Below are 922746 nucleotides of genomic sequence, written 5' to 3' on the forward strand. Positions count from 1 at the left end.
ATCTGACGCCTCCTGATATCACTCTACTGACCCCGCTAGTCGAAAGGCTCGCGGGGTTTTTCACGTCTACACCGCGGAAAGCTGACATCGGCCTATCCCGCCCAAGTCGAAGCGCCAGAACCCCAACCACCAGAAATCCCCAAAATCCCCAGCCCAGGAGCCGCCCATGAAGAAACTCGCCACCGCCATAGCCATCACCGCCGCACTCGCCGCCGCCGCAACCCATCAATACCTCCACGCCTCCACCGACCCTCAGCAATCCGACCTCCAATCCAAGCTACACGTCATGGAGAAAACCCTCTCCGAGACCCGGCAAGACCTCCTCGGCTACACCACTTTCACCCAATATCTGGAGGTCACCAAGAAAGCCATCTCAGGCCGGACGAAATTCCTTGCCGCCAGGATCGACCGAAACTACGTCCATGTCGAGCACATCAACAGGTCAGCCCTGGGCATCAAGTCGGACGCCACCATCATCCTGAACTACGCGGTGGAGTATTCCGTCGGCTACGACCTGAGCCCCGAGAGTTTCAGCGTTTCGGGAGACGCCACCGGCATCACCGTGACGCTGAAGAAGCCGGAACTCGTAGCGTCGCCGGCCATCGGGGCAATTTCCCATGAAATCCCCGGCAAGGGGCTGCTCATCGACGAGAAAGAGCTGGTGATCGCCCTGCAGCAGCAGCTGACTACCGCCGCCGAGAAGCAGGGACACGCCATCAGTATGGAAGAAGCAGTGATCGCCCTCTGCGAGCGGAAGCTCGGGGAATTCCTGCGCGACTTCCTGGCGAAGCAGCCGAACGTTCGCGCCGTCCCGATGATCACGTTCGCGTATCGCTGAGCCGCAGCACCAATCCACGTAGCACCCAGCACCGCAGCACCGAAACACCGCAACACTAACCAGTTTTCACCCGCCGAGCTCGTCCATTTCACAGTGGTCGGGCATTTTTTTCGTCCCCGAAAGGAGTTCCAAATGTCATTCACCATCACCGATCAGCTTCCAAATGATCATCGCACCGCACATCGCCGCAATAGCCACCAACCGCGTTCCCTGCCCACCCAGGAGGCGCCCCATGCTCGTCCTTCGTGATCCCGAGGCCACCCGCAGCATCGCCGCCCCGGAGATACGCCGACTCGTAGAGCAGCGCTTCCTCGATATCTGCGCCGAGGAGCCCTACGAGCCAGACTTGCACGGCTACATGATCGTCGTCGAAGCCGGCGACAGCGTTCAGGACCTGGAGGAGGAGAGCGGCTGTCCTGTTTCATGCTTCGAAGTCCTGGAGGAACTGGACACCTGCTACGAAATGGTCTTCGTCCCCGGCGACGGCGATTTCGGTGTCGTGATCTTCATCCCCAAGCTGGCCGGTATCGATCCCGACCTTCTCGCCGTGTGTGCCGAGTATGCAGTCCCGGCGCCCTGAAGCGTACCAAGCAGTCCAGCCAACCGACGTCACTTTCCATCATCACCAGCCACCCTGGCCTTCACGGTCTCGGTGGCTTTTTTCATTTCTGGAGCCCGTTATGCAGAACCACCCGATCCCCAAAGACGCCATCGTTATCGAGATGGTGGACCGCCTCGGTGAAGACGACCGCGAAGCCTTCGAGGAACGCGCCGCCATCATCGAGTACGACGGCCAGCTGCCGCGTGCCCACGCCGAATGCCTCGCGCTGCTGGAGGTACTGCGCCGCGATCAGTCGGCGGTGCGTCATGTAGTCGTCATGCAGGCTGAAATCGACGGCGGTACCGAATGGCTGCTGACCACAGACCTTGCCTTCGCCCGCGCACACCTGGCGGACATCGGGGGCAGGGAAGTCGCCGTTCTCGATCCAGCTGATGTCATCCACGAGCAGTACGGCGGCGTCGCAGTCCTGGGCACGCTCCGCTGAAGCTCGTTCCACGCTCGACTGATGCGCCAATCCGACCATCTTATATGGATGAAGAAATCCATCACTCACGATCCACCCACCACTTGAAGGAGTCACGCAATGAAGAAAGCAGTACAGAAAGCAGCGGCACCGGAAGCCAGTAGCACGGCGACCAAGGCATCCACCGGGAAGCCGAGCACTACCAAGGCCACCACCGAGCCACCCCTGCGCATCCTGAAGATCGCCCGCTGCCCGACGGTCTCCGGGAAATCCACCCTGACGTATCACGTTGGCTGCACCCCGGAATCGGCCATCAAGATTCGCCTGTATGGGAACACAGGGAACGGCTTCCTGAATCAGGACTGGATAGCCTGGACGGCGATTCAGGAGAAGCTTGAGCTGCACAGCCCTTTCACCTCGCAGGTGCTGCACGCGCTTTTCAGCGGGAAGTCACTGAACAGTCCCGGCTTTCTGATGGCGGTGCTCAGGGCCGAAGGCGTGGTGAAGTCTTCGACCGTGAAAGGGCGCTGCTATGAGCTGACGAAGGACTCGGGGTTCCTGGCCGAGATCGAGCGGCTGATGGCGTCCAGCGTCGATCTTGATGCGGATACGGAGGGCAGAGAGGAAGCCAAAACGGCGGCGAAGTCCAAGCCCAGGAAGCAGGCGGGTGAAGCCGAAGCCACGACTGAAGCACCCACCGACGTCGATACCGGCACCTGACCGTTCGTTCCGTTCGTTCGAGTTGTAGTCCGGCGGTGCCTTCCAAGGTGCGTCCGTAACTCGAAGAAACGTAAGGCTTTCTCCGAGGCGTCACGGAGGCACCGCGCAATACCGACCCTATACCGACCCGGCACCGAGTTTTCGTTGCGTACCACTGCTTGGCAGCCCTGGGTTTCACCAATTCGATCTTTCCACTTTCCAAACCAAAGGAGTCCCGATGTTTGAACTCGTTATTACTGTCCTGCTTGCCAGCCTGACCGGCTTTGGGGCCACCGCGGCGCGAATTCTCTGGGCCGCGGCCGTGATCATTCCGTCGTAGCCATCCCGTGGCCACTCATCCAGCATCTTTCTCTTCGATCTGACGATTCGCCGCTTCATCGCTACACCGTCTTGCCGCATCGCCGTTTCACCGCTTCATCGCATCACCGTTAGTCCGTCCCGCCCCGTCTCGATCGCTTCCCGATAGCCCCGGCAGTGGCAAGTATCCGCTTCACGCGGAGGGCGGCGTTCGTCCAGAGAAATGCCGTCGGGAACGGGCAGGGCGGGGCTGACGTTTTTCTACTCGACCTTTCCAACTTTCACAGGAGTACAGCATGACCACGACCATCGTCACTGCCGACCTCGTACCTGAAGCGCGCCGCCTGCGCATCGCCGCGACACTGTTCGGCGTGCGCTTTCCGCTGCAGCTGGAGCCGACCGTCTATCAGTTCGCCGAATTCCTTTCCGGCGACTATCGTGGCGGCTACTGGCATTTCTACACCTTGAGTAACGGCGGGTTCTACATGGCTCCTTCCCGGGAGAAGTTCTTCGCCGTCAGTGCCGAGAATGGCTACGAGGGCGAGCTCTCGGGTAATGCCTTGGGGGTCACGGCCTGCCTCTATGCCTACAGCCACCTGTCGTTCCGAGAGGATGACTTCGCCGAGTCATGCGCCGAGCACTATCACCGGCTGAGGGAGTTCGCCCTGAGGCATCCCGAGGCAGCGGGGATTCTGGCGGCGATCGACTGACCCGGGGGGCCGGGGCGCGGCGGCGGCCGGCGAGGGCGGGGCCCCGGGCGCGCGGGTCGCGCCCGACTGGGGGCCGCGCGGGTCCGAGGCGGGGCGATCGCGGGGCCGGGATGACCACCCCCATCCGGCGGCCCGGGCGCGTCCCCTGGGCCCGGGTTTTGGCCGCGGGGTCCGGCGGCGGCGGCGGTCGGGGGCGGTCGGCGGCGGGCTGCTCCCACGTGCTCGTCATACGGGAACGTCTGTCTGACCGACGCGCACGCTCCCCTCGGATTTCCCGATTTTTCCACTTGCTGCGAAATCTATGGGGCCGTTGCCCGTCCGTCTGTCGAGAAGGCTGCGAAGCGGGAAAAGTGGGCTTTTCAGGGTGGCGTCGGCCCCCGGTAGAGAGCGGATATGGGATGTGGCGGCTGCGACGGCGAACGCTTGGGTGTCGCGTTCATGGCCCGCTGCCGTTCCGGGCGGGGCGTCGCCGAGTCATGACCCACGCACTATTACAGGCTGCGGGAGTGTGCCCGGAGGCATCGGGAGGCGCGGCCAGTCTGACGCTTAGCCGAACGTCGCGTTCATGGCCCGGATTGGCGTTGGGAGGCGGAATCCCGAATCAATTTTACCATCTCGCCTTCAGATCGACGAGGTGCGGCGGGGATGATGTCAACCGTATGGCTACCGGCAAAATAGACAGCAAGTAGATAAAGATAAATGTTGCGCTGCGAAGCTCGGTGCCGTATAGTGTGTGCCGGCTTTCATTCAACGGCTCGGGTGGATTTCTACCAAAGCTTAAAGAATAGCCGGAACTACCGACCGCACAAACGCAGGGCCGTACGTTTTTCCAGCGATTGTCGTCTATCAGACTATTGGTTGGCCTACCGATTCCCACGAGGTAGATGCCGATAGTCGTTGCCAAGTGGAGCCGTACCCCGCAAAGGGAGTATGAGGGATAACAAAGCTATCAGCTTTGCGCCCGCTCTCACTGGTGCCATCACCTCCCCTGCGGGCGCAAATCCTTTATCGGAGAAGCGCCGTTGTATAACTCCACCACAACCACGCCTGCCACTTCGTCGCAGGAATCCCTCGCACCATCAACCTCACCAACCGAAGTCTACGGCGGTGAGCTAAGCGCCGCCGTGATCACCGTCGTCCGCGACCCGCAACACCCCCTCGGAAAACGCTTCGCGCGAAACCCGGACGGCACTGTCAGCAAGCAGCCATCCGTCAATATGTCCTTCGGTCTCGCGGTCATGCGCCGTGTCGAGACGCACGAGGACCTTGCTGAACTGCTGTCAAGCGTCGGCGACGACCCGCACGCTGCCATCATCAACGCCGTGTTCGACGGCATCGATGTCGGTGAAGAATTCCTGATACTGTCCGCGCGAGAACTCGAAGAGCACCTCGGCATTCCGATGGCCGACCGCGAAAAACAGAAAGGTGTTCACCAGATTACCTATAAGGGTAAGCAATACAAGGCAACCGGGCGCTTTAAGGAAAACGTCCGTCCATCCTGCTGGCAGCTTCTCGACCGCGACATCGACGTTCACACCCCTCCACAGTTCGCCAAACTGTCTTTTGAAGACTGGCTTCTGGCAGTCGGCAAGATACTGCCGGGCCTTGATAAGACTTCCTACGTCAAAACCGAATCGACTTCCGCGCGTGTAGTGTGCGATGGAGCGCCCGTCGGCGGTGGTAACGGCCACGTCTGGATAAAAATGGCCAACCGTGAGGATGTTGAGCGTATCCGCACAGCATTGATCATATGCGCGGCGCAAGCGGGCCTAGCCTGGAAAAAGCCAAAGTTCAGTAAGCGGGAGGAAGGTGTCGTCGTTGGCAACAGTCTGGCGACCCTCATCGACCCAAGCGTCTGGATGCCAGGTCGTCTCGTCTTCTGCGGCCAGCCATGCGTCGGGGAAGGACTAACGATCGTGCCAGTAACGGCAGTCGTTCACCAGGGGGAATGCGATCACTTGAAAACGGTATCGATCGTCTTGCCTGATGCCAAGGTGATTCGTGACATTACCCGGAAAGCCGGCGTCGAGAGTAAGCGGTAACTACGCGGCGTCAGGCCCTACGTGCCGAGGCGGTACAAAGGCGTGCGAAGTGGATCGGCAGCGAAGAGCTGCTTCCAGAGACGAGGCGTGAGTTCCCGGACGCGCTCTGCCGGATGCTGGCCGACGCGCTGTAGCACATCGACCAGATAGTCGTACGGGTCGATCTGGTGCAATCGACAGGTGGCGATCAGGCTGTGGATGATCCCCACCTGCCTGGCGCCCAGTTCGGTCCAACAGAACAGCCAATTGCGGCGCCCCATCGGGATCACGCGCAAGGCACGCTCAAGGTGGTTGGTATCGATCGGCACGTCCGGGTCGGTGAGGAAGACCTCCAGTCCGTATCGTCGGTCGCGCGCATAGGCAAGCGCCTTGGTCAGCGGATTGCTGGGGAGCAGTCCTTGGGCCGCGAAGCGTTCGCCGATCCAGGCGAAGAAGCGCTCGACGATCGGCTTGGCATGCGCCAGGCGATAGTCCCGCTTGCCGGCGCCAGAGAGCTTCTCTTCCCGGATGGATTCTTCCACTTGATAGAGCGCACCGATCAGTTCCAGCGCCTGGCCCGCCGCTTCCGGCTCGACGGTTTGTGCCTCGAAGAAGTTGCGGCGGGTATGCGTCCAGCACTGGGCATGGGTGATCCCGGTCCTGGTCGCATAGTGCGCATAGGCGTGGTAGCCATCCGACAACAAGACCGCCCGCTCGGCGGGCGTCAGTCCCAGCGCCGCCTCGACGTGTTTGATCTCCCGGCTCGGGAAGAACGGGAAACAGATTTCGTCCAGTTCGCCATAGACTGGCCAGAAGAAGGCTTTCTTCAGCTTGCCCGGTCCCGCCTGTCCGGCCTTGATCGGCGTCTCGTCCATGGCCTTGACGCGTGACTCGCGAATCGAGGCGAACTGGGCCTCGTAGATCGGTTCGAGCAGGGCGATGCCCTGTTGCGCGATCTGTGTCAGCCAGGGCCGACTGACCGTGATCCCGGCGTCGGCGAGGCGCTGGTGCTGGCGATACAGCGGCAGGTGGTAGGCAAACTTGTCGAGCAGCAAGCCGGCAACGAAGCTCACGTCGGCCCGGCTGCCGTCGATCACCCCGGCCGGTGCGGCAGCGCAGACGAGCGCTTCGCTGGCCTTGATCTTGACCACCGGCCGCCGATACTTGATCACCACGTAGCTTCCCGGCCGTTGCGCCAGGCGATAGCTTTCCTTGTGGCTGATCACCTCATAGTCTTCCGGACCCAAGCCGTCGGTTTCCGGAGCATGGAGCTCGATCACTTCGACCGGCACCCGCGTCTCGTCGAAGAAAGGAACCGCCTCGTCATCCCGGGTCCGGGTTGCCGGCTTGCGGGTGTGGGCGGCCACCGGCTGGCCTGGGGGCGCTGGTAGCGTCGGCTGGGTGAGCAACTCGCCGAAAGTCATCTGGCCATTCGGCCCGGTCTCGATGCGTCGTTCGCTCTTCTGCCCGAAGAGCTGGCGCTTGAACCAGTCGAGTTGCTGTTTGAGGGCGGTGACTTCCTGGCGCAGGGCGCCGATCAGTTCGACGATCTGTTGCGGGGTCAGTGCGGCCGCCTCGTCGAGGCTTGGGAAAGGGATCGCAAGCGCCGGATTCATGCCGCTATTATACCGCGAGAGTCGTCTTCAAGACGCTGTTTAACATACATTTTATGTACATTTCTTGCTGTTTTTCGGGTGCTGATAACGCTTCTTGAAGCGCTTGGGCTCGATGCCTTCCAGGAGTAGTTTCAGGCCGGTCCAGTCGATTTCCCGGGTGCTCACCTTCGACCAGTCGGAGACGAAGCGACCGGCTTCGAGGCGCTTGGCCCACAAGCAGAAACCCGTGCGATCCCAGTAGAGGACCTTCACCTGCGTGGCGCGGCGGTTGAAGAAGGCAAACAGCTGTCCGCTCAAGGGGTCCTGACCGAGCGCGTGGCGAGTCAGTGCGTACAGGCCGTCGAAGGAGTTGCGCAGGTCGACGGGGCGGCCATAAACATGTACCCGGATCTGGCCTTCGGGGAAGAACATCAGCCGCGCACCAGGTGTAGCTGCAGGCCGCCGCCGAGATCCAGGGTCAGCTCGATACGTCCCGACCGCCCGGTTTCGCTTTGCAGCGGGCCGACATCGACGAAGCCTGTCGACGCCGAGTTGACCAAGGCGTCGCATCGGCCCATCGGCGCGCCCAGTCGGCTGCGCCACCGGTAGAAGCTGGTATCGCTGATGCCTTCGCGATTGCAGAAGGCCTCCACCGCCAAACCGCTGCCAAAAAATCGCGACAGCACCTGCCGCCACTCGTCCGCGCTACGCCGTGCCCGCCGGCTCTCTTGATTCGTTGCCATCTTGACCTCCTCATCTTCTCGCGTGTCAATGAGGAAATTGTCGACGCCAGCGCCGCGCCTGGGAAGAACGCCGCAGAGTTACCGGTTACGTCGAGATGTCGGCCACGACGGACCGCGACGGCTTGAGGATCGCGACCAATGGTCTGACTCTGGCGACCGAGATCGAAACCAAGGACCATGGCATCTTAAGCGTCCGCGGCATGATCGAGCGGGGCTTTACCGGCAAACAGCGCTGCCAGACGCCGTTTCGGGAGTCCAGCAGCTACGCCGCTTTTTATAGCGTCAATGCCGCTGGCAGGCCCTTCGTCTATGACGTCGGCACCAATACCACCCACTGGCTCAATGACTTCGAGGCTGAGGATGCCAAGCTCATCAAAGCGGATGGCGTGTTCGGCAAGGTGCTCCAGGCGGTCAAGGAAGACGGCGCAGCTGCGCTTGAAGACGCTGCGATCGAGGCACTGGCAGCCATCAAGCAAGCCAGTCCTTCCGAGTACCAGCGCAAGCGGGCAGTGCTCAAGCAGGCAAACCGCCAGGTTTCGGTGACGGCGGTCGATAGTGCGGTTAAGTCGAAACTGATGGCAGCCGGCTCCGCGCAGACGCACCACGGATACGCCACCTGCGTGTTAGTTGACTTAACGGAAAACGAGTGGCCACCAGTTGGTTGGCAAAGGGATTTGTATGTGGTGAATCTCGAGAGCTCAATATGGGAACGCAAGCCCGTCGAGGCTTTGATTCACCTCGTCGCCGAAAGGCATGATGGCAAAGCCTTCTGCTCCCGCAGCTCTGAGTACCGCTCGGTTGCCTTGCATGCCATTTCACTTGCTACTGATGACTCGTTTTTTTCGGAGGGCCCTACAGGTCTCGCTTGCCCGGGCGGGTTTTACCAGATTTCTGGTAAGGAGATAAAAACCGAGCGGTTGACGCCGGACCACCGGCAGCGCGTGATGCTCTCGTTCGATCCCAAGGCGATGCCGACGCCCATGTTCGATAAGTTCCTGCACGAAACGTTCGAGTCCAAGAATGAGGGTGAGGAACAGCAGCAACTCGCACTCGTGCAGGAAATTGCCGGCGGCATCATGTTCGGCATCACACCCCGGTACCAAGTCGCTGTTCTGTTTTACGAGCCGTTCGGTCGCGCCGGCAAGGGGACCGCTGAAAGGCTGTTCAGAGCATTGGTGCCGAAAGAATTCGTAACGGCGATATCGCCTTTCAACTGGGATGACGATTATCACGTCGCGGCGCTATCTGGTAAGCGCCTGAATGTCGTCGGTGAACTATCCGACAGTAGACCGATTCCGGCGTCGGATTTCAAGACGGTTATTGGCGGCGATCTAATTACTGGACGTCATCCAACCGAGAGACCTGTCAGCTTCACGAACGATGCCACGCACCTGTTCATGTCGAATCATATGATAACCACCAAGGATCAGAGCGAGGCCTTCTTCGCACGTTGGAAGATAGTTGAGTTCCCGAACAGTCGCCTGCGTTCAGGGCTGCCGCTGGATGAGAATTTGGCTCAACGAATTATCGATAACGAACTCCCCGGGATCGCATATTGGGCGATGGAAGGCGCGGCCAGATTATTGCGGAACGGGAAATTCTCGGCATCCACCGCTCACGATCGTCTGATGGCCAAGTGGCGACGCAGTACGAATTCGCTGGAGGAGTTCATCCACGAATGCTGTGATATTTTGCGGGATAGTGCCTACAGACGGTCGAAGCTTTACGAAGATTACACTAAATGGTGTTCAGAGAATGGCCGAAAGCCGTTTTCTAAGAGCCGTGTCAAGGAGCTGCTGGAGCATAACATTGGGATGGGTATCCGCCTCACGGAACTGAATGGTTATGAGACCTTCCGTGGTATCAAGCCGAAGTTGACGCCTGAGACCGCTAAAAACTCTGGATCGTACGGTCCGCAGTTTTTTGCCAGTTCGGACGATTCTGCGCCGCCTTTGCCCGATGCAGCACCGTCGGATCAGGCTGACGACGACGGGAAGGAGACCTTCTAACGGGATCAGGGAAAAGTGGGTTTTTCGGCCGGGGGCTGACCTCGCGCCGGGAAGCGACTGTCCGTCCGGAGTCCTCTCGCGAGGGCCGAGGGCGGGCAGTCGAATTTCCCGATTTTCCCACTCTCGATTTTCGCGGTCGGGAAAAGTGGGTTTTTCCGTCACCGGGGGTCTCTCCACTGGGAATGTCTATCGTCCCAAGTGAAGTGGTTGCCGATCCCCAGTCCCTCTCGCGAAGGCCGAAGGCGGGGCATCCAATTTCCCGATTTTCCCACTCTCGGTTTTCGGGGTCGGGAAAAGTGGGTTTTTTGGTCGCCGGGGGGGTCTCCACCGGGAATGCCTATCGTCCCGAGTGAAGTGGTTGCCGATCCCAGAGTCCCCTCGCAGAGACTGAGGGTGAGGTGCCGAGTTTCCCACTTTTCCCACTCTTGTTTTTTCGGGATCGGGAAAAGTGGGTTTTTTCAACCGCGGACTCGCCTCCACCGGGAATGCCTATCCGTCGCCCAAGTCCTCTCCCAGGGGCCCGATGGGGGCGAGTCGAATTTCCCGATTTTCCCACTACCTCGATTTTCGGGAGTGGGAAAAGTGGGTTTTTGGCCGGGGCGCGGCCCTTTCGCCGGGGACGACTCCCGGACCCGGGTTCCCAAGTCCTCTCCCAAGGGGCCGACGGGGGCGCGTCGAATTTCCCGATTTTCCCACTTTCGCCGGATCGGGGCGCTGGACGGCCCTGCTTTTCCTGATCACCGCATCGCCATTTCCGTAGCACACCCCTTTCCATTCTCAATCTTGGAGGCTTCACCATGCCCGTCGTAAAACTCACCCCGAGCTTCATCGCTCACCAACTGCTCTGCCCGGAAGGAAAATCCCGCATCGAGATGTGCTGCGCTGAAACACCCGGCCTGTACATCGAAGTGCGCGCCACCAGCCAGGGGCAGGGCACCTATTACCTGCGCTATAAGGATGTCAATGGCAAGACCTGTCACCAGAAAGTAGGCCGCACGATCGACCTTTCGCTCACCGAGGCACGCAAGCAGGCGAAGTCACTCAGGGCAGAAATCGCTCTCGGTGCCGACCCTCGCGGGCAGGCCAAGGCGCAGAAGGAAGTCCTGACCTTCGCCGAGTTCTTCGAGGGGCATTACCTTCCCTACGTCACGCCGCGGAAACGCAGCTGGCTACGGGACGATGAGCTCTATCGCCTGCGCATCAAGGAAGTGTTCGGCAGCAAGCGCCTGAACCAGATCACCCGCCAGCAGCTGCAGACGTTCCATACCGCGCTGCTGGAAAAGGGACTGGCGCATGCCACCTGCGACCATCACCTGAAGCTCCTGAAGCACGCTTTCAACCTGGCCATCGACTGGGGGCTGACCGACAGTAACCCGGCGGTGCGCGTGCCAATGTTTAATCGCGATAATAAGGTCGAGCACTACCTGGACGGCGATCAGCTCGAACGATTGCTGTCCGTGCTGCGTGACGATCCGAATCGCGCGGTCTGCGGGATCGCCCTGTTTCTGCTATCGACGGGCTGCCGCTTGAACGAGGCACTCTCGGCGACGTGGGAGCAGGTGAATCTTCAGAATCGTGTCTGGCGAATCCCGGCCTTGAATTCGAAGTCCAAGCGTATCCGCTCGGTGCCTCTGAATGATACGGCGATCGGAATTCTGTCCCGGCTCGACACGGTGGGCGGGGACGGCTATCTGTTCATCAACACGCAGACGGGAAAGCCCTACACGACCATCATGAAGGTCTGGTCGCGGTTACGCAGCAAGGCCGGGTTACCGCAGCTGCGCATTCATGACCTGCGTCACCAGTTCGCCTCGTTTCTGGTGAATAGCGGCAGGACGCTGTACGAGGTGCAGAGCATCCTGGGCCACAGTGATGCGAAGGTGACGCAGCGGTACGCGCATCTGTCGTCGAGATCGTTACAGGACGCCGCGAATACGGCTTCGGTGATGATTCAGGGGGGCGGCGGCGTGGGCGGCGGCGTGACCGGAGGGTAGGCGGTGGCGGTGTGAACGGCGGGTAGGTGGAGGGGCCCCGGGCGCGAGTTGGTCCCGAGTGGGGGCCGCGCGGGTCCGGGGCGGGGTAATCGCGGCGCCGGGATCACCGCCCCGTTTCGGTGGCCCGGTCGCGTGTTCTGGGGCCGGGGTTTGGCGCGGGGGCGGGGGCGGTCGCGCAGCGAGGAGGGCTGTTGGCGGTTGCTGCGGGAGGTTTGACTCGCCCGAGGCTAAGAAGCAGCGTTCCGAACGTAACCGGTAACTCCGCGGCGTTCTTCCCAGGCGCGGCGCTGGCGTCGACAATTTCCTCATTGACACGCGAGAAGATGAGGAGGTCAAGATGGCAACGAATCAAGAGAGCCGGCGGGCACGGCGTAGCGCGGACGAGTGGCGGCAGGTGCTGTCGCGATTTTTCGGCAGCGGTTTGGCGGTGGAGGCCTTCTGCGATCGCGAAGGCATCAGCGATACCAGCTTCTACCGGTGGCGGAGCCGACTGGGCGCGCCGATGAGCTGGTCCGACACCTTGGTCAACTCGGCGTCGGCGTCGGCAAGCTTCGTTGATGTTGGTCCGCTGCAAAGCGAAACCGCGCGGCCGGGACGTCTCGAACTGACCCTGGACCTCGGCGGCGGTCTGCAACTTTACCTGGTGCGCGGCTGATGTTCTTCCCCGAAGGCCAGATCCGGGTACATGTTTATGGCCGCCCCGTCGACCTGCGCAACTCCTTCGACGGCCTGTACGCACTGACTCGCCACGCGCTGGGTCAGGACCCCTTGAGCGGACAGCTGTTCGCCTTCTTCAACCGCCGCGCCACGCAGGTGAAGGTCCTCTACTGGGATCGCACGGGTTTCTGCTTGTGGGCCAAGCGCCTCGAAGCCGGTCGTTTCGTCTCCGACTGGTCGAAAGTGAGCACGCGGGAAACCGACTGGACCGGCCTGAAGCTCCTCCTGGAAGGCATCGAGCCCAAGCGCTTCAAGAAGCGTTACCAGCACCCGCAAAATGGCAAGAAACGGACATAAAATGCATGTTAAACAGCGGCTTGAAGACGACTCCCGCGGTATAATAGCGGCATGAATCCGGCGCTTGCGACCCCTTTCCCAAGCCTCGACGAGGCGGCCGCACTGACCCCGCAACAGATCGTCGAACTGATCGGCGCCCTGCGCCAGGAAGTCACCGCCCTCAAACAGCAACTCGACTGGTTCAAGCGCCAGCTCTTCGGGCAGAAGAGCGAACGACGCATCGAGACGGGTCCGAATGGCCAGATGAGTTTCGGCGAGTGTCTTCCACCGCCGACGCTACCGGCACCCCCGGGCCAGCAGGTAGCCGCCCACACCCGCAAGCCAGCGACCCGCCGCCAGGACGACGAAGCCGTCCCGTTCTTCGACGAGTCACGCGTGCCGGTCGAAGTCATCGAACTCGCGGCTCCGGAAACCGACGGCCTTACTGCGGAAGAGTACGAGGTGATCAGCCACAAGGAAAGCTATCGCCTGGCGCAACGGCCGGGAAGCTACGTGGTGATCAAGTATCGGCGGCCGGTGGTCAAGATCAAGGCCAGTGAAGCGCTCGTTTGCGCCGCCGCACCGGCCGGGGTGATCGATGGCAGCCGGGCGGACGTGAGCTTCGTTGCCGGCTTGCTGCTCGACAAGTTTGCCTACCACCTGCCGCTGTATCGCCAGCACCAGCGCCTCGCCGATGCTGGCATCACGGTCAGTCGCCCCTGGCTGACGCAGATCGCGCAACAGGGCATCGCCCTGCTCGAACCGATCTACGAGGCCCAGTTCGCCTCGATTCGCGAGTCACGCGTCAAGGCCATGGACGAGACGCCGATCAAGGCCGGACAGGCGGGACCGGGCAAGCTGAAGAAAGCCTTCTTCTGGCCAGTCTATGGCGAACTGGACGAAATCTGTTTCCCGTTCTTCCCGAGCCGGGAGATCAAACACGTCGAGGCGGCGCTGGGACTGACGCCTGCCGAACGAGCGGTCCTCTTGTCCGACGGTTACCACGCCTATGCGCACTATGCGACCAGGACCGGGATCACCCATGCCCAGTGCTGGACGCATACCCGCCGCAACTTCTTCGAGGCACAAACCGTCGAGCCGGAAGCGGCGGGCCAGGCGCTGGAACTGATCGGTGCGCTCTATCAAGTGGAAGAATCCATCCGGGAAGAGAAGCTCTCTGGCGCCGGCAAGCGGGACTATCGCCTGGCGCATGCCAAGCCGATCGTCGAGCGCTTCTTCGCCTGGATCGGCGAACGCTTCGCGGCCCAGGGGCTGCTCCCCAGCAATCCGCTGACCAAGGCGCTCGCCTATGCGCGCGACCGACGATGTGGACTGGAGGTCTTCCTCACCGACCCGGACGTGCCGATCGATACCAACCACCTTGAGCGTGCCTTGCGCGTGATCCCGATGGGGCGCCGCAATTGGCTGTTCTGTTGGACCGAACTGGGCGCCAGGCAGGTCGGGATCATCCACAGCCTGATCGCCACCTGTCGATTGCACCAGATCGACCCGTACGACTATCTGGTCGATGTGCTACAGCGCGTCGGCCAGCATCCGGCAGAGCGCGTCCGGGAACTCACGCCTCGTCTCTGGAAGCAGCTCTTCGCTGCCGATCCACTTCGCACGCCTTTGTACCGCCTCGGCACGTAGGGCCTGACGCCGCGTAGTTACCGCTTACTTCCGAACGGCCGCCTTCCACGTCTTGTGCACCAATAAGATGACCTGTAGCCGACGGTCAAGATTGGCGGTCGTGACAGCGGCAATTCAACTTCGCTGTCGGCAACACGAAGACACCGTGTGGTATTCCGCCGTGCTATTCTTGACCGACCCTCGGAAACTTTGAAGTGGAAACCATCAGTGTGGCTGCGGGATGGACTTGCTCGGCAGTTGGCGATCAAGAGCCACTAACCAAGAGCCTGAATAGAAGAAGAGGATGACCCGGGCCTGCCCGTGCTGGCCACATGTGAGAGCCTGATCGGCGAAACCGCAGTCGATTTGACGCTTTGATGGCTGTTGCCGTCCGCAGAAATCTTCTCAACCACGGGGCGCTGACGTTGCTTGGGAGAAGCCACTAAAATGGGACAAGGTGCTGCAATTGTGGCCGAAATGAGTGGTTAGCCGTGAAACGAACGCTATATCACATCCTTGGTGTCGACTCCAAGGCGAGCTTCCAAGAAATCAGGCTGGCGTACCAAACGCGGCTTGACGAGCTTGCTACTACTCCAACAGTCGACCCGAATGCGGCAAACCTGGTCCGCGAAGCCTACCATACTCTGTCTAGCCCCTCCTCGCGTTCGATCTACGACGAGTCCCTCATAAATGCTGTGGTCCGCGTCACCAAACCAAGAGCTCCTGGCGACGTACGTTCCGGCGGGCTCGCTTGGCTCGTCTTATGCGTGCTTTTATCCGTCGTCGCGGGTATCGTCTGGACGTTGCGGCCATCTGCAAGGTCACCATCGCCTCCACCGGCGTTAGTCGGCGCACCTCCACCCCAAGTGAGTGAGGAGGCGATACGGCCGCCGGAACCGGAACCGTCTTCTAGCGCCAACACGCCCCATGTGGTGTTGGACGAAGCCGCAAAAGCGACGCGCTCAGCTGAGGACGTTTTTTCGAGGGTTTCGCCCAGCATTGCGCTCGTCGTCGCTACCGATAGGTCTAGCCGAACGCAATCACAAGGCAGTGGAGTGGTAATTGGCACTGGAACCGTTGTGACCAACTGCCATGTAGTGGCGCGTACAGGCAGCACCATCACCGCAAGAGTTGGCACTGACACATACGAAGCCACCGTAATGGTTGCCGATGAAGAGCTCGATCTGTGCTCGCTATCCGTCCTCGGGCTATCTGCACCGGCGGTTGAAATAGGGAGCGTGGGCTCGCTGCGGACTGGGCAACGCGTCTATGCGATCGGCGCGCCATACGGCTTAGACCTTACTATTAGCGAGGGTATCGTCTCCAGCCTTCGTGATGTCCCAGCTGGCACGGTGATCCAAACCACAGCCGCTATCTCCCCCGGTTCAAGTGGCGGCGGGTTATTCAATCTCTCGGGGCAATTGGTGGGTATTGTGACTTTCCAGAGCCGGTATGGACAGAATCTTAATTTTGCACATCCGGCAGATTGGATCGCGCAGATGCGGGCGCGGGCGTCCTCCTTGACAGCCGCTACTCCAAGCCCTCGTCCGTACCCCCCAGGCTCTAGCGCACCCCCAGCTCGGCCAGTGGACGACTCACCGGGTGCTCTAATAGTAGGTTCATGGTGGTGTATCGGTGGAATGTCATTCCCCAATGGCGAGTTTCACTTCAGGAGCGACGGCACCTTCACCTCGATCTTACCCCGTCGCGGAGATTCCGGAAGCTACTCGGTCATAGGTGGCAAGTTCGTTAACTTCGATATCCGCGGCCGACATTCTTCACTTGTCATCCAAAACCTGACTGCAACAGTATTGGTTCTCAAGAAAGCAGACTACTCTGACTGGCTAACCTGCAGCCGCAAGTGACCGTCCCCTGCCTGAAACTCGCACGGAATAGCAGAGTCAGCCAGCCAAACTCGCGTAATCGTTCACTTATCTATGCTGCAGCCGGGATCGCAGGAAGCTCGGGCGCCTACTGTCTTTCGCAGATGGCACGCCATAGCAATTTTATCGGCACATCAGATGACAGCCCTCCGATTGAGGACCATCTACTGGGAACAGAGTTGATAGACACGGTCTGGCCGCCGCCCATGTGTCCAGAATGGTAAGAGACGAAGAGTACTCGAACCTGCTGCTCCTTGCAGTTATACTCTTCTTGTATTCGTACGGACAAGTGAGGCTTACTATTCTCCGGAGATGGCGGCGCCCATCGATTTAGTAAATCTTGTGGCGTTTCAAAATCATTCATTCGCCATAGTTTTGCAGTATCGCCAATCTTGCTGATGGTGGCGAGATCAACATAGAAGAAGTAACAGTCTCTATCACAGGGGCTGAGCTTGTTGTAGTTGTCATTGGAAAGGACCTTGACCCATCCAGCGAGCGAGCTATAGCTAACTAATGACAATAGGACTGTAAAAATCACTTTTTTCATTCGCACTCCAAAATGTACTCGCCTCAGCTTCATCCCCACAGTTGATTAATTAACCACTACAGGCCTCCATGAACGCTCGCGGTCACGTTCTCGGTCACGTTCTCGGTCGCTTGCAGACCGGTTTCTTTCACACTAGAGATGCGCGCATTTTCTCGTTCTGTGTCTTTAATACGTGCTTTGATTCTTTACGAACAGACTCTAGGTTCTTTTGTAGCTCATCAATAGCATAGTCAATTTCAGAATCAGTAGCGAGTGTTACTGTAATAGTAATGCGTCCTTCGCTGTTCGCCCAGCATTCATTGAGAACAATATTTACTGTTGGGTCACCAGGGAAGTCACCTTTTTTCCATTCTTTAAGGGTTTAGGTCGTTTCGTGTGGAACGGGCAAGAATGGGGCGAAGGGCGAGGCGGGCAAATGAGTGAGCTTTCCAGCGATGAGGTAGGCCATGGCGATGAAGTTTTCGACGCGGCGATAGCCGCGTGCCCTTGCGCGCGCCTCCTGGAGCGCTCGATTCATCGCTTCGACACGGCCATTGTGTTTGCCGGGGTGAAAACCGTTGAGTACGCCAGGAAGGTGCTTGCTGATCGTCCGTCCGAGGCGCTTGAACGGTTCGAGTCGGCAGCGGCTGGCCCAACTGAGCCAGCGCTTGAGCAGGGGCTTGGCCTCGTCAGGTGTCGTGGCGGTGGCGTAGATGGAGCGCAGCGCCTGCTTGATCCGCCAGGCCCGTGCGGTCTTGAGGTTCGAGCGCTGCAACCAGTACATGGTGTCGGTTTGCTTGACGGTCCAGTCGGCGGGTTTCTTGTGCAGGCCCCAGCGGGTGCCTTTGAGTTCGGGCGCGGTCTTGACCTCGGCGCGTCGCACCTCGTCCAGCGCCGTGCTGCTCAGAGCGACCACGTGGAAGCGGTCGAAACAGACCTCGGCTGCTGGAAAGTGCTCGGCGGCGCCGGCCTGGAACGAGCCGCTCATGTCCATGCTGACATGGGTGATCGCGGTGGGCTGGCCACCATGCTCGGTAAGGTCGCTGGCGAACTTTCCGAGCGTGGCCTTGTCCCGGCCCGGTGTGGCAAACAGCAGACGCTGCGCGTCGAGGTCATAAAAAACAGAGATATACGTCTGGCCGCGTTTACTGGCGGTCTCATCGACGCCGATCGCGCGAACCCTAGCATGACTTTCCTGGGCGCGCGCCCGGCCCACATGATGATTGATCACGCGCCACAGTCTGCGACTGCGCACGCGCAGCAGTCGGCCAGCTGCCAAGACCGACATGGTCGGCGCCAGCATCAACGTCAAGGCCTCGAACAGCAGCGTGAAGCGGCTCCCTTCACGCGCCCAGGGAACAGGAATCTGCGTGACCTTGCCGCAACCGGCACAGGCCACTCGCGGCACCTCGGCATGCAGGTGGGCTTCGTACTGAAAGAAATCCATATGGCGCCAGGAACGCGCCAAGCGGTCATGCAGCGGCTGCGCCGCCGCACCGCAAGCCGGGCAAGCATGAATGGCTGCGCCAAATCGGACCTGGAAATCGATCCGTCCGGACTCTGGCTTGAAGATGACCTCAGCTACCTGCCAAGGAGCAACGAGACCCAGAGCCTGGGTGAACAGCGTTTCAATCATGAGGAACCGGTCGCGAGAGGAAAGACCGCCATTGTCCTCCATGCCGAGGGCGGCAGACTGCCTTCCTCGGCCCGGAGCAAGCGTAAGCAAGCGGGCAGCGATGTAAAGGGTTCGGCTGCGCCCGGACTGCGTCCGCCCTTGACATCACCGCTCCCTCAAAACGCGAAACCCATCGCCGGTTCCACACGAAACGACATAGAGCCTTCTTTAAAGGGGTTGTCTACGGCAAAGATCTCAGACATATAACCTCCAAATGTTCAATCTGCTTAGGGGGATACAGCATTGCACTGTATGTGTCGGCGTTCTATACAGTATTAAAAAAGTTCGTGTGAATCGGTGCGTCACAATGTAGGACAGTAGCATATTTGGCGAGAAATGTCAATGACCGCTTTGGGGGAACTTTTTCAGCACTCAACCAGAAAGCAGCCGTCGAGACCACCAAGTCGGTGGGCACCTCCGCGGCCGGGGCGCGAGTCAGCCCCGCCTGGGGGCCACCTGGGCCCGCCTCGGGCCAATCGCCACGCCGCGATCACCGCCCCCTCCCAGCACCGCGCGGACGTTCCAGAGGCCCGGGTTTCGATGCCGCCCAGGACATCCCCGAGGCAGAGTCCGGCGCTCACCCCGCGGGCCGGCTCGGTTCCCGGTCGGTAAAAAGTGAGGTGATTTCCTTGATTTGGTTCGAGTTTTCGCACCCAAAAAGCAACCGACCGAGCGCCAAGGTTCGGGATAGGCTCGGTCCGAAACGATCGGTCGAATGCGAAGGAAAAAGGCGTTACGAATCTTCAGCTTGGCCGCCATAGAAATCGGTGTGAGTTCGACTGTTAATCCGTAGGTCCCTGGTTCGAGCCCAGGTCGGGGAGCCACAGAAAATTTCTAGTAGTACAAGCGCTTAGCCCAGCCCTCGCGGTTGGGCTTTTTGCGTTTGGGGCCGGCGTCCGGGCCTATACCGAGCTGGGGGTGGGTCGGGGCGTGGCAGGGGGCTGCGGCGGGGGAGCTCGGGGGCGGTGCAGCGGTTCAGTATGGTCAATTGCGAACGGTGCTGGCAATCGCAATAGCCTCCACGAAGCGAGCGGTCCGTGAAGGCTATTGCCAGAACACGATTGCCGTCACGGTTGGTTCCTCGCTGCTCGTCCTCGTTATGCAAGGACGTATCTCAGTGGCAATGGTACCCGCCGTTCTTACGGTCGTGGTGGCACCGTTTTCCATCTAAGCCGCCAGAGTGAGCTTGCGCAACACCAGCAACCATAGCGAACAGAACGACGACGAAGATGGACAGTGTTTTCATGATGGGCCTCCTAATAGATGGCGAATATAGGTGTTGCCACGGCACCTCTGAGCATTTCTTTGCCGAGGTACAGTTCCCACAGCGTACCGGTCCACCCGAGTGCTTTCTTGACGCATTCCGCCAATCGCATGACCTGATACGCCACAATGCGGGCTCAGATTTCGGGGGGCAGCGCCATGGCATCAGAAACCTTTCTCGCGACCTTTGGGCTGGTTGGCCTGCGTTTGGTTGAGCTGCACGGTATCGACCCGCAGCGATTCATTGAGCAGGTGGGGATCGAGTCGTCCCTGGTCATGGACACCAGGACACGCCTTCCGACACGGCTCGCCGACATCGGATTCGAAAAGGCGATGTCGCTGATCGCCGATCCGGCCTTTGCCTTGCGCGCGGCCGAGTGCTGGCACCCCTCCAACCTTGGTGTGTTGGGCCATGCCTGGTTATCCAGCGATACGCTGCGCACCGGACTGAAGCGCCTAGCACGCTTTGCCCACATCCTTGGCACCAGAGGCAGATGTACGTGCGTCAATGATCCCAACGGCTTGCGCTTCGTCTTCGATCATGGCCGTGGCAATGCCGCGATTGGCCACGCGATCGCCGATTTCTGTCTGTCGATGATTCTGGATATGTGCCGCACCAACTTCGGCGCATCGCTGCAAGCGGAATCCGTCAGTTTGCGCCGCCCGGAACCGGCAAACCCGGAACCCTACCGGGGCTTCTTTGGGTGCAGCGTGCGTTTTTCTGCCGATGAAAATAGTTTCGTGCTGGCGCGCATTGCCGCGGATCGACCCCTTCCCACGTCCAACAGCGAACTTGCCATTACGTTCGATGCAATCCTCTCCGAACAGTTGGCAGTGCTTGACAAGGCGGACATCGTGACGCGCTGCAAGGCCTACCTCTTGCGACAACTGACTTCCGGCGAGCCTTCGGAGGAGGAACTGGCCGGCGCCATGGGCATGAGCTGCCGGACGTTGCAGCGCCGACTCGGTGATCAGGGGCTGAGGTACAAGGGCGTGCTCGACGAGATGCGCTATGACCTGGCGCAGCGCTACCTGAGCGATCCCGAGAAATCGGTGACGGAGATCACCTTTCTACTCGGCTTTTCGGAGCAGAGTGCCTTTTCTCGTGCTTTCAAGCGTTGGAGCGGGAAGGCGCCCACCCTCTATCGAGCAGAGAAAGCCGAACTGGCCTGAGGCTCGGATAAAGCACCTGTTCGCGGCATCCCTCCCGCTGACGCGAATGATCACGTGATTGGCGCAGTCGGTCAAGCTGCCCAGCCGGCCTAGCGGTAAGCTAGAAGCCTGAGCATTGCTAAGCGCTCACGATCTCGCCGCAGGAGGGCATGAGAAATATGAACAATATGAATACCTTTAGACTAGCGCTGGCCGGAATTATTGTCTTTGGCAGTACGCTTCCGATCTTCGCAAACGCAGAAAGCGTCGACGTTAAATATCGTGGTCTAGTCGACCTTGCGCCGTTTCAATGTGAATGGTTGTCACGGAGTTCGTTCATCAAGCGCTTGTGCTACGACGCCAAGGAACAATACGTCGTTGTCAACCTCACGGGAATCTACTATCACTACTGCGAAGTGCCAGGAAATATTGTCTCTGGATGGCGCCAAGTAGAGTCGATGGGCCGGTACTACAACTCACGAGTTAAGGGAAGATTTGATTGCCGAGTTTTTCGGGTCCCTACCTACAATCGGTGAGTAATCGATGTACGAAAGACATATGGGAAATTTCATCAATGTGCTTTGTAGCGCGGTTTACAAAAAATGGGGATTCTATGACAAGGCTGACTTGCGTGCTATTGGCCGCTGCTCTGCTAGGCGGCTGTGCACATCAATTGGACCTTATTTCAAGGGACAACAGTGGCAACGGAACTGGTACGGCTCAGGAGGTAGGAAAGCAGATTACCATTAACCTAAATGGCAAGACATATAGCGGCACATACATATACGATGGTGGGAAAGTCATCAACACGTCAAGCTCCGCGACAGCTACCGCTTATAGCGGCTCAAATACAGCTAGGGCCTACGGAACTGGCTACTCATCGACATACGTGCCAGGTTCCGGAAACGGAAGGGTGCTTGCCACGTCTGGAAACGACTCATTACGGTGTGACTTTAGTTATCAGGGGGGCACTGGAATTGGTTATTGTAGGGATAATTATGGGAAAGAATACGACCTGTTGATTCGATAGCGTTGTACAGGAGCAGGAAATGGAGAGGGGCGCGAATTAATAGCGTTTATCTGCCGCTCCGAAAGTGCCTGAATCGACCGCTGGCGGTTCGCGGCAGATAAACCTTGTTGGACTGAACCGCCGCGCTGACAGTGGCTATGGGGATTGTAAAGCTGGCCGGTCCGAATTCAATCGTTTGGCATGAACCCGCCAAGCCGACCGAGGCCCGTCGACGGGCAGGTGTGCCGGCAGAACACAGATGGGTCGGTGCTGGCCGGGTGCCGTTTGACGATAAATAGAATTGGGTTCCTTCACGCTCCAAAATGCCGCTTGGCCGATAACGTCTGCGCCGAAGGGGGCAGGGTGGTTGTTGCGTGCACGTAAGGCTTTCTATGCGCGCCGTATGCACCCTTGGCGCAAGCAATCACGTGGTTGGCGCCGTGGATCAAGCGCTCTCATTGGTCAAGAGCTAACCTTGACGCATGAAGGTTGCTACGGCTATTAACCAAAAGGGGATACGACGAATGAAACTCAATGGATGGCGTCGCATGTGGATCGTCGCTTCTGTCGCATTGTTTGGATCACTGCTTGTGCGCTCCGTTCTCTTGTTCCATGGCGGGCGTGACCTTATAGACGATGACGCAATAACGCTCTTCGGTATATATGTCATGTTGTCCGCATTGCTGTACATGGCTGGAGCCGCTGTCGCATGGATCATCAGGGGGTTCACCAACAAGGAAAAGCAGCCATGAGCAAGAAAGCAATCGCCGACCTACTCGACAGCATGGCTGAAGTTGTGCATGCCGAGATCGCTAAGCACGCGCTTATCACGAGGATCGACCTTGTCGAATCTCTCGGTCTGCGCCACAGTAGTTATCCGAAGCACGCCGCCACGAAAGGGGAAACGACTTGGCTATGTGCGCTGCTAACGACCAAGCTCGAAGAGGAAGGCAGGATCGAAGTCGTTAAGGATGGTGGACGCACTTTCTACCGTGCAGTGTGACTAAACTTCAAGAGGAACTAACCAAGAAGCATTGCCGCACAGAATTTTGGGGCAAGCACTCGAACAGAACCGATGAAGCTCTTTCCGTTACCGGCTTGTCTGGCACGGACTGACCAAAACTGTTCATCAGAATTATCCGATATGTTCCGTGTAACGCCGCAACGAAATAAATTCTCTATTCGCGTAGTTTAAAACTGAGGCTCCTATGAACTATATGCAACGCTCGACAAGAGCATTTCTGGCAGGTATCGCGGTTTTCACTAGCTCACAAGGGTTGGCTGTACCTGTCAATTACGACATCACGTTTACCCAGACGTGGCTGGCGCACGATCCGACGACCCCGGGTTACGAATGGTTAGGGCCACGCTTAATCTCTGGACAGTTGTCTATTGATGATTCCGTTCTCGGTCCATCTCACGCGAACGCCGTTTATGGCCCAAGCTCTCCCGAACTGAGCGCCATATATAGCTATACGGTCACACTGGACTCGAAAGTCTACTTCTTCGACCAGAGCTACACCGCGGCGATCGGTGCTCCTCCTATTGCATCCGTGATCCGAACGGATTCCGTGGGGGCTATTGCCGATCTGCAGGGTGCCTTCAGGTTGCCCGGGTCAATCTCGAGCATCATCCTCGGAAGGGTCGGTCGAGACGGGACGTATACCGACGTTCAACAAGTCGACCCCTTTAATGCGCCCCTAGTATCGAGTGGTACGTATACATCCTCTTTGGTATCGTCCGTTCCGGAGCCTGGATCCTACGCCCTCGTGCTTGCTGGCTTGGGCATGCTGGGGCTCGTGTCTCGCCGCCGTAAGGGTGCTTTGTCCTTTGCTCCCAAGCGTTGGACGACGAGCCCAAGAGCATAGGCACCACCAATCTTCGGACGAACAATCCGAAGGTTGGAAACCACCAATTCTCCACTCAACTCCAACGTTCTCCGATATACTCCAAATAACGTCTGAACCGCTGGAATGCCCTGTTAATCCGTAGGTCCCTGGTTCGAGCCCAGGTCGGGGAGCCACAGAAAATTCCTAGTAGTACAAGCGCTTAGCCCAGCCCTCGCGGTTGGGCTTTTTGCGTTTGGGGCCGGCGTCCGGGCCTATACCGAGCTGGGGGGTGGCTCTGGGCGTTGCGGGGTTTAGGTCGTTTCGTGTGGAACGGGCAAGAATGGGGCGAAGGGCGAGGCGGGCAAATGAGTGAGCTTTCCAGCGATGAGGTAGGCCATGGCGATGAAGTTTTCGACGCGGCGATAGCCGCGTGCCCTTGCGCGCGCCTCCTGGAGCGCTCGATTCATCGCTTCGACACGGCCATTGTGTTTGCCGGGGTGAAAACCGTTGAGTACGCCAGGAAGGTGCTTGCTGATCGTCCGTCCGAGGCGCTTGAACGGTTCGAGTCGGCAGCGGCTGGCCCAACTGAGCCAGCGCTTGAGCAGGGGCTTGGCCTCGTCAGGTGTCGTGGCGGTGGCGTAGATGGAGCGCAGCGCCTGCTTGATCCGCCAGGCCCGTGCGGTCTTGAGGTTCGAGCGCTGCAACCAGTACATGGTGTCGGTTTGCTTGACGGTCCAGTCGGCGGGTTTCTTGTGCAGGCCCCAGCGGGTGCCTTTGAGTTCGGGCGCGGTCTTGACCTCGGCGCGTCGCACCTCGTCCAGCGCCGTGCTGCTCAGAGCGACCACGTGGAAGCGGTCGAAACAGACCTCGGCTGCTGGAAAGTGCTCGGCGGCGCCGGCCTGGAACGAGCCGCTCATGTCCATGCTGACATGGGTGATCGCGGTGGGCTGGCCACCATGCTCGGTAAGGTCGCTGGCGAACTTTCCGAGCGTGGCCTTGTCTCGGCCCGGCGTGGCAAACAGCAGACGCTGCGCGTCGAGGTCATAAAAAACAGAGATATACGTCTGGCCGCGTTTACTGGCGGTCTCATCGACGCCGATCGCGCGAACCCTGGCATGACTTTCCTGGGCGCGCGCCCGGCCCACATGATGATTGATCACGCGCCACAGTCTGCGACTGCGCACGCGCAGCAGTCGGCCAGCTGCCAAGACCGACATGGTCGGCGCCAGCATCAACGTCAAGGCCTCGAACAGCAGCGTGAAGCGGCTCCCTTCACGCGCCCAGGGAACAGGAATCTGCGTGACCTTGCCGCAACCGGCACAGGCCACTCGCGGCACCTCGGCATGCAGGTGGGCTTCGTACTGAAAGAAATCCATATGGCGCCAGGAACGCGCCAAGCGGTCATGCAGCGGCTGCGCCGCCGCACCGCAAGCCGGGCAAGCATGAATGGCTGCGCCAAATCGGACCTGGAAATCGATCCGTCCGGACTCTGGCTTGAAGATGACCTCAGCTACCTGCCAAGGAGCAACGAGACCCAGAGCCTGGGTGAACAGCGTTTCAATCATGAGGAACCGGTCGCGAGAGGAAAGACCGCCATTGTCCTCCATGCCGAGGGCGGCAGACTGCCTTCCTCGGCCCGGAGCAAGCGTAAGCAAGCGGGCAGCGATGTAAAGGGTTCGGCTGCGCCCGGACTGCGTCCGCCCTTGACATCACCGCTCCCTCAAAACGCGAAACCCATCGCCGGTTCCACACGAAACGACATAGAGCCCCTTTTCCGCAGCTTTTACTTCAGCAAGTATCTTCTCTTCGGCAACTCGTCGTGCTTCCGAAAGTTTTTCCGCCTCAATCTTGGTTTGCCTTTCCTGTTCGATTCCTGGAAGGAAAATAGCATAATAGTAAAAGACGCTGGCTGCTGATGCTAATACAGCTAGAGCGAAGACGACCCTGATCACTTTGTCCACATCTACCCATCCTCGTCATCGGTTAGGATTTTGGTTCTAGCTGCATCAGGCGGCTTTGCGGTTAAATCGATTCGATGTTCATCAATAAAATTCACACAGGTGCGATACCAAAATAATGCCGTCTATTTTAACGCAGCCTTTTGCCTATTAGTGCCCTGAACCGCAGCTATGGGGGCGGACACAGGCCTTTAATAATCGCAACGCCATTGATCGGGCCGCGACCAATTAGGGGCGTCGTAACTGCAGTTAACTGTTAGGAACGCCCGGCACGAAGCAGAGAGCCTAACAAGGTTGGGTGCATATATGTTGTTCTTTCCACTGGAATGTGAATTGACTCAGAACACCGCTGCAGCGGAACTCCGGATGGCGTAGCCCAAGTGGTGAAGCCGCGCAGAAATTCCGCCCATTTATGATCCGGCTCGTCCTTACATGGAAGCACCAAGTAAAACCAAAAACTGTTTATTCCTACCAGCCGAACCATGAAGCGCTGCTCTAGAGTGCCGGTGTAGGCAAGCGTAGCGCATCTTAGGGCAGTCGGCCTAAGGATAATATCAGATTCGCCTACGCGGCTAACGCCTTTAGCTTTCGTGACTACCTGCAAGCGAAGCGCTAGCTTTGCGCAGTACCCGCCACTTAATACATATCGCACAAAGCGCTGGTGCGCGGCGACGTTTCTCTTGTTGCCTGTCGCCCTAGACGAATTGTAGGAAATTTTAAGTAGGGCTCTTAGAAGGTTCTCGTAGTTGTATTTGAAAGATACAGATTCGCCTGGCTCAACCAAGCGCTCAAAGTACGCGTCGTATAGTTCGCTGAGGTAACTGTCTAATAAGCTAAGCCTCTCGTTGTTGCAGATAGCGCAAACGTCTTTAATTACAGGGTCGCCAACGTAGAACTTATCCGTCTTTGGGTTGTAGGTGTGCAGCTTTTCGTACTTATTGATTAGCGCACTCGGCCATATGTGTTCCTTTGTTCCTGGCCGCCACTCTCCGCAATATGCACACGATGTCATCGACTCCTACCTAACCGCCCATCTAACGCGCCTAACTTTGCTATCGAGAGAAAGTCTTGAGTTATAACCTGGGCGCCTGCTCCCCACCTTTGCGCCGCATCCTTGCTGATTCCATACAGTGGAAAAACGCGTGTAAATCTGCACCTCACAGGCTAAGGCGATAGCATACACAGAGATCGCTTAGATGACCGCTTTGGGCAAATTTCTTCAGCGTCCCTTCCGGGCCGATTGTACCCGTTAAGCATCCGACCAGAAAGCGGCTGTGAGGAACCGAAAAGTCAGCAGCGCCCAGCGGCGCGAGGTCGGAATCCCCGGGCGCGCGGCGAGGAGATGTCTCCGGGCCGCTTGGGGGCCGTGTGGTGCCACTGCGAGGCAATCGCCCGGCCGTGAACCCCCACTTTCAGCACCGTGCGGCCATCCCAGAGGCCCAAGTTTTGGCGCCACCCGACCGTCCGAGGGCCAGAGTCCGGCGCTCACCCCGCCGGTCGGTTCTGTTCCCGGTCGGTAAAAAGTGAGGTGATTTCCTTGATTTGGTTCGAGTTTTCGCACCCAAAAAGCAACCGACCGAGCGCCAAGGTTCGGGATAGGCTCGGTCCGAAACGCTCGGTCGAATGCGAAGGAAAAAGACGTTACGAATCTTCAGCTTGGCCGCCATAGAAATCAGTGTGAGTTCGACTGTTAATCCGTAGGTCCCTGGTTCGAGCCCAGGTCGGGGAGCCAGAAAATTCCTAGTAGTACAAGCGCTTAGCCCAGCCCTCGCGGTTGGGCTTTTTGCGTTTGGGGCGGGTGGCCGGGCCTATACCGAGCTGGGGGTGGGTCGGTGAATGCGTGGTGCGTGAGGTGCGTGATACGCATCAGTCACCTGTCGAAAAATTTTACAGTTCACTGCGCTCACCCCCATGCAAATCGTTCGCCCCCCAAGCCAAGTGCTTATTATTCGTGAGCCGTATCCATATGGCACATTTCGTGCTTCCTGATTGGTCAGATGCGGGAAGAGAAGCGCGGGCGTATCGGCAACCCGATCCGGCGTCCACAGCCCCCTATTCCAGATGACCAGCGGGGCTGCCCACAGACCGTCAACCAAGGAAACTTTCTCGATGAACATCAGGAATACGAAAAAACTTGCTGCCGCGATTGCCGGCGTGGTAGCTCTTGCCACGGGCAGCGCGGCACACGCAGCTTTCCAGTACACACTTAACAGCATCGACGCTGACGGCCTGCCAGACTTCGTTCTGACGGTCCCAACTCTGATATCAACTGCTACAAACTTTCTGCCGTCTGACTTCGATTCGATCGTCCTGCCCGTGGGCGTAAGCGTTTTCTCTGTCGACGTCTTCAACCCTCTGGTCAGCCCACTCGTTACTTTCAACCTTTCAACGGGATCTGTCGGTTTTTTTTGGACAGGGGCGAATGGGTTTGTCGGCCCCGGGCAGTATTGCGCAGGATTCAACGACTGCAACGCTACTGACGCCATCATGACCATCACTGAGATGACGAGGGTCCCGGAGCCCGGGAGCCTGGCTCTGCTCGGCATCGGCCTGGCAGGTCTCGCCACTTGGCGCAAGCGGCGCTGAGGTCCTGCGCAACACGTGAGTATCCGGGGACAGACCACGGTTTCCCATCCGTAGCACCACCCAATAGCTACGCCATCTGACGTCTCCTGAAAACGGCGCTATTGACCCCGCACGCCGAAAGGCTCGCGGGGTTTTTCACGTCTACAGCGCCGAAACCTGACATCTGTTTATTCCGCCCAAGCCGACTCGCCAAAAATCCCAACGAGCAGCGCACCAATCCCCAATCCCAACCAAGGAGCCGCCCATGAAGAGACTCGCCACCGCCATAGCCATCACCGCCGCACTCGCCGCCGCCGCAACCCAGCAATACCTCCACGCCTCCACCGACCCTCAGCACTCCGCCCTCCATTCCCGGCTACACGCCGTCGAGCGCACCCTGTCGGCGACCCAGCAGGACATCCTCGGCTATACCACTTTCACCCAATACCTGGAGGTCACCAAGAAAGCCATCTCAGGCCGGACGAAATTCCTGGCAGCCAGAATCGACCGAAACTACGTCCATGTCGAGCACATCAACAGGTCAGCGCTGGGCATCAAGTCGGACGCTGTCGGCGCCGGGGTGAAACCGGCGTCCACAAGCCGACATAAATCTGGTGCGAGCAAGGCCGGAGCTGTGGTCTGGAACGTTGGTTAGAGAGCGCCAAGAGAGGGCCGCCCGGCCCGTGGGCAAAGGCGGTCGGTGCAGGGGCTGGCCGAGGACGGTTTCTGAATCAGGCGTCGTGCTGCTCGCGCATCCGGTAGGACGATCCTTCGATGACCAGTGTCTCGGCATGATGCAGCAGGCGGTCGAGCAAGGCGGCAGTGAGGGTGCTGTCGTTGTTGAAGATCTCCGGCCATTGTTTGTACGCTTTATTCGACGTGATGATTGTCGAACCGCGCTCATAGCGCTGACTGATCACCTGGAAGAGGCCATCGGCGCCAAACTTGTCAATCGGCAGATAGCCCAATTCGTCGACGCAGAGGATGGCGGGTTTGAGCAGCCTGGTCATCTCGCGTTTGACCCCGCCGGTGGCCTGGGCGGCGGCCAGCGCATTGACGATGTCGACGGCGGTGGTGAACAGCGTCGTCAGGCCCTGCAGGCAGGCCGCATGAGCGAGGGCTATGGCCAGATGAGTCTTGCCGACGCCGACCGCGCCGAGCAGAATCACGTTGCCATGCGGCGGCACGAAATCGAGGCGGAACAGATGCTGGATTTGCGGCCGATTGATCTTCTTCGGCCACGACCAGTCGAAGCCGTCCAGCGTCTTGATGCCGGGCAAGCGCGCGGCCTTAATGCGGCGGGCAATCAGCGCCTCATCGCGGCGAGCGACCTCGCCGGCCACCAGGTCTTCGAGAAAGCGGCCATGAGACCACGACTCACGGGCCGCCTGAGCCATCAAGCCCGGCGCGTGCTGAACGAAATACGGCAGCTGCAAACGACCCAGATGCTTCGCGAGAAGCGCCTCAGACATGGTCATGATCACCTCCTACCTCGTCTTGCGGATTGTTTCCCGTGCGGATGCCAGAATAAGCGGACAAGTCCGGTGGTGGCAGTTCAAGCTCCAGCAGATCCTGCCGGCGGATAAGGTGTAGCGGGCTCGGCTCGGGCAACTGGCGGCGACGTGCGTCAATCAGATGGGCGATGTATTCGCTGCTGAAGGCCTCAAAGGTCAGGGCATCGGTCATCGCCCGCACGACCGCGTCGTCACCGTGGATCTCGGCCAGTGCCACGATCTTGCGCACATGCGCTATCGCATTCCCCCGGCGATCGAGCAAGCCGGCGTGATATTTCTCTGCCAGTGGCGTCAAACCCAGGAAGCGCTTGAGTACCAACGCATCGCGGGCATGCCGACGTTGAGCGATCAAGGTCTTCGGGTGATCGGGGTCCTCGATGTCCTGATGGCGTTCGAAGGAACGCCCATGGCGGGCGACCAATTCGCCGTCGTGATAGACACAGACGCGATCCGGATAGACCTTCATCGTCACCGGTCGGCCCGCCAGGCGGGCGGGGACGGAATAGCGATTGCTCTCGAGCGTGACCCGGAACTGTCGGTTGGCACGAACGGTCAGGACGCGGCCGACATCGAACAGCCGGGGATTGACCGGCTGCAGATGAGCGCGTTCCTCGACCCAGAGGTCTTCCGGCCGGCGTTGTGTTTCGCGATGCAGGCGGACGTTGGCAACCGTCTCCAGCCACAGCCTGACGGCCGGATTGAGCGCGCTGAAGTTTGGCAGCTCCAGGCCGGCCAGGAAATTGGTTTTGACATAAGCGACGCCCCTTTCCGCGCGTCCCTTCTCATTCCCTTTTCTCGGCGCACAGGCGACGATTTCGAAGCCGTAATGGCGGGCGAAGTCGAGATAGCGGGGATTGAACTGCACCGGCTCGCCACGCACATGGCGCAAGACCGCACTGCGCAGATTATCGACCATGACCTTGCGCGGCACCCCCAGGGCAGCAAAGGCGTTGATGTGTGCCGCCAGGAAGTGCTCCATCGTTTGCGAGAGCGCAAACTCGACGTACAGCTTCCGGCTCCAGGCCAGCACCATGACGAAGAACGAAAGGCGGCGGCGGGTGTTGCCCACGGCGATGGTGCCGTATTCCCCCCAGTCGACCTGGGCGACTTCCCCGGGGGCGAAGGCCAGGGTCAGGAAGGCTTCGCGCCGGGGTGGGCGGATCTTGTGGACGTAGTCCTTGACGATGCTGATGCCGCCCTCGTAGCCAGCATCCCGCAGGCGTTGAAACACCTGCTGGGCGGTGAGCGGATGCGCATCGAGCCAGCCGACGATGCGCCCCTTGTAGGGATCGAGCTTGCTGGCCCGCGGCACGCGCGCCCGCGGGGCGTACGGGCGGTCGATCCAGTGGCGGACGGTCTTGACGTCCAGGTCCAGGCTAGCGGCAAGTTGGGGGGCCGTCAGATGACTGGCCACCCCCTCGCGAATGGCGCACCACGTGGCATAGTCGATCATGGCCGGCTCTCCAGAACAGCGCGCAGCCGCGCCAGACGCGTGCCGACCGGCACACACTCGGGCACGCTCAGGACCTGGTACAACGGTGCGTCGTAGGCGATCAGGTCGAGGGCGATCAAGTCCCGGCGGGCGCGGGCCAGGCGAACGGCGTCCATCTGCAGTCGTCGGCAGAGGCTGGCCTCGCTGTAGTAGGAAAGACCGCAGGCGTCGGCGACAGTGACCAGAAACAGGTACAGCGCCCAGGCGCAGACGTCAGCCTTCTCGATGTAGTGTTCCCGCACCAGCCGATGATCGAGCCAGCTGAAATGCGCGGGCACCTGCCGCTGACGTTGCGGATTCAATAGCCGCTTGGTCGGACTGTTCATGCGGGCCTCCTCGAATGTCCTGTCCCAGTTGTAGCAGCCGGGTCAGGGCCGAGGCGATGTCATCTTGTAACGTACTGCCCCAGATATGGGCGATTAAGCCAATCAGAACAGTAGGTTGGGCGTTCAAGAAATCTTGTAACGGTGGCGCCAGTTCGATCGTGGGAGCGTTACAAGATTTCTTCGCTGGGCGCACGGCCTCTGCTGGCAGGGGCGCCGAGGCGTCAGGCTCGAACATTAAGGTTTCTTGTATCGCGGACTCGGCAAGCGGCGCACGCTTGCCGCGGCTGTATCCAGGGTGCTCCTGTCGCCAGGCCTGGACCCGCGCCACGGCTTCCGGTCCGCGGTGATAGTCGAGGTTCTTGGCGAGCCATTTCGCCTGGCTGGCCCGCTTGCTCGCTGCCTTGCACGCCGCGGACCCGCAATAACGCTGATGCCGCGCGTTACGCCTGTCCGGCACAAACGCCTGACCGCAATTCACGCAGGGGTCCTGCTTCTCTCTGTCCATCTCGCGTCCCCTCCTGCCTCATCACAGGACGGGCTACTACACGATCTGGAAATAAAACCAAAGAAGACCCAAACAGCGAAGAAAAACCAGCTCTATATCAAGCGCTCGAAGAACATCCACCCCAAGAACATCCAGCTTCGCGCCGGCTGACGGCGACCAGTTTCAGCTTGGCCGCGACAGGACGCCACCATCATCCTGAACTACGCCGTGGAGTATTCCGTCGGCTACGACCTGAGCCCCGAGAGTTTCAGCGTTTCGGGGGACGCCACCGGCATCACCGTGACGTTGAAGAAACCTGAACTCGTCGCGTCGCCGGCCATCGGGGCTATCTCCCATGAAATCCCCGGCAAGGGGCTGCTGATCGATGAGAAGGAGCAAGTGATCGCCCTGCAGCAGCGATTGATCACCGCCGCCGAGAAGCAGGGCAACGCCATCAGTATGGAGGAAGCAGTGATCGCCCTCTGCGAGCGGAAGCTCGGGGAATTCCTGCGCGACTTCCTGGCGAAGCAGCCGAATGTCCGAGCAGTCCCGATGATCACGTTCGCGTATCGCTGAGCCGCAGCACCAATCCACGTAGCACCGCAGCACTCACCAGTTCTCACCCCGCCGAGCCCGCCATTTCACAGTGGTCGGGGATTTTTTTCGTCCACGAAAGGAGTCCCAAATGTCATTCATTATCACCGATCAGCTTCCAAATGATCATCGCACCGCACATCACCGCGCCACCCACCAACCGTGTTCCCTGCCCACCCAGGAGGCGACCCATGCTCGTCCTTCGTGATCCCGAGGCATCCCGCAGCATCGCCGCCCCGGACATACGCCGACTCGTAGAGCAGCGATTCCTCGATATCTGCGCCGAGGAGCCCTACGAGCCCGATCTGCACGGCGTGTCCTTTCGGCAAAGCTGCATGAAATCGCCGGGGCGGTCTGGTAGCGTGGTAGGCCCGTATTCACTGATCCAGAGGCCTCCCGATGCCGCCATCCCTAACCGTGTCCGACCCCCAGCTGGCCGATGCCGCGGCCGCCCTTGCCGAATGGCGGAACACCCGCCCGCGCAGTCCGCGTATCCCGGAAGACCTCTGGTCGCGAGCGACCGAACTCGCCGACCGGTACGGCATCGCCAAGGTCGCCGTTGCTCTGAAACTCGACTACACCAGCCTGAAGCGCCGGCTGGCCAGCACAGTCACAGCCAAGCGACCCGCCGCCGGCGTGCGCTCATCGGCGCCCTCGGCGGAGTTCGTCGAACTCGACTTTGGCCTGCCGCTTGCCCCGTCTCCCTGCATCCTGGTCCTCTCTGACCGGCACGGCCGGGCGCTGCGTATCGAACTGCCGCGTGCGGCCAGCAGCGAGATCGCCGAGGTCGCGTGCAGCCTGTGGCAGACAAGGCCGTGATCGCGCTGAGCCCGCGCCTGCGCGTCTGGGTCGCCGCCGAGCCGGCCGACTTTCGCTGCGGCATCGACGGCCTGGCTCGGCGCGTGCGCCAGGTCCTGGCCGAAGACCCGTTCAGCGGTGCCCTGTTCGTCTTTCGCAACCGCCGGCACACGGCGGTCAAACTCCTGGTCTATGACGGTCAAGGCTTCTGGCTGTGTCAGAAGCGCTTGTCGCAGGGCCGCTTCCGCTGCTGGCCCAGGGAGTCGCCGGGACAGGTGCTCGCCCCGCACGCCCTGGCGGTGCTGCTCTCGGGAGGCGATTACGCGGCGGCCGGGGGGATGCCGCCCTGGCGCGCGCTCGCCTGACGCTTGCGTTCCAGATGCAGAACCGGTATAACGGTCTGCGTGCCCACGATCCTTTCCTACCGTGGCCGCACGGTTACTACCGGCGACCTCGAAACCATCCGCGCGCTGCTCAAAGCGCATCCCGACGCCAGCCGCCGGGCGTTCTCACAACGCCTGTGCGAACACTGGGACTGGCGTCAGCCCAATGGTGCGCTGCGCGACATGGTCTGCCGCAGCCTGCTGCTCGTCCTGCACCGGGCCGAGCACATCTGCCTGCCAGAAGTCCGCCACCGCCCGCCGAACAACGCCATTGTCCGCCGCCGGCCGCCGCCGGTGACGGTGGACCGCTCGCCGCTGGAAGCGCGTCTCGACGCGTTGCGCCCCATCGAACTGATCACCGTTCGCCGCACGCCGCTGGAAGGACTCTTCGATCACCTGATCGCCGAGGCGCATTACCTCGGCCCGATGCAGGGCGTCGGCGAACAGCTCAAGTACCTGGCCTTCAGCCAAGGGCGGCCGCTCGCCTGTCTGGGCTTCACCTCGGCGCCGCGCCACCTCGCTCCGCGTGACCGCTTCATCGGCTGGTCGCCGGCCGTGCGCCGGGCGCATGTGCACGAGATCGCCTACCAGAGCCGCTTCCTCGTGGTGCCCTGGGTGCGGGTTCCGCATCTGGCCTCGCATCTCCTCGGCCGAGTCGCGCGGCGGATTGGCGCCGACTGGCAGACGCTCTATGGCCATCCGGTGCATTATCTGGAGAGCTTCGTCGATCCCGAGCGCTATGCGGGGACCTGTTACCGGGCCGCCAACTGGCAGGAACTGGGCCTGACCACCGGTCGCGGCAAGGACGACCTGAGCCATCGCCCGAACCGCTCCCGCAAGCAAGTCCTTGGTTACCCGCTGCACGCGGACTTCCGTCGCCGCCTCGGGGGGCTGGCATGAGCCGGCGCCGGCAGAAGCCGCCCCGGCGGATCCAGATCCCGATTCAGGAGCTCAACGCCATTGTCGAGCGCACCCGCGACGGCGCGTTGCCCGAGGCCGAGCAGGCCACCCTCAAGGCCGCGGTGGACACCCTCGCGCGGGTGACCGCCGAGCTTGAGTCGACGCAGACCACGCTGGCACGGGTGCAGCGGATTGTCTTCGGCTCGCCGAGCGAGCGCACGGCCGCGGTTCTCGGGGAAGAGAAGACGGGCGAGCGTCCGCCGGCTGCGGCCGGCGAAACGGACTCCGGTGGTGCGCCGACAGGCACGGCCGATCCGGACCCGCGGCGCGAGAAGAAGAAGCGCCCCGGGCACGGTCGCAACGGGGCCGAGGACTATCCCCGCGCGCCGCGCATCGCGGTTGCCCATGCGCGCTTGAAGCACGGCGATCCCTGCCCCGAGTCGGGTTGTGAGGGCCGCTTGTACGGGCAACGACGCGAGCCGGCGCTGCTGGTTCGCGTGACCGGGGTGGCGCCCCTGGCGGCGCAGGTCTATGAACTGGAACGGCTGCGTTGCGGACTCTGTGGCACGGTGTTCACTGCCGAGCCACCGGCAGGGGTCGGCGAGGCGAAATACGACGAGACCGCCGCGGCGATGATCGCGCTCCTGAAGTACGGCTGCGGTTTGCCGTTCCACCGTATCCAGCGGCTCGAGAAGGCGCTGGCCATCCCGTTGCCGGCGGCGACCCAGTGGGAGGTCGTGCAGCAAGCGGCGGCACGTCTGACGCCGGCCTTTGCGGAACTGGCCGAGCAGGCGGCCGAGGGGTCGGTGCTCTACAACGACGATACGACGATGCGCATCCTGAACTTTACCCAGGAGGCACGCACCGAGGCGCTGCCGCCGGGCGCCCGCGCGGATCGCACCGGGGTGTTCACTTCCGGGCTGGTCGCCGAGACGGCACATGGCCCGATCGCGTTGTTCAAGACCGGGCCCTGCCATGCCGGCGAACACCTCGCCGAGGTGCTCGACCGCCGTGAGGCGCCGGACCCGCCGATCCAGATGTCCGATGGTTTGTCTCGCAACAAGCCGGGCGATCATCCGACCCTGGCCGCTTCTTGTCTTCCGCATGCGCGACGCAAGTACGTCGACGTGGCCAATGCCTTTCCCGACGAAGTCGCCTTCGTCCTCAAGACGCTACGCGAGGTCTTCCGCACCGACCAGCAGGCGCGGCGGAAAGGTCTTTCGCCGCCGGATCGCCTGCTCCTGCACCAGCAGGAGAGCGCCCCGCGCATGAAGGCGCTCGAGGACTGGATGACCAGGCAGTTCGCGGAGCACCTCGTGGAGCCTCACTCGGGGCTCGGGCAGGCAATCTCGTACATGCAGAACCACTGGCAGAAGCTGACGCTCTTCCTGCGCGTGGCGGGCGCCCCGATTGACAACAATGTTTGTCATGCCGCGCGCGGCATGACAAACATTGTTGTCGATGGGGTAGATGCCGTTCTCCGCATACCGGGCGAAGGCCGACCAGCGCTTCAAACTGTAGTCGATGGCCTTGGCCAGGGCGCCACCGTTGGCCACCGATTGGCGCGTGTGCACCATCCACAGGTTCAGGATCTTGAGCAGCGGCTGACTGTGTGCCTGGCGCAGCAACGCTCGTACCTCCACCGTATTCCCCTTGGCCTGGGCCTCGATCGCATATAACTCACCGATTCGACGCAGCGCCTCCGCGGCGATGGGGCTGCCGTTGGCCTTATGAAGGTCGAAGAACTTGCGACGGGCATGCGCCATGCAGGCCAGTTCGAGCGCCTCGCCCCGAAACAGCCTCTTGTAACCGGCGAAGTCATCGACCATCAGGGCCCCTGTCCAGTCGCCCAGGAAATTCGCCGCGTGCACGCCGCCCCGGCCAGCCTGATAGTCGAAGATGACGATCGGCGGATCATTACCCAGCGAATTGCTGCGGTAGGCCCAGAGATAAGCGTGTTTTGTTTTCCCTTTCCCGGGGTCCAGTTGGCGAACCGGGGTCTCATCGGCATGCAGCATCAGGCCTTGGCGCAGCCAGTCGGCGAGGCGGTCGCCGAGCGGTTCGAGCGCGACGCCGATGCGACCTACCCAGTCGGCCAGCGTCGAACGAGCCAGCGACACCCCGGAACGAGCCGCCTGCTGTTCCAGACGATAGAGCGGCAGGTGGTCGGTGTACTTGCTGACCATGACCCAGGCCAGCAGGGCCGGTGTGGCCAGGCCGCCATCGATCACCGACGGTTCGGCCACTGCCGCTGTCACGGTTGCGCAGGGTCGGCAGGCGTATTTGGGGTAAATGTGGCGATCGACGAAGAACTCCGCGGGAACGATATTGAGCTTCTCGGTGACGTCTTCGCCGATCAGTACCAGCGCTTGGCCACATTCACCGCAGGTGCACACCTCAGGCTCGTGCCGGTGCTCGATACGTGGCAGGTGTGCGGGCAAGGGTTGACGGCCCGCGCGTTCGCGCTTGGGCTTCTCGGGTGGCGGCTGATGCGGCCCCATTTCGGTCGCTTCGCGCTCTTCGGCCAAGCGCGCTTCGCAGGCGGCCAGATCCGCAGCCAGGGTTTCATCGAAGAGATCGCGTTCAGCAACGCCGAAGGCTTCGCTCTTGACGCCGAATTTCATCCGCCGCAAATACGCCAGTTCGAGGGTGAGCTTCTCGATTTTGACGTCGCGCCAGTGAATCGCGGTGGCGCTGGTGCGTGCTTCTTCGAGCAAGCCACCGACCCGCTTCTCCATCCACGCCAGCAGTTCTGGCGAGGGGTCAAAAGCGGCAAGTTCGGTGGCGAAGTCCATGACGGATTATACCAAACGGATGGCTATGAACGTAGGCAAGTAACCGTTTTTGCATGACTTTTTTCGGAAACCTGCGGGCTGCTAGACCTGCCAATGCGCCGGTGCGGGAGCCTCGCGACGCTGCCAGTCGACACCGGCGATCAGCCACTGCCATTGTCCCGGCGTCAGGGCACATACCCGGTCGCCAGCCTGGGGCCAGGTGAAGCTTCCCCGATGCAGCCGCCGTTGCGATAGCCAGACGCCGGTGCCGTCCCAGACCAGTAGTTTGAGACGGCTGCGCTTGCGATTGGTAAACGCATAGGCGGTGCCATCACACGGGGAGCGCCCGAGGCTGGCCTGGATGCGGGCGGAAAGGCCATCGATGCCCAGACGCATGTCCACCGGTTCAATCGCCAGCCAGATACCTGCCGACGGCGGGGTGAGCGGCGTGGGTGCGATCATGAGCGTCCTCCGCAAAGCTCTGCCAGCCAAACGGCGGGAGGCAGACCCGCAAATTCAAGGCGCCAGCCGTTGGCGATGGTGAGCGACAGGCTCGGCAGCGAAGCCGCCACCTCCGGAACCCGTACCGCGGGAATCAGTGTCAGCGAAGCGCTTCCTTCCTGCGCGTTTGTCCCTCTTGCCAGGCGCAGGTGCCAGTAACTCAGCGAATGGTTCTTTAGCCCGTGCCGGTCACAGTACGCTCTCTGCGTCTCCCCGCTCGCGCGCCAGGCGCCCACATGCCGTTCCCAGTACCTTTCCCGCTCTGCATCTTTGTCCATTTTTGCCTCCCCTCGAAAACATTGAGGTTGAAGCAGATCGACGTCGAATTACAGATGGGCGGGCTGGACGCTTACGCTTCTTTGCCCGGTCAAGCCACTCGACAAGTCGGCCAACGCCGATGGCCAGCGCCGGCGCCTGACGCCGGTGAGTACCGATCTGTCGCCGCTACCGTCGTCGGGCCTGGCGCCCTTGCTCCGCCAGTTGCTCGCTGACTACGCCGCCACCGGCCTGCCGCCCGCGTACTTGCCACCCCTCGACCAGGACCCCGCATGAACCAGAAACTCCTTGCCCTGTATGGGCTGAAGTGGAATCCCTTCTCCCCGGATTTGCCTACGGAGGCGATCTACGTGCCGCCCCGGATCGAGAATTTCTGTTGGCGGATCGAGCAGGCCCAGATCCGCGAGGGGGGCTTTGCAATGATCCATGGCGACCCGGGTACCGGCAAGAGCGTTGCTTTGCGCCTCCTGGCGGAGCGTCTCGCGCGCTTGCCCGATATCACGGTGGGCGCGATCAATCACCCGCAGAGCAACCTCGCCGACTTCTATCGCGAAATGGGCGATATCTTTGCCGTGCCCTTGCGCCCGCATAACCGCTGGGGCGGCTTCAAGGCCTTGCGGGAAGTGTGGTTCGCGCATCTGGAGACGACGCGAAGACGCGCGGTACTGCTGGTCGATGAGGCGCAGGAGATGAGTCCGCCGGTGCTTTGCGAGCTTCGTCTTCTGGCCAGTGCGCGATTCGATTCGCAGCCGCTCTTGTGTGTGGTGCTGGCGGGCGATGCGCGCCTGATCGAGAAGCTGCGGCGCGAGGAACTGATCCCGCTGGGCTCGCGTATTCGCACCCGGCTCGCCACCGAACACGCCAGCAGGGAGGAGTTGCTCGCCTGCCTGAACCATCTGCTTGCCGGCGCCGGTAACGCCAGTCTGATGACCCCGATGCTGCAGCAGACGCTGTGCGATCATGCCGCCGGCAATTACCGCATTCTGACGACGCTCGCCGCCGAACTGCTCGCCGCCGCGGCGCAGCGTGATCTTCCCCAACTCGACGAGAAGCTCTATCTGCAGGTCTTCGCCCAACCCGAGAGGCCGGCGCCACGGCGTGCGGTGGCGGGTCGCTGATTTCGAGACGGACGACGTCCTTCGGCACTTCGAATCCCTCGATGGCGCGCCGATCGCTCAATTCGTGGGTGTTGATAAATCCCTCGAACTGTGGCCGGAAGGGGGTCACGGGGACCGTGGAATAAATGCGGCACGTTTCATCGCCGCGTTTATGCCGCGAAAGCCCCTTGACGCCCTGGAGGGCGCCAACGCTCACGGCAGTTGTCGGGGATAGGTTTTACATTCCCGACGGCTGCCTCACGGCGAGTGCGGGGCCTGGGGCAGAGCCCCAGGATCTGGTCGCCTGCGCCGCTCTTGCCCGACTCCCGTCCATGATCGGGCAGCACTTGATGCGTGGCGCCTATCCGCCGCAACCATCACCGTACGTGAACATCGGAACATCAAATCGGCTGACCGCACTCAGACAAGGGTACAAGGTGGTCTTCCTTCATCTTCATGCCAACCAGGCCCCGGGCACGATCGCGCTCACCCGGTACAATCCAGGTTGCCCTTTCAAGGTCGATCTCCTCCCAGCGCGCAGCGCAGTTCCCCGGGTCGGAGGAATGTGAGCAGCGATAGGCGGACTGCCAGTTTTACTGGCTTGGAAATTCGCGCTGCATCCAACCTGATGAAGAACTCCGGCAGTTCGCGAGAGTGCAGAGAGGGGCGGTGCTCAGCCTTGGCCGTTTTCAGCGCCTTCTCCAGGCCAGTGACCGGATTTACGTCCTCGCGCAATCCCTCGGCGATAGCGAAGGTGAAAACATCGGCGACGCGCTGTCGAATTCGTTTAAGGGTTTCCAGCGCTCCGCGTGCTTCGACTTTGCGAAGTACCATCAGCACTTCCGGCGGCTTGATGTCGTTGATTGGCCGGTTGCCGAGGGTCGGAAACACGTCGGCTTCGAGTGACCGGATAACCTTCCTTGCGAAGGCCGGTACGAGCGCAGTCTGTTGCTTGGCAAACCACCGGCGCGCCACGGCTTCAAATGTGTTGGCACCGGCCTTGCGCCGATCGCCCGGATCAATGCCATGTGCCAGCAGCTTACGTGCGTCGTCGCTGAGGGCTCGTGCTTCCTTGAGAGTGATATCGGGGTATCTTCCCAGCGACAGGAGCTTCTCTTTGCCTGCGTAGCAATACTTAAATCGCCACAGTTTGCCGCCGGCAGGCGTTACGAAAAGGAACAAACCGCGGCCGTCAAAGAGCTTTGTCGGACGCTCTGTCGATTTGGCGGATCGAACTGCAGCATCTGAAAGGGCCATCATACCCCACCGTCCGTGGAAGCTACCCCAAATAATACCCCGCAGATGGGCGGATAGCAACGGATTTTGGTAGCTAACCCTGGATGGTAAAACGCACCTTTGTCATTGAATAAATGGACGTTTCTGGACTTTGGCGGACTGCTCTGGAAGCGCTGGTAGTCCCCTCGACAGGAATCGAACCTGTATCCCACGCTTAGGAGGCGCGTGCACTATCCATTGTGCTACGAGGAGAGGGGCGGCTATTGTAGCCGCTGCCTTTGATTTCGCCAATTCGACTGCGGATGCGCGAGCCCCGGCGCTTCATGGTGCGCGACCCGTGTGCGCCGCCGCGGCCCGATTCGGACCTGCCCGGGCACGCATCGGAGTAAAATCGCGCGCTCTTGCCGTGCGCTTCCGATGGTCCCTGAGTTCTCGGCTCCGGCCAGCGCGCGTTTTTTTGCTGCGCAGCCCCCCCACAGGAAACCTATCCGCCCTCATGCCGTACCTGATCCTCTCCGACGCCTCGCTTGCCTTCGGCCACGTGCCGCTTCTCGATCACGCCGAATTCCAGCTCGACCCTGGCGAACGGGTTGCGCTGATCGGTCGCAACGGCACCGGCAAGTCCTCGCTGCTCTGCGCGCTGGCGGGCACCGGCGCGCTTGACGACGGGACGGTGTGGCGGCAGTCGGGTCTGCGTGTCGGTTACGTTCCGCAGGAACCACCGTTCGATGCAGCGTTGACGGTTTTCGAGGCGGTGGTTGCCGGCATGGGTGATCTGTCGGCGCTGCTCGCCGAGTACCACGCGGTATCGCACGCACTGGGCGAGGCCGATGCCGATCACGAAGATCTGCTTGAGCGCATGCAGGTCCTGCAGACGGAGCTCGAATCACGCGATGCCTGGTCGTTCGAGGCGCAGGCCGAGCGCGTCATCCAGCGCTTTTCGCTCGACGCCGACGCGCTGGTGGGAACACTTTCCGGCGGCCAGAAGAAGCGCCTGGCGCTGGCCCAGGCGCTCGCCGTTTCGCCTGAGCTGTTGCTGCTCGACGAGCCGACCAACCACCTGGACATCGGCGCCATCGAGTGGCTGGAGGAAATGCTCGTCTCGTCGGGCGTGACGCTGGCCTTCATCACTCACGATCGCCGCTTTCTCGAGCGCGTGGCGACGCGTATCGTCGAACTCGACCGTGGCCGTCTGCTTTCCTGTCCGGGCAGCTTCAGCGAGTACCAGTTGCGCAAGGAAGCAATGCTGCACGACGAGGCGGTGAATAATGCCCGCTCGGACAAATTCCTGGCCCAGGAGGAAGTCTGGATTCGCCAGGGCATCAAGGCGCGGCGCACGCGCAACGAGGGACGTGTCCTGCGACTGGAACAGCTGCGTCGTGACCGGGCGGCGAGACGCGAGCGTCAGGGCAAGGTCGAGTTGGCGCTCGATGCAGGGGTGAAGAGCGGCAAGCTGGTGGCGGCGCTCGAGCACGTCAGCAAGAGCTACGGCGACAAGGCGGTGGTGCGCGATTTCTCCTGTCGCCTGCAGCGTGGCGACAAGATCGGCGTCATCGGCCCGAACGGCGCCGGAAAGACGACGCTGTTGCGCATGATTCTCGGCGAGCTGGCACCCGACCAGGGCAAGGTGTACCTGGGGACGAAGGTGGAGGTGGCCTATTTCGACCAGTTCCGCAGTGCGCTCGACGACGAGGCAACCCTGATCGACGTGATCTCGCCGGGCTCGGACTTCGTCGAGATCGGCAACCAGAGGAAGCACGTGATCAGCTACCTCGGCGATTTCCTCTTTGCGCCACAGCGCGCGCGTTCGCTGGTCAGTTCGCTGTCCGGTGGCGAACGCAACCGCCTGCTGCTGGCGCGGCTTTTTGCGCGGCCGGCGAACGTTCTGGTGCTCGACGAGCCGACCAACGACCTCGACATCGAGACGCTGGAACTCCTCGAGGAGTTGCTGCAGGAGTACAGCGGCACGCTGTTTCTGGTCAGCCACGACCGGGCGTTCATCGACAACGTGGTGACCCAGACCATCGCCTCGGAAGGCGACGGTGTCTGGCGCGAGTACGCCGGTGGCTATCAGGACTGGGCCGACTATCAGGCGGCGTGGTTGCGTGACGAGGCGCTGGCGGCGAGCAGCGGCAAGCGCAGCGACGCGCGCGCGGCCGAGACCGTAGCCAACGCCAAGGCGGCTGCTCAAGAAAAACCGGGCGGCGGCAAGCTGTCGTGGAAGGAAGCGCGCGAGCTGAAGGAATTGCCGCAGCGGATCAGCGCGCTGGAAAACGAGCAGAAGGCAGTCGGCGAGCGTCTGGCCGACGCTGACCTCTACCGGGAGCAGCCCGACGAAGCGCAGCGGCTGGCCGCGCGGCTGAGCGAAATCGACGATCAGCTGCTGCACTTGCTCGAACGCTGGGAGGCGCTCGAAGGTTAGGGCTGGGCGGGTCGTCGAGAGGCTCAGCTCCGGCCCGCTTTCTTCAGCGCTTCGCGAATCTTCGGCAGTGCCGCCTGCGCCGCTTTTTCGCCTTCGAGGATGGCGTCGTGGCGCGCCTGAAACTCGGTCGAGCCGACGGCGCCGACTTGTGGACGAATTACCACGTCGGCCTCCCGGAGCTCGTAGCGGGCGAGGCTCTGGCCCATGATGGTGAAAGTCTGCATGAGAATGTCGAAGGTGCTGCGTACCGGCTGGTCACCGGGGCGCGCCGAAATGTCGACGGCGATGACCACGTCGGCGCCCATTTCGCGCGCCGCTCGCACCGGAATCAGGCTGCTCAGACCGCCATCGACGTATTCCCTGCCGTTGATGCGTACCGGCTGGAAGATTCCGGGGACGGTCGCCGAAGCACGTACCGCCATGCCCGTGTTGCCGGTGCGAAAGACGACGTTGTCGCCGTTGCGCAGGTCGGTGGCGACTGCCCCGAAAGGCTTGTTCAGGGCCTCCAGCGGACGCTGGCCGACGGCGTCATTGATGAACTGCTGCAAGGAATCTCCCTTCAGAACGCCGCGGTCGGGCAGTGACCAGTCGCTGATTTTCGTTTCGTCGAGGCGGTGTGCGAGCTTCTGCAGTTCGAAACCGCCATTGCCGGCAGCGTAGAGCGCGCCGACCACGGCGCCGGCGCTGGTGCCGACGACGATATCCGGCACAATACCCTGGCTTTCCAGGGCCTTGATCACGCCGACGTGGGCAAAGCCGCGCGCCGCACCGCCGCCAAGCGCCAGGGCCAGCTTGACCGGCTTGCCGATCTGCACAGCGGGCTTGCTCGCGCAGCCGCTGACGGCGAGCGTGGCAAGGGCAACAATAAGCAGCAGCTGACGCATGGTGTTCCTTTTTCGCGGGAGATCGGTTGTCGCCATCGATAGTGCCGGGTTTAGTCGCAGCGGGTGGGCGTTAGCGACGGCGCCATCCCGGTTCGCGCGCCGGGCTGCGCGAGTTCGAGCGGCAATGGTACGACTTCAGGGCCGATGCCGCCATCAGCGGCGCCTGAGAAAGACTTTCCTTGCTTCCTGCAGGCAATTGTTTACCATCGCGAATGGGCTCTGGATCCCGAGTCTCTTGAACCTGCAGTCTGAAAGTCGCGCCCCGGATCATTTCCTGACAGTCGGTCGATCACTCCCTGCTGGCCGCGTGTGTTGTGGTCAGGGCCTCTCGACTTCCTCGCGCTTTCAGATCAGACCATCAAGCCGCCACGCTTAGGCGTGGCGCCGCAATCACTGGAGAAACAAAATCATGGCCGTCGCGCCCGAAACCGCCATCATGGCGCTTTATTGTGACTTCGAGAACGTCGCCCTCGGTGTTCGCGATGCAAACTACGACAAGTTCGATATCAAGCCGGTCCTCGAACGCCTGTTGCTCAAGGGCAGTATCGTCGTCAAGAAAGCGTATTGCGACTGGGAGAGATACAAGGGATTCAAGGCCGCGATGCACGAGGCGAACTTCGAACTGATCGAGATTCCTCACCTGCGTCAATCGGGCAAGAATTCAGCCGATATTCGGCTGGTCGTCGATGCCCTCGACCTCTGTTATACCAAATCGCACGTCGACACCTTTGTGATAATCAGCGGCGACTCGGATTTTTCGCCGCTGGTTTCCAAGCTGCGCGAGAACGCCAAGTATGTAATTGGTGTTGGCGTCAAGCAGTCGACTTCGGATCTCCTGATCGCCAATTGCGACGAGTTCATTTTCTACGACGATCTGGTGCGCGAGATTCAGCGCTCGGCGCGGCGGGACTCGAAGGAAGCCCAGCCGGTGGTCCGGCGCTCGCCGGAGGAGGATGCGCAACGCAGGGCGGAACTCGAGGCGCGCCGCAGCAAGGCCGTCGAACTGGCCGTGGCGACCTTCGATGCCTTGATCGGCGAGCGTGGTGACAGCGGCAAGATCTGGGCGTCGATGCTCAAGGAGGCAATCAAGCGGCGCAAGCCCGATTTCAACGAGTCGTACTACGGTTTCCGGGTTTTTGGCAACCTGCTCGAAGAAGCGCAGAAGCGCGGGCTGCTGGTCATTGGTCGTGACGAAAAGTCGGGCACTTACGTCTATCGCAGCAACGGCGGTGACGCTGCCGCTGAAGCACCCGCCGAGATCGGCGTCGAGGGCTTGCCGCCGGCGTTGCCCGCAGTGCCCGCTGACGGTGCAACGATCGTCGATGAACAGGGCGAGCAGGCGGCTGGGCGGCGCAAGGGACAGGGCCGCCGAAAGGGTGGCGAGAAAGGCGTCAAGCGAGGCCGCGAGCAGAAGGCGGGCAAGGACGACGCGGCTGCCACGGATGACGGTGTGGAAAGTGCTGACCGTCAGGGTCGGGAAGACGCTGCTGCCAGCGCCGACTCCGTCGACGCGCCGGTGCTGCTCGCAGCGCCACAGGTGTCGGCGTCGGTGGAAGCCGCAGACGCGCGGCAATCGTCGCCAGCGCCCGAAACTTCTTTGTCGCCAGACGCCTCGGCGTCGCTACCACCGGTCGACGTGGCCAGCGCAGCCGGGAGTCCCCATGGGGACAGTGAGGGTCGCCAGCCGGCCGCAAAACCACGTGCTACGGGGCGCCGCCGGGCTGCTGCAAGAACGGTTGCCAGCGTTGCCGCGTCTGCTGAACCAGGTGCTCAACCTTCTCCCGAGCCGGCGTTGGAGTCGGAGTCGACTGTGGTCGTTGTGGAAACGGCCGCAGCCCCGGCCAACAGCGATCCGGCAGAGCTGGCGCCGGTCAAGAAGCCGGCGCCGCGGCCACGTCGGCCGCGCAAGCCCAAGGCTGCGCCGGAAACAGCGGGATGACCGGGCGGCGCGAGGCCGCCCGCCAGGCCGTGCGTGCCTTGACGATGCTGTGCAGGGGCGCGAACGGTCAACAATGCGCTCCCGACGAGCGCCTGAACGCAAAAAAGCCGCGACTCGGTCGCGGCTTTTTTTTTACCCTGCAGCAGATGAGACGCCGCTCAGCTCAGGCAGCTGCCTGCGTCGGAATCGTGCCGGCGGTGCGGACGATGCGGTTCTGGGTGTCCACGTAAATCAGTTTCGGCGCGTATTTGGCCAGCTCGACTTCGTTGTACACCGCGAAGCTGGCGATGATCAGGATATCGCCCGGCGCGGCACGGCGTGCGGCGGACCCATTCACCGAGATGACACCAGAGCCGCGCTCGGCACGCAGGCTGTAGGTCGTGAACCGCTCGCCGTTGTTGACGTTCCAGATGTCGATCTGTTCGTACTCACGGATATTCGCCGCATCCAGAAGGTCTTCGTCAATGGCGCAAGAACCTTCATAGTGGAGCTCGGCGTGTGTGGTGCTGACGCGGTGCAGCTTCGACTTCAGCATTGTCCTCTGCATGGAATCACCGGGTTTTGAGTTAAAGGGGGAAGGGCATTGTAGCGGCTAATCGCTGCCTGTCAACGGCCGTCTGGGGCATCGATTTCAAGATTGTCGATCAGTCGCGCAGGGCCCAGCCGGCTGGCTGCGAGGACCACCAGCGCTTGCTTCCCACCAGTATCGGGAAGCTGCAGGTCCGCCTGCCGACGCACGGCGACGTAGTCTGTTTTCCAGCCATGCCGGTCAAGTTCGCCGGAGGTTTCGCGTTCGAGCCGGGCGAAATCGGTTTCGCCGGCACGTATGGCCGCGCTGACGTGCTGCAGGAGGCGCTGCAAACGTGGCGCTTCGGCCCGCTCGGCGGCGGACAGGTAGCCGTTACGCGAGGAGAGCGCCAGACCGTCGGCGGCACGAACGGTCTCGCCACCGATGATCTCGATCGGCAAGGCCAGCTGGCGCGTCATGTTGCGCAGCACCATCAATTGCTGGTAGTCCTTTTTTCCGAACAGCGCCGCTTGCGGCTGAACGATGTTGAACAACTTAAGAACGACGGTCGCCACACCTCGGAAATGGCCGGGGCGGAACTCGCCGTCGAGCTGATTCTGGCTGGCTGGTGGCTCGACGTGGTATTGCTGTGGCTCGGGGTAGAGATCGCCCTCGGTGGGTGCAAAAAGGACGTCGACGCCGGCCGCGGCGAGCTGCTCGCAATCCTCCTTCAAGGTGCGCGGATAAAGGTCGAAGTCGTCACTGGGTCCGAACTGCAGGCGGTTGACGAAAATGCTGGCGACGACGGTGTCTCCGTGTGCGCGTGCCGCGGTCATCAACGCGATGTGGCCGGCGTGCAGGTTGCCCATGGTCGGAACAAAAACGACCCGGCCACGCTTCATCAGCGCCAGACGCAGCTCGGGGATCGGGGAGTGAATCTGCATATGCTCGGTGGACCTCGTGTGAAACTCGCCAGGAACGCCTCGCCTGGCGCGCGTTTTTCTGTCACTGCCGCGTGCGGCGACTGTTGCCAGCCGCCGCGCTGCCACGCGTACCGTCAGTAGCAGTGCTCGGGCCCCGGAAAGCTGCCGTTCTTGACCGCGGCAACGTAGGCGGCGATGGCCGCGGCGATGGACGTCTCGCCAGCCATGAAGTTCCTGACGAAGCGTGCCTTCTTGCCGGTCGAGATGTCGAGCATGTCGTGCAGGACCAGCACCTGCCCCGAGCATTCCCGGCTGGCACCGATGCCGATGGTCGGGATGGCAAGGCTGGAAGTGACTTCAGCCGCCAGCGCCTCGGGGATGGCTTCGAGAACGATCAGCGTTGCCCCGGCCTCCTGCTGGGCGAGCGCGTCGGCCAGCAGCCGGACGGCTCCGGAATTGTCTCTGCCCTGGACGCGATAGCCGCCGATCTGGTGTACCGACTGCGGGGTGAGCCCGACGTGGCCGCAGACCGGAATACCTCTGCTGCTCAGGAAGCGCGTCGTTTCGGCCATCTCGACGCCGCCTTCAATCTTGACCATCTGTGCGCCACTGGCAACCAGAGTGACGGCGTTGCGCAGCGCCCGCTGCGGGCTTTCCTGGAAGCTGCCGAAGGGCATGTCGGCGATGATCATCGGACGGTGGCTGCCGCGCACGACACAGGCCGTGTGGTAGGCGACGTCGGCCAGCGTCACCGCCAGCGTCGAATCACGGCCTTGCAGCACCATACCGAGCGAGTCGCCGATCAGCAGCACATCTACGTCGGCGGCGTCGCAGAGCTGCGCGAAGCTCGCGTCGTAACACGTGAGCATGGCGATTTTCTCGCCACTGGCACGCATTCTGGCGAGGTCGACGTGCGTGCGCCTGCGCGCCGCGACATGGGTGGACATGGGTTTACTCTCCCCGGTTGAAATACTCGCGGTGTCCACGCATCAACTCGATGCGCTTGACGAGTAGTTGAAAGTCGTCGTCTGAGTCGACGAAGTTGATGTTTTCCGAGTTCACGACCATCACCGGCGCCGCATCGTAATTGTGGAAAAAACGCATATAGCTTTCCGCGAGGACGGTCAGATACGAGTCACTGATCCGCCGCTCCATGTCCACACCGCGCTTGCGCACGCGGGCGATCAGCGTTTCCGGCTTGGCCTGCAGGTAGATCACCAGATCGGGTGGCGTCGCCGTGGGTGACAGATGTTCGTAGATCTTGCGGTACAGCCCGTAGTCGTCTTCATTGAGTGTCAGCAGTGCAAACAGCGGATCTTTCTCGAGCAGGTAGTCCGCAACCACTGGGCGCGTGAAGAAATCGGGTTGAGCCAGATCGCGCAGCTTGTCGAGGCGCTGGAACAGGAAGAAGAGCTGCGTTTGCAGGGCAAAGCGCTGCTGGTCCTGGTAAAAGCGGCTCAGGAAGGGGTTCAGCTCGGGTTGCTCGAGCAGCAGTTGTGCGTCGATATGCGCACCGAGGCGTCGCGCAAGACTGGTCTTGCCGGCGCCGATGGGGCCCTCGACCACGATGTGGCGGGCTGCGGTGAGGGTATTGCGTGCAGACATGAAAAGACGGCAAATGCTGCCGGGTCAGTGTTTCGGGAAAAGGGTATCGGGGTTCGCTTCGCCGTCCTGGGCCAGTCGCTCGAGGCCCAGAAGCACAGCCATGTTGGCGGTTTCCATTTGTTCGATGGCGTCCACTCCGCGCGCGAAGTCGCCGGTACGACGGGCCTCGACGGCTGCCAGGCCATGCCGGTGAACGTCCAGGTGCCGGGTTTCGATTGCCCGGTAACCGTCAAGTCGAGTGCAGTGGCGTTTTCCGTCGCCCGCATAATACCATTGGCCCAGACGGCAGCCAGTATGCGAGGCGAAGTCTTCGACGTGCCTTGTCCGGTCGGCGAGCTTGCGCACTTCGTCGGCAACGACGGCGAACCCGCGACCGGCTTCACCCGCGCGGGTGGCCTCGATGGCCGCGTTGAGCGCCAGGAATAGCCGCTGCCTTTCCTGACCACGCTTCTCCGTGGCCTCGGAAGCCTGCAGACACCCGGCGCGCGCGTTCTGCGCCGACGCCGTTTGCCCGCGCAGCGCTTCATTCTGCTTCTCGAGCTCGCCTCGGCGCGCGTCAAGGCTGCCGACTTTCTCCCGGCTTCCGAAAATCATCTCGTCCTCCCGTCAACCGTGGCCGATGGTCGTGGCTGCGTGGTGAAAAAAGCCAGGCAAGTCAAACGGCGTCTAGGATACACAGAGCGGCGGCGCCTTGGTCACGTTTACCCGTCCGCCGTACGGAAAAAAACACGAACGAAGGCCGCCTTTTCCCCAATCGCTGCACGCGGCCGCTTGCCTGCATCGGGCAAGCGGGAAACGGCCGTCTGGAGGCCATTCAGCATTCAGCGTCCCCTGACCACGAAAGGCTCGGCCAGTGCCGCGCGTACGGAATCATCGAGGTTCGTCGCCTGCTGGAAATTGGCGTCCCAGAGGTCGGCGTTGCTGAAGTCGGCAGAGTCCAGATTGGCACCTCTGAACAGCGCATGGCGCAAGGTTGCGCCGGCGAGGCGGGTGCCCTTGAGCGTGCTGTTGGTGAGATCGGCATTGTCCATGGCGGCGCCGGTCAGGTCGGCGCCGGAGAGGTCGGTGCCGACCAGTCGCGCATCCGAAAAGACACCACGCAAGGCGTTGCAGTTGCGGATCGAGCCGCCGCTGAGGTCGATCCCTTCCATCAGGACGTCCTTGAGATACGCCCCCGAGAAATCGGCACCCGGGGCCTTGGCGTTGATCAGGTTGGCGCCGAACAGATTGGCGCGCTGCAGATTGCCGTTGCTCAAGTTGGCGTCGTCGAAAGTGGCGTGAAAAAGGTCCGCCTCGCGAAAGTCGGCCGCCGCCAGGTTGGCAGCAGTGAAGTTGGCCCACTTGGCGTTGCTGCCGCGAAAATCGGTGTCGCGCAGATCGGCCTGGCGAAAGTCCGTGCTTTCCATTCGCGCGCCCGCCAGGCGTGCACCGCGCAGGTTCCTGCCGACCAGTTTCTGACGCGAAAAATCGCACTGCGAGAGATCGGTCGCCGCTTGCGGATCCGCGCAGTTGCCGGCGGGCAAGGCGTCCGCCAGGCCATCGGGGGCTGCACTGGCGAGAGCGAGCACGGCGAGCGCCGAGAATGCCGAGAGCAGCTTCATCGGCGACTCAGCACGGCTCCGCGCTGCAGCCCATGCTCTCGCCCAGGCGCACGGCGCCGGCCGGCGCCCAGGCCGGATTGAAGCAAAGCAGGTCTTTGGGGAAGAGCATGACCACCGTTGAGCCGAGCAGGAAGCGTCCCATTTCCTCTCCTTTGCCGAGCACGATCTGCTGCCCCGCGTAAGACCATTCGCGGATCTTCCCGCTGCGCGGTGGGTTGACCCGACCATGCCAGACGGTGGCCATGCTGCCGACAATGGTGGCGCCGACGAGGACCAGAACGAAGCTGCCGAAGTCGCTTTCGAAAACGCAGACCACGCGTTCGTTGCGCGCGAACAGGCCGGGTACGCCGCGGGCGGTCGCCGGATTGACCGAGAACAGTTCGCCGGGGACGTGGATCATTCGCGTCAGTCGCCCGCCGACCGGCATGTGGATGCGGTGATAGTCGCGTGGGCTGAGGTAGAGCGTCGCAAAAGCGCCATCGGTGAAGCCGGCTGCCAGTTTGGCATCGCCGCCGACCAGCGCCGTCGTCGAGTAGTGGTGGCCCTTGGCCTGAAAAATCTGCTCGCCTTCGATGCGCCCAAACTGGCTGATCGCGCCGTCGACCGGACAGAGAAAGTCGGCCTTGGCGAGCGGCCGCGCATCGGCACGCAGAGCACGCGTAAAGAAATCGTTGAAGCTCTTGTAGCTGCTGGGGTCGGCATCGGCGGCCTCGCTCAGGTCGACGCGGTAACGCTTGACAAACCAGCGGATGACCTGGGTGGTAAGCTCGCCCGCCTGCGCGCCGGCGAAGCTGCCGGCGAGGGTGGTGAGGGCCTGCTTGGGCAGGAGGTATTGGGCCAGTACGGCAAGACGGTCGGACACGGGTGCGCCAGCGAGATGAACAAGCCGCGATTATAGCCGCTGGGAATGGCGACAGCGGTGCCCAGTCGATCGGCACGACAGGCCGCCGGCGAGCATGCAGCACTTAGCGTAGCGAGGCGTTGATCTTCTCGAGCACGGCCGAGCCGGGGCACAGTTCGGTGGCGCTGAGTGTGTTCAGGGGCTGCTCAACGCTGTTCATCTGCTCGTGCAGATCGCAGGCGTCGTGGTCGACGTAGAGCAGCCCGGTGACCACTTCGCCGCGCGCGGCGTGCTCCTGCACGTAGGCCATCGCGCGTACCCGGTCACCCGGGTCGTACTCGGCATGCAGCTTGCGCAGGCGCAGGATCGAGCCGTCGTGCTGGCGGACATCGATGACCTCGCCTTCGCCGTACTCGGTGGTGATCTCGTCGCGCTGCGGGAAGAAATCGAGGCGGTTGACCGCTTCGTTGTGCTCACGCACGTAGTCGTAACTCTTGGTGCTGCCGGAGTGGTTGTTGAAGGCGACGCAGGGAGAGACGACGTCGATCACCGCCGCGCCGGGATGGGCGATCGCTGCCCGGATCAGCGGCACCAGTTGCGCCTTGTCGCCTGAGAAGCTGCGCCCGATGAAGGTTGCGCCCATCACCAGCGCCAGGCTGGCGAGGTCGATCGGCGTGTCGTTGTTGGCCTGGCCGCGCTTGGACTTCGAGCCCTTGTCGGCGGTCGCCGAGAACTGGCCCTTGGTCAGCCCGTAGACGCCGTTGTTCTCGACGATGTAGGTCATGTTGACGCCGCGGCGAAGGACGTGCGCGAACTGGCCCAGGCCGATCGACGCCGAGTCGCCGTCCCCGGAAACGCCGAGGTAGATCAGTTCGCGGTTGGCCAGGTTGGCGCCGGTGAGCACCGACGGCATGCGTCCGTGCACGGTGTTGAAGCCATGCGAATTGCCGAGAAAGTAGTCCGGTGTTTTCGATGAGCAGCCGATTCCCGAGAGCTTGGCGACGCGGTGCGGCTCGATATCGAGTTCCCAGCAGGCCTGGATGATCGCCGCCGAGATCGAGTCGTGGCCGCAACCGGCACAGAGGGTCGATATCTTGCCTTCGTAGTCGCGGCGCGTGTAACCGACGCGGTTCTTGGCCAGGGTGGGATGGTGAAGTCTGGGTTTGGCGAGGTAGGTCATGTCAGGCCACTCTGTCTTCTTTGAAGGAATGCACGTTCAGGCGTGCGACGCGGTCGGCGATTTCCTGCGTAATGAAGCGCGCGGTGATCGGTGTTCCGTCGTAATGAACGACCGTCACCAGGCTCGCCGGACGTACCCCGGCCTCGTTGATCAGCAGGGTGGTCAGCTGTCCGTCCAGGTTCTGCTCGAAAACGAAGACCTTGCTGTGCGCCGCGACGAAGTCGACGATCTCGTTCTGGAACGGGAAAGCGCGTATGCGCAGGGCATTGAGATAGATGCCGTGTTCAGCCAGCGCGTCGAGCGCTTCGTGCATCGCCGGACTGGTCGAGCCGTAGAAGAGGACGGCGAAGCGTGCCGGGTACCTGGCGGCGGTGAGCACCGGCAGCGGCACCAGCGACTTGGCGGTTTCGAACTTGCGCAGCAGGCGCTGCATGTTGTCGACGTAGTCCGGGCCCGCTTCGGAGTAGCCGGCGTAAGCGTTCTTGGTCGTTCCGCGCGTGAAATAGCCGCCTTTGGTCGGGTGCGTTCCCGGATACGTGCGGTAGGTGATGCCGTCGCCGTCGACGTCCAGGTAGCGGCCGAATTCGCTGCCGGCGTCGAGTGCCTCGCGGGTCATAACCTTGCCGCGGTCGTATTCGACGCTGTCGTCCCAGGCGAACGGGCGGCACAGCCGCTGGTTCATGCCGATGTCCAGGTCGCTCATGACGAAGACCGGTGTCTGCAGGCGCTCGGCGAGGTCGAGCGCCTGCGCCGACATCTCGAAGCACTCGTAGGGATCTTCCGGAAAAAGCAGCACGTGCCGGGTGTCGCCGTGCGAGGCGTAGGCACAGGCAAGGATGTCGGATTGCTGGGTGCGCGTCGGCATCCCGGTCGAGGGTCCGCCACGCTGCACATTGATCAGTACGGCCGGGATCTCGGCGAAGTAGGCAAGGCCGATGAACTCGGACATCAGCGAGATGCCCGGTCCTGAAGTCGCGGTAAAGGCACGTGCGCCGTTCCAGCCGGCGCCGACGACCATGCCGATCGACGCCAGTTCGTCCTCGGCCTGCACCACTGCGCAGCGCTGCTTTCCGGTCTGCGGGTCGGCGCGCAACTTCTGCGTGAAGCGAATGAAGGCTTCGGCGACCGACGATGACGGGGTGATCGGGTACCAGGCGCAGACCGTCGCGCCGCCATAGACACAGCCCAGCGCCGCGGCAGTGTTGCCATCGACGAAGATGTGGTCGCCGACCTTGTCGCGGCGTTCGACCTTGAGCCCGATTGGCTTGAGGTGTTCGCGCGCGTAGTCGCGGCCGACGTTGAGCGCCTGGATGTTGGAATCGAGCAGCTTCTCCTTGCCCTTGAACTGCTGCCCGAAAAGTTTCTCGATTTCGCCCGTCTCGATGTCCAGCAGGTGCGCCAGGGCGCCGACGTAGAGGATGTTCCTGAACAGCTGTCGCTGGCGCGGGTCGCTGTACGTGTTGTTGCACAGTTCGGTGAGCGGCATGCCGATGACGTGGATGTCGTCGCGCGACCGCGAGCGGGGCAGCGGCCGCGAACTGTCGTAGAACAGGTAGCCGCCCATCTCGATCTCGCGGACATCCTGGTCCCAGGTCTGCGGGTTCATGGCCACCATCATATCGACGCCACCGCGCCGGCCGAGGTAGCCGCGCTCGGTGACCCGTACTTCGAACCAGGTCGGCAGCCCCTGGATGTTCGACGGGAAAATGTTGCGCGGCGAAACCGGCACTCCCATGCGCAGGATGGCACGCGCGACAAGTTCGTTCGCCGACGCCGATCCCGAGCCATTGATGTTGGCAAACTTGATGACGAAATCATTGACCGCTTCGATCTTCTGCATTTTCGTTCCTCAGGCGGTTTGCTGGTCGGGAGCCGGCACTGGCTTTTGCCTTGCCCTTGGCTTTTTCTCGGGTGAAGGTGTGCCCGGGGGCTCGGGCAAAGGCGGGGGAGAGCCTGTATTGCGGCAACCGGGTCCGGCGTAGGTGCTTGCGAAGAGGAATTTCTGCATGTCCCAGGCGCCGGTCGGACAGCGTTCGGCACAGAGTCCGCAGTGCAGGCAGACATCCTCGTCCTTGACCATCACCCGCCCGGTCTTCAGCGCATCCGACACATAGAGATCCTGGCTGGCATCCAGTGCTGGCGCGCTCAGCCGCTGGCGCAGGTCTTCCTCGTCACCGTTGAGGGTGAAGGAGATGCTGTCCATGGGGCAGATGTCCATGCACGCGTCGCATTCGATGCACAGCTTGGGTGCAAAGACCGTCTGCACGTCGCAGTTCAGGCAGCGCTGCGCTTCCTGGAAAGCCAGCTGCGGATCGAAGCCCAGCTCGACTTCGATCTTGATGTTCTTCAACGCGGCGCTCAGGTCGCGCAGCGGCACGCGCAGGCGCCGATCGGCCGAGATGGCGTTGTCGTACATCCACTGATGGATGCCCATCTTCTGCGAGACCAGTGAAGTCTGCGGTGCGGGCCGCTCGGCAAGGTCCTCGCCGTTGAGCATGCGGTCGATGGAGACCGCCGCCTGGTGGCCGTGGGCAACCGCCCAGATGATGTTTTTCGGCCCGAAGGCAGCGTCACCGCCGAAGAAGACGTTGGGCACTGTCGATTGCATGGTCTCCTCATTGACCTTGGGTAGGCCCCACTTGTCGAATTCGATGCCGATGTCGCGCTCGATCCACGGGAAGGAATTGTCCTGGCCAACGGCGACCAGCACCTCGTCACAATCGAAATGAGCGTCGGGTTCGCCGGTCGGTACCAGGCTGCGGCGGCCCTTGTCGTCGAATTCCACACGCACCTTCTCGAAGGTGGCGCCGGTGAGCCGTCCGCCGATGTGCGTGAAGGCCTTGGGGACCAGGTTGTTGAGGATCGGGATGCCTTCGTGCATCGCGTCCTCCTTTTCCCACGGACTGGCCTTCATCTGCTCGAAGCCGGAGCGGACGATGACCTTGACGTCCTCGCCGCCAAGCCGGCGCGACGAGCGGCAGCAGTCCATCGCAGTGTTGCCGCCGCCGAGGACGATCACCCGCTTGCCGATCGAAGTGGTGTGCCCGAAAGCGACACTGGCCAGCCAGTCGATACCCAGGTGGATAGACTTCGCTGCTTCCTTGCGTCCGGGGATGTCGAGGTCGTGGCCACGGGGCGCGCCGGAACCGACGAAAATCGCGTCGTAGCCTTCTCCGAGCAGGTCCTTCAGCGAACTGACGTACTGGCCGCCGCGCAGCTCGACGCCGAGGTCGAGGACGTAACCGGTTTCCTCGTCGATGACTTCTTCAGGCAGGCGGAACTTCGGGATCTGCGTGCGCATCATGCCGCCGGCGAGAGCGTCGCCGTCGTAGATCACCACCTCGTAGCCGAGCGGCGCCAGGTCACGCGCCACCGTCAGTGACGCCGGCCCGGCGCCGACGCAGGCGATGCGCCGGCCGTTCTTCTGCGCCGCTGGCGGCGGCAGGAGGTGGCGGATATCCTCCTTGTAGTCGGCGGCGACGCGCTTCAGACGGCAGATCGCGACCGGCGCCTTGCGCTCGCCGTGGCCGTCCGGTGTTTCGTCCTCGACGCGGCCGCGGCGGCACGCGGGTTCGCAGGGGCGGTCACAGGTTCGCCCGAGGATTCCCGGAAAGACGTTCGATACCCAGTTGACCATGTAGGCCTCGCTGTAGCGACCGGCAGCGATCAGGCGAATGTATTCGGGAACAGGGGTGTGGGCCGGGCATGCCCACTGGCAATCGACGACTTTGTGGAAATAGTCGGGGACGCTGATATCGGTCGGTTTCAAGACGAGCGACTCCTTTCTTCGGCAGCAGTCCGGGGTCGCGGTTGCCGGCCCCAAAAAAGAACGTTCATACTAGCGCGCCGGTGGGGGCCTGAAAAGGGTTATTTTTCAGTGTGATGTCATCGGAAGCTCGTGCCGCGACGCGGCTGCCTTGCCCCCTTTGCCGGGTGATCACTGTAAGATGCCCGGAACGAGGTTACAGGAGTTCTGATCATGATCCGGATGATGGCTTTCGCGTTTTCTTCCTTGCTGCTCGCGTGTTCCGCCCACGCTGAAGTGTTCGACATCGACAACGCCGAGCTGGCGCGCCTCATGGCTGCAGGGGTGCCGGTGATCGACATCCGTACTGCTGGCGAATGGCAGCAAAGTGGCGTCGTCGCGGGCAGCAAATTGATTACCTACGTTGATGAGCAGGGCCGCGTAGATGCGCCGGCCTGGCTGGCAAAGGTGCAGGGCGTAGCCAAACCCGACCAGCCGGTGATAGTCATTTGCCGTAGCGGCAACCGCACGCGGGCAGCAAGCCAGCTTCTCTCGCAGCAGGCGGGCTACCAGCGGGTGTACAACGTCAAGGACGGGATGCGCGCCTGGGTGCAGGAAGGGCGGCCGGTGACCCCGTTGGCCAGTACCCTGGCCCAGTGCCCGGCCGGTTCTCGCTGCTGAGCGCGCGCAGCCTGGCGGCAGCGATCCCGATTGCGCGGCGATAGCGCGCGGCCAGAAGTTCGCGCTCGCCAGTGCGGCCCCCAGTGCCAGACCGGACCTGCCGCGTGAATGATGTCTGCGGGGGGAAACGATAGCCTGTGGTGACTTTGGCGTCGCCCGTCCGGCAGCCGCCGAGCCCGTGGCACTCGCGGAGCAGTGGCGGGCCGGCTGCGCAAGTCGTATCCATGCTGTTATAGTGGCGGCCGGTGTGGAGGGCGCCGCTGTCGGCGGGATGCCACGCCGCATTCAGCCAATTGCCAATTGAGAAGGGAGAAGATTCATGGCTCTAACGAGTTCTCGTAGCACGGCACGCCTGGTCGTCGCTTCCGCTGCAACTGCACTTCTGGCCGCTTGCTCGAATATGCAGATGGGGTCGCAAGACGCGAAGACCACGGCCACCGGGTCGGCCGGCGGGGCGAACGCCCAGAATGCCAACAGCCAGCTCGAAAGGTGCGATCGCTCGCTCGGCACGCTTGCCGTGGTCGAGGATACGCAGGCGCCGTGGTACGGCATCCTGACCGGCCAGTGGGGCCTGGGATCGACCACGCCGGTGCTCAAGCTGATGGTCCAGCAATCGAACTGTTTTGTCGTCGTCGAACGCGGCCGGGCGATGAACAACATGATGCAGGAGCGCGCTCTGGAAGACTCCGGGGAACTGCGCAAGGGCTCCAAGTTCCAGAAGGGGCAGATGGTTTCGGCCGACTATTCGATGAGTCCATCGATTACCTTCAGCAACAGCAATGCGGGCGGTGCGGGTGGCGCTCTTGGTGGCATGAGCGGCGCGCTCGGCGTGATCGGTGCGATTGCCGGCAGTGTGAACGTCAAGGAGGCGAGCACGCTGCTGACGCTGGTGGACAACCGCTCCGGTGTGCAGCTGGCGGCGGCGGAAGGCAGCGCGAGTAACATGGACTTCGGCGCCGTCGGCAGTCTTTTTGGCCGCGGCATGGGGGGGGCGGCCGGCGGTTACGCGAACACCGCGCAGGGCAAGGTGATCGTCGCCGCCTTTACGGACTCGTACAATAATCTGGTACGCGCGGTGCGCAGCTACAAGGCGCAAGAGGTCCAGGGTGGCCTTGGAACCGGCGGCAACCTGGGTGTTCAGGGGGCCGAAGCGGCACAGCCTCCCAAGAAGAAGAGCAAGAAGAACTACTGAGCACCGCGAGCAACGGAAAAGAGGCCGGCGTGTCCGGCCTCTGTCTTTTCCGAGAACGAAGGCCGCCTGCCGACGCCGCGTGCGCGGCGCGAAGGCTTCGCCCGCCGCCAGGATGCTGCTCCCTGGAGGGCACCCGGTCGCTTGGAATGCCCCCTTCAAGCTCGAAGCGGGATGGAGAATGGGCGATGGGAAGACTGCTGCTGGCACCGATGGAAGGCCTGGTCGACGACGTCCTGCGCGACGTGCTGACGCGCGTCGGTGGTTATGACCTGGCGGTCAGCGAGTTCGTCCGGGTCTCCGGCAATTTGCTGCCGCCGCGTGCCTTTCGGCGGCTTTGTCCCGAGCTTGACAACGGCAGCCGAACGCGTGCCGGAACGCCGTTGGTGGTGCAGCTTCTCGGCAGCGATCCCGGGTGCCTGGCCGAGAATGCGGCGCAGCTCGTCGAGCTTGCCCCGGCGGGGATCGATCTCAACTTCGGTTGTCCGGCACCAACGGTCAATCGCCACGGCGGCGGCGCGATGCTGCTTGCCGACCCCGAACAGCTCTTGCGCATTGTCGCGGCGGTGCGCCGCGTGGTGCCTCCGGAAATTCCATTCACCGCCAAGATGCGGCTCGGCGTGCGCGATACGGCGCGAACTCTCGACTGCGCGCGGGCGCTGGCAGCCGGCGGTATCGTCGCGCTGGTGGTGCATGCGCGCACCCGCGCCGACGGCTATCGACCGCCGGCGCATTGGGAATGGATCGAGCGCATCCGCGCGGTGGTGCCACAACCGGTGATCGCCAACGGCGAGGTATGGACGGTTGCCGATCACCTGCGCTGCTGCGCGGTGAGCGGCAGCGACGACGTGATGATCGGTCGCGGCGCAGTTGCCGATCCTTTTCTCGCGCGGCGTATTCGTGCGCAGGCGGCCGGCGAGGCGGTCGCCGCCGATCGCTCCGACGACTGGCGCCGCTTGCAGCCGCTGCTGGCGTCATACTGGCAGCAGGTCTGTGCCAAGGTCGTGGCCCGGCATGCGCCGGGACGGCTCAAGCTCTGGCTGGGCTCCTTGCGGCGCAACTTTGTCGAAGCCGAGGCTCTGTTCATGGCGGTCAGGGCACTGGCTGGCGTGGAAGAAATCAGCCGCGTGCTCGAGCTGCATGGTATCCCGGTGCAGCGGCCGCCGGGCTAGCCGCGCCAGAAGATGCAAGGCAACTCCCGCGTCCCGAGCAGCGCCCAGAGTGGCATCCACGAGCAGTTGGCGATGGTTCTCGCACGACACGCGAGCGCGCCTTTCCGCAAGCCCTATGCCGACTACAATCGCGTCGCCTTTGCCGCAAGTTTCGAGCGCTACCAGCGCCTCGCGCCGGGCGCCCCCCTGATCCTTGACGCCTGCTGCGGCGTCGGCGAGAGCAGCATTGCACTCGCCAGAGCGTTCCCGACGCACTACGTGATCGGCGTCGACCAGTCGGCCTTACGCCTGCAGCGCGGCCAGCAGAGCACGCAAACGCGGCGAGAGCAGGGAGGCGAACGGCGTGCCTGGCCAGCCAACCTCGATCTGGTTCGCGCCGATCTGGTCGACTACTGGCGCTTGCTGGCCGACGCTGGCCTGCGGCTCGATCGGCATTACCTGCTTTATCCCAACCCCTGGCCGAAGATCGGCCATCTGCGCCGCCGCTGGCATGGGCACCCGGTCTTTCCCGCGCTGCTTGCTCTCGGCGGCGTGCTCGAGTGCCGCAGTAACTGGCCGATCTATATCGCCGAGCACTGTCTGGCGGTGCAGCAGCTTACCGGCCGGGCGGCGGTTTGCCAGTCCTTCGTCCCGGAGCAGCCGATGACGCCCTTCGAGCGCAAGTATCTGGAGTCAGGGCATGGCCTGTTTCGTAGCGTCACCGATCTGACTTGAGAGCGGGCGCCGACCACCGTCTGCGGTCGCCGGCGCTGCGAGCGCGGGGCTGTTGTTCGGGAGCCCTACTTCACAGCAAGTCGTCTATCTTATATAATATATACCAATCAAGCGGGGCCGGCGGCAACGGATGTTTCTGCCGGCGGGGGCAGGAGCCTGCCCGCCGCGAGGTCGTTTGCCGCTGCGGCCTTGCAGTACAATTGCCGCTTTGCTGCCATCACTTTTGAGAAAGGACGTCGCCGTGCTGGAATCCTATCGTGCCCACGTCGCCGAGCGCGCTGCGCTTGGCATTCCACCCCTGCCGCTGACTGCGCAGCAGACCAAGGAGCTTGTCGAACTGCTGAAGAATCCGCCGCAGGGTGAAGAGGAGGCTCTGGTCGAGCTGCTGACCTACCGGGTTCCCGCGGGCGTCGATGATGCGGCCAAGGTCAAGGCCGAGTTCCTGGCCAAGGTCGCCAAGGGCGAGGAGAACTGCGCGCTGATCACGAAGGAAAAAGCGACCGAACTACTCGGCACCATGCTCGGCGGTTACAACGTCAAGCCTCTGACTGAGCTGCTTGGCGGCCCGACCGGCGCCATCGCCGCCGAAGCCCTCAAGAAGACGCTGCTGGTTTTCGACTTCTTCCACGACGTCAAGGAACTCGCCGACAAGGGCGACGCCAACGCCAAGTCGGTGCTGCAGAGCTGGGCCGACGGCGAGTGGTTCACCTCGCGTCCGGAAGTGCCCGCGTCGCAGAAACTGACCGTGTTCAAGGTCACCGGCGAAACCAACACCGACGACCTGTCGCCGGCACCCGACGCCTGGTCGCGTCCGGACATCCCGCTGCACGCGCTGGCGATGCTCAAGAACCCGCGTGCGGGAATCGAAGCCGATGTCGCCGGCGAGCGCGGCCCGATCAAGCAACTCGAAGCGCTGGCCGCGAAGGGCAACCTGATCGCCTACGTCGGCGACGTCGTCGGTACCGGTTCGTCGCGCAAGTCGGCGACCAACTCCGTGCTCTGGTTTACCGGCGAGGACATCCCCTTCGTTCCCAACAAGCGTTTCGGCGGTTTCTGCCTGGGTTCGAAGATCGCCCCGATCTTCTTCAACACCATGGAAGACGCCGGCGCACTGCCGATCGAACTCGACGTCGAGCAGATGGAAATGGGCGACGAGATCGAACTGCAGATCGATACCGCGACCACCAAGGTCACTGCGCTGAAGGACGGTGCCGTCATCGCCGAGTCGCAACTGAAAACGCCGGTGATCCTCGACGAAGTGCGTGCCGGCGGACGCATCCCGCTGATCATCGGCCGTGGCCTCACCACCCGGGCGCGCGAAGCGCTCGGCCTGCCGGTCTCGACGCTGTTCCGGGTGCCGCACAATCCTGCCGACCCGGGCAAGGGCTACACGCTGGCGCAGAAAATGGTCGGACGGGCCTGCGGCCTGCCGGAAGGCAAGGGCGTTTTGCCGGGTACCTATTGCGAACCACGCATGACCACCGTCGGCTCGCAGGACACCACCGGCCCGATGACCCGCGACGAGCTCAAGGATCTCGCCTGCCTCGGCTTCTCGGCCGACATGGTGATGCAGTCGTTCTGCCATACCGCCGCCTATCCGAAGCTGGTCGATGTGCGCACCCACCGCGAACTGCCGGCTTTCATCAGCACCCGTGGCGGCGTCTCGCTGCGTCCGGGCGACGGCATCATCCACTCCTGGCTGAACCGCCTGCTGCTGCCCGACACCGTCGGCACCGGCGGCGACTCGCATACCCGCTTCCCGATCGGCATCTCGTTCCCCGCCGGCTCCGGCCTGGTCGCCTTCGCCGCCGCCACCGGCGTGATGCCGCTGGACATGCCGGAATCGGTGCTGGTCCGCTTCAAGGGCAAGCTGCAGGACGGCGTGACCCTGCGTGACCTGGTCAACGCCATTCCCTACTACGCCATCAAGGCCGGCCTACTGACCGTCGAGAAGAAAGGCAAGAAGAACATCTTCTCGGGCCGCATCCTCGAAATCGAAGGCCTGCCGGATCTGAAGATCGAACAGGCGTTCGAGCTTTCCGACGCCGCTGCCGAGCGTTCCGCTGCCGCCTGCGCGATCCAGCTCGACAAGGCACCGATCATCGAGTACATGCGCTCGAATATCACGCTGATGAAGTGGATGATCGCCACCGGCTACGAAGACAAGCGCACGCTTGGCCGCCGCATCAAGGCCATGGAAGCGTGGATCGCCAAGCCCGAACTGCTCAAGGCCGACGCCGGCGCCGAGTACGCCGCGGTAATCGAGATCGACCTCGCCGACGTCAAGGAGCCGGTCGTCGCCTGCCCGAATGACCCGGACGACGCCAAGCTCCTCTCCGAAGTCGCCGGCGCCAAGATCGACGAGGTGTTCATCGGCTCGTGCATGACCAACATCGGCCACTTCCGTGCCGCCGGCAAGGTCCTCGAAGGCAAGACCGACATCCCGACCCGTCTGTGGGTTGCGCCGCCAACCAAGATGGACGCCGCGATCCTCAACGAGGAAGGCTACTACGCCATCCTCGGCAAGTCCGGCGCACGCATGGAAATGCCCGGCTGCTCGCTGTGCATGGGTAACCAGGCGCAGATCAAAAAGGGCAGCACGGCGATGTCCACCTCGACACGCAACTTCCCGAACCGCCTCGGCATCGACACCTTCGTCTATCTCGGCTCCGCCGAACTGGCCTCGATCTGCGCCCTGCTGGGCCGCATCCCGACCGTCGCCGAGTACATGGAGCAGGTGAAAGTGGTGAACGCCAAGGCCGCCGATGTCTATCGCTACATGAACTTTGACCAGATCAAGGAGTTCAGTGAAGTGGCGGATACCGTGACCGTCTGACGTTCGCAGTAAGCGACAGTGGAAAAAGCCCTCGCCGGCAAGCTGGCGGGGGCTTTTTTCGTGGCAGGTATGATTGCCGACGTGAGGAGATGCGTGGCAGTCGCTCTGAAGCCCAACGGGCGGGCTCGCCAATCCTCCGGGTAGTGTGGCTCGATCACCGCGAACAATTCCCCCCACGGCGGGACTGGATTTCGTCCGCTCCACACGTGTCCCCGCGTCGCCAAAACCGGGCCAGCATTCCGCAGCCACCGTGTCATTGCGAGGAGGCGCAGCCGACGCGGCAATCCAGAGGATTGGCTTTTCGCGTTGCCAATGCGGCGGAAAATGGTGAGAGGATGGAACTGGATTGCCGCGTCGGCTGCGCCTCCTCGCAATGACGGTGTGTGGGCGGTGGTTGCCCGGTTCTTTGCGACCGGGGCAGCGGCGCGAGAACCGGTGGAATTTCAGCAGCGACAAGGGTTTCTCGCGTGCACTTGTCGCCAGAAGAAATGGCCAACGAAGCGCGGGCAAGCTTGGCTGATTGCGTCGTGGAAAGCCTGGATGCCGCCGAGATAAGCCCACTCTGGTTACGTGAGGCGCGCCGCCGCTTCGATGACGTTCGTGCTGGTGACATAAATTCGCTTGCTGCCGACGAAGTGCTTTCCAGGGTGAGCAATGCCAGCGCTCGACGGGAGTCGAGTATCACCGGGACGCGCTGGCGGAGTTGCGTGAGGGCGCTGTCTATTACGAGAGCAGGAAGCGCGGACTCGGTGGACGCTTCATCGGCGCCGTCCAGTCTTCAGTCGCGCACATCGCTGTCACTCCGGCCGCGGGCCCCTTGCTCGCCCATTGTCGCTTATTTCTTGGCCGCAGATTCCTCGCTCAGGACTCCAAGCAACTGGCTTTGAAGTTCAAGCAAGGGACCCTGCACCGTATCCTAAACCAGCTCCAGATTGATGTCGAAGTAGCCGTGTGCCAGACGATTTCTCATGCCGCGCATGGCTCGCCACGGAACCTCCGGGTGTCGGTTTGCCCATTCCGGGTATTCCTTGGCAATCTGAGCGGCCGCCTCGCCAATAATCAGAATGTTCAGGACGACCGCTTGCTGGGTTTTCTTGTCTGCGAAGAAGGCGTCACGGCTCATGCCTTTAACGTAACTGCGGACCAGGCGAATCGCCTCGAGCATGTGCCCAACGTAGTCCAGCTGCCGCAGCTTGGTGTCCGTGGCATTCACAGTGGCCGTGCTTCCCGCAATACCTGTTGGCGAAACCGGGTTGGCAGATCGCCTGGCGTCAGTACGTCTACCCGGATGCCAAGGAGTTCTTCAAGGTCAATCTGGATACTCCCGAGATCGAGCAGGGTCGCCCCCGGTAGGGCATCAACCAGCAGGTCCAGGTCACTCTTTTCGCTATCCTCGCCACGCAGAACCGAGCCGAAAACGCGCGGTCTTGCGGCGCGGTGAGCGGCGACGATCTGCATGATTTGTTGCCGGTTCTGTCGGAGTAGCTCTGATGGGATCAATGCTCAGCCTCTTCAGGTGTTCGTGCGAAATCTACCATAAGCGGTTTGGCAACAGGCGTGAGCGCTATTTCACCACCGCCCCAACGCTCTGGGCGTGTGGCTAACCCAGCCCCTGGCACATCACTTGCTGTTGTCGGACGCGCCCCGATCGTCAGCCGGGACCGCATCGTCTTCAGCGTTGCGCTGCGGCGGCAGGAAAAAGTCCGCCGGCTTGCGGCGCAGGTGCGTGAACACCGATCGTGCCAGGAGTTTCCACTGCGGGTCGGAAACCTGGCGCGAGCGCAGCGCGATGTTGAGCGCGAGCGTGAAACTGACTGCCAGGTTGATGAAGCCAATGGCGGCGACCCCGATCAGCGCGGCGACGAAGAGGAGCAGGTGTTCGCCGAAATCCAGGCCGACAAAGGCGATGCCGACGAAGGCCGAGGAGAAGGCGACGTGGCGGATGTCGATCGGCAGGCCGAGGAGGAGGCCGAAGAGCGTGGTGCCACCGAGCAGGACGCCGAAGAGGAAGTTGCCGGCCAGGGCGCCGAGGTTTTCTCCGACGTAGGTGGCAAAACGGCGCCGGCGCGATTCGCCGACCAGGCGCTTCGGCCAGGCGAGTTGCAGGATGCGCTCGGGCACCCGGTTGTAGGCGGCGTAGTTGTCGTAGTAGCCGCTGATCAGGCCGGAGATGAACAGGCAGACGCCGGCAATCGCCGCGTAGAAGAGGGCCCCGCCATGGAGCGGGCTTTGCGCCTTCAGGAGATAGAGCGATTCCTCGCGACCGGCGAAGGGCGTGCCGCTGAGACCGAGAATGGTCCAGGCGAGCAACGCCGAGAGCGGGATGGCGATGAAGACGTTGCCGAGAATGGCGATGACCTGAGTGCGCAGGGCGCGTGCGATGAGGTCGGTCATCGCTTCGATGTTGCGCAGCCTGCCGCCGGCCTCCTCGATGCCGGCGGCGATGGCGTTGGCGGTCATCGCCGGTTGCTTGGTGGCGACGCTGCCGTGCAGGAGGTGGATCAGGCAGAAGCCCAGCCCGTAGTTGAGGCAGAAGAGGATGGCGCCGGTCAGCGGCGGCATGTGCGTCTCGCCGAGGGCCAGTTTCAGGCAGGCCATGAGCGCAATGACCGCACCGCCAATCGCCGCCGAGCGCGCCATCGACCAGTATTCCTGCGCCGTCTCGGTAATGTAGTGTTCGCCACGCTGGCTGGCGTTGTCGGTCACCCGCAGGGCAATCAGTTCGGTGTTCTGGCGCAGGTGCCGGGCGAGGTTGTCGCGGAGGCACTCGTCACAGATGATCTGCATGGCCAGGGTGACGATCGGCGGATAGGCGGCGACGCCGCTGCGGTCGCTCTGCAGGCCGGCGAGAATGTCGAGGAGTTGCTCGCTGCGGCGCAGCAGTTGCCGCAGGCGCCGCAAGTGGTAGGTGAGACGGATGCTGGTGCCGTCGCGGGCCGCCTTCCTGCGTACGCGTTCGATGACTTCCTGGCATTGGCTGAAGAGGACGCGCAACTGACGGTCGTCGGTGTCGCCGTCGACCGGCTTGCCCCAGTGCTCGGGGAAGGCATCGATGTAGGCCGTCATCTCGACGTTCTGGGCGACGAAAGGCGATTCGTAGGTTTCGAGCGACGGTTCCAGGCGCAGCAGTTCCGGCTCCATGCCGCCGGCGGCGATCCAGTACGAGAGGACGCGCAGCGAGCGCAGGATTTCGCCCACCGAGGCCGGCGTCGTTGTGCTGGCCGGAACTTCATCGAAGCGCAGGGCGGCGATCAGCTGCAGCCAGGCGTCCTCACCGACGCCGTTGACCCAGTAGCGGTCGCTCGCCTGGTGGAACATGCGGCGCAGGACCGTGCGCAGCAGCCCGCGGTCGAGCACTTCGGGCAGCAGCTTGTGGCCGATGCGGCGCAGCGCTTCGCTGACGAAGCCGGTGTTCGGCAGGATACCGGTGACCGTATAGAGCTCGCCATGACGGTGGGTTTGGGCGAGTTCAGTCAGCGTGTCGCGCAAACGCGCCCGCAGCTCCGGTTGCGCGTGCAGGATCCCGCTGAGGGTTTCCATGCGCCCCTTGGCGAAGGTGATGTCGTGCGCGTCGGCGGGTCGAATCTCGTCGATCAACTGGGTCAGCAGTTGCGTCGAATTGGCGTCCGGACTGCGCAAGTGGCTGAGGATCTCTTCCATTGCTTTGGCATTCAGGCAGGTGAAGTGCTGCGCAGAGTCGTGCCCGCTGACGACGTCGATTACAATGGCGGAATAGTAACAAACATTCATCTCGAGACTTCTCGCCGCCGGAGCCAGCCGATGATCATCGTTCTCTCGCCCGCCAAGACCTTCGACTACCAGACGCCATCGACGCTTGTCGCTTACTCTCAACCGCAGTTTCTCGAGCAGTCACAGGTGCTCATTGAGCGCCTGCGTGAGCTATCTCCATCGGCGCTTGCCAGTCTGATGAAGATCAGTGACAAGCTCGCTGCCATGAACGCGACCCGCTATGGCGAGTGGTCGCAGCCGTTTACTCTGGACAACGCCAGGCAGGCCATACTGGCCTTCAACGGCGACGTCTACGCGGGCGTCGACGCCGAGACGCTGTCCGCGGACGACCTGCAGTTTGCGCAGCAGCGCGTGCGCATTCTCTCCGGACTCTATGGCCTGCTGCGGCCGCTGGACCTGATCCAGGCCTATCGGCTGGAGATGGGTACGCGGCTGGCCAACCCGGCCGGCAAGGACCTCTACGCCTTCTGGGACGAGCGCATCACCGAAGCGCTCAACGTCGCCCTGGCCGACGCCAACGCGTCGGTGCTGGTCAACCTGGCGTCGGAGGAATACTTCAAGGCAATCAAGCCGAAAAAGCTGTCGCTGCCGGTGGTGCGGCCGGTGTTCGAGGATTGGGGCGGTGGCAAGTTTCGTGTCGTCAGCTTCTTCGCCAAGCGCGCGCGTGGTCTGATGGCGCGTTTCGCGATCATCAACCGGCTTCCCGGGCCGGCTGCGTTGAAGGATTTCACCGTCGGCGGCTATGCCTACGCCGAAGAGGCGTCCAGCGAGAGCGTCTGGGTTTTCCGGCGCGGCCAGTAGGCGCCGTCTCACAGGCATCGTCTCAGGGGGCTTCTCAGTACGTTACCCGGACGATGCGCCACGCACAGGCCCACTGAAAAAGGAGGCCCCATGTCCGACGACAAAGCTGTTTCGATCATCGTTTTCGACGTCAATGAGACGCTGCTCGACATCACCACGCTCGGACCCCTGTTTGATCGCGTCTTCGGCGACCGGGCCGTTCTCAGGGAGTGGTTTGCGCAACTGATCCTCTACTCGCAAACAATGACGCTCTCGGGCCTCTACACGCCGTTCGGCGAACTGGGCGTCGGCAGCCTGCGCATGGTGGCGTCGATCCACGGGGTAAGCGTCGCCGACGGCGACATCGACGAACTGAAGAAGCGGATGAGCGCAATGCCGGCGCATGCCGACGCCGTTCCGGCGCTCAGCCGCCTGCGCGAGGCGGGATTCCGGCTCGTCACGCTGACCAACTCGGCGAGCGCGTCTTCGCCGACGCCGCTTGAACGCGCCGGCATTGGCGGCTTCTTCGAACGCTCCTTCAGTATCGAGGCGGTGCGCAAATTCAAGCCAGCCCCCGAGACCTACCGTCTGGTGGCCGAGCAACTGGGCGTCGAGACCTCTGACCTGTGCCTGGTCGCCTGTCACCTGTGGGATACGATCGGCGCCCAGGCCGCCGGCTGCCGCGGCGCGCTCGTTACCCGTCCTCACAACGCGATTCTGCCCGCAGCAGAAGTTCCTCTCCCGGACCTGGTCGCCTCAGACCTCATCGACCTCGCCGATCAGATCGTCCGGCGCTGGCGGGCAGCCTGACGGTCTGACGGTCTGACGGTCTGACGCGCATGGCTGGCGCCCCCGCCGTTGCTTCTCCCTGCGTCGTGCCTGCCGGCTGCTGCGCAGTGCCCGCCGCCAGCAATGCGGCTGCCGGCGCGGCGCTGACAATCGCACACGGTGGCGCTGGGTGACGGCGCCCGGCGAGTCTGAGCAACTCGCGGTCGCGGGTAATCAGCAGGTCGGCCCGGCAGCGGAGCGCAAGGATCAGGAATTTCTGATCGTCAGCGTCGCGACAGCGCGGCAGCCGATACGCGTCGCCATCCTCATTCCCTGCCGGCTCGCAGAAGCTCACGAAGCCGCGGTAGCGCTCGATCAGCGCCTCCTGCGCCGCACCATCGAGCGAAAACTGCGCGTAGGCCGCAACACGTTCCAGTTCATCCAGGCACTGCCGGTCGCTGAAGCAGTGCAGCGAGCCGTTGTCGATGGCGGCGCGCAGCAGCAGCGCCTCGGGATCGGCGAAGTGCAGCAGGTCGATGATTACATTCGTGTCGAGGACCGCGCGCATGACGTCAGCCGAGTGCGCGGAATTGCCGCTCGCGGGTCCCCTCGGCGGCATCAGCGGCGCGCTCGGCGATCGCCAGACACGCCGTCAAACCGGGCGATTCGATGCCGAACAGGTTGACCAGCCCGGCGATGCCGTGTTGCGCCGGACCCTGGATGAGGAAGTCAGCCGCCGGTGCGCCGGGTCCGACGATCTTGGGCCGGATTCCGGCGTAGGCCGGCGTCAATGCCGCGTCCGGCAAGGCCGGCCAGTAGCGGCGGATCTCGGCGTAGAAGGCGTCGGCGCGCGCCGGGTCGACGCGGTAGTCGGGTTCGCCAATGGGCTGGCCAGGGGTCGGGTCCGGCAACCACTCGACGTCCGGGCCGAAGCGCGCCTGGCCACCGAGATCGAGCGTCAGGTGCACTCCCAGGCCGCCGGCTTGGGGGAGGGGGTAAACCAGTCGCGAGAACGGCGTGCGACCCGTCAGGGCGTAGTAACTGCCCTTGGCGTGGAAGTTGGCCGGGATCAGCGCCCTGGGGAAGCCGGCCAGCGCCGCGGCTACCTGCGGCGCCCACAGGCCGGCGGCGTTGATCACCCGCCTGGCCTTGAAGCGCAGGCCGTCAGCGCCGCCGCTTTCGAGCACGATGCCCGGCGTGTTCGCGTCCAGCGACCCGCGCTGCAAGGGGCTGTGCAGGGCCAGAGCCGCGCCGGCGGTCTCGGCGTCGCCGAGCAGGGCGAGCATGAGGCCGTGGCTGTCGACAATGCCGGTGGAAGGCGAGAGGAGGGCTGCCGTACAGGCCAGCCCGGGTTCGAGCGCGCGCGCCTCGGCGGCGCTCAGGCGCTGCAGATCGTCGACGCCGTTGGCTTCGCCCTGCTCCTGCAGAGCTGCCAGCCTGGTCTCCTGGGCCGCCGAAGTGGCGACGACCAGCTTGCCACAGCGTTGGTGGCTGATCGCGTGCGTGGCGCAGAACGCGTAGAGTTGCTGGCGGCCGGCCACGCAGAGTCGTGCCTTCAGCGAATCCGTCGGATAGTAGAGCCCGGCGTGGATGACCTCGCTGTTGCGGGCGCTGGTCTCGGTGCCGAAGGCGCCGTGCCGTTCGAGAATCACCGTTTCGAATCCGCGCCGCGCCAACTCGCGCGCGCAGGCCAGGCCGACGACGCCGGCACCGATGACCACCGCTTCGATGCTTTCCATTGCCCACTCTCCCGCTACTGAGCGGGCATTGTAAGCGCTGGCTGTCGCTGCTGCTCAGGCAGAGCGGCTGGCCAGCGAAGCGGTCGCCGGCTTTGCTGGCAAGCGTACCTGGACGCAGGTGCCTCCGCCGTCCGCTGCGCCGACGACGGCGATCGAACCGCGGTGACCGCCCACCGTTTCCCGCGCAATCGCCAAACCCAGGCCACTCCCGGTCGCCGGGGCATCGGGCAAGCGATGAAAACGCTCGAATACGCGTTCGCGCTCGTGCTCGGGAATACCGGGGCCGTTGTCGCTGACGTCAATTTCGACGACGTCACCGACGCGTTCGCAGCGCAGGGTGACCTGTCCGCCGGCGGGCGTGTATTTGAGTGCGTTGTCGACCAGATTGGCGATCAGTTCCCGGAGTAGCGTCGGATCGCCGGCCATCGTCGAAAGATCCCGCTGCATGCCGAAGTCGATCTTCTTCTCGTCGGCGATGCGTAGCCAGTCGTCCAGCATCTCGTCGATCAGCTTTGCCAGATCGACCGACGACGCATTCGCCATCAGATGCTGACCTCCCTCGGCTCGGGCCAGCGCCAGCAACTGATTGGCCAGGCGAGTGACGCGCTTTACCGACTGGCGCAGATTCTCCGCCACCGTCTGTTCAGTCTGCTGGCTGCGCAGCAATTCGACCTGGACTTGCAGACCGGCGAGGGGCGTGCGCAATTGATGCGCAGCATTCTGCAGGAATTCCCGTTGCGCAGTGTGCGCGTCCTGCAAGCGCGTCAGGAGGGCGTTCAGCGCACGCACCAGCGCGTGGATTTCGAGGGGCACCTGGTTCAGATCGACCGGGGCGAGATCCTCGCCGGAACGCTCGGCAAGCTCCGATTGCAGGTGATCCAGCGATGCCAGGCCGGAGGTGATTCCGTAGCGCACGACGGCGGCGATGGCGGCCAGCACCAGAAAAACGGCCAGACCAAAGCCGAGCAACAGATCGCGAATGGCGGCACGGCGCTTGCCCAGCGTTTCGGCGACAGTGACGTGGATGCCGTGTCCGTCGACCACCGGGTGAAAACGAACCCCGCGTATCGTCTGATCACGGAAGTGGGCGTCAAAGAACGAGAGTCTCGGCCCACTGGCGGTGGCGCCATCGCTCGCCGGGGTCGCCGGGGTCGCTGCCGACGAGCTGGCCGCCGAGTCGCTTCGGGAAGTCTCTGGCGGCGGCAGATCGGCGTCGCCGGCGATGATTCGGCCGAAGTCGTCGCGTACCCGGAAATAGATGTTGTCTACCGTGTCGGTGCGCAGGAGCGCGTCTGCCTCAGGCGACAGGGTGATGGTGATTTCGCCATTTTCCACCCGGGCACGGTTGGCGATTCCGTTTGCCAGGTTCGACAAACTCTGGTCGTAGGCACTGCTGACCACTTTCTCGGCCGCCCGATAGCCGAATACTCCACCCGTCAGCAGGGCGGCGGCGATCGGCAGGACCAGCGCTCGCAGCAGAATGCGCCGGAGACTGGTACCCGCCCGCCTTGTGGTCGCGCCGACCTCGCTGCCTGGTTCTCCCGAATGGCCTCCGCCTCCTGCCTTGCTGGCGCTAGCGGTTGGCATCGTGCCGCGTCTTGTTGGCCACGCCCGCGGTGATTTCCAGACGGTAGCCGAAGCCGCGCACGGTGCGGATGTTCAGGCCGGCTGCTTCCAGTCGGCGGCGCAGGCGGTGGACGTAGACTTCCAGGGCGTTGGCGCTGCCATCGCCTTGCAGCCGTTCCTTCGGCACCGTGTGCCCGTCAGCCGCGGCAAGAGTGCTGAGCAGATCCCATTCGCGGCTGGAAACGATCAGGGGCTGCTCGGCCAGCGAGGCGTGTCGCCCCTGTATGTCCATCGAGAGCGGGCCAAATTCGATTCGCCGGGCAACGCTGTTGGCGCCACGACGCGTGGTCGCGCGCATGCGTGCGGTCAGTTCGGCCAGTTCGAAGGGCTTCGACAGGTAGTCGTCCGCGCCGAGGTCCAGCCCGTAGATTCGATCGTCGAGGGCATCGCGTGCGGTGATCATGATCACCGGCAGCGATTGGCGGCGCTCCCGGATGCGGCGCACGATTTCGTAGCCACTCAGTCCGGGCAGGCCGACATCGACGAGAACGAAGTCGAACTTCCTCTCCTGCAACAAGCGATCCGCTGCCATGCCATTGGTTTCGACGACAACGCTGTCGCCTTGCCCGGCGAGGAATGTCGCAACGCCATCGGAGAGCTCCGGATCATCTTCTATCAACAGGACAAGCATCAAGGACCTCGATCGGCAGGCGGGCAAAGGACAGGGGTAAGGGGACGCGGCTCTCCCCAGGAAAAGGCCTGGGGCAGCGAGCGGGCCAGCGGCGCATCAGCGATTGTACCCGGCGAATGCAGTGCGCAGCAGGTGGCCTTGACGTGCACCAGCAGCGTCCCGCGCAAGTCGGCCGGGCGCCAGCGACCAGAACATCCGTACTTCCTGTAAGCGCTTGTTAAGCCTTCGTTCAGAGTCATGTAAGTGCCTGTTAATAAACAGAAAAAAGAATCGTTTGTAAGCCCGGCGTAAGTTCGCAAGCCTAGCTTCACCGCGGCAGTCAGCGTGAATGATTCGACAAACCCTTCCCTTCCGAGGAGGCAACATGAAAGACGACGACGTGGTTGCGCGTATCGCCGCCAACCCCAAGTACATGAAACTGGTGAGCATGCGCTCGACCTACAGCATCTTCATGACCATCCTGATCATGGCTATCTACTATGGATACATTCTGCTGATTGCCTTCGACAAGGAGTTCCTGGCCAGGAAACTGGCCGATGGCATGGTCACTTCGATCGGTATTCCGATGGGCGTCGGGGTCATCCTGCTGACCATCATCATCACCAATATCTACGTCCGTCGTGCCAACTCGGAGTTCGACGACCTGACGGCCGAAATCATCCATGAGGCCCATCAATGATGATTGCCAAAACCATACGCAACAGCCCGGTGATCCTGCTTGGCTTGCTCATCGCCGGCGTAGCCGTGGCTGCTGGCGGCGACCTTGGGACCACCGTAAAGCAGGAAACCAACTGGGTTGCGATCGCCATGTTTGGCGCCTTTGTGATCTTGACCCTGTTCATCACCAAGTGGGCAGCCAGCAAGACCAAGACGGCGGCCGACTTCTATACCGCCGGCGGCGGCATTACCGGCTTCCAGAACGGTCTCGCGATTGCCGGCGACTATATGTCGGCGGCGTCCTTCCTGGGAATTTCCGGTCTCGTATTTGCCAACGGTTTCGACGGCCTGATCTTCTCGATCGGCTGGCTGGTCGGCTGGCCGGTGATTACCTTCCTGATGGCCGAACGCCTGCGCAACCTCGGCAAGTTCACCTTCGCCGACGTTGCCGCCTATCGCTTCTCGCAGACGCCGATCCGCATCTTCTCGGCGTCCGGCTCGCTGGTCGTCGTCTGTTTCTACATGATCGCGCAGATGGTCGGTGCGGGCCAGCTGATCAAGGTGCTCTTTGGTCTCGAGTACCAGTACGCAGTGATCATCGTCGGCGCACTGATGATGTGCTATGTGCTGTTTGGCGGCATGACGGCAACCACCTGGGTGCAGATCATCAAGGCGATCATGTTGCTCTGTGGCGCAAGCTTCATGGCCCTGGCCGTGCTCTGGCAGTTCAATTTCAATCCCGAGGCGCTCTTTGCCAAGGCGGTTGAAATCCACTCCAAGCACGACGCCATCATGGGGCCCGGTGCGCTGATCAAGGATCCGATCTCGGCGATCTCGGTCGGCATGACGCTGATGTTCGGTACCGCCGGCCTGCCGCACATCCTGATGCGCTTCTTCACCGTTCCGAGCGCCAAGGAAGCACGCAAGTCAGTGGGTTGGGCGACCACCTGGATCGGCTACTTCTACATCCTCACCTTCATCATCGGCTTTGGCGCGGTCGTCCTTCTCACCCAGGATCCCGGCGCGTACTACGTCGATGGCGATCTCGCCAAGGGTTTGAAGGGCGGCGGCAACATGGCGGCCATCCACCTGGCCAATGCCGTCGGTGGCAACGTCTTCCTCGGTTTCATCTCAGCGGTCGCTTTTGCCACCATCCTGGCAGTGGTTGCCGGTCTCACGCTGTCCGGCGCGTCGGCGGTGTCGCACGATCTGTACGCGACGGTGTTCTGCAAGGGCAAGGCCGATTCGGCTGCCGAACTGCGCGTTTCAAAGATCACCACCATCTGCCTGGGCATCATCGCCGTGATTCTGGGTATCGCCTTCGAGAAGCAGAACGTCGCCTACATGGTGATGCTTGCTTTTGCCATCGCCTGCTCGGCCAACTTCCCGGTGCTCTTCATGTCGGTACTGTGGAAGGACTGCACGACCAAGGGGGCTGTGGCGGGTGGTTTTGTCGGTCTGATCTCGTCGGTTGGCCTGACCATCGTTTCGGCTTCGGTGTGGGAGGCCGTCATGGGCAATCCGAAAGGCTCGGCGCTGTTCCCGTACTCTTCGCCGGGGCTCTTCTCGATGTCGGCTGCTTTCCTGACCATCTACCTGGTCTCCAAGATGGACACCGGCAAGCAAGCACAGCTCGAACGCTCGCTTTACCCGGCGCAGAAGGTGCGCTCGGAAACCGGCGTTGGTGCCTCAGGTGCGTCTGGTCACTGAGCAGCGCTCAGTCACCCGTTGAACGGCAAGACGGCCCGCGCTTCGCGGGCCGTTTCCTTCCTGCGCCCGGCCGGCCGCATTGTCGGGGAGCCAAGTTGGCAAAGTCGCCGGCCGCCAGCGCGGAAACATTGTCCTGGTGAAGCGTGGTGCGCAGTCTTCAGTGTTGCAGCGTGCCGCCACGCATTCGCCGCTGATCGACATTTTGCCCGCTGGGCGCCGAATCGCTACACTGGCGGGGTGCTGCAGCCTGGCGACGAAAGTGGCACCAATGTCGGCCTGCTACGCCTTGCCAAGCCGACCGACGAGACGACGCGACCGCCACGACGCAATGACGAGAGAACGCCTGCCCATGCCCCCCCCCGCCAACGCCAGCCACCAGCAAGCCATTGCCGCGACGCGCCACTGGCTGGAACAGGCGGTGATCGGCCTCAACCTCTGTCCCTTTGCCAAGGGCGTGCACAGCAAGGGACAGGTGCGCTACGTGGTCAGCGATGCGACGGATGACGTGAGCCTGCTCGCCGATCTGGAACGTGAACTGCACGCGCTGCTGGCGGTGGCGCCGGAAGAGATCGACACGACGCTGCTCATCCACCCCTGGGTCCTCAACGACTTCGAGGACTTCGTCGCCTTTCTCGATCTGGTCAATGTCGTGCTGCGCACGCAGCAGCTCGAAGGCGTTCTGCAGGTGGCCAGCTTCCATCCGCAATACGCATTCGCCGATACCGACGCCGACGACATCACCAACTGCACCAACCGCGCACCGTTCCCGACGCTGCACCTGCTGCGCGAAGCCAGCCTCGACCGCGCCGTGGCCGCTTTTCCCGACGCCGCCCTGATCTACGAGCGGAACCTGCAGACGCTACGCGAACTCGGCAGCGCAGGCTGGCAGGCGCTGGGCGTCGGCGCGCCGCCGGGCGAAGGCAAGTAGGGCGCAGATGTCGGCGCCACGCATCGAATTGCGCGAGAGCGAAGTCGAGTTCATCGCCATCCGCGCGCAGGGCGCCGGTGGCCAGAACGTCAACAAGGTATCGAACGCCATTCACCTGCGCTTCGACATCGGCGCCTCGTCGCTGCCCGACGAAATCAAGGAGCGCCTGCGGCAGCTGCGCGACCAGCGGATCAGCGCCGACGGCGTGGTGATCATCAAGGCGCAGGCGCATCGCAGCCTGGACCGCAACCGCCTCGACGCGCTCACCCGCCTGCGCGAACTGATCGCCCGGGCGGCGTTCACGCCGAAGCCGCGGCGCCCGACCCGGCCGACGCGCGGCTCGCAGGTCAGGCGCGTCGACAGCAAAGTGAAGCGTGGCACGGTCAAGCTGCTGCGTGGGCGGGTCGACGAGCACTGATCGATGATCGACAGAAGCAGGGAAGACGAGGAAGCAGCGATGTTCATGGCGTGCCATTCAGCAGTGCGTGCCGGCGCATGACTCCGGCCGACGTTCTTGCCTTCTGGTTCAATGAGGCGACTCCGGCGCAATGGTGGTCGAAAGCCGCCGATTTCGACCGCCTGATCGAGACCCGCTTCGGCACGCTGCACGCCGCCGCCAGCCGTTGCGAGCTGCACGCCTGGCGCAGCGGCGCCGACGGACGATTGGCCGAGATCATCGTCCTCGACCAGTTCCCGCGCAACATCTTCCGCGACCGCCCGCAATCCTTCGCCACCGACGCGCTGGCGCTGGTTCTCGCCCAGGAAGCGGTCGCCGCCGGCGCCGACAGCACCCTCGACCCGGCCCGCCGCGCCTTCCTCTACATGCCCTACATGCACAGCGAGTCGCCGCTGATCCACGCGCAGGCGGTCAAGCTCTTCGCTGCGCCAGGGATGGAGAACAACCTCGCCTTCGAACTTCGCCACCAGGCGATTATCGACCGCTTCGGCCGCTACCCACATCGCAATGCAATCCTCGGGCGGCAGTCGACCCCGGACGAGGTCGAGTTCCTGCAGACGCCGGGGTCGGCGTTTTAGAGCCGGCCGTATCGAGTGCACTTTGTGGCCGACCGCCTTTCTCATGCGGATCGGCCAAGCCAGGGTATGGTAAGCCTATTTCAGCGCCTCGAGGCCGGCACCAAAATTGATATGGAACACGGCGCCATCCAGTACCAGCGCCGGTACCGACTGGACGCCGGCGGCTTCGGCTTCCTGGACCCGCGACTTCTTCTCGCCGAGGTGGACGACCTCGACGTTGTAGCGTGAGGGATCAAGCGCGTTGGCCAGGTTTTGTTCGGCGGCCACACACACCGGGCAACCGGCGTGATAAAAGGTGGCGGTGGTTTTCATGATCGTTTCCTCCTCGGTGGATGGGGGTTCGTGCCAGAAGCACACGATCATTGTAGGTACGGCGCCTGTACTCCAAAAGCAGGCACTTTTCGGTGCCCCGGTCACTTTCTGGTGTAAATCGTTGGCCATGAACGAAATAAATAATTCGTCTCGATCGACGCCCTCGGCCTACCGCCATCTTGAAGAGGTGGTGGGCTGCAAATGGTCGGTTTCCGTCCTGATTGCCATTGCCGACGGCATTGCACGCCCTGGCGAGCTGGAACGTCATGTGGCGGGAATTTCCAAGAAAATTCTGGCGGAGCGCTTGCGCAAGCTGACCCTGTATGGCTTGCTGGACAAGCATGTCTATGCCGAGGTGCCGCCGCGGACGATGTATTCGCTCACGGAGAATGGCCAGAAACTGATTGCGATCATCAGTCAGATCAAGAGGCTGGACAGTCAGATCGGCAAACCGCAGTAAGGCGCGTCCACCCGTCGAGTACGGCGAGCGAGGAGGGAAAGGTGGCTTATCAACAGAGCTTTGACGTAAGTAGCCGTGGCCGTGGCACGATCGAGATCACTGCCGAGGTGGCGCGCATCGTCCGCGCCTCGGGGGTGTCGATCGGCCTGGCCAACGTCTTCGTCCAGCACACCAGTTGCTCGGTGGTAGTGACCGAGAACGCCGATCCGTCGGTGCGCCGCGATCTGGAAACACTGGCTGCGCGCTGGGCGCCCGATGGCGACGCAGCCTATCATCACGACAGCGAGGGCGCCGACGACATGGCCGCACACGGACGCAACATTCTGGCCGGTTGCTCGCTGAGCATACCGATCGCCGGTGGCGCGATGCTGCTCGGCACCTGGCAGGGGATTTACCTCTGGGAACACCGCACGATCGCGCACCGCCGCCGGGTGGTGGTCACCGTCGTCGGCTGATGACTGTATTTGCTACACTCGGCTGCTCGATCGTTTCGCGACTGGAAGAGGAAGAACAATGAAAATCGGATTCATCGGTCTGGGCATCATGGGGCGCCCGATGGCGCTGAACCTGCTGCGCGCCGGGCACGAACTGACCGTCTGGGCGCGCCGCGCCGAGTCGATGCAGCCCTTGCTCGAAGCCGGGGCGAGCGGCGCCGACAGTCCTGTCGGCGTCGCCGGCGCGGTCGATCTGGCGATCTCGATCGTCGCCGACGCCCCCGACGTCGAGCAGGTGATGCTTGGCGAGAACGGCGTGGCCAGCGCCGGCCGGGCAGGGCTGGTGGCGGTCGACATGAGCACCATCCGGCCGGCAGCGGCGCGCGACATCGGCGTGCGGCTGCGCGAACAGGGCGTCGACTTCCTCGATGCGCCGGTTTCTGGTGGCGAAGTCGGCGCCATTGCCGGCAGCCTGTCGATCATGGTCGGCGGTAGCGTTGCCGCTTTCGAAACGGCGCGACCGGCTTTCGAGTGCATGGGCAGGAATATCGTCCATGTCGGCGATTCGGGTGCCGGCCAGGTGGCCAAGGCAGCCAACCAGATCGTCACCGGCGCCGGCGTGCTGACCGTTGCCGAGGCGCTCAATTTCGCAGCCCGCAGCGGTGTCGACCCGGCCAAGGTGCGCGAGGCGCTGCTCGGCGGCTTCGCCTATTCGAAGATTCTCGAGAACCATGGCCAGCGCATGCTCGACCGCAACTTCAAGCCGGGCTTCAAGTCGTGGATGCACCAGAAGGACATGAACATCGTCATGCAAAGCGCACACGAACTGGGCATGTGCCTGCCGGTGGCGGCGGTGACGGCGCAGATGTACAACGCGATGGTCGGGTCGGGACTGGGCGAGGAGGATTCGATCGCCATTCTCAAGCTGCTCGAGCGCCTGTCGGGTGGCGAAGACTGATGCACATCGGTTTCATCGGCCTTGGCGTGATGGGCCGGCCAATGGCGCTGAACCTGCTGCGTGGCGGCCATCGGCTGGCGCTCTGGGCGCGCCGACCGGAGACGCTGGCGCCGCTGCTGGCCGCCGGTGCCGTCGGCTGCGCGACGCCGGCCGCCGTCGGGCAACGCAGCGAAGTGGTGTTTACGATGCTCACTGCGGGTGCCGACGTCGAGCGCGTGACACTGGGGCTGGATGGCCTGGTCGAGGGGCCCGCCGCGGCGTCGCTGCTGGTCGACATGAGTACCATTGCGCCGGAGATGGCGCGCTCGCTTGCCCGGCGCCTGGACGCGCGCGGCATCGACATGCTCGACGCGCCGGTTTCCGGCGGTGGCCAGGCCGCCGTCGCTGCAAGCCTGGCGATCATGGTCGGTGGCAAGGCAGCGGTGTTCGAGCGCGCACGTCCGCTGCTGGCGCTGCTCGGCAAGACGATCGTCCATGTTGGCGACAACGGTGCCGGGCAGGTCGCCAAGGCGTGCAATCAGATGATCATGGTCGGGGCGATTCAGGCGGTCGCCGAGGCCTTGCACTTCAGTGCCACGGCCGGCGCCGATCCGGTCAAGGTGCGGCAGGCACTGGCGGGTGGCTCGGCCGCCAGCCGTGTACTTGAAATCATGGGGGGCCGGATGGTCGATCGGGATTTCACCGCCGGTGTCGAGGCGCGCCTGCATCACAAGGATTACGGCATCCTGATGACTGAGGCGCATCGTCTCGGTGTCCCCCTGCCGCTCGCTGCACAGGTGTGGCAGCAACTCAACGCACTGATGGCCATGGGCGGGGGTGCTTCCGATACCGCCTCGCTGCTGCGCGTTCTGGAAGCGACCCGGCGCGCTGCCCGATGAGAAACCACGCCGTCGTCCGGCAAGATGCCGCTGGCGCCGGGGGCGGAACGGAGCTGGGCGCGGCGACGCTAATCGATGGGGATGATCAGTTTGTCCCAGCCTGATCCCTCGTCGTCGCCGTCGGTTTTCTTGCGCTGCCCGAGTGCCGCCAGACGCGCTTCCATTTCGACGATCGACTGGTCAGAGAACTGGAGCCTGCGACGGTCGCTACCACAGCGGCGTTCAGGCGAACCGGATGGCCGCTGCACTTGCTTCTGGCGTCGGTCAGGTCCTCTTTGCGTGCGCATTGCTCACTCCTTGAAAGTCGCCACATCATTGCCGTAGGGCAAGGGTACTCGGAAGGCGGGTCGCCGGCAGTTCACCAAACCAGAAAGAAGTTTCTCCCCCTGCGCAACCGCGGTTGCCGCGCTTCGCCGCCTATTGCCACTACTGCTCATGCAGCCTATCCAGCAGCATTATCCAGAAAACGGCTGTTGACTGCCAATCCAGCAAGCTTATGGCCAAGCAGCCTAGCTTATTGGCATTATATCAGTCTGTTGCCGATGAGCCGCGAATGCCGGCAATCTATCGGCTGCGCGACGGGCGCCAATCAGCTCCCGGCGGCCGCCGCGGCGGGCGCCTGTGGCGTCCGGCAGTCGTCGTTTACCAGGCGCAATCCGGCCGGCAGCGACTCGCCGAAAGCGCAGCGTTCGTCAGCCTTGTCGAGTTCGACGACGGTCCTGAGCTGCTCGATCCAGTGGCTGCTGGCGCCGATCGCACTCAACCGCGCAACGACTTCCTCGCGCACCTCATCGGGCAGGTCGCGCGATCGATCGCCGGTCAGGCGGGCGAGCTGGGTGGCCGCAAAGGCCGCCGGTTCGATTTTTTTCCAGTCCACGGCGAGCAGGCCTTCGAGCCAGCGGCAGGCGTCGGCGGCGGCGACCACCTGGTGGGTGCTGCCGTAAAACGGCTGGCGCGCACCGATGCGGCCGAGAGCCCACCAGCCCAGTGGCTTTTCCGAGGCCCGGGAAAGCCTGTCGAGCAGCCAGTCGCCGATCTCGATCTTGCGCTCGACGGGCAGCCGTTCGAGCGAGGCGACCAGGCGCAGCATGTCGTCGTGGCTGCCGCTGATCGGCGCCGGCTGGCGGTTGCGCGCTTTGCCGGCCTCGCTTTGCAACGGCGGGAGGAGTTCCGCGAGCAGAACCTCCTGCGTGTCTGCCGGCAAGCCACCGGCAGCGCGTCGCCAGAGCGTCCACCACTCGGACCAGTTCTGGCTCTCATTCACGTATTGAATACCCTGCGGCAAGAGGGCACTCAGCTGCTCGATCCGCCAGTCGTCGATGGCGTCGCCAAAGCCCGGCCGTAGGCAGTAGCCGGCTAGGTTGAGCCACAGACGCTCGTGTTCGGGCGAGCGGCGCCGACGTCGGGCGCGTTGCAGCAGGGCGTCGAAGAGGGCGCGCAGCAGCGGCATTTCCCAGTCGTCGCGCTTGCCGAGCAGGTGTTCGAGATGGCCGCGCAGGCGGCGGACTTCCTTGCTGTCGACCGCCTGCGAGCGGCCGCCGAAGATGTTCTCGATCGATTTCACCGCGTCTGCGAAGCGCGGCGGCAGGACTTCCGACGACGCCGTCGTCGCTTCCCCGTCGCCACGCAACTGAAATTCGAGCAGCCAGCGGCGGGCCGGGTTGTCGATGCTGACGCAGTGCAGTTCCAGGCTGCCGACCTCTGTGATGCCGGTGATCAGCTCGACGCGTACTTCGCGCTGGCTGCTGCCGGCCTGCGGCTGGACAACGGTGGCGATTGGCGGCAGGCGGACGAAATCTTCATTGTCGAGGAACGCAATCTGGCCCGGCTGATAGCCCGTGTCGGCGACCGAAGAGGCGAGGTAGAAGCGCACCGGCTGGCCCAGACGCAGGCTGAAGGTCCGTTCCGGGAGGCGGATTTCGTGCCCTTCCTCGCTGCCGCGCGGCAGGATACAGATGCCCTGTCGCTGCCTGCTGCCATCTTCGAGGACGAGGAAGTAGCTGCGTGCCGAACCGCCACCGATGCGCTGTCCGTGTCCCTGGCGGACCAGGGCGTAGGCGACGGCGCCACGGGCGACAGCGACGTCGGGGTTTTCGTTGTGCAGCAGGCGCAGCGGCGCTCCGCGCCAGTCGGCGAGCGTGGCCTGCAGACGTTCGCTAAGCGCCCCTGCACGAAACACGCCGCCATTGAAGAGCACGCTATCGGGCACCGGCAGGCGCTGCTCACCTGGCAGCGGCTGTTCGTTGCCGTCTGGCTGCGCCGCTGGCGGTTCAAGCCGCTCGCCCTGTTCGCCAAGTGCCCGGCGCGCAGCCTCCCTGTGCCGGCGGAGAAAGGCGGCGACATGGCGGGTGATCCCCGCGTCGGCCGGGTAGGGCAGGCCGAATTCGACCAGCCCGGAACGCCGCTGGAGCACCGGCTGATCCGCGGCGACGCGTGGCATGAAGCCGTCGACGATCATGTTCAGCACTTCGTCGCGGTGCAATTCGATGCTGCGTGCGCCGCCGATCAGCCTGGCGCCACCGCCGAGCAGCGTCAGCAAGACCGATTCGGGTGCGCCAGCAGCCAGCAGTTGCTCCTTGGCCGCCCGGCAACGCGCGGTGAGCTGCGAAAAACGCGCTGCCGAGAGCTTCTTGCCGCCGCTCTCCGGCAGACGTGATTCGACCAGGTGCGCCAGCGCCAGATCCATGTTGTCGCCACCGAGCATCAGGTGGTCGCCGACACCTATGCGCGTCAGTTCCGGCACGCCGTCCTTGAACGTCACCTGGATCAGCGTCAGGTCGGTGGTGCCGCCGCCGATGTCGCAGACCATCAGCAGCCGCGTTCCAGCGAGTTCGGCGTCGAGCGTCTGCTGATGGCGGAAAAGCCAGTCGTAGAACGCTGCCTGCGGTTCCTCGAGCAGGCGCAGCCTGGGCAGTCCGGCCTGGCGCGCGGCTTCCAGCGTCAGCGCCCGCGCGCCTTCGTCGAATGACGCGGGAACCGTCAGGATGACCTGCTGCTGTTCCAGTGGCGCCTGCGCAAAGCGATGCCCCCAGGCGGCGCGGACATGTGCCAGATAGCTGGCGCTGGCGGCGACCGGCGAGACCCTGGCGACGCCTTCTTCGGCACCCCAGGGCAGGATGGCCGCCATGCGGTCGACCGAGGCATGCGACAGCCAGCTCTTGGCGCTGGTCACCAGACGACCGGGAACCTGCGCGCCGAGTTCAAGCGCGAAGCGTCCGGTGAGGGCAAGTTCAGCGCCGGCGCCGGCATTTTCTGTATCTTCGCCTTGGCCGCCAACGCTGCCGCTCTTCTCGGCGGCAGGCCACGGCAGTTGCAGGTCGCCCGGGCTGAGTTCACCGGCCGCCGGATGGAAGCGCACCGAAGGGAGCAGCGGCCGGGCGGCAACCTCGCCGGCGCCGACCAGTTGCTCGATCTCGAAGAGCTGGACCAGCTGCTCTCCGGGCGCGGCGTAGGCGACGACGGTATTGCTCGTGCCAAGGTCGATGCCGACGATGTATTGCTGCTTCACGGCATTCAGCCTGCTGCGTTCACTGCACTGCCGCCGGCGTCGCGCGCGTCGCGTGCGTCGCGCGCATCGAACTCGACTTTCCAGCGCTGCGGACCATCGTGCGGCAGCGCTTCGAGTTCGAGTGTGCCGGCCTCGGTGACCCGCGCGTGCAGTCTGACGCGCACCACTTCGCCGTTGGCGCGACCTTCGGCGGGCAAGGTGGTCTGGATTTCGGCGAGTTCCTGCAATTCATCGGGCTCCCAGTCGTCGAGCAGGGTGCCGACCTGGTCCTGGCGGCGAACCGACGAGCCAAAGAAGCGGAAGCGTACCGCTTCGCCGACGACCAGCCCGAACTCCTGCTCGGGAAGCGCGGCGTCGCTGCCTTCTTCCATGCCGAACGGCGCCAGGCACAGCGCCTGCACCGGCGGCAGCATGCCGGGCACGGCGGGCATCACCGATTCGATCGCCACATAGTACGAACGCGCCGTACCGCCACGGATGCGCACACCCTGGCCACGACGAACGTAGCCGTAATAGGCGCCGCCACGGGCGACCGCCAGGTCGAGGTCGGCCCCTTCCAGCGGGCGGGCCGGTGGCGCGCCCTCGGCGGCGAGCCAGGAGTTGATCGTCGCCAGCGTGCGCTCGGCGAGCAGTTCCGACTTGAAGACGCCGCCGTTGAACAGCACCGCCGTCGGATGAAGGAAAGTGGCGCCTTCCGGCAGGGCGCCGGTGAAGCCCTCAAGGTCGGCCGTCGCGGCGACCTGGCGCGCCAGGAAAGCGGCCAGGTGACGGGTGATCGCCGCGTCGTGTGCGTAGGGCAGGCCTAGCTGGGTCAGGCCGGCGCGACCGCGTACCTGCGGACGGTCACCGATTTCGGCGTCCGGGAAAAAGCCTTCGAGCAGGGTGGCGGTGAGTTCGGCGCGCGTCAGTTCGCTGCGCAGCGAGCCTCCGATCAACTTGGCGCCGCGGCTGGCGATGACCAACGGCACTTCGCCGAGCGACGCGTCGTTGAGCAGCGCTTCCTTGGCCGCGCGGCAGGCATGGGTCAGCGCGCGTAGTTGCCAGGCGTCGGTCTTGATCCCCTGCGCGCCGAGCTTGCTGGCCACGGCGAAGGCCAGCGCCAGGTCCATGTTGTCGCCACCGAGCAGGATGTGCTCGCCGACCGCGACCCGGTGCAGTTCGAGAACGCCGTCGCGTTCGAGAACCGCGATCAGCGAGAAGTCGCTGGTCCCGCCACCGACGTCGGCGACGAGAATGATCTCGCCCGGCTGTACCTGCTTGCGCCAGTTTCCGCCACTTTTCTGAATCCAGCTGTACAGCGCCGCCTGTGGCTCCTCGAGCAGGATCATGTGTTCGCAGCCTGCCGTCCTGGCCGCTTCGGCACTCAGCTCGCGTGCCGCCGGATCGAAGGAAGCGGGGATGGTGACGACGATTTCCTGGTCGACGAAGGGCGCCTCGGGATGGGCCTGATCCCAGGCCGCGCGCAAATGCGTGAGGTAGCGCAGGGAGGCTTCGAGCGGCGACAGGCGTGCCACTTCCGGCGGCGCGTCGTGCGGCAGGATATCCGCGCGGCGGTCGACGCCGGCGTGGCAGAGCCAGCTCTTGGCGCTCGACACCAGCCGGATCGGCGTTGCCGCACCGCGGCTGCGCGCCATTTCACCGACCGCGTAGTCCAGCTCGGCGGTCCACGGCAGACTCAGGTCGCCGGGTGCCAGTTCGCTGGCATGGGGCAGGTAGATGAACGACGGCAGCAGCCCGGGCGACTGGACCGAACCGGGCGCCGTCAATTGCGGGATCGGCAATATTTCCTGCACGACCTGCTCGCCGTCGCTGTTGGCGATGTCGACGTACGACAACGCACAATGGGTGGTACCGAGATCGATACCGATGGAGAACTTTGCTTCGCTCATAGTTCAACCTCCGCCGGAGCGACGATGTGCAGATCGTGGCTGCCGGCCAGTTTGGGCAGGCGTGTTTCGATGACCCGCCAGCCGCGGTGGGTGATGTGGCCGTTGAAGGGCGGCTCACCGACGACGTTGCCGGTGATACGAATCGCCGCGGCGTCGAAGCCTTCCGGCAGGGTGATCGCGCTGCCTTCGTCTTCGTCGCGTACCGGGTCGATGCTGAAGTTGTCGCTGAGCACCTTGCGGCAGCCTTCGTGGACCAGGCGCGCAGCCGCGCCGACGTCGGCATCGGGATAGGCGGCGACGTCCTCCTGAATGAAATCGATGAACCGGGCCTCGCGCTGCAAAAGACCGAGAAGCTGCAGCGCGCCGTCGGGGGGCGCTTCCTTGAGGAGCGGGGCCGCAGGCTTCGCCGCGGCGGCCGCGTCGTCGGCCGTCCTGCCGTGTCGCTCGGCGAGCCGCAGCGCCTGGACGCCGCCGGCAAACTCGCTATTGCCGATGATCTTGAAAAAGCTGGCGATGGCAATGCCGATTCGGCTGAAAAAGTGTGGATTGTCTGGCTTCATGGAGGGGTCCTGGTATTTGCCGCCGCGGCGGCTCGGTGACAGGCTTCAACACTCGGCTGCGCTAGCGCCAGAACTGGCGGCTGCTTCGCGCCGGGTGTTGGGGGAAATGGAAAGAGGGGCAAAGAACTGCGGGACATTTCGTCTGGCTTGCGCATGGTAGCCATGGCCGCAGGGATACGCAACGCCGGGCGGATGGTGGCTACGCGCGCTGCGCTGGCCATTGGCCTTCAGGCACGTTTGCTGCGCTGCAATATAAACGATTTTGGCGAATCCGGGTAGTGGGGTAGTGGGGTGGCTGGGGTAGGATGGCGGAGGTCGCGGCGCTAGCCGAGGGTCGCCGCGGCAGGTGCGCGATTCGTCTGGCTGATGTGGCGCACCAGGAACCAGTAGTCAGAGAATGGAAGTGGATTGCCGCATCGGCGACGCCTCCTCGCCATGACGGTGGCTGGGGAGCGGTTGCCCGGACTTGGCGACGCGGGGAGCGGCATGGACGGGGCGAACTCCAGCCACCCCACGGTTTCCGCGCTGCTGTCAGCGGTGGAGGAAAGTCTCATCAAGAACGCACCAGCACACTAGAACAGCGCGCTGTTGATCCACATGTGCGTGGCGATGCTGGCTGCGTAGCCGAGCGCGATGACCGGCGCCCATTTGAGGTGGCCGAAAAAGGTGTACTTGCCGCGTGCCTGCCCCATCAGAGCCACCCCCGCGGCCGAACCGATGGACAGCAGGGAGCCACCCACCCCCGCGGTGAGCGTGACCAGCAGCCATTGCCCCGTCGACATGTCCGGCAACATGGTCAGCACCGCGAACATCACCGGAATGTTGTCGACCACCGCTGACAGGAGGCCGATCGCGATATTGGCGTTGGTCGCACCCCAATCGACATACATCACCTTGGAGGCCATCGCCAGGTAGCCGATGAAGCCAAGGCCGCCCACGCAGAGCACCACGCCGTAGAAGAAGAGCAGGGTATCCCACTCGGCCCGGGCAATCTTGTTGAACACGTCGAATGCCGGCAGGCTGCCAAACTGTTCGTCGTTTCGCATTTCGGTGAGGAATTGAGCCCGGGTCATGCCGTGCTCGAGGTGCACGGTCTTCTTCAGGAAGTAGCCAAAGAACTGCAGATAGGCCAGGCCGGTGAGCATGCCGACGACCGGTGGCAAATGCAGGAAGGTGTGGTAGCTGACGGCGGTTACGATGGTCAGCAGGAAAAGCGCGATGATGCGCCTGGCGCCGCGTTTCATCACCACTGCCTGACCGCCACCGTGGGGTTGTGCGTTCGGGACGGTGACCGACATGATGGCCGCCGGCAGCAGCCAGTTAACCAGAGCGGGAATGAACAGGGCAAAGAAGGCGCCGAACCCGACCACGCCCTGCGGCGTCTCGATCTCTTTCTGCCAGACCATCAGGGTCGTGATGTCGCCAAACGGGCTGAAGGTGCCACCGGCGTTTGCCGCCACCACAATACTGATGCAGGCGACCAGGACGAACTTGGTATTCTCGCCGCCGACCGCCATCACCACCGCACACATCAGCAGCGCCGTGGTCAGGTTGTCGGCGACGGGGGAGATGAAGAATGCCAGCGCGCCGGTTATCCAGAAGAGTGTGCGCAGCCCGTAGCGCTTCTTGATCAGCCACGAGCGCAGGGCACCGAACACATTGCGCTCGCTCATGGCGTTGATGTAGGTCATGGCGACGAGCAGGAAGAGCATCAGCTCGGCGTATTCGAGCAGATTATGCCGTACCGCCACTTCGGCAACATGGTTTATGCCGTGGTCGGCATAAACGATGGCGATCAGCGCCCAGATAAGGCCGGCGGCAAGGATCACGGGTTTGGACTTGCGCAGATGCGTGAATTCTTCCGCCATCACCAGTGCGTAAGCCAAACCAAACAGGACCAGGGCGGTGAAACCGACCCAGTGGGAGGTCAGGTCGAGGCGCCCTCCCTCCGCTGCCGAGGCCCAGGCGGGAAGCGGCGACAGAAATAACAGCTGAGGGACGAGCAGGCGCTCTAGCCTTGTCATTACCGGTCTCCTTGATTCCCGGCAGCTTCCGATCAGTCTCCGATCGGGGACAGCATCGCGACTGTCGCCGTCGGCAGCTTTCGATTCTCAAGCACGCAGCATACGGGGTCCCTTGTACCATTAAAAGGGGTTGGCCCCGGGTCAGGGTCGCGCGTCGACGTCTCGGTTCCGGCCTCGCAGTCCCGGGAAAGGCTTTTTGCTCGCATTGCGCGCCTGCGCCGCCTGTAATTTTTGGCAGTCAATGGCATCATCTGTGCCGCATGCGCCTTCTACGAGGCTCGCCAACACCTTCGATCATCTCCTGAGTATCCGAGACCATGGAAAACGCACCGGCCTGGCTGGTCAATAGCTTCATCTACCTCAGCGCTGCGGTGATCGCCGTGCCGCTGAGCAAGGCGCTGGGCCTCGGCGCGATCATCGGCTATCTGGCGGCGGGGATGGCCATCGGGCCCTGGGGCCTGGCCCTGGTCACGAACGTCGAGGACATCCTCCATTTCGCCGAGTTCGGCGTCGTGCTGATGCTTTTCCTGGTCGGTCTGGAACTCGACCCCAAACGCTTGTGGAGCATGCGGCGGCCGATCTTCGCCTGGGGCGGCGCGCAGGTTCTTGGCTGCGCCGCGGTGCTCGCCGCGCTGGCCATGCTCAGTGGGGTGCCCTGGCGTATCGCACTGGTGGCCGCGCTGGGGCTGGCGCTCTCGAGCACGGCGATTGCCCTGCAGGTGATGGGCGAACGTAATCTGATGCCGACCTCCAGCGGTCGCTCGGTCTTTGCCATTCTGCTCTTCCAGGACGTCGCGGCGATCCCGATCCTGGCGCTGCTGCCATTGCTGGCCACCGGCGTCGTTGGCGATGTGGGCGAAATGCACGTCAACCACTGGCTGGAAGCGGCTCGGATCGTCGGCGTGATCGCCGCCATCGTGCTTGGCGGGCGCTTGCTGCTGCGCCCCCTGCTGCGCTGGATTGCGCGCTCGCGGACGCCCGAAATTTTTACCGCGGCGTCGCTGTTGCTGGTCGTCGGCATTGCCGGCCTGATGCACCAGGTGGGATTGTCGATGGCCCTGGGAGCCTTTCTGGCCGGCGTGCTGCTCGCCGAGAGCGAATACCGGCGGGCACTGGAAACCGACATCGAACCGTTCAAGGGCCTGCTCCTGGGACTGTTCTTCATCGCCGTCGGGATGAGCATCGACTTCGCCGTATTGATCGCCTCGCCACTGCAGATGGCCGCCATTGTCGTCTCTTTTTTGGCCCTCAAGGCCGGGGTCATCTACACCCTCGCCTGGCAGATGGGAGTGTCGTTCCAGGATCGGCCCGTGTTCACGCTGCTTCTCGCGCAAGGCGGAGAATTCGCTTTCGTCGTCTTCCAGGCGGCTGTCGGCGCGCGCGTTTTTACGCCCGCAACGGGCTCTCTGCTGATTGGCGCGGTGGCCGTATCGATGCTCGTCTCGCCGCTGCTGCTGGTGGCCGTCGACAAATGGCTTCTGCCGCGTTACGCCAGCCGACGGAAAGTTGCTCTTGAAGAGATCTCGGAAGCCCAGGACGCGCCGATCCTGATTGCGGGTTTTGGCCGTTACGGGCAGATCGTCACCCGCGTGATGCTCGCCGAGGGGATCGCCTGCACGATTCTCGACCACGACGCGGAGATGGTCGAGGCCGCGCGCAGCTTCGGCTACCGGGTCTTCTACGGCGACGCCGGGCGGCTCGACCTGCTGCGTACGGCAGGGGCAGCCCGCGCGCGGGTGCTGGTGCTGGCGGTCGACGACGTCTACCAGTCGCTGAAGATCGTCGACCTGGTGCGCGAGCATTTCCCGAACCTGGAAATCGTTGCCCGCGCACGTGACGTGACCCACTGGCACCGCTTGCGTGACCATCAGGTGACGCGTGTCCAGCGCGAGCTGTTCGAATCGAGCCTGTGCAGTGCGCGTGGCGTGCTCGAGTTGCTCGGCCTTACGGCGGCTGACGCCCTGCTGACGACGACACGTTTTCGTGCCCACAACCTGGAGCTGTTTGAACGCATGCATCCCCACCACGAGGACCGCGCCCGGATGATTGCCGTGGTCAAGGAGGGACGCCAGCAACTGGAGGAACAGATGGCGCAGGAGCGGCTGGAGCGGGGCGGACGCCAACACCAGCAGGAACCACCGACCGCGGACTGCTGACGCTCACGCTTGTCTTCTGCGCGCGCCGGGTGTGCCCTCGGCGATTCTACAAACTCGCGTGAACGTCCTGTGCAGCAACCGGCAGCTGATCGAGGCGTTCCTCGACGCAGACGCATTGATTCAGTGTCTGCAGCCACAGGGGAAGGCCGGGACTGATGCTCCTCCAGTAGAGCGGGATGAGTAGACCGAAGCCAGAGCGCTTGTTGCGTAGCCGGGCAATATTCAGCTCCTCCTGGCATTCAGGCGATGCGAAGTAGGCCGGACTGAGAATGGACACAACTCTCCGGCAACTCTCGATGGCGCGATCGATTTCGTCCTGGTACGACTTGCCTTTCTGAATCGCGAGGCGAAAGTCGAACACGGTTCTTGCGGGGTCGATTGCCGCGAGTTCGTTCTTGAACGCGTCAGCAGCGTTTGCGTTGTGGCTGCTGAAGCTCAGAAACACGTCGTAGTCTTGCGCACGCGGAGGCGGGACGCTGAGCGCGGCGCGTGGCGTCGCCGAGCCGTCGTCGCCCTGGCCGAGCTGGTCCATCAACGCCTTCAACAACGGGATGCGACCCGAATTGCGCTCGAAGATCATTAGCTCGGAGATGGGCAAGCCACGGCGCATCCATTGGATCGATGCGCCGAGGAGGGACTCCATCATTACCAGCGGAGACCAGCGTTGGTCGCCCGAGCTGAGAATGGGCATCGCGACGCGTTGATCCTCTCGATCCGACAGGAAAGGGAAGAGGCCGCGAAAGAGCGCTCCCACCGCTTCGGGCGGGCTGCCGAGGTCGCGGGGCTCGAAGACAGCGAGGCGACGCGCGCCGCGCCACGTGAAGCGATCGGCGAGTTCGTGGGAGAGCCAGAAGCCGGATGTGTGCCGCAGGTCAACGGCTTTGTCTCGCGCCAGCTCGGCCACCGACAGACCGCTTCGCTGCAAGGCGCCGATCAGGGATGTGGCTGTCGGGGTATAGTCGTTGGGGAAGGCGGAGGTCAGGAGAAGATCGACGGCCTCGTTGGGTCCCAGTTCGGTGAGGTCGCCCTGAACCAGTGATATCACCCGCTCGGTCTTTCCATCGAACACCGTTATCGAAGCTACTTTTTCCATTGCAGTCTCCTGGTTGGATCCTGGTCTCCGTCATATCTTTCGCTTGTCGAGCGCGATGCTCCGGTCACCGGGTGTTGCCGTCCCGGCGTCACACGGCCCTCTGCACGGCCCCGCCCCTACCCGCGCGCCGTCGTGACAACCGCTGGCAGGTGGTGCACGAACCAGTGCGCCGTTTCGCGCGCGACCCACTCGAAGGCGACGGCCGAATCGGGGGCGTCGGCGCTCGCCGGCAGCAGCTTCAACTCCTTGCGCCCGGTGAGTTCGCGTAGTGCGCGGCGGTTGCTGGTTTCGACGCGCTGTTCGCCGTCGCCGACGAGGACCAGCAGCGGCGAGGCCAGCGTGCGCAGGTAGAGCATGCCGGCAAGGTCGATCAGGCCACCGCGGCAGACGATGGCGTAAATGTCGCGATCACGGATGGCGGCCGCGCGCACGATCACCGGCGAGCAGTCGCCGGCGGCGCTGAGGCCAACCGGCAGGCTGGGCAGCTCGTCGAGGAGCATCCGCTGCCTGAGAACGGTGAGGCCGTCGACCAGGCGGCTGGCGAGGAGCGAAACGTTGTGATGATTGTCGGCGAAGCGATCTTCGCTGCGGGTCAACAGGTCGAAGCTCAGGGTGCCGACGCCGGCATGGCGGAGGATGACGGCGAGGGCGTCGTCGCGGGCTTCGGGATTCGGCCCGGCGTGGGCCAGGACGACCAGCGCCGAGGGCCGTGCGGGCAGGGTCAGGTCGGCGTGCAGGCGCACACCGCCGCTGTCGATGGCCATCGTCGTTGCCCCGGCAGTGGCGCTCGCTTCGCTCACCGGCGCACCAGCCTGACCGGCACGCGACGGGGACCGAAAGGCTTGCCGAAACGCGCAAAATAACCGGCGATCGGCGTCGTGCAATGCGGACAGCGACCGTTGCTCGGCAGATCGTAATGGCGGATGTTGTACCAGTCGCGCTCGATCAGCGCCGCCTGGCACTGCGGGCAGAAGGTGGTGCCGCCTTCGGTGTCATGCACGTTGCCCGTGTAAACATAGTTCAGGCCGGCGTCCATGGCGATGCGCCTGGCCTGGGTCAGCGTCGATGGCGGCGTCGGCGGCAGGTTGCTCATTTTCCAGTCGGGGTGGAAGGCCGAGAAGTGCAGCGGCACGTTCGCGCCCAGCTCGCGCGCCACCCAGTCGGCGAGTGCCTTGACCTCGGTTGGCGAGTCGTTGCGGCCGGGGATCAGCAGGGTGGTGATTTCCAGCCAGCAGTTTGTTTCATGGTGGATGTAGGCGAGGATGTCGAGTACCGGTTGCAGGTGGCCGCCGCAGAGCTTGAAGTAGAAGTCGTCGGTGAAGGCCTTGAGGTCGACGTTGGCCGCGTCCATGACCGCGAAAAAATTGCGTGCTGGCTCGGGATGGATGTAGGCAGCGGTGACGGCGACGGTCTTGATGCCATTTGCGCGGCAGGCGACGGCGGTATCGATCGCGTACTCGGCGAAAATCACCGGGTCGTTGTAGGTGAAAGCGACCGATTGCGCGCCGTAGGCGGCGGCCGCGGCGGCGATTCCCTCCGGGCTGGCGGCGTCGAGCAGGCGGTCCATATCCTTGGACTTGGAGATGTCCCAGTTCTGGCAGAACTTGCACGCCAGGTTGCAGCCGGCGGTGCCGAAGGAAAGAATCGACGAGCCGGGATAGAAGTGGTTGAGCGGCTTCTTCTCGATCGGGTCGATGCAGAAGCCCGACGAGCGACCGTAGGTGGTGAGCACCATTTCTCCGGAAACGTTCTGGCGGACGAAGCAGGCGCCGCGCTGGCCGTCATGCAGCTTGCAGTCGCGCGGGCAGAGGTCGCACTGGATACGCGCGTCGGCGATGGCGTGCCACCAGCGCGCCGGGTGTGCCGATTCGGGGGTTTTCAGCGAGTCGTTGAGGTCTCTTTCCATTTTCGTACTCCATAACGCGCCAGGGTGAGCTCCGGGTGCCAGAAATCGGCGGCCAGGCCGGCTTTCAGCTTGAGCTGGGCCAGGAATTGCCGGGGGTCGGCGAGCGCCTCCCAGACCTGCGGCAGGAAAGTGGCCCGTCGCCGCCCATAGCTCAGGATCAGGCCATCGACACCCGGCCGCAGGCGGGCCAGCGCGTCTTCTTCGCTGCTGACCGGGAAGGGTTCGGCTGGCGTCAGCAAGGAAACCTCGACGCGCGTGTGCGCCAACTCCCGCTCGCTCAGCGGCGGGAAGCGCGGGTCGCGAAAGGCGGCGGCGAAGGCGTTCTCGGCAACGTCTCTGGCCAGCGGCCGCTGTGCTTCGAGACTGCCGATACAGCCGCGCAAGGCACCGTCCTGGGTCAGCGTCACGAAGCTCGCCCCGGGCTCGGCGAGTTCCGGCGTCGCGGCCACCGGTCTTGCCGGCAATCCGAATTTTGCGGCAATGGCGTTGCGCGCGCTGACCAGCAGGGCGCTGCCGAGGGGGTCAGTGGGCATCGGTGTTCACCGGCGTGAAGGCAAAGGCGCCGTAGCCGACGACGCGCGACCTGTCGCCGGCGGTGTCGCCGGAATTGCGCAGGTCGAGGAGGCGCGCCTGCAGCCCGTGCCGGCGCGCCGCCAGCAGGAGGCCATTGACCGGCGTCGCGCCGCAGGCCTGTTGATGGTCGAGCTGTGCGTCGAGGGCGACGATGTGCCGGGCGGTTTCATTGTCCGTCTTGCGGGCGACTGCGTAGGGAAGGTAATGCGAGAGGTCGGAACTGATCACGAGCAGCGTCTCGTCGCCGCCCCAGAGGGTCTCGAGCACTTCGGCGACCTCTGCCGCGGAGGCACGACCGACGGCCAGCGGCACCAGCGTAAAACGTTCCAGTACCGTCTGCAGGAAGGGCAGCTGCACTTCCAGCGAGTGTTCCATGGCGTGCGCGGCGTCGCTGACGACGACCTGCGGCAGGTGTGCGACGCTGGCGATGGCCGCCATGTCCAGCGCAACGTCGCCCAGTGGCGTGGCGAAGGCAGTGGCCGAAGGCAGCGCCAGCCCGGCGACGGCGACGCGGTGCGTCGGACCGAGCAGCACGACGCGCCGGATGCTGGCGCGCAGCGCGTGCAGTGGTGCGTAGACGCTGGCCGCGATGGGCCCTGAATAGACGTAGCCGGCATGCGGCGCGATGATCGCTTTCGGTCGCCCATCCAGCCTCTCGCGCGTCTCCTGCGTCACTGGCGTATCGCCGAGCAGCCGGCGAAGATCGCGCGCCAGAACGCTGGCTGATCCGGGATAGAAGGTGCCGGCGACTGCGGCCGGACGAATGCCGGCGGTCGAGTGTGTCATCTGGTCAATCCTTGAAGAGTGGGGCTCAAGCAGGGCCGGCGGCACAGGCATCGACCTCGATAACGGAAAAATCACCCGCTGGCGTGAGTCTGTGCGCAGCGCTGCGTGTTCATTTCGGTATCCGCCTGCCTACTTTGGTTAAAATTACGCCATGCTACGTCACTACGCAATCGTCCCCGCCGCCGGCAGCGGCTCGCGCTTTGGCGGCGCAATGCCAAAGCAATACCAGACGCTCGCCGGCCGACCGCTGATCTATTACAGCCTGGCCGCTTTGTGTCGTTGCCCGCGCATCGACCGCGTCTGGGTCGTTCTCTCTCCGGACGACAGCTGGTGGCGGCAATACGACTGGACAAGTCTCGGCCACAAGCTGGAGACGGTTTTCTGTGGCGGGGCGAGCCGCTCGGCGAGCGTCGCCAATGGCCTGGCTGCCGCCGCGACCGCCGCCCACGACGACGACTGGGTGCTGGTCCACGACGCGGCACGCCCCTGCCTGTCGCAGGCCAACCTGCACGCCCTGTGCGACGAGCTGGCCGACGATCCGGTCGGCGGTATCCTGGCCGTGCCGCTGGCCGATACGCTCAAGCGCGCCGACGACGCGCAGCGCGTTGCGCGTACCGAGTCGCGCGACGGCCTGTGGCAGGCGCAGACACCACAGATGTTTCGCTACGGCCTGCTGCGCCGGGCGCTTGACGGATACCCGGATGGCACCGACGAAGCCTCGGCCGTCGAGGCCGCCGGCTTCAAGCCGCGACTGGTCGCGGGCGACAGCAGCAACTTCAAGGTCACTTTTCCGGCTGACCTGCGTCTGGCGGAGCTGATCGTGCAGGGCAGGACGAGGGTGGACGAATGATTCGCGTCGGACAGGGTTGCGACATTCACGCGCTGGTCCCCGGCCGCAAGATGATCCTTGGCGGCGTCGACATCGCCCATGGCAGCGGGCTCCTCGGTCATTCCGATGCCGACGCGCTGGTGCACGCGATCATCGACGCCCTGCTCGGCGCCGCCGCACTGGGCAACATCGGCCAGCACTTTCCCGATAGCGATCCTCGCTATCGCGGCGCCGACAGCCGCGTCCTGCTGCGCGCCACCGTTGCGCTGCTGGCGCAGGCGGGCTGGCAGGTCGGCAACGTGGACGCGACGATCATCGCCCAGCAGCCGAAGATGGCGCCGTACCTGCCACAGATGGTCGCCAACATCGCTGCCGACTTGCAGGTGGCGGTGGACTGCGTGAACGTCAAGGCGAAGACCGCAGAAAAGCTGGGTTTTGTCGGGCGAGGGGAAGGCGTTGCTACCGAGGCGGTGGTGCTGATCAGCCAGCCGAGCTGAATCGGGTGCCGCCCCGAGGTCGCCGCCGAGCGATCGGCGATCGTCGCGCGATCACTGCCGCGGGACGCGCGCCAGATTGACGGGGCGCTCTTTCTGCGCGCTGTTCAACCACATGACCCCGGCCATCCTGGCGCCATCGGCGGCGATCGTTGCGTTGAGGTTTCCCGTATCGACCAGTACGTCGCCGGGACTGCTGACAATCTGTAGCGCGATGTCGATTACCAGTTGCTCTCCCGGACGGGCGCTGGCTCTTCCTTCGCCGCGGTAGCTTACGGCGTCGAGTTCGCTGCCGAAGCGCTCGCGCCAGAAGCTGCGGTAGTCGGCCCAGTCGGCCCTCTGGCCGATGGGCACGGGACGGCTGTTGAGCTCGACCCGTTCGCCGCTCTGTCGCAGCAACAGGAAGAGCGTCTCGTCGGGGGATAGTGTGGCCGACCACGACCCGGTGACATCGGTGGCGGAAGGGCTGCCGGCAACACGCAGCGCGTACCAGCCGATGCCGAGCGCGAGTGGCACTGCCAGCACCGCCGCCACGACGAGCCATCGTCGGCTTGTGTGCCCGACGGCCTGGCTTGGAGTGGCTGAAGTGGGCGTGACAGCAGGCGGCGTGGCAACGCCAAGCGCGTGCAGGTCGTCGACCAGACGCTGGACGTCGTGGTGCCAGTCGTAGGCGCGCAGCGGGCGCCAGGTGAAATCGCCGATTCGGTTGAACGGCGCGGGCAGTTCGGCGGCTGGCGGCGGAGCAGCCACGTCGTCGCAAAGCAAAGGAATGAGGTGCGCACCGCCGGCCAGGGCGTCGGCCACTTCGCGGCGGATCGGGTCCGTGGGGTCGTCGATACGCAAGGCCCCGCGATCGTTGGTCGCGGCGAGCAGCTGCGGCGTGAGCAGCAGCAGGAGTATCGGCCGTGCCTTGAGCGTCTGCGCGATCTCCTCGCGCCAGCGGACGCCAGCGCGCAGATCATCCTTGTCGAGGAAAACCTGCTCGTCGCCAAAGACGGCGCCGAGATCACGCGCCAGGGCCGTCGCCTTGTCCTTGCCGTCGGACGAGCGGTAGCTGATGAACAATTGCGCCATTGGCCTGTGCTTGCTTCTTGCCGCTCAGCGCGGCCGGCGGGTCGGGCGCTTGCCGGCTCCGTGCCGATCACTCACGGCGCGTGACGGCGTGCCTTCTTGCCCTTGCCGCTTTTCTTGAGCTTGGCGACGGCGATGGTCGGGTCGGTTGACGCCGGGCCGGCGACGGTGAATCTCGGGAGCGCAATCCCACGGCCAGTGCTGGGAGCAATGTAGGCGTTGCTGACCCAGCCCTCGATTTCGGGGTCGGCGATGACCTCGACCAGGCTCCAGCGGTCACGTGCTTCGAGAAGGAGGAGCTCGCTGCCGCTCTTCAGCGCCGCCGCGACGCGTTCGAAACTGGCGTCGGGTCCTTTGCGGATGTTCAGGCTGCTGGCGGTGACCACGTAGCGCGGCGGTTCGTCCTGCTCGCGGCCGACTACCCGGCTACGTACCGCGGCCAGTGGAAACGCCGGACCCGGGTCGGTCTTGCGTCCGGGTGCGATGTCTTCGTGGCCGAGAATGTCCTGCAGACCATAGTGCTCGACGAGCAGGTCGGCGAGTTCGACGGCTCTTTCGATCTGCGCTTCCGTGTATGTGTGCCAGGGCGACACCGGGCCGCCGTTGCGATGCGCGGCGAGGGTGACCTCGTCGTCGGGATAGACTTTGGCAAACCACGCCTGGTATTGGCTGCCGACCTTCTTGAGCAGGCCGGCGTTGTCCATTTCGATGCCGATGGAGTGCGAGTTGAGTCCCACCAGACCGGCCCACTGGCTGACCCCGGCGTGCCAGGTGACGACGTTGAAGGGTGCCAGCTGCACGATCCGCCCGTCACGTCCGAGGACCACATGCGCCGACGCATTGCCCTGCGCCTTGCGCGTGCACAGCGACTCGACGGAGCTGTCCGTCGAGCGACCGGCGGTGTAATGGAAGATCAGATAGCTGGGCGCCATGATGCCGCCACAGTTGGGTGTGCTGCGATGGCTGACTAGATCGCCGACCAGTTGGTGGTTTTCGATTTTCAGAGTCATTGCTTGTCCTCGCGAGGGTTGAAACGGATCGAATACGGCGCATCAAGGATGCGCCACCGGAAACATTCCTGCGTGTCTGACTGCCTGCCCGTGAATCCTAGCACCCATCCATGGTCCGGGCATCGTGTTTGGTTGCCCGCGGCTGCATGCAAGCTTCCTGGCGTGAGCGCCAAGTGTGGCATCGATGTGCGGCGCAGATCTGCCCGCTGCGGGAAAACGCAGATCTTCGCGAGGGCGGCGCTCGGCCAGGTCACGCGCATTGTGACTGCAATCAAACGCCCCGGGCGGCGAAAGGGATGCCGGCTGCGATGTTATCTCCCGACGAGGAGCAGCGGCCCGCGAAAAAACCTCGTGCCGGGCGGTAGTCAGAGGCGCTAACTATGCTTTAGACTCGCCGCTGACGTGCCTTGCAAGGCAGAAAAAACGACGCTGCAAGCGTAATCGTTCGCAATCAAACCGCGTTATCGAGGGGTGTGGAGATGATTCAGAAGAAGCAGGATTCGGCCGGGGCGCGTTCGGCGCCGGTGGCGGTGCCGTTGGTAGGCAGGGACGACGAGCGCATGGGGCTCGGGGTCGAAGCGCTCAAGCGCGCTTTTCTCGACCGGCTGGTTTACTCGCAGGCGCGCTTTCCCGAGGTCGCCACCCGGCGTGACTGTTTCCAGGCGCTGGCCCTGGCCGTTCGCGACCGCCTGCTGCAACGCTGGGTACAAACGGCACGGACCTACCGGGACAAGGGCAGCCGTACGGTCTGCTACATGTCCGCCGAGTTCCTGATCGGTCCGCAACTGGGTAACAATCTGATCAATCTCGGCATTTTCGACAACGCTCGACAGGCGATGGCCGAACTCGGGCTCGATCTGGAGATGCTCCTCGATCAGGAGGAAGAGCCCGGGCTCGGTAACGGCGGCCTTGGGCGTCTCGCCGCGTGTTACCTCGATTCGCTGGCGACGCTGGAGATACCGGCGATTGGCTACGGCATCCGCTACGAGTTCGGCATTTTCACGCAGGCCATCCGCGACGGCTGGCAGGCCGAACTGACCGACAAGTGGCTGCGCTCGGGGAGCCCGTGGCTCATCCATCGTCCGAATGTCGCTTTCGATATCAAGATCGGCGGTCATACGGAACACCAGTACGAGGCCTCGGCGAGTCGTCGGCTACGTGTTCAGTGGGTGCCGGCCAAGGTCGTACGCGGCACGGCCTGGGACATGCCGGTGCTCGGATATGGCGTGAATACCCCGAACCGGCTCAGGCTGTGGAGCGCCGAGGCGCCGGAGGAATTCGATTTCGCGGCCTTCAACGCCGGCAATTACTACCAGGCAGTCGATGCAGAAGTGCTCTCCGAGACGCTGACCAAGGTCCTCTACCCGAACGACGAGATGGAAGCGGGCCAGACCCTGCGCCTCGAGCAGCAGTACTTCTTCGTCGCCTGCTCGTTGCGCGACATGATTCGTCTGCAACTGCAGCGTGAGGCGGATCTCAGTCGTTTCCACGAAAAGTTCGTCGTCCAGCTCAACGATACGCACCCGTCGATCGCGGTCGCCGAACTGATGCATCTGCTGGTTGACGACTACGAGATGCTCTGGGACGAGGCGTGGTCGATCACCCAACGGACCTTCGCGTACACCAATCACACGCTGCTCCCCGAGGCGCTCGAGAAGTGGCCGCTGCGGCTGTTCCAGAAAACGCTGCCGCGGCATTACGAGATCATCTGCGAAATCAACGAGCGTTTCCTCGACGAGGTTCGCATCCGCTTCCCGGGTGACGAAGCCGTCCTCCGGCGCATGTCGCTGATCGACGAGGACGGCGCGCGCTACATCCGCATGGCGCACCTGGCTGTGGTCGGAAGTTTCGCCGTCAATGGCGTTGCCGCCCTGCACAGCGAACTCATCAAGTCCGACATCCTCAAGGATTTCTACGAGCTGTGGCCGGAGAAGTTCAGGAACAAGACCAACGGCGTGACGCCGCGTCGCTTCGTCCTGCTCGCCAATCCGACCATGTCGCAATTGATCGATGAGACGATCGGCAAGGGCTGGGTGACCGACATGATGCGCTTGCGCGAACTCGAACCATACGCCGACGATCCGGCCTTCCGCGAGAAGTGGCGCGGGATCAAGCGCGGCAACAAGGAGCACCTGGTGCGCGAGATCAAGCGCGTTGCCCACGCCGATGCCGATCCGGCATCCATGTTCGACGTCCAGGTCAAGCGGATTCACGAGTACAAGCGCCAGCACCTCAACCTGCTGCATGTCATCTCGCTCTACAAGCGACTGAAAGACAACCCGAATCTGGTGGTCGCACCGCGCACGGTGATTTTCGGTGGCAAGGCTGCGCCAGGTTATCGTATGGCCAAGCTGATGATCCGCCTGGCGACCGCAGTGGCCGACATCGTCGGCCGCGATCCGGCCATGCACGGCCGTTTGCAGGTCGTCTTCTTCCCCAACTACAACGTCAAGAGCGGTCAGTCGATCTTCCCCGCCGCCGACCTCTCCGAGCAGATCTCTCTGGCCGGCAAGGAGGCCTCCGGCACCGGCAACATGAAGTTCCAGATGAATGGTGCGCTGACCATTGGCACGCTCGACGGCGCCAATGTCGAGATCCTCGAACAGGTGGGCGACGAGAATTTCTTCCTCTTCGGGATGAACACGCCGGAAGTCAAGGAACTCCGCCGCTGTGGCTACCGCCCACGCGACTATTACGAAGCCAACCCGCACCTGCGTGACGTGATCGACCTGATCGGCTCGGGCTTCTTCACGCGTGGCGACCGTGATGTCTTCCGGCCGCTGGTCGACCACCTGCTCAACCACGACGAGTACATGCTCTTGGCTGATTTTCAGTCGTACATCGATTGCCAGGAAAAGGTCTCCGAGGCCTACATCGATTACGAACGCTGGTCGCGGATGTCGATCCTCAACGTCGCGCGCTCCGGTTTCTTCTCGTCCGATCGGGCGATCAAGGAATATTGCACCGACATCTGGCGCGTCGAACCGGTGCGCATCGAACTCACCGATCTCTCGGAAGACGATCTGCAGTTCAAGCGTGCGGCGGCGGGAGCGCCCTAAAGACAACGGCAGGCAGGGCAGGGGAACGATGCTTTTCCCCTGCCCTGCCTGCCGCGTGCTAAGCCAGGTTCACAATGAAATGGCGGCCACCTCCAGGCCGCCATTTCATTGGTCAGCGCCTGGCAGCGCTGGCCCGCGCCCCTACCAGCGGCGGATCTTGATGATGTGCGCCATGGTGTTGTGCGGGCTGAGTTCGACGTAGGCGGTCGGTCCGCTCCAGCGGTAGGTGCGATCAGAGAGCAGGTCGTGCGCCTGGTACTGCTCGTCCCAGCCGATGGCGAAGCTGTCGAGCGGGATCTGGAGGGTCGCCACCTGCTGGTGGTAGGGGTCGAGGTTGACGGCGCAGACGATGATGTCCGACCGGTCGTCGGTCATCTTGGCGTAGGCGATGATGTTCGGGTTGTCAGTGGCCAGGAAGAGCACGTTGTTGTAGTTGTGCAGGGCCGGTGATTCACGCCGGATCTGGTTGATGCGGGTGATGATGTCGACGATGTTTCCAGGTGCCCGCCAATTGCGCACCCTGACTTCGTATTTCTCCGAGTCCAGGTACTCTTCCTTGCCCTGAATCGCCGCGTTCTCGCACAGCTCGTAACCACTGTAGATGCCATAGACCGACGACAGGGTTGCCGCCAGAACGGCGCGCATGATGAACGCCGGGCGACCGCCGTACTGCAGGATCGGCGGCAGGATGTCCGGGGTATTGGCGAAGAAGTTGCCGGTGAAGTACTCCTTCATCTCGCCGTTGGTCAGCTCGTTGACGTACTCGGTGATTTCGTCCTTCTCGTTGCGCCAGGTGAAGTAGGTGTAGGACTGGGCGTAGCCGGCTTTGGCCAGCAGACGCATCATTTTCGGTTTGGTAAACGCTTCGGCAAGGAAGATCACGCCGGGGTGCTGGCGGTGCACCTGGCCGATCACCCATTCCCAGAAGGCGACTGGCTTGGTATGCGGATTGTCCACCCGGAAGGTGGTCACGCCCTTGTCGATCCAGAACAGGAAGACCCTGAGCATCTCCTGCCACAGGCCGGCGCGGTCGCTGGTTCCGAAGTTCAGCGGGTAGACGTCCTGGTATTTCTTCGGCGGGTTTTCGGCGTATTTGATCGAGCCGTCGGGGCGGTGGAAGAACCACTCCGGATGGGCTGCGACGTAGGGATGGTCGGGCGAGCAGTTCATCACGTAATCGAGCGCGATCTCGATTTCCAGCTCGCGGCAGGTGGCGACGAAGCGATCCCAGTCGTCCCAGGTGCCGAGCTTCGGCTCGAGGCCGGTGTGGCCACCGTGCTCGTTGCCGATGGCCCAGGGGCTGCCAACGTCAGACGGCTCGGCGGTGAGGCTGTTGTTCTTGCCTTTGCGGAAACTGTGGCCGATGGGATGGATCGGCGGCAGATAGATGACGTCGAAACCCATGGCCTTGATCTCGGGCAGGCGGCGGATGCTGTCCTGCAGGGTGCCGTGCTTGTGCGGAGTCGTGCTCTGCGAGCGAGGAAAGAATTCGTACCAGGCGGCAAAACGGCTGATCGGCCGGTTGACCATCACTTTCAGCGTCGGCGCCAGTTCGTAGCCCTCGCTACGATCCGGGTACCGGGCCATCAGGCTGTGCAGCACACCGCCAATTCCCAGGTCGACTGCGCCCTGCTGCTCACCGGCGCCGACGGCACTTTCCATGGCCCCGATGATACTTTCGATGCGCGCGCGGTCCTCGCCCTTGGCCATCGCTGCCGATTTCCTGATGATCGCCATTCCCTCGAGCAGTTCGCTTTCAAGCTTGGCGCCCGGCACGTTCTTCTTGCTGATCTCTTCGACCCACGACCGATAGTGATTGGCGTAGGCTTCGATGGTGTACTCCCAGGGGCCGATCTCGGTGACCGTGAATTCGCCGTACCAGTCGTCATTGAGAGCCAGCGTCAGCGGGCTTTCCTGCCACGCTTTCTCACCCACCTTGCGGGCCTTGAGCACGGCCGAAAGCTTGTCGTGTCCCTCCTTGTAGATGTCGGCGCTGACGGCGACTTTTTCGCCGACGACGCGTTTGATCGGATAGCGGCCACAGTCGATCTGCGGCTTTACCGCTTCAATATTTACGCGGGGGTAGTCCTGGGGAATCATCGATAGCGCTCCTTAATGCTGACCCGGCGACGCCGGGAGAATACGGTGAGAGGTGATCTGAACGGCGACGGCCCCTGCGGGCCGTCATGCGCAATCCCCTTGGCCCTGAGGCGAGTCCTCGCCAGCAGCCGAAAGGGTGCTCGAATCGCTACTTCAGCAGGGAATCGTAGAGGGTCCTGGTCTGCTGCGCAATGCTCGACCAGCTGAACACTTCGCGCGCGCGTTTCTGACCGGCCGAGGCCATCGAGTCGGCAAGCGCCGGGTCGTCGAGGATCTTGTTGATCGCCGTCGCCAGATCGCGTGAGAAGGCATCCGGATTCACCGGCTCGAACGGCGCCACGTGCAATTGCTCCAGCGGGACCAGGTAACCCGTCTCGCCATCGACGACGACCTCCTTGATGCCACCGACAGCACTGGCCACGACGGCCGTGTGACAGGCCATCGCTTCCAGGTTGATGATCCCGAAAGGCTCGTAGATCGACGGGCAGCAGAAGACCGTGGCATGCGAATACATCTGGATGACCTCGGGCTTGCTGAGCATTTCCCGGACCCAGATCAGGTTCCTGAAACCTTCCTGGCGAACCGCTTTGACTGCCGCCTCCATTTCGGCAAGAATTTCCTTGGTGTCCGGCGCGCCGGCACAGAGGACGACCTGCACGTCGGGGTGGATGTACTTGACGGCATTGACCATGTGCACGATGCCCTTTTGGCGCGTGATCCGGCCAACGAAGAGCACGAAAGGCCTGCTCGGGTCGACGCCGTGCTTTTCCAGGGCGTCGGTATCCGTCGTCGGATGGTACTGCTCGACCTTGATGCCGTTGTAGATCACCGCGATCTTGTCGGGGTCGATGTCGAAGTGCTCGAGGATGTCGGCCTTGGTTCCCTGCGACACGGCGATCACCGAGTCGGCCATCTGCAGTGAGGTGCGTTCGACCCACGACGACATGTCGTAGCCGCAGCCGAGTTGCTCGCGCTTCCATGGCCGCAGGGGTTCGAGCGAGTGCACCGTGTGCACCAGGGGAATACCGTAGAGATTCTTGGTCAGGATGCCGCCGAGGTGCGCGTACCAGGTGTGGACATGCACCAGGTCGGCGTCCACCTGTTCGCTCAGCGTCTCGAGGTTGGTTTCGAAGGTGTCGAGCGCGCCGCTGAGCTTCTTGTCGACGTGTGAAAAGCTGCCCTTGCCGAAAGGGTAGCCCTTGACGCGCACGCCACCGCTGACCGTGTCCTGGTCACCGAAACAGCGCACTTCCACGTGCATCAGTCTGGCCAGTTCATCGGCCAGGTACTCGACGTGAACGCCGGCTCCGCCGTAAACATTGGGAGGATACTCTCGCGTCAATAGCAGTACTTTCATGGCGGCACTTTCTATGCTGAGGTTGTGGAGTCGAACGCGACAGCAACGCGTCGAAGACCCTGGCATTGTATCGGCAAAGGGCTCGGGCGGCCAAACCGGCGGTCATCGCTAGCCGCCTGGGACGGGTCGTGGCGGCGTATGCGCCGCCTGAAAGTCGCCGCTGTGGGGAGGAAAATGGGCGCCGGCGGTGTCCCTGGCCGGGCTTGCGCCCGGCGCGCTGTTCGCCTTTCCGCCACTTCCGCTGGGCGCGACGCAGGCGACGCCGGCGCCCAGGACGGGTAAAATGCAGCGCATGAATCTGCTTGCCATCGAGACTTCGACCGAGCTTGGCAGCATCGCCCTGTGGCGCGAGGGCGAGCTGCTGCGGCGTGCCTGCCCGATCGGCGTTGCCCATTCCGAGACGCTGCTGCCGCTGATTCGGGCGACGCTGGGCGACGCGGGGCTACGCTTTGCCGACTTGAACGCCATTGCCTTCGCGGCCGGTCCGGGCTCGTTTACCGGTTTGCGGGTTGCCTGCGGCGTCGCGCAGGGACTGGCGTTTGCCCATGACCTGCCGGTTATCCCGGTCGGCACGCTCGAGGCAATGGCGCTGAGTGGTGCCGGGCAACGGGTCATCGTCGCGCTCGACGCGCGCATGGGCGAGGTCTATTACGCTTTCTACGTCGGTGGCGTCGCCCTGGCGGCGGTCGCCGTCGGCGACCCTGCAGCGCTGCCGCTTCCCGAGTCCACCGGTTGGCTGGCGTGTGGCAATGGCCTCAAGGCGTATCCGGCCTTGCGTGAGCGCCTGTCGGCTTGCGTGTACGAGTGGCAGCCGGAATTGATGCCCGACGCGGGCTGCGTGGCACGCCTGGCCGCTGTACGGCTGGCGCATGGCGAGACGGTCGACGCTGCCGACGCGGCGCCGCTGTACGTGCGCAATAAAGTGGCGCAGACGGTTGCCGAACGGCTGGCCAACGGCGGCAAGGCGTGAACGCCGTGCTCTCGGCACAGGTCGAGATACTGCCGCTCGGTCATGGCGATGTCGACGAAATGCTGGCCGTCGAGAAGGGCGTTTATGCGTTTCCCTGGACGCGTGGCAACTTCGTCGATTCGATTGTTGCCGGCTACAGCGTCTGGGGCTGCCGCGTCGCTGGCGACCTCGTCGGCTATTTCGTGGTGATGCTGGCGCTCGATGAGGCGCACCTGCTCAACCTGAGCGTCAGTGAGAAGCGTCAGGGAATGGGTTTTGGTGCCCGCCTGCTGCGTCACGCGATGCAGTCGGCGCGGCGGGCCGGAGCAGTGGTGCTGTTGCTCGAAGTGCGTCCGTCGAACACGCGGGCGCTGGCGCTCTACGAGCATTTCGGTTTTCAGCAGATCGGCGTGCGCCGCGACTACTACGCGGCCGCGCTCGGGCGCGAGGACGCACTGGTGCTGCAACACGTACTGGAAGAGGTTTCGGCATGAGTGGTGGACATTCCCGCGGCACGGGCTTGACGCGCTGGCAGCTGCTGAACGAGATGGGCCTGCCTTCGCAGTGGCGCCTGCGTGAGCAGGCGGCGGTGCGGCGAGGAGGCATGGCAGCGTTCGCCGGGCCGCCAGCCGCGACGACGCCCGCGGCAAGCGAAAGAATGGCGGCCGTTCCTGTGGTAGACGCGGCGGCCGACGCTCCCTCGCCACCGGCAGTCAGCCGCAGGGCAGGGCAGCCGGCCGACGACCGGGAGCAGCAGATCGCGCGCCTGGACTGGGATGCGTTGCACCACAGTGTCGCCGGGTGTCGTGCCTGCGCGCTCTGCCAGGAGCGCCGGCAAGCCGTACTGGGTGTTGGCGACACCGCTGCCGACTGGTTGTTCATCGGCGAGGGACCGGGGGCCGAGGAGGATCTTCGTGGCGAGCCCTTTGTCGGACCAGCCGGCAAGCTTCTCGATGCCATGCTTGCGGCGATCGACCTGCAGCGCGGCGAGAACGTGTACATTGCCAACGCCGTGAAATGCCGCCCGCCAGGCAATCGTACGCCCGAGGCCGCCGAAATGGCGATCTGTGCGCCGTATCTGCGGCGCCAGATCTCACTCATCCAGCCCCGCCTGATCGTTCTGCTCGGCCGGGCCGCGGCGCATGCCGTTCTCGGCGACGTCGGTTCGCTTGCCAGTCTGCGCGGCCAGACCTTCGAGTATCGGGAAGCGGACGGCAGTGCAGCCGGGATTCCGGTCATCGTCAGCTACCATCCGGCCTATCTTCTGCGCACCCTGCAGGACAAGGCCAAGGCCTGGGAGGATCTGTGCCGGGCGCGAACGCTGCTGCACACCGCCACGACGTCGGCTGCGCTGCCGGCCTGATGCTCATGAACTGTCGCGACACCCCGCCGATGATCGATCTCTTGCCCGTTCGTCCCGTGCCCTTGCTGAGCGCCTTCCGGCGAGCACGCCGGAATCGTTCGACGGGCGGCGAGCATGTTCCCTGCAATCCCCGCCGCATTCGTCAGGCTGTCTATCCCATGAAGGAAATCATCATGCGCATCGGTTTTTTGTCCCTCGTCGTCGTGCTTGCCAGCCTGCTCTCGGGCTGCGGCTACAACACTTTCCAGACCGCTGACGAGGCGGTCAAGTCGGCGTGGTCGGAAGTGATCAATCAGTACCAGCGGCGAGCCGACCTGGTTCCCAATCTGGTCAGTACGGTGCAGGGATACGCCAGTCACGAGAGGGAGGTGCTCACCCAGGTGACGCAGGCGCGCGCGCAGGTTGGCGGCATCCAGGCAACGCCGGAACTGGTCAATGATCCGGCCGCCTTTGCCCGCTTCCAGCAGGCACAGGCTGGCTTGTCCAGCGCCCTGTCACGGCTGCTGGTGGTCGCCGAGAATTATCCGCAACTGAAAGCAGACGGCGCCTTTCGGGATCTGCAAGCGCAGCTCGAAGGAACTGAGAATCGGATTACGGTGGCCCGCAACCGCTACATCAAGGCGGTCGAAGCGTACAACGTTTCGGTGCGGACCTTTCCGAATAATCTGACGGCGATGATTCTTGGCTACGCGGTCAAGCCAAACTTCACGGTCGACAACGAGAAAGCGATCTCGACGGCACCGAAGGTGGACTTTTCCGCGCCGCCGGGGGCGGGCAAAGCTGCGCCGGCAGGCGCAAACTAGGGCGCTGCAAGCGATGTCCTGGCTGCCTATCCACCCGTTCGGCTGGCTGTTGAATCTGCTCGTCCTGTTCTTCGCCGCTTTTCCGGCTGGCGCCGAGCAGGCGATACCGGGGCTGGCGGCGCGGGTGAACGACCTGACCGGTACGCTGACCAGCGAGCAGAGGGAGGCGCTCGACGCCAAGCTGGCGACTCTCGAGCGCGAGACGGGGGCGCAGGTCGCGGTCCTGATCGTCGCCAGCGTTCAACCGGAAGGCGTCGAACAGTACGCGCTGCGTGTCGTCGAGGCGTGGAAGCTGGGTCGCCAGGGAATCGACGACGGCGCGCTGCTGCTGATCGCCAAGGATGACCGGCGCCTGCGTATCGAAGTGGGCTATGGGCTCGAGGGTGCCCTCAACGATGCCACCGCCAAACGGATCATCAGCGAGACGATCACGCCGCGCTTCAGGGAAGGCGACTTTTACGGCGGCGTCGACGCCGGCGTCGAGGCGATGCTCAAGGTGATCGCCGGCGAGCCGTTGCCGGCTCCCGCGGCGCAGAGCAGCGCAGCGGCCGACGTCGACGACCGTTTCGAGCAGCTCCTCTTTGCCGGCTTCATTCTGGTGTTTGTCGTTGGCGGTGTGCTGCGCGCCATTCTCGGGCGTTTTCTGGCCGCCGGCCTGGTCGCTCTTGCTGCCAGCGTAATCACTTCCTTCCTGTTCTCGTCTTTACTGGTCGCGGCAATCATCGGCGCCGTCGCTTTCGTCGTTTCGCTGGTAGTGGGTATTGCCGGTGGTCGGAGCGGACTTCCGGGCGGTGTTTCGTGGGGTGGTGGCAGTGGTGGTCGGGGTGGTCGCGGTGGTGGCTTCTCGGGTGGGGGTGGCGGTTTTGGTGGCGGCGGCGCTTCGGGAGGCTGGTAATGGAATTGACAAGACTGCTGCGGCACTTGGTTTTTCCCGACTGGTGGGTGCGGCGCGTGTTTTCGCGCCCACTGCTGCAGCGGCTGGAGAGCGCTATCGCCCGTTCGGAGGCCGCCCATCTGGGTGAGTTGCGGCTGGTCGTCGAAGGCAATCTGGCGCTGCCCGACCTGTGGCGCGGGCAAACGCCCCGGATGCGGGCGATCGATCTTTTTTCGCAGCTCAGGGTGTGGGATACCGAGCACGACAGCGGCGTTCTGATCTACCTGCAACTGATCGACCGACGGGTCGAAATCGTCGCCGACCGGGGCATCGACCGCCGCGTCGGTCGGCCCTTCTGGGATGCGGTCTGCCGTCGAATGGAAGACGCCTTTGCCGCCGGGGACTTCGAGAACGGCGTGCTGCTGGCGCTGCAGACGATCAGCGAAGCCCTGCGCGAGCACTTTCCCGCGTCGCCCGAAAACGCCAACGAACTGCCGAACGCGCCGCTGCTGCTCTAATTCTCGGCGTAGCGGACGCGTTGGCGAGGCTTGCTCGGCTGCGTCAGGTGACCGAGCGGCAGGACGTGCGTTTGTTTGATGGTCTGCAGGGCGATGCTGGTCTTGATGCGCGCGACACCGGGCAGACAGAGCAGGCTTTTCATCATCAGATCGGAGAACGAAGCCAGATCCGGAACGAGGATGCGCAGCATGTAGTCGGCATCACCACTGATCGAGTAGCAATCGACGACTTCAGGCATCGCCGCCACGGCGCTTTCGAAGGTTTCGCTGGCGTTGTCGCCATGGCTTTCCAGGATCACCTGGGCAAAGGCGGTGACGCCCAGGCCGAGCGCGGCGGGAGCCAGCAAGGCGACGTAGCCGGAGATGATGCCATCTTCTTCGAGTCGCTGGATACGGCGACTGATCTGCGACGCGGAGAGCTTGATCTGCTCGCCGAGGGTTGCATTGGTGGCGTTGCCTTTTCTCTGCAGGGCGTCGAGAAGTGCAAGATCGTAGCGATCGATGGTGATCTTTGACATTAACTGGCCAATTCGCGCATGAAATGTGCGTAGTATAGGGATTGTCGGAGAAATGTCCAACACCTCTTGCGCGCTATTGCGATCATCGTCATCTTATTGTAACGACATCGGAGGCGGCGCTGATGAACCTTACCGAATCCCTGCTCCTGGCCCTCAAGGCAAACGGCGCCCACCAGATCTTCGGCATCCCGGGCGATTTCGCGCTGCCCTTTTTCAAGATCATCGAGGAGTCGCAGATCCTGCCGCTGTACACGCTGTCGCACGAACCGGGCGTCGGTTTCGCCGCGGATGCAGCAGCGCGCATGCTCGGCGGGCTCGGTGTTGCTGCCGTGACCTACGGCGCCGGTGCGCTGAACATGGTCAACCCGGTGGCCGCCGCCTACGCCGAAAAATCGCCGCTGGTGGTCCTCTCCGGCGGGCCCGGAAAGAGCGAGTCGAAAGCCGGGCTGCTTTTGCACCATCAGGCCAAGACCCTCGACTCGCAGTTCCAGATTTTCCGCGAAATCACTTGTGACCAGGTACGACTCGATGACGCCGGGCGGGCGCCGAGCGACATCGCGCGCGTGCTCGCCACCTGCCGGCGCTACTCGCGGCCGGTCTATATCGAACTGCCGCGCGACATGGTCGCTGCGGCCTGTCGGCCGGTGCCGGCGATTCCCGCGGCCGGGGTTGACCCGGATGCGCTCGCTGCCTGTGTCGAGGAAATTCGTGCGCGCCTGCAGCGCGCGAGCAGGCCGGCGCTGATGGTGGGCGTCGAGGTGCGCCGCTTCGGACTGGAAGCGCGCGTCGCCGAACTGGCGCGCCGCCTCGATCTGCCGGTGGTCACCAGCTTCATGGGCCGCGGCCTTCTCGCAGATGCCGATGTGCCACTGCTCGGAACTTACATGGGGGTCGCCGGGCTACCCGAGGTGACCGAGTTGGTCGAGACCTCTGATGGCCTGTTCCTGCTCGGGGTGATCGTCTGCGACACCAACTTCGGTGTTTCGGCGAGCAAGATCGATCTGCGCAAGACGATCCAGGCGCTCGATGAGCAGGTCACCATCGGCTACCACATCTACCCGCAGATACCGCTCACAGCGCTTGTCGATCGCCTGCTGGAGAGCGTTCCTGTCAGCAACTCAAGCCGCTCGGCGATGTCGCCGCGCAGCTTTCCACGCCACATGCCTGCCGATCAGGCGTCACTTACACCCACCGACATCGCCGCCGCGGTCAATGATCTGATGGCCGTGCACGGCAAGTTGCCGATTGCCTCGGACATCGGCGACTGCCTGTTTACGGCCATGGACATCGAACACACGGCACTGGTCGCCCCGGGCTACTACGCGACCATGGGTTTTGGGGTGCCGGCAGGCTTGGGCCTGCAGGCGGCGACCGGGCAACGGCCGCTGATCCTGGTCGGCGACGGTGCTTTCCAGATGACTGGCTGGGAACTCGGCAACTGCCAGCGCTATGGCTGGGATCCGATTGTGCTGCTGTTCAACAACGCCAGTTGGGAAATGCTGCGCACTTTCCAGCCGGAATCCCGCTTCAACGACCTGGGGCACTGGGGATTCGCCGAAATGGCGGCTGGCCTCGGCGGCGACGGGAAACGGGTGGGCAGCCGCGGCGAACTGAAGGCGGCGCTCGACAAGGCGGTAGCGACGCGTGGTCGTTTTCAGCTGATCGAGCTGACCATTCCGCGCGGCGTGCTGTCGGCGACGCTGGCGCGTTTCGTTGAAGGGGTCAAGAAGCTCAACGCGGCGAGGTAGACCGACTTTTGATTGACGCTGCGGGCACTGATACCCAAGTTCGGTGCGCGACAGCGTTCGTCAGTGCCCGCTGTCGTCGAGGTGAATCACGTCGTCGTGCTGCCGCTGGTTCGCCTCGTGGCGGAACTTGACGAGCAGCATCGTGCCACTGAGGAAGAGACCGAAGAGGGTGATCACCAGGTAGATCGATAGGTCGGCACGGACCATCAGGAAGTAGAGGCCGGTCATCGCCAGGATCGACAGGTTCTCGTTGAAGTTCTGCACCGCGATCGAATGACCGGCACCCATCAGAATGTGGCCGCGATGCTGCAGCAGGGCATTCATCGGTACCACAAAAAAGCCGGAAAGTGCGCCAATGAGGACCAGCAACGGGACGGCGATCCAGGTGTGCTGGACGAAGTTCATCGCCAGAACGATGATTCCCATGGCGATACCGAGCGGAATGACTCGCACCGACCGGCGCAGGGTGATCATGCGCGCGGCGCCGACGGCACCGAGTGCGACGCCGATCGCCACGACCCCCTGCAGCATGCTCGACTTCGAGAGGTCGAATTGCAGAGAGGTTTCGGCCCACTTGATGACGATAAACTGCAGTGTCGCACCAGCGCCCCAGAACAGCGTGGTCACGGCCAGTGAGATCTGGCCGAGGCGATCTCGCCAGAGGAGCATCAGGCAATGGTTGAATTCGCGCACCAGGTACCAGGGGTTCTTGTGCAGAACGCGATGATCGACGCCGGTATCGGGGACGTAAAGGTTGAACAGCGCGGCGACCACGTAGAAAAGGGCGACAAAACAGATGGCCATTTCGCCAACCGTATCGACACCTGTGTCCAGTAGCGGAAAGTCGAAGCTCAGCAGCCCACTGGCGACATCCGGCCGGATGAGCAGGCCGCCGACGACGACGCCGAGAATGATGGCGCCGATGGTCAAGCCTTCGATCCAGCCGTTGGCGACGACCAACAGCCGGTGCGGCAGGTACTCGGTCAGGATGCCGTACTTGGCCGGCGAGTAGGCGGCAGCGCCGAGGCCCACGACGGCGTAGGCGAGCAAGGGATGCACCTGCCAGAACATCATCGCGCAGCCGACGATCTTGATGCCGTTGCTGATGAACATCACCCGCCCCTTCGGCATCGAGTCGGCAAAGGCGCCGACGAAAGCAGCGAGGACGACGTAAGAGACCGTGAAAAAGGTCTTCAGCAGCGGCTCGTATTCACTTGGGGCTTGCATGTCGCGCAACAGCGAGATGGCGACGATGAGCAGGATATTGTCGGCCAGCGCGGAAAAAAACTGCGCGGCCATGATGATGTAGAAACCGAAGGGCATTTAGCGTTCTGAAAGGGCTATTCTTGATATGCTGGGCTTATACCATGAAAGGCAGCAACTTGTTAGCGCAGCGGGTGGCGGTGCGTCGCACGGCGCTCCCATGCTCTGGCCGGGAGGCCGGTTTTGTGATTGAATAGAAAAAATAAGTCGTAACCGGGAGAGGACTTATGGCAGATCGTCGCCTGCAGGTGTTTCACGCTGTGGCCAAGCACCTTTCTTTCACCAGGGCGGGTGAGGCGCTGCACATGACCCAGCCGGCCGTCACCTTTCAGATCAAGCAGCTGGAAGAGCGCTTCAATACCCGCCTCTTCGATCGCGGTGGGGGGCGCATCTCGCTGACCGCGGCCGGCGAACTGGTGCTCGACTATGCCGATCGCATCCTCGCGTTGTCTGCCGAGCTCGATATCCGCGTCGCCGAAATGACCGGGCAGATGAGTGGCAGCCTGCTGGTCGGGGCGAGCACGACGATTGCCGAGTTCATGCTGCCGCCGATTCTTGGCGAATTCAATGTCCGTTATCCGCAGGTGCGGGTCCGCCTGACGGTTGGCAACTCGGACGTGATCAGCAACGCCATCGCCGCACATACGCTCGATATTGGCCTGATTGAATCGCCGGTGAGTCTGCCCAGTCTGCAATGCGAGGGCTGCGGCGATGACGAACTGCAAGTCGTGTGCACGCCCAGCCACCCGCTGGCCCGCTATCGCGAAGTCGAGGCGCGCAGCCTGCTGCCGCACGACTTCGTCGCCCGTGAGCCAGGTTCGAGCACGCGCGAAGTCACCGACGTCTATTTGCGCGCCTGCGGCGTCGAGCCCGAACAGCTCAAGACGATCATGGAGCTTTCGAGTCCGGAAGCGCTGAAGGGTGTGGTGGCGACCGGCCTCGGCTTTTCGATTGTCTCCCGGGCAAGTTTCGACAAGGAGCGGCAGTTGGGCACGCTGGTTGCCGTTCCCCTGCGTCCGGCGCTGACCCGGACCCTGTCGCTGGTCTATCCGAAGGAGCGCTTCCGCTCGCAGGTGGTCCTCAGTTTCGTCGAGTTCGCCAGGAACAAGCTCAAGGAGCTGTCTGCCTGATGCCGCGGCCGATCGGGGCGCGCATCGACCTCGCGGCGCTGCGTCACAACTACCTCGTGGCCAGGGAATACGCCCGGCGCCGGGACAGGGAGGCGAGGGCCTGGGCGGTGGTCAAGGCCAACGCCTATGGTCATGGTCTGCTGCGCGCTGCGGCGGCGCTCGGCGACGTTGCCGACGGTTTCGCCCTGCTCGATCTCGACGAGGCGATAGCCCTTCGCCAGGCGGGCATCCGGCAGCCGATTCTCCTCCTCGAAGGTTTCTTCGAGGCCGCCGACCTGGCGGCCTGCGCGGCACATGATCTGAGCATCGTCGTGCACAGCGTCGAGCAACTGCAAATGCTGCGGCGGGCGGCGCAGCCTGCTCCACGCAGGCTACTGCCCATTTATCTGAAGCTCAACAGCGGAATGAATCGCCTGGGGATCAGCGCTGCGCAGCTGCCGGCCGTCAGACGCGAAATCGAAGCCCTGCCGGCACTAGGTCCGCTCACCCTGATGACCCACTTCGCCGAAGCCGACGGCAGCGGCGGCGAGTCCTGCATCGCCTGGCAGCTGGAGCGTTTCAGGGCGATGACCGCGAACTGGCCCGCCGCCGCAACTTTCCCGCTCTCCCTGGCCAATTCGGCGGCGATCCTGCGTTATCCGCAGACCGCGCACGACTGGGTACGACCCGGGATCATGCTCTACGGCGGCAGTCCGTTTGCCGACCAGGATGCGGTGAGCTTTGGCCTCAAACCGGTGATGACGCTGCACAGCCGCCTCCTGACAATACAGGAGATCGGCGTCGGTGAACGCGTCGGTTACGGAGGCACCTTTGTCGCGCAGCGGCCGACCCGCGTCGGCATCGTCGCCTGTGGCTACGCCGACGGCTACCCGCGGCATGCGCCGGGCGGCACGCCAATCGTCGTCGGCGGGCAACGGACAAAGACACTGGGGCGGGTGTCGATGGACATGCTGGCCTGCGACCTCACCGAACTGCCCGACGCCGGGTTGAACAGTCCGGTCGTCCTGTGGGGCGATGGGCTGCCGGCCGACGAGGTGGCCAGTGCCGCCGGGACCATCAGCTACGAGCTGTTCTGCGCTCTCGCCCGGCGCGTGCCGGTGCTTGAAGTCTGATCGTGGCCAGGGCAGCGGGCTCTCGAAAGACGGTCTTTTCATGTACCGAATGTGGTGCCAGCGCCGCCAAGTGGCAAGGGCAGTGCCCCGGCTGTGGCGTCTGGAACACCCTCGTCGAGACGATTGCCGAAGCCGCCGCTAGCGGCCAGCAGAGCCGTTTTGCGGCGCTCGGCGGCACGGCAGGACTGCAGACGCTCTCCGCTATCGAGGCGCGCGAGGAAGATCGCTTGCCGACCGGGATCAGCGAATTTGATCGAGCTCTGGGGGGCGGGCTGGTTGCCGGTGGAGTGGTGCTGATCGGTGGAGACCCGGGAATCGGCAAGAGCACGCTGCTGCTGCAGGCGCTTTCCGGGCTGGCTCCGGCGCGCAATGTGCTCTACGTCAGCGGCGAGGAGTCGGGTCAGCAGATTGCCATGCGCGCCCGGCGACTGTCGCTGGAGACCGGCGAGCTCCGCCTGCTCGCCGAAATCAATCTGGAAAAAATCCTCGCCACCCTGCAGACGGCCAGGCCGCAGGTGGCGGTGATCGATTCGATCCAGACCCTGTGGTCGGAGCAGCTGAACTCGGCACCTGGCTCGGTTGCGCAGGTACGCGAATGCGCTGCGCAGCTTACCCGCCTGGCCAAGCAGACCGGAATCACGGTGATCCTGGTCGGTCACGTGACCAAGGAGGGGGCTCTGGCCGGGCCACGGGTCCTCGAACACATGGTCGACACGGTGCTCTATTTCGAGGGCGATACGCACTCCAGCTTCCGCCTGATTCGCGCCGTCAAGAACCGCTATGGCGCGGTCAACGAGATTGGTGTTTTCGCGATGACCGACCGCGGGCTGAAGGGGGTCAGCAATCCTTCGGCAATCTTTCTGTCGCCGCACGGCAACGATGTACCGGGTTCCTGCGTGCTGGTCACCCAGGAAGGCACCCGGCCGCTGCTGGTCGAGATCCAGGCGCTGGTCGATCAGGCGCACGGAAATCCGCGGCGGCTGACGGTCGGGCTCGACGCGCAGCGCCTGGCGATGCTGCTGGCCGTCCTGCACCGCCACGCGGGCATCGTCTGCTTCGATCAGGACGTTTTCGTGAATGCCGTCGGCGGGGTCAAGATCGGCGAGCCTGCGGGCGATATGGCGGTCTTGTTAGCGATCGTATCATCGCTTAAAAACAGGGCGTTACCGGAGAAACTTATTGTATTCGGTGAAGTTGGATTGGCCGGTGAAATACGCCCGGCGCCGCGCGGCCAGGAACGCCTGCGCGAAGCGGCCAAGCTCGGTTTCACGCGCGCCATGATTCCCGAAGCCAACGAGCCCAGGCAGCCCATAGCCGGCCTCGAAGTGATCGCCGTGCGGCGGGTCGAGGAGGCTGTGCAGCGTTTGCGCGAGTTGGAATGAGGGGCGAGCGAGCTTGGCCGGAGCATCGCCTCACGCTACCCGGTTGAACAAGGGCATGGGGTCAAGGCCATGGAGCGGAACGATTCTCCTTGCCTTTTTCCCCCTCTAGCTTGTACCTTGCAGCACGGGCCCGGACCCGCTGTCCGCCATGGCAGGGGAGTATGGTTTGGGCACGGGAAACGGGGCCTGCCCCGATTCCCGCTGCCGGGGCTGAAGTTACTCGGCTCGTTTTTGGAAGGGGAAGCGATCATGGGTCTGCGACTGAAATTCAACCTGGTGCTGTTGCTGGTCTTTGGCGCGGGCATGGCCGTGTCGGCCTACGTCTCGCACCGACTGCTGGACGAGAACGCCAAGCAGGAAACGCTGCGCAACGCCGGCCTGATGATGGAGTCGGCACTGTCGGTGCGCGGCTACACGGTGGCGCAGGTCAAACCTCTGCTCGAGGCGCAACTGGCGACGACTTTTCTGCCGCAGACGGTACCGGCGTATGCGGCCACCGAGATTTTCAACAAGCTGCACAGCAAGTACCCGGACTTCAGCTACAAGGAGGCGACGCTCAATCCCACCAACCCGCGCGACCGTGCGGTCGACTGGGAGAGCGACATCATCCAGAAATTCCGTGGCGATGAAAGTGCCACCGAGCTCATTGGCGAGCGCGAGACGCCCACCGGGCGCATGCTCTACATCGCGCGGCCGATCACCATCAAGGATCCGGCGTGTCTGGCCTGCCACAGCGTGCCCTCGGCTGCGCCGGCGTCGATGATCAAGATCTACGGCGGCAACAACGGTTTCGGCTGGAAGCACATGGAAACCGTCGGCGCGCAGGTCGTCTCGGTACCGATGTCGGTGCCGCTGGCCAACGCTCAACGCACCTTCACGACGTTCATGGTGTCACTCGGCGGCGTCTTCCTCGCCACTTTCGTGGTCCTCAACCTGATGCTCTCGCTGCTCATCATCCAGCCGATTTCGCGCATGTCGGCGGCGGCCAACAAGGTATCGACGGGGGACTTCGATGTTCCCGAGTTCCCGGCCCGCGGTGGCGACGAAATCGACGTGCTGGCCAACTCGTTCAACCGCATGCGCCGCAGTCTGCAAAAAGCGATCAAGCTGATCGAATCCTGAGCGTTCGCAGCCAGGCGATGGAGCAAGCAAGCAGATGGGCGCTGTCGATTCGGCGCCGCCGATTCATTTGTCGTCCCTGAATGTGGAGTAGCCAGGCCATGACCATCCCGGAACGCATCGGCAAGTATGAAATCCGTCGCGAGCTCGGCAAGGGCGCGATGGGCACGGTTTACGAGGGTTTCGACCCGGTCATCGAGCGCCCGGTGGCCATCAAGACGATTCTTGCCGAGTACCTCGCCAACGTCGAAGCGGATTCGGCGGTGACCCGCTTCAAGCGTGAGGCGCAGGCTGGCGGGAAACTGCAGCATCCAGGCATCGTCGGTGTTTACGAGTTCGGTGAGGACGAGACGATGGCTTTCATCGTCATGGAGTACGTGCAGGGGAAGGAGCTGCGCAAGCTGATGCGCGAGCGCGGGCGTTTCGAGTTGATCGACGTCTTCGAGGTGATGAAGCAGTTGCTCGCCGCGCTCGACTATTCGCACAAGAGCGGCGTCGTGCACCGCGACATCAAGCCCGCCAACCTGATGGTACTCAGCGGCATGAAGATCAAGATCATGGACTTCGGTGTGGCCCGGATCGAGAGTTCTTCGCTGACCCGGGTCGGCTCGGTGGTCGGGACGCCGACGCACATTTCCCCCGAGCAACTGCTTGGCCTTCCGGCCGATGGCCGCTGCGACCTCTGGGCGGCCGGCGTGATTCTCTACGAACTGCTCACCGGTCGCGGGCCGTTTGTCGCCGAAACGCCAGTCGCCGTGATCCATAATGTGATGCGGGTCGAACCGGCGCCACCCTCGTCGATCGTCCCGGAGCTGCCGGCGGCCTTCGACGCCGTGATCGCACGCGCCCTGGCGAAGAAGCCTGACGAGCGCTATCAGAACGCGCGCGACTTCGCGGCTGCCCTGGTGAGCGCCTTTCTGAAGAGCAAACCAGGGGCTGGAGAAGGGCAGGTGACCGAGCAATCCGCGCGCACCGTCGCTGCTGCGAGCCCGCCGCCGGCGCTGCAGATGACGCTGCCTCCGGAAACGCTGGCCGAGATCGAGTCGTCCCTGGTCAGGTCGATCGGTCCACTGGCCAAGCATCTGGTGCGCAAGAGTGCCTCGCATGCCAGGAGCGTCGAGGAGTTCAACGCCGAGCTGGCCGACAATGTTCCCGCGGGTAGCGAGCGCTCCGAATTTCTGAAGCGTATCGAGCGCCTGGAGAAAGCGCCGTCGGCGTCGATCCCGCCAGCGCCGGCGACGCGTCTCGAAAAAAGCGACCGTGCCGCCGACAGCGCCAAGGAAGCGGTGCAGACGGCCGCAGTGATCTTCGATGCCGTGACCCTCGCCGCCGCCGAGAAGCGCCTCGCGCAGTACGTCGGGCCGCTCGCCAGGGTGCTCATCAAGCGGGCGGCAAACGATTCCGGCGACCTCAGGGAGCTCTACCGAAAGCTCGCCGAGCATATCGACTCGGAGCCCGAGCGCAGCGAATTCCTCAAGGGGCTTGGCTAGCCCCACGGCGGGCAGACGCGCCCGGCTGTCCGGCCCACTCCACTGCCTTGCGCAATGTTTGACGCAGCATGGAACCCAAGAACTGCAGCGACGACGTGGTTTCAAGGGGCTGTCCGGCCTTGCTGCAAGTCTCGTCGGAAACGCCACGCCACAGCAACCCGCACGTCATTGCGAGGAGGCGTGGCCGACGTGGCAATCCAGAGGTTTTGTTTTTTACCTGGCTGATGTGGCGGACAAACAGACAGACAGACAATGGAACTGGATTGCCGCGTCGGCTACGCCTCCTCGCAATGACGGTGGCTGGGGAGGGGCGGCCCCGCATTTGGCGATGAAAGAAGCGCTATGGACCGGGCCAACTCCCGTCGTCACGCGGGTTTCACTCTGCTCTCGGGGTCGCCGAAAGCCTCATCACGATTGCCGCCACTAGCGCGTGATCGGCTTGTAGCGAATCCGTTTTGGCTTGGCCGCTTCCTCGCCGAGGCGGCGTACCTTGTCTGCCTCGTACTCGTGATAGTTGCCGCTGAAGAAGCTCCATTGCGACTCCCCTTCGCAGGCCAGAATGTGCGTGCAGATGCGGTCGAGGAACCAGCGGTCGTGCGAAATGACCAGCACGCTGCCTGCAAACTCCAGCAGCGCGTCTTCGAGGGCGCGCAGTGTTTCGACGTCGAGGTCGTTCGACGGCTCGTCGAGGAGCAGGACGTTACCGCCGGCGATCAGCGTCTTGGCCATGTGCAGGCGACCGCGCTCACCACCGGAAAGCTGGCCAACCCGTTTCTGCTGATCGGAACCCTTGAAATTGAAGCGGCCGATGTAGGCCCGCGCCGGCGTTTCGTACTTGCCCACGGTTAGGACGTCGGCACCGCCGGCGATCTCCTCGAAAACCGTTTTCTCGCCATCGAGGCAGTCGCGGCTCTGGTCGACGTAAGCCAGCTTGACCGTGTCGCCGATCTCGACTTCGCCGGAATCCGGTTTTTCGTTACCGATCAGCATCCGGAAGAGGGTCGACTTGCCGGCACCGTTGGGGCCGATGATGCCGACGATTGCGCCCGGAGGGACGCTGAAAGTGAGCTTGTCGATCAGCAGGCGGTCGCCAAAGGACTTGCTGACCTCCTTGAACTCGATCACCTTGTTGCCCAGCCGCTCGCCGACCGGGATGAAGATCTCCTGCGTTTCGTTGCGTTTCTGGTACTCGACACTGCTCAGCTCGTCAAAGCGTGACAGGCGCGCCTTGCTCTTCGCCTGCCGTGCTTTCGGGCTCTGGCGTACCCATTCCAGTTCCTGCTTCATCGTCCGGATGCGGCCGGCTTCCTGCTTGGCCTCGGTTTCCAGGCGCGCTTCCTTCTGCTCCAGCCAGCTCGAGTAATTGCCCTTCCAGGGAATTCCCTGGCCACGATCGAGTTCGAGAATCCACTCCGCGGCGTTATCGAGGAAGTAACGGTCGTGGGTGACGGCGACCACCGTACCCGGGAAGCGCACCAGGAATTGTTCCAGCCATTCGACCGACTCGGCGTCGAGGTGGTTGGTCGGTTCGTCGAGGAGCAGCATGGCGGGCTGCGAGAGGAGCAGCTTGCACAGCGCGACGCGGCGCTTTTCGCCACCGGAGAGCTGGCCGATCTGCGCCTCCCAGGGGGGCAGGCGCAGCGCATCAGCGGCCAGTTCGAGCTGGCTGGCGAGATCGGAGCCGGCAGTCGCCAGGATCGCTTCGAGGCGCGCCTGCTCCTCGGCGAGCTTGTCGAAGTCGGCGTCGGCTTCGGCGTAAGCCGCGTAGACCTCTTCCAGCATGGCCTGCGCCTGGAAAACCTCGCCCAGGCCGGACTCGACCTCCTGGCGGACGGTCGCCTCCGGGTCGAGTTCGGGCTCCTGCGCCAGATAGCCGATCTTGAGGTTGGGCATCGGCGTCGCTTCGCCGATGATGTCCTTGTCGAGACCGGCCATGATGCGCAGAACCGTCGACTTGCCCGAGCCGTTGAGCCCGAGCAGGCCGATCTTGGCGCCCGGGAAGAAGGAAAGGGAGATGTCTTTGATGATCTGGCGTTTGGGCGGGACGATCTTGCCCACGCGGTTCATCGTGAATACGTATTGAGCCATGGCCTTGCGTGTCGATCCAAAGGAGGAAAAGCGGTCGGCGGGCGGCCAACGCGTGGCGCCCGAAAAGCGCAAGTCTACCCGAGACTGGCGGCTCGTAGCCGGCGAGGTTTCACACGGCGGCGATTGAAAGGCAGCCCTTCAAAGCTGCCGCCGGTAACAGCCGGCGAAGCGAAGACGACGCTCTTGTCCGTCGCGCCTACTTTTCCACGAAAGCCCGTTCGATCACGTAGTCGCCCTGCGCGCCAATGTGCGGCGAAACCTCGAATCCCCGACTGTCGAGCAACTGGCAACAATCCTTGAGCATCGCCGGGCTACCGCAGAGCATGGCGCGATCGTGAGCGGGGTCCAAAGGCGGCAGGCCGATATCGGAAAACAGGCGGCCGCTGTTGACCAGCTCCGTGATACGGCCCTGATTGCGGAATGGCTCGCGGGTCACTGTCGGGTAGTAGATCAGCTGGTCACGCACCATGTCCGCGAAAAACTCGTGCTGCGGCAAATCCCTGCTGATGAAGTCGCTGTAGGCCAGGTCCCGCTGCCAGCGAACACCGTGGATGAGGACCACTTTCTCGAAGCGTTCGTAGGTCTCGGGGTCCTGGATCAGGCTGATGAACGGCGCCAGGCCGGTGCCGGTCGACAGCAGGTAGAGGTTCCTTCCCGGGCGCAGGTCGCGCAGCACCAGCGTGCCGGTCGGCTTGCGGCTGACGACGATCTCGTCGCCGACCGCCAGGTGCTGCAGCTTCGAGGTCAGCGGGCCGTTGGGCACCTTGATGCTCAGGAACTCGAGGTATTCGTCATGATTGGCGCTGGCGATGCTGTAGGCGCGGGTCAGCGGTCGCCGCTCTTCCTGCGCCAGGCCGATCATCACGAATTGACCGTTGATGAAGCGCAAGCCCGGGTCGCGCGTGGTGCGAAAACTGAACAAGGTGTCGTTCCAGTGATGGACCGAAAGGACTTGTTGGGCGGAAAAGGTGCTCATCGTTCTTGACCCCAGTGTGCGGTTGATGAAAGCCATGGTATTTGCGTATGTTATATTTGTAAAACAGATTTTCTCAATAAACTATATCTAACTTGTAGATATGCGATTCACTTTGCGGCAGATCGGGGTTTTTGTGGCCGTGGCTCGGCACGAGAGCGTTTCGCGCGCCGCCGAGGAGCTCTCGCTGTCGCAGTCAGCGACCAGTACGGCCCTCGGCGAACTCGAGCGCCAGTACGACACGCAGCTCTTCGACCGCTTCGGCAAGACCCTGCGCCTGAACGAGCTTGGCCAGGCCCTGCTGCCGCAAGCCGTCGAGCTGATCGAGCGTGCGGCGGCGATCGAGAGCGGGCTTGAAGGGCACGCCGGCTACGGAAAGCTGCAGATCGGAGCGACGCTGACCATCGGCAACTACCTGGCGACACTGATCGTCGCCGATTTCCTCACCCGTCATCCCGAGAGCAGCGTGCATCTGAAAGTGCACAACACGGCGACGATCGTCGACCAGGTGGCGCGCCATGAACTCGATCTCGGCCTGGTGGAAGGCAGTTGCCGGCACCCCGAGCTAATCGTCGAACCGTGGGTGGCCGACGAACTGGTCGTTTTCTGCGCTCCCGGTCATCCGCTGGCGAAACAAGCGTCGGCGACGCTGGCGGAACTCGCCGACGAGTCCTGGATCGTCCGCGAGCCCGGCTCGGGGACGCGTGAGACCCTTGATCAGGCGCTGCGCCATCAGCATTCGCCGCTCAAGGTTCGCCTCGAGCTCGAGCACACCGAAGCGATCAAGCGTGCCGTCGAATTCGGCCTCGGTATTGGCTGCATCTCGCGCCTGGCGCTGCGTGAGGCTTTCCGGCGCGGCAGCCTGGTGGCCATACAGACGCCCGAACTCGACCTGCAGCGGCATTTTCACTTCCTCTGGCACCGCCGCAAGTTCCAGACGGCAGGCATGCGCGAGTTCATCGGCCTGTGCCGGGCGATGACCGCTGGTGTCGAGCGGAGTGATCAGATCGAGTGGTCGTTCATTCCGTAGTCTCCTGCAGCCGTGTAAGCCACCTCGTTCCAGCTCTTGCGGCAACGCAAGCCGATCCACTCGTGGCGGGAAAACTAGGTGTAAAGTTTTCCGACACTCAGGCGCCTCCGCTGAAACGGCTGTTGGCGGTGGAAATGGCTGGGGCATCGTGCAGCCGCGCCGTCGAAACGCCGGCGTTTCGGCCAACCGGCGCTCGCAGAAGCGCCGTCCCCGCGTGTGCGGACATGCCGACCTTTCCCGGTGCTTTTCGTCCGTTGGCGTCGCCAAGCGCGAGACGTCCGGCCGGGCGTTTCCCGCCCTTGCACGCCGTGGTGCAGCGCTGCAGCGGCAGTGTTGCAAACCGAGGCGTCGGTCGCAAGCGAGTAAGGAGCTGTTGCGCAGCGGTTGCCGCAAGGCGACGCGATTGTAAAACCGGCGTGACGCTCTTGGACGACCAGGCCCGGTGCGCTCTAGCATCATCCTGCCTATGTTGCCTGAGGCCTTGGCAAGCGGGAACTTCCCGCGGACACCCTTGACGACGAGGCTATCCGTGGTGTCGGAAAATTTTACAGTTGCCTCAGATCGATCGTCCACGAAAACAGAACAATAATCATTAAATCCGAGCATTAAATAACTATGGCACGAATATTGCTCGCTGGTCTCGCCGAGGCCATGTGCCAGATTGGCCTTTGTCATTCTTGACCTCTATAAGGAGAGAACCCTCATGCGTGCTTTTCTGTCGTTTGCGCTTCTGCTTTCTGCTGCCGCGCCGGCCTTCGCCGAAGTTGTCGGGTTTAGGTCGTTTCGTGTGGAACGGGCAAGAATGGGGCGAAGGGCGAGGCGGGCAAATGAGTGAGCTTTCCAGCGATGAGGTAGGCCATGGCGATGAAGTTTTCGACGCGGCGATAGCCGCGTGCCCTTGCGCGCGCCTCCTGGAGCGCTCGATTCATCGCTTCGACACGGCCATTGTGTTTGCCGGGGTGAAAACCGTTGAGTACGCCAGGAAGGTGCTTGCTGATCGTCCGTCCGAGGCGCTTGAACGGTTCGAGTCGGCAGCGGCTGGCCCAACTGAGCCAGCGCTTGAGCAGGGGCTTGGCCTCGTCAGGTGTCGTGGCGGTGGCGTAGATGGAGCGCAGCGCCTGCTTGATCCGCCAGGCCCGTGCGGTCTTGAGGTTCGAGCGCTGCAACCAGTACATGGTGTCGGTTTGCTTGACGGTCCAGTCGGCGGGTTTCTTGTGCAGGCCCCAGCGGGTGCCTTTGAGTTCGGGCGCGGTCTTGACCTCGGCGCGTCGCACCTCGTCCAGCGCCGTGCTGCTCAGAGCGACCACGTGGAAGCGGTCGAAACAGACCTCGGCTGCTGGAAAGTGCTCGGCGGCGCCGGCCTGGAACGAGCCGCTCATGTCCATGCTGACATGGGTGATCGCGGTGGGCTGGCCACCATGCTCGGTAAGGTCGCTGGCGAACTTTCCGAGCGTGGCCTTGTCTCGGCCCGGCGTGGCAAACAGCAGACGCTGCGCGTCGAGGTCATAAAAAACAGAGATATACGTCTGGCCGCGTTTACTGGCGGTCTCATCGACGCCGATCGCGCGAACCCTGGCATGACTTTCCTGGGCGCGCGCCCGGCCCACATGATGATTGATCACGCGCCACAGTCTGCGACTGCGCACGCGCAGCAGTCGGCCAGCTGCCAAGACCGACATGGTCGGCGCCAGCATCAACGTCAAGGCCTCGAACAGCAGCGTGAAGCGGCTCCCTTCACGCGCCCAGGGAACAGGAATCTGCGTGACCTTGCCGCAACCGGCACAGGCCACTCGCGGCACCTCGGCATGCAGGTGGGCTTCGTACTGAAAGAAATCCATATGGCGCCAGGAACGCGCCAAGCGGTCATGCAGCGGCTGCGCCGCCGCACCGCAAGCCGGGCAAGCATGAATGGCTGCGCCAAATCGGACCTGGAAATCGATCCGTCCGGACTCTGGCTTGAAGATGACCTCAGCTACCTGCCAAGGAGCAACGAGACCCAGAGCCTGGGTGAACAGCGTTTCAATCATGAGGAACCGGTCGCGAGAGGAAAGACCGCCATTGTCCTCCATGCCGAGGGCGGCAGACTGCCTTCCTCGGCCCGGAGCAAGCGTAAGCAAGCGGGCAGCGATGTAAAGGGTTCGGCTGCGCCCGGACTGCGTCCGCCCTTGACATCACCGCTCCCTCAAAACGCGAAACCCATCGCCGGTTCCACACGAAACGACATAGAGCCAAGTTGTCCCGGAGCCGGAGTCTTTGTCCTTGCTTGCCGTCGCTGCTGTCGCCCTGTTGGTGGCCCGGCGTAGAAAAAAATAAGTTGCGGTATGGGGGCGCTGCCTTGGCAGCGCCCTCGTCGTATGTGGCGAGGATTTCCGGCGTGCATTGGGCTTCTGCTTCCCGACATTGGGAACACTCGCGAGATACGTGGTTTTTCTTGTTCTGCAACCGGCGCCAGCACGGCGCTGCTTTAGTCGAGATGCCCCAGCTCCGGTGGGGCCAGACCAACAGGGTCGCTGCGAGCGTCGGGGCAACAATGGGATTAATCAGCGCTTTTCCAGAAGGATGTGCGCGGTCCAGTAACAGATTTCGCGCCGAAACGAACGTTGCTGTAGAAGCCTCGTCTGGTCGTTGCGCCGAACTCCGGCGTGCTGAGGCGGGTTTTTCTCGTTGGGGGTGCGACCGAGGTGATGCACCGGCGCTTGCCAAGCCCCTTGGGCGCCCCCGCCCGTTAGCGCGGGGAATTCTCGCCGCCGGACGGCTCCGGGCGGTGACTTGCTCCTCACGGCGCGACATGCAGCCGGCGAGGCAGATTTAGGGGCTGTCAGTTTCAGGCAATTGCTTTAGAAAGCGATCCTTACCAAGAATGCAATCCTGTCAGGAGATATAGACATGTCACAGGCACCGGTAGTCTCCATCCATGTAAAGAATCCCGGCGATCAGCTTGCCCCAAGTTATTTTGACGTTACGTTTCAGGATGTCGTGTACGGTTCCGGACCCTACGATGCCTGGTGCGCTGATCGGGATTATTCCATTGGATCCGACGTCATCCTGCTGGCGACTGTCTATCGCCTCCACGAACCGTTTGTCGCTTCTGCATTTCCTGGCATCGAAACGCCACAAAATCTGCCCGGGGTCAATTGGCTGATTAACCAGAATTTCACAGCCGGCTCATCGCCTGCGTACACCTATGGCGAGGTACAGGCAGCGATATGGGAGTTATTGGGCGACAACCCGTTCACGCCTCCCAGCCCGTCGACAGACCCGAAGGATCCAGTCAAAGTTGCCGCACTGGTCGAGATGGGCTTGGCGCATAACACTGCGCAATACGCCTTCGTACCGGACATCACTGATAACGAATAAGGATAGATCGTGCGAAGCCACGATCTGATCCGTTTGTTGGACGAGCCCGGGCCGGAGCGCTGGGCGCGCGCTCTGCAAATATCTTTTTTGGAGTTACCCCGGAAGCATGAACTCCGGAGGACCGGGAGCGAGAAGTCCCGGTGCGCTGCTGCACCATCAGCGAAGATCGTGTGCATCCGGCCGTTTTAGCGTTCCCGCCACCGAATTCCGAGCGAGCGCGTCACGCAGCTTGGGGAAACTGAAGTCCCGAACGCGGCCGGACAGCGCTGTGAAGGCGGCTTACATGATCAGCTGGCGACCCCGACGGCCGGTGGAACAACGACGCCGCCGGGCGACGTCGATCGAATCCGGGTCCTGACGATCGCCATCACGGCGCCACAGCACGAGCAAAGCATCGCTGGCCGCTCCTTGCGCGGTGGCGTGAAGCGGCTGGGATCGAACTTCAGCAAGCGCTGAAGCAAGCCGATCAGGCGTTTGCAATTGGCGTGCAGGAAGCCGAAATTGCGCGCGCGGCGAAAGCCCCTGGGCAGCACGTGCTGGAGGATCAGCCAGAGGAAATCGACACCGGCGAGCGCGCGTTTTTCCACCTTGCCGGTCTTCGCGTTGCGATAGCGGAAGCTCACCCGGCCATTGTCGCAGGCGAGGAGATCCTGTTCACGGATGACGCCGCGGTAGAGATAGCGACCGAGGTAGATCAGAGCCTTCTCGCCGCTACCCACCGATTTGCAGTGCGCCACCCATTCCCGCGGATAGCACGCCGGCAGGCGAATGCCGGCCGCCTCGATCGCCGCCAGCATCTTTGCCCGGAAGACCTTGGCCATCGCCTTCTCGTTGAACAGGTAGGTGCCGTTCTTGCCGCGCCGCTTGCGTCGCCAGCGCTGCTTCGCCGCATCGATCGCCGCCGCGGGGACGACGAGATGGACATGCGGGTGGAAGTCGAGCCGACGCGAGTGCGTGTGCAGGACCGCGATCGCCCCCGGCGTCCCCTGCAACTGCCGGTCGTTCCGACTGAAGCGGTGCACCGTTTCCCAGGCACAGCGCATCAAGCAATCGAAGACGACCTCGGCGTGCGCCGCAGCGAGCCCGCGCAATTCGGCCGGCAGCGTGAAGGTCAGCAGAAAGTAGTCGGCCGGGACGAGGCGCAGCATCTGACGTTCCAGCCATTGCTGGCTCTCGTGGTGCTGGCAGTGGGGGCAAAGGCGATGGCCGCAGGAATGCGGAACGAGTTTTTGCTGATCGCAGCCTTCGCACTGGAGCTGCATCATCGGGCTGGCCGGGCTGCGGCAATCGCGCATCGCCGAGAGCGCCCGAAGCTGCTCGAAGCTCAGCCGGTGGCGAAATTGCGTCATGAAGTCCGCTTCGAATTGGGCGATGACAGAGCCGAGGCGGATCATCGCGGCGTCCCCTTGGCCAGCGAATAGCGGTCCATCAGCGCGTTGATGCGCTCGATCGCGTGATGCTTGGTCTGATCCGTCAGATGGGTGTAGCGAACCGTCGTGAGAATCGAGTGATGGCCGAGAATTCTCTGAACCTCGGTGAGCTCGACGCCCGCCTCGACGAGGTGCGTGGCATAGGCGTGACGCAAGCTGTGTGGCGAAATGTTTTTTTTAGACCGCAGGATTCGACCACCGCCTTCAGTGCTTTCTGGACGCCGCTGCGGTCGAGCGGCGTCCTGGCCGTGCGCACGCGCGCCAAGCCGCCGTGGCGATTGGGAAACAGCAGGACGGGATGACGGTGGCGCTGCCAGAAACGGCGCAGGAGTTGGTAGGTGGCCGTCGGCAGCGGCACCAGGCGATCCTTGTTGCCCTTAGCGTCGCGGATATGCACGCGCTCGCGCGCCGCATCGATGTCGGCGACCGTCAGCCGTAACCCTTCGCCCAGGCGCAGGCCGAGACTGTAGAGGGTAAAGAAGAAAACGCGGTAACTGAGCACCTGCGTGGCCAGGAAAATGCGCTCGGTCTCCTCGACCGTGACGATGTCCGGCAGGCGCTGTGAGCGCGGCGGCTTGATCAGGCCGGGCGCCACCCAGGGTTTCTTCAGCACGTGCTCGTAGTAGAACTTGAGCCCGTACAGATCGAGCTTGAGCGAACTCCAGGAGTGCGTCTCACGCAGGTCGGCGAAGTAGTCCAACAGGTCGGCCTCGCTCAGATCGTCGATCTGATGAGCGAAGTAGTCTCCCACCCGGCGGATAGCGCGCGAATACGCGTCGATCGTCTTCGGCTGCAAGCCCTTGAGCTTCAGGTGCTTCTGGTGCAGCTCGTAGTTCGTGTCAAAATTCGTCGTTGCGACAGCGGACATGTCTTTCATCTTGCGGTAACCTCGCATTCGTCATGAACATCCCTCGGATGAGGGGCGAGGTCACATCTTGACTTCAGCACGACGACAGCACCGCGCTTTCCTCCGCGTAGCGGCTTCGTCCAACAACCCCGACAACGACAATGTGACGCTATTGCTGTCGACGTTCTCCGATAACAACGGCAATGGCGTACAGGACATTGGCGAAACGTTCAGCCAACCGATCCTCGTTCAGGTCAAGTCCGCGGCGCTCGGCGATTACGTCTGGCTCGACAAGAACGCTGACGGAATACAGGATACCGACGAGGAGGGGATCGACGGTATCACCGTCAAGTTGTGGCGTGACCTCAACAACAACGATCACTTCGATAGTGACGAGGTTCTCCAGACAACCGTCACCGGTGACAACCCGCACACGACGGGAACCGTAGAGAAGGGCTACTACCAGTTTTCTGGTTTGATACCTGGCCTGGATTACCAGGTGCTGTTCGGAAATACCACGACCAGCGCGTCGTACTCGTTCAGTCCGCGATATGCCTCCGCAGGCACGCCTGAGACTGACAGCAATGCCAATCCTGCCAATGGCGAGAGCGGGATCATCCAGCTGCCTGCGGGCCTATTCAACCGGACGATAGACGCGGGCCTCTACGAGTCGGCCAGCCTGGGCGACACGGTGTTCGTGGACAACAACGGCAATGGCGTCTTTGACACGGGTGACGTGGCCAAGTCGGAGGTGGTCGTCAATCTCTATTACTGCGACACGACGCAGCCCGGCAACAAGGGGGCTGCGGTCCTGGACGGCAACAACCAGCCGCTCAGCGACACCACCGACGCGGGTGGCCAGTACCTGTTCGAAGGCCTGAAGCCAGGCCAGTACGTGGTGGAATTCGTGCTGCCCACGGGGTACAGCTTCACGACGCCCTCGCAGGTTGCCGCGGATGTGACGAACAACGACTCCGATGCCGGTACGGGCGGCCTGACCGGCTGCATCGAACTCAGCTCGGGCGAGAACGAACGCGACGTCGACGCGGGCCTCTACGAGTCGGCCAGCCTGGGCGACACGGTGTTCGTGGACAACAACGGCAATGGCGTCTTTGACACGGGTGACGTGGCCAAGTCGGAGGTGGTCGTCAATCTCTATTACTGCGACACGACGCAGCCCGGCAACAAGGGGGCTGCGGTCCTGGACGGCAACAACCAGCCGCTCAGCGACACCACCGACGCGGGTGGCCAGTACCTGTTCGAAGGCCTGAAGCCAGGCCAGTACGTGGTGGAATTCGTGCTGCCCACGGGGTACAGCTTCACGACGCCCTCGCAGGTTGCCGCGGATGTGACGAACAACGACTCCGATGCCGGTACGGGCGGCCTGACCGGCTGCATCGAACTCAGCTCGGGCGAGAACGAACGCGACGTCGACGCGGGCCTCTACGAGTCGGCCAGCCTGGGCGACACGGTGTTCGTGGACAACAACGGCAATGGCGTCTTTGACACGGGTGACGTGGCCAAGTCGGAGGTGGTCGTCAATCTCTATTACTGCGACACGACGCAGCCCGGCAACAAGGGGGCTGCGGTCCTGGACGGCAACAACCAGCCGCTCAGCGACACCACCGACGCGGGTGGCCAGTACCTGTTCGAAGGCCTGAAGCCAGGCCAGTACGTGGTGGAATTCGTGCTGCCCACGGGGTACAGCTTCACGACGCCCTCGCAGGTTGCCGCGGATGTGACGAACAACGACTCCGATGCCGGTACGGGCGGCCTGACCGGCTGCATCGAACTCAGCTCGGGCGAGAACGAACGCGACGTCGACGCGGGCCTCTACGAGTCGGCCAGCCTGGGCGACACGGTGTTCGTGGACAACAACGGCAATGGCGTCTTTGACACGGGTGACGTGGCCAAGTCGGAGGTGGTCGTCAATCTCTATTACTGCGACACGACGCAGCCCGGCAACAAGGGGGCTGCGGTCCTGGACGGCAACAACCAGCCGCTCAGCGACACCACCGACGCGGGTGGCCAGTACCTGTTCGAAGGCCTGAAGCCAGGCCAGTACGTGGTGGAATTCGTGCTGCCCACGGGGTACAGCTTCACGACGCCCTCGCAGGTTGCCGCGGATGTGACGAACAACGACTCCGATGCCGGTACGGGCGGCCTGACCGGCTGCATCGAACTCAGCTCGGGCGAGAACGAACGCGACGTCGACGCGGGCCTCTACGAGTCGGCCAGCCTGGGCGACACGGTGTTCGTGGACAACAACGGCAATGGCGTCTTTGACACGGGTGACGTGGCCAAGTCGGAGGTGGTCGTCAATCTCTATTACTGCGACACGACGCAGCCCGGCAACAAGGGGGCTGCGGTCCTGGACGGCAACAACCAGCCGCTCAGCGACACCACCGACGCGGGTGGCCAGTACCTGTTCGAAGGCCTGAAGCCAGGCCAGTACGTGGTGGAATTCGTGCTGCCCACGGGGTACAGCTTCACGACGCCCTCGCAGGTTGCCGCGGATGTGACGAACAACGACTCCGATGCCGGTACGGGCGGCCTGACCGGCTGCATCGAACTCAGCTCGGGCGAGAACGAACGCGACGTCGACGCGGGCCTCTACGAGTCGGCCAGCCTGGGCGACACGGTGTTCGTGGACAACAACGGCAATGGCGTCTTTGACACGGGTGACGTGGCCAAGTCGGAGGTGGTCGTCAATCTCTATTACTGCGACACGACGCAGCCCGGCAACAAGGGGGCTGCGGTCCTGGACGGCAACAACCAGCCGCTCAGCGACACCACCGACGCGGGTGGCCAGTACCTGTTCGAAGGCCTGAAGCCAGGCCAGTACGTGGTGGAATTCGTGCTGCCCACGGGGTACAGCTTCACGACGCCCTCGCAGGTTGCCGCGGATGTGACGAACAACGACTCCGATGCCGGTACGGGCGGCCTGACCGGCTGCATCGAACTCAGCTCGGGCGAGAACGAACGCGACGTCGACGCGGGCCTCTACGAGTCGGCCAGCCTGGGCGACACGGTGTTCGTGGACAACAACGGCAATGGCGTCTTTGACACGGGTGACGTGGCCAAGTCGGAGGTGGTCGTCAATCTCTATTACTGCGACACGACGCAGCCCGGCAACAAGGGGGCTGCGGTCCTGGACGGCAACAACCAGCCGCTCAGCGACACCACCGACGCGGGTGGCCAGTACCTGTTCGAAGGCCTGAAGCCAGGCCAGTACGTGGTGGAATTCGTGCTGCCCACGGGGTACAGCTTCACGACGCCCTCGCAGGTTGCCGCGGATGTGACGAACAACGACTCCGATGCCGGTACGGGCGGCCTGACCGGCTGCATCGAACTCAGCTCGGGCGAGAACGAACGCGACGTCGACGCGGGCCTAGTCGGCTTGCGGCCGGGTATCGACATCGAGAAAACCACCAACGGTGCGAGCAACAGCAACCCGGTTGCGCCGGACTACGACAACGAAGACTCGGCTAATGGCGCGGGCGTTCCGCTCCTGACCGCGGGCTCGGTGGTCAACTGGACCTACCAGGTGACCAACACCGGCAACACGACGTTCGCAAAAAGCGAGATCGCGATTGTCGATGACAACGGTACGCCGGCGAACACGGCCGACGACTTCTCGGTAGCCAACGGCAAGATCAACTACCTGTCGGGTGACGTCGGAAACGACAATTTCCTGTCGCCGGGTGAAGTGTGGCTGTATAAGGCCTCGGGCATCGTCCAGGATCTGACGGCACTCGGCGCCCCCCGGACCTTCGACTTCAGCGGCAACAGTGCGCTGGACGGCACGGATGGCAACATCCGCACGTTCAGCAGCGGAGCGGTGTCGGTCAAGGCCAGCGCCTTCGCCAGAGACAAGGCCAGCGGTGAATGGTCGACCGCGTGGCTGGGAAGCTACGGCGGTGGGCTGGGCGTCACCGACAGCAGCGAGGGAAGCGGTGGCAGCAACATGCACACCGTCGACAATGTCGGCCGGGACAACTACGTGCTCTTCGAGTTCAACCAGAGCGTAATCGTCGACTCGGCGTACCTGGGTTACGTGGTCAACGACAGCGACATCACGGTGTGGATCGGCACCAGCAGTAACGCCTTCAACAGCCACCTGACGCTCAGCGACGCGGTGCTCAACGGACTTGGCTTCACCGAAGTCAACTTGACCGATCTGACTTCGGCGCGGACGGCCGACATCAATGCCGGCAACCTCGCCGGCAACGTGCTGGTGCTTGCTGCCTGGACGGGCGACAGCACACCGGAGGATCGATTCAAGATCGAGAAGTTGACCTTCCAGCAGCCGACGGCCGGCGGGGTCTATGAAAACAAGGCGACGGTGACGGCTCCGGGTGCGGCAGGGGACTTCGATCTCAGCCACTACAAGAATCCGGTGCTCGCCAGCATCGGCGACTACGTCTGGGTGGATGGCAACAACAACGGGCAGCAGGACGACGGTGCGGCCAGCGGCCTGAACGGCGTCACGGTCAAGCTCTACACCGGTGCCGGCGCCTTCCTCGCCAGCACCACGACCGCCAACGATGGCAGCGGCAAGGCCGGCTACTACCTGTTCAATAACCTGGTTCCGGGCGACTACAAGCTCGAATTCATCAAACCGGCGGGCTACGCTTTCGCCAAGCAGGACATCGGCGCCGACGGCAGCGACAGCGACGCCAACCCGGTCAACGGCATGACCGTGGTTACCACGCTCAGCAGTGGCGAGAACGACCTCAGCTGGGATGCCGGCCTGGTGGTCCTGAGGCCCGGAATCGACATCGAGAAGACCACCAACGGTGCGAGCAACAGCAACCCGATTGCGCCGGACTACGACAACGAAGACTCGGCTAATGGCGCCGGCGTTCCGCTCCTGACCCCGGGCTCGGTGGTCAACTGGACCTACCAGGTGACCAACACCGGCAACACGACGTTCGCAAAGAGCGAGGTGGGGATTGTCGATGACAACGGCACGCCGGCGAACACGGCCGACGACTTCTCGGTGGCCAATGGCAAGATCACCTACCTGTCGGGTGACGTCGGAAACGACAATCTCCTGTCACCGGGTGAAGTGTGGCTGTATAAGGCCTCGGGCATCGTCCAGAATCTGACCGGTGCGCCGGGGGCGAGCACCACGCTCACCCTCAGCGGCAACAGCGCCCTGGACGGCACGGATGGCAACATCCGCGAGTTCAGCAGCGGCGCAGTGTCGGTCAAGGCCAGCGCCTTCGCCAGAGACAAGGCCAGCGGCGCGTGGTCAACCGCGTGGCTGGGCAGCTACGGCGGAGGGCTGGGCGTCACCGACAGCAGCGAGGGCAACGGCAGCAACAACGCGCACACCGTCGACAACATCGGGCGGGATAACTACGTACTCTTCGAGTTCAACCAGAGCGTGATCGTCGACAAGGCTGCCCTGGGCTACGTGGTTGGCGACAGCGACATCACGGTGTGGATCGGCAACAGCAGTAACGCCTTCAACAATCACCTCACGCTAAGCGACACAGTGCTCCAGGGACTCGGCTTTACGGAAGTCAACCTCACCGATTCGAGTTCGGCGCGGACGGCCGACATCAATGCCGGCAACGTCGCCGGCAACGTGCTGGTGATTGCCGCCTGGACCGGCGACAGCACGCCGGAGGATCAATTCAAGATCGAGAAGCTGATCGTCCAGCAGCCCACGTCGGGCGAGGTCTATGAGAACAAGGCCACCGTCTCGGCTACAGGTGCGCCGGGAGACTTCGACCTCAGCCACTACAAGAATCCGGTGCTCGCCAGCATCGGCGACTACGTCTGGGTGGACGCCAACAACAATGGTCAGCAGGACGACGGTTCGGCCAGCGGCCTGAACGGCGTCACGGTCAAGCTCTACACCGGTGCCGGCGTCTTCGTCGCCAGCACCACGACCGCCAACGATGGCAGCGGCAAGGCTGGCTACTACCTGTTCAATAACCTGGTTCCGGGCGACTACAAGCTCGAATTCATCAAACCGGCCGGCTACACTTTCGCCAAGCAGGACATCGGCGCCGACGGCAGCGACAGCGACGCCAACCCGGTCGACGGCATGACCGTGGTTACCACGCTCAGCAGCGGCGAGAACGACCTCAGCTGGGATGCCGGGCTGGTTGTCCTGAGGCCGGGTATCGACATCGAGAAGACCACCAATGGTGCGAGCAACAGCAACCCGTTCGCACCGAACTACGACAACGAAGACTCGGCCGATGGCGCCGGCGTTCCGCTCCTGACCCCGGGCACGGTGGTCAACTGGACCTACCAGGTGAGCAATACCGGCAACACGACGTTCGCAAAGAGCGAGATCGCGATTGTCGATGACAACGGCACGCCGGCGAACACGGCCGACGACTTCTCGGTAGCCAACGGCAAGATCACCTACCTGTCGGGTGACGTCGGAAACGACAATTTCCTGTCGCCGGGTGAAGTGTGGCTGTATAAGGCCTCGGGCATCGTCCAGGATCTGACGGCACTCGGCGCCCCCCGGACCTTCGACTTCAGCGGCAACAGTGCGCTGGACGGCACGGATGGCAACATCCGCACGTTCAGCAGCGGAGCGGTGTCGGTCAAGGCCAGCGCCTTCGCCAGAGACAAGGCCAGCGGTGAATGGTCGACCGCGTGGCTGGGAAGCTACGGCGGTGGGCTGGGCGTCACCGACAGCAGCGAGGGAAGCGGTGGCAGCAACATGCACACCGTCGACAATGTCGGCCGGGACAACTACGTGCTCTTCGAGTTCAACCAGAGCGTAATCGTCGACTCGGCGTACCTGGGTTACGTGGTCAACGACAGCGACATCACGGTGTGGATCGGCACCAGCAGTAACGCCTTCAACAGCCACCTGACGCTCAGCGACGCGGTGCTCAACGGACTTGGCTTCACCGAAGTCAACTTGACCGATCTGACTTCGGCGCGGACGGCCGACATCAATGCCGGCAACCTCGCCGGCAACGTGCTGGTGCTTGCTGCCTGGACGGGCGACAGCACACCGGAGGATCGATTCAAGATCGAGAAGTTGACCTTCCAGCAGCCCACGACGGGCGGGGTTTATGAGAACAAGGCCACCGTCTCGGCTCCAGGTGCGCCGGGAGACTTCGACCTCAGCCACTACAAGAATCAGGCACTGGCCAGCATCGGCGACCGGGTCTGGTGCGACACCAACGGTAACGGCTTGCAGGACACTGGTGAAGCGGGTGTGGCAGGAGTGACGGTGAAGCTGTTCAACAGTGCGGGTACATTTCTCCAAGACACCACCACCGATGGCCGCGGCAACTACAGCTTCACTAACCTGGTTCTCGGCAAGTACGAGTTGCAGTTCGTCAAACCCACGGCTTTTGGCGGCTTCACGGTGGCCAACGAGGGCGGCAACGACGCGCTGGATTCAGACGTCGGTAGCTCCGGCAAAACCGGGCTGATCACACTGGTCGCAGGCGAAAACAACGGCTGGGATGCCGGCCTGACGCCGCCGCGGGTAAACGTAACCTACGACTTCAGCGGCAACTCGGCCACTGACGGCAGCAATGGCAACGTGCGGAGCTACACTGTCGACGGCATCACGGTCAACGCCCGTGCAGTCAGCAGCAGCTCTTTCGACAGGGACGGCCAACCCACTAACTGGGAAACCGCCTGGCTAGGCGCCTACAGTGGTGGGCATGGCGTCACCGATCGCAGCGAAGGTGACGGGCGCAGCAGCAACACGCACACGGTCGACAACGTGGGCCGTATCAACTACGTGATCTACGAGTTCTCCGAGAAAGTGGTGGTAGATAAGGCCTTCCTGGGCTACGTCATCGGCGACAGCGACCTCACGGCGTGGATTGGTTCGTTGGATGGGCCGGTCAGTTTGTCCAATCCCCTTGCCGGGTTGACCAAAGAAGTCAACGACACCAGTTCGACGTCTGCGCGCTGGGCCGACATCAACAGCGCACAAGCGGAGGGTAATGTCTTGGTGGTGGCCGCCAGACTCCCGGATAGCACCACAGGCAGCGTCGGGGACAACACGTCCGACTACTTCAAGATCGAGAAGCTGGTCGTCAGCGCGGCGTCGAAGACGGTGACCCCGATTGCCATCGACCTCGACGGCAACGGTATCCAGACCACCTCGCTGGCTGATGCGCAGGGTCAGTTCGATCTGTTCGGAAACGGTAGCGTGGTCAAGTCCGGCTGGTTGTCGGCGGGTGATGCCTTCCTGGCCTTCGATGCCGACGGCAACGGCCGTATCGACGACATTTCCGAGCTGTTCGGCGGTAGCAAGCAGGGCGATGGCTTCGCACGGCTGGCGGCTTTTGACAGCAACGGCGATGGTCTGGTCGATGCCGCGGACGACGGCTACGTGAATCTGTCGGTGTGGCGGGACGCCAACGGCAACCACCAGACCGACCCTGGCGAGTTGATCAGTCTGGCCGACGCTGGCGTCGTCAGTGTTAACGTGGCGTATCACGAAGACGCTTTCTGGGACGTCAACGGCAACCTGCATCTCGAGCAGAGTTCGGCCACCATGGCCAACGGCGATGTGGTCGACATGACCGACCTCTACTTCAGCGTGGCGGCAAATGATGGCGCCGCTGTGGCGGAAGTGCCGGTCAGCGATCCGGGTTGGCTGTTCGCGTAGGCGGCCTAAGTTCCGCTGGCTCGCTACCAGGCGACGGGGCAAGCGTGACGATTATCGTCGCGCCCTCCGCGCTCGCTTGGAGGGGCGTGTGAGCGGGTCAAAGCCGGTCTGACACGAGGGGGCGCACTCAGGGCTTCCGCACTCGGATGGCATGTCATGAGCCGGGGAAAAATCGTTAACATTCATGGTGTTATGCCAACAGCTTGTAAACTGCGTTGGAATCGGGTCTACTCTCGTCTTTTGGGCGACCGAAATGACTTTGACCAACGGAGCGACGCTGATGAACTGCTTGAGCGAAATCGACGACCCGCGCAAGCCGAGCAATGGGACACTGCATGACTTTCTGGAGATGCTGGTGATTGCCGTTGCGGCGGCACTGTCGGATTGCGACACGGTCGAGGACATCGCGTACTGGGCTCGGGCGAAGGAGACGTGGTTGCGCAAGTTTCTCGCGCTCACGAACGGGGTCCCCTCGGAGGAGAACTTTCTTCGCGTCTTTCGGGTTCTCGACCCGAAGCAATTCGAGAGCGCCTTTCGACGCTGGGTGGGCGGCATTGTCGGCGCCTTGAGCGGCAGCATTGCCGTCGATGGCAAGACGGTGCGCGGGTCGGGCAGTGGCGGCGAGACTGCTATTCACATGGTCAGTGCCTTCGCCACGGACCTGGGCATCGTTCTTGGCCAGGAGAAGGTGAGCGGCAAGAGTAACGAGCTCACCGCCATCCCGGAATTGCTCGAAGCCCTTTACCTCAAGGGTTTCCTGGTCAGCATCGACGCCATGGTTGTCAGAAGAAGATCGCTTCGCAGATCACGGAACAGGGTGGCGACTACCTGCTGGCGGTCAAAGGGAATCAACCGACGCTGTTGGAGACCATCGAGACGGCGTTCATCGACCAGTGCCAAGTCGAAGGCATCGATCGTCACCACGAGGTTCAAAAGGGTCATGGTCGGCTGGTTGGACAGATCGCCTTGGCCCTGCCCGCCCAAGGGATCGTGAATCTCGCCGATTGGCCCCAGTGCAAGACCATCGGCCGTATCGACTCTCTGCGCAAGATCGGCGACAAAGAGTCTGACCTGGAACGGCGTTACTACATTAGCTCGCGTGCTTTGACTGCCAAACAACTGGCGGTAGCCGCCCGTGCGCACTGGGGCGTGGAAAACCGGCTTCACTGGATCCTCGACGTCAGCTTCGGCGAGGATGGCAGCACCATCCGCAAGGACAACGCGCCGCAGAACCTCTCGCTCCTGAAGAAGATCGTGCTCAACATGATCCGCCTTGATACGACCAACAAGACCAAAGGCAGCTTACGCCTGAAGCGTAAAGCCGCCGCTTGGGATGACGATCTCCGGATGAACATGCTGGGACTGTCAAAGCGATGACATCCGAGTGCGGAAGCCCTGGGGGCGCACTGAACGCCCCCTTTTTTCGCCTGCCCTTTTTGCGTGGCTATTTCCGACGGTCGCGGAACTGCCGTGACTGACCAACGCCGCAGGCGTTCTCCGGCGACGCAAGGAAACCGGCCACCGCGGCCAGGAATCCTCTTGCTATACTCGACAAAACTCGCGCGGAGGGCAGGATGAACCGGATCGCCATTATCGACGACAGCGATATCAATCTCGTGCTGTTGAAGGCGCTGGTTGCCAAGCTCGGCGACTGTGAGGCCGTTCTTTTCCAGGAGTCGCCCAAGGGCCTGGCATGGTGTTCGGAGAATCTGCCGGACCTGATCATCGTCGACTACATGATGCCGGACCTCGACGGTCTGGAGTTCATCACCCGCCTGCGCAAAATTCCTGATCGGCAGGAACTGCCGGTGCTGATGATTACCGCCAATGACGACAAGGACGTTCGCTATAGGGCGCTGGGCATCGGGGCGACCGATTTCCTGACCAAGCCGGTTGACCGTATGGAGTTCTCGGCGCGCGTGCGCAACCTGCTGGCCCTCAATACCAGCCGGCGGCACTTGGCCGACCGTGCTTCGTGGCTGGCCGAGGAGGTGGCCAAGGCGACGGCCGCGGTGCACGCGGGCGAACAGGAGCTGCTCTATCGGATGTCGAGAGCTGCCGAGTTTCGCGATCCTGAAACCGGCATGCACATCCAGCGCATGGCGCATTTCTCGCACCTGATCGCTGCCGAACTTGCGCTGCCCCTGGCTGACCAGAAGCTCATTCTGCAGGCAGCGCCCATGCACGACGTCGGCAAGATCGGCATCCCGGACGCGATTCTTCTGAAGCCCGGAAAACTGACCCCGGAAGAGTTTGCAATAATGAAGGGGCACGCCAAACTGGGTTTCGAGCTGCTTGATGGCAGTGAATCGACGGTCTTGCAGGCGGCTGCCTTGATCGCTGATTCGCACCACGAGAAGTTCGACGGTTCGGGGTACCCGCATGGCACGGCCGGGATGGCGATCCCGCTTTTTGGCCGGATCGTCGCTGTCGCCGATGTTTTCGATGCACTCATGTCTGACCGCCCGTACAAGCGGCAGTGGCCGCTCGAGAAGGCCTTGGCTTACCTGCAGAACGGGGCGGGCGAGCATTTCGATCCGCAATGTGTCGCGGCTTTCCTGGCGCGTCGAAATGACGCCGTCGAGATTCGCGCCCGCTTTCAGGACGAGGCCTTGTCGGAAGAGATTTGAGCGGGGATGCTCCTGCGCTCGTGGACCTCGACTGCACTGCCGGCAGCGCATCTTCCAGCGACATTCGCTGGCTTGCGCGGCTCGCATGGCTCGCTGCGCACAAATGGATCGGTGCCTGAAGAATGTAGAATTGGCGCCTGGTCGACGACCTGCTCACAGCCAGGAAAGCTTGGGTGGAGAAAGTGGATAAGCTGGACAGGGTGGACAGAGTGGCGGAAATTGAAGAGGCGATCGGTAATCACGCCCTGTGGATGTTGCGTCTGCGGGAGGCCATTGTTCAGGCCCATCCGCCCGTCGACGTGGACGAGGTGCGGGCGGAAGACCAGTGCGAATTTGGCAAGTGGCTGCACGGCTCACGGCTGTCGGTTGAAGACCGGGCGAGCAGCCTCTACCAGGACGTGCGGCGTTTGCACGCCGACTTCCATCGGCTGGCAGCGCAGGTCGTCGAACTGGCGGCATCCGGGAAAACCCGCGACGCCTACGATCTGCTCTATGGCGAGTACATCACCCTGTCTGGTCGCCTCGCCATCGCCATGCGCGCGTGGCAGGACAGGCTGAAAGGCACGCCGTGAGCAGTGCGGCGCCTACCACGGGTCCGCCGCTGGATCCATGGCCATGTAGTGCACCGCCAGATCGTCGAGGCTGCGCAGCCGACGACTCAACTCCCGGGCCAGATTGAGGACGACAAGCGTAAACGTCGGCAGATCGGATTCGTAGATCCGGAAGAGGTCGCCGTTGGACAGTGCCAGGGCCGAAACCGGTTCAAGCGCGCGCACCGTTGCCGAGCGGCGCTGCATGTCGATCAACTCCATCTCTCCGAAAACATCGCCAACTTTCAGGACGGCGAGGCGCTTCTCGAAGGGGCCATCGTCGGCTGCCGTTGCTTTCAGCACTTCGACGGAGCCACTGCAGATGACGAACAGCGAATCGCCGTCGTCCCCCTCACGAACGATGGCTTCGCCGGCAGCGAAACTCAGCTCGCTGAGCAAGGGAACGATCGCCGCCATCGCCTGATCGTCGACGCCGCCGAACAGCGCCTGTTCTTGCAGAAATCGGATGGTCGTCACGGCCTTGTCTCCTGCTGATCGTTTCAACGAAGAGGATTTGCATGGCGGAAGTCGCTTCTCACGGCCGGCATCGGCCAGGCTGTCGAGCGATGGTACCCGATTTGGCGCGGGTCTTCGATGGGCTGGCGGCGCTGCGGTAGAATGCGCGCGATGAAAGACGAATACTTCATGCGCGAGGCGATTTCCCTGGCGCGCGCTGCCGAATGCCTGGGCGAAGTTCCGGTCGGCGCACTGGTGGTGCGCGACGGCGTCATCGTCGGGCGTGGCTTCAATTCACCGATCGGCGAACACGACCCGACGGCGCACGCCGAAATTGCCGCGTTGCGCGATGCGGCCCGCAAGCTGCAGAACTATCGTCTGCCGGGTTGCGAGCTTTTCGTGACCCTCGAACCCTGCGCGATGTGTGCCGGGGCGGTACTGCAGGCGCGCATCGCCCGCCTGATCTACGGCGCGCGTGACCCAAAAACCGGGGTGCATGGCAGCGTCGTCGACCTCTTTGCCGTCGAACGGCTGAATCATCACACCGAGGTCATCAGTGGTGTCCTGGCTGCCGAATGCGGGCAGTTGCTCTCCGATTTCTTTGCCGCGCGGCGCGGCCGAGGGGGCCAGTGAAGTTGCGCATCGACGTCTCGATCAGGGAACAGGTGCTGCGCCTGTCGGACGCGACCGGCAGGCTGCTGCGCTGGTATCCGGTGTCAACGGCGGCGAACGGGGCGGGTGAAGTCAGCGGCAGCTACTGCACGCCACGCGGCAAGCACCTGGTGCGCGCGAAGATTGGCGGCGGCCTGGCGGAGAACACGATTCTCGTCGGCCGGCGTCCGAACGGCGAAGTCTATTGCCCTGAATTGGCCGAGCGTTGTCCGACGCGCGACTGGATCCTGACGCGCATCCTCTGGCTATCCGGCTGCGAACCCGGGCGCAACCGGCTCGGCCAGGTCGATACCATGCGCCGCTACGTTTACATTCACGGCAGCCCGGACACGACGCCGATGGGCCGTCCCGGCTCGCATGGCTGCATCCGCATGCGCAATGCCGACATTGTCGAGCTCTTCGACCTGGTGCCGCCCTACACTCCGGTCGAGATCAGCGAGGACTGAAAAGCCTCGTCTGGGGGCGCTGCGAGTCAACGCCCGAGCTGCCGCCCGGTGCTTCAAGATCGCGAAGCGCGCTGCAGATCGAGACTCAGCAACGACAAACCCCGCCGAAGCGGGGCCGTCGTGACGCGGATGCTGATGCTCCTTACGGCTTGCGGCGACGCGACGCGGCAAGACCCGCGAGAGCGAGGCCAAGCAGGCCGAGCATGGCTGGTTCGGGAACGGCCCCCGGGAGGACCTGGCCGCGAATTTCACCACCGGGAAAAGCTGCGGTATGAAGATTGATGTACCAGTTCCCCGCCAGCAGGGCCGAGACCTGCTGAGCGTTGATCGTCGTTGAACCGATGCTCGGGCTAAACAGGCCGCTGATGTTCCCGATATTCACCTGCACGCCCGCATTTGTCCCGGGCGCGGCCGGGCCGTGAAAGTGCATTGCGGTCAAGGGAAGTGTCAGGCCGGCAAACGTGATGTTCCAGGCGAGAGCACCGGAAACGTCATCGACACTCCCGGACGCGTAACCCGTCCCAGGGGTCGCGTTGGTCGGGACTTCCTGCGCCGAATTGATAGTGGCCGACCAGGGAATGATGGTCGCCTGAACGGCTGCAGAAACAAGTATTCCGGCCATGGCAATCACGCCGAGCATGGTCTTCTTCATCATTACGGTCCTTCTTTAGAGGTGAGCAGATTCTCACCCAATTACAAAGCAATTATCGGGCCAGAAAAAATAGTTTTCCAGATCAATCGGATATAACAGTCTCTTTTCTGAGGTGTAAAAATTCCCGACAGTTTTGGTCAGGTAAAAGTCTCGCAAACTTCGCCGCTGAGCAGCGCGCCAGCGTCGAAACTGCGTTCGCGCAGCGTCGTTACGCCGTTTCGGTGACGGGTGAGCAGCGTTGACGCCCGCGTCCCGTAGTGTTCGGAACGCACGAAGACGGCCGAAAGGATGCGCTCCCAGGCGAGCGGTACGCCGGTTTCCGGCAGGTGGGAATCGGCAACGATTTCCTGATCGGCGAGCAGATCGAAGAACGCGGCCTGCGCCGGTAACTCGGCCAGGGCGCTGGCAAATCTGGCTTTGGCCGCCGCCAGCTTGGGCCAGGGGGTGTCGAGGAGATGATTCGAGAGGCCGTAGATACCGGGGCTCAGGAAGCGTGGCGGGCTGTCGCCACGGTTCGCGTAGTAGGCGAGATGCTGGCCATCGGCGACAAAGAGGTTGAAACCGTTGTAGTCGGCGGCACGCGCCGAGACCTGCTCCAGGTACGTCGACGGACGGGCATCACCGGTGAGGAAGTCGGCGACCAGGGCGCCGCGCGAGCGCGCATTGATCGCCATCTGGCCACCCTCGCGGTAATTGGTGAGCGCGGCGAAACGCTGTTCCCGGCCGATTCCCAACCAACTGCCGCCAGCTTCGAGATCACGGCCAGCCAGTACCTGGGGGGCGTCCGCCCAGAACGCGGCCGCCGCCGAAGGGCGTGCAAAGAACTCGTCGCGGTTGGCCGCGACGACCAGGGGATAGTCGAGATGTGCCTGCCAGGCGATGAGGATCAGGCACATCGCTGGCCGACCGAGGGCGGGCCGACCGCTCGCCTAGCGCACAAGCGGCTGCAGGTCGATGTGCGCGCCACCCGGGGCGGCTATTTGCAGGTCGGCGGCGGCGACGAAATTCTCCAGGACGATCGCCAGCGCGTCGTAGCCGCCGGCCGGCGCCGGCGCCGCATTGGCGACCATTCCACACGCATGTTCAGGGTTGGCTGGCGAATAAATTGCCGTGCCGGCGGCAATCGGGGTGTTCGAATGGGCGCGGTAGAGGTGGCGCTTGACCTTGCCCAGATACTGGGTGCGGGCGATGATTTCCTGGCCCGGATAGCAGCCCTTGTGGAAACTGACTCCGCCCAGCTGCTCAAAGTTGGCCATTTGCGGAACGAACTCTTCCTTGGTTCCGTCGGTGATCAAGGGCACGCCGGCGGCTATCTCCAGCCATTGCCAGACCCGCGTGCCGACCGGTCGCGCCGCAAGGAGCAGGCCTTGCCAGAGCTTGCCAGCGGTCTCGCTGCTGACCACCAGTTCGAAACGCTGACTGTCCAGACGCACGACAAGGCCTTCGGCGGACGCGCTACAGGTCAGCGGCGCGACGGGTCCGGAAAGGCCGGCTGCCTGCAGCGCTTCTTCGGCGCGCGGGCCGGACAGGCCGATAAGCTGGAGATCGTCGGAGCGGTCACTGATGCTCACCTGGCTACGCAGCACGAACATCCGCAGGCGCTTGAGAATCGCTGGCAGCAAGTCTGCAGACAACCGCAGGTGATAACTGGATCCGCGGCGGAAGACGAGAAAACTGGCGAGCATGCGCCCTTTCGCCGAGCACCACGCCGAATGCTGGGCACTGCCGTCGGCCAGGTGCTTGACGTCGCTGGTCAGCTGCTGGTGCAGAAAGCTCGCCGCGTCGGCGCCGCTGACTTCAATCACCCCAAGATGGGCCAGTGGAGCGACGATCGTCGCTTCGGGTGCGGCCCGCAGCTCCTCGGCTGCCGCGCCGAAATCGGCGACCAGGTCCTGGTCTAGTCGTGCTCCTGAGGCACAAAGAAATTCCTGCCAGCTTGCGTTCATCGTTAAGCCATTCTCGTCAGTAGTTCGGGGCGGGCCTGAGTTTGCGGGTCCGGGAAGCGCTCATTGTCGTCTTCGGCGGAAAGCCTCGTGGAACTCTGACCGGGTTGGCGGCCGGTCAGTTCAGCCGCGCAGGTTTCGGCTATTATAGGGCCAGTCGAAGTTCATCCTCACCCCCAGCCACGCAGCGTCTCCGCTGCGCCGGATTGATGCGCAAACACCTTCTCAGGCTGTTCGTTCTCGCCGTTTCCGTTTTCGTTCTGCTGACTGCTGCGGCCGCCTGGGTGGTGCTGACGCCGGTCACCTTGACGAGCGAGCAGGTCGATTTTACGATCGTCCCCGGGAGCAGTATGCGCGTCGCGGCCAGGGAGGTCGCCGGGGCAGGCGCGGAGCTGAATCCGTGGGTTCTGATCCTCCTTGGCAAACTGATGCGCGTCGACACGGCGATCAAGGCGGGCAGTTACGAAGTCGCTGCCGGCATCACGCCCCTGGAGTTGCTCACCAAGCTGACACGTGGCGACGTTACGCAGGCCGAGCTGGCTTTCATCGAAGGATGGACTTTCCGACAGATGCGCGAACGTCTCGACGCACACCCGGACCTTCGCCACGATACCAAGGGCCTGCCGGAAGCGGAGGTCATGAGTCTGATCGGCGCGCCGCAAACAACTGCTGAAGGGCTCTTCTTTCCGGATACCTACTTTTTCGCCAAGCGCAGCAGCGATGTCGACCTGCTCGCCCGAGCTTACCGTTCGATGCAGCAGCACCTGGCACGCGCCTGGCAGGCGAGGGCGCCCGACTTGCCTTACCAGGAGCCTTACCAGGCCCTGATCATGGCGTCTATCGTCGAAAAGGAAACCGGACGCGACCATGATCGGCCGCTGGTTGCTGGTGTGTTCGTCAACCGCCTGCGCCAGGGAATGCTTCTGCAGACCGACCCGACGGTTATCTACGGCATCGGCGAGAACTTCGACGGCAACCTGCGCAAGCGTCATCTGCTCGCCGACACGCCGTACAACACCTATACCCGGCCGGGTCTGCCGCCAACGCCGATTGCCATGCCCGGGCTTGCTTCACTGCAGGCGGCTCTGCATCCGCCGTCCACCGAGGCGCTTTATTTTGTCGCACGTGGCGATGGCAGCAGCCAGTTTTCACCGACCCTCGACGAACACAATCGCGCCGTCAGGCGCTATCAGAAAGGCGGCAGACCGTGAGTCGAAGCGAGAGCCGGAAGCGCGGAAAGTTCATCACTTTCGAGGGTATCGACGGCGCCGGCAAGAGCAGTCATATTGCCGGCGCTGCCGCTCTGGTTCGCGGCCGCGGGCTCAACGTGCTGACGACCCGCGAACCGGGCGGCACCGCCCTCGGCGAAAAGCTGCGCGGACTGCTGCTGCACGAAGCGATGCACCTGGAAACCGAAGCCCTTCTGATGTTCGCCGCTCGCCGCGAACACCTCGCAGAGGTCATCGAACCGGCTCTGCAATGCGGTAACTGGGTCATCTGCGACCGCTTCAGCGACGCCACCTACGCGTATCAGAGCGGCGGACGCGGTCTCGACAAGGCCAAGCTTGTACAACTCGAGCAATGGGTGCACGGTCACCTGCAACCCGACCTGACGCTGCTCTTCGACCTGCCGTCGTCGGTCGCCAGCCAGCGCATCGCCGCGCAAGCGCGCGACCTTGACCGCTTCGAACAGGAGCGTGCCGAGTTTCACGAGCGTGTGCGCCTCGCCTACCTCGAGCGTGCGGCGGCAGCGCCCCAGAGAATTCGCCGTATCGACGCCAACCAGGCGCCGGACAGAATCAAGAAATTGATTCAAGAAGCGCTCATAGAATACTGTTTATGAACATAATAGAGATGCACAGCCAAGGCTGGAAGCAACTTCAGGAGAGACGCGCCCAGTTGCCGCATGCGCTGCTGATTGCGGGCCAGCGGGGGATCGGAAAATTCGAGTTGGCGCGCAACTTTGCCGCGGCGCTGCTCTGCGAAGCGCTCAGCGAGTCGGGAAACGCCTGCGGTCAGTGTCCAGCCTGCGGCTGGCTGGCGCAAGGCAATCACCCGGACCTGCGCCTCGTGCAGCCGGATGCGCTCGGCGAAGGCGAGGGGAGTGAAGCCGGTGCGGGCGAAGAGGTGGGCAGGAAGAAGGCCAGCCAGCAGATCACCATCGACCAGGTTCGCGCTCTCGACGAGTTTCTGCATGTGGGCACCCACCGTCATGGGGCGCGCGTGGTCTTGTTGAACCCCGCCGAAGCGATGAACCGGGCAACGGCCAACGCGATTCTTAAATCACTTGAAGAACCAATTGCAGGTACCTTGTTTATATTGATTTCAAGCGAGCCACACCGATTGCTGCCGACAATTCGCAGCCGCTGCCAGACGGTTCACATGCGACCGCCGCCAGCGGCAAATGCGGTCGCCTGGCTGCGTCATGCCGGCGTTGGCGATGGCGAACAGTGGCTGGCGCTCGCTGGCGGCTCGCCGCTGCTGGCGCTTGAACTCAGTGTCAAGGGTGAGCGCGCACTGCTCGATTCGCTGCTCGGCCAGATGTCACGTGGCAAAGGCCTCGATGCCGTGGCCGCGGCGGCGGCGGTCGATAAGGCGGTGAAGGCGGAAAAGCGCCCGGCGCCTTTGAAGCGTTCCCTCGAGTGGGCTCAGAAGTGGTTGTTCGACCTGACTCTGGGCAGTCAGGGCCTGCCGCCGCGCTATTTCGTCGCGCACGCGCCGCAGTTGCTGCGCCTGGCGCAAGACACGGATACTCGCAAGCTCTTGGCATTCAATGGAAAGGCGATACAATACAAGGCCCAGTGCGAGCAACCCGTGAATAGCCGCCTGTTTCTCGAAGAGTTTTTCCTGAACTACGCACGGCTTTTCTGAACCTCCCGAGGGGATATGGCAGAAGCAGACAGCCGCAAGCAAGCGGCACCCGGCTCACCACGCCCGAGCGTATTGTCGCTGAACATCAACTCGAAATCGGCGTTGTACGCGGCGTACATGCCACTCTTGCGCCGTGGCGGAATTTTCATTCCGACAACCCGTAACTACGCTATCGGTGACGAGGTTTTCATGCTCTTGTCGCTGATTGACGACCCGGCCAAGCTGCCGATTGCGGGCACCGTGGTCTGGATTACCCCGGTGGGTGCCCAGAACAACAAAGCGCAAGGCATCGGTGTGCACTTCAACAACGATGAAGGCGGGGTCGAAGCCAAGAGGCGCATCGAAGGCCTCCTCGGCGGGGTGATGCAGTCCGGCCGCCCGACGCACACGATCTGACCGGCGTGCTCTAAAAAACACCGATGCTGATCGACTCGCACTGCCATCTCGATTTCCCGGACCTGGCCAAAAACATGGCGCCAATCCTCGCGCTGATGAAGGCCAACGATGTGGCTTGCGCGGTCTGTATCGGCGTGACGCTGGAGGATCTGGACCGGGTGCTGGCGCTTGCCGAGGAATGGCCCACGATCCTGGCTTCCGTTGGCGTCCATCCCGAGGCGACCGGTGGACGCGAACCCTCGGTCAGCGAACTGGTCGAGCTGGCTCGTCACCCGCGAGTCATCGCCATCGGCGAGACCGGCCTCGATTACTACTGGCACAAGGACGCACCGGAGTGGCAACGCGAACGCTTTCGTACGCACATCCGTGCCGCGCGCGAAGCGCAGAAACCGCTGGTCATTCATACCCGCGAGGCAGCGGTCGACACGCTGCGGCTGATGAAGGAGGAGGGCGCTGCGGCAGCCGGTGGCGTGATGCACTGCTTCACCGAAACCTGGCAGGTCGCCGAGCAAGCGCTCGAACAGGGCTTCTACATTTCGATGTCCGGTATCGTTACCTTCAAGAAGGCCGAAATCGTGCGCGACGTCGCGCGGCGCGTTCCGCTCGAGCGACTGCTGGTCGAAACCGACTCTCCCTATCTTTCCCCGGTCCCCTATCGCGGCAGGACCAACCAGCCGGGCTACGTGAAGCATGTCGCCGAAGAGGTCGCGCGCCTGCGTGGCCTGACTTACCAGGAAGTTGTCGACGCCACGACGGACAACTTTTTCCGCCTTTTCCCCGAAGCCCGTTCGAAAGTCAGCCAATGAAGACACTCAAGACTCTTGCTTTGCTCCTTGCCCTGCTCATGCCAGGCCTTGCCATGGCCGGCGCCTATGAAGACATGGAGGAGGCGCTGATCTCCGGAGACACCTCCTGGGCCATCAAGCTGCTCGACAAGGGGATGGACGTCAACTCCGTTGATGCTGCCGGCAATACCTTGCTGATGCAGGCTGTACAGCGTGACAATGCCGATTTGCTGACGCAGCTGCTGAAGCGCCGTGCCCGCCTGAATACCCGCAATCGCAACGGCGAGACGGCGCTCAGCCTGGCAGCTTTCAAGGGAAATCTGCCGCTCGTGCAGCGTCTCGTCGAAGCCGGGGCAGACGTAAACCTGTACGGCTGGCCGCCACTGATCTACGGCGCTTTCAATGGCCACACGGCGGTCGTCGAGTACCTGCTCAAGAAGGGCGCCAACGTCAATTCAACAACCGAGAACGGTTCGACAGCGCTGCTCTTCGCCGCCCGCTTTGGGCACCTGCAGATCGTCGAGCTGCTGCTGCAGAACAAGGCCGACCCGAATATCGCCAACGAGAGCGGCGCGACGGCCGTTGATTGGGCATTGAAGAGCGCGAATACCGACATCGCCGACATACTGCGCAAGGCAGGCGGCCATGGCGGCAAGGCCGCGGCCGCGGCCGAGCCCTCAAAGTGAGAAAGGGGGCAGGGGACGAATGCCGATCTTGCCGGCCTGCAGGCAGCGGCCGATGACACGGTAGATGTCGGGGTCGAACGGCTGGCGGGTTGGTCCGTTCGCCAGCTCTTTCTGCAGCGCCTCTTCGCTATGCACAGTGGCGACCAGGCGCCACCGGTCCACCAAGTGAACGTCTTCACGCATCCCGAACTCGTCGCGCTCCAGTAGCACCAGCGGCCCCTTGTAAGGCCAGGGCCGGAGCTTGAATTTTGCCAGGGCGATCAGGACACGGGCGCCATGCAGGGCGAGCGTTTCCCTGCCAATGCAAACGCCACGGCAGCTCTTCTGTCGATAGGCGGCGCAGGGGCCCGCCTTTGCGCGATCATCGAGGCCGAGCAGCTTGTAGCACAGACGGTGCGCGTCGGCGAGCCTGCGCAGGCTGCGCAAGGCATCGCGCGGACTCGGGTAGAGTCCGAAAAGGTCGTCGGCGACGGCAAAATCAATGTCTTGAGCAAGGACGAGTTGCGGGGGAAAGTCGCCGCTTTCCTGAACCCGAAGTTGCCAGGAACAAAGCTCGCTGGGCGCTGCGCGAGAACTGCCGCCCGGCTGTCGCTCGCCTTCTTCGGGCCCGGCTCGGGCCGCTGAACGGGCCAGCTCGATCTCGTGCAAGCGCGCTCCCAGCTCGCCTGCTGCGTCGCGCCAGTCGACGCGCCTAAGATCGCGCAGCAAGGGGGTTTCGCGCTTGGCTGCGGTGAAGTGAGCCAGTACCTGCTGGCGAATATTGGCCGCCCGCCGGAGCAAGAGCAGGCGCTCGCCCTCCCCGTAAAACGCGTAGGCGCCGGCGGCCTCCGGCAGATCGTCGATCACTTCCGCATCGATCTGCGCTGGCAGCTCGGGGCGGCCAACGATATTCGCCACCGCGCTGCGAATCGTCTCGACCGGTACTTGCCCGTGCCAGCAGCGCCACAAATCCCACAGCAGGCGAGCATCGGCCAGTGCCCGGTGGCGGGAGCCCGCGACTGCCAGCCCATGGCGCGTAACCAGGGTGTCCAGATTGTGGCGATGGTGCTGTGGGAAGAGCTTGCGCGAGAGCTTCACCGTACACAAGGTTGGCGCCCGGAACTCGATCCCGAGTCGCTTGAACTCACCTCTCAGGAAGCCGTAATCGAAGCGGGCGTTGTGCGCGATGAGTAATTTTCCGCGCAGCTTGTCGAGCAAGGACGGCGCGACTTGCGCAAAGGTCGGCGCCGAGCAGAGCATCGAGTCGTCAATGCCGGTGAGGCCGGTGATGAAGGAAGAGACGGGGGCTTCCGGATTGACCAGCGCGCTCCACTCGCGGGCGCCATGGCTGTCCACTTCGACCAGGCCGATTTCGATAATCCGGTCGTTGGCGAAATTGGCACCGCTGGTTTCCAGGTCGACGAAAACGAGCGTTTCGGGAGCGAGCGCAGGATTCATTGGCGGCCAGCGGGGAGGGCTGCTGGAAAGGCGGCAAGGCTCGTCGACAGAGCAGCCGTTCTTCCGCCAACGCGCCAACGCCGGATCGCCTGCTGCTGGCGATCGTTGCTGATGGCCTGCCAGAGGATGATCAGCTGCGGCAGCTGCTAGCGCCCCGACGATCGCGCGATAGCCGCGATGGCATCGGCGAAGACCTCGGTCAATGCCACTGGCAGATCGTGGGCCATTCCTTCAATAACCTGCAGTTTCGCGCCCGCGATGTGTGCCGCCACGTCACGACCGCAGGCGACCGGAATCAGGGGGTCTTCGCTACCGTGCACGACCAGCGTTGGCGCGCTGATCGTGCGCAGCATGGCGCGACGATCACCGCTGGCCAGAAAAGCGGCCAGCTGACGCGCCACTCCGCGCGGATGAAAGCCACGCTCGTGCTCATCGACGATTACCTCGCGCAAGCGTTGCGGACAAGCGGGGAAATCAGGGCTGGCGACGGCCAGCTGGCGTTTGAGCGCGTCTTCGATCAGGCTTTCCTTGTCGCGCGTTTCAGGCAAGGGGGCAAGCAGTGCTTGTGAGGCCTCGTGAGTCGGCGGCGGCAGATCCGGATGGCTGCTGGTGGACATGATGCTGGTCAGCGACAAGGTACGTTGTGGATACTGGGCGGCAATGATCTGGGCAATCGCGCCACCCATCGACGCGCCGACAAGGTGCGCCTTTTCGATCGCCAGGGCATCGAGCAGGCCAACGCTGTCAGCGGCCATGTCAGCCAGCGTGTAAGGCGCGCTGAGCGCCGCACCGGTGCGCAGCGCCTGGCCGACGTTGGGCACGCCCGCCTGGTCGAACTTGGTGGACAGGCCGCAGTCGCGGTTGTCGAAACGAAGCACACGAAAACCACGCTCGACGAGCGCTGCGCAAAGCTCCCTGCTCCAGCGGCCCAATTGCGCGCCGAGTCCCATGATCAGAAGAATGACGGGCGCTGACGGCGCGCCGAAAGACTCGTATTCGATGTGAAGATTGTTGACGGCGATCTGTGGCATGGAAGAAGACACTTGAACGAAGGGGCGGCGACGGGATCCGCAGCCCAGGCAATCTACCACTCCAGGGCGAAGGCAGCAAATCCGCCTGACCAGTCAAGGCATGCTGAAACCCGTGCAGCCCACGCCTGGCGAGGGTGGCGGGGCTTGCCCAGGGCCATTCTTTTCACGGCCTTGCGACATTGTTCTCACTTGCCGGATACTTGCCAATCACCAGCGCTTGCCCTTCGTTTAGACTTCCTCCATGTCATATTTCTTAACGAGGAGAAAGCATTCAATGAAGCAAGTCATCCGTCAGTCAATGATGATCGCGTTCCTGGCCGGTTCACCGGCGCTGGTGTCCGCCGAAGCGCTGCAGCGCGTCAGCCCGAGTGACGCCGAACTCGACTGTACAGGGCTGGCCGCCCAGCAACAGGCGATGGCCGAATTTATCGCCGCTGGCGATCCCAATGCGCCAAGTATCGGCAAAGCGGCGGCGGGCGGGGTGGCAAACGCTGGCGGACAGGTCGCCGGTGCAGCGGTGGCGCAGGGTGCCGGGCTTTTTGGCGGACTTGGCGGCCTGGTCGGCAAGGTCGCCGGCGTCGTGGCCCAGCAGCAGGTGCAGGAAAGCATGGCACCGGACGCCGCGGCGCAGCAACGCGCGGCCGAAGCCAAGGAGAGAAAGGGCTTTCTTGGCAAATTGGCCATCGCCAAGGACTGCCGGCCAGATGAACCCGCGTACCCAGGAAAAGCGCTCTCTGCCGACGAATTCAGAAAGCTCGCCGAAGGACCGGCCGCCGGAGCCGTGCAACCGCTTACAGTGGCCGCAGTGGAAGCGGTGGCGTCTGAGCCGATTGTCGTCCTCGATCGCGGCGGGCTCCTGGAAGGAAAACTGAACACCGCCGGAAAACGCCTCTATATCAGTGAGTTTCGTGTTCTCTTCGAAGTTGGCGGAGAAGTCTCCGCCAGCACCCGTGCCGGCTACCTGCCAGGAACGAACTACGGCGCCACGCGTTCGCGAATCAAATATCAGGTCACCAACGTCGATGTTGCCGCCTTGCAGGTGCTGACGGACAAGGCCTGGGCCGATCTGAAAGAGCGGCTCGCCGCCGGGAGCGTCGAGCTCGAGGACGCGGCGGGGTTCACGGCCGCGAACGGCGCGGTGTATGCGGCGACCGAGGCGGCCAGCACGATCCAGGCGCCCGTGTATGTCGAGCAGGACCTGGGGCATACCACGCGCAAATACCTGGTGCTGACGCCGACCGGGATGAAGCTCCACGAACGCGGGTTCGCCGGTCTTGGCGCCGGTAATATGGGCAAGCGTATCGACTGGAGCAAGAGCGGCTTCGACGGCATCGCCATCGGCGTGGCGATCAATATCGCGGCGCTGGAGACTTCCGGGTCGGGCTCATCGATCCTGAATCCGGACGGCGCGAATACCGGCGCTGGCGAAGGAATGAGCGTTACCGCGCCGCCTGGAGCTATCGCCGCCAGTGGTCACGTCGATGGCGGTAGCCTGCGCATGCCAAAAGGCCTCGCCGTGGCAGGGAACTTTGCCCGGTTTCGGGAAGTCGGCGGTTTTGACTCGCAGAAAAACGCGGCTGTCGTGGCCCTGCAGGTCGTCGGAAATCTGGCCGGCGTCGCGGCCAACAAGTCGAAGGTCGTCGAAATGGAAGTTGACCTGGACGGACCGACGACCAGTCGTATGGCGCTCAGTGGTCTGGCAACCTATAACCAGGCCCTGGCCGATCAGTTCAAGGCCGGCCGACAGGCAAGCGGCGGGTAGGCGGATCCGATCGGTGGGCTTGCCCGGTGGCAGCATGCGCCTGGCGCCAGTGGTGACGGACAACCGGGCGGATCAGTCGCTACGAGCCAGCACAGCCCCTTCTCAACCGCCCTCGAGCTAAATACGCATAATTTATATTATGTAAAGTTTAGGAGATGGCCGCGTATCGGTGACGGCTAACAAGAAACGGGGCCGCAGCCCCGTTTCTATCTTGAAGCCTGCGGTCGCTCGGCTTATTTGTTGTCGAATTTTGCTTTGGCGTCGGCAAAGGTCTGGCGGACCGTCGACCAGATGTTTTCGCTGCCGTTTCTGAGCTCTTCCCAGGCATCATCTGCTGCCTCGTGCAGCGCGTTGATCCGGCCCTGAGCCAGTGTCTTCTGGTAGCGTAGCTCCTCAGCCTTGGCGTTGAATTTTTCCTTGAACCCGGCGTCAGCCTGTCGAGCCTTGGCTTCCATGGCGTCGAGATCTGCACTCCACTCATCGAGCTGCAGTTTAAGCTTGCCGATATAAGCATCTTTTGCCTCTTTCAGACTCATGTTCATCTCCTTTCGCAAGAGTTAACAAAACCCGGCTCCATGTTACCAGTGCGCTGGCCAGGTCGTCAGTCTGAAATAGCCAAGCAGGCGATGGCGACGCGGGTAGCGAGCACCTGATGCGCAGATAGTCGATGGCCGTACTTATTTCCTGCCACCCCGTTTCCTTGCCCAGATCCGCCTATACTGAAATTGCACCTGCGTTCGCCGGTGCTCACGAGGAGTACGATCATGGGCAAGATAAGGCAAGGCAACAAGGAAACAAAAAAGCAGGCGGCGTTGACGCCAAAGGAAAAGAAGGCCGTCAAACAAGCCGAAAAGCATGCGGCCGGCGTCGCACCGCTGATCCAGCGTTGACGAAGCTTTAGGCTACAAGTCGCACGCCGAAGTACGACCAGGCCGTCGGTGGCCCGGATGTTGGTTAAGCGACCCGCATCCGGAGCGCCGGCGGTTTTTTTGCCCTTCCTCACGATGAGGCGTCCGGTCGTGGCTCAAGCGACACACGACAAGGCAGAACGAGCGCCCATTGACCAGGCGTTCGGCAAGCTAACGAAATCGGCGTGCCGATTTCGTTCACCTGTCCCGCAAGAGTGCGTTCAGATCAATTCGGTGACCCACCACGCAAGCGGTCGAGCCGCAAACGCTGGCGCTCGTCGAAAAGGCGTCTGGCGGCAAAGCTGACGGCGACAACGGTACCGAATCCGGTGCCTCCGGCGATGAGAAACATGACCAGAATCTGGTACTTGACTGCCTCCACCGGAGGCGTTCCGGCGAGTATCTGACCGGTCATCATCCCGGGTAGGCTGACGATGCCGGCAGCCGACATGGCGTTGACGATCGGAATCAGACCTACCCGGATGGCCTCGCGGCGGCTGTCTGAAATTGCCTGCTGCCAACTTTGCCCGAGTGCGAGACGGCTCTCGATGATCTGGCGTTTCTGGGTGGCATCCTGGGTGAGACGGTCGAGTCCCAGCGAGATACCGTTCATGGTATTGCCGAGGATCATTCCCAGCAGTGGTATGGCGTACTGCGGGGCGTACCACGGGCTGGTGCCGATCACCAGTAGCAAGGCCATGACGGTCACCGTGAACGACGAAACGAACATCGACAGGGTGCCAACGCCAAATCCCCACCAGCCGATGAATCGTCGTTTCTGGCGGACCATGACCTCGCGTCCGGCCACCGCGATCATCACGCCGGCCATTAATGTCACCCAGACCAGATGGACGTTGTCGAAGAGAACCTTCAGGACCAGACCGATGAGAAACAGCTGGATGGTGCTGCGCGCCGCGGACGTCAGCAGTTGCCGCTCGACCCCAAGGCGCAGGCGCCGCGACAGCCCGGCGAGGGCGAGGATGAGCAGCGCGGCGATGGCCAGGTCTGCGGGAGAAAGCGTGATCACCTGCACCGCGGCACCCTCTTCTCCTCCGCCAGGCCACCGTCGCGCAGGATGAAACTGCGTTGAGCGACGCGTTCGATCTGCGCGGAATCGTGACTGACCCACAGCACTGCGGCGTGCCGTTGGCGTCGATAATCGGCCAGCAATTCCTCGACCCGTCGGGTACTCTCCTGGTCGAGATTTCCCGTCGGCTCATCCAGCAAGAGTACGGCCGGTTTGTGCATCAGCGTCCGCAACAGAGCGAGGCGCTGCCTTTCACCCGTTGAACAGCGGGACAATTGCCAGTCGATCGCTTCGTCGGGCAGGCCAAGCTGTTGCAGCCAGCCCGCGTCGATGTCCGTCTCGAAGTGGTCGCCGACGCGCTCCCCCCACCACTGGCTTTCCGCTGCCACCAGGGCCACCGAACGGCGCCACTCCGGGGCAGCCAGCATCGTGCATGGCTGGGCATCGAGATGGGCGTCGCCGGCGTGTGCATCGAGATCGGCGATGGCGCGCAGCAAGAGCGTCTTGCCGCTGCCGGAAGCTCCGTGGACACAAACGCACTCCCCGGCATCGACGCTGAGATCGATGGGACCGACATGGCGAGTGCGCAGTTGATGCAGGCGGAGAATAGGCACGCTAGGCCAAGCTCAGATCATTTCGCAAGCGAAAGGGGGCGCAGAGGACGAGTCAGAGCGTGACGCCCGCAAAAAAAAGCGGGGCGCTTTGCGCGCCCCTGCGTTGCCGCTGATTTCCACGTCCGTGAGGACTACAGAATCGGTGTGTGTTCCCCCACCGGATGGGCGCTTCCACTGGGTTCGTAAACCACGTGCGGACGACCGACCAACAAAGGATCGATGGGGCCGATGGCGTCAACGTCCTTACCGGTGTAGTTCAGCTTATGCAGGACGTAACGCATGGCATTCAGGCGTGCGCGCTTCTTGCAGTCGGACTTGATGACCGTCCACGGCGTTTCGGCGGTGTCGGTATGGAAGAACATCGCCTCCTTGGCCTTCGTGTAATCGTCCCACTTGTCGAGCGAAGCAAGGTCGATCGGCGAAAGCTTCCACTGCTTGAGCGGATGCACCTGGCGCTCCTTGAAGCGGCGGCGCTGTTCCTTGCGGCTGACCGAAAACCAGAACTTGATCAGGTGGATGCCGCTACGCACCAGCGTACGCTCGACCTCAGGGGTCTGGCGCATGAACTCCGCGTACTCCTCTTCGCTGCAGAAACCCATCACTCGCTCGACGCCGGCGCGGTTGTACCACGAGCGGTCACAGAACACGATCTCGCCGGCTGTCGGCAGGTGACGCACGTAGCGCTGGAAGTACCACTGCCCTCGCTCTTGTTCGTTGGGCTTCTCGAGGGCCATGACGCGTCCACCACGTGGGTTGAGGTGCTCGGTAAAGCGCTTTATCGCGCCGCCCTTGCCCGCTGCGTCGCGCCCCTCGAAAATGACGACCACGCGCTGCCCGGTTTCCTTCATCCAGTTCTGCAGTTTGAGCAACTCGACCTGCAGGCGGTATTTCTGTTTCTCGTACGCCCTGCGCGACATCAGGTTGCGGTAGGGATAGGAACTCGTTTCGCGCCAGCTCGACGCCAATTCATCGTCCGGGCTGCTGGGCGGCTTTGCGACCGGCTCGTTCCTCTCTGCCATCAGCGCCTTGCGCAGGGCTGCAGCGTCATCGGGAGAAGATCCGGTCATGATCGCTTCGAGCGTCTTCGCCAGCGACGCCGTGTCACCAACGGTGGCGTGCGCGATGATGTCGCGCAGGGCGACTTTCTTGTGCTCGATCGCCGAACTGGTCGCCTCGGCGATATCGAAGGCTTCCATGGCGCCGGGCGTACGTGCCGGTGCCACATCTCCGGCTGCCGCCCGGCGCGGCTGTGCCGCCCGCGTAGACGCTGAAGCAGCTCGTGCCCGCGGGGCTCGCGCTGCGGGCTTGGCGGCCGGAGATTCGGTATTTTCGGCGTCCGCTATTCCTCCCGCGCTGCTGCCATCGGTGCTCGCGGGGGGCGGCGGAGTTCTCTTGTCCATCTATCTCTCTCCCAGTGGATGTGTTCTGCTGCCAAAAAGGTCGCCAGGTCAACGCTCGACGACGATTGCCATAATAGCGCCGATATGTAAGTCGTTTCAATCGCTTGAGACCCACTAGCGGCTTGTTTTCCGCCCTTTTCAGTCTTTTTTCCGGTCAGCCCGGCAAATGGGTCGCCGGCCATCGTCACTCCGGCGGGCATACGACGCAGGGGGCGCGACCGAGTGGCCAGGCGAATTCTCGGTGGGCAGTTCGTTCAATTGCGCTGCTGCACGGGTGACCCACGGCGCCCTCTCCGACGATGATATAGTCGGCCTCGCGCGCTTGTCACAGGGTGATTCGGCGCAGCAGGAGGCAATATGCTCGCGTCAACAACAATAACAATTCGCGAACTGCGACCGGCACTTAGCCGCCTGCCTGTCGTCGCCATGGTCGCCGCTGCCCTGTTCGCGGTGCTTGCTTGTTCGCCGCCGGAGCCCGTGCGCATCGGCTTTCTGGCTGGCCTCTCCGGGCGCGTCGCCGACCTCGGTATTGGTGGGCGCAACGGGGCCATTCTCGCCGTCGAGATACGCAACCGGCAGGGCGGAATCAATGGTCGACCGATCGAACTGATCGCGGAGGACGACCAGCAGGACGTCGAGCTTGCGCGCCAGGCGGCTAGCCGCTTGCTGGCCAGCAAGGTCGAGGTGGTCATCGGCCCCATGACCAGCACCATGGCTCTGGCCATCCTGCCGCAGTTCAACGCTGCCGGCGTCCCCCTGCTCTCACCGACGGTGACGACGAACGCCCTGACCGGTGTGGACGATGAGTTCTTCAGAGTGGTCGCACCGACTGCGACGCACGTGTTCAAGTCGGCTGAGTATCACTTCCGGGAGAACGGACTACGACGGGTGGTTCTCGTCTGCGACCTGAGCAACCAGGCGTACAGCGAAAGCTGGGCCGGCGATTTCCGCACCGCCTTCGAGGGCATGGGTGGGCAAGTCATTGGCGAAATTGCCTTCGACTCAGGCCAATCGCTGGCCGCGCTGGCGACCAGCGTTCTCGCCGCGAAGCCAGATGGGGTGATCATCATCGCCAATTCGGTCGATACCGCCCTGCTGGTCCAGCACCTGCGCATGCGCGCTGCGGATCTGCGCATCGGTACGTCGGAATGGGCGGCCACCGAGCGCCTGCTCGAGCTCGGCGGGCGAGCCGTTGAAGGACTTGTCGTCGCTCAGTACGTCGACCGCGATAGCAGCGCCGCAGCGTACCTAACCTTTCGCCACGCGTATCGCGAACGTTTCGGCCATGAGCCGGGGTTCCCCGGACTGACGGCCTTCGACGCCACCAACGTCGCTCTCGACGCCCTTGCCGCCAGGCGCAGCGGTCAGACCCTCAAACAAGCGCTGCTGGCACAGGCCACGTTCGCTGGCGCTCAGTCGCCGATTCAGTTCGATGCCGGCGGCGACACGCAACGCGACAGCTTCTTATCGGTGATACGTAATGGCGAGTTCAAGTCCCTGCACTAGTTTCCGCGATCGCCCGCCCTCCGTGCGCGATTTCAGCGCTGCAGCGATGGCTGGCCCGGGCTAGGCTTCGCGACATGGCGCGCTCTCTTCGTTTCTGGCTGGCTCTGGGCCTGACCACGGTGGTGGCCATGGCGACCCTGATCGTCGTCACCGTCATGCTCGGGGTGCTCCTGCCGTTGCTCAACAACCAGGTGGAGAGCAGCCACCGGGCTATTGCAGTCACCTTGTCGCGTCAGGTTGATGACTTCCTGCAGGGCTCGGCAGGCGAGGTCGAACGTGTCGCGGCCGAGATCGAAGCGCTGCCCGCGGTCTTTCTCGGGCGCGCTCGCGTGGTCATCGACACCCAGGTCAACGCGCACGCGCCGCTGGAAGCGCTGTACATCCTGGATGCGAGTGCACGGGTAATCGATGTCGGTCTGCCGCTCGAACGGCGAAGTGGTCGCGACGATCTGCTGGGGCTGGATTTTTCGGCACGAACTTTCCTTCGCAGCGCGCGTTCGAGCGGCAGCTTGGCCTGGTCTGACAGCTACCTGTCGCAGCGCGGCAAGATCGTCGTGGCCATGACCGTGCCGCTGCGCAGCCAGGGTGCGCCCAGCGTCAGTGCCGGCGAGACCCTGGTTGGAGAACTGGATCTCCGGCAATTGTCGAAGCACATCGGCGAACTTGGCCGTGCGGCCGGCGTGCTGCCGATCATCTTCGACCGTGTCGGGCAAATCGTCGCGCACCCCGACGCCAGCCACGCTGCGCGTCAGGAAAACCTCGCCTACCTGCCGCTGGTCCAGGCCGCTCTCGGCGGAACTTTTGGGACGGATCGTTTTTCTCTCGACGGTGATGAGCACATCGGCACGGTGGTGCCGGTCGGCAGCTCGGGCTGGCTGACGCTGGTCGCGCAGCCGACCGACATCGCTTTCTCGGCCACGCATAGCATCCTGCTGGCCATCGCCGGGGGCCTGGCGCTGGCGCTCGCGCTGGCGGTGCTCGTTGCCTACGTCTATGGCCAGCAGCTGGTACGGCGGATCGCTGATTTCGGGCGCCATGTCCAGGCCATAGCCGACGGTGATTACGCCGCGCCGCTACCCTCCTCGCGGGCCGCGGAGCTGGCGAATCTGGCGCTGAGCATGCGGCGCATGGCCAACGCCATCGTCGAACGCGAAGCGGCGCTGGCCGCCTCCGAGGAGCACTATCACGCCCTGTTCAGCGGCGCACCGCTGGCCTATCAGTCGGTTGACGTCGCTGATCGCCGCGTCGTAGAGGTCAACGACGCCTGGCTGAGTCTGCTCGGTTACCGCCGTGACGAGGTCGTCGGCCGCGAGATCGGCGACTTCCTGGACGCCACTTCCCTGCCCACGCTGGTCGGGGCTTTCCCGACCTTCGTCAATGCAGGGCAGATCAACGACCTACTGCTAGACTTCCGGCGCAAGGACGACAAGACGATCAGGGTTCAGGTCAGTGGCCGCATCCATCACACACCGCGAGGCGGCGCGCGCACCCATTGCATTCTCATCGACATCAGCGAACGCCAGCGCCGCGACGAAGCCCGACGGCGGTCGGCAGCCCTGCTCAAGCACCAGGCCGAGCGGGCTTTGGCCATGCTTGAATTGCCCAAGGCCGCCGAGCAAATGGACGAAAGCGAATTCATCCAGCACGGACTGACTGTCGCCGAGGACCTGACCGGCAGCCGGATTTCCTTCCTCTGCTTCGTACATGCCGACCAGCAAGACATCGACTCGGTGACCTGGTCGCAGGGAACGCAGCGCGGCGCTTCTCGGGGGCTCGCCGATGTGCTGTGCAGCAGCCGTATCGCCGAGATCTGGATCGAGGCCCTGCGGCAGCGCTCGCCGCTGCTCTTCGACGCCGAGCAAACAGGCCTCATCGGGACTCGACCGCCGGCGCTTGCCGGGCTTGAACGGCTGATCAGCGTGCCGGTGGTCGAGGGCGGGCTGGGGCGCATGCTGCTCGGCGTCGGCAACAAGGCCGGACCGTATACCGAAAGCGAAATCGAAACCACCCGACTGATCGGCCAGGATATCTGGCGGATCGTCAATCAGCGTCGTGCCGAAGAGGCGCAGCGCCTGGCGGCGACGGTGTTCTCAGCCAGCACTTCGGCGATCTGCATCACCGATGCAGAAGAGCGCATCGTCTCTGCCAACCCGGCGCTGACGACGATCACTGGTTACGCGCTGGACGAAGTCGTCGGGCAGACGCCAAGGCTGTTTGCCGCTGCGCAGCAGAGCGACGGCTTCGCTCCCGAGAGGTGGGCCCAGATCGCAGTGCATGGCCTGTGGCAGGGAGAGGTCTGGCAGCGGCGCAAGAACGGGGAGGTCTTTCCAGCGTGGCTGACCGTTACCGCGGTCATCAGCCCTGCCGGTACAGTGACGCACTACACGGGGAGCTTCGACGACATCAGCGAACGAAAACAGTCCGAGGCGCACATCCACTTCCTCGCCCACCACGACGCGCTGACCCGGTTGCCAAACCGCCTGCTGCTTGAGGATCGCATTCGCCAGGCGCTCGCCAAGTCCAGGCGCGACGGCACGCGTACGGCAGTGCTTTTCCTCGACCTCGACCGCTTCAAGCTGATCAACGACACCCTTGGGCACGACACCGGTGACCAGCTCCTGGCGCGTGTCGCAGAGCGTCTCGGCAAGGTGCTGCGCGAGACTGAAACGGTGGCCCGGCTGGGCGGTGACGAGTTCATCATCGTCATTCCCGACGTGGCCGACGTCGAAGGCGTCGCGCGGGTCGCGCAAAAAGTGCTCGAGGTTGTCGCAGCGCCACAGCTGATCGGCAAGCGTCCGTTGCAAGTGACGCCGAGCATCGGCATCAGTATCTATCCCGAAGACGGCGAAGACGTGCCCAGCTTGCTGCGCAACGCCGATACGGCGATGTATCACGCCAAGGAACATGGTTGTAACAATTTCCAGTTTTTTACCGGCGACATGAACCGGGCGGTACTCGAGCGCGTGTCGATCGAGAACGACTTGCGCACAGCTATCGAGCAGCGTGAGTTCGAGCTCTTCTACCAACCACAGGTTGACAGTCGCAGCGGCGAGACCACCGGTATGGAGGCCCTGATTCGCTGGCGCCACCCGCGGCTCGGCCTCGTCGCACCGGATCGCTTCATCCCGATAGCCGAGGAAACGGGGCTCATTGTCCCGATCGGTGAGTGGGTCCTGCGCGAGGCCTGCCGGCAAGCGAAACGTTGGCACGACGCCGGCCATAACGCTCTGCGCATCAGCGTGAATCTCTCTGCCCGACAGCTGCAGCAGGGTGATCTCGGCAAGCAGCTGGCGGCCATACTTGCCGAATCGGGGCTGCAGCCGCGGACCCTCGAACTCGAGCTGACCGAGAGCTTGCTGATGGACGACCCGATGAGCGCCGTCAAGCTACTGCATTCGCTCGCAGCTCTTGGCGTGCGCATCGCCATCGACGACTTTGGTACCGGCTACTCGAGTCTGGCCTACCTCAAGCGCTTTCCGGTCTCCCGACTGAAGATCGACCGCTCGTTCGTTCGCGACCTGTCGACCGATGCCAACGACGCGGCCATCGTGCACGCCGTCGTGGCCATGGCCAAGAGCCTGAGGATGGAAGTCATCGCCGAAGGTGTCGAAACCGTCGAGCAGTTGCGCTTTCTTGCCGCGCACGGCTGCTTCGAGGCTCAGGGCTTCCTGTTCAGCCGACCGCGGCCGGCTGCGGAACTGACCAGCTTCCGCTTTGCGCTGCCGTCCGGCAGCTGACCAGGAGAAGAGAAATGATGCCACGCAATCTCGTCGTCTGCTGTGACGGAACCTGGTGCACCCCGAAGCAGGAAGCGGGCGCCCTGCCCGCGCCGACCAATGTCGTCAAGCTGCACAGGCTCTGCCTGAGCGACGACCAACAGAGGGTCTACTATCACCCCGGTGTCGGTGCCGACGGCAATCTCGTGGAACGTCTGCTCGGCGGCGCTATCGGCCTTGGCCTCAGTCGCAACATCCTCAGTGCCTATCGTTGGCTGTGCGACCACTACCGAAGTGGTGACCGGATTTTCCTCTTTGGTTTCAGTCGCGGGGCCTACACGGTGCGCAGCCTCGGCGGCTTCATCGCCCGCTGCGGGCTTGTCGATCTCAGTCGGCGCAGTAACCGGCAGGCCTGGACAGCGGTCGAAAAGGCCTACGAGCACGGCTACCGGAAAGGCCAGGAAGCAACACAATGGGGCGCCGATTTCCGCTTTCTTGCCGGCGCCCTGCCCGATGGCCAACCGCTTATCCACATGATCGGTGTCTGGGATACGGTCGGTTCGCTCGGTATACCCGACGATCTGGTCCTCTTTGACCAGATACTCGACGACCCGAGCAATTACCGCTTCCACGACACCCAACTCGGCCCTGCGGTTCGCCACGGTCGCCACGCCCTGGCCATGGACGAACAACGGGCGAGCTTTTCGCCAACCCTGTGGACCGACGCGCAGCGCTCGGTCGACGGCAGCGTCAAGCAACTCTGGTTCGTCGGCACGCACGAAGACGTGGGTGGTGGTTACCAGGATTGCGGCCTCTCCGACGGCACCTTGCAGTGGATGGTCGATGAAGCGAAGGCACTTGGTCTGCGCGTCAATCCGGCGCTGGCTTGCCAGTTGAGTCCCGATCCGCGCGGCGTCCTGCACGAGTCGCCAGGCGGCGTGTGGAAACATCTGCGCACGCTGCCGCGCGCAACGCCGCTGGTGGCCGCGAAAAGTGTCGGTCGTGATCTGGCCGAACAGGTCTGGGATCGGCATCAGGTACCGCCTCTGGCGCAGGCGCCGTACTGGCCGACGCGGGTCCTCGGTGTCGGCGAGTCGGCCAGCGCTGCGGTGTTCGCGCGCCAGCACTGGAACGCTACCGGCCTGTACCTTGAAGGCGGCGTGAATTACGCATTTGTCGCCAACGGCGAGTGGCTCGACAGCACGATTCCCTGCGGCCCGGGAGGGGTGGACGAAGGGCAGTTCAACATCGGCGAGCTTGCGCACCTGCTCGGCAATGCCATTGGCGAGGGTGAAGCGATCTACCAGCGATTGACGGGCAAGGAAGCGGCCGACTGGTGGGGATCGCGGCGCCGCGAGGACGCTCCATGGTTCGCGCTGATGGGCATGATCGCCAACCAGCCGAACATGGACGGCAGTGGCACGGCGATCGAGGGTGAGAGCTTCGTCATCGGCGAGCAATGCACGTTCAAGCCGCTGCGCCCGGGCTACCTGTATTGCTACGCCAACGATGCCTGGAAGTTCTATGGCAACAATCGTGGCCAGCTGAGCGTCACCGTCAGCCACAAGTAGCCGTCACCGGCTGCGCACGAACGTACGCCAACTGTCCGGTCCCACCCATTTCGTCCTGGCAGGTTCGCAAGCGCGAGGCCGAGCAGCACTTACGCGGCGTGTCCGGCCTATTCGAGCGGCGCCGCGAGCACCACCCGGAAACCGATATCGCCGTCGCGGTCATCGGGCGAAAACTCTTCGCGCTTGGCCGCCCGCAGGTCGCCCGGAAAATCGAGCCACGATCCGCCACGCAGCGTACGCGAGATATCACCACCGATCTGCGTGTTGCCAGGATGGTCGTATTCGTTCAGGCACCATTCCCAGACGTTACCGGCGAGATCGGCAACCGTCTCTCCTTCCGGCGCGCCCAGCGGATACATGCCCACGGCCATCGTCCGACCCGTGCCGCTCTCGTGACTGTTGGCACGCGCCGGGTTCCAGTCGCTGCCCCAGGGATATTTTCGCCTCATCGGCCCGCCCTGAGCGACCCACTGCCACTCCCACTCGGTCGGCAGGCGAATGACCTCCGGCCCGGCCAATGCCAAACGCTCGCTCAACCAGCGGCAGAAGGCGACGGCGTCGCTCCAGGCGATGTTGATGGCCGGATGGTTCTGGAAACCCCAGCGCGTCTCGCCCGGTTGTTTGCGTTGCACCAGCTTTCGCCACCAGCGACGATCGTGATAGCCATCGTCAGCGGCAAGGAAAGTGCCGTATTGCTGCCATGTGATCGGGTACCTGGAAACGCGCAGGGGCTTGACCACGAAGACCTCGCTGGCCTTGCCTTCGAGCTGCACTTCCCCAGCCGCGATGTCGATCCAGACAATATCCGGCAGGCCTTCGGCCGTCAGCCCGACGCCGCGGCGCGGGTCTCCCATCTGATTGAGGCGCAGGCCAATCTCTTCGCGGCGATGATGTTGAGTCTCGTCGCTCGCCAATTCGTCGAGCAGGCGCAGCGGTTCGGGCCGCAGAAAACGGTGCAGGGTCTTGTCCAGGTGCGCGGCCAGCGTACGCCAGGCGGCAATGCCGGGATCGCGGAAGTCAGCTTCGGCCAGCGCTGCGCGGTGGCTGAGATCGAGCAGGGCCAGCAACACCGGCTTCTGCCGCTCCCAGCTCCACAGCTGGGGATTGCTGCCGTGCTCGCCGGCAGGCGGCGAACCGGCCTCCTGCGCGACGAGCTGCCACCACTCCCTGGCCGCCATTTTCGCCTGCCGCCGTAGCGACAGGCTGTCGCGATAGCGGGCGCACCACTGCCGCAAGCGCGGCCAGTGTGTCAGCAGCGTTTCGTGGGCGAACTCGACGTGCTGGTCGTCGGGGTCGGAGAGAAAGCCCTGGCTGCGCAAGGCATCGACCAGTCGGCTGATCTGCCGATCAGCGCGCAAAGTTGCGATTTCGACCGTCCGCCGCGTCGGCACCTCGTCGATCACCGTCGCCAGTTCGGCAAAGAGTCGGGCACAAGCGAGCTCCAGCTGCGGTTCGCTGTCGATCAATCGTTCGATACTGGCAGCAGCCGTGTCGACGATGCTGGCCAGTCCACCCATACGTTCATAGGCTTCAAGAGTGAGACCCTGCCGGGCGTCGCGCTCCTCGAACATCCGTTCGAGGGTCAAGGCGATCAGCGGCAGCGCGCCTCTGCTGGCGCTGGCCGCCGAGAGGAGTGTCGAAACGAGTTCGGCCTGCACCGGAACACCACAGGCTTGCGCCGGGCCGGTGATGATCGCCTGCAGTTGCGTTTCGCCACTGACCGGTTCGAGGGCCACCAGTGACGCCCGAAAAAGGTCCTCACCCAGCCATTCCATCAGGCGAACGGTGAATTCGCTGCGCAGCGTCAACACCAGGTACAGGTCGTCGATCTCGAGCAGCGCGCCGAAGAGCTGGCGAAAGCGGAGCGCGCAAGCCACCGGCGTTAGCGTAAACAACTCCTCAAACTGGTCCAGTAGCAGGAGCAGCGGGCGCTTTCGTTGGCGCAGCAGAGCGACGCTGGCGACGGCGAGGCGCTCTTCCGACTGCCGCGAATCGCTCGCTTCGGTGAGCGCGCGCTGCACGCTGTCGACGGCCTGGTGAGCGATCGCCGAATCTGTTCCGGGAAGCTCGCGACCAAGCACGTCGGCAAGCTGGTGGAAGGGGCTGCCCTGCGGCTCGCAGCGAAGATAGCTGAGCTGGCCGAGCAGCCCGGCAAAGCGCGGCACGACGCCGGCGGCGACCAGCGAGGACTTGCCGGTGCCCGAGCGGCCGATGACGCTGATCAAGCGCGTTTCCGCCAAGCGCGCGACGACTCTTTCGCTATCCTCGTCGCGCCCGAAGAACAGGTGATGCGCTTCGGGTTTGAACGCGGCGAGGCCAGGATAGGGATTGGCGGCGCGATCACCCGGCGGATCGGTCTGGCACTTTCCGGGCACCGCCGTCTGCCTGGCAGCCTTGTTCGAGGGGGAAGGTGCGGCGGCGCTATGAGTCATTTCAGATCAAGCCTCAGGCAACATCCTGCAGACATCATAGGCCGAAAGCCGGGGACGCGGAAGCTCCTGGCCAGCCACTTGCTGCGGTGAGGACTTCGCGCGCGCCAAAGACCAGCCAACGACTGGCCTGGCCGTGGCAACGCGATCTGGCCTATAGTTGGGGCTCTCTTCCGGAGATCGCTCATGGACCCACTTCGCAAACATCGACCACACAAGCTGCACACCCTCCACCGCGCACCGAGTACCCCCTCGAACCGCCCGCCGCTGCTCTTTCTGCACGGTGGCTACGTTGACGCGCGCTCCTGGGATGTTTACTTCCTCCCCTTTTTCGCCAGCCATGGCTACGACTGCCACGCGCTCGAGTTTTCCGGCCATGGTGGCAGCGATGGGCGCGAGTATCTGGACGCCTTGAGTCTCGACGATTACCTGGCCGACGCCCAGCAGGTCATCGCCGCCTTCGACCAACAACCTATCGTCATCGGGCATTCGATGGGTTCATTTATTGCCGAACGCCTCCTTGAGCAATCGCTCGCCGCGGCGGCTGTCCTGCTTGCGCCCGTGCCGATCAACGGCACGCTCGAGTCGGCGACAAAGCTGTTGCTCAAATACCCCAAGTTTCTTTGCGAAGTGGTCAACGTGACTAGGGGGCGGGTCAGTGCAACCGCACTGCACATGATCAAGGAGGTCTACTTCTCGCCGACGACAAGGCCGGAAACGCTGCTGCGCTTCGCTCAGCTGGTTCAGCCCGAGTCGGCACGGGCGGTCTGCGACCTGGCCCTTCTCGGCTGCTGGAGATGGTCGCCCAAGCCGCCGCCTGCGCTGCCGGTGCTCGTCGTCGGCGGCGAACTCGACACGGTCTTTCCGCCGGAGCTGATCCGTCCGCTCGCCCGGCGCTGGAACGCCGAGCTGCAGATTGTCGCCGAAACCGGGCACGCACTGATTCTCGATGAGCACTGGCGCGATTGCGCGGCGCCGGTTCTCGCCTGGCTGAAAGGGCTCGAACACGGCGCGGCAGCAACCAGGGCAGGCGAAGCAAGCGCGCTGACCTGTGTCACCTGACGGCAGGTACCGTCTCGACGCGTCGGTGGGCCACTACCCGATGCTGGCCCGACGGTCACACCAATGTCTTCCGGCGAGCACTCGCTCAACGATAGGCGCGTATAATGAGGCATTCCCCAACCAGCAGAGAGAACTTACATGGGCCTAGATCGCGTGCCCTCGGGCAAAGCACTCCCGAATGATTTCAACGTCGTCATCGAAATCCCGATGCATGCCGATCCGGTGAAGTATGAAGTGGACAAGGAAAGCGGACAGGTCTTCGTCGACCGCTTCATGTCGACCGCCATGCACTACCCCTGCAACTATGGCTACATCCCGCACACCATCGCCGGCGACGACGACCCGGTCGACGTCCTGGTGGTGACCCAGTTTGCCCTGCCTCCGGGCGTGGTCGTGCGCTGCCGGCCGATCGGCCTGCTGGCCATGGAAGACGAGGCCGGGCAGGACGGCAAGCTACTGGCGGTTCCGGTCGACAGCCTGACGCAAATGTATCGCGACATCGAATCACCGCGCGACTTTCCGCAGGTCATCCTGGACCAGATCTCGCACTTTTTTGCGCACTACAAGGATCTGGAGCGCGGCAAGTTCGTCAAGGTCGCCGGCTGGCTGGGCGTTGATGAGGCCAAGAAGGAAATCATGGAAGGCGTGCAGCGCTTCAATGATGCCAAGGATAAACCGCACTACTGAGCCCTTTCTTTCCCAACCATGATCAAGGGGCGCGCAAGCGCCCCTTTCGCTGCTGCCTGCGCCCATGCCTCTCAAGATTGCCATTGCCCAGATCAACGCGACGGTCGGCGACTTTGCCGGCAACTCGGCGCGTATCCTCGATTTTGCCGAGCGCGCCAGGGAGCAAGGCGCCGACCTGCTGTTGACACCGGAGCTGGCGCTTTGCGGTTACCCGCCGGAGGACCTCTTGCTGCGCGAGGATTTCTCCACCGCTTGCGCAGCCGAGCTCGACGCCCTGGCCGCCAAGGTCAAGGGAATCGCGGTTCTGGTCGGCCATCCGGAACGGCGCGGCTACCGCTGCTACAACGCGGCGACGCTGATCAGCGACGGCGTGCGCGTGGCCACCTACTACAAGCAGCGCCTGCCGAGCTACGAGGTGTTCGACGAAGAACGCTATTTCGACTCCGGCGAAGGCCCGTGCGTGCTGACCGTCAAGGGCGTGCGCTGCGGTGTCAATATCTGCGCCGATGTCTGGGAAGCAGGTGCCGCTGATCTGGCCCGCCAGGCCGGCGCCGAGATTCTGCTCGTCCTCAACGCATCTCCCTATCACATCGGCAAGCGCGAGAGGCGTACCGAAGTCCTCCGCCAGCGTATCGCCAGTACCCGCCTGCCGGTGATCTACGCCAATCTGGCCGGCGGCCAGGACGAACTGGTCTTTGACGGCGGTTCATTCGTTCTCGACTCGCGGGGAACGCTCTGCTGCCAACTGCCGCAGTTCGAGGAAGCACTGGCCATCGTAGACATCGTCGATGGCGAGCCACAGCCAGGGAGCATTGTCCCGGCGCCGTGCATCGAAGCCGAGGTCTATCAGGCGCTGGTTCTCGGCGTGCGTGACTACCTTGGCAAGAACGGCTTCCCGGGTGCGATCATCGGCCTGTCGGGAGGAATCGATTCGGCGCTCACCCTGGCCATCGCCGTCGATGCGCTCGGCGCCGAGCGCGTGCGCGCGGTCATGATGGCCTCCCCGTACACGGCCGAGATCAGCCTTTCGGAGTCGCGTGAAATGGTCCGCCTGCTCGGCGTCCGCTACGATGAAATCGGCATCGCGCCGGCGATGGAAACCATGGCCGGGATGCTCGCAGATCAGTTTGCCGGCCTGCCCGCGGATACGACCGAAGAGAATCTGCAGGCCCGGATCCGCGGCATGATTCTGATGGCCATTTCCAACAAGACCGGTTCGCTGGTCCTCACCACCGGTAACAAGTCGGAAATGGCGGTCGGCTACTGCACCCTCTATGGCGACATGGCGGGCGGCTTTGCGGTCATCAAGGACATCGCCAAGACCTGGGTCTACCGCTTGTCTCGCTGGCGCAATACGCGTTCCTACGTGATTCCGGAACTGATTATCAGCCGCCCGCCATCCGCCGAGTTGAAGCCCGGCCAGACCGATCAGGACAGCCTGCCAGCGTACGAAGTGCTCGACGCAATCGTCGCCGCGTACATGGAAAAAGACATCAGCCCGCGCGAGATCATTGCCAGCGGCTACGCCGAAGCCGACGTGCGGCGGGTCGTACAGCTGTTGCGAATCAGCGAATACAAGCGCCGTCAGGCTCCCGTTGGAATTCGTGTCACGCAGCGTGGTTTCGGCAAGGATTGGCGCTATCCGATCACCAATCGTTACCGCGACCCGTACTGATCGTCGGCGCTGATCGTCGCAGCGATCAATTATCGATGCCATATTTCTGATAGGATTTCTTTACGATCTTCCCGGGAGAAAAGGCCATGAAAAAAATTGAAGCGATCATCAAACCATTCAAACTCGATGAAGTGCGCGAAGCCCTGTCGGAAATTGGCGTCACCGGCCTGACGGTGACCGAGGTCAAGGGTTTCGGGCGCCAGAAAGGGCATACCGAACTCTACCGCGGCGCCGAATACGTCGTCGATTTCCTGCCCAAGGTGAAGATCGAGATCGTGGTTACCGACGCCGTCGTCGAAGGGGCCATTGACGCCATCGTCAAGGCCGCGCGGACCGGCAAGATCGGTGACGGCAAGATTTTCGTCACGGCGGTCGAGCAGGTGGTGCGCATCCGCACTGGCGAACTCGACGAATCGGCGATCTGAGCGGCCAACCCGGCGCTCTCTGGGCGTGCTGAATGGCGGTGCGGAAAGTCAGCGCCGCCTGCCACCACCCGCTTTCAGGAGGACCCACAGGGCACCATCGCCGCCGTCGCAAGGCGGCGCATGACAGAATGCCAGCACATCCTGGCAACGGCTCAACCAGGCCTTGACCAGCTGGCGCAGGATCGCTTCGCGACCGGGTGATCCATTGCCGCGACCGTGCACGATGCGCAGGCAGCGCCGGCCCTCAGCCATCGATTCGCTGAGAAAAACCGCCACCTCCTCGTGCGCCTCATGGCGGTTCATGCCGTGTAGATCGACGTGATTCTGGATGCTCCAGCGGCCCCTGCGCAGGTCGCGCAGCAGCGTCCGTGGCAGTCCGCTGCGCAGGAAGGAGTCGGCACCGCCGAGGTCGAGCCAATCGTCTACGGCCAGCGGTGCGTGCAGCAATTCGCCGAGTACCGCCGCTTCGTCGCGTTCGCGCTGACGCGGGCGAGGACTGGGCTTCGGTGCTTCGAAGCTGACCCGGTCGGGCCGGGGCAGCGGTGTTGCGCCGTCAACCGCGGCCAGGAAAGCCTCCAGATCCTCGCTACTCGCTTGCTTGTGCTGAGTCATTGCCGAAGCTCGTTCCTGCGCCAGCGTCCAACACCTCCCGCAAGGGAGTCGCGTAGCCGACGCTGCGGAGCGTCAGCCAGCCAGGCCAAGGCTGTCGAGATAGCGCTCGGCGTCGAGCGCGGCCATGCACCCGCTGCCCGACGAAGTGCACGCCTGCCGGTAAATGTGATCCTGTACGTCGCCCGCAGCAAAGACGCCGGGGATCGACGTCGCCGTGGCATTGCCCTTCAGGCCCGACTGGGTGATCAGATAACCGCCTTCCATCGCCAGCTGGCCGACGAACAGCGCGGTGTTCGGTCGGTGGCCGATGGCGATGAAGACGCCCATCAGGGGAATGTCTTCGCTGCTGCCGGACAGCTGGTCGCGGATACGCATGCCGGTGACGCCCGATTGATCGCCGAGCACCTCGTCGAGCGTGCAGTTCCAGCGGATGCTGACCTTGCCGGCTTTCTCCTTGGCGAACAGCTTGTCCTGGAGGATTTTCTCGCTACGCAGTTTGTCGCGCCGGTGTACCAGCGTCACGTGACTGGCAATGTTCGCCAGGTAGAGTGCCTCCTCGACGGCGGTATTGCCGCCACCGATGACCGCCACCGGCTGATTGCGGTAAAAGAAGCCGTCGCAGGTGGCGCAAGCGGAAACGCCCCGGCCGGCGTATTCTTCTTCGGACGGCAGGCCCAGGTACTGGGCCGAAGCGCCGGTGGCGACGATCAGTGCATCGCAGGTATAGGTACCCGAGTCACCGATCACGGTCAGCGGTTTCTCGTTCAGCCTGGCGGTATGGATGTGATCGAAAACGATCTCGGTATCGAAGCGACGCGCGTGCTCCTCGAAGCGCTGCATCAGTTCCGGTCCTTGCACGCCCTGCGCGTCGGCTGGCCAGTTGTCGACGTCGGTCGTCGTCGTCAACTGCCCGCCCTGCGCCAGGCCGGTGATCAGTACCGGTTTGAGGTTGGCGCGCGCAGCGTAGACGGCTGCCGTATAGCCGGCGGGGCCGGAGCCGAGGATCAGCAGGCGGCAGTGGCGGGTCGCTTCGGTCATCTTGATGAACTCTGGTAGTGGTTGAGGCAAAAAATTATAACCGGCAAAAGCGCGCCTTCTGCCGCCAAGTTTGTCGCGCGTTTGCTTTCGAATCCTGCAAAGTGCCTTATAATCGCCGCGCAAGCCCTTGATAGAAATAACTTCACTTGACGAGAGAATGCCTCATGAACACCCAGGTCGAGCAGCCCAGGAGAGGACCAAGCCTGACTTTGCTGCACAGCATTCCCATATTTGCCGGTGTACCCGATGCGCAACTCGAACAGATCGCGAAAGTCGCTTTCCATCGCCGCGTTCCTCGCCTGACGACGATCGTCCGCGCCGGCGACAGCACCGACTCGCTCTACGTGCTGATCAGCGGCGGTGCCAAGGTGCTCAACAGCGACGAAGAAGGGCGCGAAGTGATTCTGACCCTCCTCGGTCCAGGCGAGTTCTTCGGCGAAATGGGGCTCATCGATGGCAGTCCGCGTTCGGCTGACGTGATGTCCACCGAGACCTGCGAATTGCTGGTGATCACCAAGAACGACTTCAAGCGTTGCCTGGCCGAGAACTTCGATCTCTGTCTGAATATCATGAAGAGCCTCGTCCAGCGCCTGCGCGAAGCCGACCGCAATATCGAGAGTCTGGCGCTGATGGACGTCTACGGGCGAGTCGCCAAGCTGCTTCTCGACTTCTCGGAAGAAGAGCGTGGCGAGCGCATCATCCGCCGTCGCCTGACCAAGCAGGACATCGCCAAGATGATCGGCGCCTCGCGCGAAATGGTCAGCCGGGTGATGAAGGATCTCGAGAATCAGGGATATTTCCGCGTCGAGGACGGCCGCATTGTCCTCCTGGAAAAGCGTGTGCCGGCCCCGAGCGCGGCGACTCCCCGCTCCTGAAACAGGCATTAGCAACCACTCACCAAGAACTTCAAGCGTACCGATGGCTTTACTGAACAAACTAACCGGCCGGTTCTCCTATACCTCGCGAGCGCCGAGTCCGTTGCCCGAGAAAATCGCCGTGCTCCTGGAGGAGTCACGCTGGTTGATCCTGATCGTTGTCGCCAGCTTTCTCGCGCTTTCCCTGTCGGGCTACAACCCGGACGACCCGGGTTGGTCGCACGCGGTCTACACGACGACGCTGCATAACCCGGCCGGCCGCGGGGGTGCCTGGCTGGCCGACCTGATGCTCTACGTCTTTGGACTTTCCGCCTGGTGGTGGATCGTTCTCCTCCTGGTCTTCGTCTGGTGGGGCTACCGGCGCCTGGACGGGCAGCGACCCGCCGATCGGCGACCGCTGTACATCGCCCTGGGCGGTTTTCTGGTCCTGATCGTCGCCAGCAGCGGCCTGGAAACGCTGCGTTTCTATAGCCTCAAGGCACCGCTTCCGATCGGTCCGGGCGGCATGATCGGTATCGAGCTGGCCGCGTTCAGCGTCCGCAACCTCGGTTACACGGGTGCGACGCTGGCTCTCTTCGCCTTGCTGGCGCTGGGCTGGAGCATCTTCACCGGGGTTTCCTGGCTGGCCGCCGCGGAGGGTATCGGTGCCCTCTTCGAACGCGCAGTGCTGGGCGTCCACCGCGTCTTCGAGCGCTGGCAGGACCGTCGCATCGGCCGCGAAGTCGCTCGCGAACGCGAAGCGGTCGTCGAGGTCGAGAAGAGGCGCGGCGAAACGCACGAGCCGATCCTCATCGAAAGGCGCGAACCGGTCATCGCGGCTGCCGCGCCCCTGCCTGCGAAAGTCGAAAAGCGAATCGACCGCGAACGCCAGGCGCCACTTTTCCCCGAGGCGGTCAGCGGTGGCCTGCTGCCGCCACTGCACCTGCTCGAACCGGCGCCGCTGCACGGCGAACGCGTCAGCCCCGAGACACTCGAGTACAACTCGCGTCTGATCGAGCGCAAACTGGCCGACTTCGGCGTCCAGGTAACGGTCACTGCGGCCTACCCGGGCCCGGTCGTGACGCGCTACGAATTCGAGCCGGCAATCGGCGTCAAGGGCGCACAGATTCTCAATCTGGCCAAGGACCTGGCGCGCTCGTTGTCGCTGGTCTCGGTGCGCGTCGTCGAAACGCTTCCCGGCAAGTCGTCGATGGCGCTTGAGCTGCCGAATCCGAAACGACAGATGGTGCGCCTGCTGGAAATCATCGCCAGCAAGGAATACCACGACATGCACTCGCCGCTGACGATGACCCTGGGCAAGGATATCGGTGGCCAGCCGGTGGTCGTCGATCTGGCCAAGATGCCGCATCTGCTCGTCGCCGGCACCACCGGATCGGGAAAGTCGGTGGGCATCAACGCGATGATCCTCTCGCTGCTCTACAAGTCCGAGCCGGACCAGGTGCGCCTGATCCTGGTCGACCCCAAGATGCTCGAACTGTCGATCTACGAAGGTATTCCCCACCTCCTCGCACCGGTGGTGGTGGACATGAAACAGGCGGCCAACGCGCTCAACTGGTGTGTCGCCGAGATGGACAAGCGCTACAAGCTGATGTCAGCGATCGGCGTGCGCAATCTGGCGGGTCTCAACCATCGCATCAAGGACGCCGAGAAGAGCGGCGAAAAGCTCGCCAACCCGGTCTCGCTGACCTCGGAGACGCCCGAGCCCCTGTCGATCCTGCCGCACATCGTCGTCGTCATCGACGAACTCGCCGACCTGATGATGGTTGCCGGCAAGACCGTCGAACAACTGATTGCCCGCCTGGCGCAGAAAGCGCGGGCCTCCGGAATCCATCTCATCCTGGCGACGCAAAGGCCGTCGGTCGACGTGATCACCGGTCTGATCAAGGCCAACATTCCGACGCGCATCTCGTTTCAGGTCTCGTCGAAGATCGACTCGCGCACGATTCTCGACCAGATGGGTGCCGAGGCGCTGCTCGGCCAGGGCGACATGCTCTACCTGGCGCCGGGAACCGGCTATCCAACGCGCGTCCATGGCGCCTTTGTTGCCGACGAGGAGGTGCATCGGGTGGTCGATCATCTCAAGAAATCGGGCACCCCCGACTACCTGGAAGGCGTGCTTACCGGCGCGGGCGGCGACGCTGACGGCGACGGCGGGGGCGAGAACGGCGGCCTCGATACCGATGGCGAGGCCGACCCGGTCTATGACCAGGCGGTCGAAGTGGTGCTCAAGAACCGGCGAGCCTCGATTTCGCTCGTCCAGCGTCACCTGCGCATCGGCTACAATCGCTCGGCGCGCCTGATCGAAGCCATGGAAAAAGCCGGCCTGGTCTCGGCGATGGACGCGCGTGGTGGTCGCGAAGTCCTGGCACGCAAGGAAGGCGAGTGATGCAGCAAACCCCGCTGCGGCGAAATCGCCTCCGGCAAGCCCTTTGCGCAGGCGCTTGCCTGCTTGTCGCCCCACTGGCGAACGCCGGCGCAATCGACAAGCTGCACCAGTTCCTTGATTCGACGCGCACCGTGCGCGCCGATTTTTCGCAGACCGTCGTTGCCCGCAACGGACGCCAGGGGCAGCTGTCGAGTGGCGTGATGATCATTTCCCGCCCGGGAAAATTCCGTTGGCAGATCGACAAGCCGTACGCCCAGCTGCTCGTCGGCGACGGCGAAAAGATATGGATCTACGACCCGGATCTGCGCCAGGTGACGGTCAGAAAGGCGGGCCCAGCGCTGGGCGGCACGCCGGCCGCCCTGCTCGCCGGCGACAGCCGCATCGAGAAGGACTTCAGCCTGCGCGAGACCGGCGAGCGTGACGGGCTGGAGTGGGTGGACGCCGTTCCCAGGACACCCGACAGCGGTTTCGAGAAGGTCAGCCTCGGCTTTGCCGGCGACGAACTGCGCGCCATGATCCTGCTCGACAGCCTCGGTCAGACCAGCTCGCTGGTCTTCGCACGTATCGAACGCAACCCGCAACTTGCCCCGTCGCTGTTTCGCTTCACCCCGCCGCCGAATACCGACGTGCTCGGCGAGTGAGACGCAGGTCGCCCGATGAGTGGGGCTCCTGTGGTGGTCGCCGTGCTGTCTGTTGAACGATGGAGAATCATTGGCACGCTTGACTTGATTTTCCCGCACCGTATAATGCGCACTTCCTTGAAGTCCAGCCGCACTGACTTTGACGAAGGCGCGTAGCTCAGATGGTTAGAGCACCACCTTGACATGGTGGGGGTCGTTGGTTCGATTCCAATCGCGCCTACCAGAATTCCGCAGGAATCAGGTAGATGCACCGTACGGAGAAGCCGCCCATGGGCGGCTTTTCTGTGCCTGTGGCTTCTCTTCTGCGCCCAGCGCTGCCAACCGTCATGACCCCTTGCAGGAGCCCGATTGTTCGGGCGACAACGAGCAGCCAGCGCCCCGCCATTGCCTTCAGCCGACCACCCCGAGACCACTCAGCAGCCCCCCCGCAACGGCGCTGGCGATCACCACCAGCCACGGCGGCAGTTTCCAGAACATCAGGGCGACCAGCGCGATCAACGCCAGGCCGAAGTCGGCTGGCTGGCGTATGGCGTTGGTCCACACCGGTTGATAGAGGGCAGCGAGCAGCAGGCCGACGACTGCGGCATTGACGCCGGACAGGGCCGCCTGCGTGTGAGCGCTGCGGCGCAGTTGCTCCCAGAATGGTAGCGCGCCAAAGACGAGCAGGAACGACGGGACGAAAACCGCGACCAGGCAGATCACGCCGCCAAGCACGCCGCTGGGCGCCTGGTTCATCGACGCGCCAAGAAAAGCGGCAAAGGTGAACAGCGGGCCGGGTACCGCCTGCGCAGCGCCGTAGCCGGCCAGGAAGGAGGCATTGCTCACCCAGCCTGTGGGCACCACCTCGGTTTGCAGCAGCGGCAGGACGACGTGGCCACCACCAAACACCAGCGATCCCGAGCGGTAAAAAGCGTCGATCGTCGCCAGTGTGCTGGCGGGCCATGCCTGTGCGGCGATCGGCAAGCCGAGCAAGAGAAGCACGAACAGCAGCAGCCACCCTCCTCCGGCCCGTCGGCTGGCGGTGATCGGCAATGGCTCGTGCGGCAGATCGGGCCCGGCCTTGAACAGCAGCAGGCCAAGGATCCCGGCGCCGACGATCACCCCCACCTGGCCCAGGGCGCTGGGCCAGGCAAGCACCATGCAGGTGGTGGCAACCATGATCGAAATGCGCGGCGTGTCGGCACAAAGGTTTCGCGCCATGCCCCAGACGGCCTGCGCGACGACCGCCACGGCGACCACCTTGAGGCTGTCGAGCACGCCCGCCGGCAGGACGTCGCCCCAGGTCGCGATTCCCAGCGCGAAAACGATCAGGGCAATCGCCGACGGTAGCGTGAAGCCGGTCCACGCCGCCAGCGCGCCAGCGTAGCCGCCGCGCGACAGGCCCAGCGCGATGCCGACCTGGCTGCTCGCCGGACCGGGCAGGAACTGACACAGCGCCACCAGATCGGCGTAGGCCCGGTCGCTGAGCCAGCGGCGGCGGTTGACGAACTCTTCGCGAAAATAGCCGAGGTGAGCGACGGGACCGCCGAACGAGGTCAGCCCAAGACGAAGGAAAATCAGAAAAATCGGCCACGCGTTGGTCTCTTGCGCGGCAGCGCAGTTCGTTTCCGGCGACTTCATGCTCGATCCACCCCATCATCCTGATTGCCCGCCAGCGATGATAAGCGAGGAAAGGCGCATTGTCCGGCGAAGCACCTTTGGCGATCGTCGAACAGCGCGGCTTGGGCCTGTGCGCGGCGAAAGCCTGAGCACCGTCTTGGGCGGCAGCCGCCGCTATGCCCCTGTCGCGCAATGCGCTACCATGGCCCGTCAACAGCGAGGGGTCGGTGTTCCGCGTCAATCAGAAAAAGAAGGAGTGAGAATCATGGACAAGCTCGCCGTACGGGGTACTACCGAGACCGAGGCGGCGCTGCGCGCGGCGCCGGAGGACGAGTACATGTCTCCTGCACAGGTGGCATTCTTTCGCCAGCGCCTGCGCGCAGAAGAAGAGGCACTGCTCTCGGCGGTGAAAGAGACCGCCGGCCACCTGCAGGAGAGCGAAGTCAGTGCCGACTGGAGCGATCGGGCGAGCACCGAAGAGGAGCATACGCTGGAGCTGCGCGTTCGTGATCGGGAAAGAAAGCTGCTGCAGAAAATCCGCGAAGCGCTGCGCCGCATCGACGACGGAAACTACGGCTGGTGCGAGGAAACCGGTGAGCCGATCGGAATTGCTCGCCTGCTGGCACGTCCGACGGCGAGCCTTTGCCTGGAAGCCCAGGAGCGCCGCGAGCAGAGCAAGCGCCGCTTCGGCGGCTGAACCTGAGCAGCCCGACGCCCGCCGGGCGAGCGCTATCCCGGCCCGGCCTGGAGGATGTCGCGGGTCAGCGCTTCGGCAACCCTGATGCCATCGACACCGGCGGAGAGAATACCGCCGGCGTATCCGGCGCCCTCGCCCGCCGGATACAGGCCCCTGACGTTCAGGCTCTGGAAATCGGTGCCGCGGGTAATTCGCAGCGGTGACGACGTGCGTGTCTCGACGCCGGTGAGGATGGCGTCGTCCATGGCGAAACCTCTAAGCTGCCGCGCGAAGGCCGGCAAGGCTTCGCGGATCGCAGCAATCGCGTAGTCGGGCAGCGCCGTGGAGAGATCCGTCAGTCGGACACCCGGTTGATACGAAGGCATGACGCTGCCGAGAAAGCGTGACGGCCGCCCGGCGAGGAAATCGCCGACCAGCTGTGCCGGCGCCTCGTAGCTGCCGCCGCCGAGTTCGAAGGCGCGGCTCTCGAGTTCGCGCTGCAAGGCGATGCCGGCCAGCGGCCCACCCGGGTAATCGAGCGGCGTAATTCCGACGACGATACCGGCGTTGGCGTTGCGTTCGTTGCGCGAATACTGGCTCATGCCGTTGGTCACCACCCGCTTTTCTTCCGAAGTGGCGGCGACCACCGTGCCACCCGGGCACATGCAGAAGCTATACACCGAGCGCCCGTTGCGGCAATGATGCACCAGCCTGTAGTCCGCCGCGCCGAGCGCCGGATTGCCGGCGTGAGCGCCAAAACGAGCCTTGTCGATCAGTGCCTGCGGGTGTTCGATGCGCAAGCCGATCGAAAACGGTTTGGCTTCCATGAACACCCCCGCCTGCTGCAGCATCTCGAAAGTGTCGCGAGCGCTGTGGCCGAGCGCCAGAATCAGCCGCTCGCCAGCGAGTTCTTCGCCCGAAGCCAGTGTCACCCCGCGCACGCGCCCGGCTTCGATGTGCACCCCGCTGACGCGCTGCTGGAAGCGTACCTCGCCGCCCAGGCGCTCGATTTCTCGGCGCATCTGCTCGACCATGCCGACCAGCCGGAAGGTGCCGATGTGCGGCTTGTTGACGTAGAGAATCTCCTCCGGCGCGCCCGCCTTGACGAATTCCTCGAGCACCTTGCGACCATGGTGCTGCGGGTCCTTGATCTGGCTGTAGAGCTTGCCGTCGGAAAAGGTACCGGCCCCGCCCTCGCCGAACTGCACGTTCGACTCGGGGTCAAGCACCTTCCTGCGCCACAGCCCCCAGGTATCCTGCGTGCGCTCGCGCACCGCCTTGCCGCGCTCGAGAACGATCGGCCTGAACCCCGACTGGGCCAGGATCAGTGCCGCAAAGATGCCCGCCGGACCGAAACCGACGATCAGCGGTCGGCTGCCCGGCGGCCCCGCTGGCGCACGTCCGACGAAGTGGTAGCGCATGTCCGGCGCCGCCTGCACCTGGTGGTCATCGGCGAAACGGGCCAGCAGCTGCGCCTCGTCGGGCAGGGTCAGGTCGACGCTGTAACTGAAAACCAGCGCACTTGCCTTGCGCGCGTCGCAGCTGCGCCGGAAAACGCTGATCTCGCCGATCTCCTGCACGGCAATGCCGAGGCGAGCGGCCACCGCGGCGGGCAGCGCTTCCGGCGGATGGTCGATGGGCAGGCGGATTTCGCTGACGCGCAACATGGTCTTTTCGGATTGTCCAGTGATCGGGGCGTTCAGGCCTGCTGTCCGTAGCTGGCGAACTTGGCAAGTACCGTCGCCATTTCGGCGGCGTCGAGGAGCACCGGGTCGCCGAGCTGGCAGGCGCGCCAGTACTGTTCGCAGAGCGCTTCGAGTTCGCCGCCAAGGGCCAGCGCCTGCTCGAGATCCTCGCCGAGAACCAGCATGCCGTGATTGCCGAGCAGGCAGGCGCGCCGATCGGCGATCGCCAGCAGCACGGCGTCGGAGAGTTCCTGCGTGCCGAAGGTCGCGTAGCCGGCGCAGCGCAGGCTGTCGCCGCCGAAGCGCGCGATCATGTAGTGAAACGCCGGAATGTCGCGGCGCAGACACGCCAGGCTGGTGGCAAAGGGCGAATGCGCGTGCAGAATGGCGCCGGCGTCCGGGCGATGGACGTAGAGATCACGGTGAAAGCGCCACTCGGACGACGGTTTGCGGCGCCCGGTCGGCGTTCCGTCGAGGCGCATGAAGACAATGTCGTCGACTTCGAGAGCGTCGTAGTCCATGCCCGTCGGGGTGATCAGGAAACCCGCCTGGCCCCCGCCGACGCGGACACTGAGGTTGCCTGCCGTACCGCGGTTCAGGCCGGCGGCGGTCATCCGCCGCGCGCTGGCGATCAGGCGCTGGCGAAGATCAGCCATGCCGTTCCTCCGGGTACAACGCCAGCAGTCCCTCACTGCTCGCCGGGCAGCAGCCGCGCTCGGTGATCAGGGCGCCGACCAGGCGCGCCGGCGTGATGTCGAAAGCCGGGTTGGCGACGCCTTCGCCGGCCGGCAGCTGCCGCAGCTGGCCGCAAACGCCGGACGAATCGCGGCCATGCACGATCCGCAACTCGTCGGCGGCGCGTTCCTCGATCGGAATCGCCGCCCCGCTCGGACAGGCAAAGTCGATCGTCGAGCGCGGTGCAGCGACGTAGAACGGCACCGCAGCGTCGTCAGCCGCCAGCGCCTTGAGGTAGGTGCCTATCTTGTTGGCAACGTCACCGTTGGCGGCAATGCGGTCGGCACCGACGATGACCGCGTCGATGCCGCCGCGGGCCAGCAGCAGCCCGGCCGCGTTATCGGCGATGAGCGTATGCGGCACGCCGTGCTGGGCCGCTTCCCAGGCGGTCAACAGCCCCTGATTGCGCGGTCGCGTTTCGGAAACCCAGAGATGGACGTCGATTCCCGCGTCGAAAGCCGCATAGACCGGCGCCAGCGCCGTCCCGTGATCGACGGTTGCCAGCCAGCCCGCGTTGCAGTGGGTCATGATCTCCAGGCGGCCGCGCTCGCCAGCACGCTGGCGCAGCAGTTGCAGCCCATGCTTGCCGATCTGGCGACATTGCTCGACGTCCTCGTCGGCAATCCGTGCCGCTTCCTGCCACGCGGCAGCGGCACGCGCCGCGGCTGGCAAGGGTGCCAGGCAGCGCTGCATGCGGGTCAGCGCCCAGCGCAGATTCACCGCCGTCGGCCGCGTTGCGGCCAGGGTAGCGACTGCGGCCAGGAGGGTCGCGTCGTCGTCGCCCTGCAGCATCGCCAGCGCCACTCCGTAGGCGGCGGTCACGCCGATCAGCGGTGCGCCGCGGACCTGCATGCTGCCGATCGCCTGCGCGGCCGCTTCCAGGCTGGACAGGCGCAGCCAGCGATACTCGTGCGGCAGCGCGGTCTGGTCGATGATCTCGACCGCCTGGGCGTTGGCCAGCGGCCGGATCGTTCGTGTGGGCGTGCCATCAACTCTCATGGTCGCCATTCTAGCAGTGCCCCGCAGGCTGCCGACGAACGATGTCAGGCGCTGCCGACGGCGATCAGCGCTCGCCGCAGACCCAGGCGCTACCCAGTTTTGTTATCCTCTGCGCGCCGATCCATCCGCCCTATTGCCAACGAGGAACCGTCATGACACCTGTAAGCTCAGCGCCCGCCCGCCACCATCACCTTGCCTTTCCCCTGCTCCTTGGCGCGCTGGCGGCGTGCAGCCTGACCAGCGCCGCGCACGCCGCGAGCAGCAGCGAGTTGCCCAAGCGCAAACCCGGCCTGTGGGAGCTCAACACGCGCATGGAAGGTATGCCGTCGATCGGCGCGATGCAGCAATGCATCGACCGCAACACCGACGACCTGATGCAACAGCAGGCGAGGAAGGAAAAACACCACTGCAGCGTCCTCGACGTCAGGACGCAGGGCAACCAGGCCAGCGTGCACTCGGTGTGCAAGGTCCAGGGCAGCACGGCGACGACCGACGCCGTATTCGTCGGCACTTTCGACGTCGCCTACAAGGGCGACCTTCACACTCGCTTCAGCCCGCCGCTGCACGGCATCAGCGAGTCGAGGGTGGCCATAGACGCGCGCTGGATCGGCCCCTGCCAGCCGGGCCAGAAACCCGGCGAGGTGACCATGCCGAGCATGGGCGGAATGAACCTCAACGAGATGATGAAGGATCCGCGCGTCCAGGAGATGCTGAAGCAGCAGAAGTAGGCCGGCGAAAGGTGGCGTGCAGCCGGCGCCCCGTCGTCGCCCGCAACACGCCCCTGCCTGCCGGCGAATGAGCGCATCGTCGATCAGCGGTTCTCCAGACGGTTGTAGTCGAGCAGCCCGGAGCCGATCGGCGAAAACTGCAGATGCGCCTCCTGAAGCTCGTCGCTGGCCTGCCAGAAACGCGGGTTGCTGCGCCGAACGACGTAGCGGTCGGCCAGCGCACGGTAGTCGTCCTCCGACGACAAGCTGCCGATGGCCGCCGCGAGGGCCTTGATTTCCGAGCGTTGCAGGCGGTAGATGGCGCTCGGATAGGCGCCGATGAACCCGGGCACCACGGTCATCGTGTTCTCGGCCGGCAGGAGTTCGTGCCCTTCGCGAAGCAGGCTGGAGACGCTGCGATGGCCGGTGTTGCGCAGCAGCGTGAAGTATCGCGGCGCGCGCGGCGGATCCTCCAGACGCACGAAGACCATCTCGGGAAACCACGACAGTGGCGCACCGCGCGGACTGGCGAGGGTGGCGAGATCCTTCTGCAAGGCGGCATCGCTCACTTGCGAGAGATCGTAGTGGTGGCTCAGCACCGGCGCCAGGCGGCGCTGGAGCAGCGTGTACAGCTCGTGCTGCGGATCCTTGCTGCGATAACGGATGCCGCTCTGGCCGTCGAAACTGGCCAGATCTCCGTACACGTGGTTCTTCACCTCCTGGCTCGCACCGCGATACCAGTAGTCGCTCACCGCTTTGCGCTCGGCGCGGGGCAGAAAGGTGAGGAAGTTGAATTCGCCTTCCATGCGCAGGAAGTCCATGTACAGCCGAGACAGCAGCTGGTGGCCGACGTTGCCATAGACGTCGTAACCGGCAACGAGCAGGTAGTGGATACGTTCGAGCAGGCCATAGCCGATCACCCACGCCGTCTTCGGAGGACCGCCGACCAGGCCCTTGACCACCGAGGCATTGTCGAAGTGGCGGAAGATGGTCAGCGCCGCGTTCGGGTTGTTGCCGTCGCCGTTCCAGATCCACTCCTGATTCGGGCCCTTGTTTGCCGCCGCGTAGCGATCGAGGAACTTCGACTTGGCCTGCAGATACTCGGCCTGCAGCTTGGCGTACCTGCGCCACGGAACGACGATCCCGGCGTCACTTCCCAGCGCCGCCGGCAAGGCGAGCAGGCTCGATTCGCGCGCCAGGAATTCTCCAGCCTGGTCCTGCAGATCGGCGTCGGCAAGGAAGAACACCCAGAAACGATCCTCGATCACGTTCAGCGCCACCTGGCCACGACAGACCGGGCCCTTGATGAAATTCATGATCGTGAATTGCGCCTCGTCGAGCATGAACTGATAGCGTGCCGATGTGGGCAGTGCCTGGAAGGTCACGAAGGGGTTGGAGGCCACCTTCAGCTCGTAGGAAGGCAGTTCCGTGAGCGTGTAGTCGGCTTCGATGAACAGCTGTCGCCAGCGCTGCATGCGCTTGGACCCCAGAGCGTAGGGCAGATGCGTCTTGTCGACGATGGTTTCCCGTTCGCGATCGAGCCGGTAGTAGACGCGCTCGACGCCGGGGTCGTCGTACGGCCGGCGACTGGCAATGAGGTCGATCGGCTGGCCCGGCGGCGTCCGCGACCTGACCATCCGGAAGTAGTGATGCGCCGCATCGTCGTCGAAGTACAGGTGGGCCAGGAAGAGATGTTCGTAGATGTAGCGGCTGGCCAGGCGTTGCTTGAGCGAGTCGCCATTCAGGAACGCCTCCCAGTCGGTGACCTGCGCATCGATTCGTTCCGGCAGCGGCGGCAGCCCCTCGAAAGGCGCGCCCAGTTCCAGCCAGCGGCGCAGGGTGGCCGTTTCGCCATCGTCCAGGCCCGGCAGGCCGAAGGGCATTCCCCAGAGGGGATTCTTGCGCTCGAAAGCCTCGTATTCGTCGATCCGCGGGCACTGCTGCTTCCGGTCGAGCGAGAAATCGAAGGCCTCGGGGAGGATGGCCGTGGCGGGCAGCGGATGGTCCTCTTTCAGCTTGAGCGCCCGATACATCACGCTCGCCGCCAGATTCGCTTCCGGCGTCTGCTCGCGCTCGTTGAGGACCGCCGAAAATCCCTTGCCGCGCCATTGCGAAGCGCTCTGCGCGTCGGTGAAAAGGCGCGTCAAGGGTGCTTCGTCCAGGCGAGCGCTGTCGTAGACCAGCGCCTTGCTGGTGCCGCGCGCGACCCCCTCCCAGGCCGTGAACTTCAACTGGCACGGCCCGTCGTAGCAGGCGTGGCAGACGACGCATCGTTTTTCGAGGATCGGCTGGACGTCGCTGCGATACGAGAATCCTGCCGGCGGCGCGGCGGGCACGTCGAAGCGCGCGGGGTCCGGCGCGCCATACTCGTCGTTGAGCGTGTGGCGGGTAATCGCGGCGCAGCCGCCAAGGACGACGATGAGCAGGAGCAGCGATTTCTTGTCGATGATCATGAGCAGTTTCCCGGGTTCTTGCGCCGCGCTGGCGACTGCGCGCCGGTGGCCTGCACCGGCAAAGCGTCAAGGATACCTACTCCAGGGCGCGCTGCGCCAGTCCCCGGCATGTCCACCGCGCGCTCCAGAGCAGCGGCATGGCCGCGCTGCAGCCGGCCTGACCGGGACCTGCCGCACGCCCCGCCGGCCCCTCGCCACCGTCCGTGCTCACCCGCTGCTGCCGTCTCGAACCAAAAAAATCGCCTTCTCGGCCATCGTTATTCGACGCCTGGAAACAGTACGGCCGCCGGGATGGGATTAAGCTGGGCAAGGCAGCAGTGATTACCGATCGCCAACGGTCACTGACCGTCTGTCGCTTGTCGACCCGTTGCAGTCATCAGCGCTACAAGGAAGCGGTCGTCCAGCGCAACTGATGAGACGGAGGCGAATAAGCGACTTGCCAAATTTTGCCAAGAAGCCTAGTCTGCGTCCATGAGCACAATGAATATTTCCTTGCCCGACAGCCTGAAGTCCTTCGTGGACGAGCAGGTGAGCGAACGTGGCTACGGCACCAGTAGTGAGTACGTGCGCGCATTGATCCGCAAGGATCAGGATCGTCAGCACTTGCGTGGTTTGTTGTTGGCCGGCGTAGCCACTGCGCCGACGTCGCCGGCTGATGCCGCCTACTTCGAAAGTCTGCGTGGCCGGGTACACAAAGCCGCCAAGTCGGTTTCTCGCGGGTGAAGGTCAAGCCCGTCGTTCCCCGTGAACGGGCAAACCAGGACGTCGACGACGCGATAACTTACTACCTCGAAGAGGCTTCCTCAGCGGTGGCGCTGGGCTTCATTGACGCACTGGAACGGAGCTATACCCACATCGCGCGCTATCCTGGCACGGGTTCGCCTCGCTATGGACATGAGTTGGACCTTCCCGGCCTACGCGCCTGGGCGCTGTCGTCCTACCCCTACCTCGTGTTCTACGTCGAGCAACCGAACCACATCGACGTCTGGCGCATACTGCATGGCCAGAGCGACATTCCCGCCTGGATGCAGGATCCAGACGTCTTCTCCTGACGTGATCGCCGGGCACTCCACGGGGCGGTTGTCACGGTCCGCTTATCGGAGCTCCGCTCCAGTGGCAGTTAATGGCCGTTATGGATAGATGTTCATAACGGCCATTATGCATAGTTCCCAGTTATGAACAGTTGGCCCACCGCAATGGCTGAATCGGCCTGTCCTTGCTCCTAATCTGAAGCGTTGACGAGCCTTGGGCTGGACATAAGTCCGGCGCAGGAGCAGCACGGTAACTCCTCTTCCGGATAGGAGATTACCATGCCCAAGATCCCCTCCTTGCATCTGACGCTGCGAGGCTGGTTGCTCAATGGTCCGCTGGCCGCGTATGTGCCGGCCTACCGCGAACGACTGGAGCGCGGCCGCTACGCATCCAGCACAAGCCAGCGATGTCTGAACGCCGTCTCACACTTCGCTCACTGGATGTCGCTGTGCCGATTGCCGGTGGCCAAGCTCGACGAGAGCCGCATCGATCAATTTCTCCAGGAGCACCTGCCACACTGTGGTTGCAGAGCGCCGGTGATGCGGCATCCGCGCGAGGCACATGCTGCCTTGATGCCCCTGCTGGCCATCCTTCGCCAGCGCGGCGTGATCGCTGACTTGCCGACGGCGTCGGGTCCGATCGCCGAAGAACTGAGTCACTACGACGCTTACATGCTCGATACCCGCGGGCTGGCGAGCGGCACCCGTTCCGTCCGACTGCGGATCATCGAGCGGCTACTGGTGCACAAATTCGCAGGCCGCCCTCTGGATCTGCGCAAGCTGCGGCCGGAGGACATCCGCCGCTTCGTCGGCGAGCAGTTGGAGCTGCGCAACACGATCAGCAACGCGGTGACCATCAACGCCGCCGTGCGTGACTATCTGCGCTGGCGCTCCACTTGCGGCGATCCGGTGCAAACGCTGCTGGGCGTCATCGCCTCGCCCGCCAACTGGGCTCATGCGTCGCTGCCGCAAGCGCTGCAGCCCGATGAGGTCGGCCGTGTCCTGAGCTCATTCAGCCAGACGCTGCGCTCGCCCAAGCGCGGCTATGCGGTCGTCCGCTTGGCGCTTGATCTGGGCCTTCGTTGTATCGAGATCAACCGGCTGCAGTTGGACGACATCGACTGGCCGCACGGCACGCTCACGCTGAGGCGGACGAAGTCTCGCCGCCAGGATGTCCTGCCGCTGCCGGTACTCACGGGCAAGGCGCTGGAGGCCTACCTGCGGCATGAGCGACCGGCTACCAGCAACCGATCCCTGTTCGTACGCTGCATAGCACCGCACGATGCGCCGGTGAGCGTTCATGCCATCCGGCGGGTGATCCGCGACGCCTTCAGCCGTGCCGGTATCCCGCATGGCCGGGCACACGCGCTGCGCCACACCTTGGCCTGTCGGCTGGTCAACAGCGGCGGCTCGATCAAGGAAGTCGCCGACGTGCTGCGCCACCGCTCGCTGAACACCTCTCTCATCTACGCGAAGACCGATCGCGTTGCCTTGGCTGAAGTGGCGTTGCCCTGGCCCGGGAGCGCAGCATGAGCGCGCGCATATCCCTTCCCGAGCGGATCGCGGAGTACCTGGCCGAGCGGCGTCGCCTCGGGTTCGAACTTCATTACATGGGTCAAGCGCTCGGCCGGTTCGCGCGCTATGCCGAGGCAGCCGGTCACCGCGGGCCGCTCACCGTCGAGTTAATGGCTTCCTGGGCGCGTCAGGCCAAGGGTGGCCAAGGTGATCGGGGTACGGCGACTCGCGCTTTACGTCTGCTCAGGCCGTTTACGCGCTGGCTGCAGCAGTTCGAGCCGGCCACCGAGGTGCCCGATGAGGCGACCTTCGGGCCGGTCCCGGGCCGGCTGACCCCACACATCTTCCGCGACGAGGAGGTCGAGGCGTTGCTCGAAGCGGCCGGGCAGGTCGGGCCGCCACTGCGTAGTGCCGTCATGCGGACGTTGTTCGGGCTGATCGCCTGTACAGGTCTGCGCATCTCCGAAGCCCTGGCACTGGTCAACGCGGATGTCGACCTCAAGGTCGGCTTGCTGACCGTCCGCTGCAGCAAGTTCGGCAAGTCGCGGCTGGTGCCGCTGCACCCCAGTGCAGTGGCCGCCCTGTGCGCTTACCGCGGTGAGCGGACGAAGTATGTGCCTGCCGATCCTGAAGGGCGGTTCTTCATCGCCACCCGCGGCCGCCGTCTCGGCCGGGCGCTCAGTGATCGGCAGGCACACCGCATCTTCGATCAGCTGCGCCGGAAACTGGGCTGGGTCTCCCGCGGCGGCCACGGTGCGGCGCGCATCCACGATCTGCGCCACAGCTTTGCGGTGCGCCGCCTGTTGCGCTGGCATGAGCAGGGCGAGAACGTGCACGAGCACATGCTGGCGTTGTCGACCTACATGGGCCACGCCAAGGTCTCCAACACGTACTGGTACCTCACGGGCACGCCCGAACTCCTGCAAGTGGTGAGCAGGCGCTTCGAGCACTTCGTCGATCCGTACGAAGCCGAGGAGGACGACGATGGTTAAGCCCGATTCAGTCCAGGCGCCCAGCTTCGCGGCCCTGGTACAGGCGTTCTTCGCCGAGCACTTGCAGCAGCAGCGGGCGATGAGCCCACGCACAGTTGCCGCGTATCGCGATGCCTTCTTGCTGTTTCTGAACTTCGCCCAGGTGCGGCTGCGCAAGCAGCCTACCGAGATCCGGCTCGAGGAGATCACGCCGGGGCTGATCTTGGCCTTCCTCGACCACCTCGAGTGCGAGCGCGGCAATGCGGTGAGGAGCCGCAATGCCCGGCTGGCGGCGCTGCGCGCGTTCCTGAAGTTCGCCGGTCGGCGCGACATGAGCGCCTTGCATGCCGTCGAGATGGCGCTAGCCGTGCCGATGAAGCGTTTCGAGCGGCCGATGTTGGGCTTCCTGACGCGCGAGGAGATGCTGGCGATCATCGGCAAGCCGGACGAGTCCTGGACAAGCCAGCGCGACCACCTACTCATCAGGATGCTCTACAACACCGGCGCCCGGGTCTCCGAGATCATCGGCGTGACGCTGGCCGACGTGGTGCTTGACGGTGCAGCGTGCGTGCAACTGCATGGCAAAGGGCGCAAGCAGCGCACGGTACCGCTGTGGCGATCGACGGTGAAGCAGATTCGGGCGTGGCTGCGACTAAACCCGCAGCTGCAACCAACATCGGCGCTGTTGCCCAACCGCGATGGCCACGCCATGACGCGTGGCAACGTCACCCAGCGCCTCACACTCGCCGTCAAGGCCGCGACTGTAGCGCAGCCGCAGCTTGCCAAGCGTCGGGTCTCCCCGCACCTCATCCGCCACACGACGGCAATGCACCTCTTGCAGTCCGGCGTAGACATCAGCGTCATCGCGCTGTGGCTGGGGCACGAGAGCCCGACGACAACTCACCTATACGTCGAAGCTGACCTCGCGATGAAGGAGCAGGCCCTGGGGAGACTGCAGGAACCAGACGCCGCGATCAGGCGCTACAAGGCACCCAACTCGTTGCTCGAGTTCCTGAAGACCCTGTAATTATGCGCAGGCCGCAGGTATCGTACACCGACCCTGTGCTCGTGCGATGCCGCGGCCCGCACCGCAACTGGTCATAACTGGGAACTATGCATAATGGCCGAGTGCTGCCTCATGACGAGTGGAACCTGGCCGTCTCTTCACGACCCATACCTGTCTGATGACGTCTGCAAATACTATGGCCGCTTAGCGATCTTCAAGCTGCCGCTCGCACAATTTGAGGAGGAGAAGCGAGCCCTCCAGATAGGCCAATCTCGCGTTTTGATCGAGCATCGTGAACGACTCGGCGCAGACAGCTTGCGGCGACGAGAACACTACAGCCGATACCGACGCACCAATAGCGTTTGGTCTTCCTCTGCTCTCGACGACTAAAGTTCATCCCTTACATGAGCTTTCTCATCTGCAGCGAAATGTCGGGGCTTTCATAGAGGGCTTGAATCATTTCCGGATACAACGCGGTGAATTTTTCATTGTGGATGAGATTGCCAAAAACGGGCTCTAGCTTAAGGAATGACAGCGTGTCGCCATGGGTCCCCTGCGCCGCTTGATGAAGTTCATCTTTCATTACATCGACAATATCGAGTCGTTCGCCATGCTGGTCGACGCCCTTGTCGCTATAGAAACACCACGCGGCGATGACCAGCGTGGCATAGCTGATACTGCCACCGCGCGCCAGGTTTTCGGTAATCGTCGGGATCAGGAACTTTGGCAGCTTGGCTGAACTTTCCAGACAAATTCGTGCCACGCTGTCCTTGATATTCGGGTTTCCAAAGCGCTCGATCAGACTGTCCTTATAGGCTTCCAGCTCGACCCCTTCAACCGGGTCCAGCACCGGGGTGGCCTCGACATCCATGAAGCGGCGTACGTAGGCTGCAAAAAGCGGATCCGCCATGCAGCCATCGATGGTCTTGTGTCCGTGGATCGAACCGAGCATCCCGAGGACCGAATGCCCGGCGTTGAGCAAGCGTATTTTCATTTTCTCGTACGGCGTGACGTCGGGAACAAACTGCGCCCCGACTTTTTCCCACGCCGGCCTGCCATTGGAAAAATTGTCTTCGATCACCCATTGGGTGAACGGTTCGCAGGTCACCGGCCATTGGTCCTTCAATCCCATTGCGCTACGGAGGTAGGCGATATCCTCCGGCGTTGTTACGGGCGTGATCCGGTCCACCATGGCATTCGGGAAGCACACCTCGCTCTCGATCCAGCCCGCGAGGTCGGCGTCCTGCTTGTGCGCGAATGCCAAAAGCATCTTGCGCGTCATGTCGCCGTTGTGCTGAATGTTGTCGCAGGACTGAATGGTGACGGCCGGGAGTCCCTGGGTGCGGCGTTTCTTGAGCGCGGCGGTGAGATAGCCGAACACCGTCTTCGGGCTGGACGGCTGTTCCAGATCGTGCCGCACATCGGGATTGCTGAAGTCGAAGTCGCCCGTGGCGGGGTTGAAGTTGTAGCCCCCTTCCGTGATGGTCAGCGAAACGATCTTGGTGTCCGGGCTGGCCATCCTGTCGATGACGGCGTCGGGATCGTCGCAGGCGAGCATGAAATCGATCAGTGAACCGATGACGCAGGTTTCGACTTTTCCCTGCGGATGCTTGACGATCAAGGTGTAGAGATAGTCCTGCTCTTTCAGGATGTCGCCGATCTTGCGGTCGGCGTCGCGCAGGCCGACGCCACAGATGCCCCAGTTGGAGGCCTCGGAGTCGTTCATCAGCGCATCGGTGTAAAACGCTTCGTGTGAGCGGTGGAATCCGCCGACCCCGATATGGACGATGCCGGCTTTGACTTTGCTCCGGTCATAGGATGGACGAGCGATTTCGTCGGCCAGGCGGTGAAGATTTTCCTGCTTGAGTTGAACGGGTTCCGTCATGACAAACTCCCTATGAGCCTTATCGGTATTTTCTCAGGCTATTTGTTGAGCGCTTTGGTTTGGCTCACAATGTCTTCAAATCTTCGGGTAGCAACGGAGTTGCCCCCTTCTGCGAGCAGACAAACGAGGCCACCTGGTTGGCAAACGCATTCACCCTGCTCAGCGACCAGCCCTTCAGCACGCCCATGCAGAGCGACGCCGTGAATGAATCCCCGGCTCCGACCGAGTCCACCGCAAGTCCCTCCACTCCCGGGGCGACATCCACTTCGTCACGCCGTACAAGCACGCTTCCGTCCGGACCGCGCGTGTAGGCCAGCAGCTCCAGGTCAAACCGTTCGCGCAGCTCACGGAGCTGCTCCATTACCGTGCCGCGCAGGCCGAAGTAGCCGGCCAGCACCGGCAGCTCCTCGTCGCTGAGCTTCAAAATCGAAGCGAGCTGTAGCGAGTCCTCAACTTGCTCCTGCGAAAAATAAGACTGGCGCAGATTCACGTCGAAAATCTTCAGCGCGGCCTCCGGCATCTGCCTCAAGAAGGCGTGGATGCTTGCGCGCGAAACCGGCGAGCGCTGCGAAAGCGATCCAAAACACACGGCATCGAGCGTCGCCGCCAGCGCCTTGAGGTCGCTGGTAAACGCAATATGATCCCATGCCACATTCTCGAAAATCTGATACGAAGGTTTGCCTTCGTCGTTCAGGGTCACCTGCACCGTTCCGGTAGGGAAGCTGTCGCTTTCCAGTACATAGCTGGCATCCACCCCCATTTCCCGCAGCTTGTCGCGAATGCCTAGTCCCAGCTCATCTGTCCCGACGCAGCTCACTGGATAGGCCGTCGCGCCGAGCTGGTAGCAATGGAACGCGAAATTGGCCGGGGCGCCGCCGAGACGCTTGTGCTGCGGAAACACATCCCAAAGCAACTCGCCGATTCCCGCCACTGTAAACCGCTTATTCATGCCTCTCTCCTTGAATCATGCGTCTTCCACGCATCCAGCTGCCCGCGTTGACATCGTCACTGTCGGCCGAGGCCAGGGAGACGGCTGCGCCGGTGTGGCGTCACCCCATCGCCGTCGCGGTGGCCACCCGTCCTTAAACTGCGGACCCTGCCGCCGCCGGCATCGCGGATCTCTGAAGCGCCTTCGAACGCTTCAAATCCCAATAGGCGAAGGCAAAGTAGATGACCGTGCACCATATGCTTACGTCGTAGAACCGCTCCAGATTGACATAGTAGACGTAGATGTCAGGGCTGTTGAACAGAACCCTCCAGGCGAGAACAAATGGAACTGCCAGGCCAATGATGATGTAGATCGCCTTGATCACTTTTGAAAGAATGGAGGTGTCTTTGACGGGCTCGTGACTCTCGGTTGCCGCTTGTTGCGCATGAAATTCGGCGACCCTCTCCTGGAACACCCGCTCCGCTTGCTCGCCCTCAGGATAGCTTTCAGACGCACCGTATTTCTTCGCCAACACGATATAGGTGGCAATCGAGACGAACCAGGTGGGCAGGAACAGGTAGTAGAACGGAATGATGTTGAGCGCGTCCAGACCGAAACCGAACACCAGCGAGAGCGCCCATGTGCCGATAGCCGGGACGCTGTACTGCAGGCCCTTGTAGCGAGCCCAGTAGCGGGTAAATCCGATTCTCGGGAAAATATGGTGTTCGGCGAAGACGATACCGCCCACCGGCACGAGAAGGAGGCCTGCATAGGTCAAAAGGGGAAGCATGCTTTGGTAAATGAACGGGAAGGCACTCGCGACCACGACAGCCAGTCCAACGAGCATCGTGACCTTCGTCCTGGGCACTTCGGGAAACACGGCCTGCGCGGCCAGACCGGCGCGGTAGAGGTTCGCATTGGCCGTTGTCCACCCGGCAACGACCACGATCACAAACCCCGATGCGCCCAGGGCATAAAAGGCCACTTCGCCCGGATCGACCACCATGATGCTGGATTTCGTCATCGCCGCGGTCGCCGCGCCCATGAGTCCGGCGGAAATCCAGGCGACGTAGTGTCCGAACATCATTCCCGTACTGGTCGCCAGACCATAACTTTTCTTCTTGGCATAGCGGAGCAGCGCCATGTCAATCAGACCGAAGTGTGAGAAGGTGTTCGCGGCCCAGGCGAAGCCGGCCACCTCCAGCATCCCGATGCCCGGCTTTCCCTCGGCGTTTAGTCCCGTCCAGACGGTTGCTCCGGCGATCTGCACGAAATCGGAAAAGCTGGTCAGGGTGGTGTAACCGGTAATGAATTCCGAGAGCGCGGGCAGCAGAACCATGCCGCCGACGGTGAACATCACCATCAGCCATGGTGCGCAGATGCTGGCGAATTCGGTGACCGCATTGAATCCGAAGACCGCCACCAAAACCACGATGACCGCAACCGCGACGGCCACGATGACGAACAGCACACTCGTCGGATACGGATGTACCTGTGGGGGAATATCGAACAATGCTCTGACAGCCGTTGCCGACACGGTGATCATGGCCGCCGATATGACGCCGAAGATCAAGATATTGGCCACGTTGTAGAGGCGCGACATCGAGTCACCGGCAATGCGGTTCAGATAGGTATAAAGACTCAAGCGCGTATCAACGGCGATCGGCGACGTGATCAGCGTAAAGCTCAGAACGGCCAGCGTGTTGCCGATCATCAGACCGATGAGAATGTCCCATATCCCCGCACCCAGTGCCACAAAGGTGGCGCCGATCACGAATTCCGTCGCGGCAACGTGTTCGGCGGCATACAAGCCGGCAAAGTGCCCCCACCCATGGAGTTTGTGCCGTGGAATCGGAAGCTGCTCGTCATCCATGTCTGCTATCGACTGCCCTGGATCGAAGGCGCTATTGGTCATTTTTCGCTCCCCTACGACTGTTGTCTTACGTCGTTCCAATTAACGGAAAACTTGTTTGCAGAAGCAATGGGCGGTCAAACGGGCGGTCAACTATCGCCCACCGTCCGCATCCGGACATGCCGAGTGAGCTTGGCGGGGGGGATCGCGGGGGGCTTCCATTGAGCGGAATGACCTCTATTTGAGGAAGCGGGCGCGCTCAATGACCTTCCCGGTCACCCACTGGGCGTTGCCAAGCGCTTCATCGATCGGGATCGCTCCCGACAGCGCCGCTGCGAAGCGGTTACCCACCGCGGTGCCGATGCTCTGGAACTCCGGGATCCCGACAAACTGCATTCCGGTATAGGGCACGGGTTCGACGGTCGGGTGGTTCGGATCGGCGGCCTGGATCGACGCCAGCGTTATCCTGGCAAAGGGCGCCGCGTCGAGATACGCCGGGTTCTCATAGAGCGACCTGCGGGTGCCCGGCGGCACGTTTGACCAGCCTTCCTTCGAGGCGACCAGTTCCAGGTAGTGCTTCGAAGTGGCCCAGGCCACGAACTTCTTCGCCGCCTCCTTGTTGTGGGAACCCTCGGGAATTGCCAGCGCCCAGGCCCAGAGCCAATTTGCGCTCTTGCCAAGCCCCTTGTCCGGGGCGAGCGCGAAGCCCACGCGTTTGGCCACAGCAGACTCCGCGTTGGTCACGAACGGGCCTGCCGCGGTCGCGTCAATCCAGATCGCGCACTTGCCTGCCCGGAACAGGGCCAGGTTTTCCTTGTAGCCATTGGCTGCGGCATGTGGCGGGCCGACTTCGTTCATCAGTTCGACGTAGTCGGTGATCGTCGCCTTCCAGGCTTCACCGTCGAACTGAGGTTTCCAGTTCATATCGAACCAGCGAGCCCCGTAGGAGTTGGCCATGGCAGTCAGGAACGCCATGTTGTCGCCCCAGCCCGGCTTGCCACGCAGACAGATGCCATAAACCTCATTGCCTTTGTCGGCCAGCTTGCGGGCAGCTTCCTTGATGAAATCCCAGGTGGGCTTTTCGGGCATCTCGAGCCCAGCTTTCTTGAACAGATCGGTGCGGTACATGGTGAACGCAGACTCGCCGTAAAACGGCACGGCGTACATCTTGCCCTTGAACGACAGGCCCTCGCGGATCGGCGGCAGGATATCATCGGCGTCGTAGTCCGCCGGCAAATCGTCGAGCGTCACCAGCCACCCTCGCTCAGCCCAGATGGGGGCCTCGTAGGTGCCAATTGTCAGCACGTCGAACTGCCCGCCTTTGGTGGCAATGTCAGTAGTGACGCGCTGGCGTAGCACGTTCTCTTCCAGTACCACCCAGTCGAGTTTGATCTCGGGATGAGCTTTCTCGAACGCCTCCGAGAGCCCCTGCATCCGGATCATGTCGCCGTTATTGACGGTGGCGATGGTGACCGTGGTTTCGGCGATCGCCAACGCTGAGCAGGCGAGTAAGGTCGCCGCCGTCAACGCGGCCGCAATTCGAATGGTCATTCCCGCCCCCCTCGCTGCTTAAGGTGTCTAAGGTGCTTTTGAGTCTGCTTGTTCCATTCTACGTCTGTAAGCAGCACTTGCAAATTGACTCAGGCTGACGATTGAAAGCTGATACACCGAACTGAGAGAGGACCGGCGGAAACTGCGCCTACACCGGGTGCGGTCGGTGCTGCTGCTTCCGACGCCTCGCACGCGTCGATCCTCGAGCTCCATGACCCACGGGCATTCGTTGTTACCGCTAGCCTGCCGTGCAGCCCTGCCGGACAACGCCGGCCACGTGGTACAGCTCGTCTACGAAGAGCCACCGGGCCAAGTGCGGTAGGGGCAAGCGACAGGTTCCTGATCAGTAACCCGTCGTTCGAGCCCGCATATTCTTCCGTGACGCTATGACTGTTGTTGGCCGGTACCCGCCGAATTCACCTTTGACAAAAGGCCTTCCATAAAGCGGCCATTGAACGAGCCGCTGCATCGAGCGGCGGCCATCTCGGCTCTGGCCAATCTGCAGTAACCGCCAACTGTCGAAAACGTCGCCATGTCACCCCACAACGGGCGCTCAGTCATCCCTCGCGCGCACGGCAGGCAGTCGGCTGGAACACGGGGTTCGGCGTCGCCCAAGCTTCAGATTCGGCTAGCCAATCGGCAGATGCGTGCAGGCGTGCCATCAGTAGGCTCTGGTGAATCCGCCGTCGTGCAAGATGTTTACCCCGGTCATGTGATCCGAGAGCGCTGAAAGTAATCCTTCAACCGCGGCGGCAACCTCTTTTGGCGACCCATACTTCTTCAAGGGAATGTTGTCTGTTTCATCGGCAAGACGCTGCTCGACACTCACTCCGGCGCTGGCGGCTCGCCGCTCGAGCGAGGCTGCGTAACCCGGCGTGAGCGTGCCGCCGAGGGAAAGCGTGTTCACGTGGACGCCTCGTTCACCCAGCGCGAAGGCCAGCGTCTTGGCCTCGGCCAGCCAGGCGCAGCGGATGACGTTACTGGAGGCGTAGTGGCCCAAGACCTGGACTGAGGACATACCCGAGATGATGACGATCTTGCATCGCTTGCCGTTCGCAGGGTCGGGCTGCATCGTCGCGATGGCCGCTTTGAGCAATGCCAGCGGCCCGATAAAGCTGTTCTGCAGAACCTCGCGCCATCTATCGCTACTTGGAAGGGGGTCGTTCGTGGGCGAATCTTGCGGTGGCATCAAGACCGCGCCATCCAGGACCAGGCTTCTCGCAGTGATCTCGGTCGAAAATGACTCGACGGAGTCGTCACGTGTCATGTCGACGCTGATCCAAGTGTAGACGCCGGCATCGGGAAAGAGGCGCCCCAACTCAGAGGCGAGCGCCTGTAGCTTGTCGGCGTTGCGAGCCGCAAGAACGAGCGAGTATCCAGCGCTCGCCAAGCGCTCGGCGACTGCTCGGCCGATGCCACCTGTCGCGCCAGTGAGAAGTATCTTTGCCGGTACGCTGTTCATTTAGAGCCCCTCGGACAAGGCTCAATCGAGCCAGGACGATGATCAACGGAATGCGGGTAGTGTGGAGCTTGCGACGCCATCGCCGCCGCTCAGCCGCCGTCGGGTGGGCGTGGGCGTCGCCAGACGGCCGTCAGCGTGGCAAGTTTGGCGCGCGGCGAGAGACGTTCGTCGGACAGCGCTTCGAGAAACTCCGAGAGCGCCTTCGACTTGACGATGGCGAAACCGATGAGCAGCGCCGACGGCACGGCGACCAGCGCAAACAGCGCCAGTCGCTCGGCGAAGGGAGCGTGCGTCGCGTCGAGCAGGTTCATTCCGAGGACGCCGGTGGTGATCGTGGCAATCAGGCCGGCGGTGGTCACCACGGTCAGGCGGACGACCGTATTGGACTGCCGGCGCAGGCTGTCGCTGTCGAGGTACTGGCTCATGTCCTGGATTTCCTCGCGCAATTCGCTATACAGGCGCTCGGTGCCCAGGTGCTCCCTGGTCAGCTTGAACATCGAGCGGGCCTGTGCCTGGTCGGAAATCTCGTAGAACCAGTAGCGATGGGTGAAGCGCAGGAAGACTTCGAGGATCTGCCGAATGGCACGCTTGAATTCCTTGACCGATTCGGGCTGGCCGATGCGGAGGTGATTGAGCGCCGTCACCAGGCGGTCGGAGAGCATCAGCAAGGCGGCCTTGTGAAAGTGCGGGATCAGGGCGAGGAGGAAGAACTGGTGCCGAAACTGCCCGAGCAGACCGTTCTCCAGGCCGCTGAAGTAGGCGTCGCGGGTGCTGCCAACCATGATGACCGCGTGCCCGCAGGAGAGCTGCCGGCTCCCTGGATGCTCGGCGTGCGGGTGCCAGTAGCGGTCGTAGCAATAGCGTGCTTCGAAATCGTCGAGCGGCAGCTCGGACGCGGGCGGTGCGCCAATCTTCCCTGGTCCGGTGACCAGCACCAGGCGCGCGAAGTCGTCACGGCTGAGCGCGCGCGGGTCGTCCATCGCCAGGTAGGCGAGAAGCGGCATGCGGTGATACTCGATCTGCCGGTAGCGGACCAGGCCTTCCTCGTCCGAGTGGTGCAGCACCAGTGGCCGGAGCAGGAACTCCCAGTGCGACGAGATGCACGGGGCGCGGAAGCGCGAGACGAAGGTGAGGTACTTGCTGCGTTCCTCGTAGTCCGAAGCAGCCAGCAGCCGGCCGTCCGGCGCGATCCATTCGCTGCGTTTCAGGCAGTGGCTACCGCTGCCATCGTCGTCCCAGGACGGTGGATAGGCCCGCCCGAAGCGGTACAGGGTGTCGTGCACCTGCCGCAGTTCGAGGTCGTCGGCGAAGATCTCGACGACCAGGATGAGGACCTCGATGTCGTAGAAGAAATAGAGGTCGAGGTGGGCGATGTCGAAATCGATCGGCTGCTCGCGGTCCTTGTAGTGCATGCGCACTTTGGCCACGTCATGGCGACGGAAAATGCGTATCGGCGATTCGCCGTGGCGCGAACTGCTCCCCATCTGACCCCCGCCTTCGCCGTAGAGGAAGCGCTGGACGTGAGGCAGGAAGGTCACGAACTCGCTGTAATGGCGTTCGTGAAACTGCTCGGGGTCGCCGCTGAATTCGTCGGCCAGTTCCCGCCACGGGTTGTCAGCGTCGATACGATCGAGCAACTGACTATGGTTCTGGAAAGGTCCGCCCTCGGCCAGCGGCATCAGTTGCAAGGGCCACATCAGGATCTGCCGGAAATGGCGGACCCGCTGGTCTGCGTCGTTTGTCGCCACGTCCATGGGCGTCTCCGGAAGAGCAATCGCCGGAAGCAGCCGGCCGGCCATGCTAGGTCCTTGCCGTCAGGACGTCAATGGCATCGCCGCCAGTGCCGTAGCGGTAGGCGATGATCAGCATCCGTACATCCGTTCCAGAGCGATCGATGGCCCCCGGGTTTTTCGACAGAATAGAGCGACAGCCGCCGTCGGGGCATTCAGGGCGCTCCGGCCGTCGGCCGGAACTTGGCGTAGAATTTCCTGTTTTCCGCGACCCCCCCCCCGGGATGAAGAACATCTTCGCCGAACTGCCGCCAGACTCATCGCCCGACGAACAGTTTCTCGAACTGCTTGCCCGACCGGGCCTCAGGATCGAACGCATCGTGTCGACCGGCCAGGCAAGCGCGCCGGGTTTCTGGTACGAACAGGCGCTCGGAGAGTGGATCGTGCTGCTTCAGGGGGAGGCCCTGTTGCGCTTCGAAGACCCGCCACAGGCCGAGCACCTCAAGGCGGGGGATTGCGTGAACATCGCGCCGCGGCGCCGGCATCGGGTTGACTGGACGCTACCCGGAAAGGCGACGATCTGGCTGGCGGTCCACTACGAATTGCCCGCCCTCCCCGTCTGATCGCGGGCAGGCCAGGCTGGACGCGTGCGCGCCAGACCTCCGGCGTCGCTTGTCGAGTCTTCGCGGCGAGGCGAATCAGCGCTTGCGCGAGCGAGCGCCGACCGGCGCAGTCCTCACCCCTGCCCGCACAGGCGAACGCGCGACGGTCTTGACGTCGGCGGACGCGGGTGCCCGCCGCGTCCCGGTTCCCGGCGGCTGAAAGCTCGGGACCAACTGGTGCCGGCCGTTGCCGATCAGGTCGGCGCGGCCCATCTGCTTCAGCGCCTCGCGCAGCAGGGGCCAGTTGTTGGCGTCGTGATAGCGTAGAAAAGCCTTGTGCAGGCGGCGCTGGCGCGCGTTGCGAACGGTTTCGACGCCGGCCGACGCGCGCCCGACCCTGGCCAGCGGGTTCTTCTCGCTGTGGTACATCGCCGTGGCCAGTGCCATCGGCGTCGGCAGAAAAGTCTGCACCTGGTCAAGACGAAACTTGTTCCGCTTCAGCCACAGCGCCAGGTTCAGCATGTCGTGGTCGGTGGTTCCCGGATGCGCGGCGATGAAGTAGGGGATCAGGTATTGCTCCTTGCCCGCCTCTTTCGAGAACTTCTCGAACATCACCCTGAACTGCTCGTAGGAACCCATGCCCGGCTTCATCATATGCGCCAGCGGCCCCTCTTCGGTGTGCTCGGGGGCGATCTTGAGGTAGCCGCCGACGTGATGGCTGACCAGTTCCTTGACGTATTGCGGATCGCGCACGGCGAGGTCGTAGCGCAGACCGGAACTGATCAGGACCTTCTTCACCCCGGGAATCGCCCGCGCCTTGCGGTAGAGATTTACCAGCGGCGTGTGATCGGTGTTCAGGTTCTCGCAGATACCCGGAAAGACGCACGACAGGCGACGACACGAGGACTCGATCTTCGGGTCCTTGCACGCCAGCCGGTACATGTTGGCGGTTGGCCCGCCGAGGTCGGAAATGATGCCCGTGAAGCCGGGCGTCCTGTCGCGGATCTCCTCGATCTCGTGCAGGATCGATTCCTCGGAACGGCTCTGGATGATGCGCCCCTCGTGCTCGGTGATCGAGCAGAAGGTGCAGCCCCCGAAGCAGCCGCGCATGATGTTGATCGAGAAGCGGATCATCTCGAAAGCCGGGATCTTGGCGTCGCCGTACGCGGGGTGCGGCCGGCGCTGGAACGGCGAGGCGAAGACGCCGTCCATTTCCGGCGTGGTCAACGGAATCGGTGGCGGATTGAGCCACACGTCGCGCTCGCCGTGCGCCTGGATCAACGCCCGGGCATTGCCCGGATTCGATTCGACGTGGAAAGTTCGCGAGGCGTGCGCATAAAGTACCGGATCGGCGACGACCTGCTCGTACGACGGCAGGCGGATGGCGGTTCGCGTGCGCTCGAGCCTGGGCATGCGCTGATGCCGCTGGAACTGCATCTTGATCACCTGCGTGCGCGGCTCGCCGACGCTGCCGGCCGAGTGCGCAGCGCTCGCCGGGCTTGCGGAGTTTTCCGATTTCGACGCACACACCGCCTCCTTGCCGGGCTCCGGAGTCATCGCGTAGGGGTCGGGATGGCGGATCAGCGTCCCCGGGGTGTCGACTTCGGAGGAATCGATCTCGGCCCAGTCGCTGCCCGGCAACCAGCCGCGTGGGGCCATGAATCCGGTCCCGCGCAGGTCGCGGATGTCGGCGATATTCTCACCGGCGGCCAGGCGATGCGCCAGCTCGACGATCGCCCGCTCGGCGCTGCCGAAGATGAGCAGATCGGCTTTCGAATCCGGCAGCACCGAGCGGCGTACCTTGTCCGACCAGTAATCGTAGTGAGCGATTCGGCGCAGGCTGGCTTCGATCGAGCCGATCACCACGTTGGCCCCCGGGAAGGCCTCGCGACAGCGCTGCGCATAGACGACCACCGCGTGATCGGGGCGGCGGTGCGGCTCGGCGTTGGCCGTGTAGGCGTCGTCGGAACGCGGCTTGCGGTCGGCGGTGTAGCGATTGACCATGGAATCCATGTTGCCGGCCGTCACGCCGAAGAACAGATTCGGCCTGCCGAGCGCCTGGAAAGCCCTCGCCGACAGCCAGTGCGGCTGGCTGATGATGCCGACGCGAAAGCCCTGCGCTTCGAGCAGGCGGCCAATCAGCGCCATGCCGAAACTCGGGTGGTCGATATACGCGTCGCCGGTGACCAGGATGATGTCGCAGGAGTCCCAGCCGAGCTCGTCCATCTCGGCCCGCGACATCGGCAGGAAGGGCGCGCTGCCGAAACGGCTGGCCCAGAATTTCCGGTACGCAAAGAGATTGCGGGGTGCGCTGCGCGACGCGTCGATGCTGACAGTGTTCATGGGCACGCGATTCTACAGCAAGCTTCCCGGGTCACCATCGAATTGCTGCACTGCAGCTTGCTATCCGGAGAATCTGCCGCTAGCTTGAACGGGAACGTTTATATCGTATACGATATTCGGAGGCTTCCTCATTGCCTATTCCGTCAGCGCTTGAACTGATTACCGCCGAGAAGATCCCGCGCCTGAGCGCGTCGGATCATGTGGTGCAGATGCTCAAGAAAGCGATCGTCGACGGTGTGCTGCCGGCCGGCGAGATGCTCCGCCAGGACGAAATCGCCAGCCACTTTCACGTCAGCAAGATCCCCGTCCGCGAAGCGTTGAAGCACCTCGAGGCCAAAGGCCTGGTGACCTTCCTGCCCAACCGGGGTGTCGTGGTCGCCTCGCTGTCGGCTGACGAGATCGGCGAATACATGGAAATCAGGGCCATGCTCGAAGCGCGCGCGGCGCGCCTGTCGGCGCCGCTGATCGACGAACGGGCCATCGCCAGCGCGCGCCAGCATCTTGAGGGTTTTGCGCTGGCCACCGACGCCGGCCGCTGGGGCGAATTGAACTGGCTGTTCCATTCGACGCTCTACGCTGCAGCCGAGCGACCGATCCTGCTGGCTGAAATCCGATCGCTGTACAACAAGGTCGAACGCTACGTGCGCGCGCTCTTGTCGATCACCACCGAACTGCCCAAGACCCTGCACGAACACGCCGAGATTCTCGACGCGTTTGTCCGCCGGGACCCGGACGCGGCGGCAGAACTCACGCGGGCACACGTGCTCGATGCGGGTGCGTCACTTGTCCATCACCTGAATTACCACCGTAGCAAAGGAGGAAACAAATGAGAAAGTCGATCCTGACGGCCAGCTTCAGTCTGCTGGCTCTCGCCGGCGGCAGCGCTTACGCCGACATTCTGGTGGCCATTGCCGGCCCGATGACCGGTCAGTACGCGTCGGCGGGTGACCAGATCCGCAAGGGGGCCGAAATGGCCATCGCCGACATCAACGCCAAGGGCGGCGTCCTCGGCCAGAAGCTGCAACTGGAAGTCGGCGACGACGCCTGCGACCCGAAGCAGGCTGTTTCAGTGGCCAACACGATGGTCAACAAGCAGATCGTCTTCATGCACGGGCACTGGTGTTCGAGTTCGACGATCCCGGCGTCCGACGTGTACAACGAGTCGCAGATTCCGATGGCCACGGTGTCGACCAACCCGCAGGTCACCGAGCGCGGCCTGAAGAACATCTTCCGCATCATGGGTCGGGATGACCAGCAGGGCCTGGTCGCCGGTACCTTCCTGGCCGAGCACTTCAAGGGCCAGAAGATCGCCGTGGTCGACGACAAGAGCGCCTACGGCAAGGGCCTCGCCGACGAAATCGCCAAGGCCATGGAAGCCAAGGGCGTCAAGCCAGCGCTGCGCGAATCGATCACTGCCGGTGAAAAAGACTATTCGGGCCTGGTCAGCAAGCTCAAGTCGGCCGGCGTTGGGGTGATGGCCTTCGGTGGCTACCACACCGAAGTGGCGCTGATCCTGCGCCAGGCACAGCAGGCGGGCCTGAAGCTGACGGTGATGGGTGGTGACACGATGACCAACTCCGAACTGGTGACCGCTGCCGGCCCGGCCGCCGACAACGTCTTCTTTACCTTTGCGCCGGATCCGCGCAAGAACCCTTCTGCCGCCGCCGTCGTCAAGAAATTCCGTGACGCCAAGGTCGAGCCCGAGGGCTACGTGATGTACGCCTATGCGGCCATGCAGTTGTTCGCCGACGCCGCCAACGCCGCCAAGAGCACCAAGTACAAGGATATGGAAAAGGCTCTGCGTTCAGGCAGCTTCGACACGGTGATCGGCAAACTGAGCTTCGACGCCAAGGGTGACAACAAACTGCCCGGCTTCATGGTCTATCAGTGGCAAGGTGGCAAGTACGACTACGTGAAGAAGTAAGCGAGGGACAGCAGGCAAGGCAGGCGCGTCGGGCGGCATTGCCGCCCGGCACCCTGCCCGCAGTGAGAACGACTGACGGCGTCCGCCCCGATACTGAACACGGCGGACATTTCGACAACGCGACGCGACACGGAGTGAGCGTGCCGGGTCGCATCGACCGGGAGGCAGGATGAGCGTGGCCACACCCCAAGCACTACGCCAGCGTCTGCGTGACTATCACCGCATCGATGAGGAAACGCTCGTTGAGGAACTGATCGCCAAGGCACGCTTCACCCATTCCGAACAGGAGGGCATCCGCCAACGGGCGACGCCGCTGGTCCAGACGGTTCGTGACCGGCGCCTGAAAACCGGCGGCATCGACGCCTTCCTGACCACCTACGACCTCTCCTCCCGCGAAGGCGTGGTGCTGATGTGCCTGGCCGAAGCGCTGCTGCGCATCCCCGACGCAGATACCGTCGATCGCCTGATTCGCGACAAGATCGGCAGCACCGAGTGGCAGAAACGACTCGGCGCCTCGCACAGCACTTTCGTCAATGCCGGTACCTGGGCGTTGATGCTCACCGGCCAGATCGTCAACCTCGACACCGCGCAGCGCAGCGTCAGCGGCATTCTCAAGCGCCTGGTATCGCGTACCGGCGAACCGGTGATCCGCCAGGCGGTGAGCACCGCGATGCGCATTCTCGGCAAGCAGTTCGTCATGGGGCGGAATATCCATGAAGCACTGGAGCGCGCGCGCGGCGCCGAAAAAGCCGGCTACCGGCACTCGTACGACATGCTCGGCGAGGCCGCACGTACCAGCGCCGACGCGCTGCGCTACTTCGATTCGTACAGCAAGGCGATCGCCGCCATCGGTGACGCGGCCAGCGGCCAGCCGCCGTTCATCGCGCCGTCGATCTCGATCAAGCTCTCGGCACTGCACCCGCGCTACGATGTCGCCAACGAGGAGCGCGTGCGCCGCGAGCTGTTGCCGGCCATCAAGGCGCTGGCGGTCAGGGCCAAGGCCAGGAATATCGGCCTGACCATCGACGCCGAGGAAGCCGAGCGCCTCGAACTGTCGATGGGCCTGATCGAAGCGCTGGCCACCGATCACGAGCTGGTCGGCTGGAACGGCCTCGGCCTGGCCATCCAGGCCTATCAGAAACGTGCCCTGCCCCTGCTCGACTGGCTCGCCGACCTTGCGCACCGCGGCCAGCGGCGCTTGCTGGTACGCCTGTGCAAGGGCGCCTACTGGGACGCCGAGATCAAGATCGCGCAGGAGCGTGGCCACGCCGACTACCCTGTCTTTACGCGCAAGGTAACCAGCGACGTCTCCTACCTGGCCTGTGCCAGGCGTCTGTTTGCCGACCCGCAGGCTTTCTACCCGGCGTTCGCGACGCACAACGCGCACACCCTGGCGGCGGTCGCCGAAATCGCGATCAGCTCCGGTGGCAGCGACGAATGGGAGTATCAGCGCCTGCACGGCATGGGCGAAGAACTTTACGACCAGATCGTCGGAGCCAAGAAGTGGAACCGTCCGTGTCGCGTCTACGCCCCGGTCGGCAGTCACGAAGACCTGCTTGCCTACCTCGTTCGTCGCCTGCTCGAGAATGGTGCCAACTCGTCGTTCGTCAACCGTATCGCCGACGCCGAGTTGCCCATCGATTCGCTGATCGCCGACCCGGTCGAAAGGCTGGCCGCGCTGGCGGTCAAACGCCAGCCACGCATCCCGCTGCCACGTGAACTCTTCGGTGCCGAACGCGCCAACAGTGAAGGACCGGACATGAACGACAAAGCCGCACTCCAGGACCTGCACCAGGCCATCCAGCAGAGTCGAACCGTCAACTACCTCGCTGCGCCGCTGATTGGCGGCAAACAGGGTTCAGGCGCCAGCAGTCGGCCGGTCTGTTCGCCGGCCAACCAGCGCGAAGTCGTCGGCCAGGTGATCGAGGCCAGCGTCGCCGACGTCAGCACCGCAATGGCCGTCGCGCAGGCGGCTTTCCCGGCCTGGGAAAGCACCCCTGCCGCGACACGCGCAGCCGCTCTCGACGCTGCCGCCGACCTGATGCAGGAGCGCCTGCCCGAACTGGTCGCGCTGATCGTCCGCGAAGGCGGCCGGATCCAGGTGGACGCCGTTTCCGAGGTCCGCGAGGCGATCGATTTCTGCCGCTACTACGCCGCGCAGGCGAAGGAAAAATTCGCCGCGCCGATCGAGCTTCCCGGCCCGACGGGCGAGCGCAACAGCCTGTCGCTGCACGGCCGCGGCGTTTTCGTGTGCATCAGCCCGTGGAACTTCCCGCTGGCCATTTTCGTTGGCCAGGTCGCCGCCGCGCTGGCCGCCGGCAACACGGTGCTCGCCAAGCCCGCCGAGCAGACGCCGCTGGTCGCCGCCCTGGCCGTGGGCATGCTGCACAGCGCCGGCATCCCGGCGAATGTACTCGCCTTCCTGCCCGGCGACGGCCGCGTCGGAGCGGCGATGGTCGCCGCTCGCGAGTGTGCCGGCGTCGCCTTCACCGGATCCACCGAGGTGGCGCGCATCATTGCCCGCACGCTGGCAGGAAAGGATGGTCCGCTGGTGCCGCTGATTGCCGAAACCGGCGGCCAGAACGCGCTGATCGCCGACTCGTCGGCACTGCCCGAACAGATCGTTCGCGACGTCGTCGCCTCGGCGTTCAATTCGGCCGGACAGCGCTGTTCGGCGTTGCGCGTGCTCTTCGTCCAGGCGGACATCGCCGAGCGCGTCAGCACCATGCTCGCCGGCGCCATGCAGGAACTGCGCATCGGCGACCCGGCCGACCTGCGCACCGACGTCGGCCCGGTGATCGACGAAGCCGCGCGCAAGGTGCTGGTCGCCCACGCCAGCTGGCTGGACAGCTTCGCCAAACCGCTCTACACCTGTGCGCTCGACGAGCGGGCGACCAGCCACGGCAGCTTCTTTGCCCCGTGCGCCTACGAAATCGACAGCCTGTCGCGCCTCGAACGCGAGATTTTCGGGCCAATCCTGCACATCGTCCGCTGGCGCGGCGAGGATCTCGACAAGGTCTGCGACGCCATCGCCAGCACCGGCTACGGCCTGACGCTGGGCATCCACAGCCGCATCGAGGACACCGTCCGGCGGATCACCGCCCGCCTGCACGTCGGCAACACCTACGTCAACCGCAACGTCATCGGGGCGGTCGTCGGCGTACAGCCCTTCGGCGGCGAGGGACTGTCCGGTACCGGACCAAAGGCCGGCGGCCCGCACTACCTTTACCGTTTTGCCAGCGAACGCACGCTGTCGGTCGATACCACCGCCGCCGGCGGCAACGCCAGTTTGATGGCGCTGGACGCGGGTGACGACTGATTCAAGACGCTGGCCAGAGCGGAGTGACACCCGGAGCGGCAGGAGCGCCCACACCTGACGACACGATAATAATCAGCGCATTTCGCGCCAGCAGCAAAGGAGGAAGGTGATGGCTCTTGCACTTCAGCAACTGATCAACGGCCTGACGCTTGGCGCCGTCTATGGCCTGATCGCCATCGGTTACACGATGGTCTACGGCATCATCGGGATGATCAACTTTGCGCACGGCGACATCTACATGGTCAGTGCCTTCATCGCCGTCACCGTGTTCACCCTGCTGGCTTCGTTCGCCATCAGCTCGGTGCCCCTGGCGCTGGTGCTGGTGCTGATCATCGCCGTCCTGTTCACCTCGGTCTATGGCTGGGCAGTCGAGCGCATCGCCTACCGGCCGCTGCGCGGGGCGACGCGGCTGGCGCCGCTGATCTCGGCGATCGGCATGTCGATCTTCCTGCAGAACATGGTGCAGCTGACGCAGGGGGCGCGCGTCAAGCCGATCCCGCCGGTACTCGTCGGCGGCATCGATCTGATGACCGTCGACGGCTTCACCGTCCGCCTGGCGTACACGCAGATTCTCATCGTCATCGTCACCGTTGCGCTGATGGCCGGCTTCACCTGGCTGATCACAAAGACATCGTTCGGGCGACAGCAACGATCCTGCGAGCAGGACCGGACAATGACTGCACTGCTCGGCATCAACGTCGACCGGACGATTTCGCTGACCTTCATGCTCGGCGCGGCGCTGGCCGCGGTTGCCGGGGTGATGGTCACCGTCTATTACGGAGTGGTCGACTTCTTCATCGGCTTCGTGGCCGGGATCAAGGCCTTTACGGCGGCCGTTCTCGGCGGCATCGGCTCCTTGCCCGGGGCCATGCTCGGCGGCCTGCTGATCGGCCTGATCGAAGCTTTCTGGGCGGCCTATCTGTCCGCCGAATACAAGGACGTGGCGACCTTCAGCATCCTGATTCTGGTACTCATGTTCCGCCCTTCCGGCCTACTCGGCCGCCCTGAAGTGGAGAAAGTCTGATGGCCGCTTTCGTCCTCGCTCCGCACGCTCTCTCGCCGGCAACGCGTCTCAAGGACGCCGCGGCAGTTGCCTTCATTGCCCTGCTGCTGGGCATTCCGATGATCGGCCTGACCACCGTCGATAGTGGCGGCGCGCTGCAGATTGCCACCCGCTGGCCGACCCTGTTCATCTTCGTCGGCGTCGCTTTCGCCGGCCGGCTGGTGCTGCGTTACGGCATCGACCAGTTCAAGGCGCACCAGCTGACGCGCGAGCGCTCGGCCGCGGCGACCGCCGCGGCGGCACTGGCCGAGAGCAGAGGACGCGCCGGCAGCCCGCTGCTCACCTGGGTCGCCTGGGCTGCGCTCGGCGTCGCGCTGACCCTGCCGATCTTCTTTGCCGACAACCGTTACGTCGTCGACACCGCGACCACGGTGCTGATCTACGTCATGCTCGGCTGGGGTCTGAACGTCGTCGTTGGGCTGGCCGGCCTGCTCGACCTCGGTTACGTTGCGTTCTACGCCGTCGGTGCCTACACCTATGCCATCCTGGGAACGGAATTCGGCTGGGGTTTCTGGCAGGCCCTCCCTGTAGCCGGCGGCATGGCGGCACTCTTCGGCGTCCTCCTCGGCTGGCCGACGCTGCGCCTGCGGGGCGACTATCTGGCCATCGTGACGCTCGGTTTCGGCGAGATCATCCGCGTCATCCTGGTGAACTGGACCGAGCTCTCCGGTGGCCCGAACGGGATTGCGTCGATTCCGCGGCCCTCGTTCTTCGGTCTGGAGCTCAAGCCGCCCGGCGACGATCCGACCTTTGCCTCGTTTTTCGGTATCGAGTATTCGCCCATCCATCGCCTGATCTTTCTCTATTACCTGATCCTGGCGCTGGCATTGCTCACCAACCTCTTCGTCTCGCGCATGCGCAAACTGCCGATCGGGCGCGCCTGGGAAGCCATCCGTGAAGACGAGATCGCGTGCAAGGCGATGGGCATCAACGCCCGCAACGTCAAGCTCTCGGCCTTTGCCATCGGGGCCATGCTCGGCGGTTTTGCGGGCGTCTTCTTCGCCGCCCGAATGGGCTTCATCTCGCCGGAATCCTTCACCTTCAGCGAGTCGGCGATCATCCTGGCGATCGTCGTTCTCGGCGGCATGGGCAGCCAGCTCGGTGTCGTTCTGGCGTCGCTGGTGCTGGTCCTGCTGCCCGAGCTGGGGCGCGACTTTGCCGAATACCGCATGCTGCTTTTCGGTGCGGCAATGGTTCTGATCATGGTCTGGAAGCCGGGCGGCATCCTCTCGCATCGTGAGCCGACGCTGCGCTACGCCGCCGACGGAGAAGGCAGATGAGCGCTGCCACCGCTCCCCTGCTCAGCGTCGAGCGCCTGACCATGCGCTTCGGCGGCCTGCTGGCCATCGACGACATGTCGCTCGATGTCGCCGCGCGTCAGATTACCGGCGTCATCGGACCGAATGGCGCCGGCAAGACGACCTTCTTCAACTGCCTGACCGGTTTCTACAAGCCAACCGAGGGCAGTGTCCGCCTGAACCACCCGAAGCGCGGTCTGATGCGCCTCGAAGCGCTGCCCAGCCACCAGGTGGCGCACAAGGCGCAGGTCGTGCGCACCTTTCAGAACATCCGCCTGTTTCCGAAGATGACCGTCCTCGAAAACCTGATGGTGGCCCAGCACAACGCCTTGCAGCGTGCGTCGGGTTTCTCGCTGGCCGGACTCTTCGGCCTTGCCGGCTACCGGCGCGCCGAAGCTGCGGCGATGGACAAGGCCATTGGCTGGCTGAAGCGCCTGGAATTGATCGACAAGGCCAATACTGCCGCCGGCGACCTGCCCTACGGCATGCAGCGGCGTATCGAAATCGCCCGCGCCCTGTGTGTCGACCCGCTGCTGTTGTGCCTCGACGAGCCGGCCGCCGGCCTCAATCCGCGCGAATCGGCCGAACTCAACGAACTGCTCAAGCACCTCGCCGGTGACGAAGGAATCGCCATCCTGCTCATCGAGCACGACATGAGCGTGGTGATGAATGTCTCGGACCACATCTGCGTGCTCAATTACGGGCGCAAGATCGCCGAAGGCACGCCGACGCACATCCAGCAGGATCCCAACGTCATCAAGGCCTACCTGGGCGAGGACGACGCCGACGAACAACTGCACGCGGAGGCTGCGCCATGATGCTGCAACTGTCGGGTGTCCATGCCCACTATGGAAGCATTCACGCCCTGCACGGCGTCGACGTTGCCGTGCAGGTCGGCGAGGTGGTGACCCTGATCGGCGCCAACGGCGCCGGCAAATCGACGCTGATGATGTCCATCTTCGGGCAGCCGCGCGCCTCGGCCGGACGCATCGTCTTCGACGGCGAAGACATCACCGCCCTGCCGACACACGAGATCGCGCGCCGCGGGATCGCACTGGTTCCCGAAGGGCGGCGCATCTTCCCGCGCATGACCGTTCTCGAGAACCTGCAGATGGGCGCCGTGCTCGGCGAAGAAATGAACTTTGCCGTGGACCTGAAGCGCATGTACACGCTCTTCCCGATTCTCGAAGAACGCTGCACGCAGAGTGCCGGGACGCTTTCCGGCGGCGAACAGCAGATGCTGGCCATCGCCCGCGCGCTGATGAGCCGGCCGCAGCTGCTGCTCCTCGACGAACCGTCGCTGGGCCTGGCGCCGCTGTACATCAAGAAGATCTTCCAGATCATTCGCGAGCTCAATCGCGAACACGGAATGACCATCCTGCTCGTCGAGCAGAACGCGCACCACGCCCTGCGCGTGGCGCATCGCGGCTACGTCCTGCAGCATGGCCAGATCATTCTCTCCGGTACAGGAAGCGAACTGCTGGCCAGTCCCGAAGTACGCGCCGCGTATCTCGAGGGCGCCCAGACGGAGACTGCGGCCTAGCCGGCACGGGACGCGGGGCGTGGAAGAACGCGGACAGGAGAGCGAAGCGCCGCCGCGCTGGCTGCCCTTCGTGGTCCTCGGTATCGGGCTGCTGGCGATTTCCTTCGGCGCCATTCTGGCGCGCCTGGCGCAGGGCCACGGCCTGCCGTCGCTGGCCATCGCCACGCTGCGCCTCGGACTGGCGGCGCTGATCATCACGCCGATTGCCCTTTTGCAATCGGGCCACGTGCTGCGCGCCCTGAGCCGGCGGCAGGGCCTGCTCACCTGCGGCGCCGGTTTCTTCCTGGCGCTGCACTTCGCCACCTGGATCACTTCGCTCGAATACACCTCGGTGGCCAGCAGCACGGCGCTGGTGACCACCAACCTGCTCTGGGTCGGCATTGCGTCGTTTCTGCTCTTCGGCGAGAAGCCGAGCGCGGTGATGGTCCTGGGCATCGTCATCTCGCTTTCCGGCAGCCTGCTCATCTTCTGGAGCGACAGCCAGAGCAGCGTTGCCGGCAGCGACCCGTTGCTCGGCAACTTCCTGGCCATCGTCGGCAGCTGGTGCTTTTCGGCCTACCTGCTGATCGGGCGACGCCTGCGCGCCAACCTGCCGCTACCCGCCTACGTCTGGCTGGCCTACGGCAGCGCCTCGCTGTTTCTGCTCGTCGCCTGCCAGTTGAGCGGCACGCCGCTCGGCGGCTACACCGGCGCCGCCTACCTGATCGCGCTGGGCATGGCGCTCGGCCCGCAGCTGCTCGGTCATACCGCGTACAACTGGTCGCTGAAACACGTCTCCGCGACCTTCATCGCCGTGGTCACGCTCGGCGAACCGGTCGGCAGCGCGGCGCTGGCCTGGATATTTTTCGCTGAGGCCTTCGCTCTCGTGCAGGGAATTGGCTTTGTGCTGCTGCTTTTCGGGATCTATCTGGCCGCGCGCGGCGAAGGACGCTGAGGCAGCTTGGGGCTGTGTAAGCCGGAACCGCCGAATATGCGGTGCACTACATATTCGGCGATATGCAGAGTCCAGGAATATGAGGAGTATTCTTTCCTAGGGCGGCAGCATTTGCCTTGAAATCAGGTGGTTGCAGCGGTTTCTTTTGCCGGTTTTCTCGGCATATTACTGTCGTCCTTGAACGGTTGGTTAGCCAAAGGAGGACAGTATGCTTACGACCTGTTTCACGCGCTCGGCAACGCGCGCGGGGTATTATGCGGGACCTGTCGGTCCCTATCTAGACCCTTTCACTGACTGGTTGGTGAAACGGGGTTATTGCAAAGACGCCATCCGGCATCTTCTCCTTGGGGCGGTCGGCTTCGCCAACTGGATGCAGGTGGCCGGTGGTGACCTGACTTCCTTGCACGAAGGTGTTTGGAATACCTTCTGCGATCATTTGGCCAAGCAGGGTCGGCTGCATGGCACGAAGGGACAGCATTCGATCTACTGGCGCGGCGCGAAACAGTTCACGGAGTTTCTTCGCGCCCAGCAAGGCATCGTCGCTACCAAGGCGGCGCTAGCTCCGCCGGAACTGGTGGCCGCATTCGAGCACTGGATGCAAATTCACCGTGGCGTCAAACCCTCGACGCTGATCACCTATCGCCAGCACGTCATGGACCTGCTCTCTTCGCTGGACCCGCAACCAGAGCAGTTCAATGCCACCAAGCTCCACGGCTTCATTCTGACTTACGCCAAGCGCAACGGCCGCGCTGTTGCACAAACCCGTGTAAAAGCCGCTCGCATGTTTCTTCGGTTTTTGATCGCCACTGAACGTTGTCAGCCGGGCCTCGACGCCGCCATTCCGACCATTGCCGAATGGCGCTTGGCGAGCTTGCCCCGCTATTTGCCGCCGGCCGACGTAGAGCGTGTTCTGGAGGCATGCAATGGCGCAAGGCCTATCGATATCCGCGACAAAGCCATCCTTCTGCTGTTGGCACGACTCGGCCTGCGCGCCAGCGACGTCGCCTCGTTGAAGTTCGACGATATCGATTGGTTGCACGGCACGTTTACCGTCATCGGCAAGAGTCGGCATGAGGCCAAACTGCCTTTGCCTCAGGACGTCGGTGACGCCATCTTGAACTATTTGCGGCAAGCGCGTCCCTCGGTAAACGACGTCTACGTTTTTATCACCGCTGTCGCTCCATGGGAGCCGATCACCCGAAACGTGGTCAAGCATGTCGCTACGCGTGCCATCCGGCGTGCCGGTGTCGAGGCGCTGTCGTTCGGTTCCCATATTTTCCGCCATTCGGCGGCAACCGGGTTGCTCCGCCAAGGCGCTTCGCTCCAGGTCATTGGCGAAGTATTGCGCCACCGCAGCATCGACACCACCGCCTTGTACGCCAAAGTCGACATCGGACTATTGCAGCAAGTCATCAGGCCGTGGCCGGGAGCGACATCATGCTAAAGGACGCGCTTGATACCTATTTGGCTGTTCGCCACGCGGCCGGTTTCGCTCTCGTCGATGACGAACACCGCCTCCGAGGCTTTGTCCGCTTCGCCAGTGCGCAAGGAGACACCGTCATAGTCGCCGCGACGGCCATCGCCTGGGCAGGGCAAGGGCGGTCGGAATCGCAACGCAGCAACCGTTTGAAGATGGTCATCCGCTTTGCGCGGTTTGCTCATGCTACCGATGGTCGCCACGAGATCCCGCCGCAGGGCGTGTATTGTGCGCGGCGGCAGCGGCCAACCCCCTATCTGTATACCGAGAACGAAATCCAGGCGCTGATGGCGCAAGCGCTGCACCTTGGTCCGCCAGGGACGCTACGGGCGCAGACCTACAGCACCTTGATTGGCCTGCTGGCCGCGACCGGGCTGCGTATTTCCGAAGCCATCAGCCTCCATTTCCAGGACATTTCCGCTGACGGCTTGGTGATCCGCAACACGAAGTTTAAAAAAAGTCGGCTGGTGCCGTTGCACTCGACGACCCAGGCGGCACTGGAGCGATATCTGGTCGAACGCCGCCGAGTTGCCACCAATGATGACCATATGTTCCTCTCGACACAGCTCGGTCCATTGAGTCTCGACGCAGTGTATCCGACATTCCACAAACTCCTGTCAGCCTGCGGTCTTCCCCGCCAAGCAGGGCAGCCGAGGCCCCGGCTGATCGATTTTCGTCACACCTTTGCGTCGAATGCGCTGATAGCTTGCCCGCATGCTCGCGACCACATTGGGAGCCACATGCTGGCACTGATGACCTACCTTGGTCACGCAGTCCCAAGCAGCACGTACTGGTATTTGGAAAGCTCGCCACGATTGATGGAGGATATCGTCGACGTATGCGAGCGCTTGTTCGAGGAGCAAACGCCATGACACCGATCGCCCCCCATATCACCGCCTTCTTGCGCGAACGCCTTCCCCTGCAACGTGGCGCGAGCGAGCACACCTGCGACAGCTATGCCTACGCCTTCCAGTTGCTGTTCGAGTTTGCCGGCAAGCGACTGCGGCTTACGCCATCGGCGCTAAGTCTTGAGCAGATCGACGCCAAATTGGTGATGGACTTCCTGCAACACCTTGAAACCGAGCGCCACAATGGCCCGCGCACGCGTAACGCCCGCTTGGTGGCGATCAAGTCCTTCATGCGCTTTATCGAGCATCGCGTGCCGGCGCTGCTGGAACAAAGCCGGCGCATTTTGGCGATCCCGGCGAAGCGCACCGATTCCCACTTGATCAGTTATTTGTCGATGGATGAGATGCAGACCGTTCTCAATGCGCCGGATCTCCAGCGCCACGACGGCATCCGCGACCGCGCTATGCTCCACCTATGCTTCTCCGCCGGGTTGCGCGTTTCGGAACTGGTCAACCTGCCGATAAATGCGATCGAGTGGCAACCATCGCCCAATGTGCGGATCATGGGCAAGGGCCGTCGGGAACGTTTGCTCCCACTCTGGAAGCAGACTTGCGTGGATTTGCGCGCGTGGTTGGCGGTGCGCGGTCCGGCGCCGGCGACGGAGTTGTTCGTTAATGCGCGCGGCCAGCCGCTAACTCGATCCGGCTTCGAGTACATTCTCAACAAATACGTTCAGACGGCCGCCGAACGATATCCCGTGCTTAAGCAACGGCACATCTCGCCGCACAGCCTGAGGCACAGCGCCGCGATGATGGTGTTGCAGGCAACGGGGGATATCCGCAAAGTCTCGCTCTGGCTCGGCCATGCAGACATCCAGACGACCGAAATTTACTTGCGGGCGGACCCAACAGAAAAGCTGGATGCAATGAGCGCCGTTGTGCCGCTCTCACTAAAAAAAGGACGGTTCCGGGCGCCAGACAAACTGATCGCCTCGCTGCGGGGCGCTTGAATATGCTGAGCGATGGGAGCCGACATGGCCGTCAGCACAAGGCTCCCACGCCTGCAATTCTGCATATTCCTGGACTCTGCATATCGCCGAATATGCGGTGCACTACATATTCGGCGGTTCCGGCTTACAACCCCAGCTTGCCCTGCGCCCGATGAGTCGGGCAAAAAAACACCGCCGACCGCGTGGCGCAGAGAATTCCGACCGCCAGCTCCCCGCCACCCGGCCGGTCGTTCATCGCTATCCGTTTTCTCGGGAGCCCGCCAGGAAAGCATCGAAATCGGCGACCGGCAGCGGCCGGCTGAACAGGTAGCCCTGGTAGGCATGGCAGCCCTGCGCCGCCAGGGCGTCACGCTGCGCGGCGGTTTCGACCCCCTCGGCGATCACCGACAGGCCAAGCGTGCTGGCCAGGGCGATGATCGTGCGCGCGATCACTTCGTCATTGGGATCGGTGAGCAGATCGCGCACAAAGGACTGGTCGATCTTCAATTGATCGAGCGGCAGGCGCTTGAGATACGACAGCGAAGAATAGCCGGTACCGAAATCGTCCAGAGAAAAGCCGACGCCGTGATCCTTGAGCGTACCCATCCGGTCGATCATTTCCTGCACGTTGTCGAGCAACATGCTCTCGGTCAGCTCGAGCTTCAGGCGTTGTGGATCCGCACCGCTGCTGGCCAGAACGGCGAGCACCTGGTCGACGAAGTTCGGCTGCCGGAACTGCCGCGCACTGACATTGACCGAAACGGTAAATCGCCTCCTTCCCGGCTCCGCCCAGACGGCCAGCTGCGCACAGGCGGTTTCCAGCACCCACAGCCCCAGCGGCAGGATCAGACCGGTTTCCTCGGCGAGAGGAATGAACTCGGCCGGCGAGACGAAGCCGCGCTTTGGATGCTGCCAGCGGACGAGCGCTTCGGCGCCGATGACCACACCGGCGGCGTCCACCTGCGGCTGGTAGAAAAGACGCAATTGACCCCTCTGCAAAGCTTCGCGCAGGTCCTTCTCGAGGCTGGCGCGAGCGGTCACCACCGCCTGCATGTGCGGGTCGAAGAAACGCAGGGTATTGCGGCCCATGGCCTTGGCTTCGTACATCGCCAGGTCCGCGCGCTTCATCAGTTCGTCGATGCCTTCGTGACTGCCCCCGAACAGGGTGATGCCGACGCTTGGCGTATTGTGATACTCGTGCCCGTCCAGATCGTAGGGGCGATTGAGTGCGGCGAGGATCTTCTCGCCGATGCTGCGACTCTGGCTAGCCGCTTCCTGCGGCTGCCGGGCGAGGTCCTCAAGCATGACCACGAACTCGTCGCCGCCGAGGCGGGCAACCGTATCGCGTTCGCGAACGCAGGCCAACAGCCGCTTGCCGACCTGTTTCAGCAGACGGTCGCCCATGTCGTGTCCGAGGGTATCGTTGAGCGTCTTGAAATTGTCGAGATCGATGAACAGCAAGGCACCCTGTCGGTCTCTGCGCGTACTCGCCACCAACGCCAGGCGCAGACGGTCGTGCAGCAGGCGGCGGTTGGGCAGGCCGGTCAGCGCGTCGTAAAAAGCCAGATGGCGAATTTCTTCCTGCGCCTGCTTGCGCATGGTGATGTCGGTCAGCGTCGACACGTAGTTGGTCACGTTTTCGTCGCCGTCCCGGACCGCGGAAATGGTCAGCCATTCGGGGTAGATCTCGCCATTCTTGCGCCGGTTCCAGATCTCGCCCTGCCAGGTTCCCGTGCGCTGGAGTGTCTCGCGCATCGCCGAATAGAACGTGGCGTCGTGGCGGCCCGAACTGAGCAGCTTCGGCGTCCGACCGACACAGTCGGCAGAGGAGTAGCCAGTGATCTCGGTGAACGCTTTGTTCACGCGCAGAATGACGCCCTTGGCGTCGGTAATGAACATTCCCTGCTGCGACTCGAAGGCCGTCGCAGCGATGCGTTCCCACTGCTCGGCCTGCTTCTTGTCGGTCACGTCGTGCGAGACGACAAGCACACGCATCACCTGACCGCTCTTGTCGTTGATCACTTTTCCCGTCGACGCCATGTGCCGGACGCTGCCGTCGTGTCGCACCAGGCGGTACTGCAGTTCCTGACCGACGCCGGTTTGCGCCGTCTGCCTGAACGCTTCGATCACCCGCTGGCGATCCTCCGCATGCACGTCAGCAAACGAATCGCTGCCCTGCAGGTCTCTGCTCCGGCCAAAGAACTGCCGATACGAAGGACTGTTGTAGAGCCGCCGTCCTTCGAGATCGAGGACGGCGATGTGTTCGCCGATGCTTTCAGAGATCAGTCGGAAGAACTCGCGTTGCTCGCGCAGGCTGGCTTCGAGTTTCTTGCGTTCGCTGATCTCCTGGGTCGTACCGACAGCGCGCAGCGGTCGGCCCGAGTCGTCGAACTCGACTTCGGCCCGCTGCGCGATCCAGCGCACCACGCCGCCGATGACGACGCGCAGTTCGACGGCCAGGGGCTTTCCCGCCAGCGCCATGTCGCTGGCTTGCTTGAGCGCCTGACGATCATCCCGATGCACCAGGGCCATGAAGCCGGCGATGCTGCCGGTGCTGCCTTCGGGAAGGGCAAAGATCCGGCAGGTCTCGGCCGACATGCGACTCTGTCCGCTGGCCAGGTCGACGACCCAGCTGCCGACACGAGCGACCGCCTGCGCGCGCTCGAGCTCGGCTGCGCTGGCCTGCACTTCGGCGGTGCGCTGCGCGAGAGCGCTGCCCAATCGGCGCACGTCATCGATGTGCTGCCGATGCGAGCGGGTCAGGAAAGTGATCAGCAGCAGCGCGACGACGACACAGACGATTTGCACGAGGCCGTAGAGCATGGCCGGCGTTGGCGGTTGCGGCGGCAGCAGGGCCGAAAGCTCAGCCGCCACGAAGCCGGTTATCGCGGCCACGGTCAGCGCGGCGAGCAGGAGTGCCGTGCGCCTGCCCAGCAGCCAGCCGCCCATGAGAATCAGCAGCGGGTAGGCGATGATCAGCAGCGCCCGCACGCCGCCGAAGAACGGTGACAGGCTGGTCACGGCCAACCACAGCCCCCAAACCAATACCGCCAGCGCCGTACGCACCCGGCCACCAGCGAGCAGGCGCAAGGCGCTCGTTGCCAGCAGCACGATGACGACCGGCCCGACCGCCCGCCACGGCTGTTCCGGGATGATCAGCAGCATGGTCAGCAGAACGCATGCCCCGGCAACGAGAATGGACCAGGCGGTGTACTTGAGGAAGCGTCGCGAAGGGAGCCAGCTCTGTGGCTGCTCGGCGCCTTGTTCGAGCAAGCGTGAGGAGGGCTCGCCAAGCACGGGTGGGCCTTGCCCTTCTCCGTCCATCGCCGATGCCGCCGGGCGATTGTCGGGGCCTTCCGGCGGTCGCTGCGTATCTACCAAGCTAGGCCCTCGTCGTTTCTGCGAGTTCCCTGAAGAAACGGTAGCAGCTGCGGCCGGCCTTCTTGGCGTGATACATCGCCGTGTCGGCGTTCTTCAACAACCGACTGACGTCTTCGCCGTGCTCCGGATAGACGGCGATTCCGATGCTCGTCGAGATGTCGATGCGGTGCGGACCGATGGCGAAGGGACGCTTGACGGCAGTCAGGACCTTGCGGGCGACGACTGCCGCATCGGCGGCCTTGTCGATCTGCGCCAGCAGAATCACGAATTCGTCGCCGCCGACGCGCGCGACGGTGTCCGAACTCCTCGGCGCACAGCCGCGCAAACGGAGCGCGACCTCCTTGAGCAAAAGGTCGCCGACATCATGCCCGAGGGTGTCGTTGACCGGCTTGAAGTCGTCCAGATCGAGGAACATCACTGCCAGCGTCCCCTGCTCCCTGCGCACCTGTGCCAGCGCCTGGAACAAGCGGTCGCTGAGCAGCATGCGATTGGGCAGGTCGGTCAGCTGGTCGTGGTGGGCGAGGTGCTGGACGCGCTCGTCGGTGGCCTTGCGTTCGGAGATATCCTGCATGATGGCGACAAAGTGTCGAATACTTCCGTCGCCGCCGGTGACCGGGGAAATGGTCAGCGCCGCGTCAAAAAGGCTGCCGTTCTTACGCCGGTTGACCAGCTCTCCGGTCCAAACCCGCCCGGCCAGAATGGTCTGCCACATGCCCTCGTAGAAGTGCCCGTCCTGCTTCCCGGAATTGAGCATTTCGCCGGGGTTGTGACCGACGACTTCGGAGGTCGCAAAGCCGGTGATTTGCGTGAACGCCGGATTGGCCCATTCGATCGCTGCCGACAGATCGGTGATCACGATGCCGCTGGCCACGGCGTTGAGTGCCGCATCGAGCAGGTGCAGGCGTGATTCGAGCTTCTGGCGGACCAGCGCATGCCGTATCGCTCGCCCCAGCGCATCGTGCTGGAACAACTGTCCCTTGGCCAAATAATCCTGCGCGCCTGCCTGCAAAGCCGCTTCGGCGAGTTGGTGGTCATCCTGACCGGTGAGAACGATGATCGGCACCGCCGGCGCGGCGGAACGCATACGTTCCACGGTGGTGATTCCGGCGGAATCCGGCAGCGACAAATCGAGCAGCACCACGTCGGGCTTGTTGAACGCAGCGGCCGCAATCCCGTCGGCGAGCGTTGACGCCCAGATCACCGGATCGTCTTCGCCAATGCGCTTCAGGCCGGCAAGACGAACATTGCTTTGAATCAGGCCCAGATCACCGGGGTCGTCCTCGATCACCAGGATCGAAATCCGCCTGCGGGTCGACTTCTTCATGCGCTACCCCCGTCTCTCCCTTGCCGACCACCGCCGGCCGACGCGAACACCAGGCCAGGCACGCCGCACGCCCGGGTGCCTGGCCTGCTCCCGCCGACGCGTTCGGCGCGGATTTCGGTGGCTCTTGTCGCGCCATCAAGGCGGTTCCCCCGGAACAATACCAGCACTTTCCCTCTGTCGCGCATCGCTGCCATCCGCGTCAGGCGCAAGATCAACCCAATGCCTTGATCGCAGCGTTTCGCGCGGGTTTGCTCACGGATCTCCTCGCTCATCGATTCTCGGGCAACCTTACCAGAGAGATCCAATACTCGCTCAGTTGACGGATCTCGACGATGAATTCATTGACATCCAGCGCCTTGGTGATATAGCCGGAAGCACCGAGGCGGTAGCTGTCGCGTACGTCACGATCGACTTCCGAGGTACTCAGGACGACGACCGGAATGTCACACAGGGCCGGATCGCCCTTGACCACGGCGAGAAACTCGCGGCCGTCCATGCGCGGCATGTTCAGATCGATCAGGATCAGGTCGGGACGCGCGGCCATGGCAAAGCGCCGACCTTCCCGCTGCAGATACTCCAGCGCCTCGCGACCATCGAGGACGTGCTGCAGTTCGACGTGAAGGCGGTTTTCGGTCAATGCCCACTTGACCAGGTGCGCGTCAGCCGGCTCATCGTCGGCGAGCAGAATAACAAAGGGCGACAGGCGTTTGCCGATCATCGTCGTTCCCGGCGAGCAGGCTGGCAGCTCGCGAAGCACGCAGCAGGCCCGAGCAGGCTCTTCGACCGCGGCGTGGCTGCCGCCGAGGCCGACCGGCAAAACGCCGCGCTCCAGCCGGGCGTGCCCGGATCGGCGGCGCAACGGACAGCCGCGGGCGCGTCCGTGGGCATCGTCAAACGCTTTCCCGTGGCAGCGGCAGTGACACACAGAAGCGGCTGCCCTGCCCCTCTCCGGGCGACTCGGCCCAGATGCTTCCACCATGATGCTCGGCTATCTTGCGACACAGCGCCAGGCCGACGCCGCTGCCCTCATAGCTGGCGCGGCTCTGCAAGCGCTGGAACACCTGAAAAAGACGGCCGATCTGCCCGCGGTTGATGCCCACCCCGTTGTCGCTAACCGTCAGGCGCCACTGCGCGCGCGCAACCCGGCTGGCCACCCGGATCTCCGGGCGTCGCCCGGCGACGCGGAATTTGGCCGCGTTGGCGATCAGGTTCTGCAGCAGGCGCAGGATTTCGTCGGGGCGCACCCAGGCGCGTGGCCATTGGCCACGGACGCTGATTTTAGCCTGCGCCTCGGCGATCGCCGGCTGCAGGAAGAGCAGTGCCTCGTCGACGATGGCCCGGGTTTCCAGCCAGGTGGGCGGCTCGCCGTGGCGACCGACCCGCGAATACTCGAGCAGCGCAACGAGCATTTGATCGAGACGGCGGGCACCTTCGATGGCGAACTTGAAGTGCTCGCGCTGCTCGTCGTCCAATTGCTCGGCAAGACTGATGCCGAGCAATTGCAGGTAACTGGCGACCATTCGCAAAGGCTGCCGGAGATCGTGCGAAATGGCGTAGCTGAACTGCTCCAGTTCGGCGTTCGAGCGTTTCAGCTCCTGCTCCGCCTGCTTGCGTTCGGTGATGTCCTGGGTCGTCCCCAGGCAGCGCAGCGGCGTGCCATCGGCGGCGCGGGTCAGATCCGCTTGCTGACGGACATGGCGCAGCGTCTCGCCGACAATGATCCGATGTTCGTGCTGGAAAACCGAGCCATCGGCGAGTGCCGCTCGCCAGACCTCCTCGACCGCCTGGCGGTCGTCGGCGCAGACGCGCTCCAGGTAACTGCGGTAACTGCCCCGCGTGCCTGCAGGCAGGCCAAAGATGCGGCAGGTTTCCGCCGACAGGCGCATTTCGTCGCTGGCCAGCTCGTAGGTCCAGCTGCCCACATGGGCGACCGACTGGGCGCGGATCAGCTTGTCCTCGCTCTCGCGGAGAACGACCAGCGTCTGGTCCAACTCGCGCACCTTCTGCTGCAGGTCGGCCTGCAGGCTTTCCTGCTCGCGCATCAGCCGATAGGTGCGGATGGCCGAGTGCACCGCGACGAAGACCCGCTCGGCGCTCAACTCCGACTTGAGCAGGTAGCCGTCGATCTGGTAGTCGCTGACCACCTGTCGCTGTGGCGCGTAGCCCGGTTGCCCGGTGATCAGGACGATCTGCACGGTACGCCGCGCCAGCTCGTCGCGAATATGACGCACCAGGTCGAGGCCCGCGCGGTCGGTTTCCATGACCACGTCGAGCAGGATCAGGGCGATGTCCGGATGGGCGGCAAGCTCGTGCTTCGCCTGTTCGGCCGAAAAAGCATCGATGAGCCGCAGCCCTCGCCCGTCGATGTGCAACTCGTGCAAGGCCAGGCGAAGAACGTGGTGCACGTCGGGCTCGTCGTCGACCAGCAGAACCTTCCAGGGGTCGTTGGCGAATTCCACGTCGACCGACGCCGCGGCGGACAAGCCGGCAAGCAAGTTGGCATCGTCGATCAACTCGGGCATAACGAGAACTCCTGTGCAAAATCCTTTCGGATGCCATGAACCGCCACCGCGACAAGCGCGCATCGAGCGCAGAACGGATCCCGGTTCGCCGAGCGCCATCGCTCACACCGCCTCGGCCGAGGCTGATAACAGACTATTACGACAGCAGCGCCGATTTCTTTAGACCTGTCAGGCAAAAGTCGGAAGTCAAGGCTCCCGGAGCCGAGGCGGGTGCTGAAAGCTCGCCGCAAGCGCGGCCTGCAGCGGCAGCACGAACTACCTCGGCGACTCCTGCATGCAGCGCTCGCCTGCTGCCGGCAAAAAGACACTCTGCTACAATCCCGCTCTTCTTCGACGCTGGCTGGCAGCGCTTGGCCAAGCCCGTGATCAGCGGTTTCCTTCTCCCCGACAGAGGCAATGATGCAACCCACAGCAAAACCCAACAACCCCAATTTCTCGTCGGGACCGTGCAGCAAACGACCCGGTCATGACCTCAACGCTCTGCAGCTCGACACCCTCGGTCGCTCGCACCGCTCGGCGCTCGGCAAGAAGGTGCTCGCGCTGGCCTGCTCGGAGACGGCGCGCATCCTCGGTCTGCCCGCGGGCTACCGTGTCGGCGTCGTCCCGGGATCGGATACCGGCGCCGTCGAGATGGCCATGTGGTCGCTGCTTGGCGCGCGTGGCGTCGACGTCCTGGCCTGGGAGTCCTTCGGTTCGGGTTGGGTCACCGATATCGTCAAGCAGCTGAAGCTTGCCGATGTGAATGCGCTCAAGGCCGACTATGGCGATATCGTCGACCTGGCGCAGGTCAACTTCGCCAACGACGTGGTGTTCACGTGGAACGGCACGACCTCGGGCGTCAAGGTACCGAATGGCGACTGGATTCCGGCGGACCGCGCCGGCTTGACGATCTGCGACGCAACCTCGGCCGTCTTCGCCATGGACCTGCCGTGGGACAAGCTCGACGTGGTGACCTTCTCGTGGCAGAAGGTCCTCGGCGGCGAAGGCGCCCACGGCATGCTGATCCTGAGCCCGCGCGCCGTCGCCCGCCTTGAGTCGTACACCCCGCCATGGCCAATGCCCAAGGTTTTCCGCCTGACCTCCGGCGGCAAGCTCAACGAAGGTATTTTTCGCGGCGAGACGATCAATACGCCATCGATGCTCTGTGTCGCCGACTACCTCGACGCCTTGCAGTGGATCGAGAGCATCGGTGGCGTCAAGGCGGCGATTGCGCGCAGCGAAGCCAACCTGGCGGTGATCGCCGATTTCGTCGCCGCCCATGACTGGATTTCCTTCCTCGCCAGTGATCCGGCGACGCGCTCCAACACCAGCGTCTGCCTGAGTCTTGAACTCGACGCCGAGCGCGTCAAGAAACTGGTCAAGCTACTCGACAGCGAAGGCGTTGCCTTCGACATCGGCTCGTACAAGGACGCGCCGGCAGGAATTCGCATCTGGTGCGGCACCACCGTCGACACCGCCGATGTGCAGGCGCTGATGCCGTGGCTGGCCTGGGCCTATGCGCAGGTGGCGGCGTGAGTCGCCGAGCACTGCAGCAGGCAAGGCGCTGGCTGGCAAGGCATTCAGCGTCATCACACAACCTCTCAATTTGAGCGACACTTTCATGTACAAGGTCAGAACCTACAACAAGATCGCGCTCAGCGGTCTCGATCGTTTCCCGCGTCAGGCGTACGAAGTCGGCAGCGACATCGCTCATCCCGACGCCTTCCTCCTGCGCAGCCAGAAGCTGCAGGGAATCGAGGTGCCACAGTCGCTGCTGGCAGTCGCCCGCGCCGGCGCCGGGGTCAACAACGTGCCGGTCGCCGAGTACGGCAAGCTGGGTATCGTCGTTTTCAACACCCCGGGGGCGAATGCCAACGCGGTCAAGGAACTGGTCATGGCCGGCATGCTGCTGAGCTCGCGGGCCATCGTCGACAGCATGAACTTCGTGCAATCGCTCGGCGACCTCAAGGATCCGGCGGAAATGTCGCCGCGCGTCGAAAAGGAAAAATCGCGCTTCGCCGGCAACGAGCTCAAGGGCAAGACGCTGGGCATCGTCGGCCTCGGGGCGATCGGCTCGATGGTCGCCGAAATGGCGCTGGCCATGGGCATGAAAGTGGTCGGCTTCGACCCGGTGTTGTCGATCGACGCCGCCTGGCGCCTGTCCAACGAAGTCAGCCGGATGGAGAACCTGCAGTCGCTGCTGGCGCGTTCCGACTACGTGTCGATGCACGTGCCGGCAGTCGAGGGCACCCGGCACATGATCAACAACGACACCCTGGCGGCGATCAAGTCCGGCGCCGTCCTGCTCAACTTCGCTCGCGACACGATCGTCGACTCGGCCGCCGTCCTGCAGAGTCTCGCTGCCGGCAGGCTGGGCAAGTATGTCTGCGACTTCCCCGAACCCTGTCTGCTCGCTCACCCGCAGATCATTGCCATGCCGCATATCGGTGCGAGCACTGAAGAATCCGAGGAAAACTGCGCGGTGATGGCCGCCGATCAGCTGGTCGACTACCTGGAGAACGGCAACATCGTGAACTCGGTCAACTTCCCGACGATCAGCATGGAGCGCAGCCCGGGCACCTCGCGTATCGTCTTCTCCAACGACAATGTTTCCGGCGTGCTTGGCCAGGTGCTCTCGGTGCTCGCCGAGAACAAGGTCAACGTGGTAGACATGATGAACAAGAGCCGCGCCGAACTCGCGTTCAACATCGTGGACGTCGAAACGCCACCAGGCGACGACGTGGCCCGCGCCATCGGCGCGGTCGAGCACGTGATTCGGGTGCGCGTGATCTGATCGCAAGACCCGCCGGCAGCGCGCCGGCGGGTACCCACGCTCACCTCCCGGCGCGCCCTCCCGGCGCTGACGATCGGGGACGGTTCAGCGCGTCCTCAGAGCCCCTTGGCCAGCCTCTTTTCCAGCGCATCAACGAGTTTTCGCAAAGCCGGTTCGGCGATCAGGCGCTTGGCCTTCTTCACGTCCAGCCAGCGCCGCTCGCGGTGACTCTCCTCCCACTCGTCTTCGGGAACGCTTTCACTGACCGCCATCGGGAAGACCGCGACAGTGCACACGCCACCCCACTTCTTGTAGTCGTAATCACCCATCGGCTCGTCGTCGAGCTGGCCACGAATGCCCGCCTCCTCCAGGGCCTCCTTGTCGGCCGAATCGCGTAGCGACAGCTCGGGTTCCTTGACCCCTTTCGGAATCACCCAGCGCGTGGCCTTGCGCGAGGCAATGAGCATGATCTGCAACTTGCCGTCGACCAGGCGATAAGGCAGAACCCCCGACTGCGTATAGAAATGATCCGGAACCGGTCCGCGTTCGTCGTCCTGGCTGCCGGCATTCGCCTTGCCCTTTTCGTCCTTTTCGTCCTTTTCGTCCTTTTCGTCCCTGGCGTCCCTGGCGTCCCTTTCGTCGGGCAGCTCGTCGGGGACCTCGCCGGGTCGGGTCACCGAGACCAGCGTCGCGCAGCCGCGCGCCAGCTTCGGCCAATCGGCGAACACCTCCAGATGCGCCAGCGCCGAGGTCGGCAGGACCTTGCCGTCGTCGGGGATTTCGAGTTCGCCGTCGGACAGGTAGGCAAGCAGATCCTCCAGGCCGGGATTGTGTCCGACCAGCATCACTCGCTCGGCGCCCTGCGGGCAATCAGCCAGCGCCGCGAGCAGGAACTCGGCCGGTGCGGCATAGATGCGCTCGTCCCAGCGCACCTTCTTCAGCGACAGTCCCATTGCCTCACAAGCCGCCTCGGTCGTCGCCCGGGCGCGCTCGGCTGGCGAGCTGAGGACGACATCCGGACGCAGCTTGCGGTGCCTGATCCAGGCGCCCATCTTGCGGCTACCGAGACGACCGCGGCTGACCAGTGGGCGATCAAAGTCGTCCTCGCCGGTGGTCCAGTCCGATTTTCCATGCCGCAACACCAGTAATGTCTTGCCCTTCATTCTCAAACTCCTTCTGCGCGCAGCGATTGGTGAACAAATGGGCTGCAAAGCCAACCCCGAAAAGCACCACGCGGTGGCGCCGGTGGAACAGCAATGATAACGGAAGGCGCCGCCGCTCCGCAGGGGCGAAGCGTGGCGGCGGCGTGTGGCTGGGCGTGGTCAGCTGCCGGCAGGCTCACGCGCTTCCGGCGCGCAGCGTTTCCAGCGGCGCGCTCTGCAGCAGTCGCGAGGCGGCAAACCAGCCGGCGCCGGTGACCAGGGCCGCGCCGCCGACAATGGCCGCCAACGGTAGCCAGAAATTGATCGCCACCTCGAACTGGAATGCCTCGCGGGCCAGAAACTGCCCGATGGCAATGGCTCCCAGCGAGGCAATCAGACCGGACAGCGCGCCAATCGCTGCAAACTCGGCCAGCAAGGCGCGCCTCAGCTGTTCCCGACGGGCACCCAGGGCACGCATCACCGCCAGTTCGTAGCGCCGCTCCTGTGCTGCCGAGGCCAGGGCGGCGTAGAGCACAACGACGCCGGCAGCGAGCGTGAACAGGAAAATGAACTGCACCGCCTGCGCCACCTGATCCATGATCGACTTCAGCTGGCGCAGGATGGCGGCGACGTCGATGACCGTCAGATTGGGAAACTCGGCCAGCAACTGGTTGACCAGATCCGCTTTCTCGGCGGGCAGGTGAAAACTGGTGATCCAGCTCGCCGGGTAGCCTTGCAGAACTGCCGGCGGCGTCAGCACGAAGAAATTGACGCGCATCGTGTCCCAGTCGACCTTGCGCAGGCCAACCACGCGCATGTTGACCGTCTCGCCAGCAATGTCGAAATCGATGCGGTCGCCTACGGACAGGCCCAGCGTTCGCGCCAGACCATCCTCCACCGAAGCCGCCGCCTCGTCCCTGCCCTCGAGATCGGCCGCCGAGAACCAGCGTCCGCCACTCAGGTGGTTGCCCGCGGGCAGGTCGGCACGCATCGACAGATTGAACTCGCGTTCGATCAGGCGTTGTGCGCGATCATCGCGGTAGTCGGCGGCGCTGACCGGGGCCCCGTTGATCGTCGTCAGACGCCCGCGAATCATCGGCGCCAGTTCTGGCAGCAATCCGCGTGCGGCCAGCGCCGCGCGCACCGGCGCCACCTGTTCGGGTTGGATATTGACCACGAAACGGTTCGGCGCATCGGGCGGAACGGCTCTCTGCCAGGCGTCGAGCAGATCGCCACGGGTAACGGTCAGCAGGATCAGGGCCATGAAACCGAGGGCCAGGGCGACGATCTGCACGACGCTGGCCGACGCCCGCCGTTCGAGGCTGGCCAGACCATAGCGCCAGCCGATGCCACCAGAGGTGCCAGTGCCGCCGCGCGCCGCCGCAGCCAGGCGGATCGCCAGGCGGGCAATCAGCGAAAACACCAGCAGCGCCGCGCTGAAGGCGGCGACGACGTAGGCGCCAAGCGCGATTTCGCCGGCAACCCAGAACATCAGACCCGTCAGAACCATAAAACCGATGAGATAGCCACCCAGCAAGGCTGCCTGCGGATTGCCCAGTTCGCCGCGCAGGACGCGCAGCGTCGGTACTTTCTTCAGTTGCAGCAAGGGCGGGACGGCAAAACCGAAGAGCAGCAACATGCCCACCGCCACGCCCTGCACCACCGGCAACAGGCCTGGTGGCGGCAACGGCGTGGCCAGCAACTGCGCCAGCCAGGCGTGCAGCGCGAAATGCGCCAGATAGCCGATAGCGCAACCGACGCCGGCAGCGAGCAGGCCGAGGACGGCGAACTGCCCCAGATAGAGACGCAGGAGAAGCCCCTGCGTGGCGCCCAGACAGCGCATCACGGCACAGGGATCGAGATGCCGCTGTACGTAGCGCCGGGCAGCGAGCGCCACCGCCACCGCTGCCAGAACGACCGTCAGCAGGGCCGATAGACCGAGGAATTTCTGCGCCCGGTCGAGGGCGATGCGAATCTCCGGGCGGCCGTTCTGCGGGTCCTCCAGGCGCTGACCACGCACCAGGCGCGCTTCGATCTCACGCTGATAGCGCTTGACGAGCGCCGCGTCGCCCGCCAGGAGCAGGCGATAGCCAACGCGGCTGCCGACCTGCAGCAAGCCGGTGGCCGGCAGATCGTCGAGGTTCATCAGCAAACGCGGCGCAACGCTGAAGAAGTTGATGCCCCGATCGGGTTCCAGGGTGAGCACCGCCGCAACCCGCAGTGACGATTGTCCGACGGCGATCTGATCGCCGACACGCGCTGCCAGCGTGGATGCCAGACGCTCGTCGACCCATAGAGTTCCCCTGGCCGGGATGCCGTCGGCGGGTGCGTCGGGAGCGTTCAGTGCCGGTGCAACGCGCAGCGAGCCGCGCAGGGGATAGCCGGCGCTGACCGCCTTGACCTCGGCCAACTGGGAACGCATGTCGGCTCCCCCGCCACGACTGACCATGCTCGGGAAGGTTTGCGTCTCGACCACCTGCAGGCCGCGCGCGCGTACCTCGTCGGCAAAAGCCGCCGGCCACGGATGATCTGCGACCAGCAGCAGGTCGGCGCCGAGCAACTGGTGCGACTGGCGTTCGAGCGCCTGGCGCACGCGATCGGTGAAGAAGCCGACGGCGGTCAGCGCCGCCACAGCGATGACCAGCGCCGCGGCCAGCAGGCGCAACTCGCCGCCACGCCCGTCGCGGCGCAGCATTCGCCAGGAAAACGACAACAGCGAGCGGAGGTTCATTTCGACACGGTACAAGATCCACCGCTCCAGGCACAAGGAAAAGCCATCCGCCTCTCGCTTGCTGCCTGGCGCACTGTCAATGGCCGAGGGCCTGTCGCCGCCGGCCATGGCAATCAGGACAGTCGGCGGTGTTAGACTGGCACTCTGCGACATCAACGGGGAGCGCTGTGAAGGCCCGGACACCTAGCCAGGCGTGCTGCTTACTGCTTCTGGGACTCGCCGCCGGCGTGCTGGCACACGCGGGTGAACGCGTCCTGCGCGTCGCCATCCTGACCAACTCCCCACCGATGTCGTACACCGACGCAAGCGGCAAGCCAGCGGGTTTCAACGTCGGCGTGGCGCGCGCCTTGTGCGAGGCCATGAAAGTCCGCTGTGAGTTGACCGTTGTCGAACTTGCCAACGTCGTCGATGCCGTGGCTGCCGGTGAGTTCGACTTTGCGGCGGTCAGCCTGCTCGCCACGCCGGCACGCCAGGCCAGGGTTCTCTTCTCGAAACCGTATTACCGCTCGAACAGCATCTGGTTTTCCCAGCCGGGCGTCAAGCCAGGCGCGACGAGCGCCCGTGTCGCGGCGGTCGCCGGCAGCGCGCAATATCGCTATGCCAGGGCGCAAGGCTGGAACGTCGTCGCCGTCGACCATCACTCTGCGCTCCCTGCCTTGCTCAGCGAAGGCAAGGTCAACGCGGTGCTGCTGCCGATGGCCACCTCCCTGAGCTTGCGCGCCAACCCCTTGATCCAGTCGCTTGGCCTGGAGACGACGGTCTTGCAAGCGCCTGAGTTGAGTGGTGACGTTGGCTTCAGCATCGATCCGCGAAATCCGCAATTGCGCGACCACATCAACGCCGCCTTCGATCAGATAAAACGCGATGGGCGCTTCGATCGCCTGAACACCGAGTACCTTCCCTTCCGCTTGCAGTAGTCGAGGAAACGACCGTTGACCGCTCTCCTGCGCACTCTTCGCGGCGCCCTCGCTGTGGACTGGCGAGCATTCCTCCGTGCGCAGTGGACGCAGCGCAGCTGGCCTGCAGGAAAGGCTCTTGGCTGGCTTGGCGCGTTCTTCGGCGTGGCCTTCCTGGCGCAGATTTTCTGGCTGGCGAGCGACCAGCGCCAGGTACTGGAGAGTTCCGAGCGCCTGCTGGAACGAACCGTCCCGAGCACGCTGGAACACTTTCGCGTGGCGCGGAACCTCGAACAACTGCGCCTCGAAGGCGAGCGCGTTTTTTCGCGCCGCACGCCCGTCGCGCGCCAACAGGCCCGGTTCATCGTCAGCCTGCTGAGCAGCCACCCGGCGATGCTCGCCGACAGCAGAGTCGCCGCGCTGGCCAGGGAGGTTGACGCTTTTCTCAGCCAGGCCGCGCGCCAGGGCATGAGCGAGCAGCGTTACGCCGAATGGCAAACACTGTCCAGTCGCTTGAGCCTGTTGGCCGACGATATCTCGACCGAAGGCGTCAATCTGGCCAGCGGCGACCTGCAGCTGATGACGACGACCATGCTGCGCAGTCAGGTCAAGCTGGCGCTGGTTCTGGCGTTGGTCGCCCTCTTTGTGGGCGGCTTCCTCTTCCTCATCCACCGGCATTTGATTCGCCCCTTGCAGGAAATGGACGATGCGCTGTGCGAACTGCGTTCCGGGCAGGCGTTGACGCCATTCTCGACGACCGCGATGGCCGAGATCCGGGCCGTCGAAGGGGCTATCGGCCAGTTGCGTGAGGCCATGCACGCGAACGACGAGGCGCGCCGGCAACTGCACTTCCTGGCTACCACTGACAGTTTGACGGGGATGTTCAACCGCCGCCATTTCATGGCCCTCGCCGAGGACGAGCTCAGACGCGCTCACCGCTATGGGCGGCCAATCTGCGTCGGCATGGCCGACCTGGACAATTTCAAGGGCATCAACGATGGCCACGGACACGCCGTCGGCGACAGGGTCTTGCAGTCGCTCGCCGAGTTGTTTGGCCACACCTTGCGGCAGTCCGACTGGGTTTGCCGCTACGGCGGCGAGGAGTTCGCCTTCCTGTTTACGGAAACCACGCTCGACGAGGCGCATCGCCTGGCCGAGCGACTGCGTCAACATGCGGCGGAAGCGTCGATCGACGTGGGTGACGGCAGCGGCGGGCTGCAGCTGACCCTCAGTCTCGGTCTGGCGGACGCCTCCACGGAGTCGCTCGAGGCGGCTCTCGGGCGTGCCGATACCGCTCTTTACGCGGCCAAGGAAGAAGGGCGCAACCGGGTCGTCATCGCAGCTTCCGCCACAACGGCGAGACCCCTGCCGGAGCAAGGCAAGGACCCGGATTCACCGGCCGACGAACGCGGGCGCAAATGATCCGCGTGCGGCACCCCGCGAACCTGTACTCGGGCCGTCCCACCCGCTCGCCAGGCGCCCGGGCCGTGGCGTCGGAAAAGCCGGCAAGCGCTCGTCGAGGCTGCGCCTGCTGCGCAGGCGCGCACGCCGGGAGCACGCTTCACTCGGCACGCAAGACCACCTCGACGAGGTGTTCGCGATGGTCGTCGACGAGCGGAATTTTCCGGTCGTTTCGTTCTTCGCCGTCAACCGTGACGCTCATCGACCCGTGCGCACCGTGCTCGTCAATGCCCTCCTGGGAGACGGCAATGTGATAAACGGTTTCCCTGTAGCGGTAGTGGATCTTGAATGACGGCCAGTTCGCGGGCAGGCACGGCGCGAGATTCAGCCGGTCCCCCTCCAGCCCGAGGCCGAGAAGGGATTCGACGATCAGCCGATACATCCAGCCGGCCGAGCCGGAGTACCAGCTCCATCCGCCGCGCCCGGTGTGCGGGGCGAGCGCATAGACGTCGGCAGCCATGACGTAGGGCTCGACCTTGTAGATGGCGACGGCTTGCGCCGAGGTGGCATGATTCACCGGGTTGATCATCGCCGTCAGTTCCCATGCCCGCCGAGCGTCGCCCAGGGCGGCAAATGCCATCGCTGCCCAGATCGCACCGTGCGTGTATTGCCCGCCGTTCTCGCGCACGCCCGGTACGTAGCCGCGAATGTAGCCAGGGTCGAGATTCGACTTGTCGAAGGGCGGATCGAGGAGCTGGATGAGCGCGTGCTCGCGGCGCACGAGGCGCTCGTCCACCGCCCGCATGGCCATCCGCGAGCGCAGCGCGTCGCCCGCCCCGGAGAGCACCGACCAGCTCTGCGAGATCGAATCCAGCTGGCATTCGGCGTTGCTTGCCGAGCCGAGCGGCGTGCCGTCGTCGAAGTAGCCGCGACGGTACCACTCGCCGTCCCAGCCATGGCGTTCGAGATTCTGGCGCAGCCGCGCGCCCTCCGCCGTGCAGCGCTCGGCGAAGGCCAGGTCGCCCTTCGCCCGCGCCAGGGCGCTGAACTGCCCGAGAACTTCACACAGGAAGAAGCCGAGCCAGACGCTCTCGCCCTTGCCGCCGATCCCCACCAGATTCATGCCGTCGTTCCAGTCGCCCGAGCCGATCAGCGGCAGGCCGTGCTCGCCGAAGCGCAGGCCGTGGCCGATGGCGCGCACGCAGTGCTCGTAGAGGCTGGCCGCCTCGGTAGAGCGCCCGGGCAGGTCGTAGTAGGAATCGTCGCCCGGGTTTACCGGGCGGCCTTCGAGGAAGTGCACCTGTTCATCGAGCACCCCGGTGTCCGCGCTGCTGCTCACGTAGCGGCACACCGCCAGCGGCAGCCACAGGTAGTCGTCCGAACAATGCGTGCGCACGCCGCGGCCCGACGGTGGATGCCACCAGTGCTGGACATCTCCCTCCTGGAACTGACGGCTGGCACAGAGCAGCAGGTGCTCGCGGACCAGCCCGGGCTCGACGTGGATGAGCGCCATCACATCCTGCAACTGGTCGCGGAAGCCGAAGGCGCCGCCGGATTGGTAGTAGCCGCTGCGCGCCCAGAGGCGGCAGGCCAGCGTCTGGTACATCAGCCAGCCGTTGGTCAGGACATTCACCGATGGGTCAGGTGTTTCCACCTGCACCGCGCCGAGCGTGTGCTTCCAGTACTGCCACACCGCTTCGAGTGCGCTGCGCGCGGCCGATGGGCCGCGGAAGCGCTGCACAAGCCTGCCGGCGTCATCGGCGTTGCGCCCGACGCCAAGCCGGAAGACGATTTCGCGCGCCTCCCCGTCGGCCAGTTCGAGGCCGACCTGGATCGCGCCGCAAGGATCCAGGCCGGCGCCCACCCTGCCGGACAGGTGCGAGCGTCGCATGCCGGACGGATTTCTCAGCGTGCCGTTGCGGCCGAGGAATTCCGTACGGTCGCCGCTCAGGTTGCGCCTTAGGTCATCGACGTCGAAGAAGGCAAGGCGATCGGCAAATTCCGCGCTGTAGGGATTTCTGGCGAACAGGGCGCCGCTGCGCGGATCGATCTCGGTAACGACATGCATGGCCGTTTTCGCGGGCACATCTCCCAACACCCACTCGACATAGCCGGTCGCGGAGAGCTTGCGCGGCCGGCCCGATTCGTTGCGCACTTTCAGCACCGAGAACTTGACGGCGGCATCGATGGCCACATAGACCCACAGTTCGGAGCGAATGCCGCCGGAGCAGTGTTCGAAGACGCTGTAGCCGAATCCGTGCCGGCTCACATAGGGCGCCGCTGCGCGCACGGGCAACGGCGTCGGCGACCAGAACTGGCCGCTCTCTTCATCGCGCAGGTAGAGAGCTTCGCCGCTGGCGTCGCACACCGGGTCGTTGTGCCACGGAGTGAGACGGAATTCGTGCGCGTTCTCGCTCCAGGTGTAGCCGACGCCGTTCTCCGAGACGACGCTCCCGAAGTTTGGATTGGCCAGGACGTTGACCCACGGCGCCGGCGTCACCTGGCCGGGCGCCAGGCTGATCACATATTCCCGCCCATCCGGGGTGAATCCTCCCAGCCCGTTGAACAGGATCAGATCGCCGCGCGGCGTCTCGCTGGCGCCGGGCGTGTCGGGCCGGTCCTCGCTGCGCTGGGCTCGCCTTGCCAGCAGCCGGGGCACGCGCGGCGCGGCGAGCCGCCGGTCCTCGCTGCGCTGGGCTCGCCTTGCCACCAGCCGGGGCACGCGCGGCGCGGCGAGGCGACGATAATCGAGCTGTTCGGCCAGCGTTCCCCGGCCGTCCGAGATGACCGCACGCGCCACCGACTGGAGCAGGACGCGATCTTCGCTGGCGATGTGCTCCGCAGACCTTACGAAGATGCCGCCCGGCCGGTCGATGACGCTCGCTTCGATGCCCGAGGCGATGAATCCCATGATCTGTTCCTGCAATCGCTGCCGATAGCCGGCGTGATCCTCGTTCCAGATTACCAGGTCCACCGCCAGTCCCTTCAGGCGCCAGTAGGCGTGTGCCTGTACCAGCTGGCGCACGAGATCGATATTGGCGGCATCGCCGATCTGCAGCAGCACGATCGGCAGATCGCCGGAGATGCCGTAACCCCACAGCCCCGACTGCCCGCGGCGATTCGTGCTCAGCAAGGCCGCGTCCGCGCGCAGCGAAGCGTTGGCGTAGATGACGGAACTGGCCAGGCGCGCGTAGAGCTGCGCATCGGCCTCGCTGGCGTTGAGCTGCCGCAGCACCACCTGGCTGTGCGTCCAGGTCAGATCGAAGACGCGGTCGGAGAGGTGCCGGTCCTGGTATTTCTCGATCAGGCTCAAGGCCATGTCGCGCGAGCTGCCGATGCCTGAAACCATGTCGATGGTCACCGTTTGCTCGGGATCGAGGACCAGCGAACAGCGGATGGCGACGATTGGATCGAGCACCGAACCAGCGCTGCCGGAAAGGGCCGCGGGGTCGCTCATCGCCAGGGGCGCAGCAGAACCTCTCCCCCGGCCGATAAAGCGCAGGCGATCGGTCTCGTAGGACATCTCGCCGATACCGGCCCCGTGCGCCGTCATCAGATGGAACATCCAGGGCGCCTGCTCGCCGAGCGAGCGGGGCCGGCGGGTGCACAGGATCGCGCAGCATTCGCGCAGGATCTCGGTCTGCACGAACAGATTGCTGAAGGCCGGATGCAGGACGTCCGCGGCCGGCGGCGCGATCACCACTTCCGCATAACTGGTCACGTCGATTGCCCGGCGTTGTCGCGAGCGGTTGGTGATGCGCACCCTGCGCAACTCGATGTCATCCTCCGGCGAGACGATGATCTCGGTGTGCGTTTCGAATTGGCCGTCGTCCGCGCCATCGCCGGCAGCCACGGAAGCAACGGAATCACGGCGGCGAAATTCGGCCCGCCCCTCGGAAAAGATCGCTTCGTAGTGCTCCGGCCGCTTGTCCGTCGGCTGATACGCGGTTGACCAGAAAGCAGCACTCTGCGCATCGCGAACGTAGCAGACGGTGCCCCAGTGATCGCAACTGGGATCTTCGCGCCAGCGCGTGACGGCGAGATCCTTCCAGCGGCTGTAGCCGCCGCCGGCATGGGTGACCATCACGTGATAGCGGCCGTTGGACAACAACTGCACCTCCGGGACCGCGGTGTCGGGGTTGCCGAACACCCGGATCGGCGTTTCCGCCGCCAGCGACGGCGAGCGCACCGCCGAGAGTTGGGCGGTGTGCGTAAACAGGGCCGTCGTCCGGGGAATGCGCTCCTGGAGCAGCAGCATGATCGCCTGGAACAGCGGCTCCGATTCGAATCGCCGCTGCATCGGACGCTCGAGCACCAGATACGCCAGCGCGAGCAGGCTCATGCCCTGGTGATGGGCCATGTGCGAGCGCACCACGACGTGCGCTTGCCCGCGTCGCTGCCGTGCAGGCGTGTAGTCGATGGCTTCGAAGAAGCCGAACTTGCCGATGAAGCCCTCGGCCGCCAGGCGCTGCAGATTGAGGCACGCCTGCTCGGGCGCCACCATCAGCGCCAGGGCCGAGGCGTAGGGCGCAATGACCAGGTCGTCGGCCAGTCCGCGCTTGAGTCCCAGGCCGGGTACGCCGAAGGCGCGGTACTGGTAGTTGAGATGCACGTCGACGGTGTTATAGCCCGATTCCGACATGCCCCAAGGCACGCCACGCAGCTGCCCATACTCGATCTGCCTGGCCACGGCCGCCTTGCAGGTCTGGTCGAGGAGCGTATTGTCGTAGGTCGGCATCACCAGTAGCGGCATCAGGTACTCGAACATCGAACCGCTCCAGGAGAGCAGAACCGGTTCTCCGTCGCCGCCGGTGAGCAGGCGCCCGAGGGCGAACCAGCTCTCCTGCGGCAGTTGCCCCTGCGCAATGGCCACGAAGTTGCACAACCTCGCTTCCGAGGCCAGCAGATCGTAGTAGCCCGCGTCGACGCGCCGCTCTGCGACGTTGTAGCCAATGCTCAAGAGATGGCGCAGCCTGTCGTACAGGAAGTCATACTCCATGCGTGCGAGTTGCAGGCATTGCAGTGCCAAACGCTCGATCGCGGCCATCCTGTCGCCGGCCCGGTCACTACCGGCCATGGCCAGTTCGCGCAGCGTCGGTATGGCAGCGCCAGCGGCGAGCCCCTCCTGCGCACCCGCAGCCGACGCCAGACCTTGCCGCGGAGCGAGGAAGCAAAGCTCGTCGAGCGCCTCGCGGCATTGACGCGCAAGCGCCTGCGCCCACCCCTCGTCGCGACCTTTTCCTTCCTGCCCGGGCGTCGTGACCTCCCCGCCATGCGGACTTTTCGCCACCTGGGTGGCCAGTTCGGCGGCGCTGGTCGCCAGACGCGCGAGGCATGCATGCGCCGCCGTGAGGCTCTCCGGAGGGGCAGCCGACGCGGATTCCAGTTCGTTCCGAAATGCCTTCGCCTGCTCGACGCCAGCTTCGCCCGCCGCGTCGAGAAAAATCCGCAGCGTGTCGCCCAGGCCTGCGAACAGCTGTGCCGGCAGTATCCTGTCGTCGGCAAGGGCGAGCAGACCGGCGCGCAGGGTGAGCAAGTGGCCGGCAAGGTTGCCGCTGTCCACCGTCGAGATATACAGGGGCAGCAGCGGCTGCAGCGTCTGCGTGTCGTACCAGTTGTAGAAGTGCCCGCGGTGTCGTTCCAGCGCGTCCATCGTGTTCAGGGTGTTCGCCGTGCGCTCGATGACCTGTCCGGCTACGATGTAGCCGAAGTCGTAGGCGGAAAGATTCGCCAGCAGCGCCAGCCCGATGTTGGTCGGCGACGTGCGATGCGCCACCGCGGCAACGCGATACTCCTGAACATTGTCCGGCGGCAGCCAATGGTCGTCCGCGCCGACGAAGTGGTCGAAGAACGCCCAGGTGCGGCGCGACAGCGCGCGCAGAAAGAGCGTCTGCTCGCCGCTCAGGGTCGCCTTGCGCGGCGCCAGCGGACGGCTGACCCACCAGGCAATGAGCGGCGACGCAAACCACAGGAGGAGGATCGGCCCGGCCACCGCCAGCACCGCCGGCCTCGCTGCCGCCAGGTGGATCGCCGTCACGGCAGCCATGGCCGGGGCCAACCACATCGTCCGAAAAGTGGCTGCGAGCGTACCGCGGTCGCGCTCGCCCGCCTCGCGATCCGCCTCCCCGGACGGATTCCATTCGAGCAATCGCGAGCGCGTCGCGAGCATCCGCCAGACCGTGCGGGCGATCGCCTGCAGACTGAAGTACGCCTCGTACGGCAGACAGGCGAGTTCGAACACCAGTTGCATGGAGTGCCGGTAGGCCGAGCGCGTGATGCTTGCCAGGTGCTGCCTCACGAGCGCCTCCTCGGGCTTGCGAAAGACGTCGAGGAGAGCGGCGCACAGGGGCGGAAGCAGCATGATGCCGATCGCCGCCAGGGTCCACAACCAGGCCGGCGCCAGCAGCGTCCATCCCGCCAGAAGGAGCAGCGTCAACGCCGCGGGGACGAGACTTCGCCGCAGGTTGTCGAAGAGCTTCCACTGCGACAGCAGCGAGAGGGGATTCCTCTGCCGCGTGTTGTCTTCCCCGACAGGCGCGCCTGGAACGCGCCGGCGTAGCCATCCCGCCAGTTGCCAGTCGCCACGGATCCAGCGGGTGCGCCGGCTCACATCAGCGCTGTAGCGGGTCGGGTAATCCTCGTAGAGGTGCACATCGCTCAACAGTCCCGCGCGGGCGTAGCACCCTTCGAGAAGATCGTGGCTAAGAACGCGATTTTCCGGGAAGCGCCCGCCAACTGCCTGCTCGAAGGCATCGACGTCGTAGATTCCCTTGCCGATGAACGATCCTTCTCCGAACACGTCCTGGTAGACATCCGAGACCGCGCGCGTATAGGGGTCGATGCCCGGCTCGCCCCCATACAGGCGCGCATAGCGCGAGCGGTTGGTCGCCGGGAGGCCGATCGCCACGCGCGGCTGCAGGATGCCGTAGCCCGCGCTGACGCGCCGTTTCGCGGCATCGTAGCCGGGGCGATTCAGCGGGTGCGCCATGGTGCCGACGAATTTGCGCGCCGCATCGCGCGGCAGTTGCGTATCGGTGTCCAGCGTTATCACGTATTTAACGGACGAGAGGACCGCGCTATCCCCGACGACGAGCGCAAAGCCGTCCCTGGCGCCACCGCGCAGCAGCGCATTCAGGTCGGCGAGCTTGCCGCGCTTGCGCTCGTAACCCATCCACAACCGGTCCTCGGCGTTCCAGCGCCGCGGGCGATGGAAGAGGAAGAAGAGGTCATCCCTGATGCGGCTCCCATCAGCGCCGTACTTCTCGTTCAGCTCGCCGATCCTCTTGCGCGCCAGTTCCAGCAGCGATGCGTCCTCGGGGAGCGATTCCTCGCCAGCGTCGCGGAAATCGGTCAACAGGCCGAAGTGCAGGCGTTCATCGCGATTCGCCAGAAACCTGACTTCCAGCGCCTCGATCAGCTCCTCCACTCCGGACGCGCTGGTAAGCATCGTCGGGACGACGACCAGGGTGCGTGCGTGGGCCGGGATGCCTTCGCTGAAATCCATTCTGGGCAGGGGGTGCGGCGCCACGAGCAGCGTTGCCAGCCAGTTCACCAGCGCTACGCCCAGTTGACTGGCAGCCAGCAGAGAGACGATGCCGATCGGCACCAGCAGCCAGTCAGGCGCCCCGGCGGCAAACGCCTGGGCCAGCAAGCCTGCCGCGACGATCGCCGTGATCAGAGCGATGCCGCCCAGGTACGCGAGCAATGGGAAGCGGCCTGCCGTCGCGCACAAGGCCTCGGCGCCGGTACGGCGGACCTGCGCTGCGCGCTCGAGTTGCGGCAAACCCTTGTCGATCAGGTAGTAGCCGACGTGCCCGGCACGATCGCCAGCGCCGCTGCCAGCATCGCTCGCCACTGCACCCATGCGCGCCAGGTCGACCGCCTTGCGGGCGACCTCGACCTCGGATAGGGCCCCCTGCTTCGCTATCCTCTCGATGGCATGGCGATAGCGATCGCGGGTGGCAAAATCCATCCGGCCATAGGTAGCGCCCGGATCCTCTCGCAGCGTGTTCTCGACGACACTCTGGCTCTCGACGAATGTGCGCCAGTCCGTCGCGCCGAGAACCCGCAGACTGCCGATGCTGTTGCTGATCGAGACCTGATCGGCGGCCTGCTGCTGGTTCTCCGCTTGCACGAGGTGCTCGATGGTCAGACCCGATTCCGACAGCCGCTGCTCGATCCAGGTCAAGGGCAGTGCCAGCGTGGGACCGCGTCCCTGCAAGCGCCGTGCGAGTTCCGCGACGAAGCCGCCGACCATCGGCGGATCCGAGCATGCCATGTCGGCGATCACGAGGATCAGGCTCTTTGGATCGCTGACTGCGGTCTCCGCCATCCGCTCCGCCCAGGTCGCGGCGAGGTTTCGCTCGGCCCAACCGGCTGCGATGCGCACGCCGACGCGACGCAGATTCTCGATGACTGCCAGCCGCAGCATGATCGGGATCGCCCACAACTCGCCCAGCTTCATCGGGCTGATGCCCTGGTAGGACGCCACGAAGCCGCTCAAACTGTCAATATCCACGCGACCATCGCCGTGCGCAATGGTCTCCAGCGCGATGTCGTACACCCGCGGACGACCGGCCGACGGCCCGTGCGCCAGGCGCGGGAGTTCGCGGCTGTAGCCCTCTGGCAGGTGCCGCTTGGCGGTGCGGATCTGCTCTTCGATGAGATAGAAATTATCGAGCAGCCATTCCCCGGCCGGCATCATCCGGCGGCTCTCCGTGGCCGCCGTCGTCAGCAGTTCGCACACGTCGACCAGGGTGCTTTCGTTCTCTGCCAGCCGAGCCAGGAGCCGGTCCGGTGCCTGCCCGGCAATCAGCCTGTGCGCGGCCGCGAGCGCCTCGCCGTGCAGCGCCATTTGATCGGCGCTGTACAACTCGGAGCGCAACGGGGGTTCTGCGTCGGGTAAGGCCCTTGGCCCCCCGTCACGGCGAAGCGGGGCTTTCAGGGACCGAATATAGCGGCTGCGCTTGCTGTCGACGTTCAATTGAAGGGATCCTTTTCTGAAAACGAAATCGCCAGGCAGGGCGGCACGGCGAGGAATGTGTGCCGCCTACTCCCCCAGCAGTTCCGCCACCGGCTCTAGTTGCTCCACATGCTGAGCCACCACTTTAAGGATGACCGTGATCGGGATGCTCAGCAGCATTCCCCAGATGCCCCACAGCCACGCCCAGAAAAGCAGCGAGACGAATACCGCTGCCGTGTTCATCCTAGCGATCCGGCCGGTCATCCAGGTAGTCACGAAGGTTCCGACGAAGGTGGCGACCGCCAGCGAAGCACCTGCGGGCAGCAGCGCCATCGACAGGGTATCGAACTGCATGAAGGCGGCCATGCCGATGGCGGCGGCGGTCACCGCAGGACCGAAGTAGGGAATGACATGCAGCAGGCCTGCGGCGACGGCCCAGGCGCCAGCGTTCTCGAGGCCGATCAGACGCAGTGCGAGCCAGGTAAGCAGCGCCACCAGCACGTTGGTTGCCAGGAGCATGGACATGTAGCGCTGGACCGATGCGTTGATGTCATCGAGGATGCGCACGGTGATCTTCCTGTTCGCAAGCGTCGGACCCGCGAGTCGCACCAGCTTCCTCTTGTAGGTGTCGCCGGACAGCAAGAGAAAGAAAGTCAGGAAGAGCACCATCGCCGCCTGGCCAATCAAACCCACGGCTCCGACCGAGTTGGCCAACAGGAAGTCGCCGAGTTTGAAGCCGGGAGTGTCGATGACGACGCGGGTTGCCGGCCGTCTGGGCGTTGAGTCAATACCTGCCGCCTGGCTGGTCGCCTTTTCGATCTCGCTGGCAGCGGTTTGCACCTTCTGCATGGTACTGGTCTCGCCCTTGTGAACACTGGCGAGACCGGCCGACACCTTGCTCACGCCCCCGGGTACCTGATCGAGGATGGTCTGAAACTGCCCACGCAGCGAGTAGGCGCCCAGGGTGAGCGCACATACGACCCCCGCCATCACCACGGTGCTACCCAGCGCGCGCGGTATTCTGATCTGTTCCAGCCAGACGACCAGAGGATTCAGCGTGTAGGCGAAAAGGAGTCCCAGCAGCAGGGTGATGACAAAGAGCTGTGCCCATTCCAGTGCGAAGACCACGCCTATGGTGGCGAGGACGGCCAGCGACACGGTTTGCGTGCCCGGCCTGATACGAACCGTGGGCGGCACGTCGAACGCCGCCGCGGTCTCGCCGACCGGGGGCTGGGCATCGCGACTCTCGGAGGGTCGCTGGGCAGGGACGCGCAAAGGCATCGCTATTTCGCCGGCTGCTGCGGGTGATTGGCGGCTGACCGCACGCTATTCACGCATCGGCTTGGCTGCGCGAGTTCTTTCGATCGCGGCAGGCGCTTCGCAGCCACCACCGGATTGCAGGCTCCGGCGGTGGCCGCGAATGGTCATCTTGCCATCGCTCACTTGACCCGCATGTCGTTCTTGACGGAGGTGACGCCACCGACGGTGCGTGTCACCGCAACCGCCTTGCTGATCGCCGCCTGCGAACTCACGAAACCGCTCAGTTGAACCGCGCCCTTGAAGGTCTCGACGTTGATCTCGGCGGATTTCAGGCTGGGCTCGTTGAATATGGCGGCCTTGACCTTGGTGGTGATGACGCTGTCGTCCACATACTCGCCGGTCCCCTCCTGCTTCGAGGTTGACGCGCAACCCACGGCAGAGACCAGCGTTACCGCCAGGAACAGTGCGGAAAGATACTTGCCAAGTTGTTTCATGATTGATTCTCCTGATTGAGGTTGAACTGAACTTCCAGATTCCGGCGCTCTATCGATACGCCGCGCATCGACACTGACCTTCGCTCGGACTTTCGGCCTAGCGAAGGCCGCGCGAAACCGCGTGGTACACCAGCAACAGCACGCTTGCGCCGACGACGGCCACCAGCAGGCTGTAAAGATTGAATCCGCTTACACCGGCCATCCCGAAGGTATTGAAGAGCCAGCCGCCGATGACTGCGCCGACAACACCGAGCACGATGTCCATGACGGCACCCTGCCCGGTGCCACTCACCATCTTGCTGGCGATGAACCCGGCGATGAGCCCAAGTACGATCCATGCGACTAAGGACATGATTGCCTCCTGTATCTGCAGCTTTCGGGCCTCGGCATTTGCAGGATCACGCGGCAGGGCCCAACCATCGCTGCCACATCGCCCCACCCGCTCGCGCGCTTATCAGCCGTGCGACCGCATGACGCCCGCCGTGAAGGCGTTTCCCCAACCGACACGCGAACCTGCTGCTGCGCGGCTCAACCACTGGGTCGAATGCTCAGAAGCAGCGTATTCAAAATGCACAAATTGGTCTGTACGGTGGCGCACATTAGTCAGTGCGGGAGGCCATCCCTGCGCGCGGCGGGGTGATGTCACGCCCGGCCGCCTTCCGCTGTACAGTCGACGGCAGCTGCCTCGTGCCGCCTTTTCGCTTCTCTGCGCGGCGCGTCGACGATAAGCGGGGCGAAGCCCGCAGGAGGCGTCGCAGCGCCCCTGAGCGGAGGCGGCGGCATGACACCGATGAAGCGTCTATAGCTGGTCATGATGTGGGTCCTTTACGAAAGCCCCCGCCTCGGCGATCCTGACGCAGTGCGCGGCGCCGAGCTGCGCATTGCTGCAATCGGATCAGGAGGCGTTCGGCAGTGGGTAATCCGACAATTGGTAGTCCTTGTTGCGCTTTTCGAAGCGTCTGATCTGCGCGTCGGCTTTTTCCTGGGTGATGCCGTAGATCTCCTGGATCTTGTCCGAGAGCTCGGCCCGCTTGCCGGCAATCACAGGTTGGTAGTCCCTGTTGCGTTTTTCGAAGCGTTTGATCTGCGTATCGGCCTTGTCCCTGGTGAAGCCGTAGACCTCCTGAATCCTGCCCGAGAGTTCGGCCCGCTTGCCGGCAATCACCGTCAGTTGCTCGTCGGTGAGCTTGCCCCACTGCGCTTTTACCTTGCCCTTGAACTGCTTCCAGTTCCCTGCGACGATATCCCAGTTCATTTCAAGCTCCTTGTGTTCGTAACCCCAACGGCGGAATTGCCAATCGGACATCCTTTGTTGCCGCCGGTTTTTCGCCACCAACGCTCCGCACATGGCGACAGACGGAGGAAGTGGAGGAGTCGATGCACCGACCACGTTCACCAGTGGACGGATTACCAGGAAACGCCAGATGTGACTGCAGCTTGGGCGCATGACCCGGCGCAGTCTGTACGCTAGCGTACGCAGAGCCGCACTCGCGCACCGTCGACGAGGGCCGTGATGGGCTGGCCGCGGCTATCGGGAACCCGGCTCGGCCCGCGCAGCAGAAGCTGCCTTCGCTCCCGGTTTCGGTTCGGGCGCCCTGGATTCGGAGTTTTGGCTTCCATGACCGGAACCCCTTGCCGTTGTCGCGGCCGCTACGCCTCGTCCAGCCATTTTCCCGCCTCGACTGCCTTAGCGTGATCGAAGTAACGGACCTGTGCCTTTGTAAACGGCTTGCAGAAGGTCGCCATGCCGTGCTGCCACCCCTTATCCCCCATCATCGCGAGCCGGTCGATGTCGGCGAAGTGGTGGATGGCGAACTTGCTGTCCGCCCACGCCGCACTGAGCTCCCAGCCGTGGACGTCGGTCATGTCAAACAACACGCGCAGCTTTCCGTGCTGCTGGACGAGTCGCTCGAACGCGGGCACAAACTCCGCGTAATCGTCCTGGATCAGCTTGCCGGTGACGCGAATGGTGAGCAGCTTGCCGTTGTCGTCTTCACTGAGTTGTATGGTCATTGGGAACTCCTTTCGTCAGGTTTCCGCGTTGCGTGCCACTGCTCTTCGATCTGATATCCACGGCACCAGCAAGTCCCGGAGCAGGCTTGACGGCAGCCCTGGACCTGCCGGCCATCCGGATCACCCAGCCCACTGTCAGGCCTTGGACAAGGATCGAGAACACGACCACGAAGTAGGTGAGGGTCAGTATCAGACTGCGCGAGTCGTTGGCCGGTAGAGACAGCGCCATGGCCACCGAGATGCCGCCACGCAAACCACCCCAGGTAAGGACCGCAATCGCTCCTTTCGCCTGCGCTGTCACGCCTCTGAGTGGTCCGATGATTGCCGCGACGCTCAGCCAGCGCGCCGAGAGCACTATCACTATGGAGAGGGCGCCGGCCACCAACCATCCGCGTTCGATCGGCAGCACGAGAAGTTCCAGGCCGATCAGGAGAAAGAGAACGACGTTGAGGATCTCGTCGACAAGCTCCCAGAAGGTGTCGACGTGTTCGCGCGTCTTCTCGGACATGGCGAATGCCCTGCCCCGGTTGCCCACAAACAGACCGGCGACCACAACTGCAATTGGCGCGGACAGATGCAGGGCGTCGGCCAGGGCGTAGAGCCCCATGGCCAGGGCGAGCGTGAGCAGGACCTCCACCTGGTAATTGTCGACCCGCTTGAGCATCTGGTAGGTCACGATTCCGGCCCCCATTGCCAACACCACAGCTCCGCCCACTTCCTTGAGCAGTAGCATGCCGACCGTGCCGATATCGAACGACAGGGGTGCGGCGGCGCCATGTGTGCCATCCAGGCCAGCCAGCTGCAGGAGAACCATAAAGATGACCACACCAAGCCCGTCGTTGAACAAGGACTCGCCCGCCATCTGGACCTCGAGTTGACGGGGTGCGCCAGCGGACTTCATCAGGCCCAGCACGGCGATGGGATCCGTCGGCGAGATCAGGGCACCGAACAACAGGGCATGCAGCAACGGAATTGGCAGATCCAGCCAGCCAAGGACCGCCCACGCCGCTCCGCCGACAATGAAGGTAGACGAGAGCGTCCCGACGATGGCGAGCAAAGAAATGGCTGGCCATTCGCGGCTGAGCTCATCGAGCTTCACATGTATCGAGCCGGCGAACAGCAGGAACGCCAGCATGCCGTGCAGCACCACCTGGTCGAAGTCGATGTGCGCGACCTGGGTGGCCGCCTGCTCCCGTAACCCGCTGGCGTAAGGACCGGCAAGGATCAACGCCAGCGACGCGACCAGAGCGACCAGCATGACACCGATTGTCGTCGGCAGCCTGATATAGCGGTAGTTGATGTAGCTCGATACGGCGGCGAGCGCGATCAGCGTGCTGACCATGGAAAAGAAGTTCATTCAGCTCTTTGGCAAGGGCAGGAGCAGAGCGATCAATGGAGCCAACAGCGTCGCCCACAGCACGGTGGCGATGCGCGTGCCTTTCACGGCGCGGTGGTCGAGCACCTCATGCTCCCCGAGAAGCTCGCTCACTTGGCCGCCGCCCTTCTCGTGCAACAGCATTTCGATCAGGCGCAGTGCCATGACTTCATCATTCTTGCCACTGCCAGTCACGGATCTCGGGCATGTCCTGGCCGTGCTTGTCGATGTACTGCTTGTGCTCGATCAGCTTGTCCTTGAGCCGCTGCTTGACGTAGAGACCCTTGTCCCCGGTCTGCGGCAGGCGGTCGATGGAGGCCATCACGAGGTGGTAGCGGTCCAGATCGTTGAGCACGGTCATGTCGAAAGGCGTCGTGATCGTGCCCTCTTCCTTGTAGCCGCGGACGTGGATGTTGTGGTGGTTGGTGCGGCGGTAGGTCAGCCGGTGGATCAGCGACGGGTAGGCATGGAAAGCGAAGATGACCGGTTTGTCGCTGGTGAAGATCTCGTCGAAATCCTTGTCGCCCAGACCGTGCGGGTGTTCGGTCGGCGGCTGCAGCTTCATCAGGTCGACGACGTTGACCACCCTGATCTTCAGGTCCGGCAGATGCTCGCGCATGATGGAGACAGCGGCGAGCGTCTCCAGCGTGGGCACGTCGCCGCAGCAGGCCATGACCACGTCGGGCGCGACTCCCTGATCGTTGCTGGCCCATTGCCAGATGCCGATGCCTTCGGCGCAGTGCTTGACCGCCGCGTCGATGCTCAGCCACTGTGGCGCCGGGTGCTTGCCCGCGACCACGACGTTGACGTAGTGGCGGCTCCTCAGGCAGTGGTCCATCACCGACAACAGGCAATTGGCATCCGGCGGCAGATAAACGCGCACGACATCCGCCTTCTTGTTGACGACGTGGTCTATGAACCCGGGATCCTGATGAGTGAAGCCGTTGTGATCCTGGCGCCAGACATGGGATGCCAGCAGGTAGTTCAACGAGGCAATTTTCCGCCGCCACGGTAGCTGCGCGGTGACCTTGAGCCACTTGGCGTGCTGGTTGAACATCGAATCGATGATGTGGATGAATGCTTCGTAGCAGTTGAAGAGCCCGTGACGCCCGGTGAGAAGGTAGCCTTCGAGCCAGCCCTCGCACTGGTGTTCGCTGAGCATCGAATCGAGCACACGGCCGCTGGCCGCGAGAAATTCGTCGTTCGGCACGGTTGCCGCGTCCCATTGACGATTGGTCACTTCAAACAAGGCCCCCAGGCCATTCGACAGCGTCTCGTCGGGGCCGAAGACGCGGAAATTGCGCTGCTCCTCGTTCAGCTTTGTCACGTCGCGCAGGAAAGGCCCGAGCACGCGCGTGTCGCCAACGCCGTGCACCCCTGGTGCGGGCACTTCAGCCGCGTAGTCGCGGAAATCCGGCATCCGCAGATCGCGCAGCAGCATGCCGCCATTGGCGTGAGGATTCGCACCCATGCGACGCGTGCCGCTGGGCGCGAGTTCCGCCAACTCAGCCACCAGACGGCCATCGGCATCGAACAGTTCCTCCGGCCGGTAGCTCTTGAGCCAGTCTTCCAACAGTTTGAGGTGTTCGGGATGGGTGGCCGGAGCGGCGAGCGGCACCTGGTGCGCACGGAACGTGCCTTCGATCTGCAGCCCGTCGACCACCTTCGGCCCGGTCCAGCCTTTGGGCGACACGAGGACGATCATCGGCCAGCGCGGGCGCGTGGAAAATCCACGGGTGCGTGCGTCCTGCTGGACCGTCGTGATCTGTTCCACCGCCGTGTCCAGCGCTGCCGCCATCGCCTCATGCATCAACGCCGGCTCGTGCCCCTCGACGAAGCAGGGCGTCCAGCCATAGCCGCGCAGCAGCTGTTCCAGTTCATCGCGGCTGATGCGCGCGAGCAGGGTCGGATTCGCAATCTTGTAGCCGTTGAGATGCAGGATCGGCAGCACCGCGCCGTCGGTGACCGGATCGAGAAACTTGTTGGAATGCCAGGCCGTGGCCAGGGGTCCGGTTTCCGCCTCGCCGTCGCCGACAACGCAGGCGACGATGAGATCGGGATTGTCGAACACCGCGCCGAACGCGTGGCTGAGGGAATAGCCCAGCTCGCCACCCTCGTGGATCGAGCCCGGGCACTCGGGCGACGCGTGGCTGGGAATGCCACCGGGAAACGAAAACTGCAGGAAGAGCTTCTGCAGCCCGGCCTCGTCCCGGGTGATGTCGGGATAGACCTCGCTGTACGTGCCTTCGAGATAGGTATTGGCCACGACCGCCGGACCACCGTGTCCGGGGCCGGAGACGTAGATCATGTCGAGGTCGCATTTCTTGATGACCCGGTTCAGATGCACGTAAATGAAATTCTGCCCGGGGGTCGTGCCCCAGTGCCCCAGCAGCATGTGCTTTACATCGGTGAGCGCCAGCGGCCGCTTGAGCAGCGGGTTGTCGAAAAGGTAGATCTGGCCGACCGACAGATAGTTGGCGGCGCGCCAGTAGGCATCCATCTGCTGCAATAATGTTTGTCATGCCGCGCGCGGCATGAACCTCATTATGCCGACTGCCGGATTATGCCGCGCAGGTGGGTTAAGGCGCGCTTGCAGCAAGGTTCGTTGGGTTGCTGACACGGCATAATCCGTGAGATCTCCTGAGGCTGGCAATGATGCCAGACAAGGAGAGATCACATGACGACAGATGGATTGGAAGGCGGCATGCCACTGGGGCTGCCTGCTTCCCACATTGAAGCTTTTCTGGAAGACCTTCGCGGCGCGGGCTACGCGGAACGGACGATTCGCAAGAAGCGATCGGTAGTGACAGCCTTCACCCGGTGGACAAAGCGCGAGCGCATCGCCCTGGATCGTCTTGGTGACAGCGACATGGCCGCATTCGTGAAACGCTCGTCGGAAACACCGGCGGAGCGCGTTCAGTTTGAAATGGCTGCTTTGCGGCCTCTGCTTGAGTACCTGCGTGCCAAGAGCGTGGTGGTTTTGCCCCTGACACCGATCGACGCATCACCGGCTGACGAACTCAATAAGCGGTACCTGGACTACTTGCGCCACGATCGCGGACTGGCGGAGAACTCGCTTCGCGTGTACGGCCCTCTGGTTCGTGATTTCCTTGCCAGCCAGATGGCCGGAGGTAGCGGTTTATCTCCCGGCTCGTTCGACGCGCTGACGATCCGGCGCTATCTCCTGGCGCGTAGCGTCGATCGCTCAGCCGAGTATTCTCGGCTGCTGGCGACGGCGCTGCGATCACTTTGCCACTTCCTCTTCCTTCGTGGCGATACGCTCGTTGACCTTGCCGTTTCGGTTCCGCCGGTGCGCACATGGCGCCAGTCTTCATTGCCCGCGTTGCTCTCCCCCGAAGAAGTCGAGCGTGTTCTCGACTCTACCGATCGTTCGACATCGCGTGGGTGCCGTGACTACGCGATCCTGCTCTTGCTCGCTCGACTGGGTTTGCGAGCGGGAGAGATCGCCTCGCTGGAACTCGGCGATCTCCTTTGGCGATCAGGGGAGATCGTCGTTCACGGCAAGGGCCGGATGGTAGAACATTTGCCGCTGCTGTCCGATGTTGGCGAGGCGCTGGCTGGCTACCTCCGCGAAGCCCGCGCCAGCGCATCGCGCCGCGTCTTTGTGCGCCTGCTGGCGCCACGTGTCGGGCTGGCGGGCCCGGCGGCGATCGACCATATCGTACGCCTGGCCTTCAGGCGTGCCGGGGTATGCCCGGCGAGCCGTGGCGCTGCGCACCTGTTCCGGCACAGCCTGGCCACCCGAATGATTCGCCACGGCGCGTCCATGGCGGAGATCGGCGAGGTCCTGCGGCATCGCTCGCCAAACAGTACCGCGATCTATGCGAAAGTGTCTTTCGAGGCGCTACGGGGTGTCGCCAGACCCTGGCCGGTAACGGGAGGTACGCGATGAGCGCCCTTCGCGAAGCCCTCATCCAGTATGTGGCCGTGCGCCGCGCCCTCGGTACGAAGTTTCGAGAACCGGCGGTGACACTCGACCATTTTGTCGATTTCCTCGAACGCGAGGCCGCTGAGTTCATCACCACCGAGCTTGCCCTGCGCTGGGCGATCGAACCGGAACAGGTTCAACGTGCCACCTGGGCACGGCGTCTTGGCCTGGCGAGAGGATTCGCTGGCTGGCTCAGCGCCGTCGATTCGCGAACCGAGGTTCCGCCACGGCGCATTCTCGACGCGCGTCGGCGTCGCACAGCGCCGCACATTTATACCGACCAGCAAATCGAACGGCTCATCGCCGAGGCCTCTCAATTGCCTTCGCCCACAGGATTGCGGGCACTGACTTATTCGACGCTCATTGGGCTTCTCGCCGCGACCGGCCTGCGGCCCGGTGAGGCGCTCGCACTCGACCGCTCTGACGTCGATCTCGCCAATGGGATCCTTTCGATCCGACAGACGAAGTTCGGAAAGTCCCGCTTTGTTCCAGTTGAGGACTCGACGCGCGGGGCCCTTGAGCATTATGCACAACGACGGGACGAGCTCTGTTCACACCGACGTAGCGAGGCATTTCTCGTGAGCGAGAAGGGTATTCGCCTAGCCGGTTTTGCGGCCCGTCGTACCTTTGCCAAGATATCTTGCGCGCTCGGCCTTCGCCCGCAGGCCGAGCGTCGGCGTATCGGTCGTGGGCCGCGGCTGCAGGATTTCAGGCACAGCTTTGCCACGGGAAGGCTGGTCGAATGGTATCGGGCGGGGCTGGACATCAAGCAAGAGTTGCCCAAGCTCGCCACCTACCTTGGTCACGTCGATGTCGGCCTTACCTATTGGTATATCGAGGCCGTCCCGGAACTTCTCCAACTGGCCAGCGACTACCCTTGCGTGCAGCTTCCCGGGGGCGAGCCATGAACGCTGCCGGCACGGCCAGCCTCCTGCAACGGTTCTTCACTGACCGCTTGCGCGAGCAGCAAGGGGTCAGCGCACACACGGTGGCGAGTTACCGCGACACCTTCCGCCTGCTGCTGCGTTTCGCCTCGCAGCAGCTCAAGCGGGGGCCTTGCGAATTGCGCATGGAAGACCTCGACGCTCCTTTCCTGGAGACGTTCCTTCGCCACCTCGAACGGGAGCGCGCCAACTCTGCACGCACGCGCAACGCCCGTTTGTCCGCACTGCATGCCTTCTTTCGCTTCGTCGCGATCAATGAACCTGCGCTTTCCCTCCAGTGCCAGCGCATTCTTGCGATCCCCGTGAAACGCTATGAGCGTGCTTCGGTGGCGTTTCTCACCGAGGAAGAGGTCGCGGCTCTCCTGGCCGCGCCTGACCCAGGCACATGGATCGGCGCACGGGACCGGGCGTTGCTGCTCATCGCCGTTCAGACCGGTTTGCGCAATAGCGAGCTCACGTCGCTTCGCCGCCGGGACGTTGAACTCGGCACCGGCGCGCACGTTCGTTGCCTCGGCAAAGGCCGGAAGATGCGCTGTACGCCGCTACGACCAGACGTCGCTGCGATCCTCAACGAATGGTTATCGCGTCAGCACGCAGAACCCGATGATCCGCTCTTCCCCAGTTTGCGCGGCGGCCGTTTGAGCGCCGACGCCTTGCAGCAACTCGTATCGCGGCATGCGGCTACCGCGCGTCAGGCCTGCCCCTCGCTGGCGACGAAGTCCGTGACACCGCACACGCTACGTCACTCGGCAGCCATGGACATGCTCCGGCGCGGCGTAGACACAAGCGTGATCGCCCTCTGGCTCGGCCACGAATCACCGGAGACCACCCAGATTTACTTGCATGCCGACATGCAGCTCAAGCAACGCGCTCTCGCATCTGCCACCGCCAGTGGCCTTGCGCCGGCGCGCTACCAACCCGCCGACCCCTTGCTCGCCTTCCTCGAGAGCCTGTGATTATGCCGACAACTTCGGCGACCGACATCCGCGCCCCGCCGCAAGGGCGTCAGTGAGCAACCCGCACGCGGCATAATCCGGCAGTCGGCATAATTCCGGAGAAAGAGTTCTTGTCGTCATGCTTCAATTCTCCCTTCTCTTCAGGCTGAGAAAATGGATCATCATTACTAATTCTGCATTTCCGGCGTCACAGTACGTCGCCTGTTTCACTGGGCAGGTGACGCCGTGTGCGCGATTCTGGCGATTTCCTTGGCGATTTCCTCCGGCGAAAGCACAAAATCGATGCAACCGCTGGCGATGGCGCTTCGCGGCATATCGGGCTGCGCGGCTGTGTCGAGCTTCTGTGCGATGGTAATGCCGCCCACTTCCTTGATCCCGCACAGCGCGGCCGCGCCGTCGCCGTCAAAGCCGGAGACGATGACCGCGATCAGTTTGCCGTCCCAGTGCTCGGTAAGGGATCGCAGAAAAACCGTGATCACGTCCGGCCATCCGCGCGGCTTGGAGATCGGTTTCAGTCGGAACTCTCCGTCGAGAACATGCAAGTCGCGCTGCATCGGGATGATGAATACGTGGTTGGGCTGGATATCCAATCTTTCCGTAATCAGCGCAACCGGCATTGCGGTGAAGCGCGGCAGAATCTCGTGCAGGCGGGTCGGCACGGTTCTCAGGTGATTGACGATGACGATGGCGACACCCATATCGGCCGGCAGATGCTGCAGTAAACGCGTATAAGCGTCGAGCCCGCCGGCCGAACCGCCCACACATACGACGGGGAAGTTTTTGGCGGAAATCTTGGCGTTCATTCGCTGGCGCAGTTCCGGCGTGAGCTTTTCGGCGTTCATGTCCTGGGTTCCGCGAGTTGATCCGAGACTGCGGACGCGAGCGGCAAGCCCGGCTATCCTGAGCGCCCCGGCGCTGCGGATGATCGCAGCATCATGCAATCCATCTTCCTGCCAGCAGCAGCGGTTCCTCTCTCATACAGCGCGAACCGGCGTTCGCTAGTCACCTTGTTTTCCATTGGTTGCCCGATGGCTTGAGGGTGGTCAGCCCGAGGCTTTCCCGATCCTGCATAGCAACGCGATACCAGAGAAACTCGTGCGCCGGATAGCCGATTTTCAGCAGGTCCTTGATGGTGGTCGGAGACTGTCCGCACCAGGAGCCCGGAGTGATAGGGCGTTGTTCACGCCGTAAGGCTCGTGCACACCTTTTGCAGCAGTGCCCGTACTTCCCTGGCGATGTCAGTCACTTCCCGTTTGTCGACCACCTTCAACACCGCCTCGGGATCCATGAATGCAACCGTTACGCTTGCATCGGCTTCCTCGCGCACCACCACATTGCACGGTAGCAGCAGGCCAATGTCGGGTTCGGCCTCGATCGCGCGGTGGGCCAGCGGCGGATTGCAGGCGCCGAGGATGCGATAGGGCCGTTGCTCGACGTTGAGCTTGGCTTTCAGCGTCGCCTTGATATCAATATCGCTGAGCACACCGAAGCCTTCGTTCTTCAGAGCCGCGGTGACTTTTACGACCGCCGCGTCGAACGGCATATCTAGATGGGTGCTGAATCCGTACATGATTCGATTCCTTTCAAGTCAGGTGTCGGCGCCGGGGTGAAACCGGCGTCCACAAGCCGACATAAATCTGGTGCGAGCAAGGCCGGAGCTGTGGTCTGGAACGTTGGTTAGAGAGCGCCAAGAGAGGGCCGCCCGGCCCGTGGGCAAAGGCGGTCGGTGCAGGGGCTGGCCGAGGACGGTTTCTGAATCAGGCGTCGTGCTGCTCGCGCATCCGGTAGGACGATCCTTCGATGACCAGTGTCTCGGCATGATGCAGCAGGCGGTCGAGCAAGGCGGCAGTGAGGGTGCTGTCGTTGTTGAAGATCTCCGGCCATTGTTTGTACGCTTTATTCGACGTGATGATTGTTGAACCGCGCTCATAGCGCTGACTGATCACCTGGAAGAGGCCATCGGCGCCAAACTTGTCAATCGGCAGATAGCCCAATTCGTCGACGCAGAGGATGGCGGGTTTGGGGTTTGAGGTGCAGTGGAACGGAAAACCGGGTTAGGTGTTTGTCATCGCCAGACTAGCCATGGCTACAGCCGTACGCTTCCCCCACTTTGGCCAAAAGGTATGTGTGGCCCCAGATCCGGGCAAGCGCGCTGCCTATTCGTCGTCTGAGGGGTTGCGCAAGGGTCGCAATTCGCCTGTGTTCACAGCAAGCAAACCTGATTGGTGAGCTACTGTCGCGGCCAAGCTGAAACTGGTCGCCGTCAGCCGGCGCGAAGCTGGATGTTCTTGGGGTGGATGTTCTTCGAGCGCTTGATATAGAGCTGGTTTTTCTTCGCTGTTTGGGTCTTCTTTGGTTTTATTTCCAGATCGTGTAGTAGCCCGTCCTGTGATGAGGCAGGAGGGGACGCGAGATGGACAGAGAGAAGCAGGACCCCTGCGTGAATTGCGGTCAGGCGTTTGTGCCGGACAGGCGTAACGCGCGGCATCAGCGTTATTGCGGGTCCGCGGCGTGCAAGGCAGCGAGCAAGCGGGCCAGCCAGGCGAAATGGCTCGCCAAGAACCTCGACTATCACCGCGGACCGGAAGCCGTGGCGCGGGTCCAGGCCTGGCGACAGGAGCACCCTGGATACAGCCGCGGCAAGCGTGCGCCGCTTGCCGAGTCCGCGATACAAGAAACCTTAATGTTCGAGCCTGACGCCTCGGCGCCCCTGCCAGCAGAGGCCGTGCGCCCAGCGAAGAAATCTTGTAACGCTCCCACGATCGAACTGGCGCCACCGTTACAAGATTTCTTGAACGCCCAACCTACTGTTCTGATTGGCTTAATCGCCCATATCTGGGGCAGTACGTTACAAGATGACATCGCCTCGGCCCTGACCCGGCTGCTACAACTGGGACAGGACATTCGAGGAGGCCCGCATGAACAGTCCGACCAAGCGGCTATTGAATCCGCAACGTCAGCGGCAGGTGCCCGCGCATTTCAGCTGGCTCGATCATCGGCTGGTGCGGGAACACTACATCGAGAAGGCTGACGTCTGCGCCTGGGCGCTGTACCTGTTTCTGGTCACTGTCGCCGACGCCTGCGGTCTTTCCTACTACAGCGAGGCCAGCCTCTGCCGACGACTGCAGATGGACGCCGTTCGCCTGGCCCGCGCCCGCCGGGACTTGATCGCCCTCGACCTGATCGCCTACGACGCACCGTTGTACCAGGTCCTGAGCGTGCCCGAGTGTGTGCCGGTCGGCACGCGTCTGGCGCGGCTGCGCGCTGTTCTGGAGAGCCGGCCATGATCGACTATGCCACGTGGTGCGCCATTCGCGAGGGGGTGGCCAGTCATCTGACGGCCCCCCAACTTGCCGCTAGCCTGGACCTGGACGTCAAGACCGTCCGCCACTGGATCGACCGCCCGTACGCCCCGCGGGCGCGCGTGCCGCGGGCCAGCAAGCTCGATCCCTACAAGGGGCGCATCGTCGGCTGGCTCGATGCGCATCCGCTCACCGCCCAGCAGGTGTTTCAACGCCTGCGGGATGCTGGCTACGAGGGCGGCATCAGCATCGTCAAGGACTACGTCCACAAGATCCGCCCACCCCGGCGCGAAGCCTTCCTGACCCTGGCCTTCGCCCCCGGGGAAGTCGCCCAGGTCGACTGGGGGGAATACGGCACCATCGCCGTGGGCAACACCCGCCGCCGCCTTTCGTTCTTCGTCATGGTGCTGGCCTGGAGCCGGAAGCTGTACGTCGAGTTTGCGCTCTCGCAAACGATGGAGCACTTCCTGGCGGCACACATCAACGCCTTTGCTGCCCTGGGGGTGCCGCGCAAGGTCATGGTCGATAATCTGCGCAGTGCGGTCTTGCGCCATGTGCGTGGCGAGCCGGTGCAGTTCAATCCCCGCTATCTCGACTTCGCCCGCCATTACGGCTTCGAAATCGTCGCCTGTGCGCCGAGAAAAGGGAATGAGAAGGGACGCGCGGAAAGGGGCGTCGCTTATGTCAAAACCAATTTCCTGGCCGGCCTGGAGCTGCCAAACTTCAGCGCGCTCAATCCGGCCGTCAGGCTGTGGCTGGAGACGGTTGCCAACGTCCGCCTGCATCGCGAAACACAACGCCGGCCGGAAGACCTCTGGGTCGAGGAACGCGCTCATCTGCAGCCGGTCAATCCCCGGCTGTTCGATGTCGGCCGCGTCCTGACCGTTCGTGCCAACCGACAGTTCCGGGTCACGCTCGAGAGCAATCGCTATTCCGTCCCCGCCCGCCTGGCGGGCCGACCGGTGACGATGAAGGTCTATCCGGATCGCGTCTGTGTCTATCACGACGGCGAATTGGTCGCCCGCCATGGGCGTTCCTTCGAACGCCATCAGGACATCGAGGACCCCGATCACCCGAAGACCTTGATCGCTCAACGTCGGCATGCCCGCGATGCGTTGGTACTCAAGCGCTTCCTGGGTTTGACGCCACTGGCAGAGAAATATCACGCCGGCTTGCTCGATCGCCGGGGGAATGCGATAGCGCATGTGCGCAAGATCGTGGCACTGGCCGAGATCCACGGTGACGACGCGGTCGTGCGGGCGATGACCGATGCCCTGACCTTTGAGGCCTTCAGCAGCGAATACATCGCCCATCTGATTGACGCACGTCGCCGCCAGTTGCCCGAGCCGAGCCCGCTACACCTTATCCGCCGGCAGGATCTGCTGGAGCTTGAACTGCCACCACCGGACTTGTCCGCTTATTCTGGCATCCGCACGGGAAACAATCCGCAAGACGAGGTAGGAGGTGATCATGACCATGTCTGAGGCGCTTCTCGCGAAGCATCTGGGTCGTTTGCAGCTGCCGTATTTCGTTCAGCACGCGCCGGGCTTGATGGCTCAGGCGGCCCGTGAGTCGTGGTCTCATGGCCGCTTTCTCGAAGACCTGGTGGCCGGCGAGGTCGCTCGCCGCGATGAGGCGCTGATTGCCCGCCGCATTAAGGCCGCGCGCTTGCCCGGCATCAAGACGCTGGACGGCTTCGACTGGTCGTGGCCGAAGAAGATCAATCGGCCGCAAATCCAGCATCTGTTCCGCCTCGATTTCGTGCCGCCGCATGGCAACGTGATTCTGCTCGGCGCGGTCGGCGTCGGCAAGACTCATCTGGCCATAGCCCTCGCTCATGCGGCCTGCCTGCAGGGCCTGACGACGCTGTTCACCACCGCCGTCGACATCGTCAATGCGCTGGCCGCCGCCCAGGCCACCGGCGGGGTCAAACGCGAGATGACCAGGCTGCTCAAACCCGCCATCCTCTGCGTCGACGAATTGGGCTATCTGCCGATTGACAAGTTTGGCGCCGATGGCCTCTTCCAGGTGATCAGTCAGCGCTATGAGCGCGGTTCGACAATCATCACGTCGAATAAAGCGTACAAACAATGGCCGGAGATCTTCAACAACGACAGCACCCTCACTGCCGCCTTGCTCGACCGCCTGCTGCATCATGCCGAGACACTGGTCATCGAAGGATCGTCCTACCGGATGCGCGAGCAGCACGACGCCTGATTCAGAAACCGTCCTCGGCCAGCCCCTGCACCGACCGCCTTTGCCCACGGGCCGGGCGGCCCTCTCTTGGCGCTCTCTAACCAACGTTCCAGACCACAGCTCCGGCCTTGCTCGCACCAGATTTATGTCGGCTTGTGGACGCCGGTTTCACCCCGGCGCCGACAAGCTACGCCCAGTTGTCCAGGATTAGCGGTGCAGCGATCCGCTCGTAATGGCGGTTATTGTTGGTGACTAACACCGCACCGGCTGACAACGAGTGTGCGGCGATCATCATATCCAGTTCGCCGATCGGTTGCCCCGTGCTGACGAGTTGGTGGCGGATTTCGGCGTACCAGTCAGCGGCATCGGCGTCCCACGGCAGGATGCGGACGATCTTGAAGAACTGGCGCACCGCCAGATGCAAACGATGATCGCCCGCCAATCGCTTCAGGCCATATTGCAATTCCGCCCGCGTCATCACCGAGATGCAAACCATCGACGGCATGAGGGCCGCCAGCTTGGTTTCTATCGCGCGCGATTTTCCCTTGATCAGGTAGCTTGCCGTGTCGGTGTCCAGCATATGCAGCATCGCTAGCGGCTCACCGTGTTGTTCGTAGAGAGATCGTCGTCGAAGATGCCTCGTTCTTGCGGCAACACATTCAGCGGGCGCTCGGCCATGAAATCTGCAGGAACGTCGACTTCATGCAGCAACTCGAAAAATTCGTTCCAGGTTTTGGCCCCCGGACGGTTGGACAGCACGACATCGCCGGTTGCATCGTCGCGCGTGACATAGACCTCGTCCCCTTCAAAGCGGAAGTCCGAGGGGAGACGCACCGCCTGACTGGCGCCGTTCTTGAACAGCTTGGCAATACGTGTCTCGATCATCATGGCTCTCCCTGGCGCGCCGCAAAGTATATGCGCAAGTATATACAATCTACCGAAGCAGGCCGACTTTTCCTCGTTTCTAGCCAATTGGGATGGTCAAATAGACGATGGCCAACTTACATTGCCTTTCACATTATTGGCTGCTTGATCTATAGTGGGCCAAGTTCCGTATACCCATCTTGGCCAGGCTCCATGAAAGTCGCCCGCATCTATCTCCGCGTCAGCACCGATGAACAGGACCTCACCCGTCAGGCCGAGATCGAGCACAGCACCCGGGCGGCCGATTACTACGTCGCCGGCGTCTACCGTGAGAAAGCATCCGGTGCCCGCGCTGACCGACCTGAACTGCTGCGGATGATCGCCGATCTGCAACCGGGCGAAGTGGTGGTCGCCGAGAAGATCGACCGCATCAGCCGACTCCCATTGGCCGAGGCCGAGCAACTGGTCGGCTCGATCCGGGCCAAAGGGGCGAGGCTGGCCGTACCGGGTTTGGTCGATCTCTCCGACTTGGCGGCTGACGCCGACGGCGTTGCCAAGATTGTGCTGGAGTCGGTGCAGGAACTTCTGCTCAAGCTGGCCCTGCAAATGGCTCGCGACGATTACGAGACACGCCGCGAGCGGCAGCGCCAAGGCGTGCAACTGGCCAAGGCATCCGGCAAATACACCGGTCGGAAGCCGGATGCCACCACACACCAGCGCATTGTTGCCCTGCGCCAGGCGGGCTATACGATCCAGAAAACCGCCAAGCTGGCCGGGTGTAGCGAAAGCCAGGTCAAACGAATTTGGGCCATGCACCAAGGCAAGCCGTAAGGGTGTAGCCGCCGTTCTACGGAAGCACGCATGCCGGTCAGCTTTCTGTCCAACGAACAACGCGAGAACTATGGTCACTATACAGGGACGCCGTCACCCCACGACCTCGCCCGCTACTTCCACCTCGACGATGCCGACCACGCGCTGATCGCGCAGAAGCGCGGCAAGCACAACCGGCTCGGTTTCGCCGTGCAGCTCGGTACGGTGCGTTATCTCGGCACGTTCCTTGAAGACCCACTGGCTGTGCCGGTGTCGGTGCTGCAGTCGCTGGCCAGGCAATTGCGCATCGAGGTGGGGAGCCGTGTGTTGGCCTACCGTGTGGGCGAGCAACGTTGGCAGCATAGGACGGAAATCCGCCGCTTCTATGGCTATGTCGAGATCACCGAGCGCCAGGTCGGCTTTCGCCTGACCCGCTGGCTATACGCGCTGTGCTGGACCGGCACCGATCGCCCAAGTGTCCTGTTCGAGCGAGCCGTCACTTGGCTGGTGACGCACAAGGTGCTGCTGCCCGGCTGCAGCACCCTCGAACGCTATATCGCCCGCCTGCGCAGTCGGGTCGAGGAGCGGCTGTGGCGCTCGCTTGGCCGGGGTATTAGCGGCGAACAGCAGGACAAGCTGGAAAATCTGCTGGTCGTCCCAGCCGGCAGCCGAACTTCGCCACTGGATCGCCTACGCACCGGACCGGTGATGGTCAGCAGTCGATCGCTGGTCTTGGCCCTGATGCGGCTGAGCTCGGTGCGCGAACTGGGCATCAGGCTGCCAGCCGCGGCCCGTATCCCGGCCACCCGTGTGGCGGCCTTGGCGCGGTATGCGGGCACTGCCAAGGTCGGTGCCATCCTGCGCTTGCCGCATCCGCGCCGCTTGGCGACGCTGGTCGCCTTCGCGCATTGCCTGGAAGCTAGCGCGCAGGACGACGTACTGGAAGTGCTGGAGACGATCCTGCGTGATGTATTCGGCGACGCCATCAAGGCCGACAGGAAAGCCCGCCTGCGCTCGCTGAGGGATCTGGATCAAGCGGCCGCGACCCTGGCCGGCGCCTGCCAGATGCTGCTGGATATCGGTTTGCCAGATGCCGAGCTGCGCACCAGATTGTTCGAGAAGATTCCACGCTCCACGCTCACGCGGGCACTTGAAGGCGTCAATGCCCTGATCCGACCCGCCGACAACGTGTACTACCGGGAGTTGGATGCCAAGTATCGAACGGTGCGTTGCTTTCTGCCGGCTCTGGTCGAGAACATTCGCTTCGGCGCGAACGCCGCCGGCGAGCCGGTCGTTGCTGCCTTCGATTGGCTGCGGGTCAACATGGGGCGAAAGAAGCCAGGCAACGATGCTCCGCTCGAAGTCGTCGGCAAATCCTGGCGACGGCATGTTCTGCGAGACGATGACAGCGTCGATTTCCATGCCTACATCTTTTGCGTGCTGGATGAATTGCACACGGCCTTGCGCCGACGTGACGTGTTTGTGGCGCCAAGCTGGCGTTATGCCGATCCGCGCACCGGCCTACTCGATGGCGCCGAGTGGGAAGCCACCCGGCCGATCATCTGCCGGACCTTGGGACTATCGGCCGATCCCGAGCCGACGCTGACCGCCTTGGCTACCGAGCTGGATCGCACCTATCGTGCGGTGGTCGACCGGTTGCCAGACAACCCGGCGGTGCGATTCGAAACGACTGGCGACAAACACGATCTGGTGCTCAGTCCCTTCGACAAGCTGGATGAGCCAGCCTCGTTGGTCGCGTTGCGCGAGAAGGTCGCCGGGTTGCTGCCTCGCGTCGACCTGCCCGAACTGATTCTGGAAATCGCCGCACGGACAGGATTCACCGATGCTTTCACCCACATCTCGGAGCGTACGGCCCGCGCCGCCGATCTCCCGATCAGCCTGTGCGCGGTACTGATGGCCGAAGCCTGCAATACCGGACCGGAGCCGTTGATTCGCGGCGACATCCCGGCACTCAAGCGCGAGCGCTTATCCTGGGTAGACCAGAATTATGTCCGCGACGACACGCTGACAGCGGCCAACGCGATGCTGGTCAATGCGCAATCGCGTCTGGTTCTGGCAACCCTTTGGGGTGGCGGCGAGGTCGCATCGGCCGACGGCATACGTTTCGTGGTGCCGGTGCGCACGGTGCATGCCGGCCCCAATCCCAAATATTTCGGGGTCGGTCGCGGCGTCACCTGGTACAACCTGATCTCTGACCAGTTCTCTGGCTTGAACGACATCACCGTGCCCGGCACCTTGCGCGACAGTCTGATCCTCCTGGCCGTGGTGCTCGAACAACAGACCGACCTTCAGCCAACGCAGATCATGACCGACACCGGCGCCTACAGCGACGTGGTGTTCGGTCTTTTCCGGCTGCTCGGCTATCGCTTCAGCCCGCGGTTGGCGGATGTCGGCGGCACACGCTTCTGGCGAATCGACCCGCAGGCTGACTACGGCCTGCTCAATACTGTTTCGGCCCACCATCTCAGCTTGCAGAAGATCGTACCGTATTGGGACGATATGTTGCGCCTGGCCGGTTCGCTCAAACTCGGTCGCGTGCCGGCCGCCGGAATCATGCGCACACTCCAGGTTGGCGACCGGCCAACAAGGCTGGCACTGGCGATCGCTGAATTTGGCCGAATCGACAAGACCATCCACACGCTGACCTACATCGATGATGAAGCCAAGCGGCGCGGTACGTTGACGCAGCTCAACCGAGGTGAGGGCCGACACAGCGTTGCCCGAGCCGTGTTCCATGGCAAACGCGGCGAGCTGCGCCAACGTTACCGCGCAGGACAGGAAGACCAGTTGGGCGCGCTCGGCTTGGTGCTGAACATGATCGTGTTGTGGAACACCATCTACATCGAGGAGGCCTTGAAGCAACTGCGCTCGGAGGGCTACCCGGTGGCAGACGAAGACGTGGTGCGCTTGTCTCCATTGCTACACGAGCACATCAACATGCTGGGGCGCTATTCGTTCTCGGTTCCGGAAGCTGTGACCAAAGGCGAATTGCGACCCTTGCGCAATCCCGCCGACGACGAATAGGCAGCGCGCTTGCCGGGATCTGGGACAGCAGATACCTTGGAGAAGAAGTCGGGAAAGCGTACGACTGTAGCCATGGCTAGTTTGACGATGACAAACACCTAACCCGGTTTTCCGTTCCACTGCACCTCAAACCCCGATTGAACCAAAGCCGGAGCCGGAGCCAGCGCCACCGGCGGGTGAAGCGCCGCGGAGTCGCTCCAGTAGGCTTCCAGCCCGCCGTAGAGCACCCTGATGGACCGCCGAGTCTTCTGGGAAATAATGCCGCCTACCGCCATCGCCAGTGAGCCGTCGCGATCCACGAGTATCAAGGGAACTACGCCGTTAAGGTAAGCAGCTTTGTCGATTACGTCCGCGATACTCGCGTTGATCGAGCCGGGCAGGCTGAAGTCCCCATACGCTGCCGGCGGGCGCAGATCCACGATCTCGAACGTTCCGGGGAGATCCATAAGCATGCGTTTGAGTTCTACGGGGGCAATGCGCTGCGGCAGTGTGACGGACCGTGCAGGAGGCTCGGCCCATGCCGTTGCCGTAACGATCGTTCCGCCTAGTAATAATCCGGCCGCGTACAGTGTGTGGCGAATGGGCATGGGCTTCATGGGCAAACTCCTGTCTCCGCATGAATAAATTCATGTGTCTGTTACCGGCTGCGGCTGATCGACTCTGAACTTATAAGTTCAACTGCTTGCACTGTCTGTTCGCTTCCGAACACAACGCTTTCCGGGCCTGTTGCTGAGCGCAGTTCAGTTCGGAGGGGGCTCATCTCAACTTGTGCCAGCCAGGGCAAGAACCTGTTGGGCGTGAAAGCGGACCCGTCGTGGCACGGCGATGTCGTGGTGCTCAACACCAGGGAGTTCATGCACGGCAAGTGGGTAGAGTCAGCTCACCGAGTGTGTCTTCGCTGACTCAGTAGCGGAACGGGTTGTCCGGGCGTCTGTCCTGGCTGTTGCGAACGCCATCGCCATCACGGTCACGGCCGCTGTCGCCGTGGCGAGGAGCGCCATCATGGCCACGATCGCGCTGGTAATTGTCACCCCGATGCTGACCACGATCCTGATACGGTGTGTCGTAAACCATACAACCGGAAACCAACATGCTGGCAGCGATCAGAAACACAACAAGCTTGTTCATACACCCTCCTGGATCATTTCTGTTAACCCGTCTGGCAAGGCGCCGGTATCGATCGGTACACGGCCGGAGCTTGATCTGCGTCAATGATGAGGCGGTTCGGCGCCAACATCTGTGCGCTGGCAGACGCACCCTGCCAGAAGCAACCAGCAGTGAAGTCACCGGGGCTCCCGCGTTCAAGTCGGCCGGCGGCGTAGCGGCGGGCGGTGCCTTGCTCGCCATCATCGTGGTCGTGTTGATGACGCCATCACGGACGCATCGCGGGTGGGCGGTCGGAGTCATCAGTACCGTCGTCGCGGGGATCGGCGGCGGGGCCATTGCGGTTCCGTACTTCCGGCTGCAGGAGTGGGTGATCGTGCGCTGGGTCGTTAACTTCATCGAGAAGAACCGGGATGCCGGAAGCGATGAGGTGGCCAAGGAAGCGAAGTAGATGTTATGAACGAGGCGCGAGCGTTCATCAAGCAGGTCTGGCCGGCGGCGCATTCGCCGGCAAGTTCGACTGATTGTGTCCAGTCCGTGGCAGCACGGACACGGCGAAACTGGTCGCCCATCACTGCAGTAGCGCCGAACTCGCAACGGGATGCCGTCATGGCCGCTGCCGTCACTGCTAGCAAGAGCATGCTATCAGCAGCATGAACTCAGGCGACAACTGGCTTGACATGTACCGGTGGGCAAGCTGCACGCTTGCGCTGCAGCTCTGTTCGCTGGCGAACAAACAGCCCGCAGGCATTGATCTATTCTCTGGCGCATGGATGCCCTGCCGATCACGCCCGCTGCAATCGCTCATCCCGCAGCCCGGGAACTTGCGCTGTCGGGCTCGTGGACGGCGCTCGGGGTCGCCGCCATCGAGCAAGAACTCAAGGCGCTGCCTGCCTCGGCCACGGTGAGCATCGACGCCGCCGGAATCGACGCGCTCGATACGGTGGGCGCCTGGCTGGTGGAAAAATACCTGCGGCGTGGCGAAGGAGCGGGCATCGAGCTGCGCGGTCTGCGTCCCGAGTTTACCCGCCTGCTCGACGCCGTGGCACAGCAGGTCGCCGACCAGAGCACCGCCCTCGCCCGCCCGGCCAGCGCGCCGCCGTCGATCCTTGAAGCCCTCGGCCGCAGTGCGGCGGGCTTTCTCGAAGAGGCGCTTGCGCTGCTTCATTTCGTCGGCGAATGCGGACTCGCCTTCGCCTCCTGCCTGGCCCATCCGGCACGCTTGCGCTGGCGCCCGATCCTGTTCAACATCCGCAGCGCCGGCGTCGACGCCCTGCCCATCGTCGGCCTGCTGTCCTTCCTGCTGGGCATCGTCGTCGCCTACCAGGGCGCCGACCAGCTGCGCCAATACGGCGCCAACATCTTCGTCGCCGATCTCGTCGGACTGTCTATGCTGCGCGAGTTCGCGCCGCTGATCACCGCCATCATCATCGCCGGACGCTCGGGTTCAGCCTACGCCGCGCAGATCGGTACGATGTCGGTGACCGAGGAAATCGACGCCATGCGTACGCTCGGCATCGCCCCGCTCGAACTGCTGGTGCTGCCGAAAATCATCGCGCTGCTGATCGTGCTGCCGCTGCTGACCCTGTTTGCCGACCTGCTCGGCGTCTTCGGCGGCATGGTCATGGCGCGCTCCCAGCTGGGCGTCGGCTTCGGCGAGTTTCTCGATCGCCTGGTCACGGCCGTCAGCGTCAGCGCCTACCTGACGGGCATCTGCAAGGCGCCGGTGTTCGCCGCCATCATCGCCACCATTGGCTGCTTCCAGGGTTTCCGCACCCATGGCGGCGCCGACAGCGTCGGTCGCCAGACCACGCGCAGCGTCGTTCAGTCGATTTTCCTGGTGATCGTTGCCGATGCCCTGTTTTCGGTCGCCTTCAGCGCGCTGGACCTCTGAGATGGGCACCACAGCCGACCCACTGGTGATTGAAATCAGCAAGCTGTCGACGCGCTTCGGCGAACAGGTAGTGCATCGCGACATTGACCTTGAAGTCCGGCGCGCCGAGATCTTCGCCGTGATCGGCGGCAGCGGCTCAGGAAAATCGACCCTGCTGCGCGAGATGATCCTGCTGCAGCGTCCCAACTCGGGTTCGATCCGCATCCTTGGCGTCAGCCTGGAGGCTATCGACGAGCGGCAGGCCCTCGCGCTGCGCCAGCGCTGGGGAGTGATGTTCCAGCAGGGCGGCCTGTTCGGCTCGCTGACGGTCAGCGAAAATGTCGGCCTGCCGCTGCGCGAATACACCCGGCTTGACGATGGCCTGATCGATCGGATCGTCGCCTGCAAGCTGGCGATGACCGGCCTGGCACCCGAGGTCGGCGCGCAGTACCCGTCCGAGCTCTCCGGCGGCATGATGAAGCGGGCGTCGCTGGCGCGCGCGCTGGCGCTCGACCCGCAACTGCTGTTTCTCGACGAGCCAACCGCCGGCCTCGACCCGCAGAGCGCCGCCGAGGTCGATCAGCTGGTGCGCCAAGTGCGCGACCTCTTTGGCCTGACCATTGTCATGATCACCCACGATCTTGACCTGCTGTGGCAGGTGGCCGACCGCGTTGCCGTCCTCGCCGACGGCGAAATAGCGGGAGTCGGTTCGATGCAGCAACTCGCGCAAATGGACAAGCCGGCGATCCGCGCCTTCTTCGACGGCCCACGCGGCAGGGCGGCGCAGGGAAAGCCGGCAGGTGCAGGCAGAGCAATGCCGCCGCACGTCGAAGCAAACCGTACCGGGAGACCATCATCGAAAGCAAAGTGAATTACACGCTCGTCGGCGCCTTCGTCCTGATACTTGGCGCCGCGCTGGTTGCCGGCGCCCTGTGGCTCGCCTCGGGCGGCGCCTTTCAGAAAAAGTACGATCTCTACCAGACGGTCGAGGAAGAGTCGGTGGCCGGTCTCAACCTCAATGCGCCGGTCAAATACAGCGGGGTCGATGTCGGCAAGGTCAGTGGAATCCAGCTCGATCCGGCCGACCCGCAACGGGTGATCCTGCTCTTTGCGATAGAGCGCGGCACGCTGATCAAGCAGGACACGGTGGCCGTGCTGAAAACACAGGGACTGACCGGAATCACCTATGTCGAACTTTCCGGCGGCACGCGCGAGGCACCGCCGCTGACGGTGACTGACGGCAACCCGTATCCGCTGATCCGCAGCGAGCCCTCGATCAGCGCACGTCTGGAAAACGTCCTGACGCGGGCACTGACCAAGCTCGACAGTACCTCTGACAGCATCAACGCCCTGCTCAGCGCGGACAATCAGGCGGCGTTCAAGAGCGCGCTGGCCGACATTGCCAGCATCGCGCACAGCATCGCCGCGCGCAAGGAAACGATTGACGCGGCAATCGCCAATGCCGGACGCACGCTCGAAAACAGCTCGCGCGCGTCGGCAAGACTCGGGCCGGCAATCGAAGGCATCGGACGCAGTGCCGAGTCGATCGAAAAGATGGGCAAGGAGGTCGCACGCACCAGTGCCAGCGCCGGCAAGACGGTCAATTCGATCGGCACCGACGTCCAGCGCTTCAGCGCGGAAACCTTGCCCGAACTCGAGCGCCTGCTCGGCGAACTCAGCGCCTTGTCGACCTCGCTGCGCCGCCTGACCGAGCAGACCGAACGCAATCCGGCCAGCCTGCTGTTCGGGCGCCGGCCGGTTGCGGAAGGTCCGGGCGAATCGTCGACCAGCGCAGAAAAAGGAACACCATGAGAAAACCATCCGCAGCACCTGTCCTCCGGCTGCTTGCCGCGGCGCTGGTGCTCACCCTGACCGGCGCCTGCAGCACGCTGCGGCCAACGGCAAGCGAGCAGCCAGCCTTCTATTCGCTCGACAACGCCGGCCTCGACGCGCCGGGTGCGACGGCGGAAATACCGAAAGCAGCGATGGCGGCAGCGACCCTGATCGTCAATCCGCCGCATGCGGCGTCGGGTTTCCAAAGCCAGCGCATCGTCTATGTCCGCGCGGCGCACCAGCTTGAGTACTATGCGCACAGCGAATGGATAGACCCGCCGGCGCAAATGATCGCACCACTGATCGTCGCCGCGCTTGAGTCGCGGGGACGCTTCCGCGCCGTCATCCTGACACCGAGCGTCGCCTCCGGCGACCTGCGACTCGACACCGAGATCATTCGCCTGCAGCATGAGTTGGGCAGCGAGCCGAGTCGCGTGCGACTGACGCTGCGCGCCTACCTGGTCGACAATGCGACGCGCCGGGTACTGAGCTGGCGTGAATTCGACGAGAGCGTCGCGGTCGCCAGCGAAGACCCCTACGGCGCCGTCGTCGCGGCCAATCGTGGGGTTTAGGTCGTTTCGTGTGGAACGGGCAAGAATGGGGCGAAGGGCGAGGCGGGCAAATGAGTGAGCTTTCCAGCGATGAGGTAGGCCATGGCGATGAAGTTTTCGACGCGGCGATAGCCGCGTGCCCTTGCGCGCGCCTCCTGGAGCGCTCGATTCATCGCTTCGACACGGCCATTGTGTTTGCCGGGGTGAAAACCGTTGAGTACGCCAGGAAGGTGCTTGCTGATCGTCCGTCCGAGGCGCTTGAACGGTTCGAGTCGGCAGCGGCTGGCCCAACTGAGCCAGCGCTTGAGCAGGGGCTTGGCCTCGTCAGGTGTCGTGGCGGTGGCGTAGATGGAGCGCAGCGCCTGCTTGATCCGCCAGGCCCGTGCGGTCTTGAGGTTCGAGCGCTGCAACCAGTACATGGTGTCGGTTTGCTTGACGGTCCAGTCGGCGGGTTTCTTGTGCAGGCCCCAGCGGGTGCCTTTGAGTTCGGGCGCGGTCTTGACCTCGGCGCGTCGCACCTCGTCCAGCGCCGTGCTGCTCAGAGCGACCACGTGGAAGCGGTCGAAACAGACCTCGGCTGCTGGAAAGTGCTCGGCGGCGCCGGCCTGGAACGAGCCGCTCATGTCCATGCTGACATGGGTGATCGCGGTGGGCTGGCCACCATGCTCGGTAAGGTCGCTGGCGAACTTTCCGAGCGTGGCCTTGTCCCGGCCCGGTGTGGCAAACAGCAGACGCTGCGCGTCGAGGTCATAAAAAACAGAGATATACGTCTGGCCGCGTTTACTGGCGGTCTCATCGACGCCGATCGCGCGAACCCTAGCATGACTTTCCTGGGCGCGCGCCCGGCCCACATGATGATTGATCACGCGCCACAGTCTGCGACTGCGCACGCGCAGCAGTCGGCCAGCTGCCAAGACCGACATGGTCGGCGCCAGCATCAACGTCAAGGCCTCGAACAGCAGCGTGAAGCGGCTCCCTTCACGCGCCCAGGGAACAGGAATCTGCGTGACCTTGCCGCAACCGGCACAGGCCACTCGCGGCACCTCGGCATGCAGGTGGGCTTCGTACTGAAAGAAATCCATATGGCGCCAGGAACGCGCCAAGCGGTCATGCAGCGGCTGCGCCGCCGCACCGCAAGCCGGGCAAGCATGAATGGCTGCGCCAAATCGGACCTGGAAATCGATCCGTCCGGACTCTGGCTTGAAGATGACCTCAGCTACCTGCCAAGGAGCAACGAGACCCAGAGCCTGGGTGAACAGCGTTTCAATCATGAGGAACCGGTCGCGAGAGGAAAGACCGCCATTGTCCTCCATGCCGAGGGCGGCAGACTGCCTTCCTCGGCCCGGAGCAAGCGTAAGCAAGCGGGCAGCGATGTAAAGGGTTCGGCTGCGCCCGGACTGCGTCCGCCCTTGACATCACCGCTCCCTCAAAACGCGAAACCCATCGCCGGTTCCACACGAAACGACATAGAGCCCAATCGTGCCGCGCAGACGGTGCTGGGAAAGCTGGCCGACTTTTGCGCCGACGCGGCCGGAAAATGGCAACCGACTGCTGATCAGCCGACGAGATAGGCTATCTGCCAATGACCCGCGAGCAGGCCAATCCGGTCATTGGCCGGTAAGGCGGCGCGCTATAACCTGCCCATCACCAACAGAACAAGCAGGATCAGCACCACCAGGCCAATACCACCGCTGGGACCGTAACCCCATCCCCGGCTGTGTGGCCAGGCGGGAATTACGCCGAGCAGGATCAAGATGACAACGATCAACAAAATCGTTCCTAATGACATTTAAGTTCTCCTCGTAGCAGTACGTCGTAGCGGTGCGGCATTCGCGGACATTCGTGCTGCACGCCCGTAATGATTTCCTCGGGGCGAGGTACCTCGTCAGCCGAATGTTGCCGTGCTTACGCCTTTATGGCGATGGTCTCCTGCTGGTGCTCGCGGCGACCATCGCCAGCAACGTGGCTGACCTCCACAACCGTCGCCATGTCCGTGATAGCGATCATACGCGGGCGAGGAAAAGCGTCTGTACGCCACCCCACACTGAACGAGGCTTCACCACCCCTGAGGCCGGCGGGTGCCGGCAATCGCCCTGCGTACGCTGGCGCACAGACCCGATACTGGGCGAGGCAGAGCATTGCATGCGGACGGATGTCGGCACTCAGATGTATGCCTTACTGTCGACAGAGGCAGCGGAATGCCGTGAAGGCGGTGTGCGGTTGCTCGTCACTACTTTTCACGCCGTCCTTGTGTCGGTTGTGATTTCCCCACCATTCACTCGCCCCAGGGAACATGATGAAAACCGAATTGATCGCCCAACAAGAGACCGTCGAAGGCATGAAGCACAAGCTGGTGAAGGAAATCAGGAGCGTGGTCGACGATGCCGACAACCTGCTGAAGAAAGCGACTACGTCAACCGCCGAGGGATGGGATGCGGCGCGCACGCAGATCGGAGCTAAACTGAGCGAGGCCAGATCCCGACTCGACGACGCGCGAATCGCGGTGACCGACAACGCCAAGTCCGTCGCGGGCTCCACTCACGAGTATGTGGAGGACAACCCCTGGAAGGTCGCCGGGCTCGCCTTGGCCGTCGGATTGCTCATCGGCGCCCTTGTCAGTCGCCGTTGATCCAGACGTGGTAATTGCGCCGCTGCCTCTAGCCAGGAGGCTGCAGCCTTCAACGCTGCCGACTTGGCCTGGATCACTTGCTGCCTGGGCTTTCCTCGATCAACTGGTCGCGAATCGACAACAGCTCTTTCCTTCGTGCCGCGTTGGTTTCTGGATAATCCATCTTTAGCGCCTTGAAGGTATCCAGAATAATTCCGGAAACGATCAGCCGGGCGTTCTTCTTGTCATCGGCGGGAACGACGTACCAGGGCTTCCGCACTCGGATGTCATCGCTTTGACAGTCCCAGCATGTTCATCCGGAGATCGTCATCCCAAGCGGCGGCTTTACGCTTCAGGCGTAAGCTGCCTTTGGTCTTGTGGGTCGTATCGAGGCGGATCATGTTGAGCACGATCTTCTTCAGGAGCGAGAGGTTTTGCGGCGCGTTGTCCTTGCGGATGGTGCTGCCATCCTCACCGAAGCTGACATCAAGGACCCAGTGAAGCCGGTTTTCCACGCCCCAGTGCGCACGCGCGGCTGCCGCCAGTTGTTCGGCGGTCAATACACGCGAACTGATGTAGTAACGCCGCTCCAGGTCCGACTCATGGTCGCCAACCTTGCGCAGAGAGTCGATACGGCCGATGGTCTTGCACTCGGGCCAATCAACGGGATGCACGATCTCTTGCGCAGGGAGGACCGAGGCGATCTGCCCAACCAGCCGACCATGACCTTTTTGGACCTCGCGTTGGCGATCGACGCCTTCGGCTTGGTACTGGTCGATGAACGCCGCCTCGATGGCCTCCAACAGTGTCGGTTGATTGCCTTTGACCGCCAGCAGATAGTCGCCACCCTGATCCGTGATCTGCGACGCGATCTTCTTCTGGCAGCCCATGGCGTCGATGCTGACCAGGAAGCCCTTGAGGTAAAGGGCTTCGAGCAATTCCGGGATGGCGGTGATCTCGTTACTCTTGCCGCTCACCTTCTCCTGGCCAAGAACGATGCCCAGGTCCGTGGCGAAGGCACTGACCATGTGAATAGCAGTCTCGCCGCCACTGCCCGACCCGCGCACCGTCTTGCCATCGACGGCAATGCTGCCGCTCAAGGCGCCAACAATGCCGCCCACCCAGCGCCGGAAAGCGCTTTCGAATTGCTTCGGGTCGAGGACCCGAAAGACGCGAAGGAAGGTCTCCTCGGAGGGAACGCCGTTCGTAAGCATGAGGAATTTGCGCAACCACGCTTCCTTCGCCCGGCCCCAGTACGCGATGTCCTCGACCGTGTCGCAATCCGACAGTGCCGCCGCAACGGCAATCACCAGCATCTCCAGAAAGTCATGCAGTGTCCCATTGCTCGGCTTGCGCGGGTCGTCGATTTCGCTCAAGCAGTTCATCAGCGTCGCTCCGTTGGTCAAAGTCATTTCGGTCGCCCAAAAGACGAGAGTAGACCCGATTCCAACGCAGTTTACAAGCTGTTGGCATAACACCATGAATGTTAACGATTTTTCCCCGGCTCATGACATGCCATCCGAGTGCGGAAGCCCTGAACGACGTACCAAGGCGCCTGTTCCGTGCTTGTCGCGCCAAGGCATGCCTCGTACGCCTGCATGTACCGATCCCAGTATTTTCTTTCTTCGATGTCGGCGACGCTGAATTTCCAGTTCTTGTCCGGATCATCGATGCGTTCGAGAAAGCGCTTGCGCTGCTCTTCCTTCGACAGGTGAAGAAAGAACTTGATGACCCGGGTGCCGTTTCGATAGAGATGGTTCTCCAGGTCTACGATCGAGCGATAGCGATCCCGCCAGGTCGCCTTCTCCTCGATGATTCCTTCCGGCAACCGTTGACCGAGCAGAATCTCCGGATGCACGCGAACGATCAACACTTCCTCGTAGTAGGAACGATTGAAGATGCCGATCCGCCCGCGTTCGGGCAGGGATCGCGTGGTGCGCCAGAGAAAGTCGTGATCCAGTTCGATCGCGCTCGGGTGCTTGAAGCTGAACACCTGGCATCCCTGCGGATTGACGCCGGACATCACGTGGCGGATGGCGCCATCCTTGCCGGCGGCGTCCATCGCCTGGAAAATCAGCAGCACCGCATAGCGGTTGGAGGCGTAGTGAACACGTTGCAGGGTGCTTAGCTCCTGCACGTGTTCCTCGAGTCGCTTGGCGTACTTCTTCTTCGACTTGTACACGGGCTCTACGAGCGTCGGCCATTTTTTGAGATTGACCGGTTTTCCTTCCGGTACGCGGAAATCACTGACATCGATTTCGGTATTCATTGTTTTCTCTGCTCCTTCAAGATCCGGCCTGAAGCTACTTCTCTGTCGACAAGGCTTCAAATCCGGAGGTCACATCGAACAATTCTTCGTCGATACTGCTTTGACGAAGGCGGTGGAAGCTGCCGTTGAACGTTTCCAGCAATTCGTCGATATTCTTGTCAGCACGCTGCATCGCCGCCAGTCGGCTGGCGTTTTCGCTGGCCAGGGATTCGGCGCAGGCCCGGAACAGCGAGACGAAGAGATATTCGCGGATCAGCGCGCGCAGGGTCGCCGTGTTGTCGCCCTGGTCTCCGAGTACCTCGGGCAGACTCCTGGTCGGCCACGGCAGTTCGGCCAGGTCGCGCCGCCAGATGTCGTCCAGCGGCAGCAGGCGCTGAGTGACGGGTTCGAATGCCGCACCGGCGATCGGGCGGTTGTAGAACAGGTGAAGTTCGCCTCCGTCATCCGCGTCGTGGTGCGCCTCGCTCTCGACCAGTATCTGCCCTGCCAGCGGGGTAATGCCGTCAATCGAAGTCGGCACGGTAAATCCGCCTGCTGGCGCTAGTCCGGCATCCAACAGGCGCCCGTACACACGCTCGCCGACCGCCCAGATCTGAGGCTTGCCGGGCAGCGCGGCCAGCGTTGTTACCGCGAAATCCGCCACCACGTCATTGAAGCGCCCCACCAGGCCCTGATCGGAACCGAAAACGACGGCCCCCACGGTGGCTGTATCGGCGTGGCCTTTGCGTGCGGGTACCGCCATGGCCCGAGCACGTTTGCGGAAGAGGATGCTCAGGCCCAGTTCCACGGTCCGGTGGTAGTCGCCGAGAGCATGCACCGATTGCTCGTACTGGCCGATGCTCGACGCGGCCATGGCCTTCATGGTGCGCACGACGGACTGGAGTTCTCCGGCGCTGTCGATCTTACGGCGCAGGCTCGCCGTGGTATCGCTCATTACTCCTCCGCGAGTGTCGATCCGGGTTGGGGCAAATCGGCCGGATGCCGCTGTTGATTGCGCTGCTTGCCAAGCGTTGTGTCGATCACCCTGGTCAATTTCTGCATGGGTTTTGTTCCTGTCGAGATGGTGATTGGTGCGGTACCGGTTTTGTCCCTATTCTCCATCTGCGGGCTTCGGTTCGCTTTCCGCTTGTGATTCTGGCGTGGGCTGGAAGGGAGCAAGCGCTTGGCGGGCGATGTCGATGATGGCCTTGCGATCTTCATCGCTTGGCTTGTCGGCCGTGTCGAAGCGGGTAGAGACCTCGGCCGGAATCTTCGCGGCCGCCTCTTGAACGGCGTGTTCGGCATCCTTCATTTTTTCCAACGGCACGGTGTCGAACAGTTTTTCAATCAGTGCCAGCAGGACGGCGATCTGGGCGGACACGGGCACAGGGGCGAATTCCGGCTGCTGGAGACAGGAGCGGATGCGCTTGCCGTGCCCGAGCGTTTTGCGCGTGTCGTCATCGAGGCGGGCGCCGAAGCGGGAAAAGGTTTCGAGCTCCTCGAACTGCGCATAGGCAAGCTTGAGGTCTCCCGCCACAGCGCGGTAAACGGCGCGTTGTGCCTTGCCACCGACGCGTGATACGGATTTCGCAACATCGACTGCGGGTAACACCCCCAGCTCGAACAGTGATGGCGAGAGATAGATCTGCCCGTCGGTAATCGAAATGAGATTGGTCGGAATATAGGCGGAAATATTCTGCGCTTCGGTCTCGATGATCGGCAGTGCCGTGAGCGAGCCGCCGCCGCGTTCCTGGGAGAGATGCGTCGCCCGTTCCAGCAGCCGTGAATGGATATAGAAAATGTCACCCGGAAAAGCCTCACGGCCGGGGGGGCGGCGCAGCAGTAGCGAAAGCTCGCGATAAGCACGGGCATGGTGGGTGAGGTCGTCATAGACGATCAGCACGTCGCGTCCCGCTTCCATGAAATGCTCGGCGATGCTGGTCGCGGCGTAGGGTGCGATGTAGGCGAGACCGGGGGGGTCGTTGCCCTCGGTCACGACCACGACGGTGTAGTCCATCGCGCCCTGTTCCCGCAGGTTGGCAACCAGCTTGGCCACGGCGGAAGCGCGCTGGCCGATGGCGCAATAGACACACAGGATGTCGCGGCCGCGCTGGTTGAGGATGGTGTCGAGCGCGATCGCGGTCTTGCCGGTGCGGCGGTCGCCGAGGATCAGCTCGCGTTGGCCTTGCCCGATCGGAATCAGCGCATCGACCACCTTGAGCCCAGTCTGCAGCGGTACGGTAACGGGCGCGCGATCCATGATGGCCGCCGCGGTGCGTTCGATCGGCAGGCGTGCGGTCTCCGCTATCGGGCCCTTGCCGTCGAGCGGCTGGCCGAGTGGATTGATGACGCGGCCGAGCAGTGTGTCACCCACCGCAACATCCATTATCCGGCCCGTGCGTTCGACCGGGTCGCCTGCTTGCAGCTTCGTGTAGTCGCCGAGCAGGACGACACCAATGTCGTCCTCATCGACGTTGAAGGCAATGCCGAAAATGCCGCGTGGAAACTTCAGCAATTCCTCGAAGCCGACGCCGGGCAGGCCGGAGACGTGAGCGACGCCGGTGGAAACGCTGGTGACGGCGCCGCTTTCGCGCGCGCTCAGCTGCGCTGCAAAGGCTTCCCGCGCCTTGCCAATATCGGCAAAGGTCCGGTCAAAAACGCTCTGCAATGTCACGGGGGCTGAATTCACTGCGGCCTCGCTGCGGACTTCGATTGTTCCGGCTCGGGTTTGGCTTTGACCTCAGGCTTGACTTCGGGCTGGTCCTTTTCTTGCAGCAGTTCGCCCACGCTCTGTTCCAGCGCGGTGAGGTAATCGGCGATGGTCCACGCTATTTTTTGCCCGCCTGCGTCGAGTTCGACGCCGCTGACCAGTTCCGGCGCGGTTTCGAAGCGGACGTCGATATCGACCGAGAACGTCTCATTGATCGCTTTTTGTATCTTCGCCTGCTGACCCTCGGGCAGGTCAAAAGCGCTGCGCAATAACGCCTGATCGGAAGCCGTCTTGAGCGCCTTGGCGAAAACTGCCTTTACCTCGTCGGACACCGCCCGCAGACGATCGACGAAAATGTCGCCCATGCGTTCCTCCAGGCTTGCGCCGGCAAGATCGGTAAGCGCTTTTCGCGCGATGGAAAACACTTCGTCCTGTGTTTTGCGACTGATGGTCTTGCTCAGGTTGCGCGCGTCGCTGATGAGGGTTTCCCGGTGCTTGGCGCTCAATGCATCGGCAGCCTTGCGCGCCTCATCGAACAGGCGCCGGCGTTCTTTCTTCGCCTCTTCGGTCGCCTTGGTCAACAGGGCGGCGCGCTGCTGGTCGAAGTCGTCGTTCTTGCGCAGGAACTCATCGCGCTCTTTTTCTGCCTCGGTTTCCTTCGCAGCGGCGTCGGCGAGTTTTGCGGCGATCCGCTTCTCGCGGGCATCAATGGCGTGAAGAATCGGCTGGTAAAGAAAGCGCTTCATCAACCACACCAGGATGAGGAAGTTGAGCGCTTGCGCGCCGACCGTGAACCAGTCGATCAGCATGGCTTACTTTCCCACGCTCTGGGCGATGACGTGATTCCAGAACGGGTTGGCAAAAATGAGGATCATCGAGACCACGAAGCAATAGATGGCCGTGGATTCGATCATCGCCAGACCGACAAACAGCGTTCGGGTGATGGTGGCGGAGGCGTCGGGCTGCTGCGCCAGCGAAGTGAGCGCGGTGGCAACCGCCTGCCCTTCGCCAAGCGAAGGTCCGATGACCCCGATCGCGATGGTGATGCCGGCGGTGATGATCGATGCCACTGCAATGATGGTCATGCTGTCCATGGATTTTCCTTTGCTCTGTTTGGTAATGCTTGTTTCAAGGCGCGGGTTCCGCACCCATTTGTGGCTTGCGAACGCGCATCGCGGCCGCGATGTAGACGGCAGCCAGAATGCTGAAGATGTAGGCCTGCACCATGCCGGTCAGCAGGCCGAGCAGGGTCATCAAGATCGGGAAAATGAACGGCGTGATGGTCAGCAGGATGGCAATGATCATCGAGCCGCTCATCATGTTGCCGAACAGGCGCACGGCCAGTGCCAGGGTGCGCGAGATTTCACTGATGATGTTGAACGGCAGCATGATCACCGTTGGCTCAATGTAGGACTTGAGGTAGCCGCCCATGCCCTGGGCCTCGATGCCGAACAGCGGTACCGCCACAAGCACGCACAGCGCCAGCGCAGCCGTGGTCGACAGCGAACCGGTCGGCGGCTCATAGCCGGGAATGACGGTGCACAGCGCAGCGCTGGCGAGAAACAGGAACAAGGTGCCGAGAAAGGGGAGAAACTTCCGCGCATCGGACAGGCCGACATCTTGAAGCTGTTTTTCGATGGTGGTGACGACGATTTCAAGCAGGTTCTGCCAGCGTGAGCGTTTCAGCCCGGTGGAAAGCTTGCGTGTGATCAACAGGGAACCAACGGTCAGCAGCAGCATCAGCCCCCAGGTGAACACGATCGTGCCATTGAGCTTGAAAAATCCGTGCTGCCAGAAAATGATTTCGTCGGGACTAAGGCGCATGGCTCATCTCCTGTGCACGCTTGCTTTCCCGTTCGACCTGTGGGCGAGTCAAGCGCACAGCGATGAAACGCACGACGACAAAGCCGAACAGACACGCCAGCAACCGCTGCCAATCCGTGTGGCCGACGGCATAAAACCCCCCCAGCACTATGCTCATACGCAATAGCAGGCTGCCGAAGAACAGCAGCGCCGGTCGTCGCGATGAAACGGCTCTTTGTACCGTCCACCACAGGCCGCCGAAGAAAACCGCGCCGAGTGCAAAACCTGCCACGCCCGCCAGCGCCAATGCGAGCAGGTCATTCATCGTCATCTTCCGCCTCCTCCCGCATCGCCTTGTCTTCCTTATCTACCCAGTGCCAGGCATTTAGGCAGCCGATCGCGAGCCCCGCCATCAACAAGGCCAGCGTCCAGGAATGCTGGCCCGGGTGGTTTTTATCCACCCACAGTCCCAGTGCTGCGCCGAGAAACGTCGGTACGGTCACCGACCAACCGACCAGGCCCATCATGCCCAGCCCGAACCAGACACCCGGCGAGGCGTTGCGCCGCGCCTTGAGCTTGCGCGCCGCCTTGGCGGCTACCTGATCGGCGAAGGCTGAACCGCTTTTCGATGCCTTGCCGGTGGGTTCGTCAATCATGTTGAAAGGCCGCGAAGCGGCGCAGAAATCCGCTTTCCAGTTTTGCCATGACCGTACGTACGCTCTGCTCCTGCTCGCCAATGGTCAGAAATTCCTTCTCGACGGCAGTGCGTAGTTCACCGAGATCCTTTCCGCCCACGGCCCGGCGTACCGAAACCAGCACCTGTGCGCCGGTCTTGACCAGCACCCCTTCGTCGACGGCGACAAAAATTTCATCACCGGCTTCGGTCTCATAGGTCAGGATTCCCGGCACCAGTACCGCCACACAATCGAGCCGCTGTGGCAGAAGCCCGAACGAACCCCCGCGCGTTTCCGCGACGATGCACGACACACCGGCCTTTTCGTCGAATACCTGGAACGGCAGCAGAATCTTAAGATTCATGGGCGACTGCCGCTGCTTCGGGGTTTGCATCAGGCTTCGCCCCGGCGGCGGGTTTGGCGTCGACTTTCTTGGCGGGTTGCTCGGGGGGAACCGTTTTCTTCGCTTCATCGATCTTGCCGATCATGTAAAACGCGCTCTCCGGCGTGTCCTTGAGTTCATCGCGCAGGATGCGTTCGCAACCATCCAGCGCGTCCTTCAGGCTGACAAGTTTCCCTTTCAGATTGGTGAACTGTTCGGTCGTAAAAAAAGGCTGGGTCAGAAAGCGCTCCAGGCGGCGGGCACGAGCGACCACCTGGCGATCCGCCGGCGAAAGCTGTTCGAGGCCGAGCATCGCAATGATGTCCTTGAGTTGCTCATACTGCGCCAGCGTGTGGCGGATTTGCTGTGCCAGGGCATAGTGGCGCTCGCCGACGATGCCCGGCGTCGCCATGCGCGAACTGGACTGCAGCGGATCAATGGCAGGGAACAGCCCTTCGCTGGCGCGCTTGCGCGAGAGCACGATGGAGGCGGAAAGATGGGCGAAGGTATGCACCGCCGCCGGATCGGTGAAATCGTCGGCAGGCACATATACGGCCTGGATCGAGGTGATGGCGCCGGTGTCGGTGTTGGCGATGCGCTCTTCCAGTCCGGCCAGTTCGGTGCCCATGGTCGGCTGATAACCGAGACGGGAGGGCATTTGCCCCATCAAACCGGATATTTCCATGCCGGCCTGGATAAAGCGAAAGATATTGTCGACCAGCAGTAGCACGTCGCGATGCTCATCGTCGCGGAAATATTCGGCCATGGTCAGCGCGGCATGGCCAACGCGAAAGCGGCTGCCCGGCGGTTCGTTCATCTGTCCAAAGACCATCACCATGTTCGGCAGCACGCCTGCCGCTTTCATCTCACGGTAGAGCTCTTCGCCTTCGCGGCAGCGCTCGCCGATGCCGCAAAAAATGCTGACACCGTCGTGATGCCCGATCATGTTATGGATCATTTCCGTCAGCAATACCGTCTTGCCCACGCCCGCGCCGCCAAACAGCCCGGCCTTGCCGCCGCGCTCAAGCGGCATCAGTACGTCGATGACCTTGATGCCCGTCTCGAAAATTTCCGATTTGGTGGAGCGGCGGGCCAGCGGCGGAGGCGGCTGGTGTACCGAGCGCCACTCGACATCGGACAAGGCCCCTTCGCGATCAATGGTGTTGCCGAATACATCGAACATGCGCGAGAGAATCGTCTTGCCGACTGGCGCCTGCAGCGGCCCGCCCGTGTCTTCCACGGCCATACCACGGGCCAGACCTTGTGTGGGTGTCAAGGCAATGCCGCGTACATGATGCGCATCACGCTGCGTCTGCACTTCGATCACGATCTGCTTGTCGTCTCCCGTGCGAAGCACGGAATGAATCGGCGGCAAACGTCCGTCGAAGCGTATATCCACGACGCTGCCACGCACTGATATGACGCTGCCGGCATTTGAAGGGACGTTGCTAACTTTCATTTCTCATCCGCAAGCAGGGAATGACATCGGAAGCGCCTTGGCCTCTTCGCAATAGCAAACCATGTCACTTCACGGACTCAGCACTCTGTGCGGCAGCGTACATACCGGTGAATATACCGCTTGCAGGTCGGCGGAAAGAAGGAATTGACCGGGTGCACTGGCATCGAAATCGAGATTAGCAAACAGCGCGCAGCGCCTCCATCCACAAGACCTCGGCCTTGTCGCGACGAACCGCGGCCTTTCTGGCAACCCATGGCAGGATCCTTGGGTAAGTCTGCCTCATTTCAGTCTCCTTGGTGCGCCGTCGTCAAGCGTGGTCAAACACCTCTTGCCTTCGGCATTGTTGTGAGGTCACGGGACAGCTGGCCACTTGCAGCTTCGGCTGGCAAGCGAACAAAGTCTGTTCGCCAGCGCACCTGGCGCGGGTTTCGGCATAAGCATCCCGGAAGCAGGCGCTCAACAAACGGCCTTGCCCAAGAAGAAGCCCCGGCTCGCGGCACTCTTTCATAAACACCACCGGTCGGCGTGTTTCGGCGCCTCTTTTCGAGAGAGACCGCCGAGCTTGCACTTCTGGCGGTTGCGTCACGGGCCGCTTTAGCGTTGGCGGTAGTCATGTCGGTAATCTGCCGCGCAAAGTTCTTGAACTGTTCGAAGCCTTGGAGCCACCCCGCGCTGAGGTTTGCGCCCTCCCGCGCGAGCAGCGCAGGCACTGGCAGAACGTTGCCACCATACACTTGCAAGGTAGCCGATCATGACCATGTCCCTTGCACAGCACATGTGGGCACCGACACCCGCGCAGGCGCCTATGTCGGCGAGCGCACAGAACTTGCCCCCGTTCGATACTAGACTCCCTGCATCGACACCGGCCATCGCCTGTTTGATGACTAGGAGTCGCAGGACGAACCGTAGCTGGCTCGACTATCCGACGTATCAACCATAAGTCAGGAGTTCACGATGAACAAAGATCAAGTCAAGGGCGCAGCGAAAGACCTGGGCGGCAAGCTTCAGGAAGAGGCCGGCAAACTGGTAGGCAGCACTGAGCAACAGGCAAAGGGACTGAAAAACCAGGCTGAAGGCAAAGTGCAGGAACATGTCGGCGACCTGAAAGAGAACCTCAAAGACGCCAGGGACTCGGTCAAGGACGCCTTGAAACCGTAGCCCCGATGGGCATACCTGCCCATCGCTTTGACGAAGCGGCCGCCAATGGCGGCTGTTTCGTTTCCTGTGCTCATAGGCGTGGCGCTATGCTCCCTTCCTCGCAGCGAGTGACATCAGCTTCAACGCATCGCGCATCGTCGGCGGGCACTTCCCCGGCGACGGGCAACGCGTCTTCCGCATCCCTGCTGAACTTCACCTCCTGGCAGCAGCGCCGGAGCAAGGGCACACGCCGGGTGTTTCGAGTACTTCCAGAACGGGTCTGGTGATCTCTTGCGGTCACCAGCCAGCATTCCGGAGCGCCTGAGCGACTTCCATGTCGTGACCTGCGAGCATGGTGGCAACCGCATCCCCACCGCCTACCTCGACCTCTTTCATGGCTGGCAGGCTCGCTTGTCCAGCCATCGCGGCTACGATCCCGGTGCCCTGGTCATGGCGCGCGATCTTGCCGCGGCCCTGCAGGCACCCCTGGTGGTATCGACGGTGAGCCGCATGCTGGTCGATCTGAATCGATCGCTGTCCAGTCCACGGGCGTGGTCGGATGCGACGCGGGCGCTATCGCCGACGAGCAGGCAGGGGATCGTGTCGCGCCATTACGCGCCCTACCGGCAGCGGCTGATGGAGATCGTGGCGGAAGCGGTAGCGGCCGGGCAGCGGGTGATCCACGTTTCCTCGCATAGCTTCACCCCGGTCCTCGACGGCCAGGTCCGCAACGCCGACGTCGGTTTGTTGTATGACCCGGCACGCCCAGGAGAGGTGGCGGTGGCGGCCCGCTGGAAGGCGGCGTTCGCCGAACAGTCGGCTGAACTGCGCGTGCGCCGGAATTATCCGTACCATGGGAAGGACGACGGACTGACCACTGCCATGCGCCGCTGCTTCGATCCCGGCCAGTATGTCGGGATCGAGATTGAACTTAACCAGGCCTTGGTGCTTGCGCAGCCGCGGTTGTGGCGGCACTTGCGGCGCACCGTGGTGACGACGCTCGAGTCGGCACTGCGCTGCCGCGCCGGCTGCGTGACCTGTTCTCCATGAAATCACTGACCACCAGGAGGCGCGAATGAAAATCCGCATTGGCTATGACATCGTCTATGCGTGCGCGCAGCCGACCCCGATGATCCTGATGCTCGACATCCACTACTCGCGGATGAACGAAGCCGTGGTGCCTGCCCACCTGATGACCGATCCCGGGGTACCAGTGGTTGCCTATCGCGACGGCTTCGGAAACTGGTGTAGCCGAATCGTCGCGCCGATCGGCGACATCGGTATCTTTGCCGACGGCGTCGTTCACGATGGGGGACAGGTGGACGACATCGCTACGGAGGCGCAACAGATCGCCCTCCAGGATCTGCCGGAGGAGACACTGGTCTTTCTGCTCGGCAGCCGCTATTGCGAAACCGATCGACTGTCCGACGAGGCATGGCGGCTGTTCGGGCACACGCCGCCCGGCTGGGCACGCGTGCAGGCGATCTGTGATTTTGTGCACCAGCACATCCAGTTCGGCTACCCGTTCGCACGCCCGACCAAGACGGCCTGGGAGACCTACAGCGAGCGCGCCGGCGTTTGCCGCGACTACGCTCATCTGGCGATCACCTTCTGCCGCTGCATGAACATACCGGCCCGCTACTGCACCGGCTATCTGGGCGACATTGGCATCACGCCGGTACCCGGTCCGATGGACTTCTCCGGCTGGTTCGACGTCTATCTCGGCGGCCGCTGGTACACCTTCGACGCGCGCAGCAACGTTCCTCGCATCGGCCGCGTCCTCATGGCCCGCGGCCGCGACGCCGCCGACGTCGCGATGGTCACGACCTTCGGACCGAGCGTCCTCAAGAGCTTTCTCGTGCGCACCGACGAAGTGTCCACGGCCTAGTGGAAGGACGGCGCAGCCATGTCTGGCATCGTATCGTTGACCTGCCCCGTCCGCCGGCAGGGACTGGTCGGTGCAGCACTGCATTCGCGACATTCAAGAGGGGGAAGCGGCAATGACGGGAGCACTGTGGTTCCTGCTGGTGGGCGGGCTGTTGCTCGTCATGGGTCTGACCCCGTCGTTCATCAAGCGTCTACCGGTCACCTCGGCGATCATCTATCTGTCGATTGGCCTGGTCGTCGGGCCGACGCTGCTCAACGCCTTTCACTTCAACCCGCTCCGAGAATCGGCACTGCTGGAAGTGCTGACCGAAGTGGCGGTGCTGATTTCGCTATTCGCCGCCGGCGTCAAGATGCCTGCCCCGATGCGGCTCGATCGCTGGCGCACACCGCTGCTTCTGGCATCGGCATCGATGGCCCTCACGGTGGCCATGGTTGCCGCCTTTGCCCACTTCGTGCTCGAGTTGTCCCTCGGCGCCTCGGTTCTTCTCGGCGCCATCGTGGCGCCAACGGATCCGGTCCTCGCCACCGACGTCCAGATCCGTCATCCCGGCGACCGCGACCGCCTGCGCTTCGATCTCACCTGCGAAGCCGGCATGAACGACGGCAGCGCCTTCCCGTTCGTGATGCTCGGCCTGGGTTTGCTCGGCTTGCACGACCTTGGCGAATTCGGCCTGCGCTGGGCGCTCGTGGATGTCTTGTGGGCGACCGTAGCCGGGATCGCGATCGGCGTTGTCCTCGGTTCCGCTCTCGGCCGGCTTGGCTGGACTCTGCGCAGCAGACGTTTCGACCACGAGCTCATGGACGATTTCCTGGGCCTGGGACTGATCGGCGTCGTTTACGGGGTCAGCGAACTGGTCAATGCTTGGGGCTTCCTTGCCGTGTTCTTCGCGGCCGTCTCGCTTCGACAGACCGAAGTCAGGCTGATCAACGCCCGGGCCGACAACCTGGAAAAAGGGCTTGCCGGGCACGACCCGGTCGCTACGTCAGGGGGCGGCGATCCGGTGGCGACGGTCAGCCAAGGGTCACTGGTCTTCAAGGAGCATCTTGAGCGGATCTCGGAACTGCTGCTGATCCTGCTCGTCGGGGGCTCGCTGTTCCTCGATTCGTGGAGTTGGCGCGCGGTGAGCCTCGCCCTCTTCCTGTTCCTCGTCGCACGCCCGCTCAGCGTGGGCATCGGGCTGCTGGGCTCGCGCACGCCAGCGCGCGTTCGCGGCATGGTGGGCTGGTTCGGGGTGCGTGGGATCGGCTCGCTCTACTATCTCGTGTACGCCATTGAACACGGCCTCCCGGAAGATGTGGCGCTGGAGCTCATCCACATGACCCTGATCGTCATCACGATGTCGATCCTCGTCCACGGCGTCAGCGTCAAGCCCCTGATGAACCGCTTTTGGCGAGCGGGCTGATGGACGCGATCGCTGCCGATATCGCCCCGGGCAGCGAAGAAGGAATGAAAAGTCTGGCGCAATGTACGGCAGCGAACAGTGTTTGTGGAATTTTTCGCCCAAGCTGCACTTTGGATTCGAAGTTCGTGCATGCCTGAATCACTGTTCTGGATTGGCCTATCCGTACCGCTGAATCCCTGTTTTCATTCCCCAAAGGAGTAACACATGCTACCTACCAGCCCGAACCTGACCGCCACCGCCGAGATCAACACCAATGCCTTCATGACTTTGTCGAAGCTGGCATTTTCCAACCTTGAACGTCTGGCTACCCTGAACCTGAATGCGACTCGCGCTGCATTGGAGGGCGGTACCGCCGCCGTCGGCTCCTTGAGCCAGAGCAAAGACGTGAAGAATCCGTCGAAGCTACTGGGCGGTGCGGCCGAGACAGCGAGCAACAACGCCACCGAATACCTCAAGGGCGTGCAGGCGATAGCCGCCGAAACGCAGAAAGAGGTGACCAACCTCGTCAGTTCCTACTTCTCTCCCCATGGCGAGGGTGGAAACCCCAGCGCGGGCTGGCTCAAGGGCTTCGAACAGTTCAAGGGCTTTGCGCAGCAGATTACCGACATGACTGCCGCCAACGCTAAGGTGGCCCGTGACGCAAGCGCCCGAATCGCAAGCTCGGCGGCCTCGCTTTCAAAGAAAGACGCCTAAGCACGCAGACCGTGGTGTTGATGAAGAACCCCGCCATGCCGGGGTTTTTTTTTGGCCAAAGCCGTTCGTGGGGCGCCTGCTTCCGGGATGCGTGTGCCGAAACCTCTCGGGTGCGCTGGCGCACAGACCTGGTTCGCTTGCCAGCCCATGCTGCAAGTAGCCAGGTATCCCGCGAACCGACAATACCGGTGTCGGCGCCGGGGTGAAACCGGCGTCCACAAGCCGACATAAATCTGGTGCGAGCAAGGCCGGAGCTGTGGTCTGGAACGTTGGTTAGAGAGCGCCAAGAGAGGGCCGCCCGGCCCGTGGGCAAAGGCGGTCGGTGCAGGGGCTGGCCGAGGACGGTTTCTGAATCAGGCGTCGTGCTGCTCGCGCATCCGGTAGGACGATCCTTCGATGACCAGTGTCTCGGCATGATGCAGCAGGCGGTCGAGCAAGGCGGCAGTGAGGGTGCTGTCGTTGTTGAAGATCTCCGGCCATTGTTTGTACGCTTTATTCGACGTGATGATTGTCGAACCGCGCTCATAGCGCTGACTGATCACCTGGAAGAGGCCATCGGCGCCAAACTTGTCAATCGGCAGATAGCCCAATTCGTCGACGCAGAGGATGGCGGGTTTGAGCAGCCTGGTCATCTCGCGTTTGACCCCGCCGGTGGCCTGGGCGGCGGCCAGCGCATTGACGATGTCGACGGCGGTGGTGAACAGCGTCGTCAGGCCCTGCAGGCAGGCCGCATGAGCGAGGGCTATGGCCAGATGAGTCTTGCCGACGCCGACCGCGCCGAGCAGAATCACGTTGCCATGCGGCGGCACGAAATCGAGGCGGAACAGATGCTGGATTTGCGGCCGATTGATCTTCTTCGGCCACGACCAGTCGAAGCCGTCCAGCGTCTTGATGCCGGGCAAGCGCGCGGCCTTAATGCGGCGGGCAATCAGCGCCTCATCGCGGCGAGCGACCTCGCCGGCCACCAGGCCTTCGAGAAAGCGGCCATGAGACCACGACTCACGGGCCGCCTGAGCCATCAAGCCCGGCGCGTGCTGAACGAAATACGGCAGCTGCAAACGACCCAGATGCTTCGCGAGAAGCGCCTCAGACATGGTCATGATCACCTCCTACCTCGTCTTGCGGATTGTTTCCCGTGCGGATGCCAGAATAAGCGGACAAGTCCGGTGGTGGCAGTTCAAGCTCCAGCAGATCCTGCCGGCGGATAAGGTGTAGCGGGCTCGGCTCGGGCAACTGGCGGCGACGTGCGTCAATCAGATGGGCGATGTATTCGCTGCTGAAGGCCTCAAAGGTCAGGGCATCGGTCATCGCCCGCACGACCGCGTCGTCACCGTGGATCTCGGCCAGTGCCACGATCTTGCGCACATGCGCTATCGCATTCCCCCGGCGATCGAGCAAGCCGGCGTGATATTTCTCTGCCAGTGGCGTCAAACCCAGGAAGCGCTTGAGTACCAACGCATCGCGGGCATGCCGACGTTGAGCGATCAAGGTCTTCGGGTGATCGGGGTCCTCGATGTCCTGATGGCGTTCGAAGGAACGCCCATGGCGGGCGACCAATTCGCCGTCGTGATAGACACAGACGCGATCCGGATAGACCTTCATCGTCACCGGTCGGCCCGCCAGGCGGGCGGGGACGGAATAGCGATTGCTCTCGAGCGTGACCCGGAACTGTCGGTTGGCACGAACGGTCAGGACGCGGCCGACATCGAACAGCCGGGGATTGACCGGCTGCAGATGAGCGCGTTCCTCGACCCAGAGGTCTTCCGGCCGGCGTTGTGTTTCGCGATGCAGGCGGACGTTGGCAACCGTCTCCAGCCACAGCCTGACGGCCGGATTGAGCGCGCTGAAGTTTGGCAGCTCCAGGCCGGCCAGGAAATTGGTTTTGACATAAGCGACGCCCCTTTCCGCGCGTCCCTTCTCATTCCCTTTTCTCGGCGCACAGGCGACGATTTCGAAGCCGTAATGGCGGGCGAAGTCGAGATAGCGGGGATTGAACTGCACCGGCTCGCCACGCACATGGCGCAAGACCGCACTGCGCAGATTAGGGTTTAGGTCGTTTCGTGTGGAACGGGCAAGAATGGGGCGAAGGGCGAGGCGGGCAAATGAGTGAGCTTTCCAGCGATGAGGTAGGCCATGGCGATGAAGTTTTCGACGCGGCGATAGCCGCGTGCCCTTGCGCGCGCCTCCTGGAGCGCTCGATTCATCGCTTCGACACGGCCATTGTGTTTGCCGGGGTGAAAACCGTTGAGTACGCCAGGAAGGTGCTTGCTGATCGTCCGTCCGAGGCGCTTGAACGGTTCGAGTCGGCAGCGGCTGGCCCAACTGAGCCAGCGCTTGAGCAGGGGCTTGGCCTCGTCAGGTGTCGTGGCGGTGGCGTAGATGGAGCGCAGCGCCTGCTTGATCCGCCAGGCCCGTGCGGTCTTGAGGTTCGAGCGCTGCAACCAGTACATGGTGTCGGTTTGCTTGACGGTCCAGTCGGCGGGTTTCTTGTGCAGGCCCCAGCGGGTGCCTTTGAGTTCGGGCGCGGTCTTGACCTCGGCGCGTCGCACCTCGTCCAGCGCCGTGCTGCTCAGAGCGACCACGTGGAAGCGGTCGAAACAGACCTCGGCTGCTGGAAAGTGCTCGGCGGCGCCGGCCTGGAACGAGCCGCTCATGTCCATGCTGACATGGGTGATCGCGGTGGGCTGGCCACCATGCTCGGTAAGGTCGCTGGCGAACTTTCCGAGCGTGGCCTTGTCTCGGCCCGGCGTGGCAAACAGCAGACGCTGCGCGTCGAGGTCATAAAAAACAGAGATATACGTCTGGCCGCGTTTACTGGCGGTCTCATCGACGCCGATCGCGCGAACCCTGGCATGACTTTCCTGGGCGCGCGCCCGGCCCACATGATGATTGATCACGCGCCACAGTCTGCGACTGCGCACGCGCAGCAGTCGGCCAGCTGCCAAGACCGACATGGTCGGCGCCAGCATCAACGTCAAGGCCTCGAACAGCAGCGTGAAGCGGCTCCCTTCACGCGCCCAGGGAACAGGAATCTGCGTGACCTTGCCGCAACCGGCACAGGCCACTCGCGGCACCTCGGCATGCAGGTGGGCTTCGTACTGAAAGAAATCCATATGGCGCCAGGAACGCGCCAAGCGGTCATGCAGCGGCTGCGCCGCCGCACCGCAAGCCGGGCAAGCATGAATGGCTGCGCCAAATCGGACCTGGAAATCGATCCGTCCGGACTCTGGCTTGAAGATGACCTCAGCTACCTGCCAAGGAGCAACGAGACCCAGAGCCTGGGTGAACAGCGTTTCAATCATGAGGAACCGGTCGCGAGAGGAAAGACCGCCATTGTCCTCCATGCCGAGGGCGGCAGACTGCCTTCCTCGGCCCGGAGCAAGCGTAAGCAAGCGGGCAGCGATGTAAAGGGTTCGGCTGCGCCCGGACTGCGTCCGCCCTTGACATCACCGCTCCCTCAAAACGCGAAACCCATCGCCGGTTCCACACGAAACGACATAGAGCCGCAGATTATCGACCATGACCTTGCGCGGCACCCCCAGGGCAGCAAAGGCGTTGATGTGTGCCGCCAGGAAGTGCTCCATCGTTTGCGAGAGCGCAAACTCGACGTACAGCTTCCGGCTCCAGGCCAGCACCATGACGAAGAACGAAAGGCGGCGGCGGGTGTTGCCCACGGCGATGGTGCCGTATTCCCCCCAGTCGACCTGGGCGACTTCCCCGGGGGCGAAGGCCAGGGTCAGGAAGGCTTCGCGCCGGGGTGGGCGGATCTTGTGGACGTAGTCCTTGACGATGCTGATGCCGCCCTCGTAGCCAGCATCCCGCAGGCGTTGAAACACCTGCTGGGCGGTGAGCGGATGCGCATCGAGCCAGCCGACGATGCGCCCCTTGTAGGGATCGAGCTTGCTGGCCCGCGGCACGCGCGCCCGCGGGGCGTACGGGCGGTCGATCCAGTGGCGGACGGTCTTGACGTCCAGGTCCAGGCTAGCGGCAAGTTGGGGGGCCGTCAGATGACTGGCCACCCCCTCGTGAATGGCGCACCACGTGGCATAGTCGATCATGGCCGGCTCTCCAGAACAGCGCGCAGCCGCGCCAGACGCGTGCCGACCGGCACACACTCGGGCACGCTCAGGACCTGGTACAACGGTGCGTCGTAGGCGATCAGGTCGAGGGCGATCAAGTCCCGGCGGGCGCGGGCCAGGCGAACGGCGTCCATCTGCAGTCGTCGGCAGAGGCTGGCCTCGCTGTAGTAGGAAAGACCGCAGGCGTCGGCGACAGTGACCAGAAACAGGTACAGCGCCCAGGCGCAGACGTCAGCCTTCTCGATGTAGTGTTCCCGCACCAGCCGATGATCGAGCCAGCTGAAATGCGCGGGCACCTGCCGCTGACGTTGCGGATTCAATAGCCGCTTGGTCGGACTGTTCATGCGGGCCTCCTCGAATGTCCTGTCCCAGTTGTAGCAGCCGGGTCAGGGCCGAGGCGATGTCATCTTGTAACGTACTGCCCCAGATATGGGCGATTAAGCCAATCAGAACAGTAGGTTGGGCGTTCAAGAAATCTTGTAACGGTGGCGCCAGTTCGATCGTGGGAGCGTTACAAGATTTCTTCGCTGGGCGCACGGCCTCTGCTGGCAGGGGCGCCGAGGCGTCAGGCTCGAACATTAAGGTTTCTTGTATCGCGGACTCGGCAAGCGGCGCACGCTTGCCGCGGCTGTATCCAGGGTGCTCCTGTCGCCAGGCCTGGACCCGCGCCACGGCTTCCGGTCCGCGGTGATAGTCGAGGTTCTTGGCGAGCCATTTCGCCTGGCTGGCCCGCTTGCTCGCTGCCTTGCACGCCGCGGACCCGCAATAACGCTGATGCCGCGCGTTACGCCTGTCCGGCACAAACGCCTGACCGCAATTCACGCAGGGGTCCTGCTTCTCTCTGTCCATCTCGCGTCCCCTCCTGCCTCATCACAGGACGGGCTACTACACGATCTGGAAATAAAACCAAAGAAGACCCAAACAGCGAAGAAAAACCAGCTCTATATCAAGCGCTCGAAGAACATCCACCCCAAGAACATCCAGCTTCGCGCCGGCTGACGGCGACCAGTTTCAGCTTGGCCGCGACAATACCGGCGAAAGCCAGGCGTCTGAACACGCTTGATGACGGCGCACCAAGGAGAGTGAAGTGACGGAAAACTACCCAAAGATCCTGCCATGGGTTGCCAGCAAGGCGGGGGTTCGTGGCGCCAAGGCGGAGATCTTGTGGATGGAGGCCCTGCGCGATGCCAGCGACAGGTGCTCCGTACGCGAATCCTCCGAATACTGGAAGGTGGCCGTTGATCACCTGCTCGCATCCTTGGCGTTTCATGCGCGCGCCGCTCCGACGCCGCACCTGGAGTACGACCCGACGACCCCGGCCAGCTGCCGAACGGTGGCGCGCGACACAGTTGCCGCGCGCGCTGATTGGCGTTGTTTCAGAAAACGGACAATAAAGCACGCTAAACCGTTTGCATAGGCCGTAGCGGCCTGAACTTGCCTTGGCTGATCTTGGCGCCGCTGTCGACGAAGTTCGAGACAGGCGGCAACGCCAAGACGCTGGCACTGATCACGCAGATATCGTTAGCGGCACTACACCTTCCTCAGTAATGGCAAGGTGATCGACCTGGATGCGCTCGTCGCCGGACGGGAGTTGGGGTAAGGGAAGTTGCTGGGCTGCGGGCTGGCGGGAGCGCCGCAGTTAGCCGGCGCCCTAACCCGACGATGCCACACGCTCGTTCAGGCAATGTTCCATCGGCTGAAGACCCAGGCAGGACGGGCGCGCGACGCCCTACACAAGCAGGCGGACGAGCCGGTGTTCGGAAACATCGACGCGGTGATGGGCTTTCGTCGCTTCTTTTTACGCGGGTTGAAGAGGGTCAGCGGCGAGTGGACGCTGGTTTTCATGGCGAGAAATTTCAAGCGCCTGGCCGTATTGGCCCACAGCCGGGAGGATAAGGGGGACCCTCGGAAAAGCCGGAGAATCAGGCAAAACCGGCTTTTTCCCACAGGGTGAAACACGCCAGCTTTGCCGACGTTCAGTCCGGCCGGCTGCTAGAGCTGCGACTTGAAGTACTTGAATGAATGAACGAAGGCGTCGCGAATCTTCTCCATTTCCGCAACCATGCCGTCCCAGGAGTCTTCGCCGGCAGCCTTCAGTTCTTCGAGCTTGCTGAGGGCCAGCTGGGACTGGTGGCGCAGCTTGCCCATTTCCTCCGCGTACTTCTCGCGCGCATCGGCCTTCGCTTCCTTCGCTTTGGCTTCCAGCTCGCTCATCTTCGTATTCGCTTCATCGAGTTGAAGTTTCATCTTCTCGATGTAGTCGTCTCTCTTTGACATGGCAATAATTCCTGTGATTGAAAAGCGTGAAAGGATTTGGCGTGAAGGCGGTCAGGCAAGCTGTGAATCGCCCCGATTCGTGCGTGCTGACGCACTTGAGCGCCATGGTCAGCTTAATCGGAAAGGAACAGGGACTCTGTGCGCTGGCGTACAGACCGGGGCGAGGCGTGGCGTCTGATCCTGACCCGGGTCGCCCCAGAAAACGGATCGCAAAGTAGGCCACGGCAGGTTTTTCGTTCCCGGCGGTGGGCGTGACTGGCCATCATTGGCATCCGTCACTTGATCCGCATGTCGTTCTCGACGGAGCTTACGCCGCCGACGGCGCGTGTTAGCTGTTTCACGATTTCTTCTCCAGATCGAGGTTGAACAGGGCTTCCCGTACGCCGCACAGGCTAGCGTGGTACACCAGCAGCAGCGTGCTTGCGCCGACGACGGCCAGGAGCAGGCTGTAGAGCTTTAATCCCCCACCGCTGGCCATCCCGAAGCTATTGAAGAGCCAGCCGCCAACGACTGCGCCGACAACACCGAGAACGATGTCCATGACGGCGCCCCGCCCGCTTCCGCCAACTATCCTGTTGGCGACGAGCGCGGCGATGAGTCCAAGTCCGGCCCATAGTAGTAACGACATGATTGCCTCCTGTATCTGCAGCTGTCGGGCTCACCATTTCCGGAGTCCAGCGACGCGGCCCAACAGTCGCTGAAGCATCACCACACCGGTTCGCACGCCTGTCAGCGGCATGCGCCCCTATCGGATCAGGCGAGCGGTCTACGGTCGCTAATCCTTGTTGCGCTCTTCAAAGCGCTTGATCTGCGCCTCGGCCTCGTCTTTGGTTGTGCCGTAGGTCTCCTGAATCCTGCCCGCGAGCTCGATGCGCTTGCCGGCAATCAATTCCAGCTGCTCTTCGGTAAGGCTGCGCCACTGCGCTTTTACCTTGCCCTTGTACTGCTTCCAGTTCCCTTCGACGATATTCCAGTTCACATCAAGCTCCTTGTGTCCGTGACCCGAACAGGCAAACGGCCGATCGGGCAACCTGCGTCGCCGCCGGTTTTTCGCCCCCGGGGCCCCGCACACCGCGACCAGCGGGAAGGGACACAGAGTGCCGAGCGCACGCAGCGGTGGACGGATTTCCTGGCAACGCCAGCCAAGACGGCAAGTCTGGACGCATGGCCCGGTGCAGTCCGTACGCTGGCGTACCTTGAGCCGAACTCGGCTATCGTCGACGACCGCCATGTTCCGCTTGTGGGGGGGCAGGAACCCGGCGTGGCCCGCCACGGGCCAGCGCGTCGCCTGTCAGGTGACTAGATCATGCGGCCTTGCGGCGACCGCGCTGGCACCATTATTCCTCGGCCCAACGGAAATCTACCGTTTTGAGCGCTGTCGCGTCGACGGCAACGGAGCGCTCGATCGCCTTGCCGGCGTAACTGGCGACCACCCGATATTCGCCTGCCGGCAGTTTCGCCAGGAACCACGGTCCGTCGGAGATGGCCTCCACAAGCGTCTTGCCCCTCGCGTCAGCGACGGTCACCCGCACATTGCTCAGATATGCCCCGGAGGTCATGGCGAATACCAGCTTCAGGTTGAATTCACTGACGCGTTCCCTGAGCCTCTGGAGCGACTCGTCGCCGACACCGCCCGACACATAGGACAAACCACCCGCCTGGTGGACAATGGGTCCGTCATCGGCTCCGACATCGGTCACGAATGACGCAAAGGTCATCGCAGCGATCAGCAGGCCGGGGACGAGAAAGTTGTTCTTCATGATGGAACTCCTATTGACGGGCCGAGGCCCTGATGTGCAGCCCAGGAGGAAGCCTGCGCAGCGTTGCCGCTGACAGTCGGCCTGGCCGAATCCGATTGAGTGCCATCCTATGGGGAAGAAACCCCTGTCGTCTGTTCGCTAGCACACGGAAAACCGAGGAAGCTCCAACGCAGGAAGATCGACTTTCACGCCGCGTGGCGGCGACCAGCTTCAGCTTGGCCGCGACAGCCCAAGGCCGGAGGCCGCGCGGGTACCGCCGTGGCGCTAAGCGTTCCGCGGGCGGGGGCGTTGCTGGTGATGAGCACCAAAGGCGCCTTGCGGGCACGATTGCTAGCCCGAGCGGGAAAGAGCGGGAGATGGCGGCAGCGTGGCGCGCACGACGCACTGCTGTGTACGCCAACGTACAGAGCGTGTGGACCGGGAAGAGTAGCTTGGAAAGCGGTGAACTCGAGTCGACCTGTCTGTGCGATTCGGTCACTTAACCCCTTCCGGAGGAAAGTACATGAACAGCATCATTTACCTCGTCGGTCTCGTCGTCATCGTCCTCTTCGTCCTGTCGTTTTTCGGGCTTCGATAGAGGGTCAAGGAGTTCGCCGGAGCTTGCACAATCCGAGCCCGTGGCGGGACGCGGACGCCAACCCAGGAAGCTGTGCATGGGGTGGGCTTGCTCGCAAGCCCACCGTTATCCTGCCTGGCGACGGCTGATGAAGACTGAAGCGATCAGCAGCGCCGGGCAAGCCGATCACGGCGCTGACATCGGGAAGCGCCGGCATCGTCGTCGACGCGAAGCATCGATGTCGGGGCATTGCTCATGGCCCGCGCCGTGAGGACTCGATGTCATTGCGTGTGCAAGCGGCGCTGGCAAACCTCGGCCGCCCGGCCCTCACGCCAACCCGGGAAAGGGACATCACGATACGTTTGGTGGCGCAACGACAGGTCGCGCGCGTTTGCGACATCCTACTCCTTGTCGCCCTTGGCAGCGTCCTGTATGGCCTCGCCGGCCTTCTCGACCTGCTGTCCAGCCTTCTCCACCACCTTGTTGATTTCCTCGCCGGCCTTCTCGACCTGCTGTCCAGCCTTCGCTACCACCTTGTCGATTTCCTTTCCTGCGTGCTCTGCCGGGCCTTCGCTTTCGTGCTTCTGGCAAGCGGACAGTGCCAAGAGCAGTGCGCTCACGAGCAAAGTCGCGCGGATTGATCCACCTGCTTTCATCTCTGATATCTCCTGGTAATTCTGCTCAATCGATTGGCCCGCATCGGGAGCGACCATGAGGGTCGCGTCGCCCGCGGGATCAGGGTAACGAGCGGGCGCGAGCTATCTGCCGGGGAGGCAAGCTACCTCGCGCAGCGCATCACTTCTTGCCGACGTCGTGGCCGATCACGCCTCCGACCGGGGCGCCGCCGACGGTTCCGACGCTGCTGCCGTCCGGAAGAGTTTCTACTCCAAGGGCGCCGGCGCCGGCGTCGATGCTGGTCGCCTTGTCCTGCGCAACCATGTCCGCGCAGGCACCAAGGCCGAACAGAACAGCCGCAGCGAGGGCGCTGAACTTGACTCTGCGAATCGTTTTCATGGGCTTTCCTCTTACTCAAACAAGGTTTTTTTGGCACGTTCTTTTCGGGTCCACCAGGGCTGCGACATGCGCAACAGGCAGTTCGTTCGGCCACAGGTACGCTGCTTGCAAGTGTCGCGCGCCGCCAGGGCGCAGTCGCTGCACTCTGGCCGGCCCCGATCACTGCAGGCTAAGCAGACGCGCTTTTGCGGTCTGTCTGCCAGCGAACATAGGCGCAATCGAGGCGGGTGCCGGCTTGTGCGACGCCGCCCAGGGTTCCGGGCGACCGGCCAGCCCACCCATCAGCCAGCGAACGCAGAACGTTCTCTGTACGCTGGCGCCCATGGCGGTTGCTCAGTGGCTACAGGCGATCAGGCGAGTTCGTTGATCGCGCTCTGGATGGCGTCGTCCACGAGTTGCCGGGCAGCGGGGCCGTCGCCGAGGATGGTCTCCCACTGAAGGCGCACATAGCTCGAACGGCTGCGGCTCTTGAGCACCAGGGTCTGCCGTCCGCGGGCCTCGCCGACTGCAAAGTCGGTGGCGTAGCCGAGCAGGTCGTGCACGCCATGGCTCCACATTCCGGCCTGGACGGCCGCGATGATCGCCGCCACGCGCCGATGAAACTCGAGAGCCACTTCGGTAGTGAATTGATCCTTGTCCATGCGGGTTCCAGTGACTGATTGAGCATTGAATACAGGCGGCTGTGGGACGCGTGAGGCCGAACCACCGCTTCTCGCCATGAGCCTGCACAGGCTGCGCCGAACGCCCGGGTGCGTCTGTGCGCTGCTGCACATAGCCAATACGCAGCGTGTATAGTCAGGACACCTCGAAGCTTCAATTCCAGTGCGTCGGCAAGCTCGTCCGATCGCTGCTGGTGACGGAATGAACCGCCATGCCCTTGCCTCCCCTGATCTCTGCCACGCATGACCCGCGCCAGAACCACCTGCTCGCCGCCTTGCCGGCGGACGAGTACACACGCCTGTTTCCCCGTCTGGAACTAGTCCCGATGCCGCTCGCCGAGGCGCTCTACGAGTCCGGCATCCAGATGCGCCATGTCTATTTTCCCACCACCTCGATCGTCTCCCTGCTCTACGTCATGGAGGATGGCTCATCGGCTGAAATCGCCGTCGTCGGCAACGAGGGGATCGTCGGCGTGTCGCTGTTCATGGGCGGCGAAAGCACGTCGAGCCGGGCCGTGGTGCAGAGCGCCGGCCACGCCTACCGCTTGCAGGGCCAACTGCTGAAGGATGAGTTCTATCGCGCCGGCCCCATGCAGCGCCTGTTGCTGCGCTACACGCAGGCGCTTCTGACGCAGATGGCGCAGACGGCGGTGTGCAACCGCCATCATTCGCTCGACGAGCAATTGTGCCGCTGGCTGCTGCTCTCCCTCGACCGCCTGCCCTCGAACGAACTGGTCATGACGCAGGAACTGATCGCCAACATGCTCGGCGTGCGCCGCGAAGGCGTTACCGAAGCCGCCGGCAATCTGCAGCGGGCGGGCATGATCGTGTATCAGCGCGGGCGCATCACCATACTCGACCGGGCGGCTCTGGAGGCGCGCTGCTGCGAGTGCTACGCGGTGGTCAGGAAGGAGTTCGAGCGCCTGCTCCCCGAGGTGACTGCACGCTAGTGTTCCTTACAACAGCACGTGGCCGCGCTGCTGTGTGCGCTACCGCCCGGACGGTCGTCGAGTTTCGCTGCACACTCTGCGCAATGAAGTTCTCATCCGGGCGAAACGGTTCGCTCCTGGTCCGCATCGGACACCGGGATAGCAGCACCTCTCCGGTTGCCGGTTTCTTCTTTGCATCGTGAGGAGCGACGTGCCAACACCGGTCCCTGCCGCCGCCAATCGACTCATCGAGGCCCTGCCGCACAAAGACCGGCGGCGTCTTCTGGCCGCTTGCGAGCCGGTCGAACTGACCTTTGCCGACGTTCTCGCCGAACCCGGTGAACGCATTCGCCACGTCTTCTTTCCCACGACGAGCTACATTTCGCTGATCACGCCGATCGACGGCTGCGCCAGCCTGGAGGTGGGTCTGGTCGGCGACGAAGGCATGCTCGGGATCTCGCTCATCCTCGGCGTGGAGATTTCGCCGCTCAGCGCGCTGGTACAGGGCGCAGGCCTTGCGCTGCGCATGAACGCCGCGCCGTTTCGTCGCGAACTCGCTTTCAGTCCGGCGCTGCAGGGAATACTCAAGCGCTACCTGCATGTGGTGATGGGCCAACTCGCGCAATCCGCCGCCTGCGCCCGCTTTCATGTCGTTGAAGCGCGTCTCGCCCGTTGCCTCCTGATGACGCAGGACCGGGCGCAGTCGAATGCCTTTCATGGCACACACGAATTTCTGGCCTCGATGCTGGGAGTGCGTCGGGTCGGTGTGACGAAGGCCGCGACCGCACTGCAAAAACGCAAACTGATCGGCTACAGCCGCGGGAATATCAGAATCCTCGACCGCGGCGGCCTGGAAGCCGCTTCCTGCGGCTGCTACGAGGCCGACAACGCCACCTACGCGCGAGGGATGGCTTAGCCGGCATCCTGACCCCGGGCTGCACGCGGGTCGCGCACGGAATCGCCCTGGCGAGGCAAGCGGCAACTCGCCGCGGGACTGCCGACTATGTGCCCCAGCAGACAGACAGCGAAAGAACTTGGCAGTACGGTAAACCATCCGAGTCAGCCGGCCGGCGATGTCCGCAGGATGGCTGTCCGGACCGCCCGCAATCGCGCCCGGGGAAGCCAAGTCATGAGTCGTACTCGAGCGGGCGCGAAGAACCGGTAACAGCACGTTCAGGAAAGAGGTAATACCATGGAAAAGACGCAAAGAATCACCTTCGGTGCAGTTGCCATAGCCATACTGTTCGCCCTCGGTGGTTGCTCGGGCATGTCGACGCAGGGCGAGAACACCGCCGTTGGCGCTGGCGTCGGTGCCGTTGGCGGTGCCGTCCTTACGGGCGGCAGTGTGCTCGGAACAGTCGGCGGCGCAGCCGTTGGCGGCGTCGTCGGCCACGAAGTCAGCAAATGACGATCGACCTGCCATACGCCGTCCCTGCCGGGCCGGCGCACATCACTGGCTCATTGTCGTCGGCCCGCCACGACCTTGCGCCGTGGGTCACACCCGTGACAGCAACTGCAGTGTTGCCACGCTGTATGGAACAAATAGCTCCCGCCTACCCCGAGGGTTTCGCGCCGCTGTCAGGCTTGCCGAAAGTCTCATCAGGAATGTAGAGTCGAGATGTGGCGCGGTAGCCGTAGGTCTGACTTGTCTGTTTCCGCCTCTTTCGTCTGGCGGTGCCCAAGTAGTCAGGCCATAGTCCCGTTTCCACATCCCGCTCATCGAACCGGACAGGCGGATTTCCCGCATCCGGCTCTCGGACAAGACATCACGCTTTCGCCCACGGAAGGTCATGGGTTCTTGCTGGCAGATTGATCAGCCCCAACTGCTCGTGGAGATGCCGATCGGAGTAGCGCCTTTTCCCATTGCCAGGAACCTTGTGTTTCTTGCACAACCACCGGCGGAGCCGTTGTGTGGCGTGGGTGTTGATCGCCCGATAGGCCGGGCTGACAGGACCCAGGCAGAAGTAATTCGCCCAGCCAGTCAGTTTCCGATTGAGGCGTCCCACGACAACCTCGGCATCCAGGAGGATTCGGCGACGGTCGGTTTCCTGAGTGATGCTTTCCACCATTCGTTTGATGCTCTTCGTCGAGGGCCGGGTGCCGATATAGGCTCTCCCATTCTCGTGGCTGTAGCACCGCCCGAAGGTGTATCCCAGGAAGTCAAACCGCGCTTGCGGTATTTGACACAAATGTGTCTTGTCGTCGTTCACCGTCAGCTTCAGTGTCTCCATCATGCCTCGCATCGCGTCCATGGCATCCTCTGCCCGGCCTTTGCAGCAGATGACGAAGTCGTCCGCATAATTGACGATTTGCGCCGACCAGCGACGCGCATACCCCAACGTCTTCCATCCGAGGATGAAGCGCCGCATGTACAGATTCGACAGCAGCGGTGAAATCGGGGCCCCTTGCGGGGTGCCGCGCCCGGTGTCCCGGTTGGACGTGCTCCGTTGCCGGTGACCGTGTCCATCGTCTTCTTCCACAGGTGCTTCCAGCCATTGCTTGATGAGGTGCAGAACGTGCCGATCGACAATCCGACGGACGACGCTCTTCATCAGCTCAAGGTGCGGAATGCTATCGAAATAGCCGGATAGATCCGCGTCTATCACTTGCCGGTGTCCCGTGTTCAATAGACGATGAACCGCTGTTACCGCATCCTGCGCCCCGCGCTCTGCCCGGTAGGCGTACTGCTCCGGCTGCAGATCGGCTTCAAAAATAGGTTCCAGCACGAGCATGGCCGCCGTTTGTACGACTCGGTCGGTGATCGTCGGTATCCCCAAGGGGCGCAGTTTGCCGTTCGGCTTGGGAATCCAGACCCGCTTGACCGCTTCCGGTCGGTAGTCCTTCTTCTTCAGCCGTTCCGCCAGTTCCCCAAGCCAGCGTTCTTCTCCATACGCTTCGATGTCTTCAAAACGCACTCCGTCCACCCCGGCTGCGCCCTTGTTGGCTTTGCAGCTTCGGTAGGCATGATCGAGTACGTCTGGTCGATGGACCTTGTCGTACAGGAGGTAGAACCGGTACCCGGGTTCTTCCTTCGCTTTGGCATGTAACGCCATCTGCAGTTTCTGAACGCTTATTGGAGTTTGCAGGTTGCCCAATCTCCTGTCCCTTTCCGCTTCTTGCGTTGGTCTTGAACTGAGGCCCCTTTCCTCCATCGGCATTACCCGACTTCAACGGTACTACGGGCCTCTCCGCCACCCCACCTCGCCCGACCTGTCCCTCACGGGCGTCCGGTTGGTCTTGCACTTGACCACGTGATGGGGCTTCCCGTGTTGCGTCTGCCTTCCTCTTCCACACATGCCGTCACCAATACCCCGGCGGAACCACAGACTGCGTTTCGCTCGCGTTCATCTGTGACAACGGCCTTCCCCGTAGCTACGCCGGGTCGGCTTCCGCATTCAGTGTTTTCGGGGCCTGCTCAGTGTTCACACTCATTACGGCCTGCGTGGTCGCCAAGTCCCTTACAGGACCCTCTACACCAGAGGCTTCAGCCGCTTCGTTACCTCCACGACTGCTCCAGTTGCTACCGGCCGGAGCGAAAGTTGCCGGGCGGGATTCGCACCCGCTGAAAGACAGCGCCTTAGCACGGCGCACGCAGCACTACAACTAGATGGTCCACCAGGAGAGCGCAGCAATGAACCTCGGAAAAACTGTCAGCACGGCCTTGCTCATCGGCGTCAGTGCCTTGCTGCTGACCTTGCCTGCCTGCCAGAAACAGGAAGGCCCGGCAGAGAAGGCTGGCAAGGAAATGGACAAAGCGGTCGAGAAGGTCGGCCAGCAGATCGAAAAAGCGGGTGAGAGCGTCCAGGACGCCGCCAAGGACGCCAAGAAATAGACGTCGCTACCAGGGCCGACCTCGCTGAGCTATCCGCATGACGGCATCGAGGTCTCCAGCGTGATCCGGAAACCGGAGAGTGGAAAGCTGCAAGCGCGATTCATCGCGCCAGGGCCAGCGGGCGCAACCCGTCAGCCAGCCCTCGCGAACGCTTGCTCAGCTCTGCGGACAGGTTCCGGTGACAGCAGCGCTCAGCGACAGGTCGCGCCGCTCGACAAACTTGAGCAGCAGCAACAATAACGTACCAACGGCCATCACTGCGGCCGCCAGGTGCAGACCAGCGGCGTAGCTGCCGAGGCTGCCGGCGAGCCAGCCGGTGACCGCCGGTGCGATGATCTGCGCGGCCCCGTAGGAAAGCGTCATCTTGCCCATCATCTTAGCCGGGCGCGTCGGATAGTAGCGCCCGGCCATGGTCAACACCAGGCTCACCATGCCGATGAAGGTGCCGCCAAAGAGCAAGGCCCCGGCCAGCGCCGCCGCCAGGCCGTCGCCCATCACCGGCAGGAGAATGCCGACGATCTGCAACACGGCGGCGAGGATCAGCGCGTTCAACTCGCCGGTCCGCCGGGCGATCAGGTCCCAGACGATGCACGCCGGCGCAGCCGCCGCACCGAGTGCCAGGAAGACCAGCGTGCCGCGTCCGGCCAGACCGGGCAGGTGGTCGATGATGGCGACGATGAAGGTCGCGCTGACCACGTAGCCGAAGCCGGCGCAGAAATAGGCAGCCATCAGCAGGCGCATGAAAGCCGCGCTCGGCGGATTGTCGAGCATCTGCTGCCCGCCCTTGGTAACCGTGCTGCGGTCGGGTGCCGGCAGCCAGCGCAGCGCCGGGATGAGCAGCAGACTGCCGATCAGCGTAAATACGAACCACTGTTCGCGCCAGTCCAGCCAATGACTCATCAGCGCCACCGCCGCCGCACAGCCGGCAATTCCCAGGCCGATCCCCGAAAAGTGAATACCGAGTTCGCTGCGATGATTGTGCCGAATCAGCCAGTTGAGGATCAGCCCCGTGCCGAGCAGCATGCCGGCGGCGCTGCTCAGGCCGGCGACGAAACGCGACAGCGCCCAGATGGTCACGTCGGTGGTCAGGCCCATGAGCGCGGTGCTGAGCACGGCGACGACCAGGCCGATCCGGTAGAGGCGATCCTTGAGCACCAGGTCGCTGATCAGTGAAGCCACCACGGCGCCGCTCAGGTAACCGGCGTAGTTGATCGCCGCCAGCCAGGCGGCCGCCCCGACGCCCAGTCCCGCCTGTTGCTGCATCAGCGGCAGCAGTGGCGTATAGGCGAAACGGGCGACGCCTAGGACCAGCATCAGGCTGCAGATACCGGCGCCCAGCACACGAAAACGTTCCAGGCGTTCTTTCTGCTCGTTCATGTCCAGACGTCCTTTTGAGTTGATGGCCAAACGATAACTGCTATAAACTATCTCCACAAATGAATAGTCTAGATTAGTCAATTCTGTAATGGAGATATGTCGATGGAGCTGATCGCACTGCGCACCTTCGCCGCCGTCGTCGATGAAGGCGGCGTTCTGGCCGCCTCACGCAAGCTGAACACCGTCCAGTCCAACGTCACCAGCCGCATCCGCCGGCTCGAGGAAGAACTGGGCGCGGCGCTCTTCTTCCGCAGCGGGCGTGGCGTGGCGCTGGCTCCCGCCGGCCGGGTGCTGCTCGATTACGCGCGCCGCATGCTGCACCTCGAACGCGAGAGCGGCGCCGCCGTTCGTCTGGTCGGCGACGGTGTCGGCGAACTGCGCATTGGCAGCATGGAGACCTTCGCCGCGCTGCATCTGCCGCTGGCCCTGAAGGCCGTCCGTGCCAGGCATCCCCGCCTCGAACTGCGCATCGAGACCGACACCAGCGCAACGCTGGTCAACAAGGTGCTGACCCACAAGCTCGATTGCGCCATCGTCGCCGGTCCGATCGAACACCCGGATCTGCGCTTCGATGAACTGGTCATCGAGGAACTGGTGCTCGTTCATGCTGCCGACACCGATCCGCGGTTGCAGCCGCTGATCCTCTTCCGCGAAGGCTGCGCCTATCGCACACGCGCCCTCGCCTGGCAGCGCGCCAGCGGCCACGCCGTCGCCGAGGCCATGGAGTTCGGAACGCTGGACGGGATTCTCGGTTGTGTTTCCGTCGGCCTGGGATGGACCCTGATGCCGCGGCGGGTCGTCGAGCAATCGGCGCACACCGCCGATCTGGTCGTGCAGACGCTGCCCGAAGAAATCAGCCAGGTGCCCACCGGCATGATCTACCTTGCCGAAGCGCCGCCGATGGCGGCGCTGCAGACGCTTGGCGAGGCTGTCGCCAGCGCGACCACATAGCGACCCCGGTGTGGTGCTGCATCCTTGATGGGGTCAGCTCACGAAAGGTGAATATACCGAACGCGACGCGCCTACTTTGCGACGTTTGCAATTGGCCAAGCTCGTCGAAAGCGTCTCTATTGCGCGCTGCGGCAGCGATTACTGCTCGCGATCTGCGCCGGAGCGTCACCTCTTGACGACCCACAAGAAACACTCGGCGGCACGTGGATCGGGCGACCGCTGCCCTTCCAGAGGCGGTCGCTCAAGCGGTCGGCTCATAGAACCGAATCAAATTGCGACCTGCCTCCTTGGCTTGATACATCGCCTTGTCCGCCCACTTGAGGATGTCATCCCGGCTGGCGTCACGCTTGCTGAACAACGCCACGCCGATGCTCGCGGTGCATTGATGCTCGACGGTATTTTCCGCTGTTCCCTTTTGCCGCACTTGAAGCACGAAAGGCTTGTCCAGCGCGGCGCGGATTTTTTCCGCAATCACGCCGGCTTGGGCAGTGGATTCTGCATTTTCCACACTCAGCTCACTGAGCATCACCACGAACTCATCGCCGCCGAAGCGGGCCACGGTGTCAATCTCGCGTACACAACGTTTCAGCCGATCCGCCGCCTCCATCAGCAGCAAATCGCCAACTTCATGCCCGCGCGTGTCATTGAGCGACTTGAAGTTATCCAGGTCGATGAACATCAGCGCGGAGTAACGACCACTACGCTGGCTTGCGGCCATCGTCTGACCCAGTCGGTCGTTTAACAGGCGGCGATTGGGCAGCCGCGTTAATGAGTCATACAGTGCCAGATTGAGAATTTCCGCCTGTACCTGTTTGTGTTCCGTAATATCGCGCGCTGCCGCGAATACCCCCTGCAGCCTCCTGTCCAGGTCGTAAAGGGTGGCCGCGTTGTAGGACACCACTGTTTCCTTCCCGCTCCTGTCGCGTGCGGTGAGCTCATAATTGGTGACCTTCTTTTTAAGCAGCACCAGCTTGATGCCCGCCTCGGCCCGCTTCGGATCAGTGAAATGGCTTTTGAACGGCGCCCCGATCAACTCGTCGCGGGTGCAACCGGTAAGCGCCTCCATCTGCTTGTTGACGTCGGTGATGACCCCTGACGGATCGGTGATCATCAGTGCGTCGATATTGGACTCGAACAGGGAGCGCGTGTAGAACTGATGGTCACGCAGACGTTGACCGAGCAGTTGTTGTTCGGCCTCGATCTCCTTTCGGGCGGTATTGTCAGTGCCGACCAGAAGGTAGCCGATGATCTCGTTTTGATCATCGCGAAGGGCTGTTACCGAAACGACCGCCGCGAAACGGCTGCCGTCCTTGCGGATGTAGGTCAGTTCATAGATGTCCTCGATGCCACGCGAGGCTTTGAACACCAGGGCCTCGAAGCCCGGCGTAATCGGCGTATCAAGTTCAAGGCTCAACGCTTCTGCGCGCGCGATGACTTCCTGCGGATCGGAAATGTCGGCTGGCGTGATGTTGTTCACCACGTCAGCGGCTGCGTAGCCCAGCATGCGTTCGGCGCCAACGTTGAAGATTTGAATGACGCCTTTCGCGTCCGTTGCAATAATCGAGAAATTGGCGCTGTTGAAAATTGCGTTCTGCAGGGCGCCGGCCTTGAGCAGTGCCTCCTGGTGCCACGGTTCCATGACGCCGCTCAGGCCATCTGAAACATCGGTTTTCGGCGTCACCTGATCCGCATGCGAGCTCATTGGAATACCTTCTTCCGATAGCGTTGGACGGCAAAGTTTTTCACCGCTCCGTCTTCCCTGGAACCTCGCAGTATTGGCTTCCTTGCGCTGGCGTTCTGTGCGCCAAGACACGTAGGTCGCCTTCGCACGCAGCTGAGATGGGTCGGACGAATGGCCGTTCAAAAGGGAATGAACGGTCAATTCCCCGTGGGTAACGGCCAAGACGCTGGATCAGCACTCACACCGACCCCGCTCTGGCGGGGCTGATTCTGCGCTCATCCCCCTGCATCTGCGTTGAGGCCGGAATCCATTGATGGAGCGTCGGCACCGACGGCCAAGGCTTTCGGCCACGTCGCGAGGGGGCACACCGGGCTACCAGCCATGCCCCCTCGTGGGCCCTCAAGCGTTTTTCAGAGGCGCTGAATGGAGACGACTCAACTGTGCAGTTCGTCCCGATCGCGGAAGTACGCCAGCGCTTCCGGGTTGGCCAGTGCCTCGACGTTCTTCACCGGCCGGCCATGGACGACGTGGCGCACGGCCAGTTCGACGATCTTGCCGCTCTTGGTGCGCGGAATGTCGGCGACCTGCAGCACCTTCGCCGGCACGTGCCGCGGCGTGGTGTTCTGGCGCACCTGCTGCTTGATGCGTTCGATCAGCGCGTCGTCGAGGCTGATTCCCTCGCGCAGCTTGACGAACAGCACGACGCGCACGTCGTGCTGCCACTCCTGGCCGATGACCAGCGACTCGACGACTTCCGGCAATTGCTCGACCTGGCGATAGATCTCGGCGGTGCCGATACGCACGCCGCCGGGGTTGAGGACGGCGTCGGAGCGGCCGTAGATGATCATCCCTTCGTGGGCCGTCAGTTCGACGAAGTCGCCGTGGCACCAGATGTTCGCGAAGCGGTCGAAGTACGCGCCGTGGTACTTGGCGCCGTCGGGGTCGTTCCAGAAACCGACCGGCATGGCCGGGAACGGCGCGGTGCAGACCAGCTCGCCGCGCTCGCCACGGCCGGCAGGAATCGGCTGGCCGTCGTCGTCGAAGACGTCGACCGCCATTCCCAGGCCGCGGCATTGCAGTTCGCCGCGGAAAACGGGGAGGATCGGGCAGCCGAGCGCGAAGCAGGAGAGGATGTCGGTGCCGCCGGAAATCGACGCCAGCAGCAGGTCGGTCCTGATATCGCCATAGACGTAGTCGAAGCTTTCCGGGGCCAGCGGGCTGCCGGTCGAGAACATCGCCCGCAACGCCTCCAGCCGGTGCGTCGCGCGCGGCTTCAGCCCGGTCTTGGCAAGCGCGTCGATGAACTTGGCGGAGGTGCCGAAGTGCGTCATCCGCTCGGCGTCGGCGTAGTCGAAGAGGATCGTTCCGGCCTTGCCCGAAGCACCGGCGATGAACGGCGAACCGTCGTAGAGGAGCAGCGTCGCCTGCGAGGCGAGGCCCGATACCAGCCAGTTCCACATCATCCAGCCGCAGGTGGTGAAGTAGAACAGGCGGTCGCCGGGCTTCACGTCGCCGTGCAGCTGGTGTTCCTTGAGATGTTGCACGAGCGCGCCGCCGTGGCAGTGCACGATGCACTTGGGAACGCCGGTGGTTCCCGAGGAAAACATGATGAACAGCGGGTGCTCGAAAGGCAGTGGCACGAAGTCGATCTCGCCGGCCTGGCAGGGTGCGATGAAGTCGGCGTAGCGCTGGCCGTGGCGGATCGCCGCCACGTCCGGGGCAGCGTCGAGGTAGGAAACGACGACGCAGCGCTCGACGGTCGGCATCTCTGCGGCGATCTGCGCGTTCCTGGCCATGCAGTCGACGCGTTTGCCGTTGTACCAGTAGCCGTCGACGCAGAGCAGCACCTTGGGCTCGATCTGGCCGAAGCGGTCGAGCACGCCCTGGACCCCGAAGTCGGGCGACGCCGACGACCAAATGGCGCCCAGCGAAGCCGTGGCCAGCATGGCGATCAGCGCCTCGGGCATGTTCGGCAGGTAGGCAGCGACGCGATCGCCGCGGCCGACGCCGACGGCTTGCAGCGCCTGCGCGCACCGCGATACCTGCGCGTACAGCTCGGCATTCGAGAGACGCCGCCTGACCTGGTCTTCGCCCCAGAAGACCAGCGCGTCGGAGTCATCCCGTCGGCGCAGCAGATTCCGTGCGTAGTTGAGGCGGGCTTGCGGGAACCAGCGCGCGCCGGGCATGCGATCGCCGTCTTCGAGAACCGTCTCGCCGCGCTCGCCGAGGGCTCCGCATTCGTCCCAGACAGAGGTCCAGAATGCTTCGGGATTGGCCACCGACCAGCGCCAGAGGCTGGGGTAGTCGCTGCAGGCAGCGTTCCAGCGCGCATTGACGGCGGCCATGAAAGCGCTGAGCCTGGCGCTGGCGATACGTTCGGCGCCTGGGCGCCAGAGAGCCTGCTGATCCATCACCCCTCCTCCTTGCTGCGACCGGAAAATGCGTTTACGACAGCTGCGCCCGCCACTCGTCCGGAATCGGCGCCGACTTGCCGCTGGCCACGTCCATCCAGACGATTTTTGCGTCGCCTGTGGCGTAGAGTGTTTCATTGCCTTGCAGGCGGATCTCGTAATGCGTCTGCACGCTGCTGCGCCCCGGATGACCACAGAACATGCGTATTTCGAGCATTCCGGGGTAGTTCAGCGGCACCAGGAAGGTGCACGCGGCGTTGATGATCACCGGTGCCGTCCCCCGCGGCAGCACCTTGAAGCCCAGCGTTTCGAGATACTCGACGCGGCACTGCTCCATGTAGCGGAAATAGACGGTGTTGTTGACGTGTCCGTAGGCGTCCATGTCGCCCCAGCGAATGGACATCAGGCTGGTCTGGACGAGCTTGCGTTGGCTTGTTGGCATTGCGTTTCCTGTGGTCGGTCGATACCCGGCGGCTGATGATCGGGCGCGCCGACGATGTGCCATCGCCGGCGCGTGCGCAAGGCGGTCAGCCAGCCGGCCGCCCGCCTTCCTCGCAGAAGCTGCTCAGAACATGTCTTCCGGCAGCGCCATCACGCCGACGGCACCGTCGGTGATGCTGCTCGCCAGGCCGCCGGCACGCGACAGGAGGTGGTCGGCGTAGAAACGCGCGGTGACCACCTTTGCCGCGTAGAAGGGATCGGCGTCGCCGCCGTCTATCCTGCGCTGGGCGATCAGGGCCGCGCGCGCCATTTGCCAACCACCGGCGACGATGCCGAGCAAGGTCAGGAACGGCACGGAACCGGCCGAGGCGGCGCGAACGTCATCACGATAGGTGGCGACGACCCAGTCGCCGGCTTCGGCCAGCGCGTCGATACCCGCCGTCAGGCGCTTGCGAATGGCGACAAGATGACTGCCTGCCTGGCCGGCCAGCTCGGCGTCAAGGGCACGCATGGTGGCAATCAGCGCCTGCAGCGTGGCCCCCCCCTCGCGCGCGATCTTGCGGCCGATCACGTCGTTGGCCTGAATGGCGGTGGTGCCTTCGTAGATCGTCGAGATCTGCGCGTCGCGCAGGTGCTGCGCGGCGCCGGTTTCCTCGACGTAACCCATGCCGCCATGGACCTGAATGCCCATCGAGGCCATAGTCACCCCGCTCTCGGTGCTCCAGCCCTTGACCACCCCGATCATCAGGTCGACGAAGGCCTGGTTGCGCTTGCGTTCGTCGGCGTCGGGATGGTGAACGGCGGCGTCGTGCGCCGCGGCGACGACGTAGGCCAGGGCCCGTGTCGCTTCGGCGTGCGCGCGCATGGTCATCAACATGCGGCGCACATCCGGATGGACGATGATCGGCACCTTCGGGCCGCCGCGTACGCCGACGTCGGTGCACTGGACACGGTCGCGGGCGTAGTCGCGCGCCCGTTGATACGACCGTTCGCAAGCGGCGACGCCTTCGAGGCCGACGCCGAAGCGCGCGGCGTTCATCATGATGAACATGTACTCGAGACCGCGATTCTCCTCGCCGACCAGGTAGCCGACGGCGCCACTATGGTCGCCGAAAGCCATGATCGCCGTCGGGCTGGCGTGAATGCCGAGCTTGTGTTCGATCGATACGCAATAGGCGTCGTTGCGTTCGCCGAGGCTGCCGTCGTCGTTGACCATGAACTTCGGCACGACGAAGAGCGAAATGCCCTTGACGCCTTCGGGCGCAGTCGGCGTTCGCGCCAGCACCAGATGGACGATGTTCTCGGCCATGTCGTGGTCGCCGTAGGTGATGAAGATCTTCTGCCCGAAGACCTTGTAGCTGCCGTCGGCCTGCGGCTCGGCGCGGGTGCGCACGGCGGCCAGGTCGGAGCCGGCGTTGGGCTCGGTGAGATTCATCGTCCCGGTCCACACGCCGCTGACCATCTTCTCCAGATAGTCCTTCTTCAGCTTCTCGGAGCCGGTGAGCACCAGCGCCTCGATGGCCCCGTTGGTGAGCAGCGGGCAAAGGGAAAACGAGTGATTGGCCGACTTCCACATCTCGGCGACCGCCGCCGCCACCAACTTGGGCAGGCCCTGGCCACCCCACTCCGGCTCGCAGGCCAGCGCCGTCCAGCCGCTGTCGGCGAAGAGCTTGTACGCCTGCTTGAAACCGGCCGGCATGGTCACCGCCTTGTTGTGCCACCTGGCGCCTTCGAGGTCACCCGGGATATTGAGCGGTGACAGCACTTCCTCGGCAAACCGGGCAGCCTCCTCGAGAACGGCGTCGACGAGATCAGGCGTTGCTTCTTCGCAGCCAGGCAGCTGCGCCACCTGTTCGAGCCCGGCGAGTTCCTTGAGCACGAACTGCATATCGCGGATGGGGGCCATGTATTCACTCATTTCATTCTCCTTTGACTTGCGAGGGCAACGATCATCAGCGTCATGACCGTCTTGGGGGGGGTACTATTCAAGCGGGCAGGGGCTTTCGCGCGCTGCCCTGAACTCCAACAAAAAGCCGTTTTCTTCGCCCACCGGCACGCAGCCGCTTCGCCGCACTTCGACTCACTCGCGCGTCCCCCACGGCGCCATGCTCGCCGACGCTGCGGCCTCCCTGGCCGTCCGCGACGGTGTGGCCCGGTTCCCGCCGTGCTCGCTGGCCGTCTGGCGCGACGGAGCGCGTCTTTGCCGGGCGGCACGCCGACGGCGGACGAACCACCCGCCGGCCAACAAGCCGAGTCCAGCCAGGGCAGCGTACAAGGTCCAAGCCTCGACGCCCGCTGCCGCTTCCGGTGGCCGCTGGCCAGGCGTCGCCGGCGCTGCGGCGGTCGGTGCAGACTTCGCCGCGGGACGCCTTGGCGGCGACGCGCCCGCTTCAGCTGCGAGGCGGGCCTCCACCCTCTTCAGCTCGGCAAGATCCGCCTCCAGCCAGACCAGCTTTTCGGTCAGCGCCTGTGGCGCGTGATCCCGGTCGCCGAGCATCTGCAGCGTCCTCCGTTGAAGTCGCAGCAGGTCGCGACCGAGCTCGCTGGTCGAAGCGCGTCCCGCCGGCACGGACAATTCCTCGCTCAGGCGCAAAGTCAGGCCTGCGTCAGCCGGCGCCTTCCGCCCCAGCGCCGGGCTCTGTTCCAGCGCTTCACGGCCATCGGCACCCGCAGCCAGCAGGATCAGTGCCGCCACCGCCGCGGCGTTCAGGCCGCGGCAGTCCCAGGGGCAGCGCTTTCTGCCGACGCTCAGCATGGCGCAGCCGTAGCGCGTGCGGTGCGATCGGGAAAGCGTGTCAGACGGCAATTCATTTTCGTCCGAGGAACTGCGCATCGTCGAAATCGGCGAGGAGTTCCGGTCTGAAAACGGCAAACAGCGTGGCCATCATTCCCGACAGCCAGGCCTCGGAAAAACCGAGCAGCAGAAAATACGGCAGATACTCGCCAGCCAGGTAATCAGCCTCGTAAGTCCCGCTGAGCACCAGCAGCGCGCACGCGCTCAGACCAACCGCGATCAGCGCCAACGCCGAGGCAAAGAAGCCCTTGCAGAAGATGTAGACAAACATATGGCGCGGCAGCAGGCGATCGACCAGACGATGCAGCCCATGACTCACCGCGACACCGACGCCGGCCATCAGGAGGGCGTTGACGGCAAAGGACTGCCAGCCGGAAAAACCGTTCAGCCCGACCCCGACCAGCACCAGGCAGAGACCGACGAAGGCCAGCGCCCAGCCGAAGCACAGGGTGAACACCGTTGCCCCGAGCAGGTGCAGCGAGAGACCGGGCTTGACCCCGGCCTGCAGGTGCCAGAGGACGATAAGGGCAACGATCGTCGCCAGGAAGGCGTTCAGGCGTGCGCTGTCGGCCAGCACCCGCCATGGCGCCCGCCGCAGGGCAACGAGCGCAACCCAGACGAAAAGGAGCCAGGAGAGCAGAATCCAGCTGCCGCCCAGCAGGCCGTCCGGCAGGTTCACGCTGCCCGCCGCCCGCCTTTGCTCAGCCGAGTTCGGCGAGCAACGCCGGAAGGACCTCGAAGAGGTCGCCGACCAGACCGTAATCGGCGACCTGGAAGATCGGCGCCTCGGCGTCCTTGTTGATGGCCACGATCACCTTGCTGTCCTTCATCCCGGCCAGATGCTGAATCGCACCCGAGATGCCGACGGCGATATAGAGCTGCGGCGCGACGATCTTGCCGGTCTGGCCGACCTGGTAGTCGTTGGGAACGAAGCCGGCATCGACCGCCGCGCGCGAGGCCCCCAGCGCGGCGCCCAGCCTGTCGGCCAGAGGCTCGAGCAGCCGATGGAAATTGTCGCCGTTGCCCATGCCACGGCCGCCCGAGACGATGATCTTGGCGGCGGTGAGTTCGGGCCGCTCGGACTTGGTCAACTCGCGATTGACCAACTTGCTCTGCCCGAGGTCAGCAGCGGCCGCCAGGTTTTCCACGGCGGCGCTGCCCCCCTCGCCCGCTGCTTCGAAGGCGGTCGCACGCACGGTGATCACCTTGATGGCGTCGCTCGACTGCACGGTGGCCAGGACGTTGCCGGCGTAGATCGGGCGGACGAAGGTATCCGGCGTCTCGACGGTGACGATCTCGGAGATTTGCGCCACGTCGAGCAACGCGGCAACGCGGGGCATGAAGTTCTTGCCGACCGTCGTTGCGGCAGCGACGATGTGACCATAGGCGGCCGCATTGGCGACCACCAGCGCGGCGAGATTCTCGGGCGACTGGTCTGCGTACTGCGCAGCGTCGGCAAGCAGGACCTTGCCCACACCGGCGATCTTTGCCGCCGCGTCCGCCGCCGGCGCGCAGGCGCTGCCGGCAACCAGCAGATGAACGTCAGCACCGATCTTGCTCGCCGCGGTCACCGCGTTGAGCGTCGCCGGCTTGATCGAGGAATTGTCGTGTTCAGCAATGACGAGTATGGCCATGATCAGATCACCTTCGCTTCAGTCTTGAGTTTCATCACCAGGTCAGCGGCGTCAGCCACCTTGATGCCCGCACTGCGCTTCGGCGGTTCGGCGACCTTGAGGGTTTTCAGACGCGGCGTGACGTCGACGCCCAGCGCTTCCGGATTGGTCGTTTCGAGCGGCTTGCGCTTGGCCTTCATGATGTTCGGCAGCGTCGCGTAGCGCGGCTCGTTCAGGCGCAGGTCGGCGGTCAACACTGCCGGCAGGGCAATCTCGATGGTTTCCAGACCGCCGTCGATCTCGCGGGTGACCGTCGCCTGCTCACCGGCAACGACGATCTTCGAGGCGAAAGTCGCCTGCGGCCAGTTCATCATGCCGGCCAGCATCTGTCCGGTCTGGTTGGCGTCGTCGTCGATCGCCTGCTTGCCGCAGAGAACGATCTGCGGCTGCTCCTTCTCGCACAGCGCCTTGAGCAGCTTGGCGACGGCGAGCGGCTGCAGCTCGACATCGGTCTGGATCAGGATGCCGCGATCGGCGCCAATGGCCATCGCCGTACGCAGGGTTTCCTGGCAGTTGGTCACGCCGGCCGAAACGGCGACCACTTCGCTGGCGATCCCGGCTTCCTTGAGACGCACGGCCTCTTCAATGGCAATCTCGTCGAAGGGGTTCATCGACATCTTGACGTTGGCCAGATCAACGTTGCTGCCGTCGGCCTTGACGCGCACTTTGACGTTGTAATCCACCACTCGTTTGACTGGAACGAGAATCTTCAAAACCTTCTCCTTTATCACTTCAAGGTAATCGACATCAAACGCAGCCGAAACAGCCCGCGGATGACAGCATCGACGGTTGACCGGACAACAAGCCATACTCTGTCGTATGGATGGCGTACGGTACCGTATGGCGAAACGGCTGTCAATACCGGCGACGACGACAGAGCAACGCTAGCCAGCAATATTGCCTCACTTGAGCCATTCATGAAAGCCCCGCTTCGCAGCATGGTCACAGTGGGTCGATCGGGCCGTCAGCGTTTGACATTGCCGAACGCTGACCGGACAATACGCCATACCCTGTCGTATGGATGATGTGCGCCAGCCTGTGCGGGGCCGCGGCCAGCGGCCCGGGTAGGGGAAGGTAACCAGTCGCGCTGGCGCGCCGCACGAGACCAGAGAAGGAAGCAGACAGCGATGAAAGCCGACAAGAGCAGCGCCCGCGTAACGCTCGACCGCAACGAATGGATCGAAGCGGCCATTGACGTTCTCGCCGAACAGGGCGTACAGGGTATGCGCATCGAAGTCCTGGCCAAGAACTTTGGGGTCACCAAAGGCAGTTTCTACTGGCACTTCAAGGACCGCCAGGATCTGGTCGACGGTGTCCTCCAAACCTGGCGCGACGGGCGCATCCGCGACATCGACAAGCAGACCGGAGCCAGCCCCGGCCGCGAACGCGAACAGCTGCTGCATCTGATCGACGTCTATGGCGCGACGCGCAACCGCAAGGGAATCTCGATCGAGCTGGCGGTTCGCGAATGGGCCCGACGCGACGCCCAGGCGGCCGCCATCGTCGAGGAAGTCGACAGCTGGCGGCTGCAATGCACCCGCCAGCTGTTTGTCCGCCGCGGCGTCTCCGACGAAGAGGCAAAGAGCCGCAGCCTGCTGCTCTACGCCTACGTCTTCGGGCAGAGCCTGATGGCCTGCGAGCGCTACGATCCGGCGGTCGGCGAGCTCAAGCGCTGGATCGCCGAACTGATCGTCAAGGAGTAAGCAGGCGCAGCACATAGATGGTGGTTTCCGTAGGTTCATAGCGCATCTCGTCTTGCCCCACGAGAATCCGGCGCACCTCGCGCGGCTCGAACTCATCAATCCGTTCGCCGATGCGTGGGTTGGCCAGCAAGGTGTCACCTTGAGCCATCCACCAACCGGTCGTCAAAGCCAGCCCCTTAAATGCGTCGGGATAGAGCTGCTCCACACCGCTGCCGTGGTCGCCCTGTCCGTAAGCGGTAACTACGCGGCGTCAGGCCCTACGTGCCGAGGCGGTACAAAGGCGTGCGAAGTGGATCGGCAGCGAAGAGCTGCTTCCAGAGACGAGGCGTGAGTTCCCGGACGCGCTCTGCCGGATGCTGGCCGACGCGCTGTAGCACATCGACCAGATAGTCGTACGGGTCGATCTGGTGCAATCGACAGGTGGCGATCAGGCTGTGGATGATCCCCACCTGCCTGGCGCCCAGTTCGGTCCAACAGAACAGCCAATTGCGGCGCCCCATCGGGATCACGCGCAAGGCACGCTCAAGGTGGTTGGTATCGATCGGCACGTCCGGGTCGGTGAGGAAGACCTCCAGTCCGTATCGTCGGTCGCGCGCATAGGCAAGCGCCTTGGTCAGCGGATTGCTGGGGAGCAGTCCTTGGGCCGCGAAGCGTTCGCCGATCCAGGCGAAGAAGCGCTCGACGATCGGCTTGGCATGCGCCAGGCGATAGTCCCGCTTGCCGGCGCCAGAGAGCTTCTCTTCCCGGATGGATTCTTCCACTTGATAGAGCGCACCGATCAGTTCCAGCGCCTGGCCCGCCGCTTCCGGCTCGACGGTTTGTGCCTCGAAGAAGTTGCGGCGGGTATGCGTCCAGCACTGGGCATGGGTGATCCCGGTCCTGGTCGCATAGTGCGCATAGGCGTGGTAGCCATCCGACAACAAGACCGCCCGCTCGGCGGGCGTCAGTCCCAGCGCCGCCTCGACGTGTTTGATCTCCCGGCTCGGGAAGAACGGGAAACAGATTTCGTCCAGTTCGCCATAGACTGGCCAGAAGAAGGCTTTCTTCAGCTTGCCCGGTCCCGCCTGTCCGGCCTTGATCGGCGTCTCGTCCATGGCCTTGACGCGTGACTCGCGAATCGAGGCGAACTGGGCCTCGTAGATCGGTTCGAGCAGGGCGATGCCCTGTTGCGCGATCTGTGTCAGCCAGGGCCGACTGACCGTGATCCCGGCGTCGGCGAGGCGCTGGTGCTGGCGATACAGCGGCAGGTGGTAGGCAAACTTGTCGAGCAGCAAGCCGGCAACGAAGCTCACGTCGGCCCGGCTGCCGTCGATCACCCCGGCCGGTGCGGCAGCGCAGACGAGCGCTTCGCTGGCCTTGATCTTGACCACCGGCCGCCGATACTTGATCACCACGTAGCTTCCCGGCCGTTGCGCCAGGCGATAGCTTTCCTTGTGGCTGATCACCTCATAGTCTTCCGGACCCAAGCCGTCGGTTTCCGGAGCATGGAGCTCGATCACTTCGACCGGCACCCGCGTCTCGTCGAAGAAAGGAACCGCCTCGTCATCCCGGGTCCGGGTTGCCGGCTTGCGGGTGTGGGCGGCCACCGGCTGGCCTGGGGGCGCTGGTAGCGTCGGCTGGGTGAGCAACTCGCCGAAAGTCATCTGGCCATTCGGCCCGGTCTCGATGCGTCGTTCGCTCTTCTGCCCGAAGAGCTGGCGCTTGAACCAGTCGAGTTGCTGTTTGAGGGCGGTGACTTCCTGGCGCAGGGCGCCGATCAGTTCGACGATCTGTTGCGGGGTCAGTGCGGCCGCCTCGTCGAGGCTTGGGAAAGGGATCGCAAGCGCCGGATTCATGCCGCTATTATACCGCGAGAGTCGTCTTCAAGACGCTGTTTAACATACATTTTATGTACATTTCTTGCTGTTTTTCGGGTGCTGATAACGCTTCTTGAAGCGCTTGGGCTCGATGCCTTCCAGGAGTAGTTTCAGGCCGGTCCAGTCGATTTCCCGGGTGCTCACCTTCGACCAGTCGGAGACGAAGCGACCGGCTTCGAGGCGCTTGGCCCACAAGCAGAAACCCGTGCGATCCCAGTAGAGGACCTTCACCTGCGTGGCGCGGCGGTTGAAGAAGGCAAACAGCTGTCCGCTCAAGGGGTCCTGACCGAGCGCGTGGCGAGTCAGTGCGTACAGGCCGTCGAAGGAGTTGCGCAGGTCGACGGGGCGGCCATAAACATGTACCCGGATCTGGCCTTCGGGGAAGAACATCAGCCGCGCACCAGGTGTAGCTGCAGGCCGCCGCCGAGATCCAGGGTCAGCTCGATACGTCCCGACCGCCCGGTTTCGCTTTGCAGCGGGCCGACATCGACGAAGCCTGTCGACGCCGAGTTGACCAAGGCGTCGCATCGGCCCATCGGCGCGCCCAGTCGGCTGCGCCACCGGTAGAAGCTGGTATCGCTGATGCCTTCGCGATTGCAGAAGGCCTCCACCGCCAAACCGCTGCCAAAAAATCGCGACAGCACCTGCCGCCACTCGTCCGCGCTACGCCGTGCCCGCCGGCTCTCTTGATTCGTTGCCATCTTGACCTCCTCATCTTCTCGCGTGTCAATGAGGAAATTGTCGACGCCAGCGCCGCGCCTGGGAAGAACGCCGCAGAGTTACCGGTTACGTCGAGATGTCGGCCACGACGGACCGCGACGGCTTGAGGATCGCGACCAATGGTCTGACTCTGGCGACCGAGATCGAAACCAAGGACCATGGCATCTTAAGCGTCCGCGGCATGATCGAGCGGGGCTTTACCGGCAAACAGCGCTGCCAGACGCCGTTTCGGGAGTCCAGCAGCTACGCCGCTTTTTATAGCGTCAATGCCGCTGGCAGGCCCTTCGTCTATGACGTCGGCACCAATACCACCCACTGGCTCAATGACTTCGAGGCTGAGGATGCCAAGCTCATCAAAGCGGATGGCGTGTTCGGCAAGGTGCTCCAGGCGGTCAAGGAAGACGGCGCAGCTGCGCTTGAAGACGCTGCGATCGAGGCACTGGCAGCCATCAAGCAAGCCAGTCCTTCCGAGTACCAGCGCAAGCGGGCAGTGCTCAAGCAGGCAAACCGCCAGGTTTCGGTGACGGCGGTCGATAGTGCGGTTAAGTCGAAACTGATGGCAGCCGGCTCCGCGCAGACGCACCACGGATACGCCACCTGCGTGTTAGTTGACTTAACGGAAAACGAGTGGCCACCAGTTGGTTGGCAAAGGGATTTGTATGTGGTGAATCTCGAGAGCTCAATATGGGAACGCAAGCCCGTCGAGGCTTTGATTCACCTCGTCGCCGAAAGGCATGATGGCAAAGCCTTCTGCTCCCGCAGCTCTGAGTACCGCTCGGTTGCCTTGCATGCCATTTCACTTGCTACTGATGACTCGTTTTTTTCGGAGGGCCCTACAGGTCTCGCTTGCCCGGGCGGGTTTTACCAGATTTCTGGTAAGGAGATAAAAACCGAGCGGTTGACGCCGGACCACCGGCAGCGCGTGATGCTCTCGTTCGATCCCAAGGCGATGCCGACGCCCATGTTCGATAAGTTCCTGCACGAAACGTTCGAGTCCAAGAATGAGGGTGAGGAACAGCAGCAACTCGCACTCGTGCAGGAAATTGCCGGCGGCATCATGTTCGGCATCACACCCCGGTACCAAGTCGCTGTTCTGTTTTACGAGCCGTTCGGTCGCGCCGGCAAGGGGACCGCTGAAAGGCTGTTCAGAGCATTGGTGCCGAAAGAATTCGTAACGGCGATATCGCCTTTCAACTGGGATGACGATTATCACGTCGCGGCGCTATCTGGTAAGCGCCTGAATGTCGTCGGTGAACTATCCGACAGTAGACCGATTCCGGCGTCGGATTTCAAGACGGTTATTGGCGGCGATCTAATTACTGGACGTCATCCAACCGAGAGACCTGTCAGCTTCACGAACGATGCCACGCACCTGTTCATGTCGAATCATATGATAACCACCAAGGATCAGAGCGAGGCCTTCTTCGCACGTTGGAAGATAGTTGAGTTCCCGAACAGTCGCCTGCGTTCAGGGCTGCCGCTGGATGAGAATTTGGCTCAACGAATTATCGATAACGAACTCCCCGGGATCGCATATTGGGCGATGGAAGGCGCGGCCAGATTATTGCGGAACGGGAAATTCTCGGCATCCACCGCTCACGATCGTCTGATGGCCAAGTGGCGACGCAGTACGAATTCGCTGGAGGAGTTCATCCACGAATGCTGTGATATTTTGCGGGATAGTGCCTACAGACGGTCGAAGCTTTACGAAGATTACACTAAATGGTGTTCAGAGAATGGCCGAAAGCCGTTTTCTAAGAGCCGTGTCAAGGAGCTGCTGGAGCATAACATTGGGATGGGTATCCGCCTCACGGAACTGAATGGTTATGAGACCTTCCGTGGTATCAAGCCGAAGTTGACGCCTGAGACCGCTAAAAACTCTGGATCGTACGGTCCGCAGTTTTTTGCCAGTTCGGACGATTCTGCGCCGCCTTTGCCCGATGCAGCACCGTCGGATCAGGCTGACGACGACGGGAAGGAGACCTTCTAACGGGATCAGGGAAAAGTGGGTTTTTCGGCCGGGGGCTGACCTCGCGCCGGGAAGCGACTGTCCGTCCGGAGTCCTCTCGCGAGGGCCGAGGGCGGGCAGTCGAATTTCCCGATTTTCCCACTCTCGATTTTCGCGGTCGGGAAAAGTGGGTTTTTCCGTCACCGGGGGTCTCTCCACTGGGAATGTCTATCGTCCCAAGTGAAGTGGTTGCCGATCCCCAGTCCCTCTCGCGAAGGCCGAAGGCGGGGCATCCAATTTCCCGATTTTCCCACTCTCGGTTTTCGGGGTCGGGAAAAGTGGGTTTTTTGGTCGCCGGGGGGGTCTCCACCGGGAATGCCTATCGTCCCGAGTGAAGTGGTTGCCGATCCCAGAGTCCCCTCGCAGAGACTGAGGGTGAGGTGCCGAGTTTCCCACTTTTCCCACTCTTGTTTTTTCGGGATCGGGAAAAGTGGGTTTTTTCAACCGCGGACTCGCCTCCACCGGGAATGCCTATCCGTCGCCCAAGTCCTCTCCCAGGGGCCCGATGGGGGCGAGTCGAATTTCCCGATTTTCCCACTACCTCGATTTTCGGGAGTGGGAAAAGTGGGTTTTTGGCCGGGGCGCGGCCCTTTCGCCGGGGACGACTCCCGGACCCGGGTTCCCAAGTCCTCTCCCAAGGGGCCGACGGGGGCGCGTCGAATTTCCCGATTTTCCCACTTTCGCCGGATCGGGGCGCTGGACGGCCCTGCTTTTCCTGATCACCGCATCGCCATTTCCGTAGCACACCCCTTTCCATTCTCAATCTTGGAGGCTTCACCATGCCCGTCGTAAAACTCACCCCGAGCTTCATCGCTCACCAACTGCTCTGCCCGGAAGGAAAATCCCGCATCGAGATGTGCTGCGCTGAAACACCCGGCCTGTACATCGAAGTGCGCGCCACCAGCCAGGGGCAGGGCACCTATTACCTGCGCTATAAGGATGTCAATGGCAAGACCTGTCACCAGAAAGTAGGCCGCACGATCGACCTTTCGCTCACCGAGGCACGCAAGCAGGCGAAGTCACTCAGGGCAGAAATCGCTCTCGGTGCCGACCCTCGCGGGCAGGCCAAGGCGCAGAAGGAAGTCCTGACCTTCGCCGAGTTCTTCGAGGGGCATTACCTTCCCTACGTCACGCCGCGGAAACGCAGCTGGCTACGGGACGATGAGCTCTATCGCCTGCGCATCAAGGAAGTGTTCGGCAGCAAGCGCCTGAACCAGATCACCCGCCAGCAGCTGCAGACGTTCCATACCGCGCTGCTGGAAAAGGGACTGGCGCATGCCACCTGCGACCATCACCTGAAGCTCCTGAAGCACGCTTTCAACCTGGCCATCGACTGGGGGCTGACCGACAGTAACCCGGCGGTGCGCGTGCCAATGTTTAATCGCGATAATAAGGTCGAGCACTACCTGGACGGCGATCAGCTCGAACGATTGCTGTCCGTGCTGCGTGACGATCCGAATCGCGCGGTCTGCGGGATCGCCCTGTTTCTGCTATCGACGGGCTGCCGCTTGAACGAGGCACTCTCGGCGACGTGGGAGCAGGTGAATCTTCAGAATCGTGTCTGGCGAATCCCGGCCTTGAATTCGAAGTCCAAGCGTATCCGCTCGGTGCCTCTGAATGATACGGCGATCGGAATTCTGTCCCGGCTCGACACGGTGGGCGGGGACGGCTATCTGTTCATCAACACGCAGACGGGAAAGCCCTACACGACCATCATGAAGGTCTGGTCGCGGTTACGCAGCAAGGCCGGGTTACCGCAGCTGCGCATTCATGACCTGCGTCACCAGTTCGCCTCGTTTCTGGTGAATAGCGGCAGGACGCTGTACGAGGTGCAGAGCATCCTGGGCCACAGTGATGCGAAGGTGACGCAGCGGTACGCGCATCTGTCGTCGAGATCGTTACAGGACGCCGCGAATACGGCTTCGGTGATGATTCAGGGGGGCGGCGGCGTGGGCGGCGGCGTGACCGGAGGGTAGGCGGTGGCGGTGTGAACGGCGGGTAGGTGGAGGGGCCCCGGGCGCGAGTTGGTCCCGAGTGGGGGCCGCGCGGGTCCGGGGCGGGGTAATCGCGGCGCCGGGATCACCGCCCCGTTTCGGTGGCCCGGTCGCGTGTTCTGGGGCCGGGGTTTGGCGCGGGGGCGGGGGCGGTCGCGCAGCGAGGAGGGCTGTTGGCGGTTGCTGCGGGAGGTTTGACTCGCCCGAGGCTAAGAAGCAGCGTTCCGAACGTAACCGGTAACTCCGCGGCGTTCTTCCCAGGCGCGGCGCTGGCGTCGACAATTTCCTCATTGACACGCGAGAAGATGAGGAGGTCAAGATGGCAACGAATCAAGAGAGCCGGCGGGCACGGCGTAGCGCGGACGAGTGGCGGCAGGTGCTGTCGCGATTTTTCGGCAGCGGTTTGGCGGTGGAGGCCTTCTGCGATCGCGAAGGCATCAGCGATACCAGCTTCTACCGGTGGCGGAGCCGACTGGGCGCGCCGATGAGCTGGTCCGACACCTTGGTCAACTCGGCGTCGGCGTCGGCAAGCTTCGTTGATGTTGGTCCGCTGCAAAGCGAAACCGCGCGGCCGGGACGTCTCGAACTGACCCTGGACCTCGGCGGCGGTCTGCAACTTTACCTGGTGCGCGGCTGATGTTCTTCCCCGAAGGCCAGATCCGGGTACATGTTTATGGCCGCCCCGTCGACCTGCGCAACTCCTTCGACGGCCTGTACGCACTGACTCGCCACGCGCTGGGTCAGGACCCCTTGAGCGGACAGCTGTTCGCCTTCTTCAACCGCCGCGCCACGCAGGTGAAGGTCCTCTACTGGGATCGCACGGGTTTCTGCTTGTGGGCCAAGCGCCTCGAAGCCGGTCGTTTCGTCTCCGACTGGTCGAAAGTGAGCACGCGGGAAACCGACTGGACCGGCCTGAAGCTCCTCCTGGAAGGCATCGAGCCCAAGCGCTTCAAGAAGCGTTACCAGCACCCGCAAAATGGCAAGAAACGGACATAAAATGCATGTTAAACAGCGGCTTGAAGACGACTCCCGCGGTATAATAGCGGCATGAATCCGGCGCTTGCGACCCCTTTCCCAAGCCTCGACGAGGCGGCCGCACTGACCCCGCAACAGATCGTCGAACTGATCGGCGCCCTGCGCCAGGAAGTCACCGCCCTCAAACAGCAACTCGACTGGTTCAAGCGCCAGCTCTTCGGGCAGAAGAGCGAACGACGCATCGAGACGGGTCCGAATGGCCAGATGAGTTTCGGCGAGTGTCTTCCACCGCCGACGCTACCGGCACCCCCGGGCCAGCAGGTAGCCGCCCACACCCGCAAGCCAGCGACCCGCCGCCAGGACGACGAAGCCGTCCCGTTCTTCGACGAGTCACGCGTGCCGGTCGAAGTCATCGAACTCGCGGCTCCGGAAACCGACGGCCTTACTGCGGAAGAGTACGAGGTGATCAGCCACAAGGAAAGCTATCGCCTGGCGCAACGGCCGGGAAGCTACGTGGTGATCAAGTATCGGCGGCCGGTGGTCAAGATCAAGGCCAGTGAAGCGCTCGTTTGCGCCGCCGCACCGGCCGGGGTGATCGATGGCAGCCGGGCGGACGTGAGCTTCGTTGCCGGCTTGCTGCTCGACAAGTTTGCCTACCACCTGCCGCTGTATCGCCAGCACCAGCGCCTCGCCGATGCTGGCATCACGGTCAGTCGCCCCTGGCTGACGCAGATCGCGCAACAGGGCATCGCCCTGCTCGAACCGATCTACGAGGCCCAGTTCGCCTCGATTCGCGAGTCACGCGTCAAGGCCATGGACGAGACGCCGATCAAGGCCGGACAGGCGGGACCGGGCAAGCTGAAGAAAGCCTTCTTCTGGCCAGTCTATGGCGAACTGGACGAAATCTGTTTCCCGTTCTTCCCGAGCCGGGAGATCAAACACGTCGAGGCGGCGCTGGGACTGACGCCTGCCGAACGAGCGGTCCTCTTGTCCGACGGTTACCACGCCTATGCGCACTATGCGACCAGGACCGGGATCACCCATGCCCAGTGCTGGACGCATACCCGCCGCAACTTCTTCGAGGCACAAACCGTCGAGCCGGAAGCGGCGGGCCAGGCGCTGGAACTGATCGGTGCGCTCTATCAAGTGGAAGAATCCATCCGGGAAGAGAAGCTCTCTGGCGCCGGCAAGCGGGACTATCGCCTGGCGCATGCCAAGCCGATCGTCGAGCGCTTCTTCGCCTGGATCGGCGAACGCTTCGCGGCCCAGGGGCTGCTCCCCAGCAATCCGCTGACCAAGGCGCTCGCCTATGCGCGCGACCGACGATGTGGACTGGAGGTCTTCCTCACCGACCCGGACGTGCCGATCGATACCAACCACCTTGAGCGTGCCTTGCGCGTGATCCCGATGGGGCGCCGCAATTGGCTGTTCTGTTGGACCGAACTGGGCGCCAGGCAGGTCGGGATCATCCACAGCCTGATCGCCACCTGTCGATTGCACCAGATCGACCCGTACGACTATCTGGTCGATGTGCTACAGCGCGTCGGCCAGCATCCGGCAGAGCGCGTCCGGGAACTCACGCCTCGTCTCTGGAAGCAGCTCTTCGCTGCCGATCCACTTCGCACGCCTTTGTACCGCCTCGGCACGTAGGGCCTGACGCCGCGTAGTTACCGCTTACCCCTGTCCGGGCAACCATTTCCCAGCCACCGTCATTGCGAGGAGGCGTAGCCGACGCGGCAATCCAGTGCCATCCCCTGACGTCCGCTGCGCCACACCAGCCCAGCGAAGCGAAAAACCAAACCTCTGGATTGCCCCGTCGGCTACGCCTCCTCGCCATGACGTGCAGGTTGTTGTGGCGCTGCATTTCCGACGAGGCGTGCAGCAGGCGGGCCGGCGAGTGAAACCCAGCCACCGCACGGGAATCACGCGGCTGTCAGGGGCGCAGAAAGTCTCATCAAGAAAGTAGAGTCGAGATGTGGCGCGGTAGCCGTAGGTCTGACTTGTCTGTTTCCGCCTCTTTCGTCTGGCGGTGCCCAAGTAGTCAGGCCATAGTCCCGTTTCCACATCCCGCTCATCGAACCGGACAGGCGGATTTCCCGCATCCGGCTCTCGGACAAGACATCACGCTTTCGCCCACGGAAGGTCATGGGTTCTTGCTGGCAGATTGATCAGCCCCAACTGCTCGTGGAGATGCCGATCGGAGTAGCGCCTTTTCCCATTGCCAGGAACCTTGTGTTTCTTGCACAACCACCGGCGGAGCCGTTGTGTGGCGTGGGTGTTGATCGCCCGATAGGCCGGGCTGACAGGACCCAGGCAGAAGTAATTCGCCCAGCCAGTCAGTTTCCGATTGAGGCGTCCCACGACAACCTCGGCATCCAGGAGGATTCGGCGACGGTCGGTTTCCTGAGTGATGCTTTCCACCATTCGTTTGATGCTCTTCGTCGAGGGCCGGGTGCCGATATAGGCTCTCCCATTCTCGTGGCTGTAGCACCGCCCGAAGGTGTATCCCAGGAAGTCAAACCGCGCTTGCGGTATTTGACACAAATGTGTCTTGTCGTCGTTCACCGTCAGCTTCAGTGTCTCCATCATGCCTCGCATCGCGTCCATGGCATCCTCTGCCCGGCCTTTGCAGCAGATGACGAAGTCGTCCGCATAATTGACGATTTGCGCCGACCAGCGACGCGCATACCCCAACGTCTTCCATCCGAGGATGAAGCGCCGCATGTACAGATTCGACAGCAGCGGTGAAATCGGGGCCCCTTGCGGGGTGCCGCGCCCGGTGTCCCGGTTGGACGTGCTCCGTTGCCGGTGACCGTGTCCATCGTCTTCTTCCACAGGTGCTTCCAGCCATTGCTTGATGAGGTGCAGAACGTGCCGATCGACAATCCGACGGACGACGCTCTTCATCAGCTCAAGGTGCGGAATGCTATCGAAATAGCCGGATAGATCCGCGTCTATCACTTGCCGGTGTCCCGTGTTCAATAGACGATGAACCGCTGTTACCGCATCCTGCGCCCCGCGCTCTGCCCGGTAGGCGTACTGCTCCGGCTGCAGATCGGCTTCAAAAATAGGTTCCAGCACGAGCATGGCCGCCGTTTGTACGACTCGGTCGGTGATCGTCGGTATCCCCAAGGGGCGCAGTTTGCCGTTCGGCTTGGGAATCCAGACCCGCTTGACCGCTTCCGGTCGGTAGTCCTTCTTCTTCAGCCGTTCCGCCAGTTCCCCAAGCCAGCGTTCTTCTCCATACGCTTCGATGTCTTCAAAACGCACTCCGTCCACCCCGGCTGCGCCCTTGTTGGCTTTGCAGCTTCGGTAGGCATGATCGAGTACGTCTGGTCGATGGACCTTGTCGTACAGGAGGTAGAACCGGTACCCGGGTTCTTCCTTCGCTTTGGCATGTAACGCCATCTGCAGTTTCTGAACGCTTATTGGAGTTTGCAGGTTGCCCAATCTCCTGTCCCTTTCCGCTTCTTGCGTTGGTCTTGAACTGAGGCCCCTTTCCTCCATCGGCATTACCCGACTTCAACGGTACTACGGGCCTCTCCGCCACCCCACCTCGCCCGACCTGTCCCTCACGGGCGTCCGGTTGGTCTTGCACTTGACCACGTGATGGGGCTTCCCGTGTTGCGTCTGCCTTCCTCTTCCACACATGCCGTCACCAATACCCCGGCGGAACCACAGACTGCGTTTCGCTCGCGTTCATCTGTGACAACGGCCTTCCCCGTAGCTACGCCGGGTCGGCTTCCGCATTCAGTGTTTTCGGGGCCTGCTCAGTGTTCACACTCATTACGGCCTGCGTGGTCGCCAAGTCCCTTACAGGACCCTCTACACCAGAGGCTTCAGCCGCTTCGTTACCTCCACGACTGCTCCAGTTGCTACCGGCCGGAGCGAAAGTTGCCGGGCGGGATTCGCACCCGCTGAAAGACAGCGCCTTAGCACGGCGCACGCAGCACTACACTGGCTGACCGGCGACTACCTGTGGCGCAGCGGTGCCCAGATCGATGGCGGCACGTTCAGGCCCCTACGGCCTATGCAAACGGATTAACGTGCTTTATTGTCCGTCTTCTGAAGCGACTCCGGCTTGACTCCGCCGCCCTGATCGACGAGGGATTACCCGATGAAACCGACCGCCCGCCAACAGTACATTCTCGCTCTCGACCAGGGGACAACCAGTTCCCGCGCCATCGTCTTCGCCCGCGATGGCGGCATCGTCGCCGCCGCGCAGCAGGAATTCACCCAGCACTACCCGCAAGCCGGCTGGGTCGAACACGACGCCAGGGAGATCTGGCAGACGCAGCTCGCCGTCGCCCAGGCGGTACTGCGCGACAACGCCATCGGCGCCAGCCAGATTGCCGCCATCGGCATCACCAACCAGCGCGAGACGACGCTGCTCTGGGATCGTCTCAGCGGCGAACCGCTGCAGCGGGCGATCGTCTGGCAGGATCGGCGCACGGCAGGAACCTGCGACGCCCTCCTGCGCGCCGGCCATGCCGAACTGTTTCGCCAGCGAACCGGACTGGTCATCGACGCCTACTTCTCGGGCACCAAGTTGAAATGGCTGCTCGACCACACCCCCGGCGCGCGTCAGCGCGCCGAACGCGGCGAGCTGGCTTTCGGCACCATCGACAGCTGGCTGGCCTGGCAACTGTCGGGCGGTCGAGTCCATGTCACCGACGCGTCGAACGCCTCGCGCACCCTCCTCTTCGATATCCGGCGACAGTGCTGGGACGAGCAACTGCTGGCCCTGCTCGACATTCCGCCCGCCGTGCTTCCCCAGGTCGTCGACAGTAGTGGCGTCATCACGCAGATCGACAGCGCACTGCTCGGTGCGCCGATTGCCCTCGCCGGCATCGCCGGCGACCAGCAGGCGGCGACCTTCGGCCAGGCGTGCCTGGCCCCCGGGATGGCCAAGAACACCTACGGAACCGGCTGTTTCCTGTTGCTGAACACCGGCCAGCAGGCGATGGACTCGGGCCAGCGCATGCTGGCGACGATCGGCTGGCGGCAACTCGGGCAGACCACCTACCTGCTCGAAGGCAGCATCTTCATGGCCGGCGCCACCGTGCAGTGGTTGCGCGATGGCCTCGGGCTGATTTCAAGCTCCGACGAAATCGAGGCCCTGGCCGCTTCGGTTCCGGATAGCAGCGGCGTCTACCTGGTCCCCGCCCATGCCGGCCTCGGCGCGCCGTACTGGGACCCTTACGCCCGCGCCGCCCTGCTCGGCATGACCCGCGGCAGCACGCGCGCACATGTCGCCCGCGCGGCGCTCGAGGCGATCGCCTTCCAGAGCGCCGACGTGCTGCAGGCCATGGAAACGGACGCCGGCAATCGCCTGCGCGAATTGCGCGTCGACGGCGGCGCTGCACGCAACAATCTCCTGCTCCAGTTCCAGGCCGACCTGCTCGGGGTACCGGTCGTCCGTCCGCAGATCACCGAGACCACGGCGCTGGGCGCCGCCTACCTGGCAGGGCTGGCGGTGGATTTCTGGCACGACGAAGACGAGCTGATTGCGCTCTGGCGTGCCGAACGCTGCTTTGAACCGGGCATGTCCGATGACCAGCGCGCGACGCTGCTCCATGGCTGGCGCCGGGCGGTCGGACGCTGTCGTCACTGGGTCGAGGCTGACTGAGAGCGCTGCAGCGCGGCAAGCTCTTCGCCGCCATCGGGGGCTGCACAGGGACTCGCCATTGGCGACGGCGTCGCCGCCCGCCAGCTGCTGTCCAGATCGTCGCAGGCCAGCGCCACGAGGTCGCCGTCGAGCACCCCTTTGGCGACGAAATCGCTCAGCAAGCGCGAAATCTCTTCGGCTGGTTGGGCGCCGCGGTAAGGACGCTCCTGCGCGAGCGCCTGAAAGACATCGGCGACGGCCACGATACGCGCCTCGATCGACAATTGGTCAGCGCCGCGGCGGAACGGATAACCCTGACCGTTGAGCGCCTCGTGATGAAAAGCCGCCCACTCGGCGACCTCTTCTAGGCCGGGAATGTGGCGCAGGATCTGGTAGGTTTCGAAGCTGTGCCGCTCCATCACCGAGAACTCCAGCGGCGTCAGCTGGGCGGGCTTTTCGACGATCTCGTCGGGAACGCAGAGCTTGCCGACGTCGTGCATCAGCCCGGCCACCTCGACCTCGGCCAGGGAATCGCCCGCCAGGCCGACGCGCTCGCCGAGATAGCGGGCAAGCTGCGCGACGCCCAGCGAATGCGCCGCCGTGAAGTGGCTCTTGGCGTCAACAATGCTCGAAATCAGGCGCGCCACGTGACCAAACTGGGGGAAGTCGATGGTCAGCCGCCAGTCGCTCAGCGGCACATCGAGCAGATAACGCTGCACATGACGCGGCACCAGCGCGATCCAGAACGCCTCCCGGCCAGCCGCTGCGAGAAACGCCTCGACCACCGCCGGCGACAGTTCCCGGCCGGCGAGCGCGGCAATTTCCTCGCTGATCCCCGCACGCCTGAAGAGCGGATTGTCCAGCCCGCGGCTGAGGACCATCGCGTCGACCCGATCGGCGAGCAGGATCAGATTGGCGTCCAGCGCGTCGGCCTCGTCGAGGTCACCGGGCAGATCGACCCAGCGCGTATGGTGGTAGCGGATGGCTGGCGCCAGCTGCGCCAGATGCGCAAACGGCTGCAACAGGCGATAGCCGGTTTCGCAGTGCGCATGCCGGTGGTCCCAGTCGGCTTCACGCAGCAGGCGCCGGTGTTCGGCGGTCGACGAGACGCCGATATCGTGCAGCAGGCAGGCACAGACCAGCCGGTCCAGGCGTCGTTCCGGAAGGCCGAGCAGCAGCGCCGTCTCGCGAGCGATCATCGCCACCCGTTTGCCGTGCTGGAAGTCGTTGACGCCGACCAGATCGAGGGCGTCGGAGAGCGCCAGAATCGCGCTTCTTAGGTCGATTCTCAGAGTCATCTCGTGTCGAGCTGCCTTCCTGACAAGACTTCCGGCGACGCCTCCTCGCAACGACGTGCAGGCTGCTGCGGCGCCGCGTTTCCAGCGAGACTTTCAGCAAACCGGACAGCCGCTTGAAACCACGTCGTCGCTGGAATTCTTCGGTTCCCTGCGAAGTGCAACACTACACCACCAGCGACCTCCTCCCCTTGCAGAATCGTCCGTGTCGTCCTGGCGAAATTCACCACGGCTGTTGCCTGCTTAACGAGCAGCGGCGACAAGCCGTGCCCGCGGCGCCCACACCGTGCGCTGGGGTCGTGCCTTGTCTGGATGATTGCTGCGGGCAGGCATGCCGCGGCCACGCACGGCAAAATGCGCCAAACGGCCCCTCCGCCTCTGATAAAGCACAGACCGTGCCAATAACAGACGCCTTGACAGTTGTCGCAGAAAATCAACCACATCGCTGCCAACGGCCGAGCCGGGCGAGCCACCTTGAGGGTGATACAAAACGAATGGACGCGGTCACTTGCGGCTATGCTGTCGAGGCAGTTTGTAGTTACAGCAAGGCCTTGCGCCATGCTCAGAGGCATGACGCGTACGGACGAAGTGTTACACCCTGCCTCTACAGACCCGCAGCGCCGAGCGCTGCCGACGCTTGCTGGCGGTGCAACCGTGAAGACAAGCGGGCGCGAATCCGCTTCGCCAACTCGCGTACGTCGCGCTCCCGCGTGGCTGGCGCTTTCTGCTAAGCTGCCGTCCGACACTTGTGGCGGTTCTTGAAGTGGCTGCCGCGCCGCCCTGTACCGCTCTGCTCTGATGATCGCCGATGTTCGACAACCTGCGAAAATATGCCGCCGCCTATGCCGTTGCGATCGGTGGGATTCTCCTGACCTGCTTGTCGTCTTGGAACGTGCGGCAGGAGCTGCAAAGCAGCCACCGAAAGGAGTTTCAGTGGGCGGCCAGTGATCGCATCGAGTCTGTGCGCGCCGTTGTCGACCAGGGCCTCGACGCCCTGCTGGAAATTCGCGGCCTGTTTTATGCGGCACAGGAGATCGATGAAAGCGAGTTCAGCGTGTTTGCCGACTCGATCCTGCAGCGTCGTCCGTACATCGAGAGCCTGCTCTGGGCTCCGCTGTTGACCGCGCCCCGACAAGCCTCCACAACAGCGATCTCTGGCAACGGGCCGGCAACAGCCGCCGCGGCGAGCGCCGCTCCGGCGACCACCGGAAGCGAGCGAGCGACTCGTATTCCCGTTGTACTCACCGCGTCACGCACGCTCTCCGCGCTCGCGACCGGCGTCGACCTGAACGCGACCGGCGAGCTCGCGGCCCTCTTCGAACGGGCCGCGGCGAGCGGCAAGATCGCCGTCAGCGGGCGCATGCAGCTGGCCCGCCCGGGCCACAAAGATCTCTCCGTGATCTACGCGGCACTGCCCGTGCAGGCGCCTGGAAATGCGCGTGGCGGCGGGCCGCCTTTGGGCTTCGTGCTTGGCGTCTATGACATCGAGGAACTGGTCCATTTCGCCATCAAGCTACTCGAACCGCGCGGCGTCGAGGTCCTGGTACGCGACGAAACAGCCGGTGACGACGCGCAGTTCCTCCACTTCTACGCCAGCCGCCTGGAACCCGGCTCCACCGCCACCGCCACCGGTTCGTTGCCGGAGCAGGACCAGAATCAACCACGGATGGTGGCCACGATTCGCGTCGGAGACCGCAGCTGGTCCGTCACCTGTGTGGCCACCCATACTTTTCGCAGCGCCGAAGCATTCACCGAGGCGCATTGGTCGGTGATGGTCAGCGGCCTCCTGTTCACGGCGCTGCTCAGTTTCTACCTCGTGCGCAGTCGCCGCGAGCTGGACAAACGAAGCCGGCTCGCAACAACCATTTTCGAGCGCGAAGAATTGCTTCGCCAGCTGGCGAAAACGGTCGATGTCGTCTTCTGGGCGACCAACGCCGAAGCAACGCGCCTGGAGTATATCGGCCCCGCTTTCCGGCAGATCGCCGGTGACGAGGCGGGACTGGACAGTTCGTCACCATCGCTACTGCTCGACGTTTTCGCTCCCGAAGAACGACGCGTACTGAGCGCAGCGATCGCCGACCTGCAGGCGAATGCCGGGCGTTTCGCGGTGATCCTGCCGGTATCGCGTGCGCACCGCGGCGAGCGCGCTTTGCGCTGGCTGCGCGTCTGCGGTTTCCCGGTTCGTGCGCCGGGTCGCCACTTGAGCCGCATTGTCGGTTTTTGCGAGGACATCACCGAGCACAAGCTGGCCGAAGACGCGCTGCGCGACTCGGAAGCGAAGTTGCGAACCTTGTTCAATCATTCGCCAGACCTGATCTTCACCGTCGATGACCAGGCCCGGATCCTGTTCGCCAACAAGCCGCTGCCGTACCCGCTTGGCACGGCCGACGAGAAGCGATCCGAGTTGGCTCTGCCAGCGCATGTGCGCGACGCCTATCGGCAGAGGTTGCGGCAGGTATTCGCCAGCGGCCAGATCGAACACTGCCAGTACACCGCTGGCCACGCCACCTGGTGGGAAATCCGGATGGTGCCGATAAGTTCGGCGAATGCCGCGAACACGGTGACGGCGGCGATGGTGGTGATCACCGATATCACCGAGAATCGTCAATTGCAGTGGCAGGCGATACGCAGCGCTCGTCTGGCCTCTCTGGGCGTGCTATCGGCCGGCATTGCCCACGAGATCAGCAACCCCAATCACGCGATCATGGCCAATGCCGCCTTGTTGGCGCGCATCTGGCAGGACACCTTGCCGATCCTCGCCGAGTATCAACACGAGCAAGGCGATTTTCTGCTTGCCGGCTTGAGCTTTGTCCAGGCGCGCGAAACCATTTCCCGGGGCACGGCTGATATCGCTGAGAACGCCAAGCGGATTCAGAAGATCATCGGCAATCTGAAACACCTGGGCAAACAGGATCGCGGAGATATGGACGAACTGGCCGACATCGCAAAAATACTGAATGCGGTGCTAACGCTGCTCGATGCCCGTATCGAAAAGCACACCGATTCTCTGACGCTGGATCTGCCCGCGACCTTGCCGCGCGTCAGGGGCAACGTCCAGCAGCTCGAACAGGTATTCATCAACGTGATCGTCAATGCCCTCGAGTCGCTGCCAAACCGCAGCCGCTCGGTCAGCGTTTCCGCCGCCCTGGACAGGACCGGCAAACGGATCGTCGTCCGCGTCGAGGATCAAGGCGCCGGCATGAGCGCGGACATCATGGCCCAACTCGGCGAGCCATTCTTTACCACCAAAGCCGAGAGTGGTGGTACCGGACTGGGCCTGTCAATCTCGTCGTCGATCGTCGAGAAGCACGGCGGCAGATTGCGCTTCGAGTCGAGCAACAGTTCCGGAACGACGGTGAGCATCGATTTGCCGGTCAGCAACGCTCATGAAAGCGACGACGGGAGATTCGTGAGTCGTGGACGCGATCTTCACGACAAGGAGGAGTGAATGAAAGTGAAATCCGCCGGCAGCTCGCCGGTTTTCCTCGTCGATGACGACCAGTCGGTCCTGCATGCGACGGCAGCGGTGCTGCACAGCGCCGGCGTCGCCAACGTCGAGATGCTCGACGATAGTCGGCAACTGCTGCCGGCGCTCGAGCGGCAGCCTGCCAGTACCGTCCTTCTTGATCTCTTCATGCCGCATGTCACCGGCAACGAGCTGCTGCCGGAAATCGTCCGCCTGCACCCACAGTTGCCGGTCATCGTCATGACCGCCGCTCAGGACGTCGAGACGGCGGTGCTGAGCATGAAAGAAGGAGCCTTCGACTATCTGGTCAAGCCGGTCGAGGAAAGCCGCCTGCTGGCGAGTGTCCGGCACGCGCTCGAGGTGCAGTCGCTGCGCCACCAGATGGGGGTCCTCAAACACTATCTGCTATCCGACTGCCTGCAGCACGGCGAGGCCTTTGCCGGCATCGTCACCAACAGCCGCAAGATGCGCGCGCTCTTTCAGTACATCGAGGCGGTGGCCGTTTCCGCAGAGCCCGTATTGATCTCCGGGGAGACCGGCGCCGGCAAGGAAATGTTCGCCCACGCATTGCACAGACTCGGCGCTCTGGCCGGAAAGTTCGTCCAGCTCAACGTCGCCGGCCTCGATGACACGCTATTTTCGGACACCCTCTTCGGCCACCGTAAAGGCGCCTTCACCGGTGCCGACGAGAACCGCGCCGGGCTCATCGCACAGGCCAGCGGCGGGACCCTGTTCCTGGACGAGATTGGCGATCTGTCGATGGCCTCGCAGGTCAAACTCCTGCGCCTGCTGCAGGAACACATGTACTTTCCCCTGGGGTCCGACGTCGCCCGCCCCAGCGACGCCCGCGTCGTCTGTGCAACCAACCACAACCTCGCCCAACTGATGCGCCAGAACCAGTTTCGCTCCGATCTCTTTTTCCGCCTCTCGGTGCACCAGGTCGAAGTGCCGCCGTTACGCCAGCACACGGAAGACATCCCTCTCCTCCTGCAGCACTTCCTCGACGAGGCAGCAACGGCGACCAACAAGCCCTTACCCGAGCCGTCGAACGAGCTGATCACGCTGCTCTCGAACTACCATTTTCCGGGCAACGTGCGTGAGCTGCGGGCGATGGTCTTCAACGCCATGGCCCTGCATCGAGGGGGGGCCGTCCTGGCCATGGACAGCTTCCGCCAGGCGATTCAGAAGCAGCAACAAGTGCATGCCGACTACCCGATCGCGGAGGCGTCCGACGGACTGCCGATCGTCGTCCCTGGACGCTTTCCGACCCTTGACGAGGTCGAGGAGGCAATGGTCCAGGAGGCCCTTCGCCGCGCCAAGGGCAACCAGGGAATCGCCGCGACCTTGCTTGGACTATCACGCCCGGCGCTCAACAGGCGCCTTGCGCGGCGTGCGCTGCAAACGAAACTCTGAGCCGACCAAGGCAGCACGGAACCGGGCGGGGTACGCGAAGCGCGACGGCGTGCTCGGCTCGGCCTCGCGGCCACCCCATCCTTGTGCCCCCACCCGCTCTGCCAGAACCGCTTGCGCGCAGCATCGTTTGCAGTTCGTTACTACGGCGGCCCACGGTGCCAAACGCGCCTGTGCCCCATGCAACGTTGTGCCATTGCAGTGCAAATATCTTCAAACCGCGCCCATAAGTCCTGCAACGGGTCTTTCCCGGCATTGAAATGCCAATGCGCTAGTCTGGTGTGCATTCTGTTGCACCCCATGATCTGTGCAGAGCCACCACTATCGTCCCTCTCAACCCGTGATTTTTCTCGTTTCCCCTGCGTTTCGACCCAGCGGGAAAATCTGGCACGGATAATGCTTACGCCATGGCGGTTGCTGTCACTGCATACGATGCTGACGACTACTGCTTTTGCCGATGTCGATCGCTGTTTGGACGACCGGCAATCGCGAACAAGCTTGGGGGGATGTTACATGGGTACCGGTGCCAGGCTCGATGGTTCTCTGCCGCCAGGCGCTGCCTGCCGGATAGGGCCCCGGGCTCATTGGCGCTATGCGAAGCGCTTGGGAATACCGCTGCAGCGGAGGTACGCGCGCCCTCCCCCTGCCGCAGCAGCGGTCATGATCGGACCGGTGATCGGTCTCTTGCCCTTATCAATCTCTTTATCGGAAAGCTCAATCATGTCGGATACAGCCATTGCAGCATCGTCTTTCACGCGCCGGATCATGCAACGCGTCTTTCCGAAGGTCCCGGATTTCTTTTCGCTGCTGGCCGAGCAGAGTGCTCATGCGAACATGGCCGCCGGCCTGCTGGTCGAGTACATGGGCAGCGACAGTAAGCAGGCGCCCCAGAAGATTGTCGAGGCCGAGCGCGAGGGCGACCGGCAAAAGGTTCGCAACCTGACGCTGCTGAACGAAGCCTTCTCGACGCCAATCGACCGCGAAGATCTGCACCGGGCAATCATTAATCTCGATGAAATCATCAACAGCTGCCGGTCAATCGTTACCGAAATGGACAGCAGTCTTCTGGCGTTGAAGCCGGACAAGGCCTGCCTCGAACTGGCGGTGTACCTCAAGACCGGTGTGGAAGCGATGGCGGCAGGTTATAGCCGCCTGGGAAGCAACCCGCAAGCAGGCCGTGCCGATGCCGAAAAAGCCGACAAGGCGGTAAAGAGCCTGACCCGGACGCTCCGGCACTCCCTGGCCGAATTGTTTCAGGACAGCGACTTCCAGAATATTTTTCGGCGCAAGGAGATCTATTCGCAGCTGAGCAGGGCAGGCGATCGTCTGAACATTTGCAACAGCACGCTGCTCGACATCGTCGTCAAGCTCTGCTGAACCGCTGCCGTTCAGTGGGTCCGCCTTGGCCTCCGAAGCCAGTTGCAAAGGTCTTCCCAGAGGCCTCCCGGCCGTGCCGTCTGGTGAATGCATCGACAAGAATCCTCTGGCGGGTGGCGTCGGCACGGTCAGGAGGTGTAGCATCGCGTGTCTTCGCACAGACCTCTCGACGGTCGCTCACGTCGTGGCAACAGTGGACTTATCAATTGAGTCAGAGGCCCCAACGGGTTGCGCACATTCTTTTTGTGGCACGATGCGTGCCTTGTCGATACCCTGTAAGGAATCAGCTGCGCGCCCTCGCACCGCCGACGGCATTGACAATCGCTTGTAGCGCAGCGGAACCTCCGAGAGCACGCGACGCAGCCCGGGTAGATGGCCGGGACTGCGTTTCTTGGCCCTGCTGCAGACCAATAGTCCGTTGCAGGGCCGTTTTCTGCCTGTATGACGGGAGGCCCTAGGGCATGGAACTGGCATTTAATCTCAAGAACGACAAACTCGTCGGTGATTTCTGGGGCGGTCTGGCGTCGATGCTCGTCGCCCTGCCGTCGGCGATCGCTTTTGGCGTCACCATCTACGCCGCCATCGGCCCCGAGTACGCCGGCCTGGGCGCATTGGCCGGCATTCTCGGAACGACCGCTCTTGGCCTCGTCGCACCGACGCTCGGTGGCACCAATCGCCTGATCACCGCGCCCTGTGCACCGGCGGCGGCGGTCTGCTCGGCCTTTGCCATCGAACTGGTGCAGAACGGGGTTCCGGCCACCTTCATCGTGCTCATGTTGACGGCTCTCGGCCTGGTCTGCGGGATCGTGCAACTACTGCTCGGCTTTCTCGGCGTCGGCGGCCTGATCAAGTACATCCCGTTTCCGGTCGTCAGCGGCTACCTCAGTGGCGTCGGCCTGATCATCATCGGCAGCCAGATCCCCAAGTTCATGGGGGTAATGGATGGCACGTCCTGGTGGCGGGTGTTGATCGCACCCGATCTCTGGCACTGGCAAACCGCGCTCATTGGTGCCGTAACCATGGCCGTGATGCTCGGCGCACCGCGCGTCACGCGCCTTGTGCCGGCGGCCATCCTCGGCTTGCTGGGCGGGCTGATCACCTACTTTGCGATCGCCTACGCGGTCGACGATTCCCTGCTGGTAATGGACGGCAACCCGCTGATCATCGGCCCGCTCGGGGGCACGGCATCGAGCATGCTGAACGCGATCACCGGTCGCTGGCACGAGATCGGCGAGCTCAAGCTCAGCCAGATCGGTGCGCTGCTGGGAACCGCTCTGACACTGGGCGTCTTGCTGTCGATCGATACCTTGAAGACCTGCGTCGTGCTCGACACCATGACCCGCAGCCGCCACGATTCGAACCGCGAGTTGATCGCGCAGGGTTCCGGCAACATTGCTTCCGCCTGCGTCGGCGGCATGCCGGGTGCCGGACAGATGGGGGCAACGCTGGTCAATCTCACCAGCGGTGGCCAAACGCGCATTTCCGGCGTCATCGAAGGGGTGCTGTCGCTGATCACCTTTCTCGCCCTGGGAAGCTTCATCGCCTGGATTCCGGTCGCATCCCTGGCGGCCATCCTGATCATCGTCGGCGTGCGCATGATCGACCACCACAGCCTGCACCTGCTGGATTCGCCATGGACGCGCTTTGACTTCTTCGTCGTCCTGACGGTGGTCGGCGTGGCCCTTGGCTACAGCCTGATCGTGGCGTCCGGCGTGGGCATCGTCCTGGCCATGCTGCTGTTCATCCGCGAGCAACTGAGCAGTACGGTGATCCGCAGCAAGGTCGACGGCGGCAGCCGCTTCTCGAAGCGCGTGCGCCTGCCCGAGGACATGGAATTGCTGGAAAAGGCGGGACAGCAGACGGCCATTCTGGAACTGCAAGGCAGCCTTTTCTTCGGCACCAAGGATCAGTTGTACCTGGCGCTCGAGCAGGAAGTCGGCACGCGCAAGTACCTTGTTCTGGATATGCGGCGGGTGCAGTCGGTCGACGTCACCGCCGTGCACCTGCTCGAGCAGATCAGGGACTCGCTGATCGAACGTGGTGCCTTCCTGATTTTCAGCAACCTGTCGCAGGCCCTGCCCAACGGTCGCAACATTGGCGAGCTCTTCGATCAAATGGCCCTGACGAGGCAGAGCGAGCATGTCAAGATCTTCCCGGAACTCGACGACGCGGTCGAGTGGATTGAAGACCAAATCCTGGGCCACGATCTGGAGCAGGAAGCCCAGATCGCGCCGCTGGAACTCGCCGATATCGAGCTTCTCAGGGATCACAAGGAGGAAACACTCATCGACCTCGAGGCCTGCTTCGAGCGGCGCTCGGTCGCCAACGGCGACAAGGTGTACTCGTTCAACGATCCCGGTAACGAGCTGTTCCTGATTCGCAAGGGCGCCGTGCGCATCACCCTGCCGACCGGCGACGGAACGCCGGGTCATCACGCATTGACCTATGGACGCGGTGATTTCTTCGGCGGCATGGCCTTCCTGTCGCAAATGACGCGTTTCAACGACGCCAGGGCGATTGAAGACACGGAGCTGTTCGTCCTGCAACGCGAGCAGTTCGACAGGATCAGAGAGGAACACAAGCGACTCGCCTGTCACCTGGTCGAAGCGGTTGCCAAGGTGCTGGCCCTGCGCCTGCGCTATTCCGACAAGGAACTGATGGCCATGCAGGATTAGGAGCCTCTGCCCGCGGGAAACCCTGCCTGACGGCGGTGTGGGTGCTCTAGGACCAGCCATCATCGATGGCTGTCGTCACATCACCACGGCGACCTGCGGGTTTTCGGTTTGTGGATCTCGGCGCCTGTGGGAGCCGAGGATCTGCGCCAGCAGACCTATTTCCTATGCAGGATCAGCGTAACGAGCAGGATGGATTCCTGTTGGCTGTGCAAGGCGTGCGGCGCCGCATCGTTCAGATAGATGAGGCTTCCCGGCCGCAGCGTCTGGGTTCTGCCGTGACAGCTGAACTCCACTTCGCCGCTCAGACATTGCACGGTCATCGCGCCAACGGCGCTGTGCTCCTGCATGGTGGTACCGGCGTTCAGGGCCAGGCGGAAGATTTCAATATGATCATCGCGCAGCAGCGTGGCCGAACCGTTGCTGGCCAGCGCGTCGGCGACGTCGTTGATGTTGACCAGATCGCCCGACCTGGCGTGTGATAGTGCCATGACAAAGCTCCTCGGAAGAAGCGACCGTCACCCGGCAAGCCCGGGGGCTTTCAGCATGTGAACCGCTCACAGCGGCGATACAGGAGCGTGAACACAGCCCCCGGTTTCATGGCGCCACCGCAGAGGTGCCCCCGTCGCACCTTGGGGTGAACCGATAACTCCGGCTTCTGCCCCGCGATAGTGCCCGCCCTCACCTCCCTACTCCGGGATTCTCGAAACAGTCACAACCTGCCTGCGCGGCAATCACTCTGCGCAGGTCTGCGAAGCGTTTCTCGGTTCGCGAGACAAAGAGCGGATCTTCCGGCAGCGGTGGCGACAAGGCGGCAATGGCCTGCCAATCCGCCTCGCCAAGGCTCACTTCGGCGACGGGAAAGACGGCCAGCTCCTCGGTCGCCATGTTCTGGCGAAGGCGTTCGGCGTATAGCCTGGCGCTGCTCGCAGCGCCTTGCCAGGATGTGCTTTCCTCGCGGGCAGCCGACTCAAGGTCGCGCATCAAGTCCGTGCCCTGCCTTGCCAGCACGCGGTGTTGCCGGTCGATTTCGCCAGCGACGTCGGCAGCGAGCATACCTCTGGCGAGCAGCCTGGCGACTATCCGATCTTCGAGCGGATGATGCCGAAGGTCTGGAAAGCAGGTCAGGTAAGCAAAGACGTCAACCAACAGAGTGATCTCGCCGAGCTTCGGATAATTCGTATCAACAGGAAGGCGATCGAGTAGTTCGACCAGTTTCCCCAGGTTGCGATGCTCGCCGAGCAGCTGCGCAATGATCTCGTTCACGCAATCCTCCGTTCCTTGTGGGACGGCGTTCTCCAGGAAGAGCCGCCTTCGCAAATTCTGCCGCAACGACTCCATGGACGCGGCTTCCTAGCACCCTCGCCCGAAGCAGTGGCTTCAGTTCAGGGCGTCTTCCTGCCGGTCGACCAGGTCGGCGAATTCGGGGTGGCGTTCGATGAAGCCGGCGACATACGAACAGCGGGGGTCAATCTTCCTGTGCCGTTGGCGCGCCTCGTTCAACGCGACTCTGACCAGTTCGGCGGCTATTCCGTGTCCGCGAAGTTCGTCGGGCACGAAAGTGCGATTCAGAATCACACGCGCCCCTTCGATGAGGTAGCTCAAATAGGCCGTACCGCTCTCGCCCACCTGCGATTCAAAGCGCTGGCGAGCAGCGTTGTGCGCGACCGAAGGCAGTGGCGCGCTGGTGGTCGATGTCGGCGTGTCGAACTCAGGGGAGGATACCGGCCGGCGACGGTTCCAATCGTCCTGCACCAGCGCCCGGATGTCGCGCGTCGAGTGCACCGACAGAACCTGCTCGGCCAGCTTTTCAGCCTGTTGCACGTCGGTCGAGCGAATGGTGTGCTTGATGTCCAGAAGCCGGCCGGGACTGACGCTGAAGCTTCGGAAGCCCAGGCCGATCAGGAGGTTCGTATAGCTGGGGTCACTCGCAATTTCGCCACACAGTGAGATCGGTGTTCCCTTGCTCCTGGCCACCGTCGCCAGGTTGGCGAGCACCTGGATGACCGCCGCATGCAGGGGGTCATAGGTAGACGCCAGCGCGCCACGTATCCGGTCAGCAGCCAGCAGAAACTGGACGAGGTCGTTGGTGCCCACACTGAGGAAGTCGACCTCGTCGGCCAGGTGCCCGACGAGAATCGCCGCGGACGGCGTTTCGATCATGGCGCCGATCGGGATGCGATGATTGAACGACTGGCCGGCAGCGACGAGTTCCTCCTTCGCAGAGTCAATCGCCGCTTTCGCCGCGCGCAAGTCGTCGATGCCGTCGATCATCGGCAGCAGAATGGCGACCGGGTGGGTTGCGCTCAGTCGAAGAATGGCCCGCAGTTGCGTCTGCAGGAGGGTGGGATGGGCGAGCAACAACCGAATGCCCCGAAAACCCATGGCCGGATTGTCTTCGCGGGGCAGCGGGAAATAGCTCAGCGGCTTGTCACTGCCGACATCGAGAACACGGATCACCGTTTGCGCCGGCTGGAGTTGATCTGCCGTGTTGCGGTAGAACTGGTACTGCTCGTCTTCCGAGGGGAAATGGTCCTGCACCAGGAAGACGAACTCCGTGCGATATAGCCCGACCCCATCAGCCTTGACGTTCGCTGCCGCCACCGCGTCGGCGGTCTGCCCGACGTTGGCACAGAGCCTGATTTCGATGCCATCGCGAGTGACCGTCGGCAGGCCGATCAAGCCCTTCAGGACGCCCTGGTGAACTTGCAGGTTGGCGTCCAGTTGATCGTACCTACGCAGGATTTCGGCCTGGGGATTGATGAAGGCGCGTCCCGCCAGAGCATCGACGATCACCAGGTCGCCCGCACGAATTTTCCCGGTCGCGTCCGGCACCTGTACGAGCGTGGGGATGCCGAGCGAGCGGGCAAGGATGGTGGCGTGCGCGGTGAGGCCACCTTTCTCCACAATCAAGCCACGCACGCCCTGACCTTCCAACTGCGCAACGACAGAGGCGAGAATTTCGCTGGTGACGATTACGCACCCCTCGTGAAGAACAGGAAGGTCGGGCTGGCCATCATCCGCCAGGTGATCGAGGAGGCGTCTGCCCACATCGTACAGATCGACGGCGCGCTCGCGGAAGTAGGGATCTTCGAGGCGGCCGAACAATTCCATCAACTGCCTGATCGCCTCTTCGACCGCCGCCTCGACATTCATCCTATCGTCGAGGCAAAGCGCACGCACCGCATCGCGTAGTTGCACGTCGCGCAGGAGGAGGATTTGCGCTTCGAAAATCTCCGCCTCGTCCTTCCCCAATGTCCGCCGGACACTCTCCTGAACCTCCAGCAGCTTTCTCTCGGTGGCAACAACTGCGGCATCGAAACGCTCGGCCTCCCCCTGCGCCTCCGCCTCGCTCACCTGCCGAAGCGGAACGGCCGTCTGCTTTCTGGCGCAATCGCAGAGCAGGGCACGCCCTCGGGCAAGGCCGGAAGACGCTACCTCGCCAACGATCATCAAGGCGGCGGGCGGCATGTTGTCAGTGCTGTTCATGAGCGTGATTCCCTCGTCAAGGCCAGGAACGGCGGTCATTCCATGGCCAGTGCGTCGGTGAAGTCGGCGAGCAGGTCTTGCGCATCCTCGATGCCGACAGAAACGCGCAACAACCCGTCGCTGATGCCGGCGCGCTGTCGCTCGGCGGCCGTCATCGTGCGGTGCGTACTGCGGCTGGGAACGCAAATCAGACTTTCCACGCCGCCGAGACTCAAGGCCGGCATGACCATACGCAACCGGCTCAGCAAGCGCTCCACCTGCCCGGCTTGACACAGTTCGAAGGAGACCATGCCGCCAAAGCCACGCATCTGGCGTGCGGCGATGGCGTGGTCGGGATGTTCGGGCAGGCCGGGATAATTGACCTTCGACACGGCCGGATGCGCGGCCAGAAAGCGCGCCAGGGTCGCGGCATTCTCATTGTGCCGTTGCACGCGCAGCGCCAGCGTCTTCAGACCACGTTCGAGTTGCGCACAGGCGTGCGCATCGAGCATGCCGCCGAAGTTGACGGCGCTGGCCGTGACACGGCTGACGATTTCAGTGGAGGCAACGACCACGCCCGCGTTCACGTCGCTGTGGCCGTTAAGGTATTTCGTAGCGCTGTGGATGACCGCATCGATGCCCAACGGAATCGGGTTCTGGTTGATCGGCGTGGCGAAAGTGTTGTCGATGACGGTCAAGATGCCGTGGCGTTTGCCGAGCGCAGCCAGCTCGGCCAGATCCACACAATGGCGTAGCGGATTCGACGGAGATTCGACGTAGATCAGCCGCGTCTCGGGTCGCAAGGCAGCGGCGAACTCCGCCACGTTCGCCCCCCAGGAAAGCTGCACGCCGAGCCGCGGCAGTTCGCTGCTGATCAGCCGCATGCTGCCGCCGTAGAGATCGTTCTGGAAAATCGCGTGCTCGCCAGGTTTGAGATGAGCAAGGAGGAAAGTGGAAATGGCCGCCATGCCCGACCCGAAGACCACCGCCGCCTCGCCCTTTTCGAGCGCCGCCAGCTTGCGGTTGATGACCTGCTGGTTGGGCGTGTTGAAGTACCGCGGGTAAATGTTCGCGTTGGCCGGATTCGGGAACGCGTAGGCCGTGGAAGTGAAGATGGGGCTGCACGCGCCACCGGTAGCCTCGTCCAGGTGCGTGCCGGCGTGAATACAGAGCGTCGACAGGCCGTGTGTATGTGGGTCGGTGATCATCGGTGTCAGTTGAGTCGCCTGTGCCTGTGGGTACCGCGTGATGAGGCCTTTGTTGCCAGGAGCAGCGCACGGTATACCGCGCCCAGGCAGCTTGCCCTTGAGTCCAGCTAACTCTATCATACCGTGATACAAATACGCCGAGAGGCCAGGCGCAAAAAATGTCCGAGCAGCGAATGTCCAAGGCCGATTTCGAAACGCTTGCCCACTTCCGCTACCAGCTGCGCCGCTACCTGCGCTTCAGCGAAGATCTGACGCAGCGCAACGGGATCACGCCCTTGCAGTACCTGCTGATGCTCCAGATCAAGGGCTTTCCCGGGCGGGAATCGGCAAACGTGGGCGAACTGGCTGAACGCTTGCAGGCCAAGCATCATGGGGTCGTGTCGCTGATTTCGCGGTGCGAGGTTGCCGGACTGGTACGGCGTAGCGTCAGCGGCAGCGACCGGCGGCAGGTGGACGTGCAACTGACAGAAAAAGGAAACGAATGCGTTGGGCAGCTGGCAGCCCTTCATCGCCGCGAGCTCCTGTCGTTGCAGGGAACATTCACCGTGCCCGACGTGACGACACTCGGCCGCGAATAGAAATGCCGGCCTGTGCTTGTCGCATTTGACTGATTGGAAAGGAGTTTCAGGATGCAGGCGACTGCCGAGTTCGCGCAAGTAGACTTTGATCTTTATCGGGCGATAGTGGATCAGGCCCCGGATGTGATCATTTTCGCCGACTGCCAGGGGGCAATCCGCGTCTGGAATCGCGGCGCAGAAGCGGTGTTCGGCCATTCCGCTGCCGAAGTCCTCGGCGAAAGCCTGGACGTGATCATTCCGGAGCGACTGCGAAAAGCACATTGGGACGGCTTTCACAAAGCGATCGACAGCGGCCAGACCAAGTACCGGAACCAGGTACTCACGACCCGCTCGGCGCACAAGGATGGAAGCAAGCTATATGTGGAGCTGAGCTTCGGACTGGTCAGCGACGACAAGGGCACGATCGTCGGTTCGCTGGCCATCGGCCGCGACTGCACTGCCCGCCATCTCAAGGCAGTCGCGCAGTCTTCGGCGAGCTGCGCGAAGCAAGCCGGATGACTACCAGCATTCCGGGCTTTGCCGCGCCAAGCGTCGGAACCGAGGTTCCTCTGGAAATGCTTTCCGCCTGCCACGGCAGGATTGAAACGCAATTCGCAAGCTTGCGACGCCTGGTTCCATACCTGCTCGCCCACGGCGTCGACGAAGAGGCGCGCACGGCTGCGACCAGGGTGATGCGCTACTTCGACACCGCCGCCAGGCACCATCATGCGGATGAGGAAGACGACCTCTTCCCGGCGTTGATCGAGTCGATGGCCGGATCGGACGCCATCTGCCTGCGCGAAATGATCGACGGCTTGAAGGCCGATCACCGCGTACTGGAAGCGTGTTGGCGACCCCTGCGCAGCCTCCTCGAAAGGATCGCGGCCGGCGAGCAGGTGTCACTCGTCGCTGACGATATCGAAGCGCTGGCAGTTCGCTATGCGGGCCACATCGAACGTGAGGAAAAGGAACTCCTGCCGATGGCGGCGCGCTTGTTGAGCGATGATGATCTCGCCCGCATCGGGCGCGCGATGCGCGCGCGCCGGGGAATCGACGAGGTTTAGGCGCCCGGCTCGGGCACGCGAGCGCAATTCACGGCTCGCCCGACCGCCAGACGTTCCCTTTCTCGTCCGCCGCGGATCAAGCGTCCCGCCCCTCGCCTGCTTCCTCATAGGTGCGCCCGTCACGGATGTGATAGATCCGCCGGAAGGTCGGGATGATCTTCTCGTCGTGGGTGACGACGATGATCGCCGTTGCGAAGCGCTGCGCCATCTCGTTGAGGATACGGACCACGGCCAATGCGCGTTCGCTGTCGAGGGGGGCTGTCGGCTCGTCAGCGAGAATGATCGGCGGCTGATTGACCAGGGCACGGGCGATCGCCACCCGCTGCTGCTCACCGCCGGAGAGCTGCGCCACCTGCGCCTGGGCACGATGCCCGACATCGAGTGCCGTCAACATCACCCGCGCCCGCTCGCGCGCATCGGCGTTCGCCACACCGGCCAGCATCGGCAGCAATGCCACGTTGTCAGTGACGTCGAGGAAGGGGATGAGATACGGCGCCTGGAAGACGAAACCGATACGATCACGACGCAATGCGCGCAGATCGGCCACCTGCCAGCCGTTGTCGTAAATGGCCTCGCCAGCAAGCGCCATTCGTCCGGCGCTGGGCTCGATCACCGCGCCCAGGCATTTGAGCAGCGTGCTCTTGCCCGAACCACTGGGGCCGATCAAGCCGACGACCTCGCCCGGCTGGACGATAATGTCCACGCCCTTCAAGGCGTCAACCGCCGCGTCGCCCTCGCCGTAGCGCTTGGTCAGGCCGCTGATTTCGATCGCCGCTGGCATCTATCCCCCGATCGCCGTCGCCGGATCGATGCGCAGCGCGGCGCGGATGGCGACGACGCTCGCCAGCGCGCAAATCGCCAGCACCAGCAGCGCACCCAGGACTGCATCCCCGGGCAGCAGCAGGACGTACTTGGGGAAGATCGGCGCCCACAGCGTGGCCGCCGTCTTGCCGACGAGGAAGCCGATGGCACCCAGACCAAGCGCCTGCTGCAGGATCATCGCGGCGATGGTCCGGTTGCGCGCGCCGATCAGCTTGAGCACGGCGATCTCGCGCACCTTGTTCAGGGTCATCGTGTAGATGATGAAGGCGACGATGGCCGCGCTGACGACGGCCAGGATGACCAGGAACATGAAGATCTGCTTCGCCGACGTGGCGATCAGCTTGGCGACGAGGATTTCGTCCATGTCGGCGCGCGTATAAGCCTCCAGATGCTTCCAGCGCCGGATTTCGCTGGCGACGAGCGCTTCATCGGCGTGCGGTGCGAGCCGCAGCATGACCGCATTCACCGTCCGGCTGCTGGCCTGGCTGGCCTGTACGGCCTCGAGCAGTCCCGGCACACCGGGGCGATTGAACGCCGGATTGGCGGCCGTGCGCGCACGTTCATTGACCAGCGCGTCGTTGTCCTTGAGGAACTGCACTTCCTGCGCGTCGCGCAGCGGCACGAAGACCATCGGGTCGCCGCCCGACGACACCATGCGGCGGGTCAAGCCGACCACCGTGTACTCGTGCCGTCGGATACGGATGCGCTGCCCGAGGCGGAAGCCGGTCTTGATATCGGCAATCGCCTCGTAGTGCGAGCGCGTGATCGGACGCCCGGCGACGAGGTAGCCGGGTTCGCCGGGGTGCCCGGGCTGGAAGCCGACGAGCATCACCCGTACATCCTTGCCCTGATCTTCGATCTGCATCGTCAGATAGGTGACGTTGCCGGCCTCGGCCACGCCCTTGACGCCGAGCAGCGCGCGATAGGCATCGTCGCGTACGTTCGAGGGTTCGGCGTAGGGGCCGAGCGTATCGCGTTGCACGACCCACAGGTCGGCTCCGCCGTTGCTCAGCAACACGCGGCCATCGTCGACCAGGCCGCGATAGATTCCCGCCATCGACAAGGTGACTCCGATCAGCAAGCCGAGCCCGATGCCGGTGAACAGGAACTTGCCCCAGCCATTGAGGATGTCGCGGCCGGCCAGATTGATCATCGCCCGCCACCGACGCTCGCTGCGCTGGCGACGATGGCGGCGACGACCTTGACCTTCGCGTCGGGCCGCAATGCCTGCTCGCTGTGCACGACCACTTCGTCACCGCTGGCCAGGCCATCCAGGATCTGGCTGCGACCATCCAGGGTGGTGATGCCGACGGCTAGCGGGTGGAAAGCGACGTGCCCGTCCCGAATCTGCCAGACGCCGTCCTGCCCATCGACGCGTTCTACCGCCGCTGCCGGCAGCCAACGCGCGTCGGCCAGTTCGGCAGTGGCAATCGTCACCTCGACCAGATCACCGATCGCGAGCGCGTCGGGGCGTGCCGTGAAGCCGACATTGACGATCCGCTCCTCGGTCACCGCGTCACTCTGCCAATCGACGCGCTGGACTTCGCCCCGGTAGACACGCCCGGCAGCCGAGCGCAGGACGATCTCGGCGCTCTGCCCGACGCGCACGCCACCCGCCTGCCCCTGGTCGATGCGCGCCTTGATCCACAAACTGCTTGGGTCGATGACTTGCAGCACCGCCTGTCCAGCAACGACCGTCGATCCCGCTTCGACCAGCCGGGCGCTGACCACGCCATCGACGGGACTCGCCAGGCGCGCCTGTGCACGCAGCTTGCCGACGCCGGCAACGTCGGCCAGGGCACGTTCGTGATCGCGCCGCGCCGCAGCCAGCTGGGAGGCACTGGCCTCGACCGCCGCCGTCGCGGCATTGGCTTCCTGCCGCTTGGCGTCGGTCGCCTCCTGGCTGACGAAACCGCGCGCGCGCAGTTCGGCGGAACGACGCGCACTGGCCACGGCCACCTGCGCGCGGCTCTGCGCTTCGGAGAGCTGGGCTTGCGCGGTGTGTACGACGCTGGCGGCACGTTGCGCGGCGAGTCGGCCGCTGGCGACACGATCGTCGAGGTCGACCGGATCGAGCTCTGCGAGCAACTGGCCAGCCTTGACCACATCGCCCTGGTCGACCAGCACGCGCGCCACCCGACTGGCCATCGTCGGGCCGAGCGTGTAACTGCGGCGCGCCTCGACCGTTCCGATACCAAAGGTGCTGGCGACCAGCGGCCCCTGCTCTACCCTGGCCAGCGTCACTTTGGTCGGCGCCAGCGGTCCCTGGCTGGTCGCCAGCCAGGCAAGCAGCAGAACGACCGCCACGGCGACCGCGCCGAGTACCCCCTTGCGCGGCACACCTACGTTCATCGTTCGTCCCGCCCGCGATAGCCGTCGACCAGCAAAGGGAACATTTGCCGCGCACGCGCCACCATTCCGGCCTCGCTGCCGGCAATGGCCGATTCGATCACCAGGCCCTGGATGGCGCCAATGAACAGCACCGGCGCCAGCCCCGGATCGAGATCAGCCGGAAGCTCGCCGGCGCTCCTGGCCCCGGCAAACAACGAGGCCAGGCGCTCTCGGTAACCGGAAATCATCGTCCGGACTTCGGCACGGACTGGCGAATCCCCCGGGTATTGCAGTTCATGGAAGAGTATGCGGGGAACGCCGGGGTTGGCCGCGATGAAGGCCACGTGTGCGAAGAATGCGGCCTCTATTTTTGCCAGCGGCGACCCTGGCTTCGCTATCGCCGTCGCCAGCACCGTACCAAGCGATTCACGTACCCAGGCAAAGACCGCCATCCAGATCGCTGCCTTGTCCGGAAAGTGGCGGAAAATCGCGCCCTGGGTGACGCCGATACGATCGGCGATGGCCTGCGTCGTGATCGCCTCCGGACCGCGCTCGCAGGCCAGCGCCAGTACCGCCGCGACGATCTCGCGCTGCCGTTCGTCGCTGTTCAGGCGCTGGCGGGGTGTCGTCTGGAGTGTGGTTGGAGTATTCATGGCGGGCGTGCACTTGAATTGTTGTTAGTAAGTGCTTACTATCGTAGTCGCGCCACGCCGGTTTGGCAAGCGCTTCACTCCCGAGGAGAACCCGACCGTGAAGTTTCCCGAATTCTTTGCATCTGCCCCGCAAATCACCGTGCGCGACCCGCTGGCCCGATTCCTCGGCGCCGCCGAGGAAGGTGTCATCGAGTACGGCTACGGCGACGCAGTCAAGCTCGCGGGGCATTCGTGCCCGACCGTCGCTGCCGCTTATCTGATGACCCGTGCCGCGCTGCGCGCGCTCTACGCGGATACGCTACCGGAGCGCGGCGGCATTCGGGTCGAACTGCGGGACAGCATGCTCGCAGGCGTCACCGGCGTCATCGCCAACGTCGTCAGCCTGTTCACCGGCGCCACCCAGGACACCGGCTTCAAGGGAATCGCCGGGCGCTTTGACCGGCGAGGACTGTTGTTCTTCGGCGTAGACATCCCCGGCCAGATCCGCTTCACGCGGGTCGACACCGGGGCCGCGGCCACTGTCGTTGCCCACCTGGAGCGTGTGCCGGGCGATCCGCGCATCGCTGCGCTAATGCCGTTTTGCGTCGCTGGGACCGCCACCGACGCCCAGGCAGCCTTGTTCCAGGCACTTTGGCAAGACCGGGTCCGGACGATTCTCATCGATCACGCCGACGACCCGAAAATCATCGCTGTTCAACACTGAGGAGAACCCCATGACTATCCAACGCAGCCTGCTCACCACCGCCCTCATCGCTGCCTTTGGCGTCGGCGTCCCCGCGTTTGCGGCCGACTCACACCAGCACGCCGCGGGCGAGCCAAGCCAGCTGATGCTCGATCACGGCAAGAAATGGGCAACCGACGAACCACTGCGCAAGAACATGAGCGAAATCCGGGCGGCGCTCGCCGCGAAAGCGGCGGCTATCCACAAAGGGACGCTGACGCCAGAGGACTACAAGGCACTCGGTGCCCTGGTTCAAGCGCACGTCGCCAACATCGTCACCGAGTGCAAGCTCGAGCCCGCTGCGGACGAAAACCTGCACCTGATCGTCGCCGAACTCAGCGCCGGCGCCGACGCCATGCAGGGCAAGGCGAAAGTTGCGCCAGCGGCCGGCGCGGTACAGACGGTCGGCGCCGTGAATCAGTACGGCCGCTACTTCAAGCACCCGGGCTGGAAGCCAATGGACTGAGTTGAGCCTTGGGTGGAAGGCAGAAGGCTGCGCTAGAAAGCTTGTATCGCCCAGTGCGGACGGGCGCAACGCCGCCTATTTACCCGAGCCACAAGGAGCCATGCGCTGTGCTTTGGCCAGTACGAAAAGGGTATTCTGTGCGTCGACTGGCGAAGTACCTGCGAAGCAGAAGCCAGGAACTGCCTACCTTTGGCCCCAGTTCCGTGCAATGAGGAGGAGCACATGACGGTGAACGCGATGCAGCAACAGGATTGGGACCCAAGATCGGAAGCGGTCCAGCGCGACCAGCGTGCCGCCTACGACGAGATGCGCGAGCGCTGCCCGGTCGCGTACAGCAACTTTCTCGGGTGGTCCTTGTTTCGGCACGAGGATATCCTGCGCGTGCTGAACGACCCCGCTACCTTCAGTAATGCCGTATCCAGGCATCTCTCCGTTCCGGACGGGATGGACCCCCCCGAACACACCGCGTTCCGTCGGATGATCATGCCGTATTTCCGGCCGGAACGAGTGGCGGCGTTCGAGCCGCAATGTCGCGAGATCGCCGCGACGCTCGTTCAAGCGCTGTTGGCGCGCGACGAGCTGGAGTTCATCGGCGATTTTGCCAATGAGTTCGCCGTCCGGAGTCAGTGTGCCTCGCTCGGTTGGCCGCCCGATCTATGCACACCGCTGCGCTTGTGGACAGAGAAGAACCGCCAGGCAACTTTGGCCGAGGACCGGGCGGCCATGGCGGACATCGCCCGCGAATTCGAGGGCTACGTCCACGAGTTGCTGCAGATTCGCCGCGCGGCCGGTGATCAAGCCAGCGACGACATCACCAGCTCGCTGCTACGGCAACAGGTACAGGGCCGACCCCTGCGCGACGAAGAAATCGTCAGCGTGCTGCGCAACTGGACTGTCGGTGAGATCGGCACGATTTCGGCTTCGCTGGGGATTCTGGTGCACCACCTTTCGGAACACCCGGATCTGCAGGAGCAGCTGCGCACGCAGCCCTCCTTACTGCCCGCCGCTATCGAGGAGATTCTGCGGATGCACGGACCGTTGGTGGCCAATCGGCGCATCACCACCCGTGCGGTTGAAATTGGTGGCCGGAAGATCGCTGCCGGCGAACGCATCTCGCTGATCTGGATCTCCGCCAACCGTGACGGTCGGGTTTTCGAGGATCCGGAGACCTATCGGCCGGACCGCGACCAGAGCGCAAACCTGCTGTATGGCGCAGGAATCCACGTCTGTCCTGGCGCTCCCCTGGCCCGGATGGAGATGCGCGTGGCTGTGGAAGAAATGCTCACGCACACGGCATGTATGGAGCCCGTCCCGGAGAGGCCGCCGACCACCGCGGTGTACCCCGGCAGTGGCTTCGCCGCCCTTCCCCTGCGGATCCGATAAACGCCGGCGGTCAATGGTTTGGCGTGCGCACGAACGGTGCGCTGCCACTTCCCATGCCCGTCCTTTTGGAAACACAAGTCACCTTCGGCTTTATGACTGGAAAGCGCAGCCCGGCAAACAACAGAGGCCTAAGCTGGTTTCCCTCCTCTACGCCTCGACCTTCCGGTCCGCGAAATCACCCTAGCACTATCGCGCGGATCAACGCTTGGAATCTTCGGGCGATCAATTGACGGTTTGCCGCCGGATTGCGTATGGCGCGCACCATCAGGCCTTCAAACATCGCCGCGATCACCTCGGCAATAGTTGAAATCGTTGCCGCGTCGTCCGCAAGGCCGTGTGCCTGCCGCAAGGCCTTGAGCGTTTCTTCGAGACCGGCGCTACGCCGTCCGTCCGCGGCACGCACGATCGCCGCGATTGCCGGGTTGCGCGACGCCTCGGCAACGATTTCCAGCTTGAGCCCCGCTGCCTGGGGATCAAGGTTGAGCAGCACCCCGCTTTCGGTCCGCAGTGCCAGTGCCTCCAGCATGTTCTCTGCCGCCTGCACCTCGGCGGTGAGCGTCAGCAAGCGTTCGACTTCGCGCGCGACGATGGCGGCGATGATCGCCTCCTTGTTCGCAAAGTAGTGGTAAATGTGGCCTGCACCCATGCCTGAGGCTTTCGATATTTTCGAAATGCTGGCTCGATGGAAGCCGTATTCGCGAACGCAGTTCTCGGCGGCATCAAGGATCTGGATGCGACGCGCTTCAGCACGCGAGCAATCCGCGGCCGTGTGAGTGGGCATTTCTTCGGTCATCGACGGTCTATGGAGTGGCTGAGAAGGGTTCGCAGTAAGCGTTCACTGCTCTGCGAAGGATAAACTAGATTGAACGTTCATTCTAGTTTATCCTTCGCCCCCTATCCGAACGCTCCTGCCCAGGAGTCTCCGACGCTACCAACGCCACCGAGGCACCACATGAATCTCGCATCACGGCTGCAATCCTGGAACCGGGGAGTCACTTCCCCGAACCAGGGAATCACACTCCCGAATCTGGGAACCACACTCCCGACCCGGGGGATCACCTACCCCATCCTGGTCGTCGCGCTCGCCAGCGCCCTGGCGCTCGTCGCCTGCGGTGACGGCGGCCCGCAGGGGCAGGCAGCCGGTGGAGCTCCCGCAGCGACTCCGGTCGGCGTGATCGTGGCCAGCACCGAGGCGGTCAGGCTGACGACCGAACTCCCCGGACGCACGGCGGCCTACATGGTCGCCGAGGTGCGACCGCAGGTGAACGGCATCGTGCAGCGGCGGATGTTCACCGAGGGCAGCGAGGTCACGGAAGGGCAAACGCTCTACCAGATCGACCCGGCAAGCTATCGCGCCACCCTGGAAAGCGCCAGGGCAGGTCTCAGCCGCGCCGAAGCAAACCGCTATGCTGTCCGGCTGAAAGCCCAGCGCTACGCCGAACTGGGGAAGAAAGGGATGATCAGCAAGCAGGCCGACGACGACACCACGGCGGCACTCAAGCAGGCCGAGGCGGACGTCGCCTCGGCACGCGCAGCACTCGAGAAGGCCCGCATCGACCTCGCCTATACCCGCGTGCCCTCCCCCATCGCCGGCCGCAGCGGACGCTCGAGCGTCACCGCCGGGGCCCTGGTGACTGCCAACCAGCCTGCCGCGCTGACGACCGTCCAGCAACTCGACCCGATCTATGTCGACCTTACCCAGTCGAGCGTCGAACTCTTGCGCCTCAAGCGCGATCTCGCCGATGGCACACTGCAGCACCTTGCAGACCAGGTGGTTCCGGTACGCCTGCTGCTCGAGGATGGTAGCGAATACGCGGCCAGCGGCCGGCTTGCCTTCTCCGGCATTTCGGTCGACACGGATACCGGCAGCGTGACCCTGCGCGCGGTCTTTCCGAATCCGCAGGGTGAACTGCTGCCGGGCATGTACGTCCGCGCGCGACTCGCACAGGGCGAGATCGAAAACGCCATCCTGGTGCCGCATGCCGCGGTGACTCACGATCGGCGTGGCAATGCCGTGGTGATGGTGGTGGGTGCCGAGGACAAGGTCGAAGCGCGCCCGGTGACCACGACCCGTTCGATCGGCGACAAGTGGCTGGTAAGCGCGGGACTGGCCGCGGGCGACCGGATCATCGTCGACGGATTACAGAAAATCAGGCCGGGCGCGCCGGTGACGGTGCTGGCGGCAGGCGGCGAGGCAACGGCACCTGCGGCGGCGCCCGCAGCGGCCGCGAAGTGAGGGCCTGAAGCGTGGTCAATTTCTTCATCGACCGGCCGATCTTCGCCTGGGTCATCGCCATCGTCATCATGCTCGCGGGCGCACTGTCCATCCTGCAATTGCCGGTTTCGCAGTATCCGTCGATAGCCCCACCCGCCGTGGTGATCAACACCAGCTATCCGGGCGCCTCGGCGAAGGCGGTTGAGGAATCCGTCACCCAGATCATCGAGCAGAAGCTGACCGGTCTCGACGGCCTGCTCTACATCAACTCGTCGAGCGACTCCTTCGGTCGCGCCGCGATCACCCTGACCTTCGATGCCGCCACCGATCCGGATATTGCCCAGGTGCAGGTGCAGAACAAGCTGCAACTTGCGCTGCCACTATTGCCGCAGGCGGTACAGCAACAGGGCGTGCAGGTCGCCAAGTCGGCGCGCAACTTCCTGATGGTGATCGGTTTCGTGTCGAAACAGGGCACGCTCGACAACGTCGACCTGGCGGACTTCATTGTCTCGTCGGTGCAGGATCCGCTGTCGCGCGTCACCGGTGTCGGCGAGGTGCAGATTTTCGGATCGCAGTACGCCATGCGGGTCTGGATCGATCCCGCCAGGTTGAACAACTACCGGCTGACGCCGGCCGACATCCAGACGGCGATCGAGGCGCAGAACACGCAGGTCTCGGCCGGCCAGCTCGGCGGAACGCCGTCGCTGCCCGGGCAGGGTTTCACTGCCTCGATCACCGCCCAGAGTCGCCTGCAGACCGTCGGGGAGTTCGAGAACATCCTGCTGCGCAGTTCCAGCCAGGGCGGCGAAGTACGACTCGGGGATGTGGCGCGGATCGAAATCGGCGCCCAGGACTACAGCACCGTCGCGCGCTATAACGGCCAGCCAGCGGCGGGTATCGGCGTCAAGTTGGCCGCCGGCGCCAATGCCCTGAAGACCGCCACCGCGGTGCGTGCCGCGCTCGCCGAGATGAAGCGCTATTTCCCGGCCGGCGTCGACGTGGTCATCCCTTACGACACCACGCCCTTCGTGAAGATCTCCATCGAGGAAGTGGTCAAGACCCTGCTCGAGGCCATCGTCCTGGTGTTCCTGGTGATGTTCCTGTTCCTGCAGAACTTTCGCGCCACCCTGATCCCAACCATCGCCGTGCCGGTGGTGCTGCTCGGCACCTTCGGGGTGATGGCGGCCTTCGGTTTTTCGATCAACACCCTGACCATGTTCGGCACCGTGCTGGCCATCGGCCTGCTGGTGGACGACGCCATCGTGGTCGTCGAGAACGTCGAGCGGGTAATGAGCGAGGAAGGCCTCTCGGCGCGCGATGCGACCCGCAAGTCGATGGGCCAGATCACCGGCGCGCTGGTCGGCATCGGTCTGGTGCTGTCGGCGGTATTCGTTCCGATGGCCTTCTTCGGCGGCTCGACCGGCGTCATCTACCGCCAGTTCTCGATCACCATCGTCGCCGCGATGGCCCTGTCGGTGCTCATCGCCCTGGTGTTCACCCCGGCGCTTTGCGTCACCATGCTGAAGCCGGTGGCCAAGGGCCAGAGTCACAGCGAGGGTGGCTGGTTCAGCGGCTTCTTCGGCTGGTTCAACGGCATGTTCGAACGTAACACCGGGCGTTACGAATCAGCGGTCGGACGCATCCTTCGGGGCAGCGGGCGCTACCTGGTCGTCTACGCGCTGATCGTGGTGGCGCTCGGCTTTCTCTTCGTGCGCATGCCGACTTCCTTCCTGCCGGAAGAGGATCAGGGCGTGATGTTCACCCAGGTCATGCTTCCTGCAGGCGCCACCCAGGAGCGCACCATCGAGGTCCTCAAGAAAGTCGAGCGCCATTTCCTCGACGACGAAAAGGACACGGCGGCTTCGATCTTCACCGTCGCCGGCTTCAGCTTCGGCGGCCGCGGCCAGAACATGGGCATCGGCTTCATCAACATGCGCGACTGGAGCGAGCGGCAGGGACCGGGCATGAGCGTCAAGGCGATCGCCGGACGCGCGATGGCCGCATTCTCGAAGATTCGCGAAGCGATGGTCTTCGCTTTCGTTCCACCGGCGGTGATCGAGTTGGGTACCTCGAACGGTTTCAGCGTCCAGCTACAGGACCGCAGCGGCCTCGGCCACGATGCCCTGGTGGCCGCACGCAACCAGTTCCTGGGCATGGCAAGAGAGGACAAGCGGCTGATCGGCGTACGCCCGAATGGCCAGGAGGACATGCCCGAGTACCAGCTCGAAATCGATCATGCCAAGGCCGGCGCCCTCGGGGTGAGCGTGGCGAACATCAACGACACGCTGTCCACGGCCTGGGGTGGCAGTTACGTTAACGACTTCATGGACCGTGGGCGAATCAAGAAGGTCTATCTTCAGGCCGAGGCCGCTGCCCGCATGACTCCCGATGACCTCCAGAAATGGTACGTGCGCAACGCAAGAGGCGAAATGGTGCCCTTCTCGGCCTTCACCACAGCCAAATGGGGCTTTGGCTCGCCGCTTCTCGAGCGCTTCAACGGTCAGCCGTCGATCGAACTGCTCGGCCAGGCAGCGCCCGCCCTCTCGTCGGGTGACGCGATGAATGCCGTTCAGGAGCTCATCGCCAAGCTGCCGCCCGGCATTGGCTATGAATGGTCGGGCACCTCCTACGAGGAGCGCCGCTCGGGGGCACAGGCGCCGGCGCTGTATGCCTTGTCGCTGCTGGTCGTGTTCCTCTGCCTGGCAGCGCTTTACGAGAGCTGGTCGGTACCGTTTGCGGTGATGCTGGTGGTGCCGCTGGGCGTGATCGGTGCGCTGCTGGCCGCAAGCGGTCGCGGCCTGTCCAACGACGTCTACTTCCAGGTCGGCCTGCTGGCGACCATCGGCCTGTCGTCGAAGAACGCGATTCTGATTGTCGAATTCGCCAAGGCCCAGGTCGACGCCGGTCACGATGTGGTCAGCGCCACGCTGAGCGCGGTACGCATGCGACTGCGCCCGATCCTGATGACCTCGCTGGCCTTCGGACTCGGCGTGCTGCCACTGGCCATCAGCACCGGCGCCGGCTCCGGCAGTCAGAACGCGATCGGCACCGGCGTACTCGGCGGAACGATCTCGGCCACCGCCCTCGGCCTCTTCTTCGTCCCGATGTTCTATGTGCTCATCAAACGACTGTTCAAGGACAAGACGGCAGCCCCGGAGGTCGTGGTCGCGGCGTCCACGGAGGTCAAGAAATAAGGGGTCGCTTCAGAAAACGGAGCGCAGAGCACGCCAAGCCTTTGGCTCTCTGTTGGCGAAAACGGCCAGCGCGCCAACATGGCTGCCGATGCAACGCAGCAGCGACTGGCGGTCGCTTGGCGACCTAAAGGCGACGCAGGACTTCCGCGAAGTGGACGGTCGTTCACCTGGCTGGAATTCATGAGCTCCACACGGCGTGCAACGCTACACGATCGACTTGTCACCATGGCCTTCACGGCCGGCACTTCCGAAGACAAAGCTGTTCATCGCCAGCACGCCGTGCGTGATTCCGCCTTCGATCACCGTCGCCGGTAACGACGCGGCAGCCGCGCCGGCTGCCACCAGCAGTGGCCAGAAATGTTCGGCGGTCGGGTGCGCGCGTTGGGCATGCGGGGCCAAGGCAAGGGTCTGGCGCAGCCGCGTGCTGTCGCCGCTGACGACGGCGTCGCGAACCCAGGCGGCGAACTCGGTTGCGTAGGCCTCGTTGTGGCTGTGATGACCGCGGAACTCGTAGAGGTTGTGCGTCAGGCTGCCCGAACCGACGATCAACACGCCGTCGTCGGCAAGCGGCGCGAGCGCCTGCCCGAAGGCCCAGGCAGATTCCGCGTCCAGCCGTGACGGCAGCGAGACCTGGAAGACCGGCACGTTGGCCTCGGGGTAGAGGTACAACATCGGCACCCAGGCGCCGTGGTCCAGCCCGCGGATCCCGTCCGGCCGCGGCGACCAGCCAGCTTCCTGCAGTACGTCGAGCGCGCGACGCGCCAGCTGCGGGTGGCCGTCCACCGGGTAGTCGATCTCGTACAGCGCCGGGTCGAAGCCACCGAAGTCGTGGATCGTCCTGGGCCGTTCGACCATCCCAACCTGCGGACGGGGCGTCATCCAGTGCGGCGACACAATCAGCACCGCGCGGGGCGTGGGCAGTTCGCGGCCCAGGGCCGCCAATCGCGGCCCGGCCAAGCCGGGCTCGATGGCGAAGCTGGGTGCGCCGTGCGAGACGAACACGCTGGGTAGGCGGTTCATGGCGTCGGTTCTGGTCGGGCCAATGTTCGGGCGGCTCTGTTCAGCGCGCGCCGCGCGCGGCCAGCACGGCATCGACCGACAGTCGACCCGCGCCGCTGATCAACAGCGATACCGATGCGGCCAGCAGTGCCAGGGCGAATTCGTAGCCGTTGTTGGCCATGAACAGTCCCTTGTCGATATGCACGCTGAAGATCGCCACCAGCATGGCGAACGCCAGTGCCGCTGCGGCAGGACGGACGAGCAGTCCGACGATCAGCGCCAGACCGCCGAAGAACTCGGCACCGCCCGCCAGCAAGGCCATCAGGTATCCCGGCGTCAGGCCGAGCGAGGCCATGAACTGGCCGGTGCCTTCGAGGCCGTAGCCGCCAAAGGCGCCGAACAGCTTTTGAGCGCCGTGGGTGGCGAAGATGATACCCACGGGAATGCGCAGGGCCAGCGCGCCCCAGCCGGCGTGGGTGCCGAGGACGCGTTGCAGGGGGGAAGTGGTGTTGGCTGTGGTCATGGTGTACTCCGGACATGGGTTGTGAATCGATGAGCGCATTGTAGAAGTTGCGCCTGGATGGATAAACATGCTTGAATGTGATTAACTGTTCCGTATATTGAGACAAATGGACCGATTCGAAGCCATGCGGGTTTTCGTTGCGGTAATCGACGCCGGCAGCTTTGTCGGCGCGGCCGACGCGCTGGCGATGTCCAAGGCGGCGGTGTCGCGCCATGTGGCGGATCTGGAGTCGCGACTGGGAGTGCGCTTGATGCACCGCACGACCCGCAAGTTGTCGCTGACCGCGGAGGGCGAGGTCTTCCACGCGCGTTGCGCGGAACTGCTCGCCGGCGTCGAAGAGGCAGAAGCCGAGATCACCTCGGTCAGCGGCGAGGCCACGGGAATTCTGCGCATCAACGTACCCTTCACCTTCGGCCGCTTGCACCTCGCGCCGCTGTGGGTCGAGTTCATGGCCCTGCACCCGAAAGTAACGCTGGACGTGACGCTGGCCGACCGCGTGGTGGACCTGGTCGAGGAAGGTTTCGACATGGCGGTGCGCATCGCGCGCCTGCCCAACTCGACGCTGATCAGCCGCCAGCTCACGTCGACGCGCCTGGTGTTGTGTGCGTCCCCCACCTACCTGCGCAATCACGGCACGCCGGCACATCCGTCCGAACTGGCGCAGCACGAGGTGTTGGCGTACAGCCTGTTCTCGATGGGCGACAACTGGGCGTTCACCGGGCCAGAAGGAATGGTCTCGGTAAAGGTGTCGCCGCGCCTGCGCACCAACAATGGCGACACCTGCCGGGTCGCGGCGCTGCGCCATCAGGGCGTCGTGCTGCAGCCGTCGTTCCTCATCGGCCAGGATCTGATCGCCGGAACCCTGGTCGAGCTGTTGCCGGCCTACCGTTCGCTCGAACTCGGCGTGTACGCGGTGTACCCCTCGCGCAAGTTCGTCGCACCCAAGGTCCGCCTGCTGATCGACTTTCTTGCCGACGCTTTCCGGATGCAGGCCTGGCCGGCATAGTGCCTGTGAGAATTCGCGTGTGTGGAACGGCCATGGCGCAGATCCAGGGGAGCTAACCGCCCGGATTTTTCTCGGTCGACTGGGTCCTGATCAGCAATGGTGAGCTTCGGCGCCAGTCGTGGGGTACCGGCCTGGCGGCGTCGCTGACCCTTGATGAAGCTGTTCGCCTGATCACGCAGGATTTCGGGGGCAACGTCGGCAGAGAAGGTCGGGAGCAGACGCTACGCAAGGGAGACGCGAGCGCCGACCTAGTGCTGCTGGTCGGTGGCGGTGCGATGAGCAGCCCCGAAAAAGCCCGATTTGCCGCCTGCGCCCTACCGGTTCTGGTGTCCGGTAAGCCTTCGAGCGTTGGCCAAGGACGTCGTCCACGCTTCCCGACCAACCCGACGCGCCGTCTCACTGCTTGCCGGCAACGCCTAATTCTTGATCGGCGGAGAGTTTCGCTTGGCGGAGGCCGGTCCAGGGTAGATTTCCACAGCTTGTCCACCGCTTCCGCACAGCGCTACCCACAGGTTCTGGGGACAGAAGCCAAGAGCCCTGATTTTGCGCAAAAAGCTGCAGCAGACGTCCGCTGCCTGGCTGAGTCAGCTTCAGCCCAAGTCGAGTCTGGCACTGAAGTGCCTCGGAGATGTGCATCCACGCCCTCCCGAAACACGCTACTCGATTGCCTTGATCCCGCGGCACTTCGGAAAAGCCGTGCATCCCCAGAACGCACCTCCCGCGTTCGGTCCCTGTTTCGCAATCCGCTTCAGCATCCTGCCGCCACACCGGGGACAGCTCGGCTCTGCTGCCGACGTGGCGGTCGCTGCGGATGCCTGCACGCTGGCCGGTACTCGTTCGGTCGACACTGTCATCTCAGGTCGGGCCGCTCGGACTCGTTCGATCATCGCTTTGAGCGCCGGCCCGTCGATGAGCTCGATGTTCTTCCCTGCCACGAACGAGCGTGCATCTGCACTGAAGGTGCCCGAAGTGACAACGAATCCTCCGGTCGCGCCCTGCGATGCCATCACACCGTGTGCTTTCGGCAACGCTGCAAACCCCCCGCAACCCTACACATGCCGCCGCAACGCGGTGGCGATCTAGCTCCTGGAGGATGCTCGGGCGAGCAAGAAGAGCGGCGAGACCCTGCCGCTGTGCGACTTCAGTCTGGCAGCGCTTCAGCCTCGTTGGCGGCTTCAGCCTCGGCGTGGGCCAGCGCCTCGGTGTAGTTCCAAGGCATCCACGCCGACGGATCGAGCGCAACGGTCGCCACATGGCGCTGCAGGGTGACGAGGTAGTCAAACGGCTCGATCTCGTGCAGTTCCGCGGTATGAATCAGGCTCATGAACAGATCGCCGACCCGCGCACCGTTCAAGGTCCGATAGAACAACGCGTTCTTCCGATGCAGGATCGCCTTCTTGAGGATTCTCTCGCAAACATTATGCCGACTGCCGGATTATGCCGCGTGCGGGTTGCTCACTGACGCCCTTGCGGCGGGGCGCGGATGTCGGTCGCCGAAGTTGTCGGCATAATCACAGGCTCTCGAGGAAGGCGAGCAAGGGGTCGGCGGGTTGGTAGCGCGCCGGCGCAAGGCCACTGGCGGTGGCAGATGCGAGAGCGCGTTGCTTGAGCTGCATGTCGGCATGCAAGTAAATCTGGGTGGTCTCCGGTGATTCGTGGCCGAGCCAGAGGGCGATCACGCTTGTGTCTACGCCGCGCCGGAGCATGTCCATGGCTGCCGAGTGACGTAGCGTGTGCGGTGTCACGGACTTCGTCGCCAGCGAGGGGCAGGCCTGACGCGCGGTAGCCGCATGCCGCGATACGAGTTGCTGCAAGGCGTCGGCGCTCAAACGGCCGCCGCGCAAACTGGGGAAGAGCGGATCATCGGGTTCTGCGTGCTGACGCGATAACCATTCGTTGAGGATCGCAGCGACGTCTGGTCGTAGCGGCGTACAGCGCATCTTCCGGCCTTTGCCGAGGCAACGAACGTGCGCGCCGGTGCCGAGTTCAACGTCCCGGCGGCGAAGCGACGTGAGCTCGCTATTGCGCAAACCGGTCTGAACGGCGATGAGCAGCAACGCCCGGTCCCGTGCGCCGATCCATGTGCCTGGGTCAGGCGCGGCCAGGAGAGCCGCGACCTCTTCCTCGGTGAGAAACGCCACCGAAGCACGCTCATAGCGTTTCACGGGGATCGCAAGAATGCGCTGGCACTGGAGGGAAAGCGCAGGTTCATTGATCGCGACGAAGCGAAAGAAGGCATGCAGTGCGGACAAACGGGCGTTGCGCGTGCGTGCAGAGTTGGCGCGCTCCCGTTCGAGGTGGCGAAGGAACGTCTCCAGGAAAGGAGCGTCGAGGTCTTCCATGCGCAATTCGCAAGGCCCCCGCTTGAGCTGCTGCGCGGCGAAACGCAGCAGCAGGCGGAAGGTGTCGCGGTAACTCGCCACCGTGTGTGCGCTGACCCCTTGCTGCTCGCGCAAGCGGTCAGTGAAGAACCGTTGCAGGAGGCTGGCCGTGCCGGCAGCGTTCATGGCTCGCCCCCGGGAAGCTGCACGCAAGGGTAGTCGCTGGCCAGTTGGAGAAGTTCCGGGACGGCCTCGATATACCAATAGGTAAGGCCGACATCGACGTGACCAAGGTAGGTGGCGAGCTTGGGCAACTCTTGCTTGATGTCCAGCCCCGCCCGATACCATTCGACCAGCCTTCCCGTGGCAAAGCTGTGCCTGAAATCCTGCAGCCGCGGCCCACGACCGATACGCCGACGCTCGGCCTGCGGGCGAAGGCCGAGCGCGCAAGATATCTTGGCAAAGGTACGACGGGCCGCAAAACCGGCTAGGCGAATACCCTTCTCGCTCACGAGAAATGCCTCGCTACGTCGGTGTGAACAGAGCTCGTCCCGTCGTTGTGCATAATGCTCAAGGGCCCCGCGCGTCGAGTCCTCAACTGGAACAAAGCGGGACTTTCCGAACTTCGTCTGTCGGATCGAAAGGATCCCATTGGCGAGATCGACGTCAGAGCGGTCGAGTGCGAGCGCCTCACCGGGCCGCAGGCCGGTCGCGGCGAGAAGCCCAATGAGCGTCGAATAAGTCAGTGCCCGCAATCCTGTGGGCGAAGGCAATTGAGAGGCCTCGGCGATGAGCCGTTCGATTTGCTGGTCGGTATAAATGTGCGGCGCTGTGCGACGCCGACGCGCGTCGAGAATGCGCCGTGGCGGAACCTCGGTTCGCGAATCGACGGCGCTGAGCCAGCCAGCGAATCCTCTCGCCAGGCCAAGACGCCGTGCCCAGGTGGCACGTTGAACCTGTTCCGGTTCGATCGCCCAGCGCAGGGCAAGCTCGGTGGTGATGAACTCAGCGGCCTCGCGTTCGAGGAAATCGACAAAATGGTCGAGTGTCACCGCCGGTTCTCGAAACTTCGTACCGAGGGCGCGGCGCACGGCCACATACTGGATGAGGGCTTCGCGAAGGGCGCTCATCGCGTACCTCCCGTTACCGGCCAGGGTCTGGCGACACCCCGTAGCGCCTCGAAAGACACTTTCGCATAGATCGCGGTACTGTTTGGCGAGCGATGCCGCAGGACCTCGCCGATCTCCGCCATGGACGCGCCGTGGCGAATCATTCGGGTGGCCAGGCTGTGCCGGAACAGGTGCGCAGCGCCACGGCTCGCCGGGCATACCCCGGCACGCCTGAAGGCCAGGCGTACGATATGGTCGATCGCCGCCGGGCCCGCCAGCCCGACACGTGGCGCCAGCAGGCGCACAAAGACGCGGCGCGATGCGCTGGCGCGGGCTTCGCGGAGGTAGCCAGCCAGCGCCTCGCCAACATCGGACAGCAGCGGCAAATGTTCTACCATCCGGCCCTTGCCGTGAACGACGATCTCCCCTGATCGCCAAAGGAGATCGCCGAGTTCCAGCGAGGCGATCTCTCCCGCTCGCAAACCCAGTCGAGCGAGCAAGAGCAGGATCGCGTAGTCACGGCACCCACGCGATGTCGAACGATCGGTAGAGTCGAGAACACGCTCGACTTCTTCGGGGGAGAGCAACGCGGGCAATGAAGACTGGCGCCATGTGCGCACCGGCGGAACCGAAACGGCAAGGTCAACGAGCGTATCGCCACGAAGGAAGAGGAAGTGGCAAAGTGATCGCAGCGCCGTCGCCAGCAGCCGAGAATACTCGGCTGAGCGATCGACGCTACGCGCCAGGAGATAGCGCCGGATCGTCAGCGCGTCGAACGAGCCGGGAGATAAACCGCTACCTCCGGCCATCTGGCTGGCAAGGAAATCACGAACCAGAGGGCCGTACACGCGAAGCGAGTTCTCCGCCAGTCCGCGATCGTGGCGCAAGTAGTCCAGGTACCGCTTATTGAGTTCGTCAGCCGGTGATGCGTCGATCGGTGTCAGGGGCAAAACCACCACGCTCTTGGCACGCAGGTACTCAAGCAGAGGCCGCAAAGCAGCCATTTCAAACTGAACGCGCTCCGCCGGTGTTTCCGACGAGCGTTTCACGAATGCGGCCATGTCGCTGTCACCAAGACGATCCAGGGCGATGCGCTCGCGCTTTGTCCACCGGGTGAAGGCTGTCACTACCGATCGCTTCTTGCGAATCGTCCGTTCCGCGTAGCCCGCGCCGCGAAGGTCTTCCAGAAAAGCTTCAATGTGGGAAGCAGGCAGCCCCAGTGGCATGCCGCCTTCCAATCCATCTGTCGTCATGTGATCTCTCCTTGTCTGGCATCATTGCCAGCCTCAGGAGATCTCACGGATTATGCCGTGTCAGCAACCCAACGAACCTTGCTGCAAGCGCGCCTTAACCCACCTGCGCGGCATAATCCGGCAGTCGGCATAATGTTTGTCATGCCGCGCGCGGCATGACAAACATTGTCCTGATTAGCAATGAACCTCAGCCATCCGAATCGTGCCCTCCGGTTGCGGACCACAGCGAGCTGCGGCGACAAGCAAGCGCTGATGCAGCGTTCTGAGATCGAATCGGCGGTTGAAGCGGTAGGTGAATGCGGCCAAGTACCGAGCGGCATACTTTCGGAAGTCGAATGCATGGTAGCTGCCACTCAAACTGGTCTTGAGGTTACCGAGGACGGTGTTGACCCACTGGAACTCGGGCAAGTCTTTCGGCTTTCGCCCCGCGACGACGGTGCGCTGATGCACACAGCCGGCCTCGGTGACCGCGCTGAAACAGGACAGCCCGTCGGAACAGACGGTGCTGCCCACGGCCAGGTTCGTTCTGGCCCACGCCGCAATCGCCTTGAGGGTGAAACCGGGCACCGGCGAGAGCTTAACGCGCAAGGGATGGCCCTCATCGCTGAGTGAGACGGCGGCCACGAACGGAACCTTGTTCTCGGAGCCGCGACCGGCCTTGCCGCCGCTACGCTCGCCGCCGAGGTAGGCATCATCGACCTGGACCTGACCTTCGAGAACGTAGCGTTCTTCGCGCGCGGCCATGGCGTGCATCAGCTTGTGGTCAATGAGCCACGCCGTTCGATAACTCACCCCCAGCTGGCGTTTAAGCGCGAGTGCCGACAACCCGGTCTTGGCCTGACTGATCAGGTAGATGGCAAGGAACCAGACCGTCAGCCCAAGCTTGGTGCCCTGAAAGATCGTGCCAGCAATCAGCGAGGTTTGATGGCGGCAGGCCTTGCACTGGAACATCTTGCGGTTCGCACCGCGAAGACCGCAATACGCCGACGTACCACAGCAAGGGCAGCGGAAGCCCTCGGGCCAGCGAGCAGACTCAAGCGCCGCTTCGCACTGGGGCTCGGACCCATATCGTCCAAAAAATTCAGGCATCGACAAGCCTGGCTGGAACTGAATTCGATTCATCGGCATGGTGAGCTCCTCGGGGCGGTAACTGTACGTGCGTACAGTATATGCCACCTCTGGGCTCTGGGAACACGTACGGCTGAGGTTCATTGCTAATCAGGAACATTGTTGTCAATCGGGGCGCCCGCCACGCGCAGGAAGAGCGTCAGCTTCTGCCAGTGGTTCTGCATGTACGAGATTGCCTGCCCGAGCCCCGAGTGAGGCTCCACGAGGTGCTCCGCGAACTGCCTGGTCATCCAGTCCTCGAGCGCCTTCATGCGCGGGGCGCTCTCCTGCTGGTGCAGGAGCAGGCGATCCGGCGGCGAAAGACCTTTCCGCCGCGCCTGCTGGTCGGTGCGGAAGACCTCGCGTAGCGTCTTGAGGACGAAGGCGACTTCGTCGGGAAAGGCATTGGCCACGTCGACGTACTTGCGTCGCGCATGCGGAAGACAAGAAGCGGCCTGGGTCGGATGATCGCCCGGCTTGTTGCGAGACAAGCCATCGGACATCTGGATCGGCGGGTCCGGCGCCTCACGGCGGTCGAGCACCTCGGCGAGGTGTTCGCCGGCATGGCAGGGCCCGGTCTTGAACAACGCGATCGGGCCGTGTGCCGTCTCGGCGACCAGCCCGGAAGTGAACACCCCGGTGCGATCCGCGCGGGCGCCCGGCGGCAGCGCCTCGGTGCGTGCCTCCTGGGTAAAGTTCAGGATGCGCATCGTCGTATCGTCGTTGTAGAGCACCGACCCCTCGGCCGCCTGCTCGGCCAGTTCCGCAAAGGCCGGCGTCAGACGTGCCGCCGCCTGCTGCACGACCTCCCACTGGGTCGCCGCCGGCAACGGGATGGCCAGCGCCTTCTCGAGCCGCTGGATACGGTGGAACGGCAAACCGCAGCCGTACTTCAGGAGCGCGATCATCGCCGCGGCGGTCTCGTCGTATTTCGCCTCGCCGACCCCTGCCGGTGGCTCGGCAGTGAACACCGTGCCACAGAGTCCGCAACGCAGCCGTTCCAGTTCATAGACCTGCGCCGCCAGGGGCGCCACCCCGGTCACGCGAACCAGCAGCGCCGGCTCGCGTCGTTGCCCGTACAAGCGGCCCTCACAACCCGACTCGGGGCAGGGATCGCCGTGCTTCAAGCGCGCATGGGCAACCGCGATGCGCGGCGCGCGGGGATAGTCCTCGGCCCCGTTGCGACCGTGCCCGGGGCGCTTCTTCTTCTCGCGCCGCGGGTCCGGATCGGCCGTGCCTGTCGGCGCACCACCGGAGTCCGTTTCGCCGGCCGCAGCCGGCGGACGCTCGCCCGTCTTCTCTTCCCCGAGAACCGCGGCCGTGCGCTCGCTCGGCGAGCCGAAGACAATCCGCTGCACCCGTGCCAGCGTGGTCTGCGTCGACTCAAGCTCGGCGGTCACCCGCGCGAGGGTGTCCACCGCGGCCTTGAGGGTGGCCTGCTCGGCCTCGGGCAACGCGCCGTCGCGGGTGCGCTCGACAATGGCGTTGAGCTCCTGAATCGGGATCTGGATCCGCCGGGGCGGTTTCTGCCGGCGCCGGCTCATGCCAGCCCCCCGAGGCGGCGACGGAAGTCCGCGTGCAGCGGGTAACCAAGGACTTGCTTGCGGGAGCGGTTCGGGCGATGGCTCAGGTCGTCCTTGCCGCGACCGGTGGTCAGGCCCAGTTCCTGCCAGTTGGCGGCCCGGTAACAGGTCCCCGCATAGCGCTCGGGATCGACGAAGCTCTCCAGATAATGCACCGGATGGCCATAGAGCGTCTGCCAGTCGGCGCCAATCCGCCGCGCGACTCGGCCGAGGAGATGCGAGGCCAGATGCGGAACCCGCACCCAGGGCACCACGAGGAAGCGGCTCTGGTAGGCGATCTCGTGCACATGCGCCCGGCGCACGGCCGGCGACCAGCCGATGAAGCGGTCACGCGGAGCGAGGTGGCGCGGCGCCGAGGTGAAGCCCAGACAGGCGAGCGGCCGCCCTTGGCTGAAGGCCAGGTACTTGAGCTGTTCGCCGACGCCCTGCATCGGGCCGAGGTAATGCGCCTCGGCGATCAGGTGATCGAAGAGTCCTTCCAGCGGCGTGCGGCGAACGGTGATCAGTTCGATGGGGCGCAACGCGTCGAGACGCGCTTCCAGCGGCGAGCGGTCCACCGTCACCGGCGGCGGCCGGCGGCGGGCGATGGCGTTATTCGGCGGGCGCTGGCGGACCGCTGGCAAGCAGATGTGCTCGGCCCGGTGCAGGACGAGCAGCAGGCTGCGGCAGACCATGTCGCGCAGTGCGCCATTGGGCTGACGCCAGTCCCAGTGTTCGCACAGGCGCTGCGAGAATGCCCGGCGGCTGGCGTCGGGATGCGCTTTGAGTAGCGCGCGGATGGTTTCGAGGTCGCCGGTAGTAACCGTGCGGCCACGGTAGGAAAGGATCGTGGGCACGCAGACCGTTATACCGGTTCTGCATCTGGAACGCAAGCGTCAGGCGAGCGCGCGCCAGGGCGGCATCCCCCCGGCCGCCGCGTAATCGCCTCCCGAGAGCAGCACCGCCAGGGCGTGCGGGGCGAGCACCTGCCCCGGCGACTCCCTGGGCCAGCAGCGGAAGCGGCCCTGCGACAAGCGCTTCTGACACAGCCAGAAGCCTTGACCGTCATAGACCAGGAGTTTGACCGCCGTGTGCCGGCGGTTGCGAAAGACGAACAGGGCGCCGCTGAACGGGTCTTCGGCCAGGACCTGGCGCACGCGCCGGGCCAGGCCGTCGATGCCGCAGCGAAAGTCGGCCGGCTCGGCGGCGACCCAGACGCGCAGGCGCGGGCTCAGCGCGATCACGGCCTTGTCTGCCACAGGCTGCGCGCGACCTCGGCGATCTCGCTGCTGGCCGCACGCGGCAGTTCGATACGCAGCGCCCGGCCGTGCCGGTCAGAGAGGACCAGGATGCAGGGAGACGGGGCAAGCGGCAGGCCAAAGTCGAGTTCGACGAACTCCGCCGAGGGCGCCGATGAGCGCACGCCGGCGGCGGGTCGCTTGGCGGTGACTGTGCTGGCCAGCCGGCGCTTCAGGCTGGTGTAGTCGAGTTTCAGAGCAACGGCGACCTTGGCGATGCCGTGCCGCTCGGCGAGTTCCATTGCTCGCGACCAGAGGTCTTCCGGGATACGCGGACTGCGCGGGCGGGTCTTCCGCCATTCGGCAAGGGCGGCCGCGGCATCGGCCAGCTGGGGGTCGGACACGGTTAGGGACGGCGCCATCGGGAGGCCTCTGGATCAGTGAATACGGGCCTACCACGCTACCAGACCGCCTCGGCGATTTCATGCAGCGTTGCCGAAAGGACACGATAGACGGCCAGCGCCAGTTCCAGCTTGCTCTGGCTGCCCAGCTGCAAGGCCTCGACCCGGCAACCGTTCTTGAGCACATGGAACAAGGTTTCGATCTCCCAGCGGCAGCGATACCAGTCGATCAACTCGACGGCCGCCTCAAGACCGGCGACTTTACGATTGGTCAGCAAGCGCCATTCGACCGGCTTGCAGCCGGCGGGCGCCCCGATTTCCGTGGCGATCAGGCAGGTCACGCTGACGTGGCGGCCGTCCGTGTCAGGAGCCGGGAGGTCGACCGCATGGCTTCGCAACTGCTGGCGCACGATCCGTTTCGGCTGCCCGTGCCGCGATGCCAGAGTGAATTCGATCTCGCCGAGCGGCGATTCGGCAAGAGTTGCCGCCCACAGTTTGCCGCCTTGCGGCAAACAGCGGTTGTGTTTGGCGCGAATCAGCCAGTCGGCCGGCGTCCCCAACGCCTGGGCGCGCTGCATCAGGCCGACGATGTCCGCTTCGCGGTCGGCCACATAGACCAATCGCGTTTGTGGCATCCCCGCCGCGGTTTCGGCGACCCGCTCGTAGCCTTCAATCCAGCGCGTGCTCTCGCTGATACCCGGCCGGCTTCCGTCGGCCGCTTTCGCTTCTCTCGCCCACATCCAGGCGTCGATCACCCCGAGCGGTTCGCGTTCCGGGGTCACCGCATAGGTCGGGTGCAGATACATGCCGCGCTGGGCTTCGTACGAGAGCGGCCCGAGTCCTTCGATCTCCTGACCGTTGAAGTCCAGTTCGGTGGTGTCCTGAAGGCACAACACCACCGGGTGTTGTGCCATGCGCCCTCCTGATTAGCAATGAACCTCAGCCATCCGAATCGTGCCCTCCGGTTGCGGACCACAGCGAGCTGCGGCGACAAGCAAGCGCTGATGCAGCGTTCTGAGATCGAATCGGCGGTTGAAGCGGTAGGTGAATGCGGCCAAGTACCGAGCGGCATACTTTCGGAAGTCGAATGCATGGTAGCTGCCACTCAAACTGGTCTTGAGGTTACCGAGGACGGTGTTGACCCACTGGAACTCGGGCAAGTCTTTCGGCTTTCGCCCCGCGACGACGGTGCGCTGATGCACACAGCCGGCCTCGGTGACCGCGCTGAAACAGGACAGCCCGTCGGAACAGACGGTGCTGCCCACGGCCAGGTTCGTTCTGGCCCACGCCGCAATCGCCTTGAGGGTGAAACCGGGCACCGGCGAGAGCTTAACGCGCAAGGGATGGCCCTCATCGCTGAGCGAGACGGCGGCCACGAACGGAACCTTGTTCTCGGAGCCGCGACCGGCCTTGCCGCCGCTACGCTCGCCGCCGAGGTAGGCATCATCGACCTGGACCTGACCTTCGAGAACGTAGCGTTCTTCGCGCGCGGCCATGGCGTGCATCAGCTTGTGGTCAATGAGCCACGCCGTTCGATAACTCACCCCCAGCTGGCGTTTAAGCGCGAGTGCCGACAACCCGGTCTTGGCCTGACTGATCAGGTAGATGGCAAGGAACCAGACCGTCAGCCCAAGCTTGGTGCCCTGAAAGATCGTGCCAGCAATCAGCGAGGTTTGATGGCGGCAGGCCTTGCACTGGAACATCTTGCGGTTCGCACCGCGAAGACCGCAATACGCCGACGTACCACAGCAAGGGCAGCGGAAGCCCTCGGGCCAGCGAGCAGACTCAAGCGCCGCTTCGCACTGGGGCTCGGACCCATATCGTCCAAAAAATTCAGGCATCGACAAGCCTGGCTGGAACTGAATTCGATTCATCGGCATGGTGAGCTCCTCGGGGCGGTAACTGTACGTGCGTACAGTATATGCCACCTCTGGGCTCTGGGAACACGTACGGCTGAGGTTCATTGCTAATCAGGTGCGTCCTTGAGTGCAATCCATGTGCGGTTGCAGGATCGATTGCCAGTTCAACCCGCGCTTGCCAGCGCGGGCCTGATCGAAGAAGCGGTACGCCGCCACCGTCTCCGCCCAATCGCCACAGGCGCCCGGTATGCTCGCCGTCGGCTGCTCTGCAAAGCGTGTCGCCAGTTTGATCAGCCTCAGCCTCACACGTCCGTCCCCCAGTTCAGCCCCGCCAAATTCGTCTCCCGCCCAGTTTGCCATCGCCCGATCCCTATGAAATTCCCCCGCAGGAATTGTCTCTATTGCGCGAATGATTCTGACATGTTGAAAGCGGCTGGAAAGTCGATACGGCGGCAGCGGACGGCGGCCCACATTGCTTTGACGCCGTTTTGCGTGACGCGGTAGAGGCGAGAGTTGGTGACCTTGGCGATCAAGCCATGGCCGCGCAGTTTAGCGATCAGGCGGCTGGTTCGATGCGTGCGCCGCTTGCCTTCGGCCGTGTTGTTGGGAGGGGCGGAGTAAAGCTTGGCCTGGAGATCGCGGTTGCGGAAGCCATTGATGGCGAACTCGCCGGCCAGCAGCGAGGTGAACAGAGCGACGTTCTCCGCGGTGACCGGGTTGAAAGCGGCGACATGCCGACCGGCCTTGCTCTGTGACCGGCACAGGCGATCGATAGCCTCGATCGCCTGACCTTGAAGGGGAGCATTGGCCAAGGCGTCGATCAGGCGCGAGTTGGCACCGTGAGCGACTTCGGCGTAGCGCCAGAAATTCGAGACCCCTTTGCGCATCGGCGACCACCGGCAGACGACCTGACCCTCGGCATTTTCGGACGAGGTGAGGATTTTGAACTCTGCCGGATTGTTGAGGGTGGTCTCGATTCTCAAGACGTTGAGATGATCGTAAAGTTTGACGGAGTTGCGTCGGATACGGAACTTGATCCGGCAACCTTCAGGCCGCTTCTTGCTGTCGATCACGACTTCGCCCGTGAAGAGGTGATGAGGTTTTTGGCCAAGAAAGCGCATGACGTCAGTGGCGCCGAAGCCGGTGATGGCGGCATGGACGAGGTGCTGGTGGATCCGTTCGAGATCGGCTCTGGACTTGAACAGGATATCGGTGGCCACTTCTGCCTGGTCGATGCCGAACCAGTAGCCGTCGAACTTCGCCGCGGCGATGGCCGGCAAGAGCGGATTGACGCGGGCCACCTGGCGAATCAGGAACGCCGGCCAGTCGGTGTGATTGAACTGCTCGGCGAGTGCCGCCGTGGCCTCGAAATCCGACACCCAGAGAATCTTGTTGTCGCTACGCTCGAAGGCCACACCCACTTGCGGCAGTTGCCGACACAGCCACTCGCGGCCATTGACGTAAATCTGAATGGCGTACGGCGCCCAGGTCTGGATACGCACGTGCATCCAGCCAAAAACCGGGTCGATCAGATACCAGTACAGGTGCAGGCAGCGGCGATTGCGCCGGACGACTTCCAGACGTTGTGTCTTGCGATTGCCGGCAACGGCGAACGAGACGCACGGTTCGAGAACCGAGAAGATGCAGACCAGGCCTTCGCTGATGCCGTCCTGCTCGGCGATGGCTCGGGCCATCGCTTCCTTCGATCGACCGCTGGCGTGCGTGTGCGCGGAGACGAGAAAGTGGTAGGGACGCCCCGCCTCTTCGGCGGTCGTCTTGGCGTGTTGGATGAGCGTTTCGGTTTCGCTTTCGAAGAACTTCCCGGCATCCTTGAGCAGCACGCCTCGCTTGGACAGGTAGCGGCCAAACGCACCATCCGGAAACATCGAGGTCAGGTAGCCCTTGAAGATGATCCGGTCGAACCCTTCGACCACACCCAGGATTGACTCTTCGTGCTTCTTGAGGAAAATGTCCATGTCGCCTCGCTTGCCGTGCGGTGGTCTACCTCCTACGTGGGGTTGAGGATATTGTCCTCGCAAATTAAATCCGGCGGTATCGGGGGCGACACCTCCTTTTGGTTGCGGCCAACGGCCGCGCTAAGAAAATGGGAAAGGGAAAGCAATGGGTATACCAGACAAAATCCGTCAACTATTTGCCCGGGGCATATCGGGCGGCCAAGTTATGCTGATTGAGTTGTGTATAACGAGATGCGCCAAGGCGTACTGTCCCCCGGATTCCCATTTAGGTAACCTTGACTCCGGAAATTAAAGCATCCTGGCGCGGAATTGTACGTTTCGGCCATCCAGTGGGCGTTCGCAACGTCGTCGCCCATCGCGATGTAAGGCTGGGGGTTCGGGTACCAATCGAAACTTTCCATACGCGTCACCAGGTAAACACCGCTGCCGGAAATGGAATCGCTTAGTTGCCCTTCTGGCGAGGGCTGCTCGAACATCCAAATACCTGTGGGGAATCCTTCATGGATCTGAGGTCGCACGAGCCAGAATGTCCCTCGCTTCTTACTATCGTTCGACATATAGGCTGATCCGTTGTTGGCACCGCCGTCCAGGAACTTGTAACTCCCCGCTCCCTGGGAAACCATTTGGCAGAGCCCGCTCTTTAGTTCCATTGTACTTGTCTCCCGGTTCTCACCTTAAGGATGGCCATTGCAAGCTGTGCCGCAGCCGCGCAGACAGGAGGTTAGGATGCCCCGGAGGTCTGCGTTGAAACTGTACGAAAGAGGGGCGCTGGTCAACGATTAGTAAAATCCAATATTCGATATGGCTGTTTTCGGCATTTTTGCCGCGAACTCCCCTATTGCCGTGCTACTTCATGCAGCGGGCGCAATTTGCCCTACCCCGACGGAGCCGTCGGTGGTGAGTGCGGTGGTCAAAGCGTCGGGGACGTACCCCGAGCAGGCGGGAATCAAAGAGAGGACCGGCAGTGAGCCCGTGATGACGCATCGATACCTACCTAACGGTCGCCAAAGGAAAGAGCGAGAGCGTTCTTCAGGAAGCGGTCGCCCGGGGTCGCCGGCCCGGACGGCTTCGGCGAACCCGGGCGAACGGCGGCAATGCGGAGGACAGCTGGCGCTGAAGGCGCATTCTCCCAATGACCGCAGCGCACAAAGAAGGCTCTGCGGTGCTCGGCGCCTACACCCAACAAGCAGAGTACCTCGACGAGCGCAGAAGCATGATGCACCACTGGGCTGATCATCTCGACGAGTGGAGGTCATGCTTATGCACCTTCTCTTGCCTCGATGGGGATGACGCCGAGCCATACTGGCGTCCGGGATCCATTTATCTGAAAAACGCTGCCGCCACCGGCAGGCGGCGCTGCCTCGGTGAAGGCGTTCACCACCACTTGATGAGTGACCAGAATCACCGGCTGGCCATCGACGGGCAAGCTGGCGAGAAACGCTCGCAAGGCGTCGAGAGTCGTTTGGCGATCGTCTGGCCGTCCAAAAAAGGAATTCAGCGCCGGCAAGGACTCTACCGGCCCAAAGTTCAGTAGGCGGGCCGTTTCCAGCGCGCGGCACCATTGGCTTGAAAAGACCCTCGCATTGGTCAGGCCAACCGCACGCAGGCGAGTGCCCAAGCGTCGTGCCTGAGCCCGGCCGCTGGCATCAAGATTGCGCTGGGTGGAACAATCGCCGATGACGAAATTCGGCGGATCGCCGAACCCCGGCGCGTGTGCATGCCGCAGCATAAGCACACGGCCCGGCTTGGCAAGTTCGCCGAGCGGCACAGCCGGGTCATCGGCCCGCGCCGGAAAGGACCATGAGATGGCCATAAGGGCAAGGATGATCAGTTTGCGCATTTTCCTCCTTCCTTCAGCCGACAAGTTCGATCGCGCGCAGGTCGAGCTTGAACGGACCCATTTGTCGATCGGCGACCAGCAGGCCCACCTGTTGTGCGCATGATGGCTCAAGCGATGGCAGGTAGTCGACGACGCGTCCTCGCCAGGTCGGGAAAAAATCGGCGGCGGCCGGTCCTATCATGGTCCAGTTGCCAACCGGTGGCTGCAAAGCCGCCTGATAAGTGATCCCGTCGAACTCGGCACCGGCCCGGATGCTGACTTGTAGCGTTCGCCGTCACCGCGCACGATGAGCAAATAGGCTGAGCGGCCCACGCTAACGTCCGCTATTGCCGGCGCGCGAACGGACGCACGGCGACGATCGGAGGGCAGACTTGACCATCCGGCATCTCGCTGCCGGCTCATGGCGGCGCCTGACCCGACACGTAAAGCAGGAACAAGGCGCGGATATCCACCCTCGCCTTCAATTTGGCCGCCAGCAGATAGAGGCCGCCCGCCTTGCGGTGCAAGAACAGGGCGTCCGCCGGCGGCGTATGCCAGGAATCCCTTTCGCTGCTCAATGCCAGACCGGCGTCACGGATTCGCGCTGGCAGATCCGAGTTGCCGAAATCGTAGGCACCGGCATAGCGCAAGGGTTCGCAGGCGTGCATGAAGACATCCAGGACGAGTTGCCGCTGCCGCTCCCCGATGTCGGCCCGGAAATACCCGATGGCGCTGGCGGCCACGCTCATTTCCTGCCGCTCTCCAACGATGGCACTTCCCATCAGCCGGCGATAGGCGTCAACGATGGCTGCCGGATAGCAGCGGGTGGCGCCAAAGTCGAGCAGAATCAATCGGCGGCTGGCACTGTCGTAGCGGTAGTTGGCAAAATTGGGGTCGCTCTGGATCAATCGGAACTCGAAGATCTCCCGGAAAAACAGCCTGAACAGCAGTCCTGCCACACGGTCGCGCTCTGCTTGCGGGGCATGCAGCAAGGATTCGACCGGCACGCCGCCCATAGCCGACATGACCAGGACCCTCTCCGTTGTCAGGTCGGCGTGCACCTCGGGCAGCATGAACTCGGGCGCGTCGGCAAGCAGTCCAGCGTAGCGGCTGAGCAAGGCCGCCTCGCCGAGATAATCCGCTTCGGCGTGCAGCTGACGTTTCGCCTCCAGTAGCAGTGGCCCGACCTCGAGGCCGCGCGGCAGCAGGCCCGAAACGCGCAGCAAGGTCGCGACATTGTCGATGTCGCTGTCGATACTCCGGCGGATGCCGGGGTACTGGACTTTGATGGCCACGCGCCGTCCGTCCTTCGTTTCCGCCAGGTGGACCTGCCCAATCGATGCCGCCGCCACCGGAGTGAAGGAGAATTGCCGGAAATGACGGTCCCAGCCCTTTCCCCAGTTGGCATCGAGTACACTCACCAGCTGGCTCATCGGCATGGCTTTGGCGTCCGCGCGCAAGCTGGCGAGGATATCGCCAAACTCGGGCGGCAAGAGTTCGCCTGCATCCATGGACAGCAATTGCCCAAACTTCATCGCTGCACCGCGCAAGCGGGCAAGCTGATCGGCAACGCGGTAGGCGTTCTCAGGCGTCAGCAGCAAGTCGCCAATTCGCGGATGCTTGCCTCGGGCTAACTGCCGCGTGCCTTCTGCCAGCATACTGCCGGCAACACCGCCGGCAAGAACACCCAGCCGGGCAATCCTGGACCAGCGTCCCCGGGGAACGGCCGAGGTGCTTGCGTCGCGTTTGCTTCGCTCATCATCGACCATGTGGCCTCGATTTCCATCTCATCCGACCGTAGCCCGGAACACTTGGCGAACGACCCTTCAGCACGAAGTCGGCGGGCGGGCCGTCGGGAGAATCCGGGGTTTCCGAATCCTCCAGCGGATAGGCATCCGCCACATAAGCGGGACCTTTCATCACCATGACGATGAATGCAGCAATCGCTACCGTGAGCACCGCCGTCCAGTGCAGGAGCACGATACCGAGCGCAAGGATGTCGACCATCTGGAGGCGAGTGGAGGCTTCCACTGCATCCCCTTCGCCGAGAACAATCCTCGCCGCAAGCGACGGCAGGGCCAGAAGCAGCGTTCCGAAAACGAGCACGCGGGGTAATAGACGGAGCACGTCGCGCTCCCGACCAGCCGGCGTTGGCACGAATCCCGGAAGTCTGTTGAAGGCGTTCATCGTGGCTCCTTTGCGCGATGGGTCTTGAACGATTACCAGCTGTCAGCGAAAGCTCCGGCGGTCAGGCAAAGGCAGGCCACGCTAGTCAGCCGGAAGCGCAACGGCAGGTACCAGGCCGGCAAACGGCTGGCGGCGATCAGAAATCTATCCTGCCAGTAGTGGGCCAGAAACCCGGTCACCAAAAGAATACTCGCCAGCATCGGCGAGAACAGAGATGCCGACCAGGCGATAAGCGCCGGGACGACACTCCAGACGAAGCACCACGTCCGCTGACTTGCGCTCAGATCCGTCAAAGCCATGGCGAATCCCCAATGCAGGGCGCCGACGAAAGTCAGGATCACCGCACCGTAGGCAAACAGCGCATCGCTCCAGAGCTTTGCGTGGTGCGGGTCGACGAGGCTGGCGGGGGCCAGGACGAGAAACGGCAGCAGTCCTCCGTAACCGAGCCAGGCAACGCTGCGCGGCATGGGATTGGGCAGTGAGTGGTCCATCGCGTCCTACCTGACCAACGGTCGAATGCTGGAAAAGCCGGCATCCATCGACCACACCTGGCCGGTCACCCGGGCCGCCTTGTCCGAGAGCAGCCAGACCATCAGTTCGGCCAGTTCGTCGGGAGAACCAATGCCCGGCAAGGGATACTGGCGAGCCGCCGCGTCGCGGCCCATCGCGGTGCCGAGAATGGCGGTGGAGGCAGGCGTGTCCATGATGCCGGGGGCGACGGCGTTGATCCGGATGCCATTGCTCGCGTAGGTCGCCGCGGCGCTGCGTACCAGCCCTTCGACACCGGCTTTCGCTGCCGCTACTGCTTCGTGATTGGGGGTGCCGATCCGTGCAGCCGCCGACGAGACCAGCACCGCCGATCCCGGGCACTTGGCGTCGCGCAAGGCGCCGACGAAAGCTGCCAGTGTATGGAAGGCGCTGACCAGATTGGCGTTGAGGCAGGCCGCAAAGTCGGCGTCGGACATGCGATGCAGTGCGCCCAGGCGAATATTGCCGACGCAGTGCGCGAATGCCGTGGGCAGCAACTGGTGCGCTTTGGCGACCTCGAAAATGTGGCGTGCTCCGGCAACGCTGGAGCAGTCAGCGACCACCTGAACGTGGCTGTCCCCGTAGCTGTGGGTCAAGCGCTCACCCTCCCGGCTGGTCACCAGTAGTCGCCAGCCTGCCTCTGCCAGCCTGGCCGCCACCGATTGACCCAGCCCGCCTGCTGCTCCAGTGACCAGGGCTACTTTTTCCATGACATATCTTCTCCAGTTTCACCGGCTTTTTGGGAAGGGACTCCCCTGAGCGCCATTGAGAGCATCAGATTGAACGATAGGGATACCGCTTGTGGTAGACAACCGTGAAAATAAAGGCCATATACCGGGGCCGTCCGCTGTACATTACGCCTTAAGTCCTTATCTGTCTAGGACACTTATAGGGAAATCCGTGAAACCATCTTCCGCACCCGGATCCGAAGTACAGGCTTTCTGGTCACCGGCTGCTCGCCACCTCAACCCGAAGAAGCTGCTGCTCAGCAAGTGGACGGCGGCTTCCCCGTATGGCAAGGAGAAGCACTTCCTGGTTACCGGGGTGATCCAGCCCGAGCACCCAGCCACCCGCATTGAAACCATCGTTATGGAAGCCGTGTATTCTCGGCGGGTGTTTTCGTTGTCCTGGCGTGATCTAACCGATGGCCAGCGGTGGCTGCAAGGCTGGCAATGACTTGTGCCGGGAAGAATCCACGCACCGGCGCGTCCGACCGATGATTGACAAAGGGACCATGAATCCGACCCCCCATCTTGCGCTGATCGGTGCCGGCATCGCCGGCCTGTCCTGCGCCACGGCACTGCAACGGGCTGGCCTCGAAGTCAGTCTGTTCGACAAGAGTCGCGGCCCCGGCGGACGCATGAGCGCCCGTCGAGGCGACGACTGGCAATGCGATCACGGTGCCCAGTATTTCACCGCTCGCCACCCCGCCTTCCGCGCCGAAGTGGCTCGCTGGCATCAAGCCGGCGTCGCGGGCGTTTGGGATCCCAGGCTGTGGACGTTTGCTGGCGATTCATCGCAAGGACGCGAGTCGACCGTCGAGCGCTTTGTCGGGATACCTGCGATGACGGCGCCTGCCCGCTATCTGGCCAGCGCACTGGCCGTGCACGCACCAACGAACATCGAGCAACTCAGGCTCCAGACGCACGGCTGGCAGATATTTTCGGCTGAACAAGGCTGGCTGGAGACGCGCTTCGCGGCCGTCCTGCTGGCCGTACCTGCGCCGCAGGCGGTAGCAATATTGCAGCAAGCGGCCCCCGACCTGGCGGCACTGGCCGGCAGCGCGGTGATGCGCGGCTGTTGGGCGCTGATGCTGCGCTTTGCTGCGCCGGTCGACCTGCCGTTCGATGCCGCCTTCGTCAATCAGGGCCCACTGCGCTGGATCGCCCGCAATAGCAGCAAGCCGGGCCGCAGCGGCGAGGAAGCCTGGCTGCTGCACGCCTGCGCAGAGTGGAGTGAGGAGCATCTGGAAGACGATCCCGAGAGCGTCGCCGCCGCCCTGCTCTCCGCCTTTGGCCAACTCGGCGGTCCGGTCCCACAGGGCTGGACTGTCCACCGCTGGCGTTACGCCGACACCGAACCGGCCCTCCACGAGGGTTGCGCCTGGCGTCCAGACATTGGCCTGGGCCTTTGCGGAGACTGGCTCAACGGCGGCAAAGTAGAGGGTGCCTGGCGCAGCGGCCGGATGCTGGCCGAACAGGTGTTGCGCTCGTTCGCGCGATGCTGACCGCCGGACTTGGTAAGTCGCGGCCCTGCCACGAACCTTTCCCTCTGACGCACCGCTTGCCCGGTCTGGAGAGGCAGCACGGCTTGCCGCAACGCCAGCGCAGCGGGCTTTGCCATAAAACCGCATGAGTTCCGGCACAAGCCTTCGGCTGATTCTCGGGGACCAGCTCAATCCGCGGCACTCCTGGTTCGAGCAGCAGCGCGACGATGTGCTGTACGTCTTGATGGAAATGCGCCAGGAAACCGACTATGTGCTGCACCACGCGCAGAAGATCATCGCCATCTTTGCCGCGATGCGCGAGTTGGCCCGTCAGTTGCGAGCGGCCGGACACTGCGTGCACTACCTGACGATCGATGATCCGGACAACCGGCAGGCGCTGCCGGACAACCTCGATGCGCTGATTGCTCGGTTCAACATCCGAGCCTTCGAATACCAGGCACCCGACGAATGGCGACTCGACGCGCAACTGGCCGACTATGGTCGGCGGCAATCTATCCCCTGCCGAATGGTGCAAAGCGAGCACTTTTATACCTTTCGCGACGAGACAGCGCGGCTGTTTTCGACACGTAAACAATGGCTGATGGAGAACTTTTACCGCCATATGCGGCTGCAACATCAAGTACTGATCGATGGCGCCAGCCGACCGGTCGGCGGCCAATGGAACTTCGACCACGACAACCGAAAGCCCTGGCCAGGGCTACCGGCCGAACCCGCAGACTTCCGGGCCTCTCACGACCATTCAGCGCTCTGGCAGACGATCGACTCCGCGGGAGTTAACAGCTTCGGCCGGGCCAACGCGGCACAGTTGGCCTGGCCGATCAATCGCGCCGAAGCCTTGCAGCAACTCGACGCCTTCATCGAGAAAGCGCTGCCGCACTTCGGCGACTTTCAGGACGCGATGAGCCATTGCGCCTGGCGAATGTTCCACTCGCTGTTGTCATTTGCACTCAACACGAAGATGCTCGATCCGCGCGAGGTCGTTGCCAAGGCCGACGCCGCCTGGCGCGCGGGGCGGATATCGCTGGCGACTGCCGAGGGCTTCATCCGGCAGATCGTCGGCTGGCGCGAGTACATCCGCGGTTTCTACCGGGCGCACATGCCGGAGTATGTCGAGCAGAACGTGTTTGGCCACGCCCGGGCGCTGCCGGGATGGTTCTGGAACGGTCAGACCAGGATGCGCTGTCTCGCCCACGCCATCGGCCAGTCTCTCGAGCACGCCTACGCCCACCACATCCAGCGACTGATGGTGATCGGCAACTTCGCGCTGCTGGCCGGCCTCGACCCCGCAGGCGTGCATCGCTGGTATCTCGGTGTCTATGTCGACGCTTTCGAATGGGTCGAACTCCCCAACACCCTCGGCATGAGCCAGTTCGCCGACGGCGGACTGCTGGCCACCAAGCCGTACGTATCCAGCGCCGCCTACATTGACCGCATGAGTGACTATTGCAAGGGCTGTCATTACGACAAAAAGCTGCGCACCGGCGAGCGAGCCTGCCCCTACAATTCGCTCTACTGGGACTTCTTTGCGCGCAACGCCGGCAACCTCTCGACCAATCCGCGCCTCGGCATGGTTTATCGGCAGTTGGCGAAAATGGATGAGGCGACGCGACGTTCGTTGCAGGAGCAGGCAGATGAACTTCGCAACTCGCTGGAGCGCCTATGATCCTCTTGTCCGGATGTGTGGCTACCTTGGCAAGGAGAGGGTGGTCGACGCCCCCGTCTTCGCCCGGGTCGCGAACGAACTGGCCATTGCCGATTGTGGTTCGATGCTGGCCGGGCCACCCACGTCACGCCGTTCCTACTCGCCCACTTCTGACTTGGGGAAGGCCTTGCGAATCGTTCTGAAAAACTCCAGATTTGGCATCATGACGCTGGCGATCCTGCTCAGTGGATGTGCGTCGGATGCGCCAAAGCCCCACGCTAGCGATGCTTCCGACAGTATCTCCTCGCACCTGACCTGTACGCTTTCCAGCAACTGTGCCAACTCGCTGGGGACCGGCAGCCTGTTGCCGCTGCGATACACAGGCACCCCCGCGCAGGCCATGGCAATGCTGCAAGCCACGCTGAATACCTTCCCCGAGGCAAGAGTCGTGCGCAGCGAAGATTTGGCGTTGGAAGTGATCTTCACCACGCCCGTTGGCTTCAGGGACCAGGTTGATTTCAGAATCGACGCGCAGACGCAGCGCATCGAGTTTCGATCACGGTCCTTGTTCGGCTTTTTCGACTGGGGTAAAAACCGCTCGCGAATGCAGGAATTTGCAACGCGCTTCGAGCAGCAGAGCCAGCGTTGATGGCACGGTATTCGAAACACGCGTCAAACCCGGCTTCCTTTACGGAATGGACGAGATGAGCACAGATGTCGAGATACAAAGGATGCTGAGTGATCTTTTTCATTCGCAACGTTTCGCGGTGCTGGCGACCGACGACCACGGCCAGCCTTTCACCAGCCTAATGGCATTTGTGGCCTCCGCCGACCTGCGGCAACTGGTCGTTCTGACTGATCGGACGACGTGCAAGTTCGCCAACCTGGTGGCCAATTGTCGGGTCGCTTTACTGATCGACAACCGCGAGAACAAAGGCTCTGATACAAAGGACTCCATGGCGGTAACCGCCATCGGAAAGGCACAGGAAGTGGCTTCTGGGGAAGACGCTCCCCTGCTCGAGTTGTTCCTCGCCTGCCACCCCTATCTGGCCGAATTTGCAGCTTCTCCGACTTGTGCCGTGGTCAGGGTGAAGATCGATTCCTACCTTCTTGTTTCCAGTTTTCAGAAGGTTCTCGAATGGCGCACCGGAGACTGACTCCGTCAGTCGACTCGCGGCAGATTCGAAACTTCGCGGCAAGGCGACGGTCGATTGGAGTCGTCAAACCACCTTCGTTGGCAGTAAGGTCCCGCCATGAAATCTCTCAAGCTTCATATGCCAGCTGTCGCAACTGACAACGCGATACGCACATCCACCAGGCCCTTGATCAAAATCACAGCCGCCGCCGGTACAGCGCTGTTTGTGCTCTTGCTGGCGTCGACTCGCCTCGCGGCCCAGGTGGCAGAGGTGCCGGTGGCCGTGCCTGCCGTTAACGCATTGACGGAGAGTGCGGTTGAAGCGGGCACTGCGAAGATCCTTACCCATGATTTCGACTGGTTCGATACGGCGCGCAGCCGCGCCGTTCCGGTTCGCTTGTATCTTCCGGCCCAGGCGACGCCCGCCCATACACTGCCTCTGGTGGTCTTCTCGCACGGCATGGGCGGATCGCGACGGGGCTACAACAGTTACCTTGGCGCGTACTGGGCCAGGCACGGCTATGCCAGTCTGCACCTGCAGCATGTCGGCAGCGACCGTTCGCTGTGGGGCGGTAACCTCTTCGGCCTTGTCGGGCGCCTGCAGGGGGCGGCCCAGGAAGAGGAGGCGATCGCTCGCGTCGGCGACCTGCGCTTTGCGCTTGATCAGATCCTCGCCGATCAAGAACTGGGCCCGAGGATCGACGCCGGGCGCATTGTTGCGGCCGGCCATTCGTACGGCGCCAATACCGTTATGCTGGCGATTGGTGCGCGCATCCTGCGCCAGGATCGCATCATTGACCTTTTCGAGCCGCGTCTCAGCGCGGCCGTCCTGCTTTCGGCACCGCCCTTCTACGGTGAAAGCAACATGGCTGGAATTCTCTCCGGAATCAGCGTGCCGACACTGCACATTACCGCCACTGAAGACGTCATCCGCATTCCGGGCTACTACTCGGGGGTTGAGGACAGGATCGCTGTTTTCGACGCCATGCCTGGCGCCCACAAAGTGCTTGCGGTATTCGACGGCGGATCGCACAGCATGTTCACCGATCGCCATCGCACCGGCGGCGTCGCTCTCAATTCGTTGGTGAAGGCCGCGACAAGGGAACTATCGGTCGCTTTCTTCGAGAGTGCGCTTGGTGGCAGCAATGTGGCGCTGCGCAACTGGCCTGCACGCCACAACAGCATTCTCGCCAAGTTCATGTCCCCGGACTACTAGGCGTTTCGTCGACCTGCTCTCCCATTTTCCTGACTGGATGCCATGCGCCTGTCCGTGTTTGCCTTCGCCCTGGTGGTGGTGCCGACCTTGACCCGCGCTGCTGAAGCAGCCGGAGCATGAAGTCCTGCGCAAGCTCGACAACAACATCGAGATTCGACAGTACCTGCCCTATGTAGTCGCCGAAGTGCTTGGATTGATTGCAGGGCTTCTTCTCGGTACTGCCACGCCACCATACCCCTCGCTGCGCCTGGCAGCACGTGTTCACGCGTAGCGCGGCGCTCGGAGCCAACGCCAGCTCACTTGGGCGAGTTGGTGGCCACACCGGCCCGCACGTCATTGCGAGGAGGCGTGGCCGAGGTGGCAATCCAGAAGTTTTGTTTTGCGCCTGGCTGATGTGGCGCACCATTAATCAGAGAATGGAACTAGATTGCCGCGTCGGCTACGCCTCCTCGCAATGACGGTGGCTGGGGAATGCTTGCCCCGATTTGGCGACGACGGCAGCGGTGTGGCGCAGGCGAAATCCAGTCACCACACGGGTTTCACGCTGCTGCCAGGGTCGCTGCTCAGCAAGAATGCAGCATTGCATTAGCCAGGTTTCCTGATTTCGACCCGACCGATGCGCACCAGCGGCAGTAGGCGGTGGTGACGAACGATCCTGGTGGCAAAGATCGTGCAGGCGAAATCCCAGGCAGGTTTGTCGTTTTGCCCCGGGCCCAGATGCTGCGTTTCCCACGCCGCGATCTGTTGCTCGATGGCGGATGCGGCCGTGGCGTCGTCGGCGAACATCTGCTCGCCGTTCTGCCCGTCCGTCGGCAGCGCCGTGGTATCGCCAATCGTGGTCTGCATCAGGAAGACGGGCACCGAGGTGCGCAGGCCGGCACCGTCACGGGCCATCAGCTCGAAGCTGTAGTTCACCTGGATTTCCAGCTGCAGGTCCCTGGCCGGATGCGCGCTGGCGCTTTGGCGGAACTGGTCGAACATGCCGGCAATGGCCGCCTCGCGGTTGGGGTCGGCGATGTAGGCAACCGCGTCGGCACTGATCAGCGGGACCACGGGCGCGCTGAAGCGCACCAGTTCGGATCGGTAGACGAAGGCCGAATTGGTATTCCAGTCGTCGTGGTTCGGCTTGGCGGCGCTGTAGGCGTCTTCGGGTGCCAGCCGTTCGTTGCGCAGGATGTAGCCGCCGGTATGCGCGCTCTGGTATTGCAGAACGTAGAGCTTTTCCCACACGAACCTGTACGATTGCGCGCCTTTCGGGGCGGTGGCCGCAGCGGTGGGCGAACCGGTGGCCGTAGCGGCCACCGCATCCGGAAGAGCATTGAGGAGCGTTCTCGACCGGTAGACGCGCTGCGCTTCGGCCTTGCCGGGCAGAGGGCCGTCATAGCCGTCGAGAAGCGGCCACTGCACAGCGCCCGCTGAAAGCTGCACCAGTGTCACCGTCTGCAGCCCGTCCGCGGGCGTGGCGACGATGATCTCGAACTCCCAGATCTCGAACCCCAGGATCTCGAACCCCAGGATCTCGAACTCCAGGATCTCATGCACCGCATCCGGCACCACCGCGCGCGCGGCCGGGGCGTCGCTGCGCTTGATGCGTTCGGCCTGCTGAGCGGCGGCGACCGGACCCCAGGCCTCGGCGACGCTGGCGATCAGGCCGTTCAGCTTGACGACGGTGTCGCGGTCCGCAAGCGCTGTGTCGGCCTTCAACTGCGTCAGGGCAAAGCGATAGCGCGCGAACGCGTCGAAAAGCCTGCCGTGGACATCGTCGATGCACGTACCTTGGGTGGCGTCGCTTTCGGTCTGCGGGACACCGACCTCTTCGTTGAAGACGACCTGCAGGACCAGCCGGTCCTGTGCCGCACGCGGCGGTTCGACCTCGACATGGTAGTCCCACTTCAGCACGTCCTCGATCCTTGGCGGGGAGCCTGTGTCGAGCGGGGTCTGGGTCGCCGTCTGGCGCATCAGCTTGGCATTGGGCGGGAACGAACGCAGCGGGACCGGAATGATCGTCTCCGCGACGCTGTCGGGGTGGTCCCTGTCTTCGCCCTTCAGGCCAAGCGCGGCGGTCAGGGTATTGGGCCTCGGGTCGCCCTTGTCGCGATCGTTCGGCAGAACAAAGCTCAGCCAGGATGAGGGCACGTAGCCGTTTCTGGCATCATCGGAGTGAATTTTGTGCTCGACCGCGTTCGCCGAGAACTCCAGATGCGCCTTGAAAAAGGGCTGTACGCTGGGATTCCTGGCCTGCACGGTGAAGTTCAGCCATTCCGGCTGATCGCCGCGATTGCGGATCGGCAGTTTCGAATTGCTCAAGTTGTAGGGCAGTTTCTTGATCTCCGACGCGCCATCCACGCCGGTGGTGCCAATCGGACCAAAGAGCCTGGGTGCAGGCCGATCCGGCCCGTCCCAGGGCTCGATCCGGCCGTGCAGCGAAACTTCCACCGGGATCTGGCCGACAACGGCCGTGTTGTAGTCGTTTTCGAGCTTACTCAGCATCGCTTGCAGCAGGCTTTCTTCCGCCGCACCGAGCACCTCGCCAAGCTTGCGGGTCTCTTCCGGCGTCTTGTGCTGGTAGTCCCCCTGATAGATCCAGTCGAGCGTGCTCTTGATGGTCTGCGCCAGAGCGGCCTTGCTTTGGGCAAGGGTGTCATACACCGGCTGCGGGACGGGTGTCGCGGGGACGGCGGGTTTGCCGGTGCCCGTTGCCGTGTCGGTGGCGACCGGCGGACGGGTGTCTTGATCTGCGAAACCTGCGATGCCGGGCGCGCTTGCCGGATCGAAGAGGCTTTCCACCGAGGCGAGGAACTCGGCGGCCCAGCGGTCCATATCGACGGATGAGAACACCCGTTCCTCATGCTCGTCGCCAAGGTCGGTGACGCTGCGCGTGATCAGATGCCGGTTAACCGGCAGCGGGGCCGAGAACAGCGCATCACCTTTGGCCCGTGTCATCGCCACGCCCTTGCCTTGGCTCCAGCGCATGACCCAGACGGTGCTGTGCCCGAACGACAGGCTTCTCGGGTCGGAATCCATGCCGGTGGCCACCTTCAGGCGGCCGTCCTCGCCGTCGATGTCGGCGCCGGGGTGAAACCGGCGTCCACAAGCCGACATAAATCTGGTGCGAGCAAGGCCGGAGCTGTGGTCTGGAACGTTGGTTAGAGAGCGCCAAGAGAGGGCCGCCCGGCCCGTGGGCAAAGGCGGTCGGTGCAGGGGCTGGCCGAGGACGGTTTCTGAATCAGGCGTCGTGCTGCTCGCGCATCCGGTAGGACGATCCTTCGATGACCAGTGTCTCGGCATGATGCAGCAGGCGGTCGAGCAAGGCGGCAGTGAGGGTGCTGTCGTTGTTGAAGATCTCCGGCCATTGTTTGTACGCTTTATTCGACGTGATGATTGTCGAACCGCGCTCATAGCGCTGACTGATCACCTGGAAGAGGCCATCGGCGCCAAACTTGTCAATCGGCAGATAGCCCAATTCGTCGACGCAGAGGATGGCGGGTTTGAGCAGCCTGGTCATCTCGCGTTTGACCCCGCCGGTGGCCTGGGCGGCGGCCAGCGCATTGACGATGTCGACGGCGGTGGTGAACAGCGTCGTCAGGCCCTGCAGGCAGGCCGCATGAGCGAGGGCTATGGCCAGATGAGTCTTGCCGACGCCGACCGCGCCGAGCAGAATCACGTTGCCATGCGGCGGCACGAAATCGAGGCGGAACAGATGCTGGATTTGCGGCCGATTGATCTTCTTCGGCCACGACCAGTCGAAGCCGTCCAGCGTCTTGATGCCGGGCAAGCGCGCGGCCTTAATGCGGCGGGCAATCAGCGCCTCATCGCGGCGAGCGACCTCGCCGGCCACCAGGTCTTCGAGAAAGCGGCCATGAGACCACGACTCACGGGCCGCCTGAGCCATCAAGCCCGGCGCGTGCTGAACGAAATACGGCAGCTGCAAACGACCCAGATGCTTCGCGAGAAGCGCCTCAGACATGGTCATGATCACCTCCTACCTCGTCTTGCGGATTGTTTCCCGTGCGGATGCCAGAATAAGCGGACAAGTCCGGTGGTGGCAGTTCAAGCTCCAGCAGATCCTGCCGGCGGATAAGGTGTAGCGGGCTCGGCTCGGGCAACTGGCGGCGACGTGCGTCAATCAGATGGGCGATGTATTCGCTGCTGAAGGCCTCAAAGGTCAGGGCATCGGTCATCGCCCGCACGACCGCGTCGTCACCGTGGATCTCGGCCAGTGCCACGATCTTGCGCACATGCGCTATCGCATTCCCCCGGCGATCGAGCAAGCCGGCGTGATATTTCTCTGCCAGTGGCGTCAAACCCAGGAAGCGCTTGAGTACCAACGCATCGCGGGCATGCCGACGTTGAGCGATCAAGGTCTTCGGGTGATCGGGGTCCTCGATGTCCTGATGGCGTTCGAAGGAACGCCCATGGCGGGCGACCAATTCGCCGTCGTGATAGACACAGACGCGATCCGGATAGACCTTCATCGTCACCGGTCGGCCCGCCAGGCGGGCGGGGACGGAATAGCGATTGCTCTCGAGCGTGACCCGGAACTGTCGGTTGGCACGAACGGTCAGGACGCGGCCGACATCGAACAGCCGGGGATTGACCGGCTGCAGATGAGCGCGTTCCTCGACCCAGAGGTCTTCCGGCCGGCGTTGTGTTTCGCGATGCAGGCGGACGTTGGCAACCGTCTCCAGCCACAGCCTGACGGCCGGATTGAGCGCGCTGAAGTTTGGCAGCTCCAGGCCGGCCAGGAAATTGGTTTTGACATAAGCGACGCCCCTTTCCGCGCGTCCCTTCTCATTCCCTTTTCTCGGCGCACAGGCGACGATTTCGAAGCCGTAATGGCGGGCGAAGTCGAGATAGCGGGGATTGAACTGCACCGGCTCGCCACGCACATGGCGCAAGACCGCACTGCGCAGATTATCGACCATGACCTTGCGCGGCACCCCCAGGGCAGCAAAGGCGTTGATGTGTGCCGCCAGGAAGTGCTCCATCGTTTGCGAGAGCGCAAACTCGACGTACAGCTTCCGGCTCCAGGCCAGCACCATGACGAAGAACGAAAGGCGGCGGCGGGTGTTGCCCACGGCGATGGTGCCGTATTCCCCCCAGTCGACCTGGGCGACTTCCCCGGGGGCGAAGGCCAGGGTCAGGAAGGCTTCGCGCCGGGGTGGGCGGATCTTGTGGACGTAGTCCTTGACGATGCTGATGCCGCCCTCGTAGCCAGCATCCCGCAGGCGTTGAAACACCTGCTGGGCGGTGAGCGGATGCGCATCGAGCCAGCCGACGATGCGCCCCTTGTAGGGATCGAGCTTGCTGGCCCGCGGCACGCGCGCCCGCGGGGCGTACGGGCGGTCGATCCAGTGGCGGACGGTCTTGACGTCCAGGTCCAGGCTAGCGGCAAGTTGGGGGGCCGTCAGATGACTGGCCACCCCCTCGCGAATGGCGCACCACGTGGCATAGTCGATCATGGCCGGCTCTCCAGAACAGCGCGCAGCCGCGCCAGACGCGTGCCGACCGGCACACACTCGGGCACGCTCAGGACCTGGTACAACGGTGCGTCGTAGGCGATCAGGTCGAGGGCGATCAAGTCCCGGCGGGCGCGGGCCAGGCGAACGGCGTCCATCTGCAGTCGTCGGCAGAGGCTGGCCTCGCTGTAGTAGGAAAGACCGCAGGCGTCGGCGACAGTGACCAGAAACAGGTACAGCGCCCAGGCGCAGACGTCAGCCTTCTCGATGTAGTGTTCCCGCACCAGCCGATGATCGAGCCAGCTGAAATGCGCGGGCACCTGCCGCTGACGTTGCGGATTCAATAGCCGCTTGGTCGGACTGTTCATGCGGGCCTCCTCGAATGTCCTGTCCCAGTTGTAGCAGCCGGGTCAGGGCCGAGGCGATGTCATCTTGTAACGTACTGCCCCAGATATGGGCGATTAAGCCAATCAGAACAGTAGGTTGGGCGTTCAAGAAATCTTGTAACGGTGGCGCCAGTTCGATCGTGGGAGCGTTACAAGATTTCTTCGCTGGGCGCACGGCCTCTGCTGGCAGGGGCGCCGAGGCGTCAGGCTCGAACATTAAGGTTTCTTGTATCGCGGACTCGGCAAGCGGCGCACGCTTGCCGCGGCTGTATCCAGGGTGCTCCTGTCGCCAGGCCTGGACCCGCGCCACGGCTTCCGGTCCGCGGTGATAGTCGAGGTTCTTGGCGAGCCATTTCGCCTGGCTGGCCCGCTTGCTCGCTGCCTTGCACGCCGCGGACCCGCAATAACGCTGATGCCGCGCGTTACGCCTGTCCGGCACAAACGCCTGACCGCAATTCACGCAGGGGTCCTGCTTCTCTCTGTCCATCTCGCGTCCCCTCCTGCCTCATCACAGGACGGGCTACTACACGATCTGGAAATAAAACCAAAGAAGACCCAAACAGCGAAGAAAAACCAGCTCTATATCAAGCGCTCGAAGAACATCCACCCCAAGAACATCCAGCTTCGCGCCGGCTGACGGCGACCAGTTTCAGCTTGGCCGCGACACGTCGAACCCGGCATAAGCCTTTTCGAAGTCGCGCGCGAAGACGCGCAGGGTCATCTGCGGCTTGCCACCGTCGTCTTCGCCATGCTGCTCTGCCGCGACGGGGGTGACGCTGCGCCTGGCCGTTGGCATCAGCACGCGGATATCGCGCTCGCCCGCAAAGGCGGCAGACGCGGGCAGCTGGCCCTTCGGCGCATCGCCGACAAGGGCGTTGTGGAAGCCCTCGACCGGCAGGCACGCGGATGCCGGATCGCCGCCGATCACCACCAGCTTGATCGTGACCTTCTTCCTGTCGGCGAAAACGCTTTCGATATCCGCGGGGCTGAGCTTCAGCAGGAAGCCGCCGACATGGACGACGCTGGCCTCCCAAATCAGGCGCAGGAAATCCGCCATGCGGGTGATCGGGGCAAAATAGGGGGCTTTGGGCGGCACCGAGGGCTCGCCGGTGGTCGCCCCCCCGCTCGCGGTCGAAAGGTTGGTCTTGACCAGCAACAGGTCTTTCGGGCCAAGGGTCGAAAAGTCCTTGTGCTCGCCAAAGCGGGCGATCGGGCTGTCCTCCCCCACGCTGGCCGCGGTCAGCAGCAGTTCGAGCAAGGCGCAACCGGCCTCGTCGGTGCCCTCGATCTCGACCACGTCTTTCAGGCTGGCCTTCTTGCCGTCCGTGCCGATCCTGTCGACGCGGTGCAAGCCAACCGGAATGACCAGCGCGGGGCGTGCATTCGCCCAGTCGCCGCTGCTGTGGTCGTGGGTGGTCTGCGAGCGAGTGTCGTCCACCTCGGTATCCTTGACGATCAGCGCCAATGTGCCGTCCTTGCCGGTTGCCAGCGTCAGGCGCAGCTCGTCGCTGAAGGGAGCCAGCACGCGGGCCTTGTCGCTCCAGGCCAGAAGGTGGCTCAGCGGCAGGCGCTTTTGCCGGCGCATGATCGGCGGCAACTGCCGGAACACCCAGCCGGGCGCCTTGTCGGAGCCGCTCAGCCGGGTTTCCCAGTGCAGCGTGTCGTTGTCGACGCGGTCATACAGCATGCCCGGCGGGACCGCGAATTCCGCCGTCGGCGCGCCATCCCTCAGCCGCAGCGTCACCGCCACGGCCGTCTTCGAGCCCACCAGCGGGAACTGCTGCCCGGTCGCCTCGTACAGCGACAGGACGTCGCCCGGATTGTGCGGATCGTGAGGATTGCCCGGGGTCTCGACCCGGGTCCCCGACAACAGCATCCGGCTCAGGTTGCCGGCGATCTGGTGGTGCGCATCGGCATAGGCCTTTTGCTTGCGCAGCGCGATCACGGCGCCCCGCTGCTGCTCGCCATTCGGGTGCGCAGCCCAGTCGGCATTCGCCTGTTCCAGCATGCCCGCGAAACTCTCGGCATGGGTTTGCGCGGCGGCCAGGGCGGCGTTGGCAGCCAGCGTGTCGACCGCCTGTTCGTGCGCGGCCTCCAGGGTCTGCTTCTGTTCGGCCAGCGCCCGAGTCTGCGCCGCCGCAGCGACGACGCGCTGCTGTTCGACGGCCTCTTTCTGCGCCAGGGCGGCGATATTGGCGGCAATCGCCAGCGCGCTCTTCTCGTGCTCGATGGCGTTCGTCTTCACGACCTCGATGCTGGCCTTCAGGGCCGTCTGATCGGTGTCGTAGCGCTTCTGTAGCGTGTCGAGAGCGGTCTGTGCCGCTTTCAGCCGCGCTGCCGCCATTTCCCTGGCATCCGCCAGCGCTGCCTTGGCGCTGAGAAGCGTGGTTTTCAACCCTCGCCTGGCCTCGGCAAGGTCGGCCCGCGCCTGCCGTTCGACGCCGATCATCCCGTAAAGCGCGCTTTGCAGGTCCTCCCTGGACCACGCAAGGAACGCAGCGCTTTGCGGCCCGATCAAGCAGACACTGTCCAATTCCCCGTCGGCGCTCAGAGTGATCGTGCGGATCAACTCACCCTGCCCTGCCAGCGCGGCGATCCTGTCGTCGAACGCAACCCATTGCTTGCCGGCATCTTCAGAGCGCCAGAGAACGTTGTCGGCGTTCGCCGCATAGAGGATCGCGCCGTCCGCCGTGGCCGCCATTGCGGTGATACTGCCCAGTTCGACGCCAACCGCTTGCAGCTGCCACTCGTGGCCATAAAAACGGTCGGCGCCACCGCGCGACGCGCTTGTGGCCCCCAACATGTGCTCGCCGCCGAAGGCCAAGGCCGTTATCACCTGAGTGGCCGAGGTGTCGGTCACTGTGTTCGTCGGTGGAAACATCTCGTTCCAGCCGCCCCGCCACTTGTCGACGTTCCAGGTCCGGGCCCAATCCGGCTTTGAGTCGCCAAAGAACATCCCGTACGAGCTGTAAATCGAGAATGGCGCGTCCTTGATGCCGGCGTTCATCCCGATGACAAGTCCGCCGCTAGGCGTCACGGCCAGAATATGCGGGGTGCCGGCGCCGTAACCCGTCGAGGACCCGATGCCGGGTACTGATCTGAAAAGCGATGTCCAGTTCGCGCCCCCGTCTTGCGAGACGAAAACGCCTTCTACCCCCCTGGAACCGGTCGTCGACCAGGTGCTGGCTGGCCGCCACAAGGGCATTGATCGGCGGAACGGCAAGGATGGCCCTGACACCCCCCTTGAACTTGTCATCGGTGATCTCAGCCCAGGTCCTGCCGGAATCATCCGAGCGGTAAAGCGCCCCCCAGGGCGAGGCGACAAAGAACGAATGGTGGGCAAGCATGGCGACCGAGCCGCTGAACGGTGCCGCCTTGAAACCTTCGGGCGGTGTCCCGTTCCATTCCGCCAGGAGCGACCAATGGGCCAGGGCCCGCGCAGCGTCTGCCCGGCTTTCATCGTATGGGGTCACAGGGGCACCTCTGAATAATCTTCGGTGGTTCGAAGCGATCGCCAATCGGTCTCAGGGAATTCGCAGGTTTGCGCGCAAGTCAGGGACGATAAAACGCACGCGGCAGCACCCGAACTTGAGGCGCCATGGGTACTATCGACGCAATTTGCATAGCGCACGGGGAAAACCGGCTGCTCTCGCGACGACGGCGAAAGGGCCTGTTAGGCTAAACGGCAAGACGAGACAGTTGTCGCCCGATTTCGGGTGTGTCGAGGCGAGCGCAGCGGATTCCTCGCGCGGGCCACTTGGTAGCGCCGATGCCGGGACGCCAGCAGACTCCCGCACCGACGCCGCCTCATCGTGTCAGTCAGGTTGGCACAAGCGCGGATGGAGTGTCCAGCCGCGCACCCGCGTAGCCAGGCTTGCCTGATAGGCGGCGAGCGCCACCAGTTGCACGTCGTTGAGTTTGGCAACCACCTTGACCATCCCCGGGTGGGCGTTTCCGCGCCGGCCATCGCGAATGTCGACCAGTTGCCGTAGCAGATAGCCATAGTGCTGGCCGGCGAGAACGGGGTAGAACTTCTCCTTGATGCCGTCACCACTCGGCAGGTGACAGAGGGTGCACTTCTCTGCAAAAAGCGCCTTGCCGTAGGCGATCTGCTTGGCGGCGTCAGGGGCTTCGTACTGCCCCGCACCACGCGGAATGCATAGCGTCTCGATATACGCAGCGAGATCCGCTATCGCCTGTGCGTCGGCGAGGCTCATGGCAACCGGATACATCGTCGGGTTTTCGCGCAGCCCGGCGCGAATGTCGGCAAGCTGCTTGATCAGGACGGTGGTGTACTGGCCAGCCAAGCGCGGGGTGCTGCCGTCCGGATTTCCGCCGCCAGTCGGCAGATGGCAGGCGGCGCATTGGGCCTGGTAAATTTCCGCACCCGCCTCGGCATGACCCATCAGCGTCAGCGCCGCCTGCTTCTCAGCGTAGGGCAGGTTCCATGTGGAGCCTCGACCGGTGGCCGCGGCGCCCGCTTGCGGCGGCGGTGCGGCAACTGCGAATACGGGAATCAGGATCAGAGAGACCGTAACAGCCAGCGCCTTGAACATTGATGTGTCCTCCGTGTCACCAGCATTGCGCTTGCACATGGAAAGCGTGAATCTTTGTACACGATTGTTTGCGGCGTGTAAATCAACTCTCCAGACGTCAGGGAATTGCCCGGTACGCTTTTCGACCTCATGCGTGCAGCGGAACGAATACCGGGAAAGCGCATGCCGGGCGGCGCCGACACCTGCGATCCTTCGCCGCGGTCGCAGCCCCCTCGCGAGAACGCGCGCTGCTTCATTGCGCAGCTGCCCGCGGAGATGGCGCACGATGACTCGGGCAGTGACTCAGCCCGACCACCCTCCTTCCCGTCAGGCGATCTCGCAGGCTTCCTCGAAAGTCAGGCGGGGACCGCGCGGGTGCAGGGCGGCGCGATCGCCGACACCGAGGTTGCAGAGAAAATTGGCCTGGTAACGCCCGTCCGGGAAGAACTCGGCGTTGAGCTTGCCGGCGTCGAAGCCGGACATCGGGCCGCAATCGAGTCCCAGGGCGCGGGCGGCAAGGATCAGGTAGGCGCCTTGCAGCGTGCCATTGCGCGCTGCGGTGCTGGCGGCCAGCTCGGCGTTGCCGGCAAAGGTCGGCTTGGCGTCGTAGGCCGGGAACATCGTCGGCAGGTGCTCGTAGAAGCGCGTATCGATGGCCACTATGACCGTCACCGGGGCAGCCAGCGTCTTGTCCAGGTTGGCAGGCGACAGCGCCGGTGCCAGCCGTGCCTTGCCCTTGGCGCTGGTCACGAACACCAGCCGCGCCGGCTGGCAGTTCATCGACGTCGGGCCCCACTTCATCACGCTGTACAGGTGACGGAGTGTGGCCTCGGGAACCGGCTCCCGGGCGAAGGCGTTGTGGGTCCGCGCCTCGCAGAATAGTTGGTCGAGCGCTGCAGCGCTCAGGCTTGTGGTCATTGTCGCTCCTCCAGGGGTTCGCACGGGCGCCGACGAATCTGCTTGTTGATGACCGGAGCAGTATTTCGCCGTTTTCGTTTTTCTTGTCGCTCTCTTTACAGCTTCTTGTGGCTACCGTCACACAGCGGCTTGTTGGCGCTGTGCTTGCAGCCGCAGAAGTAGAGCTTCGCGGCCGCTTCAGCGGTGTACTCCTGCGGCAGGAACGGGCCCCCTTTGTGGCTACCGTCGCAGAAAGGCTGCTGCTTGCTGTTGCCGCAGGCGCACCACATGTAGGTTTTACCGGCTTCGACCTCGACCGGGTAAGGCGCCGGTTGGGCAACGTTTGGATGGTTGTCGCTCATCGCAGTCTCCAGGTTGTTCCCGCCCGCCGACGTGGCGGACGTGGACGGGGCCCGCTGCCCCATGCTGCAGCCAGTCTACTGCTTCAGCGCTTCGACGGCGATAGTAAGCGTCACCTCGTCGCTGACGTACGGTGCGTTCTTGCCGGCGTTGAACTCGGAACGCTTGATCCTGGCCACCGCGTTGGCACCGATGGCGTCCTTCTTGAGCATCGGGTGCGGCATCGAGTGAAATGAGGTCACCGTCAGGGTGACCGGCCTGGTGACCCCCTTGACGGTCAGCAGACCTTCCACCGCCACCGGCTTGTCGCCGTCGAATTTGACGGCGGTGGACTTGTAGGTAATGGTCGGATACTTCGCGGTGTCGAAGTAGTCTTCGCCCTGAATATGTTCATTGAACAGCGCATAGCCGGTATCAACCGACTTGGCGTCGATGCTGATGTGCACTGAGCCGGTCCTGGCCGCCCGGTCGACAACGATGGTGCCGGAGGTCTTGTTGAAGCGCTGGATCTGGTTCGAATATCCGAAATGACTGTACTCGAAGCGCGGATAGGTATGTGTCGGGTCGACCACGTAGGTTTCCGGGGCGGCGAAACCCGGTGCCGCGAAGAGAGCGGCGAGGGCGAAAATCAAAACGGGGGCGGCTTGCTTCATCATGCGCTAACTCCTTGAGATGGAATGGAATACGATCGTGCAGAGCGTTGCTTGCGTCGTGCCTGCAAACGGCTTACTTGCCGGAGGCAGTCGGCGAGGCAACGATGTGGAACCTGATCTGGACTTCGTTGGCGACCGTACTGACGTCGGACCAGACGCCGTCACCGACGCCGAAATCGAGGCGCTTGAGGACGAAAGCGCCGTCGAAGACGCCGTAGCCGCCGTCCTGACGGAAGGTGAAGGGCGCACTGACCTCCTGCGTCTTGCCCTTGATCGTCAGCTTGCCGACGAGTTCGAATCTGTCGCCGCCGAGCGGACGAATCGCCGTGGAAACGAAGCTGGCGGTGGGAAAGAGCTTGACGTTGAACCACGGCTTGCCGACCACCTCGTCATCGGCGTCCGGCGAGCCGGCATCGACACTGGCCAGATCGACGTCGAGCCGGGCAGTCGCCGCCGCCGGCCTGGCCGGATCGAAGGCCAGAGTCGCCGAGAACTTCCTGAAGCGACCATCGACCGCTACGCCCATTTGCCTGGAGACGAAATGCAGCGTGCTCTTGTCGAACTGGAACTGCCTGAACTCGCGCGCACTGGCAGGGCCGCTGGCAACAAGCAGGGTGGCCAGGATAAGGCGAAGGGTGTTCATGATTTCCCCATAGGTGCAGCGAACGGGCCAGGAGCTTGGCCCTGCCCGCGGTTTGGCGGCGACGGTTAGGCGCGATCGCGAAACGGCAGCATGCGCGAAAGAACATCGTCGCGGTCGAGCAGATGATGTTTCAGTGCCGCACCGACGTGCGCAACGACCAGCGCAGCCAGAGTGAGGTTGAGGTACTCGTGCACGGTCTGCAACATTTCACCGACTTCCTTGTCCCTGGCGAGCAGATCAGGCAGCGGCAGGACACCGAAGTAGACCGTCTGGAAGCCCTTGGCGGAACTCATCAGCCAGCCGGAGAGCGGGATGGCGAGCATCAACACGTAGAAGAGGTGGTGCATGCCGTGCGACGCTGCCTTCTGCCAGCGTGGCATCGCCGCCGGCAACGGCGGCGGCCGGTTCCCGACCCGCCACGCCAGGCGCAGTAGCGCCAGGATGAAGGCGGTCACACCTGCCCATTTGTGCCACGAGTAGAGCTTGAGCTTGTCCGGCGACAGCGGCAGATCGTGCATGTAGAGGCCCAGGCTGAACAGGCCGATCAACAGCACGGCCATCAGCCAGTGCAGAGCGATTGCTGGAAGCGAGTACCGGGCGCTGCCCATCATCTCCATCCTTCCTTGTTCTGTCCTGTGATTCGCTGGTCGTGCCGAGCGACGAGCCGATTGCCGGGACCTGCCCGGCAAAGTCACTCTCCGACTTTAACACCTACTTGAGAGTTCCTTCGCCGTAGTGGTCAAGGAAGGTGCCCGCACGGCGGCCACCAGCGCCCTGGCCTGATTCGCCTTGGCCGGCCGAGCCCCGCGCAAGCGCTGGCGCCGGCGCTGAATCAAGGTCGTTGCAGATCGTCCATACCTTATGCGACTATCTGCTCGCGATACGCTGCCGTATGCGCAAGACAAGCTAAAACAATCGACTGGAGGGGATGAAATGATCAATAAGCCGGTATGGGACGAATCGCTGTTGACCAAGGATGGGCTGTTTCCGACTGTCCTGGCCATTGGCGATTCATGGTTCTGGTACCCGAAAAACAATCTTCTCAACCAACTGCACAAGCGACTGAACCGCAAGAAGCGGCACATCATCCTGGTACGTGGCCACAACGGCGCCGAAGCGGTCGAGTACCAGTCGGGCCCCATTCGTGCGCAGATCGAACGCGACCTCGACCGCAAGACAGGCTATGGCCGGACGATCAAAGCGGTTTTTCTGTCCGGCGGCGGCAACGATTTTGCGGGCCGGGACGATCTCGGGCAGTTGCTCCTCGAAGACTGTTCCGACGCCACCTCGGCCGTCTCCTGCCTGCGTAACGGCCAGCCAGAGGTCCTTTTCAAAGCGGTCATCGACGCGCTGCTCAGCGTTGTCGAGTTGGTCGAGAGGAAAATTCCCGGCACGCCGGTCTTCGTACATAGCTACGACTATCCCCCGGCAAACGGCAAAGGCTTCCTCGGCCTTGGGCAGTGGCTGCAGTTTCCAATGGACGACGCCAAGGTCGACCGCGATCTGCAACAGGAGGTGGTCAAACTGCTGATCGACCAGTTCTGGCTGTGCCTTGAAGAGGCGCAGGCGAAGGCACCGACGCTGCAACTGGTCGACGGGCGCCATACCCTGAAGTCCGACGACGATTGGGAGAACGAGCTACACCCGACCGTGCGTGGTTTCAACCGCCTGGCGAAATGCTGGCGACCGGCCCTCGAGCGCACGGGGATTGCCTGAACCCTTGGCCCGCCTGCGGCGTGACCAATGGTGACGACGTCGGCTTGACCGCAGGCGCTTGACCGCCATTGCTGGCCAACGGCGACGGCGTCTGGTCGATCACTGACCCGGTCGGTGCCGGCCCTCAGGCAGCCACCTGCGGGGTAACGCCACCGACGCGCAACGCGGTCAGGATCGACAGCCCCCACAGCGCGGCAATGCCAATCAGCACCGCAGCGAAACGCCCGCCGTCCATCAAGCTGCCGAAGACCAGCGGCGCCAAAGCCAGGCCGCTATCGAGCCCCGAGTAAACGAAGCCGTAGACGCGCCCGTACGCCGCCTGCCCGAAACGCGAAGTCGCCGCCCGGCGCACCAGCAGGTCGCGTGAAGGACCGGCGATTCCCGTGCAGTAGCCAATACCGACCATCATCGGCAGCACGCTCCATTGCGGCAGCGGCAGAATCGCCAGCGCGACAGCGAGCAAGCCCCCGGCGCCGAGCGCGGCAGCGATCAGTCTTTCCTGCTCAGCCTTCAGTGCCAGAAAACCGCCGGTGAGAATGCCGCCGGCGCCGCCGAGCAGATACGCCGAAAGCGCGCTCGCCCCGGCGGCCAGCGACAGACCGTGCAGGTTCTGCAGGATCGGCGTCGCGAAATTCTGGATGCCGCCAAACGCGGTGGTAATCAGCAGGAAGAAAAGGAAGCACATCCACACCGCCGGCGAGCGCAGAAAAGCGAAGGCCGCGACCGCCTGCCCGCCCGCCACGCCGCTGACCAGCGCGCCCGGCGGGTCGGCCAGCGTCCGGCGACGCCACGCAACCAGCAGCAGCGCCAGCGCGGCGATCCCCGCAGCGGCCAGCGCGGCAACCCGCCAGCCGGCAGACGCCGCAATTCCGGTCATGAACACGGGCGCCAGCGCCCAGCCAAGATTACCCGCCAGGCCATGCATCGAGAAAGCGTGGCCGAGCCGGTGCGGTGAAACATGGCGGTTGAGCACCGTGAAGTCCGCCGGGTGGAAAACACTGTTACCCAGACCCGCCAGCGCGGCGACCAGCGTCAGCCCGAGGTAGCCGTCGACCACCGACAGCAGCAGGGCCGCCACCAGGAAGCACGTGATGCCGCCGCCAAGCACCTTGGCCGCGCCAAAGCGATCGACCAGGAAGCCCGCCAGCGCCTGGCCAAGCGCCGAGACGACGAAAAAAATGGTCATCGTCGCGCCGATGCCTGTAAAGCTCAGGCCGAAATCGTGCATCAGCCACGGGAACAGCGGCGGCAGCAGCAAATGGAAGAAGTGCGAAACGCCATGCGCAAAACCGACCAGCGAAATCACTTCCAGGTCGTGGCTGCCAGCGGGCAGGGATTCGACGGCGGGGATCATGGGAATGCTCCGGGAGACGTGCGTCGAGTCTAGCTCCTTCTGGCGCCATTGGCACAAAAAGCCGACCAATAAGGTCGGGATTCGCGTGGCGCATCGACGCCAGCAACCACCTCCACGGCGGCACGACTGAAGCCCCGAGCCGACATCACCGGTGGACGTCGGCGGCATCACGTTCGATACTACGCCCCTACCCTGAAGGAGACTCTGTGGGAAGTTTTGTCGTTCATTCGGCATTTTCTGGCGTACACCCAGCCGCAAGCGGTCGGCTTCGGCCACTTGCTGCGACCCTGGCCAGACAAGCGTGCTTCACCTCCACGAGCAGCTCACGCGCCAGGCGAAGGAGGACTTGATGACTTTCCGGCGCTTGCTCGTCGCCTTGCTCATGCTGGTACTCGCCCCACTCGCCTACGCGCAGCTTGCCCTGCCCAAGCAGGTCACAGCAACGCCAAAGGCAACGCTTCCCGCCGAATCCACAAGCGCAACAGCACTGGCTGACCCGCGCGCCCAGGCCAAGGCGCAGCTGGCCGAGGCACGCCGTGCGCAGGAGGCAGAGCGGCTCAAGGACACGCAAGAGTCTGGCGAAGAACGGCCAACAACTGCGCGCCAGCGCCTTCTTGACCGCCTGGTCCTGCTCTACGGCGAGCGCCTGAAGCTGCTCGACGAACTGGAAGCGGTGAAGAAGTCCGGCCTCGAAACAGCAAGCCAGAAGGCGCTGCTGGCGGAACTGGCCGGCCCACCGCCCTACTCCGCCATGCGCACCGATGCGCTCCGCGATGAACACGATGCCTTGCGCGAGCAGCTGAAAAGCCTGGCCTCGGCAGCGCGCGCGCTGGAAACCCAACAGGCTGGCCTGATCGATGCACGCCAACGAGCCGCGGAGGCTGTGCGGCTGGCCGACGACCGGCTCGCGCGTGCCGACGGGGGAAACCGGGTCGACAAGGACCGCTACAACCGTGAGCTCGCCGAGTTACGTCGGCAGCAGGCCGAAGCCGAGCTGAGCACCGTTGCGCTGGGCCTCGATCTCGTCCATCTGAAACAGCAGAAGCTACAGCCGATCAGCCAGGAAATGCTGCGTCTGCTGGCGCAGGCGCTGCCCAAGCAGCGTCTCGCCAAGGAGGATTTCGAACGACAGCAGGCGCAGCTGCGCGAAATGCTGGCGAAAGTGAGCGCGGAAGTCGATCGCATGGTCGCCGAAAACGGCAAACGCGCGGCCGAGCACACACGACTCGCCGCACTGCCGCAGGCCAGCGACCCGCAGGGTGCGACGGCACGGCGTTTGCAGCTGATTGACAAGCAGATGGAAACCGATCGCCTGAGCCTGATGACGCTGACTTGGCTGCAGGGAATGATTCAGCTCGCCAGCGACGCGTGGGGACAGCGCTACGTTGCCTTCAGCTCGGATGACGCAGCAACCCGCCAGGCGGTCATTGTGGCTTTGAGCCAGGCCAGCCGCGATCTCGCCAGCCGCGAAGACCTGTTCCGTGAACTTCAGGAAAGCGCGCGCATCGAGGTCAGGCAACAGGAGCAACGCCTGGATGGCGCCGTCCTCGACGCCGCCAGCGCGGCCCAGGAATCGGCCATCCTCGACACCCTGAAAAAGCGCGTGCAGGCTTACCAGCGCGTCGAAGTTGCTGGCGCCCGCCTGGACCGGCAACTGAAACGCTGGCTCGACGATTTCGGATTCAGCGCCGAAAGCGGTGGCCTGGACAACTGGAAACTCGGTGCGCTGCAGGTCGTGCAGGTGCTCAAGGGGGTGTGGGACTTCGAAATGTTTGCGGTCGAGGATTCGACCCACGTTGACGGCAGAACGGTGACCGTCGCCTACGGGGTGACCGTCGGCAAGAGCATTGGTGCGCTCGCTCTGTTCGTCGTCGGCTACTGGCTGTTCTCGCTTCTCTCGGCGCACCTGCAGAGACTCATGGTGAGCCGCTTCCGGGTAGACGAGCAGGTGGCCAGCGTCATTCGCCGCTGGGCAATGATCGCGCTGGCCGTGGTGCTGATCATCGTCATCCTCAATCTGGCGCGCATTCCGCTGACCGTCTTCGCGTTCATGGGTGGCGCGCTGGCCATTGGCGTCGGTTTCGGCACCCAGACGATCATCAAGAACGTCATCAGCGGCATCATCGTCCTGTTTGAACGCAAAATCCGGGTTGGCGACATCATCGCCCTGGACGGCGTAACCGGCTACGTCACGCAGGTCGACCTGCGGGCGTCGACGGTGCGCGGCTTTGACGGCGTCGAAGCGCTGGTGCCCAACTCGAGCTTTCTGGAAAAACAGGTCGTCAACTGGACCTATTCGAATTCCCGTATCCGCCGCGAGATCAGGATCGGCGTTGCCTATGGGTCGCCGGTACATGATGCGGCCGATATCGTCTGCGGCTGCGCCGACGATCACGGACAGGTCCTGAAGGACCCGAAGCCGGAGGTCTTCTTCGAGGACTTCGGCGACAATGCCCTGCTGCTGGTGCTGGTCTACTGGGTCGAGCTGGGGCCGAGCCTGATGGGGCGGCGGGTGGACAGCGACCTGCGCTACGCGATGGAGAAGCGTCTGGGCAACGCGGGAATCCGCATTCCATTCCCGCAGCGCGACCTCCACCTCGACGTTTCGCAACCGCTGCCGGTACGCGTCACACAGGAGCCCGACGGAAAACTGACCCCGGCTGACCCCCGCTCCCCGCTCCCCGCTCCCCGCTCCCCGCTCCCCGCTCCCCGCTCCCCGCTCCCCGCTCCCCGCTCCCCGCTCCCCGCTGAACGACCCACCGACGAAAGGAAAGTGCCATGAACCAGAAACTTCTTGACCGTATCGACCGCCCCGGTCAGAAAAAGATCCTCGCCTGTGACGGCGGCGGCATTCTGGGCCTGATCAGCGTCGAGATCCTGGCCAGGCTCGAAGCCGAGCTACGCGCCAAGCTCGACAAGGCCGACCTGGTCCTCGCCGACTACTTCGACTTCGTCTGTGGAACGAGCACCGGGGCGATGGTGGCGGCCTGCATTTCGGCGGGCATGTCCACGGACCGGATCCGCAAGTTCTACGTCGAGAGCGGCCAACAGATGTTTGACAAGGCGTCGCTGTTGAACCGTCTGAAGTACAGCTACAACGACGAGCCGCTGGCCGCGAAGCTGCGCCATGAACTCGACGCGGAGCTCAAGCACCGGCCCACGCCCGGCGAGCCGAATGCCACCCTCGGCGACGCCAATCTGCGCAGCATGCTGATGATGGTCATGCGCAACGCGACCACCGACTCCCCCTGGCCGGTGTCCAACAACCCGCGCGCCAAGTACAACCAGCTCGACCGCAAGGACTGCAACCTGCAGCTGCCGCTCTGGCAACTGCTGCGCGCGAGCACGGCAGCGCCGACTTTCTTTCCGCCCGAGGTGGTCACTTTTGCCCGCGGTACGGACAGGGAATATCAATTCGTCTTCGTCGACGGCGGCGTCACCACCTACAATAACCCGGCGTTCCTGGCTTTCCAGATGGTTACCGCGGCGCCGTATCAGGTTGGCTGGAGAACCGGCCGCGAAGACCTGCTCATCGTGTCGGTCGGAACGGGCAACGCCGCCAACGCCCGCCCGGATCTGAAGGCCGACGACCTGTGGCTGCTCGACAACGCAAGGAACCTGCCCGGCGCACTGATGAACGCCGCTTCGGCAGGCTGGGACATGGCCTGCCGGACGCTGGGCGAATGCCGCTTCGGTCCGAACATCGATCGCGAGTTCGGGGACATGGTGATGGCCCCGGGGGCAAGCGCCAATGCCAGTACCGGTAAGCAGTTTGCCTACCTCCGCTACGACCCCGACGTCAGCCAGGCCGGCATCGACGCGCTCGGCCTGGGCGGCATCGACGCCAGGAAAGTGCAGATCATGGACTCGGTGAAAAACATCGGCGACATCCAGAAGGTCGGTCAGACCTACGCCGCCAGGAACGTCTCAATCGACCATTTCCGGGGCTTTTCCTGAGCGAGCACAGCGGCTTTGCGGCGCACGGCAGAACTCAGGGTCGCAGCCGGGAGGGACTATCGAGCAAGGCCAGTAGCGGACCGTCCTGGTTGTAGATATCGAAGCGAAAGAAAACCGACCCCGCATTATCCGTGGCATCGGCGACCGCAGTGCGGTAAAGCAGCATGACCGGTACCGCCCTCCCGACGGGCAGCGTTTGCGTGCGCGCACTGGCAATGGCAGCGGCCAGCGCCTCCTCGTTCCAGCGCTGCGGATCGTCGAGCAGCAGCAGGGCCAGCTCGCGCGGTTTTTCGAGCCGCACACAACCCGAACTGAGCGCCCGTGCCGGCTTGCCGAAGAGCGAACGCGACGGCGTGTCGTGGAGATAGATCGCGTAGCCGTTGGACAGCGAAAACTTGACCTGGCCGAGCGCTCCGCGTGAACCGGATTGCTGCACGATCTGATACGGGAAACCGCTGCGGCTGGCACTGCTCCAGTCGATCTGCTCGGCGGCGACCGCCTGCCCGCCGCGGTCCACGACGCGCATGTCGTGCTTTTGCAGGTAAGCGGCATTGCGCACCATCCCCGGAATGACGTCTTCGCGCAGGACCGTCGGTGGCACCACCCACTTCGGATTGAGCACCAGGTGCTGGACGTGATCGAGTAGCACGGGGGTTTCGCGGGCCGGACGCCCGACCACCACTTTCGATGACCAAACCCGTGCCCCGTCGAGCTGGAGTTCGGCGGTGTAGCCGGCGATGTCCACCTGCAAACGATCCGTACTCATGTCACGAGCCACCCAGCGCATCCGTTCCAGGTTGACGCGGATCTGCGCCACGCGCTCGGCCGCACTGACATTCAGCGCAGCGAAGGTATTGCTCCCCACCGCCCCGTCAGGCGTCAGTCCGTGCCCACTCTGGAAACGCTTCACGGCATCGGCGAGCGCCTTGTCGTAACGCGTGGCGTCGCTGCGGGCGGCAGCAGCCCTGCCACCCGTGCCTGCGTCGGCAAGCCAACCTTCGGCCTGCAACCGAGCGCGCAGTGCGCGCACGCGCGAGTCGCTCTCGCCAGGACGAAGAGTCGGACCGGCGGGAACGGTTGGCCAATCGCCCTTTGCCGCCAGGGCGGAGAAACGTGCGAGCGCTTTCTGCAAGCCTTGATAAGCCGCGTCCTGTGGCGCCAGTGCCGCCAATGCCGTCGGCAGCGAGGCGGCGGCGAGCACTTCGGCCAGCGTCTGCGCGCGCTCGCGTACGCTGGGTAGCGGGGAGAAATTCCACGTTGAATAAAGCGTGGAGGGATCGACCTTGCCGTAGCGCAGCTGCCGTACCAGGCGCGCCAGAGCGTCGGTAAACAGCAGTTCCCGCCGCACGATCGCCTGCGCATCATCGTCGCCGCGGGCAGCCACGTCGCGTAGCGCGGCAACGGAAAAATCGTCTGGCGCCAGGCCATGCGCCCGGCTGGCCTCGACTGCGGCGATCAGTTCGCCTCTAGTCGCGCTACCAGTCCAGGCCGGTCTATAGCCTCGCCCGTAGTAGAAGAGGCGGACCACCGCGGCCTCGCCCGAGCCGCCGGACCAGCCCTCGCCGACTTGCTCATGCAGTGCCTGCTCGATGCGCAGAGGCAGTGTCATGGCCGTCTGCTGCGCAACAGAAACCGGCGCCCGCCGGCTCTCGAACGGCGCCGAATCATCACCCGCCGAGGCCACTGCGGGCGAACTACCCACGCCCAGCAGCGCAGCCATGACCAGACTCCTGACGGCCGTCCCGTCAGCCAACAAGTCATTGTTCCAAAAGCGCATTTCTTTCCATCCCCGAGAGTTAAAACACCTGCAACAGCGTGTCGCGTCGCTGGTCGGCGAACGCCCCCTGCCCTGGCCAGCATTCGCGTGAGCAACGCCACGAACGCCAAAATCCACGAAATCTACTACACAACCGCTCACCTCGCTTGCTGCCGCCCGAATTTCTCACCTCCCGAACGCCGGACGGGCGAACCTATACCATGCCTTCGAGACGCAAGGCGGCACGAAGTTCTCCACTTCCGCCGCCTAAATGGAGCCAGGCGCGCGCGATGCGGTCAAAAGAGGGGCAAGATCGGGTAGGATGCGGCCTTCACGTGTTTTCCCGGACTGAAAAGACCCATGCTCGAGAACTCCATGAACACCCGTCGCAGTACGCCGCACAAGTCCGCAGCACAGCGTCGTCTGCTCCTCAAGGGATTGGCCGCTCTGCCCTTGGCCTTTCCTTTCCGCCCAGCCGGCGCCAGCAGCGACCGGTACGAACTGAAATTTCGCCACACCCAAAGCGACGAAATGCTCGACGTCGTTTTTCGCGATGGCCGCGGCTACGTCGCACCAGCAATCGAACGTATGAACTGGCTTCTGCGCGACCTCCGCTCCGGCGAGATGACGCGCATGGATCCGCAGCTGTTCGACATTCTGCATGCGCTGAAGTCACGCTGCGGCGGCGACACCTTCGAAATCGTCTCCGCCTACCGCTCGCCGGTCACCAATGCCGGCCTGCGCAAGCGCAGCCGCGGCGTGGCCAGGCACAGCCTGCACATGGATGGGCGGGCCATCGACGTGCGCCTGGTCGGCTTCGACACCGCGCGTCTGCGCGACGCGGCAGTGGACCTCGGGCTTGGTGGCGTCGGTTATTACGCGAAATCCGACTTTGTGCACGTAGACACCGGCGACGTTCGCATCTGGGGTGCGGTGCCGCGCTGAACGGCGCTGCGCCATCGACGACGACTACAGCTCGGACGCGCATGAAATGATCGGCGAATGCCGGGCAGGACGATGAAAGCCAAGATTCTGCAGTCCGAAGCCGCTTACACGGGATTCTTCCAGCTTCGTCGCCTCACCGTCGAACACGAGCGTTTCGACGGCGGCAACAGCGGCCCGCTGCTGCGGGAAGTCCTGCATCGCAGCGACGTCGCTGCAGCCCTGCTCTACGACGCCAGCAGCGATGAAGTGGTCCTCGTCGAGCAGTATCGTGCCGGCGCGCACTTGGCGGGAGAAAACCCCTGGCTGATCGACATTGTTGCTGGCCGCATGGAGGCCGGGCAGACGCCGCTCGCTACGATCCGGCGCGAAATCGCCGAGGAAGCCGGACTGACGCCGACAGCGATCGAACCCATAGGCGTCTATCTCACGGCGCCTCACTTGTCGAGCGAACGCCTGTATCTCTATTGCGCGACGGTGGAAGCCGGCAAGGTTGCCGGATTTCATGGCCTGGCGCACGAAGGCGAGGATATCCGCCCGCTCGTGCTCGGTCGGAGCGCGGCACTGGACAGGCTGCAAAGGCAGCCGCTGTCCCTCTGGGCGGCACTCGCGCTCACCTGGCTCGGCAACGCGGTCGGATCAGGGAAGGCTCAGCTGACAGACATCAACCCACTCGCCGCGGGTCACGGCGGCCAACAGGGTGGGACTGATCCGTACCGCAGCGTGGATAGCTCCGGCAGCGGGCAGGACCTCGTCGAAATCCCGCAGGGACCGATCAAGAAAGACCGGTAGCGGGTGTGCCAGACCGAAGGGACAGACACCGCCAACCGGATGCCCGGTCAACTCGGCGACCTCATCCGGCGGCGACATCTTTCCCTTGCCGAAGGCTTCCCTGAATTTCCGGTTGTCGATACGGGCGTCACCACGGGCCACGAGAATGATCACCCGGCCGTCAGCCAGGCGAAAGGAAAGGGTCTTGGCAATACGACCCGGCTCGACGCCGTGTGCTTGCGCAGCCAGTGCAACGGTGGCGGTACTGACGGCCGATTCGATGATTGGCAGGTCAAGGCCGCGGGCGAAAAAGAAGTCGCGTACCGATTGCAGACTCATTGCGCATCCTGTTCAGGTGCTCTCCTGACGGGGCCGGCGCGGGATGGCAGCGGCGTCTGGCTCATTCTGCCGCCCCTTCCGGGGGCAGGACGATGCGGCCGCGACGCAGGAGGGCTTCCATCTCGTCCGGCGGCACCGGCCGGCTGAACAGGTAGCCCTGCAGCTTCGGGCATTGCGCGCGCTGCAGAAAGTCGAGTTGCCCTCTGGTTTCTACCCCTTCGGCAATGACGCCCAGATCAAGGCTGCGGGCCATGGCGATAATCGCGGTGGTGATACCTGCATCGTCGGCGTTCTGCGGCAGGCCACGGACGAAACTCTGATCGACTTTCAGCGTGCCGATCGGAAAGCGCTTGATGTAGGAAAGCGACGAGTAACCGGTACCGAAATCGTCGATCGAGAAGTGCACCCCCATGGCGCGCAGGCGAAACAGTCCCTTGATGCGCTTGGCCTCGGGATCCATCAGAATGCTTTCCGTCAACTCGAGTTCGAGGAGGTCGGCCGCGACGCCCGTGGCGACGATGATCGCCGCCACGGTGTCGAGGAAGTCCGGTGTGCCGAGCTGACGCGCCGAGACGTTGACCGCCACCCGCGGCACCACAACGCCACTCCGCTGCCATTCCCGTACCTGGCTGCAGGCGGCATTGAGCACCCACTCACCCATCGGGACGATCAGGCCGCTTTCCTCGGCAACCGGGATGAACTGTCCGGGGAATACCAGCCCGCGCTGCGGATGCTGCCAGCGGATCAGTGCCTCGATACCGATCACCGCACCATCGTTGGCCCGCACCTGCGGCTGGTAGAACAGGCGGAATTCGCCGCGTTCGAGAGCCTTGCGAATATCGCCTTCCAGAACCAGGCGTGCGGTCGTCCGGGTGGTCAGCGTTCGTTCATATAACTGCCAGTTATTGCGCCCCTGCTCCTTGGCGTAATACATCGCGGTATCCGCGTGCTTGAGCAGCGTCCCGGCATCGTCGCCGTCGTCTGGAAAGAGCGCGATGCCGATGCTCGAGGTGATCGTGATCTCCTGTTCGCCGATCAGAGCAGGCCGTCCAAGGACCGACTGTATCCGTTGCGCGACCATGCACGCGGTATCGGCGGTGTCGACATCGGGCAGAACGACGGTAAACTCGTCGCCGCCAAGGCGTGCGAAGTGCAGGCCCGATTCATCGAGTGCCGGCCGGGCGATGAAAGCACCTGCGCGCAGTTGTCCCTGCAGGCGGTCAGCGACCGTCTGCAGCAGGGAGTCGCCGGCACTGTGCCCAAGCGTGTCGTTGATGCGCTTGAAGCCGTCGAGATCGAGAAACAACAGGGCCATCCCGCGATTCGTCCGGCGGGCACGCAGTAGTTCACGATCGAGGCGTTCGAGAAAGCTCTGCCGGTTGGGCAAGCCGGTCAGCGTGTCGAAGTAGGCCAGGCGACGGATCTTCTCTTCGTTGTGCTTCTGGAGGGTGATGTCACGGACGACGATGACCACCTTGTCCGGCCCGTTTGGCGCGATCCTCGCCTCGTAGTGGTGAATGCTTCCTTCGACGGGCAGTTCGATGAACACCGATTGCAGGTCGTCATTCTGCAGCGCCAGCTCGATACCGTGGCGAAGGATGCTCGCCGTCTCGCTTGGCAGAACCGCTGACACCTGCTTGCCGAGCAGTTCGTCACCGGCAACGAAGAAGCGCGTCGCGTAAGGCTGCTTGTAGTCGAGGCAGAGCCCGTGCCGGTGGACGACCAGGATCAAGTCCGGCATGGCCCACATGATCGCCGCCTGGCGGCCTTCGAGTTCGCGCAATTCGCGTTGCTCGTCCCGTAGTCGGACGATCAGCGCGGCGAGCCAGAAGGCTGCCTGAAACAGGCTCCCGATCGGAAAAGCAAAGGCCGCCAGGCGGCTGACCTCGACGCCGCTACCCATCACCGAAAACGCCTGCACCCCCCCGCCGACGATGGTTGCGCCCAGCCCGACGGTGAACAGCCGCAGAGAGGCGTCGCCACGGAAGACGCCCCTGACCAGCAGCACCATGGTGACCGCGGCAAGGACGAAGAGGACGGCTGCCCCGGCACGATATCCGCCAGCGTGCCAAGCCGAAGTGAGGAAGAGCAGCGCACTGAGCAGGACCGAGCCGCCAATCGCTGTGCGCATTCGCCCGCGCAGTTGCAGGAACTCGAGCACCGCGAAACCAATACCGAGGACCACCCCGGCCACCGAGATCGCTTGCAGGAGGGGGAAGTACTGCGGGCCAGGCCAGAGGGGCACGAACGCGGAGCCGATGCCGAAATTCTGTACCAGCCAGACCTGCAGCCCGACGCAGTACGCGGCATAGGCCAATGCCACACGACTTCCGGCGTAAGCGTCGAAGCCGAGAGCGACGACGATCATCATCAACAGGATGCCGCTGTAGGCCCCCAGGCCCACCCACAGGATGGTGTTGTCGCGCACGAAGCTGGTCTCGTCGGCAACCATGATCCACGGACGAATGGCCTTGTAGTCCTGCACGATCGCCGTGATCGTCGCAGTTTCGGACAAGGCAGGAAGGCGAGCATAGGGAAACGGGCTGACGATGTCGCGGTGCGCAAACGGCAAGCCCCGACCCGAAATCGACAGCCATGGGCAACCATTCACGTCGGTGGCAACGACAATGAAGAACTCGGCAATCGGCTCCTGCAGGTAAACGATCGGCGATCCAGCAGCGAACTGCTTACCGTCGACCCTTACCTGGAAAGCGCGGGCTGGCTTGGTCAGTGACAGGTCGGGCAGCTGCCGCTTCTCACAGCCCGGACGCGGCGTTGACACCGAATCGCGCAGCTGCCCCAGCCAACGGCTGGCATCGTCCGAACGACCCGGACCTTGCGGGGCATCCCACAAGGGGGTCAGCCCTGCGGAAGCGGTACTGGCCGCCAGCGAGGCCAGCGGAAACCCGAAGGCGAGCAGCGCCAGGAGCAGCAGACACTTAAAGAGTCGCTTGGTCAGCACGCGTTTCATCCCGCAGTTTGCAGGCATCCACTCCTCCTGTCTCCCGAGACGCCAGGAACCGGCGCTGTCAGGGAGTCGCGATCGCATTATAGGTGGCAATCTTCGCCACTTCCGCCCTGCTCGGGCGGAGCAAGCTGGCGGCATCGTCAATCAGGTCCTCGTGCAGCTCGCCAGCGCGGTCAGTGACATAGAGCGGCTCGAAATGCCTGCGGTAACGTTCGGGAATCGTCATCCGGGGCCGGTACAGCGACCCGAGGGGTTCGCAACCGGCAAGGTAGCTGCGGCAGCCGTCCCGACCGGGCCGAACGCCGTCGCGGCCATTGCTGCCGAAACGCGGGTAGCTCATGCTCCAGGCGTTGCCCAGGCCGCTCAACAGTCCCCAAGTGGATAGAGTAGCGCGATAACGGCGAAAGAAGCGCCAGGCATGCATCGCCAAGCGGCGTTTCGACATCAGGCCGTTGTCCATCCGTGCCGCAAAGGCGACCGCCTGGTCGATGGCGTCACGAGGCTGACAGACCAGCGATCGCCCATCCATGTCGCGAAGTCTGACGTTCGGCAGAAACGCGCCCTCGCGCAGCCGGCTGCCGAAGAGCGGCGTTCCGAGCATCGGGATGGCAAAACTGAGGAAGCTCGGCAGGGTAATGCGCGGGTTGCCGACGATGAATTCGGTTTCAGCCAGCAAGTCGTCGATCCTTTGCTCAGTCAGGTCGAAAATCAGGCCGTAGTGAAAGACCAGACCGGCCTCCAGACAGGAGCCTATGGTTTCCTCCTGCGGCAGGAGCAGATTCTGTTTCTTGTTGAAAGCGGAAACCTGTGCGCGGCTGAACGATTCGATGCCGCTAAAAAAACCGATACAGCCCGATTCGCGGGCCAGCGAGAGGTTGTCGGCGTCGACAAAGAAATCGGCGGTCACCAGCGCCGCCCAGCCGCCGAACTTGCGCTGCTCGAACAACTCCCTGAGGAGTGCCAAGCGCGCCTTGAAATAGGCACGCGGTCCGCCAAAAAAGTTCTGGTCGAGGAACATCACACACTGACGGTAGCCAAGTGCCTCGATCTGGCGGCGCACGTCGTCCAGGTCGTAGGCCATGAATTTGCGGTCTTCGGCGGTCATGGAGCAGAAGTTGCAGCGGAAGTTGCAGTTGCGGGAGGCTTCCACGTAGCCGATGATGCGACTCCCGGGCAACAGATCATGACGCGGCGTGGGCACCTCGGCAGCGTGGCCGGGGCCAAAGACCGCGTCGACCACGCCGACCATCTGCTCGACATCGCCGCTACAGACGTAATCGAAATAGCGCCGGCCGAGAGTCGGCAGCATCCGCGCCAACGGGCCACCGATGGCCACGACAATACCTGGATTGAGCGCTCTGGCATACGCCGCAACCTGCTTCATGCGGTCGAACGCCGGGTTCAGGCCAGTCAGCACCAGCAGATCTGCCCACTGCAGCGCGCCAAAATCCTCGAAAGGACCGCTGCGAAACTCGCAGGCGAGGCGGACATCGACGCGGCTGGGCTCCAGCGTGCCGGCCAGTACGGCGGGGGCAATGGATTGCGGCACGATCCACGGGCTCCCCCGCGCGCTGCGGTGGTTGTCGGAATAGCAGTTGAGAATCAGAATTCGTGGATTACGCATGCCGGGCTCGGTCCGCCATCGTCAAGCCGACAGCGCGGTCCAGGCAGATTTGGCATCGCTATACCAGCGATGGCCGATTTCACACAGGCGATCCGTGTTTGGCAAGCCGGGAGAGTCCGACGACGGCGAGGCCCAGATGCCGCAACCCCGGACAGGCTGATTGTGCCAGTCATCGCGCAACCACCCGTCACACAGCCGCTTGATCAAGTCCACGTCCTCCTGCCGACGCGCGGAGATATCCATTTCTGCAATGCGGCGAAAATCCTCTACGCTCCAGCCCGCCGGGGCACTCCACAGCCCCGTCGTCCGGTCGATAATCGGCTGAATCACCGGATTCATGCGCACGATCGCCGTGTCGGTGTAGGGGCAACATGACACGTCAGCTGGCAAGCCGCCGTCAAGCATGAGGTGGGCAATGAAAGTGTGGGCATCCGGAGGATCGGCGATGATCGTCTTGCCGACCTTGACCAACTCCGGGAGAAAGCCGGTGCTGGCGCGCGGTCGGCACAAGGGGTCCGGGATTCCTTCGCTGCCGCATTCGGGCAGAAAAACCGTGCTCGTGCCCAGCGACAGAACGCCGATGTCGTGACGCGGCACGCCCATGGCGATGGCTTCGACAACGCCTGCCAGCACCGGATTGTTGTAGCCGGTCATGGCGCCGTCCCAGAAACGGCTACCGTCGAATTCGGCGGGCTTGTCGAACCAGTTGATCGGTGCAGTACTCGACGCATGCGCCGCCTGGGCCAGCGTCGCGCGCTGTTGCCGATGCGGGAAACTGGCCGCAGGGCTCGTGACATCGCTACGCATCATGCGCGCCCGGTCACGGTCGAAGTCGTAGGTCACAAAAAGAAAAGACGTTGGCCTCCCCGGTTCCTCTCGCTGTTTGCGCAGGGCAGCGATACTGTCGTTGAGAACTCCGTGCAGGTTGTGCAGCGACGTGGTGCCCATTTGGGGAAGTATGCGGTGCAAGAAGGCAAGCTTCCCGTCGGTAGAAAAACGATGACCAACCGCACTCGTTGGTGAAAAAACGCCGGTAAGCAACTGCAATAGACTCCGATACCAGGGCAATCGCCCAAAAAGCGCGTGGCGATTTGCGGGGTTGTCGAACAGGGCAAAGATTTCGCGCGGCGCATAACCCTCGATCAATGCCGCAGCGACGATCGACCCACCCGAGCAGGCCGACACCAGGTCAAAATGACTGAGAACCTGATGCCCATTCTCACCCGGAAAAAGATCGTCAAGCGCCCTCGCCTGAATCAAGGCGAACGTACCGCCACCGTCCAGTGAAAGTATGCGGAAGGGCTTGTTGCCGGACTTGTCTTCCATCGGCGAGGCGTCCAAGAAATGCCGAGCTTTGTTTTCATTGCTGTTTCAAGCAGGTGATATTATGCGGCAAATTGACCCGCGTGAGCGACCTCACTGCAGGACATCGCCATTCCCTGCCCCGCCCAGCGACCTTCCCGAGCCAGCAAGGGAGGCATCGGCAGCGACCGTTCCTGGCGCGCAGAGCCCGCGAACTGCTGCCGCGATGAACATCACCATCGCTACTTTGCCCGCGCCGTCCCAGGTGCGACCCCGCAGCAGCTTCGTGAAAACGATGCTGCCGGAAGCCGGCCTGCTGCCCCCTCAATGCAGGCGCTTATCCACTCTTCTATTGTGGTAGCAAATGCCAAGTAATAAACTTGAGGCCGAGCGTTGTGGAACGAACAAGGACGCGCGCATGACACGGCACCGCACGTCGCCGACTCTTGGCGCGCCCAGCAGACCGCTCCCACAATTCCCCAGCCGTGGCCCGCATGCGAACCGCGACGTCAACGCAAAATCGAGAAAGCACATGAAACCGGCAGAGAAGATGACCCGACCCACCCTCAATGACAACCACATCAAGATCATCGAGGCCAGACATCACGATCCATTCGAGGTGCTGGGCAAGCATCCAGACGAAGGCGGCGTAAACGTCTGCGTCTATATCCCGCATGCCGTGGAAGTATCGATACTGGAAGGAAACCGTCGCCTGGAACGTATCGGCGAGAGCGATTTCTTCACCTGGCGCGGGGCGGCCAACGACGTTCCGGAGCACTATCGGCTGATCTGGCTTGACGATGCGCATCGCCAGCACATTGCCCATGACCCCTATTCCTACGCACCGCAGATCGGCGATCTCGACCTGCACCTGCTCAGCGCGGGCAACCACCGCCACGCCTACAACATCCTCGGCGCAAATTGCCGCGAAGTCGATGGGGTCGCCGGCGTCTTGTTCGCCGTCTGGGCCCCCAATGCCGAGCGGGTGAGCGTGGTCGGCGACTTCAACCGCTGGGACGGTCGTCGCCACCAGATGCGCGTTCGTCCGGGCAGTGGCGTGTGGGAGATCTTCATTCCCGATCTTGCGCCGGGGGCGTTCTACCGCTTCGAGATCAGGAATCGCCATAGCGGTGAGGTCCTGCTCAAGTCCGACCCCTACGGACAGCAGTTCGAGGCGCGGCCGAAAACGTCGTCGATCGTCGTCGGTGAAACGCAACACGCCTGGCAGGACGGCGAGTGGATGGCCAGGCGTGCCACCTGGGACTGGCAGCACGCGCCGATGTCGGTCTACGAGGTGCATCTGGGTTCATGGCAGCGCGGACCGGAAGGGGAATTCCTCAACTACCGCGAGCTGGCCGTCAGGCTGGTTGATTACGTCACGCGCATGGGCTTCACACACGTCGAACTGCTGCCGGTCACCGAGCATCCCTTCGACCTCTCGTGGGGCTATCAGGCAACCGGCTATTTCGCTCCGACCAGCCGTTTCGGCACGCCGGACGATTTTCGCTTCTTCGTTGACCACCTGCATGCCCACCATATCGGCGTGATTCTCGACTGGGTGCCGGCACACTTTCCGAAAGACGCTTATGCCCTCGCCCGCTTCGACGGCACGGCGCTCTACGAGCACGAGGACCCGCGCAAGGGCGAGCACCTCGACTGGTCCACGCTGATCTTCAACTTCGGTCGCAACGAAGTCAGAAACTTCCTGGTCGCCAGCGCGCTGTACTGGTTGCGCGAAATGCACCTCGACGGCCTGCGCGTCGACGCCGTGGCGTCGATGCTCTACCTCGACTATTCGCGCGAGGACTGGATTCCCAACATGTACGGCGGCCGCGAGAACCTGGAGGCGATCGAATTCCTGCGCGAGCTGAACAGCGTTGCGCACGTCGAATGTCCGGGCACCCTGGTCATCGCCGAGGAGTCCACGTCGTGGCCGCAGGTGACGCGACCGGTCTATCTGGGCGGCCTCGGCTTCGATATCAAGTGGAACATGGGCTGGATGAACGACACCCTGCGCTACATCGCCCAGGAGCCGATCTATCGCCAATATCACCACAATCTGCTGACCTTCAGCATGCTCTATTCGTTCACCGAGAACTTCATGCTGCCCTTCTCGCACGATGAAGTGGTGCATGGCAAAGGCTCGATGCTGAACAAGATGCCCGGTGACGAATGGCAACGCTTCGCCAACCTGCGCACGCTGTACAGCTACATGTTTACCCATCCGGGCAAGAAGCTGCTGTTCATGGGAACCGAATTCGGCCAGGGTCTGGAATGGAACAGCGCCGGCGTGCTCGACTGGTATGTGCTCGAATACCCGCTGCACAGCGGCATGCAACGCATGGTGGCCGACCTCAACCACCTCTATCGCGACACTCCGGCGCTTTACGGTCACGAGTTCGAGTGGACCGGCTTCGAGTGGATCGACTGCAACGATTCCGCGCAGTCGATACTGAGCTTCGTGCGCCGCGCCGGATCCGAGTTCGTGATCGTGGTCGTGAACCTGACCCCGGTCCCGCGTACGAACTACCGCATCGGCGTGCCTGAGGAAGGCGCCTACGCCGAGATCTTCAACTCCGATTCACATTTCTACGGTGGCAGCAACCTCGGCAATGGGCAGGATTCTCTGATTGCCCACGCGACGCCGTGGATGAATCGTTCGCACTCGCTGGCAGTCACCGTACCGCCGCTGGCGACCGTCGTGCTGAAGCCGGTTCGTTAGCCGGCCCGGAGCAGCATTCGCGACAAGCGCAAATGCTGCTCCATGCCGGGCGTGCCGCCGAAGATCGAGCGCGGCGGCACGCCCCGGCTGCAATTCGGCGCGCGCTTTCTTGCCGGCGATGGCTTCTGCGGGCCTTGCCCGCTCAGCGCGGTACGGAAAACGTCAGCGCTCCGCCGTCGCACATGCCGTCCGACAGGATCAGCAGCCTGTAGGCTTGTGGCGTCTCGTCCAGTACGGTCATGGCCTCGGGTTTCAGCTCCTTGTCTTCGCAGGCGTTCGCTTTTCCTGCCTTGAGCTCGCGCAGTTCCACGCCACCGAGATCGAGGGTGGCCAGCGCTTTGGGGGTGACCACTCCGCTGCTACTTTTTCCGTCCCACCAGGAAATCGCCCAGTTCACTCGCTGCTGCGTGACCGGGTCGTCGTCCGCTCCGGTCAGCAGCAGGATACCGCCCTGAACGGCCACCATGTCGCGTATGCCACGCCCTGCGCCGACCTTGATTCGGGTGACAGTGGCCCTGACGTCGCCACCCTGGAACAGGGCTTCGCTATCGACGGCAAGGATGACGGCCAGGCCCTTCCTGGCCGGGCCACGAAAGCCGAAATAGAGGCGTCCGTCGCTGACCGCCAGGCCTTCGATGTTGACCCCGTGCTGCCCGAGCAACTTCGGCGCCTCGGGGGGAGCAGCCGCGCCCAGGCATTTGCCTTCGCCGACATGCGCCTGGAGTTCGGGCTGCGCTTGCATGATCGACCACAGGCGTCCACTGTCGGCGTAATCCACCAGCACCCCGCTGGGGTCACCGCCCGGAGAGCGCAGCGCACGGCCGGTCGCCGGATCGCGGCGAAAGCGGATCACATGGCGGCTGTGCGGGTTGTTCCGGCAGTCGGAACGCTTCGCCGAGTGCGAGCCGGTGACGTAGAAGTAGCTGCCGTCGGTGGCCGCGCCTTCAGCGTCCAGTTCACCCTCGTCGGCGCGCAGCGCAACCCGCTCCGGCCCGACCACCAGGGTCCCGTCGCGCAGGGTGGCGTAACGCGCCTCGACCCCCTCGTCGAAGACCAACAGGCAGATGCGCTGTTGCACGGCACTGCGGCTGCAAGCGATGCCGCTCACCGAGCGACGGATCTTTGCGTCTTTCTTTTTGCCCAGCTTGAAGGAGAAGCCATCGCCGCTATCCCATGGCCCGCTGGTCGGCTGCACGCTGGGGATGGTGAGCGGTGTTTGCGCATACGTGCTGCCTGGCGCCCAAAGAAGGCTGGCACTGACGAGCGCCAGCGCGCTGCGGCGCCAGGACGGTAGAAGGCGGTATCCGGAACGCTTCATGGTCTCGGAGTGCTCGGGGAGGTCATTGATCTTCCTTGCACATACGGCGGATTTCATTTTCCTTGATGGCCAGATCGACCTGATGCAGGACGGCGTCGACATCGGCCAGTCGTTCGTCAGCAACGACGTACCCGGTCAAGGCAAGGTCCGGAGTCAGCAAGCCACTTTCGTAGTGCGCCCAGATCTCCTTGCCGAACTGGGTGTCCACCAGCGACGGCGCAAAACCGCTGAAGTAGGTTCGCAGATTGATCACGTCGCGGGCGAACATTTCGGCGGCGTTGCTGTTGCCCGCCGCATCGATGGCCTGGGGCACATCGATGATCACCGGTCCGTCCTCGCCGACGAGGATGTTGTATTCGGAAAGATCACCGTGGATGATTCCGGCGCACAGCATCCGTACCACCTGATTGATGAGCAGGGCGTGAAACTCCAGCGCCAGTTCCTCGCTGAGCTCGACATCGTTGAGGCGCGGTGCCGCATCACCGTTGGCGTCTACGATCAGATCCATCAGCAAGACACCCTCGTAGCACAGATGCGGCTGCGGGACCCGCACACCCGCCGCAGCCAGCCGATACAGGGCGTCGACCTCGGCACTCTGCCAGACCTCTTCCTGCATCTTGCGCCCAAAACGGCTGCCCTTCTCCATGGCGCGCGCCTGCCGGCTGTTTCTTACCTTGCGACCTTCCTGATATGAGGCGTTGTGGCGGAAGCTACGTTGACTGGCTTCCTTGTAGACTTTGGCGCAGCGAATGTCTTCGCCGCAGCGAACGACATAGACGGTGGCCTCCTTGCCGCTCATGAGCTGGCCGAGGACCTCGTCAACGAGGCCTTCTTCAACGAGCGTGGCGAGCCTTGCCGGGGTCTTCATGGGGTGTTCATTTCCTGGTGTTCCTACTGAGGGCGATGGGCAAATTGCGCGACCGAGGCACCGGACAAGACGATCATGGTCAGCGAGCCAGTCGAGCGCAGACCTCGAAAAGCCTGCGGCAACCACGCAGTGTAGCGTCTTCTGCCGCACACGAGAGCGCCGCGTGGTCGCGACGCAGCGTCGCCGGCCTATACTGAGCCGCGGACAAGAAATCATCGATTGCCATGCGCGGCCATCGCCAACAGAATGCGAATCGACACGCGCCTGTCTTTTCCGGATTAGCCCTAGCAAAACCAGCACTACCGCAACAGGATCTCCATGTCGATCAGTGTCCTCGATCTGTTCAAAATTGGCGTTGGCCCGTCGAGCTCCCACACCATCGGCCCGATGCAGGCAGCGCACGACTTCGTCCTTGATCTGGCAGCCAGAAAGCTGCTCGACGCGGTGCGCCGTGTCGAAGTCCGGCTGTACGGCTCGCTGGCAGCCACGGGGATCGGGCACGGCACCGATCGTGCGGTGATCGTCGGCCTGATGGGCCAGCGCGCCGACACCATCGATCCTGATTTCATCGCTCCCGCGGTCGCCGAAGTACAACGCAGCGCCAGTCTGCTGCTCGCCGCAAGGGTCGCCGTGCCTTTCGACTGGGGCCGCGACATGCGCTTGTTGCCGGTGAGCCTGCCCTACCACCCCAACGCCTTGCGGCTCGGCGCACAAGGCGACGATGGCGTGCTCTTCGAGAATACCTTCTACTCGGTCGGCGGCGGCTTCGTGATCGACGAAGCGCAGGCCAGGGCCGGCGCCACCGCCATCGCGGAAAAGCCATTGCGCCATGAGTTCAATAGCGCCGCCGAACTGCTGGCCATCTGTCGCCGGCATTCGCTGCGCGTCAGCGAGGTGATGCTCGAGAACGAACTTGCCTGGCGCGGCGACGACGAGACGCGGGCGGCGCTGCAACGTATCTGGGAAGCCATGCGTGCCTGTGTCGCCCGCGGCATCGCCCACCAGGGCGGCGTCCTGCCGGGCGGCCTCGAAGTGCGCCGCCGCGCGCCGGCGCTGCACGCAAAACTGCAGCAACGCGAAGTCGGACGCAATCTGATCAGCGACACCATGGCCGCGCTCGACTGGGTCAATCTCTATGCGCTGGCGGTCAACGAAGAGAACGCCGGCGGCGGCCGCGTGGTCACCGCGCCGACCAACGGTGCAGCCGGAATCATCCCCGCCGTGCTGCACTACTACATGGACTTCCAGTCCGGCAGCAGCGCCAGCGACGTCAGCGACTTCCTGCTGACTGCAGCGGCCATCGGCACCCTGTGCAAGAAGAACGCCTCGATCTCGGGTGCCGAAGTCGGTTGTCAGGGCGAGGTCGGCTCGGCCTGCGCGATGGCCGCAGCCGGGCTCACCGAAATCATGGGCGGCAGCCCGGAACAGGTCGAGAACGCCGCCGAAATCGGCCTCGAACACAACCTCGGCCTGACCTGCGACCCGGTCGCCGGTCTCGTGCAGGTGCCGTGCATCGAGCGCAACGCGATGGCTTCGATCAAGGCCATCAATGCCGCCCAACTGGCGCTGCGCGGCGACGGCGCGCATACCATTTCGCTCGATCACGCGATCCGCACCATGCGCGACACCGGCCGCGACATGCTCGACAAATACAAGGAAACCTCACGCGGCGGCCTGGCGGTCAGCTTCACCGAATGCTGAGCGCGCGTGCACCATGCGAGCTACTCGAGGCCCGAGCATACGAGAAGCTGCGTGCCTGCGCGACGCTCCTGACGATCTGGTAGTGGGGCAAGAGCGTTTGTGCGCGTCGCGCTCAACCCCTACCGACGCCAGCAGTCGCCCCCACATCAGTGACGATCCTCGCTCCCCGTCACCGGGGAGCGTGTCGTCGTCAGTCACTTGCAGCCGGGACCGACAACGACGTGCGTGTATAATCCCGCCCGATGGCAGCAGACGTCGCGCTGATACCCCGCTCCTCGCGTAGGACACAGGCCCACCCCCATGAAACCTCGCCCCGACAACGACTTCGGTCGTTACCTGCCGGCCACTTGCGGCGCCGGCGAGAAGCGCTGCGCGCCCTGAACGATTCATGAGCAGACGTCTGATCTGGGTCCTCTGGATCGCCCTGGCGGCGGTCTGGTTCGGCACGCTCGACCAGCGCGCGCTGGTCCGCCCGGACGAGGGGCGCTATGCGGAAATCCCGCGCGAAATGGCGGCCAGTGGCGATTGGGTGACGCCCCGCCTGAACGAGTTCAAGTACTTCGAGAAACCGGCGCTGCAATACTGGGCGACGGCCGCCGGCTACAAGGTTTTTGGTCAAAGCGAATGGACGGCGCGCCTGTGGCCGGCGCTGACCGGGTTCCTGAGCGTCCTGCTCGCCTGGTGGACCGGCCGCCGCTTGTGGGGGCCGGTGGCCGGCCACCTGGCGGCGGCGATCCTGGCCAGCTCGCTGCTCTTCGTCGTTCTCGGCCACCTGATCACGCTGGACATGGGCCTGTCGTTCTTTCTGCAGGTCGCGTGGACCGCTTTCCTTTTCGCGCAGAATGACGAGCGGAGTTCCAGCCGGCGCTGGATGCTGCTCGCCTGGGGGGCGCTGGCACTGGCGGTGCTCTCCAAGGGACTGGTCGCCCTGGTGCTGGTCGGCGCCGCGCTGGTCGGCTACACGCTGCTCAACCGCGACCTTTCGCCGTGGAGGCGACTGGCGCCACTGCGCGGGCTGGCGCTGTTCCTGCTCGTCGCCGCGCCATGGTTCGTCGCCGTGTCGCTGGCCAATCCCGAATTTCCGCAGTTCTTCTTCATCCACGAGCACTTCGAGCGCTTTCTGTCGACGGTGCACCGGCGTAACGAGCCGGGCTGGTATTTCCTTGCGGTGTATGCGCTCGGCGCGCTGCCATGGTCGCTGTTGCTGGTACACACGCTGCTCAAGTCGTGGAGCCAGGGGGTTGGGGGTCGCTTCAGTGCCGACCGTTTCCTGCTCGTGTGGATCATCGCGACCTTCGCCTTCTTCAGCGTCTCCAACTCGAAAATGGCGCCCTACATCCTGCCCATCTTCCCGGCCCTGGCACTGCTCGGCGGACGCCATATTGCCGGCCTGTCGCGCCGCGCCTGGCTGATTCATCTGGCGCTGCTCGCAGCGCTGGGGGTGGCCGCACTGGCGACGGCGCCACGGGTGCTGCGCCTGGCGGGCGACTCGTACTCGCTGGAAATGCTGCAGGGGGTCCTGGACTGGCTGACCGGTGCGGCGGCGGTATCACTGGCCAGCATCGTGGCGGCGATGTTTCTGGCCTGGGCGCAACGCAAGGGCGCGGCGGCGGCGATCCTGGCCATCGGCGGTCTCCTGAGCACCAGTGCCGGCTTGCTCGGGCACGACCATCTGTCGCCATACAGTTCCACCCGCGGCCTCGCCGCGCAGGCACAGCCTCGGCTTAAACCGGGCGTGCCCTTCTACAGCGTGGACTATTACGAGCAGACGCTGCCCTTCTACCTCAAGCGCACGCTGACCATGGTCGCCACGGAGAACGAACTGTCGTTCGGCATCGAGCAGGAGCCGCACAAGTGGATTCCAACGATCGACGAGTTCACGCTGCGCTGGCACCATGACCGCGAGGCGTTCGCGGTCATGACCATCGATGTTTTTGAGCGTCTGGCAACCGCGGGTCTGCCGATGACCGAGATCGCCCGCAACCGGCGCTACGTGATCGTCGAGAAGCCGGCCGCTCCTGTTGCGCTTCCTGTCACCGCGACCGTCACCGTGCCCACTGCCGCGCCGGCCGCCGCTCGTGCCACCGCTTCGGCCAGTGCTCCGGCTGCACATGACCCGGGAATGCGAGGCGACAGTCGCGTCGCAACGGGTGAAACACCGCCGGCAGAAAAGGCCGCGTCCCTCAAACACGCCAGCGATGGAGCCCCGCACTGAGATGACCCCTATCGCTTTTTCCCTGGTGCTCACCGGGGTGCTGCTCAACGCCGCGGCGCAGCTGCTGCTCAAGGCCGGTACCAACGCCGTTGGCCATTTCGATTTTTCAATGAGCAACCTCATCCCGATCGGCGTCAAGGTCGCCGGCCAGCCAGCGATCATCGCCGGCCTGGCCTGCTACGCGGTCAGTGTGGTGGTGTGGATCATGGCCCTGTCGCGGGTGCCGGTAAGCATTGCCTACCCGATGCTGTCGATCGGCTACGTGATCAACGCGCTGATCGCGCACTACTGGTTCGGCGAGATTCTGGTCATGCAAAAAGCGCTGGGCATCGGCTTCATTCTCGTCGGTGTGATCCTGGTCGCCAACTCGTGAGTACCCCCATGTCACCGCCCCTGCCCATGCTGCCCATCACCCGCCCGTCGATTGACGAGGAGACGATCGCCGCGGTCGGCGAGGTACTGCGCTCGGGCTGGATCACCAGCGGGCCGAAGGTGCAGGCTTTCGAAGCTGCACTATCGGACATCTGTGGCGGCCGACCGGTGCGCGCGTTCAACTCCGGTACGGCGACCCTGGAGGTGGCGTTGCGCCTGGCCGATGTTGGCCCCGGCGACGAGGTGATCACGACACCGCTGACCTGGGTGGCGACGGCCAACGTGATCCTCGAAGTAGGCGCCACGGCGGTGCTGGTGGACGTCGACCCGGTCACGCGCAACATCGATCTCGAACAGGCAGAGGCGGCGATCACGCCACGCACCAGGGCGCTGCTTCCGGTCGACCTGGCCGGGCTGCCGGTAGACCGCGACCGGCTCTACGCGATTGCTGCCCGACATCGCCTGCGCGTCGTCGAGGACGCTGCACAATCGTTTGGCGCGGCGTGGAACGGGCAGCCAATTGGCAGCATGGGCGACTTCGTCTCATTCAGCTTTCATGCCAACAAGAACCTGACCACCTGCGAGGGTGGCGCGCTGGTGCTACCGCACGACGTCGACCCCGGACTCTGTGAGCGCCGACGGCTGCAGGGCGTCAAGCGCGCTGCCGACGGCACGATGGACGTGGATGTCCTCGGCGGCAAGTTCAACCTGACCGACGTCGCCGCCGCACTAGGCCTTGGCCAGCTAAGACGGCTGCGCGAATTCACCGAACGGCGTCGCGCGCTCGCCCGACGCTATTTCGCGACGATCGAGCCGACGCTCGGCCTGACGCTGCCCGTGGCCGACTTCCACAACTGCAACTGGCACATGTTTCAGCCGCTGCTGCCGGCCGGAAGCGATCGCGGCGCCTTCATCGCGGCAATGAAGGAAGAGGGTATCGGCGTCGGCGTACATTACCCGCCGCTGCACCTGTTCAGCCTCTACCGGGGACTCGGTTTTCACGCCGGACAGTTCCCGCAGGCTGAAGATGTCGGTGCCCGAACCGTTACACTGCCGCTTTTCCCGGCGATGAGCGATGGCGACGTGGACCGCGTCTGCACCGCCCTGTGCCGTACATTGACGTAGTGGAGTGCCGAGCCAGCCATGATCCCCCCCGAAATCTCCGTCATCATTCCCGTCTACAACGAAGAGGACGGCCTGCCGACGCTGTTCGCCCGCCTCTACCCGGCACTGGACCAGCTCGACACGCCGTACGAGGTCGTATTCATCAACGACGGCAGCAGTGACCGTTCGGCAGCGCTGCTCCGCGAGCAGTACGAGCGCCGCCCGGACGTCACCCGCGCCATTCTCCTGGCCGCCAACGCCGGCCAGCACATGGCGATCATGGCCGGCTTCGAACACGCGCGCGGGCAGATCATCGTCACCCTCGACGCCGACCTGCAGAACCCGCCCGAGGAGATCGGCAAGGTCATCGACAAGATGCGCGAAGGCCACGACTACGTGGGCAGCATTCGCCGCAAGCGTCACGACAACCTGTTTCGCAGCAGCGCGTCGAAAGCGATGAACTACCTGCGCGAGAAAATTACCCGCATCCGCATCACTGACCAGGGCAACATGCTGCGCGCTTATTCGCGCACGGTGGTGAACGCCATCAACTCGTGCAAGGAAGTCAGCACCTTCATCCCGGCACTGGCCTACACCTTCGCCCGCAACCCGGCGGAGATCGTCGTCGAACACGAAGAGCGGGCGGCCGGTGCGTCGAAGTATTCGCTCTATAGCCTGATCCGCCTCAACTTCGACCTGATGACCGGATTCTCCCTGGTTCCGCTGCAGTGGTTCTCGATGCTCGGGATCGTCGTCTCGCTTGGCTCGGCGGCACTGTTTGTGCTGCTGATCGTTCGTCGCCTGGTCGTTGGCCCGGAGGCCGAGGGCTTGTTCACCCTCTTCGCGCTGATGTTCTTCTTGATCGGCCTGGCGCTCTTCGGTATCGGCCTGCTCGGCGAGTACGTCGGCCGCGTCTACCAGCAGGTACGTCACCGCCCACGCTACCTGATCGAAGCCATCCTCGAAGGCGACCAGTGAGCCAAGCCCCGCGGGCGGTGCGAGCGGTGGTCTTCGCCTACCACAATGTCGGTGCTCGCTGTCTGCGCGTGCTGCTGGCGCACGGCGTGGACGTCGCGCTGGTGGTGACGCATGCGGACAACCCTGCCGAGAACATCTGGTTCGAATCTGTGGCCGATGTGGCGCGCGATTACGACCTGCCCGTTGCCACTCCCGACGACGCCAACACGCCCGGGTTTGCTGCCCAGCTGCGCGCGCTGCAGCCTGATTTCTTCTTCTCGTTCTACTATCGGCTGATGCTCAAGCCTGCGCTGCTGGCGATCCCGACCCGCGGCGGCTACAACATGCACGGCTCACTCCTCCCCAGATACCGCGGCCGGGTGCCCGTGAACTGGGCGCTGATCAATGGCGAACGCGAAACCGGCGCTACCCTGCACCGTATGGTCGAGAAGCCCGATGCGGGCGAAATCGTCGCTCAACAGGCGGTACCCATCCTCCCCGACGATACCGCTGGTGAAGTCTTCGGCAAGGTGACCCTGGCCGCCGAACTTGCGCTCGACCGGGTACTGCCAGCGCTTCTCGCCGGCACTGCGGCACACGTGCAACCCGAGCTGAGCGCCGGCAGCTATTTCGGCGGCCGCAAGCCCGACGATGGCCGCATCGACTGGAAGCAGCCGGCGGCAGTGGTGCACAACCTGATCCGCGCCGTCGCGCCGCCCTACCCCGGAGCCTTTTTCAACATCGGCGAACGGCGTATCGTCGTCACCCGCAGCCTGACGCGGCCTGCTTCGCGCGGCCCGAGCGGGCGACCCGAGCTGCATACCGACGGCGATCATCTGCTGGCCCGTTGCGCCGACGGTGGCGTGCTCAGGATTCTTTCACTTGAACTGGACGGCGAGTCCCTAGCGCCCGCCGCCCTGCCCGCCCGCCTGGGCCAAAACCCTATCCCCCTCTGACTACCATGAAAAAAATCCTCATCCTCGGCGTCAACGGCTTCATCGGCCACCACCTCTCGCAACGCATCCTGGCCAGCACCGACTGGGAGGTTTACGGGATGGATATCAACAGCGAGCGGGTCGCCGACCTGCTGCACGATGACCGCTTCCATTTCTTCGAAGGCGACATCCTGATCAGCAAGGAATGGATCGAGTATCACGTGCGCAAGTGCGACGTCGTCCTGCCGCTGGTCGCCATCGCCACCCCGGCGACCTACGTCACCGAGCCACTGCGCGTCTTCGAGCTGGACTTCGAAGCCAATCTGCCGATCATCCGGCACGCCGTCAAATACAAGAAACGGGTCGTTTTCCCATCGACCTCCGAGGTCTACGGCATGAGCCAGGATCCGGAGTTCGACCCCGAGAGCTCGCCGCTGATCTACGGCCCGATCAACAAGCCGCGCTGGATCTATGCCTGCGCCAAGCAGATGATGGACCGCGTGATCCACGCCTATGGCCAGCAGGAAGGGCTGCAATTCACCTTGTTTCGGCCCTTCAACTGGATCGGCCCAGGCCTCGACTCGATCCACACGCCCAAGGAAGGTTCGTCGCGGGTGATCACGCAGTTCCTCGGCCACATCGTGCGCGGCGAACCGATCAAACTGGTCGACGGCGGCGCGCAAAAGCGTTCGTTCACCTACATCAGCGACGGCATCGATGCCCTGATGAAGATCATCGACAACAAGGACGGCGTTGCCGACAGCAAGATTTACAACATCGGCAATCCGAAAAACAACTACTCGATCCGCGAGCTGGCCACCTTGATGCTCGACCTGGCCAAACGATACCCCGAATACGCCGACTCTGCCGCCAAGGTGAAGGTCCTCGAAACAACCTCGGCCGAGTATTACGGCAAGGGCTACCAGGACACCCAGCACCGTGTACCAAAGATCACCAACACCATGGCCGACCTGGACTGGGCGCCGCAAGTGACCTTCGAGGACGCCCTGCGCGGCATCTTCGAGGCCTACCGCAGCGACGTCGCCGGCGCGCGCCGGCTGATGGACTGAAGGGCCTTAGGCCGATCATCCATGCGCACACTCGTCCTCAAGATCGACGTCGACACCTACCGCGGTACGCTGATCGGTGTGCCGCGTCTGGTCGAACTCCTGCTCCGCCACCGCGCCGATGCAAGCTTCCTGTTCTCGCTCGGCCCCGACCACACTGGCCGGGCAATCAAGCGCGTCTTCCGCCGTGGCTTCATGCAAAAGGTGTCGCGAACCTCGGTGCTCGCGCACTACGGCTTCAAGACCCTGATGTACGGAACGCTACTACCGGGCCCGGATATCGGCCGCTGCTGCGCCGGCATCCTGCGCAGCGTCGGCGAAGCCGGCTTCGAGACGGGCATCCACTGCTGGGACCATATCCGCTGGCAGGATGGCATCCGCCACGCCGACGCGCGCTGGACCGAGCGCGAGCTGCAGCTCGCCACAAAGCGTTACGCGGAGATCTTTGGCGAAGCCGCCCGGGTACACGGCGCTGCCGGCTGGCAGATGAATCCACACGCCCTGCGCCTGATGCAGCGCCTGGGCTTCAGCCACAGCTCCGACTGCCGCGGCAGGCACCCCTTCATGCCCGTGTGGAATGCCGAAATCGTCAATTGCCCCCAACTGCCGACGACTCTGCCGACGCTCGACGAACTGATCGGTGTCGACGGCGTTGACGATGGCAACGTCCACGAACATCTGCTCGCGCTAACGCGCGATGCCCCAGTCAACGGCCATGTCTTTACCCTGCACGCCGAACTGGAAGGAATGAAACTACTTCCAGTCCTCGAGAAACTGCTCCTTGGCTGGCGCGAACAGGGCTACACGCTAACTACCCTGCGCAAGCTCGGCGCCGGCCTCGACCCGTATTACTTGCCTCGCCACGAAATCCTCTGGGGCCGCGTGCCAGGTCGTTCCGGCGAGCTTCTTGTCCAGGGCGCCGAGTTTCTGAAAGAGCGCGCGGCCTGACGAACGATCGCCTCGTCATAGGTTCGTAAAGTCATGCAGTCGCCGTCGACCGGCCGCCGTCTCTATTGCCATCCGGAGCTCTTGCCGAGCGTTAACGGACAAAGCCCCCGACGAGTATTTGTCGGGGGCTTTGTGGAGGGGGAGCCTGGCGGTGACCTACTTTCACACATGAAGTATGCACTATCATCGGCGTACCTTCGTTTCACGGTCCTGTTCGGGATGGGAAGGGGTGGGTCCAAAGGGCTATTGCCGCCAAGCATAACGGTTTCGCACGCCGCGGTAGGCGGGGTGCGCAAAAGGGGAAGAAGGTAATGTGGGGCGTTGTGATTGCGCTTTGTTTCTGAGTTGCTGCTTAAGGTTATAGGATCAAGCCTCACGGGCAATTAGTACTGGTTAGCTTAACGCATTGCTGCGCTTCCACACCCAGCCTATCAACGTGGTGGTCTACCACGACCCTTCAGGGGGATCAAGTCCCCAGGGAAATCTTATCTTAAGGCGAGTTTCACGCTTAGATGCTTTCAGCGTTTATCTCTTCCGAACTTAGCTACCCGGCAATACGACTGGCGTCATAACCGGTACACCAGAGGTTCGTCCACTCCGGTCCTCTCGTACTAGGAGCAGCCCCCTTCAAATTTCCAGCGCCCACGGCAGATAGGGACCAAACTGTCTCACGACGTTTTAAACCCAGCTCACGTACCACTTTAAATGGCGAACAGCCATACCCTTGGGACCGACTACAGCCCCAGGATGTGATGAGCCGACATCGAGGTGCCAAACACCGCCGTCGATATGAACTCTTGGGCGGTATTAGCCTGTTATCCCCAGAGTACCTTTTATCCGTTGAGCGATGGCCCTTCCATACAGAACCACCGGATCACTATGACCTACTTTCGTACCTGCTCGACGTGTGAGTCTCGCAGTCAAGCACGCTTATGCCATTGCACTATCAGCACGATGTCCGACCGTACCTAGCGTACCTTCGTACTCCTCCGTTACACTTTAGGAGGAGACCGCCCCAGTCAAACTGCCTACCATGCACGGTCCCAGACCCGGATTCACGGGCCATGGTTAGAACCTCAAACAAACCAGGGTGGTATTTCAAGGTTGGCTCCACCAGAACTAGCGTCCCAGTTTCACAGCCTCCCACCTATCCTACACAGATTGGTTCAAAGTCCAATGCAAAGCTACAGTAAAGGTTCATGGGGTCTTTCCGTCTAACCGCGGGGAGATTGCATCTTCACAATCATTTCAACTTCGCTGAGTCTCAGGAGGAGACAGTGTGGCCATCGTTACGCCATTCGTGCAGGTCGGAACTTACCCGACAAGGAATTTCGCTACCTTAGGACCGTTATAGTTACGGCCGCCGTTTACCGGGGCTTCGATCAAGAGCTTGCACCCCATCACTTAACCTTCCGGCACCGGGCAGGCGTCACACCCTATACGTCCACTTTCGTGTTTGCAGAGTGCTGTGTTTTTATTAAACAGTCGCAGCCACCATTTCACTGCAACCCTTTCAGCCTACACCCGCGAGGGGCTTCAACCTATCAGGGCGCACCTTATCCCGAAGTTACGGTGCAAATTTGCCGAGTTCCTTCTCCTGAGTTCTCTCAAGCGCCTTAGAATTCTCATCCTGCCCACCTGTGTCGGTTTGCGGTACGGTCTCTCTGTAACTGAAGCTTAGAGGCTTTTCTTGGAAGCATGGTATCAATCACTTCGCGGTCAAAGACCACTCGTTATCACGCCTCAGAATTGATCTTCCGGATTTGCCTAAAAGACCTTCCTACACGCTTGAACCGGGACGTCCAACACCCGGCTGACCTAACCTTCTCCGTCCCCCCATCGCATTACAAAGAGGTACAGGAATATTGACCTGTTTCCCATCGACTACGCTTTTCAGCCTCGCCTTAGGGGCCGACTCACCCTGCGCCGATGAACGTTGCGCAGGAAACCTTGGGCTTTCGGCGAGGGAGCTTTTCACTCCCTTTATCGCTACTCATGTCAGCATTCGCACTTCTGATACCTCCAGCATCCTTCTCAAGACACCTTCAACGGCTTACAGAACGCTCTCCTACCATATCCTTACGGATATCCGCGATTTCGGTGCATAGTTTGAGCCCCGTTATATCTTCCGCGCAGGACGACTCGACCAGTGAGCTATTACGCTTTCTTTAAAGGATGGCTGCTTCTAAGCCAACCTCCTGGCTGTCTAAGCCTTCCCACCTCGTTTCCCACTTAACTATGTCTTTGGGACCTTAATCGGCGGTCTGGGTTGTTTCCCTCTTGACACCGGACGTTAGCACCCGATGTCTGTCTCCCAAGCTCGCACTCAACGGTATTCTGAGTTTGCAATGGTTTGGTAAGTCGCGATGACCCCCTAGCCATAACAGTGCTTTACCCCCGTCGGTGATACTTGAGGCACTACCTAAATAGTTTTCGGAGAGAACCAGCTATTTCCAAGTTTGTTTAGCCTTTCACCCCTATCCACAGCTCATCCCCTAATTTTTCAACATTAGTGGGTTCGGACCTCCAGTGCGTGTTACCGCACCTTCATCCTGGCCATGGATAGATCACTTGGTTTCGGGTCTACGCCCAGCAACTAATCGCCCTTATCAGACTCGGTTTCCCTACGCCTCCCCTATTCGGTTAAGCTCGCTACTGAACGTAAGTCGCTGACCCATTATACAAAAGGTACGCAGTCACCCCACGAAGGGGCTCCCACTGTTTGTATGCATGCGGTTTCAGGATCTATTTCACTCCCCTCCCGGGGTTCTTTTCGCCTTTCCCTCACGGTACTGGTACGCTATCGGTCGATTACGAGTATTTAGCCTTGGAGGATGGTCCCCCCATGTTCAGACAGGATTTCTCGTGCCCCGCCCTACTTGTCGCAAGCTTAGTACCACAACCAAGTTTTCGCGTACGGGGCTTTCACCCACTATGGCGCCACTTTCCAGAGGCTTCCGCTAACTCAATTGCTATCACTTGCAGGCTGTTCCCAGTTCGCTCGCCACTACTTTGGGAATCTCGGTTGATTTCTTTTCCTCCGGCTACTTAGATGTTTCAGTTCGCCGGGTTCGCTTCCTCACGCCTATATATTCAGCGTGGGATACTCCTTGCGGAGTGGGTTTCCCCATTCGGATATCTCTGGATCAAAGCTTCATTGCCAGCTCCCCAGAGCTTTTCGCAGGCTTGTACGTCCTTCATCGCCTGTAATCGCCAAGGCATCCACCACATGCACTTATTCGCTTGATCCTATAACCTTAAGCTCTCTTGCGAGACCTCCAGACTACAGGCAACTCCTTTGTGCTCTCCCTGAATCAACAGGGAGATCGATGCAATCACAACCGTATCACCGGCCTCTCCACGCATCAAACCGACTGCGTTTAACCGGTGATACTACCTTCTTCCATTTTGTTAAAGAGCACGAGCCCCGTAAGGGGTCAGGCCTGAAGAGTCCACAAACTCTTCAGGCCTGACATCTCACAAGTTGCGGGTGGTGGAGGATGACGGGATCGAACCGACGACCCCCTGCTTGCAAAGCAGGTGCTCTCCCAGCTGAGCTAATCCCCCGGGTACCGGGTGACAACACCTCCAGCATGCCGCCAGATGGGCCTCAATCACTTTCCGCCGCCTTCCGCCGATACGCTGGTGGGTCTGGTTGGAATCGAACCAACGACCCTCGCCTTATCAAGACGATGCTCTAACCGACTGAGCTACAGACCCATCCGCTTGTGCCGCTTGTGACAACCGATAGGTTGTGAGCTCTCGATCCAGTTTTTCTCTAGAAAGGAGGTGATCCAGCCGCAGGTTCCCCTACGGCTACCTTGTTACGACTTCACCCCAGTCACGAACCCTGCCGTGGTAATCGCCCTCCTTGCGGTTAGGCTAACTACTTCTGGCAGAACCCGCTCCCATGGTGTGACGGGCGGTGTGTACAAGACCCGGGAACGTATTCACCGCGGCATGCTGATCCGCGATTACTAGCGATTCCGACTTCACGCAGTCGAGTTGCAGACTGCGATCCGGACTACGATCGGCTTTCTGAGATTGGCTCCCCCTCGCGGGTTGGCAACCCTCTGGACCGACCATTGTATGACGTGTGAAGCCCTACCCATAAGGGCCATGAGGACTTGACGTCATCCCCACCTTCCTCCGGTTTGTCACCGGCAGTCTCATTAAAGTGCCCAACTTAATGATGGCAATTAATGACAAGGGTTGCGCTCGTTGCGGGACTTAACCCAACATCTCACGACACGAGCTGACGACAGCCATGCAGCACCTGTGTTCAGGTTCTCTTGCGAGCACTCCCAAATCTCTCCAGGATTCCTGACATGTCAAGGGTAGGTAAGGTTTTTCGCGTTGCATCGAATTAATCCACATCATCCACCGCTTGTGCGGGTCCCCGTCAATTCCTTTGAGTTTTAGCCTTGCGGCCGTACTCCCCAGGCGGTCAACTTCACGCGTTAGCTACGGCACTAAAAGGTTTAACCCTCCCAACACCTAGTTGACATCGTTTAGGGCGTGGACTACCAGGGTATCTAATCCTGTTTGCTCCCCACGCTTTCGTGCATGAGCGTCAGTATTGGCCCAGGGGGCTGCCTTCGCCATCGGTGTTCCTCCACATCTCTACGCATTTCACTGCTACACGTGGAATTCCACCCCCCTCTGCCAAACTCCAGTCTTGCAGTCTCAAATGCAGTTCCCAGGTTGAGCCCGGGGATTTCACATCTGACTTACAAAACCGCCTGCGCACGCTTTACGCCCAGTAATTCCGATTAACGCTCGCACCCTACGTATTACCGCGGCTGCTGGCACGTAGTTAGCCGGTGCTTCTTATTCGGGTACCGTCATCTACTCAGGGTATTAACCCAAGCAATTTCTTCCCCGCCGAAAGAGCTTTACAACCCGAAGGCCTTCTTCACTCACGCGGCATGGCTGGATCAGGCTTTCGCCCATTGTCCAAAATTCCCCACTGCTGCCTCCCGTAGGAGTCTGGGCCGTGTCTCAGTCCCAGTGTGGCGGATCATCCTCTCAGACCCGCTACGGATCGTCGCCTTGGTAGGCCATTACCCCACCAACTAGCTAATCCGACATCGGCCGCTCCCAAAGCGCAAGGTCTTGCGATCCCCTGCTTTCCTGCTCACAGAATATGCGGTATTAGCGTAGCTTTCGCTGCGTTATCCCCCACTTCAGGGCACGTTCCGATGCATTACTCACCCGTCCGCCACTCGCCACCAGGGTTGCCCCCGTGCTGCCGTTCGACTTGCATGTGTAAGGCATGCCGCCAGCGTTTAATCTGAGCCAGGATCAAACTCTTCAGTTCAAATCCTAAAACCCTCGCTCGACGTTCTTCCTGCCAGCCCAAGTCTCCCCAGACCAGCAGTCTTACTTCCGTGCGAGTTACTCCATCTTTTTTGACAATCCGCCTAAACAGACCGTCCCAGATCAAGAACCCACACCTATCGGTTGTCTCATTTTTAAAGAGCTGGTTGCGGGGACAGGATTTGAACCTGTGACCTTCGGGTTATGAGCCCGACGAGCTGCCAGACTGCTCCACCCCGCGACACTGGTGGTGAAAAATTTTCACCCCGACTTCGCCGCACCGTTGCTGCCTGGAGCAGAGCAATGAAACCGCCCTGCTGGCCTGCGTGCTGCGAAGAGGAAGCATTGTAGCCAGCTCGGAGCACCAGGTCAACCGTCATCCTGCTTTTTTGCACATTCGACGTTTGGAAGCCCCGCCAACCGGACAGCTGAGTACCCGCGGAAGCCAGGCAGCAGCAGGTCGCGGAGTTTTGGCGTGTGCCTATTTCACCCTCATCGCCGCACACCGCGCCACCCGGCTTCGCCTGAGAATACAGGCAAGGCTGCGCCGCCGGCCGCAGGCTCCCCACTTCCATCGCATCACGACGCACCCGCCGGTGCGCGTCACAGAACGTAGAACAGAATTGCGAAGTAGTGCGCCGCGCTACCGGCCATTACAAACAGATGCCAGATCCCGTGCGCATGCGCCAGGCGAGTGTCCAGCGCATAGAAGATGATACCAACGGTGTAGAAGACACCACCGGTAGCGACCCAGATGAAGCCGGCTGCGCCCAGTGCCTTGAGCAGCGGCACCAGGGCGACCAGCACCGCCCACCCCATCACGATGTAGATGACCAGCGAGACGATGCGGGCGTCGTTTCTCGGCCGGATCTCCTGCAAGCCACCAAGAACCGCGAGCCCCCACACGGTGCCGAGCAAGGACCAGCCCCACGCGCCACGCAAAGTGACCAGGCAGAACGGCGTGTAACTGCCGGCGATGAGCAAATAAATACCCTGATGATCCAGTTTGCGCAGGATGTCCTTGGCCCGTCCGCGGAAGCTATGGTACATAGCCGAGAAGCTGTAGAGCAGCACCAGGGTCACGCCGTAGATGGACACGCTGACCAGTTTCCACGCGTCGCCGTCAAGCGCTGCGAGAACGACCAGCACCACCGCACCGACCAGAGCAAGGACAGCGCCAACAACGTGAGTCCAGGCGTTTAGTTTCTCGCCATAGTACATATGATCCGCCTTGACTCGCTGGGGTGCCGCACTCGAAAGCCAGGAACCGTCGGGCGCGCAGCTGATTGAGAAGCAGGAGCCGCATTGTCGCGGAATCGATCGTCGCCGGTCAATCGCCGGCAAGGGCCAGCTGCAATGGTCGCGACCGTAGGGGTCGCGAACGCCTGCTTTCGCCCTTCTGGCGAACAAAGGAAGGTACTAGCCCTTGAAATTCGTCCGACCCGGCCCTATTATTAGCACTCGCTAGCGTTGAGTGCTAACACCCTGCCGTCGATTCATGGAAGCGTATCGGCAGGGTCCGCTGGTTATGTTCCCCCTATATGCTTAACCGAAGGAGAAATTGCATGAAAATTCGTCCGTTGCATGATCGCGTGATCGTCAAGCGCCTTGAAGAGGAGCGCAAGACCGCTTCAGGTATCGTAATCCCGGATGCGGCCACCGAAAAGCCGGATCAGGGCGAGATCCGCGCCGTTGGCAATGGCAAGCTGCTTGAGGATGGCTCCGTGCGTGCCCTCGCAGTCAAGGTGGGTGACCGGGTCCTGTTCGGCAAGTATGCTGGCCAGACTGTCAAGGTCGATGGCGAAGAACTGCTGGTCATGCGCGAAGAAGACATCATGGGCGTCGTTGAGGCCTAAAGCCTCCGGCAAGGCAACTCGGCACCCCTCCGCGAATGCCATTCGGCATTCCGGTTCTGACTCAAATCACTAAAGAATTCTAGGAGTTACCTCTATGGCAGCTAAAGACGTCAAGTTCGGCGATAGCGCACGCGCTCGCATGGTGGAAGGCGTTAACCTTCTTGCCGACGCAGTCAAGATCACCCTCGGCCCCAAGGGTCGCAACGTTGTTCTGGATCGCTCGTATGGCGCTCCGACCGTCACCAAGGACGGTGTCTCCGTCGCCAAGGAAATCGAACTCAAGGACAAGTTCGCCAACATGGGCGCCCAAATGCTCAAGGAAGTCGCCTCCAAGACTTCCGACATCGCCGGTGACGGCACGACCACCGCGACCGTTCTGGCCCAGTCGATCGTCCGTGAAGGCATGAAGTTCGTCGCCGCCGGCATGAATCCGATGGATCTCAAGCGCGGCATCGATAAGGCCGTAACGGCAACCGTCGAGGAACTGAAGAACCTCTCCAAGCCCTGCTCGACCAACAAGGAAATCGCCCAGGTCGGTGCAATCTCGGCCAACGCTGATGTCGACATCGGGGACATCATCGCCAGAGCCATGGACAAGGTCGGCAAGGAAGGAGTGATCACTGTCGAAGACGGCAAGTCGCTGAACAATGAGCTTGATGTGGTCGAGGGCATGCAGTTTGACCGCGGCTACCTGAGCCCCTATTTCATCAACAACAACGAAAAGCAGAACGCCATCCTCGAGAGCCCGTATGTGCTGATCTTCGACAAAAAGATCTCCAACATCCGTGACCTGCTGCCGATTCTCGAACAGGTTGCCAAAGCCAGCCGTCCGCTGCTCATCGTCGCCGAAGACGTCGACGGTGAAGCCCTCGCCACGCTGGTGGTCAATAACATCCGCGGCATCCTGAAAACCTGTGCCGTCAAGGCGCCTGGCTTCGGCGACCGTCGCAAAGCCATGCTCGAAGACATCGCCATCCTGACCGGTGGCCAGGTGATTGCCGAAGAAGTCGGCCTGACACTCGAGAAGGCAACCCTGGAAGAACTCGGTCAAGCCAAGCGCATCGAAATCGGCAAGGAAGACACGACGATCATCGATGGCGCCGGCGCTTCGACCAGCATCGAAGCTCGCGTCAAGCAGATCCGTGCGCAGATCGAGACCGCGACCAGCGACTACGACAAGGAAAAGCTGCAGGAACGTGTCGCCAAGCTCGCTGGCGGTGTTGCCCTGATCAAGGTCGGTGCGGCCACCGAAGTGGAAATGAAAGAGAAGAAGGCGCGCGTCGAAGATGCGCTGCACGCCACTCGCGCGGCCGTTGAAGAAGGCATCGTTCCCGGTGGTGGCGTCGCGCTGTTGCGCGCTCGCAGCGCGCTGGCTTCGGTCAAGAGCGATAACCACGACCAGGAAGCCGGTATCAAGATCGTGCTGCGCGCCCTCGAGCAACCGCTGCGTGAAATCGTCGCCAACGCGGGCGAAGAGCCTTCCGTCGTGGTCAACGCAGTCCTTCAGGGCACCGGCAACTTTGGCTACAACGCTGCCACGGGTGAGTATGGCGACCTGGTTGAAATGGGCGTCCTCGACCCGACCAAGGTAACCCGCACCGCGCTGCAGAACGCCGCTTCGATCGCCGGCCTGATGCTGACCACTGACTGTATGGTCGCCGAACTGGCTGAAGAGAAGCCGGCCATGGGCGGCATGGGTGGCGGCATGGGTGGCATGGGTGGCATGGGTGGCATGGGTGGCATGGACATGTAAGTTCTGGCCGAGCTTGACCGCTCAACAAAAAACCCCGCTTTGGCGGGGTTTTTTTTCTCCGTGCATCCCCTGTTGGGAATTTACCGCGTCGCAATCCCCGTAGAACTCGCGGGCTGAATGACCTACCCGGCTGCAACTCGCCTGCGTGGAGAACACACTACTTGGTACCTGCTATCGACACCGGCAATTGGCTCAGCAAGACAACGCGTCAGCCGACAGCGAGCGCGCTGCCCTCCTCTCCTCTATCGGGACCGACAGCCGAGAAAGGAGCCCTGCCGGCGCACCGCCCTCACCCGAGTCCATGCCTACGACTTAGCGCTCCTTGCTATCCAGCGCTGCCTTGTTGATATCGATCTTGTAGCGCGAGCGCAAACCGGCGAGATAGGCGGCGAAATCCTCCTGGCCAAGAATGGTGCTGTATTCGCGCTGGAGAGCGTCACGGCGCTGTTTATCGACCGTTGCCGGCTGCCCCACCTTGATGATCTTATAGAGCGCGTAGGTCCCGCCAGCGACTTCGGCTCCGACATAGGCTGGCAAGCTGTGAGCGTTCGCCCGGAAGATCGCCTGCAGAGCCGCTGCCGGCAACTGCTGTCCTTCCAGCCGCGAGACGCTCTTGACCGGGCCCCAGTCAGCCTTGCTCTCGGCGCCCGCCTGCAGAGCTCTAAGCCTGTTCTCACCCGCCTGACGGGCGAGCGCTGCCGCTTCTTGCGCCTTCAGAGTGGCTTCGATATCTACCTTCACCTCGGCAAAAGGCCTGCTGCTCGCGGCTTGATAGGCTGCTACGCGGGCCGACAGCAGCACGTTCGGTGCGACTTCGATGGCTTCCGTGTTGCGCTTGTTCTTTAGCGAATCAGCCGAAAACAGGGCCGTCAGAACTTTCTGGTTACCGAGCTGACCCAGAGTGGCCAGCGCTTGCGGATTCGGATCGCGCGGCAACCAGCCGGAATGCTGAATCTGCAGGTCGAATTTCTCGACCACCGGCTGCAAACTGTCAGGCTGCTCATAGACCATGTTACTGAACGCCTCGGCGGCTTCGGCGAACTGCCGAGACGCTGTCTGGCGCTTCAGTTCGTCTTCGAGCTCGGGGCGCACTTCCGTCAGAGGGCGTTGAGCACCCACTTTCGTTGCCGTAAGCTTGATGATGTGAAAGCCGAACTCCGAGCGCACGACACCAGAGATTTCGCCTTCCTGCAGTTTGAAAACCGATTCTTCGAAGGGCTTGACCATCATTCCGCGACCAAAGAAACCGAGATCGCCTCCCTTTTCCGCAGACCCCGGATCCTGCGAATACTGCTTGGCCAGTTCGGCAAACTTGTCCGGCGCCTCCTGAAGTTCCCGGCGAATGCCATCCGCCTTGGCTTTGGCTTTCTCCTCGTCCTGATTTCCATCGACCAGAATCAGAATGTGGCTGGCCCGGCGCTCTTCGGCCCGCTGGTATCTATCCTTGTGGCTTTCGTACCAGGCGCTCACTTCAGCATCGCTGACCGTCAGCTTATCCATCAGTGCTTGCAGAGACAAAACGACGTAATCCGCCTTCGCCTGCTCGGCGATTTCAAAACGTTTCGGATTCTCCTGGTAGTACTTCTCGACCGCCGCAGTATCGATTCTTACCTGGCCAGCGAACTGCTCCGGGGAGAAACGCAGCTCGGTGACCTGGCGCTCCTCGGATTGAATGCGCAGCATCTCGTCGGTCATCGCACTACCAACGATGCCGGTATCGCCAATCGCTGCCACCAACTGCTGCAAGGTGAGGTCCTGACGCAGCTGCGCCTCGAACTGTGGCTGCGACATTCCCTGCGCCGCCAGCGCGGCCTGATAGCGAGCCATCGAGAACTGCCCGTCTTCCTGCAAAGCCGGAATCTTGCTGATCACCTCGCGCAGCGCGTTGTCGCCGGCAACAAGCCGCCCCTTGGCAGCTTCGAGCAGCAAGAGACGTTGGTCCACCAGCGCGTTCAAGACTGACAGACGTGCTTCCGGCGTATTCAGCGCCGCCGCGTCAAACGCTTCGCCCATTGCCTGCCGCAGGCGATCCTGCTGCACGCGCCATGCCTGGTCAAACTGTTGCATGGTGATCTTGGAGTCCCCGACGCTGGCCAGATCCGTGCCTGCGCCGGTATCGCGAACGTACGAGTCGATACCCCAGAAAGCAAATGGCAAGGTGATCAGGGCAAGAAATACCTGGACGACTCTCTTGTTGTTGCGAACGGCATCGAAGATCATGGCTGTGGCCCGCTAACTCATTGAAATATTGTCGAGAAAACAAAAAAGGCGAACTTTCGTTCGCCCTCTTGGCAATGGCGGAGTGGACGGGACTCGAACCCGCGACCCCCGGCGTGACAGGCCGGTATTCTAACCAACTGAACTACCACTCCCAATCGCTGCAGAACCCCCTGCTGGTGGTGGGTGCTGACGGGCTCGAACCGCCGACATCCAGCTTGTAAGGCTAGCGCTCTACCAACTGAGCTAAGCACCCGTCGTATGATCCAAGCAAAGAAGCGCGAGTTTATCGCATCCATCGCCACTTGGCCAGACCACATTGCTGAGGGCGCAGCGCTTGCGCGCCGGGTCAGGAAGGCAGGAGAGGCACAGAAAGAACCGACCTCCAGCTCTCCCGCCCGGCGTCCGCGTCGACTCAGTGCGTGAGCACCGCCTGCACGGACGGAGTCGTGCCTTCGGATGCCGTTCCGGCGACCGCCGGCGTTGGCGTCGGTGCCGCCTCGCCGGACAACGGCTCCGGCTTGCGCTCGAGCGCGTGCGCCAGGACCTGGTCGATCCACCTGACCGGGATGATCTCCAGCTTGTTCTTGATGTTGTCCGGGATCTCGGCCAAGTCCCTGACGTTTTCCTCGGGGATCAGGACCCGCGCCAGGCCGCCGCGGACCGCTGCCAGGAGCTTCTCCTTGAGACCGCCGATCGGCAGGACCTCGCCGCGCAGAGTGATCTCGCCGGTCATCGCCACATCGCAACACACCGGAATACCGGTGAGCACCGAAACCAGCGCCGTACAGATCCCGACGCCGGCCGATGGGCCGTCCTTGGGAATTGCGCCTTCCGGCAGATGAATGTGGATGTCGCTCTTCTGATAGAAGTCGTGATCGATCCCCAGCGATCCGGCGCGCTTCCGCACCACCGATACCGCCGCCTGCACCGACTCCTGCATCACCTCACCAAGCTTGCCGGTGGTCGTCGTCTTGCCCTTGCCGGGCAAAACCACCGACTCGATGGTAAGCAATTCGCCACCAACTTCGGTCCACGCCAATCCAGTCACCTGGCCAACCTGATTCTCACGCTCGGCCACGCCGTAGTTGAAGCGTCGAACGCCGAGGAACTTGTCGAGGTTACGCGCGGTGACGGCAACTTTCTGCTGACTCCTTCTGAGCAGCAGTGTCTTCACCACCTTGCGACAAATCTTCGAAATGTCGCGCTCGAGCGATCGCACCCCCGCTTCACGCGTGTAGTAGCGAACGATGTCACGTAGCGCGCTCTCGGCGACGGTCAACTCGCCGGTGCGCAGCCCATTGTTCTTGATCTGCTTGGGTAGCAGGTAACGCTGCGCAATGTTGACCTTCTCATCCTCGGTGTAACCTGACAGCCGGATCACTTCCATGCGATCCAGCAAGGGCGCCGGAATGTTCAGGGTGTTGGCCGTAGCGACGAACATCACTTCCGACAGGTCGTACTCGACCTCGACATAGTGATCGACGAAAGTCGAATTCTGCTCAGGATCGAGCACCTCGAGCAGCGCCGAACTCGGATCACCGCGGAAATCCTGCCCCATCTTGTCGACTTCGTCGAGCAGGAAAAGCGGGTTCTTGACGCCGATCTTGCTCATGTTCTGCAGGATTTTGCCCGGCATCGAGCCGATATAGGTCCGCCGATGGCCGCGGATTTCAGCCTCGTCGCGAACGCCACCGAGACTCATGCGCACGAATTTACGGCCTGTTGCCCGCGCTATCGACTGCCCGAGCGACGTCTTGCCCACGCCGGGAGGCCCAACCAGGCAGAGAATCGGCGCCTTGAGGCGGTCGACCCGCTGCTGTACGGCGAGATACTCGATGATCCGTTCCTTGACCTTTTCGAGGCCCCAGTGATCGGTGTCGAGTATCTTTCCCGCTGCCGCCAGATCCTTGCTGGTCCGCGTCCGTTTGCGCCACGGCAGCCCGATCAGCGTTTCGATGAAGTTACGTACCACCGTTGCTTCGGCCGACATCGGCGACATCAGCTTGAGCTTCCTGAGCTCGGACTGCGCCTTGGCGAGCCCTTCCTTGCCCATTCCGGCAAGCTTGACCTTCGTCTCAAGGTCCTCCATGTCGGCGCCTTCTTCACCCTCGCCGAGTTCCTTCTGGATCGCCTTGACCTGCTCGTTGAGGTAATACTCGCGCTGACTCTTTTCCATCTGGCGCTTGACGCGCCCGCGGATCCGCTTCTCGACCTGCAGGATATCGATCTCCGCCTCGAGTTGCGTCAGCAGCCGCTCGATGCGCGCGCGGATATCGAACATCTCGAGCACTTCCTGCTTCTGCTCGAGCTTCAGCGGCAGGTGCGCAGCAATGGTGTCGGCCAGGCGACCAGCCTCCTCAATGCCGGCGATGGAGGTCAGAATCTCCGGCGGAATCTTCTTGTTGAGTTTGACGTATTGGTCGAATTGAGCGATCACGGCACGGCGCAGCGCCTCAACCTCATGGTTGACGCCGTCATCGGCGACCACCGAGCGCGAGCTCGCGAAGAACATCTCGTCGCGCGATTCAATGGCCTCCAGGCGCGCGCGCTGGGCGCCTTCGACCAGCACCTTGACGGTCCCGTCGGGAAGTTTCAGCATCTGCAGAATATTGGCCACGCAGCCAATGTCGTACAGGTCGTCGGCTTCCGGTTCGTCCTTGACCGCGGACTTCTGGGCAACCAGCAGGATACTCTTGCCGGCCTCCATCGCCACTTCCAGAGCCTTTATCGACTTCGGCCGCCCGACGAAGAGCGGAATCACCATGTGCGGAAAAACCACCACGTCGCGCAAAGGCAACAGCGGCAGTTCGACTGGCTGGGTAGCCAACTTCGGGGTTGCAGACATCGATTATGCCCTTCAGGTTGAGGTTCGTGCCTTCAGATGGTGGCGCGAACCCGAATTTCAAGCCGCAGGCCGCGGCCAGGACATCAGTTGCCGCCAGAAACCTTGGGTTGACCCGCATAAATGAGGATTGGCTGAGCATCGCCGACGATGGCATTCTCGTCGATAACGACCTCTGAGACATTGTCCATACCGGGAAGTTCGTACATCGTATCGAGCAGAACGGACTCGAGAATCGAGCGCAGACCACGCGCGCCGGTCTTCCTTTGCAGGGCTTTTTTGGCGATCGCCATCATCGCTGCCGGGCGGATTTCGAGCCCTACGCCTTCCATTGCGAAGAGCTTCTGATACTGCTTGACCAGCGCGTTCTTGGGCTCGACGAGAATCTCCACCAGCGCTGCCGCCGACAGCTCCTCGAGCGTGGCAACGACCGGCAGGCGACCAATCAACTCGGGAATCAGACCGAACTTGATCAAGTCCTCCGGCTCGACGCTGCGCAGCACCTCGCCGATTGCCTTCTTGTTGTCCTTGCTCTTCACCTCGGCGCCAAAGCCGATGCCGCCGCGCTCCGAACGGTCACGGATGACCTTTTCGAGCCCGTCGAATGCGCCGCCACAGACAAACAGGATGTTCGTCGTGTCGACCTGCACGAAGTCCTGGTTCGGATGCTTGCGCCCACCCTGTGGCGGCACCGAAGCCACCGTGCCTTCGATCAGCTTGAGCAGCGCCTGCTGCACGCCTTCTCCGGACACGTCGCGGGTAATCGACGGATTGTCCGACTTGCGCGAAATCTTGTCGATTTCGTCGATGTAGACGATGCCACGCTGCGCCTTATCGGTGTCGTAATCGGCCTTTTGCAGTAGCTTCTGAATGATGTTCTCGACGTCCTCACCGACGTAGCCGGCCTCGGTCAGTGTCGTCGCATCAGCCATCACGAACGGCACGTCAAGCATCCGCGCCAGAGTCTGCGCGAGCAAGGTCTTGCCCGACCCGGTTGGACCGATGAGCAGGATGTTGCTCTTGGCAAGCTCGACGTCGTCGTTGTTCTTGCCGTGATGACGCAGGCGTTTATAGTGGTTGTAGACGGCCACCGAGAGTATGCGCTTGGCCTGGTCCTGACCGATCACGTACTGATCAAGGAGAGCCGCGATTTCCTTCGGGGTCGGCAGTTCGCCATCGGTGCCCTTGCCACCTTGCTCACCGGCAATCTCATCGCGGACAATGTCGTTGCAGAGTTCTATACACTCGTCACAGATGAACACTGACGGCCCGGCAATCAGCTTCTTTACTTCATGTTGACTCTTGCCACAGAACGAGCAGTAGAGCAGTTTCTCACTGCCACTTTTCTTTTCTGACATCTCGACCTACCTCACTGTCAATCCATGTGGACACGGTTGGACACGGCCCGGAGCGAGCTCAAGCCCCCTCCCGATTGGCCAGCACCTTGTCGATCAGACCATATTCTGCCGCTTCCTGCGCCGAAAGGAAATTATCACGGTCCGTGTCGCGTTCAATGCGCTCGATGGCCTGGCCGCTGTGGTGTGCCATCAACTCGTTGAGTTTGGCGCGCAGCGCGAGGATTTCCTTGGCGTGAATCGCAATATCCGAAGCCTGCCCCTGGAAACCGCCCATCGGCTGGTGAATCATCACCCGCGAATTCGGCAAGGCGAAGCGTTTGCCGTGCGCGCCAGCGGTCAGCAGAAACGCCCCCATCGAGCACGCCTGTCCCATGCACAGGGTAGACACTTCCGGCTTGATGAACTGCATGGTGTCGTAGATCGACAAGCCAGCGGACACCGAACCACCCGGTGAATTGATGTAGAAATGGATATCCTTGTCGGGATTCTCCGCCTCCAGAAAAAGCAGCTGCGCCACCACCAGATTGGCGGTCACATCATTCACCGGTCCGACCAGGAAGATGACGCGCTCCTTGAGCAAGCGCGAGTAGATGTCGTAAGCGCGCTCGCCACGACCACTCTGCTCGATCACCATCGGGACCAGGCCCAGCGCCTGCGGATCCCAGTTGATGCCGTGGTCAATTCTCATTTCGGCTCCTCCGCTTCGAGAGTTCTGCGTTTTCAGGACGGCTGCCCCATCAATTCGGCGAAGGCGACCGGCTTGTCGACCACTGTCACGGCGGCCATCATCCAGGCCACCACATTGGCTTCGATGGCCGCACTCTCGAAGTCCCCCAGGCGCTCGCGTTGCGCATAGTACCAGCGGACGACTTCCTCCGGATGTTCGTAACTCTGCGCGGCATCCTCGACCAGCGCCCGCACCTGCTCCGGCTTCGCCTGCAGTTCGTTCTGCTTGACGATCTCGGCAAGCAGCAGACCGAGCCGGACCCGGCGCGTCGCCTGATCGACGAACCATTCGCGCTGCATCGGCAGATCCTTGACCTTCATTCCCCGCTGTTCCATGTCCTGGCGGGCCAGTTCCTTCAGACGCTCTATCTCGCGATCGACCAGCGCTCCCGGCACGTCGACCGGATGCGCCTCGAGCAGAGAATCCATCACCTGTCCAGTAATCCTCGCCTGCAGGCGCTTCTTCACCTCGCGCTTGAGATTGGCCTCGATTTCCGCCCGCATCTTGACCAGGTCGCCATCTTCCACGCCGAGCGCCTTGGCGAAGTCAGCATCGACTTCCGGTAGAAGCGGTTCGCCGACTTCCTTGACCGTGACCTCGAAGGTCACCGTCTGACCGGCCAGTTCCGTGGAGAAATACTCGCTCGGAAAAGTCATTTCGAAGGACTTGCTTTCGCCCGGGCTGGTACCGATCACGGCATTCTCGAAGTCAGCCAACATCTTGCCTTCGCCGAGAACAAACTGATAATCCTGGCCTTGCCCGCCCTGAAAAGGCACGCCATCTTTCTTGCCGAGAAAGTCGATGCTCACCCGGTCGCCGCTTGCCGCCGCGCGATCAACGGGCTCAAAGCGTACCCGCTGTTTGCGCAGGATTTCGATCGTGCCGTCGACCTCGGTCGGGCCAACGTCAAGGACCGGACGCTCTACCTCCATATCCGCCAGCTTCTTGACGGTGATCTCCGGAAAGACCTCGAAGACGGCCGAGAACTCCATGTGCGTCGTGCTGTCGCCGTTCCTGCCCTCGATCTTCGGGCTGCCGGCAACACGCAACTGCTGCTTCGTCACCTCCTCGCTGAACAGGCTCCCGAGCGCCTCGCTAAGCGCATCATGGCGCGCCTGGTCGCCGTATTGCTGGCGAATAATACTGGCCGGCACCTTGCCGGGGCGAAAGCCGGGCATCTTCATGTTCTTGCCGAGGCGCTTCAGACGCTGATCGACTTCCTTGTCGAGGTCGGCGAGAGCGATCGACAGGTCAAGACGACGCTCAAGCGGGTTTACGGCTGCTGGTGTGGCGGCGGCGCCGGTATCGGCGACTGCGTCAGTGTCAGTGTTAGCGGCGTTCGTTTCCATTAAGAATCCTTGTGATACGTGCTGAAAGGTGTATGTTTCCTGGCTCGGCCGAAAGAACCCTCGCCTTCGGACAATGCGACTCTGAGCTGCCAGACCGAAGATGCAGAAACCATTCTGCCTTTACGTCAACGCTCAGCAACAGGAGCGTTGACGATGCAAGCGGTCTCGATGAGTGTTCGCCAATCCCCGCAGCGGACGAATACGCCATCGGGAAAGTGCCCTCACTTCGGTTTCGCATTCGCGCCCGCGCTGTCACTCCACCGCGTCGCATACGAAAAGCACAAGATTCTACAGCAATAATTAAAGGGTCGAAACCTGTGGCGTGCTGGCGGGGGCAGTGGAAGAGCTGCGGAGCAGGCGGGGCACCAGGTGGATGATCCCCGGACGGCGACTACCCGAGGCGAGTACACAAGACGGCAAGCGACTCCCCGCCGTCAACGACCCTCGCCACGTCCCGGCTTCTCCCGGAGAGGCTTTTCCTGATTAAGCGGCTCCTGGCGATTGTAGAAACGCAGCCCCTCCTGTTCGAACTTTTTCTCCCATTGGTCAAATGGCTGCGCCGGCGGTGGCTTCGGCTTCTCGATCGGCCGCGACTCGGGCAGCGGCATCGGCCTTGGTCGGTACACGGACCCATAGCCTGGAGCGAAACCTGGCGCGTAGCCAGGCCCTTGCCACGGCCGCTGATAGCCGCCAGAAGCATAGCGCAGGATGAAAGTCACCGGCGCTGCCGTTTCCATCACCGCGCCGTTGCGGTCGACGATCGTCGCATCAAGTTGGTGGCGCTGATTGGCTGGCGGCGGCACATCGCCCCAGAACTCGGGAGGAATAGTGAATTCGCTGGCGGTAAAGCGTTGCCCGACCGGCTGGCCGTTGATGCTGACCATGATCGCGTGCCCGGCGCCAAGTTGCAGCGCCGGCTCGACGGCGACGCGCACGTCGAAGAGCGCGGTATTGGCAAGGACGCTGCCATTGTCCTCTGGCGAGACGATGCGGAAGCTGTGATAAGCGGGTCCTCCGGGCGTCGGCCTGGCGGGCTCGTCCGGTCTCCGCCCGACGCTCGTGTCGCCGATCGGCACCGGCTCAACGACGTTGATCGGCGGCAAGGTCAGCGATTTGCCGCCCGGCTGCGGCTTGTCCGAATACACCGTACTGCCGGCGCCGCGGCTGACGAAGATCTCTTGCTCCCCGGCCAGCGAAGGAAGCGCCGAGAGCAGGCCGAGCGTCACTGCCACGACGAGGACGGCCAGTAAGTGACGAGGCTGCAGGCAAGCGTGGGTCGGCTGGCAAGGGTGCCAGTCGATCACTGCGCCTTGCGTAGCAGTTACCGGGAGCGTGGGCTGTGGCATCGGGAAATCGTCGCGTGGCCGAAAGACGCACTCAGTATCGACCCACCGTGCGGGTCTGGCAAGATTCCCTCGCCTGTTCGAGCCACCACCATCGTCCATCACCTACTTGGCCAACGACCAGCCAACTTTAGGAGCCCGACTCATCGGGCGAAGACGACCTCACACCGCGTCCCCGCAACGTCCCATGCGCCTGCTGGGCAGCAGCAAGGGGAGAAAGAACGCCGCCGAGCAAAGAGCCAGGCCGTAGAGGTTGGTGCCGAGCAGGACGGCGTATTTTCCGTCGCCGATCGCCCAGCTCGCCGGGATCAGCTGCGTGGCCTGCAGGATGCCGAGCAGCATCCCACTCCAGAAAGCGAGATGGAAGGACAGCGGCGAGTAGCCGACCCAGCGCGAGAAGAGGAAGATCGGCGCCAGGCCGATGACCATCGTGCCGCTGATCGTCGTCGCCTTGAGGATGTCCGTGCCGGCGAGCAGTGGCAGGTTGCCGAGCAGCGCAAAGACGACCATCGTCAGCGCGCCGACACGTACCGCGCGCGGCAGTGGCCGGCGTCCGGCGAGCATCGGCAACTCCTGGGCGACCGACTTCGACAGGGACGAGAAGGTCGAGTCGAGGGTCGAAGCGGCGGACGAGATCATCACCGCGATCATCGCGAAGAAGCCGGCGAAACCCAGGCCGCGTGCGACATCGGCGGGGACGTTGCTGCCCGCGGCGAGGCCTTCGAGACGAGCATGCACGCCGACCAGACTGAAGGCGACAATGCACACGAAACCAAGAACGCCGGCGACGATGAAGGCGCGCAACATGCTCTTCTCGTCCGAGATGAAGCCGCGATCGGTGAGCACCGGGTCGTGGAAAGGGTACGAGAAAACCTGCAGCAAGGCGACCAGCAGCAGGTCGACGCCACCGGCGAGCGTGAAGCTGCCTTCGCTCAACAGCTGCGTCGGCGTGTGCGCCGGCAGCACGATGGCCACGACGACACCCAGGAAGAGCAGGAAAACGACGGCCTGGACGACGTCGGTGAAGATCGAACTGCGCAGGCCGCCCTTCAGACTGTAGAAGAGCACCACGGCGGTGAACAGCAGTGCGGCGCCGACGAACGCCGCCGACCCCGACTCGCCGTAGTAGCCGCCGACGACGGCGGTATTGCTCCACACCTCGTTGAACAGGCGAACGAGAATTGCCACCGAAAACGCCAGCGCAGCGCCGCGGCCATATTTTCCGACCAGAAACGAGACCAGACCAGTCGCGCCTTCGCGGGTACGCAGGCGGTAGATGACCACCCCGGCGACCGGAATCGACAGCCAGTAGGCCGCGTAGGCCAGGCCACCGACGATTCCGTAGGTGGCGCCTAGGTTGGCCGCGTTGGTCACCGACTTGGCGAAGATCCAGCTGATGAAAACGCTCATCATCAAGGCCCACTCCGAAGGCGCGCGCCCCTGCGCGTCGTGTCCACGGAAAAAGCCGGCGGCGTCGCTGCTCCGCGGCGAGATCAGGTACATCACTGCACCGAACAGAAGCAGGAAACCCCAGAAGAATAGTCCGTGCAGCTCGTTCATCTTGTTGTTCTCGCGTTGAAGGGAGTAGAAGGGTGGTTTTCGCCGATGGCAATGCTACTGTCGTCCCTTGCCGGCGATGGCTTACAGTCGAGCCAAGGTATTTTCTTGCGACAACCAGAGTGATGAGTTCATCCACCCGATGCTGAAGCGGCGCACAATCCCCTGGCCGCGCCTGTTGGCCGTGGCCCTGTTTCTCGCCGTGCTCTTCGCCGGCTTCGAGCTATCCGGGCTGCGCGACCACTTCAGCCTGCAATTCCTGCGCGACCAATTCCTCCACAACAAGCTCAGCGGACTGCTGATCTTTGTCGCCCTGTTTGCGCTCGGCAATCTGATTCAGATTCCGGGGTGGATTTTCCTCGCCGCCGCGGTGCTTGCACTCGGCCGCGTCTGGGGCGGCGCGCTCACTTACCTTGCCGCGTGCCTGTCGTGTGCGCTCACCTTCCTCAGTATCCGCCTGCTCGGCGGCGATGCCTTGCGGCAATTGAACAGCCGCATCGCGAACCGTTTGCTGGCGCAGCTCGATGCCCGCCCGATCCGCAGCATGGTCTTCCTGCGAGTGCTGTTCCAGACCGTGCCGGCGCTCAACTACGCGCTGGCCCTGTCGGGAGTGCGCTTTCATGAGTACATGATCGCCACACTTCTCGGCCTGCCCTTGCCGATTGCCCTCTACTGCCTGTTCTTCGACTTCCTGGCCCACCTGTTGCGGCTGAGCTAAGCGTCCCGGCCTTCGCCTTCACTCGCCGCCCTGGCCGCCCTCATCGCCCTGATCGCACGCGCTGGCGTCTGCTCGAGCACCGCCAGCAGGGCCTGGATCACGCGTGGCGAAAAGAGCATCGCCAGGTGGCCTACGCCGTTGATCGTCTGGCTCTGCGCGCCCGGCAGTTCCAGCCTTTCCGCCGGCAGGACGAAGTTATCGTGCGGACTGTAGATGGCCACCGTGACGACCGCCGCCGGCGGACTGGCCAGCGCCTGCAGCCAGGTGCTGTTCGGCCTCATCTGGCGGCCGTTGGCGCCGAAGCCGAGGCGCGCCAGCTCGCTGCCCTGATGCGGCGTACCGAGGGTCACCAGGCGGGCGACGCGCGCCTCACCGTAGCGCTGCAGGTAGGCACGTGAAACCAGCCCGCCCATGCTGTGGCCGACCAGGATCAGGCGTTCGGCACCCGTCGCAGCGAGAACGGCGTCGACACGGCGAGCGACCGGATCGACGTAGTTGTCGATGCTCGTGTAGATCGGTTCGAGACTGATCGTCGCCACCGTCCAGCCGGCGGCCTCGAGGTGCGCACGCAGCCACCACCAAGCACCGCGCGAACAACCATAACCGTGAATCAGCAACACCGGTAGCTGACGGTCATCGCCTTCACCCACTGGCGCGGGCAGCGGCCGCAGGCGATCGTCGCCCATCCACCAGCGCTCGAAGGGAAACAGGATCAGGAAGCTGAAGACGAAGCTGAGATACTCGCCAAGCACCATCCGTATCACCTCGGCGATCGTCAGCCGCGGTGGCGGTGGTGAATGCGGGGAGGCTGAAAAATGCGGCGGACACTCCGCCTGCTCCCCCTGTACGGTCTGCGCCGGCGGCGAACGATGGACCCAGGCATAGCCGTAGGTCGCCGCGATGATCAGCGCGCGCAACGCAAGCATGGAGAGCAGCGCGAGCGGGACGGCGGCGGCCAACGAGGCGTCGCACACGCTCATCGCCAGGATGACGTAGAGCGTTATTTCCAGCGCATGCGAGAGGCGAAGGGCGCGTGCGAGCATGGCAGTATGGACTCCTTCAGGGGATGGCGGGAAGCGGCTGGCCCGACAGCTCGGCGGCCAGCAAGCTGGCATTGCGTGCGACCAGGCCGTAGATCGAAAGCTGCGGATTGACGCCCAGGCTGGTCGGAAAAACCGAACCGTCGAGCACCGACAGATTATCGAGCCAAAAGTGTCGCCCGCGGTGGTCGACGACGCCGCGATGCGGTGCATCGGCCATTCCACACCCACCCATCACGTGCGCGCTGACCACCCGGCAAAGGAAAGGCCTCAGCGGCAGCTCGGCGATCCCTTTCCGCGCCGCGGCCCAGCTCGTATAACCCGGCGCCGTCTCGTGCACCGGCGTCACCCAGCGCGCGCCGGCGGCAAACTGAATCTCGGCCATGGCCAGCAAGGCCCGACGTGCCGCCTCCCAGATCACCTCGCCGAGCGGGTAGTCGAGCACCGGCAGGCGGCCAGCGCCGAGGCGGACGCGGCCGCCGCGGCTTGCGGGGTTGAAGCCGTCGCGCAACAGCGCCAGGACGACGTTAACCTTGGTGAAATCGCCCATCAGACGGGCGTGCGCCTCGCCGTAGCCCTGCAGCGTCGTCGCATAAAGGACCGGATGCAGCGGTGGCGTTTCGAGCTTGAAACCCAGCGCGCCGTCGATCGGCGCCTGGTGCAGAAAGTGATCGCTGTAGATCGACTGTGGTGCGCCGGCGTAGGCGTCGACGCGATCGTCCATCAGTGCCGAGGAAATCACCACCGGGTGCAGGAAAGTACGCTTGCCGAGCAGGCGGTAGGGATCGGGAACGCTGCTGCGCATGAGCAGCGCCGGGCTGCCGATGGCGCCGCCGGCAACGACGAAGTGGCGGGCACGAAAACGCACCTGCCGGCCGGAAAGGTGGATGCCGTCAGGCTGCAGCGCGCTGCAGTCGAGCGCCGAAACCTGGCTGCCGGCGAAGCGCAGACGCTCGGCGCGCAGCCGGGTATAAAGCGTCGCGCCACGGTTCAACGCTGCAGGAATGGTGGTCAGCAACATCGACTGCTTGGCGTTGGTCGGGCAACCCATACCGCAATAACCAAGGTTCCAGCAGCCCTTGACGTTGCGCTTGATGCTGCCGACGGCAATACCGAGCTTCTCGGCACCGGCAGCGAGAACCTTGTTGTTCGCGTTCGGCGGCGTATCCCAGGGACGCACCCACAACTTGTGCTCCATGACCGCGAACCACGAGCTCATCGACTCGGCGCTCAGCTCTTGCAGCCCGAAGTGGCGCTGCCAGAAGGCGAAGACTTCGGGCGGGGTGCGGAAACTGCTGGTCCAATTGACCGTTGTCGAACCGCCGACGCAGCGCCCCTGCAGGATGTTGATGGCCTTGTCGGCGGTCTTGCGCGCTGCTGATTCCTGGTACAACTCGGGGTAGGCGTCGCTTTCGAGCATCTTGAAATCGCTCGACGAGCGTAGCGGCCCCTCTTCGACGAGGACGACGCGCAGGCCGGTGGCGCTGAGCAGGTCGGCGGTGACCCCGCCGCCGGCACCGGTGCCGACGATCACCACATCGACATCGATCGTCTGGCTGTGCGCCAGAGCCGACGCGTCGACGTGTTTCCAGCCGGCGGCAAGCCCGACCCTGATCGGATCTTCCATCAGAAATACCCTTGCGGGGGGCCCGGATAACCGATTGCCTCCCAGGTGTCTGGACGGCCGTACCAGGCGCCGTAGGTGAGATCGTGCAATGCGCCGTAGGCGCCCTGCAGCAGGTCAAGACGGCTGTCCCGCCAGGACTGCAGGAATTCGCCGACGTCGCTGACGCTCGCTTCGCGCCACGGCTTGCCGACGCCGGCAAGCACCATGCGGGCCGGCGCAATTGCCAGCAGCCCGAAAAGCTCGCCGATCTCGGTCTGGCTGGCGGCGGAAAGACCGGCCACTGCCGTCGCGATGCCATCGACCGTCTGCGCCACCAGTGGCCGCCGCTGCGTGCTCTGCGCTGGCAGGACGCCGTCGAGCATGGCGTCGACCACCGCGCCGAGCATCTCGCGCTCGGCTGCGCTGAAACGCCGCGCCCCGGCGGCGTTGAGCCAACCCGAGAAAGACAGCAGCAGGCTGCCCGCCAGGCCGGTGTGGATGAACTGCCGACGCCCGAAGTTCATCGCATGATGATCCGCGTCAGGAGCTTGAACACCCTGCCGTATGGCGGATTGAAAAGACCGATGCCGGACAGCCGCGACTGCCGGAAGACGCCCTTCTTGGCCGAGAAGGTCTCGAACCCCTCGAAGCCGTGATAGCGGCCCATGCCGCTGGCGCCGACGCCGCCGAACGGCAGGTCGTCCTGAGCAATGTGCAGAATCGTATCGTTGATCGTCACGCCACCCGAAACCGTTTCATTGAGCACCCGGTCGATGCGCTCGGCGTTGCTGTCGAAGTAGTACAGGGCCAGCGGTCGCGGCCGCTGGTTCACGAAAGCGATCGCCTCGTCGAGATGCCGGTACGACCGAATCGGCAGCAGCGGCCCGAAGATCTCCTCCTGCATGACCGCCTGTGTGTCGCCGACGCCGAGCAGCGCCAGCGGCGGCAAGCGGCGCGTCGCCGGGTCGGCGGCAGCGCCCGGCGCCAGCTCGACGACTCTTGCGCCGCTCGCCCTGGCTTCGTCGACGTAGGCGCAGAGGCGAGCGTAGTGACGCTGGTCGATGATCGTCGAGTAATCGCTGTTGGTCGCCAGCTGCGGATAGGCGCGGGCCACGAAAGCGCGGGCGCAGTCGATGAACGCCTGCTCGTCGCCGGCAGGCAGCAGCAGGTAGTCGGGCGCGATACACGTCTGGCCGGCGTTCATGCACTTGCCGATCAGGATGCGCTCGACGGCGCGCGCGAAGTCCTTGCCCGCCGCCAGCCCTGGACCGATGATCGCCGGCGACTTGCCGCCGAGTTCGAGCGTCACCGGCGTCAGCGTGTCGGCCGCAGCGCGCATGACGTGGTGACCGACTGCCGTCGACCCGGTGAACAGGAGGTGATCGAAAGGCAGCTGCGAAAACGCCTGCGCGACGCTGGCGTCACCTTCGACCACCGACAGCTCGTCGCTGGCGAAGGTCCTGGCGACCAGCGTGGCGAACAGGGCAGCGGTGTTCGGCGACATCTCGGACATCTTGACCAGAGCCCGGTTGCCGGCAGCCAGCGCTGCGGCGAGCGGCGCGACGGCCAGGAAAATGGGGTAATTCCACGGCACCATGATACCCACGACGCCAAGCGGCTGATAGCGGACTTCGGCCCGCCCCGGCTGGAACCACAGCGACACCGCGCGCCGCTGCGGGCGCATCCAGCGCTGCAGATGGCGACGCGCGTGACGAATCGCTTCGTAACTCGGAAACAGCTCAAGGAGGCGCGTTTCGGCCGGCGAGCGGTAACCAAAGTCGCGACTGACGGCTTCGGCAATCGCTCCCGCGTTGTCGCGCAGCAGCCGATCGAGAGCGACGAGACGGCGTTCGCGCAGCGCGCGATCCGGATTCGGGTCGCTGCGTGCCGCGCGCTGCTGCATGGCAAAGCGCTCGGCCAACCCATCGGACAACAACTCGGAATGAGACATCAGGAACTCCTTGCTGAACTTGCTTCCAAGACAAAGTGTATGTTGCGCCTGTGCTTCCCGTTAGGCGAAGCCCTCTAAACAACCTGCGTGCGGCCGGGCATAATTCCCGCCATGGACGATTCGACCGCCGCCATCGAGAAACGGCAATGCGCCGAAGCGCTGCGCCGACACCTGAAAGCGGCGAAACACCTGCGCCAGCAGGCCAACTTCGACCCGGCGGCGGCGCGCGCGCGCCTGTACCTGCGCGAATGGCAAGCCGGTCGCCTGGCACGCACCCATGCCGAGCTGCTCGCCAGCGCACGCTTCGGCCCCGCCGCCCAGTTTTTCATCTCCGATCTCTACGGGCCAAAGGATTTCAGCAGCCGCGACGAGGAAGTCGAGCGCATTCTGCCCTTGCTGATCAAGATGCTGCCAGCGTCGGCGTTGCGCACCGTCGCGCTGGCTGTCGAACTCGACGCCCTGACCGAAGAACTCGACTCGGCAATGGTCGCCGAACTGTGCCGCGCCGGGCGGATCGAGCAGATCAACGAAGTCGGCTACGCCATGGCCTACCGCGGCGTAGCCTGCCGGGCCGAGCGCCAGCGCCAGATTGTGCTGATTCGCGAAACCGGCGAGGCGCTCGACAGACTGGCCGCTAAACCACTGCTGAGCAGTCTCCTCAAGATGATGCGGCGCCCCGCACAACTCGCCGGACTAGGCGACCTGCACCAGTTCCTTGAACGTGGCTTCAATGCCTTCCGTGGCATGGGCTCGGCAAGCGACTTCCTGGCGTCGATCGAGACCAAGGAGCAGAAACTCCTGAGGCGCCTTTTTGACGGAGTAGCCGATCCCTTTCTCACCTAGGCGCGCGCCGGAAGCCACCTCTGGCCGCAAGATAAACAGCGCTGTTTATCTTTTTATCAAAAGGTTAAACGCTTTCCTTCGTTCCTTACTTTAATTTATCGGCCGATTTCTTACACGCCGTCACACAGTGAAACAGAGAGCACACAGACCCTGAGCAGTGCTGCCGATAGTATTCGTCCGTCGCCGTGGTGTTCCTCCTCCCCCTCCCCTCGTTGGGAATGCCGCGGCGGCAGCAGCACAGGCCCGCCCACCCCCCTTGGCGGGCCTTTTTTTGCCCGTCGTCAACATCCGGCGTAACTGCCCCCACCGCGCCGGCGTAGCATGTACCGGAACGTGCCAGGACTGGCCGGCTCGCCGCCAACACCTTACAATGCCTGGGCTGCCTGGCTGGGTCGGCTGGGTACAATGCACAGGCTGCGCAGAGAACGCACAGATCGCTGACCGAAGGCATCCACAAGGATTTCGATGAAAATCAACGAACAACAATCCGCGTACCGAGCGCCTCTGGCAGGTCCCCCGACGAGCGTCTTCGGCAGACTGATGACGATTGCTGCCGGCGTCCTGGTGCTGGTTGTCGCTTTCATGTTCTCGATCCTCGCTCTCGGCGTCGTGCTGGTGGTCGGCGTGCTCGTCTTCGCCTACCTCAAGTGGAAGACACGCCACCTGCCCCAGGACTTGCGCGACCTGCACCAGCGCATGCAGGAGGAGGCCAGTCGGCAGGGCGGCTATCAGACGCCGCAGGCCGGTGGACGGGTGATCGAGGGCGAAGTCATCAGCGATGCCGAGTACCAGGCCAGCACAACGCCCGACCAGCAGTCCGGCAGCGAACAGGGCCGCGCCACGGGGCGCCCGCCCCCCGCCGGCGAGCGCTGAGCTTCCCCCCGTATCTGCCAGACTCGCAGCCTGCAGTGGCGCTGCCGCGTGCCGCGGGCGGTGTCCGTCGGCCCGCCGCGCTTCGCGGCCGCAGGCTTCCTTTCCAGCCCTCAAAGATCACACACCAGCCATGAAAATCACCTGCCTCGCCTTTTCCATGGCGCTGATGACCAGCGCCGTCGCCGCCCAGGAAAGCGATCCAAGCGACCGCTTCAGCGCGTGCATGAAAACCTTGCGCGCCGTCGCCTCGTCGAAAAGGGGCATCTCGACGGTCTCCTTCGAGCGCCTGACGAGCCGCCTGTCGCCCGACCTCAGCGTGCTCGAATTTCTCGACTATCAACCCGAGTTCCGCTCGCCGATCTGGGACTACCTCTCCGGCCTGGTCGACGACGAGCGCGTCGCCGACGGACTCGAAATGCGCAGCAAATGGGCTGACACGCTGGCCATGGCCAGCGAGCGCTACCAGGTCGATCCGGCGACGATCGTCGCCGTATGGGGCGTCGAGAGCAACTATGGACGCAACTTCGGTAGCCGCCCGCTGCTCACTTCGCTGGGCACGCTGTCCTGCTTCGGACGGCGCCAGGCGTACTTCAGCGGCGAGTTCCTGAGTGCGCTGAAGATCCTCGACTCCGGCGACATCGAGCCGGAGCAGCTGGTCGGCTCGTGGGCAGGCGCCTTTGGCCATACCCAGTTCATGCCGTCGACCTTCCTGCGCCTGGCGGTCGATGGCGACGGCGACGGCAAGCGCGACCTGATGGGCAATGTCCCCGACGCGCTCGCCTCGACGGCCAACTTCCTGCACAAGGGCGGTTGGCGCGAGGGCCAGCCCTGGGGCTACGAGGTCCTGCTGCCGACCGGCTTCGACAGCAGCGTTTCCGGTCGCCGCGAAAAGCGTCCGCTCAGCTACTGGACGACGCGCGGCGTCCGCCGTGCCGACGGACAGCCGCTCGCCGCTGCCGATACCGCCGCCGGACTGCTCCTGCCAGCCGGCCCGGAGGGCCCGGCCTTCCTGGTGTTCCGCAACTTCGACGTGATCTACGGCTACAACGCGGCCGAAAGCTACGCGCTGGCCATCGCCCACCTCGCCGATCGGATCAGGGGTGGCAAGGGCTTCGTCACCGCCTGGCCGACCGATGACCTCGGCCTTTCGCGCCTCGAACGTCGCGAGTTGCAGACCCTGCTGCTTGGCCGCGGACACGCGATCGGCGAGGTCGACGGGATGATCGGCGCCAAGTCGCGCGACGCGATCAAGATCGAGCAGCAACGCCTGGGCATGACTGCCGATGGTCGCGCCGGACAGAAGCTGCTGACCAGCTTGCGGGCCAGCGCGGCGGGCAGGTAGCCGCCGGACGCCGAGGCTGATCGATGCTGCGCGTTGCCGACCTCGCCAAGCAGCACAGCCGGGCCAGCCGGCCGCTGTTCAGCGCTCTCGGCTTCACCATCGCCGCCGGCGAAATCGTGGCGCTGGTCGGCGAGTCCGGCGTCGGCAAGAGCACCCTGCTCAACTGCATCGCCGGACTCGAAACGGCCGACCGCGGTTCGATCGCCATCGGCCCCCACGCGCTCGACATCGTCGCCCTCGACGAGACGGCGCGCGCGGCCTTGCGCGCACGCAGCATCGGCTTCGTTTTCCAGGCCTTTCACATCCTGCCGACGCTGACCGTGGCGCAGAACATTGCCGTGCCGCTGCTGCTCTGCGGATTGCCTGCCGGCGAGCATGCAGCGCGCACGCGCGCGCTGCTCGAGCGCGTCGGCCTGGCGAGCTTCGGTCCGCGCTGGCCAGCGTCACTGTCGGGCGGCGAATTGCAGCGGGTGGCCATCGCCCGCGCGCTCGTCCACCATCCGGCGCTGGTCCTGGCCGACGAGCCGACCGGCAACCTCGACCCGCGCACCGCAGGCGAGGTCCTTGCCCTGCTCCTCGAACGCGTCCGCGAGCAGCACACCAGCGCGCTGGTCGTCACCCACTCGCAGCACGTCGCGCAATGCTGCGACCGCATCCTGACACTGACCCCCGACGGGCTCCTGGAATGAGTGCAGCGAGGACACGATGCAGGCGCTGAGCAGGCTCTCGTGGTGGCTGATCCGCGCCCAGTTCACGACACGGCGCGCGGCGACGCTGCTCTCGATGCTCGCCGTCGCGCTCGGCGTCGCGCTCGGCTACGCAATTCATCTGATCAACGACGCCGCGCTCGCCGACTTCGCCAGGGCGATGAAGAGCGTCCAGGGCGACCCCGATGCGGTGATCGCCGCGCGCGACAGCGCCGGCAGCGTGCCTCTCGCGACGCTCAACGCGATCGCGCGCGACCCGGCGGTACTGGTCATCGCTGCGGTCATCGAAACGCGCGTACGCATCGACAACGCGCGCACCCCGGTCACCTTGATCGGCATCGACGTCTTCAGCGCCGCAGCGGTCATGCCCGACCTGCTGCCACGACACAACGAGCAGGCGGCGGCGCCGAACCTCTTCAACGGCGGCGTCTATGCCTCGCCGGCGCTGCTCGCCAAACTTGCCCAACGCGCGCCAGACAGCGACTCGGGCGCGCGCCCGGGCCGCACGCTGACCCTGGTGCGCGGCGAGCAGCAGTGGCCGGCGACGCTTGCCGGCGACCTGCCGGCGGCGCGTCCGGATGACCTGCTGCTGGTCGCCGACATTGCCTGGGTGCAGGAGCGCTTCGGCCCGGTCGACGCGGTCAGCGAAGGCCGCGTTCGCCTGGCGCCGGATAGCGACCTGGCGACCTGGCGCAAGAAGTGGGCGCAGCAACTCCCGGCGGGTCTTTTGATCCGCGTTGCCGACGACGACAGCGCACGCGTCTCCAACCTCTCGCGCGCCTATCGCGTCAACCTCAACGTCCTGGCGCTCGTCGCCCTGCTCACCGGCGCCTTCCTGGTCTTTGCCACGCAGCTGACCTCCGTCGCGCAACGCTCGACCCAGTTCGCCCTGCTCGGCGTCCTCGGCCTGTCACCGCGCATGCGCCTGCTGCAGGTCCTGCTCGAAGGATTGGCGATCGGCGTACCGGGGGCGCTGCTCGGACTCGGCCTCGGCTACGCGCTGGCCGTCGCCTTCACGCGCTTGCTCGGCGGCGATCTCGGCGGCGGCTACTTCGCCGGCAGCGCACCACTGATCATTCCCCTGCCGGCACCGGCCCTCGTCTTCCTGGCGCTGGGCTGCCTCGCCAGCCTGGCCGGCGCGAGCTACCCGGCGTACCTGAACCGCATGCAGCCGCTCGCCCAGGCGCTGAAAACCGGCTTTGCGCAGCAGTCGCACGCCGACACGGCGCGCGCCAGACTGCCGCGGCTGCGCCTGCCCCTGTCCCTGGCGCTGGCCGCGTTGGCGCTGGCGCAATTGCCGCCGCTCTTCGCACTGCCGCTCGCCGGCTATGCGGCGATCGCGCTGGTTCTGGTCGCGGGCATCGCCAGCGCACCGCTGCTGACGCAACTTCTTTTCGGCTGGCTCAGCGCGCAAGCGCTGCCCGCACCGCAACGCATCGCCCTGCAGAACGTCGCGCAGGCGCCGCTGATGGCCCAGGTCGCCGCCAGCGGGCTGATCGTCAGCTTCGCGCTGACTGCCAGCATGGTGATCATGGTCTCCAGCTTCCGCGTCGCCGTCGACCAATGGCTCGATCACGTCCTGCCGGCGCCGCTCTACCTGCGCAGCAAGGCGACACCGCTGCCGCAGGACCTGCTCGCTGCCCTGGCACAGCCCGATGCGCCGTTCACCAGGGTCGAGCGCATGGCCAACGCTTCGCTGATCATCGACCCGCAGCGACCCCAGGTCGCGCTGCTGGTCCGCGAAATCGATCGCCGCGACCCGGCCGCACGACTGCCGGTCACCGGGCCGCTGCTCGCGCCGCCGGCCACCATTCCCGCCGTCTGGATCAGCGAACCGATGGCCGAAATCTATCGCCTGGCACCCGGCCAAACGCTGCGCCTGCCACTGCTGGGACGCGAGATCGAAGTTTTCATCGGCGGCGTCTGGCGCGACTACGGCCGGCAATTCGGCGCAGTGGTCATCAGCCGCCACGATTATCAGCAACTCGGCGGCGACTTCCAGCCGACCGACCTGGCGTTGTGGCCGCGGCCCGGAGAAGAAGCGCATGCCAGCGCCTGGCTGGCGCCGTGGGCTGACCAGTACGGATTGGAAGTCGCCGACAGCGCCGAGATTCGCCGCTTGAGCCTGTCGATCTTCGACAAGAGCTTCGCCGTGACCTACGCGCTCGAAGCGGCGGCGATGCTGATCGGGCTGTTCGGACTGGCGGTGACGCTGGCCGCCAGTGTCTGGCTGCGCGCGCGCGAGCTGGCGACGCTCGGCGCGCTGGGGTTCGACCGCCGCATGCTGAGCCGCGCGGTCATGCTCGAAGGCGCGCTGATCGCCACCGTCGGCGTGCTGATCGGCCTCGCCTGCGGCGTCGGTATCGGCGCCATCCTGACCCACGTCGTCAATCCGCAAGCCTTTCACTGGCGAATGGCGCTGGCCATTCCCTGGGCAGCGCTCGTTACCGGCGCGGCGATTACCCTGGCGGCGGCGGTACTCGCCAGTCGCCACGCGGCGCGTCAGGCGACGCGCCTGCCGGTCGCGCAGGTCCTGGCCAGCGCGCAGTAGGCGAAAGGAGAGCGAACAGTGCGCCGCCGCAGCTTCCTGTGCACTCCCCTGCTGCTGCCGACGCTGACGCTCGCGGCGCCCGCGCGAGCGCCAGTCACCTACGCGCCGGTCACCCCCGGCATCAAACTCGCTTTCCCGCGTGACCACGGCGCACATCCCGATTTCCGCACCGAATGGTGGTACGTCACCGGCGCACTCGACGTACCGCAGGCCGACATTGGTTTTCAGCTGACCTTCTTTCGCAGCCGTCCGGGCAACGCCGAAGACCTGCAATCGCCGCTCGCTGCGCGCCAGATCCTGTTCGCCCACGCCGCTCTGACGCTCCCCGGCGAGGGTCTGCTGCACAGCGAGCGCGCCGCGCGCGCCAATCTCGGTGCCGCGTTCTCGAGCAGCGACTGCGACATCCACATCGGCGCCTGGCGGATGAACCGCGAACAGCGCAGCACCGGCGAAGTCCTGCGCCTGCAAATGAACAGCCCGCAATTCTCGTACGACTTCACACTGACCCCATCGCAGCCGCTACTGCTGCAAGGCGATGGCGGCTATTCACGCAAGGGCCAGGCGGCGGCCCTGGCCAGCTACTACGTCAGCTGGCCGCAGCTGCAGGTCGCCGGCTCACTGCTCTTCGACGGCCAGCGCCGGGCGGCCAGCGGCCGCGCCTGGTTCGATCACGAGTGGTCGACAGCCATCCTCGGCGGCGACGCCGTCGGCTGGGACTGGGTGGGAATCAACCTCGACGACGGTGGCGCGCTGATGGCTTTCCGCATGCGCGATTCACAGGGCGCAACGCTTTTTGCGCACGCCGCCTGGCGCGATGCCGGTGGCCAGGTACGCCGGTTCGCTGCCAGCGAGGTCGCCTTCCACCCGCTGCGCCACTGGGCGTCGCCGCGCAGCGGCGCAAGCTACCCGGTGCAGATCGAAATACGACTCGGCGAGCTGACGCTGCGTACGCGACCGGTACTCGACGACCAGGAACTCTCGACCAGCCGGCCGGCGCCGGTGGTCTATTGGGAAGGCCTGGTCCGTCTCGAAGGCAGCCTCAGCGGCCGCGGCTACCTGGAAATGACCGGCTACGCCGGCCGCCTGCAACTGTAGGGGCTTGATCCTGCTCCAGCGCAGGTCCGCCATGTGGCCGCCGCCAGCCTCCCTCGGGCCCAAGGACGCACGCGGCGCCGCCGGATGCCGCCCACCGCGAGCAGGCCGCCGGCCCTCAGCGCCCAGCTGGCCGCTCGCGTCGAGCGCGGATCGACTGCTGAACGAAGGTTGAGCCGCCGAGACCGGTGTCGCCGAAGGCGAAAACGAACCAGTGGTTCGCCTTGGCCAGACCGCCAGGCCTGGTGGCCAGGAAATCGTTGTCGTTGCCGATCAACAGCGCAGGCATGGTCTACCCACTGATGGGCGCGTCATCACCACAGACCAGACCTTCGAGTTTTGCCGGAATCTGATCATTGCCGAAGCCCCTGGCGTTCAGCACCGCCTCCAGATCGAGGAACAGCGTGGGCGTGACCCGGGGATGTCGACTTACAGCACCTGTTTGACGCTGATGCTGGAATCATCACCCAGGCCCTTGCCGTTGCGCTCGAGCACCGGGAATTCATGGTTTTTCAGCGCGATGATCTCGCGGTTGCGGTTCTTGCCGTTGATCCGGTTATTCAAGGCGTACTCGTGAGTCATGCCGATAGCCTTGGCGTTGGTTCGCCCAGCGCGGATAAGGCCTACGCCACCGACGCCATCCTCGAACATCTCGACGCCAACGACAATGAAGCCGTGATTCCGCCCCGCAGCTGCCGCCTTGTCCAACGCCATTTGGACAACCATCTCTACAAGAACCGCAATATCGTCGAACGTTCCTCCCGCGCGATCAAGCAATTTCGCCGTGTCACTACTCGCTACGATAAGCACGCCGAACCCTTCTCAGCTTCGTCGCCCTCGCCGCTCCCATAATATGGCTGGCTTGAATGACAACACACTCTAGCAGCCTTACATGGTCGCCCCTTGGTTTGCCAAGCATTCAATTGGTGACGGTTTGAAGGGTAAAGATTGCAGCCATACATTCGGACTTTGATCGAGGCGATGCCTCTGTCCCTGATGGAATTCGCTGGTCGATGCCTCATCAGTCGGACGCGCTCGAAGCGCGAGGCTGCTATCAGGTTGAATCGACCACGGTCTTACCTGTCTTGCCATCACGTCATGATCGCCTGAGCAATCGGTGGGGGTTACTCCTCTACAAAAAGCGCTGGTGCTGCGATATCGCAGGGTTGTCCACAGGCGCTCGCGAGCGCGCCTCATACGCTGGCGAGCGAGCGCCTGTGGACAACCCGTGTTCATGCCGCCGACGGTTCATAGGCGGGCTGATAGTCCCGCTCGTGAGCCAGTAGCGCCCAGACGATGCGGGCATTCTTGTTTGCCAGGGCCACTGCTGCCACGTTCTTGTTGCGCCGCCCGATCAGCAGCGCCAGCCAGCTCTGCGCGTAACTCGCCTTGCGCTCGGCCACACGGATCACTGCCCGAGCACCGTGGATCAGCAGAGTGCGCAGATAGGTGTCGCCATGCTTGCTGATGCCCAGAAGCAACTGTTTGCCACCACTGGAGTGCTGCTTGGGGACCAATCCCAGCCAGGCTGCCAGTTGCCGTCCATTCTCGAAACTCTTCGCATCCCCGATTGATGCCACCAGCGCGCTCGCCGTGATCGGACCGATACCCGGGATTTGTGCGAGCTTCTTACTCCCCTCGCTTTCCCGGTGCCAGCTCTGGATCTGGACCTCCAGTTCGCCCACTTGGCGGTCGAGCTCCTTCAGGTGGTCCCCGAGTCGATGCAGCAACTGACGAAAAGCGCCCGGCAGTCCGTTCTCACCGTCCTCCAGAATATCCGGTAGACGCTTGGCGATGTAGCCGATCCCCTGCGGGACGATGATCCCGTATTCGCCCAACAGACCGCGGATCTGATTGGCCTGCGCCGTGCGCGCCTTGACGAAGCCCTGGCGGGCACGATGCATCGCCAATACTGCCTGTTGCTCACTGTTCTTGATGGGAACGAAGCGCATATTGGGCCGGCCCACGGCTTCGCAGATTGCTTCGGCATCTGCGGCGTCATTCTTGTTCGTCTTGACGTAAGGCTTCACGAACTGCGGGGCCATCAGCTTTACCGTGTGCCCGAACGTTTCCAGCTTCCTCGCCCAGTGATGCGCGCTGCCGCACGCTTCCATGCCGATCAGGCATGGTGGCAGGTTGGCAAAAAACGGCGCCACCTGCTCACGCTTGAACTGTTTCTTGAGCACGGGCTTTCCTCGTTCGTCCACACCATGCACCTGGATCACGTTCTTTGCCAGATCGATGCCAACTATCGTAATCTTCATCTCGGTCGCCTCTCCTGGTGGGTGGAAATATCGCATCTCCACTTTGGCACTCAGATGCCGTTTCGGGAAGGGGCGACCATCCCATTAGTCGGACTTTCCCGGCGCCAGAACCGAACATGCTATAATCATACTTTTTCGAGCAACCGAGTCATCGCATGTCCAACTTTATCGTCGCTGACCGCCAGACCGACTATCTGCTGCCGCCGTCGGTGGACGATTGGCTGAACCAGGACCATCTGGCGCGCTTCATTGTTGAGGTGATCGACCAGCTGGATCTGTCGAAGCTGACGCGTCAGTACGCGGGGCGCGGATCGAAGGCCTACCACCCGGCGACGCTGCTGGCGATTCTGGTCTATGGCTACGCCACCGGTGTCTTCTCGAGCCGCAGGCTGGAGCAGGCCACCTACGATTCGGTCGCCTTCCGCTTTCTTGCCGCCAACCGGCATCCCGATCACGACAGCCTGGCGGCCTTCCGCCGACGTTTCCTTGACGAACTGAGCGACCTGTTTCTGCAGGTCCTGGAAATGGCCAAGGAAATGAAGGTGCTCAAGGTGGGGAACATCTGCCTTGACGGCACGAAGATCGAAGCCAACGCCTCGCGGCACAGTGCGTTGTCGCACGGGTACATCGAAAAGCTGGAAGTGCAGCTCAAGGCCGAAATTCAGGAACTGCTGGCGCTGGCGGAACAAGCGGATCGAGCCGATATCCCGAATGGCGTCAGCCTGCCCGAGGAACTCAAGCGTCGCGAAGATCGGCTGGCGGCCATGGCCGCCGCCAAGGCCACGATAGTCGCCCGGGCCAAGGAGCGCGATCAGCGTGAGAAGGCCGAATACGACGAGAAGATGGCCTGCCGCGCCGCCAAGGAAAAGGCCACCGGCAAGAAGCCGGGCGGCAAGCCGCCCAGGGCGCCCGAGCCTGGACCGCGGGACAAAGATCAGCTCAATCTGACTGACGAAGAGTCACGCATCCTGCCGGTGGCCGGTGGCGGCTTCGAACAGGCGTACAACGCCCAGGCGGCGGCCGATGCGGCAACGATGCTGATCGTCGCCACCGGGGTCACGCAAGCGCCCAACGACAAACAGCAAGTCGAGCCGATGCTGGCGACCCTCAAGGCGCAGGCGGTGGTGCTCGGCGCCGTGGAATGTCTGATCGCTGACAGCGGCTACTGCAGCGAGAAGAACATCAAGGCGTGTGAGGCGGCCGGCATCGATCCCCTGATCGCCGTCGCTCGTGACGAGCACCACCCGGGCTGGCGGCAGCGCCACAGTGAGCCGGCAGCCTTGCCCGACAATGCCACCCCCGTGCAGGCCATGTCTCATCGCCTGAAGACCCAGGCAGGACGGGCGCGCTATGCGTTACGCAAGCAGACCATCGAACCGGTGTTCGGGATCATCAAGTCGGTGATGGGCTTTCGCCGCTTCTCGCTGCGCGGTTTGAACAAGGTCACCGGCGAGTGGACGTTGGTTTGCATGGCGTGGAATTTGAAGCGCCTGGCCGTATTGCGCCTGCAGTAGGGAAAATGAGGGGAAAACCCTCGGAAAAGCCTGAAAACCGACGAAATCCGGCTTTTCTGTCGCGTATGGTGAAACGCGCCGGCCAGGCCGGCGGTCAGTCCGACAGGCTGCTAGCATCTTGTCATATTTTCCCGGCGGCATATCTGCATAATATATAATCATACCCCTGCGAGTAGCGGCGTCGTCGCATATCTAACTGTATCCGTCGCTGACCGCCAGACCGACTGTCTGCTACCGCCATGGGTGGTCGATTGGCTGAATCAGGATCATCTGGCCCGCTGCTTTGTCGAGCTTATCGATCTGCGGGATCTTTCTAAGCTGACGCCGCAGTGCTCTGGGCGCGGTTCCAGATCCTACCACCCGGCGACGGTGCTGGCGATTCTAGTCAATGGCTACTCGGACGGGTATCTTCATTGGAGCGGAAACCCTCGGAAAAACCGGAAAATCGAGGAAGTCCGGCTTTCTTGTTGCGCATGGTGAAACATGCTGGCTTAGCCGGCATAAAGTCCGACTAATGAGATGGTCGCCCCTTCGCGAAACGGCATCTGAGTGCCAACGTGGAGATGCGGTATTTCCACCTATCAGGAGAGGCGACTCAGATGAAGATTACGACAGTTGGTATCGATCTGGCAAAGAACGTGATCCAGATACATGCTGTGGACGAACGACGCAACGCCGTGCTCAAGAAGTAGTTCAAGCGTGAGCAGGTGGCGCCGTTCTTTGCCAACCTGCCACTATGCCGGATTGGCATGGAAGCGTGCGGCAGCGCGCATCACTGGGCGCGGAAGGTGGGAGCGTTCGGGCATACGGCAGAGCTCATGACCCCGCAGTTCGTGAAGCCTTACGGCAAGGTGAATTTGAATGACCCTGCTGATCCACGCTGCTCGGGCAGCGATCCGGGTAGCCAAGCGCAAGGCGGGTTACGCGCAGAGCTGGCTTGCGCAGCTGATAGGGCGGCGCAACAAGAACGTGGCAGCAGTGGCCGTGGCGAACAAGAACGCCCGCATCGCCGGGGCGCTCCTGACTCACGAGCGGTACTATCAGCCGGGCTATTAACCGTCAGCGGAATGAACACGGGTTGTCCACAGGCGCTCGCGAGCGCCTGTGGACAACCCTGCGGCACCGCAGCGCCAGCGCTTTTTGTAGAGGAGTAACCCGACCGATTGCTCAGGCTATCATGACGTTCTGGCAAGACAGGTAAGACCGGGCTCTATGTCGTTTCGTGTGGAACCGGCGATGGGTTTCGCGTTTTGAGGGAGCGGTGATGTCAAGGGCGGACGCAGTCCGGGCGCAGCCGAACCCTTTACATCGCTGCCCGCTTGCTTACGCTTGCTCCGGGCCGAGGAAGGCAGTCTGCCGCCCTCGGCATGGAGGACAATGGCGGTCTTTCCTCTCGCGACCGGTTCCTCATGATTGAAACGCTGTTCACCCAGGCTCTGGGTCTCGTTGCTCCTTGGCAGGTAGCTGAGGTCATCTTCAAGCCAGAGTCCGGACGGATCGATTTCCAGGTCCGATTTGGCGCAGCCATTCATGCTTGCCCGGCTTGCGGTGCGGCGGCGCAGCCGCTGCATGACCGCTTGGCGCGTTCCTGGCGCCATATGGATTTCTTTCAGTACGAAGCCCACCTGCATGCCGAGGTGCCGCGAGTGGCCTGTGCCGGTTGCGGCAAGGTCACGCAGATTCCTGTTCCCTGGGCGCGTGAAGGGAGCCGCTTCACGCTGCTGTTCGAGGCCTTGACGTTGATGCTGGCGCCGACCATGTCGGTCTTGGCAGCTGGCCGACTGCTGCGCGTGCGCAGTCGCAGACTGTGGCGCGTGATCAATCATCATGTGGGCCGGGCGCGCGCCCAGGAAAGTCATGCCAGGGTTCGCGCGATCGGCGTCGATGAGACCGCCAGTAAACGCGGCCAGACGTATATCTCTGTTTTTTATGACCTCGACGCGCAGCGTCTGCTGTTTGCCACGCCGGGCCGAGACAAGGCCACGCTCGGAAAGTTCGCCAGCGACCTTACCGAGCATGGTGGCCAGCCCACCGCGATCACCCATGTCAGCATGGACATGAGCGGCTCGTTCCAGGCCGGCGCCGCCGAGCACTTTCCAGCAGCCGAGGTCTGTTTCGACCGCTTCCACGTGGTCGCTCTGAGCAGCACGGCGCTGGACGAGGTGCGACGCGCCGAGGTCAAGACCGCGCCCGAACTCAAAGGCACCCGCTGGGGCCTGCACAAGAAACCCGCCGACTGGACCGTCAAGCAAACCGACACCATGTACTGGTTGCAGCGCTCGAACCTCAAGACCGCACGGGCCTGGCGGATCAAGCAGGCGCTGCGCTCCATCTACGCCACCGCCACGACACCTGACGAGGCCAAGCCCCTGCTCAAGCGCTGGCTCAGTTGGGCCAGCCGCTGCCGACTCGAACCGTTCAAGCGCCTCGGACGGACGATCAGCAAGCACCTTCCTGGCGTACTCAACGGTTTTCACCCCGGCAAACACAATGGCCGTGTCGAAGCGATGAATCGAGCGCTCCAGGAGGCGCGCGCAAGGGCACGCGGCTATCGCCGCGTCGAAAACTTCATCGCCATGGCCTACCTCATCGCTGGAAAGCTCACTCATTTGCCCGCCTCGCCCTTCGCCCCATTCTTGCCCGTTCCACACGAAACGACCTAAACCCTAAGACCGTGGTCGATTCAACCTCATAGCAGCCTCGCGTTTCGAGCGCGTCCGACTGATGAGGCATCGACCAGCAAATTCCATCACGGGCAGAGGCATCGCCTCGATCAAAGTCAGAATGTATGGCTGCCATCTTTACCCTTCAAACCATCACCAATTTAATGCTTGGCAAACCAAGGGGCGACCATGTAGGATACCAGCCGCCGAATCTATTCCAATAGTGTCACTTTTTAATTCCGAACGAGAACATCATGCCAGACGAAGACGCAATAGACCTCGGCTCTTCCGTGATTAGGGACACCGGCGGCCACGCAAACAAGCCCGAAGAGACGATAAGTCGTAAGAAGTGGTGGTTTCTTGATGATCGCCCGATTCTCCGGGATTCGGAGGATGCTATATGGCGAGAAGGGGATCGTGAGATCTGGCAGCAATTGGGGGATATCGCCCAGCAGATCGCCACCCCTCTAGCCGACAAAGATAGTCCCGCGCCAGGGATGACCTTCGGAATATTCGGCGATTGGGGCGCCGGCAAGAGCAGTTTTCTTAGGATGCTGAAAGTCAAAGTAGAGGAAATCGCAGCCAGCCATGGAAAGAGCGATTCAGTAATCTTTTCCACCTATGTCGCGTCGGCCTATGCATACAGCAATGTCAGCGTCCGCCATACCCTTGCCTTGCGACTGGTCGACGCCTTGGAAAAAAGTGGACATCCCATTTGTGCCCATCTGCTCGACAACGCGTCGGGCAAAAATGTATCTGAGTTCGCCGCAAGCCTTTCGAAGTTGCAGGCGACGAGCCAGGCAGCGGAAGCACTGATGACCTTGACGGAAGTGCCTTTGTTGCTTTCCGATGTGTTCTTGGGAAAGACAGAAGTCACCAAGGAGCAGCCCAGGGTCGTCGTGTACTTTATTGACGACCTCGACCGCTGTCCCGTGGAGACCGTCGAACGGGTCCTGCAGACCACGCACGAATGGGCCGATGTGCACAACCTGTTTTTTGTGCTGGCGATCAATCGGAACTGGTTGCTCGAGGCGATAAAAAAACTGGTGCATTTAGCCAACGAACCCGATTATGCCTTGGAAAAATATCTGCAGCACAGTATTACCCTGGGGAACCTGGAAGGGAAAGCGTTAAATTCTTTTGTGAAAAGTCTCGTGGGCGGATACGATGATTCGGTCTCGCGGCAAATCGGTGACAATCTCGTTTACCTGCAGAAAGGCCTGATACACGCAACGCCTAGGGCCATCAAGCGCCTCTTGAATGCCATCCGGCCGAAACTTGCGACCAAATTTCAGGGTGAAAAATCAGAGGCGAACAGCGACGACATACGCAGGCTGATCAAGACCGAGGTTCTGGCATATAGTTGGCCGTCGTTCTACCAGGACTATTTTCGCCCATCGGTGCTGGGTAACCACCACGGGCCGGCCAACGTCTGGAGGCAACTGGAAGAAATTTGCCGCACCTACGAAACAGAAACACAGATGGATCAACACGACCCTGACAAGGAATGGCTCGAATTTTCGCTAAAGCGGATGCGGGAATCCTATCGGGATGAGCACTTCATGAACCCGGTGGATTATCGCCTCGTTTCCTTTCTCGCCGAGCCTCCCTATTGGTTGTATGCTCCAAGGGAAAGCAATGATCGAGCTATAAGCGAATCCATTCCGCCTCGGGCAAGTAGTTTTCGCTTCGACAAGCCAGACTTTATGCCTCAAACCGAGGAAGGCATCGATTCTAAATTCATGCAGCTTTATTATTCTGGGCAGAGTGAGCCAGACCCGAAAAAGAAACTTGAATACTACTTGTCAGCCGCCGCATTAGCCGGCGACGATATGACGGCCATACCCTCGCACCGGGCCGATGAGGTCGGGAATATGGCCGTCGATGCGGAACGCTTTCGCGTATGGCCCTTCGCCGATCAGCTCTTTCGATTTGCCCTGCAGCTACGCCCGAATCATCCTAATAACATGCAGAATTACGTGAGCTTCATCCTGGACACAAAGCAGGCGTCCTCGTACCGTGACGCGGAGAAACTATTGGAAACCCTGAGGGAGCAGTGCGCCGATTTCAAGCCCGAGCGAACCCAACTGCTTTCTATGCAATTAGGTGCAACGAATGGCCAACAAGCTGTTCTGAGCGACGATGAAAAAGATAAAATCCGTGCCAACATCAGGAATGCCCCAACCGATTTCCAAGTATTTGGGAATTCGATCCTGCTTGCTGTCAGCACTGGGAGTTTCGACCTCGCGAAAGAAATCCTGGAAATCGCCTGCCAAAAAGCCTATTTAGGCTCGCCCGACTATCTGTATGAGCGATTGCGTGTTTTCGCCGATTCGATGGCGGGGCGCCAGGAGTTCCGCGAACAGCGTTTACAAGCAATGGAGATCTATCGGCAAATTCTGGCCCTGTGGGGGACGTTCAATTTTTCACGCGATGACGAGGCGGCTGTCCGACACAACTATGCCACACTGCTTTTTGCGTTCGATTACGACGACGAAGCCGGAAAGGAATGGTACGACGCTTATCGCCTCTCGGCTTCCGATCCCGCGATCCGGAGAAGTTACAGTCAGTATGTGGCGCGGGGAAATAGGCCCGAAGTGTTGGCTAAGATCCTAGCTGGCGAAGCGCTCACCGAATCGGAAAAAGTGCTGTGGCCAAAGAAAAATACGATGCCGAAGCGTTTTTCCGACGAGGTCTACATGGACAAGCTGTTTGGGCTGCTATCGAATCCATGACTGGCGGGTTTCTGATGCACTCCGTGAAGCGAGATGCCTGCGGTACGCATGACTAGTCCCGCCGTTTTTAGGCCCGAACGACCCCTATCCGCGGCTTGCTTCGTGCCGGGGCGCAATTTTCCCTACCCCCCGAGTTCGACACTTTTCGCGTGCTAAACGCATAAATGACGCCCCAAGGCTTGCAAAAACAATGCGTTAGTGTTTTGCCGGGAATGGCCATGTAGTGACACGTTATTTCCTTTAGGCTATTGCCTATAGGTTTTCTGGGCGCTACAGTAGCGACATGTTCGTAAAGATCACCACGTCGGGGCCGCGGCGCTACGTGAAGCTCGTCGAGGCCTACCGCGACGCGGGCGGCGTCTCCCGCCAACGAGTCATCGCTACCCTCGGGCGGATCGAAGCCGTGCGCGCCGGCGAAGCCGACTCGCTGGTCAATGGCCTGCGGTGCATGTCAAGATACTTGTCGCCTGAGTTCATGCTGCCAATGGCATACTTTTGGCCGTACTGGTTGCCGCCGCCACGACGGCATCCTGTTCCGGGTTGAGCGCCACGGCACGGATGGGCGACCAATTCCGAGTGTGTCGGCTCCAACGTGCCGGGTGCTTCGCACGGGCGTCTTCGTAGAGCAGATGACGGGCCGCCAAGAGAGCCTCATCGTCGCCGGCATGACGTTGCTCTGGGGTGACATAGCGAATGCCGCTATGGCGGTGCTCCGTGTTGTACCAGCGCACGAAGTCGCTTCCCCAGAGGCGTGCCTGTTCGATGGTCTCGAAGCCTCTGGCGGGGAATTCCGGCCGGTACTTTGCGGTACGGAATAGCGCCTCGGCATAGGCGTTGTCGTCGGACACCCGCGGTCGTGAGTACGACGGTTTGATCCCCAGCCAATGCAGCATCGCCAGGACCGTGGTGGCCTTCAGGGTTGAGCCATTGTCACCGTGCAAAACCGGTTTGGACGCCAGGGAATGGATTCCCTCGGCCAGAGCGGTACGTTTAACCAAGTGAGCGGCGTGGTCGGAATCGTCCTTGACCTCGACCGTGAAGCCGACGATCTTGCGACTATACAAGTCCAGGATCAGGTAGAGGTAGAACCACTGTCCGATGACCTGCGTGGGCAGATAGGTCATATCCCAGCACCAGACCTGACGTGGGCCGGTGGCAATCTGCGTCGTGGGCGGCTTGGGGGTAGCGGATGGCGCCTGCGCGCGACCGCGATGGCGCACTTGATCGTGTTCGCGCAAGACCCGGTAGAAGCTTGATTCGCTGGCAATAAAGCGCCCTTCGTCGGCCAAGGCAGGCACGATGCGGGCGGGCGGCAGGGCGGCGAAGCGCGGCTCGTTGGCGACGCTGACGATTTCGGCACGCTCGGTCTCGGTCAGTGCGTGCGCGGGCGTGGGTCGCTCAGCCAGGGGCCGACCATCGCCGCGTTGCAGGCCGACGCCCGCCTTCCAGCGCTGGCAAGTACGCGCATCAATACCGACGATCTCGCACGCTTTGGCCAGCCGGGCGCCGGCCTGGTGTGCATCGTCGATGTGGGCCACGAGAGTTTGGCGATCTTCCAGACGGATCATTCGTCCGCGCCCCCCGGGAAGATCGCCGAGAGCTTTTTTGAGAGCACCAGTAACGCGGCGGTTTCGGCCAGCGCCTTGTCCTTGCGCAGCAGTTCCCGTTCCAGTTCCTTGATGCGCTTTCTGTCGGCTCGCGTCTCTCCCTGGCTGGCGCGTGCTTCACCGGGATCGGCAAGGGCTTCGGTCGCGCCTTGCCGCCAGCGTTCGAGTTCGCTGGGATAAACGCCATGCTCCCGGCACCAGGCACTTTGTCCCGCCTCATCCAGCGCCGCCGTGGCAACCACCGCCTCCAGCCGGCCGGCCGCTGACCAGGCCCGCTCGCGAGCGGGCCTGGTCAGCGCCTCACCCCGCCAACGCTCCAACGTGGTCACCGAAATGCCGACCTCTTGCGCCAAGGCCTCTATCGCCACACTCTCCGGCGGCAATAGCCGCGCCAACACTCGATCCTTCATTGCTTGTCCGTAACGTGCCACTTCTTGTCCTCACTATCGCCCCCATGGTTCAGATCCTATCAAGGCGACAAGTAGTCTGACACAGGGGGCCTGTTGCGCGCAGCAGGCAAGCCGTCCCTTGAAGAGGGCACCGGTGACGTGTCCTTCGCGCCGGCGCTGTCGGTCGGCGACACCTGGCTGCTTACCGCCCTGTGGCAGGAACTGGGCTTCGCCGATGCCTTCCGCCGGGTATTGCGCAACCGCCGCCAGTTCGACGCCGAGCGCTTGTTGCGGGTGATGGTCTTCAACCGCCTGTGCGATCCGGAATCGAAGCTGGGCATCCTGCGCTGGCTGGAAGGCACCCGCGTTCCCGAAGTCGCCACCGAGTCGGTCACCCATCAGCATCTGTTGCGCACCATGGATACGCTGGCAGACTGCGCAGAGACGATGGATAAGGTCCTGGCCGGTCTTTTGCGCCCCTTGATCGACCAGGATGAGTGTGGTCACCCGATTTGATGTTCTGATGATCACGTTCTTTGATGGTTGTTGGTGGCGTTCTTGCCACTCTCCCTTCAACATCGCGCCAAGGCTACCCTCCACTCCGGCAGCATCAAGGCCAGGCCCTTCGGGTGCGGGCTTCGCCCGCAGCCTTGACCCTGCCTGCGTTCCGGGTGTTTTGTCGCCATGCCGAATGGCTCGTTGTGTGCCGCACGCGCACCATGCAACAAGCACAACTCGTGCCTGGCGACATGTGGTATCTCACTGATTTCACGCACAGTTTTTTGGTCAAGTTTGATGATGGCAAATAACCCCTCCACATCAACGTATGTGATCAAAAACAGGCCGTTTGCCATCGAGAATGCTGACTCTGCTCACCCAGGAGTTGTCGATCGTCTTCTACGATCTGACGACGATGCGTACCGAAGGCGGCACCGAACTCTCTGGAGAGGTTCGACGCTTTGGCCTGTCGAAGGATGGCGGGATCGTGCGGCAGTAACCGGTAACTCCGCGGCGTTCTTCCCAGGCGCGGCGCTGGCGTCGACAATTTCCTCATTGACACGCGAGAAGATGAGGAGGTCAAGATGGCAACGAATCAAGAGAGCCGGCGGGCACGGCGTAGCGCGGACGAGTGGCGGCAGGTGCTGTCGCGATTTTTCGGCAGCGGTTTGGCGGTGGAGGCCTTCTGCAATCGCGAAGGCATCAGCGATACCAGCTTCTACCGGTGGCGCAGCCGACTGGGCGCGCCGATGGGCCGATGCGACGCCTTGGTCAACTCGGCGTCGACAGGCTTCGTCGATGTCGGCCCGCTGCAAAGCGAAACCGGGCGGTCGGGACGTATCGAGCTGACCCTGGATCTCGGCGGCGGCCTGCAGCTACACCTGGTGCGCGGCTGATGTTCTTCCCCGAAGGCCAGATCCGGGTACATGTTTATGGCCGCCCCGTCGACCTGCGCAACTCCTTCGACGGCCTGTACGCACTGACGCGCCACGCGCTCGGTCAGGACCCCTTGAGCGGACAGCTGTTTGCCTTCTTCAACCGCCGCGCCACGCAGGTCAAGGTCCTCTACTGGGATCGCACGGGCCTCTGCGTGTGGGCCAAGCGCCTCGAAGCCGGTCGTTTCGTCTCCGACTGGTCGAAAGTGAGCACGCGGGAAACCGACTGGACCGGCCTGAAGCTCCTCCTGGAAGGCATCGAGCCCAAGCGCTTCAAGAAGCGTTACCAGCACCCGCAAAATGGCAAGAAACGGACATAAAATGCATGTTAAACAGCGGCTTGAAGACGACTCCCGCGGTATAATAGCGGCATGAATCCGGCGCTTGCGACCCCTTTCAAAAGCCTCGACGAGGTGGCCGCGCTGACCCCGCAACAGACCGCCGAACTGATCGGCGCCCTGCGCCGTCAGGAGAACACCGAAGCGCTCCTGCGCCAGGAAATCACCGCCCTCAAACAGCAACTCGACTGGTTCAAGCGCCAGCTCTTCGGGCAGAAGAGCGAACGACGCATCGAGACGGGTCCGAATGGCCAGATGAGTTTCGGCGAGTGTCTTCCACCGCCGACGCTACCGGCACCCCCGGGCCAGCAGGTAGCCGCCCACACCCGCAAGCCAGCGACCCGCCGCCAGGACGACGAAGCCGTCCCGTTCTTCGACGAGTCACGCGTGCCGGTCGAAGTCATCGAACTCGCGGCTCCGGAAACCGACGGCCTTACTGCGGAAGAGTACGAGGTGATCAGCCACAAGGAAAGCTATCGCCTGGCGCAACGGCCGGGAAGCTACGTGGTGATCAAGTATCGGCGGCCGGTGGTCAAGATCAAGGCCAGCGAAGCGCTCGTCTGCGCTGCCGCACCGGCCGGGGTGATCGACGGCAGCCGGGCGGACGTGAGCTTCGTCGCTGGCTTGCTGCTCGACAAGTTTGCCTACCACCTGCCGCTGTATCGCCAGCACCAGCGCCTCACCGATGCTGGCATCACGGTCAGTCGCCCCTGGCTGACACAGATCGCGCAACAGGGCATCGCCCTGCTCGAACCGATCTACGAGGCCCAGTTCGCCTCGATTCGCGAGTCACGCGTCAAGGCCATGGACGAGACGCCGATCAAGGCCGGACAGGCGGGACCGGGCAAGCTGAAGAAAGCCTTCTTCTGGCCAGTCTATGGCGAACTGGACGAAATCTGTTTCCCGTTCTTCCCGAGCCGGGAGATCAAACACGTCGAGGCGGCGCTGGGACTGACGCCTGCCGAACGAGCGGTCCTCTTGTCCGACGGTTACCACGCCTATGCGCACTATGCGACCAGGACCGGGATCACCCATGCCCAGTGCTGGACGCATACCCGCCGCAACTTCTTCGAGGCACAAACCGTCGAGCCGGAGGCGGCGGGCCAGGCGCTGGAACTGATCGGTGCGCTCTATCAAGTGGAAGAATCCATCCGGGAAGAGAAGCTCTCTGGCGCCGGCAAGCGGGACTATCGCCTGGCGCATGCCAAGCCGATCGTCGAGCGCTTCTTCGCCTGGATCGGCGAACGCTTCGCGGCCCAGGGGCTGCTCCCCAGCAATCCGCTGACCAAGGCGCTTGCCTATGCGCGCGACCGACGATACGGACTGGAGGTCTTCCTCACCGACCCGGACGTGCCGATCGATACCAACCACCTTGAGCGTGCCTTGCGCGTGATCCCGATGGGGCGCCGCAATTGGCTGTTCTGTTGGACCGAACTGGGCGCCAGGCAGGTCGGGATCATCCACAGCCTGATCGCCACCTGTCGATTGCACCAGATCGACCCGTACGACTATCTGGTCGATGTGCTACAGCGCGTCGGCCAGCATCCGGCAGAGCGCGTCCGGGAACTCACGCCTCGTCTCTGGAAGCAGCTCTTCGCTGCCGATCCACTTCGCACGCCTTTGTACCGCCTCGGCACGTAGGGCCTGACGCCGCGTAGTTACCGCTTACAGTTGAACGCCAAATGCAACCGCTTGATCCGACCCCTTTGCTCCAGCCGCATTACCAGCCTTCATCGCTCGTACGGGTCGGTCCGTCCCAGTGCTCCGCATCGGTACTCTCGCCTCGTGGTTTCTGCCACTTGTGCTTCTCCCTTGACATCGGAACGACTGGTTCCCGCAGTTCCACACAGAAGCCTGGATCAGCTTCACGCCTCCTATACGCCGGCCGCCGCTTGCCCAGTAATCAGGTGCCCGGCAAGCTTGTCCCAGGAGATGGAGACGCCCCTGGTTTTGACGACAAGTCTCTGGATTACGACGCGTCAGCGGAGGTTCACTTTCGTTCGTCTCTCTGATCCTTACCTGCTCGAGGTACGTCCTCGACGCTTTGACCCCAACGCTCACCACCACGACTCCTGACCGCAGCAGCTTGGGGTGGTTTGAGGCCCGCTCCTGAAAGCCGACCCCGAGGGACCTACCCTCATCTTCCGTGTAGCTTCTACACAGTTCGTCAGTCCATACTGAACTTCCTTTCTGTGTGCCTGCGGCACACTCTCGATGGCCCAATGGCTTCGCACGGCGACGGCAAGTTGTTCGGCGGTCAACTCGCGAGAGCTGATGTAATGTAAGCGTCCAGCCCGCCCATCTGTAATTCGACGTCGATCTGCTTCAACCTCAATGTTTTCGAGGGGAGGCAAAAATGGACAAAGATGCAGAGCGGGAAAGGTACTGGGAACGGCATGTGGGCGCCTGGCGCGCGAGCGGGGAGACGCAGAGAGCGTACTGTGACCGGCACGGGCTAAAGAACCATTCGCTGAGTTACTGGCACCTGCGCCTGGCAAGAGGGACAAACGCGCAGGAAGGAAGCGCTTCGCTGACACTGATTCCCGCGGTACGGGTTCCGGAGGTGGCGGCTTCGCTGCCGAGCCTGTCGCTCACCATCGCCAACGGCTGGCGCCTTGAATTTGCGGGTCTGCCTCCCGCCGTTTGGCTGGCAGAGCTTTGCGGAAGACGCTCATGATCGCGCCCACGCCGCTCACCCCGCCGTCGGCAGGTATCTGGCTGGCGATTGAACCGGTGGACATGCGTCTGGGCATCGATGGCCTTTCCGCCCGCATCCAGGCCAACCTCGGGCGCTCCCCGTGTGATGGCACCGCCTATGCGTTTACCAATCGCAAGCGCAGCCGTCTCAAACTACTGGTCTGGGACGGCACCGGCGTCTGGCTATCGCAACGGCGGCTGCATCGGGGAAGCTTCACCTGGCCCCAGGCTGGCGACCGGGTATTCGCTCTGACGCCGGGACAATGGCAGTGGCTGATCGCCGGTGTCGACTGGCAACGGCGTGACGCTCCCGCACCGGCGCATTGGCAGGTCTAGCAGCCCGCAGGTTTCCGAAAAAAGTCATGCAAAAACGGTCACTTGCCTACGTTCATAGCCATCCGTTTGGTATAATCCGTCATGGATTTCGCCACCGAACTTGCCGCTTTTGACCCCTCGCCAGAACTGCTGGCGTGGATGGAGAAGCGGGTCGGTGGCTTGCTCGAAGAAGCACGCAGCAGCGCCACCGCGATTCACTGGCGCGACGTCAAGATCGAGAAACTCACCCTCGAACTGGCGTATTTGCGGCGGATGAAATTCGGCGTCAAGAGCGAAACCTTCGTCGCGGCTGAACGCGATCTCTTCGATGAAACCCTGGCCGCGGATCTGGCCGCCTGCGAAGCGCGCTTGGCCGAAGAGCGCGAAGCGGCCGAAATGGGGCCGCATCAGCCGCCACCCGAGAAGCCCAAGCGCGAACGCGCGGGCCGTCAGCCCTTGCCCGCCCACCTGCCACGTATCGAGCACCGGCACGAGCCCGAGGTGTGCACCTGCGGTGAATGTGGCCAAGCGCTGGTACTGATCGGCGAAGACGTGACCGAGAAGCTCAATATCGTTCCCGCGGAGTTCTTCGTCGATCGCCACATCTATCCCAAATACGCCTGCCGACCCTGCGCAACCGTGACAGCGGCAGTGGCCGAACCGTCGGTGATCGATGGCGGCCTGGCCACACCGGCCTTGCTGGCCTGGGTCATGGTCAGCAAGTACACCGACCATCTGCCGCTCTATCGTCTGGAACAGCAGGCAGCTCGCTCCGGGGTGGTGCTGGCTCGTTCGACCCTGGCCGACTGGGTGGGTCGCATCGGCGTCGCGCTCGAACCGCTCGGCGACCGCCTCGCCGAATTGCTGCGCCAAGGCCTGATGCTGCATGCCGATGAGACCCCGGTGCGCCAACTGGACCCCGGGAAGGGAAAAACAAAACACGCTTATCTCTGGGCCTACCGCAGCAATTCGCTGGGTAATGATCCGCCGATCGTCATCTTCGACTATCAGGCTGGCCGGGGCGGCGTGCACGCGGCGAATTTCCTGGGCGACTGGACAGGGGCCCTGATGGTCGATGACTTCGCCGGTTACAAGAGGCTGTTTCGGGGCCAGGCGATCGAACTGGCCTGCATGGCGCATGCCCGTCGCAAGTTCTTCGACCTTCATAAGGCCAACGGCAGCCCCATCGCCGCGGAGGCGCTGCGTCGAATCGGTGAGCTCTATGCGATCGAGGCCCAGGCCAAGGGGAATACGGTGGAGGTACGAGCGTTGCTGCGCCAGGCACACAGTCAGCCGCTGCTCAAGGCCCTGAACCTGTGGATGGTGCACACGCGCCAATCGGTGGCCAACGGTGGCGCCCTGGCCAAGGCCATCGACTACAGTCTGAAGCGCTGGTCGGCCTTCGCCCGGTATGCGGAGAACGGCATCTACCCCATCGACAACAACCCCGTCGAAAACGCCATCCGTCCGATTTGTCTTGGGAAAAAGAACTGGCTGTTCGCGGGGTCCGAAGCCGCCGGAAAACGAGCAGCGGTGATTCAGTCCTTGCTGCAGACCGCCTGCCTGAACGGCATCGAGCCCATGGCCTGGCTTACTGACACGCTGGAAAAACTTCCCACCTGGCCCAATCGCCGCCTCGACGAATTGTTGCCAATCAAACTGCCTGCCTGATCTGCACAAGAGTAGGTGGGTGCGCTGCACGCTTACGATGTAATAGCGCCGCTCGAAGTTCGACTCTTGATCGCCGACCTTGCGCAAGGAGTCGACCAGACCGATCGTCTTGCACTTGGGCCAATCGGCCAGGTCAACGGTCCCTTCTGCGGGCAGCACCGAGGCGATCTGACCGACGATCCGACCACGGGATTTATGAACTTGGCGGTGGCGGTCGACGGCGTCCGACTGGTATTGGTCAATGAAATCAGTTTGGATCGCTTCCAGCAGCGCCGGTTGATTGCCTTTAACGGCCAGCAGGTAGTCACCGCCCTGGTCGGTGATCTGACGGGCGATGTTCCTCTGGCACCCCATGGCGTCAATGGTGATCAGCAGGTCCTTGATATGCAGTGCCTGGAGCAGTTCCGGGATGGCGGTGATCTCATTACTCTTGGCGGCGACCTTTTCCTGGCCCAGAACGACGCCCAATTCTGTAGAGTCGAGATGTGGCGCGGTAGCCGTAGGTCTGACTTGTCTGTTTCCGCCTCTTTCGTCTGGCGGTGCCCAAGTAGTCAGGCCATAGTCCCGTTTCCACATCCCGCTCATCGAACCGGACAGGCGGATTTCCCGCATCCGGCTCTCGGACAAGACATCACGCTTTCGCCCACGGAAGGTCATGGGTTCTTGCTGGCAGATTGACCAGCCCCAACTGCTCGTGGAGATGCCGATCGGAGTAGCGCCTTTTCCCATTGCCAGGAACCTTGTGTTTCTTGCACAACCACCGGCGGAGCCGTTGTGTGGCGTGGGTGTTGATCGCCCGATAGGCCGGGCTGACAGGACCCAGGCAGAAGTAATTCGCCCAGCCAGTCAGTTTCCGATTGAGGCGTCCCACGACAACCTCGGCATCCAGGAGGATTCGGCGACGGTCGGTTTCCTGAGTGATGCTTTCCACCATTCGTTTGATGCTCTTCGTCGAGGGCCGGGTGCCGATATAGGCTCTCCCATTCTCGTGGCTGTAGCACCGCCCGAAGGTGTATCCCAGGAAGTCAAACCGCGCTTGCGGTATTTGACACAAATGTGTCTTGTCGTCGTTCACCGTCAGCTTCAGTGTCTCCATCATGCCTCGCATCGCGTCCATGGCATCCTCTGCCCGGCCTTTGCAGCAGATGACGAAGTCGTCCGCATAATTGACGATTTGCGCCGACCAGCGACGCGCATACCCCAACGTCTTCCATCCGAGGATGAAGCGCCGCATGTACAGATTCGACAGCAGCGGTGAAATCGGGGCCCCTTGCGGGGTGCCGCGCCCGGTGTCCCGGTTGGACGTGCTCCGTTGCCGGTGACCGTGTCCATCGTCTTCTTCCACAGGTGCTTCCAGCCATTGCTTGATGAGGTGCAGAACGTGCCGATCGACAATCCGACGGACGACGCTCTTCATCAGCTCAAGGTGCGGAATGCTATCGAAATAGCCGGATAGATCCGCGTCTATCACTTGCCGGTGTCCCGTGTTCAATAGACGATGAACCGCTGTTACCGCGTCCTGCGCTCCCCGCTCTGCCCGGTACGCGTACTGCTCCGGTTGCAGATCGGCCTCGAAGATGGGTTCCAGCACGAGCATGGCCGCCGTTTGTACGACTCGGTCGGTGATCGTCGGTATCCCCAAGGGGCGCAGTTTGCCGGTAAGCGGTAACTACGCGGCGTCAGGCCCTACGTGCCGAGGCGGTACAAAGGCGTGCGAAGTGGATCGGCAGCGAAGAGCTGCTTCCAGAGACGAGGCGTGAGTTCCCGGACGCGCTCTGCCGGATGCTGGCCGACGCGCTGTAGCACATCGACCAGATAGTCGTACGGGTCGATCTGGTGCAATCGACAGGTGGCGATCAGGCTGTGGATGATCCCGACCTGCCTGGCGCCCAGTTCGGTCCAACAGAACAGCCAATTGCGGCGCCCCATCGGGATCACGCGCAAGGCACGCTCAAGGTGGTTGGTATCGATCGGCACGTCCGGGTCGGTGAGGAAGACCTCCAGTCCACATCGTCGGTCGCGCGCATAGGCGAGCGCCTTGGTCAGCGGATTGCTGGGGAGCAGCCCCTGGGCCGCGAAGCGTTCGCCGATCCAGGCGAAGAAGCGCTCGACGATCGGCTTGGCATGCGCCAGGCGATAGTCCCGCTTGCCGGCGCCAGAGAGCTTCTCTTCCCGGATGGATTCTTCCACTTGATAGAGCGCACCGATCAGTTCCAGCGCCTGGCCCGCCGCTTCCGGCTCGACGGTTTGTGCCTCGAAGAAGTTGCGGCGGGTATGCGTCCAGCACTGGGCATGGGTGATCCCGGTCCTGGTCGCATAGTGCGCATAGGCGTGGTAACCGTCGGACAAGAGGACCGCTCGTTCGGCAGGCGTCAGTCCCAGCGCCGCCTCGACGTGTTTGATCTCCCGGCTCGGGAAGAACGGGAAACAGATTTCGTCCAGTTCGCCATAGACTGGCCAGAAGAAGGCTTTCTTCAGCTTGCCCGGTCCCGCCTGTCCGGCCTTGATCGGCGTCTCGTCCATGGCCTTGACGCGTGACTCGCGAATCGAGGCGAACTGGGCCTCGTAGATCGGTTCGAGCAGGGCGATGCCCTGTTGCGCGATCTGCGTCAGCCAGGGGCGACTGACCGTGATGCCAGCATCGGCGAGGCGCTGGTGCTGGCGATACAGCGGCAGGTGGTAGGCAAACTTGTCGAGCAGCAAGCCGGCAACGAAGCTCACGTCCGCCCGGCTGCCATCGATCACCCCGGCCGGTGCGGCGGCGCAAACGAGCGCTTCACTGGCCTTGATCTTGACCACCGGCCGCCGATACTTGATCACCACGTAGCTTCCCGGCCGTTGCGCCAGGCGATAGCTTTCCTTGTGGCTGATCACCTCGTACTCTTCCGCAGTAAGGCCGTCGGTTTCCGGAGCCGCGAGTTCGATGACTTCGACCGGCACGCGTGACTCGTCGAAGAACGGGACGGCTTCGTCGTCCTGGCGGCGGGTCGCTGGCTTGCGGGTGTGGGCGGCTACCTGCTGGCCCGGGGGTGCCGGTAGCGTCGGCGGTGGAAGACACTCGCCGAAACTCATCTGGCCATTCGGACCCGTCTCGATGCGTCGTTCGCTCTTCTGCCCGAAGAGCTGGCGCTTGAACCAGTCGAGTTGCTGTTTGAGGGCGGTGACTTCCTGGCGCAGGGCGCCGATCAGTTCGACGATCTGTTGCGGGGTCAGTGCGGCCGCCTCGTCGAGGCTTGGGAAAGGGGTCGCAAGCGCCGGATTCATGCCGCTATTATACCGCGGGAGTCGTCTTCAAGCCGCTGTTTAACATGCATTTTATGTCCGTTTCTTGCCATTTTGCGGGTGCTGGTAACGCTTCTTGAAGCGCTTGGGCTCGATGCCTTCCAGGAGGAGCTTCAGGCCGGTCCAGTCGGTTTCCCGCGTGCTCACTTTCGACCAGTCGGAGACGAAACGACCGGCTTCGAGGCGCTTGGCCCACAAGCAGAAACCCGTGCGATCCCAGTAGAGGACCTTCACCTGCGTGGCGCGGCGGTTGAAGAAGGCGAACAGCTGTCCGCTCAAGGGGTCCTGACCCAGCGCGTGGCGAGTCAGTGCGTACAGGCCGTCGAAGGAGTTGCGCAGGTCGACGGGGCGGCCATAAACATGTACCCGGATCTGGCCTTCGGGGAAGAACATCAGCCGCGCACCAGGTAAAGTTGCAGACCGCCGCCGAGGTCCAGGGTCAGTTCGAGACGTCCCGGCCGCGCGGTTTCGCTTTGCAGCGGACCAACATCAACGAAGCTTGCCGACGCCGACGCCGAGTTGACCAAGGTGTCGGACCAGCTCATCGGCGCGCCCAGCCGGCTCCGCCACCGGTAGAAGCTGGTATCGCTGATGCCTTCGCGATCGCAGAAGGCCTCCACCGCCAAACCGCTGCCGAAAAATCGCGACAGCACCTGCCGCCACTCGTCCGCGCTACGCCGTGCCCGCCGGCTCTCTTGATTCGTTGCCATCTTGACCTCCTCATCTTCTCGCGTGTCAATGAGGAAATTGTCGACGCCAGCGCCGCGCCTGGGAAGAACGCCGCGGAGTTACCGGTTACGTTTGCCGTTCGGCTTGGGAATCCAGACCCGCTTGACCGCTTCCGGTCGGTAGTCCTTCTTCTTCAGCCGTTCCGCCAGTTCCCCAAGCCAGCGTTCTTCTCCATACGCTTCGATGTCTTCAAAACGCACTCCGTCCACCCCGGCTGCGCCCTTGTTGGCTTTGCAGCTTCGGTAGGCATGATCGAGTACGTCTGGTCGATGGACCTTGTCGTACAGGAGGTAGAACCGGTACCCGGGTTCTTCCTTCGCTTTGGCATGTAACGCCATCTGCAGTTTCTGAACGCTTATTGGAGTTTGCAGGTTGCCCAATCTCCTGTCCCTTTCCGCTTCTTGCGTTGGTCTTGAACTGAGGCCCCTTTCCTCCATCGGCATTACCCGACTTCAACGGTACTACGGGCCTCTCCGCCACCCCACCTCGCCCGACCTGTCCCTCGCGGGCGTCCGGTTGGTCTTGCGCTTGACCACGTGATGGGGCTTCCCGTATTGCGTCTGCCTTCCTCTTCCACACATGCCGTCACCAATACCCCGGCGGAACCACAGACTGCGTTTCGCTCGCGTTCATCTGTGACAACGGCCTTCCCCGTAGCTACGCCGGGTCGGCTTCCGCATTCAGTGTTTTCGGGGCCTGCTCAGTGTTCACACTCATTACGGCCTGCGTGGTCGCCAAGTCCCTTACAGGACCCTCTACACCAGAGGCTTCAGCCGCTTCGTTACCTCCACGACTGCTCCAGTTGCTACCGGCCGGAGCGAAAGTTGCCGGGCGGGATTCGCACCCGCTGAAAGACAGCGCCTTAGCACGGCGCACGTAGCGAAGGCACTGACCATGTGAATGGCCGTTTCACCGCCGCTGCCCGATCCACGCACGGTCTTGCCATCGACCGCAATGCCGCCATTGAGGGTCCCGACCACCTCGGCGACCCAGCGACGGAACGCCACCTCGAATTGCTTCGGGTCCAGCGCCCGGAAGATCCTCAGAAACGTCTTCTCGGACGGAACGCCGTTCTTGAGCGGCAGGAACTGCCGCAGCCAATCCTCCTTCTTGTACGCCCAGTAGGCGATGTCTTCGACGGTGTCACAATCGGAGAGCACAGCGGCCATGGCAATCACCAGAATCTCCACGAAGTCATGCAGCGTCCCATTGCTCGGTTTGCGCGGGTCGTCTACTTCCCTCAAGCAGCACATCAGGCTGGCTCCTTTCGTCACACTCATTTCGGTTGCCCAAAAGACGAGAGTAGACCTGATTTCAGTGGGGTTTACAAGCTCTTGTCATAAGCCTATGAATGTTAACGATTTTTCACTTGCCGAGTATGACGAAGGAAACTACACTATCCGAGTGCCGAGGCCCTGGGTTCTTGATGAGTTCGTTGAAGACGGAAGCGGTATTGTCGAGCGCTTCGCGGCCCTGGAGGAGCCAGCGCCCGAGGGTGCGCTTGATGCGCGAGAAGGCGTCGCCGCGGTTGATGAAGTAACGTGCGCGGACGTTGGCATCGAGGCATTCATCGGCGGCATGGACGGCCAGGGCATTGATGTTGTCGCAGAGGATTTTTGCGCCAAAGTCTTGTTGAGCGGCCAGCCAGGACAGGCCCGACAGATGTTCCAGAGCCAGGCGGTGCTTGATCCGTTTGAAGGCTTCCTCGATCCGCCACCGCGAGTGATAAAGCGCCCCGAATTCAGCGGCGGGGTAGGCATTCACGTCGAGGAGCGAGGTGACGAGAACGCGCACCTTGTGGCCGAACAGCTGACGAATGAGGCGAACTTCGCTCGGGGCAGCAACGATCTCGTAGTCGAGTGTCTCCTGCTTGCAGGGGGCTGGCAGCGTAACGATTTGCTCGGCCAGGCCGGATCGGCGGAAGGCTTGGATAGCGCTGAAATTGAGGCTGTCAGCGCGCATGCAGAAATGGCGTTGTCGCTGCAACAAGGTCGCGAAGAGCCAGTAGGCCGGGTAACCGCGGTCGAGCACCAGGATGTCATTGTGACGGAGTTCATCGAGATGTTCGAAGAGCATCTGACGCTCGCCCACGTGGGGAGAATAGAGCTTGGCCGCGAGCGTCATTTCGATACCGGGTAAGTAAAGTGCGAAGCCAATGGCGTCGACCACCTGACGGACCAGTGGCTTGCCGTCGCGGGTCTTGCCGAGCAGAGTCAAGCGCAGGACGGTGGCGTCACCGGCGACGACGCGCAGGCCGTGCCAGAGGGGAAAGCCGAAGTGGTCATCAACCAAGCCGAGGAAACGATCGTTGAGCAGCGGGAAAGCGGCGGCCGATACCTGCATCCGGGCTTTGGCAAACGCTTGCGCCGAGACTTCCCGCATCAGCTCGGCGCGGTTCGCCAGGTTGGCGAAGAACACGTCAAGCTCAGACTGCACTTTGGAGACGTAGCCGCCCAGCAGGCAGGCGATCAGGCGGGGAAAGCTGAGGACGCTGGTTCGTGAGAACGCTTTCTCGGTCAACCGCGCTTTGGCTAAAAAAGCTTGGGAAAAGAGGTGCTTGGAAAACGAGTCAACGACGTTGACATAAAGGTCGCGGCATATAAAATTTTACATCCGTATCAATGGGATACGGAGCCTGCGCGATGCCTGACCACAATGCAACCCGTTTCTTCACCCTTCGATGAAATTATGACAATGGCGCGTTAGGTTGGGAGCATTGGATCACCCCCTACCCGGCCTCCTCCAAAATTAGCGAGCCCCACAGTCTGCTATCCAAGGCATCATCTTGTTGGCAGGGTAGCGTTGGCACCGGAATAAATTCGACCCATCATTACTGATAAGGTACGCCCATGACAAATCAAGAAGTTCCCCCAATAGACCAAGGCGCAGCAAGTTCTTTACTGCTTTTTGACCGCTTACTTGCCTGTCGCGAACGCCACGGCATACTCGGCGCGGCGCGAGCTCTCAACGCCACGGAACGGAATCGGCTTGACGAGGCCAGACAGGCCATCCAATGCCTAGGCCTGCCGTCCCATGTTGTGCCCGTCCCGATCGTCGACAAAACCTCGCTTGAGATCCTGCTTGCCAACACACTGAAGAATCCCTTCGGCGCGACACTGGATACCACCAGCTATCTCGACCGCTATGCGTATTACTTCTTCTTCGCGCCCTTGCGGGTGGAAAGTAGCAACTTCAAAGAAGCGCAATTCAATCTGCGCAGCGACTTCGAACACGATTCGGAGACGCAGGAACCGCCATGCTTCTTCGAGCTCTTTCCCAGAACAGAGATTGAGGATGTCGCGAAACTGGAGCAATCGCTGGAGATCGGCATCAACGGACAGATGAAAGTTTCCGCTACCACGCCCGAATTCTTGTACTTGGCCGAGGGCACGAGGATAGCCGGAACGACGGAAACCAGCGCCGCTCTAAAGGCCAAACTCACTCAAGGAGTTACCAAGGTCTGGAAAAATGTCCTAATCCGTACCTCCGTCCCGCCGGATGTCGTCGCCACGTGGAGTTTCCGCAGTCGGGACAGCCTGAGCCAGGACAAACCGGTCATTGCCTTTATACTGCAAATACCAAAGGGCTTGAAGAAAACACGGATTTCCTACGAGATAAAGGTACGGTTCAACTCCCCGCCCTGGGAACGGGTCATCGCCAAGTGGGTCGAGGCCTTGCGGGAACTATGGTCGGATTTGAGCCCGGACGAAAAGAGGGATATCTGCCTACTGGAAAGCTATGTCCGGGATGGCCTGTGGTCGGCCTATTACGAGGAGCAGCCCATGATCAGGGCCTCGGCACTCGGATAGCATAGTTTCCTTCGTCATACTCGGCAAGTGAAAAATCGTTAACATTCATAGGCTTATGACAAGAGCTTGTAAACCCCACTGAAATCAGGTCTACTCTCGTCTTTTGGGCAACCGAAATGAGTGTGACGAAAGGAGCCAGCCTGATGTGCTGCTTGAGGGAAGTAGACGACCCGCGCAAACCGAGCAATGGGACGCTGCATGACTTCGTGGAGATTCTGGTGATTGCCATGGCCGCTGTGCTCTCCGATTGTGACACCGTCGAAGACATCGCCTACTGGGCGTACAAGAAGGAGGATTGGCTGCGGCAGTTCCTGCCGCTCAAGAACGGCGTTCCGTCCGAGAAGACGTTTCTGAGGATCTTCCGGGCGCTGGACCCGAAGCAATTCGAGGTGGCGTTCCGTCGCTGGGTCGCCGAGGTGGTCGGGACCCTCAATGGCGGCATTGCGGTCGATGGCAAGACCGTGCGTGGATCGGGCAGCGGCGGTGAAACGGCCATTCACATGGTCAGTGCCTTCGCTACAGAATTGGGCGTCGTTCTGGGCCAGGAAAAGGTCGCCGCCAAGAGTAATGAGATCACCGCCATCCCGGAACTGCTCCAGGCACTGCATATCAAGGACCTGCTGATCACCATTGACGCCATGGGGTGCCAGAGGAACATCGCCCGTCAGATCACCGACCAGGGCGGTGACTACCTGCTGGCCGTTAAAGGCAATCAACCGGCGCTGCTGGAAGCGATCCAAACTGATTTCCTTGACCAATACCAGTCGGACGCCGTCGACCGCCACCGCCAAGTTCATAAATCCCGTGGTCGGATCGTCGGTCAGATCGCCTCGGTGCTGCCCGCAGAAGGGACCGTTGACCTGGCCGATTGGCCCAAGTGCAAGACGATCGGTCTGGTCGACTCCTTGCGCAAGGTCGGCGATCAAGAGTCGAACTTCGAGCGGCGCTATTACATCAGCTCTCGCGAGTTGACCGCCGAACAACTTGCCGTCGCCGTGCGAAGCCATTGGGCCATCGAGAATCGACTTCACTGGGTCCTCGACGTCAGCTTCGGCGAGGATGCCAGCACCGTACGTAAAGACAACGCCCCACAGAATCTTTCCCTCTTGAAGAAGATCGTGCTCAATCTGATTCGGCTGGATACCACCGAGCAGAAGAAAACCAGCTTGCGCCTGAAGCGCAAGGCAGCCGCCTGGGACGATGACTTCCGGGTGAAGATCATGGGCCTCATCAGACTATGACAGCCGAGTGCCGAGGCCCTGAGCCCATGATCTGGGAGTTCGACCAGCGGGATTTTTCGCATTGATCCGGTCGGTCGAAATAAAAAAATGCGTAAATCGCCATCCACTCTGAATTTAACTCTCGAACTGTATGCCATCGGTGTCGATCTTTATGCCCGAATTTTTCTTCCGGACGAGGATCTGCGGACGAAAATTAGACCCCGTTCACTACTTGAATCCCTCATTCCCTTGCCGGCCATCGCCCCGCTGCTCACGGAGCGCGATGGTTTGAGCAAGGCATTGTGGGGCTTGCTATTCGATGCTGAGCTTCCCGCAAACCATCTAGCGCGCTCCCTTAAAATCGCCTTCGATTTTGCTAATGAGAAGTCCTACGGCTTGCGCATCCGGCTGAGAATCATGCCCACCATCGAACACTTGCAACCCACCTATAGGCAATTATGCGAAATTGGGATTCTTAACATGCCAGCGGAGGTATTGGAGGATATTGAAGAAAACCCGCTGGATTGGCTAATGTACCTTCCTTGGGAACTTGTCCTGAAAGAATCCTACCTCCGGGAAGATTACGTGTTTTCCTTGACTCGCACCTTGCCCCAGTATGATAACGATCATCCGATCAAAGCACGCGACCCCAAGGGGATTCTGGATGTGCTACTGATCGCGGCCAACCCTATCGAGCTTCGGAATACCGGCTCCGACACTTCCTTTGCGATGATCGAAGAGATATTGCAGCAGGCCGGCAACGGCGCCTTTTCTACAGCGCGTCTAGAGCGTGCGAGCCCGGAAACGCTAGCCAAAAAGCTCTGCGAAAAGGAATGGGATATCGTTCATATACTAGCACATGGCACGACCCAAACAGAAGGCGACGCCGGCGGAATGCATGCGGAAGACGACGAAGGCCTGACGATGCGCGTCTATGGGTATCAGTTCCGGGATATCTGGAAGACCAGGAAATCCACTCCGCCCCAGCTCGTCTTCCTGCAAGTCTGCGATTCCGCGGTGGCCTTCGGGAGGCTATACCGCGGTCTGGCACAATCCATTCATGCGGCTGGCGTCCCCTACGTGATAGGGATGCAGACCCCAGTGTCGGAAATATCGGCACGGGCGTTCACGAAAGATTTTTACGAGCAGCTGGTACAATTGGCGGAGGATGAGACGATTGATGTGGCGTTAGCCCACGCGCGGCGGCAGTCGATGTCACAAGAAATTTCAGCGCGTTTTATTGAAAGCCACCTCGCAAATAATCATATTGTAAAGTACTGTCCGGTCGAACCGGGAATCTGTTTCGGTGCAATTCCCGCCTTATATATGCGCGACGAGGCGGATGGGCGGCTGGCAGTGACTTCTCTCCCTCAGGCCATTCGGTGGCCTGACGGAAAGGTCATGTTGTTGATGAGAGTTGGTCGGCTGGATGCGTTTTACATCGACAAATATCCGGTGACGGCAGATCAGTTTGGCAGATTCGACGAGGCTTGGAAAAGCCCGTTCGATTCCTCGGAATGGCGCCAACGGATCGGCGTCATTGACGCTGCCAACAGAACGATTTCGGAAGGGGCCGAGAAAACCTGGTCGATGGCATTGCCAAACTTCCCCGCCACCGGTTTAACCGCAGATCAAGCCAAAAATTATTGTGCCGCTTTGGGTAAACAGCTTCCCACAGAAGAGGAGTGGCGAGCAGCCTATACCGAAACATATCACGGCCTCAATCCCGATCAAAATAGACACAACTGTGCCAAGTACTGGGAGTCTGGAGGCAATCCTCAACCAACTACAGTCATTCAGTTCAAGACCCAGGAAAACGATAACTTCCTTCAAGACTTAGCTGGAAACTGCAGGGAAATCGTGCTTCATGGCGCAAGTCCGCATACTCCTCATATTATTGGGGGCTCATTTAACAACTGGTTTGACCTTAGCACTCGGCTGTACTCTTCGAGGCGAGTGGACCTCGGTTTTCGATGCGTGGTCGCCTCGAAAATCTACCGCAGTTACCTCAACGTCGAGGATGCGGCGAAACGCCCGCGCGCATGCGGGGCAGAAGCGGACGATTTATCTCTTTCCTAGGTAAGCGCTGATCACCCAAGTTCGACAGTTAAACGCGCAAGTGACTTATCGTTATGAACTGGAGTTCAAGAACGTGTGCTACAACAGAGAAAGTTGCTGCGGCTGAGCGGGTTTTTTTCGGATTCAGGGCGGCAAATACGCGGTTGTGTGTTTCAGACAGACGGGAGATACCGTGGATGGCTTTTGCCGGGTTTAGGTCGTTTCGTGTGGAACGGGCAAGAATGGGGCGAAGGGCGAGGCGGGCAAATGAGTGAGCTTTCCAGCGATGAGGTAGGCCATGGCGATGAAGTTTTCGACGCGGCGATAGCCGCGTGCCCTTGCGCGCGCCTCCTGGAGCGCTCGATTCATCGCTTCGACACGGCCATTGTGTTTGCCGGGGTGAAAACCGTTGAGGACGCCAGGAAGATGCTTGGTGATCGTCCTGCCGAGGCGCTTGAAAGGTTCGAGTCGGCAGCGGCTGGCCCAGCTGAGCCAGCGCTTGAGCAGGGGTTCGGCCTCGTCAGGTGTCGTGGCGGTGGCGTAGATGGAGCGCAGCGCCTGCTTGATCCGCCAGGCCCGTGCGGTCTTGAGGTTCGAGCGCTGCAACCAGTGCATGGTGTCGGTTTGCTTGACGGTCCAGTCGGCGGGTTTCTTGTGCAGGCCCCAGCGGGTGCCTTTGAGTTCGGGCGCGCTCTTGACCTCGGCGCGTCGCACCTCGTCCAGCGCCGTGCTGCTCAGAGCGACCACGTGGAAGCGGTCGAAACAGACCTCGGCTGCGGGAAAATGCTCGGCGGCGCCGGCCTGGAACGAGCCGCTCATGTCCATGCTGACATGGGTGATCGCGGTGGGCTGGCCACCATGCTCGGTAAGGTCGCTGGCGAACTTCCCGAGCGTGGCCTTGTCCCGGCCCGGTGTGGCAAACAGCAGACGCTGTGCGTCGAGGTCATAAAAAACAGAGATATACGTCTGGCCGCGTTTACTGGCGGTCTCATCGACGCCGATCGCGCGAACCCTGGCATGACTTTCCTGGGCGCGCGCCCGGCCCACATGATGATTGATCACGCGCCACAGTCTGCGACTGCGCACGCGCAGCAGTCGGCCAGCTGCCAAGACCGACATGGTCGGCGCCAGCATCAACGTCAAGGCCTCGAACAGCAGCGTGAAGCGGCTCCCTTCACGCGCCCAGGGCACAGGAATCTGCGTGACCTTGCCGCAACCGGCACAGGCCACTCGCGGCACCTCGGCATGCAGGTGGGCTTCGTACTGAAAGAAATCCATATGGCGCCAGGAACGCGCCAAACGGTCATGCAGCGGCTGCGCCGCCGCACCGCAAGCCGGGCAAACATGAATGGCTGCGCCAAATCGGACCTGGAAATCGATCCGTCCGGACTCTGGCTTGAAGATGACTTCAGCTACCTGCCAAGGAGCAACGAGACCCAGAGCTTGGGTAAACAGCGTTTCAATCATGAGGAACCGGTCGCGAGAGGAAAGGCCGCCATTGTCCTCCATGCCGAGGGCGGCAGACTGCCTTCCTCGGCCCGGAGCAAGCGTAAGCGAGCGGGCAGCGATGTAAAGGGTTCGGCTGCGCCCGGACTGCGTCCGCCCTTGACATCACCGCTCCCTCAAAACGCGAAACCCATCGCCGGTTCCACACGAAACGACATAGAGCCCTTTTGCCGGCGGGTTGATGCGGATTTGATGGTGCTGCAGACGCTGCAAGTGGTCCAGGGCCCGCTCCGGCGACAGATCGCTGTCGGCGTGCGTTGAGCCGTTGGCGCATCACGCGGTAGAGGATCAGCGCGAGGAAGCAAAGGGAGGCGTGCGCCTTGGTGTGTTCAGGCAAGCGGTGAAACAGCGGACCGATCTCGATCTCGGACGTCAGCACCCGGAAGCCTCGTTCGATATCGGCCAGCGACTTGTACCGATCGACGATGCCCTGCGACGACAGACACCAAGAACTTCGCTGCCTTGGGGTTGTTCGTGCCGAAAACTTATGATTGACCTGTCGCCGCTCGATAGCGATACTCCGCGCAAGCGGTTGGTATACTTATCCTTGGCAAAACGAAAGGAACGATATGAAAACAAGAAGCTTCCTCATGGCGGCGCTGGTGAGCGCGCTGGCGCTGAGCAGCGTGCAGGCCCAACAAATCACCGGCACGCCAGGTTCGCCCAGCGCCACGCAAGTCATCAACGGAAACCAACTGCCGCCTCCGCCGTTGAAGTTCGGCGGCGTCATCAAGGAAACCGCCCCGGATTCCAAACCGTATTGGCCGCCCCGGGTAGTGCCACCGAAAGGCGCACCCAACGTGCTGCTAATCATGACCGATGACCAGGGCTATGGCGTTTCAGGCACCTTCGGTGGCGTCGTCCCGACACCGGCCATGGATCGTATCGCGAAGGCCGGCTTGCGCTACACGCAGTTCCACTCTACCGCGCTGTGCTCGCCGACGCGGGCGGCGCTGATCACCGGTCGTAACCATCACTCGGTCGGCTTCGGCGTGATCGGTGAAATGTCTACCGGCTTTCCGGGCTACGATTCCGTCATCACTCCCGACAAGGCAACCATCGGCACCATCTTGCGCGACAACGGCTACGCCACCTCGTGGTTTGGAAAGAACCACAACACGCCCACCTATCAGTACAGCGTGGCCGGCCCTTACGACCAGTGGCCGTCCGGGATGGGCTTTGAATATTTCTACGGCTTCATGGGCGGCGAAACTGACCAGTGGACGCCCTATCTTTTCCGCGATCACACGCAGATCTTTCCGTTCGTCGGCAAGAAAGATTACAACCTCATCACCGACATGGCGGACGAGGCCATCAAGTACATGGGCGACCTGAACGCGGCCGCACCCGAGAAGCCGTTCTTTGTCTACTACGTGCCCGGCGGTACGCACTCGCCGCATCAGCCCAAACTGGAGTGGCGCGAGAAGTTCAAGGGTAAGTTCGACCAAGGCTGGGAGAAAACGCGTGAGCAAATCATCGCCAACCAGAAACGGCTCGGCATCATTCCGGCGAACACCCAACTCACCCCGTGGCCGGATGGCCAGGCCGAGTACGCCGGCGCGAAGCTGCCGAAATGGGACTCGCTAACCGAAATCCAGAAGAAACTGTATGCCCGCGAAGCGGAGAACTTCGCCGGCTACGTCGCCTATACGGATCATGAGATCGGCCGTGTCATTCAAGCCGTCGAGGACATGGGCAAACTGGATAACACGATCATCATCTACATCAGCGGCGATAACGGCACCAGCGCTGAAGGCACTTTAGAGGGCACCTTCAACCAGATGACCGCCTATAACGGCATTCTGACTCTCCCCGAGGCCGAGCAGCTATTGCATTATGAGGACTGGGGTCAGGCTAAGACTTACCCGCACATGGCGGTGGGCTGGACCTGGGCATTCGATACGCCATTCAAGTGGACCAAGCAGATTGCATCGCATTTCGGCGGCACCCGGCAGGGCATGGTCATCTCGTGGCCCGGCCACATCAAGGACGTGGGCGGCATCCGCACGCAGTTCCATCACATCATTGATATCGTGCCGACAATCCTGGAAGTCACCGGCGTGAAGGCCCCCGAGGAAGTCAACGGCATCAAACAAAAGCCCATCGAAGGTGTGAGCATGGCTTACACGTTTGATGCGGCAAACGCCAGGGTCCCGTCGAAACGCGACACGCAGTACTTCGAAATGTTCGGCAACCGCGGCATCTATCACGACGGATGGTATGCCTGCACTACGCCACCCGAGCCGGTCTGGCTCCTCGGCGGCAAGCCACTGCCGCCCATCAGCGACTACAAGTGGGAACTCTACAACATCGCGGATGACTACTCGCAGAACAACGATCTCGCGGCCAAAGAGCCGGCCAAGCTCAAGGAGATGCAGGCCCTGTTCCTGACTGAGGCGAAGAAATACCAGGTGCTGCCTTTGGACAACTCGATTCTGCCGCGTCTCCTGACGCCGCGACCGAGCGCCACCGCGGGCCAGACCGTGTTCACCTACACCGGTGAGAGGGCCGGCATTCCCGTCGGAAACGCGCCCAACATCCTGAACAAGGACTACACCATCACTGCCGAGATCACCGTCCCTGAAGGCGGCGCAGAAGGCATGATCGTGACGCTGGGCGGCCGCTTCGGCGGCTACGGCCTCTTCCTGCAAAAGGGCAGGCCGGTCTTCGTATACAACCTTCTTGATCTCGAACGATTCCGCTGGGAAGGCGGCGTCGGCGCGATCGTTGACCAGGACTTGTTTGGCAAAGCGCTCAAGCCCGGCAAGCACACGATCGTTTTCGACTTCAAGTATGACGGCCCCGGTCCCGCCAAGGGCGGCACCGGCGTATTGTCGGTGGACGGCAAGGAACTGGATCGCAAGACGATCAAGCACACGATTCCGATCCTCATGTCCATCGACGAGACCTTGGACGTCGGCCTGGATACGCGATCGGGAGTAGACGACAGCTACGAGTTGCCCTTCAAGTTCACCGGCACGATTGACAAGCTGACCTTCAAGCTCGGCCCATCGCAGATGACGGCGGAGGCGCAGAAGGCGGCGGCCGAAGCGCTCAAGAAAGCCATGGATTAACCCTTCGACTGGAAAACACGCGGGCCGTCTCCCACGAGGCGGCCCGAGACTTCATCTGCGAACCGGATCCAATATTTGCCACGACCGCTCTACCCCACGTGACTGACCGTCGACGCCGAAACCCACAGGCAACAACGCCTTCGCATAGATGGCCTTGAAAGGTGCTGCCACCGCCGCCAAGCTGCTCGATCAGCGTTTGGCCTTCAACTTGTACTCTTCGTACTGATCCGGGTCTTCGAGCAAGGTATCGACGATCAAAGATGCGGCCATCCGTATTTCCTCCCGTCTGTATGGTTTCGCCTGCCTTCCGTGGCGCAACATCGACAGCTCATCGTATCACCCAGGGGCGAAACTACGAGGCGCAGCAGTGGTCCGCGGTCCGCGCGTTCAACGCGCTTCGAGATTCAGGATGCGAGCGCGTGGCGATCACCCGTGCCCTGCCCGCCCTTCGTGCCGACGAGGCGAGAGTGGTCGTCGACAAGCGCATCGCGACGCGCCAGCGCGGTGCAGAAAATTCCGTTTCCCGGCCTGCGATGCACCTCGTCGTGGCGCACCTGACTGCACTGCGATCCTCCCAGAAAATTTTGCCCATAAAAGCAGTTACCTGGGAATCGCGAGCAACGCTGCAAGGCAAGCACGATTTTTGCTCCGGGTAAGACATCCGCTTTCCGGGAATCACCCTGATGAACAATGTTTTCCGCCTCGAACCGCCGTCGACCATTGACCCACTGCCGCCCGAGGGAAGGCGAAGAGTCTTCGACGATGAAGAGCGTGTGCTCTACGATGGTTACTGGATCAAGACCTACCCGGTACCGGCCGATTCACTGCAGGGAAAGAAGTCGCTGATCGAAGCGCTGGCCCGGCGCCTGTTCAACCACACCGAGCATGGGCTCAACATTCCCGGCTGCCGCCTCGGCGAAACGCGGCAGAGTTTCGTCGCGGAATCCGACCCGGGGCGGCGGCGGGTCAAGGCCGGGATGCTCGCCGGCGCCCTCTTCAATCGCGCGACCGACATTTTCCGACGGCTGGTCGAGTTGCAGGCCGATGGCGTCGAGGTCGGCAGTGACAATGCCCTGATGCGCGAATGCGGCCAATGCCTGCTCGAAGCCATGCAGCTCGGCCGCTTCGTTCTCCACCGCAGCGGCGAGGAAGGAATCGACGAGTTGTGGGGCGAACCTTTCCGGGCTTTTTCGATTCCCGTCGAAGATTTCTATGAAAGCCGCTACGTCAAGATCGGCCAGAGCATGCGCGACATCGACCGGATCGCGGATGCGATGGTCAGCGCCTTCTGCCGCATTCCGACCTTTGAGGCCGTCGAGGCACCGATTCGAGATTTCGCCGAAGCGGCCAGGATAAAGACCGAAACACTGCGCACCGACCCGGGGATCTTCGACGTCTGGGCACACCTGGTCACCGCCGGCGAACGACTGGCCAGCTTCACGCCGCAAGCGGCGGGAGAAGCGAGCGAAAAGCGAAGCGGCAGCGCGCTGCACAGCGTTTCCGATGGCTTGCAGCTGCTGCGGAACGGCCGCGACCTCGTCTTCTATATCGCGCGCGCATGTACGCCAATGCCGAAAAGCACGAGCGAATACATCGAGCGTTGCGCGGCCTACCTGAGCAGCGGCCGAGCGCCCTTCGTGCCGGCGCCGCTGCCCGCATGAGCGACGCTCCGATGATGGTCTTGGGTTTTCGCGTCGCTGACGATCACAGGCTCGATCACGTCGTGCCGACGGTGGCGCTTTCACGGCTTGGCGCATGCACGACGCTCACGGAACGACGCTTTTCGCACACGCGAGCACGCGACTCGCCCCTCACAGCCCGAGGAAATTCCGCATCAGCTTGAGCATGCCGGCCTTCGGCGGCGACGCTGCGCGATCAGCGTGAGCGTCAAGGAACTGGTTGTGGAATTCGTCCATCTGCGCTTCACGGCGGGCGAGAATTTCGGCAATCGCTTCGGCGATGGCTGGTCTTGAGCGGATAACATCTTCCAGTGTCGTCTGGTCAAGCCGGTAACAAACGACATCGGTCTTGGCGGTGACGGTGGCGCGTCGTGCCTCGCCGGTCAGCACGCCTTTCTCGCCAAAGGTGCCGCCGGCCTGAATGGTCCGGAAGAGCTGCCGTGGGTGACCGGGAAAATCCATCCACACTTCCGCTTCGCCGACGGTGAGCAGATAGAGCCACTGCGGCGCGTCGCCCTGTTGGAAGATGACGTCATCGCGAGCAAACGGCGCATAGGCCAGCCGCTCGCTGATCGTCCGCAGTTCGTCGTCCTGCAACCCGGCAAACAGCTCGACTTTGCGCAGGTCAGCGATCCGGCGTTCGATTTCACGGCGGTGCACCGATTCGCGATACCTGTCGTTCTCCTTGGTGACGTGCAGCGCCTGTTCCGGGACCGCCAAACGCATCCCGGCGCGCTGCAGAGCAGCAAAGATATGCACGCGAACGACCGAGTCGGTGGGATCGTCCGGCTGTGGATCGAGCATCCAGTAGCGCAGCGCGTAGCGCCCGTAGCCAGCGCCGAACTCCATCAGCACGCAGCTCGCGGGCGGCTCGCGGGCGATATTCGGAATCTCGGCACCATTGATCGCTTTCTCGACTTTCTGGATGACAGCGGCCGGCGGCGACTCGTAGGTCACGTTGAACCACACCCAGCGCCGCCATGGCCAGCTCGGGACGTCGGCGCGGCCGAACAGCGTGAACCGCCCGCGCATCAGCTGGCTGTTGGGAACGACGACCACGTCGCCATTGCGCGTCCTGATCGTCGTCTGTCGCCAGCGCGTCTGCAGCACGCGGCCACTGATGTCGTCGAGTTTGATCCAGTCGCCGGCACGAAGCGAGTTGTCGAGCTGCAGAGCGACGCCGGAAAGCAGGTTGCCGAGGGTATCCTGCATCGAGAAGGCCAGTACCGCCGTGAGCACCGCCGAAGTGGTCAGCAAGCTCGACGGATCGAGCCCGACGATATGCAGCCGTGCCAGCAGGAAGGCCACGTAGACGGCCAGCACCGTGATGTCTTCGGCGATGCGCACGACGACGATGCCCACTTTCGGCAGGATGACGCGAAAGATGAACAAGGCGGCAAGGCGAAGCATCGCCATGCCCGAACCGATGACGAAAACCTCGTGCACCATCACCGCCGCGCGCGAATAGTCGAGCGCCTGCAGCCATGCGCCGAAAGCCTGCCCCGCCACGCAGACGACAAACAGTGCCACGGTGTTGGCAATGCGCCGACGTTCCTTGGGCAGAAGACGCAAGCAAAGCAGCGCCAGAATGAGCACCGCGGCAATGATGTATTTTGTTTCGGGTAGCCAGAAATGCGTGAGCATCTTGCTCATGATACGTTCCATCGCTTCGCCCTCGTCGAGTCAGCCGCCGCGCCAGGCGCGGATCGGAGAACGGAAGCCCGGCGGGCGCACGCGGCGCGAATCCCTGCTGCCGCTTCAGCTCCCGCAGCCGGCGCAAACCGGGCCCCTACCGGGCACCACCGGGAGCAGACAGGCGGACTACGCAAGTGGATCGGTGTCACCGCGACTGACGACGCTGTTCAGACCAGCCCGTCAAACAGCTGCACCTGGACCAGATCACCGACGGCGACCTGACCGCGATCGTGTTCGAGGACGATGAAGCAGTTGGCTTCCGACATCGAGCGCAGGACGCCGGAGCCTTGCGCGCCTGCCGGGCGAACAGAGGAGTGCCCATCCACCTGGCTGACGATGCCGCGCTGGAACTCGGTACGGCCGGGGGCTTTTTTCATCGCCACGCTGCTCACCGCCGGCAGCAGCGGCACGCCGGGAGCCGGGTCGGCACCCATCAGAAGGTACAGCGCGTCACGGACGAACTGGTAGAAAGCGGCCATCACCGCGACCGGATTGCCCGGCAGACCGAATAGCCAGGCGGCACGCTCGCCACCGCCGATGCGGCCGAAGGCCATCGGCCGCCCGGGCTTCATGGCGATCTTCCAGAACAGCACCTCGCCGAGCTGGGCCATCAGCGGCTTGACGAAATCGGCCTCGCCGACCGAGACGCCGCCACTGGTGATCACCACGTCAGCCGCGGCAGTGGCGTCGCGGAACGCCGCCTCGAGGCTTGCCGGATCGTCGCGGACGACGCCGAGGTCGAGCACCTCACAGCCGAGGCGCGTGAGCATGCCGAAAATTGTGTAGCGGTTGCTGTCATAGACTTCACCGTCGGCAAGCGACGTACCGATCGAGCACAGTTCGTCGCCGGTCGAGAAGAAGGCCACGCGCAGACGGCGGTAGACGCTGACCTCTGCACAGCCGAGCGAAGCCATCAGCCCGAGTTCTGCCGGGCGAACCAGCCGCCCGGCGGCGAGCGCCGGCCTGCCGGAAGCCAGGTCCTCGCCAGCCAGACGGATATTTTGGCCCGCACGCTGGCCGGCCGGGATGACGAGATGATCGCCGTCGACCCGGACCACCTCCTGGATCACGACCGTATCGGTCCCCGCCGGCGGCAGCGCGCCGGTCATGATGCGCACGCACTCGCCGGCGCCCACGGAACCGGCAAAGACCTTCCCCGCCAGCGCCGTACCGATCACGCGCAGCCTCGTCGCGTCACCGCTCGCCAGGTCGGCATGGCGCAGCGCGTAACCGTCCATCGCCGAATTGTCGTGCGCCGGGACATTGAATGGCGCGATGACGTCACTCGCCAGCACGCGACCCAGGGCGCTGCGCAGCGCCAGACGCTCGTGCGTACCGACAGGGGTGAGCTGGCTGCGAATGAAGCTTCGCGCCTGCTCGACCGACAGCGCGTCGGGGTCGTAATCGCTCAGGCAGCTGAAACGGGCAGTGAGACTCATGGCGACTCGCCTCGAAGGTGGGTGGGGGTGACTGGGGATGCTTGTGCTGGGCGACGCCCGCGCCGAACGGGCCAGCGCGCGCGGCGAGCCGCGTTCAGCCGCCGGTCATGGACATGAAGCGCACCACCTGCGGGGCGTCCATCTGATTGCTGAAGTCGTGGCCTTTGGCCTTGATGCCCATGCTGTGGACGATCGCCGCGCGCAGCGGGCGGTCATCGGTCGGATGCGCGCGCAGCAGGGGCAGCAATTGACTGGCGTCGTTGTTGCCCAGGCAGGGGTAGAGTTCGCCGCGCGCGGTGATGCGCACGCGGTTGCAGCTGTCGCAGAAGTTGTGACTGTGCGGCGAGATGAAACCGACCCGCGTCGCGGCCCCCGGAATCCGCCAGTAGCGCGCCGGCCCGCCGGAGCTCTCGGTGGACGGTACGAGCACGAAGTGTTCAGCCAGTCGGGCCATCGCTTCCTCGCTGCTGATGTAGGTCGACTGGCGGCCATGGCCGATTTCGCCGAGCGGCATTTCCTCGATGAAGGAAATATCGATTCCGCGCTCGACGGCGAACCCGACCATCGCCGGAAACTCGTCGTCGTTGCTGCCGCGCATCATGACCGTGTTCAGCTTGAGGCGCTGGAAACCGGCAGCCTGCGCCGCATCGAGACCGCGTAGCACCTTGGCCAGGTCGCCGACGCGGGTGATTGCTCTGAAGCGGTCGGCACGCAGAGTGTCGAGACTGATGTTGATGCGTGCGAGGCCGGCAGCCCGCAAGGCCGGTGCGAAGCGATCGAGCTGCGAGCCGTTGGTGGTGATCACCAGCTCCTTCAATCCCGGCAGCACGGCGAGCCGTTCGAGCAGCCAGATCACGTTCCGGCGAACCAGCGGCTCACCGCCGGTGACGCGCAGCTTGGTCACCCCGAGATCGACGAAGGTACTGGCCAGGCGCAGGCATTCCTCGAGCGTCAGCACCTGCGCCCGTGGCAGGAACGTCATCTCCTCGGCCATGCAGTAGCTGCAACGAAAGTCGCAACGGTCGGTAATCGACAGGCGAACGTAGGTCACGTGGCGCCCGTACTTGTCTACCAGCGTCCCGTCGGCATGCGGCGAGCTCGCCGGCGACGTCGGCGGGGTGAAGCCGACCAGCGAATCCGGAACGGCCTCCGGGGTCAGCGATTCGTTGCGCATGGGAGAGGCTCCCTGGGGCCTGCCTGTGGCGGCGAGAAGAGGTGAAGATGAGAACGGTTCGCGGCCGATTATAGCGAACTTTGCCCCACCCCGACGCGCCACGCACAGCGCAACTGGCCACCCAAGGTGACCAGCAGGAAGGCGGCAGGGACTTGCGGCAGCCCTGCCGAACAACGATGGCCGCGAGGGCAGCGATCAGGAAGCGCGCTGCCCAGACCGCCTGGCTCAGTCAGTGCAGATGGACCGCCGGCCTACCCACGCCCGGGCTCAATCGTCACCGTTCATGAATCCCAGCAGGTGCAGGAGGCTGGTGAAGAGATTGAAGATGGCGACGAAGAGGGTCACCGTGGCCATCACGTAGTTGGTTTCACCGCCGTGGATGATGTTCGAGGTTTCGTAGAGGATCAGCCCCGACATCAACAGCACGAAGGCCGCCGAGACGGTCAGCGACAGCGCCGGGATTTCGAAGAAGATCGCCCCCAGACCGGCCAGGAAAGCAAGCAGGACGCCGACCATCAGGAAACCGCCCATGAAGCTGAAGTCCTTGCGCGTGGTCAGCGCGTAGCCCGACAGACCGACGAAGATCGTCGCTGTTCCGGCCATCGCCATCATCACCGTCTGGCCACCATTGGGCAGGCCAAGGTAGTGACCGACGATCGGCCCCAGGGTGTAGCCCATGAAACCGGTCAGGGCGAACACCGAAGCCACGCCCCAGCCACTGTTGCGGAGCCGGTTGGTGAGGAAAAGCAGACCGAAATAGCCGAGCAGGGTGACGATCAGCCCGGGATGCGGCAGCCTCAAGGCCACAGCGACGCCCGCGGTAAGGGCCGCGAAAAGTAGGGTCATCGACAGCAGCAGATAGGTGTTGCGGATCACCGTATTGGTGGTCCGGATCGACTCGCTGCTGCTCTGCGCAACGCCGGTCGCCGTTTGTATTTTGAAGGTACTCATTCTGAACTCCTGTAGGAAAGGGATTTCAAGCCGCGGCTGTCATGTCGCACGCGGCTCAAGCCGTCGTTGCAGCGACGTCTGACTGGGCGCCGGCAAGCAGCACTGCACGGGCTTCGCTGCTACGGCCAGGCTGACGCTGGCGCTGCCGCGCGACGTGGCGGGCCAGAGTCCGCCCGGCGCGATCGACAGCCCGGTCGATGGCTACGTAGAGGTCGGCCTGGGTGTCGTCGATGAGCACGTCGGCCGCTCCGGTGACGGCGACCTGAATGCGGCAGCGCTTGTCCTTGCCACCACGCGGCCCGTTGACATCGGAAAGAACGACCAGGACACTGCTGACGCGGTCGTACGCCCAGTCGATCGAAAAGCCGAGGCGCCGCCGGACGTGCTCACGGACCTCCTCGCTGAGATCAAAGCCCCTGGCTCGGGTAACGATGTGCATGAAAGCGCTCCTCGCGTGCATTGATCGGAAAGGTCAGTCTAGGATATAACGAGACATCCGACTAATCGAATATACTGTCTCGACAGATCGATTTTTGTTGCCACTTCCCTCTAATCGCCGTGGCCTCGCTCAACTACAAGCACCTGCGTTACTTCTGGATGGTCGCCAAGTGCGGCGCCATCGCTCGCGCCTGCGAACAGCTGCACCTGACGCCGCAGGCGGTCAGTGGCCAGTTGCGTGAGCTGGAAGATTCACTCGGCGTCGAGCTGTTTCGCCGCGCCGGCCGCGGCCTGGAACTCACCGACGCGGGGCGGCGCATCCTCAGCTACGCCGAGGAAATCTTTGCCATCGGTGACGAGCTGCTCGAGGTCGCTCGCGACCAGACGATGACCCAGAGCCTGCCTTTCGCCGTGGGAATTGCCGATTCGGTGCCCAAGTCGGTTGCCCTGCGGCTCGTCGAACCGGTCCTGCATCTGCCCGAAGCGGTGCGCCTGATCTGCCGTGAAGGGCGCCTGACCGGCCTGCTCGCCGACCTCGCCGTGCATCGTCTGGACATGGTCATCGCCGACCGACCGATGCCGGCAAATCTCAATGTCCGTGGTTACAGCCACCCGCTGGGCGAAAGCGACCTCACCGTCTTCGCCGCGCCGGCTCTGCTCGCCAAACTCGACGGCAGCTTCCCGGAGATGCTTAACGGCGCCCCCTTTCTGATGCCCGGCGACGACGTGGCGATCCGCTTGCGACTAGAGCAGTGGTTCGAAGCCTCCCGCCTGCATCCGCGCATCGTCGGCGAATTCGACGACAGCGCGCTGCTCAAGTCTTTCGGGCAGGCCGGAGCCGGCCTTTTCGTCGCCCCGACAGCAATCGCTGCCTTCGTCAGCGATCAGTATCGCGTGCGCGCCATCGGGCGCATCGATTCGATCGCCGAACAGCTTTTCGCGATCACCACCGAGCGTCGCTTGAGCCACCCGGCCATCGTTGCCATCATTCAGGTGGCACGCGATCAGGTTTTCGGCGCCACGACGCGCGCGCCACGACGCTCCAGAAAAGCCCCTCAGGAGCAGGCAGAGACATCGCTTCAGCCGGCGGGCTCCCGCGCCCGCTCGCGGTCGCCGGGCAAGGACTCCTGAGCCGCTCTGCGGAAGCCCGCGCACACTTCATTATTTTCGAAGTGTCAGTGTAAATAATTCTGCTTTTATGTCGCCCTCCCTCGGTCTATGGTGGCTCTCTCTTCCATCCGGATTCAAGGAACGACCATGAAAACCTTCTCTTTGCTGGCCGCCGTGCTGGCTCTCGGCCTGACACTGACCGTCGGCGATGCCGATGCCGCTGGCAAGCGCCTCGGCGCCGGCAAATCATCGGGTATGCAGCGCGATTCGATCAGCGCCGACAAGTCCGCCGCCGGGGCACCCGGTGCCGCCAAGGCGCCGGCAGCAGCCGCTGCGTCGCAAGCGCAGCCCAAGCGCTCGTGGATGGGGCCGCTTGCCGGTCTCGCAGCCGGTCTCGGACTGGCCGCGCTGGCTTCGCACCTCGGCTTCGGTGAGGAACTTGCCTCGATGCTGATGATCGGCCTGCTGGTGATGGCCGCGGTGCTGGTCGTCGGCTTCATCATGCGCCGCCGTGCCGCCGCCCGACAGGCCGGAGTCGGTGGGCCGGGAGGACTGCAATACGCGGCGGCCGGCAGCGGCAACGCGCCCAGCAATCGGGGCCTCGATGAATCGCCGATGCTGCCCTCCTCGGCGACCGCTACCTCCTTTGCCGGCAGCTCGACCGCCGCGGTCCCCGGCGCAGCGCCGCTCGCCAGCAGCGCCAACATCCCGCTCGATTTCGACGCCGCCGGCTTCGTGCGCAACGCCAAGGTCAGCTTCATTCGACTGCAGGCCGCGAACGACGCCGGCAACCTCGACGACATTCGCGAGTTCACCACTCCCGAGATGTTTGCCGAGATCAGCATGGCCATCGCCGAGCGCGGCGACGCGGTACAGGAGACCGACGTCGTGACCATCGAAGCCGAAGTCCTCGACGTCGCCGAAGAGGCCAGCCGCTACGTGGTCAGCGTCCGCTTCTCCGGTTTGATTCGGGAAGACAAGGACGCCGCCGCCGAAGCCATCGACGAGGTCTGGCACCTGGTCAAGCCGCGCCACGGCAAGGGCGGCTGGACACTGGCCGGCATTCAGCAGATGCAGTAAGTGATCTGCAGGCCGACCGCCGGCAGCAGGGCTGCTGGCGCCGGCCGACTATGGCAATGTGCGGCGAACACGGCTTCAAACCCGCTCGCGGGTCGCTCCCCTGTCGCCCGTGAAGCCGCGTAGCGTCGCCAGCCGCGGCAGATCGGCCGGCCGATCGACGTCCCAGAGAGGCGGCAGCTCGCGCCAACGCAGGCCCAGCGCCAACAGCCGCTGCCGCGTCTGGAGCATTACCCGTTCGCTACCCCAATCGACGCCTGTGAAAAGGCCCGGCTGCGGGCAACGCAGACCGACCAGTACGTAGCCGCCGTCTTCGGCCGGAATGAAGACCGCATCGTTGCCCTCCTCCGGCGACTCTTCGCCCAGCGCCCTGGCCGCCGCCGCGAGATGCTCCGCTTGCAGCGCCGGGCAATCGGTCCCGATCAACAGCAGGGAACCGGCCTGGGCGGCGAAGGCCGCTGCCATGCGCGCACCAAGGTCCGCGCCAACCTGCTCGCGAAGCTCGACCCGGCAGCAATCACGCAGCGCCCGAAAGAAGCGGTGCCGGCCGTCCGGCGCAACCCAAAGGGTGACGCTGCCCAGCGCCGCCCGCCTCGCCACCGCCAGCGCGTGCAGAGTCAGCCGACGATGCAGGCGCGCCGCTCCGGCGGCGCCGAGGGCAGGAATCAGCCGGGTCTTGGCGGCCCCCACCTGCGGCGCACGGGCAAAAACGGCCAGTGCAGGCAGCACAGTCGATCGTGGCTCAGGGCTGGCGTGGCGAATAGCCATAACGAAGCGCCAGCTGCACCGGGTCGGCACCCAGAAAATAGCTCGCCCGCAAACGCCACATCAGCACGATGGTGCGCAGCACGCCATGCTTCTCCCAGCGCCGCCCGGACGTGCTCACCCGGGCGCGCAGACACGCCGGCGAAGCGATAGCCTTGAGCCGCTTGCAGAGCGCGATGTCCTCCATCAGCGCCAATTCGGGAAAAGCTCCGACCGCCAGGAAGGCCTCGCGGCGAACGAAGATCGCCTGATCGCCGGTGGCGATCCCGGTCAGCCGGGAGCGCCAGTTCATCATCGCTGCGACGACACGCAGCAAGCGATGGCGGCTAGCGATGGTCACGTCGAAGCGTCCCCACGTCGCACCGCCGACGATCGCCGCACGAATCAGCGCGTCGGCATCGCGCGGCAGGGTCGTATCGGCATGCACGAAGAGCAGCACCTCCCCGCGACTGGCACGCGCACCGGCGTTCATCTGCAGCGCCCTCCCGCGCGGCGAGTCGAGCAGCCGGTCAGCGACGTCCGCGACCAGCGCCGGCGTGCCATCGCTGCTGCCACCATCGACGACCAGCAGCTCGGCGCCGCGCGCGCGCAGGCACTGCAGCTGCGCCAGTTGCGTGGCGAGCGTCGTCGCCTCGTTGAGTACCGGCAGAATCAAGGACAGGAAGGGGCGTTCGTCGTCCGGTGTCGTCATCGGTCATCGGTCATCGCTTGATCAGCGAACGGCGCCATCAGCTGATTACCGGCAGGAACCGCAGCAAGGGCAGCGACGTCGGCAACTAATCGCCACCACGCTCCTTGCCGGCCGGCTCGCCGACAAACTGGCGGCACGCCTCATGCAGGAAGTTCATCTGCTTCTTGAAGTTCGCACAACCCTGGCACATCGCCAGATGCACGCGCAGACGCAGGCGTTCGGCGAGGGTCAATGGGCGATCCTGCGCCTCGGAAAGTAATTGGGTGACCTCCCGGCAAGTCAACATGCGTGTTCTCCGAAGCGTCGTGAATCGTCAGGCGCCGCGCGATCGCACGCGGTGCAGCGGGAAAGCAGTAAGTTGGCGATGACCGCGGGCCGCACGGCGAAACGGCGGCAAGCGTCGCTGGGAAAGCTCAAGATTATCCTTCATTTCACAATGCTCTGGCACGCTCAAGCGCTGATCGCCAACGCCCGCTCGACCCCGAAAACGGTCAGCGATCGGTTCCTAAACACTTCCCCCGCCAATGCACGGCCGGGATACTTCTAACAGTCGCGTGAGATTTTCAATTCTTACAACTCAATGCAGCCGCGACGTCGCGCTGGCCAGCCGCGCGTCCCGATCACTCACCACACCTGTACGCAGCGCCCACGGGCGCCGGCAGTCATTGCCCTGCCGCGGCTTCAAGCGCCAAGATCAGCGCCTGGACGTCGATCGGCAGATAGCCGGTGATCTCCAGGTTGCGGTCCTCGAAGACGTCCGCGCCCGGCGCACTCGCCTGCCACTCGGCGACCACCGCGTCGCGCTGCCGGATCAGCGCCTCGACCTGTGGGCGGAAGAGCTGCAGCATCGCGGTCAGCCAGCGATTGACCGCCCAATTGGGGAAGGCATGGTCGATGGCGAAGCGGTCGAGCATGGCGATCGTCTGCTCGGCGGGGTACCACGCTTCCGCAGTCACCCAGCGGTTGGTGCAGAAGAGACCGATCGGATAGCCCCAGGCGTCCATGGAAATCGCCACCAGGTGAGCAAGCGCGTCGTCGCCCGCTGGCCAGGTATCGGTGGCCTGCGGGTAGTCGAGCGGACGGCAGGCCGGCGGCAGGCCGCCAGCGCGCAGAAAGAGATGGAAATGGCCGTGTTCGAGTTCGCCGTCGCGATGCGTATGGTAGTAGTACTGCGCCTGCGTTTCGCGGTCGAAAACGTCGTCGCGCGGATAGTGTTCGAGTTCGACAAACTCACCCTGCCCGCGCAGTACCTCGCCGACGAGATTGATGCCGGCCTTTTCGAGAACACGGTAACACTCGCGAATCTCGCCGGCAGCGGCGAGCATCGAAGCACGGCGTTCAGGACTCAGGCCGTCCAGGTTGGGCGAAGGATTCATTTGGGCTCGCTGGAGGAAAAAACAAGTGCTCGAGGACGTTTGCCGTCGTTGCTGACGGCGCGATGCTGCCGGTGCAGGCGAGCGGCGGCAAAGCAGCCTGCTCCCGCCTCGGCTACCGGTGCAGGCGCATGAGTGTGCTCTTGCCGAACAGGCTCTCGACCAGGTCCACCGCCAGTTCTGCGGTCATGTTGCGCAGATCGAGAGCCGGGTTGAGTTCGACGATGTCGAGCGAGCGCAGTCGCCCGGTATCGGCGATCATTTCCATGCACAGTTGCGCCTCACGATAGGTCGGCCCCCCGCGTACCGTGGTCCCCACCCCCGGCGCGATTTCAGGGTCGAGGAAATCGACGTCGAGGCTGACGTGCAGGTGGGTATCCGAAGCCACGCCGGCCAGCGCCTGCTCCATCGTTTCCCGCATGCCGACCTCGTCAACGTAGCGCATGTCGAAGACTTCGATGCCGATCTCGGCCAGGAAGCGCTTTTCACCGTCGTCGACGCTGCGGATGCCGATCTGGCGAATGTCCTGCGGCAGGATGGCCGGTACATGGCCGCCGATTTCGGTCAGCAGCGATGGTCCATAACCGCACAGGAAAGCGCCTGGCATCCCGTGGATGTTGCCACTGGGGGTCACGCTCGCGGTGTTGAAATCGGCGTGCGCGTCGAACCACAGCACGCGCAGCCTTTTCCCCGTCTCGCGACAGTGGCGTGCGACGGCGCTGATCGAACCGATGGCCAGGCAGTGGTCACCGCCGAGCATGATCGGCAGGCGCCCATCGTGCAGTTCGGCATGCACCGCGTCATGCACGCTGCGGTTCCACGCCGCGACTTCGCGCATGTGCCGAAAACCGTTGACCGCCGGCAGGTCCGGATTGCCGGGGCCGCTCAGATTACCGCAGTCCCTGACCTCGACGCCAAAGTGAGCGATCGCCTGAACGATGCCCGCGACGCGCAGCGCATCCGGCCCCATGCGCGCCCCGGGTGTTCCGGCGCCGACGTCGGTGGGAACGCCTATGAGGCTTACGGGAATTATGGTCATCGCAGTCTTGAGTCGGGTCATCCATGAAATCGGCGGCCACCGACGACGCGAATCGCGCGCGAGCCTGGTCTGCCGCCAGCGTCGCCTGGGAAGCCGAAGCGCTTCTGCGCCCTGGCCGGCGCCGAACCGAGGGAGACAGTTTCCGCCATTTTTCGTTCGACCGCCACGGCACGCAGTCACTACACGAAAGCAGCCATTGCCCGCCGCCATGGAACAGTAGTACGCTCGCCGCTTCCCAACGCAAGAACTCGATACGCAATGTTCGGACGATCCAAACCCATTGTCTTCGATCGCTATGAATCGCGCCGCTCGCGCCGGATGATTCCGAACTGGCTGTGGCTGCTGCTCTTCGGTGCGGCCATTGGCGCAGGGGCGTTTTTCTACGTGCAGCAGGAACTCATGCCACCGCGGCTGTCGGCCGACGAGTCAATTCGCCTGCGCGCTGCCCTGGATGACGCAGATCAGGAGCGTTCGCGTCTCGCCGCTGAACTGGACCAGGCCACGCACGTGCTCGAAGACGCGCTTGCCAAACACGACCGCCTGTCCGACGAACTGGCGGCCAGCCAGCGCCATCTCGGCCAGCAGCGCGACGATATCGAGGCCTTGCTCGCCACGCTGTCGCCCGACCCGCGCGGCGGGGCGATCGAGATTCGCGCAGCGCGCTTCTCGCTCGACGGCGACAACCTCGGCTACGACATCGTGTTCACGCGTCCGCAGGCGCAAGGCGCCCCGCTTGCCGGCGTGCTGCAGTTGCTCGTCGCCGGCAAGACTGCCGGCGGCACCGAAACGACCGTGACGCTCGGGCCGGTCGGTGTCAAGGTCGGCGAATACGCCATCGCCCACGGCAGCCTGCCGATGCCTGCCGGCTTCGTCCCGCGCCAGGCCAGCCTGCGCGTACTCGATCGCCTCGGCGGCAAGCAGCTCGGCATGCGCGTGATCAACGTGCAGTAGGAGCTGAAAGGCAGCTCTCCGGTGACGCGCTTGCACGTTGCACTGCCGAAATGCAGTGGTCGGGGCAAGAGGTGCGCTGCTCGTCAGCACTCGACCGCCAGCGCATCGCACAGGAACCTGAGAAACGGTGTGGCGGCGGCAAAGCGAGCGCCGGCCATGCTCGCGAAGTCCTTGCCGGTGGCGTGGCGGAACTGGATTCCGATGTTGGTCTTGTGCGGCGTCTTGTCCCGAGAGAAGCGCGTATCCCGAAACACGCGCATCAGCGAACCGCCACTCTTGCGCGGATCGGCGCGAAAGTGCGGCGCAACGGTCTCGAGCAGCGGCGCCATCTCAGCGATGAACTGCCGTGCCGGCTCACGTACGAGGGCCTCGTATTGCGATCTGTTCTCCTCGAACTAGGTCCGGTTACTATTCGCGGCGAGATCGTCGAGGAAGTCGATGCTGTCTTTTCTGAACATGAGGGCGACTCAACAGGTGGTCAATGCACGGAGCGGTTTTCCGGGCAGGATGGTAACGTGTCCGCGAAACGACGTGGGGCCGCCGCTGCGAGTCATTGCAAGGCCTCGAATTGACATGGGTTGTGACCCGCCAATGCCCGATTTACGACGCGCCGCCGTCTTCCTTCTGCTGCTCATCCAGTGCGTGGCGTTCGCCGCCGAGCCGGAGATTCGGGTCGCCATCGACAAGGTCGACGAGGCCTTCCTGGTTGACGCGACGCTTGCCATTCCGGTGCCCTTGACTACCGCATGGGCGGTGCTCACCGACTTCGACAACATGGTCGGCATTCTGAGTAACCTGACCCTGAGCAAGATCGTCCGTCGCGATGGCAACTTGGTGATTGTCATGCAGAAAGGTACGGCAAGGTACGGTATCTTTTCCTACCCCTTCGCTTCCGTGCGAGAGGTACAGCTCGAGCCGATGAAGCGGGTTGTCGCCATCCAAGTCTCGGGAAATGCCAAGCGCTTTCAAAGCGAGATGAGACTGTCGGAAACCGGAAGCGCCACCGAGGTTCGCTACCACGCCGAGATCGTTCCGGCGTCGGGCATCGCGCGGACCTTCGGCGGCCCCTTCGTGCAGCACGAAGTCGAAGAGCAGTTAGCCTTGCTGGCGGCGGAAATGATCCGGCGCAAGGCGGCCCAATGAGGGTTTCGCGCAGTCATGGCGTCCAGCGTTGCGCACGGTCGCGCCGCCACCGAACCGATCAGGCAGGAGGAAACCCGTGGCTCGTTCGCAGCCCTGCGTGCCTTTTCTTTCCTGTAGCGCTCAAGCAGCAACCGGTGAGCCGTTGGCGGTGGAACAAAAGCATTGGTTGCGGTACTGCGGACGGGGCCGGAACGGCTGACGACAGGCCTTGCACTGCCGGTACGCCAGGAGGGTTTCTCCCCACACGACGTCGTCCGGGAAGATTGGGGCTACGCAGGGATTCCTGTCGCGCTACGGGAGATCTTGCGAGGGCTGACCGCAACCTCTTGGGTGGGTAAACTGGGCGAACACGGTGAGCTTGGCCAAGCGGGATCAATCGCGCGATCAGCGGAGCGGGTACACGGAGCGAAGCGCGCTGCTGCATGGCCAACAGCGGTGGCTTACCGCACGCGCTTGAGGGACTACGAAGTGCGCCTCCGGGGACGCGCTGGGGGCGCAGAGCTTGCAGGGCAAAAACGAAAAACCCCGCGGAACATGGCGTCCGGCGGGGAAATCGTTGTGCTGACTGCGCGCTTACTGACTGTGCCTTGTTGCGAGCCTACTGGCGGAGAGGGAGTCCGCTTTCCGCCAGTCCCACCAAGACCATTGCCGTCTCACAAACCATCCTCTAAGCCTTGTGGTTGCTGGCTTCTAGCCATTTCTTCGTCTCCTACCGTCCCTTGACGTATCGCTACATTGCGCGTATCTTGGCTACTTTTAGGCATACATTCCAGGCGAGGGAGAAAGACAAATGGGTGCTGAGGTGGTTGAAACAAGCAAGCCTGCAAAGCGGTCGCATGCCCTGCTCAGATTGAGCGCAGTGAACTTGGCGTCGCTTGGTCAAGGCTGGCACAGGGACGGGGGCGGACTCTACCTCTTTGTACGCGGCGCTAGCCGTGGCTGGGTGTTTCGGTACACAGACCCGGACGGCAAGCGGCGCAACATGGGCTTAGGTGGATTTCCTGCGGTCAAGCTGGCGGTCGCGAGGAAGGCCGCGGCAAAGCTTCAGGAACAAGTCAAGAACCCTCTTGACGCCAAGGACCCCATAGCCGACAAGCAAGCCACGCGCTTGAGGGCGAGACTTGAGAAGGCCAAGCTGACGACGTTCGCACAAGCAACAGCCGCATACATTGAGGCCAAGAGCCCCGAATGGTCGAACGTGAAGCATGTACAGCAATGGGAGAACACCCTCGCCACTTATGCCTTCCCTATCCTTGGGGAATTGCCAGTGGCGGCCGTTGATACCGCCCTGATCCAAAAAGTTCTGGCGCCGATCTGGACAGCGAAGACGGAAACCGCCAGCCGCGTGCGGGGGCGCATAGAAAGCGTCCTCGACTGGGCAACAACAAGCGGCTACCGTCAAGGCGACAATCCGGCAAGGTGGCGAGGGCACCTAGAGAATTTGCTAGCTGCGCCCAAGAAGGTGCGGGCAGTCGAACATCATGCAGCCCTGCCCTTCGCACAAATTGCCGGCTTCATCGCTGCGCTACGGCAACGCGAGGGCTTCGGAGCGCGAGCGCTTGAGCTTGCCGTCCTGACCGCTGCCAGGTCAGGCGAAATTCGCGGCGCGACTTGGGATGAATTTGACCTACCCGGCGCATGTTGGACGATTCCTGCTGGACGCATGAAGGCCAAGATCGAACACCGAGTGCCGCTATCAGGCGCCGCTATGGCACTGATCAAGACCCTGCCCCGCATCGCTGGCGCTGATCTGGTTTTCCCGAGCGCCAAGGGAAGCCCCCTCTCAGATGCCACGCTCGGCGCAGTCATCAAGCGCATGGGGTATGACGTCACAGCGCACGGCTTCCGCTCCTCATTCAGGGACTGGGCCGGCGAAGTGGCAACGGGACACGCTCGCGAGACGATCGAGCATGCCCTTGCCCACCAGTTGAAGGACAAGGCTGAAGCCGCCTATGCTCGCGGGACCATGTTCGATAAGCGCCGAGCCTTAATGGAAGACTGGGCTAGATACTGTGAAAGGGGCGACGAACCCAAGGTGCTTAAACTCGCAAAGTCCGCTTGATAAACCAAAGGCCCTATATAGGGCCTTTTTCAATATACATGTCCAGCGCTCCATATAATAAGCAATCCGTGCGGCTATAACCAACTGGACAGATACACAAGCCTTCAACACCTTTAACTAAGGCTCGTGACTCTGTACTAACCAGCCAGCCACACTATATATAATCCCCACTCGGCGCGATTTTTTCCACCATCTTTGCAGCGGGACGTATTGCGCCCCTGTGGGAATGAGGTTACAATTCATTTTCTTTGATGTGACGTACTTATTCAAAGCGCCATCGCTTTGGCGTGACATGAAGATGGCGAAACCAAACCCATAACCGCGACCATAACAAAAACAATAATATCGCGGGGCTTCGGAAATGACCGGGCTCCGGGATCAACTCACGGAGGTTCCCCATGCATCAAATGCTTTTTCGCTTGCCAGAAGTAGTGGACATCACCCAGCGCTCGAAAAGTCAGATCTACAGAGATGTGGCCGCCGGCAGTTTTCCCGCACCCGTAAAGATCGGCGCACGAGCGTCAGCATGGCGGGGTGAAGACGTCCAACTGTGGCTCAACGCTCTGAAGCCGTTGAGTAGGGAGGTAGCAGCATGAGCACCCATATCGCACTCGCTCGCGACCAGTTCCTAGGTATGGTTGAAGCCAACTCTATTGCAGCGCAGGCGGCGAAGTGGCTTGCAACGCTAGAAGCAGGCCCTGTTGCGGAGGAAGTCACGCCCAACGAGAGGGGGGCCACGCGCGTGGAGTTCCCCACTCCTCATATTGTCCACGTTGTCAGACAGGGGGGCAGGCCTTCATACCAGAGGGTGTTTGACACTTGGCAGGGCTTAACGGCACTCGGGTTGCTGAAGGGTCGCATGTACTGCAGGCCAGACCACCTGCCCGTCTATATCATTAGCGCTCACCACTACATGGCCATATGCGGTCGGCATCTTGGGGTTGGCCTGACTGTTGACGAGGCTGAGATCGCCTTGCACCTGCCGGGGGTCCTGTCAGAACCTTCCGCTCACGAGAGGCGCTGGACAGCTAACCAAAAAGCCCTTGTAGACGGAGAAGCCGATTAAGGCCAGGCATCCTTAATCGGCTTCGATTGCTGCTCGTCGGGAACTTCTGGATTGTCCTTCAGGCAGTGCGAATAGTCAAGGCAAACAAACAGTTAGGTGAGAAGGCTTGGCGTTGTATCGCACGCGACCAGGCACCGCCTGGGAGCTGTGCCAGCCCTGTGGAGGGCTGGCAAAATCCCGGAGCACTCCGGCATGAGTGCTTCCCTCGCCCATGATCGAGGACGCAAACCAGCCTACGCCCTCAGGGCATGCGATGTCCTTTCGTCGGGGACTATCAGTTATGACTTCAGCAATATGCACACCAGCACCAACAATTCTAGACGCAGCACTACTGTATGCAAAACACCTGCCCGGCAGGCTACTCCCAATTCGTGCCGGCCACAAAGCCACATGTTTGAAGGACTGGCCAAACGCGGCACGGACGGATCCCGGGCAGGTTGAGAAGTGGTTCGGCCAGCCCAGCAACATGGGCTTCATTCCTGACCGCGGGGTGTTCGTCTTGGACCTCGACTGCAAAGCCGACAAGAACGGATTCGACAGCATCGCCGAGCTTGAGGCAGAGTTCGGCGCCATGCCGCAGACATTGACCGCCACCACGCCTTCGGGCGGGGAGCACCGGTACTTTCGAGGGTCTGACCACCTGCCGTACAGGACCGCGGTCAATGTCTGTGGCCTGCCGGGGGTTGATCTTCGATGCGCACAGCGTCCTGATGGCACAGGCGCTGGTTACGTCGTCATGCCGCCGAGCAGCATACCTGCCGGCCAATACGCCTGGCTAAATTGGCCTGATATCAACGAAGCACCACACATCGCCGAGGCGCCCCGCTGGCTGGCGAACCTGGCGGCCGGCGCGGATCCCCGGAAGATGCGTGAGGCATCCAAGATGGCCGGCAAGCTGGTTGAGCGGGACCAGGACCAGGACCAGGACCAGGACCAGGACCAGGACCCGGACCGAGTCAAACACCTGGCCAGCGCCCTGCAGTTTCTCGATAGCGACCAGCGTGACCTCTGGATAAGCACGGGCCACGCTCTAAAGACTCTTGAGGACGACGCCGCGGGCCTTGACCTGTGGTTGAACTGGTCGGCTAGGTCAGACAAATTTGATCAGGCGGACGCTCGTAAACGCTGGGCTGAGTTCAAGCCTACCAAAACCCACTACCGCACCGTGTTCACGCTGGCGCAGTGCGCAGGCTGGGTCAATCCCGGCAGGGTTGCTGTAAGCATAAATAGCAAAGAAGTAGACGAAATTGCAGAGTTCAATACGAAGCATGCTGTAGTCATCACTGGTGGGACCGTATGCATTCTACGAGAAGGACTTAGCGAGTTCGGGGGCAGTGCAGTTAACTTCATGGCAAAGACATCGTTTTTAACATTTTACGAAAATAAAATATTCAAAGTGGAACGGGTTACACCGGACGGTAAGCTTCAAAAAAGGCACGTCCCCTTCGCTAAGGCGTGGCTGACGCACCCGAACCGCCGATCGCATGAAGGCGTCACATGCGCCCCTGCCGGCGACGTGCCAAACGGTTACTTCAACCTCTGGCGCGGGTTCGCTGTCGAGCCGTTGCCCTTGGGTGTTGCTCGCTCTGCATTTCGCTGCAAGCGCTTCCTGCATCACCTGAAATCCAATGTATGCCGCGGTAATAGATACCACTTCCGGTATTTATTGGCCTGGATGGCTGACATGATTCAGGACCCTATGCGGAAGAAAGGCGTGGCCATTGTACTGAGGGGCAAGAAGGGTACTGGCAAATCCACGCTTGCTGACGCCCTGCGCGCCCTACTCGGCGGCCATGCCTTTAAGGCTAGTAAATCTGAACACATAGTTGGCCGTTTCTCTGCCCACTTAGCCGATAAACTCCTGCTTGTTGCTGAGGAGTCGTTTTTCGCGGGATCTCATGCTGATATTGGCACTTTGAAGGATTTAATAACCTCAAACACCATCACTGTCGAGCCTAAGCACGTGGGGGCCTTCGAAATGCGATCCTGCCATCGCTTGATCATGCTGACTAACAGCGAATGGGCTGTGCCTGCTACTGAGGATGAGCGCCGGTTTTTTGTTCTGGATGTTGGCGAAGAACAGATTCAGAACACCGAGTATTTCGGCGCCATTGACCAAGAGTTGCGGGGGGATGGATTGAGGGCCTTGCTGACCTTGCTGCAGAAGTTTGATTTATCTGTGTGGAATCTTCGCAAAGTACCTCAGACTGAGGCGCTTAAGACCCAGAAGCGGCTGAGTCTGGAAGCTCACGACCAGTTTATCCTCGACTGCCTGGAAACCGAAGAAATCTGTGACCAAGCATGGGTTGCTGATGGGATGGGGGAGTATCCAAGTCCATTGAAACAGACCTTGTACGCGTCGTACGTGGCCTATGCCCGCGCTTCGTCAGTGCGCCCGATCTCTGCAAACCGGTTCGGCCCGGTCTTCGTCGCTAGAACAGGCGCGGAATCGTACCAGCCCTCAGGCGGGGACAGGAAGCGCCGATACCTCTTGCCCGACCCTGCGAAAGCATTGGGTCGGTTTCAGGGTCAGCTAGGCATCACCCCCGCTGAGTGGTACTAGGGCATCCTTTGGTCGGGGGTTCGCCTCCGCACACACCGATGAGCAGCCGCACAGATCGTTTTTTCGACCTGTGCGGCTGAAACCCTTGCCGTTACTGGGCTTCAGACTGTTCGAACACATGGAACACCTGGAACAGGCTTTTCTACCTAACATTGCCACGTTTTTTTTGGGAGGCTTGTGCGGGCAGGTGGTAGGGTGTGCAGTCGTAATTAGGGTAATTACCATAATTCTTCTTATTATTCTTATTTGATCTGTTCCATGTGTTCGGATAGGCTGAAGCCCAGTAAAGGCAAGGGTTTCAGGCCGCACATGTCAGGTTGAATGACCTGTGCGGCACCTGTGCGACCTGTGCGGGTTTAGATGGCACGAGCCCCCCCCCCCCCCCCCCCCCACCACCTGCCCGACAAGCCCGCCCGTCTCACCCCTCCTGTGCACTGGGGCATGGGCTCGGCGAACGCACCAGATATAGCTTGCACCCTTCTGGGTCACCCCTTATCTGGCGAGCCTCTTCTCTATCGAGCAGGTGCTCCTTCCTTGTCAGTACCTCTTCCTCCCTGTCTAAGATTAAACGCTTCCTCTCTTGAAGAGCCTTGGCGTTAGTTATGAGACTCTGCAAATCAGACCATAACTCAGTGTTCATTAGTTTTGCCAAAAACTTGTAGTTCATTTTCATTACTCCCTACTTGTTGTTAAATAATTTCCTGTTCAGCACCTTACACACCATCGAAGCACACCTGCACGCAATAGAACTCCCTTTATGGTTGTTGTAGGAATTCAGATTGGAACCTATCGCCGACTATCGGTCAATGATGACAAAAAGACCTATGAGTGTGCACCCACAGCACAACACGCCAATTTGTATATGTGCTGTTTGCATTACTTGACAGATCACCGGCATGTAGTTGGCTCTAAATTGGTGTGTATTAAGCAAAATCCATACCATTGACTTTGACCTTCACCGTAACCCACTGAATTAGCGGCGCAAATAATCTTTCCTTTCGATTATCTTTGTGTTAGCCTTAGGCTATCGAGAGTCAAGGTAACGATAGCATGTATCTATATGGCAACACCTGGCGCCAAATCCGCTACAAGCGGCTGGTCAAGTTCCCGTTGTGTGCCCTGTGCGCAGAACTTGGCGTGACGACCGCTGCCACCGTGGTAGATCACATCGTTCCACACCGCGGGAGCAAAGAGCTGTTCTTTGATTCCAGTAACCTTCAGACTCTCTGTGAGCACTGCCACAACTCACATAAGCAGCGGCAAGAGAAGAGCGGCACGCTATTGGGTTGCGACGCTGAAGGAAATCCGCTGGACGCAATGCACCCTTGGTTTAGGCAGCCCGTAGAGTGAAACCACAGGTGGCAGCCGAAGACGTTACTAAGCTGTTCGATTATCTGGCGAGCGGCATGCTTGTGTGGCGTGAGGACCGAGGACCCCGTGCACGTGCTGGCCAGATTGCTGGCCACTTGCGCAAGGACGATTCAGCGCACGTCATTACGATTAATGCCAGAAAAACCACCCGGGCCCGGTTGGTGTGGGCCTGGCATCACGGGAGATGGCCAAAAGCATGCCTTTGGCATAAGAACAGACAAGCCACTGATGACCGTATTGAGAACCTGCACGAGATTAGCGACCTTGAGTTCCACATGGCCGTGGGGATGCGCGCTGAGCGGTTGCTACCACCCGGAGTAGTGCCCGTGCCGTGTGGTTTTCAAGCGATTGCGCATCACTGCTACGCAGGCACCTACAAGGCCGCTGACGAGGCGCACGAGGCATACAAGGCTGCGCACATAGAACGCTATGGCAGCGCCTCACCTTGGGCCACGGGGGGCTCTCAAATGTCATTCCTAAATGAGAACTATTCAGCGCCCACGGAGTCTTTTTTAGCCCCGAACGGAAGTCAGCCTGGGATTCCTCAGGGGCAGAAGTCATGAGAACTCAATCGAACAGCGCCAAGTTCGCGCTTGAAGTGTCGGCCAGCCTGAAAGAACCCCTGCCCGGACCTCAGCGCCCCCTGCCCGCACAGGCCATGCGCTATTGGCCTGCCATCGTGACCGCCAAGAGGCGCACCGCCTGGACTGACCTGGACCTGGCCATGGCCGAGAACCTGGCCCTTGATCTCGCCACAATAGACGAATTAACCGCTGACATCGCACGCGATGGCCAGATCCTGACGGACAACCGTGACCGCAAGTACGCCAACCCTGCAACAACCCTGCTCGATAGGACGACCAGACGAGCAGCGAATACTGCACGCGTCCTGCAAGTTGATGCCGGATCCACGACGGGCAAGGCTGACCACCAGGGCAAGAAGAACGAAGCTGCCCGCGACCTCGCCCAGAAGATCGAAGCTACCCCTGACCTTATCGCGAGGGTGAAGTAATGACCCGCGGGGATCGCGTGATCGCGTTCATAGAGCAGTACTGCCGCGTACCTGAGGGCGCGCTGGTGGGATCCCCGATACGGCTCGAACCGTTCCAAGTCGATTTCCTCACCTCCATATATGACAACCCGGCAGGCACAAAAAAGGCCTTGCTCACCATCGCGCGGAAGAATGGCAAAACCGCTCTTATCGCATGTCTGGTCCTGGTTCACCTGGTTGGCCCGGAGGCCAAGCAGAACAGCCAGATAATTTCCGGCGCCATGAGCCGGGAGCAGGCCAGCATCGTCTTCAACCTGACCGCGAAAATGGTCCGGTTGAATTCGGAACTCACCGACCTGGTGCGCATCGTGGACAGCCGCAAAGAACTGTACGGCCTGCCCGTGGGTGTGCAGTACAAGGCGATAGCAGCCGAAGGCAAGACAGCACACGGCCTATCACCTGTGCTCGCCATACTTGACGAAATCGGTCAGGTATCTGGCCCCCGCTCACCCTTTGTCGATGCCATCACGACAAGTCAAGGCGCACACGAAAACCCGCTGCTGATCGCGATCAGCACGCAGGCTGCCGACCCCGCAGACCTGTTCAGCATATGGCTGGACGACGCATCGGAAAGCGGGGACCCCCGCATCGTCTCGCACCTCTATACCGCCCCAATGGACGCCAAACTTGACGACCCTGAGGCGTGGAAAGCAGCGAACCCGGCCCTGGGCATTTTCCGCAGCCTGTCCGACGTAGAGCAACAGGCCCTTGAGGCTAAACGTATGCCTTCGGCCGAGGCTACGTTTCGCAACCTCGTACTGAATCAGCGTGTGGCGCTCACCTGCCCGTTTATGTCCCGCTCGGTGTGGGAAGCCTGCGCCCAGCCTGCAGAGCCCCTTGATGGCCTGGAAGTGTTCGGTGGCCTGGACCTGTCAGCAAGGACCGACCTGACCGCGTTCGTCCTGATAGGCCGCGATGCCGAAGGCATCTGGCACGTGCACCCGCATTTTTGGACACCTGCAAAAGGGCTGTCCGAACGCGCTCATAGGGACCGCCAGCCGTACCCGCTGTGGCGTGACCAGGGCTACCTGCGTACGACGCCGGGGGCCTCTGTCGATTACGCAGTCGTCGCCCAAGACATTGCCGAAATCATCGACGGGCTAGAGGTGAGGGGCATTGCCTATGACCGTTGGCGCATTGACCTGATGCGCGCGGAGTTCGACAAGATCGGAATCGAGGCACCACTGGTTGAATGCGGCCAAGGCTTTAAAGACATGACACCGGCACTTGATAGCGCAGAGTCCGAATTCTTGAACCTGCGCGTACAACACGGAGGGCACCCCGTCCTGACCATGAACGCATCGGGCGCAAAAGTCACACGCGACCCGGCCGGCAACAGAAAACTTGACAAGTCCGAAGCTGGAAGCCGAATCGACGGAATGGTGGCCACCTGCATGGCGTTTGGCTTGGCCAGCAAGGCAATCGAGGCCATCAAGGTCCCCACTTACCAAATGATGTTTATCTAATATGAATAAAGCCTTCACCCAACTAACCATCAAGTCCTTTGACCAGACAGAAGGCCTCCTGCGCGGCATCGCCACGACGCCGGCAACCGACAAAGTCGGGGACATCGTGGAGCCTCTCGGCGCGCAGTTCTCGCTGCCAATACCGCTGCACCATGAACACGACCGAAAAGACGTTGTGGGTCAGGTTATCGAAGCAGTCGCGACCGCCGAAGGAATCGAGTTCACAGCACGCGTGGCCAAGGATCTGAGCGATCAAATCGCCGAGGTATGGCGCCGCGTGAGTGGGGGCCTGATCAAGTACGTGTCAGTCGGATTTCGGCCGATCGCATCTGAATCCATCGCAGGCGGTACAGGCACCCGCTTTACTCAATGGGCATGGGACGAGTTGTCGCTGACGACAATCCCGGCAAACCCGCACGCAGCCATCCTGGCAACAAAAAGCAGTAACAACCTTTCAATTAGCATGGTACCCAAAATGAATATTGCAGAACAAATCCAGCAGTTCGAAGTGAAGAAGTCCGCGGCCCTGGCCAGCATGGACGGCCTGATCTCCAAGGGCATCACCCTTGCGGACGAGGATGACGCCGCATACCAGGCGCACGAAGCTGAAGTGGCCCAGATTGACAAACACCTTGCCCGGCTGAAGCAAGCAGAAACCCGCGGCGCACAAGCCGCACTGCCCGTCGGTGTCCAGTCTATCCAGGTTGTCGACAATGCCCCCAAGGGCACCGACTTCGTGCGCTACACCAAGGCCCTGGCCCTGAGCCGCGGCAACCCCTTGATGGCTGTCGAAGTCGCCAAAAACCTGAACTACGGCCCCCGCGTCGAAAACGTGCTCAAGGCTGCTGTTGCTGCCGGGACCACGACCAGCGCCGACTTCACCTCGCTGATTCAACCGCAAATGATGACCAGCGAGTTTATTGACCTGCTGCGCCCGAACTTGATCGTCTCGAAAATGAGCCAAGTTCGCAACGTGCCGATGAACATCAAAATGCCGCGTACGAGTACCGGCACGACGTCGGGTTGGGTTGGCGAAGGCAAGCCAGCGCCGATCACCAACGCTGCATTTACCGACCTTTCCATCGGCGAGCATAAACTCGGCGCCATCGCGGTATTCACCGAGGAACTTCTCCGACGCAGTGAGCCGGCCGCCGAGGCCATGGTAACAAACGATCTGATCAACACCGTAGCGACTGCCATTGACGCTGCCTTTATCGACCAGTCCAACGCGGGCGTGGGGGGTGTCAAACCAGCATCAATTGCCAATGCCGCAACGACCGCCGCCACGGCTGGCCCGACCGCCGCCAATGTCCGCACCGACGTTAAAGCCGCCTATCTCAACGCCTCAACGGCCAATCAGCCCTTGTCGTCCGCGGTGTGGGTTATGCACCCGGCAACTGCCCTGGCTCTGTCGATGATGACGAATGCCACCACCGGCCTACGTGAATTCCCTGGCGTTGATTTCGTGACCGGCGGCACGTTCGAAGGCCTGCCCGTTATTATCTCAACGAGTGTCCCCGGCAGTGCGGGAACGGGCTATGACGTGGTCCTGGCCGTGCAGAACGAGATCCTCCTGGCCGAGGGCGGGCTGAGCATCGACGCATCGCGCGAAGCATCGCTCGAAATGAACGACGCACCGACCAACAACAGCGCAACGCCGACAGCAACGACCCTGGTGTCGCTCTGGCAGTCGGGTTCTGTGGCGATCAAAGCGATTCGCGGCATCACCTGGACGCGTCGCCGTCCGACTGCCGTTTATCGTATCAGCGCCTGCAAGTACGCCTAAGTAGAGAAATGGGGCGGGTTTAACCCCGCCCCGCATGAAGGCTTGAAATGAAGATATTCGGACTCGAACTGAGCATTAAGAAGGCACTAAGCCCTGTCTACTCCGGGGGTGCCAGCAATTCATGGTTCCCGGTCATTAGCGAGAGCAGTGCAGGCGCTTGGCAGCGTGGTGAAACCATTGAGGCGCAGACTGCCCTGGCACATTCGGCAGTCTTCGCCTGTGTCTCACTGATCGCTTCCGATATAGGAAAGCTGCCTGTCCGCTTCACGGAGCGCAAAGAAGGTTATTGGGCGCCCCTTGATCATGACTATGATCAACTCACCAGAAAGCCAAACATCTACCAGAACCGCACCCAGTTGTTCAGCGAGTGGATTAGCTCGAAGCTACTGCACGGCAATAGCTACGTGCTCAAGACTCGCAATAACCTGGGTGTCGTCCAGGCCCTACGAGTCCTTGACCCCAAAGCCGTTACCCCTGTCGTAAGTGATGATGGCGCGGTGTACTACCGCCTGAAGTCCAACGCCCTCGCCGGCATTCCCCTGGATGTAACCGTTCCCGCACGTGAGATTATCCACGACCGTGGATTTACGCCGTTTCACCCTCTTGTCGGTGTAAGTCCGCTTGCCGCTGCAGGCCTAGCCGCTGAGCAGGCCCTGAGTATTCAGCAGGGTAGTAACAAGTTCTTTCAGAATGGCAGCCGACCAGGTGGAATCCTGACCGCCCCCGGAACCATTACCACCGACACAGCCGACCGGTTGAAGGCTCACTGGCAAGACAATTTCACTGGGGACAAAGCAGGCAAGGTGGCGGTGCTTGGTGATGGCCTACGCTACGAGGCACTGGCTATCAGCGCCATTGACTCTCAACTGATTGAACAACTGAACTACACGGCACAGGATGTATGCCGCGCGTTTCACGTCCCAGCATGGAAAATCGGCGCAGGACCTGCCGCTCCATATAGTGGTGTGGAAGCAATGAACCTTGCTTACTACTCGGACTGCCTTCAAGCGTTGATCGAGAACCTAGAGCTGGCCCTTGACGATGGCCTGAACCTGCCCCCGAACCAGCGCACCGAGCTGGACCTGGACCAGCTTCTGCGCATGGATACCACCACACGGTATGCAGCCTATAGCAGCGCCATAGGCGGGGGTTGGATGGCGCCAAACGAAGCACGCCGCAAGGAGTCACTACCACCTGTTGAAGGTGGGGACGCCTGCTACCTGCAGCAGCAGTACTACAGCCTTGACGAATTGAACGCCCGTAAATCGCAGGGGAACCCGGCATGATTTACTTGACCGAAGCACGCCGCCACTTGCGTATTGATGGCACACAGGACGACGCCGAGATTGAACAAAAGCTATTAGTCGCCAAAACATTGGTAGTGGCTTATATCGGCTATCAGTATGGCGATTATGAGGACCTCGTAGATTTATCCTACGAATTGGTCCATGCGGACCCACAGTCACCAGCCGCACGGCGCTTGAGGCATATAGAGACGCTTGACGCTGCCATCTTGCTGGTTCTGGGCGATCTTTGGCAGAACCGCGAGTCAGGGTCAGGTAACCCACTCAGTGCATCTGTTGTGAATCTCTTGAACCTGTTCCGGGAACCTACCTATGCATAAAACACCCCTAGAAGCAGGGCGCCTCAAGCACCGCATTGTTATCGAGGCACCGACAAGGACCCAGAACCCGGCAACGGGTGAAGTAACGACAACCTGGTCCCCCGTGGCGACCGTGTTCGCCAGTATCGAGCCGCTGTCAGTCAAGGACTTCATCGCCGCAAACACGCAAAAAAGCAAGCTCAGCACGCGCATCGTGATTCGCTATCGGTCGGGGTTGAATACCTCCATGCGGTTGGTTGGCCCTGACGGCACGATCTACACGCCCGCAGGCTTCCTCGCTGATGCAGGCACCGGCCGGGAATATCTGACCGTCCCCTGCGCAACCACCAACTAGGACGATAGCATGTTGACCGTCAACAAAGCCGACCTGGAATCGCTGAACCAGCGCCTGAAGGAAATGAGCGCGAAGGCAGGCAAGACAGCCGTGCGCCAAGCTGCACGCAAAGCCATGGCACCTGTCCGTGCGCAAGTCCAGGCCAACGCCCCTGAGGATCTGACGGAGCCGGATGCTGTCCGCATCAAGTCATCCACGGCCCTGTTCACCAATTGGAAGGGCAGCACCCTCTACGCGAGAGTCGGCATCAAGGGCGGGGCCAAGAAGAACCCTGAGACACCATTCTACTGGCGCATGCATGAGTTCGGCACGAAGTCACTTCCAGCGCGCCCATTCATGGGTCCGGCCCTTGAGGCAAACGCTCAGGAAGTTCTCGACACGGTTGCTGAAGAACTGAGAAAGAAGATCTTCGGATGAACCTGTTCTCGCTCGTAAGCACTGACCCCACCTGCACGGCCCTCCTGGGATCCCCATTCACCAGGTTTTTTGAGTTTGGTACCGCGCCAACGCTTGAGGACGTGCCATACGCCACCTGGCAAGAGATACAGGGCACGCCATTCAACGTGGTTGAGGGTGCGCCAAGCACTGACATGGTCAAAGCCCAGATCGACGTATGGGCCTCGTCCGCATCGGAAGCCCGTGAGGTCAGTCGGGCTATCAGGCGCGCCATAGACATGTCAAGCACCATCACCTTCTATTCCAACACCTGGGATGAGGAATCGAACCTCTACCGGACACTTCTGCACTGCTCATTCGCAAAGGATATATGACATGAACCTCGAACAACTTCGCACCGCTGGCGGCTTCATTCCCCTCGAACCGGTCAAGGTGCCCGTCGCCTGGAAGGGTAACGACTTCGACGTCTATATTCGCCAACTGTCGTTTGGTGACGTTGAGCGCCTGACCTCGGCTGAGAACTCGACCGTGGCCCTGATCGCAGCATCCGTCCTGCTGGGTGACGATAAAACACCCCTGGCCGCGGCCGACGCTGAACGCCTCAATGTCTCGCTGGCGACCAAGCTGCTCGAAGCAATCAACCTGGTGAACGCGGGGGGCGACCCAAAAAACTGACGCCCGCCGACGAGCTATGGCTGGAAATGGCCATGACCTTGGGCGGGACCGTTCAGGAACTGAAGCAGCGGATGACGTACAGGGAAGCGCTGCAGTGGTTTGCTTACCGAGCGAAGCATGGCGGCGTCGGTGCGTCACGCATGACCTACCTGCTAGGCTGCATCGCGACCATGACCAACCATGCCGCGGGCGGCAAGGCAGAACTACATGACTTCCTGCCCGGCCTGCCTGGCAGGGAGGTGAGTGCTGACCAATTCATGAATTACATCATCGCGCATTTTGAGCGTTGAAGGGCTAGAGAAAAACTATGGGGACTAAAAGCCTCGGCACATTGTCACTTGACCTGATCGTTCAAACGGGGGGCTTCGAATCCGGCATGGACAAGGCTGCCCGTGTAGCCGACGCCCAAACCAAAAAGATGGAACGACTCGCCCAAGAGCGTGCCAAGGGCATAGAGTTGGCCTTCGGCAACATCGTGAAGGGGGTCGCAGGCGGGCTTGCAGCAGTGCTTGGTGCATCCACCTTCGCGGGCATGATCAAGGGCTCTATCGACGCCGCCGACGCCCTGGCCAAGCTGTCAGCACGCACTGGTGAGTCGGTCGAGAACCTGTCGAAGTTGCAATATGCCGGCAGCCTGGCAGATGCCAGCACCGAGGATCTGCAGCAAAGCCTGGGTCGCCTCAACAAGGTCATGGGCGAGGCTGCGGACGGATCCAAAGAAGCAACGGCTGCGCTGGCACGGTTCGGCGTCAAGGCAGGCGATACGCTGGGCGAGGCGTTCAGCAAAATTGCTGAACGCGTCAAGAACACGACAGATCAAACGCGCATCGCCAGCGCGCTGAATGACGTTCTCGGCCGTTCGTTCGACAAGCTGTTGCCCCTGCTGAAAGGCGGCGCGGATGGCCTCAAGGAGGCTGGTGACGAGGCTGAGCGCCTGGGCATCGTGATCGACACCACCACGTCGAAGGCTGCAGAGCGCTTCAACGACAGCCTTACGCGCATTCAGACAAATGTCATAGGTGCGTCACGCTCGCTGATTAACCCCCTGATACCCTCGCTTGATGAGGCAGCCGGCCGCATGCAGCAGGCTGCTGAAAAGGGCCGGGGCCTGGAGGCCGTATTCATCGCACTTGGCGCCCTGGCCAAGATCCCCTTTGACGTGGCGCTGGGCTCTGTGGATCTCTCGTACCAAGGGCAAGTCAAAGAACTTGAAGCAACGCTGAAAGGGCTTCAACAGAAAGCCAAGCGGGCCGACGGCGCCGACGGAGGGCTGCTCAATGAGTGGGTATATGGCAAGAAGGGCGAATTCGACAAGCAAATCGAAATAACCAAAAACCAACTTGAATCGCTGAAGAAGTATGGCGACAGGCTAAAGGCCATGCCTGGTGACGAAGGCCAACCACAAGGCCCCGGCATCCTGCCTGCCGAGAATGAGAAGCCAAAGCCGAAGACAGGCGGCAACCGCACCGCCAAAGCGATTGACGATGGTCAGCGCCTGGTCGATCAACTCCGTGACCAGGTACGCGCCACGCAGGAACTCAGCGAGGTAGAAAAGCTGGAACTCGCCATCGCAGACGGCAAGTACAGGACCGCCACAGCCGGCAATCTCACGCTGGCCCGCAGCTACGCCGAGACGCTGGACGCCATCAAGGCCAGCAAGATTGCTGCCGAGGAAGAATCCGACGTACAGCGGCAGCGCCTGGCAGTGTTTGCTGAAGGGCAGCGCGTGTTCGAGTCAGTGCGCACGCCGGTTGAAGCGCTAGACGCCGAGATTGCTAAACTGCTCGACTTGCTCAACGCAGGCGCCATCAGCATGGACACCTTCGGCAGGGCCGCTTCGCAAGCTGGCGAGGGCTTCATCGATATGGCCAACAAGGCGAATGAAACCGGCGACGTGATGGACGAGTTCGCCAAGTCGGCTGCCACGAACATGCAGAGCGCCTTCGCCGACTTCCTCTTCGACCCGTTCAAGGACGGCATGAGCGGCATGCTCAAGAGCTTTGGCAACACCATCAAGCGGATGATTGCCGAGGCGGCCGCTGCCGATCTCGGCAAGCGGCTGTTCGGCGACTTGAGCAAAGGTGGTCTAGGTACTGGTTGGCTAAGCGGGCTGTTCGGCGACTTGAGCAAAGGTGGTCTAGGTACTGGTTGGCTAAGCGGGCTGACCAAGCTTATCCCCAACGCTGATGGTGGAGTCTATCGCTCGCCGAGCCTGTCGCAGTATTCCGGGCAGGTGGTCACCACTCCCCGGCTGTTCGCCTTCGCCAATGGCGCCGGCCTGATGGGTGAGGCTGGCCCTGAAGCTGTCATGCCCTTGTCGCGGGACAGCGCTGGCCGGTTGGGTGTGAAGGCGTCTGGTGAAGCGCAAGCTATCAACATCACTGTCAACGTCAACGGCAACAGCAATGCGCCGGACGTGCGCCGGTCGGCCGCCCAAGGTGCCCGCGAGGGTCTGGCCGCATTCCGTGGTGCACGGCGCTACGCATAAGAGGTTGCGATCACTGCGCCATACAGGCTTCCAGAATGTTGCGGTAGGCCAGTTGTTCCGAGTAGGCCCCTCCAATCACCCCGGTGCCACCGTAGAAGTTCTTACCGGCCGTGGCTTTCGTTGCCTCGAACTTGCATTGCCGCAGTTTTGGTGAGTCGGGGTACTGGGGCTGTGCCACACAGCCGGCCAGCGCGAGTAGGAGAATCAGGCTTGTTGTTTTCATTGTGACCATCCCTAGTGAAAGGAGGGTCACTTTACATCAGACCACAGGCATACGGGGGTTCATGCGCAGGGCCTGGTGAATGGCGGTCAGGTCCCTGGTCACGCGGTGACGTAACCAAGGCCGTGCCCCTTGCCCGCTGCCACCAAAACACAGCAGGCCTACTTTTAGGCATACATCTTTTTTTGACTAGGCTGTAAGCCTTGCTACTGCTAGCCTACTGGCGGAGAGGGAGGGATTCGAACCCTCGGTAGGCTCACACCTACGCCTGATTTCGAGTCAGGTACATTCGGCCACTCTGCCACCTCTCCGACGGGGCGCAATGTTAGCACAAGAAGCGCCGCATGATGCGCCGGCGGCAATATTCTTCGCGCTGCCCGAAGCGCGCTGTCGGCGCTCTCCATGCGGCCTGCTCACGAATCGCCGATGCGCTCCAGCCCCCCCATGTAGGGACGCAGGACGGCGGGGACGCTGATGCTGCCGTCGGGGTGCTGGAAGTTTTCCATGATCGCCACCAGCGTCCGTCCGACGGCCAGGCCCGAGCCGTTGAGGGTATGCACCAGTTCCGTCCGGTTGCGCTCGTTGCGGTAGCGTGCCTGCATGCGGCGGGCCTGGAAGGCGCCGAAGTTGGAGCACGACGAGATCTCGCGATAGGCGTTCTGCGCCGGCAACCAGACTTCCAGATCGTAGGTCTTGGTCGCCGAGAAGCCCATGTCGCCGCTACACAGGGTGACGCGCCGGTACGGCAGTTCGAGCATTTCGAGGATGGTTTCGGCGTGGCCGGTGAGTTCTTCGTGCGCCGCCAGCGAGGCTTCGGGAGCGACGATCTGCACCAGCTCGACCTTGTCGAACTGGTGCTGGCGGATCATGCCGCGCGTATCGCGACCGTACGATCCGGCTTCGGAGCGAAAACACGGCGTATGGCAGACGAGTTTGAGCGGCAGCGCGTCGGCGGAGAGAATCTCGCCGCGAACGATGTTCGTCACCGGCACTTCGGCGGTCGGGATCAGATACAGCGGCTCGGCGTCGGCGCGCATGATCTTGAACAGGTCTTCCTCGAATTTCGGCAACTGTCCGGTACCGTGCAGGCTGGCGGCGTTGACCAGATACGGCGCGTACACCTCGGTATACCCATGCTCGACGGTATGCGTGTCGAGCATGAACTGGGCAAGCGCACGATGCAGGCGCGCCAGTTGCCCGCGCAGCAATGAAAAGCGCGTGCCGGCGATCTTCGCCGCGGTGGCGAAATCGAGCTGGCCGAGCGCTTCGCCGAGATCGACGTGATCCTTGACGGCAAAGTCAAAGGCGCGCGGCGCCCCCCAGCTCCTGACTTCGACGTTGTCGGCTTCCGATTTGCCGATCGGCACGCTCTCGTCCGGCAGGTTGGGGAGCACGGCCAGGAAGGCGTCGAGTTCCTGGAGCAGGTCGCCGAGACGAAGCTCGTTGGCTTCCAGTTCGCTCTTCAGCGCCGCCACCTGGGCCATCACCGGCGCGGCGTCTTCGCCGCGGCCCTTGAGCATGCCAACCTGTTTGGAGAGGCTGTTGCGGCTGGCCTGCAGGTCCTGGGTACGGGTCTGCAGCGTCTTGCGCTCGCTTTCGAGGCTCTGGAAAGTCGTCTTGTCGAGCACGAAACCGCGCGTTGCCAGGCGCTCGGCGAGGGCGTCGATGTCGCTGCGCAGGTGTTGGATGTCGAGCATGCTCAGTCCTCAGCTTGGCGATCGCGCTGCGCGCTTCCGCCCTCTTCCGCTGCTCGCGCAGGTCGCCGGAACGGCTGCGCGCGAGCGAAATGATGTTGTGGTCGGCCGCTAGGCCTGGTCGGTGTCGTCTCTCTTTTCCTTCGCCCGGCGATCGAGCGCGCGCAACTGCGCAAGCTTTTCACCGATCCGGATTTCAAGCCCACGCTCGACCGGTCGGTACCACTCGACGACCGGCATGCCTTCCGGGAAATAGTTCTCGCCGGCGGCGTAGGCGTCGGCCTGGTCGTGCGCGTAGCGGTAGTCCTTGCCGTAGCCGAGCGTCTTCATCAGCCGCGTCGGCGCGTTGCGCAGGTGAACCGGTACCGGCCGCGAAGCGTCTGCGGCGATGAAACTCCGCGCCGCATTATACGCGAGGTAGGCGGCGTTCGACTTGGCGGCCATGGCCAGGTAGAGCACCGCTTCGGCAAGCGCCAGCTCGCCTTCCGGCGAGCCCAGGCGTTCGAAAGTCTCGGCGGCGTCGAGGGCAATGCGTGCCGCGCGCGGGTCGGCCAGGCCGATGTCTTCCCAGGCCATGCGCACGACGCGGCGCGCCAGGTAGCGCGGGTCGGCGCCGCCGTCGAGCATGCGGCAGAACCAGTACAGCGCGGCGTCGGGAGATGAACCGCGCACCGCCTTGTGCAACGCCGAAATCTGGTCGTAGAAAGCGTCGCCGCCCTTGTCGAAACGCCGCAGGTTCTGGGCCATGGTGGTGTCGACGAAAGCGCCGTCGATCGTCGTCACGCCGGCCGTCGAGGCGGCGGTGGCGAGCTGTTCGAGGTGGTTGAGCAGGCGTCGCGCGTCGCCGTCGGCGAGGCCGATCATACGCGCGCGGGCGTCTTCGTCGAAACTGTGCTCGGGCAGCACCTGCGCGCGGGCGCGTTCGAGGAGTTGCCCGATCTCCTCGCTGGAGAGGAGCTGCAGCACATAGACGGCGGCGCGTGAGAGGAGCGCCGAGTTGACTTCGAAGGACGGGTTCTCGGTCGTGGCACCGACAAAGGTCAGCAGCCCGCCTTCGACATAGGGCAGGAAAGCGTCCTGCTGTGCCTTGTTGAAGCGATGCACTTCATCGACGAAGAGAATCGTGCGCCGGCCGTTGTGCGCGCGCGTCAGCTCGGCGCGGGCGACGGCCTCGCGAATCTCCTTGACCCCCGAGAAGACCGCCGAGAGTGCGATGAAGTCGGCGTCGAAGGCGTCGGCCATCAGCCGCGCCAGCGTCGTCTTGCCGACCCCGGGCGGGCCCCAGAGGATCATGCTGTGCAATTGCCCGGAACGAAAGGCCATCTCCAGCGGCTTGCCGGCGGCGAGCAGATGCGCCTGTCCGATGACCTCGGACAGGCTGCGTGGACGCAGACGCTCGGCCAGCGGTGCGTCGGAACGCTTCTCGGCAAACAGGTCGTTCATTTCTCTTTTCACGTCGGTCGCGGGCGTGCGTCGGCGTGCGGGCAACGCCCATGCCGACGACCAACGCATGCTAGCAGCTTTTCCGGATCACGCTCGCGGCGGCCGCGCGGCAACCCGATAGCACTGATTCATCGATGCCGTGAAATTACTCACGGAGCGGGTGGCCAGCCAACGCTATCTTTCGTCCATCACTTCCAGAGCACGCAAAGCAGGGATGCATCGGATGAGCGAACAGAAAACACGCAGCAAAGCAGACCGCCGCAAGCACGATATCGGTCCGCCCGGGAAAACGCCAGAACGCCGTCACAAGGCCGAGCGACGCTTACCGGAACTCACGGACATGCCCTTCGAAGAGTTCGAGGCGGAACTGGCGGTCCTGGGCAAACAGGCTTCCTTATTCTTACGTATTTCTTCCAGTGGGTGAAGTGACACCACGTCGCTGGTGTCATGCTCGGAATCGCGCTAGACCTTGCTGCTGCGCTGTAGCAAGGGCGTGCTGAGGGCCGCAACTGACCCTCCCGCAAGATGAAAGCCGAGCATTTGACCGGGTGCAATGCCCGGTCTTTTTTTGCCCGGATTTCAGGCAGCGACGCGTCAACCGGCGGCAAGGATGCGGCGCCGCTGCCCGCCCGCCGGCGAATAGCCGGGAGCCAAACTGTAGTGCACCGGGCTCGGCGCTTGGTCAGGAAACAGGCTGGTGGGCGTCGAAAACCGATTGTTCGAGCTCGCTGAATGCTTCGCCCACGTACAGACCCAGGCGCTCGAGGTTGGGCAGTTCGTCGCTGGCAATCAGGCCGAAGACTAGCTGGCCGGCGTAGCTGAACAGGGTGATGTTGAGGAGATTTCCGGCTGGTAGCGTGCTGATCGGGTGCAGTTCCTCCATTCGGGCGCCTTTGAGGTACAGGAACTCGGGCGGCCCGGGAATATTGGAGACCAGCGTATTGCCGATCGGCGGCAGCCGTTCGCTGAGCCCCAGCATCTCGGCGAGCTGCGCAACGACGCCGGTGATCAGCGTGTAGGACTCGATCGCGTCGGGTGCGACGCTGTCGATCATCGAGCGCACATTGCGCAGGGAAAAACCGATATTGCGCAGGCGCACATAGGGGTCGTCGGTGGGCGCCGACAATTCGACCGGGATGATGCCGATCTTGTTGCCGGTGCCGTGTTCGCCGACCTTGCGCAGGTTGACCGGCATCTGGATGGTGATCGACCTGGCCAGCGCAACGCCTTCATCGTGCAGATAGCGGTGCAAAGCGCCATCGAGACAGGTCAGGGCGACATGGTTCAGCGTCGAACGCGTCCGGGCGCAGACCTCCTTGACACGCACCATGGTCACGCTGGCCGTCGCAAACTGCCGACCGGCGGTCACCTGCCCGGTCAGCGGCGTGTTGCCGTCGGCGACAAAAGGCAGTGAAATGGCGTTCTTGGTCAGCTTGGCGCCTTCCAGCGCGAGCATCGCGGCCAGGCGAGCGATTCCCAGCAAGCGCTGGCCGGCACCCGCGAGGTCGCCAAGCAGGGACTGCGTCACCTTCGCCTTGAGCCGATTCCGCTTGCTGTCGGCGGTAGCGTGGCGAACCGACCACAGCGGCCGCAGTTCAAGATCGCTCGCCGTCGAGGCCAGCGAATCGGCGGCCCAGCGCACCATCGTCACGCCATCGGCGCTCGCATGATGCATCTTGACGTAGATGGCAAAACGCCGTTCGCTCAGGCCGTCGATAAGGTGCACTTCCCATAGCGGTCGCGAACGGTCGAGCATCGGTTGATGCAGCTCGGAAACCAGCCGATAGAGTTCCGGCCGGCCATTGTGGCCGCGCCGCAGCCGGTGTTGGAAGAGGTGTTGATCGAGGTCGACGGCGTCGCTCTCCCGCCAGGTCGGCATGCCGGTAAGCGAGAAGTGGATGATGCGGTTGAACGGCGCCTGGACGTCGCTGCAGCTGAGCAGCTCCCGGTACAGATCCGCGACAAAGCTGGCCGGCGACCTGGCGGGCCGCTTGTAGATCATCAAGCCGCCGACATGTTTCGGGCTGGCCGCCGATTCGGCGACGAAGAAGGCGAGATCGAGCAATGACAGTTTGTTCATCGAGGCACTCTTCTTCCTTCGTGTGCTCTGCGCCGAGACACCAATGGGCGGCGGCCCCGATGGCCACCTTCGGCGCCTGCAAGCGGCAAGGATACAACATCGAACAGCCGCCACTTTAGAGGAAAACACCCAGGTATTTAGTGTGTGCCCTCTAGCGATCGTCGCTAGACTCGCTTTTGTCAGCTGCACTGGCAGTTGCAGGAAATTTCACGTCCCGTCGGACAAAGGAGAAACGAAATGAGCAAGAGACAGACGACATTGGTCGATCGCCCTGGCAACGAGCAATTTCTTGCCGGCGCTCAGGAATCGGTGCGCAAGTTGTGGCTGTGTGGCCTTGGCGCCTACTCGCTGGCCAGCAGGACCAGCGCCCGGGCGTTTGCAACGCTGGTCGAGGAAGGCAAGGCCCTGCGCCCGAAAGCACGGCGGCAGATCAAGCAAACCTCGGCTGAACTGGTGAGCACGGCCAACGAGAGCTTTGATCGTGGCGAACGGCTGTTCAGGGATCGCTTGCTGCAGCCACTGAACTTCATGGTTCTGGCCAGCAAGCGCGATGTCCAGCATCTCGCCGCTCGCCTTGGCCAGCTGACCACCGAGGTGCGCAAGCTGACCCGCAGCGATGACGCGCCGGCGGTGAGCAAAAGCGTCGCCAAAGCAAGCGCCAAGCCAGCCGTCAGGCCGGCGGCCGGGTCAGCGCCGGTCAGCGAAGACGCAGCGACCATGCTCGGCGCTTCCTGAGCACCAACGTCCGGCGGCTGCCCGCTGGGCCGGCAAGTCCTCGCAACGTCGCTGCGCAGCATTCCGGCAGCGCCGAAAGCGAAACGACGCCAGCGGCTACGCCGCTGGCGTTGCGCTACCCCTCGCGCACCTTAGCGGCCTCGGCGAGCAACCACTTGCGAAAGGCGCTGACCACCGTACGCTCGGCGACGGCTTCAGGAACGACCAGGTAATAGGCCTGCGCCGGGCGGATGACGATGTCGAAAGGCATGGCCAGACGACCGGCAGCCACTTCGCCCTCGATCAGCTGTTTCGACGCCAGAGCAACGCCAACGCCGTCGATGGCCGCCGAGAGGAGCAGCCCCGGATCGCTGATCTGGGTGCCGCCATCGGCATCGATGCCGGTGACGCCGGCCACCTGCAGCCACTGGTCCCAGGTCGCGAGGTCGTGCTGGTCAGTGCCCGAGTCGGCCTGGTTGTGGAGAAGATTGTGACGGCGAAGATCGGCCGGCACGTTCAGGGGCCGCATTCCTTTCAGCAGGAGCGGGCTGCAGACGGCCGTATACGCAGGCGCAAAGAGCCGGTCGACGCGGCAGCCGTCGTAGTGCCCACTACCGTAGCGGATAAAGGTCTCGGTCTTGTCGTCGCGGACATCGACGCGCGCGAGGCCCGAGACATGTGCTGCGTCGACGCTATCGATGGTGTCGAGCGAAGTGGCCATGCGCAGTCGGATCTCGGGATGCGCGGCTGTGAAATCGGGCAGACGACGAATCAGCCAGCGCGCGGCGAAAGCCGGCGGTGAGGTCACCACCAGGCGCCCACCGAAGACGACCTGGCGCGTGCTCTCGATGGCGGCAGCGAAACACTCCAGCCCCTCGCGCACCTTGGGAAGCATGACCCGACCTTCGCGCGTCAGTTCCAGGGCACGCGTAAGCCGCTTGAAGAGCGGAAAGTCCAGGTATTCCTCGAGGCCACGGATCTGGTGGCTGATCGCCGTTGGCGTCACCGAAAGCTCGGCAGCGGCGTCCTTGAAGCTGAGGTGGCGGGCAGCCGCTTCGAAAGCGCGCAGTGAACTCAGGGGAGGCAGACGGTAAGTCATATGAATGAGATATTCTCATGCATCGGCTGACATTTGATCGTTTGCCGGCGCGGCGGCCAACAAATACAGTGACGGCGAACTCTCGGAGAACCGGGAACAACGCAAGGACAGAAGGAAACCCAAATGAAAACCGACCTCAACCATGACCAGATCTCAATGCTGATCGAGCGTGCCCGCAAGGAACGCAGCATCGCCGCTGGCAGAGCAATCGCCACCGCCATGCACAAGGTGCTCGACTGGATGGAAAAAGGCAGCCCGAACACCCGGCGAGCAACAGCAGAGAAGCAGAACGGATACCACCTGAGCAGCGAAGGCAGCCGCCCGAACACTTTCGACACCTCGGCCTTCGTTTGATCTTCGGCCACCGAGCAAGCACAGAGCACTGCTTACAGTGCTCTTGAAGCAGACTCTCAGCACTTCACGACAGTACAGGAACACAAGGCAAAATGAAAACCCCCCTCAGCTACGAGCAGATGACCATGATCACGGAGCGTGCTCATCGCGAGCGCAACGCCGCGATTCGCGAACTCTTCACCGCCTTCCCCGGCAAGGTGCTTGATTTCGCAGCCAGAGGCTTCGAGCGGTTTGTACGGACCCTGCTGGTGGATGCCAAGAGCGGCCTCTGAAGCTGACCCAGCTGGCCCCCTCTCCCCCGTCCCCCTGTCCCCTCGCCCACGAGAGTCGAGGGGAGTGCGGCGCGTGTGTAGCCCTGCATTCTTGATGCGACTTTCAGCGACCCCGACAGCAGCGTGAAACCCGCCTGGCGACCGGATTTCGCCCGCTCCATAGCGCTACCCTCCTCGCAATGACGTGCGGGCCGTGACAGGACGTGGCGCGTGACGTACGATCCCCTCCGGATACAGCCAGCCGCCACGGACCCCAGGATGCCCAGAATCCAGATCGACCTCCCCGAGCATTTCGCCTACTCGACCGAGATGACGCTCTATCTCAGCCACATGAACTATGCCGGACACCTCGACAATGCCTTGCTGCTGTCGCTTGTTTCAGAGGCGCGCGCGCGGTTTTTCATGAGCCTGGGCTATACCGAGCTGAACGTCGAGGGTGTCGGCATCGTCATCGCCGACGCGGCCGTGCAGTACAGGTCCGAGGCCTTTCACGGGGAAGTGATGGTCGTCGGCATGGCGGCCAGCGATTTTTCCGGCAAGGGCTGCGACCTGCCCTGGCGCATGCACGAGAAGCTCAGCCAGCGTGAAGTCGCGCGCGGCAAGACGGGCATCGTCTTCTTCGACTATGCAGCACGCAAAGTGGCGCCCGTACCGGCCAGCTTCCGCACCCGCGCCGGCGGCTGAACGCTCGCCGGCGCCCCAGCTCGTCTATGCCGGGGCGTACTCGCGTACCAGACGCTTCTGCAGATAGCCTATCTGTCTCAGCGCTTCCTTCAGGATCAGGCGATCCAGTTCATGCAGTTCGTCGGGATCGACACGGTTGGAGATGGCGTCCGCCGCGCTGCTCGCCTGCCGTTGCAGGCGAAGACGCTGGATATGCTGAAAAGCGTCGATCAGCGCCGCCATGTCGTAGGCGCCAACACCGGTCTGTTCACCGGTCACGCGCAGCCGCTCGATAGTATTCGTATCCGGTATCTGCCGGGCCAGGGCGTAGACCCGTGCGGCGTCGACGAAGGGGCGGGAACCGTGCTTCTTGAGATCGATGGTGTGCGGGAACTCCTTGTCGAGATCGGTGCGAAATCCCTTCCACCAGCTCAGCGGCGACTCCCAGTTGAGCGTGTTCTCGACCATCGCACGCAGGAAAATCGGGTAGCTGTGCGCACGCTCCAGAAGCCAGCTGCGCAGGTCGTCGGCCAGCGACTCCTGCCCATACAGGCCGCGCAGATCGAAAAAGATGCTCGCATTGAGCAAGGCTTCCGGTTGCGGGCTTTCCAGCCAGCCCGAAAACGCGGCTCGCCATTCGCTGGCAGAAAGACACCACTGCGGATTGCTGGCCATGATCTCGCCCTTGCACAGCGGAAAACCGCAGGCGTCGAGCGCCTCGTTCACGGCGCGGGCAAAAGGCAGGAAAGCGTTGCGCAGCTGCGCCGCGTGCTCGTCCGAGTCGGCGGCGAAGATCAGGCCATTGTCCTGGTCGGTGGCCAGGGTCTGCTCCAGCCTCCCTTCGGAACCGAACACCAGCCAGCACCACTGAACGTAGGGCAGCTCGAACTGGCCGGCGACCAGCTCGATGACCTGCAGGGTGAGCAGATCGTTGAGTGACGAGAGGCGGTTGCAGAGCGCGTCGGCGCTGACGCGCTCGGCGACCAGGCGGCCGACCAGTGCGCGGATCTCGACGGCCAGGTGGACCAATGTCGGCAGATCGCGCGCGGCGAGGATCGCTTTGACGAGATCGGTGCTCTGCGCACCCGGCAGGGTATACAGATCGGTCTGCGAAACGACGTTGAAGTAGCTGCCATCCGCTTCGGTGAGCACGAGATGGTGCACGCCACGCCGCACCATCACCACACTGGCCTGGTGCGCCGTACTGTTGGCCGGCATGGTAATCAGGCCGCTGGTCATCACCGCCGCGATCGGCGCCTGCAGGTCACAGGCTTCGATGGCCACACGGCGCACGACGTCGTGCAGGGTGATGATGCCCAGCGGTACCCGGCTGCCTTCGTCGACCACCACCACCGCATCGCCATGCGTTCTGTCGAGCAGTTGCAGCGTCTCGCGCACACTGGTCGATGGTCCGACCATCAACGGCAAGCCGCGCACCAGATGGCGCAGCCCGACATAGGGCGAGAAGGGGGTTACGCGTGCGCTGTGCTCAATATCGGAGTCGGGCATGGTAGGTTCTCTCACTGGCTTCGCGCGCCTGCCGCAGCGTCGTGATCCCCATTTCGGCGAGCAGAGGCAACATCTTCAGAAAGACTTCCCCGGTGACCATCGCATCGCCAAGCGCCGTATGGCGTCCGAAAACCGAGACCCCGAGGCGCTCGGCGATAGCCTCCAGGCGGTGCGTATTCTGGTTGGGCTGCAGAACCGCCGAAAGCAGCAAGGTATCGAGGACCGGATGATCGAAGCGCAGCCCGGTCTGGCGCTCCTTCATCTGCAGGAAACGCATGTCGAAGGCGGCGTTGTGACCAACCAGAACGGTGTCCGCACAAAAAGCGTGGAAGGTCGGCAGGACCGTCGTGATCACCGGCTGTCCGCTGAGCAGTTCGCGGGTGATGCCGTGAACCTTCACTGATTGCTGCGACAGCGGGCGCTTCGGGTCAACCAGCTGATCGAAGTACTCGTGACGGAGCAAGCGACGATTGACGATGCGCGTCGCACCGATCTGGATGATCTCGTCGCCGGCGGACGGCTCCAGACCGGTCGTTTCGGTATCGAAAACGGTGTACGAGAGCTCGGCGAGCGGCCGATCGTCGAGCTCGTGGCTGCCTGCCGACCAGCGAAAGATATCGAAGTCGTAGAATTCCGGGCGTTCGCCTTCGGCCGCGGAAAGGATCGTCTGCGGCCGGTCGCTGGGCCCCTCGGCCGCCGGTAGCATGGTGCGGAAGAAAGCCCGATGCGAGACGCGCTCGCGCTGAAACCAGATCTCGCCGTTGCAGCGTTCGATGACGTCAACGACGCTCAGTGGCGAGTTTTCGCCGCCGATGTTCATCGGGTCCTGCAGCCAGACCATCGCCGATTCATTGTTCAGGAAGGTCCCCATCCAGTACAGATCGAGCTGTGCCAGGTGACCGCTGCGCTTCAGCGACAGGCGCACTTCGCGCACCTCGTACTCGTCCTGCAGGCGCAGCGCCAGATAGCTCAGGGCTTGCAGAAGTCCGAAACTGTCGACGCGCAGCCAAAGGCCTTCATCGATATTCTCGGGCTTGACCGCCAGCTTGCGCTGCCCGCCATTGCCGCGCTCGGCAATCCGCCGGGCAGCCACTTCGACGAGCTCGGCGCCCAGTATTTCCTCGAGCAGCCAGCGCTCGCGCAGATCGTTTGAGAAGGCTGCCGCCGCTTTCTCGAACTGGTCAGAAAGTGCACTCGCCTCGTCGCGGATCACGCCGAGGAAGCGATCACGCTGCTGCGGCTGCATGTCCGAGAAGTCGGAAAGCATTTCGGACGCCGCGCGCAAGCTCCCCAACGGTCCGCGCCCGCCTTCGATCAGCGACTGGATCAGCGCATCGCGTCGGGCATGCCGCTCGTTGGTGCTCGTCACGTCGTCGAGAACGAGCACGAAACCGGTAATCGAAAGGCCGGCAACCTGCGCCCCGGGTTGCCCGTCGCGGCCCAGCACCGGCGACATGTGGGCGCGCATCAAGCGGCCGGCGCGGGTGGCGGTGACAAACTGCGCCGAGCCGAGCAGCTTCTTGCGATCGGCGCCCGCCTCGTCGCGACTCACCGACTGCAAACGTTCCAGCGCATGCTCGAGCAGCGCCCGATCGAATACCGTATAGATTGAACGCCCAAGGCCCAGCAATTCGCCATGGCTGCCGTCGGGCCCGGCAGAAAGTTCCTGCTTCGCGCGCTGGTTGTAGAGCAGCACGCGACCATCCAGATTGCAGACCACGACGCTCTGGCTGAGATCGGCCATCAGCGCGGCCAGACGGCTGCGCTCCTCTTCAAGCGACGCGTGGGCCTCGCGCACGCGCTCGGCGACATCGCGTTCCAGCGCGTCGCGTGCGGCGAGCAGTTGATTTGCCGCCTGCCCGAGGGCGCGCAGTTCGGGCGTCGCCGGCTCGGCCAGGCGCAGGCCGCTGTGGGCGGTCATCGCCGCCAGGTCCTCGGCCATGCGCAGTGGCGCGTTGACGTAGCGCTCGTACGAGGCGGCGATGACCAGGTAAGCGCCGCCACTCGCCGCCAGCGTAAGCATCAGGAGGGCGAAGATCCTGCCCTCGGTCGACCAGCCGCCGCCACTCGCATCGGCCCCGGTGGCCCACATTACGGTCGCCGTCGCAACCACCACGGCAAGCACAAACAGGCCGGCACACGCCGCTGCCATGTACAGCTTGCGCCTGGGCTGCACCTAGGTCTCCAGGAGCTTGCGCACCTCGGCGAGCAGCTCCTTGGTCGAGAAGGGCTTGGTCATGTAACCGTCGGCACCGAGTCCGAGACCCTTGCTGACTTCGGTGTCCCGCCCCTTGGCGGTCAACATCAGGATGCGCGTGGCGCTGAGCTCAGGGTCGGCGCGCAATGCCTGGCAGACGTCGAAACCGTTCATCTTGGGCATCATCACGTCGAGCAGGACGAGATCGGGTTTTTCGGCGCGCACCTTGGCCAGCGCTTCTTCCCCATCGCCGGCCACCAGCACCTCGAAACCCTCCCGGCGCAGCAGGAACTCGATCGAAATGACAATGTTTTGCTCGTCGTCGGCAATCAGTATTTTCTTGCTCATCAACACTCCGCTCGTGAATGAAAACGCTAAACGAACTACGCGGCCGGTGACTCATCCGCTGGCGGCTGCGCAGGCGCAAAAGGCAAGGTGAAACGAAATGTGGCGCCCTCGCCGGGGACGCTCTCGACCCACAACTGGCCACCGAAGTGTTCGACGATGCGCCGGCTGATCGGCAGCCCAAGACCCGTGCCGGACGGCTTGGCGGTCATCGTATCGCCTACCTGGCGGAACTTCTCGAAAACCAGTTGCTGATCTTCCGGGCGAATCCCGGGACCGTTGTCGGCAACGCTGACTTCCAGGCCATCTTCCCGCCGACTCAAGGTGACGCGAATGCGACCACTACCCGGCGTCAGGAACTTCACCGCATTGGAGAGCAGATTCAGCATGACCTGAATCAAGCGATCCCGATCGGCAAGAATCAGCGGTAGATTATCGGGCAGATCGACCTCGACGTGCGCCTCTTTCTCGCGCACCAGCTGACTGGTGGCAGCGATCGACTGTTCGACGACTTCTTTCAGGTCGAGCTCGCAGCCGTTCCAGTCGGCTCTGCCGGACTCGATTTTCGCCAGATCGAGCGTCTGGTTGATCAAGCGTGTCAAACGCTCGGCCTCGCTGACGATCAAGCCAAGAAAACGCTCGCGGTCGGCAAGGTGCATCTTCGGATCGTCGCGCAACAGCTCCGAAAAAGCGCGGATCGACGTCAGCGGTGTGCGTAGCTCGTGCGTCACCGAGGACATGATGTCGTCCTTGACGCGATCGAGCTCCTGGAGGCGCTCGTTGGCCTCCTGCAGTTCCAGCGTCGCTGCGGTAAGCTCGCGTGACTTGCGCTCAAGTTCGCGGCTGTAGGTGCGCAGCTGCGACGCTTCGTCGAGGATATGCATCACTTCCTCGATGCTCAGCGGCTCCTCCTTGGCCACCGAGGCAACCATCACCCGCGCCGAAGCGCTACCAATCGCTCCGGCGAGCAGGGATTCGGCGAACTGCACAAGTTTGGCATCGGCCTCCGGTGTCGAGTTGCCGTCGCGGCCGTGACGGCGGGCGAAAGCGGCAAACGCCGCCTGCGCGCGCGTCGGTCCAAGAAAGCGCCCGACAAGTTCCTGCAGGTCGCTGACCTGCGCCCGCCCGCGCCAGAGTACCGCCCCGCCCTGCCCGGTCTCCGACAGCGCGTCGACGAACAGGGTCGCCTGCGTCGCCTCGGCAACCATGGGCGGGCGCAGCAGCGACACCCCGACGTAGGCGCCGATATTGGCAAGGAAGCTCCAGAACAGGCAGTGCGAAATCTCGTCGATGCCGGTCAGACCGAACAGTTGCTGCGGCCGCAGGAGGTCGACCCCGAAAAATCCCTGGGCGAGAAAATCACCGGGAAGCCAGCCGGATTTTGCGAACGACGGCAGCAGCAGCGTGTAGGCCCAGACCGCAAAGCCTGCGCTCAGACCGGCCAGCGCGCCACCACGCGTTCCGCCGCGCCAGTACATGCCGCCGATCAGCGCCGGCGCAAACTGCGCCACGGCCGAGAAACTGATCAGGCCGATGGCGACCAGCGCGTAGGCCTCGCCCGCCAGCCGAAAGTAGAGGTAACCAAGGAGCAGGATGACCACGATGGCGCCGCGCCGGATACCGAGCAGCAGGCCGGAGAGGTCCTTCGACTCGGCGAGCGCGGCACGATTGTGGCGCAGCAGCATGGGCATCACCAGGTCGTTGCAGACCATTGTCGACAAGGCAATGGTCTCGACGATGACCATGCCGGTAGCCGACGACAATCCCCCGATGAAGACCAGTAGCGTCAGACCCTCTTGACGCTGTGACATCGGCAAGGTCAGAACGAAGGTATCGGCATCGACGCCCTGCCCGGCGAAATGCAACTGCCCGCCGACGGCGATTGGCAGGACGAAAACATTGATCAACAGCAGGTACAGCGGGAACATCCACGCCGCGCGCTTCAGGTGTGCCTCGTTGACGTTCTCGACGACGGCCACCTGAAACTGCCGCGGCAGGAAGAGAATGGCCAGCCCGGACAGGATGATCAGCGAAAACCAGCCCGTATAGCCTGCCCCCGAGGGAATGGCCGTCAGCAAACGGCGCAGCTCGTGATGGGCCTCGACATGATCGAAGATGTCACCGAAGCCGTTGTAGATGCCGTAAGTGACAAACACGCCGACGGCCATGAAGGCGACCAGTTTGACCACCGATTCCAGCGCAATCGCCGCGACCATTCCTTCGTGACGTTCGGTGGCGTCGAGATGCCGGGTCCCGAAGACGATGGTGAAGGCGGCCAGGATCAAGGCAATGTAGAAGCTGATGTCTGCCCCCACCGACATCGTCGCGCTGCGATGTGGCATGACGATTTCCGGGTAGCTGAGCAGCAGGCTGACGGTATTCGACACGGCCTTGAGCTGCAGCGAGATGTACGGAATGATGCCGACCACGGCGATGATCGTCACCAGACCGCCGAGCCCATGGCTCTTGCCGTAGCGCGAGGAAATGAAGTCGGCAATCGACGTGATGCGGTTGGCCTTGACGATGCGAATCATCTTCAGCAGCACGATCCAGCCGAGCGCCATGACCAGCGTCGGACCGAGGTAAACCGGCAGAAAGCCGATTCCCGACACGGCAGCGCGACCGACGCTGCCGTAGAAGGTCCAGGTGGTGCAGTAAACGGCCATCGACAGCGCGTAGATGGTCGGACTGGCAATGATCGAACGCCCCTGATCCGCGCGCTTGTCGCCCCACCACGCCACCGCAAACAGCAGCCCGAGATAGAGCAGCGCGACGGCGATGACTACGGGGGGTTCAAGCATGGCCGCCAGCTACTTGAGACGACGTTCGACGGCCCAGGCCATCAGGGCAATGACGACGGCCCACGCGAGAAAGATATAGACATAAAGGAGGGGAATGTTGAACACCTCCGTGGGCCGGTCGAACACCGCCAGCAGCGGATAGTTGAAGAGAACGCAGCCGGCCAGGAAGGCCGCTATCAGTCGATCACCCGCCAGGATCCTTCGCTGCATGCCACCCTCCCGCGTAGAAAGCACTTGGCGCCATCCGGGACAAAGCTCCCCGGGCCCCGCCGTGCGTCATCGTCGATTGACGATCTGCAACGGCTATACTGCCCGCCGTCCCCCCTTTGCCGAGGAAACTGCCGCCATGATCCGCCCCGCTCTCGACTGGCAGCCCCGCGCCGCCAGCAAGGCCTACTCCGACATTCGCTACGATTTTGCCGAAGGCATTGCCCGCATTGTCATCAATCGGCCCGAGCGACGCAATGCCTTTCGGCCGGAAACCGTTGCCCAGCTGATCGACGCCACTCACCAGGCACAGTTCGATCCCGAGGTCGGGGTGATCGTCCTCTGCGGTGCGGGACACGAGGCTTTCTGCTCGGGCGGTGACCAGACCGTGCGCGGCGACGATGGCGGCTACCACGACGAGGCGGGCATGCCGCATCTCAACGTCCTCGACCTGCAGATGCAGATTCGCCGTTGCCCGAAACCGGTGGTGGCGATGGTCGCCGGCTACGCCATCGGCGGCGGGCATGTCCTGCATCTGGTCTGCGACCTGACGATTGCCGCCGACAACGCCCGCTTCGGGCAGACCGGCCCGCGCGTCGGCAGCTTCGACGCCGGTCTCGGTGCCGGCCTCATGGCCCGCACCATCGGCATGAAGAGGGCCAAGGAAATCTGGCTGCTCTGCCGCCAGTACGACGCCGCCGCGGCGCTGGCCATGGGCCTGGTGAATACCGTCGTTCCGCTGGCCGAAGTCGAGGAGGAAACCGTGCGCTGGTGTCGCGACATGCTGCGCCTGTCGCCCATGGCGCTGCGCATGATCAAGGCCGGCTTCAATGCCGACACCGACGGCCTGGCCGGAATCCAGGAACTCGCCGGCAATGCCACCGGCCTGTTCTACATGACCGAGGAAGGCCAGGAAGGACGCAACGCCTGGCTCGAGAAACGGCCGCCGGATTTCTCGAAATATCGACGACGCCCGTAGCCTGGAGGGAGTGCGGCGTGCGTGTGCAGCGCCTGCGCCTGGTCACTGCCTCCTTCGCTCGATGAACATCACTGCCGCCGCGATCCATCCCTACCGCCTGCCATTGCGCGCCAGCTGGCTGACCGCGGCCGGCAGCTTCGGCGCGCGCCAAGGCTGGCTGCTGCGCCTCGACGACGAGAGTGGGGCGAGTGGCTACGGCGATTGTGCGCCACTGCCGGGGAACGCAGCGGAAACGCCCAGGCACGCCGGGTCGCAACTGTGCGCGCTGGCGCGACGCCTGATCGGCATGTCGCCAGGCGACGCTCTGCAGACCATCCACGCCCGCCCCGGCCCCGGCGACGCACCGGCGGCGCGCCTGGGCGTCGAAATGGCGCTTCTCGATCTCGCCGCGCAGGCCGCCGGACGATCACTCGCCGCCTGCCTGCTCGCCAGTCAGCGGGGGGGTTGGCCCCGTCCCTTGCCGACCGATGTGGCGGTGAATGCCGCCCTGGGCAGCCTCGCCCGGCTTGCCGACGATCGCGTACGCGCCGCCTGTGATGCGGGCTTCGGGGTCCTCAAACTCAAGCTCGGCGTGGCTTCGATCGACGACGAAATAGAACGCCTGCGACGCGTCGCGGCGCTGCTGCCGCGCGGCGTTCAATTGCGACTCGACGCCAATGGCGCCTGGAACCTTGCTGCCGCCGAAGGCTTCCTGCACGCCTGCGCCGACCTGCCGATCGAGATGCTCGAAGAGCCGCTGGCCCAGCCAACGCTGCCGCAGCTGCAAAGCCTGCAGAGGCAAACCAGGTTGGCCATAGCGATCGACGAATCGGCTTCGCTGTTCGACACCGAGCGCCTCATGGACGCAAGGCCGGTGCGCCGACTGGTGATCAAGCCGACGCGCTGCGGCGGTCTGCTGCCCGCTTTCTCGCTGGCCCAGCGGGCGCTCGGCGCCGGCCTGGAGTGCGTCGTCACCAGCAGCGTCGAAAGCGCCTGCGGCATCAGCGCAGCTGCCCATCTGGCTGTGGCGATCGACAATCGGCTGGCGCACGGGCTGGCGACCTCGGCGTGGCTGGCCGCCGACACCGGCCCGCCGCCGGCAATCGTCAACGGTCGCCTGCTCTTGCCGTCCACGGCCGGCCTGGGCTTCGCGCCCTATCAGGGAATCGTGTTTTCGCCGCTCGCGCGGCGGGCGCCGGGCTGAGGCTGTTTCCGGCGCCCGCCGGCCACCCGTGCCGGTGCCAGGCCTCAGCCGGTCACGCCACCGCTGGCGATGCGCTGGCGGAACTGGCGCAACTTGGCCTTCAGCTGGCCGGCGTTCCCCGGCCCCATGCGCAGGAGGATTTTCTGGCCCGCCGGACGCGCCTCGAGCGACGGGTCGGCGTACTCGTAGCGCACCCAGGGGCGCGGCGTCTCGCCCGCTCCCTTGACGTCGACCAGCGTCAGGGGAATCGGCTTGAGCAGATCGGGAGTCGCCAGCAACTGGTCGATGACCTCGATCAGCCGGTTGTTGAAGTATTTGCCCGGATAACCCAGCTCTTCGTAAGCCTGTTGCAGCATGGGGTACATGCGTACGTACAAAGCCACCGCAGCGTCGGTATCGACCGCCGACGCAAAACGTACGAAAGCGGTGTAACGATCGCGATTGTCGTCGGCGATGTAGGTCGCCCCGTCACGCTCGACGACCTGAAAGCGCCCCGGCGCAGGGAGCACGGGCCACAGGCGTGAGGCAGCATGGCCACGCGCAAGGTTATCGACCGTCGCCACGACGCGCTGCGCAAAACCGCTCGCCTCGACAAAGGACAACAACTGCTCACGGCCAAGCAGACCCACCAGCGCGTCGCTCACTTCGCTGCCGTTGTCGGTCAAGGGTGGCAAAGGCTGCGCAACTGGCGGCGCGACCGCTTCGATAGGGTGGTGAAAGGGCGCCGGCCCGGGCGCCGCCGGCTCGAGCACGCTGGTATTTGCTGCCCTGAGCGGAACCGGTTCTGCGCCTTGCTTTTCCTGCCGATCCTGCCACCACAGATAAGCGCTTCCGGCGACGACCAGAACGACCACTCCGGCAATCAGCGAACGTGACAAATCATTCATCAAGACCTCTCTCCATTGCAAGTTAGCCAATTCATGACGGTTCGTACCAATGTGATTTTACGCGCCCGCTGCTGGTCGCGCTGCAGCCGCTGCGCGTGCTTGCGCGACGCCATCGGAGCGGAACAGATGCATGACCTGGGCGGGAAAATCGAAGGCCAACAGCTCACCAATGGCGATGTCGTCGCGCGGGCTCTTGGCGAGCAGCGGCGTACTGGCGCCGGGCAGGTCGAGATAGACGTGGCTGAGTTCGCCAAGGCGCTCGACATGGCTGACACGCGCGCGCTGCGGCCCCTGCCCGAGCACGACGTGCTCGGGCCGGATACCCAGGGTCACCGGCTCGCCGGGTGTCAGGCCCTGCGACGACAGCCGCGCTGCGCAGAGCATGCCGCTCGCGTCGGCAATGACCTGCTCGTCGCCCAGCGACTTCACCTTGGCGTCGACAAAGTTCATCGCCGGCGAGCCGATGAAGGCGGCGACGAAACGATTGGCCGGATGGTGGTAGAGGTCCAGCGGCGGGCCCGCCTGCGCCACGCTCGGCGCGCCCCTGCGGCCAGCCAGAGGCTGCAGCAGGACAATGCGATCGGCCAGCGTCATCGCCTCGACCTGGTCGTGCGTCACATAGACCATGCTCGCCGAGCCCAGCGCACGGTGCAGCCGGGCAATCTCGAGGCGCGTGTGCACGCGCAATGCGGCGTCAAGATTGGACAAGGGCTCGTCAAACAGGAAAACCTTCGGCTGGCGGACGATGGCGCGAGCGATCGCCACCCGCTGCCGCTGGCCACCCGACAACTCCTTCGGCCGGCGCTGCAGCAGGGTTTCGAGTTGCAGAATGCGCACGGCGTCGGCGATGCGCCGCTCGATCTCGTCGGACGGCAGCTTGCGGTGCTGCAGACCGAAAGCCATGTTCTGATGGACGCTCATGTGCGGGTACAAGGCGTAGCTCTGGAAGACCATCGCCACGTTTCGCCGTGCCGGCGGCAGGTGATTGACCAGCACGCCGTCGATCTCGATCTCGCCTGCGCTGGGGTCTTCCAGGCCGGCGAGCAGACGCAGCAGCGTCGACTTGCCGCAACCCGAAGGGCCGACGAAGACGCAGAACTCGCCTGGCGAGATGCTCAGGTCGATGTCGTTCAACACCGGCGTGTTGCCGAAGTCCTTGCTGACACCGCGCAGTTCGATGCGGCTCATCGCCTCGTCCCTCGTCGCCAGCTCATGACCATCACCCCTTCACTGCCCCGGCCGAGAGGCCGGCGACGATGCGCCGCTGAAAGACCACCACCAGCGCCACCAGCGGCAGCGTGACGATCACCGACGCGGCCATGATTTTGCCCCAGGGCAGCTCGAAGCCGCTCGGCGTGCTGATCAGCGCGATCGCCACCGGCACCGTGCGCGCCTCGGTCGACAGCGTGAAGGTCAGCGCAAAGAGAAATTCGTTCCACGCAGCGATGAAGGCGAGCAGTCCGGTGGCCACCATCGCCGGCCAGAGCAGCGGCATGAAGACCCGGAAAACCAGTGTCAGCACGCCGACGCCGTCCATCGCCGCAGCCTCTTCGAGCTCCTTGGGCAACTGGCGCATGAAGGTCACCAGCACCCAGACGGTGAACGGCAGGGTCAGCACCAGGTCGGCGACGACCAGCGCGCCGAGCGTGTCGTACATGGCCAAGGCGCGCACCAGCTCGAACATCCCCGACAGTACCGCCACCTGCGGCAGCATCGACGCCGAAAGGATGAGCATCAACAGCAGTCCACGACCGCGAAACTCGACCCGCCCGAACGCCCACGCGGCCATCAGGCTGAGGACCAGCGACAGCGTCACGACGCTGCCGGCAACGAGCAGCGAGTTGAGCAGGTTCTGCGCAAACGGCTGCTCGGTGAAAACGCCGCTGTAGTTGGCAAAGGTCGGCGCCTCGGGCCACAGCGTCGGAGAGAAGAGCGCGCTGCCCTGCTTGAACGAAGTCGACAGCGCGTAGAGCAGCGGAAAGATCGAGACGAAGATGAACAGCAGCGAGGCGGCCCAGTAGGCGATTAAACCCCAGGGAAAGCGACGCCGGCCCGGCGCTGCACGGCGCTGCGAGGTCCTCGCTGACCCCTCCGCTGCGTTCCCTCCACTCATCGCGCCGCCCGCTCGACCGTCTTGCCCAGCAAGCCCATGGCGACGATGCTGAGCAGCGCGATCATGAAGAACAGGGAGGTCGCGGCGGCCGAGCCGTAGCCGACCAGGCCGAAATCGATCAACTGCTCGCGCACGAAGACCGACATGCTCTGCGTATCGCGGCTGTTGGAAGTCATGACGTAGATCAGGTCGAAGACACGCAGCGCGTAGAGCGTGCGGAAAATCATCGCCACCAGCAGGCCGGGCATGATCAGAGGCAGCGTGATGCGGCGGAAGACCTGCCAGCGCGGCACGCCGTCCACCCGCGCCGCTTCGTAGCAGTCCACCGGTACCATCTGCAGCGCCGCCAGGATCAGCAGCGCCATGTAGGGGGTGGCTTTCCAGACGTCGACCAGCACGACGCTGAACAGCGACAGCTGCGGGTCGGCGGTCCACGCCAGCGGCACGGCGATCACGCCAAGCGCCAGAAGGTGATGGTTCACGATGCCGAACTGGTCGTGCAGCATCCAGCTCCATATCTTCGCCGAGACCACCGTCGGTATCGCCCAGGGCACCAGCAGTGCCGCACGCAGGAGCGTACGCAGGCGCGAAGCCTGGTTGAGCAGCAACGCAACGCCCAGTCCGAGCAGCGTTTCGAGCCCGACCGAAAGAGCGGTGAACAGCAGGGTGTTGCCGACCGCCTGCCACCAGTCCGGGCTGGCCAGCAGGCCGTACTCGCCGACGTAGTTTTCCAGACCGATGAACGCGTAGTCGCCAAGGCTCGACAAGTCGCTGTCGGTCAGGCTGAACCAGATCGTGCGCAGCAGCGGCCAGCCGCCGACCGCAGCCAGAACGACCAGCATCGGCGCCGCCATCCACCAGGCATGGCGCACGCGCTGCGCGGCGAGCCCGCCGCGCAAGCGCATGCCGTCACGCGGCAGGTCGGCAATCACCGCCACTTGCCGCGCCGGCTGAGCCGCTGCAACGACTGTTCGAGCCGGGCCAGCGCCTGCTCGGGCGTCGCCTTGCCCGACAGGGTGTCGTGGGCGGCGTTCCAGAACTGGTGGCTGACCTGGTTGTAGCGCACGCCGGTAACCGTGGTCGGGCGTGCAACGGCGCTGGTGAACGCCCCCAACAGCTCGCCCATGAACGGGTTGGCCTGCAGGATCTCGGCGTCCTGGTAGAGCGCGGCGATCGTCGGGTTGAACGAGCCACGCAGCGCACGATCCTTCTGCACCGCGGCGCTGGTCATGTACAGCACCAGATCAGCCGCGGCGGCCGGGTGTAGCGAGTATTTGGAGACGGCCAGCGATTCGCCGCCGAGCGTCGCCGCGTGCCGCCCTGCGCCAGCGCCTTTTGGCAACACCGCCACGCCGACCCGGCCGCGGATGACGCTGCCTTCGGCCTGCGCCAGCGCCCAGGCGTATGGCCAGTTGCGCATGAACGCCGCGTTGCCGGCCTGGAAGACGCCGCGCGACTCCTCTTCGGCGTAGTTGAGCACCGCCGTCGGCGAGATGCTGCCGACCCACGCCGCCGCCGTCTTCAGCGCCAGCGCAGCGCGTGGGTTGTCGATGCCGATCTTGCCACTCGCGTCGACGATGCTGCCGCCGTCGTGGCTGGCCACCCACTCCAGCGCATTGCAGGTCAGGCCTTCGTAGGCGCGGCCCTGCCAGACGTAGCCCCACATGCGCTCGTTGCCGGCCGCGCGCTCGCCATCCTGGATCACGCGCGCGCTGGCCGTCAGTTCCTCCCAGGTCACAGGCACCTGCCGCCCGTATTTGTGCAGCAGGTCGCTGCGGTAGAAGAGCAGACCGGCGTTGGCAAACCAGGGCATCGCCAGCAGCTGACCGTGGCTGGTGTTGTTGGCGACGAAGCCGGGAAAATGCTGCTCCTCGACGCCTTTGGCGTAGGGCCGCAAATCGAGCAGGTGGCCGCCCAGAAGGCCCGGCCAGATGACGTCGACCTGCAGGACATCGATCCTGTCGGAGCGCGCGGCAAGCAACTGCTGGTACAGCGCCAGCCGCTCGCTGGCGTCGTTGGGTGGGGTGACGATCTTCAGCGTGTGGCCGGTCTTCCTGGCCCACGCGTCGGCAGCGCCTTTGCAGAACTCCAGTTCCTGGCCCACACCCGAGCAGGCGACGCTAATCGTGGCAGCATCCGCGGCCGGCATGGCGCGAAGGCTGCCAAGCAAGGCCATGCCGACGAGAAACAGACTGCTGACAGAGCGGCTACTGGGGAGTTGCATGCGATGTCTCCGGTGTTTGCGGGTGCCGGTGCGCGAGACAACGATCAGGCAAACGCCTGTCGCCAGTTTGCGAGCATTGTAGCCGATGCGCCCAAGGGCTCGAACGATGGCCTGCCGCCCGGCACGTTAGAATGCGCTGCCTGAACAACGCCGGAAGGAAGAAATGAAAGTCGATTGGCTGGAGACACTGCTCACCCGTGTGGGCGGAAACGACGCAACCCTGCTGCTGGTTCTGCAGGTGTTTCTGGTCGTTCTCGGCGTGGTGGTGGCGAACTTCATCCTGCGCCGAGTGCTTGCCCGCCTGGAGGCTCGCACACAGCAGACCTCGACCCCCTGGGACAACGCCCTGGTCTCGGCGGCGCGCCAGCCGCTCACGGTCGTCGCCTGGGTGCTCGGCCTGTCCTTTGCCGCGCGCATCGTCGAGAGGGGGACCGATGCGACGGTCTTCGAGATCATCGACCCGCTGCGTGTCATCGGCGTAATCGCCTGCATCGCCTGGTTTCTCGTGCGCTTCATCGGCAATGTTCAGGAGGCCATAATCGCCCAGCGTCTGGCACGGGGCGAGTCGATCGACCGTACCACCGTCGACGCGATCGGCAAGCTGCTGCGCGTATCGGTGCTCATCACCGCCGCGCTCGTCGGTCTGCAAAGTCTGGGATTCTCGATTTCCGGTGTCCTTGCCTTCGGCGGCATCGGCGGCATTGCCGTCGGCTTTGCGGCCAAGGATTTGCTCGCCAACTTTTTCGGCGGCCTGATGGTGTACCTCGATCGCCCCTTTGCCGTGGGCGACTGGATCCGCTCACCCGACAAGGACATCGAGGGTACCGTCGAAGAGATCGGCTGGCGTCTGACCCGCATCCGCACCTTCGACAAACGCCCGCTCTACGTGCCGAACGGCATCTTCGCGCAGATTGCCGTGGAGAATCCGTCGCGCATGAGCAATCGCCGCATCAAGGAAACAGTGGGCGTACGTTACGACGACGTCGCCAAGGTCGCCGCCATCACCGCCGACATCAAGGCCATGTTGCGCAGCCACCCGGAGATCGATCAGCAGCAGACGATGATCGTCAACCTCGAGCAGTTCTCGGCGAGTTCTCTGGACATCCTCGTCTACACCTTCACCAGGACGACGGCGTGGGTCGAATTCCACGAGATCAAGCAGGACGTGATGCTGAAGATCGCCGAAATCGTCGCCCGCCACGGTGCCGAGATCGCCTTCCCAACGCGTACCCTGCACGTCACCAGCGGCCAGGACCGTGCGCCGTCGGAAGGCTAGCTGGCAAAACGATCGACCGGCAAGCAACGCCCGCCCAACGCCCCGACGCGGGAACGGGGGCTTTCGCCCCCGCTCCTTCCGTTGCTCGTGGCCAGTTCTTCAATAGACGTCGTGCTGGGTGTTGAAGACGTTGAACTTGCCGGTCGGCGTGATCAGCTCCGGGTCCTTGATCACCGCTTTCAGCTTGCGCGTCTTGTCGTCGACGACGACCAGTGCCGACTTCTTGTCCTTGGCGCTCCAGACCGAGAACCAGACCTCGTCACCGGCCACGTTGTACTCGGGTTGAACGATGCGCCTGGCGCCATCGTCGCCAAGGTCGGCCCAGTCGCCGATCGGCAGGACTTCAAACCCCTTGTCCAGATTCCTGATGTCGAAAACCGCGACCGACTGACTGATCCTGGCTTCCGGATTGAGCGGGGTATCGACCCACAGGTTGGTCGATTTCGGGTGCGTCTTGATGAACAGTGAGCCACTTCCCTGCCCGGTAAGCGTTTGCACGACCTTCCACGCCTGTGCCTTGTGCTTGACCGGGTCGGTGCCGATCAGGCTGATGAACTCGTCGCCGAGGTCGCTGGTCGCCCAGACGGGTCCAAACTTCGGATGGACGAAATTGGCGCCGCGTCCAGGATGCGGGATCTTGCCGACGTCGACCAGCGCCGCCAGTTTGTCTTCCTTGGTGTCGACCACGGCGATCTTGTTCGAGGCATTGGCGGCAACCATGAAGTAACGCCCGGTCGAGTCAAAGCCCCCGTCATGCAGGAAACGCGCGGCGTCGATGATCGTGATCTTCAGGTTCTTGAGGTCCGAGTAATTGACGGCCATGATCTTGCCGGTTTCCTTGGCATTGACGATGAACTCGGGGTTGTAGTGCGAACCGACGATCGACGCCACGCGCGGTTCCGGATGGTATTCCTGCGTATCGACCGTCGAACCGCGTGTCGATACGATCTTCAGCGGGTTCAGCGTGTCACCGTCCATGATCACGAACTGCGGCGGCCAGTAGGTGCCGGCGATCGCGTACTTGTCCTCGTAACCCTTGTACTTCGACGTTTCGACCGAACGCGCTTCGAGGCCGACCTTGATCTCGGCGACGTTGGTCGGCTCGGGCATCCACAGGTCGATCAGGTTGATGCGCGCATCGCGACCGATCACGTACAGGTAGCGCCCCGACTTCGACATCCGCGAAATGTGTACGGCGTAGCCGGTCGGCAGAATCTTGACGATCTTCTTGGTCTTGCCGTCGATCAACGCGATCTTGCCTGCGTCACGCAGCGTCACCGAGAAGAGGTTGTCCAGGTCCAGCTTGTTCATCTTCTTCGTCGGGCGCTGCTCGGGCGGCACGTTGACCTTCAGCGACGCCATCATCTCCTTCATTCCCCATTCCGGCGGCACCGGCGGTTCCTGCTGGACGTAACGCGCCATCATGTCGACTTCGGCTTCGGTCAGTTCCCCGGAAGTTCCCCAGTTCGGCATCCCGCCGGGCGAACCGTAGTTGATGAAAACCTTCAGATACTCCGTTCCATTGGCCAGCGTCTTGTCGGTGGTCAGTGGCTTTCCGGTTGCCCCCTTGCGCAAGACGCCATGGCAACCGGCGCAGCGCTGGAAGTAAATGTTCTTGGCTTTGTCAAACTCCTCCTTGGTCATTGGAGGCGCTTTCGGGTTGATGTTCTGGTGCATTTCTGCCTGACCGACCGGTGACGAACCGGACGCCTGGTACTTCTGTTCCTCCTGTGACACGTTCTTCTTGTCAGTCTCCTGGGCCAACGCGCCACTCACCGCCAGAGGCAAGGTGGCGGCAAACAACACTGCCACCGTACGCAATCCATGATAATTGGTCATTTCGCAAGATCCTCCTTTTGAGCCGTGCAGCCGACAAAACGCCAGGCTGCGGTGACGTTTTACGCCCGCCCTACCGAATAGTTGTTGACTCTAGTCAACTATTCGCGATTCTGCCGCGCGTCACGGCCGCCAAAAGCTCGAACCTGCAACTCGTGGTCGCCGAGCTCAGCGCCGATGCGATGCAGAGGAAATCAGAACTTACGCCGACGGCCGGCGCGGCGCAGACAGTAACCGCCACGAATCAGTATGGCCGTTGTGTCCAGCACCCTGGCTGGAAAGCACACAGGCGATCCGCGCTAGGCGGCGCCGGCTGTGTTGGCTCGTGAGGGCCCCGACGCCATCGCCACACCTGACCTCGTCGTCGATATTGTCTGCACTGGCCGGCAACCTTGACGACCAGAAACGAAGACTGAATATATCTGCCCAGCGCAGTCATTGAAGTGATCTGACTGTCGACCATCCGCGTCGTTTGCAAGACGCCCAGTTACACGATTCCTTAAGGCTGTATAGAATCCGCAAACTTAGCGCGAAAAGCCTGCTCCGAGATGGCTTCGACTATGTCGCATGACACCGAGTCACGAATCCGGCGGTGGTTTCATGCAGCAGATGGGTTTCCGATAACAGGGTTAAACTCGGCCGACGAAACCGATCGCCGAGCTCGCAAGCCCTGCCACCGCGGTGTTTGACGCACACGGAGTGACGTTCCACACGCCGTCGTTTCATTCCCGACTTGCCGCGCCTGGCCCGTGCGGATGGATCAGCTTCAACCTTGGGCCACTGTAAATTATCTCTTCCACACCACAAGGAGGCTCTGCAAATGAAAAAGATCGCTGCAGCGGTATTGGCCCTATCCGTCTTGACGCCTGCGTTGGCTCAAGACCGGCAGTTCTTGCCGAAACCCGACGTCGAAGCGCTTGCCACCGACAAGAAATGGATTCACATCCGCGTGATGGATCAAGACAAAGTCGTTTGGGACATCCGCAGTGGCGGCGCGTTCTATGGCAACAACCTGAGCAAGAATAACAGCGACAGTGGCACCTGGTTGGTGACCGATCAAGGCCAATTGTGTGTGAAGTGGCGAGGCCGATCCCAAGATCGATGTGTTGCGATATTGGCGGAGGGTGAAAAATTCAAGATGGTTGACGCCAATGACTTGAAGGGGACTTACGCCGAACTGACCGTCGAATAGCGGGAAATCCATGCCTGATCGCTGCGGAAGCAGCGGTCGACACTGAAGGCCTGCAAGCTGCGCTTGCAGTGCCCTTCGCGCCGGGCCTTCTCACCGCCCCGTCACGTCGAGCGTTGAGGCGCCACCCATCGCGGCTACTCGAAAATCAACATGCCCGCGAGCGCAAACATCGTCATGCCGATCAGCGAGTCGAGAATGCGCCACGAGACGGGTTTCGCGAACAGCGGGGCCAGGAAACGCGCTCCGTAGCCGAGGGCAAAGAACCAGACAAAGCTCGCCCCAACCGCTCCCGTGCCAAACAGCCACCTTCCTTCTTCTCTTTGACTGGCCAGAGAGCCGAGAAGGATCACCGTATCCAGATAGACGTGCGGGTTCAGGAAGGTAAAGCCGAGACAGGTCGCCAGGGCAACGCCGAGCGGTGCCGCGCTCCCGGCGTCGACGATGAGCCGTTCCGGTTTGAGTGCGCGCCGTGCCGATGCCAGCCCGTAAACGAACAGGAATAGCGCTCCGCCGTAGCGAGCAAGGCTGAGAAAGGTCGGCTGAGCCTGGATCACCGCCCCCAGCCCGGCAACGCCGGCGGCGATCAGCAGCGCGTCGGCGCTGGCGCAGACAAGCACCACCGGCAGGACGTGTTCGCGGCGGACGCCTTGGCGAAGCACATAGGAATTCTGCGCCCCTATGGCGACGATGAGCACCGCGCCGGAAAGGAATCCGGCGATCAGATCAGCAGGCATGATGGGTCGGTGAATGGGTCGGTGAAGTGGGCAAGGCGGTCAGCTTATGCTGCGCCACGACACGAAACCAGTTAAAGTTCATTATCATTCATTAGAATTGCTAATCCATGAAGATCGACAACGCCCAGTTGGCTGCCTTCGCCGAAGCCATCCGCGAAGGCAGTTTCGACCTCGCCGCGCGGAAGTTGAACGTGACGCCATCGGCGATCAGCCAGCGCATCAAGTTGCTGGAAGAGCGCATTGGGCAGGTTCTCATCCAGCGCTCCACGCCCTGCCAGGCGACTGCCGCCGGACGCCCTCTGCTACGGTACGCGGAAGAACTTGCCCTGCTGGAAGCCGAGGCTCTCACCGCACTGGGGGTGGTCGATGCCGAAGCCGGCGCCGCATCCAGCGTGCGTATTCCGATGGTGATCAACGCCGATTCCCTGGATAGCTGGTTCCTCGACGTCTTCGATGATCTCGCCGCCAGTGCGGCCATGACCCTCGACCTGCGCGTCGAGGATCAGGATCACTCGCTGCTCCTGCTGCGCGAAGGCGCGGCGATGGCCGGGGTCAGCGCCAGCCCCAAAGCGGTTCAGGGCTGCCGGGTCGAACCGCTCGGCGTGATGCGCTACCTGGCCATGGCGTCGCCGCCCTATGTCGAGCGCTACTTCGCCGCTGGGGTCGATGCCGAAACGCTGAACGCGGCTCCGATGCTGATGTTCAACAAGAAGGATGGCCTGCAGCAGGTTTTTCTGGCCCGGCTCATCGGCGACGCCGTCATCAAGCCACCGACGCACTACCTGCCCACCACGCGATCGTTTGCTGAGGCAGTGCTGCGCGGAATGACCTGGGGAATGATCCCCGAACAGCTGGCCGAGACGCACCTCAAGGCGGGCCACCTCATTGAGCTCGCGCCGCAGCATTGCCTGGACATTCCGCTTTTCTGGCATCGCTGGCGGATCGCGTCGTCAGCGCTGGAGTCTCTCAGCCGACTGGTGCATGGGGCAGCAAGAAAGGCGCTACGCGCACAGAAAGCCGTCTAAGGTAGGGTTGCACGCCGTGTGGAAGCCATGAATTCCAGGCACGACGACCGTTTCAAACTACTTAAATGGCGCACCCTGAGCATGGTCACGAAGGCGACGCCAGGCAAGCATCAGAGGGCGTCGACGATGGCCAGACCAACGTCACTGGTACTCGCGGCGCCACCCATGTCCGGTGTGCGTGGGCCGTCGACGAGCACGCTCTCGATGGCGCGGAGAATCGCATCGTGCGCAGCACCATGGCCGGCATCGCCCTGGCCCAGGAAGTCGAGCATCATCGCCCCGGACCATATCATTCCAATCGGGTTGGCGATATTGCGCCCGTAGATGTCCGGCGCCGAACCGTGAACGGGTTCGAACAGCGAGGGGAAGTCGCGCTCGGGATTGAGGTTCGCCGACGGCGCGATGCCGATGGTACCGGCGCAGGCGGGGCCGAGGTCGGAGAGGATGTCGCCGAAAAGGTTGGAAGCCACGACCACGTCGAAACGCTCCGGGCTGAGCACGAAACGCGCGCAGAGGATGTCGATGTGGTACTTGTCGCAGCGCACCTCCGGGTAGCTCGCCGCCATCGCCTCGACCCGCTCGTCCCAGTACGGCATGCTGATCGCCATGCCGTTCGACTTGGTGGCGGAAGTCAGGTGTTTCTTCGGGCGCCGCTGCGCGAGATCGAAGGCATACTTGAGGATGCGGTCCACTCCCTTGCGGGTAAAAATCGATTCCTGCAGGACGGTTTCCCGTTCCGTGCCTTCGAACATCCGCCCGCCGACCGCCGAGTACTCGCCTTCGGTGTTTTCACGAACGACGTAAAAGTCGATGTCGCCGACCTTGCGGTTGGCCAGGGGACAGGGAACGCCGGGCATCAGGCGGACCGGGCGCAAATTCACGTACTGGTCGAAACCGCGCCTGAACTTGAGCAGCGACCCCCACAGCGAGATATGGTCGGGCACCTTGTCTGGCCAGCCGGCGGCGCCGAAATAGAGGGCGTCGAAGCTCTTGAGTTGCTCGAACCAGTCGGCCGGCATCATCTCGCCGTGCTGCAGGTAGTAGTCGCAGTTCGCCCAGTCGATCGTCGTGAACTGCAGGTCGAGGTCGAACCTGTCGGCGGCCGCGGCGAGCACGCGCAGGCCTTCGGGCATGACTTCCCTGCCGATGCCGTCGCCGGCGATGACGGCGATTCTGTGGGTGCTCATGCTGCCCTCCGTGTTTGTTGGCCCTTGCTCGCGAGCACTCCCACCGTTCAGGACGGGAGCAGGAAATTACCATAGCCGACGGCGATCGGCTTGTCGGGATCCGCCTGATAGGCGGTGACGCGGATATTGGCCACGCGGCTGCCCAGCTTGACCATCTGCATCGTCGCCCGTGTATCCTGCAGCTTGCCGCTGCGCAGGTAGTCGATGGTGAAATCGACCGTCTTGGGAATGGCCTCCGAATCCCGGTGCCAGAGCAGGAACAGGATCGCCGCACATTCCATGAAACCGGCGGTCGCACCACCGTGCAAGGCGGGCAGCCAGGGGTTTCCCACCAGCCGATCGTCGCCCGGGAGAACACAGGTCAGGCGCTCGCCCTTGACTTCCATGCGCACGCGCAGGAAGACAGCGAACGGGATAGCCTGGATCAGGCGATCCCAGTCGTCGTTCGCGCGCGCGGCGCGAACTGCGTCGGACAGTTTCATTCAGTTTCCCTTGCCGCCATGGGTGTCGCGCCGCCGGTGAACATGTAGATGCCGACGGCAGTGGCTATCGCCGCGCCGGGGTCGTCGTGATAAACGCTGCCCCTGACGAAGGCGACATTGGCCGTGAGCTTGTGGCAATCGCCGACGCAAAGGATGTCCTGCCCGGCAGTGGAGCGCTGCAGATGCTCGATGCGCAGATCGAGGGTGGCAAAGCCGCGTCGCTCGCTGAGCCGGCGATGGACCGCGTAACCGAAAGTGGTATCGACCAGCGCGGCGATCGCGCCGACGTGCAGGGCACCGCTTTCCGGATCGCCAATCAGCTCGGGCCGGTAAGGAAGGCGCAGGATGCAGCCGCGCTCGGTCAGTTCGCCGAAGCGCAGGTCGAGCTCCCGGTTATAGGGAAGGAAGCTGAGTTTCTTCTGCCACTGCTCAAGGGTCGGATCGCTTGTCGCGGCCATCAGGATGGGACCCCCGAAAAGAAGGGAAAACTTGCGGCAGAGCGGGGCACGGACAGTATTACCGGCGCCGAGGGAAGAGGCGGCATCATTTTACGATGCCCAGGAATACGGCCAGGCAACGCTCGGTCGCCAGCATCGCATCGGCGTCGATTCGCCCGAATGCCTCTCCCGGCTTGTCTCGCCTCACCGTCATGAACTTGTCCACCATCACCTGAGAAGGCTTTTGCAAACCGTTGCCTTCGCTTGGCTGAACCGTGATCCGCAGCAGCGGTGCAGCAAGGCTACTCTGCCGAGAACGCTGCGGAGTAGCGGTCATACCATTGACGTGGATTCAGGACCTTCCAGCTTCGCTCATCGCCCTTGAGTTCGATGCCCACACCGAGTATCCCATAGCTCGCATACAGGCCGCCGCGCATCTTCTCTTCTCGCAGGCGCAGATTGGCGAGCACGAGCAGCTTCTCACCGCTGATCCGGGCATTGCTGAGCACAATGGCCTTGTCGTTGAGGCGAACTTCACTGTGCCCGCTGACGTCGCGGATGGTCAGCAATTCGTTCAGCCACTGCTGCTCCTTCGTCTGCTTTACGAAGAGATGCACCAGCAGACCGCTGTCCCGCAGGCGCAGGCTGATCTGCGCGTCCAGTTTCAGTGGCCGCTTCCAGATCATGCGGCCGCGGTCGATGTCGATCTGTCCCCACCACAAATTGTCGTGCGCGCTCCCTTCGCTTTCCAGCGAACCGTTGTCGATGCGCAGCTGTGTGCCCGCCGCATCGAAGCTCATCTTTTCCAGATTCCCTTCACTGAGACGCGTACTGATGCGCAGGTCGCCCTTGATGGTCTGCTCCTTGACGTGCACCTCGACGCCGCTGGCCTGCATCTCCAGCTTGGCGCTACCGGTGACGCCGCTCAGCCTGAAATCTGCGGCCAGCGTCGCTTTTCCGGCACCAATCGAGACACCGCCCTCTTTCGGCAGATAAGCGTTGTAGATCGAAATGTCGGGGATTTCCGCAGACCCGAGCGTGATCACCGTCTCCAGATCACGCAGCCCGTGCACTGAATCGAAGCGTTTGCCGACGGTCGTGATGCGAAAATCACGCCCCTTCACGTACGGCACCTGGTCGTCGAGCCTGCGCAGCCCGAAGCGCTTCAGAAATCCCTCCATCCTGGCCTCGGGCGCTCCCCGATCACCCTGAATGGCGGCCTTCAACACGCCGCTGCCGCTGGCCTCGAAATCGAGAAAGCGGCTGACCAGATGGTCCGACTCGGCGTTCAGATTGCTTCCCGGTGCGACCTTTCCTTCGCTGAGCCGCAGCTCGGCGGTCATGCGCGCATCGCCGGAAAATGCCAGCCCCTGATTGCCGTGAAGAAAGCTGTTGAGGAAAGCGATATTTGCCACCGACCCTTCCAGTTTCACCACCCCGCTGAGCGGGGGCACGCGCCCGGAGCGGGCCATCTTGGCCGATAGCGGGCTTGATTTGAGGCGTGCCTCGGTAACGGTGATGCGGGTCTGTAGCGGCGCACCCTCGCCCGCTGCCGCCACTGCCGCCGCTGCCTGCATCTGCACGCTGCTCCCCGAGAGGTCCAGGAGACCGCTCGCCGGATCAGCCTCCCTGATCACCAGATCGACGGCAAGCTGTCCGACGACCGGCTCCATGAACAGCACGCCGGCAATGTTCTCGCCGGCCAGATTGACACGTCCCGATAATTTCCGACCGGCGTAGTCGAGGCGGCCACTCGAACGGGCCGTACCCGAACCCAGACTGAATGGCGGTTGACCCGGAAAGTAGCTGTTCAGCAGCGCGACATCGGGCATCAGCGCGTCCTGCCAGGTCAACGCGGCGGTCGGCTCGATGCGCCTTCTGCGACCATCCGGCGGCGGGCTCGTCGCGGTCAGCTGCAGCCCCTTTCCACGCAAGAAAACCGCGCCCCCTTTCAGCTGCCGTATCTGCATATCCCGCAACGCCATATCGATGCGCATCTCCTCCGCACCGGCCCGCGTCCGAATCCCGGCCGATACGCCACCGGCACCGCTCGCCTCGAAGCCGGAAAACCGGCTGACAAGGCGATCCGACTCGACCGTCACGCTGCTGGGGGACGCCAGCTGCCCAGCGTTCAGGTGCAGATCCGCTTGCAGGCGGCCGCCGCCGCCGAACTCGACGGCGTGGCGCTTAGCGAGGAAAGCGTTGAGGAAATCGATATTCGCCACCGTTCCCTCCAGCTTGACTTCGCCGCTGAGCGGCGGCTGTCCGGAATACTGCCTGAGCTCGTCGAGCGACAAGGCCGATGCCAGTTGCGCGCGCACGAGCTTGAGCTCGGTCTGCAAAGCGGCCGGGCCCGCCGCGCCGGCAGGCCCTTGCTCGGATGCCTGCATCCTGATCCGGGTACCGGAAAGATCCAGGCGCCGGTTCCTGAAATCGGCCTGTTTGATCATCAGATCGACAGCCAGCGTACCGACCACTTCCTTCTCAAAAACGATTCCGGAGATTTTCTCCCCGGCCAGCTCGAAGCGGCCGGAAACCTGCCGCTCGGCATAGGTGAGCTGTCCGTTCAGCCGCGCCTTCCCCGAGGTCAGTCGGAAGGGCAGCCCGCCGGGCAGATAACTGTTCAAGAGCGCGATATCGGGCATCACGGCTTCCCGCCACTGCATGGACACGGACGCTTCGCCCGGCCTCTCGCTCAGATTCACGGGAGCCGCGGTCAAGCCGAGGTTAAAGCCCTCGGCTTGCAGAAAAAGCTGGTTTTGCGGGAGCCTGCGCATCGCCACATCGCGCAATTCCACCTGCAGCCGCGTTTGCCCCGAGCCCTGCTCAACCCGGACATCGCCGTGCACCCTGCCCGCCCCCTGGACAAGGTGACGCTCGCCGGCACCGGACGCGAGGCGCTCATCCAGAACGAGCGTCAAATCCGGTGATTCGATGGACAGTTCGCTGCCCTCCATCAAGGTGCCGTGTTCGATGCGCAGGCTTGCCTGCAGGCGACCGCTGCCATCCAGCTGCAGCCATTGGCTGTTGCTGAGATAGGCGTCGATGAAGCCAAACGATGTCAGATCGCCGGTCACGCCGATGCGCCCCGAAACGAATCTGGCCGCTCCGGCTCCCGGGTTTTCCCCGGGGACAAACTCATCAACGCCAAGGTCGACATCGCCCTGCAGATCGGAGGCGAGCAACTCGGAAGCGCGCAGAAGTTTGCCGGACTCCAGCTGAACCCGCCCACGCGCCATGGCCAGGGGCCCATCGAGGCGGTAATTGAAATCATCGAGCCGCAGCCTCGCCTGGCCGCTGAAGTGGTAGCCGTTGACTTCAAGTTCCTGGATTTGTGCCATGTCCGCATCGCTCACCGCAATGCTCCAGCCAGACCATTCACTGGCCGCTTCGGCTGCTGGCGGGGTCAGCGTCTGCGCCGCCGTGTCCGGCTGCGAAATCGTGCTTGCTGGTCGTTTCGGGAGCGACGGCGTGGCATCCGCTTGCGCCGCCGCAGTGGCACTCGGCAACTCACCGGCCGTTGCAGGCGTTGAAGCGGAGTCCGTAGCCGGCGCAGGGGCAAGCGCAAGCCGATCGCGTACCACTGCCGTTATACTGTCAACTTCGACGCCTTTCAGCCGAAATGTCCTGGCGAAGAGACTGCCCAGCGCCAGGCGGGCCTCACCGTGATCCATGGAGAGCCACCATTGCTGCTGCGTTGTCTGACCGCGCAGCGTCAACCCTGTGACCCGCAGATGACCCGGCACGAGTGTCCATGCGGATACCCATTCGATGCTCAAACGATCGGGGTCGCGGCTGAGCATCTGCGGCAGGAAGCGGCCATTGAGCAGCAGGTTCCCCGCTAGCAGATAGACAATTTCGAGCACCGCGACGAAAGCGAATGCCTTTATTAGCCAGTTTCGTAATTCTGGTTTACCGCCAACCATCGCCTGCTCCATCCTCTGCTCAGCAAGAACGCACTCCAAGGGCAGGGCGAAACCTGCCCGGCAGATGACTCCGCTCAGGTGCATCCACGCACCACTGCTTCAGGCTTCGCCGCAATGCTGTCTACGGCAGTTGGACCGCGTCAGTCTTGCGTTTGTGACTCATCAATTGTTCCTCCAAAGGTGGATCATCCACCTATCGAGGGGTCCAGGGAAATTAGACCACGTCACGACGAGAAGGTCAGCAGTACCACGGAAAGCCGACATGCAGGAGGGAGAGCGAGATTTCGGCTACCCGACCATACGGGACGTTTGCGCCAGTAAGGTCGAATGCGTGCCAATCCCCCTTTGCCGTACCCTGGCCCAAGGTCAGCTCTCGGCCCGGAGGATAGGGCGAGGGAGCGATGATCACCATCCTCTCCATCTATCCGCTCGGCCTATGCCGTCGTTGTCAAGACCGATGGCGATAGCCGGTTTCATGGTTCTGGCGTTCCCGTGTCTTGGTTGCCAAGTTCAAGCTCACTCCTGGCAGCCGCGGCAAGCGCTTGGTACTTGGTGCGGAATGCGTCAAGCGTGTCCTCTTCGATCTCCTCCAGATCGAGTAGCGCATTGTGTGCACCCTTGGTCGCTCTGATCAGTTCGTCGAGCTTCACCTGAATGGCTTCCGTGTCCCTGTTCTGCGTGTTTTGGATCAAGAACACCATTAAGAACGTGATGATGGTCGTGCCCGTGTTGATCACCAGTTGCCACGTATCACTGAACCTGAACATAGGGCCCGTGACTACCCAAACGGCAATGACTCCCACCGCAAGTGTGAAGACTCGCGGGCGCCCGCAGAAGTGAGAAGCGCCTTTTGCAAACTTGGTGTACCAAGAAGCTCTAGCCATGGAACGGACCTCGTTTCAGGTGTTGTTACTGCGAACGGTCAAGTCTTGGTTGCGGCTGGGCAATGCGGCGTAGGTCAGCGGCTGGGAATCCCCTCCCGGTAGCCATTGACCACAGGCCAGCTATCGAGTCATGCTGGCGTGACCGTCCTCGCCCGCCCGGCTACTCATGGCATCGCCAGAAACGCAGGCTACCGGCGCCGTTCGCCTGCCGCATCGGGGTTTGACGCTTCGGGATCGCGCGTTGTGAAGCGTCCTACAGGGGCCGCGCGACATGCACCGTATCCGGCTCGTCCCAGTCACGATGCGGGGTGAAACCCAACTGCCGCGCGAATTTCAGCATCCGGTGATTGGTCGCCAGGATGATCCCCTCCATGCTCGTCAGGCCACGTGCGCGAGCCGTATCCATCAGCGTCGCCATGAGGATTCCCGCGACCCCCGAACCCTGCCAGGCGTCGCCGACAGCGACGGCGAACTCGCAACTCGCGCCATTCGGATCGACGATGTAGCGGGCCACGCCGATTTCCGTCTCCTTCCCATCGTGCGGCAGCGTCGCCACGAAGGCCATGTGCTTGTCGTAATCGACATCGGTCAGGTAACGTAGCTTGGTCGTCGGCAGTTCTTTCAAGGTCACCATGAAGCGCGAGTAGCGCGACTCGGGCGACAGATGGCGAACGAAGTCGGCCTCGATCGACGCGTCGTCCGCGTTGATCGGGCGAATCGTCACTTCGCTGCCGTCGAACAGGGTGCGTTTACGAACCAACTCGGCGGGATATCTGGCCATCGCCATCGTCAGCCGGGCGAATGCGGTGCGGGTCTGGCGCCGAGGTAGGCCACGATCGCGTTCAAGGTTTGCACCTTGCCGTAGTCGGACTCCGGGATATCGACGCGAAACTTTTCGCGCAATGCGAGGATGACGTTGAGCCAGTCCATGGAATCGAGATCGATCTGGTTGCGCAGGGGTTTGTCCGCCTCGATGCGCTCGGCATCAAGCTCGGGGGCGATGGTGCGCACGACGGAGAGTACGGCGGCGCGAAGTTCCTGGTCATTCATGGTGCTTACGCTCCAGTAAACACTGCTCGGCGACCGGCCGCACGGTACAACATCGGAAATCCTGAGCGGCGCTCAGAGACTGAGTCGCGCCCAAAATGCAGTTTGTTACCGCTGCCCGTCGCAGCGGTCCTCGAAAATGGCGTTGGCGGTTTTTCTCGCCTTGCTGGTCATCGTTACGGCAGACAGCCCATCGACGCCTGGTGGCACGGCGCCTTCGGTGGCATGCTTCAGCCATACTACACAAGCATTCCCCCTGCGCAAACTGTCGCGCGTCTAAACTGACGCTGTAGCCATCATCGACGGAGCCGTTCGCCAAGGTGCACCCAGAATTCATCCGCAAGTCGCCACAGGAATGGCGTGTGCCGCCGCATCTCGCGGATTGGCAACGCGAGCACGCGTGTTTCTCGTGGCCGGCTGTGCGCCAGGAACTCACCGGCGCGGCGCAGGGCGAACTCAATATCGGCCGTCTGGCGGTGGATCGGCACCTGGCGACGGCGGTACGCGGGCGAGTAGCGTTTCGCTTCATCAGTCGAAACGATGTACGGCGCGACGTCAGCTTCGAGGAACTCGCACGCCAGACCAACCGCTTTGCCAACGTGCTGCAGCGACTCGGCGTCGGCAAGGGCGAGCGCCTGTTCATTCTGGCAGGTCGGCTGCCGGACCTATACACGGCGGTGATCGGTGCGCTGAAGAACGGCAGCGTGGTCTCGCCGCTGTTCTCCGCCTTTGGTCCCGAGCCGATACGCACGCGCATGGCCATCGGCGAGGGCAAGGTGCTGCTGACCAGCGAGTCCCTGTTTCGTCGCAAGGTGGCCGGCATTCTCGGCCAACTGCCGGCGCTCGAGCACATCCTGCTGATTGGCGACGATGGTGGCCGGACCGCCATCCCCGGAACCCTCGATCTGGCGACACTGATGGAGCAGGCCACGGATGATTTCGCGGCCGTTCCCACCTCGGGCGAGGACATGGCCTTGCTGCATTTCACCAGCGGCACCACTGGCGCACCCAAGGCCGCGATTCATGTCCACGCGGCGGCCATTGCTCACTATGCGACCAGCAAGTACGCGCTCGATCTGCATGAACAGGACTTGTTCTGGTGTACCGCCGATCCGGGATGGGTCACCGGCACTTCATACGGCATCATCGCGCCGCTGCTGCACGGCGCGACGAGCCTGGTCGACGAGGCCGACTTCGACGCCGGGCGCTGGTACCGCTTGCTGCAGGAGCACCGGGTCAGCGTCTGGTACACGGCGCCGACGGCGATCCGCATGCTGATGAAGGGCGGCGCGGAACTCGCCCGGCAGTACCGCTACCCGGAGCTGCGTTTTATCGCCAGCGTCGGCGAGCCGCTCAATCCGGAGGCCGTGTGGTGGGGGCAGCAGGTGCTGGGGCTGCCAATCCACGACAACTGGTGGCAGACCGAGACCGGCGCCATCATGATCGCCAACGTCCAGGCCATGGACATCAAGCCCGGCTCGATGGGCAAACCCTTGCCGGGCATCGATGCCCGCCTGATGCGTAGGCGCGCAGGCGGCGGCATCGAAGAGGTCATTGCTGACGACGTCGAGGGAGAGCTGGCGCTTCGGGTCGGCTGGCCGTCGATGTTCCGCGGCTATCTCGGGCAGGAGGAGCGCTACCGCAAGTGCTTTGCCGGCGACTATTACCTGACCGGTGACCTGGTCAGGCGAGACGCGGAGGGCTACTTCTGGTTCGTCGGCCGCGTCGATGACCTGATCAAGTCGGCCGGACACCTGATCGGGCCATTCGAGGTCGAGAGCGTCCTGATGGAGCATCCGGCCGTTGCCGAAGCCGGGGTCATCGGCAAGCCCGATCCCGTGGCCGGCGAGGTGGTCAAGGCCTTCGTCTTGCTCAAACCGGGTTTCGGCGAGAGCGAGTCGCTGCGCATGGAACTGCTCGGCCACGCACGCAAACGCCTGGGCGCCGTCGTGGCGCCGAAGGAGATCGCGTTTGTGTCGACCCTGCCGCGTACGCGCAGCGGCAAGATCCTGCGCCGCCTCCTGAAGACGCGCGAGCTTGGACTGCCCGAGGGCGACACCTCGGTGCTGGACGACTCGGGGTGAGCGCGCTTCGGCGCAGACCCGCTTTCTCGGTCAGCCCGGCAGCGCAGCACGCGAGCGCGATCAGCAAGTCGGTCTTCTCCTGCGGGTGTGTGCCACCCGCGCGGCGAGTTCCGCGCCTTTTCTGGCGTCTTCGGGAAAGCGTTTACGCCGACAGAGCACTGGTTCCGCTCCGAATGCGAGCCTTGCGCATGACTTTCCGACGTCAGCAACGGCTCCTTTACCCGCCGTACGGGAAGCGCTGCTTGGGGCGGTGGCCAGTCCGTCAAGCGAGTGGACCCTGGCCGATATGATATTTTTCGTCCGTCCAGACCGGCTGGCAAGGTACTCATCTCCGCCACCCACCCGCGCACTGCGACGGCAACGAGACATCACCAACTGCAGACTTTGCAACACCGCGCCAGGCAGCAACTCATCGGCCGAATGCGTAGTTGTCAAAGTGCCAACTACCATGCCGGAGTCGGGACGGTGGATACCAGCAGGCAACGGAGGCGGCGGAGCCAGCGGCGACCGGAAAGCGTGACCTTCGCTGCCCAGGAGTCAGGCTGCGTTTGCCTTGCGACCGTTATATTCCCTGGCGATACTGCACATCGGAGAGCAGGCGGCTCATTTCTTTCTTGACCACGGCGTAGCACTCGCAGGCGCGGGTCTCCAGACCGGATCGGTCAAGAACGGCAATGTGGCCGCGCCGGTAACTGATACAGCCCGCGCGCTGCAGGTTCCCGGCCGCATCGGTAACCCCTTCCCGGCGCACGCCGAGCATGCTGGCGACCAGTTCCTGGGTCATGACCAACTCGTTCGTCGGCAGGCGGTCCAGCGTCATCAGCAGCCAGCGGCACAGTTGCTGCTCAAGCGTATGGCGCCGGTTGCACACCGCCGTCTGCGCCATCTGCGTCAGCAAGGCCTGCGTGTAACGCAGCAACAGGCGCTGCAGCAGGCCGGCACGATTGAACTCCTGCAGCAGTTTGTGTTGCTCCAGCCGGTAGGCGTGGCCTGCAGTTTGCACTACGGCCGAGCTTGATGTGGTGTTCCCGCCCATGAACAGTGAAACACCGACAACGCCTTCACTGCCGACGCCGGCGGTTTCGGCTGTCGCGCCAGACTCGGTGACATAGTGCAGCGAGACGATGCAGGTCGTCGGGAAATAAGCGTGCTGTAACTGTCCGCCGGGTTCGTAAAGCATCTGCCCGAGAGGCATCGGAACCAGTTCCAGTTGCGCAGCCAGCGGTTCGAATTCAGCTGTCGGCAAGGCGGCGAGAAGATGGTTCTGATTCGGACTATGCGCGTTTGACATGAGCAGGGGCCCACAGCGTGGGTTCATTTCAATACTTGCCGGTGAGTTCGACGCCGATTCCTCGGTAGCCGAGGAATCGGCAGGACTGATTGAACATGGGCTCCCCGCTGACCTGAAACGTCTGCTGCGAGCCATCGGCATTGACGCGGGTGAACACAAAGTCCAGGAAAGGTTGCCGGGCGGCAATGGTCGCCTGCAGCAAGTCCCGCTCCGCCTCATTCCAGCCGGCCAATTGCATACCGACGGCATCATCGACATCTCCACCCAGCTTGTCGACCCGGATTCCCAGCATCTCCAGCACCGGGCCGGAAACCTTGGTGAAGTTCATGTTCTCGTCCTGCTCCCAATACCAGTCGGAAGCCAGTTCGGTCAGGCTGCGATAGCGGGCTTCGCTTTCGCGCAGTTCGGCGGTACGTTCCTGCACGGTCTCTTCCAGCTCCTTGTTGTAATTTTCGAGCTTCCCGTACAGCAGGCGAACTTCCAGCAGGTTGCGGATGCGCGTCTTGACTTCAAGCAGATCGAAGGGCTTGCTGACGAAATCCCGGGCACCGGCCAGCAGGGCGCGCAGCTTGTGGCCTGGCTGGGCAGTGATTACCAGCACCGGCAGAAAACTGTCCGCCGTGTTGGTCTTGAGGCCTTCCATCACCTGGAAACCATCCATGCCGGGCATCTGCAGGTCGAGCAGGATCAGGTCGTAGCGGTTTTTTCGATGCAGCGCGCAGACCTCGCGCGGATCCATGGTCGAGGTCACAAAGCGGTATCCGGCCTCAATCAGCATTTGTTCAAGCAGACTGACATTGGATTCCTGGTCGTCAACGATCAGAATTCTGGCGCCAAGCATCTCTGATTCAGTGATCAACATGCGGGTTCCCTATGGGCAGCGTTGTTGCGCCCGTCTGCGGCAAATTGCAGGGCCACATCCAGCGCAGACATGAATTCCGCAACCTTGATCGGTTTGGTGAGATATCCGAAGAATCCGGCTTCGAGCCCCTTCTCGATATCGCGCGGTCTGGCGTTGGCACTGAGTGCGATCACCGGGATGTGGGCTGTTGCCGGGTCTTCACCCAGTATTCTAAGCGCCTGCAGTCCGTTGATGCCCGGCAGGTTGATGTCCATCAGGATCACATCCGGCACGGCGTCGCGCGCAATCTTGATGCCCCGGTAGCCGTCCGCTGCGCTCAACAGGCGAATATCAGGCCGCCGCGCGACGAGATCCTCGATCAACATCAGATTGGCCGGGTTGTCCTCAACGTAGAGCAGCGTGCGCAGCGGTGCGGCGCCGCCAGCAAGCAAGGGGTCAGGTAGCCGCGTTTCGGCCGCAGCGGCGAGCACCTGCGGTCCCGGGATCAGCTTCAATTCGATCCAGAACACACTGCCTTCCCCGACCGTGCTCTCAACGCCGATTTTGCCCCCCATCCACTCAATCAGCCGCTTGCTCACCACCAGGCCGATCCCTGTGCCTTCGGTGTCTTTTTCCTCTTGTCCGAGACGGTTGAACGGCTTGAAAAGTTGCGCAAGCTGCTGCGGAGACAGTCCTGCGCCGCTGTCACGGACACTGATACGAATCGAATCCTGACCGACCAAGGTAGCCGTGACGCTGACCGATCCATCCTCCTTGTTGTATTTTATGGCGTTGGAAAGTAGGTTGATGAGTACCTGCTTGACCCGTGTCCGGTCGGCCTGGACGAAACAGGGCATTTTGAAACGCTCGAAAGTCGGATGGATACCACGCTTTTCCGCCTGCGGCTCGATCATGGCCTCGCATTCGCACATGACTTCGCTCAGCGCGACCGGTTCCATTGACAGCGACAGCTTGCCGGACTCGATCTGCGCCAGATCGAGGATTTCATTGATCAGCTCGAGCAGATACCACCCGGCCTTGAGGATCTGAGCAATGCTTTTATTCTGCGAGGGCGTCGGCAAGGGCGTGCCGGATTCGAGGAGTTGGGCAAAACCAAGGATCGCACCGAGCGGTGTGCGCAACTCGTGGCTCATGCTGGACAGAAACTCCGATTTTGCGAGATTGGCTTTCTCGGCCACGATTTTGGCCTTCTCAAGCTCGACGTTCTTGTCCTGCAGAGCCTGATCGAGCCGTGCCCGCTCGGTTTCGATCCGCTTGCGCGCGGTGTTGTCGGTGCCGATCAGCAGGTAGCCGATGATCGAGTTTTGTCCATCGCGCAGGGCGGTGACCGAGACGAGCGCTGGGAAGCGGCTGCCATCCTTGCGGATGTAGGTCAGCTCGTAGATATCCTCGATGCCGCGCGAGGCCTTGAACACCAGTGCCTCGAAGCCGGGTGCAATCGGCGTTTCCAGCTCGGCGCTGAGTGCCTGTGCGCGCTCGATGACTTCCTGCGGGTCGGAAATATCAGCCGGTGTGATCTGGTTCATCACGTCGATCGCGGCGAAGCCCAGCATGCGTTCCGCGCCGACGTTGAAGATCTGAATGACGCCGCTGGCGTCGGTGGCGATACTCGAGAAATTGGCACTGTTGAAAATCGCACGTTGCAGGGCGCCGGCCTTGTACAGCGCCTCTTCCACCTCCTTGCGCGAGCTGATGTCGCTGATCACGATGCGCGTGACCGATCCGTTATTGTCCTGTGCCGCCGTGGCTTCCAGACGCACCCAGAAAGGCGTGCCGTCCTGCCTGACCATCTGCAGCTCGCACGGCGCCGCCGCACCGGTCTCCCTGAGCTGTTTGCGCAGCAGATAGAAAGTGTCCGCGCCTGCACTGGAAATATAACGGGAGAAGGCTTGCTCGACCAGCTTGCCCCGGGCCACACCCAACAAGGTGGCGGCGGTCAGGTTGGCCTCCAGGATCAGCCCGGAATTGGCCGCCGCTTCGCTCAGGGTGCAATAGCCAACCGGTGCCAGGTCATAGAGGTCGAAATAGCGCAAGCGCGAAGTTTCCAGGGCCTCGCGCGAGCGCATCAGTTCCTCGTTCTGCATCTCCAGTTCGATCTGTTGCACCTCCAGGGCATGCTGCAATGCATAGTCATCGGTGACATCGCGGAAGACCAGCACGGCACCGACCACCCGACCGTTACGGTCGCGAATCGGTGCGCAACTGTCGGCGATATCGCTCTCGCGGCCATCACGCGCGATCAGTACGGTGTGATTGGCCAAGCCCTGGATCGTGCCCAGCGCCAGGGTTTCGATTATCGGGAGGGTGGCGGGTTCACGTGTTTTCTGGCTGATGATGTGGAAAACCTCGCCCACCGGGAGACCGCTGGCCTGCGCCTGCGTCCACCCGGTGAGTTGCGCGGCAACGGGGTTGAGCACGGTCACGCGTGCCTCAGCATCGGTGGCGATCACCGCGTCGCCGATCGAGTCAAGCGTCACCGCCAGCTTTTCCTCGCGGTCACTCAGGGCGACGTTGGCCAGTTGCAGTTGACGATTCATCTCCTCCTGAATCTCGAGCAAATGCCGCGTTTCGAGATGGATCAGATTCTCGAAGCGCTGTTGTGTCTGGCGATAGATCAACCAGGCGAAGGCAATGGCAAACACCAAGGCCAGCAGACTGGCCGCAACAATGAGTGAAAACATGCGCCGCATTTCAGACTGGAATTCTGCTTCGCGCTGCGCCAGCAGGTTTTCTTCAGTCTCGATAAAGCCGAGCATTTCGCTACGGATCAAATCCATCAAGGTCTTGCCCTGACCCCTGCGTACCAGCGTAAGTGCGGCAGGCAGCCCTTGCTGGCGACGCAATTCGATGGACTGCGACATTTCAGCCAATTTGGCTTCGGTCAATGGAGCGACCGCATCAACGTGTTGCTGGGCCGAAGGGAGCAAGGTCAGGTGCCGCAAATCCTGCAGGCGGCCACTGAGGCTATCGCGCTGTGCCAGATACGGCTCCAGAAAAGATTCGTCGCCGGTCAACAGGTAGCCGCGCTGACCGGTCTCGGCATCTTTCAATGCCGACAGAAAGTTGCCTGCGTCCGAAATTACGGCGAAGGAATGTTTCCGCACAGCGGCCGCTTCTTCAATCTGCCTGAACGTCCACAGCGATAGCAGAACCCCCAGCGCCACCAGCAGGACTGCGGCAACCAACCAAGCCAGCGTTGTTTGCGTCGCTTGCACGAGAAAACTGCCCTCGTTCCTGCCAACCTCCTTGTCGCTGATGGTCACTTTGGAGCTTCCCCGGACATGTCCAACCTCAATTAGATAAGCGTGAATCGGTCCGGCGCACTGCATGACCCAAGGTTCGCGCCGCTCCTCACCTGTTTATACACTCATCCCGCAAGAATGATGCTCTGTTCAGCTAGCAGGCCGTGCGGCGAATCGGGTCCGTGAATGAATTCCTGGCCACGAGGCTTGATCATGACGGATCAATGTGCCAGTGCTCCCAAGCTAACGCGCCGTTGTCATAATGTGGTGCGCAGGGTGACAACCGTGGTTTGCAGATGTGGCGGTTCACTCCCGACTCCCCTCGAAAATAGAAGGGGGACGATAACGTCCTGCCGGAGCACTCCGAAAGCGCAAAAAACGGGGCCCTATTGCTCCGTCACGCGCCCTTCAGGATGGGGGATTTGACCGGCCAACGGGGGCTCGTCCAGGTTCGCCAAATAGCGCTTATCGATGATCGAAACCCGCTTCGAGGCGCGTTCCGGATCGGTGGCGCACCCGGCCTGTGCCAGTGCCTTGGCCAGTCCTGCCCGATCGGCGCGCCTGCCGCCGATCCTGTCGTCTAAGGGCCTCGCACGGCCGGCGCCTTGTACCAGCCAACCAAGGCAATCCCGATGCCTGTCAGTTTTCTCTGCAACCAGTAGCGCAAAAACTGCGGCCGCGACTAATGGGATGGTCGCCCCTTCCCGAAACGGCATCTGAGTGCCAAAGTGGAGATGCGATATTTCCACCCACCAGGAGAGGCGACCGAGATGAAGATTACGATAGTTGGCATCGATCTGGCAAAGAACGTGATCCAGGTGCATGGTGTGGACGAACGAGGAAAGCCCGTGCTCAAGAAACAGTTCAAGCGTGAGCAGGTGGCGCCGTTTTTTGCCAACCTGCCACCATGCCTGATCGGCATGGAAGCGTGCGGCAGCGCGCATCACTGGGCGAGGAAGCTGGAAACGTTCGGGCACACGGTAAAGCTGATGGCCCCGCAGTTCGTGAAGCCTTACGTCAAGACGAACAAGAATGACGCCGCAGATGCCGAAGCAATCTGCGAAGCCGTGGGCCGGCCCAATATGCGCTTCGTTCCCATCAAGAACAGTGAGCAACAGGCAGTATTGGCGATGCATCGTGCCCGCCAGGGCTTCGTCAAGGCGCGCACGGCGCAGGCCAATCAGATCCGCGGTCTGTTGGGCGAATACGGGATCATCGTCCCGCAGGGGATCGGCTACATCGCCAAGCGTCTACCGGATATTCTGGAGGACGGTGAGAACGGACTGCCGGGCGCTTTTCGTCAGTTGCTGCATCGACTCGGGGACCACCTGAAGGAGCTCGACCGCCAAGTGGGCGAACTGGAGGTCCAGATCCAGAGCTGGCACCGGGAAAGCGAGGGGAGTAAGAAGCTCGCACAAATCCCGGGTATCGGTCCGATCACGGCGAGCGCGCTGGTGGCATCAATCGGGGATGCGAAGAGTTTCGAGAATGGACGGCAACTGGCAGCCTGGCTGGGATTGGTCCCCAAGCAGCACTCCAGTGGTGGCAAACAGTTGCTTCTGGGCATCAGCAAGCATGGCGACACCTATCTGCGCACTCTGCTGATCCACGGTGCTCGGGCAGTGATCCGTGTGGCCGAGCGCAAGGCGAGTTACGCGCAGAGCTGGCTGGCGCTGCTGATCGGGCGGCGCAACAAGAACGTGGCAGCAGTGGCCCTGGCAAACAAGAATGCCCGCATCGTCTGGGCGCTACTGGCTCACGAGCGGGACTATCAGCCCGCCTATGAACCGTCGGCGGCATGAACACGGGTTGTCCACAGGCGCTCGCTCGCCAGCGTATGAGGCGCGCTCGCGAGCGCCTGTGGACAACCCTGCGATATCGCAGCACCAGCGCTTTTTGTAGAGGAGTAACCCCCACCGATTGCTCAGGCGATCATGACGTGATGGCAAGACAGGTAAGACCGTGGTCGATTCAACCTGATAGCAGCCTCGCGCTTCGAGCGCGTCCGACTGATGAGGCATCGACCAGCGAATTCCATCAGGGACAGAGGCATCGCCTCGATCAAAGTCCGAATGTATGGCTGCAATCTTTACCCTTCAAACCGTCACCAATTGAATGCTTGGCAAACCAAGGGGCGACCATGTAGGGCTGCTATGATGTACAGCTTGTCTGCGTACAGTTGAACCGCCCCCCTGCCCCCTGCCCCCTTTGCCGCGTCGGTCCGCAGGGCAGCAGATTTAACGCCAATGCCAGGCGGTAGCGCTTCTCGCCTCTTGTCGGTCTGCCGGGAAAGCCAAGGCCTAACGCAGGGCCGAGGGGCGGGAACTTGAGTCTGGTGTTCGTCGGCTATCGCAAACTCGACGCTGCCGCGTGTGGCGTCTTCCGAAAGGCAGGCAGGAGACCTGGAAATGAACGTCTTCAAGTGGTTGAACGATCAATTGCTGCGCATGGACTGGCTGGCCTGGCTGGTCGGCCGGCTGGTCGAAGACGTGTTCGGCATCGACATGGCTGGCCGCACCGGGGCCAGCGTACATTTCTTCATCTACGACGTGATCAAGATCTTCATTCTGCTCGCCGTCCTGATCTTCACCATTTCCTGGGTGCAGAGCCATTTTCCGCCCGAGCGCACGCGGCGCATCCTCGGCGGCATGCAGGGGTTCAGCGCCAGACTTGCCGCCGCGTTGCTGGGAACGATCACTCCCTTCTGTTCGTGCTCGTCGATTCCTCTCTTTATCGGTTTCACCAGCTCGGGTCTGCCACTGGGGGTGACCTTCGCTTTTCTGATCTCTTCACCGCTGGTGGATCTCGCCTCGGTGATCCTGCTGGCCAGCATCTTCAACTGGACGATCGCCATCGCCTACGTGCTGGTCGGCCTGGTACTGGCGGTCATTGGCGGCACGCTGATCGGCAGGGCGAGGATGGAGCGCTACGTTGAATCCTTCGTGATGCACAGCCCCCTGCTTGACCTCCCGCAAGAGCAGCTGACCGTCCGTGATCGCCTGCAGTTTTCGTGCACGCAAGTCAGCGAGATCTTCGCACGGGTCTGGCTCTACGTGCTGATTGGCGTCGGCATCGGTGCAGCCATCCACAACTGGATCCCGGCGCAGTGGACCGAATCGCTGCTCGGCCCGGACAACTGGTGGTCGGTGCCTCTCGCCACCCTGATCGGCGTGCCGATGTACGCCGATATTTTCGGCACCTTGCCGATAGCCGAGGCGCTGGTCGCCAATGGCGTCGGTCTCGGCACTGCGCTGGCGTTCATGATGGCGGTTACCGCGCTCTCGCTGCCTTCGTTGATAATGCTCAAGAAAGTGGTCCAGGCGCCGCTGCTGGCCCTGTTCTTCACCATCATTACGCTGGGCATCATCCTCATCGGCTACCTGTTCAATGCCTATGCGTATCTCTTTGTTTAAGCGACGGAGCAAGACATGATCATCAAGATTCTCGGCTCAGGGTGCAAGAAATGCGCCACCCTCACGGAAAACACCGAAAAGGCACTCGCCAGCCTCGGCCTGACGGCGGAGCTCATCAAGGTGACCGACTTCGCGCAAATTGCCGCCCACGGGGTGATGTCGACGCCGGCCCTGGCGATTGACGACAAGGTCGTCTCGGTGGGCAAGGTGCTGACCGCCGGCGAAGTGGAAAGGATGCTGAAAAGGTAATTTTCCGGGCACCGAAGCGGGGAGTTTCCACGCGCGATATGTCGTGCGCTGTTCGTGGCTGGACCAGAACATCATCCGCGCGGCGAGCATCAGGTAAAGGCAGGCGCCGACGTTCCAGCCGATGATCGCCTGCGTAATCACGTGCCGCGTGCCGGTTCCCGGGAGGAATGCCGTCATCAGAATGCCGACCAGCGCCGACTGGAACAGGCGCGGTCGTGTCGCCACCAGACGAAGGAGCCACGGACGTCGCGCTTGTGATACGGGTGCCTGCATGGGGCGAGGATGTCCTTCCGTCGTCCAGCCGCACACACGTGCAAGACCGGTGGCGACGCCATTGATCGTTGCCGTCCAGGCCAGAGGACGGAGAAGCGCACCAAAAAAAAGCGGGCCGACGCCCGCTTTTTTTGGTGAGACCCTGCGATCAGTACGTCGTCTTCTTCTCGCCCTTCATGTCTTTCTTCTCGTCCATCTTCTCGTCCATCTTCTTGTCCATCTTCTTGTCGTCCATCTTCTTCTCGTCCGCCTTCATGTCCTTGGTGTCGGCTTTCTTCTCTTCCATCTTCTTCTCGTCCTTGGGGGCGCCGCCATGCGACATGGCGAAGGCGCCAGCCGAAACCGTGGCAAAGGTCGCTGCAATCAGTAGGGAAAGTAGTTTGCTCATAGGAAACTCCTCGGGATTTGTTGGAGAATGTGACGGCCGATCTGGCACGCACGGAAATATTAACGCGAATGGCTGTGCTCAAGTTGACCTGTTTCACGCAATTGCGAATCCTGAGCCTGTTGCTGCTGGCGCTGGCGACCGGTCTGACACTGTCCGCGAACGCCGCGCCGCGCAAGCCGAGTGACGATTCCGAAGTGCTGGAACGTCTGCCGACGCGCGCCGGCGACGCCGGTGCCCGCGAACTGCTCGCCTTGCGCGCGGCCATGGCTGCCGCCGAGAACGACCCACTGCCTGCCGGACGGCTCGCCCAGCGCTATTTCGACCTGGCCATGGCCCGCGGCGATCCGCGCTACGTCGGCTATGCCGAAGCCGTGCTTGCCCGCTTCCCGGAACCCCTGCCGGCGGAGCTGCTTTCCATACGCGGGATGCTGCGCCAGTATCGGCACGACTTTCAGGCGGCGCTGGACGATTTTGCAGCGGCCCTGGCGCTCGATCCGCAACTCGCGCAGGCGCACGCCTGGCGGGCGGCGATCTTTCTCGTCCAGGCGAACTACCCCGCCGCGCAACAGGAATGCAGTGCCCTGCTGGCGCTGGGAAAAAGCGTTCTCTACGGAAGTTGTAGCGGCCTCGTCCAGGCCTACGGCGGACAGCTCGCAGCCGGCTACCGCGCCTTGCAGCAGGCGCTGACGAGCAGCCACGACCCCGACAATCGCCTCTGGCTGCTTACGCGTCTGGGCGAAGTCGCCGCCTGGCGCGGCCAGCCGGAAGTCGCCGAACAGCACTATCGCGAAGCCTTGCGCATCGGCCGCGACGACGGCTACCTGCTCGCCGCGTGGAGCGATTTCCTGCTCGACGGCGACCGGCCCGCCGAAGTGCTGCGCGAACTGGCCGCTTGGGAATCGTCCGACACGCTGTTGCTGCGCCTCGCCGAGGCCGCAGCCCTGGCCAAGGCGCCCGACGCCGCACGCTTGGCGCAAACACTCGACGATCGCTTCGCCGCCGCCCGGCAGCGCGGCGATACGACACACCGTGCCGAAGAGGCTCGCTTTGCCCTGCATCTGCGCAACGATCCACCACGCGCCCTGCGCCTGGCCGCAGAAAACTACGCCGTCCAGCGCGAACCGCGCGACGCGCGCGTCCTGCTCGAAGCGGCGATTGCTGCCGGCGACCCGATCGCTGCACAGCCGGCGCGCGACTGGTTGCGCGACAGCGGCTTCGAGAATCGGCGGCTGCGCGATCTGGGCCAGAGGTCCGCGCCGGCAAGCGTACAAGGCAAGCCACCGGCGTCGGCGCGGCGATGAGACTGCCGCCTTCGATTACTTGCCGCCGTGGTCTTTTCGCCATGCTGTGCCTGCTCTCCGCGCTGCTCTTCCTCGCGCCGCCGGCGCTCGCGCACAAGGCCAGCGACAGCTACCTTATGCTCGAGGTCAGCGGCAGCGAAGTCAGCGGGCAATGGGACATCGCCCTGCGCGACATCGACTTCGCACTCGGACTCGACGTCGACGGCAACGGCGAGATCACCTGGGGCGAGCTGCGCGCGCGCCACGCCGACATCGACGCCTGGGCGCTCGGCCGCCTTGGTCTGCAGCGCGGTGGCGCCTGCCGGATACGGGTCGCCGACCACCTCGTCGACACGCACACCGACGGCGCCTACGCGGTGCTGCAACTGACTGGCGCGTGCCCGCGCGCCGACGCCGAGCTGAGCGTCAGCTACCGCCTGCTCTTCGAGCTCGACGCCCTGCACCGCGGCCTGCTGCACTTGACACTCGACGGCACGTCGCATTCCGCCGTCCTCGCCCCGGAGCGCGCCGAACAGCACTTTGTCGCCGGCCAGAGTTCGCGCCTGGCGCAGTTCGGCCAGTATCTGGTCGAAGGCATCTGGCACATCTGGATCGGCTTCGATCACATCCTCTTCCTGCTCGCCCTCCTGCTGCCCGCCGTGCTGGTGCACGAGAAGGGAGGCTGGCGCGGCGTGGCGCGTTTCCGTGACGCGTTGCGCGAGGTCCTGTGGGTAGTCACGGCGTTCACCGTCGCCCACTCGATCACCCTCTCGCTGGCGGCGCTCGGCCTGATCCAGCTGCCGTCGCGGCTGGTCGAATCGGCAATCGCCGCGTCGGTGGTGCTGGCCGCGGCCAACAATCTCAAACCGCTGGTCGAGGGCCGGCGCTGGCTGGTGGCCTTCGCTTTCGGCCTGATCCACGGCTTCGGTTTCGCCAGCGTGCTTGCCGAGCTGGGCCTGCCGCAACAGGCGCTGGTGCTCTCCCTGCTCGGCTTCAACCTCGGCGTCGAAGTGGGCCAGCTGGCCATCGTCGCCGTCTTCCTGCCACTGGCCTTCGCGCTGCGCGCCACCGGCTTCTATCGCCGTGGCGTGTTCATTGGCGGTTCCCTGGCGACGCTGGCCATCGCCCTGATCTGGCTGATCGAGCGCGCTTTCGATCTGAAACTGCTCGGCGGCTGATCGCGGCCGTAACGTGGCGAAGCGGGCGACTCGGTTATACTGTTGATAATTACAGTAACCAAGGAGCTGCCGGTGCGTGAGCCGCAAGCCGTTGAACACGCTCAGCCCGATAGAGCCGCCGTACCACCGGCGGAAGCTGTGCGCGCAGCCGACCCGCTGGCACAGCTCAACGAGGCGCAGCGGCAGGCGGCGACCTTCGGCATCAGCGACTTGCGCGCTGCCGCCGGCGTTGCTGCGCATCGGCCACTGCTGGTCATCGCCGGTGCGGGATCGGGCAAGACGGCAACGCTGGCGCAGCGCGTCGCCCAGCTCATCGCGCACGGCGCCGACCCCGGGCGAATCCTGCTGCTGACCTTCTCGCGGCGAGCCGCGAGCGAAATGGGCCGCCGCGTCGAGCGCCTTCTGACGCGCCGCGCGGCGACCAGCACGCGCAACGCAGCGCCGTCATTGAGCTGGTCGGGCACCTTTCACGGCGTCGGCGCACGCCTGCTGCGCGAGTATGCGGGGCGCATCGGCCTCGACCCGACCTTCACCATCCACGACCGCCAGGACTCGGGCGACCTGATCAACCTGGTACGCCACGAGCTCGGCTTCTCGGTGAAGAGCAAGCGCTTTCCCCTCAAGGCAACCTGCCTGGCCATCTACTCGGCGACGGTCAACACCCAGTCGCCGCTGCGCGAGGTGCTGCAGACGAGCTTTCCCTGGTGTGCCGAATGGGAGAGCGATCTGAAGCGACTCTTTCTTGCCTACGTCGAAGCCAAGCAGGCGCAGCAGGTGCTCGACTACGACGATCTGCTCCTCTACTGGGCACAGATGGTCAGCGACCCGGCCCTCGGCGGCGAGCTCGGCGAGCGCTTCGTGCACGTGCTGGTCGACGAGTATCAGGATACCAACCGGCTGCAGGCGGCGATTCTGCTGGCCATGAAACCCGATGGCAGCGGCCTCACCGTCGTCGGCGACGACGCGCAGTCGATCTACGCGTTTCGCGGTGCGACGGTGCGCAACATCCTCGATTTCCCGGCGCACTTCGACCCGCCGGCGCAGCTGGTGACGCTCGAGCGCAACTACCGCTCGACGCAGCCAATCCTCGCCGCCGCCAACCAGGTCATCGCGCTCGCCGCCGAGCGCTTCAGCAAGGACCTGTGGAGCGAGCGCCCGTCAGCGCAGAAGCCGACGCTGGTGTCGGTGCGCGACGACGCCGACCAGGCAAACTATGTCGTCGAACAGGTCCTCGCCCGGCGCGAGGCGGGCGTCACACTGAAGGCCCAGGCGGTCCTCTTCCGAACGGCACAGCACAGCGTTCGCCTGGAGCTCGAACTGACCCGGCGCAACATCCCCTTCGTCAAGTTCGGCGGCCTCAAGTTTCTTGAAGCGGCACACGTCAAGGACGTCCTGGCGGTGCTGCGCTGGGCGCAGAACCCGCGCGACCGGATCGCCGGTTTCCGGGCCATGCAACTGGTCGCCGGTATCGGCCAGAAGACCGCCAGCCGGGTGCTGCGCAACGTCGCCGCAGCCGCTCCGGCCCTCGCCCTGCTCGGCGAACAGCCGGTTCCTGAAGGCGCCCGCGCCACCTGGCTTGAATTTGCCGCGCTGATCGAAGACTGTGGAGCGGCGGGCGCGGTCTGGCCAGCCGCCTTCGACCGGATCTGCCGCTGGTACGTGACGCAGATCGACCGCCTGCACGACGACGCGCAGATCCGCCAGGCCGACGTCGACCAGCTCGGCCGCATCGCCAGCACCTACGCCAGCGCCGAAAGCTTTCTCACCGAACTGACGCTCGACCCGCCGGACGCCACCAGCGACCAGGCGGGGCCGCCGCTGCTCGATGAGGACTACCTGATCCTGTCGACGATTCACTCGGCGAAAGGGCAGGAATGGACCGCGGTCAGCGTTCTCAACGCCGTCGATGGCTGCATTCCGTCGGACATGGCCACCGGCTCGGCGGCGGAAATCGAGGAGGAGCGACGCCTGCTCTACGTGGCCATGACCCGCGCCAGGGAGCAGCTGGAGATCATCGTTCCGCACCGCTTCTACGTCACCCATCAAGCAGGCTTCGGCGACCGCCACCTCTATGCCAGCCGCACGCGCTTCATCAGCAACGCACTGCTGCCTCACTTCGAGCAGCGCTCGTGGCCACCGCCGGCAGAAACGCCAGTCGCCAACCCGGCGGCAAAGCAGCAGGCGCTGGACCTGGCGGCGCGGATGCGGGCAATGTGGAAGTGAGCGGGCGGCAAGGCGGCGCGCTCGTCAGCCAGGCTTGAGCATGCAGTGCTGCGCCAGGCGCGTCCCGTCGCGCCTATTCTCGCTGTTCCCGGTCGGCTTCGCGAAGCTGCGAAACCGCCGGTGTGGTACCGGCCAGATCGACCGTCAACCGCCCCGAGCGCACATGCAGGTCGCGCTGCGGGAAAGGAATCTCGATGCCGGCCCTGCCAAGCGCGGTTTCGATCTCCCACAGGTAGCGCGCATGCGTGCGACCCGGTGACATCGCCAGGTCATGGCTGACCCAGACCACCAGTTCGAAGTCCAGACTGCTGTCGCCGAAGTTCACCAGCCACACGTCCGGCCCACGCCCCGGCAAATCGATGGTCCCGACCACCTCGCGCGCGGCAGCGATCACCGCCGAGCGCACCCGCTCCTTGTCCGAGCCGTAAGCAACGCCAAAAGGCACATGGATGCGGCGCAGGTGGTCGTCGAGCGTCCAGTTGGTCACCCGCCCGTTGATGAACTCCGAGTTGGGGACGATCACGTCGACATTGTCGTTGGTCGTCACGCGCGTGTAGCGCAGACCGATCTCGGTCACCTTGCCGACGACGCCAGACTGCAGGTCGACAAAGTCGCCGAGCTTGAGCGTCTTCTCGACCAGGATCAGGATCCCCGAAACCAGGTTGCTGAAGATGTTCTGCAAGCCGAAACCGATACCGACGCCCATCGCGCCGCCAACGATCGCCAGACTGGCCATATCGAAGCCGAGGTAGGCCAGACCGACGATACTGCCCAGAATCCATACCAGATAGCGAACGATGCGCGTCAGCGCGTAAACCGCCGACTCGGAGAGCTTGACCAGCTTGCCGACACGCGCCATCTGCCGCAGCGCACGTTCGAGCAGCGAGGCAAACCACCAGAAGAAAAACAGGATGACCACCAGACCGACGACGCGTAGCAGAGTGATGTCGGTGTTGCCCAGGCGAAACCAGGGGCGAGTGCTCCAGTCAAGTAGCTGGCCAAGAAAACTACCGTCCATGATTACTCCTTGCGTGCCTTGTTGGTGGTGACCGGCAGCAGCACCGAGACCGCTCGAAACGCGGCTTCACCCAGTTCTCGTTCGGCGGCCAACTGATTCGGTAACGGAAAACGAGCCACCGACCCGACCGCGAGTCCGCCGGCGCGCAATGCCTCGGCAACGCGTTCGGCGCGCACACCAGCCAGGCGCGGTGGTCCGCCACGATCGCTGCTGGCGTGGCCGACGACTTCGACGCGATCGATCTTCCAGCGTTGCGCTGCCCAGACAATGGTCTCGACGCGCGCCCGAGCGGCGCCATCGAGGGCCTTGCTGCCGGGTTCGAAATAGATCGGCGGCAGTGCCTGCGGCGGCGGCAGCAAGCGGATGGTCCACTCCGGATGACGCTTTTCAAGATCACTTTCCATTGCCCGCCAGGCGGCGAGATCGATTCCCGCTTGTGCCTCCGGTACGAGTGTCGCGCTACGCTGCGCGGGATCAGCTTCGAAAGCGACCAGCGGCAAGGGAAAGGCGCTGCGCAAGCTGTCGGCGACGCTGCTGCCGACGCTGCTGCCGACGCTGAGCGGGCGCTCGGGAAGCCCGAGGGCAAGCACCTGCGGCGATACTTTTTCAGAAGTGCGCAGCTGCGTCAGCTGCAGGTCGACGGGCTGGCGAAGTTGCCGTTCGATCTCCTCGTCGAGCCGCGCCGAAAGCTCGCTGTCCGGTTCTGCGCTCAAGACCATGGCTCGCACCCGCGGTGGCTTGCCGTCCATGAACAACACCTCCACCGCGCCAAGCTGGCCGGCCGGCAGCGACGCCGCGCCGGCCTCAAGAATGTTGCGAATGCGAATCTGCGCGAAGCTCTCGAAAGCAATCGCTTTCAGGGAAATGAACAGCGGCACGCCAAGGGGAACCAGCACGAGCAGCGAAATCGCCGCCTGGCGGGCAAAGCGCTTGCGCAAGCCACCGCGGCCGAAGCCGTACCACTCGGCAACCGCGGCGACCGAAAGGCTGATCGCCGCCATGTTGGTGAAGAAGAGCAGCAGCGCGCCGCGCGCCACCGGCCAGCGTTCGGTGACCAGGCCGTAGCCGATGGTCGCCAGCGGTGGCATCAAGGCGGTGGCAATGGCCACCCCGACGATCGCGCCACCGCGACCGCGGATCAGGGCGTAGCCGCCCGCGGCGCCCGAGAGGATGGCCACCACCAGGTCGAAAAGATTCGGGCGGGTACGCGCCAGCAACTCCGGCGTCAGTTCCTTGACTGGCGACAGCAGCACGATCAGCGACGTGAAAGCGACCGCTGCTGCAGTACCCAGGGCCAGGGTACGCAGGCTTTTTCGCGCCAGCTCGAAGTCGAGAGTGGCGATGGCCATGCCGCTGCCGACGATCGGGCCCATCAGCGGCGAGATGAGCATGGCGCCGATGATCACCGCCGGCGAGTTGAGCAGCAGGCCGATGGTCGCAATGCCACCGGCAACGACAATCATGAAGCAGAAATTGAACGAGAAATTGGCGTCCTGCTCGACCTGCTCGAGGATCCCCCGGTGGTCAATCTCGCGCACCAGCGTCCGCCACCAACGCCCCCATGCGCGCGGCCCCAGCCACAGCGCGCGGAAGAAGCTGCCCGTGCTGAGCAGGTCCTCGCCGACGCTGGCAGCCTCGGCGGCGTCGGCAGCTACGGCGGTTGTCTCGCTTGCGGCGGCTGCCGGAGTGCTTGCTGGAATGGTAGAGATGGCTGCGGGTGGCGGCGCTGGCGTGGGCATATTCTGGCTTTGTTGGCGACCAGGAAGCCTGGCGCTGTGGCGTGGTGACGGCGGGACAGCGGCGCAGCCGGAGACGCGGCGGCCTAAGCCGTGCAGATGCGCCTGATCACGGATTTCATCGCGCGCAGCGCTGCCGGCAGCAATTCTACCAATGGATGGCGGCGGGCGGGGCCGCGGTGCATAGTGCAGCGACGGCAGCGGCGGCTATCTGGCGAGGTCTTGCTGGGGTAGAGTGGCGCCTCGACAAGTCGCTGCCAGGAGACCATGAGCGACCCGCTTGCCATCACCGCCCTCATCGCCCTCACTTTCGTCGCCGCCGGATTCGTCAAGGGCGTTGTCGGCATGGGGCTGCCGACGGTCGCCATTGGCTTGCTCAGCCTGGTCATGGCGCCCGCTTCCGCCGCCGCGCTGTTGATCGCTCCGTCGCTGGTCACCAACGTCTGGCAGAGCTTTGCCGGTGCCAAGTTCACGACGCTCGTCCGCCGTCTGGCCAGCATGCTGCTCACGGCCGTCATCGGCACCTTGCTGAGCATCGACGTGCTGACCGGGAGTTCGGCTTCCCTGGCCAGTGGCGCGCTCGGTGCGCTTCTTGCCATGTACGGTGTCTTTGCTCTCGCCGCGCGCCGCTTTTCCGTGCCGGCGAATGCCGAACGCTGGCTGTCTCCACTCGTCGGCCTGATGACCGGTCTGATTGCCGGGGCCACGGGCCTGTTCGCCATCCCTGCCGTGCCGTATCTCAGCGCGCTGGGCCTCGCCAAGGACGAGCTGGTGCAGGCGCTCGGGCTATTCTTCTCCGTCTCCACCCTGGCGCTGGCTGCGGCGCTTGCGCTATCCGGCAAATATCAGTGGGTCACTGCCGGCACCTCGCTGCTGGCCATTGGGCCGGCGCTGCTCGGCATGGTCATCGGCCAACGCGTCAGGGATCGGCTTGAACCCGAGGCGTTTCGCCGCTGGTTCTTTGTCGGCCTGCTCGCGCTGGGCCTCTACATGCTCGCCAGAGCGCTGCTGCGCAGCTGAAGACCGAGCGCCGGGCAGAAAGTGCACCGTGGCGGACTTCCTGCACAGCGCGTGCAGAACGCGAGAAGCGAGGGGGGCGGCTCCGGACGCACGCGGCGCAAGACGCTGGCAGGCGATCGCAGGCAATCGCAGGCGATTGACGGCCTTTGCCGGGCACTCCTATACTCGCGACGACAGTGCTGCATTTCCGATCGGCCAGTTTAGTCAGGTGGGCGACACGCTTGAAATCAAATGCCACACGTGCGGACCTGAGTACCCACGACCTGCCGCAGCTTGGGCAAGAGACGGCCCTGCCATTTTCGCTTTGTTCGCCTCGTTCGACGTGATCGACGACATCCGCCGACCTCCAGCGCCTGGCTGCGCACGCCGCCGAGCACGATCGCGCCACAACGCCATTCGCCGCAGCTCCGGGCGCCAGGAAGCGCACGCAACCCGCCTCGGCGCGAGCACGTGAGCCTGGTCCTCTTCGTCAGCCACTCGTCGCGAGACAGCCAGCTCGCCGAGGACGTCGCGAAACTAGCAGCCTGTCGGACTGACCGCCGGCCTGGCCGGCGCGTTTCACCATACGCGACAGAAAAGCCGGATTTCGTCGGTTTTCAGGCTTTTCCGAGGGTTTTCCCCTCATTTTCCCTACTGCAGGCGCAATACGGCCAGGCGCTTCAAATTCCACGCCATGCAAACCAACGTCCACTCGCCGGTGACCTTGTTCAAACCGCGCAGCGAGAAGCGGCGAAAGCCCATCACCGACTTGATGATCCCGAACACCGGTTCGATGGTCTGCTTGCGTAACGCATAGCGCGCCCGTCCTGCCTGGGTCTTCAGGCGATGAGACATGGCCTGCACGGGGGTGGCATTGTCGGGCAAGGCTGCCGGCTCACTGTGGCGCTGCCGCCAGCCCGGGTGGTGCTCGTCACGAGCGACGGCGATCAGGGGATCGATGCCGGCCGCCTCACACGCCTTGATGTTCTTCTCGCTGCAGTAGCCGCTGTCAGCGATCAGACATTCCACGGCGCCGAGCACCACCGCCTGCGCCTTGAGGGTCGCCAGCATCGGCTCGACTTGCTGTTTGTCGTTGGGCGCTTGCGTGACCCCGGTGGCGACGATCAGCATCGTTGCCGCATCGGCCGCCGCCTGGGCGTTGTACGCCTGTTCGAAGCCGCCACCGGCCACCGGCAGGATGCGTGACTCTTCGTCAGTCAGATTGAGCTGATCTTTGTCCCGCGGTCCAGGCTCGGGCGCCCTGGGCGGCTTGCCGCCCGGCTTCTTGCCGGTGGCCTTTTCCTTGGCGGCGCGGCAGGCCATCTTCTCGTCGTATTCGGCCTTCTCACGCTGATCGCGCTCCTTGGCCCGGGCGACTATCGTGGCCTTGGCGGCGGCCATGGCCGCCAGCCGATCTTCGCGACGCTTGAGTTCCTCGGGCAGGCTGACGCCATTCGGGATATCGGCTCGATCCGCTTGTTCCGCCAGCGCCAGCAGTTCCTGAATTTCGGCCTTGAGCTGCACTTCCAGCTTTTCGATGTACCCGTGCGACAACGCACTGTGCCGCGAGGCGTTGGCTTCGATCTTCGTGCCGTCAAGGCAGATGTTCCCCACCTTGAGCACCTTCATTTCCTTGGCCATTTCCAGGACCTGCAGAAACAGGTCGCTCAGTTCGTCAAGGAAACGTCGGCGGAAGGCCGCCAGGCTGTCGTGATCGGGATGCCGGTTGGCGGCAAGAAAGCGGAAGGCGACCGAATCGTAGGTGGCCTGCTCCAGCCTGCGGCTCGAGAAGACACCGGTGGCGTAGCCATAGACCAGAATCGCCAGCAGCGTCGCCGGGTGGTAGGCCTTCGATCCGCGCCCCGCGTACTGACGCGTCAGCTTCGACAGATCCAGCTGGTCGATCACCTCAACAATGAAGCGCGCCAGATGGTCCTGGTTCAGCCAATCGTCCACCGACGGCGGCAGCAGATAGTCGGTCTGGCGGTCAGCGACGATAAAGTTGGACATGCGATGACTCGGTTGCTCGAAGAAGTATGATTATAGCATGTTCGGTTCTGGCGCCGGGAAAGTCCGACAGGCTGCTAGTGGACGTCGGCGGCGAGTTCAAGTCGGTACTCGACCTGCTCCATCTCGAACAGGGCGACGCCTGGCGACCGCAGCTCTTCCAGTGGATGGCGCGCTGTCACGCGGCCTTGATCCTGCTCACCGACGAAGCCGTACAGTCGAACTGGGTGCTTCAGGAGGCGACCGTCCTGCGCGCACGCCAGGCCCTCGAGCCCGGATTTCGCGTCTTCGTCGTCGTGGCACCCGCGGTCAAGGCGGCTTACCCCGCGCGCTGGAAACTGTTCGAGCCCCTGGCGCTCGACGAGATCCAGGGCGTGCGCTCCGGCGACGCGGCGACGATCGCGGCAAAGATCCGCCCGGCCCTGCAGGCGATGATCGATGCCCGTCGCCAGACGCTGTTCGATCGGCTCAGCGGCGTACTCGGTGACATTCTGCGCGACCTGGTCGACAGGCCACATACGCTGGCCGACGTTTCCGACCATCTGGCGATCCGCGACGCCGAATGGACGGCGATCGTCGGCGGCAACGACACGCTGGTGGACCTGATCGCGCGACGACTCTGTCGCGGCGACCTGGGCGGTTATGGCGAACTGCGCGATTTGCTCGCTGCGCTGCAGTCAGTCGGCGACAAGGACCTCCTGCAGCGCCTGTTGACGATGTTGTCCTCGTATTGGGTGCTGCCCGCTGCCGCGGCCTTCTTTCCCACCGCCTGCGCAGCCGCCCCACCGCGCTTGATCGCCATGCGGGCGAGCAAGCCCGACTTCCTGCCCCTGCGCCACCTGGAACGGATCTACCGTCCCTACGCCATCGTTCCCGAAATCGTTCCACTGTGCGGTGGCAACGAGAACCGGGTCGAACTCGAGGCGCAGCTGGTACGCAAGCTCAAGGACGTTCTCGGCTACGAGGAGGGAGAACTGAGCGACGAAGACCTTTTTGCGCTGCTCGACGAAGACGAGGCCAAACGCAGCGCGCAAGCGACCGGCGCAGCGCTGCCGCCGCGCATCTTCGTGCTCCTGCCTGGCCTGGTCGTTCCCGGACTGGCGCTGGAACTGGCAAAGGCTTTCCCGATGCTGGTCTTCGTCGTCAGCGTCGCCGACGCGAATGTCCTGGCGAGCGAATGGCGCGTCGCTCGCTGCGTCGAGCCCGCCCTCGAGCACAGCGACGAACTGCGGCGCAGCGCTGAACTCACCCGGGCGACAAGGCTGATCGCCTGACCCCGACCCTGGCTCACTGGAGACCCCGATGCAATTCACACGCAAGCATTTCGATCCGGCCAGCAAGGGGGAACCCCTCGCCGGCGACCGTGTTTCCTGCCGCTTCACCGATGCGCGCGGTCGGCTCTCGCTCTACGTCTACGACCCGCGCCTGACCCTGGCCATCAACGTGGCGCTGGCGGCAAAGCGACCGCTGCTGCTTGCCGGCGAGCCGGGCTGCGGCAAGACCTCGCTGGCGCGCAATGTGGCCAAGGTCCTCGGCTGGTGGTACTACCAGCAGACGGTCAGTTCACGCACCCAGGCCTCCGACCTGCTCTGGGAGTACGACGCCCTGCGCCGACTCAACGACGCCTACGTGCGCAACCGCAATGTACTGCCTGATCACTGTTACGTGGAACCCGGCCCGCTGTGGTGGGCGCTGGCGCCGGACACCGCGGCGCTGCGCGGCTGGGCGCGGATGCCGCTCAAGCACCGGCTTGGCGACACCGGCGAAGCGGGCGAGCACAATCATGCGCTGATCCTGCTCGACGAAATCGACAAGGCTGAACCCGACGTTCCCAATGACTTGCTCGAGATACTCGACACGCGCAGCTTCAGCGTCAAGAACGTGCCGATCACAGCGACGCGCGAAAAGACGCTGGTCGTCCTGACCACCAACGGCGAGCGCGAACTGCCCGGCGCGTTTCTCCGCCGCTGCGTCACCTACCGCTTCCCCGAGGCCGATGCCGCCTGGTTCGAGGAGGTGGCCATGCGCTGGCTGCCGGAAGGCAACCCGCAGCACCACCACGACGTCGCCGAGCGCCTGATCGCGGCGCGCGATCGCGCCCGAGCGGCGGGACAGCGAATGCCGGGCACCGCCGAATACCTCGACGCGCTGCACGCCTTCGCCGACCTCGACCTGACCGTCGACAGCGCGGAGTGGCGGGAGGTCGAGCGCTGCGTCTTCGACAAGGCGATGGCCCTCGACTCGGCGCCGGGCGCCCGCTGACGCAGCGCAACGACGACGCGCACATGGCACGTTCAAGCGCTATCTGGCTGGCCGACCTGCTGCGGGCGTGCGCGGATCTCGCCCCCGACGACGAGGCCCTGCGCGAGATCTGCGCCCAGCTCGCCGTCGACGCTCGCCTGCCGACCGCGCTCGCCGGCCGCCGCTCGATCGCCACACCGGTGGCGGACATCGACATTGGCGCCGATGCTGCCCAAGCCGACGCCGATCAGCCGCCACCCGCGCCACCGACGGCGGCCGAGGACAAAGCGACGCTGTGGCCCGTCTTCAGCGAACTCGAGCCGATCGCCGACGCCGCCCGGGAAACAACCGAGAGCGACACCGGGGCTCCCGCCTGGCTCGGGTCGACCGACGCCTTGCGCAGCGAAGCCAGTCCGCCGCCACGCGCGCCCGATCCACTGCTGCCGACGCTGCAGCGTCGCGCCATCCTCGCCACCGCGCTCGGCGTGGACGTCGCCGACGGCGGGCTCGACCTCGATCGCGTCGTGCACACCTTGAGCCATGGCCTGCCGCTGCGCGGCCTCCCGCGCCGGCCACGCCGCACGCTGCGCTACGGCGTGGAAGTCTGGCTTGATCGGGCACCCTGGCTCGAGCCTTTCCACGCCGACCAGCAGGCACTGGTGACCTATCTGCGCACGCTGTTTCCATCCGATCGCGTCCTGCTGCGCCGCTGCAAGGGCTCTCCGCAGGAGATCCGCCCCCGACGCCGCGGCAGCAGCGCACCTGGCGGCGAGCGGCCAGACTCGCGAGCAGCGGCGCTGCTGCTGACCGATTTCGGCGCCGGCTACCGTCCGCTCGGCGTGCCGCCGCCGGCGGCGGCCGACTGGCGGCGCCATGCGCGCCAGTTTGCACGCCAGCAACGCGTCGCCGTCGCGCTGCTGCCGCTGCCGCCGACGGCGCGAGTGGCCACTGCCATTCGCGAACTGGCCTCCCTGCCCTGGAACGAACGGACCACCGTGCGCGACGCCGCCCGCCTGCGCAGTGGCGCGCCGGCTGACCGCTCGCCGGAGCTGCCGCTCGACGACCAGGCGCTGCTCGCCCTTGCCCGCGTACTCAGCCCGGCGGTGCGCATTGACCCGTGGTTGTTGCGCGCCGCGCGGCGCCGCTTCCTGCCGCGCTACGGCGCCGAGCTGGAGGCCGCGCTGTGGTTCGGTCCGCTGGTGGCGTCACGCGGCGCCGACGGCATCGTGCTCGAGAGCGCGTTGCTGCCCGAGCTGCGCGCCGGTCTGCGCGAGCAGGGGCCGGCCGTGCTGGGCGCGGCAGTCGCGCTGGTCGAGGCTGCGCACGCGCACTACCCGGCGACCCTGCGTCTCGAGGAGCAACTGCTGCGTATCGAGCTCGAACAGCCGCCGGGGCAGCCGCTCGCTGAACACGCGGTAGAGCTTGCCCTGCGCCCGGCGCTGAAGGCACTCGCCGGCAGCGACGCGGCAGCCGACGATGTCGCGATCTGGGCGGCACACGCCTGGGGACGTTTCTCGACGGCGCTGCGTAGCACCGACGCTGCACGTCAGCTCGCCTTCGCCAGCGCCGCGCGTGTGCAAGGCGCGAGCTGGATGCTGCGCCCCGGCGAGAGCAGCGCGCCCGCCTTTCCGATCGATATCGGCTGGTTGCTGCGCGCCCGCAAGCGCCCGGCACGCGAACTGGCAATCGAGCTGCAGCACGGCGACGACGGCAGCTTCGAGCTCGCCTTTCATGAAGCGACGGCGGCCAGCAACGCACGCCATCGCCTGCGCCTGCCGGACACCACGCCACTGTGGCTGCAGCTGGTCGACCCATCGGGCACGGTTCGTGCGGTGGCCTTCACTGCCGCCGCTGGTGCCCCCTCCGTACCCCTCGACGCCGCCGCGCTGCAGAGCAGCAACGGCGTTGTGCTGCGCACGCTGGCCGGTGACGAGTACGCCTTGCGCGTCGCCGCTTCCGTCGAGCAGGCACTTTCCCGTAGCGTGCTGGCGCTGTCCGCGCGCGCAGAAAAGTCCAGCAGCGAGGCGCGCCCGGCAGCAAACGTGGCTCTCGTCGCGCACGACCTGGCGATTGCCTGGCCCGATAACGGGCCAGACGGGGAAGAGCTCGAAGTGCTTGATGGCGAAGGCCGCAGCACTCACGCGCTGCGCATTGGCAGCATCGACTTCAGCGAAAATGACGTGCGTGTCGGAGCGACCGTATGGCGCCTGGACCGCTACAGCCTGGGCGTCGGCAAACTGCCCTGGGTCGCCCTCGACGCCAGCGCGCGCCTGCTCGATCCATCGCTGCCGGGCAAGGCCCCGGACTTGCAGCCCGCCATCAGCTGGCCGCATCCGGGCCGCTTCGAGTACAGCGCGCTGCGCGCGGTCCACGGAAAATTCTACTCGGAGGAGGCAGACCAGCGTTCTCGGGAGCCCGTCGAATCGCGCTTGCGCAGCCGGGGCGGACTGGTGATGCCGGCGGGCGCGGTCGACCACTGGGCACTGCTCTTCCCGGCGATTCGCTCGCGCGCGATGACCAAGAAAGCGTTGCCGCGCCTGCCCGGCGAGTTTCTGGCGGTACCCGTCGCCGCTGCGCTCGCCGCCGCCGCATCACTCGCCGCCGGGCGTTGGCGAGCCTGCGTGATCGTCGCCGACGCGCGCCTGCCCGCGGTCGCTGCAGAGCTCCACGGGCACTTGGTGAAGCAGCTCGGACCGTGGCGGGTCCTGCCGCAGGTCGAGGACACGACCGAGGGTCGGCCACGGGCATCGTCTGCCGTGCTCGCGGAGTATGCGGTAGATGCGGTGGATGGGCTGGGCGAGGCCATCGGCCGCTGTGAACTGTTGATCGTGGTCGGAGTCTGGCGCCGCAGCAACTTGGAAGCGCTGAACGCCCAACTCGCGCGCGCCCGCCGCCTCGGCAGGGCGCTGCTGCTCGTCGTGCCCGCCGACACAGGAGCTGGGGATGACGTGGCGGGCATGCAGCCTGATGAGGTCGTCACCCTGCCCGGCCCGGAGGGGCTCGACGACCAGAGCCTGCGCCGCATCGTCGAGCACATCGCCGCCTTTCGCCTGCCGGGAGCGGTCGATGCCGGCGAAACGCCAGGGTCTGCGGCGGCGCGCGCCGCGGACGCCGGGGTGCTCGATTCGCTGGCCACCGGTTTCCGTACGCGCTTGTGCCGGCAGCTGGAAAAGAACGTACCCCGACCCGGGCTGTTCGAGGTGTCGCTGCACGGCGATTTCGCGCTGCGCGCTTTCCTCACGCCACGCGGGTCGGCACCCTTGCTGATCCTGGTGCACAGCCTGGCGACGAATAGCGAGGCGACCTTCGGCGCCTTGTGGCAACCGCCCGCGGACGCGCAACGCCGGGCGCTGTTGCGGTCCTACGGCGAACGCGTGTTTGCCTTCGAGCACCACGCCGTCAGCCACAGCCCGATCCACAACGCGCTGCAACTCGCGCTGGCGCTCCCTGCAGGCGCCACCCTGCATTTCCTGACCCACAGCGCCGGCGGCCTGATTGGCGAGTTGTTTGCGCGCGGGCTGCGCGTCGACGGCCAGCCGGCGTTCGACGAGCGCGACCTCGCGCTGTTCCAGGGAGGGAGCGTCGGCGCCGCCGAGCGCGCCATGCTCGAGCAGTTGTCGAGCGTATTCGCCGACAAACGCTTCCGCGTCGAGCGTTTCGTGCGCGTCGCCTGTCCCGCTAGCGGCACGCGCATTTTCAGCGAAACGCCGGCGCAGGCCTTGGCGGCCATGCGCGGGGCGATGAGCCTGCTCAGTCCGCTGGCCGGCCTGGCCGGCAGCGCCCTGTCGTCGGTGTTCCAGGCCCTGCAGGATCCGGAAGTGACCCCCGGTTTCGCGGTCCAGGACCCGGGTTCTCCACTGGTCCGGATGCTCAACCGCCCGGACGTGCTCAGCGCGGCGCCGCTAACGGTCATCGGCGGCGTCACCGAGGCGGGCGGACTGCTGTCGCGCCTGGTCGGCGCGGCGACGACGGCGGTGGCTTTCGGCCATGCCGATAACGACCGCATCGTCAGCCTCGAGTCGGCACGCGGCGGCGTGCGGCGCGCAGCGGGCGGCGCGGAGTTTGTCGACCGCGGCGAGGAGGTCGACCATTTTTCCTACTTCCAGAACGCGCGCAGTCGCCAGGCAATCGTCACCGCGCTGCTCTCGGCAGAGCCGCTGCCGGCGGGGTTTTCGCGCAGTGAGTCCGCCTCGTCGACGGCGTTCGCGCGCTGAACGAGCGGCTGCCGCCGGCCGCAACAGTCAACCAGACCAGTCAACCAGGAGTGATCGCCAATGCCCCATGACAACACCGCCCTCTCAACTCCCGCCGACGAGCAGGCCACCTCTGCGCCCGGCCAGCGCCCGGTGGTCCTGCTCGTCGCCACGCGCAAGGGCGCCTGGCTCTATCACGCCGACGCCGCCCGCGAACGCTGGCGGGTCGACGGCCCGCATTTCCTCGGCCACATCATCAGCCACCTGGTGCTCGACCCGCGCGACGGGAGGACGCTGCTCGCGGCGGCCAAGACCGGCCACCTCGGTCCGACGATCTTCCGCTCGAACGACCTCGGGTGCACTTGGAGCGAAGCGAAGCACCCGCCAGCTTTCGCTCCCGCGGCGGAAGGTGGTGAAGGGCTTCCCGGGCGCACGGTCGATCACACTTTCTGGCTGACGCCGGGAAATCCTGACCAGCCCGAGGTCTGGTACGCCGGCACCTCGCCGCAGGGGCTGTTCCGTTCGCGGGACGGTGGCGTCAGCTGGGCGCCGTTCTCGTGCATCAACGACGACCCGCAGTACCGGCAGTGGATGGGTAGCGTACAGGATGGCACTCCGGACGGGCCAAAGCTGCACTCGATCATCGTGGACCCGCGCGACGCTGCTCATCTCTACCTGGCGATGTCGGGTGGCGGCGTGCACGAGAGCGTCGACGGGGGCCTCAGCTTCAAGCCGCTGCTCGACCAGCTCAAGGTCGTCGAAGGCTTCGATCGCGCCGATCCGACTTTCCACGACCCACATTGCGTCCGACTTTGCCCGAGCCAGGCGGACCGCCTCTATCAGCAGAACCACTGCGGCGTCTTCCGCCTCGACCGACCGTCCGAGCAATGGCTGGACATTGGCAGGAACCTGCCGGCAGAGGTCGGCGACGTCGGCTTTCCGCTCGTCGTACACCCGCGCGATGCCGACACCGCCTGGGTCTTCCCGATGGACGGCACCTCGGTCTGGCCGCGCACCAGTCCGGACGGCAAACCGGCGGTCTATGCGACACGCGACGGTGGCCAGAGCTGGCGACGTCTCGACGCCGGCCTGCCGGGCAGCCAGGCGTGGTGGACCGTCAAGCGCCAGGCGATGAGCGCCGACCGCCTCGACCCGGTGGGCCTCTACTTCGGGACCACCAGCGGTGAGTTGTGGATGAGCCGCGACGAAGGACTGCACTGGCAATGCATCGCTCGCCACCTGCCGGAAATCTACGCCGTCGAAAGCGCACTCCTGGCGTAGGGCCGAGCACCCGTGAAAGTCCTCATCCCCAGCGCATTGCGTTCGTACACCGGACACGGCGAGGTCGAGGCCTGCGGAGCGACGCTGGCCGCCGTGCTCGCCGACCTCGAGCGCCGCTACCCGGGGATTCGCTTCCGCATGATCGACGAGCAGCAGGAAATACGACGGCACATCCGCTTCTTCCTCGCCGGCGAACAGCTACGCGACCTCGCGCAGCCGCTGCACGCGAGCGGCGAATTGATCATCGTGCAGGCGCTGAGTGGTGGCTGAGAGGCGGCGGAGCGGCGGCGAAGAGGGCCGCCAGCACCTCGCCGGTCTTGCGGCTGTTCAAACGGCCGGCCTCCAGCCAGACGAAACGATGTGCAGGCGCACCGGCGAAGTCGGCCGCCGCCGCTTCGCCGGCGGTCTGGCCATCGTGCAGGAGCAGCACTCGGCGCAGGTGGGAAGCCGCGGCAAGCACGCGCAGTTCGAAGCGGCAGCCCTGGTTTTCCGGCGTGAAGCCGCGTAGGTCCATCAACACCACGTCGCTGGCCTGCACCAGTGCGCGCAGCGCGGGCTGCCAGGTACTGTCGAAGCAATAGCATTCGTTGACCCGGTAACGACCATCGGGATCGGGTTGCAGGTCCAGGCCCGCCATGCGCACAGGAATCTCCGCCTCGCTGGCGATGAAGCGGTCGGCGAGCTGGCCATTGAGGAAGGCGAAGAGGTCATCCGGATCCAGCGTGCGGCTGATCAGGTCGGTGCCGGCGATGAGCAGCGTGTTGCCGCTCAGCCGCCAGCGTTCGACGATGCGGTCGAAGAGGCGCTCGACCTGCGCGTCACGCTGAAAGACGCGCAGTACCAGCAGCGTCGGTGGCGAGGATGGCGCCGCTTGCGCCAGCCAACGCGGCAGCACGCGCCAGGCGATCGGCAGCCATAGCCAGGGCAACAGCTGCGTCAGCCCGACCAGCCCGACAGCCTGTAGAGCGGGTAGAGCACTGGCAGCCAGGATGACGAACCAATAGGCAGCGAAGAGGTAGCCGAGATCCGAGAAGCGCTTTTCCCGGTAGGCACGCGCCAGCCAGCGGCCCAGGGCATAGACCGGCCAGGCGAGCAACAGCCACGGCGCAAGGACGAAAAAGAGCAGCGTTCCCCAGGCCCCGAGAATTTCGACCATGCTGGTCAGCCAGGCGGGCGCGGATTCGACGCCGATCGCCAGCGCCTGCAAAGCGGCAACCGAGGCGCCGGAAAGCAGGAGAAAGAAGGGCAGCAGGTAGGGAGCAACGGCCCGCATCCGTCCACTGGCAGCAATGGCCAGGGTCACCAGCATGGGGATGGCGACCACCCCGACAAGCCAGGCACCAACGCCGGCAATCGTCTGCGCCGCATTCGAGGTGAGCATCACCAGCACGCTCATGGCCAGCATGAACACGGCAATAGCAGCGACCACCCTCCCCCACGACCAGCGCAGCAGCAGCCCCCAGCCCATGACCATTGGCCACGCATAGACGGCGCCCAGCACCAGCAAGCGATTCAGCGAGAAGTCGCCACCGCTGTCGTAGACGAAACGCAGCGCCAGCCAAGACTGGCTGACGCCAATCAGCAGACTGAGCGCGGAAAGCAGCAGCAGGAAGCGCAGCGCAGCACGCCGATTGGCAGCGAGATCGAGCCGTGCTGGCGGGTGCCGCGCCGGCAACGTCTCCCGCTCGGTGAACATCGCATGTGCTGCGTCCGGGGGCGCACCCTTGCGCATCAGAGCAAGCATGTGCCGCCGATAGGCACCGGCCACCCCCCAGGCCACCGCTGCGGCAAGCAGCACACCGAGAAGCATTGCGAAAAGCATGGCACCGCTCTGATCAGCCATTTCTCAACCCTCGACCATTACCGCAGCTGGCAAGGCACTTCGACCGGACGATCGGCAGTGACTGCGGCGACCCTCGTCGGCCACGCCCAGCGCGCCAGCCTGGCCGGCCAGCGTCGTCCTGGGTCCTTGCCGGCGCGACAGCGCTCCCCCAGATCCGGCGAACTGTAAGCGATATGGCCGGAACAGGAGCTTGAAAGTTCGCAACTGGAGTCGCATGAACTCTGTATCTTCAGCGATGCCATAGCCTGTGAGCGCGCAGTCGAGCCCGCGTCACGCGGCACGACGAATCAAGATCCGAGCAATCACGAAGTGGCGACCGGCGGCGTCGGTCGCCGCCAAAATCCTTGTCGACTAAGGTGGAAGCTCCCGGAGGTACACCATGAGCTTGTTCATAGACCCGCAAACACCGATCCTTCCCGCGGCCGCCGACACGCAGAAATGGACCACGGAACGGGTACTGGAAGTGCGCTACTGGACGCCGACCTTGCTCTCGTTTCGCACCTCTCGCGACGAAGGATTCCGGTTCGCGCCGGGAGAATACGCGCGGCTCGGCCTTACCACCGACGGCGGGATCGTTTGGCGACCCTTTTCGATGGTCTCGGCAATTGCCGACGACAGCCTCGAGTTCCTCGCCGTACTGGTCCCTGGAGGCGCCTTTTCAGGCCCCCTCGAACGGCTGCGCGTGGGCGATGCGATCGATGTCGAGCGCTCCAGCTTCGGTTTTCTGACCACCGCGCAGCTGGCCACCGGTCGCCAGCTCTGGATGCTAGCCACCGGAACCGGAATTGGACCATTCGTTTCCATCGTCCGCGATGCCGCCGTCTGGCTCGCCTTCGAGCGGCTGATCGTCGTCCATAGCGTGCGCCGGTCGGCTGAACTTGCGTATCGCGAGGAACTTGACGCGCTGGCCGCCGACGACACTTCCGCCCGCGGCAGGGCGAGAATGATCTATCTTCCCGTCGTCACGCGTGAAGCGGGCGCGACGGCTCTTTCCAAGCGCATCCCGGAGCTTCTCGCAGACGGACACCTGGAGGAAGCCGCGGGCACGCCGCTCCGCGTCGAAGCGTCGCGCCTGATGATCTGCGGCAACCCGTCTATGGCGCTTACGCTGCGGCAATTGCTGAGCAAGCGCGGCTTTGCCACCGGTCGTCGCGGAGTGACCGGCCAGATGGCTTTCGAGAAGTACTGGTAAGGACTCGCAGGCAGTTCGCCAGCGCGCCATACCAGGTATCCGGCGCCGCCAGACGACTTACTTGCCGGCCGCTTCGCGCTTGCTGCGTGAGGTGGGCATCAACATCGCATCGCCGTCGATGACCACCTTGTCGCCCACCGTGCACACAGTCTCGAGCGCCACCCGGCCCTTGTCGGCGAAAACTTCCTTGACGGTCACCTTGGCGTGCACCGTATCACCGGGACGCACCGGCGCGCGGAAACGCAGGGACTGGCTCATGTAAATACAGCCGGGGCCGGGCAGGCGATTGCCAAGCACCGCGGAGATCAGGCTGGCCGACAACATGCCGTGCGCGATACGGCCGCCAAACATCGTCGTGCGCGCAAAATCTTCGTCCATATGCACGGCATTTACGTCGGTGGACACGCCGGCAAACAGGACCAGGTCCGCATCAGTAATCGTTTTGGCGATTTCTGCGCTCATGCCGACGGACAAGTCTTCAATATCGTAACCGTTCTGGGGATTCATGATAGGCCTTTCAGGGTGATTATCAGCACGGTGATCGCCGTGCCCAGGGAAAATGGCGCTTGCTATCGCCTGCGCCAGTGTGAGTTTCTTCGAGCATTCCCGACAGGTCGAACAGGAATGTGGCGAGGAAGGGGAATATTGATGACACGAAAACGAGTATCCTTGATACGCGAACCTTGGTCAAACCGCAGCCTCCATCGTCATACCTCGGGAGAATTCGTCCTTCGGAGAGGGGCGGCGCAGCTCACGCGACAGTGATGACGACCTTGCCCGTGGATTTTCTGGTCACCACCTGATCGAGCGCGGCAAGCGCCTCTTCCAGTGGATAGCTTGCCGAGACATGCGGCTTGATGGCGCCTTCGAGATACCAGCGAACAAGCGTCTGAAAACTCTCGGTCATCGCCCGCGGATTGAGCTCGGCATAAGCCGGCCAGTTGACGCCCATCACATCCACATTCTTGACGAGCAGGTGATTTGCGGGAATCTGCGGCACGCTGCCACCGGCAAAGCCGATGACCAGGATGCGTCCTTCGAAGGCCATGCTGCGCAGCGAGGCGGTAAATAGCTCACCGCCGACCGGATCGTAGACCACGTCTGCACCGCGACCGGCCGTCAGTTCCCTGATCCGCTCGCGAACATCCTCGCAGCTGGAATCAAGCAGATGATCGGCGCCGTGCGCAGCGGCCACCGCGAGTTTTTCCGGGCTGCTGGCGGTGGCAATGACCGTCGCGCCCAATTGCTTGCCAATGGCGACGGCGGTCAAGCCAACGCCGCCCGAAGCGCCATGCACCACCAGAGTCTCGCCGGACTGCAGGCGTGCCCGATGCCACAAGGCGATATGCGACGTGCCAAACACCACCGGGAATGCCGCCGCATGCTCCCAGGACATTTCCGCGGGGATCTGCAGGCAGCGGTTCGCATCGGCGACGACCTCCTCGGCGTAACCGCCACACGGCGTCATGGCCAGGACCCGATCGCCACGGGCGACACCTTCCACACCAGCGGCCAATTCCAGCACCTCGCCGGATACTTCAAAGCCCGGACTGAAGGGAAGTTGTGGCTGCTTCTGATACTGGCCGCGGGTAATCAGGCTATCGGCAAAATTTACGCCGCAGGCGCGCACGCCGATGCGCACCTGACCAGGACCGGGGCGAGGTTCGGCAAGCTCCTCAAGGCGCAAGGAGGCAGGACCGGTCAGTTCATGGCAGACGATGGCTCGCACGTTGGAACCCCTCCGTCGTTGCAGAGAAAAGCCCCTCCCCGTCGCCAAGGACGAGAAGGGTCTTTGCAGATCTCCCTGCCTGGGCAGGGAGAGACGAGGCCGGGCGCCAGGGTGGATCGAGCTGGCGCCGAGCGGTGGCTGCTGACTACTGACTACCGACCATCCACTAGTCGCCGATGATCTTGCGTACCACGTCGGTCATGGAAATGACCCCGACCGGCTGACCCTTCTCGGTGACCACCAGACGATGCATGCGCCGTCCGGTCATCAGGCTGACTGCGTCGCTCAGGAGCATATCGGCATCGCAGGTCGCGCAACCCGGGGTCATGACTTCGCTGGCCCGCATCGAGCGTGCCTGGTCCGGAGTCCGGCCCTGCCGCGCGAGCACCATATCGGTCTGCGACACGACGCCGACGGCAGCGCCCTGCGCATCCATGACCACCACCGCATGAATCTCGTTGCCGACCATGATCTTGGCCACCGCTCCGACGCTATCGTCCGGAGCGCAGGAAATAATGCCACGATGCATCAAGTCGCGAACCCTGCTGCCGTCGTCGGCAATCGTGATCGGCTCGCCCTCGGCAATGCCAGGCAGCGGGGTGGACATCGGGTAAGGCGCCGGCGAGGTGTGCACGTCGCCCTTGGGCAGCGTCGGATGGACCATCGCCACCGCCGGTTTACCGCTGACCCCGAGGCCGAACTCGGCGGCGCCGATGAGCACCGACATGTTGCCGTGCGGGTGTTTGTTGTCGGCCATCAGCTGATGGGCAATCGGCAGTTCTTCATAGGTAAACGCCCGCGACATACAGGGATCAAGCTGCCCGCTCAGTGCCAACTCGTTCATCTCGTTGCACTGCACGGTATTGGCGAAATGCGAACCTTGCAAACGCTTCTGCCGCATCCACAGATAGCGCAAATCGACCGTCGCATTGTAACCAGTGGTACCGGCGCAGACCACCACCATGCCACCGGTTTCGCAAACGAAAATGGAAGTCGGAATGGTCGTTTCGCCGGGATGCTCGAAGACGATGTTCGGCGCCCTCTTCTCACCCAGCACTTCCCAGATCTTCGCGCCGAAGCCACGTACACCCTTCAGCCACTTGGCATAGCCGGCGCTGTCCTTCCAGTGCGGCAACATGCCCCAGTGATCGAAGTCATTGCGGTTGATGCAGCCTTTGGCGCCCAACTTCGTGCAGTAGTCGAACTTGTCCTCGCCCGAGACGATGGCCACCGAAGTCGCGCCGACCGCCTTGGCAATCTGAATGGCCATCGAGCCCAGGCCGCCCGCGCCACCCCAGATCAAGGCCACGTCGCCCTTCTTGACTGAACTGCTTTCCCAGCCATGCAGCATCCGCCAGGCAGTTGCCGCAACCAGGGTATAGGCAGCGGCCTCTTCCCAGTTCATGTGCTTTGGCTTGGGCATGCACTGCTGCGCCTGCACTTTCGTGAATTGGGCAAAGCTGCCCCAATTGGTCTCGTAACCCCAGATCCTGAAAGAAGGCGAGTACATCGGATCGCCGCCTTTCTTGACCCACGGGCAGTTGCGGTCATAGATGCCGCAATGCATCACCACTTCGTCGCCCACCTTGACGTTGGTCACGTCCTTGCCCACCGCGTAGACGATTCCGGATGCATCACTTCCGCCGATGTGGAAATCCTCCGCTTCGCCAGCCTTGTTGCGAGCGCCGATCACATTGACGGGAACTCCCATTCCCGCCCAGACGTTGTTGTAGTTGATTCCTGCCGCCATCACGTAAACGAGAACTTCATCGTCGGCAATCGACGGCGTCGTCACCACTTCCTTCTGAAACGCCGCCGTTGGCTGGCCAAAGCGCTCGGCGCGAATCAGCCAGGCATGCATTTGTTCCGGAACTTCGCCCAGGGGAGGCATATCACCTATTTCATAGAGTTTCTTGCTCATCAGGATGCTCCTTCGTTGGTTGAACTACTTGATCAATCTGACGACTTGAATCTGGAAATAATCTGCTGTCGCATTCGCTCGCATTCTTCGAATTGATTGCCATACTGCGCCTCCAGGCGCTTGCCGATTTCAGCATAGCCACCGATAAGCTCGACGCCAAAAGTCCCGAATTCCTCTTTCAACACACGCACTACCCAGGCGCTCTGGTGGCGGGTGCGCAACTTTTGCAGCAGGCCCGCATGCGCGAGAAAGCTTCGGTGTCTATCAAGATTCCCATGCAGCTCGGTGATCCCCATATTCATCGTCGCGCTCACCAGACACACGGGATAATCCCAATCGTCCCGGCGATCCTGCCGGGGAGCGCTGCGGCCAATTTCGCTGGCCGTCTTGTACGCCGAAGCGCCAAGGTCGGACTTATTGACGGCGAAAATATCTGGGATCTCGATGATTCCCGACTTCAGATACTGGATCGTATCCCCCGAGGCTGGCTGCGCAACATAACAGACGGTATCGCCGATCTCGGCAATATCGATTTCCGTTTGCCCAACGCCAACCGTCTCGACGACCACGATATCGAACGCGGCCAGCATCAACCAGCTCATCGGCCAGACCTCGGTCGCCACGCCACCCAACTGGTTGCGATTGGCCAGCGAGCGAATGAACAGGCCCTCGTCGTGCGCCGCGTTCTTGATCCGAATTCGATCGCCAAGCAAGGCGCCGCCACCCAACTCGGGGCGACTGGACGGGTCGACGGCAAGCACTCCGACCGTCCTGCCCGCGCGACGCCATTCGCGAATCATCGCCGAGACAAGTGACGACTTGCCGGCGCCCGGCGGGCCGGTGATACCGATAAGATGGCCCCCATTCAGCGAATGCTCGCCGGAAAGCGCTGCCAGCAAGCGTACTGAGAACTGGCGCGCTTCCGCCAACTTGTTGTCGAGCAGATTCAAGCCTCCGGCCACCGCCGCACGCTCCCGGCGCAGGATGCGTAAAGCCAACTGTTCGGGATCGGGAAGCGCTGCCGGGGTCATCTGGTGGTCAGGGCAGCGGACCCAGCCGCGCCAGACCGTTGGCTTCGCGGATCACGTCGACCATATCGGCCATGATCGTATTGAGATTGAAATCCTTGGGCGTATAGACGGCGCTGACGCCCTGCGCGGCGAGTTTCTTGGCGTCCTCCTGCGGGATGATCCCACCGGCGATCACCGGAATGGTCGCCAGGTCGCGCGCGCGCAGCTCCTCGAGAACCGAAGTCACCAGTTCCATATGACTTCCCGAAAGAATCGACAGGCCGACCATATGTACGCCCTCCTCCTCGGCTGCCTGAGCGATCTCCTGCGGCGTCAGCCGGATGCCGTCGTAAACCACCTCGAAGCCGACGTCCCTGGCCTTGACGGCAACCTGTTCGGCGCCGTTGGAGTGTCCGTCGAGCCCGGGTTTGCCGACCAGTAGTTTCAAGGGACGGCCCACGGCCTCACCGGTACTGGCGACTCTGGCGCGCAACTCGGTGACCTCATCCTTCTTGCCGAGTACGGCGCGGTTGTCGATGGCAATATCGATACCCGTCGGCGGCCTGAACTCACCGAACACCGCGCGCAGCGAATCGCCCCATTCGCCGGTACTGACCCCCGCCATGGCGCAGCGAATCGAACTTGGCATGATGTTTTCACCGCTTTTGGCGGCGTCGCTGAGCCCCTGCAAGGCAGCCTGTACGTCGGCGTCGTTGCGATTTTTCCGATGCGCCTGCAGCCGTTCGATCTGCTCGCGCTCGGCGGACGGATCGGTCTTCATGATGCCACCGTCGCTGCCCAGAGTCAGCGGCGATTCGGCGCTTTCCTGGAAGCAGTTGACGCCGATGATTTTCAGTTCGCCCGACTCGATGGCGCGCAAGCGCTGCATATGGCTGGCGACCAGTTCGCGCTTGACGTAGCCGGATTCGATCGCGGCAATGATCCCGCCCTGCGCTTCGACATTGGCGATCTCCTTTCTGGCGCCCTCAACCAGTTGCTTGACCTTGGCGGCAATCACCGGCGAGCCGTCGAGAATATCCTCGTACTCGAGAAGGTCGGTTTCGAAAGCCATCACCTGTTGCATGCGCAGCGCCCATTGCTGATCCCAGGGGCGCGGCAGGCCCATCGCCTCGTTCCAGGCCGGAAGCTGGATTGCACGCGCCCGCGCGCCTTTGGAAAGAACCACCGCCAGCATTTCCAGAACGATTCTCTGGACGTTGTTTTCCGGCTGCGGCTCGGTAAGCCCCAGCGAGTTCACCTGCACGCCATAGCGGAATCGGCGCAGCTTCGGATCGTCGACCCTGTAGCGAGTCAGCGTCAATTCGTCCCACATCTCGCCGAATGCGCGCAGCTTGCAGCACTCCTCGACGAAGCGAATACCGGCATTGACAAAGAACGAGATGCGCTCGACGACCTGCGAAAATTCCTCCGTCTTGATTTCTCCCGACGCCTGGACCCGGTCCAGAACCGCCATCGCCGCGCACAACGCATAGGCCAGCTCCTGGACCGGTGTCGCCCCCGCCTCCTGCAAGTGGTAACTGCAGATATTGGTCGGATTCCACTTGGGCACGTGCTTGACGGTATAGGTGATGGTGTCGGCGATCAAACGCATCGACGGACCCGGCGGATAGATGTAGGTGCCGCGCGACAGATATTCCTTGATGATGTCGTTCTGGGTCGTACCGCTCAGCTGCCTGGGATCGATCCCCCGTCGCTGCGCCAGGCCGATATACAACGACAACAGCCATGGTGCCGTGGCATTGATGGTCATCGCCGTATTCATCTGATCGAGCGGAATCTGGTCGAACAGCTGATCCATGTCCTCGATATGCGAGATCGGCACCCCGACCTTGCCGACTTCGCCTCGCGCCAGCGGATTGTCGGCGTCGTAGCCGGTCTGTGTCGGCAGATCGAAGGCCACCGACAGTCCGGTCTGGCCTTTCGCCAGATTGGTTCGATAGAGCACGTTCGACGCCCTGGCCGAGCTGTGTCCACTATAGGTGCGCATCAACCAGGGGCGATCGCGTTTCGTTTGGCGAGAATCCATGACTAAACCCTTTTCCTGATCAGGAGACGTCTCTCGATCTCAAAAATCTTCGCATCGATCTTCTCCTTGTCCATCGCCTTCTTGTCGTTTTCCTTGCTGAACAGGTCCTCGCCGTATTCGGCCAAGGCGTTGGCGGCGCTGAGGTTCTTGACGCCGATCAACTGAAAAGTGACGATGCCGAGCTTGCTGCCCAGCCCGCCCGGCGCATCTTCGGCAGCCAATACGCGCGACAGCGCGGCGACGGTATCACCGCCGATGCACGGCTGAGTGTGGTAACCCTCGGTAAAACCCAGCTCCCAAACGCTGTTCTCGCTGACATCGCGACTGGCCAGGCCTTCCAGCCAGGCGAAGACCAGACCGCCATAGACGATCGGGTCACCACTCATTTTTCCGGAGAGACCGGAACTGAAGACGCGATCGAAGTGCAGCGGATGCGTATTGCCCACCGCGTAGGTCAGCGATAGATGTTCATCGGTGATGGTTCGGCCATTGGCATGGACAATGATCTCGCCGACGGCGAAGTCCTCGAAGTAGGAGTTGGGGCCGGTCAGGCCGGAAGCGAACGACTCCGGAAAATCCGGCAGGGCGACCTCGGCGTCGCCGACCCAGGGGAAGGCCGGCATCACCGTCGACCTCGGCAATGGCGTCGTCGGCGGACGATCGCCCTGGCCGGCGACCATGATCTTGCGCTCGTACTGCAGCACGACCTGGTCGTCCTGATTGATGCCCAGGGTTCGGATGGTAACGATGCCCGGCTTGCCGGCGCCACGCTCCTTACGTTCCATGACCTTGGTCAGCGAGCGAATCGTATCCATCGGATAGACCGGCCGCAGGTACTGGGCATCGTAGTAGCCGAGATTGGCCATCGCCTTTTCCGAATCGTTCTGCACGCCCAGCGAGAGCACGACGTTGAACACCATCTGCGGCGAGGCCAGCAGGCCGGCAAAGCCGCTGGAGCGGGCGTACTGGTCGTTGACGTACAGGGGATTGCACTGCATGTAGGTCCGGGCAAAGGCCTCCATCTGGGCAGGAAAGAAGGTAAAGGCACGCGGGTGAACAAACACCTGCCCGGGTACAAACTCCTCCAGATAGCGGCCGTAGTGGGGATAGCGCACTTGCTGCAGGTCCACTTTCACTTTTCCAGCCAGTTCTGCCTGCGCTCGAAAACGAATCGCTTGCTTCATGGAATCTTCCTTTTGGCGTGACTACGTGCAGTCTGCAATCGGACGGAACTACACCGCTTCGATCAGCGAGCGGGCGATGACCTTGAGCGCCAGCGTTTCTTCGGCGCCTTCGAAAATCGACAGCACACGGGCATCCAGGAAGTAACGGCTGACCGGCGACTCCTCGGCATAGCCCATGCCACCGTGAATCTGCACCGCTTCGCGGGTCAGCCATTCCGCAGTCCGGCAGGTAAAGAGCTTCACCATGCTCGCTTCCATCTGTCCCGAACCCTGGTCCATCAAACGCCCGACGGCGTAGGTGAATTGGCGGGAAACGGTCAGCAGAGTCGCCATGCGCGCCAGCTTGACCAGTGTCAGTTGATACTCGCCGATAGGTTTACCGAATGCCTTGCGCTCGCCAGCATAGGAAACAGCGCGTTCGAAAGCGGCCTGCATCACACCGATGGCCCGTGCGGCCGTCTGAATGCGCCCGCCAGCAAATCCGGCCATCGTGAAGTAGAAGCCTTTCCCTTCACCGGCCGGCCCGCCGACCAGGTTTTCGTCCGGGACGAAGACACTGTCGAAGAAGACCTCGTAGGAATGCATGCCGCGATAGCCGATGGTCGAAATGGCCCGGCCGGTCAGTACGCCACCCTGCGCCTGGCGATACTCGAAATCATGGCCGTCATACGAGTCCTTTTCGACCAGGAACATGCTCAGGCCTTTGTGACCAAGCGAGCGATCGGGGTTGGAGCGGGCCAGAACCAGGAGGACGCCCGCCTTCCCGGCCATGGTGCACCAGGTCTTGACGCCATCGAGCAGCCAGCCACCCTCACACTTGCTTGCCTTGAGGCGCATCGCCGCGACGTCAGAACCGGTATCCGGTTCGGTGACGGCGATGGCGCACAAGGGGTCGCCCATCGCCACCCGGGGCAACCATTTCTGCCGCTGCTCCTCTGTCCCCCCCTTTTGCAGCGCGCGACTGAGGATTTCCGGACGGGTGATCAGGCTGCCCGCTGCGCCGAGCGAGCCGCGTGAAAGCTCCTCAGTGACCACGATCATGCCCATGTTGTCTTCATGATCGTCGCTCTGGATGCCACCGTAGCGCTCGGGGATCGACAGCCCGAAGCAGCCCATTTCGGTCAGCGGATCGAGGATTTCCTGCGGGATGATGCGGTCGTGGCGATGAATGTCCTCGGCTAGGGGCATGACCACGTTGCTGGCCAGCTTGCGGAACGCGTCCTGCATCATCAGGGCATCGTCGCCGAGCATATAGGCGCCGCTATCGCCATCCAGGGCCACGACCTCCCTGCCCAAAGCCGCGAGATTGTCGGCATCCAGCTGCGTCTGGCAAAACCCGGCGAGTGCGGTTGACGCGAAAGCGGCCAGGTCGGCTGCGTTCACCCCGAAACTCTGCGGTCGTGCCCAGAAACGATTATGGATGTTCTGCAAGGCCTCGGCACAAAAGGCCAGGGCCATGCGCTGCTCCACGCAGGGGCCGTCGCCCGTCGCCGCCGCGGCAACCTTGTCGGCATATTCCGCGGCAAAGCGCGCGGCGGTCGCTTCCGCCGCGCACCACGCAAGGTCGAAGCTGGCCATCTGATGGGCGTCGAGTTTCTCGTTCGAGACCCCCCCTCCACCGGCGCATTGGTGCTTCATCCAGCGCAGCGATTTCTCGATCAGTGCATCAGCTGCCTGCAGATGCTGAACGGCTTCCTGCGTCCCGCTGTTGACCTCGGTCATGGCTCATCCCTTTCTTCGTACCCGATCGGATCTTGCTACCCTTACTTGCGGGTCCGGTTATTGACAATCTGCACAAACGACCGGGAGCGCAACTCGTCCAGGGTAATTCCCGTTGCCAGGACTTCCTGTTCGGTGATCGCCCCGCACGCCATTCCGCGCAGGAAAAAGTTCAGCAAACCCTGACCCGTCGCTGCATCGTCGAAGGTGTTGCCCACCAGTGTCGCCTGCGCAGCCTTGTTCAGAAAAGCGTTCAGGCGCGCCGAGGCATCCTGCAGGCTACTGAGGAAGAAGGTGTCCATCGCCGCATAGCGCACCGGCAACTGCCCGGGATTCAAGTCCCATCCCTGATAGTAGCCGTGCCGCAGGGAATGCATGATATTGTCGTAATGAAGCTTCCACGCGCCATGCACGACGACGCGGTTCTCGTCCATCTGCTGGGCGCTCAGCAGCGCGTCCTTGGCTGCCTTGTGGGGCCCGATCGGCATACTGGTGGTCGCGCCGTCACTGATCGTGATGCCGGTTCCGGCCAGGCTGACCTGCATCACATGGCGAGCAAAATCGCAGGCCGGATGGGTGTGGTTCTGGTGTGCGGCGGTGATGTTGCACGACGCCGTGTAATCGTAAGTCCCGAAAATCGCCGAGCGGCAGCGACCAGCCGCGGCGGCCACCAGTAGCGGCACCGTGTTTTCGCCCTGGTAATTGATGATCGACTGCGTCGTTTCGATCATGATCTCCATGCGCAGCGACTCTTTGGGAAAACCCAGCCGGGCTTCGAGATTCTCGAGAATCCTCGCGCAAGTCGACACCTGACCTGGCGTCGTGACCTTGGGCAGCGTGACGATGAAGTTCGGCGGCAGTTTGCCCCCCGTCTGCTCGGCGAGGCGGGTCAGGAAAATGTCCAGGGTGCGAATCGAGCGTTGCTTGCACTCTTCTGAAAACGTCTTCACGCGAATGCCAATGAACGGTGGCAGCAGGCCCTCGCGCATTCCTTTCGCCACCTCGTCTGCCGCCGAGGCGGCATGGCCATCCTCTTCATCGTCCGGGCGATTGCCGTAGCCATCCTCGAAATCAATGCGGTTGTCCTCAACCGGCTCAGTCTGCAGCTTCTTCACCACCCGGTTGTAAACCGTAAAAGCCAGCCAAGCCGCTTGCTTGGTCTCGCGCACCTGGTCGGGATTCGCTTCCAGCGCCCGCGTCAGACTGGCCAGTTCCATGGCGTTGGTTGGCAGGGTATCGGCGCGCGGCAGACCGAGCGCGCGGGCGAAAACACTATAGCTGGGCGCATACGTTTCCAGGGTCTTGAGCGCCACCTCACCCAACTTCGCGGCAAACCCGGCCTTGAGCAGATTGGCCCCGCCGTAAACCGTGTGCACCGGCTGCCTGTCGAAGGAATCTGCCGGATAATGGGACTCGAACGCCTCATTGGAAGCGCGCAACTCGCCACAATAGGCAGCCATTTCGTCATGGGTGAGGCTGAGTTTCATGGTTATCCTCCCTAATTGCGCACAATACACATCCACCAGTATTATGCGGTTGTAGTGATCAATTACTCCCCGTCGCTGATAATGATTCTATCGGCGATTGTGGCACAAGGCAACACGCTGAACGACCCGGCAGAGCAATATCTTTAGTCTTATAGAAGTTCAAAGACAAAAGAGCCGGGCATGGCGTCAATTGGCAATCACAGCGCATTGTTTCTGCGCCAACCCAGGTGCGGGCCGAGCGAGGGCAGCTCTCTGCGGTTGCAACGGTCTTCACATATGACTCCGCCGCTTCCGGCGCACTCGACTACTCACCTTGCACAAAATGTACTTACGATAAATACATGCAAGCGCCTATTCCAAGCCACGACGCCCGAAAGTAATCGGTACAAAGGGGCGACTGCTCAAGGTAAAAACCATGGATTCCCGACCGCCGCCCCCTACGAACACGGGTCTGCGACGACGCGATGACTTCTTTCAGACATGGCATCGGCTTTGCACGCGACACGCTGTCACCATTTACTTATTAATCGCTTTTTGTGGGGATTAGCCGTTCGCGATAATACGAACAATTTGATGACTACTGATTATCCGCGGAAACCCCCTGTAACACGCCCCTGCACCGAAAAGGCGGCAACTTCATGGCGGCTGCCGCTGGCCATGGGGTGCAGAGCAGATGACGGTGAAACTACGCCGGCATGAGCTCCGCGCTGGCGCTCATTGCCGCCACCCCGTCGGGCGCCAGCGCCTCAAGAGACATCCGGCCGTCGTTGCCGGAGCACAGCAGGCGAAAGGGTGCAAGATCAAACAGCGGCGCCAGGCCGCGGAAGCTGAAGCTGGCTACCGGTCGCGATGCATTCTTGCGCAGCAACTCCATCAGCAAGACGGCAGTTAGGGGACCATGCACGACCAGACCTGGGTAGCCCTCCTCGTCGACCGCGTACGGCCGGTCGTAGTGAATGCGATGGGCGTTGAAAGTCAGCGCCGAGAAGCGGAACAGCAGCGTCGGGTCGGGCGTCACGATGCGCGACCATGTCGCGCTGTCCACGGTCGGCCAGTCGATCACTCTCGGGCGAGCGACCGCCGGGCCCGGCTCGCGATAAACGATGTCCTGCTCCTCCTCGACGCATAACACGCCATCCTGATAGAAGCTGCAGAGCACCGAAACGAAGGCCAGCGATCCGGAACGTCCCGATTTCTGCCGAATATCGCGAATCAGCGCCTCGCGCCGCGCCGGCTGACCGATCAGCAGCGGCCGGTGGAAACGCAGGCGGGCACCGGCGAACATGCGGCGTGGATAGGGAATCGGCGGCATGAAGCCGCCACGCTGCGGATGCCCATCGACATCGAGCTGCGCCTGCGGCGCCCGCGGAAGAAAGTAAAACCAGTGCCACAGCGGCGGCAGCGGGCTGCCTTTTTCAAAGTGCGTCAGCGTGTCGTCCAGCGTCGCAGCCGCTGCCAAAGCCGGCGCCAGAGCCAGTTCATCGTGGCTTATTTCCCGGCGACCGATCCAGGCCGAGTAGTCTGCTGCCGCATCCGTCATTAATGTCATCCTGTTGAGCGCTTCGCGCGCGGGCGTCCACCAAGTACAGCACAGCGTCCCGCCAAACTCAAGCCGGTGCACGATGCTCGCACGGCACCGCCAACAATGTCGCATCTGTGCGCCCAGACGCCCCTTTTCCCATATACTGTGCGCTCTGCGTTGACAAGGGGATGACCCGCGATGCGGGGATCGAGTCGCTTTCTGGCTCTGCTGTCGGGAGGAGTGGGCATGGTAGGGAGAGACGTGTCGACCATCAAGGAAGCACTGCGGTCGGCCAGCGGTGGGGCAGCGGGCGCATTCGTTTGCGGTCGCACGCGACGCAAACAGGATAGCTGACCAGAATGGACGGAATTCTCAAGGGCTTGCGGGTCGTCGAAGGATCCGCTTTCGTCGCGGCGCCGCTAGGCGGCATGACGCTGGCCCAACTCGGCGCCGACGTCATTCGCTTCGACCCCATCGGAGGGGGCCTCGATTACGGTCGCTGGCCACTGAGCCGTGACGGGCAGCAGAGCCTTTTCTGGGCCGGCATGAACAAGGGCAAACGTTCGATCGCGGTAAATCTACGCAATCCCCGGGGACAGGCCTTGCTGACCCAGCTGATCTGCGCGCCCGGCGACAACGCCGGCCTGTTCAGCACCAACTTCCCGGCCGAAGGCTGGCTCAGCTACGCGGCGCTGAAAGCGCATCGTCCGGACCTGATCATGGTCAACCTGACCGGTGGTCGGGACGGCAGTTCGGAAGTCGATTACACGGTAAACCCGCAGGTCGGCCTGCCGTTCATGACCGGGCCGAGCAACTCCCCTGAGGTGGTCAACCATGTCTTTCCGGCATGGGATTTCATCAGCGGCCAGATGATCGCCATCGGCATGCTCGCCGCTGAACGGCACCGACGCTTGACCGGCGAGGGACAGTTGGTGCGCCTGGCGCTGAAGGACGTCGCGCTGGCGATGGTCGGCAACATCGGAATGATCGCCGAGGTGATGGTCAACGACGCCGATCGACCCAAACAGGGCAACTACCTGTACGGCGCTTTTGGCCGCGACTTCGAGACCCTGGACGGCAAGCGCCTGATGATCGTCGGGCTAACCGGCAGGCAGTGGCGTTGCCTGATCAAAGCGACCGGCCTGAAGGAACCGCTCGACGCGCTCGGCACCCGCCTCGGCCTCGACCTCGCCGACGAAGGCAATCGCTTTCGCGCCCGCCAGCAGATCGCTGCGTTGATCGAAGCATGGTGCCAGGCACGCACGCTGGCCGAAACGGCGGCGATCCTCGATGCACACCGCGTGACCTGGGGCCCCTATCGCAGCGTTCGCGAGGCCTTGGCCAACGATCCCGATTGCTCGATCGACAATCCGATGTTTACGATGACCGAGCAACCCGGTGTCGGCACCTACCTGATGCCCACAACGCCGCTCGACTTCACTGCCTCGCCCCGCCTGCCGGCGGTGCCGGCGCCGGTTCTGGGTCAGCATACGGACCAGATTCTGCTCGAAGTTCTCGGCATGAGCGAAGCGGAAGTTGGCCGTCTCCATGACGCCGGCGTGGTCGCCGGACCGGCCTGAAGTCTTCGCCATCAAGACGCTGACGGTTCTTGTATGCCAAACAATTGATCACCAGGAAAAATGCCATGAAACTCCCCGTCCATTTCTACAAGCCGCTCGCCATTGGTGCGCCACAACCTCTGCGTGAATTGCCGGTACGGCCGGAGCGAATGATCCATTTCTTTCCCCCGCATATTGAAAAAATTCGTGCCAAGGCACCGGAGACGGCGCGCAAATGTGACGTGATGTGCGGCAACCTCGAGGACGCCATTCCGATCGAGTCAAAGGACGCCGCCCGCGCTGGCTTCATCGAGCTGCTGAAAAACAACGACTTCGGTGACACCGGGATGTGGGTGCGCATCAACGCACTGAACAGTCCGTGGGTTCTTGACGACCTCAGCGAGATCATCAAGCACGTCGGCAACAAGGTCGACGTGATCATGATTCCCAAAGTGGAGGGACCGTGGGATATCCACTTCGTCGATCAGTACGTTGCCCTGCTCGAAGCGAAGTACGCAATCGGCAAGCCGATTCTGCTGCACGCACTGCTCGAAACCGCGCAGGGAGTAACCAACGTCGAGGCGATCTGCGGCGCCAGTCCGCGCATGCACGGCCTGAGCCTCGGCCCGGCCGATCTGGCGGCTTCGCGGGGCATGAAGACCACCCGCGTCGGCGGCGGGCACCCCGGTTACGGGGTTCTCGCGGATCCCGAAGAAGGCCAGACGCAGCGTGCCTTCTTCCAGCAGGATCTGTGGCATTACACCGTTGCGCGCATGGTTGACGCCGCTGTGGCGCACGGCCTGCACTCCTTCTATGGTCCCTTCGGCGACCTCAAGGACGAAGCCGCCTGCGAGGCGCAGTTCCGCAATGCTTTCCTGATGGGCTGCTCCGGGGCCTGGTCGCTGGCACCGAACCAGATCGCCATTGCCAAGCGCGTCTTCAGCCCTGATGTCAAGGAAGTCCTGTTCGCCAAACGCATCCTCGAAGCGATGCCCGACGGCAGTGGCGTGGCGACCATAGACGGCAAGATGCAGGACGACGCGACCTGGAAACAGGCGCGGGTGATCGTCGACCTGGCCAGACTGGTGGCCCGGCGTGATCCGGACCTGGCGGCAGCCTATGGACTATAGGGCAGCGATCCAGAACCGCGGGGAGAAGCGGCAATGAGCGAAAAAACCAAATGGGGTAACTTTTTCGAGGACTTCCGCGTCGGCCAGACGATCGCCCATGCGACGCCGCGAACGATCACCGAGGGCGATGTGGCGCTGTACACCGCGCTGACCGGCTCGCGCTTTGCGCTGACCTCGGCGGACACCTTCGCCCACAGCCTCTCCTTCCCGCGCGCGCCAGTGGATAACCTGCTGGCCTTCAACATCGTCTTCGGCAAGACGGTGCCTGACATCTCGCTGAATGCCATCGCCAACCTCGGCTACGCCGCCGGGCGCTTTGGCCACCGCGTCTATCCCGGCGACACGCTCACCGCGGATTCGACGGTGATCGGGCTCAAGGAAAACAGCGACGGAAAAACGGGCATCGTCTACGTGCGCTCGTGCGGCGTCAACCAGCGCGGGCAGATAGCGCTCGATTACTGCCGCTGGGTAATGGTTCGCAAGCGCGATCCGGCGTCGCCGGCGCCCGAAACCGTAGTTCCCGCGCTGCACGAGGCCGTTGCCGCGAGCGACCTGGTCATTCCAGCTGGAATCAGAGTGGAAGGCTATGACACCACCCTCTCGGGCAGCACTGATCTATGGGACGACTATCGGGTCGGTGAGAGAATCGATCACGTGGACGGGATGACCATCGAAGAAAGCGAGCACATGATGGCCACCCGTTTATACCAGAATACTGCCCGGGTACACTTCAACCAGCATGCGGAAAAGAGTGGGCGCTTCGGACGCCGAATCGTCTACGGTGGCTACATTATCGGCTTGGCACGCGCGCTGTCCTTCAACGGCCTGGCCAATGCCTTCAGCGTCGTGGCGATCAATGCCGGCAGGCACGTATCGCCGGCATTCGCAGGCGATACGGTGTACGCGTGGTCGGAAATCATCGAACAGATGTCCTTGCCTGGCCGCCACGACCTTGGCGCACTCCGTTTGCGGACGGTGGCCACCAAGGACCGCAACTGTGCTGACTTCCCGTACCGAGGGGCCGACGGCACCTACGATCCGAGCGTGCTCCTTGACTTCGACTATACGGTCCTGATGCCGAAAAGACCGGGAAACAGGCCACCACCGGAGTAATCTGCGGGGTGAGCTCGCTCCACAAAGCCGGTGGCATCGCCGCCAGCATCGGCAACACCAGAAAAGCATGCAGCATGGGTGGATCACCGGCGCCAGAGCGCGCTGCGGCAGACGAGAAGGGGAAGCCATCCCGGCTGCCAGCTGTGGATTCCACGCTCCCCCAGGACGATCACGGAAGGCCAGTGATCAAGACCGGGGCGATGTTTTCAATGAACTCGAACTGAGCTATGCTGCGCAAGCTGAAAACACGACACCGATGTACAACCGAAGTTCAACACTGGAGAAAACATGTTCCAAGTCCGAATACATGGTCGCGGTGGCCAGGGCGTGGTTACCGCTGCCGAGATGTTGTCGATTGCTGCCTTTGAGGAAGGGCGCCACGCGCAGGCCTTCCCCAGTTTCGGATCAGAGCGCACTGGCGCCCCCGTCGTCGCCTTCTGCCGCATCGCCGACCAGGAGATCCGGCTCCGTGAGCCGATCATGGAGCCCGACGCCCTGATCATTCAGGATCCGACGCTGCTCTTCCAGGTCGACGTCTTTTCGGGCCTGAAGAAGAACGGCTACATCCTGATCAACACCAGTCGCAGCTTCGACGAACTCGGCCTTGGCGATTTTGTCCGCGACTGGCCGGCAGAACGGCTGCTCACGGTCCCCGCCACCGATCTCAGTCGAAAGCACGTCGGCCGCCCAATGCCCAATGTCCCCTTGCTTGCCGGATTCGCCGCAGCCTCGGGAATCATCCGCCTGGAGTCGGTGATCAAGGCCATCAATGCCAAGTTTTCGGAGAAGATAGCCAGCAACAACATCGCTGCCGCGAGCGAAGCCTATCGGTTCGTCGCTGACCAGATTGCCGGCGCAAGTCACCAGGAGGCCGCACATGCTTAAGCAGACTGAAGGTTCACACGCCGTTGCCGAAGCGGTCGGCCTTTGCCGGCCCGAGGTCATTTGCGCCTATCCGATTTCGCCCCAGACACACATCGTCGAAGGTCTCGGCGAAATGGTCAAGGGCGGCGAGATCAGTAACTGCGAGTTCATCAACGTCGAATCCGAGTTTGCCGCGATGAGCGTCGCCATCGGCTCGTCGGCGACCGGTGCCCGCACCTATACGGCCACCGCTTCGCAGGGCATCCTGTTCATGTGCGAAGCGGTCTATAACGCTTCCGGCCTCGGCCTGCCGATCGTGATGACGGTCGCCAACCGGGCCATCGGAGCGCCGATCAACATCTGGAACGACCACACGGACGCGCTCTCGCAAAGGGACAGCGGCTGGATCCAGCTTTTCGCCGAAACCAACCAGGAGGCACTCGACCTGCACATTCTGGCGTTCAAGCTGGCTGAGGAAGTCAGCCTGCCAGTGATGGTATGCATGGACGGCTTCATTCTCACGCACGCTTACGAGCGGGTAGACGTGCCGACGCAGGAACAGGTCGACAGCTTCCTGCCGCCGTACGAACCGCGCCAGGTACTTGACCCGACCGATCCCGTATCGATCGGGGCGATGGTCGGCCCGGAAGCGTTCTCCGAAGTGCGCTACCTGGCACACGCCAAGCAGATGCAGGCTCTCGAGTTGATCCCGCGCTTGACCAAGGAGTTCAAGGCGATATTCGGTCGCGATTCCGGTGGTTTGACGCATTCCTATCTCACCGACGATGCGGAAACCATCGTCGTGGCGATGGGTTCGATCCTGGGCACGATCAAGGACGTCGTCGACGAGATGCGCCAGGCTGGCGAGAAGATCGGCGTCCTGGGAATTACTTCCTACCGTCCTTTCCCGCTCGAGAACGTTCGCGCCGCACTGCAGAACGCCAAGCGCGTCGTTGTTCTCGAGAAGAGCCTGGCGGTTGGTATTGGCGGCGTCGTGTCCACCGATGTGCGCATGGCGATGTCCGGGCTGCAACTCGAAGGACACACGGTCGTCGCCGGACTCGGCGGGCGGGCGATCACCATGAAGTCACTGCACGCGCTGTTCGCCAAGGCCATCCGCGGCGAGCTTGAGCGCCTCACCTTCCTCGACCTCGACTGGGACGTGATCAACAAGCAACTCGAACGCGAGCGCACGACGCGGCGCTCGGGTCCGGCAGCGGAAAGCATGCTGCGCGACGTCGGCGTCGTTGCCGCGCGTATTGGCTGAGGAGAACCAAGATGAGCTTTCAACCCGTCCATTTCTACCAGACCGGCACCTTCACCGTCGGCAATCGCCTCCTGGAACCATCGGAACGCAGTGTCCAGGCCAACATCCAACGTACCAACTCGCTGAACTCCGGGCACCGCGCCTGCCAGGGTTGCGGTGAAGCGCTCGGCGCACGCTACGCCATCGACGCCGCCATGAACGCTGCTCGCGGCCGTTTGATTGCCGCCAACGCGACCGGTTGCCTCGAGGTTTTCTCGACCCCCTACCCCGAGACCTCGTGGCAAATCCCCTGGATACACTCACTGTTCGGCAATACCGCAGCGGTCGCCACCGGCATTGCCGCGGCGATCAAGGTAAAACGACAAAAAGGCCAGATGGGTGACGTCCGCGTCGTCGCCCAGGGCGGCGACGGCGGCACCACCGACATCGGTTTCGGTTGCCTGTCCGGGATGTTCGAGCGCAATGACGACGTTCTGTACATTTGTTATGACAACGGCGGCTACATGAACACCGGCGTGCAGCGCAGTTCGGCAACGCCACCGGCCGCCCGCACGGCGACAACCATGCCGGTCGGCCCCGAGCCGGGTAACCAGTTCGGCCAGGGCAAGTTCGTCCCGGCAATCGCCATGGCCCACGAGATTCCTTACGTCGCGACGGCCACGGTCGCCGACCTCCGCGACCTGGAGTACAAGGTGACCAAGGCCATGGGCATGCGCGGAGCCCGCTACATCCACATTCTCGTCCCCTGTCCGCTGGGCTGGGGTGCGGCTTCGGAAGACACCATCCTGCTCGCGCGCCTGGCCAAGGAAACCGGCATTTTCCCGGTTTTCGAGGCGGAGAACGGTGAAGTCACCGACGTGCTGAAGATTCGCCGGAAGCAGCCAGTCGAGGCCTACCTCAAACGGCAGAAGCGCTACGCGCACCTCTTCGGCAAGAAGCCGGCGGTGGAAACGATCGCCCGCCTGCAAGCGGCGGCAGACAAGAATATTCGCAAATACGGACTGCTCGACCAGGAGGCGAACTGATGGACAAACCCTTTGCCATTACCCTAGACCCCGGCTCCTCGCTGGCCAACCACACCGGCTCGTGGCGTACTTCGCGGCCGGTCTATATTGACCGCCTGCCGCCGTGCAACAAGCAATGTCCCGCCGGCGAAGACATCCAGGGCTGGCTGTTTCATGCCGAGTCTGGCGACTACGAAAGCGCCTGGCGACACCTGACCCGCGACAACCCGTTTCCGGCGATCATGGGCCGCGTCTGCTACCACACCTGCGAAGGGGCGTGCAACCGCGGCCAGATCGACGAGGCGGTGGGAATCAATTCGGTCGAGCATTTCCTCGGTGACGAGGCGCTCAAGCTCGGCTGGAAGCTCACCCCACCGGCCAGCGAATCGGGCAAGAACGTGCTCGTCGTCGGCGCTGGTCCGTCCGGCATGTCGGCGGCTTACCATCTGCGCCGCCTCGGCCACAGCGTCACGGTGTATGAGGCGGGTCCGCTGCTCGGCGGCATGATGCGTTTTGGCATTCCGAAATACCGCCTGCCGCGCGACGTCCTGGAAGCGGAAATGCAGCGCGTAGTCGACCTCGGCGTGACCGTGAAACTGAACAGCAAGGTCGACAGCATCCTGACCACCATGCAGGAGGGCAAGTTCGACGCCGCATTCCTGGCCGTTGGTGCGCACATCGGCAAGCGCGCGCGCATCCCCGCAGGTGACGCGGCGAAGATCGTCGACGCCATCTCGGTGCTGCGCAGCATGGAAGGCGAGGAGAAGCCAATGCTCGGCCGCCGTGTCGTCGTTTATGGCGGCGGCAATACGGCCATCGACGTGGCGCGCACCGCCAAGCGCATGGGTGCTGAACCGCTGATCGTCTATCGCCGCACCCGCGACAAGATGCCGGCGCATGACTTCGAGATGGAGGAAGCGATTCAGGAAGGGATCATGGTCAAGTGGCTGTCGACCATCACCCAGGCCGAGGAGTCGTCGTTGACCATCGAAAAGATGGCCCTCGACGACAAGGGTTTCCCGCAGCCAACCGGCGAGTTCGAGACCATCGAGGCCGATTCACTGGTGCTCGCGCTGGGACAGGACGTCGATCTCGGACTCCTCCAAGGTGTTCCCGGCCTCGAGGTCAGCGACGGCGTGGTCAAGGTTGCACCGAACATGATGACCGGCCATCCGGGCATCTTCGCCGGCGGCGACATGGTTCCCGCCGAGCGTAATGTCACTGTCGGCATCGGCCACGGCAAGCAGGCAGCGCGGCATATCGACGCCTGGCTGCGTGGCGAGGAACACGTTCCGGCACCGCAGCACGAAGTCGCGGTCTTCGAGAAGCTCAACCCCTGGTACTACGCCGACGCGCCGAAAACGGTGCGGCCAATGCTGGACATCATCCGTCGCCAGTCGACCTTCGACGAAGTCCAGGGCGGCCTCGACGAGAGCACCGCGCTCTTCGAAGCGCGTCGATGCCTGTCCTGCGGCAACTGCTTCGAGTGCGACAACTGCTACGGCGTCTGCCCGGACAATGCGGTGATCAAGCTCGGCCCGGGCAAGCGCTTTGAATTCAACTATGACTATTGCAAGGGCTGTGGCATGTGTGTCGCCGAATGTCCATGCGGCGCGATCAAGATGGAGGCAGAAGAGATCTGATCGCTTGCGCAGCACCCGCTCTACCGCTCCCGCTCCCCTCAAGGACCGGGAGCGCTGCAATTCAGTGACCGCGCGCAACTTGCCGCAGTCATGCACTCTGGGTACTCTTCGGGCACGCGGCTCGAAGCGCCTTTCCTTCTTCCCCTTTACGCGAGGTATTTATGTCAAACAAAATAAAGAACGTGTACGTATTTGGTGCCAGCCGCACTGACGGCGATGCCACGATGAAGAACCTTCTCGGTGGCAAGGGCGCCAACCTGGCCGAAATGTGCCGCCTGGGAATCGTCGTTCCGCCCGGTTTGACCATCAGTACCGAAGTCTGCACCGTCTACACCGAGCAGGGCCAGGACGCCGTCGCCAAGCTGATCGAGGCGGAAGTGCGGGAGAGCGTCGCGTTCATCGAAAAGGAAATGGGCAAGAAATTCGGCGACTCGTCCGATCCCCTGCTGCTCTCCGTACGCTCGGGGTCGCGCGCTTCGATGCCGGGCATGATGGACACCATTCTGAACCTCGGCCTCAACGACGAGGCCGTTGCTGGCCTGGCGAGCAAGGCCAACAACGAACGTTTCGCCTGGGACTCTTACCGCCGCTTCATCCAGATGTACGGCGACGTGGTAATGGGCCTCAAGCCAGTGTCGAAGGAGGAACATGACCCCTTCGAAGTGGTTATCGACATGCTCAAGGAAAAGAAAGGCGTCGAGCTCGATACCGACCTCACGACCGACGATCTGAAAGAACTGGTACAGCGCTTCAAGGGACTGATTCGTGCCCGCATCGGCCGCGAGTTCCCGACCGATCCGTGGGAACAGCTGTGGGGTTCGGTAATGGCCGTCTTCCAGAGCTGGAACAACGACCGCGCCAAAGTGTACCGCGAACTGAACGACATCCCTGACGCCTGGGGAACGGCCGTGAACGTTCAGGCCATGGTCTTCGGCAATCTTGGCGACAACAGCGGCACCGGCGTTGCCTTCACGCGCGATGCAGGTACCGGAGAAGATCTGTTCAACGGCGAATTCCTGATCAATGCCCAGGGCGAAGACGTCGTCGCCGGCACGCGTACGCCGCAACAGATCACCCTCGAAGGTTCCCAGCGTTGGGCACAGCTGGCGATGGTCAGCGAAGACGATCGCCGCAGCCGCTTCCCGTCGCTCGAAGAGCTGATGCCGGACATCTACCGGCAGCTGCTGGAGGCCGAGACCAAGCTCGAGAATCACTACAAGGACATGCAGGACGTCGAGTTCACCATCCAGGAAGGCCGCCTTTGGATGCTCCAGACGCGCGGCGGCAAGCGTACCGGCGCGGCAATGGTCCGCATCTCGATGGAAATGCTCCGCCAGGGCATGATCGATGAGAAGGAAGCGCTGCGGCGAGTCGGTCCGGATCGCCTCAACGAACTCCTGCACCCGGTCTTCGACCCGGCAGCGATCAAGAAGGCACGTTCGATCGCCCACGGCCTTCCGGCTTCGCCGGGCGCCGCCACGGGCCAGATCGTCTTCTTCGCCGACGAAGCCGAAGAATGGGTGAGAAAGGGCAAGGCGGTCATCCTGGTGCGTCAGGAAACCTCGCCCGAGGACCTGCGCGGAATGAGCGTCGCCACCGGTATTCTGACCGCGCGTGGCGGCATGACCTCGCACGCGGCAGTCGTCGCGCGGGGCATGGGCAAGTGCTGTATCTCGGGTGCCGGCGCGGTGCGTGTCGATTACCATGCCCGTACGATGACGGTCGGTGGCGAGACGTACAAGGAAGGCGACTGGATCTCCCTCGACGGCTCGACCGGCGATGTCTTTGAAGGCCAGGTGCCAACCAAGGAAGCCGAACTGACCGGCGACTTCGGCGCCCTGATGGACCTCACCGACAAGTACAAGCGGCTGGGCATCCGCGCCAATGCGGACACGCCGGACGACGCCAAGGTTGCGCGTACTTTCGGTGCCAAGGGGATCGGCCTGTGCCGTACCGAGCACATGTTCTTCGAAGGCGACCGCATCAAGGCCGTCCGCGAGATGATCCTCTCCGAGGACGAAACCGGACGCCGCAAGGCACTGGCCAAACTTCTGCCGATGCAGCGCGGCGACTTCGAGGGCCTGTTCCGCGAAATGAGCGGACTGGCGGTGACCATCCGCCTCCTCGACCCGCCACTGCACGAGTTCGTCCCGCACGACGAAGCCAACCAGAAGATCATGGCCCACGAGATGAATGTTCCGCTGGGAGTGATCAAAATGCGGGTCGACGATCTGCATGAGTTCAACCCGATGATGGGCCACCGCGGCTGCCGCCTCGGCATTACCTATCCGGAGATCACCGAAATGCAGACGCGTGCGATCATCGAGGCTGCGCTGAACATGAAAGCCAAGGGGGTCGACGTCAAGGCCGAGATCATGGTGCCGCTGGTGGGTACTGTCCGCGAGTTCAATGCCCAGGCGCGGGTCATTCGCAAGACTGCGGATGCCGTCTTCGCTGAGCGCGGCGAGAAGATCGACTACATGGTCGGGACGATGATCGAGACGCCACGTGCGGCCTTGATCGCCGACAGTATCGGTCAGCAGGCCGAATTCTTCTCGTTCGGAACCAACGACCTGACGCAGATGGCAATGGGTTTTTCGCGTGACGACGCCGGCAAGTTCCTGCCCAGCTATCTGAAAGACGGTATGTACGAGCGTGATCCGTTCGAGTCGATCGATCAGAAAGGCGTTGGACTCCTGGTCCAGATGGCTGTCGAGAAAGGTCGTACGGCGCGCCCGGGAATCAAGCTGGGTGTCTGTGGCGAGCACGGTGGCGACCCCGCCTCGATCGGCTTCTTCCATCGTACCGGCCTCGACTACGTCAGCTGCTCGCCATTCCGCGTGCCGATCGCGCGCCTGGCAGCCGCGCAGGCGGCCCTTGATGAGGGAAGCTGAGCGTCTCCGCAGCTAGCTCACGAGACGGCTTTCGTTCCCGGACGACTCCTGCGCAGCGCCAGGAACGCCGGGAACAGGGCCGGCTTTCGGTCAGGCCGAAACAGACCGCCTGACCAGGGAAATACACCGCCGGAACCCGGCGGTGTTTTCTTTCGGGGAATCGACAAGGAACAGCACGATTCTCCCCATTCTCCCGCTCACGCCAGCCGACCAGTCGCGTTGCGCAGCTTAGCGCCGGCGAGAGTCGTCCAGCCAGCCCGCAGGTTTTACGCCAAAAATGAACTTCGAACTCCTCGCCAGCGATGGCGCCGCCCGGCGCGGCCGCATCAGCCTTGCCCACGGCATTGTCGAAACGCCCACTTTCATGCCCGTCGGCACCTACGGCACGGTGAAGGCGATGACGCCGCGCGACCTGATCGAAAGCGGCGCACAGATCTGCCTCGGCAACACTTTCCACCTTTGGCTGCGACCAGGTCTGGAAGTCATTGCGGCACATGGCGGATTGCACCGCTTCATGTCCTGGGATGGCCCGATCCTCACCGATTCGGGTGGTTTTCAGGTCTTTTCGCTCGGCGCACTGCGCAAGATCACCGAAGACGGGGTCAAATTCCAGTCGCCGATCAACGGCGACCGGCTTTTTCTGACGCCGGAAGAGTCAATGCGTATCCAGCACGTGCTCGACTCGGACATCGTCATGATTCTCGACGAATGCACGCCCCACCCCGCAAGCCACAGCGATGCGGCCGCGTCCATGCGGCTCTCGCTGCGCTGGGCGCAGCGCTCGCGAGCGGCACACGACAAGCTCGCCAACCCCAATGCGCTGTTCGGAATCGTCCAGGGCGGAATGTACGAGGACCTGCGCGACGAGTCGCTTGCCGCGCTTGCCGAGATCGGCTTCGACGGCTTCGCCATCGGCGGACTGTCGGTCGGCGAGCCCAAGGACGACATGGCGAGAATCCTCGCCCACACTGCGCCGCGCCTGCCGCAGAACAAGCCGCGCTACCTGATGGGCGTCGGCACGCCCGAGGATCTGGTGGCCGCGGTGCACGCCGGCATCGACATGTTTGACTGCGTAATGCCGACGCGCAACGCCCGCAACGGCCACTTCTTTACCCGTCATGGCGACGTTCGCATCAGGAACGCGAAGCACAAGACCGACCCCCGGCCACTCGACGACAGCTGCGACTGCTACACCTGCCGGAACTTTTCGCGCGCCTATCTCCACCACCTGCACCGCGTTGGCGAAATCCTCGGCGCACAGCTCGGCACCCTACACAACCTGCATTACTACCACCAGCTGATGCACGAACTGCGCACGGCGATTGCCGCTGGCGCGCTCGCCGAAAGCGTGCGCCGCTTCCACAGTGCCCGCTGTCAGCAGCCCGAATGATAGTGCTATAATTTCTGGTTCAATTTAAACCTTCTATTCTAGGAGACTGATGTGTTGATCAGTACCGCCCACGCCCAAACCGCTGCTTCCTCCGACCCGACGGGTGGCTTCATGCAGCTCCTGCCGATCATTCTGATGTTCGTCGTCCTCTACTTCCTGATGATCCGGCCACAAATGAAGCGGACCAAGGAACACAAGGCGCTGATCGAAGCCCTTGCCAAAGGCGATGAAGTGGTCACCGGCGGCGGCATTGCCGGCCGCATCACCAAGGTCAGCGAGAATTTTGTCGCCATCGAGGTTGCCACAACCGTCGAAATCCAGGTACAGAAGCAGGCCGTCACGCTGCTTCTGCCAAAAGGCACGCTGAAGACACTCTAACCCTCTGCCGGATGCCTGCCCTACGGGCGGCATCCGCGTCCTCTGACGGCACAAAAGCATTCATGAATCGCTATCCGCTCTGGAAGTACGTCCTCGTCGGCCTGGCATTGCTGTTCGGCCTGGTTTACACCTTGCCGAACTTCTTTGGCGAATCACCTGCAGTGCAGGTTTCGAGCGCCAAGGCGACGCTGAAGGTCGACGCCAGCACCCGTGAACGCGTTGCCAGCACGCTGCAGGCAGCAGGGATAGCCAACAGCGGCATCTTTCTCGACAGCAATGGCGTCAAGGTTCGCCTGCTGACCAACGATACCCAACTGCAGGCCAAAGATATCCTGGAGAAGCAATTCAACCCGGACAGCAGTGACCCGCAGTACGTAATTGCCCTGAATCTCCTGTCGAGTTCGCCGCAATGGCTGACCAAGCTGCACGCGCTACCGATGTACCTCGGACTCGACCTGCGTGGCGGCGTGCATTTCCTGCTCCAGGTGGACATGCCGGGCGCGCTGACCAAACGTCTGGACTCGATCAGCGCTGACCTGCGCACCCTGCTGCGCGACAACAACGTCCGCCACGCCGGTATCGACCGCGAAGGCGAGCGCGTGGTGATCCGTTTTCGTGACCAGGAAAAGCGCAGCAAGGGACGCCTGACGCTGGAAGAGAACCAGCCCGACCTGCTCCTCGTCGAACAGGGCGAAGGCAGCGACCTCAAGCTGGTCGCCACGCTACGGCCGGAGGCCATCAAGCGCATTCAGGACTTCGCGCTCAAGCAGAACATCACCACCCTGAACAACCGCATCAACGAACTCGGCGTTGCCGAGCCGGTAATCGCCCAGCAGGGTGCCGATCGCATCGTCGTGCAGTTGCCGGGCGTGCAGGACACCGCCAAAGCCAAGGACATCCTAGGGCGCACCGCGACGCTGGAAATCCGGATGGTCGAGGAAAACCCCGGCGCAGTCGAAGCAGCACTCGCTGGCCAGGTACCCTTCGGCAGCGAGTTGTATGTCGAACGGGGTGGCGCCCCACTGCTGGTCAAGAAGCAGGTGGTCCTGACTGGCGATCGACTGACCGATGCACAACCGGGCTTCGACGGCCAGACCAACGAACCGGCCGTGCACCTGACGCTCGATTCGCCGGGCGCACGCATTTTCAAGGACATTACCCGCGATAACGTCGGCAAGAGAATGGCCATCCTGCTGATCGAGAAAAACAAGGGCGAGGTCGTCACCGCGCCGGTCATTCGGGCAGAGATCGGCGGTGGTCGTGTCCAGATTTCCGGGCGCATGACCACCACAGAAGCCAACGACACGGCACTGCTGCTCCGCGCTGGTTCGCTGGCAGCGCCCATGGAGATCATCGAAGAGCGCACCATCGGCCCAAGCCTGGGTGCCGAAAATATCAAGAAGGGCTTCCAGTCGACGATGTGGGGTTTTGTCGCCATCGCCGTCTTCATGATCGCCTACTACCTGTTGTTCGGCGTCGTGTCGGTCATCGCCCTGGCGTCCAACCTGCTGTTCCTGGTTGCCCTGCTCTCGTTGCTGCAGGCGACGCTGACTTTGCCGGGTATCGCCGCCATCGCGCTGACCCTGGGCATGGCCATCGACGCCAACGTGCTGATCAACGAACGTATCCGCGAGGAGCTGCGCAATGGATCATCGCCGCAAGCGGCGATCCACACCGGTTACGAACGAGCCTTCGGCACCATTCTTGACTCCAATATAACGACGCTGATTGCCGGCCTGGCCTTGCTGATGTTCGGTTCGGGCCCGGTACGCGGCTTCGCGGTGGTGCACTGTCTCGGCATCATGACTTCGCTGTTCTCCGCGGTGGTCGTCTCGCGCGCCCTGATCAACCTGATCTACGGCCGGCGCCGCAAGCTCGAAGCACTGGCCATTGGCCAGGTGTGGAAGCCGGCCAACGCCGGCTCGGCCGCAGTCAACTAGGGACGCACCACGATGGAATTCTTCCGGATCAGCAAAGACATCCCGTTCATGCGCCATGCGCTGGTGTTCAACGTCATTTCGTTGCTCACGTTCCTGCTGGCGGTGACCTTCCTCTTCGCGCGCGGTCTGCATCTCTCCGTCGAGTTCACAGGCGGAACGCTCGTCGAGCTTCACTACACGCAGGCAGCCGACCTGGAAAAAGTCCGTGACGGACTGGGCAAAGCGGGCTATACCGACCTCTCGGTACAGCATTTCGGCTCCAGCCAGGACGTTCTGGTTCGCCTGCCACTGAGGGCCGATCAGAACACGGCCAGGATCGGTGAAGCGGTGATCGAGGCCCTCGCCGTCGAAGCACCCGGCGCCACGCTGCGCCGCGTCGAGTTCGTTGGCCCGCAGGTCGGTAGAGAACTGGCAGAGAACGGTGCCCTGGCGCTGCTGGTGGTGATCATCGGTATCGTCCTCTACCTGTCGTTTCGTTTCGAATGGCGATTCTCGATATCGGCGATTATTGCCAACCTGCACGATGTGATCATCATTCTGGGTTTCTTCGCCTTCTTCCAGTGGGAGTTCTCGCTGTCAGTTCTGGCGGCGGTGCTCGCCGTCCTTGGCTACTCGGTCAACGAGTCAGTCGTGGTCTTCGACCGTGTCCGCGAGACCTTCAAGAAGACTCGCGGCCTGACCACGCCACAGGTTCTCGACCACGCGATCACCAGCACCATCTCGCGCACCATGATCACCCACGGATCGACCCAGATAATGGTTCTCTCGATGCTGATCTTCGGTGGCGAGACGCTTTATTACTTCGCACTCGCGCTGACCATCGGCATCTGTTTCGGCATCTACTCGTCGGTACTGGTCGCCAGCCCGCTGGTGATGTGGCTCGGCGTCTCACGCGAGCAGTTCGTCAGGCCGAAGAAGAAGATCGAAGGCGCCAACGAGGACGGCGCCGTGGTGTGAACTTTCCGAACTCGGAAAGTTTTGCTTGCGCGCGGCTGCGCGCACACTGCCCGGTCTCGATCAGACGGCGAAAATGTGCTTGGTGCGCAAAGTCTTGCGCTCCTCGACGAGTTCCAACAGACGATCGATATTGGCATGCTTGCCCGGGTTCGCACGCGCGTCCTCGGTGTGCTCGGCAAACATCTCCAGGCCCTTCCTCGCCGCCTCCGGGGTGATCGCCCCATAGGTCTGGGCCAGGTGGTTGTAGACCGCCAGTGAGCCCTGACTGCCTGGCTTGTTCTCGATCACCGCCAGCACTTCGCCGGCAGCGTCGAGGAGCTTGATCGCCGCGACATGCGACACCCCCGGCAGCTTTTTCAGATTCTCGGCAAATTGCGCCATCTTCAGCGCTTCCGCGTGCGCACGATACCGATCACCACGCCGATGATGATGCACGTCGCGAGTGTCGCCAGCACATGGCTCCAGCGTGTTTGTTCAGTGCCGACGACAGAAGACCAGACGGCAGTGATCAGACCGCCGGCGAGCACACCAAGCACGGCGCCGAGAAAGATTCCCGCTTCGGTCGCTCCCCGCCGACCGTCCGTGCCGCAGCAGTGGGGGCAGTAGCGTGAGTCACCGGGCAGCGTCCGCTGGCAGCTCCCACAAACGATCGGCTCGAGCCCTTCGCCGGGGGTCGTCGGCGCAGGTGCGGCATTGGCATCGGGGCGCATCAGATTCTCCTCGCCAGTTCGGCGGCCTTGCCGGTGTAGTCCCAGGGCGTCAGCGCAAGCAGTTCGGCCTTGGCTGCCGGCGGAATCTCCAGCGACTCGACGAAGTCGTGCATCGCCTGCCGCGAAACGCGTTTGCCACGGGTCAGTTCCTTGAGCTTCTCGTAGGGATTGGCGACCGCATAGCGACGCATTACCGTCTGCACCGGCTCGGCGAGCAGTTCCCAGTTGGCGTCGAGATCTGCGTGTAGCCGCGCCGCGTCGGCTTCGAGCTTGTTCAGGCCGCGCAGCAGCGAGTCGTAGGCGAGCAGCGTATAGCCAAGCGCCACGCCCATATTGCGCAACACTGTCGAATCGGTAAGGTCGCGCTGCCAGCGCGAGATCGGCAGCTTCTCGGCAAGATGGCGCAGCAGCGCATTGGCCAGGCCGAGGTTTCCTTCCGAGTTTTCGAAATCGATCGGGTTGACCTTGTGCGGCATCGTCGACGAACCAATCTCGCCAGCCTTGAGCTTCTGCCTGAAGAAGCCGAGCGAGATATAGCCCCAGATATCACGGTTGAGATCGACAAGAATCAGGTTGGCGCGCGCAAAGGCGTCGAACAGCTCCGACATGGCGTCGTGCGGCTCGATCTGAATGGTGTAGGGATTGAACTCCAGACCCAGTGATTCGACGAAGCCGCGCGCCAGATTCTCCCAGTCAAAACCCGGGTAAGCCGCAAGATGGGCGTTGTAGTTGCCCACCGCACCGTTGATCTTGCCGAGCAGCGAAACGCGGGCGATCCCGGCGCGGGCGCGGGCGAGGCGATGGGCGACGTTGGCCATTTCCTTGCCGAGCGTCGTCGGCGTCGCCGGCTGGCCGTGCGTACGCGACATCATCGGCAATTCGGCAAATTCGTGCGCCAGATGGCGAAGACGCGCGACAATGCGGTCGAGCATCGGCAACAGCGTTTCGTCACGCGCCGTCTGCAGCATCAGCGCGTGCGCCAGGTTGTTGATGTCCTCGGAAGTGCACGCGAAATGAATGAACTCGGCGACAGCCATCACTTCCGCGTTGCCCGCCAGGCGCTTTTTGATCCAGTACTCGAGCGCCTTGACATCATGATTGGTCACCGCCTCGATCGCTTTCACCTCGCCCGCCTGTTGCGGATCGAAATCGCTGATCAGAGAGTCAAGCACGCTCAGCGTTGCCGGCGAAAAGCCCGGAATCTCGGCGAAGTGTGGCTCGGCAGCCAAGGCCTTCAACCACTCGATCTCGACCTGCAAACGACGATGGATCAGGCCGTATTCGGAAAACTGCGGGCGCAGCGAATCGAGCTTGCCCGCGTAGCGGCCGTCAAGTGGCGAAAGGGAAACAAGTGCGGAATCGGGCATAACGGGCGTCCTTGAGGCGTGTGCAGGATAGCCCGCTATTTTACCTGTCCGCGGAAGGCGCTCGTCATCGGGATACGGCTGCGATGCTATAATTGTGCGCAAATATTTACGATCAGGAAGCAAATGAAACTCATCGGATCACTGACCAGCCCCTACGTCCGCAAGGCGCGCGTCGTTCTGGCAGAAAAGAAAATCGACTATGAGTTTGAGCTCGACTCGCCGTGGACTCCAGCAACCCAGGTGGCCAACGTCAACCCACTGGGCAAGATACCGGTCCTTCTCCTCGACGACAACACCAGCCTATTCGACTCGCGAGTGATTGTCGAATACCTCGACAATGTCGCCCCGAACAACAAATTGATGCCGAGCCAGAATCGTGAACGCATTGAAGTCAAGCGCTGGGAGGCGCTGGCTGACGGCGTCTGCGATGCCGCCGCGCTGACCTTCCTCGAAAAGAAACGCCCGGCCGCTCAGCAGGGCGCCGACTGGATCAGCCGCCAGGAAGAGAAGATCGCCCGCAGCCTGGAGTTCATGGCCGACGAACTCGGTAACAAAGCGTTCTGCATGGGAATGCATTTTTCGCTCGCCGACGTCGCCGTGGGCTGTGCCCTGGGCTACCTTGCCTTCCGCTTCCCGGACATCAACTGGCAGGAACAGCACCCCAAGCTGGCCCGCCTCTACGACAAACTGCTGGCGCGCTCCGCCTTCGCCGAGACCGTACCGCACGACTGAAGGCGCCTGCTGGACACTAGAGAGGCCGCCGCAGAGCGGCCTCCTTGCTTCTGCACGCGCCTTTCGGCCGGCGGCAGAACACTGGCAATCGGTCGCCGCTCATGGCATCAGTCGTTGTCGCTGACCAGGATCGCCAGAGAGCGCCCGGCGACAGTCACCGCGCCACCCGCATCGGGGCACTGCTTCCACTTGCCAAGACACATGTCCTGGCCGGGACCGTGCCATGAACGCGCGAGAATTTTCCAGTTTCCCCGCGACCAGTGCGGCAGGTTGTCGACCTTGAACGGCTCCCAACCCTCGTTGTAGATCACCATCAGGTCAGGCTCGCCGGCCTTGCCCCACCAGACGACAGCCAGTTGCGTCGGCTCGCCGCTGGCGGGACCCTCCCAGACGTAGCTGAAACCACCATCGTTGATCGGCCCGGCGCGGTCGTCAGTGGCAGCATGCACGTAGCGCGCGAAGTCGTGGCGGCGGAAATGACTCCACTTCTTGCGCAGACTGATCAGGCCGCGCGTCCACTCGAACAGTTCCTTGCCGTACGCTGGCCCAGTGGGCGAAGCGCTGTTGTCGCCGTCCTTCAGCCGCCAGTCGATCCAGTTCACCCGGTTCACCGCCAGGTCGCCGGTACTGGATTCGTAGTTATAGCTATTGCGCGCGCCCTCCTGCGCAGCGGCTCCCGCCTTGCTACGCCCGAACTCGTCACCCTGCAGAATTACCGGCACTCCCTGCGAAGTGAGCAGAATGCCGAGCAACAGCTTCTCGCGCTGGCGGCGCAGATCCTCGTCCTGGTTGCTGTCCCAGCAATTCTGCGAACCATCGGAATCGTTGAACCAGGTGCAATCGCGCAGCGTATAGCCATCATGAACAGCGAGCAGGTTGATGGAGCGCCATGGCCTGCTCGACGCTGCCGGTCCATCGCCACGGCTCACCGCGCCACGGCCTTCGATGAGCTGCTTGAAAGCTTCCGGGTCTTTCAGGCTGGATTGCGAGAAGCGCCGGACCTTGTCGCGGTAGTGCCCGAGCCATTTCGCCCAGCGGTTGTTGTCGGCACCCCAGCCGTCGCTGTCCATGAAATCCCACCACTGCCCACCCATGTCCCACGGTTCGGCATGCAGATGCGCGGTCGCATAGCGAGGATCGTTGTCCACCCAATCCGCAGCGTCGTGCGAACCCTCGGCAAGAATCCTCGCCAGGTCGAAGCGGAAACCGTCGATCCCGTAGATCTGATGCCACATGGCGAGAGAATCGCGAACCAGCTGCTTGCTGTAGCGCTTGCCGCCGGAGAAATCGACATCGTTGCCGGTACCGGTGTTGTTCAGGTAATGGCGCCCGTCCGGCGTCGGACGGTAAACACGATCGGCCGCCAGGCACATCAGGTTGAAGCACTTGGCCGCCAGGCGGCCGTCGCTCACCCAGGGGGATTGCTCGGCCGTATGGTTATAGACCACGTCCAAGAACACCGCGATGCCGCGTTGATGCAAAGCCCTCACCAGTTGCTTGAGCTCGACGACCTGTCGACCCGGAGAAGCCGCATAACGCGCCTCCGGAGCGAAGAAATTGCTGGTCATGTAGCCCCAGTGATTGAGGCGACCGCTTTGGTTGCCGCTCTGCTCGTCGTACTCCATGACCGGCATCAGTTCGACCGCGTTCACGCCCAGTTCGACCAGATGATCGATCCCGGCGGAAAGGCCGCCCGGGGTCTTGAGTCCACCGCGAGCCAGCCCGAGATAGGTCCCGCGCCGCGCCGCCGGGAGTCCTTCGAGGGTGGCGGTGTAGTCCTGCACGTGCAGTTCGTAGACGATCAGATCTTCGGGTGCAATGCGCACGTGCCCCGGAAAACCGTCGCCGGAATGGTCGTAGACCACGCTCTTTCCACCGCCGGCATAGACCGGGGTGGTCATGTCCGTGAACGGGACAGCGGCGAAGAAGGCGTCGTAGTTGACGTTTTCGGTGCGATACGCGTACGGGTCGTTGAGCACGTACGCGGGGTTGAACAAGGCGCCGAAGGGCCGTTCTGGCGAGATCTCACGCGGACCACTGGCCTGATACATATAGAACAGGGCAGGCCCGTGCCTGCTGCCGCGAACCCGGGCCTTCCAGTCGTCACCGGCAGGGGTCATGGCCACCCGCCGCTGCGGCGTGCGTGCCCTTGGATCATCGTACAGCAGGAGGTCTACCGCCGTCGCCGCAGGCGCATGGACGACGAAATCCACCCACCCGTCAGCGCCCACATGCGCACCGTAGCGAGCTTCCTGGCTGCTCGCCGCGCTCGGCGCACTTGACACCTTCGGCGAATTCTCCGCAGCTACCGCCGCCAATTCATCACCCGCCCAGGATAAAGCAGCACTCGCTGCCAGCAGTGCAACGGTCAGCACACCGTTGCGGAGTTCACGCCTTCTCATTCGAGTCCTCCTCACGAGAGTGACCGTGCTTTTCGTGAGCGACCGCTCAAGCCATCGGCCGCTCTAGGACGCTACCCCCCGCGCCCACTCCCCGGCGGCGCCGCGATGGCACCGGCATCGATTCCCTCGCCACCGACCTCGACCGCATCCGCCTTGCCGTCTTCCTGCAACAGGGATTCTTCCGCCCGCCTGTTGAGGACGATGATACTGATCCGGCGATTGATCGAGCTGAGCGGATCGTTCTTGTCGAAGAGCACTGTGGACGCAAGACCGACAACGCGCAACACCTTGTGTTCATCCATGCCACCGGCGATCAGCTCGCGCCGGGACGCGTTGGCACGATTGGCCGATAACTCCCAGTTCGAGAAACCCCTGTCGCCGCCACTGAACTGCGCGGCGTCGGTGTGCCCGGAGAGGCTCAACTTGTTCGGTACGGCATTCAGCGCTTTGCCGATTTCATGCAGAATTGTGCGCGTATAACTCTTCAGCTCGGCGCTGCTGGTATCGAACATCGGGCGATTCTGCTCATCGACGATCTGGATGCGCAAACCCTCGCTGGTAATGTCGATCAACAGCTGGCTCTTGAACTGCCTGAGCGCGGGATTGCTTTCAATCAGCTTTTCGATGTTCTCCTTGAGCTGCCCCAGCATCTGCGCCTCGCGCTCTTCGAAGACCTTGCGCGCGTGTTCGGCGTTGGTTTCCTTGAGGTTGATGGTCTTGCTCTTGGCGTCGATGTCGCCCTTCTTGACCTGGCCGGCGCTGCGCGTCAAGTCCTTGCCGCCGCCCTTGAGAACGCTCGAACTGTCGCCTGTCCCCGAGCCGCCCTGCGAAGCGATCTTCAGTGGGTTCTGGAAATAATCGGCGATCCCCTGCAGATCGCCGCTGGCCGTAGAGCCAAGCAGCCACATCAGCAGGAAAAACGCCATCATCGCGGTAACGAAGTCGGCGTAGGCGATCTTCCAGGCACCGCCATGGTGGCCGCCAGCCACCTTCTTGATCCGCTTGATGACTATCGGGCGTACATCGTCAGTCATTCAGCGCCTCCCGTCAGCCGCATCGGCATGACCTATTTGCCTTTGCGATTCTTGAGTTCTTCCTCAAGCTCGCCAAACGTCGGACGTACCCCGGAGGCCAGCGTCTTGCGACCGAACTCGACGGCCACCTGCGGCGCGTAGCCGGACATTGACGCCAGCAGGACGACCTTGATCACCTGATAGATCTTCGAACCATCCTGCGCCTTCTGCTCCAGCAGACTGGCCACTGGCGAAACGAAGCCGTAAGCAATGAGAATACCGAGAAAGGTGCCGACCAGCGCGCCACCGATCATTTTTCCGAGCACTGCTGGCGGCTCGCCGACCGAGCCCATGACGTTCACCACGCCCATCACGGCGACGATGATACCAAACGCCGGAACCGCGTCAGCCACCTTGGACACGACGTGCCCCGGTGTCTCCACCTCGTGGTGGTGGGTTTCGATTTCGATATCCATCAGATTCTCGATCTCGATGGCGTTGAGGTTTCCACCGACCATCATGCGCAAATAATCGGTGATGAATTCCATCACATGATGATCCTTGGCGAGCGTTGGGTACTTGCTGAAGATCGGGCTGTCGTGCGGGTTCTCGACGTCGTTTTCGATGGACATCAGCCCTTCCTTGCGCACCTTTGCCAAGACCTCGAAGAGCATTGCCAGCAGGTCGACGTAGAGAACCTTGGTGAACTTCGAACCCTTGAAGATTCCTGGCAAGGCACCAATCGTCGATTTGATGATCTTCAGATCGTTGCTGGCGACAAAGCCACCGATCGTCAAGCCAACGATCGCAATATACTCAAGGGGCACCCACAGTGCCGCCAGGCTGCCGTGAACCGCGTAGGTCCCTAGCGCTGACACCAGAATTATTACGTAGCCAACAATCAGAAACATCCAGCCCCCCCTTTGTCATCGCGCTTCAGGCGCGCGTCGCTGACTTAACACAGCATTGTCGCGCATTGTAGCCAGATTGCACGTTGCAGACACGTCTCGAGCAGCAAGGCCGCACCTATTCGGCGAAAGATTGCCGCGTTTCGAGCATCGCGACCAATGCCCGCTCGCGCCGTGCGCAAGTCGCGCCTTCCCTCGCCGTAGGGCCAAAATCGCTGCCGTCGCCGCGGGCACCGTCCCGCCTACCGGAATCGTATAAACTTGCGGCGTCAGCGAAAGCAGCGCGGGGACTCCGAGAAATGAATTTCTGCAGTCAATGCGGCAAGACGGTCAGTCTGGTGGTTCCGGAAGGAGACAACCTGCCACGGCACGTATGCCAGTGCTGTGGCGCGATCCATTACCAAAACCCGAAGCTGGTTATTGGCTGCATCGCCGAATGGCAGGATAAAATCCTCCTTTGCCGGCGTTCTATCGCCCCACGCTATGGCTTGTGGACGCTGCCCGCGGGCTTCATGGAGAACGGCGAAACGACCCGCCAGGCGGCCACACGCGAGACGCTTGAAGAAGCCTGTGCCCGCGTCGAGCTCGGCGGGCTTTTCTCGCTGGTCAACATTCCGCACATCAACCAGGTGCACCTCTTCTACCGTGCCCGACTGCTCGATACCGGCTTCGCAGCCGGCCTCGAAACCCTCGACACAGCACTCTTCGCCGAGCAGAGCGTGCCGTGGCAGGAACTCGCTTTCCAAAGCGTCACGCTATGCTTGCGGGCCTATTTTGCGGACCGCAAGGCTGGTCGCTTCGTGCTCCACGAAGATGAACTACGGCCAGCGGCGGCAAACACCTGACCCGGACCGGACAATGGCCTAGCTCATACAGCGGGCAAGAGTGACCACCTCCCGCGATCTACTTCATCTTCCTTTGTTCGTCCTCACGCATCTTCTTGCGGAAGAAATAGGGGAACCAGACCGACATGCCGAGTAGGAAGACAATCACAAAAACGCTGAACAGACCGAAGTCGCTCGAAAACAGCAGATCCCAAGCCATCTCTTGCTTACCTTTCGTTGTTTGCTGAATTCTTTTCTTCCGCCGGCGCCGCTCGCGCCGACGGCGTCAGCCTCAGCGTGGGCTGTTTATCGCTCTCCCAGTCGCCCGCCAGCAACCATTCCTGCCGCTCGTCCTCAAGAACGAGGCGCCAGCGACCATGTATCGGCGCCAGCTCAGCGCCATAGACGCCACCCCCTTCGGAGCGCAATGAAACGCTCTGATCGAATCCCGGCCGTGTCGGGTGCGTAATGCGCAAAGCGAGCGTCGCAGGCAATGGCGTACCGTCGTTGGCGCGCAGTAGAACCCGCAGGCGATCGCCGTTGCCGCCTAGAATCAGTTCGGCCTGCAACCCCAATTCAGCCGCGCGCTGGTCACGCTCGCCACGTTGATTGATCGCCAGTCCCTGCTTGTAGTAGTCGTCGGCCACCAGGCCGTCATTGCTGATCACCGCCAGATAGGCCGTCGCGACACCAGCGACAATGACCACCGCCGGTCCGAGCATGATCAGCCAGGGCCAGGGCTCGCGGTACCATGGGCCGCTATCGGTCGCGCGCGTACTCTTCATGGCATGAAGAAACTTGCTTTTTCACGAACGGAGATTTGATCGTTAGTCTCGGAGCGAACCTCGAAGAAGATCTGGTTGGAGCCCTTCTTCGCGCGCCCCGGCTCGACCCGCGCCGAGAGAGAAACGGTATCCGATGAGGCGGCCGGAAGGTCAACGAAGCGCTCGCCGACGATATCAATACCGTCTATGCCACTGACGCTGATCACATAGCGGTGCGCCGCCTCGTCGGTATTCGAAATGCGCAGGGTAAACACGTTCTCGATACGTCCGTCGGTGGCCTCGCGTGACAAGCTCGAGCGATCGCGCAGCACGTCCAGCTTCAGCGGCACGCGCTGGCTGAGACTCCACGCCGCGGCCACGATAATGGCCAGCAGGATGCCGGTATACAGCAGCGTCCTGAAGCGCCACAGGTGGGCGAGGATCTCGCGCGCCGTGTAGTGTTGGGCCAGAGCATTCTCTGTCGAGTAGCGAATCAGCCCGCGTGGCGAGCCAACTTTGTCCATCACCTGATCGCAGGCATCGATACAGGCCGCACAGGCGATACATTCGAGCTGTAGACCATTGCGAATATCGATACCGGTCGGGCACACCTGCACACAGATGCTGCAGTCGACACAGTCACCCAATGGCGGCGTATCCGCGCCCCCCTTCTTCTTGCGCAGCCCGCGCGGCTCGCCGCGCTCGGGGTCGTAACTGATGATCAAGGTGTCCGGGTCGAACATCACGCCCTGGAAGCGTGCGTACGGGCACATGTACTTGCACACCTGTTCGCGGAGGAAACCGGCCATCATGTACAGGAAAAAGGCGTAGAAGAACACCCAGAAACCTTCCCATGGCCCGATCCGGAACGACGCCATTTCGGCGAGCAACTCCTTGATCGGCGTGAAATAGCCGACAAAGGTAATCCCCGTCCATAGCGCAACCAGCAGCCACAGTGAATGCTTGATGAACTTGAGCCGGAACTTGCGCGGATTCATCGGCTGTGCATCGAGCTTGATTCGCGCGGGACGTTCGCCTTCGATCTTGCGTTCAATCCACATCAGGATTTCCGTGTATACGGTCTGTGGACACGCGTAGCCGCAGAACAGGCGCCCCCCGACGGCAGTGACCAGGAACAGCCCATAGGCCGAAATCACCAGCAGAATCGCCAAGTAGATCACGTCCTGCGGCCAGAAAACCATGCCGAAAATGTAAAACTTGCGTTCGACGATGTGGAAAAGTACCGCCTGCCGGCCATTCCATTCGAACCAGCACAGACCATAGAACAAGGCCTGGGTAACGAAAACCATCGCCCAGCGCCAGTTGTTGAACATCCCGGTCACCGTACGGGCGTGAACCGTCTTGTGCTTCTCGTACAAACCTTCGACGTTGATGGGAATGGCCTTGGCCTTTCCGCTGGCCGCCTCATTCATCATCTGAGCTCCGATCAATTTCAGAATTACACCAAACGCTGATATTACCGATCGGCGGCCGACGTGGGTTTGATATGCATCAGCGCCGCCAGCGATTCGGGCGCTCGGCACAGGGCGCGCCGAGGCAGCGCTGGCGACTCTTCTCTGGACCCGAAGGCCAGCGTCCGTGTCCCGGAAAAGCGGAGCAGCAGCCCTGCGGCTGACGCCGCAGGCCCCTTAGGCAGCGCCGGAGGCTTGGCTGAACGAAACCTTCCGAAAGCGACTGCCGCCAATGCACGCGAAAGAAGCGCAGCGTTTGCCGTCGCCGCTCGCCGGCTGCGCGACAGCCCCTTGGCTCGGTTAAGGACTGACGCCGCGCAGTTCGCCGAGGCGCTTGGCCACCAGCAGCGACCATTTGTCGAAAGCGTTCTTGGCATACGACCAGGCCTGGAAGGAGTTCAGATAGCCGCTGGCCCAGGTTTGCGCTGCGCCGACCGTGCTCCCGTCGACGTCCGCCGCGTATTTGCGTCCGATCTCGGTGTCCCTGCACTCGCCGACGACGGCGCCCGACCCACCATCACGGAACTGCATTTCCATGCCCGTCTCGCCCATGTAGGGCGTTGAACCCGCCGGCCTTCCGGTCGCCGCACCGGAACCCGCTTCGACGACAAAACCGTAAGGAATCAGGGTCCCGGCGACGCTGTCGCTGACCTTGGTTGGCACCAGATCGGTGAGTGCGATGCGCATCACCAGCACCCCGGGCCCGGCTTTATCGACCACCTGCATTTGAGGCTTCAAGGCCGTGACCAGCGAATTGTGGAAGTAGTCGGTGAGCGTCTTCAGGTCACTAGGATCGATGGTCGGCGGCTCACTCTGGTCCTTGGGAGGGACGAGCGAGACGACGATGCGCGAGATAAGCACCTTGTCGTACTTGCTGGCGTCGAGTTTGGTATCCCGCCAGCACTCGACCCCCTCAGCTCCGGGGGCTGGCTTCAGGCGCGCGTAATCGGACAGGAAACCGCTTTGTGTCATGCGCGTCTTGTCGCTGGCGGTGACCATCGCGCCGCTTCCCATGATGGCGGTATCGCTCGCGCAACCCGCCAGAAGAAGGACGGCGGCAAGTCCGGCAAGCGCAATGCTGCGCTGACGAAATACAGGTACAACGGCTGCGGATTTCTTCATCGTGTTCCCCTGAAAGGACGTGAGTATGACGCATTGGCGTTGCCAGCGCATCCATTGCGACAGCGGAGCGACGACTGGCGACGAATCTCGGCCAGCCATCAAAAAAGAGCGGCCAAGAGGCCGCTCTCACTAGGCTAGGCAGCACTCCAGCTACTTGCTTTCGGCGCCCTTGTTGAGGCTCAGCACGTAGGCCGACAAAACGTGCACCTTGGCATCGCCGAGAAACTGCTGCCAGGCCGGCATCTGGTTGTTGCGGCCCTTGGTGATGGTTTCGATGATCGCCGGCTCCGAACCGCCGTACAGCCAGATGGAGTCGGTCAGGTTGGGCGCCCCCAGAGCATGCATTCCCTTCGCATCCGGCCCGTGACAGCCCGAGCAACCGACGCTGTTGAAACTCTCCTGGCCTTTGGCGGCGCGCAGCGAATCGGCCGGCAGACCCGACAACGAACGCACGTAGTTGGCGAGGTCCTTGATCGTCTCGGCACCCAGTTGAGCGTGCGCGGGCATCACTCCCATCCGACCATTGCTGATCGTCTCGACGATGGCGGCCGGTTCGCCGCCCCACTGCCAATCGTTGTCGGCGAGGTTCGGGAAGCCTTTCCCACCGCGCGCGTCGGCACCGTGACACTGCATGCAGTAGGTCAGGTACAAGCGCTTGCCGGTTTCGACGCCCTCCTTGTCGGCTGCCAGAGCCGGCAGATCCATCGCCAGGTACTTGTCGTAGAGTGGCTTGGTCTCGGCGTCGGCCTTGGCCACTTCCTTGGCGTACTGCCCGTCGGACGACCACCCCAATACGCCCTGAAAACTGCCCAGCGTCGGATAGAGAACGCAGTAAACCAGCGAAAAAACCACGGTGATGTGGAAAAGCCACATCCACCACTTCGGCAGCGGGTTGTTGTACTCCTCGAGCGTCTCGTCCCAGACGTGACCGGTAGTATCCGCCTTGCCGGAGACAGGCGTGATGTTCTGCGACCAGAGCACGACGCTACAGGCAATGATACTGACGGCCGTCAGGAGAATGACGTACCAGTTCCAGAACTGATTGACAAAATCACTCATGATGCTTTCCTTTTTCCGTGGCGATCCAGGCCGAGCTCGGCCCAATCCGCTTCCTCATCGATGAACGGCAGCATGGCCGCTTCCTCGAAGCGCTTCTTGTTGCCTTTCACGCCGTACGCCCACCACACTATTCCAAGGAAGGTCAGCAGCGAGACGACGGTGACGATGGCTCGTAAATCGTTGATGTCCATGCGCTTACTTCGCGTTCTTCAGTTCGAGGCCCATTCCCTGCAGATAGGCGATGACGGCGTCCAACTCGCTCTTTCCCTCAAGTTGTGCCTTGGCGCCGGCAATTTCCTCATCGCTGTAGGGAACCCCCACCTTGCGCAAGGCACGCATCTTGGTCTCGATCAGCGCAGCATCGGCGGGCGCACCTTCGAGGAAAGCGAAGGCAGGCATGTTCGACTCGGGGACCACGTCGCGCGGATTGATCAGGTGCGCACGGTGCCACTCGTCCGAATAGCGGCCACCGACCCGATGCAGATCCGGGCCGGTACGCTTCGAGCCCCACTGGAAGGGATGGTCGTAGACAAACTCGCCAGCGACCGAGTAGTGGCCATAGCGCTCGGTTTCAGCCCGGAACGGACGAATCATCTGCGAGTGACAGAGGAAGCAGCCCTCGCGGATATAGACATCACGCCCGGTCAGGCGCAGCGGATCGTAAGGCTTCAGCCCGGCCACCGGCTCGGTGGTCGACTTCTGGAAAAAGAGCGGCACGATTTCGACCAGGCCACCGACACTGACCACGAGAATGGTCAGCACCACCATCAGCCAGACATTGCGTTCGATACTGTCATGCGTAAATTTCATTTCAATCCCCTCTTAGGCGTGCTGGGCAGCCGGTTGCAGAACCAGCGCATCGTCCACCGTGCGCCCGCCAGCCATCGTCTTGACCATGTTGTAGGCCATGATCAGCATGCCGGAAAGGAAGAGAACGCCACCGACAAAGCGGATCGCCCAGAAGGGATACGAGGCCTTGACCGATTCAACAAAGCTGTAGGTCAGCGTACCGTCGGCATTGACCGCGCGCCACATCAAGCCCTGCATTACGCCGGCGATCCACATGGAAGCGATGTACAACACGACGCCGATCGTTGCCACCCAGAAATGTACGGTGATCAATTTGACGCTGAACATTTCCGGCTTGCCGTACAAACGCGGCAACAGGTAGTAGATGGAACCAATGGAGATCATCGCCACCCAGCCAAGCGCGCCGGAGTGCACATGCCCGACCGTCCAGTCCGTGTAGTGCGACAGCGCGTTGACCGTCTTGATGGCCATCATCGGGCCTTCGAAAGTCGACATCCCGTAGAACGACAGGGAGGTGATCAGGAACTTGAGAATGGGATCGTCGCGCAGCTTGTGCCAGGCACCCGAGAGGGTCATCACGCCGTTGATCATGCCGCCCCAGGACGGTGCCAGGAGAATCAGCGAGAAGAGCATGCCTACCGACTGGGTCCAGTCGGGAAGCGCTGTGTAATGCAGATGGTGGGGACCGGCCCACATGTAGGTGAAGATCAGCGCCCAGAAGTGCACCACTGACAGGCGATACGAATATACCGGGCGACCGGCCTGCTTGGGGACGAAGTAGTACATCATCCCGAGGAAGCCGGCGGTCAGGAAAAAGCCGACCGCGTTGTGGCCGTACCACCACTGCACCATCGCGTCCTGCACACCCGCGTAGGCCGAGTAGGACTTGGTCAGCGAAACCGGAATGGCAGCGCTATTGACAATGTGCAGCAAGGCGACGGCGAGAATGAAGCCCCCATAGAACCAGTTGGCGACGTAAATGTGGCTGACCTTGCGCTTGGCGATGGTGCCGAAAAACACGACCGCGTAGGCGATCCAGACCAGCGCGATCAGGATATCGATCGGCCACTCGAGTTCGGCATACTCTTTCCCCTGGGTCATCCCCAGCGGCAGGGTGATAGCCGCCAGAACGATCACTGCTTGCCAGCCCCAGAAAGTGAAGGCCGCCAGCCCATCCGAAAAGATTCGCGTGTGGCAGGTACGTTGAACAACGTAATACGAGGTGGCGAAAAGCGCGCTGCCGCCGAACGCAAAGATCACCGCGTTGGTGTGCAGCGGACGCAGGCGACCGAAATGCAGAAAGCCCAGATTAAGGTCAGGCCACACCAGCTGCGCAGCGATGATCACCCCGACCAGCATTCCGACGATGCCCCAGATGACGGTCATCACGGCAAACTGCCGCACCACCTTGTAGTTGTATGTTGACTGAGTTTCCGACATGGACTCACCTCGTTTATGACTGTAAACCGGTTCTCACCGCCCTTAATGCCCTCACCCACTGCATGGGCACTAGCTTTTCGGATGCTATTCTAACCTCTTGCGGCGCAACTTGACACCGCTCAAACTCCAGCCGCTCGACCATCAAGGCCTGATAGACAAAAAAAGGGTGCGCCGAAACGCACCCGAACCCCAACAGAGAAAAAGCCCTTCGCATCTTGCAGCGCACAATGCCAGAGCATTGGCGCCCGTCATGGGATCAATTATCGTGGCCCCAAACGCGTCTGTCTTGATTTGGGTCAAGAGTGGTGGAGATTGGCCGCCGACCATTTCTCTCAACCGGGCCCACGCCGAGCCTCGCCTGGCGACGAATCGGGGTCACTGGCAGCGGGTCTTGTGACCGTATCGTCGTCCATAAGGATGCGGTAGGCCGGGCCTTCGAGGTCATCAAACTGACCGTTGCGCAGAGACCACCAGAAAGCGATGGCGATCAGGAAGACCAGGACGACAGATATCGGAATCAGCAGGTATAGCGTTTCCATCAGCGCTCATCTCGCGGCGACTTGCTGCAGCCGCATAGAATTCAGGACCACCAGCAGCGAACTCCCCGACATGCCGATACCGGCCATCCACGGAGTGATGTAACCGCCCATCGCCAGCGGCAAGGCAACCGCGTTGTAAGCGAAAGACCATAGCAGATTCTGCCGGATCACCGCCAGCGAACGACGCGCAACAAGCACGCCACGACGCAGGTGATCCAGATTCTCGGAGAGCAGCACCAGGTCGGCCTGCGTGCGCGCCAGCTGCGCGCCCCCGCCCATGGCCACCGAAACCTGCGCCTGGGCCAGCACCGGCGCATCGTTGACACCGTCACCAATCATCGCCACCACCGCACCACTGTCCTGCAATTGGCGAACGAAGTCGTGTTTTGCCTGCGGTGACGCCCCCGCCACCACCTCGTCGATGGCCAGGGCCTGCGCCACCCGTTGAACCGCCGGAGCCGCGTCGCCACTCAGCAGGATCACCTGCCGGCCCTGCGCCTGCAAGGCGGCGACCATCGCCGCCGCTTCGGGCCGCAGCTCGTCACCGAGACGAAAGAGCGCCATCCAGCCACTCTCGTCACCGAGAGCGACGACCGTATCGCCCCCGGCCAGCAAGGGTTCGGCCGACGGCGGCAGAGGCTCGCCGTGCAAGGCGAGAACGTAGTCCGGTTGGCCCAGACGCACTCGGCGGCCAGCGTAGCGGGCGCTGATTCCCCGCCCCGGCTCGTTGCTCGGTGCGTCGACAACCGGCACGGCCTGGCCGCTGCTTGCCGTGCGCAAGGCGGCGCCGATCGGGTGCTCGGACGCCTGCTCCAGCGCCGCAGCGAGAGCCAGGCAGAATGCCGACGAACGGTCGTTCAGCGGCATGACTTCAAGCAAACGCATGCGCCCGCTGGTCAGCGTCCCCGTCTTGTCGAAAACGAAATGGCTGGCGCGAGCCAGGGTCTCGACCGCGTGGCTGCGCGTCACCAGCAGGCCAGCCCGAGCCATCGCCCCGCTGGCCACGGTCAGAGCCACCGGCGTCGCCAGCGACAGCGCGCAGGGGCAAGTGACGACCAGTACCGACACCGTAATCCACAGCACCTGCGCCGGGTCGATGGTCCACCAGACGGCGGCGACCGCCGCCGCCACGAGCAGCAAGCTGACGATGAAGCGACTGGCAATCCGGTCGGCCAACTCGACGATGCGCGGCTTCTCGGCTGCTGCCCGCTCCATAAGGCGGACGATCGCCGATAGCCGCGTTCCCTCGCCAACCTGCAGCACCTCGACCAGCAAAGGGCTCTCGACATTGACCGCACCGCCGGTCACGACCAGTCCTGGTCCTTTTCGCACCGGCGCACTTTCGCCGGTGAGCAGCGCCTCGTCGGTACTGCTCGCGCCTTCGATCACCCGCCCGTCGGCGGGAATCGTCTCGCCGGGCCGGACCAGGATGACGTCACCGGGCTGCAGGTCGGCGGCCATCACCTGCTCCACCTCGCGCTTCTCCGGATAGCCGGCAATGCGGCCAGCCACCGCCGGCATCAGCCTGGCCAGTGCTTCGGTGACGCTCACCGCGCGTTGCCGCGCGCTCATCTCCAGGAAACGCCCGCTGAGCAGAAAGAAGACGAACATCGTCACCGAGTCGAAATAGACCTCGCCGCTCGCCGTCAGCGTTGCCCAGACGCTGGCCGCAAAGGCGGCGCCGACGCCGAGGGCAACCGGCACGTCCATGCCGACCCGCCGCAAACGCAGGTCGCGCCACGAGTTGCGGAAGAACGGGGCAGCCGAATAGAAGACCACCGGCGTGGTCAGCAGCAGGCTCGCCCAGCGCAGCAGTTGCTCTATGTCCGCGGTCATCTCGCCGTCGCCGGCCAGGTACAGTGGCAGCGCGTACATCATCACCTGCATCATGCCGAAGCCGGCGACGAACACCCGCCACAACGCACTGCGCCGCTCCTTGCCCGCCAGCTCCTCGCTCTTCGCCGGATCGTACGGATGCGCGTGATAACCGATCGCGGCGATCGCCGCCAGAATATCGGAGAGCTTGATGCGTTGATCATCCCAACGGATTCGGGCACGTCGCGTGGCGTAGTTGATGTCCACCGCGGTGACCCCGGCAAGGCGCGAAAGATGCTGCTCGTTAAGCCAGATACACGCCGAACAGGTGATCCCTTCGAGGATCAGCGACGCTTCCCGCTCGCTGCCTCCGACACCGTCGCGACCGGCTTCGCCCGCCGCGGCGAGAACGCGCACGAAGCTTTTCTGGAAATCAGGGTGATCGTAAATCTGCAGGCCGTCGACGACGCTCGGCAGCGCCTCGCGCGGCGAATCGGGCAGCTGGTCGCGGTTGCGGTAGTACTCGGCGAGCCCGTTGCCGACAATCGCCTGCGCCACCGCCTGGCAGCCACCACAGCACATCGCGCGCGGCTGACCGTCGATGCCTACCTCCAGATCAACGCCGACCGGCACAGGCTGGCCGCAATGGTAGCAATTGCTGTTGTTCATCACCGCCAGGGACAAGAAAAGGGCGCCGCCCGGCGCCCGCATGAAGCGAAGGATCGCTGCCTCGAAGGCAGCATGTGCATCCAGGGCGCAGCCCGGAAACTGCCGGCATCTTACCGTCAATCGCGCCGCAGCACGGACAACGGCCGGCACGCGAAGGCTGCGGGCAAGCGACGAACGATTCACCGCCAGGCACTGCCAGAACGCCCGCACAGCCGCACTACCCACCGTCGCATGCCGCTCGATAGGCGCTGACGGTGCATGAAACTGGTTATAATTGCACGTTTTTTCGTCCCCGCCTGCTGCCGATGCTCGTCTATCGCGGTTACTCTCGCAAAGCGCACAGCGCCACTGTACTGACCATTGGCAACTTCGATGGCGTGCACCTTGGTCATCGCGCGCTTCTCGCCCGCCTGACGGCCGTGGCCGCGGACGCCGGCCTGCCGGCGGCAGTGCTCACCTTCGAGCCGCACCCGCGCGAGTTCTTCGCGCCGCAAATGGCGCCGTCGCGCCTGTCCACGCTGCGCGAGAAACTCGAACTGCTCGCCGACGACGGCGTCGACCTGACCTACGTCTGCCATTTCAACGGCGGCTTCGCCGCTTTGAGCGCCGACGACTTCATTGCCACGGTACTGGTTGACGCGCTGCGTGTCCGCCATCTGATCGTCGGCGACGACTTCCGTTTTGGCGCTCGCCGCAGCGGTGACTTCGCGCTGCTGCGCGAGGCCGGCGCGCGCCTCGGCTTTCAGGTCGAATCCATGCCCAGCGTCACCCTCGAAGGCGAACGCGCCTCCAGTTCGGCGGTCCGCGATGCACTGGAGGACGGGCGGCTGGAGCACGCCGCGCGTCTGCTCGGCCGCCCCTATTCGATCGACGGGCGGGTGGTGCATGGCGACAAGATCGGCCGGCAACTGGGCTTCGCCACCGCGAATATCCGCATCAAACACCAGAAACCTCCGCTGCAAGGCGTCTTCGCGGTCGAGGTGAAGGGACTTCCTGGCGGCCCGCACCGCGGTGCGGCCAATCTTGGCTACCGCCCGAGCGCCAACCGGGTAACGCGACCGCTGCTGGAAGTGCACCTCTTCGATTTCTGTGCGGACATCTACGGCGCGCACCTGAACGTTCGCTTCCTGCACAAGCTGCGCGACGAAATGAAATTTCCCGACTTCAACGCCCTGAAAGCGCAAATCGCCAACGACGTCGAAGCCGCGAAAGCCTACTTCCAGTTCTGAGAACCGCCATGGCTGACTACAAGCAAACCCTCAACCTGACCGACACGCCGTTTCCGATGCGTGGCAACCTCCCCAGCCGCGAACCGCAGTGGGTCGCCGCCTGGCAGGAGAGCAGGCTCTACGAGCGCATCCGCGAGCTGGCGCAGGGACGGCCACGCTTCGTTCTGCACGATGGCCCCCCCTACGCCAACGGCGACATTCACATCGGTCACGCGGTCAACAAGATCCTCAAGGACATCATCGTTCGATCCAAGACGCTGGCCGGCTTCGATGCCCCCTACGTGCCGGGCTGGGATTGCCACGGCCTGCCGATCGAGCATCAGATCGAAAAGCTGCACGGCAAACACGTTCCTGCCGACCAGGTGCGCGCCCTCTGCCGCGCCTTCGCCGGCGAGCAGGTCGAACGGCAAAAGAAGGACTTCATCCGCCTCGGCATTCTCGGCGAGTGGAACAATCCATACCTGACCATGGACTTCACGACCGAGGCCGACGAAATCCGCGCGCTCGGGGCGATCCTAGAAAAAGGCTACCTCTACCAGGGTCTGAAACCGGTCAACTGGTGTCTCGACTGTGGCTCGGCGCTGGCCGAAGCCGAAGTCGAGTACGAAGACAAGAGCTCGGCGGCGATCGACGTCGCCTTCGAGGTACACCCCAATCACGCCGACAAGGTGGCCAGGGCGTTCGGCCTGACGCACCTGCGTGGCCCCGCTTTCGCCGTCATCTGGACGACCACTCCCTGGACCCTGCCGGCCAACGAGGCGGTCAGCGCGCACCCGGACTTCGACTACCAGCTGATCGACACTCCGAAAGGGGCGCTGCTCCTGGTTCGCGAACTCGCCGATGCCTGCCTGCAACGCTATGCGCTGAGCGGTAAGGTGCTGGGTTCCGCCAAGGGCGCGGCGCTCGAACAGGTGCTCCTGCGTCACCCTTTCCAAACGCGCGACGTGGCGATCATCTGCGGTCGACACGTCACCGTCGAAGCCGGCACCGGACTGGTGCACACGGCGCCTGCGCACGGCACCGACGACTACCTGATCGGCAAGGTCTATGGCCTGCCGGTGAACAACCCGGTCGGAGACGACGGCCGCTTCGTAGCCGGAACCCCGGCGCTGTCGGTCGGCGAACTGGTCGGAAGAAGCGTCTGGGAAGCCAACCCGCTGGTCCTCCAGGAACTCGCCGCCAGCGGCCACCTGCTGTGCTCGGAAACAATTCAGCACAGCTACCCGCACTGCTGGCGCCACAAGACGCCGATCATCTTCCGGGCCACGACGCAGTGGTTCGTCGGCATGGAGCAGCGGGCAACCTCAGGCGACGCTTCGCCGACGGCGGATGGCGCACCTAGCTCACACGGCTCACATGGCGCAGCCAACGAAGAGGAAGCGAGCTTGCGCTGGCGCGCCGAGCGCGCCGTCGACGAAACGCAGTTCTTCCCCAGCTGGGGTCGAGCGCGCCTCGAAGCGATGATCAAGACACGCCCCGACTGGTGCGTTTCGCGGCAGCGCAACTGGGGAGTTCCGATCCCCTTCTTCCTGCATCGCGAAACCGGCGCACCGCATCCGCGCACCGCCGAACTGGTCGAAGCCGTCGCCCTGCGCGTCGAGAAATCCGGCATCGAAGCCTGGTTCGCGCTCGAGGCGAACGAACTGCTCGGCGCCGAAGCCGATCACTATCGCAAGATGAGCGACACCCTCGACGTCTGGTTCGACTCCGGCGCGACGCACTCCAGCGTCCTGCGCGGATCGCATCGTACGCAACTCGCCTACCCCGCCGATCTTTACCTCGAAGGTTCCGATCAGCATCGCGGCTGGTTCCAGAGTTCGCTACTCATCGGCTGTGCAATGGACGGCCGTGCGCCCTACAACGCCCTGCTCACGCACGGCTTCGTGGTCGACGGCAAGGGCCTGAAAATGTCCAAGTCGAAAGGCAACGTGATTGCCCCACAGAAGATCGCCGATACCCTGGGCACCGAAATCCTCCGCCTGTGGGTCGCCGCCACAGACTACTCTGGCGAGTTGTCGATCTCCGACGAGATTCTCAAGCGGGTCGTCGAGTCCTACCGGCGAATCCGCAACACGCTGCGCTTCCTGCTCGCCAACACCGCCGACTTCGACGCCCCGCGCGACCTGCTGCCCGTCGAACAGTGGCTCGAAATCGACCGCTACGCGCTGGCCATGACGCGCGAAATGCAGGCGCAGTGCGAAGCCGATTACGCTCGCTTCGAGTTCCACCGCGTCGTCCAGTCGCTGCAGACCTTCTGTTCCGAAGATCTCGGCGGCTTCTACCTCGACATCCTCAAGGACCGTCTGTACACCACCGCCGCCAGCTCGCCGGCGCGGCGCTCAGCGCAAAGCGCTCTGTGGCATATCCTGCAAAGCTTCGTCAAATTGATGGCCCCGGTTCTCTCCTTCACCGCCGAAGAGATCTGGCAGATTCAGACCGGCGACGCCGCGCAGTCAGTCATGCTGCACACTTGGGAAGCGCTGCCGGAGCCGGCGGACGAAGGCGAGCTACTCGACAAGTGGCAGAAAATCCGTGCCTATCGCGCCGACGTCATGCGCGCCCTCGAAGAGCTGCGCAGCGCCGGAAAGATCGGCTCGTCGCTGCAGGCCGAGGTACGCCTGCACTGCGCCGGCGAGAAGTACGAGATCCTCGCCTCGCTCGGCGACGATCTGCGCTTCGTCCTGATCTGTTCGCAGGCCACGGCGATCGAGGTCAGCGACGGCGCCGGCGAGCGTTTGCATTGCGCGCCACTGGTGGCCGCCAAGTGCGAACGCTGCTGGCATGTCCGCGACGACGTCGGGAGCCACGCCGATCGGCCAGGCCTCTGCGGCCGCTGCGTCAGCAACCTGGACGGAGAAGGCGAAACCCGTGCCTTCGCGTAATATCGAACGCTGGCTATGGCTGGCCGGCGTAATCATCGTCCTCGATCAGCTCAGCAAGTGGCTGGTTCTGGCCAAGCTGCAGCCTGGCGATTCGATTTACGTCGCCCCGTTCTTCAACTGGGTGCTGACCTTCAACGCCGGCGCGGCGTTCAGCTTCCTCTCCGATGCCGGCGGCTGGCAGCGCTGGTTCTTCACGCTCATGGCGCTGGCCATCTCGGCATGGATCGTCAGCATCCTGCCACGCCACAGCGGTGAGTTCAGGATTTCGCTGGCCCTCACCCTGATCCTTGGCGGCGCACTCGGCAACGTCATCGACCGGCTGCGCTTTGGTGCCGTCGTCGATTTCGTTCAATGGCACGCTGCCGGTTTCTACTGGCCGGCCTTCAACATCGCTGACGCGGCGATCAGCATCGGCGCCGTGTTGATGATTATCGACCAACTGTTCGGCAAGCACGACAGCGACGACCGTGCCGCGCGATCAGGCCACGGCAAACGCACTTGAGCCACGACCGTGACCGCGGCGCTGCCGCAACCACGACAGGAAGCGCATGAAACACTCGCCAACCTCGCCGGAAAGTGCACTCAGCGTCGGCCACGATAGCTATCTGACGCTGCACTACCGCCTCTCCGACCTGGAAAACACCGATTACGTGAGCACTTTCGATCTCTCGCCGGCGACCCTGCAGATGGGCAGCGGCCAGCTTGCCGAAACCCTCGAGAACTGTCTGATCGGCTTGGCAGCAGGCGAGCGCCGGGTGTTCGAGCTGCCTGCGGAAGACGCTTTCGGCCCCCATAATCCACGCCTTATCGAACGTATCGCGCGCAGCGCGCTGCCTCCCGAGGTCGAACTCAAGGTAAACTCGCTGATCGAGTTCAGCTCGCCCGACGGCGCCGGCGACTTTGCCGGCTTCCTGCGCGAACTCACCGACAGCAGCGCGATCTTCGACTTCAACCATCCGCTGGCCGGAAAACCGGTGCGCTTCGAAGTCCTGATTATCGCCATCATGTGAGGCCCAGCATGCAGATCATTCTCGCCAATCCCCGCGGCTTCTGCGCCGGCGTGGACCGCGCCATCGCCATTGTCGAGCGCGCCCTCGAAAAATTCGGTGCGCCGATTTACGTTCGCCACGAAGTGGTACACAACAAATTCGTCTGCGACGATCTGCGCAGCAAGGGCGCCGTGTTCGTCGACGAGCTGGCCGACGTACCCAGCGGCAGCACGGTGATTTTCAGCGCTCACGGCGTCTCCAAGGCGGTTCGCGAGGAGGCGGAAGGGCGTGGCCTCAAGGTTTTCGACGCCACCTGTCCGCTGGTGACCAAGGTTCACCTGGAAGTCGCGCGGATGCGCAACGATGGCCGGGAAATCGTCATGATCGGACACAAGGGACACCCCGAAGTCGAAGGAACGATGGGGCAAAGTGGTGACGGCATGTACCTCGTGGAAACCGTTGCCGACGCGCGGCAACTGCAAGTAAGAACACCTGCCCGGCTCGCCTATGTCACCCAGACCACCCTCTCGATCGACGACGCCGCACAGGTCATCGCCGCGCTCAGGGAACGCTTCCCGGCGATCATCGGCCCGAAGAAAGACGACATCTGTTACGCCACGCAAAACCGCCAGGACGCCGTCAAGCAACTGGCCCGGGAGAGCGACGTGGTCGTCGTCGTCGGCAGCGAGTCGAGTTCCAACTCGAACCGCCTGCGCGAAGTGGCGGAACTGATCGGCAGTCGTGCCTACCTGGTCGACCACGCCGAACAGATCGACGACGCCTGGCTCAGTGGCGCCAACCGTGTCGGTGTCACCGCTGGCGCATCGGCACCGGAAGTATTGGTGCAAAGCGTCGTCGATCGACTCTCCGCGGGCGATAGCAGCAGGCTCGAACAACTTGACGGCGCCGAGGAAAATGTCACTTTCGCGCTGCCGCGCGAGCTGCAGGGGTGAGCCTGGCCTGCGCGCCGTGATGGCCGGACGCGCCCCCAGCTGCTACTGAGGCTTCGTCGCAAGAGCCGACGAAGGGATACCTTTGCGGTCGCTGGCATGACTGCTGCCGGCTTCGCCACCTTTGAACTCGACCTCGTAGCGGCTCTCGCTGCTGACCGCAACCCCTTGAATTTCACCCGGGCGAAAGCGCAGGCGGGAAAAAGCGGCGACCGCCGCGTCGCCATAGGCCGGCGGCAGGCTGCTGCTCGCCACTTCCACGCGCATCACCGCGCCATCGGCAGCAAGGAAGACGCGCAGCACCACCTTGCCGCCACGAAGCGCGTCGCCAGCGCCGTCATCGGGCGGCTCAATCAAGGGCTCGTCAAGCAGTGCCGCCGCAACCGTCAGTTCGGAAGTTCGAAAATACCCAGGACCGGTTGGCAAGGCTGGCAAGAACGGCTGCGCAGGGTACGGCGGCAAGGACTCGGCCAGCCGGCGCTGGCCCCGCGCCACGAGCGGTGCTGCGGACGCGGCGACCGGCGACTCGACCGACGGCGTCGCCGCCGGCTGCTCGCTGCCCTCACTGGCCATCGTTCCTGGTTCGCTCGCTGCACGGGTGGCGCCGGCTTCAGTCGCTTCGTTGCCGGCGCTGCCTTCGGGCGCTCCAGCGCTCTCCTGCGTGCCCTGCGTTGCCGACCCGCGCAGGGTGAGAAGTACGCCGCTCGTCACCGTCGCCGCACTGCCCGGTGCCGGCGCCACGTCAGCTACCGGACCGAGCGTGCACTGCAGGACCGCCAGTGCGCCCAAATGAAGGAGCAGGGACGCGCCCAGCGCCAGGGGCAGCTTCCGCCGCCCTGGCCACCCTGCCAGGCTGTCTGAGAAGACCGATGTCAAGAAATCCACTCTCTGCAAGAGAATGCCAAAGCTGGCAGCAGCAGGATTCTAGGCGCCCGACGCGAGACCAGCGCTGCCACTCGTCCGCCGCAAGACGCCGTATATCGCCCCGCATTGGCACCTCGGTGACCCTCGACTATGATGGCAGCAGTTGCCTTTGCGTTCCGCCCGCCCGATCTTGCCGTCCTTGAGGAAAGAAAACGCTGTGAAAAGACACGCTGGCTTCACCCTGATCGAGATCATGATCGTCGTGATCATCATCGGCATCCTGGCTGCCATCGCCATTCCCAACTACGCCGATTACCTGACCCGTTCGCGGATCACCCAGGCCACCTCCGGGCTGTCCGAAAAGCGGGTACGCATGGAGCAGTTCTTTCAGGACAATCATACGTATTTCCGCGCCGCGGCCGGTGTCGACCCGGAGGTCAGTTCGCCCGCTTGCAGCAACGACACCACCTCCAGCCGCTACTTCGACTTCTCCTGCCCTACGCTCACCGCCGCCACCTATACCTTGACCGCTACCGGCAAGAGTTCGATGACCGGTTTCACCTACACACTCACTCACGCCAACGTCAAGGCGACGACCGCCGTCCAGAGTGGCTGGGGAACGGCACCGTTGGCCTGCTGGGTCACCGGTAGAGGTGGCTGTTGAACGCCATGCGCGGTTTCAGCCTGATCGAACTGATCGTCGGCATGGCAATTCTCGGCATACTGATGGGCCTCGGCATTCCGGCGTTCAGCGACTGGATGCGCAACGCCAGGGTACGCACGACGGCCGAATCGGCACTGAACGGCCTTCAGCTGGCCCGGGCCGAGGCCGTGCGCCGCAATACGACGGTCGGTTTCTATCTGGTGGATACCACCACCGGCGCCTGCGCGCTGAGCACCGCCGGCCCCAACTGGATCGTCAGTGTCGACTCACCGGTCGGCCAGTGCAACGTCGATCCGTCCGACGACACCGCACCACGCATCATCCAGTTGCGTCGGGGCGCTGAAAGCGGCGGCGCAGCGACGACGGTGGCCGCAGGGCAGTCTTCGGTGGTTTTCAATGGCCTCGGTCGTCCCACTCCCCTGCCCGGCGGCAACATTGCCATCAATTTCACCAGCGCTGCGGGCGAAGCCTGCGCCGCTGCCGGAGGTCCCGTGCGCTGCCTGCGCGTCGAGGTCTCGATCGGCGGCCAGATACGCATGTGCGATCCGGCCTTGCCCGCTGGCGACGCTCAGGCATGCTGATGAACAAACACTCGAAACTTCCCCGGGAACAGGCAGGCGTGATGCTGCTTGAAGCCTTGATTGCGATCCTGGTCTTCTCGCTGGGCATCCTGTCGCTGGTCGCCCTGCAGGCCACGTCGATCAAGCTCACTGGCGACGCAAAGTACCGTACCGACGCAGCCCTGCTGGCCAACCGCCTGATCGGGCGCATGTGGGTGAGCAATGGCGACTTGAGCGTTTTCGCGACCGATGGCGCAGCCTACAACGCCTGGCTTGCCGAGGTCTCCGACGACGAAGGCCTGCCCGGCGTGGTCGGTGCATCGTCGGGCGTCGTTTCGACCCTGCCGACGGTGACCGTCGACGGTGCCGGAGTGGTCGAGATCACTCTCTTCTGGCGCACCCCGGAGATGGCCGCCGACGCACCCGGGCACCGTCACGTCGTCGTTTCGCAAGTCGTCAGGAACCCCTAGCCGATCATGAAAGCGCAATCACCTCTCCCGCCAACGACAATGCCGCGCGAGCAAGGCTTCACGCTGGTTGAAGTGATGGTCGCCATGGTCATCGGCATGCTCGGCCTGATCATCATGATGCAGGTCTTCGCCGCAGCCGAGGGCCAGCGGCGCGCCACGACCGGTAGCGGTGACGCGCAAAGCAATGGCGCCATGGCGCTCTATGCACTACAGCGCGACATACGCCAGGGCGGCTACGGCTTCAACGCGGTCAACGCCTTCGGCTGTCCTCTCGTCCTTCCGGCTCCGGCCAGCCGTACGCTTGGGCAACTGGCGCCGGTCATCGTCAATCCGCCGACCGCCGACGTCCCGGCGGGCGATGCCAACACGGATACCTTGCTGATCGCCTACGGAAGCAACGAGGGCCCGCCGGAGGGCGACGTGATCACCGCGGTCAACGGCCTGCAACTGGCGGTACAGACGGCGACGAATTACGCCAACGGGCAGCGCGTGCTGGCTGCGCCGTCAGCGCCCACAGCGGGCTGCACCTTCACCCTGGCGGCGGTGAATGGTGCACCGACAGCGCCCAACGTCACGGTCACCGACGCGAGCGGTGCCGTCGATGGCGGCACGCTGTTCAATCTCGGCGCCAACCCGAGATTCCTCGCCTACGCCGTACGCGGCGGCAACCTTACGGTCTGTGATTACCTCGCCGCCAATTGCAGCGTGGCGACCAACTACGTGGCCATCGCCAACAACATCGTCAGCCTGCGCGCGCAGTACGGGCACGCCTCGACGGCCGTGAGCGGTGTCGATTCGTGGGATCAAACGACCCCGGCGAACGCCAACCAGGCGACTCTGGCCTGTCTCTGGGCGAGAACTTCAGCGCTGCGTATCGCCATCGTCGCCCGCAACAGCCAGGTCGATCGCGACCAGATCACCGCCGCGGCGCCGACTTGGGTAGGTAGCGCGGGTGCGGCGATCGATCTGAGCGCAGCCGGGAACTGGCAGAACTACCGCTACAAGGTCTTTGAAACCATCATTCCGATTCGCAACCTGCCCTGGATGGGAACATGTACCTAAGGCCAAGCCCCCACCTCCGCCAAGCCTGCGCCGGCGCCCCCCTCAGCCGCCAGCGCGGTGTCGTTCTGCTCGTCGCGCTGATCATCCTGGTCGCCCTGACCCTGGCCGGAGTGGCACTCATTCGCTCGGTCGATACGGCCAACCTGATTGCCGGCAACCAGTCCTTTCATCAAGCGGCCGTGCATGCCGGCGAGCGGAGTACCGAACAGGCGCTCACCGGCTGGCTGCAGCTACACAATGCCCTGGGCGACGTGAATCTTCACAACGACAATGCCGCCAATGGCTACCGTTCCAACCGTCAGGACCCGCCTGCAGGTAACTCCTGGGACCAGTTCTGGACCGATACGCTGGGTGCTCAGGCAGCCAACCTGGCCGTCGATGCCGCCGGCAACACCGTTTCCTATGTCGTCCACAGGCTGTGTGAGCTGGCCAACACGGCCCCGCACCTGGCCAACTGCGCGACGCAACCGTCGGCGATCAACAGCGGCGGCAGCTTCGGCGCCGGCAGTGTCACCGCAATCACCAACAACCAGGTCTATTACCGAATCACCACCCGCGTTCGCGGGCCGCGCAACACCGTCGCCTACATCCAGACGATCGTTGCGCTGTAGGTCTACCAGAGATCCCACGAGGAGTTTGCCATGCGATCCGACTCACTGAAATGGCGTGCGATAGCCGCTGCAGCGCTGCTGATCCTTGCCCGCGGTGCGCAGGCCCAGCCCACTCAACTCGCCAACGCGCCGATGTCCAGCGCCTCGTCAATCGAGATCTCGACCAACATCCTGTTCGTCCTCGATGACTCGCTGAGCATGACCAAGGAGTACCTGCCGGACTGGGCCGAGCCGACCGCGGCACGCCCCCTCCCCCTCTCCTGGACCCGCAACCCCGGTTTCAACGGTATCGCCTACAATCCCGCCGTCCGTTACATACCGCCGAAGTATTTCACTGCCGACGGAGAAGCCGACACCACTACCTACCCCAGCCAGACCTCTGCGCAAAGCGGCGCCTGGACAGCCGTCAAGGACGATGGCTACGGCGTGCAAAGCGCCGCCATGGTCAACCTGATCGGTAACGCCTACTACTTCGCGACCGTGGTCGGTGAATACTGCACCAATCGAAGCCTCAGGGTGTGCGTCGCCGCCAGCGCGGCGAGCGACGCCTATCCGTTTCCGGCGCGGCTTCGCTGGTGCAGGACCGCCGCCGATGCCGTCGCCGCCGCTCCCGCTGACGGCACGTGCCAGGCAACGCAGATCGAACCCAGCCCGCCGCCGCCGGCGACGGCGACCAATGTCTCGTACGATTTTCCGCGCATGCCGTCGCCGCGCACGAGTACGATCACCATCAGCGGCAACAGCAACACGTCGGTCACCAACGTTACCGTCGACGGCCGGATCATCCTCTCGGCGGCGACCACGGGGACCAGCAACTCGACGACGATGGCCGCCAACATCGCGAGCAGAATCAACGACTGCTCCTTCGCGCTCAGTGGCGCCTGTCAAGTCGCGGGCTACCGCGCAGTCTCCGCGGGCAGGGTCGTAACCGTCACCTCGCCCCTGAACAACAGCACAGCACCGGTAATTACCCAGAGTAACGCGAACGCGATGTCGTTCACGACCACCAGTTTTGCCCGGCCCGGCAGCAATCTGGCACCCGGCGAAAACCTGCTGACGATCATCTACCCGACCGTCACCAGCTATCCCAAGGGCGACAAGCGCACCGACTGTGCTGGGGACACCACCTGCACCTATGCGGAAGAAATGACCAACTACGCGAACTGGTGGGCGTATTACCGCACGCGCATGCAAACGATGAAAACGGCCACCAGCCTGTCCTTTGAGCCCACCGACCAGCGGCAGCGCATCGGCTACATGTCGATCAACAACAATACCGGTTCGGACTTTCAGAACATCGAGTCGTTCACCGCCGCCCAGAAAAGGGCCTGGTACGACAAGTTGTTTGCCGCCGTTCCCAACCGCAACACGCCTCTGCGCGTCGCCTTGTCGAACGCAGGCCGCCTCTATTCGGGGCAGCTGAACGGCAGCACGTTCAACGGGGTGGCCGTGGTCGATCCGGTTCAGTACTACTGCCAGAAGAACGTCACCATCCTGTCAACCGACGGCTACTGGAACGAGGGTGCCGGCTTCCGCTGGGACGGGGCTTCCGCGATCGGCGATCAGGACGGCCCGGGACTCGAGGAGCGACCGCAACTCGATGGTGGCGGTCCGCAGGATCAGGAAACGAGAACGCAGACGACGCGGACCCGGACGCCAACCCTGGCCACCCAGTCACACACCAGAATTGAGCAGACGCGCGCGCGGACCTCCGAACTGCAGACGCGCACCAACAGCATCCTGCAAGCCAACAACTACGTCTGGCAGGAAAGGACCTCCCTTCTGCAGCGCAGGACCGGTCCGCTACAGAGCAGAACCAGGACTCTCGAAATCATCCGCAGGGACCGGGTCGAGGTGCAGACCTCGCAGCTTCGGCGCGCGACAGGCCAGCTCCAGATGGTGACATCCCTCCTCCAGCAGCAGCTGACGCAGGTCCAGCAACGTACCTCGAGCAATGGCGGAACCTCGTTCGGCGCGTGGAGCGATGTCGCTTCCTGTACACCCGTCACCAACGGGACCAACCGCGTCGATTGCCAGACGCTGGCCCAGACCGGCTGGACGGCCGTATCCGCCTGCTCGACGATCAGCGGCGGCACGCGCATCAACAACCCCGGAACGGATAGCCAGACGACCACCTATACCACCGATTCACAGTGTCGCTACAGCTCACCGTCTACCACCAACGTGACCAGCTGCACCGCCAGCGGGACGCCGTCCAGCGGCCCGAACTACACCGTCGACCGTGTCGTTACCTGCCCGATGGTTTGGTCCCAGGGGCAGGACGCGACAACCACGTGCAACGAATCGGCCACCGAGATCTGCTGGTATAGCAGTTGGAGCGGGTGGACAGCCTGGTCCGGACCCGGAAGCTGTACGAACCAGCCACAATCGACCGGGCCAAGCTTCACCCAGGTCGTCGCCCGGAACTGCCAGACGAGTTGGGCCCAGGCCTGGCAGACCGCCGACGCTTCGGGCTGCACACCGGTCGCAAACTCGGTCCTCTGTCAATTCGGCGCCTGGACCGGGTGGACCGATAACCCTTCCTGTGTCCCCGTGGCCGCGCCCACCGGAGACGTCTCCTCCGCCACCCCGCCACCGGTGGAGTGCCAGGTTAACGGCACCCTGCAAGCGGTTTCCTCGTGCACCCCGGTGAGCAGCGGCGCAATCCAGACGCAGTGTTTCTACACCGACTGGGGCCCCTGGACCCAGGTCGGCTCGTGCACGCCGGTCCCTCAATCAGCCGGGCAAGGGGTTGCCAGGGAGTGTCAGCAGGTCTGGACGGGCTACAACAACGCCGCGACCTGCGTCCCCAGCGCCACGACGCTCTGTCAGTACGTCTTTACGGACTGGACGGCCACCTCCAGCTGCACGGCCACGACTCCTGCTTTGCCTTTGGTCCCGAATGCCAGGCAGTGTCAATACACCGCTTGGAGCGGCTGGGCCGATGCGAATTCCTGCACCGCGGCTCCGCAGTCGGATCGGCCCGCTGTCGCGGTCCGGTGTTCAACGCGATTGATCAGCGACTGGAGGGATACCAACGGATGTACACCAGGCACCAGCAACACCGGTCTGATCACGCTTTGCGGCGCCCTCACCGTTCCCCCCCCGCAGGTGGACTTCGTCCCGCCCGACACCTGCGTTGAAGAGCTGCCTGACGCGGCAACCAACGGCGGCGTCGGGACAACCTGCCGCACCGACAGGAGCGGTCCAACCAACGTTGCGCAATGCACTCGCCAGGACCCCGTTGCCGGCAACAACTATCTGCAGATCGCCTGCGATGTGGCATCGCTGGGCGCCACACCGGACACGCTCGCCGACGTCGCCGAGTACTACTGGAAAACCGACTTGCGCGATAGTGTCACGATCCCCGGCAGCTGCTCCGGCGGGCCCGTCGTCGCGGGTGGGGTGACCAGCTTCAACGACGTCTGCTACAACGATCCCGAGGCGCAACCGACCGGCCAGCACATGACCACCTATACGCTGGGACTGGGCGCCTCCGGGCTGATGCAGTACAACTCCAATTACCTGTCGCGGGCGGAAACATCGGGTGATTTTTACAGCATCCGGGAAGGACTTACCGCCGATCCCAGCACCGGCGTCTGCCCGTGGCAACGAAGTGGCCCCTGCAACTGGCCAAAACCGGAGAGCGACAAGCAGACCAACATCGACGACCTGTGGCACGCCGCCGTCAATGGCCGAGGCATTTACTTCAGCGCCTCCGACCCTTCGACGCTGGCCGCCGGGATCAGCGACGCCCTGTCCAACATCGAAATCCAGGCCGGTGCGCTGGCCGCAGTTGCGGTCGTCAGCCCCAACCTCGTCGCCGACGCCAATGGCTTCTTCGAGGTGTCGTTCAAGGTCGGGGAGTGGTCCGGAGACGTGGTCAAGCGAACGATCAACGGCAGCACCGGGGCCCTCTCGGCGCTCCCCGCAGAAGGGGAAGCTCACGCCTCTCCGGGGTGGTCTGCAAGGGAAAGGCTGGATAACAAGGTGGCCACCGACGGCTATGCCAGCCGCAAGATTTACACCTTCAATCCGGGTGGCGAAAGCGTCGCCGACGCGGCCAACAACTTGAAGTTCTTCACCTGGGCCAACCTCACTAATGCGCAACGGGCCTACTTTGCGACCGACGCGCTGGCCGGCAACCTGTCGCAATTCTGTTCGACCGGCACGATCTGCCTGACGGCGACGACACAAACCGCTGCCAGCGGTGAACCTCTGGTGAACTTCCTGCGTGGCGACACCAGCAACCAGGGATCAGCTATCGACACGTCCGCTTACTTCCGGCAGCGGACGCACATTCTCGGCGACATCGTTGGCTCCGAGGCCGCGTACGTGCAGGCTTCGCCGTGGAACTACGCCGACGCGCAGTACGGCGCCTTCCGGACCGCCAACCACACGCGGACGGGGATGATCTATATCGGCGCCAACGACGGCATGCTGCACGCCTTCAATGCCGCAAGCGGCGCCGAAGAATGGGCTTACATCCCTGCCGTGGTCATCCCCAGGCTGGCAAAACTTGCCGACAAGAGCTACCACCTCGAGGGCGCGCACCAATTCACCGTCGATGGCACGCCGGTGATGGGCGATATCTGCATCAGCGACTGTGGGACCTCGAGCGCAGTGTGGAAGACGATCCTGGTCGGTGGCCTGAACAATGGTGGCCGTGGCTACTACGCCCTGGACGTCACCAATCCGGTCGCGCCAAAAGCCCTGTGGGAGTTCACCAAGGACACCAACGAGAACCTCGGCTACAGCTATGGCAACCCGGTGATCAGCAAGCTCAAGGATGGAACCTGGGTAGTCATGGTGACCTCCGGGTACAACAACATCTCCCCCGGCGACGGCGGCGGACATCTGTTCGTTCTGAACGCCAGTACCGGCGCCTTGATCCGCACGATCAGCACCGGCGTCGGCGATACGACGACACCGAGCGGCCTGTCGCGAATCAGCGCCTGGGCCAACTTCCCGGACAACAACAACACCACCCAGCGTATCTATGGTGGCGACCAGTTCGGCAACCTGTGGCGCTTTGATGTGAATGGCGACATACCGCTGGTCGCCGACCCACCGGTCTACGACGCCCAGCGATTGGCTACGCTGAAGGATGCGGACGGCGTAGCGCAGCCGATCACCACCAAACCGGAACTGGGCAAGGTCAGTAGCCACCCGGTCGTGTTTGTCGCCACCGGACAGCTTCTCGGCTCGGATGATCTGGGGACAACCCAGAAGCAGTCGATGTACGCCATCAAGGACCGCCTCCTGGATAGCGACTATGGCAGCCCACGTCCCCTGACGCCTGCCCAGACGATACCCACGCCGGGAACTTTCGTTGCCCAAACGCTAACCGCAGGCACCTGTCCGGAAGGCAACGCCTACTGCACCAGTGGCGATTCAATCGTGACCAGTTCGAACAACGCCGTTGACTTCAACACTCACGACGGCTGGTACATCGACTTTCCGGTGTTCGGCGAACGCGTGAATACCGAAATGCGCCTGCAGCTTGGCACCCTGGCCTTCAACACCAACACGCCAACCGTAGGGGCCTGCAGACCGGTCGGCGTAAGCTTCGCCTACTACCTTGACTACCGCAGCGGTGCAGCCGTCGAAGGAACGGATGGCATGGCGGCGCGGCGCCTTGGCGACTACCTCAGCGCCTCGCCAAGCATCGTCCGCCTGCTGGACGGCACAATCAGGGCCCTGGTTCGCACCGACGCGCCGAGCACCGTCAGCACGCCCGTACCAACAGCGGCGACCCCACTCGATACCCGTCGCGTGTCCTGGCGCGAACTGGTCACCGAGCAGTAGTCCGGCACGGGGTTGAAAGAGCGGAAAAGCAGCGAGTCGGCTTTTCCGCTCAGCGGAACGGCTACGAAGCGGCCACATCAGGCGAAAAAAAAAAACCGCAGGCCCTGGGAAGCAGGGCCAGCGGTTTTTTCACTGGCGGAGAGAGCGTCCGCCGCCAGCGCGTCCGTCGCCATCCACAGAAGTCCACATTATTTATAAATATCAATGCGTTAATAGTTGTTTTTTCCGCCGCCATCCTCGACAGCGTGCCAGAATCCGGCTATAGTTTGTGGGTCATTTTGTGGGTCAATTCAATGGCCAGGACCATCAAGAGGCTAACGCCGTTAGCGGTTTCAAAGGCAAGCAAGCGAGGATTGTATCCCGATGGCGCAGGCCTGTATCTGCAGATCGGGCCGACTGGCGCCAAGTCGTGGATTTTCCGCTTCATGCTTAATGGTAAGGCGCGAGCCATGGGACTGGGGCCAACACACGCGATGAACATGACGGAGGCCAGAAGCCACGCGGCCGAATGCCGAAAGCAGCTTTTCCAAGGTAAGGACCCAATAGACGAGCGCAAGGCTGCCAAGCTCACGAAGCGTCTTGACGATGCGCGCGCAATCACCTTCAAGCAATGCGCCGAGCAATACATCGAAACGCACCGGGCCGGCTGGAAGAACGCCAAACACGCTGCTCAATGGGAGAGTACCCTGCAAAGCTACGTCCATCCCGTGATCGGCGAGCTGTCGGTCGCAGCCATCGACACCAACCTTGTAATCAAATGCCTGTCCGGGATTTGGACCAAGAAGACCGAGACTGCTTCTCGGGTTCGCGGCCGCATTGAGTCAATCCTGGATTGGGCCACAAGCAGCAATTACCGCCAGGGTGAGAATCCTGCACGCTGGCGCGGGCATCTCGAAAATCTGCTCGCTCCTCCCTCTAGAGTCGCGAAAGTCGTGCATCATCCAGCCCTGCCCTATGCAGAGACGCCGGTATTCATGGCGGGATTGCGGAAACAGGGCGGCATGGGAGCACGTGCCGTCGAGTTCGCCATCCTGACGGCCGCGCGTTCTGGTGAGGTGCGCGGCGCAATCTGGGCTGAGATCAACCTGGAGCTTGCCCTATGGGTGATCCCCGCCGAGAGAATGAAAGCCGAGAAGGAACATCGCGTTCCTTTATCCAGCAGCGCAATCGCTCTACTCAGAGAACTGCCGCGCCTGGGAGATGTGGTTTTTCCCGGAGCCAGAGAAGGCAAACCCCTGTCTGACATGAGCCTGACCGCGGTACTGCGACGAATGGGACGCGCCGACATCACGGTCCACGGTTTCCGATCGACTTTCCGCGACTGGTGTTCAGAATCGACGAACTTCCCGCGGGAGGTGTGCGAGCATGCGCTGGCGCACAGTCTGCCAGACAAGGTGGAGGCGGCCTACCGGCGCGGCGACCTGCTCGACAAGCGGACGATGCTGATGCAAGAATGGAGCGACTTCTGCGCGATTACGCCGAGCGCGAAACCGGTCACACCCGTTCGAGGAAAAGCCACCACCTGACAGCGTGCAGCCCGCTACGCAGCAAGATGGAAGAATCCTTGCGGAGAAAGCACCTGCTAACGCGACGCCCGCTGGTACTCGACGGACCGAGGCGACTCCGGCCGACTCGCCCGGATCTGTTCGCTGATCCACACCTGCACCTCAGCCTCGACCCATCCGGACGAGCGCCCGAGCTTGATCTGTTTCGGAAATTCGCCCCGCTTGATCTTGTCGTAGATCGACGATCGACCAAGTCCTACCATGGACTTGACTTGGGGAAGACGTATCAACCGTTGATTCATAGCATCACCTCACGCTCCGTCTGACGGACCAGATTCATCCGCGCCAAGAATCGATTCCATGAGTCGACTCTAGTACGACGACGAGAGCAGCACGGTGCCGAAATGCGAATTTTTCGAGCGTATTTCGCACGTCGCGGGACGCTGGCGGTGACTGGTGGAGGGCAATCGCTCTACGAGGGATGCGGTCGATCGAGCAGCGGTGTCCTTGCGAACTACTCGCAGCAAGCGTCATTTGACCGCGCCGAGCGAGTTGAAAATCGGTCTGCAGGCCTACGACATGCAGTGGCTGACGCAGCCTGGCGCTCACTCTCAAGGCAAAGAGCGCGACGCTCGCTGATCATCTTTTTCCGGACATCAGGTGGCTACGGCAAGATGCGAACCCCTTAGGTGTTGGCTTTGCCCTTGCCAGCCACTGCTTGCTTGAAGACGGCACCCGCAGAAAACTTGGGCACCGTCGTGGCGGCAATGCTGAGCTTCGCACCAGTTTTCGGGTTCTTACCTTCGCGAGCCGCGCGCGGTACCGCTTTGAAAGAGCCAAAGCCCACCAGCGTCACCGAATCGCCGTTGGCGACGGCTGCCACGATTTCTTCAAGCAGAACATCGACGGCACGGCCCGCGGCCACCTTCGACAGATCAGCTTTACTCGCCAGCGCTTCAATCAGCTCGGACTTGTTCATCGAGTTACTCTCCGTTTGTTGGTCAGTGAGGGCCCGATTCTCTCATCATTGCCGGCGTTTCACCCGAAAGCACGCGCGACGCCGCATCGAGGTCGATCCCTTCGCTCGGTGGCTGCCCGTCACGACACAGATTGATCTCGTAGCGAACGGCAAATGGAATCCGCTTGCCGTCCTTGGTCGGCACTTCGTCCTGGATCAGCATGGCCTCCAGGCGAGCACAACCGGCCTCGGCAAACTTCCTCAGTGTTCTGACCTGAACCCGCACCGGCGCAGACGAGCGCGTCTGCCCTTTGAAGAACTCCCCCATCCGCCCACTCAAATCGCCATCGGACCGCCCATCGGGCGCATCGATCGCCGCGATCAGATGCTGCTTCAAGTCCGCAGCAACAACGTCGCTGGTGCCCAGCAGACCCAGCACGGACAACACCATCGCAAAAGTTTTCGGAAGGACTTTCATCGAATTTCCCCGAGAGAATCCACACCACCCACTTGTCCGAAGGCAGCGCGTGCTTCCCGGGAAAAAGAGGCGTGCTCAGTCATCACCGGTTGTAGTAGCTATTGACGCGCTGCTCGACGGTGCCCCGGACGTTCTGCCCGATCGACGACGCAGTGGGTAGGCGGACGCTGGCCGTGACTTCCGCGATGAATTCGCCCAGGTCGATGCGCGAGAAATCGAGCCGTTCGAACTCCGCGGGGGTGAATCCGGAACAGTCCGGATGCTTGCCGCTGCCCCAGGGTTTGCCGACCTGCCCCCTGCCCTGTTCATTGATCAATCGAGCCAGGCGCGAGTTGAAACAGCAATACGACTGGGTCTGTTCGATGCACGTCCTGATGATCGGCACCCGGGCCGAACAGAAGGAGCCGACCGCGACGCACAGATTGGCATCCCGGTGCATGGCCAGCAGTTGCTCGGCCTGCTCACACGAGAGCAGGTCCGAGAGCAACTCGAGAGCCACCGCCACGGCCAACGAGTAAGGATCGAAGTAGAAATTGAAGCTGCCCAGCGACCCGATAGAAAATATCGGTCCACCGAGCAGGCCACTGGTCATCGTCCCCGTGGACAAGGTCAGCCCATAGAAACTGAACGACGGCTGGAAATTCGTCGGTGTAAACAGCACCTCGGACGAAATCATCGCTTTCGCGCCCGCTTCGAGATAGCCGGCGTATTGCGGATACATGAAATCGAAGACGTACTTGCTGCCGGCGTTCACTGCCAGCTGCCCACCGGCATACCCCCCCTGGATCGCCGCCGACATCAGCGCGTTGTTGCTTTTCGCCGCACGACCGCCGCCCTTTTTGCAGCAGTTCACCAGACCGAAGAGTCGCTTGCGACACTGCTCCGTGACGCCCGTGAACAGCCGCTGATCGCCCCCGTAGACCCCCGCTTCTCGTGCCGCCTCCAGCGTAGCGAGGACTTTGCCGAAATCCTGATCGGCCGGATGGCTGGTGTCGAAACAGCCACCACCTTGACAGAACGCCGCCTGATCGCACACCGTGCGCTGCGTTTCGACCGCTGGCGAGGTCTGGCACGAGTAGCTGCGCTCGTTCAGGTCGCAAGCACCCGACGACAAGCGGTCAACACAATCGCTGCCCACCTGGGTGCATCCCCGGTCGATCAGCTCCTGGCAGTCATCGCTCAACGCTGTGGCGGCGCAGGTGTAGTCCTCCGACCACGCCCAGCAGGAATCGCCCGCACCCTGGGCGCCTTCCGGCAGCGGCGAGACGATGTCCAGGCAGACCTGCAGGCCCTTGATCGTCTTGCAAGGCGTGTTGTCCGTGCAGGTGCGCGCGGCATGGACGCAGTTGCTGCTTGCCGACAGCGATGTGCAGCCGCTGGTGTCGAGCGTGTTCGAGCTGATGGTGTACGAGGTGTCGAGTGGCACGACCGTCGGCGGGTTAGTTACCGCCGATAGATTGGTGCACTGATACTCGCGCGTGTATTGATTGCACGAACCGTCGAAGGCGGTGCTGTCGCACGTTGAAGCGACCAGCGAGCAACCCTCGGTGGCCTTGATCGCTGCGCAGTAATCAAGGGGGTCGTCGGCAATACACGAATAGTCGTCCTGATAGCGCCAACAGGTCGCCGTCGAGTTCAGCCCACCTTCCGGCGGCGTGACGCCGGCAAGGCAGACCGTCGCCCCACTGGCATCCAGCTTGCACGGCGTCGAATCCACACAGACATGCGCCGCCAGCCGGCAGCGCGCGTTCTGCGCGTGGCTGCTGCAGGCACTGGCGTCGGGAGCATCGGTGAGCAGCGTGTAGCTATTACTCAAGCGCAGAGTGTTGCTCGGCTCTCCCTGGTCGGTGCCGCACTGAAAGGTCTTGGTATACGTGTTGCACGTCCCATTGAACGCGGCATCGCTGCAGGTTGAGCCGATCTGCCCGCAGGCGGCCGTAGCCAGTGCGGCACAGTAGTCGATCGCCTCGGGCTTGAGGCAGGTATAGGTGTCCTGGTATTCCCAGCAACCGCCGGCCTGTGCCAACGTCACCACGATGCCGGAGATCGTCTTGCTCGCGGTGCTATCGACACAGGTCGAACTCGCCAGCTGACAATCGCCGGCGATCGCCCTGCCAGTGAGCGTCATGACGAACAGCATCGCAAGGAACGTCTTCATCACTGCGCTCGCTGCTGCAAGCTGGCGCACTCGCTCGACCGCCAGCTGCTGACCGTCGAGGACATCGGCAGTTGCAACGCCGCCCCGGTGCCGCTGCCGCCGGCAGAGCTGCAATTGGCGCTGACGTTGCGCACTGACGGCGTACAGGTAGTCGCGCTGCAGCTGACGCTGAAATAGACGTAGAGATGACAGCCAAAACCCAGATCGCTGACGTAGTGATCGCTGACCGATTGACCCGGCGCGACCGCCACCGGGAAACGGCCGTAGCTGCCATCCCAGAAAGAGCCCAGTGTCCGGTAGTCGAAGCGATTGGCGCCGTCGCTGGAACGGTAGGGTTCCACTTCGTACGATCGACCATCGCTGCCGCAAAAGATGTTCATCGCCATGTACGGATCGACGCAGTGGCCGCAATCGACAAACGCCGCGCGTCCAAGCCAGGCACCGGGAGTGCATTGGCCAAACCCGACGGTCACGGAAACACCCCGCCGACAACTCAGCGATTCGTAGCCCTGCACCGTCTGATTGCACTGGTAGCGGTAACGCGTATCGACGGCGATCTGTTGCCCGATGAAGCACGAGGCATTGCTCACCGATTGCATCTGCTCGACGCACTGGTAGCGGTGATGCTGATCGACGCTGATCTGTCGCGCGGTCGAACAGAAAGCGCTGCTCACCGGCCGAAAGTCGTTGCACGTTTCCCGGCTGAACGACGCGGGCTGGGTCTCGGTGACCACCCGGCACGGTTCAGCAGGATTCCCGGCGGCGATGCCGGTACCGCTCGTCGAGGGATTGCGGGCCAGCGCCCGGGCGCGACTGATCAGCGGATCGTTGGTGCGATCGATCGAGAACGCCGGTCGTACCGCCGGATTGCGGGCCACGAAATTGACGGCGTCACACTCCTGCCGCCGGTAGGAATCCACTTCAGGGGCCTGGTTGGCGCAGTCGATGATCTTGGCCGTACCCGGTCCCGACAACTGACCCTGTCCCGCTTGGAATACCTGCGATTGGGGGGTGTTCAGTCCGAACCCCGGCACCGTCGCGGCGCCAGTGCCGTTGCCTATTGCCTGAAAGGCGCTGTCGATCGTGCCGGCGCCCAGCGCTTTACCCTCGGCAAACGCGCTGCTCGCAGCATCGCCTTGCGCCCAGAGACGGCTCGCCAGGAGCAGCGCAGTAAAGAAGCCCCACCGCCTGCTCATGGCCGCGACCCCGAGAGTCTTGCCGCATAGCGGCGCGCAACTGCCGCCCACGCCGGCGCCTGTCGCTCGATGAGATCGAGCGCGTAGTCCTGCGTGACATCGCCGTCGACGCGGATGAAGCTCGACACCGGGGCGCAGCCGTCTTCGCCGATCTTCGACGCCTGGCCGGATCGCGCCAGTACCAGCGCCGGCACCTGCCGTACTTTGAACTGCTTGAAGGCCGGTGGATGAAGGATCGCCGTCACCTTACGGTCGCCTACCAGTCGCGCGATCTCCTCACCCATGCGCGTGAGCGAATTCCCGTGAAGTCCGCGCAGGACCAAGACGGCGCCGGATTTTTCCGCCTGGCTGACGATGCGCTGCAGCGTTTCCTTCGGCAACGAAAACGAAACAAACACCATCAACTCCGGGACGTCCTTGCCCGCTGCCGAGCTGGGCGCGGCTTGCCGGTAGGTTGCTGCCATCCGCGCAATGTCAGGTCCCGTGGTCGCGGGCTGGGGCAGCTTGATCGGATCAGGAACCGTCGGACGGCCAGTGGCCTTCGGCACCTCGACAGCGTCCAGAAGAGAGCCCATGCGCTCGCGGGCAGCCCGCAGCTCGCTGTCCGCGGGTCCTAGGACTTGAGCCAGGGCGAAAGTCATCGGCCCACTCCAGGCGCTGACGCCGAGGCAAAGCGCCGATAGCAGGACCCGTGATCGCTTGCTCATGGCCTCAGAACGCGCCCTGGCAACAGTTGCGTTTACGGAAGACCATGTACGCAAAGTCCTCGCCCTCGAAGGGAAACTCGCGCCCGGCGCCCCACAGGATCGTCGATCGCCCCAGCGGCTGGCAGCATTTCCCGGCAATCTGTGCGGTCTGGGGAATCGGATAGAGCATGTGATACTTGTAGCCCGTCTTGTCCATGATCGGCTGCGGGTAGTAGGCGCAGAGTCCGTCGTCACCGGAGGCCGCCCACATCAGCCCTTCCCGGTGCATCTTGGCGATCAGGCGAGTCATTTCCAGACTCGATGCCTGGACGCCACCGATATGGGCCTGCACATTGCCGTTCAGCGGATAGAGACTGCCCTGACAGCCGGCACACCAGAACAGGGTGTTGAGCGGGAAGCCGGCGGTGGCCGCCGCGCAATCGGCGGCACACGCCGCGCGGGCCGCCAGATTGCCGAACAGCGCGACCTCGGGGTTGAGGATGAAGGTCAGCTCGTCGTCGTGCCACATCGGATCCAGTTCGGTGAGATAGGCGACATCGAAACCGCCCCGCTCCAGGCAGGCGTTGTCGAAGATCGCTTCCAGCCAGAAGATGACCGGATCGACGTACCAATGGACCTGATAGAAAGACGAGGTCGACGTGCTGTCCTGGCTGAAACGCGAGCCGCGGGGCGCATCGAACCCGGGATCGAGTTCGAGTCCGCCGAGACTGGTCAGGCAGAACGGACGGCGCACCACATCGACTCGCCTGACCGGCTCCCAGAAACTCACCTTGAAACCCACCCGCAATTGGGAGGGGCAGGCACAAAGCGGTGAGCCGCCGGGATTCGGCGTGTCTTCCTGTCCCATCGAGAGCAACTCCAGGCCGCCGAAGCGGATCGGCAGCATGCAGCGCCAGCAGATATCGGTGATCGGATTGGCGAAGCGGCCGGTGCAGGTTGGCGTCGCCAAGGCTGGTCCGGCGCGCCCAATGGCCAGCGCCAACAGCAGCAGGAGAACGCACTCACGGACGAACTTCATCGACCCTTAGCCTCTTGCCTTCCTGACTGACCACCGCCGGCACCTGACGAATGCCCAGGCGGCGGGTCAGGCTGCCGCCCTGATCGTAGAAGACGCGCCGCTTCCACGAGCGCATCAGTGCCAGGGGCTCACCGGCGACCAGAATCGGTTTGGCGCCGCCTTCGGGGCTCGCCAACGCCTGTCGTGCAAAGGCGACTTGTCGGCGGTCGCGCCCGTCAAAGAAAACGAGCCGTTCACGCAGCGAAACATGGTCGAGGGGATTCACACTCAGTCCGCGCGCGAACAGGATCGCGCCTTCGGCGTTGCGGATGTCGCGGTCGAGAATCCACGTCGGGTCGATGAAAAAACTGCGCCTGGTAACGGTGGCCGTGAGCCCGGCGACGGGTGCTGGTTTCTCGACGGCCGCGACGACGCGATCACGGTGTTCGTTCTGTTTCCTGGCGAGTTCGCCGGTCTTCTCCATGTGTTTGAGACGTGATCCGATGGCTTCCAGCAGATCCGGTTCGGCAATGTCGTAAGTCGGCCCGACGACACCGAGATCCTCGGCGTGTGCGATGGGCAGTGAGGCCGCGAGCAGCAGGGCAAAGAACGGCAGTGGGGCGCGAGTCGACATGGGGCCGATTCTGGTCTGCCACCTGCGGCTGTGGATTTCGAAATGCGGCTTTCCCGGACGCATTTCGCCTCGGTGCATTCAGCGACCGTTGCCGGCGTGTCAGCGGCGCTACGCGCTCCGCTTCTGGCTGCCGTCGCCAGCGGGCGGGACCGGGATTCGGTAGCAATGCGCCCGATTTCTCGTTTGACACAAGAACACGTCCGGGACGACGCTCCCCAGGCGCAGGATCTGCATCCTCGCCAACTGCAGTCGCTCGACCAGCAGGGGCTCGGCCTGGCGGGAGGGAATCCAGGTGAAGGCACCCTCACGCTCTGATGGCAGTAGGCCTGCCCTCACGCCTTCGCGCAAGGTGGCGACAATGCCCTGGATCAGGTTCAGCCGCTCGTCTTCATCGGGGGTCTCGGTCTTGCCAGTGATCGGGGTGGATTTCTGAACCGATGCGGCTACTGGAGGGGCTACCGGGGAAGGTGCTTGCTGAAGCCTTCCGATGGCCATGAGCTGCTTGATCGCCGGCTGCAGACGAATCACTTTCCACGATTGGCCGTGCCCGACCTCGATCTCGGTCACCTTCCGAAAAGGCGACAGCGGGTCAACCGCCAGCCAGTTTCGGTGCGACAACTCGTCGAGAATCGCTTTGCCGTCCAGGCCACAACTGCTGAGTGCATCCGGCCACTTCAGACACAACACGCCGGAGGGGTCGATGTGGATCAAGGTCTCGGCAGACTTCTTGCCGGTCTGAATGTCCCGGGCGAGCGCCTGCAGCGCTTCACCCACAGCACCATCGAGCTGATCGGTGGGTGCCGCTGGTGCGTTGGGCGTGGACTCGGGCTGGGCAGGCGTCTCTGGCAACCGACCCTGTTCAGGTGAAGCGCGTAGTTTCACGGCGGGAGACAACTTTGGCGCCGAAAGGTCGGCCGGCTCGGGTACGGCCTCCTCCTGGTCGAGGAGCCTTCCCGGTACGGACGGTGGTGCGGGCTCCACAAGCAGCGCCGCATCGCGAAGCCGAATCGCCGTCAGTCGGATGTTCGGGATCTTCTCGGCCAGCACCGCCGGGGCGATCACCCAGAAGCGATGGCCGTCGGCACGATCCTCGCGGACACTGGCCAACTGGCGTTCCACAAGCATATCGAGGAGGCTGTTCGGCGTTCTCGGCAAGCCCGGGATCTTTTCCTGATGAATCAGTGCGGCGATTTCCTCGCCGGCGGCCGGCCAGACGAGGTAGAGATGCCCATCGATATGCCAGAGTCGCGAGCCCGGTTGATTGACTCCCCAGGTTCCCTCACGAACCAGCCGGCGCATGATGTCCACCAGAAAACGTTCGACCGGCAGGCCGATCTCGTAGCCGGTGAACGCGACGCCAAGACTGCGCAGGTCGCGCTCGACACTGGCCTGATCCGCGCGAATGACGAGATCGTGAATCGGATTCTCGGCGCTGGGTGAGCCGTTGATCGTTTCCATCATCCACAGCACCAACTCGGTGTCACCCGCGGCGATCCAGGCCAGACCCTGCGGACTGATGATGCGTTCGGCAATCAAGGCGGAAATGGCCTGGTGCTTCTTGCCACGATTTTCGCGCCAGTGCAGGAAGTAGCGATCCACCTGATGCCGGCTGGCCCAGCCGTAGAGGTCTTCGACGAAGGGGTTCCAGATCAGCGCGCCATCCCGGCTGGTGACGACCAGGTCGGTGACCGGCTTGCCGACGTCGTGGCAAAGGGCGGCGAGGAATACCGCCAGATGCCACCGTGGTTGGAGTTCGCGGCGACGTCGCGGGGCCTGCTCTCCGGGGAGAAGCACGCGATCGCCGGACTGTAGCGACCACAGGGCGACTTCGGCCGCGTGACGCAGCAGCCCACCTGCCCCCCGATGATGATGGGTCTGGCTGGCCGGCAGGAGGTGGGCATAGGAGGCAAAGCGACGCAACGACTGCCGATAGAACCGCTCGAAGATCTCCGACGACGCAAGGCCGGCTTCGCGGATTTGGTCGATCAGCCCCCGCTGCGTCTCGATGAGTTTGTCCGGGTGGGTTGCCGGCAGGCCCTTCATGAACGGCGGGTAGCGTGGGATTTCGTCGTCTTCCCTGGCCAGCTCCGTTGGAGGAGTCGAGGGAAGGCCTGCGCCCGGTTGTTGGTCCTGCCGATCCCACCGAATCGCTTTCCTGATAAAACCGAGCATCGGTTAGCCCTCCCCTTGGCCCACATCCAGCCGGGCTCGGCGCAAGCCGCGCCGAATCGCAGGTGCACGGCGAAGGTGCTGGCGCGCCTGATCGGGGTCGATATCAAGAAGGTCGCAGATCGCGCGAAACGAATTGCCTGCCCTGGACCGGTCATGAAAAATCCAGATCAGTGCGTCCCGCTGCAGGCCTTCGACGCTACTAGCCGACTTCTCGGCCGATCGCGTGTTGCCCTTCGCATCCTCGACCGCCTGATGGAGGACGGCGATCCACAGGCGCTTTAAGCGTTGGGCGATCTCGCGCACGGCGGAGTCGCGGAGGATTCCCCAAGGCCCGGTGCGTCGCACGTCAGAAAACCCGATGCGCTTTCCCGACGACCTGCGGTCGACTCACCCAGCCGGTCAGCCGGTAGCGTGAATCGAGGCTGTCCGGGTGTGAGCCGGCAACGTAGTAGCGCCCGTCGGGAATAGTGCCGACCGGGCCGATCTCCAGCGGTTCACCGGTCCTCGCACGCTCCTTGGCACGACCGACCGGCTCGCCATCGACGAAGAAGGCTCGGCCTGTCGCGGTGACCAGCGAGCCGGGCAAACCGATCAGGCGTTTGAGGAACAGGCTCCCACGCGGATAGGGCCAGGTGTTCTCCCACCGAAAGGCCATCAGCTCACCACGCGCTGGCATGACCTCTTTCTCGACCACGAAGAGCGTGCCGGGAAGGCTTTCAGTGATGTTCCAGGCCAGCAGATAGGCGCGACCAAACGCCAAATGGGCGGCGATGACCCAGAGGAACAGTGGAAACCAGCGTCCCAGGAGCTCGAAAAGGCGAATGGACATGCCGCCACTGTATCGGCGCCGCAAGCGTCAGGATTTGGAAATGCGCCCTGCGGCGACGCTTTTCAGCGGCAAGGAAATCGACAATTCGTGCAGGCTTGGGAGGGCGACGAGCGTTATGCAGGCAAACGCTTGCAGTTCTGCGGACCTGTGAGAATCTGGATCGGTCACTAACGAATTGGAGGCCGCCATGCCTATCGCTGCTGCAACACCACCAAGCGCCATCTTCAGCACGTTGCCGCTTTTGGCACTGCTGCTGGTCGTCATCGCCATGATCCGCTGGAATCGGCGATCGAAAACCACCACGAAACGCCAGCTCGAGCAACTGGCGCGCGAGCTCAAGGTCATCAGAAATGAGATCTTGCTGGTCACCACGAACGCCGTTCCTGGCGAGCGGACGGTCAGAACGATCGGCTACGTGGAGGCACTGTCCGAAGCCGAAGCGGCATCCGACTGGGAGTACCGGCTGGCGGAGAAACAAGCGTTGTTGGACCTGGCACGCCAGGGACTTGCCCTGGGGGCCAATGCCATTGTCGGGCTTCGCAAGAGCAATGCCCACTATGACCAGGCCGGATCGCAATGGCGAGTGTCGCGCGTCACGTACCAGGGGACGGCTGTCGTCGTGAACCAGAAAGTGCCGAGCGCTGAAGCGGCGGCGTGAACAGGGTGCTGCGGCTTCTGGCAACGACACGCGGCACGACGCCAAGGCCAGATTGATTGATCGCCGGACTGGCCGTCTGGAAGACGCGAGCGTGTCCTCGGGCAAGCCATGCGGTGAAGCAAGCGGTGCTCGGCCGGAGCGAAGGCGCTAGTCGCCTTGCGATTGCGGCGCGCACGGATGTTTGGTCGGCGACGATCAGTGTTGCTGCCTTCTCGAACCGCAGCTCACTAACCCGGCCCGCGCGCCCGAAGCTGTCGTGATGACAAACGACGTAAAGACCGTCAATATTCGAGTGGCGCTTGTCGCGAGATTTCGCTGGGGCGGGTGCACTAACTGAAGTGGGCAAGTCTCGCGGCGGCAGTGCCTCTCAGATTTTCGCCCATCGGGAGCGCCGGGGACGACTGGCTGACTGATGGCACAAGACGGTCCGCGTAGACAACAAGCCCGGGTGGCACGGGGGTAAAAGCGCATGAGCAAAAAAGCACGCAAGTGGCCCATCCAAAGTAAAGCGCGCTACCTGTCTGCACATGAGGCCAGCGTCACCGGTGAGGTTTCGTATATCCAGCGCCTCGCGTTTCAGCGCGACGCTCGAGTGGTAACCCTGGGTCCGCTAGTCTTCTTCTCGACTCAAAGCGGCGACGCATGGCTGCTCGACACGGAAGATGGTTTGGCGCTTAAGCTTGCTGAGGATGGCGATCCCTTGCCCAATCGAATCATCGAGACGACGGAACGGTTCATGATCGAATGGAACATGACCTACCAGATCGACGATACCGTGTTCATATATCTTGACGCTACTGGCAGTCGGCGGGTGATCGTCGGCTACCCGATCGCCGAGATCCGTAAGGCAATTGAACGGGGGCAGCGTTGACGAGGGGACTTTTCGTCCCAGCAGCCGTCAGCGGTCCAACGGTCACTTCCCTTTGGACACGTGGCGGCAACGTTGAGCCCTCAGGGGTGAGGGGGAGTTCGGTATGACCATCGGCGTTCGGGTCATGTTTGTTGACGGTGATCGGATCATCCGCGTGCCCCTGCATCGCTTCGATCGCCTCTTCGATGGAGACTTGAATGAAGCAATGCCTGAGTATGCAGGCCAACGGGTTCGCTGTGCGATGGTCTATGTGGAACTCGCCGATCGCAAGCCCGTGGAGGTGGTCCGCATCGACTACATGGTGCTTCCGCTGGACCCGGAAGGGCGGGTCGACGCGGACCTTCAATCGCGCAAGCTGATGCTGGCCGGGGAGATGTTCGGCTTCGGGATGACAGGCACCGCCGAACGGCTCGTCGACTTTGGGCCGTATCTGGCGGAGAGGCAGTATCGCGCTGAGTACAAATGGAAACCCACGGAGAACGAGGAGCGCGCCTTGGTGGACCTGGCGCTTGAGCACTGAGTGTTCGAGCTTTTGCGGTCCGGCGAGCAAGCCACAACGGGAAAAGTGCCTCGCGCAGCGCGTGTCATGAATGAAAGCTCAATGACCCGGTTGTTGCAGAGGCGACGGTGAGGAAGGAGAAGAGAAAACAATGCAGGCCGGACATTTGGTATTCGCGTTTCTGTTGCTGGCAAGCATCGCTACCCGCGCGGAAACCTTGGTTGGCACGGTAGTGGGCGTGGCCGACGGCGATACCGTCACCGTTCTCGATGCTGACCATCAGCAGCACAAGATCAGGGTGGGTGGGGTGGATGCTCCCGAAAAGGCCCAGCCATACGGGCAGCGGTCCAAGCAAAACATGTCGGCACTCGTGTTCGGCAAAGAGGTCGATGTCCGCTGGGAAAAGCGCGACCGGTACCGCCGCATCGTGGGCAAGGTGATGGTCGCACCTTCCGACTGCCCTACCTGTCCCAAAACGCTGGACGCAGGCCTTGCGCAGGTCACGATGGGGCTCGCGTGGTGGTACGAGAAGTACGCGAAGGATCAGTCGGCCGAGGACGCGGGGCGGTATGAATTTGCGGAACACGCGGCACGCGCCAAGCGCGCCGGACTTTGGGCGGACGCTTCACCGATCCCGCCGTGGGATTGGCGGAAGGCCCAACGCCGATGACTCAAAAGCAGTGGCCAGCGGCGATTGACGAAGCGGTCGGCGTAGTGATCGCCACCCTGCCGGACGACGACAAAGCAAGCATTGCTTCCCTGTCGGAACCCGATCTCATCGGCTTGCACTTCGGTTTGGGGACGTGGATTCGCAACAACCTTGGTCTCCATTCGGGAAACGGACGGCTGCTGGAATCAACGGGCACGCGAAATGCCGATGATGCGTCCCTGGTGATCATAGAAGCACTTTGGCGTCGTCTGCGCGAAGACGTTCCGAAGGTCCATTGAGATGTGCGGTCGGTATGCCCTCTACGGTCCGACCTCCCGCATTCGGGAGCAGTTCGACCTTGATCACGAGTTCGACTTCGCGCCGCACTACAACATTGCACCGACGACGAAGGCGCTGCTGGTTCATTCGGGATCGCCAAGCGTGAGAGTTGCCAGCCTCTACCGATGGGGACTGATTCCAGTCTGGGCCAAGGACACCACCATCGGCGCGAAACTCATCAACGCCCGTGGCGAAACCGTCGCGGAGAAACCCGCTTTCCGCACCGCCTTTCGTCGCGGCAGATGCCTTGTGCCTGCCAACGGTTTCTACGAGTGGAAGTCCGTGCAGGAAACTGGTCGTGCGGTAAAGCAGCCGTACTACATTCGGCCGCGAGATGAAGGCGAGCTGTTCGGGTTTGCCGGGCTCACGGAACGATGGGTATCGCCCAACGGGGAGGAAATCCACTCGTGTTGCATCATCACGACCGCCGCCAATTCATTGATGATGCCCATCCACGACCGGATGCCCGCGATCTTGCCCGCCAACGATTACGACGAATGGCTGGACCCGGCCAACACCGATACAGAAACGCTGCGGGCGATGCTTCGCCCCGCCGAATGTGGCGATATGATCGCCTACCCAGTGAGCCGGGCGGTCAATTCGTCCCGCAACGATTCCTCAACGTTCGTGGAACGTGTATGAACCAGCGTTTGCGACCTGCCATTTCAGAACCCGTCGTCTTGATGTTCTCGCGCCGGCAGGTGGAAACCTGCGACGTTGATGAACCCTTGGCGTGTCTGCGCGGCCTGACCGCTAACCGAAATGCTGCTCTTGAGTTTTGCGGTCGCGTCAGTCTGGTAATCGACGGTTACAACGACGACCCGCGCGAACTTTTTGAGATTCCAGAGGTGCGAGCATACTTGAAGCGCCTTGACCAGGAGTGGCCCTACTGGTTTTTCTTCCTCTCCCAGGCCGACGACTCAATCCAGATGCTGGAAAGCTGCCTGTGCGACACGATCGAGGTGATCCCCGGAGTGGCCTCCATCGATCGCGACCAGATGGATCATGCGCTGACGCGCCACTTCGGCGCCATGAATCGACTGCGTCAGGAACTGAACCTGCCCGAAGAGATATGTGGGCAGATCGCCGAAGGCGTGATGGGACTAATCCACAACGCCGCAGTAGAAGGGATCGAGGGTGAGGACTACCGATAGCTGCGCGTTTCGGCCTGCTTGAGCTCGAGCGCTTGCTATTGGTAGGAGCGCTGTTAAGGGGCCGCCGGAGGTCAGCTGTCGGCCAGGAAGAGACGGTCGAGAACTCTGACGAATGCAGTCAATGAAGCGGCCTGGGTGTATGCTGTAGGCCTAGCCATCGAAGCGTTGTCGTTGTTCAACCAATACGTTTGTCTGCCGCGAATCGTCCCCGCGGACCATGGTCATGTCAGAAGAACTCGTTTGCAGAAACTGCGGTCATGTCGGCGAGACGAAGACCGTCACCAAAGGACATTTCGCACTTGAAGTGGTGCTGTGGCTTTGCTTCCTCGTTCCAGGAATCATCTACTCAATCTGGCGGCTGACCACGCGCTATCAGGCTTGCCCAGTGTGCGGGAACGCAAATCTTCTTCCAATGAATGGACCTATGGCACAGAAATTTCTGATTGAGAACTTGCCCGACAAGGGGGCCTCCGTTACAGAGCCCGCTCGCGCCTCATCCAACGCGGCGGTGTCAGCTGGTCAATCACTTGGCCGCATCGTTGGCAAGGTCCTCAAGTAGTTGCAATGCGCGGAGCCTGCGGAAAGGCTTCCAGCGTTCAAAGCGATGTCGAGTTAGGGAGGGGGCACTCGACTTATGCAGCAGGATCACAAAGTGGTCTTCCGCGGGCCGCCAGCGATTGAGCAGGGTGCTTTCGGGGGCGGCAGGTAAATGCTTTTCGTTAGGCGTCTCAGGAACGCGCTGTGCGCTGCTACCGTCACAAGGAAATTAGAAATGTTTGACCTAAAAGCCTTGAGCACAAGCGATTTGATCCTCTTGGCTCAAACCGTGGCCATCGTAGGCGGCTTCTATTTCTCCTGGCGAACACTGAAGGCTGCTGCGGATGCCTTTGGCCTCAGCACGAAGAACGCTCAAGCTGAACTCTTCAACCAGATGATCGTTCAAGGGCGAGACCTGCAGTACAAGTTCATGGAACTCTTCATTCCAGGCAATACTGCTAGCGACCAAGCTCAGCGGCAAAAGATGTACTTAGGAACGCTAATCGGATATTACGCATCGTGCTTTGAGTTGCGGAGCGTTCTGGAGCTTCCAGATCAGACACGAAAACTCCTTGACGCAGACCTGCGTGAGCTTATGCGAGAGAAGCAAGTCAGGGACAAATGGGAGGAAGTCAAACCCCTCCATAGCCAAGCATTTATTAAGTACGTTGAAGACAACAGGGGAATTCAATGACGCTATTTGCCAACTCGGGTGTGGCGTGGCCTCGCCACGAAAAAGAGACGAAAGAGGCCGGGAAAAAGAGTCTTGAGGCAGCTTCCCAAATATTTCGGATCCTTGCGGACATGGAGTCGCGATCAGAATCCGACCAAGTGAGTCAATTCGATCTGAACCAGTCTGCCGAGCACCTAGAGCTAGCCGGAAAGACTTATCAGCGGGTCGCTGAAAGCCTGTCGGGAGAGACAACCCCGCGTCTGACTGGATCGGAGCTGGAATTGGCTGGAGTCAACGGACAATGGAGAAGATTTGTCGACGAAGACCTCTACGATCTTCGCTTTCCGTACCGGGGCCAAATACCGATAGGCGAGCTGTATCGCGACTTGTCTCATCGGCTAGCGAGACTTGCAAACGCAGTTCGACACCTGAACGTCCGAGGAGAAACCTTTGACGTAGCTCCGCAAGTGTTTCACATTCTCAGACAGTGGGAGCTTATTAGTACGCTCTCTCGAATCATCGCAACGCTCGGAAGACGAAGTGCGCAAGTCGGCGAATAAGTGTCGCGAGAGACGCCTAAGGAATAAGGGTAGATCGCGCGAAGCCACCATGTGACCCGTTTGTTGGACGTCCGCTCCCAGCCAAGACGAAGGTCACCTTTGGGTCGCTATGTAAAGCTTTGCATAGCGACCCCTATGCACAGTTCACAACTATGTGCAGGACGGATGGGGGACCCGAGCGATATTCAGGCAGGGCAAGGCGCTAGGACAAGGTCCTCAAGAAAAATATGGACATAGTTTCCGCAGCCGCGAGCAAAGACATGCACTTGGACCAGGCCAATGCTCTACTCAAGCTGTTCGTTATCGACTTGAAAGCTCAAGCGCAGTTCAGGTTCCGACAGCTTGCGTCGGCAGGCTTTGGGATCAAAAAAAGGGGACTACGATCCCAGACGCCACAACTTTCATTTGAAAAGAATCTGTGCCCATGACGCATTCATGCCATGCCAGCGAACGCCCAAACTATGTGCAGCACACCCGTCTGAAAGGCTGCCAGCGCATCGAATGTGGGACCACCTGTGCATAGTTGCGAACTGTGCATAGGGGTCGATACCGGAAATTGGCAGTTCTCGACCGCGTTCGCTGATCTCGACAGAGCGAATAGCGACGATGGCGGGCTTGACGGTAGAAGGCGTCCTACGACCCGCCGTCCCGCTGCCGTTCGGCCTGCCTCGCTGGAAGATCGTGCGCGGGGCCATCAACTGGCGAACTTCTTGGCAACTTGGTCGTGAAGAAAGGGCGTGTCCTCGACCAACTCCAGCAGTTGGCTTCGGGCCTCGACGGCAAGCGAGAAGGCCCGGTTCTCGCCATACTTCTTGACTGCGAACGCCTTGGTCCGCTGTCGACCATCGGGCAGTTTGATCCTCGCTGCCCACGAGCCCTGCGGTTGGTTCTTCGGCCGAATGAAATGCACACCTGGTACGCCGGTCCGGTTCGACGTTCTCTTAATCTGGCAGAAAGCCCGCTTGGTCAGCACGCTGATCTTCGCTAACTGCTCGTCACGCCAGGCTATCGCAGCGGCGAGGGCGTTCTCCGGACCGCCGCGGCTAAAGTCGTAGAACGACTGGTAGTACCGCTTTCCTTGACGGGTGAACATCACCGCCCAGTACCAGATGCCCGGTCTTCGTTCGTGTCGGGAGATGGCGTACATGGAATTCAGGAGGGTCGAAATGTCTCTGGTACAAAATCACCGTTCATGGCTTCTTTTCCTGCCTATTACCCTGTGGATCGTAGCCTATTTTGCATGGGGCGATACGCTTTCGGGAAGAGTGGTCGGCGTAGCGGACGGCGATACGGTCACGGTCTTGGATGCTGACCACCAACAGTACAAGATTCGCCTCTCTGGCATTGACGCTCCCGAGAAGGCTCAGGCATTTGGCCAACGATCGAAGGAATCCATGCCGACACTCATATTCGGCAAAGACGTCGATGTCCAATCAATCCTCGCAATTAAGCACTCCATCATATGGGCTTGTAAGCATGAGATCGATGCGGTTTTCGCTGCAGCGTTCGAGCTTTGGCTCAAGGCTTCTTATTCCCGGCCAGGGTGTCCCGAACATACTGACCGGGATCATCCCCGCTCAGCCCCTCGACCACCCGTCCCGCTGTTTTCCCGACCTCACCGACAACCGCCGCGCCCTTGCCGACCGGTGACACCGGTTCCAGCTTGCTGAAATCGGTCGGTGTCGCGTTCTCCTGGTGCGTCTGCGCTGCACCCTCCTTGCGGTCTCGTATCGCATACGCGTTCGTCGAGAATTCACGCATCGCCGTATGCGCGGTCTGATCACTCGGGCGCCCCTGGGCCGAGACCCCGGCACCTGCCGCCCTGCCCGTCACCTGACCAAGATACCCGCCGCCCGCCTGCCCGACCGCAGCGGCACCCGGAACGCTGCTGCGATCCGCCTCGTGGCGCGCGCCGACCGCATCCGCCCCCTGCACCTGACCGGCCATCTCGCCGAGCATCCGGTCGTAGTTCTGCGCGGTGTATTCGGCAATGTAGGGACGCAGCTTGTACGGGTCGCCCATGATCCCCTGGAACGTCTCGTAGTTGAAATCGACCTTTGGCAGCAGGAAATCCTTGATGAAGTGGTCCTGGAGCTGCAGATTCGAGCCCAGCTGACCACTGTGCGACAGCTCCCACATCTGCCGATGCCCTTCCGTTTCCTGCAAGGAGGCGCTGAAGGCCTCGCGCGATTGCCGTGCGTGGTCCAGCGACGCGCGCATCCCCTCACTGCCGGAGGTCCGGCCCTCGTCGGCGCTGCGATAGTTGCGCTCCCAGCCGTTGTCGAGCACGGTGCCGACCTTCTTGCCAAAGCTCGATTCACTGGCGAACTGCGCCATCTCCTCCAGCGATCGTGAGGCGTCGGCAGAGTTGCGCAGCTTGGCGGAGAGCTCCACCCCACCACGAAGGCCGGCGATCTCGAGGAGCTTCGGTGTATTCATGCCCATTGAGGCGCCGATCATCATTTCCATCGCCACCTTTTCACTGACGCCGAGTTTTTTGGCCCACTGATCGACCTGGCGCAGGCTGTCGTTCGCCTCGTGGTGGCGACTCGAGCCCATGCCGTGGCGGTAGCCTGTGGTGTCACTGCTGCCCTGGCTGTGGCTGCGCTCGAATCCCGCCTCCTGCTTGAGCGCGGCGAGCGCGCTTTCGGCATACTCCGCGGAGTGTTGGCGGGTGGCCTGCTGGGAATGCTCGTAATTCTCCTTCGCCGCAGCGCCCAGGGAATCGTTGAGCGCCATGTCGGCGCGCACGTCGCTTTTTCCCTGCCGGACGACGAAGCCGCCACCAGAAAAGTGGCTGTAGTCGAACCCCCCGCGCGCCTGATAGTTGGTCATCCCCTGCCGAAGGCTCGGGTTCATGTCTACCGTCAGTCCCTTTTGCGTATCGTGACTGACATTGTTGAGCGAGGCGTGGCCCATCTGCATGTTGCCCATGGCCAGGGCGCTGGCGATCTTCTCGGGGTCGCGCGGCGGTGCCACCAGACCGGCGACGGCCTGCAGGCCGACCTCGCCGCCCTTGACGATGGCCGCCGCAATGGCCGGGATCGAGATCACCAGCATCCCGGCGATCGCCTGGTCGCTGATGATCGCGGTATTGAGGAAACTCATCTGTTCGATCGCCAGGCCGCCGCCGGCGCTGCCGTTGGTGTAGTGGCTGCGCGAATACATGGTGATGATGAAATTCATTACCGCATAGAGCGGCGCCCAGAGCTGAATCCAGAACAGGCTCGCGGCGTAGGACTTGATGACGCCCCCAGCCTGGTGCCCGCTGATCACCACGAAGAGCAGGAACACCGGGAAGATCGCGTACTGGACGAGTTCGATCGCATTGCGCACCTTGGGCATCGTCGATTCCGCGATGCGCGCCATCAGCTTGTAGGAGTCGCTGGTCGAACGCAGCGATTGCGCCATCGCCAGGTTGGTTTGCGCGCTGGCAGCGTCACCGAGCTGCGCGGGGAGCAGGTACTGCGCATCGATCATGAAGTTGGCGACGATCGCCTGCTTGACCGTGTCCTGTGCCGAGGCCGCGACGCCCAGGAGATAGTTGGTCGAGGTAGCCAGCGAGGCGACGATCGCCGCGCCAGCGTCGGCCTGGCTCATCTTTGGGTAGAGGCGCGAACCCAGCAAGGTAAGCTGGCGGTTCGACTCGGCGGCGAGCTGCGTGCTGAGGCTCTGATAGGCGACATCGCAACCGACGGTGTTCAGCAGCGTCGGATCGCTGATGTCGCGCACGGTCACCAATCGCGCCGGGTTGGTCTTGCCGTTCAGGCTGGCCCAGACGTTGTTGACCTCGATGATGTCTTCCTTCATGCGGATGTAGCCTGTCGCCACATCGGGAGCGACGCACTCGCGGTAGAACTCCAGCAGGTTGCTGGTCAGTATCGGATTGCCGCTCTTCACGGCGAGCCGCTCGGCCAACACCCGGTGGCCGAACAGGGTGCCGTTCTTGCGGAAGCGCACATCGTTGGGAAGCGAGAACACGGTTTCGAAAGCGCCGGTCAGCCAGTCGCCGACCTTGCTCATCGCGTGCGCGAAGGCGCCCAGCCCGATCGGCACGTTGGCCACCGCACGCGGCGGCTCGTTGCCGGTGCGATCGATGATCGTCACTGTCACCTTGGGCACCAGCAGGAGCGCCTGGAAGATGGCCAGGAAGAAGAGCCATTTCCACATCCCGTCGAGCCGCTCGCGTCCGCTCAGGGTAGCGATGACGACGACGATCACCCCGACGATCGCCATGGTGCGCAGCAAGCCGAGGTAGTCGCCACTGCCCAAGATCGCCGCGACGGCATTGAACATCGCCTCCAGCTCGGCGACATTCCAGTAGGCATAGACCTCGTACATGTTTGCTTTCCCCTGCCGCTTGTACCCGTCGTGACTACCGGTTGAAGACCATCATCGACTGAAAGATGTTGGTCGGCATCCCCGCGTTCAGGCTTTGATGCAGGAGTTGCAGCGAACGGCTCAGTTCGACGACCTGCATGCCCTTCTGGTACTCGGCGCGCAGCATGTCGCGCGCCTCCTGCTCGATCTCATTGAGGCGGATCAAAATCTTCTCGGCCGCCGCGACGGCATCGGGGCCACTCTTGCCGGTTTCGTTCTGCAGCGCGTTGCGCAGCGTCTTCGAGAGGTTCGTGAAGTAGGCGTAGGCCACATCCACGGCGATGAGCTGCGCGTAGTCCTCGGTGATCCGGTCACCACCGGGGATGCTGCTCGATACCGCGAGCATCTTCCAGACCGGCAGCGACGAGGTGCCGATCAGGGCGGTATCCAGGTTCGACTGGCCGGACGCATCGCGGTTGACGATCTTGTCGCGCATGACGGCAATCCGGGTCCTGACCTGCCGGGAGAACGGCGTCACGGTGAAGGCAGTCTCCGAGAAGGTCGGACTCATGCACTCCGCAACATCGACACCGCATTTGAGGCCCGGCAGGGTCACCGTCGTCGCCCCGCCGTCACCGACGAACTGCCGGAAGGTGAGCTTGCCGCCGGGCAGGTAGGTCCACCGGGCTTTCTCGTCACCGTTCTCACCAGGCGGAGTGACGATGATCGTGCCGGTCAGGCTCATCAGCAGTTCTTTGGTTTCATCGGTGACGCCGGAGACGCGCGACAGCGATCGCCAGACGACGTTGCCCGGCTCGAAGAGCTCGCGATAGCCCGCTGATGCGTTCCTGGCTGCCGTGCGGATGTTTCTGGCCGTGACCCGGCTCTTCTTCCACTCGCCCCAGGACTCGAAGACATCGCCGAAGAGGTTCAGGCTCGCGCCGGCGGTCTTGCCTTCCTTCTCCTGGGTGCGATCGGTCAACTGGCTCCCGACGGCGGTGACGATTCCTTCGGCGGCCTGGCAGGAGTTGATGTTGAGGTTGTTCATCTTCGACACCTGGTCCTGCAGGTATTTCAAGAGGTCGCAGAGGTCGGGGGACATCGAGCAGAGCGCCATGTTGAACGCGGCACCGATGGCGTTGTTGCCGATGTTTCGCAGCAGCGCGACGAACTGGTCCTTGTTGATGAAAGAGAACGATCCGGCATAAAGATCGATACCGCCACAGCCGGCACGAAACGACGGCGGTGTAATGCTCGCCAGCGGGTAGTTGCGCACCGGCGTGCGCATGTACAGGCTGCCGCCGGTATAGAAATTCATCGTCTGGCCACGGTAGGCGTTGGCACCGGTCACGTTGCCGTAGGCTCCGATGTCGTTGAACCAGTCCTGCATCGATTGCGAGACGTTGGCGCTCGCCTGACTGGTCAGGGTCGCGAAGACGAGTGTGACGGCGAGCGTTCGCCGAAATCCTGGAGTATTCACGGTCAACCTCAATAGAGTTCGCCGGGGCGCGTTTGCGTCAGGATGTAGATGCGCTCGACGATCTCCTGCGCCGAGAGCACGCCCGAGCCGATCGGGAGCAGCCGGCGATCCTTGACGTTACCGAGCACCACCAGAGGCACAACGCTGACGCCCAGCGTCGCCGCCATGCCGTTGTCCCGAGAGGGCTGCGGAAACTCGGGTAGTCCACCACCATCGAGAGAGATCGGAAAGACGGCGATACCGTACTGCTCGGAGAGCCACTTCAGGGTCGGCGCGATGCGATGGCAATACGGGCAATCCGAACGGAAGAAGAAAAATAGCCCCCACTCGCCGGCGAGCCCGGCCAGCGTCTCGCTTGCCTTGCGCGAGCGCTGGCTATCACGGACCTGGATGGCGGCGTTGTTGGACGGGTTGCGCAACTGGTAGTTGAGTTCGGGATTGGCCCAGATGACGCGCCGCCAGACGTCCGAGAAGACGGACGCCCGATCCATCAGCGCTTCCTGTGCGACGATGTAGCGCTTGAGGTTCTCCGGCGTCGGCTTGATGATCGCCAGCGCCCTCTTCCGCTCGACGTCTTCCCGCAATGCCTTCAGGGCCGCGACGGCTTCGTCTTCCTCGTCGGTCGCCGGCGGCTTCTCGACCGGTTTGTCCGTCGACTGCTCCGCCTGCTCAACGTCCGGTGGAAGATCGCAATACCAGTTGAACCGATCCTCGTCACAGATCCACATCGACGGGTATTCCAGTCCGCTGTTCGCTGAAGCGCTGCCGAAGCAGAGACAGCACGCGGCAATCACCAAGGATCGCATCGATCACTGCGCCGACGGGCTTGCTGGCGCCGTGCCAACGATTTCCGCCACCCTTGCGGACCAGTCCGGAATCGCCGCGGCCGACGAGGCCTTGAGCAAGGCCGCTGAATTGATCAGCGCGCATTGGCACTCCTGCGCGACCTGGTCGAGCGCAGCGTCGAGCCGCAGCCCGAAGACCTTGGCGTCCTCGAAGAGCCTGGCCTGTTCCGTCGCGTCCATCCCCGGCTTGACCCGCTCGACCAGCGATTGCTGCTGCTGGGCAACAAGCGCCCCGATATTGACGCGCGCGAATCGCGGAATCTCCAGAGGCCGAAAGTGCAGCCAGGACGCCACGATGCCTGCGCCGAGCACCAGCGTCAGAGCGCCGGTGAGCAACTGTGTTCTGAAAGGACTCATGACCGCTCTGCCCTACCGTGACGCACGTTCGATGACCAGGCGCTCGACCGCTTCCGAAACCGATAGCCCTTGCTCGCGCAGACGCTTGATCGCCTGGAAATCCTCGGCGCGGGTGGAGTAGACGAGCATCGAGAAAGGATCGAGCAGGAGTCGCCCGAGACCGGAGCCGACCGGCGAATGGATGTAGATTTCAGAAAAGTGACTGTGCTCGGTACTCACCGAGGCGAGTTGGCGCTTCAGCCATTGGTCGAGCACGAGTTTCCCTTCTGTTCCCAGGCGCTCGATGTTCTCCGGCTTCTGGCGCAGCAGGAACAGCCAGTCGGCGTTGTTGATCGCCGCCCGGGTCGCTTCGTTCTTGTAATAGTCGTCCACGGACTGGGTGATGGTGCCGAAGGCGCCGCCGTATTTGCGGGCGCGGCGATAGCCGGCCTCGATGAAACTGCCGCTGGCGCCGATGCCCATCAGATCCCAGCTTTCGTCGATGATCACCAGCTTGCGCCGGGAGCGGTCGCGGTACATCTCCTGGGTGATGCGGTACATGATGAGTTGCATCACCACCGACTGCAGATCCTTCTTGGCCTTCAGCTCTTCGAGCTCGAGGACCACGAGGTCCCGGTCGAAGGCGATATTGGCGTCCCCCTCGAAGTAGCTCGCATAGACGCCGTGCCGGGTATAGGGCTCCAGGGCAGTCGCCAGGCGGCTCAGGTCGCGCTCGTACTCGCCTTCGCTCGACAGCCGGCCGGTCTGCAGGAGGGTATAGATGTCGGTGATCGTCGCCGATCGTCCCTTGGCGTCCCAGACGCGCTTGATCGCCGAGCCCAGCGCGGTGTAGCTGTAGTTGTCCAGCGGTTCGCGGGGGCTCGCCATCTGGGCCAGGAGCGGCAGGACCATCTCCATGTCGGCGTTGATGTCGATGATCATCGAGAACGGATTGAGGCACAGCGTGTTGCGCCGCTCGTCAGAAAACTCGATGAACTCGCCGTCGAGCAACTCGCAGAGATTCTTGTACGATCGCCCGACGTCGATGATCCAGACCTTGGCGCCGGCGCCAAGGTAGCGATAGGTCATCTCGTTTACGAAGACCGACTTGCCGGAACCCGACAGCGCCGCGACGGCGAAATTGAAGTTGCCGCCGGTGTTGTCGAAGAGATCGAATCCGAGCACCTGGCCGCGCCGGCCGAAAAGAGTCATGACCGGCGTCGGCGTGCCTTTCCACTCGGCGATCAGCGGCGACATCATCACCGCGTTGTCGGCGGTCTTTGTGCTGATCCGACCGAACTGACGCAGGTCCGCCTGCAGGGCGGGCGTCAGCGTCATCGGCAAGGCCGCCGCCAGCGCCTGATGCTGCAGATAGAAATCCTTGGTGAGATCGAAGCCGCGGGCGCGCCAGACCGCTCGCACGGCGTGCTCGCAGCGGGCGCCCTCGGTGGCTTTGGCCAACAGGCAGATCTGGTGATACATCCCGACCACCGTGCGGCCGCTGTCGAAGGTCTTCAGCACCATGTCCCAGTCGCGCTTGCGTTCCTGCAGATCGGGCTGGAAGTGCGCCATGTAGGAGCCGGCGCTCTGTGTCGCGCGGGTCGCTTTAATCTGCGCCTTGCTCCGAGCCCCCTCGTAGTCGAGCGCCACGGCCCCCATGGTGATCAGGAACGGACACGGCATCGACAGGGCGAGCTGGTAGGGGTCGCCGATCAGGGTGTTCATGCCGGCGAGGCGAAAGTAACGCGGGTACTGGCGAACCGAGAAGAGCTGCAGCACCGATTCGTCGCCGCCGGCCTGCCGGAAGCGGATGTCGCTATCGCCGAGCCGCGAGGCGATCTCGTGGTGCGAGACCTGGTCCCGCAGCGGCTGTGCCTCGTTCCATTCGATCGGGCGCAGGCCCCGACCGGTGAATAGTGACGAATGATCGAAGAAGGGCGCGACAAAGTGCAGTAGCTGCTCGGGTCCCCAGTCGTAGCCCGGCAGGTGCGCCGATTTGAGCGTGGCGTGGACACTTTCCCGAACCCGCAGCGCCTCGTCGACGTCGGCCGGCACCTCGGGGTCGAGCGGCAGGGTGATCGAGATCACGGCCCGGAAATCGCGCAGCAGATAGGTCTGATGCGAAAAGATTGACTGGCCGGTGCCCTGCAGGTAGTGATCGATACGTCGACGCGCGAGCAACCGGAAGATGTTGTTGTGACGGCGATCTTCCCAGCCGCCCGAATGATCGACTGTGGCATTGGCGCCCGACCGCGGCAGGAGATTCACCTGCGCCTGCAGGACCGGGAGAATGTCCGGGCTCCCGTACAAGGTGACCTGGATGCCGGTTCCCGGCGGGCAGGAGACGAAGAGACTGGCCAGCACCTTCTCCATTTCGTCGTTGGCGCCGGTTTGCGGCAAGGCCTCGATGCAAAAACCGATGGCCTGCGATTCGCGTTCTCCGAAGGCCCCCTGATCCAGCGCAAAGAGTCGCGTCTCCTCTTGCCAGGCGACATAGGGCAGGATGCCGGTGAGTCGCGGCATCCGGGAAATCTCGCGCAACAGCCTCCGTGGCAGACGATCGGCGTGCGCCGATCGCTCCGGCAGGAAAGCCTCGCGCAGGGCATCGGACAGGCTCATTCCTTACCCTCCGAGGCGCTTCGCGGCTGCAGTAACTCGCGCCCCCGCAGGGGAAGCGACGGCGGACTTGCCGACCCTGAAGCCTCTCGCTCCATTCGGAAAACCGGACGCTCGTCGGGATTCGTGGCCGCGGGGTTGAAGGCCGTTGGCGGCACTACTGGCCGATACGCCTCACTGGCGTTGCGTCGCGTGTGTGCAAGCTGCCAGCGGCCGGGATCGACGACGAAGTAGACATACGACTGGTCGTGCAGCACTTCTTCGTCGTCCTCCCAGGGCGCGAGCCATATCCGTCGCACTGTCTGGGCGCTGCGGATTGGCTCGCCCGAGCTGGGCACGGGACGCGTGATCGTCGCCGGGGGAGTATGGCCAGGGCTCACGACCTTTGGCGTCGTGGCTGTTTCTGCCGGCGGCTCTTGCCCCGGCAGGTTGTTCTGCAACGCGTTGGCGTAGACCCCGGCGAGTGAAGCGCACGCGATCCCGTCCGGCGCTTTGCACGAGAACTTGCCTTGCCCGTCGAGCCCGGACATCGTGCCAGCGCATCCCGCGAGCAATGCCGGGAGAGCGAGCACGAGCATGAACGGACCCAAGACGCCTGCCCGGTTCATGGCCGCATCTCCGCCAGCCATTGCTCGATCCGCTCGCTGCTCGCGGCACCCGGTAGCACGCGCCCGTCGGCGGACAGCAGCGTGGGCGTGCCCTGTATCCCCAGCCGTTGAGCCAGTGCGATGTTGCGATCGACCGGGTGATCGCAGGTACGCTTTTCCGGTGCCTTTCCCGTCTTCATCAGATCGGCCCAGGCACGCGCACGATCGGGTGCGCACCAGACCGACACCGCTTTGTCCTTCGCGTCTGGGTGCAGGCTTTCCAGCGGATAGGCAAAGGTGTACAGGGTGAGGTTGTCGAGTTTCTCGAGTTCGCCTTCGAGCCGCTGGCAGTACGGGCAGTCCGGATCGGAGAACACGGCCAGAAGGCGCTCACCCTTGCCACGAACCGTCTTGATGGCATCGGCGAACGGCAGCTCGGAAAACGCCACGCGTTGCCGTTTCTCCAGGCGCTCGGCCGTCAGGTCGCGCTGTGTCTGCATGTCGAAAAGATGCCCGAAGACGAAGTAGCGCCCGGAGGCGTCGGTATAGGCCGAGTTCTGCCCCATCACGACTTCATAGAGAGCAGGAATCTCCGAGGTGTCCACGCGCTCGATACTGGTTGCCGGATACCTCTCCTTGAGGCGCGCGGTCATCGCCTCGACGTTCTCGTCGGCGTGTGCCAGGGAAAGGCTCAGGGAAAGCAGGACCAGTAGAGGTTTGAACGACATGGATCACTCCTTGAAAGGTTCGAGGGGTTTCTTCTGGACTTCACGGCCGCGCCGCCAGATGTCGGTGTAGCTGTCGGAATCGCCGCCCGCGGATCCGCCGGCGAGAGAAAAGCCTTTCGTGAACACCACCTCGACGGTGCGACCGGCGTCGATCTCGATGATCGGAAACATCTTCTCGGCGAGCGTGATGTAGTACTGCGAGAGACGATCGAGCGCCTTGCCGACACCGGTTCCGAGACCGGCCTGGACCTGTTTCCCGGGATCGACGGACCCGATTGACCCGAGGGGGCTCGTCGAGACCGTCATTGCGCTCTGCTGGAAAGCCTGGCCGATACCGGCGCCGATGCCGGCAAGCAAGGCGTTGGCGAGCACCTGCCCCTGCTTGCTGACCAGGCGGCCACGCATGCCGGCCTTGCCGTCTTCACCGACTACGTAGCCCTTGACCGGGACATCGATCGCCTTGCCGTCATGACGCACACAGGACAAGGATTCGAGCCGGATGTAGGCGCGCTCGGCGCTGATATCGCCATAGCTGGCACCCAGCGCAAAACATTCCTTGATCTTGAAGCGGTAGCGGTTCGGCAGGAAAGCGTTGTCCTGGACCCGCATGAGAACCGGGTGCGGGTTGCTTTGCGCCTGGCCGCCGGTGGGCGCGTCAAGACCGCCGAGCAATACCGCCCGGAAGAACGATCCCGATGGCACGTAGCTGCGGGCGTCTTTCTGGTCGGCGCCCTGCCCGCCCACCGCGAGTGCGCTGACCTTGGCGTCGCTCACTTCGAAGGTCGCGATCCCCGGTGGCCGGGGCAACACCGGCGCTCCGTCCGGGTTCATCCCTGCGCCCGGATTCGTCGGCAGCGGGGGTAATGGTGGCAGAGGTGGCAGGTTGAGGGGCTCGGCCACCGGTGGTGGTGGCGAGGACAGCGGCGGCGGCAGTACCTGCAAAACCGGATTCGAAAGCGGCGGCTGCCGCTCGATCAGGTCGACCTGCTGGCGTAGCCCCTGGATCATCTCCTCCATCTGGCGCATCTGCTCGCTGGACTTGCTCATCCAGATCTCTCGGGGGTCGGCCTGGGCGCCGGGGGCGCTGATCGGCAAGGGCTGCGGGCGCGCCGGCGACGTTCCCTCGGAAAGCGTGGTCGGCTGGTCCCATAACGCCACACCGCCGAAGATGAGCACTGCGAAGACCGAACCCCCGAGCCCCAGGATCAGGAGCTGCCGCTGTTTCGGGGACAGCCTGGCGATCGTCGAGGCGATCCGGTTGCCGGGTGACTCAGCCATCACGTCCCTCCAGGACGACCAGGACGTCCGTGGCTTCACCCGGTTCGAGTTCGAGCGAGTCGACGATCACCGCCAACACGCCCGGTCGGTAGAGCTCACGCTCGTCGATCACCATCCGCGACGACGAGACGTTGGTCAGCTGGTACTTCTCTCCGAACAAGGCGCCGTCCAGCGTCCTTACCAGAATCAGGCGGGCTTCGTTCCAGAGGGGGACGATCTCCAGCGTGTTTCGGGCGGTCATGTCTTCGGGTTCGGCATCGCGCGCCAGCGCGAGCATCACGCGGCGGATTGCCCCGAGGCGTGAGTCGTCGGCCAGAATGGCTTTGCCCTCGCTGCGTGCCTGACTGCGATCGCGGATGACCAGCGTTTCTGCCGGGATGTCGGCGGTATGGAGCAGCAGCTTCCAGTGGCGGCCGGCATCGTCGGCGACGAAGACGCTGAGCTGCGGCTGCTCGGTCGTTGGTTTGAGGTAGGCGGCGCCGGTTTCACGGTCGGCGCTGACGACGAACTCGCCTTCGACGCCGTGGATACGGCGAATCTTTCCGCCATCGACGCGGATCAGGTTCGGTTCGTTGCGCGAGACCGTGGCGGTCAGCGCATCGTCCGGACGGCCCTCGAGGAGCTGCGCGGCTAAGAGCGGTGACGCGACGCTAGCGAGGACTAACGTCAGCGCCAAACGGGTCCTGATCGCTGGTTTCCCTGAATTCGGATACATGCAGTCTCCCATTGCGGTAACGGAAGCCGACCACATAGGTGGTCTGCTTCTCGGAAGCTTTCTTGTCCCCGACCCAGGTCATCAGGACACCGGCGAGGGCCACCTTCATGGCGGTCTCGTCGGGCATCACCGACTGCGCAGAAAACTGGGTCGAGGCGTTGTTCTTGCGGATGAAATCGGTACGGGCGCCGAACTCGGCCTGGAGACGGCCGTATTCGCTGGGGGCGGCGTATTTGAGGAAGAGGTTCTTCTGGTACTCCGCGACGTGCGGCGTGATGTTGAGCGCCAAGCCCGCGTACCAGTACGCCATCTCCTGGAGGTAATCAGCGGAGACCTTCTGACCGCTGACCCAGAAGGTCTTGTGCACTTCCGGCGGCACGAGCACGGTTCTTTCCGAACCGGCCACGCCGAGCAAGGCGCCCGCATTGGCCAGCAGCGCCAGGACGAGTCCACCGACGGCGATGCGCATGAAGGTGATTTCAGCGCGATGATTGTCCCGCTCGGAGGTGAAGGTTCGAAGGCGCATGGCTCAGCCGAGAAAGAAACGCAGATGCGAAGGCGGGGTCGCCCGCAGGCGGACGACGATCCCGCTCGGCAGCCACCAGTACAGCGCGTGCAAGGCGAACTTCGGGTGCTTGCCGGTCTTGATCCGACCGTACTGCCAGGCGAGGAGCGCGCCGCAGATCATCCCGGCCAGCATGGCGCCTGAGATCACGCCCGTCCCCATGATCAGCAGGAAGAGGATGGCCTGATCGAAATCCCACCACAGGAAACGTTCCTGGGCTTCGAGTGACTTCGGGATGTAACCGGTCTCGTCCACGGTGCGCTCTCCGGATTCAGATCGTGGCGGTCAGGATGCCGGTCGAAATCGTCGGTGCGTATTGCAGGAACACCGCGAACGCGACCCCGGAAAGAATCGGCATCGGGTTGAGCCTCGCCAGCGAGAAGAGCGCGCCCAAGCCGATCGCGGCGATGGCAGCCGCCTTGCCGAAGTAGCCCTGGACCATGCCGGTCAGCCAGGTATAGAGACTTTGAAACTCGGTGCCGGTGGTTCCCGCCAACGCCCCGGTGGCGGCGGTCAGCAAAGCGAGCGCCAGGGCTCCCTTGATCCAGTTACGACGGCTATCCATGACGATTCCCTTTGAGATCAACACAAGACTTGATGAGCCATCCGAGGCCGAGACCGACGGCGATGCCGCCCAGATGGGCGTCGAACCCGCCTTCGATCGGCGAACCCGGGGCGAGGATGCCGATGGCGATGAAACCGCCGGTAATGACTACGTCGCGGATGAAACTGTGGGTATGCGGTAATTTCACGTCACTGCGCTCCTTTGCGGTTGTTGCTGTAATTGTTGCTGCGATCGTTGTCATGGAGCCCGTCACGCGGGCCGGCGAGACGTACCTCGACGCGGCGGTTGCTTCGGCGTGCCGCTTCGGTAGGTGCCGGATCCAGGTAGCAGCACAGGCCCTCGGCACGAACCACGATCTTGGCCTCGACGCCTTTGTCGAGGAGCCATGAGCGGACGGACTCGGCACGCCGTCTGGCGAGCCGGTCGTTGTAGGCTTTACCGCCGATATCGTCGGTTCGTCCGTAGAGCTCGATGCGCTTGTACGCCGCTGAAATGGCTGCCAGGCGCTCCAGCTCCCGCTGCCCGTCGGCGGTGGGAGTGTCCTGGCCGTACTCGAAGAGGATGGTGGCGGTTGCCGGCTCGGCAGCGGTGGCGACTGGAGAAGCAGAGGGCACCGGTGTGGGAGTCTGCTGGACACCAGGAACGGCAGGCGCTGGATCACTCTCAGCAACGGGAAGTGCGACGACCGCCAGCGTCTTGCGTGTGGGCATCGGGCAGGCGGTGCCGCGGCAGGTTTTGAACTGGCGTTCGATCCAGGCGATCCTGTCGCTCGCCATCGGTTTGGGATTCCCTTCGGGCAGCGCTTGAGGAAGCGCTGGAGGCAGGCTCCCGCACCCGACCAGCAGCGAGGTCGTGAAGAGCAGAATGGCGACACGGTTCAGGAGCGCCATGGCTTGACCTGCGAGGCGATCTTGCGGGCATAGGCCGCGCGTTTGTCGGGAGAGGCGGCGTTGTAGGCCCCTACTGCTTCCCAGCCATAGCCAAAGCGGCGGATGTTCTGCGCGAGAATCCAGGCGCCGATGTACGTACTGCTGCAGGGATCAAAAAGCTGATCGCGGCCGATGCCATACGACTCCAGCTTGGGCAGCCAACGGCTGTTGATCTGCATGTGCCCGAGATCCTCCGAGCCATCGCGGTTGCGATGGCGTGCGGCGGGGTTGGAGTTGGACTCGACGGCCGAGATGGCCTTGAGCAGAGACGGCGGAATGCCGTAGCCGCGACCGGCTTCTTCGAAGCAGGCGGCCTGCGCGGAAAAGGCCGCGGGCAGCAGGAGGATGGTCAGGAAGGCGCGAGTCATGGCTGCCATGGTAGGAAGCCAGACGGTTCCTGCGTCGCTGAAATGTGACCGTTAAGGGCGCATTTCAGTTAGCGGAGCGTTCGGGGGTCGGCTCGCGCGGCGTCGGACAGCGCCCTACGGCTCAAAAGGGACGTCCCAGAGGTTCGTCTTCGAAGGTCGGCTGCGCCGAATGCAGCAGACCTTCGCGTAGGTTTGCCGGAGGGCTGCAGTTCGGCCTGAGCCGTCGTTGGCGCAACACGACGGAGACGGCCGGTACGGAGTGGTCAGCGGCCGCTGGCCGGGAAAGCTCTCTGAACGACAGCTTTCGCAACACGCGAACTCACCATTTCGATCCAAAGGGGTCTGTGGAAACTCGCTGGTCGACTGACGGGGCCACCTTGGGAACAGACATTCGCCGATCTCGTCGAGCAGATCAGCCGGCGACAGCAGTCGTTCGCGGGTGCCAACGGATGATCGGGTCAACGTCGCCGATGAGCGGCCGCATCCGAAAGTCGCGAATTGGCCTCGGGTAAACTGCGTGTTCAGAGCGAGGCGGCTTCCCGGGCGGAATTACCTATTTTTGAGCGCCACCCGCGAAGAGCGCGGCCGGCCAGCAACGGCAACGCGCCACGGGGCCTTGTCCGTCGAATTCGGAGAATACAACTGGGAGATCCGGGGCCCGATCATTGCTTGACCGTATGGATCCCCTTGTACTGGATATATGCCAAGACGTAGTAGGGAGGGCGAATGTCAAGTATCTGGTCGTCGCCTGACCACTCCGTCATTCCAAAGCCTCGGCCAGCATAGTCGTCGTAGTTCTCAAGCGCCTTTCCACGAGATTTCGCCCTATCCGTAGTCACCCCAAGACCAGCGCCTGTGTGGCTGTGTGTCCCGATCACATCGATCGGACGTCCGAGAAGGTGGCGGTGACGGAGGATCGTGACAGTCGTTTGGTTGCTCTTTCGGCTGCCCTCGCTATTGGGTTCTTTGTAGTCGCTAGCGTTCGGGTCGTAACCGACCACGAACCGGCCGCGCAAGTCCGGCGTGCCGTTATCGCCATTGCAGAGCTTCCAGCCATCGGGCAGGTTCTGGGGGGCGCCCGACCACATCATGATCGCTCCGACCGGCACGGCGCCGAGGCCGGTGATCGCACCTTCGGCCTCTAAAGGCCCGTTCACCCTGACTTTGCCCGTTCCGCGCGGCTCGAGATTCAGATCCTGGTCGTCATTCGATCCAGTGGCATAGATCGCGTTGTGGCCGAACCCGATTCCCTGTGTTCCATTGCTGTGGCGGAACTCGACGCCCGGCGTGCCGCCCTCGGCTGGTCTTCCTGCCGGAAACTCGCCGGTAACGTACAACCCATTGACACGGGGAGGGTGGGTGCCGGAGCGCTTCTGACGACCGACATCCAGCGGCGCGACCGGTGCCTCCTGCCCGATTCCGGTGTTTCCCGCCTTGTCGATGAAGAGGCCGGTTTGCTGCTGCGCCGTAGCCTGGTGAACGAGCAGCAACACCAGCGCTGCCGCCAAGACGCCGCGCCCGATCTGCAGGCCGGTCAGCGCTTGTCCTTTCCATGTTCTTGCCATTTTCTTTCTCCCGTCACCTTTGAGGTTCCAGTTGAGGGGCTTGGCCGGCGCGGGCGGTGGTCCCACCACACACATCAGTTTCCTTGCGGATGGCCTGCTCGATTCCCCCGTTGAACCCAGTCAGCGTGGCGCTATCGCTTGCCCGGCGTCGATCTCCAGAAGCCACGCATGCGCCCCCTCGCCAAAGTTGTGCTGCATCTGGCGCCCAGTCCCAAGGGCTTCCCTGCGGACGAGCTCGCTGACGAGATGCGTGGATCATGATCAAATCTGGACCGCCGTTCGCGTGCACTCGACCCTAAATAATCACGCGATCGGAGTGGATCGTGAAGGCGAACCGCAAGAGCGTGGCGAGCCGAGTGTTGCCGCGGGGCCGAAATTCATCAGAGTCACTCAGACCAGGGTACTGCGGAGGATGCGGCAGCGACGGTCACCCGCGAACCAGGTCTTTCTCCGAATGCTCCATGGATTGTGCGACAAGACGACCTGCGTCGATAGCGTGGCGTGCACCAGCACGTAGGGCAATAGAGTCATGAAAAGTCTGCTATAAGCTCATCGATATCGCTAACCTCGCTTGGCTGTCCTGAATTGGCTTCTTTGTAACTGCCGCCTCTTGGACCACTCCCAGAATGCTTGGCTAGTATGATTTCGCGTGGGTCGGTGTTTCTGCGGGATAATAAACGAAGGTCCCCGGAAACTAGGTACACGTCTGATTCGCTTGTCGTTTCCCGGATTAGTCCGGCACCTCCCAATTTAATACCCCGAAGTATGTCCACGAATTTATCTTCCACGTTCTGGTTCCTTATCGTTGCCAGATCTTTTGCTTTATACATCACTTCCATGGTCTTTTCCTCCTTCTGGCAGTACCGATTCCCCGGCAGAACCGGGGGGCCCGCGTTGGCTAATCTGCGTCTTCCTGGTGTTACTGCTTGCTCACTGCTTAATGTGCGATTACCTGGTTTTGGTCTCGGAAAGTTGCGCCACCGCGTCTATAGTGCCGAAGGCCTGTGTCGCGGCGACCCGTTGCACCGTGGCCTCAAGCCGCGCTATTTGCTCTCTCACAGCGGCCAGTTCCGCCAGTTTCTGCTCCACGGCCAGGTTGGTCGCCGCCAAACGCGCGATCTCCTGCTGTTGTCGGGCAAGCATTTGGGCTTGGTCCTTGACTGTCTTGTTCTGCTCTTTGAGGGCTTCGATCAGAAGCGGAATGAGATAGTGATAGCGCACCGCTTTATATCCCGCCTCATTCGTGGTCACGGCTTCGGGCAGCACCGATTCGACGTCTTGGGCGACGACGCCAACCTGATTCGTAGCTAGTTCCTTGTAGCGCTTTTCTCGCTCGGTTTTCCAGAGCTTCTGGTTATCAGCCTCGGTCGCATCAGGTCCGGCCGAGAGGTTTTTTTCGATGTCTCTGGTAAAGTATTTCAGCGCTTCATCATTCCATCTATAGCTCACTCCGCGCAGATGAATAATTTTTTCTAGTGACGTGGGAAGCGTTTGTACCTGGCTCTTGAGGCGAAGATCGGACGGCTCCGGATCCGGCCCGGTTGTGGCTCGAGAACCGGCCCAATCATTTCGTTCCTGATAGACTTGCTTCCAACCACCCCGTCCCGATTCGTTCGATTTATAGACCAAACGGCCGGTCACGAAAAGATCACCCGAGACAATGAGTTGGTCCCAAATATTCACTCGCCGTATATTTCCATTCCCTGATCTGTTGCCAACGAGCATCAAGGCTTTATATACATCGGTATCATTGGAAATTTCCGCCCCATTTTTTTCCGTGTGAGGAAAATTGCTCCACTTAGCGGTAAATCGAATCGGATTGGAGTCGGTGAGAACACGAAGATTCCCCGCGATATCAAGCTTATCGACCGGGGGCAAAGTCCCGGTCCCGATGCTGACGTTGCCCGAGAATGAAGAGTGCCCTGTGCCGTTGACGGTCAGATCCTTCGTGATGCCAACGTTACCCGCGAAGGAAGAATTCCCCTTCCCCTCGACAGCCAGATCTTTCGCGATGCCGACGTCGCCGGCGAAGGACGATTTCCCCGTTCCCGTGACGGTCAACCCGCCATCGGGCGCGGTCGTCAAGACCATCCGCTCATTCGCGCCATAGTTGTCGCGCCATGAGTGGTTGCCGTCGGCCGCATAAAATAACGTGCGGCCGTTGATGCCCAGACCGTACCCGCTCCACAATTGCAATTTCAGGTTGTTAGACGTATCAGCATTTGTGAATTTGATCTGCTGGTCGCCGTCGAGTTGAATCTTCCCCTTGCTGACCTGTAGTTTCTCGCCGGGATCCGGCGTCCCGATACCGACCAAACCTTGCGGGTCGATGAACAAGGCATCGTCGGCGCTTACCGTGCCACCCATAAAAACCAGGCAGCCGAAAAGCGGCACCAAGCCGAAGACGAAGGGCTTTGAAAAACCGTGGCTGTGCGCGGTTCTGCTGGCAAGCTTGGAGCTGCTCCGTCTGGCTTCGATCTCGCCCGGCCGTGTCCGGACGACAGCCAGCTCCGCTTGCAGATCACGGCGAAACTGTTCAGTCATGATTTTCTCCTGGTTAGGTGTTGTAGATCCGGAGTTGGATGGTCTGCCGTCACAGTATGGGTTTCGGCTGGGGATGGGTTGCATTGACTCCTGTGTGTTGACAGTTTGTGTTCCAGGGTTGCGCAGGGTCCATGCGTCATGGGCTTGGCGCCCCGGTCGCGATTGTCAGGGTGGCGCCTTGCCTGACTGTGAATCCCGGTCCGAGCAGCACGTTCCCAGCTGCTTTCAGCACCGTCGTCTGGTCGGCCAGTCCGTCGACCCACAGGTGGGTGGGACTGTAGATGTTCGCGTCGGAGCCTGCGCTCAGGGTGTATTTAGGCACGATGACCCGGAGAACTCGATCCCCTTTGACGGGGTTGGCATACAGGGTGCCATCGCCGCCAAAGAGCAATTGCGCCCGCATTGGAATGACGGCAGTCGACGAGTGCAGACGGCCGGAAAAGGCAGAGCCGAACGCGAACAGATCAACGTCACCCGCCCCGTTCCACACGAAGCGAGTGCCGGCCTGATCCAACGCTAGATTGCCACCGTTGAGCAGATCCGGCGAGTCGCCAACCGTAAAGGTCGGGGCCATGGCCTTTGTTGCCCCCGTCAACCAGTCGATGCCAGTCAGTGTGCCCAGTTCATCCGCGACTCGCACCGCGTAGATCTGCTTTCCGGAGGCAGGTTTTTGCATAGTGCCAGGCGACAGCTGATCAGGTATGGGTTGGCTCCACAGCCCTTTCAGGGGCGGCCAATTCTCCGCAGCAGCGATCTTTCCCGAATGGTCGTCAAAAGGGTTGTTGAAGCACGCGAGCACGCCGTCGTTTACGGAATTGGCGGCGACGTAAATCTTCTCGGATCCATCGGGGTGCAGGATCACCACAGGGGCATGGAGCGAAGGTTTACCGGCCACCTTGAGATGATCCTGATTGGGGAGAGGGTTTGTAAAATATTCGCCCGTCTGCGCGTTGATGGCGACCAGTCCTTCATTTTTGGCCGTAAGGTAGACGAATCGGCCGCTTGGGCCGACCGTTACGCGGCTGGTCGTCTTGTCGGCCAAGGTCACCTTCCACAGTTCCTGGAGATCCGGATTGAAGCCGTAAACCTCCTGGCCCTTTACAAGATAAAGGCTCCCATCGGGACCGAGCGAGGGGGCATTGGCGGGGTCGAGATTCGTGAGCTTGAGGTCTTGGACGACCACTGGAGCCTGAGCCGGGTTGCCCGAGCCGAGTTGGTAGGCAATGATCCTGCCATTGCCAACGATGTAGAGGCGGCCGGACGGCGAGACCAGCAGATGCTGGCCCGGGTTGCCATCTACGCCGATCGTCCAAACAGGCTTGCCACCAAGCGGATTCAGCGCGTGCAGCGCCTTTTTTCCTATGTCGTCGGTCATGAGATAAACCAGACCATTGTGGAACACGGGCGTCTCGGACCACGCGTTGGAGAACGGTCTGGTCACATAGGAAAACGCACCGCTATCCTTGCCACCAAATCTCGCCGTGGGCAGAAATGGCCGAGCGCTTTGCACTGCTGGCAGGCCGTCCGACTGAGTCAGCGCTGGCTGATCAGCCACTGCATATTCGAGGATCAGTCGCGGCCAATGACTGAGGTCGGCTGCGCCTGTCAGATACCAAGTGCTACTGGCACTGGACGGTGTTGTCAGAAGAAGCGAGAATTTCCTTTCTCCGCCTTGGGCTTGTATCGTACCCAAAAAATCCTGCCCGGCGTCCCAGTATACGCGCTCGTCCTTCGCGAACTTGAGTGTTCTACTCTTGCCGAAAGGAGTTCCGGTATCCGGCTTTTGCGTCAACGTGGTATCAGCGACTACGTTGACGGTCTGCTGCGCTGTCGCGTGCCCACTCGAAACAAGACTTAGGCGAGCGGCTGTAAGGTTGGCATGGGCTGGAAGCGAACTCGCTCGAAAACGAAGGAGAATCTTTTCGTTGCCAAATTGACCTCCGGCAATTCCGGCGGTTTCTGCCTTTGATGGAAGAACCTCAGTTGGAATGAGCGTAATGACGCTTCTTAACTGGTCTGCCGCCAATGTCGCAGGAGTTGCGAATGCCAAGAGCGCCAGAAAGCAAATTGAGAAAACGCTACCGATGTTGAACCAGAATCTGCGGCCTGTCGACAACCAGAAAGATTTGTTCATAAAGAATCTCCGTGCATGGTCAGTGAGATACCAGGATATTCAACCTGCCTATGAATTTTGGGTCGTTTTGGAGCGACCAACAGAATAGAAAACGGTTAAAGACAACGGCTTGCAAATAGTAATTCTGGCCCTGGAACTGCTGCCAGCCGTCTATGACAGGGCGCCCCTCCCATAAGCCTGTGCCCGAATGCCACTCAAACAGGAAAGAGAAAATCCGGTTTCCTTGATCTTTACCGTTCCCATTCGTAGCCACCTCCCTGAATGAGCCTATAAGGAGGAGCCGATCCGAGTCGGCTGTTTCAGAGGATTCCGTCTGCCGAAAAGCGACTAGTGCCGAGGCGAGTGGCGCCCCGGGATCCGGCATGATCAGAACAGGCGGAAGCTGATTTTCATCCATCTTCTTCCAATCCTTTCCATCGCGCGTTGACCAGTAGTCGCGCAGCGCATCGAACGTTTGCGGGTCTTTGCTGCCCCCGTACATCCAGACCTCGGGCGGACTATCGGGAGGCGCCCACATGGCGGCGGCGGGATTGAGTCGGCCGGCCCATTTGCAGTGCTCTTGCAAGGGATGCCACGCGAGTTGCGTATCTGACTTCTCCTTCCCCTGCCAAACATCACTACAAGTATTGACACCGTTGTAACCTCCGATGACCCATATAGCATCTTCGAAGACCACACAAGCGTGGCCCATGCGCGCCGGCATTGTAGAAGGAAAATCCCCTTTTCTTTTCCAAGACTGGTCCGCTTCATAACACCAGACCTCATTAAGCAAACTATCTGGGTCGACCGAGCTACCGCCGATCAGCCACAGCTTGTTCTTGTAGTAAACGCCTGGGCTCGTCGCCATGTGTTGCGGAACGTCGCCGGGCTCAAGACGCCAGGCATCTACGCCCGTGGCCGAGGAATAAAGGGCGTAGGTGCCCCGTCCGTGTTTGAAAATGGCGTACAACCGGTCCGAGCCGCTGCCGCTGAAGTCGTTCGCGACAAAGAGCCGAACCGGCGATCCCTGGGGAAGCGCGATCCGGTTCCAGCCCGGGGAAATGACCTGGACCGTTCGGTCGAGAGCGTTCCGAACTTCGGTCTGATTTGCTGGTTGCTTGTATTTACCCTCAAGGCGGTAAACAGACGTAATGGACGGTTTTTCCGTCTCGGGAAACTTACCCCGGACGGGGAACACACCAGAAATGATCTTGTTCTTGGCATCTTGGTCGGTCCAGTTTCCCACCTCTTCGTTATTCCGAAACAGGGTCAGTGTTTCGTAGTCGGTTGCGCAAAAGCTCACCGTGACTGCAGTCTGGCCGGCATGCAGAATGTAGTTGGGATTGACCGTGAAATAGCGAATGCCGGGTTTTCCCCGACGTTCCAGTTCTTTCCTTACCGTTATTGAATAATTCTCACCTGGTGACCACTGTTGCCTGCCGGTCGAGGTCTCAACGAGGATTTCGATCTTGGCGTCGCCCGGCGGCGTGTTGGACACGAAGCCTGCCAGTGAGATCGAAACCGGCAGGGCGGTTGGGAAAACCCCGGTATTCCACACTTTCATACCGGCTGGTGGGTTTTGCACCGGAATGATGTTCGCCGTCTTTCCAGAAGATTGCCCAGTGACTTTCACGAATTCGTCTCGCGAAGCCAACAGGTCAGCTTCATTTGCGCCGCAGCCGACTGTGACGGTCACCCTGACCTTGGTTCCTGCCGGACACTGCGGGCTGGCGTTTACCTCAATCCCGACCTGATTGGTGGCAGCATGGGAGTCGCCAATTTTTACCGCCGTCTCAGCAGTTGGTACAATTGTGAAGTCGTTCATGCGAAGTCCTTACGAATCTAGGGTGCTGCGGTCGATGCGTCGCCGATTGTGATGGTGAGTACTTTTGCGCTCGCTGGCGCGTCCTCGGCGTAGGCAGTGAGGCGATAGGTGGTTTCGGCCTCGACGGTCACGCCGTACTCGCGCAGTAAAGGCTGCGCATCCCATTTGGCGATGAGGGTGCTGCTCCTGTCCTCCTTTATCTGCTCCAACTTCAATGACTCTGCCCCCTGCAGCGACCATGCCAGGTGAATTCGTGCCCCTCTGGCAACTCCGTCGGCGCCTTCACGCACCCAAAAGCTCTGGATGAGAGGAGCGATGGCGAGTTTCAGCCAACCCTCGGAGATGGCCGGCCAGGCATCTGAAAATGAAGCCCGGTCGGTGGCTTCCACGATCGCGGGGTCGAGTTTCCACTGGGTGACATCCGGGCGATAGGCCCACGACCATTCGCCATAATCGTCCGATGGCCTGGGCATCTCCGGCGTGGAAGAGAGACCCAGGACTGGCGCCGTTTGAAAGTAGACCTCGCGCGCGCGTCTCGCGCCAGTCGCGTCCTCCGGCGGCAGTTCGAGGTAGGCTCGCGGCAAGGCTCCGGTCGTGGCGTGGACCCGCGCCTGCGGATCCATCAACATCGTTACCTGCAGCGGCTGCATGCAATCGATGGCGAAATCCTGGACGGCAAAAACCCGGACGGCGTTCCTGTCCACGTCGCGCGTGTCCTCGCCCCAGGCCGGGTAGAAGGCACCGCTGGTGCTGACCCTGCCGCCCGATGCCGCAGCGGCGCATCGGAAGACACCGACCAGCCCGTCATTGCCAGCGTGGAGGTCTCCGAGACGCAGCGGCCACTTGATCTGCTTGAAACCGAGCGTCTCAAGGAGACCGTCGACGGCTGCTCCGCGAGTAGCGCCGGAACGTAGTTCTGGGCGATGCGCGGACAGGCCGGCCGTTTCGAACTGTAGACTCGCCCGCACCAGCGCCAGCGGATGTCCGACAAGGACGGCGACACCGGGGTCTGCTTCTGGAATGCGCTCATCCGCAGAAGCCATCACATGGTCGATGCAGGCGGAAAAGGTGGCGGCGTCGTCAGGCGTGAGGCCCAGGAGCCAGTCGCAGAAATAACGCAGGTGCGGGTTGTCGATGGTCGCCTGCTCGACTCCGGGGACGTCCAGCCAATAGAACGCGGCTGCCGAGCTGCCGGGAGCAAGGCCAAGCTTTTTTTGCAGCGCTCCCAGCGCTTTGCCCGAGGCGGAATAGATCGTCAGGCTCTTCTCAAGATGGTTGGGGAGGACCCAGCCACAGACCGGTCCGCTGTTCTCCTCCGGATGGCCGGAAGCGTCTTCCCAGTCAAACCGCAAGCGCATGGGCTGGACGAAGCGGGGACGCAGCTCGACGAACTTCGCGTCCGGCGCAGCCGCAGTCGAGCCGAGCACGCACGCGCTCGCGCGGCGTAGCATCCGGTGCGGCCAATCGCCCGCCGCAGAGTCGTTGATCTGAACGATCGGCAGTTTCAGCGTCTGGCCGAAAGCGTCGACGATGGACAGGCGCGTGATTCCCAGGCGCCCGGCACGGATCGGGAGGAAAGGCTCGGGTTCGCCAGCAAGGCGCGGCGCCGTACGGAAGGTGTCGCGCCGCTCATCGAACCCGTCATTGATGGCGGCATCGACCGCCGCAATTTCACAGGACTGACCGCGACTGTCGAACCACTTGTCAAAATCGAGCGGCGGCAGTTGAATGCCGGGCTGCTGCAAGAGCAGGGCGTCGTTGAAACCGTCGAGGCTTTGCGCCAACACCCTCTGGTTCTTCAGGATATTGACCAGGGGGTGAGACTTGTTCAAGGTCTCCAGGCGTTCTGCCAGGTTGTTTGCCGTGCTCGGGGTCAGGATTGCATAGCCTTGATAGCTTGCTTTCGCGGCCGAAGCAGCCGGGTAGGGTCCTTTGCCTTTCAGCGTCAGATCGCCCCCCGTGCTGTCGCCGAGGTTCCAAAGGCTGGTCAGCAAGTCTTCCGGCAGGGCGTCATGGCTCGCGGCGGCTGACGCGTAATCGGACTGCCACGAAACTTCCCATACGAGAAAGAGAGGAATCCACGGGTTGCCATCCCATTCGATGGGGAAACTCTGGTCGGGCAGGCGACCGATCAACGCGTTGGGAGGCGTGGCTGGCTTCTGCTGTGCCGCCGTACTTCCTGGATTTTGCAAGGCCTTGACGGTATCGCCCAGCTCATTCTGGTGCTGCCTGGACGCCATGCCGGCGATGGTGGCAGCATTTCCCTCATCGAGCACGAGCGCCTCGAGAAGCAGCGAGTGATGGATTCCGCTTGCGACAGGCAGCGTGTTCGGCTGAGAAAACAGCTTAGCGATCAACTGCTCGCCCTCGACCGTAGCGACTGGGCCAGAAGGGATTGCCAGCACGATCCCCGTGACCTCCTGACCGGAGAGGCGGCACCGCAGTTCATCGGCCGCCGACCAGGTTCTGAGCCGGGCCATGGCGGGCCCCTGAAGGGCAATCGCCGGCTCGCTGGGCTGCTGGAATGGTGGCGCTGGCAAAGACGCCAAACGGTATTTCAACGCCCGCTCTCCAGCGTTCAAGCTCGGGCTTCCATCCGGCTGAGTCTTGAATTGCTTGCCCAACGCGTCATGGAGGCTTCTCTCGCTGGCATCCCGCTCTTCCCTGGCGCCATCCCAGGCGGTTCGCTCGGTAGCGAGAGCTTTTTTGGCGACGCCGAGCTGTCTGTCCAGCTCGTTTGCCCGCTCGTTGACGCCGCCCCTGATCGCGTCGGTCCACAGATACCAGAGCGCATAGACCTGCCAGCGCAAGTCCCCCACGCGGCGAGAGAAGTCATCGCAGCGTTGTTGCTTTGCATTCAGTTCACGCAGTAACTTCCGGAGGCCTGCCGGAATCGAGTTCGCGCGACCCGCCTGTGGCGGCTCGGCGGCGTTGCTGGTGCCAGGTAGATCGGGTTCCGGGCGAATGAGAAAGAGGTTGCCGCCGCGAACGCCATTGAAGCGGCGTTCATGCAGCTCATATTGAAGCTCCGCGGCAGTAACGGACTGCGACAGCAGGTCGCCCTGCAAGGCCGTGAGCAGATCCTGATCAACTTCTCCCGGCGCGAGCAGGGCCGCCACCGCTTCCGCTGCGGTATTACCCAGCGCAAGCTTGTAAGCCTTTTTGTGGTTGTCCGGATTGGCGGGAAAAACAGCGGGCTGACTCACAGCAGCACCCGTCGGGGACTGCATGTAATTGTGCGTCGCGCCCTGCCAGGTGATTCCTCTCACCAAACCGTGGCAGAGAAGGCGTGCTGGCAAAGGTTGCGGCTCGATCTCCGAAATGGTCCAGGCCTGCTCCGTGGCCCATGCCCGAAGCTCAGTGAAATACCTGTCTTGCTGCTCCTCAGTGAGGTCCCCGGGTGGAATGGAATTGTTTCTGCGAAACTCGGCAAAAAACCTGGCCAGTGGATCATCTCTTGGGTCGGAATACCAGCCGGTGACGAGATAGGACAGGCCGGCACCTGTGGGGACATCTGCCATTTGGTCATAAAAACCAAGCACGCCTCGACACGCGGGATAGTAAGCGCTGAAGGCCGGATCCCCCGGACCGATTGCCGTGATAGGCAGCAACGCTGCTTCGTCCTCTGCTGCGAGGGGTCCCGTCACTTCGGTGCAGGCGCCAATCTCCTGGAATTCTGCCGGTCTGTCCTTGTGAAATTTCGGCCAGCTGATTCCGTTCGTAGGGTCGGCTGGCTGAGCATCGCTCTTGATTAGCCAGGCTTTGTACGACAGCTTGCCGTTCGCTGCGCCGCCGCAGCGCTGCACCAGCCAGCGATTCGGAATCGGGGGAAAGGAAATTCTTTCGGCTCCCGACTGACTGCCATGGGTCAAAACACGCGGCAGCCGAAAGTGAAGATGAATCCCCGGCTGCAGGCCAGCCGCCTGGTTGAACGGATTGCCATCACTATCGCTGTCACCGCCAAGTTCCACCCCGAAGCGGTAGCTGTTGTCCCTCAACTTCGCAAAATTCGGGGCGAGATTGGTCCATTGAAACATGTCCTCTGCTGGGAGCAACCTTCCTACCACCAGTCCATCGATGTGGATGGGCACCAGTAATCTGGAGGGTTCGTTTCCGTTGCTCATCGCGCGTCCGTATCCTGAGGGTTTGCTACGTCAAAAACGACCCGGCCCGGGCTTTCTACCATCTCCACCCCGAAGTCGGCGGAGGTGAATTCCTTCGTCGCGTCCCTTACTTTCAGTGCTTCGAGTTTGTCCTTCAGGGTCTGTGCCAATTGCGCCACCTCCACGACACGCGACGCATTGCTTCGCAGCGGAATCGGCACCTGGGAGTCATCAGTGAGTTGATGGCCTGGTCCCGGCGCGACACCGTCCTCTTCGTCATGCTCAGGGCTGTCATTGAGCCGCCGCAGATGCGATTTCCTGAAGCCCTTGCCCTCGACGGAAGCGCCGAAATGCATGCCCTCGGGCGGCTGCCTGAGCTCGATGCGATCAACCTTTCCATTGAAGATGCAGAGCATGATGTCGGGAGCTAGGCGGTCGATGCGCAGCGGATCGAGGAGATCCTCTGCGTTATCGCCACTATCCTTCCACGCGCGCATCTCGAGCCCCTGCCAGCCTTCCACCGCTGGTGAGCGGAGAAGGAAGCCGGTGAGCGGCCATTGCGGGCGCCTCTCGGCTGGCTGTTTTACGGCGATGTCTGACGACTGCGAGCGCACAAACGATCCGCCCTGGCCCGCGTGCCCACTCGCATCGACGGGCACGGAAAAAGTCGTCGGTCCAAGGCAGGTCACCCAGTGCTCACCGTTAATCTCCGCGGTTGACCCGCACACGCCAGAAATCAAAATCCGGTCGTTGTTCTTGAGTGCATGCGGAACAGGGGTCGTCACCACCGTGGGATTGGCCGCCGAGTTCGAAACGATCAGCTGTGGCTTCGTCCGCACCTCCAGCGACTGCACCATCGCGAAATCGAGGAACTTGTCGCGCAAGTACTCGTCCAGCAGTTCATCGTGGGCGACGCTCCTGCCAACGCTGCAGCCTCCTTCCAGCAGGCACTTGAGCCAGCCCGGATCAAGGTAGAAGAAGCGCATGCTATCCGGCGGCAGCATCCGTTCATCGGCAACCAGATAAGTGAACGGAACCCGGTAGAGCAGCACCAGCCGGGCCAGCCACTGACAGACCGTTTGCGGGATCGTCAGGTCGAAATCCGTGCTGAGTTGCAACTCCCCCGCTTGCGTCGTCTTCTCGTCCGCCGCCTCCCGCTGGAACGCGTCGCTGTCGGGTGGAAGGTCTGCCCAGTCGGCCTTTCCGCTTGGCCTGGTCTGGCTGTCTGTCATCGCTTGGACGCAGGAGTTCATGATATCGCTCTCGGCGTCGCCGGCGCCGCCCAGAAACTCCCTGACCCGGTTCCGGCCCAGCACCTCATTGATCTGCCGCCGTACCCTGTTGCGATTGGCGTAGAGCGCGGTGGCGAAGTGCCGATCCTGCAGGGCCAGCAGACGGCCAAGCTGGAAGGCGGCTGCGTAGGTGACATCCATCATTCCGTCCAGCGGGCTGTAGCGCAGGGCCGCGTCGGCCGCGGGCAGGAAACGGTATTTGGTTTCCTTGGAAAGATAAAGCGGCACGAGCGGGCCGCGATACCACGAGACCGTCTTTTCCCCGAGCCGCGTGCTGTGGTTCAAGGCCGTGTAGCCCAGATCCCAGGCGCTGCGGACCTGTTCTTCCGCTGGCCCAGCGGCGCCGTCAGCTTGCCACGGAACACGCAGCAAGCGGACTTCGAGCTTGTCCATCGACGCCTTGAACGAGAACGCCCCACAGCAGTGAAAACTCCAGCTCGAAAGCACGGCCAGCCGCACGGGCTTGTTTGCCGCCGGCTTCGTGGAGCCTGGAAGGTAATCCTGCACCCCTTCCAGGGAGACGAGGTAAGCCCGGTTCTCGAGCGCCAGCGCCGGACTCTTGTCGGGTAGCGGAAAACGGTTGGCAAGAACCACCGAAAACCACCCATCGGCGAGGAAGGAAATCGTTTCCTTGGCCCCGGTATTCACCTCCCGGACATGCGCAAGATAAGCAAGATCATCCGAACTAGGCGCGACGCGCTGAAATACCTCCCAGGGAAGGTCGATCGTATTGCACAGATCATCCTCTGACTCATAGGAGGCGAGTGCAACTTCCGGGCCGCAAGCTTCGTCCGCAGCCGGTTTGATCAATTCACCAAGCTTGCGCGTCTTGGTCTCCGGAAACTCCCTGGCCGGAAAATCTGCCGCACTAACAACCAGCAACGCCATCCACGGCCGCGTGTCGCCTTTGCTCCGCTGGGGGCCAAGGCTGCGCTCCCAAGGCAGCGTGCGCCGAGTGAAAACGACGTGCGGGAGGGAGTTTGCGAAATCTCCAATCTGCCCCTTGGGAGGATACACGGAGTACACATCCGCCGGATTCAGCGCAAAGCGCGGACCGGCCACGGAAAAGCTGAACTTGCTGCGGTAGCTTCCCTTGGAAGTGGGGTCGTCGGCCAGTTCTTGCACGGTCTGGGTGACTTCGACATGGTAGTCGCCTGTTTCGAGCGGCGGCTCGCACCACTGGTGAAACTGAATCTCGCCGGCGGCGAGTCTTGTTTGATGTTCGCTCATCTAGACAAATGCCTCTCCGAGTCGGCAGATTTCCGGGTTGGCCTGAAAATAAGATTCCGTGGCCTTGCCAAGCTCGTCAAGATTCGCCTTGTTCAGATCAAAGGGCGACTCCCGGGCGAGAACGGCAAGCACCGCGTTCCGCCTTTTTGTGGAAACGTCATCCATCACCGTCCAGATCTCCTTTCGTTCTGTCGCCGCAATGGTTCCAGCAACCAGCAATTGATCGTCCCACGGGATAGGCTTGTTAAAGTTTTCATAGGCAAATTTGTCGATCGCCATCGCTGGCAGCGCGCCCTGGGGATGAATGGGATCGAATGAGATCCGAAGACCCGCCCAGGCCTGGAGCGTGATTGCCGTGGGCTCCTCCGGCAAGGGCACCTTGCCTTCTTCGCGGCTTTTTCCCCAGAGCGCATCCGGAACAGCGGCCTTGACGAGCAAGGTGCGCGTATTCTCTCGGACCTCAGTCTTGCCGTTGATGGTGACCTTGCAGCTTGACCTTAACGCGGTCTTGCCCATCGAACGGATGCCTAGTTCTGGCGGACTTGCGCTTAGGGCGTCTTGCGGTTTCAGCCCCGTGAACTCGGATACGGGAATCAGCGACTGGGTGCTCAACGCCAAAGCGTGCGCATTGACGACGCGAAGCAGCGTCCCGCTCTTTGTTTTTTCCTCACGGATGAGCCCGCTGTTGATCTGGGTTACGAGCACATTGCTGTTGTCCGGGCTGCCCTCCAGCGCTGGAGGCAGGAAGGACTCGACAAAATCCTTCGCCTCGAGCGTCGGAGGCGGCTGCTTGTCAGGACCGAAGCGGACGGTAAGGGTGATGACGGTGAGGTCGATCTGGACCAGCCCGGCGAATTCCGGGCCCCAGAGGTGCAATTCCGCACCAAGGTGGATCCTGATCGAAAAGACACCCAGATCGGCTTCGACACCGAGTGAAACTGCCATGTCTATCAGGTAATAGAACGGCTTCCAGCTCAGCAGGAAATCGGCGTAGGCAATAAACCAGACCTTGACGCGGGACGATTGATAAACGGCGCAAAGCTTGCCGCCGGCCATCAGACACGAAGGGGTGAGCGCGAAGTACATGCCCCCTGTAATGCTCATTTCCCCGGTGACCTGCCAGTTGATTCCCAGCCGGGGCACGATCGGATAGTGCGGTTTGGGTATGAACTTCGGGTGGTAACCTCCCAGCGTCAGGACGAAGTCACCGGCCAGCGCTCCGCCAAACCAGATGTAGAACGCGAAGCCGCCGGTGAGGTGGCAGTCCTTGCAGAAGACGTACGATTCGTCGGTGAGCCGGGCTTCCATCCTGATCGTGCCTTCGGCTGGCTTGATCACCACCCTGAGCGCCAGCTCCGCATAGGCGACCGCCTTGCCGCGCTCGATGCCTTTGGGAATCGTCACCGCTGCCAAGCCCAGGAGCCCGATCTCCACCTCATTCCCGACGGAGACCGAAAGCAAGGCAAACGCCTGGATCATTTCAAACGAACTGAAACGGATGCCAATCGCAAACCAGTAATCGCCGAGGGAAGGCGGAATGAATTTCTGCAGTTTCCCCATGGCATCCTGAATCAGGCTACCCGTTCCGGAGGCCAGGTAATCCGGGTCGAGGGCGGCGCGCACGAGCGGGAAATTGTAGACCTCTTCAATCGGCGGCAGGGTCAGTTTGCGGTTGTAGCCAAATCCCGCCGCCAGACCATTGACCCGAAAGCAGGGCGGCCCGCCCAGTTCCAGGTGCAGGATGGCGAATAGGTACAGCGAAGCCCTGCCGTCGACCGAGGCATACGAGCCAAATCCGGTAATGCCGAAGTTCGCGGCCTGGATCATGGCCATGCCGTCGTACTGGACCGCTTTCTGGCCATTGAGCGAGATCTCGCTCTTCAGGAAGCTGCCGCTGATGCTGATCGGCCCGCCCCGATAGGCCAGGTCGATGCCGTCCAGCGCCAATTCCAGATTCGCCGGTTTCGGATCGGACGGCGGCAGGCGAACGCACAGCCCCGTCAGACCGAGATGCAGTCCACCGACGTCAACGGCCGAATCGAGGAGCAGTCCGATCTTGCCGTCCTTCCACTCGCAGCCCACGCGCCCAAGGCGCAGCGGGCCGATCGTCTTGCCGACCACGAACCACTTGCGCATTCCATCGGCCGAGTCCACAGCAGCCGTCGGCGATCCGCCGCCAGCCGCTTTTACGGCTGATCCCGACGGTGCGGAATTCGCGGCCGTTTTCTCTGCCAGCCGGCCAACCAAGGGCACCGCGATCGGCTTGGCGCCGATTCCCCCGATGGCAATTCCCGCGACAAAGCCCGTACCCCCGGAGTCAAGCAGGAGCCTGGCCTGGCCAAGTTGGCCGATTACCGCACGGCGCATGTCCGGGGTGAAGCCCGAGACGCTCCCGATGCGCAAATCGCTCAGGGTCAGCCCTTTGCCGATCAGCGTTGCAACCACCCCGGAGGCCGGGATCGCGATGGGCTTTTCGTGAATCAGGCCCCATAAGGTGGCAGCCTCACTCCCTTTCGAGACCTTGACGTAGAGGACGCTGAGATCCGCGATGCCGAAAGACAGACCCTTGTATTCGTTGCCTGAGAAGCACTCGGCGTAGATACTGCCCAGCCTGATGTCTTCAATGCCTACCTGCGGCAATTCGCCCAGACTCGGCAACACTTGTTTGACCACATCACCGAGGGTTCTCTCCCCCAAGTCCCAGCGCCAGCCAAGCCTCCAGCCCGAACCGTCATACTCGGCGCTCAAATCGACGGGTTCCCCCGCCAATCTCGCATCGCAAATGAGTGCCAACTGCGTCGACTCCGACGCTCGCTGGATCGCCTCGAGCAAGCGCTCCTTGCGCTCCTTATTCATGTAGTGACGCTTTCCGGATTGATGCGGTCAAGCTGAGGCCCCCTCCCGTGCCACGTTCGGCGAACGTAGTGAGCACGCTTCCCCCGCAGATCGGGAACAAGCGCGACCTGTGTCGATTCGGCTGCGATGCTTTGCGGACAATCCTGATAGTCACGGCCCGCGTCTCAGCTCGAAGCGCGTTTTCGGAAGTACTGCTCCAGCAGTCGTCGGGAACTCGCGGGGCAGCGAAGCGCCCGCACACTCGCAAGGTCCATCACGGCAAACAGATCCTCGATTCCCTCCAGCCCGGGTACTTCGCCAATCCAGTGCCCATCGCCTTGCGGCTTGACCCACACGAGAAGGGCACCGTTCTCCGCCTGATCGGGTAGCGCTGATCTCCCGCCTGTTGCCAACAGCGCCTTGGTGGGGGGAAAGAGAACTTCATAAGAGAGATTCGGGTTTTTTTCAATGAGAGGTCTCAACCACTCGGGCACGGACATGCCATTCGCTTCGAGGAATTCCGCCAACGGTTCTGCCATGTCGCACGCCTCCTGAACACAAGCGACGAGGCGCGGAATGACGGGCGCGGCTGCGCAGGGAGCCGCGTCCGAACCAAATACCCGCCATCCATCAACTCGCCGCTTGCCACTTGCTTCCGCCCGAGCTGCACTCGCGCTTCGAGCCCGCGAGCCCAGTCATAAACCATCCGCTCGCCGGGCAGCCGGGGACGCTTCGGCTCCTACGCGCCCGTGGGGCGGGCAACCGCAAGGACAGTTGCCCGCAGCCGGATCCTGGTGTGGGCCGTAGAAGCGGCGGCCAGGGTAATTTTAGCCACCGCCATGGCCTCACTCTCCACCAAGCAGCTTCGCGTACTCCTCGAGAATCGTCTTGGAAGAATCGCGACATCGGAGCACCCTCAAACTCGCACCGGATATCTCGAACAACTTTCCGAGATCCTCATCCTCCGTCAAAGCGCCAATCAAGCCGTCGTTAAATTTCAGCTCGAACATCATCAGCAAAGCTCCGTCGTCGACCTTGATCTTCGTTACCTTGCTGGCCTTGTCGGGGTCGCTGTCGTGAGCTGTAAGCCACTCACCTTTTTCCGTGTCAGTTAATGGTCGTTCGTTTTTCGAAAAGTAGAAAGCGTCGCAGGAGATCGAAGTTGTTTTTAGAAGATTCTTCACCGGATCCGGCATGGACACGTTCTTGCCCTGTAAGTAAGCCGCCAGATGTTCTCCCTTTATCGTTACCGGTTTTGTTATATAGACCGGTTGTCCTTTAGTGATATTGGTTGCGTCGGGAATCATGAGATAAGACTCTTTACCGTCCGCCTTTACTGCCACCGCAACTCCGAAGTGTGTCTGGCCGTCGAAAAGAGTCACCGGGCAAAGCGTTCCTCCGGACAGTACGGGTAGATTTGTGCCGCTTTCGGTTGTCATACGTAGTTCCTCCATGGAAAAGTCAAAAGTGCCAACAAGCAGGGTCGGATCCTTGACCCATGCAAAGCACGTATCTCCAACTTATTCTCATTGCCGCGCCAAGTGCGTGCAGCTATGAGCGCATTGAACGAGGGCTAGTTCAGTGTCCTGCCAATTCGGACCGACTCGCTTTCGTGCACCGTGACTGCATCCAGCACGAGCGTCGCGGCGACCGTCTTGTCCGAGCCATTGCTCGACAAATAACTGCGGAGCGCATCTCTCGCAGCCCTGTGATCGTCTGCGATGTGAGCGTCGTCAAGTATCTGCACCCCCAGGGCGAGCCACTCTGCGCATTTGGCGCGCCAGGAATTGTTCAAGTCCCGGATGACCGCGAGCTCGTTGCTTTCGGCCTCGCTGCCCGGGTTATAGGGTTGGTACAAGGGCGCCCAGGACTCTCCTCTACCGAGATGGATGGAGGTCGGGGGATACCCTTGCGCAACCATGAACAGGGTGCAGGGGAGACATGAGGCCATCTTGGTCGTGACCGCGCCTACTGCGATCTCGTACGGAGTGCAGCTGGGGCCGAGGGAGTACCCCTTGTAGATGGCCTGAATCATCCCGTGCGTATAGGCCGCGATGTCGCAAGCGCCGGGCTCGCCGTTGAATGCCATCTTATCCGTGGCGCCCATTTCCCCGGTGATCTGGTCGGCCAGGTTTGTCGCACGGGTGACGTTGGGCATCGTTGAGTCGGGCCCTTTTCCAGCCACATCTCCGCCGATAATTCCCCAGGGAACATACGAGTCGGTTGTTCCCCTCCGCAAGCGCGAGATCCAGGAAGCGCTTCCGGTTCGCGGGAGCCATCGCGGGTGTAGCCCGCCCATCGTCGGGTCGTCAGCGGGAACGATATCCGGGTCCGTGGTAAGAAAGCGCGCGGTGGGTCGGGGGCCGACCGGGTCGGTGTTCCCTTCGGTGTTCCTATTGTCGACAAATCCAGTATACGCACCCCTCCCCGTGTATTGGGTGAGTTCCTGGTTTTTTATCTTGTCGTACAACGCCTGGCCCTTGGCGGACAACACGGGATCGGAGACCGAGACGGGGGCCGACTGGTTTGCCAACGCATAGACCCCCATGATGACTGCGCCCTTGCTGTAGTCCGGGGCAAGTCCGGCGTTGACCTTGCCTGCCGGCTCCAGGTTATGTCGTTTCAGGTAGTCCACGACCGCTCTTTCGATCTTTCCGACCACCGCCTGCAACCCCGTCAAGTCTTTGGCCCGATCTCTGGGATCAATATCGAACCGTAGCGGGGTGCCGTTCACGACGTGCGACGCGGCGAACCCCAATGCCGCTGCGGTCATGATCACATCCGCTTCTTTCCGGGGATCCGAACAATCAGAGTCCGTGACGATACCGTTGGTTCTTCTGAACGACATGACTGGACTCACTCTCCAGGTGGATGATTGCTTACGTCGGGCCTTCAACCCGACGCAGTCTAGACTACGCCCAGCGGCCGAACCATAAAACTTTTCGATGATCCACTGCGAAGTCTTGCCTGTGCTTCTTGCCGATGACTTGCGCAGCCACTCGCCTGCAGAGAGCGGAATCAGCTGGCGCCGTCACGCAGACCAAAGACAGGCAATCCGCCCGACCATTCGGCTTCCCCAATCATTCTCGCGGAGAGCCTTATGCACCCTTGCCATCAGCCCACTGGTGAAGCCATCTATCCTTTGGACGCCCGCGGCGTTGCCAAAAGGTTTCGCCACGCGGCAATCTTCAGCGCGCTCGACGCGCTGCTCCCGGGGGAAACGATGCGCTTCTGCAACGACCACGACCCGCTACCCTTGAGACGATGAAAGGGGCTGTGCAGGTCGTCCGCCGCCAGCGCGTCGATGCGGTCGGCAGCACCCGTGCCGGAGGTCTCTTCGGCCGCTGGGGGAACGTCACATAGCGGAGTTCCAGAGAGCATCGAAGGAGGAATGATGCCTTTTGGGTCGAATTCTGCCGCAACGAAAAGTTCAAAGCAGCCACTCGGCGCGATTCCCTGCCCTACGGCCGGTAAGGGATCTATACCGGCCGTCCGCGCGATGCGCCGCCAATGGCCGCTCAGGCCGAGAACCTGCCCCTGAGGCTACACCGCCAAATGTCCCATTGAAAGGTGGCAGCGGCCGTTCAGAAGTCCCGTTTCTTCGCGAAGACAATGACCAGGTCGTGGTCGACGCAGCACGACGCGCCACCTTCGACCAGCCGTCACACCACAACCATAGTTCCCGAAGAACGGCACACCCTTCAAAGCCGCTTCTGCAAATTGCTCACCCACAGCCAAAGCGCGTACGAGATCGAGACGATCAACAAGGGTGGCAGCAGCGAGGGCATCGGCAACGGCACAATCATCCAGACGGCGAGCCCCACCAGAACGGTCCACAGGACGCGCACCCCGAGGCTGTGTCGGATCGGGCTCTGCGCCACGACGGAGTATTTCCGGATTTCCCGCACGAACTGGCCATCGCTATAGGCCGCCATCACCAAGGGAATGCCCGGCAGCAGCCATCCCATCGCGCCTCCATTGCGTACACTGGACCAGCGCTATTTCTCGTAAGTGGCCATTGAACCAAGTTCACCTTGAATCCCCCGCCTGAATTTCGGCTGTCAACCGGCCTGTCAAGATTGCTACTCCATAGTCGTGGTTACGCCATCACACTCGGACACCTTCCAATTCAAACCGCCTTCACATAACATATAAAGCAGTTATGCGTGTGGAGGCCGTAACCATGAACCAACGGTGTCCGGTTGCGTCATAGGTATGCCAATAACAATGGCCGCAACTGGGCCTCATAAAGCGCCTGCGAGGCCGGTTTGTGAAAACAGTGCTTGAAGAAGCGCAGGACTTGGCGGCTCACCTTGGAGGTATAGCGAAATACCGGGGTGCTCCAGTCGGGGCGATCGGTCCCGTCGGTCGCGGAGGTCTGGCGCCGGTCCTGCTTGCGCAGCGCTTTCTCGTCCTCGATTCCGTGCTGACCCATTCTGCGGTGCAAGAGCATGGCCACCAAGAGGCTGGTGACAATGGCCAGACGGACCTGGTTGTCGATGGCCGCCACACTTGCGCCCCATGCCTTGGCCAGGCTGAAGTCATTCTTCCAGGTGTCAAAACACTTCTCCTCCTCCCAGCGGCGGGAGTAGAGGAAGGCGACGAGGCCGGGTTCGAGCTTGAACTCGTTGGTCAGAAACTCCACGAGATGCCCACGCCGGCTGCGGAAGGTGATCAGGCGCCAGTTTTGACGGGAACTGCGCAAGGTGATGCGCAGATCCGTGAGCACCCCTTCGTTAACCGGCTCGTCCGCCACCGGCAAGCCCTCGGTCGAATCGATGCACAGGCTGCTTTTCATGCGCGTGATCAGGGTCACGCCCAAGCGCTTCTTCCGACCATCCCAAAACGCCGCGTCGATGAACGCGCGGTCGACCAGCCACAGCGCGCCCTTGTGACGGGTCATGGCCTGCGCGGATTGATCGTAGTCGCGCAACAGCGCCGTCTCATGGCGACTGCGGGTATCGACGTAAACGTCGGCGGGGCAACCCAGGCGCACGTCGTAAAAGCTCAACAGCGCGTGCCCTTTGGGATTGTCGTCCCCGCCCTGGCGGGGCGTACACCGCCCGTAGTGGGCGCTTTCGCTCTGATAAGTTCCATCCATTGCATACACCGGGCGTCCTTCCAAGGTAGGGAATTGCACCAGACGATCCGGCAGCGCTGCTCGGGCCTCGGTAAGCAACGGCGCCATGGCCGCCTGTAAGACCGCCCGGCGACGGCGCGAGGACAGCGCGTCCGACCACGTGGAACGTGCCAGCGGGACGCGCAGCGCCGTACCCGGCTCCCAATGCAGCAGCGACTGCACCTGCTCGCGCAGCGTGCGCATGCCTTGCAGGTGGCGCAGTACTCCCAAGCCGATAAAATCCGCCATACTCAACACGCGCGATACTGCGCCGGTATCGCGTACCTGCGCCAAGGCATGAACCACCGGCGCCAACAATTCCCCCAAGACGGTCTGATTCATGAGGCTATCCATGACTGCAGTTAATCGTTCGGTATCCACACGAGGCTCCAATAGGCTGTTGTTTGTACAGCACAAATTGCGAGCATTTTGCTAAACTATTGTCAAGCGGTTTTCCGATATTTCTTGCCGACCCATTGTCCGTTCCGTAGAGCGGTTAGATTGCGCACCTGCCGATTTTCTATTAAATCACCCATTATCTGCGTACAACACGACTGGCGCTGCCTCATGGGGCAGCGTGCCTGCTTCGGCCAGAATTCAAGCCGGACACCGTTGCCATGAACTTCAACATCTACCTTGACGACGAAACTGGTCAGCAACTCAACGAAGTTGCCAAAAAGGTTGGCGAAAGCCGGAATGCGCTGGTTCGCCAGGCAGTGAGCGAGTGGCTGAAGAGGCGCGGCAAACCCCAATGGCCGGCTGAACTACTTGCCTTCAAGGGTATGGCCGACATGCCGCTATTTGAAGCAGGCAGGGACCGCCTCAAGCCGCCGGCAGCTGACCCACTGGCATGAAGTACCTGCTCGACACCTGTACGGTCTCTGATTTCGTCAAAGGCCAACCCAGCGTCTTGGCGCGCGTCAAAGCCACACCGCCGAATCTGATTGGCGTATCTGCGCTTATGCGCATGGAGGTTGATTACGGCCTGGCGCTCAACACCGAGCGCGCAAAGAAGCTGGCACCAATACTGGACGCGTTTTTTTCGACCATCGCCACGCTGCCGTTTGATGAAGCTGATGCACAGGCAGCCGCAGCAATTCGTGCGGCGCTCAAGACCCAGGGTCAGCCAATCGGCGCTTACGATGTCCTGATAGCTGGCACAGGGCTGGCGCGTGGGTTGGTGGTGGTTACATCGAATGTTGGCGAGTTCAAACGAGTCAGCGGATTGCAGGTTGAGGATTGGAGATGAAGTCCGAGACGGCCGAGTAGCCGAAATCTCGCTCTCCCTCCTGAATGTCGGCTGTCCGTGGTGCTGCTGACCTTCGCGTCGTTGATGACAGTCACAGCGCCACGATCGTTGCTAGCGGCCACGGTGGCCATCCGCCCGATTGCTTGCCCTACTTCCCGGCGGCGTCGATCTTGCGCTTCCCTTTGGCCTCCGCCTCCGCCTCTGCTCGCAACCTTCCCAGTGCCTGCTCGATTGCCGGATACATCTGGGCAGCCGTCCGACTCGTCGTCCGAATCTCGTTGCAGGTGTCGAGAGCCATCTCGAACAGCGATCCAGCATCCCCTTTGGCGCCGAAGCCGATGAGGCTCAACTGGCCAAGTGCCGTCAAGGTCATCACGCGCCCCAGGGGGTACCGTGCCCAGTGCGCGTAGGCGACCGCGCGATAGAGGACGTCCTCGGCTTCGTCGAAACGCTTCTCGTCCATCAGTTGATGCGCCCTGTCGTATTCCTCGGTGGACCGATCGGTGCAGTAGTTGCGCAACGGCTCGGGAGGCAGAAACTCGGGCGGCAAAGACAAGGCGCGATCTACCGGCGGCGCATGCGGTTCGCGCGCCATCGCGGCCAGCTTCGCCTGTACTGCCTCCCACCCGTCGTCGCCTTGCCGAAGCAGACGATGGGGAAAGTCGTCGAGCGATCCCGCTATCGACACGGGCTCCTGGCGCCTGGCGCCGGTGAGCAAAGCCACATCCTTCAACGCGGCGAATGGGTCCTCCTGCTCGATGACCACCAGCGTCGACGTCTGCTTGCCCGCCGCACGGATCAGTTCCAGTTCCTTCAGAACGCCCAAAGTGAAGCCGAGGAAGTGCATGACGATCATGCCCGCGTTGCGAACCAGTAAGGAGGCCAGCGATTCCCACTCCTCGTCGGCCAGCACGAATGCCGGCAACGGCCCGCTCTGTCCCGCCGGGTTCTGGATACCCAACACGGGCAGAGAGGGCTCCACCGCCACCTGGAGGCGCCGCTGCATGTGGTTGTCGAACTGCCCGGCGAGGGTCACCACCTGCGGCAGTCCGTACGGGTCGTTGCGCGCGCCATAGACGCGTGGACCGAGGCCGAAATTGCGCAGATAAAGACAGAACGGTGTCTGTCTGAGCACGGCTTCCCCCACGATCTCGGCAGCGCGTTGATGCGGTTTTTCCTTGAAGAACAGGCGCAGCGAATCGAGCGCCAGTAGCCGGGACTCCGAAAGCTGCGCTCCCGTTCTGCCGGCGCGCGGCGGATAGTCCGGGTAAGACATGTTCATCAGTTCCAGCAGCGTGCCGTCCACCACGGGTGGCAGATAGCCCATGAATGGGGGAAGATTGCCGCCGCTCATATCAGGTGCCGGCGATACGGGAAGTCACCGGCTTGGCCTGCACGCCCTAAGCCGATTGCAGGCACCTCCGCTGTTTGATGTTGCAGACGCCTGCCGACATCTTGTGGAGGTATTCGGGCGAAACCGAATGTGCTGAGAGGTGTGACCGGCCACCGCATGGCTGAGCCCGGCAGGCCGTCCTGGCAGAGGTTGCGCCGAATGGTGGCGGCGCCAGTGGGTAGTTGCTGTTCTTTTCTCATCAATTGAAAAGCATAGGACATTTGGCGCTGCCTCAAAAGGTCTTGCTGGGCCACGACAGGAACCGTCAAGCACGCCCCCTTTTGCGAGCCGTACCGCTCTGACGAAGCTGACGTCTCCCTCAGGCAATCGCCTCAAAGCCGCTTCTGCAAATTGCTCACCCACAGCCACAGGGCGTACGAGATCGAAACGATCAACAAGGGTGGCAGCAGCGAGGGCATCGGCAACGGCACAATCATCCAGACGGCGAGCCCCACCAGAACGGTCCACAGGACGCGCACCCCGAGGCTGTGTCGGATCGGGCTCTGGGCCACGAAGGAATACTTGCGGATTTCCCGCACGAGCTGGCCGTCGCTGTAGGCCGCCATCACCAAGGGAATCCCTGGCACCAGCCATCCCATCAACACTTGCAGGCGGTAGGCGACCAGGCCGATCCACAACCAGGTCGCGACGATCCGGCCCTGCGCCCAAGCGCTGAGGTCGGAACTCCCAAAGGGTCCCTGCCCTGTCGATTGAGCGTCGATGATGAAGCTGCGAAAATCCGACGCCAGCGATTTTTCGATATCGTCCAGGGTACGACCGTAGACAGCGCTCTCACCCTTGCCAGCAATCGCGTAGACCTCCGCCCGTTCGGCGATCCAGGCATTGCGGATCACTACCGGCGGAATGAACGCCCAGGTGGCCGCCATGAGCAGAAACAGGGCGACGGCGACGAAGGTACTCCAGGCGCTGTCGGTGCGCGCAGGCCTCATGGCTGCGTCAGCAGGATGGGAAACCGTCCCTTGAGCGTCCGGCCGCCCGAAAGCCGGGCGATGAAATGCAGTGGCGGCAGTTCACCCAGCATCGCCGCCGGAAAGAATTCCGCCTCCGCCTCCATGATCTGTTCCTGGTAGGACGCGGTGTATTCGTCCTGCACGTGGCTATCGACATTGTGCCCGTAGCGCAGTGCCATCGACCGTACCTTGATCTGCGGCATGCCTTCAGCCAGGTATTTTTGCGTTTCGGAATCCAGAACGCGCAGGGCGATCTTGGTGTTGGTGTTGGCGAGCACCTGGCGGGCCTTGTTTTCGTCACCGAGTCGGCTGGCAAAGTCGGCAAAGGTCTGGGTCGCGATGGTCACTCGGAAATCCGCGCCGCCGCCCTTGTTCATGAGTTGAATGGCCGGCTGGTTGAGGACCTCGGCGGCTTCGTCGATGAAGAGATTGACCGGCGTCAGCGAATCAATGCCGTAGTTGTAGCGGTCGCCCGCCACGGCGGCGAGATCGGCCAGCAGGATCGAACCGATCGCGCTGCCCACCGTCGAGTCGGCCAGCGAATCCAGACCGATGTAGACCACCTTGTTGCCGTGGATGATCTTCGACATGTCGGTCACCAGCCGCTCGTGACCGGGCTCGAAATCCGGTGACAGAAGCGCCTGCAGGGGGTCACTGGTGAGCATCGAGAGAATCGGGATTAGCGACGCCACCATCTTCTGGAAGTGCTCGCGATTGTGCTCGTAGGTCGAGATCAAGCCATCGAGATCCACGGACTGCGCTTCATGGATGGCGATCTCCCGATAGAAGGCGATGTAGGCTTCCAGCAGCCGATCCTTGTAACGCCGGATATGGGACGCAGCCCGGCTTTCCCAGTCCTTGACCTGGCGGGTGAAATGAACTTTCAACGCCCGCTGCAGGAGGCTCTCGGGTCCGCCTTCGACATACCGTCGCAACTGCACCAGGTTCGGACGATGGCCAGTGGCAATCATGCCGTTGGTGATGTCGTTGAGCACTTTCCAGCCGAAGGCGGTGAACGGGTCGGCACCGGTTTCCGAGGGGATCAACGCCGCCACGCGACTGGCCAACTCGGTCTTGCGGTTCCAGTTGCGCAAGGGATCGATGCACGCCGATCGGTCGGGATGCGCCGGATGAAAATACACGAAGCGCTCCCCTGCCCCGCTGGCGTCACACGCGGCGCGGGCATTTCTGGCGAGCGCGTGATCACCCTTCGGATCGATGATGATCACTGTCTCGCCCCGGAAGATCGCCTGGGCGATGAGCAGATCGAACAGGCGTGTCTTGCCGACACGGGTCGTGCCGACGATCAGGGTGTGCCCGACCAGGTGGGCGAGTTCCGAATAGAGATCGTTTTCGGGAGCGAGGCCGTGAACCCAGTAGGCGCCCTCGGTCTGTTGGGCGGCTTTGCCGAGCGTCCTGACGACGCCGAGTGAAATCAGGGTATGCAGCTTGCTCGCCTCGATGTCGGTCCAGGGAAAGCCTGTGCCCAGCCAGAGCGCCTGCCGTTGAGCGGCCTGGTGAGCCTTCTTTTCGAGTTCCCCGAGATCAATGAACGCCTTGCCGAACGAGCGCAGACGCGAGGCATCCAGCAGCCGCTGGTAGGCCTGGTAACCGCGGCAGGCCGCCGCGAGAGCACATCCGACGGCAAGCAGCGCCGAGAACTGGGAGAACAACGGAACCGCCCAGGAGAAGGCGATGATCAGGGCCGACGCGAGCGCCCAGACCAGCGCCATTTTGGCTTCAAAATTGGGGCGCCACGGGACCTCGAAGTCGTAGGGAGACGAGACGGCCATCATGCGCTGCTCGACGATGGCGCCGACGGATGGCCGGCACGCTTTCTTCTGTCGCGCGTTTTTGCGTGTGCCGTGACCCGTTTCGCCGGATCGAACGTCTGGTCTGGCTGGATCGTCGGCGCTGCGAAGGCGATGGACTGATCCAGGTCGGGCCAGCGATTGGCGTCGCCGTCATCCCTGACAAGCAGCGGTTCAGGGAACTGGCCGCCCGATCCTGTGCGCATCATGGCACTGAGATCGATGACCGGCGTTTTCATCGGAGGCAAACGGCGCTCAATGCTGGACGGCGTCAGCGCCCTGCCGCCGCACCCGCGTCGTTGGCCTGGAAAAGCAGGTGCATGACGGCAACGCCGGCCCAGATCGCTACCGGCCATTCGGCCGCTGGAATCCAGATCGTGAGCACCAGCAGCCCCTCGATTCCAATCGACAGCACGGCGAGAGCGCCGGCGAACCGACGATTGCAAATTCCGCCGTGTCTGGACACGGCGAGAATGAATCCCAGCCAGACCACGGCGCTGAGAACGGCTACGTCCAGCGACCGGCCCCTGACGAGCTGTTCCGTCAGGCCGCCGAGAAGTGTCGCGCCCATAGCCAACCAGACGAAGCCTGCCGAATCCGGTATCGATTTCCAGTCACTACGAAGACTCAAGAGGCGCCAGCAATGCGACGCCAGGGATGTGATCAGTCCGGATTGTTCGTCGCGCATGTTCTCCTCCTCCGTAATGAGTGCCCTACAACGTCCCGACCCAGCGCGAGCGGCGCCGATCGGGACGCTATCCAGAACGATTCTACGGATGGCTGAAAAAATGCAAGTCCCCGAAAAGCGTCCTTTCGGGCCGCTTTTCGGAAAAAGTTATCCACAGAAAATGCCCCTCAGGGAAGTTATCCACGTGAAACCTGTCTCAAACGCCATTCGCCGCAAACCCAGGCTATAAGGGGCTTCCAGAGGAGGGGAAAAGTTGTCCACGTGAAACCTGTCTCAGTTAACGTGAAACCTGTCTCATAACGACGTGAAACCTGTCTCACGACCTCGGCTGCAGGCCTTGCGTGGCAAGGCTTTGAGGGGGGTCTACAAGTAGTAAACAAGTAAATTCAAGTAATTTACAAGTAAGGGGCGGTCGCGCCTGTGGATAACTACGTGGCGGCGCGCCGCTCGAGCCGCAGAAGGAGCAACGCGCCGACCGCAGTGCAGCGGAGTCGAGGGCGAAAAGAGCAAAAAAAGCGAAAAGCGGCTTACCAGGAGAAAAACCACGGTCGTGGCAATCAGGCGGGGATGGCCAGATCGGTACCTCACCGCGGCAGGGTTGTGCAGGGTGTGAAACGGTCACCGTGCAACGTGCTGCCTGAGAGGCCTTCACGCCACCACCGTGCAAGACGTCTCGCTGCGCGTATGGCCCACGAGGGGCAAACGATCAGCGTCAGCGTCCATCACACGCACCGTCACCACCCGGAATCTCGACTGTGGATTTCGAATCGTCCGATTCCACAGCGATTCAGGCTGCCACGTACCGTAGCTCCGCGGCCCATAGCCCTTCGCGATCTGACGTCTTCCCACGCCTTGCGTCCAAAAAGTCACCTTTCTGGACGCTTTTCGCCTGCACCGAGGACCGGCAGGGTGCAACAGTGACGGCATGCGAACCAGCCCCCAATCCCCCCTTCTCAGGATTCCATCCCGGCGGCCCCACGTTCCGTCCGGCATCCAGGGAGCGCTATTCCCGTGACCAGGGTCGCGCGCGCCGACAAGCTGATGTCCTTCGCTTCCGAGATCAGCGATGTCGAGGTCGATGCCGAGTCGCTCGCTTTCATGGGCCAGGCGCTGGTTCAGACCACCTTGCCGCACACCGATCCCGGTGTGTCCTCCTTCGAGCGGACGAGCGGTGCCGTCTCTCTTTCGATTATCGCCGACCCGAAAATCGGCCTGCCCTTCGGCACGGTTCCCCGGCTTCTTCTGGCGTGGATCTGCACCGAAGCGGTGAAGACGAAGTCCCCGAGGCTTGATCTCGGAAGAAGCCAGAACGAGTTCCTGTACAAGCTCGGCATGAGAACCGATGGCCGCGACGGTCAGCGGCTGCGCGAGCAGTCCATGAAGCTGTTTTCTTCGGTGCTATCGATCACGTTTCAACGGCAGGGGCGATTCTGTCTGAGAAACATGGCGATCGCCGACGAGGCTCTTTTCTTCTGGGATCCGGCACGGCCTGACGACCAGAGGCGCTGGAAGAGCACCCTCAAGCTATCGGGGGCGTTCTTTCGCAACATCACCGAGTCGCCGGTACCGATCGACATGCGTGTGCTGCACGCGCTCTCCCAGTCGCCGCTGGCGATGGACATCTACTCCTGGCTCGTCTACCGCATCTTTGTCCTGCGCGTCACCCGTCACCCCAATGCCCTCATCCCCTGGCAGTCGTTGAAGCGGCAATTCGGCGCCGACTACAGCGATACCCCGCGCGGCTTGCTAGACTTCAAGAAGCGCTTTCGCCAGCGGTTGGAGGAAACCTTGCTGTTCTACCCGGAGGCCGACGTCACGGCCGAGAAAACAGGGCTCCTCGTGGCGGCCAGCCGCTTGCATATTCGTCATACAGGCGGGGCTCGGTTGTCTTCGCTGTAGGCCTGATCATTCGGCACCCTTTCGATCGAAACACCCTTCTTCGCCGCGCGCTGCTGCGAGTCGTTCCAGTCACCCAGCCAATCGGAAAGCTTGGCGATGGGAGGACCTGGCAGGGCTCCAGCCTCACGGAGCAACACGTCTTGACGACGCTCTGTCGCCCACTACAATCGTCATGCGTGGCACCAACTCCGCGCCGGCATTCGATGCGGTCTGCGGCGAGCACAAAAACGAACCGATAGACGGGGTGATTCCAGTGCGGCGGATCAGCGCCATGCGTTGCACAACCAAGGGGACAAGGACTCAAGGGTGATGGCGGCCAATCTACGGCAGCGAGTGACCGCGGTGAACGGTTTGTTGGCCGCGGTGTATGGAGAGGACACTCGACTCAGCGTCGTGCTCGAACGACTCGGCGCGAGCGAACAGGAGATCGGACACTTCCGGGAACACGCTGTCGCTGAAGCGTGCGACGGGGTGGTCGACGCGGTGAATACGTGCTTTCAGGGCCTCCGGACTGGAAACCGCGACTTCCTTGTCCTGTCCCGCCGCCTCGGGCTGGACGGCGACGTGGCCACGTTGCAGGAAGTTGGCGATGAACTTAGCGTCACAAGGGAGCGCGTCAGGCAGCTGGAAGAGCGCGCACGCCTTAAGTGTCGGGCTTCGAGAAATCGGGATGCGGTTGAAGCATGTCTCCTGGAAATCCTTGCCTTGACGCGCAGGCGTCGGCTGAGCCACGACTTGGGCGCACCCAACAATGACGTGCGCTGAACTCGGTCACCCAGGAGCTTCGCGGCGCGGCAACGCTGAGCAGCAGTAAGCACAGGCACCACCCCCTGAACTTACGGGCGCGGCGCGATCGCTGCGGGAAGTGTCGTGTTTGACGACCACACCGAGGCTCCTTGAGCCTTGGTCCTCGGTAGAATATTGGAATGCCCAAACAGATCCCGCCCTCGCCCCCCGAAATCAGTCGCCTCAGAGCCGCCGCAGCGCTCATCCCCATTATCGAGGCTGGCTTGGCCGACTCACGACTCTCTGTCGACCGCGCCGCGTACATGGCTGCCTTCTGCGAATGGACGGTAGACACCAGTCTTTCGACGATCCAAGCATGGCCAAGTTGGCAGAGACCGTCGGTAGTGGCCTGAAACGCATCAAGATGGCGCTGTCTTCAGTCGCATGAGAGCTGGCGGCCATTGGTTGCGCCACCGTGTGGATTTCGGGCTGAAAGAATAGCAGTAGCACCCCGCAACGCTGATCGACACGGGCCGGGTCACGGTCAGGAGCACCCGGCCGCGACTTTGCTTAAAAACCTTGACTTGGAGCAATCAGCCGTAAGCGGTCACTCGGCTGCGCATCTCATTTTTTTGTCGGACCGCCCGCTACGTGGCGCAAAGCAGCCGGTGGGCGCAGGATGACGTCGGTCGGCAGCCGGCCAACTGCTGTCGTTCGATGACTCCGGCAAGCAGCCCTCTGAACGGCTGCTGTACTTCGCAAGCTGCCAGAGGGCCAATGTACACAACTCACCAGAGCGGACCTTGGCTACTCAAGCCGGTTCAGGCCGCGATGAATCGCGTGGCGGACGCTTTACGAGCCTAGGGCTTGCCGCAGCAGCGCCGATTGTTAGCTTCTGCCACCGAACCGCACCGCCAGACCATCCAACGTCATGTTCTCCACAATCTCGTCATGCGGTATCAGTAGGTATCGCCACGGCTTGCCAACATAGCTCGCCGCATGATCTGAGGCGTTAGCGCACCATTTGACGGCGGCTTCCTTCTTGGCAATGACAATCGGGTCTGTAAGCTCTGTGCGTTTCTTGGGTTCCAGCATGTAGATCGTCGCAGCCGTTTCAGCAACGAAGTCGGGCTGGTATTCGAAGTCATCCGCGCCGTTCCGGTAGTAGATCTGGAACTGGCCCCTGGCCGGCTTGAACCATTTGAGAGCGTCGCGTTCCAGAATCACGGCCAGTTTTCGTTCCGAGTCGGAGTCGAACTTCTGCAGCGGGTAAAGGCATTTCGCAAAGCCGCCGAACAAGTATTTCGCCATGTTGCTCTTGTCCGCCGGCTCCACCCGGTAATTGGCAGGCGCTTCCTGCACCGAATAGGTGTAGGCGCTCTGCTTCAGCTCGGTATAGCCCTTGCTGATCTTCACTTCGTAGCCGGCCACGTCTTCCCAGTAATGCGCCTGCATCTGGGCATGGATGAAGCGCGCAATGTCGCGCTGGTAGCAGCGCAGCACCTTGCGGGTATCGTCCTCGGACAGGTAAGCCTTGAAATGCTGTACCGTTTGCGTCGCCAGGTCGTAGAGCAAGTCGGCGTGTTTGTCGTAGGAAATGTCGTCGAAGTCCACCAGGCCACTGACCACATAGTCTTCGACGCGGGCTTCCTCGAAACCGCCACGACCCAGGGACACGACATCCAGCTGATTGGTGCGCAAGTGCTGAATCCATAGCTCGTCAGATACCGCCGGATATTTCAGCGCGGCCAGATCCAGGGTAAACGGCTTGAACCCGGATTTAACTTCGCCTTTTGGCACCACCAGGATGCGCGGAATGTCGATGGTTTGCTGCGTCACCAACTCGACGGTCTTCGCCACCACAGCCGCAAAGTCCGGCTTCTCCGTCACACCCTCCAGCTCCAATTGGGTCGGCTGATGCTGTTCCTCGACCGCTTTGACGATGGCGGCCTGAATCTCCGGTTTCTTCAGATACTCGATGGTAGGCACGGTCTGCGGCTGGCTTTCCAGCTTGCGGATGATCTCATAGGTGATCTGCGCCACTTTCTGCTCTGCCGGCTTCGTGAATACCGGCGCCTGATCCCGCCCGGCAACCGTCGTGCTGCTGGTCGCGTGTGCCGGCCTTAAGCCCAGCTTGGTGGCCAGGTGCGATTGCGACACCACCGTGGTCGTCTTCTGCCCAAGCGTATCCATATCCAGCACCACCGCTTGCAAATGAATGGCCGAATCCGGCTTGTTGGCCTCGGTGATGATTTCCTGGAACTTGTCATGGGCAACGATGTTCAGCCGATCAACCGCCGTTACGCCGGTGCGTTTGCCATAGGGCAGCCGCAAGCCGCGCCCGATGGATTGCTCGATGAGGATGCGGGCGTTGGCCGCCCGCAGCGGCACGATGGTGTAGAGATTGGTCACGTCCCAGCCCTCCTTGAGCATGTTGACGTGAATCACGATCTCCGTTGGCTCGTCTGTGCGCTCGACCTTGAGCAGGCGGCCAATCATCTCCTCTTCTTCCGCACCGGTCTTGCTCGAATCCACCTGGATGACCTTGTCGCGGTAGCGCCCCTCGAAGAAGTTGTTTGACTTGATCAGCTCGGTCAGTTGCCCGGCGTGGGTGGTATCGCGGGCAATCACCAGCAGGAAGGGTTTGACTATGGCGTTGTCGCTCTCGCGGGCATAGGTCTCCAGTTCCACCTTAACGCTTTCGTGCAGGCGCACGCCGTCTTCCAACTTCAGCCGCTCTATCTCCTCAACCGACATGCCCGCAGGATGGAAGTTCTTGCGCGTAACCACCGCCGGTTCCTTGACGAAACCATCCTTCATCGCCTGACCCAGTGGATAGTCGACAATCACGTTCTTGAACGCCACCGCACCGCGCGGCGTCTCCACGAACGGCGTGGCGGTCAGCTCCAGCCCCAGAATCGGCTTCAACTCGTTGATGGCGCGAATGCCGGCGCTCGCCCGGTAGCGATGCGATTCATCCATCAGCATCACCAGGTCCGGCAAGCCAGCCAGATAGTCGAAGTAGCTTTCGCCGATGTACTCGGAAAGCCGCTTGATACGCGGCGACTTGCCGCCGCGTACCTCGGAAGTGATCTTGGCGATGTTGAAGATGTTGATCCGGACGCCGCCGAAGAGCGTACCGCTACGCGGGTCACGTTGGTCGTAGTTGTCGCCGGTGACGATCGAAGGTGCGTCGATGGCGAATTCCGCGATACCCCGGAACACGTATTTGGGATGATTGCGGTCGCTGAAGTCGGCGATCAGCTTGTTGTAGATGGTCAGGTTTGGCGCCAGCACAAAGAAGTTGTCGATGCCGTGCGCCAAGTGCAGATAGCTGATGAAAGCCCCCATCAGCCGCGTCTTTCCCACGCCTGTGGCGAGCGCGAAGCACAGCGAAGGAAAGTCGCGCTCGAAGTCCGTCACCGAAGGAAACTCGCTGCGGATGGCCTCCAGCATTGCCGCGACATCGGCGCGCTTTCCGGGCGGAGCAATCTCCGTAATGCGGTCGAGTATTTCCAGCGAGCGGCGCTGCGGATGGCGCAGGCTCAGGCGGCCGGCAATGGCGTTGACGTGGCGGTTCATCGGGGCATTGGCTTTGCGTTTGGCTTCACATGCACGCACTCGCCGTTGCGCTGGACGACAAGCTCGGTATTCGTACTAAGCGCCACTTGCTCCGCCCGTTTTGCAGCACGGCGGATGGCCACCCAGGAAGCCGCCAGATCAGGGTCTTTCGCGAGTTCTATTTTTTTCTGGTTCATGGTTTTTCTCCCCAATTGCTCAGCACCGGCTCATCGCCCGCATTGTCATAGATCGCCCAGGCATCCACTGCATCGCGATAGACCTGCTCAAGATTCCGTAGCCCCGCAACAAAACGCCTACGGATAACATCGCTCGGCACGTCATGCCCGCCCTGACGCACGCGCTCTGCCACCCGATCAATCGCCATTTGCGGGTTTGGCAATGACAGGAAAAACAGCGTGACGTGATAGCCGGCCTCGCGCCAAAGGCGAACGCGGCGCGCATAGGCCAGACCGGAAAGCGTCGTCTCGAATGCAAAACTCTCGCCACGTCGTTCAAGCTCGGTCATGCTTTCCAGCATGATGCGCGCCGCCTTGACCGCCGCCACCTCAGGCGCAAACGGCGACAATCCCGCCGCAATCAGGTCAGCATTGATGAACTGCGGACATCCCGCCTCATTGGGCAGAAACTCACGCGCGAAGGTCGTTTTCCCCGCACCGTTCGGCCCGGCAATGATGATAATTTTTTTCATGGCAGGAGCCCGCCCGTTCCGACTGATTGCCGACACGCTGCGTCGGAATTCGCCGCCAGCATCAGTTGCAGATAGTGCAGGCATGTGCGGCGACGCAGTGCCACTTTCTCCACGCCGATCATGCCTCCTCCTCATCAAAAAGGTTCTGCTGGCCGGGCTTGGGTGGCTCCTTGGGCAGGTTCTCGACCTGCAAGGAATAATCGTCGTGCCCCCACTCGCAACGGGCGAGCACCTGGTTGGGAATCTTCTTTACCGTCAGATTGGGATAGGCATCGGCCTTGGCACGGAAGGCGGTGCAGAGGACCAGCAGCGACTGATCCGGCCCGACCGCGTCGGAGAGTTGCTGCAATTGCTCGTGGGTCAGGCTGGCGGTAGTCACATAGACGAAGTCCCGCTCGGTGGAACGGCCGTGCTGCCAATACACCGCGTCCGAAGGCGCATAGGTGAAGCCTTCGAGCTTGCACAACGCCTCGGCCAGCATGGCGGCGTTGTAGTCGTGGTTGATGACCCAGTTGCCCCATTTGTCCTTTTCCAGCAGCGATGGCGCCAGACGGTAATAGCGGAAACCGCCGCCGCCCTGCCAGTTCACCGTCTTGCTGATGCCACCAGGGTCTTCACCGTCAATGACCTTTTTCAGGCGCGGAATGATGTGCGTGTGGCAATGTTCGCCCAGCTCGACCATGATCCAGCGCCGGCCCATCTTGTGGGCGACGGCACCGGTGGTGCCAGAGCCGGCGAAGGAGTCTAGGACAAGGTCGCCGGGGTTGGAAGCAGCTTCTAGAATCCGCTTGATCAGCCGCTCTGGTTTCGGAGTAATAAACATTTCGTCGGCGTCAGCTGAAATCGCACGCAGTTCATTCTTTGCCTCAGCATTGTGTCCCGCCTCATCGTGTGACCACCAGGTCGATGGAACAACACCGCCTTGAACTTCCGATAGAAACCGTTTTTGTGCAGGTGTATTGCCGCCCTTCTCGCCCCACCAGATGCGGTTATCGGTCTGCATTCCAAGAAACTTATCCTCGGAAATACGCCAGTAAGTTCCCTTTGGCGGGCCTTCAATTACTCGGCCAGAGGGGGATTTGATCGAATACAAACCTTTGCCGTAGTAATTTCGAGCTTGTATCGGGGTCGCCTTCCAAGGTCCACGAGGGTCGCTATCTGGATTCTTGTAGGCATCGTCCTGTTTCGCCGTTCTTGGAAGATCATTCCGCCGCCACTTCTCTGCATTTTTTGTATAAACGAGAATGTAATCATGCATTCCAGAAAAATGTTTGGCAGTGTTCTTCGTCGTGTAAATTTTTTGCCAAACCACAGAGGTAATGAAATTCGCCCGCCCAAACACCTCATCGCATAACACCTTGAGGTAATGCGCCTCGTTGTCGTCAATGGTGATCCACAGCGAACCGTCCTCCGACAACAGCCGCCGGATAATCTCCAGCCGGTCGCGCATCAGCGACAGCCAGATCGAATGCTCGACGCCATCGTCGTAATGGGTGAAGGCGCTACCGGTGTTGTAGGGCGGGTCGATGAAGACGCATTTCACCTTGCCGGAAAACTCGGCCTCCAGCGCCTTCAACGCCAGCAGGTTGTCTCCGAAGATCAGCCGGTTGTCGAAGATGTCCTCATCGCTCATTCGATGGGCGGCGTGATAACTCCGGGCCAGGTCTTCCAGCAAGATGCGCGGCTCCAGCCGCGGCCGGTTCTCCTTGCCGATCCAAGTGAGTTCGAGTTTTTGTTTTTTGCTCATTGCATTGCTCTTCTCGATATTTTTTGGTCAAGCACCTTGAGGCGGCGCCTGAACCTGCTGCTTGGCATCCTGCTCGGCCAGTCGCTGCAACACATTGTTGGCGAGTGGCTGCGAATCCGTGAGATTGCCAAAGATCGCCCGATAGCCACGCATTGCCTGAAGCGGTTCCGAGCTTGCGTAGATCAGCTCGGAAATCTGGTTGGTGCGTTGGGAAAGGAGCGTCTGATCCTCGGCGGCAAGTTCGAATTTTGGTTTGGCAAGCACATCGGCGGAGCGCAACGCAACAAAGGCCATGATGAGGTAGCGGCCGTGCCTAAAGAACATGCGCCGGCTGTATATGTTTTCCGAGCGTTCGGTGTCCGCGAGGATACGGTCGATGAAGCGATAGGCACGCACCAGCCGGCAGACCCGCACGCCCGACAAGCCTGCCGGAAAGAGTTGGCCGTAAAGCGCGCCGTCCTGTTCCCACAGGCGGCCAATTTCTTTCTTGGCGCTCACCACGAAGTCGATGGCGCTGGTCGGCCTGGGGTGTTGCTGAAGTTCGGCGGCACTTCTGACCTTGAAGCCCAGGCAGGCCAAGGCGACGGCGGCTTCCTCCAAGGTAAAGGCATCGTCCCGCCGCACCCGCGCATCCGCCGAAGGCCGGTAGTAATAGGTGATGCCCGTCGCCGCCAGTTCCTGCCGCAGGCGTTCCTGATTGGGATCGAGGGCGGCGAAATCGACGCCGCGTACGACGTTCTGGTGATTGCGGGCACGGGTGATTTTCAGGCCGATTTCGTCCGCGCCGTTACCGATCTCGATGAGGGTCACCAGCAGCTTGGCATCCGGTGAGATTGCCCCGGCCAAGGTCGCGCTGAAAATAGCCCCCGCCGTCTGCGCACCGTTGACGATGGAGAGCTTCTTGCAGCCGAAGGTACACCTAGCCGAGCTTCCCGCCGCCGGCGTGATGGTTTCGGCCACGGCCGTGATGCCGTTGTTGAGATAGAAGAAGTCGCTGGGGCGACTGCGTACGGTCTTCTCGATGGCGGTGTTGACGCCAACCGACCCGAGGTAGTGCCGGATATTTCGTTCGAATAATGCATTGCCGTGATCTTCCACCAGCTTGGCGAGAGCCGCCGCGCTAATCTGGCCATAGAAGGCTTTGCGCGGCCCGACGATGCCAGCCCAATGTTCCAGGATGATTTGATCATCGACCGTCGCAGGCGCCTGTTCCTCGATCAGCCAGCCCCAGGTTTTTTCGAGGCCCGCCGAGTGCCACTGCATGAGTGGCCCGAAACGATTGACGACATCCCGAAAGGCATGCAGATCGGCGGTGGCATGCGCTCCAAGGGCATCCCCGAGAAAGACCACCAGCGCTTCCAGCCTCACGCCCGGCGTATCAAGTGCCTCTTCGATGTCATCCAGCCGGTTGCGTATGGCCTCGTTGAATCCATTGAACTGCCTTGCCAGTATAGCCTTGATGCCATTGATCGTTTTCTGGACGTCTGCCTGGGACGGAGCCGCCCCCGTGCGCTTGAACTTGGATTGCACGAAGGCCAGCCGATTGCCGGGGCGGTCAAAATACAGGGCGTCGATACCACCATCGTCGCTGCCATCCGTTATCGCCCCGATCGCTGTCGCGTCATCGATCTCGCACTGGCCCACCAATGCGTAGGCCGCGAGGGCGCGAGACAGACGGTCAAGGTCGTGCTGCCCTTCGGTCCAGTTTTGTCGGTCAACTTTCACGACCTTGGGAACGCTGGCGAAGAAGCGGTCTCGCAGGGCGGCTTCGATCTGGGCGACTTTTTCGTCTCGCGTCGGCATCGCGTCAGCTCAGCGTCCAGCGCAGCAGGAATAGAAGCTGCATGCTCGTGACCGGATTCAGTTTGTCCTCGATGGCCGAGATCAACTCGTCCCGCTGCCTGTCCACTTGGTCCTGCGCATCAAACAGGGCGCGCCGCTTCTGGTTGCGCTGAGCTTCGAGGGCCCTGATCTGCTTCTGACCAGCGAGCTTTTCTTCCAGGGTCAGCGCCGTCGTGGCGGCACGGCGGGCTTCCTTGATCTGGCGGTCGATTTCCTTGATTTCGCGTTCCAGTCCCACTTTCAGGTCATCGGCCCAGCCATCGAGTTTGTCGGCCTCGGCTTCAAAAAAGCGCGCGTTGCGCTCGGAAATGTCGCGCTGAATCGCTGCCTGGCGACTTTGAGCGACGGCATCAAGTGTTCCTTGAACCGTATTCACGGCTCCAAGAGGACTGGGAGCAGATGCGCAAGGCAGTGTCAGCAGGCGCCGTGCGACTTCCTCGTCCAATATCTGGCCGTCGTCGGTAAGGGCCGAAAAGATCAGGTGGTCCTCTGCCTGGTCGAGCGCTTCCACCCTGAACGACGAAAGGGTAAGCCAGCCGCTCTTACCGATCAATGGTTCAAGGCTTGTGACCTTGCCGTCGTGTTGGCCGTAGTCGAACTGAATCTCTGCAGCCGGCAAGTCGCGGCTCTTTGCGTTTGCGAGCAAGGTTTCGGCCAGCGGATGCTTGAGGCGGTAAAGATGGGCGTCGCCGGAGCGGCGCGGCAGTTCATACAGGCCTAGCGGGATCGCCGCGGCTTGCTGCGGGAATGGGTTGGTCACCAGGCGAAATGCTGCATCCCCGATGAATTCGGCCTGGCCGTCCAGTTCATGCCGCGTGAGCTGCATGAGCAGCCGTTCGTAGCGATTGAGGTAGGCCCGGGAAGCTTCGTCGCGCACCTTGAGTTTCTCGCGCACTTCGTCGTCAAAGTTTTCCAGCAGTTGCTGGCGCGTGCGAGTCATCGATTCGTTGATCTCCAGGCTCAGTTCGAACTGGAGCTGATTGAAGGCGGTGGCGATCTCCTCGGGCTTGCGGCAGTTCTGGTAGATGGCGGCAATACGCTTCTCGAAATCGACGCCGGACTCGATAGCGCCCAGCACCTCGTCGCTGGCGCCGAAGACGCCTTCGAAGAGTTGGAACTTTTCCGATAGCAACTCAAACACGCGCTGGTCGGCGGCATTCTTGCGGTTGAGGAAATTGACCACCACCACGTCGTGCTTCTGGCCGTAGCGATGGCAGCGGCCGATACGCTGCTCGATGCGTTGCGGGTTCCAGGGCAGGTCGTAGTTCACCACCAGCGAGCAGAACTGGAGGTTGATGCCTTCGGCACCGGCCTCGGTGGCGATCATGATGCGGCCCTGCTCTCGGAAATAATCCACCAGCGCCGAGCGCATATCGGCGGAGCGCGAGCCGGTAAGCCGGTCGCTGCCTTGATGGCGCTCCAGCCACTGGCTATAGATCAGCTTGGAGCCATCGTCAGTATTCGAGCCGTTAAACAGGACGATGCCCTCGCGAAACGGGCTGTCCGCCAGCAAGCGCAGCAGGTAGCTCTGCGTACGGCGCGACTCGGTGAAGATGATGGCCTTCTGCGCAGCGCCGATCGCTTCCGCCTTGGCGAAGGCGATGCGCAGCGCCTTGAGCAGCGCCTTGCCCTTGGCGTTGTGTTGGATGGAGGTGGCCAGTTGCGCGAAGGCATCGAGGTCGGCGATTTCCTGCTCAAGCGACCGGCGGTCGTCTTCGGTGATCAGTTCAAGCGGTTCGTCGTCTAACCATTCCTCGGCCGTTGCGTCAAGTGCTTCGTAGTCCTGGTCCAGCTCGTCCGCAAGCGATTCGGCGACTTGGTATTTGCGCAACTTGGCCTTGAGGCGCTTGGAAATCGAGGTAAGCGCCCCGGCAATGGCGAAGGTGGATGAGGCCAGGAGCTTCCTCAGCACCAGCGTCATCAGGCTGCGCTGGCTGGGCGGCAGCGCTTGAAGATTGTCCCGTTGCAGGTAGTCGGAGACGAGATGGTAGAGCCGGTCTTCGCCTTCCTCTGGCGTGAATTCCTCGACCAGCGGCAAGCGCTTGGTATAGGGAATGTATGCCACAACTTGTCGACGCAGGGTGCGGTGGCAGACGGGCTTGAGGCGCGCCTTAAGCGTCTGGAATACCTGCTCCTGATTGAGATTGGCGAACTGCTCTCGGAAGCTCTTCAAGTCGCCGAAGGTGTGCTCGTCGATGAAACTTACCAGGCCAAACAACTCCAGCAAGGAATTCTGCAAGGGCGTCGCCGTGAGCAGCAGCTTGTGCTTGCCGGCCAGTGCCAGTTTGAGTGTATTGGCGATGACGTTCGACGGTTTGTAGACGTTACGCAGCCGATGCGCCTCGTCAATTACCACCAGGTCCCACGGAACAGCCTGAACGTCGGCGGCCTTGATCTTGGCAAACTGGTAGGAACAGATAACGATTTCTGGCGCTTCAAAGGGGCAGAGCTGGCCCTGCCTGATCGCAGCGTTATAGGGCTTGGCTTCCAGAATCCGGCAGGGCAGAAAGAATTTTTCAGCCAGCTCCTGAAACCACTGTTTGCGCAGATTGGACGGGGTGATCACCAGAATGCGCCGCTTCCGCTCGGCCCACTTCTGCGAAAGCACTAGACCCGCCTCGATGGTTTTGCCGAGGCCCACCTCGTCGGCGAGCAGGGCGCCCTTCGATAACGGCGAATTGAATGCGAACAGAGCGGCATCCACTTGGTGCGGGTTGAGATCGACTTGAGCATCGACCAACGCTCCGGCCAGCTTCTCGACGCTATCCAGCGGGCAGCGGCGCGTCAGCTCGTAGGCAAAATATTTGGTGTGGTAGGCGGAAATCACTAGCTGGGATCTATTGGTATTTTGGGGATTGTCCTGCAACGCAGAGGAAAGTCAAAAATAATCTCGAAGAGAAATGTAGTGCTGCTTTCTTAAAGATGGAGACGCTTTCGGCAGACGTGGAATCGGCGCTGAATCCTCGCGCTGCTGCAATTCATAGGTTCCGCGTTGCGCGCAACACTACACTACCCCGTGCGCATGACAAGCCGCTACTCGCCCCACGGCTACTCCCGCTAAACGTCGAACGTCATGTTCCCCCTACTTCGCATCACGCGGGATGTCGCTGAGCATCAACTTCGCGGCAGGAAGGGCCGCTAAGATCGATACATTTTTCGGGCCTGTAGGGCCTCCCAAGAACTCATGCGCGAGTGCTTGGAGGCAGTGTCTATGCGCGTCAGCTAAAAAACGTATAGCAGCCGAAACCAAGCAGAAGTACCACCGGCAGGAATGGCCGAGAACTTGCCAGTAAGCAGTCGGCTGGAACGGCCGCTCGACTTTGTTACCCGCCATTCAGCAGGCGGCTGGCTGAAGGTCCGGATTGGGTCGATTGCCGTCACCAAACCACGAAAGTTCAGTGGCCGCTCCCAAGCCACAAGCGGCCAGCCAGAACAGTTACTGCTGAGGCCGAGCGCCAAAGGCCGGACCTGACTGAGAGCCGTCGTTCAGATTCTTCAGGCCACTGGCAGCGATCGACCCTAAGCGGAAGTAGCTCGAATTGAAAAGCTGCCGCTCAACGTCGCGATAACCTGCAGATTACAGCGAGCTTCTTGTAAACGACAATGGCGCAGTAGTGCGCAAAAAAAAGGCTCGCTGCAAGCTGCCGGGTTCATTGCTTTGTTAGCTCACTAGTCGCCACTTTCATCTACTTTTATGGGACTAAATAGCGCTACGAGAGATACGTACGCGAGCGACAGTCCGGCAAGTGCAATATACACTTGCAGTATGCCTCCGAGTCTTGTTAGGAGCGATGTATCGACCGCGCATGCAAGGATGACTACGGCAGTGGGTAATGCGCTTGCCGCCAGCGAACGAACCATTAGCTCCTGAAGCGAAATGCTAGTACTAGTTACCTTGCAGTAAGCAACTGTCACTACGAAAGCGATGATTGTTAGAACGACGGACGCGATGCCAATGTGCTCAGACGTAATGGGAAGGTCAAGCTGCATCTCATGCCCCCCCAATCAATGAGAGCAGTGCTGCGATTAAGCTGGCGATTCCGAACGCAAGCGCCGAATAGTTCTTTAAACGATCGAGAGAATACAACCGTTCTTTATCTCTAATGGAGCTCACTACTTGCATATTGACCAATTTTAACGAATCGTCGATTGCACGTTCGCAGTGTTGCGCGGCCCTTTCTAGGCATGCCTGTTTTCGTTCTTCGTCCTCTAACGCGATGTAATCAGCGAGATGCCGTCCAGCGTATCTAAGTTCATTAGCAGCTGAAACCGAGAAACGAGTGTTCTGCTCAAATTCCGAGATTGCGGATTCTGCACGGCGAAAAAGGCCACTTACTTCCTGCGGTGTCCTCATAAGTTTTCCTAGTTGGCTAACGTAGAAGTGAGGGGCAGCCGGAGCTAAGCGGAGGGAACCACAAGCGCAGCTTGTGGCTGTCCCTCTCGACTGAAGGGTAAGACAGCATTTCAGACTTGTGCGAGTACAGCATTAACGAACTGCTCTGTATTTGCTACCCATGCATTCACTTTCGCTGGGCTTATGGAAGCAACCTTATGATTGCCCTGGCCAACGTTGAGGTTCGCATCTGCTCGGTGCACAATTTGATGACGGCGCTTCATTGCATCTTCCAGCTTTGGCAGATATGGCTGAACTGCTGCGGTACTGAGGCCAATAGATTGAAGTAGTGAGCAAACTTCACCGGGGTTATTGTAATTGGAGCGCTCAAGGCTGGCATCTACAGATTCTTTGATAACGTCTACAACCGATTTCCCGCGTTGCGCAGATAGCGCTCCGAGGGTGATTTTCATTGCCGTGCCACCCACAAACGGAATCTGATCTAGAACGGAAGTTGTAGAAACAGGCAACTTCCAATAGGCAAGGCTGCGTAAAACATCTTCGACCGATGCATGCAAAAGAACCGTAGCTGCCCGCAATACGTCTGTTTTTTGGTGGCCGCGCCTTCCTTTGCCTGAACCAGCTAGCTGATTTGTATAAATGGCCACTAGGTTCTTTACTCGAGCGATGTTCAGTAAAAACCGGGCAGTTATTTCTTGTTTCATAGAAATCCGGCGATGTTGTACTGTCTAACGTAGAGCTAACCGGCAGTGCGCGGCTTTGTTGCGCAGCGGCCAGCGACCGAAGGGAACGAGGTTGAGCGACATGTTGGGCTATTCTTGCTTCGCCTTCCAATGTTTCAGTGACACACCCTTTCCTTTTACTTGCCATTCTCGTGGGCCGCTTACAGAGCAACCGGCGACAAATTGCGCGGCAGCGGATGGGCTTGTGAATGCGGCCGCGGACTTGACTTCAAGAAGCTCTGGATTATTGCATAGCACTAGGATCCCTTTCTTTTCGGCGTCCTTCCGGCGCTGTAGGACGTTTGCATGCAAAGATTCAAATGTTTGTTTACGAACAAACGAGCCAGCGAGTATCGTGACTTCGCGCCCAATGCAGTCCGCCTCTGCCCAGGCTTCTGCATATGTCATTGTTAATTGTAATAACTGGGTAGTAGCTGTTTCAAATGCTACCGGCTCATAGTGGGTCCTGCCCCTTGTTCCTGGATCAAATGCTTCAACCCATTCTTTTTGTAACGCCTTCACTTTTAACTGGAAGGTATCCAGGCGCTTGCCCGTTCCCATAAGCGCGGATACGGAATCAAAATCATCCTTGTCAACAAGCCTTTTGGCACTCTCTTTCAGCTCTTTTGATACGCTTCCGATTTCTTCCAAAATAAGCTCAAATGCTGTTTGTACGCCATCATCGTCCATCCAGAGATCCTCAATTTTGCGAAGCCCAACTTGTAAGTTAACCTCCTGACGTTAACCATCGTCCGCGGATATGTTTAATCTAAGGACGTATATCAACATATCAGCGCTCTTGCGGATGTTCGGGAAGGTGCCGTGCTTTCATACAGTGAGTGAGTTCGGGTGTTTTGAAATCACTACCCTGCTGCGTTTCGTCATCGCTATGACCCCAGTATAGCTTTCTAGCATACACCCAGATCGCTTCAATGACTGCTTTTGACAAACCTCTCTACCGGCCGCAATTGGCCGGCTGCCGACCGACGTCATCCTGCGCCCACCGGCTGCTTTGCGCCACGTAGCGGGCGGTCAGACAAAAAAGTGAGATGCGCAGCCGAATGACCGCTTACGGCTGATCGCTCCAAGCCAACGGCGGCTTTCAAGAAAAGCCGCGACCGTCTGCTCCCCTGGCCGGGAGCAGTCCTTGACCGCCGCAGCGACGCCCGCAGGCGTGTTTCCTGGTAACGCTAAAGAGGCTACGCGACTACCGTTTCGTCGCCACCAGCCGTTCTTTCAGCTTCGACCAGCGCCGTTCCACCTGCTTACCTTTGACCGCCATGGCCAGCGCCCTCTTCTGCCCGACCAGCACCACCAGCCTCTTGCCACGCGTGATCCCGGTGTAGATGAGGTTGCGCTTGAGCATCATGTAGTGCTGGGTCGAGATCGGAATGACCACCACTGGGTACTCGGAACCCTGTGACTTGTGGATCGTCGTCGCGTAGCAGAGCACCAGTTCGTCGAGTTCGCCAAACGGATAGGTGACTACCCGGCCATCGAAGGCCACGGCGACTTCTTCTTCGTCGAGATCAACGCCGGTTACGAAGCCGATGTCGCCATTGAAGACATCCCGGTCGTAGTTGTTCTCGATCTGCATCACCTTGTCACCGACACTGAAGCGGTTGCCGAACTTATCGACACTGTGTTCGCCGGGCGGATTCAGCACCGCCTGCAAGGCTTCGTTGATGCCGCGGGCACCGGTGATTCCCCGGTTCATCGGGCAAAGAACCTGAATGTCGCGGATCGGATCGACCTTGAACTTTCTTGGCAGGCGGGTCTGCACCAAATCCACCACGGTTTGCGCGATGACTTCCGGTTCCTCGGCAGCGACGAGATAGAAGTCCGACGTTTCTCCCTTCTCGGGCAGGCTGGGAAAGACGCCCCGGTTGATCTGGTGGGCGCTGCGAACGATGCGCGAGGTCGCTGCCTGTCGGAACACTTCCGTCAGCCGAATCACGGGAACTGCCCCCGAGTCAATCAAATCGGTGAGAAATTGTCCGGGGCCGACCGAGGGCAGTTGATCTACGTCGCCGACCAGGATCATCGCTGTACTTGTAGCGACTGCCTTGAGTAACTGATTCGCCAGCGGCACGTCGATCATCGAACATTCGTCGGCCACCAGCAGGTCGCATTCCAGAGGATTGTCCGCATTGCGCTTGAACTGGCCATTGATCGGATTGACCTCCAGCAAGCGATGAATGGTCTTGGCTTCCAGACCTGTCGATTCGGACAGACGCTTGGCTGCTCTTCCCGTCGGCGCACACAGCAGGGGCTTGACGCCCTTGGTGGTCATGATGGTCAGAATCGAATTCACCAAGGTGGTCTTGCCAACGCCGGGGCCGCCGGTGATCACCAGCAGCTTTGAAGTCAGTGCGAGACGGATTGCTTCCCTTTGGCTGTCGGCCAATTGGATGGAGAGCTTCTGCTCGACCCAGGGAATGGCTTTGTCGGCATCGAAAGCCGGCAGGGTGGTTCCGCCCGTACCAAGACGCTGAATCTGGGCAGCGATCGACTGCTCGGCGTAGTACAAGGGTGCCAAGAACACGCAGGGTTGGCCGGAGACGGTATCGGGCAACAGCACTTCGTTGGTGATTTCCTGAGCGATCGCTGTCTCGATGATCGATTCCGGGATGTCGAGCAGCTTCACCGCCAAGGGCACCAGTTCAGCGTAGGGCAGACCGCAGTGGCCTTGGCCAGAGGCTTCAGTGAGTGCATAGGAAATGCCCGCCTGGGCTCGGAGGGGAGAATCCTTGGCGATGCCGATCTTCTGGGCAATGGTATCCGCGGAGAGAAAACCGATGCCGCGAATGTCTTGGGCCAACCGGTAGGGGTTTTCGGTGACGATCTCGATGGCGCCCTGACCGTAGGTCTTGAAGATGCGCACCGCTCGGGACGTGGAGACGCCATGCGCGTGCAGGAAGACCATGATGCTGCGGATGACCTTCTGGTCGGCCCAGCCGGAGGTGATCTTCCTGGCGCGGACTTCCCCGATGCCTGGAATTTCGCGGAGACGTTCGGGAGATTGCTCTATGACATCAAACACCGCCGCACCGAAGGATTTCACCAGCTTGCCGGCATAGACCGGGCCGATTCCCTTGACCATCCCTGAACCGAGGTAGCGCTCAATGCCTGTCAAGGTGGTCGGCGGCGAGATTTTGACGAATACGGCGCGAAACTGCCGGCCATGCTCGCGATCGGTGACCCAGTTGCCGGAAGCAGAGGCGTATTCGCCAGGGGAAACGACGGGGGCGTGGCCGATCAGGGTGATCAGTTCTCGCTCGCCCTTCACCTTCAGACGCAGAACACAGAAACCGTTCTGCTCGTTGTGGAAGGTGACGCGTTCAACCAGGCCGGCGAGACGGTCGAGTTCGGCGGCGTCAGGCATGGAGGGGCGTGGTCAGGCTACCCAAGGCGGCGCGCGAAGCGACTGCGAACGGGCTTAGCGCCGGCTGCGTCGAGTCTGCCAAGGGTGTGCATCAGGCGGCATGCTGAAGCGGTGCGTCCTTGAGTGACGCCTCTACGCGTTCCCGCAGTTCCTTGCCAGCGGTGAAATGGGGCACGTACTTTTCGGGGACCGGAACCGCGACTCCGGTTCGTGGATTGCGCCCCGCCCTCGCCGGATGGTAGTTCAGGCGGAAACTTCCGAAACCACGGATTTCGACACGATCACCTTGCGCCAGGGAGCGCCCGATGGCGTCGAGAATTTCCTTTACGGCGATGTCGGTATCCTTCACCGTCAGCGTCGGAAAACGGGAGGCGATGGCGGCGATCAGATCAGCGCGAGTCATAGTCAGCATTTTAACGTCTGGACTGGCGTTGGCTGTCGCCGCCGGCGGGAGTTCACCGCAACGAGAATTTCCCGTAACGACCCCACCATCCCTTCTGCCTTCGACGTCGCGAAGGTCAGCGGTCGGCGGCAGCTGTCGGCCGGCGGGCGACGTAGTGGCAGCGAAAGTGCGGCTGCCGTGAACGACAGCAAGCCAATCCGGAACCCGCCGTTCGACTCGATTGGCCGTCGCCCCAATCATTTCAGCGAAACGCCGCGCAGACAGCCCTGACGTGGCCGCGCAGCCAACGATGTGCTGGATCGGCATCCAGCCTTGGGTGCCAGAGCAATGAGACCGTGACCTCCGGTGTGGTCACCGGGAGGGGAAAGCTATGCATTCCGGCACGTAGATTTCCCGTGTGTCGTTCGGGAACAGTGGCAATCAAGTCGGAGCCTCGAGCCAAGGCCAGCGCGGTCGAAAAGCCTCCGACAATCGTGACGATCTGCCGTCCCAGCCCAAGTGGCTTCAATGCTTCGTCAATCGGGCCTTCGTCGAGTCCCCTGCGCGAAACGCCGATGTGCCTGCCGGCCGCAAAACGAGAGGGCGAAATCTCACCCTGGCTAAAGGAGTGCCCCATTCGCACGACGCCAATGAAGCGGTCTCGGAACAATGTCTGCACACGCAGTTCCTGAGCCGTCGTCTTCCCCACAACGCCAGTTTCCAGATCGACGATCCCGTCGCGCAGTGCCGTGCTTTCCTTGTCGGGCTTCTGCACGAAGCAAAGCCGCGCACCGGGTGCTTCCTCGCCGACGCGGGCAATGAGCTCCGGTCCGAAGTTCTCCACAAAACCCTCCCTGGTCCGGAGCGTGAACGTCCTATCCAGCTGTTTGAGGTTGAGCGTCTCGGTTGGGCGCAGCACGGCTTTTCCATCCTCCACGAGCTGGCTGACCCGCTCGCGTAGTTCGATCGCCCGTGGCGTGGGAACGAGACCGCGTCCGGCCCTGACCAGCAACGGATCACCCATCGTCTCTCGCAATCGCGCCAGTGCCCGGCTCATCGCCGACGGGCTGAGCCGCAACCGTCTGGCAGCGCGCGCAACGCTGCCTTCGGCGAGCAACACATCAAGTGTGACGAGCAGATTCAGATCGGGTGTCGACATCTATTGAGTCCTAAGACGGCCTGGTCATTATATGGCGTCCAACGCACGAATAAAGTGTAAATGATGCGCCTTCCGCCATGGCACGTGAAGGCTTATGTTGGTGACAGTTCCGATTCGGGAACCGTCACGACAAGGAGTTCATGATGAACGCAATCATTGCAGGACAAGATGAGGCCGTCTATCGAAGCGCTGGACAGGCCCCTTCGGTGCGCTGGGCGCTCGCCACCCTTTCGCTAGCCATCTTGCTATCTTCGCTCGGCACGAGCATCGCCAATGTGGCATTGCCAAACTTTGCGGAGGCATTCAATGCCTCCTTTCAGGAGGTCCAGTGGATCGTCCTCGCCTATCTCCTAGCCATCACCACCACGATCGTCAGCGTCGGACGGCTCGGTGACATTACCGGCCGCAAGCGGCTGCTATTTGCCGGAATCTTCCTGTTTACGTTGGCATCAAGCGTGTGCGGCGTCGCTCCCACGCTCTGGTTACTGATTGCTGCGCGTGCACTGCAGGGTCTTGGCGCAGCCATCATGATGGCCCTCACCATGGCGTTGGTCGGTGAAACGGTTCCCAAGGCAAAGACCGGTAGCGCCATTGGGCTGCTCGGAACGATGTCTGCGATAGGTACCGCGCTCGGCCCATCACTCGGCGGCATTCTGATCGCCGAACTCGGGTGGCGGGTCATCTTTTTGATCAACTTGCCACTGGGTGTCCTGGCTCTTTTCCTTGCCCATCGCTACCTGCCGAATGATCGAAAGCGACTGAAAGCAGAGCGCCCCGGCTTCGACAGTTTGGGCACGCTGCTGCTGGCCCTGACACTCGCGGCATATGCGCTAGCCATGACGACCGGGCGCGGCAGTTTTGGCCCATTCAACGTCGCTCTGCTGTTGGCTTCTGTCCTTGGAGCCGGCCTCTTCGTGCTTGCCGAGAAACGCGCAGCGTCACCGTTGATCCGATTGGCGATGTTCCGCAATCTCGTGCTGAGTTCGAGTCTCGCCACCAGCATGCTCGTCTCGACGGTGATGATGGCGACCCTGGTGGTCGGGCCGTTCTATCTCTCGCGTACCCTCGGGCTCGACGCCGCGCTGGTTGGACTTGTCCTGTCCGTCGGCCCGCTGGTTGCTGCGCTGACCGCCGTGCCAGCCGGACGCATTGCCGACCGGTTTGGACCACAACGCATGACCACCATCGGGCTCTTCGGAATGGCAGCGGGCGCCTTCACGCTGTCCATGCTGCCGACGATTTTCGGACTCCCTGGCTACATCGCACCAATCGTCGTCATCACCTCGAGCTACGCGCTGTTCCAGACGGCCAACAACACCAATGTCATGACGGATGTCCGCCCGGACCTGCGCGGCGCTACTTCCGGCATGCTCAACTTGTCACGCAACCTGGGACTGATCACCGGGGCTTCAGTCATGGGCGCCGTGTTCGCCCTCGCATCAGCGACGACCGACATAACAACGGCAAGCCCCGAGGCAGTTGCCAGCGGGATGCGCATCACGTTCTCGGTCGCGGCTGCGCTGCTTGTCGTCGCGCTCGCAATCGCGGCTGGAGCGTACCGTCGCACTTTGCGCGATCAGAAGCTTGTTCCCTGAGACGTACCCGCGCTGGATTCAGAAAACGCAGACCATCGCAAATTGCAGGGGAATGGACCACTTTGTAGCCAGCAGGTTGCCAAGACATTTGCCAGCGTCAGTTGGCAGGTTTGGGTCCTATCCGGTCAGTCACCTTTCGCATGGCATGACCCGCCAAGCGTTCTCCTCGTTGTGGAAGGTGCCACGTTGACGGGCCGGCTCAGCAGTCAAGCTCAGCCGACTAGCGATCGCACATGGAGTGCTGCGGGTAGGACGCTTCGTGACCGCAGGGAGTTGTCTTCGGCTTAATAGGTGCGTGACGGTGGCGTTTGCACGTACGCTGGACTTTTCGTTCCGTGCCCACCACTCCGGCCCCGAGGCGCTCACCCCGGCAACTACTTGGCGCCCTTCTCGACTTTCCAACTGTACTCGATGTTCCCTTTCTCGCCGCCGGTATTGTCGTACTCGGTATAGGTCACCTTGACTTTCTCGAAGTTGTTGCCGATGACGACTGTCGGTGGCCCATCATCGTCGTTGCCCGAGGCGCTCACCTGAATATTGGTGATCATCACGTTCTTCAATTCGTACCTGAGGTAGGTTTCACGAGCGCCGCCGTAGGTCGCGGTCTGCTCGATTTCCAGCTTCGGAATGACTTTTCCCGTCAGGCACGTCTCCTGCAACTTCGGGGAAGCCTTTTCGTATGCGATCGTCAGCGTCAAGTCTTCGACGATCGCGGCGCCGCGACGGCGGCTCTGGCCTGTTGCGCCCCCACCGGCGCGATGCATTCCCCAATCGACGTTCAGGACGTCGATCCACTTGCCGTGCCTGTCATCTTGAGACTCGCCATCGATTCCATCGTATTTTGCGAAAATGGCCATGACTGCTCTCCTTACGTTAGCGGGCAGGAAGCCCGACGGTTCTAACCTACAGCAATCGTCAACGGCAGGCTAGTTTATGAACGCCGATCAATCGGCGTGAATCTGCGATCTTCTCCCGGTATCCCCTGAAGAATCATCCGCATGCCGCTTCGCTCAGCGCCTCTGGCCGTCGTCCGCGTGGCTAGCCCGATCAGCGCGATAAAGTCGCAAGCGTTCACACAGCACCTCCGTCGCTTCCTTCGCGACCTCATCGATCCCCGCGCCCCGACTCTTCTCGATGAGTTTGAAGACCCAGAGATCGCCCAAACGAGCCGACGACATCTTCGGCTTCACTCGTTTCACCAGCGCCTCAGTGCAAATGATTGCACCGCCTCGGGAGGCGTTGGGCCGACCGGAAGGCTGCTTGCGCTTTGGCGCCGATTGACCCCAGTTACCCTGGCCGGTGATACTGAACGAAGCCACCACGCTTGCTATCTTCGTGCGTGATCGCGCGGCGCGAGCCCGGCATTAGAAAGAACCGACATGACTACTCTCTCCCTCACCGATGCCGAGCGCACCGTGTTCGCTCGCGTTGCCAACGCAGACGCACCTCCCGGCGCCGTCGTGCGTGATTTCGACGCGCTTCTGGACTACCTGAGCACGGACGGTATCCCGGTTTCGCCAAAGACCAGCGAATTTGCCATCGCACGCCTGCCCGAACTCAATGCCTTGCTTACTCACCCCGTCCCGATCGGCCTCCCCCGCGGCAGGCAGACGTCGTACCCCAACGTGGATGGGTTTCACCTGCTCTTGCGCTTCAGTCGATTGGGGAAAGTTGATCGTTTCGCCACCACGCCGCGGATGGTCGTGAATACGGAAATGGCCGCCAAGTGGCAATTGCTCAATCCGACAGAACGATATTTCAGCCTGCTCGAACGCTGGTGGAGCTTCGCCGATTTCGGGCCGGACCGTTTCGGCCTGGCAGCAGCCGACAGGATGGCAGAATATCGTTGCACCTTCCTGAAGCGCCACCGTCCTGGCAGCCGTGCGAAAGAGCGAGACGAAAAGTGGCAAGTGGCCATGCTGGCATTGCTCGGCATGAAGCAGATCGCCATGATGCAATTGTTCGGTTTGCTCGACATCGTGTCCGATCAGGCCGTCTCAGGTAAAGGCTGGCAGATCAAGCGGATGGTCGCGACACCGTGGGGACTGTCGGCCAGCGCCACCTACCTTCGCGCGTTCCGCTACACCTCTACCGAATTGTTGGAGCATTTGCTTAACCCTTCGGGTGAGAATTCGGTCGAAGAGGAAGATTCAAGTGAAGAAGAACTGGATCGCCCTCCTTTCTTTACTTGGGCAGACGCGGTGATCCCGTTCTTTCCCGCCTGGCGCAGTTCTCTGGGAGAACCGGAGACCGTCGAACCGTTCCGAGGGAGTGTGACATTTAAGGTTGCGCTCGGCCAAGGTGTCTGGCGCCGCATCGTGATGCCTGCCCAAAGCGACTTCGCGGACCTCGCAGAATTCATCCTCGACGCGTTCAATTTTGATCACGAACACCTGTATCAGTTTCGCTACCAGGACGAGTACGCGACCCAGCGCACACTCGATGACCCCAGCGGCAGCGATGTCGATGACGATTATGCTGACGAAGTGACCTTGGGAGAAGCCGGGTTGTCTCCCCGACAACTTGTTGAATTCCGCTATGACTTCGGCGACGACTGGCGCTTCAACGTGCTGGTGGAGAAGCTGGATGCGTCGGAAACCGGCGCAGAACCTGCCGTCCTCGCCAAAGAGGGAAAGGCGCCACAGCAGTACCAGTGAGTCTCTTCGCTTCCCATTCTGCGGTAACTGATCTTCGCGATCGCTTCTACCGACTCGCGGTCATCCTCTGGCTGTAATGGATATTGCCATTGCGGAGGTGCACCCGTGCCTGACAACCACTACGCGCTTGACACGGAGTGATCGTAGAGCGCCATCACTTCAGCAAAAAGTGCTCCATTCGGTGACCTGCTTCAACCAGCGCCTTGAACACATTCGGGAGTTTCCCACGACCGCTCCAGGTCACTCTTTTGTCGGGCGTGATGTATTTGGCTTTGACGGGGGCGCGCGCTTTCTGGGTACCTGCAGCGCCTGCGCTAAAACCACACTGGGCCGCTGTCAAGTCGTATTCCTGGATAATGTCCTTCACCCGATGAATCGCTTCTGCCACTTCAGTTCTACGGGCTTCGTCGATCCGTTGATTGAGTTCGTCGCGTTCGGCAAGCAGTTCCTGGTAGTTCGGCATGGAATCTCCTGAGAGGGGTTGCTAGTTAATGTGAAACGCCGAAAAGGCGCCACTGACGGGATTTTAATCGAGTGCGGGCTGATTCAATACGATAAACGCCTATTTGAACCGATTAGCCCAGGTCAGTTCAACGAATTGACCCGAACGAAACTCGATGGATCACACCCCCAACGATATTTCGTTGACAAGCTTGGCCCAGGTTCGCAGTTCTCGCCTCTCCCCGATTACGCCATTGGACGACAGACCAGTCGCTCAACATCGCCCGCCGCACCGCAAGAAAGTCAGTTGATAACTTCGACCTGCACCCATTTGAATATCACCCCGCAATCGGTTTCCACTCGCCGGGCGAGTAGCAAGATCGGCCCGTTGGGCACCAGCGTGACCGCCGCTCTGTTTTTCACAGCAGCAGCCCATCCGCCATGAAGCCCCATCTCTTGCTCGCGCTCGGCATTCTCGATGCGTTGGCAAACGTCGGCGAGGGAAATCTCCGTCAGCGTGATGTCCGCGGTCAGCGAGGCCAGCATCCCGAGATCGAACTGATCGGTCACCAAATAGCGAGGGGGTTTGTTCATGACGCCTACTCCTTCCGCTCGCCCTGCGACTGCGTCGCGGTCTTCGAAAACCGCTCCAGGCGCTCCAGCGTCACGAGCATGTCGGCAAGGTAATGCGCCTGACGACGATACGCGCTGGCCTCGCTCTCTACGGCAGTGACAAGGTCATCGTCCCACCCCGAGGTGTGTCGAAGCAGGTCCTCCAGGCGGTAGCCGAATACTTGTGCATCCCGACGCCGACTGCTGTTGCGCTTCGGAATGTACGTTCGGCGCGCCTCGCGACCTTGAGCCTTCCTGCCGTACCAATTGACCAGGTACCACTCGATGGAGAGCGCATTGCCCCGCTGCCGAACCCGAAACTGCAACGTGTTTTTCTGGCTCCAGTCCTTGCCGGTGTTCGCCTCCATGACTTCCTGCAGGTAGCGATTACCCAGGTCTCTGGCCTGCTCGAACACGTCCTTCAGCTGAGCTTGCAGCAGTGCTCGTACGTCCCTGATCCGGTCTTCCATCGGTAGTCCGTGCCCCCTCTTAAAGATAAGGATTCGTCACCCCACCAATCCTTATGAGAAATCGGCCAAAACGCCGACACCCGGATAGCGCAAAACCCTCGTTGTGACCGAAGCCAAGCGCCTTTCCCGGTTACCAAGGACGGCCATTTCGCCTATTTGGCCGGCTTCCGGGCCTCGCAGGACGTCCCCCAGGGGGTAATTCCAGGCCAATGAGCAGGCTTTTTTCTTCCATAAGGCTGCAGCCCAACCAATCCTTATGTAATAGGGCATGGTGGGTGCAATCGTAGGCACCAGCCGCCTCCCCTTGCGGCCGAGATGCGTCCTTCCCGGTCGCATTTCGAACCTGATACCGAGCACGCTCGATTCGCATGCGGCCAGGTGCTCTGGCGGTGCACAGATCGTGGTCAAAAATGCTCAAAACCCCAGAGGTATCGCTGCAGGGTTCCTGCGGTACCACTGCCCCGTTTCGCTGCCCCATCCCGAACGCGCTGATCAACGACAGAGGCCATCTGCCTGCCCGAGAGACGGCAACGGCCGGCCTTGCCGGGATGTAAAGCGGGATGAAGACGAGGTTCCTCAGACGATCCGACATGGTGGCTACCTTCCCTGTCATGCTTCTTGGGGCGTGGGTTCTTGACCCTCTTTCGGCGGCACGATCCAGATGCCTTCCGTTTGCTCATGGCCCCCATGGTGCAGGACATACGGTGGAGGATTCCATGCCGCCACCGGGCGACTTCGGTAGTCAGCCCAACCCGTTTCTTCCGCAACATTCGCGCTTCTTCCGACGCGTGAACAAACCGTCACACGTGTGAAGAAACCTTCACACGACGGCGGTGCTTTCTCCGCCAAAAATAGCGATACTTCTGGAAAAGAGGATCGGAGCGCTCCATGTTCAAAGTGGCCGTCATTGAAGACGACATTCCCACCAGCAACCAACTCAAGGAATGGATTCTTTCCGCGCACCCGGGCATCACCGTGGAGCAGTGGTTCACCCGCGACGATGCGGAAGCCGCCCTGGCTCGCGTGCAATACGACCTGGTGGTGCTGGATATCGAACTGGGGCGGGAGCGTCACGCGGGTGTTGCGATCATCAACGCCATCAACAAACGCACCAGCGGTACACCGGTGCTGGTGGTCTCGGCGATGCCCGCCACCATCTACCGTGGCATCATGAAGGCACTGGATGCCTGGGATTACTTGCAGAAGGCCACCTTCGAGGAAGCCGAGTTCATCGATACCTTCCTGGAAATCCTGCGCGCCGTCCGACAGCGTGCAAGCGTCAAGCCGCCCTTGGCTGCCAGCGATGAACTCTCCATTGACCCCCTGCGGCAGAGCACGCCCCTTTGGCGGGGACAACGAATCAACCTGCCACTGACCGCCCAGCGCATCCTCGCCGCGCTCTATGAGAAACGGGGCGAAGTGGTCTCTTACGAAGAACTGTCCCAGGTGGTCAAGAGCGGCCGGAGTCGGGACAACATCCGTAAACACATCAGCAGCATCCGTGAGGCTTTCCGCGAACTGGACGAGGCGTTCGACCGTATCGAGAACATCCCCATGCGCGGCTTCCGATGGTCCGACCCGATCTCCACCGGCGCAAGCGATCGGTAAGCGGGCGATGGACAGCAGCGTGTTCCTCCGCGGCGCTCCGGTGCATCGCTACGCCTCTTCGGTGAGGTCTCAGGAATGAAACCGCTGGCCTGGCTGGCGTCGTTCCGGCTGCGCATTCTCTTTCGGACTTCCTTCCTGCTGCTGGCGCTGGCCGTCGTGGCCATGGCAGTCGCAGTGCTGCAGGAGGAAAAGCAGCGCAGTTACGACAACTATCAGGCGAGCTTCGCCAAGACCAAGGAACAGATCGTCGCCCGCCTGCGCCACCCGGCTGGCCAGTTGGCACTTCTCAACCCGCCGCGCGGCGACGGTCCCGTGACACCGCTGCGCCCGGTGATGTTGCCCTTCTCGGCCATCGATTTCGACGACCAGGGCAAGGTCCGCCATGCCGTGGAAATGGCCGGTTGCCTGGTCCAATACAAGAACTACGGCAGCCTGTGCATCGCGATTGCCAACAACCCCTGGGCCGGCGGCTTCATCTATGCGGCGGGCACTTTTGTCAGCAACACGCTGCTGCCTCACCGCATCGGCAACGAGTTCCTCGATGGCGCTCACCGCCTGCGGGTAATGGTCAGCCTGCGCGGAGAGATGTACCGCTGGGTCGCGCCCTTCGAAGTCCCGAGCCGTGACGAGCGTCGACGAGCGTCGGGGATGCGGGGTCGTTTTACCGGTTACGTGGAGCTGGACGACCGGGACTACACCGGCGAGATGCCGGTGAAAGAATTCCGCGGCTGGGTATGGCAGAGCGGCAGGTGCCTCGACGCCACACGGGAGAGCGACGAGCATTGCGAGAAGAAATCGTTCTTCTCGCTACGCCTGCCGATCGAAGTTCTGCGCGATGCGCTCTTCCAACCGGAAAAGCCCCAGTGGCCGCCCCCCGACCTCGACCAGTTCCAGGTTCGCGTCGAAGTGCTACCCCCCGGGGACGGCCCGGCGATTTTCGACAGCAACGAGGACGGTGCCGTCCCGCCGTTTTCCCTCAACGACCTGACAGGCCTTCTTCTGCCCGGCGAAACCCTGACGATTCAGAAGGCTGACCGCGGTGAGCATACCAATCTGGTGCAACTACACGGCAAGGACGAGGTCCTGGAGGAGCCTTCGCCACTACTCACCCGCCTGATTCGCAAATTGCCGGTGGAACGTTACGACGCCCCGGTCGAACTCGCCGACGAGGTGGTGACGCCCATGGGCAGCTATCGAATTCTGTTCCACGGTGATGCGCGCAGTGTGAACAAGATCCTGAGCGCCGTCGCCTCGCGCGTTTCCTGGTTTGTCGGTGCCATGCTGCTGGCCATCGCGCTGGCGTGGCTGGTCATCGAGACCGGCGTCGTCCGGCGCATATCCCGTCTCACGCGACGTTCCAGCGCGCTCTCCAGAAGCGTGAAGGGCATAGGCGGCCTACAGCGCTTCGATCTGGCGGATCTCCGCGGCAGCGACGAGCTGGGGATCCTCGCCAACTGCCTCAACGACCTCCTGCGTCGTGTGAAGGAAGACGCCGAGCGGGAAAGGATACGCGCCGAGCAGGAACGGGACATGTGGCACGCCGTTGGTCACGAAATCATGTCGCCGCTACAATCGCTCCTGGTGCTGCATGGCCACGCCGGCGACCCCAGCTATCGCTACATCAATCGCATGCAGCAGGCGGTGCGTGTGCTCTACGGCAACGCCAGTCCGAGCGAAGCCTTTCAGTCCTCGGCGTTGCAGGTGCAGGCGATCGACATTGCCAAGCTTCTACGAAATGTCGCTGACAACGCCGGTTTTGTCGACGTGCGTTGCGCCGCTGCGTACCAACCGGTGTGGGTACGCGCCGACGAGTTCCCCCTCGAAGACGTCTTCGCGCACATCCTCAAGAACGCCGATCGCTACCGTCAGCCCGGCACGCCGATCACCCTCACCCTGGAGACCACGGAGACTACGGCGACGGTGACCATTCACAATGTCGGCCGGTCCATTGCTGAGGATTTCCTGGACAAGATCTTCGAGTACGGCGTTTCCGAGCACGCGGAAGCCGGCGCCAACGGCAACCGGGGCCAAGGTCTCTTCGTCGCCAAGACGTACATGGCGAAGATGGGCGGGACGATCAACGTTCGCAACGTGGAAGATGGCGTGAGTTTCTTGCTGACGCTGCAGCGAATGCGGGTTGGAGGGACTCAGTAAGGTCCGCCAACGGGTTCCAGGCAGGAGATCGCGTGCTTCTGCCGCCGCGCCGGAGCGCTGGTGCGGAGCCGAGAATCCAGCACCGGCCTTGACCGATCATCCCGGACGGGGATGATCAGGGCGCTTGCGAGTGCATGGTGCGTGGAAATTAGTGCAGGACACCAACGACCGCCAGCCCTCGCCTCGACTGCGCCTGGCCGGACCCTCTGGCTTCCCGCCCTCAAGAGCGCCGCTTGTGAAAGGACCAAGATGAGCAAGGCCGAAACCCCTGGAGAATCGCCACCCGATGGAATGACGTCCGATCGAGGGCACGAGAGCCTTTCAATTCCTCAAGTCGAATCGAGCGCGCTTGGACCCGTTTGAAGCTCTTCATCGGACACCACTCCGTGGCGGCCTTTGCCAGGCAGTGCGGGATCGCGGAGTCTGTGCTCCGGACGTACCAGAACGACGGACAAATGCCACCGCTGGACAAGGCGCTGGCCATTGCCGTCGCCGGCGGCATCACCGTTGACTGGCTCGCGACAGAACGCGGCCGACGCGTCTCGGCCCAAGTCCTCGCGGCCTACGGCACAGCATCTGGCAGAGCCGGCGGTGCCGAAGGACCGCAAACACGGGCACTCGACCCCGTTGTGCTCAAAGGCATCCTGAAGGCCGTCCTCGAAGCCCAGGGCGAGCGCGCGACACAGGAACACGCCGCCTTATCCGTATCTGTCGACCGGTATCAATGCGCCACCTGATTAGCAACGAACGTCAGCTACGCGAATTGATCGCAGGGGACGAGGAATAGCGGTGACGGCTGCGATGAGTAGGCGCTGGTGAAGCGTGCGCAGATCGAAGCGCCGGTTGAAGCGATAGCAGAAGGCTGCGAGATAGCGAGCAGCATACTTTTGGAAGTCGAACGCATGATAGCTACCCGAAAGGCTGGTCTTGAGATTGCCGAGGACGGTGTTGATCCATTTGAACTCGGGCACGTCCTTGGGCTTCCGTCCGGCCATTACTGTCGGATGGTGAATGCAAGCGGCGCCCATCACGGCACCAAAGCAAGCCAATCCATCAGAGAAAACGGTGCTCCCGGGAGCGACATTACCCTTCGCCCACGCCAGCACGGCCTCGCTCGTAAATCCCGAAACCGGCGTGAAACGAACGCGCAGGGGACGGTTTTCCTCGGTCAGGGAAACTGCGGCTACAAACGGCACCTTGTTCTCGGAACCTCGCCCCACCTTACCCCCCGTGCGCTCACCGCCCAGGTAGGCATCGTCCACTTGGACATGCCCTTCAAGGACATAGCGCTCCTCCCGGTCAGCCATGACTTGCATCAGCTTGTGGTGAATCAGCCAGGCAGTGGGGTAGCTCACGCCCAGTTGCCGCTTCAATGCCAAAGCCGACAGCCCGGTCTTAGCCTGACTGATCAGGTAGATCGCCAGGAACCAGGTGGTCAGCGGCAGTTTCGTGCCCTGAAAGACAGTGCCGGCAATCAACGAGGCTTGATGCCGGCAGGCGGTGCATTGAAAGACTTTGCGCGCGCCGTCACGAACGACGCAATGCGCCGTTCCAGTGCATCGCGGGCAGTGGAAGCCTTCCGGCCAGCGAGCAGCCTCAAGCGCTTGCTCGCACTGCACCTCGGTTCCATACCCCTTGAGAAATTCCGGCATCGACAGCCCTGGTTGGAATTGGATTCGGTTCATCGCCATAATCGCTACCCCGCGTTGGTTGATAGCGATCACTTTACGGGTCAGCAGGCTCGCCAGATGAGCCCGGCTGACGTTCGTTGCTAATCAGGATGCGCCATGATTCATGACCAGCGGGAATAGCCCCCCGGGGCAGGGCCTCGGCACTCGGATAGCATAGTTTCCTTCGTCATACTCGGCAATTGAAAAATCGTTAACTTTCATGGGCTTATGACAAGAGCTTGTAAACCCCTCTGGAATCAGGTCTACTCTCGTCTTTTGGGCAACCGAAATGACTGTGACGAAAGGAGCCAGCCTGATGTGCTGCTTGAGGGAAGTAGACGATCCGCGCAAACCCAGCAATGGGACGCTGCATGACTTCGTTGAGATTCTGGTGATTGCCATGACCGCTGTGCTCTCAGATTGTGACACCGTCGAAGACATCGCCTATTGGGCGTATAAGAAGGAGGATTGGCTGCGGCAGTTCCTGCCGCTCAAGAACGGCGTCCCTTCCGAGAAGACGTTTCTGAGGATCTTCCCGGCGCTGGACCCGAAGCAATTCGAGGTGGCGTTTCGCCGTTGGGTCGCTGAGGTGGTCGGCACCTTGAAAGGCAGCGTTGCGTTCGATGGCAAGACGGTGCGTGGATCGGGCAGCGGCGGTGAAACGGCCATTCACATGGTCAGTGCCTTCGCTACAGAATTGGGCGTCGTTCTGGGCCAGGAAAAGGTCGCCGCCAAGAGTAATGAGATCACCGCCATCCCGGAACTGCTCCATGCACTGCATATCAAGGACCTGCTGATCACCATTGACGCCATGGGGTGCCAGAGGAACATCGCCCGTCAGATCACCGACCAGCGCGGTGACTACCTGCTGGCCGTCAAAGGCAACCAACCGGCGCTGCTGGAAGCGATCGAGACTGATTTCATTGACCAATACCAGTCGGAAGCCGTCGACCGCCACCGCCAAGTTCATAAATCCCGTGGTCGGATCGTCGGCCAAATCGCCTCGGTGCTGCCCGCAGCAGGGACCGTTGACCTGGCCGATTGGCCCAAGTGCAAGACGATCGGTCTGGTCGACTCCCTGCGCAAGGTCGGCGACGAAGAATCGAACTTCGAGCGGCGTTATTACATCAGCTCTCGCGAGTTGACCGCCGAGCAACTTGCCGTCGCGGTGCGAGGCCATTGGGCCGTGGAGAATCGACTTCACTGGGTACTCGACGTCAGCTTCGGTGAGGATGCCAGCACCGTACGTAAAGATAACGCCCCACAGAATCTTTCCCTCGTGAAGAAGATCGTTCTCAATCTGATTCGCCTGGATACTACCGATCAGAAGAAAGCCAGCTTGCGCCTGAAGCGCAAGGCAGCCGCCTGGGATGACGACTTTCGGGTGAAGATCATGGGTCTCATCAGACTATGACAGCCGAGTGCCGAGGCCCTGCCCCCCGGGGCCTTCGGCCGCGGTTATCCGCAACCCGCGCCCGTTCGCCGATCAGCGGAGTGTCTGCTCCCGCTTCCGGCAAGTGAAGCGTCATCCCCTCTACCGAACCAACGCTGTTCGGCGTAACGAACAAGGCTCAAGCCTGCCGACGTGCAGCAGGCGATGGACCGCAACCACTTGGGTCCGCGATCCATCGCCTGAAGGAGGATGCCCCGGAACCCCACCTGCGGGCCAACGCAGAGGCACCACCAGAAAAGCTCAGCGAATGCTCACTGTCCGCGCCTTCCACGTCGGCGCTTGCCACCGGTAGAAGGCCGACAGCGACGTCGGTTTGTCGGCCCAGCGCTCGACTTCGAGGCTGGACACGCTCAGCAACTCGAAACTGACCTTGTAACGGCCGTCCACCTTCGCCTCACGGGCGGCGAGCATCTTCGTGCGGCCCGGCACCCATCCGGCGAATTCGACGTAGGCAAGCTCGGGGGTGTCGGTCGCCGGCGGTACGACATCGAGGATCCAGCCCGTCGGTTCCTGGCGAAAGACCCACATCTCGCGCCAGGTGTCCAGCGGCTGCACGGCCAGGGTCAAGGCGGCACCCTCGGGGTGGGCGACGGCCGACGCCGACCAGACGATGCCGTAGGTACAGCGCTTGAGAAGCGAGTTCTTCACGTCGTGTCGCGCATCGACCAGATGAACGCAGGTCTCGCCTGGCTCACCGGCAGTGGTGACGATCCCGAGACCGACCGGCGCCTTGATCGCGTCGAAGGGTAGCCCGGGCTCGGCGGCCCAGCGCGAAGCGCCCACACGAATCGCGGCGTCGCTGTAGGTCGCGGCATCGCTTTCCGCCAACTCGTGTTTGTTGATCGCCGCCAGTTCGTCCACCGCGCGGTTACCTGCCTCGGCAACGGCCACCGTGCCGAGTTCGGACCGTCTCGCCCGTTGCCAGGCGAGACTTGCCCACACCCCGGCCTTGCGCAGGTGCAGGCGGTTCTTGAGGACCTCCGGGAGCCGGGACGTGTCGATCCGGTCCAGCACTTCGGCCCGCCAGTTGTCGAGGGCGAACCGCTCGACCGGCGTTAGCCTCGGTGAAACGCAATCGTGACGAGTAAGTGCCAGCGCTGCCAGCGCTTTCTGCAGATCGGTCGCCGACAGCGCGAGGACGCGGCGGAAGGCGTCGCCCTCGTAGCAGAGCTGGACTTGGTCGTCGCGCTCGACGCTGACCATGGTCACGCCGTAAGCGGCAGCGACTTCGAGATGCTCGCCAACGGCGCTGTCGGGTCTCCTCGCCTGGCGCGAGGTGGCGCTTCGGGCGAGACGTTCGGCGAAGGTGCCGAGTGCGTCGAATACTTCGCCATCGATGGCTGCCGCCGGCGCGGCCTTGAGATAGGCGGCGGCATAGCTGATGCCCAGAGCTTCCGCCCCGGGCGTGTCGCGCAGGAAACGGACCACGGCAAGCAGTTCGGGCGCGTTTTCCGGTTTCAGCGACTGCGACCGAACCTCGCTGGCGCGGACGTAGCCGGCACGGTCCCGACGATGATCGTAGACCTGCAGGTAGTCGCCCTTGGTGCCACGGATTTCCAGACTGTCACCCTGCCACAGAACGGCATGCTGGGCGGCGCTTTCCCGCGGGGCGGCACGCAGGCCGGCCTGATCCTGGGTGACGATGGCGATGATGGTGAGTGCGGTGGCCAGCATGGTCATTGCCCTCCCTCGAAACGGTCGTCCGCTGCCCGACCGTCGGGCGCCACATAGCGTCCTGATGGCGCAGGCGGCACTCGGCCGCTACCGAGCAGGGCGGCACCGATGAAGCCACCGTCGCGGGGTGGTGGCGCGATGATCACCGAAATCTTGTCGGAGAGCTTGTCGGCCATCGTTTTCTGGATCAGTAGCGGATGCTTGTCGATCAGCGCGCCGTCACGCGCCAGCTGTTCGCTGGCGACCTTTCCCATGCGATCCTGCCGATACGCTTCGGCGTCGGCCAGCTGCCGGCGCGAATCGGCTTCGCCGGCCGCCTCGATGCGACGCGACTGGGCGGTGGCTTCGGCGCGCTTGATTCGGGTCACCTTCTCGGCCTCGGCTTCGAGCCCGCGTTGCTCGATCTGTTTCTGCTTGAAGGGCAGGACGTGTTTCATCGCTTCGGCCTGTGCCTTGGCAGCGATGATCTGCTCCTGGCCGGCGGCCTCGGCGGCGGTTTCCCGACGGACTTTCTGGGCCAGGGCTTCGAGTTCGCTCTGCTTGACCTGTTTGTCTTTGAGCTCCAGCGTGTAGCGCATTTTTTCGCTGGCGATTTCTTCGGCGAGCAGGGTTTCCATGCCCGCCCGGTAGTCGCGCGGCAGGTCCACCTTGCCCAGGGTCACCGATTCCAGAACAATTCCGTCGGCCGCCAGGCGGGGTTTGAGTTCGCGCTCGATGGACTCCTGGATGTCCTGGCGTTTGCTGGAGAAGATCTCGCGTACCGTGTAGCGAGACAGGGTCTTGTAGAGCACACCCTGCACCACTGGCTCGACGATCTCACCGTTGAGGTCCTCGGGCAGGTTCCTGGCCATGGCCGCGATCTGTTTCGGGTCAAGCGCGTAGCGCACCGCGATGTCGATGCCGAGCGACAGCCCCTCCACCGACTGGAAAGGCGCCGGGCCGTTGGCTTCGAGGCCATCGATCGGGCGATAGACCTGGTCGCGCAGCGAGAAGCGGCGCAGCTGGTGCAAGCCGGGGACGACAAGCGCTGCGCCTTCGCGCACCTCGACCGAACCGCCGGTAAACTGGTTGAGGCGGATGCCGACTTCACCACGACCGATGCTCTGCACCGGGGGATTGGTGTAGAGGGCGTAACCGCTGGCGGCCAGCACGCTGAAGGCGATGAGACCAACGGCGCGATGACGGATGGCGCTGCCGCAACTGGTCGCCACTCGACCCACACCGGCAGCCGAGTAACCCAGGGCACTGCGAACGCTTTGAGCGATCTTGGTGAGCTGTTCCGACATGATGTTTCTCCCCACAGGATGATCTTCGACGGAAGGGGTCACTGCCCCGCCGTGGGGTCGGGAAGATCGGTCCGCACCCCGGTTCGGCATGGAATCCATGGTCGTCCAAGTGCCGTGGAGGGTTCAAAGGCGGCGCGGGGGCAGTTTCGTAACGGGCCGGCGGCTTTTCTAACGGGACGTTCCTATTTCTTCAGGGGTGTGAACAAATCTTCACAACCTGGCCGTGAACGCGCCCGTCAAGCTGGGAGAGGCTGCGGTGCATGCAGGCGGCTGGCCGCTGAAGAACCCTTCCCTGCCTCGGCGAAATGCGTCCTCCGTGGTCGCTTTTCGGATGCTGCTGGGCCGGCCGTTTCCATAGCATCCGGTGCACTGGCGGCGCACTGAACGCGCGAAGGAACATTGAACGCTCCTCTTGTGTGCCTGCAGGTTTCCTGCAGTGCGTCTGCCAGGCTTCGCTGCCCACTCCCGGGTGCGGCGGTCAATGACGTGACTCAGGAGAAGACCTGACATGACAGTTCTCGGAATCGATATCGGCTATTCCAACCTCAAGTTGGCCTGCGGAGACCCCGGTGGCGAGCCCCGGGTTGTGCTGCGACCCGCTGGCGCTGCGCCGGCCGATCGGCTCGGAGAAAAGATTGCCAACAACGGCGAGGAAGATTTCTTGCGTGTGCTGGTGAGCGGGGAACCGTTTGTCGCCGGTCTATCGCCGGATCGTGCCGAGCTATGGAGTCGCGAGTTGCACGAGGACTACCCGTCGACGGCCTCTTATCGCGCCCTCTTCCATGCCGGGCTTCTGCTTGCCGAATTGGACCAGATCGACCGGCTTGTTACCGGGCTACCGGTCACTCAATATCTCAACCCCGAGTTGCGCGAGCGTTTGGCCGGGCAGATGCGGGGCGAGCACCAGATCACGCCGCGGCGAAAGATCACCGTGGGCGAGGTCAAGGTTGTCCCGCAGCCCGTGGGAGGCTTCGTCGACTACGTCTGGGGATTGCCGGATGCCACGGAAATCGAAGACAGCCGGGTGCTGGTGGTCGACCCCGGATTCTTCTCGGTCGACTGGGTCCTGATCAGTAACGGCGAACTGCGGCGCCAGTCGTGTGGCACGAGCTTGGAGGCGTCCTCGGTGATCCTTGATGAAGCCGTTCGCCTGATCGCGCAGGATTTTGGGGGAAACGTTGGCAGAGAACGTCTGGAGCACACGCTCCGCAAGGGACACGCGCAGGTCCGTCTTCTCGGCGAGCGGGTCGAAATCGCGCCCTACCTGAAGAAGGCTGCCGACAAGGTCGGGCCGATCGTCACCACCCGGTTACGAGAATCGCTTCGAAAGGAAAACGCGAGTGCTGACCTGGTGCTGCTGGTAGGCGGCGGCGCGGGATTCTTTGAGGAGGCGCTCAAGGACGCCTTCCCGCAGCTCAAGCTGTCGACGCCGGAGGCGCCGGTTTTTGCGAACGTGCGCGGGTTCTGGCGGATCGGCGCTTGAAATGTCGTCGCTGCGCATCGTTGTGAAGATCCCGACGGGCACCTACCCGGAGTTGCTTGCCGATCTTGGTACCGTCGCGACACGAGCACGGGCGGAACGGCTCAGAGTGCTGGCGATGATCGGCTTGAGGGACTTGCGTCAGGGACCGTCGCGAGATCAGGCGGTTTCGAACTCGCAGAACCCGACGGAGGAAGGCGCGACGGATCGGAAGAAGTCAGCGAACACAATCATTCGCAAGCTGACTCATGGACTGTAATCCCCAAATAGGTCAAGGCATTCTGCGGCGATGAGCGGCGGAAAGAAGGCCTCGATGCGGCCGTCGGCGCCTGAACTGGACCGAGCTCCCGCAGGCCCTCGAGCACTGGCGAAGGACGTGTTTCCCGCGCGTCTCGACCGACCCACCGCGCTGCCCCGTTCGCTGTTGGCAACGCCTAATTCTTGGGCACCGGAGAGTTTCCCTTGCCGGAGGCCCGTCGAAGGCAGCTTTCCACCATTTGTCCACCGCTTACCCACAGGGTTGCCAGCGCATTCTGTGGACAGGGACGGACTTGTTCCGTGGTTGCCCAACAGACAGCGCGGTTAACGTTCGCTCCTTGGCTTGGTTTCCTATACTGGACCTACCTTCCTCCCAAGGAGCCAGCGATGAATATGCTGAGTTTCGGCGAGATCGAGCCGGTGTGGGACGAACTCTTCCCCGCCGAGCAGGCCAGGATCATTCAATTACTGGTGGAACGGGTAACGGTGAGCACGGTGAGCATTCTCGATGGCAAACACAGCGTAGTGCCCAAACAATCGAGCTGAACAGGGCCGACAACCTCACGATGCTCCCACTCCCACTTCAAAATCTGCTTTCACTGGCCAAAGAAGTAGCAGTTCCGTGAGTTCAGGGACAGAAAACGGTAGATCGAGCTGCGGCAGATGCTCTGTCGCAGCGAGTTTCGCCTCTTGTACCCAACTTTCTATCTGTTTAGACTCAATTGCTGTCTTGTCGACAGCCATTCGCGGACTTTCCAATCGATTCAGTAGCCTCAGCACTTCCCAATCGCGGATGACTTTCAGACCAGCCGATTCCTGAACCACCCCCATAGCAGCACGTCGCACGTAAGCACCGCCGTCGGTGACGCGATCTGACGCGAGAAGAAGCAACAGAGGGGTCCCTAATCCATAGACATAGGACAACACTGCCACCAACCGATCGGCTTGGTCGAGAGCCCGGTTGACCATCGGATGGCCAACGCCGATCAGCCCACCTTCGCCGCTTACGTTTGAGCCTCGATCAAAGCTCATATTTTTGTAGTCGCGTTTGATTGCTGGGTGATCAAGCCATTTATCAGGTGTCTTGAAGGAGAGTAAACCGTTCTCAACCTTAGCTCGCCTGCCATTGTGCCCCAACGCCGCTTGAAAAAAAGGCAGAAGGTCCGGAAGATCAAGCGGAGGGACGTTCTTCAGGCCGGAAAGGTCGAAACTCTGGGCGTGGCCGACAAGCGTCTTGATCGTGTCTATCGCTGGCGCGCCGCCGAACGTCAGTGTCTGCGAATCGAACCAGCTCGCCAACCGCTCCTTCGGGACATTAGTGGCACCAACGAACAGCTCCTCGAAGAACCCCGGGCTTGCCATGCCAAGTACCAACTGCAGGAGATCTTCAGGCTCGTCCATAGCAGACCCGAGAGCCGACATGATGTTGCCGATCTTTTCCTCAAGTTTCTCCCATATCATCGACTCGACGGTATCTGGATTGCGGAGCGACACCACCTCCACGGTCTGCGTTTGCCCATAACGGTTAAGGCGGCCGACACGCTGATGCAGCCGCATTGGATTCCAGGGAAGATCCACGTGAATCAGCGCGCTACACCGATGTTGCAGGTCTATGCCCTCTCCGCCGGCTTCGGTAGAAATTAGGAAACGAATACCTCCGGAATTGAATGCATCGCACACGTCCTCGCGTCGCCCGCTCTTACTGATAACCTGCCCGTCTGGCAACGTAACACCGTCCAGTCTGTTGTCCCCGTTGATGAAACCGACGCAGGCGTCGCCGAATCGCTCGATCAATGCTGACATCAAAAGTGCCTGGGTCCGCTTGTACTCGGTGAAGAGGAGAACGCGGCGCCCGAAAAACCTGGTTCCGATGATCTCGATTACACGCTGAATGCGTGTCTCTACCTTGACTGCATGAGCGGCATCGATCAGGTCGTTCAAGTGTGCGGCTTCGTCCTCCATCAGCAAGATTCTGCCCTGCCGGTCACTGCGTGACCATTCCCATACCGCACGCTCCATCTCATCGGAATCTGGATCTTCTGTTTCCTCCGCCAATTCAATCCGATACTTAGTCGCTAAGCCACGCAACCGCATCTGACGTGTTTCCAAAGCGGAACGAACAGCGGCAACCGAACTGGAGGCAAGCTTCTGAAGCGCAATTAGAACCAGCATCACTTGGCCTCGCTGTGCCTTCGTCAAGCTTGATGCGTAGGCTTTACCTGCAAGGATGAAACTGCTCATCAAGGTGTAAAAAGACGATTCTTCCGGTGTGTAATCAAAAGTCTCTGGGTACTGTTTCACCGGTTGAAAGAGGCGCCTGCCGCTCATGTCGGTTGCCCTTTGCTTGGCATTCCGGATGAGATAGCGAGGTAGCTCTGCAAGCATGCTGCTGGTCAACTTGCTGGGATCAAAGATCTGGGGGTCAAGCACTCGCATCAGCGACCAGAATCCGTAATCTTTGCCTCGATGCGGAGTGCCGGTGAAGAAGATGCAGGATGAGATCTTGCCGAGTGCCTCCATGTTTTCTAGAAGCTGCAGGCCTAGCGTCTTCGATCCGTTTTCATCGGCATTCAGGTGATGCGCCTCATCCACAATGACCATGTCCCACTCGGGCGCAGACAGCAGCCGTTCGTGCCTGCCGTTGTTGTCTGCCCGAAGCGTCGGCAGTGACGCGACGACACGGTCCTGTGTGTTCCAGAAGTCGCTGCGGGGCGTATCGGCGTCCGTTGTGTATATTGCGAGCCGAATGTCGAACATCTGGCGGAGACGGAGTTGCCATTGCTCCACCAGCTTTGCCGGCGTCAGCACCAGTAGCCGCTTAATCGCACCTTTGGCAAGTAAAGGCCATAGCACGAGACCAGCCTCCACCGTTTTTCCCATGCCTACGTCGTCAGCTATCAAGAGCCGGATCGGCCACTGTCGCAACGCCTTATGGCAAACCCAAAGTTGGTGCGGCAACAGGGCGATACGCGAACGCGAAAAGACACCCCAGGCGTCATTGACCGAGCGAATCGCGGCGGCTTGGGCGCGCAGTACGGTGGTGTCAGCCGGCGAATCCTCTCCCAATTCGATTGCCGATGACAAGGCCAAGACTCGGACCAATTCGGTTGACTTGACCTCTTCGAGTCCATGCGAAAAACGGGCGACCACGGTCTCGCCGCGGTCGAAGAGTACCTCGCCCGGTCCGTGGCGCGGGTGCGTGACGCGGCAACCCTCAGACAAACGACTCATCACCAATCTCCACGTCGTACAGACCGCTCATGTCCGAAAACTCATCCTCATCGTTCCGGAGATCGAGAACTTGCGCTTGTAGCTCGGGACTCCCTGCAAGGATCAGCAGCGGAATGTCGTAGTCGCCGTGAAAATCCGCGCGCTCTCCAAGCGCGTCTCCCACGATTCGCGATAGCGCCATGCCGTTGTCGGGCGTCGGGTAGCCGATCTGAGTGAACAGCGTTCGGACGCGGAAGTTCGGCATGTAGGCAAGGCTCCGGGCCGCGTCAGACCTCAAGGCGCCGGCACGTAGCAGTTCGCGTACAACGATGTGCTGTCCGAGCCGCAGGCTGTTTCTTAGCGACGGCGCATGGATGTCCGAGCCGTCCAGGATGGGATCCTCATTCGGGGCGAGATATGCTGCAAGTTCGCGAGGAGTTCGCTGATTCAGACTCAGGAAGACGTGACAATAGGCCTCCATCCACCGAGCAATCCGATACAGACTCGGAAAGCAGTCCATCCAACGAATGTACTTCTCGTCCGCTCTCGGTTGCTCGGCGTAGTCCTTCAAGATGTTCATCCAAGCGTCGGAATCGTCCTGGGGCCGTACGTTGCAGAACACCGGCCACCATCCCTTGGAATCGCTGAAATCGATGAAACCACGGTGCTGGAAATCCCTCGTCCGACCCAGCCGCTGCATCAGTCCGAGCGCAAACAGGGTCATCCACGATTGTCGGTCTGCATCGATACCATCGAAGCGCCGCGGGACGTTACCGGGCCAGAAATTCTTCTCGTATTTTGCCAGGTGCTCGTCGCGCTCCTCGTTCCACCACTCGAAGATCCTTTCCAGCGCTACTTCATGACGAACCGATGTAATCGTCGGTTCGATCGGTGGCTGCGGGCTTTCGTGAATTCCAGGATTCAGCATCGCGACGAGTTGCTGTCTCTCGTCCGGCGAAAACGGGGTGAGTACTGCTGAATCGGTTTCGATCGACTCCAGCCAAGTACCCACGAGGCCAGCACGCAATTGCTCGCGCACCGCATAACTCTGGGCACCGAACAGGAGATAGCGCAAGCCAGCCTCTCGCGCCGCGGGACTGGACGCCCAAAATATCCAACTGGCGATCGTGTTCGGCGCAGCGTTCCATCGCCCACCGCGGTCAATGACGAAATTTCGCGCCGTGCTCGTATAGCCGTTGTGGAGCAGGTTCCGGCTGGCGGCGAAAGACATGCACAAACCCTCCTCCGTCGCATTCCTATCCTTCAGGAGATCGACACCGAGCTGCCATGATCCGTCCTCGGCCGAGAACATCAAGGTACTCAGGCTGTTGCCGATCCAGAATTGGTCGAAGGGATGTGCGTTCGCCAAGACAAAGAACAGGGTGGTGGCCGTTGTCGGCGAGCAGTGCGAGTTCGGAACACAGCTCTTGATCAATTCGACACTCAGACTGGGAATCTCGCGCTCATTCAAGGCACCCTTCGTAGCTTCGAGCGCTTTCGCCACGCCTTCATCGATCCAACCCGATGCTGGATAGCTGCCTTCCAAATCTGACCATCCACGCAGGTGGGTCAGCGCAGAAAACCAGCGGCTTCCCACCACTAGGCAGATCTTGTCCAGAGCGACAAAATCCGCCAGACCGTCGGGCATTCCGTTCGGAATTTCCCTGGCCAGAGTGCTGAAGTGATCCAGCAGACGTATGCCCATTCGATGCAGGAGCTCTGCAGACTGCGACGCGTCGTCATCGATATCCGTCTGCGTCGCATGCTTCCAGAAGCTCGCCCAGAAAACGGCTGCAGAAACGCCTTCGGCAAGCCCGAGCCTGCCTCGCGCCGTCCCCCAATCATCGCGTGTGGCCTGCACCGCAAGCTTGAGGTCACGTGCGAAGTCCTTGGCGATCTGGTCGCAAAGATCGCGGTTCAGTTGACCACCCGTGCCGTGAGCGAGCGCACCGCGCCCCGCATCCACGTCGAAGTTCGCGTTGAGGATTAACCCGCTCGCCGGGGTCTCGCGCGTCGGTCCCGTCACCCAGATAGAAGGCAATGTGTGAGAACTGTTACCTTCGAAGGCGACCACCCCACGGGAGTCCAGGCGCATCGCAACGGCGGCTTGGCGACCGCGCCAGACGAGGAGTCGACCGGGAGCAAAGCCACTTTTTGTCGGGAGTTGCACCGTTCCGACTTCGAAGCTCGGCATTCCGTCGATCAACAGCTCCGGTCGCCATTCGCGTTCCTGCGCTTGAACCGAGATGCGCCGAATCGCTTTGCTGAAAATCGCCTGCATCCCGGCGAGTGCCTCGAAGCGCGCGAGGATCTCCTGACGCTTTGCGGAGTCTTCGATATGCAACTCAATCAAAGTCGAGCGCAGGCGCGGCCCGTCTGTGCGTCGATTACGTTCGACAGCCCCCATCGCATGCTCGACCTCGGGACCGGTCCAGCGCTCCGGCAGACAGCCCCCAATGATTCTGGTGCGCAGGTCCGCACTTAAAATGCGCGGACTGTCTGTCGCCAGCAGGACGCTCTTGAAACCCAGACCGAACTTGCCTGTCACCGGCTGAGCACCGTCCTTGTCTGATGCTGACAGGATCAGCATGTTCTCGAGGTCATCCCCATATGCGGGGTTGGCATTACTGCCCGGCCCAGTGAAATTGATCGGCCGCCCCCAGTGAATGAAGCGCAAGATCTCTTCGTCGTTCTCGACGACGAATCGCCCGATCGCCCAAGGGAGAAACGGCTTCAGACCGCAGCCCTCTTGAAGCACCTGCATTTCGCAAACGGCGTCGTCGGCGTTCTGAAACAATTCGAAAGCAATGCTCGACAGTTCGTACTGACTCTGTTCGACTCGATCGCGAACACCAGACAGGACGGCTCTCTGAACGTCCTTGTCGTCCACCATGAGGCGGGCAAGATGCTTCTTGGCGTCAAAAACCTTGTGCTCAAGCGCAGGAAGTGCAGCTTGATTCGTGCTCGCCGCTTCGGACTTTTCGTGTTGCAGCCGTTTTAAATTCGCAAGGGCCTCGGACAAGACCTGGTTGCGTTTCGCAACCTTGAGTTGCTTGAGATAGAACGGAAGGTTCTCAAGAATTAGGTCGCGAGCAACCTCCAAGGATAATTGGTCGCTCTTTTCGAGCTCATCCCAAAGCGGCGCAATGCCGGAGACATGCTGGTTATAAGCAAACTGGAGCAGATACAAGGCGCTGCGTTTTAGCAGTTGGGACAGGTCTTGCGGCGCCCGATCCAGCAAATTCGGGATACAGCGCAGAGTGATATTCACCGCGTAGCCGCCCTGCCAACTCAAGGCGCCAGCAAAGATGGTGTCCATCGCGGTGTCGAGGTCGACCGACAAGGCGTCTCCGGTGATCATCACTACCTCGACGCGGGAATCGGAAGACACCTTGATGCGTGGATCAAGGATGTCAAGCGCCTCAGTAGCGGTCAATCGGCTCATCCAGCGCCACTTACCGCCTGCCTCCTGTCCAGGATCCACCCATCCGATTCGTTCAGTGAGCCAACCCATACTGTGCGGCTTGAGAAGTTCTCTCCCCAAGCTGCGAGCGCTCAGCCCCAGCAAACATAGGAATGCGCCAATCGGCGGCGTCGGCATGATGTCGCTCCAGGGGCGGAAATATGCCTCGAGAAGCTTTTCAAGTGATTCGCCGTGCTGAAACGCGTCGTTGGGACCGACAGGCTGCGGCGCCCTTACGGCTGCCGTCGGCCCCGAATTGTCGAAAATCAGCCCAGCAAGAATCTGGGCCTGCGCCTCGTGCAGTTGGCTATGGCGCACCACGCCAGCCGCGCCGACACACAGGCGGCCCGCATCCTGCCAGGATCCGGCCTTCGATAGCAGTCGCAGATGGCGAATGTCGTTCCTGCATTCAGTCCCCGCTTGGGCCAATTGCCGAAGGTAGAGATTGAAGGGTAGGAGGTGGTTCTGGCCCGTTCCTAAATTTGAAATTTCCCGCAGGGTAGCCGTTATGTCGGACACCTTGAGCGGCTTGGTGACTTCGTCGAGCAGCTGGTCACCAACCATTGCAGCATCAAAAACCCGGATGGCCTTGGCCACGATCGCCCAAGCAGGCAGTGTTGGCAGGTTCGACATCGATTCGGCGACGATCAGCAACTCGTCGCTGCTGATTTTGCCGATCGAGCCGACGCTGTATCCAGGCACTTCGGACATCAACTGACCCAGGCACGGCAGGCCTTCGCTCCCTGCGGAGAACAGCGGTCGAAGCGCATCGAATTCCGTATGCGCCTTCACGTCCTGGTGTAGGCCGGCGATGCCGGCGTACGGATATCCGCAGCAAGACGACAACCGGTCGATCTCGCTGGCCATGTCCCCGATATCGATAACGTCTTCAGGACTGATCACCCCACCGCCAGCAAGCGGCAGCCACTGCACCGAGCGCAATTCGATGAAATCGTCACGAGAACTCTGCGACAGATTGCCGATTTCATCGACGATCACGCGCCAGTGTCGTTGCGGGTCCTCGCTTTTCAGGGCACATCTAATCGTGGTCTCGCTGGTCCATCTTGGAATCCAGCGCTCTTGCTTTTCTTGGTGCTCGCGATAATGCGCTCGCCGAATGAACCGACAACTGTCGGCCAACTCTGCCGGGGCCGCCCGGCCGGTATCGTGAAAGCAATCCACATCAGCACACCCGATCGTTCCCTCGGTATCGATGTGCAGTGGCAACCCTCGCCAGACATGTTCGTCTTCGACCACGGCCAGAATAGTTTCGCGTGCGGCATCGGAAAAATTAGCTCCGTTGATCTTCGAGAAATCAATGTCACCTTGCAACCGGTGTAAGACGTCAGATTGTTGAACTTGACTGATGCCGAGCATTTCCCAGTCATTTGATGGGACGTCGCTGGCGATCTTTTCTGCCAAAACGAACCAAGAGCCTGGTTCTATTTCCCGCCACAACTTGATCCACGGAGAGTCTCCGCTGCCTGGGTCGATCCAAAGCCTGGCCTCATCCATCATGAACCCCTGAGGAGCCCCATGCAGTAAATAACGCAGGCCGCGACGAGCGTCCCCCGCAACATCACTTCCACGCACCGCCTTTAGAAGGACCCGCCGCGCCTCGACGCCCGACAATTCGACTGCTTTGCCCGGCTTACCCAACGCCTCAAGAATCGCGTTCTTGTCATCTGCGTCCGGAACTTTGGGATACTGATCCTGTTGAACAAAACCAGCGATTTCGGAAGAAATCAGCAACACCCGTTCGTCGTTCAATGCCTCGGAGAGGGACTTCGCATGCCCCAACTTGTCGAATTTGGCTCCGATCTGTTTGAACGTTATTTGCTTGAATAGGCGTCGCATACCATGAATGGCCTCCAGGGATTCGAGGCTTTCAGCGTGTTCGGTGCCAGTCCGTACGTCGAGTGCCGGCAGAATTCTGGCCCGGCGGTAAAGCCGCACCATTCGTGCCCTGGCTTCTTGTGCCTTGGTATCGACTTTAGGACCACACAAACTGAGAACGATGGTTGCCACCTTGAGAAGCGCGGCCATCCGACTCGAATGTTCCTCGACCGCGCTATCGTCTGCCACCAGGTGCATGCATATATCGCGGTCAATGGCCAAAAGCCAAGCCGCGAAATCTTCGTCACTGGGCTTTCCTGCAGCGCGGACCTCGGTTGCATCAAGGTCACCGGGAATGATCAACATCCTTGTCTCACAATTGAACAGTAAGGCCAAGGTGCTGGCATCTACTGCCCCCGCTGCCGCGGGATTGGCAGGCCCAAGGGACACCCGATGTTCCGGTTTGACGAGTGCGACCAGTTTGCTGAAGCCCGACCTCACCTTCCTGAATTCGTCAAGCCGGCGCGTCCGCAAGCCACGCTGAATGAGTTGAACCAGCGCCGTCTGGACTCGATACGTATCAAGGAAGATATGCCCGGTTGTGCGCAAGAACTCCGTGAGGTAATCCAGGCCTGATGAATCGCACAAACCCGCCTCGACATCGGCCTGCAGGACGGTCAATAGCCGCTCCTCGTTCCAGTCATCGAAACGAGGCACCAGAGCACTGGCCGAAGCATCACAGTAGATGGCATTCTGAATCTGCCTGAGGCCCGGCATGACCGCCCAAGGCTTAATGAACTCCTTCGTGCGAGGCGGTGGCAGTTTCAGGAGCAGTCGTTCGTGATCCTGATTGAGTAAACGCCATTGCGGTCCCGTCGGGAGAATTTCCCGAATCCATGTGTGACGAACATAGAGGTAGTCGCGGTAGATCGAGCAAAAGCTACTGCGAGCTCCACCAACTTCGGTCGACGCCGAACGGGCGATCAAGCCTGTGATTTCCTCGATCTCGGCATCGGACAGGCCATTCTTGTTCACGTACTCGGATAGTGCAGGGAGCACCCCCGGCAAGACCACGAGCTGCGCGATCGCCTGATTCCACGCAACATGCAGTTCGGCATCGTCGAGGTCGGATCGCTGGCTGAGTTGTGACGAAGACTCAGCAAGATGCCGGAATCCCCCAATGCCACGCCGACCGGCGTCGACGAAGAACTGGCCGTGGAGCACGATCTGATAGCGGCGTTTGCCCGTACTCGCGATGGCTTCATACGTCTGGAGGCCCTCTTCGGTCGGCAGGAAGACAGCCCACCGCAACTGCAAGTGCCCGACATCGGCGTCGGCGTGCGAGATCATTACCGCACCCTCCGCCTCCGACTTGTCCGCCACCTGCTCGCGGGTGCCGTCTTCGCTCTGGCGCATCGTCTTGGGCCAGCTATCCAGGCGCCTCAAAGCTGCGAATGGCGCGATCGTCGGCTGTGCGCTCTGCCGCACGTAGAACGTAAGCAGTTCCTTGCTCGAAGACTTGTCCTTAACGACGCCGGATGCAAGCATCGCGTGCGACTTGTGATCAATGCGCCTCGACCCCGAGTCGAGTTCTAGGTGCAGCGCAAAGCCCGGTCCCGTCTCGTTGCCCGCGAACTCCACGGCCTCCAACTTTGTCAATAAGGGAAGAATCGACGAAACGCGGCTTGGTAGTGTCGATTCATGCAGAAACGCGAGTTCTTGCGACGGATCATCTCCTGGAAACTTGTCGATGATCGCGCCGTACGGCTTGCCATGGAGTTGCGGCACATGCTGCCGCATCCGCAGTGGCAACCACAGTTGCAAGTAACCCTTCCCCGGCTCGACGTGCCGATGGCCGGCGGCAATCGCGTGCATTCGCTGGAAGTCCTCGACTGCCACCTCCTCCCAGCGATTGTGGAAGACATCCTCCCCATCGGGGTCGAACCACGGATTGAGAATCACACCATGCGGCTGGACGCCATCGAACGCGACGTAGAAGAATGCCTCGCATAGGTGGAACACGCTCTTCATGCCCAGGCCGAACTTGCCGATTGCGCCGGACTCGCCTGCCTTGCTATTCAGCCCGAATGACTGAATCGCCCGTTTGTCAGAATCCTTGAATTCGCCGTCATTCAGCACCCAAAGCGCTGGCCCCTGCAGCAGGGCATGTGAGGATTGCCCGGCAAAACCTGGGTGATAGCCAAACACTAGGCCGCGAGCCTTCGCATCATCCGCGTTCTGGATCAGTTCCTTGAGGATCGGAAAACCGGACTTGTAACGATCGCGGAGATTCGCCGCAATTAGGTTGATGTGGTCAGATCTGAAACCCGGCATCTCTGGTCCCTGTTCCGTCGACTAGTCTCTTGCCGAGTAATACTCGACCACATCTCGATGGCTTTGCTTTCATGCGCGCGAACTGCTTGCCCGCAATCAAACGGCCTCCCTAACTCGCTCCAGCGCCCGGTCTGTCTACCTCCAGCGGCTGCTTATCGGGCAATAAGTAGCGCCAAGAACCATATCTGCCAGCCACCGCTTGACGTATGAGCTGTCGCTGAACTGGTGACACACCTCCGTATGTGTCCCCAGCAGTGCCAGTACAACGCGGGGGAGCGCCTCTTCTCTGCTCCGTCGATGATGTTGTCCGCGTAGTCTCCAGCGAGATCATTATCGCACCCTCGTGGCGCACCAGATGAGCCTCTTTTCGCGTTGGCGTATCTGTCTGAACCAAGACGAACGTCGGAAAACTCCCGTTTGGCTGTCTTTAAAAACACCGTTAAAACAATGGCTTAAAAGTTCTGCACTAAAATCGCGAAGTCACGAGGTTTCGAGAGAAACGGCCCGTAAGACGCCAAAATCGGCAAAAAATGACATTTGTGGGGTAGGCGAGGTCAACAGGTATAAACGAAAAACCCCGCGGAACAAGGCGTTCAGCGGGGTGTTCGTTTTTGCGGCAGAGAGTTACGGACTACTGGCCTGGCGGGACGCCGGGGATTCGAACTCTTGGTACCGTTTTTCGACGAGATGCCCCGGTGCGCGCGTTGCCTTCGGTTCAATTGCTACCCACCAGCAGTGCCGACACCGTCTGAGGACCGGCCCTTCTCCGCTAACGGTCCATTGCGTGGTGACGCCAGAGAACGGGCCCTGTGCATCCCGACCGGATCGCAGCCTGGCCGCCAGAAGGCTGGTGACGACGCGACCTCTTGCAGAAGCAAAGGAGGATACGAGGACCTGGCGCGACACTACACTCACCCACCCGACGGTCTGCCTTGCAGAAAAAGCCTCAGCATCGCGTCCTGGCCAGCCGACAAAACGGGCACGAGCGCGCATGCGACACATTGGGCTCATAGATGTACATGGCTTGACACCTTGCACAACGCTCCCAGCCGACGATCCGCGATCGCACATCCCTGATCGCGTACCACGCGGCGTTGATGTCCAGGCCAGCGCTGCCGACACGACCATGCACTTCCCACGCCGACAACAACATCGCTGCCGTGACCGACCGGCCATCCCCCTCGTCGAGGCGGTTGTAGAGGGCAACGAAGCTGGAGAGATTGGCCAGCATCAGCGGGTTGGTGATGAACGGTCGCACGGAATCCGGCAGCTTGCCGTTGGGCGGACTTTCGCCATGGAGCTGCCGCCAGCGCATCCGCAGCGGCTTCGGATGGATGTTCGTCAGGTAATGCACAATCGGCACGCGGAGCCGCAAATGGATCAGCTCATGGGCCACCCGGCTGTTTTCCAAGTCATCAGGTCCAAGCAGCGCCGACATGACCGTCAGAGAAGCGTCGCTTCGGCGTAGGTGCTCTTCGCGTCCCTGGGCATCTGCAGCAGCCGCTCAAGCGCCGAGTCGGTCAATCGGAAGGTGTAGAGCGACACGGGGACTGTCTCCGCCAGCTCGTCGATTTCGTCCATGTCGAGCGAGGCCACCTTCTCGATCACGGCACGGGGTAAGCCGGTCATGATCTCTGCCGCCCTTCCCTCACGCGCCAGCTGGCGCGTGAGCAACAGAAACTGCCTGTTGATTTTGAGTACGTCGCGCTTTTCCATGATAGACAATCATAAAGTTGCCACATGCACGCATTATATATTACACTTTAGGCATGGCACAACCACGAATCGGATGATCCATGATGATGACCGACCCCAGAACAGTCGCCAGCAACAGCCCGGTGGCAGAAATCCTTGAAGCGCTGATGAGCAAACATCGCCTGAATCAGACCGAGTTGGCCCATCGTTCGGGTGTCTCGCAGCCGGCCATCAACCGACTTCTCAGGGAGCGCTCGAAGGCCAAACATCCGCGGCAGGACACGCTCGAAAAACTCGCCGCCGAGCTGGGCGTCACACCGGATCAGTTGGCTGGCCGGGAGCCGATCTCCGCCCACATGCTCGCCAGGGGCGTGGTGCCGGTGCTGAGGTGGGAACAGCTCTTGCCCACCGACTCATCGGGAGACGGTGGTCATAGTGCGTGGCTGGCCTGCCCCGTCGACCACAGCGACGAGACCTTCGCCCTTCCAGTGCTCGGCGAGGCGATGAACGGAAATGACGGCTACCGCGAAGGCGAGATTCTCTTCGTCGACCCGCGCGTTCCCGCGGTGCACGGTAAGGATGTCGTGGTGCTCAATGGCGAAACCGCGCTCTTCCGGCGGCTGGTGCTCACGCCGGAAGGCCGTTTTCTCAAGACGCTCAATCCCGGTTGGCCAACAGCGATCATGCGTCTGCCGCACGACGCCATGATCCGCGGCACAGTGGTCTTCTCAGGTCGGCTACGCTGATCATTACGTTCGCCGAGCGTTTTCATAATTGACTATTACTTTCGACCATTCGGCTGCAGCCTGCTGCTGACAAAAAAATACCCGCCAGGTCGGCGGGTATTTTTTTGTCAGATCAGTCCCCGCTCTGCGAAGGACATGACGGCGGTGTCGCCCACGATGAAGTGGTCGAGCACCCGGATGTCGACGAGCGCCAAGGCGTTCTTGAGCTCGCTGGTCAGCAACTCGTCGGCGCGCGACGGTTCGGGATGCCCCGAGGGGTGGTTGTGCGCCAGAATAACGGCACAGGCGTTGTGTTTCAGGCCGGCCTTGACCACTTCCCTGGGGTAGACCGACGTCTGCGTCGTCGTTCCACGAAAGAGCTCGATCCCGGCGATCAGCCGGTTCTGCCCATCGAGCCACAGCGCGACGAAACTTTCGTACTCCTGCCCACCGAGAAACAGCCGCAGGTAATCGCGAACTTCCGCCGGTGAAGTCATGCCGACAGCCGATTCCGAAAGCTCTTCTTCCAAAGCGCGCCGGAGGAGTTCCCGTGCCGCCAGCAGTCGGTCAGGCACGGCATAGATGTGAACCTCCTGTTCAGCGCCAAGGGTCGTGCTGTGCCGAAGTGCGCGCAGCCCGAAAAGCTCGGCCAGCGAGCGCGTGGCGAGCGATGTTGCCTCGTCACCAAGCACGATCGCAAGAAGTTCGCGGTTGCTTGAATGAATCATCTGGGGTGCCTCCAATAGAAAAGCGGGACGGCACCCTCCCCTTGCGGGACGATGCACGCCCCGCGGGGTTCAAAGATTGCGACTTAATGCGTTACGGTCGGCCGACTAACGGGTCTGCCGGCTTCGAGAATTTTCTGGCTGGCGCTGAAGATCCGCTGCGCCGACCTTTCCGGGAGCTCGCCGCCCTTGAGCCACGACTGGATGTAGCCTCGCGACTCATCCCGGCCTGGCAACTCGAGGATCGAACAGAGCAGAAAGGCCACGCCTTCGGCCTCGGCTTCACGAACACTTCGTGGCGTCGCCGGGGCGTCATGGCAGTCGCCTTCCAGGGTGTGCCCGAGAACGACGTGAGCCATCTCGTGAAAACGCGTCGAGTGGGGATGCTCGGCCAACTGACTGACCGCGATGCGGCGCTGAACCGCATAGCCCTCGACATTGCCGTCCAGGTAATCGAAGTGCTCCTGCGTGATGTCCAGCGCGGCCAAAGCAGCTTCGGCATCCCAATGGGGCGATTCGACAGGCTCAGCGTAGGCCTCACCTTCGGTCTGCTCCAGGCTGAACCAGCGCGGCGCCAGTTTGAAGCGCGTAAATACCTCTTCGCTGCCGCCGGGATCGCCGGAGTCGTCAGAAACCGCGTTCGTGCCGTGACGTTTAACGGTGATCGGCATCCACAGCGAGAGTGCTTTCTGTCCCTTGCAGACGGACCGACCCAGCGCCTTCCATCGACTGAAGCTCGCGATGGGCGACAGGGGCAGGCACTTTTGCCGAAGCTGGATGGCCGCCAGAATCTGATTGCCGATACTGAAGCGGTGAAACCGGCGGAAAGCCTGACTGACGATCCCTGGCTCGGTGAGGGCCTGTTCGAGAAGGGGTGCGAATTTGTCGTACATGGTGCCTCCAGTGAAAAACGGGAAGGCACCGTCCCCGTCGGGGAGCGATACACTCCCCGTGGGATGGAAAAACCGGCCAAGGCCGGGAAAGTCTGCTGCGTTAGCAGCGGCTGATTGATGAGCCTGCGGAAAGGGCAAATTTCCGTGCCTCGACGGCATGCGGGCCGAGAAACCTGGCGCGTGTACCGTCCGGTTGACGAACGAGGATTCGGCCGACGACGAGGATCTGTTGTCGCACACCGATGTCCCCATCGAAGCGGGTTTGCAGGTATTGCCGGTAGTCGCCCTGCCATCCGACTGGCGGAGCAAAAGGCCCGAAACCACCCGGCCGGGTAGTGATCCGGCTGAAGTCGATGACGCCGTACATGGTCACCTCCTCGTCAGGCGGCCCGGGTCAGTGCCTTGTCGACACTGCCGAGCGTGGGAAAACCTGCTTTCCCTGCGAAATTGAACACGTCGAGCCAATCGACCCCTTTTTGGCCGTCGGGAATCGTGAGCGCTGGCGCAATCGCACCGGCTTGAATCCCCATGGCCCAGAGCCGAGTCACCAATGCCCTCGCCGCTTCCTGTCCGTGTCCGGACGGGTGCTGTCGCGACGGCCGGTCCTTGTCGGCGAAGACCAGAACCTGGCGCACTCCTGGAGGAGGAACAAAGGCTTCCAGAAGATGGGCATTTCCGGTCGCCCAGGCGGGCAGACCGGTGGCTTCGATGACGGCAAGCGCGGTTTCGATGCCCTCGGTCACCGCCAGGCGACTCCCAGGGGCTATCAGCCGAATGGCGCCGCCGGTCAGCTGTCGCGCCGAGGGATGGCGCATCAATTTTTTGGGTGCGTCGACCGGGGCCTTGCGGCCATCGACGGTCAGGTAGGTGCGATGGAGAGTGACTGCATTGCCCCCCTGCCCGGTGACCTGAGCGATGATGGCCGGATAGCGGGCCACCAGACACCGATCAGCGTAGTAACCCAGCGCGGGATGAAAGCGCAGGGTTTGTAATGCCGTTGCGGACAGACCGCGCCGCGCCAGATAAAGACGCGCCGGCTCGGCTTGCGGATGGGTCAGCGGAAGGGATTCCCGCCACGTGCGATTGAGGTGTTCGCGGCGGGTGGCGTCGTCGGCGAAACGACTTCCGACCGCCGGCGATTGCCTGCGTGTGCTACTGAGGGGCTGGCCCCCGAGATGCTCTGCCACTTCGCGGATCGTGCGACCAAAATCCCAGTCGTTGACCCACATCAGCAAAGACAAGCCGTCGGCGAAAAAGCCGCAGGTGTTGCAAACGCCACCGCCGGTTTGATCGACGTCAGGAAAAACCCGAAAGCCATCCCGACCACCATGGACCGGGCAAGGGACATGCTTCCCTCGCCGCTCCACAGCCTCTTTCAACGCCGGCGCCAGATCGGGCAGGAGCCGCTCCCAGCGCCCGCGTGCGTCGTCCTTGACGCACTGTGCTTGATACGCCTGTTTCATTGCAGGTGCCTCCATGGAATGTCCCGGTCGGGACCTTCCGAAGCACCCCATGCCGGGATCCTGGGGAAGGCCACGGCAAGGCCGGTTGGAACGTTCCGCGCGGCATGAAGGTAGCCCTGCCGGGATACGCTTCCCCGGCGGGGTCATGATGCTGTTTGTTTTTTCGTGGCCAGCTACCACACGTCCATCCTGCGCCTTACGGTGCGGGATCGAAACTCAATAGGCTGTTCGTAAGAGGCTCACCGAACCCCCTCCGAAAAGCCCCGGCACGGTGGCCGGGGAAAGTGCTGCAGGGGAGGAAACAGCTACGATGTTACGCAGAGACTTCGGCCCACGGCGGGCGAAATGCGTCCTGATCGGATCGAATTCGACGACAGGGCATCTCGGTGCGTACGGCCGAACAGCGCGTTTGGATGCGATTTCCAACCGCCCTCGCTTTGCCAGCGCCAGGGAACAGCGCTAGCGGCAGAGTAAAACCGCACAAATTTGGTGGCAAAAATTGGCGGCGATGAGTGCCGGCGTCAGCGACAACAATCAGCGTCCGGTGTTTGCCTTCAAGCGGGCATTCGGAACGAGGCGCTCTACGTCTGGTCGTCGGCCAGAGCGGTCACTGGGGACGTGCGCCATGAGCGTCGGCTGTGGTCCCCGTTGCCGCCATTCGACCGGGTTCACGAAAAGATGCTGGGTCGGCGAGTCCGGATGACCGCTTACTGAAAATCGCTACTCACCCTTTCGACCCGAAACAGACATGGCGACACCTCCATTGCAGACGTTCAGCGAGAATATTGCCGTCGCTATTTCTGGGAATTCGAGAGGGCACGCCGAACTTCGCAAGTAACCATCCCTCAGCAAAGCCGGGGGCTTTCGGGATTGCGGCCCCCTCAAAGGGGGCTTATCGCAATCCAACGTCAAAAGCTCCGCCGTCACGACCGCTACGAGTGAAACAAGCGCTCTAACAAGCAGCTTGGACGACTCCAGGAAATGTCAAACTGCTACTGCCACCCCGGCAGAGCCGGTGGATCTCTCTTGGTAGGTTAGCCTCACATCACCAATAGGCTTTCCGTTCCTCTTCCGTAAGGTCGACCTTGATGCCGTCCTTCGTAATGCTCCAGTCCGTGAAGTTGTGAGTGTTGATGTTTGGGTTTGTGTCACGGACCGTCGTCAAGCTTCAGGCAGATGTCGCTAGAATCCTGGACGGCGTTGGCTCGTGTTATCGGATGAGTTTCTTGCTGACCGCTTATGCGGGCATCAAGACGCCATTTATCCGTATCGCCAAGAGCCTCACAGCAGACGCCAAAGCTCAACACTTGTCGCAGAACGCGCGAAGTGGCTATGACAGTCGATTCGACACTTGCTTATATTCCACAAATCGACGTGCCCACTCGCATCGGCCGCGTTTGGCACACGGTATAGCAGAATTCCTTTCCACGCTGGGATCAGCCCATCCCCAATGTCGGCCCCGACCTGCTTACTAATGCCCCACATAGATGGTCCGAGGAGAGACTCAAGCCAAGCTTTTGCAGTGGCCACTCGCACGATGAGGGAGTTCCCTTGTCCGTCCTTCAGGTTGCCGTCATTCTTGACCAGTTCGGCAGGGGGTGCGCTCCCTGTCGCACGCAAGGCAACGGAAAGGCGCAAGGCGCAAGTGTTCTCGAATGCCGGATCTCCGATGAGCGCTGGCCATCCACCCCCCAAATCCTGAAAGAACTCGACACGATCTGCGTCTGGGTACGCGTCCCACAGGATTTGAAAATCGGTTGTCATGGTAGCTTCTCCTGAATTAAGCCGGATAAGACCAAAGTGAGCACCCGATCCGGCACAGGTTAATAAAGGACATTCAATAGCTGGTCGCGGACGAAAAAAACGACCCATGCTCACCAAATTAATGTACATCGGTGTCTCAAAGTCATTGATACGTTCCGCTCGCACCCACGGGAAAAGCGCCGCCTTAGCACGGCGCACGTCGAATCCGGGAGCCCCGCTGTGCGCGGCGCGCCTCTTTTTGCTTTCTCAGGCTCCCACGCATTGACCAGGCCAACGGTGGAGAACGACCGCACCAGCTTTCGGCTTCGGGCCATCGGCGAAGTGAGCAGCGGGATCTCGGAACTGCGAACCAAGGCGGCGCGGCGGCAGAATGGTGTCTTAGCCGTCGCGAACCCTATTGATAGATCGTGAATTGGCCTTCAATGTCTACGGTCACGACATACCAGTTTGTCATCTCCGCCTGGACCACCCCAGGCCTCGCGAAGCGCTGCCATTCGGCCGAACGCCACCATTGCACCATCGAAGCGACCGCCCCCGCATTCTCGTCAGGACGAAAGCTCAATTCCTCGGTCCCGAATGCCTGCAGACGGCGATCGGAGTCGAAGATCCCGGCGAGCCGCTCGATGCCCCCCTGAAAGAGGTGAAGCCGCTCCTGGGGGATCTTCTCCTGGCCATCCACATAGATCTCCAACTGCAGTGCCTTGAACGGCTGATCCTTGGGCATGCTGATGTTGAAGGTGCGCGAGCCACCATCATCGTTCGGGGCGTAGAGCTTCTTCGAGTCGACCTGTTCCCACGCCTTGGTTTTGCTGTTCTGGACGCGCAGGTCGTCGCAGGACTTCAACACCTTGACTCCGGTGCACGCGGCGGCGGGCAGTGCGACCTGGAACGTCCTCCCGCCACCGTCATCACGCTCGCCCTCTGTGATGAGATCATCATGCGCGGGTTGCCGGTCCCAAACCAGTTTTCCATTCTGCGAGACCAGGCTCACCTCGGGCCTTGGAGACGGCAAGGGGGTCGGCGCTTGCAATGTGCGCGTGACCGTCTTGCCCGCGTAGTCGACGATACGGTGCCATGCCCCTGCGCGAAGCCCTGCGCTGCGGAACTCCGCTGAGACCTGCTCAGCGTCTTCATCCGGCTCCTCCGAAAGATCGGCCATGAAAAGCCGCTCCACGTGCGTACTCGACTTGCTATCGAAGTCGTGATTGAAGGCTGTTTCCACGGCGAATGCGCGCGGCGCTCGCGCTCGGCACTGCGCGACCTGCTGCGTCCGTGGCAGCACGTCGTAGGGCCAAGTGGTCTTCAAACTCTGGTCCCCAAGCTCCTTCAGCGGCCACGCGAACCAGCCGATGCTCGCTTCGCGGTTGAGCAGCGGGGAGTCGACTATCTTCCAGGTAACTGCGTCCTGCCCAGTCCCTAGCTCCTCTTCAAGCACCGCTTCGCGGGTCCAGCCCATGCGCCTCAGGCTCAACTTCGCGTCGAGAAGCGGATCGTCCGTGGCTGCCCATTCGGCCACCATGCGTGGTGGGCCATCGAACAGCCACAGCCGGCACATAGCGCGCGGTGGCGAGGCCGGCCCGGGCGTCGGTGCTGCTGCCGTGGACGAGCGCACCAGCTGTAACGGCGAGGGAATCCACCGCGGGATTCCGGGAGCCATCTCGAGTTCCCGGACAAGAGTGCAGGCTGCCAGGCTCGCGATCGTCGTGAGATCCTGCGTGGTTCTGCTTATCACCACACTCAGTTCCGCTGCGACAGTGCCGGTGCCGTGTGTGCCCAGGCGATGTGGCGCGCCCTCGGCGCTGCGCAGCCAGGTGTGGCGCCGTATCCGTGCCGGTCGCGGCAGATCGGAGAATCTCGGAACGATGTCGCGCTCAGTTGTACGCCAGTCGGGGATGATGCGTACGTCGCGCTCGGCAAGCGGCGGCGCATCCAGTATTTCGAGCTTGGGCGCATTCACATGCCGGATCTTTACGAACGCGACGAACTCGTTCGATGTCTTGCCGATGGATTCGCGCGCCGCGTCGAGCACCACGGTGAAGAGATTGCGCCGGCTCGGCTGCCAGCGGCTTTCCGCACCGCGCTCGGTAGTCGGCGGGAGCGCCGAGGACCGCAGCACGAGAATGTCGGCCGACAGGTCCAAACGACCTCCTGCGCAGCGCGCGTCCTGCACCGATGTGAAAGGCAGCGACTTGCCCCCGAATTGCCAAAGGTGGTCGCAGATCACTCGGATCGTCGACTTTTCGGCATCAGTATGCGTCCAGGTCGCAGCCCAGAAGAAGGCCTTCAGGGAATAGCGGTTGGGAGGGCTGGTCAGCTCCGACGACGTCACCGCCAGGGCGCCGTTGAACTCTACGGTGCGTGTCAGTCTTCCATGGACCGGTTCGAACAGCTCGGTGACTTCGAGGCCGATTTCCGTGGCTTTCAGCCCGAACGCCCCATGCACATTCCATCCCAGCATCGCGCGACGAACGACGAAGTGCGGCCCGTCGCGCTCCAATTCTAGATACAGGCGGTTGAGCCTCTTCAGGATCAGCGCACAGGCGTCGCCTACACTCCCGCTAATTTCATCGGGCGGAGGAAGAGGATTGGCCTTGGCAATCACCAGCCGATTGATTACGTCTCCTGGGCCGTCCCAGATCTTGATCGGGCTCTTGTCCTTCTCCTTCAGGTTCAGCACAAACGTCGAAGGCGAACCCTCGGTCAGCGACAGCGATTCCACGAGTTCGAACAACGCCAGCGTGCCGGTTTGCTCTTGCTTTACCTCGTGGCCAAGAGTCGTGCTGAAAGACTGCACGTTCGAGGTCGCGAAGTCGTAGAACTCGGGCGAGGTAACCGCAGCGCCACCGGCTCCCGCCGCGATACCGTCCTGTGGGACAAGCGTATCGTTGCTCAGACGGATCCAGCTGCATGCATGCGTCTCGTCGCCCAATAACTGAAGATAGTCGATCGGGCCGTACTTGAGGTCGGGGCGCCCGAGGAAGTTGATGTCATCGGCCCAGCCGCGACGCGCGCGAACAGCACCAGCGGTAAATCGTCGACCTTTCTGAACTTCCTTGGTGGGCGCCGGGCGGTACACGTGCAGCCGCACATCTTCGCCTCGCAACTCATCCCTTGTCGTCTCCCTCGGTGGGGCCTTCGATCCACCGACACGCGTCGCGGCATAGGGTGGCAACGCCTCCAAGGCATCCGCGCCCAACGCGGTGGAACGTCTGTAGATCGCACGCAGTACGGCGGGTTCGCTGCTGGTCTCTACCTTAAGCTCGGGCTCGGGCTGCCATCTCTCGCCGCCGTAGTCGTCTCGGTTGTCGGAAGGCATGGCGAATTTCGCGAGCGGACCGTCGACAACCAGAGTGCTGCCATCGACGCCCCGTGATTCGAAGAGCGTCGCCTCATTCCAGTCCAGATCACCGGGGTTCTCCGCCTGCAGGTCCTGCGCCCATCGCAGTCTGATGCCTTCGGACGACAGTTTGTGGGGCAGCAGCACCCGCGCACGCGCGATGCCGGTTGGGCTGTTCGCCGCGCTCTCCGCGGGTCGCACCCACTGTTCGGACGGTGCGAAATAGCGAGACCGCGATGCGGCGGGCTGTTCGGCAACGACGACCAATGTCGCGCTCACTCCCCCAAGCGCATGTTCGATGCGCAGCGCCGTGGTGCATAGCTTGTCCTTGCGACACAGTGCACGGCTAACCACGCAGAGCGTGCCGTCGACATCGGCATCGTCGGGTGGCAACAGCGCCGCCGCGAGTCGCTGCCCGTCGCAACACTCGCCGGGCACGGCCACCAGCATTGCAGGCGCTTTCACCTCGAGCGTGGCGAGCTTTGTCGCAGTGTCGATGATCAACGTCTTGGTGCCGCTCTGATCCAACAGCAGCCGGGCGAAGCCGCCGACCGGGCCTGCGGGCAGCCAAGCGGTAATGTCGATGCTTCGGCTTTCTGATCTGAAGTGGTACGACAGGTCCGTGGCCTCCGAATGCCAACGCAGGAAGCCTTGGTCGCTCCTGATCCAGAGCGGCTGGCCTGTCTCCCAGGCACCATCGGCCACTTCGTCCATCAGCAGTGCCGCTTTGGATTCGAGCGTCGTTTCCTTGTGCTGCATAGCGGCCGCACCCTCGCCGTAGTTCCATTTCACCGACAGGAAGTCATTTCTGTCATCGTCTTCGGGCCGGACGCCGCGTTCTGAGAACGTGACCAGGGAGTTCCTGCGCGCCATCGCCTCGGGACGCATCGCAACCGCACTGCCTAGAACTTGCGCGACGAGCGCACCTACGATGCCGGCTTTCCAGTCGTCCGCGTCGTTCTCGAAGGGAGGTTCGGGCGAGGTTCCCAGTAGTTCGGCGTCGTCGATCAGAATGCCGTCGACATTGATCCCGGTCTCGGCCGTGGGACCGATCGCTGTCTTGACTTGCGTCATCAGGCTATCGCGCTTGATTAGCCATTCGCTGCCCACCCAGCGCGCCTCGCCGCGTGCCACGACACCATCGTCTTCGAGCTTGCCATAGATGGTGGTGTTGTCAGCGCCGGCGAGGGCTTGCAAGCGACCTCCCGACACATACGCGTACTTGGCTGTCCACGACGTATTGTCGAAGCCGGTGAATACGACGTTCTCGACCACACCGTCTGGCTTGGCGGCTTCCAGCGGCGGCAACTTCTCGGCAGCCATGTCGCTTCCTTTCAGGTGAGCTAAAGCGGGATCAGCAGTTCGGACGCTTTACCTTCACGTTTCCAGAGGACGCGAAAGTGCTGAGCGGCACTGGGCTTCTTCAGATTGAACCCCAGGTGTCCGGGATGATCGCCGCCGCCGTCGGCGTCGAACTCGGCCTTGGTGACCACGTTCCCATCCACGTAGGCATAGCCGAAGACAACGTCGGCATCGCTGCGTTTCCAGCCCGACGGCCGCATGAGCTTTTCGTTCTCCTCGATCGCCGGGCCGTAAAAGTAGGCGCAAGGTCGCAGCACATCATCGGTATCTTCCACGAAGACCGTCGCCGAGACGTGCGGATCTGGCAAGCGCAAGCCCGGCGAATTTCCCGCATCCTCGTTTTCAAGTTGTGTCCCGAGAATCTCGTTCACGCTCGGTTTAGCCGGGCCGGTATAGCTCCAATCCAGACGGGCTAGAGGCAACACGAGCTCTCCGCGTTCTTTGGTCATGAAGCAATGGTCCGAGAGCATCACGTCACGGTTCGAGAACGCGAGCGGCTGGCGCTGCGCAGCAGGGACGATGTGCGTCTCGTCGCCGACCAGTGCGTCGGCACGCGGCCTCACGGTCAGGCTTACCTTGAAGGCGGCCGGCTGATGGATGACGATTTCGTGGCCCTCTTGCAGCGCTTCCAGCTCAGAGGCCACAGCTGCAGCGGGTCGCCCAGCGGCGGCGCACCAGGCCGGAATTAACGGCGCGAGCTGGCCGACGTTGTAGTGCTCGGCCAGCACCGACTCGGTCCGCACGGAGAGCAACTCGACGCGTAGCACGCCGAGCGCCGTGCGCGCGTGCGTGTTGTGGGTGGAGCGCCGGAAATCGGCGGGAAGGGTGACATTCCACACGAATGCATCCTGAGCCGGGTTCGTCGCCTGGATCAGACCGATGCGCCGGCCCTCGAACGACTCGCGTCGCTGCACGCCATGGCGGTGAATATACCGGTCGACCATGGGCGCTGCGGGACTCAGCCAGGAAGGGGGAGGGAGGCGCTGCGCGGATGCAGTATCCGATGCTGGCCTATCGGACAGGGTGACGGCACGCCGGCGCAGCGGCGCATAGCGCGACAGCGGTTCGACGGCCCATTCCAGCTCATGGTGCCAGCCGTCTTTCAGCCCCGCCCAGTTCCAGGTCACCTGCCCGAAGTCGTCGATCGCGACCGTGTCCTGGAAGTTCGGAATCTCCCGCAGCACATAGTAGCGGCGCAGTAACGGCGCATTCGTTCCCTTGAAGGTCCAGGCCCGACCCAGATAGCCGCCATTTTGGTCGCGAAAAAGGATCCAGTTACCAGGGGAGCCTGTACCCGCCATCCATGCATCGACATGTCCGCGCGACAGATCGCGCCGTTGTGCGATGGTCAACACCACTTCCGTACAATCGTCGACGTTCAGAAGTCGCCAAGCTTCGAAAAGCAGGCCAGCGCTGAGCGCACTTCGGGCCTGCGCGCGTGTTTTGGTTTTGTCGTCGAGCATCTTGTCGCGCTCGATCTCTTCGTCGAGTTGGGTCGTGACATTCTTAAAATCGCCCTTTTTGCTTTCCTCCTCGCGTCGGATCATGGCGGCGTGAGGCGTCAGAAACCGACTCGGCGCAATGTCCGCATCGATGCCCGGCTCACCCTTGGGCGCCGTCGCTTCGATCCACCATTGCCGACCGACCTCGATGGGCGCATAGGCCTTCACCAATTGCGGTACGGCCTGCACGATCGCTACAGCCTCGAACTCAATGCCCTCCACGTGGGGGGCGGGCATATCCCGCATCCAGATCCGGTAGCCGCCGACCGGCTCGCCCTGGCCCATTGGGTCAGTAAGGTGTTGCAACTGCATCCGGACACGAGCATAGGGTTCCGGCGGATCATCCTCCGGTGCTTCAGAGAAGAACACCCGGTCCACGTCGAGCAAGGGGAGCGGCGTTTCTTCGTGAGTGTCGCTCCAGAAGCGCTCGAAGTGCACGACGCTCAAGTCGCCATCGGTGCGGTCCGGGTCGAACCCGATCGCCATCTGCAATTCGAGCACCGGTGACTCGGGGATGACACCTTCGTAGGCCGCGCCTGCCGAGTCGGGCGGGACAATACGCCGCAGCGCGAGCATCAGCCGGACCGCGCTGCCTGCACGCATGATGTCGTCCTTGTCGTCCTTGTCGTCCTTGTCGTCCTCATTGATCTTGATCTCCCACTGCCAGCGGCATTGGTTCCATGGGTCATCTCCCGCGCCGGCGGCGGGCGGCGTCTCTCGCTGCGTGAGCATGGCCAGCGCGATACCGTCTTCAGTCGGATACGGCATCAGCCCGTGATTCGACAGGTTCGTCTGTGAGGTCTGCGACGACGCGCCCGGCGGCAGCTGATCGGTTGCCCGCACGTCCGAGACGGCCATCGGATCGATGTCGGACAGCAACCGCGCGACCTGGATCGCCGCGTCGTCGGCGTCGGCGTAGAAGCCAGTGGGCAGCGCCGGAGTTTCGATCCGGTACAGCACAGCAGACAGGCCACGCCCATCATCCTTCTCCGTGGGCGGAAGATCGAAGCGGACGACCAGCGTGGCCTTGTCGCCCGTGCGCACAAGTCGGGCCATGCCGCGCGCCGGTGCCGCCGGAGGATCGAGCCTCAGGCGCTGCAGCATCACCCGGCCAGCGCGCACGACGCTGCCATGCGGATTGACGAGTTCGATGCGGTAGTTCAGCAACTCACCGATCAGTTCGTCAGGCATCAGGCGATCTGCGGGACGGAACAGACGGTCGCTCCATGGCATGTTGGCCGGCATGGCGGCCGCAACGGTGACATCACTGGGCGTCTCCCTGAGCGCGCTTGGAATGACGATGAGCCCGCTGCGCCGCGACGGACGTTCGACGACGCCCAGCGTGCGTGTGATCCGGTAGTAGCCCGAGAACCCGGGGTGGTCATCGGTGCCTCGGTTCAGGTGACTCTGGATGCTGCTGTTGGTAAAGGGCGCCCCGCCTGTGCCTTCGTCCATCTCGAACGCGATGCCCGCGCTGTGCTGAAACGCCTTGAGCTGTAGTCCGTCTGGCTTGGTACCGGGCAGCACCGGGTCGATGTAAACCGTTGCATCGGCTGCGACCGGCAGCGCCGCGTCCTTTGTCTCGACGAGGAAAAGAAGGCCCCCAAACGCCTCGATTGGCACCTCACCAGGGCGTGGTGAAAAGGCGTTCAGGCAGACCTGGATCCAGTCTTTGATGCTGCGCGACGCATCGGTCGTCGCCTGGATGTCGATGTAGGCGCGATAGCAGCGCAGTGGCAGCGAGACCGCCGACAGTTCCTGGGCCTTCCGCATCTTGTCGATGATATCCCTGAACATGTCGGTGCCAGTACTCAAACTCCAGGCTTCCAGATCATCGATGACGCCCGCATACGCGTCGCCGGACGGGCGATCTCCTCCGTGGTTCCACCACGTGAGCTTCGGCTCCTTGGACGCGTCGCGTTCCGTGCCCGGCCAGTAAAAGATGGCGTCGTCCCATGTGAATGGCGGCATGTCACCCAGCTGCGGCTGCCGGGTGACTTTCAGCTTGGTGTCCTCGCCCGTGACGATGTTCATATCCGCGGGCAGGCGCAGGCCGAGCCAATGCTTGCCATCGAGCCTCTTCAGGAATAAGTTGTCCATGTCGCCTCAGTTTCCTAGAGTCTTGCGCAGTTCCGTCTCGATTCGCACGCGCTCCTTGTATGCCCTTCCAACGACTTCGGTATTGAGGGAGAGCGGAATGCTGAGGGAGGCCGAGATTCCCAGCACGTTCACGGTGGCACTGGCATGCCCCAGCATGCCGAGTGCAGTGCCCTGGGTGGCCAGGGCCACTTCGAGTCCGAGATCGACATGCACCTCCAGGCGAAAGTCGTAGTCGACGTGCCAGGAGATCGTGAAGCTCGTGAACAAGCAGTTGATCCTAATGCTGAAGCCCACGCTGGCATGCAGGGACAGCGCCGCGTTCATGACGAGCGAAGCATTGCCGTAGAGCAGCAGCTTGCCCTCGCTGAAGGCGCCGAGCAGCAGCAGATCCGCCGCGAAACCTGCATTGAAGCTGGCGCTGAGGCTGACCGGACCGATCGACGCTGACGCGCTCCAGTCGAACACGGCGCGCAGGCTGGACTTGGACATCACGTACGAGTCGCCGCCATCGGTCGACGCCCGGAACGCGAGCAGAGACGTGGCGCGCACGCTCAGCGGCCCGAGCTGTCCCGCCATCTCGTTGGGCCCTAGCACCAGCAGGATGCCGTTGCGGGTGGCCTCGAATGCGAGGCGCATCGCAGGCAGATCAAAGCCCATCAGCTTGCCAGCCAGGCCGTCGGACGGCAGGCTGGTGAGCCCGTTGCCCGTGGTCTGTGCCGCGATGCGTAGCGATGGCTCCTGGCCATCGAGCAACATAAGCGCGAGCGCGGCCGGACGCTGCTGGAATGCAGCTTTGCGCGCATCCAGGGTCTTCGTGTAGAGCCACAGCTTTCCGAAAACCGCAGCCTGTGCCTCGGAGGTGACGATCAGCGTCATGTCCGCGGAGTAGAAACCGACAAGGTTCTCATCCGGAGTCGGACCGACGAACAGCCTGGCGAGCAATGTCAACGCCGTGTGTTCGGTTGGCGCCCAGACTTCCGGCTTGCTGACGTCGGGCAGACCTTCCTGTACGCGCTTGCGTGCTTCGGCAAGCGTGAGACGCGAGGTACCCTGCACCTCGCAGTTGATGCCCATCCCGAGTCCGATGCGCTGCACTATGACCATCGGGAACAGTGGAATCTTGGCAGGCGCGTCGGCGTACAGCAGAACCGTTGGAAACCATTCGCTGTTCGGCGCCGGTCGAAACTGCCCGACGCGGAAGGCAACGGCGACGCCCGGTAAAGTCGGCGTGCTCATCTGCCCGGTGCCTTCCAGATAGCGCAGCACCTCGGTGTCTTGGTAGGCGATCTTGGCACTTCCTTTGACGCCTCCAGGCGCCGACAACGCGATGTCGACCGAGATCTCGTTGCGGCCTGTGAGGCCAAGGCCGGTGAAAGGATCGAACGTGATGGTCGGCAGGGTCCCGCGCAGGCCGACGTCGCCGATGTCCATGCGCAGGTCGATGCCCTTCAGGTCGAAGGTCGGAGAGGTGCTGGCGAAGCTGAGGTCGATCCGCGGTACCTGCAGCTGGAACATGTCCAGCGCATTCAGCTTGAACGGCGAGAGCGGCTTCAGTGCGATAGTCGGCAGCTTTCCGTCGAAGTTGCAGTCGAAGTCGGCGCCCATGCCGTCGAACAGATCGCCGAACCAGTCCGCGACTTTCTTGTCCAACCGATCAAGCGAGCCGGGCAGAAAGGTCAGCTTCCCGCCGAGCGCGGTGCTTGGCGTGAAGGTGTTGTCGCTGGCCGTGAAGCGGATGTCGATGCTGGGCTTCTCGATCTGGAACCAGCCGTGCGGATCTGTCCACCGCGTGACATTGCTCAGCTTTACCGCCGACTCGATCTTCCAAGCCCCGGTGCCCGCTGCGCACGAAGCCGTGATCTCCAGCTCTCCGTCGCCGCCTACGAAGAACGGAACGTTGAACGCGATGTGCAGGTTCACCGACCAACAATCTTCGCTGAAGGCTACGTGGCACCTGTTGATCGCTGTCACCCTGACGCTGGCCCCAAAGAGACCATTAAGCTCCTTCGTGAGCGCGTCGCAGGTCGGCTGCGATGCCTCGCAGCTTCCACAAACGCCATTGGCCGAGAAGATCAGCGGTTCCGGTCCGACGAAATAGAAGGTGGCCCCCAGAAGCGTAAACGACGCAACGCGATCGTCCTCACTAGGCGGCGTCAGCTTCAGCTGGCAGGGCTGGGCACCGAGTGTTAGTTCCGCCTTGCACTGATAGACCTGGAGGCCCTTCCAGTCGAAGCCTTCCCCGCCGACGTTCATTTTCACGACCAGCAGGTCGGTGATGGTCGCGACCGTTTTGCTGTCGCGCCGAATCCCGAGTTCGACGTCGATCTCCGGAATCGCTTCAAACGCCGCGCCGAGCAACTTGGCTCTCGCTTGCACTCGGCGCGAGAATCCAAGATCCGGCAACACTGTTCCAGCCTCGAAGGCCCACTTGAACTGTGGCGTGTTCAGTGTGACGTCTACCGTAATCTCACCAGTATCGTCGACCTTCAACGGCTCGTTGAACAGGTCCAGTCGCAGTTCATCCCCGCCTTCGAACGTCTCCTTCAGCAAGAGCTTTACTTCAGCCATGCTGACGCCTCCCTGTTTTTGATAGTGTTGGTGCGAGGACGATGCAGAACGAATAAAGGATAGGAAATCCAATGCACTTTTGGGAAATACAATTTCTTTATAGCTGACGCCGGGTGAAGCCGTTAATCGGGGTTTAGTTCGTTTCGTGTGGAAAGGGCAAAATCCGGGCGAATGGCGAGACGGGCAAATGGCTGAGCTTTCCAGCGATGAGGTAAGCCATAGCGATGAAGTTCTCGACGCGGCGATAGCCGCGTGCCCGAGCGCGAGCCTCCTGAAGCGCTCGATTCATCGCTTCGACTCGGCCGTTGTGCTTGCCTGCCTGGAAACCGTTGAGAACGCCAGGAAGATGGTTGGTGATCGTTCTGCAGAGGCGCTTGAAGGGTTCCAGTCGGCACAGGGGGCAGCCCGACCTACACCTGCTAACGTTCAACCGTCGAGCATGATGAACGGCAACCGCGGAGCGCACGGCAGCGCTTCGGGCGGCGGAACCTGAACGACTGTTTCGGCCGACAACTTGCCGGTTACCTGTTACCTGTCGCCACGAACAGCTGCTGTAGGATCTCACACCGGCCGTTCACGCCGGCTGCCGTCAACGCCCGCTCAGGCCGAAAAGGAGTCATTGGAGCCGGCAGCGCACGGGCCTCCTTTACGTCGTACAGCGGCCGTTCGCGTCACGACCCACGTCGTAGGAAGTCGAGCCGCTCGTGCCGACCCGCGGCAACAAGCGAGTGTCGAGTCTGACCGCCTTTGTTCACCGCGCGGCCGCAGTTCGGGCTGTCGTCAGATTCTGCCAGGCAAGAGCTCTGGCCAGGGTCATGTCCATCCCGAAATAAAAGCCTGAGGCAAACGCCTCGCAGCAACACTAAGCATTCCACAGACCCGCTGGCGCCAACGCCAAGATCGGCTTTCCGCAAAAGGCTGCGTCAACCCTCTGCGGAAAGCCCGGCGTTGCCGCCGGGGGTTTATCGGGGATCGCGTCGCCGGTAGCGTTCCAGCACCCGATCCCGAATCACTTCGGAATCGAGGCCAGAAAGCGCGCAGCACGCGTGGTACGAGAAGGCGTTCGAGCAATCCTTCGGGGACAGCAGCCAGTCGAGGATCTCCACCCGTGTGGCGGCGCAGACCCTCGAATCGAACAGAGCGCGCAGCGACTTGTGAAGCAGGCGCCTGTGGAGCCTGACGAGGTCATCGTCAGACCACGGGCAACCTTCGCCAGGTGTTTCTGCTCGCTCGGTGCGGACCGCAGCCGTTTGTTGTGGCCTCGGGCCATCGGCCATGGATAAAGACACCGTGATCACTTCCTCGCGGGGCGCTCATTTCGCTACGCCGACAATCGCATTGACCGGTGAAGCCGTGTCGGTCAACACTGCCTTACGGCTGCGATAGGCGCGAAGCAACTGCTCAAGATCGCCGTCGTCGGCGGCGTCTTCGGCCTTGGCATAGCGTTCGTCGAGATCATCGACGGATGCGGCTTGGCTGATGCTGGTAAGGAGCGCATCGAGCGGCGGTTTGCTACCTTCACGACCGGATTTCTGGTCGCCCGCCCCCGTCTCCTTCACGTCACTCGACTCGTCGTCGATGATCGGAGCCCAGGAGCCGTCGATCGCCTCGGCCATCCCGATGTTCTGGGTCTTTCCGCGTTCGTTGAGGTCGTCCATGGCCAGTGCCATGGCCAGCTCCGGCGATTTCGGCAGCAGATTGCACAGGCGGCGAATGGCCGTCTTGAGGCCCATCGGGACGAAATGCGTGTCCCACGGACTCTCCTTTCGGTTCTTCTTCGCCATCTGGTAACCGCGAGAGTGGTCACGTACCCACTCGACCTGCTCCTTCGACAAAGCGTGGAAGGTGCGTGAGCCATCGTTGAACACCGCCACGGCGTAGAAACCGGCGATCGCTCCGCGCTCGTCGTCGGACGCCGGGAAGCCGTTCTTCTTCAACGGCTCGTGTATCAAGGAACGGTTGAGGCCCAAGACGATGTCGAACTTGTCGTTGATCCGCACTTCGTGCGCATAGATGTCCTGCACGCTGCCACTGTTGCGCGCAAGTTTTACGAGCCCCTGATAGCCGAGAATCAATTGGCACTGGCTACCCATTGGCACGAGGTACGCTTCACCCATCAGACCGATTTCCAGACCGAGCTGGCTGGACTGGATGACCGCCGCGAAGACACTGCGCGGATCCGCTTCAGACAGCGTCGGATTCATCCGAAACGCAGTCAGTGCGATCCGCGCCATGCGGTCCGGACTCAGATGCTTGGGCAGCGCACGGGCGATTTCGCCCTTGAATCGCTCCAACATCGCTGGAAACGACACCACGCTGGTCGGTTTCCCCTGACGGGCGCTCTGGATGTTATGCAAGGTTTGAGACATGGTTTCCTCCAAATACAAATGGCGGAGACACCATGCCTCCCGGAGCGGGGACTGGTCTCCCCGCCGGGGTTGATAAACTAAGAATGGCCGCCGATCAGGCGGCGTCGAACTCGAAAGCGTCGGTGTTGGCTGCCCAACGCGGTAGCGAGATCAATTCGATCTCACCCCCGGGCTGGTAAGCCGGCCAGCTTCCTGCATCCTGGCACCACTTCAGAAGCTGTAGTGCTGCCCGGTACTTCTTGCGACCGACCTCGATGATTTCGGGGTCAGCCCGGTAAAGCGCCACGGCATGGGGTGCCTCCTTCTCGACGGCGACGAAGAGAAAGGGCAGCTCCGTGCCGGTCACGGCTTTCATTCCATCGACGTAGAACGCCGCTTGAATGTCGTAGCCGAGGTTGGCGATGGCGCGAGAAAAGCCGCGGCTGCTGGCATCGACACAGCTCTTGAGATCCACCACGGCCGTCCCGTTGAACCAGTCCGGACGACAGCGACAGGGGATCCCGGTGAGCGGGTCTGTCCAGAACGCCGACAGCTCGGCTTCTCCCTGCGTGAACAGGCGGGCCGCCCCCTCGTGCGCGTGAACGGCGGCGCGCACGAGGGTCAATGTCGCCAGGTCGTCAGAAGTGATCAGGGTTTTGCCCTGATTCTCCTGTTCGAAGCGGGCGGCGGCTTCCTTGCCTTCCTTCGTGCGGCGATCAAATTTCTCGACCACCGCGAACTCTTCGGAAAAGCGATCCGGTTCGAGGACGTGGGTGTGAACCGCGGACCCAAACGCCATCGCCGGCGTGGGTGGCGACGGATGATCGAGGGCTTCGCGCAGATGCGCGGGGCTCTTGAGCAGCTTGATGATTCCCGAATGGCCGATCGATTGATCCGCGTGGTATTGCTTGGCCGGCATGCGCAGCAGGCCAGGATGTCTGACGTCCATGGTGCCTCCAGAAGAAAAAAGCCGGAGTCACCAGCCCCTTCCGGAGAGGGCCTCCCCGGCTGGGTGGATGAAGATGCTGTTTGTTTCGTGCGGCCAGCTACCGCGACTTGCTCGGGCGAAGAATCGCTCGATCAAAGCCTGCTTTCCGGAGGGCGCTTTGGAAACGCACTCGGGAAAGCCCCGGCAAGCCGGGGCGTGGTTCAGTTCGCTGCTTGTTCTTGCCTCGATAGGCTTAGAGCCCGTCGAAGCAGTTGGCGAGTTTCCGGGTCGGTGCGCCCTGCCTGTAGTCTCTGGTGGAGATCGCAAGCACGCGCCATCGAGAGCGCCGAAAAGAGCCGAACGAGAAGCGGATTGGATTGCACGACTTGATCGTGTGCGGGGTCGAAAGCCATGTTCAGAGCCCCAGCGCGCGAATGATCGGACGGCTGATGATCCAACCGGTGATGCAGCAAGAAAGAAGAACGAGTGCCATGAGATGCCTCCATTAAGAAATAAAGGGCATCCCTCCCCTGATGCGGAGGCGATGCCCCGCAGGGGGATGAGCGTTCAGGCGATCACTTCAAACGAAGCCTCATCGCTCTTGGCGGGATCGATGTCGATCCCGGTCCGGCGCTGGTAAGCCGGTCGGTCGTATTGCTGCCAATGGGTGCTGGTGACCTTGATAACTTCTGCCGGCTCGGACGCTGCCGTCGCTTCGGGTCTACGGTTCAACAAGCTTTTGAGGCCTTGTGCTGAGCAACGGAGAAACGACAGAAGCAAGTGAAGCCCTGCCAGCATGGCGAGGACGAGAATGACACGTTCCATGAGCGAACCTCCTGAGGTGGAGGACGGTCGGCTCCCGGCCCGGGAAAATGACCGCCCGGTGGGGGAAAGAAGTCACGATCTGCTCAGAACGGATCCATGACCGGCAACTCGTCGACAGCTGTACTGCTTGGCTCATCAGACGAACCCGTGTCGGCGCGACGAGGGACGGAACCCGATGCCTTGGCGTCCTTCGCCGCCGATGGACGAGCACCGAGCATCTGCATTTCGCTGCCGATGATCTCGACCACGTAGCGATCCTGACCTGCGCTGTCCTGCCACTTGCGGGTCTGGATGCGACCTTCGACGTAGATCGGAGAGCCCTTTCTGAGGTACTCGCCGACGACTTCGGCCGTACGGTTGAAGAAGATCACTCGGTGCCACTCGGTGGTTTCCTTGCGCTCACCGGACGACTTATCCTTGCTGATCTCCGTCGTCGCGATCCGGATCGTGGCGATCGCTTCGCGGTTCTGCGTGTAGCGAAGCTCGGGGTCGGCTCCGAGATGGCCGATGAGGGTGACTCTGTTCAACGATGGCATGTTGCCTCCTGACAATGAAGGCAGGGACGCCGCCGTATCCTGACGGGGCTACCCCGCCGGGGGTTGGAGAGAATGCTGTTTATGAAGAAGGCCAGCTACCTTCACTTCGACCGTCATAGACGGAACGAGAGATGGCTGAATTCTCTGCCGCCACGGTCGTCGCAGGAGTTTGAAATGCGTCGCGTCTGGGCGCTTTTCGAAGGTCGCGCTCGCAGTGCAAGCGATACGCTGGGCTTGATCGACACTCCGGGAGACGGCAGATGGCACAGCGACAGAGGAACGATTCGACGCACATTCCATCGGTCCGGCAGGACAACAGCCGGCCCTTCCTGACGCAGAAGGCCTTGCTCAATTCGCTGCACGCACAGCAGATATTCGACCGTGGCTACGAGATGTGCGCCAACGCGCTGTTCTCGTTGAGCGTGGTGTTGCGATTTATCGGGAGCGAAGCGCAGGCGCAGGAAGTCGATGCCCTGGTCGATACTCAGATCGACCAGGGCCTGGAGGAGATTCGCAAGGAGTCGCTGCGGCTGAAGGAAGTTGCTGAGGGCAATGGCATCGAGACCGCGATCGGCTACACCAGCGCCAAGACCATCGATGTACAGATCACCTCGCCGCGCGCGATCAAGTACCTGGCGATCATCCGCGAGTTCGACGCGATGATGACCCATCTGGATGCGCTCTGGCTGTCATGCGTCATCAGCGACAGCCAATACGCGCGAGGAGTGTACGAATGGAAGCGGCGGATTTTGCGGCTGGCGGGGCAGATCCGGCAAGTCGCCACGCGCGCGGTGCTGGCGGCACGGCGGAAGGAGACGGCGAGCGAGACGGTGGCTGACGCGAGCGAGGGTCCGCTGGTGGAGACTGAGAATTCTCCGACGGACCACACTCGGGTGAAGCTCCCCGAAGGCGAGTAGAAAGCCCCCCAACCGGTTTCTGAAGGAAGCAGTTACCGTTGTCCCGCTTCCAACGCTCAGTGCCCGTGTACACGCCAAGCCGAAGCTGCTTGCTTTTTTTTGTCCTTGGCCCTTGGCCGCGACCCTATACAGGCACAAGCACCTCGAGCGCCAGCCAAAAACTGAGTCGACAGCCGTTGCGCCGCACACGGCTCTGGCCCAAGCGTCCCTGCCCGTCATCCATAGGCACGCGCGGACGGAGATCGACGCAACAAGCACGGGGTAGGGTTTAGCCTCCGTTCATCGCTGAACAACTGCGGGCCTTGTGCCACCCGGTCAGCGTCATCTATGCGAACAGTCACATGCGCGTGGGCAACTAAACCGCCGGAGAATGATTGCCGGATCGTGAGTATTGGCGCGATCATTCCCGCCTTGGCCTTGATACGCCCTGTTGTCTTCGTAGCTGACCGACGAACCAAGAACGTATTCTTTGCCGAAGGCCTCGATCACCCGGCTCGTCATGGCGCACTGTCGTTGCAGGACAAGAGCCGACCTCTGGGCTCTGCAACCTCGCACGCATCTCCGTCCGAGTCACCCTGGCAAGCTACGTACAGAAGCAGACTAAGTGGCCACCGTTTCCCGGCAGGGGAGAATTCGTTGGCGCATGTTATTTTGTGGGTTGTTTTGTGGGTCGCTGTTGGCCACTATTCGTATTCTTTTTCTTTTTCAGGCACTTACTATGACCTACTGGCGGAGAGAGCGGGATTCGAACCCGCGTTAGGATATTATCCTAAACACGCTTTCCAGGCGTGCGACTTAAACCACTCATCCATCTCTCCGGAAGACCGCGAATTCTAGCAGAAGGCAACGCCAACACCAAACGCGTCGTGCGCGGCCGGCGGCCACGAAATGCCGCTTTGGGTCGGCTTTCCGCCGCTCATCGCTGAGCGGCCTGGCGGCGGCGCAGCGTCTCGAACAGGCAGACCGCAGCAGCTGCGGCAACATTCAGCGATTCACTGCTACCGGGCATCGGGATGCGCAATCGTAGATCGGCTGCAGTGGCGACTGCCGGCCTCACGCCGAGCCCTTCGCTACCAAACACCCAGGCCAGTGGTTGTCGAAGAGCGGCCGAATAAAGGCTGCTCGATCCGGCGAGCACGGTGGCGACTGACTGGCCGCGAAAGACTGCGAGGAAACCCGGCAGATCGCTGTGTTCATGGAGGTCAAGCTGGAAATGAGCGCCCATCGCTGCCCGCAACGTCTTCGGAGACCAGACCTGCGCGCAATCATCCGACAGCAGGATCTGGCGGAAACCGGCGGCGGCGGCGCTGCGCAGAATGGAACCAAGATTGCCCGGATCCTGAATGCCGTCGAGGAGGACCGCGTCCCGATCATGATCAAGGCTGCATGCCGGCTGCGGCTGGGAGACGATGGCCATGATCCCGCTCGGTGTGTCCACCACGGCCAGGGCGTCGAACAGCGCGTCGCCCAGTCGGGTAACGGCAAGCGACGCCCGACTCTCGAGATAGCGGGCGGTTTCCGGCCGGTCGGCGCCACTTTCGCTGACCAGCACCTCGTCAGGGCTCCCACAGTGCTGCTCGTATGCCTCGATCAGGTGCATGCCGTCGAGCAACACGCGCCCGCTCTTGCGCCGCTCACGGCTGCTGTGCGCAAGCTTCAGCAGCACTTTGTAATGGGCATTGTCGCGCGAGCCGATCCGTCTCATGAGGCGCCGAGCCGCGCCACCGGCGCGTAACTGCGCCGGTGCTGCACACTTGCACCATATTCGCGCAGTGCCTGCAGGTGCATCGCGGTCGGGTAGCCCTTGTGGCGATCGAAGCCGTACTGTGGATGGCTGGCATGCAACACGAGCATGCCAGCGTCGCGGAACGTCTTGGCGAGAATCGACGCGGCAGCGATTGAGGCGACCTTACCGTCGCCGCCGACAATGGCTTCGACAGGGCACGACAGCGAGGGACAATGCGTGCCGTCGACCAGGACACGGCTCGGCGACACACGACCGTGCGCGCCAGCGAGCGCCGCGACAGCCCGCTGCATGGCCAGCAGGCTGGCCTGCAGGATATTGATCTGATCGATCTCCGCGGCGCTTGCTTCGGCAACGCCCCAGGCCAGCGCCGTGCCGCGAATCTGCTCGGCGAGCGCTTCCCGTTTGCGGGCAGAAAGTTTTTTCGAGTCGTTCAGGCCGGCGATCGGCCGGTCTGGATCGAGAATCACTGCGGCGGCGACCACCGGCCCCGCCAGCGGCCCGCGGCCAGCCTCGTCGACGCCGCAGACGAGACCCTCAGCCGGCAGCAGGAACGGCATCGCCGCGCAGTACCGTTGGCAAGCAGGCAATGATTGCTACCGCCGCCTTTTCGGCAGCATTCTGCCGCAGCTGCCGATGAATATCCGTGAACACGGCCTTGATCCGTTCGCACGCCGCCTTGTCCGCATAGAGATTGAGCAGCGCCTGCGCCAGGTTCTCGGGGGTCGCTTCATCCTGGATGAACTCCGGAACGACGAACCTGCCGGCGAGCACGTTCGGCAGGCCGACATAGGGCAGGTAACCCATGCGCCGCATCATCCGGTAGGAGAGCGGCGCCATCTTGTAGACAATGGCCATCGGTCTCTTGAGCAGAGCCGCCTCGAGGGTAGCAGTGCCGCTGGCGACCAGCACCGCATCGGCGGCCGTCATCGCTTGATGCGCGTGCCCAAACAGCAATCGAATAGGCAACTGCTTCGCGCCCCGGCGATGCAACGCGGCTTCGAACAGTACACGCGTCTCGCGCGTCGTCAGCGGGGCGAGGAAAAGCGCCTCGGGAATCTGTTCGTGCATCCGGCGGGCGGTTTCGATAAAGGTCTCCGCCATGTACTGCAGTTCGGACTGGCGACTGCCGGGCAAGAGCGCGAAGACCGGTACGCATGGCGAAATGCCGAGCAGCGTCCGCGCCGTATTGCGGCCGTCCTGGAGAGGCAGCATGTCGGCGAGCGGATGGCCAACATAGGTCACCGGAATGCGCTGCTTCTCGTAGAGCGCCGTCTCGAAAGGAAAAAGCGTCAGCACCCGCGAAACGGCTGCACCGATGGCGTGGATGCGTTCGCCGCGCCAGGCCCAGATCGACGGGCTGACATAGTGAACGCTGGCAACGCCGTGCCGCTTGAGGGCCTTTTCCAGGGACAGGTTGAAGTCCGGTGCGTCTACGCCGATGAACACGTCCGGCGGATCGGCGAGCAAGCGGCGCTTGAGATCGCGGCGGATACCGGCAATCTCGCGATAATGCCTGAGCACTTCGACATAGCCGCGGACGGCCAGCTTCTCGAGCGGATGCCAGGCCTGGAACCCCTTGGCAAGCATCTTCGGGCCACCGACACCAAAAAACACGGCCCCAGGAAGCCTCGCCTGCAAGGCCTGGATCAGCTGACTGGCGAGGAGGTCGCCCGAGGCTTCGCCAGCCACCATGGCGATCCGCACCGGTGCTGCTACGCTCATCGTATGATGCCGCGCTTCGATGCCGCGAGGAAATCCAGCAGCGGCTGGATCTCTGGATGAACGAGCACCTCCTCAGCCAGCTTGGCGCGCGCTTCGTCAAGCATCAGCCCGGATTTGTAGAGCGTCCGGTAGGCACGCTTCAAGGCCAGCAGCGCCTCGGGAGAAAAGCCTCGCCGCTTGAGTCCCTCGGCGTTGATCCCGAAGGGACTGGCCGTGTTGCCAGCCGCCATTACGAAAGGCGGGATGTCCTGCAGAACCACCGTCCCGACGGCGGTCATGGTGTGCGCGCCGACCCGGCAGAACTGATGCACCCCGGTATAGCCGCCGAGAATTGCCCAGTCGTCGATGTGCACATGGCCGGCCAGCTGTGCATTGTTGGCGAATACGGTATGGCTACCCACTTGGCAATCGTGCGCAACATGGACGTAGGCCATAATCCAGTTGTCATTACCAATGCGGGTGATGCCGACATCCTGGGCGGTGCCCAGGTTAAAAGTGCAGAACTCACGAATCGTGTTGCGGTCGCCAATCTCGAGTCGCGTCGGCTCGCCGTCGTACTTCTTGTCCTGCGGGACCTCGCCGAGCGAACTGAACTGGAAGATGCGGTTATCCCGACCAATGCGCGTCCTCCCGGAAATCACCACATGCGGACCGATCACCGTGTTGTCGCCAATTTCCACATGCTCGCCGATGATTGAATACGCGCCGACAGAAACCTTGCTGCCCAGTTGCGCGCCGCGATCGACGAGTGCACTTTGATGAATCATGGCACCCGTCATCCGCCGACTCCGCCGACATCGCGCTTGGCGCACATGAGCTCGGCCTCGGCGACAATTTCACCGTCGACGCGGGCTTCCGCCTTGTATTTCCAGATGCCGCGCATCTGGCGCTGAATGTGTACGTGCAGGTGCAACTGGTCACCCGCTGTCACCGGCTTCTTGAAGCGCGCGCCGTCGATGCCGACAAAATAAAAGACGGAATTCGCGTCCGGCTTGGCGCCCATCGTCTTGAAAGACAGGATTCCGGCCGCCTGAGCCAGAGCCTCCATGATCAACACGCCCGGCATCACCGGGTGATGCGGAAAGTGGCCGACAAAAAACGGTTCGTTGACCGTCACGTTCTTGTAAGCATGGATAGACTTGCCGAGCTCGAAATCGAGCACGCGGTCGACCAGGAGAAAGGGATAGCGATGCGGCAGATGCTCGAGGATTTCGTGTATATCCATTGTGTTCAAGGCGCGTTCTCCCTCAGTTCGAGTTTCTTTTCAAGGTCGGCGACCCGCTCGGCGAGTCGTGCCAGACGCCTGATCTGTGCTGCATTGTGCAACCATTCCTGGTGCCCTTCGAGCGGAAAGATGCTGGTGTATTGCCCCGCTCTGGGCAAGCTCTTGGTTACCATGCTACCCGCCGAGATGTGCACATCGTCGGCGAGTTCGAGATGACCGATGATCATCCCTGCCCCACCGACCGTGCAGCGACGGCCTATCCGGGTGCTGCCGGCGATCCCGACACAGCCTGCCATCGCCACATGCTCGCCGATACTGACGTTGTGGCCAATCTGAATCTGGTTGTCGAGTTTGACGCCGCTGCCGATGACCGTATCGTCCAGCGCACCACGGTCGATTGAAGTATTGACCCCGATTTCGACATCGTCACCAATCACCACCCGGCCGATCTGCGGAATCTTTACCCAGCGCTCACCCTCCTTGGCAAAGCCAAAGCCATCGCCACCGAGAACCGCACCAGCGTGGATAATCGCCCGCTTGCCAATCACGCAGGCGTCATAGAGCACGACGTTCGGGTAGAGCACGGAATCGTCGCCGATCGCGGCATCGTCACCGATTACACAACCGGGGTAGAGGGTCACATTGTCGCCAAGGCGAACGCGCTCGCCGATGACGACGTTCTCGCCAACACTCGCCGATGGCGGCAGGTCCGACTTGACCACTGCGCCGCGATGGACGCCCGGGCAACGTTGCCGAGTCGGATTGAGCAGGGCAACAACGCGCGCGTAGTAGGCGTAGGCATTGGGATGAACGATTCGCGGTAGCGAGGTCTCTTGCGAGAACTGCGGCGGCACGATCACCGCCGCCGCACGCGTTCCTTTCAGTTGCTGGCGGTATCTGGAATTGGCGAGAAAGGCGATGCGCCCCTCGCCTGCCGAAAGGAGGCTGCCAACCTGCGAGACGACGACCGAGCCATCGCCTACAAGGACGCCGCCGAGACAGGCAACGATCTCGTCTAGCCGCAGACCTCCTGACACCTCAACTCCGTGGCTCGGCGAGCTTAGGCTTACTTCCCGTCCTTGGGATCGGACAAGGCCTTGATCACCTTGTCGGTGATGTCGAGTCGCGGGCTGACCCAGACGACGTCCTGAACGATCAGGTCGTATTTCTCATTCTCGGCAAGCTGCTTGATCGCCTTGTTGGCCTTTTCGATGATCGCCGCGTTCTCTTCGTTCTGGCGCAGGTTCAGATCTTCACGGAACTCGCGTTGCTTGCGCTGGAACTCTCTCGACAACTCGCCAAGGTCCTTCTCCTTTGCGCGACGATCGGGTTCGGCCATGGTCACACCATTTTTCTCGAGCGTCTCCTGCAAGCCCTGCACCTGCTTCGCCAGACGCTGCAAATCCTGGTCGCGCTTGGAGAATTCCTGCTCGATCTTCTTGGCCGCTCGCACGGCTGCCGGTGCATCACGGAAAAGACGCTGGGTATTGACGTACCCGACCTTGAGTTGTTCCACCGCCGACGCATAGGACACTGGCAGCGAAGCCATCAACGCAACCAGCAGTCTGGCAATCGTCTTCTTCAAGCTTATTCTCCTGAGTTAAAAAGTCGTTCCAAACTGGAACTGGAACTTTTGGAGTTTATCACTACTTTGCTCGTTGATCGGCTGACCATAGCTGAATTTCAGCGGCCCGAGGGGCGAAATCCAGGCTGCAGCCAGCCCGACCGAACTCCGTAATCCTTCTTCGGCATAGGTATAGTTGTCGGTAAAAACGTTGCCGGCGTCAAAAAACGGACCGAAGCGAAATGACTTGTCGATGCCCGGAAACGGCATCAGGATCTCCGTATTGAACACCGCCTTGCGCGTACCGCCGAGGCGCGTATCCGGATATTGCGGATCGACCGGGCCGAGGCTGGCTGTGTCGTAGCCACGTACCGAACTGACGCCACCGGCAAAGTAGTTCTTGTAGAACGGCAGGGTCTGGCCCGAGAGACCGCCCCCGTAGCCGAAGTCGAAATTGACCATCAGCACTATATCCTTGACGATCTCAAAGTAGCGCTGATGCTGATAGGTCGCTCGGTAAAAAGTCAGGTCTGCCCCGGGAATTGCCACCTCTATTCCGGCTCGTTGGGTTCCCCCTTTGGTCGGATAGATGGCGCTGTCCCGAGTGTCGCTGACCCAGGCCACCGTCGCCGGCAAAGTCACATTGGAGTCGCCGTGCTCGGCCTGGAACTGGACATACTGGATCGGCGTTGCAGCGGTAACCGGCGTAATGTCGATCGTCGTCTCATCAATCGCCAGCCCTAGATTGATCGTCTCCTTTTCATTGATCGGATAGCCAAAGCGGATACCGCCTCCGTATGACGTTGACTGAAATGCGTAGCCGAGAGAGGTCGGGTTGAGCGTGCGGTAGTAGAGATCGAAACCCTGACTGATACCGTCGACGGTGAAGTAGGGATTGGTGTAGTTGATTCCGAGAGTCCGGTTCAACTTGCCGGTGTTCAGTTGCAGGGCAAGGAACTTGCCGCTACCAAAAATATTTGATTGCGAGATCGAGCCCGAGAGAATCACTTTCTCCGCACTCGAGTAGCCGGCACCGAGGGAGATATTGCCGGTCGACTTCTCGGCCACATTTATATTGACGTCAACCTGATCAATGGTGCCAGGTACGGGCGGCGTCTCAACGTTAACCTCGCCGAAGTAGCCGGTCCGATCGACCCTTTCACGGGATGCAACAACCCGACTTGCGTCGTACCAGGCGCCCTCCATCTGGCGAACTTCCTGACGAATGACCTCATCGCGCGTCTTGGTGTTTCCCGTGATGTTGATCCGCCGGACGTAGGCACGCTTGCCGGGATCGACGAAAATCGTGAAGGCAACCAGATGCTTTTCCTTGTCGACATCCGGCGCCGCGTTGACGTTCGCAAACGCGTAGCCTTGCGCTCCGAGTTTGTCGCTTATCGATTTGGTACTCTCGTTGAGCTTCTCGCGGGAAAAAACGTCGCCCGGCTTGATCTTGACCGACGCCCGGAACTCGTCTTCCGGCAGGGTCAGGTCACCGGCCAGCTTCACCGATGAGACAAGATAACGATCCCCCTCGTTGATGCTGATCGTGATGTAGATGTCCTGCTTGTCGGGACTGATCGAAACCTGGGTAGACTCGACGTTGAACTCGAGAAAGCCACGGTCGAGGTAATAGGAACGCAGCGTTTCGAGATCGGCAGCAAGCTTCTGCTTAGAGTACTGGTCGCTCTTGGTGTACCAACTGATCCAGCTTGGCGTTTTCAGTTCCAGCACGCCAAGAAGATCCTTTTCCTTGAGGGCATGCGCGCCGACAATGTTGATCTGTCTGATCTTGGCGGCGTCACCTTCGTCGACGTTGAAGTTGATCGCCACGCGATTGCGGTCCAGCGGCGTGATGGTGGTGGTTATGGTCACCGCATACCTGCCACGCGACAGATACTGGCGTTTCAGTTCCTGCTCGGCTTTCTCGAGTGTCGCTCGATCGAAGGTGCGTGATATGGCGATACCCACTTCCTTCAGGCCCTTGAGCAACTGCTCCTTGTCGAACTCCTTCAGGCCGACGAAGTCGATCTGCGCAATTGCCGGTCGCTCCTGAACGACGACGATGAGCACGTCACCATCGATTTCTATGCGGACGTCGTTGAAAAATCCGGTCGCAAACAAGGTCTTGATGACCTGCGCCGCCTTCTCGTCATTCATTGTTTCGCCGACCTTGACCGGCAGGTAGCTGAAGACGGTGCCGGCTTCGACGCGTTGAATGCCTTCGACACGAACGTCCTTGACCGTAAACGGTTGCATGGCCGTGGCGCCAGTCGCAAAAAAGGTGGCAACCAGACCTGCAAGCAGGGATTTGTTCATGAGTTCAGCCGGAAAACAGTCGATTGATATCGTTGTAGAAAGCGAAAGCCATCAACATGAACAGGAGCGCCATGCCGATCTTCTGACCGATTTCCATGCTGCGCTCGGAAACGGGCCCACGCTTGATGATTTCGACGAGATAATACAACAAATGGCCCCCATCCAGAATTGGGATTGGCAATAGATTCAGGACGCCGAGGCTGATGCTGACCAGCGCCAGGAACTTGATGTAGTAGTCCAGCCCCAGCCTCGCCGATCGGCCGGCGTAGTCAGCAATGGTCACCGGCCCGCTGATATTTCGCCACGACACTTCGCCAGTGATCATCTTGCCGATCATCAACAGGGTGAAGGTCGACTTCTCCCAAGTCTCCACGACCGCCTTGGTCAATGCCACGAGAGGGCCGTAGCTGATGGTGACCATCAACGCGGCGTGCGACCGATCGCCATCGCTGACGGCGACGCCAATGCGGCCAATCTCCTGCCCCTGTTCGTCGACCGCGGCCGGAGTCACGGTGATCGCCATTCGCTGGCCGTCACGCAGAAGATTGAGCGCAAGCGGCTTCCCCGGCGAGCGGCGCACGATGCGCACGAAGTCTGCCCAGCTGTCGATGGCCTGCCCATCGACACCGAGCACCACGTCTCCGGAACGCAAACCGGCGTCGGCTGCAGCGCTGTTGCCACTGACCGTTCCGAAAACCGCTGGCAGATGCGGACGGTAGAGGCCCAAACCGAGGCGTGCCAGGGCGTCACCGTCCCAGCCCAATTGCCGGACGGGCGACACATCGAGACGACGGATGCTGATCTCGTTGCGTGCATTGATCACTTCAAGGTCGATCAGGTCCTGATCGACCGCCCGCTGCAGCAACAACCAACGCATGTCCTGCCAGGTCTGAACCTTTTCCCCTGCGACCTTGAGCACCAACTCGCCGTCTTCCAGTCCGGCTGCAGCGGCCGCACTGGCCACCACCGGTGCACCCAGCAGTGGCTTGAACTCCTCGGTGCCGTGCCAGAAGAGTCCCCAATACAGCACGATAGCCAGCAGAAAGTTGGCTGCGGGTCCCGCTGCAACGATGAGAATTCGCGACAGTACCGGCTGCCGGTTGAAGCTGCGCGGCAAGTCTTCGACAGCAACCTCGCCTTCGCGCTCGTCGACCATCTTGACATAACCGCCGAGGGGAAAGGCGGCAATCGCCCACTCGGTGCCGTCCGCCCCCAAGCGCTTCGACCACAGCGGCCGGCCGAAACCGACCGAGAAACGCAGCACCTTGACGCCGACCCAACGGGCGACGAGATAGTGGCCGAACTCATGCACCACGACGAGAATTCCGAGGACCAGGGCGAACGCCGCCAGGTAGTACAGAAAGTCACTCATTGTCGGCCTAGCACGACGACCAATTGCTCGGCGGCGATGCGCGCCATTCGATCGGCGGCCAGGACTTCGGCCAGCGAGCCTGGCACGCAGCTTGCCGGCAACTCGTCCATGGCGCCGGCAATCACCCGGGGAATCGCCGTGAAGCCGATCCGCCCGTCGAGGAAAGCCTCGACCGCCACTTCGTTGGCCGCATTCAGCGTCGTTGGCGCGCAACCGCCCTCCTTAAGCGCACGATAGGCAAGGGCAAGGCAGGGAAAACGCTGCAAGTCGGGTCGCTCGAAATGCAGCGACGCCACCTTGAACAGGTCCAGCGGCTCGACACCGGCGGAAATACGCTGCGGGTAGGCCAGCGCATGGGCGATCGGCGTACGCATGTCCGGATTGCCCAGTTCGGCAATCACCGAGCCGTCAGCATACTGAACCAGCGAATGGACGATGCTTTCCGGGTGGATCACCACTTCGATGCGCTCGGCCGGGACGTTGAACAGCCAGTGCGCCTCGATCACCTCGAGACCCTTGTTCATCATCGTCGCCGAGTCCACCGAAATCTTCCGTCCCATCACCCAGTTCGGATGCGCACAGGCCTGCTCCGGACTGACCGAAGCGAGGTCAGCAACCGCCGTCAGACGAAACGGACCGCCCGAGGCCGTGAGATACAGACCAAGCACCCCGCCGTCGTCAGGATCACCCGAATAACCACTCGGCAACGACTGAAAGATCGCATTGTGCTCGCTATCGATCGGCAACAGGATGGAAGCACTCTGACGAATGGCGCGCATGAACACCGCGCCGGCCATGACCAATGCTTCCTTGTTGGCGAGCAGGATCTTCTTGCCGGCGACGGCCGCTGCCAAGGTCGGCGGCAAACCGGCCGCACCGACGATGGCCGCCATGACGGTGTCAACCTCGGGCAGCGCGGCCATGCGCAACAGCGCATCAGGGCCATAGCCAACCTCGGTCCTGGAGTCGACGGCGAGCAAGCGCGCCGCCAGTTCGGCAGCCAGGGCGGCCTCGCCGACAACGGCATGGCGTGGCTGAAACTCGACGCACTGCTCGAACAGGCGATCGATCTGCCGATGCGCACACAGGGCCACCATTTGATAGCGCTGCGGATGGCGACGTACGACGTCCAGGGTATTGACCCCGATCGACCCGGTCGATCCGAGGATCGTCAAGTGTTGCACGGCGCTGCCCGCACTCATGGAAACGTCACCAGCCAGACCAAGGCAACCAGTGGCAGCGTCGAAGTGAGACTATCGATACGATCAAGAACCCCCCCATGCCCGGGCAAGACGTTACTGCTATCTTTCAGGCCTGCCTGGCGTTTGAGCAACGACTCAAAAAGATCGCCAACGACGCTGATCGAGGTCAGAGCGACCAGTACCACGAGCAGTAGAAATGGCTTCTGGGCCAGCGCCACAGGCAGTTTCGACGACAACAGAAAGCCATAAGCGAGGACTGCGAGGCCGCCGCCGACTGCCCCCTCCCAGGTCTTTCCCGGGCTGATACTGGGCGCCAGCTTGTGTTTCCCGAAACGGCGGCCGGCAAAATAGGCACCAATGTCCGCCAGCCAGACGACGACCATGATCGCCAGCAAGGCCAGCGCCCCCGCTTGCCTTAGCTGCACCAGGGCCAGCCACGTCGGCAGAATCAAAACCATACCGGTCAGCAGGCCAAGCAGCGCGTTCGACAAAGGCCAACGGCGGCCGAGCCAGGTCGGTACCGCGAGGAGCCAGAAAGCGGCCGCGGGCAAATAGAGGAAGGCACCCAGACGCCACGCTGCCGGCTGCGAAAAACCCGCGCCAAGCCCGACAGCAGCCGGTTCGATGGCACTCAGCAAGGCACACAGCGCGACGACCAGAACCCCAAGCGCGATCCGTGCCACAGCAGCAAGGCGCATCAACGCTCCCCACTCCCAGGCGGCGACGGCGGCTATCGCCGTGACGAAGACCAGCCAACCCGCGGGCGGCAGGTAGAAAAGGGCGGAAAAGAAAGCGGCGAACAGGAAGACCGCGGTGATTACCCGCGTCCTAAGCATCTATGCGCCGGCTCGTCGCAGCTGCGTTGGTCGCCGGAGAACCGTCAACCAGTTGCTCGCTGGTTCGTCCGAAGCGGCGTTCGCGCTGCTGAAAGGAGGCCAGCGCGGCATCGAAAGCGGCGGCATCAAACTCCGGCCAGAGCATTTCGGTGAAGTAGAACTCGGAATACGCCAGCTGCCAGAGCAGGAAATTGCTGATCCGCTGTTCGCCACCCGTGCGGATGAACAGATCGGGCTCCGGCGCGTAGCTCATCGCCAGGTGTGGCGCGAGATCGCTCTCGGCCCACTCGCCGTTCTTTTCCGGCTCACTAAGCACCATGCGGTTGACGGCCTGAAGAATGTCCCAGCGCCCGCCGTAGTTCGCAGCCACGGTCAGGATCAGCCGAGTGTTGCCTGCCGTTCGCTCTTCAGAGCTACGGATAAGCGCCTGCAGGTCCACATCAAAGCGTGACAGATCGCCGACCACCCGCAGGCGAACGCCGTTGCGATGCAGCTTGCTGACTTCATCCTTCAGCGCCCTTACGAAGAGCTGCATCAAAAGGGAAACTTCTTCTTGCGGACGACGCCAGTTCTCCGAGCTGAACGCAAATAGGGTCAGAAACTCGACGCCCCGCTCAAGACAGGTCTTGACCGTCGCACGCACGGTTTCGACGCCACGATGATGGCCCGCAAAGCGCGGCAACAGACGCTTCCTGGCCCAGCGCCCATTGCCATCCATGATGATCGCCACATGCCGCGGCACCGCCGACGTTGCCGGAACACCGCGAGTGGAACTGGCGAAAAATGCCATTGCTATAACTGGTCCGCTAGCCCTAGATAGCCATCAACTCGGTTTCCTTGTGGCTGAGTTGCTGATCGATTTCCGCGACATGGCGGTCGGTGAGTTTCTGAATGTCGTCCTGAGCGCGGTGCTCTTCATCTTCGGAGCACTCCTTGTTCTTGAGCATTTCTTTCAGTGTTGCAATGGCGTCCCGCCGCAAATTCCGAATCGCCACCTTGGCACCTTCGGCCTCGGCCTTCACCACCTTGATCAAATCGCGCCGCCGATCCTCGGTCAGCGCCGGCATCGGCACCCGGATCAGATCCCCTTGCGACGATGGATTGAGCCCCAAATCACAGTCACGAATGGCCTTCTCGACCTTTGCCGCCATGCCTTTTTCCCAGGCCTGAACACCTAGCGCACGGGCATCGATCAAGGTCACGTTGGCGACAGTGTTGATCGGCACCATCGAACCATAGTATTCGACCTGCACGTGGTCGAGCAGCCCTATATGAGCACGCCCGGTGCGCACCTTGGCGAGGTCCACCCGGAGCGCCTCCAGGGACTTCTGCATCTTCTTCTCTGTAGCCTTCTTTACATCTGCTATGGACATCTTGGTCTCCGTCAGCAATACACCAGGGTGCCTTCATGCTCCCCCATCGTAACCCGCTGCAAAGCGCCCGTCTTGAAAATCGAGAAGACGTTGATCGGCAATTTCTGGTCTCGACAGAGCGCGAAAGCAGTGGCATCCATCACCGCCAGGTTCTGGGCGATCGCCTCGTCGAAGCTGATCCGGTCGTAGCGAATGGCCAGAGGATCCTTCTTCGGGTCTGCCGAGTAGATGCCGTCGACCTTGGTCGCCTTGAGCACGATTTCAGCACCGATTTCTGCGCCACGCAAGGCGGCGGCCGTATCGGTCGTGAAGAAGGGGTTTCCCGTGCCACCGGAAAAGATCACCGTCCGACCCTGTTCCAGGTAGCGAATGGCCTTGGCACGGATGTACGGCTCGACGACCTGCTCAATGTTCAGTGCCGACTGAACGCGCGAGGCCATTCCGGCCGAGCGCATGGCATCGTGCAGGGCCAAGCCGTTCATCACCGTCGCCAGCATCCCCATGTAGTCCGCCTGAGCCCGGTCCATGCCGGACGCGGCGGGGGCAACACCGCGAAAGATGTTGCCACCGCCGATCACCACGCCGACCTGCACACCCATGTCGACGATCACCTTGATTTCAGCAACGATTCCGGAAATCGTCTGCCGGTTAATGCCGTAAGCATCAGAGCCCATGAGGGCCTCACCGGAGAGTTTGAGCAGGATGCGCTTGTATCTTGGCGATTTATTGGACATTGGCGTCTGGCTCCATGGTCGGTGTGGCTACGGGTCTTCGCTTACTTCTGGGCCGCAGCGGCCTGGGCAGCCACCTCGGCCGCGAAGTCGTTGCTCCTCTTGGCAATGCCTTCGCCAACGACGAACAGCGTGAAACCCTCAACCGATGCCCCTTTGGCCTTGAGCAACTGGGCGATCGTCTGCTTGCCGTCTTCGGCCTTGACAAAGACCTGGCCAAGCAGGGTCACCTCATTGAGGAATTTCTGCACCGTGCCCTCGGCGATTTTCTCCAGCATCGCTTCCGGCTTGCCGGCTTCTTTTGCTTTCTCGACAGCGATGCGCCGCTCGCTCTCGATCAGATCAGCGGCGACCCCCGTCGAATCCAGCGCCTTCGGCTTGCCGGCGGCGATCTGCATTGCCAGATCCTTGCCCAGTTGCTCGTCACCACCCTGAAAATCGAGCAGGACGCCGATCTTGGCGCCACCATGAATGTACGTAGCGAGCCTGCCCTTGGCCTGCATGCGCACGAAGCGCCGAATCGACATGTTCTCGCCAATTTTTCCGACCAAGGCGGTACGCGTCGACTCGACGGTCCCATCACCCAGCGGCAAGGCCGACAAGGCCGCCACGTCGGCCGGATCGTGGCTGGCGACCAGCGCCGCACTATCGCTGGCCAGTTTCAGAAACTCGTCGTTCTTGGCGACGAAATCGGTCTCAGAATTGACTTCGATCAGAACACCAACCTTGCCGTCGTCCGACAGATGAACTGCCACCACACCCTCGGCGGTAATTCGGCTTGCGGCCTTGCTCGCTTTCGAACCAAGCTTGACGCGCAGAATTTCTTCAGCCTTGCCAAGGTCACCAGCAGCCTCGGTCAGCGCCCGTTTGCACTCCATCATCGGCGCGTCGGTTCTCTCGCGCAACTCTTTCACCATACTTGCGGTAATTTCCGCCATTGCAATCTCCACTTGTGGACACGGCCGGAAGTGCCGGCCGCGCCTCACTGAACAGTTCAGGACACACAGGCCGGGGGCGACAGCACGCCGCTCGGCCGCAGCAAGCGACGATCAGTCGTCGCTGGCCTCTTCAATGAACTCATCGCCAGAAACCGCTTCGATGACCTCCTCGACAAACTGGCTGCGCCCCTCGAGAACGGCATCGGCGACACCGCGCGCGTACAGACGGATGGCGCGCGAAGAATCATCATTACCCGGGATGACGTAGTCGACGCCGTCCGGCGAATGGTTGGTATCGACAACCGCCACCACCGGAATACCCAGCTTGCTGGCCTCGGTTATGGCGATCTTGTGGTAGCCGACATCAATCACGAACAGCGCATCGGGCAAGGTCGCCATATCCTTGATACCACCGATGGACTTGAGCATCTTGTCCAGTTCGCGCGTGGTCATCAGCGCCTCTTTCTTGCCCAGGCGCTCCAGAGAACCATCTTCGACCATACCTTCCATCTCTTTGAGGCGCTTGATCGACTGCTTGATCGTCTTGAAGTTGGTCAGCATTCCACCCAACCATCGCTGGTCGACGTACGGCGAAGTGCAACGAGAGGCTTCCTCGGCCATGATTTCGCGCGCCTGGCGCTTGGTCCCGACAAACAGAATGTTGCCCTTGTTCGCGGACAGCTTGCGAACGAAGGTCATGGCTTCGTTGTACTTGGCAAGCGTCCTTTCCAGGTTGACGATATGAATCTTGTTGCGGGCGCCAAATATGTAGGGCGCCATCTTGGGGTTCCAGAATCGTGTCTGGTGGCCGAAGTGAACGCCGGCCTCGAGCATCTGACGCATCGTTGTAGACATATTTTTTTACTCTCACTATCAGGGTTGGACCACCATTCGCCCAGCTACAGCCTGCCGTGTTGTGTTGGCAGGCACCCTTGAACAGGCGAATGTGCGAAATGAAGCGTGCCGCGGTCGGCACACCCGGCGTAGCACAGCGGCACGCCTTCCTGCTTTGCTGACCGCGGCCAGCAAAACCGGGCGATACTACCATCAATGGCGCCTGTAGTTCAATTGACGTCGTAGGTCGTTCGCCGGTCGCGGATCTGCCGCGCCGAAGAAAAGTTCACGCCGCACTGTCAGCGCTCGGCAAATTGCCTAAGCGGGTGGCTTCCTTTATCCTTGCTCCTCCTACACTTGGCGGCGACAAGAACGCATGAGCGTCACACTCAAAACTCCCCCGGAAATAGAAAAAATGCGCGTCGCGGGCCGGCTCACGGCCGAAGTGCTCGACTTCATCACGCCGTACCTCAAAGCGGGAATCACGACCGGCGAGCTTGATCGCCTCTGCCACGACTACATGGTCGATGTTCAGGGCAGCATTCCGGCGCCACTCAACTACGCTCCGCCGGGCTACCAGCCTTACCCGAAGTCGATCTGCACCTCGGTAAACCACCAGGTTTGTCACGGCGTTCCCGGCGATCGCCAACTGAAGAACGGCGACATCGTCAATCTTGATGTCACGGTAATCAAGGACGGCTATCACGGTGACAGCAGCCGCATGTTTCAGATCGGGGAAACCTCGGTTCAGGCGCGGCGACTGTGCGAGATCACCTTTGAATGCCTGTGGCTCGGCATCGCGCAGGTACGCGCCGGTGCGCACCTCGGCGATATCGGCCATGCCATTCAGCAGCAGGCCGAAAAATCGGGCTACTCGGTAGTCCGCGAGTTTTGTGGTCACGGCATTGGCACCAAATTTCACGAAGAACCGCAGGTTGTTCATTATGGTCGCCCGCACACGGGCCTCCAGTTGCAGGCGGGAATGGTTTTCACCATCGAACCGATGATCAATGCCGGCAAGGCGCCGATCAGGACCATGGCCGATGGCTGGACCATTGTGACCAAGGATCACAGCCTGTCGGCACAATGGGAGCACACCATCCTGGTGACCGAAACGGGTTACGAAGTACTCACCGTATCCGCGGCTACGCGCCCGCCACCCGACGGAATCCCCGGGCACAGGCAGTGAACACCGATATCGTCGACCCGCTGGCGCTGGTCGCGCACTACCGCTCACGCCTGCAACTGGGCCAAGCGGCGATTCGCGAGCGCTATCTCGCCAGCAGCGACGCGCCGCGCCTGTTGCACGAGCGTTGCGCTCTGATCGACGAAGTGCTCTGCGACCTGTGGCAATCGCTGCACCTGCCGGCGTCCCTGGCTCTGCTCGCCGTCGGTGGCTACGGGCGTGGCGAGCTCTATCCAGCGTCGGACGTCGACCTGCTGCTGCTTCTCCCCGCACCGCCCGACGGCAATTTGACCACGCAACTGGAACAGGCGGTCACCCTTTGCTACGACATCGGCCTGGAAATCGCTCCCAGCGTGCGCACCGTCGACGAGTGCGCACAGGCCGCGGCAAGCGACCTCACGATTCAGACGGCGCTCCTCGAAGCGCGCCTGCTGATTGGCAGCAACCAGCTCTTCGAACAGTTCTCGACCGGACTCGAAAAGATCCTTGATCCACTCACTTTTTTCGAAGCCAAACGTAGCGAACAGGACGAGCGCCATCTGCGCTATGACGATACCCCCTACAGCCTGGAACCCAACTGCAAGGAAGGTCCGGGCGGGCTGCGTGACCTGCAGACGATACTGTGGATTGCCAGTGCGGCGGGTTACGGTTCCACGTGGGCCGAACTGGCGAGATACGGTTTCCTGACCCACGAAGAAGAAGCACAGCTGCAACGGAGCATCAAGTTCCTGCAGCAGTTGCGGACCCGTCTGCACGTTCATGTCGGCCGCCGAGAAGATCGACTTCTCTTCGACTACCAGACCGCCCTCGCGGAGCAGCTTGGCTACCGGGCAACCGCAACCCGGCGGGCCAGCGAACTGCTGATGCAGAAGTACTACCGGACGGCGAAAGAAGTCACCCAGATCAACACCATCCTGCTACTGAATATCGGTGCCGCCATATCGCCGCTGCCGGATCAACCACCACAGCCAATCAACGAACGCTTCCAGAATACGCACGACTTTCTCGACGTCGCCGATGACCAGATCTTCCACCGCGAACCGGCAGCCATCCTCGAAGCCTTCCTGCTGATGGAAAAGAATCCAGCACTGCAGGGCATGACAGCACGCACACTGCGCGCGCTGTGGCACGCGCGCACGCTGATCAACGACGAGTTCCGCCGCGATCCCGCCAATCGCGCACGCTTTCTGGAGATCATGCAACAGCGACGCGGCGTGCTGCATGAACTCCGGCGCATGAACCAGTTCGGCATTCTCGGCCGCTACCTGCCGAATTTCGGCAAGATCGTCGGCCAGATGCAGCACGATCTGTTCCACGTCTATACCGTAGACCAGCACATCCTGCGCGTCCTGCGCAACCTGCGACGCTTTCTCGCCGACGAGTTCACCCACGAGTATCCGCTGTGCAGCGAGTTGATGAGCGATTTCCGCCGTCCGTGGGTGCTCTACGTCGCGGCCCTGTTCCACGACATCGCCAAGGGACGAGGGGGCGACCACTCGCGCCTCGGCGCCGTTGATGCGGCCCGGTTCTGCACCGACCACGGCCTCGCTGCAGCCGACAGTGAACTCATCGTGTGGCTGGTAGAGCAGCATCTGCTGATGTCCACCGTCGCCCAAAAGCAGGACATCGGTGACCCCGAAATCATCGGCGCATTCGCGGCGACGGTAAAGGACCCGCGCCACCTCACTGCGCTCTACCTATTCACGGTCGCCGACATTCGCGGCACCAGCCCGAAGGTCTGGAACAGCTGGAAGGGCCAACTCCTTGAACAACTGTTCAGGGGCACCTGCCGAGCGCTGCTGGCCGGCGGTGAAGCGCCCGTCAGGCAGGGCCTGATCGAGGAACGCCAGCAAGAGGCGTTGCGCCTGCTGCGCTATTTTGCACTTCCCGACGCGGTACACGAACGCCTGTGGAAACAGCTTGACACCGTGTACTTCCTGCGCCACTCCGCGGAAGAGGTGGCCTGGCATACGCGCGCCCTGCACTATCGGCCGGTGGTCGAACAAGCGGTCGTCAAAGCGCGCATCAACCCGCAGGGTGAAGGCCTGGAGGTGATGATCTACGCGCAGGACCAACCCGATCTTTTCGCGCGTCTGGTCGGTTTTTTTGGTCGCGCCGGTTATACCATTGTTGACGCCAAGATCCACACCACCCGTCACGGCTACGCGCTGGACAGCTTCATGCTGCTCAACCTTGGCGAACTTGGCAGCGATCGCGCGATGATCAGCTACATCGAGCACGAACTGCAGGAACGGCTGAGTCGCCCGGCTCCGCCCGAGGCCCCAGGCAACGGGCGTATCTCGCGACAGGTAAAGCACTTCCCGATACACCCGCTGGTGACCATCGAACCGGACGAGAAAGGCGCGCATTACGTGCTATCGGTGAGCGCTGCCGACCGCCCCGGCCTGCTGTACACGATCGCCATGACTTTGGCCGCACATGGTGCTAATCTACATACAGCAAAGATTTCCACTCTCGGCGAACGGGTTGAGGATACCTTTCTGATCAGCGGCGGCGACCTCGGCATGACGGCCAGCCGCATCAAGCTGGAAACCGAGTTGCTGGAGCGTTTGAAACTCTAACAGCGCTCGCCTTCGGCGCGTGGAGATAAGACACGTGTCGCAAATCTACCCGAAACAAGAAAAGCGATGACCGCCTCGACATGGGGGGACGGAGATCGACTGTCGGTTTTTTTTACACATGACCATTCTGAACAATGCCATGAAACCAAGCCTTTCTTCCAATTCAATGCTTTAAAAGGTGATTTGGGCGCCTACAAAGCCCTGGTACAGAATTTGCTTAAACATTATTCAAGCGCCTTAAAGCGATGGAAGCTTGAATGCCGAGGTCGGAGAAAGACTGCTTCTCTGGCAACTGTGTGATTTTGTCCGCAATGCTTCCGGAGCACGAAAGCTAACATACGAGCGTCAGAGCAGAAATCGATCTCAAGGAAAGCACATGTCAATGACCGAATCGGAACGAACCAAGCTACGGCGGCGGCGCTTGCTCAAGAGTGCGGCTGCGGTACCGGCAATTTTCGTCCTTCCTGCCGGCGCAGAAGTGGCAAACAGCAGCCTGAACGCCTGCGTTGCCAGGGGTTTCCCGCCGGGCACTGCAACTCCGGCCAACCCGATCCCGGCGGCCAGCCACGACCAGTGGGTACGACGTTTTCAGGCCGCCGGTCCGAACGACAACCCTCCGGCAGGAAACTATCTGCAGTTCGTCGATGGCAAACCGGTGGCTACCGCGTCATGCTGGAACTCGGTCCACCCGGGCGGACCGCTCGCCAACGGCGATAATCTGATTAGCTGAGCAACCCGACGATTTTCTGCATCGCCAAGCTAGGTCGATGACGCGCCTGCTCTACCGCCAACTGGGCGACGGTGCTGTCGTATTCGACACGGCGAGTTGGCATACCCATATTCTCACCCCGGCGGCCGCGGTCATTTTCGAAGTATTTGCGGAAGCCGGCAATGGTCAGGCAATAGCAGAAAGCCGTGCGCTCGAGCTGCTTCGCGAAGAGCTCGATGTAGACCCGGGCAGCCCGGAAATGCAACAGGTGTTGCGTTCTCTTCAGGAGATGGGCATGCTTGCTGGATGACCAGCCAGCAACCGCAGGAACCGCAGCACCCCCAGCCCACCCGCATCAGAGATCTGCCCCTTACCCTGCTCGAAAAGCGTTTTTCAACGGCCTCTCTGGCGCTCGACTACGGCGCCGCAATCGTCAGGGTTCGCTCACGCCTCGGCGTCTTCGTGCGTGATTTCCAGCAGGTCTATGGCGCGTTTGCAGTGGCCGACGCCCCCCCCTTCGCGGATTTCCATACCGAAGTCTGCGGCGGCCAGGGACTGCGTTCCTTCCTCAGACCGCAATCCCGTTTCCTGATCGACGGCATTCAGCCTTTTGACCCCTTTCCCAAGGCGCAGGCACTGCCGCACTTTGAATGGGGCGTGAACTGGTGCTTTGCGCAACGCTTCAACCAGCACGTACTGCTCCACGCCGGCGCCCTGGCCCTGGGCGATCGCGCGGTGATCATGGCCGCGCCGCCAGGTGCCGGCAAGAGCACGCTGACCGCGGCGATGATGCTGCGCGGGTTTCGCATGCTGTCCGACGAGTTTGGAGTACTCTGCCCACGCACCGGCAAGCTGTGGCCGATGCTCAAGCCGGTGGCGCTGAAGAACCGGGCGGTCGATGTGATCCGTGATTACGCCGATAACGCGATTCTTGGCCCGCTCTACAAGGGAACGCGCAAAGGTGACGTTGCGCATCTGGCCCCGCTGGCGGCCAGCGTGGACGCGCGACAGCGGCCCGCTCGACCGTGCCTGCTGCTCTTCCCAAGCTTTCGCGACGGCGCCACGCTGAACATCCGACGTCTGCCTGGCGAAGAAGCGTTCGCGCGCGTGGCGTTCAACAGCTTCAACTACGCCCTCCTCGGCCAGATCTCCTTCGCTGCCGTCGCTGAAGTCGTCGCGGCATGTCCGGCCTTTGCGCTGGAGTACAGCAAGCTTGACGAAGCCATCGAAGCGATACGCACGATGATCGCCGAATCGACCAGCGATGCGGTGGCCGCATGATCGCTCTGGGGCCCGCCGACTCCTGCGTGCATACGCTGCTGGCGTTGCTCGCCGACCCGCACCAGGTGCACAGTATTGGCCTACCGGATTGGGACAAGACGATTCGTCTTGCTCGCCAGGCAAGGCTACTTGGCGTCCTCGCGCAGCGCATCCAGTCGCACGACGAACTTCTGTCGGCGGTGCCCGAGTGCGTCCTCGGCCACCTGCGCTCGGCGACGGTCTATTCGGCGCATCGGGGGCACCTGCTGCACATGGAGTTGACGGCCCTGGCCAAGGCACTGCCCCCGGAACTGCCGGTGGTCGTCCTCAAGGGGGCCGCCTACATGCTGCAGAAGCTTGACCTGGCACGTGGCCGCCTGCCCAGCGACGTCGACCTGATGGTTGCTCACAGCGACCTCGACCGGGCCGAGGCGGCGCTGCGCAGTGCGGGCTGGGAGTTCGAAGAAATCGACGCCTATACCGAGCGCTACTATCGCCAATGGAGCCACGAACTGCCGCCGCTGCGTTTTCCCGGACATCCGCTCGAAGTCGACCTGCACCACACGATCACCCCGGTGACCGGTCGACTGAAGCCGGACACGACGCTGCTGTTTGCCGACTTGCAAGCGCTCCCCGGCGAGCGCTTCCTGGTACTGCACCCGCTCGATCAGATCCTGCATGCGGCGGTTCATCTGTTCCAGGATTCCGACTTACAGGCACATCTGCGCGACCTGGTCGATATCGACGGACTGCTTCGCGCCCACGTTCATTCGCACGACGACTGGCAGGCGCTCGCGGCACGCGCCGTTCAGCACCGGGTCGAGCGCCCGCTGTGGTACGCGCTGCGTTACTGTCGCGCCTGGCTGGCAACGCCGGTTCCCGAGGCTCTGCCATTGGCGACCCCGCCGGCAGCAGTGATTCGACTGTTTGACTGGGTCTTCCCACGCTGCACCCTACCGCGAATTCCGGATCAGCCAGCGGGCATTTCGCGACGCACCGCTGCGCGCCTGGGCTCGCTCCGCCACCAATGGCTGCGCCTGCCGCCTGGCTTGCTCGTTCGTCAATTTGCCCACAAAAGCATGCGCGCCTTGCGAGCACGGCCCACGCTCCGACAGCAGAGCGAGTAAGCGCCTGCGGAAAGACGCCGGACAGACGATATACTGTGTATCTATACAGTTTTTGTGCCGTCTCCCGCCATGTCTGATTGCCTGCCTGCCTACGCCGAACTTCACTGCTGCTCCAATTTTTCCTTCCTGCGCGGCGCCTCGCATCCGGAAGAACTGGTCGAACACGCGCAGGCGCTCGGCTACAGCGCGCTGGCCATCACCGATGAAGCATCGCTGGCCGGTGTCGTGCGGGCGCACGGGGCAGCCAGCGCGTGTGGCCTGCCGCTGCTCATCGGCGCCGAATTTCATTTTTCCGATGAAGCCGGCGCCGGTCTCCGGCTGGTCCTGCTGGTACAGAACCGAGCCGGTTACGGCAGGCTCTCGACGCTGATCACCCTGGCGCGGCGACGCTCACCCAAGGGCCAATACCGCCTCTACCGTGGCGACCTCGAGACCGCCGGCGATTTTGCCGGCAGCAGCGGCGCCCTGCCCGACTGCCTGGCGCTGTGGATCCCGGGCGCTGGCGCCAGTGTGGCCGACGGTCGTTGGCTGGCGGCGCGCTTCCCGGCCCGCTCCTGGCTGGCCGTCGAACTGCATGCGGGGCCCGATGACAGGACACGCCTGACCATGCTGCTCGAACTGGCCACGGCCAGCGGCCTGCCGGCAGTCGCTGCTGGCGACGTGCACATGCACCGGCGCGCGCGCCGCCCGCTGCAGGATACGCTGACCGCGATCCGCCTGAAGAGCACTCTCTTTGCCGCCGGTCACGCACTCTTTGCCAATGGCGAGCGCCACCTGCGCAACCGTCTGCGACTGGCACGGCTTTACCCGCCCGAGCTTCTCGCCGAAACACTGACCATCGCCGCGCGCTGCCAGTTCTCGCTGGCCGAACTGCGCTACGAATACCCTGACGAAGTGGTACCGGCCGGCCAGACGGCGCCGGCTTTCCTGCGCGCCGAAGTCGAAAAAGGGCTGCGCCGACGCTATCCGGGCGGGGAAGCAGCAGCGGTGCGCGAGCGCGTCGAACACGAACTCGCGCTGATCGGCGAACTCGCCTACGAAGCCTATTTCCTGACCGTCTACGACCTGGTCAATTTTGCCCGCAGCCGGAACATTCTTTGCCAGGGACGCGGCTCGGCCGCCAACTCGGCGGTCTGCTACTGCCTGGGGATCACCGAAGTCGACCCGGCACGTTCGCGGCTCCTTTTCGAGCGCTTCATTTCGCGGGAACGTGGTGAGCCGCCGGACATCGACGTCGATTTCGAACACCAGCGGCGCGAAGAGGTGATTCAGTACCTCTACCAGCGCTACGGGCGTGAACGCGCCGCACTGACGGCAACGGTGATCACTTACCGGACACGCGGCGCTATGCGCGACGCCGGCCGCGCCCTCGGTTTCGGCAGCGCCCAGATCGACGCACTGACCGCCTCGTTGGCGTGGTGGGACAAGCGCGAGCAACTGCCCGAACGCCTGCGCGCAGTCGGCCTCGACCCGGCGGCGCCGCGCGTCGCCAAGTGGCTGGCACTGGCCGAAGCGCTGCGCGGTTTTCCCCGCCATCTCTCGCAACACGTCGGTGGCTTCGTCATCTCGCGCGGCCCACTGGCACAGCTGGTGCCGATAGAGAATGCCACCATGCCCGAGCGTACGGTGATCCAGTGGGACAAGGACGATCTCGACACACTCGGACTGTTGAAAGTCGACATCCTGGCCCTCGGCATGCTCTCGGCGATCCACCGGGCGCTGGATCTGGTCGGCATTCACTTGCCGGATGTACCGCCCGAAGACCCGGCAGTCTATGACATGCTCTGCGCTGCCGACACGATCGGCGTCTTTCAGATCGAATCGCGTGCGCAGATGGCCATGCTGCCGCGCCTCAGACCGCGCAGTTTCTACGACCTGGTCATCGAAGTGGCGTTGGTCAGGCCGGGCCCGATCCAGGGCGACATGGTCCATCCCTACCTGCGTCGCCGGCACTGCCAGGAAGCCATCGAGCCGATGCGTCCGGAAATTGCCGCCGTCCTCGGGCGCACCTGCGGCGTGCCGATTTTCCAGGAACAGGTGATGCAACTGGCGGTCGTCGCCGGCGGCTTCACTCCCGGCGAGGCCGATCAACTTCGTCGGGCGATGGCCGCCTGGCGACGCAAGGGCGGGCTGGACCCTTTCGAAGAGAAGCTGATCACCGGTATGCGCCAGCGTGGCCATGACGAAGCCTTCGCGCAGCGCGTCTTTGCGCAGATTCGCGGTTTCGGCGAATACGGTTTCCCCGAATCACACGCCGCCTCGTTCGCCTTGCTGGTGTACGTCTCGGCCTGGCTCAAGCGCCATCATCCGGCGGCTTTTCTCTGCGCACTGCTCAACAGCCAGCCGATGGGCTTCTACTCCCCTTCCCAATTGCTGCAGGACGCGCGCCGGCATGGCGTCGATGTGCGGCCGGTGGCAGTCAATGACAGCGCCTGGGAAGCGCGACTCGAAAGCGCCGGCGGTGAGGCGGGAACGGTGGCCAGCATGCCTGCCGTCCGCCTCGGTCTGGGCAGTATTTCCGGCCTGCCGCAGGCCGCTGCCGCGCGTCTGCTCGAAGCCCGTCGGCAGCAACCGCTGCGCAGCGTTGCCGAGCTCGCCACACGCGCCCAGCTGACCGACAAGGATCTCGCACTGCTCGCCTCCGCCGGCGCCCTGGCCAGCTTTGCCGGCCATCGTCGGCAAGCCGCCTGGTCAGCCGCCGGCGCCAAGCTGCAGCGCGACCTGCTGGGCAGCATACCGCCGCCGGAAGAGGCTGCCGAGCTCGCCACGCCATCCGAGGCCGAGGAGCTGATTGCCGACTACGCCGCAACCGGCTTCACCCTCGGTCGCCACCCCCTGACGCTGCTGCGCAACCGACTCAGTGCGCAGCGCTTCGTTTCCGCCAGCGAGCTGCAGAATGCGCCCGACCGCCAGCTCGCTCGCGCCGCCGGAATCGTCACCTGCCGGCAACGACCAGGCACCGCCAGCGGCATTGTTTTTGTCACCCTGGAAGATGAAACCGGGCTGGCCAACATCGTCGTGCACTCGCGGCTGGTCGAGCAGCAGCGCCACGAACTGCTCGGCGCCCGCCTGCTCGGCGTTCTCGGGCAGGTACAGCGCGAAGGTCAGGTCGTCCATCTGGTGGCCAAACGGCTTGTTGACCTGTCTTCCTTGCTTGGCCGCCTGCCAACCGCGAGTCGCAATTTTCATTGACCGCCAGGACGAGCGGACGGCCAGATCGTCAGGCGGCGCGAGCAACGATCTCGGCGTACAGGTCGTGCTCGTCGGCGTCGACCACACGCACGCGCAGGAAATCGCCGGGTTCGGCGTCGAAGTACTCGTTGACGAAAACCAGGCCGTCGATTTCCGGCGCGTCCGCCGCCGAACGGGCAATCGTTCCGTCGTCATCGACCTCGTCGACCAGGACCTCGATCTCTCGTCCGATCTTCGCTGCCAGCAACTCGGCCGAGATATCCTCCTGCAGCTCCATCAACCGCCGCTTGCGCTCCTCGCGAACCTCCTCCGCCACCGCGCCGGGAAGCGCATTGGCCGCCGCGCCGTCGACCGCCGAATAGGCAAAGCAACCGACGCGATCCAGGCGAGCCTCGGCGATGAAAGCCAGCAATTCCTCGAACTCGGCTTCGCTCTCACCAGGAAAACCGGTAATGAAAGTGCTGCGCACCGTGATGTCCGGACAAACCGCCCGCCACGCCCGCAGCCGCTCGAGATTGTTCTCGGCACTCGCCGGTCGCTTCATCGCCTTCAGCACGCGCGCACTGGCGTGCTGGAAAGGCACGTCGAGATACGGCAGGATTTTTCCTTCGGCCATCAGCGGCAGCAACGCGTCGACGCTCGGGTAAGGATAAACGTAGTGCAAACGCACCCAGATCCCGAGTTCCCCCAGTGCTTCGCAGAGCTCGCGCAGCCGGGTGCGCAGCGGCCGGCCGCTGGCAAATCCGGTTCGATACTTGACATCGACGCCGTAGGCGCTGGTGTCCTGCGAAATGACCAGCAACTCCCGAACACCCGCGTCGGCGAGATTCCTTGCTTCCTGCAACACCTCGCCAATCGGTCGGCTGAGCAGCGGGCCGCGCATGGACGGGATGATGCAGAAGGTACAACTGTGATTGCAGCCCTCTGAAATCTTCAGGTAGGCGAAATGCTGCGGCGTCAGCTTGATGCCCTGTGGCGGGACCAGGCTGACGAACGGGTCGTGCGGCTGTGGCAGGTGCGCATGCACGTGCTGCAAGACCTCGTCGGCTGCATGCGGACCGGTCACCGCCAGAACCTGCGGATGCGCCTTGCGAATCACCTCTTCCCGGGCCCCCAGGCAACCGGTGACGATCACCTTGCCATTCTCGGTCAGCGCCTCGCCAATGGCGTCGAGCGACTCCTCGACGGCAGCGTCGATGAAGCCGCAGGTATTGACGACGACCAGATCGGCGCCTTCATACGAAGGCGAGATCAGATAGCCTTCGGCACGCAGCTTGGTGAGAATCTGTTCGGAATCGACGAGAGCCTTCGGACAACCCAGCGAAACGAAACCGATGTTTTTCGGCTTTGACATGGCAGACCAGTGATGTTGAGTAGCCCGCCAGTATACCGTCAGCCCGGGGCGATTCAGGTCTTATGCAAGGCGCGCAGTCGTCCGGCGCCAATTCCCGCGCGGGATTTCCGCGATCACCGGCGCAAGCGCCCGGAACCGCCCGCACCGCCTTGGGCGACGAGCAGCAGGAAACAGCCAATGACGACGGCGGCAATGCCTGCCTGCAGCAGCGTCCCCAACTGGAAGCCCGCCAGCCAGTAATTGCCGAGCAGACGCGCGACAGCAGAGACGACGCACAGCAGCAGGCCAGCGAAGCCGACCGCGCGCCCCAACAACAGCAGAAGACCATCCATTTTTTACCCTTTTTTGCGTGGAGAACGAATTGCGTTGCCCTATCATGAGAGGAACAAGCGACGTGATTCGCTGACCGAGAAAGCACCGTCAGCGAAGCGTAGAGAGGGCGCCGACCGGCCCGATTGTAAGCGAGGCCCGTCCGGAGTCAAGGAGAGAAGCACGCGACGGCGTGCCCTACTGCTCGCCACCCCCCAGCAGCGCGACGATCGGCCACTGCGGCGCGGGTCTCGGCAAAAGGTTACGAACGCTGCACAGTGTGCTATATAAACGACGCACCGTTCATTGCGTCACGGTATACGCAGCATTCAATCCTTCGGCAGCCCTTGGGCGGTTCCCGCGAAATCCTGTAAGGAGTGGCCGCCAGCCCGAGGATGTTGGGGCGATTCGGCCAGAGAAGCCGGAGAGCCATCGCTGCAGGGGAGCACGAACCAGGAACAAGCCAGAGGAGAGCCGTCGATGAGCGAAACTGAACCGCCAGCCAGCGAGAACCGTGCCAGCCGCTTCCCGGTCATCCGCAGCGTAAAAACCGGCGCCGTCATCGGCTGGATGCGTGGCGGCTGGCATGACCTTCGCCGAGGAGGCCGGGCCAGCCTGTTCTACGGCAGTTGCTTCGCTATCGCCGGTTGGCTGATGCAGATCGTTTTTGCCGAAGCCTACGCGCTCTTCGCAGGCCTGACGACAGGCTTCCTGCTGGTCGGCCCGTTCCTTACGCTGGGACTCTACGACCTCAGTCGACGGATCGAATTCGGCACGCCCCCGCGACTGCTACCGACGCTCGCCGCCTGGCGTCCGAACCTGCCCAATGTCGGTCTCTTTGCCGCCCTTCTGGCCATCGTCTTGCTCGTCTGGGCACGCGCATCGATCATCGTTTTTGCCCTTTTCTTTACCGGCGGGTTTCCGACCTTCGGCAATGTCGTGCATACCGTTCTGACTTTCGAGCAACTCGACTTCGCGCTGGTCTACTTTGCCGTCGGCGGTTTCTTCGCGATGTTCGTTTTTGCGATCAGCGTCATCGCCGTACCCCTGATGTTCGACCGCAAGACAGACGCCGTCACCGCGACCATCGCCAGCCTCGTCGCCTGCGGTCGCAACCCGGGCCCGCTGCTGCTTTGGGGAACGTGCATCGGAATCCTTGGCATCATCGGCTTCGCGACCTTTTTTGTCGGCCTGATCATCACCATGCCGCTGGTCGGACACTCCACATGGTATGCGTATCGGGATATCGTCGCCCCTGAAGAGGACGAACAAGGCGCAGCGGCCGCCGCTTGAATGGTGGTGGTTCCCGCGCGTCCCCGCCGCTACTCCCAGGCGGCGAGGAACTCCTGCCAGTGCGGCTTGCCGATCTTCGCCAGTTCGCCGCGCACGAAAGATATCTCGGCATCGTACTCGGCGCGAGACAACTCGCCACGCATCAGACGAAAGCGGACCGAAACAAGGTAGGTATTGAGCACGTCTGTCTCGCAGTAGTCGCGCACGTCGGACATTCCACCCGCCAGCCACGCCTGCCACACCTTGCCGCCGTCCATGCCCAGTTTGCCGGGAAAACCGATCAGCTTGGCAAGTTCATCGAGACGAACGCTGGCCCGCGGCTGATACATGGCCAGCAGGTCCATCAGGTCGAGATGGCGCGAGTGGTAACGGCTGATGTAGTTGTTCCACTTGAAGTCGCGGCTATCGGCGTAATCGCCGTCACCGAGGTCCCAGTAGCGCGGCGCCATGACGCCATGGATGAGCCCCCGATAGTGGAGCACCGGCAGGTCGAAGCCGCCCCCATTCCAGGAAACGATCTGCGGCGTGAACTTCTCGACGCCGTCAAAGAAACGCTGGATGATCTCGCCCTCGCCCTGCTCGGGCTCGGCCAGAGACCAGACGCGGAAGTCCCTGCCGGCGCGCAGCGCACACGAAATCACCACCACCCGCTGCAAATGCAGCGGCAGGAAGTCGTTGCCGTGCGTGGCGCGACGGTGCTGGAAAGCCAGTTCGGCAACCTCGTCGTCGGACAGTGCCGCGTCGAGATCGTGCAGCCTCCGCAGACCTGCGACGTCCGGGATGGTTTCGATATCAAAGGCGAGAACGGGTTTCATCTGGCACAGTCAGCACATTCGGCGCCCGTGGCCGGCGAAGGCACCGGGACGCGCACGACCAGGCGGTAACTGCGCTCACCGCCGGCGACCGGCTTCACGCGGGAAAGACGCCCGTCGACAGGTAGCGATCACCGCGATCGCAGACGATGCTGACGATGGTCGCGTTCTCGAGTTCGCCAGCCAGGCGCAAGGCAACGGCCAGCGCGCCACCGGAGGAGATGCCCGCGAAAATGCCTTCCTCGCGCGCCAGCCGCCGGGTCATCTCCTCGGCCTCACCTTGCGAAACCGACTCGATACGGTCGACGCGAGCGCGGTCGAAAATCTTTGGCAGATAAGCTTCCGGCCATTTACGAATACCCGGAATCTGCGAACCATCCTCGGGCTGGCAACCGACGATGCAGATGCCCGGGTCTTGCTCCTTGAGAAAACGCGAGACGCCCATGATCGTTCCCGTGGTCCCCATGCTGCTTACGAAATGGCTGATTCGACCTTCCGTCTGGCGCCAGATCTCGGGCCCTGTCCCGGCGTAGTGGGCGAGCGGGTTGTCCGGGTTCGCGAACTGGTCGAGGATGATTCCGCGCCCATCGTTGCGCATGCTTTCGGCGACGTCGCGCGCCACTTCCATGCCCCCATCGCGCGGCGTCAACACCAGTTCGGCGCCAAAAGCACGCATCGTTTGCCGACGTTCGACGCTCTGGTTCTCGGGCATGACCAGGATCATGCGGTAGCCGCGCATGGCAGCCGCCATCGCCAGCGCAATGCCGGTATTGCCGGAAGTGGCCTCGATCAGCGTATCACCGGGCTTGATATCGCCACGCTGCTCGGCGTGGACGATCATTGACAGCGCCGGCCTATCCTTGACCGAACCCGCCGGGTTGTTGCCCTCAAGCTTGGCCAGCACGATGTTCCCGCGCGCGTCGCAAGCGGCGCCCGGCAAACGCTTCAGGCGCACCAGGGGGGTGTCGCCGACGCTGTTCTCGAGCGTCTTATACACTGTCGCCCAGCCATTTGACGTACTGCGGCACCGCTTCTTCGACGCTGGAAAAGCGGTGCTTGTAGCCGGCCTTGTGCAGTAGCGAGAGATCGGCCTCGGTAAAGTTCTGGTACTTGCCGCGCAGATCCGCCGGAAAAGGGATGTACTCGATCAGGCCTCGCTTGACCAGTTCGGCGAGCGGCAGCGCTTCGTGTCCAGCCAGCGCCCGGCAGGCATTGACGTTGGCCACGGCCAGCTCGTTGAAAGTCTGCGCACGACCGCTGCCGACGTTGTAGATTCCCGACCTGTCCGGATGATCAAGGAAGTGCAGATTCACGCGCACAATGTCGCCGATGTAGACGAAATCTCGCCGCTGCTCGCCGTCGGCGTAGCCATCGGAACCTTCGAAAAGCTTGACCCGGCCCTCGCGCTGATACTGGTGAAAGTGATGGAAGGCGACCGACGCCATCCGCCCCTTGTGCGATTCGCGTGGTCCGTAGACGTTGAAATAGCGAAAGCCGACCACCTGCGAGCTGCACGCGTCGGTCGCCGCGAGGCGCTGGCGAACGATCTGGTCGAAAAGGAACTTCGAATAGCCATAGACGTTCAGCGGCGCCTCATACTGCCGCTCTTCCCTGAACACGCCGCCGCCGCCATAGGTCGCCGCACTCGAAGCGTAGAGAAACTGCACTTCCTGATCGAGGCACCAGTCGAGAATCGCCAGCGAGTAGCGGTAGTTGTTCTCCATCATGTAGCGACCGTCGCTCTCCATGGTGTCGGAACACGCGCCCTGGTGGAGGATGGCATCGACATCGCCATCGAAATCGCCGGCAATCATACGGTCGATGAACTCGTTCTTGTCGATGTAATCGGCAATCTCGCAATCGACGAGATTCCTGAACTTGTCGGCCTTGCTGAGATTGTCGACCGCAATGATCCTGCGCACGCCGCGTTCGTTGAGCGCCTTGACCAGATTGGCGCCGATGAAACCGGCGGCGCCGGTGACGATGGTGTACATGGATCTACCTCACTTCAATGCAGCATCAAGCTCGTCACGGCCGACCACCGCCGTCCCGAGTTTACCCACGACCACGCCGGCGGCGACGTTCGCCGCATGCACCGCATCCGCCCAGCCAGCCCCTCCCGCCAACATCACGGCAAGCGTCGCGATGACCGTATCACCGGCGCCGGAAACGTCGAAGACCTCCCTCGCCACCGCCGGCTCGTGAACCGCTCCTGCCGCGTGGAAGAGCGACATCCCCTCCTCGCTGCGTGTCACCAGCAAGGCCTCCAGGCCCAGCTCGCGGCGCAGCGCCTCGGCCTTCCGGGCAAGGCCGTCATCGTCCTGCCAGCGACCGACGACTTCACGCAACTCGGCACGATTCGGGGTGACGATGGTCGCCCCGGCATACTTTGAGAAATCGTCACCTTTAGGATCGACGAGAACTTTCTTGCCGGCAGCACGTGCCATGCGGATCATCTCGGCAATATGCGCCAGCCCGCCCTTGCCGTAGTCGGAGAGAATCACCGCATCGCAATCGGCCAGACGCGACTCAAACTCGACCAGCTTGGCGCGCAACACCTCGTGCGACGGCGAGGTCTCGAAATCAATACGCAGGAGCTGCTGCTGGCGGCCAATGACGCGCAGCTTGACCGTCGTGCTGATCGCCGCGTCGACATGCAAGCTGACGTCGATGGCGCTGGCTTCGAGCAGGCGCTGCAGCTGCCGCCCGGCTTCGTCGTCGCCGACGACCGACAACAGGCTGACCCGTGCCCCCAGCGCGGCCAAATTGCGGGCAACGTTGGCAGCGCCCCCCGGACGCTCCTCGCTACGCGACACTTTGACCACCGGAACCGGTGCTTCGGGAGAGATGCGAGCGACCTCACCAAACCAGTAGCGATCGAGCATCACATCGCCGACGATCAGCAAGCGTGCGGACGCCACGCTAGCAAATGGCATCACGGTCCCTATCGGCAAGACAAACTGGGCTCGCCGAACTGGCTTGCCCGGTAGCCAGCACGGTGGCAGGCAACATAGAACTCCTAGGGTGTCAGGTCGAACTCTTCGGTCCGCTTCGGCGAGTAGGTCTCCCAACCGCCGCAGGCCGGACAGCGCCAGTAGAACTGACGCGCCTTGAAGCCGCAATTATCGCACCGATAGCGGGCCAGGCGACGCGTGTAGCCATGCACGATCCCTTTCGCCAGATCCAGGTCGGGGCGAATGTCGGGCGAGGCAAAAAGCAGCCTCGCCTCGAGGAGCTTGTCAAAGCCAAGCAGGGTCGGATTGCGCCTCAACTCGTCGCGAACCAGCCGGTAAGCGGCTTCTGGCCCGCCGCTCTCGAGTTCCAGCTGGAAGACGACGTCGAGCAGGTCGAGCGACGGGTAGTGATCAAGATAGCCGCGCAGCAGCTGCAGGCCCGCCTCACGCCGATCCAGCTTGCGAAAGGCATCGAGCAAGCGTTTGGCGACCAGCGCCAGATAGACAGGATCCTGCTGTTCAATGCGCTGCCATGACGCAATAGCGGCGGCGAACTCATCCTGCTGGAACTGCAGATCGCCCAGGAGAAGGCTGGCGCGGACGCACTTGCGGTTGCGCTCGAGCGCCGTCTGCAGAAAGCTTGCCGCCAAATCCGGGCGCGAACGCATCATCTCGGCGGCGGCCAGTTCGCAGTAGTATTCGGCGATTTCCTTGTGCGACGCAAAATCCGGCAGCTCCGAGGCGATCGCGATCGCCTTCTCCCAGTCCTTCTCCAGCTGGTAAATCTCGAGCAGATTGCGCTTGGCGTCCTCAGCCAGTGCCGAGTCGCGCAGCTTTTCGAACACCGATTCCGCGCCGTCGAGCAGCCCGGCTTTCAGGTAGTCCTGACCCAGTTCGGCCAGCGCCTGCAGTTTCAAATCCTGCGGCAGATCGTCGCGCTCGACGAGATTCTGGTGCATGCGAATAGCGCGCTCGGTCTCGCCGCGGCGACGAAACAGGCTACCGAGCGCAAAGTGAATTTCGATCGTCTGCGGGTCGACCTTGACGGCTTCGACAAAGGCCTCGATCGCACGATCGGGCTGCTCGTTGAGCAGGAAGTTGAGGCCCTCGAAATACGAACGTGGAAGGGTCCGCGATTCCTTGACCAGATGCCGGATATCAACACGCGCCGCGGCCCACCCCAGCCCGAAGAAGAGCGGAAAAAGCAGCAGCTGCCAGTACTCGAACTCAATCATCCGGAGAGCGCAGCGGCGGCGCACACCCGCCGCTGAAGCAAGGAGTGAAGGTGGCGCATGCGCTTCCCACGCCATGCGGGGAGCAGTACTGCGCACCGCTTATCATCAGATGGAGGAGGCGCCTGGCGATCGCCAGCTCACCCTGTGCCAGCTTTCCGGACAGACTCACATCTGGCTCTCGCGATGGCCGACGAGGCGTGCCCGGGCCTGGCCCAACTCGCGCTTCAATCTGGCCACCTCGCGACGCCGACCAAGCAGGGAAGCGAGCAGAAAGAGCATGCCGGAGGCGACACCGGCAGCAAAGAAAACGAACAGAACGATCGCCAGAGGAGCTTGCCATGCGGCATCAAGAAAGAAACGGACGCCGACTGGATCCGTGTTTCTGAGCGCAAACGCAAGAAGAAAGAGAAACAGGGCAAATCTCAGGATCCACAACAACCAACGCATCATCAGCTTCCCATAGGAAACGGGCGGCAACACTCGTTGCCGCCCGCAATAAGACATAGCCTGACCATTCAGATCACTTCCAGCGAGCCATCGACGCGCTCCCGCAATTCCTTCCCGGCCTTGAAATGCGGCACCCATTTCTCCGGAACGTCAACTTTCTCACCGGACTTTGGGTTCCGGCCAACACGCGGTGGCCGGTAATTCAGCGCAAAACTCCCGAAGCCGCGAATCTCGATGCGATCGCCCCTGGACAGGGCTTCGGACATCGCATCGAGAATCGTTTTCACCGACAAATCAGCGTCCTTTGCGACCAGTTGGGGAAAGCGCCCGGCCAATTGACCGATAAGATCCGACTTGGTCATTCTCTAACCCTACTGGGGGTTGTTGAGCTTGGCCTTCAGCAAGGCGCCAAGGTTGGTGGTACCCGAACTGGCACTGCTGTCCGCAGAAAACTTCTGCATCGCCTCGTGCTGCTCGGCCTGATCCTTGGCTTTGATCGACAAGCTGATCGAACGCGTCTTGCGATCCACATTGATGATCATCGCTTCGACGGTGTCACCGTCCTTGTACACCTTGGTCAGATCGTCGATGCGATCGCGTGAGACTTCGGAGGCACGCAGATAGGCTTCCATGTCACCATCGAGCATCACCACCGCGCCCCGTGCGTCAACCGACTTGACGATTCCGCGGACAACGCTGTTCTTCTCGTGGGTAGCGATATAGCTGGTGTAGGGGTCGCCATCAAGCTGCTTGATACCCAGGGAAATCCGCTCCTTGTCGGTATCGATCGCCAGCACCACCGCGTCCACCTCGTCGCCCTTCTTGAAGTTGCGAATCGCTTCGTCACCTGGCTGCGACCACGAGAGGTCAGAGAGGTGAACCAGGCCGTCGATGCCGCCGGGCAGACCAATGAACACGCCAAAATCGGTGATCGACTTGATGCCGCCGCGCACGCGGTCACCCTTCTTGTAGTTCATCGAGAAATCGTCCCACGGGTTGGCAGCACACTGCTTCATACCCAGCGAAATGCGGCGGCGGTCTTCATCGATCTCGAGGATCATCACTTCGACTTCATCACCCAGCTGAACGACCTTGGACGGGTGAACGTTCTTATTGGTCCAGTCCATTTCGGAGACGTGGACCAGCCCTTCGATGCCCTGCTCGATCTCGACGAAGGCACCGTAATCGGTGAGGTTGGTAACCTTGCCGAAGAGGCGAGTCGTCGCCGGGTAACGGCGGGAAATACCGACCCAGGGATCTTCGCCCAGCTGCTTGAGACCAAGCGAAACGCGGTTCTTTTCCTGGTCGAACTTGAGGATCTTGGCCTGCAATTCGTCGCCCACGGCGAGAACTTCGGAGGGGTGACGCACGCGACGCCATGCCAGATCGGTAATGTGCAGCAGGCCGTCGATACCACCGAGGTCGACGAAAGCGCCGTAGTCGGTGATGTTCTTGACCACACCCTTGACGATACTGCCTTCCTTTAGCGCAGCAAGGAGTGCATCGCGCTCTTCTCCGACACTCGCCTCGAGGACGGCACGCCGCGAAACGACGACGTTGTTGCGCTTGCGGTCGAGCTTGATGACTTTGAATTCGTAGGTCTTGCCTTCGTACGGGGTGGTGTCCTTGACTGGACGCATATCGACCAGCGAGCCGGGCAGGAAGGCACGCACGCCGTTGGTCATGACCGTCAGGCCACCCTTGACCTTGCCGGTAATCGTACCGGACACCAGGCTACCGTCGTTCAAGGCCTGTTCAAGCGCGTTCCACGCCGCGACCCGCTTGGCGCGGTCGCGCGACAGCCGCGTTTCGCCAAAACCGTTCTCGAGCTGCTCGATGGCGACCTGCACGAAGTCACCAACGCCGACTTCCAGCTCGCCCTGATCGCTCAGGAATTCTTCGAGGTCAATGTAGCTTTCCGACTTGAGGCCGGCATTGACCACGACAAAGTTCTGGTCAATACGCACGACTTCGGCAGTGATGACCTCGCCGGGGCGCATCTCCTGACGGCCGAGGCTTTCCTCGAAAAGGTCGGCAAAGCTTTCTTCCATGGTGGGATTGTCTGACATATGAATTGAGTTACCTAACCGCAGAGCTGCGGGGTGAGTTAAAAAACGATCACCAGTTCCGAGCACTCCGCATCGCGCACCAGAGCGGTGAGCACGAACACTGCACTGGCAGACCCCGGAGGGAACGGCCACTGTGCCGACGGAATGACGTGTGGAACTGACAACACCTTTGGCGAACGGCAAAGCCGTTTCACCCGCTTTCGGAGACCTTGTTGACCCAGTCCAGCACCTGCGCCACCGCGGTGGCTATGGTCAGGTTTGTCGTGTCGAGCAATTCAGCATCCGCACTTTGCTGCATCGGAGCGACGCTACGTTGGCTATCCCGTTCGTCACGTTCGCGCAGATCCAGCAAGAGGGCTGCAATACTAGCAGCGATTCCTTTTTCGATCAACTGCTTATGGCGCCTCTCGGCGCGTATCTCGACGCTCGCCGTGAGGAAGACTTTGGTCATCGAATCAGGGAATACCACCGCGCCCATATCGCGCCCGTCGGCCACCAGTCCGGGCGGGCGGCGGAAAGCCCGCTGCCGGAAGAGCAGGGCGGCACGTAATGCAGGCAGCGCGGCGACCCGCGACGCGCCGCCCGAGATTTCCTCGCTGCGAATGGCATCGCCGACATCTTCACCGGAGAGCCTGATTACCCCGCCTGCGAAGTCGACGTCGAGACTGGCAGCAATCCCCGCCACAGCCGCTTCGTCGTCCCAGCCGACGGCGGCCCTGCGGGCAGCCAGTGCAGTAAGGCGATAGAGCGCGCCGGAATCCAGATAATGCCAGCCGAGCGCCGCGGCCACTCGCGAAGCGACTGTCCCCTTGCCGGAAGCCGAAGTGCCATCGATAGCCACCACCGGCACTGGCTGGGTGACTGCGGCGAACCGCGTGAAGTAGTCCGGGAAAGTCTTGCCGACGGCCGCCGGGTCATTGATTCGCAATGGCGTACCCAGCGCCGCCAGCGAAAAGCACATCGCCATGCGATGGTCGTCGTAGGTATCGATTGCCGCCGGACGAAGACCCCGATCTCGGGCCGGCGGTACGATGCGGATGAAGTCTTCGCCTGTTTCGACGCTTGCACCCAGCTTCTGCAACTCGCAGGCCATGGCCGCAATGCGGTCGGTTTCCTTTACGCGCCAGCTGGCGACATTGCGCAAAGTCGTCGGCCCTTCGGCGAACAGCGCGACGGTGGCCAGCGTCATGGCCGCGTCGGGAATGTGATTGCAGTCCAGATCTACACCCCGAAGCCTGCCGTTGTCCGCGGCGGCGGCCTCGATCCAGGTATCGCCAACGGTGATTCTCGCCCCCATCCCGGCCAGTGCATCGGCGAAGCGCACATCGCCCTGAAGCGAGTCGCGACCAACGCCCTCGACGCGTAGCGGACCACCGCCAAGCGCTCCCAAGGCAAGAAAATATGACGCCGACGAGGCATCGCCTTCAACTTCCACCACCCCCGGCGAGCGATAGGCGCTACCGGCGGCGACCGTGAAGCGCTGCCAGCCCTCGCGAAGCACCTTGACGCCAAAGCGCGCCATGCTGGCCAGCGTGATGTCTACGTAGGGTCGGGAAATCAGCTCGCCAACGACTTCGACCGTCGTCGCAACGCCGCGCAGTGGCAAGGCCATCAGCAAACCGGTGAGAAACTGGCTCGACACGTCACCGCGCACTCGGACCAGCTCGACGGGGCACGGCGTCGGTGCAGAGATCAGCAGTGGCGGAAAACCGCCCTGCTCCGCGTAAGCAATCTCGGCCCCGAGCTGGCGCAAGGCATCGACGAGGTCGGCGATCGGTCGTTCGTGCATGCGCGCGACGCCCGAGAGTCGATAATCGCCGCCAGCCAGAGCGAGTACCGCGGTCAACGAACGGAAGGCCGTTCCCGCGTTGCCGAGAAAAAGATCGGCCTGGCGAAGCGGAAAAAACGCCGCCGACGCCGCTGACCCGAAAGCGCTTGTCGGCCAGCGCCTCGACCTTGACGCCAAGTGTTCGCAGCGCATCGATCATTCGTGCCGTATCGTCCGACTGCAGCAGGTCACGAAGCTCGGTGTCGCCGCTGGCCAGCGCGGCCAGGAGCAAGACGCGATTGGAAATGCTCTTCGAACCGGGCAGGCGCAGCGTGCCCCGGGCAGCGAGCAGCTGCGGCAGATCGATGAAGTCCACGTTCAATTCCTTGTTTTGCTCTCCGCCCACTCGCGCCGCGCCGTGCGGGCGACGTCGAAGGTGGCCTCCAGACTGGCGCCGTCGCCGCGTTGCAGGGCGTCGCGCAGCTCGTCTAGCTGCTCCCGGTAACGATCGAGTTCCTCGAGCAGGGCCTTCTGGTTGGCCAGACAGATGTCGCGCCACATTTCGGGATGGCTGGCGGCAATGCGCGTGAAGTCGCGGAAACCGCTGGCCGCGTACGCGAAGAGAAGCTCGCGGTTGTCACGACGCGCCAGATCGTGCACCAACGCAAACGACAGCAGGTGCGGCAAGTGGCTGACGGCAGCGAAAACGCGATCGTGTTCGGCCGGAGCAAGCTCCCGGATCTCGCCTCCACAAGCTTCCCACGCTGAACGTACGCGCGCAATGCTCAGCTCGCTGCTCTCTGCCAAGGGTGTCAGCACCACCTGCTTTCCACGATAGAGGTCAGGCCGCGCAGCAAGTGCGCCACTGTTCTCGGCGCCGGCGATCGGGTGCGCCGGGACGAATTGTCCGATGCGCTCGCCAAAACAGGCGCGCGCGGCCTTGACCACGTCTTCCTTGGTGCTGCCGGCGTCGGTCACCACCGTCTGCGACCCCAGGCATGGCGCGATGCGCGCCATGACCTCCGGCGTCGTCCCGACCGGGGTGGCGATGAGCACCAGGTCGGCATTCGACACTTCCTGGCCGACGTTGAAGCCGGCGCGATCGACGATACCCAGTTCCAGCGCCTGGGTCAGCGAGCCAAGAGTCCGTCCGAAACCGACCACCTCGGCGGCCTGTCCGGCGGCCTTCAGCGCCAGCGCAAAGGAGCCACCGATCAGGCCAACGCCAAAGACGACGACCTTGCCCAACGGAGCCGTGTCGCTCACGGCAGGAAAACCACGCGAAGATCACTCACAAGGACACCTCCAGAGCTTCCAGGAAACGGCTGTTTTCGCTCTCGGTGCCGATCGTGACGCGCAGCCAGTCGGGCATGCCGTAAGCCGCAATCGGGCGGACGATCACCCCGTTCCCGAGCAGCTTCCGGTTTACCGCTGCCGCCTCCGGCACGCAGAAAGTCAGGAAATTGCCGTGTGACGGGATATGGCGACAGGCGAGTCGTTTCAGGCCGGCAATGATCTGCTCCATGCCCGCACGGTTCAGCGCGTAGCTCCTGGCGACGAATTCATGGTCGTCGAGCGCCGCCACAGCCGCCGCCAACGCCAGGTTGTTGCAATTGAACGGCTGGCGAACGCGATTCATCAGGTCGGCAATTTCCGCCGAGCACAGCGCGTAGCCGATGCGCAGACCGGCCAACCCGTAGATCTTCGAGAAAGTGCGCGTAATCACCAGGTTCGCATGCCCGGACAGCCAGGCGGTCGTATCCACGCGCTCGGCGGGCGGCAGGTATTCGTTATAGGCTTCGTCGAGGACCACCACGATGTTCGACGGCACCGCTTGCAGAAACGCCTTGAGCTGCGCATACGGCAGAAAAGTACCGGTTGGGTTGTTCGGGTTGGCAATCCAGATCAATCGCGTGTTGGGCCTGATCGCCGCCAGCATCGCCTCCAGGTCATGACCGTAGTCGCTGGCCGCGACGGCAATGGGCTCGCCGCCAGTGGAAATCGTCGCCAGCGGATAGACGGCAAAAGCATACTGAGCGAAGATCGCCGAGCGGCCCGGGGCGAGAAAAACACGAGCGACCAGATCGAGCACGTCATTCGACCCGTTACCGAGAACGATGCGCTCCATTCCCAGACCGCTACGCTCAGCGAGCGCCTGCTTCAAGGCGAAGTCATCCGGGTAGCGCGACAAGCCAGCGATCGCCACACCCACCGCTGCCTGCGCCTTGGGACTCATACCGAGCGGATTCTCGTTCGACGCCAGCTTGACGATCCTGTCGACAGGCAGGCCCAGGTCCCGGGCCAGCTGGGTTATCGGTTTTCCCGGCTGGTACGGTGAAATCGAGCGAATGTACGGCAATGATTGTTCGTCGAGTGGCATCTGCGTTCCGCGAAAAGTCGATCGGCCTAAGTGGCGGCCATCGGGTACGAGCCGAGAATCTTCAGGTAGGGCGCACGCCGCGCAAGCTCGGCAAGCGCCGTCCTGACCGCCGCGTCGGCACGGTGACCTTCGAGATCGACGAAGAAGACGTAGGCCCACAGGGTATGCCGTGCCGGCCGCGACTCGAGCCGGGTCATCGACACGCCGGCATCGGAGAACGGCGCGAGCAGCTTGCTCAGCGCGCCGGTCTGATTATGCGCCGACATGATCAGCGACGTCCGGTCGCGCCCCGAAGGCCCGGCGTCCTGGCGGCCAAGAACGACGAAACGCGTCGTGTTGTTCGGTTCGTCCTCGACGTTACTCGCCAGCTGCGGCAGAGAGTAGCGCTCGGCAGCAGCCTGGCCGGCGAGCGCCGCCGCGCCCGCTTCGGCGGCCGCCAGCTGCGCCGCCTGCGCATTGCTGCCCACCGAAATGCGCTGCGCCTGCGGCAGCGAGCGATTCAGCCACTCGTGGCACTGCGCCAGCGACTGGGCGTGGGAATACACTTTCTTGACCTCGCCGAGCGAAGCCTCGTTCGACAGCAAATGCTGATGAATGCGCAAGACCACCTCGCCACAGATCTTCAGTGGTGTGGTCAACAACAGGTCGAGCGTGCGCCCGATTGCCCCCTCGGTTGAGTTTTCGATCGGGACCACTGCGTAATCGGCATGGCTGGCCTCGACTTCCCGAAAGACATCATCAATCGAAATCTGCGGCATCAGACGCGCGGCGTGGCCGAAGTGCTTGGTCGCGGCGCTTTCCGAAAAGGTCCCGAGCGGGCCCAGGAAAGCAATTCCCAGGGGCTGCTCGAGCGACAGGCAGGCGGACATCACCTCGCGGAAGAACCAGGTCACGGTCTCGTTCGACAGCGGCCCCGGGTTCTCTTCCTGAATGCGATGCAAGACCTGCGCTTCACGTTCGGGGCGATAAATGAAACCCGCCTCACCGTGACGCGCCTTGATCTCGCCAACCTGCTGGGCAAAACGCGCACGCTGATTGAGCAGTCCGAGCAACTGCCCGTCGACGCTATCGATCTGCTGCCGGACAAGCGCGAGTTCGCGCTGCAGGTCGTCGCTCATCACGCCGCCGCCGCGTGCCCAGCCAGCGCCAGCGGCAGCCGCACGACCGACGCGAACTGCCGGGCGAGAGCTCGACACCGGCGATCAGACACGCGGTCCATGCGTATCACTCCTCTTCTGGATCAGCGGGGGCGTCCTGCCCCCCCGGCGCACTGCTGTGCTCATCCAGTTCACCAACGTCGGCGTCATCTTCGCTCTCGACCACTTTCTCCAGACCGGCAAGCTTTTCGCCGGCGTCAAGCGCGATCAGGGTGACACCCTGCGTGGCCCTGCCGAGTTCACGGATTTCGCGTACGCGGGTGCGGATCAGCACGCCGCCGGTGGTGATCAACATGATTTCGTCGTCGTCGGAGACCAGCCGAGCGGCAACCACCTTGCCGTTGCGTTCGCTGGCGGCAATGGCGATGACGCCTTGCGTACCCCGTCCGGAATGGCGGAAATCGGCCAGCGCGGTGCGTTTTCCGAAGCCGTTCTCGGTGGCCACGAGAACCGTTTGCTGGTCGCTATCGGCGATCAGCAGCGACAGTGCCTGCTGCCTGTCCACCAGTCGCATGCCGCGCACGCCGCGCGCGGTGCGCCCCATCGGCCGCACGTCTTCCTCGTCGAACCACACCGCCTTGCCAGCGTCGGAGACGAGAATCACGTCCTGACTGCCATTGGTGACCTCGGCGCCAATCAGGAAATCCTCGTCGTCGAGGGCGACGGCAATGATGCCGTTCTTGCGCGGATTGGAGAAATCGGACAGAGGCGTTTTCTTCACCGTTCCCTGCGACGTGGCCATGAAAATGTAGCGATCGTCGGCAAACTCCTTGATCGGCAGGATGGCACTGATCTTTTCGCCGTCCTCGAAGGGGAAGACATTGACCACCGGCTTGCCGCGGCTGGTGCGCGTCCCCTGCGGCACTTCGTAGACCTTCAGCCAGTACACCCGGCCGCGATTGGTGAAGCAGAGAATCGAGTCGTGAGTATTGGCCACGAACAGGCGATCGACGAAATCGTCGGTTTTCATCGCCGCTGCCTGCTTGCCGCGCCCGCCGCGCCGTTGCGCACGATAGTCGGCCAATGGCTGCGACTTGATGTAGCCGGTATGCGAGAGCGTCACCACCATGTCCACCGGGGTGATGAAATCGGCAATGCCGAGATCCTGCGTGCTGATGACGATCTCCGAGCGCCGCTTGTCACCAAACTGGGCGCGGATCCCGGTCAGCTCTTCGACGATCATCTCGGTGATCCGCTCGGGTCGCGCCAGGATATCCATCAGATCGGCAATACGCGCCAGCAGTTCGCCAAAGTCGGCAACGATCTTGTCGCGCTCTAGGCCGGTCAGGCGTTGCAGACGCAGTTCCAGGATCGCCTGCGCCTGCGCTTCCGAAAGCTGGTAACCGCTCTCCGACAGGCCGAATTCGAGCCCCGTTCCGTCCGGCCGGGTCGCGTCAAGCTTGGCGCGGCGAAGCATCTCGGCAACCGTCGGCGACTTCCACGGCCGCGCCATCAGGCCTCGGCGGGCATCGGCCGGCGTCGGCGAGGCCTTGATCAGGGCGATGATTTCGTCGACATTGTCGAGGGCCACCGCCAGACCTTCCTGGATATGCGCCCGCTCGCGCGCCTTGCGCAACTCGAAAACCGTACGTCGGGTAAGCACTTCACGGCGATGCCAGAGGAAGCACTCGAGCATCTGCTTGAGGTTCAACAGCCGCGGCTGACCATCGACCAGCGCCACCATGTTCATGCCAAAGGTGTCCTGCAGTTGCGTCTGCTTGTACAGGCAGTTGAGGACCACCTCGGCGACTTCGCCGCGCTTGAGCTCGATTACCACGCGCATACCCGACTTGTCGGACTCGTCGCGCAGATCGGAAATACCCTCGATGCGCTTGTCGTTGACCAGTTCGCCGATCTTTTCGAGCAAGGTCCGCTTGTTCACCTGGTACGGCAGTTCGTCGATGATGATCGCCTGCCGGTTGCCCTTTTCGAGATCCTCGAAGTGCGTCCGGCCACGCATCACCACCCGCCCGCGCCCGGTACGATAGCCCTCACAGACACCGGCGATGCCGTAGATGATGCCGGCCGTCGGAAAATCCGGGGCGGGCATGATGGCGATCAGTTCGTCGATCGTCGCCTCTGCGTTCGCCAGCAGGACCAGACACGCGTCCACCACCTCGCCAAGGTTGTGCGGCGGGATGTTCGTCGCCATTCCCACTGCGATACCCGAGGAACCGTTGATCAGCAGATTCGGAATGCGCGCCGGCATGACCAGCGGCTCCTGCTCCGAGCCGTCGTAGTTGGGCCCGAAATCGACCGTTTCCTTGTCGATATCGGCCAGTAGCTCGTGGCCGATTCGCGCCATGCGCACTTCGGTGTAGCGCATCGCCGCGGCGTTGTCGCCGTCTACCGAGCCGAAGTTCCCCTGCCCGTCGACGAGCATGTAGCGCAAGGAAAAATTCTGCGCCATACGCACAATGGTGTCATAAACCGCGATATCGCCATGCGGATGGTACTTACCGATGACGTCACCGACGATCCGTGCCGACTTCTTGTAAGGCTTGTTCCAGTCGTTCGACAACTCGTGCATGGCGAACAGCACGCGGCGATGCACCGGCTTCAGGCCATCGCGGGCGTCGGGCAGGGCACGCCCGACGATCACGCTCATGGCGTAGTCGAGATACGATCGACGCATCTCGTCTTCGAGACTGATGGGCAGGGTTTCTTTGGCGAAGGCTTCCATCTTTTTTCCGCTGGCAACGTGACTTCCGGAGGAATGTCATCGTCTTGATCAAGCCCTTGATTCTAGCACGCCAGCCCCTTCCCAAGGCTCGACGAGTGGCTGATTAGCAGAGGTTTTTGCGCCACCCGGCCAGGTGGGGACGAGATACAAGCGGATGGCATCCCGGCGCGGGCAGGACAGGCGGGCGCGCCGGGAAACCCGGCAGACCAGCGGCGGTCAACAATTCAGCGCTTTTCCAGCCTCGCCGCATTCGCCTGCACCTGCCGAAGCACCGGCGCCACGCCCTGGCTCGCCACGTCGGCAACGCTGCCAAGCAGCCGAAACCAGCCGACGGTGACATTGATCAAGGTCGTGCCCAGTTCCGCCTGCCGCTCGCGGAACTGTTCGGAATTGCGACTGCAGACCAGCGACAGGCTGTCGCTGGTGCAGGCCAGCATCGACTGCCCGGCGTGCGTCCAGAACTGTTGCATGGCAGGAAGCATCGCCGCGGCCATCGCGGTCGCAGATTCCAGAGGCACTTCGACCTTCTCGCGAGTCATCAGGGCCGCCTCGGCCCAGTCTGCTCGTCGGGTGAGCGCTCCCGCGCGCAGCAGGCGGCGGCTTCGATAACTGATAACCGCGGTACTCGCCGTCATCAGGCGGCTGGTCTGCCGCCCCAGGCGGGTCCACTGGAGAACCGGCGCCAGCAGCTGGTCACGGAGTTCCTCTCGATTCATGCCTGATCCTCCTGTTTGCTTGGCCGATATGCGACGGCATATCGCTGCCCGGGCGATTGTACACGTCGCCACCGCGATGAACAGCGAAATCGAAGCGGGCTGCGCGGCCTTCCGCTGCAGACAACGGCGTACATGCGCTAGAGATAACGCGCGGCGGCGTCGAAATTGATTGTCCGGGAAGGAAGGTCTGCGCGCGCGAAGCGCGCCAGCACGAAAGCTCGCCGTACCGGCGGAGCACCCGTCAATTCCGCCAGCGAGAAGTCGACATCGGCGACAAGATCTGCGCTCGCTTCGTCGCACAGCACGTTCATCGTGTTCAGACGCAAAGTCTTCTGCGCCACACACAGGCAGCGCTGTGGATGCTCAAGCACCTCCTTCAGACACGCCAGCTCCATTTCGAGCGCCGCCTGACTATCGCCGACGGCCTCCAGCTGGCGCCCGTTTTCCAATAGCTTCGCCTGCAGCTCGGCTTGCTCGGACACTTCGCCCGGAGCACCACCGAACATTGTCCCCAGGCCCGGCCCCTGCCTGCGAAGCAGGCGCAGACGCGCCCGGATCAGTGCGCGATTACCCTCCAACTCCTGCCGCTCGGCCCTGTCCTCGCCGATCTCCGACAGGGCCTGCGCGAGCAGATAGTCGAAGGCTTGCACCCCGATCAGGCGACGCAACTCGCCCTCGTCCTGGGCACAGACATGCGCGCGATGGTCCGAGAAGCTGACGCTCGTTTGCACCACGTCACGGCGGACGAGTTCGCCGTGCAAGGCTAACCCGAAAATGCGCTGCTCGTTGAAGCTCATGCCCAGAAGCACGCAGGCCTCATCAAGGGCGGGATACTTGTCAAACAGCGTGCGCAGGTTTTCCGAACGACCGAGAACCGTCGGGATATCCGACGGCGCGACAAAAAACGCCCGCAAGGCGCGATCGGAAGACCAGGTGGCCGACGACACAAGCCTGGCACCGGGCAGTTCCTCGACCATCGCCCGTAGATACCTGATCGTCGTATCGACCGCCGGCGCCAGGCGCGCATGGCAGGAGGGCAGTACGCTCAGGCGCGGGTTGGTCAGCGTGATCGCTTTCTCGGTAGCCCCGCGAATCATTGCCTCCGATACACGATCGGTATCGAATTGCGCCGGCCGGTTCATGAACCAGTCGAGAATTCCCATGCCTGCCTCCTGCGGTAGCGAAACCTGGCGGCATGATATCAAGGACGCAAGCGATGTCCAGACGCCGCTGACGAATCGGACGACGAGAAGGCGTCAGGCGATTCGAACGAACCGCCCTCGCTGCGACATGGACCCGCTTCCCCAAGCCGATTGAACGCCGGCCTAGCGGAGCTTGCAGCGCTTGCAGAGGGCCGTGGCGGCGGGCGACGCGCGCCGAGCTCAGATCAGGGGCGGAATCAGCCCAGCGGGTGGCGGTGAACCACGGTCTCGCCGCGCTCCGGACCGGTCGACACAATATCGATCGGCACTTCGCACAGCCCCTCGATGCGCGCCAGGTAGGCGCGTGCCGTGGCTGGCAGCGCGGCCATCGTATTCGCACCGACCGTCGACCCCGACCAGCCGGGCAAGGTCTCGAGCACAGGCTCGCACGCCGCAACGTCATCGGCCCCCATCGGCAGCAGGTCTACGGGCTTTCCGTCGAGCAGATAACCGGTGCAAATCTTCAGCTCGGACAAGCCGTCGAGGACGTCGAGCTTGGTGATGCACAGCCCGGTCACGCCGTTGATCTGGATCGAACGTCTGAGCGCCGCCACGTCGAGCCATCCACAGCGGCGCTTGCGCCCGGTAACAGTGCCGAATTCACGGCCTTTCTGCGACATCTGGTAGCCCGGCAGACCCTCTTTCTCGATATCCAGCTCACTCGGAAACGGACCACCGCCAACGCGTGTGCAATACGCCTTGGTAATTCCGAGAACGTAATGCAGCATCCCCGGGCCGACGCCGGACCCGGCAGCAGCCTGGCCGGCGACGCAGTTCGACGAGGTCACGAAGGGGTAAGTGCCGTGATCGATGTCGAGCAAGGCACCCTGGGCACCTTCGAAAAGCAGATTGTGGCCGGCTTTGTTGAGCGCATGCAGCGCCGCCGAGACGTCGCTTACCAGAGGCTTGATCACTTCGGCGTCAGCCATTGCCTGCGCCAGCACAGCGTCGAAATCGACGGCCTGGGCGCCCAGGTAGTGGGTCAGAACGAAGTTGTGATAGTCCAGGTTCTCGCGCAAGCGCTCGGCGAAGCGTGCTGGATAGAACAGGTCGTAAACGCGTAGCGCGCGGCGTGCAACCTTGTCTTCATAGGCCGGGCCAATACCCTTGCCGGTCGTGCCGATCTTCAGATCCGCACACTTGGCCGCCTCGCGAGCATGATCCAGTGCCGAATGGTAGCCGAGGATGATCGGGCAACCGGGACTGATCTTCAGGCGCGAGCGCACGTCGATATTTCCCGACTCGAGCACTTCCATCTCGCTGATCAGGTGGTGAATGTCGAGCACCACTCCGTTGCCAATGAAGCAGTCGACGCCTTCGCGAACGATTCCCGAGGGTACCAGGTTGAGCTTGTATACCTTCTCGCCGACAACCAGGGTGTGGCCAGCGTTGTGCCCTCCCTGGAAACGAACGACCCCCTTCGCGCGATCAGTCAGCCAGTCGACGATCTTGCCCTTGCCCTCGTCGCCCCATTGCGTGCCCACGACTACGACGTTCTTGGCCATGCTTGTTATCCGTCCCTGTTGATTGCCTTGATTACCCATTGCCCGTCGGCGTCGACCAGTTGCCGGTCGCACAACGGTCCGGCGCTGCCCTGTTCGTCGGGCAGAAGTTCGACGACGACCTCACCCTGCGCCCGCAAAGCCGCGATCGCTTCGGCCAGGGCGCTGCATTCAGCCGCGTAAGGTGCCAGCACTGCCCCCGCCTGTTCGCCACGCGCGCTCGTCAGCCGCGCCAGCTCGCGCAGGTCCAGCGAGAAACCGGTCGCTGGCCGTTCCCGACCAAAGCTCTTGCCGACGCCGTCATAACGCCCGCCGAGCGCGACAGCACTCGGAAAGGCCGCGTGATAGGCGGCGAAGACAACACCATTGTGATAACGATAGCCACGCAAATCGGCCAGGTCGAACGACAGGGGCAGGTCCGGCAGCGCCGCCCGCAGTTCGCGCAAGGCGTTGAGAGCCGCCGTGATTGGCGGCAGGGCCGGCAAGACGCGAGCGGCAACGGCAAGCGTCGTGACGTCGCCGTAGAGTTCGGGCAGGGCGAGCAGCGCCGAGCGCCAGGGCTCGGCCATGCTACTGCACCGCTCGCGCAGTCTTGGGACGTCCTTGGCCTGCAATAGCTGCAGCAGCGACCCCTCGAGTTCGCCATCGAGACCAGCGGCATCCACCAGCGCGCGAAATACGCCGACATGACCGAGGTCGATGCGCGCGGCCGGAACGCCAGCGGCGTTCAAGGCATCGGCCATCAAGCGGATCACTTCGCGATCAGCGGCCAGTCCGGCATGCCCGAAAACCTCGGCCCCGAGCTGTATCGGTTCGCGACTCGCGGCCAGCGACGCCGGCAGGGTGTGGAGAACACTGTCGCAATAGCAAAGCCGGGTGACCCCCTGGCGATTGAGCAGATGGGCGTCGATGCGGGCAACCTGCGGCGTCATGTCAGCGCGCACGCCGAGCGTGCGGCCCGACAATTGGTCGACCAGCTTGAAGGTGCGCAGCTTCAGATCCTGCCCCGAACCGGTGAGCAGGGAATCGAGATGCTCAAGCAGTGGCGGCAGCACCAGCTCGTAGCCATGGACGCGGAAAAGGTCGAGCAGCGCCCGCCGCAGCCGTTCGATCTGCGCGGCTTCGGACGGCAGCGCGTCGGCGATATGTTCGGGAAGCAGCCAGTTCATCGGAAGACCATCAACAAAACCAGCCCGATCAACATCGACGTCAGGCCAACGAAACGGATTTGCCCGTCGGAACAACGGATCAGGCGACGAAATGTCTCACGCCAGGCGTTCGGCGCGACGAACGGAACCAGTCCTTCAAGCACCAGCATGAGGGCAAGAGCAAGCAACAGATTGTCGGTCATTTGGCGGTGTTGTCGCCGCCTCGGCCGATGGTCTTCATGTATTTGAAGAAATCCGAACTCGGCTCGACGACGATCACGTCGCTCTTGCCGTTGAAGCTGTTGCGATAGGCCTCCAGACTGCGATAGAAGGCGTAGAACTCCGGATTCCGCTGAAACGCCTGGGCATAGGTCGCCGCCGCCTTGGCGTCGCCCTCACCCTTCATCTTCTGCGCGTCGCGATACGCTTCGGCAACGATCACCTCGCGTTGCTTGTCGGCGTCAGCGCGTATTTTCTCGGCTTCGGCAGCGCCCTGCGAACGCAGCTCATTGGCCACCCGCTTGCGTTCGGCGTCCATCCGCCGATAGACCGATTCGCTGACGTCACTTGGCAGTTCAACGCGCTTGACACGCACGTCGACAATCTGCACACCGATCTTGCGCGCATCAAGATCGGCTTTCTCGCGCATCAACTCCATCAGCTGATCGCGCTCACCCGAAACCACATCATGCACGGTTCGCTTGCCGAACTCCTCGCGCAGGCCGGCATTGACCGTTTGCGACAGTCGTGTCTTGGCACGCGATTCGTCACCAGCCACCGAGATGTAGTAAAGCTTTGGGTCGATGATCCGCCACTTGGTGAACGAATCAACCAGGACGTTCGTCTTCTCTGAAGTGATGAAGCGCTCGGGCTCGGCAGCGTCCAGGGTGAGAATGCGCTTGTCGAAGTAGCGCACGTTCTGGATCAGCGGCCACTTGAAATAGAGACCGGGTTCGTCGATGACATCGCGCACCTCGCCAAGCTGAAAGACGATGGCGTGCTGGCGCTGATCAACGGTGAAAATCGTCGCGCCGAGAACGACCAGCGCAGTCACCACGACGGCCGCAAGAAAATTAATGCTCGCTCTCATCAACGGGCCTCCCGATCACGCTGGCGCAGGGTTTCGCGCGAACGGCCTTCGCTCATTTGCGGCGGCACCTCGTTGGATATCGGCGGCGACGAACGAGCCGCCACCGCAGGCGTTTCAGGGCTGCTGGCAGCGCCACCAGGCGACGCCGCGACCGCCCCGGCGGCCTGGATCAGCTTGTCGAGCGGTAGATAGAGCAGATTGCCCTGCCCCTTGCTATCGACCAGCACCTTGCTGGTATTCGCATAGACCTCCTGCATGGTGTCCAGGTACATGCGACTGCGGGTCACTTCGGGCGCCTTGGCGTACTCGGTGTAGATCTGTGTGAAGCGGCTGGCATCACCCTCGGCCCTGGCGATGACGCGCTGCTTGTAGCCTTCGGACTCCTCGAACAGGCGTGCCGCCGTCCCGCGCGCTCGCGGAATCACATCATTGGCGTAGGCCTGGCCCTCATTCTTCTGCCGAGCACGATCCTGCGAAGCCTTGACCGCATCATCGAACGCCGCCTGAACCTGCTCTGGCGGCTGCGCGTTCTGCATGGTGACCTTCGAAATTAGAATCCCCGTCTTGTAGCGATCAAGGATCTCCTGCATCAGCTGCGAGGCCGTGACCGCCACCTGTTCGCGACCTTCGTAGAGAACGAAGTCCATCTTGTTCTTGCCGACGATCTGGCGAATGGCCGTCTCAGCCACCTGCATCACCGCCTCGTCCGGATTTCTGTTGGCAAAGACGTAGTCAACGGGGTCCTTGAGTATGTATTGCACGGCAAACTGAATATTGATGATGTTTTCATCATCAGTGAGCATCAGCGCCTCTTTGAGAACCTTATTCCTCTCGGTGCCGCGATAACCGACTTCGAGCGTCCGCACGCCGGAAAGGTTGACCAGCTCATGCGACTGGATCGGGTACGGCAGGCGCCACCTCAGACCCGGATCAGAGCTTTCCTTGTAGCGACCAAACTGGAGCACGAGACCACGTTGCCCGGCGTCGACGATGTAGAAGCCGCTAGCCAACCAGACGATGAGCACCAGGACAAGCAGCACACCGATGCCGCCACCGAGGAATTTTGGACTGAACTGGACCGGTGGGCGATCGCCGCCATCACCGTCGCCACCGCGGTCGCCGCCCCCCCGTTTCTTGTCGAAAATTCCCGACAAACGACGATTGAGGTCGCGCCACAACTGATCGAGGTCCGGCGGCCCCTGATTGGGACGCCGTCCACCGCCGCCATCGTTGTTATCGTTGCCGCGATTTCCCCACTGCGGATCATTCAACGACATACGCACTCCAGGGATTGAAATCATGCCGAACCATCTGAATCAAAAACCATATCGATATCCTGTAAGTCAGCATCACCGGATGACTGCTGGCGCAGATTCCGGGTCTTGGCCAAAGCCACCTCGGCCAGCGCCTCGCGCAGCAGCGACAAGCCGTCGCCGCGTCTGGCGCTGACGCGAACCCGCAGGAGTGTACCATATTCATCCCGCTCGACTGTCGGCGGCAGGCCGGTAAGATCGAGCTTGTTGAGTACCATCAGTTGCGGAACCCCGGCAGCGCCGATCTCGGCCAGCACCTTGTTGACATCGCCCACCTGCTCGTCGCGCGCCGGACTAGCCGAGTCAACCACGTGCAGCAAGAGATCCGCCTCGGCCGTCGCTTCCAGCGTGGCGTGAAAAGCGGCCACCAGCGAGTGCGGCAGGTCGCGAATAAAGCCGACGGTATCGGAGAGCACGATATGCCCGGCCTCGGCCAGCCACAGCTTGCGCGTGGTCGTATCCAGCGTCGCGAAGAGCTGGTCGGCCGCAAAAACGCCGGCATGGGTCAGCGCATTGAACAGGGTCGATTTGCCGGCGTTGGTATAGCCAACCAGCGACACGTTGAGCAACTCGCCCCGTCCACGTGCCTTGCGCTGAACGCCACGCTGGCGCTCGAGCTTGACCAAGCGCTCCTTGAGCGACTTGACCCGAATACCGAGCAAGCGACGGTCGGTTTCCAGCTGCGTCTCTCCCGGACCGCGCAGACCAATACCCCCTTTCTGCCGCTCCAGGTGTGTCCAGCCACGAACCAGCCGCGTGGACAGGTGTTCGAGCTGCGCCAGCTCGACCTGCAACTTGCCTTCGGCGCTCTTTGCCCGCTGCGCAAAGATGTCGAGAATCAGACTGGTCCGGTCGATGACGCGACACTGCAGTGCCTGCTCGAGATTGCGTTCCTGGCCAGCGCTCAGTTCGTGATTGAAGATCACCAGGTCGGCCTCGTGCGCAAGCACCTCGGCGGCCACCTCCCCGACCTTGCCCTTGCCGGCGTAAGTCGCCGCGTCCGGGCTGTGGCGACGACCATGGACCACCGCGCAAATCGACGCACCGGCAGAAAGCGCCAGCAGGCGGACTTCTTCAAGTTGCTCGGCGAGGTCGTCGTGGCCGAAGTCGAGCTGGACGATGACCGCCCTTTCCTCGGCTGAGGGACGCTCATGCATGCAGATATTCCGGGAGAATTGGCTCCGCCGTGAAGAGATCGGAGCAGGTCAGAAGGTCGGAACAGGGGGAATTGGCGCGCAGACTCAAGCCGCAGCAGCCGGACGGTAATCGATCAGCCCTCGCCGTTGGCATCCTGCTGGATGGTGATCGGACGCGAGGGCACAACCGTCGAAATCGCATGCTTGTAGACCATCTGGGTGACCGTGTTCTTGAGCAGGACGACGTACTGATCAAAGGATTCAACCTGACCCTGCAGTTTGATACCATTGACCAGGTAAATCGAAACCGGCACTCGTTCACGCCGCAATGTGTTGAGAAACGGGTCTTGTAGAAGTTGCCCTTTATTAGTCATACGTCGAACTCCGTATTTATTCGTGTTTTGGAGAGACCAGCATAATTGATTTTACTGCCGTTTGCCATATCAAGGTCAAAGCAGAATTCGCGCCCCGATTCCCGGGGTCCACTTGCCGGCATTCTGGCGATGATGCCGCGGCAAGCGCCGCCCCCCTTTCCGCCAGCGCCGCCGCCTGGCCCGGAGGAGCGGCGCGCACCAAAACGCCACGGGCTTTCGTCACCCAAAGGAGAAACTGATGGAGCCGGAATCGGCGCTCGGCATCGACTGGGGAGCCATAGCCCTGCTGGCGATCATCGCCGCAGGCCTGGTGTGGGGCCTGCGCCTCTTTTTTCGACTGAATCGCAAGGATCTCGAAAGCCTGGAGGAGACGCTGGAGAACGAGAGCGAAGACAAGAAGGAGTAGAGCGTCCGGGTCGGCTCGTTCGCATGATCACTTGCCCGTGCTCGTCCTCGCTCCGGCCCGCGCCTGTCCGAGCATGGATGGCGGATGCCCGCGCGGGCGCTTCCGCTATACTGGCGGCCACGCCACCTCTCCGCCCGGGCCACCAGCATGATCGGTGCCATCACCCTGCTCCTGGTTTTTCAGCTGATCGGCGAGGTCTTCGCCAGAACACTGGCCTTGCCGATCCCGGGGCCGGTGATCGGCATGGCGTTGCTTTTTGCCGCGCTCGTCGCACGCGGCGGCCCCTCCGGCGAACTGCGCAATACTGCGCAGGGACTGCTGCAGCACCTCTCGCTGCTCTTCGTCCCTGCCGGTACCGGCGTCATGCTGCACTTCCAGCGCATGTCAGACGAATGGCTGGCGCTGGCGCTTTCCCTGCTCGGCAGCACGTTGATCACCATCGCGGTCACCGCGCTGACGCTAGGCTTTCTTTCCCGGCGCCGAGACCGGCAGAGTGACGCGCCGTGAACGCCCGCCTTGACGAGATCTGGGTCTACCTGTCCGCTTCGCCGCTGCTCGGCCTGACCCTGACGCTGCTCGCCTATCAGAGCGCGGTCCACGTCAGCAGACGTTGCAATGGCCATCCGCTGGCCAATCCCGTTCTACTGGCGGTGGCCACGCTGGTCAGCCTGCTGTGGATTACCGACACCCCGTACGGCACCTACTTCGACGGCGCGCAGTTCGTGCACTTCCTGCTCGGGCCGGCGACCGTCGCCCTCGCCATTCCCCTCTACGCTCAGCTCGCCCGCCTGAAACGCCTTGCCATCCCGTTGCTCGGCGCCCTGCTCGTTGGCTCGCTGAGCGCCGCGCTCTCGGCCGTCGCCATCGGCGGCGTGCTCGGCGCCAGCAAGGCGACACTGCTGTCGCTGGCACCCAAGTCGGTGACCACCCCGATTGCCATGGGCATCGCCGAACGCATTGGTGGCCTGCCGTCGCTGACCGCCGTATTGGTGATCACCACCGGCATCATTGGCGCGATTGGCGCGCGCTATATCTACCGCGCCCTGCACATAGAAGACGACAGCGTGCGCGGCTTCGCCATGGGTATCGCCGCGCACGGCATCGGTACCGCACGCGCCTTCCAGGAGAGCGAACAAATGGGCGCCTTCGCGGCCCTGGCGATGGGTCTCAATGGCCTGACCACGGCACTCCTGCTGCCGGTGCTTGTTCCCTGGGTGTTGAGCTAGCGCTGCGCCGCGCGGCGCTGGTGCAACGGGTATCGGCCTACCTCAGCCCGCGTGATCGCCCGATGAATCGGGCGAAAGCCGGAAGTCAGCTGCGCTAGCGAACCACCAATACGGAACAGTTGGCGTGGCGCACTACTTTGGCCGCGGTCGAGCCGAGAAAATAATCCTGCAAGCCGGGACGATGTGAGGCGATGATGATCAAATCGACCTTGTTCTCCTTGGCCACATCGAGAATCGTATCGTAGGAATGGCCGGTCCTTACATCGACATCCATGTGCATGCCACTGGCTTTGGCTATCGCTGTCAGTTCCGTTTTTGTCGCTTCGACTGATTTATGGAGCAGGCCTGCCGGCAGGTCGACCGCCGCCCAGTTCGGAATGTCTTCCACTACGTTCAGCAAAATGATCTTCGAACCCTGCGCACCGTAGCTTGCGGCAAGAGTGACGTTGGCCTTGCCTTTGGCGAGGTGTGCCATGTCGATGGGTACCAGAACAGTCTTGTACATGTTGATAGTCCTCTGCTTTTCGGCCTGAATGAAGCTGCGAAGAGTCAAACACACTGACGCCATTGACAAGTATCACTGACGCAAGCCGCCACAGTCAATCGCGGATTCAGGCCACGGTGTTTTGTGGTCGCGGCACGCGCAAGACCCCCTTCCCGTGGCGGCCAGCAAGGCCGGCGCTCAAATCCGCGCCAGATACTCAGCCATCCTCGCTCTCTGTCGGGCATCGGGCAGCCGCCCACGCGCTGCGCCGAGGTTGTCTTCCAGGTGCTTGACCTTGCTGGTCGCCGGGATGACGCAGCTTACTGCCGGCTGGGCGAGGATGAACTTGAGGAAGAACTGGGCCCAGCTGGCGCAGTCGAATTCCGCCGCCCATTCGGGCAGCGGCTTGCCGCGCACGCGCGGAAACAGCGAGGCCTTGGCGAAGGGGCGGTTGATGATGACGGCGATCCCCAGATCCTGGGCCAGCGGCAGTACGCGCTCTTCGGCGTCGCGTTCCGCCATGCTGTAGTTGATCTGCACGAAATCGGGGTTTTCGGCGCGCAGTAGCGCTTCGACCTCGCGGTAGGCGCCTTCGTGATAGTGCGTGACGCCGAGATAGCGAATTCGTCCCTGCTCCTTCCACTCGCGCAGGGTCGGCAGCTGCGCCTGCCAGTCGAGCAGGTTGTGTACCTGCATCAAATCCAGCTGTTGCGTACGCAAGCGGCTGAGTGATGCCTCCATTTGTCGAATGCCTTCACCGCGCCCGCTGGTCCATACCTTGGTCGCCAGGAACAGCCGGTCGCGCACGCCGAGCTTCGCCGCAAGTTCACCGAGCACCGATTCGGAACGCCCGTACATCGGCGAACTGTCGACCAGCTGCCCGCCGAGCGCCACGAAACGCGCCAAAACCGGTTCCAGGGCCGTGCTGGCGGAATCGGCGACATCGAAGGTCTGGTAGGTACCCAGCCCGACGGCGGCGATCAGTTCGCCGGACGACGGGATGCGTCGCCGGAGCAGGCCGCCCTCCGGCGTGCCGGATGGCGCACCGAGTACGCTTCCGGCCACGGCCGCGCCGCTGGCGGCGATCGCCTTGAGCAGCGCGCGCCGCCCGTAAACAACCGAACCTCGATCCCTGGCTTTCATCACCGTCTCCTTTCGTCTTGCCGCGGGCGACGCTGCGCGCTCACCGCGCGCCCCGCCGCGCCCTCTCCGCACCCGGTCCGGGCGCCGTTTCCGCCACCTGCTGCTGATAACGCCTGCCGAGCCTGATTGCCAACCAGGCCAGCGCCAGAGCGCCGGGAATTGCCGCCAGGGCGACGCCCGAGGTGCCCATCCCCGCGGCGGCGTGCAACCAGCCGCCAAAGGCATCGCCGGCCCGGGTGACCACGGTATCGAGGACGTTCTTGGCCTTGTAGCGGGATTCCCGCCCGACCGCCGTAAACAGCGCCTCACGCGCCGGGCGCAGCAGCCCGTGGCCACCGGCGCGCGAAATGACCTGGATCAGCAGCACCGTGATCAGCAGCGGAATGGCGGCCAACGCGGCCAGCGGAACGACCAGCAACACGGGTACCGCCGCCAGCGTGATGCCGACGCCCAGTCGCTGCATCAGGCGACCGGCGACCATCGCCTGCAGCCCAAGGGCGATCAGGTTCACCGCCAGATCGATGAGCGCGAAGAGCTGCGTGCGTGCTTCGGTACTCAGGGCGGCTTCCTTGACCAGACGCGCCTGCTCGAAATAGACAAAGGTGGCGAGCACGCTTTGCAGCACGATCAGCAGCGCAATCATGGCCAGAAAAGGGGACGAGGCGATCTCCGCCAGGCCGGCCAGAACCCTGCCGCCGAGCGGCTGCAGCAGCTCGGCCTGGAGATGGCCGTCCAGCACGCGCAGGATGCAGAGCAGGGAAAGCATCATCAAGGCCGCCGAAACCAGCAACAGGCCATGAACGCCAACCGAGTGCACCGACAGGGCAGTGATCGCCGGGCCGACCAAGGCTCCGCTGCTGCCGCCGGCGGCAATCACGCCGAACAGGCGCCGCGCCTGCGCGTGCGTAAAGCTGTCGGCCATCGCCGTCCAGAACAGCGAGACGACGACCAGGTTGAAAACGCTTACCCAGACAAAGAGGGCGAGCGCTGCCGCGGGCGAGGCGCCGCCGGCTATCCAGGCCCGAAAGCCGGCCAGAAGCAGCGCCGTGATGCCGAAAACGGTGGCCAGCAAGGCACGCCGCGGCAAGCGGGCGGCCGCCCAGCCATAGAGCGGCACGATCGCCAACATGCCGACCAGGGTCAGCGTGAATGCCCACTGCAGCTTGTCCGGCCCGATCTGGACGCCCATCTCCTCGCGCACCGGGCGCAGCACGTAATACCCGGCCAGGAGCAGAAAGAAAGCGGCAAAGGACCAGAAAAGGGCTCGCCCTTCGCCCGCACGGCAATCGACAAGCCGCAGCCAGGGCACGGCTCAGGCCGCCGGGTGCCCAGGCCACGGCGGCGGCGCGGCGGCGCAGCACAGGCGGGCGCAGGGGCGAACGGCAAACGAGGGGCCGCTGACCGGGGCGGTGGCGAGCGGGAAGCGACGGCGCGCCGAAGCGGGCATGAGAATCTCCTTTACGAAGCACTTTCGACCGGGTCCGTCCGGCCAAATTCCATGGGCAAGCCACTGCGGGGGGCGCGATGAGCGCGCCAGACGGCCAGACAGGGAGCGAATGAAAGTACAATACACGGTCCCCTCCCATTGTTCTCCCGCCGATCTGACCAGCGACCCGCTGCGTCACCGCTCATCTGATGATCCACTTCGCCCAAGACCACCCGCACCCGGCAAAAGACTGGCGAGCAGCACGCCGATGCTGAGTCGATTGCTGGTCGCCGTGCTGTGGCTGCTGCACTTCCTGCCGCTGCCGGCGCTGGCCTTCGTCGGCCAGACACTTGGCCTGCTGCTGTTCGGCCTTGCCGGCCGGCGCCGGCACATCGTGCTGGTCAACCTGCGCCTGTGTTTCCCGGAACTCGACAACGCACAGCAACGACGCCTGGCCAGGGAGCACTTCAAGGTCCTCGGGCGCAGCATGCTCGAACGCTCGCTGCTGTGGTGGGCAGGTACGCAGCGGCTGGCGCCGCTTCTGCAGGTCAAAGGCGAGGAGCGGATACGCCAACTGCTCGACGCCGGCCGCCCGGTGCTGATGCTGACGCCGCACTTTGTCGGGCTCGACGCGGGCGGCGCCGCCATCGCCATGCGCTTCGACAGCGCGAGCATCTACGCCGTGCAGTCCGACCCGGTCTTCGACCACCTCCTGCACCGTGGCCGGCTGCGCTTTGGCGATCAACTGCTGCTCGCGCGCCAGGAAAGCGTGCGCGCCAGCGTCAGGGCGATGAAGTCGGGCCGGCCGCTCTACTACCTGCCGGATATGGATTTCGGCAGCAAGGAGTCGATTTTCGTCCCTTTTTTCGGCGTCCAGACGGCGACGATCAGCGGCCTGTCCCGTCTGGCGCGGCTGGCGGGGGCCACCGTCGTTCCCTGCGTGACGCGCATCCTGCCCGGTGGCGCCGGCTACGCGGTCGAGGTCGGCGAACCGTGGGCGGATTTCCCGAGCGCCGATGTCGAGGCCGATACCCGCCGCATGAACGCCTGGATCGAAGCCGCCGTGCGCACCATGCCCGAGCAGTACTACTGGGTCCATCGCCGTTTCAAGACCCGGCCGCCGGGCGAGCCGCGCCCCTACTGAGCGGTGCGGGCGGCGACAAGCAGGGGGGCGTGCCCCGGCAAACGCAAGAGCGCCTCGTCCGACCGCCAGACACCCTGAAGTGCGGCAAGCTGCACAGCCATGCGCTCTGGCTTCCGGTAGAATCGCGCCTTACCGTCCACCACCCCTGCCGCCAATGGAATACCTCGCTTACTTCATCGACATCGTCCTGCACCTCGACAAGCACCTGGCGATGCTCGTTCAACAATACGGGCAGTGGATCTACGTCATCCTCTTCGTGATCATCTTTAGCGAAACCGGGTTCGTCGTCACACCGTTCCTGCCCGGAGATTCGCTGCTTTTCGTCGCCGGCGCACTGGCCGCGGTCGGCGGCATGGACCTTGGCGTCCTGATCGCCGTGCTGATGGCGGCGGCGATCCTCGGCAACACCCTCAACTACCAGATTGGCCGCTATCTCGGCCCCAAGGTCTTCCACTGGGAGCAATCGCGATTCTTCAACCGGGCGGCGCTCGACAAGACACACGCCTTCTACGAGAAGCACGGCGGCAAGACACTGGTCATCTCGCGTTTCCTGCCGCTCTTTCGCACCTTCGCTCCGTTTGTCGCCGGAATTGGCGCCATGACCTACGCGCGTTTCACTTTCTTCAACCTGGTCGGCGGTATCACCTGGGTCGGTTCGCTGACGCTGGCCGGCTACCTGTTCGGCAATCTGCCGTGGATTCAGAAGAACCTGACGCTGGTGATTCTGGCGATCATCGCCATTTCGCTTGTCCCCCTGTTCATCGGCTGGCTGCAGCACCGCAAGGCCGAGGCCCAGGCCTAGGATCTGCTCATGCTATCGGTCGTCATTCTGATCTCCGGACGCGGCAGCAACATGGCTTCGCTGCTCGCCGCCGCCGACGCCGGAACGCTGCCGGTGCGCGTCGCTGGCGTCCTCGCCAACCGCTCCGACGCGGGCGGGCTGGAAACAGCCGCCGCATGCGGTGTCCCGACCCGCGTCGTTGACCACCGCAAGTTCGCCACGCGCGAGGACTTCGACGCCGCGATGGCGACAGCGATCGACGCTTTTTCCCCCGACCTGGTCGTTCTTGCCGGCTTCATGCGCATTCTCGGCGCTGCCTTTGTCCGCCACTACCACGGCCGCCTGATCAATATTCATCCTTCGCTGTTGCCAAGCTTTCCGGGCCTGCACACGCACGCCCGAGCGCTGGCCGAAGGCGTCCGTATTCACGGCTGTACGGTGCATTTCGTGACCCCCGATCTCGACCACGGCCCGATCATTGTCCAGGCCGCCGTGCCGGTCCTCGACGGCGACGACGAAGAGACCCTCGCCGTACGCGTCCTGGCGCAGGAGCATCAGCTTTATCCGCTCGCGGTACGCTGGTTTTCCGAAGGGCGTCTGCGTCTGTGCGCCGGACGCGTCGTCCTCGACTCGCCACAGCTTGATGGCGGCGCACTGATCGCACCCCAGACGTCGGCGAGGTGAGTCGGCCAGCCGATGCCGATCGCCCTGCTCATCGCCGTCGCGGCCTCGCTCGGTGCGCATGCCCTGTTGCTTTTCGGTCCGGAGTTCGATTTGCCCCCCTTCCTTGAGCCACCGCCGCTACTCGCCGAGCTCAAGCCAGCGCCGCTGATCGAACCGCCCGTCGAGCCGCCAGCGAAACCCGTGACGACGGCGGCGGCCAGAAAACGACCGGCGAAGCGTATCAAAGCCCACGCCACTCCCGCGCCGACGGCAACACCCGTGTTGAACGTAGACGATTCGTCGACTGCGGTCGCCGCGCCCACGACAGCGAACCCAAGCACCGGGCCGGCAGCGGTGCCGATCGGCCCGCTCGCGCTTCCGACGCCCTCGACTATCGCCGAAGGCGCGGCAAGCTCGTCGCGGCTGCCGGCGCGCGGGATGATTCGCTATCGCGTTGACCGCGGCGATCAGGGCTTCATGATTGGCGAGTCGACGCACGATTGGGTGATCGTCGACGGCGTTTACCGGATTACCGCGGTGACCGAAACCAAGGGTCTGGTGGCGCTGTTCAAGCCCTTGCGCATCGAACTCGAAAGCCGCGGCAAGCTGACCTCTGCGGGACTGGTCCCGGAACGCTTCTCCACCCGCCGCGAGGGTCGCGCAACCGGCGAGCAGGCCGAATTCGACTGGCTGCAGATGCAGGTGCGCGTCGGCCAGCGGCCACAGCAAGCGCTTGACGCTGGCGCCCAGGATCTCCTCTCCCTGCACTACCAGCTGGGACTGCTTCCCGATCTGGCCAGCGGCACGATCATGCCCGTGGCCACCGGCAAGAAATACGAGCAGTACCGATTCGAGGTCCTCGGCGACGAGGACGTCGAGACCCCCGCCGGAAACTTCCGCTCGCTGCACCTGCGGGTAGCGGGCGTCTCACCGACGGAAGTGTGGCTGGCCTACGATCGTTCGCTGCTGCCGGTGAAAATTCTCCATACCGACCATAAAGGCGCCGTTTTCGTCGAAACCGCGACGGCCATCGAATTGAGCGAGGAACCATGAGCGCGCGTCCAACCGAAACCCGAATCAGCCCGCCCCGGCTTACCGCGGCCCGTTTCACCCCGGCCCTTTTCCATCATGGCCAGAAGCTGCTCTCCGAACTGTTGCGCTCGGACTTTGCTGCCGACCGTGTCGTTGCCGACTATTTCCGCCAACACCGCGAACTTGGCCACGCCGATCGTGGCTTCGTCGCCGATACGGTGTTCACCGTCCTGCGCCGCAAGCGCTCGCTATCCGCGCGCTGTGCCGGCGAGCTGACCTCACGCCGCCTGTTGCTCGCTGCGCTGGCCTGCCTGCAGGGAATGAACCGGCGCGAACTTGGCGCCGTGCTGAGCGAGGCCGAAAGCCACTGGCTGGCACACGCCAAGGGGGTGCAGGTCAGCGAGCTGCCAACGGCTGTGCGCCTGGATCTGCCCGACTGGCTGCATGCGCTGCTCAGCGAACAGTTTGCCGGCGAAGACATGGAAGCGCTGGTCGCCGCGCTGAACCAGCCCGCGCCTCTGGACCTGCGTGTCAATCCACTAAAAATCGGACGCCAGGAGCTCCTCGAACGGCTGCAAGCCGACGGACTGAACGCCGAGGCGTGCCGCTATTCGCCGCTCGGCATCCGCCTGGCCGGCAAGCCTGCCCTGTCCAAGCACCCCCTGTTCGTCGACGGCAGCATGGAAGTGCAGGACGAAGGAAGCCAGCTGCTCGCCTTCCTGGTGCAGCCCAGACGTGGCGAAATGGTCGCCGACTTCTGCGCCGGAGCGGGTGGCAAGACTTTGCTGCTTGGCGCCCTGATGCGCTCGCAGGGGAGGCTCTATGCCTTTGACGTTGCCGAGCAAAGGCTGGCCCGCCTGAAACCTCGCCTGGCGCGTTCCGGGCTGTCGAACGTTCATCCGGTACGCATCGATTCCGAGCGCGACATCAAGATCCGGCGCCTGGCAGGCAAGTTCGATCGCGTCCTGGTCGATGCGCCCTGCTCCGGCCTCGGCACCCTGCGCCGCAACCCCTACCTGAAGTGGCGGCAGACGGCGGGAAGCGTCGCCGAGCTGAGCGCCAGGCAGGCGGCAATTCTCTCCGCCGCCGCCAGCCTGGTGAAGACCGGCGGCCGGCTGGTCTACGCAACCTGCAGCCTCCTCGAGGAGGAGAACGAGGCCGTCGTGCGCGCCTTCCTGGAGCAGCACGCGGAGTTTGCCCTCTGCTCGGCGCAGGAAATATTCGCCAAACAGGACATAGCCATCGACTGTGGCGAGCAGCTACGCTTGCTGCCGCACCGCCACGGAACCGATGCTTTCTACGCGGCAGCAATGGAGCGGCGATGAACGAAACGACCAAGCAGGCGACCAGCGAAGCGATAAAACAGGCTGCCGACGGCACGGCGGCCTTTGCGCGGCTTTTTCGGGATCTCTGGCGGGATGTCCAGGAACCGGGATTCCTCTGGCAAATCCTGGCTCTGGCCCTCTGCCTGCTCGTCGCCTGGGGCCTGTCGCGCTACTGGCTGCGGCAGAAACACGCGCGTTCGAGCGCTGATCACGGCGTACTGCGCACATTCGGGACCGGCAGCCTGAAGCGCATCGCCTTCCCCCTGCTGTCGCTGCTGCTGGTCCTGATCGTGCGCAAGATTTTCCGCCACTGGGAACTCGGACCGGTCAGCCTGCTCGATCTGGCGGTGCCCCTTCTGCTGTCGATGGCCCTGGTACGCGCAGCGATCTACGTCGTGCACCACGCCTTCGCGCCGAGCAGTTTCCTGGCCACTTCCGAGCGCCTCATCGCCACCAGCATCTGGATCGGTCTGGCGCTCTATCTCAGCGGACTTTCTGCGCCACTGATCGACATGCTCGAACAGGTGAGCTTCAACGTCGGCAAGCAGAAGCTCGATTTGTGGACGCTGATCAACGGCCTGGTGACGATTTGCGTGACCGTGCTGGTCGCACTCTGGATTTCCGGGATCATCGAAGCACGCCTGATGGCCCGGGAAACCCTTGACGCAAGCATCAGGGTGGTTCTTGGCCGACTGGTCAAGGCGCTGCTGTCGGTACTCGCCCTGTTGCTCAGCCTGTCGATCGTCGGCATCGACATCACCGCCCTGTCGGTGTTCAGCGGTGCGCTGGCCGTCGGCCTCGGCCTGGGTCTGCAGAAGATCGCCAGCAACTACGTCAGCGGCTTCATCATCCTGCTCGACCGCTCGATACGCCTCGGCAACGTGGTGGCCATCGACCCCCTGACCACCGGCGTCGTGACCCAGATTACGTCCCGCTACACGGTGGTGCGCACGCTGACCGGAACCGAAGTGATCATCCCCAACGAGTACCTCGTTTCGAACATCGTGCGCAATGAATCGTTCACCGATTCACGCGTGCGCTTCATTCTGAGCGTTCAGGTCGCCTATGGCACGGATCTCGACGTCGCCATGCGCCTGATGCACGATGCGGCGCTGGCAAATCAGAGAGTCCTCGCCGACCCACCGCCACAGGTGCTGTTGATGGCTTTTGCGGAAAGCGGCATCAATCTCGATCTGAATTTCTGGATCTCGGACCCACAGAACGGCACCGGCAGTATCCGCTCGGCGATCAACCTGGCGATCTGGCGGTCATTTCGCGATCACGGCATCCAGATTCCGTTCCCGCAACGCGAAGTGCGACTGGTGGGTGGCTTGCCAGCAGCGGCGGCGGCACCGGCAGCGGCGGATTGAGGCCGGCGAGCAAGGCGCATGAACCGGGCCCGCAAAAAAAACCCGCAGCTTGAAGACTGCGGGATGCACAGCCCATCGTCGTGGATGGGCGGTCAGCGAGGATGACTTGTTTGCCGGCCGGCGCGACCGAGACGCGGGTGCTTGACCGGGCCAGCGCTGCCACTTCATCAACCGATCGACGACGGGCCTTCAACGATCCTTGCGGCGACTGCACTGCCAGCAGCGCGCGCCATACCAGACCGCAGCACTTCCGGCGGAAACCAGCAATGCCTTGAGCAGTTCCATTTCGCCGGCGCTGAGCAGATCCCAGGCGACGATCCCGACGAAAATACCGACGCCTTCGGTGATCGGTACAGAGGCGGGCGGTTCAGCCAAGACGTTCAGTTGGCGAAGGGCGCGTGCTGCCCTGCCTCGCCGCAGCCAGCGCAATGAAAGTCCTCCTGCTCAGGGCCCCCCGGGCAAGCGCAAGCGGCTTCGCGAGCGAAGAAATGTCGGCGCGTCGCGGCAAAGAACTGCTCGCAGCTGAGATTGAACTCGTTCATTTTCTTGTCTTTCTCGGCAGATTTAGGAACAGCGGCCGATGATAGTGACGCGCAGCCGGCTCGTCTGCAGTCATTGCGTCAGCTTTCGGTGACGCTTTGTGACAGTGGCCAGGCGAGGGTGAAACGGGCGCCGCCAAGCGGAGACTCGGCGGCGCTGGCTGTGCCGTGGTGCTGTTCCATGACCAATTGCACGATCGCCAGCCCGAGACCGTAACCGCCGGTCGAACGGTCGCGCGATCGATCGAGGCGCGTAAACGGCGAGAAGATCCTTTCTCGTTCGTCGGCCGGGATACCGATTCCGTCGTCGTCAACGTGCACCAGGATTTGCTCGTCGACGACCTGCGCGCTGACCCGAATCTTCCCTTGCGCATATTTCATGGCGTTGCGCAGCAGATTGGTGATCGCGTGCGGCATCGTCCGGCGATCGAGCTCGACGTAGAGCATCGACGGCAGGGTCGCGGTATCGACCTGCAGGTCTAGCTTGCCTTCGAGCAGGCGGCTGGCCTCGACCTGTTCGTCAAGCCATACCGCCAGCTCGACGGCGGTGAGCTGCAGGTCCGGTTGTTCGCGGCCGAAGCGCGCGTAGGTCAGACTGGCATCGATCAGGCCGTCGAGTTCGTCGAGGTCGCCTTCCATCAAGCGCCACAGGCGCTCGCGATCAGCTGGCACTTCGGAGTCGGCCAGCATTTCGAGCGCAAAGCGGATGCGCGCGATGGGCGTGCGCAACTCGTGCGAAATGGCGCTCGACAGCTCCTTCTGCGTGGCAATCAGCCGCTGGATGCGTTCCGCCATCCCGTTGAGTGTCTCGGCGAGTGGCCCGAAGGCGTTGCTGCGCATCGCTGGCGCGCGCGCCTCGAACAGCCCCTCCCCCAGCGCGCGAGTGGTCTGGCGCATGGCTTCGAGGTCTCGCCAGACGGGATGGACCCAGAGCCAGACTGCAATCGCCAGGCAGACTCCGATCAGGCTCCAGGTCAGCAGGCTGATGCGCAGATCGAGCGGCATGCCCCGGTGGTACTCGGGGTTGCGGTCGGGCGAGATCGGGCCAACGACCAGGACCTGCGAGGTCTGCTTGAGTCGATGATAGAGAACGTCACCCTTGGCGTCGATGGCCAGCTCGCCGTTGTCGAGCTTCTCGGCCTGTTTCGGCGGCAGATGCAAGGTCCAGCGGTCGACGATATCGAGCCGATAGGCAAACTTCTGGTCGAGAGCGGCGACCGCCTGTGGCCACTTCGAACGCGGCTTTCGGAACAGTTCGTCTTCGATGAGCACGATGGTGCCGTGCATGAAGCGGCTGGTGTAGTCGTCGGTGATGCCCTTGACCGCCGTCGAAATCACGAAATCGGCAAAGATGGCGATGGCCACGAAAGAACCCATGACCAGCAGGTAGAAGTTGAAGAACAGCCGCGACAGGCTGTAGTGCTCGCGCCAGGGCGCCGGCGTGTACGGCCCGAGGATCGACAGCAGTTTGCGGCTATTGCCAATCATGCTTGCTGAACAGATAGCCCTTGCCACGGACGGTCTTGATCCGGGTCGGGTTCTCGGAGTCGTCGCCAAGCTTGCGGCGCAAGCGCGAAATCCGTGCATCGATCGACCGGTCGAGGCCGTCAAAACCGATGCCACGCAGCTCCTGCAGCAAGTCGTCGCGTGACAGAACGCTGCCGGCGTGACGGGCAAGGAGCCAAAGCAGATCGAACTCGGCGGTGGTCAGGTCGATACAGTCCGCGCCCAGACAGGCGGTGCGCGTTGCCTGGCTGATGTGGAAGCTGCCAAAGGCAAGTTCGGCGGGTCTGCCCGTTTCCGTACGCTCACCGGTGCCGCCAGCGCTGCTCGGCGAACGGCGCAACAGGGCCTTGATCCTGGCCAGCAACAGACGCGGCTGTACCGGCTTGGCAATGTAATCGTCGGCGCCCAGTTCCAGGCCGAGGATCTGGTCGAAGTCTTCGTCACGGGCAGTAAGCATCAGGATCACCCCCTGGTAACGCGCCCGCACGGCCCGGCAGATCTCGAAGCCGTCCTTGCCCGGCAGCATGACGTCGAGAATGACCAGGTCGGGCCGCTCGGCAAGAATGCGTGCCTCGGCCTTGCTGCCGTGCCCCTCGACCAGGACCTCGAGGTCGTTCTTGCGCAGGTACTCGGCGGTCAGCTCGGCGAGGCGCTCCTCGTCCTCGACCAACAGGATTCGTGTCTTCATCCGCCAATGATAACGGCTTGTCGGCCGCGGATGAACCTGCCCGTCGACGATCGGCACCGGCAAGGCCTGCAGGCCCCGAGAAACAGGGCCAGCGTCACTGCGCGCAGAGCGCTGGCTGCACCTTGGCGGGCTGTTTGGCGCAGCGCCACTATTGGCTTAGAATCGCAGGTTCGATCTTGAGAGGGTGATCTATGTACGCTGGATTAGTCGACTGGCCTTGGTGGGCCTACGTGCTTGCAACGCTGGCTTTGACCCACGTGACCATCGCCTCGGTAACCATTTTCCTGCACCGGTATCAGGCGCATCGTGCGCTCGATCTGCATCCACTCGTGGCGCATTTCTTCCGTTGCTGGCTCTGGCTGACCACCGGAATGGTGACCAAGGAATGGGCGGCTATCCATCGCAAGCACCATGGCAAGTGCGAAACTGCCGAGGACCCACACAGCCCCCAGGTGTACGGCATCCATCGCGTCCTCTGGGCGGGCGTCTTTCTGTACGTCAAGGAGGCCAGAAATACCGAGACCCTGCAGCGTTACGGTCATGGAACGCCAAACGACTGGATCGAGAATCACCTCTACAGTCCGTGGCACAAGCTCGGCGTGGTGATCATGCTGGCCATCGACATCGCCGTCTTCGGCGTTCTTGCCGGACCACTGATCTGGGCCGCGCAAGTGGCCTGGATTCCGTTCTGGGCAGCCGGCGTGATCAACGGCCTCGGCCATTTCTGGGGCTACCGGAATTTCAGCACCGACGACGCCAGCACCAACCTCTCGCCGCTCGGCATACTGATCGGCGGCGAGGAGCTGCACAACAATCATCACGCTTTCCCGACCTCGGCCAAGCTCTCGAATCGCTGGTACGAATTCGACATCGGCTGGCTCTATATTCGCATCCTTGCGGCGCTGGGGCTGGCACAGGTCAAAAAGGTCGCACCAAGACCGCGCCTGGGAACGCTGCGGCCGGTGGTCGACCTCGACACCCTGCACGCGGTGATCGCCAACCGCTACGACGTCCTCTCGCGCTACACCCACTCGCTGAAGCAGGTCTATCGCGAGGAAATCGGCAAGCGCCAGGACGGCAGTCGTTTCAAGGGGCTCAAGCCCTGGCTAGCGGAACATGCCGGTGACGTCCCGCAGGAATTGCGCGGGCGGCTCGAGTTGCTGCGCGGCGAGAGCCGCGCGCTGCACACCCTCTACGCCATGCGCCAGGAGCTGGTGGCGATCTGGGAGCGCTCGAACGCTTCCCGCGAGCATTTGCTCAAGACATTGCAGGACTGGTGCGAGCGTGCCGAAAACTCGGGCGTCCGCCAGTTGCAGGAACTGTCGATGCGCCTGCGCAGCTACGTTCCGGCCTGACGAAGAGCCCAGTGCGCCTCTCGCTGCGTGCCTGTTTCGGCGTACTGGCGCTGCTTGCCCTTGGCTTGACCGGCACCGGCTGGCTGATTGGCGAGCTCCTGCGGCTGCAGCCGTGCCCCTTGTGCATCTTTCAGCGTCTGCTTTATCTGCTGATCGCCGGCCTTGCCCTGTGCGGCGTGCTGCTGCCCGGCTGGTGGCGCCTCTGGGGAGTGCTGATGGGCCTGAGCGCGGCCGGCGGGCTGGCCACCGCCAGCTACCAGACCTGGCTGCAGCAGAATCCCGAGAGCAGCCTGGCCTGCGGTTTCGGCGAGCCAACCGTTATCGAGCAGATCGTAAACTGGTTTGGCGTGCGCTGGCCTGACCTCTTCCTGGCGACGGGTTTCTGTTCGAGCAAGGACTGGGTCTTTCTTGGCCTGTCGATGGCCAACTGGTCGATTGTCTGCTTCCTGGCCTTCATGGTTGCTGCCGCGCAACTGGTCGTAAAGGGCCACCGGCCCTGACCGCCGCGCTCGTTCAGGAGCGGCCGGTACTGCCAAAACCGCCGTCGCCGCGGGAGCTCGCGGCAAAATCGTCTACGACGTTGAACGCCGCCCGCAAGACCGGGACCACGACCAGTTGCGCCAGACGCTCGAGCGGTTGCACGGTGAATGCTTTGCGGCCGCGATTCCAGGTCGATACCATCAGCTCACCCTGGTAGTCGGAATCGATCAAGCCGACCAGATTGCCAAGGACGATGCCGTGCTTGTGGCCAAGACCCGAGCGCGGCAGGATCATCGCCGCCAGACCGGGATCGGCAAGATGGATCGCCATTCCGGTCGGAATGAGCACCGTTTCGCCCGGCCCAATTTCCATCGGGGCGGCGATGCAGGCGCGCAGATCCAGTCCGGCTGAACCGGCGCTGGCATATTGCGGCGGCCTGTCGCCCAGGCGCGAGTCGAGCAGCTTGACGTCGACCGACACCACCCCAGCCCCGTTCATCAGGCTTTCTCCAGCAACAGCGCGACGCGCGCCACGAGTTGCCGCGCCAGATCGATCTTGGGTGCAGGTGGGAGCGGATGCTGACCGTCATCATCAAACAGAATCAGTGTGTTGCAGTCGCCGGAAAAACCGTCCTGAATGAGGTTGCCAACGATCAGCGGGATCTTCTTGCTGCGCCGCTTGCTTTCCGCATACTCGGACAGATTCTCGCTTTCGGCCGCGAAGCCGACGCACAGCGGCGGAGTCGGCAGCGCAGCGACTTCGCCGAGGATATCCGGGTTGGCGACCAGTTCGATGGACGGCGGCGATGCCTGCAGGCGCTTCTTGATTTTCTGTTCGACGACCTGAGCCGGCCGGTAATCGGCGACCGCAGCAACGGCGATGAAAACGTCGTGAGCAGCCACGTGCTGGTGAACGGTTGCGTGCATCTGCAAGGCGCTGGTCACGGCAATGCGCCTGACACCGACCGGGCAAGGCAGGCTCACGGGCCCGGAGACCAGCGTTACCTGAGCGCCCGCCTCGTATGCCGCGCGGCTGATCGCGTAGCCCATCTTGCCACTCGACAGGTTGGTGATTCCCCGCACCGGATCAATCGCTTCAAAAGTCGGCCCGGCGGTGAGCAGTACGCGTTTTCCGGCGAGCAGCTTCGGCTGAAAGTACGCCACCAGGGTGTCGCGAATTTCTTCCGCTTCCAGCATTCGCCCGGGGCCGCTTTCGCCACAGGCCTGATCCCCACGGCCCGGACCGACGATGAAAACGCCGTCGCCACGCAAGGTGGCGACGTTACGCGCAGTGGCCGGGTTCTCCCACATTTGCCGGTTCATCGCCGGCGCCACCAGCAAGGGGCAGTCGCGCGCCAGCACCAGGGTGGTGAGCAGATCGTCGGCCAGCCCATTGGCCAGCTTGGCGAGAAAGTCTGCCGACGCGGGGGCGACCAGCAGCGCATCGGCGGTCCGCGAGAGATCGATGTGCGCCATGTTGTTAGCCACCCGCGGATCCCATTGGTCGGTGAACACCGACTGACCGGAGAGCGCCTGGAAAGTGACCGGCGTCACGAAATGCGTTGCCGCTTCGCTCATCACCACCTGCACGCTGGCGCCGTCCTTGACCAGCAGGCGGACCAGTTCCGCCGCCTTGTAGGCAGCAATGCCACCACTGACGCCGAGGACGATGCGTTTTCCCGCGAGTTCCATGCGCTTTGCTCTTCATCCGGTTGGGGTTGTCTGGCGGCACATTCTACTGGAGAAGGTCGCCCGACGGCGATCAGCGGCCGCCCGGCAACGATCCCGGCTCCCGATGGCCGCCGCTGGCTGCGGCCTATCCATAGCCATTAACAATCGCAAATATACCCAGAATCAATTAGCCCAATGGTTCGCCAGATCCTAGACTGGCTTCATCGGGCCCCGGTACACGCTCACATGCCGCCGCCCGGTCCAGCTTGAACCAACCCAAAGGAGTACGACTGATGAGCATCAAGAAACTCACCACCGCTGCCGGTGCGCCGGTAGTCGACAACCAGAACACGATGACCGCCGGCCCGCGTGGCCCGGTCCTGATGCAGGATATCTGGCTGCTCGAAAAGCTCGCCCATTTTGATCGCGAAGTGATCCCTGAGCGTCGCATGCATGCCAAGGGTTCGGCCGCCTACGGCCGCTTTACCGTCACCCACGACATCAGCGAATACACTCGCGCCAGGATTTTCTCGGCGGTAGGCAAGACGACCGAGCTCTTCGCACGCTTCACGACCGTTGCCGGCGAGCGTGGCGCCGCCGACGCCGAACGCGACATCCGTGGCTTCGCAGTCAAGTTCTACACCGAGGAAGGCAATTGGGATCTGGTCGGCAACAACACGCCGGTCTTCTTTCTGCGCGACCCTCTCAAGTTCCCCGACCTTAACCACGCCGTCAAGCGCGATCCGCGCACAAACATGCGCAGCGCCACCAACAACTGGGATTTCTGGACGTCGCTGCCCGAAGCCCTGCATCAGGTGACCATTGTCATGAGCGATCGCGGCATCCCCGCCAACTACCGCCACATGCACGGCTTCGGTTCGCACACCTTCAGCTTCATCAACGCTGCCAACCAGCGTTACTGGGTCAAGTTCCATTTCCACAGCCAGCAGGGGATCAGGAACCTCAGTGACGCCGAAGCCGAAGCGATGATCGGCAAGGATCGCGAGAGCCACCAGCGCGACCTCTTCGAAAGCATCGAGAAAGGCGATTTCCCGAAATGGACGCTCTCTGTGCAGATCATGCCCGAGCAAGACGCGGCAAACGTTCCCTATCATCCTTTCGACCTGACCAAGGTCTGGCCGCACAAGGACTATCCACTGCTCGAAGTCGGGGTCATGGAGTTGAATCGCAATCCGGAGAACTTCTTCGCCGAAGTCGAGCAATCGGCTTTCAACCCGGCGGCGGTCGTTCCCGGCATCAGCTTCTCGCCCGACAAGATGCTGCAGGCGCGCCTCTTCTCCTACGGCGACGCGCAACGCTACCGGCTCGGCGTCAATCACCACCAGATCCCGGTGAACGCTCCACGCTGCCCCTTCCACAGCTATCACCGCGACGGTGCCATGCGCGTCGATGGCAACCAGGGCGGCACCCTGGGCTACGAGCCGAACAGCTTCGGCGAATGGCAGGAGCAACCCGACTACCGCGAGCCGCCACTGTCGATCGAAGGGGCGGCCGAGCACTGGAATCATCGCGACGACGGCGACTATTACTCGCAGCCTGGGGCCTTGTTCCGCCTGATGAACGCCGAGCAGCAACAGCTGCTCTTCGACAACACGGCCAGGGCCATGGGCGATGCACCCGAGGAGATCAAGCTGCGCCACGTCGGCAACTGTTGCAAAGCCGATCCGGCCTACGGCGAAGGCGTCGCCAAGGCGCTCGCTATCGCCCCGGGCAAACTGCCGAAGTAGAAGCACACCGCTTCGCTCAGCTCGCCGCCTGCCCGACGCGGCGAGCGGGCCATTCACTTCCGTCCTGACGAGCGTGGGATAATCCGCTGATGTCCGCGACGCCCGTTACGCCCGCCATGACCCCCATCCACCTGCTGCCCGATCTGCTGATCAGCCAGATCGCTGCTGGTGAAGTCGTCGACCGACCCGCTTCAGTGCTCAAGGAGCTGCTCGAAAACGCCCTCGACGCGGGCAGCTCGACGATCCAGGTCGAGCTCGAGGAAGGGGGCGTCAAACTGATCCGCGTCAGCGACGACGGTGGCGGAATCGCGCGCGACGAACTGGCGCTCGCCCTCACCCGCCACGCGACCTCGAAGATCGGCTCGCTTGAGGATCTCGAACGCGTCGGCACGCTCGGCTTTCGTGGCGAAGCGCTGGCCTCGGTCGCCGGCGTCGCGCGGGTCACGCTGACCAGTCGCCAGCGTGGCGAGCGCGGCGACGGCAGCGCGCCAGGGCACGCCTGGCGGCTCGGTGCCGAGCGAGGAGCGACACCCGAGCCAGCCGCCCTGCTCGCCGGCACGGTGGTCGAAATGCGCGACCTTTACTACAACACGCCCGCGCGCCGAAAATTCCTCAAGTCCGACGCGACCGAGTTCGCGCATTGCGCCGAGGCCGTCAGGCGCATCGCGCTGGCGCACCCTGAAGTCGCCTTCACGCTGACGCACAACGGCCGCGTCAGCCTGCACCTCAAGAAGAGCGACGCCCGCGCTCGTGTCGGCGCCATCCTCGGCGACGACTTTCTGGCCGAATCGCGGCCGCTCGACGCGCTCGCCGGGCCGCTGCGCGTCTCCGGTTTCTGCGCGCTACCGGCCTACTCGCGAGCGCGCAATGACGCCCAGTACGGCTACGTCAACGGTCGCTTCGTACGCGACAAGCTGCTCGTGCATGCGCTGCGCGAGGCCTACCAGGACCAGCTGCACGGCAGCCGCTACCCGGCTTACTGCGTATTCCTGGAGATCGACCCGGCGACCGTCGACGTCAATGTGCATCCCCAGAAAACCGAAGTCCGCTTCCGCGATGCGCGCGCCGTGCACCAGTTTGTCTTTCACGCCGTACAGCGTCTGCTCGCCAGTCCCCTCCTGGCCACGACCGGCGCTGCAGCGCGGCCAGAGCCCGGGGCCGAGCAGGCGCGCTGGCCGCAAGGCCCCGCCGCCCCGTCGGCGCCGGCGAGCGACGAATCTTCGTACGCCTCGCGTGTGCCGTACCAGGGGTCGCTGCGCGTCGGCGAGCCGAGTGCCGCCAGCAGCACCGCTGCGTACGTCGCCTTCGTCGGCGGTGTCCAGGCAGCGGATGGCGGCCCGCCCGGCGCGCTGCCCGACTCGACCCTGCCAGCGACCGGCGTCCCACCGCTCGGTTACGCGCTCGCGCAGCTTCACGGCGTCTATATCCTGGCGCAGAACAGCCAGGGCATGGTCGTCGTCGACATGCACGCAGCGCACGAGCGCATCCTCTACGAAAAGCTCAAGCAGGCGCTCGCCGATCAGCAAGTGGCCACCCAGGCGCTGTTGATTCCAGCCGTTTTCAGCGCCGAAGCGGTCGACGTCGCCGCTGCCGAGGAGTACGCCGAAGTGCTGCAGCAGCTCGGCTTCGACCTGGCGCCGATGGGCCCGCGCCAACTCGCCGTGCGACGGGTGCCGGTACTGCTGCAGGCCGCCGACCCGGCAAGCCTGGCGCGCTCGCTGCTCGACGAGCTACGCGAGCACGGTGTCAGCCAGCTGCTCACCGCGCGCCGCAACGAGTTCCTCGCCAGCATGGCCTGCCACGGCGCGGTGCGCGCCCGCCGCCTGCTGTCCATCGCCGAGATGAATGCGCTGCTCCGCCAGATGGAGGAAACCGAACGTGGCGACCAGTGCAACCATGGCCGTCCGACCTGGACGCAGCTGAGCATGGCCGACCTCGACCGCCACTTCCTGCGCGGCCGCTGAGCGTGTCCGTCGAGAATCACGCGGCGCTGCCACCGGCAATCCTGCTCATGGGGCCGACGGCCAGCGGCAAAACGGCGCTGGCCATGGCGCTGGCCCGCCGTTTTCCCGTCGAGCTGATCAGCGTCGATTCGGCGCAGGTCTTTCGCGACATGGATATCGGCACGGCCAAGCCCGACGCCGCGACGCTGGCCGAATTCCCGCATCACCTGATCGACGTGCTGCCACCGACCGAGGCCTACTCGGCGGCGCGCTTTCGCGCCGACGCGCTGGCGGTGATGGCCGAGATCAGCGCGCGTGGCCACGTGCCGCTGCTCGTCGGCGGCACCATGCTCTACTTCAAGGCGCTGCTCGAAGGCCTCGCCGAGCTGCCGCAGGCCGATCCTGCGACCCGTGCGGCGATTGACGGCGAAGCCGCGAAACGCGGCTGGCCGGCGCTGCACGCCGAGCTGGCGCAGATCGACCCGGCCACGGCAGCGCGTCTGCACAGCACCGATGCGCAACGCATCCAGCGAGCCCTTGAAGTGTTCCGCCTGAGCAGTCGACCACTGTCGGCCCTACTTGCTGCTGGCAAGACGCAGGCAGCCGCGTACGCCTTCACGACCATCGGTCTGCTGCCATCCGACCGCGCAGTCCTGCACCAGCGTATCGCCGAGCGCTTTACCGCCATGCTCGCCGCCGGCCTGGAAGCGGAGGTAGCCATGCTGCGCGAACGCTACCCGCTGCACGCCGCGCTGCCGGCGATGCGTTGCGTGGGCTACCGGCAGGTGTGGGAAGTGCAGGATGGCCTGCTGCCGCAGCACGAATTGCGCGAGCGCGGCATCTACGCGACCCGCCAACTGGCCAAGCGGCAGCTCACCTGGCTCAAGAACACGCTGCGCCCGCAGGTCGTCGACTGCCTCGCCGCCGATGCCGATGAGCGCGTCGCCCGCCTGCTCGGCGACGTCCTGCGCTGACCGGGTTTGCCATCGCCTTGGTGGGCTGGCGGGAAGTGTGCCGCCTGCTCGCTTCGCCTATTGAGAGCGCGCCTTCGCGTCGGCGTTGGCGCCACCGGAAAGTAAGGCCTCGCAGCCCTCGACCAGCCGGCCGACAGCAAGCGACTGATCAATGCTGGACAACTGCGCCGCGTACTCAACAGCGCGCGCCGCAAGGCTCTCGTCGTCCAGGAGCCGCCTGAGCAGTTTCGGAAGCAGGGCCGGATTGCCGTCGGGCGCCAGCAGGATGCCGGCGCCAAGCGCCTCGACGCGATGGCTGGTCATCGTCTGCTCCATCTGCGTCGGCAGGAGCAGCAAGGGCTTGCCATGGTCGAGCGCAATGTCGCTCATGCCCCCAGCGTGACAGATGATCGCTGTGCACTGCTTGACCACTTCGCTCATCTGCAGCGGCGTGGCACTGAAGGCGACACGCGCGGATTCATGACGCTTGCGCAATTGTTCGGGCAAGCCCGCAGCGTAGATCAGATAGCGCGCCCTGCTCTTGCCGATGGCACCGAGAACGGCGTCGAGGTGCTTGTAGTCCGATTTGAGATAGGCGAAGACCGGCGGCGCGTCGCCCGCAGGCCAAACCGGCCCGCTGCCCATGCTCAGACTGTTGACCGGCCCAATATAGTTGGCGTCGGCTCGCTCGCCATAGACATCGAGTCTCGGTCGCGCACAGAGGTAAGTCGCCTCCGCTTCGAAGAGATCCGCGACCTGCGCGATCAGCGGCGCGCCGAGCTCCTTGAGCACCGCGTTGCAATTGCGGGTCGTGCGTTCTTCGGTTTCCGCCAGACGATGATGGTCGCCCGCGCCATTGGCCCACCAGCGGTAACGCGGCAAGGGGCGAACACGCGGCGGAACAGCAAAGCTGTTGCCGACGATCACGCGTGGAACGTCAAAGCCCCGGGCCGCGAGCAGCGCCGTCGGGGCGTGGTCGAAGAGCATCAGGTCGGGCTGCAGCAGCGTCCACAGCGAACGCCAGGCGCGAGCGATGGACAACAGCCCGGCCGCCTTGAGGAAGCCGAATCGGAAAAGCGTCTCGGTGAAGTTGAGGTCCGGCGGCAGACCCTGTACGGGAGTGAGCCACACCGGCGCCTGCAGGAACTCGATGGCATGCGGACCAAGAACGGCCTCCGCACGTGAAATATCGCGCAGAACCAGTACCGGCCGATGTCCCTGCGCCCTGAGCTGGAGGGCGATTGTCAGATAGCGCCCGACGTGCCCCAGGGCAGCTCCGAGCTCCCAGTTCAAGACGATGGTCGCCATTCAGCCGCTGCTCCTCATGGAAACAACGGGCACCAGGCGCCCGTTGCGTTTCAAGACCTGCTCGCCTAGCGGCGCTGTCTGCGCCGCCGCAGGCCAAGCGCTGCCAGCCCCATGCCCAGCAAACCAACGGTGGCAGGTTCGGGTACCTGCACCGCGGTAAGCTCAATGGCAGGCGGACCGGGGAGCGGCGTGTTATTGAGATTGTCCGGATCGCCCAGCGACGAATACGACGAACCGGTATACGTACAGGGGGAAACTGCGAGAGCGACACCAACGCCGTCACCATCGCCGTAGCCGTCGCCGTCGCCGTAGCCGTCGCCATAGCCGTTGCCGTTGCCATAGCCGTCGCCACCACTGCACCCGGTGCCAATGGTGTAATCACCGTAGGCGTGACTGACCAGATCATAAACGACGCTAGTCGACTCGCCAATGCCCAGAATGCCGAGATCAATGTTCACATAGGTGCCGCCCCAGGAATAGGAGGTACCCGAATGCGATGCTCCGTCCAGTTCGCTCCCACCCCGCGTCAGATCGCCATTGCTTGCGATCCGGGCGCTACTGCTGAACAGCGGGGTGCTCGAACCGTCGCGATTGATATTGACCGCGTATTCGGCGTAGCCGGTACCGCCCGCTCCAGGATCGGTAAACATGCTTCCGTAGTAGATGAAGAAATTGAAAGCATAGTGCTGCGCGACGCCGCTGTCGTTGGTAATGCTCCACGAGCGGATGAAGTGACCGGTGCTGTCAAATACTCCGACGCCGTCGGCGCTCGCGCGGTAGGGTCCGTTGGCGTGACCCCAGGCATCGCCGCTGGCATTCGAATCGGCGTCGCTGGCAGTGGCATTGGCACTCGCATAGGGAAGACTCGTAATTGGCCCCGAAACTTGCACCGGAGTGACGCCTACTTGGGCCATGCCCTGGGCGCTGAGCCCGTCGACGACGGTCGCTGCTGCCGGCAGCGAGGTCAGCATTCCCAGGCTGGCCAGGATGATTGCGAGTTGCTTGGGAGCGAGAAGCTGCGGACGCAGCAGGGATCCTTGCATTTCTGTTCCTTGACGAATAATTGGATTGGGCAGCGACCAGGGGTCTGGTCGGCCAGGGTTCGCGTAGATCCCCTGACCGCTCAAGGGTTCTCGCGCCACTCCTGGGCAACAAACAGCAAATATCGTGCCAACTAATAATCCATCGGAAACGGTGGCTTGCAATTCAGCCACTTGCCTTTCTGGCCGGCGCACCAGCCGTCCATTGAGCACTGCTCGGCGACGGCGATGTGTAAGAAAACGCGACGTGAAATAGTACGCACTTACTGGCCCCACGACGGGGGCTGGGAAATGCTTGCCCGGATTTGGCGACCAGGGCAGCACTATGGAGCAGGTGAAATCCAGTCACCCAGCGGCTTCCACGCCAATGTGATGATCGCGAAAAGTACCATCAAGAATGCAACACTTTACCGGCGGCCAAGTCGACGGGCCGACCTCAGGCGGCGCTGCGCACTTCCTCGATACTCACCGTTTGCTGCAAGACGTCACGAACCCCGTTGCCGATTTCCGTCAGCACCTTCATTTGCGACAGCAGGTTGTTCTCGACGTGCACCAGTTCTTCGATACGCTCTTCCAGCGTGTCGGTCGCCTGGTGAATTCGCTTGATGCTCTCCAGGCGGCGCTTCAGCTGGATATGATGCTCGCGAATCTGAATCTCCATCGGCGCCATGATCGCCTTCAGCCATGACTCCGCATCACGGTTGGCGTGCTCGAAAGTCTTGCGCACCTGCACCGCAACCTCCTCGAAGAAGCGCTGCGTGAGCTGCGACTTTTCGTGAGTCAATAACTGGAACATGGTATTGATATGCGTGTCGCACCACTGGTCGAGTCGATCGATCTCCTTTTCGTAGCGCCGCAGCGAAAATGCGATCGGCGTACCCAGCTTCAGGCCGTGCTCGACGGAGAACTTCTTGTAGATGACCTCCATCATGGTCATGATTTCGGTGACCTCAGCGTGCGATCTGCCGAGGTTGCCACGCGCACTGGCGAAAAACTGCGCCATCGCCGTGGATAGCGTCTTCGAGAAGGTCGCCGCAACCATCGCTTCACGCGTGCCGTTGGTCAGCAGGCGCAAGGAATCGAGGCCGAGATGCGCAAACAGCTTGTTGGTCAGCTGCGAAAAGACGCTGCGCACCGCATAGTAGCGCTGCAAGCCCGTCTCGAACTCCTCCTTCTCGAGACGCACCTTGCCCATCATGTATTCGACAACCCCCTTGTTCTTGCCGCGCAGCTCGGTGAGTTCGACGAGTTGCTCGCGCAAGCCAAGCAGGCGCGAGTCGAGCAGGCTGCGCGTGCGCAAGTAGCAATCGGCGAACTCGCTGTCGGTGTTGTCACGAACGATTTCCTGCTTGGCCGGGATCAGCTCGTCGGTAAGCGCGCGCTCAAGCTCTAACAGCCGACTGCGCGCGAGCAGCGGCTGATCGTCGTTGATCTTGGCGAGCAGCGCCTTCTGGGCCGAAACGGGAAAGATCTGGCTTTCCGGCAGGTCCAGTGTCCACGCGCAGCTGTCGACCTGCCTGGCCACTTCAGCGTCGATCTCCTGCGGCGACTTGAGTTCGTCCCACAGGCTGTCGATCTTGTTGAGAACGACGATGCGGCCTTTCTTGCGCCGACCCGCGCTGCCGATGTGGTCTCGCCAGACGGTCAGATCGGACTGCGTGACGCCAGTGTCGGCAGCCAGGATGAAGAGCACGGCGTGCGCGTTGGGAAGCAGTGACAAGGTCAGTTCCGGCTCGGTACCGATCGCATTGAGGCCCGGCGTGTCGAGAATCACCAGCCCTTGCTGCAGCAGGGGGTGCGGGAAATTGATGATTGCGTGCCGCCAGCGGGGAATCTCGACGCTGCCGTCGTGATCGACGCGGAAAACGGCCGTATCGCCGTCCACGATCGTGAAACCGAGGCGTTCCGCGACCTTGCGGTCCACCCGGATGACTTCGCCGACGTGCCGAAGCGCCTCCTGCATCGACCCCGCCGAAGCGGTATCAAGCGGGAGAACGGTCCATTCGTCGGGAAAGCGCTTGTACTCGCTGATACTGGTATTCGACTCGCGACACTCGATCGGCAACAACTCGATCGACGGCGCCTTGCTGGCGTCGAACATCAGTTCGGTCGGACACATCGTCGTGCGACCTGCGGTCGAAGGCAGAATTCGATTACCGTAATCGGCAAAAAAAATGGCGTTGATCAGTTCCGACTTGCCGCGTGAGAATTCCGCGACAAATGCCACATGCAGGCGATCTTCACGCAGTTTGTCGAGCAGTTGCGAAATTCGTCGATCAGTCTGGGCATCGGTAAGCTCGTTCTCGACGAGCCAGCCAGCAAACCTCGCCAGGGCAGTGGAGAGCTCGCAACGCCATTCGCTATAGGCGGCAAGATGTTGAGCAAGCGTCATGACCAGTTCCAGCTCAGGAAGAAGGTTTGGACTCTATCACAAAAGCCAGAGCAATCAGTGACATGGCATAGCGACCGCGAAAGACCGGTGGCGCCGGCGGTCAACGCTGGCACGCCGGACAGTAGAAAGTCGATCGACCGGCCTGACGAAGCACCCGTATCGGCGTCGCACAAACCGGGCAAGGCTCGCCCTGGCGATCATAGACTGCGCAGGAAAGCTGGAAGCAACCGGCACCGCCATCGCTGTGCACGTAGTCGCGAACCGTGCTGCCGCCGGCAGCGATCGACGCGGCAAGCGTCGCACGAATCGCCTCCGCCAGCACCCGGTAGCGCTGCAGGCTGATCCTGCCGGCACGACGCAGCGGTGAAATACCGGCGCGAAAAAGGCTTTCGGCGGCATAGATGTTACCGATACCAACGACCAGGTGGCTGTCCATCAGCAGCGGCTTCACCGGCATCCGCCGCCCGCGCGTGGCAGCATAAAGCCACTCGCCGCAGAAGCCATCGGCCAGCGGTTCTCGACCCAGCACAGCGAGCGCCGGATGGGCTTCGACGTCGACACCTTCGTGCCAGAGCAGCGCACCGAAGCGGCGTGGGTCGCGCAGGCGCAGAACGGTATGCTTGAAAAGCAGGTCCACGTGGTCGTGCTTCTGCGCCGGCGTCGCCGGCGGCACGAGGCGCAGACTGCCCGACATGCCGAGGTGGATCAGCAGCCAACCGCCGCCGCGACTGCTGGCGCAGTCGAGCAGCAGATACTTGCCGCGCCGCAGAATGGCGTCAACACGCAGGCCGGCGAGCCGCGCATCGAGGCCGAGCGGGATCGCGTGACGCAAGGCCGGCGTGCGCACGACCGCACCGACCAGGCGTCGCCCGGGCAGATAGGGAAGCAAACCCTGGCGACTCACTTCGACTTCAGGCAGTTCCGGCATTGCTGCTACCCCGAAAAGTCCATAACATGCGCAGCAGGAATTATGACGCAATCTCCCCCGTCAGCTCCTGCAACCGTTTGCAGCAAGCAAGGAAACCATGAAACCGATCATCAGCACTCTCCTCTGCGTCTCGCTGTCGCTCGCCCTCGGCATGCCCGCCCAGGCGGCCAACGAGGCAGCGCCCGCCGCGCAGAACAAAGCGACGAAGCAGAACAAGGCGAGCAAGCGTGCGCCGAAGAGTGCTTTGCCACCGGCGCTCGCACCGCATCCCGAGGCCACCGACAGCACCGAGCTGACCGGCCAGATCGTCTACCAGGTACTGCTCGCCGAAGTAGCCTTGCAGCGCGGTCGCAGCGAGTTCGCCAGCCAGGCCTACGCCGACCTGGCAGTGCGCACGCGCGACCCCGGAATCCTCGAAAGGGCCATCGAGGTAGCCGGTTACGCGCGCCGTTTCGATCGCGTCCTCGAGCTCGCACGCCTGTGGGTGCAGATCGAGCCGGACTCGAAACGTGCGCAGCAGGTCCTCGTCGGCGTACTGGTGCTGACCAATCAGCTCGCCGGACTGGCGCCCCAGTTGATCAACATGCTCGAGGCCGACCAGCCGGCACTCCCCGGCAATCTGCTGGCGCTCAATCGGATGTTTGCCCGCAGCCCGGATCGCAAGGCCGTCCTGCAATTGATCACCCAGATCGGCAGCCATTTTCCGGACCTTCCCGAAGCGCACTACGCGATCGCCGTCGCAGCCAGTTCTGCCGGTGAAAACGAGCGCGCGCTGGCCGAGGTACGACAGGCGATGGCGCTGCGTCGGGATTGGCAGATCGGCGCGATGCTGGAAGCGCAGTTGCTGACGCGCCAATCACCGGCCGAAGGCATCGCTTCGCTGCAAAGCTTTGTCGACAGGAATCCGGAGGCGCGCGACGCACAGCTTCACCTGGCACGTGCCCTGGTTGGCGAAAAACGCTATGCCGAGGCCAAACGCATCTTCGAGCAATTGCTGCAGGCCTACCCGAACAACCCGGACGTCGTCTTCCCGGTGGCTATCCTTGCCCTCCAGGAAGACGACACGAAGCTTGCCGAAGAGCAACTCAAGCACCTGATAACCCTCGACTTCCCGGACAAGAGCGCGCCTTTCTATTACCTTGGCCAGATCGCCGAGGAAAGCCGGCGTGGCGACCAGGCGCTGGCCTACTATCAGCACGTTGGCCCTGGCGAACACTATCTCCCGGCGCAGATCCGCAGCGCTGCCATTCTTGCCCGGCAGGGCAAACTCGACGAGGCGAGAAGCCAGCTCCACGCGGCGGCGGCGAGAGAGCCGCAAGTGCGCGTGCAGATGTTGATCGCCGAAGCGACACTGCTGCGTGACGCCAAACAGACAGCCGCCGCCCTGGCTTTGCTGGAGCACGAGTTGGGCGAGCAAACCGATCAGCCCGAGTTGCTCTACGAGTCGGCATTGCTGGCCGAGCGACTCGGCCGCCTGGAAGTCATGGAAAGCCGTCTGCGCAGGCTGATCGCCCTGCAACCGGACAGCGCGCAGGCCTACAACGCACTCGGTTACTCATACGCCGATCGCAACACGCGGCTGGCCGAAGCCCGTCAATTGATCGAAACGGCGCTCAAGCTGGCGCCCAACGACCCCTTCATTCTCGACAGCATGGGCTGGGTACTTTTTCGCCAGGGGGACCTCAATGGCGCGCTGAGCCATCTGGAGCGCGCTTACGCGCAGCGCCCCGACGCCGAGATTGCCGCACACATCGGGGAAGTCCTGTGGGTACTCGAGCGCCGGGACGAGGCGCTGCGCACCTGGAATGAGGCACTCAAGCGGCATCCGGAAAGCGAGGAGATCAAGGAAGTGCTGCAGAGGTTCGCGCCCTGACCCTGACTTCGCTCTCTCCGGCAGCGGGCACGCCCAGGCTCGACCCTCGTCGCGCGCTGCTCTCCGCGATGCTGGTGCTCGCGCTGACCGCACTGACCGCGTGCAGCACCGCGCCCGCGCCTGCCGGCCTGCCCTTGCCTGCCCAGCGCGATGAGCTGCAGGACTTCTCGCTCGCCGGCCGCTTCTCTCTGCGCCAGGAGGAGCAAAGCTACACCGGCCGGCTCGATTGGCGACACGCCGACGACGGCGACGAGCTGCTCCTTTCGTCCCCGCTCGGACAAGGCATGGCCGAAATCGTCAGCAACGCTGCGGGCGCCCGCCTGACCAGTGCTGACGGAAAGACACAAGGCGCGGCCAGCGCCGACGAGCTGCTGCAGGCCGTCCTCGGTTACCCGCTGCCCCTGGACAAGCTGGCCGACTGGGTACGCGGGCGCAGCCCGCAGGGCGGGGTGATGGCCGTCGACGCCTGGAGCCGTCCTTCGCGCTTGCACTACGAAGACTGGCGAATCGCCTACGAGTACGACAGCGACGACCCGCAGGCGCTTCCTGGCCGCCTCTTCGTCGAGCGCGAGACGCTCCTCGAACTTCGCCTGCGCATCGACCAATGGCTGCCCCTGGCAAGGCCATCGACGCCATCACCGCGATGACCGCCAGCCGCCAGATTTGGGATTGGCAAAGCGCCTATCCCGCGCCGGCCAAGCTCAACCTCTTCCTGCACGTCGTCGGTCGGCGAGCCGATGGCTACCATCTGCTGCAAACGCTGTTTCGTTTCCTCGACCACGGCGACCGCCTGCACTTCGCCCCGCGCGCCGACGGCGCCATACACCTGGCGACGCCGCTGCCGGGCGTGCCGCCGGAGAGCGACCTTACGCTTCGCGCCGCGCGCCTGCTGCAGGCGGCGAGCGCCTGCCGCCGGGGCGTCGACATCAGTATCGACAAGCGCCTGCCCATGGGCGGCGGCCTGGGCGGCGGCAGTTCGGATGCGGCCACCGTCCTGCTCGCGCTCAACCACCTCTGGAAACTCGATTTGCCTCGCCAACAGCTGCAGAAAATTGGCCTGCAGCTGGGTGCCGACGTGCCCTTCTTCATTTTCGGGCGCAACGCGTTTGCCGAGGGCGTCGGCGAAGCATTGCAGGCCGTCGAGCTGCCGGCGTGCGGCTACCTGGTCCTCGAGCCGCCGCTGGCAGTGGCCACGGCAGCCATCTTTGGCGCTCCGGAGCTGAAGCGCGATTCCTTGCCGATCCGCGCCGAGCAATGGCACCCCGGGTTCGGCGGCAATGACCTGCAGACCGTCGTGGCGGCCCGCTTTCCGGTCATTGCCGAGCACCTCGCCAGCCTGTCGGCCTTCGCCCCGGCGCGCATGAGCGGCTCGGGTGCCTGCGTTTTCGCTGAATTCGAAAGCGCCGAACAGGCCGAGGCAGCGCTGCGAAAACTTCCCGCAAAGCTCCGTGGCTGGGTCGCTGCAGGCCTCGACGAGCATCCCCTGCGTGCGCTGGCGAGCGGGTAAGAGATACCCAGTCAGCAGAATTATTGCTTTCGCGCTTCTTTTCCTGAGCAATCCTGGGTATAATGCGCGCCTCGTTCGCCAGCCAGGCGATGCGAGCGACAGCTGGGGAGTCGCCAAGTTGGTCAAGGCACCGGATTTTGATTCCGGCATTCGAAGGTTCGAATCCTTCTTCCCCAGCCACTCCATTTCTGTCAAAGCGGGCAGGCTGCCTCACCTGCCCGTCTTGCTTTATACGGCGCCGCTCCTGCGGCGCCTCTGGAAAGCGCACCATGGCCTACGACAGCCTGATGGTTTTCACCGGCAACGCCAACCCTGCATTGGCTGCCGACGTTGTCAAGCGCCTCAACATCTCGCTCGGCCGAGCACAGGTTGGTCGCTTTTCCGACGGTGAAATCAGCGTCGAGATTCAGGAGCACGTGCGCGGAATGGACGTGTTCATCCTGCAATCGACCTGCGCGCCGACCAACGAGAACCTGATGGAGCTGCTGGTGATGGTCGACGCGCTCAAGCGCGCCTCGGCGGCCCGCATCACCGCCGCCATCCCGTATTTCGGCTATGCCCGCCAGGATCGCCGCGTGCGCTCGGCGCGGGTGCCCATCGCCGCCAAGCTGGTCGCCGACCTGCTCGCCGCTGCCGGCGTACACCGCGTTTTGACCATGGACCTGCACACCGAGCAGATCCAGGGTTTTTTCAACATCCCGGTCGATAACATCTATTCGCTGCCGATCATGCTCGGCGACGTCTGGAAGAAGGACTTCGACCACCTGATGGTCGTCTCGCCCGATGTCGGCGGGGTGGTGCGCGCACGCGCGCTGGCCAAGCGTCTCGAGTGCGACCTGGCGATCATCGACAAGCGGCGCCCGAAGGCCAACGTTTCGGAAGTGATGAACATCATCGGCGAAGTCCAGGGACGAACCTGCGTGATCATGGACGACCTGGTCGACACCGCCGGGACGCTCTGCAAAGCGGCGACCGCGCTCAAGGAGCACGGCGCCCGGCACGTCCTCGCCTACTGCGTCCACCCGGTCCTTTCCGGCCAGGCAGTGGCGCGGATCAACGCCTCCGATCTCGATGAACTGGTGGTCACCGATACCATTCCCCTGCGTGACGACGCAAAGAATTCACCACGCATACGACAGCTGTCGGTCGCCGAAGTGATGGCCGAGACTATTCGCCGCATCAGCAACGAGGATTCGGTTTCGTCCCTGTTCATCGAATAGGGCAGCGGGCGCGGCGCAGGCAACGCTACGCGAACAAAGCATCAGAAGCATTTCCCAACCCCTCGCCTGGTCGCGGGCGGGGCTTTTGTATCAACCAGGAGCTGTCCATGAAGTTTGAAATTGAAGCGCGCAAGCGCACTTTGCAGGGGTCCGGAGCGAGCCGCCGCCTGCGCCGCGAAAACCGGGTCCCGGCCATCGTCTACGGTGGCACGGCCGACCCGCAGATGATCGACATCGACCACAACGAAATCCTGCTCAGCCTGCGCAAGGAAGGCTTTCGCTCGTCGGTTCTGACGCTCAAGCTCGATGGCCAGCGCCAGCAGGCCTTGCTGCGTGACGCCCAGGTGCACCCCTGGAAGCCGCTCGTTCTGCACTGCGACTTCCTGCGCGTCGATGCCACGCATGCCATCCATCAGCGCATTCCGCTGCACTTCCTGAACGGCGAAATCGCTCCAGGCGTCAAGCTTGAAGGCGGCGCCGTCGCCGCGGCGCTGAACGATATCGAAGTCAGCTGCCTGCCGCAGCACCTGCCGGCGTTCATCGAAGTCGACCTGAAGGAACTCGCGCTCGGCGACATGATCCACATTTCCGAACTCGTCTTCCCGGACAAGGTCACTCCGGTGGTTTCCGGCGACGACCAGGTCGTCGTCTCGATCATCGCTCCGAAGGTCGTCGAGGAGGAGGAGGTCGAAGGCGAAGAAGAGGAAGGCGCCGAGGCAGCCGCCGAGGAAGAGAAGGACGAGAAGGACGACTAGGCCAGCAGCCCGGCGTCCAGCCAGACCCAGGCCGCCGTCCGGCACTCGCTGCCCACGGCGGTCTTTTCTTTGACCCATGCCATCGATGTCATGCCCCCACCCCGCCTGATTGTCGGCCTAGGCAACCCCGGCGGCCAATACGAGGATAACCGGCACAATGTCGGCTTCTGGTTCGTCGACCAGCTCGCCGCTCGCCTGCAGGCACCGCTGACGGCGCAGGGGAAGTTCCTCGGCCGCGCCTCCCGCCGGGGAGAACTGTGGCTGCTGCAGCCGATGACCTTCATGAACCTCTCCGGCCAGGCGGTTGCTGCGCTGGCGCGCTTCTACAAGATCGCCGCCGACGAAACGCTGGTCGTCCATGACGACCTCGACCTCGAACCGGGCAGCATCCGCCTCAAGCAGGGCGGCGGCAACGGCGGGCACAACGGTCTGAAAGACATCCAGGCGCGCCTGGCGACGCCCGATTTCTGGCGCCTGCGACTGGGCATCGGCCATCCCGGCGAGCGCGCCGAAGTCGTCAACTACGTCCTCAAGGCACCCCGGCGCGAAGAGCAGGAGCTGATCGACCGCGCCCTCGACCGCTGTCTGCTCGCCTGGCCCGACCTCGCCGCCGGCGATTACGCGGCCGCGCAACGACAGCTGCACGTCAAGACCGTCTCACCATAGGAATCCGAGCATGAGCCTCAAATGCGGTATCGTCGGCCTGCCCAACGTCGGCAAATCGACCCTCTTCAATGCCCTGACCAAAGCGGGAATCGCCGCCGAGAACTACCCCTTCTGCACCATCGAGCCCAACGTCGGCATCGTCGAAGTGCCCGATCCGCGCCTCGCGCAGTTGACCGCCATCGTCAAACCGCAGCGGGTACAGCCGGCGATCGTCGAGTTTGTCGATATCGCCGGGCTGGTTGCCGGCGCCTCGAAAGGCGAAGGCCTTGGCAACCAGTTTCTGGCCAACATCCGCGAGACCGACGCCATTGTCAATGTCGTGCGCTGCTTCGACGACGAAAACGTCGTCCATGTTTCCGGCCGCGTCGACCCACTCTCGGACATCGAAACGATCATGACCGAGCTGGCGCTCGCCGACCTCGCCGCCGTCGAACGTACGCTCAACCGCGACAGCAAGAAAGCGCGCTCGGGCGACAAGGAAGCGCAGCAACTGGTCTCCGTTCTCGAACGCCTGCTGCCGCACCTCAACGAAGGCCATCCGGCGCGCACGCTGACGCTTTCCAGCGACGAAAAAACACTGCTCAAGCCGCTCTGCCTGCTGACCATCAAACCGACGATGTACGTCGGCAATGTCCTCGAGGACGGATTCGAGAACAACCCCCATCTCGATAGCCTGCGCGCCCATGCGGTCAAAGAAGGCGCGCCGGTGGTCGCCCTCTGCGCCAAGATCGAAGCCGAGCTTGCCGATCTGGAAGACGAGGACAAGCACGCCTTCCTCGCCGACCTCGGACTCGAAGAGCCCGGCCTCAACCGCCTGATCCGCGTCGGCTACCAGCTGCTCGGCCTGCAGACCTACTTCACTGCTGGCGTCAAGGAAGTCCGCGCCTGGACCATCCATGTCGGCGACACCGCCCCGCAGGCGGCCGGCGTCATCCACACCGACTTCGAAAGAGGCTTCATCCGCGCCCAGACCATCGCCCTCGCCGACTTCATCACCTACAAGGGCGAACAGGGCGCCAAGGAAGCCGGAAAGATGCGTGCCGAAGGCAAGGAATACGTCGTCAAGGACGGCGATGTGCTGAACTTCCTGTTCAACGTCTGACGCAAGGACGAGGCCGCGCCGGAACTCCGCCACGTTCCTCCGCTTGCACATCGTGATGCGCATAGACCATGCGCATCACGAACAGGGCGCCGGAAAATGCACGCCGCCTACAACCACCCAGGCTCCGAAGAAGGCGACCAATCTCAGCATCACTGCGGACCGGCTGGGGCGATGATCGGCAAGCTGCTCAGACGCTCGCTCCCGTATTCGAGGTCGCGGGAGAACACAACGTCGTGCTCACTCCGCAGCTCGCCGGACTACCGGAAAAGCGCCTTGACAGCAGGGCTGCAAACCTCGGGTTTAGTCCGTTTCGTGTGGAACGGTGCCCGGGTCCCCCCAGCTGAGCCCTTCGGGCGCCCCACCCCTAACCCCGCCCCGAGGGCGGGGAAGTCCTCGCCGCCGGACGGGCTCGGGAGCTGGCCGCGAGAAGCCGCAACCAGCCCCAAGCCCTTGAGCGTATTAGCGTTTCTGACGCAGTAAAGGGTTCGCTTCGCCGGGCTTCGCCCGCCCTTGACAGCGCCATCAACGCGCGCGGCGATGCGGCTTGGGGTTGCCCTGCATCGGTGGCGATCGAGGGCGTCTGGAGGCAGGTTCCACACAAAACGGCATAGACCCCAAACCTCGCGCCGCAGCGAGACGAGATCGTCGCCGCCCTCGATTTTGCTGATCACCGGAGTATGGTGCAGCGCTGCATTCCTGATGAGACTTTCAGCGACCCTGACAGCCGCTTGAAACCAAGCCGCCGCTGGCATTCTTATAATCCCTACTGCGTGAAACCCTACCTTAGCCAAGGCAAAAGTGAAGACTTGGCCCTCCGTCACTTCGCTGGCCCTTGCCCCTGAAGCATACTCGGTGTGACGACATCAATTGGCCGGCCCAAACCCTAGCAAATTCAGTCAGCAGCGTTAATCCCCCCCCCCCCCCCCGGTTCTGCTTACCCTTACCCACATCGTGCCAGCAGACGGTAGCGAGTTGTTATTACGCTGGTCTGTAAGGTGACTGGGCATGGGTTGGCGCGGGGCTCAAGGAGCTTGTGGTGGAGGTGTAGCGAAGACGCGGTACATGCTGGTCAGGTCATCGAGTCGCTGGATGCCGATCCAGAGGACTTGAGCGCCGGGTTCGCCGTCGCTCTTACGGCCGAGGAAACCACCGAGGCGAGCGACCATTTGCACCGCCTGATGAAGAGTCGGTGGCGTGTCCGGGGGGATGGGCGTGCGGTGCACGAAGCCGTAGAGCGCCTTCCAGTGATCGTCATCGAAATAGGTGGTGCAGGGCAAGTCGGGGTGCTGGCGGGAGAGATGGACGAGGTGGAAGATCCGCCAGGCAACGACCATGTCGATCGCCAGACAGGCCTTCAGTGATTTGGCCGAGCCGAGTTGGCGGTCCTCGATGCGGCAGCCGCTTTTCAGCGTGCGGTGATAAATCTCGATTCCCCAGCGGCGACAATACCACTCGATACGGCTACAGGCTTCATCGAAGGTACGGGTCGGCACGGTGGTCAGCAGCATCCATTCCAGGGCAGAGCTGCCCTCGGGCGGATGTTCTTCGTGCGCCCAGATGGCCGACACCGGCACGTTTCCCAGTCGCGTCTGGTCGCGTGGCGGTTTGAGGGTGACGGCCTGCACACGCACGGTGAGGGTGGCCTCGCGCGCTGGCCTGCCATTGCCGGCCGCGACTTGCACGGTGAAGGTTCCGGCGACCGGCGCGGCGGCCAGGGCCGGCCACAGATGCGCCTGCTCGTCCGAGCACAGATGGCGGTTTGTCTGCGCCCGGACCAGCACGCCGGCCGTGGCGTCGCTGGCCTTGACAAAGAATTCATAGATGTCCGACTCGCGGTCGGCGACCATCACCCATCGGGTTTGCGGACAAGCGCGCTGGGCGGCCTCTATCCGGTCGAAGCTCTTGAGCCATTTGCCGCTTTCTTTTTCTTCGATCGGCCGCTTCTTGCGCGTGCGCTTCTTGCCATGCTCCGCCGGGTCACGCCGCCAATGCTGGACGTCGATCAGCCCGAGCGGGACGCCACTGGGCGTAAAGACCAGGGTCTCATGCAGCCACAGTCCGACCGGCCCATTGACCGTCGTGCCGATCAGTCCCAGCCCGTCGGTGGCCGGATGAGCCGAGTAATTTAACGCCGAGCTGTCGACGGCCGCCAGGACCAGCGGTTCCTGGGCAGCGCGTGCCTGGGTGGCCTGATAATGAGGAGCAAGCAGGGTATCGATGGTGACCTTCTCGTGCTGGAACAAGCGATAAGCGCCTCTGAGCTCGGCCAGGTGGCCTTCGCAGGCCTGCGGCAGGCTGGCCGTCGGACGGGCCTGAAAGCGGCGCGCCAGGGCCACTGTACGACGCTGCAAACGCGCGTCCAGTTCAAGGCCCGCAAACTCCGCGGCAGCCCAATCGGTCTCTGGTGTCGCGGGCGGTCCGGCACGCGGAAAGCGGCGCGGCTCGATGAGATGGAGAAACACCCGCTTCCTTGTCCGCTCGGCCGTATGCTGGCCGTCCTGCCGGCCACGACCGCGGCTTTCCCCGATCTCGCGCCAGTTCGCGGCGCGGTAGCTCGTGCCCAGACGCGGCGGGGCAACGAAGGTCTCGAGCGCCCACAGGGCGATACCGTAACGCTTCGGCCAGTCACGGACCAAGCGTCGGACGGCCAAGCCAAGCACATGCGAAGCCAGGTTGGGCACGCGAATCCCGGGAAGAATGAGAAAGCGCGAATTGCAGGCCACGTGCTGGAGTTGCTCACGACGCTCGTCCTCGCTCCAGCCCAGCCAGGCTTCTCGGTCTGCCAGACGGCGGGCGGCCGCCGAGAAGGCCAGACCACCGAGCCAGCCGAAGTGCTCGCAGCGAATCAGATAGCGCAACTGTGCGCCACACAACGGGCCACTGCCCAGTTCGTGGTGAGTGTCCATGAGGCCATTCCACACCGGCGACAGCGCTGCCTCACCGGTAACGTCGACCAGCTCGACCCGACCCAGTTCGGCCAACTCGCAGGTCACCGCGCCGCTCTCCACCACGGCCAGCGCTCCTCGCGCTGGAATGCTGCGCTGCGTCCCCGGCAGAACGACATCCCCCCGCGCTGCCATCTTCGCCAGAACTTTGCGACACGTCATCTCGCGCAAGCGCCCCAAGGGGTCCCGAAAATCGAAGGCTTCGCAAACGACTTGCGACAAGCGCGTGCGCGTCATGCCGATACGCGCGGCCATTTCCCGTACGTACGCCAGGGCATCACCTTCCCACAGCCGCTTCGCCATATCCATAGGCGAAACCATAGCGAAAAGTTGCTACGGTGTCCAGCGGAGATCTGGGAAAAGGTAAGCCCGGTTCTGGGGGGTATCGGATACCGCCGCCGTGGTGCTAGCATTGCCGTCGGAGGGGAGATGACGACGGACAGGCTAGACAGCGGTCTGTATGCGCTGATCGATATCATCTACAGGCGGCAGACGCCGATCCGCGACCCGCTGGCATTGATGCCCGAGTGGTTTGACGCGTTGCGCCGCCTGCTCCCCTTCTCGTCGGGTGTCTTCATGCCCATCGACCCGGTTGGCGGCGCGCTGTGCCACGGCTATACGCACGACTGCGATCAGCACGACATGCGCGACTACCTCACGCATTACCAGATCCTGGATCCCTACGTTATCTGGCAACCGGCACTCAACAACCCGGACGCCGTGGTGCGCCTGTCGGACGTCACCGATATCGGCAGAACGGTGCGCGGCGAGTTCGGCCAGTTCATGAACCGCATCCCCTATTTCCACGCGCTGGCGGTGATTCCACAGTTGAACGGCGTGCCGCTGGGTGCTTTTTCGGTGCACCGCCAGCGTCGGCAACGCGACTTCGACCCGCGCGAGATGGCGCTGTTTCAGTGGTTCGTGGGCCATGCCACGACGGCAATCGACTACCTCTCGCTACGGCGCCAACGCGATGATCAGCGGCCCCCAGCGGTACTGGTGATGAGCCGCGAAGGCAAGATCCAGGCGCTGAGCGCGGAAGCACAACGTATCGTCGAATCCCTGCCTGAGAAAGAGCCCCAGATTCTGCCCGGACGATGCGATGCTTCGCGCATCTGGCGCTGTGGCAGCGAGGTCTTCGTCGTCAGCACCCGGCGCGTCGACCCGGCCAGCCTCATCGGCCTGGGCCATGCCATTCGTGTGCCGGATTCTGCCGCCATCGACCGGCTCGCGCAACGGCTGAGGGTCTCCGAAGGCGAGCAGCGCCGAGAGTTTGCCGTGACCCTGGAGAAGCTCGACGTCAACGACGCCGTGCGCGGCGAGGTTTTCGGGCTCCATCTCTCGCCGCAGCAGAAACGTGTCGCGATCCTCCTGCTCAAGCGTTACGAGCCGCGTCAGATCGCCGAAATCCTCGCCCTCTCGCCGCACACGGTGCGCGACTACGTGAAGGAGATCTACCGCCGTGCCGGGGTGAACGGCTACGAAAAGCTGGTCAGCAAGCTGTCGAACGGCAACGGCAACGGCGCCATTCCCTCGCCAAGCGGTCCGCCGAGCTGACCGCCACCGCTGCCGCTCGATGACGCGATGTCCGGCAAGGTGACTGGCGCGCCAGACGGCCGGGTCTTGTGCAAGGTTCTCACGCGCCTGCCCCGGAGCATGCGTTGACCGCGCTGCGGTGTTCAACGATACTCTGCTGGGCGCCACCGAGCGCCCGTTTTGTCATATCCCGATGTCCTGGTCCGGTCCGCGTCATGGGTGACAAGCCAATAAGCCCTTTCTCCCCGGTCAATTTTCCGATGTGGGCATTGCCGGATTTTGTCTGCCGTTTGAGGAGTCGATGATGCTGCAACGCGAACAAGTGGATTGCCTTGTAATAGGAAGTGGGTTTGGCGGATCCGTTGCGGCATCAAGACTTTCCTCGGCGGGAAAAAAGGTCGTCCTCCTGGAAAGGGGAAAGGAATGGAAGACAAGCGACGAGCAGAACACTTTTTCGAGCTATCGTCATCCAGATGGTCGTTCGGCCTGGCTGAGCGACGAAACCGTCCTCTTTGAACCGCAGCCCATTGCCAGATTCACCGGGCTGGTAGAAAGATGTGTCGAGGATGGAATAACGGTATGGGTGGCCGCCGGAGTGGGTGGCGGGTCGCTGGTCTACAATACCGTCCTGCTACGCCCCTCCCAGGAAAACTTCGAGAAAGTCTTCGCCAGTGAGGTTTCATATTCCGATTTCGTGAAGTACTTCGACCGGGTCTATGCGGTCATGCAACCGGAACAGATACCCGATGAAGTATTGAACACGCACTACTATCTGTCCTCGCGGGTCTTCCTCGAGCAAGCAGCAAAGGCGGGGCTTCATACCGAAAAACTTTTCATCGCCTCGAGTTGGGATATTGCGAAACAGGAAATAAGCGGCGAAAAGAGGCCCTCCGCGATAGACGGGGAAATCTGGTACGGAATAAACAGCGGGATGAAGAAAAGTCTCGACAGGAATTATCTCGACATCGGCTTGAGAACCGGCAACCTGGAAATTCGCCCGCTGCACAACGTGACCGGAATTCGCGAAGATGATTCCGATGGCTTTGCTGTTCACTATCAGCGAATCGACAGCAGCGGCAAATCGCTCGAAGAAGGAACCATCACTACCCGACGTCTTTTTCTTGGCGCCGGGTCCATTGGCACTTCCAGGCTATTGATCAAAGCAAAGGGCAAGGGAACGCTGCCGAAACTGAACGATTTTGTCGGCAAATTCTGGGGCGACAATGGCGACACGTTTGCCACGAGAAACGTCGGCACGGAGACCAACCCTGGCCAGGGGGGACCGGCAAGCGTGGTCATCAAACACCACGACAACCCGATTTCACCGCAGACAATAATCGTCTACCCGCAATGGGATACGCCAGAGGGCACGCTGACTTCGCTTGGAATGAGCATTCCGCAGGACCATGGCGAGTTCAGATACGATGATCGTGACGAATCCGTGAAGTTATTCTGGCCGATCGACTCACCAGGCGTAAGGAAGGTACTTGACGGCGTAAATCATACCTATTCGTTGATGGATGCCTGTATCGATATCGAGGCCGAGGCACCCGATTCGCAGGACTCCGGACAGACGAGCAATGGCCGCACACACCCCACGACGCAGGCCGTGAACGGGATCACCGCCCATCCACTCGGCGGAGTCGTGATGGGCAAGGCGTGCGACTACTACGGGCGAGTAATGGGCTATGACGGCCTGTATGTAATGGATGGCGCATTCATTCCCGGGTCAACTGCTGCAACAAATCCCGCACTGACCATCGCAGCCTTTGCCGAGCGATCGATCGAAAATATAATCGCCAACGATCTGTAATCGTGCTGCACGTTTTTCAAGACAACCCGGAGCCAGCATGAAAAAGAGGACGAACTATTATCAGGATCTCGTGGCCGACTATTCAAGACCCGGTCTGGTAGAGGAGCCATTGAAAGGTGACTTGATCGAACTTGCCTTGAATATCAACAAGATGCAGGAGAAGTCGCTACCGGCAATCGACGAAGGCTATACGATGGCCAGAATCGAACAGGAAAACAGGGAGTGGTGGCCGACGCATTGCGAGGCATTGAGACAGGGAAGAGGGGATATCCTCACCGGGGAATACCGGCAGGAGCTGGTCTATTTCTGCCAGGACGGACCGTTCTACGGCATCGAAGAACAAAAAGTCAGGGAACAGCACTGGTGGGCGTTAATCGCGCAGCCCGGCGTGTGCATGGCCTGGCCGATCGTCATGTTTCATGGAGAATTCGTATGGTTCGAATGGAACTGCATCGACGATCATACGAGTGAAACGCTTGCCAAAGGGAGCGTTTCCTGGGTCAGGCGAGGCCATCGAGGCGGCTGCTATTTCAAGGGTGAGCAGTTGACGTTCTATAGAGACGTCTTTTCATCTCCCGAATTGCTGCAACTGATTACCAGGAACTAATTTCCGACGGCCGGACTCCATCGAGTCCGGCTTGGCAGGCTGGACTTCCGAAGAATTGCCCAACCTGATCACGAAAGGGAAACAATCATGACCACGCCCTACGCGAACGCCGTTCTCGACGACAAGGATCTTCAGGAAAAACTGGCTGCAATCAACCCGAAGTACGGTCCCTGGGTGACCCGGGTGGCTGGCGAAGTGTGGGGCCTTCCCCTGCTCGACCAGAAGACCAAGGCCTTGATCGCCCTGACGACGGACGTCGTCAACCAGAGTCCGCTGGGCGGTTCTGGCAGCGCCTTCGCCGCGCACGTCCATATTGCCATGGCGCAAGGAGCCAGCCGCGAAGAGATCGAAGAGTTGTTCTTGTTCCTGACCGTTTATGCGGGTTTCAACAAGATGGTTGGCTGCTTTGCCGCCCTCAACGACTTGCTTGACGCCAAGTCCTAGCGCAAGCACGGCACCGGAAAGTCGCGACGCGACGGACGGCAGGGACACCGGTGCTCGCCCCGTCCGTCGGTCTGCCCGCTGCCCGTGTACGGCATTTGCAGAACAGGGAACCAGCGCGTACCATCGGTCGGCGTCGCACGCTGTCTGAGCCATTCCTGGAACGGGGCCACCACTGCGGCATACTCAGACGTTGTCGTGCCGGCTGGCTGTTGACCACCGTTCTCGTTGTCTATCGCCGCCTGGTGTTCGGGGAAGCCCGAGCGTCCGTTTGACTGTGACATGACAGCTATCAGGCCACGCCATCCCGCTGCTGCCTCCGCTGAGCATTGCGCCAGCCACCTTCGGATCGCGCCGCACCCGCAGCGACATCGCTGTGCCTGGCATCAAGGGCAACTGCAAAGGGGCGCGCGTGGCTGCCGAACGCGGCAATATTTTTGTTTGCCATCCATGACTGAGTTCCACCCTACTCAAGGAATCGTGCCATGACCGAAACCTCCCCCCTCCCTCCCCTGCGCGGCATCGTTGGCGAAGCGACCAAAGGCAGGATCGGCGTCCTCGTCGAAGAGCACTTCGACATGACCGAGTATCGCCTTTTCAACGACCTGTTCCCCAGGCACGGCTACCAGGTCGTCTATCTCTCGCACCTGTGGGGCAACGCCAACCTGACCTTCGGTTCCAATCCCGACAACGGCTGGGTCGAAGAGCACGTGCTGGTGGAGACCGAAATCAATTCCGTAAAGGCGGACGATTTCAAGGGCATCATCGTCATCGGCGCTTACGCCAGCGACCGCCTGCGCTATCAGGTCGCGCCACGCAAGGGCGAAGCGAACCAGGCGCCGGCGGTCGTTTTCCTGCGCCAGGCGATGGCCGCGCCGAAGGTCAAAATCGGCACCATCTGCCACAGCCTGTGGCTGCTCTGCGCCGACCGCGCGCTGCTCCACGACCGCCGCGTCACCTGTGCCCACAACATCATTTGTGACGTCGAAAACGCCGGCGCGGAAGTCGTCTATGGCCCCGAGGGAACCGTCGATCTGGTCGTCGATGGCAACCTGATCACCGGCAAGCATCCGGGGATCACCGAACAGTTCATCAGCCGCTTCCTGAGCGAAATCGAGAAAGCGGATTGACCCGCTTCCTGTCGCGCCCGCTCGCCGTCTTTCTCGTCGCGAGCGACCGCGGCCGCGCCGGGCGCAGGGCGGCTGACGGCACAGGTCCGGCCCAAGAAAGCGATCGATGCCGCCGCCCGTCTCGCTCGTAGAAAGCTACGACCGGTACTTTGCCAGCCGGCTCTATGAGCAGCGCTATCCGCAGGCCAACCCGTCGACGCTGGCCATCGTCCTTGACCAGGTCGGTGCGCAGGGCGGAAGCGTTCTCGACATCGGCTGCGGCAGCGGCCGCTATGCCGAAGCGCTGCTCGAACGGACGCCGCTGTCGGTCGTCGCCTGCGACGTCAGCCGGGAAGCCATCGACGAGCTGTCTTCTCGATACGCCGGCCACGTGGCGAGCGGACGCTTGCGCCCGGTTCTCGGCGACCTGTCGGTGGTGGCGAAGAGCATCGATCCGGAAGACAAGTTCGACCTGGCGATCATGCTCTTTGGCGTGCTCGCGCATATCTATTCGCGCGCCCTGCGCCGCCAGACCCTGGCCACCATCCGGGTGCTGCTCCGGCCAGGCGGGCGGATCGTGGTCAGCGTGCCGAACGCCGGGCGGCGTTTTTCCCGACAACAGGTCGTGGCCCGGAAGCTGGTCGAAGCGGGACACCTCGAGCTGGGCGACGTTCTCTACGAACGGACTTCCGCTGACGGGGTGGTCGAGATGTACTACCACCTGTACGACCTCGATGAGTTCGTGAAGGAGCTCGAGGAACAGGGATTTCGCATCCTTCACGTCGGCGCCGAAAGCGTTCTGCCGGAAAGTGGCGTCGTGCGCTCGAAGGTGCTGCACAAGCTCGACTGCCTGCTGACCAGGCTCCTGCCACTACGCTACGCCTACGGTTTTCTCGCCGTCGCCGAAGCAAGCGTTGACGGTGATGAGAGCACCCAGATGGCGCAGCCACCCGCACCCGGCCAACGGCAGTAAAGCCGCGGTAATGGCTCGCCGCCTGCTGCTTCTTGCCGTCTGGCTGTTTCCCTTGCTGGCCCTCGCCTGCGGACGCCCCGCGCTGGCAGCGCCACCAACGCCGGCCGACCGACTCGATCTGATCGAGAAGCGCGGCGCCCTGATTGCTGGCGTCAAATCCGACTACCCGCCGTTCGGCATGCGCGACGGCAACGGCCGCCTGATCGGCTTTGAGGCCGACCTGGCCGGCGAACTCGCGCGTCGTCTCGGCGTACGCCTGCAACTGGTTGCCGTGACATCCACCAACCGGCTGCAGAAGCTCGAGGAAGGCGCCATCGACGTGGTCATCGCCACGCTCGGCGACACCCCCCAGCGCCGCGAAATCGCCACCCTGGTCGAGCCCAGCTACTACGCCAGCGGTGCGACCGTCGTCGCGCCGCCCAATAGCCACCTGTCGACCTGGGCCGACCTGCGCGGCAGAAAGGTCTGTGCCACGCAGGGCGCCTACTTCAATCGACCGATGGCGCAGCGCTTTCTGCTCGAACTGCAGGTCTTCAACGGAACGCGCGACACTCGCCTGGCGCTGCGCGACGGGCGCTGCGACGCCTGGCTTTACGACGACACCGGCATCGTCGGCCTGCTCGCCGACAGCGACCTGGCAAACTACGAGACGCCGCTGCCGTCGATGATGGTCTCGCCGTGGGCGATTGCCCTGGCTGCCAGCGAGCGCGGCGCCCGACTCGAGCAGGTCATCTCGGATACCATCGCCGACTGGCACCGCAGCGGCTGGCTGATTGCCGCCGAGCAGCGCTGGGCGATCAAACCCAGCCGCTTCCTGGTCGATATGCGCGAACTGTGGACAAGGCAACTACCGGACGGGCGCCCGCTCTGCGCCCGCCAGAGCAAGGCCGGAAACGCCAGCGGCGACCAATGGCCGGCAGAATGCCGCAACAGGTTCCTGCTCAGCTCGGCCGACGTCGACGGCATCCAGCGCTTCGGCCTGTTGCTCAAGGAACGGGCGGGCTTCGACGTGAGCATCATCCACGACGCCTACGACCGCAGCCTCTTCCTGCATGGCCTGTGGGTAACGCTGCAGCTGATGGTGGCCTGCGTTGCCGGCAGCCTCGCCGTCGGTTGCCTCGGCGCCCTGGCGGCGGAAGCTGGCCTGCCCTGGCTGCGCGGTCTGGTCCGCTCGTCCGCCGCGCTCGCCCGCATGACACCGCCACTGCTGTTGATCTACCTGGTCTTCTTCGGCGTCGGCCACGTCATCGTCAGTCGCTTCGGCTGGACCTTCGACGGCGCGGCGATCGCCATCGTCTGCCTGTCGACGTACACCGGCTGCGCCATCGTCTCCGCGCTGCTCGACGCGACCGCCGTCCTCAGGGAACAGCAGGCCGGCTTCGCCCTGCGCTGGTGGACGCTGGCGCAGGCCCTGCGCCTGGCCTACGCGCCTGTCGTCGCCTCGCTGATCAACGTCGTCAAGGCAACCGGCATGGCCAGCGTCATCGCCGTCCCGGAACTGGTTTCGGCAGCGACGGCCATCGTCGCCGAACGCGGCAACGCGGCGGTGATGATGAACGTCTTGATGATCACCTATTTCCTGCTCGTGCTGGCCGTCGTCCAGTTCTTCAACCTTCTCGAACGGAGGATTCTGCGCCGTGGCGAGCACTGAGATCGTCGCCCTGCTGTGGACGTGGACGCCCTTCCTGGCCGGCGGCTTCGCGTGGAACATCCTCGTTTCACTGGTCGCCATGCTCATCGGCACGCTGTTCGGCGCCATTCTTGCCCGCCTGCGCCTTTCCGGGCCAGGGCCGCTGGCGCACGCCAGCCTGCTGCTCACCGAACTGACGCGCAACATCCCGACCTTCGTATTTCTGTTCTATCTGGCCTTCCTGATTCCGGCAGAATTCGCCATTGCCGGCGAGCTGTACGCCTTTCCGGTCTGGCTCAAGGCGTCGCTGGCGCTCTCGGTGGCAGTCATCGGCTTCGTCTCCGACAATCTCTTCGTCGCCCTGCAGCACCGGCAAGACCGGAACCACGCGGCGGCGCTGCTGTTCATTCCCAGCTGGACGACCTATCTGCTGATCATCGTCATGGCCTCGAGCACGGCGTCGGTGATCGGCGTCGGGGAAATCGTCTCGCGCTGCAATGTGGTCATCGCCGCCGTCGGCGGCGATGAAACGATGCTCTGGGTGTACACTTACGCGATTGCCTACTTCCTGCTCTTCTGCCTGCCGCTGAACTGGGCAATGGGCTACGCGCGAAAGCGCCTGCTGGCACGCATCGAGGCGGCAGCGTCTTGAACCGCCAGCAACTTCTGGGGAACACATTGAAACGGATTGCTGCCACTCTTCGCGCTGCCACTGTGCACCTGCCAGCCCTTGCCGGGGCAGCGCTGCTGGCATTCGCCGTGCAGGGCCCGGCACACGCCGAGCCGGTCCTCGAACGCATCAGGAACAGCGGCGTCCTCAACGCCGGCACCCGCGCCGACGCCGTTCCCTTTGGCTACCGGGTGAAGGTGGCCGGTGAAAACAAGGAGCGCCTGGTCGGCTTCTCGGTCGACCTGATCGACGAAATCCGCAAGAAGCTGAGCAAGAAATTGGGTCGCGAAATCGAAACCCGGTTGCGCACGACCACCGCCAGCGACCGCATGGAGCTGGTCGCCAGCCAAGCCATCGACATCGAGTGCGGAATCACCACACCCACCTGGGAACGCCAGAAAACCGTTGATTTCTCGATTCCCTTCTTCGGCAACGGCACGCGCATCATGGTCCTGCGCACGAGTGGTCAGGACCTGGGCAGTCTGAACGGCCGACGCATCGGCGTCGCTGCCGGAACCACCACCGAAGGAATTCTCAAACAGCACGTGCCGGCTGCGCTGATTGTCGAGGTGCCGGACATGGCCACCGGCTTCGAGATGTTCGCCCGCGGCGAACTCGACGGCTTGGCCAACATCGGCATCGTGCTGCGCGCGATGGTCGAGAAGAGCCCGCTGAAGAGCAGGGTCACCCTGCTGCCGCGCACCGAAGAGCTGTCCTACGAAGCGATGGCCTGCAGCCTGCCGCAGAACGACTCCGAGTGGCGCGCCTTCGTCAATGAGGTCTTTGCCGACCTCCTGGAGGGCGTCGACCAGTACCGCGGCGGCTATTTCGAGATCTACGACAAATGGTTCGGACCACGCGGCGTCGTCTATTTCCCGCTCGATTACGTCGTCGCCCAACGCCTGTCCGCGTCGATCATCTGGCTGAAGTAGGGCCTTCGCCATGACCCTGCGCCGCCGCCTTTTCCTCCTCGTCACGACGATCCTCGTCATCGGCCTGCCCAGTACCGCTGGGGTATTTGCCTATGTCTCCTGGCAGTCCGTCCTGCAACGGACCGAGAGCGAGGGAACGCTGATCGCCCAGACCCTCGCCCAGTCAGTCACCTTCATCCAGCAGGTGCCGGCGGTGATCAACCAGATCGTCGACAAGGAGGTGCGCACGCAGGCCGACATGGTGGCCCAGCTGACGCATCTTGCCCGCCGGAAAAATGCGTCCGCCGAGGATATCAACCGCGCCCTGCGGACGATCGCGGCGAATAATGGCATTCCGGAAATCTGGGTCAGCGACGCCCGCGGCACCCCCCTCTTCTGGTCACTCGACGACATCGATGCGCGCATCGCCGTCGACTCCGGGCTGACCTTGCTACCAGTGTTCAAGCCGCTCCTGCAGGGGCAGCAATTCAGCGTATCGAGCGATCTGCAGATCCGCGACCTCGACCATCGGGAACTCTACTATGGCGCCGTTGCGACGCCGGATCGCCAGGGAATGGCGCTGATCGCCCGCCTGCCGAGTCGCGCCAACCGGATCATCCACAGCATCGGCCTCAAGCGCATGGTGGAGACCGTCCTCTCGGCGGCACAGATCGACACGATCTGGATTTTCGATAGCCAGCTCGAGCCTCTGGCCGCCACCTCGGACCCGCGCACGAACACGACGACCCACTTGAGCGAAGCCGAACGCAGCTTCGTCGAAGCGGTCATCAGCACCAGCGCGCCGGCTTCGTTTCTCGAAAACAGCGGCTTCCACAATGCGCTCTTCCAGCAGGCGTTCCTGTACGTTGCGGCGCCGATTTTCGGAGCCGACGGCTTGCCGAACGGCGCGGCGTTGATGCGCCTGCCGGTCAACATGGCGGCGGAAATGAATTCGCTGCTGCGCGTCGGCGGCGGCGTGACCATCGGCTTGCTGCTGCTCGGCATGACCCTGGCTCTGCCCTTCCTCAACCGTATCGTCCGGCCGCTGTCGCAGCTGACCCTGCAGACCCATCGCCTGGTGGAGCACAATTTCGATCCCGACCAGGAGATGCACGCCGAACTGCTCAAGGTGTCGGAAAACCGCAAGGACGAGGTCGGCTATCTGGGCAACGCGCTGTACTCGATGGTCACCACGCTGAAAACCTACATTGCCGACCTCAAGGCGACGACCGCCGCCAAGGAGCGCATCGAAGGCGAGATGTCGGCGGCGCGCGACATCCAGATGGGAATGCTGCCGCGCGTCTTCGGCTCGCCGCCGGACGCCCGCTTCGACCTGCATGCGCTGCTCGTACCGGCGAAAGCGGTCGGCGGCGACCTCTTCGACTTCTTTCCGCTCGACGAGCGGCGCCTGTTCTTCCTGATCGGTGACGTCTCCGACAAGGGCGTTCCGGCGGCACTGTTCATGGCCGTCACCAAGACGCTGTTCACGGTCGAGGCCAAGCGCGACTCGAACTCGGTCGCCGGAATCATGGAGCGCGTCAATCGAACGCTCTGCGAGAACAATCCGGAAGGCATGTTCGTCACCGTCTTTGCCGGCATCCTCGATCTGGACAGCGGTGAAATCACCTGCAGCGACGGCGGCCACGAGCTGCCTTTCGTCCTGCGACGCAATGGCCGCGCAGAAATGCTCGCCAAGAAGAAGGGCGGGCTGGTGCTCGGCTTCGTCGCCGATTCGGTCTACCGCGACGACGTCATCCGCCTGCAGCCGGGCGAAGCCCTGGTGATCTATACCGACGGGGTCACCGAGGCGATGAACAGCGAACACGAGCTGTTCAAGGAAGAACGCCTGGGTACGACGCTGGGCGCGATATCCGCCGTCTGTACGGCGCGCACGATCATCGCCAAGGTGATCGATGCCGTGCACGCTTTCGTCGGCAGCCACCCGCAGAGCGATGACATCACCCTGCTCGCGCTGCGCTGGCAGGGTGCGGCCCGCGGCGCGCTTGCCGCGGTGGCGGAGGAGACGCTGCCTGACGACGCCAGCGACGGCACCAGCTCAGGCGCGCTCGGCGGCAATGCGTGACGAAGCGGGCGGCTCAACACACACCGCACGCGCCGCGCTCGCTACGCGCTCGTCGCCACCTCGGGAAGATCGATGATCCGCGGCGGATGCCCTACCTGCTCGAGAAATTTCAGCAGGTCGCTGGTGGCGATGGTCGTCGTGCGGTCGTTTCTCAGCGGGTGACAATTGAGCAGGCCGCAGGCCAGCACACGCTGCTCGATTACCACGCAGACCTGGCCGTGCACGTCGTTGATGGCTGCGAAGGGCGACACGGCGCCGGGAACGACGCCGAGCAGGCGAGCCAGCTCCCGCTCTCCGGCGAACGAGAAACGCGGCGCCTGCAGCAGGCTCGCCGCGCTGCGCAGGTCGACGCGTGTCTGCTCCAAGGCCACCAACAGCCAGTAGCCACCCTTCTTGTCCTTCAGAAACAGGCTCTTGGCATGGCCTCCCGGCAGATCGCCGCGCAGGCGTTTGCTGTCGTCTATCGTTCGCAGCGGCGGATGCTCGACGCTGCGGGTCACAATGCCCAGGTCATCGAGCATGGTGATCAGCTTCTGGCTATCGTCAGCGGGCATGCAGGTCCTCGAGTATGCGCTTCGTGGCCACCGGCAGGCAGATCGGCCGCCCGGCCAGCGAATCGGGAAAATCATGATTTATAGATGCAAGCGAGTGCGGCCGGCAATCGACAATTAGCAGTTGACCGCCCATCGGGGTCGCGGCTAAGGTAGCTGCGGCATTCAGACTGAACAACAAATTCTACAATCGCGAGGAGCAGTCATGAAGACGCAAGCATATTCCTATTCGGACACCATTGCCGGTTACGTCACCCAAGTCGATCGCGCCGCGCGCAGTTTCGATCTCCAGACCAGCAATGGAGGCGAGTTCCGCGCCTACCTCACGCCGAACACCTACGCGCGCATTGCCGAGAACCTCGATGACTCGTACCAGGATTGCACCGGGCGCATGGCTGAAATGCTGCAACCGGGGCAGCAGGTCTTTGCCTACTGCGTCTTCTATCCGCAAGCCGGAGAGTTGCGCGCCGAGGTGAAATCGATGGTCTTCCCGGGCGAAGGCGCCGGGGTGTACCGGCACGAGGAGCCGGACTGGTGGATCAGGCAGATCCGCTCGATCGCCAATAGCTACCTGCGCTGGCAGTTCAACTACCCCAGCCAGTCGATCGATTACCGCAACTATCGCACCATCCTGCATCTGGCCGGCGGCAAGAAAGGCGACTACCTGCAGGAGACGGACACCATTTCGCGGATGGTCTACGGCATGGCCTCGGCGTATATGCTGACCGGCGAAGAGAGCTTCCTCGAGGCCGCCGAAAAAGGCACCGAGTATCTGCGTGGCCATATGCGCTTTCGCGACGCCGAAGAGGACCTGATCTACTGGTACCACGGCGTCCAGGTTTCCGGCGACCGCGAGCACAAGCTGCTGACTTCGGAATTCGGCGACGACTACGATTCGTTGCCCATGTACGAGCAGATCTACGCGCTCGCCGGACCCACCCAAACCTATCGCCTCACTGGCGATCCGCGCATCCTTTACGACATCGAGAAGACGATCGAGCTCTTCGACAAGTTCTACAAGGACGACGAACAAGGCGGCTATTTCTCGCATATCGATCCGATCAGCCTCGACCCGCGCTCGCCCCTGCTCGACAAGGGCAACAACCGCGCGCGCAAGAACTGGAACTCGGTCGGCGACCACGCGCCCGCCTACCTGATCAACCTGTGGCTGGCCACCGGCGAGGAAAAGCACCTCGACTTCCTGGTAGATACCGCCGACACCATCGTCAAGCACTTCCCCGACTACGCGCATTCGCCGTTTGTCCAGGAGCGTTTCCACGAGGACTGGAGCCACGACAGCACCTGGAACTGGCAGCAGGACCGCGCGGTGGTTGGCCACAACCTGAAGATTGCCTGGAATCTAATGCGTATCCACAGCATTCGTCCGAATGACGATTACGTGCAACTGGCCGAGAAGATCGCCCAGCTGATGCCCGACGTCGGTTCCGACCGACTGCGCGGCGGCTGGTACGACGTTGTGGAACGTACGCTGGCTCCCGGCGAGGAAGCGCACCGCTTCGTCTGGCATGATCGCAAGGCCTGGTGGCAGCAGGAACAGGCGATCCTCGCCTACCTCATTCTGCAGGGTTGCCTGGGCGACAAGGACTACGAGAAGCACGGCCGCGAAGCGGCCGCTTTCTACAACGCCTTCTTCCTCGATCACGACGACGGCGGCGTTTACTTCAACGTCCTGGCCAACGGCCTGCCCTATCTGCTCGGCAACGAACGACTCAAGGGTAGCCATTCGATGAGCGCCTATCACTCGACCGAGTTATGCTATCTGTCAGCAACCTACATCAACCTGCTGATCAAGAAAGAGCCGATGTGCCTGTACTTCAAGCCACGGCCCGATGGTTTCCCTGGCCGCGTCCTGCGCGTCGCTCCGGACATCCTGCCCAGGGGCAGCGTCCGCCTGACGGCGGTCGAGATCGACGGTCGCCCGTACACGGCGTTCGACGCCGACGAACTGTCGGTGCAATTGCCGGACTCGCGCCAGGATGTGCGCGTCAAGGTGACTCTGACCCCCGTCAAGTAGCCCCGCCCTCAATTCAACGAAGGATTTCGCCCCATGTCGATCGAGCTTGAAGCATTCCCCCGCGACGGGATGACCGTCGTCGTCGTCAAGGGCGAGATAGACGGCAGCTCCGCGCCCAAGTTGCAGGAGAAGATCCTGCCCCTGCTGCAGAACGATAGCGCGCTGGTCCTCGATCTCGGCGCGGTCAGCTACATGTCCAGCGCCGGTCTGCGCATGCTGCTCCTGCTCTACCGCCACGCGGCATCGCACAATGGCCGGGTGGCCATCGCCGGGCTCGCCGAATCGATCAGGGACACCATGGAGATCACCGGCTTCCTGAAGTTCTTCACCGTCGCCAACAGTGTCGATGAGGCACTGCAGACGCTCAAGAAAGTGTGAGATGGATACGCGTATCGATTTCTATCCGACAAACCAGCACGGTGCTTACAAACTGCGCCCCGGGCGACCGTATCCCTTCGGTACCACGCTGGTGCCGGGCGGCGTCAATTTTTCGATCAGCTCCGGCCACGCCACCGCGTGCACCCTGGTGCTCTTCGAGAAAGGCGCGCCGGAGCCATTCGTGGAGATCCCCTTCCCGGAGGCCTTTCGCGTCGGCAACGTCTGGTGCATGGTCGTCTTCGACCTCGAATGCGAGCGCATCGAGTACGGCTACCGCATGGATGGCCCCTGGGACCCGGGCGCCGGACACCGCTTCGACCGCTCGAAGGTTCTCCTCGACCCCTACGCCAAGGCGATCGGCGGGCGGACGCACTGGGGCCAGCCACCCGACTGGAACGACATATACCCGCAGCGTGCGCGACTGATCTTCGAGGATTTCGACTGGGAAGACGATCGTCCTCTGGAGACGCCGCTCGCCGACCTGGTGATCTACGAACTGCACACGCGCAGTTTCACCGCTCATCCGTCGGCCGACGTCAAGCACCCCGGCACCTATGCCGGCATCGCGGCGCGCATCCCCTATCTCAAGGAACTGGGAGTGAACTGCGTCGAGCTGATGCCGATCTTCGAGTTCGACGAGTTCGAGAACAGCCGCGCCAACCCGGAAACCGGCGAGATGATGCTCAACTACTGGGGCTACAGCACGGTTGGCTTCTTCGCGCCCAAGGCTGGCTTCGCCGCCACCGGACCCTTCGGCATGGAGGTGGACGAGTTCAAGAACCTGGTCAAGGAGCTGCACCGCAACGGTATCGAAGTGATGCTCGACGTGGTTTTCAACCACACCGCCGAAGGCAACGAGAACGGTCCGACGCTGTCGTTCCGGGGAATCGACAACCAGACCTTCTACATGCTGACACCGGAAGGCTATTACTACAACTTCAGCGGCTGCGGCAACACGCTGAACTGCAACAGCCCGGTCGTCCGCAACATGGTTCTCGACTGCCTGCGCTACTGGGCGGCCGAATACCACATCGACGGTTTCCGCTTCGACCTGGCCTCGATCCTTGGCCGTGCGCCGAGCGGCGCCCCCTTGCCCAACCCGCCCTTGCTGGAAAGCCTGGCCTTCGACCCGGTGCTCGCCAAGTGCAAGCTGATCGCCGAAGCCTGGGATGCCGGCGGCCTGTATCAGGTCGGCTCATTCCCGGCCTACGGACGCTGGGCCGAGTGGAACGGCAAGTACCGCGACGACATTCGCCGTTTCCTGAAAGGAGACGAAGGCATGGTGCCGGTGATGGCCGAGCGCATCCAGGGCTCGCCCGATCTCTACGGCTGGAACGAACGCGGTCCGACCGCGTCGATCAACTTCATCACCTGCCACGATGGCTTCACGCTGCACGATCTGTTCACCTACAACGACAAGCACAACGACGACAACGGCGAACATAATCGCGACGGCGGCAACGACAACCATAGCTGGAATTGTGGCGCCGAAGGCGAAACCGACGATGCGCAGGTCAATGCCCTGCGCCAGCGCATGATCAGGAATGCCCTGGCCATCCTGCTCATGAGCCACGGCGTACCAATGCTTCTGATGGGCGATGAACTGGGCCGCACGCAGCGTGGCAACAACAATACCTATTGCCATGACAACGAGCTGAACTGGCTCGACTGGACGCTGCGCGAACGCAATAGCGACCTGTTCGACTTCACGCGCAAGATGATCGCCCTGCGCAAGGCACACCCGCTGCTGCGTACCGGCGAGTTTTTCGGAACCAGCCGCTCGCCGGCCGACATCATCTGGCACGGTACGCAAGCGTGGAAAGCCGACTGGTCGGAAGACTCGCGCGCCCTGGCTTTCCTGCTCCGCGAACGTCAGGCCGGTCAAGGCGGGAATACCACGCCGGTCCTGTACATGGCGATCAACAGTTTCTGGGACGCCCTGCCCTTCGAACTACCCGAACTGCCCAGTGGCTATCACTGGCACCTGTTTGCCAATACCAGCCTGGCGGCCCCCGACGACATTCGGGAACCCGGCGAGGAAATACCGCTGCAGGAGAATCTGCAGAGCTTCCTGGTTGGCGGCCGCGCGGTGGCCATACTCATCGGGCGCCCGCGCCTGCCAGCCTGACCAATAAACCAATCCGTGGAGACAGCAAACATGACATTCAGCACCCGTGTGGAAATGAAGGGCCGCGAGGCATGGATCGACCTCGAAGGCGAACTTGACGCCGCCGTGGCTGGCGAGTTCCGCCAGGCCATCGAGCAGGTCGCAGAGCAAAAACCCGAGAAGCTCGTCCTCTTCGTCAGCAAGCTGCAGTTCATGGCCAGCGCCGGCCTGCGGGTAATCGTATTCGCCAAGCAGCAGATGGGACGCGACGTCAGCATTTACGTCGTTGGCGCCGGCGGTCCGGTGCTCAACACCCTGCAGATGAGCGGCTTCGACCAGTCTGTGTACGTCCAGGAAAGCTACCCCTGAGCCCGGCGGACGTACGCTCCTGATCGCTCATGACACGGTACAGCATCCCAGCCAACCTGGCGGCGCTGTCGACCATCCGCCAACTGCTCACGCAGGCTTGCCGGGAGGCCGGCCTGGACGACGCAGCCAGCTATCGCCTGATTCTGGCGGTTGACGAGATTGCCACCAACATCATTACCCACGGCTACCAGGAGCAGGGAACGACGGGCGACATTGCCATCGCCATCGACGCCAGCAAGCAGCGGCTGAGCGTGCTTCTCGAGGATACGGGAGTGGCCTACGATCCGCGTGCGCAGGGCATGCCGACTGCCGAAGACCTCGACAAACCCCTGTCCGACCGGGAAATCGGCGGGCTGGGCGTTTTCCTGGCCCTGCAGGGCGTCGATCGCTTCGACTATCAGCGCCACGGCGAGGTCAACCGCAACACCCTGGAAGTGGACCTGCCGCAAGCCAAAGGCTGACCGAGCAAGAAAGCGCACCTGCCTGGCAAGGTCGCGCCGGCCCGAAGCAAGCGCGAACGGTGACCGCCATCGGGCGCCTTACTGCAAGCGCCCGCTCAGCCGCAGAAGCCAGTCCCGGATCGCGACTTCCCCTGGCTGTTCGCTGCTCTCCAGTGTCGGAAAGCGGCAGAAAACATCCTGGATGATCGCGTTCAGCTGCCAACCCGCTTCACGCGCTAGCATGGCCACTTCGCCAAGCGCGTCCGGCTGGTCACCGATGTCGAGGCACACCGACTTGAGCTGATCAGGGTGCAGACCGGCGTCGGCCAGTGAACGCTCCAGTGCCACGACGCGATCAGTCAGAAAAGCGCCAACCGTCGGCGCGCCTGCAGCGTAGTTCACCAACTCTGAACGGGCCTGGCTCCATTCGCCGAAGTCCTCATCAAGGCGCTTGAGCCGCTCGGCGTTGCGGCGGTCCTGCTCGACATCGCTCGCGTCGACGGCGCCTTGCTCGAGCAGTCGCAATATCGCTTTCGACATCTGGGCATCGAACTTGACGTGGTTCAGCCGCAGGATCAGCGACAGGCGTCTCTCGGGTGCCCGGATGTCCTTGTCCAGAACACCAGCGACGACCTCCGCAAGCAGCAGTATGCGGCCCATCACGCTGATCTCGGCCCCCTTGAGTCCGCGCGGATAGCCGCTCCCGTCGTGCCGTTCATGGTGCTCGAGAATGGCTCTGCCGACTGCCTGCGGGTATTCCGGTTGCTGCTTGACGATCATCGCGGAAGTGAGCGGGTGCGCATGCAGCTGTCGCCGTTCGGCGGCATCGAACCTGTGTTCCGCCTGGAGCATCGCCGGGTCGATATGCAACATGCCGGCATCCTGGAGCAGGGCCGCCGCCGCCAGCGCCCGCAACTCGGCCACCTTGAGTTCCTGGCGTATGCCCAGGTGCAGTGCAATCAGCGCCACCTGCAGGCTGTGGCCGAAGATGGCGCTGCGGCGATCACGGGCGACGGTCAACCTGAAGGCGATCGGCTTCGGAAGGGCAATGCTGCCGATGGCCCCGAGCAAGGTGACGCGATCACTGAGTTGGGCAGCGAGCTGCCCGTAGAAAGGGCGCTCGTCGATGAGCTTCTCGGCCAGATCGCGCAACTCGTCCAGCGTGACCGCCTGCTCCGCCGTGAGGCTTTCGTCGATGGGCACCTGCAAGCGGTGATTGAGCAGGCGCTCGAACAGCCGGCTATCGACGCGCACGCCGCGCTCGACCACCTTGATTCCGTTGCTGGAAAGGATCGGCTGGTGGGCGACCACGTTTTGCGTGTCGCCAAGCTCGGTGGCGGCCTTGAGGTAGTGTTCGTCGTTGGTTTCGGTCATGAGACCTGGTCTTCCTTCACTGCTGTCGGACAGCGCAAACCCGCTGCTCCCGGCCATCCCGGCAGCGCTCGCCGAGCACCGCTTGCGCAGTGCGTCGCCACCTGCATGACGATTCCAAGCCGCAATGGCAGAAAGGGCAATTCTACATCAGCCTTGCCAAGTCACCGGTCGCAGCAAGGGCACGCAATCATGGATGGAAGCGCAGGAAAGTGAGGGCGCACCGCCCACGCAGATCGGCATACGCCAAGGTTTCGTCTTGTTGACATCGATTGGAGGCGACCATGAATCGCCTGGCAAAGGGTCATAGAGAGGGTGCCAGGGCGAGCACTGGCGCGACCCGTTGATGTCGCCAGGTGGACCGCCTGCCAGGAGTTGTGACCACTTATTTCCCCGCTGCCGCCGCCTGCGTTTGTTAGCATGGCCACTTCGAATCGGGAAAGCCGCGCATGAACAGCAGCGAGCAGCCGGTAACAGGACGACGCAAGGGACGCGGGCAGCGCCGCGGACGGCGCGTCGATGCCGCCACGCGGGACGCCGTCGCCGGACTTCTCGCCGACTTGCCGCTGCGCCGCGACCTCTTGATTGAACATCTGCACCGACTTCAGGATACGCGCGGCTGTCTGCGTGCCGGTGACCTGTTGGCGCTGGCTGATCTGCTGCGCATCGGTGTTGCCGAGGTCTACGAGACGGCGACGTTCTACGCCCACTTCGACATCCGCGAGGACGAGGAGCCGGCGCCGGCGCTCGCCGTCCGGGTCTGCGACGGCCTCAGCTGCCGACTACAGGGAGCGCTGCAACTCGATTCGGCCTTGCGTGCGCGTCTGCCGCCGGCCACCGCCAGAGTTTTGCGCGCACCGTGCATGGGCCGTTGCGACCTGGCGCCGGTGGTGCAGGTCGGCAAGCGCCACGCCGACCGTGCCAGCGCCGCCGACGTGCTGGCGCTGATCGATGCAGGTGCATTCACGCCCCTGCCGCTCGTCGGCGAGAGCCTGGATGCCTACCGCGCACGCGGCGGCTACCGGCAACTGCAGGCGCTGCGCGACGGTGCCTTGCCGGTCGAAACGGTATTCGCCGAACTCGAGGCGGCCGGGCTGCGCGGCATGGGCGGCGCGGGTTTCCCGACGGCGCGCAAGTGGCGACTGGTGCGCGCCGCGCCGGCGCCGCGCTACCTGGTCTGCAACGCCGACGAGGGCGAGCCGGGCACCTTCAAGGATCGCGTGATTCTCGAGGAGCAGACGCACCCGTTCCTTGACGGCCTGCTGCTGGCGGCGGCCTGTACCGGCGCGGACCGCTGCTGGATCTACCTGCGCGACGAGTACCCTGCCGCGCACGCGCTGCTGCGCCGCGAGATCGCCGCGCTCGAAGCGGCGCAGCTCGTCGAGCCGGGCTTCATCGATCTGCGCCGCGGTGCCGGCGCCTACATCTGCGGCGAGGAATCGGCGCTGATCGAGTCGATCGAGGGCAAGCGCGGCTACCCGCGGCAACGCCCGCCCTACGTCGCCGAGGCGGGGCTGTTCGGACGCCCGACGCTGGTCAACAACGTCGAGACGCTGGCGCTGGTGCCGACCATTCTCGCCGCCGGCGGTGCGCGCTTCGGGGCACTGGGCGGCGAGGGCTTTGCCGGCCTGCGCAGCTACTCGGTCTCCGGTCGGGTGCGCGAACCGGGCGTCAAGCAGGCACCGGCGGGAATCAGCACGCGCCAGCTGATTGACGACTACTGCGGCGGCATGGCCGAGGGGCATCAGCTGCTGGCCTACCTGCCTGGCGGTGCCTCGGGCGGGATTCTGCCGGCGAGCCTGGCCGACCTGCCGCTGCACTTCGGCGAACTTGAGAAACACGGCGCGCTGATCGGATCGGCGGCGCTGATCGTGCTTTCCGACCGCGACGACCTGCGCGCCGCGGTGCAGGCGCTGCTCGAATTCTTCGCCGACGAGAGTTGCGGCCAGTGCACGCCGTGCCGAATCGGCACCGAGAAGATGCTGGCGCTGTTCGAAGCGCCCGAACTCGACGTCAGCCTGCTCAACGAGCTGGCCGCGCTGATGCGCGATGCATCGATCTGCGGGCTCGGCCAGGCGGCGCCCAATCCGCTGACGACTGCGCTGCAGTATTTCCCGCAACACCAGCTGGCAAGGAAGCGCGATGAGTGACGCGACGCAAGTGGCGCAGGTACGCTTCACTTTCGACGGTCGCGAGCTGACGGCGCTGCCCGGCGAAACGATCTGGCAGGCTGCCAGGCGTGCCGGAACGACGATTCCTCATCTGTGCACGCGGGAGGCGCCGGACTATCGGCCCGGCGGCAACTGCCGCGCGTGCATGGTCGAGATCGACGGCGAACGCAACCTGGCGCCGAGTTGCAGCCGCCAGGTCAGCGCAGGAATGGGCGTGCGCAGTGATACTTCCGAGCGCGCGCTGAACAGCCGGCGGCTGGTGATTGAACTGCTGCTTGCCGAGCAGCCAGCGCGCGCGCTGGCACATGATCGCAACGCGTCGTTCTGGCACTGGGCCGAGCAGCTGGGATTGCAGGGAAGCCGCTTCCCGCAACGCGCAAGCAGGGTGCCCCCTCCCCCCGCCGACCGCAGCCACCCGGCGATGACCGTTCAGCTCGACGCCTGTATCCACTGCCAGCTGTGCGTGCAGGCCTGCCGCGACATCCAGGCCAACGACGTCATCGGCATGGCCGGTCGCGGCGCCGCGGCGAAGATCGTCTTCGATGTCGACGACGCCATGGGCGACTCGAGCTGCGTCGGCTGCGGCGAGTGCGTACAGGCCTGCCCGACCGGCGCGCTGATGGCGACGACGATGCTGGCGGCAGACGGCAGCGGCCTGCTCGCCGCCGGAGAGACCGTCGACCGCGTTGTACCCAGCGTCTGCCCCTACTGTGGCGTCGGCTGCCAGATCGACTACCAGGTGCGCAACGAGCAGATCGTCGCGGTGACCGGCCGCAACGGTCCGGCCAACCGCGAGCGCCTGTGCGTCAAGGGACGCTTCGGCTTTGATTACGTGCACTCGCCGCAGCGCCTGTTGAAGCCGCTGATCCGCCGTGACGACGCCCCCAAGATCCCCGACGCAGCCTTCGACCCGGCCAATCCTTCGACGCACTTTCGCGAGGCGAGCTGGGACGAAGCGCTGCAGCGTGCCGCCGCAGGGCTGCGCTCGCTACGCGACGGACACGGCGGCAACGCGCTCGCCGGCTTCGGTTCGGCGAAATGCAGCAACGAGGAAGCCTACCTGTTCCAGAAGCTGGTGCGCACCGGCTTCACGACCAACAACGTCGACCATTGCACGCGCCTGTGTCACGCGTCGTCGGTGGCGGCGCTGATCGAAGGCGTCGGTTCGGGCGCCGTGTCGGCGTCGTTCATGCAGATCGACAACGCCGAGCTGGCGATCCTCATCGGCTGCAACCCGGAAGCCAACCACCCGGTCGCCTCGACGTTCTTCAAGCGGGCCGCGCGCAAGGGGACGCGGCTGATCGTCATCGATCCGCGCCGGCACGGCCTGGCGCGCTTTGCCGATGAAACGCTGCAGTTTCGCCCGGGCAGCGACGTCGCGCTGCTCAACGCGATGCTGCATACCCTCGTCGACGAGGAGCTCTTCGACCCGGCCTACGTCGCCCGCTACACCAGCGGTTTCGACGGGATGCGCACACACCTGGCGACCTACAGCCCGGAAGCGATGGCCGAGGTCTGCGGCATCGCTGCCGACAAGATCCGTGCGGTGGCTCGTCTCTACGCGCGCTCCAAAGCGTCGATGATCTTCTGGGGGATGGGAATTTCCCAACACGCGCACGGTACCGACAACGCGCGCTGCCTGATCGCCCTGGCGCTGATGACCGGGCACATCGGTCGCCCGGGCACCGGCCTGCATCCGCTGCGCGGGCAGAACAACGTCCAGGGCGCATCCGATGCCGGCCTGATCCCGATGGTCCTGCCCGACTACCTGCCGATCTCGCTGGCCGCCAACCGCGCGCGCTTCGAAAAGCTGTGGGGTGTCACCCTCGACCCGCAACCGGGGCTGACCGTCGTCGAGATCATGAACGCCGCGGCGGTCGGCGACATCCGCGGCATGTACATCGTTGGCGAAAACCCGGCGATGTCCGACCCCGACCTCAAGCACGCGCGCCAGGCGCTGGCGTCGCTCGAACATCTGGTGGTGCAGGACCTGTTTCTCACCGAAACGGCGATCTACGCGGACGTCATTCTACCGGCATCGGCCTGGCCGGAGAAGGAAGGCACCGTGACGAACACCAATCGCCAGGTTCAGCTCGGCCGCCAGGCCCTGCCCCTGCCAGGCGATACGCGCCCGGACTGGTGGATCATCCAGGAGCTGGCGCGCCGCCTCGATCTCGACTGGCAATACGACGGGCCGGCGGCGGTCTACGCCGAAATGCGCCAGGCCATGCCGTCGCTGGCCAACATCAGCCGTGAGCGGCTCGAACGGGAAGGCTCGGTCAGCTACCCCTGCGCCGGCGACGACCAGCCGGGTGCAGACGTCGTCTTCGCGGACGGCTTCCCGACGCCAAGTGGCCGTGCCGGCTTTGTCGCCGCCGCGCTGCTGCCGCCCGACGAGCAGCCCAGCACGGACTACCCGCTGGTCCTGTCCACCGGGCGGCTGCTCGAACACTGGCATACCGGCGCGATGACCCGCCGCAGCGCCGCACTCGACGCCCTCGAACCGGCAGCAGTGGTGACCGCCAGCGACGAAGACCTGCGCCGGCTCGGCATCGCCGACGGCGAGCGCGTGCGGCTGATCACCCGGCGCGGCGAGATCGAGGCCACGGCGCACGCCGACCCGGCGGTCGCAGCGGGGTCCTTGTGGCTACCCTTCTGTTTCCACGAAGCCGCTGCCAACCGCCTGACCAACCCGGTGCTCGACCCCTTCGGAAAGATCCCCGAGTTCAAGTACTGCGCCGTTCGCATGGAGCGTGCCTGAATGAGCGATCGCCAGGAATCTGCAGGTCGCGAAGGCGGCACAGGCTTTGTCCTCGCGCCCGACCCCGACGATCCAAGGCTCACGCGCCGGGTCGAAGGCTGCGACCAGCACGGCCAGCCGCTCAGCCTGAACGTGGTCGTCGAACGGCCGCTGACCCTGTACCTGAACGGTACCGAAGTGGTCACCCTGATGACCATCGGCGACCATCCCGAGCTGCTCGCGCTGGGCTTCCTGCTCAACCAGAACATGCTCGCTGCCGACGATGCCGTCACCACCATCGAACACGACGCCGAGCTTGACGTCGTCGTCGTCCGTACGCGCAGCGAATCGACCTACGAACAGAAGCTGAAGCGCAGGATTCGCACCTCGGGTTGCGCGCAGGGAACGGTCTTCGGTGACCTCATGGAGCGCTTCGACGACATCCGCCTCGACGCTGCTGCCGAGCTGCGCAGTTCATGGCTGCACAGCCTCTTGCAGCAGATCAGCCGGCAACCGAGCCTGTACCAGAAGGCCGGTGCGATCCATGGCTGCGTCCTCTGCCAGCGTGACCGGCCGCTGGTCTACATGGAGGACGTCGGCCGGCACAACGCCGTGGACAAGATCGCCGGCTACATGCACCAGCAGGGCCTTGGCGGCCGCGACAAGATCTTCTACACCACCGGACGCCTGACCAGCGAAATGGTGATCAAGACGGTGCACATGGAAATTCCGATTCTCGTCTCGCGATCCGGCTTCACGGCATGGGGTGTGGAGCTGGCAAGGCGCGCCGGACTGACACTGATCGGACGCGCCAAGGGGCAGCGCTTCGTCGTTCTGGCGGGGGGAGAAAGGCTGCGCTACGATCGCGATCTCGACAGCACGGCGAGCGGCGAGCAGCACGAACCGGCCGACGGGCAAGGAAGCCGGCGCAGCCGTGGCATTGCGCGCAAGTGTTGACATGAAACGCTTGCAACGTATCGCCATCGCCCTGGTGCTGCTCGCTGCGCTGCTGGTGTCCGCCGGCCGGATCGGCCTGCTCGCCGGAGTGCCACCGAGCGACCTCGGCGTGCACGACGGCAAGCTCAAGCAGCCATCGCCAACCGCCAACAGCGTCAGCAGCCAGGCCAGGCTGTGGCCCGATCACCCGCAGCGTGACTATGCCGACATCGCGCCGCTTGCGCTGCACGTTGACGGACCATCCACCATTGCCGCCCTGAAGGCACTCATGGCCAGTGAGGCGAGCGCCACCATCGTCGACAGTCGCACCGACTACCTCTATGTGCAGTACACGACGCCATGGCTGAAATTCGTCGACGACGTCGAATTCTGGTTCGACCCGACCAATAACGTGATCCAGGTACGCTCGGCGTCGCGCATCGGACGCAGCGACCTTGGTGCCAATCGTCAGCGCATCGACGCACTGCGCGGGCGAGTCGAAAGGACGCTCGCGACGGGGAAAGCCTCGGCCGAAGCCGGCAAGTGAGCCGCTCGGCTGGCTTGCCGAACGGACGCTTACCGCCCTTGCGTTTCCTCACCCACGGGAGACGACGGGCACTGATCGGCGGCGCTACCGTGCTGTCCGGACGCAGTTCTTGCCATCCTCCTTGGCCATATAGACGGCCTGGTCGGCCGCCTTGATCAGCTCGTCAAAACTCTTTATGGCCGGCGTTCTGGCAGCAAGGCCAACACTGATGCTGCCGTGCCAGGGCTCGCCACCCGTCGGCACGCGTAGTGCGGCGACCGCTTTCCGGGTCAACTCGGCGATGTGCAATCCACCGGCTTTCTCCGTATCCGGGCAGATCACCAGAAACTCGTCGCCACCGAGACGGCAGACGACGTCGTCACTGCGAAAGGAATGCTGCAGGGTCTTGGCCAGTTCGGTGAGCACCGCATCGCCGGCGTCATGGCCGCAGGAATCATTGACCTGCTTGAAATAATCCGCGTCGATCATCATGCAAACCAGCGGCGAATCGTTCTCAACCGACTCCTCCCAGAGCGAGGCGAGCGCCCGCAAAGCATGGCGACGATTGGGCAGCCCGGTCAGGACGTCGGTCAGGGACAGCTCGACGAGTTGTAGATTCACTTCCGAGAGCTCGCGGGTGCGTTGCCTTACTTTTTCTTCGAGTGACTGATTCAAGGCCAGCAAGTCGCGATTCCTCGCCGAGACCTGCTTGAACAAGGCATTCAAGGCGATGAGCAGGGGTTCGGTGGCATTGTCTCTGGCTCTCTCCTCTTCCTCATACGCCCTTGTCGAGTCGAGTCCGCTCCTGATTGCGGTAATCTGCCGGGCCATATTCTGATCGGCACCAAGGATATGATAGGCCAGCCAATGCGTCAGAAAATCCAGGAGACTCCTTGCCGGGTCAATATCATCAGGAGAAACACCAGAATGCATCGCGCGGATCTCATGCAGAAAGCTGCGATGCCCTTCAATGTGCTGACCCAGGTGCCGCCGATCGATACCGACCTCGATCATCAAGGCTTCCTCTTCCTGGAAATGGTATTTTGCGTAATCGGCGAGCTTCCTGAAAACCTCTTCAATATCATCGAATGCGACTTTGTTTTCCGACAGCAGGTAGCCAAACTGATTGATGATCCCGACCAGATGCTGGTGTTGCTGATCGACATCGGAAAGCCCGGTAACAAAGTTCTCGTCCCAATGAAATGATTCCATATGCGCTTTCTTGCCTCGGCGTTGATTTTCGGCCTTTGAAGACGCTGCAGAATGGGCGCTTTCCGCGGCGCGGTGGCGATCGCCCGAACAAAAAAAGCGGGCGCCGCGATGCGGCGCCCACGCTTCTCAAGCCAGGAAGGACTTACTTGCTGATCGACTCGCCGGGGGTCACGATACCCAGGAAGCTGTCGGCCTTGAGCGCAGCACCGCCGATCAGGCCACCGTCGATGTCTTTCTGAGCCAGCAGGCCGGCGGCGTTCTCCGGCTTCATCGAGCCACCGTACTGGATGCTGATCGACTGGGCAACGTCGTCACCGAAGAGCTTGGCGAGCAGGCCGCGCACCAGCGCGTGCGCCTCCTGTGCTTCGGCATCGCTGGCGGTGACACCGGTACCGATGGCCCACACCGGCTCGTACGCGACAACGGTGCGCAGCGCGTCATCGGCGGAAAGACCCGCGTAGGCGCCATTGACCTGCGTGGTGAGCACGCTCTCCAGCTTGCCGGCCTTGCGCTCGTCGAGCGTCTCGCCGATGCAGACGATCGGTCCCATGTCCAGCGAAAGGACCTTCTTGATCTTCTTGTTGACCGTTTCGTCGGTCTCGCCGAAGTAGGAGCGCTGTTCGGAGTGACCGATGATGACCATGTCGACGCCGATGTCCTTGAGCATGTCGGCGCTGACCTTGCCAGTGAAGGCACCCTGGTTTTCCCAGTGCACGTCCTGCGCAGCGAGCTTGACGTTGCTGCCCTTGACCACGTCGGCAACTTTGGCCAGAGCGAGATAGGTCGGCGCGATGGCGACGACGACGTTCTTGATGCCTTTGGCAGCGGCGACCACGTCGGCGGCCAGCTTGACTGACTCGGCGACGCTCTTGTTCATCTTCCAGTTGCCGGCGATAACGATTTTACGCATGGTGTTCCTTTTGTCTGTTGTCCAGGATTCAGGGAGAGAAACGGCCCCGGCAGGCTGCCCGGGCCGCTCGGCTTATTTCTCGGAGAGCGCCGCGACGCCCGGCAGGACCTTGCCTTCGAGGTACTCGAGCGACGCGCCGCCACCCGTAGAGGTGTGCGTGACCTTCTTCTCGGCGCCATACTTCTTGGCCGCGGTGGCCGTGTCGCCACCACCGATCACGGTCGTCGCGCCCCTGGCCGTGGCCTCGACGATGGCGTCGGCCATCGCCTTGGTACCGGCTTCGAACTTGGCGAATTCAAAAACGCCCGCCGGGCCGTTCCAGATGACGGTCCTGGCGTTGACGATGGCATCGCTGAACACCTTCGTCGATTCCGGTCCGCAGTCCAGCCCCAGCCAGCCGTCAGGAATGCCATCAACATCGTTGGCAACGCCGGTGTTGGCGTCGGCGTCGAACTTGTCGGCGATGACGAAATCGGTCGGCAGCAGAATCTGCTTGCCGTTGGCTTTCGCCTTTGCCATCAGATCGGGGACCAGCTTGGCGCCCTCCTCGTCGAACAGCGAGTTGCCGATCGGCATTCCGGAGATGACCCTCTTGAAGGTGAAGGCCATTCCACCGCCGATGATGATCTGGTCTGCCTTGTCGAGCAGGTTGTTGATCAGCTGGATCTTGTCGGCAACCTTGGCGCCGCCGAGGATCGCCAGCAGCGGCCGTTGCGGTGATTCGAGCACGGCCGAAAAGGCGGCCAGTTCCTTGTTCATCAGGTAACCCGCCGCACGCTGCGGAAGCTGCACGCCGGTCATCGACGAGTGATCGCGGTGGGCAGTACCGAAGGCGTCGTTGATGTAGACGTCGGCCAGTTTGGTGAGCGATGCGCGGAAGGCCTTGACCTTCTCGGGATCGGCCTTGATCTTGCTGACACTTCCGTCGGCGTCCTTGACCGTGCCCTTGCCTTCTTCCTCGATATGGAAGCGCAGGTTCTCGAGCAGGATGACCTCGCCGGGTTTGATCTTCGCGCACGCGGCTTCGACTTCAGGGCCAACGCAGTCGGAAAGAAAGCCCACCGGACGCCCGATCAGGCCTTCCAGCGCGGTGGCCACGGGCTGCAGGCTGAATTGCGGCGCGACCTTGCCGTCGGGACGTCCAAGGTGCGACATCAGAATCACCGCGGCACCCTGGTCGAGCGCGTACTTGATCGTCGGCAGGGCAGCTTCGATACGCTTGGTGTTGGTGATCGCTCCGCTGACCTTGTCCTGAGGGACGTTGAAATCGACGCGGATCAGGACGCGCTTGCCGTCGAGAGCGAGATCTTCGATGAACAGTTTGGACATGTTTTCCTCGAGAAAGAATGGGGGTTGATTAAAGGCGGGCTAAGAATCGAAAATGGCATGGCGTCTCCGTTTTGGCTACAAAACGACCCCTCAACAGAGCACCTTTCAGCCACTGCGTTGAGAACAGGGAACATCGGGGAAAGCGTTTTAACCACGCAGACGAAGTATCCTTGGCGCCGCTTCAGGAGTCAAATGCCCGTGCCATGAGCGGTGAAACCGGCGTCTCGAATACCCTGACAGGGTCTTCCTCTGGTCCGCAGAAACTGCTTTTCAGGCGCACAGGAAAGGTGGCCGCAAAAGCCATTTATTTGTCGTTACGAAAAATGCGCGGCGAGCCATCTCTGGCGCAAGGCAGGCAGCCTTCAGGCAGCAGCCGGAGCCAGCGCATTGGCGGCAACATCCGCCTTGACGACCAGCACGTCTTCCATCACCAGATACTCGAGGTCCGAGCCGAAGAACATATTCAGCGCATCGGTCGGCGAACAGATCATGGCTTCGCCGCGACGGTTGAGCGAGGTGTTGAGAACGACGCCATTGCCGGTCAACTTTTCCAGCTCGACCATCAGGTCGTAGTAGCGCGGGTTGTATTCGCGCTGCAGCACCTGTGCCCGTGAAGTGCCGTCTTCGTGCACCACTTCCGGAACGCGCTCCTGCCAGCCGTCGGCGACCTTGAAGGTGAAGGTCATGAACGGCGCCGGGTGATCGCTGCCGAGCATCTGCGGGCCGACGCTGTCGAGCATGCTCGGACAGAAGGGACGCCAGCGCTCGCGGAACTTGATCTGCGCGTTGATCCGGTCGGCGACACCGGCAACGCTCGGGCAGCCGAGGATCGAGCGGCCGCCGAGCGCGCGCGGACCAAACTCCATACGCCCCTGGAACCAGGCCACCGGATTGCCGGCCACCAGCAGCGCGGCAATTTCCTGTGGCACGGCGCGCAGCCGCTGCCATTGCGGTCTTGCCGGATGACGGGCGCAGGCGGCGACGACGTCTTCGTTGCTGTACGCGGGACCGAGGAAGACGTGCGCCATCTTTTCGATCGGCACGCCTCTCTGTACCGAGACGTAGCCGGCGGCGCCGACTGCCGTGCCAGCGTCGCCCGACGCCGGCTGCACGAACAGCTCCCTGACGTCCGGGCGCGCGATGATCTTCTGATTGAGCTTGACGTTCAGCGCGCCGCCACCTGAAAAAGCGAGCCGCCCGGTTTCGCGCAGGATGTCGCCCAGGTAGTGCTCGATCATCTGCAGCGACAGATCCTCGAACAGCTTCTGCATGCTCGCCGCGTAATGGATGTAGGGGTCGTCGGCACTGTCACCGGACCGCTTCGGGCCCAGCCACTCAATCAGCTTCGGCGAAAAATAGTAGCCCTTGCCCTGCTCCTTGTAACGGCGAAAACCAATCACGTTGGCGTAGTCGGTATTGACCGTCAGCGCGCCGTTCTCGAATTTGGCCAGACGCGAGAAATCGTGGCGTGTCGGGTCGCCGTAGGGCGCCATTCCCATCACCTTGTACTCGCCATCGAGCATCTCGAAGCCGAGATACTCGGTCAACGCGCCGTAGAGGCCGCCGAGCGAATCGGGATCGTAGAACTCCTTGATCTTGTGAATGCGGCCGTTCTCGCCGTAGCCGAAGAAGGTCGTCGCGTACTCGCCCTTGCCGTCGATGCCGAGGATCGCCGTCTTCTCGGTAAAACCCGAGCAATGGTAGGCGCTGGAGGCATGCGCCAGATGGTGCTCGACGGGCACGATCTCGGTCTTCCGGAGATCGAAGCCGAGCTGCAGCAGGCACCATTCGATGCGCTTTCGGTAGCGGAAAAAGCGCCGGTTGCCGGTCAGGATGGCGTCCAGCGCGCGCTCCGGCGCGTACCAGTAACGCCGGGCGTAATGCCAGCGCGCACCTTCGGCGAGGCTGATCGGCGCAAAGGGAATGGCCACCGCGTCGACGTCGGCCGGCCTGATGCCGGCAAATTCCAAGCAGAACTTGGCCGCCTCGTAGGGCATGCGGTTCTTGGCGTGCTTGTCGCGGACGAAGCGTTCCTCTTCCGCTGCGGCAACCAGCTTGCCGTCGATGTACAGCGCCGCCGAAGGATCGTGGGTCAGCGCGCCGGAAAGTCCGAGGAGGGTCAGTGCCAAGATGGAGGTCTCACAGAATCACTTTTTTGGCCCGCAAGCCCATGGGCAGCGAACCGACGAAAGCTGCGAGTATACCTGCACCGGCAACGCTTCTGTTCTGTCATCCGCCCGGCTTCCAGGCTCGCACAGGAAACCTGGCGAGGACGCGACGATCGAGCACTTCAAGCGGCGCTCTCGAATCCGGCTTGCAGAACAGCTCTTCTTGCCGCACGCTATTTCTTGCCTAAAGCAATTGCCTGTCCGATAATCGCCCGAGAGGCTCAGCGCACGATGCGCCCACACCATGGGCATGGAGACGTCGATCGAGAACTTGCGCAATCCCAGATCATGAACGATTACATTCTCCAAACGAATGATCTGGTCAAGGAATTCAAGGGATTTGTCGCCGTCGATGGCGTCAGTCTGAAGATCAGGCGTGGGCACATCCACGCCATGATCGGTCCCAACGGCGCCGGCAAGACCACCTGCTTCAACCTGCTCACCAAGTTTCTTCAACCCACCCGTGGCAGCATCCGTTTCAACAATATCGACATCACCCGCGACGAGCCGGCAAAGATCGCGCGACGAGGCATTGTTCGTTCTTTCCAGATTTCGGCAGTCTTCCCGCATCTGACAGTGCTCGAGAACGTCCGCATCGCCCTGCAGAGAAAGCTCGGAGCGTCTTTCCATTTCTGGCGCTCGGATAAGGCCTTGAGCCGGCTCGACGACCGCGCTATCCAGCTACTTGCCGACGTCGGCCTCGATTCCTACAGCCGAATGCTTGCCGTCGAGTTGCCCTATGGTCACAAACGTGCGCTGGAAATCGCCACGACGCTGGCGCTTGAACCCGAGCTGATTCTGCTCGACGAGCCGACTCAGGGAATGGGGCATGAAGACGTCGACCGGGTGATGCAACTCATCAAGAAGGTGTCGGCCGATCGTACCATCCTGATGGTCGAACACAATATGAAGGTCGTTGCAGGCATCTCTGACACGATCACGGTGCTGGCGCACGGCGCGGTGTTGGCGGAAGGCCCGTACGCCGAGGTGGCCAGCAATCCACAGGTGATCGAGGCCTACATGGGCACGGCCCAACGTGAACCCGAGGGGAGCGGCGCGTGAATTCGGCGGTGGAATATCTGCGCATTCGCGACTTGCATGCTTTCTACGGCGAATCGCATATCCTGCACGGGATGGATCTGCGGGTGAATCGCGGCGAGTGCGTGTCGCTGCTCGGCAGGAACGGCGCCGGCCGTACGAGCACACTGCGCGCCATCCTTGGGCTTACCGGAAAAAGAACGGGATCGATCATGCTCAATGGCCGCGAGACCATCGCCATGACGACGCATCGCATCGCGCAGCTTGGCGTCGGCTATTGCCCGGAAGAGCGCGGCATCTACGCAAGCCTGAGTTGCGAGGAGAATCTGCTGCTGCCACCGCGTATTGGCAACCGGGGAATGGGCCTGGAAGAAATCTACCAAATGTTCCCGAATCTTGCCGAGCGTCGCCACAGTCCGGGAACGCGCCTGTCCGGTGGAGAACAGCAGATGCTGGCCATGGCGCGCATACTCTGGAGCGGTGCGCAGTTGTTGCTGCTCGACGAGGTTTCCGAAGGGCTCGCGCCGGTGATCGTGCAGCAGCTCGCTGCAGTCATTGGCGATCTGAAGAGCAAGGGGTTCACGATCATTCTGGTCGAACAGAACTTCCATTTTGCGGCGCCTCTGGCGGATCGCATGTACATCGTCGAACACGGCCAGATCGCGGCCGAAATTGCCCAGGACGAGATCGAGACCAAGCAGGAATTGTTACAGGAGTATCTTGGCGTTTGAAGGGTTCCACCTGTCGGATTCGCCATCCGGCGCAACAATAACCAGAGGAGACAACAATATGAGATACGAACTGCGTAAGGTCGCGCTCGCCCTGATGCTGATCCCGGCCGCCAATATTGCCGCGGCACAAACCAGCCCCGGCACCATGAAGCTCTCGGACAACACGGTCAAGATCGGCGTGCTCACCGACATGTCGGGCGTTTATTCAGACCTCGGCGGACAGGGCGCGGTGACCGCCGTGCAGATGGCGATCGACGACTACAAGGCGCAGTACAAGCCGAAGTTCAAGATCGAGATGGTCTATGCCGACCACCAGAACAAGGCTGACGTCGGTTCCAACAAGGTACGCGAGTGGTACGACACCGAGGGCGTGGACATGGTCACCGACGTGCTCAACTCGGGGGTCGCCCTGGCCGTCGCCAAGGTCACGCAGGAAAAGAAGCGCATCGTGATGTTCGTCGGCTCCGCATCGACGCGCCTGACCGACCAGGACTGCACACCGAACACGGTGCATTACGCCTATGACACCTATTCTTTGGCCAATGTCGCCGGCAAGGCGATCGTCAAGAACGGTGGCGACACCTGGTTCTTCCTCACCGCCGATTATGCCTTCGGTCAATCGCTCGAAAAGGATACGACAGACGTCATCAAGGCCAACGGCGGCAAGGTGCTGGGCTCGGTGCGACATCCGCTCAATGCCTCGGATTTCTCTTCCTACCTGCTGCAGGCTCAGGCCTCGAAAGCCAAGATCATTGGTCTGGCCAACGCCGGTGGCGACACCATCAATGCGATCAAGGCGGCCAGCGAATTCGGCATCACGAAAAATCAGCAGCTTGCCGGTCTCCTGATGTTCATCACCGACATCCACGCCCTCGGCCTGCAAACGACGCAGGGCATGCTGCTGACTGCCGGCTTCTACTGGGACAGGGACGAAGACACGCGCAAGTTCAGCAAGCGCTATTTCGAGAAGACCAAGCGCAACCCGACCATGGTGCAGGCCGGCGACTACTCGGCGGTCACCACCTACCTGAAGGCGGTTCAAGCGGCCGGTACGGACGACGCGGAGGCAGTGATGGCGAAAATGAAAGCCATGCCGATACGAATTAGTAGAAAAGAAGGCAAGAAAAGAGTAGGGACCTCCCTAACACTCCCCAGCCAGTGTAACCCAAATACACCTGATCATCGGCACTGATGCTGTGGTGTGAGAGGTGTCAGATGTCTCCCACATGTTTTATTGGGCAAACAGGCGAGGATTATACACCTCCCCTACACCGCCTCTCTTCCCCCCCCACTGAACTTTCCACCAGGGGGAGGGGGATTGCCCTCCCCCCGACTTCTTTTCACAGAATGGGTGGGTTATTGGCCGGACCCTACTCTTTAATCCGGGGTCGGCTCTGTACGATAGGAGTAACCCTGCATGAAACTGCCGGCATCAGGCAAAACTAGAACCCGACTCGCTCTGAGCAAGGTGGGAGGTGATAAAATGAAAGAGTTTGATTGCAAGAGATGCGGGGTAGGTCAAGGCTAGTTCTATGAAGGCGCAGCATAGACTGGAGTGTATTACGGCTCCTGAACATCATCAACTTCGCCCACGGCGCCCTGTACATGATGGGTGCCTTCCTGGCGTGGATGGGGCTCGAGTACCTCGGCATCGGCTACTGGCCGACGCTGCTCCTGGCACCGCTGGCGGTCGGCCTGTTCGGCATCATCGTCGAGCGCGGCATGCTGCGCTGGCTCTACAAGCTCGACCATCTTTACGGCCTGCTGCTGACCTTCGGCCTGGCGCTGGTCATCGAGGGCTTTTTCACCAACGCCTATGGCGTCTCCGGCCAACCGTACTCGATACCCGCGCAACTGTCGGGGGGCTTCAACCTCGGCTTCATGTTCCTGCCCTACTATCGCGGCTGGGTAATTGTCGCCTCGCTGGTGGTTTGCTTCGCCACCTGGTTCGGAATCGAGAAAACGCGCCTGGGAGCCTATCTGCGTGCGGCCACCGAAAATCCGCAACTGACCCAGGCCTTCGGCATCAACGTGCCAATGATGGTCATGCTGACCTACGGCTTCGGCGCGGCCCTGGCCGGCTTTGCCGGCGTGCTGGCGGCACCGGTCATCCAGGTCAGCCCCTTGATGGGATCGCATCTGATCATTACCGTCTTCGCGGTAGTGGTGATCGGTGGCATGGGCTCGATCCTGGGTTCCATCCTCACCGGCCTGAGCCTTGGGGTAATCGAGGGGATAACCAATCTGCTCTACCCGGCGGCGTCCAACACGGTGGTCTTCGTCATCATGGCGATCGTCCTGATGGTACGGCCGGCCGGATTGTTCGGAAAAGAGAAATGAGCAGAAACGCCTTCGCTTACCTGGCGCTCCTGGCCGTGGGGATGGCCTTGCCTTTCTTCGTCTACCCGGTGCTGGTGATGAAGATCCTGTGTTTCGCCCTCTTCGCCTGCGCCTTCAACCTGCTGCTCGGCTATACCGGCCTGCTTTCCTTCGGTCATGCCGCGTTCTTCGGGACGGCCGCCTACGTCGCCGGCTACGCCATCAAGGGCTGGGGATTCCCGACCGAACTGGGCCTGCTGGCCGGCACCGCCGCGTCGGCGCTCCTCGGCTGGGCTGTCGGCAGCCTGGCCATCCGCCGCACGGGCATCTATTTCGCCATGGTGACGCTGGCGCTGGCGCAAATGGTCTATTTCATCTTCCTGCAGGCGCCATTTACCGGCGGCGAGGACGGTCTCCAGGGAGTCCCCAGGGGAACGATCCTCGGGCTGATCAGCCTGTCCGACGACCTCAACCTCTATTACTTCGTGCTGGCGATCTTCGTCTTCGCCTTCTGGCTGATCTACCGCACCATCCATTCGCCCTTCGGGCATGTCCTGACCGCCATCCGCGAGAACGAGCCGCGCGCGATATCGCTCGGCTACGACGTGGCGAAGTACAAACTGCTCGCCTTCGTGCTCTCCGCCGGGCTGTCCGGACTGGCCGGCGCCACCAAGATGCTGGTATTCAAGTTTGCCACGCTCACCGACGCCCACTGGCATGGCTCGGGCGAGGTGGTGCTGATGACCATACTGGGCGGCATGGGCACGGTGCTCGGGCCGGTGGTGGGATCAAGCGTGATCGTGACTCTGCAGAACGAGTTGGCCGACAAGGTCGGCTCGCTGGTCACGGTTATCATGGGGATGATCTTCGTGGTCTGCGTACTGGCCTTCCGTCGCGGCATCGTCGGCGAAATTTCAGCGCTCTACAAGCGCATGATCGGCGCCCAGTAGAAGAGGCGCGGCGGCCCACCGGACCGGGGGCGCCCGTCCCCAGGCCCCACCTGCTGCTGCCCTGGCCCTGACGACCTGGCTTAAGCAGCGACAGGAAGTCGTGCCAGGTAATCTTGATGCGCAGCCAGGCTGAGTGCCTTGGGACGCAGCGCCTTGACTGCTGACAGAGCGTCCTCTTTGGTGTAACCGCGTTCGACGAGGATCTGCGCCGCCATCAGGCCCGTCCGGCCCGAACCGCCCTTGCAATGCACGGCGATCCGCTTGCCAGCGTCGAGCAGACGATGCACCGCCACCCGCTGCGCCTGCCAGGAGGCAGCAAAATCCTCTGCCGGTGCGTGATCGTCCTCGATCGGCAGGTGAAACCATTGCAGCCCGCTTTTCGCGCAGAGCGTCGGCAGATCGGTGACCGCGTTGCTCGCCATTTCGGCCTCCGGCATCAAGGTGATCACGGCGCTGGCGCCGGCGGCCTTGAGTTGCTCGAGCGCAGTCTCGGTATCCAGCTCCTTGCTCCCCGGGCAGGGAGTCAGGATCAGACCGCCGGCAGGCGCTTCCAGGGACAATAGGTCGGACGGATGGGTATGCATGGGGGCACCTGTAGTGGATGGATCAGACCGCCAAGTCTACCGCTCTTTCGACCCGAGTTGAATGTGCGCCACGGTGGCCGGATACTGCCAAGCTTGCTCGCGTCGGATTATCGCCGCGTGCCTTTCTCAAGGAAGCGCGATGCCGAATAGTCTCCTGCTCCGCTCGCACACACCGCCTGCACTATTGTCTGTGCTCGCCCTTTGTTGCGCCCTGTACTCGGCAAGCGCGGTGGCGCAGCTGTTCGCAAGCGAGCAGCTGCGCTTTCGCGTGACGATCGTCAGCGAAGGTCTCGAACACCCCTGGGGCCTGGCGTTTTTGCCCGACGGGCGGATGCTGGTCAGCGAACGTCCCGGGCGATTGCGACTGGTGGGCGTTGACGGCCGGGTCGATCCGGAGCCGCTGCACGGCTTGCCGCCGATCGCCGCCGTCGGCCAGGGCGGACTGCTCGACGTTGTGCTGCATCCCGACTATCGCGACAACGGCTGGATCTACCTATCCTACGTGGCCAGCGGACCCGGCGGCTACGGAACCGAGGTTCTCCGGGGCAGGCTCAAGGGCAAGACGCTGGTCGACGTGCAGGTCCTGTTCCGGATGCTGCCGAAATCGACGCGCGGACAACACTTCGGCTCGCGGCTGGTCTTCGATCGCCAGGGCTACCTGTACATCACCCTCGGCGATCGCGGCGAGCAGCAGCGGGCGCAGCGCCTAGACGATCATGCCGGGTCGGTGATCCGCCTGCACGACGACGGCCGCGTCCCGGCCGACAATCCCTTCCGTGATCATGCCGGCGCTCGTCCAGAGAAGTTCACCCTCGGCAATCGCAACCTGCAGGGTGCTGCGCTACATCCGCAAAGCGGCGAGCTGTGGACCCACGAACATGGGCCGCAGGGCGGTGACGAGATCAACATCATCGGCGCGGGAATCAATTACGGCTGGCCAGTAATCACCTTCGGCCGCAACTACGGCACCGGAACGCCGATCGGCGAGGGAACGGCAAAGCCCGGCATGGCGCAGCCGCTGTACCAATGGACGCCGTCGATCGCGCCGTCAGGAATGGCTTTCTACACTGGCGATCGCTTTCCGGCCTGGCGTGGCAACCTCTTCGTCGGCGCCCTGCGCGACCAGATGCTGGTACGGTTGAAGCTCGACGGCGCGCGCGTGGTTCACGAAGAGCGTCTGCTGCAAGGCGCGATCGGACGCATTCGCGACGTGCGCAACGGACCGGACGGCTTCGTCTATCTGCTCACCGACAGTCCCAAAGGCGTCATTGCGCGACTCGAGCCCGTGCCGTGAATACCCCGAGTCCCGCGAATACCGTGCCCCTGATGTACGCCTCCAGCGACGTGGCCACCGGTAATCCCGTGTTTAAGGAACGCGATCATGATCCACACGCGGTGGCCACGAGCGACGTCGCCGGTGACTACGACTGCCGCCGCTGCGGCGCCTGCTGCGCCGCTTTTCGCGTCTCGTTCTACTGGGCCGAGGCCGACTCTTTCGGCCTGCCCACGGCTCTCGTCGAGCAGATTGGACCGTGGTACGCGTGCATGGCTGGCAGCAATGATCCTTCGCCGCGCTGTCACGCCCTGGCCGGAGATATCGGCAGCGCTGTGGTCTGCACTGTCTATGCTCAGCGCCCCTCGCCATGCCGCGAAGTTCGGGCAGGCGACCTGCAGTGCGCCCGCGCTCGCCACCGCTACGGACTACCCGCCGTCGTCGCCACCGAGGGCGATGCGATGAGCGACCCGGCCGACATCACCCCGTCAGCGGCTCAGCGCCCCCGTCAGGGAAGCGCGCCCCGCTCGCGAACATGAGCGCTACGGCGGCCCCGCTCAGTGCTGTCCCGGTCATCGACCGATGGCACCCCAAGGACGGAGAACCTATACTCCAGGCGTTGCGGTGAGCGCGACTTGCCTTGCTCAGGCGCGATCACCGCTGGGCGTTCTCATGCCACCTGTGGCCAGTGTATGGCCAGGGAAGCTCTGGAGCTTTCCGTGACTACCCCAATCCGGCACGCTGCGGTTCTCGGCAACGCTGGTGCTGAGCGCCCTGCCCTGCCACTTTCAGCGCCGGGAGGCCTCGATGCCAGCATACCCTCGCCCCACTACGGCACACCCCCTTCAGTCTCGAGCGGCAAGATGCGGGCAGGCGCAGCGCTTACGACAGCAGCCTGCGTGCCGTTTCCTGGCCTTGCTGGTCGGGCTGGGGACGGCGTCGTTGGGAGGCGCGGTGGCTGCCGCTGAGCTCGATTACGCCGCGGCGCGCACGCGCATGGTCGAGCAGCAACTGGCCTCGCCCTGGCGGGGAATAAGCGATCCGGCCGTGCTCAGGGCGATGGCCACGGTACCGCGCCACGAGTTCGTCCCGGCAGAAGTGCAGCCCTACGCCTACGACGACCGACCGTTGCCGATCGGCTACGCGCAGACGATCTCGCAACCCTACGTGGTTGCCTTCATGACCGAAAAGCTGCAGCCGAAAAGCACCGACCGGGTACTGGAAATCGGCACCGGCTCGGGTTATCAGGCGGCCATCCTGTCGGCACTGGTGAACGAGGTCTACAGCATCGAGATCGTCGAACCGCTGGCCCGCCGCGCGCAGGGTGACCTTGCCCGACTCGGCTACGACAACGTCAGGCTGCGCCATGGGGACGGCTACAAGGGCTGGCCGGAGGCGGCGCCTTTCGACGCGATCATCGTCACCTGCGCGCCCGATCATGTGCCGCAGCCGCTGATCGACCAGCTGCGCGACGGTGGGCGGATGATCATCCCGGTCGGCGAGCGCAACGATCAGATGCTCTACCTGCTGAAGAAACACGGCAGCAGATTGCAGCGCGAGGCCGTTCTGCCGGTCCGCTTCGTGCCGATGACCGGCGCAGCAGACGGGAACTTCCGGCGATGATTGGCGAACCCGTACAAGGCCGTCCATAGAGGCGCGGGCAGCGGACGGTAGCGCTGTGCGGACAGGCGAGGGAAACGGGGGGAAGAGGTGGGAGGAGCGCGGCAAGCCGCGCTCCTCCTTGCTGCAGACTGCTCCGACTCGCCTGGCGGGCGAGTCGGACTACGCCACGCCGTTGCCGACGCGAACGGCTACACGACTCAGGCGCTGTGGTCGCGCAACCACTTGCCGACCGTCGGTGCCAGCACCTTCTGCGACAGGCCGCCGGTGTAGATACCGATGTGGCCGGTAGCAATGGCGAACTCGGTGTAATCCTTGCTGCCGACATGCTGGCCGAGGGCAACCGTGCACGGCGGCGGCACGATATGGTCCTTCTCGGCGAAAATGTTGAGGATCGGGATCTTCAGTTCCTTGAGATCGACCTTGCGGCCACCGATTTCAAGGGTGCCCTTGACGAGCTTGTTGCCCTTGAGAAAGTCGCGGACGAACTCCTTGAACATCTGGCCACCGGCGTCGGGCCCACCGAACAGCCACTTTTCCATGCGCAGGAAGTTCTGCACGGCCTTGGGGTCGTCGAGGATATCGATCACGTCGGCGTACTTGCCGTAGTTCAGGATGAACGGAGAGGCCATCATGAACGACTCGTTGAGCACCGTGGCCGGCACGTTGCCATGCACAGCCACCATCTGGTCGACATCGGCCTCGGCACCCATGGTGAACATCAAACCCTCGTGAGGCTTGTGATTCGCCTTGTAAGCGTCGAAATCAATCGGCGTAACGGTCAGGACCAGGTGGCTGATCTTGTCTGGATTGAGCGTCGCATAGGTGGTTGACATGGCGCCACCCTGGCAAATGCCCAACAGGGCAATCTTGTCGACGCCGTGGTGCTGACGAATGAAATCGACGGTGTCATCGAGGTAACCGTTGATGTAGTCGTCGATGGTCCGGTACTTGTCGACCTGACGCGGGTAGCCCCAGTTGTTCAGGTAGACGTCAATACCCTGGTTCAGCAGATTGCGGACCAGTGAGCGATCCGGTTGCAGGTCGGCCACTTCGTAGCCGTTGATCAGCGGCGGCACGATGAGCAGCGGCGTCTTCATGATCTTGGCCTGCTCGACGAGCGCGTGGTAGTGGTAAACCTCGATCCCGTCCTGCTCGAAGATGACGTCCTTCGGCGTGCTGCCGATGTCGATATCGGCGTCGGTCATTTTGGTGAGATTGGCGATGCCCTTGGTGAGCTTCGCGTTCAGGGCGGCGGTTTCCGCGGCGACGTCGGCGGGAAGAATCTGTATTGGAAAAGAAAACATAGGGGTAGCGTCCTCCTAAAGGTCTATTAGCTTATCAGCCGGAACAAGATTCGGGCGGCTCTGCCTACTCGCTCTTGGCACGACGCGCCGCGGTGGTACGAGCGGCAGGCTTGGCTGCCGCTGTCGCGGGAAGCAAGGCCTTCTTGAGCATGCGGACCTCTCTCTTGAGGTCGTGGATCACCTGGTAGGTCTCGTCCAGCTCGCTGCGAGTGGGCATATCCAGGCCGCGGAAAATGTCCTCGACGACAGCACGTTGCGCCAGCTTGAACGCATGCTGAGCCTTGGTGAAATCGTTTTGCGTGTCGAGGAACTCCTGCTTGTTGAAAGTCACCAGCAGTGACTTGTCGGCGGTGCGGTACCAGAGACTCATCAGCTGGCGGACGGCCGTGATCTTGTCGCCTTTGGCTGCAACTTTGCCAAGCTCATCCACGGTCGCTTCGACGGCTGTGGCGAGCGCCTCGGCGAAGCGCTTGTGAAACGCCAGGCTGGTCTTGCGCAGATCAACGACCGCGTCGACCAATCGCAAGGTTTTGGCATGCTTCTCGCGCGAGGCACCAAAGAGAGGAATCTGACCGACGCCGGCGACCGCGCCGACATCGCCTTCCAGCGACAGCAGGCGATTGAGGCCCGCCGTGCTACCGAGCATCGCTTCGCCAGCGTGCCCCGAAGAGGCAGCCTGCATCAGAAACGACAACCAGGGCCCCATGGCTTCGGGAAGTTCCTTGCCCATTATTCCGCCCAGATCGCCCATATGCGAGCCCATGCCCATGCTGCGCTGCAGCATGGCGGTCGATTCCTTGGCCCAGTTGTCGGCAAAACCCTTGAGGTCGGGACGCCAGTCCTTGTTGGCCTCAAGGTTCGGCGCCACGACCTTCATCGACCGGAAAAAGAAATCCATTACCCGGGTCATTGCGGTCTGGCTGCCGGCCATGCGCTCCATAAGCATCTTCGCCGCATCATTGCTACCCTTGGCAGCCGCTTCAACGCCTTTCTTTACTGCTTCAACGGGGCTTTCCGTACCGCTGCCTGGGAGATTCTGCAGCATCCCGGCCCAGTCGCTCATCATGCGCTTCTGCATTTCAGCCCAAGCGTTGACGACGCCGCCTAGTTGCTCATTCGGATTATTGCTTTCCACTCGTTTGATCTCCTTCCAGTGTGTCGGACCCGCCTACCGAGACGCCAGGCAGATGCCCGTCGGTAGACAAAGTGTTCTACAACTAAACAGCGGCCGTCCGAAGACGGCCGCGATCATGCAGTCTTACTGGCAATACTGCCTTGTCACGCCAGTGCCACCACCGCATCTGCCTTGTGCTTGGCCTCACCCTGCTCATTGGCACAGGTCAACTCGAGACGCACACATTTCTCGCCGTTCTGCTCCAGTTTCTCGACCACTTTTCCGGTACAGACCATGCTCTCGCCGACCCAGGTGATCGCCGTGAAGCGTACCCCGAAGGTGCGGATCGCCTCCTGCGGCACCCATTGCGTCAGCAGGCGGCCGAGGTAGGCCATACCCAGCATGCCATGCGCGAAGACATCCTTCATCCCCTTCGAGCGGACATAGTCCTGGTCGAGGTGCAGCGGATGGTGATCGCCCGAGCCGGTCGCGTACAGCGCCAGAGTAAGACGCGACACCGGCTCCGTCGTGAACGAAGGAATCTCGTCACCCACGTTGATTGCCTCAAAATTCGGTATTGTCATCGACTTTCCCCTATGCCCTGATGACGATCACGGTGCGCAGATCGCACACCGCTTCGCCCTGCCGGCTGACCTTGACATCCTTGACGATGAACTGCAGAGCGCCGTTCTTCTTGTCGTAGATATCGGTCACCTGTCCGTCAAAATCCAGCGTATCGCCGGCATAGACCGGCTTGTGGTACGTGAAAATCTGTTCGGCGTGCAACATCTTCCCGAAGTCACAGCCCATGGTAGCGATGTAGTCGAAGGGCTCATCCTTGTCCATGTCCATGCAGAAGAAAAAGGTCGGCGGCACCATAACGCCGGGCAGTCCTGCCTTCTTGGCAACCGCCTCATCGAAGTAGATCGGGTTGGTCTCTCCCGTCGCCTTGGCGAACCACTTCAGTTGCCACGCCGTCGGAGTAACCGAGTGTGGCGGCACTTTCATGCCGATGTGTTTCTTGTCAATCAACATCTGCTTCACTCCTCGCCCACCCCGCACGCTGACTTGAGCGGGGTGGGAATTCTCGTTGGCGACTCGATCAGAGAACTTCGATGGCAATCGCTGTTGCTTCACCACCACCGGCACAAAGACCGGCGATACCGCGCTTGAGGCCACGCGCCTTGAGCGCGTAGAGCAAGGTCACCAGGATGCGCGAACCGGTCGCCCCGATCGGATGGCCGAGGGCGCAGGCGCCGCCATTGACATTGACCTTGTTGCGCGGCAACTTCAGGTCGCGCATCGACGCCATGGTCACCGCCGCGAAGGCTTCGTTGATCTCCCAGAGGTCGACGTCTTCGGCCTGCCAGCCAACTTTCTTGAGCAGGTTCTGGAAAGCGAAAACCGGCGCCGTGGTGAACCATGACGGCTCGTGCGCAAAGGTCGAATGGCCGACGATGCGGGCCAGCGGCGTAATGCCGGCGGCCTTGGCATCCGATTCACGCATCATCACGAACGCGGCCGCGCCATCGGAAATCGACGAGGCGTTGGCCGGCGTGACTCCACCGTCCTTCTTAAACACCGGCTTCAGCTTCGAGATCTTGGACGCGTCGCATTTCATCGGCGTCTCGTCGGTATCGAACACGGTGTCGCCCTTGCGGGTGCTGACCGTGACCGGCGCAATTTCATCCTTGAAGACGCCGCTGGTGACGGCATTCTGCGCCAGGGTCACCGACTCGACGGCGAAGGCGTCCATTTCTTCGCGCGTGAAGGCGTACTTGTCGACGCACAGTTCGGCAAACACGCCCATCGGCTTGCCCTTCTCGTACGCATCCTCGAGGCCATCGAGGAACATGTGGTCGTGCAGCACGCCGTTGCCCAGCCGGTAGCCCGAACGAGCGGTGGTCAGGACGTGCGGTGCGTTGGTCATCGACTCCATACCGCCGGCAATGGCGATATTGACCGATCCGGCAAGCAGTTCGTCGT

Annotated in this window: 777 protein-coding genes, 10 tRNA genes, 3 rRNA genes and 28 pseudogenes (1 of these 818 only partly in view); 363 read left to right on the forward strand and 455 right to left on the reverse strand. The window is 62.7% G+C overall.

Annotated features, from left to right (window positions below; translation table 11 throughout):
* Nucleotides 1–166: 166 nt before the first annotated feature.
* The 6 genes from QZ634_RS03635 (at nt 167) to QZ634_RS03660 (ending at nt 5632) form a co-directional block, all read left to right on the forward strand.
* Entirely contained in the window at nt 167–838 is a 672-nt protein-coding gene (locus QZ634_RS03635; protein WP_291985662.1) for a hypothetical protein, read from the forward strand.
* A gap of 232 nt (nt 839–1070) precedes the next feature.
* The gene (locus QZ634_RS03640) at nt 1071–1418 is read left to right on the forward strand and encodes a hypothetical protein (protein WP_291985664.1); all 348 of its coding nucleotides are present in this window, start codon (nt 1071–1073) and stop codon (nt 1416–1418) included.
* A 100-nt stretch (nt 1419–1518) separates the two neighbouring features.
* Nucleotides 1519–1884, forward strand: a complete 366-nt coding sequence (locus QZ634_RS03645; protein WP_291985666.1) for a hypothetical protein — start codon at nt 1519–1521, stop codon at nt 1882–1884.
* 99 nt (nt 1885–1983) lie between these two features.
* A complete protein-coding gene (locus QZ634_RS03650; protein ID WP_291985668.1) occupies nt 1984–2583 on the forward strand; it encodes a hypothetical protein in 600 nt (199 codons plus the stop codon).
* Nucleotides 2584–3176: 593 nt separating this feature from the next.
* Nucleotides 3177–3590: an antirestriction protein gene (locus QZ634_RS03655; RefSeq protein ID WP_291985670.1), complete on the forward strand. Its 414-nt coding sequence runs from the start codon at nt 3177–3179 to the stop codon at nt 3588–3590.
* A 1022-nt stretch (nt 3591–4612) separates the two neighbouring features.
* Nucleotides 4613–5632, forward strand: coding sequence for a hypothetical protein (locus QZ634_RS03660; RefSeq protein ID WP_291985672.1), 1020 nt, complete (start codon nt 4613–4615; stop codon nt 5630–5632).
* Nucleotides 5633–5649: 17 nt separating this feature from the next.
* Here the strand turns inward: QZ634_RS03660 and QZ634_RS03665 are convergent, their stop codons facing one another.
* Genes QZ634_RS03665 through QZ634_RS03675 form a run of 3 tightly spaced genes read right to left on the reverse strand, consistent with a single transcriptional unit; the run spans nt 5650 to nt 7949 of the window.
* Complete coding sequence (locus tag QZ634_RS03665) at nt 5650–7227, reverse strand: IS66 family transposase (protein WP_291985086.1); 1578 nt, start codon at nt 7225–7227, stop codon at nt 5650–5652.
* Between the two features lie 51 nt (nt 7228–7278).
* A complete protein-coding gene (tnpB, locus tag QZ634_RS03670) occupies nt 7279–7638 on the reverse strand; it encodes an IS66 family insertion sequence element accessory protein TnpB (protein ID WP_291985084.1) in 360 nt (119 codons plus the stop codon).
* On the reverse strand, nt 7638–7949 hold the full coding sequence (locus QZ634_RS03675; protein ID WP_291985082.1) for an IS66 family insertion sequence element accessory protein TnpB: 312 nt from the start codon (nt 7947–7949) through the stop codon (nt 7638–7640). The genes tnpB (QZ634_RS03670) and QZ634_RS03675 overlap by 1 nt, the downstream gene beginning before the upstream one ends.
* Before the next feature lie 95 nt (nt 7950–8044).
* On the opposite strand from QZ634_RS03675, the gene QZ634_RS03680 reads away from it, so the two are divergent.
* The 6 genes from QZ634_RS03680 (at nt 8045) to QZ634_RS21485 (ending at nt 16439) form a co-directional block, all read left to right on the forward strand.
* Nucleotides 8045–9958: a phage/plasmid primase, P4 family gene (locus tag QZ634_RS03680; RefSeq protein WP_291985674.1), complete on the forward strand. Its 1914-nt coding sequence runs from the start codon at nt 8045–8047 to the stop codon at nt 9956–9958.
* Between the two features lie 797 nt (nt 9959–10755).
* Nucleotides 10756–11952, forward strand: coding sequence for a site-specific integrase (locus QZ634_RS03685; RefSeq protein ID WP_291985676.1), 1197 nt, complete (start codon nt 10756–10758; stop codon nt 11950–11952).
* A 337-nt stretch (nt 11953–12289) separates the two neighbouring features.
* On the forward strand, nt 12290–12607 hold the full coding sequence (locus QZ634_RS03690) for an IS66 family insertion sequence element accessory protein TnpB (protein ID WP_291985678.1): 318 nt from the start codon (nt 12290–12292) through the stop codon (nt 12605–12607).
* On the forward strand, nt 12607–12966 hold the full coding sequence (gene tnpB, locus QZ634_RS03695) for an IS66 family insertion sequence element accessory protein TnpB (protein WP_291985680.1): 360 nt from the start codon (nt 12607–12609) through the stop codon (nt 12964–12966). The genes QZ634_RS03690 and tnpB (QZ634_RS03695) overlap by 1 nt, the downstream gene beginning before the upstream one ends.
* A 51-nt stretch (nt 12967–13017) precedes the next feature.
* Nucleotides 13018–14595, forward strand: coding sequence for an IS66 family transposase (locus tag QZ634_RS03700; protein ID WP_291985683.1), 1578 nt, complete (start codon nt 13018–13020; stop codon nt 14593–14595).
* A gap of 1034 nt (nt 14596–15629) precedes the next feature.
* Entirely contained in the window at nt 15630–16439 is an 810-nt protein-coding gene (locus tag QZ634_RS21485; RefSeq protein ID WP_366145354.1) for a trypsin-like peptidase domain-containing protein, read from the forward strand.
* A 106-nt stretch (nt 16440–16545) separates the two neighbouring features.
* On the opposite strand, the gene QZ634_RS03705 is transcribed toward QZ634_RS21485, so the two are convergent.
* The 3 genes from QZ634_RS03705 to QZ634_RS03715 form a co-directional block, all read right to left on the reverse strand.
* Nucleotides 16546–17004: a surface-adhesin E family protein gene (locus QZ634_RS03705; protein ID WP_291985685.1), complete on the reverse strand. Its 459-nt coding sequence runs from the start codon at nt 17002–17004 to the stop codon at nt 16546–16548.
* A gap of 361 nt (nt 17005–17365) precedes the next feature.
* A complete protein-coding gene (locus QZ634_RS03710; protein ID WP_291985253.1) occupies nt 17366–18661 on the reverse strand; it encodes an ISL3 family transposase in 1296 nt (431 codons plus the stop codon).
* Between the two features lie 1111 nt (nt 18662–19772).
* Complete coding sequence (locus QZ634_RS03715) at nt 19773–19904, reverse strand: YHYH domain-containing protein (protein ID WP_291985687.1); 132 nt, start codon at nt 19902–19904, stop codon at nt 19773–19775.
* Nucleotides 19905–20080: 176 nt separating this feature from the next.
* Here QZ634_RS03715 and QZ634_RS03720 point away from each other — a divergent pair, with 176 nt between their 5' ends.
* From QZ634_RS03720 to QZ634_RS03735, 5 genes are all read left to right on the forward strand, one after another.
* Entirely contained in the window at nt 20081–21094 is a 1014-nt protein-coding gene (locus QZ634_RS03720; protein WP_291985689.1) for an AraC family transcriptional regulator, read from the forward strand.
* 167 nt (nt 21095–21261) lie between these two features.
* Complete coding sequence (locus QZ634_RS21490) at nt 21262–21609, forward strand: KTSC domain-containing protein (RefSeq protein WP_366145376.1); 348 nt, start codon at nt 21262–21264, stop codon at nt 21607–21609.
* A 997-nt stretch (nt 21610–22606) separates the two neighbouring features.
* Complete coding sequence (locus QZ634_RS03725; protein WP_291985690.1) at nt 22607–22834, forward strand: hypothetical protein; 228 nt, start codon at nt 22607–22609, stop codon at nt 22832–22834.
* The gene (locus tag QZ634_RS03730) at nt 22831–23085 is read left to right on the forward strand and encodes a hypothetical protein (protein WP_291985692.1); all 255 of its coding nucleotides are present in this window, start codon (nt 22831–22833) and stop codon (nt 23083–23085) included. The genes QZ634_RS03725 and QZ634_RS03730 overlap by 4 nt, the downstream gene beginning before the upstream one ends.
* 214 nt (nt 23086–23299) lie before the next feature.
* Nucleotides 23300–23950: a PEP-CTERM sorting domain-containing protein gene (locus QZ634_RS03735; RefSeq protein WP_291987993.1), complete on the forward strand. Its 651-nt coding sequence runs from the start codon at nt 23300–23302 to the stop codon at nt 23948–23950.
* Between the two features lie 272 nt (nt 23951–24222).
* On the opposite strand, the gene QZ634_RS03740 is transcribed toward QZ634_RS03735, so the two are convergent.
* Together QZ634_RS03740 and QZ634_RS03745 are read right to left on the reverse strand one after the other, a co-directional pair.
* On the reverse strand, nt 24223–25518 hold the full coding sequence (locus QZ634_RS03740) for an ISL3 family transposase (RefSeq protein WP_291985253.1): 1296 nt from the start codon (nt 25516–25518) through the stop codon (nt 24223–24225).
* A gap of 102 nt (nt 25519–25620) precedes the next feature.
* Nucleotides 25621–25872 (reverse strand): hypothetical protein, encoded by a 252-nt coding sequence (locus QZ634_RS03745; protein ID WP_291985694.1) that lies wholly within the window; start codon nt 25870–25872, stop codon nt 25621–25623.
* A gap of 2106 nt (nt 25873–27978) precedes the next feature.
* Between QZ634_RS03745 and QZ634_RS03750 the strand changes: the two genes are divergently transcribed.
* On the forward strand, nt 27979–28455 hold the full coding sequence (locus QZ634_RS03750) for a PEP-CTERM sorting domain-containing protein (RefSeq protein ID WP_291985696.1): 477 nt from the start codon (nt 27979–27981) through the stop codon (nt 28453–28455).
* 244 nt (nt 28456–28699) lie between these two features.
* Nucleotides 28700–29089, forward strand: coding sequence for a hypothetical protein (locus tag QZ634_RS03755; protein ID WP_291985698.1), 390 nt, complete (start codon nt 28700–28702; stop codon nt 29087–29089).
* Between the two features lie 76 nt (nt 29090–29165).
* On the opposite strand, the gene istB (QZ634_RS03760) is transcribed toward QZ634_RS03755, so the two are convergent.
* The 3 genes from istB (QZ634_RS03760) to QZ634_RS03770 are packed head-to-tail and all read right to left on the reverse strand — an operon-like array spanning nt 29166 to nt 31766.
* A complete protein-coding gene (istB, locus tag QZ634_RS03760; RefSeq protein ID WP_291985700.1) occupies nt 29166–29912 on the reverse strand; it encodes an IS21-like element helper ATPase IstB in 747 nt (248 codons plus the stop codon).
* Entirely contained in the window at nt 29899–31401 is a 1503-nt protein-coding gene (istA, locus tag QZ634_RS03765; RefSeq protein WP_291985702.1) for an IS21 family transposase, read from the reverse strand. Before istA (QZ634_RS03765) ends, istB (QZ634_RS03760) begins: the two co-directional genes overlap by 14 nt.
* Nucleotides 31398–31766: a hypothetical protein gene (locus QZ634_RS03770; protein ID WP_291985704.1), complete on the reverse strand. Its 369-nt coding sequence runs from the start codon at nt 31764–31766 to the stop codon at nt 31398–31400. The genes istA (QZ634_RS03765) and QZ634_RS03770 overlap by 4 nt, the downstream gene beginning before the upstream one ends.
* Nucleotides 31767–32010: 244 nt before the next feature.
* Between QZ634_RS03770 and QZ634_RS03775 the strand changes: the two genes are divergently transcribed.
* The 6 genes and pseudogenes from QZ634_RS03775 to QZ634_RS03800 form a co-directional block, all read left to right on the forward strand.
* Nucleotides 32011–32421, forward strand: coding sequence for a hypothetical protein (locus QZ634_RS03775; RefSeq protein ID WP_291985706.1), 411 nt, complete (start codon nt 32011–32013; stop codon nt 32419–32421).
* Between the two features lie 57 nt (nt 32422–32478).
* Nucleotides 32479–32826, forward strand: a complete 348-nt coding sequence (locus tag QZ634_RS03780) for a hypothetical protein (RefSeq protein ID WP_291985708.1) — start codon at nt 32479–32481, stop codon at nt 32824–32826.
* 417 nt (nt 32827–33243) lie between these two features.
* On the forward strand, nt 33244–33663 hold the full coding sequence (locus QZ634_RS03785; RefSeq protein ID WP_291985710.1) for a hypothetical protein: 420 nt from the start codon (nt 33244–33246) through the stop codon (nt 33661–33663).
* The gene (tnpB, locus tag QZ634_RS03790) at nt 33660–34007 is read left to right on the forward strand and encodes an IS66 family insertion sequence element accessory protein TnpB (RefSeq protein WP_291985032.1); all 348 of its coding nucleotides are present in this window, start codon (nt 33660–33662) and stop codon (nt 34005–34007) included. Before QZ634_RS03785 ends, tnpB (QZ634_RS03790) begins: the two co-directional genes overlap by 4 nt.
* Before the next feature lie 39 nt (nt 34008–34046).
* Nucleotides 34047–34925 (forward strand): Druantia anti-phage system protein DruA, encoded by an 879-nt coding sequence (locus QZ634_RS03795; protein ID WP_291985712.1) that lies wholly within the window; start codon nt 34047–34049, stop codon nt 34923–34925.
* Nucleotides 34922–36340, forward strand: a pseudogene (locus QZ634_RS03800) (transposase); the annotation flags it as partial. The gene QZ634_RS03795 and the pseudogene QZ634_RS03800, both read left to right, overlap by 4 nt.
* Nucleotides 36341–36376: 36 nt before the next feature.
* On the opposite strand, the pseudogene QZ634_RS03805 reads toward QZ634_RS03800, so the two are convergent.
* Together QZ634_RS03805 and tnpB (QZ634_RS03810) are read right to left on the reverse strand one after the other, a co-directional pair.
* Nucleotides 36377–37720 (reverse strand): annotated as a pseudogene (locus QZ634_RS03805) (IS66 family transposase); the annotation flags it as partial.
* An 81-nt stretch (nt 37721–37801) separates the two neighbouring features.
* Nucleotides 37802–38161, reverse strand: a complete 360-nt coding sequence (tnpB, locus tag QZ634_RS03810; RefSeq protein WP_291985716.1) for an IS66 family insertion sequence element accessory protein TnpB — start codon at nt 38159–38161, stop codon at nt 37802–37804.
* A 384-nt stretch (nt 38162–38545) separates the two neighbouring features.
* Here tnpB (QZ634_RS03810) and QZ634_RS03815 point away from each other — a divergent pair.
* Together QZ634_RS03815 and QZ634_RS03820 are read left to right on the forward strand one after the other, a co-directional pair.
* Nucleotides 38546–38752 (forward strand): annotated as a pseudogene (locus QZ634_RS03815) (IS481 family transposase); the annotation flags it as partial.
* Nucleotides 38749–39594, forward strand: coding sequence for an ATP-binding protein (locus QZ634_RS03820; RefSeq protein ID WP_291985718.1), 846 nt, complete (start codon nt 38749–38751; stop codon nt 39592–39594). The pseudogene QZ634_RS03815 and the gene QZ634_RS03820, both read left to right, overlap by 4 nt.
* A 492-nt stretch (nt 39595–40086) precedes the next feature.
* Here QZ634_RS03820 and QZ634_RS03825 read toward each other — a convergent pair whose 3' ends face one another.
* Nucleotides 40087–40833, reverse strand: coding sequence for an integrase arm-type DNA-binding domain-containing protein (locus tag QZ634_RS03825; protein WP_291985720.1), 747 nt, complete (start codon nt 40831–40833; stop codon nt 40087–40089).
* Between the two features lie 156 nt (nt 40834–40989).
* A tRNA-Arg gene (locus QZ634_RS03830) sits at nt 40990–41061 on the reverse strand.
* Nucleotides 41062–41305: 244 nt separating this feature from the next.
* On the opposite strand from QZ634_RS03830, the gene QZ634_RS03835 reads away from it, so the two are divergent.
* Nucleotides 41306–43231, forward strand: a complete 1926-nt coding sequence (locus QZ634_RS03835) for an ATP-binding cassette domain-containing protein (protein ID WP_291985722.1) — start codon at nt 41306–41308, stop codon at nt 43229–43231.
* A 23-nt stretch (nt 43232–43254) separates the two neighbouring features.
* Here the strand turns inward: QZ634_RS03835 and QZ634_RS03840 are convergent, their stop codons facing one another.
* Nucleotides 43255–44115, reverse strand: coding sequence for a patatin-like phospholipase family protein (locus QZ634_RS03840; protein WP_291985725.1), 861 nt, complete (start codon nt 44113–44115; stop codon nt 43255–43257).
* A gap of 409 nt (nt 44116–44524) precedes the next feature.
* On the opposite strand from QZ634_RS03840, the gene QZ634_RS03845 reads away from it, so the two are divergent.
* Nucleotides 44525–46054, forward strand: coding sequence for an NYN domain-containing protein (locus tag QZ634_RS03845; RefSeq protein WP_291985727.1), 1530 nt, complete (start codon nt 44525–44527; stop codon nt 46052–46054).
* 163 nt (nt 46055–46217) lie between these two features.
* On the opposite strand, the gene panD is transcribed toward QZ634_RS03845, so the two are convergent.
* From panD to QZ634_RS03900, 11 genes and pseudogenes are all read right to left on the reverse strand, one after another.
* On the reverse strand, nt 46218–46601 hold the full coding sequence (gene panD, locus QZ634_RS03850; RefSeq protein ID WP_042331459.1) for an aspartate 1-decarboxylase: 384 nt from the start codon (nt 46599–46601) through the stop codon (nt 46218–46220).
* Nucleotides 46602–46660: 59 nt separating this feature from the next.
* Nucleotides 46661–47506, reverse strand: a complete 846-nt coding sequence (gene panC, locus QZ634_RS03855; RefSeq protein ID WP_291985730.1) for a pantoate--beta-alanine ligase — start codon at nt 47504–47506, stop codon at nt 46661–46663.
* Between the two features lie 113 nt (nt 47507–47619).
* Nucleotides 47620–48432, reverse strand: coding sequence for a 3-methyl-2-oxobutanoate hydroxymethyltransferase (gene panB / locus QZ634_RS03860; RefSeq protein WP_291985732.1), 813 nt, complete (start codon nt 48430–48432; stop codon nt 47620–47622).
* 4 nt (nt 48433–48436) lie between these two features.
* Nucleotides 48437–49090 carry a deoxynucleoside kinase gene (locus QZ634_RS03865; protein ID WP_291985734.1) on the reverse strand — a complete coding sequence of 218 codons (654 nt, stop codon included), beginning with the start codon at nt 49088–49090 and terminating at the stop codon, nt 48437–48439.
* Between the two features lie 24 nt (nt 49091–49114).
* Nucleotides 49115–49396 (reverse strand): annotated as a pseudogene (locus QZ634_RS03870) (CZB domain-containing protein); the annotation flags it as partial.
* Between the two features lie 9 nt (nt 49397–49405).
* Nucleotides 49406–49510 (reverse strand): annotated as a pseudogene (locus QZ634_RS03875) (methyl-accepting chemotaxis protein); the annotation flags it as partial.
* 401 nt (nt 49511–49911) lie between these two features.
* Nucleotides 49912–50691, reverse strand: coding sequence for a pentapeptide repeat-containing protein (locus QZ634_RS03880; RefSeq protein WP_291985737.1), 780 nt, complete (start codon nt 50689–50691; stop codon nt 49912–49914).
* A 7-nt stretch (nt 50692–50698) separates the two neighbouring features.
* Nucleotides 50699–51553, reverse strand: coding sequence for an archaetidylserine decarboxylase (gene asd / locus QZ634_RS03885; protein WP_291985739.1), 855 nt, complete (start codon nt 51551–51553; stop codon nt 50699–50701).
* A gap of 103 nt (nt 51554–51656) precedes the next feature.
* Nucleotides 51657–52712 carry a 2-oxoacid:ferredoxin oxidoreductase subunit beta gene (locus QZ634_RS03890; protein WP_291985741.1) on the reverse strand — a complete coding sequence of 352 codons (1056 nt, stop codon included), beginning with the start codon at nt 52710–52712 and terminating at the stop codon, nt 51657–51659.
* A 1-nt stretch (nt 52713) separates the two neighbouring features.
* Nucleotides 52714–54552, reverse strand: coding sequence for a 2-oxoacid:acceptor oxidoreductase subunit alpha (locus tag QZ634_RS03895; RefSeq protein ID WP_291985742.1), 1839 nt, complete (start codon nt 54550–54552; stop codon nt 52714–52716).
* A 132-nt stretch (nt 54553–54684) separates the two neighbouring features.
* Nucleotides 54685–56481 (reverse strand): annotated as a pseudogene (locus QZ634_RS03900) (FAD-dependent oxidoreductase); the annotation flags it as partial.
* A 210-nt stretch (nt 56482–56691) separates the two neighbouring features.
* On the opposite strand from QZ634_RS03900, the gene QZ634_RS03905 reads away from it, so the two are divergent.
* Nucleotides 56692–57138 (forward strand): rhodanese-like domain-containing protein, encoded by a 447-nt coding sequence (locus tag QZ634_RS03905; protein ID WP_291985746.1) that lies wholly within the window; start codon nt 56692–56694, stop codon nt 57136–57138.
* Here the strand turns inward: QZ634_RS03905 and QZ634_RS21495 are convergent.
* A complete protein-coding gene (locus QZ634_RS21495) occupies nt 57044–57364 on the reverse strand; it encodes a macro domain-containing protein (RefSeq protein WP_366145355.1) in 321 nt (106 codons plus the stop codon). The two genes, QZ634_RS03905 and QZ634_RS21495, sit on opposite strands and share 95 nt — an antisense overlap.
* A 180-nt stretch (nt 57365–57544) precedes the next feature.
* Between QZ634_RS21495 and QZ634_RS03915 the strand changes: the two genes are divergently transcribed.
* The 5 genes from QZ634_RS03915 (at nt 57545) to QZ634_RS03935 (ending at nt 63936) form a co-directional block, all read left to right on the forward strand.
* Nucleotides 57545–58330, forward strand: a complete 786-nt coding sequence (locus QZ634_RS03915; protein ID WP_291985748.1) for a CsgG/HfaB family protein — start codon at nt 57545–57547, stop codon at nt 58328–58330.
* A gap of 185 nt (nt 58331–58515) precedes the next feature.
* Nucleotides 58516–59499 carry a tRNA-dihydrouridine synthase gene (locus QZ634_RS03920; RefSeq protein ID WP_291985750.1) on the forward strand — a complete coding sequence of 328 codons (984 nt, stop codon included), beginning with the start codon at nt 58516–58518 and terminating at the stop codon, nt 59497–59499.
* A 12-nt stretch (nt 59500–59511) separates the two neighbouring features.
* Nucleotides 59512–60213 (forward strand): SAM-dependent methyltransferase, encoded by a 702-nt coding sequence (locus QZ634_RS03925; protein WP_291985752.1) that lies wholly within the window; start codon nt 59512–59514, stop codon nt 60211–60213.
* Nucleotides 60214–60454: 241 nt separating this feature from the next.
* The gene (locus QZ634_RS03930) at nt 60455–63049 is read left to right on the forward strand and encodes a bifunctional aconitate hydratase 2/2-methylisocitrate dehydratase (RefSeq protein ID WP_291985754.1); all 2595 of its coding nucleotides are present in this window, start codon (nt 60455–60457) and stop codon (nt 63047–63049) included.
* Nucleotides 63050–63537: 488 nt separating this feature from the next.
* Nucleotides 63538–63936: an addiction module protein gene (locus QZ634_RS03935; RefSeq protein ID WP_291987994.1), complete on the forward strand. Its 399-nt coding sequence runs from the start codon at nt 63538–63540 to the stop codon at nt 63934–63936.
* Nucleotides 63937–63965: 29 nt separating this feature from the next.
* On the opposite strand, the gene QZ634_RS03940 is transcribed toward QZ634_RS03935, so the two are convergent.
* The 3 genes from QZ634_RS03940 to QZ634_RS03950 form a co-directional block, all read right to left on the reverse strand.
* The gene (locus QZ634_RS03940; RefSeq protein ID WP_366145356.1) at nt 63966–64262 is read right to left on the reverse strand and encodes a DUF86 domain-containing protein; all 297 of its coding nucleotides are present in this window, start codon (nt 64260–64262) and stop codon (nt 63966–63968) included.
* The gene (locus QZ634_RS03945; RefSeq protein ID WP_043564955.1) at nt 64259–64507 is read right to left on the reverse strand and encodes a nucleotidyltransferase family protein; all 249 of its coding nucleotides are present in this window, start codon (nt 64505–64507) and stop codon (nt 64259–64261) included. The genes QZ634_RS03940 and QZ634_RS03945 overlap by 4 nt, the downstream gene beginning before the upstream one ends.
* A 162-nt stretch (nt 64508–64669) precedes the next feature.
* Nucleotides 64670–66799: a site-specific recombinase gene (locus QZ634_RS03950; protein ID WP_291985756.1), complete on the reverse strand. Its 2130-nt coding sequence runs from the start codon at nt 66797–66799 to the stop codon at nt 64670–64672.
* A 30-nt stretch (nt 66800–66829) separates the two neighbouring features.
* Between QZ634_RS03950 and yaaA the strand changes: the two genes are divergently transcribed.
* Together yaaA and QZ634_RS03960 are read left to right on the forward strand one after the other, a co-directional pair.
* Complete coding sequence (yaaA, locus tag QZ634_RS03955; protein WP_291985758.1) at nt 66830–67600, forward strand: peroxide stress protein YaaA; 771 nt, start codon at nt 66830–66832, stop codon at nt 67598–67600.
* Between the two features lie 90 nt (nt 67601–67690).
* Nucleotides 67691–68389 carry a haloacid dehalogenase type II gene (locus QZ634_RS03960; protein ID WP_291985760.1) on the forward strand — a complete coding sequence of 233 codons (699 nt, stop codon included), beginning with the start codon at nt 67691–67693 and terminating at the stop codon, nt 68387–68389.
* On the opposite strand, the gene QZ634_RS03965 is transcribed toward QZ634_RS03960, so the two are convergent.
* From QZ634_RS03965 to QZ634_RS03980, 4 genes are read right to left on the reverse strand one after another with little or no spacing between them, the layout of a single operon-like run.
* Nucleotides 68343–68915 carry a putative toxin-antitoxin system toxin component, PIN family gene (locus QZ634_RS03965; RefSeq protein ID WP_291985762.1) on the reverse strand — a complete coding sequence of 191 codons (573 nt, stop codon included), beginning with the start codon at nt 68913–68915 and terminating at the stop codon, nt 68343–68345. The two genes, QZ634_RS03960 and QZ634_RS03965, sit on opposite strands and share 47 nt — an antisense overlap.
* Nucleotides 68916–68919: 4 nt before the next feature.
* Nucleotides 68920–70086, reverse strand: coding sequence for an NAD(P)/FAD-dependent oxidoreductase (locus QZ634_RS03970; protein ID WP_291985764.1), 1167 nt, complete (start codon nt 70084–70086; stop codon nt 68920–68922).
* A gap of 54 nt (nt 70087–70140) precedes the next feature.
* Nucleotides 70141–71673: a sensor histidine kinase gene (locus QZ634_RS03975; protein WP_291985766.1), complete on the reverse strand. Its 1533-nt coding sequence runs from the start codon at nt 71671–71673 to the stop codon at nt 70141–70143.
* Complete coding sequence (locus tag QZ634_RS03980) at nt 71660–72343, reverse strand: response regulator transcription factor (RefSeq protein WP_291985768.1); 684 nt, start codon at nt 72341–72343, stop codon at nt 71660–71662. The genes QZ634_RS03975 and QZ634_RS03980 overlap by 14 nt, the downstream gene beginning before the upstream one ends.
* Nucleotides 72344–72707: 364 nt before the next feature.
* Here QZ634_RS03980 and QZ634_RS03985 point away from each other — a divergent pair, with 364 nt between their 5' ends.
* The 5 genes from QZ634_RS03985 to QZ634_RS04005 all read left to right on the forward strand — a co-directional run bounded on the left by QZ634_RS03985 (nt 72708) and on the right by QZ634_RS04005 (nt 76673).
* On the forward strand, nt 72708–73022 hold the full coding sequence (locus QZ634_RS03985; RefSeq protein WP_291985771.1) for a DUF485 domain-containing protein: 315 nt from the start codon (nt 72708–72710) through the stop codon (nt 73020–73022).
* A complete protein-coding gene (locus QZ634_RS03990) occupies nt 73022–74710 on the forward strand; it encodes a cation acetate symporter (RefSeq protein ID WP_291987996.1) in 1689 nt (562 codons plus the stop codon). Before QZ634_RS03985 ends, QZ634_RS03990 begins: the two co-directional genes overlap by 1 nt.
* Before the next feature lie 349 nt (nt 74711–75059).
* Nucleotides 75060–75638 (forward strand): DUF1415 domain-containing protein, encoded by a 579-nt coding sequence (locus QZ634_RS03995; protein WP_291985773.1) that lies wholly within the window; start codon nt 75060–75062, stop codon nt 75636–75638.
* A 7-nt stretch (nt 75639–75645) separates the two neighbouring features.
* The gene (gene arfB / locus QZ634_RS04000) at nt 75646–76056 is read left to right on the forward strand and encodes an alternative ribosome rescue aminoacyl-tRNA hydrolase ArfB (RefSeq protein ID WP_291985775.1); all 411 of its coding nucleotides are present in this window, start codon (nt 75646–75648) and stop codon (nt 76054–76056) included.
* A 77-nt stretch (nt 76057–76133) separates the two neighbouring features.
* Nucleotides 76134–76673: a DUF924 family protein gene (locus QZ634_RS04005; RefSeq protein WP_291985777.1), complete on the forward strand. Its 540-nt coding sequence runs from the start codon at nt 76134–76136 to the stop codon at nt 76671–76673.
* Nucleotides 76674–76748: 75 nt separating this feature from the next.
* Here QZ634_RS04005 and QZ634_RS04010 read toward each other — a convergent pair whose 3' ends face one another.
* The gene (locus QZ634_RS04010; RefSeq protein ID WP_043564947.1) at nt 76749–76985 is read right to left on the reverse strand and encodes a thioredoxin family protein; all 237 of its coding nucleotides are present in this window, start codon (nt 76983–76985) and stop codon (nt 76749–76751) included.
* Nucleotides 76986–77112: 127 nt separating this feature from the next.
* Between QZ634_RS04010 and QZ634_RS04015 the strand changes: the two genes are divergently transcribed.
* The 4 genes from QZ634_RS04015 to QZ634_RS04030 are packed head-to-tail and all read left to right on the forward strand — an operon-like array spanning nt 77113 to nt 79715.
* Complete coding sequence (locus QZ634_RS04015) at nt 77113–77445, forward strand: helix-turn-helix domain-containing protein (protein ID WP_291987998.1); 333 nt, start codon at nt 77113–77115, stop codon at nt 77443–77445.
* Nucleotides 77446–77486: 41 nt separating this feature from the next.
* Nucleotides 77487–77900 carry a secondary thiamine-phosphate synthase enzyme YjbQ gene (locus QZ634_RS04020; RefSeq protein WP_291985779.1) on the forward strand — a complete coding sequence of 138 codons (414 nt, stop codon included), beginning with the start codon at nt 77487–77489 and terminating at the stop codon, nt 77898–77900.
* 58 nt (nt 77901–77958) lie between these two features.
* Nucleotides 77959–78837, forward strand: coding sequence for an NAD(P)-dependent oxidoreductase (locus QZ634_RS04025; protein WP_291985781.1), 879 nt, complete (start codon nt 77959–77961; stop codon nt 78835–78837).
* Nucleotides 78837–79715, forward strand: a complete 879-nt coding sequence (locus QZ634_RS04030) for an NAD(P)-binding domain-containing protein (RefSeq protein ID WP_291985783.1) — start codon at nt 78837–78839, stop codon at nt 79713–79715. Before QZ634_RS04025 ends, QZ634_RS04030 begins: the two co-directional genes overlap by 1 nt.
* A gap of 68 nt (nt 79716–79783) precedes the next feature.
* Here QZ634_RS04030 and QZ634_RS04035 read toward each other — a convergent pair whose 3' ends face one another.
* From QZ634_RS04035 to nhaD, 5 genes are all read right to left on the reverse strand, one after another.
* A complete protein-coding gene (locus QZ634_RS04035) occupies nt 79784–80002 on the reverse strand; it encodes a hypothetical protein (protein ID WP_291985785.1) in 219 nt (72 codons plus the stop codon).
* A gap of 302 nt (nt 80003–80304) precedes the next feature.
* A complete protein-coding gene (locus tag QZ634_RS04040; RefSeq protein WP_291985787.1) occupies nt 80305–83223 on the reverse strand; it encodes an Hsp70 family protein in 2919 nt (972 codons plus the stop codon).
* Nucleotides 83224–83228: 5 nt separating this feature from the next.
* Nucleotides 83229–85112, reverse strand: coding sequence for an Hsp70 family protein (locus QZ634_RS04045; protein WP_291985789.1), 1884 nt, complete (start codon nt 85110–85112; stop codon nt 83229–83231).
* Nucleotides 85109–85672 (reverse strand): DUF2760 domain-containing protein, encoded by a 564-nt coding sequence (locus tag QZ634_RS04050; protein ID WP_291985791.1) that lies wholly within the window; start codon nt 85670–85672, stop codon nt 85109–85111. The genes QZ634_RS04045 and QZ634_RS04050 overlap by 4 nt, the downstream gene beginning before the upstream one ends.
* A 572-nt stretch (nt 85673–86244) precedes the next feature.
* Nucleotides 86245–87696, reverse strand: a complete 1452-nt coding sequence (gene nhaD / locus QZ634_RS04055) for a sodium:proton antiporter NhaD (protein WP_291985793.1) — start codon at nt 87694–87696, stop codon at nt 86245–86247.
* A 317-nt stretch (nt 87697–88013) separates the two neighbouring features.
* Here nhaD and kefC point away from each other — a divergent pair, with 317 nt between their 5' ends.
* On the forward strand, nt 88014–89852 hold the full coding sequence (kefC, locus tag QZ634_RS04060) for a glutathione-regulated potassium-efflux system protein KefC (protein WP_291985795.1): 1839 nt from the start codon (nt 88014–88016) through the stop codon (nt 89850–89852).
* A 46-nt stretch (nt 89853–89898) separates the two neighbouring features.
* On the opposite strand, the gene QZ634_RS04065 is transcribed toward kefC, so the two are convergent.
* From QZ634_RS04065 to amrB, 5 genes are all read right to left on the reverse strand, one after another.
* Nucleotides 89899–90945 (reverse strand): toll/interleukin-1 receptor domain-containing protein, encoded by a 1047-nt coding sequence (locus QZ634_RS04065; protein ID WP_291985797.1) that lies wholly within the window; start codon nt 90943–90945, stop codon nt 89899–89901.
* 116 nt (nt 90946–91061) lie between these two features.
* Entirely contained in the window at nt 91062–91745 is a 684-nt protein-coding gene (locus QZ634_RS04070; RefSeq protein ID WP_291985799.1) for a hypothetical protein, read from the reverse strand.
* Nucleotides 91742–92851 carry an AmmeMemoRadiSam system radical SAM enzyme gene (amrS, locus tag QZ634_RS04075; protein ID WP_291985801.1) on the reverse strand — a complete coding sequence of 370 codons (1110 nt, stop codon included), beginning with the start codon at nt 92849–92851 and terminating at the stop codon, nt 91742–91744. Before amrS ends, QZ634_RS04070 begins: the two co-directional genes overlap by 4 nt.
* A complete protein-coding gene (gene amrA, locus QZ634_RS04080) occupies nt 92824–93384 on the reverse strand; it encodes an AmmeMemoRadiSam system protein A (RefSeq protein ID WP_291985803.1) in 561 nt (186 codons plus the stop codon). Before amrA ends, amrS begins: the two co-directional genes overlap by 28 nt.
* Entirely contained in the window at nt 93374–94210 is an 837-nt protein-coding gene (gene amrB / locus QZ634_RS04085; RefSeq protein WP_291985805.1) for an AmmeMemoRadiSam system protein B, read from the reverse strand. Before amrB ends, amrA begins: the two co-directional genes overlap by 11 nt.
* Nucleotides 94211–94361: 151 nt before the next feature.
* Between amrB and ispD the strand changes: the two genes are divergently transcribed.
* Both ispD and ispF read left to right on the forward strand, forming a co-directional pair.
* Nucleotides 94362–95060 (forward strand): 2-C-methyl-D-erythritol 4-phosphate cytidylyltransferase, encoded by a 699-nt coding sequence (gene ispD, locus QZ634_RS04090; RefSeq protein ID WP_291985807.1) that lies wholly within the window; start codon nt 94362–94364, stop codon nt 95058–95060.
* Nucleotides 95057–95536: a 2-C-methyl-D-erythritol 2,4-cyclodiphosphate synthase gene (gene ispF / locus QZ634_RS04095; RefSeq protein WP_291985809.1), complete on the forward strand. Its 480-nt coding sequence runs from the start codon at nt 95057–95059 to the stop codon at nt 95534–95536. The genes ispD and ispF overlap by 4 nt, the downstream gene beginning before the upstream one ends.
* A 51-nt stretch (nt 95537–95587) precedes the next feature.
* Here the strand turns inward: ispF and QZ634_RS04100 are convergent, their stop codons facing one another.
* Entirely contained in the window at nt 95588–96607 is a 1020-nt protein-coding gene (locus QZ634_RS04100; RefSeq protein WP_291985811.1) for a TIR domain-containing protein, read from the reverse strand.
* Between the two features lie 71 nt (nt 96608–96678).
* Nucleotides 96679–97614, reverse strand: a complete 936-nt coding sequence (locus tag QZ634_RS04105) for an N-acetylmuramoyl-L-alanine amidase (RefSeq protein WP_291985813.1) — start codon at nt 97612–97614, stop codon at nt 96679–96681.
* A gap of 479 nt (nt 97615–98093) precedes the next feature.
* Here QZ634_RS04105 and QZ634_RS04110 point away from each other — a divergent pair, with 479 nt between their 5' ends.
* Nucleotides 98094–100673: a glycogen/starch/alpha-glucan phosphorylase gene (locus QZ634_RS04110; RefSeq protein WP_291985816.1), complete on the forward strand. Its 2580-nt coding sequence runs from the start codon at nt 98094–98096 to the stop codon at nt 100671–100673.
* Nucleotides 100674–100814: 141 nt separating this feature from the next.
* Here QZ634_RS04110 and QZ634_RS04115 read toward each other — a convergent pair whose 3' ends face one another.
* A complete protein-coding gene (locus tag QZ634_RS04115; protein WP_291985818.1) occupies nt 100815–102773 on the reverse strand; it encodes an alpha-1,4-glucan--maltose-1-phosphate maltosyltransferase in 1959 nt (652 codons plus the stop codon).
* Nucleotides 102774–102921: 148 nt separating this feature from the next.
* Nucleotides 102922–104130, reverse strand: a complete 1209-nt coding sequence (glgA, locus tag QZ634_RS04120; protein WP_291985820.1) for a glycogen synthase — start codon at nt 104128–104130, stop codon at nt 102922–102924.
* Between the two features lie 283 nt (nt 104131–104413).
* Here glgA and tsaB point away from each other — a divergent pair, with 283 nt between their 5' ends.
* From tsaB to QZ634_RS04150, 6 genes are all read left to right on the forward strand, one after another.
* The gene (tsaB, locus tag QZ634_RS04125; RefSeq protein ID WP_291985822.1) at nt 104414–105100 is read left to right on the forward strand and encodes a tRNA (adenosine(37)-N6)-threonylcarbamoyltransferase complex dimerization subunit type 1 TsaB; all 687 of its coding nucleotides are present in this window, start codon (nt 104414–104416) and stop codon (nt 105098–105100) included.
* Entirely contained in the window at nt 105097–105573 is a 477-nt protein-coding gene (gene rimI, locus QZ634_RS04130) for a ribosomal protein S18-alanine N-acetyltransferase (RefSeq protein WP_291985824.1), read from the forward strand. The genes tsaB and rimI overlap by 4 nt, the downstream gene beginning before the upstream one ends.
* Nucleotides 105570–106442 (forward strand): uracil-DNA glycosylase, encoded by an 873-nt coding sequence (locus tag QZ634_RS04135; RefSeq protein WP_291985826.1) that lies wholly within the window; start codon nt 105570–105572, stop codon nt 106440–106442. The genes rimI and QZ634_RS04135 overlap by 4 nt, the downstream gene beginning before the upstream one ends.
* 173 nt (nt 106443–106615) lie before the next feature.
* A complete protein-coding gene (locus QZ634_RS04140; protein WP_291988000.1) occupies nt 106616–107245 on the forward strand; it encodes a LemA family protein in 630 nt (209 codons plus the stop codon).
* A 13-nt stretch (nt 107246–107258) separates the two neighbouring features.
* Nucleotides 107259–108140, forward strand: coding sequence for a YgcG family protein (locus tag QZ634_RS04145; RefSeq protein WP_291985828.1), 882 nt, complete (start codon nt 107259–107261; stop codon nt 108138–108140).
* Nucleotides 108140–108637: a TPM domain-containing protein gene (locus QZ634_RS04150; RefSeq protein ID WP_291985830.1), complete on the forward strand. Its 498-nt coding sequence runs from the start codon at nt 108140–108142 to the stop codon at nt 108635–108637. Before QZ634_RS04145 ends, QZ634_RS04150 begins: the two co-directional genes overlap by 1 nt.
* Here QZ634_RS04150 and QZ634_RS04155 read toward each other — a convergent pair.
* Nucleotides 108634–109155, reverse strand: coding sequence for an Lrp/AsnC family transcriptional regulator (locus QZ634_RS04155; RefSeq protein WP_291985831.1), 522 nt, complete (start codon nt 109153–109155; stop codon nt 108634–108636). The genes QZ634_RS04150 and QZ634_RS04155 overlap by 4 nt on opposite strands.
* A gap of 122 nt (nt 109156–109277) precedes the next feature.
* Between QZ634_RS04155 and ipdC the strand changes: the two genes are divergently transcribed.
* Complete coding sequence (ipdC, locus tag QZ634_RS04160) at nt 109278–110903, forward strand: indolepyruvate/phenylpyruvate decarboxylase (RefSeq protein WP_291985833.1); 1626 nt, start codon at nt 109278–109280, stop codon at nt 110901–110903.
* Nucleotides 110904–110963: 60 nt separating this feature from the next.
* Here ipdC and lplT read toward each other — a convergent pair whose 3' ends face one another.
* Nucleotides 110964–112226, reverse strand: coding sequence for a lysophospholipid transporter LplT (lplT, locus tag QZ634_RS04165; RefSeq protein WP_291985835.1), 1263 nt, complete (start codon nt 112224–112226; stop codon nt 110964–110966).
* 167 nt (nt 112227–112393) lie between these two features.
* On the opposite strand from lplT, the gene QZ634_RS04170 reads away from it, so the two are divergent.
* The 5 genes from QZ634_RS04170 to QZ634_RS04190 all read left to right on the forward strand — a co-directional run bounded on the left by QZ634_RS04170 (nt 112394) and on the right by QZ634_RS04190 (nt 118399).
* On the forward strand, nt 112394–113296 hold the full coding sequence (locus tag QZ634_RS04170) for a LysR family transcriptional regulator (protein ID WP_291985837.1): 903 nt from the start codon (nt 112394–112396) through the stop codon (nt 113294–113296).
* Entirely contained in the window at nt 113296–114408 is a 1113-nt protein-coding gene (gene alr, locus QZ634_RS04175; RefSeq protein ID WP_291985839.1) for an alanine racemase, read from the forward strand. The genes QZ634_RS04170 and alr overlap by 1 nt, the downstream gene beginning before the upstream one ends.
* A gap of 2 nt (nt 114409–114410) precedes the next feature.
* Nucleotides 114411–115790 (forward strand): DNA repair protein RadA, encoded by a 1380-nt coding sequence (gene radA / locus QZ634_RS04180; RefSeq protein ID WP_291985841.1) that lies wholly within the window; start codon nt 114411–114413, stop codon nt 115788–115790.
* A gap of 249 nt (nt 115791–116039) precedes the next feature.
* Entirely contained in the window at nt 116040–116912 is an 873-nt protein-coding gene (locus QZ634_RS04185; RefSeq protein WP_291985843.1) for a DUF3365 domain-containing protein, read from the forward strand.
* Nucleotides 116913–117010: 98 nt separating this feature from the next.
* Entirely contained in the window at nt 117011–118399 is a 1389-nt protein-coding gene (locus tag QZ634_RS04190; RefSeq protein WP_291985845.1) for a serine/threonine-protein kinase, read from the forward strand.
* Between the two features lie 423 nt (nt 118400–118822).
* Here the strand turns inward: QZ634_RS04190 and ettA are convergent, their stop codons facing one another.
* Both ettA and QZ634_RS04200 read right to left on the reverse strand, forming a co-directional pair.
* Nucleotides 118823–120487: an energy-dependent translational throttle protein EttA gene (gene ettA / locus QZ634_RS04195; RefSeq protein ID WP_291985847.1), complete on the reverse strand. Its 1665-nt coding sequence runs from the start codon at nt 120485–120487 to the stop codon at nt 118823–118825.
* A 196-nt stretch (nt 120488–120683) separates the two neighbouring features.
* Complete coding sequence (locus QZ634_RS04200; protein WP_291867555.1) at nt 120684–121463, reverse strand: ferredoxin--NADP reductase; 780 nt, start codon at nt 121461–121463, stop codon at nt 120684–120686.
* A gap of 100 nt (nt 121464–121563) precedes the next feature.
* Here QZ634_RS04200 and QZ634_RS04205 point away from each other — a divergent pair, with 100 nt between their 5' ends.
* Nucleotides 121564–122490, forward strand: a complete 927-nt coding sequence (locus QZ634_RS04205) for a LysR family transcriptional regulator (RefSeq protein ID WP_291901229.1) — start codon at nt 121564–121566, stop codon at nt 122488–122490.
* 773 nt (nt 122491–123263) lie between these two features.
* On the opposite strand, the gene QZ634_RS04210 is transcribed toward QZ634_RS04205, so the two are convergent.
* On the reverse strand, nt 123264–124559 hold the full coding sequence (locus QZ634_RS04210; protein WP_291985253.1) for an ISL3 family transposase: 1296 nt from the start codon (nt 124557–124559) through the stop codon (nt 123264–123266).
* 172 nt (nt 124560–124731) lie between these two features.
* Here QZ634_RS04210 and QZ634_RS21500 point away from each other — a divergent pair.
* Nucleotides 124732–124803: pseudogene (locus tag QZ634_RS21500) on the forward strand (MYXO-CTERM sorting domain-containing protein); the annotation flags it as partial.
* Between the two features lie 573 nt (nt 124804–125376).
* Nucleotides 125377–125847, forward strand: coding sequence for a hypothetical protein (locus QZ634_RS04215; protein ID WP_291985849.1), 471 nt, complete (start codon nt 125377–125379; stop codon nt 125845–125847).
* 287 nt (nt 125848–126134) lie between these two features.
* On the opposite strand, the gene QZ634_RS04220 is transcribed toward QZ634_RS04215, so the two are convergent.
* The 3 genes from QZ634_RS04220 to QZ634_RS04230 are packed head-to-tail and all read right to left on the reverse strand — an operon-like array spanning nt 126135 to nt 128145.
* Nucleotides 126135–127241, reverse strand: a complete 1107-nt coding sequence (locus QZ634_RS04220; RefSeq protein WP_291985850.1) for a transposase — start codon at nt 127239–127241, stop codon at nt 126135–126137.
* Entirely contained in the window at nt 127238–127369 is a 132-nt protein-coding gene (locus QZ634_RS04225) for a hypothetical protein (protein WP_366145377.1), read from the reverse strand. The genes QZ634_RS04220 and QZ634_RS04225 overlap by 4 nt, the downstream gene beginning before the upstream one ends.
* Complete coding sequence (locus tag QZ634_RS04230) at nt 127321–128145, reverse strand: site-specific integrase (protein ID WP_291985852.1); 825 nt, start codon at nt 128143–128145, stop codon at nt 127321–127323. The genes QZ634_RS04225 and QZ634_RS04230 overlap by 49 nt, the downstream gene beginning before the upstream one ends.
* Nucleotides 128146–128212: 67 nt before the next feature.
* Here QZ634_RS04230 and QZ634_RS04235 point away from each other — a divergent pair, with 67 nt between their 5' ends.
* The 4 genes and pseudogenes from QZ634_RS04235 to QZ634_RS04250 all read left to right on the forward strand — a co-directional run bounded on the left by QZ634_RS04235 (nt 128213) and on the right by QZ634_RS04250 (nt 139943).
* Nucleotides 128213–136741, forward strand: coding sequence for an SdrD B-like domain-containing protein (locus tag QZ634_RS04235; RefSeq protein ID WP_291985854.1), 8529 nt, complete (start codon nt 128213–128215; stop codon nt 136739–136741).
* Between the two features lie 280 nt (nt 136742–137021).
* Nucleotides 137022–138118: pseudogene (locus QZ634_RS04240) on the forward strand (ISAs1 family transposase).
* A gap of 197 nt (nt 138119–138315) precedes the next feature.
* A complete protein-coding gene (locus QZ634_RS04245; protein ID WP_291985857.1) occupies nt 138316–139371 on the forward strand; it encodes an HD domain-containing phosphohydrolase in 1056 nt (351 codons plus the stop codon).
* A gap of 173 nt (nt 139372–139544) precedes the next feature.
* A complete protein-coding gene (locus tag QZ634_RS04250; RefSeq protein WP_291985859.1) occupies nt 139545–139943 on the forward strand; it encodes a CZB domain-containing protein in 399 nt (132 codons plus the stop codon).
* Between the two features lie 12 nt (nt 139944–139955).
* Here the strand turns inward: QZ634_RS04250 and QZ634_RS04255 are convergent, their stop codons facing one another.
* Entirely contained in the window at nt 139956–140438 is a 483-nt protein-coding gene (locus QZ634_RS04255; RefSeq protein WP_291985861.1) for a cyclic nucleotide-binding domain-containing protein, read from the reverse strand.
* 150 nt (nt 140439–140588) lie between these two features.
* Here QZ634_RS04255 and tadA point away from each other — a divergent pair, with 150 nt between their 5' ends.
* Together tadA and QZ634_RS04265 are read left to right on the forward strand one after the other, a co-directional pair.
* Nucleotides 140589–141050 carry a tRNA adenosine(34) deaminase TadA gene (gene tadA / locus QZ634_RS04260; RefSeq protein ID WP_291985863.1) on the forward strand — a complete coding sequence of 154 codons (462 nt, stop codon included), beginning with the start codon at nt 140589–140591 and terminating at the stop codon, nt 141048–141050.
* Nucleotides 141051–141052: 2 nt separating this feature from the next.
* Nucleotides 141053–141535, forward strand: a complete 483-nt coding sequence (locus QZ634_RS04265; protein WP_291988002.1) for a L,D-transpeptidase — start codon at nt 141053–141055, stop codon at nt 141533–141535.
* A gap of 142 nt (nt 141536–141677) precedes the next feature.
* On the opposite strand, the gene QZ634_RS04270 is transcribed toward QZ634_RS04265, so the two are convergent.
* From QZ634_RS04270 to QZ634_RS04280, 3 genes are all read right to left on the reverse strand, one after another.
* On the reverse strand, nt 141678–142190 hold the full coding sequence (locus tag QZ634_RS04270; RefSeq protein WP_291985865.1) for a CHRD domain-containing protein: 513 nt from the start codon (nt 142188–142190) through the stop codon (nt 141678–141680).
* Between the two features lie 134 nt (nt 142191–142324).
* Nucleotides 142325–143083 (reverse strand): NRDE family protein, encoded by a 759-nt coding sequence (locus tag QZ634_RS04275; RefSeq protein ID WP_291985867.1) that lies wholly within the window; start codon nt 143081–143083, stop codon nt 142325–142327.
* A gap of 33 nt (nt 143084–143116) precedes the next feature.
* The gene (locus tag QZ634_RS04280) at nt 143117–144133 is read right to left on the reverse strand and encodes a folate-binding protein YgfZ (protein ID WP_291985869.1); all 1017 of its coding nucleotides are present in this window, start codon (nt 144131–144133) and stop codon (nt 143117–143119) included.
* A 206-nt stretch (nt 144134–144339) separates the two neighbouring features.
* Here QZ634_RS04280 and mltG point away from each other — a divergent pair, with 206 nt between their 5' ends.
* The 6 genes from mltG to QZ634_RS04310 are packed head-to-tail and all read left to right on the forward strand — an operon-like array spanning nt 144340 to nt 148868.
* A complete protein-coding gene (gene mltG / locus QZ634_RS04285) occupies nt 144340–145341 on the forward strand; it encodes an endolytic transglycosylase MltG (protein WP_291985871.1) in 1002 nt (333 codons plus the stop codon).
* Nucleotides 145338–145973, forward strand: coding sequence for a dTMP kinase (gene tmk, locus QZ634_RS04290; RefSeq protein WP_291985873.1), 636 nt, complete (start codon nt 145338–145340; stop codon nt 145971–145973). Before mltG ends, tmk begins: the two co-directional genes overlap by 4 nt.
* Nucleotides 145970–147001 carry a DNA polymerase III subunit delta' gene (holB, locus tag QZ634_RS04295; protein ID WP_291985875.1) on the forward strand — a complete coding sequence of 344 codons (1032 nt, stop codon included), beginning with the start codon at nt 145970–145972 and terminating at the stop codon, nt 146999–147001. Before tmk ends, holB begins: the two co-directional genes overlap by 4 nt.
* Before the next feature lie 15 nt (nt 147002–147016).
* Nucleotides 147017–147397: a PilZ domain-containing protein gene (locus tag QZ634_RS04300; protein ID WP_291867188.1), complete on the forward strand. Its 381-nt coding sequence runs from the start codon at nt 147017–147019 to the stop codon at nt 147395–147397.
* Nucleotides 147398–147420: 23 nt separating this feature from the next.
* Nucleotides 147421–148203 carry a TatD family hydrolase gene (locus tag QZ634_RS04305; protein WP_043564895.1) on the forward strand — a complete coding sequence of 261 codons (783 nt, stop codon included), beginning with the start codon at nt 147421–147423 and terminating at the stop codon, nt 148201–148203.
* Nucleotides 148200–148868: an ankyrin repeat domain-containing protein gene (locus QZ634_RS04310; RefSeq protein ID WP_291985877.1), complete on the forward strand. Its 669-nt coding sequence runs from the start codon at nt 148200–148202 to the stop codon at nt 148866–148868. The genes QZ634_RS04305 and QZ634_RS04310 overlap by 4 nt, the downstream gene beginning before the upstream one ends.
* Here the strand turns inward: QZ634_RS04310 and QZ634_RS04315 are convergent.
* Nucleotides 148860–150305: a 3'-5' exonuclease family protein gene (locus QZ634_RS04315; RefSeq protein ID WP_291985879.1), complete on the reverse strand. Its 1446-nt coding sequence runs from the start codon at nt 150303–150305 to the stop codon at nt 148860–148862. The two genes, QZ634_RS04310 and QZ634_RS04315, sit on opposite strands and share 9 nt — an antisense overlap.
* Nucleotides 150306–150451: 146 nt before the next feature.
* Entirely contained in the window at nt 150452–151336 is an 885-nt protein-coding gene (locus QZ634_RS04320) for an alpha/beta hydrolase (RefSeq protein WP_291985881.1), read from the reverse strand.
* 274 nt (nt 151337–151610) lie between these two features.
* Here QZ634_RS04320 and QZ634_RS04325 point away from each other — a divergent pair, with 274 nt between their 5' ends.
* Entirely contained in the window at nt 151611–153098 is a 1488-nt protein-coding gene (locus tag QZ634_RS04325) for a hypothetical protein (protein WP_291985883.1), read from the forward strand.
* 233 nt (nt 153099–153331) lie between these two features.
* Here QZ634_RS04325 and QZ634_RS04330 read toward each other — a convergent pair whose 3' ends face one another.
* A complete protein-coding gene (locus QZ634_RS04330; RefSeq protein ID WP_291985886.1) occupies nt 153332–153634 on the reverse strand; it encodes a hypothetical protein in 303 nt (100 codons plus the stop codon).
* 228 nt (nt 153635–153862) lie between these two features.
* On the opposite strand from QZ634_RS04330, the gene QZ634_RS04335 reads away from it, so the two are divergent.
* Nucleotides 153863–153988 (forward strand): hypothetical protein, encoded by a 126-nt coding sequence (locus QZ634_RS04335; RefSeq protein ID WP_291867204.1) that lies wholly within the window; start codon nt 153863–153865, stop codon nt 153986–153988.
* Between the two features lie 244 nt (nt 153989–154232).
* On the opposite strand, the gene fetB is transcribed toward QZ634_RS04335, so the two are convergent.
* The 3 genes from fetB to ppk2 form a co-directional block, all read right to left on the reverse strand.
* Nucleotides 154233–155039: an iron export ABC transporter permease subunit FetB gene (fetB, locus tag QZ634_RS04340; RefSeq protein WP_291985888.1), complete on the reverse strand. Its 807-nt coding sequence runs from the start codon at nt 155037–155039 to the stop codon at nt 154233–154235.
* The gene (locus QZ634_RS04345) at nt 155030–155647 is read right to left on the reverse strand and encodes an ATP-binding cassette domain-containing protein (RefSeq protein ID WP_291985890.1); all 618 of its coding nucleotides are present in this window, start codon (nt 155645–155647) and stop codon (nt 155030–155032) included. The genes fetB and QZ634_RS04345 overlap by 10 nt, the downstream gene beginning before the upstream one ends.
* 131 nt (nt 155648–155778) lie before the next feature.
* The gene (gene ppk2 / locus QZ634_RS04350; protein ID WP_291985892.1) at nt 155779–157047 is read right to left on the reverse strand and encodes a polyphosphate kinase 2; all 1269 of its coding nucleotides are present in this window, start codon (nt 157045–157047) and stop codon (nt 155779–155781) included.
* Between the two features lie 357 nt (nt 157048–157404).
* Here ppk2 and QZ634_RS04355 point away from each other — a divergent pair, with 357 nt between their 5' ends.
* The 3 genes from QZ634_RS04355 to QZ634_RS04365 all read left to right on the forward strand — a co-directional run bounded on the left by QZ634_RS04355 (nt 157405) and on the right by QZ634_RS04365 (nt 163840).
* Nucleotides 157405–158553 carry an ABC transporter substrate-binding protein gene (locus QZ634_RS04355; protein WP_291985894.1) on the forward strand — a complete coding sequence of 383 codons (1149 nt, stop codon included), beginning with the start codon at nt 157405–157407 and terminating at the stop codon, nt 158551–158553.
* Between the two features lie 74 nt (nt 158554–158627).
* The gene (locus tag QZ634_RS04360; RefSeq protein WP_291985896.1) at nt 158628–162290 is read left to right on the forward strand and encodes an EAL domain-containing protein; all 3663 of its coding nucleotides are present in this window, start codon (nt 158628–158630) and stop codon (nt 162288–162290) included.
* 14 nt (nt 162291–162304) lie between these two features.
* Nucleotides 162305–163840, forward strand: coding sequence for a DUF2235 domain-containing protein (locus QZ634_RS04365; RefSeq protein ID WP_291985898.1), 1536 nt, complete (start codon nt 162305–162307; stop codon nt 163838–163840).
* A 107-nt stretch (nt 163841–163947) separates the two neighbouring features.
* On the opposite strand, the gene QZ634_RS04370 is transcribed toward QZ634_RS04365, so the two are convergent.
* The gene (locus QZ634_RS04370; RefSeq protein ID WP_291985900.1) at nt 163948–166272 is read right to left on the reverse strand and encodes an SUMF1/EgtB/PvdO family nonheme iron enzyme; all 2325 of its coding nucleotides are present in this window, start codon (nt 166270–166272) and stop codon (nt 163948–163950) included.
* Nucleotides 166273–166455: 183 nt separating this feature from the next.
* Between QZ634_RS04370 and QZ634_RS04375 the strand changes: the two genes are divergently transcribed.
* The 4 genes from QZ634_RS04375 to QZ634_RS04390 all read left to right on the forward strand — a co-directional run bounded on the left by QZ634_RS04375 (nt 166456) and on the right by QZ634_RS04390 (nt 170118).
* The gene (locus QZ634_RS04375; protein ID WP_291985903.1) at nt 166456–167331 is read left to right on the forward strand and encodes an alpha/beta fold hydrolase; all 876 of its coding nucleotides are present in this window, start codon (nt 166456–166458) and stop codon (nt 167329–167331) included.
* Nucleotides 167332–167469: 138 nt separating this feature from the next.
* Nucleotides 167470–168018 (forward strand): inorganic diphosphatase, encoded by a 549-nt coding sequence (gene ppa, locus QZ634_RS04380; RefSeq protein WP_043564418.1) that lies wholly within the window; start codon nt 167470–167472, stop codon nt 168016–168018.
* Between the two features lie 64 nt (nt 168019–168082).
* Nucleotides 168083–169693: an NAD+ synthase gene (locus QZ634_RS04385; protein WP_291985905.1), complete on the forward strand. Its 1611-nt coding sequence runs from the start codon at nt 168083–168085 to the stop codon at nt 169691–169693.
* An 86-nt stretch (nt 169694–169779) separates the two neighbouring features.
* The gene (locus QZ634_RS04390; protein WP_043564414.1) at nt 169780–170118 is read left to right on the forward strand and encodes a P-II family nitrogen regulator; all 339 of its coding nucleotides are present in this window, start codon (nt 169780–169782) and stop codon (nt 170116–170118) included.
* Between the two features lie 48 nt (nt 170119–170166).
* Here QZ634_RS04390 and QZ634_RS04395 read toward each other — a convergent pair whose 3' ends face one another.
* On the reverse strand, nt 170167–170730 hold the full coding sequence (locus tag QZ634_RS04395; protein ID WP_291985907.1) for a Smr/MutS family protein: 564 nt from the start codon (nt 170728–170730) through the stop codon (nt 170167–170169).
* 72 nt (nt 170731–170802) lie between these two features.
* A complete protein-coding gene (gene trxB, locus QZ634_RS04400; RefSeq protein WP_291985909.1) occupies nt 170803–171768 on the reverse strand; it encodes a thioredoxin-disulfide reductase in 966 nt (321 codons plus the stop codon).
* A 164-nt stretch (nt 171769–171932) separates the two neighbouring features.
* Between trxB and QZ634_RS04405 the strand changes: the two genes are divergently transcribed.
* The 4 genes from QZ634_RS04405 (at nt 171933) to QZ634_RS04420 (ending at nt 175893) form a co-directional block, all read left to right on the forward strand.
* Nucleotides 171933–172643 (forward strand): cyclic nucleotide-binding domain-containing protein, encoded by a 711-nt coding sequence (locus QZ634_RS04405; RefSeq protein ID WP_291985911.1) that lies wholly within the window; start codon nt 171933–171935, stop codon nt 172641–172643.
* 43 nt (nt 172644–172686) lie between these two features.
* Nucleotides 172687–175029: a DNA translocase FtsK gene (locus QZ634_RS04410; RefSeq protein WP_291985914.1), complete on the forward strand. Its 2343-nt coding sequence runs from the start codon at nt 172687–172689 to the stop codon at nt 175027–175029.
* The gene (gene lolA, locus QZ634_RS04415) at nt 175029–175670 is read left to right on the forward strand and encodes an outer membrane lipoprotein chaperone LolA (RefSeq protein WP_291985916.1); all 642 of its coding nucleotides are present in this window, start codon (nt 175029–175031) and stop codon (nt 175668–175670) included. The genes QZ634_RS04410 and lolA overlap by 1 nt, the downstream gene beginning before the upstream one ends.
* Before the next feature lie 146 nt (nt 175671–175816).
* Nucleotides 175817–175893: transfer RNA gene (locus tag QZ634_RS04420), tRNA-Val, on the forward strand.
* Between the two features lie 167 nt (nt 175894–176060).
* Here the strand turns inward: QZ634_RS04420 and chrA are convergent.
* Nucleotides 176061–177290, reverse strand: a complete 1230-nt coding sequence (gene chrA / locus QZ634_RS04425; RefSeq protein ID WP_291985918.1) for a chromate efflux transporter — start codon at nt 177288–177290, stop codon at nt 176061–176063.
* Nucleotides 177291–177534: 244 nt separating this feature from the next.
* Between chrA and dksA the strand changes: the two genes are divergently transcribed.
* Nucleotides 177535–177966 (forward strand): RNA polymerase-binding protein DksA, encoded by a 432-nt coding sequence (gene dksA, locus QZ634_RS04430; RefSeq protein WP_291985921.1) that lies wholly within the window; start codon nt 177535–177537, stop codon nt 177964–177966.
* Nucleotides 177967–177998: 32 nt separating this feature from the next.
* On the opposite strand, the gene QZ634_RS04435 is transcribed toward dksA, so the two are convergent.
* Genes QZ634_RS04435 through mtnA form a run of 3 tightly spaced genes read right to left on the reverse strand, consistent with a single transcriptional unit; the run spans nt 177999 to nt 181364 of the window.
* Nucleotides 177999–179612, reverse strand: coding sequence for an NAD(P)/FAD-dependent oxidoreductase (locus QZ634_RS04435; RefSeq protein WP_291985923.1), 1614 nt, complete (start codon nt 179610–179612; stop codon nt 177999–178001).
* Between the two features lie 32 nt (nt 179613–179644).
* Nucleotides 179645–180286 carry a class II aldolase/adducin family protein gene (locus tag QZ634_RS04440; RefSeq protein WP_291985925.1) on the reverse strand — a complete coding sequence of 214 codons (642 nt, stop codon included), beginning with the start codon at nt 180284–180286 and terminating at the stop codon, nt 179645–179647.
* Nucleotides 180279–181364 (reverse strand): S-methyl-5-thioribose-1-phosphate isomerase, encoded by a 1086-nt coding sequence (gene mtnA / locus QZ634_RS04445; protein WP_291985927.1) that lies wholly within the window; start codon nt 181362–181364, stop codon nt 180279–180281. Before mtnA ends, QZ634_RS04440 begins: the two co-directional genes overlap by 8 nt.
* Nucleotides 181365–181516: 152 nt before the next feature.
* On the opposite strand from mtnA, the gene QZ634_RS04450 reads away from it, so the two are divergent.
* Complete coding sequence (locus tag QZ634_RS04450; protein ID WP_291985929.1) at nt 181517–182092, forward strand: DUF3617 family protein; 576 nt, start codon at nt 181517–181519, stop codon at nt 182090–182092.
* A gap of 83 nt (nt 182093–182175) precedes the next feature.
* Here the strand turns inward: QZ634_RS04450 and QZ634_RS04455 are convergent, their stop codons facing one another.
* The gene (locus tag QZ634_RS04455) at nt 182176–184524 is read right to left on the reverse strand and encodes a fatty acid cis/trans isomerase (protein ID WP_291985931.1); all 2349 of its coding nucleotides are present in this window, start codon (nt 184522–184524) and stop codon (nt 182176–182178) included.
* A gap of 471 nt (nt 184525–184995) precedes the next feature.
* Between QZ634_RS04455 and QZ634_RS04460 the strand changes: the two genes are divergently transcribed.
* From QZ634_RS04460 to QZ634_RS04480, 5 genes are all read left to right on the forward strand, one after another.
* Nucleotides 184996–185247, forward strand: coding sequence for a type II toxin-antitoxin system ParD family antitoxin (locus QZ634_RS04460; RefSeq protein ID WP_291985933.1), 252 nt, complete (start codon nt 184996–184998; stop codon nt 185245–185247).
* Nucleotides 185244–185576 carry a type II toxin-antitoxin system RelE/ParE family toxin gene (locus QZ634_RS04465; protein ID WP_291985935.1) on the forward strand — a complete coding sequence of 111 codons (333 nt, stop codon included), beginning with the start codon at nt 185244–185246 and terminating at the stop codon, nt 185574–185576. Before QZ634_RS04460 ends, QZ634_RS04465 begins: the two co-directional genes overlap by 4 nt.
* A 258-nt stretch (nt 185577–185834) precedes the next feature.
* Nucleotides 185835–187088: a site-specific integrase gene (locus QZ634_RS04470; RefSeq protein ID WP_291985049.1), complete on the forward strand. Its 1254-nt coding sequence runs from the start codon at nt 185835–185837 to the stop codon at nt 187086–187088.
* Nucleotides 187085–188062: a tyrosine-type recombinase/integrase gene (locus QZ634_RS04475; RefSeq protein WP_291985051.1), complete on the forward strand. Its 978-nt coding sequence runs from the start codon at nt 187085–187087 to the stop codon at nt 188060–188062. The genes QZ634_RS04470 and QZ634_RS04475 overlap by 4 nt, the downstream gene beginning before the upstream one ends.
* On the forward strand, nt 188055–189068 hold the full coding sequence (locus QZ634_RS04480; protein WP_291985053.1) for a tyrosine-type recombinase/integrase: 1014 nt from the start codon (nt 188055–188057) through the stop codon (nt 189066–189068). The genes QZ634_RS04475 and QZ634_RS04480 overlap by 8 nt, the downstream gene beginning before the upstream one ends.
* Nucleotides 189069–189447: 379 nt before the next feature.
* Here QZ634_RS04480 and QZ634_RS04485 read toward each other — a convergent pair whose 3' ends face one another.
* From QZ634_RS04485 to QZ634_RS04510, 6 genes are all read right to left on the reverse strand, one after another.
* Entirely contained in the window at nt 189448–190932 is a 1485-nt protein-coding gene (locus QZ634_RS04485; protein WP_291985937.1) for a mannitol dehydrogenase family protein, read from the reverse strand.
* A gap of 64 nt (nt 190933–190996) precedes the next feature.
* The gene (locus QZ634_RS04490; RefSeq protein ID WP_291985940.1) at nt 190997–191881 is read right to left on the reverse strand and encodes a carbohydrate kinase; all 885 of its coding nucleotides are present in this window, start codon (nt 191879–191881) and stop codon (nt 190997–190999) included.
* A gap of 133 nt (nt 191882–192014) precedes the next feature.
* Nucleotides 192015–193775, reverse strand: a complete 1761-nt coding sequence (locus tag QZ634_RS04495; RefSeq protein ID WP_291985942.1) for a hypothetical protein — start codon at nt 193773–193775, stop codon at nt 192015–192017.
* A 174-nt stretch (nt 193776–193949) separates the two neighbouring features.
* Nucleotides 193950–195263: a sugar ABC transporter substrate-binding protein gene (locus QZ634_RS04500; RefSeq protein ID WP_291985943.1), complete on the reverse strand. Its 1314-nt coding sequence runs from the start codon at nt 195261–195263 to the stop codon at nt 193950–193952.
* Nucleotides 195264–195924: 661 nt separating this feature from the next.
* Nucleotides 195925–196725, reverse strand: coding sequence for an SDR family oxidoreductase (locus QZ634_RS04505; protein WP_291985945.1), 801 nt, complete (start codon nt 196723–196725; stop codon nt 195925–195927).
* 89 nt (nt 196726–196814) lie between these two features.
* Complete coding sequence (locus tag QZ634_RS04510; RefSeq protein WP_291985947.1) at nt 196815–198479, reverse strand: hypothetical protein; 1665 nt, start codon at nt 198477–198479, stop codon at nt 196815–196817.
* 260 nt (nt 198480–198739) lie between these two features.
* Here QZ634_RS04510 and QZ634_RS04515 point away from each other — a divergent pair, with 260 nt between their 5' ends.
* A complete protein-coding gene (locus QZ634_RS04515) occupies nt 198740–199078 on the forward strand; it encodes a cupin (protein ID WP_291985948.1) in 339 nt (112 codons plus the stop codon).
* Between the two features lie 75 nt (nt 199079–199153).
* Here the strand turns inward: QZ634_RS04515 and QZ634_RS04520 are convergent, their stop codons facing one another.
* Nucleotides 199154–201400: a YgiQ family radical SAM protein gene (locus QZ634_RS04520; RefSeq protein WP_291985950.1), complete on the reverse strand. Its 2247-nt coding sequence runs from the start codon at nt 201398–201400 to the stop codon at nt 199154–199156.
* 131 nt (nt 201401–201531) lie between these two features.
* Between QZ634_RS04520 and QZ634_RS04525 the strand changes: the two genes are divergently transcribed.
* From QZ634_RS04525 to QZ634_RS04575, 11 genes are all read left to right on the forward strand, one after another.
* Nucleotides 201532–202230, forward strand: coding sequence for a GntR family transcriptional regulator (locus tag QZ634_RS04525; RefSeq protein ID WP_291985951.1), 699 nt, complete (start codon nt 201532–201534; stop codon nt 202228–202230).
* Nucleotides 202227–203324 (forward strand): branched-chain amino acid ABC transporter substrate-binding protein, encoded by a 1098-nt coding sequence (locus tag QZ634_RS04530; protein ID WP_291985953.1) that lies wholly within the window; start codon nt 202227–202229, stop codon nt 203322–203324. The genes QZ634_RS04525 and QZ634_RS04530 overlap by 4 nt, the downstream gene beginning before the upstream one ends.
* Before the next feature lie 169 nt (nt 203325–203493).
* Nucleotides 203494–206643, forward strand: a complete 3150-nt coding sequence (putA, locus tag QZ634_RS04535; protein WP_291985955.1) for a bifunctional proline dehydrogenase/L-glutamate gamma-semialdehyde dehydrogenase PutA — start codon at nt 203494–203496, stop codon at nt 206641–206643.
* Between the two features lie 109 nt (nt 206644–206752).
* Nucleotides 206753–207667 carry a branched-chain amino acid ABC transporter permease LivH gene (locus QZ634_RS04540; RefSeq protein WP_291985956.1) on the forward strand — a complete coding sequence of 305 codons (915 nt, stop codon included), beginning with the start codon at nt 206753–206755 and terminating at the stop codon, nt 207665–207667.
* A complete protein-coding gene (livM, locus tag QZ634_RS04545) occupies nt 207667–208986 on the forward strand; it encodes a high-affinity branched-chain amino acid ABC transporter permease LivM (protein WP_291985958.1) in 1320 nt (439 codons plus the stop codon). Before QZ634_RS04540 ends, livM begins: the two co-directional genes overlap by 1 nt.
* On the forward strand, nt 208983–209822 hold the full coding sequence (locus QZ634_RS04550; RefSeq protein ID WP_291985960.1) for an ATP-binding cassette domain-containing protein: 840 nt from the start codon (nt 208983–208985) through the stop codon (nt 209820–209822). The genes livM and QZ634_RS04550 overlap by 4 nt, the downstream gene beginning before the upstream one ends.
* Nucleotides 209822–210547 carry an ABC transporter ATP-binding protein gene (locus tag QZ634_RS04555; RefSeq protein WP_291866214.1) on the forward strand — a complete coding sequence of 242 codons (726 nt, stop codon included), beginning with the start codon at nt 209822–209824 and terminating at the stop codon, nt 210545–210547. The genes QZ634_RS04550 and QZ634_RS04555 overlap by 1 nt, the downstream gene beginning before the upstream one ends.
* A gap of 19 nt (nt 210548–210566) precedes the next feature.
* Complete coding sequence (locus tag QZ634_RS04560) at nt 210567–211481, forward strand: DMT family transporter (protein WP_291985963.1); 915 nt, start codon at nt 210567–210569, stop codon at nt 211479–211481.
* 208 nt (nt 211482–211689) lie between these two features.
* Nucleotides 211690–212925, forward strand: coding sequence for a tyrosine-type recombinase/integrase (locus QZ634_RS04565; RefSeq protein WP_291985965.1), 1236 nt, complete (start codon nt 211690–211692; stop codon nt 212923–212925).
* Nucleotides 212919–213830 carry a tyrosine-type recombinase/integrase gene (locus QZ634_RS04570; protein ID WP_291985968.1) on the forward strand — a complete coding sequence of 304 codons (912 nt, stop codon included), beginning with the start codon at nt 212919–212921 and terminating at the stop codon, nt 213828–213830. The genes QZ634_RS04565 and QZ634_RS04570 overlap by 7 nt, the downstream gene beginning before the upstream one ends.
* Nucleotides 213827–214816 (forward strand): tyrosine-type recombinase/integrase, encoded by a 990-nt coding sequence (locus QZ634_RS04575; RefSeq protein WP_169068653.1) that lies wholly within the window; start codon nt 213827–213829, stop codon nt 214814–214816. Before QZ634_RS04570 ends, QZ634_RS04575 begins: the two co-directional genes overlap by 4 nt.
* A gap of 237 nt (nt 214817–215053) precedes the next feature.
* Here QZ634_RS04575 and QZ634_RS04580 read toward each other — a convergent pair whose 3' ends face one another.
* The 4 genes from QZ634_RS04580 to QZ634_RS04595 form a co-directional block, all read right to left on the reverse strand.
* On the reverse strand, nt 215054–218176 hold the full coding sequence (locus tag QZ634_RS04580) for an EAL domain-containing protein (RefSeq protein WP_291985971.1): 3123 nt from the start codon (nt 218174–218176) through the stop codon (nt 215054–215056).
* A 1-nt stretch (nt 218177) separates the two neighbouring features.
* Entirely contained in the window at nt 218178–219500 is a 1323-nt protein-coding gene (locus tag QZ634_RS04585) for a diguanylate cyclase (protein WP_291985973.1), read from the reverse strand.
* A 268-nt stretch (nt 219501–219768) separates the two neighbouring features.
* Nucleotides 219769–220218 (reverse strand): response regulator, encoded by a 450-nt coding sequence (locus QZ634_RS04590; protein ID WP_291985974.1) that lies wholly within the window; start codon nt 220216–220218, stop codon nt 219769–219771.
* A 172-nt stretch (nt 220219–220390) separates the two neighbouring features.
* A complete protein-coding gene (locus QZ634_RS04595; RefSeq protein ID WP_291985976.1) occupies nt 220391–222022 on the reverse strand; it encodes an ATP-binding protein in 1632 nt (543 codons plus the stop codon).
* A gap of 399 nt (nt 222023–222421) precedes the next feature.
* Between QZ634_RS04595 and QZ634_RS04600 the strand changes: the two genes are divergently transcribed.
* Nucleotides 222422–223537 (forward strand): phosphoserine transaminase, encoded by a 1116-nt coding sequence (locus QZ634_RS04600; RefSeq protein WP_291988005.1) that lies wholly within the window; start codon nt 222422–222424, stop codon nt 223535–223537.
* Nucleotides 223538–223622: 85 nt separating this feature from the next.
* Entirely contained in the window at nt 223623–224795 is a 1173-nt protein-coding gene (locus QZ634_RS04605) for a 3-phosphoglycerate dehydrogenase family protein (protein ID WP_291985978.1), read from the forward strand.
* A gap of 95 nt (nt 224796–224890) precedes the next feature.
* Here QZ634_RS04605 and QZ634_RS04610 read toward each other — a convergent pair whose 3' ends face one another.
* Together QZ634_RS04610 and QZ634_RS04615 are read right to left on the reverse strand one after the other, a co-directional pair.
* On the reverse strand, nt 224891–225937 hold the full coding sequence (locus QZ634_RS04610) for a histidine phosphatase family protein (RefSeq protein ID WP_291985980.1): 1047 nt from the start codon (nt 225935–225937) through the stop codon (nt 224891–224893).
* 175 nt (nt 225938–226112) lie between these two features.
* Nucleotides 226113–228662, reverse strand: a complete 2550-nt coding sequence (locus QZ634_RS04615) for an FtsX-like permease family protein (protein WP_291985982.1) — start codon at nt 228660–228662, stop codon at nt 226113–226115.
* Nucleotides 228663–228874: 212 nt separating this feature from the next.
* Here QZ634_RS04615 and QZ634_RS04620 point away from each other — a divergent pair, with 212 nt between their 5' ends.
* Together QZ634_RS04620 and QZ634_RS04625 are read left to right on the forward strand one after the other, a co-directional pair.
* Nucleotides 228875–229564, forward strand: a complete 690-nt coding sequence (locus QZ634_RS04620; protein ID WP_291985984.1) for a transporter substrate-binding domain-containing protein — start codon at nt 228875–228877, stop codon at nt 229562–229564.
* 15 nt (nt 229565–229579) lie between these two features.
* The gene (locus tag QZ634_RS04625) at nt 229580–230965 is read left to right on the forward strand and encodes a GGDEF domain-containing protein (protein WP_291985986.1); all 1386 of its coding nucleotides are present in this window, start codon (nt 229580–229582) and stop codon (nt 230963–230965) included.
* 139 nt (nt 230966–231104) lie between these two features.
* Here the strand turns inward: QZ634_RS04625 and QZ634_RS04630 are convergent, their stop codons facing one another.
* The 9 genes and pseudogenes from QZ634_RS04630 to QZ634_RS04670 all read right to left on the reverse strand — a co-directional run bounded on the left by QZ634_RS04630 (nt 231105) and on the right by QZ634_RS04670 (nt 247548).
* Nucleotides 231105–239798, reverse strand: coding sequence for a glucoamylase family protein (locus QZ634_RS04630; RefSeq protein WP_291988007.1), 8694 nt, complete (start codon nt 239796–239798; stop codon nt 231105–231107).
* 195 nt (nt 239799–239993) lie between these two features.
* Entirely contained in the window at nt 239994–241187 is a 1194-nt protein-coding gene (locus QZ634_RS04635) for an AI-2E family transporter (RefSeq protein WP_291985988.1), read from the reverse strand.
* 158 nt (nt 241188–241345) lie between these two features.
* Nucleotides 241346–241660, reverse strand: coding sequence for a BON domain-containing protein (locus QZ634_RS04640; protein WP_042330203.1), 315 nt, complete (start codon nt 241658–241660; stop codon nt 241346–241348).
* A 97-nt stretch (nt 241661–241757) separates the two neighbouring features.
* A complete protein-coding gene (locus QZ634_RS04645) occupies nt 241758–242012 on the reverse strand; it encodes a GlsB/YeaQ/YmgE family stress response membrane protein (protein ID WP_291985990.1) in 255 nt (84 codons plus the stop codon).
* A 702-nt stretch (nt 242013–242714) separates the two neighbouring features.
* Nucleotides 242715–242915: pseudogene (locus QZ634_RS04650) on the reverse strand (CsbD family protein); the annotation flags it as partial.
* Nucleotides 242916–243310: 395 nt separating this feature from the next.
* A complete protein-coding gene (locus QZ634_RS04655; protein WP_291985992.1) occupies nt 243311–243673 on the reverse strand; it encodes an STAS/SEC14 domain-containing protein in 363 nt (120 codons plus the stop codon).
* Nucleotides 243654–245015, reverse strand: coding sequence for a sodium:proton antiporter (locus tag QZ634_RS04660; RefSeq protein WP_291985994.1), 1362 nt, complete (start codon nt 245013–245015; stop codon nt 243654–243656). Before QZ634_RS04660 ends, QZ634_RS04655 begins: the two co-directional genes overlap by 20 nt.
* Nucleotides 245016–245030: 15 nt before the next feature.
* Nucleotides 245031–245213, reverse strand: a complete 183-nt coding sequence (locus QZ634_RS04665) for a hypothetical protein (RefSeq protein WP_291985996.1) — start codon at nt 245211–245213, stop codon at nt 245031–245033.
* 7 nt (nt 245214–245220) lie between these two features.
* Nucleotides 245221–247548, reverse strand: a complete 2328-nt coding sequence (locus tag QZ634_RS04670; protein ID WP_291985998.1) for a phosphoketolase — start codon at nt 247546–247548, stop codon at nt 245221–245223.
* Between the two features lie 177 nt (nt 247549–247725).
* Between QZ634_RS04670 and QZ634_RS04675 the strand changes: the two genes are divergently transcribed.
* The 3 genes from QZ634_RS04675 to QZ634_RS04685 are packed head-to-tail and all read left to right on the forward strand — an operon-like array spanning nt 247726 to nt 250897.
* Nucleotides 247726–248961, forward strand: coding sequence for a tyrosine-type recombinase/integrase (locus tag QZ634_RS04675; protein ID WP_291986000.1), 1236 nt, complete (start codon nt 247726–247728; stop codon nt 248959–248961).
* On the forward strand, nt 248958–249905 hold the full coding sequence (locus QZ634_RS04680) for a tyrosine-type recombinase/integrase (RefSeq protein WP_291986002.1): 948 nt from the start codon (nt 248958–248960) through the stop codon (nt 249903–249905). Before QZ634_RS04675 ends, QZ634_RS04680 begins: the two co-directional genes overlap by 4 nt.
* A complete protein-coding gene (locus QZ634_RS04685; RefSeq protein WP_291986004.1) occupies nt 249902–250897 on the forward strand; it encodes a tyrosine-type recombinase/integrase in 996 nt (331 codons plus the stop codon). Before QZ634_RS04680 ends, QZ634_RS04685 begins: the two co-directional genes overlap by 4 nt.
* Before the next feature lie 206 nt (nt 250898–251103).
* Here QZ634_RS04685 and QZ634_RS04690 read toward each other — a convergent pair whose 3' ends face one another.
* From QZ634_RS04690 to QZ634_RS04705, 4 genes and pseudogenes are all read right to left on the reverse strand, one after another.
* Nucleotides 251104–251700 carry a chemotaxis protein CheB gene (locus tag QZ634_RS04690; RefSeq protein WP_291988009.1) on the reverse strand — a complete coding sequence of 199 codons (597 nt, stop codon included), beginning with the start codon at nt 251698–251700 and terminating at the stop codon, nt 251104–251106.
* Nucleotides 251701–252077: 377 nt separating this feature from the next.
* The gene (locus tag QZ634_RS04695; protein WP_291986006.1) at nt 252078–252467 is read right to left on the reverse strand and encodes a DUF302 domain-containing protein; all 390 of its coding nucleotides are present in this window, start codon (nt 252465–252467) and stop codon (nt 252078–252080) included.
* Nucleotides 252468–252654: 187 nt separating this feature from the next.
* Nucleotides 252655–252918 (reverse strand): annotated as a pseudogene (locus QZ634_RS04700) (ATP-binding protein); the annotation flags it as partial.
* Between the two features lie 242 nt (nt 252919–253160).
* Nucleotides 253161–253571 (reverse strand): hypothetical protein, encoded by a 411-nt coding sequence (locus QZ634_RS04705; RefSeq protein ID WP_291985706.1) that lies wholly within the window; start codon nt 253569–253571, stop codon nt 253161–253163.
* Between the two features lie 244 nt (nt 253572–253815).
* Here QZ634_RS04705 and QZ634_RS04710 point away from each other — a divergent pair, with 244 nt between their 5' ends.
* From QZ634_RS04710 to istB (QZ634_RS04720), 3 genes are read left to right on the forward strand one after another with little or no spacing between them, the layout of a single operon-like run.
* Nucleotides 253816–254184, forward strand: a complete 369-nt coding sequence (locus tag QZ634_RS04710; protein WP_291985704.1) for a hypothetical protein — start codon at nt 253816–253818, stop codon at nt 254182–254184.
* Nucleotides 254181–255683 (forward strand): IS21 family transposase, encoded by a 1503-nt coding sequence (istA, locus tag QZ634_RS04715; RefSeq protein WP_291985702.1) that lies wholly within the window; start codon nt 254181–254183, stop codon nt 255681–255683. The genes QZ634_RS04710 and istA (QZ634_RS04715) overlap by 4 nt, the downstream gene beginning before the upstream one ends.
* Nucleotides 255670–256416: an IS21-like element helper ATPase IstB gene (gene istB / locus QZ634_RS04720; protein ID WP_291985700.1), complete on the forward strand. Its 747-nt coding sequence runs from the start codon at nt 255670–255672 to the stop codon at nt 256414–256416. The genes istA (QZ634_RS04715) and istB (QZ634_RS04720) overlap by 14 nt, the downstream gene beginning before the upstream one ends.
* 166 nt (nt 256417–256582) lie before the next feature.
* Here the strand turns inward: istB (QZ634_RS04720) and QZ634_RS04725 are convergent, their stop codons facing one another.
* Together QZ634_RS04725 and QZ634_RS04730 are read right to left on the reverse strand one after the other, a co-directional pair.
* Nucleotides 256583–256984, reverse strand: a complete 402-nt coding sequence (locus tag QZ634_RS04725) for a type II toxin-antitoxin system VapC family toxin (RefSeq protein WP_291986008.1) — start codon at nt 256982–256984, stop codon at nt 256583–256585.
* A gap of 2 nt (nt 256985–256986) precedes the next feature.
* On the reverse strand, nt 256987–257280 hold the full coding sequence (locus tag QZ634_RS04730; protein ID WP_291988010.1) for an AbrB/MazE/SpoVT family DNA-binding domain-containing protein: 294 nt from the start codon (nt 257278–257280) through the stop codon (nt 256987–256989).
* A gap of 192 nt (nt 257281–257472) precedes the next feature.
* Here QZ634_RS04730 and QZ634_RS04735 point away from each other — a divergent pair, with 192 nt between their 5' ends.
* Nucleotides 257473–258090 carry a recombinase family protein gene (locus tag QZ634_RS04735; protein ID WP_291986010.1) on the forward strand — a complete coding sequence of 206 codons (618 nt, stop codon included), beginning with the start codon at nt 257473–257475 and terminating at the stop codon, nt 258088–258090.
* Between the two features lie 30 nt (nt 258091–258120).
* Nucleotides 258121–261114, forward strand: a complete 2994-nt coding sequence (locus QZ634_RS04740; RefSeq protein ID WP_291986012.1) for a Tn3 family transposase — start codon at nt 258121–258123, stop codon at nt 261112–261114.
* A gap of 98 nt (nt 261115–261212) precedes the next feature.
* Here QZ634_RS04740 and QZ634_RS04745 read toward each other — a convergent pair whose 3' ends face one another.
* Entirely contained in the window at nt 261213–261710 is a 498-nt protein-coding gene (locus QZ634_RS04745; RefSeq protein WP_291986013.1) for a rhodanese-like domain-containing protein, read from the reverse strand.
* A gap of 307 nt (nt 261711–262017) precedes the next feature.
* Nucleotides 262018–262242 carry a hypothetical protein gene (locus QZ634_RS04750; RefSeq protein WP_291986015.1) on the reverse strand — a complete coding sequence of 75 codons (225 nt, stop codon included), beginning with the start codon at nt 262240–262242 and terminating at the stop codon, nt 262018–262020.
* Between the two features lie 70 nt (nt 262243–262312).
* On the opposite strand from QZ634_RS04750, the gene QZ634_RS04755 reads away from it, so the two are divergent.
* The 5 genes from QZ634_RS04755 (at nt 262313) to QZ634_RS04775 (ending at nt 266496) form a co-directional block, all read left to right on the forward strand.
* Entirely contained in the window at nt 262313–262669 is a 357-nt protein-coding gene (locus QZ634_RS04755) for a hypothetical protein (protein ID WP_291986017.1), read from the forward strand.
* Nucleotides 262670–262987: 318 nt separating this feature from the next.
* Complete coding sequence (locus tag QZ634_RS04760; RefSeq protein WP_291986019.1) at nt 262988–264112, forward strand: MlaE family lipid ABC transporter permease subunit; 1125 nt, start codon at nt 262988–262990, stop codon at nt 264110–264112.
* A gap of 1 nt (nt 264113) precedes the next feature.
* Nucleotides 264114–264962: an ATP-binding cassette domain-containing protein gene (locus tag QZ634_RS04765; RefSeq protein ID WP_291986021.1), complete on the forward strand. Its 849-nt coding sequence runs from the start codon at nt 264114–264116 to the stop codon at nt 264960–264962.
* Entirely contained in the window at nt 264959–265903 is a 945-nt protein-coding gene (locus QZ634_RS04770; protein WP_291986023.1) for an MlaD family protein, read from the forward strand. Before QZ634_RS04765 ends, QZ634_RS04770 begins: the two co-directional genes overlap by 4 nt.
* Nucleotides 265900–266496 carry an ABC-type transport auxiliary lipoprotein family protein gene (locus tag QZ634_RS04775; RefSeq protein ID WP_291986025.1) on the forward strand — a complete coding sequence of 199 codons (597 nt, stop codon included), beginning with the start codon at nt 265900–265902 and terminating at the stop codon, nt 266494–266496. Before QZ634_RS04770 ends, QZ634_RS04775 begins: the two co-directional genes overlap by 4 nt.
* Here the strand turns inward: QZ634_RS04775 and QZ634_RS04780 are convergent.
* Both QZ634_RS04780 and QZ634_RS04785 read right to left on the reverse strand, forming a co-directional pair.
* On the reverse strand, nt 266493–267788 hold the full coding sequence (locus QZ634_RS04780) for an ISL3 family transposase (RefSeq protein ID WP_291985253.1): 1296 nt from the start codon (nt 267786–267788) through the stop codon (nt 266493–266495). The genes QZ634_RS04775 and QZ634_RS04780 overlap by 4 nt on opposite strands.
* Before the next feature lie 317 nt (nt 267789–268105).
* Nucleotides 268106–268264 carry a DUF3309 family protein gene (locus QZ634_RS04785; RefSeq protein ID WP_291986027.1) on the reverse strand — a complete coding sequence of 53 codons (159 nt, stop codon included), beginning with the start codon at nt 268262–268264 and terminating at the stop codon, nt 268106–268108.
* A 519-nt stretch (nt 268265–268783) separates the two neighbouring features.
* Here QZ634_RS04785 and QZ634_RS04790 point away from each other — a divergent pair.
* A complete protein-coding gene (locus tag QZ634_RS04790; RefSeq protein WP_291986029.1) occupies nt 268784–269104 on the forward strand; it encodes a DUF883 family protein in 321 nt (106 codons plus the stop codon).
* A gap of 73 nt (nt 269105–269177) precedes the next feature.
* On the opposite strand, the pseudogene QZ634_RS04795 reads toward QZ634_RS04790, so the two are convergent.
* From QZ634_RS04795 to atpD, 12 genes and pseudogenes are all read right to left on the reverse strand, one after another.
* A pseudogene (locus QZ634_RS04795) lies at nt 269178–269354 on the reverse strand (polyphosphate kinase 2 family protein); the annotation flags it as partial.
* Nucleotides 269355–269370: 16 nt separating this feature from the next.
* Entirely contained in the window at nt 269371–270468 is a 1098-nt protein-coding gene (locus QZ634_RS04800) for an ISAs1 family transposase (protein WP_291988012.1), read from the reverse strand.
* A gap of 101 nt (nt 270469–270569) precedes the next feature.
* Nucleotides 270570–271352: a polyphosphate kinase 2 family protein gene (locus QZ634_RS04805; protein WP_291986031.1), complete on the reverse strand. Its 783-nt coding sequence runs from the start codon at nt 271350–271352 to the stop codon at nt 270570–270572.
* 34 nt (nt 271353–271386) lie between these two features.
* Nucleotides 271387–272286, reverse strand: a complete 900-nt coding sequence (locus tag QZ634_RS04810) for a F0F1 ATP synthase subunit gamma (RefSeq protein WP_291986033.1) — start codon at nt 272284–272286, stop codon at nt 271387–271389.
* Nucleotides 272287–272442: 156 nt separating this feature from the next.
* Nucleotides 272443–274020, reverse strand: a complete 1578-nt coding sequence (locus QZ634_RS04815; protein ID WP_291986035.1) for an alternate F1F0 ATPase, F1 subunit alpha — start codon at nt 274018–274020, stop codon at nt 272443–272445.
* Nucleotides 274017–274850, reverse strand: a complete 834-nt coding sequence (locus QZ634_RS04820; protein ID WP_291986037.1) for a F0F1 ATP synthase subunit B — start codon at nt 274848–274850, stop codon at nt 274017–274019. The genes QZ634_RS04815 and QZ634_RS04820 overlap by 4 nt, the downstream gene beginning before the upstream one ends.
* Nucleotides 274851–274853: 3 nt before the next feature.
* Nucleotides 274854–275135: a F0F1 ATP synthase subunit C gene (locus QZ634_RS04825; RefSeq protein WP_291986039.1), complete on the reverse strand. Its 282-nt coding sequence runs from the start codon at nt 275133–275135 to the stop codon at nt 274854–274856.
* Between the two features lie 34 nt (nt 275136–275169).
* Nucleotides 275170–275865 carry a F0F1 ATP synthase subunit A gene (locus tag QZ634_RS04830; protein ID WP_291986041.1) on the reverse strand — a complete coding sequence of 232 codons (696 nt, stop codon included), beginning with the start codon at nt 275863–275865 and terminating at the stop codon, nt 275170–275172.
* A complete protein-coding gene (locus QZ634_RS04835; protein WP_366145357.1) occupies nt 275855–276175 on the reverse strand; it encodes an ATP synthase subunit I in 321 nt (106 codons plus the stop codon). The genes QZ634_RS04830 and QZ634_RS04835 overlap by 11 nt, the downstream gene beginning before the upstream one ends.
* A complete protein-coding gene (locus tag QZ634_RS04840; RefSeq protein WP_291986043.1) occupies nt 276162–276500 on the reverse strand; it encodes an AtpZ/AtpI family protein in 339 nt (112 codons plus the stop codon). Before QZ634_RS04840 ends, QZ634_RS04835 begins: the two co-directional genes overlap by 14 nt.
* Nucleotides 276493–276882 (reverse strand): F0F1 ATP synthase subunit epsilon, encoded by a 390-nt coding sequence (locus QZ634_RS04845; RefSeq protein WP_291986045.1) that lies wholly within the window; start codon nt 276880–276882, stop codon nt 276493–276495. Before QZ634_RS04845 ends, QZ634_RS04840 begins: the two co-directional genes overlap by 8 nt.
* A complete protein-coding gene (gene atpD / locus QZ634_RS04850; RefSeq protein WP_291986047.1) occupies nt 276872–278359 on the reverse strand; it encodes a F0F1 ATP synthase subunit beta in 1488 nt (495 codons plus the stop codon). The genes QZ634_RS04845 and atpD overlap by 11 nt, the downstream gene beginning before the upstream one ends.
* Nucleotides 278360–279313: 954 nt before the next feature.
* Between atpD and QZ634_RS04855 the strand changes: the two genes are divergently transcribed.
* The 5 genes from QZ634_RS04855 (at nt 279314) to QZ634_RS04875 (ending at nt 283479) form a co-directional block, all read left to right on the forward strand.
* The gene (locus QZ634_RS04855; RefSeq protein WP_291986049.1) at nt 279314–279517 is read left to right on the forward strand and encodes a CsbD family protein; all 204 of its coding nucleotides are present in this window, start codon (nt 279314–279316) and stop codon (nt 279515–279517) included.
* A 270-nt stretch (nt 279518–279787) separates the two neighbouring features.
* Nucleotides 279788–280546: an N-formylglutamate amidohydrolase gene (locus QZ634_RS04860; RefSeq protein ID WP_291986051.1), complete on the forward strand. Its 759-nt coding sequence runs from the start codon at nt 279788–279790 to the stop codon at nt 280544–280546.
* 25 nt (nt 280547–280571) lie between these two features.
* Complete coding sequence (locus QZ634_RS04865) at nt 280572–281384, forward strand: transglutaminase family protein (protein ID WP_291986053.1); 813 nt, start codon at nt 280572–280574, stop codon at nt 281382–281384.
* A gap of 112 nt (nt 281385–281496) precedes the next feature.
* A complete protein-coding gene (locus tag QZ634_RS04870) occupies nt 281497–282786 on the forward strand; it encodes a cation:proton antiporter (protein ID WP_291986055.1) in 1290 nt (429 codons plus the stop codon).
* A 204-nt stretch (nt 282787–282990) separates the two neighbouring features.
* Entirely contained in the window at nt 282991–283479 is a 489-nt protein-coding gene (locus QZ634_RS04875) for a phasin family protein (protein WP_291986057.1), read from the forward strand.
* 353 nt (nt 283480–283832) lie between these two features.
* On the opposite strand, the gene istB (QZ634_RS04880) is transcribed toward QZ634_RS04875, so the two are convergent.
* From istB (QZ634_RS04880) to QZ634_RS04900, 5 genes are all read right to left on the reverse strand, one after another.
* Entirely contained in the window at nt 283833–284579 is a 747-nt protein-coding gene (gene istB, locus QZ634_RS04880; RefSeq protein WP_291986059.1) for an IS21-like element helper ATPase IstB, read from the reverse strand.
* On the reverse strand, nt 284566–285480 hold the full coding sequence (locus QZ634_RS04885) for a hypothetical protein (protein WP_291986061.1): 915 nt from the start codon (nt 285478–285480) through the stop codon (nt 284566–284568). Before QZ634_RS04885 ends, istB (QZ634_RS04880) begins: the two co-directional genes overlap by 14 nt.
* 47 nt (nt 285481–285527) lie before the next feature.
* A complete protein-coding gene (locus tag QZ634_RS04890; RefSeq protein WP_291985253.1) occupies nt 285528–286823 on the reverse strand; it encodes an ISL3 family transposase in 1296 nt (431 codons plus the stop codon).
* Nucleotides 286824–286925: 102 nt separating this feature from the next.
* Nucleotides 286926–287537: a hypothetical protein gene (locus tag QZ634_RS04895; RefSeq protein WP_291986063.1), complete on the reverse strand. Its 612-nt coding sequence runs from the start codon at nt 287535–287537 to the stop codon at nt 286926–286928.
* Nucleotides 287534–287902 carry a hypothetical protein gene (locus QZ634_RS04900; RefSeq protein WP_291985704.1) on the reverse strand — a complete coding sequence of 123 codons (369 nt, stop codon included), beginning with the start codon at nt 287900–287902 and terminating at the stop codon, nt 287534–287536. Before QZ634_RS04900 ends, QZ634_RS04895 begins: the two co-directional genes overlap by 4 nt.
* Nucleotides 287903–288146: 244 nt before the next feature.
* Here QZ634_RS04900 and QZ634_RS04905 point away from each other — a divergent pair, with 244 nt between their 5' ends.
* Nucleotides 288147–288557 (forward strand): hypothetical protein, encoded by a 411-nt coding sequence (locus QZ634_RS04905; protein WP_291985706.1) that lies wholly within the window; start codon nt 288147–288149, stop codon nt 288555–288557.
* Nucleotides 288558–289222: 665 nt separating this feature from the next.
* Nucleotides 289223–289434: pseudogene (locus QZ634_RS04910) on the forward strand (transposase); the annotation flags it as partial.
* A gap of 116 nt (nt 289435–289550) precedes the next feature.
* Here the strand turns inward: QZ634_RS04910 and QZ634_RS04915 are convergent.
* The 7 genes from QZ634_RS04915 to QZ634_RS04945 form a co-directional block, all read right to left on the reverse strand.
* Nucleotides 289551–289835: a hypothetical protein gene (locus QZ634_RS04915; RefSeq protein WP_291986065.1), complete on the reverse strand. Its 285-nt coding sequence runs from the start codon at nt 289833–289835 to the stop codon at nt 289551–289553.
* Between the two features lie 337 nt (nt 289836–290172).
* Nucleotides 290173–290463 (reverse strand): GlsB/YeaQ/YmgE family stress response membrane protein, encoded by a 291-nt coding sequence (locus tag QZ634_RS04920; RefSeq protein WP_043564347.1) that lies wholly within the window; start codon nt 290461–290463, stop codon nt 290173–290175.
* Between the two features lie 147 nt (nt 290464–290610).
* Nucleotides 290611–290814 (reverse strand): CsbD family protein, encoded by a 204-nt coding sequence (locus tag QZ634_RS04925; RefSeq protein WP_043564345.1) that lies wholly within the window; start codon nt 290812–290814, stop codon nt 290611–290613.
* Between the two features lie 358 nt (nt 290815–291172).
* Nucleotides 291173–291595 carry a carboxypeptidase-like regulatory domain-containing protein gene (locus tag QZ634_RS04930; protein ID WP_291986067.1) on the reverse strand — a complete coding sequence of 141 codons (423 nt, stop codon included), beginning with the start codon at nt 291593–291595 and terminating at the stop codon, nt 291173–291175.
* Between the two features lie 957 nt (nt 291596–292552).
* Nucleotides 292553–292864: a hypothetical protein gene (locus QZ634_RS04935; protein ID WP_291986068.1), complete on the reverse strand. Its 312-nt coding sequence runs from the start codon at nt 292862–292864 to the stop codon at nt 292553–292555.
* A gap of 82 nt (nt 292865–292946) precedes the next feature.
* Nucleotides 292947–293165 (reverse strand): osmotically-inducible lipoprotein OsmB, encoded by a 219-nt coding sequence (locus tag QZ634_RS04940; RefSeq protein ID WP_291986070.1) that lies wholly within the window; start codon nt 293163–293165, stop codon nt 292947–292949.
* A 350-nt stretch (nt 293166–293515) separates the two neighbouring features.
* Nucleotides 293516–293806, reverse strand: coding sequence for a hypothetical protein (locus tag QZ634_RS04945; protein ID WP_291986072.1), 291 nt, complete (start codon nt 293804–293806; stop codon nt 293516–293518).
* A 230-nt stretch (nt 293807–294036) separates the two neighbouring features.
* On the opposite strand from QZ634_RS04945, the gene QZ634_RS04950 reads away from it, so the two are divergent.
* The 3 genes from QZ634_RS04950 (at nt 294037) to QZ634_RS04960 (ending at nt 296161) form a co-directional block, all read left to right on the forward strand.
* Nucleotides 294037–294774: a Crp/Fnr family transcriptional regulator gene (locus QZ634_RS04950; protein ID WP_291986074.1), complete on the forward strand. Its 738-nt coding sequence runs from the start codon at nt 294037–294039 to the stop codon at nt 294772–294774.
* Between the two features lie 190 nt (nt 294775–294964).
* Entirely contained in the window at nt 294965–295669 is a 705-nt protein-coding gene (locus QZ634_RS04955; protein ID WP_291986076.1) for a Crp/Fnr family transcriptional regulator, read from the forward strand.
* 276 nt (nt 295670–295945) lie between these two features.
* A complete protein-coding gene (locus QZ634_RS04960) occupies nt 295946–296161 on the forward strand; it encodes a glycine zipper 2TM domain-containing protein (RefSeq protein ID WP_291986078.1) in 216 nt (71 codons plus the stop codon).
* A gap of 358 nt (nt 296162–296519) precedes the next feature.
* On the opposite strand, the gene ltrA (QZ634_RS04965) is transcribed toward QZ634_RS04960, so the two are convergent.
* On the reverse strand, nt 296520–297806 hold the full coding sequence (gene ltrA / locus QZ634_RS04965) for a group II intron reverse transcriptase/maturase (RefSeq protein ID WP_291988016.1): 1287 nt from the start codon (nt 297804–297806) through the stop codon (nt 296520–296522).
* 578 nt (nt 297807–298384) lie between these two features.
* Here ltrA (QZ634_RS04965) and QZ634_RS04970 point away from each other — a divergent pair.
* The gene (locus QZ634_RS04970) at nt 298385–298585 is read left to right on the forward strand and encodes a hypothetical protein (protein WP_291986080.1); all 201 of its coding nucleotides are present in this window, start codon (nt 298385–298387) and stop codon (nt 298583–298585) included.
* A gap of 156 nt (nt 298586–298741) precedes the next feature.
* Here the strand turns inward: QZ634_RS04970 and QZ634_RS04975 are convergent, their stop codons facing one another.
* Complete coding sequence (locus tag QZ634_RS04975) at nt 298742–299962, reverse strand: YbfB/YjiJ family MFS transporter (RefSeq protein WP_291986082.1); 1221 nt, start codon at nt 299960–299962, stop codon at nt 298742–298744.
* 102 nt (nt 299963–300064) lie between these two features.
* On the opposite strand from QZ634_RS04975, the gene QZ634_RS04980 reads away from it, so the two are divergent.
* Nucleotides 300065–300913, forward strand: coding sequence for a LysR substrate-binding domain-containing protein (locus QZ634_RS04980; protein ID WP_291986085.1), 849 nt, complete (start codon nt 300065–300067; stop codon nt 300911–300913).
* Between the two features lie 241 nt (nt 300914–301154).
* Here QZ634_RS04980 and QZ634_RS04985 read toward each other — a convergent pair whose 3' ends face one another.
* From QZ634_RS04985 to QZ634_RS05020, 8 genes are all read right to left on the reverse strand, one after another.
* The gene (locus QZ634_RS04985) at nt 301155–302552 is read right to left on the reverse strand and encodes a sensor domain-containing diguanylate cyclase (RefSeq protein ID WP_291988018.1); all 1398 of its coding nucleotides are present in this window, start codon (nt 302550–302552) and stop codon (nt 301155–301157) included.
* Between the two features lie 476 nt (nt 302553–303028).
* On the reverse strand, nt 303029–305005 hold the full coding sequence (locus tag QZ634_RS04990) for an acetoacetate--CoA ligase (RefSeq protein WP_291986087.1): 1977 nt from the start codon (nt 305003–305005) through the stop codon (nt 303029–303031).
* 34 nt (nt 305006–305039) lie between these two features.
* The gene (locus QZ634_RS04995; protein ID WP_291986089.1) at nt 305040–305447 is read right to left on the reverse strand and encodes a thioesterase family protein; all 408 of its coding nucleotides are present in this window, start codon (nt 305445–305447) and stop codon (nt 305040–305042) included.
* 123 nt (nt 305448–305570) lie between these two features.
* Nucleotides 305571–307364 (reverse strand): acyl-CoA dehydrogenase C-terminal domain-containing protein, encoded by a 1794-nt coding sequence (locus QZ634_RS05000; protein WP_291986090.1) that lies wholly within the window; start codon nt 307362–307364, stop codon nt 305571–305573.
* Between the two features lie 162 nt (nt 307365–307526).
* Nucleotides 307527–308252: a hypothetical protein gene (locus tag QZ634_RS05005; protein ID WP_291986092.1), complete on the reverse strand. Its 726-nt coding sequence runs from the start codon at nt 308250–308252 to the stop codon at nt 307527–307529.
* 1 nt (nt 308253) lies between these two features.
* Nucleotides 308254–308919, reverse strand: a complete 666-nt coding sequence (locus QZ634_RS05010) for an energy-coupling factor ABC transporter permease (RefSeq protein WP_291986094.1) — start codon at nt 308917–308919, stop codon at nt 308254–308256.
* A 22-nt stretch (nt 308920–308941) separates the two neighbouring features.
* Nucleotides 308942–309874, reverse strand: a complete 933-nt coding sequence (locus tag QZ634_RS05015; protein ID WP_291986096.1) for an FAD-binding protein — start codon at nt 309872–309874, stop codon at nt 308942–308944.
* Between the two features lie 2 nt (nt 309875–309876).
* A complete protein-coding gene (locus QZ634_RS05020) occupies nt 309877–310626 on the reverse strand; it encodes an electron transfer flavoprotein subunit beta/FixA family protein (RefSeq protein WP_291986098.1) in 750 nt (249 codons plus the stop codon).
* Nucleotides 310627–311040: 414 nt separating this feature from the next.
* Here QZ634_RS05020 and QZ634_RS05025 point away from each other — a divergent pair, with 414 nt between their 5' ends.
* Entirely contained in the window at nt 311041–311616 is a 576-nt protein-coding gene (locus QZ634_RS05025) for a TetR/AcrR family transcriptional regulator (RefSeq protein ID WP_291986100.1), read from the forward strand.
* On the opposite strand, the gene QZ634_RS05030 is transcribed toward QZ634_RS05025, so the two are convergent.
* The 4 genes from QZ634_RS05030 to QZ634_RS05045 are packed head-to-tail and all read right to left on the reverse strand — an operon-like array spanning nt 311606 to nt 314173.
* Complete coding sequence (locus QZ634_RS05030) at nt 311606–311821, reverse strand: hypothetical protein (RefSeq protein ID WP_291988109.1); 216 nt, start codon at nt 311819–311821, stop codon at nt 311606–311608. The genes QZ634_RS05025 and QZ634_RS05030 overlap by 11 nt on opposite strands.
* Before the next feature lie 52 nt (nt 311822–311873).
* A complete protein-coding gene (locus QZ634_RS05035; protein WP_291985086.1) occupies nt 311874–313451 on the reverse strand; it encodes an IS66 family transposase in 1578 nt (525 codons plus the stop codon).
* 51 nt (nt 313452–313502) lie between these two features.
* Nucleotides 313503–313862, reverse strand: a complete 360-nt coding sequence (tnpB, locus tag QZ634_RS05040) for an IS66 family insertion sequence element accessory protein TnpB (protein WP_291985084.1) — start codon at nt 313860–313862, stop codon at nt 313503–313505.
* The gene (locus tag QZ634_RS05045; protein WP_291985082.1) at nt 313862–314173 is read right to left on the reverse strand and encodes an IS66 family insertion sequence element accessory protein TnpB; all 312 of its coding nucleotides are present in this window, start codon (nt 314171–314173) and stop codon (nt 313862–313864) included. The genes tnpB (QZ634_RS05040) and QZ634_RS05045 overlap by 1 nt, the downstream gene beginning before the upstream one ends.
* Nucleotides 314174–314268: 95 nt before the next feature.
* Here QZ634_RS05045 and QZ634_RS05050 point away from each other — a divergent pair, with 95 nt between their 5' ends.
* The 5 genes from QZ634_RS05050 to QZ634_RS05070 all read left to right on the forward strand — a co-directional run bounded on the left by QZ634_RS05050 (nt 314269) and on the right by QZ634_RS05070 (nt 320819).
* The gene (locus QZ634_RS05050) at nt 314269–316182 is read left to right on the forward strand and encodes a phage/plasmid primase, P4 family (RefSeq protein WP_291985674.1); all 1914 of its coding nucleotides are present in this window, start codon (nt 314269–314271) and stop codon (nt 316180–316182) included.
* Nucleotides 316183–316979: 797 nt separating this feature from the next.
* Nucleotides 316980–318176 (forward strand): site-specific integrase, encoded by a 1197-nt coding sequence (locus tag QZ634_RS05055; RefSeq protein WP_291985676.1) that lies wholly within the window; start codon nt 316980–316982, stop codon nt 318174–318176.
* Nucleotides 318177–318513: 337 nt separating this feature from the next.
* Nucleotides 318514–318831 carry an IS66 family insertion sequence element accessory protein TnpB gene (locus tag QZ634_RS05060; RefSeq protein ID WP_291985678.1) on the forward strand — a complete coding sequence of 106 codons (318 nt, stop codon included), beginning with the start codon at nt 318514–318516 and terminating at the stop codon, nt 318829–318831.
* Nucleotides 318831–319190: an IS66 family insertion sequence element accessory protein TnpB gene (gene tnpB, locus QZ634_RS05065; RefSeq protein WP_291985680.1), complete on the forward strand. Its 360-nt coding sequence runs from the start codon at nt 318831–318833 to the stop codon at nt 319188–319190. The genes QZ634_RS05060 and tnpB (QZ634_RS05065) overlap by 1 nt, the downstream gene beginning before the upstream one ends.
* Before the next feature lie 51 nt (nt 319191–319241).
* Nucleotides 319242–320819 carry an IS66 family transposase gene (locus QZ634_RS05070; RefSeq protein ID WP_291985683.1) on the forward strand — a complete coding sequence of 526 codons (1578 nt, stop codon included), beginning with the start codon at nt 319242–319244 and terminating at the stop codon, nt 320817–320819.
* Between the two features lie 471 nt (nt 320820–321290).
* On the opposite strand, the gene ltrA (QZ634_RS05075) is transcribed toward QZ634_RS05070, so the two are convergent.
* Nucleotides 321291–322577, reverse strand: a complete 1287-nt coding sequence (ltrA, locus tag QZ634_RS05075; RefSeq protein ID WP_291988016.1) for a group II intron reverse transcriptase/maturase — start codon at nt 322575–322577, stop codon at nt 321291–321293.
* A gap of 709 nt (nt 322578–323286) precedes the next feature.
* Between ltrA (QZ634_RS05075) and glpK the strand changes: the two genes are divergently transcribed.
* On the forward strand, nt 323287–324798 hold the full coding sequence (glpK, locus tag QZ634_RS05080; RefSeq protein ID WP_291986103.1) for a glycerol kinase GlpK: 1512 nt from the start codon (nt 323287–323289) through the stop codon (nt 324796–324798).
* On the opposite strand, the gene QZ634_RS05085 is transcribed toward glpK, so the two are convergent.
* The gene (locus QZ634_RS05085) at nt 324777–326075 is read right to left on the reverse strand and encodes an HD domain-containing phosphohydrolase (protein ID WP_291986105.1); all 1299 of its coding nucleotides are present in this window, start codon (nt 326073–326075) and stop codon (nt 324777–324779) included. The genes glpK and QZ634_RS05085 overlap by 22 nt on opposite strands.
* An 805-nt stretch (nt 326076–326880) precedes the next feature.
* Between QZ634_RS05085 and QZ634_RS05090 the strand changes: the two genes are divergently transcribed.
* The 4 genes from QZ634_RS05090 to QZ634_RS05105 all read left to right on the forward strand — a co-directional run bounded on the left by QZ634_RS05090 (nt 326881) and on the right by QZ634_RS05105 (nt 335000).
* Nucleotides 326881–329520 carry an ATP-binding protein gene (locus QZ634_RS05090; RefSeq protein WP_291986107.1) on the forward strand — a complete coding sequence of 880 codons (2640 nt, stop codon included), beginning with the start codon at nt 326881–326883 and terminating at the stop codon, nt 329518–329520.
* A complete protein-coding gene (locus QZ634_RS05095; protein ID WP_291986109.1) occupies nt 329521–330951 on the forward strand; it encodes a sigma-54 dependent transcriptional regulator in 1431 nt (476 codons plus the stop codon).
* 393 nt (nt 330952–331344) lie between these two features.
* Entirely contained in the window at nt 331345–332325 is a 981-nt protein-coding gene (locus QZ634_RS05100) for a DUF47 family protein (protein WP_291986111.1), read from the forward strand.
* A gap of 461 nt (nt 332326–332786) precedes the next feature.
* Nucleotides 332787–335000, forward strand: a complete 2214-nt coding sequence (locus QZ634_RS05105) for a SulP family inorganic anion transporter (protein ID WP_291986113.1) — start codon at nt 332787–332789, stop codon at nt 334998–335000.
* Between the two features lie 155 nt (nt 335001–335155).
* Here QZ634_RS05105 and QZ634_RS05110 read toward each other — a convergent pair whose 3' ends face one another.
* The 4 genes from QZ634_RS05110 to QZ634_RS05125 all read right to left on the reverse strand — a co-directional run bounded on the left by QZ634_RS05110 (nt 335156) and on the right by QZ634_RS05125 (nt 339673).
* Nucleotides 335156–335488 (reverse strand): cupin domain-containing protein, encoded by a 333-nt coding sequence (locus QZ634_RS05110; protein WP_291986115.1) that lies wholly within the window; start codon nt 335486–335488, stop codon nt 335156–335158.
* Nucleotides 335489–335678: 190 nt separating this feature from the next.
* Complete coding sequence (locus QZ634_RS05115; RefSeq protein ID WP_291986116.1) at nt 335679–336263, reverse strand: hemerythrin domain-containing protein; 585 nt, start codon at nt 336261–336263, stop codon at nt 335679–335681.
* Nucleotides 336264–336377: 114 nt separating this feature from the next.
* Nucleotides 336378–338486 (reverse strand): phosphoenolpyruvate--protein phosphotransferase, encoded by a 2109-nt coding sequence (ptsP, locus tag QZ634_RS05120; RefSeq protein ID WP_291986118.1) that lies wholly within the window; start codon nt 338484–338486, stop codon nt 336378–336380.
* A 35-nt stretch (nt 338487–338521) separates the two neighbouring features.
* Nucleotides 338522–339673, reverse strand: coding sequence for an aminotransferase class I/II-fold pyridoxal phosphate-dependent enzyme (locus QZ634_RS05125; RefSeq protein ID WP_291986120.1), 1152 nt, complete (start codon nt 339671–339673; stop codon nt 338522–338524).
* A gap of 158 nt (nt 339674–339831) precedes the next feature.
* Between QZ634_RS05125 and QZ634_RS05130 the strand changes: the two genes are divergently transcribed.
* Genes QZ634_RS05130 through QZ634_RS05140 form a run of 3 tightly spaced genes read left to right on the forward strand, consistent with a single transcriptional unit; the run spans nt 339832 to nt 341294 of the window.
* The gene (locus QZ634_RS05130; RefSeq protein ID WP_291986122.1) at nt 339832–340251 is read left to right on the forward strand and encodes a MarR family transcriptional regulator; all 420 of its coding nucleotides are present in this window, start codon (nt 339832–339834) and stop codon (nt 340249–340251) included.
* Between the two features lie 51 nt (nt 340252–340302).
* Nucleotides 340303–340749, forward strand: coding sequence for a PAS domain S-box protein (locus QZ634_RS05135; protein ID WP_291986124.1), 447 nt, complete (start codon nt 340303–340305; stop codon nt 340747–340749).
* On the forward strand, nt 340746–341294 hold the full coding sequence (locus tag QZ634_RS05140; RefSeq protein ID WP_291986126.1) for a hemerythrin domain-containing protein: 549 nt from the start codon (nt 340746–340748) through the stop codon (nt 341292–341294). Before QZ634_RS05135 ends, QZ634_RS05140 begins: the two co-directional genes overlap by 4 nt.
* Before the next feature lie 76 nt (nt 341295–341370).
* On the opposite strand, the gene QZ634_RS05145 is transcribed toward QZ634_RS05140, so the two are convergent.
* Genes QZ634_RS05145 through QZ634_RS05160 form a run of 4 tightly spaced genes read right to left on the reverse strand, consistent with a single transcriptional unit; the run spans nt 341371 to nt 345100 of the window.
* Complete coding sequence (locus QZ634_RS05145) at nt 341371–342075, reverse strand: ABC transporter ATP-binding protein (protein WP_291986156.1); 705 nt, start codon at nt 342073–342075, stop codon at nt 341371–341373.
* Nucleotides 342076–343269: an ABC transporter permease gene (locus QZ634_RS05150; protein ID WP_291986158.1), complete on the reverse strand. Its 1194-nt coding sequence runs from the start codon at nt 343267–343269 to the stop codon at nt 342076–342078.
* Nucleotides 343266–344468: an efflux RND transporter periplasmic adaptor subunit gene (locus QZ634_RS05155; protein WP_291986160.1), complete on the reverse strand. Its 1203-nt coding sequence runs from the start codon at nt 344466–344468 to the stop codon at nt 343266–343268. The genes QZ634_RS05150 and QZ634_RS05155 overlap by 4 nt, the downstream gene beginning before the upstream one ends.
* Entirely contained in the window at nt 344465–345100 is a 636-nt protein-coding gene (locus QZ634_RS05160; RefSeq protein ID WP_291986162.1) for a TetR/AcrR family transcriptional regulator, read from the reverse strand. Before QZ634_RS05160 ends, QZ634_RS05155 begins: the two co-directional genes overlap by 4 nt.
* Nucleotides 345101–345197: 97 nt before the next feature.
* On the opposite strand from QZ634_RS05160, the gene QZ634_RS05165 reads away from it, so the two are divergent.
* The 3 genes from QZ634_RS05165 to QZ634_RS05175 all read left to right on the forward strand — a co-directional run bounded on the left by QZ634_RS05165 (nt 345198) and on the right by QZ634_RS05175 (nt 347670).
* Nucleotides 345198–345803, forward strand: coding sequence for a hypothetical protein (locus QZ634_RS05165; RefSeq protein WP_291986164.1), 606 nt, complete (start codon nt 345198–345200; stop codon nt 345801–345803).
* 10 nt (nt 345804–345813) lie between these two features.
* Complete coding sequence (locus QZ634_RS05170) at nt 345814–346287, forward strand: hypothetical protein (protein ID WP_291986166.1); 474 nt, start codon at nt 345814–345816, stop codon at nt 346285–346287.
* Nucleotides 346288–346509: 222 nt separating this feature from the next.
* Entirely contained in the window at nt 346510–347670 is a 1161-nt protein-coding gene (locus tag QZ634_RS05175) for a cytochrome P450 (RefSeq protein ID WP_291986167.1), read from the forward strand.
* A gap of 175 nt (nt 347671–347845) precedes the next feature.
* Here the strand turns inward: QZ634_RS05175 and QZ634_RS05180 are convergent, their stop codons facing one another.
* Nucleotides 347846–348451, reverse strand: coding sequence for a TetR/AcrR family transcriptional regulator (locus tag QZ634_RS05180; RefSeq protein WP_291986169.1), 606 nt, complete (start codon nt 348449–348451; stop codon nt 347846–347848).
* Between the two features lie 171 nt (nt 348452–348622).
* Here QZ634_RS05180 and QZ634_RS05185 point away from each other — a divergent pair, with 171 nt between their 5' ends.
* Both QZ634_RS05185 and QZ634_RS05190 read left to right on the forward strand, forming a co-directional pair.
* A complete protein-coding gene (locus tag QZ634_RS05185; protein WP_291986171.1) occupies nt 348623–349906 on the forward strand; it encodes an efflux RND transporter periplasmic adaptor subunit in 1284 nt (427 codons plus the stop codon).
* 11 nt (nt 349907–349917) lie between these two features.
* Complete coding sequence (locus QZ634_RS05190; RefSeq protein ID WP_291986173.1) at nt 349918–353079, forward strand: efflux RND transporter permease subunit; 3162 nt, start codon at nt 349918–349920, stop codon at nt 353077–353079.
* Nucleotides 353080–353283: 204 nt separating this feature from the next.
* On the opposite strand, the gene QZ634_RS05195 is transcribed toward QZ634_RS05190, so the two are convergent.
* Together QZ634_RS05195 and QZ634_RS05200 are read right to left on the reverse strand one after the other, a co-directional pair.
* Nucleotides 353284–354099, reverse strand: coding sequence for a class III extradiol ring-cleavage dioxygenase (locus QZ634_RS05195; protein WP_291986174.1), 816 nt, complete (start codon nt 354097–354099; stop codon nt 353284–353286).
* Between the two features lie 40 nt (nt 354100–354139).
* Entirely contained in the window at nt 354140–354601 is a 462-nt protein-coding gene (locus QZ634_RS05200; protein ID WP_291986175.1) for a DoxX family protein, read from the reverse strand.
* Nucleotides 354602–354707: 106 nt separating this feature from the next.
* Between QZ634_RS05200 and QZ634_RS05205 the strand changes: the two genes are divergently transcribed.
* The gene (locus QZ634_RS05205; protein ID WP_291986177.1) at nt 354708–355607 is read left to right on the forward strand and encodes a LysR family transcriptional regulator; all 900 of its coding nucleotides are present in this window, start codon (nt 354708–354710) and stop codon (nt 355605–355607) included.
* Between the two features lie 656 nt (nt 355608–356263).
* Here the strand turns inward: QZ634_RS05205 and QZ634_RS05210 are convergent.
* From QZ634_RS05210 to QZ634_RS05275, 14 genes are all read right to left on the reverse strand, one after another.
* The gene (locus QZ634_RS05210) at nt 356264–356614 is read right to left on the reverse strand and encodes a topoisomerase DNA-binding C4 zinc finger domain-containing protein (RefSeq protein ID WP_291986179.1); all 351 of its coding nucleotides are present in this window, start codon (nt 356612–356614) and stop codon (nt 356264–356266) included.
* 134 nt (nt 356615–356748) lie between these two features.
* Nucleotides 356749–356976 carry a hypothetical protein gene (locus QZ634_RS05215; protein ID WP_291986181.1) on the reverse strand — a complete coding sequence of 76 codons (228 nt, stop codon included), beginning with the start codon at nt 356974–356976 and terminating at the stop codon, nt 356749–356751.
* A 142-nt stretch (nt 356977–357118) separates the two neighbouring features.
* Nucleotides 357119–358114 (reverse strand): tyrosine-type recombinase/integrase, encoded by a 996-nt coding sequence (locus QZ634_RS05220; protein WP_291986183.1) that lies wholly within the window; start codon nt 358112–358114, stop codon nt 357119–357121.
* Nucleotides 358111–359058, reverse strand: a complete 948-nt coding sequence (locus QZ634_RS05225; RefSeq protein ID WP_291986002.1) for a tyrosine-type recombinase/integrase — start codon at nt 359056–359058, stop codon at nt 358111–358113. The genes QZ634_RS05220 and QZ634_RS05225 overlap by 4 nt, the downstream gene beginning before the upstream one ends.
* A complete protein-coding gene (locus QZ634_RS05230) occupies nt 359055–360290 on the reverse strand; it encodes a tyrosine-type recombinase/integrase (RefSeq protein ID WP_291986000.1) in 1236 nt (411 codons plus the stop codon). Before QZ634_RS05230 ends, QZ634_RS05225 begins: the two co-directional genes overlap by 4 nt.
* Before the next feature lie 174 nt (nt 360291–360464).
* Nucleotides 360465–361418 (reverse strand): IS1595 family transposase, encoded by a 954-nt coding sequence (locus tag QZ634_RS05235; RefSeq protein WP_291986185.1) that lies wholly within the window; start codon nt 361416–361418, stop codon nt 360465–360467.
* A gap of 86 nt (nt 361419–361504) precedes the next feature.
* Complete coding sequence (locus tag QZ634_RS05240; protein WP_291986187.1) at nt 361505–362941, reverse strand: transposase; 1437 nt, start codon at nt 362939–362941, stop codon at nt 361505–361507.
* A complete protein-coding gene (locus tag QZ634_RS05245) occupies nt 362938–363816 on the reverse strand; it encodes a Druantia anti-phage system protein DruA (RefSeq protein ID WP_291986189.1) in 879 nt (292 codons plus the stop codon). Before QZ634_RS05245 ends, QZ634_RS05240 begins: the two co-directional genes overlap by 4 nt.
* Before the next feature lie 39 nt (nt 363817–363855).
* Nucleotides 363856–364203, reverse strand: a complete 348-nt coding sequence (tnpB, locus tag QZ634_RS05250; RefSeq protein ID WP_291985032.1) for an IS66 family insertion sequence element accessory protein TnpB — start codon at nt 364201–364203, stop codon at nt 363856–363858.
* The gene (locus QZ634_RS05255; RefSeq protein ID WP_291986191.1) at nt 364200–364619 is read right to left on the reverse strand and encodes a hypothetical protein; all 420 of its coding nucleotides are present in this window, start codon (nt 364617–364619) and stop codon (nt 364200–364202) included. The genes tnpB (QZ634_RS05250) and QZ634_RS05255 overlap by 4 nt, the downstream gene beginning before the upstream one ends.
* Nucleotides 364620–364657: 38 nt before the next feature.
* Nucleotides 364658–365512, reverse strand: coding sequence for an IS4 family transposase (locus tag QZ634_RS05260; protein ID WP_291986193.1), 855 nt, complete (start codon nt 365510–365512; stop codon nt 364658–364660).
* Between the two features lie 12 nt (nt 365513–365524).
* Nucleotides 365525–366478 (reverse strand): IS1595 family transposase, encoded by a 954-nt coding sequence (locus QZ634_RS05265; RefSeq protein WP_291986185.1) that lies wholly within the window; start codon nt 366476–366478, stop codon nt 365525–365527.
* 90 nt (nt 366479–366568) lie between these two features.
* Complete coding sequence (locus tag QZ634_RS05270) at nt 366569–366817, reverse strand: transposase (RefSeq protein WP_291986195.1); 249 nt, start codon at nt 366815–366817, stop codon at nt 366569–366571.
* A 38-nt stretch (nt 366818–366855) separates the two neighbouring features.
* On the reverse strand, nt 366856–368433 hold the full coding sequence (locus tag QZ634_RS05275; RefSeq protein ID WP_291985071.1) for a hypothetical protein: 1578 nt from the start codon (nt 368431–368433) through the stop codon (nt 366856–366858).
* A 1132-nt stretch (nt 368434–369565) separates the two neighbouring features.
* On the opposite strand from QZ634_RS05275, the gene QZ634_RS05280 reads away from it, so the two are divergent.
* Complete coding sequence (locus QZ634_RS05280; protein ID WP_291988111.1) at nt 369566–369967, forward strand: hypothetical protein; 402 nt, start codon at nt 369566–369568, stop codon at nt 369965–369967.
* A gap of 18 nt (nt 369968–369985) precedes the next feature.
* On the opposite strand, the pseudogene QZ634_RS21505 reads toward QZ634_RS05280, so the two are convergent.
* The 6 genes and pseudogenes from QZ634_RS21505 to QZ634_RS05310 form a co-directional block, all read right to left on the reverse strand.
* Nucleotides 369986–370273, reverse strand: a pseudogene (locus QZ634_RS21505) (hypothetical protein); the annotation flags it as partial.
* 13 nt (nt 370274–370286) lie between these two features.
* A pseudogene (locus tag QZ634_RS05290) lies at nt 370287–370532 on the reverse strand (CIA30 family protein); the annotation flags it as partial.
* Between the two features lie 139 nt (nt 370533–370671).
* Nucleotides 370672–372021 (reverse strand): AarF/ABC1/UbiB kinase family protein, encoded by a 1350-nt coding sequence (locus QZ634_RS05295; RefSeq protein WP_291986197.1) that lies wholly within the window; start codon nt 372019–372021, stop codon nt 370672–370674.
* Nucleotides 372011–372439, reverse strand: a complete 429-nt coding sequence (locus QZ634_RS05300; RefSeq protein WP_291986199.1) for a hypothetical protein — start codon at nt 372437–372439, stop codon at nt 372011–372013. Before QZ634_RS05300 ends, QZ634_RS05295 begins: the two co-directional genes overlap by 11 nt.
* A gap of 32 nt (nt 372440–372471) precedes the next feature.
* The gene (locus QZ634_RS05305) at nt 372472–372930 is read right to left on the reverse strand and encodes a DUF3429 domain-containing protein (RefSeq protein WP_291986200.1); all 459 of its coding nucleotides are present in this window, start codon (nt 372928–372930) and stop codon (nt 372472–372474) included.
* A gap of 6 nt (nt 372931–372936) precedes the next feature.
* Nucleotides 372937–373677 (reverse strand): SDR family oxidoreductase, encoded by a 741-nt coding sequence (locus QZ634_RS05310; RefSeq protein WP_291986202.1) that lies wholly within the window; start codon nt 373675–373677, stop codon nt 372937–372939.
* A 268-nt stretch (nt 373678–373945) separates the two neighbouring features.
* On the opposite strand from QZ634_RS05310, the gene QZ634_RS05315 reads away from it, so the two are divergent.
* From QZ634_RS05315 to QZ634_RS05340, 6 genes are all read left to right on the forward strand, one after another.
* Nucleotides 373946–374143, forward strand: a complete 198-nt coding sequence (locus QZ634_RS05315) for a TIGR02450 family Trp-rich protein (RefSeq protein WP_291988020.1) — start codon at nt 373946–373948, stop codon at nt 374141–374143.
* 58 nt (nt 374144–374201) lie between these two features.
* A complete protein-coding gene (locus QZ634_RS05320) occupies nt 374202–375194 on the forward strand; it encodes an FAD-dependent oxidoreductase (protein WP_291986204.1) in 993 nt (330 codons plus the stop codon).
* 124 nt (nt 375195–375318) lie between these two features.
* A complete protein-coding gene (locus QZ634_RS05325) occupies nt 375319–376857 on the forward strand; it encodes a cryptochrome/photolyase family protein (protein WP_291986206.1) in 1539 nt (512 codons plus the stop codon).
* Entirely contained in the window at nt 376826–377485 is a 660-nt protein-coding gene (locus tag QZ634_RS05330; protein WP_291986208.1) for a DUF1499 domain-containing protein, read from the forward strand. The genes QZ634_RS05325 and QZ634_RS05330 overlap by 32 nt, the downstream gene beginning before the upstream one ends.
* Before the next feature lie 55 nt (nt 377486–377540).
* Nucleotides 377541–377993: a pyridoxamine 5'-phosphate oxidase family protein gene (locus tag QZ634_RS05335; RefSeq protein WP_291986210.1), complete on the forward strand. Its 453-nt coding sequence runs from the start codon at nt 377541–377543 to the stop codon at nt 377991–377993.
* Nucleotides 377994–378158: 165 nt separating this feature from the next.
* On the forward strand, nt 378159–379187 hold the full coding sequence (locus QZ634_RS05340) for an acetylhydrolase (protein ID WP_291986212.1): 1029 nt from the start codon (nt 378159–378161) through the stop codon (nt 379185–379187).
* A 585-nt stretch (nt 379188–379772) separates the two neighbouring features.
* On the opposite strand, the gene QZ634_RS05345 is transcribed toward QZ634_RS05340, so the two are convergent.
* The 4 genes from QZ634_RS05345 to QZ634_RS05360 all read right to left on the reverse strand — a co-directional run bounded on the left by QZ634_RS05345 (nt 379773) and on the right by QZ634_RS05360 (nt 385014).
* Nucleotides 379773–382211: a hypothetical protein gene (locus QZ634_RS05345; RefSeq protein WP_291986214.1), complete on the reverse strand. Its 2439-nt coding sequence runs from the start codon at nt 382209–382211 to the stop codon at nt 379773–379775.
* A 202-nt stretch (nt 382212–382413) separates the two neighbouring features.
* Nucleotides 382414–383160 (reverse strand): IS21-like element helper ATPase IstB, encoded by a 747-nt coding sequence (istB, locus tag QZ634_RS05350; RefSeq protein WP_291985700.1) that lies wholly within the window; start codon nt 383158–383160, stop codon nt 382414–382416.
* Complete coding sequence (gene istA, locus QZ634_RS05355) at nt 383147–384649, reverse strand: IS21 family transposase (protein ID WP_291985702.1); 1503 nt, start codon at nt 384647–384649, stop codon at nt 383147–383149. The genes istB (QZ634_RS05350) and istA (QZ634_RS05355) overlap by 14 nt, the downstream gene beginning before the upstream one ends.
* Nucleotides 384646–385014, reverse strand: coding sequence for a hypothetical protein (locus QZ634_RS05360; RefSeq protein WP_291985704.1), 369 nt, complete (start codon nt 385012–385014; stop codon nt 384646–384648). Before QZ634_RS05360 ends, istA (QZ634_RS05355) begins: the two co-directional genes overlap by 4 nt.
* 244 nt (nt 385015–385258) lie before the next feature.
* Here QZ634_RS05360 and QZ634_RS05365 point away from each other — a divergent pair, with 244 nt between their 5' ends.
* Nucleotides 385259–385669 carry a hypothetical protein gene (locus QZ634_RS05365; RefSeq protein WP_291985706.1) on the forward strand — a complete coding sequence of 137 codons (411 nt, stop codon included), beginning with the start codon at nt 385259–385261 and terminating at the stop codon, nt 385667–385669.
* Between the two features lie 12 nt (nt 385670–385681).
* Here the strand turns inward: QZ634_RS05365 and QZ634_RS05370 are convergent, their stop codons facing one another.
* The 8 genes from QZ634_RS05370 to QZ634_RS05405 all read right to left on the reverse strand — a co-directional run bounded on the left by QZ634_RS05370 (nt 385682) and on the right by QZ634_RS05405 (nt 392728).
* On the reverse strand, nt 385682–387856 hold the full coding sequence (locus tag QZ634_RS05370; RefSeq protein ID WP_291986216.1) for a hypothetical protein: 2175 nt from the start codon (nt 387854–387856) through the stop codon (nt 385682–385684).
* 202 nt (nt 387857–388058) lie between these two features.
* A complete protein-coding gene (locus QZ634_RS05375) occupies nt 388059–388505 on the reverse strand; it encodes a hypothetical protein (protein WP_291986218.1) in 447 nt (148 codons plus the stop codon).
* A 342-nt stretch (nt 388506–388847) separates the two neighbouring features.
* Nucleotides 388848–389588: a c-type cytochrome gene (locus tag QZ634_RS05380; RefSeq protein ID WP_291986220.1), complete on the reverse strand. Its 741-nt coding sequence runs from the start codon at nt 389586–389588 to the stop codon at nt 388848–388850.
* Between the two features lie 306 nt (nt 389589–389894).
* Nucleotides 389895–390485, reverse strand: coding sequence for a malonic semialdehyde reductase (locus QZ634_RS05385; RefSeq protein WP_291986222.1), 591 nt, complete (start codon nt 390483–390485; stop codon nt 389895–389897).
* A gap of 95 nt (nt 390486–390580) precedes the next feature.
* Entirely contained in the window at nt 390581–390826 is a 246-nt protein-coding gene (locus QZ634_RS05390; protein ID WP_291986225.1) for a CDGSH iron-sulfur domain-containing protein, read from the reverse strand.
* A gap of 75 nt (nt 390827–390901) precedes the next feature.
* The gene (locus QZ634_RS05395) at nt 390902–391477 is read right to left on the reverse strand and encodes a YceI family protein (RefSeq protein WP_291988022.1); all 576 of its coding nucleotides are present in this window, start codon (nt 391475–391477) and stop codon (nt 390902–390904) included.
* A gap of 73 nt (nt 391478–391550) precedes the next feature.
* Nucleotides 391551–392120 (reverse strand): YceI family protein, encoded by a 570-nt coding sequence (locus QZ634_RS05400; RefSeq protein WP_291986227.1) that lies wholly within the window; start codon nt 392118–392120, stop codon nt 391551–391553.
* A 65-nt stretch (nt 392121–392185) separates the two neighbouring features.
* Nucleotides 392186–392728 carry a cytochrome b gene (locus QZ634_RS05405; RefSeq protein WP_291988024.1) on the reverse strand — a complete coding sequence of 181 codons (543 nt, stop codon included), beginning with the start codon at nt 392726–392728 and terminating at the stop codon, nt 392186–392188.
* A 325-nt stretch (nt 392729–393053) separates the two neighbouring features.
* Here QZ634_RS05405 and QZ634_RS05410 point away from each other — a divergent pair, with 325 nt between their 5' ends.
* Nucleotides 393054–393836 (forward strand): SGNH/GDSL hydrolase family protein, encoded by a 783-nt coding sequence (locus QZ634_RS05410; protein WP_291986230.1) that lies wholly within the window; start codon nt 393054–393056, stop codon nt 393834–393836.
* A 124-nt stretch (nt 393837–393960) separates the two neighbouring features.
* On the opposite strand, the gene QZ634_RS05415 is transcribed toward QZ634_RS05410, so the two are convergent.
* Entirely contained in the window at nt 393961–395190 is a 1230-nt protein-coding gene (locus QZ634_RS05415) for an MFS transporter (RefSeq protein ID WP_291986232.1), read from the reverse strand.
* A gap of 349 nt (nt 395191–395539) precedes the next feature.
* Here QZ634_RS05415 and QZ634_RS05420 point away from each other — a divergent pair, with 349 nt between their 5' ends.
* Nucleotides 395540–397972 (forward strand): mechanosensitive ion channel domain-containing protein, encoded by a 2433-nt coding sequence (locus tag QZ634_RS05420; RefSeq protein ID WP_291986234.1) that lies wholly within the window; start codon nt 395540–395542, stop codon nt 397970–397972.
* Nucleotides 397969–399147 (forward strand): patatin-like phospholipase family protein, encoded by a 1179-nt coding sequence (locus QZ634_RS05425; RefSeq protein WP_291986236.1) that lies wholly within the window; start codon nt 397969–397971, stop codon nt 399145–399147. Before QZ634_RS05420 ends, QZ634_RS05425 begins: the two co-directional genes overlap by 4 nt.
* 34 nt (nt 399148–399181) lie before the next feature.
* Here QZ634_RS05425 and QZ634_RS05430 read toward each other — a convergent pair whose 3' ends face one another.
* Nucleotides 399182–400867 carry a L,D-transpeptidase family protein gene (locus tag QZ634_RS05430; RefSeq protein WP_291986238.1) on the reverse strand — a complete coding sequence of 562 codons (1686 nt, stop codon included), beginning with the start codon at nt 400865–400867 and terminating at the stop codon, nt 399182–399184.
* A gap of 396 nt (nt 400868–401263) precedes the next feature.
* Between QZ634_RS05430 and QZ634_RS05435 the strand changes: the two genes are divergently transcribed.
* Nucleotides 401264–401848, forward strand: coding sequence for a DUF882 domain-containing protein (locus tag QZ634_RS05435; protein ID WP_291986240.1), 585 nt, complete (start codon nt 401264–401266; stop codon nt 401846–401848).
* 72 nt (nt 401849–401920) lie between these two features.
* Nucleotides 401921–402409: pseudogene (locus QZ634_RS05440) on the forward strand (NUDIX domain-containing protein); the annotation flags it as partial.
* A 75-nt stretch (nt 402410–402484) separates the two neighbouring features.
* Here QZ634_RS05440 and QZ634_RS05445 read toward each other — a convergent pair.
* From QZ634_RS05445 to QZ634_RS05460, 4 genes are all read right to left on the reverse strand, one after another.
* On the reverse strand, nt 402485–402955 hold the full coding sequence (locus QZ634_RS05445; RefSeq protein ID WP_291986242.1) for a YbaK/EbsC family protein: 471 nt from the start codon (nt 402953–402955) through the stop codon (nt 402485–402487).
* 61 nt (nt 402956–403016) lie between these two features.
* Complete coding sequence (locus tag QZ634_RS05450; protein ID WP_291986244.1) at nt 403017–405944, reverse strand: EAL domain-containing protein; 2928 nt, start codon at nt 405942–405944, stop codon at nt 403017–403019.
* A 40-nt stretch (nt 405945–405984) separates the two neighbouring features.
* The gene (locus tag QZ634_RS05455) at nt 405985–407547 is read right to left on the reverse strand and encodes a radical SAM protein (protein WP_291986246.1); all 1563 of its coding nucleotides are present in this window, start codon (nt 407545–407547) and stop codon (nt 405985–405987) included.
* A 21-nt stretch (nt 407548–407568) separates the two neighbouring features.
* The gene (locus QZ634_RS05460) at nt 407569–408873 is read right to left on the reverse strand and encodes a patatin-like phospholipase family protein (protein WP_291986248.1); all 1305 of its coding nucleotides are present in this window, start codon (nt 408871–408873) and stop codon (nt 407569–407571) included.
* A 508-nt stretch (nt 408874–409381) separates the two neighbouring features.
* On the opposite strand from QZ634_RS05460, the gene glgB reads away from it, so the two are divergent.
* Complete coding sequence (glgB, locus tag QZ634_RS05465; protein ID WP_291986250.1) at nt 409382–411571, forward strand: 1,4-alpha-glucan branching protein GlgB; 2190 nt, start codon at nt 409382–409384, stop codon at nt 411569–411571.
* A gap of 142 nt (nt 411572–411713) precedes the next feature.
* On the opposite strand, the gene QZ634_RS05470 is transcribed toward glgB, so the two are convergent.
* Together QZ634_RS05470 and QZ634_RS05475 are read right to left on the reverse strand one after the other, a co-directional pair.
* Entirely contained in the window at nt 411714–412889 is a 1176-nt protein-coding gene (locus QZ634_RS05470; protein ID WP_291986252.1) for a DUF3616 domain-containing protein, read from the reverse strand.
* Nucleotides 412890–412911: 22 nt separating this feature from the next.
* Nucleotides 412912–413757, reverse strand: a complete 846-nt coding sequence (locus QZ634_RS05475) for a PA4780 family RIO1-like protein kinase (protein ID WP_291986255.1) — start codon at nt 413755–413757, stop codon at nt 412912–412914.
* A gap of 318 nt (nt 413758–414075) precedes the next feature.
* Between QZ634_RS05475 and QZ634_RS05480 the strand changes: the two genes are divergently transcribed.
* The 8 genes from QZ634_RS05480 (at nt 414076) to QZ634_RS05515 (ending at nt 423056) form a co-directional block, all read left to right on the forward strand.
* Nucleotides 414076–415458, forward strand: coding sequence for an L-serine ammonia-lyase (locus QZ634_RS05480; RefSeq protein ID WP_291986257.1), 1383 nt, complete (start codon nt 414076–414078; stop codon nt 415456–415458).
* Between the two features lie 388 nt (nt 415459–415846).
* The gene (locus tag QZ634_RS05485; protein ID WP_291986259.1) at nt 415847–417673 is read left to right on the forward strand and encodes a glycosyltransferase family 39 protein; all 1827 of its coding nucleotides are present in this window, start codon (nt 415847–415849) and stop codon (nt 417671–417673) included.
* A 1-nt stretch (nt 417674) separates the two neighbouring features.
* The gene (locus tag QZ634_RS05490; RefSeq protein ID WP_291986261.1) at nt 417675–418046 is read left to right on the forward strand and encodes a 4-amino-4-deoxy-L-arabinose transferase; all 372 of its coding nucleotides are present in this window, start codon (nt 417675–417677) and stop codon (nt 418044–418046) included.
* A gap of 8 nt (nt 418047–418054) precedes the next feature.
* A complete protein-coding gene (locus QZ634_RS05495; RefSeq protein ID WP_291986263.1) occupies nt 418055–419170 on the forward strand; it encodes a DegT/DnrJ/EryC1/StrS aminotransferase family protein in 1116 nt (371 codons plus the stop codon).
* A gap of 18 nt (nt 419171–419188) precedes the next feature.
* Nucleotides 419189–420127 (forward strand): glycosyltransferase, encoded by a 939-nt coding sequence (locus tag QZ634_RS05500; protein WP_291986265.1) that lies wholly within the window; start codon nt 419189–419191, stop codon nt 420125–420127.
* Nucleotides 420124–421062 (forward strand): formyltransferase, encoded by a 939-nt coding sequence (locus QZ634_RS05505; protein ID WP_291986267.1) that lies wholly within the window; start codon nt 420124–420126, stop codon nt 421060–421062. The genes QZ634_RS05500 and QZ634_RS05505 overlap by 4 nt, the downstream gene beginning before the upstream one ends.
* 5 nt (nt 421063–421067) lie before the next feature.
* Complete coding sequence (locus QZ634_RS05510) at nt 421068–422111, forward strand: bifunctional UDP-4-keto-pentose/UDP-xylose synthase (RefSeq protein WP_291986269.1); 1044 nt, start codon at nt 421068–421070, stop codon at nt 422109–422111.
* Between the two features lie 21 nt (nt 422112–422132).
* Complete coding sequence (locus tag QZ634_RS05515; RefSeq protein WP_291986271.1) at nt 422133–423056, forward strand: 4-deoxy-4-formamido-L-arabinose-phosphoundecaprenol deformylase; 924 nt, start codon at nt 422133–422135, stop codon at nt 423054–423056.
* Nucleotides 423057–423199: 143 nt separating this feature from the next.
* Here the strand turns inward: QZ634_RS05515 and rrf are convergent.
* The 7 genes from rrf to QZ634_RS05550 form a co-directional block, all read right to left on the reverse strand.
* Nucleotides 423200–423313 (reverse strand): 5S ribosomal RNA (gene rrf / locus QZ634_RS05520).
* A gap of 105 nt (nt 423314–423418) precedes the next feature.
* Nucleotides 423419–426305: ribosomal RNA gene (locus tag QZ634_RS05525) — 23S ribosomal RNA — on the reverse strand.
* A 242-nt stretch (nt 426306–426547) separates the two neighbouring features.
* A tRNA-Ala gene (locus QZ634_RS05530) sits at nt 426548–426623 on the reverse strand.
* 76 nt (nt 426624–426699) lie between these two features.
* A tRNA-Ile gene (locus QZ634_RS05535) sits at nt 426700–426776 on the reverse strand.
* Between the two features lie 62 nt (nt 426777–426838).
* Nucleotides 426839–428376 (reverse strand): 16S ribosomal RNA (locus QZ634_RS05540).
* The 16S, 23S and 5S rRNA genes sit together here with 3 tRNA genes alongside, the layout of an rRNA operon.
* Before the next feature lie 163 nt (nt 428377–428539).
* Nucleotides 428540–428616 (reverse strand) — tRNA-Met (locus QZ634_RS05545).
* Between the two features lie 362 nt (nt 428617–428978).
* Nucleotides 428979–429596: a hemolysin III family protein gene (locus QZ634_RS05550; RefSeq protein ID WP_291986273.1), complete on the reverse strand. Its 618-nt coding sequence runs from the start codon at nt 429594–429596 to the stop codon at nt 428979–428981.
* A 344-nt stretch (nt 429597–429940) separates the two neighbouring features.
* Here QZ634_RS05550 and groES point away from each other — a divergent pair, with 344 nt between their 5' ends.
* Complete coding sequence (gene groES, locus QZ634_RS05555) at nt 429941–430231, forward strand: co-chaperone GroES (protein WP_043567784.1); 291 nt, start codon at nt 429941–429943, stop codon at nt 430229–430231.
* 94 nt (nt 430232–430325) lie between these two features.
* Nucleotides 430326–431984: a chaperonin GroEL gene (groL, locus tag QZ634_RS05560; RefSeq protein WP_291986275.1), complete on the forward strand. Its 1659-nt coding sequence runs from the start codon at nt 430326–430328 to the stop codon at nt 431982–431984.
* Nucleotides 431985–432296: 312 nt separating this feature from the next.
* On the opposite strand, the gene QZ634_RS05565 is transcribed toward groL, so the two are convergent.
* From QZ634_RS05565 to QZ634_RS05605, 9 genes are all read right to left on the reverse strand, one after another.
* A complete protein-coding gene (locus QZ634_RS05565; RefSeq protein WP_291986277.1) occupies nt 432297–434204 on the reverse strand; it encodes a SurA N-terminal domain-containing protein in 1908 nt (635 codons plus the stop codon).
* Between the two features lie 75 nt (nt 434205–434279).
* A tRNA-Asp gene (locus tag QZ634_RS05570) sits at nt 434280–434356 on the reverse strand.
* Nucleotides 434357–434381: 25 nt separating this feature from the next.
* Nucleotides 434382–434457, reverse strand: a tRNA-Val gene (locus tag QZ634_RS05575).
* A gap of 159 nt (nt 434458–434616) precedes the next feature.
* On the reverse strand, nt 434617–437049 hold the full coding sequence (gene lon / locus QZ634_RS05580; protein WP_291986279.1) for an endopeptidase La: 2433 nt from the start codon (nt 437047–437049) through the stop codon (nt 434617–434619).
* A gap of 83 nt (nt 437050–437132) precedes the next feature.
* Nucleotides 437133–438404 (reverse strand): ATP-dependent Clp protease ATP-binding subunit ClpX, encoded by a 1272-nt coding sequence (gene clpX, locus QZ634_RS05585; protein ID WP_291986281.1) that lies wholly within the window; start codon nt 438402–438404, stop codon nt 437133–437135.
* Nucleotides 438405–438462: 58 nt separating this feature from the next.
* Complete coding sequence (gene clpP, locus QZ634_RS05590; protein WP_291986283.1) at nt 438463–439092, reverse strand: ATP-dependent Clp endopeptidase proteolytic subunit ClpP; 630 nt, start codon at nt 439090–439092, stop codon at nt 438463–438465.
* A 32-nt stretch (nt 439093–439124) separates the two neighbouring features.
* Entirely contained in the window at nt 439125–440480 is a 1356-nt protein-coding gene (gene tig, locus QZ634_RS05595) for a trigger factor (RefSeq protein WP_291986285.1), read from the reverse strand.
* A gap of 434 nt (nt 440481–440914) precedes the next feature.
* Nucleotides 440915–441712, reverse strand: coding sequence for a hypothetical protein (locus QZ634_RS05600; RefSeq protein ID WP_291986287.1), 798 nt, complete (start codon nt 441710–441712; stop codon nt 440915–440917).
* Nucleotides 441713–441985: 273 nt separating this feature from the next.
* A complete protein-coding gene (locus QZ634_RS05605) occupies nt 441986–443383 on the reverse strand; it encodes a sodium:solute symporter (protein WP_291986289.1) in 1398 nt (465 codons plus the stop codon).
* 76 nt (nt 443384–443459) lie between these two features.
* Between QZ634_RS05605 and QZ634_RS05610 the strand changes: the two genes are divergently transcribed.
* Nucleotides 443460–444098 (forward strand): VTT domain-containing protein, encoded by a 639-nt coding sequence (locus tag QZ634_RS05610; RefSeq protein WP_366145358.1) that lies wholly within the window; start codon nt 443460–443462, stop codon nt 444096–444098.
* Here the strand turns inward: QZ634_RS05610 and QZ634_RS05615 are convergent.
* From QZ634_RS05615 to QZ634_RS05630, 4 genes are read right to left on the reverse strand one after another with little or no spacing between them, the layout of a single operon-like run.
* The gene (locus QZ634_RS05615) at nt 444095–445141 is read right to left on the reverse strand and encodes an alpha/beta fold hydrolase (RefSeq protein WP_291986291.1); all 1047 of its coding nucleotides are present in this window, start codon (nt 445139–445141) and stop codon (nt 444095–444097) included. The two genes, QZ634_RS05610 and QZ634_RS05615, sit on opposite strands and share 4 nt — an antisense overlap.
* A gap of 16 nt (nt 445142–445157) precedes the next feature.
* Nucleotides 445158–446765: a GMC family oxidoreductase gene (locus tag QZ634_RS05620; protein ID WP_291986293.1), complete on the reverse strand. Its 1608-nt coding sequence runs from the start codon at nt 446763–446765 to the stop codon at nt 445158–445160.
* Nucleotides 446765–447268, reverse strand: a complete 504-nt coding sequence (locus QZ634_RS05625; RefSeq protein ID WP_291986295.1) for a hypothetical protein — start codon at nt 447266–447268, stop codon at nt 446765–446767. Before QZ634_RS05625 ends, QZ634_RS05620 begins: the two co-directional genes overlap by 1 nt.
* Nucleotides 447265–448695 carry a coniferyl aldehyde dehydrogenase gene (locus QZ634_RS05630; RefSeq protein WP_291986297.1) on the reverse strand — a complete coding sequence of 477 codons (1431 nt, stop codon included), beginning with the start codon at nt 448693–448695 and terminating at the stop codon, nt 447265–447267. Before QZ634_RS05630 ends, QZ634_RS05625 begins: the two co-directional genes overlap by 4 nt.
* 111 nt (nt 448696–448806) lie before the next feature.
* Here QZ634_RS05630 and QZ634_RS05635 point away from each other — a divergent pair, with 111 nt between their 5' ends.
* From QZ634_RS05635 to QZ634_RS05660, 6 genes are all read left to right on the forward strand, one after another.
* Nucleotides 448807–449538: a hypothetical protein gene (locus tag QZ634_RS05635; RefSeq protein ID WP_291986300.1), complete on the forward strand. Its 732-nt coding sequence runs from the start codon at nt 448807–448809 to the stop codon at nt 449536–449538.
* Between the two features lie 465 nt (nt 449539–450003).
* Complete coding sequence (locus QZ634_RS05640) at nt 450004–450411, forward strand: hypothetical protein (RefSeq protein ID WP_291986302.1); 408 nt, start codon at nt 450004–450006, stop codon at nt 450409–450411.
* Nucleotides 450412–450541: 130 nt separating this feature from the next.
* A complete protein-coding gene (locus QZ634_RS05645) occupies nt 450542–451753 on the forward strand; it encodes a lytic murein transglycosylase (RefSeq protein WP_291986304.1) in 1212 nt (403 codons plus the stop codon).
* Nucleotides 451754–451776: 23 nt separating this feature from the next.
* The gene (locus QZ634_RS05650; protein WP_291986306.1) at nt 451777–452442 is read left to right on the forward strand and encodes an ABC transporter ATP-binding protein; all 666 of its coding nucleotides are present in this window, start codon (nt 451777–451779) and stop codon (nt 452440–452442) included.
* A 16-nt stretch (nt 452443–452458) separates the two neighbouring features.
* Nucleotides 452459–455011, forward strand: coding sequence for an ABC transporter permease (locus tag QZ634_RS05655; RefSeq protein ID WP_291986308.1), 2553 nt, complete (start codon nt 452459–452461; stop codon nt 455009–455011).
* 18 nt (nt 455012–455029) lie between these two features.
* Complete coding sequence (locus tag QZ634_RS05660; RefSeq protein WP_291986310.1) at nt 455030–456106, forward strand: lipocalin-like domain-containing protein; 1077 nt, start codon at nt 455030–455032, stop codon at nt 456104–456106.
* Nucleotides 456107–456221: 115 nt separating this feature from the next.
* Here the strand turns inward: QZ634_RS05660 and QZ634_RS05665 are convergent, their stop codons facing one another.
* From QZ634_RS05665 to QZ634_RS05675, 3 genes are all read right to left on the reverse strand, one after another.
* Nucleotides 456222–456392, reverse strand: a complete 171-nt coding sequence (locus QZ634_RS05665) for a hypothetical protein (RefSeq protein WP_291986312.1) — start codon at nt 456390–456392, stop codon at nt 456222–456224.
* Nucleotides 456393–456532: 140 nt separating this feature from the next.
* A complete protein-coding gene (locus QZ634_RS05670; protein ID WP_291986314.1) occupies nt 456533–456913 on the reverse strand; it encodes a hypothetical protein in 381 nt (126 codons plus the stop codon).
* 422 nt (nt 456914–457335) lie between these two features.
* Nucleotides 457336–458367 carry an IS110 family transposase gene (locus QZ634_RS05675; protein ID WP_291986316.1) on the reverse strand — a complete coding sequence of 344 codons (1032 nt, stop codon included), beginning with the start codon at nt 458365–458367 and terminating at the stop codon, nt 457336–457338.
* A gap of 155 nt (nt 458368–458522) precedes the next feature.
* Here QZ634_RS05675 and QZ634_RS05680 point away from each other — a divergent pair, with 155 nt between their 5' ends.
* From QZ634_RS05680 to QZ634_RS05700, 5 genes and pseudogenes are all read left to right on the forward strand, one after another.
* The gene (locus QZ634_RS05680) at nt 458523–459881 is read left to right on the forward strand and encodes an IS1182 family transposase (RefSeq protein WP_291986318.1); all 1359 of its coding nucleotides are present in this window, start codon (nt 458523–458525) and stop codon (nt 459879–459881) included.
* A 599-nt stretch (nt 459882–460480) separates the two neighbouring features.
* Nucleotides 460481–460756 (forward strand): annotated as a pseudogene (locus QZ634_RS05685) (IS110 family transposase); the annotation flags it as partial.
* Nucleotides 460743–460937, forward strand: coding sequence for a hypothetical protein (locus QZ634_RS05690; RefSeq protein ID WP_291988113.1), 195 nt, complete (start codon nt 460743–460745; stop codon nt 460935–460937). The pseudogene QZ634_RS05685 and the gene QZ634_RS05690, both read left to right, overlap by 14 nt.
* A gap of 311 nt (nt 460938–461248) precedes the next feature.
* Nucleotides 461249–462544 (forward strand): ISL3 family transposase, encoded by a 1296-nt coding sequence (locus QZ634_RS05695; protein WP_291985253.1) that lies wholly within the window; start codon nt 461249–461251, stop codon nt 462542–462544.
* 254 nt (nt 462545–462798) lie between these two features.
* A complete protein-coding gene (locus QZ634_RS05700) occupies nt 462799–465279 on the forward strand; it encodes a P-loop NTPase fold protein (protein WP_291986320.1) in 2481 nt (826 codons plus the stop codon).
* A gap of 473 nt (nt 465280–465752) precedes the next feature.
* Here QZ634_RS05700 and QZ634_RS05705 read toward each other — a convergent pair.
* Nucleotides 465753–467317, reverse strand: a protein-coding gene (locus QZ634_RS05705) for an IS3 family transposase (protein ID WP_291986322.1) whose coding sequence is annotated in 2 segments (ribosomal slippage) — nt 465753–466876 and nt 466876–467317 — 1566 coding nt in all. Because the reading frame shifts where the segments join, the coding sequence is not laid out codon by codon here.
* Nucleotides 467318–467434: 117 nt separating this feature from the next.
* Here QZ634_RS05705 and QZ634_RS05710 point away from each other — a divergent pair.
* From QZ634_RS05710 to QZ634_RS05745, 8 genes and pseudogenes are all read left to right on the forward strand, one after another.
* Nucleotides 467435–467770, forward strand: a pseudogene (locus QZ634_RS05710) (IS1634 family transposase); the annotation flags it as partial.
* Nucleotides 467771–468134: 364 nt separating this feature from the next.
* Entirely contained in the window at nt 468135–468272 is a 138-nt protein-coding gene (locus QZ634_RS05715; protein WP_291986324.1) for a hypothetical protein, read from the forward strand.
* A gap of 85 nt (nt 468273–468357) precedes the next feature.
* A complete protein-coding gene (locus QZ634_RS05720; protein ID WP_291985082.1) occupies nt 468358–468669 on the forward strand; it encodes an IS66 family insertion sequence element accessory protein TnpB in 312 nt (103 codons plus the stop codon).
* Nucleotides 468669–469028 (forward strand): IS66 family insertion sequence element accessory protein TnpB, encoded by a 360-nt coding sequence (gene tnpB / locus QZ634_RS05725; RefSeq protein WP_291986326.1) that lies wholly within the window; start codon nt 468669–468671, stop codon nt 469026–469028. Before QZ634_RS05720 ends, tnpB (QZ634_RS05725) begins: the two co-directional genes overlap by 1 nt.
* Before the next feature lie 51 nt (nt 469029–469079).
* Entirely contained in the window at nt 469080–470687 is a 1608-nt protein-coding gene (locus QZ634_RS05730; protein WP_291986328.1) for an IS66 family transposase, read from the forward strand.
* A 715-nt stretch (nt 470688–471402) separates the two neighbouring features.
* Nucleotides 471403–471723 (forward strand): hypothetical protein, encoded by a 321-nt coding sequence (locus QZ634_RS05735; RefSeq protein ID WP_291985075.1) that lies wholly within the window; start codon nt 471403–471405, stop codon nt 471721–471723.
* Nucleotides 471720–472079: an IS66 family insertion sequence element accessory protein TnpB gene (gene tnpB, locus QZ634_RS05740; RefSeq protein WP_291985077.1), complete on the forward strand. Its 360-nt coding sequence runs from the start codon at nt 471720–471722 to the stop codon at nt 472077–472079. The genes QZ634_RS05735 and tnpB (QZ634_RS05740) overlap by 4 nt, the downstream gene beginning before the upstream one ends.
* An 81-nt stretch (nt 472080–472160) precedes the next feature.
* On the forward strand, nt 472161–473729 hold the full coding sequence (locus QZ634_RS05745) for an IS66 family transposase (protein ID WP_291985079.1): 1569 nt from the start codon (nt 472161–472163) through the stop codon (nt 473727–473729).
* Nucleotides 473730–473765: 36 nt separating this feature from the next.
* Here QZ634_RS05745 and QZ634_RS05750 read toward each other — a convergent pair.
* From QZ634_RS05750 to QZ634_RS05785, 8 genes and pseudogenes are all read right to left on the reverse strand, one after another.
* Nucleotides 473766–474224 (reverse strand): annotated as a pseudogene (locus QZ634_RS05750) (ISAs1 family transposase); the annotation flags it as partial.
* Between the two features lie 136 nt (nt 474225–474360).
* Nucleotides 474361–475380: a reverse transcriptase domain-containing protein gene (locus tag QZ634_RS05755; protein WP_291988028.1), complete on the reverse strand. Its 1020-nt coding sequence runs from the start codon at nt 475378–475380 to the stop codon at nt 474361–474363.
* Between the two features lie 35 nt (nt 475381–475415).
* The gene (locus QZ634_RS05760; protein WP_291985683.1) at nt 475416–476993 is read right to left on the reverse strand and encodes an IS66 family transposase; all 1578 of its coding nucleotides are present in this window, start codon (nt 476991–476993) and stop codon (nt 475416–475418) included.
* A 51-nt stretch (nt 476994–477044) separates the two neighbouring features.
* Nucleotides 477045–477404, reverse strand: coding sequence for an IS66 family insertion sequence element accessory protein TnpB (gene tnpB, locus QZ634_RS05765; protein ID WP_291985680.1), 360 nt, complete (start codon nt 477402–477404; stop codon nt 477045–477047).
* A complete protein-coding gene (locus tag QZ634_RS05770; protein WP_291985678.1) occupies nt 477404–477721 on the reverse strand; it encodes an IS66 family insertion sequence element accessory protein TnpB in 318 nt (105 codons plus the stop codon). Before QZ634_RS05770 ends, tnpB (QZ634_RS05765) begins: the two co-directional genes overlap by 1 nt.
* 78 nt (nt 477722–477799) lie before the next feature.
* Entirely contained in the window at nt 477800–478120 is a 321-nt protein-coding gene (locus QZ634_RS05775; RefSeq protein WP_366145359.1) for a hypothetical protein, read from the reverse strand.
* A gap of 495 nt (nt 478121–478615) precedes the next feature.
* Nucleotides 478616–478993: pseudogene (locus tag QZ634_RS05780) on the reverse strand (ISAs1 family transposase); the annotation flags it as partial.
* A 112-nt stretch (nt 478994–479105) separates the two neighbouring features.
* Nucleotides 479106–480341, reverse strand: coding sequence for an IS4 family transposase (locus QZ634_RS05785; protein WP_291988030.1), 1236 nt, complete (start codon nt 480339–480341; stop codon nt 479106–479108).
* A gap of 248 nt (nt 480342–480589) precedes the next feature.
* Between QZ634_RS05785 and QZ634_RS05790 the strand changes: the two genes are divergently transcribed.
* The 3 genes from QZ634_RS05790 (at nt 480590) to QZ634_RS05800 (ending at nt 484848) form a co-directional block, all read left to right on the forward strand.
* Nucleotides 480590–481549: a hypothetical protein gene (locus QZ634_RS05790; protein ID WP_291986330.1), complete on the forward strand. Its 960-nt coding sequence runs from the start codon at nt 480590–480592 to the stop codon at nt 481547–481549.
* Between the two features lie 143 nt (nt 481550–481692).
* Nucleotides 481693–482790 carry an ISAs1 family transposase gene (locus QZ634_RS05795; RefSeq protein ID WP_291988032.1) on the forward strand — a complete coding sequence of 366 codons (1098 nt, stop codon included), beginning with the start codon at nt 481693–481695 and terminating at the stop codon, nt 482788–482790.
* A gap of 87 nt (nt 482791–482877) precedes the next feature.
* A complete protein-coding gene (locus QZ634_RS05800; RefSeq protein WP_291986331.1) occupies nt 482878–484848 on the forward strand; it encodes a CHAT domain-containing protein in 1971 nt (656 codons plus the stop codon).
* Nucleotides 484849–485040: 192 nt separating this feature from the next.
* On the opposite strand, the gene QZ634_RS05805 is transcribed toward QZ634_RS05800, so the two are convergent.
* Nucleotides 485041–486294 (reverse strand): ISL3 family transposase, encoded by a 1254-nt coding sequence (locus tag QZ634_RS05805; RefSeq protein ID WP_291988034.1) that lies wholly within the window; start codon nt 486292–486294, stop codon nt 485041–485043.
* 216 nt (nt 486295–486510) lie between these two features.
* Nucleotides 486511–486760 (reverse strand): annotated as a pseudogene (locus QZ634_RS05810) (IS1634 family transposase); the annotation flags it as partial.
* A 163-nt stretch (nt 486761–486923) separates the two neighbouring features.
* Between QZ634_RS05810 and QZ634_RS05815 the strand changes: the two are divergent.
* The 3 genes from QZ634_RS05815 to QZ634_RS05825 all read left to right on the forward strand — a co-directional run bounded on the left by QZ634_RS05815 (nt 486924) and on the right by QZ634_RS05825 (nt 491068).
* On the forward strand, nt 486924–489407 hold the full coding sequence (locus QZ634_RS05815; RefSeq protein WP_291988036.1) for an arylsulfatase: 2484 nt from the start codon (nt 486924–486926) through the stop codon (nt 489405–489407).
* 419 nt (nt 489408–489826) lie between these two features.
* Nucleotides 489827–490063 (forward strand): hypothetical protein, encoded by a 237-nt coding sequence (locus QZ634_RS05820; protein WP_291986333.1) that lies wholly within the window; start codon nt 489827–489829, stop codon nt 490061–490063.
* Between the two features lie 27 nt (nt 490064–490090).
* A complete protein-coding gene (locus QZ634_RS05825) occupies nt 490091–491068 on the forward strand; it encodes a hypothetical protein (RefSeq protein ID WP_291986335.1) in 978 nt (325 codons plus the stop codon).
* Between the two features lie 150 nt (nt 491069–491218).
* Here QZ634_RS05825 and QZ634_RS05830 read toward each other — a convergent pair whose 3' ends face one another.
* The 5 genes from QZ634_RS05830 to QZ634_RS05850 form a co-directional block, all read right to left on the reverse strand.
* Nucleotides 491219–492739: a mechanosensitive ion channel family protein gene (locus QZ634_RS05830; protein ID WP_291986337.1), complete on the reverse strand. Its 1521-nt coding sequence runs from the start codon at nt 492737–492739 to the stop codon at nt 491219–491221.
* Between the two features lie 209 nt (nt 492740–492948).
* Nucleotides 492949–494220: a gephyrin-like molybdotransferase Glp gene (glp, locus tag QZ634_RS05835; protein WP_291986339.1), complete on the reverse strand. Its 1272-nt coding sequence runs from the start codon at nt 494218–494220 to the stop codon at nt 492949–492951.
* Nucleotides 494221–494314: 94 nt separating this feature from the next.
* A complete protein-coding gene (gene moaA / locus QZ634_RS05840) occupies nt 494315–495394 on the reverse strand; it encodes a GTP 3',8-cyclase MoaA (RefSeq protein ID WP_291986340.1) in 1080 nt (359 codons plus the stop codon).
* A gap of 267 nt (nt 495395–495661) precedes the next feature.
* Nucleotides 495662–496345, reverse strand: coding sequence for a Bax inhibitor-1/YccA family protein (locus QZ634_RS05845; RefSeq protein WP_291986342.1), 684 nt, complete (start codon nt 496343–496345; stop codon nt 495662–495664).
* A gap of 55 nt (nt 496346–496400) precedes the next feature.
* Entirely contained in the window at nt 496401–496784 is a 384-nt protein-coding gene (locus QZ634_RS05850) for an HPF/RaiA family ribosome-associated protein (protein ID WP_291986344.1), read from the reverse strand.
* A gap of 119 nt (nt 496785–496903) precedes the next feature.
* Here QZ634_RS05850 and nhaR point away from each other — a divergent pair, with 119 nt between their 5' ends.
* Both nhaR and QZ634_RS05860 read left to right on the forward strand, forming a co-directional pair.
* Entirely contained in the window at nt 496904–497914 is a 1011-nt protein-coding gene (nhaR, locus tag QZ634_RS05855; protein ID WP_291986346.1) for a transcriptional activator NhaR, read from the forward strand.
* Between the two features lie 126 nt (nt 497915–498040).
* The gene (locus QZ634_RS05860; RefSeq protein WP_291986348.1) at nt 498041–498973 is read left to right on the forward strand and encodes a Tim44-like domain-containing protein; all 933 of its coding nucleotides are present in this window, start codon (nt 498041–498043) and stop codon (nt 498971–498973) included.
* Nucleotides 498974–499048: 75 nt separating this feature from the next.
* Here the strand turns inward: QZ634_RS05860 and QZ634_RS05865 are convergent, their stop codons facing one another.
* The 5 genes from QZ634_RS05865 to rocF form a co-directional block, all read right to left on the reverse strand.
* A complete protein-coding gene (locus QZ634_RS05865) occupies nt 499049–499699 on the reverse strand; it encodes a TIGR04282 family arsenosugar biosynthesis glycosyltransferase (RefSeq protein ID WP_366145360.1) in 651 nt (216 codons plus the stop codon).
* Between the two features lie 13 nt (nt 499700–499712).
* Complete coding sequence (locus QZ634_RS05870) at nt 499713–500426, reverse strand: TIGR04283 family arsenosugar biosynthesis glycosyltransferase (RefSeq protein WP_291986352.1); 714 nt, start codon at nt 500424–500426, stop codon at nt 499713–499715.
* 85 nt (nt 500427–500511) lie between these two features.
* On the reverse strand, nt 500512–500712 hold the full coding sequence (locus QZ634_RS05875; RefSeq protein WP_291986354.1) for a zf-HC2 domain-containing protein: 201 nt from the start codon (nt 500710–500712) through the stop codon (nt 500512–500514).
* 376 nt (nt 500713–501088) lie between these two features.
* Nucleotides 501089–501802 (reverse strand): hypothetical protein, encoded by a 714-nt coding sequence (locus QZ634_RS05880; RefSeq protein WP_291986356.1) that lies wholly within the window; start codon nt 501800–501802, stop codon nt 501089–501091.
* A 112-nt stretch (nt 501803–501914) separates the two neighbouring features.
* Nucleotides 501915–502838 carry an arginase gene (gene rocF, locus QZ634_RS05885; protein ID WP_291986358.1) on the reverse strand — a complete coding sequence of 308 codons (924 nt, stop codon included), beginning with the start codon at nt 502836–502838 and terminating at the stop codon, nt 501915–501917.
* 258 nt (nt 502839–503096) lie between these two features.
* On the opposite strand from rocF, the gene QZ634_RS05890 reads away from it, so the two are divergent.
* On the forward strand, nt 503097–503789 hold the full coding sequence (locus tag QZ634_RS05890) for a hypothetical protein (protein WP_291986360.1): 693 nt from the start codon (nt 503097–503099) through the stop codon (nt 503787–503789).
* A gap of 83 nt (nt 503790–503872) precedes the next feature.
* On the opposite strand, the pseudogene QZ634_RS05895 reads toward QZ634_RS05890, so the two are convergent.
* A pseudogene (locus tag QZ634_RS05895) lies at nt 503873–504172 on the reverse strand (DUF2461 family protein); the annotation flags it as partial.
* A gap of 148 nt (nt 504173–504320) precedes the next feature.
* On the opposite strand from QZ634_RS05895, the gene QZ634_RS05900 reads away from it, so the two are divergent.
* From QZ634_RS05900 to QZ634_RS05975, 17 genes are all read left to right on the forward strand, one after another.
* Nucleotides 504321–504932 (forward strand): SRPBCC family protein, encoded by a 612-nt coding sequence (locus tag QZ634_RS05900; protein WP_291986362.1) that lies wholly within the window; start codon nt 504321–504323, stop codon nt 504930–504932.
* A gap of 790 nt (nt 504933–505722) precedes the next feature.
* Nucleotides 505723–506994, forward strand: a complete 1272-nt coding sequence (locus QZ634_RS05905) for a site-specific integrase (RefSeq protein ID WP_291986364.1) — start codon at nt 505723–505725, stop codon at nt 506992–506994.
* Nucleotides 506995–507401: 407 nt separating this feature from the next.
* Nucleotides 507402–507590, forward strand: coding sequence for an AlpA family phage regulatory protein (locus QZ634_RS05910; protein ID WP_291988038.1), 189 nt, complete (start codon nt 507402–507404; stop codon nt 507588–507590).
* A 750-nt stretch (nt 507591–508340) separates the two neighbouring features.
* Nucleotides 508341–510623: a bifunctional DNA primase/polymerase gene (locus QZ634_RS05915; protein ID WP_291986366.1), complete on the forward strand. Its 2283-nt coding sequence runs from the start codon at nt 508341–508343 to the stop codon at nt 510621–510623.
* Between the two features lie 1050 nt (nt 510624–511673).
* On the forward strand, nt 511674–511973 hold the full coding sequence (locus tag QZ634_RS05920; protein WP_291986368.1) for an HNH endonuclease signature motif containing protein: 300 nt from the start codon (nt 511674–511676) through the stop codon (nt 511971–511973).
* A 56-nt stretch (nt 511974–512029) separates the two neighbouring features.
* A complete protein-coding gene (locus QZ634_RS21510) occupies nt 512030–512557 on the forward strand; it encodes an HNH endonuclease (protein ID WP_366145378.1) in 528 nt (175 codons plus the stop codon).
* 161 nt (nt 512558–512718) lie between these two features.
* Nucleotides 512719–513006 (forward strand): hypothetical protein, encoded by a 288-nt coding sequence (locus QZ634_RS05925; RefSeq protein WP_291986370.1) that lies wholly within the window; start codon nt 512719–512721, stop codon nt 513004–513006.
* Nucleotides 513006–514511: a terminase TerL endonuclease subunit gene (locus QZ634_RS05930; RefSeq protein WP_291986372.1), complete on the forward strand. Its 1506-nt coding sequence runs from the start codon at nt 513006–513008 to the stop codon at nt 514509–514511. The genes QZ634_RS05925 and QZ634_RS05930 overlap by 1 nt, the downstream gene beginning before the upstream one ends.
* A gap of 1 nt (nt 514512) precedes the next feature.
* Nucleotides 514513–516297 carry a phage major capsid protein gene (locus QZ634_RS05935; RefSeq protein ID WP_291986374.1) on the forward strand — a complete coding sequence of 595 codons (1785 nt, stop codon included), beginning with the start codon at nt 514513–514515 and terminating at the stop codon, nt 516295–516297.
* Nucleotides 516298–516344: 47 nt separating this feature from the next.
* Entirely contained in the window at nt 516345–517583 is a 1239-nt protein-coding gene (locus QZ634_RS05940) for a phage portal protein (protein ID WP_291986376.1), read from the forward strand.
* Complete coding sequence (locus QZ634_RS05945; protein ID WP_291986378.1) at nt 517580–517921, forward strand: head-tail connector protein; 342 nt, start codon at nt 517580–517582, stop codon at nt 517919–517921. The genes QZ634_RS05940 and QZ634_RS05945 overlap by 4 nt, the downstream gene beginning before the upstream one ends.
* On the forward strand, nt 517914–518255 hold the full coding sequence (locus QZ634_RS05950) for a phage head closure protein (protein ID WP_291986380.1): 342 nt from the start codon (nt 517914–517916) through the stop codon (nt 518253–518255). Before QZ634_RS05945 ends, QZ634_RS05950 begins: the two co-directional genes overlap by 8 nt.
* A gap of 9 nt (nt 518256–518264) precedes the next feature.
* Nucleotides 518265–518672, forward strand: a complete 408-nt coding sequence (locus tag QZ634_RS05955; protein WP_291986382.1) for an HK97-gp10 family putative phage morphogenesis protein — start codon at nt 518265–518267, stop codon at nt 518670–518672.
* Entirely contained in the window at nt 518669–519025 is a 357-nt protein-coding gene (locus tag QZ634_RS05960; protein WP_291986384.1) for a DUF3168 domain-containing protein, read from the forward strand. The genes QZ634_RS05955 and QZ634_RS05960 overlap by 4 nt, the downstream gene beginning before the upstream one ends.
* 1 nt (nt 519026) lies before the next feature.
* Entirely contained in the window at nt 519027–519326 is a 300-nt protein-coding gene (locus QZ634_RS05965) for a phage tail assembly chaperone family protein, TAC (protein ID WP_291986386.1), read from the forward strand.
* A gap of 26 nt (nt 519327–519352) precedes the next feature.
* Nucleotides 519353–519616, forward strand: a complete 264-nt coding sequence (locus QZ634_RS05970; protein WP_291986388.1) for a hypothetical protein — start codon at nt 519353–519355, stop codon at nt 519614–519616.
* Nucleotides 519617–519702: 86 nt separating this feature from the next.
* The gene (locus QZ634_RS05975) at nt 519703–521814 is read left to right on the forward strand and encodes a hypothetical protein (RefSeq protein ID WP_291986389.1); all 2112 of its coding nucleotides are present in this window, start codon (nt 519703–519705) and stop codon (nt 521812–521814) included.
* Nucleotides 521815–521824: 10 nt separating this feature from the next.
* Here the strand turns inward: QZ634_RS05975 and QZ634_RS05980 are convergent, their stop codons facing one another.
* The 4 genes from QZ634_RS05980 to QZ634_RS05995 all read right to left on the reverse strand — a co-directional run bounded on the left by QZ634_RS05980 (nt 521825) and on the right by QZ634_RS05995 (nt 525171).
* The gene (locus tag QZ634_RS05980; protein ID WP_291986391.1) at nt 521825–522037 is read right to left on the reverse strand and encodes a hypothetical protein; all 213 of its coding nucleotides are present in this window, start codon (nt 522035–522037) and stop codon (nt 521825–521827) included.
* Between the two features lie 218 nt (nt 522038–522255).
* A tRNA-Ser gene (locus QZ634_RS05985) sits at nt 522256–522345 on the reverse strand.
* 102 nt (nt 522346–522447) lie between these two features.
* Nucleotides 522448–523731, reverse strand: a complete 1284-nt coding sequence (serS, locus tag QZ634_RS05990; protein ID WP_291986393.1) for a serine--tRNA ligase — start codon at nt 523729–523731, stop codon at nt 522448–522450.
* Nucleotides 523732–523839: 108 nt separating this feature from the next.
* Nucleotides 523840–525171 (reverse strand): replication-associated recombination protein A, encoded by a 1332-nt coding sequence (locus tag QZ634_RS05995; protein WP_291986395.1) that lies wholly within the window; start codon nt 525169–525171, stop codon nt 523840–523842.
* Between the two features lie 223 nt (nt 525172–525394).
* Between QZ634_RS05995 and QZ634_RS06000 the strand changes: the two genes are divergently transcribed.
* The gene (locus tag QZ634_RS06000) at nt 525395–525595 is read left to right on the forward strand and encodes a hypothetical protein (protein WP_043564602.1); all 201 of its coding nucleotides are present in this window, start codon (nt 525395–525397) and stop codon (nt 525593–525595) included.
* A gap of 258 nt (nt 525596–525853) precedes the next feature.
* On the opposite strand, the gene QZ634_RS06005 is transcribed toward QZ634_RS06000, so the two are convergent.
* Complete coding sequence (locus QZ634_RS06005) at nt 525854–527251, reverse strand: wax ester/triacylglycerol synthase family O-acyltransferase (RefSeq protein ID WP_291986396.1); 1398 nt, start codon at nt 527249–527251, stop codon at nt 525854–525856.
* Between the two features lie 237 nt (nt 527252–527488).
* Here QZ634_RS06005 and QZ634_RS06010 point away from each other — a divergent pair, with 237 nt between their 5' ends.
* Nucleotides 527489–527986 (forward strand): phasin family protein, encoded by a 498-nt coding sequence (locus QZ634_RS06010; protein ID WP_291986399.1) that lies wholly within the window; start codon nt 527489–527491, stop codon nt 527984–527986.
* A 115-nt stretch (nt 527987–528101) separates the two neighbouring features.
* On the opposite strand, the gene gcvA is transcribed toward QZ634_RS06010, so the two are convergent.
* Nucleotides 528102–529064, reverse strand: coding sequence for a transcriptional regulator GcvA (gcvA, locus tag QZ634_RS06015; RefSeq protein ID WP_291986400.1), 963 nt, complete (start codon nt 529062–529064; stop codon nt 528102–528104).
* Nucleotides 529065–529187: 123 nt separating this feature from the next.
* Here gcvA and QZ634_RS06020 point away from each other — a divergent pair, with 123 nt between their 5' ends.
* The 3 genes from QZ634_RS06020 to QZ634_RS06030 all read left to right on the forward strand — a co-directional run bounded on the left by QZ634_RS06020 (nt 529188) and on the right by QZ634_RS06030 (nt 530374).
* The gene (locus QZ634_RS06020) at nt 529188–529418 is read left to right on the forward strand and encodes a hypothetical protein (protein ID WP_291986402.1); all 231 of its coding nucleotides are present in this window, start codon (nt 529188–529190) and stop codon (nt 529416–529418) included.
* A gap of 92 nt (nt 529419–529510) precedes the next feature.
* Nucleotides 529511–529690 (forward strand): hypothetical protein, encoded by a 180-nt coding sequence (locus QZ634_RS06025; RefSeq protein WP_291986404.1) that lies wholly within the window; start codon nt 529511–529513, stop codon nt 529688–529690.
* 258 nt (nt 529691–529948) lie between these two features.
* The gene (locus QZ634_RS06030; protein ID WP_291986406.1) at nt 529949–530374 is read left to right on the forward strand and encodes a thioesterase family protein; all 426 of its coding nucleotides are present in this window, start codon (nt 529949–529951) and stop codon (nt 530372–530374) included.
* A gap of 24 nt (nt 530375–530398) precedes the next feature.
* On the opposite strand, the gene QZ634_RS06035 is transcribed toward QZ634_RS06030, so the two are convergent.
* Genes QZ634_RS06035 through QZ634_RS06055 form a run of 5 tightly spaced genes read right to left on the reverse strand, consistent with a single transcriptional unit; the run spans nt 530399 to nt 537415 of the window.
* Nucleotides 530399–531862, reverse strand: a complete 1464-nt coding sequence (locus tag QZ634_RS06035) for a DUF294 nucleotidyltransferase-like domain-containing protein (RefSeq protein ID WP_291986408.1) — start codon at nt 531860–531862, stop codon at nt 530399–530401.
* A complete protein-coding gene (locus QZ634_RS06040; RefSeq protein WP_291986409.1) occupies nt 531843–534038 on the reverse strand; it encodes an exonuclease domain-containing protein in 2196 nt (731 codons plus the stop codon). The genes QZ634_RS06035 and QZ634_RS06040 overlap by 20 nt, the downstream gene beginning before the upstream one ends.
* Nucleotides 534039–534407, reverse strand: coding sequence for a response regulator (locus QZ634_RS06045; protein ID WP_291986412.1), 369 nt, complete (start codon nt 534405–534407; stop codon nt 534039–534041). It abuts the gene before it with no gap.
* A gap of 35 nt (nt 534408–534442) precedes the next feature.
* Complete coding sequence (locus QZ634_RS06050; protein WP_291986414.1) at nt 534443–537205, reverse strand: sensor histidine kinase; 2763 nt, start codon at nt 537203–537205, stop codon at nt 534443–534445.
* A 9-nt stretch (nt 537206–537214) separates the two neighbouring features.
* A complete protein-coding gene (locus QZ634_RS06055; RefSeq protein ID WP_291986416.1) occupies nt 537215–537415 on the reverse strand; it encodes a hypothetical protein in 201 nt (66 codons plus the stop codon).
* Between the two features lie 136 nt (nt 537416–537551).
* On the opposite strand from QZ634_RS06055, the gene menB reads away from it, so the two are divergent.
* Nucleotides 537552–538391, forward strand: a complete 840-nt coding sequence (gene menB, locus QZ634_RS06060) for a 1,4-dihydroxy-2-naphthoyl-CoA synthase (protein ID WP_291986418.1) — start codon at nt 537552–537554, stop codon at nt 538389–538391.
* A 61-nt stretch (nt 538392–538452) separates the two neighbouring features.
* Complete coding sequence (menC, locus tag QZ634_RS06065; protein ID WP_291986420.1) at nt 538453–539574, forward strand: o-succinylbenzoate synthase; 1122 nt, start codon at nt 538453–538455, stop codon at nt 539572–539574.
* Nucleotides 539575–539618: 44 nt separating this feature from the next.
* Here menC and QZ634_RS06070 read toward each other — a convergent pair whose 3' ends face one another.
* The 5 genes from QZ634_RS06070 to QZ634_RS06090 are packed head-to-tail and all read right to left on the reverse strand — an operon-like array spanning nt 539619 to nt 544750.
* Nucleotides 539619–540461, reverse strand: a complete 843-nt coding sequence (locus QZ634_RS06070; RefSeq protein ID WP_291986422.1) for a DUF3014 domain-containing protein — start codon at nt 540459–540461, stop codon at nt 539619–539621.
* Between the two features lie 57 nt (nt 540462–540518).
* The gene (locus tag QZ634_RS06075) at nt 540519–541649 is read right to left on the reverse strand and encodes an ATP-binding cassette domain-containing protein (RefSeq protein WP_291986423.1); all 1131 of its coding nucleotides are present in this window, start codon (nt 541647–541649) and stop codon (nt 540519–540521) included.
* A 31-nt stretch (nt 541650–541680) separates the two neighbouring features.
* Complete coding sequence (locus tag QZ634_RS06080) at nt 541681–542574, reverse strand: carbohydrate ABC transporter permease (RefSeq protein WP_291986426.1); 894 nt, start codon at nt 542572–542574, stop codon at nt 541681–541683.
* Nucleotides 542571–543479 (reverse strand): sugar ABC transporter permease, encoded by a 909-nt coding sequence (locus QZ634_RS06085; protein WP_291988040.1) that lies wholly within the window; start codon nt 543477–543479, stop codon nt 542571–542573. The genes QZ634_RS06080 and QZ634_RS06085 overlap by 4 nt, the downstream gene beginning before the upstream one ends.
* Nucleotides 543480–543502: 23 nt before the next feature.
* A complete protein-coding gene (locus tag QZ634_RS06090) occupies nt 543503–544750 on the reverse strand; it encodes an ABC transporter substrate-binding protein (RefSeq protein ID WP_291988042.1) in 1248 nt (415 codons plus the stop codon).
* 211 nt (nt 544751–544961) lie between these two features.
* Here QZ634_RS06090 and QZ634_RS06095 point away from each other — a divergent pair, with 211 nt between their 5' ends.
* A complete protein-coding gene (locus QZ634_RS06095; protein WP_291986427.1) occupies nt 544962–546074 on the forward strand; it encodes a mechanosensitive ion channel family protein in 1113 nt (370 codons plus the stop codon).
* A 99-nt stretch (nt 546075–546173) separates the two neighbouring features.
* Here the strand turns inward: QZ634_RS06095 and QZ634_RS06100 are convergent, their stop codons facing one another.
* Complete coding sequence (locus QZ634_RS06100) at nt 546174–547913, reverse strand: nitrite reductase (protein ID WP_291986429.1); 1740 nt, start codon at nt 547911–547913, stop codon at nt 546174–546176.
* 817 nt (nt 547914–548730) lie between these two features.
* On the opposite strand from QZ634_RS06100, the gene QZ634_RS06105 reads away from it, so the two are divergent.
* Nucleotides 548731–549102: a hypothetical protein gene (locus QZ634_RS06105; protein WP_291986431.1), complete on the forward strand. Its 372-nt coding sequence runs from the start codon at nt 548731–548733 to the stop codon at nt 549100–549102.
* Between the two features lie 134 nt (nt 549103–549236).
* Here QZ634_RS06105 and QZ634_RS06110 read toward each other — a convergent pair whose 3' ends face one another.
* Nucleotides 549237–549836, reverse strand: a complete 600-nt coding sequence (locus QZ634_RS06110) for a LysE/ArgO family amino acid transporter (protein WP_291986433.1) — start codon at nt 549834–549836, stop codon at nt 549237–549239.
* 107 nt (nt 549837–549943) lie between these two features.
* Here QZ634_RS06110 and QZ634_RS06115 point away from each other — a divergent pair, with 107 nt between their 5' ends.
* The gene (locus QZ634_RS06115) at nt 549944–550861 is read left to right on the forward strand and encodes a LysR family transcriptional regulator ArgP (RefSeq protein ID WP_291986435.1); all 918 of its coding nucleotides are present in this window, start codon (nt 549944–549946) and stop codon (nt 550859–550861) included.
* A gap of 110 nt (nt 550862–550971) precedes the next feature.
* Here the strand turns inward: QZ634_RS06115 and QZ634_RS06120 are convergent, their stop codons facing one another.
* The 8 genes and pseudogenes from QZ634_RS06120 to QZ634_RS06155 form a co-directional block, all read right to left on the reverse strand.
* Nucleotides 550972–552048 carry a tartrate dehydrogenase gene (locus tag QZ634_RS06120; RefSeq protein WP_291986437.1) on the reverse strand — a complete coding sequence of 359 codons (1077 nt, stop codon included), beginning with the start codon at nt 552046–552048 and terminating at the stop codon, nt 550972–550974.
* A gap of 47 nt (nt 552049–552095) precedes the next feature.
* The gene (locus QZ634_RS06125; RefSeq protein WP_291986439.1) at nt 552096–552530 is read right to left on the reverse strand and encodes a PaaI family thioesterase; all 435 of its coding nucleotides are present in this window, start codon (nt 552528–552530) and stop codon (nt 552096–552098) included.
* Entirely contained in the window at nt 552527–552988 is a 462-nt protein-coding gene (locus QZ634_RS06130) for a PaaI family thioesterase (protein ID WP_291986441.1), read from the reverse strand. Before QZ634_RS06130 ends, QZ634_RS06125 begins: the two co-directional genes overlap by 4 nt.
* Nucleotides 552989–553073: 85 nt before the next feature.
* Nucleotides 553074–553274 (reverse strand): annotated as a pseudogene (locus QZ634_RS06135) (type II toxin-antitoxin system PemK/MazF family toxin); the annotation flags it as partial.
* Nucleotides 553270–556977 carry a hypothetical protein gene (locus tag QZ634_RS06140; RefSeq protein WP_291986443.1) on the reverse strand — a complete coding sequence of 1236 codons (3708 nt, stop codon included), beginning with the start codon at nt 556975–556977 and terminating at the stop codon, nt 553270–553272. The gene QZ634_RS06140 and the pseudogene QZ634_RS06135, both read right to left, overlap by 5 nt.
* A gap of 389 nt (nt 556978–557366) precedes the next feature.
* Nucleotides 557367–557777 carry a low affinity iron permease family protein gene (locus QZ634_RS06145; RefSeq protein ID WP_291862933.1) on the reverse strand — a complete coding sequence of 137 codons (411 nt, stop codon included), beginning with the start codon at nt 557775–557777 and terminating at the stop codon, nt 557367–557369.
* A gap of 253 nt (nt 557778–558030) precedes the next feature.
* On the reverse strand, nt 558031–558558 hold the full coding sequence (locus QZ634_RS06150) for a GNAT family N-acetyltransferase (protein WP_291986445.1): 528 nt from the start codon (nt 558556–558558) through the stop codon (nt 558031–558033).
* An 8-nt stretch (nt 558559–558566) separates the two neighbouring features.
* The gene (locus QZ634_RS06155) at nt 558567–558827 is read right to left on the reverse strand and encodes an acyl carrier protein (protein ID WP_034909832.1); all 261 of its coding nucleotides are present in this window, start codon (nt 558825–558827) and stop codon (nt 558567–558569) included.
* A gap of 317 nt (nt 558828–559144) precedes the next feature.
* Here QZ634_RS06155 and acsA point away from each other — a divergent pair, with 317 nt between their 5' ends.
* A complete protein-coding gene (gene acsA / locus QZ634_RS06160) occupies nt 559145–560908 on the forward strand; it encodes an acetate--CoA ligase (protein ID WP_291986452.1) in 1764 nt (587 codons plus the stop codon).
* Between the two features lie 562 nt (nt 560909–561470).
* On the opposite strand, the gene QZ634_RS06165 is transcribed toward acsA, so the two are convergent.
* The 4 genes and pseudogenes from QZ634_RS06165 to QZ634_RS06180 all read right to left on the reverse strand — a co-directional run.
* On the reverse strand, nt 561471–562199 hold the full coding sequence (locus tag QZ634_RS06165) for a Crp/Fnr family transcriptional regulator (RefSeq protein WP_291986454.1): 729 nt from the start codon (nt 562197–562199) through the stop codon (nt 561471–561473).
* 28 nt (nt 562200–562227) lie between these two features.
* Nucleotides 562228–563061 (reverse strand): response regulator, encoded by an 834-nt coding sequence (locus QZ634_RS06170; protein ID WP_291986456.1) that lies wholly within the window; start codon nt 563059–563061, stop codon nt 562228–562230.
* On the reverse strand, nt 563055–565145 hold the full coding sequence (locus QZ634_RS06175; RefSeq protein ID WP_366145379.1) for an ATP-binding protein: 2091 nt from the start codon (nt 565143–565145) through the stop codon (nt 563055–563057). The genes QZ634_RS06170 and QZ634_RS06175 overlap by 7 nt, the downstream gene beginning before the upstream one ends.
* Nucleotides 565146–565184: 39 nt before the next feature.
* A pseudogene (locus QZ634_RS06180) lies at nt 565185–566390 on the reverse strand (CHASE3 domain-containing protein); the annotation flags it as partial.
* 683 nt (nt 566391–567073) lie between these two features.
* Between QZ634_RS06180 and QZ634_RS06185 the strand changes: the two are divergent.
* The 3 genes from QZ634_RS06185 to QZ634_RS06195 all read left to right on the forward strand — a co-directional run bounded on the left by QZ634_RS06185 (nt 567074) and on the right by QZ634_RS06195 (nt 569965).
* Nucleotides 567074–568105: an IS110 family transposase gene (locus tag QZ634_RS06185; RefSeq protein WP_291986316.1), complete on the forward strand. Its 1032-nt coding sequence runs from the start codon at nt 567074–567076 to the stop codon at nt 568103–568105.
* A 606-nt stretch (nt 568106–568711) separates the two neighbouring features.
* Complete coding sequence (locus QZ634_RS06190; RefSeq protein ID WP_291986458.1) at nt 568712–569716, forward strand: permease; 1005 nt, start codon at nt 568712–568714, stop codon at nt 569714–569716.
* 15 nt (nt 569717–569731) lie between these two features.
* A complete protein-coding gene (locus tag QZ634_RS06195) occupies nt 569732–569965 on the forward strand; it encodes a thioredoxin family protein (RefSeq protein ID WP_291986460.1) in 234 nt (77 codons plus the stop codon).
* Between the two features lie 421 nt (nt 569966–570386).
* On the opposite strand, the gene QZ634_RS06200 is transcribed toward QZ634_RS06195, so the two are convergent.
* Complete coding sequence (locus tag QZ634_RS06200) at nt 570387–570626, reverse strand: hypothetical protein (RefSeq protein ID WP_291986462.1); 240 nt, start codon at nt 570624–570626, stop codon at nt 570387–570389.
* Between the two features lie 20 nt (nt 570627–570646).
* Between QZ634_RS06200 and QZ634_RS06205 the strand changes: the two genes are divergently transcribed.
* From QZ634_RS06205 to QZ634_RS06215, 3 genes are all read left to right on the forward strand, one after another.
* Complete coding sequence (locus tag QZ634_RS06205; protein ID WP_291986464.1) at nt 570647–571927, forward strand: hypothetical protein; 1281 nt, start codon at nt 570647–570649, stop codon at nt 571925–571927.
* Nucleotides 571924–573084, forward strand: coding sequence for a HupE/UreJ family protein (locus QZ634_RS06210; protein ID WP_366145361.1), 1161 nt, complete (start codon nt 571924–571926; stop codon nt 573082–573084). Before QZ634_RS06205 ends, QZ634_RS06210 begins: the two co-directional genes overlap by 4 nt.
* 138 nt (nt 573085–573222) lie before the next feature.
* On the forward strand, nt 573223–575307 hold the full coding sequence (locus QZ634_RS06215) for an ATP-dependent helicase (RefSeq protein WP_291988049.1): 2085 nt from the start codon (nt 573223–573225) through the stop codon (nt 575305–575307).
* A 73-nt stretch (nt 575308–575380) separates the two neighbouring features.
* Here QZ634_RS06215 and QZ634_RS06220 read toward each other — a convergent pair whose 3' ends face one another.
* Together QZ634_RS06220 and QZ634_RS06225 are read right to left on the reverse strand one after the other, a co-directional pair.
* Nucleotides 575381–576325 carry a mechanosensitive ion channel domain-containing protein gene (locus QZ634_RS06220; RefSeq protein ID WP_291986466.1) on the reverse strand — a complete coding sequence of 315 codons (945 nt, stop codon included), beginning with the start codon at nt 576323–576325 and terminating at the stop codon, nt 575381–575383.
* A 2-nt stretch (nt 576326–576327) separates the two neighbouring features.
* On the reverse strand, nt 576328–578064 hold the full coding sequence (locus QZ634_RS06225; protein WP_291986468.1) for a TIGR00341 family protein: 1737 nt from the start codon (nt 578062–578064) through the stop codon (nt 576328–576330).
* 264 nt (nt 578065–578328) lie between these two features.
* Between QZ634_RS06225 and QZ634_RS06230 the strand changes: the two genes are divergently transcribed.
* Complete coding sequence (locus QZ634_RS06230; protein ID WP_291986470.1) at nt 578329–579081, forward strand: sulfite exporter TauE/SafE family protein; 753 nt, start codon at nt 578329–578331, stop codon at nt 579079–579081.
* A gap of 630 nt (nt 579082–579711) precedes the next feature.
* Here the strand turns inward: QZ634_RS06230 and QZ634_RS06235 are convergent.
* Nucleotides 579712–581070: an IS1182 family transposase gene (locus QZ634_RS06235; RefSeq protein ID WP_291986318.1), complete on the reverse strand. Its 1359-nt coding sequence runs from the start codon at nt 581068–581070 to the stop codon at nt 579712–579714.
* Between the two features lie 26 nt (nt 581071–581096).
* On the opposite strand from QZ634_RS06235, the gene QZ634_RS06240 reads away from it, so the two are divergent.
* The 5 genes from QZ634_RS06240 to QZ634_RS06260 are packed head-to-tail and all read left to right on the forward strand — an operon-like array spanning nt 581097 to nt 589052.
* The gene (locus tag QZ634_RS06240) at nt 581097–582341 is read left to right on the forward strand and encodes a hypothetical protein (RefSeq protein ID WP_291986472.1); all 1245 of its coding nucleotides are present in this window, start codon (nt 581097–581099) and stop codon (nt 582339–582341) included.
* 28 nt (nt 582342–582369) lie between these two features.
* Nucleotides 582370–583329, forward strand: a complete 960-nt coding sequence (locus QZ634_RS06245; protein WP_291986474.1) for a MoxR family ATPase — start codon at nt 582370–582372, stop codon at nt 583327–583329.
* A 23-nt stretch (nt 583330–583352) separates the two neighbouring features.
* Nucleotides 583353–587522, forward strand: a complete 4170-nt coding sequence (locus QZ634_RS06250; protein ID WP_291986475.1) for a hypothetical protein — start codon at nt 583353–583355, stop codon at nt 587520–587522.
* Between the two features lie 60 nt (nt 587523–587582).
* Nucleotides 587583–588782, forward strand: a complete 1200-nt coding sequence (locus tag QZ634_RS06255) for a sialidase family protein (RefSeq protein ID WP_291986477.1) — start codon at nt 587583–587585, stop codon at nt 588780–588782.
* Between the two features lie 12 nt (nt 588783–588794).
* Nucleotides 588795–589052 (forward strand): MoaD/ThiS family protein, encoded by a 258-nt coding sequence (locus tag QZ634_RS06260; RefSeq protein WP_291986479.1) that lies wholly within the window; start codon nt 588795–588797, stop codon nt 589050–589052.
* Here QZ634_RS06260 and QZ634_RS06265 read toward each other — a convergent pair.
* The gene (locus QZ634_RS06265; RefSeq protein ID WP_291986481.1) at nt 589024–590625 is read right to left on the reverse strand and encodes a hypothetical protein; all 1602 of its coding nucleotides are present in this window, start codon (nt 590623–590625) and stop codon (nt 589024–589026) included. The two genes, QZ634_RS06260 and QZ634_RS06265, sit on opposite strands and share 29 nt — an antisense overlap.
* 379 nt (nt 590626–591004) lie before the next feature.
* Between QZ634_RS06265 and QZ634_RS06270 the strand changes: the two genes are divergently transcribed.
* Nucleotides 591005–591817, forward strand: coding sequence for a ferredoxin--NADP reductase (locus QZ634_RS06270; RefSeq protein ID WP_291986483.1), 813 nt, complete (start codon nt 591005–591007; stop codon nt 591815–591817).
* 57 nt (nt 591818–591874) lie between these two features.
* Here the strand turns inward: QZ634_RS06270 and QZ634_RS06275 are convergent, their stop codons facing one another.
* From QZ634_RS06275 to QZ634_RS06320, 10 genes and pseudogenes are all read right to left on the reverse strand, one after another.
* Complete coding sequence (locus tag QZ634_RS06275; RefSeq protein WP_043565482.1) at nt 591875–592324, reverse strand: MaoC family dehydratase; 450 nt, start codon at nt 592322–592324, stop codon at nt 591875–591877.
* 244 nt (nt 592325–592568) lie between these two features.
* Nucleotides 592569–593546 (reverse strand): NADPH:quinone oxidoreductase family protein, encoded by a 978-nt coding sequence (locus tag QZ634_RS06280; RefSeq protein WP_291986485.1) that lies wholly within the window; start codon nt 593544–593546, stop codon nt 592569–592571.
* A 166-nt stretch (nt 593547–593712) separates the two neighbouring features.
* The gene (locus QZ634_RS06285) at nt 593713–594210 is read right to left on the reverse strand and encodes a CBS domain-containing protein (protein ID WP_366145380.1); all 498 of its coding nucleotides are present in this window, start codon (nt 594208–594210) and stop codon (nt 593713–593715) included.
* Between the two features lie 24 nt (nt 594211–594234).
* Nucleotides 594235–595467, reverse strand: a pseudogene (gene ccrA, locus QZ634_RS06290) (crotonyl-CoA carboxylase/reductase); the annotation flags it as partial.
* A gap of 32 nt (nt 595468–595499) precedes the next feature.
* Nucleotides 595500–596417, reverse strand: a complete 918-nt coding sequence (locus QZ634_RS06295; protein ID WP_291986487.1) for a methylmalonyl Co-A mutase-associated GTPase MeaB — start codon at nt 596415–596417, stop codon at nt 595500–595502.
* Between the two features lie 88 nt (nt 596418–596505).
* Nucleotides 596506–598524 (reverse strand): protein meaA, encoded by a 2019-nt coding sequence (locus QZ634_RS06300; protein WP_291986489.1) that lies wholly within the window; start codon nt 598522–598524, stop codon nt 596506–596508.
* Between the two features lie 2 nt (nt 598525–598526).
* Nucleotides 598527–599708 (reverse strand): MaoC family dehydratase, encoded by a 1182-nt coding sequence (locus QZ634_RS06305; protein ID WP_291986491.1) that lies wholly within the window; start codon nt 599706–599708, stop codon nt 598527–598529.
* Nucleotides 599709–599756: 48 nt separating this feature from the next.
* Nucleotides 599757–601430 (reverse strand): acyl-CoA dehydrogenase family protein, encoded by a 1674-nt coding sequence (locus QZ634_RS06310; protein ID WP_291986493.1) that lies wholly within the window; start codon nt 601428–601430, stop codon nt 599757–599759.
* 41 nt (nt 601431–601471) lie between these two features.
* Entirely contained in the window at nt 601472–602914 is a 1443-nt protein-coding gene (locus tag QZ634_RS06315) for a phosphoenolpyruvate kinase (RefSeq protein WP_291986494.1), read from the reverse strand.
* Nucleotides 602915–603599: 685 nt separating this feature from the next.
* Nucleotides 603600–604454 (reverse strand): MaoC family dehydratase N-terminal domain-containing protein, encoded by an 855-nt coding sequence (locus QZ634_RS06320; protein WP_291986495.1) that lies wholly within the window; start codon nt 604452–604454, stop codon nt 603600–603602.
* A gap of 341 nt (nt 604455–604795) precedes the next feature.
* On the opposite strand from QZ634_RS06320, the gene QZ634_RS06325 reads away from it, so the two are divergent.
* From QZ634_RS06325 to secF, 12 genes are all read left to right on the forward strand, one after another.
* Entirely contained in the window at nt 604796–606016 is a 1221-nt protein-coding gene (locus tag QZ634_RS06325) for a 2-methylfumaryl-CoA isomerase (RefSeq protein WP_291986497.1), read from the forward strand.
* Between the two features lie 65 nt (nt 606017–606081).
* Nucleotides 606082–607125 carry a CoA ester lyase gene (locus QZ634_RS06330; protein WP_291986498.1) on the forward strand — a complete coding sequence of 348 codons (1044 nt, stop codon included), beginning with the start codon at nt 606082–606084 and terminating at the stop codon, nt 607123–607125.
* Between the two features lie 33 nt (nt 607126–607158).
* Nucleotides 607159–608238 carry a MaoC family dehydratase gene (locus tag QZ634_RS06335; RefSeq protein WP_291986500.1) on the forward strand — a complete coding sequence of 360 codons (1080 nt, stop codon included), beginning with the start codon at nt 607159–607161 and terminating at the stop codon, nt 608236–608238.
* A 288-nt stretch (nt 608239–608526) separates the two neighbouring features.
* The gene (locus QZ634_RS06340) at nt 608527–609123 is read left to right on the forward strand and encodes a 2-oxoacid:acceptor oxidoreductase family protein (RefSeq protein ID WP_291986502.1); all 597 of its coding nucleotides are present in this window, start codon (nt 608527–608529) and stop codon (nt 609121–609123) included.
* On the forward strand, nt 609116–610369 hold the full coding sequence (gene porA, locus QZ634_RS06345) for a pyruvate ferredoxin oxidoreductase (RefSeq protein WP_291986503.1): 1254 nt from the start codon (nt 609116–609118) through the stop codon (nt 610367–610369). The genes QZ634_RS06340 and porA overlap by 8 nt, the downstream gene beginning before the upstream one ends.
* 11 nt (nt 610370–610380) lie before the next feature.
* Entirely contained in the window at nt 610381–611394 is a 1014-nt protein-coding gene (locus QZ634_RS06350) for a thiamine pyrophosphate-dependent enzyme (protein ID WP_043565467.1), read from the forward strand.
* Nucleotides 611394–613016: an NAD(P)-binding protein gene (locus QZ634_RS06355; protein ID WP_291986505.1), complete on the forward strand. Its 1623-nt coding sequence runs from the start codon at nt 611394–611396 to the stop codon at nt 613014–613016. The genes QZ634_RS06350 and QZ634_RS06355 overlap by 1 nt, the downstream gene beginning before the upstream one ends.
* A gap of 161 nt (nt 613017–613177) precedes the next feature.
* Nucleotides 613178–615910 carry a pyruvate, phosphate dikinase gene (gene ppdK / locus QZ634_RS06360; RefSeq protein WP_291986508.1) on the forward strand — a complete coding sequence of 911 codons (2733 nt, stop codon included), beginning with the start codon at nt 613178–613180 and terminating at the stop codon, nt 615908–615910.
* 277 nt (nt 615911–616187) lie between these two features.
* Nucleotides 616188–617300 (forward strand): tRNA guanosine(34) transglycosylase Tgt, encoded by a 1113-nt coding sequence (gene tgt, locus QZ634_RS06365; protein ID WP_291986510.1) that lies wholly within the window; start codon nt 616188–616190, stop codon nt 617298–617300.
* 51 nt (nt 617301–617351) lie between these two features.
* On the forward strand, nt 617352–617678 hold the full coding sequence (gene yajC / locus QZ634_RS06370; protein WP_291986512.1) for a preprotein translocase subunit YajC: 327 nt from the start codon (nt 617352–617354) through the stop codon (nt 617676–617678).
* Nucleotides 617679–617740: 62 nt separating this feature from the next.
* Nucleotides 617741–619618 carry a protein translocase subunit SecD gene (gene secD, locus QZ634_RS06375; protein ID WP_291986514.1) on the forward strand — a complete coding sequence of 626 codons (1878 nt, stop codon included), beginning with the start codon at nt 617741–617743 and terminating at the stop codon, nt 619616–619618.
* A 12-nt stretch (nt 619619–619630) separates the two neighbouring features.
* On the forward strand, nt 619631–620575 hold the full coding sequence (secF, locus tag QZ634_RS06380) for a protein translocase subunit SecF (protein ID WP_291986515.1): 945 nt from the start codon (nt 619631–619633) through the stop codon (nt 620573–620575).
* Between the two features lie 60 nt (nt 620576–620635).
* Here the strand turns inward: secF and QZ634_RS06385 are convergent, their stop codons facing one another.
* From QZ634_RS06385 to purB, 3 genes are read right to left on the reverse strand one after another with little or no spacing between them, the layout of a single operon-like run.
* Nucleotides 620636–620956: a DUF2322 family protein gene (locus tag QZ634_RS06385; protein WP_291986517.1), complete on the reverse strand. Its 321-nt coding sequence runs from the start codon at nt 620954–620956 to the stop codon at nt 620636–620638.
* Nucleotides 620957–620958: 2 nt separating this feature from the next.
* Complete coding sequence (locus QZ634_RS06390; protein WP_291986519.1) at nt 620959–621285, reverse strand: hypothetical protein; 327 nt, start codon at nt 621283–621285, stop codon at nt 620959–620961.
* Nucleotides 621285–622652 carry an adenylosuccinate lyase gene (gene purB / locus QZ634_RS06395; protein ID WP_291986521.1) on the reverse strand — a complete coding sequence of 456 codons (1368 nt, stop codon included), beginning with the start codon at nt 622650–622652 and terminating at the stop codon, nt 621285–621287. Before purB ends, QZ634_RS06390 begins: the two co-directional genes overlap by 1 nt.
* Nucleotides 622653–622775: 123 nt before the next feature.
* Here purB and QZ634_RS06400 point away from each other — a divergent pair, with 123 nt between their 5' ends.
* Nucleotides 622776–623384 carry a glutathione S-transferase gene (locus QZ634_RS06400; protein WP_291986523.1) on the forward strand — a complete coding sequence of 203 codons (609 nt, stop codon included), beginning with the start codon at nt 622776–622778 and terminating at the stop codon, nt 623382–623384.
* Nucleotides 623385–623491: 107 nt separating this feature from the next.
* On the opposite strand, the gene QZ634_RS06405 is transcribed toward QZ634_RS06400, so the two are convergent.
* The 3 genes from QZ634_RS06405 to motA all read right to left on the reverse strand — a co-directional run bounded on the left by QZ634_RS06405 (nt 623492) and on the right by motA (nt 627710).
* Nucleotides 623492–625786 carry an alpha-amylase family glycosyl hydrolase gene (locus QZ634_RS06405; RefSeq protein WP_291986525.1) on the reverse strand — a complete coding sequence of 765 codons (2295 nt, stop codon included), beginning with the start codon at nt 625784–625786 and terminating at the stop codon, nt 623492–623494.
* A gap of 71 nt (nt 625787–625857) precedes the next feature.
* Nucleotides 625858–626820: a flagellar motor protein MotB gene (gene motB / locus QZ634_RS06410; protein ID WP_291986527.1), complete on the reverse strand. Its 963-nt coding sequence runs from the start codon at nt 626818–626820 to the stop codon at nt 625858–625860.
* Between the two features lie 32 nt (nt 626821–626852).
* Entirely contained in the window at nt 626853–627710 is an 858-nt protein-coding gene (motA, locus tag QZ634_RS06415) for a flagellar motor stator protein MotA (protein ID WP_043565446.1), read from the reverse strand.
* A 296-nt stretch (nt 627711–628006) separates the two neighbouring features.
* Here motA and QZ634_RS06420 point away from each other — a divergent pair, with 296 nt between their 5' ends.
* The gene (locus QZ634_RS06420; protein WP_291986529.1) at nt 628007–628552 is read left to right on the forward strand and encodes an NUDIX hydrolase; all 546 of its coding nucleotides are present in this window, start codon (nt 628007–628009) and stop codon (nt 628550–628552) included.
* 58 nt (nt 628553–628610) lie between these two features.
* Here the strand turns inward: QZ634_RS06420 and QZ634_RS06425 are convergent, their stop codons facing one another.
* The 10 genes from QZ634_RS06425 to QZ634_RS06470 all read right to left on the reverse strand — a co-directional run bounded on the left by QZ634_RS06425 (nt 628611) and on the right by QZ634_RS06470 (nt 638221).
* Nucleotides 628611–628751, reverse strand: coding sequence for a DUF3149 domain-containing protein (locus tag QZ634_RS06425; RefSeq protein WP_291986531.1), 141 nt, complete (start codon nt 628749–628751; stop codon nt 628611–628613).
* Between the two features lie 7 nt (nt 628752–628758).
* Nucleotides 628759–629316, reverse strand: a complete 558-nt coding sequence (locus tag QZ634_RS06430; RefSeq protein ID WP_291986533.1) for a FixH family protein — start codon at nt 629314–629316, stop codon at nt 628759–628761.
* Entirely contained in the window at nt 629313–630728 is a 1416-nt protein-coding gene (gene ccoG, locus QZ634_RS06435; protein ID WP_291988053.1) for a cytochrome c oxidase accessory protein CcoG, read from the reverse strand. The genes QZ634_RS06430 and ccoG overlap by 4 nt, the downstream gene beginning before the upstream one ends.
* Nucleotides 630729–631067: 339 nt before the next feature.
* Complete coding sequence (locus QZ634_RS06440; RefSeq protein WP_291986535.1) at nt 631068–631889, reverse strand: DUF3313 domain-containing protein; 822 nt, start codon at nt 631887–631889, stop codon at nt 631068–631070.
* 150 nt (nt 631890–632039) lie between these two features.
* A complete protein-coding gene (gene ccoP / locus QZ634_RS06445) occupies nt 632040–632948 on the reverse strand; it encodes a cytochrome-c oxidase, cbb3-type subunit III (RefSeq protein ID WP_291986538.1) in 909 nt (302 codons plus the stop codon).
* Nucleotides 632945–633139, reverse strand: a complete 195-nt coding sequence (locus tag QZ634_RS06450; RefSeq protein WP_043565437.1) for a CcoQ/FixQ family Cbb3-type cytochrome c oxidase assembly chaperone — start codon at nt 633137–633139, stop codon at nt 632945–632947. The genes ccoP and QZ634_RS06450 overlap by 4 nt, the downstream gene beginning before the upstream one ends.
* Nucleotides 633140–633143: 4 nt before the next feature.
* The gene (gene ccoO / locus QZ634_RS06455; protein ID WP_291986540.1) at nt 633144–633758 is read right to left on the reverse strand and encodes a cytochrome-c oxidase, cbb3-type subunit II; all 615 of its coding nucleotides are present in this window, start codon (nt 633756–633758) and stop codon (nt 633144–633146) included.
* Nucleotides 633759–633770: 12 nt separating this feature from the next.
* Nucleotides 633771–635198, reverse strand: coding sequence for a cytochrome-c oxidase, cbb3-type subunit I (gene ccoN / locus QZ634_RS06460; protein WP_291986543.1), 1428 nt, complete (start codon nt 635196–635198; stop codon nt 633771–633773).
* Nucleotides 635199–635530: 332 nt separating this feature from the next.
* Nucleotides 635531–635737: a cbb3-type cytochrome oxidase assembly protein CcoS gene (ccoS, locus tag QZ634_RS06465; protein WP_291986545.1), complete on the reverse strand. Its 207-nt coding sequence runs from the start codon at nt 635735–635737 to the stop codon at nt 635531–635533.
* 6 nt (nt 635738–635743) lie between these two features.
* The gene (locus tag QZ634_RS06470; protein WP_291986547.1) at nt 635744–638221 is read right to left on the reverse strand and encodes a heavy metal translocating P-type ATPase; all 2478 of its coding nucleotides are present in this window, start codon (nt 638219–638221) and stop codon (nt 635744–635746) included.
* Between the two features lie 305 nt (nt 638222–638526).
* Here QZ634_RS06470 and QZ634_RS06475 point away from each other — a divergent pair, with 305 nt between their 5' ends.
* From QZ634_RS06475 to ispH, 5 genes are read left to right on the forward strand one after another with little or no spacing between them, the layout of a single operon-like run.
* Entirely contained in the window at nt 638527–639450 is a 924-nt protein-coding gene (locus QZ634_RS06475; RefSeq protein ID WP_291988055.1) for a bifunctional riboflavin kinase/FAD synthetase, read from the forward strand.
* Nucleotides 639451–639458: 8 nt separating this feature from the next.
* A complete protein-coding gene (gene ileS, locus QZ634_RS06480; protein ID WP_291986549.1) occupies nt 639459–642332 on the forward strand; it encodes an isoleucine--tRNA ligase in 2874 nt (957 codons plus the stop codon).
* A complete protein-coding gene (lspA, locus tag QZ634_RS06485; protein WP_291986551.1) occupies nt 642319–642834 on the forward strand; it encodes a signal peptidase II in 516 nt (171 codons plus the stop codon). Before ileS ends, lspA begins: the two co-directional genes overlap by 14 nt.
* A gap of 46 nt (nt 642835–642880) precedes the next feature.
* Nucleotides 642881–643342, forward strand: coding sequence for an FKBP-type peptidyl-prolyl cis-trans isomerase (locus QZ634_RS06490; RefSeq protein WP_291986553.1), 462 nt, complete (start codon nt 642881–642883; stop codon nt 643340–643342).
* Between the two features lie 8 nt (nt 643343–643350).
* Nucleotides 643351–644274, forward strand: coding sequence for a 4-hydroxy-3-methylbut-2-enyl diphosphate reductase (gene ispH / locus QZ634_RS06495; protein WP_043565424.1), 924 nt, complete (start codon nt 643351–643353; stop codon nt 644272–644274).
* A 42-nt stretch (nt 644275–644316) separates the two neighbouring features.
* Here the strand turns inward: ispH and QZ634_RS06500 are convergent, their stop codons facing one another.
* Nucleotides 644317–645156: a TonB family protein gene (locus QZ634_RS06500; protein ID WP_291986556.1), complete on the reverse strand. Its 840-nt coding sequence runs from the start codon at nt 645154–645156 to the stop codon at nt 644317–644319.
* A gap of 196 nt (nt 645157–645352) precedes the next feature.
* Here QZ634_RS06500 and QZ634_RS06505 point away from each other — a divergent pair, with 196 nt between their 5' ends.
* The 7 genes from QZ634_RS06505 (at nt 645353) to QZ634_RS06535 (ending at nt 655836) form a co-directional block, all read left to right on the forward strand.
* Nucleotides 645353–645799, forward strand: a complete 447-nt coding sequence (locus tag QZ634_RS06505) for a type IV pilin protein (protein ID WP_291986558.1) — start codon at nt 645353–645355, stop codon at nt 645797–645799.
* 5 nt (nt 645800–645804) lie between these two features.
* The gene (locus tag QZ634_RS06510; protein WP_043565421.1) at nt 645805–646380 is read left to right on the forward strand and encodes a GspH/FimT family pseudopilin; all 576 of its coding nucleotides are present in this window, start codon (nt 645805–645807) and stop codon (nt 646378–646380) included.
* Nucleotides 646380–646829: a type IV pilus modification protein PilV gene (pilV, locus tag QZ634_RS06515; protein WP_291986560.1), complete on the forward strand. Its 450-nt coding sequence runs from the start codon at nt 646380–646382 to the stop codon at nt 646827–646829. The genes QZ634_RS06510 and pilV overlap by 1 nt, the downstream gene beginning before the upstream one ends.
* Nucleotides 646830–646868: 39 nt before the next feature.
* Entirely contained in the window at nt 646869–647891 is a 1023-nt protein-coding gene (locus QZ634_RS06520; RefSeq protein ID WP_043565420.1) for a PilW family protein, read from the forward strand.
* On the forward strand, nt 647882–648502 hold the full coding sequence (locus QZ634_RS06525) for a hypothetical protein (protein WP_291986563.1): 621 nt from the start codon (nt 647882–647884) through the stop codon (nt 648500–648502). Before QZ634_RS06520 ends, QZ634_RS06525 begins: the two co-directional genes overlap by 10 nt.
* A 30-nt stretch (nt 648503–648532) precedes the next feature.
* On the forward strand, nt 648533–654310 hold the full coding sequence (locus QZ634_RS06530; protein WP_291986564.1) for a PilC/PilY family type IV pilus protein: 5778 nt from the start codon (nt 648533–648535) through the stop codon (nt 654308–654310).
* Between the two features lie 293 nt (nt 654311–654603).
* The gene (locus QZ634_RS06535) at nt 654604–655836 is read left to right on the forward strand and encodes a site-specific integrase (RefSeq protein WP_291986566.1); all 1233 of its coding nucleotides are present in this window, start codon (nt 654604–654606) and stop codon (nt 655834–655836) included.
* A 56-nt stretch (nt 655837–655892) separates the two neighbouring features.
* Here the strand turns inward: QZ634_RS06535 and QZ634_RS06540 are convergent, their stop codons facing one another.
* The 12 genes from QZ634_RS06540 to QZ634_RS06595 all read right to left on the reverse strand — a co-directional run bounded on the left by QZ634_RS06540 (nt 655893) and on the right by QZ634_RS06595 (nt 666208).
* The gene (locus QZ634_RS06540) at nt 655893–656117 is read right to left on the reverse strand and encodes an AlpA family transcriptional regulator (RefSeq protein ID WP_291986568.1); all 225 of its coding nucleotides are present in this window, start codon (nt 656115–656117) and stop codon (nt 655893–655895) included.
* Between the two features lie 383 nt (nt 656118–656500).
* Nucleotides 656501–656794 (reverse strand): HU family DNA-binding protein, encoded by a 294-nt coding sequence (locus QZ634_RS06545; protein ID WP_291986570.1) that lies wholly within the window; start codon nt 656792–656794, stop codon nt 656501–656503.
* A 22-nt stretch (nt 656795–656816) separates the two neighbouring features.
* The gene (locus QZ634_RS06550; protein WP_291986572.1) at nt 656817–657251 is read right to left on the reverse strand and encodes a hypothetical protein; all 435 of its coding nucleotides are present in this window, start codon (nt 657249–657251) and stop codon (nt 656817–656819) included.
* Between the two features lie 82 nt (nt 657252–657333).
* On the reverse strand, nt 657334–659409 hold the full coding sequence (locus QZ634_RS06555) for a conjugal transfer protein TraN (RefSeq protein ID WP_291986574.1): 2076 nt from the start codon (nt 659407–659409) through the stop codon (nt 657334–657336).
* The gene (locus QZ634_RS06560; protein WP_291986576.1) at nt 659409–660605 is read right to left on the reverse strand and encodes a hypothetical protein; all 1197 of its coding nucleotides are present in this window, start codon (nt 660603–660605) and stop codon (nt 659409–659411) included. Before QZ634_RS06560 ends, QZ634_RS06555 begins: the two co-directional genes overlap by 1 nt.
* Nucleotides 660602–661312 carry a type-F conjugative transfer system pilin assembly protein TrbC gene (gene trbC, locus QZ634_RS06565; RefSeq protein WP_291986578.1) on the reverse strand — a complete coding sequence of 237 codons (711 nt, stop codon included), beginning with the start codon at nt 661310–661312 and terminating at the stop codon, nt 660602–660604. Before trbC ends, QZ634_RS06560 begins: the two co-directional genes overlap by 4 nt.
* Before the next feature lie 4 nt (nt 661313–661316).
* Complete coding sequence (traU, locus tag QZ634_RS06570; RefSeq protein ID WP_291986580.1) at nt 661317–662330, reverse strand: conjugal transfer pilus assembly protein TraU; 1014 nt, start codon at nt 662328–662330, stop codon at nt 661317–661319.
* Nucleotides 662314–662943, reverse strand: coding sequence for a type-F conjugative transfer system protein TraW (traW, locus tag QZ634_RS06575; RefSeq protein WP_291986582.1), 630 nt, complete (start codon nt 662941–662943; stop codon nt 662314–662316). The genes traU and traW overlap by 17 nt, the downstream gene beginning before the upstream one ends.
* A 108-nt stretch (nt 662944–663051) precedes the next feature.
* Nucleotides 663052–665115 (reverse strand): MobH family relaxase, encoded by a 2064-nt coding sequence (gene mobH / locus QZ634_RS06580; RefSeq protein WP_291986584.1) that lies wholly within the window; start codon nt 665113–665115, stop codon nt 663052–663054.
* A gap of 3 nt (nt 665116–665118) precedes the next feature.
* Complete coding sequence (locus tag QZ634_RS06585) at nt 665119–665418, reverse strand: hypothetical protein (protein ID WP_291986586.1); 300 nt, start codon at nt 665416–665418, stop codon at nt 665119–665121.
* A gap of 43 nt (nt 665419–665461) precedes the next feature.
* Nucleotides 665462–665944: a S26 family signal peptidase gene (locus QZ634_RS06590; RefSeq protein ID WP_291986588.1), complete on the reverse strand. Its 483-nt coding sequence runs from the start codon at nt 665942–665944 to the stop codon at nt 665462–665464.
* 27 nt (nt 665945–665971) lie between these two features.
* The gene (locus QZ634_RS06595; protein ID WP_291986590.1) at nt 665972–666208 is read right to left on the reverse strand and encodes a hypothetical protein; all 237 of its coding nucleotides are present in this window, start codon (nt 666206–666208) and stop codon (nt 665972–665974) included.
* On the opposite strand from QZ634_RS06595, the gene QZ634_RS06600 reads away from it, so the two are divergent.
* The 9 genes from QZ634_RS06600 (at nt 666186) to QZ634_RS06640 (ending at nt 671345) form a co-directional block, all read left to right on the forward strand.
* Nucleotides 666186–666602, forward strand: coding sequence for a heavy metal-binding domain-containing protein (locus QZ634_RS06600; RefSeq protein WP_291986592.1), 417 nt, complete (start codon nt 666186–666188; stop codon nt 666600–666602). The two genes, QZ634_RS06595 and QZ634_RS06600, sit on opposite strands and share 23 nt — an antisense overlap.
* 469 nt (nt 666603–667071) lie before the next feature.
* Complete coding sequence (locus tag QZ634_RS06605; protein WP_291986594.1) at nt 667072–667473, forward strand: hypothetical protein; 402 nt, start codon at nt 667072–667074, stop codon at nt 667471–667473.
* A 103-nt stretch (nt 667474–667576) separates the two neighbouring features.
* Entirely contained in the window at nt 667577–667993 is a 417-nt protein-coding gene (locus tag QZ634_RS06610) for a hypothetical protein (RefSeq protein WP_291986596.1), read from the forward strand.
* Between the two features lie 130 nt (nt 667994–668123).
* Nucleotides 668124–668642, forward strand: a complete 519-nt coding sequence (locus tag QZ634_RS06615) for a thermonuclease family protein (protein WP_291986598.1) — start codon at nt 668124–668126, stop codon at nt 668640–668642.
* Entirely contained in the window at nt 668639–668920 is a 282-nt protein-coding gene (locus tag QZ634_RS06620) for a DUF6794 domain-containing protein (protein ID WP_291986600.1), read from the forward strand. Before QZ634_RS06615 ends, QZ634_RS06620 begins: the two co-directional genes overlap by 4 nt.
* Before the next feature lies 1 nt (nt 668921).
* A complete protein-coding gene (locus tag QZ634_RS06625; RefSeq protein WP_291986603.1) occupies nt 668922–669602 on the forward strand; it encodes an SOS response-associated peptidase in 681 nt (226 codons plus the stop codon).
* Entirely contained in the window at nt 669599–670114 is a 516-nt protein-coding gene (locus QZ634_RS06630; RefSeq protein ID WP_291986604.1) for a hypothetical protein, read from the forward strand. Before QZ634_RS06625 ends, QZ634_RS06630 begins: the two co-directional genes overlap by 4 nt.
* A 223-nt stretch (nt 670115–670337) precedes the next feature.
* Entirely contained in the window at nt 670338–670673 is a 336-nt protein-coding gene (locus QZ634_RS06635) for a hypothetical protein (RefSeq protein WP_291986606.1), read from the forward strand.
* Between the two features lie 213 nt (nt 670674–670886).
* Nucleotides 670887–671345 (forward strand): hypothetical protein, encoded by a 459-nt coding sequence (locus QZ634_RS06640; protein ID WP_291986608.1) that lies wholly within the window; start codon nt 670887–670889, stop codon nt 671343–671345.
* Nucleotides 671346–672578: 1233 nt separating this feature from the next.
* Here the strand turns inward: QZ634_RS06640 and QZ634_RS06645 are convergent.
* A complete protein-coding gene (locus QZ634_RS06645; RefSeq protein WP_291986610.1) occupies nt 672579–673031 on the reverse strand; it encodes an AP2 domain-containing protein in 453 nt (150 codons plus the stop codon).
* Nucleotides 673032–673089: 58 nt separating this feature from the next.
* Here QZ634_RS06645 and QZ634_RS06650 point away from each other — a divergent pair.
* Nucleotides 673090–673314 (forward strand): annotated as a pseudogene (locus QZ634_RS06650) (thermonuclease family protein); the annotation flags it as partial.
* A gap of 88 nt (nt 673315–673402) precedes the next feature.
* On the opposite strand, the gene QZ634_RS06655 reads toward QZ634_RS06650, so the two are convergent.
* The 27 genes from QZ634_RS06655 to QZ634_RS06785 all read right to left on the reverse strand — a co-directional run bounded on the left by QZ634_RS06655 (nt 673403) and on the right by QZ634_RS06785 (nt 707571).
* The gene (locus QZ634_RS06655) at nt 673403–676225 is read right to left on the reverse strand and encodes a conjugal transfer protein TraG N-terminal domain-containing protein (protein WP_291986612.1); all 2823 of its coding nucleotides are present in this window, start codon (nt 676223–676225) and stop codon (nt 673403–673405) included.
* A 34-nt stretch (nt 676226–676259) separates the two neighbouring features.
* Nucleotides 676260–677684: a conjugal transfer protein TraH gene (locus tag QZ634_RS06660; protein ID WP_291986614.1), complete on the reverse strand. Its 1425-nt coding sequence runs from the start codon at nt 677682–677684 to the stop codon at nt 676260–676262.
* An 8-nt stretch (nt 677685–677692) separates the two neighbouring features.
* Nucleotides 677693–678412: a conjugal transfer protein TraF gene (locus tag QZ634_RS06665; protein WP_291986615.1), complete on the reverse strand. Its 720-nt coding sequence runs from the start codon at nt 678410–678412 to the stop codon at nt 677693–677695.
* Between the two features lie 81 nt (nt 678413–678493).
* On the reverse strand, nt 678494–678886 hold the full coding sequence (locus tag QZ634_RS06670; RefSeq protein ID WP_291986617.1) for a hypothetical protein: 393 nt from the start codon (nt 678884–678886) through the stop codon (nt 678494–678496).
* Nucleotides 678887–678898: 12 nt separating this feature from the next.
* Nucleotides 678899–681484 (reverse strand): type IV secretion system protein TraC, encoded by a 2586-nt coding sequence (gene traC, locus QZ634_RS06675; RefSeq protein WP_291986619.1) that lies wholly within the window; start codon nt 681482–681484, stop codon nt 678899–678901.
* Nucleotides 681481–682089 (reverse strand): type IV conjugative transfer system lipoprotein TraV, encoded by a 609-nt coding sequence (traV, locus tag QZ634_RS06680; RefSeq protein ID WP_291986621.1) that lies wholly within the window; start codon nt 682087–682089, stop codon nt 681481–681483. Before traV ends, traC begins: the two co-directional genes overlap by 4 nt.
* Nucleotides 682086–682796, reverse strand: a complete 711-nt coding sequence (locus QZ634_RS06685) for a DsbC family protein (protein WP_291986623.1) — start codon at nt 682794–682796, stop codon at nt 682086–682088. Before QZ634_RS06685 ends, traV begins: the two co-directional genes overlap by 4 nt.
* A gap of 3 nt (nt 682797–682799) precedes the next feature.
* Nucleotides 682800–684074: a TraB/VirB10 family protein gene (locus tag QZ634_RS06690; protein WP_291986625.1), complete on the reverse strand. Its 1275-nt coding sequence runs from the start codon at nt 684072–684074 to the stop codon at nt 682800–682802.
* A complete protein-coding gene (locus QZ634_RS06695) occupies nt 684067–684789 on the reverse strand; it encodes a type-F conjugative transfer system secretin TraK (protein ID WP_291986627.1) in 723 nt (240 codons plus the stop codon). Before QZ634_RS06695 ends, QZ634_RS06690 begins: the two co-directional genes overlap by 8 nt.
* Nucleotides 684725–685315, reverse strand: a complete 591-nt coding sequence (gene traE / locus QZ634_RS06700) for a type IV conjugative transfer system protein TraE (RefSeq protein ID WP_291986629.1) — start codon at nt 685313–685315, stop codon at nt 684725–684727. Before traE ends, QZ634_RS06695 begins: the two co-directional genes overlap by 65 nt.
* A 3-nt stretch (nt 685316–685318) precedes the next feature.
* A complete protein-coding gene (traL, locus tag QZ634_RS06705; protein ID WP_291986631.1) occupies nt 685319–685609 on the reverse strand; it encodes a type IV conjugative transfer system protein TraL in 291 nt (96 codons plus the stop codon).
* Nucleotides 685610–685625: 16 nt separating this feature from the next.
* Entirely contained in the window at nt 685626–685919 is a 294-nt protein-coding gene (traA, locus tag QZ634_RS06710; RefSeq protein ID WP_291986633.1) for a TraA family conjugative transfer protein, read from the reverse strand.
* On the reverse strand, nt 685912–686106 hold the full coding sequence (locus tag QZ634_RS06715) for a hypothetical protein (protein ID WP_291986634.1): 195 nt from the start codon (nt 686104–686106) through the stop codon (nt 685912–685914). Before QZ634_RS06715 ends, traA begins: the two co-directional genes overlap by 8 nt.
* A gap of 1 nt (nt 686107) precedes the next feature.
* Nucleotides 686108–686809: an OmpA family protein gene (locus tag QZ634_RS06720; RefSeq protein ID WP_291986636.1), complete on the reverse strand. Its 702-nt coding sequence runs from the start codon at nt 686807–686809 to the stop codon at nt 686108–686110.
* Nucleotides 686797–687225, reverse strand: coding sequence for a lytic transglycosylase domain-containing protein (locus QZ634_RS06725; protein ID WP_291986639.1), 429 nt, complete (start codon nt 687223–687225; stop codon nt 686797–686799). Before QZ634_RS06725 ends, QZ634_RS06720 begins: the two co-directional genes overlap by 13 nt.
* A gap of 653 nt (nt 687226–687878) precedes the next feature.
* The gene (locus QZ634_RS06730) at nt 687879–688781 is read right to left on the reverse strand and encodes a hypothetical protein (RefSeq protein ID WP_291986641.1); all 903 of its coding nucleotides are present in this window, start codon (nt 688779–688781) and stop codon (nt 687879–687881) included.
* 390 nt (nt 688782–689171) lie between these two features.
* On the reverse strand, nt 689172–689312 hold the full coding sequence (locus tag QZ634_RS06735; RefSeq protein ID WP_291986643.1) for a hypothetical protein: 141 nt from the start codon (nt 689310–689312) through the stop codon (nt 689172–689174).
* Nucleotides 689309–689620 carry a hypothetical protein gene (locus QZ634_RS06740; protein WP_291986644.1) on the reverse strand — a complete coding sequence of 104 codons (312 nt, stop codon included), beginning with the start codon at nt 689618–689620 and terminating at the stop codon, nt 689309–689311. Before QZ634_RS06740 ends, QZ634_RS06735 begins: the two co-directional genes overlap by 4 nt.
* Before the next feature lie 109 nt (nt 689621–689729).
* Nucleotides 689730–691325 (reverse strand): tail fiber domain-containing protein, encoded by a 1596-nt coding sequence (locus QZ634_RS06745; protein WP_291986646.1) that lies wholly within the window; start codon nt 691323–691325, stop codon nt 689730–689732.
* A 136-nt stretch (nt 691326–691461) separates the two neighbouring features.
* Nucleotides 691462–693459, reverse strand: a complete 1998-nt coding sequence (locus QZ634_RS06750; RefSeq protein WP_291986648.1) for a PQQ-binding-like beta-propeller repeat protein — start codon at nt 693457–693459, stop codon at nt 691462–691464.
* A gap of 19 nt (nt 693460–693478) precedes the next feature.
* The gene (locus tag QZ634_RS06755; protein WP_291986649.1) at nt 693479–695263 is read right to left on the reverse strand and encodes a kelch repeat-containing protein; all 1785 of its coding nucleotides are present in this window, start codon (nt 695261–695263) and stop codon (nt 693479–693481) included.
* 17 nt (nt 695264–695280) lie between these two features.
* A complete protein-coding gene (locus QZ634_RS06760; RefSeq protein WP_291986651.1) occupies nt 695281–699387 on the reverse strand; it encodes a hypothetical protein in 4107 nt (1368 codons plus the stop codon).
* The gene (locus tag QZ634_RS06765; protein ID WP_291986653.1) at nt 699384–701888 is read right to left on the reverse strand and encodes a hypothetical protein; all 2505 of its coding nucleotides are present in this window, start codon (nt 701886–701888) and stop codon (nt 699384–699386) included. Before QZ634_RS06765 ends, QZ634_RS06760 begins: the two co-directional genes overlap by 4 nt.
* The gene (locus QZ634_RS06770) at nt 701889–704744 is read right to left on the reverse strand and encodes a DUF6603 domain-containing protein (RefSeq protein ID WP_291986655.1); all 2856 of its coding nucleotides are present in this window, start codon (nt 704742–704744) and stop codon (nt 701889–701891) included.
* 164 nt (nt 704745–704908) lie between these two features.
* Nucleotides 704909–705262 carry a hypothetical protein gene (locus tag QZ634_RS06775; RefSeq protein WP_291986657.1) on the reverse strand — a complete coding sequence of 118 codons (354 nt, stop codon included), beginning with the start codon at nt 705260–705262 and terminating at the stop codon, nt 704909–704911.
* Nucleotides 705263–705568: 306 nt separating this feature from the next.
* Nucleotides 705569–706162 carry a hypothetical protein gene (locus tag QZ634_RS06780; RefSeq protein ID WP_291986658.1) on the reverse strand — a complete coding sequence of 198 codons (594 nt, stop codon included), beginning with the start codon at nt 706160–706162 and terminating at the stop codon, nt 705569–705571.
* Between the two features lie 134 nt (nt 706163–706296).
* Nucleotides 706297–707571, reverse strand: a complete 1275-nt coding sequence (locus QZ634_RS06785) for a hypothetical protein (protein WP_291986661.1) — start codon at nt 707569–707571, stop codon at nt 706297–706299.
* Nucleotides 707572–707823: 252 nt separating this feature from the next.
* On the opposite strand from QZ634_RS06785, the pseudogene QZ634_RS06790 reads away from it, so the two are divergent.
* Nucleotides 707824–707982, forward strand: a pseudogene (locus QZ634_RS06790) (DUF2249 domain-containing protein); the annotation flags it as partial.
* 442 nt (nt 707983–708424) lie between these two features.
* Here the strand turns inward: QZ634_RS06790 and QZ634_RS06795 are convergent.
* Together QZ634_RS06795 and QZ634_RS06800 are read right to left on the reverse strand one after the other, a co-directional pair.
* Nucleotides 708425–708691, reverse strand: coding sequence for a hypothetical protein (locus QZ634_RS06795; protein WP_291986663.1), 267 nt, complete (start codon nt 708689–708691; stop codon nt 708425–708427).
* A gap of 239 nt (nt 708692–708930) precedes the next feature.
* Nucleotides 708931–710184 (reverse strand): transposase, encoded by a 1254-nt coding sequence (locus QZ634_RS06800; protein WP_291986665.1) that lies wholly within the window; start codon nt 710182–710184, stop codon nt 708931–708933.
* 275 nt (nt 710185–710459) lie between these two features.
* Between QZ634_RS06800 and QZ634_RS06805 the strand changes: the two genes are divergently transcribed.
* Together QZ634_RS06805 and QZ634_RS06810 are read left to right on the forward strand one after the other, a co-directional pair.
* Nucleotides 710460–710696 (forward strand): ribbon-helix-helix protein, CopG family, encoded by a 237-nt coding sequence (locus tag QZ634_RS06805; RefSeq protein ID WP_291986667.1) that lies wholly within the window; start codon nt 710460–710462, stop codon nt 710694–710696.
* Nucleotides 710693–711091 (forward strand): type II toxin-antitoxin system VapC family toxin, encoded by a 399-nt coding sequence (locus QZ634_RS06810; protein ID WP_291986669.1) that lies wholly within the window; start codon nt 710693–710695, stop codon nt 711089–711091. The genes QZ634_RS06805 and QZ634_RS06810 overlap by 4 nt, the downstream gene beginning before the upstream one ends.
* 148 nt (nt 711092–711239) lie before the next feature.
* On the opposite strand, the gene QZ634_RS06815 is transcribed toward QZ634_RS06810, so the two are convergent.
* From QZ634_RS06815 to QZ634_RS06835, 5 genes are all read right to left on the reverse strand, one after another.
* Complete coding sequence (locus tag QZ634_RS06815) at nt 711240–712445, reverse strand: hypothetical protein (protein ID WP_291986671.1); 1206 nt, start codon at nt 712443–712445, stop codon at nt 711240–711242.
* Nucleotides 712446–712816: 371 nt separating this feature from the next.
* On the reverse strand, nt 712817–713434 hold the full coding sequence (locus QZ634_RS06820; RefSeq protein WP_291986673.1) for a DUF4400 domain-containing protein: 618 nt from the start codon (nt 713432–713434) through the stop codon (nt 712817–712819).
* A complete protein-coding gene (traD, locus tag QZ634_RS06825) occupies nt 713431–715251 on the reverse strand; it encodes a conjugative transfer system coupling protein TraD (protein WP_291986675.1) in 1821 nt (606 codons plus the stop codon). The genes QZ634_RS06820 and traD overlap by 4 nt, the downstream gene beginning before the upstream one ends.
* Nucleotides 715248–715505 (reverse strand): hypothetical protein, encoded by a 258-nt coding sequence (locus tag QZ634_RS06830; RefSeq protein ID WP_291986677.1) that lies wholly within the window; start codon nt 715503–715505, stop codon nt 715248–715250. Before QZ634_RS06830 ends, traD begins: the two co-directional genes overlap by 4 nt.
* Before the next feature lie 32 nt (nt 715506–715537).
* Entirely contained in the window at nt 715538–715954 is a 417-nt protein-coding gene (locus QZ634_RS06835) for a hypothetical protein (RefSeq protein WP_291986679.1), read from the reverse strand.
* A gap of 1098 nt (nt 715955–717052) precedes the next feature.
* Here QZ634_RS06835 and QZ634_RS06840 point away from each other — a divergent pair.
* Nucleotides 717053–717853, forward strand: a complete 801-nt coding sequence (locus tag QZ634_RS06840; protein ID WP_291986681.1) for a replication protein RepA — start codon at nt 717053–717055, stop codon at nt 717851–717853.
* 309 nt (nt 717854–718162) lie between these two features.
* Nucleotides 718163–718618 (forward strand): sigma factor-like helix-turn-helix DNA-binding protein, encoded by a 456-nt coding sequence (locus QZ634_RS21515; RefSeq protein WP_366145381.1) that lies wholly within the window; start codon nt 718163–718165, stop codon nt 718616–718618.
* An 849-nt stretch (nt 718619–719467) separates the two neighbouring features.
* Here QZ634_RS21515 and QZ634_RS06850 read toward each other — a convergent pair.
* From QZ634_RS06850 to QZ634_RS06870, 5 genes are all read right to left on the reverse strand, one after another.
* Nucleotides 719468–722161: a DEAD/DEAH box helicase family protein gene (locus tag QZ634_RS06850; protein ID WP_291986685.1), complete on the reverse strand. Its 2694-nt coding sequence runs from the start codon at nt 722159–722161 to the stop codon at nt 719468–719470.
* On the reverse strand, nt 722158–722337 hold the full coding sequence (locus QZ634_RS06855; protein ID WP_291986687.1) for a hypothetical protein: 180 nt from the start codon (nt 722335–722337) through the stop codon (nt 722158–722160). The genes QZ634_RS06850 and QZ634_RS06855 overlap by 4 nt, the downstream gene beginning before the upstream one ends.
* Nucleotides 722334–722849, reverse strand: a complete 516-nt coding sequence (locus QZ634_RS06860; protein ID WP_291986689.1) for a zeta toxin family protein — start codon at nt 722847–722849, stop codon at nt 722334–722336. Before QZ634_RS06860 ends, QZ634_RS06855 begins: the two co-directional genes overlap by 4 nt.
* Before the next feature lie 118 nt (nt 722850–722967).
* Nucleotides 722968–724596, reverse strand: a complete 1629-nt coding sequence (locus tag QZ634_RS06865; RefSeq protein WP_291986691.1) for a site-specific DNA-methyltransferase — start codon at nt 724594–724596, stop codon at nt 722968–722970.
* 27 nt (nt 724597–724623) lie between these two features.
* Nucleotides 724624–725694: an AIPR family protein gene (locus QZ634_RS06870; RefSeq protein WP_291988057.1), complete on the reverse strand. Its 1071-nt coding sequence runs from the start codon at nt 725692–725694 to the stop codon at nt 724624–724626.
* On the opposite strand from QZ634_RS06870, the gene QZ634_RS06875 reads away from it, so the two are divergent.
* Nucleotides 725683–726450, forward strand: coding sequence for a hypothetical protein (locus tag QZ634_RS06875; protein ID WP_291988115.1), 768 nt, complete (start codon nt 725683–725685; stop codon nt 726448–726450). The two genes, QZ634_RS06870 and QZ634_RS06875, sit on opposite strands and share 12 nt — an antisense overlap.
* Here the strand turns inward: QZ634_RS06875 and QZ634_RS06880 are convergent.
* The 7 genes from QZ634_RS06880 to QZ634_RS06910 form a co-directional block, all read right to left on the reverse strand.
* Entirely contained in the window at nt 726404–729265 is a 2862-nt protein-coding gene (locus tag QZ634_RS06880; protein ID WP_291986693.1) for an SNF2-related protein, read from the reverse strand. The genes QZ634_RS06875 and QZ634_RS06880 overlap by 47 nt on opposite strands.
* 1164 nt (nt 729266–730429) lie before the next feature.
* Nucleotides 730430–730792 (reverse strand): hypothetical protein, encoded by a 363-nt coding sequence (locus QZ634_RS06885; RefSeq protein WP_291986694.1) that lies wholly within the window; start codon nt 730790–730792, stop codon nt 730430–730432.
* 110 nt (nt 730793–730902) lie between these two features.
* On the reverse strand, nt 730903–731496 hold the full coding sequence (locus tag QZ634_RS06890) for a hypothetical protein (RefSeq protein ID WP_291986696.1): 594 nt from the start codon (nt 731494–731496) through the stop codon (nt 730903–730905).
* Nucleotides 731497–731604: 108 nt separating this feature from the next.
* Complete coding sequence (locus QZ634_RS06895) at nt 731605–732204, reverse strand: DUF4357 domain-containing protein (protein WP_291986698.1); 600 nt, start codon at nt 732202–732204, stop codon at nt 731605–731607.
* Nucleotides 732205–732721: 517 nt separating this feature from the next.
* Entirely contained in the window at nt 732722–734899 is a 2178-nt protein-coding gene (locus QZ634_RS06900; protein ID WP_291986700.1) for an ATP-dependent RecD-like DNA helicase, read from the reverse strand.
* Between the two features lie 91 nt (nt 734900–734990).
* A complete protein-coding gene (locus QZ634_RS06905) occupies nt 734991–735302 on the reverse strand; it encodes an integration host factor subunit beta (RefSeq protein ID WP_291988059.1) in 312 nt (103 codons plus the stop codon).
* A gap of 241 nt (nt 735303–735543) precedes the next feature.
* Nucleotides 735544–736440 (reverse strand): LysR family transcriptional regulator, encoded by an 897-nt coding sequence (locus QZ634_RS06910; protein ID WP_291986702.1) that lies wholly within the window; start codon nt 736438–736440, stop codon nt 735544–735546.
* A 140-nt stretch (nt 736441–736580) separates the two neighbouring features.
* Between QZ634_RS06910 and QZ634_RS06915 the strand changes: the two genes are divergently transcribed.
* Nucleotides 736581–738035, forward strand: a complete 1455-nt coding sequence (locus QZ634_RS06915; RefSeq protein WP_291986703.1) for an MFS transporter — start codon at nt 736581–736583, stop codon at nt 738033–738035.
* A 374-nt stretch (nt 738036–738409) separates the two neighbouring features.
* Here QZ634_RS06915 and QZ634_RS06920 read toward each other — a convergent pair whose 3' ends face one another.
* Nucleotides 738410–738892: a type VI secretion system tube protein Hcp gene (locus QZ634_RS06920; protein WP_291986705.1), complete on the reverse strand. Its 483-nt coding sequence runs from the start codon at nt 738890–738892 to the stop codon at nt 738410–738412.
* A gap of 522 nt (nt 738893–739414) precedes the next feature.
* Here QZ634_RS06920 and QZ634_RS06925 point away from each other — a divergent pair.
* A complete protein-coding gene (locus QZ634_RS06925; protein WP_291986707.1) occupies nt 739415–740692 on the forward strand; it encodes a plasmid pRiA4b ORF-3 family protein in 1278 nt (425 codons plus the stop codon).
* A gap of 154 nt (nt 740693–740846) precedes the next feature.
* On the opposite strand, the gene QZ634_RS06930 is transcribed toward QZ634_RS06925, so the two are convergent.
* From QZ634_RS06930 to mobI, 3 genes are all read right to left on the reverse strand, one after another.
* Entirely contained in the window at nt 740847–741155 is a 309-nt protein-coding gene (locus QZ634_RS06930) for an H-NS histone family protein (RefSeq protein ID WP_291986709.1), read from the reverse strand.
* Nucleotides 741156–741436: 281 nt separating this feature from the next.
* Nucleotides 741437–741727, reverse strand: coding sequence for a hypothetical protein (locus tag QZ634_RS06935; RefSeq protein WP_291986711.1), 291 nt, complete (start codon nt 741725–741727; stop codon nt 741437–741439).
* Nucleotides 741728–741732: 5 nt separating this feature from the next.
* Nucleotides 741733–742215, reverse strand: a complete 483-nt coding sequence (mobI, locus tag QZ634_RS06940) for a conjugative transfer protein MobI(A/C) (RefSeq protein WP_291986713.1) — start codon at nt 742213–742215, stop codon at nt 741733–741735.
* An 888-nt stretch (nt 742216–743103) separates the two neighbouring features.
* Here mobI and QZ634_RS06945 point away from each other — a divergent pair.
* The 3 genes from QZ634_RS06945 to QZ634_RS06955 all read left to right on the forward strand — a co-directional run bounded on the left by QZ634_RS06945 (nt 743104) and on the right by QZ634_RS06955 (nt 746714).
* Nucleotides 743104–743823 carry a response regulator gene (locus QZ634_RS06945; protein ID WP_291986715.1) on the forward strand — a complete coding sequence of 240 codons (720 nt, stop codon included), beginning with the start codon at nt 743104–743106 and terminating at the stop codon, nt 743821–743823.
* A 75-nt stretch (nt 743824–743898) separates the two neighbouring features.
* On the forward strand, nt 743899–745977 hold the full coding sequence (locus QZ634_RS06950; RefSeq protein ID WP_291986717.1) for a HAMP domain-containing sensor histidine kinase: 2079 nt from the start codon (nt 743899–743901) through the stop codon (nt 745975–745977).
* A gap of 359 nt (nt 745978–746336) precedes the next feature.
* Nucleotides 746337–746714, forward strand: a complete 378-nt coding sequence (locus QZ634_RS06955) for a hypothetical protein (RefSeq protein WP_291986719.1) — start codon at nt 746337–746339, stop codon at nt 746712–746714.
* Here the strand turns inward: QZ634_RS06955 and QZ634_RS06960 are convergent, their stop codons facing one another.
* On the reverse strand, nt 746715–747668 hold the full coding sequence (locus QZ634_RS06960; protein ID WP_291988061.1) for an IS1595 family transposase: 954 nt from the start codon (nt 747666–747668) through the stop codon (nt 746715–746717). It lies immediately after the preceding gene.
* A gap of 295 nt (nt 747669–747963) precedes the next feature.
* Between QZ634_RS06960 and QZ634_RS06965 the strand changes: the two genes are divergently transcribed.
* Nucleotides 747964–749061 (forward strand): ISAs1 family transposase, encoded by a 1098-nt coding sequence (locus QZ634_RS06965; protein ID WP_291988063.1) that lies wholly within the window; start codon nt 747964–747966, stop codon nt 749059–749061.
* A gap of 279 nt (nt 749062–749340) precedes the next feature.
* On the opposite strand, the gene QZ634_RS06970 is transcribed toward QZ634_RS06965, so the two are convergent.
* Both QZ634_RS06970 and QZ634_RS06975 read right to left on the reverse strand, forming a co-directional pair.
* A complete protein-coding gene (locus QZ634_RS06970) occupies nt 749341–750780 on the reverse strand; it encodes a hypothetical protein (RefSeq protein ID WP_291986721.1) in 1440 nt (479 codons plus the stop codon).
* Nucleotides 750777–752060 carry an SPFH domain-containing protein gene (locus tag QZ634_RS06975; protein WP_291986723.1) on the reverse strand — a complete coding sequence of 428 codons (1284 nt, stop codon included), beginning with the start codon at nt 752058–752060 and terminating at the stop codon, nt 750777–750779. Before QZ634_RS06975 ends, QZ634_RS06970 begins: the two co-directional genes overlap by 4 nt.
* 508 nt (nt 752061–752568) lie before the next feature.
* On the opposite strand from QZ634_RS06975, the gene QZ634_RS06980 reads away from it, so the two are divergent.
* The 3 genes from QZ634_RS06980 to QZ634_RS06990 all read left to right on the forward strand — a co-directional run bounded on the left by QZ634_RS06980 (nt 752569) and on the right by QZ634_RS06990 (nt 754344).
* Nucleotides 752569–753543 carry a ParM/StbA family protein gene (locus QZ634_RS06980; RefSeq protein WP_291986725.1) on the forward strand — a complete coding sequence of 325 codons (975 nt, stop codon included), beginning with the start codon at nt 752569–752571 and terminating at the stop codon, nt 753541–753543.
* Between the two features lies 1 nt (nt 753544).
* Nucleotides 753545–753799 carry a hypothetical protein gene (locus tag QZ634_RS06985; RefSeq protein WP_291986727.1) on the forward strand — a complete coding sequence of 85 codons (255 nt, stop codon included), beginning with the start codon at nt 753545–753547 and terminating at the stop codon, nt 753797–753799.
* A gap of 386 nt (nt 753800–754185) precedes the next feature.
* Nucleotides 754186–754344, forward strand: coding sequence for a hypothetical protein (locus tag QZ634_RS06990; RefSeq protein ID WP_291988116.1), 159 nt, complete (start codon nt 754186–754188; stop codon nt 754342–754344).
* 15 nt (nt 754345–754359) lie between these two features.
* Here the strand turns inward: QZ634_RS06990 and QZ634_RS06995 are convergent, their stop codons facing one another.
* From QZ634_RS06995 to QZ634_RS07010, 4 genes are all read right to left on the reverse strand, one after another.
* Nucleotides 754360–757029, reverse strand: coding sequence for a DEAD/DEAH box helicase (locus tag QZ634_RS06995; protein WP_291986729.1), 2670 nt, complete (start codon nt 757027–757029; stop codon nt 754360–754362).
* Nucleotides 757013–764641 (reverse strand): hypothetical protein, encoded by a 7629-nt coding sequence (locus QZ634_RS07000; RefSeq protein ID WP_291986731.1) that lies wholly within the window; start codon nt 764639–764641, stop codon nt 757013–757015. The genes QZ634_RS06995 and QZ634_RS07000 overlap by 17 nt, the downstream gene beginning before the upstream one ends.
* A 946-nt stretch (nt 764642–765587) precedes the next feature.
* Nucleotides 765588–766079 carry a FlhC family transcriptional regulator gene (locus QZ634_RS07005; protein WP_291986733.1) on the reverse strand — a complete coding sequence of 164 codons (492 nt, stop codon included), beginning with the start codon at nt 766077–766079 and terminating at the stop codon, nt 765588–765590.
* A 5-nt stretch (nt 766080–766084) separates the two neighbouring features.
* Nucleotides 766085–766357 carry a hypothetical protein gene (locus QZ634_RS07010; RefSeq protein WP_043569162.1) on the reverse strand — a complete coding sequence of 91 codons (273 nt, stop codon included), beginning with the start codon at nt 766355–766357 and terminating at the stop codon, nt 766085–766087.
* Between the two features lie 80 nt (nt 766358–766437).
* On the opposite strand from QZ634_RS07010, the gene QZ634_RS07015 reads away from it, so the two are divergent.
* Nucleotides 766438–767082, forward strand: a complete 645-nt coding sequence (locus tag QZ634_RS07015; RefSeq protein ID WP_291986735.1) for an XRE family transcriptional regulator — start codon at nt 766438–766440, stop codon at nt 767080–767082.
* Between the two features lie 107 nt (nt 767083–767189).
* Here QZ634_RS07015 and radC read toward each other — a convergent pair whose 3' ends face one another.
* The 13 genes from radC to ssb all read right to left on the reverse strand — a co-directional run bounded on the left by radC (nt 767190) and on the right by ssb (nt 787412).
* On the reverse strand, nt 767190–767789 hold the full coding sequence (gene radC / locus QZ634_RS07020) for a DNA repair protein RadC (protein WP_291986737.1): 600 nt from the start codon (nt 767787–767789) through the stop codon (nt 767190–767192).
* Between the two features lie 83 nt (nt 767790–767872).
* Nucleotides 767873–768679 (reverse strand): DUF1738 domain-containing protein, encoded by an 807-nt coding sequence (locus QZ634_RS07025; RefSeq protein WP_291986739.1) that lies wholly within the window; start codon nt 768677–768679, stop codon nt 767873–767875.
* A 100-nt stretch (nt 768680–768779) separates the two neighbouring features.
* Nucleotides 768780–769046 (reverse strand): hypothetical protein, encoded by a 267-nt coding sequence (locus QZ634_RS07030; RefSeq protein ID WP_291986740.1) that lies wholly within the window; start codon nt 769044–769046, stop codon nt 768780–768782.
* Nucleotides 769047–769059: 13 nt separating this feature from the next.
* Entirely contained in the window at nt 769060–770142 is a 1083-nt protein-coding gene (locus QZ634_RS07035) for a primase-helicase zinc-binding domain-containing protein (RefSeq protein ID WP_291986742.1), read from the reverse strand.
* 1281 nt (nt 770143–771423) lie between these two features.
* On the reverse strand, nt 771424–772035 hold the full coding sequence (locus QZ634_RS21520; protein WP_366145362.1) for a T6SS effector amidase Tae4 family protein: 612 nt from the start codon (nt 772033–772035) through the stop codon (nt 771424–771426).
* A gap of 265 nt (nt 772036–772300) precedes the next feature.
* The gene (locus QZ634_RS07040) at nt 772301–776566 is read right to left on the reverse strand and encodes a hypothetical protein (protein WP_291986744.1); all 4266 of its coding nucleotides are present in this window, start codon (nt 776564–776566) and stop codon (nt 772301–772303) included.
* A gap of 20 nt (nt 776567–776586) precedes the next feature.
* Nucleotides 776587–780207: a hypothetical protein gene (locus QZ634_RS07045; protein ID WP_291986746.1), complete on the reverse strand. Its 3621-nt coding sequence runs from the start codon at nt 780205–780207 to the stop codon at nt 776587–776589.
* 6 nt (nt 780208–780213) lie between these two features.
* Nucleotides 780214–782775 (reverse strand): hypothetical protein, encoded by a 2562-nt coding sequence (locus QZ634_RS07050; protein WP_291986748.1) that lies wholly within the window; start codon nt 782773–782775, stop codon nt 780214–780216.
* A gap of 133 nt (nt 782776–782908) precedes the next feature.
* On the reverse strand, nt 782909–783340 hold the full coding sequence (locus QZ634_RS07055) for a transposase (RefSeq protein ID WP_366145363.1): 432 nt from the start codon (nt 783338–783340) through the stop codon (nt 782909–782911).
* A 748-nt stretch (nt 783341–784088) separates the two neighbouring features.
* Complete coding sequence (locus QZ634_RS07060; protein WP_291986752.1) at nt 784089–785144, reverse strand: recombinase RecT; 1056 nt, start codon at nt 785142–785144, stop codon at nt 784089–784091.
* A gap of 94 nt (nt 785145–785238) precedes the next feature.
* A complete protein-coding gene (locus QZ634_RS07065; RefSeq protein ID WP_291986754.1) occupies nt 785239–786072 on the reverse strand; it encodes a PD-(D/E)XK nuclease-like domain-containing protein in 834 nt (277 codons plus the stop codon).
* Nucleotides 786073–786618: 546 nt separating this feature from the next.
* Nucleotides 786619–786876, reverse strand: a complete 258-nt coding sequence (locus tag QZ634_RS07070; protein ID WP_291986756.1) for a hypothetical protein — start codon at nt 786874–786876, stop codon at nt 786619–786621.
* Between the two features lie 83 nt (nt 786877–786959).
* Nucleotides 786960–787412 carry a single-stranded DNA-binding protein gene (gene ssb / locus QZ634_RS07075; protein WP_291986758.1) on the reverse strand — a complete coding sequence of 151 codons (453 nt, stop codon included), beginning with the start codon at nt 787410–787412 and terminating at the stop codon, nt 786960–786962.
* Between the two features lie 344 nt (nt 787413–787756).
* Between ssb and QZ634_RS07080 the strand changes: the two genes are divergently transcribed.
* Complete coding sequence (locus QZ634_RS07080; protein WP_291986759.1) at nt 787757–788329, forward strand: hypothetical protein; 573 nt, start codon at nt 787757–787759, stop codon at nt 788327–788329.
* A gap of 727 nt (nt 788330–789056) precedes the next feature.
* Here QZ634_RS07080 and QZ634_RS07085 read toward each other — a convergent pair.
* From QZ634_RS07085 to rpsB, 17 genes are all read right to left on the reverse strand, one after another.
* Nucleotides 789057–789147: transfer RNA gene (locus QZ634_RS07085), tRNA-Ser, on the reverse strand.
* Between the two features lie 98 nt (nt 789148–789245).
* The gene (locus tag QZ634_RS07090; RefSeq protein ID WP_291986761.1) at nt 789246–790034 is read right to left on the reverse strand and encodes an RNA methyltransferase; all 789 of its coding nucleotides are present in this window, start codon (nt 790032–790034) and stop codon (nt 789246–789248) included.
* Nucleotides 790031–790633, reverse strand: a complete 603-nt coding sequence (gene rnhB, locus QZ634_RS07095; RefSeq protein WP_291986762.1) for a ribonuclease HII — start codon at nt 790631–790633, stop codon at nt 790031–790033. Before rnhB ends, QZ634_RS07090 begins: the two co-directional genes overlap by 4 nt.
* Complete coding sequence (lpxB, locus tag QZ634_RS07100; RefSeq protein ID WP_291986764.1) at nt 790611–791798, reverse strand: lipid-A-disaccharide synthase; 1188 nt, start codon at nt 791796–791798, stop codon at nt 790611–790613. The genes rnhB and lpxB overlap by 23 nt, the downstream gene beginning before the upstream one ends.
* On the reverse strand, nt 791795–792565 hold the full coding sequence (gene lpxA / locus QZ634_RS07105; RefSeq protein WP_291986767.1) for an acyl-ACP--UDP-N-acetylglucosamine O-acyltransferase: 771 nt from the start codon (nt 792563–792565) through the stop codon (nt 791795–791797). Before lpxA ends, lpxB begins: the two co-directional genes overlap by 4 nt.
* A gap of 8 nt (nt 792566–792573) precedes the next feature.
* A complete protein-coding gene (gene fabZ / locus QZ634_RS07110) occupies nt 792574–793023 on the reverse strand; it encodes a 3-hydroxyacyl-ACP dehydratase FabZ (RefSeq protein WP_291988065.1) in 450 nt (149 codons plus the stop codon).
* Between the two features lie 5 nt (nt 793024–793028).
* Nucleotides 793029–794060 carry a UDP-3-O-(3-hydroxymyristoyl)glucosamine N-acyltransferase gene (gene lpxD, locus QZ634_RS07115; RefSeq protein ID WP_291986770.1) on the reverse strand — a complete coding sequence of 344 codons (1032 nt, stop codon included), beginning with the start codon at nt 794058–794060 and terminating at the stop codon, nt 793029–793031.
* Between the two features lie 29 nt (nt 794061–794089).
* Complete coding sequence (locus QZ634_RS07120; RefSeq protein WP_043565502.1) at nt 794090–794572, reverse strand: OmpH family outer membrane protein; 483 nt, start codon at nt 794570–794572, stop codon at nt 794090–794092.
* Between the two features lie 51 nt (nt 794573–794623).
* Nucleotides 794624–796906: an outer membrane protein assembly factor BamA gene (bamA, locus tag QZ634_RS07125; protein ID WP_291986772.1), complete on the reverse strand. Its 2283-nt coding sequence runs from the start codon at nt 796904–796906 to the stop codon at nt 794624–794626.
* 4 nt (nt 796907–796910) lie between these two features.
* A complete protein-coding gene (gene rseP / locus QZ634_RS07130; protein ID WP_291986775.1) occupies nt 796911–798278 on the reverse strand; it encodes an RIP metalloprotease RseP in 1368 nt (455 codons plus the stop codon).
* On the reverse strand, nt 798275–799480 hold the full coding sequence (gene ispC, locus QZ634_RS07135; RefSeq protein WP_291986777.1) for a 1-deoxy-D-xylulose-5-phosphate reductoisomerase: 1206 nt from the start codon (nt 799478–799480) through the stop codon (nt 798275–798277). The genes rseP and ispC overlap by 4 nt, the downstream gene beginning before the upstream one ends.
* Nucleotides 799477–800316 (reverse strand): phosphatidate cytidylyltransferase, encoded by an 840-nt coding sequence (locus tag QZ634_RS07140; RefSeq protein ID WP_291986779.1) that lies wholly within the window; start codon nt 800314–800316, stop codon nt 799477–799479. Before QZ634_RS07140 ends, ispC begins: the two co-directional genes overlap by 4 nt.
* Nucleotides 800309–801106 carry a polyprenyl diphosphate synthase gene (gene uppS, locus QZ634_RS07145; protein WP_291986782.1) on the reverse strand — a complete coding sequence of 266 codons (798 nt, stop codon included), beginning with the start codon at nt 801104–801106 and terminating at the stop codon, nt 800309–800311. Before uppS ends, QZ634_RS07140 begins: the two co-directional genes overlap by 8 nt.
* Nucleotides 801107–801128: 22 nt before the next feature.
* On the reverse strand, nt 801129–801689 hold the full coding sequence (gene frr / locus QZ634_RS07150; RefSeq protein ID WP_291986784.1) for a ribosome recycling factor: 561 nt from the start codon (nt 801687–801689) through the stop codon (nt 801129–801131).
* A gap of 11 nt (nt 801690–801700) precedes the next feature.
* Entirely contained in the window at nt 801701–802423 is a 723-nt protein-coding gene (pyrH, locus tag QZ634_RS07155; RefSeq protein ID WP_291986786.1) for a UMP kinase, read from the reverse strand.
* Nucleotides 802424–802464: 41 nt separating this feature from the next.
* Entirely contained in the window at nt 802465–803358 is an 894-nt protein-coding gene (gene tsf / locus QZ634_RS07160; protein ID WP_291986788.1) for a translation elongation factor Ts, read from the reverse strand.
* Between the two features lie 111 nt (nt 803359–803469).
* Nucleotides 803470–804213, reverse strand: coding sequence for a 30S ribosomal protein S2 (rpsB, locus tag QZ634_RS07165; RefSeq protein ID WP_291986790.1), 744 nt, complete (start codon nt 804211–804213; stop codon nt 803470–803472).
* A gap of 355 nt (nt 804214–804568) precedes the next feature.
* Here rpsB and map point away from each other — a divergent pair, with 355 nt between their 5' ends.
* The 7 genes from map to QZ634_RS07200 all read left to right on the forward strand — a co-directional run bounded on the left by map (nt 804569) and on the right by QZ634_RS07200 (nt 814248).
* Nucleotides 804569–805381: a type I methionyl aminopeptidase gene (gene map / locus QZ634_RS07170; RefSeq protein WP_291986792.1), complete on the forward strand. Its 813-nt coding sequence runs from the start codon at nt 804569–804571 to the stop codon at nt 805379–805381.
* On the forward strand, nt 805378–807960 hold the full coding sequence (locus tag QZ634_RS07175; RefSeq protein WP_291986794.1) for a [protein-PII] uridylyltransferase: 2583 nt from the start codon (nt 805378–805380) through the stop codon (nt 807958–807960). The genes map and QZ634_RS07175 overlap by 4 nt, the downstream gene beginning before the upstream one ends.
* 376 nt (nt 807961–808336) lie before the next feature.
* Nucleotides 808337–808690, forward strand: a complete 354-nt coding sequence (locus tag QZ634_RS07180; RefSeq protein WP_291986796.1) for a hypothetical protein — start codon at nt 808337–808339, stop codon at nt 808688–808690.
* A 37-nt stretch (nt 808691–808727) separates the two neighbouring features.
* The gene (locus QZ634_RS07185) at nt 808728–808979 is read left to right on the forward strand and encodes an HPr-rel-A system PqqD family peptide chaperone (RefSeq protein WP_291986798.1); all 252 of its coding nucleotides are present in this window, start codon (nt 808728–808730) and stop codon (nt 808977–808979) included.
* Nucleotides 808976–809950 carry an HprK-related kinase A gene (locus QZ634_RS07190; protein ID WP_291986800.1) on the forward strand — a complete coding sequence of 325 codons (975 nt, stop codon included), beginning with the start codon at nt 808976–808978 and terminating at the stop codon, nt 809948–809950. Before QZ634_RS07185 ends, QZ634_RS07190 begins: the two co-directional genes overlap by 4 nt.
* Nucleotides 809947–811056 (forward strand): nucleotidyltransferase family protein, encoded by a 1110-nt coding sequence (locus QZ634_RS07195; protein ID WP_291986802.1) that lies wholly within the window; start codon nt 809947–809949, stop codon nt 811054–811056. The genes QZ634_RS07190 and QZ634_RS07195 overlap by 4 nt, the downstream gene beginning before the upstream one ends.
* Before the next feature lie 69 nt (nt 811057–811125).
* Nucleotides 811126–814248 carry an error-prone DNA polymerase gene (locus tag QZ634_RS07200; RefSeq protein WP_291986804.1) on the forward strand — a complete coding sequence of 1041 codons (3123 nt, stop codon included), beginning with the start codon at nt 811126–811128 and terminating at the stop codon, nt 814246–814248.
* A gap of 28 nt (nt 814249–814276) precedes the next feature.
* Here QZ634_RS07200 and rimO read toward each other — a convergent pair whose 3' ends face one another.
* Nucleotides 814277–815602 (reverse strand): 30S ribosomal protein S12 methylthiotransferase RimO, encoded by a 1326-nt coding sequence (gene rimO / locus QZ634_RS07205; RefSeq protein ID WP_291986806.1) that lies wholly within the window; start codon nt 815600–815602, stop codon nt 814277–814279.
* A gap of 113 nt (nt 815603–815715) precedes the next feature.
* Nucleotides 815716–815934 carry a hypothetical protein gene (locus QZ634_RS07210; protein ID WP_291986808.1) on the reverse strand — a complete coding sequence of 73 codons (219 nt, stop codon included), beginning with the start codon at nt 815932–815934 and terminating at the stop codon, nt 815716–815718.
* 457 nt (nt 815935–816391) lie between these two features.
* On the opposite strand from QZ634_RS07210, the gene QZ634_RS07215 reads away from it, so the two are divergent.
* A complete protein-coding gene (locus QZ634_RS07215; protein ID WP_291986810.1) occupies nt 816392–817204 on the forward strand; it encodes a DUF2189 domain-containing protein in 813 nt (270 codons plus the stop codon).
* 29 nt (nt 817205–817233) lie between these two features.
* Here the strand turns inward: QZ634_RS07215 and QZ634_RS07220 are convergent, their stop codons facing one another.
* The 22 genes and pseudogenes from QZ634_RS07220 to hfq form a co-directional block, all read right to left on the reverse strand.
* Nucleotides 817234–818019: a 3'-5' exonuclease gene (locus tag QZ634_RS07220; RefSeq protein WP_291986812.1), complete on the reverse strand. Its 786-nt coding sequence runs from the start codon at nt 818017–818019 to the stop codon at nt 817234–817236.
* A 94-nt stretch (nt 818020–818113) separates the two neighbouring features.
* Nucleotides 818114–819013 carry a cysteine synthase CysM gene (gene cysM, locus QZ634_RS07225; protein ID WP_291986814.1) on the reverse strand — a complete coding sequence of 300 codons (900 nt, stop codon included), beginning with the start codon at nt 819011–819013 and terminating at the stop codon, nt 818114–818116.
* Nucleotides 819006–820010, reverse strand: a complete 1005-nt coding sequence (rfaD, locus tag QZ634_RS07230) for an ADP-glyceromanno-heptose 6-epimerase (RefSeq protein ID WP_291986816.1) — start codon at nt 820008–820010, stop codon at nt 819006–819008. The genes cysM and rfaD overlap by 8 nt, the downstream gene beginning before the upstream one ends.
* A gap of 9 nt (nt 820011–820019) precedes the next feature.
* Nucleotides 820020–820952 (reverse strand): D-glycero-beta-D-manno-heptose-7-phosphate kinase, encoded by a 933-nt coding sequence (gene rfaE1 / locus QZ634_RS07235; RefSeq protein WP_291986818.1) that lies wholly within the window; start codon nt 820950–820952, stop codon nt 820020–820022.
* Nucleotides 820953–821035: 83 nt separating this feature from the next.
* The gene (gene lapB, locus QZ634_RS07240; protein ID WP_291986820.1) at nt 821036–822205 is read right to left on the reverse strand and encodes a lipopolysaccharide assembly protein LapB; all 1170 of its coding nucleotides are present in this window, start codon (nt 822203–822205) and stop codon (nt 821036–821038) included.
* Nucleotides 822206–822370: 165 nt separating this feature from the next.
* Nucleotides 822371–822655: a LapA family protein gene (locus QZ634_RS07245; RefSeq protein ID WP_291867824.1), complete on the reverse strand. Its 285-nt coding sequence runs from the start codon at nt 822653–822655 to the stop codon at nt 822371–822373.
* A 65-nt stretch (nt 822656–822720) separates the two neighbouring features.
* A complete protein-coding gene (locus QZ634_RS07250) occupies nt 822721–823014 on the reverse strand; it encodes an integration host factor subunit beta (protein WP_043565383.1) in 294 nt (97 codons plus the stop codon).
* 9 nt (nt 823015–823023) lie between these two features.
* Nucleotides 823024–824721 (reverse strand): 30S ribosomal protein S1, encoded by a 1698-nt coding sequence (gene rpsA / locus QZ634_RS07255; RefSeq protein ID WP_291986822.1) that lies wholly within the window; start codon nt 824719–824721, stop codon nt 823024–823026.
* A gap of 190 nt (nt 824722–824911) precedes the next feature.
* Nucleotides 824912–826865 (reverse strand): annotated as a pseudogene (locus QZ634_RS07260) (bifunctional 3-phosphoshikimate 1-carboxyvinyltransferase/cytidylate kinase).
* Between the two features lie 2 nt (nt 826866–826867).
* Nucleotides 826868–827755 (reverse strand): prephenate dehydrogenase/arogenate dehydrogenase family protein, encoded by an 888-nt coding sequence (locus tag QZ634_RS07265; protein ID WP_291986824.1) that lies wholly within the window; start codon nt 827753–827755, stop codon nt 826868–826870.
* A 25-nt stretch (nt 827756–827780) separates the two neighbouring features.
* Nucleotides 827781–828869, reverse strand: coding sequence for a histidinol-phosphate transaminase (gene hisC, locus QZ634_RS07270; protein ID WP_291986826.1), 1089 nt, complete (start codon nt 828867–828869; stop codon nt 827781–827783).
* Nucleotides 828870–828895: 26 nt separating this feature from the next.
* Nucleotides 828896–829987, reverse strand: a complete 1092-nt coding sequence (gene pheA / locus QZ634_RS07275; protein WP_291986827.1) for a prephenate dehydratase — start codon at nt 829985–829987, stop codon at nt 828896–828898.
* Nucleotides 829988–830093: 106 nt separating this feature from the next.
* A complete protein-coding gene (gyrA, locus tag QZ634_RS07280) occupies nt 830094–832709 on the reverse strand; it encodes a DNA gyrase subunit A (protein WP_291986829.1) in 2616 nt (871 codons plus the stop codon).
* Between the two features lie 224 nt (nt 832710–832933).
* Nucleotides 832934–833425 carry a hypothetical protein gene (locus tag QZ634_RS07285; protein ID WP_291986831.1) on the reverse strand — a complete coding sequence of 164 codons (492 nt, stop codon included), beginning with the start codon at nt 833423–833425 and terminating at the stop codon, nt 832934–832936.
* A gap of 137 nt (nt 833426–833562) precedes the next feature.
* Nucleotides 833563–834588 (reverse strand): hypothetical protein, encoded by a 1026-nt coding sequence (locus QZ634_RS07290; RefSeq protein ID WP_291986833.1) that lies wholly within the window; start codon nt 834586–834588, stop codon nt 833563–833565.
* 236 nt (nt 834589–834824) lie between these two features.
* Nucleotides 834825–836132, reverse strand: coding sequence for an adenylosuccinate synthase (locus QZ634_RS07295; protein WP_291986835.1), 1308 nt, complete (start codon nt 836130–836132; stop codon nt 834825–834827).
* A gap of 5 nt (nt 836133–836137) precedes the next feature.
* A complete protein-coding gene (locus tag QZ634_RS07300) occupies nt 836138–837298 on the reverse strand; it encodes an ATP phosphoribosyltransferase regulatory subunit (protein WP_291986837.1) in 1161 nt (386 codons plus the stop codon).
* The gene (locus tag QZ634_RS07305) at nt 837295–837480 is read right to left on the reverse strand and encodes a DUF2065 domain-containing protein (RefSeq protein ID WP_042330770.1); all 186 of its coding nucleotides are present in this window, start codon (nt 837478–837480) and stop codon (nt 837295–837297) included. Before QZ634_RS07305 ends, QZ634_RS07300 begins: the two co-directional genes overlap by 4 nt.
* Complete coding sequence (hflC, locus tag QZ634_RS07310) at nt 837477–838367, reverse strand: protease modulator HflC (RefSeq protein WP_291986838.1); 891 nt, start codon at nt 838365–838367, stop codon at nt 837477–837479. Before hflC ends, QZ634_RS07305 begins: the two co-directional genes overlap by 4 nt.
* On the reverse strand, nt 838367–839644 hold the full coding sequence (hflK, locus tag QZ634_RS07315) for an FtsH protease activity modulator HflK (protein WP_291986840.1): 1278 nt from the start codon (nt 839642–839644) through the stop codon (nt 838367–838369). The genes hflC and hflK overlap by 1 nt, the downstream gene beginning before the upstream one ends.
* A gap of 20 nt (nt 839645–839664) precedes the next feature.
* Nucleotides 839665–840837, reverse strand: coding sequence for a GTPase HflX (hflX, locus tag QZ634_RS07320; RefSeq protein ID WP_291986842.1), 1173 nt, complete (start codon nt 840835–840837; stop codon nt 839665–839667).
* A 113-nt stretch (nt 840838–840950) separates the two neighbouring features.
* Complete coding sequence (gene hfq, locus QZ634_RS07325) at nt 840951–841190, reverse strand: RNA chaperone Hfq (RefSeq protein WP_043565359.1); 240 nt, start codon at nt 841188–841190, stop codon at nt 840951–840953.
* A 238-nt stretch (nt 841191–841428) separates the two neighbouring features.
* Here hfq and QZ634_RS07330 point away from each other — a divergent pair, with 238 nt between their 5' ends.
* The 3 genes from QZ634_RS07330 (at nt 841429) to QZ634_RS07340 (ending at nt 842822) form a co-directional block, all read left to right on the forward strand.
* Nucleotides 841429–841596, forward strand: a complete 168-nt coding sequence (locus QZ634_RS07330; RefSeq protein WP_291986844.1) for a hypothetical protein — start codon at nt 841429–841431, stop codon at nt 841594–841596.
* A gap of 147 nt (nt 841597–841743) precedes the next feature.
* The gene (locus QZ634_RS07335; RefSeq protein WP_291986846.1) at nt 841744–842103 is read left to right on the forward strand and encodes a CidA/LrgA family protein; all 360 of its coding nucleotides are present in this window, start codon (nt 841744–841746) and stop codon (nt 842101–842103) included.
* Nucleotides 842100–842822, forward strand: coding sequence for an LrgB family protein (locus QZ634_RS07340; protein WP_291986847.1), 723 nt, complete (start codon nt 842100–842102; stop codon nt 842820–842822). The genes QZ634_RS07335 and QZ634_RS07340 overlap by 4 nt, the downstream gene beginning before the upstream one ends.
* Nucleotides 842823–842916: 94 nt before the next feature.
* On the opposite strand, the gene QZ634_RS07345 is transcribed toward QZ634_RS07340, so the two are convergent.
* The 3 genes from QZ634_RS07345 to QZ634_RS07355 form a co-directional block, all read right to left on the reverse strand.
* A complete protein-coding gene (locus tag QZ634_RS07345) occupies nt 842917–843327 on the reverse strand; it encodes a universal stress protein (RefSeq protein WP_291986849.1) in 411 nt (136 codons plus the stop codon).
* A gap of 177 nt (nt 843328–843504) precedes the next feature.
* The gene (locus tag QZ634_RS07350; protein ID WP_291986851.1) at nt 843505–844449 is read right to left on the reverse strand and encodes an aldo/keto reductase; all 945 of its coding nucleotides are present in this window, start codon (nt 844447–844449) and stop codon (nt 843505–843507) included.
* 40 nt (nt 844450–844489) lie between these two features.
* Nucleotides 844490–845758, reverse strand: a complete 1269-nt coding sequence (locus QZ634_RS07355; protein ID WP_291986853.1) for an MFS transporter — start codon at nt 845756–845758, stop codon at nt 844490–844492.
* Nucleotides 845759–846146: 388 nt separating this feature from the next.
* Between QZ634_RS07355 and QZ634_RS07360 the strand changes: the two genes are divergently transcribed.
* The 6 genes from QZ634_RS07360 to QZ634_RS07385 all read left to right on the forward strand — a co-directional run bounded on the left by QZ634_RS07360 (nt 846147) and on the right by QZ634_RS07385 (nt 852190).
* On the forward strand, nt 846147–847019 hold the full coding sequence (locus tag QZ634_RS07360; RefSeq protein ID WP_291988067.1) for a lysophospholipid acyltransferase family protein: 873 nt from the start codon (nt 846147–846149) through the stop codon (nt 847017–847019).
* Nucleotides 847020–847173: 154 nt separating this feature from the next.
* On the forward strand, nt 847174–847821 hold the full coding sequence (locus QZ634_RS07365) for a DedA family protein (protein WP_291986855.1): 648 nt from the start codon (nt 847174–847176) through the stop codon (nt 847819–847821).
* 9 nt (nt 847822–847830) lie between these two features.
* Nucleotides 847831–848484: a phosphoribosylglycinamide formyltransferase gene (gene purN / locus QZ634_RS07370; protein WP_291986857.1), complete on the forward strand. Its 654-nt coding sequence runs from the start codon at nt 847831–847833 to the stop codon at nt 848482–848484.
* 12 nt (nt 848485–848496) lie between these two features.
* Nucleotides 848497–849516 (forward strand): DUF3108 domain-containing protein, encoded by a 1020-nt coding sequence (locus tag QZ634_RS07375; RefSeq protein WP_291986859.1) that lies wholly within the window; start codon nt 848497–848499, stop codon nt 849514–849516.
* Nucleotides 849513–850820: an RsmB/NOP family class I SAM-dependent RNA methyltransferase gene (locus QZ634_RS07380; RefSeq protein ID WP_291986862.1), complete on the forward strand. Its 1308-nt coding sequence runs from the start codon at nt 849513–849515 to the stop codon at nt 850818–850820. Before QZ634_RS07375 ends, QZ634_RS07380 begins: the two co-directional genes overlap by 4 nt.
* Nucleotides 850817–852190 (forward strand): mechanosensitive ion channel domain-containing protein, encoded by a 1374-nt coding sequence (locus QZ634_RS07385; RefSeq protein ID WP_291986864.1) that lies wholly within the window; start codon nt 850817–850819, stop codon nt 852188–852190. Before QZ634_RS07380 ends, QZ634_RS07385 begins: the two co-directional genes overlap by 4 nt.
* Before the next feature lie 189 nt (nt 852191–852379).
* On the opposite strand, the gene QZ634_RS07390 is transcribed toward QZ634_RS07385, so the two are convergent.
* The 3 genes from QZ634_RS07390 to QZ634_RS07400 form a co-directional block, all read right to left on the reverse strand.
* Complete coding sequence (locus QZ634_RS07390) at nt 852380–852565, reverse strand: hypothetical protein (protein WP_291986866.1); 186 nt, start codon at nt 852563–852565, stop codon at nt 852380–852382.
* Between the two features lie 245 nt (nt 852566–852810).
* Nucleotides 852811–854217: an ATP-binding protein gene (locus tag QZ634_RS07395; protein ID WP_291986867.1), complete on the reverse strand. Its 1407-nt coding sequence runs from the start codon at nt 854215–854217 to the stop codon at nt 852811–852813.
* Nucleotides 854204–854923 carry a winged helix-turn-helix domain-containing protein gene (locus QZ634_RS07400; RefSeq protein ID WP_291986869.1) on the reverse strand — a complete coding sequence of 240 codons (720 nt, stop codon included), beginning with the start codon at nt 854921–854923 and terminating at the stop codon, nt 854204–854206. The genes QZ634_RS07395 and QZ634_RS07400 overlap by 14 nt, the downstream gene beginning before the upstream one ends.
* Before the next feature lie 191 nt (nt 854924–855114).
* Here QZ634_RS07400 and QZ634_RS07405 point away from each other — a divergent pair, with 191 nt between their 5' ends.
* Both QZ634_RS07405 and QZ634_RS07410 read left to right on the forward strand, forming a co-directional pair.
* On the forward strand, nt 855115–856278 hold the full coding sequence (locus QZ634_RS07405) for a fatty acid desaturase (RefSeq protein ID WP_291986871.1): 1164 nt from the start codon (nt 855115–855117) through the stop codon (nt 856276–856278).
* A gap of 11 nt (nt 856279–856289) precedes the next feature.
* Nucleotides 856290–856778, forward strand: coding sequence for a disulfide bond formation protein B (locus QZ634_RS07410; protein ID WP_291986873.1), 489 nt, complete (start codon nt 856290–856292; stop codon nt 856776–856778).
* 13 nt (nt 856779–856791) lie between these two features.
* Here the strand turns inward: QZ634_RS07410 and dut are convergent, their stop codons facing one another.
* Together dut and coaBC are read right to left on the reverse strand one after the other, a co-directional pair.
* The gene (dut, locus tag QZ634_RS07415; protein WP_291988069.1) at nt 856792–857241 is read right to left on the reverse strand and encodes a dUTP diphosphatase; all 450 of its coding nucleotides are present in this window, start codon (nt 857239–857241) and stop codon (nt 856792–856794) included.
* Between the two features lie 14 nt (nt 857242–857255).
* Nucleotides 857256–858449: a bifunctional phosphopantothenoylcysteine decarboxylase/phosphopantothenate--cysteine ligase CoaBC gene (gene coaBC / locus QZ634_RS07420; protein ID WP_291986875.1), complete on the reverse strand. Its 1194-nt coding sequence runs from the start codon at nt 858447–858449 to the stop codon at nt 857256–857258.
* Nucleotides 858450–858721: 272 nt separating this feature from the next.
* Here coaBC and QZ634_RS07425 point away from each other — a divergent pair, with 272 nt between their 5' ends.
* The 3 genes from QZ634_RS07425 (at nt 858722) to miaA (ending at nt 863093) form a co-directional block, all read left to right on the forward strand.
* Complete coding sequence (locus QZ634_RS07425; RefSeq protein ID WP_291986877.1) at nt 858722–860176, forward strand: catalase; 1455 nt, start codon at nt 858722–858724, stop codon at nt 860174–860176.
* A gap of 116 nt (nt 860177–860292) precedes the next feature.
* Complete coding sequence (gene mutL, locus QZ634_RS07430; RefSeq protein WP_291988071.1) at nt 860293–862140, forward strand: DNA mismatch repair endonuclease MutL; 1848 nt, start codon at nt 860293–860295, stop codon at nt 862138–862140.
* A complete protein-coding gene (gene miaA / locus QZ634_RS07435) occupies nt 862137–863093 on the forward strand; it encodes a tRNA (adenosine(37)-N6)-dimethylallyltransferase MiaA (protein WP_291988073.1) in 957 nt (318 codons plus the stop codon). Before mutL ends, miaA begins: the two co-directional genes overlap by 4 nt.
* A 57-nt stretch (nt 863094–863150) precedes the next feature.
* On the opposite strand, the gene QZ634_RS07440 is transcribed toward miaA, so the two are convergent.
* The 4 genes from QZ634_RS07440 to mutM all read right to left on the reverse strand — a co-directional run bounded on the left by QZ634_RS07440 (nt 863151) and on the right by mutM (nt 868740).
* Entirely contained in the window at nt 863151–864380 is a 1230-nt protein-coding gene (locus tag QZ634_RS07440; RefSeq protein ID WP_291986878.1) for a nucleotide disphospho-sugar-binding domain-containing protein, read from the reverse strand.
* A gap of 65 nt (nt 864381–864445) precedes the next feature.
* Nucleotides 864446–865423 carry a PEP-CTERM sorting domain-containing protein gene (locus QZ634_RS07445; protein WP_291986881.1) on the reverse strand — a complete coding sequence of 326 codons (978 nt, stop codon included), beginning with the start codon at nt 865421–865423 and terminating at the stop codon, nt 864446–864448.
* 433 nt (nt 865424–865856) lie between these two features.
* Nucleotides 865857–867812 (reverse strand): dynamin family protein, encoded by a 1956-nt coding sequence (locus tag QZ634_RS07450; RefSeq protein ID WP_291986883.1) that lies wholly within the window; start codon nt 867810–867812, stop codon nt 865857–865859.
* A 100-nt stretch (nt 867813–867912) separates the two neighbouring features.
* A complete protein-coding gene (mutM, locus tag QZ634_RS07455; protein WP_291986885.1) occupies nt 867913–868740 on the reverse strand; it encodes a bifunctional DNA-formamidopyrimidine glycosylase/DNA-(apurinic or apyrimidinic site) lyase in 828 nt (275 codons plus the stop codon).
* 97 nt (nt 868741–868837) lie between these two features.
* Here mutM and QZ634_RS07460 point away from each other — a divergent pair, with 97 nt between their 5' ends.
* The 8 genes from QZ634_RS07460 to ychF all read left to right on the forward strand — a co-directional run bounded on the left by QZ634_RS07460 (nt 868838) and on the right by ychF (nt 875863).
* Nucleotides 868838–870613 carry a tetratricopeptide repeat protein gene (locus tag QZ634_RS07460; protein WP_291986887.1) on the forward strand — a complete coding sequence of 592 codons (1776 nt, stop codon included), beginning with the start codon at nt 868838–868840 and terminating at the stop codon, nt 870611–870613.
* A gap of 74 nt (nt 870614–870687) precedes the next feature.
* Nucleotides 870688–871260: a lipoprotein insertase outer membrane protein LolB gene (gene lolB, locus QZ634_RS07465; protein WP_291986890.1), complete on the forward strand. Its 573-nt coding sequence runs from the start codon at nt 870688–870690 to the stop codon at nt 871258–871260.
* Nucleotides 871257–872120 (forward strand): 4-(cytidine 5'-diphospho)-2-C-methyl-D-erythritol kinase, encoded by an 864-nt coding sequence (gene ispE, locus QZ634_RS07470; protein WP_291988075.1) that lies wholly within the window; start codon nt 871257–871259, stop codon nt 872118–872120. Before lolB ends, ispE begins: the two co-directional genes overlap by 4 nt.
* Nucleotides 872121–872223: 103 nt before the next feature.
* Nucleotides 872224–872300 (forward strand) — tRNA-Gln (locus QZ634_RS07475).
* An 89-nt stretch (nt 872301–872389) separates the two neighbouring features.
* Entirely contained in the window at nt 872390–873340 is a 951-nt protein-coding gene (locus tag QZ634_RS07480) for a ribose-phosphate pyrophosphokinase (protein WP_043563387.1), read from the forward strand.
* A gap of 107 nt (nt 873341–873447) precedes the next feature.
* A complete protein-coding gene (locus QZ634_RS07485) occupies nt 873448–874095 on the forward strand; it encodes a 50S ribosomal protein L25/general stress protein Ctc (RefSeq protein ID WP_291986892.1) in 648 nt (215 codons plus the stop codon).
* Nucleotides 874096–874185: 90 nt separating this feature from the next.
* Complete coding sequence (gene pth / locus QZ634_RS07490; RefSeq protein ID WP_291986893.1) at nt 874186–874761, forward strand: aminoacyl-tRNA hydrolase; 576 nt, start codon at nt 874186–874188, stop codon at nt 874759–874761.
* A 10-nt stretch (nt 874762–874771) separates the two neighbouring features.
* Nucleotides 874772–875863 carry a redox-regulated ATPase YchF gene (gene ychF / locus QZ634_RS07495; protein WP_291986895.1) on the forward strand — a complete coding sequence of 364 codons (1092 nt, stop codon included), beginning with the start codon at nt 874772–874774 and terminating at the stop codon, nt 875861–875863.
* Between the two features lie 1022 nt (nt 875864–876885).
* Here the strand turns inward: ychF and QZ634_RS07500 are convergent.
* Nucleotides 876886–879117, reverse strand: coding sequence for an IS4 family transposase (locus QZ634_RS07500; RefSeq protein WP_291984831.1), 2232 nt, complete (start codon nt 879115–879117; stop codon nt 876886–876888).
* Nucleotides 879118–879237: 120 nt separating this feature from the next.
* On the opposite strand from QZ634_RS07500, the gene QZ634_RS07505 reads away from it, so the two are divergent.
* The 10 genes from QZ634_RS07505 (at nt 879238) to QZ634_RS07550 (ending at nt 890581) form a co-directional block, all read left to right on the forward strand.
* Nucleotides 879238–880365 (forward strand): hypothetical protein, encoded by a 1128-nt coding sequence (locus tag QZ634_RS07505; protein WP_291986897.1) that lies wholly within the window; start codon nt 879238–879240, stop codon nt 880363–880365.
* Nucleotides 880366–880645: 280 nt separating this feature from the next.
* A complete protein-coding gene (locus QZ634_RS07510; protein WP_291986899.1) occupies nt 880646–882157 on the forward strand; it encodes a GMC oxidoreductase in 1512 nt (503 codons plus the stop codon).
* Between the two features lie 37 nt (nt 882158–882194).
* Nucleotides 882195–882764: a hypothetical protein gene (locus QZ634_RS07515; RefSeq protein ID WP_291986900.1), complete on the forward strand. Its 570-nt coding sequence runs from the start codon at nt 882195–882197 to the stop codon at nt 882762–882764.
* 87 nt (nt 882765–882851) lie between these two features.
* Nucleotides 882852–883208, forward strand: coding sequence for a carboxymuconolactone decarboxylase family protein (locus QZ634_RS07520; protein ID WP_291986902.1), 357 nt, complete (start codon nt 882852–882854; stop codon nt 883206–883208).
* Between the two features lie 482 nt (nt 883209–883690).
* Nucleotides 883691–884335: a DJ-1/PfpI family protein gene (locus tag QZ634_RS07525; RefSeq protein ID WP_291986903.1), complete on the forward strand. Its 645-nt coding sequence runs from the start codon at nt 883691–883693 to the stop codon at nt 884333–884335.
* A 106-nt stretch (nt 884336–884441) separates the two neighbouring features.
* Nucleotides 884442–885287, forward strand: coding sequence for a class I SAM-dependent methyltransferase (locus QZ634_RS07530; protein WP_291986905.1), 846 nt, complete (start codon nt 884442–884444; stop codon nt 885285–885287).
* Nucleotides 885238–886938: a transporter substrate-binding domain-containing protein gene (locus tag QZ634_RS07535; protein ID WP_291986907.1), complete on the forward strand. Its 1701-nt coding sequence runs from the start codon at nt 885238–885240 to the stop codon at nt 886936–886938. Before QZ634_RS07530 ends, QZ634_RS07535 begins: the two co-directional genes overlap by 50 nt.
* Complete coding sequence (locus tag QZ634_RS07540; protein WP_291986909.1) at nt 886925–887569, forward strand: polar amino acid ABC transporter permease; 645 nt, start codon at nt 886925–886927, stop codon at nt 887567–887569. Before QZ634_RS07535 ends, QZ634_RS07540 begins: the two co-directional genes overlap by 14 nt.
* Before the next feature lie 26 nt (nt 887570–887595).
* Entirely contained in the window at nt 887596–888519 is a 924-nt protein-coding gene (locus QZ634_RS07545) for an amino acid ABC transporter substrate-binding protein (protein WP_291986911.1), read from the forward strand.
* A 10-nt stretch (nt 888520–888529) separates the two neighbouring features.
* Nucleotides 888530–890581 carry a SpoIIE family protein phosphatase gene (locus QZ634_RS07550; protein ID WP_291986913.1) on the forward strand — a complete coding sequence of 684 codons (2052 nt, stop codon included), beginning with the start codon at nt 888530–888532 and terminating at the stop codon, nt 890579–890581.
* A 41-nt stretch (nt 890582–890622) separates the two neighbouring features.
* Here QZ634_RS07550 and QZ634_RS07555 read toward each other — a convergent pair whose 3' ends face one another.
* Nucleotides 890623–891135 carry a prolyl-tRNA synthetase associated domain-containing protein gene (locus QZ634_RS07555; RefSeq protein WP_291986915.1) on the reverse strand — a complete coding sequence of 171 codons (513 nt, stop codon included), beginning with the start codon at nt 891133–891135 and terminating at the stop codon, nt 890623–890625.
* Between the two features lie 202 nt (nt 891136–891337).
* On the opposite strand from QZ634_RS07555, the gene QZ634_RS07560 reads away from it, so the two are divergent.
* From QZ634_RS07560 to QZ634_RS07580, 5 genes are read left to right on the forward strand one after another with little or no spacing between them, the layout of a single operon-like run.
* Nucleotides 891338–893167 carry an AGE family epimerase/isomerase gene (locus tag QZ634_RS07560; RefSeq protein ID WP_291986917.1) on the forward strand — a complete coding sequence of 610 codons (1830 nt, stop codon included), beginning with the start codon at nt 891338–891340 and terminating at the stop codon, nt 893165–893167.
* A 33-nt stretch (nt 893168–893200) separates the two neighbouring features.
* Nucleotides 893201–893545, forward strand: a complete 345-nt coding sequence (locus QZ634_RS07565) for an anti-sigma factor antagonist (RefSeq protein ID WP_291986920.1) — start codon at nt 893201–893203, stop codon at nt 893543–893545.
* A gap of 1 nt (nt 893546) precedes the next feature.
* A complete protein-coding gene (glgX, locus tag QZ634_RS07570) occupies nt 893547–895673 on the forward strand; it encodes a glycogen debranching protein GlgX (protein WP_291986922.1) in 2127 nt (708 codons plus the stop codon).
* A 30-nt stretch (nt 895674–895703) separates the two neighbouring features.
* Nucleotides 895704–896021, forward strand: a complete 318-nt coding sequence (locus QZ634_RS07575; RefSeq protein ID WP_291986923.1) for an STAS domain-containing protein — start codon at nt 895704–895706, stop codon at nt 896019–896021.
* A 29-nt stretch (nt 896022–896050) separates the two neighbouring features.
* The gene (locus QZ634_RS07580; RefSeq protein ID WP_291986926.1) at nt 896051–896482 is read left to right on the forward strand and encodes an anti-sigma regulatory factor; all 432 of its coding nucleotides are present in this window, start codon (nt 896051–896053) and stop codon (nt 896480–896482) included.
* 78 nt (nt 896483–896560) lie between these two features.
* Here the strand turns inward: QZ634_RS07580 and QZ634_RS07585 are convergent, their stop codons facing one another.
* On the reverse strand, nt 896561–897835 hold the full coding sequence (locus tag QZ634_RS07585; protein WP_291986928.1) for an HD domain-containing phosphohydrolase: 1275 nt from the start codon (nt 897833–897835) through the stop codon (nt 896561–896563).
* Between the two features lie 446 nt (nt 897836–898281).
* Between QZ634_RS07585 and QZ634_RS07590 the strand changes: the two genes are divergently transcribed.
* The 4 genes from QZ634_RS07590 to QZ634_RS07605 are packed head-to-tail and all read left to right on the forward strand — an operon-like array spanning nt 898282 to nt 904226.
* On the forward strand, nt 898282–899982 hold the full coding sequence (locus tag QZ634_RS07590; protein ID WP_291986930.1) for an NADH-ubiquinone oxidoreductase-F iron-sulfur binding region domain-containing protein: 1701 nt from the start codon (nt 898282–898284) through the stop codon (nt 899980–899982).
* Entirely contained in the window at nt 899975–902764 is a 2790-nt protein-coding gene (fdhF, locus tag QZ634_RS07595; RefSeq protein WP_291986932.1) for a formate dehydrogenase subunit alpha, read from the forward strand. Before QZ634_RS07590 ends, fdhF begins: the two co-directional genes overlap by 8 nt.
* Complete coding sequence (fdhD, locus tag QZ634_RS07600; protein WP_291986934.1) at nt 902765–903700, forward strand: formate dehydrogenase accessory sulfurtransferase FdhD; 936 nt, start codon at nt 902765–902767, stop codon at nt 903698–903700.
* Nucleotide 903701: 1 nt separating this feature from the next.
* Nucleotides 903702–904226 carry a DUF1499 domain-containing protein gene (locus tag QZ634_RS07605; RefSeq protein ID WP_291986936.1) on the forward strand — a complete coding sequence of 175 codons (525 nt, stop codon included), beginning with the start codon at nt 903702–903704 and terminating at the stop codon, nt 904224–904226.
* An 84-nt stretch (nt 904227–904310) separates the two neighbouring features.
* Here QZ634_RS07605 and QZ634_RS07610 read toward each other — a convergent pair whose 3' ends face one another.
* The 4 genes from QZ634_RS07610 to QZ634_RS07625 form a co-directional block, all read right to left on the reverse strand.
* Nucleotides 904311–905417 carry a GGDEF domain-containing protein gene (locus tag QZ634_RS07610; RefSeq protein ID WP_291986938.1) on the reverse strand — a complete coding sequence of 369 codons (1107 nt, stop codon included), beginning with the start codon at nt 905415–905417 and terminating at the stop codon, nt 904311–904313.
* A 142-nt stretch (nt 905418–905559) separates the two neighbouring features.
* Entirely contained in the window at nt 905560–906327 is a 768-nt protein-coding gene (gene tpiA / locus QZ634_RS07615) for a triose-phosphate isomerase (protein ID WP_291986940.1), read from the reverse strand.
* A gap of 72 nt (nt 906328–906399) precedes the next feature.
* Nucleotides 906400–907656 carry a phosphoglycerate kinase gene (pgk, locus tag QZ634_RS07620; RefSeq protein WP_291986942.1) on the reverse strand — a complete coding sequence of 419 codons (1257 nt, stop codon included), beginning with the start codon at nt 907654–907656 and terminating at the stop codon, nt 906400–906402.
* Between the two features lie 362 nt (nt 907657–908018).
* Nucleotides 908019–909785 carry a carbamoyltransferase gene (locus QZ634_RS07625; protein WP_291986944.1) on the reverse strand — a complete coding sequence of 589 codons (1767 nt, stop codon included), beginning with the start codon at nt 909783–909785 and terminating at the stop codon, nt 908019–908021.
* 327 nt (nt 909786–910112) lie between these two features.
* On the opposite strand from QZ634_RS07625, the gene QZ634_RS07630 reads away from it, so the two are divergent.
* The 5 genes and pseudogenes from QZ634_RS07630 to QZ634_RS07650 all read left to right on the forward strand — a co-directional run bounded on the left by QZ634_RS07630 (nt 910113) and on the right by QZ634_RS07650 (nt 914862).
* Nucleotides 910113–910886, forward strand: a complete 774-nt coding sequence (locus tag QZ634_RS07630) for an ABC transporter ATP-binding protein (protein ID WP_291986946.1) — start codon at nt 910113–910115, stop codon at nt 910884–910886.
* Nucleotides 910883–911593 carry an ABC transporter ATP-binding protein gene (locus QZ634_RS07635; RefSeq protein ID WP_291986948.1) on the forward strand — a complete coding sequence of 237 codons (711 nt, stop codon included), beginning with the start codon at nt 910883–910885 and terminating at the stop codon, nt 911591–911593. Before QZ634_RS07630 ends, QZ634_RS07635 begins: the two co-directional genes overlap by 4 nt.
* 94 nt (nt 911594–911687) lie before the next feature.
* Nucleotides 911688–912785: an ABC transporter substrate-binding protein gene (locus QZ634_RS07640; protein WP_291988077.1), complete on the forward strand. Its 1098-nt coding sequence runs from the start codon at nt 911688–911690 to the stop codon at nt 912783–912785.
* Nucleotides 912786–913135: 350 nt separating this feature from the next.
* A pseudogene (locus tag QZ634_RS07645) lies at nt 913136–913933 on the forward strand (branched-chain amino acid ABC transporter permease); the annotation flags it as partial.
* Entirely contained in the window at nt 913930–914862 is a 933-nt protein-coding gene (locus QZ634_RS07650; RefSeq protein WP_291986950.1) for a branched-chain amino acid ABC transporter permease, read from the forward strand. The pseudogene QZ634_RS07645 and the gene QZ634_RS07650, both read left to right, overlap by 4 nt.
* Nucleotides 914863–914942: 80 nt before the next feature.
* On the opposite strand, the gene QZ634_RS07655 is transcribed toward QZ634_RS07650, so the two are convergent.
* The gene (locus QZ634_RS07655) at nt 914943–915446 is read right to left on the reverse strand and encodes a dual specificity protein phosphatase family protein (protein WP_291986953.1); all 504 of its coding nucleotides are present in this window, start codon (nt 915444–915446) and stop codon (nt 914943–914945) included.
* A 139-nt stretch (nt 915447–915585) separates the two neighbouring features.
* Here QZ634_RS07655 and QZ634_RS07660 point away from each other — a divergent pair, with 139 nt between their 5' ends.
* From QZ634_RS07660 to QZ634_RS07670, 3 genes are all read left to right on the forward strand, one after another.
* Nucleotides 915586–916740, forward strand: coding sequence for a PQQ-dependent sugar dehydrogenase (locus tag QZ634_RS07660; RefSeq protein ID WP_291986956.1), 1155 nt, complete (start codon nt 915586–915588; stop codon nt 916738–916740).
* Nucleotides 916741–916841: 101 nt separating this feature from the next.
* A complete protein-coding gene (locus QZ634_RS07665) occupies nt 916842–917258 on the forward strand; it encodes a YkgJ family cysteine cluster protein (RefSeq protein WP_291988078.1) in 417 nt (138 codons plus the stop codon).
* A gap of 457 nt (nt 917259–917715) precedes the next feature.
* A complete protein-coding gene (locus QZ634_RS07670; protein WP_291988080.1) occupies nt 917716–918342 on the forward strand; it encodes a protein-L-isoaspartate(D-aspartate) O-methyltransferase in 627 nt (208 codons plus the stop codon).
* 197 nt (nt 918343–918539) lie between these two features.
* Here the strand turns inward: QZ634_RS07670 and phaC are convergent, their stop codons facing one another.
* From phaC to QZ634_RS07695, 5 genes are all read right to left on the reverse strand, one after another.
* On the reverse strand, nt 918540–919646 hold the full coding sequence (gene phaC, locus QZ634_RS07675) for a class III poly(R)-hydroxyalkanoic acid synthase subunit PhaC (protein ID WP_291986958.1): 1107 nt from the start codon (nt 919644–919646) through the stop codon (nt 918540–918542).
* Between the two features lie 64 nt (nt 919647–919710).
* Nucleotides 919711–920781, reverse strand: a complete 1071-nt coding sequence (locus QZ634_RS07680; protein ID WP_291986960.1) for a poly(R)-hydroxyalkanoic acid synthase subunit PhaE — start codon at nt 920779–920781, stop codon at nt 919711–919713.
* Nucleotides 920782–920924: 143 nt separating this feature from the next.
* Nucleotides 920925–921344, reverse strand: coding sequence for a MaoC family dehydratase (locus tag QZ634_RS07685; RefSeq protein ID WP_291986962.1), 420 nt, complete (start codon nt 921342–921344; stop codon nt 920925–920927).
* Nucleotides 921345–921354: 10 nt separating this feature from the next.
* Nucleotides 921355–921795 carry a MaoC family dehydratase N-terminal domain-containing protein gene (locus tag QZ634_RS07690; protein ID WP_291986964.1) on the reverse strand — a complete coding sequence of 147 codons (441 nt, stop codon included), beginning with the start codon at nt 921793–921795 and terminating at the stop codon, nt 921355–921357.
* A gap of 67 nt (nt 921796–921862) precedes the next feature.
* Nucleotides 921863–922746: the 3' portion of an acetyl-CoA C-acyltransferase gene (locus tag QZ634_RS07695; RefSeq protein ID WP_291986966.1), read on the reverse strand. It continues 298 nt past the right edge of the window; only the last 884 of its 1182 coding nucleotides appear in the window; the start codon falls outside the window, past its right edge; its stop codon occupies nt 921863–921865.

The organism is Candidatus Accumulibacter sp. ACC007 (genome assembly GCF_907163205.1).
GTDB classification, from domain to species: Bacteria; Pseudomonadota; Gammaproteobacteria; order Burkholderiales; family Rhodocyclaceae; genus Accumulibacter; species Accumulibacter regalis.

Coding starts and splice junctions, on each gene's coding strand:
- QZ634_RS04775 (WP_291986025.1), top strand. CDS start 265,900: ATGAGAAAACCATCCGCAGCACCTGTCCTCCGGCTGCTTGCCGCGGCG.
- QZ634_RS04170 (WP_291985837.1), top strand. CDS start 112,394: ATGGCAGATCGTCGCCTGCAGGTGTTTCACGCTGTGGCCAAGCACCTT.
- QZ634_RS07655 (WP_291986953.1), bottom strand. CDS start 915,446: ATGCATACCCATCCGTCCGACCTATTGTCCCTGGAAGCGCCTGCCGGC.
- QZ634_RS06995 (WP_291986729.1), bottom strand. CDS start 757,029: ATGAGTCGTTTGTCTGAGGGTTGCCGCGTCACGCACCCGCGCCACGGA.
- QZ634_RS06610 (WP_291986596.1), top strand. CDS start 667,577: ATGACCATCGGCGTTCGGGTCATGTTTGTTGACGGTGATCGGATCATC.
- QZ634_RS05105 (WP_291986113.1), top strand. CDS start 332,787: ATGGAACTGGCATTTAATCTCAAGAACGACAAACTCGTCGGTGATTTC.
- QZ634_RS07245 (WP_291867824.1), bottom strand. CDS start 822,655: ATGATGCGTTGGTTGTTGTGGATCCTGAGATTTGCCCTGTTTCTCTTT.
- QZ634_RS04610 (WP_291985980.1), bottom strand. CDS start 225,937: ATGAAGGGCAAGACATTACTGGTGTTGCGGCATGGAAAATCGGACTGG.
- QZ634_RS05735 (WP_291985075.1), top strand. CDS start 471,403: ATGGACAAAGATGCAGAGCGGGAAAGGTACTGGGAACGGCATGTGGGC.
- QZ634_RS06470 (WP_291986547.1), bottom strand. CDS start 638,221: ATGAACAACAGCAATTGCTACCATTGCGGCCAGCCTGTGCCGGTCGGC.
- secF (WP_291986515.1), top strand. CDS start 619,631: ATGGAATTCTTCCGGATCAGCAAAGACATCCCGTTCATGCGCCATGCG.
- QZ634_RS04745 (WP_291986013.1), bottom strand. CDS start 261,710: ATGAAGCCCATGCCCATTCGCCACACACTGTACGCGGCCGGATTATTA.
- QZ634_RS05145 (WP_291986156.1), bottom strand. CDS start 342,075: ATGCCAGCGGCGATCGAAATCAGCGGCCTGACCAAGCGCTACGGCGAG.
- QZ634_RS05620 (WP_291986293.1), bottom strand. CDS start 446,765: ATGGAAGATCCGATCAGGGTCGGGCTTGCCGCCGGCTGGAAACACGTC.
- QZ634_RS06890 (WP_291986696.1), bottom strand. CDS start 731,496: ATGAAACAAGAAATAACTGCCCGGTTTTTACTGAACATCGCTCGAGTA.
- QZ634_RS05140 (WP_291986126.1), top strand. CDS start 340,746: ATGACTACCAGCATTCCGGGCTTTGCCGCGCCAAGCGTCGGAACCGAG.
- QZ634_RS07510 (WP_291986899.1), top strand. CDS start 880,646: ATGATGCTGCAACGCGAACAAGTGGATTGCCTTGTAATAGGAAGTGGG.
- pilV (WP_291986560.1), top strand. CDS start 646,380: ATGAACAAACACTCGAAACTTCCCCGGGAACAGGCAGGCGTGATGCTG.
- kefC (WP_291985795.1), top strand. CDS start 88,014: ATGGAAAACGCACCGGCCTGGCTGGTCAATAGCTTCATCTACCTCAGC.
- QZ634_RS06055 (WP_291986416.1), bottom strand. CDS start 537,415: ATGCAGCGAAGGATCCTGGCGGGTGATCGACTGATAGCGGCCTTCCTG.
- rpsB (WP_291986790.1), bottom strand. CDS start 804,213: ATGTCTACAACGATGCGTCAGATGCTCGAGGCCGGCGTTCACTTCGGC.
- nhaD (WP_291985793.1), bottom strand. CDS start 87,696: ATGACAAGGCTAGAGCGCCTGCTCGTCCCTCAGCTGTTATTTCTGTCG.
- rnhB (WP_291986762.1), bottom strand. CDS start 790,633: ATGCCGTTCCTGCTGCCGGCTGAGGGTCTCGTCTGCGGCGTCGACGAG.
- QZ634_RS07005 (WP_291986733.1), bottom strand. CDS start 766,079: ATGTCGGCGCTGCTTGGACCTGATGACTTGGAAAACAGCCGGGTGGCC.
- QZ634_RS04375 (WP_291985903.1), top strand. CDS start 166,456: ATGGACCCACTTCGCAAACATCGACCACACAAGCTGCACACCCTCCAC.
- QZ634_RS04915 (WP_291986065.1), bottom strand. CDS start 289,835: ATGTCAAAGAGAGACGACTACATCGAGAAGATGAAACTTCAACTCGAT.
- QZ634_RS05640 (WP_291986302.1), top strand. CDS start 450,004: ATGAAAATCAACGAACAACAATCCGCGTACCGAGCGCCTCTGGCAGGT.
- QZ634_RS03915 (WP_291985748.1), top strand. CDS start 57,545: ATGGGGTCGCAAGACGCGAAGACCACGGCCACCGGGTCGGCCGGCGGG.
- QZ634_RS06510 (WP_043565421.1), top strand. CDS start 645,805: ATGCGCGGTTTCAGCCTGATCGAACTGATCGTCGGCATGGCAATTCTC.
- livM (WP_291985958.1), top strand. CDS start 207,667: ATGGCCGCTTTCGTCCTCGCTCCGCACGCTCTCTCGCCGGCAACGCGT.
- QZ634_RS06950 (WP_291986717.1), top strand. CDS start 743,899: ATGAAACCGCTGGCCTGGCTGGCGTCGTTCCGGCTGCGCATTCTCTTT.
- uppS (WP_291986782.1), bottom strand. CDS start 801,106: ATGGCATTTTTCGCCAGTTCCACTCGCGGTGTTCCGGCAACGTCGGCG.
- QZ634_RS05675 (WP_291986316.1), bottom strand. CDS start 458,367: ATGAAGATTACGATAGTTGGCATCGATCTGGCAAAGAACGTGATCCAG.
- QZ634_RS03960 (WP_291985760.1), top strand. CDS start 67,691: ATGTCCGACGACAAAGCTGTTTCGATCATCGTTTTCGACGTCAATGAG.
- QZ634_RS03635 (WP_291985662.1), top strand. CDS start 167: ATGAAGAAACTCGCCACCGCCATAGCCATCACCGCCGCACTCGCCGCC.
- QZ634_RS06185 (WP_291986316.1), top strand. CDS start 567,074: ATGAAGATTACGATAGTTGGCATCGATCTGGCAAAGAACGTGATCCAG.
- QZ634_RS05240 (WP_291986187.1), bottom strand. CDS start 362,941: ATGAGCCGGCGCCGGCAGAAACCGCCCCGGCGGATCCAGATCCCGATT.
- QZ634_RS04555 (WP_291866214.1), top strand. CDS start 209,822: ATGCTGCAACTGTCGGGTGTCCATGCCCACTATGGAAGCATTCACGCC.
- QZ634_RS04655 (WP_291985992.1), bottom strand. CDS start 243,673: ATGACCATACAACTCAGTGAAGACGACAACGGCAAGCTGCTCACCATT.
- QZ634_RS04540 (WP_291985956.1), top strand. CDS start 206,753: ATGGCTCTTGCACTTCAGCAACTGATCAACGGCCTGACGCTTGGCGCC.
- QZ634_RS07685 (WP_291986962.1), bottom strand. CDS start 921,344: ATGACAATACCGAATTTTGAGGCAATCAACGTGGGTGACGAGATTCCT.
- istB (WP_291985700.1), top strand. CDS start 255,670: ATGACCATGTCTGAGGCGCTTCTCGCGAAGCATCTGGGTCGTTTGCAG.
- QZ634_RS04405 (WP_291985911.1), top strand. CDS start 171,933: ATGAACACCCAGGTCGAGCAGCCCAGGAGAGGACCAAGCCTGACTTTG.
- QZ634_RS06720 (WP_291986636.1), bottom strand. CDS start 686,809: ATGGCGCTCCTGAACCGTGTCGCCATTCTGCTCTTCACGACCTCGCTG.
- QZ634_RS06100 (WP_291986429.1), bottom strand. CDS start 547,913: ATGACCAATTATCATGGATTGCGTACGGTGGCAGTGTTGTTTGCCGCC.
- QZ634_RS05880 (WP_291986356.1), bottom strand. CDS start 501,802: ATGAATCCTTCGCCCAACCTGGACGGCCTGAGTCCTGAACGCCGTGCT.
- QZ634_RS07520 (WP_291986902.1), top strand. CDS start 882,852: ATGACCACGCCCTACGCGAACGCCGTTCTCGACGACAAGGATCTTCAG.
- QZ634_RS03640 (WP_291985664.1), top strand. CDS start 1,071: ATGCTCGTCCTTCGTGATCCCGAGGCCACCCGCAGCATCGCCGCCCCG.
- QZ634_RS04280 (WP_291985869.1), bottom strand. CDS start 144,133: ATGAACGCAAGCTGGCAGGAATTTCTTTGTGCCTCAGGAGCACGACTA.
- QZ634_RS07585 (WP_291986928.1), bottom strand. CDS start 897,835: ATGACCGAAACCAACGACGAACACTACCTCAAGGCCGCCACCGAGCTT.
- QZ634_RS04370 (WP_291985900.1), bottom strand. CDS start 166,272: ATGACTCATAGCGCCGCCGCACCTTCCCCCTCGAACAAGGCTGCCAGG.
- QZ634_RS05210 (WP_291986179.1), bottom strand. CDS start 356,614: ATGGCATCGCAGGGCGCGACCGGAGGATTCGTTGTCACTTCGGGCACC.
- QZ634_RS06155 (WP_034909832.1), bottom strand. CDS start 558,827: ATGAATGACCAGGAACTTCGCGCCGCCGTACTCTCCGTCGTGCGCACC.
- QZ634_RS05410 (WP_291986230.1), top strand. CDS start 393,054: ATGATCAATAAGCCGGTATGGGACGAATCGCTGTTGACCAAGGATGGG.
- QZ634_RS05305 (WP_291986200.1), bottom strand. CDS start 372,930: ATGGACCACTCACTGCCCAATCCCATGCCGCGCAGCGTTGCCTGGCTC.
- QZ634_RS05310 (WP_291986202.1), bottom strand. CDS start 373,677: ATGGAAAAAGTAGCCCTGGTCACTGGAGCAGCAGGCGGGCTGGGTCAA.
- ispC (WP_291986777.1), bottom strand. CDS start 799,480: ATGAGTGCGGGCAGCGCCGTGCAACACTTGACGATCCTCGGATCGACC.
- QZ634_RS04895 (WP_291986063.1), bottom strand. CDS start 287,537: ATGATCGACTATGCCACGTGGTGCGCCATTCACGAGGGGGTGGCCAGT.
- QZ634_RS04140 (WP_291988000.1), top strand. CDS start 106,616: ATGCGCATCGGTTTTTTGTCCCTCGTCGTCGTGCTTGCCAGCCTGCTC.
- QZ634_RS06925 (WP_291986707.1), top strand. CDS start 739,415: ATGACTACTCTCTCCCTCACCGATGCCGAGCGCACCGTGTTCGCTCGC.
- QZ634_RS07070 (WP_291986756.1), bottom strand. CDS start 786,876: ATGGAACGTGTCATTCTCGTCCTCGCCATGCTGGCAGGGCTTCACTTG.
- tnpB (WP_291985084.1), bottom strand. CDS start 313,862: ATGTTCTTCCCCGAAGGCCAGATCCGGGTACATGTTTATGGCCGCCCC.
- QZ634_RS06865 (WP_291986691.1), bottom strand. CDS start 724,596: ATGAGCAAAAAACAAAAACTCGAACTCACTTGGATCGGCAAGGAGAAC.
- QZ634_RS06590 (WP_291986588.1), bottom strand. CDS start 665,944: ATGTCCATTCGCCTTTTCGAGCTCCTGGGACGCTGGTTTCCACTGTTC.
- rocF (WP_291986358.1), bottom strand. CDS start 502,838: ATGACCATAATTCCCGTAAGCCTCATAGGCGTTCCCACCGACGTCGGC.
- QZ634_RS21510 (WP_366145378.1), top strand. CDS start 512,030: ATGCTTGTGTGGCGTGAGGACCGAGGACCCCGTGCACGTGCTGGCCAG.
- QZ634_RS04490 (WP_291985940.1), bottom strand. CDS start 191,881: ATGAATAAGCGGTTTACAGTGGCGGGAATCGGCGAGTTGCTTTGGGAT.
- QZ634_RS04945 (WP_291986072.1), bottom strand. CDS start 293,806: ATGGACAAGGATCAATTCACTACCGAAGTGGCTCTCGAGTTTCATCGG.
- QZ634_RS05070 (WP_291985683.1), top strand. CDS start 319,242: ATGAATCCGGCGCTTGCGACCCCTTTCCCAAGCCTCGACGAGGCGGCC.
- QZ634_RS05745 (WP_291985079.1), top strand. CDS start 472,161: ATGGATTTCGCCACCGAACTTGCCGCTTTTGACCCCTCGCCAGAACTG.
- yaaA (WP_291985758.1), top strand. CDS start 66,830: ATGATCATCGTTCTCTCGCCCGCCAAGACCTTCGACTACCAGACGCCA.
- QZ634_RS05400 (WP_291986227.1), bottom strand. CDS start 392,120: ATGAACACCCTTCGCCTTATCCTGGCCACCCTGCTTGTTGCCAGCGGC.
- QZ634_RS06935 (WP_291986711.1), bottom strand. CDS start 741,727: ATGAACAAACCCCCTCGCTATTTGGTGACCGATCAGTTCGATCTCGGG.
- QZ634_RS05000 (WP_291986090.1), bottom strand. CDS start 307,364: ATGAGTGAATACATGGCCCCCATCCGCGATATGCAGTTCGTGCTCAAG.
- QZ634_RS04530 (WP_291985953.1), top strand. CDS start 202,227: ATGAGAAAGTCGATCCTGACGGCCAGCTTCAGTCTGCTGGCTCTCGCC.
- QZ634_RS06425 (WP_291986531.1), bottom strand. CDS start 628,751: ATGGCTTGGGATCTGCTGTTTTCGAGCGACTTCGGTCTGTTCAGCGTT.
- QZ634_RS06450 (WP_043565437.1), bottom strand. CDS start 633,139: ATGGACATCAACGATTTACGAGCCATCGTCACCGTCGTCTCGCTGCTG.
- traV (WP_291986621.1), bottom strand. CDS start 682,089: ATGAACCGGGCAGGCGTCTTGGGTCCGTTCATGCTCGTGCTCGCTCTC.
- tpiA (WP_291986940.1), bottom strand. CDS start 906,327: ATGCGTAAAATCGTTATCGCCGGCAACTGGAAGATGAACAAGAGCGTC.
- QZ634_RS03945 (WP_043564955.1), bottom strand. CDS start 64,507: ATGCAGATCGTCGCCGCTCACCGCGCCGCAAGACCGCGCGTTTTCGGC.
- tnpB (WP_291985077.1), top strand. CDS start 471,720: ATGATCGCGCCCACGCCGCTCACCCCGCCGTCGGCAGGTATCTGGCTG.
- QZ634_RS04010 (WP_043564947.1), bottom strand. CDS start 76,985: ATGAAAACCACCGCCACCTTTTATCACGCCGGTTGCCCGGTGTGTGTG.
- mtnA (WP_291985927.1), bottom strand. CDS start 181,364: ATGAGAGTTGATGGCACGCCCACACGAACGATCCGGCCGCTGGCCAAC.
- mobH (WP_291986584.1), bottom strand. CDS start 665,115: ATGCTCGGTTTTATCAGGAAAGCGATTCGGTGGGATCGGCAGGACCAA.
- QZ634_RS06750 (WP_291986648.1), bottom strand. CDS start 693,459: ATGAACAAATCTTTCTGGTTGTCGACAGGCCGCAGATTCTGGTTCAAC.
- pgk (WP_291986942.1), bottom strand. CDS start 907,656: ATGTCCAAACTGTTCATCGAAGATCTCGCTCTCGACGGCAAGCGCGTC.
- lpxB (WP_291986764.1), bottom strand. CDS start 791,798: ATGAGCGTAGCAGCACCGGTGCGGATCGCCATGGTGGCTGGCGAAGCC.
- QZ634_RS04315 (WP_291985879.1), bottom strand. CDS start 150,305: ATGAATCCTGCGCTCGCTCCCGAAACGCTCGTTTTCGTCGACCTGGAA.
- ptsP (WP_291986118.1), bottom strand. CDS start 338,486: ATGAACAGCACTGACAACATGCCGCCCGCCGCCTTGATGATCGTTGGC.
- QZ634_RS06635 (WP_291986606.1), top strand. CDS start 670,338: ATGTCAGAAGAACTCGTTTGCAGAAACTGCGGTCATGTCGGCGAGACG.
- rimO (WP_291986806.1), bottom strand. CDS start 815,602: ATGTCAAAGCCGAAAAACATCGGTTTCGTTTCGCTGGGTTGTCCGAAG.
- QZ634_RS07200 (WP_291986804.1), top strand. CDS start 811,126: ATGTCTGATTGCCTGCCTGCCTACGCCGAACTTCACTGCTGCTCCAAT.
- QZ634_RS03685 (WP_291985676.1), top strand. CDS start 10,756: ATGCCCGTCGTAAAACTCACCCCGAGCTTCATCGCTCACCAACTGCTC.
- QZ634_RS07670 (WP_291988080.1), top strand. CDS start 917,716: ATGGTCGAGCAGCAACTGGCCTCGCCCTGGCGGGGAATAAGCGATCCG.
- alr (WP_291985839.1), top strand. CDS start 113,296: ATGCCGCGGCCGATCGGGGCGCGCATCGACCTCGCGGCGCTGCGTCAC.
- ppa (WP_043564418.1), top strand. CDS start 167,470: ATGGGCCTAGATCGCGTGCCCTCGGGCAAAGCACTCCCGAATGATTTC.
- QZ634_RS05475 (WP_291986255.1), bottom strand. CDS start 413,757: ATGAAGACCCCGGCAAGGCTCGCCACGCTCGTTGAAGAAGGCCTCGTT.
- QZ634_RS06005 (WP_291986396.1), bottom strand. CDS start 527,251: ATGAACAAACTGTCATTGCTCGATCTCGCCTTCTTCGTCGCCGAATCG.
- QZ634_RS06195 (WP_291986460.1), top strand. CDS start 569,732: ATGATCATCAAGATTCTCGGCTCAGGGTGCAAGAAATGCGCCACCCTC.
- QZ634_RS03675 (WP_291985082.1), bottom strand. CDS start 7,949: ATGGCAACGAATCAAGAGAGCCGGCGGGCACGGCGTAGCGCGGACGAG.
- QZ634_RS05630 (WP_291986297.1), bottom strand. CDS start 448,695: ATGTCTCATTCCGAGTTGTTGTCCGATGGGTTGGCCGAGCGCTTTGCC.
- QZ634_RS05850 (WP_291986344.1), bottom strand. CDS start 496,784: ATGCACATCGTTACCCGAGCCAGGGGCTTTGATCTCAGCGAGGAGGTC.
- QZ634_RS05255 (WP_291986191.1), bottom strand. CDS start 364,619: ATGGCGCCGTCCCTAACCGTGTCCGACCCCCAGCTGGCCGATGCCGCG.
- QZ634_RS06440 (WP_291986535.1), bottom strand. CDS start 631,889: ATGAAGAAATCCGCAGCCGTTGTACCTGTATTTCGTCAGCGCAGCATT.
- QZ634_RS04825 (WP_291986039.1), bottom strand. CDS start 275,135: ATGGACAGCATGACCATCATTGCAGTGGCATCGATCATCACCGCCGGC.
- QZ634_RS07350 (WP_291986851.1), bottom strand. CDS start 844,449: ATGAAAGCCAGGGATCGAGGTTCGGTTGTTTACGGGCGGCGCGCGCTG.
- QZ634_RS05425 (WP_291986236.1), top strand. CDS start 397,969: ATGAACCAGAAACTTCTTGACCGTATCGACCGCCCCGGTCAGAAAAAG.
- QZ634_RS07400 (WP_291986869.1), bottom strand. CDS start 854,923: ATGAAGACACGAATCCTGTTGGTCGAGGACGAGGAGCGCCTCGCCGAG.
- QZ634_RS07515 (WP_291986900.1), top strand. CDS start 882,195: ATGAAAAAGAGGACGAACTATTATCAGGATCTCGTGGCCGACTATTCA.
- tnpB (WP_291985716.1), bottom strand. CDS start 38,161: ATGATCGCACCCACGCCGCTCACCCCGCCGTCGGCAGGTATCTGGCTG.
- QZ634_RS04015 (WP_291987998.1), top strand. CDS start 77,113: ATGAACGAAATAAATAATTCGTCTCGATCGACGCCCTCGGCCTACCGC.
- QZ634_RS04645 (WP_291985990.1), bottom strand. CDS start 242,012: ATGTCCTTAGTCGCATGGATCGTACTTGGGCTCATCGCCGGGTTCATC.
- QZ634_RS05860 (WP_291986348.1), top strand. CDS start 498,041: ATGAAAACCTTCTCTTTGCTGGCCGCCGTGCTGGCTCTCGGCCTGACA.
- QZ634_RS03840 (WP_291985725.1), bottom strand. CDS start 44,115: ATGCGTCAGCTGCTGCTTATTGTTGCCCTTGCCACGCTCGCCGTCAGC.
- QZ634_RS06960 (WP_291988061.1), bottom strand. CDS start 747,668: ATGGCGATGAACCGAATCCAATTCCAACCAGGGCTGTCGATGCCGGAA.
- QZ634_RS05790 (WP_291986330.1), top strand. CDS start 480,590: ATGACAAATCAAGAAGTTCCCCCAATAGACCAAGGCGCAGCAAGTTCT.
- QZ634_RS06490 (WP_291986553.1), top strand. CDS start 642,881: ATGAAACACTCGCCAACCTCGCCGGAAAGTGCACTCAGCGTCGGCCAC.
- QZ634_RS04980 (WP_291986085.1), top strand. CDS start 300,065: ATGGAGCTGATCGCACTGCGCACCTTCGCCGCCGTCGTCGATGAAGGC.
- QZ634_RS05720 (WP_291985082.1), top strand. CDS start 468,358: ATGGCAACGAATCAAGAGAGCCGGCGGGCACGGCGTAGCGCGGACGAG.
- QZ634_RS04900 (WP_291985704.1), bottom strand. CDS start 287,902: ATGAACAGTCCGACCAAGCGGCTATTGAATCCGCAACGTCAGCGGCAG.
- QZ634_RS03755 (WP_291985698.1), top strand. CDS start 28,700: ATGAAGAGACTCGCCACCGCCATAGCCATCACCGCCGCACTCGCCGCC.
- QZ634_RS04115 (WP_291985818.1), bottom strand. CDS start 102,773: ATGATTCCCCAGGACTACCCCCGCGTAAATATTGAAGCGGTAAAGCCG.
- pheA (WP_291986827.1), bottom strand. CDS start 829,987: ATGAGCGACGACCTGCAGCGCGAACTCGCGCTTGTCCGGCAGCAGATC.
- QZ634_RS05650 (WP_291986306.1), top strand. CDS start 451,777: ATGCTGCGCGTTGCCGACCTCGCCAAGCAGCACAGCCGGGCCAGCCGG.
- QZ634_RS07575 (WP_291986923.1), top strand. CDS start 895,704: ATGACATTCAGCACCCGTGTGGAAATGAAGGGCCGCGAGGCATGGATC.
- QZ634_RS04200 (WP_291867555.1), bottom strand. CDS start 121,463: ATGAGCACCTTTTCCGCCCAACAAGTCCTTTCGGTCCATCACTGGAAC.
- QZ634_RS05360 (WP_291985704.1), bottom strand. CDS start 385,014: ATGAACAGTCCGACCAAGCGGCTATTGAATCCGCAACGTCAGCGGCAG.
- QZ634_RS04570 (WP_291985968.1), top strand. CDS start 212,919: ATGCTAAAGGACGCGCTTGATACCTATTTGGCTGTTCGCCACGCGGCC.
- QZ634_RS07440 (WP_291986878.1), bottom strand. CDS start 864,380: ATGGCGACCATCGTCTTGAACTGGGAGCTCGGAGCTGCCCTGGGGCAC.
- trxB (WP_291985909.1), bottom strand. CDS start 171,768: ATGACCGAAGCGACCCGCCACTGCCGCCTGCTGATCCTCGGCTCCGGC.
- QZ634_RS07380 (WP_291986862.1), top strand. CDS start 849,513: ATGAGCGCGCGTCCAACCGAAACCCGAATCAGCCCGCCCCGGCTTACC.
- QZ634_RS03710 (WP_291985253.1), bottom strand. CDS start 18,661: ATGGAGGACAATGGCGGTCTTTCCTCTCGCGACCGGTTCCTCATGATT.
- mutL (WP_291988071.1), top strand. CDS start 860,293: ATGACCCCCATCCACCTGCTGCCCGATCTGCTGATCAGCCAGATCGCT.
- mltG (WP_291985871.1), top strand. CDS start 144,340: ATGCGCAAACACCTTCTCAGGCTGTTCGTTCTCGCCGTTTCCGTTTTC.
- QZ634_RS06810 (WP_291986669.1), top strand. CDS start 710,693: ATGAAGTACCTGCTCGACACCTGTACGGTCTCTGATTTCGTCAAAGGC.
- QZ634_RS04310 (WP_291985877.1), top strand. CDS start 148,200: ATGAAGACACTCAAGACTCTTGCTTTGCTCCTTGCCCTGCTCATGCCA.
- QZ634_RS04695 (WP_291986006.1), bottom strand. CDS start 252,467: ATGTACGGATTCAGCACCCATCTAGATATGCCGTTCGACGCGGCGGTC.
- QZ634_RS04865 (WP_291986053.1), top strand. CDS start 280,572: ATGAAAATCCGCATTGGCTATGACATCGTCTATGCGTGCGCGCAGCCG.
- QZ634_RS07065 (WP_291986754.1), bottom strand. CDS start 786,072: ATGGACGTCAGACATCCTGGCCTGCTGCGCATGCCGGCCAAGCAATAC.
- QZ634_RS07525 (WP_291986903.1), top strand. CDS start 883,691: ATGACCGAAACCTCCCCCCTCCCTCCCCTGCGCGGCATCGTTGGCGAA.
- QZ634_RS03895 (WP_291985742.1), bottom strand. CDS start 54,552: ATGCAGAAGATCGAAGCGGTCAATGATTTCGTCATCAAGTTTGCCAAC.
- rpsA (WP_291986822.1), bottom strand. CDS start 824,721: ATGTCAGACAATCCCACCATGGAAGAAAGCTTTGCCGACCTTTTCGAG.
- QZ634_RS04460 (WP_291985933.1), top strand. CDS start 184,996: ATGAGCACAATGAATATTTCCTTGCCCGACAGCCTGAAGTCCTTCGTG.
- QZ634_RS07405 (WP_291986871.1), top strand. CDS start 855,115: ATGTACGCTGGATTAGTCGACTGGCCTTGGTGGGCCTACGTGCTTGCA.
- QZ634_RS06985 (WP_291986727.1), top strand. CDS start 753,545: ATGTCGTCGCTGCGCATCGTTGTGAAGATCCCGACGGGCACCTACCCG.
- QZ634_RS03890 (WP_291985741.1), bottom strand. CDS start 52,712: ATGACCTACCTCGCCAAACCCAGACTTCACCATCCCACCCTGGCCAAG.
- QZ634_RS04335 (WP_291867204.1), top strand. CDS start 153,863: ATGGGCAAGATAAGGCAAGGCAACAAGGAAACAAAAAAGCAGGCGGCG.
- QZ634_RS03770 (WP_291985704.1), bottom strand. CDS start 31,766: ATGAACAGTCCGACCAAGCGGCTATTGAATCCGCAACGTCAGCGGCAG.
- QZ634_RS05235 (WP_291986185.1), bottom strand. CDS start 361,418: ATGCCGATGAATCGAATTCAGTTCCAGCCAGGCTTGTCGATGCCTGAA.
- QZ634_RS06020 (WP_291986402.1), top strand. CDS start 529,188: ATGAAAACCGACCTCAACCATGACCAGATCTCAATGCTGATCGAGCGT.
- QZ634_RS06430 (WP_291986533.1), bottom strand. CDS start 629,316: ATGAAGAGTACGCGCGCGACCGATAGCGGCCCATGGTACCGCGAGCCC.
- tnpB (WP_291985084.1), bottom strand. CDS start 7,638: ATGTTCTTCCCCGAAGGCCAGATCCGGGTACATGTTTATGGCCGCCCC.
- QZ634_RS07220 (WP_291986812.1), bottom strand. CDS start 818,019: ATGAAACCCGTTCTCGCCTTTGATATCGAAACCATCCCGGACGTCGCA.
- QZ634_RS07050 (WP_291986748.1), bottom strand. CDS start 782,775: ATGGCTGAAGTAAAGCTCTTGCTGAAGGAGACGTTCGAAGGCGGGGAT.
- QZ634_RS06250 (WP_291986475.1), top strand. CDS start 583,353: ATGGCACGTTCAAGCGCTATCTGGCTGGCCGACCTGCTGCGGGCGTGC.
- traE (WP_291986629.1), bottom strand. CDS start 685,315: ATGCGCCTTCGAACCTTCACCTCCGAGCGGGACAATCATCGCGCTGAA.
- QZ634_RS04750 (WP_291986015.1), bottom strand. CDS start 262,242: ATGAACAAGCTTGTTGTGTTTCTGATCGCTGCCAGCATGTTGGTTTCC.
- QZ634_RS06945 (WP_291986715.1), top strand. CDS start 743,104: ATGTTCAAAGTGGCCGTCATTGAAGACGACATTCCCACCAGCAACCAA.
- fabZ (WP_291988065.1), bottom strand. CDS start 793,023: ATGGATATACACGAAATCCTCGAGCATCTGCCGCATCGCTATCCCTTT.
- lolA (WP_291985916.1), top strand. CDS start 175,029: ATGCAGCAAACCCCGCTGCGGCGAAATCGCCTCCGGCAAGCCCTTTGC.
- tnpB (WP_291986326.1), top strand. CDS start 468,669: ATGTTCTTCCCCGAAGGCCAGATCCGGGTACATGTTTATGGCCGCCCC.
- QZ634_RS06030 (WP_291986406.1), top strand. CDS start 529,949: ATGCCCAGAATCCAGATCGACCTCCCCGAGCATTTCGCCTACTCGACC.
- QZ634_RS06245 (WP_291986474.1), top strand. CDS start 582,370: ATGCAATTCACACGCAAGCATTTCGATCCGGCCAGCAAGGGGGAACCC.
- QZ634_RS04455 (WP_291985931.1), bottom strand. CDS start 184,524: ATGATCATCGACAAGAAATCGCTGCTCCTGCTCATCGTCGTCCTTGGC.
- QZ634_RS07505 (WP_291986897.1), top strand. CDS start 879,238: ATGACGACGGACAGGCTAGACAGCGGTCTGTATGCGCTGATCGATATC.
- traC (WP_291986619.1), bottom strand. CDS start 681,484: ATGAGCCTGTCCGATGCCCTGCGCGAGGCTTTCCTGCCGGAGCGATCG.
- QZ634_RS03865 (WP_291985734.1), bottom strand. CDS start 49,090: ATGTCTGCACGCAATACCCTCACCGCAGCCCGCCACATCGTGGTCGAG.
- ispD (WP_291985807.1), top strand. CDS start 94,362: ATGCTACGTCACTACGCAATCGTCCCCGCCGCCGGCAGCGGCTCGCGC.
- QZ634_RS06420 (WP_291986529.1), top strand. CDS start 628,007: ATGAATTTCTGCAGTCAATGCGGCAAGACGGTCAGTCTGGTGGTTCCG.
- QZ634_RS06535 (WP_291986566.1), top strand. CDS start 654,604: ATGGCCAGGACCATCAAGAGGCTAACGCCGTTAGCGGTTTCAAAGGCA.
- QZ634_RS04145 (WP_291985828.1), top strand. CDS start 107,259: ATGTCCTGGCTGCCTATCCACCCGTTCGGCTGGCTGTTGAATCTGCTC.
- QZ634_RS06520 (WP_043565420.1), top strand. CDS start 646,869: ATGCCGCGCGAGCAAGGCTTCACGCTGGTTGAAGTGATGGTCGCCATG.
- QZ634_RS03980 (WP_291985768.1), bottom strand. CDS start 72,343: ATGCTTGTCCTGTTGATAGAAGATGATCCGGAGCTCTCCGATGGCGTT.
- QZ634_RS06210 (WP_366145361.1), top strand. CDS start 571,924: ATGAGACTGCCGCCTTCGATTACTTGCCGCCGTGGTCTTTTCGCCATG.
- QZ634_RS04355 (WP_291985894.1), top strand. CDS start 157,405: ATGCTCGCGTCAACAACAATAACAATTCGCGAACTGCGACCGGCACTT.
- QZ634_RS06350 (WP_043565467.1), top strand. CDS start 610,381: ATGAGCTTTCAACCCGTCCATTTCTACCAGACCGGCACCTTCACCGTC.
- QZ634_RS06125 (WP_291986439.1), bottom strand. CDS start 552,530: ATGAAACTGTCCGACGCAGTTCGCGCCGCGCGCGCGAACGACGACTGG.
- QZ634_RS04185 (WP_291985843.1), top strand. CDS start 116,040: ATGGGTCTGCGACTGAAATTCAACCTGGTGCTGTTGCTGGTCTTTGGC.
- ssb (WP_291986758.1), bottom strand. CDS start 787,412: ATGCCATCGTTGAACAGAGTCACCCTCATCGGCCATCTCGGAGCCGAC.
- QZ634_RS03905 (WP_291985746.1), top strand. CDS start 56,692: ATGATCCGGATGATGGCTTTCGCGTTTTCTTCCTTGCTGCTCGCGTGT.
- QZ634_RS05800 (WP_291986331.1), top strand. CDS start 482,878: ATGCGTAAATCGCCATCCACTCTGAATTTAACTCTCGAACTGTATGCC.
- QZ634_RS04385 (WP_291985905.1), top strand. CDS start 168,083: ATGCCTCTCAAGATTGCCATTGCCCAGATCAACGCGACGGTCGGCGAC.
- ltrA (WP_291988016.1), bottom strand. CDS start 297,806: ATGGCGTTACATGCCAAAGCGAAGGAAGAACCCGGGTACCGGTTCTAC.
- traD (WP_291986675.1), bottom strand. CDS start 715,251: ATGATGGCCGTCTCGTCTCCCTACGACTTCGAGGTCCCGTGGCGCCCC.
- tnpB (WP_291985680.1), bottom strand. CDS start 477,404: ATGTTCTTCCCCGAAGGCCAGATCCGGGTACATGTTTATGGCCGCCCC.
- QZ634_RS04220 (WP_291985850.1), bottom strand. CDS start 127,241: ATGATCCGCCTCGGCTCTGTCATCGCCCAATTCGAAGCGGACTTCATG.
- QZ634_RS05960 (WP_291986384.1), top strand. CDS start 518,669: ATGAACCTGTTCTCGCTCGTAAGCACTGACCCCACCTGCACGGCCCTC.
- QZ634_RS05875 (WP_291986354.1), bottom strand. CDS start 500,712: ATGTTGACTTGCCGGGAGGTCACCCAATTACTTTCCGAGGCGCAGGAT.
- QZ634_RS06850 (WP_291986685.1), bottom strand. CDS start 722,161: ATGAACCGCCACGTCAACGCCATTGCCGGCCGCCTGAGCCTGCGCCAT.
- QZ634_RS05195 (WP_291986174.1), bottom strand. CDS start 354,099: ATGAACCGCCTACCCAGCGTGTTCGTCTCGCACGGCGCACCCAGCTTC.
- QZ634_RS04600 (WP_291988005.1), top strand. CDS start 222,422: ATGCAACCCACAGCAAAACCCAACAACCCCAATTTCTCGTCGGGACCG.
- gyrA (WP_291986829.1), bottom strand. CDS start 832,709: ATGGAAGCCTTCGCCAAAGAAACCCTGCCCATCAGTCTCGAAGACGAG.
- QZ634_RS05270 (WP_291986195.1), bottom strand. CDS start 366,817: ATGGCAAACTGGGCGGGAGACGAATTTGGCGGGGCTGAACTGGGGGAC.
- QZ634_RS07375 (WP_291986859.1), top strand. CDS start 848,497: ATGCCGATCGCCCTGCTCATCGCCGTCGCGGCCTCGCTCGGTGCGCAT.
- QZ634_RS05980 (WP_291986391.1), bottom strand. CDS start 522,037: ATGAAAACAACAAGCCTGATTCTCCTACTCGCGCTGGCCGGCTGTGTG.
- istA (WP_291985702.1), bottom strand. CDS start 384,649: ATGATCGACTATGCCACGTGGTGCGCCATTCGCGAGGGGGTGGCCAGT.
- QZ634_RS04990 (WP_291986087.1), bottom strand. CDS start 305,005: ATGGATCAGCAGGCTCTCTGGCGCCCAGGCGCCGAACGTATCGCCAGC.
- QZ634_RS05055 (WP_291985676.1), top strand. CDS start 316,980: ATGCCCGTCGTAAAACTCACCCCGAGCTTCATCGCTCACCAACTGCTC.
- QZ634_RS04135 (WP_291985826.1), top strand. CDS start 105,570: ATGAGTGGTGGACATTCCCGCGGCACGGGCTTGACGCGCTGGCAGCTG.
- QZ634_RS05515 (WP_291986271.1), top strand. CDS start 422,133: ATGCGCACACTCGTCCTCAAGATCGACGTCGACACCTACCGCGGTACG.
- QZ634_RS06595 (WP_291986590.1), bottom strand. CDS start 666,208: ATGACGACCAGCAGCAGTGCCAAAAGCGGCAACGTGCTGAAGATGGCG.
- moaA (WP_291986340.1), bottom strand. CDS start 495,394: ATGCGCAACGAATCGCTGACCCCGGAGGCCGTTCCGGATTCGCTGGTC.
- QZ634_RS04330 (WP_291985886.1), bottom strand. CDS start 153,634: ATGAGTCTGAAAGAGGCAAAAGATGCTTATATCGGCAAGCTTAAACTG.
- lpxA (WP_291986767.1), bottom strand. CDS start 792,565: ATGATTCATCAAAGTGCACTCGTCGATCGCGGCGCGCAACTGGGCAGC.
- QZ634_RS04675 (WP_291986000.1), top strand. CDS start 247,726: ATGACGACAGATGGATTGGAAGGCGGCATGCCACTGGGGCTGCCTGCT.
- QZ634_RS04485 (WP_291985937.1), bottom strand. CDS start 190,932: ATGACGGAACCCGTTCAACTCAAGCAGGAAAATCTTCACCGCCTGGCC.
- QZ634_RS07140 (WP_291986779.1), bottom strand. CDS start 800,316: ATGCTTAGGACGCGGGTAATCACCGCGGTCTTCCTGTTCGCCGCTTTC.
- QZ634_RS04605 (WP_291985978.1), top strand. CDS start 223,623: ATGTACAAGGTCAGAACCTACAACAAGATCGCGCTCAGCGGTCTCGAT.
- QZ634_RS06855 (WP_291986687.1), bottom strand. CDS start 722,337: ATGAACCAGAAAAAAATAGAACTCGCGAAAGACCCTGATCTGGCGGCT.
- QZ634_RS04205 (WP_291901229.1), top strand. CDS start 121,564: ATGCGATTCACTTTGCGGCAGATCGGGGTTTTTGTGGCCGTGGCTCGG.
- QZ634_RS07215 (WP_291986810.1), top strand. CDS start 816,392: ATGAGCGAAACTGAACCGCCAGCCAGCGAGAACCGTGCCAGCCGCTTC.
- traU (WP_291986580.1), bottom strand. CDS start 662,330: ATGAAGTTCGTCCGTGAGTGCGTTCTCCTGCTGCTGTTGGCGCTGGCC.
- QZ634_RS05320 (WP_291986204.1), top strand. CDS start 374,202: ATGAATCCGACCCCCCATCTTGCGCTGATCGGTGCCGGCATCGCCGGC.
- QZ634_RS07040 (WP_291986744.1), bottom strand. CDS start 776,566: ATGGCTGCCGAGAAGTTGCCGCCGCTGGAAGCCGCCAAGCCAGACGGT.
- QZ634_RS05420 (WP_291986234.1), top strand. CDS start 395,540: ATGACTTTCCGGCGCTTGCTCGTCGCCTTGCTCATGCTGGTACTCGCC.
- amrA (WP_291985803.1), bottom strand. CDS start 93,384: ATGCCCACTGACCCCCTCGGCAGCGCCCTGCTGGTCAGCGCGCGCAAC.
- QZ634_RS06315 (WP_291986494.1), bottom strand. CDS start 602,914: ATGAAACTCAGCCTCACCCATGACGAAATGGCTGCCTATTGTGGCGAG.
- QZ634_RS06025 (WP_291986404.1), top strand. CDS start 529,511: ATGAAAACCCCCCTCAGCTACGAGCAGATGACCATGATCACGGAGCGT.
- QZ634_RS04985 (WP_291988018.1), bottom strand. CDS start 302,552: ATGGAACCGTGGCACCAGGAGGCACTGCTCAAGGCCGGCGCCCTGCAG.
- bamA (WP_291986772.1), bottom strand. CDS start 796,906: ATGAACAAATCCCTGCTTGCAGGTCTGGTTGCCACCTTTTTTGCGACT.
- QZ634_RS07300 (WP_291986837.1), bottom strand. CDS start 837,298: ATGAACTGGCTGCTTCCCGAACATATCGCCGACGCGCTGCCGTCCGAA.
- QZ634_RS06765 (WP_291986653.1), bottom strand. CDS start 701,888: ATGAGCGAACATCAAACAAGACTCGCCGCCGGCGAGATTCAGTTTCAC.
- istA (WP_291985702.1), bottom strand. CDS start 31,401: ATGATCGACTATGCCACGTGGTGCGCCATTCGCGAGGGGGTGGCCAGT.
- ipdC (WP_291985833.1), top strand. CDS start 109,278: ATGAACCTTACCGAATCCCTGCTCCTGGCCCTCAAGGCAAACGGCGCC.
- QZ634_RS07385 (WP_291986864.1), top strand. CDS start 850,817: ATGAACGAAACGACCAAGCAGGCGACCAGCGAAGCGATAAAACAGGCT.
- QZ634_RS03700 (WP_291985683.1), top strand. CDS start 13,018: ATGAATCCGGCGCTTGCGACCCCTTTCCCAAGCCTCGACGAGGCGGCC.
- QZ634_RS03965 (WP_291985762.1), bottom strand. CDS start 68,915: ATGCGCGCGGTCCTCGACACGAATGTAATCATCGACCTGCTGCACTTC.
- QZ634_RS06555 (WP_291986574.1), bottom strand. CDS start 659,409: ATGAAGACGTTCCTTGCGATGCTGTTCGTCATGACGCTCACTGGCAGG.
- putA (WP_291985955.1), top strand. CDS start 203,494: ATGAGCGTGGCCACACCCCAAGCACTACGCCAGCGTCTGCGTGACTAT.
- QZ634_RS03935 (WP_291987994.1), top strand. CDS start 63,538: ATGGCCAACGAAGCGCGGGCAAGCTTGGCTGATTGCGTCGTGGAAAGC.
- QZ634_RS04050 (WP_291985791.1), bottom strand. CDS start 85,672: ATGAAGCCAGACAATCCACACTTTTTCAGCCGAATCGGCATTGCCATC.
- QZ634_RS06930 (WP_291986709.1), bottom strand. CDS start 741,155: ATGCCGAACTACCAGGAACTGCTTGCCGAACGCGACGAACTCAATCAA.
- QZ634_RS04685 (WP_291986004.1), top strand. CDS start 249,902: ATGAACGCTGCCGGCACGGCCAGCCTCCTGCAACGGTTCTTCACTGAC.
- QZ634_RS05035 (WP_291985086.1), bottom strand. CDS start 313,451: ATGAATCCGGCGCTTGCGATCCCTTTCCCAAGCCTCGACGAGGCGGCC.
- QZ634_RS06475 (WP_291988055.1), top strand. CDS start 638,527: ATGCTCGTCTATCGCGGTTACTCTCGCAAAGCGCACAGCGCCACTGTA.
- motB (WP_291986527.1), bottom strand. CDS start 626,820: ATGACTGACGATGTACGCCCGATAGTCATCAAGCGGATCAAGAAGGTG.
- QZ634_RS06815 (WP_291986671.1), bottom strand. CDS start 712,445: ATGAGCGGCGGCAATCTTCCCCCATTCATGGGCTATCTGCCACCCGTG.
- QZ634_RS05760 (WP_291985683.1), bottom strand. CDS start 476,993: ATGAATCCGGCGCTTGCGACCCCTTTCCCAAGCCTCGACGAGGCGGCC.
- QZ634_RS06920 (WP_291986705.1), bottom strand. CDS start 738,892: ATGGCCATTTTCGCAAAATACGATGGAATCGATGGCGAGTCTCAAGAT.
- QZ634_RS06175 (WP_366145379.1), bottom strand. CDS start 565,145: ATGCAGAACGAGGAACTGATGCGCTCGCGCGAGGCCCTGGAAACTTCG.
- QZ634_RS05345 (WP_291986214.1), bottom strand. CDS start 382,211: ATGGATTCCGACCCGAGAAGCCTGTCGTTCGGGCACAGCACCGTCTGG.
- purB (WP_291986521.1), bottom strand. CDS start 622,652: ATGCCCGATTCCGCACTTGTTTCCCTTTCGCCACTTGACGGCCGCTAC.
- QZ634_RS04890 (WP_291985253.1), bottom strand. CDS start 286,823: ATGGAGGACAATGGCGGTCTTTCCTCTCGCGACCGGTTCCTCATGATT.
- QZ634_RS04190 (WP_291985845.1), top strand. CDS start 117,011: ATGACCATCCCGGAACGCATCGGCAAGTATGAAATCCGTCGCGAGCTC.
- QZ634_RS04940 (WP_291986070.1), bottom strand. CDS start 293,165: ATGAAAACGATTCGCAGAGTCAAGTTCAGCGCCCTCGCTGCGGCTGTT.
- QZ634_RS07445 (WP_291986881.1), bottom strand. CDS start 865,423: ATGCAAGGATCCCTGCTGCGTCCGCAGCTTCTCGCTCCCAAGCAACTC.
- QZ634_RS04810 (WP_291986033.1), bottom strand. CDS start 272,286: ATGAGCGATACCACGGCGAGCCTGCGCCGTAAGATCGACAGCGCCGGA.
- QZ634_RS06325 (WP_291986497.1), top strand. CDS start 604,796: ATGGACGGAATTCTCAAGGGCTTGCGGGTCGTCGAAGGATCCGCTTTC.
- amrS (WP_291985801.1), bottom strand. CDS start 92,851: ATGGAAAGAGACCTCAACGACTCGCTGAAAACCCCCGAATCGGCACAC.
- QZ634_RS04435 (WP_291985923.1), bottom strand. CDS start 179,612: ATGTTGCGCGTCAGCGAAATCCGCCTGCCCATCGACCATCCGCCGGAA.
- traW (WP_291986582.1), bottom strand. CDS start 662,943: ATGTCGACTCGCGCCCCACTGCCGTTCTTTGCCCTGCTGCTCGCGGCC.
- QZ634_RS21515 (WP_366145381.1), top strand. CDS start 718,163: ATGGCGGCCAATCTACGGCAGCGAGTGACCGCGGTGAACGGTTTGTTG.
- QZ634_RS03985 (WP_291985771.1), top strand. CDS start 72,708: ATGAAAGACGACGACGTGGTTGCGCGTATCGCCGCCAACCCCAAGTAC.
- QZ634_RS05335 (WP_291986210.1), top strand. CDS start 377,541: ATGAGCACAGATGTCGAGATACAAAGGATGCTGAGTGATCTTTTTCAT.
- QZ634_RS04450 (WP_291985929.1), top strand. CDS start 181,517: ATGACACCTGTAAGCTCAGCGCCCGCCCGCCACCATCACCTTGCCTTT.
- QZ634_RS05160 (WP_291986162.1), bottom strand. CDS start 345,100: ATGAATACTCCAACCACACTCCAGACGACACCCCGCCAGCGCCTGAAC.
- QZ634_RS03750 (WP_291985696.1), top strand. CDS start 27,979: ATGAACATCAGGAATACGAAAAAACTTGCTGCCGCGATTGCCGGCGTG.
- QZ634_RS04935 (WP_291986068.1), bottom strand. CDS start 292,864: ATGGTCGCTCCCGATGCGGGCCAATCGATTGAGCAGAATTACCAGGAG.
- QZ634_RS05295 (WP_291986197.1), bottom strand. CDS start 372,021: ATGGTCGATGATGAGCGAAGCAAACGCGACGCAAGCACCTCGGCCGTT.
- QZ634_RS06335 (WP_291986500.1), top strand. CDS start 607,159: ATGAGCGAAAAAACCAAATGGGGTAACTTTTTCGAGGACTTCCGCGTC.
- lapB (WP_291986820.1), bottom strand. CDS start 822,205: ATGATTGAGTTCGAGTACTGGCAGCTGCTGCTTTTTCCGCTCTTCTTC.
- tsf (WP_291986788.1), bottom strand. CDS start 803,358: ATGGCGGAAATTACCGCAAGTATGGTGAAAGAGTTGCGCGAGAGAACC.
- QZ634_RS06310 (WP_291986493.1), bottom strand. CDS start 601,430: ATGACCGAGGTCAACAGCGGGACGCAGGAAGCCGTTCAGCATCTGCAG.
- QZ634_RS06605 (WP_291986594.1), top strand. CDS start 667,072: ATGAGCAAAAAAGCACGCAAGTGGCCCATCCAAAGTAAAGCGCGCTAC.
- QZ634_RS07530 (WP_291986905.1), top strand. CDS start 884,442: ATGCCGCCGCCCGTCTCGCTCGTAGAAAGCTACGACCGGTACTTTGCC.
- QZ634_RS05610 (WP_366145358.1), top strand. CDS start 443,460: ATGGCTTACAGTCGAGCCAAGGTATTTTCTTGCGACAACCAGAGTGAT.
- QZ634_RS06090 (WP_291988042.1), bottom strand. CDS start 544,750: ATGGCCTTGCTTGGCAGCCTTCGCGCCATGCCGGCCGCGGATGCTGCC.
- QZ634_RS03680 (WP_291985674.1), top strand. CDS start 8,045: ATGTCGGCCACGACGGACCGCGACGGCTTGAGGATCGCGACCAATGGT.
- QZ634_RS07480 (WP_043563387.1), top strand. CDS start 872,390: ATGGCCTACGACAGCCTGATGGTTTTCACCGGCAACGCCAACCCTGCA.
- QZ634_RS05450 (WP_291986244.1), bottom strand. CDS start 405,944: ATGCCTGCAAACTGCGGGATGAAACGCGTGCTGACCAAGCGACTCTTT.
- QZ634_RS05470 (WP_291986252.1), bottom strand. CDS start 412,889: ATGAAGCGTTCCGGATACCGCCTTCTACCGTCCTGGCGCCGCAGCGCG.
- QZ634_RS06115 (WP_291986435.1), top strand. CDS start 549,944: ATGAAGATCGACAACGCCCAGTTGGCTGCCTTCGCCGAAGCCATCCGC.
- ccoS (WP_291986545.1), bottom strand. CDS start 635,737: ATGGAAACGCTATACCTGCTGATTCCGATATCTGTCGTCCTGGTCTTC.
- QZ634_RS04155 (WP_291985831.1), bottom strand. CDS start 109,155: ATGTCAAAGATCACCATCGATCGCTACGATCTTGCACTTCTCGACGCC.
- QZ634_RS05330 (WP_291986208.1), top strand. CDS start 376,826: ATGAACTTCGCAACTCGCTGGAGCGCCTATGATCCTCTTGTCCGGATG.
- QZ634_RS07250 (WP_043565383.1), bottom strand. CDS start 823,014: ATGACCAAGTCGGATCTTATCGGTCAATTGGCCGGGCGCTTTCCCCAA.
- QZ634_RS05845 (WP_291986342.1), bottom strand. CDS start 496,345: ATGAGTACCTTCAAAATACAAACGGCGACCGGCGTTGCGCAGAGCAGC.
- QZ634_RS07285 (WP_291986831.1), bottom strand. CDS start 833,425: ATGAATCGAGAGGAACTCCGTGACCAGCTGCTGGCGCCGGTTCTCCAG.
- QZ634_RS05085 (WP_291986105.1), bottom strand. CDS start 326,075: ATGACTCTGAGAATCGACCTAAGAAGCGCGATTCTGGCGCTCTCCGAC.
- QZ634_RS06010 (WP_291986399.1), top strand. CDS start 527,489: ATGAGCAAGAGACAGACGACATTGGTCGATCGCCCTGGCAACGAGCAA.
- QZ634_RS07555 (WP_291986915.1), bottom strand. CDS start 891,135: ATGCCCGCTGACGATAGCCAGAAGCTGATCACCATGCTCGATGACCTG.
- QZ634_RS04360 (WP_291985896.1), top strand. CDS start 158,628: ATGGCGCGCTCTCTTCGTTTCTGGCTGGCTCTGGGCCTGACCACGGTG.
- QZ634_RS03845 (WP_291985727.1), top strand. CDS start 44,525: ATGGCCGTCGCGCCCGAAACCGCCATCATGGCGCTTTATTGTGACTTC.
- QZ634_RS05050 (WP_291985674.1), top strand. CDS start 314,269: ATGTCGGCCACGACGGACCGCGACGGCTTGAGGATCGCGACCAATGGT.
- QZ634_RS05415 (WP_291986232.1), bottom strand. CDS start 395,190: ATGATCCCCGCCGTCGAATCCCTGCCCGCTGGCAGCCACGACCTGGAA.
- QZ634_RS04960 (WP_291986078.1), top strand. CDS start 295,946: ATGGAAAAGACGCAAAGAATCACCTTCGGTGCAGTTGCCATAGCCATA.
- QZ634_RS04210 (WP_291985253.1), bottom strand. CDS start 124,559: ATGGAGGACAATGGCGGTCTTTCCTCTCGCGACCGGTTCCTCATGATT.
- QZ634_RS05110 (WP_291986115.1), bottom strand. CDS start 335,488: ATGGCACTATCACACGCCAGGTCGGGCGATCTGGTCAACATCAACGAC.
- QZ634_RS04820 (WP_291986037.1), bottom strand. CDS start 274,850: ATGCTGATCGACTGGTTCACGGTCGGCGCGCAAGCGCTCAACTTCCTC.
- QZ634_RS04855 (WP_291986049.1), top strand. CDS start 279,314: ATGAACAAAGATCAAGTCAAGGGCGCAGCGAAAGACCTGGGCGGCAAG.
- QZ634_RS03995 (WP_291985773.1), top strand. CDS start 75,060: ATGCCCCCCCCCGCCAACGCCAGCCACCAGCAAGCCATTGCCGCGACG.
- QZ634_RS06285 (WP_366145380.1), bottom strand. CDS start 594,210: ATGGTCCATCCGACGCTGCCCAAGGGCGACGTGCACACCTCGCCGGCG.
- QZ634_RS05680 (WP_291986318.1), top strand. CDS start 458,523: ATGTCCAACTTTATCGTCGCTGACCGCCAGACCGACTATCTGCTGCCG.
- QZ634_RS03720 (WP_291985689.1), top strand. CDS start 20,081: ATGGCATCAGAAACCTTTCTCGCGACCTTTGGGCTGGTTGGCCTGCGT.
- porA (WP_291986503.1), top strand. CDS start 609,116: ATGCTTAAGCAGACTGAAGGTTCACACGCCGTTGCCGAAGCGGTCGGC.
- QZ634_RS04690 (WP_291988009.1), bottom strand. CDS start 251,700: ATGAACGCCAAGATTTCCGCCAAAAACTTCCCCGTCGTATGTGTGGGC.
- secD (WP_291986514.1), top strand. CDS start 617,741: ATGAATCGCTATCCGCTCTGGAAGTACGTCCTCGTCGGCCTGGCATTG.
- QZ634_RS06300 (WP_291986489.1), bottom strand. CDS start 598,524: ATGGATTCTCGCCAAACGAAACGCGATCGCCCCTGGTTGATGCGCACC.
- QZ634_RS06835 (WP_291986679.1), bottom strand. CDS start 715,954: ATGCGCGACGAACAATCCGGACTGATCACATCCCTGGCGTCGCATTGC.
- QZ634_RS04920 (WP_043564347.1), bottom strand. CDS start 290,463: ATGTCGTTACTACTATGGGCCGGACTTGGACTCATCGCCGCGCTCGTC.
- QZ634_RS04970 (WP_291986080.1), top strand. CDS start 298,385: ATGAACCTCGGAAAAACTGTCAGCACGGCCTTGCTCATCGGCGTCAGT.
- pyrH (WP_291986786.1), bottom strand. CDS start 802,423: ATGTCCAATAAATCGCCAAGATACAAGCGCATCCTGCTCAAACTCTCC.
- QZ634_RS06220 (WP_291986466.1), bottom strand. CDS start 576,325: ATGGACGGTAGTTTTCTTGGCCAGCTACTTGACTGGAGCACTCGCCCC.
- traA (WP_291986633.1), bottom strand. CDS start 685,919: ATGGATAGCCGTCGTAACTGGATCAAGGGAGCCCTGGCGCTCGCTTTG.
- QZ634_RS04635 (WP_291985988.1), bottom strand. CDS start 241,187: ATGCCTTTGCGCGTCCCTGCCCAGCGACCCTCCGAGAGTCGCGATGCC.
- QZ634_RS06895 (WP_291986698.1), bottom strand. CDS start 732,204: ATGGACGATGATGGCGTACAAACAGCATTTGAGCTTATTTTGGAAGAA.
- groES (WP_043567784.1), top strand. CDS start 429,941: ATGAAAATTCGTCCGTTGCATGATCGCGTGATCGTCAAGCGCCTTGAA.
- QZ634_RS06545 (WP_291986570.1), bottom strand. CDS start 656,794: ATGAACAAGTCCGAGCTGATTGAAGCGCTGGCGAGTAAAGCTGATCTG.
- QZ634_RS04995 (WP_291986089.1), bottom strand. CDS start 305,447: ATGCCAACAAGCCAACGCAAGCTCGTCCAGACCAGCCTGATGTCCATT.
- QZ634_RS04515 (WP_291985948.1), top strand. CDS start 198,740: ATGAAGAACATCTTCGCCGAACTGCCGCCAGACTCATCGCCCGACGAA.
- QZ634_RS06265 (WP_291986481.1), bottom strand. CDS start 590,625: ATGGCTGATCAGAGCGGTGCCATGCTTTTCGCAATGCTTCTCGGTGTG.
- QZ634_RS07550 (WP_291986913.1), top strand. CDS start 888,530: ATGACCCTGCGCCGCCGCCTTTTCCTCCTCGTCACGACGATCCTCGTC.
- frr (WP_291986784.1), bottom strand. CDS start 801,689: ATGTCCATAGCAGATGTAAAGAAGGCTACAGAGAAGAAGATGCAGAAG.
- QZ634_RS06240 (WP_291986472.1), top strand. CDS start 581,097: ATGATTATAGCATGTTCGGTTCTGGCGCCGGGAAAGTCCGACAGGCTG.
- groL (WP_291986275.1), top strand. CDS start 430,326: ATGGCAGCTAAAGACGTCAAGTTCGGCGATAGCGCACGCGCTCGCATG.
- QZ634_RS05045 (WP_291985082.1), bottom strand. CDS start 314,173: ATGGCAACGAATCAAGAGAGCCGGCGGGCACGGCGTAGCGCGGACGAG.
- QZ634_RS06900 (WP_291986700.1), bottom strand. CDS start 734,899: ATGCCTGACGCCGCCGAACTCGACCGTCTCGCCGGCCTGGTTGAACGC.
- QZ634_RS05715 (WP_291986324.1), top strand. CDS start 468,135: ATGCTGACTCTGCTCACCCAGGAGTTGTCGATCGTCTTCTACGATCTG.
- mobI (WP_291986713.1), bottom strand. CDS start 742,215: ATGGAAGACCGGATCAGGGACGTACGAGCACTGCTGCAAGCTCAGCTG.
- QZ634_RS04760 (WP_291986019.1), top strand. CDS start 262,988: ATGGATGCCCTGCCGATCACGCCCGCTGCAATCGCTCATCCCGCAGCC.
- QZ634_RS04495 (WP_291985942.1), bottom strand. CDS start 193,775: ATGACCAATAGCGCCTTCGATCCAGGGCAGTCGATAGCAGACATGGAT.
- QZ634_RS06805 (WP_291986667.1), top strand. CDS start 710,460: ATGAACTTCAACATCTACCTTGACGACGAAACTGGTCAGCAACTCAAC.
- QZ634_RS05015 (WP_291986096.1), bottom strand. CDS start 309,874: ATGGCCATACTCGTCATTGCTGAACACGACAATTCCTCGATCAAGCCG.
- QZ634_RS06235 (WP_291986318.1), bottom strand. CDS start 581,070: ATGTCCAACTTTATCGTCGCTGACCGCCAGACCGACTATCTGCTGCCG.
- QZ634_RS04785 (WP_291986027.1), bottom strand. CDS start 268,264: ATGTCATTAGGAACGATTTTGTTGATCGTTGTCATCTTGATCCTGCTC.
- QZ634_RS06965 (WP_291988063.1), top strand. CDS start 747,964: ATGTGCTGCTTGAGGGAAGTAGACGATCCGCGCAAACCCAGCAATGGG.
- QZ634_RS05090 (WP_291986107.1), top strand. CDS start 326,881: ATGTTCGACAACCTGCGAAAATATGCCGCCGCCTATGCCGTTGCGATC.
- QZ634_RS04765 (WP_291986021.1), top strand. CDS start 264,114: ATGGGCACCACAGCCGACCCACTGGTGATTGAAATCAGCAAGCTGTCG.
- QZ634_RS05205 (WP_291986177.1), top strand. CDS start 354,708: ATGGACCGATTCGAAGCCATGCGGGTTTTCGTTGCGGTAATCGACGCC.
- QZ634_RS06355 (WP_291986505.1), top strand. CDS start 611,394: ATGGACAAACCCTTTGCCATTACCCTAGACCCCGGCTCCTCGCTGGCC.
- QZ634_RS05905 (WP_291986364.1), top strand. CDS start 505,723: ATGGGTGCTGAGGTGGTTGAAACAAGCAAGCCTGCAAAGCGGTCGCAT.
- QZ634_RS04845 (WP_291986045.1), bottom strand. CDS start 276,882: ATGAATCTTAAGATTCTGCTGCCGTTCCAGGTATTCGACGAAAAGGCC.
- purN (WP_291986857.1), top strand. CDS start 847,831: ATGCTATCGGTCGTCATTCTGATCTCCGGACGCGGCAGCAACATGGCT.
- QZ634_RS05615 (WP_291986291.1), bottom strand. CDS start 445,141: ATGCTCGCACGCGCCCTTCGCCTCTCGCATGCGCTGGAAATAACGCTC.
- QZ634_RS03735 (WP_291987993.1), top strand. CDS start 23,300: ATGCAACGCTCGACAAGAGCATTTCTGGCAGGTATCGCGGTTTTCACT.
- QZ634_RS07030 (WP_291986740.1), bottom strand. CDS start 769,046: ATGTACGGCGTCATCGACTTCAGCCGGATCACTACCCGGCCGGGTGGT.
- amrB (WP_291985805.1), bottom strand. CDS start 94,210: ATGACACACTCGACCGCCGGCATTCGTCCGGCCGCAGTCGCCGGCACC.
- QZ634_RS07330 (WP_291986844.1), top strand. CDS start 841,429: ATGGAGCCGGAATCGGCGCTCGGCATCGACTGGGGAGCCATAGCCCTG.
- QZ634_RS05935 (WP_291986374.1), top strand. CDS start 514,513: ATGAATAAAGCCTTCACCCAACTAACCATCAAGTCCTTTGACCAGACA.
- QZ634_RS04030 (WP_291985783.1), top strand. CDS start 78,837: ATGCACATCGGTTTCATCGGCCTTGGCGTGATGGGCCGGCCAATGGCG.
- QZ634_RS04585 (WP_291985973.1), bottom strand. CDS start 219,500: ATGAAGAAGTCGACCCGCAGGCGGATTTCGATCCTGGTGATCGAGGAC.
- QZ634_RS06770 (WP_291986655.1), bottom strand. CDS start 704,744: ATGAATAAGGAGCGCAAGGAGCGCTTGCTCGAGGCGATCCAGCGAGCG.
- QZ634_RS04035 (WP_291985785.1), bottom strand. CDS start 80,002: ATGCGCACGCAAAGAGGACCTGACCGACGCCAGAAGCAAGTGCAGCGG.
- QZ634_RS06860 (WP_291986689.1), bottom strand. CDS start 722,849: ATGAAAAAAATTATCATCATTGCCGGGCCGAACGGTGCGGGGAAAACG.
- glgA (WP_291985820.1), bottom strand. CDS start 104,130: ATGAAAGTACTGCTATTGACGCGAGAGTATCCTCCCAATGTTTACGGC.
- glpK (WP_291986103.1), top strand. CDS start 323,287: ATGAAACCGACCGCCCGCCAACAGTACATTCTCGCTCTCGACCAGGGG.
- QZ634_RS05805 (WP_291988034.1), bottom strand. CDS start 486,294: ATGATTGAAACGCTGTTTACCCAAGCTCTGGGTCTCGTTGCTCCTTGG.
- QZ634_RS06970 (WP_291986721.1), bottom strand. CDS start 750,780: ATGACCATGCTGGCCACCGCACTCACCATCATCGCCATCGTCACCCAG.
- QZ634_RS05925 (WP_291986370.1), top strand. CDS start 512,719: ATGGCCGAGAACCTGGCCCTTGATCTCGCCACAATAGACGAATTAACC.
- QZ634_RS04730 (WP_291988010.1), bottom strand. CDS start 257,280: ATGATCGAGACACGTATTGCCAAGCTGTTCAAGAACGGCGCCAGTCAG.
- QZ634_RS05300 (WP_291986199.1), bottom strand. CDS start 372,439: ATGAACGCCTTCAACAGACTTCCGGGATTCGTGCCAACGCCGGCTGGT.
- QZ634_RS06975 (WP_291986723.1), bottom strand. CDS start 752,060: ATGTCGGAACAGCTCACCAAGATCGCTCAAAGCGTTCGCAGTGCCCTG.
- QZ634_RS06685 (WP_291986623.1), bottom strand. CDS start 682,796: ATGTCGTTCAAACCTCTACTGGTCCTGCTTTCCCTGAGCCTTTCCCTG.
- QZ634_RS07295 (WP_291986835.1), bottom strand. CDS start 836,132: ATGGCCAAGAACGTCGTAGTCGTGGGCACGCAATGGGGCGACGAGGGC.
- QZ634_RS05130 (WP_291986122.1), top strand. CDS start 339,832: ATGTCCGAGCAGCGAATGTCCAAGGCCGATTTCGAAACGCTTGCCCAC.
- QZ634_RS05275 (WP_291985071.1), bottom strand. CDS start 368,433: ATGGACATTTTCCTCAAGAAGCACGAAGAGTCAATCCTGGGTGTGGTC.
- tgt (WP_291986510.1), top strand. CDS start 616,188: ATGAACTTCGAACTCCTCGCCAGCGATGGCGCCGCCCGGCGCGGCCGC.
- QZ634_RS04325 (WP_291985883.1), top strand. CDS start 151,611: ATGAAGCAAGTCATCCGTCAGTCAATGATGATCGCGTTCCTGGCCGGT.
- tig (WP_291986285.1), bottom strand. CDS start 440,480: ATGGAAACGAACGCCGCTAACACTGACACTGACGCAGTCGCCGATACC.
- QZ634_RS05445 (WP_291986242.1), bottom strand. CDS start 402,955: ATGAGTCTGCAATCGGTACGCGACTTCTTTTTCGCCCGCGGCCTTGAC.
- QZ634_RS07580 (WP_291986926.1), top strand. CDS start 896,051: ATGACACGGTACAGCATCCCAGCCAACCTGGCGGCGCTGTCGACCATC.
- ispH (WP_043565424.1), top strand. CDS start 643,351: ATGCAGATCATTCTCGCCAATCCCCGCGGCTTCTGCGCCGGCGTGGAC.
- tsaB (WP_291985822.1), top strand. CDS start 104,414: ATGCAGCGCATGAATCTGCTTGCCATCGAGACTTCGACCGAGCTTGGC.
- pth (WP_291986893.1), top strand. CDS start 874,186: ATGCCCCCACCCCGCCTGATTGTCGGCCTAGGCAACCCCGGCGGCCAA.
- QZ634_RS03990 (WP_291987996.1), top strand. CDS start 73,022: ATGATTGCCAAAACCATACGCAACAGCCCGGTGATCCTGCTTGGCTTG.
- QZ634_RS04045 (WP_291985789.1), bottom strand. CDS start 85,112: ATGAGCGAAGCAAAGTTCTCCATCGGTATCGATCTCGGTACCACCCAT.
- QZ634_RS06320 (WP_291986495.1), bottom strand. CDS start 604,454: ATGACGGATGCGGCAGCAGACTACTCGGCCTGGATCGGTCGCCGGGAA.
- QZ634_RS04630 (WP_291988007.1), bottom strand. CDS start 239,798: ATGGCGCTGCACGGCGAGGCGCTCGCGGCCGCGCACAGGCTGATTGCC.
- QZ634_RS07425 (WP_291986877.1), top strand. CDS start 858,722: ATGAGCATCAAGAAACTCACCACCGCTGCCGGTGCGCCGGTAGTCGAC.
- QZ634_RS07120 (WP_043565502.1), bottom strand. CDS start 794,572: ATGGCTTCGCTGCCAGTGTCCTATGCGTCGGCGGTGGAACAACTCAAG.
- QZ634_RS06145 (WP_291862933.1), bottom strand. CDS start 557,777: ATGGCTAGAGCTTCTTGGTACACCAAGTTTGCAAAAGGCGCTTCTCAC.
- QZ634_RS07345 (WP_291986849.1), bottom strand. CDS start 843,327: ATGTACAAGACTGTTCTGGTACCCATCGACATGGCACACCTCGCCAAA.
- QZ634_RS06640 (WP_291986608.1), top strand. CDS start 670,887: ATGTTTGACCTAAAAGCCTTGAGCACAAGCGATTTGATCCTCTTGGCT.
- ccoP (WP_291986538.1), bottom strand. CDS start 632,948: ATGAGTGATTTTGTCAATCAGTTCTGGAACTGGTACGTCATTCTCCTG.
- QZ634_RS06035 (WP_291986408.1), bottom strand. CDS start 531,862: ATGCCCGACTCCGATATTGAGCACAGCGCACGCGTAACCCCCTTCTCG.
- QZ634_RS06170 (WP_291986456.1), bottom strand. CDS start 563,061: ATGTTGATCACTGAATCAGAGATGCTTGGCGCCAGAATTCTGATCGTT.
- QZ634_RS04520 (WP_291985950.1), bottom strand. CDS start 201,400: ATGAACACTGTCAGCATCGACGCGTCGCGCAGCGCACCCCGCAATCTC.
- QZ634_RS04575 (WP_169068653.1), top strand. CDS start 213,827: ATGACACCGATCGCCCCCCATATCACCGCCTTCTTGCGCGAACGCCTT.
- QZ634_RS06980 (WP_291986725.1), top strand. CDS start 752,569: ATGACAGTTCTCGGAATCGATATCGGCTATTCCAACCTCAAGTTGGCC.
- QZ634_RS06905 (WP_291988059.1), bottom strand. CDS start 735,302: ATGACTCGCGCTGATCTGATCGCCGCCATCGCCTCCCGTTTTCCGACG.
- QZ634_RS05180 (WP_291986169.1), bottom strand. CDS start 348,451: ATGCCCACTCACACGGCCGCGGATTGCTCGCGTGCTGAAGCGCGTCGC.
- QZ634_RS03925 (WP_291985752.1), top strand. CDS start 59,512: ATGCAAGGCAACTCCCGCGTCCCGAGCAGCGCCCAGAGTGGCATCCAC.
- QZ634_RS07630 (WP_291986946.1), top strand. CDS start 910,113: ATGAACGATTACATTCTCCAAACGAATGATCTGGTCAAGGAATTCAAG.
- QZ634_RS07090 (WP_291986761.1), bottom strand. CDS start 790,034: ATGAGACGGATCGGCTCGCGCGACAATGCCCATTACAAAGTGCTGCTG.
- glgB (WP_291986250.1), top strand. CDS start 409,382: ATGAAACCGGCAGAGAAGATGACCCGACCCACCCTCAATGACAACCAC.
- menB (WP_291986418.1), top strand. CDS start 537,552: ATGATCCGCCCCGCTCTCGACTGGCAGCCCCGCGCCGCCAGCAAGGCC.
- QZ634_RS06270 (WP_291986483.1), top strand. CDS start 591,005: ATGAGCTTGTTCATAGACCCGCAAACACCGATCCTTCCCGCGGCCGCC.
- hflK (WP_291986840.1), bottom strand. CDS start 839,644: ATGTCGTTGAATGATCCGCAGTGGGGAAATCGCGGCAACGATAACAAC.
- QZ634_RS05965 (WP_291986386.1), top strand. CDS start 519,027: ATGAACCTCGAACAACTTCGCACCGCTGGCGGCTTCATTCCCCTCGAA.
- atpD (WP_291986047.1), bottom strand. CDS start 278,359: ATGAAAGTTAGCAACGTCCCTTCAAATGCCGGCAGCGTCATATCAGTG.
- rfaE1 (WP_291986818.1), bottom strand. CDS start 820,952: ATGCCATTTGCTAGCGTGGCGTCCGCACGCTTGCTGATCGTCGGCGAT.
- QZ634_RS04395 (WP_291985907.1), bottom strand. CDS start 170,730: ATGACTCAGCACAAGCAAGCGAGTAGCGAGGATCTGGAGGCTTTCCTG.
- QZ634_RS04305 (WP_043564895.1), top strand. CDS start 147,421: ATGCTGATCGACTCGCACTGCCATCTCGATTTCCCGGACCTGGCCAAA.
- panD (WP_042331459.1), bottom strand. CDS start 46,601: ATGCAGAGGACAATGCTGAAGTCGAAGCTGCACCGCGTCAGCACCACA.
- QZ634_RS04505 (WP_291985945.1), bottom strand. CDS start 196,725: ATGAACAGCGTACCGGCAAAGATACTTCTCACTGGCGCGACAGGTGGC.
- QZ634_RS05815 (WP_291988036.1), top strand. CDS start 486,924: ATGGCGGCGCTGGTGAGCGCGCTGGCGCTGAGCAGCGTGCAGGCCCAA.
- QZ634_RS04670 (WP_291985998.1), bottom strand. CDS start 247,548: ATGGATGCCTACTGGCGCGCCGCCAACTATCTGTCGGTCGGCCAGATC.
- QZ634_RS04440 (WP_291985925.1), bottom strand. CDS start 180,286: ATGGCTGATCTTCGCCAGCGCCTGATCGCCAGCGCGCGGCGGATGACC.
- QZ634_RS06200 (WP_291986462.1), bottom strand. CDS start 570,626: ATGAGCAAACTACTTTCCCTACTGATTGCAGCGACCTTTGCCACGGTT.
- QZ634_RS05665 (WP_291986312.1), bottom strand. CDS start 456,392: ATGCCTGCGCTGTTGATCGGCAACGACAACGATTTCCTGGCCACCAGG.
- QZ634_RS04365 (WP_291985898.1), top strand. CDS start 162,305: ATGATGCCACGCAATCTCGTCGTCTGCTGTGACGGAACCTGGTGCACC.
- QZ634_RS07365 (WP_291986855.1), top strand. CDS start 847,174: ATGGAATACCTCGCTTACTTCATCGACATCGTCCTGCACCTCGACAAG.
- glp (WP_291986339.1), bottom strand. CDS start 494,220: ATGAGTCTCACTGCCCGTTTCAGCTGCCTGAGCGATTACGACCCCGAC.
- QZ634_RS06730 (WP_291986641.1), bottom strand. CDS start 688,781: ATGGCAAGAACATGGAAAGGACAAGCGCTGACCGGCCTGCAGATCGGG.
- fdhD (WP_291986934.1), top strand. CDS start 902,765: ATGAGCGATCGCCAGGAATCTGCAGGTCGCGAAGGCGGCACAGGCTTT.
- QZ634_RS06910 (WP_291986702.1), bottom strand. CDS start 736,440: ATGTCGACACCCGATCTGAATCTGCTCGTCACACTTGATGTGTTGCTC.
- QZ634_RS05430 (WP_291986238.1), bottom strand. CDS start 400,867: ATGGCTGCGCTGCTGGGCGTGGGTAGTTCGCCCGCAGTGGCCTCGGCG.
- QZ634_RS07560 (WP_291986917.1), top strand. CDS start 891,338: ATGAAGACGCAAGCATATTCCTATTCGGACACCATTGCCGGTTACGTC.
- QZ634_RS05060 (WP_291985678.1), top strand. CDS start 318,514: ATGGCAACGAATCAAGAGAGCCGGCGGGCACGGCGTAGCGCGGACGAG.
- QZ634_RS05645 (WP_291986304.1), top strand. CDS start 450,542: ATGAAAATCACCTGCCTCGCCTTTTCCATGGCGCTGATGACCAGCGCC.
- menC (WP_291986420.1), top strand. CDS start 538,453: ATGAACATCACTGCCGCCGCGATCCATCCCTACCGCCTGCCATTGCGC.
- QZ634_RS04565 (WP_291985965.1), top strand. CDS start 211,690: ATGCTTACGACCTGTTTCACGCGCTCGGCAACGCGCGCGGGGTATTAT.
- QZ634_RS06820 (WP_291986673.1), bottom strand. CDS start 713,434: ATGAGGCCTGCGCGCACCGACAGCGCCTGGAGTACCTTCGTCGCCGTC.
- panB (WP_291985732.1), bottom strand. CDS start 48,432: ATGTCCACCCATGTCGCGGCGCGCAGGCGCACGCACGTCGACCTCGCC.
- mutM (WP_291986885.1), bottom strand. CDS start 868,740: ATGCCGGAACTGCCTGAAGTCGAAGTGAGTCGCCAGGGTTTGCTTCCC.
- QZ634_RS07025 (WP_291986739.1), bottom strand. CDS start 768,679: ATGTACGACAAATTCGCACCCCTTCTCGAACAGGCCCTCACCGAGCCA.
- ccoO (WP_291986540.1), bottom strand. CDS start 633,758: ATGAAATTTACGCATGACAGTATCGAACGCAATGTCTGGCTGATGGTG.
- QZ634_RS07650 (WP_291986950.1), top strand. CDS start 913,930: ATGAGCAGAAACGCCTTCGCTTACCTGGCGCTCCTGGCCGTGGGGATG.
- QZ634_RS05605 (WP_291986289.1), bottom strand. CDS start 443,383: ATGAACGAGCTGCACGGACTATTCTTCTGGGGTTTCCTGCTTCTGTTC.
- QZ634_RS05095 (WP_291986109.1), top strand. CDS start 329,521: ATGAAAGTGAAATCCGCCGGCAGCTCGCCGGTTTTCCTCGTCGATGAC.
- QZ634_RS06275 (WP_043565482.1), bottom strand. CDS start 592,324: ATGAATCCCCAGAACGGTTACGATATTGAAGACTTGTCCGTCGGCATG.
- QZ634_RS04005 (WP_291985777.1), top strand. CDS start 76,134: ATGACTCCGGCCGACGTTCTTGCCTTCTGGTTCAATGAGGCGACTCCG.
- QZ634_RS05200 (WP_291986175.1), bottom strand. CDS start 354,601: ATGACCACAGCCAACACCACTTCCCCCCTGCAACGCGTCCTCGGCACC.
- serS (WP_291986393.1), bottom strand. CDS start 523,731: ATGCTCGACATCCAACACCTGCGCAGCGACATCGACGCCCTCGCCGAG.
- tnpB (WP_291985680.1), top strand. CDS start 12,607: ATGTTCTTCCCCGAAGGCCAGATCCGGGTACATGTTTATGGCCGCCCC.
- QZ634_RS06800 (WP_291986665.1), bottom strand. CDS start 710,184: ATGAATCAGACCGTCTTGGGGGAATTGTTGGCGCCGGTGGTTCATGCC.
- QZ634_RS05930 (WP_291986372.1), top strand. CDS start 513,006: ATGACCCGCGGGGATCGCGTGATCGCGTTCATAGAGCAGTACTGCCGC.
- QZ634_RS07485 (WP_291986892.1), top strand. CDS start 873,448: ATGAAGTTTGAAATTGAAGCGCGCAAGCGCACTTTGCAGGGGTCCGGA.
- QZ634_RS06885 (WP_291986694.1), bottom strand. CDS start 730,792: ATGAGGACACCGCAGGAAGTAAGTGGCCTTTTTCGCCGTGCAGAATCC.
- QZ634_RS04480 (WP_291985053.1), top strand. CDS start 188,055: ATGGTTAAGCCCGATTCAGTCCAGGCGCCCAGCTTCGCGGCCCTGGTA.
- QZ634_RS06230 (WP_291986470.1), top strand. CDS start 578,329: ATGAGCGACCCGCTTGCCATCACCGCCCTCATCGCCCTCACTTTCGTC.
- hfq (WP_043565359.1), bottom strand. CDS start 841,190: ATGACTAATAAAGGGCAACTTCTACAAGACCCGTTTCTCAACACATTG.
- motA (WP_043565446.1), bottom strand. CDS start 627,710: ATGTTTCTGATTGTTGGCTACGTAATAATTCTGGTGTCAGCGCTAGGG.
- QZ634_RS06400 (WP_291986523.1), top strand. CDS start 622,776: ATGAAACTCATCGGATCACTGACCAGCCCCTACGTCCGCAAGGCGCGC.
- QZ634_RS06165 (WP_291986454.1), bottom strand. CDS start 562,199: ATGTCAAACGCGCATAGTCCGAATCAGAACCATCTTCTCGCCGCCTTG.
- QZ634_RS06630 (WP_291986604.1), top strand. CDS start 669,599: ATGAACCAGCGTTTGCGACCTGCCATTTCAGAACCCGTCGTCTTGATG.
- holB (WP_291985875.1), top strand. CDS start 145,970: ATGAACATAATAGAGATGCACAGCCAAGGCTGGAAGCAACTTCAGGAG.
- QZ634_RS07035 (WP_291986742.1), bottom strand. CDS start 770,142: ATGAAACAGGCGTATCAAGCACAGTGCGTCAAGGACGACGCACGCGGG.
- QZ634_RS06755 (WP_291986649.1), bottom strand. CDS start 695,263: ATGAACGACTTCACAATTGTACCAACTGCTGAGACGGCGGTAAAAATT.
- QZ634_RS04275 (WP_291985867.1), bottom strand. CDS start 143,083: ATGTGCCTGATCCTCATCGCCTGGCAGGCACATCTCGACTATCCCCTG.
- QZ634_RS03725 (WP_291985690.1), top strand. CDS start 22,607: ATGAAACTCAATGGATGGCGTCGCATGTGGATCGTCGCTTCTGTCGCA.
- ccoG (WP_291988053.1), bottom strand. CDS start 630,728: ATGAATGAGGCGGCCAGCGGAAAGGCCAAGGCCATTCCCATCAACGTC.
- gcvA (WP_291986400.1), bottom strand. CDS start 529,064: ATGACTTACCGTCTGCCTCCCCTGAGTTCACTGCGCGCTTTCGAAGCG.
- QZ634_RS04975 (WP_291986082.1), bottom strand. CDS start 299,962: ATGAACGAGCAGAAAGAACGCCTGGAACGTTTTCGTGTGCTGGGCGCC.
- QZ634_RS05150 (WP_291986158.1), bottom strand. CDS start 343,269: ATGATCAATCTGGCCGGCCGCGACATCCTCAATGGCTGGGGCAAGTTC.
- QZ634_RS06080 (WP_291986426.1), bottom strand. CDS start 542,574: ATGAGTGGAGGGAACGCAGCGGAGGGGTCAGCGAGGACCTCGCAGCGC.
- QZ634_RS05945 (WP_291986378.1), top strand. CDS start 517,580: ATGATTTACTTGACCGAAGCACGCCGCCACTTGCGTATTGATGGCACA.
- QZ634_RS06725 (WP_291986639.1), bottom strand. CDS start 687,225: ATGGCAGCCATGACTCGCGCCTTCCTGACCATCCTCCTGCTGCCCGCG.
- QZ634_RS05125 (WP_291986120.1), bottom strand. CDS start 339,673: ATGATCACCGACCCACATACACACGGCCTGTCGACGCTCTGTATTCAC.
- QZ634_RS05490 (WP_291986261.1), top strand. CDS start 417,675: ATGACCCCTATCGCTTTTTCCCTGGTGCTCACCGGGGTGCTGCTCAAC.
- QZ634_RS06840 (WP_291986681.1), top strand. CDS start 717,053: ATGGGCCAGGCGCTGGTTCAGACCACCTTGCCGCACACCGATCCCGGT.
- QZ634_RS05385 (WP_291986222.1), bottom strand. CDS start 390,485: ATGACCACAAGCCTGAGCGCTGCAGCGCTCGACCAACTATTCTGCGAG.
- QZ634_RS06305 (WP_291986491.1), bottom strand. CDS start 599,708: ATGAAGCAAGCGATTCGTTTTCGAGCGCAGGCAGAACTGGCTGGAAAA.
- QZ634_RS07180 (WP_291986796.1), top strand. CDS start 808,337: ATGTCAATGACCGAATCGGAACGAACCAAGCTACGGCGGCGGCGCTTG.
- QZ634_RS07450 (WP_291986883.1), bottom strand. CDS start 867,812: ATGACGCTTGCTCAACATCTTGCCGCCTATAGCGAATGGCGTTGCGAG.
- QZ634_RS06740 (WP_291986644.1), bottom strand. CDS start 689,620: ATGGAAGTGATGTATAAAGCAAAAGATCTGGCAACGATAAGGAACCAG.
- QZ634_RS05280 (WP_291988111.1), top strand. CDS start 369,566: ATGACCGCAGCGCACAAAGAAGGCTCTGCGGTGCTCGGCGCCTACACC.
- QZ634_RS05135 (WP_291986124.1), top strand. CDS start 340,303: ATGCAGGCGACTGCCGAGTTCGCGCAAGTAGACTTTGATCTTTATCGG.
- QZ634_RS03650 (WP_291985668.1), top strand. CDS start 1,984: ATGAAGAAAGCAGTACAGAAAGCAGCGGCACCGGAAGCCAGTAGCACG.
- tnpB (WP_291985680.1), top strand. CDS start 318,831: ATGTTCTTCCCCGAAGGCCAGATCCGGGTACATGTTTATGGCCGCCCC.
- QZ634_RS06990 (WP_291988116.1), top strand. CDS start 754,186: ATGAATATGCTGAGTTTCGGCGAGATCGAGCCGGTGTGGGACGAACTC.
- QZ634_RS06915 (WP_291986703.1), top strand. CDS start 736,581: ATGATGAACGCAATCATTGCAGGACAAGATGAGGCCGTCTATCGAAGC.
- QZ634_RS05565 (WP_291986277.1), bottom strand. CDS start 434,204: ATGATCTTCGATGCCGTTCGCAACAACAAGAGAGTCGTCCAGGTATTT.
- QZ634_RS05455 (WP_291986246.1), bottom strand. CDS start 407,547: ATGCGTAATCCACGAATTCTGATTCTCAACTGCTATTCCGACAACCAC.
- QZ634_RS04830 (WP_291986041.1), bottom strand. CDS start 275,865: ATGCGCCTTAGTCCCGACGAAATCATTTTCTGGCAGCACGGATTTTTC.
- QZ634_RS03820 (WP_291985718.1), top strand. CDS start 38,749: ATGAACCAGAAACTCCTTGCCCTGTATGGGCTGAAGTGGAATCCCTTC.
- QZ634_RS05830 (WP_291986337.1), bottom strand. CDS start 492,739: ATGAGCAAGATGCTCACGCATTTCTGGCTACCCGAAACAAAATACATC.
- QZ634_RS06830 (WP_291986677.1), bottom strand. CDS start 715,505: ATGAAAACGCCGGTCATCGATCTCAGTGCCATGATGCGCACAGGATCG.
- QZ634_RS03950 (WP_291985756.1), bottom strand. CDS start 66,799: ATGAATGTTTGTTACTATTCCGCCATTGTAATCGACGTCGTCAGCGGG.
- clpX (WP_291986281.1), bottom strand. CDS start 438,404: ATGTCAGAAAAGAAAAGTGGCAGTGAGAAACTGCTCTACTGCTCGTTC.
- QZ634_RS05500 (WP_291986265.1), top strand. CDS start 419,189: ATGATCCCCCCCGAAATCTCCGTCATCATTCCCGTCTACAACGAAGAG.
- QZ634_RS03975 (WP_291985766.1), bottom strand. CDS start 71,673: ATGCCAACCGCTAGCGCCAGCAAGGCAGGAGGCGGAGGCCATTCGGGA.
- QZ634_RS04300 (WP_291867188.1), top strand. CDS start 147,017: ATGGCAGAAGCAGACAGCCGCAAGCAAGCGGCACCCGGCTCACCACGC.
- QZ634_RS05435 (WP_291986240.1), top strand. CDS start 401,264: ATGCTCGAGAACTCCATGAACACCCGTCGCAGTACGCCGCACAAGTCC.
- QZ634_RS05655 (WP_291986308.1), top strand. CDS start 452,459: ATGCAGGCGCTGAGCAGGCTCTCGTGGTGGCTGATCCGCGCCCAGTTC.
- QZ634_RS07590 (WP_291986930.1), top strand. CDS start 898,282: ATGAACAGCAGCGAGCAGCCGGTAACAGGACGACGCAAGGGACGCGGG.
- QZ634_RS03785 (WP_291985710.1), top strand. CDS start 33,244: ATGCCGCCATCCCTAACCGTGTCCGACCCCCAGCTGGCCGATGCCGCG.
- QZ634_RS05950 (WP_291986380.1), top strand. CDS start 517,914: ATGCATAAAACACCCCTAGAAGCAGGGCGCCTCAAGCACCGCATTGTT.
- QZ634_RS05325 (WP_291986206.1), top strand. CDS start 375,319: ATGAGTTCCGGCACAAGCCTTCGGCTGATTCTCGGGGACCAGCTCAAT.
- QZ634_RS07660 (WP_291986956.1), top strand. CDS start 915,586: ATGCCGAATAGTCTCCTGCTCCGCTCGCACACACCGCCTGCACTATTG.
- QZ634_RS07460 (WP_291986887.1), top strand. CDS start 868,838: ATGAAACCGATCATCAGCACTCTCCTCTGCGTCTCGCTGTCGCTCGCC.
- QZ634_RS06620 (WP_291986600.1), top strand. CDS start 668,639: ATGACTCAAAAGCAGTGGCCAGCGGCGATTGACGAAGCGGTCGGCGTA.
- QZ634_RS04215 (WP_291985849.1), top strand. CDS start 125,377: ATGTCACAGGCACCGGTAGTCTCCATCCATGTAAAGAATCCCGGCGAT.
- QZ634_RS07210 (WP_291986808.1), bottom strand. CDS start 815,934: ATGGATGGTCTTCTGCTGTTGTTGGGGCGCGCGGTCGGCTTCGCTGGC.
- QZ634_RS03705 (WP_291985685.1), bottom strand. CDS start 17,004: ATGAAAAAAGTGATTTTTACAGTCCTATTGTCATTAGTTAGCTATAGC.
- QZ634_RS06540 (WP_291986568.1), bottom strand. CDS start 656,117: ATGAATCAACGGTTGATACGTCTTCCCCAAGTCAAGTCCATGGTAGGA.
- QZ634_RS07195 (WP_291986802.1), top strand. CDS start 809,947: ATGATCGCTCTGGGGCCCGCCGACTCCTGCGTGCATACGCTGCTGGCG.
- QZ634_RS04390 (WP_043564414.1), top strand. CDS start 169,780: ATGAAAAAAATTGAAGCGATCATCAAACCATTCAAACTCGATGAAGTG.
- hflX (WP_291986842.1), bottom strand. CDS start 840,837: ATGCATGAGCGTCCCTCAGCCGAGGAAAGGGCGGTCATCGTCCAGCTC.
- QZ634_RS04800 (WP_291988012.1), bottom strand. CDS start 270,468: ATGAACTGCTTGAGCGAAATCGACGACCCGCGCAAGCCGAGCAATGGG.
- QZ634_RS05390 (WP_291986225.1), bottom strand. CDS start 390,826: ATGAGCGACAACCATCCAAACGTTGCCCAACCGGCGCCTTACCCGGTC.
- QZ634_RS03730 (WP_291985692.1), top strand. CDS start 22,831: ATGAGCAAGAAAGCAATCGCCGACCTACTCGACAGCATGGCTGAAGTT.
- QZ634_RS04740 (WP_291986012.1), top strand. CDS start 258,121: ATGCCGGTCAGCTTTCTGTCCAACGAACAACGCGAGAACTATGGTCAC.
- QZ634_RS06385 (WP_291986517.1), bottom strand. CDS start 620,956: ATGGCGCAATTTGCCGAGAATCTGAAAAAGCTGCCGGGGGTGTCGCAT.
- QZ634_RS07690 (WP_291986964.1), bottom strand. CDS start 921,795: ATGTTGATTGACAAGAAACACATCGGCATGAAAGTGCCGCCACACTCG.
- QZ634_RS05940 (WP_291986376.1), top strand. CDS start 516,345: ATGAAGATATTCGGACTCGAACTGAGCATTAAGAAGGCACTAAGCCCT.
- QZ634_RS03920 (WP_291985750.1), top strand. CDS start 58,516: ATGGGAAGACTGCTGCTGGCACCGATGGAAGGCCTGGTCGACGACGTC.
- QZ634_RS05910 (WP_291988038.1), top strand. CDS start 507,402: ATGCTTTTTCGCTTGCCAGAAGTAGTGGACATCACCCAGCGCTCGAAA.
- QZ634_RS06045 (WP_291986412.1), bottom strand. CDS start 534,407: ATGAGCAAGAAAATACTGATTGCCGACGACGAGCAAAACATTGTCATT.
- QZ634_RS06615 (WP_291986598.1), top strand. CDS start 668,124: ATGCAGGCCGGACATTTGGTATTCGCGTTTCTGTTGCTGGCAAGCATC.
- QZ634_RS07335 (WP_291986846.1), top strand. CDS start 841,744: ATGATCGGTGCCATCACCCTGCTCCTGGTTTTTCAGCTGATCGGCGAG.
- QZ634_RS07395 (WP_291986867.1), bottom strand. CDS start 854,217: ATGATTGGCAATAGCCGCAAACTGCTGTCGATCCTCGGGCCGTACACG.
- QZ634_RS05460 (WP_291986248.1), bottom strand. CDS start 408,873: ATGGAAGACAAGTCCGGCAACAAGCCCTTCCGCATACTTTCACTGGAC.
- map (WP_291986792.1), top strand. CDS start 804,569: ATGAGCGTCACACTCAAAACTCCCCCGGAAATAGAAAAAATGCGCGTC.
- ychF (WP_291986895.1), top strand. CDS start 874,772: ATGAGCCTCAAATGCGGTATCGTCGGCCTGCCCAACGTCGGCAAATCG.
- QZ634_RS07060 (WP_291986752.1), bottom strand. CDS start 785,144: ATGTCTCAAACCTTGCATAACATCCAGAGCGCCCGTCAGGGGAAACCG.
- QZ634_RS06330 (WP_291986498.1), top strand. CDS start 606,082: ATGAAACTCCCCGTCCATTTCTACAAGCCGCTCGCCATTGGTGCGCCA.
- QZ634_RS03835 (WP_291985722.1), top strand. CDS start 41,306: ATGCCGTACCTGATCCTCTCCGACGCCTCGCTTGCCTTCGGCCACGTG.
- ppk2 (WP_291985892.1), bottom strand. CDS start 157,047: ATGGACAAGAGAACTCCGCCGCCCCCCGCGAGCACCGATGGCAGCAGC.
- QZ634_RS05695 (WP_291985253.1), top strand. CDS start 461,249: ATGGAGGACAATGGCGGTCTTTCCTCTCGCGACCGGTTCCTCATGATT.
- QZ634_RS06665 (WP_291986615.1), bottom strand. CDS start 678,412: ATGTGGATCTGTGACGAGGATCGGTTCAACTGGTATTGCGATCTTCCA.
- QZ634_RS04150 (WP_291985830.1), top strand. CDS start 108,140: ATGGAATTGACAAGACTGCTGCGGCACTTGGTTTTTCCCGACTGGTGG.
- QZ634_RS06105 (WP_291986431.1), top strand. CDS start 548,731: ATGAAAAAGATCGCTGCAGCGGTATTGGCCCTATCCGTCTTGACGCCT.
- QZ634_RS03655 (WP_291985670.1), top strand. CDS start 3,177: ATGACCACGACCATCGTCACTGCCGACCTCGTACCTGAAGCGCGCCGC.
- trbC (WP_291986578.1), bottom strand. CDS start 661,312: ATGAGCAAGCGATCACGGGTCCTGCTATCGGCGCTTTGCCTCGGCGTC.
- arfB (WP_291985775.1), top strand. CDS start 75,646: ATGTCGGCGCCACGCATCGAATTGCGCGAGAGCGAAGTCGAGTTCATC.
- QZ634_RS05625 (WP_291986295.1), bottom strand. CDS start 447,268: ATGAACTTCGGGCGTCGGCAGTTCATCCACACCGGCCTGGCGGGCAGC.
- QZ634_RS05170 (WP_291986166.1), top strand. CDS start 345,814: ATGACTATCCAACGCAGCCTGCTCACCACCGCCCTCATCGCTGCCTTT.
- QZ634_RS04105 (WP_291985813.1), bottom strand. CDS start 97,614: ATGACTCTGAAAATCGAAAACCACCAACTGGTCGGCGATCTAGTCAGC.
- QZ634_RS06530 (WP_291986564.1), top strand. CDS start 648,533: ATGCGATCCGACTCACTGAAATGGCGTGCGATAGCCGCTGCAGCGCTG.
- QZ634_RS06525 (WP_291986563.1), top strand. CDS start 647,882: ATGTACCTAAGGCCAAGCCCCCACCTCCGCCAAGCCTGCGCCGGCGCC.
- rfaD (WP_291986816.1), bottom strand. CDS start 820,010: ATGTACACCATCGTCACCGGCGCCGCCGGTTTCATCGGCGCCAATCTG.
- QZ634_RS06405 (WP_291986525.1), bottom strand. CDS start 625,786: ATGAGAAGGCGTGAACTCCGCAACGGTGTGCTGACCGTTGCACTGCTG.
- QZ634_RS06070 (WP_291986422.1), bottom strand. CDS start 540,461: ATGAATGATTTGTCACGTTCGCTGATTGCCGGAGTGGTCGTTCTGGTC.
- QZ634_RS04665 (WP_291985996.1), bottom strand. CDS start 245,213: ATGGCACTGCGCCTGATCGAAATGCTGTTGCACGAGAAGGGCGGCGGC.
- QZ634_RS07610 (WP_291986938.1), bottom strand. CDS start 905,417: ATGGAATCATTTCATTGGGACGAGAACTTTGTTACCGGGCTTTCCGAT.
- QZ634_RS06095 (WP_291986427.1), top strand. CDS start 544,962: ATGAAAGTCGATTGGCTGGAGACACTGCTCACCCGTGTGGGCGGAAAC.
- QZ634_RS05380 (WP_291986220.1), bottom strand. CDS start 389,588: ATGTTCAAGGCGCTGGCTGTTACGGTCTCTCTGATCCTGATTCCCGTA.
- clpP (WP_291986283.1), bottom strand. CDS start 439,092: ATGAGAATTGACCACGGCATCAACTGGGATCCGCAGGCGCTGGGCCTG.
- coaBC (WP_291986875.1), bottom strand. CDS start 858,449: ATGGAACTCGCGGGAAAACGCATCGTCCTCGGCGTCAGTGGTGGCATT.
- QZ634_RS04025 (WP_291985781.1), top strand. CDS start 77,959: ATGAAAATCGGATTCATCGGTCTGGGCATCATGGGGCGCCCGATGGCG.
- ispF (WP_291985809.1), top strand. CDS start 95,057: ATGATTCGCGTCGGACAGGGTTGCGACATTCACGCGCTGGTCCCCGGC.
- QZ634_RS03880 (WP_291985737.1), bottom strand. CDS start 50,691: ATGAAGCTGCTCTCGGCATTCTCGGCGCTCGCCGTGCTCGCTCTCGCC.
- QZ634_RS06000 (WP_043564602.1), top strand. CDS start 525,395: ATGAGCGAACAGAAAACACGCAGCAAAGCAGACCGCCGCAAGCACGAT.
- QZ634_RS04270 (WP_291985865.1), bottom strand. CDS start 142,190: ATGATGAAGAAGACCATGCTCGGCGTGATTGCCATGGCCGGAATACTT.
- QZ634_RS06745 (WP_291986646.1), bottom strand. CDS start 691,325: ATGACTGAACAGTTTCGCCGTGATCTGCAAGCGGAGCTGGCTGTCGTC.
- ppdK (WP_291986508.1), top strand. CDS start 613,178: ATGTCAAACAAAATAAAGAACGTGTACGTATTTGGTGCCAGCCGCACT.
- QZ634_RS05510 (WP_291986269.1), top strand. CDS start 421,068: ATGAAAAAAATCCTCATCCTCGGCGTCAACGGCTTCATCGGCCACCAC.
- QZ634_RS05265 (WP_291986185.1), bottom strand. CDS start 366,478: ATGCCGATGAATCGAATTCAGTTCCAGCCAGGCTTGTCGATGCCTGAA.
- lon (WP_291986279.1), bottom strand. CDS start 437,049: ATGTCTGCAACCCCGAAGTTGGCTACCCAGCCAGTCGAACTGCCGCTG.
- QZ634_RS05915 (WP_291986366.1), top strand. CDS start 508,341: ATGACTTCAGCAATATGCACACCAGCACCAACAATTCTAGACGCAGCA.
- QZ634_RS05920 (WP_291986368.1), top strand. CDS start 511,674: ATGTATCTATATGGCAACACCTGGCGCCAAATCCGCTACAAGCGGCTG.
- QZ634_RS05690 (WP_291988113.1), top strand. CDS start 460,743: ATGACCCTGCTGATCCACGCTGCTCGGGCAGCGATCCGGGTAGCCAAG.
- QZ634_RS04780 (WP_291985253.1), bottom strand. CDS start 267,788: ATGGAGGACAATGGCGGTCTTTCCTCTCGCGACCGGTTCCTCATGATT.
- QZ634_RS07015 (WP_291986735.1), top strand. CDS start 766,438: ATGATGATGACCGACCCCAGAACAGTCGCCAGCAACAGCCCGGTGGCA.
- QZ634_RS05225 (WP_291986002.1), bottom strand. CDS start 359,058: ATGAGCGCCCTTCGCGAAGCCCTCATCCAGTATGTGGCCGTGCGCCGC.
- QZ634_RS03970 (WP_291985764.1), bottom strand. CDS start 70,086: ATGGAAAGCATCGAAGCGGTGGTCATCGGTGCCGGCGTCGTCGGCCTG.
- QZ634_RS04640 (WP_042330203.1), bottom strand. CDS start 241,660: ATGAAACAACTTGGCAAGTATCTTTCCGCACTGTTCCTGGCGGTAACG.
- QZ634_RS05635 (WP_291986300.1), top strand. CDS start 448,807: ATGGACGATTCGACCGCCGCCATCGAGAAACGGCAATGCGCCGAAGCG.
- QZ634_RS06655 (WP_291986612.1), bottom strand. CDS start 676,225: ATGTACGAGGTCTATGCCTACTGGAATGTCGCCGAGCTGGAGGCGATG.
- QZ634_RS03715 (WP_291985687.1), bottom strand. CDS start 19,904: ATGAAAACACTGTCCATCTTCGTCGTCGTTCTGTTCGCTATGGTTGCT.
- QZ634_RS07565 (WP_291986920.1), top strand. CDS start 893,201: ATGTCGATCGAGCTTGAAGCATTCCCCCGCGACGGGATGACCGTCGTC.
- ccoN (WP_291986543.1), bottom strand. CDS start 635,198: ATGTCGGAAACTCAGTCAACATACAACTACAAGGTGGTGCGGCAGTTT.
- fdhF (WP_291986932.1), top strand. CDS start 899,975: ATGAGTGACGCGACGCAAGTGGCGCAGGTACGCTTCACTTTCGACGGT.
- QZ634_RS06190 (WP_291986458.1), top strand. CDS start 568,712: ATGAACGTCTTCAAGTGGTTGAACGATCAATTGCTGCGCATGGACTGG.
- istA (WP_291985702.1), top strand. CDS start 254,181: ATGATCGACTATGCCACGTGGTGCGCCATTCGCGAGGGGGTGGCCAGT.
- lplT (WP_291985835.1), bottom strand. CDS start 112,226: ATGCCCTTCGGTTTCTACATCATCATGGCCGCGCAGTTTTTTTCCGCG.
- QZ634_RS06550 (WP_291986572.1), bottom strand. CDS start 657,251: ATGAAAGTCCTTCCGAAAACTTTTGCGATGGTGTTGTCCGTGCTGGGT.
- QZ634_RS05485 (WP_291986259.1), top strand. CDS start 415,847: ATGAGCAGACGTCTGATCTGGGTCCTCTGGATCGCCCTGGCGGCGGTC.
- QZ634_RS05230 (WP_291986000.1), bottom strand. CDS start 360,290: ATGACGACAGATGGATTGGAAGGCGGCATGCCACTGGGGCTGCCTGCT.
- QZ634_RS06560 (WP_291986576.1), bottom strand. CDS start 660,605: ATGAGCAGGCGGTGGGGCTTCTTTACTGCGCTGCTCCTGGCGAGCCGT.
- QZ634_RS04510 (WP_291985947.1), bottom strand. CDS start 198,479: ATGGACGTGGCGACAAACGACGCAGACCAGCGGGTCCGCCATTTCCGG.
- QZ634_RS03665 (WP_291985086.1), bottom strand. CDS start 7,227: ATGAATCCGGCGCTTGCGATCCCTTTCCCAAGCCTCGACGAGGCGGCC.
- dksA (WP_291985921.1), top strand. CDS start 177,535: ATGGACAAGCTCGCCGTACGGGGTACTACCGAGACCGAGGCGGCGCTG.
- QZ634_RS06795 (WP_291986663.1), bottom strand. CDS start 708,691: ATGGGATGGCTGCTGCCGGGCATTCCCTTGGTGATGGCGGCCTATAGC.
- QZ634_RS03645 (WP_291985666.1), top strand. CDS start 1,519: ATGCAGAACCACCCGATCCCCAAAGACGCCATCGTTATCGAGATGGTG.
- QZ634_RS06050 (WP_291986414.1), bottom strand. CDS start 537,205: ATGCTTGAACCCCCCGTAGTCATCGCCGTCGCGCTGCTCTATCTCGGG.
- QZ634_RS06670 (WP_291986617.1), bottom strand. CDS start 678,886: ATGAGTCCTTTCAGAACACAGTTGCTCACCGGCGCTCTGACGCTGGTG.
- QZ634_RS07000 (WP_291986731.1), bottom strand. CDS start 764,641: ATGCCGGGTTTCAGATCTGACCACATCAACCTAATTGCGGCGAATCTC.
- QZ634_RS06075 (WP_291986423.1), bottom strand. CDS start 541,649: ATGAGCCGCATCGAACTGCGCGGTGTCAGCAAGGACTTCGGCAACACG.
- QZ634_RS21520 (WP_366145362.1), bottom strand. CDS start 772,035: ATGTACATTAATTTGGTGAGCATGGGTCGTTTTTTTCGTCCGCGACCA.
- QZ634_RS21490 (WP_366145376.1), top strand. CDS start 21,262: ATGAATACCTTTAGACTAGCGCTGGCCGGAATTATTGTCTTTGGCAGT.
- QZ634_RS06625 (WP_291986603.1), top strand. CDS start 668,922: ATGTGCGGTCGGTATGCCCTCTACGGTCCGACCTCCCGCATTCGGGAG.
- istB (WP_291985700.1), bottom strand. CDS start 383,160: ATGACCATGTCTGAGGCGCTTCTCGCGAAGCATCTGGGTCGTTTGCAG.
- QZ634_RS07290 (WP_291986833.1), bottom strand. CDS start 834,588: ATGGGAATTCTCGACTGGTTCATGAACCGGCCGGCGCAATTCGATACC.
- QZ634_RS06120 (WP_291986437.1), bottom strand. CDS start 552,048: ATGAGCACCCACAGAATCGCCGTCATCGCCGGCGACGGCATCGGCAGG.
- QZ634_RS04470 (WP_291985049.1), top strand. CDS start 185,835: ATGCCCAAGATCCCCTCCTTGCATCTGACGCTGCGAGGCTGGTTGCTC.
- QZ634_RS05155 (WP_291986160.1), bottom strand. CDS start 344,468: ATGAACGTAGGTGTGCCGCGCAAGGGGGTACTCGGCGCGGTCGCCGTG.
- QZ634_RS04840 (WP_291986043.1), bottom strand. CDS start 276,500: ATGATTGACGAACCCACCGGCAAGGCATCGAAAAGCGGTTCAGCCTTC.
- QZ634_RS04320 (WP_291985881.1), bottom strand. CDS start 151,336: ATGCCACAGATCGCCGTCAACAATCTTCACATCGAATACGAGTCTTTC.
- QZ634_RS06110 (WP_291986433.1), bottom strand. CDS start 549,836: ATGCCTGCTGATCTGATCGCCGGATTCCTTTCCGGCGCGGTGCTCATC.
- QZ634_RS04930 (WP_291986067.1), bottom strand. CDS start 291,595: ATGAAGAACAACTTTCTCGTCCCCGGCCTGCTGATCGCTGCGATGACC.
- QZ634_RS04550 (WP_291985960.1), top strand. CDS start 208,983: ATGAGCGCTGCCACCGCTCCCCTGCTCAGCGTCGAGCGCCTGACCATG.
- QZ634_RS06255 (WP_291986477.1), top strand. CDS start 587,583: ATGCCCCATGACAACACCGCCCTCTCAACTCCCGCCGACGAGCAGGCC.
- radC (WP_291986737.1), bottom strand. CDS start 767,789: ATGATTCATTCAAGCAACCGCGAACTTCTTGCGATCGTGCTTGGTGAC.
- QZ634_RS04710 (WP_291985704.1), top strand. CDS start 253,816: ATGAACAGTCCGACCAAGCGGCTATTGAATCCGCAACGTCAGCGGCAG.
- QZ634_RS05185 (WP_291986171.1), top strand. CDS start 348,623: ATGAATCTCGCATCACGGCTGCAATCCTGGAACCGGGGAGTCACTTCC.
- QZ634_RS05100 (WP_291986111.1), top strand. CDS start 331,345: ATGCTTACGCCATGGCGGTTGCTGTCACTGCATACGATGCTGACGACT.
- QZ634_RS05955 (WP_291986382.1), top strand. CDS start 518,265: ATGTTGACCGTCAACAAAGCCGACCTGGAATCGCTGAACCAGCGCCTG.
- QZ634_RS05795 (WP_291988032.1), top strand. CDS start 481,693: ATGTGCTGCTTGAGGGAAGTAGACGACCCGCGCAAACCGAGCAATGGG.
- QZ634_RS04110 (WP_291985816.1), top strand. CDS start 98,094: ATGATTCAGAAGAAGCAGGATTCGGCCGGGGCGCGTTCGGCGCCGGTG.
- ettA (WP_291985847.1), bottom strand. CDS start 120,487: ATGGCTCAATACGTATTCACGATGAACCGCGTGGGCAAGATCGTCCCG.
- QZ634_RS05550 (WP_291986273.1), bottom strand. CDS start 429,596: ATGTACTATGGCGAGAAACTAAACGCCTGGACTCACGTTGTTGGCGCT.
- QZ634_RS04875 (WP_291986057.1), top strand. CDS start 282,991: ATGCTACCTACCAGCCCGAACCTGACCGCCACCGCCGAGATCAACACC.
- QZ634_RS07640 (WP_291988077.1), top strand. CDS start 911,688: ATGCTGATCCCGGCCGCCAATATTGCCGCGGCACAAACCAGCCCCGGC.
- QZ634_RS06645 (WP_291986610.1), bottom strand. CDS start 673,031: ATGTACGCCATCTCCCGACACGAACGAAGACCGGGCATCTGGTACTGG.
- QZ634_RS04870 (WP_291986055.1), top strand. CDS start 281,497: ATGACGGGAGCACTGTGGTTCCTGCTGGTGGGCGGGCTGTTGCTCGTC.
- hflC (WP_291986838.1), bottom strand. CDS start 838,367: ATGAGAGCGAGCATTAATTTTCTTGCGGCCGTCGTGGTGACTGCGCTG.
- QZ634_RS04725 (WP_291986008.1), bottom strand. CDS start 256,984: ATGCTGCATATGCTGGACACCGACACGGCAAGCTACCTGATCAAGGGA.
- QZ634_RS06130 (WP_291986441.1), bottom strand. CDS start 552,988: ATGGCCGCGACAAGCGATCCGACCCTTGAGCAGTGGCAGAAGAAACTC.
- QZ634_RS04475 (WP_291985051.1), top strand. CDS start 187,085: ATGAGCGCGCGCATATCCCTTCCCGAGCGGATCGCGGAGTACCTGGCC.
- phaC (WP_291986958.1), bottom strand. CDS start 919,646: ATGTTTTCTTTTCCAATACAGATTCTTCCCGCCGACGTCGCCGCGGAA.
- QZ634_RS05700 (WP_291986320.1), top strand. CDS start 462,799: ATGCCAGACGAAGACGCAATAGACCTCGGCTCTTCCGTGATTAGGGAC.
- QZ634_RS05995 (WP_291986395.1), bottom strand. CDS start 525,171: ATGAACGACCTGTTTGCCGAGAAGCGTTCCGACGCACCGCTGGCCGAG.
- QZ634_RS05495 (WP_291986263.1), top strand. CDS start 418,055: ATGTCACCGCCCCTGCCCATGCTGCCCATCACCCGCCCGTCGATTGAC.
- QZ634_RS07535 (WP_291986907.1), top strand. CDS start 885,238: ATGAGAGCACCCAGATGGCGCAGCCACCCGCACCCGGCCAACGGCAGT.
- QZ634_RS04680 (WP_291986002.1), top strand. CDS start 248,958: ATGAGCGCCCTTCGCGAAGCCCTCATCCAGTATGTGGCCGTGCGCCGC.
- QZ634_RS04950 (WP_291986074.1), top strand. CDS start 294,037: ATGCCCTTGCCTCCCCTGATCTCTGCCACGCATGACCCGCGCCAGAAC.
- QZ634_RS06150 (WP_291986445.1), bottom strand. CDS start 558,558: ATGGCCAGATATCCCGCCGAGTTGGTTCGTAAACGCACCCTGTTCGAC.
- QZ634_RS06340 (WP_291986502.1), top strand. CDS start 608,527: ATGTTCCAAGTCCGAATACATGGTCGCGGTGGCCAGGGCGTGGTTACC.
- QZ634_RS07605 (WP_291986936.1), top strand. CDS start 903,702: ATGAAACGCTTGCAACGTATCGCCATCGCCCTGGTGCTGCTCGCTGCG.
- istB (WP_291986059.1), bottom strand. CDS start 284,579: ATGACCATGTCTGAGGCGCTTCTCGCGAAGCATCTGGGTCGTTTGCAG.
- hisC (WP_291986826.1), bottom strand. CDS start 828,869: ATGCCACTCGACGAACAATCATTGCCGTACATTCGCTCGATTTCACCG.
- ileS (WP_291986549.1), top strand. CDS start 639,459: ATGGCTGACTACAAGCAAACCCTCAACCTGACCGACACGCCGTTTCCG.
- QZ634_RS05260 (WP_291986193.1), bottom strand. CDS start 365,512: ATGGCACAACACCCGGTGGTGTTGTGCCTTCAGGACACCACCGAACTG.
- QZ634_RS04500 (WP_291985943.1), bottom strand. CDS start 195,263: ATGACCATTCGAATTGCGGCCGCGTTGACGGCGGCGACCTTACTCGCC.
- QZ634_RS03740 (WP_291985253.1), bottom strand. CDS start 25,518: ATGGAGGACAATGGCGGTCTTTCCTCTCGCGACCGGTTCCTCATGATT.
- QZ634_RS06775 (WP_291986657.1), bottom strand. CDS start 705,262: ATGGCAGAACCGTTGGCGGAATTCCTCGAAGCGAATGGCATGTCCGTG.
- QZ634_RS06695 (WP_291986627.1), bottom strand. CDS start 684,789: ATGTATCCGAATTCAGGGAAACCAGCGATCAGGACCCGTTTGGCGCTG.
- ispE (WP_291988075.1), top strand. CDS start 871,257: ATGACCGCCAGCCGCCAGATTTGGGATTGGCAAAGCGCCTATCCCGCG.
- QZ634_RS05175 (WP_291986167.1), top strand. CDS start 346,510: ATGACGGTGAACGCGATGCAGCAACAGGATTGGGACCCAAGATCGGAA.
- QZ634_RS05770 (WP_291985678.1), bottom strand. CDS start 477,721: ATGGCAACGAATCAAGAGAGCCGGCGGGCACGGCGTAGCGCGGACGAG.
- QZ634_RS05220 (WP_291986183.1), bottom strand. CDS start 358,114: ATGAACGCTGCCGGCACGGCCAGCCTCCTGCAACGGTTCTTCACTGAC.
- QZ634_RS04065 (WP_291985797.1), bottom strand. CDS start 90,945: ATGGAAAAAGTAGCTTCGATAACGGTGTTCGATGGAAAGACCGAGCGG.
- QZ634_RS05025 (WP_291986100.1), top strand. CDS start 311,041: ATGAAAGCCGACAAGAGCAGCGCCCGCGTAACGCTCGACCGCAACGAA.
- QZ634_RS07305 (WP_042330770.1), bottom strand. CDS start 837,480: ATGACCGACAATCTGTTGCTTGCTCTTGCCCTCATGCTGGTGCTTGAA.
- QZ634_RS05730 (WP_291986328.1), top strand. CDS start 469,080: ATGAATCCGGCGCTTGCGACCCCTTTCAAAAGCCTCGACGAGGTGGCC.
- QZ634_RS03690 (WP_291985678.1), top strand. CDS start 12,290: ATGGCAACGAATCAAGAGAGCCGGCGGGCACGGCGTAGCGCGGACGAG.
- QZ634_RS05395 (WP_291988022.1), bottom strand. CDS start 391,477: ATGAAGCAAGCCGCCCCCGTTTTGATTTTCGCCCTCGCCGCTCTCTTC.
- QZ634_RS04230 (WP_291985852.1), bottom strand. CDS start 128,145: ATGTCCGCTGTCGCAACGACGAATTTTGACACGAACTACGAGCTGCAC.
- QZ634_RS04595 (WP_291985976.1), bottom strand. CDS start 222,022: ATGCCCGAGTTGATCGACGATGCCAACTTGCTTGCCGGCTTGTCCGCC.
- QZ634_RS05405 (WP_291988024.1), bottom strand. CDS start 392,728: ATGGGCAGCGCCCGGTACTCGCTTCCAGCAATCGCTCTGCACTGGCTG.
- chrA (WP_291985918.1), bottom strand. CDS start 177,290: ATGAAGTCGCCGGAAACGAACTGCGCTGCCGCGCAAGAGACCAACGCG.
- QZ634_RS05870 (WP_291986352.1), bottom strand. CDS start 500,426: ATGACGACACCGGACGACGAACGCCCCTTCCTGTCCTTGATTCTGCCG.
- QZ634_RS06390 (WP_291986519.1), bottom strand. CDS start 621,285: ATGCGCCCCGATGCCAATGCCGCACCTGCGCCGACGACCCCCGGCGAA.
- tadA (WP_291985863.1), top strand. CDS start 140,589: ATGAAAGACGAATACTTCATGCGCGAGGCGATTTCCCTGGCGCGCGCT.
- QZ634_RS05480 (WP_291986257.1), top strand. CDS start 414,076: ATGTCGATCAGTGTCCTCGATCTGTTCAAAATTGGCGTTGGCCCGTCG.
- QZ634_RS05970 (WP_291986388.1), top strand. CDS start 519,353: ATGGCCATGACCTTGGGCGGGACCGTTCAGGAACTGAAGCAGCGGATG.
- QZ634_RS07500 (WP_291984831.1), bottom strand. CDS start 879,117: ATGGATATGGCGAAGCGGCTGTGGGAAGGTGATGCCCTGGCGTACGTA.
- istB (WP_291985700.1), bottom strand. CDS start 29,912: ATGACCATGTCTGAGGCGCTTCTCGCGAAGCATCTGGGTCGTTTGCAG.
- QZ634_RS04835 (WP_366145357.1), bottom strand. CDS start 276,175: ATGACGATGAATGACCTGCTCGCATTGGCGCTGGCGGGCGTGGCAGGT.
- QZ634_RS04805 (WP_291986031.1), bottom strand. CDS start 271,352: ATGAATACCGAAATCGATGTCAGTGATTTCCGCGTACCGGAAGGAAAA.
- ltrA (WP_291988016.1), bottom strand. CDS start 322,577: ATGGCGTTACATGCCAAAGCGAAGGAAGAACCCGGGTACCGGTTCTAC.
- QZ634_RS06785 (WP_291986661.1), bottom strand. CDS start 707,571: ATGTCGTTCAGAAGAACCAACGGTATCGTCACGGACTCTGATTGTTCG.
- QZ634_RS04660 (WP_291985994.1), bottom strand. CDS start 245,015: ATGGTCAGCACGCTGATCGCGCTCGCCGCCGTATCGAGCTACATCAAC.
- QZ634_RS04590 (WP_291985974.1), bottom strand. CDS start 220,218: ATGATCGGCAAACGCCTGTCGCCCTTTGTTATTCTGCTCGCCGACGAT.
- rseP (WP_291986775.1), bottom strand. CDS start 798,278: ATGAGTGACTTTCTGTACTACCTGGCGGCGTTCGCCCTGGTCCTCGGA.
- QZ634_RS03825 (WP_291985720.1), bottom strand. CDS start 40,833: ATGATGGCCCTTTCAGATGCTGCAGTTCGATCCGCCAAATCGACAGAG.
- QZ634_RS04735 (WP_291986010.1), top strand. CDS start 257,473: ATGAAAGTCGCCCGCATCTATCTCCGCGTCAGCACCGATGAACAGGAC.
- QZ634_RS06140 (WP_291986443.1), bottom strand. CDS start 556,977: ATGCACCTGAGCGGAGTCATCTGCCGGGCAGGTTTCGCCCTGCCCTTG.
- QZ634_RS05890 (WP_291986360.1), top strand. CDS start 503,097: ATGTTCGGACGATCCAAACCCATTGTCTTCGATCGCTATGAATCGCGC.
- QZ634_RS21495 (WP_366145355.1), bottom strand. CDS start 57,364: ATGGATACGACTTGCGCAGCCGGCCCGCCACTGCTCCGCGAGTGCCAC.
- QZ634_RS04410 (WP_291985914.1), top strand. CDS start 172,687: ATGGCTTTACTGAACAAACTAACCGGCCGGTTCTCCTATACCTCGCGA.
- QZ634_RS06780 (WP_291986658.1), bottom strand. CDS start 706,162: ATGACAACCGAAAGCGGCACAAATCTACCCGTACTGTCCGGAGGAACG.
- QZ634_RS05825 (WP_291986335.1), top strand. CDS start 490,091: ATGAACAATGTTTTCCGCCTCGAACCGCCGTCGACCATTGACCCACTG.
- panC (WP_291985730.1), bottom strand. CDS start 47,506: ATGCAGATTCACTCCCCGATCCCCGAGCTGCGTCTGGCGCTGATGAAG.
- QZ634_RS06225 (WP_291986468.1), bottom strand. CDS start 578,064: ATGCCCACGCCAGCGCCGCCACCCGCAGCCATCTCTACCATTCCAGCA.
- glgX (WP_291986922.1), top strand. CDS start 893,547: ATGGATACGCGTATCGATTTCTATCCGACAAACCAGCACGGTGCTTAC.
- QZ634_RS07185 (WP_291986798.1), top strand. CDS start 808,728: ATGACGCGCCTGCTCTACCGCCAACTGGGCGACGGTGCTGTCGTATTC.
- QZ634_RS07010 (WP_043569162.1), bottom strand. CDS start 766,357: ATGGAAAAGCGCGACGTACTCAAAATCAACAGGCAGTTTCTGTTGCTC.
- QZ634_RS05975 (WP_291986389.1), top strand. CDS start 519,703: ATGGACAAGGCTGCCCGTGTAGCCGACGCCCAAACCAAAAAGATGGAA.
- QZ634_RS06760 (WP_291986651.1), bottom strand. CDS start 699,387: ATGAGCAACGGAAACGAACCCTCCAGATTACTGGTGCCCATCCACATC.
- QZ634_RS06085 (WP_291988040.1), bottom strand. CDS start 543,479: ATGCGCTTGCGCGGCGGGCTCGCCGCGCAGCGCGTGCGCCATGCCTGG.
- QZ634_RS04245 (WP_291985857.1), top strand. CDS start 138,316: ATGAACCGGATCGCCATTATCGACGACAGCGATATCAATCTCGTGCTG.
- QZ634_RS04100 (WP_291985811.1), bottom strand. CDS start 96,607: ATGGCGCAATTGTTCATCAGCTACCGCTCGTCCGACGGCAAGGACAAG.
- QZ634_RS06735 (WP_291986643.1), bottom strand. CDS start 689,312: ATGACTCTATTGCCCTACGTGCTGGTGCACGCCACGCTATCGACGCAG.
- QZ634_RS06690 (WP_291986625.1), bottom strand. CDS start 684,074: ATGGCTGAGTCACCCGGCAACCGGATCGCCTCGACGATCGCCAGGCTG.
- QZ634_RS07190 (WP_291986800.1), top strand. CDS start 808,976: ATGACCAGCCAGCAACCGCAGGAACCGCAGCACCCCCAGCCCACCCGC.
- QZ634_RS07045 (WP_291986746.1), bottom strand. CDS start 780,207: ATGGACAACTTATTCCTGAAGAGGCTCGATGGCAAGCATTGGCTCGGC.